The following is a 922,746-nucleotide window of genomic DNA, read 5'->3' as shown; positions in this document are numbered from 1 at the left end:
AAACCTGTCGTGGCCATTTACAACACCCATAACGCTGAAACCTATGTGCCTACCGATGGCAAAGAAAAGTTGGAAGGGAAAAATGGCGGCATTGCCAAAGTAGCAGGGAGGCTGGCTGAAGCTTTGGAAGCCAAAGGAGTCAAGACCGTTCGTTCCACCACTATCCATGACTACCCCAGTTTCCCTAAATCCTATGGCAATTCGGAAAAAACTGTCCGGGCGATGCTTGCCGGAAATCCTTCGATTCAAATAGTAATCGACGTACATCGGGATGCCGGGCTAAAAAGCAAGGAGACGGTCAAAATAAATGGCAAGGATACAGCCAAGATCATGTTAATTGTGGGTAGCAATGCCCGCCTGGAACACTCCGATTGGGAAAAGAACAAGGCTTTTGCGGAAAAAGTGGTAAAAAAAATGGAGCAGATTTATCCGGGCTTATCTAAAGGCTATCGGGTGCAAAGCGGGCGGTACAACCAGCATTTGCACCCCAATGCAATTCTAATTGAAGTGGGCAGTGCAAAGAATTCTCAGGAAGAGGCGGAAAGGGCGGTAACACTGTTTGCTGATGTGATAATCCATGTTCTGGCTGATATGCAAAAGGAGAAGCTGTAAGCGCTATTTTAGGCGCTTTTTCTTTTTTCCGTCAGCCTGTTTTGTCCGGATAGTATTTTTGCTTATATAAATGGAAAAAGCTATTAATAAAGTATTATCCGGACTACAAAGGGGAGTCTAAAATGAAGCTGGAAAGGTTTGTATTTATTTCTGCAATTATTCTGTTGGTTGGACTAAATTTAGCAGGACAAGGAATACAGGGTGTGGTAGGAGAGGGCCCCTGGCAAGCCTTAAATTACAAGTTGGTGCAAAATGGCATAGAGTTTACGGTTTTTGGCCGGGATTACCACTTTGATTACGGGCCCTTAAAAGAGGTTACGAGGCAAAGTTTGCAAGCGGTAAAAAACGAAATGATGCCAAAAGCGGCAGAATGGTTAGAGGAGTTGAAACAGCAAAGCGCTGTCCTCTTGCACAAAGGCAAAGTTGCAGCTCTGACAATATGGGAAAACACTCAAGAAAAAGTTGCCCGTTTTACCGGCGAATAACCTCTTGTACGTAACTTTTTAAGTGCTATAATGTCTTTATATGGACGAAGTCGGCTGCATATAGTTTCCAGGCACTCCGGCAATGCTTGCAGCCGCGTCGTTAGCCGTTAGTCCTCAGTTGCATGTATGGCTATTGTCGGCCTATAAAACTATTAGCCACGTAGTCATTAGTAATTATGAAGCCAATTGCTGATTGCTGAGAGCTGATGGCTGAAAGCTGAAAACTAATGACTAACGTCGGCGCAGCTTACCGGGACTAAGGACTGATGATTAAGACGCAGAGGGTTACGCAGCAGTAAACTATCTGATAGCTGGCTGCTGACGGCTGATAGCTGCAGGCTGATGGCTAGCATGCATTCCATATGCATGTTGTGGGGGAGGTCAAATTTTCGTGGGGCAAGGTAAAAAGGTGGCCAAAGCTGCCGGATTTATCATGTTAGCTATGATCGTGTCCCGGGTTTTGGGCTATATCCGGGACATCATTATTTATGCCCACTACGGGCAGAACAGGATTACCGATGCATACAACGCCGCTTTCTCCATACCTGATTTTCTGTATATGCTGCTGGTTGGGGGAGCCCTCAGCTCGGCTTTTATACCTGTCTTTTCCAGTTACATAGCCACAGGGCAGGAGGAAGACGCTTGGGAAGTAGCCAGTGTTACCTTCAATGTGATCATGTTACTCATGGCTTTAGGCATCTTAATTGGTGTTACTTTTTCGCCCCAGTTGATCAGGTTATTGGTTCCCGGTTTTGACGCCCAAACCATGGAACTTACGGTTTTTCTTACCAGGATTATGTTTATTCAGGTTATCTTCATGGCTTTCAGCGGAATTTCCATGGGTATACTTAATTCCCACAAGCATTTTGTTGCTCCTGCCATAGGTTCGGTGCTTTATAATCTAGGTATCATTGTAGTGGGATATCTTTTTTCGCCAAGGCTTGGCATTGCAGCTTTTTCCATTGGGGTAGTTGTGGGAGCTTTTTTAAACTTTGCTGCTCAGGTACCTATGCTTTTAAAGATTGGTCTGCGCTACCGCTGGACTTTAAACTTGCGGCATCCCGGAGTCAAGCAGCTTGCCGGGCTGATCCTGCCGGTACTGATTGGTTTGTCTATTACTCAATTCAACCTTTTTGTGAACCAGAACCTTGCTTCCGGGCTGCCTAACGGAATAGTTTCCGCTTTGCGTTCCGGGCAGCGACTCATGCAGCTGCCCATCGGGGTTTTTGCCATAGCTATCGCCGTCGCGGTTTTTCCTACTTTGACGGAACATGCCGCGAAAAAGGAACTGCACAGTTTTAAGCGTTCCATGTCTCTAGGAGTTAGAACGGTCATTTTTATCACCTTGCCCGCTTCAGCAGGGTTGATTGCCCTGGCAGTCCCTTTGATTCGTTTGATTTTTGAGCAGGGCAAATTTACGCCGGAGGCCACCCAGGCTACAGCTGTTGCTTTGTTTTTTTATAGTATAGGCATTTTCGCCTATTCTGCCATCCATGTTTTGAGCAGGGCTTTTTATGCTTTAAAGGACACCACTACCCCAGTGACTATGGGCTCCTTGGCAATGCTCTTAAACCTGGTATTAAACTTGCTGCTGATTAAGCCCATGGCCCATGGGGGCTTGGCATTCGCCTATTCCATAGCCGGCATTTTTAATATGCTAATCCTGCTCTGGATACTGCGTAAAAAGATCGGTTCCATTGATGGGCGGAATATGTTGCTGTCTTTCTTAAAAAGTTTAGCAGCTTCAGTAGTGATGGGGGTCACTGTATACCTCTTCAGTCAGTGGCTGGAGGAATTTTTAGATGTCAACAGCAAAATCAACCAGGGGATAGAAGTTATGCTTGGCGTAGGGTTGGGCGCGGCGATCTACATTGGAATCGCCTGGCTCTTCAGGATGGAGGAAGCCCGGATGGTGGCAGAATTGCTGGCCAGGCGCTTTAAAAGAGCTGGCTGCACACAAAACAGCTAATATTGCTAGGCAGATAGCAGGATGGTATAATCGGTCGGGGGACAACTTTAGTCATCAGTCCTCAGTCACCAGTCCTCAGTTGCCAGCATCGGCCTTTGGCCGAGTCCTTAGTCTTTAGTCGTTAGTCCTTAGTTGCATGTATGGTTTTTGCGGAAAAAGCCAACGGCTAATTGCTGATAGCTGATGGCTGACAGCTAGCGACTTACGAGCAAGGACTAAGAACGCGGCTTTTAACCTCCTGGGGACTGACGTTATAGTATATTTTCAATGTACTGGAGGGCCGGACATGATACAAGACTGGCAAAAAAGGATTCGCAATTTCTGCATTATTGCTCATATTGATCATGGGAAATCCACTTTGGCCGACCGGCTGCTGGAATATACAGGTGCTTTGACTGAAAGAGAAATGGCTGATCAGGTCCTGGATCAGATGGAGCTTGAACGGGAGCGGGGCATTACCATTAAGCTGCAGGCGGTTCGTATGAATTACCAGGCCCAAGACGGGCAGATTTATCTGTTAAATCTTATTGATACACCCGGTCATGTGGATTTTACCTACGAAGTATCCCGCAGCTTGGCTGCCTGTGAAGGGGCTCTCTTAGTGGTTGATGCTGCCCAGGGTATTGAAGCTCAAACGTTGGCTAATGTGTATTTAGCTTTGGAACATGATCTGGAAATCATTCCGGTTATTAATAAGATAGATTTGCCCAGTGCCGACCCGGAAAGGGTAAAAAAAGAGATTGAGGACGTCATCGGCTTGGATGCCAGCCAGGCAATTCTGGCCTCGGCTAAAACAGGGGAAGGTACTCGGGAGATTTTGGAAGCGATTGTCCAAAGAATACCATATCCCAAAGGCGAGGTGGATGCTCCGCTGCGGGCTTTGATTTTCGATTCCCATTTTGACTCCTATAAAGGTGCGGTACCCTATGTCCGCATAGTCGAAGGTAAAGTGGAAAAAGGGATGAAGATCAAGATGATGGCTACAGGCAGGACTTTCGAGGTTAATGAGGTGGGAGTTTTTACTCCCTCCCTCAAGATCGTCGAGAGCCTGTCGGCGGGCGAGGTGGGCTTTATCACAGCCAGCATAAAAAATGTGAAAGATACCCGGGTCGGAGATACTGTAACGGGAGCGGAGAATCCGGCCAAAGAGCCTCTGCCCGGTTACAAAAAAGCCACTCCTATGGTGTTTTGCGGCCTGTATCCTATTGAAACCAATCAGTATGAGGACCTGCGGGATGCACTGGATAAGCTGCAATTAAACGATGCCTCGTTAATCTATGAACCTGAAACTTCCACAGCCCTGGGTTTTGGTTTCCGCACCGGTTTCCTGGGCCTTCTGCACATGGAGATCATCCAGGAACGATTGGAAAGAGAGTACGGGCTGCAGCTGATTACTACAGCTCCCAGCGTAATTTACCGGGTCACCAAGACTGACGGGCAGGTCATAACTGTCGACAACCCCACTAATTTGCCCGCGCCCAACTATATCGAAAAGATCGAGGAGCCTTACGTGAAAGCAACTATTATGGTGCCCAGCGAATACGTCGGCTCGGTCATGGAGTTGTGCCAGGAAAAACGGGGGACTTTCGGCACCATGGAGTATATGACTCCTACCAGGGTCATGCTTACTTACTCCCTGCCTTTAAGCGAGATTATTTATGATTTCTTTGACCAGCTCAAATCACGGACCAGGGGCTATGCTTCCCTTGATTATGAGCTGATTGGCTACCGGGAGTCGGACCTTGTTAAACTGGATATCCTGCTAAACGGCGAAGTGGTTGACGCTTTGTCCTGCATTGTTCACCGTGAGCGGGCCTATTACCGGGGCAGGGCTTTGGCCGAAAAATTACGTCAGCTGATTCCCAGGCAGCTTTTCGAGGTGCCAATCCAGGCTGCTATCGGCAATAAAATCATTGCCAGGGAAACAGTTAAAGCACTGCGCAAGGATGTCCTGGAAAAATGTTACGGCGGCGATGTTTCGCGGAAACGAAAACTTCTTGAGAAGCAAAAAGAGGGCAAGAAGCGGATGAAACAGGTTGGTTCCGTGGAGATACCCCAGGAAGCTTTTATGGCAGTACTGAGCATAGACGAATAGCAAGCAGCTTGCAGCCATAGCCATCACGCTTTCAGCCTTCAGCTAGTAGCCTGCAGCCATCAGCTTTCAGCTATTAACCACAGAGGTTAAACTACAAAATTAACAGCCAGGCGGAAAGCTTGTATTAGAAAAAATAAACATTGTATCAAAGATAATCTTTATGCTAACAGCTGAGAACTGACAGCTGATAGCTGTTAGCTGACCCGAAAGGAGGCAAACAGCCTTGTCCATGGGCTTATATATCCATATTCCTTTTTGCATTGGCAAGTGCAATTATTGCGACTTCACCTCTGCGCCTCCAGCGGCGCCGGGGGAGATTGAGAACTATCTCCTGGCCTTGGCAAAAGAACTGGAAATTTACGGCCGGCTGCTTGCTCGGCCTGATGCTGCTTGTTCAGTAGATACCGTCTATATTGGAGGCGGCACACCAACTCTCTTGGCCGGCGAGCAATTGGTCCGGGTGCTGATAAAGTGCCGGGACCTTTTTGCTTGGTCCGCGGATACAGAGGTGACGGTGGAAGCCAATCCCGGTACGGTTGACCTCCTCAAACTTGAACAACTGAAAATGGCCGGGGTCAATCGAATCTCCTTTGGTGTGCAATCTTTTGATGACAGCTTGCTCCGGGCTATGGGCAGGGTCCACAGTGCTGCTCTGGCTGTAGAAAGTATAGCCTTGGCCAGGAAGGCTGGTTTTTTTAACCTTAACCTGGACCTGATTTTCGGGTTGCCTGGGCAAACCATGGGGATGTGGGAACAAACCTTGGATGAAGCCCTAAAACTTGAAGTCGAACATCTTTCCCTCTACGGTCTGAAAATTGAGCCGGGAACTCCGTGGGGAGAAGAAGATGAAAGGGGGCTACTGCCGCTGCCTCCGGAAGAAACTGTGCTTAAAATGCGGGCCGTTGCCAATGAAAAGTTGAAAGCCCGCGGGTACCGGCAGTACGAAATTTCCAACTATGCGCGACCGGGCTTTGAAGCAAGGCATAACCTGCGTTATTGGCACAACAAGGAATACTTGGGGGTGGGGTTGGGCGCCAGCTCTCATCTGTTGAACAGGAGGTTCGTGAACATTTCGAGTTTATCCTCCTATTCCCGTTTGCTGGAATCGGGGCAGCTGCCGATAGCAGAAGAAGAATTGCTGACCTGGAAACAGCGCATGGGTGAAACCGCTTTCCTGGGGTTAAGACTTTTGGCGGGCTTAGACTCTGAAGCTTTTTACCTGCGCTATGGAATAAGGCCACAAGAGGCTTTTAAAGCGGAAATCGAGCATCTTCTGCAGCTTGGTTTGCTGGAAGAGCAGGATAACAGCATACGTTTAACTGCTCAAGGGCTGCCCGTTGCTAATCATGTCTTCACTTATTTTGTTTAGGAGGCGGGAGTAAATCTTGACAAATGGCAAGGGGCATGATACGTTTTAAGTATAAAATCTTAGCACTCAACGGTTCAGAGTGCTAACAAAAGGGTGATTGGCATGCCGATGGACGAGCGGAAAAAGAAGGTGCTACAGGCCATCATTCAAGACTATATTGCTACCGCAGAACCCGTTGGATCCAGAACTATTGCCCGCAAATACGATTTGGGCGTGAGTCCGGCAACTATTCGCAATGAAATGGCCGATTTGGAGGAGCTGGGGTATATTGAGCAGCCCCATACTTCGGCAGGAAGGATCCCTTCGGATTTAGGATATAGGTACTATGTGGACTGCCTAATGGAAAAAGAAAATCTGAACCAGGCGGAAGAAGAATATATCAGGTACCGCTTCTCGCAAAAGATGGAGGAAATCGAAGCGGTCATCAGGCAGGCCAGCGAGGTTTTGTCTGAAATGACCAATTACACCGCTTTGATTTTGGGGCCTCAGTTAGGGAGACGCACGTTCAGTCAGATCCGGCTTATGCCGTTAAGTCCTGGAAGTGCTCTGATGATTGTGGTTAGCAACTCCCGGCTGGTGCAGCACCGTATTTTAGATATTCCGGAAAGTATCACTCCGGCCGACTTGGAAAGAATAAGTCTTGTCTTAAACGACAGGCTGCAGGGGTTTGCGCTGGAGCAAGTAAAAAGGGACACGCTGTATGACATTTACGGTGAACTTGCCAGCTATAAAAACCTTGTAAGTCATGTCTTAGACGTGATAGAACAGCTTGCCTGTTCCAAATTAAACGATAAGGTTTACCTGGGTGGGACGCTAAACATTTTTAACCAGCCTGAATTTAAGGATATTGATAAACTAAAAAGTTTGCTCGGCGTGTTGGAAAAGGAAAGCGTCTTAAAAGACCTTATGGAAGTGAAGCCGGAACTGGGATTAACTATTAGAATTGGTGGGGAAAATAAATACGAGGAAATTAATGGTTGCAGCCTTATAACCGCCACCTACCAGGTTGACGGGGTCGTTTTGGGTACCTTGGGTATTTTGGGCCCGACCCGAATGGCTTATTCCAAAGCGGTTAGTCTGGTGGAGTGCGTGACGGAGAATCTTTCGCAGGTTTTAGCTAAGCTGCTAAAATAATGGCCTTCGGCCAAGTCGTTAGTCGTCAGTCTTTAGCCGTTAGTTTTTAGTTGCCTTTTGAGACTTTTCCCTGTTCTTTTACGTTTAAATACTAAGGACTAATGACTAAGGACTCGACCGAAGGTTGCAAGAAGGAGAACTGTAGATGAGTGTAAAACAGGTTAGCAATAATGCTGAGGTGGATGAGCGCTTGGCCGCTTTGTCCACTAATGCCAATGCTATCAGGGCCATTGCCTCCGCAGTGGAAGGTACTCTGGGGCCAAAAGGCCTGGATACCATGTTAGTGGACAAATTTGGCGGTGTGGTTATTACCAACGATGGTGTAACTATTTTAAATCTAATGGAAGTCAACCATCCGGCAGCAAGGATGCTGATTAACATCGCTAAAGCACAGCAAGAAGAAATAGGGGATGGCACTACCACTGCTACCATTATGGCAGGAAGTCTGGTTAACGCCGGAATGGAGCAAGTAATTAAAGGTGTTCCTGTAGCCAAGGTGATTGAAGGTCTGCGGGTCGGTGTCAACAGGGCACTGGCCTTTTTTAAGGAACAAGCCATGCACCTTGATGATTTGAACAGTCCCCTTTTAAAGCAAGTAGCGTTGGTGGCGGGCAGGGAACACCAGGATATCGCCGACTTAACCATCAGGGCGGCTGCTTTAATCGGACTTGAAAAGCTCCAAGAACCTAATTTTAAACTGGCTGATACGGTGACTGCCCAGGTTGGGGCCGAGAATGAGGTGTTTGAGGGCATTATCATTAACAAAGAGCGAATGAACCCCCAAATGCCATTGAAATTTGAGGAAGCCAAGGTATTAGTTGTTGACGATGCTTTGGAACCGGAGGAAATTGAGGAGGAGGCCCTTGCCACCGAGGCAGGTGTTAGACGTTATCTCGAACTGCAAAACGAGTTTAAAAACAACCTGCATAAAATTATTCATTTGGGGGTTAAACTGGTTTTAGTTGACCGCGGAGTGTCTCCCCTGGCGGAAGAAATTTTAACCGATGCCGGGGTGATGGTGGTCCAAAGGGTAGCCTACAAGGAACTGCGTAAGGCCATGGAACACTGCGGGGCCCGTTTGATCAAAAGGACCGGTTTAAAAAAAGACCCGGAGGAGTTGGAAAAGTATTTAGGCAAAGCTGCACAGATTTACGAAGATGAAAAACTGGAGCAGGTCCGTATCCTGGGGGGTTATGGCAAACCTATGGCTACAATTCTGGTTGGGGCTGCAACCGAAGAGGTTGTAGGAGAAAGGGAACGCATTGCCAAGGATGCTGCCAGTTCAGTTCAGGCTGCAGTTAAAGGCGGGGTGGTACCCGGCGGGGGAGCCATCGAGCTTGCCGCCGCTCAGCATGTGGAGAGGGGACGCCAGGAAGTAAAAGGTATGGCTGCCTTCGGCATCGATTGTGTGGTTGAGGCTTTGCGCCGTCCGTTCGCGCAAATTGTCTCCAATGCCGGTTTTAACCCGCTGGAAAAAATGGCTGATGTGCTGGCTGCCCAAACAGAAAAAGGCAGCATTGCTTATGCCTTGAACTGCGATACAGGGGAAATAGCTGATATGCTGGAGTTGGGCGTGATTGACCCTGCTCTGGTTAAAATTCATGCTTTGAAAGCTGCCGGCGAAGTTGCTGAGGCAATTTTAAGGATCGATACCATTATTAAAATGAAGGAATATAAATCGAAAGGGCAGGAAAAAGATGACTTTGAAGAGTGAGGGAAGGTGAACAGAGTGCCGGAGGAAAATTTACATAAAGAAGAAACAGGTCAAGAAGATTTTTCAGCAGCAAACCACGAAGGAGAGACAATTGACCAGGTAAATGAAGAGCAAAAGGATGATGCAGCAAAGCAGCCAGAGGAGACAGCAGGTGAACAGCTTGATTTAGCTGCCCGTTTAGCATCCAAAGAAAAGGAAGCGGAAGAACTTTTCAGCCGCTTGCAGAGGCTGCAAGCAGATTTCGAAAACTTCAAGCGCAGGTCCCGTAAAGAACTGGAGGATATGGCCAGATTCGGGATTGAGCGTTTAATTGTGAGCCTCTTGCCGGTAATGGATAATTTCAACCGGGCGCTTTCTGCCTCCGCAAAAGGAGGCGAAGGTGCCACTTTTATGGCGGGCATGGAAATGATTTACCGCCAGTTAAAAGAAGTCCTGGAAAAGGAAGGATTACAGGCTATTGAAGCTGTAGGTCAGCCTTTCAATCCGGAAAAGCACGAAGCGGTAATGCAAGTGGAGACTGAAAATCCGGAGCAGGATAATTTAGTTACCGAAGAACTGCAGACAGGATATACCCTGCATGACAGGTTGCTGAGGCCCAGCATGGTTAAAGTGGCTAAATATAACGGGTAGTATGCATGATTTGATAGTTGCCAACAACTAATAACCAGCGACAGTAACTCTCTGGATAACTGTTGAATTAAATATTTTGCTACTAATAACATCTTAATCCCATTGCTATATAATGAAGAAGGAGGAAATGACAATGAGCAAAGTCATAGGGATTGACCTTGGAACAACCAACTCCTGCGTCGCCGTAATGGAAGGCGGCGAGGCTGTAGTCATTCCTAACGCTGAAGGAAACAGAACCACTCCCTCGGTAGTTGGTTTTGCCAAAAACGGCGAGCGCTTAGTCGGGCAGGTAGCAAAACGCCAGGCTATTACCAACCCCGATCGCACCATTATCTCCATCAAGAGACACATGGGTACTGATTACAAAGTAACTATCGATGATAAATCATACACTCCCCAGGAGATCTCAGCCATTATCCTGCAAAAACTAAAGGCCGATGCGGAAAGCTATCTGGGCGAACCGGTGACGAAAGCTGTAATCACCGTTCCCGCTTATTTTACGGACAGCCAGCGCCAGGCTACCAAGGATGCCGGAAAGATTGCAGGCCTGGAAGTACTACGGATTATTAACGAGCCAACTGCAGCTGCCCTCGCCTACGGCTTGGATAAGGGAGAAGACCAGACCATCTTAGTCTACGACCTGGGTGGCGGTACTTTTGACGTATCTATTTTGGAGCTGGGCGACGGCGTATTTGAGGTTAAAGCTACCAGCGGCAATAACCGTCTGGGCGGCGATGATTTCGATGAAAGGATTATGAATTACCTGGTCTCTGAATTTAAGAGAACTAACGGTGTTGATTTGAGCAAAGATAAAATGGCCATGCAGCGCTTAAAAGAGGCGGCTGAAAAGGCAAAGCATGAGCTCTCCAGCGTTACAACTACTAATATCAATTTGCCTTTTATTACTGCTACTGAAGATGGTCCGCAGCATTTGGACATCACTTTGACCAGGGCCAAGTTTGAAGAGTTGATTGCTGACCTGGTGGATAAGACTTTAGGGCCTACCAGGCAGGCTTTGGCAGATGCGGGACTTAAACCCCAGGACATTGACAAAGTTATTTTAGTGGGAGGTTCAACCAGGGTTCCTGCAGTGCAGGCGGCAATCAAGAACTTAATCGGTAAAGAGCCCCACAAGGGTATTAACCCCGATGAGTGTGTGGCCCTGGGAGCAGCCATCCAGGCTGGAGTTTTGACCGGCGAAGTTAAAGATGTCCTGCTTTTGGATGTCACTCCGCTTTCCTTAGGTATTGAGACTCTGGGAGGGGTGTTTACCAAGCTCATCGAGCGCAATACCACTATCCCGACATCTAAAAGCCAGATTTTCTCCACTGCCGCTGATAACCAAACCAGCGTGGAGATCCATGTGCTGCAGGGCGAACGGCAGATGGCGGCCGATAACAAAACCCTTGGCAGATTTACTTTGTCGGGCATTCCGCCGGCGCCCAGGGGAATACCGCAAATTGAGGTTAAGTTCGACATTGATGCTAACGGCATTGTGCATGTCTCAGCCAAGGATTTGGGCACCGGCAAACAGCAGCAGATCACCATCACATCCTCGAGCGGGTTGAGTGAAAAAGAAATCGAAGAAATGGTTAAAAACGCTGAAAAATACGCCGAGGAAGACAGGAAACGCAAAGAAAAAGTAGAAGCCAAAAACCAGGCTGATTCCCTGATTTATCAGACGGAAAAAACACTGAAAGAATTTGAAGGGAAACTGGGCAGCGCTGATGTGGAAAACATTAAAAAAGCCAAGAGTGAGCTGGAAGAAGCTGTTAAGGGAGACGATGTGGAGACAATAAAACAAAAATCAGAAGCCCTTTCCCAAGCCATTTACGCGGTGACTACCAAGATATACCAGCAGGCCGGAGCCCAGCAAGGAAATCCGGGGGCAACCGGACAGGGAACTGCTAAGGACGACAACGTAGTGGATGCAGATTACGAAGTGATGGATGATGATAAGAAATAAGCACTAACAACTTGTCTGCAGTGGGAGGTGACTCCCACTTTTCAGTAAGAAGGTGAGAAATTGGCAAAACGGGATTATTATGACATATTAGGTGTTGGGCGGGATGCAACCCCGGAGCAGATCAAGAAGGCTTACCGCACCCTGGCAAGAAAATACCACCCGGACGTGAATCCAAATGACAAAGAGGCCGAAGAAAAATTTAAAGAAGTTAAAGAAGCCTACGATGTGCTAAGCGACCCCGACAAGCGGGCCCGCTATGACCAGTTTGGTCACGCCGGCACCTCAGACCAGGGCTTTGGGGGATTCGGCGATTTTGGCGGTTTTGGCGGAGGCGCCGATTTCGGAGGCTTTGGCGACATTTTTGACATGTTCTTCGGCGGTTTTGGCGGAAGTGCAAAGCGTCAAGGGCCGCAAAAAGGCGATGACCTGCGCTATGATTTGGATATCACTTTTGAGGAAGCAGCTTTTGGAGTTGAAAAAGATATAGAAATCCCCAGGACCGAGGAATGTCCGACGTGCAACGGGTCGGGGGCCGAACCAGGCACCCACCCGACTGCTTGCAGCGTTTGCGGAGGTACCGGCCAGGTCAGGATTACCCAGTCCACGCCTTTGGGACGCTTCCAGACTATTAAAACGTGTACCCAGTGCCACGGCACCGGGCGCATTATAAGCACACCTTGTCACGAATGTAAGGGACGCGGCAAAGTCCGGCGGTTCAGGAAGATCCATATCACTATTCCTGCCGGTGTGGATAACGATTCCAAGCTGCGGGTGCCGGGCGAAGGCGAGGCCGGCTCTTTAGGAGGACCTCCCGGTGATCTCTATGTGTTTATCAGCGTCAAGCCTCATAAGCTGTTTAAGCGTAAGGGTTACGATGTAATTTCAGAAGCCGAGATTAATTTTGTGCAGGCAGCTCTGGGTGATGAGATCCAGGTCCCCACTTTGGACGGCATGATCAAGTTAAAAATTCCCGAGGGTACTCAGACTGGGACTTCATTCCGTCTCAAGGGCAGGGGCATCTCACGGCTCAGGAGCACCGGTCGGGGCGATCATCATGTCAAGATTGTGGTTGTCACGCCGACCAATTTGACCGAGAAGCAGAAAGAGGCGCTGCGGGAGTTCGGTAAAACACTAACCCAGGATAACCAGAAAGCTAAGGAAAAAGGTTTTTTCGATAAAGTGAAAGAAGCATTTAAGTAGCTATCAGCCCTCAGCTATCAGCTGTCAGCTTGGATATTAGCTTTGATAACAATTTGCTATTATCTTTGCAAGCTTACCTACACGGCTGTTAATTTAAAAACTTAACTTTAAGCTGATAAATTAAGGCTAAAAGCTGATGGCTGCCGGCTGAAAGCTAACATGCATATCTCGTTCATTAAAATCTGTAGGTAAGGAGCATGATTATGAACAAATGGCAGGAGATTACCGTTACAACTACCGAAGAGGCTGCAGAAGCTGTAGCCAACCTGTTTTACGAGCTGGGGGCGGCGGGTGTGGTAATTCAAGATCCCAAAGTATTGGCAAGATATATAGCAGAAGCGAACTGGGACGCATACGAACTGCCTGCCGAGCTTACCGAAGCGGAAAATGTGGTCATCAAGGGCTACTTACCTATGGATGATGCTTTGGAGGAAAGATTAAAGCAGTTCAGTTCCAGGCTGCAAAGCCTGGAGAAGTATTTTACCCAGTACCTGGCTGAAGTGTCACTGGCGGAAATTGCTGAGGAAGACTGGTCTTCCTCCTGGAAGACCTATTATAAGCCGGAAAAGATTGGGGCCAGGGTTGTTGTGGTGCCTAGCTGGGAAGAATACCACCCGGCAGCTAACGAAGTGGTTGTAAAGCTGGATCCAGGCATGGCTTTCGGCACTGGAAACCACCCTACTACCGCTATGAGTATCCAGCTGATGGAAAAATACCTGCGCCCGGAAAGCGTTGTCTTTGATGTCGGTACCGGCTCCGGAGTGCTGGCCATTGCTGCAGCCAAATTAGGGGCTGTGGGAGTTCTTGCCCTGGATGTGGACCCTTTGGCCGTGCAAATTGCCCAGCAGAATATTGTGGAGAACCAGGTAGCAGGAGTGGCGGAAGCCAGGTATAACGACTTGTTGGCCGGAATACAGGGAAAATCCGATTTTATTGTGGCCAACATTATTGCTGATGTGATTTTGGATTTAATTTCTCAAGCCAAAAGTCATCTGGTTAAGGATGGCTGTTTTTTAGTATCCGGAATTATCAAAGACCGCTGGCCGGAAGTGGAGCGGGCGCTTACGGAAGCTGGGTTCCAAATTGTGGAGCATAGGGAACACAACGAATGGGTTGCTGCAATCAGCAGGAAAGCCGGGGACTAAAAATGGCGCATCGTTTTTTTGTTGCTCCTGAGAAAATTGAGGGAGATACGATTGAAATAACCGGGGAGGACGTACGTCATATAGTCAAGGTGCTGCGGTTGAAAAATGGTGATGAGGTTATTATTGCCGACGGGACCGGGCAAGAATATTATGGGAAGTTGGCTGCTGCAAAAAAAGAGCGCGTTACGGTCAAAGTAGAGAGAAAAGCGTTTGCCGCCAGTGAACCCCCCGTAAAGGTGACGTTGCTGCAGGGCATCCCCAAAGGTGATAAAATGGAACTCATTGTCCAAAAGTGTACTGAATTGGGCATATTCAGGATTGTTCCGGTGGCAGCTGCCAGGACTATTGTGCAGCTCAGCCCGGAAAAGGCCAGAAACAGAGTGGAGCGCTGGCAAAGAGTTGCCGAGGAGGCTGCCAAACAAAGCCAGCGCGCCATCATTCCCCGCGTTGAGGAAGTCCGAACTGTGGAAGCTGCAATTAGCAAGTTTGGTCAGGGACTGATGCTCGTCCCCTGGGAAGAAGAAAGGTCAAGAACCATGAAAGAAGTATTGCAGCAGCATGGACAAGCTAAAGATGTTACCCTGTTAATCGGCCCGGAAGGTGGACTGGAGGCCAGTGAAGTAGAGTTGGCCATGTCCCAAAATGCCGTCCCTGTAACTCTTGGTCCCCGCATTCTACGGACAGAAACCGCGGGCTGGGCGGCTTTAACCATGATTTTATACGAATTGGGGGACCTGGGAGGTACTAAGGTTGGCAGCTAAAAAAGTAGCACTGCATTCGCTGGGTTGCAAAGTAAATCAAAATGAAGCGGCAGCTTTGCTAAATATTTTTCGTCACCATGGTTATGAAGTGGTTGATTTTGACCAGGTGGCCGATGTTTACCTTATCCACACCTGCACCGTAACCCACTTAGGGGACCGCAAATCGCGCCAGGTGATTCGCCGGGCCGTGAAAAAAAATCCGGCGGCGACAGTAGTGGTTTCCGGGTGCTATGCCCAGGTATCTCCTGAGGAAGTGCTGGAAATCCCGGGAGTAGATCTGGTTATTGGCACCCAGGACAGGAGCCGTATCCTGGAATTGGTGGAAAGGGTCGAACGGGAGAAAACTCCTATGAACGCGGTGCGGGATATCCTGCATACCAGGGATTTTGAAGAACTGCCTCTTGAACACTCGGGCAGGGTCCGCGCTTTTCTGAAGATCCAGGAAGGTTGCCAGCAGTTTTGCAGCTACTGCATTATTCCTTTTGCCCGGGGTCCGGTGCGCAGCAGGGACCCGGAGAAAACGCTGCAAGAAGTAAGGCGTCTGGTGGAGCATGGCTATAAGGAAATAGTGCTGACAGGGATCCATACAGGCGCTTACGGCCAAGACCTGGACGACGAGGTAGATCTGGGCTGGCTGGTGAGACAGCTGTCCAAGATCCGGGGATTGAAACGCCTAAGGATCAGTTCCTTGGATCCCAACGAATTTACCCCGGAATTTATTGAAACCATCACTACTACCGAAATTGTTTGTCCTCATTTCCACATTTCGCTGCAAAGCGGTGACGATGACATCCTGGATAGAATGCGGCGACGGTACACAACGGATGAATACCGGGATTTAGTCAGCCGGCTAAGGGCCAGGATTCCTGACCTGGGTTTAACCACCGACGTAATGGTTGGTTTTCCGGGAGAAACCGGTGAGCAACACCGGAATTCTTTAAAATTCGTGGAGGAAATAGGTTTTTCCGGGTTGCATGTCTTTAAGTATTCGCCCAGGGCAGGGACTAAGGCGGCCACATACCGTAACCAGGTAGCCCCCGAAGTGAAAGAACAAAGAAGCAAAGAAATGATTGCCTTGGGGGAAAAGATGGCCCAAAGTTTTGCCCGGAAGTTTTTGGGAAAAAGCATGGAGGTGCTGGTGGAGCAGCGGGATGGAAACGGCTTGTGGGAAGGCCATACCGGCAATTATTTAAAAGTAAAATTTGCCTCGGAACAAGAACTGAGAGGGGAATTGGTGCAGGTAAACTTAAAGGAGTTGGCGAAGGATTCTTTGTTAGGGCAATTACAAGGCTGTGCCGTCGTTAGTCGCTAGTCATTCGTCGTTAGTAATAAAATATTCGAGTATAATGAGAATGACACAACTAGGGACTAACGACTAAGGACTAAGGACGAGATCGCAGGTTGCCACTGGTGACTGATGATTGGGGACAACACGAGGCGCGTGCCGCTGAAATTAGTTGGGGACATTCCTCGAACAAATATAATGCCTGCATAGAGGTGTGTCCCCTGACCTCTGCCCCGAGCAGTTGGTGCTCTTGATTCAGACAGTGGGAGCGACAGGACATAAACGTTACAGTTATTTTCAGGGTATTAAAGCAAGATAGGAGGTGAAAAAATGGACGACTGCTTGTTTTGTAAAATAGTGAAAAAGGAAATTCCAGCCCAAATCGTGTACGAAGATGACAAAATAATGGCATTCAAAGATATTAATCCTGCAGCTCCGGTACATATTTTGCTGATTCCCAAGAAACATATTCCTGACCTGACAGCCTTGGAACCGGTAGACGCAGAGGTAATCGGGCATTTGCATTTGGTAGCCAAGCAAATAGCCGAGGAGCAAGGGGTGGCCGAGAGCGGTTTTCGACTGCTCAATAACTGCAAAGAAGACGGAGGCCAGGTTATTTACCATTTACATTTCCATCTCATAGGCGGGCGCAAATTAACACACTTATGTTAAGGTTGACTGACTATCGGTACTATAGTATAATCTAAGGTGTATTTTTGCGTTTTCCTATCATTCCTGGCACCACACGTGATAGGCTTATGGTTGTTAGTGGAGGGAGGGAGATCGAGTTTGAGTGAAGTCAAAGTTGGTAAAAATGAATCTCTTGATGCTGCACTGCGCCGGTTCAAAAGGTCTTGCCAAAAAGCCGGTGTATTATCTGAGGTCAGAAAAAGAGAACATTATGAAAAACCCAGTGTAAGGCGGAAGAAAAAGTCAGAAGCAGCAAGGAAGCGCAAGTGGAACTAGATTCTCTTACCTTCCTCACACTAAAAAGTTTTAATAAAATAAACAACGCACTTAAGGAGTCTGGTATGCATGGAATACCAGACTTTTGATTATTCACGGCTAAGAACTTTTTGCTGTTTAAATACGTCTATAAGGCAAGGCACTGTAAGCAAATCGAAGAATGGGGAGGTGAGTTCTCTGGCAAAAAAGAGAATTAGGCTTTTAATTAGCTTTATAACGCTGCTTGTGCTTTTAGGTACGGCTGTTACTTCACCGGCGTTGCCTGACGACGTGGTTTATGTTGTACCTGTTACGGGTACAATTGATGCAGGACTGGCTAATTTTATTGCAAGGGCCTACGAGGAAGCTGAATTAAGCGGGGCAAAGCGGGTATTGTTAGAAATAAATACCCCGGGGGGTTTCATCGAGCAGGCAATCAAAATTAAGGAAACTATCGAGCAGGCTAAAACGCCCACTATAGCTTATGTGACAGGCGGAGCCATTTCGGCGGGAGCCCTGCTGGCATTGACGGCGCCCGACTTGGTTATGGCGCCGGGCACTACCATGGGGGCGGCTGAGCCCCGCATTGGCACGCAAAAAGCCGATGAAAAGATCGTTTCTTATTGGGCTTCTGAGCTGGCAGGCGCTGCCGAAAAAAACGGGCGAAGGGCTGATATTGCCAGGGCAATGGCTGATGCGGACCTTGCCATCCCGGGCCTGGTGGAAAAAGGGAAGCTTTTGACTCTCACGGCAAAGCAGGCAAAAGAGTATGGAATGGCTGACGATATCATTCCCACCCGGGCCGAAGTTTTACAAAAATATAACCTGGGTGAAAGCAAAGTAGTGGAGTTTGCCTCCAGTCCTGCGGAAAATTTCTCCAGGTGGATCACTAGACCTTACATAAGTTCACTGCTTTTGACAATCGGAATTGCCGGACTGGTAATTGAAATATTTACCTTGGGTTTTGGTGTGGCAGGGGTAGTGGGTCTTACCGCTTTAGCTCTCTACTTCGGGGGCAGCATTCTGGCCGGATTGTCCGGTTGGGAAGCTGTGCTGCTCTTTTTACTGGGCCTCATCCTGCTGCTGGTGGAAGTGCTGGTAATTCCAGGTTTTGGCTTAACAGGGGCCGGGGGTTTAGTGGCTATCATTGTCAGCATTTTCCTGGCTGCTCCCTCTAATGACCAGGCAGTTATCTCTCTTGTGATCGCGATCATAGGTACTGTCTTTTTGCTGGCCCTCAGCGTGAAATTTTTGCCCACCAGAAAAGTTTGGAACCGCCTGGTCCTGGGTACAAGGCAGGAGAAAACTACAGGTTATGTAGCGCCTCGCAAGTCCCTGGCCGATTTGGAAGGAAAGGTTGGGGTCACAATTACGCCGCTAAGGCCTGCAGGGGCCGCTGAAATCGGAGGTGAAAGGGTTGATGTGGTAACAGATGGTGCTTTCATTCCTCCCCAGACCCCGATTAAAGTAATTAAGGTCGAAGGGACAAGGGTAGTAGTCAGTAAGCACGAATAAATTTTTTTGATTAGGAGGTAGCACCGTGGAGTTAGCGTTTATCAGCAGTTTGATTTTGTTTGTGATTATTCTTTTAGGTGTCATCTTTATTTTCAGCTTTATCCCTGTCGGTTTATGGATTTCCGCTTTAGCAGCAGGCGTAAGGGTAGGGATTTTTACCTTAATCGGGATGAGGCTGAGAAGAGTTCCGCCTGCTAAAATCGTCAACCCTCTCATTAAAGCGGACAAAGCAGGCATCAATGTCAGCGGTAACCAGTTGGAGGCCCACTACTTGGCGGGCGGTAATGTGGACAAAGTGGTAGATGCTTTAATTGCTGCGGAAAGGGCCAATATACCTTTACCCTTTGAGCGCGCTGCAGCTATTGACCTGGCTGGCCGCAACGTCCTGGAAGCCGTGCAGATGAGTGTTAACCCCAAGGTTATTGAAACACCTATTGTGGCAGCAGTAGCCAAGGATGGGATCGAAGTGCGGGTCAAAGCAAGGGTTACAGTCCGGGCAAATATTGACCGGTTGGTTGGCGGCGCCGGGCAGGAGACAATCATTGCCCGGGTTGGTGAGGGTATAGTAACCACAGTAGGTTCCTCGGAAAGCCATAAAGAGGTGTTGGAAAACCCCGACCGCATCTCTCAGACTGTTTTAAACAAAGGGCTGGATGCCGGAACGGCTTTTGAGATTCTGTCCATTGACATTGCAGACGTGGATGTGGGTAGAAATATCGGCGCCCAACTGCAGACTGACCAAGCTGAAGCCGATAAGCGCATTGCCCAGGCTAAAGCTGAGGAGCGCCGGGCCATGGCCGTGGCCAAAGAACAGGAAATGAAGGCAGCTGTTCAGGAAATGAGGGCGAAAGTTGTGGAAGCCGAAGCCGAAGTGCCGAAAGCAATGGCTAAAGCTCTGCTGGACGGGAAACTGGGAGTCATGGATTATTACAACATGCAAAATTTGCTGGCTGATACCCAGATGCGGGATGCCATTGCCAAGCTAAACCCCGAAACACCGGGAAGTCAAAGCGACTCTAAAAAATAGTTGTTAGTTGGGTTTTTCGTTGTTGTCATTAGGAGGTGATCTCCATAGATGTCATAGGCATAATAGCCTTTATAATCTTTGTCGTCTTCAAAGCGCTGGCGGAATCAAACAGGCAAAAGCAGGTGTACCGCCGCAAGAACGAAACACGTGAAATCGCCAGGCCAAATCCCATGAGTCCCCCGCCTGTAGCCAGGCCTTGGGAAGAAGCCTTTCCCCCTGTCCTGTCTTTTCCCTGGGAAGACAAGGAAGAAGTTACCGAAGAGATGCAGCCTGCCAAGCAGACAAAGGAAGCTCCTGTCTGGAATTCCAACACTCTGGGTGAAGGCTATGCCACAGAAGGGGCCAGTACTGAAGGATTTGGGACTGAAGGGGTTGCTACGGAAGGCAGTGTTTTGGCTGAGGTTAGTACGGAGGGATACGGCACCGAAGGTGCAGATTCTACGAACATTGAGGGATGGAGCATAGAAAGCGCCGGAGAGAAAGAGCAGAGCAAGGCAGCAGCTCCCATACCTTCTTTTAAGGCAGGACTTCCTATGGAACCGGCTGAAGTGATCCGGGGATTTGTCTGGGCAGAAATTTTACAGCCCCCCATCTCCAAGAGGCGAGCCTGCGGCGGGCGACCTTGTCCTTAGTCGTTAGTTTTCAGCTATCAGCTGTCAGCCCTCAGCTATTAGCCTTCAGCTATCAGCTATCAGTAGTTAGACCCCCATGCTGTTTCGCAGCACCAGTAGTATAATGAAAATTATTATATACTTTATGTCCGTGGAAGCGACCTTTGTCTGAATCCTTAGAGCACCCTGCGATGGCAAAGGACTGAAAGCGGACGAGCAGCATGGACGCTGTGAGAGCGCTGGAGCGGCAGGACGCCGCGTCAGCGCGTGCCGCTGAAAGTCCGTGGTGAGCAGTTGGTGCTCTTGATTCAGACAGTGGGAGCGACAGGACATAGACGTTACACTTTATTTTCAGGATAGTTACTGGCGATTAGCTGTTGACTAACGAGTAGACGTAGGTCTGTGCATAGACTGAGGACCAACTGCCAGGGACTAAGACTCGGCCAAAGGGGGACTAGGGAGTGATACCTGGGACTTGGCAGTGAAGTACCTTCAAGAGGGTCGGGTGACTACACATGCGAAAATGCGCAATTATTGCCGGAGGGGCAAAACCTGAAGGCCATCTTCCCTTAAAATTTCTTGCTCAAGCAGACTATTTGATTTGTGCCGACAGCGGTGCCAACCACGCCTATGACTTAGGATACGTGCCCGATCTGATTGTGGGCGATTTTGATTCAGTGGACAAAGCCGTGCTGGAAGCATACAGTGCAAAAGGCTGCCCGGTTGAAACTTACCCGGTGGAAAAAGACTATACCGATACCGAATTGGCCCTGCAGTTGGCTCTGGCCCATCAGCCGGAAGAGATATACCTTTTTGCTGCTACCGGAGACCGTCTGGACCATACGCTAGCCAATGTGCTCTTGCTTATCCCCTTTACTTTGCAAAACCCCGGGATCAAAATGATCGGCAATAATTTTGCAGCCTGGGTCTGCAGGGGAAATACCGTTGTTCATGGTAAGCCCGGGGATTTAGTTTCCACTATCCCCCTGTCGCCCACAGTTACAGGCATAACTTTACGTGGTTTTAAGTATCCCCTGGAGAATGATGAATTATTTTTAGGCAGTTCAAGGGGAATCAGCAATGAGTTGTCGGGGGACAGCGGGCAAATTTCTTTGCGCGAAGGGTTATTGCTGGTAGTACATACCGCGAATGTGACATAGACGTTTCATTTATTTTTAAGACAGTCTGACACCTTCCTGGCAACAGGAAAGTATAAGCGTGTAGACAAAGCCAGGAATGAAAAATTGTAACCCATTGTGGCGTAGCTGCGACATATGACAAGCCATAGAGCGCTCTGTGAAGAGTTTGACTGTAAGCGGCCGAGCAGCATGGACTGAGATGAGCGCTGGAGCGGCATGGACAGAGCGAGAGCCGCGTGCCGCTGGAAGTCAAACGATGAGCAGGAGCAGCGCTCTTGGCGAAGTCATCCCGGAGCAGCGGACACAAGTGTTAACATTTTGAGTGCTACGACACCTTCCTAGAAACAGGTAGGTGTTTCTTTTTTTGTTAAGCTGAAATGCGGTCTAAAGTAACACTCTAATTGCATAAATTAGGTAGAAGGGGTGAGGAGGGGTAATATGCTAAGGGCCAAAAGGCTGTTACTGGACAAGGCCAAACAAATGCAAAACCAATTTGCCGATTTTTTGGAGATTCCTCAAGATGCCTTGTTGGACTTACCAAGAATTACTATTATCGGTGACCTCCGGCTCTTTTTGGAGAACCACCGGGGGATTATCGAATACACCTCCGAAAAAATCCGGGTAAGCGTGTCTGGCGGCCAGTTGGAGATAACAGGCCAGAACCTGGCTTTGAAAAATATTAAACCTGACGAAATAGCAGTGGAAGGCAGGATAGATACGCTTGCTTTTAACAGGTAAGGGGGCTTGAGGGTATGCTGTTCAAAAGGTTATGGTCCTATTTTCTGGGGTACTGTGTGATTATGGTGGAGGGACCCCGCAAAGAAAGGTTTATCAATCTTGCTGCTACCAGAGGGATTGACTTATGGGACATAGCTCATGAAGGCGATTCCAGGCTTTGGGGTAAAGTAGCAGTGAACGGCATCAAGCCCCTCCGGCATATTGCCAGGCTCAGCAGGTGCCGTTATAAAATTATGGCTAAAAATGGATTGCCTTTTGTACTGTCCAGGGCAGAAAAGAGAAAGGGACTGGTTGTTGGGGCCCTGCTTTTTTCCATAGCCCTTTATTGGTTATCTTCTTACGTTTGGTTTGTGGAAGTCCGCTTCGCCAAACCCATGGAAACTTTAAGCAAGGAGGAGATTTTAACTGAAGCGGCCAGAGCAGGTCTTAAGCCGGGCGTGTTAAAAAGTAGTCTCGATCTGGCCAAATTGGAAAAAGAGCTGGTGCTAAGGCTTCCCGCCATAACATTTATCAGCATCGAACTGCAAGGCACTCTGGCCAGGATTGAAGTTGTAGAAAAAAAAGTGATTAAAGATGATAAGGACAGGAGACCGGCCCATATCGTGGCCACGAAAGACGGGGTAATTGAGGAAATCCTGGTATTACTAGGTGAACCCCGTGTCGCAGAAGGGGATACAGTGCAGGAAGGACAGGTCCTCATCTCGGGTATTGTCCCTCCCCGGGCTCCTGCTGATAACCCGGCTGCAAATCCTGGGGAAGTTCTGCCAATCAACCAAGCCCCTCAAATAGTCAGAGCCAGAGGTATAGTCCGAGCCAGGGTATGGTATGAAAAAATTGCCCAGGCAGCAGTGGTGGAAACAGGAGAAAATCCTACAGGACGAAAAGTTAGGCAGCTTTCCCTTAAGGTTGGGGATAAACAAATCGTGCTCAAAGGACCAAAAGAGGCACCCTACCGGCTCTATGACACCGAGATAGTGTCACGGAATATAAACAATTGGAGGATTTTAAAGCAACCTGTCGAAGTAATACAAGCTACCTATTATGAAATGGAGTTTTACCGGCATGAACTGGGCACAGAAGGCGCCCTGCGGAAAGCAAAGGAAACAGCTATAGCCGCTTTAAACCGGGAAATCCCTCAGCATGCTAGGGTGCTGGATCAAAAGGTTGAGCTACTCAAGGCTGAGCAGGGGATGGTCAAGGTCAGGGTTTGGGTTGAGACCTTGGAGGAGATAGGAATTGCCCAGGAATTCCCGGCTGCCGACTAGAAAAGTTTGGAATTAATTGGTTTAGGCAAAACTATAAGGAGTTTAAAATTTTTCACCAGTGTAAAGTGCGGAATGTAACTCAAAATTCAAGAAAAGGGGTTTTAGCAAGTTTGACTGAACACGTTGAAGCACGACTGACCGTGGGCAGCAATGGGGAGGCCGCGGTCCTGTTTGGTAAACATGATGAGCATTTGCGCCTTATCGAAGGCAGCTGTCATACCAAAGTGGTGGCCAGGGGGAATGAAATTCTGATTTCCGGTGCGAAAGAACATGTGCAAAAGACGCAAAAGGTTTTTGCAGAACTTATGGATTTAATTGCAGCGGGCGTCAATATAACTGTTCCTACTGTGAACTATGTACTTAGCCAGGTGGATACCGGAGGAGACAATCCTGAGCTCGCCAAAACCCTTTCCGAGGTTATTTACGTAACACCCAGAGGCAGGCAGATCAAACCAAAAACTATAGGCCAACGGAGATATGTCCGGGCCATACGAGAGCATGACATTGTTTTCGGCATTGGCCCGGCAGGTACCGGGAAAACCTACCTGGCCGTGGTGATGGCTGTTTTGGCACTGAAAAATAAGGAAGTCAGCCGGATTGTTCTGGCCCGTCCTGCTGTGGAGGCAGGAGAAAAACTGGGCTTTTTGCCCGGAGATTTACAGGATAAGGTTAATCCTTACCTTCGGCCCCTATATGATGGCCTGTACGATGTATTGGGAATGGACACGGCGCAAAAATACATGGAGCGCACAATAATTGAGGTGGCGCCACTGGCCTATATGCGGGGTCGGACCCTGGACGATTCTTTTATTATTCTGGATGAAGCTCAAAATACCACTCCCGAGCAAATGAAGATGTTTTTAACCAGGATTGGGTTTGGTTCCAAAGCGGTGATCACCGGGGATGTTACCCAGGTAGATTTGCCCAAAGGGAATTTTTCCGGTTTGGTGGAAGTGCAGAAAATTTTACGTGATGTTAATGGTATTGCTTTTCAATACTTAACTGAAGCTGATGTAGTGCGCCATCCTTTGGTGCAAAAAATTATTCAGGCTTATGAAGAATATCAGAATAAGCATTAACCAGGTAATCTATCACTCCCGAAAGGAGTTTTGTTGTTTTGAATGTTAATTTCTGGCGCAAATACGCGGACACTTTTATAGTAAGTATCTTTAAAAATTTCACAGCCCGCAGGCTCCTCTGGGTGCTCCTATTTTATACCGTTGCCACCGGCATTCTGGGTATCAGTTTACTTCCCGGAAGGTTACAGTTGGAAGAAGGCCAGCCCAGCCCCAGGGACTTTGAAGCCCAGCAAAGTATTGTCTACGAGAGCGAAGTTTTGACTGAACAGGCCCGGGAGCAGGCCGCAAGGGATGTTGAGCCGGCTTTAAAAGTGGATAAGGCTGTTTTAACCCAGATGGAAGGCGAGATTCGCAGCTATTTCAACCAGATTAAAAACGTCCGGGCGGATAAAACTTTAAATGAAGCTGAGAAAATTATTTGGATTAAAGAAAAAGTTGGCCTGGTGTTGCCGGGCAGCACGATCAAAGCCCTGCTTACGGCTGACGATAATACCTTGGAACATCTGGAGAAACAAGCTGTACAAATTATGCGCAGGTATATGGAGCCCGGAGTGCAGCAGGCAGCACTGCCTACTGCCCGGCAGAACATAGTGAGTGAAGTGGAGCTTTTAGCTATTGATAAAAGTTATCAAGAAGTGCTGAAAGCGATCTACGAAGGCGTTAACTTTCAGGAAACGCTGGTCTATGATCTGGCCGGTACAGCCCAAAAAAGACAAGAAGCCAGAGCCCAGGTAGGACCTGTACAAGTTAAAATTCAAAAGGGCGAAAAGATAGCAGGTAAGGGCGATATTTTGACAGCTGCCAAGATTGAAGCCTTGCAGCGCTTAGGGCTGCTTAAAGCGCGGACAACCTATGCCAACTTTTTGGGATTATCCATCTTTGTGCTGGTGGCATTTGTGTTGATTGCCTTCTTTCTCTACCAGTATCGCAAGGAGTTTCTCGCTAACGAACCTTACATTGTGCTGCTGGGTTTGCTGTTAATCCTGGGTCTAGTTATGGCCAGGATTTTATCAAGTTTTAACGGTACTACGGATACCTCCATGATTTTGGGTTACCTGGCGCCAACAGCTGCCGTTACCATGTTGATTGCTATTTTACTGGACACTAAGCTGGCAATTTTCATCGCTGTTATTTTAGGTCTGTTTACCGGCGTTGTCAACGGTTATCAGTTTCAGTTTGCTGCGGTTGCTGTAGTAGGCGGCGTGACCGGCGTTTACAGCGTATCCAAGTTAAGCCAAAGGGGCGACCTCATGCGGGCAGCTCTCTATGTGATGCTTGTTAATGTCTTGACCATCCTTGCCTTGGGGATGATGCTCAATTACACTTTGTACAGGTTGGCCATTGCTCTGTCACTGGGGATTGCCAACGGTTTGCTTTCATCGGTGGCTACAATCGGCACTCTTCCTTTTCTGGAGACGGCTTTTGGCATCACTACTTCGGTTAAACTGCTGGAGCTTTCCAACCCAAACCAGCCTATTTTAAAGCGGTTACTGATGGAGGCTCCCGGCACTTACCATCATTCCATACTGGTTGGCAATTTGGCGGAGAGTGCCGCTGATGCTGTAGGCGCTGATTCTTTGCTTGCCAGGGTAGGGGCATATTATCACGATATCGGCAAGATTCGCCGCCCTTACTTCTTTATCGAAAACCAGATCCATAACAGCGAAAATCCCCATGATAAGCTGGCTCCGACGCTAAGCACTTTGATTATTACCTCTCATGTTAAAGACGGTCTGGAGTTGGCCAAGGAAAACAGGCTTCCCAAGGTTATTGCTGATTTCATAGCCCAGCACCACGGGACCAGTCTGATTAGTTTCTTTTATCACAAAGCTCTGGAGAATGAAAAAGCTGAAACTATTTCTGAGGCTGATTTCCGTTATGAAGGGCCTAAGCCAAAGAGCAAAGAGGCAGCCATAGTGATGCTGGCCGACGCGGTAGAGGCCGGTGTCAGGTCGCTGAAAAATCCTACTCCTGGCAGAATGGAAGGATTTGTCCGTAAAGTAATTAAAGAAAAATTGGAAGACGGGCAGTTAGAAGAATGCGAACTGACTTTTAGGGAATTGGACACTATTGCCCAGGCCTTTGTCAGGATATTGAGCGGGATTTTCCATTCCCGTATAGAGTACCCTGATCAAGTGCTGAAAGAAATTGAAAGGAGAAAGGCTAAAGATGCAGCTGCTCGTAAGTAACCAGCAAGATAAAGTGGAGTTTACCCGTTCGATGGAAGAGATGCTGACCCGGGTGGTGCAACTGACACTGGAAGCGGAAGGGGAAAATCCTGCTTTGGAGGTGTCGCTGCTGCTGGTTGATGATGCTTATATTCACCAACTGAATCGGGAATATCGGGGAATTGACAGGCCAACCGATGTCCTCTCCTTTGCTTTGCGTGAAGAAACTGGCGAGGAGCCGCATTATCTGCCTGTACCGGAGGACAACTTATTAGGGGATATTATTATTTCCCTGGAGACTGCTGCCAGGCAAGCGATAGAATACGGCCATTCCCTTGACAGGGAAATGGCGTATCTGGCGGTTCATGGTTGCCTGCATCTTTTGGGCTACGATCATGAGACGGAAGAAGAGAAGAGGAGAATGCGGGAAAAAGAGGAAAAAATATTGGAGATGGTTGGACAGACCAGATAGTGCCATGAAAGAACAAAGATTTTCGGAAAGCTTGACTAATGCCATTAAAGGAGTTGGCCATACTTGGCGAACGGAACGTAACTTTCGCATCCACAGCGCTGCTGTCGTGCTGGTCTTAATTATTGCCGTGACTGCCAAGCTTCAGCCTCTGGAATGGGCTATGCTTTTCTTCGCCATTACACTGGTGCTGGTCTGTGAGCTCGTGAATACCGCTATCGAAAATGCGGTGGATCTTTTTATGCAAGACTTTCACCCTCTGGCTCAAGTCGCTAAGGACGTGGCGGCCGGAGCTGTTTTAGTGGCTTCAGTAAATGCAGTTATTGTAGGGCTTTTTATTTTCCGCAGATTCATTTGGCAAGTGCTGACCAAACTGATGTAGCTCATACCAGAGTCCTTAGCCATGGTTGAATCTTCAATTACCTGGCGACTGGGGACTGTTAATGTTGGGGCTAAAAACTGTTGAACTTAATTGGCACGCTTTATTGGATACAAAACGCAATTTATTGAGTTTATGATGTAAGGGAGAATGAGTGTGCGCAGGTTGAAAAAATATTTTGTCACAGGTTTAATTGTGCTTTTGCCCATTGGTGCAACTATCTACATTTTGACCTGGCTGTTCAAACTGGCTGATAGTTTTACCGCCAGTCTTGTAACATTGTTTTTGCGTCGGAGCATACCTGGCTTAGGGTTGCTGCTGACTGTGAGCATTATTTTGTTGGTAGGCTTTTTAGCAACCAATATTTTAGGCCGCAGCATTATTAACTTCAGCCACCAGATTTTATCCCGGATCCCTGTGGTAAACTCCATTTACATCACAGTAAAACAAATCGTGGATGCTTTTTTGCATAAAGATAAGCAAGCTTTTCAAAGGGTCGTAATGATCGAATATCCCAGGAAGGGAATTTACGGGCTGGGTTTTGTAACCGGTGTTGCCGAAGGTGAAGTGCAGTTAAAAACTGAACAGCGGGTTTTAAATATTTTTGTACCAACGACGCCTAACCCTACTTCAGGTTTTTTGCTGTTGGTCCCCGAGAGCGATGTTATACCTCTGGAAATGACTGTCGAAGAAGGCATTAAGATGATCATTTCCGGTGGTGTTATCACCCCGGAATACTGTGTCGGGAGGAATAAAAAGTCTCTGGAAATAAATAATGATGGTAATTAACGAAATCTAAGGAGGAGATCTGGTGCATTTTAGAGTAGACGGGAAACTCGCGCCGGAGAAGAAGGTAGCTTATTAATACCCGGCCATCAGTCACCAGCACCGGCCAAAGCCGCGTCCTTAGTCCTTAGTCGTTAGTCCTTGGTTGCATGTATTTTTCCGTAGACTTGTGGAACCATTAGTTACTAGTCATCAGCAATTATGGCCGCCAGGTGATAGCTGAAGGCTGAAAGCTGCCAGCTGCTAGCTGATGGCTGATAGCTAATGACTAACGACGGCGTTAGCCTGCTGAGGATTGAGGACTCGGCCAAAGGCCGATAAGGGAGGAGGCATAGAAGTGACCGAAAATTTTCGCTCTGGGTTCGTGGCCATAATCGGTCGCCCCAATGTGGGCAAGTCAACACTCTTAAACCGGGTGTTGGGGCAAAAAGTGGCCATAATGTCTGATAAGCCCCAAACCACCCGCAATAAGATTCGGGGTGTATACACAGCGGAAAATGTACAGATTGTCTTTCTCGATACCCCCGGCATCCATAAACCCAAGCACAAACTGGGGGAGTACATGGTAGAGACTGCTCTCCACACCTTGCGGGAAGTGGATGCTGTCTTATATGTGGTTGATGTTACCGCTGAATACGGGGCGGGAGAAGAGTATGTTTTAAAAGCTTTATCCCAGGTTGACACTCCGGTTATTCTGGCTTTGAACAAGATTGATTTATTGGATAAAAACAAACTTTTGGCCCTTATAGCCGAGTACAGCCATCGTTTTGACTTTGCCGCAATTGTACCGGTTTCCGCAGCCAGCGGAGAAAATGTGGAGCGCCTGCTGCAAGTTTTAGCGCAATATTTGCCGGAAGGGCCCCAATATTATCCGCCGGAGATGGTGACGGATCAACCTGAACGGCTGGTGATTGCCGAACTCATCAGGGAAAAAGTTTTACACCTGACCAGAGAGGAAGTGCCTCATTCCGTGGCAGTACAGATTGAGACTATTGAGCAGCGGGGCACCGGGGGCATTTACGTGGGGGCAGTAATCTATGTGGAAAGGGATTCCCAAAAGGGAATAATAATCGGTAAAAAGGGCCAAATGCTAAAAAGTATAGGGCAGCTGGCCAGGGAGGACATCGAGGCTTTGTTGGGCAGCAAAACCTATTTGGAACTTTGGGTCAAGGTCAGGCCGGACTGGCGCAGAAGGGAAGCAGATTTGCGCAATTTTGGTTATACGCCCCAGGAATAACCTGTTGTAGTTGACATAGAGATAAAATATTGTTAGATTAAAAGTAAAGAGTGTATAGCCTTCAGGGTAGCTGAAGGCTATTTTAGTATAACCGGCCAACAGGATAAGGATTGTAAGTCATTAATTATTTTCCAGCGTATGTAACGGATACGGGTTCCCGAATAAGCTCAATCTAATACTGACAAAATCGATAAGCAGAAAGGATTTGAACCCATGAAGGATAGTAATGTAATGTGGAAAATTTTTAGTGTTACCGGTTACATTGATGCCTATTTATATTACAAAGACTTGCTCGCTGCTGAAAGTGAGCAGTCGGATCAACCTACTGCTGAGATTTTGTGAGGAAAGGAGAAGCATGTCTCTCTATAGGGTAGAGGCTATAATACTTAAAGCCCGTAATTTTGGAGAAGCCGATAAAATTTTGACATTGTTTACCAGGGAGCATGGCAAAGTGGAAGCTGTTGCCAGAGGTGTGCGTAAAATCAAGAGCAAAAACCGGGGATCCGTACAACCTTTTTCCCGCAGCAGTATCATGTTGTACAAAGGCAAAAATCTGGATACCGTTACCCAGTGTGACTTGCTGGAGGGCTTTCCGGGCCTGAGAAATGATTTAGACCTCCTTGCCTATGCTGGTTATCTGGCGGAATTGACCGATTTGATGCTGCCGGAGCGGGAAAGAAACGAAGAAATCTACGTGCTGCTTTTAACTACTTTCCATTTACTTGCCCATTCGAGAGCGCTTTCTGCTTCAGATTCACCCGGTAGCGGGGACATAGAACTGATTGCCAGACAGTTTGAGGTCCGCTTGCTGAGTCTCACAGGCTATCAGCCCCAACTGGAAAACTGTGTTTTTTGTAATAATGCATTGCATGAAGGAGAGCTCAGATTTTCCCCTGGCTTGGGCGGTATTTTATGTTCCGGCTGCAAGTCAAACGATTTGCAGGCGCCCCTTATCGGGCGTGGGACTATAGCCATCTGGAAATACTTAACTAAAATCAACCTGCGTAATTTAAACAGACTAAGGCTGGGAGCGCAAGAAAGGGCGCAGTTGGAAGCAATTATCCATTGTTACATTGAAAATATTTTGGAACGTAGGGTTAAAACCATGGATTTCGTGAAAGGGCTAAAGCGGCTGACTCCAACTGATGATGCCGGTTAAAACCAAAGGACGCAGGTCGCGAGGCAAGAGCGGAAGCGTGGAAAAGACAGCACCTTTTTCCGCTGCTTGTCTCTTTGTTCTAATGGTAAAATGCATAAAATTGGCACAACAGGATATGCTAGATCATAAAGTTTCTTTACAAGACAGTTCGTCTGTTAATAGCTAACCGAAAGGGGAAGAGTTTATGACGGAATTAGAGAAAATCGATATACTGCGGGAACGTTTAGGTTTGAGTTACAAAGAGGCAAAAGATGCTTTAGATGCTGCCGGCGGTGATTTAATTCAGGCTCTTATCACTCAGGAACAAAAGAAAGCCAATTGGGAAGAAAAGTTGCAGCAAGAAGGCGGTAAATTGGTAACCCGTGTAAAGGAAATAATTCAGCAGGGCAACGTTACCAAGGTGAAAGTTAAAAAGGGCGATGAGACGGTTTTAGAGATTCCGGCTTCAGTGGGAGCCATAGGCCTTCTGGGTGTTTTAGCAAGCACTCCTTTGACAGTCATAGCCGGTATTGGGACTGTGGCGGCCATGATGAATAAATACAGGCTGGAGATAGAAAAAGCCAATGGTGAAACTGAAGAAGAGGACATCGAGCTCTAGGCGATGAGCTAACCGTTGCTGCAGATTTAGACCCTTGACAAGTGGCATTAGTTTTGCTATTTTGGAAATAAATTCATACGGAAACGATGAGGGAAGGAGTAGTTTGCTCGATTTTTCACAGAGAGCCGGTGGCAGGTGGAAACCGGTAAAATCGGCAAAGGAAGGGCGTCCTGAGTTTATGCTCAAAGAGTGGCTCCCCCAATACGGGGGGCAATCAGGGTGGAACCGCGGGAAAGACTCTCGTCCCTGTAGCTGCAGAGGCTATAGGACGAGGGTTTTTGTTTTGAGTGAAGAGTTAAGAGTGTTGAGTTTTAAGTTAAAAGACTTTGGCACTTGCTATAATATGCAACTCAACACTCAACACTCAAAACTCAAAACTAATTTTATCGGAGGGATGTAAATGAATTTTCAAGATCTGATTATGGCTTTAAACCAATACTGGGCAAGTCACGGTTGTATAATTTTACAGCCTTATGATGTGGAGAAAGGTGCAGGTACCATGAACCCGGCTACTTTCCTTAAAGCGTTGGGTCCGGAACCATGGAACGCCGCCTATGTTGAACCTTCCCGTCGCCCTACGGACGGGCGGTACGGCGAAAACCCCAACCGCTTGCAGCATTACTACCAGTACCAGGTGATTTTGAAGCCTTCTCCCGATAACGTTCAGGAGCTCTATTTAGGCAGTCTGCAGGCCATCGGGATTGACCCGCTGAAGCATGACATTCGTTTTGTGGAGGACAACTGGGAATCCCCTACATTGGGGGCCTGGGGCTTAGGCTGGGAAGTCTGGCTGGACGGCATGGAGATCACTCAATTTACTTACTTTCAGCAGTGCGGAGGCATTGATTGCCGCCCGGTAAGCGCTGAGATCACATACGGAATTGAAAGGTTGGCCATGTTTATTCAAAAGGTAAATAGTGTTTTCGACATTAACTGGGTTGGTGATCTTACCTACGGGGATATTCATCACCAGACGGAAGTTGATTATTCTCATTACAATTTTGAAACTGCTGATACGGAAATGCTGTTTAAAGCCTTTGAAATGTATGAAAAAGAAGCTGCCAGGGTTGTAGAAGCCGGACTGGTTCAGCCCGCCTATGACTATACCCTGAAATGTTCTCACACCTTTAACTTGCTGGATGCCCGCGGGGCTATCAGTGTAACTGAGCGTACCGGTTATATTGGCAGAGTCAGGAATTTGGCCAGGCTTTGTGCCCAAGCCTTTATAGCCCAAAGGGAAAAGCTGGGCTTTCCGCTTTTAAAAGACCGGGAAGAACGCTGTAGGTTAGGTCTGGATGGCTTTAAGCCGACCGAGGCTGTAGGGGAAACCGCAGGAATTATTAATTCCACCAAAGATGCTTTTGACGTAAAGGAGGCCTAATTATGCCTGCGCTGTTATTTGAAATTGGGACAGAAGAAATTCCGGCTCGTTTTATGGCGGGCGCTATCAAACAGCTTGCTGAGTTAGCAGAAAGCTTTTTCACAGAAAAGAGACTTCTCTATACCGGGCTTACAACCTATGGCACCCCCCGCCGTTTGGCCCTGCTGGTTGAGCACTTGGCCGAGAGGCAGCCCGATTTAGTTAAAGAGGTAAAGGGGCCGGCTAAAAAGACTGCTTTTGATGCGGAAGGTAATCCAACCAAGGCCGCTCAGGGCTTTGCCAGAAGCCAGGGCGTAGCCGTGGAGGAACTGCTGGTCAAGGAAATAAATGGGGGAGAATACCTCTATGCATATGTGAAAGAGGAAGGAAAGGCCACGAGCGAAATACTTCCGGAAATATTGAGCAAACTGGTCACTTCTTTAAGCTTCCCTAAGCCGATGCGCTGGGGTACAGAGGATCTGCGTTTTGCCCGGCCTATCCGCTGGCTGGTAGCTCTTTATGGCAACCAGGTGGTGGAACTGGAACTGGCAGGAGTTAAAGCGGGCCGTGAGACCCGGGGGCATCGTTTTTTGAGCAAAGGTTCCATTGCTTTGGATAATCCGCAGGAATACCTGGGTAAGCTGGAAGCGGGATTTGTCATAGCTGATCAGGACCGCCGCCGCCGGTTGATCTGGCAGCAGATCGAAGCCGAAGCGGCAAAAATTGGCGGAAGCGTTGAGCAGGATGAAGAACTGTTGGAAGAAGTGACTTTCCTGGTGGAATACCCTACTGCTCTGTGCGGCTCTTTTGCGGAAAAATACCTGGAATTGCCCCAAGAAGTTTTAATCACTCCTATGAAGGAGCACCAGAGATATTTCCCGGTCTGGTCCAAGGAAGACAAAAAGCTGCTGCCAAAATTCATCACTGTACGCAACGGCTCCGAAGTTTACTTGGAAAATGTAATTGCCGGCAACGAGAAAGTGCTGCTGGCCCGTTTGGCCGATGCCCAATTCTTCTACCAGGAAGACCGGAGGGTCCCTTTAAAAGACAGGATTGAACAATTGCAAAAGGTTGTTTTCCAGGAATCCCTAGGCACGGTTTATGAGAAGGTGCAGCGCATTAAAGCTTTGGCGGTTTATATTGCTGAAGAATTGAATTGGGCAGACGATGTCAAAGCTTTGGTACAAGAGTGCGCTGGACTTTGCAAAGCTGATTTGGTTACAAACATGGTTTACGAATTTCCTGAGTTGCAAGGCATCATGGGCGACTATTATGCACGGCTGGAAGGCTACGATACCAGGGTGGCCCAGGGAATCAGGGAACATTACCAGCCCAGGTTTGCTGGGGATGAGGTTCCTCAAAGCGCGGTGGGGTTGGCTGTCGGGATTGCCGATAAACTGGATACAATTGTTGGCTGTTTTGGCATAGGACTGGTTCCTACCGGTTCCCAGGACCCCTATGCACTGCGCCGCCAGGCGCTGGGGATCTGTCACATAATTATTCAGCACAACTTGAGACTCTCCCTCAACAAGCTTACAGCTCAAGCGTGCCGGTTATACGAACAGATTCTGGCCGGCATTGATGCCCAAAAGGTAAATGAGCTCATGCAGCAGTTCTTCCGTCAGCGGGTGCAGAATATCCTCGAAGAGCGTGGTATACGCTACGACGTTATTGATGCGGTCTTAGCGGTAGGCCATGACGATTTGGCCGATACAGTCAAAAGGGCTGAAGCCTTGCAGGACTTTGGAAATAGGGCGGAGTTCGTAAAGCTGGTAACGGCTTTTACCAGGGCCGCTAACTTAACAAAATATGCGAAAAATTTTACTGTGCAGGAAGGTTTTTTCATCGAAGATGTAGAAAAAAAATTATTCAATGCAGTACAAAGGGTCAGGCAGGTAGTGGAAGAGCAGACAGGAAAAGCCAACTACATGAAGGCATTGGAAATTTTAAGCAGCCTGCAGGAACCTGTAGACGACTTCTTTAGTGAGGTTATGGTTATGGTTGATGATGAGAGGATCAAAGAAAACCGTTTAGGTCTTTTACAAATGGTAGTTAGACTCACTTGCCGGATTGCCGATCTTTCCAAACTGGCTGTGAAATAGGCAGTGCAATAGCGCTGCCTATGCTTTTATTGTGTTATACTTTCCCGAAAAACATTATGTTATTTAATCAGGATTTGGGCATATTATAACAGTATAATTTTCATTGGCATTACTTTGTTGGCAACATATATTAACGTGTCTGATAGTCATCAGAATATCTCAACCCCAACTCAAAACTCAAAACTCTTAACTTTTAACTCTTAACTCTTAACTCTTAACTCTTAACCGGGGGTGATATTATCCAACTGACATCACGCCAAATGCGGATTGTGGAGATTGTAAAAAAACATGGGCCAATAACCGGCGAAGAGATAGCAAGCAAACTGGATTTAACCAGGGCTACGTTAAGGCCGGATCTGGCGATCCTTACTATGTCAGGAATTTTGGATGCACGCCCCAGGGTAGGTTATTATTATTCCGGAAAATCCTCCCAGGCTTTGATTGCTGATGAACTGAAGAGGATTAAAGTTGACGAGATAAAATCCATGCCTATCGTGATCAAGGAAAGCACTTCTGTATATGATGCCATAGTGACCATGTTTATCGAAGATGTTGGCTCCCTTTATGTGGTCGATGTGGAAGGAGGTTTGACGGGAGTAGTTTCGCGGAAGGATTTGCTGCGCCAATCCCTTGGCCAAGGGGATCTGCATAAAATGCCGGTCAGCGTAATCATGACAAGGATGCCCAATATTGTTACGGTTGAACCCCACGAAACAGCGTATGAAGCTGCAAGGAAAATAATAGAACATGAAGTGGATGGATTACCTGTGGTGAAAAAGACCGGCAAACCCGACGGAAAAGATAAGCTGGAGGTGGTTGGCCGTTTTACTAAAACCAATATCACCAAGCTTTTTGTTGAACTGAGTGAAGGCATCTAACATGCATGGCTCATGCATGTTAGCCATCAGCTTTCAGCTATTAGAGAAGAGCTTCTAAAAAGTTATTAAGAGCTAAATAATGCAGCAGTACATCAGCTGTTGGCTGATAACTGATAGCTGACAGCTTTAGCACATGCATACACCGAAGGGAGGGGTTATCTATATCCGACAAACCTGTGATCTACATTATTTCCGATGCCTTGGGAGAGACCGGGGAACTAGTAGCTCGAGCTGCCATCAGCCAGTTCAATGAAGGCGAAATGCAAATCAGGCGTTTTCCTTATGTGGCTGATAAGGAGCATTTAGCTGAGATAATTGAGGAGGCCAGCGGCTTTAACAGTGTTATTGCCTATACGCTGGTAGTAAGAGAATTGGCAGAGCATTTAAAAGAACTGGCTGCTGAAAGGAACATCCCCACAGTTGATATTTTAGGCCCAATGATCTCAACTATAGCAAAAATCAGCAATTCGCCCCCGAAAATGGAACCGGGGTTAATCCGCAAATTGGATGAACAGTATTTCCGCAAGGTAGATGCTGTTGATTTTGCCGTAAAATATGATGACGGAAAAGACTCTAGAGGCATCATTTATGCTGACCTGGTTATTATTGGAGTATCCAGAACATCGAAAACACCGCTCAGCATGTATTTAGCCCACAAGAGAATTAGGGCGGCCAATATACCTTTAGTGCCGGAGGTAGCACCGCCTGAGGAGCTATTTAAGCTTCCCCCGGGAAAAATATTCGGGCTCACTATCAATCCGGAACTGCTTTATCAAATTAGGACGGAGCGCCTGAAAAGTTTAGGTTTAAAGGAAAATGCCGATTATGCCAATATGGAAAGAATTCATAAAGAATTGGAATATGCAAAAGATATTATGGAGAAGTTAGGGTGCCATGTCATCGATGTAACCAACCGTGCTGTGGAAGAAACCGCAGCTAAGGTTATGGATATTTACTATAAGGAGCATTCCTGTAATGAATTAAAATGAGCTTTGAAAAAAGAAGTACCTCCTGTTAACATACGAGGTGTCGAGGTGTCGATTAACTAGCGACCCTTAAATAACAGAGGAGGTACTCAATATGAAGTATAACCAGAACTCAAGAATTTTGCAAATAACAGAAAAGACTTTAATCATTGGTGTAGATGTAGCTAGCGAGACAAATTACGCCAGAGCTTTCGATTACAGAGGCGTAGAACTAGCTAAGCTACTAAAATTCAATAATGACAACAACGGCTTCAAGACATTTTCTGAGTGGGTAAAAAGTGTGGCAAAACAACAGCAGAAGCAGCAGGTAATGGTTGGGATGGAGCCTACGGGACACTATTGGTTTACCTTTGCCCAGCATCTTAAGGATCACCAGCTGAAAATAGTACTAGTGAATCCGTTTCACGTAAAGCGAAGCAAAGAATTGGATGATAATAATCCGACCAAAAATGACCGAAAGGACCCAAAAACCATTGCCATGCTGGTAAAAGACGGTCGATACATGGAACCGTACATTCCCGAAGGAATTTACAGCGATTTACGAAATGCAATGGAAACCCGCTTAAGATTAGTGAAGCAGCTTAACAGCATCCGAAACAGAGTTAAACGCTGGATAAGCATATATTTCCCGGAGTTCAACAGAGTCTTTGGGGATTGGGAAGGCAAAGCAGCAATAGTAACGCTAAAAGAGTTTCCAACACGGCATAAAGTACTTGAAAAAGGCGTCGAAGGCATAGTTGCCAGCTGGAGAAAAGAAATCAGCAGAGCTGTTGGAGTTAGACGAGCCAGCCAACTAGTTGAGGCAGCAAAGATATCAGTAGGAGTACGAGAAGGATTAAGAGCAGCTCAAAATGAACTTGCCACACTACTAGAAGAATATGAAATGCTGCAGAGGCAATATGAAAGGACAATGGCTCTAATAGAAGAATTAGCCATGCAGATTCCCGGTATTGAAGAAATGCTAAAAATCAAGGGAGTAGGCCTCATAGCAGCAGCAGGGTTTATAGCTGAAGTAGGGGATATTACAAGGTTTGAACATCCAAAGCAGGTACAGAAGCTGGCGGGACTAAGCCTGAAAGAAAATAGCTCAGGAAAGCATAAGGGCCAAACAACTATTAGCAAACGAGGGCGAAAAAGGCTAAGATCGTTGTTATTTCAAGGGATTATGCCCATAGTGGCTAAGAACAACGAATTTAAAGAACTACACCAGTACTACACAACAAGGCCACAGAACCCGCTCAAAAAGAAACAGTCGCTAGTACTCTTATGCTGTAAGCTCATAAGGATATTTTACACCTTACTGAGAAAAGGCGTAGCTTATGACCCACAAAAAATGATGAGTGATATAAGAAGGCAAGAATTACAGGAAGCCGCCTAAAAAGCGCACCGCAACTGACAATGTTACATTTCATCCGTTTGCCAGTCAAGGGTAAAGACTGCGTCGCCGCTATCGCGGCCCCTTGACAGTCAAACTCCTGCAATGTAACAAGCAATCAAGCGGTGCTGGAAATGTAAAAAAACCTTGCTTAATTAAAGATTACGTTCATTGACAAAGCGAGCCGGAATAGTCAGGTTGAAATTTATCCATAAGGGCATTTGACCCAGCAAAGGAGCAAGGCTGACATCCACCTCATGGGCAGGCAGTACGAAGGAATTTAGGGGCACAGACCCTGTGAGACATGGGAGGTTTGCCACCGGAGAACAAGTGGATTACATGGCCGAAATACGTTTAAAAGACGCATATTCTGTCGGTATACACTTGTTAATCCAGATATATACAAAAATAGGCATATTGTCCAAGAGGATTGACTTTGTACAAATGAAAATCTAAGATTAAGCGAGATTTTCAAAGAAAATTAAAGATTATAGAGGGAGGAGCATTATGGAAAGTAAAAAGTATGTGTACATGTTTAGCGAAGGCGATGCATCCATGCGCAATTTGCTGGGTGGAAAGGGCGCAAACCTGGCTGAGATGACAAGGTTAGGGCTGCCAATCCCTCAGGGCTTTACCGTAACAACGGAGGCCTGCAATGATTACTACGCCAATAATAAGACAATTTCCCCCGAGGTAGTAAAACAAATTGAAGTAGCTTTGGCAAAACTAGAAGGCATCGCGGGGAAAAAATTTGGTGATCCACAAAACCCCTTGCTGGTATCAGTCCGTTCAGGGGCAAGAGCATCAATGCCAGGCATGATGGATACCATTCTTAACTTGGGTTTAAATGACGTGGCTGTAGAAGGCTTGGCCGCTGCTACCGATAACCCTAGATTTGCTTACGATTCTTATCGCAGGTTTATTCAGATGTTTTCAGACGTAGTAATGGATATTTCCAAAGCAAAATTTGAAAGAATCCTGGATGAGGTTAAAGAAGCGAAAGGCGCCAAAGTTGACACGGATCTCAATGCAGAAGATCTGAAAGAAGTTATTGCCAGATTTAAAGATCTTTACAGGAAGGAAAAAGGTGCAGAATTTCCCCAAGACCCGAAGGAACAGCTGATGGAAGCAGTCAAGGCTGTATTCCGTTCCTGGGATAACCCGAGGGCCATAGTTTATCGACGGATGAACGACATTCCCAGCAGTTGGGGGACAGCGGTTAACGTTCAGATGATGGTCTTCGGCAACATGGGAGAAACTTCCGGCACAGGTGTGGCTTTTACACGCAACCCAGCTACCGGAGAAAAAGCCATCTTCGGCGAATACCTCATCAACGCCCAGGGCGAAGACGTGGTGGCAGGCATCAGGACACCAAAGCCTATCAGTACCCTGGAACAGGATATGCCTGAAGTCTACCAGCAGTTCCTGGAAATTGCCCAGAAGCTGGAGAATCATTACAAAGACATGCAGGATATGGAATTCACCATTGAAAATAGAAAACTGTACTTCTTACAAACCCGTAACGGCAAGAGAACAGCCCAGGCCGCACTCAAAATCGCAGTGGACCTGGTAAACGAAGGCATGATTACAGAAGAAGAAGCAGTGATGAAAGTGGATCCCAAGCAGCTTGATCAACTGCTGCACCCAACCTTTGATGCCAATGCACTGAAGGCAGCAAAACCCATTGCCAAGGGACTCCCGGCCTCGCCCGGAGCAGCGGCTGGTAAAGTTTATTTCACTGCTGAAGATGCCAAAGAGGCAGGCCAAAGAGGAGAAAGAGTAATCCTGGTCCGGCTAGAAACTTCGCCTGAAGATATCGAGGGCATGGCAGCCGCCAAAGGTATCCTGACGGCCAGGGGTGGAATGACCTCCCACGCTGCAGTAGTGGCAAGGGGTATGGGAACCTGCTGTGTAGCGGGCTGTGGCGAGATCAAGATCAACGAAGAAGAAAAATATTTTACAGTTGGCGGTAAAATCTTTAAAGAAGGAGATTATATTTCTTTAGACGGTTCAACAGGAAACGTCTATGGTGAAGATCTGCCCACAGTTGAACCTGAAATTACCGGCGATTTTGCTAAATTCATGTCCTGGGCAGATAATATCAGAAGGCTAAAAGTCCGGGCCAATGCCGACACACCCACTGATGCCAGAAACGCCGTCAACTTCGGCGCAGAAGGAATTGGCTTAACCCGTACAGAGCACATGTTCTTTGAAGAAGGACGTATTCCAAAAGTGCGGAAAATGATCCTGGCGGAGGGAGAAACAGAAAGAAGAGCTGCATTAGATGAACTGTTGCCCATGCAAAAAAGCGACTTTGTAGGCATTTTCGAAGAAATGGGAGAAAGGCCCGTAACCATCAGGCTGTTAGATCCCCCGCTCCATGAATTCCTGCCCCATGAAGAAGAGGCTATAGCCGAATTGGCCAAAGACATGGGCATAAGCGCGGAGGATTTGAAAGCCAAAGTTGAATCCCTGAAAGAATTTAACCCCATGATGGGCCACAGAGGCTGCCGCTTGGTAGTCACCTATCCTGAAATTGCCGAAATGCAAACCAGGGCTATTATTGAAGCGGCGATCCAGGTTAAGAAAGAAAAAGGTTTAAATGTGGTCCCCGAAATTATGATTCCGCTGGTTGGCGAAGTCCGGGAGTATAATTTTGTCAGAGATATTATCGTGAAGGTTGCAGATGAGATAATCAAAGAATCAGGTGTTGAGCTGGAATACCTGGTCGGCACCATGATCGAAGTGCCCAGAGCCTGCTTGGTTGCCGATGAAATTGCCAAGGAAGCCCAGTTCTTCTCCTTTGGCACTAATGACTTGACCCAGCTTACTTTCGGTTTCTCCAGGGACGATGCCGGCAAATTCCTGGACGATTACTATGAGAGAAAGATCTATGAATTTGATCCTTTTGCTAAACTGGATCAGACCGGCGTAGGTATGCTGGTGGATATGGCAGTGCAAAAAGGAAAAGCTGTGCGGCCTGACATTAAGCTGGGAATTTGCGGCGAACACGGCGGTGACCCCTCCTCTGTGGAATTCTGTCACCGGGTTGGCTTAAGCTACGTAAGCTGCTCACCTTTCCGGGTGCCTATCGCTAGACTAGCTGCTGCTCAGGCTGCTGTCAGAGAAAAGCAGCAAGAACAGTCCGCTGTCGCTACTACTGCTTAATGGAGGCGAACTACTGTGCCGATTGTAACTATCGACATGTTTGAAGGCAGGAGTGTGGAGCAGAAAAGAGAATTGGCTAAAGTTTTAACTGAAGACATCTGCCGTATTTGCAACTGCGATGCCAGCGCAGTTACCATCATCATCCATGATCTTCCAAAAACAAATATTGCTAAGGCAGGCAAACTGGGCAGCGATCCCAAATAGAATAGCCTTAACAAAGAGAGCTCAAATCAGGGCTCTCTTTTTTGGTGCGCCCGGTTTTATAAATTTTGTTAACGCCTCCTGAGCGCAGGGGTTGGTGTGTTAAGCCTGCCGCAAAAGTGTGGTTAATAATTTATGAAAAATCTGTTAACTTGCAGGAAGAAGCCCAAGGCTTAGCGTATATATTAAACGTATATACCATTTTGCTATATAAAAGCCTAATGACTCCAGCGGTTATTATGTTTAATTGTGCGTAAATGACAGTCCGCAAAAAGAGTGAAAGACAGGCGGATAATTCTTTTGGGTCATTGCCCAAAATTATGCTATTGGCTTATAACTATTGGCTGATGGCTGACAGCTGGCGGCTAACATGCATCTAATATGCATTTAGGGGAGGCGTTTATGTCCATCCGGGAAAAATGGGAAGAAACGGAAAGATTAATTCTTTCGCCTTACGCAGCTTTAAGCAGTGCTACCAAGGGAAGAAAATGCCCCGAGCCGCCCTGTGCCATCCGCACCGAGTACCAGCGGGACCGGGACCGGATTATTCACTGTAAGGCTTTCCGACGACTGAAACACAAGACCCAGGTTTTTCTTGCCCCCGAAGGGGACCATTTTCGCACCCGTTTGACTCATACCCTGGAAGTAGCCCAGATCTCCCGGACTGTGGCCAGGGCCTTAAGGTTGAATGAGGACCTAACGGAAGCAATTGCCCTGGGCCACGACTTAGGACATACTCCTTTTGGTCATGCCGGAGAAGAGGCGTTAAATAAGGTTTTTTCGGAAGGTTTTAAACATAATGTTCAAAGCCTGAGGGTTGTGGAAAAGTTAGAGCAAAGTAAAGGCTTAAACCTTACATGGGAAGTTAGAGATGGTATTCTAAACCATACCGGTCCTGATTTGCCTGCAACCTTGGAAGGACAAATTGTAAAAATAGCGGACCGGGTTGCTTATATCAATCATGATATTGATGATGCCTTGCGAGGCGGAATAATCACCGAAGGTGATTTGCCGAGGGATTGTCTGGAGATATTGGGATATAGGCACCGGGATAGAATTAATACTATGGTCAATGATTTGATTGCCAGCAGCCAGGGTAAAGCTATCATCACGATGAGCCCGGAAGTGAAAGAAGCAACAGATAAACTGCGCTCCTACCTCTTTGAGCATGTTTACATCGGTTCCCTGGCCAAGGCAGAGGAAGCCAAGGCCAAGAGGTTGGTACAGGATCTTTTTCACTTTTATTGCAACCATCCCGAGAGTTTACCGGAAGAATACCGGACTAAAGAGGATGCCGGTCTGGAACGCCTGGTATGTGATTATATTGCCGGGATGACGGATAATTACGCCACGGCCCAATATACTAAACTATTTATCCCGCGGGGGTTTAAAGTTTTGTAAAAAAAAAGGGACAAGGTTCTCTTCGCTAGTCAGGCTATTCAGGCATTGACTGGATGCCTGACAGGAACCTTGTCCTTTGTTACTATTTTAACCGGTTTCGCAGCTTCTATACATGTCCTTCTATACATGTCAAGGAACAAAAAAAAAAGTGCCGTTGCCGGCACTGCCAAAAGATTAGTTTTAAAGGAAATTTAAAAGTAATGAAGAAGATATATTTTATCTTCTAATAAAAGTATATCAAATTATATATACTAAGTCATGTGTAAGTATTGCCAGTATCACATCTCTACTGCAATTGCTTTTTCTTTAACAAAGACTGTAAGAACAGGGGGTAAATGATACCCTGGTAAAGAACGTAGAGTGTAACGCCGCCAAGAAGTACCAGCAGGATAACGGCTAATATTTTACTCAAAGCAGACACCTCCTGTTTTAGTTTTACTAAAAAGCTTCAATAATATTATCATTGCTAACTGCATTTAGCAGGAAAAAGCTTAAACATAGCGAATAGTATGTACGTTCTGACCCTCTGGAGGTAGCCATGCAAATTCTGGTTGATGCTGATGCCTGCCCTGGTGCAGTTAAGGCTGTGGTTAAAGCTGAAACTGTAAAAATTGGCCTGCAGCCCCTTTTTATCTGCAGCAATGCCCATTTTAGCAGGCGGGAGGAACATGCCCAGATGATTTATGTGGATAGGCATCCGCAGGCAGTCGATCTAGCCATTGCAAACCGGGTTAATCCAGGGGATATAGTGGTTACAGGCGATTACGGACTGGCGGCCCTGGTGCTAGGCAAGGGTGCCAGAGCCATTTCCCACCGGGGAAAACTGTATACAGCGGATAAGCTGCCCGAGCTGTTATTGCAAAGGCATATTCTGGCCAAGGTTAGAAAAAGTGGTGGCAGGCATAGGGGACCCGCTAAACTGAGTAAAGAAGATCTGGAAAGATTTAAAGCTAATTTTTGCGCTCTGCTGTGCAGCGAAAGCGGGTGCTAAGGAAAAGAGGATTTGCTGGAGTGCTTGGCGAATGTGGCATATGTATTGATAGGTTTTCTAAGTTAAGTGGTGGTGCTTGTGCCATATATATCTTCTGAAATTTTGGAGCAAATCAGGGATGCTGCCGACATAGTTGACCTGATTAGTGAATATGTTGTTTTAAAACAGCGTGGCAGAAATTTTGTGGGCTTGTGCCCGTTCCACAGCGAGAAGACTCCTTCGTTTTCTGTTAATCCAGAAAAACAAATTTTTTATTGTTTTGGCTGCGGTGCAGGGGGCGATGTTTTCACCTTTTTAATGCAGCATGAACACATGGAATTTCCCGAGGCGGTACAGTTTTTGGCTGAAAAAACGGGTATCAGGTTGGAACAAAACCGGGAACCTGGAGAACAAGCAAAAACAGAGCAACTTAACAGACTATATCAGCTGAACCTCTTGGCAGCGCGCTTTTTTTACCGGGCTTTGACTGCCAAGCAGGGGAAAAATGCAGCCGCCTATTTGGTTACAAGGGGAATCACCCCTGAAATCAGGAAAAAGTTTGCTTTGGGCTATGCTTTTGAGGCTTGGGATAGCTTGCTGAAATACCTGGAAACGCAGGGTTTTAACCCCAAAGAAATTGTCCAGGCAGGGCTGGCAATTGCCAAAGAAGGTGGGACCGGATATTATGATCGCTTTAGGAACCGGGTGATGTTCCCTATCCAGGACCAGCGCGGTCGGTTTATCGCCTTTGGCGGTAGGGTCATCGACGGAGGAGAGCCTAAATACCTTAATAGCCCGGAAACAGCCATTTTTCAAAAAAAATATACTCTCTACGGTTTAAAACTTGCTTTGCCGGAGATCCGCAGGACAGGTAAAGCGCTAATTATGGAGGGCTATATGGATGTCATTTCGGCCCACCAGCATGGACACACCAACGCAGTAGCTTCTTTAGGTACAGCTTTTACCAGGGAACAAGCTCGCTTGTTATCCCGTTATGCCCAGGAAATCATTATCGCTTACGACAGCGATAATGCTGGGATTCAGGCCGCACTCCGCTGTATCAGCATTTTTGATGGTTTGGATGTCCGGTTGAAAGTGCTGGAGATTCCGGAGGGCAAGGATCCGGATGAATACCTGAAAAATAAAGGCGGTGAGGCATTCGGGGAACTTATTAATCAAGCCCCCACAGCTTTTGAATACAAGCTAAACTTGAGCTTGAAACAGCATGATGCCACTACTGTACAAGGTAAAGTAGAGATAGTAAAGGGGCTTCTTCCCGACTTAGCCAAACTCAAGAGCAGCATAGCGAGGCAAGAATATATCAAGCTCATTGCCAGAAAATTAAATATCTCCGAAGAGGCCATTTATCAGGAGTTAAAACAGGAATATAAGTTGCAAAAAAATGGCACTGCTGAGGATAAAAAAGTAAATTTCAGGCATAATATCGAAGGAAGTTCTCGGCGTGTGAAGGAAAGCATTTGTCGGCCAGAACATGATTTGCTGAAATTGGTGCTGGAACAACCGGAACTAGTGCTGCTCATAGAAAAAGAAATCGGTTTTGCCGGCTTTACAGACATTCGGGTAACAAGGATTTTTGAAACTATAAAACAACTGCTTTTGGCATCTTCCCAGGCTCCTGATGTAGTCAAAATACTGGAAGCTTTAGTTGCAGAGGAGGAAAAGCAGTTGTTGCTTGCTTTAAGTTCAAGCGATCCGCTGCCTGTAAATGACAGGATTATAGAGGATAGTATTAAAGCCATAAAATTGATGAAGTTAAAACAATTGGAATCTGAGAAACGTTTACAAATATCTCAAGCCGAAAAAGAAGGAAATTTGGATAGAGTTCGCGAATTAACTTTATTATTAATAGATTTACAAAAGAGAATCCAGAGTTTAAAATAAAAGATTAGACTTCCTTGGGGATTTCCGCAGGAAGGGGGGATTGAAATTGCAGGATGATAAACAAAAAATAGAAACAGTCAAGCAGCTGATGGAAAAGGGCAAAAAACGTGGAGTTTTGACTTACCGCGAAGTAATGGATGCGCTACAAGGAATAGAGTTAAATGCTGACCAGATCGATGATATTTACGAGCAGCTTGGCAGTATGGGTATTGAAGTAATTCCCGATGCCAATGATTTAGAAGGAACCGCTGATTTGGAAAGTGGTTTGGATCCAGCGGATACTGAGCATCTGGATAAAGAGCGCGTCGAAGAATTAGACCTGGATCTTTCTATCCCCGAAGGTGTTGGTATTGATGACCCCGTTCGCATGTACCTCAAGGAAATAGGCCGCGTACCTCTTTTAACGGCAGAGGAAGAAATTGAGCTTGCTAAGCGAATGGAGCAAGGCGATGAGGAGGCTAGAAGAAGGCTGGCTGAGGCCAACCTGCGCTTAGTGGTGAGCATTGCCAAAAGGTATGTTGGTCGCGGGATGCTGTTCCTGGACTTAATTCAGGAAGGTAACTTGGGTCTCATCAAAGCCGTAGAAAAATTTGACTATACCAAGGGCTATAAATTCAGTACCTATGCCACGTGGTGGATTAGACAAGCTATTACCAGAGCTATTGCCGACCAGGCCAGGACAATCAGAATACCTGTTCATATGGTGGAAACCATCAACAAGCTGATCAGGGTTCAGAGGCAGTTGTTGCAGGAACTGGGCCGGGAGCCAACCCCGGAGGAAACGGCAAAAGAAATGGATATTTCTGTAGAGCGAGTAAGGGAAATTTTAAAAATTGCCCAGGAACCTGTTTCCTTGGAAACTCCCATCGGCGAAGAAGAAGACAGCCATCTTGGCGATTTTATTGAGGATGAAGATGCTCCTGCTCCGGCAGAGGCCGCTTCCTTTATGTTGCTCAAAGAGCAGTTGGAAGAAGTGCTTGATACTTTAACGCCTAGGGAGGAAAAAGTACTTCGCCTCAGGTTCGGTCTAGATGACGGTCGTTCCAGGACATTGGAGGAAGTGGGACAGGAATTTGGAGTAACCAGGGAGCGCATTCGCCAAATTGAAGCCAAAGCGCTCAGGAAGCTGCGCCATCCCAGCCGCAGCAAGAAATTAAAGGATTACCTGGAGTAAGAAATTTTCTTAGCTGGCAGCTTTTTTCTACTAAGTCTTCTTGACATTATTTTAAATCAATCGTATAATGAATAACGTCACTGAGGCGTTCCTCGATAGCTCAATGGTAGAGCACTCGGCTGTTAACCGAGTGGTTGTAGGTTCGAGTCCTACTCGGGGAGCCAATTTTTTTGGGCCTATAGCTCAGCGGTAGAGCTACCGGCTCATAACCGGTTGGTCCCTGGTTCGATCCCAGGTGGGCCCACCAATTGAGAGGCCAGAGGTGAGAGGTTAGAGGTTAGAGGTTGGATTTACTGTCGAACCTCGTGCTTCGAACCTCGAGCTTCGTATCCGGCCCGTTGGTCAAGTGGTCTAAGACACCGCCCTTTCACGGCGGTAACAGGGGTTCGAATCCCCTACGGGTCACCAGATAAGGGCGATTAGCTCAGCTGGGAGAGCGCTTGCCTTACAAGCAAGATGTCGGCAGTTCGATCCTGTCATCGCCCACCAGCAAACCCCGTTTGCACGATGCAGGCGGGGTTTGTTATTTTGCATTTTTTGGTATAATAGACATGCATGTAGTATGCATGTTAGCTATCAGCTATCAGCTATCAGCTATCAGCTGTCAGCCATCAGCTGTCAGCAATTACCCGTTGGTTATCGTAATAAGTAATGACTCGGCGTAAGCCGCAGTGAAGGAGTAGCAACCAAGGACTAAGGACGCGGCTTTAAGCCGATTCTCGGGACTAGGGACTGAGAGATTAGGACTAAGAAGTTCCTTTGGCAAGGGCAAGGGTATCTGATAGCTAGCTGATAGCTGTAAGCTGTTGGCTGAAGGCTGATAGCTGACAGCTAAGCAAGGGAGAGATGCCCCATAATAAAATTATCCCCGCGTCTTCAAGCCATAGCCGCCTTGGTACAACCGGGAGCGGCGTTAGCAGATATAGGGACGGATCATGCCTATTTGCCCATTTATTTGGTTGAACAGGGCATCACGCCGCGGGCTATAGCAGTTGATGTTCACCGCGGACCTTATGAAAGCGCTCTGGCCCAAGTTAAGGCCCGTAATTTAGCGGAAAAAATAGCCGTCCGCTTGGGCGACGGCTTGGAGCCTGTAAGTCCGGGGGAAGCACAGGTCGCGGTTTTAGCCGGTATGGGCAGCAGCACGATCCAAGGTATTCTGGAGCGCAGCCCGCAAGTAGTAAGCAGGCTGCAGCAGCTGGTGCTGCAGCCCATGGTAGGTGCGGCAAATGTGCGACGCTGGTTAACGGAGCATAATTGGCGTATAGCTGCTGAGGAATTGGTTGCAGATGATGGGATCATCTATGTAATAATCTCAGCGGTTCAAGGCAGGCAGTCTATAACCGACTGGCTTGCGTTGGAACTAGGTCCTGTTATTCTGAATAACCGTCCCCCCTTGCTGGTGCCCTATGCGGAAAAAATGCTGGAGGACATGTGTAAAATAGTCTCTTCGTTGGAACAGGCTGAAAGCCTGGAAGTCCGGCAAAGAAAAATTGAGCTGCAGGAAAAAATTAAGCTCTTGGAGGGTGTATTAGCATGCCGGTAATTTGCCGACAGGTGCTCAAGGTTTTGGAACAGTTAGCTCCCAGCCAGCTGTCTGAAGAATGGGATAACACGGGGCTCTTGATTGGTGACCCCTCTGCAGAAGTAGAGGGAATAATGCTCTGTTTGGATATGAGTGTTTCTGTGCTGGAAGAAGCCTTGGAAAAAGGTGCAAACCTGGTAATCAGCCATCACCCCTTTCTTTTTAAACCGCTAAAGACTTTGCGCTTTGATTCGCCCCTGGGGCAACTGCTGCAAAAGATTATTAAAGAGGAATTACAAGTTATAGCCCTGCATACCAATTTTGACCATGCCGGGGAAGGAGTCAGCGCCCAATTGGCTAAAAAGCTGGGCTTGGTGGACGTAAAAGTTCTCCAGCCTAAATACCGGGAAACATTGTATAAATTAACTGTCTTCGTACCAAGAGAGCACGAATCGGCGGTACGGCAGGCCATTGGTGATGCGGGCGCGGGCCACATCGGCAATTATTCCCATTGCACTTTCCGGGTCTCTGGTACGGGAACTTTCTTGCCATTGGAAGGCACTAACCCCTTTATAGGAGCTAAAGGCAGGATGGAGGAAGTAGAAGAATTCCGTTTGGAAACTATTGTTCCGGAAAGCAGGCTGGGAAAAGTGCTTGATGCTATGCTTGCTGCCCACCCTTATGAGGAGGTAGCCTACGACTTATATCCGCTGGCCAATCAAATTAAAGAGCATGGTTTAGGCAGAATTGGCAGACTCCCTGAACCCGTGAGTCTCGCCCGGTTTGCCGAACAGGTTAAAAAAAGACTTGCTCTTCCTGCCGTGCGCCTAGCGGGCAATCCTGAACAAATAATTGCTACCGTGGCCGTATGCGGCGGTTCAGGAAAACACCTGATCGCAGCTGCCGCTTCAGCGGGGGCTGACGCATTGGTTACGGGCGAATTAGGACATCACGAGGCTCAAGTAGCGCGGGATTTAAATTTGGCCCTGGTTGATGCAGGACATTTTGGCACGGAAATTGTCAGCCTTCCTTTTCTGGCTGCTTATTTGGAAAGAGCTTTGGATGCTCAGCAGAATAATATTTTTGTTGCTATGGCTGTCACGGAAAAAGATCCATGGCAAATAGTATAGAATAGGCAAAAATTATGCCTATTCTTTTTTATTCTTTTTACGCATTAACTGGAGGTGTTAGAATGTCTTTAGCAAAGCTTTGGCGGCTGCAGAGTCTTTACTTGCAGCAGCAAAAATTGAAGCGGCAGTTGTCTGCAGGAGAAGGGGTCAAGCTGAAAAAGGAAAAGGAAATAATTTTAAAGCGGCAAGAGAACTTGCAGCAAAGGGCGAAACAGTTAAAAAGTGAAGAACTGCTTTTAAAACAAAAAGAAAGTGAATATGAAACGCTGTGGCAAAAGCAAAAAGCTGCCAAGGAATTTTTATATAGCGGCCAAATAAACAATCCCAAAGAACTGTCAAACATTCAGAGCCAACTGCTGCAAATGCAAAAGGATCTTGTTGCTGCCGAGGAAGAAGTGCTACGGAAAGCCGATCAGCTGGAGACAGGACGGCAAACCTTAGCCATGGCACAAAAAGAATTGAATCTCCAAAAAAAGGCTTTTAAAGCGGAGGTAGAGCATTATTTACAGCAGAAAAAGGAAGTTGAAGGTGAAATTGCTTTACTTCAAGACAAGATTGCTGCGTTATGCGCTGAAATTGAACCGGAGCTTCTGGAGCTTTACCGGCAAAATACCAATGAATATGGTTTTGCCGTTCTAAGCCTGGTAAGCAACAAAACCTGCAGTCAGTGCCACATCGGAATACCTGCTGTGCTGCTGAAAGAAGTTAGGCTTGGGCAGGGTTTGGTTAAGTGTGAAAATTGTGGTAGAATTTTATACTGGGAGTGATTTTATATTTGGAGGAATATGCATGAAAGTCATTATTTATACCGATGGCGCTTCCCGGGGAAACCCTGGAGATGCCGGTCTGGGCGTGGTCATTTCCGGTGCGGACGGTCAAAAAATAGGGGAAATCAGCGAGTATCTTGGCAAGACAACTAATAATGTGGCCGAGTATAAGGCATTAATCAGGGGCCTGCAGGAAGCAAAAAGAGCGGGGGCTACCGAGGTGGAAGTATATACCGACAGTGAACTGATGGCCCGACAGATTAACGGTGCATACAAAGTTAAAAACCAAGGGCTGATACCTTTGTACCATGAAGCCAAACAACTGCTGGGCCAGTTTACCTCCGGCAAAGTAATTCATATCCGGAGGGAATTTAACAAAGAAGCGGACAAGCTCGCCAATTTGGCGATTGACTCTGGCCCCAAAATGTGATTTAGGGATAAAAGTTACAGGTTAGAGGGGAATGACATGAATACCTCGCTGCTTGATAAGATTCTCAGGGAGACCATAGATGTAATAGAAAGAAGCAAAGAGCAGATTTTTGAAATAGCCGAAAATGCCCGGCAGGAATGCAAACGGGTGGAACAGGAATTAACACAACTTAAAGATGCCATAGCTTTGGTAATCAATGAAGTGGACCGCTGGGAAGCAGAGGAAAAAAAGGCCAGGAAGCGGCTCATGCATGTCAGCCGCAATTTCAATAAATACGGCGAAGAAGATATCAAAAAGGCCTATGAAGATGCCAAGGATCTCCAAATCAAGGTAATAATGCTCCGGGAAAAAGAAAAACAGCTCAGGTCCAAACGGGACGAACTGGAATTCAGCTACCGTAACCTGCTTAAAACTGCAGAACGGGCTGAACAGTTGGTTTCCCAGGTAGGGGTTGCCATGAGCTACCTGACCTCCAACCTGCAGAATATCTGGGGAGAATTAGATAAATTACAGCAGCAAAAACAGTTCGGCGTAGCGGTAATCAAAGCCCAGGAAGAAGAGAGGCGCAGGGTGGCGCGGGGCATGCATGACGGTCCTGCCCAATCCATAGCCAATATCGTTTTGAGAGCTGAATACTGTGAAAAGCTGTATGAAAAAAAACCGGAGCTTTTGCAGGAAGAATTGCGTTCACTGAAAGAATATGCGCGGGAAACATTAGAAGATGTTCGTAAGATTATTTTTGACCTGAGGCCCATGGATTTGGATGATCTGGGATTGGTACCTGCAGTTAAGCGGTACGCGGCGGACTTCCAGGAAAAATATAAAATTAAGGTGGAAGTGGTTAATGTCGGACAGGCCAGAAGATATCTTCAGGCCATAGAAGTTACAGTGTTTAGAATTATTCAGGAGGCCTTAAACAACGCCAGAAAGCATTCAGGCGCTACTGCAATCAGAATCGTTATGGAGACTAACCCTTTGTCATTATCGGCAGTGATCAAAGATGACGGTTGCGGTTTTGAGCTGCGGGAAGGGTTGGAGGTAGGTCATTTTGGTCTGAGGGGAATGCACGAATGGGCCAGTATTCTGCAAGGCAATCTGCAGATTGTGACTGCTCCCGGGAAAGGGACAACTGTGGCAGTGAAAATCCCGGTGCAAGAGGAGTGATATCTTTGGAGACGATTGGGGTATTAATAGTGGACGATCATGCCCTGCTGCGGGAAGGGATAGCCAAAATCTTGAGCCTTGAACCCAGGATCAAGGTGCTGGGAGCAGCCTCCAGCGGTGAAGAAGCTCTCAGCATGGCCATGGAATTAGCTCCCCGGGTAATCTTGATGGATTTGAATATGCCTGGGATGAATGGCGTTGAAGCATGCAGGAGAATAAAGTCCACTCATCCCGAAATTAATGTTATAGCGCTGACTATCTATGAGGAAGAGAGTTATGTATTTGAAATGATCAAGGCCGGGGCTTCAGGGTACCTCTTAAAAGATGTAGGGCCCGATGTGTTGATCCAGGCAATTATCGATGTGGCCAAAGGCAAATCTTTGCTGCACCCTAAAGTTACGGGGAAGGTTTTACATGAATTTAACCGCTTGTCCCAGATTATGGAGAGCACGGCTAGACCTGTTCTGACTGAAAGAGAGACAGAGGTGCTTAGACTCGTGGCCCGGGGGTCCTCAAACAAAGAAATTGCCCGGGAGTTATATATCAGCGAAAAAACGGTGAAAAACCACCTGACCCATTTGTTCCAAAAGCTGGAGGTTAATGATAGGACGGAAGCAGTGGTCAAAGCTATGACCATGAGGCTGCTTTAGTCCTATTTTTTTTGGGACTCAGACAGGACCAATACCCTACTTTCGGCTCATTATTTTTTTGTTCATAGGCAGATACAATTAAATTACCAAAACAGAAACAGTTGCAAGAGTTAGGTAAATTAAAAAACCCGGAGGTGCAGACAATGTTGAATTTGCTAAAAAGACTTTGGAAGGAAGAAGAAGGACAAGCTATGACAGAGTACGGACTGATTTTGGGAGTTATTGCAATAGCCGTAATAGCAGCTCTGTTCCTAATGAGACCGCAGTTAGTGGCAATTTATGATTCAATAACTGCGAGTCTTACACAAGCATCGACGCCTTAAGGTGCAACCCTTGACCCTACTTTTAAGTAGGGTCAACTTTTAGCTTGGGATAATAGGGCACGTAGATCAATTAGTTGAAAATAAAGATTCAGCCGAATTATAACCTAGAACAAGCCATGTTTCTTTAGGCAGGTGATTAAGTAGATGGATGTAATTGTATTGCTGGCAGTTGGAATCAGCTTTTTTACGGACGTTACCCGCAGAAAGATTTATAACTGGGTTACATTGAGTGCCATGTCTCTGGGTTTGACGCTGCATTTTATAGATAACGGAATGAGTGGTCTTAAAACTTCTTTTGGGGGATTGCTTACGGGATTGGGTATTTTATTTATTCCTTTCCTGTTAAACGGGATAAGCGCGGGGGATGTGAAACTTTTAGCAGCTATAGGTGCATTAAAAGGTGCTGAGTTTGTGCTGCAAACGGCTCTTTTTGCCGCAATTTTTGGGGGTATCTATATATTTATTTATTTGTTGCAAAAGGGTAAGCTGGGTGAAACCACTAAACGCCTTTGGCAGGTCTTGAAGCTGGTAGCTATAACGGGAGGCAAGCAGAGGTACGGATGGCTGCCACCTATAAGAGAGGGGATGACCACAGTCGTTCCTTACGGCACAGCTATTTTTGCCGGTACGGTGCTCACTTTGTTGGTGAGGTGAGAAGATTGTTTCTAAAAGAGGAAAAAGGCCAGGCTCTTGTAGAATTGGCTTTGATTTTACCGGTCCTGTTGCTCCTGGTTTTTGGAATTGTGGAGTTTGGCCGGGTATACGGCGCATATTTGACAGTAAACCATGCGGCCAGGGAAGGGGCACGGGCTGCGGCAGTAGGTTTCAACGATATCGATACCGAAGAGGTTGTCTTGAATGCTTCTTCCAGTTTAGCAGCGGAAAATGTGAAAATTACTATCGCTCCAAGCACCAGGGTCAGGGGGGAAGAGGTAAGAGTTAGAGTATCTTACCCGGTGGAACTGTACGCACCTTTTATTAAACAAATATTGCCCAATCCCCTTACTGTAGAGGGCGAAGTTGTAATGCGGGTCGAGTAGGAGGAAATAATTTATGTTTTGGCAGGGGGAAAAAGGCAGCACTTTAATAATAGTGGCTATTGGCCTGACCGTATTCTTTGGATTTGCTGCTTTGGTTGTGGATGCAGGAATGCTCTACACTACCCGGCTCCGACTTGCCAATTTGGCTGATGCTGCGGCGCTGGCGGGAGCGCAGGAATTGCCCTACCATGACGAACTGGCGGAAGAAGTAACGCTGGAGTATGCAACTCTCAACGGGGCCTTGCCGGACGAGGTGGCTGTAGAAGTAGACACAGTTTTGAATACGGTGCGGGTTACAGTTAGCCGGAAAACACAGCTCACTTTTGCCAGGTTTTTAGGTCATGAACAAGTGAAAGTCACAGCCTCGGCAACAGCCCAATCTCAAGCGATTAGCAGCGTCAAGGGAGTAATACCCCTGGCGGTGGAAAATGCCGATTTTGAATTTGGCCGGCTGTACACATTAAAGACCGGAGCTCCTCCTACGATAGGCTCAGGTGAGTTCGGAGCTCTTTCCCTGGGAGGAAATGGCGCAAGCAGGTATGAAAAGAATTTGCGGGAAGGGTATCAGGGAGTACTTAAAGTTGGTGACGTGGTTGACACTGAAACGGGAAACATGTCAGGGCCTACTTTCAGGGCCATCAAATACCGGATTAATCAGGATCCGTCCAGTTCAATCAACGATTTCGAGCGCGGATCCCCTCGGCTGGTAATAGTGCCTGTTTACGAGCCGGCCAGTGTTGACTCTAAAAACCAGATAAAAAGAGTCAAGATTATGGGTTTTGCTGCCTTCTTTTTACAGGACGAAACGGGAGTTGGAAACGATTCTTATGTGAAAGGTTATTTTGTGGAGTCAACTACTGTTGGCGACAGTTCGCCGGATCAGGCCTATTTCGGTTTAAACGGAGTGCGACTCATCCGGTAGTTGTTAGCTATCGGCCGTCAGCGTAAGCTCTAGCCATTGGTTGTTAGTTGCTACAACTAACAACCAACAACTATCAACCAGTTTGCTATGTAAATCGGAGGAGAAAATTTGTGAGCAAAAAGTTATTTGTCCTAGCAGTTATTTTAAGTATCCTAGTCGCCGGAAGCGTTTATCTCTACCTGGATCATTTGCAGAAGACTTTGGACCCGAGGGTTTACAAAGAAGTAGTAGTTGCTAAGGAAAATATCCCGGCCAATACGCGGGTTACGTTAAGCATGCTGGAAAAGAAAAGGCTGCCCAGCGAATACAGGCACGAGGAAGCAGTGGAGGACACCAGCGTAGTCATAGGAAAAATTACTGAGGTACCCATTTATAAAGGGGAACAGGTGCTTAAATCCAGACTGGTGGGAACAGACAGTAACAGGGGAGGCTTATCCTACCGGGTACCTGTCGGTTACCGTGCGGTAGCCGTTCAGGTCAATGAAGTATCAGGGGTTGGCTATAATCTCCGCCCGGGAGACAAAGTCGATGTGTTGGCCACCATGGACTTTAAGGTGGGAGGGCAAGAAATAACCCAAACCAGCATTATTTTGCAGAACATTCAAGTATTGGCTTTGGGGCGCAACCTGGAGAAAAGCGGCAGCAGTGAAAAGGACATTAAAACTGTTACATTGGCAGTGGGGCCCTTGGAAGCCCGGCCTTTGGTGTTGGCCTCGGAGCGGGGAAGCATCAGGCTGCTTTTAAGGTCACCGGTAGACGAAAAAAGGGAATCAATTCCTGCCATGCGCGTGGAAGATTTGTTAGAAAGAAGGTAGAATTATGCCAATCAAGGTGATGATTGTTGACGATATCAAGGAAACCAGGGATAACGTCCGCCGGTTGTTGGCATTGGATGAGGAAATAGTAGTAGTCGGTGAAGCGGAAAACGGCGAAGAAGCCCTTAATAAGGTAGACAAAATTAAACCTCATATCATCCTGATGGACATAAATATGCCGGTGCTGGATGGCCTTAGCGCAACAGAACAAATCTCTACCCAATATCCCGATGTAAGCGTCATTATGATGACTGTGCAAGGCGAATTTGAGTACATAAAAAGGGCCATGACTGCAGGCGCCAGGGATTATATTTGCAAGCCCTTTTCCAGCGAAGATCTTTTAAACAGCGTAAAAAAAATCTATCAGCTGGAATACCGGAAGAAAAACGTCTCGGACGAGCATCATGGGACAAAGAGCCAGCCTCAGACTGTAGTAGTATTCGGAACAAAAGGCGGCGTAGGCAAGACCACGGTTGCAACCAATTTAGCGGTCAGTTTGCATCAGGTCAGCGGGAAAAAAGTTGTCCTCCTGGATTTGGACCTGCAGTTCGGGGATGTATCGGCCATGCTCAATATCTTTCCCAAGCAGACGTTGGCCCAACTTGTCCAGGAAAATGAACTGATAGATGCCGACTTGGTACAAAGCTACGTTTTGCCTCACCCTGCTACGGGCCTAAGCGTGCTGTCGGCGCCGGCCAGGCCCCAGTATGCTGATTTAATTGACAATCGGCATGTGGAACAAATAATTAAAGCTCTGCAAAAAACTTATGAGTACGTGGTAATAGATACCCCCGCTGCCTTTGACGAAAACGTTTTGTCAGCTCTGGACCTGGCAAGCCAGATCCACCTGGTCCTGACCATGGATTTACCGGCAATCAAAAATGCCAAGCTGTGCCTGGAAGTGCTGGAGGGGCTGGGGCTTAAAGAGAAGGTGCGCATTATATTAAACAACTCATGCTCAGATTACGGTTTGCGGGCGGAGGATGTGGAACGGACCTTGGGACTGCCAATCTTATGCCAGCTGCCTCCCAGCGATAAAGTGGTGATTACCGCGGTAAACCGGGGCACGCCTTTTGTGGTAACTAACCCGACTGCCAAAATATCGGAAAACATCGAACAGCTGGCCAGAATGGTGGTAAAGAAAGCAAAGACAGCAGCTGCCCAAAATAAAAAGCCGGGACTTTTGGCCAGTATGTTCAGCCTGTAGAGCAGTTGTCAGTTGTTAGTTGATGGTTGTTGGCTAACAGTTTTGGCCCAAGCTTTTGGTTATTTTATAACTAATAACTAACAACTAACAACCAATAACCAGCAACCCTGATCGAGAATTGTAAATCAAAGGAAGTTAAACGTTAATAGATTTATAATTGGCGTCTAGGAGTGAGAACCATGTCCCTTTTAGAAAGACTGAAGCAGCATGAAGCTGTAGAGGCGGAAGAAAAGGAAGCGGGGAAAAGCAAAAAAGATCCCTACTGGGATATAAAAATCAGGCTGCACCAGAAACTGATCGAAGAAATCGAAAAGCTTCCGGAAGAAAATAAAATTGAGGCCACTCGGGCAGAAGACCAGGAAAAAATCCGCAGCATGATTAACCAAATTCTGGAGCGGGAAACGCCTGCCATTTCCCGGATGGAAAAAGTACGACTGGCTGCTGAGCTTTATGATGAGGTTGTGGGCTTGGGACCAATTACCGCGCTGCTCCGGGATCCGCAAGTTTCTGAAATTATGGTTAACGGTGCCGATCAGGTGTATGTGGAGAAAAATGGCCGGCTGGAGAAGACCGCTATCCGCTTTCGGGATGACGAGCATGTGCTCCATATTATTGAAAAAATAGTTGCCCCTTTAGGCCGCAGGATTGATGAAAGCATGCCCATGGTAGATGCCCGCCTGCCTGACGGGTCGAGGGTTAACGCCATCATTCCTCCGGTAGCCTTGAACGGGCCAACCATTACTATTCGGAAATTTTCACAGGATCCTTTTACCATTGAGGATTTAATCCGCTTTGGCAGCCTGTCGGTGGAAATGGCCAAATTCCTGGAAGCGTGTGTTAAAGCGCGTTTGAATATTGTGGTCTCCGGGGGTACAGGTTCGGGAAAAACCACCTTTCTCAATTGTCTTTCCTCCTTTATTCCCCCTGATGAACGAATTATAACCATTGAGGATGCTGCTGAACTGCAGCTTCGCCAGCCCCACGTTGTTTCCTTGGAGACCAGGCCTCCCAATATTGAAGGCAGAGGAGCTATTTCCATCCGCGACCTGGTGCGTAACTCCCTGCGGATGCGTCCCAACCGGATTATTGTGGGGGAAGTGCGGGGCGGAGAAGCACTTGATATGCTGCAGGCCATGAATACAGGACATGACGGCTCTCTTACCACCGGCCATGCCAACTCACCCCGGGATATGCTGGCCAGGTTGGAGACCATGGTCCTAATGGCGGGAATGGATTTGCCGGTTCGCGCTATTAGGGAGCAAATAGCCGGCGCTATTGACCTCATCGTACAGCAAAGCAGGATGCGGGATGGCAGCCGAAAGGTTACTCACTTAACAGAGGTGCTGGGGTTAGAGGGGGACACTATTGTTACCCAGGATATTTTTGTCTATGAGCAGGAGGGAGTGGATGATTACGGCAGGGTAAAAGGAGTACATAGGGCTACCGGAATACGGCCAAAATTCAGCGATCAACTTAAAGGAGCGGGTGTAGTGCTTCCTGAAAATATCTTCTCCCCCTTTATGGGCTTTGGAAGCGCCAACCCCCGGTTTGGAGGCAAGAACTTGTGAGCAAACTGGTTGTCGTCGCGTTGGTTTTTTGCTGGACGTTATGTCTTATCTTTCTTTTGCAACAATACTTTAGTCGGGAACAACGTGTAGTGGCTGAGCGACTGCAAAATTACCTTAAAAACCTCGACGAAAGGCCGCAACGAAAAGCGGTATTGAGCTGGAAAGCAGTCTTTGGCCTGTTTGGACATCTTTTTGCTCCAAAAACTTATTTGTCCAGAATAAGTCAAGAACTGCTGAAAGCGGGAGTAATGATGCGTGGGGAGGAATTTTTTACAGCTGTTGTTTTAGTAATTTCACTTCTTGCCATCGCTGGCTTTATATTTACGGGCGATCCGGTAGTCAGCCTGCTTTTTGCCGCTGTAGGTCTCTTTTGGCCTAAGCTGATGCTGGGGAGTCTCAAAGCCAAACGCATTAAGCAGTTGAATTACCAGCTGGGGGACGCACTGCTCATTATGGCCAATTCTTTAAGGGCCGGTTTCGGGTTTCTACAGGCCATGGACTTGGTGAGCAAGGAAATGCCGGCGCCAATCGCTGCTGAGTTCAGCAGAACCTTACGGGAAATTCAACTGGGTTCCGCAGTGGATGCAGCGCTTTTGTCTATGGCTGAGCGGGTAGGCAGTGAAGACCTGGATTTGGTTGTCACCGCAGTTTTGATCCAGCGGCAAGTAGGGGGCAACCTGGCTGAGGTGCTGGACAATATTTCACATACCATTCGGGAAAGGATTAGAATCAAGGGGGAAATAAAAACCCTTACCGCACAAGGGAAAATATCGGGTGTAGTTATTGGGCTGCTGCCGGTATTTTTACTGTTTGTTTTGTTTTTGCTCAACCGTGATTACGTTTTGGTGCTGTTTACTAATCCCCTGGGGTTAGTGCTTATGGGCGGCGGAATATTGTCCCAAGCAATAGGGTTTTCATTGATTAGAAAAATTGTCAATATTGAAGTTTAAATTATTAAAGTTTAAAGTTTAAGGTGAATGGTATGTTTTATATAATCATTGTTTCCAGCGCATGTTTGACCTTCGTTGTTACCATCTTATTCTACCAGTTTGCAAACCAGCGGAAGCTTTATATTAAAGAGCGTCTCCGCAATTTAACAACAGTCGGTGAGCCACAAGATGCCATCAGCGCTGAACTGAGTGTTCCCTTCAGCCAGCGGATCCTTCGCCCTTTGTTTGGGCAACTGGCCCAAAAGATTGCGCGGCTCATGCCTTTTAGGCAGTCAGGGTTGGAGCGGCAGTTGGTGTTGGCGGGACAACCGGGCAATTTCACGGTCCAGGAGTTTGTAGGTCTGCAGGTATGCATTGCTTTTGGTTTCATGGCTGCAGGATATTTGCTGGCAGTTTTGAGCGGGATGAGGGCCAACATTATTCTGCCTATTAGCTGTGGCTTGGCCGGCTTTTACTTGCCAAAACTCTATCTGCGCAAAATAATTGTCACCCGCAGCAGCGTTATTGAAAAAGAGTTGCCCGAGGTATTGGACCTGTTGACAGTGTGCGTGGAAGCAGGCCTTGGGTTTGACGCGGCTCTGGCCAAGGTAGTGGAAAAAAGCTCTACGACTCTGGCGGGAGAATTTAAAAGGGTGCTGCAGGAAATTAAGATCGGCAAGCCCCGGAGGGAGGCACTCAAGGATCTGGCCAAAAGGCTGGAGGTAGATGACTTGTCAAATTTTATCGGCGCCGTAGTCCAGGCTGATCAGTTGGGAGTCAGCATGTGCAATATGTTGCGGCTGCAGTCCCAGTCTATCAGGCAAAAGCGCCGCCAGCGCATTGAAGAACAGGCCATGAAGGCCCCGGTCAAGATGCTCTTGCCTTTGGTGTTGTTTATTTTTCCCTGCATCTTTATAGTGCTTTTAGGCCCCGCAGTATTGCAATTCATTGCCGCAATGGGGGGGAGATAATGCTTGCTGCTCAATATTTCTAAAAATGCTGTCATAGCCGACCGGGTAATAATAGCTGATACTTTTCATAAGAGGTTGCTGGGGTTGATGGGAAAAAGGGAGTTGGCCAAAGGTTACTGCCTGCTGCTTAAACCATGCAATGCCATCCATACTTGTTTTATGCGCTTTCCCATCGATGTATTGTTTTTAGATAAAACAGGGGGCGTTAAGTATACCATTGCCGGGCTAAAAAGCTTTAAAAGGAGTCCCGTCGTCAAAGAAGCTTACTGCGTTGCAGAATTGCCTGCCGGCAGCATTGAAGCTACAGGCACCGAACCCGGTGATTTGTGCGTTTTAAAGTACGATTAAGAGCATTATGTATCTGTCGTTACAATTTTTTTAGCATTGTTAAAAATTCAAGACAAATTTTGCATATTTTCAACAAAAGTAGGAGTATCTGTGGTAGAATTAAGGTAGCAATTCTACTCGCAGTATTCCTATTTTTTTATTGCAAGGCTTGCAGGCGTTAAGGTCAAAGGAGGGGCAAGGATGCAACAAATAAAGCTTAAAATCAACGCTAAGATTTACGATGTGGCAGTTAAGAAAAACTGGACACTGCTCTATGTAATAAGAGAGGTGCTTAACCTGACCGGAAGCAAGTGTGGCTGCAATACCGGCGATTGTGGCGCATGCAAAGTTTTAATAGACGGGGAGGCGGTCAATTCCTGTACGGTATTGGCCATCAAGGCTGAAGAGAAAGAAATCGTTACCATAGAAGGGATAGCCCAAGGGACAAGTCTTCACCCTATTCAAGAGGCCTTTGTGGAAGCAGGTGCCGTTCAGTGCGGTTTTTGTACTCCCGGCATGATTATTACTGCCAAAGCGCTGCTGGACAAAAACCCCAACCCCACCAGGCAGGAAATTGCAGAAGCACTGGACAACAATCTTTGCCGCTGTACAGGCTATATCAAAATCATGGATGCCATTGAACTGGCAGCCCGCAGGATGAGAGGTGAAGCATAATGGGTAAGGAAAAATTGACTTATGTAGGTGCAGGTCGTCCCATCAGAGATGCAGCTTTGAAGGTAACCGGACAGTTGAAATATACTGCGGACATGAAATTACCACATATGCTGTATGCTAAGCTGCTGTTCAGCCCGTTAGCCCATGCTAAAATCAAGCATATCGACACCTCCAAGGCGGAAGCTTTGCCTGGCGTGAAGGCAGTGCTTACTTATAAAAATTCGCCGCGTATTCCCTACAACAGCGCTATGCGTTTTTACGAGCACAAAATTCCGGAAGTGGAATATGTTTTCGATGATACGGTGCGCTTTGTAGGCGACAGGGTGGCGGCAGTAGCGGCTGAGGATTTGGAAACCGCAGAAAAAGCCATCCGGTTAATTGAAGTTGAGTATGGAGAGCTGCCTGCCGTTTTTGATCCGGAGGAAGCGTTACAGGCCGATGCACCGCAAATTCATCCCGGCGGCAATAAGGTCGCTGAAATCAAGGCGGAAGCGGGCAATGTGGAGGAAGGTTTTGCTGAAGCAGATTTGATTTTTGAAGATAGATATACTGTGCCGGCTATCCATCATGGCGCCATTGAGACCCACGTGGCTATTGCAGATTATGACCGGCGGGGCAAGTTAACTGTCTGGAGCCCTAACCAAAATACCTTTGCTTTTAGGATTATCCTTTCTAAAATCCTGGAAATGCCCATGAACAAAGTGAGGGTTATCAGGCCTGCCATTGGCGGAGGTTTCGGCGGCAAACTGGAAGCCACGATAGAACCGGTGGTGGCTTTGCTTGCTAAAATGACCGGTCGCCCTGTAAAGCTGGAGTTAAACCGCAGGGAATCCATGGTCTCCACCAGGACCAGGCACGGAGCGGTGGTTTACCTCAAGACCGGCGTCAAGAAAGACGGGACCATAGTAGCCCAGGATTTCAAGGTTATTATCAACACCGGTGCTTATGCAACCAGCGCCCTTAATGTTACAGCGGCCATGAGCCATAAAGTATTTAAAGTGTACAAGACCAAGCATCTGCGTTTTACCGGGATTCCGGTCTATACCAATACACCCATTGCCGGCGCTATGCGAGGCTATGGTTCGCCTCAGGCCTTTTTCGCCCAGCAGGTGCAACTGAACAAAATTGCCAAAGCTTTAAAAATGGACATGGTTGAGCTGCAATTAAAAAACCTGGTAGAACCCGACGGCATTGACCAGCGTTTTGGCAAGCCCATCGGCAACCCGCGTCCGATTGACTGCGTGTTGAAAGGGGCTGCTGCCTTTAAATGGGAGGGCTATAAACTAAGCGAAGACAACGGGCGTTTCAAGCGGGGCATTGGCATGGCCGTAGGTTCCCATGGAAACGGCTGCTTCGGCGCTCACAGGGATGTAACGGCTTTAATCCTGAAAATGAATGAGGATGGGACAGCAACCCTGTTTACTGGTACCCATGACATGGGGAACGGATCGGTAACCGTCCAAACCCAGATAATCGGCGAAATTTTGGGCATCGATCCCGAAAACATCGAGTGCGTGGAAGCGGATACGGAGGCTGTGCCATGGAATTTGGGCGATTATGCCAGCAGGGGGGTTTTTGTTTCAGGCAAAGCTGCCCAGAAGGTGGCGGAAAACGTGAAGGAACAAATTTTAAGGGAAGCTTCCCTCCTTTTACAGGTCCCGGCGGAAGAGCTGGATTTAAAAGATGGTTTTGTCTACTCGGTAAAAAATCCGGAGCAGAAAGCAACCCTTTGTGAGGTGCTTGTCAATGCCCAAAAGGTAAGTCAGAGGGAAATTATCGGCGCGGAAACTTATGCTTCCATTGCTGGACCCGCTTCTTACGGAGCCCATTTTGCGGAGGTGGAAGTGGATACGGAAACCGGCAGGGTGAAAGTGCTGAGATACGTGGCAGCCCATGATGTGGGTAGAGCCATTAACCCCTTGGCTACTGAAGGACAGATCGAAGGAGCCATCCAAATGGGCATCGGTTACGCCTTGACGGAAGGTTTAGAATTTGATGCCGGCGGAAAGACCATCAACAATTCCTTGAAGAAATACCACCTGCTTACTGCCAGTGAAATGCCCCAAACCAAGGTTATTCTGGTAGAAGAGGGGGAAGACCCTGGTCCGTTCGGGGCTAAAAGCATCGGCGAGTGTTCCGTGGTGCCTTCGGCGCCGGCAGTGGTAAATGCGGTCAGCAACGCATTGGGCGTAGAATTTAAGGATCTGCCGGTTAAGCCCGAGAAAATACTGCAAGCACTGGGGAAATAACGTCACTATAATCTGTGCCGGCCCCAAATACAGGGGGCTGGATTTTCCGCTTCGCTATTTTAGATCTCAGTTTAAGGGGGGAGGGTTGGGTGCGCATAGAGGCGCGTTTTTACGGCTTCTTTCAATTGCTGCTTGGTGTGCTGCAGCTGGATATCAATTTAAATGCGCCGGCCAAAGTGGAAGATTTGTGGCGGCATCTGGAGGAGCATTATCCCCAGTTTCGCTCTAAAGACGTAGCTGTCATAGCAGCCATCAGCCTAAATAACAGGAAATTATCACGGGAAGAATGGTCCACCACTTACCTGCAGGATGGTGACCGGGTGGAATTTTTTACTCTGATGGCGGGAGGCTGATGCAGTCATTGGTCATCAGTCTCCAGTTTTAGGAATTCTATTACTGCTTTTTATATTTGTAGGATATTTGAACTAACGACTAACGACGCAGCTGCAATAAAATGCCTGTGACTACTAAAAAATAGCAGAGGTGATTTATCATGGCTAATACGGCATGGGTTGATTTAACAACGGGGAGCGTTGCTATTAAACCTACTCCTGGAGAGGACTTAGTAAAATATTTAGGAAGCCGGGGACTGGCGGCCAAAGTTCTATATGATCATGTGGGCCCTGAAGTGCAGCCTTTTGACCCGGAAAATTTATTGATCTTCTCCACGGGTCTACTGACCGGCACACCCTGGCCCTCCTCAGCCCGCTACACGGTAACCGCCAAGTCGCCGGCAACAGGCGCTTACGGCTATGCCAACGGCTCGGGTTTTTTCGGCCCGGAACTCCGCAAAGCCGGTTACGATTTGGTAATTTTTAAGGGTAAATCACCTAAGCCTGTTTACCTTTATATCGAAGACGACAAGCTGGAACTTTGTCCTGCCGATGTTTTGTGGGGAAAAACTACCGAAGAAACCGAAAAGTTTTTACGGGACCTTTACCCCGGCAGCCGGGTGGCTTCCATTGGCCCTGCCGGGGAAAACCTGGTGAAGATTGCGGCTGTGATCAATGATTACGGGCGGGCGGCAGCACGTACCGGCATGGGAGCGGTGATGGGTTCGAAAAACCTTAAGGCTGTGGTCGTCAAAGGCACCCAAAAAGCCAAAACCCCTCCTGAATTTATGGAAGTTGTCCGCAGGGTGACACCCCAGATTAAAGATCATCCCGGAAGCATCAACTATACCAAATGGGGTACTGTTATTCTCCTGAACTTTAAGAATAGAAGCGGCGACAATCCCAGCAAAAACCATAGGTGGGGCCAATTTCCCATGGGAGATAAACTGAATGCTGAGGCAGTGGCCAAATATACCGTTAAAAACCAGGGATGCTATGCCTGCCCGATTCGCTGTGCCCGTATCACCGAGGTACCGGACGGACCTTTTAAAACGCCTGCCAATGAAGGTCCCGAATATGAAACGGCCAACGCCTTAGGTCCAAACGTCTGGAACAGCAATGTGGAACTGTTGATTCACGCTAATAAGCTCTGTAACGAGTTGGGGCTGGATACAATTTCAGCCGGGGTTTTGATTGCCTTTGCCATGGAGGCCCACGAAAAAGGGCTGCTGAACGATTCCAACTATTCCTTGGAATGGGGAGATGCGGATACAATCATCGGACTGTTGAACGACATTGCTTACCGCCGCGGTACAGGAGAACTGCTGGCCGATGGGGTGAGAGAGGCAAGCAAGCGCCTGCAGGGAGGCAGCGAAGCATATGCTATGCAAGTTAAAGGTGTGGAAATACCCCGCCAGGAAGGAAGGGTTCTGAAGGCTATGGCGTTGGGCCACGCCACCAGCAACAGGGGCGCAGACCATTTGTACGCCTTGCCTACCATTGATTTAACAGGAAATACGGAAGTAGCAGCCAAAGTTTTGCCGGAATGCGGGCCGGAACTGATGGATGTAACTTCGGAACAATATAAAGCTAACATGACTCGCTTTACAGAGGCTTGCAACGCACTGGCCGATGCCCTCGGCATCTGTAAATTTGCTTTTACTGAAACCTATGCTATCTTGCCGCCTGATCTGGCAGATGGTCTGCGGGCTCTGGGATATGAGATAAGCGACGACGAGGTCCTGCGGGTAGGCCAGCGGATTGTCAACCTGGAGAGGATGTACAATGTCCGCCATGGCTTCAGCCGCAAGGATGATACTCTACCCTATAGGAAGCTGCACGAGCCGCTGGATATTTATGCCAACCCCGAGGATATTGAAAAAGTTGAGCCGGCAGAAGCCAAGCTGATTCACCGCGGCCTGACAGTTAATCTGGATCCCATGCTGGATGAATATTATGCTTTGGGTGGTTGGACTAAGGACGGAATTCCCACAGCCGAAAGGCTGAAAGAGTTAGGTTTGGAGGAATTGATCAAGGACTTGCCCGAAAATTCAATCGGCCGGTTCAGTTGATCGTCAGAAACAAAAACAACCGGTTTTACCGGCTGTTCTATGTCAAAATGCGTTTTAAAAATTGGAAAAAGTCAGCGATTAACGTAATCCAAGCCCAAGCATAAATCAAGGCATAGGCTGCTATGGCCATAACGGCCAATTCCAAACTTAGCCCCCGGGTTACTCCGGTAAAAGTAGGAATCCCGATTATATAGCTTAGGATAACTACTCCCGCACATAAGCCGGCAGCGGCCAGGAGCAGCGTTTGCCAGCGGCTTTTTGCGGTGGCGATGCCCCAGCCGATGACGTACCCCAGGGGTCCGTCGAGGAAAAAGAGTACCGGGGCCTGCTTGGGAAACAAGGATAACAGCAGCAAAGAAGATGCCAGGATGACAAAAAAACCTCCTCGCAGCGATATAGCAACTGCTGCGGCAACAAACAAGGTAGCAAAATGGCTGAGAAAATAGCCTGCAACCGGCAGGTAAAGAACTGAGCCGGCCAGCAGAACCGTTAGGGCTGTCATCAGTCCCAGTACCGCAGTGGTTTTAGATAGGGAGGATTTCCCGCCGCCGAAGGCCAGATCATAGAAAAGGTTTTTTGCCATCACCGGTTTCAGCCAATAACTGGGATTTTTAATGTAGAGAAGTGCAGGGAAAATAAGGACAGTCAGAAAAAGGCTAACTAAAAAAACTTGGCGCATGTTGTGGTCACCTCTTTTGCTCAAGCTTGCTAATATACTATTAATCTTGGTGCCAGAGGTTACTGCTGTAAGAAATTATTTAGCCGGTAACATTAATTCCCAGCTTGGTTTGTTTTGACTTCTTTTGCAAAGCATGATATGATAAATTCTCAATATGATTATAAAGGGCAGTTTGAGTAAACCGGGTGATCGCAGGGTTAACGCTCTGAGGAAAGTCCGAGCTCCGTAGGGCAGGGTGCTGGATAACGTCCAGGCGAGGCGACTCGACGGAAAGTGCCACAGAAAAAAACGGCCCAGTGTTTAGCATAACTAAACGCCAGGCAATGGTGAAAAGGTGAGGTAAGAGCTCACCAGCTGTTAGGCGACTGACAGGCTGGGTAAACCCCACCCGGAGCAAGACCAAATAGGGGAACAATGAGGCTGCCCGTCTCGTTTCCGGGTTAGGTCGCTGGAGGTGTTAGGCAACTAACACCCTAGATAGATGATCATCCAAGACAAAACTCGGCTTATAGGTTTGGTCAACTGCCCTTTATGCATGGTGATGAATATTTATGCAATTCATCGCCTTTTATTTTTGTCTTACCCTGCTCAAAATGCCGCCCCAATTATAATTTGCAGAACGGTGAATTTACTTTATAAGGTTAGGCGAACCTGGCTTGAGTCACTACTTACCCAGCCAAATTTGCTGACAGGGCTCTGGTAACGGGCAATTAGCTGGAGGGGGCCAAATGGGCTTTGTAATGCTTGCGTAAAGCATTGACGGAGATAGCAATACCGATTAAGTTAACAATAATTCCCATAGTCATCAGCTGGTATTTATAATCGTTGAAGAAAATGGCAACCCCCGAACCGGCAATCAGCGGGGCGAAATCGGCCACGTGATGGACGCAGCAGGCCACCATGGAAGCAGTGGACGTTCCTGTTCCTGCCACCGTGGCTGCAGTTGATGCTTTGTCTTTGCATTGCTTGAGCAAGGATTTATGCAAATTATGCATCCCAAGCTGGATGCCGAACCCCAAAGCAACAGCGCCAACATAGAAGCGGTCAACCTGCAATAGTTCGAAAGCATGGGAAATTGACCTGGAAAAAAGGGAAACCAGCCCCAGGTAAAACAGCGCCAGTCCCAGTGCACCTGCTATACCTAGCATAACTGCTTTGCTCACTAATTTCCCGTTTGACATGTTCTCTACCTCCTTTGGTAAACCGTTACTTTTAAGTATATGAGTCAGGATAACTAAGGCAATGATCTTCACAAATACTCCACAAATCCTTTGAATTTTCTTAAAAACTATGGTGTAGGATGATGATACGATAAAATACCGGATAGGGGTAGGGAAATGAAAAAGTTTAATTGGCATGGAATTTTAATGCTGCTGTGTTGTCTCATACCTATGGTGGCAATTTTTTATTTCTTCAGCGGTGGGAGGTTTAATTTTAGCGGCCTAGGAAGCTCTGCCAGCCTGCTGTTTTTACTGGCTTGCCCACTGATGCATATAGTGATGATGAAATTTATGGGCGGCAGCTGTCACCATCAAAAAGAAGCACCAGAAAAAGCTAAGTCTGCGCAAGAATAACTGCAACTTAACCATCCAGTGAGAGGAGTAGCTTAGATGATATTCAAAAGCAAAACAGTCTTAGCCGCAGTATTTGTCCTACTTGTCTTTTTTGCAGTTGGCTGTGCCAAAACTGCCGGAACGAACGGCCAAGCAGATGAAAAGCCGGCGACCGCCGGGGATGTTGCCAGTGGGCAAAGTGAACAAAAAAGTGATGAACAAGCGGACTTGGAACAAAAATACCTGAAATCTGACCAAGGTCAGGGTGGTGTGACGGTTGAGGCTTTGTGGGTTACTCCCGAGTACTTGGCTGCAGCTGTACTTGACGACCCAAATCTTAAAAAGCAGGCAGAAAAAAATTTAGTATTTGAAATTTTTCTGACCACCCACGGCGGGGATTTGCTTAAAGAGTTCGATGTGTTGAGTAATGTGGAACTGCTGGTAGACGGTCGCTCCGTCAAGCCGTCGGAGTGGAAATTAAACCAGGCGGACCCGCACCATCCCGCAGGTACTGTGGTTTTTCCTAAAGTATTGGATAATGAACCTGTTCTTGGTGAAAATACCAAAGAATTAAAACTGGTTGTCAAAAACCTACGTGATGTGCCCGAAAGGGTCTTGATCTGGCGAATCCCTTGAATTTGTTACCCGACTCCTTTTCATATTGCCTCCTGCCCCAGGAGGTATTTTTTTCGCGTTATTTCACCTTGAATGGAGGGAAGAAATGGTTGTTTTAAGTTGTCGACCTCAATGGAATACCATAGCAGTTGCCACTTCTCCAATTAAAAACGAAGTTTTAATCTTACAAGGTCACCAGAATAAATAGGTTTTTTGAATACTACTATTAACGGCAAGGGCTAATAGAGGTCTTGGTCACAGAGCAATTGCACGCATTTGTTAAGAGACATTAAGGTTTAAAACAGGAGTGTGATAATTATGAAATGGGTAGGTAACAAATCCCTAGTATACCCCAACTGGTTTGGTTATGGCGTGGCAGTAGCTGGAATTCACATATTCGGTATAATTTTGTTGCTTCTTCAAGGACAAGACTATCCGCAATTATTGGGCATGGGGTTTCTGGCGTACACTTTAGGTTTAAGGCACGCCTTTGACGCAGACCACATTGCCGCTATTGATAATACTGTCCGTAAACTGATCCAACAGAAGAAAGACGCGACAGGTATAGGATTTTACTTTTCACTGGGTCATTCTACGGTGGTTTTTCTGATGACTTTGGTTACTGTCATAGCTATGCGCTGGTCACAGGAAAAATTGCCATACTTACAAGAAATCGGGGGATTAATTGGAACGGTGGTATCAGGAGGATTCCTGCTGCTCATCGGCTTACTAAATCTATATATCTGGCTGGATTTGTACCGCATATTTTTGAAAGTAAGGCGCAAACACTACGAGGAGGACAAGCTAGAAAATCTGCTTGATTCAAGAGGTTTTCTGGCCCGCTTCGCAGGGAGTCTCTACCGGTTTATAGATAAAAGCTGGCAGATCTATCCTCTAGGGTTCCTCTTTGGGCTGGGCTTTGACACAGCCAGTGAGGTAGCGCTTATAGCCATCTCGGCGGGAGCGGCAGCCCAGACCGTTCCGTTAGCCGGTATTTTATCTTTGCCCATATTGTTTGCGGCCGGGATGAGCTTGATGGACACTGCTGACGGAGTGTTTATGATTAATGCCTACCGCTGGGCTTTTGCCACCCCTCTTCGAAAGATATACTATAACCTGACTATAACAGGTTTATCCGTAGTAGCTGCCCTGTTCATCGGCTTTATAGAGCTTGCTCAGGTTATTACCCCTAAATTAGGGCTTAAGGGTTGGTTTTGGACTTGGGTACAGGGCTTGGAGTTCAGCGAAATGGGATATCTCATGGTAAGCTTATTTATCTTAGTATGGGCTTTTTCTTTTGGTATGTGGAAACTTCTTAACCTCGAAAGGCGTTAAGTCTAAAAAATTATATCTTAGTTTGTTCCCAGACGAAGGAGTGGTCTAATCAATCAACGCGGTCTTAGCAGTTAATGTGAAAGTTTTTCGTAGCGTCTTGTGGTATAAAACTCTGATGGCAGTCTCTGTGACGGCATTCTTTGGTCGATGTTACACATAATACCTTCTCAGGGGCGCCTAGTCGGGTGGCATTGTGAGCGTCTCTTCCAATTGTGTAGGTTATGTGAAGTAACTTGACATCATAAAACAATGCTGTTAAGTTATATATATACCCCTGAGGGGTAGCAATAGGCAGACCTTTGTATCGACCTAAAGACTGTTTCACATCTTAAATATTAAATTTTATGGTAAAAATAAAGAAGGGAGATGATGGTATGGCTCAGTTTTTTAACGATTATGGAAGTTGGCTTCTGATCGGCGGTCTGTTTTTTTTGATGATGCGGATGCATGGCGGTGGCGGCTGCTGCGGAGGTGGCCACCATCAGCAGCGCAAGGAAGAAACAGGAAAGCCTAATGCGCATGAGTACACAGGTCATAAGCATTAAAAATGCACTTCGCAAAAAGCCCACCTTTCTTTTGCAGGTGGGCTTTTTGGTTATTATAACGTATTTATTGAACATAAATTGCCACCGTAAGAGGTAAAATTGACAAGGTTAGCCATGAAATTCTGGTTGAATACTTTCAAGCTTGTTTTCTGCACAGCGTTAAACGTTGTAAAATAACAAAGGGGCTGCCCAAATTATACTTGGGTCAGCCCCTTGGCCTTGTTATACAATCAGTGATGGGATGAAGGGGAATTGTCGCCATATTTTTTCTTCACAGCCGGGATTACCAAAGGCATGGTAATGATCATGGTCAGAATGAACACCCAGATGGTTCCTCCGTAGCGTGCCACGGCGTTATACTGTTCCCCGGTGAAAAAAGTTGCTAAAAAAAACAACAGTGCCAGGCCAAACGATATAGCTGAATAGATTAAAGCGCTTTCCCGTGCTATTTGTTTTTCCATATTCAACCCTCCCTTAAGCTGCCGGCTTTAAACTGGCGGCATTGGCAGTTTCGTGATGGTTTATTTCTTCTCTTTTCATGCTTGGAATAAAGCGTTTTAGGAGCAAGGTGTTCAGTGTTACCGATACCGAACTAATAGCCATGAAGAAAGCGGCCAGTTCGGGGCTTACGATTAAACCGTTAAATGGATAGAGAATACCTGCGGCGATAGGAATACCGGTAATGTTGTAGATAAAGGACCAGACCAGGTTCTGTTTTACTTTGCGCATGGTGGCCCGGGCCACTTCGATAGCGCTTACAACGTCACGAATATCCGACTTGATTAAGATGATGTCTCCTGTTTCTTTAGCTACATCAGTACCGCTGCCGATGGCTATGCCCACATCAGCTTGGGCCAGAGCAGGGGCGTCGTTGATACCGTCTCCTACCATGGCAACCCGTAGACCTTGTTCTTGCAGTTTTTTCACTTCATTGGCTTTATCCTGGGGCAGCACTTCGGCCAGTACCCGGGTAATGCCTACCTGATGAGCAATGGCCTCGGCAGTCCTGCGGTTATCCCCGGTGATCATGGCCACTTCGATCCCCAATTTCTTTAGCCGGGCCACTGCTTCGGCTGAATTTTCCTTCAGGGTATCGGCTACTGCTATTATTCCAGCCGCTTTACTATCGATGGCGATGAACATGGCCGTTTTACCGTTCTTTTCTAATTCTTCAGCTTGCTTTAACAGAGAACTGAAATCAATTCCCCGCTGCTGCATCAGCCTGCGGTTTCCTGCCAAAATGGTTCTGCCTGCAAAGCTTGCCTCGATACCGTGTCCGGGAATAGCTTCAAAACTATCAGCATCGGAGAGTATGATGCCTTCCGCTTTTGCTCCCTTTACAATGGCTTCACCCAGCGGATGCTCTGAAGTTTTTTCGGCAATTGCCGCAAGTTTTAGCACTTCTTCTCTGTTAAATCCATTATTCACTATTACATCTGTTAAAGAAGGTTCTCCTTTGGTCAAAGTTCCCGTTTTATCAAAAACGATAGCCTGCAGTTTAGAGGTAGCTTCTACAGCATCGGCCCCTTTGAAGAGGATGCCGTTTTCCGCGCCTTTACCGGTTCCTGCCATCATGGCGCTGGGGGTAGCCAGTCCCAGAGCGCACGGACAGGAAATAACAAGGGTTGTAACGCTTAAGAGCAGTGAGAAACCGAATACGCCAACCTCTGCTAAACTGTATGGTGAAAGGATGAAACTGGAATCGGGTCTGAAGAAAGCATTATAGCCAAGGAAGAACCAGAACCCAAATACTATCAGCGCTAGGACGTGCACTCCTGCTATGAAGTGCCCTGCCACAAAGTCGGCCAGTTTCTGGATAGGAGCCTTGGAAGCCTGGGCATCTTCTACCAGCTTAATAATCTGGGATAAGGCAGTGTCTTTGCCTACTCTGGTAGCTGTAAACTTAAATGAACCGGTCTTGTTGATAGTGGCGCCTATAACCTCATCGCCCGGTTTTTTCTCTACAGGGATGCTTTCCCCGGTAATCATGGCTTCATCCACGGCGGAATACCCTTCAATTACCTTTCCGTCCACAGGGATGCTTTCACCGGGGCGAACTATGACTATATCGCCTATTTCCACTTCGGCGGCTGCTATTTCCAGTTCCTGGCCGTTTCTGATTACCCGGGCTGTTTTAGCCTGCAGGCTCATCAGCTTTCTGATAGCATCGGAGGTCCTGCCGCGGGTGAGTGCCTCCAGGTATCTGCCAAGGACGATAAATGCGGTTAAAAGGGCGGCAGACTCAAAAAAGGTGGCACCTTTTCCGCCAAAGCCCGCGTCGGGCCAAAGGGTGTTAATTGTAGCGATGATGTAGGCGGCGCCAATACCGGTGGCGTATAAGAGGTTCATATCGGTGGTGCCCCGTTTTAAACCATTGAAACTGTGGACGAAGAACTGCCAGCCGGGAATAAATACTACCGGAGTGGTCAGCACCCATAAGACAAGAGTGTTGCCTAAAAACTCTGGTACGAAATAAGGGAAAATCCACATATCCCGGAACATACCGAGCATGACTACAATTGCCAATGGCCAGGCTATCCACATGTTCCTGGCCTGCCGTCTAATTTCTGCCTGCCTGGCTTCCCGTTCCCGGTCCAGGGCTTCATGGCCTTCAAGTTTTTCGGTGGCCTCATAACCTAAGGAGTTAATTGCTTTTTTGATGTCTCCTTTAGTTAGTGAACCGGGATAAAACTGTACTTTGGCTGATTCTGCCGCCAGATTGACCACAGCATTTGTTACTCCCGGCAGCCCCCGTAAAACTTTTTCTACCTTCGCTACACAGGCTGCGCAGGACATGCCCCGCACGGTTAATGATACTTCTTCTTGGGGTACCGTATAACCTATACCTGTAATGGCTTTAACCAGTTCTTCCATAGAGGTCTCTGCTTTAAGATAATCTATAGTAGCTTTTCCAGCCACTAAATTAACTTTTGCATCTTGTACGCCGCGGGTGTTTTTCAAAGCCTTTTCTACTTTAGCTACACAAGCGGCGCAACTCATGCCTTCGACAGGTAGAGTTACCCGTTCTGCGGTTTGTGATGACATAACTTGCTCACTCCTTTATCTTGTTATATACCCCCTGGGGGTAGTAAGCGATTTTATCTTAACAATGCATACAGTAAATGTCAATAGTTTAAAAATGAAAAAATTATGAAGTTCAACAGCGATTCAGAAAAATACGTTTAGCAAACCTAGCCAAATAAAATTAATACCCATTTGACGATTAAAGAGATAATCGTAAACCAGGTGTCAACAAGGTATTCTGTAAGAAATCAAGTTTTATGAAGATTGTGTGAACGCCTTGACATATACCCCCCAAGGGTAATATGCTAAGTATAGAAGTACGGAAATGGGGTATATCGAAAAAAGAGAAAATAACACCTCCCGGTAACAGCAATGTAACGCCGGGCAGGCTGTTGAAATATGCTCCTGCATCTTTGGCGGTGCGGTGAGCCTGAAATTCAAGATTCCAACAGGAAAGGGGGGCATCGTAATGCTGAGGAAAAAGTATATGCTGCGGGCGGTAGCCCATTGCGACAGTGGGCATTAGCTTTTGGTCCCGGGCAAGACCATAAACTGCCCAACCTTAATTTTGTTCTGTTGTTTTGCACAAACTCCCTTTTCCGGGGTAGGTGCGGGGTTGCATTTTTGACAATTTAACGGTTTGAAACTATCTTATCTAATACTCAAGGTTTTCAGATTTTTTAGATTTCTTTCCCTTTGCGATATGAAGAGGCATTAGGTACAACTTATTATGGCATATCTATAAGGGGTATGTTAGACTTAAAGTTAAAAAAATTTTAGGGCTCCTTTAGTTGTGAAGCAGATTAGTTTCTGTAGGGGCAGGGAGGAGGTTTTAATGGAACAGGGAAAGATTTACGAATATGGTCTTTGGCCGGTGGTTATAGGAAATGTTTTATTTATGAGTTTTCTTGTCATGGCAGTATTTAAGCCTCGAACGAAGACGGATTGGAAAAGTATGGGGGCTTTAAGTGCGTTTTTTGTTGCTCTGTTTACAGAGATGTACGGTTTTCCTTTCACCATATATCTACTATCCTCCTGGCTGGGGAAAAAGTACCCGATAGTAGATCCTTTTTCACATAACAACGGACACCTGTTAAAAGTTTTCTTGGGGGATTCCCCTGTTATTTCCTTAATCATTCATCCCGGCACTGATATTTTATTGATTACAGCTCTAATAATCATATCCATTGGATGGAAAAGGATACATGCCGCACAGGGAGCACTGGTGACGGACGGAATATATAAATTCATTCGCCACCCTCAGTACACGGGATTTTTTCTCATTATTATAAGCTTTCTAATTCAATGGCCTACAATAATTACTTTAGCAATGGCACCAGCACTGATGTGGATATATAAGTATCTGGCCGTAAGAGAGGAAAAGAACTTGCTGGATTTATTCGGGGAACAGTACAGGCAATACATGAGGACTACGCCAAGGTTTTTCCCCTCATTTGCTAGTTTTAAGGCGGTTTTTTCCCGTTATATGGGGAGAACCTAGATTTTGAGCCAAGGAACTTATAAACGCTACTGAACGCAAAAAAACATAAAGAAAAGTAAAATCGCAAGTCTTCTAGGCTATTTTAGCCAGATGACTTGCGATTTTTTATAATTTGTTTGTTGAATTGGCCAGATTAATGTTAATGGTCAAATTTCTTTATCCTTGAACAGTGTAATAAATTATGATTGATAATGTGGTGAGGATAATGGTAGACAAAAGGGCAGTTCCCCAGTAGCTTTTATTCTCTACGTTGTTTAAGCTCGGCTTATATTTTCTTGAAACCAGAATTACCAGTATACCAAGCAAAATGCCTCCCAAACTTAGCAGGTGTGATATGGAAAACGGCGGGTATATCACAGGATTAATCCTGAAGAATTCCACTATTCCTCTGGCTAGGGAATAACCAATCAGATATTCCCCAAAAAGTTGCCCGGAGTACTTAATTTTACCTTTTCTCAACCATAGATAGAAAAAGAGCAGGTAATTCAGGATAAATTCATAAACCTGTGCCGGGTGAACTAGCACGCCATCTTTAATGATACCCCAGGGCAAAGGGGTAATCATGGGTTTGCCAAAGACGTCACATCCGGTTCTCGCGATAGCTTGGGCCAGAATTAATGGGGGAGAGGCCAAGTCTGCCACGGCTAGAAAAGATAGCTTGTGCTTTTTAAGAAACCAAAAAGCTGCCAGGAAACCTCCGACTAAACCACCATGGATAGATAGCCCTCCTTGATGGATTGCGAAAATTTCAGCTGGATTATTTAGATAGTAGACAGGGTTATAGAAGATTATATAGAAGATCCTGGCACCAATGATACCACTGATGAGAGCGTATACTACACCCTCTAAAATAACCTCTGAATTGTAACCCGCCCGCTTCGCTTCTCTTTTCAGCACAAACATGCCAACGATTGCACCTATCATAATCATGAAACCAAAAAAGTAAATAGCAAACGGGCCAATTTGAAATAATACTTTCATGGACTTCAAACCTCCTTATACTGGGTATGGGTATATACTTATCATAAATGAAGGAAGTATACCTGACAATAGCAGAAAACGGAAATACCAGTTTTGAGTATATATTTCACGAAATTTTTAAATTTCGCCCATAGATTGTCCATATAGTTTTGGCATATTTAAGTTAGCAAGAAGGGGGTTCACACCTTGGCAAACACCTATTTAAGCTTAGGAAAAAGGTTATTTGTCGTTATCCAGGCGTTAGTCATAATTGTGCTGGTAATAGGAACTTGGTATTATACATTGCCCAGCGCTAATAAGGAAAAGATTGGTAATATTGGTTTCGTTAAGGAAGTTAAGGAATTAGTCCAAGGAGTCGAAAGAAGATAAGCTATCGCAAAATAATGCAAATTAGTTAAAAGGAGTGTTTACCGTGATTTGTTCAAAATGTGGCAAGCCTGTTGCAGTACTAATTGTTATGGAAAATGGCAAGATGTACTACCTTTGTACTCACTGCTACGAAGGATAGGATTTTAACATGCGTGGGCTACTTGCCGCTGCGAGAGAAAAAATAAAGAAATGCTCAGGAGCCCCGGGGCATTTCTTTATTTTCTTATTGTAGCTATTCAGAATGATAAATTTCAGGGCGCATAAGGGCAACTTGGCTTCCGCCAGTCCTAAAGGATTGGAATTTCTACGCATTATGTGATACAACGCTAGAAATTCTGACGCGCTAAGGCTTGGCGCAAGCCAAGTTTTCTTTATGCTGTTTTCGTTAGTTTAGCTTTATTTGCTACAGATGTTTGTTTAACAAACTTCTTAGATATTAGAGTATCTATTCCTATCCTGGAGGCATTTGAGCCAGCAGCTAACAGTAGTATTGCTGCAGTGTACAGAATAGGGTTAGTACTTGTAGTGCCTGCTAACATAAAGTTAAGGTTCATAAATGCACCACCCAGTAGGGCAAAAGTGGTTAGCCCGCCCACTATTAGACCTAGTCCGACAGCAAATTCACCGAAAGGAATTAGATAGCTAAATAATTTAGCATTAGGTAGTGCGAAGCTGTTGATAAAACCAGCATACCAACCTTGCACCGCCGGATGTTCCCCGCCTGCAAGCGTCAGGGCATTTTTCAAAAAACCTGAAATAGCAACGCCGGCTTTATCCCCAGTCCATACCGGATTTCCGATTTTTGTAAGACTTGAGGTTATCCACTGAAAACCAAGCCAAACCCTTAAGACTGTCCAGAGAATTGAAAATTTTGGTTCTTTAAAAATGTTATACATGTTATCCTCCTTTCGTGAATAGGCGCCTTTGGTTAATGATAGTATAAGCAATTTCTTTCAAAAAGCCGTGAAGAAATCTTGTTGAATTTGTGAATTATAGAACTAGCAACGGAGAATCATTAATTCAATTTTCCAAGCTAGTTGGAAGTAAAGCAAGAAACAGCATGACCATAGCAAGATTAAAGGTGCAGAGGAGGAAAGGTCAACATAGTGTTTCAACCGGATATGTTACTCTATTGCGTTGGGTTCAATTTGACAAAAAGTTTACAAGATATTCATGTTCTGAACCTGTTCTCAATATTTTTAATTAAGAATGAATTGTACAGTAATAAAAGGCACCTAAGAATTGGTGCCTCTGGAAAAAACCTTTGCTAAATAAATTTTTTATCTAAGATATAAGAGGGGGTTTTGGGGCGTATCGTTGATAAGGACTTCCAGGTCCAGATGTGAACCGGTACTTTTGCCTGTACTGCCGATTAAAGCGATAATTTCCCCACGCTTGACTTTATCACCTTTATTTACTTTCAATTGCGAAGCGTGGGAGTAACGGGTTACCAAACCATTACCATGGTCTATTTCCACTTGTAGTCCGTAAGAACCTCTCCATCCCGCATAAGTAACGAAACCATCTTCTGCCGCATAGATTGGATCGCCTTCATTCCCATCAATATCTATCCCCCGGTGAAAATCCCGCCCATTACCAAAAGGATCGTCCCGCCAGCCAAAACCTGAGGTTATTTTCCTGCTTGCTGTCGGCCATCCTAATTTTCCTGAACCGCTCCGGGACGCAAGCTGTGACGTCTGATTTCTTAGAATAGCTCGAGTACCTTTTTTCACGATTTTAGGAACAGGCTCTGAGAGGACTTTGCTCGCTAGCAGCTGTTTCTCCTGGATCTGATTATTTCTCTTTGTGATCAAATATATTTCTTCTCTCTTACCTGGTTTGCCTGTTTGTAACACCTGAACTTGCCCCTTGAGCAATCTATTATCAACAGCTGTCTGCACGGGAAAAGGGATTTCCGCAAGCACTTGCATTTTTTCTGTAGACAATACATGTACCAAGGGTTCTTGTTTTGTTACCCGAACTATCTCATCCAGGGCTAATTTATCGCCTTGGATTTGGGGGTTAGCCCTGCGCAATTCCTCAACAGTTAAACCATGAGCTTTCGCGATTGACCATAAGCTGTCGCCAGGTTCGACCACATGCTGGGTGCTTTGCTGCTCACCTGTAATTAATAACTTGATGGCTTCTTCTGAAGAAAGGATGGAAAAAGCATTTATTTGTAAAGGTGAAAAGCTGATTTCTTCTTCGAACTTTAAACTTTCCGGCAGAGCAGCTGATGTACTTAGCAGCTTTTTGACTTTTTGGAGCACTTCTTGTGCTGTAGCCGTATCTTTTACAACCGCTTTTACTTGTCCATTGATCCTAATGCCAACAGCTGCTACTTTCTCGGCCCCCTCTTTGGGCTGTTTGGCTAAATTGCTCTCAGCAGTCACCGGACTGAAACCGGAACTATTAAATAAAACATATAGCCCTATAGCAAAGAAAAGCGAAATGACTATTGGCCATAATAATTTTTTGATGAGCGATGCCATCGCCTCCCGTTAGTGAAATTAGTTACATTAGATTATACACATCAAATATGTGGAAATTATGAAGAAAACTGAAGGTTTTATTAAAACATTACTAAAACAGCAGTTTGTTTTAGAGTTTAGAAGCTACCCACCCAGGGTTTAAGATAAAATTCCTGGCAGGTATTTTAAAAGCATATAGATAGCCTTGCACTAAAGTGCATGCTTATAGACCAAACATTGCCCTAATTAACAAAAAAATCAAGATACAGATAAAATATATAAGAAAGGAAGGATTTTTATGTACCCACGCACACATTATGACGATTCATCCCATTCCCAGCAGTCCCATACCAATTCTTCATAATTTCTTCAATAATACTACTTGCTTTACTCACAAACTAGCTCAATATTACGCCTATAATTAATATTGTAAAACAATAGCAATGAGATAGGAGGAAGGACAATGAATTGGCAAAAAAGCAAACTATTTGTATTTAGTGTTGCTGCACTGGGAGTAATCATGGCTTTAGGTATAACTTTAAATGTGGCCTTAGCTGGCAGTAATCGTCTGGCGGATCTTACCGCGGGAGTGTATTCGATCCCGCATGGTACCTGGGCTCCTGGTTCAATGATGGGTGGCGGTTCCAGGGGCTTTGGGATGCTGGGGAGAGAGTTCGGCAGCGGTTTAAGAAGTTTTGGTATGATGAGCGGCAGTTGGATGAACTGGAATGCCGGTTTTAACAATCCTATCTTCCCGCTTGGTAAGGAAATCTCTCTGGAAAAAGCTAAAGAACTGTTTGTAGATTACATCCGATCCTACAAGGATGATAACCTGGAAATAGCGGAAATTATGGAATTCAGCAACCAGTATTATGCCGCTGTAAAAGATAACAGTACGGGTATTTATGCCATGGAATTAATAGTAAATAAAAACAGCGGCGCGGTTTATCCGGAAATGGGGCCCAACATGATGTGGAATGAAACATATGGTCATATGGGAAGAAGGGGTATGATGGCGTGGTACGGCAATAGGACTGAGTTAAGCAAAGCTGTTGATGAGGACCAGGCTGTAAAACTGGCCCAAGAATACCTTGACCAGGTTCAAAAAGGAACAATAGCCACAGACCCGGCTGAATTTGACGGCTACTATACTTTGCATATAGAGAAAGATGGAAAGATAACGGGAATGTTAAGCGTGAACAGCTATACCGGTAATGTCTGGTATCATAGCTGGCATGGAGATTTCATTAAGATTGAACATGCTGAATAAAATTTTGAGGCCTTACTCCGGAAAGCTAACATCTGTATACTACTTCTCTTCAAAAATATCTCAACTCTGTTAGTGCCTCCTTTCCCTGGAATATCTTTTTATGTTTATGGCAGATACTACTTTTAAATTCGAGCGAAACACTTGGAGGGAAATTTCGATGAATCAAACGGAACGTATCAGGAAGATCTATAACCGTACCGCCAAATTCTATGACTTAATGGATAGAATGATAAAAACAGAAAGCCGGATAAAAGTATTCCAGTTGGCTAAAGGTAGGGTCTTGGAGGTGGGTGTTGGTACAGGTCAAAACCTCCCACTCTATCCACCGGGCTGTGAAGTAATTGGAATAGACTTTAGTCCTGAAATGTTAAAAAGAGCTTATCCAAGGGCAGAAAAGGCACCAGTACCTGTAAGATTGATGGAGATGGACGCTCAAGAGTTACAGTTTCCCGACAATACCTTTGATACTGTTTTAGCCACCTGTGTTTTTTGTTCAGTGCCTGATCCCATTAAAGGATTACGAGAAATCAAAAGAGTCTGTAAACCTGACGGTCAAATAATTCTTCTTGAACATGTACGCAGTGATAACCCCTTGATTGGTTTAATAATGGATGTCTTAAACCCTATTGTAGTAAGTCTGATTGGCCCTAATATTAACCGTCGAACGGTTGAAAACGCAAAGCGAGCTGGACTTAATATAAATAGCGTGGAAAATGCGCAGGGGAAAATTGTAAAATTGATTATAGCTAAACCATAGGCTGATGTGGCCTCGAGGGTTGGAAAGATGAGTACCAGGGAATATATTATTCAACATTATAGTTAAAGGGGGCTTTCAGCAATGTGCGGACGATTTACTCTTACCGTGTCTCATCAGGAACTGCTTGCTCGGTATTCTGTTACTGAAGTGACTAATTTTTATCACTACCCCCGATATAACATCGCTCCTATGCAAATGGTTCCTGCAATTGTTAATGATGGCAGGCAGAACCGTATTGGGCTGCTTCGGTGGGGGCTAATCCCTTCATGGGCAAAAGATGAGAGGATAGCGGCCCAAACGATTAATGCAAAAGCTGAGACATTGTTGGAGAAAGCCTCTTTTAAGCATTTACTCTATAAAAAAAGATGCGTTATTCCGGCCGATTCATTTTATGAGTGGAAAAATGCAAGCGGCAAAAGGTTACCGATGCGAATTATGATGAAAGATGACGGTATCTTTAGCATGGCAGGGCTATACGATACCTGGGTCAATTCAGCCAATGGACAGATGCTGCATACGTTCACAATAATTACCATAAAACCGAACCAATTAGTCGCGGAGTTCCATGACAGAATGCCCGTCATTTTAAACAAGCAAGAAGAGGGGAAATGGCTGGCTAGAGAAAAATCGACGGTTGAGGAAGTGTTGGCTTTGTTGAAACCTTATCCTGCCGAGGAAATGAAAGCTTATCCGGTATCATCGGTTGTGGGAAATGTTAGGAATGATATCCCGGAATGTATCAAACCATTGCAGGGACATACATAAATTGTGTAGCAGGATAAAGAAAACTGATTGTAAATAAGGCATGGTGGTAATAGTTTAACAACTATTCTTGAATTTTTGCGGTTAAATATCAGTTTCCATTCATATAAGGAAGGATGGTTTTTATAAGTTTCCTAATTAATTCAAGTTCCTTAGGAGAACATTTGTTAAGCAATCTACCTATTTCTTTTTTCTTATTACCGTCATATGTCTCGTAAGCAGTATGGGCTTCTAGGATATGGCTTTCAGTATTATGGAAATTTTGCCCAAAAATAAGGTAGTCTAAAGAGACATGCAAGCAATTGGAAATTCCAACCAGGACAGGAAGGCTCATTTGTCTTTCTCCCCGCTCCAATTGGCCGACATAGTAGTCAGACAGTCCTATGATTTCTGCAAATTCTTCCCTTGAAAGTTCCAATTTTTCCCTTTCTTCCCGTATTCGCTGTCCCACTGCCTTATTATCTATTTTTATTTTATTTTCCATTTTATTTCACTCCTCACGTTAAGAACTTTATCGAAATTTAAGCTGTCCCTGAATATGCAATAAGCATGTTTATATTATTTGCAAATAGCCAATTTATAATATAAAATAGTGTATGTGAAAAATTAGGAGGTATGGAGCAAAGGTGGAAAATAAAATAGAAATAGCACGAAATTTCCTGAATAATGCTGTTAAAATGAATATGAGCAAAGATATTCTTCTTAAAATAAGTCAAAAAATAGATACTTATATTGTTGATTACTATCATAATAATGTAAGACCCAAAAGGTGATACTTCAGGGGCCCGCACTGATATGCTGAGTAAAGTCCCAATTTCATTAATTTTGATTAATTATAAATAAATGCAAAAGAATGAACGGTACTAAGATTTATGCATTTTTGTATCACGGATTAGGGTATTTATTAAATTGACAAAGTTTAACAAGATTTGGCATAATATTCTTTAGGGTTTCTGGAAACGGGAATTGGGATTTGGAGGGTAATTCAAAATGTCTATTGTCTGCGAAGAAGAGCAAGGGAGAAAAGCAGAAATTTCCCTTAGATTTTCGGAGTTTGAAATACCTCCTATACAGGACGTTTTACTGGTAGGTCGTCGTGCACCGGTAGGACCAAATGCAGTACGTAGAATGGTAGATGTTATGTCGCCAGAGCAGTATGATATTATCTGTGTAGAAGACGGGCCGATTGAAGCTGTAGTTATTCGGAAATCTTTATTAAATATTCTTCCAAGGGACAAGCTGCTCCCTCTAATCTTAGATGAAGGTAAAAGAATTGCTGACGAATCAAGTATAATAAAGGCCCAAGTGGAAATAAGCATTTTAATTAAGCGGACGGTAGAACTATGACTACGGTTGAAAAAATAATGAAGTATCCCGTTATTACAATATCACCTCTTGAAAGTGCAAGCAGGGCTGCGGATATTATGCAAAAGCATAAAATAGGCTGTTTGCCGGTTGAAGACGATGATAAACTCGTAGGGATTATTACCTCAAGCGACATCAGAAGGGCGCATCCCAACCGCATCGCTGAGGATGTAATGACTCATAACGTTATAAGCGTGGATAAAAATATTTCCCTCTGGACTGCATTAAATATTTTAGAGAATAATAAGATCGAACACCTGCCTGTAGTTGAAAATAACAAAACAGTTGGGATTTTAACTAAATCAGACTTGTTATTTGAGTTTGGAAAAAATATCGACTCTTTAACAGGATTATATACATCAGGGTTTATCAGACACATTGGAGAAAATTTGCTTAAGGATTGTAAAGAAATAGCTGTGCTATTATTTGATCTTGATAATTTTGGCGAATTTAATAAAGTATATGGTCATGTTTTAGGAGATAAATGCTTGAAAGTTATATCGAATACGCTTATGCAAGTAACTGAAAGAGGGAAGGACTATTTATGCAGATTTGGTGGGGACGAGTTTGTCATCTTATCCCTCAGAACACAGGAGGAGGCTGTTAAATGGGCTTATAAAGCGGTTGAATTAATTAAAAAAGCTTTTGAAAAATACGACTTTTTTATATCTACAACTGTTGGGATTGCTGGGGGACGCAGGCAGAGTAATCGAATAAAACATGCAGCATCCAATTTAGATGAACTTATAAATCTAGCCAGCTTAGTATCTTCCAGAGCTAAAAAGAAAGGACTTACAATTGCAACAGCTGAAATTTTGAAAAGCAGAAATATCGCCGGGAACTGATTAGTTAGGAGAGTATCTCAAACTTTATAGCCGATTAGAAATAAGATTTGCTATAACAGTTTTTGTTAACGTGGTCAGCTGTAGCGATTAACGCATTCGAGATGTATAACAGGCCGAATTCTTACCAGGATTTTAAAGAATTGTAAATTCCTTATTAAGGCGAAGCGGTGAATATTTACCATATTCATCGCTTTTATTTTTATGACTATAAGGGTGATTTCATTTCACAAGATGAGCTATTAGGTGATATTTGTTAGGTTTACCATGATCTATTTTAAAAGAAATGTCTCAATTTTATGTACATTTGAAGGAATTTGACGTTTCATAACGAATTTAATTTAAAACGTTTCAAATCGTTTTCAAAACTCAATTATTAGGAGGGCTTCGCAAGTTGAACTCATTACAACGTACACTAAAAACCATCAACTTAGAAATACCCGATCAAGTTCCGGTCGATTTACATTGTTTCATGATGGCGGCTGCCAGGTCCGCCCATCCCATGTCTGAAGTTTTTAAGAATGGACAACTTCTGGCGCAATCCCAGCTGGATCTGTGGCGGGAATTTAAGCATGACGTGATTTTGCTTGAGAATGGTACAACAGCCATGGCTGAAGCCATGGGGGCCGGGGTGGTCTACCCTGATGATGCCGTACCAAAAGTGGTAGCGCCACGTTTAAAACGTTTAGAAGATGTAGAGGAGTTATCTTTGCCTGAACTTCAAAGTTCCGCTACTTTGCCTGAGCTGCTGCGGGCGACGGAAATTGTGTCCAAAGAATTGGGGGACCATGTTTTTATCATGGGAAGAGCAGACCAGGGGCCTTTTTCTTTGGCTGCACTGCTAAGGGGTATAGACAACTTTATGATGGATTTAATGGACCCTGCCAAAAAGGACCTGGTGAAAAGGCTCCTTGAGATCTGCACAGAAGCGGTTATCAGCCTTGCTTTGGCCCAACTGGAGGCTGGAGCCCATGGCACTTCAATAGGGGAAAGTTTAGCAGGATTAATATCACCGGCCATGTACGGCGAATTTGCTGTCCCCTATGAAAAGCGGGTAGTTGAGGCGGTAAAAGTCAAAGGTGGAGTGATTTCCCTGCATATCTGCGGTGACTGTACCAGGATTCTAGACCAAATGGTTGAAACCGGTGCCCACATCCTGGAAATAGATGAAAAAGCCGATTTGGCTAAGGCCAAAGAACTGGCGAAAGGCAAATGCTGCCTGCTTGGTCCTGTTTCACCTACCGCCTTGCGCTATAAGACACCTGATGTAATTGCCGAACTTACCCGTCAGGCCATTGAAGTAGCGGGTCAAGGGGGCGGTTTGATCTTGGGCCCGGGTTGTGCCATGGCAGAAGAGACACCGGCGGAAAATGTGCAGGCTATGATTCGTGCCGCCCGGAAATACGGCGTCTATAGGGTTTAAGTTCCTTTAGCAAGGAGGAAAACAGATGAGTGAAGTTAAAACTGTGACAGAGCCAGTAAATTCGAAATCCAAGAAAAGCAGTTTGTTACGTTTGCTTAACATTCCTGAGGTCGGTCTTGTTATCCCTTTGTTATTGTTAGTAGTTATTATTGGACTAGTGAACCCTACATTTTTCGGTTTTGAAAATTTGATCAACATTTTGCGCAACACGGCTTTTACTTTCATTGTGGGCATTGCCATGACTTTTGTGCTTATTTCGGCAGGGCTTGACTTGTCTGTAGGCTCTTTGATCGCCCTTGGGGGTGTGGTTACAGGTCTGGCCCTCAAGGCAGGTGTGCCCATTCCGCTCAGTATTTTGCTTGGGCTTGCCTTAGGCGCCATTATAGGGCTGATTAACGGTTTTACTATCATCCGTTTTAATATTCCGCCTCTAATTGTCACTTTAGGCATGCTCTATGCAGCCAGGGGAGCTGTGCTGGTGCTTACCCAAGGAGCGCCGGTTTACCCCTTGCCGCCGGCATTCAATGTCATTGGCCAGGGGGACTTGGCAGGCATCCCTTATGTGGTGATAATTGCCGCGGTACTGGCTGTGTTGGCCCACATTGTACTTACCAGGACCACTTATGGCCGTGCGGTATATGCGCTGGGCGGCAATGAGGAGACGGCGCGTCTTTCCGGGATAAATATCAACCGGATTAAATTATCTGTTTACGTGCTTACAGGCATGGCCAGCGCGTTTACCGGGATGCTGATGGCTGCCCGGCTTGCTTCCGCCCAGGCCAATGCAGGTACCGGCTGGGAACTGCAAGTTATTGCGGCGGTAATTATCGGAGGTACCAGCATGTTTGGGGGCTCAGGCAGTATTTTGGGCAGCCTGTTGGGGGCATTTTTTATGAATGTAGTGGCCACGGGCATGATCTTGATGCGCATCTCTGCTTACTGGCAGGACTTGGTAATCGGGGCCATTATTGTGGTGGCAGTAGGTATTGACCAATTCCGCCGCAGACACGCCGGACTAAATTAGGGGGTGGTTCCGTGGCACGTACCATTTTGGAAATGAGAAACATCACAAAAAAGTTCTTTGGGGTTACCGCTCTGGATAATGTCAGCTTCGATCTGTACGAGGGGGAGATCCTGGCCCTGGTTGGCGAGAATGGGGCGGGTAAATCAACGCTGATGAAAATCTTAAGCGGCAGTTATCCTGCAAGCAGCTATTCGGGAGAAATAATCATAGCCGGGGAAAAACACATCTTTCAAAATAAGCAGCAATCGGAAGCGGCAGGGGTAGAGATGATCTATCAGGAAGTTAATCTACACCCCGACCTGTCAGTTGCGGAAAATATTTTTCTCGGGCGGTTGCCTCACGGGTTGCTGGGGCTGGTAGATTGGCAGAGGGTTTACCGTGAAGCAAAAAAAGCTTTGGAGTTGGTTGGTCTTGAGGTGGATGTTCACCAGAGGCTGCGGGGTCTTAGCACAAGCCAGCAGCAGTTGGTGGCTATTGCCAAGGCGCTGGTGCGCAAACCGGCCATTCTGGTGCTGGACGAGCCTACTTCCGCCCTGACTGATAAAGAAACGGAAAATCTTCTGCAGCTTTTAAAATCTCTGCAGCGAAAAGAAAAGCTTTCCTGCATCTATATTTCTCATAAATTGGACGAGGTTTTCTTCCTTGCCAACCGGATCACCGTTCTGCGTGATGGAAAGGTCATCAACACTTATGATCGGGTTGGCGCTGATAGTAACCGGGTGGTGGAAGACATGGTTGGACGCAAGATCGAGAATATGTTTCCCAAAGTGGAAGTGGACCGGGGGGAAGTGGTCCTAAGGGTGGAAGGATTGACAGTGCCTCATCCGTTAACCAAGGCCAAAGATATCGTCTCCAATGTGAGCTTTGAGGTCCATAAAGGCGAAATTCTTGGATTAGCTGGCCTGGTGGGTTCCGGGCGGAGTGAGGTGGTTAATGCGCTTTTTGGTTCTATACCAACCCGTGGTAAGCCCAAAATCTATCTAGAAGGCAAACCTGTCATCATCGACGGACCCCGGGATGCTATCCGGCACGGTATCGGTTTGGTAACTGAAGACCGGCGTAAATCCGGTTTTGTGGGACCAATGAATATTCGCGAGAATATTTCCCTGGCAAGCCTTTCCATGGTCAGCCGGAATGGTTTTATTGACAGGGCGAAAGAAAAAGGACATGTGACAGACTTGATGCGGCGGCTGCGCATTAAGGCCGGGGGGCCCGAATCGGGGATTCTTTCCCTGAGCGGGGGAAATCAGCAAAAGGTGGTTCTGGCTAAATGGCTGATGCGGGATGTCAAAGTGCTGATCCTGGATGAGCCGACCCGAGGAATTGATGTGGGAGCCAAAGTCGAAATTTATAACTTGATGACCGACCTGGCCCGACGGGGAGTAGCCATAATCATGATCTCATCGGAACTGCCTGAACTGCTTTCCATGTGCGACCGTTTTCTGGTTTTGGCCAGGGGCGAGATCCGCGACCAGTTTTCCAGGCAGGAAGCAAGCCAGGAACGTGTGATGCGGGCTGCTACAGGGGTGGTTAACGGGACCAATGCCCGTTAGCAGGTTTTAATAAAGAGGAGTTAGTATCACCCTTCGAGGGAGGTGGTGCTGCGCAAGAAGCTGCTAGTCTTTTGTATCTCTGTATTTAAAAACTAAAAAAGAATATGAGGAGGTCTCAAGATGTGTAAAAAAGCTGTATGGTTGATTGTGGCTTTGGTGATTTTAAGCTTGGTTGTGGCAGGCTGTGGCCAGAGTGGAACTGGGCAAAGTGGGGACAGCGGTTCCCAAAATAGCAAAGAGCAGCCGCGGATTGTTTTTGTGACTCCTTTGATCGGGCACCCGGTGTGGCTGGTAGCTAAGAACGGTTTTGATGATGCTGCCAAAGATTTAGGCTTTAGCGGCGACTGGGTTGGTCCCCAAGGCATTGACGCCAACGCCATGATCCAGCAAATTGAAAATGCCATCGCTCAAAAGGTAGACGGCATCATAACCATGGCACTAAACCCTGAGGCTTTCCAGCCTGTCCTGGAAAAAGCTGAAAAAGCTGGTATTCCTGTGGTTATTGTGAACTCTGATGCGCCCAATGCACCTCGTCTGGCCTATTTAGGAACAGACGAAAAGAACTTGGGCACTACCGGTGCCACGGAAATTATTAAGAAGTTGAACGGTACTCCCGCTAAAGTACTCACTATGCAGAGCACCATGGATGCCAAAGTTGCCAATAAGATGATTGAAGCCTACATTGAAGAATTGCAAAAAGCTCCCGGCACCGAGATCCTGGCCAAAGAATCGGATAACAGCGATATGATGGTTGCGGTGCAAAAGTTCCAGAACCTGCTCCAGACTTATCCAGAGGCTAATGTGATTATCGGTGTAGCTGCCGAAGTTGGTCCGGCTGCGGCCAAAGTGGTTGACGAAATGGGCCTGAAAGGTAAAGTAACTATCGTGGCCATTGATGACATGCAGGAAACTGTGGATGCCATTAAAAACGATTTAATTTACGGTACTTTAACCCAAAACTTCTACCGCATGGGCTATCAAGCTTCTCAGATTTTGATGGATTACATCAAGGACGGCAAAAAGCCCGAACAGCAGATTATTGACTCAGGAACTATTTTCGTTACCAAAGACAATATCGATACTTACCAAGAACAAATGAAGAGCTGGTAACAGCCTACTTTGGGCCGGTCGTGGTAGGCCGGCCCTTTAATTTATCGGCTCTATTTTAGAATAGATTGTGCGACTGCATAGTTATGTTCTAATAGCAACTAATGCTACGAGCTCTAGCAAAAATGAGGGAGGAGAAAAGATGCTGACACCACGGGAAAGAGTACGTAGGGCACTTGCTCATCAGGAAGCTGACCGGGTTCCCATTGACAATGGTGGAATTGTCTCTGGTATGCATGAGGTGGCATATAAAAATCTCTTGGAATATCTAGGCTTAGACTTAGAGGTTGAAATCTATGATCCGGTACAGCGCTTGGCAGTGGTTGACGACCGCGTTTTAGACCGGCTTCACGTTGATACCAGGTATATTTTTGCCAATGCTCCCCAAGGTTGGGAGTACCGGGAAGATGAAAACCGGTGCTGGTACAACGAATGGGGTGTATTATTCCGCCGGGTGGAATACTACGCCGATTCGGTTGGCCATCCCCTGGCAGGAAAAAGTTTAAATGAGATCAAGCAGTTTAAATTCCCTGATCCCCAGGATCCGGCCCGTTTTAAAGGCCTGAAAGAAAAAGCCCGTCAATTGTACGAAGAAACGGATTACGCGTTGGTTGGCGGAACTATTGCTGCCCTTTATACACCTGCTTGGGATTTAAGGGGTTATCAACAGTTTATGTTGGATACGGTGGCGGAACCCAAGCTGGCTGAATATCTCCTGGACAGGTTATTGGAGTGGTGGATGGCTTTTTATGAAGGGTATTTGGAGGCTATTGGCGAATATATCGAATACCTGTGGGTGGGCGATGACTGGGGACAGCAGTCCGGCCCGTTAATTAGTCCCGATAATTTCCGCCAGGTAGTGAAGCCTCGTTTTGCCAAGCTCCATGAGTTTATTAAGTCTAAAACTAAGGCGAAAATTGCTTATCACAGCTGCGGGTCTATTTACTGGGCTCTTCAGGATTTTGCGGAGATGGGCGTTGATATTATTCACCCCTTGCAACCTTCTGCCAAGGATATGGATGATTCAGAGAAAATAAAACGGGAATTTGGTGCCCGGTTAGTCTTCCACGGTGGTACAGACAACCAAGGGCTTTTTCACCTTGACAGAGAGCTGGTAGTGGCCGATGCTAAAAGGCGGATAAAGGCCCTGGCACCGGGAGGGGGATATATTTTTTCTTCCGGACATAACTTGCAGGCCAACTGTTCGCCGAAAAACATTCTGGCCCTTTTTGACACGGCGTATGAATTTGGACATTATCCAATCAATTTTGAGGTGTAATTATACGCATGAAACCCACTTTAAAGGATGTGGCTGCCCTGGCTGGGGTATCCATAGCCACAGCCAGCCTGGCGCTAAACAATGGCTACGGGGTAAACGCGGAAACAAAAAAACGTGTGCTTGAAGCCTCGCGAAAATTGAACCTGAAATATTCATATAAAAAATCTGTTGAGCTTTAAAACCTTAGTGCAATAAGAATTAATAAGCCTTTAGCATATCACCCATTAAGTGAAATGAAAGCATGGAAAAAGAGCCCAAACTTTGGTATTGTAATGGTGTTGGCAAACCAACCTTTACCAAAGGAGGACTCTTCTTATGAAAAGTGTACAGGAATATAGCATGAACTTCAACTCCCGAATAAAAGTTAATTTCAATGGTGGCGACCTAACTTCAGATGCAGGGTTGTTATTGTATAAGGAATTTGATTATAAACTCGGCCTTTCAGAAACTGTTGAAAAAATGCTGGTAGTTGATGACCCTGTTATGCACCGAGATCATCCTAATAGTGATGTGGTTATCCAAAAGCTTTATCAGCATCTTGCTGGTTATCACGCTGATGATCATGCGGATGAGTTAGCCGAAGAACCCCTACTCACCGCTTTACTGGGAAAAAGCGCTTGGCCTCGCAGCCAACAATCTCCCGGTTCAATGAAAAAGCGAATATTGCAACTGCAAAATCATTGGAACATATTAATGAAATCTTACAAAAGCGAGTATATATGCTTAAACCCCAAGACCAGTTTGTTATGGATCTTGATTCTTCCGGCTTTACTGCTTACGGTAATCAATATGGAGCAAACTTCAATTCTCATTATCAAGAGTGGGGGTTTCACCCTCTATTTTGTTTTGATGGACTAACAGGTGATTGCCTTAAAGCCGAGCTTCGTGCTGGCAACGTATATACTTCTCGTCAGGTGGTGCGATTTGTCGGTCCACTCCTTAAAAGGTATGAGGCTTGGGTTAGCAATCCTTTAATTGTTTTGCGCGCAGATAGTGGTTTTGCCGTTCCAGAACTCTTTAAACTAGTAGAAACCAAGGGTCATAAATATGTAATTCGCTTAAAAGCCAATGCTCGTCTTCAATCTGTTGCACAGTCCATGGCGGACCAAGTATTAAACCCTGAAAGACTGCATGAAAGGCAAGTCCACTACCGGGAATTTCTGTATCAAGCTACTAGTTGGGATCGTGCCCGCCGCGTTGTTGTCAAAATGGAACGGCCTGCTGGACAATTGTTCTTTGAATTCACGTTTATCGTGACAAACATGGAACTACAACCGCGTAATATCGTTCGTTTTTACTGTCAACGTGGACATATGGAAAACTTTATTAAGGAAGCCAAAAATGGATTCGCTTGTCACAAACTTAGCAGCACTAACTTTGAATCCAATGCAGTAAAACTGCAGTTATCCATGTTGGCATACAACTTTAACAACTGGTTTCGTAGGTTGTGCTTGCCTGAACCAATGAAACCAAACCGAATGGAGACACTGCGGTTGAAATTAATCAAAATTGCAGGGAAACTGGTACGTTCCGCTCGCTACTGGACCTGGAAGTTATGCAGCTCTTATATATACCAAAATTCATTTATACAAACCTTGCAAAATATAAGCAGTTTGCCTTGTTTAGTAAATGAATAAATTACTAAAAAAACTAGTTTTTAAGCCATAATTAAGGAACAAGGGGCAGCTATAGCTTCAAATCATCCAGTTTTATGCATCTCTTACATCGTATACCATATCAATGCCTTGTGCGTGTTTTTTACAACAGGTTACAGGGCCAACATGAGAAAGCAAGATATATCTTAACACCATTTTGTTACAAAATTTCCATGGCCTATTATGGCTATGAATATTTCAGATTGAATTATGTTCAAAGTTCGGTGGGGCGTAATTTGATTACCGGGAAAAGTAACACCATCGGCCTTTATATCCTTAACAGCCAGCATAACCCCGATCTGACAGGAGAATGCTCATACTTTTATCCTATGTTGCGGGGTATTTTGAGCGTGGCGGAGCAGCGGGGTTATGCACTCAACTTTTCCGTCAAGACCTGGGAGGAGATTGAGGCTACCAATTTACTGGTGCAAAAGTCCCGTGATCAATCAAACGACGGGATGATCATTGTGCCCCAGTATAACTATTACTACAGCTTTTTACAGGACCTTGAGCGTGGAAACTTTCCTTATGTGCTGCTAAACCCTAGCGCTTGCCCGAACAGGAGCAAAAACGTAACTTTGGACAACTATCATGGTGCCAGGCTGGCCACTGGGCATTTAATAGATTTGGGACATACCGGTATAGGCTTTATAAACGGGCCCGCTAACCACTATGATGCGGTAGTCAGGGAAAAGGGTTTTGTTGATGCCGTGATGCAGGCTGGGGTAAAAGTTAGAGAAGGTTGGCTGCAGTATGGCGATTTTACAACCGGCAGCGGCTACGAGGCTATGGAACGGATGTTACAGGCAGGCCCTCCCCCTGAAGCGATCTTCTGTGCCAACGACTATATGGCTGCCGGGGCTATCAGGGCTTTGTATGCCCATGGTTACCGGGTGCCCGATGATGTTTCGGTGGTGGGATATGACAATACAGATATAGCGGCCAGCGTTTTTCCGCCGCTGACAACCGTCGAAAACCCAACCTTTGAGCTGGGAAGATTGGCTATGGAACGTTTGCTTCAGCTGATTGAAGGACAGCAGGGCCTAGAGGAGATCATAGTGCAACCACGATTGGTGGTTAGAAATTCTTGTAAGCGTAAAGACTAGTTGTTGGATAAATGATATAGTTAAATAAATTCAATGGATAGGAAGGTGCCGATGGGATGCATCAAGGGGGCTGTAGGAAATACCTTGTGGGCATAGATTTAGGGGGGACCAAAATTGCCGTGGCCGTTGTCGATACTGTCGGTCAGGTTCTGCAACGGGTTCAAGAATGGACCCGGGGTGAAGAAGGCCCTGAAAGGGTGCTGGCAAGGATCAACTGCTTGTTTGATGCAGCCCTGGCCAAAGCCGGCGTTTCCGCGGAGCAAGTCGCCGGAATTGGTATTGGTGCGCCGGGTATAGTAGATTGGAAAGAAGGAATTGTTCATAACCTGACTAATCTCCCCGGCTGGAGAAACGTTAATCTGAAAGAGCGTTTTGAGCAGCGTTACTCTTTGCCCGTAGCAGTGGATAATGATGCCAACGCCGCTGCTTTGGGGGAATACCTTTTTGGCAGTGGACGCGGCGTCCGCCACATGCTATATCTGACCATCAGCACCGGGATCGGCGGCGGGATTATTCAAGATGGTCGCCTGGTGCATGGCGCCTGGGGTGTGGCCGGTGAAGTGGGGCATATGGTGCTAGACCCTCAGGGAGAGCTTTGTAATTGTGGCAATTGTGGCTGTTGGGAAACAATTAGCTCGGGCAGCGCTATTGCCCGCCAGGTCCGCCGGCGCATAGCCCGGGGCGAACAAAGCATGGTGACAGAATTGGCAGGTGGAGGAGAAATAAAGGCCGAGCATGTTTTTCAAGCCCGGCAGTTAGGGGATGAGCTGGCTGCGGCTGTAATCCGGCGGGCTTTGCTGTACCTGGGTGTTGGTGTAGCTAATCTGGTTAACGTGTTAAACCCCGAAAGGGTGGTAATTGGCGGCGGCGTAGCCAATGTGGGAGAAGTGCTCTTTGAGCCTGTGCGCCGCCAGGTCCGGGAGCTGGGCTTCGGCCCCGCAGCCCGGGCCGAAATTGTACCGGCTGCTTTGGGCAAGGATGCCGGGGTGGTTGGGGCAGCAGCCTTGGTGTGGAATATGCTTCAATAAAAAAGCCCAGCTTGTAGACAAAGCCCGCATGTATTATTTCGCTCTGGACAAGCTCGCACGCGTTGACCTTTGGCAAAGCTGCCGACGGCTGAGCGAAACAAGTCCCGTTCCATAATACATGCGGGCTAAAGGAGTTTGTCAACGGTCTGAGCCTCTTACTATTTAGTAAGGGGTGTTTACTTAAAAGCTGTGCAGTTTTTGTTCAATTGAGTTGTAGATGTATCCCATTGTTTGTCCGTGGCCGGTGGCCCTGACTATCAGCTTGTCTTCATCCCAGAAATTGGTGTGTAAAGTTTCGATCTCGCTTGGCACCAACAAAGAATTCAGATCAACCTTTTTGCCGGTTTTTAAATCATAAACCCGTACATAGCTTCTATAGGCCGGGTCGTCATCCGAAAACAGGTCCAACGCTATATACCTTCCTGCAGGCTCCATAATCAGGTTTTCAACGCCAATATTGACTTGCCCGTTTAAGGTATTCACCTGATCGATTAATTTAAATTTTTGCTGTGCCAAATTGTAGCTCAGGATATTTACAGCCGCCTTTTGTTCTTTGTCTTGCAAGGCCTGGACCGTAAATACCACGGTGTTGGTTTGTCCGTCATAGGCCAGTGAGGCAAATCGGTGCTGCCCGCCTGGCATATATTCTGCCGGGAGGTCGCTGTCTTTAAATAATACCTTTTCATTTCCCCCACTGAATAGAGTCACGGTTTTACCATCCTTGGAACCAACCTCTACGCTGTCCAGATCAACAATGCTGTCAATAATATAGCCATCAGCAGCGGGGGAGAGGTAATACCTGGACTTTACGACGGCAAAATAGGGGTTGGCAGTATAGGCGGAATAGAGTTCTGCCTCCACATATTCTCTGCCGTTTTCCTGACCTGTACCGATAATCTTATAACCCACCGGGTGGGGGTTAGATACGGTCAGGATTTCCGGGGGATTTTTCATTAAGCTTTTGGCATAGTCATCATCCCTCAGCACTACAGCTTGCAGGTACTTTTTTACAGTATTTTCAGCCGTCATTTTTTCGGTTGAAAAGTCGATGCGCATCAGCCGCATAGGCCCGCCTTCCCCATTGCAGTTTTTCAGCACGAAAAGGCTGCCGGAATCGCCGGCCCAAACAGGGTCATAGTAATCATACATGCCAGAAAACTCCAGTGTTTGTGGGACGCTGCTTGCCTGCAGTCCTGCGACCCATGTTTTTTCATCAACAGAACGCAAAGGGAAGTTGCTAGTAACCTGTTTCTTAGTGGCTAAGTTAACGTCTGCTATCCATACATTGCTTAAAGACTCTCCTACCGAGGCATTTCCGGCAAGCTTTCGTACTTTGCGTTCCGTTTTGACGTAGGCAACGTATTCCCCATTGGGGGAGACGGAGGGAAACCTGCCGGCATCAATTACTTTTTCCGAGCCGTCTTGCAAATTTTTAAAGATCACTTTATTTTCCCTCTCAAAAATGATTCCTTCAGAACCTTTTACATAGGAAGGATAAGCTCCGTCAGCCAATTTCCGGCTAATGCTCCGGGTGTTGACATTAATTTCATATATCCCTGACTCTTTTACCGTGAACCCATGGGGCTCCTGTGGCGCTATAACCTTTTTGGTATAAATAATACGTTGGTTGTCTGGCGACCAGGACGGCTGCTCATAATAGGTAGATGTCTTGTCTCCGGCCAATATTTCCGTAATTGTATCATTAACCAAATCATAAACCTTAAGGCTGCCGCCAACTGAAAGCGCCAGTTTGTTGCCGTCAGAAGACGCCCTGACAAACCCAATTTCCTCGCCGGACAGCTTGTGCAGACCTTTTTGGTCATAAGCAAACAGCCCTTTGCCGGCAATTGGGAGATAAATGGTTCCATTGTATTCTGCCACCCCCAGATTCGGGCCGCCGCCGATATCCACAAAGGAGATTTGATTGGAGATCTTTAAAGCTGCGGCATTGGCTTTGTCCACAAAATAGCCGGGAAACAGCAAATAAATTAAAAACGCCAAGCAGGCTGCCGCGGCAACTAAAGCTGCCGAGGACTTCAAGCGCCATTTGTTTTGTCTTAGCTGAACAAAGGATTGCCTTAGGTTTTGCTTGAACTGCTGATTGACAGGCAGTTGATTTTTGAGCCTGCTGAGCTGTTTTTCCAATAGTTTTTCATCCATGCTTTATCCCTCCATGCATTTTTCTACCAGTTCCCCAAGCTTCTTGATAATTCTTAGGGATTTCATTTTGATTGCGTCCACTGATTTGCCCAGCATTGCGCCGATTTCTTTATGCTTTAGCCCTGAGAAATACTTGAGGTTTATAATCTCTAATTCTTCTTTTGTCAGGTCTTGTAATGATCTTTTCAAACAATTCATTTCCTCTTTTTGCTCAAAAATTTCTTCAAATGAATAGGAATAAGCATATTTGTCCAAATCTTCATCGCCGGTAACGATTTCTTTCTTCTTACGGTACCAGTCGTTTATCGTATTCCGGGCTATGGTCATGATCCAGGCTTTTGGGGAGCCTTTGATGGTATGAGCTTTTTCAAATGCTTTACGAAAAGTTTCACTGACCAGGTCTTCGGTGTCCCAGCTGTTGCCCGTCTTAAAATAAGTGTAGCGGTATACATCATCAAAATATTGGTCGTACAACTTTAAAAAACGCTGCATAGGCGCGCCTCCTTAACTATCTATATAGACGAACTCCGGCTTAAATGGTAACGCGAAAAACCAAAAAAGCATTTATGCTTTGTCACATTTTCTCGTTACCATGGAGCTGAGTTGGTTCTAAAGCAAGTTGACAATTTCTTGCAGACGAATATTGCCGGCATTTATGCAGCGGGGGAATTGTTTATCCCGGGGGAGAAGGTTGCGTTGTACATGCTTGCAGGGATGAATTCAACAAACTCTACCGTAAGTTAGTGGTGCGCCATGATGGTACATTGGCTGGGATGGCAGCAATCGGGTTTACCAGAGGAGCAGGTACCGTGATAAAACTTCTGGGTAGAAAAATAAACCGGCAGTTAACAGACCTTTTTTGCAAGGCTGGCTCGATTTTGCGGCCTATTTTAAACATAAAAGCAGCGTTTGGTAAGCGCTGCTTTTGTTAAAGGGTCGCAAAGTTTGGTTTATACACGCCTTGGGATGCAGATGACTTGCCCAATTTGCAGGTTATTGGGGTTAACGCCGGGGTTAGCTGCCTGGATGGCCTCAACAGTGGTGTTGAAGCGGCGGGCCAGGTTGAAGAAAGTGTCCCCCGACCTGACAGTATAAGGCATAGTACCTGGAGGACAGCCGGTAGGCTGGGGCCTGCCAGGGATGCAGATCACCTGCCCGATTTGCAGGTTATTGGGGTTAACGCCGGGGTTAGCTGCCTGGATGGCCTCAACAGTGGTGTTGAAGCGGCGGGCCAGGGCGAAGAAAGTGTCCCCCGACCTGACAGTATAAGGCATAGTACCTGGAGGACAGCCGGTAGGCTGGGGCCTGCCAGGGATGCAGATGACTTGCCCGATCTGGAGGTTGTTGGGATTGACGCCGGGGTTAGCTGCCTGGATGGCCTCAACAGTGGTATTGAAGCGGCGGGCCAGGGCGAAGAAAGTATCCCCTGCTCTGATTGTATAGGGCGTGGTGCCTGCCGGACAACCGGTGGGCGGTGGCTGTACTTGCGCAGGTATGCAGATCTGCTGTCCAACCAGTAGAGCTTCAGGATCTACCCCGGGGTTGGCGGCGATCAGCGCCTGAACAGTTACACCAAAACGTTGGGCAATGCTGAAGAAGGTGTCACCGGCACGCACTACATAGACAATGGAACCGGGAGGGCACTGCACCGGAGGTACGGCTAAAGGGATGCAGATGATTTGACCAGGCCTCAAATTCTCAGGATCTATTCCCGGGTTTGCCTCCAGCAAATCATCAAGGGATACTCTGAAACGCTGAGCTATGGAAAAAAGCGTATCACCAGGGCGAATAGTATACAGATTGCCACCCGGACATGGCGGTTGACGGGTTTCGTTAGACATGCTATCGCTCCTTTTTGTATGGATTCTAGTATAACTTATGCAAATGCATTGCAAAATGTCCCCAATTGCCAATGAATGCAATAAATTCTATTTCTTTGACCCCAAGTATTATGTAAAATTATCTTGGTAACAAGCTCACCGCAAGCTGGTGGTTTGGTTAATTTGCGGTATTGCGAAAGTCAAGGAGGTGAAGCTGATGTGGGTTAGGGCTAGAATCGAAAGAAACTGTGTGGGCAATGAGTTTTTTGTAGCTAATCTGACTTTTGATGAAATTTATAAGAGGGCTACTAAGCTGGCGCAAGAAATAGCTGATAAAAATGGACTTGGATTGAATGTAGATAAAGCAGGCCATTCCCTTATGCTGCATCCTGATGTCAGGCGTTTCCTGGATGCGGAAGGTGTGGACTATATTGCGTACAACATTTGTTTTCCCAAGGATAACGTGTTGTATTTCTTTAACCCCGAAGAGGGGACAGTGCTGAACGTAACAATCACTGACCAAGGACTCTTGGATTTAGTCAGCTTATAACAATAGAAGAGTTGTTTTTATGTAAAACAGCATGCCTTTTAGGGAGGGCTTGCTGTTTTTTTACCTCTAAAACAAATAAATCCTATTGACTAACTAGGGATTGATGCTATAATACAGATAAATACATAATATCATATCAATTAACTATGGATTAAATTTTGTAAAAGGAGGAAGAACATGGGAAAAATTTACCAGAATATTACTCAACTTATTGGCAGTACCCCGCTAGTCAGGCTAAACAAATTAAACACCTCTAAGGCTGAGGTGCTGGCCAAGCTGGAGTCTTTTAATCCGGGGGGAAGTGTAAAGGACCGGATTGGCCTCAATATGATTGAGGTTGCAGAAAAACAGGGTTTAATTAATCAGGACACGGTCATTATTGAGCCTACCAGCGGCAATACAGGCATCGGCCTGGCCCTTGTATCCGCGGCTAAAGGTTACAGGCTGATCCTGACCATGCCGGAAACCATGAGCCTTGAACGCCGCAACCTGCTCAAAGCCTATGGGGCGGAATTGGTGCTCACTCCCGGCGCGGAGGGAATGAAAGGCGCTATCAGAAAAGCAGAGCAACTGGCGGAGGAATACGAAAATGCCTTTATTCCCCAGCAGTTTGCCAACCCTGCTAATCCCGAGATTCACCGCCTGACCACGGCTGAGGAAATCTTAACCGATACTGACGGTCGGTTGGATATTTTTGTTGGCGGTGTGGGCACCGGAGGCACGGTGACAGGGGTTGGCGAGATTTTGAAAAAGCGGCTTCCCGGCCTAAAGGTGGTAGCTGTTGAGCCGGCAGCGTCGCCTGTACTTTCCGGCGGGATGGCCGGGCCCCATAAAATCCAGGGTATTGGCGCCGGATTTGTGCCGGAAATATTGAATGTGGAAGTCATCGACGAGATTTTCCAGGTAAGCGATGAGGAGGCCATGGAGACTGCCAGAAAGCTTGCCCGGGAAGAGGGGATTCTGGTCGGAATATCTTCAGGAGCGGCTGCATTTGCGGCCCTGCAAATCGCCAAAAGGCCGGAAAACGCCGGCAAGCGCCTGGTTGTAGTGCTTCCGGATACGGGCGAGCGCTACCTGTCTACATCCTTATTTTCAAACTTGCAATAACAAAAAGGGGGAGCACCCGTTGAAATACCAGTATCACATTTTAAACGCAGAAATGCCCGGAAAAGAAGATGTCCTTAAAATGACACCCAACCCGGCAACTAAGGAGCTAATTGAGCGCCTGGACAAAATGAACGTAGAGACCAGTTTGGACCGTTTTGAAGCCCAGCAGCCCATGTGCGGCTATGGTCTGCGGGGGCTGTGCTGCCGCATGTGCCAGTGGGGCCCCTGCCGACTGAGCGAGAAAGCGCCGCGGGGAATCTGCGGAAAAGACATGAATTCAACGATCATGGGCAACATCGTGCGTGCCCTGGTAGCCGGCTTGAGCGGCCACGCCATGCACGCCCATGAAGTGATCATGAGCATTATCGCCGCTGCCGACGGCAAGGCCAACCTGACCTTGAAGGGGGAAGAGAGGGTCTGGGAACTGGCTGAAAAATTAGGCATTAATACAGGTGATAAAGAGCTCCTACAGGCAGCTAAAGAGGTAGCCCTGGTCCTGCTTCAGGACCTCAGCCGGATGACGGCAGAGCCTATCAAGCTGCTGGAGGTTTTTGCTCCCGAAGAAAGAAAAAAAACCTGGCAAAGCTTGGGAGTTATACCTCGCTCAGCCGCTTATGAAACCATGGAGACGCTGCACATGACCACTCTTGGGGCTTGTTCCGACTGGACTGCTTTGGCTTCCCAGGAGCTCAGGTCAGCTCTGGCTTACTGCTACAGCACTCTTTTTGGGTCCTCCATGGCTACGGAAATACTCTTCGGCATCCCCAAGCCGAAACTCACCAAGGTCAACTACGGGATCATGAAGGAAGACCATGTTAATATTCTGGTCCATGGCCATTCCCCGGTAATGGTTGAGAAAATCCTGGAGAAAATAGCCACTCCGGAAATACAGGACCTGGCCCGTCAGGTTGGGGCTAAAGGGATCGTGATAGGAGGCATGTGCTGCACAGGGGATGAACTGTTGGCCCGCTATGGCATACCTACGGTTACCAATATTCTGGGACAGGAGTTTGCCCTGGGTACCGGCGCCGTTGATGCGGTTGTGGTGGATATGCAGTGCGTAATCCCAGGGATGAAGATCGTGGCTGACTGCTTCGGCACAGAGATCATCACTACTTGTAATTCCAACAGGATCCCTGGCGCTATCCATATACCTTTTGATGTGGACCATCCGGAAACTCTGGATGACGATGCCATGCTGGTTGCCAGGACGGCGGTGGAGGCTTTCGCCAAGCGGGACCGTTCCAAAATGCATATTCCCAAAGAAATAACTACCGCTATGAGTGGCTGGAGTTTTGAATCCATCCTGGAGGCCTTTGGCGGCAGGGATAAGCTCCTTTCGCTCATTAAAGACGGCACTATTAAAGGTATAGCCACCGTGGTGGGCTGCAATAACCCCAAGGTGCCTTATGAGCACAGCCAGGTGACCATTGCCAGAAATCTGATTGAAGCCAATATTCTTATTACCACTACCGGCTGCTGCTCCCATGCCCTGTTGAACAACGGACTGTGTGCGCCGGAAGCCGCAGAGCTGGCGGGAGAGGGACTGGGTAGAGTTTGCCGTGAACTTGGCATCCCGCCGGTACTGGCAGTAGGGGGCTGCGTAGACAACACCCGGACTCTGCGACTCTTTATCGAATTGGCAAAGGCAGCCGGGGTGGACCTTAAGGACATGCCTTTTATCTTTGTGGGCCCCGAACCGGGCAATGAGAAGACTGTGGGACAAGGGGTCAGTTTCCTGGCCCATGGGGTCAGCAACTGCATTGGATACCCGGCTCCTATTCCGGTACCCATCCCGAAATTAAAAGAGAATGCCCAGTCCCAGGATGACTTGGAGCGGGGCAGCAACGACATTGTGGACTTCTTTGCGGGTGAGGGGCTCTATGAAAAAGTAGGAGCCAAAGTTTACACTGAACCCTATCCTAAGCTGGCGGCTCAGACCGTCCGCATGCATATTCACCGCAAGCGTCAAGCCCTGGGTTGGAACTAAAATGACCATAATAAGGAGAGATAAAAAGTGAGGAAGAGGAAGCTATGGTTAGGATTAATTGTACTGCTCATCGGCGTCGGGCTGGTTGTCGGCGGTTGCGGCGGCGGGAAAGAGCAGGCTGCCGGTCCGGATGGCAGTGGAAAAATTACTCTTAAAATCGGCTATTTACCCATTACCCATTCTTTGCCGCTGGTAGTCAGCCACAAGCTGGACAACGCTAACTTTAAAAATGTCAACGTTGAGCCGGTCAAGTTCAGTTCCTGGCCGGAGCTTACCGAAGCTTTAAATTCCGGCCAGATTCAGGGCGCCATTACCATGTCGGAGCTCGCTATGGCAAGTTACGAAAAGGGAATTCCCACCCAGATGCAGCTTTTAAGTCACCGCAACGGGGATTTCCTCACCGTAAAAAATGAGATCAACTCCCTGGCCGACCTGAAAGGCAAAACCGTGGCTATCCCCCACCGCTTATCAGGTCATAATATTTTACTATATAAGGCTTTAAAAGAAGCAGGCATAAAGTACGAGGAAATAAACTGGATTGAAATGCCGCCGCCTGATATGATGGGTGCGCTGAACCGGGGAGAGGTGGACGGCTACATTGTAGCAGAGCCTTTTGGCACGCAAGCGGTAAAAGGGGGTCAGGGCAAGGTACTCCTTAAGGCTAATGATATCTGGCCCGACTGGATCTGCTGCGGCCTGGTCCTCAATCAAGAATTCATCAAGCAGAACCCCGAGGCTGCCCAGGAGTTTATGGACAGTTTCGTCAAAGCTGGCCGGTATATTGACCAAAACCGGGCGGAGGCTGTAAAGATTGCCCAGGAATACATGAACATCAAGAGTGAGCTGTGGGAGGAGTCCCTCAAATATATCAGTTATTCCAACCTCAAGCCTGAAAAAGAAGAATTTGCTGCTGTGCAGGATTACCTGGTTGAGATGGGCCTCTTACAGGGGAAAGTGAACATTGACGAATTGGTAGCGGACCGGTACGCTGTCAAGGCCTATGAGAAGGTGAAATAAATGTCCGCAAGGGTTGAAAAGTATATTTTGCCATTATTTACTTTTGGCATTGTGCTTTTGATCTGGCAGGGGCTCATCTGGGGGAAACTGTTTCCCCCGCACCTGCTTCCTTCTCCTTTGGCCGTACTCCAGGGGATGTTGGAACTGTTAACCGGCGGTCAACTGTTTGAGCATATCGGAGTCAGCCTTTTCAGGATGCTCTTGGGCTACGGGGCGGCGGCCCTCCTGGCCATCCCCGTGGGTCTACTCTGCGGTTGGTACACAAGGCTTTGGACGGCACTGGAACCCTTTGTGCAGGTACTGCGTCCGGTGTCTCCCATTGCCTGGATGCCGCTTATCGTATTATGGTTTTCTGTGGATGCTTCACCCATATTCATCATCTTTATATCCGCCTTCTTCCCGATTCTGCTTGCTACGGTGGCGGCAGTGCGTAACGTGGACCAGGTTTACCTGAAAGTGGCCCGAAATTTCGGTGCCAAGGAACTGGACATCTTGCGCAAAATCGTGATCCCGGCTTCATTTCCTTATATTGCCGTGGGTTTACATATTGCTCTTGGCTCGGCATGGATTCACTTGGTGGCGGGTGAAATGATGGGAGTCCGTTCCGGCCTCGGGTTTCTGATTGTTGATGCCCGGAATACCATCCGCTATGAGCTTGTCATTACCGGAATCATTTTTATCGGTTTATTTGGCCTAATAATTGATAGGCTTATAACCATGGGAGAAAGATGGGTCAACAAGCGGTGGGGACTAGGGGTGGAAAGCGATGCATAAAGTTAAGATACAAATCAGAGATGCGGAAAAATTTTATATCAATAACCGAGGCGAAAAACAGCAGGCCCTGGCGAAAGTAAACCTGGATATCCATGAGGGGGAATTTGTGTGCCTGCTGGGTCCCAGCGGGTGCGGCAAAACCACGCTGCTCAGCATGCTGGCAGGCTTTAGCCAGCCATCGGCGGGGGAAATCCTCATCGACGGCGAAAAAGTCATTAAGCCCAACCCAAAACATATCACCATTTTCCAGGAATACGGGCTTTTTCCCTGGCGGACCGTTTTGGACAACGTGGCTTTTGGACTGGAGTCTGCCGGAATGCCCCGGGCTGAAAGGGAAGAAGTGGCTCGGCGGTATATTCAGCTGGTGGGGTTGGAACAATTTGCCTACCATCACCCCCGGGAACTTTCGGGTGGGATGAAACAAAGAGTGGCCCTTGCCCGGGCATTGGCTGTGGAGCCTGATGTCATTTTTATGGATGAACCCTTTGGTGCCCTTGATGCCATAACCCGCTACAAGATGCAGGAGGAGATTGTCCGCATCTGGCAGGAGACTAATAAGACAATTATCTTTGTCACCCACGACATAGATGAAGCCGTTTACCTGGCTGACCGGGTCGTGATAATGACTCCTTTGCCGGGCAAGGTAAAAAGCATTGTCTCAGTTCCCATGGGGCGGATGCGGGACCGGACCGGTTATGATTTTACCAGGAACAGGGAACAGATTTTTGTGGAGTTTTCCCTGAAACCCGAACAAATAGAAGATTTTGTAATTTAACCCGCTATGAACTAGCGGGAATTTTTCTGCCATCAGCCACGGCAGAGGGCTGTTTTATAGTACGGCAGTTCACCTCCAAGTGGGGGCTTTCTAAAATTAACAACACTGCCAATGGGTTTACGTTGACAGCATTTGTCCTGTTAGAGTAAAATCTAGGTGAGTACGGTAGGTACAAGATAAATTTATAGCAGGACGGCAGAACGGTAGTGGGGAGTTATGCTGATTATAAACACCCATGCTGGGTGTTTTTTGTTGCTTTACTGCTACCCTGCCGAATCAAACGGAGGGAGAAGAGAGATGAAAAAAGTTGCTTTGCTGTTGACTGTGGTGTTGGCCTTAGCATTGGCCGCTGTAGGATGCGGCTCCCAAGGGACGGGCGACGCCAACAAGGAAGCCCAAGGGGGAGAGAAATTCAGACTTGGGATTATTCAGGTGGCTGAGCATCCCGCTTTGGATGCATCCCGTCAGGGTTTTCTTGACGTGCTGGCTGAAAACGGCTACAAAGAGGGCGAGAATTTAGTAGTTGACTACCAAAATGCCCAGGGTGATCAGTCCAACCTCAAGACTATTGCCCAGAAATTTGTAACTGACAAGGTGGACATGGCGTTTGCTATTGCAACTCCATCTGCTATTGCCATGGCCGGCGAAACAGACAAGATACCTATTCTGATTACTGCTGTTACTGATCCGGTGACGGCCAAGCTGGTTAAAAGCAATGAAGAGCCAGGCACCAATGTAACCGGTACCACTGATATGACGCCGGTAAAGGAGCAATTGGATCTGTTGCAAAAAATTGTGCCTGCCGCCAAGAAGGTGGGAGTTATTTATAACTCCAGCGAAATCAATTCAGAGGTGCAGGTGGAAATTGCCAAAGAAGCAGCCGCCGGACTTGGCTTGGAGATTGTGGAAGCCACTGTAACCGGCAGCGCGGAAGTGATGCAGGTGACCCAATCTTTGGTGGGCAAGGTTGATGCCATCTATGTCCCTACTGATAACGTGGTGGCTTCATCCATCGCCAGTGTGGTATCTGTTGCGGAAGCGGCCAAGCTGCCTTTAATTGTGGGTGAAAAAGGTATGGTAGAAGGCGGAGCCCTGGCTACCATTGGAATTGATTACTACAAACTTGGACGTCAAACCGGTGAAATGGCCTTAAAAGTAATTAAAGGTGCTGACCCGGCAAGTATGCCTATTGAAAGCCTGAAATCGATAGATATAGTAGTAAATAAAAAGGCAGCAGAGCGCATGGGCGTGACGATTCCACAGGAAATACTGGATAAGGCGCAGGTTGTTGAATAAATTAACGAATAGGTGACAGAGGAATGGATTTGAGCATCTTCGCAGGAGCATTCGAACAAGGCTTATTATGGTCAATCATGGTTCTGGGCGTTTATGTAACTTTCCGGGTCCTGGATTATGCTGATTTAACAGTAGACGGCAGTTTTGCCCTGGGGGCAGCTGTAGCGGCCAGACTTGTTTTTGAGGGGTATGATCCCTGGCTAGGGACAATAGTGGCTTTGGCTGCAGGGGCCGTGGCAGGTGTAATTACCGGGATTTTGCATACCCAGTTTAAAATTGCTCCCCTTTTGTCGGGTATTTTAAGCATGATTGCCCTATACTCCGTTAATTTACGCGTGATGGGCAAAGCTAATATCTCTTTGCTCCGGATGGAAACCATAATCAGCAGGCTTACTGGTTTAGGGGTGCCCGGGGAATGGGCAGTGCTTGTCATCGGTCTCGCGAGCGCAAGCATAGTTATCCTGCTGCTCTGGTTATTCCTCAATACGGAGATAGGGTTTGCCATGCGGGCCACCGGTGATAACCAGCAGATGATCCGCAGCCTCGGGGTGAATACCAACGTGATGAAGATGGCAGGGCTGGGGATCAGCAATGCTTTGGTGGCTTTCTCCGGGGCTTTGGTTGCCCAGTACCAGAACTTTGCCGATGTGGGTATGGGCATTGGGACAATCGTTGTTGGTTTGGCTTCCATCATTATTGGCGAAGTGCTCTTTGGGAATAAAACAATGGTACGCACTTTGATTGCAGTTGTTTTGGGTTCCATTGTTTACAGGATGGTAATAGCCATTGTGCTCCAACTGGGGCTGCCACCCACGGATCTGCGATTGTTTACGGCGTTGATTGTTGCGCTGGCTCTGGCTTCTCCTGTTTTAAAGGATAAACTGCAGGGCTTGATTGCTTCCGGAAGGAGTGGGCAAAGTGCTTAAGGTGGAAGATGTTAGAAAGACCTTTAACAAAGGGAGTGTCAACGAAAAGATCGCCCTGGACGGTGTTACTCTGCACCTGGAGGCGGGCGACTTTGTAACTGTTATCGGCGGCAACGGTGCCGGCAAGTCGACGCTGATGAATATTATCGCCGGTGTCTATCCACCTGATCAAGGCTCTGTTTCTCTCGATGGGTCGGTGCTTACTTTATTGCCGGAACACCGCAGGGCAGCATATATCGGTCGTGTTTTTCAGGACCCAATGCTGGGCACTGCCGCTTCCATGACTATTGAGGAGAACCTGGCCATGGCACTGCGCAGGGGTAAAAAGCGGGGATTAAAATGGGGTGTTACCAGAGAAGAGCAGCATTTTTTCAAGGAACAGCTGGCCAAGCTGGAACTGGGCCTGGAAAACAGGCTCAGAGCAAAAGTGGGACTCCTGTCCGGTGGACAGCGCCAGGCTTTGACACTGCTAATGGCCACCATTAACAAGCCGAAACTGCTGCTTTTGGATGAACATACAGCAGCTCTCGACCCCAAAACAGCGCAAAAGGTCCTTGACCTCACAGATAAAATTGTCAAAACCGACTCTTTAACGACTCTTATGGTAACCCATAATATGCGGGATGCTCTGAAATACGGAAACCGCACCATCATGATGCACGAAGGCAAAATTATACTGGATATAGATTCCTCTGAAAAGAAAAAATTGCAAGTTGACGATTTGCTGAAGTTGTTTGAACGGACCAGTGGAAGCGCTATGGTCAACGACCGTTTGCTGTTGGCATAGCTAAAACACCTCCCTGCTTTATAAGGCTTGAGTGTCGGGCTGTCAACAAACTATTATGTGCTCGAATGTATTATGGAGCGGGACAGGTTTCGCCCTAGGCCGAAGGCTTTGCAGCCGCTAACGGTGTGCGAGCTTGTCCAGAGCAAATAATACATTTGAGAAGTGTTCATAAGCTGGCTCTTACTATCCTTGTAGGATAGGGGGTCAGTTTTTTAATTATGCAGGTGATTATGAAGACAGTGTTTCCCCCATCTCCTGCCTCAAAATTAGAAACCCTTCCATGGTCTTGGGAAATCCTGCCGTAGGTGCCACCAGCATGATGGCGTGTTCAATTTCTTCCCTAGTGCACCCGCTTTTAATTGCTTTAATGATATGGGTGCGTAAGGCATATTCGTACTGACAGGCGGTTGACAACGCTACTTTGATTAGCCAGCGGGTCTTTTCGTCCAATGGCCCTCCTTCATAATGGACCAGTTTGCCGTAGTCCTCGTAAGCTTCGTATATTTTCCCATGCTTATCCATAAAGTATTTCAGGTTTTCTTCTATGGTGTCCAATTTACCCCATCCTTTTCTTTAAAAAGATTTCCTCCTTTATATTGCTACCCTAAATGCGAAAAAATATTCCTTGTGATATTTTCGCAAAGATAGCTATAATAACTTTGGGAGGGAAATGCAACCATGAACATCGCCTTTTTTCTTTTGCCCAAAGACGAAGTAGTTTATTTGACGCCCCAATCAACTATTAGGCAAGCTTTAGAAAGAATGGAGCGGCACCGCTATACAGCAGTTCCCATTATCGACCGGGAGGGCAGGTACGTGGGGACCCTAACCGAAGGGGATCTGCTGTGGAAGATAAAAAATACACCTGGTCTGAGCTTTGAAAATGCTCACAAATACACTTTAGAAGAAGTGCCGCGCCGGATGGAAAACAAACCGGTACGGATTGATGCGGAAATGCTGGATCTAATTAGCTTGGCTAAGGTACAAAATTTTGTACCTGTTGAGGATGATATGGGGATCTTTATCGGGATTGTGCGCAGGAGCGAAATAATTGAGTATTGTGCCCAATTGTTGGCCAATTGTCATGAGCAAGTACAGGAGGGTAAAAATACAGCGGAACATAGCTGTGAGCTTTTATAAAAATAAAAATTTTAACTAAGTTAAGCCTGCAAAGGAGGATTTATTGCAAAAATAGCAAAGTAAAATAGTAACCAACGAAAAGGCAAAACCGGCTAAAGCCGGTGACGCAAAGCTATAGGGCCTAAAGCTGAAAGCTATGGCAGCCAGCTGCCGAAAGGAGAATTACGATGTTTCCCGTCAAGAAAAAGAAGTTTTACGGCAATTGCCCTTCCTGTAAAGGCGATTACCTCATTTACCGCTTCCGCAGTTTTAATAACGCTTATTTTTCTTGTGCCAAATGTGGCTATACCCAGGTTATCTTTGATCCCTGGGAGCCGGTGGGGGTGGTGACTGGGGGCAGCAGCAGGAAAACAGCCGCTATTTACAATGAGGCAAACAGGGCAGCCCGGAGACGGCAAGAAGGCAGACCACAAGAGCCGGAAAAACAAACGGAGAGTTTAGAGCAGTTGAAAGAAGTTTTGCGGGAAATAGCGGAAAATCAAACCACCATCAACGCCAAGGTAGATACTATACTCGGTTTGGTCAGAGAACTAAAGCAGGCAGGACTCCTGCCTGTGGAATACACTGGGCAAAATACCCATCCGGTGAACATGGCGGCGCTTGATGACGAAGAGTATTTGTCTACCGTAAGGGCTGCAGAACTGCTGGGCTTCACTACAAAAAATGCTTATCAAAAAGTATTGAATCTGATCCATAAAGGTAAGTTGTCCGCCAAAAAACCCGGCAGGTCATATATTGTGGCTAAAACTGAATTGGAAAGATTTTTGATGGAAAATAATATTTAACAGCCACCTCCCCTTGTTGCAGAGGGGAGGATTATTTTTGGTTCAGAGCTCTATATGGCTCGTCAAAAGAAGGAGCGGACACAAGGGTTAAGATTTTCAGGGTATATGATGAGTATTTATTGTCAGCATGCACTAAAGGTTTTTTGAAAATATGCGCCGAGGAGGGGAAACATTGAGCTTACAGTTTATTCTCGGGCGGGCCGGTTCGGGCAAAACCCATACCTGCTGGGAGGATATCAGGTGGGAATTGCAGCAGGCAGAGGTAAGCCAGCCTTTAATTCTCCTCGTCCCGGAACAAGCCACCTTTCAAAATGAACTGGCATTAGCCTCTACCCCTGGTTTGGGGGGGATTATGCGGGCCCAGGTCCTGAGCTTTCAACGGTTAGCCTGGCGTGTGCTCCAGGAAGTAGGTGGATCGGCCCGGGTACTGCTGGATGACTTGGGAAAAAGGATGGCGCTCCGGGGGCTTGTGGAGCAGCATAAAGATAAGCTGCAGCTTTTTTACCGCGCGGCTGACCAGCCGGGTTTTATTGATAGCCTGGCCGCTGCCCTGTCTGAATTAAAAGCCTATTGCCTTACTCCTGCGACTATTAAAGGGATTTTGGATTCCGGCCTGCTGGCTGCTCACGGTTTGCTTGGCGTGAAACTACAAGACCTTTATTTGCTTTACCAGAAATTAGAGGAATACCTGGCCTCACAATACCTGGACCCCGATGACTACCTGCTGCTCTTGGCTGAACGCCTAGAAAAGTCCCCTACTGTGCAGGACGCCAAAATCTGGCTGGACGGTTTTTCAGGCTTTACGCCCCAGGAATACAAAGTATTGGAAAAGCTTCTGCAGGTTGCCGGAGAAGTGAAGATAACCCTTTGCTTGGAACCTAAGGGCAGCTCTCAAAAGCCTAATGAAACAGAACTGTTTTATCCTACTAAGGAAACCTTATTTAAAGTGGAGTCCTTAGCCCGACGGTTAGGGGTAACAGTCAGGGAGCCAGTGGTGCTTGCTGCTGCCGTACCTTACCGCTTCCGGGAGGCAGAGGAGTTGGCCTACCTGGAAAAGTACTTTTTTCAGCGCCCTGCCGCTCCTTATCGAGGCCAAACTTCGCGCATAAAATTAGTAGCTGCCGCTAACCGCCGGGCGGAAGTGGAAGGGGTTGCCAGAGAGATTGCCAGGCTGAGCCGGGAGCAAGGCTTGCGCTGGCGGGAAATAGCTGTGATCTTAAGGGATTTGGAACCTTACGAGCAATTAATCGCCACCGTTTTTACCGACCACGGCATTCCATTTTTTATCGACCGCAAGAAGACGGTACTCCACCATCCGCTGGTGGAGTTAATTCGCTCCGCTTTGGAAGTGATTGAGACCAATTGGAATTACGAGCCGGTCTTCAGATATCTGAAAACCGATTTAGTCCCTCTCTCCAGGGAAAAGGTTGACCTTCTGGAAAACTATTGCTTGGCCCATGGTCTGAGAGGGAAAAGCTGGACTGATGGTAAGCCCTGGAGCTACCGTCGGCAATATACTGTGGGGGAGGAAACGGAACTGACCCCCTGGGAAGAGCAGGAATTGGCACTGATCAATGAGGCAAGGACAGTGGCTGCCGGGGATTTACTGGTTCTATCCCAAAAACTTAAAGAGGCGAAAAATGTGCGGGAAATGGCAACTGCTCTCTTTGAACTTCTGGCTTCTCTCAATGTACAAGCAAAGCTGAATGCTTGGAGCAAGGCTGCACAGCAGCAGGGACGCCTGGAGGAAGCCCGGGAGCACGTACAGGTTTGGAATGAAATTCTAAACCTCTTGGACCAAATAGTGGAAGCACTGGGCGAAGAAGAATTATCCCTGGAATATTTCAGCAAAGTATTGGAGACGGGTCTGGAAAGTTTACGGCTGGGCTTAATCCCGCCGGCTTTGGACCAGGTGCTGGTCAACAATCTGGAGCACTCCCGCAATCCCAATGTAAAAGCTGCCTTTGTGCTGGGGATTAATGACGGCGTATTTCCGCAGCGCGCCAAGGAAGAAGGTCTTTTTAGCGAGGTTGAACGGGAAAATCTCAAACGCTACGGTTTGGAACTTGCCCCGGGAAGCAGGCGGCGCCTCTTCGACGAACAATTTTTAATTTACCTGGCTTTGACCAGGGCCAGCCGGTACCTGTGGTTGAGCTACCCGCTGGCAGACGAAGAAGGCCGGGCTTTAATGCCTTCGGTTGTAATTGCCCGGATTAAGGAGCTCTTGCCCCATTTGCCGGAAAAGATATGTACCGTTGAGCCAACAGTATCTGGTGAAGATGAAGAGGAGTTTATCTCCCATCCCGGACGCACTCTGTCCTTCCTGGCTGCAAGGCTAAGAGAAGCCAAGGCGGGTCGGGAATTAAGCCCGCTCTGGTGGGAAGTCTATAATTATTTTGTGGACGATCCTCTATACGCCGCAAAAAGCAGGTGGGTTTTGCAGAGTTTGTTCCACCGCAACAATGAGGGCAATATTTCGGGGACGGTAAGCCGGGCTCTCTACGGCAAGCGTTTTAGAAGCAGTGTTTCCCGCTTGGAGAAGTACGCCTCCTGTCCTTTTGCCCATTTTTTATCCTACGGATTGAGGCTGCAGGAGCGAAGCATCTACCGGCTTGCGGCGCCCGATCTGGGTCAATTTTTTCATGCTGCCCTGAAAATTTTTGTGGAAAGATTAGAAGCCCAAAACCTGGAATGGGGAGTTTTAAGCCGTCAAGAATGCAGTCGGTTGACTTCTGAGGTAGTCAAGGAACTGGCCCCCAAGCTGCAAAATGAAATTTTGCTCAGTACCGCCCGCTATCGTTATTTAACCCGAAAATTGCAGCAGACAGTGGAACGGGCTGCCCTGGTGCTGACAGAGCATGCCCGGCGCGGCAGTTTCCGCCCTGTAGGTCTGGAACTGGGATTTGGCACCGGGGAAAAACTGCCGCCGCTCCTTTTTGATTTGGGTAACGGTTTGACTATGGAGCTCACGGGCAGGATTGACCGGGTGGATCTGGCCAGGTGTGCCACCGGCAATTATTTCCGGATTATTGATTATAAATCCAATTTTTCCCGGCTTACTTTGGAGGATATTTACCATGGCCTGAAACTGCAGCTTTTAGCTTACCTGGATGTGATTCTAAACCATGCGGAGCTCCTCACGGGTGAACCGGGTAAACCGGCAGGGATACTCTATTTCAGTGTAAAAGATCCTTTGATCCCTGGCGGTGGCCCCATGCCTTTGGAGCAATTGGAAAAAGAAATCTATAAAAAATTAAAAATGCAGGGTTATGTGCTGGCCGATGCCGAGGTGGTCAGAGAAATGGACCGGGCCATCGCAGGACATTCGGAACTTATTCCTGCGGCTTTAAAAAACGATGGCACCTTTCATGCCAATTCCCGGGTACTGACTCCGGAGCAGTTCGAACTGCTGCGCAAGCACTTACGGGAAACTCTGCAGCTAGTGGGCAGGGAAATTATGGCAGGGAAGGTGAAAATTGAGCCGTACCGCAAAGGCAATAACACGTCCTGCCAGTACTGCAATTTCAAACCGGTATGTCAATTTGACCTGTTGTTGGAAGACAACGTCTACAGGTTGCTCAGCGAGGATTGCAAGGAAGAAATATGGCTGAAGTTTGCTCTTAAGGGGGTGGAAGCCGTTGAGTAAAGGGAATTGGACGGAGGAGCAGTGGAGCGCGATTACCGCCAGGGGCTCTAACCTCCTGGTGGCGGCAGCGGCCGGGGCAGGTAAAACGGCGGTGTTGGTGGAACGGGTATTTTTGCGGATCAGCAGTGAAGAAGATCCGGTAGATGTGGACAGGCTCTTGGTCGTGACATTTACTAATGCTGCGGCTGCTGAGATGCGGGAACGGATCGGTACAGCCTTATTGCAAGCGCTCAATGCTAATCCTGGCTCCCGGCATCTGGAGCGGCAATTGTCCCTGTTAAACCGCGCCCCCATCACCACGCTGCATGCCTTTTGCCTTGAGCTGGTGCGACAGCATTTTTACCGTTTAGACCTGGATCCCAATTTCCGGATTGCCGATGATACGGAAGCTGTTTTACTGCGGCTTGAAGTTTTAGAGGAGCTTTTGGAAACTTATTATGAAAAAGAAGATCCGGACTTTCTCCGGTTGGTTGAATGCTACGGAGGGGAAAGGGATGATGCAGCTTTACAGGACTTGATCCTGCGCCTGGATACATTTGCCCGGAGTCAACCCTGGCCTAAACAGTGGCTTGAGCAGGCAGCCGTTAGTTTCAGGTTGCCGGGGGAGATTTCGCCGGATGAATTGCCATGGATAAAGAATTTGAAGGAAAGCATTTTTTTGGAATTGGAGAAGGCAGAAAGTTTGCTCATGAGGGCTCTGGTCATCAGCCGTCAACCGGGGGGCCCGGCTCCTTACGAAGCTAATTTAGAGGAGGATCTCGCTCTTATCCAGGAACTGAAAGCAGCATGCTGCTTACCTTGGAAGGAGATGGGTGCCGCTTTCCGGGGGTTTAAATTTAAGACACTGAAGCGCTGCCAAAGCGATGTGGATGAAAACCTAAAAAAACAGGCGCAAGCTTTTAGGGACGAGGCAAAGAAATTAACGGTCCAGTTAAGAGATGCATATTTTTTGCGGGAACCGGAAGATTGGTTCCAGGACTTTTCCGAGCTTGAACCTTTAGTTAAAATGCTCTGCCGTTTAACAGCGGAGTTTCAGGAGGCTTACCGTCAGGCCAAGCTAAAACGCTGCCTGGTTGATTTCAGCGACCTGGAGCATTTTAGTTTGGAACTGCTCATGGAACCTGAATCGGGACCGGGGAACTTAATCCCTTCGGCGATAGCTGCAGAGCTGCGGGAGCGCTTTGTTGAGGTGCTGGTGGATGAATACCAGGATATCAACTCTATGCAGGATACCATACTCCAGCTTGTTTCCCGACAGGGAAGCACGTGGCCCAACCTTTTTATGGTGGGCGACGTGAAGCAAAGCATTTATCGCTTCAGGTTGGCAGAGCCGGGCCTCTTCCTCCACAAGTACAAAAGCTATGCATCTGAACCCGGCACTTTGGAGCGGCGAATAGATCTTAGTAAAAACTTTCGCAGCCGGAGGGAAGTGGTGGATGGCACCAACTTTATTTTCCGGCAAATCATGACGGAGCGGTTTGGGGAAATGGCTTACGATGCCAAGGCTGAGCTGGTTTACGGAGCTGATTATCCTCCCGTGGAAGGGCAGTGGCCAGCCGAGCTGCACTTGATTGACAGGAAAACTCCTGAAACGCCTGCGGAGGAAGCGGGGGAAGAAAAGGATATTTCTGCAGAACATGAAAGCGATGTCGAGGAGCTGGGCGCTACTCAGCTGGAAGCCAGGTTCATTGGGCGGCGTATCCAGGAACTGTTGGCAGGTAAAAATGGTTCGCCTTTCCTGGTGTTTGATCGAGGAATGAAGAGCTACAGGCCGGTTACTTACCGGGATATAGTGGTGCTGCTTAGGGCCACAAAAAACAGCGCCAATGTTTTCCTGGAGGAGTTCAGGCAGTTGGGCATACCTGCTCATGCCGAATTGGGCACAGGCTACTTGGCTGCAGCGGAGGTAGAAACCCTCCTGGCGTTGTTAAAGGTAATAGATAACCCGTTACAGGACATCCCTTTAGCTGCAGTCTTGCGGTCCCCGCTGGTAGGACTGTCAGCCCAGGAGTTAGCCTATATCCGGCTTTGCTCCATCCAGGGGGATTTCTACAAAGCGGTAAAATGTAAAGCCCGGGAAAAAGATGAACTGGGGCTGCGGCTAAAAAGTTTTTTGGAGCGCCTTAACAGGTGGCGTACTTTGGCCCGCCGGAACACCTTGGCTGATTTGATCTGGACCATCTACAGGGAAACGGGTTACTACGATTATGTAGGCGGCATGCCGGGGGGAGCACAGCGCCAGGCTAACCTGAGAGCTCTCCATGACCGGGCTCGGCAGTACGAAAAGACTACTTACCGGGGGTTGTTCAGGTTTTTGCGGTTTATCGAACGGCTGCAGGACAGCGGCAGCGACCTGGGTGCAGCCAGAGCTTTGGGCGAAAATGAAAATGTTGTGCGCATCATGAGCATCCACAAAAGCAAAGGCCTGGAATTTCCTGTTGTTTTTCTCGCCGGGCTGGGAAAGCGGTTTAATCTTTTGGACTTAAATAAGGAGATGCTTTTGCATCAAGAATTAGGAATTGGCCCTGCGCTGGTGAGACCCGAAGAGCGATTGGTTTATCCCACCTTAGCCAAGCTGGCAATTAAACACCGCTTGAAGCTGGAGATGCTGGCGGAAGAAATGCGGGTACTATATGTTGCCATGACCCGGGCCAGAGAAAAACTGATTATGGTGGGGACTGTGCCCGATTTGGCAAAAGCGTCGGGCACTTGGGTGCAGCATGCTTTTACCCGGGGCTGGCCACTGGCGGAGGCAAGCCTGGCTGCCGCCAAATGTTTTTTGGACTGGATCTGTCCGGCGCTGGCCCGGCACCCGGCAGGTTTGCCTTTAAGCAAAACAGCCGGGGCGGAGGTGGATCTGCAGCCGGAAATTGTCGTTGACCCTTCAGTCTGGGAGATTAAGCTGTGGGATAAAAACAGCTTGCAAGGCGAGCAACTCACACCGGCAAGGGAGGAGGCCTTATGGGAAAAAGTCCGCCGTTTTGAACCGGTTGAGGTGGAAGGAGTTAAGGCGCCTTTTTTAAGAGACCGCTTAAGCTGGAGATACCCTTACAGCCAATTCGCCGGGGTAACGGCCAAATTGGCTGTTTCCGAGGTTAAAGAGCGGTTTGCCCATCTTGACAGGGAGGGGCGGGTAAGTGTTTATCAGCCTCCCGTGTTGGAACGTCCCCGGTTTTTACAGGAAAGCAAAGGGCTTTCGGCGGCAGAACGGGGTTCTGCCATGCACCTGGTAATGCAGCACCTTGATTTGCAGCACCAGCTCGATTCCGACCAACTCATCATGCTCTTAGCTGAACTGGAAGTTGAAGAAATATTAACCGCTGAACAAAAGGCAGCCGTGGATGTAGAGAAAATCAGGGAATTTCTTGAGTCCCCGCTGGGGGTTCGCATGCGGAAAGCAGCTAAAATCTACAAGGAAATGCCTTTTAGCTTAATGCTGCCTGCCCACGAAATATACCCGGAACTGGAGAAAAGCGATGAGCAGGTATTGATTCAGGGGGTAATCGACTGTTTGCTGGATGAGGGGGATGGGTTCGTGCTGATTGACTACAAGACCGATCAGGTTGAGGAAGGGCGGATAGACAAACTGGTTCAGACTTACCGCGGTCAGCTTTATCTTTATGCCAGAGCGGTGGAGACAATTTTACGACGCCCGGTGAAAGAAAAAATCCTTTACCTTTTTGAAGCGGGAAAGGCAGTTAAAGTATGATTTTGACCGGAAAATGTATAGTCTCCTGCTTTGCTGCCTCCGGCTTTGAGCAAAATGAAGATAAAATTCGATTGCAAGTGCTAGTAAAAATTAATGCTTGTCAACCGGTGAGGTGACTGATATAATAATAACGCTAGTTGAATACATAAGCCTAAGGGGAGTAGTTTACACAGGTAAAGTCAACAGACTGGCAATGGCCTGGCTTTACCGGCTGGTTGAAAACAGTTTAACGAGACCTTTGGCACACTATAAGTGTGTCCATAGGTCTTTTTTATTACGAGTTGGAAAGTATATTCTTCCTTAATTCATTACTTTCCGTTACGAGCAACAAAAAAGCTTCCTAGGCCAATCTTTGTTTAATGCTTTTTTATTTTACAATAATTATAAATACGGAGGTGCATAAAATGGAAGCGTATCTTGCCTCAACAGTCTTCGTAGTTTTAGCAGAAATGGGTGATAAGACCCAACTGCTGGGGATGGCCTTTGCCACCAGGTTTAAAGCTCTTACCGTATTGGCAGGCGTGCTGGTGGCAACTTTGGCTAATCACTTTATAGCAGTAGCATTAGGGGATTATTTAACAAACTTCATTCCTCTCAATTACATCCAGTTCATTGCTGCCCTATCCTTCATCTTTTTTGGCCTATGGACGCTGCGGGGGGATAAACTGGAAGGAGAGGATAAAAAAGATTACTTCAGCCCTTTTTGGACCGTGACCATTGCCTTTTTTATTGCGGAAATGGGCGATAAGACCCAGCTGGCCAGCATTGCTTTGGCTGCCAAATACAACTCCCTGCTTTGGGTTTGGATGGGCACTACTACCGGTATGATCATTTCCAATATCATCGGCATCGTGGTAGGGGTTGTTCTAGGGAAGAAGATCCCGGAGAAAGCGGTTAAATTGGTTTCCGGCAGTATCTTTATCTTGTTTGGCTATTTAGGAATTTTTGGAACAGTCAGCGACTTGCTTTGGAGAATCGGCATTCTGGGTGTTGTAACGTTAATAGTAGCCTGGTACGCTTTTTATCTGGCCAAAACTGCAAAAGAAAGCGGCAAGGCCGCCTGATTAGTGACAAGTCATCAGTCCCTAGTCCCCAGTGGCGACCTGCTTCGCGTCGTTAGTCTTTAGTCGTAACTAAGGACTAACGACCAAGGACTAAGGACGCGGCTTTTAGCCGATGCTGGTGACTGAGGACTGGTGACTGCCTTAGAATTCTCTGGGCTTACAAATTATCTCTTTGACTTTAGTCTCGAAGAAGTTATTGGAATGGGCAGGCAGGATTACCGCCGCCGTATCAGCCCCTTCGCCGGTGCCGGCAACTGCAACCACTTCTTCCCCGTAAGGAATGAGGCCAGCATCTAACGCCATTCCCGCTATTTCCACGCACACTTTTAGTCCCTGCCCTAACATCCGTAGGCTCGCCGCAATGATTTCTGCCGGGTAAAGCCCACCGAATTTGTTGCGCACCGCCCGGTCCAACCCAGCCATTAAGTGGGTGGTGGTTAAAAGTTTTACCCCTTGCTGGGCAAGTTTTTTACGCATTTCCTCTGTCATTTCATCTTCCCCCGGTCCGGCAAAACCAACATGGTGAGTAACGCCAACGATCTCCAGTCCTTTTCCCAGACATGCCTCTATGGTCTTACCGCTGCAAGATGCTACCACCAGGCGTTTGATGCCCAATTCCTTTGCCCTCTCCACAGCAAGTTTTACGGTTGCCTGTGTGTTTTCAGTTCCTGCTTTTTCCCAGTACATGTTACAACCTCCTTCTGCACTTTTTGTTTTTATTCCCCTAGTATTAGGTAAATCCTGCCTGGATTACACTGTTTTATTCTCAGTGCATCCACTAGGTAGAAAACACGGTATTCGGCCGCTGGCCAGCAGCCAACAGCATAATCCGGCATGATGAAAAGCGGGTAATGACTACCCCTTCAGCTTGTAGACAAAGCCCGCATGTATTATTTCGCTCTGGACAAGCTCCTACGCCGTTACCGGCGGCAAAGCCGCCGACGGCTGAGGAAACCAGTCCCGCTCCATAATACATGCGGGCTAATAATAGTTTTTCGACGGTCTAAAGCGGGTTATGACTACCCGCTTTACTTATGTTCTTTGATTTTTTGGCCGATTTGCCTGCCGTATTCATAGCACCGGCTGATTTCTTCTTCTGTGGGTACCCACCTTACTTGCAAACCTTCCATGATCAGGTTAACACCTGCCGAGGACAGTTTTTCCTCAATAGTTTTCACGGCGCCGCCTCCCCAGCCGAAGGAGCCGAAAGCCGCGCCAATCTTATTCTTTGGCTTTAATCCTTTCAGATCATCCAGAAATGGAGCCATTACCGGTAAAATATCATTGTTGATGGTGGAAGAACCGACTACAATGGCTTTACAATTCAGGACCTCTTTGATGATATCGTTCCTGTCGGTAACTGAGAGCTTATATAATTTAGCCTCTGCTCCTTCTGCCACAATTCCGTTCAAAATGGCCTTAGCCATCTTTTCGGTGCTTTCCCACATGGTATCGTAGACTATTACGGCCTTATTATCCGCCTCTCCTTTAGCCCATTTCAGGTAAGCCTGAATGATTTTTTCCGGGTTTTTCCGCCAGATTATTCCATGGCTGGGGGCAATGATTTTGATTTTCAAGCCCAGCTTTTGAACTTCCTCCAGTTTCTTGAGTACCAGCGGGCTGAATGGGTAAAGGATATTGGCATAGTACTTGGCTGCCTCATCCATGACCTCATGCTCGTCCACCTGGTCGTCAAACAAAAAGGAAGAAGCCAGATGCTGGCCAAAAGCGTCATTAGGCATAAGCAGCTGTTCCTTTTCAATGTAAGAAAACATGCTGTCCGGCCAGTGCAGCATCGGTGCTTCCAAAAATTTAATGCTTCTTTTTCCTAAGTTTAGTTCATCGCCGGTTTTGACTACCTGGAAATCACACTCCAAGCCATAGTGTTTGATTAGACCCTCTTTAGCTTTTTGAGTGCAGTAAATTTTAGCGTCAGGACAAAGCTTGATGATTTCCGGCAAAGCCCCGGAATGGTCCGGCTCGATATGGTTGACAACTATATCTTCTATTTTACCTGGGTCAACGAGAGCTGAGATGTTGGCAATCAGTTCTTTGGTAAAGGGCCTAAAAACAGTGTCAACCAAAGCGATTTTTTCGTCAATAATTAAGTAAGCGTTGTAAGTTGTGCCCCGGTGGGTGCTGTAGGCAGGGCCGTGAAAAAAGCGAATGTTCCAGTCTACCGCACCTACCCAGTGGATTCCTTCCGCAATTTGTACTGGTGGCATTAATTCATCTCCTTTCATGATTACGTACACGTATTACCAGTATAACAATACTTTTACTGATATGTCCATTTTTTGTTGAAATATGTATTCTGCCCTAGCCGAATAATTTTTAAGAACAGCAGGTATCAGTTTTTGTACGTAGAATAAATTTTATGTAACAACTCCATATTTTATTTTTATGCTCCGAACTTTACCGCCTAAAGCTTCGGCCATGGAGTAAAGTCCATAGGGTATAGCGGGAAACTGCTATGCCTCCCAATGTGGAAAGGGGTTCCTTGTGTTATTTAAAAGCCAGGCTCTTTCTACCCGCCTGGCTTTTTTAACGGGGCCCGGTTGGAGGTGATCTGTGTCAATATAATAACTTCTCCCTTTTAAGCACATTTTAGCAGTAAAAATAGGAGGGCTCGAACAGTTGTGAAAGGTAAAAAAGTTATTTTAACGTTTTTCTTAAGTCTACTTTTATTTGCTATAATGGCCGGCTGCGCCAGGGAAAGCCAACAACCGGAAAACAAGGCAGCAGAAAACCAGGGTATGAAAGAAATAATCCTAGCAACTACTACCAGTACTGTAGATAGCGGCTTGCTGGATGTTCTGAACCCGGTCTTTGAAGAAAAGACCGGCTACGTGGTAAAAACGATTCCAACCGGCACTGGTAAGGCTTTAGCCATGGGGGAACGGGGAGATGCCGATGTCCTGCTGGTACATGCTCCCGAAGCGGAAAAGAAACTGCTGGAGGAAGGTGTAGTCACCAACTACCGGCTGGTGATGCATAACGATTTTGTCATTGTGGGCCCGGAGAATGACCCTGCAGGAATCAGCCATGCCCAGACAGCTATGGAAGCGATGCAAAAGATAGCAGCAAGTCAAAGCCTCTTTATTTCCAGAGGCGACGATTCTGGAACCCATAAGAAGGAATTAAGCTTGTGGCAAAAAGCTAACGTCAAAAATGAAGGCGGCTGGTACCAGGAATCGGGCACCGGCATGGGTGAAACCCTGGCTATTGCCAATGACAAGCAGGGCTATACGCTTTCAGACAGAGGGACATACCTGGCTTTAAAAAAGAATCTCAAGCTAAAAATCCTGTTCGAGGGTGAAAAATCCCTCTTAAACATCTATCACGTCATGCAGGTTAATCAGGAGAAATTTCCCAAAGTCAATGCGGAAGGTGCTAGAGTTTACGTGGAATTTATGATTTCTCCTGAAACTCAGGAAATGATCAAAAATTTTGGTGTGGACAAATACGGTGAGCCGTTGTTTTTCCCCGATGCAGGGAAGAAGGACAGCTAAAATAAAATTAAATTTAAAATTGAAATTCAATAATTTGAAATTTGACAGCAGGAATTTTTGTTGATAGCTAGAATAAAATAGACTATACATGATATGTAAATGCGCCATGAAGGCGCTGCTGTTGCTTGTTATTTTTTGGATAATAGGCCAAGTAGGTCTAGAAACCCTGGCAGGGGTTTAGGCTTGCTTGGCTATTTGTCTTGTTGGGGAAATACTGCAAACGACACTTCATGCATGAAAAGTGTGTAGCCTGATCTATAATTAAAGGAGGATGACAATGCATATACCAGACGGATTCTTGGATGCCAAAACGTGGTTAAGTACGGCTGCTCTGTCGGCAGGGGCTCTGTCCTATGGCCTAACTCAGGCCAACAGAGAGCTTGAGGACAGGCAGATTCCCGTCATGGGAGCCATGGGGGCTTTTGTTTTTGCTGCTCAAATGGTAAATTTCCCGGTAGCAGGGGGGACTTCAGGCCACCTGCTGGGGGGTGCCCTTCTGGCTCTGACTATGGGGCCATGGCCTGCTTGCATTATCATGGCAACCATAGTTGGTCTGCAGGCATTATTCTTCAATGATGGCGGCGTTACCGTCCTAGGAGCAAACATTTTCAATATGGCTGTACTGGCACCCCTTTCGGGATATTGGGTTTATCGGCTGTTAAACAGGGTAATTGCCAACAGACCGGTAAAAATATTTCTGGCAGCTTGGTTTTCCACCATGGCTGCAGCGGCAGCAACTGCTTTGGAATTGGCCTTTTCCAATACGATAGCCTTAAAGTTGGTCTTACCTGCCATGCTGGGGTGGCATAGCTTAATTGGCATTGGGGAGGGACTGATTACTGCAGGAGTGATCTCTTATTTGACCAGTATCAAGGGAGGCTTGTTTTTAAGCATAGGGAGAAAGGCCGGTGAGAGTAATGTCTAAAAAAATATTTTGGTTTTTATTGGCTGCCTTAGCTGTAGCAGCCTTGCTGGGCCCATATGCTTCCTCCTATCCCGACGGCTTGGAACGTGTTGCGGAAGATTTTGGTTTCCTAGGCAAATCAGAGGGAAAAGCGGTCTTGCAGTCTCCCATGCCGGATTACGTCATGCCGGGGATAACCGACGAAAAAGGGGCCACTGCCTTAGCGGGCGCAGTTGGAACTCTATTGACTTTTGTTATAATATATATAGCGGGAAAAGCAATTACTTTCAGCAAGAGGATGTCAAGGAGGGATAGGTATGTGCGAAGCTAACGCTTACCTTAAAAAAGGCGATCGGGAAGAACTGATTTTGGAACAAGTCGATGAAGTAGAGCCATTTGAAGACGGTTTACTGCTGCGCAATATTTTTGGAGTGCAAAAAATTGTAAAAGCTAAGATCCAGTCCTTGGCTTTAGTTAACCATAAGATTATCCTGGAAGAGCTGCCTAATTCCTAATTGTGTATGGACAAAATTAAAAAGCTATTAACCAAAGCTAACCCCAGGGGATTGGTGGCCGCTACGGCGCTGCTATTAGCAGTGGTAACTTTACTCCAAGATTTACGGCTGCTGCTCTTTAATTTGCTGTTGGTACTCATTGTTTTCCGGTTAGTCTGCTGCAACTTTAGAGGCATTTTCACAAAATTTGCATTGCTTTGTCCCCTGGCGGTTTTTTTGGCGTTGGCAGCTGCTTTGTCCACACCTGGTCACGAAATAGCCGGGATAAGGCTCGGGGGATTTGCGCTTATGCTTTCGGCGGAAGGTATCCGGAAGGCACTGAGGCTGTTATTGCGGATGTTTAATTCTTTGGGAATAATTTTTCTTTTGCTGGAACTGGTAGGGACCAGGCGCTTTTTGCATACTCTGCGTCTATTTAAAGTGCCGGCGCTTTTTATCCGGCTTGCCGAGTTCATCTTGCGCTATTTTGGGCTCGTAGCCGCGGAGTTAACGAGGATGCAGCTGGCCAGGAAGGCCAGGTGTTTCAGTTTTAGGCAGAGCATAATACGCACAAATGTCATGCGCACTTTGACCCAGTTGATAGGAGTATTGTTTTTGCGCTCCCTTAGCCGGGGTGAACGAATTTACCTGGCGATGCTGTCCAGGGGGTATGCCGGTGATTTTCAAACTTATATCCCGGAACAAAAAACGGAGGGCACTAACACTTTGGGAATTGGTGCGGTATTATATAGTATGCTACTATTGCTCTTGGATAAAGGCTGGGTGAGATGGTAATAAAGGCAATTAACATAAAAGATTTGCACTTTTGTTACGGCGACGGTACGCAGGCTCTGGCCGGTGTCCACCTGGAAATTTCGGCGGGGGAAAAGGTAGCTCTTTTGGGCCCGAACGGTGCAGGCAAATCTACCTTGCTGCTGCATTTCAACGGCTTAAACCTTCCGCAGCAAGGGGAAGTATTCATTCTGGGCCAAAAGATAACTTCACAAAATGAGCGATGGGTGCGTTCAAAAGTAGGATTGGTCTTTCAGGACCCTGACGACCAGTTATTTGCACCTACCGTTTGGGAAGATGTGCTTTTCGGTCCCCTTAACCTCGGCTTGAAGCTTGCGGAAGCTGAATTGCGGGCCAGGGAAGCCTTACAGGCAGTTGGCATGCTCAATTATAAGGATAAAACCCCTCTGCATTTGAGTTTTGGGCAAAAAAAACGGGTGGCTATAGCGGGTGTGCTGGCCATGGAACCGGAGATCATCGTGCTGGACGAGCCTACCGCTTACCTTGACCCTAAGGGCCAAGAGGATTTGTTGGTAATTCTCGATAACCTGCATGACCAGGGAAAAACAATAATTATAGCGACTCATGATGTGGACCTTGTAGCCGAATGGGCGCAGTCGCTGATTGTGTTAAGGTCGGGAACCATTTTGGCCCAGGGCGGAGTAGAACTTTTAAGCAGTGCGGAGGTAGTGGAAAAGGCTAATTTGCGCTACCCTGTGGTTACCAGGCTCTTTAAGTCCATCGAAGAATTGGCTGACGTAACGCCTCCGGTAACCTTCAGCCAAGCGACAGCGTTAATCAAACGTCTAGTGGCAGATCATAAGGTGTGTTGCGACCATGAGTGATTCTTACCAAACTGTAGCTCGTTCAATAACGGTCAAATCGGTAATTAACCGTTCCGAGTTTTTGGCCCATGTGAAAGAGGTTGCTACGGAAGAAGAGGCGCGGGAATTTATCAGTGCTATCAAAGAAGAACACAAACAGGCTACCCATAACTGCTCTGCTTTTTGTATCGGGCTTCCGCCCAGGGAGGTAACTTTTGCCGATGACAACGGCGAACCAAGCGGCACCGCGGGTAAACCCATTCTGGGCGCAATTAAGTCCAGTGAGATAACCAATGTGGTGGTGGTAGTAACCAGATATTTCGGTGGCAAAAAACTGGGGGTAAGAGGATTGATTGAAGCCTACGGCGGAGTTGCCAAGGATGCAATTCGAACTGCCGGTATCGTCACCAGGGTTATAACTTCAACCTTTGCCGTAAAATGTGATTATCCCGCGTTGAACAGCGTGATGTACCATCTAAATAAATATGAGGCGGAAATTGTGGAAAGTGACTATGGAGTCAAAGCCCGGCTTAAGATTGCGGTGCGGGAAAGCTTGGCTAAGGAATTGAAGGCTGTTTTAGAGCAGTTTGGTTTAATTGAATAAAGTACCTGCCAGGCAAGTTGACCACAACGGTTGACTTGCCTTTTTGCTTTGCAAATGTTTTTCTTGATGATTATACCATTGGCACAATCTAAAAGTTTTTTTATTTGTACCAATGGTACAAAGGAATACTGGCAAATGTGCCGAATGTACCAATATAACAAATGAACAAGGTGCGGAGTTGTTTTGAAGAATGGGAAAAATTCAACAAATTAGACTTTCCGCACCCGACATAACCAGTTCAGGAAGGTGATTAAATGACGGAAAGAAAAAGGCTTGGATTAATCGTCCCTTCTTCCAATAGTGTAATGGAGGTGGATTTTTACAGGAATTTGCCGGAAGATATTACACTGCATGTGGCGCGGATGTATCTATACGATACTACGGTGGCCGGGGAGGAGGAGATGTTGGATGTGCACTTCCCCAAGGCGCTTAGCGACTTGGCCACTGTGGTGCCAGATGCCGTAGTATTTGGCTGTACTTCCGCCGGTGCTTTGCGGGGAAATGCTTATGATGCTAAGCTGTGCGAAAAGATAACTGAGGTTGCCAAGTGTCCGAGTATAAGTGTTATTGCCAGCGTGCGCAAAGCAATTGAAAAATTAAAACTTCACAAGGTAGCAGTAATCACGCCATACATTGAAGCTCTCAATCAGCGAATTAAAGCCAGTCTGGAAGCCGATGGGGTAGAGGTAGCGGCGATACACGGTCTGGGTATCGATCACAATCATTCCATTGGCATGGTGAAACCTGAGGAAATATTTCAATTTACTATGGAAAAAGTTCAAGGGCTTACAGTGGACGGCGTTTTTTTATCCTGCACTAATTTTAGGGCTATGGAGGTCTATAAAGAGTTGCAAGCAAAACTTGGCCTTCCGGTTATTACCAGCAATCAGGTTGCGCTTGAAGCTGCTCTGGAGGTTCTTGGCAAAAATAACAGCCGGTTATAAGCATAAACTAAAGGAGCGATAGAATGGGAATCACTGTAAGGCAGGCTTTAGAGATCTCAGCTTTAAAAAAAGCAAGGGTAGTAGGCGGACATCAGGGGTTAGATAACGTAATCACTTTTGTAAACATAATGGAAGTGCCCCAGGTTGCTAAATGGATGAAGGGCGGTGAACTCCTGGTAACCGCTGGTTTCACTTTAAAGGACAACGCCCAACTTCGACGCAACTTGATTTATGATTTGGCCCAAAAAGGGGTAGCCGCCTTTGGCATAAAGCCCGGTCAGTACTTCTTGCAAGTTCCTGAAGATATGATTGAACACGCCAATGCGGTTGGACTTCCGTTGATTGAATTGCCCCCTGATGTGCCTTATATGGATTTTATGATTCCTATTTTCGAGATCTTAATCAATAATCAACTTTACCTCTTAAAGAAATCCGAGGAAATTCATAACAGGCTGTTGGAAGTGGTATTAAAAGGGCAAGGTCTGCCCAGTATTTGCCAGGCTCTGTCGCAACTGGCAGGAAACCCGGCGCTAATCATCGACAGGGCAAGCAACATATTGGCCTGCACGTGGCCGGCCTTTACGGAATGTGAAGCTCCTGAGAAATGGGAGGAAGTTATCGTCACTCATTTAGAGGGGCGGCTGCAAGAACTTCTTTCCATTGACCCCCACCGCTGGCACCGCATGGGGCTGGCATTGGAGGAGATTGGAGCTGATCTGGTAGTTGCTCCTGTGGAAATAAATGGTTCATTTCAGGGTTGGCTTGCCATTCTTGAAAGCTGCAGGGTTTTGGATGAGCAGGACCTGATGGCTTTAGAACATGCTTCCACTATTGTGGCCCTGGAATTTGTGAAAGAGAAGGCGGTTTTTGAGGCGGAGCGTCAAATCAGAGGAGAGCTTCTGGAAGATCTGCTTGGCGGCAATTTTCAATATGAAGAAGTTGTGATCAGAAGGGCCAGCCATTTGAATTTTAATTTAAATGCAAGATTGGTTGTTTTTGTAATTGACATTGATTGCTTTGAACGTTATCTGTTGCGTGAAGCCGGGAAAGATGAAAACCATGTCCAGACAGTAAAAGCTGAAATTCATCAGGCGGTGCACAGCGCCCTCTTAGATTATCCCGGCGGAGCCATGCTTTTAGCCAAAAGTGACAGCATAACGGGTTTGGTGCGTCTCTCCAACAAAAATGAAGAAAGGCTGCTGCGGCGAAAATTCAACGATATAATGGAAAAACTGGCAGGCAAACTGCCCAAATTGAAAATTTCCGTTGGCGTGGGCCGACCTTTTTCCGGAGTGCGTTTCGTTAAAGATTCTTACCAGGAGGCTTTAGCCGCTTTGCAAATCGGGCGGTTTATGCATGGACATTCCAGTCTCACTTTTTTCGAAGAATTAGGTCCATACCGTTTTCTCTATGAACTGAAAGATTCACCGGCCATGCATGGTTTTTACCGGGAGACTCTGGGAAAGCTGATTTCCTATGACGAGCAGAACAATACCGAACTGGTCAAAACATTGATTCATTATTTTAAAAATGACTGCAATTTGCGCTTGACTGCCGAAAGCCTTTATATCCATAAAAACTCAGTGATCTACCGGATCAAAAAAATTGAAGAAATTACAGGACTTAATATGAATGACCCCGATGAACGTTTTAATTTGCAGTTGAGTTTAAAGCTGAGCCAGTTTATAGGCGAGAGTGTCATAAAAGCTGTAGAAGTCTGCTAACCTGGTCGGATGGTACAAAAACGGCAATTAAAGATTGGTTAAGCGGTCCAGAGGAAGGTGTACTGTCGATGCAGAACTCTAAACGTAACAAATGGTTGTTCAACTGGTTGTTCAACAAAATATCTTTTTCAGACTGCTTTAACTAATCAAAATTGTCGAAAGGTGGGGAAATTTATGGCAGATTTAAGAGTAACTTATGCAGGAGTGGAATTTAAAAACCCGCTGGTACTGGCTTCAGCTACCCCAGGCTGGGATGGTGAAGGCATGAAGCGGGCAGGACTGGCTGGTATAGGAGGTGTCATACCTAAGACTATAGGTCCGGTCCAGGACTGGGCAGCCCACCCTTGTAACGGCAGACTGCAGCTCATCCGGCACGGCGGAAAGCCAATAGGCATGGTCAACCTGGAACTGTTCACCACAAAAACAAGGGAAGCATGGATTAAAGAGGACCTGGCTATTGCCAAGGAAGGTGGAGCAGTGATGCAGGTAAGCGTACTGGCAATGCCTCACCCTGAAGAAACCGCCCAGCTGGTAGAGGAAATTCAGGCTACAGGTATGGCTGATCTTTTGGAATTAAACGTTTCTTGTCCTATGCCGGCCTCAACTGTAGGTATGCACATCGGCAAAAGCGCGGAGCGGACTTACCAGCAGGCCAAAGCCGCTAAAAGCGCTGCCAAAATTCCATTGACTGTGAAATTAACACCTAACGTTTCCGATATGGTGGAAATTGCTCAAGCCGTCAAAGAAGCCGGGGCAGACGGGGTCACCATCAGCAACTCCGTCCGTTCTTTCGCAGGCGTGGATATTGAGACAGGCATGCCGCTTTTAAGGGGATACGGCGGATATACAGGACCTGCTATCAAACCTATTATCATGAGACATCTCTCTGAGGTTGCCCGGAATGTTGATATTCCTATCTCCGCCGTTGGCGGTGTGATGAGTTTCAAAGAAATCGTTGAATATATCATGTTGGGAGCTACCACCGTACAAACCTGTACTGCGGTAATGTGGAACGGTTATCAAATTATTCCCAAACTGCTTAAAGATCTGGAGAACTGGCTGGATGCCAAAGGCTATAAGTCCCTGGATGAAATCCGCGGCATAGCTTTACCGCACATTACTACCGTAGAAGAACTGGCCAAGTTGCCTGCCAAATATGCCAATATTGAGGCTGAGAAGTGTACAAACTGCGGCATTTGCGAAAGAGTATGCATGTACCGCGCTATCTCCGCGGGAGATACGGCCCATTATGTTACGCAAGCCAATTGCGACGGCTGTGGCCTGTGCGCTCAGTGGTGTCCCAGCGGGGCTATTGAGCTTAGGGAAGCAAGTGAATGTTTAAAGACGGCAAATTAGCAAGGGAGGCCTAAAAGTGCTGATTAGTTTGGAAGGGGCTTACGATTTACACGTTCATACCCATCCCTGTCTTTTTCCCAGGCTGTGTGATGACAGAGCGGCAGTAACAGCTGCCGCTCAAGCCGGTTTGGCAGGCATGATGCTCAAGTGCCACCATGAAAGCACTGTAAGCAGAGCCAGGGAGTTGCAGAGGGAATTCGATAATTTCAAAGTTTTTGGCGGCATTGTTCTGAACGAGTATGTAGGGGGCATTAATCCGCAAGCCGTGGAGGCGGCCTTAAAAATGGGCGCCAAGGAAGTTTGGATGCCTACGATTGATGCCGATAACCATGCCAAAGCCCATGGTTCTAAAGGAAAATATGACGTTCAGGAAGGCGGCAGCACCGGTGACGGCAGTGAGATTAAAGGAGTCAACGTTTTAGACAGTGAAGGCAACATCAATCGGCAAACCAAAGAAGTTTTAAAATTGGTAGCGGAATTTGATGTGATTTTGGGGACCTGCCATTTGTCCCCGGACGAAATTTATAAATTAGTCAAAGCAGCAAAAGAGCTGGGTGTAAAAAAGATACTCATCACTCACCCCTTTTTCAAAGTCCCCGCTTTGTCCGTCAGTCAACTGAAGGAACTGGTTGCCATGGGAGCGAAAGCTGAATTCGGCTACTGCACAGTATCACCCATGTGGCATTACGCAACTGTACAGGAAGTGACGGCAGCCCTCAAAGAAATTGGGGCTGAAAACGCCATTATCATCAGCGACGCCGGGCAGAGGCACAACCCTATGCCGCACGAAAGCTTGAGAGTGTTTGCCCAGTGCTTGTATGAATGCGGAATGTCAAAAGAAGAGCTGCGCCTGTTAATGGTAGACAACCCGAAAGCTCTCTTGAACTTGTAATTCAAAGGAAAAGGAGAGGGAGTGAAAATGCGTTTTAAAACTTTAACTCCCCGGAATTCCAGCGAAGCATTGGAAATGCTGAAAACAAACCAAGGGGAATTATTGCCGGTAGCCGGGGGAACAAACGTGCTTGTAGACCTGCATCGCGCTAAAATTAGGCCTAAAGCATTGGTTGATTTATCCCGGCTTGATGAGTGGAAAGAAATAAAATTGAATAACGGTGTGCTGGAAATTGGCTCCCTGGTTACTCATGCCCAGTTGGCTTCCAACTCCCTTTTGGACGGTCCTTTTGCTGGACTGCGTACTGCCGCAGGGATGGTTGGCGGCCCGCAAATCAGAAACAGGGGTACTTTGGCGGGGAACCTGCAGAGCGCTTCCCCGGCCGCCGATACTGCTACCCCGCTCTTGGCCCTGGGAGCGGTGTTGACTCTGGTCAGTGTGAGCGGGCACAGGGAAGTGGCAGCAGACAAGTTTTTTGCCGGGCCAGGCAAAACAGTGTTGGAGCCTTTTGAACTTGTCAGCAAAGTTACCATCAAGACTAATCCTGCTGCCAAGTCAGTTTTTTATAAAATCGGAAAAAGGAATGCTATGGCGATCTCACTGATTAACCTTGCCGCCTGTCTGGAATCAGACTCAGAAGGAAAATGCGTCAATGTGGGTATCGCCCTTGGAGCTGTGGCGCCTACCCCGGTAAGGGCAAAGCAGGTTGAAGCTTTTTTATTAGGAAAGAAAATAGATGAAGCTGTTATTCTTAAAGCCCAGGAGCTTGTTGAAGGTGACATTTCTCCGATCAGCGACATCAGGGCTGAGGCCGGGCATCGCAGGCACCTGGCCAAAGTGCTTGTGAAGCGGGCGTTACAGACTTTGGCCCGAGTGGAGGAGGAATAAAAATGGCTCTGGTGGAATTGGCCTTAACAGTTAACGGTAAGCAAACTACTGTGCGGGTTGAAGAGGACAAAAACTTGCTCTACTTAATCAGAGAAGTATTAGGTTTGAAGGGCACCAAAGAAGGGTGCGGCGAAGGTGACTGTGGAGCCTGTACCGTACTGCTGGACGGCAAAGCGGTTAACTCCTGCCTGGTTTTGGCAGTGCAGGCAGAAGGCAAGGAACTGGTTACTATTGAGGGATTAGGCAGTCCGGAAAATCTTCACCCGTTGCAACAAGCTTTTGTGGAGGAAGGGGCGATCCAGTGCGGATTTTGCACTCCTGGTATGATTTTATCTGCCAAAGCTCTTTTAGACAGCAATCCTGAACCGTCTTTGGAGGAAATTCGCCTGGGCATATCCGGGAACCTTTGCCGCTGTACCGGCTATCAAAAAATAATTGCTGCCGTTCAAAAAGCCAGCAAAATAATGGTAGAAAGTGCAGCGAGGAAGGAGGGAGAATAAAATGCCGGAATTCAATGTAGTTGGTCAGTCAGTGCCAAGAGTTGACGGCATTGCCAAGGCTACCGGGAAGGCAGTATATACCGGGGATATTGAAATGCCTGGCATGCTCTTTGGTAAAGCCCTGCGCAGCGCTTATGCCCATGCCAAAATTATCGCAATTGATACTGCTGCAGCCGAAAAAATTCCCGGTGTACGTGCCGTTTTAACAGCCAAGGATATCCCGGGAGTAAATAAGTTCGGTTTAGCAATTCAAGACCAGCCGGTTTTGGCAGAATCCAAAGTACGGATGCGAGGAGACGCTGTTGCATTGGTTGCTGCAGAAAGTTTGGAGATAGCAGAGGAAGCCATTAGGACTATTAAGGTAACTTACGAGGAACTTCCCGGCGTCTTTTCTGCCCAGGAAGGTCTGGCTGAGGATGCTCCCTTAGTACACGAAGAATTAGGCACCAATTTGCTGCAGCATACCAAAGTGCGCAAGGGTAACATTGCAGAAGGGTTTGCCCTGGCTGATGTCATAGTGGAAAATACTTACCAGACTCAACGGGCTGAACATGCTTATATGGAGCCTGAAACTTCACTGGCTGCAGTGGATTCCAACGGAAACGTGACTATCTGGACGTCTACCCAATATGTTTTTCGCGACAGAAGACAGATTGCCCCTGTTTTAGGTTTGCCGGTTAACAAAGTGCGGGTTATTCAGGCTGTAACCGGCGGTGCTTTTGGGGGTAAAGATGATATTACCACGGAAATTCAGGCCGGTTTGCTGGCTTTAAAAACCGGAAGACCGGTGAGGGTGACCTGGAGCAGGGAAGAGTCCATGATCTCCTCGACCAAAAGGCATCCGATGACAATTTGGTGCCGTACCGGCGCCACCAAGGACGGGAAACTGGTGGCATTGGAAGGCAAAGTCTACAGTGATAAAGGGGCCTATTGTTCTATTGGGCACTTTATCACTAAAAAGACTGGACTGCATTTGGCAGGTCCCTACTATATTCCACACATCAGCATAGATACTTATGCGGTCTATACAAATAATACTATCTGCGGTCCTTACCGGGGTTTTGGTATTCTGCAGGCAGCCTTCGCCCATGAATCGCAAATGGATATGTTGGCGGAAAAATTAGGAATTTCCCCATGGGAAATCAGGATGCTCAATGCATTGCGGCCAGGCCTTAGCACCGCCACCGGTCAGGTGTTTGATTCCAGCGTTGGGATTTATGAAACGCTGGTCAAAGCTAAAGAGTATCTTGATAAGCAAGGAGGTGCAGACCGGTGAAGAAGAGGGGCAGGGGCATAGGTTGCAACCTTTACGGTGTTGGCTTTGGCTTTAACCGCCCGGACCATGCAGCGGCCTATGTGGAAATTGCTGACGACGGTACTGTTACCATTCTGAGCGGATGCTGCGAAATTGGTCAGGGCTCGGATACGGTGCTCTGTCAAATAGTCGCCGAAGAACTGGGTATACCTTTTAGCTGGGTAAGAATAATCAGCGCTGATTCAGGTGTAACTCCCGATGCCGGGCCAACTACAGCCAGCAGGCAAACCTACGTTTCCGGCAATGCAGTTAAAAAAGCTGCAATGGAAGCGAAAAAACACATGATCAATTTGGCAGCGGAAATTCTAAATTGTACGACCGAAGAATTAATTGTCGGGGAGCAGAAGATTTATTCCAGGATTGAGGCGGACAAATGCCTGCCTTTTGCCACCGTAGCCATGGAAGCCCATAAACGGGGCAAGCCTTTTGTAGGGCTCGGTTGGCATGATAATACGACTCGAGACGTGGATCCTGAAACCAACCAGGGAGATGCCTATTCCACCTATATCTATGCGACCCAGGTAGCTGATGTGGAAGTTGATACGGAAACAGGTGAAGTAAAAGTGCTGCAGGTGGTGGCTGCCCATGACTGCGGTCGGGCGATCAACCCGCAGCTGGTGGAGGGACAGATCGAAGGAGCGGTTGCCCAGGGGCTTGGCTACGCCATTATGGAAGAAGTCATTTTAAATAGTGGGAAGACAATGACTCCCACATTTGCTGAATACCTGATTCCTACCAGCCTGGACATGCCGAAAGTTATACCAATTATTGTAGAGGATTTGGAACCGCAAGGTCCTTTCGGCGCCAAAGGAGTGGGAGAAGGGGCAATTATTCCTACGGCTGTGGCCATAATCAATGCCATTTATGACGCGGTAGGCGTTAGAATCACCAGTTTGCCTGTAACTCCCGAGAAGATTTTGGCTGAGCTTGTTGCTAAAGATAAATAACAAACATATTTTCACGTTTAGGCTAGGGGGTGAGATAAATTTAAAATTGATTTTTCGCAGGCTCCCAGTATATAAATTTTTGAGGAGGTTTTTAAAGTGAAGAAAGCCTGGTACAAAAAAATGTCTGTTTTAGTGTTGTGTATTTTTGCCCTTGCTATCCTTGCCGGTTGTGGCGGTGGACAACAGAGCTCAGACGCTGAGAAAAACCAGGGAAATGATAATGCTGCTCCGAAGAAAATCGTCTTGAAACTTGGCCATGACCACATGACCAGTTCTCCTTTCCAGAAGTCGGCAGAGAAATTTAAAGAGTTGGTGGAAGCAAGGTCCAACGGACAAATTGAAGTGCAAATTTACCCGGCTCAACAGTTGGGCAGTTCCAGGGAAATGATTGAAGGCTTGCAAATGGGTACCATCGAAGCAACCTTACTGCCAACTGCAAAATTCGGTGGTTTCGACCAAAGGCTGACTTTAGTTGACTTGCCTTTCCTGTTCCCCAATGAAGAAGTGCTCTGGAAAGTGCTGGACGGGGAAATCGGTCAGGAAATCATGAGCGGCCTAGAAAACATCGGCATCAAAGGTATTGCATTTTATGCAGAAGGCTTTAAAGCATTTACCAATAACAAACCTATCCGCAAACCTGAAGATTTTAAAGGTATGAAGATCCGTACCATGGAAGCCCCGGTAATTATGGCTCAGTATAAAGCCTGGGGGGCCAACCCGGTACCCATAGACTTCGCTGAAGTGTATAACTCTTTACAACAGAAGGTTGTAGACGGGCAGGAAAACCCCTTGCTCAGCATCCACGACATGAAGTTCTATGAAGTTCAAAAATATATGATCATGGGTGACCATGCTTATTTATCCTACATTTTGACTGTAAGCAAGAAGTGGTTTGACGGGTTGTCCCCGGAACTGCAAAAAGTTATAGTTGATACCGGTAAAGAAGTGGCCCAATATCACAAAGGCTTAATGCAAGAAGCAAACGAAGGTTATTTGAAAAATATCAAAGCCTTTGGCACCGAGGTCATAGTACTCTCACCGGAGGAAAGAGAAGCTTTCCGGAAAGCCAGCCAGCCTGTTTACGATGAATTCAGAAACGTAATTGGCGCCGAGTTGCTGGACAAAACTTTAAAGTTTATTGAAGAGAACAAGTAAGACTGCAGTATATAGCAGGTTCTTTCGATCTTTTTATCCAAGGCCGGGGGACATATCTCCTTTGCATCTAAGATGCTGGGATATGTCCCCAAATAACAATGCTGTAGGAGTATGTATCCATTAGAAGGAGGAAACAGGGATGTCCAAGCTCGATAAAGTTTTAACAGCAATTGAAGAAACCGTAAACGGGGCGCTCCTCCTATCTGCAACTGCAGTGCTGTTTGTCAACGTGGTGCTGCGTTATGTCTTTAAAAGTTCAACCACTTGGGCTGAAGAAGCAATCCGCTATGCTATTGTCTGGGTTACATTTTTTGGTGGAAGTATGTGCGCCAGGAACAAGATGCATGTGGGCATTGATATTTTTGTGCAAATGGCACCCAGACCTGTAAAAAAAGTTTTAATGGCCCTTGCCCAGTTAAGTGCTGCTTTTTTTACAGCTGTTATTACCTATTTCGGTTGGGCCTCAACCCAGCTGGTTATTGAGACAGCGCAAAAAAGCCCGGCCATGATGATGCCCATGTGGATTGTCTATATAGCCATGCCTCTGGGCAGCGCTTTGATGACTATCAGGTTTGTGGCAGCAGCTTATGCAATTTTAACCGACAAATCCTTCGGGGTTGACATGGTTGTTGAAGACGGCTCCGTAGATATGTCCAGGCTGTAGGGGGTGGCTATGCCTTGATTACTGTACTGTTTATTTTGCTTTTTGCCCTGTTGTTTTTAAGTTCGCCGGTGTTTATATCGCTAAGCTTGTCGGCATTATTGGCATTCGTGTTGTATACTGACATGCCGTTAACAGTGGTAGCCCAGAGGATGTTCGGCGGCATTGACAAATTTGCCCTGATGTCTATCCCTTTCTTCATTTTAGGTGCCAATGTAATGAAAGTAGGCGGGATTGCCAGAAGGATTCTTAACTGGGCCTATACGTTAGTTGGCGGTTTAAAAGGCGGTTTGGCGTTGACTACTGAAGTGGCATGTATGTTTTTCGGGGCTGTTTCAGGCTCTTCACCGGCTACTGTGGTAGCCATTGGTGGCTTGATGTATCCTGCTTTAAAGGAAAAACAATATGGCGGGGGGTTTTCGGTTGGATTGATCACTGCCAGCGGTTCCGTGGCCTTGCTGATTCCTCCCAGCATAAGTGCTATTATTTACGGCGCTGTGACGGGCGTATCTGTAGGAGCCTTGTTTATGGCTGGCTTGGGAGCCGGTATCTTATACGGCATTGTTTACCTTCTCTATTGCTATTGGTATGCCCGCAAAGCCGGGGTGCCTGTGGATAAAAAAGCAAGTTATGCTGAAAAATGGAGAGCTACCAAAGAGGCCAGCTGGGCGCTGGGAATTCCTGCAATTATCATGGGCGGAATTTATTTGGGAATCTTTACTCCTACTGAAGCTTCGGGTATTGCTGCCGTTTATGCTATTTTTGTCAGCATGTTTATTTACAAGGAGATGGATCTGAAGTCACTGTTTAAGACTTGTATAATTTCCGCTGAGGCTACTGCCCAGGTCATGATTCTGCTGGCTGCAGCTTCGGTTTTTGGCTGGATTTTAACGGTAGGTCAAGTCCCGCAAAGCCTGGCCCAATTCATTATCGACAGCAACTTCGGCCCGGTAGCCTTTTTGATGATGATCAACATCATCTTGGTCATTGCCGGAATGTTTATCGATGGTTCTTCAGCTATTATCATTATTGCACCTCTTGTTTATCCCATCGCCATGCAACTGGGGATCAACCCTGTCCACTTGGGTGTAATCATGGTAGCCAACGCAGCCATTGGCATGTTTACTCCGCCTTTTGGCCTCAACCTCTTCGTGGCCCAGCCGGCAACAGGTGAGAGCATGGTAAATATAATTAAGGGAGTAATGCCATTTGTTCTAATCAGCTTGGTGGCACTGTTGCTAATAACTTATTTACCCGATGTTTCGCTGATAATCCCTCGGATGGTTTATGGTCCCACTGTTTAGGTGCTATGGTAGACATCCCCGGCAGCCCCGGGGATGTTTTTTTATGTTGTTTCGTTTTTGGCCAGGTATAACAGGGGAAAAATCAAATAAATAAAAGTAGTTGCGGCCTGGATGATTCCCGAATCGTTCACTAATAGCCCTACTATGCTGGCAATCAAAATGGCAGCAAAGGCTTGGTAAAGGATAGGGTTATGGGTTTTTAAGCGCAGCACGAAGCCTTTGGGCCAAGCCAGCAGGATGGCAAAAGCCAGGAGAAAGCTGAGCAAAGCTTTTGTCCAGATGGAATAGTTCAGGAGTTTGATATTCATATTAACTTTTCTGCTGATGATGTTGAAAGCTTCATTTAACCCTTCCTGTTTAATGGTGCTGACGGTTAAGGCCATATGGGTGTAGTCGTTTTTGTTCAAGTAAAAATCAGCTGCCGCCACGGCAAAAAGCAAAAGGGCCGCAGCCAAGGGTAAAATCAGCGCCAGTCTAGCTGGCGATTTTTTCTGCTTCAGGTTTAAGAGCAGATAGCCAAAGGAGAGCGTCGCAGTGATCAGTCCGCCTACATCGGCCCCGTACTGGGGTAAAAAGATGGCTGCTGCTGTAAGAATAAGATAAGCTGCACCCAGCAACCGGAGATAACCCCTGTTCTCTTGCCAAAAGAGGGAAGCGCTTAAAAGCGTGGAACCGATCAGTACCCCGGCCAGTTCATTCCCCAGACCGTAATATCTGGCTCCGATAATGGGGTCGTAACCTAACGGAGAATTTTGCATTATCCCCAGCTTAAAGAGCAGATCAAACAGCAGGACTAATGAGGTCAACAGGGCAACGGCCTGGATCTTTTTCAACCCGTTAAAAGGCAGCGCATATACCAGGGCTGAAACAGCAAGTCCAAGGCCAAGGAAAATTACCAGCGATAAAGCTGGGCGGGCTGTTTGAAAATAGCCGAAAAAAATTAAGAGCAGGGTACTTATCAGAAAATAAAAAACAAAAAAACTGATAATCCTGGTAATTAACTCTTTAGTGGTCAGGATCAGCAAGGCAATAGCACTCAAGATAAAGAGGATCTGCATGACTATATGGCTCTTTAAGATAACCGGTCGGTGGTTGTAAATTTCTATCAGCCTGGTATTCAGCCTGAGCAAAAAGTTGAGGTTATTCTCCGAACTGTGGCTTATAACGGGCCTGCCCACAAAAGCAGCAGGGGTATTCAGCCCGAAAAATGCGGCAATGGTAGGAGCCAGGTCTGTGTTTACAACTATCCCTTCGCGCCGCGTACTGGGTGAAGTCAACAGGCCTGCCTGTACACCTTTTCCGTACATAATCACCGGCGTCAAATTGTTGTGCCTGGCCAGTTCCTCTTTGCCGGGTGTGGGTGAAGCCAAGATCAGCAGATCTCTGTCCTGCTTCAGGCTGCTTGCAACTCGGCCCAGCAGGTAATCCAGACGGCGCAAAGCTTGCTCTCTTTGTTGCTTGAAATTTTCCGCGGAGATAAGGGGCTGATATTCTTCCAACCTTGATAGGTCGCCGGTTTCCAGTACTATAAAATCAGCATAGGGTAAAGCTTTGGAAAAATAACTATATATTTTCTCGTAATCCGTACGCCAACCAAAGGGGAAAGTGTCGTCCTTGGTTAAGATTTCCCTGCCGATTTGGCCATTGCCGGCAAACCCCTGCCGGTTTACTGTTAAAAGGGCGGCAAACCTCCGCGGCTCCGCATAAGTATCGGCGTTGCCCAAAATATAAGTGGTTAGGCCGGTCGTTTGCAAGAGTTCTCCTAAGGCGCCGATTTCCACTGAGTATTTCAACCTGCTGGCAGTGTTTTGCAGTTGATAAATGCCTAAATGGCTAATTTCGCCGCTTTTTATTTGAGGTATTCCAATTCCTTGTAAAACCTCTGCAGTGGTCAGAGGCTTTTTCTCGGTGGCAAAAGCTGCCCCGGTCTCCGCGTAGTTGAAGGCCCGTCCTGACCAGGAGGAGCCCAAAGAGCGGCTCCCGGCGGCAATAGTTAAATAAGTATTTTCCGGTATTATTTTACCGGCGGTATTGGTGTTTAAAAGTGCAACGCTACCCCTTTTGAGGATTCGTTGCATGTTCGGCAAGTGGTAGTTTGCCAGGTCGTAGATGCTCAGGTGATCGGCAATTATTAAAACCAATTTTCCGGGCCCCTCAGCGCTGGCAGGAGAAGCCAGAAGAAAAAAAGTGCTTAATAAAACGAAGAAAATTTTTTTGAGTGACAATGGAACCACCTTGCAGATAGATTATGTTCATTTTAATTTTGCCAAGAACCTGTTTTTTATACCACATAGCAAAAAAATGCCATCCAGTGGGAACTTTTTCCGCTTCGGTGAAGTCTAAATATTAAATGCCCACATAATTATTGTTAGCGGGGCAAAGCCAAATAATGATTAAGGGGGAGGGAACGGCATGAAGCGAAGGACATTGGCAGCATTATTGTCGCTTTTAATGGTCGGCAGTATCATAAGTCCTGCGTGGGCAAATCAGCTGCAAGTTAAGGCGGTGCAGCAGGGAGCTGTGCAAGGGGAAGCCAAAGCGCTGATTTCTCAGGAACAGGCCATGGAAATAGTGAAAAAAGCAGTGGGAGGCGCCATTAAACCCGAGTACAAAAGCGATGCTTACCTGGAGAGCCGCTATTACCCTAGCGGTAGACAGGCTTGGCGCCTGGAATGGAGGGACGAAAACCGCAGATCGGGACCTTCCTTTTACCTGTCAGCTATGGTAGATGCGGTTACCGGCGACATCGTGCAACTCAGTGAAAATTACAGCTATGATACTCCTGCCTCGGGTGTCATTACACGCCAGGAAGCGCTCCGGCAGGCAGAAGCATTTATCAAAAAACTGCAGCCGGAGAGATTCAGGGAAGTGGAACTTGTGGAAAGACCGGCGTATTACTCCGGCGGCGGCAGCTATATTGACCTTAACTACCGCTTTGAATGGGAGCGCAAATTTGCCGGGATACCGGTTGAAGGTGATGGTTTCAGCGTAAGCGTAGATGCTGTCAGCGGAAAGATTACCAACTACCAATTCAGCTGGACACCGGGAATTACCAAGGTTGATTTGCCGGTTGCAGAGCCGGAAAAGATAAAAGAACAGGTTGTGGAAGAACTGGGCCTTATCCTGAGCTATGAATACCCTTATGAATGGGCTGTCCAGTCGACAGCATGGCCTGAGCTTAAGCCGGTCTATAGGTTAAATACCGGCCTCTTCGCCTACGTTGATGCTGTGACCGGGAAGCCAATGGATTACAGCGGGCGTATTGTTGATTGGGGAGGACTGCGCCAGTTTAAACGGGAATTTATATTTCAAGGCGGCAGTTTATTTTCGAGTAGACCTGTTGAGCGGAAACGCATCAGTGCTGAGACCGGTATAAAGAAAGCAGAAGAATTTTTTAAGGCGCTGGGGGTATCGGGTCAGGTAAGGCGTTCCGGCGGCGGTGCCAGCCACGGGCCGGGAAATTATTACGAGGAGCACTGGACTTACAGCATCGAAGAGCCCGGGCAGGAGGGAAAACCGTACGTCGGGCGCAATTTAAGTGTGGGGGTCGACGTGTTCACCGGCCAGGTTGTTAATTTTTACCGCTGGGATGAAGGTTTAAAGGAACCGGCCAAGGGCAGCGCCCCGAAGCCTATGAGCAGGGAGGAAGCCCAAAAAAAAGCTGAGGAATTTATTAACAAGGTACAGCCGGGTCTGCTGGCCAAATTAGTCCTGAATCAGGAGGGAAATCCACCTTACAGCAAAGAAAACTGGCAGCAACATTTCAACTGGGTTCGCCTTGTAAACGGGATACCTTTCAACAGGGACGGCGTGCGCGTGACCGTTAATTCCTATACCGGCGAAGTTATCCAATATAATTACAGTTGGGCCGACATGAATTTTGTCGCCCCGGATAAAATTATCAGCCGGGAAGAAGCAAAAGCAGTACTCCTGGCCAACATCAAGCCTACTTTAACGTACATCAGTACCAACAGGTACGAGGAGCGACCGGGTGAACCTGTGTTAGTATATAAGCTGGAGTATCCCCAGGGCAATTTGATTGATGCCGCATCCGGCAAACTTACAGGTTTTCCGTTGGGCCGGGAACGACAGGTGCCAGAGATGGAGGCAACTTCTAATGCTTTAAGTCTCCTCATTTCCAGCGGAGTGATACCGGCTGATGCTTCCCCTGACGGCGCTGTGACCCGCCGCCAGGCCATAAAGGCCCTCAGGTCGGTGCAAGGGTTTTATCCTTATTACGAAGAAGGGGAGAGCAAAGAAAGCAGTTTCAGCGATGTTTCCCCGGAAGACCCCGATTGGCGCTTGATTGAAGGCGCTGTTGACAGCGGAGTGCTTGCTCCCGGCGGTAAGTTCAACCCTGAAGCAAGTATCGACAGGGAAACCCTGGCAGTTTGGGCGGTTAAAACTTTGAACTATGCCACGGTGGCGGAGCTGCCCATTAAGATTGAACTACCGGTTCAGGACAAGAATGAGGTTTCTGCCGAGGCAAGGAATTATGTTGGGTTTGCCTTGGGGCTGGGTATTATGGACGCCAAAGCTGGGAATTTTGAGCCCGGGGGAAAAGTGACCTGGGAAGAGCTGGCCGAGACCCTGGTAAAAAGCGTGGTGCACAGCAGGACGAAAAAATACAGCTGGTAAGCTTCAAACATTAAAAGGGCTGCCTGAGACGCAGCCCTTTTAATGTTCTTCTACTTCTTCCAGGGCAGAGCCTTCGCCGCCATGTTCTGTGCCGATGTTATTCACCACATTAACCGCTACGCCTAAAGCCAACCAAATCACCAGAAATAACCAAATTTGCCATTTCTTCATAACAACCACCCTAATCTAATAATTAACTTATACTAAATTCGCCTCGCATTTAATTTTTCCTGCTTTCCCTGTTACAATACTCACCACTATCTCCTGGTTGCCCAAAAATATCGCACCTGCTATACTAAAGTGTGTTGTTCAAAGGAGGAAAAGCAGATGCAAAGAGTTGATATACGAAATATAGCTATTATTGCCCACGTTGATCATGGCAAAACAACCTTGGTTGACGGCATGCTGAAGCAGAGCGGAATTTTCCGGGCTAACGAAGTAGTAGAAGAAAGGGTTATGGATTCCAATGCTCTGGAGCGGGAAAGAGGTATCACTATTCTGGCTAAAAATACGGCCGTGATGTATCAAGGGGTGAAGATCAATATCGTAGATACTCCTGGCCATGCTGATTTTGGCGGCGAAGTAGAACGGGTTTTAAAAATGGTAGACGGGGTGCTCCTGGTGGTTGACGCTTTTGAGGGTCCCATGCCCCAGACCAGGTTTGTGCTGCAAAAAGCTTTGCAATTAGGCCTAAAGCCTATCGTTGTGATTAACAAAATTGACCGCCCTGAAGCCAGGTGTAATGAAGTTGTGGACGAAGTGCTGGAGCTTTTTATAGAACTGGGGGCGGATGATGCCCAGATTGATTTTCCGGTTGTTTATGCTTCCGCCCGGCAGGGGACAGCTGTGCGGGAACTAGGGGAGACAGGGGTTGATTTAGTGCCGCTGTTTGAAGCAATTTTGGAACATATCCCCTGTCCTGAGGGTGAACCTGACGGTGCATTACAAATGCTGGTGACCAGCCTGGATTATGACTCGTACATTGGCCGGGTGGCAGTGGGCAGGATTCACCGAGGTAAAGTTAGGAGTGGCCAGCAGGCAGCCTTGGTGAAGCCCGATGGCAGCATGACCAGAGGTAAAATTGCCCGTTTGATGAATTTTCAAGGTTTGGCCCGCAACGAAATTCAGGAAGCTACTGTAGGGGAAATAGTTGCCGTGGCAGGCCTTGAGGATGTGGCTATAGGCGACACTGTTGCCTGCGTTGATAATCCTGAAGCTTTGGAGGCTGTTACTATAGATGAGCCTACGCTGTCCATGACATTTATGGTAAATGACAGTCCCTTTGCCGGCCAGGAAGGCGAGTTCGTGACTTCCCGCAAGCTGCGGGAGCGGTTATTCAAAGAACTTAATACCAATGTAAGTTTAAGGGTGGAAGAAACGGACAGCCCAGACATGTTTAAAGTTTCGGGGAGGGGGGAACTGCACTTGTCCATTTTAATTGAAAATATGCGACGGGAAGGCTATGAACTGCAGGTTTCTAAACCCCAGGTCATTTTTAAGCGCCAAAACGGGGTTGTCATGGAGCCCATGGAGTATCTGGTAATTGATATTCCCCAGGCTATGATGGGGCCGGTCATGGAAAACCTTGGGGGAAGGAAGGCCGAGCTGGTGAACATGACCACCTTGAGTACGGGCCAATTGCGGCTGGAATTTAACATCCCTGCCAGGAGCTTAATTGGTTTTCGTTCTGAATTCCTCACCCAGACCCGGGGGCAGGGGGTAATGAACCATACTTTTAACGGTTATCAACCCTATAAAGGAGAAATCAAAACCCGTTATAACGGTTCATTGATTGCTTTTGAGACCGGGGAAGCCACGACTTACGGTCTGCATTCCATTGAAGACCGGGGTACTCTATTTATTGAACCTGGTGCCAAGGTCTATGCAGGAATGATTGTGGGAGAAGGAAACCGGGATGTTGATGTGGAGGTCAATGTCTGTAAGAGAAAACATTTGACCAACATCCGTTCCAGCACAGCTGAAGAAGCAATCCGTTTAAAGGAGCCCAGGATTTTAACATTGGAAGAGGCAATAGAGTTTATTAATGAAGATGAGCTGGTTGAAGTTACGCCCAAAAATATTCGCTTGCGCAAGAGGTTTCTTGATAAAGACCAGCGGGTGAAAGCACAAAAACAGAAAGCGTCCAGCCTGCAATAAGGATTACCTTTAACAAACTCCCGCAAACATAGCGGGAATCAGGCTACCCTCAAAATGTTAACCCTTGTGTCTGCTGCTCCGGGATGACTTCGCCAAGAGCGCTGCTTCTGCTCATCGTTTGACTTCCAGCGGCACGCGCTGACGCGGCGTCCATGCCACTCCAGCGCTCTCGCAGCGTCCATGCTGCTCGGCCGCTTACAGTCAAACTCTTCACAGAGCGCTCTATGGCTTGTCATATGTCGCAGCTGCACACAATGGGTTACAATTTTTCATTCTTCTGATGGTGCTGCACAGCAGCATGGGTGTCTGTCGACAAAATTCTTGGTAGCTCGCATGTATTATGGAGCGGGACTTGTTTCGCTCAGCCGTCGGCGGCTTTGCCGCCGGTAACGGCGTGCGAGCTTGTCCAGAGCGAAATAATACATGCGAGCTTTGTCTACAGTCTGACTCCCGCTAACATTGCGGGAGTTTTAAGTTTATTGCCAATTTATTAAATTACAAGATGTAGTAAAAGGGCAGGAATATCGGTATTAGTAGCGAAATATGAAAATAGTAATTAAGTAAAAGGAGATAAATGATGCTGGAGAACTTTTTTACCAATGTTATTCCGGTTGCAGTGCAAGGCCGGTCAGTGCTGGCCTATTTGATTGTATTCTTAGGCGGTGTGTTAACCAGTTTCAGTCCTTGTATCCTTTCCATGCTCCCGGTCATGGTCGGTTACGTAGGCGGCTACGGCGAACAGCACAAGTGGAGGGGTTTTCTTTTATCCGCTTTTTTCGTGTTGGGCTTAGCCACCACATTTAGCATTCTTGGCCTTTCAGCCGCTTTTTTAGGCAAGGTTTTCGGTCGGATAGGTTCCACCTGGTACCTGGTGCTAAGTGTAATAGCCATCGCCATGGGTTTAAACCTTTTGGGAGTGTTTACAATCAAGTTGCCCGGGTTTTGTGGAGTTGCTTTTAAAGGAAGGGGTGTTGTGGGCTCTTACTTGGTGGGACTTTTATTTGGCCTAGTGGCCTCCCCGTGCGCCACTCCGGTATTGGTAGTGATTGTTGCCTACGTGGCAAGTAAAGGTCAGGTTTTATACGGCGGCTCCCTGCTCTTTACTTACGGCTTGGGACACGGCTTGCCGCTGCTTTTGGCCGGCACTTTTACGTCTTTCTTAAAGAGTTTGCCCGCTTTTCGGAAGTTCAGCCGTTATATAAATCTGGCCAGCGGGGTTATTTTGATTGGGATAGGAATGTATTTCCTCTATTTATGGGGGCAAACCTCGTCGTTAGTCCTTAGTCGTTAGTACTTTGCGTCGGCCTTTGGCCGAGTCCTCAGTCCCCAGTCCCTAGTCCCGGCTTAGTCTTTAATACTGAGGACTGACGACTGGTGACTGGTGACTGCTCCAGAGAAATACATGCAACTAAGCCTAACGACTACGGCGCTAGCCTGCTGAGAGCTGATAGCTGGCGGCTGAAAGCTGATAACTGACGAACTTGCGACGGGGTATCCGCGTTACAGTTATTTTCAGGGCAGTCTAAATTAAGGTGATGGTTGGCAGGAATTTAGGTGTATATAGTAGAAATTTAGGTGAATAATAGCGTTTGTGGCAATATGATGCAAGGAGCGGGTATGATGCAGGCGGCAGGGGATAATACAACAACCTTAAATGGGACAGTGGCAATCTACCAGGGGCAAGCGCTGGTCACCAATCCCCGGGAGGGCGGCAAACCTGCTGTGATAACACCGGGGGATCATGCCCAAGTCCTGGTGAACGGTTCGACCCTTACGGGTCCAAAGCAAGTTACTGCCGAGGATGAAATAAAACTGATACCTGATTGTTCCGCCCCTGATTGGCAGTTAAACATCAGAGTCAGCTCAGACAAAATGAATGCTTATGTAAGAATTGACCGCACACCGGGGAGCCGTTACCGGATTTTTGATCATGGCCCTGCCCATGAGTTGACTGTAAAGGCTGAACTAGAGGAGCTGATCAAGCCTGAAATTACAACACAAGAAGTGATTCAGCTCCTGCAAGCCAAAGGAATTGTTCATGGTATTATGCCGGAGATGGTACAGCTGGCCATTGCTTCAGAACAAAACAGCGAATACCTTGTTGCCCAGGGAGTACCACCGGTACCGGGAATTGATGCAGAGATTAGACTGGTGTTTGCGGAAAAACTGCAAAAAAACAAGCCGGAAGAAGCACCTCTCATCCATTTGCATGATGTAATCAGCGTAGAGCCGGGAGAACTCTTAGCTGAAGTAATTCCTCCCCAGCCGGGCAAGAGCGGGGTAGACGTCTATGGTAATCCTGTCCTGCCGCCGGCGCCTAAGAACATTGTCCTGGCGGCAGGAAACGGGGCAGAGGTCAACAAAGAAGGAACCAGGGCTAAGGCCCTTATTGCCGGTCGGCCTGTCCTTAGCGGTCATACTGTTACCGTTTATCCAAGCTATACTTTAAATGGTGACGTAGATGCCAAAACAGGACAAGTTCTTTTTAAAGGTGACGTTATTATCCAGGGCAACGTTTTGGATGGCATGAAAGTGGAGGCCAGCGGCAAGGTGGTGGTGAACGGCTATGTGGCTAATGCCACCATAATTGGCGGTGGAGATGTGGTAATCCACCAAAATCTGGTAGGCGGTACGGTTAGAGCCGGTGGAGTTTCTGCCATTTGCCAAAGGTTAATTGCAAGTCTAACTACTCTGCAACAGTACCTGATGCAGCTTGTTCCGGCAATAACCCAGTTAAAAAAACATCCTACCGTGTCCAGAAACAGGGATCTGGAGAGGCTGGGCGACGGAGTGCTGGTTAAAATGCTTCTGGATACCAAGTTCAAACAGATCCCGGCTGTTTTAAAAGAAATTGAGGAAGATCTGGAGAAATTGGTTGGAGCCGTTGAAAGCAAAGAGTTGGATTATTTCCGGAAATCATTCAGTGACTTTACTAAAAAATTTTGCGCCCGTGTTCCTTTGGAGCTTAAAACGGTGGCTCTTATTCAGGAGTTCTGTACAAAATTTACCGGTGAAATCAAAAACGTCAGCCAGGTGCTGAAGGAAAGAGCCAGGGAAAAGGCAAAGCTATCGGTACCCTATGTGCAAAATTCCCATCTGGAATCCAGCGGTGACGTTTATATCACCGGTAAAGGATGCTACAGCTCCAATATTTACGCAGGAGGAAACGTCCTTATTTACGGCTCGCCGGGAGTATTCAGGGGTGGTGAAATTATTGCCGGCGGTAATATTAAGGTTCGGGAGTTGGGAAGTCAGGCAGAAGCAATTACACTTGCCCAGGTAGGCAAGGACAGGACAATTACTGTTGACCGGGCCTATCCTGGGGTAACCATTAAAGCAGGAGCCCGGGTGGAAAAAATTAACTCTGTGACTCACGGTCTGATTTTAGAAGGAATTTGATACATTTATACAGGCTGTTGAATACCTGTTATTCAGCAGCCTGTATTTTTCTCATTTTATCTCATTGTAATTGTATAGGAAACTATACTTGCGAAAAAACTGTGGATAGTTTCCTGGACATAAAAATGCTTTTGTTCTTGCTTGGAAAGAAAAAACAAGCCTTTCCGGAAAAAACATATGGTATAATAGGGTGTACTATTTTACCCAGGGAGGAGAAAAATCAATGCATTTTTTGTGGCGTTCCTTGGCCTTTGTCGTGCTAATAGCTGTTCTTTACGCAGCATCACCGTTAGCTCAGGCTCCTGCTTGGGCCATACAGGAACCCCAGATTAATGGAGAATCGGCGATTTTGCTTGAAATGACAAGTGGACAGGTCATCTGGGCTAAAAATGAACATGTCAAAAGGGCACCCGCCAGTACAACCAAAATTTTAACTGCCCTTATTGCCCTGGAGAAAGGAAAGCTGGATGATCTGGTTACCGTGAGCGAGGAAGCTGTGCGGGTAGAAGGAACCAGGGTCTATTTGGTTGCGGGAGAAAAGCAGAGTTTAGAAAACTTGCTTTACGCCATGCTTTTAAATTCCGCCAACGATGCAGCCTACGCCATTGCGGAGTATATCGGGGGAAATGTGGAAAATTTTACCCGGATGATGAACAAAAAGGCGCAGGAATTAGGCGCTGTTAATTCCAATTTTGTCACCCCCAACGGTTTGGATGCAGAAGGGCATTATACGACAGCCTACGATTTGGCTCTGATCGCCAGAGCCGCTATGGAAAATCCGAAGTTTCGGGAAATAGTGGCTACCAAGACCAGAAAATGGCACGGGGCCGAATGGGAAAGTACCTTAATTAACCAAAATGATCTCTTGTCTACTTATGAAGGAACTATAGGAGTAAAAACAGGCTATACCAGTCAGGCAAAAAATTGCTTGGTCAGCGCAGCCCGCAGGAATGGAGATACGTATTTAGCTGTGGTTCTGGGCAGCCAAACTAAGAGCAGTGTTATATCGGACAGCAAAAAGCTGCTGGATTACGCTTTTGAAAACTATTACACTCAATCCTTGGCCCGAAAAGGGGAAACTGTGGCCGAAATCAGCCTGGAAGGACAAAACTTGAGCATAACTCCTATATCGGACCTGGCATACCTGCAGTCCAGGTGGACCCCCGTCTTTCCTCAGGCTAAGATTAACCTTTTGCCACTGAAGGCCCCGGTGGGAAAAGGAGAAAAAGTGGGAGAAATTCAATATTTATGGGAAAATGAGGAAATTGGTCGGGTCGAGCTGGTAGCGCAAAACGCGGTTCAAAACAGGACTACCCTTTTTGACTGGTGGGTACGGCTTACTTCCTTTGTCTTTGTCCTGCTGGCAATTATGCTTACTCTCAGAATCATCAATGGCAGGAGAAGAACAAAGTACCGCACGTTTTCCCGAAGATCCAGTATTTACCGAGGTTTATAACTTTAGGCCGGCACAATGCCGGCTTTTTTCTTTCAATCTGCGATTTTTTAGACAAAAAGTCGAAGAAGAAAAGGATTTTTTTCAATTTTATTGAACTTGATCATGTATCCAATACTTTCCGATATTACCTGCTTTTTTAGTGATTAAAAAATATAACTATATGAAAGGGTGAATATTAATGGAAGAAAAGAATATTAACGCGGAAGAACAGTTGGTGGTTTTTAATCTCGGGGGAGAGACCTACGGCATCGATATTTCTGTAGTCCACGAAATTATCAGGCTTCAGACTATTACCAAAGTGCCCAGGACACCCCATTTTGTTGAAGGTGTAATCAACCTCCGGGGTAGAATAGTGCCTGTAATTGATTTACATAAAAGATTTAACTTGCCTGTTTCAGAAGAAACGCAGCATTCCCGGATAATCGTAGTGGAAGTTGCAGGGGTTACTGTAGGGATGATCGTGGATTCGGTATCGGAAGTGCTGCGCCTACCGGTGGCCAACATTGAGCCGCCGCCGACGGTGATTTCCGCAGGAATTGACTCCGCTTATTTGCGGGGCGTCGGCAAATGGCAGGAACAGTTAATAATCTTATTGGATTTGGATAAAGTGCTGCATGAAAAGGAACAAAAGGAATTGCAGCAGCAGAGCTTTGCAGAGGCCGCAGCTAGGGTTGAATAGCAGGGGGTTTGGAGAATGACATCTGATTTTGATATTTCCCAGTACCTGGGCATTTTCTTGGATGAAGCGGAAGAACAAATACAAATACTGGACGAATCCATCATCTTATTGGAGCAGGATAAGGAGAACATGGAACTGCTCAATAAGATTTTCCGGGCTGCGCACACCTTAAAAGGCTCTTCTGCTTCTATGGGTTTTGATAAAATGGCGCATCTGACCCATGCCATGGAAAATGTGTTAGACCGTTTGCGCCATAGGGACCTGGCGGTTTCCACAGAAATTGTTAATTTATTGCTGGAAGCTTTGGATAACCTGCAGCTCTTAAAGAACGAAATAGTGAGCGGGCAGGACCAGCAGGTTAATGTGGAAGGGGTAATTGCCAAACTTAAAAAAGCGGCCGAGGGTGTGGTAATTGAAACGCTTCCTGCAGAACCTGTCTCGCCGGCTGTAGATAAGCGGGCGACGGAAATTCAGACCGAGCAGGTAAAGGTGAGCGCTTTGGAACTGGACGATATTGAAAAAAACGTGATTAATTCTGCGGAAGTTAAAGGCTACCACATTTGGCATGTGGCGGTTAAGCTTGCTGAAGACTGCCTGATGAAAGCTCCCAGGGCATATATTGTATTTAATAACCTCAAAGATGCGGGAGAAGTCATTAAAACCATTCCATCTATTCAGGAAATTGAAGAAGAGAAGTTTGACCGTACTTTTGAGCTGGTGCTCATCAGCCGGGAGGATGCTGATACCGTTGCTAATATTATAAAATCAGTTTCAGAAATTGATAGTGTGGCTGTCGTACCGGTAGTTACGGAACAGGAGAACAAGGCTGCTGACCCGGTGATAAGCGAAAAGAGCGCAGTAGGATCTACCGGCGGGAAAAAAGCCTTCCAAGGCAGCGCGGCGGCTGCAAAAGTGACCCAAACGGTAAGGGTTGATGTACAGCGCCTGGAGAATTTGATGAACCTGGTCGGCGAGCTGGTGATTGACCGGACCCGCCTTTTGGATGTGGGCCAGGGACTGAAGAATAAATTGGGTAACCAGGATATGGTTGAAACCATGGAGGAGGTATCTGTCCATATCGGCAGGATTACCACCGATTTGCAGGAAGAGATTATGAAGGCCAGGATGTTCCCCATCGAGCAAGTTTTCAACCGCTTTCCCCGCATGGTCAGGGATTTGGCGCAAAAGGCGGGTAAAGAGGTAGACTTTATCGTTGAAGGCCGGGAAACGGAGCTGGACAGGACTGTCATCGAGGAGATTGGCGACCCTTTGATTCACCTGTTGCGCAACTCCATTGACCACGGCATTGAATCCCCGGAGGAGAGAAAAGCCCTGGGGAAACCGGTGCAAGGCACCGTGCGGTTGAATGCGTTCCACCGGGAGAACCAAATCATCATTACCGTTGAAGATGACGGTCGGGGGATTGATGCTGATAAGCTGCGCAGGAAAGCCGTAGAAAAAGGTCTCATTTCACCTGACACGGCTGCCAGACTCAGTGAACGCGAGGCCATCAACCTGATCTTCCTGCCGGGTTTTTCTACTGCTAAAACTATCAGCGATGTATCCGGCAGGGGCGTCGGCATGGATATTGTACGCAACCATATTGAAAAAATTAACGGCATCATTGATATAGAAACAGTGCAAGGCAAAGGTACCCGTTTTACCATAAAACTGCCTTTGACGCTGGCGATCAACAGATCTCTCCTGGTCTACCTGGATGAGAGCGTTTTTGCTTTCCCCTTGTCCAGTGTGGTGGAAATTATCAATGTGGAGCGCAAGAATATTCAGCGGGTGCAAAAGAGGGACGTAGTCCTGGTCAGGGGAGAAGTTCTGCCTTTGGTCAAGCTGCGCCAAGTGCTGCATGGCGGGGGCGCCCAGGGAGAATTGCCCGATAAGTTCCCGGTGGTTGTGTGCGGCATCTCGGAGAAGCGGGTAGGATTAGTAGTAGATGCCCTGCTTGGTGAACAAGAAATAGTCATCAAATCACTGGGCGAGTACATCGGACAGGTAGCAGGGTTGGCCGGAGCCACAATTATGGGGGATGGACGGGTTGCATTGATTCTGGACGTAAGAGGATTGATTGGACAAACAGGGGTTGAATCATATGCCTTCGCAGGTTAAAGTGCTGGTAGTAGACGATTCAGCTTTTATGCGGCAAGTTATAATTAAAATGCTGGAAGCTGACCCGGAGATTAAAGTGGTGGGCTACGCCAGGGACGGCCAGGAAGCGCTGGACAAAGTCCAGCGCTTCAAACCGGATGTGGTTACCATGGATGTAGAAATGCCCGGGATAAGCGGCCTGGAAACATTGGAACAGTTGATGTGTCAAGCACCTACTCCGGTCGTGATGCTAAGCGCTGTAACAACCAACGGGGCCCAGGCTACCATCAAGGCTTTGGAGTTGGGGGCGGTAGACTTTGTTACCAAACCGGAAAAAAGGACCGAGATAGGGCAGCTTGCCAACGAATTGCCGCGCAAGGTTAAAATGGCTGCCGGAGTGCAGGTGGCCAAGGTATGCCGGCTGAGGAAACCGGAGCTGTTACTTACTCCTCCCAAAACGCCCCCTAAATTTTTTGCTGCCAGTAAAAAGCAAATTGAAGTGGTGGCCGTAGGTACCAGTACGGGTGGTCCTGCGGCATTACACACCCTGATCCGCTCACTGCCTCCAGGGCTGCCGGCTGCCATGCTGATCGTACAGCACATGCCGCCAGGGTTCACTGCTACTTTGGCTCAACGTTTAAATGACTTGGGGACAATACCTGTCAAGGAAGCCGGCGATGGCGATTTGGTGCAGAAGGGAAGAGCTTTGCTGGCTCCGGCAGGCTGGCAGATGGAAGTGGTAAGGGAGGATGGCCAAGTGCGGGTTAGGCTGTCCAAGGAAACCCCTGTGGAGACACTCTTCAAACCTTCCGTTGATGTGCTGTTTTTATCGGTAGCCAGGGTTTACGGCGGCAAAAGCCTGGGGGTAGTGATGACCGGGATGGGCAATGACGGGCTGAGGGGCCTTAAGGCCATGAAGGAACAGGGGGCCTATGGGCTCGCAGAAGCTGAAAGCTCTTGTGTCGTCTACGGCATGCCCCGGGCAGTGGTTGAGGCCGGCCTTACCGATAAAGTTGTTCCCTTACCGCAAATTGCCGGGGAAATTATAAATTTTGTCAGCCGGTAAAAACGCAAAAAGCCCTCAAGTTTTTATATAAAAAGCCGATATAAATAATAAACCTCCTATATACGTAAGCGATTAGACGAAACTTGAATCTCATGGTTCAAAACTCTTAACTCTTAACTCTTAACTCTTAACGTGGGTGGTGTCTAGTGTGAAAATTCAGGGCCAAGGGCCGGTGAACGGCGCGAAAGGGGCCAAGATCATCTCCGCCTACCAAAAGGCGGGGCAAATCCTGAAAAACGAAAAGGCAGAGGCCGATTCAGTTGAGCTTTCCGCTGAGGCAAAAGAAATAGCCCGGCTGCAAAAAAAGGCCGGCAACATCCCTGAGGTACGGGAAGAATTAGTTAAAAGCCTTAAACAGAAATTAGCTGCCAATGCTTACCAGGTCCCTGCCGCCAAGCTGGCGGAAAAACTGTATGGGGAAATAGTACAAGAGAGAAATTAGGGTGAACGGGATGGACAAGAGTCTGGCTACCTTAGGTATGCTTCTGGAAAAACAAAACAACCTGGTGCTGGAACTGCTGCGGCTTGGGGAGGAAGAACTGCTGGCATTGAAAGCCGACAATCTGGACGAACTCCAGGAAATTACCGGCAAGCAGCAGGTGTTAAGCGAGCGGTTAGCAGTGCTGGAAAAAGAGAGAATTGCCCTGCAGACTGAACTGGCTGACCGTCTGAAACTAACCGGTCAACTGACCTTAAAAGAGCTGACGGATGCAGAATTGCCGGGAAGCGAGCAGGTGGCGGCCATTGGCAAAACTTTGAAGGAAAACTTTCTTAAATTAAAAGAACTGAACGAAACCAACAACCTGTTGATTCGCCAGTCATTGGCCTACGTCAATAAAATGCTGAGAGTTGTAATGACAAAAAGCCAGGCAACTTACGGGCAAAACGGCCAAGTCACCTCTTCTGCACAGCCAAGTCTCAAGTTGGACAAAAGCGTTTAATTATAATTTTGAATTTAGAATGTTGAATTATGAATTGTTTCGTTTCTTTTTAATTCAAAATTCATAATTCAAAATTCAAAATTAACTAAAGTAAGGTGGTTATAGAAACGTGTCCGGTACATTTTTCGGTTTTAATACAGCCTTGCGGGGCTTATTTGCCCAGCAAAAGGCTATAAACACTACAGCACATAATATAGCCAACGCCAACACGCCCGGGTTTACCAGACAGCAGGCGATTATGGAAACAACGGCGCCTTTTCCCTTGCCCTCCTTAAATAGGCCAGGGGGGGCCGGGCAACTGGGTACCGGCGTGGATGTTGCGGAGATACGGAGAATACGGGATCTCTTTCTGGATAAACAGATTCGCGCCGAGTTGCAGAGCCTGGGCCGGTACGAGGAAGAATGGAAGACCATGGGCCAGGTGGAAACCATCTTTATGGAGCCCGGGGATACAGGCCTTTCCAAAATCTTTGACGACTTTTGGCAAGCTTGGAGCGAACTGAGCAAAAACGCGGAAAACTCCCCCATCAGGACCAGTCTTAAAGAACTGTCGGTAACTCTGGCCGACAATTTAAATCACTTGGCCCGGCAGTTGGACACAGTCTACAATGACCTCAACCAGGTTGCTGCCATAAGGGTCAGCGAAATCAACGCCATCACCAATAAAATTGCCAGCCTCAACGGGCAGATTGAGGCTATCCAGGCTGCCGGCGATCAACCGAACGATCTAAGGGATCAAAGGGACGCGCTCCTGGATGATTTGGCAAAGATCATCGACTATAGTTACGAGGAAACAAACACAGGCTCCATTAATATTCAAATTAACGTATTGGATAATTCCGTCTCACCGCCTTCCGAACAGGCGGTAAACCTGGTGGACGGCAATATTGTCAACTTGCTGAGTTTCAGCGATGATCCTGCGATAAAAGGAGACGAAAAACTGCAGCTTACGGTTGCCGGTCCTCCCGACGTCGTTTACCAGGTGGTTGTTAAAAACGGCCAAATGAAAGGGTTGGAAAATACCAGGCAAAATGTTAACAAGTACAGGGAGGATTTAAATACCCTGGTTAGTACACTTGCCGATGAAATAAATAAGCTGCACCAGACAGGATACAGTTTGGGCGCGACTGCTCCCTCGGGTATCAATTTCTTCGAGTACGATGCGACAGACCCTGCACTGACTATAAGCTTAAACTCTGCCATCGCAAGCGATGTCTCCATGATAGCCGCTTCCAGTACCCCTGGCAGTGACAACAAAGGCGATGGGGAAATTGCCCTGCAGATTTACCAGCTCTCCAGGACAGCCCTGGACGGTTTGGGGAAATCTACCATTGGCAACTATTATAAAAACTTCATTTCCAGCATTGGGGTTACAGCCAACGCGGCAAAAACCAACGAGTTTAACCAACAAGCCCTGGTGGACCAACTCAACGGTCGCAAGGAATCAGTTTCAGGGGTTTCCATAGATGAAGAAATGGCCAATATGATGATGTTCCAGAGGTCTTATGAAGCGGCGGCCAAAATTATTACAACTCTTGACGAAATGATCCAAACGGTACTGGGGTTGAAGAGATAGAGGTGGTAATAAGTGCGGGTTACAAACAAAATGCTGCATACCAACTTGCTTAGAAATTTAAACCGCAATTTGAATATGATGAGCAAAACCCAGGAGCAGATGTCCTCCGGGAAAAAAGTGTCCAGGCCTTCCGATAACCCCATCGATGTTACCCTCATCATGGGGATGAAATCAATCCTCTCGGAACAGGAAACCCACATAAAAAATATGGAGGACGGCATTGGCTGGTTGGAAGCTACGGATCAAGCACTGGCCAATTTGGGAGAAGTAGTGAAGAGGGCTTCCGAGTTAGCCCTGCAAGGGGCCAACGGTACAGCTTCCCAGGACGCCAGAATAGCTATCGCGCAGGAAATAGGCCAGCTGATAGATGAAGCAAAGCAGATCATCAATACCAACTATGCAGGCAGGTACATTTTCGGAGGCACCAATACTTCCAATCCTCCCGTAGACGGTAGTAACCAGTTTCGTGGAAACAGCTCCAAAATGAACTGGGAAATCGGTCCCGGGGTAACCATAGCCATCAATACTACCGGGGAGGTGTTTAACGGAGGTACAGTAGGTACCCCGCCCTATGAGCCCCAGATGATTACTGTTTTGAAAGATTTAAAAACCGCCCTGGAAGATTCCTCCGGGGACCCTTCAGCCAGCATTGGGGAACTGGACAAGCAGATGGATGCGATTTTAAACGAGAGGGCCTCCGTAGGGGCTAAGTCCCGCCGTCTGGAAATGGCCAAGAGCAGGGCGGAAGAAGTAAATCTGGATTTGGGGGAATTAACTTCCAAGCTGGAAGATATAGATATTGCGGAAGTATCTATGACTTATGCCATGCAGGAAGCGGTTTACCAGGCGGCACTCATGACCGGGGCCCGGATTTTGCAGCCCACGCTGCTTAACTTTTTGCGCTAGTATTCGCGTTGCGGCAATCTCCCGTTTTGTTTTTTGCTCAGCAGCAGTTTGGTTGAACCCAAGTTCAGTGTCCGGAAGAATCATTTATTAGGCGGGGTGTGAAATGCAGATCTACAACCGGCAGTTAGGCGAAGTCGAGGTTTTACCGCAGGATGTTTATGCTTTTGAGGAGGGGCTTCCCGGTTTTGAAACGCTGCAAAAATTTGCTTTGTTGCCATTTGCAGGCTCCCCTTATTTTCATTGGCTCCTTTCCCTGGAAGATTCCAATGTGGGCTTTTTAACGGTGGACCCTTTCCCGTTTTTCCCGGGATACCATGTGGATCTGGGTGAAGAACTGCTGCAAAAGCTTAAAATAACCGACCGCCGGCAAGTGGCAGTTTATAATATTCTTACGGTGCCGGAAAGTGTGGCCTTAACCACGGCTAACCTTGCCGGGCCTTTAGTATTTAATTTGCAGCACAAACTGGCCAAGCAGGTTATCCTGGATAATTCCAAATACCATACCAAGCACCAGCTTTTTACGACCAGACAGGCTGCTTCGGAAAGCCGGTGAAGCCTGATGTTGGTACTTACCAGAAAAAAGGACCAGGCCTTGCTATTAGGCGAAAATATCAAAATAACGGTCCTCAGCATAGAAGGGGATAAAGTTAAATTGGGCATCGAAGCCCCCGCTTCTGTCGGCATTTACAGGCAGGAAATATATGAGGAAATTAAAAAGGAAAACGCTGAAGCTGCTTTAATCAACAAGGATGCTTTGCAAACCATCCTGCAGATTGTTCAGACCAAAAAAGAAAATTAACTACCTCGTTGCAGGTAGTTTTTCAATATCTATAGCTGCAAAATTGCTCATCGGGCGACTTGACGAGGTGTTGATATGCTAAAAAGGAACAGGTTGATAGCTTACCTTTTGCTTATTTTCCAAATGTTTACACTTTTTCCCGGTTTTACTCCCCGGGCATTTGCCGCAAGCCCGCCTAGTATAACGGGGGTTAGCCCCAGTTCCGGGCCTTTAACGGGAGGTACGGAGGTGACTATTACCGGGAGCAGTTTTAGTACGGTGGGTTTAGCCGTCTATTTTGGCGATGTGGTTGTACCCGACTCCAATTACATTTCCAAAAGTACGACTAAAATTGTCCTAAAAACCCCAGCCTACGCTAACCCTGCCCAAGTGGACGTCAGGGTCGTAAACCAGGACCTGCAATCTGCGGTAAAGGCGAACGCTTTCACCTACGTGAGCGTGCCCAGTATTGAAGAAGTGACAGATCTTAACGGCAGCAAGCCTGCCGAAGACTCCACCATAGGGGGTAAGCAGATCAAAATCATCGGCCAAAATTTCATGGACGGAGCCAGGGTTTTTCTGGGCGGCGTGGAGGCCCTCAACCCAACTGTCAACAGCGCCAAGACGGAGATAACGGCTACTGTTCCTCCCAACGCCAATATTGTTTTTCCCGCGGAAGTGACGAAACTGGCGGTAACTGTGGAGGTAGTCAATCCCGATGGCGGCAAAGCCACCCTGAGCGCCACCGATAAAACATTTTACTATCGAAAAAGTGTGCCCGATTTTACCACTGTCACCCCGTCCAAAGGGAATAGAGGTACAAAGGTAACTATTAGCGACGGGGCCAACGGAGAGTTTTTCCCCGACTCAAGCAAAATAGATGTGCTCTTTGGCAGTGAACGGGGCGACGGGATTGTGGTCAGCGGTAAAACCCTCACGGTCAATGCTCCTGCCGGCAGCGGCACGGTGCAAATTACGGTGAAAAACCCCGACGGAGGGGCATGGACATATGGCACCTTTGAGTATGTGTTGCTGCCGGAAATTACCGGGATCATTCCCAATTCAGGGCAAGTGGGCGACAAGGTAATCATTACAGGACTCAATTTCTCTACAATTTCAAATGGTGACCCGGCCAATCTGCAGGTGTTGTTCGGCAGTCAGTCTGCCACATTTACCATTAAAGATGACAACACTTTGGAAGTTACCGTTCCTCCCGGTAACACAGGTACGGTAGATGTGAAAGTTGCCAAAACGGATGACCCTGAGATTTCCTACACCGTTACCGACGGTTTTATTTACACGACTAAGAGCAACCCGGTGATTACCAAAATTACGCCTAACGCAGTGAGCCCGGAAGGCGGTACAGAGGTCCTCATCGAGGGTTCCGATTTTTTAATCAATGCCCAGGGCAAAAAGCCAGAGGTGTATTTCGGGACTGTAAAAGCCGATGAGGATAAGGTCACTGTGGAGAGCGTTTCCAGGCTGAGGGTAATTACTCCTTTTTACCCCTATGGAACGGGCAAAGTGAATGTGCATGTTGTAAACTGGGACGGGCAAAAAAGCGACACCTCTACCGTCAATTTTGAGTTTAAGCAGTCTGTGGGTATCACGGAGGTAACTCCCAGCAAGGGTTCAGTGCTAGGGGGAACACCCGTAACCATCACCGGCTATAACTTCCCTTACGGGGAACCTGATGTGACAACTGCTGTCTATATCGGCAACAACGAGGTACCCCAAGGGGATATTAAGGTGGAAAGCCCCACACGCATAACCATCACCACTCCCAAAGGCTGGCTTGGGGGCAGCAGCAGCATGTCCTTTGACGTGACGGTTTTAGTGAAGAGAACTGATGTGACGGAAAAAGCCGTCTTAAAAAACGGCTTCACTTACATCCGCCCGGAGAGCAGTCCAAAACTTATGAGCATTATCAACCCGGCAACCGGTGATGCTACGGGACCTAAGGCAGGAGGGGTTACGGTCTATGTGTATGGAGAGGATATCCGGGACGGGGCCCAGATCTATTTCGGGGCCATTGTTGACGATTATAAATTGGTATTCAGGCAGGAGGATATCGAATGGATAGGTTCCACCTTCCGGGTTAAAGGCCAACTGCCCGCCGTAGCCACCCCGGGACCTTATGATGTGGTGCTGGTGAACCCCGACGGGGCTACCGCCGTGCTCAAAAATGGCTTTACTTTTAAAGGCACCAACATGTGGCTTTCCACTGTCACCCCCAATACTGGACCTACTGCCGGTGGAACCCAGGTCACTCTTTTTGGCGCCAACTTCAACGAGGGAAATGAGATACCCCAGGTGCTGTTTATCGATGAGCAGGACCCGGCGAACCGGGCCGTTTTGCCGGCGGATTCCGTCCAGGTTTCCGCCGATGGCAAGGTAATTACCGCCGTCACTCCGAAATTTACCCCCGGGGTCAAGCGGGTAGTGGTGCGAAACAGCTTCGGGGAAACTACCAACCCGGTCTATTTTACCTATCAACTGGGTGAATACCGGCCTGTAATCGATGCAGTCTACTCCCTCGATGAAAACGGGGAAATGCCCGGCACTGCCCAGGGACCGGTAACCGGGGGCACAAAAATCGTCATCTATGGGGAACAGTTTGCTACGGGATTAACAGTGCTGGTGGGTGGCAAGCCGGCTTCTGACGTGGTGGTGGAAAGTTCGGGCAAAATCAGCGCTGTTACGCCCCCCTGCACCGGCGAACCCGGTTTAAAAGAGGTAGTAGTAACGAACAGGATCTACGATCCCGGCGACGGCCAGTACGATGAGTATTCCGCTGTCAAAAAAGATGCCTTTTTCTATTATTCCAGTCCGGTGATTACCGGCGTAAGCCCTAAAAAAGCGTCAATCTATGGCGGCAATGTCATCACCGTGACAGGAGAGCAGTTTTATCCCGGCGCCAGGGTGCAGCTTAGTACCGTATCGGGTCAAGTTTACGACCTGGCGGCTCCCAGCGTTAAAGTGGTGGACCAGACTACCATTAAATTTAGGGTCCCCACCTTTACCGAAGCTGACGCAGGAGCTGTCTCCATCAAGATAGTCAATAGCGACGGAGGCTCCGCCCAGTGGGACGATTTCAGGCTGCAAAAACCTCAGGGTAAAGTAGAGATCTATCAGATTACACCCCACGAAGGCCCGGAAACGGGCGGAACGCCGGTAGTGATTACCGGTGAGGGCTTTAACCCCGATGCAGCTGTATATTTTGGCTGGGAACCGGCTAGAAGTGTGGAAGTTATCAGCCCCAATGAAATCCGGGTCGTTACTCCGCCTAACTTGCCCGGTCTTTATGACGTTACAGTGAGCAATCTAGATGATACTTCTACGGCGGTGAAAGCCGGTGGCTTCGAGTACAAAACGCCAAAGACATCACCAAAAATTACAGGCGTGTACCCTAACACAGGGCCCAAGGCCGGTGGCACCAAAATCAAAATTACGGGCCAGGACTTTTGGCCCGGAGCCCAGGTATTTATCGGGCCTTACCAAGCAAGCGAGGTGCAGTGGGAGGGCAGCCGCACTTTAACCGCCATAACCCCTGCCGGTGACATCGGAACCTACGATGTGATGGTGATCAACACCGACGCCAGCGTAGCCCTGCTAAAAGGCGGTTTCACTTATAAAAGTCCCGGGAGCAGTCCCCGGATTACGGCCATCAGCCCTGCTAAAGTGCCGACCACCGGGGGGACAGATGTTTTGATTACCGGTGTTGACCTGCGCAAAGGGGTAAAAGTCCTCTTTGATACAACTGAAGTAAACATTGTCGAGTTTGATGAAGCGCAAGGGCTAATCCGGGTGAAAGCGCCGGCCCATGAAAAAGGCAAAGTTGATGTAACAGTGCTCAACAGTGACGGCGGGCTGGACCAGTGGTTTGCTGCCATCGAATACGCACTGCCCGAAAGCGAACCGAAAATAACAGGTTTGGACCCGGTTAAGGGAAGCGTGGCCGGTGGCACCTGGGTTACCATTACCGGCGATGATTTCAGGGTTGGCTCTTGGGTCTACTTCGGCGGAAAGCCTGCTGCGGACGTGGTCCTGGAGCGTTATGACCGGCTTACGGCGCTAACTCCCCCGGGTAAAGCGGGGAAAGTGGATGTGACCGTGACCAATTCAGTCTATTTAGGCAGTTTCACTCTAAAAAATGCTTTCGAGTATGTGACTTCCGTTCCGCAGATTATTTCTCTGGCGCCTGACCAGGGCAGTTACCTGGGAGGTACCTTGGTGACAATTACCGGAAAGGACTTTGTGCCGGGAGCAAAAGTCTTGATCGGGGAACGGGAGGCTACTGTAGTCGGAACCGTATCCCCAGACAGCATTACAATATTAACCCCGGCTTCCGGGGATCCTCCTCTGCCCAGCCAGGTTGGCTATAAAGAAGTAAAAATAGTCAACCCTGACGGTGCTGTTGCCCTGAAAAAAGAGGGATTTCGCTATCTCTATCCAGACAGCAACCCCTCTATCCATAGCATCAGCCCCGACAGGGGGTCTACTGCCGGCGGCATGCCGGTGGTAATTACGGGGACTGATTTTCGGCAGGGGGCCAAAGTTATTATCGGGGGAAAAGAAGCCGTTGTCATTTCCGTGGATGATACGGCAGGTGAGGGAAAAGCCCAAATTGTGGCCAAAACCCCTCCCCACACCGAAGGTGCTAAAAATGTAGTAGTCATCAATTATGATGGTGCCAGCGCCATTAAAGAAAACGGATTTATCTATGAAAAGCCCTTGAGCTTTCCGGAAATAACGGAAATAAAACCAAGCCAGGGTCCGACCCTCGGTCGCACATCGGTAACAATTACGGGGAATTGGTTTAAAGATACCGGTGCCAACGGCGAGAAAAAGGAGGTCCGGGTCTGGTTCGGCAATTACCCGGCAACCAACGTAAGGCTGGTGGACTATAGAACTATAACCGCTGAAACGCCCCCCGGGCAGGAAGGGTTTGTGGATGTGCTGGTGCTGAACGCCGATATGGGGCAGGCCGTCAAACCAAAGGGATTTAAATATATAAAAGTTACTCCGCCGGAAATTACGAAGGTTGAACCTGCTGAAGGTCCTTCCACCGGTGGAACGGGCATTACCATTACGGGGCAAAACTTCAGCCCCGGGGCCCAAGTCTATATCGGGGGAGCCCAGGCCCGGGATGTAACCGTAGAGGGCAAAACCATTCTAAAAGCGGTAACTCCTGCAGGTCCCGAAGGCTGGCAGGAGGTAAGGGTAGTCAACCCCGACGGAGGTTGGAACAGCCTGGAGCAGGGTTTCTACTACTACAAACCCCGCAGTGCTCCTGATACTCCCATGGGTTTGGACGCCAGTGCCAAGGATTACGATACTATAGAACTATCATGGTATCCGGTTGATTTTGTCAACAATTATGAAGTATACATCAGCACCGGTTCCACAGGACAGTATCGCTTTTTGGACCAGGTCAACGGCACCGACCCTTTGAATCAGATCAGGGGCAAAATCAGATACTACGCCACCAGGCTGAAACCCGATACCAGGTATTACTTTAAAGTGCGGGCAGTCAACGAGCTGGGGCTCTCCGACATGACCGGATATGCTTCGGCCGTTACCAAGGATAACGCACCCGATGGCTACCGCTCCATACCCGAACCGGACGAGGTTATTTTTAGCTCCGGAACAGACGCTGTGGAAGTTGTGGTACCCAGTGCCAAGGCTCTCTCCAAAGCCGGGCAGGTAGTCGACCTGCGCTCCAAGGAATATGACAGGCCCCTGCTGGTGATTAAGTTTAATGGGGCAGCGCTGGCGGAAGCAAGTTCCGATATTTTCATCACCAGCAAGTGGGGGACGCTAAGCTTTAAGCCCAAGAGCATTCTGGCACCCCAGCACTGGAACAGCAGTTCAGCCAAGTTAAAGGATGTTTATTCCAACCTGGTAATTGCCGATCTGGGCCAACGGGAGGCAGAAAGGGCCATAAGGAGTCTCCCCAAAAATGCCAAACTGCTGTCGGGCATCTACAGCATCGGCTGGGAAAAGCAGGAAGGGAAGCAGAAAACTGCCATGGGACTTTTCTTCGATGAGCTAACTCTATATCTCCGGTATGCAGAAGCAAGTCTTCCGGCGGGCAAAGAAGCGCGGCTTTACATATACAATGATTCCCTTGGTAAGTGGGAGCAGGCTGAGACAGTGAAGGGCTTAAATACCTCCACCATTATCTTTAAACCTGTTAAACCGGTAAAATTAGCGCTGATTGCCCAGTAATAAGATTAAATTCTAGTTATTTTGCATAGCTCGGATGTATTATGGAGCGGGACTGGTTTCACTATAGTTCATCAATAATTTCGTTTGCAAGAGGTTAAAAATGAAAAAGTCTTTAGCAATTTTTTTCCTGGCAGTGGCTTGTTTGACGGTCGTACCGCTACGGGCCAAGGCTGCATTGCCTGAGTATTACGGCATGCCGGAAGCAGCCGGCATATTGAAACAGGTTCAGTTTACCGACACCAAAGACCATTGGGCCAAAGAGCCTATTGCCAAAATGGCGGCCCAGGGAATCATCCGCGGTGTAGGCAACAACAAATTCAAGCCCGAAGGTTCCCTGACTAAGGAACAGGCTATCATCCTGCTGGTGCGCGCCTTAGGGCAGGCTTCCAAGGCGGAGGCGCTGGCCGAAGCCCTGGCGGCCCAAAACGGGACCCAGGAGAAGAACTTTAACTCTTATCTAATCGAAGGATACTTGGCTACTGCGGTGGAAGCAGGGGTGTTAACGGAACCGCAGCGGGCAGCTTTGGAAGCTGCCCGCATCAAACCGGCCCAGCGCCAGGAAGTGGCCTACTGGACGGCCAAAGCGTTAGGGTTAAATCCCGTGTACGGGGAAAGGCAAAAGCTGATTCACGGGTTTAGTGATGTTACCTCTTTTGAACCCTCCTACCTGCCTGCCGTTGAAAGCCTGCTGCAGGAGAAGCTGATGTCAGGGGTTTCCTCCAACCGGTTTAACCCCCAGGGGGCGATTAAGCGGGGAGAAATGGCTGCCCTGTTGGACCGCATTAATCCCAGGCTGGCAGAAAAAAGGGGCCTGACGCTGGAAAGCGGGTACGTAATTAACAAAGAACAGCGCCAGGAGAATCTCAAAGTCCAGAAAGCAACTGAAATCAAGACTGATTCCGGCGGACGCTTTTTGCTTGTAACCGGGCCTGTACAGGGCCTTGACCGGGAAGTGGTGGTCTATAAAAACGGCAAACTGGGTGACAGTTCCCTGCTGGCCGCCGGCGACAGAGTGAGTGTGCTAGTTGAGGGAAATAACAAGGTAAGCTTTATTCAGGCCTGGACTAACACGTCACGTATGGTTTTCGGCCAGTTGAAAAGCATCGATCCGGGAAATTCGGAGCTTACGGTGCTAAACCCGGCGGGTGTGGAGCAGAAGTTTTCCGTGGCTAAAACTGTCCCGGTAATTATTGATAACCGCCCTGCTTCCCTGCAGGATTTGTTGATTGGCCAGGATTTGACATTAACCTTAAACGGCAGCACCGTAGGAAGTATCAAGGGTACTTTGGGGCCAGAACTTCCCGGTTATACGCCGCCGCAAAGCGGCGTCATCACGGGACGCTTGAAAGAGGTGGGCTCCGGCACCCTGCTGATTTTAAACGACAACGGGCAACAGGAAGAATATAGAATCACCTCCGGTACCTGGGTCAGCAAAGGGGGAGCATGGAAAGATTTGAGCAGCTTGCAGATGGGGGACAGGGTAAAGCTCTACCTGCGGGATGTGGCTGCCAGGGAAGTGGACAAAATTGAGGTCTCCGGCTCTGCGGGGAAGGTAGTCCGGATCATCAAGGGCAGGATGGAGCAAATTTACCCGGAAGGATTGAAGATCGCCTTAAGCGGAGTGAAAGAGTTCTACTACGGCCAGTGGTACCCTGCCCAGGGATTTGATTTTGTCAACCTGGCTCCCGACGTGCGGATCTTCGCCGGTGGGAGGGCTATAAGCCCGGAAGAATTGGGACAGCAGTTTAAAGGCAGCGAGATCTATCTGGCTTTCACCGATAGCTTTGGCAGGCATGAAGGGGTGCAGTTGGTGGTGAAGAACGGCGTGGCCGGTACATTCAGCGATAAAATTGAAAAAATCGATTGGGGCGCCGGCCGGATTGAACTGGAACATGAACGCCTTCTCTTAAATCTAAACCCGGGGACGATAGTGGTGAGAAACGGCAAACTGGTGGATGGGGATGACTTAACCGACTACGACCGTGTATTTATGGAAACAAACGGTACCGGAAACGAGCAGGACGTGGTTGTGCTATCAACCGCAAATTTTTACCCTGCAGAATTTAAGTTTTATAGAGGGAGAATTAGTTCCGTTGACGAAAATGAATATGAGCTGGATTCCTACAGCCGTTTCGAAGATAATGAGTGGGATTCGGTCCACCGGGGCGATGTGGACCTGTCCTTTGATAACGACACCGTCATTGTGGACACCACCCTCGCTGCCAACCGGGAAATTGCTGCCGGAAAATTTGCCGAGAGCCGCTGGAGCCGGTACTATGACAGCGATTACTATGTGTTTGCCGTAACCCAAGGCGAAAAAACAACGTTCATGACGCTGTGGGACTATTACAGCAGGCCTGGCGTATTGAAGACAAGCATAGGCCGGGTTACAGCGGTTAATTCAGGAACCAAAAGATTGGAACTGGACAGGGTTAGCGACTGGAGCGAATCCTACGACCAGTGGAGGGCCAATAATTTCCCCCTCAGCCTCGACTTGAGCAATGCCATCATTTACAAGGACGATCTGCCAATTACTGTGGATGATCTTAAGACAGGAGACTCCCTCTATTTAATCCACGACCAGTTGCAGGGAATAATAGTTTTTGTGCAATAAAAGGAATCCAAGATTTAAAATTCAAAATTCAAAATTCATAACTCAAAATTCATAACTCAACCCAGGGGTATTCACAATGAAAATTTTACGCAGCTTAATATTGCTTTCCTGCTTGCTTTTAATATTCCCTAACCTGGCTATGGCTGTAGGGGAGGTTAACAGCCACCTGGAAGGGGGCATAGCCAACGAGCTTGATTACAAAGAGGTAACCTTTATTACGGGCAAGCCTGTGCTTTTGACGGGTAAAATGAGGGTAACCCAGTCTGGACGGGGAGAGGCGGTCCAAACAAGAATTACTTACACCTTGGCCGACGCCACAGGGCAGATTAAATTGTCCCGCAACACCAGCTTCAAATCTACCCTCGAGCAGAAGCTGGCCGAAAGACAGACTGTGACTGTCACCGATGTGGACAAGGGAACGGAAACCATCACTGTTGGCAAAGACAAATACACTTTGACCGACTATCAGTTCCACCGTTCAATCCTGACGGACAATAAGCCGGGAGTCGACTACTTCAGCGGTAACTGGAATGCCCGCAAAACCTATGTTCTTAATAAGGACCAGGGTACGGTTGTAATCGAAAGCTGGGGAGAAACAGTAGGCTACGACCATGCCTGGGGAAACACCGAAACCCAGAAAATTGACAACACCATCACTTTCTCAGGGAAGAAAATAATTGAGAGAGAGGGTATTAAAGAGGAGTACCGGCAGGAGTGGTCAGGCACTTACCAGTTGAACCTTTCTTTTAACAGGACGAGGGACTTGTCGTACCGGCCCAATGAGCCGACTCAGATCAGTTTTGCCGGAGGTTACCTGGAAACCGTCCAGGAAGAGCAGATTTTACGCTACAGTTATAATATGCCCAAATTTGACCAGGATGGTCTGGTGGATAAGTCAGGCAGGGTAAGGGGGGAGGATAACACTAAGCTTTTAACCTCCCCCACGCAGAAGCGGCTGCCCATTCCTTTTCTGCGGGATGTGAAAGGCCACTGGGCCCAGGACGACATCTTACGGCTGGCCAGCCTGGAAGCGCTGCCTGTTAAGGGAGAGTACGTGGGGGTCAGGCTCAACATGACCCGGGGAGAATTTGCCTGGGCCATTGCCCAGCTGGCAGGACTGCTCCCCCAGGAGCAGCCTGTGACCCGCTACTATCCTTACCGGCAGAACCAGCAGCAGGCAGAAGTGTCTCCCTTTATGGATGTGCCGGTCAACCACCCTTATTATAAGCATATTAAGGCCATCAGTGAGAAAGGCATTATCAGCGGTGTGGGCGGGGGCAAATTCGAGCCCGACAAACCCCTGACCCGGGCGGAAGCAATAACTATCATTATCAAAACCCTGGGCTTCGAGGGGCTGGCCCCCATGTATAACACCGAAACCGGCTTCAAAGACGATGCCGGCATCCCCTTCTGGGCCAGGGACGCCGTCTATGTGGGTGCCGAAATCGGACTGGTCAGCGGGGACAACGGTTATGTCTTACCCAACGAGGCCATGTCCCGGGCCGAAGCCGCCGCTTTTTTAAACCGCTTTATCAGGTACATGCAGAAAGACATGAAATACGAGTACCGGGAGAGACTGCTCAACTTCCGGTAGCTAACAGCTAACAGTAGGGCTATTAGCTGTTTAAGGCAATATAAACCTTAAATTGTATATTGGAAATTATATGGCAGGATTAAATAATTTTGAGTAGAATATACGTACTGAAACAGCGATAACACTTGGGTGGGATTTTTGTGGATAAAGAAACTAAACAGATGTTTGAATTGGTTTTAAGCAATTTGGGAAAACTTGCGGATAAGTTTGAGGCTTTTGAGGAAAGGTTTGACGTTTTTGGGGAAAAGTTTGATGCTTTTGAGGAAAGGCTTGACGTTTTTGCGGAAAAGCTTGACGAATTACAAGACAGGCAAGATGATATCTATCGAACCTTAAGAGCTATTGAACATAAAAATGAAGTTAACGGCGCGGAACTTGAGCATCTTAAAGTCAGAAATGCTAAGGTTGAAGGTACATTGCGCAAAATCAGTCAAGTAATAGCGGAGAATGTGGGTTAAGTTTTTTAAAGCAATCTAATAACATGCTATTTAGAAAGACAGGGCGGGTTTTTATGGATATAAATTTACAACCTATACTTGAATACCTTAGCAAAGAGCCAACAGTTTCGGCCGCTTATTTATTCGGCTCATTTTTTTCGAAATTATGATAAAGATTTTGCCCAGGCAATTAAAAACTTTTGCTTTAAATTTTACACTCAACGCTAAACACTCAAAACTTTTAACCCTTTCTCCTCCTAGAAAAATTATCCGCGCGCTCTAAAGTTCTGTAAATAAGTATCCGATATAAATACTAGAAATCTCCGGTGGCCACCGAGATTAGATTTCCCAGGCAAGGATGCCGAAATAAAATTCAAGGAGCATTCCTGTAATGAATTAAAATGAGCTTTGAAAAAAGAAGTACCTCCTGTTAACATACGAGGTGTCGAGGTGTCGATTAACTAGCGACCCTTAAATAACAGAGGAGGTACTCAATATGAAGTATAACCAGAACTCAAGAATTTTGCAAATAACAGAAAAGACTTTAATCATTGGTGTAGATGTAGCTAGCGAGACAAATTACGCCAGAGCTTTCGATTACAGAGGCGTAGAACTAGCTAAGCTACTAAAATTCAATAATGACAACAACGGCTTCAAGACATTTTCTGAGTGGGTAAAAAGTGTGGCAAAACAACAGCAGAAGCAGCAGGTAATGGTTGGGATGGAGCCTACGGGACACTATTGGTTTACCTTTGCCCAGCATCTTAAGGATCACCAGCTGAAAATAGTACTAGTGAATCCGTTTCACGTAAAGCGAAGCAAAGAATTGGATGATAATAATCCGACCAAAAATGACCGAAAGGACCCAAAAACCATTGCCATGCTGGTAAAAGACGGTCGATACATGGAACCGTACATTCCCGAAGGAATTTACAGCGATTTACGAAATGCAATGGAAACCCGCTTAAGATTAGTGAAGCAGCTTAACAGCATCCGAAACAGAGTTAAACGCTGGATAAGCATATATTTCCCGGAGTTCAACAGAGTCTTTGGGGATTGGGAAGGCAAAGCAGCAATAGTAACGCTAAAAGAGTTTCCAACACCGGATAAAGTACTTGAAAAAGGCGTCGAAGGCATAGTTGCCAGCTGGAGAAAAGAAATCAGCAGAGCTGTTGGAGTTAGACGAGCCAGCCAACTAGTTGAGGCAGCAAAGATATCAGTAGGAGTACGAGAAGGATTAAGAGCAGCTCAAAATGAACTTGCCACACTACTAGAAGAATATGAAATGCTGCAGAGGCAATATGAAAGGACAATGGCTCTAATAGAAGAATTAGCCATGCAGATTCCCGGTATTGAAGAAATGCTAAAAATCAAGGGAGTAGGCCTCATAGCAGCAGCAGGGTTTATAGCTGAAGTAGGGGATATTACAAGGTTTGAACATCCAAAGCAGGTACAGAAGCTGGCGGGACTAAGCCTGAAAGAAAATAGCTCAGGAAAGCATAAGGGCCAAACAACTATTAGCAAACGAGGGCGAAAAAGGCTAAGATCGTTGTTATTTCAAGGGATTATGCCCATAGTGGCTAAGAACAACGAATTTAAAGAACTACACCAGTACTACACAACAAGGCCACAGAACCCGCTCAAAAAGAAACAGTCGCTAGTACTCTTATGCTGTAAGCTCATAAGGATATTTTACACCTTACTGAGAAAAGGCGTAGCTTATGACCCACAAAAAATGATGAGTGATATAAGAAGGCAAGAATTACAGGAAGCCGCCTAAAAAGCGCACCGCAACTGACAATGTTACATTTCATCCGTTTGCCAGTCAAGGGTAAAGACTGCGTCGCCGCTATCGCGGCCCCTTGACAGTCAAACTCCTGCAATGTAACAAGCAATCAAGCGGTGCTGGAAATGTAAAAAAACCTTGCTTAATTAAAGATTACGTTCATTGACAAAGCGAGCCGGAATAGTCAGGTTGAAATTTATCCATAAGGGCATTTGACCCAGCAAAGGAGCAAGGCTGACATCCACCTCATGGGCAGGCAGTACGAAGGAATTTAGGGGCACAGACCCTGTGAGACATGGGAGGTTTGCCACCGGAGAACAAGTGGATTACATGGCCGAAATACGTTTAAAAGACGCATATTCTGTCGGTATACACTTGTTAATCCAGATATATACAAAAATAGGCATATTGTCCAAGAGGATTGACTTTGTACAAATGAAAATCTAAGATTAAGCGAGATTTTCAAAGAAAATTAAAGATTATAGAGGGAGGAAAAAAGATGAGGATTAACCACAACATTGCAGCGCTTAACACCTATCGTCAGCTGTCTTCTAACAATGTAGGTACATCTAAATCGTTGGAAAAACTATCATCTGGTTTACGTATCAACCGTGCCGGCGACGATGCCGCAGGTCTGGCTATTTCCGAAAAAATGCGCGGTCAAATCCGAGGTTTGGAAATGGCTTCAAAAAATGCCCAGGATGGCATCTCATTAATTCAAACCGCTGAGGGTGCATTAAATGAAACACATAGTATCTTACAGCGTATGCGCGAGCTAGCTGTCCAATCATCAAATGATACTAATACTGCCGATGATCGTGCTGAACTCCAAAAAGAGATTGATCAACTGATTTCAGAAATTGACAGAATTGCTAGCACTACGGAGTTTAACACCAAAAAACTGCTAAACGGTGGAGCAGGTTTAACCACAAACTTTACTGTAGAGACTGTAGCTGGTGTTACTACAGACTGGATCAGAGTATCTGGCGGAACAGCAAATACTTCCATTGGCAATATAGATATTACAGGTGCGACTGCTGCTAGTGGGGCAACAACAACTATAACAATTGCTGCTACGGCCGGGACAAAAACATTTGATATTAATGGAGTTACCCTCACTTATACTGCTACAGGTACAGCCGTTACTGATGCCGCAACTCTGCGGGATTTGATAAATGCAAACTCTGACAAACTTGGAGTGACGGCTTCCGTTTCTGGTGCGGATTTAACAATTACTACAACGGATGTTGGTTCTGCAGCTAATTTAGTAATCAATGGTGATGCAGGAGACTTGGAAGCTGCGGCCACAGCGATTGATTTATACGGCAATGATGCAACTATCACCGAAGCAACGATAGGGACAAATTACATTGCCCGTGGAAATTCTATTACCGTAACAAGCGGGACGTACGAGGGACTTGAATTGCAACTTAACGGAAACGTGATGTCGGCTACAGCAAACGAGAACCTAGCAACTTTTGATATAACTGCAAATGGAGCGCTTGCGCTACAAATCGGAGCAAACCAAAACCAGGAGATGAGTATTTCCATTGGTGACATGAGGGCGGAAGCTTTAGGTGTTGGTACTATTAACGTTACAACTAAAGATAGTGCCTCTTCCGCTATTACAACGATAGATACAGCAATTAAAACAGTTTCTGCTGAAAGGGCCAAACTGGGTGCTTACCAAAATCGTCTAGAACATACCATTAATAACCTGGGCACTTCTGCTGAAAACTTAACGGCATCTGAATCCCGAATCAGGGATGTGGACATGGCCAAGGAGATGATGGAGTTCACCAAGATGAACATCCTGGCGCAAGCTGCAAATGCAATGCTTGAGGTTCGTTGGGCAGCATAAGCCTAGACGGACTCACAGGCGTCCTGGAGAGTAATTTCCAGGAGTACCACCGGGTGAATTGCTGGAACAGCCTTAGAGCCTGCCGCACCACAGCGGAACCGGAAACGGTAAATGCGAAGGTGCAAAAAGCGGCGGGATTGGCCAATCAGCAGCCAAGCCCCTGGACCGAAAGGTTGGGGAAGGTTCAACGACTAGGACATACCGCCTAAAGCAAAAGCCACGGCGATGAAGTCCGTAGGGGTAACAGCCTCGAAGTGCCCGGCTCCTACTGACTGAGGTAGGATGAAGATATAGTCTGTTCGGTTGCCGAAAGGAACCGGCCTGGAAGAGCACAGGCAAATCAACAGCCGCAGCAAGTATTACAACTTTTAAGATAACACTGCTTTTAAAGCCGGCGGATTTTCCGCCGGCTTTAAAATATACTACAGTCTGCCTTCTTTTCTTAAGCGCCTGATTTTGTCCACGATACCCCAATAATTTCTCCCGAGAGCTTCAGCAATTTGCTTATCAGTCATGCCTTCCTTTTTCCATGTAATTATTTTTGTTTCATCTTGTAAGGAATAATTATTAGGGGTGGTGCTTAAGTCCCGGAATTTAATAGTTTTGTTTTTATAGCTTGAGGTCAACTTTTCTTCTATTAAAAAATATCTGTTTTCTAGCTCAACTTTATACTGCATACAGGGAATTTCTATAGCAAAAGGTCGCACCAGTTCAAGGAGTTTTGCTATTGTACTGCCTTTGCCCGTATCCAGGCAATACCCATGACCAAAAGGCACCTTCTTTACATTAAAATCTAGCTCAAAATGCTCTTTGAGGTGGTTTGATAAAATAATATTTTCTTCTTGGGTGAAGTAGTGCGATGAAAGTGTAATTCTAGGGTTTAAATCGATAGTTTTCTTTTTCTGCCGAATGTTTATGACCAAGGTTCCATCGTCAAAATATAAGCAAGCAAGTCCTATTGGCATGGAAAGTAATTTAATGTTATCCTTGGTTATTTCCTTTCTTCCATTAGGATAGAAGCTTCTGGATAATTCCGTAAAAAACGGATGGGACGGTCCTTTTAAATGATTATTCTTTGTTATTTTAAACCCTAGGTTTGCTAACTTTTTGGCTTTCCAGATTCTATATTCCCTTTGCTGTGTGGAAAAATGCTCTCGATAATAGGCATTTTTACTTCTAGGGCTATAATCAAGGCCACCATCACCAAGTATGCTTCCGACAATTATGTTTACTTGCTCGGACGTGGGTTGTAATTCAGGAATTGAAGCCAGATATTTTTGTTTTTTTACATGCATTAATTTCGCATGCTGCTTGTGTAGGTATTCGGGGCTTTTATATATTTTATTTCTAGATACTATTCTTCTTAATTTCCACAAGGGTATATTTAGAATTTTGGTAAGTTTGTTGTTATCGGTGCAAGGGTAATATTCTTTCAAATAAGCTATTAGATCATTGTTTTCCATTAGCATCAACCTCACAGAACTTATGTTCTGTATAAATATTAGCGAAATATATGCAAAATCCTTTGCCTGCAACTAAACTTTTACAAATTTTTTCCGATATAAATATTAGATGTATTCGGGGGTGGATGGAATGAAGATTGAAGGGATAAGCCAAGCGGTAAAGATAAACACGGTTTCTGCAGATGATAAAATTACTAAAGAAAATAAGGAAAACCGGCAGGATAAAGCAATGAATGCAGAACAAAAAGCCGAAAGACAGATTTCTGAGAAGGACGTAATTACCGCCATAGAAAAAGCAAATAAAGCACTGAAGGCCCATTATACTACTTTTGAATTTTCAATTCACGAAAAGACAAAAGAAATTATGGTAAAAGTGATCGATAAAGAAACTGGGGAACTCATCAGGGAAATCCCACCGGAAAAGATTTTGGATGCAGTGGCAAAGATGTGGGAGTTAGCAGGGCTATTGGTGGATGAAAAAGCGTAAACAAGTAAACCAAGGGTAAGGACTAAACCAAGGGGACGATCCCTTTGGTTTAGGATCAGGAGTTGACAAACCATGGAACTGGCTGACAGTTTTAAAACTGCCAATGAATATAAAATGGCGGCTGATGATTATAATAGCAAAATAGCCAGTGTTGAAGAAAAAACAATGATTCAGCTACAAAAGATTTATTATCATATTGAAAGTGCAGCAAGGAATGGAAGATATCAGGTGTCAGTAATTTTAAAAGATGAAGGGCAGTGCAAGAAGGAAGTCCATAATAAAGTTGTAGAAATGTTAACAGTTAAGGGCTTTAAAGTTAAGCTGGAGCCCACTTATATGTATGATCTAATCAATATTTCATGGGAATAGGGGATTGGGTAATTTGGTGCAGATTGATTTACAAGAGGTTGCAAAGGTGCTGGAACCCCATCTGGCTAAACTGGTGCAGGACTATGGTATTTTACTGCTATATATTTTTGGGTCTTACGCTACCGGTAAGAACAACTCCAATAGTGACTTGGACATTGCCGTTTTGTTAAAGGAACCCTATAACCCCATGGACAAATTAAATTTATTGGCAGATTTCACCGACATTTTTAGAAGGGATGATATAGATTTAGTAATTTTAAATGCTGTTGGTCCAGTTTTAAAATATCAAGCAATCAAGTACGGGAAAAGATTATATGAAAAAAGCGAGGAAGTAAGAGTTAATTTTGAAGTTAGAGTTGTCAAAGAATATCTGGATATGGAGCCATTCAGGAGGAGGCAATTTGAAATCTTAAAAGCTAAAATTAAGGGAGAAATAAAATGACAAAGAATGTCCTTGAAGTTATTCGAAAAAAAATGAATGATTTACAAAACTATATTGCTCTTTTAAAGTCTGTTTCATCGGAAATAACGGAAAAAAATATCGGCCAGGATCCCTTGAAATATTGGGGACTTGAAAGAGGTTTACATATTTCTATAGAATGCATTATCGATATTGCCAATATTATTATCTCGTCAGCCGATTTGGGAAAGCCCGAAACCTACAGGGAGAGTATTCAAAAGCTAGGGGAGTTTGGAATTATTCCACCGGAATTTGCCAAGAAGCTTGCCAGAATGGTGGCTTTTAGAAATATTTTAGTACATGATTACAGCAAAATCGATGATAATGTGATAGTTAGTATTCTGCGAAACGATCTAGATGATTTTATTGAATTTATTAAATACGTAAATGTTTGGCTGGAAGGAAACTTATGATTAAATGCAGTTATTAAATAGTTGTTGCCCAACATAGTCAGCCAGCTGGCTTTTTTCTTTTAGGTATAATAATTTTGCAAAAACCTGCTATTCCCCTAAACTTTACCAAGATTTTTCCGATATATGTATTAGAAGTGTAAGTGTGTCGGGTTGGAGGTATTGCAACTAGAAAGGGTTTAGTCAAACTGGTATAACTAGACTTGTCCTGAAAAATGAAGCATTTTTCCAGGGGGGTAAAAAGATGGTAAGCAATTTGCGCATAGGCGGCTTGGCTTCCGGGTTGGATATAGACCAGATAGTGAAGGATTTGATGGCTGCAGCCAGGAAGCCTGTAGATAAATTAAAACAGGACAAAACACTGCTGCAGTGGAAGAAAGACGATTACCGTGCCATTAATACACTGCTTCGTTCATTGAGGGACGAAGCCAGCAAGATGAGGTTGCAAAGCACATTTTTGCCTCGGAAGGCAACCAGCAGCGATACTGCTGTTGTGACTGTCTCCTCGGCAAACAATGCTGCTACGGGAACGTATACCATTGAAGTAACTCAGCTGGCAGATGCCTCACGGGTAAGCAGTTCTGGAACCATCACCAGCGCGGGATTTGACCCGAATAAGTCAATTTTATCCCAAAAGAACTATTTTACAGACAGTTCGCCGCTGGCCGGAGACCCTGCAACCCTTTCTTTTACCATCAAAACTTATAAAGAAGATGGTACTGCGGTTGAGAAGACTTTTACCGTCAATACCAGCGATTCATTAAATGGTATTCTGAGTAAAATTTCTTCGGACAGGGATTTAGGCATAGCAGTCTTTTATGATCCGGATAACAATAAGGTTTATATGTCCACCACCAGAACAGGTGACAATAATGCTTCCGGCAAGGATATTGAGATAACAGGTGATTTTTTAACAAAAACTTTGATGTTAGATACTGCAAATGTGGTAGACGGCAAAAATGCACTGGTAAAATTTAACGGCTTCGACATGGTGAAGAAAAGCAATGAATTTACGGTCAACGGTACAACCTTTACCCTTCAAGGAGAAAGCCAGGCTGGAAAGCCTGTTTCGGTTTCAGTAACAAGTGACGGAGATGCCATTTTTAATTCCGTTAAAAGTTTTATAGACAAATACAACGAAATCATCGCCAAAATAGATGCCGAGGTTAAGGAAGAGCGCTACCGGGACTATCTGCCGCTAACCGAAGAGCAGAAAAAAGAAATGAGCGACGATGAAGTCAAACTTTGGGAAGAAAAAGCAAGGAGCGGGATGCTAAAAGGCGACCCTATCCTCCGCGGTGTTTTGGACAAGATGCGCTACGCCTGGAGCAACCCGGTACAGGGGCTTGACGCCAAATACGACCAGATGTCGGAATATGGTCTGTCAACAGGTACTTATCTTGAAGGTGGAAAGCTTTATATCACCAATGAACAGAAATTAAAGGACGCTATCAATAACAGACCTGAAGAGGTTTTAAAGTTTTTTACCCAAAAAAGCGACACTAATAATGACAGTGAAAAGGGCGTGGCCCAGAGGCTATACGACGCTATAAACAAGGCAATGGATGACATGACCAAACAGGCAGGAAGCGATCTGTCTCTTTCGCTGTACGATAACAGCGTTTTGGCGGAACGCATCAAGGATATCGATAAGCGGATAGAGCAGAAGGAAAATCGTTTAATGCAGTTGGAGGACCGCTACTGGCGGCAGTTTACCGCCATGGAACAGGCTATCCAGCGGGCCAATATGCAGTCGGCCTGGTTGATGCAGCAATTCTCCCAGTAAGCAGTTAGCTGTCAGCTTTTAGCCATCAGCTATCAGCTGGCAGCCATCAGCTTTTAGCCTTCAGCTATCAGCTTTATTAAAATGACAATAATGGATGTGCAAAAATGGCCGACAGTTTATTAAATAAAAAAAGAGTGCTTTTAGAGAAATTGAAGAAGCTAACTATTCTACAAGTGCAAATGCTTGATAACGGTCAATATGAGCCCATTAGTTCGTTGTTTGATGAAAAGGATCGGATTATTGAAGAAATAGACAGGATTGATTTAAAATTAAGTGAACCTGCTCGTAAAAATGATGAGATACTGGTGTTGTTGGACGAATTACGCCAATTAAATGCACAACTGGTAGCAGGTTTGGACCGCACCAAGAAATCCATTGCAACCAAGCTTATTGAATTGCAGCGGAATAAAAAGGGTGATAGCCTGTATCACCAGCGTTCTATCCAGGTTGAAGGGGCTTTTATAGATAAGAAAAAGTAAGCCGAGGTGGGGAAGATGTTAACTAAGATTCCAGGCATCGACCCGATAATCCTGAATAACGTCAAGGAACGTACCAGCAAGCAAATTGTTCATGATGCCAGGAGTCTCAAGGTTACCGAACACGATGAGAAGGGCAAGGGGCGTCAGTGGCACCGGGATGGCAAAAGGGAAGAGTTGGTGCTTTTTCTTGAGGAACTTAACGCCGAATTGGAAAAAGAAAATAAGCCTATTCGCTTGTACTTGCTAGAGGAAAGCGGTCGTTGGTACGTACAGGTGACTGAATTCTCCACCGGGAAAGTGGTCCATCGGCTTTCGCCCCGCCAGGCCGGCCTTATCCTCGGCCGCAACTACCAATCCAAAGGATTTTTACTGGACGAAAAAGCTTAAGTCGAGGCAAGAGCAAACAATAATTCAAAATTCAAAATTAAACACAACACTCAACACTCAACACTCAACACTCAACACTCAACACTAAGAAACGGGGGGGTCCTGAGGTATGAATATGGCTAATGCTTTTCAGGCCTATCAAACCAATCAAGTTAATACTGCTTCCCAGGAGAAGCTGGTCACTATGCTCTACGACGGGGCGCTAAGGTTCATTGCGCAGGCTAAAGCAGGCATAGAGGAAAAGGACATAGAAAAATCCAACACCAACTTTATCAAAGCCCAAAAGATTATTGCCGAGCTAATGTCTAATTTAAACCGGGAAGTAGGGGAGATTGCCGAAAATCTTTTCTTGCTGTATGATTTTATGTACCGGCGCTTGATTACGGCCAATGTTCAAAAAGACTTGCAAGCTGCAGACGAAGTTTACAGTTTATTAAGCGAGCTGAGAGATACCTGGGTGGAAGCAACCAGACAGCTTCACAACCACAGCTACAAGACCAATTACAACAGCTTAAATATTACAGCCGAGTGATTCAAAAGGACAGGTCCAAGACCTGCCCTTTTAGAAACTTTTTAAAAATGCCCAAGCCGGGCTTTTTTTTATTTCCTGGCGCTATAAGTCCTATATATTTCTGGGACGTCCCACGATAATTATAGGCCCCTTTTCCTATCTTAGCAATTTTCGACATTTTTCTCTCGACGGGAAACAGCAAGCGATGTTAAATTGGAGAAAAAGAACAGAAACTTCAGTTGGATATGTAAAATTTTTGTTAAATTTTGTATTGGTAGGCGAAAAAATTGCCGAATAAAACAGGATTTAATAACTAAATGTGGAACTTTATCTAGATAGTTTCCATATATTGATTATATTAAACCATACGTCACTCCAAAAATTTTTGGGGGGTATTGTGCAAAAAAACCAGTGGTTAAAAGGGGGGCGACGGCATGCGCGTTTTTTCCAATAATACCATGCAAATTTTGGCCAAGGCTTTAGATACAGCAAGCCTCAGACAAAGCGTATTGGCCCATAACATTGCCAATGTAAATACACCGGGATATAAGCGTTCTTATGTGGTTTTTGAGGAGAGTTTGCAAAAGGCACTGGGCAAAAACAAAGGAATTATTTTAGCAGGTGATAAACCCGGCCATATCAGGCCCCCGCAAACAGCGGCAGAAGTCCGGCCTGTGGTGGAGACCGACCGTAACACTTCACTTCGGCAGGACGGGAACAACGTGGATATTGATGCGGAAATGGTTCAAGTAGCCATGAATTCCATTAATTACAACGCGGCTGCCAGTCAGCTGAACAGCAGGCTTGGCATCTTGCGCTATGTTATTAACGATGGGAGGAGATAGATATGCGTCTGTTTAACTCACTGGCCATCAGCGCCACGGGACTTACGGCTGAACGCCTGCGGATGGACTTGATCTCCAGCAACATCGCTAATATCAACACTACCAGGACTGCGGAAGGAGGTCCCTATCGCCGGAAGGTGGCTGTTTTTGCTGAGCAGTTGGAGCAGGCTTTGGGCAGCCGGCAAGGCTACCGGGGAAAAGGGGTTCAGGTGGCGGCCATTGTGCAGGATAACAGCCCTGACAAATTAGTCTACGACCCCAGCCACCCTGATGCGGACCCCCAGGGGTATGTACACCTGCCCAACATCAACATAGTAACTGAAATGGTAGACCTGATTACTGCTACCAGGTCTTATGAGGCCAATGTTACTGTTTTGAATGCCGGTAAAGCCATGGCTATGAAAGCTTTGGAAATTGGCCGCGGATAGGAGTAATGTATGATGAAAGTTTCCTTAAATACAATTCAGCCTTTAACTTTAAATAAAACTGAAACAGGAACGAAAAATGAGGGAAATGGAGCGGCGGCTGTGGCCGCATCATTTGGACAGGCTTTGCGGGAGAAGCTGCAGGAAGTAAATCAACTGCAACTGCAGGCCGATGAGTTAACAAAACAGTTTGTTGCCGGTGGCGAGGTGGACTTGCATGATGTTATGCTGGCCACTGAACAGGCTAACTTAGCACTGCAGCTGACTGTCCAAATCCGCAACAAGATTGTGGAAGCATACCAGGAAATTTCGCGTATGCAAATCTAGCGGCTATTAGCTGCCAGCCGTCAGCTTTCAGCTAGCAGCTAGCAGCTATCAACTTCCGGCTTCTTCGATTTAACATAGCAATCATACCAGTATAAGATGCGCTAATTGTTTAGCTTTTAACTTGTAACCAATAACCAACAACTAACAACTGATCAATAGAGATGGTGTATAAGTGTGAACGGATTGCTCAAGACGTTAGCTGATAAATGGAACGGGCTTTCAAATGCCAAAAAGTCAATTATCGTAGTAATGAGTGCAGCAGTTATCCTGGCAGGCATTTTCTTTGTCCAGTGGTTGACACGGGAGGAATATGCCCCCTTATTCAGCGATCTGGAACCGAAACAAGCTAATGCAGTAGTTGAAAAATTAAAAGAACTGAAAGTGCCTTATAAGTTGGAAAACCAGGGTACAACCATCTCTGTTCCCAAGGAAAAAGTGTACGAAGCCCGGATCGAACTGGCGGGGGCCGGTGTCTTAACGCAAACAGGCCTGGGCTTTGAACTGTTTGACCAGAGCAAACTGGGTCAGACGCCTTTTGAAAGGGAAGTGGATTACCAAAGGGCGCTGCAGGAAGAACTGCGCCGCACCATTGTGGCTTTCGATGAAGTTGAACAGGCCAGGGTCCACCTGGTACTGCCGAAAGAAAGCGTATTTGTGGAGGAAGAGCAGCCGGCTTCGGCGGCGATTACCCTTAAAATGAGGCCTTTGGCTAAGCTGAATGCTGAACAGGTCAAGGGCATCATCTATCTGGTATCAAGCAGTGTGCAAAATTTGCCGCCGGAAAATGTCAAAGTCATCGATACCACCGGTCGGGTTTTGAGTGACGAGGTCAGTGTGGGCGAGGCCAATTTAACCCAGATTAGGCTTGATCAATATGAATTGAAAAGACAGTATGAAAAAGACCTGGAGAAACGGGTGCAAGGAATGCTCTCCACTGTATTCGGCCCGGGGAAGTCTATTGTGATGGTTTCCGCAGACCTGGATTTTGACCGGGTGGAGGAAAAGACATTGGATTACGGTGACGGCAGCATAGTGGGACAGCAAACCTCCACCGAGCAAAGCACCAACACGGGGGGGGCCGGAGGGGTGGTGGGTGCGCCCAATGTTACACCTCAGGTTCCGGGATATGTTGCCGGGGGGCAAGGAAATTCCAGTTACCAGAAACAAGACACTACAACCAACTATAATGTGGACCAAACGGAAAGGCATACTGTTAGAGCTCAGGGACAGCTCCGCAGTTTATCTGTCTCAGTTGTGGTTGACGGGCAGCTCACCCAGGCGCAGGTTACACAGATTGAGGGCATGGTGGCCACTGCTATAGGTTTACAGCCTTTGCGCGGCGATCAGATCAACGTCACCGGCATGGCTTTTGAAAACAACGCCGGCCTGGCAGAACAGCCTGCCGGTTCCGATAGCAATGCACAGCCCGCTAAAATTGTATTTCCTCCCTATTTCAAATGGGTTGGCTTAGGTGCTGCTTTATTCCTGCTTCTCTTACTGGTGCTTGCCAGACGAAGGAAAAAGAAAGCGGCTGCTGCCTTGCCGGTAGTAGAGGAAGTTGTTCCGGTAACCCCTGTGGAACCTGTTGTCCCGCAAATTTCTCCTGAAGAAAGGGCCAGGAAAGAGAAGCAGCAGCATCTAAAAGATATCGTCAGGCAGAAACCAGAAGAAGCGGCGCAATTAATTAAAGTTTGGTTAGCAGAGGATTAGGAGTGAAGGAATTTGCCCAAACGCGAATTAACAGGGCTGGAAAAAGCGGCAATTTTACTGATGGTACTGGGCCCTGAGATCTCTTCTGCTGTTTTGAAGCAGCTGCCGGAAAGCGACATAGAAAGAGTCACTTACCAGATTGCCAACACAACAACTGTGGATAACGATGAAAAATTCGCCGTAATTCACGAGTTTTTGCAGATGAATGAGGCCCAGCAGTATTTGCTGCACGGGGGGATCAAATACGCCCGCGAGATTTTGGAAAAAACGCTGGGCCCGGCCAAAGCCAACGAACTGATCAAAAAGTTGACGGAGAGTTCCAAGATAAGGCCTTTTTCCTTGATTCGCAAAGCTGAGCCAAAACAGCTGGTAAATTTCATTTCCAACGAGCATCCCCAGACGATTGCTTTAATTTTGGCCTACTTGGAACCGGAGCAGGCTGCCATCGTCTTGAGCAGCCTGCCGGAAGAAATGCAGACTGATATTGCCAAGCGCATTGCCCTCATGGAACGCACCTCGCCGGAAATTGTCCGGCAAGTAGAGAGCGTATTGGAAAAGCGGTTGTCCTCATTAGTGGAACATGATTTCGCCAGCGTGGGGGGGATTGCCACCCTGGTGGATATTCTGAACAGGGTAGACCGGGGGACGGAGAAAACCATTTTAGAGTCCCTGGAAGCTGAGGACCAGGAACTGGCTGACGAAATCCGGAAGCGGATGTTTGTCTTTGAAGATATTATCAACCTTGACGATACCTCAATCAGGCGCATACTGCGGGATGTGGACAGCAAAGACCTGGCTCTTGCGCTCAAAGGCTCCAGCCAGGAAGTGGCCCAGCGAATTTACAAGAATATGTCGCAGCGCGCTGCTGAAATGCTTAAAGAAGATATTGAATTTTTGGGCCCCATTCGCCTGCGGGATGTGGAAGAAGCACAGCAGCGTATTGTACAGGTTATCCGCAGGCTGGATGAGACCGGCGAGATTATAATTTCACGGGGTGGTGAAGATGCCCTCATCATCTAAAGTTCTGAAAGGCGCACAAATAACTGACTATACGCCCCGGGAAATAGAAGTCCGCAGCGAATTTAGCGATATTGACCAACTGGAATATGATCCTGTGGTACAGGCTAAACTGCAATGGGCTTTGGCGGAGAGCGAGCGGATCCTTTCAGCTGCCCGTGCTAAGGCTCAGGACATTTTTGCTGAAGCTGCCAGGGAAAAAGAGCAGATTAAAGCTGAAGCCTACAGGGAGGGCAAAGAAGAAGGGTACCAAACCGGTTACCGGGAAGGATACGCGGCCGGTCAAGCTCAGGTAAATGAACTGGTGGAAAAAAAAGCTGAAGTTTTACGTGAATTACAATCCGCACAGCGCCGTTTGTTTCAGGAAGCGGAAGAATCCCTGGTTGCTCTGTCGCTGGAAATAGCCCAAAAGATCCTTAGTAAACAGGTTGAACTTGATCCTTCGGTAGTTTTAGAAGTGGCAAAAACTACTTTAAGGGAAGCCCATGCGGGTGACACTTATTTCCTTTATGTAAACCCGCGTGATTTAAGGATAGCTAAAGAATATAAGGAACAGCTTGCGGCCCAGATTCCTGCAGGAGCCAGCCTGCAAGTGATTGCTGATGCTGAAATAGGCGAAGGCGGCTGCCGGGTGGAAAGTGAAGCTGGTTTTACCGACGGTACTTTGGAGAGCCAGTTGGCGGAAGTGGCCAAACTGCTCAAGGCTTCTATTCCCGGCGAAAAAGTTACAGAAGTACGCCCCTGATTTGAGTCTGGACAGGTGGGCTGAACGGATGGCCATAGATTTAAGCAAATACCGCGAGATAGTTAGACAATCTAATTTGCTGCGCTCCACTGGGAAAGTGGCCCAGGTCATAGGGTTGATTGTAGAAGTGACCGGGATAAAAGCAGCAGTGGGAGAAATTTGTGAAATTCTGGTCGAGGGGCAAAGTGAGCCGACGATAGCGGAAGTGGTGGGCTTTAAGAATTCGCGGACACTGCTTATGCCCTTGGGTGAATTAGGCGGAATAGCTCCGGGTTATGCGGTGAGAGCTACGGGAAAAAGCCATACCATTCCCATAGGCCCGGAACTCTTGGGTCAGGTGCTGGACGGTTTGGGTCGCCCAATGCAGCCGGGCGTGGAGCTAAATAAAGCCATACATTACCCTGTAAACAATAACCCGCCGGATCCCTTGAGCAGAAAAAGGATTACCGAGATTATGGCTACGGGGGTCAAGGCCATAGATGCTTTTTTAACCTGTGGCAAAGGACAAAGAGTAGGTATTTTTGCCGGAAGCGGAGTGGGCAAGTCAACGCTTTTGGGAATGATTGCCCGGCAAAGCGGTGCTGATATCAATGTGATTGGCCTGGTGGGCGAGAGGGGTAGAGAAGTTCTGGATTTTATTGAAAGGGATTTGGGGCCCGAAGGCCTGGACAGGTCTGTTGTTGTAGTGGCTACCTCGGATCAGCCGGCATTGGTGCGCATTAAAGCTGCTTTTGTAGCTACTGCCATTGCAGAGTATTTTCGTGATCAGGGGCAAAACGTGATGCTGATGATGGATTCCGTCACCCGCTTTGCCATGGCCCAGCGGGAAGTAGGGCTGGCCATAGGCGAACCACCTGCCACAAAAGGTTACACCCCTTCGGTTTTTGCCCTTCTGCCCCGTTTATTGGAAAGGGCAGGAAATGCAGCGGTTGGTTCTATTACCGCCTTGTATACTGTTTTGGTGGATGCTGATGATATGAACGAACCAATAGCCGATGCAGTACGGGGTATTTTGGACGGACACATTGTCTTATCCCGAGAACTTGCGGCCAAAAACCACTATCCGGCTGTGGATGTCTTAAACAGCGTCAGCCGTTTGATGGCGGAGATTGTTTCCGGAGAACACCTGAAACTGGCCGGAGAGTTAAGGGACCTGCTGGCCAGCTACCAAAAGGTTGAAGATTTAATCAACATCGGAGCTTACCAAAAAGGCAGCAACCCTCAGGTTGATGCAGCAATTAAACATTATCCGCAGATAATCCAATTTCTGAAACAGCGCTCTGATGAATATGTGCCTTTTGCCGAAACAATCAGGCTTATGTCGGAGATTTTAAACAGTTAAAGGAGTAAGTGCATGAAAAAATTTCACTTTCACCTGGAAAGTGTTTTAAACTACCGGCTACTCAAAGAAGATGAGGCAAAACAGCGATTAGCCCAGGCCCAAAAACTGGCCTCCCGCCATATGGAACTGCTGGCTGCTTTTCAAAAGGAACTGGACGAAGAACAGGGAAGAATGGTTAGCGAAGGCAAAGGCACCGGCCTGGAAGTAACAGCCGCGTTGCACCGGGACCTATACCTGGGAAGTCTGCAACAGGCAATAGAAAAACAGCAACAAGAAGTAAACCGGGCCCGGGCGGAAGTTATGACCTGTCGGCGGCTGGTGGCCAAAGCACATCAGGATACCAAGGTTATGGAAAATTTAAAGGCAAAACGCTGGCAACAGTATAGCAATGAAATGGATAAACAAGAACAAAAAGTAATGGACGAGCTGGGCCTTTCAGGCTTTGTGAGGAAAGCCAATGAGTATTAGTCCCAATCCTTTAGTCGTTAGTTGCCGCCTAAATTAAATCAGTTTTTTATTAATTAAAAACTGGGGACTAGTGACTCCCTTGAAAGGAGGTGAGAAATATGAACGGAAGCATGCTAGTGAATATACCTGCAGTCTCGGTTTCCCAAACCGGCAAAAAGGGCTTGGGCGAGAGCGGAGTCGCCAGCGCCGGTGATTCAAACTTTGGAACCATGGCTTTTGCTGCCTTGCTGCTGGGTTTGACGGAACCAAATCAAACAGTGCCCGGTCCTGTCCCGGATACCTCTAAAGTCAATGCTGCTGCCAAAGAGTTGCCTGTTGTCGCCGTAGGCTTGCCACCGGCAATGCCCGGCATCTCCATGGTTTTACAGCAAGTGGCTGGGCAGGATGACGCTGATTTTTTAGGGGAAAAGGGAAATACTACCCCTCTCTTGTTTGATAGCACCGGTGTAATGGTAAACGACGGGACAAACACGCTTTCTGCAAGGCGACAGTTGCCGGAGTCGGCTCTTTTTGGCGATGAACTGAGTAAGGTTACGGGTGAAGTTTTGGAAACGTCAGTGCAAACCGGTATTAAAGGGACAGAGGTGATTAACGCCGGTCGGTTGGAGGGGCACAAGCAAGCGGAGGCGCAGGGCAAGCTGGACGTCCCTTGGCCTGAAACAGAATTCAAAGCAGTTGCCACAAAGCTTAGTTTCCATGATAATTTAGCAGGCAACTCAGCAAGTAACGGGCTCAATTTAAACCCCAACCATCCCGGTGAATTTAGCAGTAGCACTGTTCAGAACCAGGTTCTCAAGGAAACGGGTTTTCAAGCGATTGCCAATCAGCTGATAGAGTCCAGTAAAGCCACCTTAACGCGCGGCAAAAGTGAAGTAGAAATTCAATTAAAACCCGAATACCTGGGTAAGGTCCACCTGCGGCTGGCTTTAGAAGAAGGGATACTTTCCGCCAGATTTCTGGTAGAAAACAGCGCGGTAGGGAAACTCTTGGAAAACAATCTTCACCAGCTGCGCCAATCGCTGCAGGAACAGGGTCTTAAGTTCGGCCAGGTTAACGTTGAAATTGGTTCCGGCAATTTCGCCCAAGATCATGCTCAGCAGTTTAACCGGCCCAAACAGCATTACAGCGGGTTGGCAGGACAGTCGGACAGCGTCAGGGAGGAACCAGTTATGCGGTTTTATAATCAACACGGAATTAATTACTTAGCCTAGGAGGTGAGCGGATGACTGTCAACGGTATTGTAGCCGCCGGAACTAATAACACCTACCAGACCTCAACTAAAAAGGACATCGTAGGCAAAGATGATTTTTTGCTTCTCCTGGTAACCCAGCTAAAGAACCAGGACCCTTTAGAACCGATGAAAGACAGGGAATTTATGGCACAAATGGCCCAGTTCAGTTCCCTGGAGCAATTGCAAAATTTAGGCCAGCAGCTCAGCATTAACCAGGCTTTAACTCTGATTGGCACTGAGGTAACTGCACTGAGCGGTGATGCGGAAATCCGCGGGATTGTGGAAAGAGTCAGAATCTCTGAGGGTGAGCCGTTGCTCATGATTGGGGAACAGGGAATAAAGCTTACCCAGCTGGTTCAGGTTGCTTTAAATAGCAGCGAAGCCGGACCGTCTCCCGCCGACGGTGAGAGCGGCAATGGCCAATAAGATTGATTTGACCAAACCTGTTCTGCCCGTTGGGCAACCCAATAGAACAGCAGGCAGGACGAATTCCTTATCCCAAGGGCCCGCTTTTGCGGAAGTTTTGCGCAGCCAGCTGGGCGAAAAAGGGCAGGTTCAATTTTCCAAACATGCCAGGGAAAGGTTGGAAAACAGGGGGATCAACCTTACCGCCGGCGATTTGCTTAAATTAAATGATGCGGTGGAAAAAGCTGCCCGCAAAGGTGCCAGGGAGTCTCTGGTTTTACTGGATAATCTGGCTTTTATCGTGAGCATTGCCAGCAAAACGGTAGTTACGGCGGTAGACGGCCAGAGTATGAAAGAACATGTTTTTACCAACATCGACAGTGCAGTAATTTTGTAAGGGCCGGACCTCATTGAGGAAGCCCTGGCTGCGGACCGACCGAAGCAGCCCAAGCATGCATGAACTATGCATGCCGGCTTTCAGCCATCAGCATTAGCTTAAAAAATAATTGCTCCTTTGTGACCGGATGTGCACAGCTTTTTTCGAAGCTGGGGACTGGCGGCTGATGACTGGGGACTAAAAAACAAGGAGGTCATGTAATTATGATGCGTTCCATGTATGCCGCTGTAGCCGGCTTAAGAACTCATCAAATCAGGATGGACGTCATCGGTGACAATATTGCCAATGTGAATACCCCGGGCTTTAAAAGGGCCAGGGCTACTTTTCAGGATATGTTTTATCAGACTTTGCAAGGCGGCTCTGCCGCTGATGCAACGACCGGGGGAACTAATCCCAAGCAGATCGGCTTAGGTATTTCCCTGGGAAGCATAGATGTCATCCACACCCAAGGAGCATCAGCGCCTACCGGAAAAGGCAATGACCTGATGATTCAAGGGGAAGGTTTTTTCGTTTTAAGCGATACGGGGGATGACACAGGGAATATTTATTACACCCGGGCAGGCAACTTTATCTTCAACTCCGAAGGTGATTTGGTCAACTCCAACGGTCTTTATGTTTTATCTACCGACGGGACTAAGATAACTGTGCCTGTTAACGCCCAAAACTACAGTATCAGCAGTGATGGCAAAGTGAAATATTTGGATGACAATGGGCTAAATGAAAGCCAGGTTATTACCATTGCTAAATTTTCCAACCCAAGCGGACTATTAAAAGTGGGTCAAAATTTATACGTATATGACAGCGCAGCCGGGCCCGAAGCCGATGGCACCGATGGCACTTCAGGCTCTCCAATTGGCGGGCCGCCGGGTTCTGCGGAAGGACGGGGTTCCATAGTGGCAGGCGCCTTGGAAATGTCCAACGTTGAGCTGGCCCAGGAATTTACCGAAATGATCATCACCCAGAGGGGCTTCCAGGCTAATGCCAAGACCATAACCACTTCTGATGAGATGCTCCAGGAACTGGTAAACCTGAAGCGATAACCCTATAAATATTAAAAGCGTCGTTAGTCGTTAGTCAGTAGTGTTGCAGAAAAAGCATATAAGAGTGATATGCAACTAAGGACTAACGACTAAGGACGCGGCTTTTATCGATTCTGGGGACTAGGGACTGGGGACTATTAATGGCTAACTACTCGGCCACAGGCCGGAGGTGTGCTTATGATTAAGTTGACTACCTTGGATAAAAGGGAAATCTATCTCAACCCGGAACTGGTTGAACAGCTGGAAAGGGTCCCGGAGACGGTGATCACCCTGACAAACGGCAAAAAGATGCTTGTCTGTGAATCCGTGGAAGAAGTGGTGCAGCGGATTATGACCTACAGGCAGCAGATCCATGGAGTGCAGACTCCTGTAAACCTTGAGGTGAAGTAAATGAGAAAAACAGACTTGATGACTATAGCCGGTCTGGTAGGCGGTACCATCTTAATTATCATTTCCATGGCGGCTGGAGGAAACCTGGGCTTATTTTGGAACCTTCCTTCAGTGGGGATTACCATAGGCGGTTCCTTTGCGGCCATGATGGTTCATTATGACCTGGACAGGTTAAAGTCAATTTTTAAAACAGTTAGGTTGACTTTTACTACCTCTTTAATGAATCCCCAGGAGCTCATCGACCTTTTTGGTGAATTGGCAAAAAAAGCCCGCCGGGAAGGGCTGTTGGGCCTGGAAGATGACATGTATCGGCTGGACGATCCCTTTTTTCAAAAAGGCATTCAAATGATGGTTGACGCCATTGACCCCGAATTAATTAGAAATATATTGGAAACTGATATGGATTACATGGCAGCGCGGCATGAAAGCGGGGCAGCCATTTTAAAAACCTGGGCAACACTGGCGCCAGCTTTTGGGATGATTGGAACTCTTATCGGGTTAATCCAGATGCTGGCAAGCCTGGACGATCCCAGTGCCTTAGGTCCGGGCATGGCTGTAGCTTTAATCACCACTTTTTACGGCGCGATTATGGCCAATTTTGTGTTTATTCCCCTGGCCGGTAAACTGGATATTAGGAGCCAGGAAGAATTGCTTTTGAAAAGCATTATGCTGGAAGGTATAATTGGCATCCAATCGGGGATGAACCCACGGATTTTAGAAGAAAAGTTAAAGGCCTTTTTACCCAATACCATTGAAAAAGAAGGGCCTGTGGCCAAAAGACAAGAAGGAGTAGCCTTGGATGCGTAGACGTTCCCAACAACAGGGCGGAGCCCCTGAATGGATGACTACTTTTTCCGATCTGATGACTTTATTGCTTACGTTTTTTGTGCTTTTGTACTCTTTTTCTTCTATTGACGCCAATAAATTCAAGGCCTTTTTGGCCTCCTTTCAAGGGGCTGGGATTTTAAGCTGGGGGGACGCACCTCTGGAGGAGATATCGCCCCCTACTACTAATGAACCATCCAACAAGTTAAAGGCAGGTACAAGTGAATCTTTACCTACCTCTGCGGTGGAAGGTTCGCCCATGGAAGTCTATGCCATGGTGAAAAATTTTATAGAAGAGATGGGTCTGGAAGGTGAGGTACAGGCTCGCATCGACGAAAACGGCGTAGCTTTATATATTAAAGATAGAATTTTATTCGATTCGGGCAAAGCTGACCTGAAAAAAGAGGCAAAATTTATCCTGGATCCTATTGCTAAGCTATTAAGTACCGTCAATGAAGAGATCTGGGTGGAGGGCCATACCGACAACCGTCCTATTAACACCAGGGAGTTTCCCACTAACTGGGAATTGTCTACCGCCCGCTCTTCCCGGGTTATCAGATATTTTGTGGAGCACAAAAACCTCAATCCTAAAAAATTTGTGGCCGTAGGTTACGGCGAATACCGCCCTCTCGTTCCAAATACCTCGCCGGACAACATGCAGCAGAACAGGCGAGTGGTAATCACAATCCGTACCAAATATTCAGCACAAGGTGAGGTGTTACCAAATGAGTGATCAGCAGCAAGCCCGAAAAAACCCTTTAATAATAATCATAATTCTTCTTTTGGTCCTGGTGCTGTTAATCTTAGCCGGAGGGGCAGCCTATTACTTTCTGGTGCTGAGCAAAAATGCCGGAGACAAAACACGGCAGGAAGAGCCATTTATGAAAATGACCTTTGAGCCATTTACAGTTAACCTGTCGGACAGCAATTTTCGCCGTTATGTGCGCTTAACAATAACAGTAGAATATACGGATAAAAAATTAGGTAAGGAAATGGAAGAAAAACAGCATCGCATTCGGGACGCAGTGATTACCCTGTTGATGAGTAAAAGGGTTTCGGACCTGGCGGACCAGAAAACGGTCAGGCAGGAGTTGGAAAACGCTATCAACAAGTTGCTAGTAAAAAATAAGGTTAGCGGTTTGTATTTTGAAGAATTTATCATTCAATAAGGGTGGTAGCATGTCCAGAAATTTGACTGAAGAGGAAATTGCCAAGTTGTTTGCCGATGCTGAAAAAAGGGATACAAGCATTGCCAAGGTGCGGTTCAAACCCCTGGAACAGGTAAACACCATGAAGGTAAGTGCGAGGCCTGTGGAACAGCTGCACGACATTAAAGTGGCTTTGAAGGTGCAGTTGGGGACCACAGAGTTAACAGTCAGGGAAGTGCTTGAGCTCAATGAAGGTTCGGTTATTCAACTGGACCGCCTGGCAGGTGAGCCGGTGGATTTGTTTGTTAATGAACAGCATTTTGCTTCCGGAGAGATTGTGGTGATTAATGAAGTATTCGGAATTAGAATAAATACGTTGGCAGAAGAGGCGGAGACAGAATAGGGGTGTTTCTTATGGACGACCTGTTTGGTGCAGTTTTACGATTAATGATTTTTTTGCCGTTGGTAGTTGTCCTGGCTTACCTCTCAATCAAATACGGGCTGGGCAAGGCACAGCATTTCCGGGTTGCTGCCCATTTGCAGGTCGTGGACAGGCTAATTCTAGGTCCAAAAGCCGGTTTATATGTGGTCAAGGTGGTAGACCGCTATTATGTCCTGGCTGTGAATGAACACCGGACTACTCTGTTAAAAGAATTGGCAGATTATCCTGTAACCTCAAATTGCCCGGAACAGGGTTTAAATGCAGCGCCCTTTTTATCGGAGTGGGTTGACTGTTGGACAGCAAAGTTTAAGCAACGGGGAAAAACATCATGAGACGCAAATGGCTGATTCTTCTTTTTATACTTGTGCTTTTTATAATTTTACTGGGGTCTGTGCAAGCGTGGGCTGAACCAGTACCGCTGCCCAGGGTGGATTTGACCATAGACCAGTCGGACCAGCCCCAGGAAGTGGTAGATTCGCTACGGTTGCTGGTGATTTTAACTGTTTTATCGCTGGTGCCTGCTATCCTGGTGTTGATGACTTCCTTTACCAGGATTATTGTGGTGTTGTCCTTTGTGCGAAGTGCTCTGGCTACGCAGCAAACCCCCCCTAACCAGGTCCTAATTGGTTTAGCACTTTTTTTAACCTTATTTACCATGGCGCCGGTCTACCAGCAGGTAAAAACGCAAGCAGTAGACCCTTATCTGGCCCAGCGCATTTCCCAAGAGGAAGCTTTGGAGAGAGCTTCCGGGCCTATTAAGCAGTTCATGTTTAAACAAACCCGGGAAAAAGATCTGGCGCTCTTTGTTAACATGTCTAAAATGGACAGGCCAAATAGCAAGGAGGATATACCGCTTACGGTTTTAATCCCTGCTTTCGTGATCAGCGAGTTAAAAACTGCTTTTCAAATGGGTTTTATTATTTATATTCCCTTTTTAGTCATAGATATGGTGGTAGCCAGTACCTTGATGTCAATGGGGATGTTCATGCTGCCCCCGGTGATGATTTCCCTTCCCTTTAAGATACTGCTTTTTGTTATGGTAGACGGCTGGTATTTGGTAGTGAAATCATTGCTGGAAAGCTTCTGAGCCCTATGGGCTAGTCGTCAGTCATTAGTCGTTAGTCGTTAGTTCTATATCTCTTAAATGATTTTTGTTTTAACATTAACAAATAACACGTCGCAGCTTGCCGGTGACTTTATGCTTGCGGCTGAAAGCTGACGGCTAGCGCGAAAGAATACTGAGGTGAACGAGGATGTCTCAAGAGTTTGTAATTAGTTTAGCAAAACAAGCTTTAGTTTTGGCTATAACGTTGGCCGGGCCGGCCTTGGGCCTGGGGCTCTTGGTAGGATTGGTGATTAGTATTTTTCAGGCAACAACGCAGATCCAGGAACAGACTTTGACTTTTGTGCCTAAAATCATTGTAGTGATGGTCTCAGTAGTAATATTTGGCTCCTGGATGTTAAACAGCTTAATCAGCTTCACAGCCAACCTGTTTGGTAATTTAGGAGCATTTGTAAGGTAGGGCAGAGGATGTTTGATTTTACATACTGGTTAATCATTCTATTGCTTTTCGCCCGGATGACCGCATTTTTGGCTGCAGCACCTTTTTTCTCCATCAGGAATGTACCGCCGCAGGTCAAAGGGGCCTTGGGACTGCTGTTGGCAGTGTTGCTTTTTCCCGCGGTTAAAAGGCCGCAAATTGCCGAGCCTGAATTTTTGGCATTTGCCTTGTTGCTGGCCGGCGAGGTGCTGGTAGGTCTGGCGTTGGGCTATATATCTACTCTTGTTTTCAGCAGCATTAAAATGGCCGGTCAATTGATAGATGTGCAAATCGGCCTGGCAATGGCGGGGTTGTTCGATCCGCAGAGCGGCAGTCAAAATACATTACTGGGACAGTTCCTGCACACCTTGGGTATTTTGCTTTTTATGATTATGGATGGACATCACAGCCTCCTGCTGGCTTTAGCCAAAAGTTATGAGCTTGTTCCCCTTGCAGGGTTTGGCGGCATCGGAGCATCTGCAGTTAAGCAGGTGGTGGAGATTTTTGCGGGCGCATTTTTGCTGGGCTTGAAAATTGCAGCTCCGGTTTTAGCGGTTCTGATTATGATAGATGTCGCTCTTGGTTTGGTAGCTAGGACTGTACCTCAGCTCAATGTATTTATCCTTGGTTTTCCTTTGAAAATAGGGATTGGGATAGTTACCCTGGCGTTGCTCACCCCCTTGTTGGCCTCTGTTTTGGCCAATGTTTTCAGTGTGATTGAAAGAGACCTGTTGCTAGTAATGAGGAGTTTATAATGGGCCAGTGGGAATTGCCGGTTTTGGACTTACAGTTGTTCGCCGAAGAAAAAACTGAGGAGGCTACCCCTCAGCGCAGGCAGGAAGCCAGAAAAAAAGGGCAAGTGGCAAAAAGTGCGGACCTGAATGCCGCCTTGGTGTTACTGGCGCTGGTAGTGCTGCTTTACGCTCTTAATGGCTATTTTGCCACAGAACTAAACAATTACCTGTTATACCTGTGGCAAAACCTAGACAAGACACCTTTAACTGAAAAGAGGTTGGCCGCTTTATTTCTATATACCCTGTTGTTTTTCTTTAAAATTATGGCGCCGGTATTTTTGGGTGCTATGCTAATCGGTTTGGGGGTTAATTTTGCCCAGGTAGGTTTTTTGTTTGCTCCCGAGGCTATCAGACCTAAGCTGGAAAATATCAATCCTTTCAGCGGCTTGAAAAGGATGTTCTCAAAAAAAGCATTGGTTGAACTGCTTAAAGCGCTCTTAAAGATAACTGTTGTGGGGACGGTTACCTATAGTTTAATTAAAAATAACTACGAAAGTCTATTATTTTTAATTTACATGGATGTCCCCCAGGGTTTTGCACAGGTATCGAGGCTGTTATTTCGCATCAGCCTTAATGCAGTCTTAATTTTCTTGGTGATTGCTGTTCTGGACTACCTGTTTCAACGTTATGAATTTAAAGAGAGCATTAAGATGTCGAAACAGGAAGTTAAAGAAGAATTTAAGCAGACTGAGGGGGACCCGCAGCTTAAAGCCAAGCTGCGGGAGAAGCAGCGCCAGTTGGCAATGCACCGCATGATGCAGAGTATCCCCCAAGCTACGGTAGTCATTACCAACCCAACTCATTTAGCGGTTGCGCTGAAATATGAAACCGGTTCTCCGGGAGCACCTACGGTCGTGGCCAAAGGGGCCGGAGCCATCGCTAAAAAAATCGTGGAGAAGGCCAGGGAATACCAGGTTCCGGTGGTTGAAGAGAAGCCTGTAGCCCGCTTCCTTTACCAGCATGTGGAAATTGGGCAGGAAATACCGGCAGAACTCTATCAGGCCGTAGCCGAAATTCTGGCCATGCTCTACCGGGCGGGGAAACGATTCTAAAGTTAATGGACCCTCATGCTGCTGTTGAAGTATCATCAGAAAAATGAAAAATTGTAACCCATTGTGGCGTAGCTGCTCATGTTGACGAGCCATAGAGCGCTCTGTGAAGAGTTTGACTGTAAGCGGTCGAGCAGCATGGACGCTGCGAGAGCGCTGGAGCGGCATGGACGCCGCGTCAGCGCGTGCCGCTGGAAGTCAAACTCTAAGCAGACACTTAGCGCTCTTGGCGAAGTCATCCCGAGCAGCGGACACAAGGGTTACATTTTCAGGATAGCATGACTAGTTAGTTCAGACAAAAGAGGTGAGAACAGTTGGCACAAATGAGTAGCGGGGTATTCAGAACAGGTACCGGGATGCTTAGTTCCATGAAGCGCCTTTCTGGCTACAGCGATTTGCTCATAGCAGCAATGGTCATTGGAATTATTGTCATTATCGTTATTCCGCTGCACCCCACTGTGCTGGATTTGCTGCTCAGTTTCAGCCTGACTTTCAGTCTGGTAATCCTGTTGACAACCATGTTTACCACGGAGCCTTTGCAGTTTTCGGTTTTTCCTACGTTGCTCCTGGTTACCACGTTGCTAAGGCTTTCCTTAAATATATCATCCACCAGGCTGATCCTGGGTCAGGCTACGGCCGGTAAAGTTATTGAAGCCTTCGGAAACTTCGTGGTAAGCGGCAATTATGTGGTAGGGCTGGTAGTTTTCATCATCATTACGGTTATCCAGTTTGTGGTCATTACAAACGGGGCTGGCCGGGTGGCCGAAGTGGCGGCCAGGTTTACTTTGGATGCAATGCCTGGCAAGCAGATGAGCATTGATGCCGATTTAAACGGCGGTTTAATTACCGATGCCGAAGCCAAGGAGCGCAGGAGGCAGCTACAGCGGGAAGCAGACTTTTTCGGCGCCATGGACGGTGCCAGCAAGTTTGTGAAGGGTGATGCCATTGCTGGCATCATCATTACTTTAATAAATATCCTTGGCGGTTTTGTTATAGGGGTTTGGCAACTGAAAATGCCTTTTAGCGAAGCCCTGGAGACTTATACCAAGCTTACGGTAGGGGACGGCCTGGTAAGCCAGCTGCCGGCGCTTTTGGTTTCCACGGCAACAGGTATTCTGGTTACCCGTTCGGCCTCAGGCGAGAGCTTTGGCAAGGACCTCTCCGCCCAGCTAGCCGCTTTTCCCAAGGTTATAGCCTTGGCTGCCGGTATCCTGCTGCTGTTAGGTCTGGTACCGGGGCTGCCCAATTTGCCCTTTCTAATCCTGGGTGCTGCAACTGCTTACGTAGCCTATGTGCTGATTCAGGAAGAAAAACAAAAAGCTGTGGCTGAAGAGGCCAGGGTGCAAGAGAAGGAAAGAATCAGGCAGCCGGAGAATGTATTAAATCTTTTTCAGGTTGATCCTTTGGAAATAGAAATAGGGTATAATCTCATACCCTTGACCGACGAGGAGCAAGGGGGCGATTTGTTGGACCGCCTGGCGGCGGTACGCAGGCAGTGTGCAGCCGAGCTGGGAGTTTTTGTGCGGCCCATCAGGATTAGAGACAACCTGCAGCTTGGTGCCAACGGTTATGTTTTTAAGCTTAAAGGTGTGGAAGCAGCCTCCGGCGAGGTACTGCCCAATTATTACCTGGCAATGAATCCGGCGGACAGCGGGGAAGAAATAGCAGGAATTGCTACCAAAGAGCCTACTTTTGGTTTGCCGGCTTGGTGGATAACACCGGAGCGGAAAGAGCAGGCGGAACTGCAGGGTTTTACTGTTGTTGACTGTAGCACGGTCCTCATCACCCACCTCACCGAATTTATTAAAGCCCACGCCGCCGAACTTCTTGGCAGGCAAGAGGTGAAAGAAATGGTTGAGACGGTGAAGGAATCCAACCCTGCTGTGGTGGAAGAATTGATTCCCGAATTGATGACTTACGGGGAAGTGCAAAAAATCTTGCAGAACTTGCTGGCTGAAAGGATTCCCATCCGCAACCTGGCTACTATTTTGGAAGTGCTGGCGGACCATGCCCGCATGACTAAAGATACAGACTATCTGACGGAGGTAGTGCGGCAGGCTTTAAAAAGGACTATTAGCAGGATTTATGCCCCGGAAGGTAAAATGACAGTTATTACTCTGCATCCCAAACTGGAACAGACTATATTGGATTCGGTCCAACAAACCCAGACCGGGCAATATCCTGTCTTGAATCCTGACCTGACCGGCAAGATTTTTGAGCGCTTGGGTTCCATAGCTGAACAGTTAGCCATGGCTGGGATGCAGCCTATAGTACTTTGCTCCACAAGAATCCGATTGCCTTTTAGGAGACTCACTGAACGTTTTATGCCCAATTTAGTTGTGCTGTCGTTAAATGAACTGACTCCGGACTTAGACGTAGACTCTGCAGGGACGGTGATGTTCGATTGATGATTAAACGCTACCTGGTGAATACTATGCCGGAAGCAATGGAAATTATTAAGCGTGATTTGGGTCCGGAAGCCGTGATTATTTCCAGCCGGTGGGTTAAAGAAGGCGGATGGCTGGGAATCTTAGGCCCCAAAAAATTGGAAGTAACAGCTGCCGTCGAACATAATGCGTCTAAAAAAGAGGCAGCCCAAGGGGAGTCGGGTTTAATCCGGGAAGTGGCGGAACTGAAAGCGTTGCTGAAAAAATATGCGGAAAACTCCCTTCACAAGGAGCAGGAGCCTCCCGATTCCAAGCTCTTGCTGAAATGGCAGCAAGTTTTGCAGGAGCTTGAAGTCAGCCACGAGGTGACTAACCAACTGCTCAAGGGAATTGCAGAAAGCGCTGGGCTGGCTGCTCGGGAAAACGAAGAGCTGTTTAAGGAGACTGTGCAGGAGCGGATGGCCCGGATTTTTGAATCTGCCCCAAACCAAAGCTTGAGCAGCAGGATTTTCGTTTTCGTGGGTCCTACCGGGGTAGGTAAGACCACTACCCTAGCCAAGCTGGCGGCTAATTTGGCTCTGTTTGAACAAAAGAAAATTGCCCTGCTTACAATCGATACTTACCGCATCGGTGCTGTGGAACAGTTAAAAACTTACGGGGAAATCCTGAATGTCCCCGTAGAGGCAGTGCTCACCCCTGAGGAGCTAAGCCAGGCTGTGGAGCGGCACCAAGATAAAGATTTTATTCTGGTTGATACAGCAGGGCGCTCATCACGGAATAAGCGGATGCTGGCTGAATTGCAATCCTTTTTAACTGTGTTACACCCGGCGGAGGTTTTTCTGGTAATGAGCTGTACTACCAAAAACAGGGATCTTCTTAAGATTGCCGATGATTTCAAGCTTTTAAATTATACCAAGCTGATTTTTACCAAAGCCGATGAAACAACATCCCTTGGTTCTATACTCAATTTGGCCAGCGCCACCTCTAAACCGGTGGCCTATGTGACAACCGGGCAGAATGTCCCCGATGATATCGAAGCTTGCGACCCGCAAAAACTGGTCAAATTGATTCTTAAGGCGGTGGGGTAATGCAAGATCAAGCGGCTAAATTAAGGGAACTGGTTAAATACGGCAAGGAGGACAGCGCACATCACGCTCCCAGAATCATCGCCGTGGCCAGCGGCAAAGGGGGAGTGGGAAAGACAAATTTGGTGGTTAACTTAGCCATTGCCCTGGTCGAAATGGGTCAGCGGGTAGTTATTTTTGATGCTGATTTGGGCCTGGCAAACGTTGATGTGCTGGTAGGAGTAGTTCCCAAATACAATCTGTATGATGTGCTGCAGGGAACAAAGACGATTTCGGAAATAATTGTCACGGGACCTGCCGGGGTAAGGATTGTACCCGGAGGGTCGGGTATTCAGGACCTGGCTAACTTGGACTATTACCAGCGGGAGCGATTAGTGCAGAGTCTGAAGGAACTGGAGCAGGACACTGATTTTCTGTTAGTGGATACAGGTGCGGGAATTTCCCGTAACGTTTTGGGTTTTATCAGCGCCGCTGACGAGGTAATTATCGTTCTTACGCCTGAGCCCACTTCCCTTACCGATGCCTACGGGGTTATTAAGATTATGTCCAAGTTTAAACTGCATTCCGAGGTGCATCTGGTGGTAAATCGGGTGGCAAGTGCTCAGGAAGCGCAGCAAACTATAGGCAAAATGGTAACGGTGGTGCAAAAGTTTTTGCAGATCAAGGTCTTGCCGCTGGGCTACATTTTTGATGATAAAGCTGTAGGCAAAGCAGTCAGAAAACAAGAACCGTTTTTGTTGCGTTTCCCTGATTCGGCAGCAGCCGGAAGTTTGCGTCAGCTGGCTACTAACCTGTTGGAGGGAAATTATCGTCCTCCCAAGGGCACCACCGGTTTCTTAAACCGGTTAATACGGCTTTTTAGTTAGGAAGTGGGATTTTGCAACGGCATCAGTTCTTAGTCGTTAAAAGAAAAGTTGAATTAGTCAGGGAAAATGACCCTGTTACCTACAAAAGCATGATCCAGGAAGTGGGACAGGATAGTTTTGCTGTGGATGTTCCTTCTTACCGGGGGCAAGCTTTGGTTTTGCGCCCCGGAGAAACAATTACAGTAAAAATTACCGGTGAAAAAGAGCAGTTTCTTTTTTCCACCAGGGTTTTGGGGCGGAAAAAGGAGCCAATTCCGCTCTATTATTTGGCGAAACCTGCCGAGGTGCAGCGTATCCAGCTAAGGGAATACGTGCGGTTGAAAACCGTGTTGGAAGTCTGTTACAAAATGCTAGAAGTTGAAGAATTGGAGAATCTCCATATGCTTAACCCAAGCAAAAGGGCTTTTACCGTGGATATCAGCGGCGGGGGAGTGCAACTGGCCTTGGAGGAAGAGCTGCCGGTAAACAAGCTGCTTTACTTAAAAATAGTCCTTCCGGGCTATGAGCACCAGCCAATTTACGCTGTAGGCAGGGTGAAGAGGTTTTTGCCTGCCGGGGAGTTTCAGCCTAAACATTATGCAGGCGTTCATTTCGAAAAGATTGCTGAGCGGGACAGGGACGTTTTAATCTGTTATATTTTTGAAAAAATGCGAAAGCAACGCTGGCTGGAGAGGTGAAAAATGAAGGCCGAAGATTATTTGCCCTTGGTTAAATACATTGTAGGCCGGCTGCAAGTAAAACTGCCACCCTACTTGGACAGCGAAGATTTGCTTAGTTACGGAATTTTCGGCTTGCTGGAAGCCATGGCCAAATACGACCCGGAACGGGGAATTAAATTTGAAACCTATGCCACCCCTAGAATTAGGGGGGCTGTGTTGGATGCGGTGCGCAAAGCCAGTTGGGCGCCGCGTTCAACCTGGGAGCAGGTTAAGGAATATAACCGGGTGGTGCAGAAATTGGAGCAAGAGTTGGGTGGAGAGGTACCTGACGTGCTTATTGCCAAAGAGCTGGGTATCAGCCAGGAAGAATTAGAACAGCTGCTTATAGAGGTTAATTCCGTGGCTGTTGAGTCCTTGGAGAACTTCCTTTTGGCTACGGAAGAAGGCGGTCTGACCCTAGGCGATACAGTTATTGATGAAAAAAGCCCCAATCCGGAGAGCATTCTGGAAGAGCAGGAACTGAAGGCTGCTTTAGTACAAGCTATCGAGCGGCTGGGGGAAAAAGACCGCCTGCTTTTGAGTCTGTACTATTACGAAGAATTAACATTGAAAGAAATAGGGAAAGTGCTGGATGTATCCGAATCAAGGGTATGTCAGCTCCACGCCCGGGCATTATCCCGGCTGCGGGAGGAACTAAAAGAGTTTGGAGTGAAAACCGGGTGATTTATTTACTGCTGGCAATTGGCATAATACTCACCGCTCTAACCGGCAAGACGGTATGGAAGGAGTGGCGGGAAGGGCTGCATCATATAAGCGAAGCGCCAAAAACAACTCAAAGCGATGAAAGTTCAGCCTGTCTGGAATACCTGCAGAGTATCGAAGCAAAGCTGGAACTTTTGGCTGAGAGCGTAAAGGATTTAAAGGAAAACCTAGGGCAGGATTTAAGCAAGGCAGGGGCCCAGGGCGCAGATTTTGCCCGCATCTGGCAGGAAGTGGGAGCGGCTCCGGAAGTCTCCCCTCCGCTAACTATAAATGAGCAGATTTACCAGGCTTACCGGCAGGGTAAGGGAATTACGGAATTAGCCCAGGAATTCGGCAAGGGAAAGGGTGAGATAGAATTAATTTTAAATTTACGGCGTTAAAAGTGCCGGCTAAATATAACCAGTTTTTATTTGGCTTGGGCCTTGGACTGATTATAGCTTCATTGCTAATCCTACCTACCTTATTTAAGAGTTCCCAGCCGGACAAAACAGAAATAGAACGCATGGCCAGGGAACTGGGGATGGTATACCGGGAGGAAGTGTTGGTTTTCCCCGGTGAAGAAAAGGCTCAGCCGGAGGAAAAAAACGGTCCGGGTCAGCAGGCTATGGAAAGTGAAAAAGAGGTTCCTACTAAACCTGAGGCCCAAACCATTGCAGTTGAAATAGTTCCCGGCACTTCCCCGGAGGAAATGGCTCAGCTTCTGAAGGAAAAAAGGATAATTACCGATGCCGGGGCTTTTTTAGCCCGGGTTTATGAGCTGAAGTTAGAAAAAAAATTGCGGGCCGGTACATATAACTTCCAGGCAGATACTCCCGCTGAGGAAGTTATCCGGCAGCTGGCCCATCAGTAGGAGGGAAAGAAATGATCCGTGGCCTTTATACTGCTGCTACCGGAATGCTGGTGCAAGAACTGAAACAAGACAATATCACCAACAACCTGGCAAATATGAACACGCCTGGGTATAAAAAAACCGAACTGGCTGTGAGTTCTTTTCCCCAAGTACTGCTTAAGAGGATAGATGCCATTAAAGGCAGCGCGGCAGGGACAACGCCGGTAGGCCCGTTAAACAATGGGGCCATGCTGGATGAACAAATTATTGACTGGGCTGAAGGGAACTTGGAGGAAACAGGCAACTCTTATGATTTGGCCATTAACGGCGAAGGCTTTTTTACAATAGAAACAGCCCAAGGTTTGAGATACACCAGAAATGGTTCTTTCCGTTTAGACGGCCAGGGCTACCTGGTAACGGCGCAGGGTGATTATGTACTTGGTTTGAATGGCCCAATCCTGGTGCAGGGAAGTTCTTTCACTGTCGCTGCTGACGGTTCCCTGACGGTCGACGGGGTTTATGTCGATCATTTGCTCATTACCGGCTTCCCAGATAAGCAAGGACTGCAAAAAATGGGCCATGATCTCTATTCGGCTCCTGAAGGGGCTTTGCCCAGGGCGCTGGAGCCGGGGGAAACAGCAGTTAAACAAGGCTTTCTGGAAAAGCCTAATCTCAACCTGGTCAATGAAATGGTAAATATGCTGGCAGCACTGCGCACATATGAGGCAAATCAAAAAGTGATCCAGGCCCACGATGAGCTGCTGGCAAAAAGTGCAAACGAAATCGGCAGTTTAAGGTAGGTGGTATTCAATGCTCAGGTCTTTATGGAACGGGGCCAGCGGTATGGCTGCCCATGCGGCGAAAATGGACATAGTGGCCAATAACCTGGCTAACGTCAACACTACTGCGTATAAAAAGCAAAAGGCTGCATTTACTGATTTGCTGTATCAAAGGATTGGCACGACAGGTCAGCCGGTAAGAGAGAGCAGTTCCGGTCCTGCCCTAAGCGGTTCCGGTGTAAAACTCACAGCGGTGTCTGGCCTTTTTACACAGGGCCCCATAATTTCCACCGGCAGGGAACTGGATGTGGCCATCCGGGGGAATGGATTTATGGAAGTGGAACTTCCCAACGGCCAGCTGGCTTACACCCGAGACGGGAATCTCCAGGTCGACGGTGAAGGAACGTTGGTACATTCTTCCGGTTTCAGGCTGTCGGCTCAGGTAATGGTTCCGGCGGGGGCAAAAAAACTGGTCATTGCACCAAACGGCTCAATTACTGCAACTTTGGAAGACGGAACCAGGGAAGAAATAGGGGTGCTGCCTCTATACCGGTTTAATAATCCAGGGGGCTTAATGCCTATTGGGCAAAACCTGTTTGTTAGCACTGAGGAAAGCGGTGCGGCCTGGGAAGAAGTTCCCGGACAGTCAGGTATGGGCACTTTTCAACAAGGGATGCTGGAAGGCTCTAATGTAAACTTGGTGGAAGAAATGACCCAAATGATAATAGCCCAAAGGGCATATCAGTTCAATTCCCGCTCAGTGCAGGTTGCTGATGAAATGTGGGGTATGGCTAATAATCTGAGAAAGTAGTACTTTCGTGTGGCAAAGTCCACCCGGCTGATGGAGGAAAAATCATGCTACCTAATATAACAGAAATAAAGGTCGGAATAGCAGACTATAAAACTGCCAGGTCTCCCGAACAGATCATCACTCTGGGTCTAGGTTCCTGCGTGGGTGTTACGTTGTACGATCCGGCCTCAAAGATTGGGGGGTTAGTCCATATCATGCTGCCCGACAGTTCCCAGTTTCAAAACAGGTCCAACCCGGCCAAGTTCGCGGACCTGGGCATTCCGCTCTTGCTGGAGGAAATATTGAAACTTGGGGCCAAACGTTTTTCTTTACAGGCAAAAATGGCAGGAGGGGCCCAGATGTTTAATTTTGCTGATAAGTCTGCCAGTACTTTAAATATTGGCCGGCGCAATGTCGAAATGGCAAAAGATATCTTGGGCAAATTGGGGATTAAACTTATTGCTGAAGATACGGGAGGAAATTATGGCCGCACAATGATCCTGGACACAGCCACAGGTAATGTCTCCATCAGGTCCATTGGCAGTCCGCTGCGTTTATTGTAGGCTTTAATTTGGAGGTATGCCATGGAATTTAATGAGTTTAAAAGCAAGATTTACAAGCAATTTGGTTTAAACTTAGACGGTTACAAGGAGAAACAACTTAAGCGTCGAATAGATAGTTTAATGCAGACTTTGCAGTTAAACGATTATGGCTTATATTTTCAAACTTTAGTCAAGGATGCAGAACAGCTTAATCGTTTCTTCGATAAGGTAACCATTAATGTTTCCGAGTTTTTTCGTAATCCGGAGATTTTCGCGGTGCTGGAGCAGCAAGTGCTTCCTGCTTTACTGCGGAAAAAACCAAGGCTGAAAATTTGGAGTGCGGCTTGTTCCAACGGCTGTGAACCCTATTCTGTGGCTATTATTCTGGATGAACTGGCACCGACAGGGCTGCATAAGATCGATGCCACAGATATTGACAGAAAAATACTGGAAGTGGCAAGGGAGGGTAAATATGACTCCCGCCTGCTGAAGAATGTATCCCCCGAGAGGCTAGGCAAATACTTTCAAAAAGAGGGGGAACAGTACAGGCTGATTGACCGAGTTAAAAGGAAAGTGGCGTTTAAATACCACGACCTTTTAGTGGATAAATACGATACCGACTATGACCTGATTATCTGCCGCAATGTGACTATTTATTTTACAGCGGAAATGCAGGAAAAATTATATGTTAATTTTTACCATGCCCTGGGCCCTGGTGGGGTGTTATTTATCGGAGCTACAGAAAACATGCTGAAATACCGGGAGTTCGGTTATGAAAAAATCTCCCCGTGGTTTTACCAGAAGCCTTAACAAATGTCGAAAAGGAGGATCCCGATGAGTAAGGGCGAGGAGTTAACAGGTTTCCACCTGGATGTTTTGCAGGAAATCAGCAATATCGGGGTTGGAAATGCAGCTACCGCTTTAGCCAAGCTGCTTAACCGGCGGGTTGAGATGGCAGTGCCCCGGGCTGGTGTTTTGCCCTTTAATCAGATTTTTAACTTAGTTGGACAGGAAGAGGACAAGGTAGCCTGTATCAATTTTGCCGTAGCCGGCGAGGCAAAAAGCCAGATTATGTTTTTGCTTACCGAAGAAAGCGCCTTTGCTTTAATAGATATGCTTTTTGACAGTCCCCTGGGAACAACCCAGGAGTTGACTGCCATGGGCCAATCAACGCTGCAGGAGATCGGCAATATTTTAACAGGTTCTTTTTTAACCGCCCTTTCAGAAGTGACGAAGTTGACTTTTAACCCGTCAGTACCTGGTTTTGCTTTTGATATGTTAGGGGCGGTTTTAAGCGCTGCATTCCTGGAAAGCGGGTATTTTGATGACCAGGCGCTGATTATTGAAACACAGTTTTACCAAAATGAAATAAAAATCAACGGCCATTTTTTCTTGGTGCCTGAAATAGGTTCTTTGGAGATAATTTTTAAGTCTTTAGGACTTGAGTTTGATGGAGGTAGGTAAAAGTGGCAAGAAGAATTCTTGTAGTAGATGACGCAGCTTTTATGCGCATGATGATTAAAGATATCCTGACAAAGCACGGCTATGAAGTGGTTGGAGAAGCGGAAAACGGGCAAAAAGCTGTTCAGCTTTACAAAGAGTTGAAACCAGATTTGGTAACCATGGACATCACCATGCCGGAAATGGACGGTATTGCCGCGGTGAGAGAGATTAAAAAGCTGGACAGTGGTGCCAAAGTGATCATGTGCAGCGCCATGGGGCAACAAATGATGGTAATGGAAGCAATTCAAGCGGGTGCAAGAGATTTTATTGTTAAGCCGTTCCAACAGGAGAGGGTCATTCAAGCAATTGAAAAAGCATTAGGATAGTTTCCTGAAACTATCCTTTCCTGCTTGTAATCCTGGCAGCTGCAGGAGATAGGTGGTGAAGCTTAATGGACGAAATTTTATCCCAGTCGGAGATAGATCTGCTTTTAAGCGCTTTGACTTCAGGGGAATTATCCCCGGAAGATTTAAAGCAGGATATTGATACGGACAAGATCAAAAATTATGATTTTCGGCGCCCCAACAAATTTTCCAAAGACCAGGTGCGGACATTGTATTTGATCTACGATAATTTTGGCCGTCTGGTTTCTAATTTTTTGTCGGGTTACCTCAGAACAAACATTCAAATCAAGATTGCTTCAGTTGATCAGCTAACCTATGAAGACTTTGTCTTATCAGTACCAACGCCAACTTTATTAACTGTATTTAATATGGAACCGCTGCCGGGTTCTGCTGTTCTGGAAACTAATTCAGGCTTTATCTTCCCCATTATTGACCTCCTGTTTGGGGGGCCTGGCCTAATGCCCAGGAAAATCAGGGAATTGACCGAAATTGAAATCAATGTATTGAAAAACTTATATAAAAAGATTTTGGAAAACGTTGAATATGTGTGGTCCGATCTTTTTGAGCTAAAAACTACCATTCAGTCCCTGGAGACAAATCCTCAGTTAAACCAGATCATTTCCCCCAATGAGACGGTAGTGGTAGTGACTTTGTCCACAACAGTCAACAAGCATCAGGGCTTAATCAATCTCTGTCTGCCTTTTATGCTTTTGGAGCCTGTGCTTCCCAAGCTAACCTCCAGGCATTGGTTTGCCAATATTGGCGGCATAGAAGCGGAAACATACCGGCAAAAGATCCGCCAGCAGCTGGGGGGTGTGCCGGTGAGTCTTACGGCTCTTTGCGGTGCAACAAATATCACTGTCAGGGAATTTTTGCAGTTGCAAGTAGGTGATGTCATCACCCTGGATAATTTAGTTGGGGAGGATATGGTTTTACTGGTGGAAGACCGGCCAAAATTTAAGGTTCAGCCCGGTGTTGTAGGAAATAAATTGGCAGTACAGGTAACAGCTTTTGCAGGTAAAGGGGGCACAAGCTAATTGAATAATTTTTTATCCCAAGAAGAAATAGATGCATTGCTCAATTCACCCGGGTTGTTAAATGAGGAACCGGCAGTCCCCAACCCGGAAATTCAGGTACTAAACGATCTGGAAAGAGATGCTCTCGGTGAAATTGGAAATATTTCCATGGGTTCAGCTGCCACGGCCTTATCCCAGTTGCTCAACCAACGGGTTACCATCACGACGCCGCAAATTGCTGTTACAACCCCGGAGGAGTTGCTCAATACCTTTGAAGTCCCCTATATGCTGATTGAAGTAAATTTTACCGAAGGCTTAACCGGCAGCAACCTGTTAGTTATTAAAGTAAGTGATGCTGCAATTATTGCCGATTTAATGATGGGCGGCGACGGGACTAACCCCAATTTGGAATTAACGGAATTGCACGCTAGCGCTGTAGGTGAAGCTATGAACCAGATGATGGGTTCTGCTGCTACTTCCATGAGCACAATTTTTCAAAAATCAGTTGTAATCTCTCCCCCACATATTACGGCAGTTAATTTTCAGCAGGACTCAATAAATTTTCCCTGGGATATCAATGAAAAGATTGTAGTAGTGTCTTTTAAAATGGAAATCGGAACACTGATTAACAGTGAGATTATGCAAATTCTGCCTGTTCCGGTAGCAAAAGAGGAAACAGGCATTTTACTGGGGACAAGCTCTTCCACCTCCACCTCGGATTTCACGGAAACTTCGGCCCCTGCCCTTAAGGCAGAATCAGAGAGCACGCAAATTTTATCCCAGGATGAGATTAACAATTTGTTGTCTGATGTTAACTCTTACCTTAGTCCGCAACCGCAACAGAATGAGAAAATTGGGGCAGTTTCCGGAGATGCTCCTAAAAATATTGAGCTTATCCTTGATGTGCCTTTAAATATCTCAGTAATCTTAGGCAGAACCAAAAAGCCCATTAAAGAGGTGTTAAACCTTATTCCGGGAAGCATTGTGGAATTGGAAAAACTGGCTGACGAACCGGTGGAAATCCTGGTTAATGGGACTTTAATCGCCCATGGGGAGGTGGTTGTAGTTAACGAAAATTTCGGAGTGCGGATAATTGCTATTGACAGTCCTGTGCAAAGACTGCATAACCTGCGCAAATAGGTACCTGGGGGAGGAAGTATGAGCTTAAAAACCAAAATGATGCTTACCTTTTCCATAGTTACGGTGGTAATTTGGGCAGCAACTATCGGCTACACATTTCCAACGGTAAGCAAGCTTTTGCAATTGGCGGCAACACAAGGCGATTATACACGGCTTTTCCAAAGTTTTCAGCGCAATGTATTGATAGCCGGGACGGGGGGAACCCTCTTTTCTATTTTTGTGGGCTACATTATGGCCCGCTTGATTTTAGGTCCCATGCAGCGCGTGATGGACGCCATGAAAGAAGTTGAAGAGGGCAACTTGACAGTGGAAGTTTCCAGCAATACCAGCTGTGAATTGAATGTGCTCTGCCGCACTTTTAACGGCATGGTACAAAAATTCACAGATTACGTTCGCAAAATGGAAGAGGTTGCCTTAGAAATTGCAGCCGTGGCTACGAATTTAAATGAAATTATAGGAGAGGTAACAACAGCTACCGACAGCATTGCTACAACCATTCAAAGCGTAGCCGCTGACGCTGAGAACCAGAACGCCACCGTCCGGGACACGTCCACAATATTTCAACAGATGTCGCAAGGGGTGGAGCAAGTGGCTATCAGTGCCGGAGAAGTGTCCGAGGCGTCGAAGCAGGCTGCTAACCTTTCTGAGCGGGGCAGCCATGCTATCGATACGGCTGTCACCCAGATGGAAACCATCAGCCAGGCAGTAAATGCCTCGGCGCACATAGTGACCCGGTTGGGGGAAAGATCGAGGGAAATCGGGCTTATTCTGGATTCCATAACCAATATTGCGGAGCAAACAAATTTGCTGGCTTTAAATGCGGCAATTGAAGCGGCCAGAGCCGGAGAGCAGGGTAGGGGCTTTGCCGTTGTGGCCGAGGAAGTGCGAAAATTAGCCGAACAGTCGGCAGCGGCAGCTAAGCAAATTACGGAAATGATTAAGCTGGTGCAGCACGAAACCGAGCAGGCCGTTCGTTCCATGGAGCATGGTACATCTGAGGTTAAAAACGGCATCAAAGCAGTTGGTGAAGCAGGTAATTCCTTTGCTGAAATTTTTGAAGTGGTGAAAAAAGTAAACAGACAGATCGAGGAAGTTTCCGCTGCCAGCCAGCAAATGGCAGTGGGTGGAAAGCAGGCTGTCAGTGCTGTAGGTAATATTGCCCTGGTTTCGGAAAAATCGGCTGCAGGCGCCCAATCGGTGGCAGCATCGACCCAGGAATTGGCCTCGGTGTTTCATGAAGGAGCGAATGCTGCTGGCAAGCTAGCAAAGATGTCTGCAGAGCTAATGGCCATGGTACACAAAATGAAAAAAGAGTAACATTGAAAAGGCCTGGTTTACCCAGGTCTGCAGACCGTCGACAAACTCTTATTAGCCCGCATGTATTATGGAGCGGGACTTGTTTCGCCCAGCCGTCGGCAGCGGAGCTGAAGGTCAACGGCGTAGGAGCTTGTCCAGAGCGGAATAATACATGCGGGCTTTGTTTACAAACTGAAGGCCTGGTTTTCCCAGGCCTTCTTCAGTGTACAGTTAGAATTTACCTGCAGGAGAATTGACCATGCTACGTTCTGCCAGCTCGATAGCTTTTCTGACCAGGTTACCGCATTCCCTGGAAGGAACGCCACCCCATCCTTCTGTTGCAACGATCTGGTCTACACCAAGCTCTTTGGCTAATTCCCACTTCAAGGCATCGGACATCAGTTTGGCCAAAGCCAAAACCTCCTTTTTTAACTGTACACTATTTTTAGTATGGCCTGAAAAGAAATTTTCATAAAGGCAGTTGCTGCCATTCGACATACATTATTTTAACAGTCTCCTGAAATACTAGTTTTGAGGTGAACACAATGCGCAGCATGTGGAAAGGAGCCATTTCCTTCGGCCTTGTAACCATACCGGTAAAACTATTTACGGCTACGGAAAGCAAAGAGATCAAATTCAACTATTTACATGATGAATGTAAAACCCCAATCCGCTATCAGAAATTTTGCCCCACCTGCGAAAGAGAGTTGAATTCGGAAGAAATTGTGCGCGGTTACGAATACGAAAAAGGCAGGTATGTAATTTTAAAAGATGAAGATTTTGAAAAGCTCCCGCTGGATAGCATTAAGTCCATTCAAATCCTGGATTTCGTCAACTTGCAAGAAATTGATCCCATTTATTTTATGAAAGCTTATTTTTTGGCACCCGGTGATTTTGGCACGAAAGCATATAAACTGTTATACCAAGCACTAGAGGAAACAGGCAAAATCGCCATTGCCAAAGTTTTTTTGCGTACCAAGGAAAATCTGGCCACGCTGAGAGTATACCAGAATTGCCTCCTGCTGGAGACCATGTTTTATCCTGATGAGGTAAGGAACCCGGCAGTTATTCCTGAACTACAGGGATTGGAAGTAGCTATTCACGAAAATGAATTAAAAATGGCTAAAAGTTTAATAGACAACTTAACAGCTAAATTTGATCCTGCCAAATATACCAGTGATTACCGCAAAGCGCTCACTGAATTGATTGAAGCTAAAATCAACGACAACCAGATTGAAGAAGTGCAGCGGACGGAAACCGCGGCTAAGATTGTTGATTTAATGGAGGCTTTAAAAGCAAGTGTCAAAGCCACCGAAGCCGCCCGCAAACCCAAGTCACCAAAGCGTAAAGGAAAAAAAGCCACAGTTTAGCATGGCTTGCAGGGAATAAGACCTTTTCTGTCGTAATAGTAGGGGTGAACTACACTACTACCAATAAAACAGGAGGAATCATGGTCTATAAGTCCACAAAGATTATCAGGATGAAAGGTGATCATCGGCAAGAAGAGGAAGATGTGTTAATTTCCGAGCAACCCTTAACTATTTACCTAAATGACAAGGAAATTGTGACCTTGCTCTGCACCCCGCAGCACCTGGAGGAACTAGCAGTTGGTTTCTTGATTTCCGAAGGGCTCTTGGCCGGAGAGGCTCAGGTCAGCATTGACCGGGAGAAAGGCCTGGCCTTTGTCACCGGCACGGAAAACAAGCTGATGGGACAGACTTTTTTAAAGAGGTTTATAACCACCGGATGTGGAAAAGGAACTTCTTTTTATCATTTCGGCGACATACGCAACAAAAAAATTGGCTCGGAGGTGAAAATCCCCGCCAGGAATTTGCTTGAACTGATGAAAGAAATGCAGCAGCATTCCGAACTATACCGGATGACCGGATGCGTGCACAGCGCGGCGCTGTGCACACCTGAAATGCCGCTGGTTTTCAGGGAGGATATCGGTCGGCATAATGCAGTCGACAAGATAGTAGGTCGCTGCAGGTTGGATGGGGTGGACATCGCTGATAAGCTGCTCCTAACAAGTGGCAGGTTGTCTTCGGAGATAGTGCTCAAAGTGGCTAAAATTGGCGTTCCGGTACTTGCTTCCCGTTCAGCGCCTTCTGATTTAGCGGTGTATTATGCTAAGGAGTTGGGTTTAACTTTGGTAGGCTTTGTCCGCGGGATGAGGATGAATGTGTACAGTCACGCAGAGCGAATCATTTAGCTGTCAGCCATCAGCTATCGGCTATAGCCATCAGCCGTCAGCTATCAGCCATCAGCCATCAGCCGTCAGCCTTCAGCTATTAATGACTAATGACTCGAGTGAAGACCCATTAATGGGTCTTCACTCGATCAGCTCCTTGGCTTTTTAAGATGCTGGCAGCTTCATCGGCTTTGTTATCGCTTGCCTGTACCGATACCAGGATGCGACCTTGTTTTACGTCTTCTTCGTACTGCCTTCCTTCGGCTTCAGGTATGCCCCAGTCAACCAACCCACCGGCGATTCCACCGGTTGCTGCACCAGAGAGCATCCCGGCTATGGGGCCGGCGGCAATTAGGGGTCCAATACCGGGGACAACTAAGGCTCCTGCTCCAACGGCCAAACCTGCTAATCCCCCAAGTAGTCCTCCTGCAGCAACTCCGTCGGATAACCCGTCTCCTGCATCAGCAGCCATGGTTGCGCCGAAGTAGTCGGTATTGCCCCTGCCTCCCTTGTGATCTTCGCCTTTGGCTGCGATGGATATTTCTTTGTTAAACCCTGCTTCCCGTAAAGAACTAACTGCTTGTTCTGCCCTGCCCCGTGATGAGAATACAGCGACAACCGTTTTTGACATTTCTTTTACCTCCTTACTAAAGCTCCTTATGAGTGTTCCCTCATTTTAAGCAACTTATGATTGCTCATTTTTTCCTGTTGTTAAGTTATAATTAATTTAGTACCATTAACTAAAAATATAGATTAAATTTTGTGAAATTTTATACTAGAACAGGCAGGAATTTAGGCGATTTTAACCGAATTTAATTTTGTTATATGAGTTATATGGAAAAGGAGCTGTTAGAAAAGGCATTCATGCCAGCTGTTATAATATTTTAAAGAGGTGATTAAATGGAACGGTTGGAGCTTTCCACTGCGCTGTCCCAAAGCCGGCAATTTGTTGCTAACCTTAAAAAGGCCAGCCAGGTGGACATCAGGGATTGCTATCAGTGCGGAAAGTGCTCAGCAGGCTGCCCGCTGGTGAGCGCAATGGATTATAATCCCCACCAAATACTTCGCATGCTGCAGCTTGGTCAAGTTGACAAGGTGCTGCATGCGAAATCCATCTGGGTTTGCGCCCATTGCGCCACATGTTTCGCACGTTGTCCCAAGGAAGTAGATCTGCCGCGTTTAATGGAGGCGTTGCGCATAGAAGCCAAAAAGAGGGGAATTATCAAGGAGAAAACTGTTGACCTCTTTAGTGATTTGTTCTTGGATTCTGTCCAGAAGTATGGCCGAGTCCATGAAATGGGGATGATAGCTTTTTATAACTTGAAATCGGGCCAGCTTTTCAAAGATGCAATGCTGGCGCCAACTCTTTTGGCCAACAGGAAAATCAGTCCTTTTCCTCATAAGATTCAAGGGCAGCAGGCTGTGCAAAAGATCTTTGCCAAGGCCAAAGCAATGGGGGGTGAACGCCTGTGAGGATGGCTTACTACCCTGGCTGTTCTCTTAATGCCACGGGGATAGAATACAATATTTCCGCCAAAGCGGTGGCCAAGCACTTGGGTTTGGAACTTTGGGAAATCCCAGACTGGAACTGCTGCGGCGCTTCGGCAGCCCATAGCACCAATCATCTTTTGGGACTTGCCCTGCCCGCCAGAAACTTGGCGATTGCGGAAAAGGAAGGCCTGGATGTGGCTGTACCTTGCGCTGCTTGTTTCAGCAGGATGAAAGCGGCCGAAATGGCGGTCAGGCAATCGCCCGACATGAAGCAAACAATTAATGAACTGATTGAAATGACCTATAATGCCACCAACCATACTCGCAACCTGTTGGACGTGATGGCCAATGCAGTTGGCATTGAGACCATCGCCGAAAAGGTAGTTAAACCGTTAAGCGGTCTCAAAGTGGCCGCCTATTATGGCTGCTTGCTGGTAAGACCACCTGAGATAGCTCAGTTTGACGATGCGGAAAATCCAATGAGCATGGACAGAATTATCGAAGCCTTGGGCGGCACTCCGGTGGAATGGTCCTTTAAGGTGGAATGCTGCGGGGCCGGACATACTACTGCTCTGCCTGAAGCGGCTGCACCCATGCTGCATAATATTTTCCGCAATGCAGCGGAAAACGGCGCAGATTGTTTCGCTGTGGCCTGTCCGCTTTGTTTCCTTAATTTGGACATGCGCCAGTCTGAAATTAAAAAGAAATACAGTGCCGGTTACAATTTGCCCGTATTTTATTTCACAGAGCTGATGGGGTTGGCATTCGGGTATGCTCCAAAAGATCTGGGACTAAATAAGCATTTTGTCAATCCGATGCCACTCTTAGACAGTAAAGAGATACTCAGACATCCATCGGCAAGGAGGGAAGAAGCATGAAACGGGTAGGTGTTTTTGTTTGTCACTGCGGCACCAATATTGCGGCAACTGTTGATGTGAAAAAAGTAGCAGGGGTTGCCGGGGAACTGCAGGACGTTGTGTTTAGCACAGACTATACCTACATGTGCTCTGAGCCAGGTCAGGATTTGCTAAAAAAAGCAACCGTGGAACATAAATTAGACCGCTGTGTTGTAGCCTGCTGCACTCCCAGACTGCATGAACCTACTTTCAGGAAAGCGTTCAGCACTGTGGGAGGCAATCCTTTTTTGGTAGAGATTGCCAATATTCGGGAACAGTGCGCTTGGGTACATAAAGACCGGGAAAAGGCGACAGCCAAAGCACACGACCTGGTTAGAATGGCAGTGGCTAAAGTCCGCCGGAATCAGCCTCTAAGCATTTCAACGATTCCCATCACCAGGAGGGTTTTGGTGATTGGGGCCGGCATTGCAGGCATGCAGGCGGCCCTTGATGTGGCTGATGCGGGCTACGAAGTGGTACTGTTGGACAGGGAGCCAACTATTGGAGGGAAGATGGTCCAGTTGGATAAAACATTCCCAACTCTGGACTGCTCCGCCTGAATTAGCACACCTAAAATGGTTGCTGCGGCGCAGCACCCTAACATTAAACTGATGACTTATTCCGAAGTGGAAGCGGTCAACGGCTATGTAGGCAACTTTGAAGTTACAATCAGGAAAAAAGCACGGATGGTGGATGAAAGCAAGTGTACGGGCTGTGGCATTTGCCAGGAAAAATGTCCGGGCAAAGCTGTCAGCGAGTTTGAAGAAGGGCTGGCTAACCGTAAAGCTATTTTTACACCGTTCCCCCAAGCAGTTCCTAATATACCGGTGTTAGACAAACCGAACTGCCGTCTTTTTACCAAGGGCAAATGCGGCGTTTGCCAAAAGGTCTGCCCTGCAGGGGCGATTGATTATGAACAGCAGGACCAAGTACTCACTGAAAAATTTGGTGCTATCATTATGGCTACCGGTTATGACCTGTTTGCATGGCAGGAAGTTTACGGAGAATATGGGTACGGCAAATACCCAGATGTAATCACAGGTCTGCAGTTTGAACGGATGAACAATGCTTCCGGTTACACCGGCGGCAAAATTGTTCGCCCTTCCGATGGTAAAGAGCCGAAAACGGTAGTCTTTATTAAATGTGTTGGATCCAGGGATGAGGCCAAGGGCAAGTCTTACTGCTCCAGAGCTTGTTGCATGTATACAGCTAAACATGCTCACCAGGTGCTTGAAAAAATACCTGATTCAAACGCAATTGTATTTTACATGGACATCCGTACGCCGGGTAAGGCATATGAGGAGTTTTACCAGCGCTCTGTCCATGAAGGAGCCCTTTACATTAGGGGCAGGGTATCCAAGGTTTATCAACAGGGAGATAAACTAATTGTCAAAGGCGAGGACACTTTACTGGGCCAGCCGGTGGAAGTGGAAGCAGATTTGGTTGTTTTGGCCACGGCTATGGTACCAAGCAAAGGCGCGAAAGAAATAGCTAAAATTGTGGGCATTTCTACCGACCAGGATGGATTCTTCCAGGAAGCCCATCCCAAGCTGCGCCCCGTGGAAACCCACACTGCCGGTGTCTTTGTGGCAGGAGCCTGCCAGGGGCCCAAGGATATACCTGACACTGTGGCTCAGGCCAGTGCGGCAGCTGTGAAGGTCTGCAGCCTTTTCTCCAAGGAAGAGATGGCTACCGACCCCATGATCGCCAGCGTCGATCCCGCAATCTGCTCCGGCTGCGGCATGTGCGTACCTGTTTGTCCGTACAAAGCAATCGAGTTGGTAACTATAACGGAACGGGTGCACGGGCGCCAGGTAGAGCGGAAAGTAGCCAGCGTAAACAGCGGATTATGCCAGGGCTGCGGCGCTTGTAATGTGGCTTGCCGGGCCAGCGCTATCAACGTCAAAGGATTTACCGATGATCAGATTCTCGCGGAGGTGGATGCAGTATGTCTGTAGAACAAGGCCAAGAGAAGGCATGGGAGCCTAAAATCGTAGCTTTTTCCTGCCACTGGTGTGCCTATGCGGGGGCTGATCTGGCCGGGCTGAACCGCCTCCAGTATCCTCCCAACGTCAGAATGGTCAGGGTTCCCTGCTCCGGGCGGGTTAATCCCCAATTTGTTTTAAGAGCTTTTCAAAGAGGGGCAGATGCTGTACTAGTGGCCGGCTGACACCCTGGTGACTGTCACTATGTTAGTGGCAATTATTTTACCAGGCGCCGCTATCTTATTATGCAGCGGGTCTTAGAATACATGGGCATAGATCCCCAAAGATTCCAGGCCAGGTGGGTTTCCGGCTCGGAAGCGGCCAAATTTGCGCAGATAGTAGCCCAACTGGCTGAAGATATCAAGGCCCTTGGGCCGAACAGGAAGTTGAGGGATGCTTAAATGTTTGCAATAACCGAACAGATGCGTAAACTGGCCAAGGAGCTGCTGGAGAAGGGTGAAGTGCAGTACATTATTGGCTGGGAAAAAGGAACTTTTTGGTATAATTCCACTCCCGTGTTTATTTCCAAGCCCGAAGAGGCAGATAAACTAGTTTGGGATGAATACTGCGCGGCAAACCTTGCTTCTTATTTGCTGGATGACCGTTATCCCCAAGGGAAAATAGGGATCTTTGTCAAGGGATGCGACTCCAGGGGAGTCAACAGGCTGGTACAGGATAAACAGGTCAAAAGGGAAAATCTCTTCCTGATTGGTTTGCCGTGCCCGGGAATGAAGAGCGCAAAGAAGGCTCCCCTGCTTGGACAGGAAAAAGCCTCTGAAGTGCCGCTGGAAGAAAAATGCACTTACTGCACCCATCATAACCCGGTAGTATATGACATGCTGCTGGGGGAAAAGGTGGCACTGGATGAGGTTGCGGTAACAGCAGAAGTGGAGCGTTTTGCCGGAGTGGAAGAAATTGAAAAGATGACGCCTGATGAGAAATACGAATTTTGGACCAAGCAATACTCTCGCTGCATCCGGTGCTATGCCTGCCGCAATGTTTGTCCGGCTTGCAACTGTACAGTTTGCTGTTTCGATCAGGGCCAAACATGGCTGGAGAGGGATGTAACTCCTACAGGCAACCAAGTCTATGGCATTATCAGGGCCTTTCACGTGGCGGGCAGATGCATAGAATGCGGTGAATGTGAGCGGGTTTGCCCCATGGGAGTTCCGATCATGAAATTGAACCGTAAAATTGCTAAAGACATTGTAGAGCTGTTCGGTGAATATGAGGCCGGACTTGATACCGAGACATTACCTCCTCTTGGTCTTTACAAAGCTGAAGACCCGGAAGAGTTTATGTAGGGGGTGAGGTAATGCTTGGCGTAAAAAAGAACAATCTCAACAACTTTTTGGAGAAAATCAGTTCCGGCTATCAGCTTTTTGTTCCTGCTGAGGTGGAAGGTACTACGCGCTTTACTGCATATCAGGCAGGCGTACAGTTAGCTCTGGAGCGGAATACGGTTGTTCCCCCGAAAGAGCTGTTCTTCCCGCAGACAGAGCACATGTATTGCTATAAAGCTCATAAACAAGAAGCTGCGGTGGAGGAAATTGCTGCGGCCTGTGAGCCCAGAGTGCTTTTTGGGGCCAGACCCTGTGATGTACAGAGCTTAGCAGTGTTGGATGACGTGTTTTTAACCAAAGGTTATGAAGACCTGTTCTATAAAAACAAGAGGGAAAATACACTGGTAATTGCTTTAGGTTGCCGTAAACCGGAACCAACTTGTTTTTGCAGTTCCCTGGGAGTAGATCCTTCCGGGACCGAATTGGCGGATGTAATGGCATGGGATGCCGGCGAGGCATTGGTTTTTGAAGCAAAATCAGACAAAGGCAAGAAGTTCCTGGAAGAAAACTCTGCGCAATTGGAAGATTTGGCCGGCGTGACGCAGCCTACGGCGGAATGTACCATGGTTTTGCAGGTTGAAGGCTTGACTGCTAAGCTGCAGAAGATGTTTGAGCACAGCCTGTGGAATGAAATCTGCAAAAAGTGCCTGAACTGTGGGACATGCACTTATCTTTGCCCTACTTGCCACTGTTTTGACATTCAAGGGAAAACGAGAGGGGAGAGCGGTGTCAAGTTTCGCTGCTGGGATTCCTGCATGTATCAGGAGTATACTTTAATGGCCGGCGGTCACAATCCAAGACCCAGCAAGAAGGAGCGGGTCAGACAGCGTTTCCTGCACAAGCTGCAGTATATTCCTGAGAGGTACGGGAAGTGGGGCTGCGTCGGCTGTGGACGCTGCGTTGTCAAGTGTCCGGTCAATGTGGACATTACGCGGATTATCAAGCAAATAGGGGAGGTGAGCCTGGATGCCTAACCAAGCATTAGCTGAGCAGGGGACAGTTATGAACCCTTTAATCCCGGTTGTGGGAAAAATCATTAAAATTGTAGAAGAGACGCCCGACGTCAAAACTTTTCATGTGACAACCGAAAACGGAAAACCTTTTACCCCCCTGCCGGGCCAACTGGCCATGGTTTCCATGCTCCCCATCGGTGAAGCAATGTTTTCCATCACCTCCCAAGGAGAAAACCATCTGGAATTTGCCATCAAGAAAGTGGGCATGTTGACTGAGGCCCTCCATGAAGCTGCGGTAGGCCAGCAGATAGGCATTAGGGGCCCTTACGGTAACGGTTTTCCTATTGAAATATGCAAAGGGAAGGATCTATTGTTTATTGGCGGCGGCATTGGCTTAGCGCCTGTAAGGTCTCTCATCAACTACTGTATTGCCAACCGCCAGGACTTCGGCAAACTGCATGTGATCTATGGGGCCCGTTCCCCGCAGGATCTTTGTTTTAAAGATGATCTTTTTGAGAACTGGCCCAAAGTGATGGATATGCAGGTTGACGTTACTGTAGACAAAGGGGATGAAAATTGGTCCGGCAACGTAGGTTTTGTTCCCGCTTTTCTGGAGCAAATCAATCCATCGCCGGAAGGCAAAGTGGCCATCACCTGCGGTCCGCCCATTATGATCAAATTCGTGCTGCAGAGTCTGGCGAAAATGGGTTATACGCCGGAACAGATTATAACTACTTTGGAAATGCGGATGAAGTGCGGCATTGGCAAATGCGGTCGATGCAACATCGGGAGTTGCTATGTTTGCCTGGACGGACCAGTGTTTACTTTGGCCCAGCTAAATCAGATGCCCAACGAATATTAAAGAAGAGTACTACTAACACTAAGGCTGTTTAATTATCATTTTTAAACAGCCCAGACCGTCGACAAACTATTATCAGCCAGCATGTATTATGGAGCGGGACTGGTTTCCCCAGCCGTCGGCAGCGGAGCTGAAGGTCAACGGCGTAGGAGCTTGTCCAGAGCGAAATAATACATGCTGGCTTTGTCTACAAGCTGGGCTGTTTAAATATCATTTTTAAACAGCCTTTGCAATTGTATGAGGAAGTCAAAAACATGTGAAAGCAAGGCTCTTACAGTATCTCAAGGTGAATACAAAATACATCAAAAAATTTTTTAAAAAAAGTCGAAACAAGAAGGATTTTTCATGCGAGCGTAGAACTGATAATTATAATCGCTCATCGATGATGATTAGCGGGAAGGGGTAAAGTACATGCTCGTTGATTTGCACACTCACCCCGTTGCCCATGGCAGTGGTAGTTATGAGTTGGAGCACCTTATTGCTTTTTTAACGAAAGCCAGGGAAAAAGGGATTGGAGTAATAGGTTTTTCAGACCATGATCGCTATCTGGAGCGTATCAACTTTGATATTAAAAATCAGTTAAACTCCTATTACCCCGAACTGCAAGTGCGCATTGGGTTGGAAGTGGACTATTTTCCAGAAAAAGAGCTGAAACTAAGACAATTACTTGGACAGTATCAATTCGACTATGTGATCGGGTCTGTCCATAATATTGCTGACTGGCCCTTTGATGTTCCCGATTACATTCACCGCTATCAAGATTGGGATGTAGATGAGTTGCACAGGGTCTACTTTGAAACTTTAACCAAGGCTGCTCAATCGGGGTTGTTTCAAATAGTTGGACATTTGGATTTAATTAAAATTTTTAATTTCAGACCAAAGCAGGATATTATGGGCTGGGTCGAGCCGGTACTAAGGGCCATCAAGCAGAGTGATTTGACAGTGGAAATAAACAGCGCAGGTTTGCACAAACCGGTTGCAGAAGTTTATCCGGAGGAAAGAATAATTGCTCGATGCTTTGAACTAAATATCCCGGTGACAATAAGCTCAGATGCCCATGAAGCGAGTCATGTAGGGAGGTATGGCGCTGAAATAGCAAGTTTACTTAAAAAAATTGGCTATAACCAGATCGCTGTCTATACCGCGCAGCAGCGCAAAATGTTACCATTGTAGCAACTGCATAAAAGTAGCAACTGCATAAAAGGATTTACGCACGATAAAAATACTAGTGTTTACCAAATTAAATGAGGTGAAGAAGTTGGAGCAACTCTGGGAACTAATTTTGTTAGTAATAAGTTTGGTTATAATTCTTTTTGGCGCTGAGGTGTTTACCAATGGAGTGGAATGGTTGGGCAAGAAATTGAATTTGTCGGAGGGTGCTGTTGGCAGCATTTTGGCTGCCGTAGGTACGGCGTTGCCCGAAACAATGATTCCTGTGATCGCTATCATTTTTGGTGGCGAGGCTGAAGGAGCCCATATTGGAGTGGGAGCGATCCTGGGTGCGCCATTTATGCTATCAACTTTAGCAATGTTTATAACCGGGATAGCGGTAGTAGCCAATAAAAGAAAAAGACCTGAATTTCCCAAAATGCATGTTGATACTTCGGTAATGACCAGGGATTTAGGCTTTTTCCTGATAGTGTATACGGTGGCCATCCTGGCAGCGTTTTTGGGAAATCATAATTTGAAGCTGATCGTAGCCGCCGGTTTGGTAATTGCATATGGCGTATATGTTTACCAGACTCTTAATGAAGAAGAAACTATCGGTGAGGACCACGAACTTAGCCCATTGTTCTTAGCGAAAAAAAGTAAGTCTCCTAGCTTAGGCATAATTTTGCTGCAGATTGCAATTGCTTTAGGGTTGATAGTTTTCGGTGCCAATATTTTCGTTGACTCAGTGGAGCACTTGTCCAAGTTTTTAGGGATTCCAACTTTTGTTTTGGCTTTGATTATCGCTCCGGTTGCTACAGAACTGCCGGAGAAATTCAACAGCATTATCTGGATTGGCAAAGGCAAGGACACTCTCGCGCTGGGAAATATAACCGGCGCAATGGTTTTTCAAAGTTCGGTGATTCCTGCGTTGGGAATAGCTTTAACCCCTTGGAATCTCACCCTTGGCGCCACGTTAAGCGCAGTTTTGGCTCTGGCCTCAGCACTCTTGGTTTACTGGCAAATACGCGTAAAGAAATATTTGACACCTAATATTCTAATGGTTGGCGGTGCTTTTTACGCCGTGTTTATCGTGCTTGTGCTTACGAAAGTTATTCATTAATTAAAAGTGTACTATAAATCCTGTTTGGTAAAAGAGGTCTGATATGCTATCTGAAAAAGAGGAACAAGAGCGTATTATACTTGGAGAACTGCATAAAACTGAGCAGCCTCTTGGGTCAGGTGTGTTAAAAGAAGCCCTACGTTTGGCGGGGATGGAACTGAGTGAAGCAACCGTCGGCAGGCTGCTCAGGGAGTTGGATACAAGAGGCTATACAAAGCGTGTTGGCTTTCAAGGCCGTACACTTACTGCTGCAGGGTCAGCACGCTATGAAAACCTGGAAAGGGAACGCCAAAGGGTGTTCTACGGCTCCGAATTGCTTAAAAGCTTTAATACCCACCGCAAACAGGACTTAATTGATATCCTGGTGGCTAGGCGGGCTGTGGAAGGGGAAATTGCCCGCCTGGCTGCCCTTCATGCTACGCCCACGGAAGTCAGGCACATGTTAGAAGTTTTGGAACGGCAAGAGCAGCTTGTTAATTCGGGCCAATCGGGGGTGGAGCAGGACAGCGAGTTTCACCACCTGTTGGCTAAAGCAGGCCGCAACAAAATACTGATTGCCGTAGTTGAACTGATCAAACAGGAAGGCCAGTTCTCCCCGGTACTGGAATATATTCGGCACCAGCTGCGGGGTACCATGGTCCAAGATCACCGGGAGATTCTGGAAGCGGTGCAGAAACACAAGCCCGATGCAGCTTACCGGGCCATGGTTAATCACATCGAAAGCTTAATTTGCGATGTAGAAAGGTATTGGGAGAGGCTTAACAAGAAGTAAGTTTTCTTGCTTCTTGTTACTCACCAATGATGAGTAAATGTTGGCTGAACATCATTAATGGAAACACCATTTTTCTAACCTATTGCTCCTCACCAATGATGAGTACATAATGCTGACAATCATAATTGCGGTAGTTCCGGCAAAAGCTATTGGTGAATCTACTTCAAAGGAGGTGACTACCATGTCAACCGTTGATCCGTATAAAGCAGGGATGTTTAAAGCCAACCCTTACGCAGCGAAAACTCCAATTAAAGGCAAGCTGGTGGTGGTGTTGGATGGCAAACTGGAAGGCAGGAGCCTGCAGCTGATGACTCCTATCTCCCGGGCGCTGTGCCGACACGAGATTCACGAGCTTATCCTTACCGACGAGATGGAGGCAGGTCCCGGCAAAACCGTGAACAAGATAGCTTATCTAGGTTTTTTTGAAGTGACACAGGGAGGGGTAATGGTAGCCGGTGACCAGCTGACTATAGGGGGTAAGAGCGTAGGGGTCATTGCCGGTTTCGATGAAACCCATATGCCAAATCACCTGAACATAATCGTGAAAAATTCCAACAGGGAAACCGGTGTGGAACAAGGTTTGCAGTTAGGCGATGAGGTAATCTGCGTTAAACCAAGCGAATAATAACATTGGAGTAACGCATAATAAGCAGAGAACCTTGCACCTATCTACATAAATAAAAAATAAGCCTGAAAGGGGGGGTAGAAATGTCTTATGAAGCAAAAGTAAAAGAGCTTGGCCTGGAAATTCCGGAAGCTCCTAAACCTGTTGCTGCCTACGTGCCTGGCGTTTTAATTGATGGTTATGTGTATACTTCGGGACAAATTCCTTTTGTCAATGGTGAACTGAAGTATAAAGGCAAAGTAGGCGCAGAAGTATCCGAGGAACAAGGGTATGAAGCTGCAAAAATATGCGCTATCAACTGTTTAAGCGTAGTGAAGAGCTTAGTTGGCAGCTTGGATAAAGTGGAAAAAATAGTTAAGGTGACAGGTTTTGTAAATAGTGCGGCCGGGTTCAGCGGTCAGCCGAAAGTAATCAACGGCGCTTCTGAACTGCTTGGCAAAATTTTTGGTGAAGCAGGACAGCATGCCCGTTCAGCGGTAGGTGTCAGCGAGCTGCCCATCGATGCTGCCGTTGAAGTGGAAATGATTGTTAAAGTAAAGTAAGGAGGTTTTATTACAATGGCAAAACCAAAATATAAATTTCAGATGTATAAACAACTGCAGGCAAATATTGGCAACATCTATGCTGAAGCAAAGAAAGCCGCAGATGAAATTGGCATTCCAACAGATATCAGGGGTAAATTCGGTTTGACCGGAGGAATATCCGGCTGCCCGGCTCCGCTGCGTAAAGATATTTTAGAGGCTTCCGAGCGTGGTGCCAGGGAAGTTATCCCCTTAGCAAAACTTGTTGATGAAATCAGAGAGATTGTTAAAGACGTATACGGCGACGAGTATGATGCTATGGCTACTTCAACATGTGAAGCCGGTCTGTGGGTAACTTTTGACACCCTGTTTACACCGCCTAACTTAGGCAGGGGCGATAACTACAGAGCAAGATACATTATTCCTTGGGAAAAACACTTGCACCACCATGGAGGTTACGGCCGCCCGTTCCCGCCCAAATTTAAGGATATATTTGCTGACCGTGGAACAACACCGGGTGAGTTAGGTTTCTACGGCAAACGTCAAAATAACACTGATACCGTGATTGTTCCCTTGGAAGGAGCCAAGTATGACTGTCATGGTATCAAATATTGGCCGGTGCCTCTATTAACTGAAGTGGATCCGGAAGCATCCATCGAGAAAATGGCCATGTATGCAGAGATCCATGAACCCATGCTGACAGGATTCACTTCCTTGGGTTACGAAACTCCCGGGTATGGTTATGGTGTAAAAGATGAAGACGGCACACCGCTCTTAAACAAATTAATGGCTGATTTGGCCCACTCCTATGATTTGCCTTACGTAGTGGATAACGCTTGGGGACTTCCGTTTGTAGGTCATGACCCAAGAAAGAGCGGTGCTGACGTAGTTATCTATAGTATGGATAAAACATCAGGCGCAGCTACCAGCGGTCTGATTATCGGTAAAGAAGACGTTATGGTACAAATTCGCAGGGCACTGGGCGTCCACGGCGACCGTTACGGCACTACCGCTTCCTACGGTAAAGCTGCTTATGTAACCTTTGACCCGGGTAAAGAAGCTCTGCTTTCCCAAATTCAGGCCCTGAAAGTCTTGAGAGACCATCCGGAAGTATTAACCAAGCCTGTTGATGACTTATACAGGATTATCACTGAAGAATTCCAGAACCTTAACATACCGCAGCACCTGAAAGACGGCTTTATCATTAACAAGTCGTACAACTCCAGGGCTGTTGAGATCAACTACGAAGGTACCTGGAAGAATGGGCAAATGGGTGTACCCATCTTCTCCATCGAAGATATGTATGCAGGCACCAACATCTTCCAGTCCGGCATGAACCAGTTTGGTGTTATCCCGACTGTGGCTTATGACGGTAACATCTACATTTCACCTGACCTTGGTACAACTGATGAAAACGGTATGTTGATTGAAGATGTTACTCGCTATGGAATTAAGGCTTTGTTCCGTTTAATTGAAATTACCTGCAAGTATGCCGGACTTCTTGACTAAATGCGGGTTGTGCAGAGGGGACATGCCGCTGGGTGTCTCATTCCCATGAAAATGATCAATTATTGCCAGTGACGTATTTTATTAACAAAGGAGGAAAAAAAATGACTAAAGTAGTAGTCGTAGGCGGCGGCTGGGCCGGTTCTGCCGCTGCAGTGGCTGCCCGCAAAGCAGGGGCTGAAGTTGTGCTTCTGGAGCGTACCGATATGCTCTTAGGTACTGGTTTGGTCGGTGGAATTATGCGCAATAACGGGCGTTTCACCGCAACCGAAGAAATGATTGCCATGGGCGGCGGGGATTTATTCCAGATTTCCGACCGGGAGTCCAGACATCGCAATATTGAATTCCCTGGTCACAAACATGCATCCTTGTATGATGTGGCTCGTATTGAGCCGGCTGTCAGAAGGCACTTGATCGATTTGGGCGTTGACGTAAGATTAATGTCCAGGGTAAAAGGAATTGAAAACAACGGCAACAAGGTTGTAGCCGTATTGACTGATAACGATGAACGTTTCGAAGGTGATGTTTTTGTGGAAACAACCGGTACCGCCGGTCCACAAGGAAACTGCACCAAGTATGGCAATGGGTGCGCTATGTGCATCTACCGCTGCCCGACCTTCGGTCCGCGTTTCAGCATAGCCGCTAAGCTGGGTGTGCAAGAGTTCATGGGCAAGAAAGCTGACGGATCATACGGCGCTATGAGCGGCTCCTGCAAACTGCATAAAGATTCACTGAGCGAAGAAATCCAGGAAAAATTGAATAAAACCGGTGTTGCAGTAATTCCTATTCCGAAAGAATTACAAAAAGGCGATGAGGCCCTGACCAAGAAAGCTTGTCAGCAGTATGCGTTGAAAGAATTTGCTGAAAACGTGATCTTGCTGGATACCGGTCACGCAAAATTAATGACTCCATACTATCCTTTAGACCAATTGCGGCAAATACCAGGCTTTGAAAATGCTCGTTTTGAAGATCCCTATTCCGGTGGCATTGGTAACTCCATGCGTTATCTGGCTTTATCACCTCGGGATAATACACTGAAAGTAATCGGTGCTGAAAATCTGTTCTGCGGCGGTGAAAAGGCAGGTCTCTTGGTTGGCCACACTGAAGCCATTTGTACCGGAACATTAGCAGGACATAACGCAGTCAGATGGGCTAACAACAAAGAACTGGTTGAAATTCCGACTGAGCTGGCTGTGGGTGATGCTATCGCCCATGTAAACGAGCGGATGAAAACCGAGGAAGGTCTCAGCAAGAAATTCACTTTCTCAGGTTCTGTTTATTTTGCGCGCATGCAGGAATTGGGATTATATACAACTGATGTAGAGGCTATTAAACAAAGAGTACAAAAAGCAGGTATGACAGACATCTTTGCCAAGAGCGTTATCTAGTTAGTCGCTGCTGAACTTGGAAGGAGACGTAGCAATGCCCGTAGAATTAAATGCGCTTCATTGGATCTATGTAGTTACTGTACTGGTTGTACTAGCAGTAATGGTCATGCGGCGAGATACGCTTTTACCGTGCATAGCAGGTCTGGTTATTTTTGGGTTTGTAGCTAAAGGCAGTTTGATTGGGGCTGTGCAAACAGTCTACAATGCCCTTGTAGCAGCGGGAGGTGTTTTTTGGGAGATAATTGTAGTAATTTCCATAGTTGTGGCTATGTCTAAAGCAATGGCGGACGTTGGTGCTGACTATCTGGTTATGCAACCTGCTGCCAGACTGATGAAAAGCCCCACTCTAGCCTTCTGGCTATTGGGTATTGGTATGGCTGTGGTGGCTTGGTTTGTCTGGCCTACGCCAGCAGTTGCTTTAATAGGGGCTATTATGCTTCCGGTAGCTGTCAGAGCAGGTTTACCGAGCATTGGTGCCGCCATGGCAATGAACATCTTTGGCCATGGGGTTGCCCTTTCCAGCGACTATATCATCCAAGGAGCTCCGGGAATCAGCGGGAAGGCCGCTGGCATAGGTGCAAGCGGTGTAATCAGCGCCAGCGTGCCCTTATTTATAACCATGACACTTGTCACAACTATTGCTTCCTTTTGGGTGCTGCAAGGTATTTTACGCAAAGAAAAAGAAGTCCATGAAGAAGAAAGACGTCGTTTTGCGGAACAAGAGGCAAAAGCAGTTGAACGACAATTTACCTTTACCTCTTACCTCATAGCGTGGTTAGTCCCTTTAGCTTTTCTGAGCGTAATTGTGGCTTTGGTTGTATTTGATCTTAAAGGTGGCGATGCAACAGCCCTGGTAGGCGGAACGGCGGCTATCATCATGGCCGTAGCGGCTATATGCCAGTATGGAGTAGACTCATTGGAAAAAATTACTGACTACATCCGTGACGGTTTTATGTTTGGCATCAAGATCTTTGCGCCAGTAGTTGTGATTGGGGGATTTTTCTTTTTAGGTTCTGGGGAAATCCTGCCCAGGATAGTGGGAGAAACCCGATTCACTTTGACTGAGCAAGGGTTATTGGGTGATTTGGGCAATGCCCTTTCAGCCGTTGTTCCTCTGACGAGGATTCCGATAGCGTTCATACAGCTAATTATTGGAGTAATAACGGGCTTGGATGGTTCTGGTTTTTCCGGGTTACCACTGGTCGGTTCGCTGGCAAGAACATTTGGAACTGCTGCCAACGTTGATGTTGGCGTCTTGGCAGCTTTGGGTCAAATATCTACAATTTGGGTTGGAGGCGGTACTGTGGTACCGTGGGGCTTAATTCCCGTGGCAGCTATTTGTGGGGTTGAGCCTTTCGAACTGGCTCGCCGAAACTTCCTGCCAGTTGTACTGGGATTAGCGGCAACTACCATAGTAGCCATCATCATCATGTAGGAAACTGCTTTATCAAAGCAGGTATTAATTAGTTTGCAAAAAACGGGGCAGTAGGTGATACTGCCCCACTTTTGCATCTTAGCTATTCAGAAACAAATCATTGTTTAAAAGGGCTATTGGTATATTGAGGTGTAGGTCTTTAAGGGAATTGGTCAATTTTTTGTTTAATGTATCCTGAGCGAGGGTGCAGATGAAACTGTATTTTTGGCTGAGCAGTTCTTTAATAGGCAAATGTTTGGAGTCAAAAGGTAAAATCTGGCTCCTTAATGCTTTGACTCTTTCCTGAATTACCGGATGGGAAGCACATAAAGCCGTAGTAACTTCATTCCCCGCGCTCTGAAGCATTCTGATTATGCTGGGAGTCAAAAGGCAACCGTAACCCGAAGCTATTACAAGTATCTTGGAGTTCTTGACAGTCGACAGAGGTACCAGGCCGAAGACTATTTGGTCCCTTAAAATTTCCACTGTTATTTCCGGTAGCGTTTGCAAGAGATGCTGACATTGGAGGTCGTTAGTGAAAACTGCCAATTCAATCATACTTTGCTCATCAAATACTTCCAAAACTGCTGCCGGAACACGTAAAACAGCGGGAGGTTTGATGTGCCTCAGCTGGATAAGACTGAATTCATTAAGGGCTAAAAGCATTTGCTGCGAGATTTGTGCGTAAATAAGCATGCCTCCAGGGCTCAAGGGGAAAGCTTTAATTATATTGGCTTTTTTACGGTCCGGGTTAGCGGGTAAAGGAGCAACTTCACTAAATCGGTAATGGGTATAAACGCATGTTCCAACCCAGTCACAATTACACAGTTCGCCGCCTTGCAGGTGGCTGCAAACAGGGCAGCGTTTTAGCTCGGCCAGTATACACGGGCATTTGTCTTGTTCCAGAAAATCATTACATAAGCGGCTGAAGTTCGGCTGAAGTCTAGCCTCCATGTCAGTCACATCCTTTCAGGGTTTGGTTAGTGTATACCTTATTCAGGACTGAGCAAAATGTGAGCGGTTAGAATTAACTTTTTTAAAATTTTCTTAGAGGAGGTTTGTAGATGCCATCAAAAACTCTTGATCGAGTAATGGATGCGCTGGATCTTGAAACTTTCTTGGTCTGCAGCAATGCCGAGGAGGGCAAAAACCTGATTTTAAGCTTAATGCAGGAATTAGGATTTCAGGACGTTGATGTAGTTTTTATTCAGCACGAAGGGCCCGGGGTCAGGGTTAGAGCCAGAGCTTATGTCCACCGCTCCGGAGATAAATACGGCTGGCTGGGTGTTGATGATCACGTAAAGGAGGTTAACCATGGGTAAAAGAGTTTTGCTTGCCCCTTTGGATCCTGTTCACGATATTGGTTTGAAAATGATTAAGAGGGGTTTAGATGAGGCACAGCATGAGACAATTTTATTACCGCCCGATTTGCCTCCAGAGGAAATAGTCCGGGAAATAGTAGATAAAAAAGTGGATACTGTCCTTTTAAGCCGTACTTTGGGATACGGCGTAGCCGAGGTATTGGCAAAATTTGTTGATTTAGCAGATGCTGCCGGGGTCAGGGAAAAGGTGACATTAGGAATCGGCGGCATGGCTATCCGACCTGAACTGGCAGCAGAACTTGGTTTTGATGCCGGTTTCGGGCCAGGCACTACTGTGGAGCAGGCTGTTGCCTTTGTGGAAGGCAGGGAACTATCCACTGAAGGAGTACAGGTTAAGAAAACAAAGCAGGATATGACTGCCGGCTATAGTTATCAGTATAGGCACAGCAATATTGGCAGCCTTTTGGAAGTAATTTCCAAAATGATCCTGGCCTGGGTGGAGAATAAAACCTCTCCCGGTGTTGAAAGGGCTAAGGTGCGGGATGAACTGTGGGATATTAACCGCTGGCTAAACCGCCAGGAGAATAAAGAGTTTATGGCTGAATATCCCAAACTGTGCGGCGAAATACCTAGAAAGTACTACGAGACGGGAGAACTGCATCCCAAAACCCGTCGCTTTACACCCGAAGAGGTTAAAGGGTTAGAAAGGTACCTGGAAGATGTGAAAGCCAGGATGTCCGTTCAAAAATTACAGCATACCCGCAAGAAGCCTATTGTTTTCAATCAGTATGGCACAGGGTGTCCATACCTTGATATCGGCCATGTACAGGTAAGTGAGGCTTGGGGAGCGGACGGCGTGGTTCACTTTGATCCCTCTTGGGGAGCAAGGACGGAAGGGTTTTTAGACGGTTTCCTGACTCATCAGGAGGATGGGACTGTAATTACCCCAGCCAACTTAAACAGGATTCACGGTGCTTTGCAGGAAAGCACCTTATGGCAGGTCAGGGCCCACCGGGGGCTGAATACCCCTGAAACAGTAGTTTTAGCAGGTAAAATTGGAGCGGACTTAACAAAAATCAATTTTTGCTATGGAGCTTTGGGCGCTGGGACTGATCCGGAGCGGCTTTTAGTTGATGCTTACCATTCCATGAAGTATGCTATTAAGTATAACATGCCCTTTGACGTGGTAACCAATGAAGAACTGTGCGGTGTTCCTGCTTATAAAGCATTTGCCGGAATGCTGATCGTTGCCGATCTGGCGGTGCGTTTAGGGGCTAAGCCTATTTTGCAGCCTTTATTCTGCTATTCACCGGAAGTAATGATCAGCGGCCAGATGGAGGATAACTACATAGACTTTAACGCAGCCAAGATTTTTGCGCTTCGTTCCATTGTAGATGCTCCTATTTGGCCGGGTGCACCTATTGGTTTTCTTACCCACTCTGAAGACAGGGTGCAGTCTTCCATGACTACGGCGCTGCATGCCTGCCTGGCTTCTGCTCTGGAAGTAGATGCCATCTCAATTGCTTCTTCCGATGAAGCATACTCAGGAGGACCCATTTCCGTGCCCTCTAAAATCGACACCTTGCGGGCAACTATGGAGGGCTTCAGGTTCTTTGGCCAGGCCGGGATTGCGCCTACGAAAAAAGCAGAAGAGTGGAGCCAGGATATAGTGGCAGGCATTGAAAAGGTACTGCAAGAAGTGTTGCAGACAGGAGATTTTGTGCAGGCAATATACGCCGGTTTACTGGGCAGCAGGGAGGAAGGGGCCTATCCCGGCAGAGCAGGCAGAGGGACAGTCACAACCATTTAGTTACACGGGACCATATCTTTAGGGAAGCCAACAGCTATCAGCCTTCAGCCGTCAGCTGAAAATTATACCAGCATTGTCCTAGGGCTAGCAGACACTCAGGCTGCTATCGCAGTACCACCAGAAGAACGAATAATTTAACCCATTGTGTTGGTAGCTTTGACGACCCATAGAGTCTCTGTAAAGAGAATTAGTGTTGGGGACATTCTTCAACTTATTGAGTTTTGACTTGGAGTAGTTGTTAGTTTGTTGGTTGCTGGTTGTTAGTTACAACCCAATTCCCAAGGTAATACCAGGAACTAAGGGCTAACGACTAACGACTCAGCCCTACGGTCTGGTGGGTGTGTCCCCTGACCTATGACGCACGAGCAGTGTGCTCTTGATTCAGACACTGGGAGCGACAGGACATAAACGTTAATGCTATTTTCTACATAGCTGCTAGCTGATGGCTGGTGGCTGAAGGCTTCACTTTATACATGCGAATGGGGGTGGAAAAGTATGCATTCTATGGCTATTGGTATCGCAGGTACGGCAAAAAACACAGGTAAGACAACAACCACTTCCAGCATTATTGACGAACTGAATAAAAAAGACATGATGTTTGGTCTAACAAGCATCGGGTATGACGGGGAACGGATAGATAACGTAACCGGATTGCCAAAACCGCGCTTAACCCTGTTGCCGGGACAATTGGTTGCTACGGCTGAGCGCTGCTTAAAGGTCAGTACAGCCAGATTGGAAATCATTGAAACTACAAATATGTTAACTCCTTTGGGCAGAATTGTGTACGCCAGGGTAAAGGAACAAGGCCAGGTTTTAATAGCGGGACCAAACAAAAGCAGTCAACTGCGCACTGTTATTGCTAAATTGCAAGAATTGGAGGCCCGGTTAATTCTGGTAGATGGCGCCTTAAACAGGATGGCCCCCATGGTGGAAACAGATGGCTTTATCCTGGCTACCGGTGCTGCCAGGCAACCGGACATAGGAAGGCTCGTTGAAGAAACCGGCGCCATTAGCGGCGTTTGTAGCTTGGGTTCTTACCAGGGCCGCTCTTTGCAGGGTTACAATAGCGTTACCTTTGTGACTGCCAGGGGAAAAATCATAGAAAGCCCGGTAGCTTTTTTAATTGATAAGCAGGATATTCAGGAACTTTATCTCCATTGGCAGCCCAAAACGGCCTTTGTATATATTCCCGGTGTGGTGGGGGAAAAGTGCTGGCCCGAGTTGGTTAAATTCCTGTTGGAGCAGGACAGTAAACCTGCTTTGGTTTTTGCGGACCCTATCAAGATTCTTATTTCGGGCAATGTAACCCAAAGTTACCAGTATATAAGGACTCTTCAAAAGCATGGCATCAAGGTGCTGTTGAAGCAGCAAGTAGAATTGCTGGCAATAACCGTTAACCCTTTTTATCCTCGTTATCGCTACGAGGCCAACGACTATGAACCGGCTTACGTTGATAAACAGCTTCTGCTCCAAAGTATGCGGGAAAACATTGGGGTTCCGGTTTTTGATGTAATGCAGGACGGCGGGAAAAACTTGCTGCAGCAAATTTTGCAAAAGGACCGGATTTCAAAAGAGGGGCTTCCACCTTTTTCGAGGTAGAGGCCCTTTGTTTAAAATACTTCGAAAGTAAAACCCCGATAATCTTCAGCTTCAGGAGATGCCGCTTCTTCCTTGTCCATGTCCATGGGTTGGCTTTCGTCGGCAGTGAATGAAAAATGATGGGGTTCAAAAGCTTCGTTATAGATCCAGGGAATTTCACCTTTTTGCAAAATCCTTACCTCCATATCGCTAGTTTTAGGATCATTTTTAGCTTGCCCCCTGGAAAAGCTATTATGCGGTGTAGCAGGATTTTGACTTGCCCGGGTAGAATAACAATCAGCTAAGCGTTTAAAGCAATTGGGGGGATGGTAATGTCAGTATACAATAAGGCCCACGATCTGGCCCGCGAGTTGGCGGCTTCAGAGGAATATAAAGAATATCTTAAAGCTAAAGAAAAAATGGAAAAGGACAAAACTAATCTTTCCATACTGGAAGAGTACCGGCGCAAGCAATGGGAGGTACAAATGGCCCAGCTTTTGGGACAGGAAGTTGATGAAGAGTTGCTGGTGCAGTTGGAACAGATTTATCAAATTCTATCCCTCAACCCTGCTATCAATGAATTTTTGCTGGCTGAATACCGTTTTACCAGGATGCTGGGCGATATTCAAAAAATCCTGGCAGAATCGGTAGAAAGTTGGTTTAGTGTAGGAGGTTACAACCCTATGCTGAATTAAAATTAACTTGACATATACTGTCCTAAATTATAAACTATGGTAAATAGTAATTATTATTAAGGGTGATGAGGATGAAGCTGGGAAGTCGCATGACTAAACAGAAAAAAGTTATTCTGGATGTACTAAAGAATACTGATACTCATCCTACAGCTGACTGGATCTATGAAAAAGCGCGCAAAACCTTACCTGATATTAGTTTGGGGACAGTATACCGCAATTTGCATGTATTAAAAGAATTGGGAGAAATCAGTGAACTGAATTATGGGAGTTCCTACAGCCGTTATGATGGCAATCCGGCAGCCCATTACCATTTTGTCTGCGAGGCATGTGGAAAAGTGCTCGACGTCGATTTGCCTGTACAAACCAAATTAAATGATGAAGTTGCAAGCCAAATGGGTTTAAAAGTAACACATCACCGTTTAGAATTTTACGGCTTATGCGATGAATGCCAAACCAAAAACTGAAGAAGCCCGTAGCAGGCTTCTTGCAGGTAACACGAAACTTTTTAGCTGCCTGCGGGAGCTATTGGTAAGTCTCCCAGTTATTTTTCCTACCCTGGGTTCTCCCTGTCACATAATTCACGGCATAAGGGATAAGATAATAAAAACAAAACAAACAGGATGGGAGCAAACCATGGAAAAAATTACGGAAATAGCTTGTTGTCAGCAGTGCGGCAAACCGTACCGTAAGCAAAAGCTGCTGCAGGTGTATGAAATTTGGGGCAGCAAATCCCTTTGTAAAACTTGTTACCAGCGGCATCAAAGGTCCCAGTGGGGTTATTGGTAAGCGCTTCTCAAGAAGGGGCGTTTTTTTTGTAGACTATTTTCAGTAAGGAGCAATAATGATTAGAATCTCATTTCCCGTAGAAAAAATGGTTAAAGGGGTATTTTTGGTCAGGCTGAACCGCTTTCTAGCCAAAGTAAGTGTCGGTTTCAAAGAGGCCCTGGCCCACGTGCCAAACTCGGGGCGAATGTTGGAACTGCTGGTTCCGGGGGCCAAAGTATGGCTTATTGAAAAAAAGGCAGCAGGCAGAAAAACTTCCTATGAGCTTGCTATGGTTAATTATGAAAACTCTCTGGTGGCTATAGACTCCCGCCTTTCCAATGCAATTGTGCGGCGGGCTTTGGAAATGAAATATTTACACCGGCTTTCAGGTTACGGGGAAATAAAGCCGGAATATACTTATGGGGCCAGCAGGTTTGATTTTTTTCTGCCAGGGAAACCACCTTGCTTAATTGAGGTAAAATCCGTTACGCTTGTGGAAAGGGGCCGGGCTCGCTTCCCCGATGCACCCACGGAGCGGGGCAGGAAGCACCTTCTGGAGCTTATTGCTGCCAGGGAAAATGAGTTTAGATGTATAATAATTTTTGTAGTACAGCGCCGGGACGCACAGCATTTTTCGCCTAACGATGCAACTGATCCGGAATTTGGACGCGCTCTGCGTTTGGCATTAAAAAGCGGTGTGGAAGCCTATGCTTATAAATGCGCTGTAGATCCAAAGGGAATGACTTTGTTGGGGGAAATTCCTGTAGTTGTTTAGCTATCTGCCGTCAGCTATCAGCCATCAGCTATCGGCTTGAAGTTGGTGCTCTTGATTCAGACAGTGGGAGCGAAAGGACGTAAACATTACAGTTATTTTTGAGGCGGTTTTCGGTGTTTAAGATGTTTACTGACAAGTGAAAGGGATGGGAGAATGTGGAGTCGACCAGTTGCTTTTCCTGCGGTAAAGGACATTTACCGGTTGTACGTTCAGGACTTTAACCGTGTCCAAGAACTTTTTACCTATAATCCTGCAGAGTTCCCCATAGAAAAAAGAGTGCGTTTTCTGCAGGAAAAGTGGACAGGTGACCGCTCTAAATTAGCCGCAATATTGGACGAAGATAACCGGCGCCTTGGTGCTGACAGCAAGACACTAAGGAGTATCGCCGAGTTGGCCCAGGAAGACGCAGTGGCTGTAGTTACCGGACAGCAGGTAGGTATTTTTACCGGGCCGCTGCTCACCATTTACAAAACGTTAACTGCTGTTTTTTTGTGCCAGGTTTTGCGCAGCAAATACAATATCCGCGCTGTACCGGTCTTTTGGAGCGCCGGGGAGGACCACGATTATCAGGAGGTCAATCACATCTTTTGTCTCAACAGGGAAGGCAAAATTCAGCGGTTGACCCTTGCTTACAAGCCGGCAGGTACCCCTGCCGCTGGCTTAGTTTCAACGGGAGAGCATTGCTTTCGGCTAGTGCAACAACTCAAGTCCCAAACTATTGATGCGGCTTTTAAGCAAGCATATGCGGGACTGCTGCTGGACAAGCTTGCTGCGAGCAGCACTTTGGCAGACTGGTTCGGTCGTTTGCTGTTAAGTTTATTCAGTCAATACGGTTTAGTCTATTTTAATCCGATGCTGCCCGGGTTGCGCCGGATGGCAGCGCCTTTCTACCAAAAAGCTTTGCAAATTCAAGATGAATTTCACCAGGGAGTGGAGAAGTCTAACCTGTTGATTGAAAAGCTCGGTTGCACCCCTGCTGTTTTAAAATCGTCCAGCCACACTCACCTTTTCCTTTACAGGCAAGGTAACCGGGAACCTCTCTTAGCTTGGGAAGGGGGGTTCAGGGCGGGGCAAAGTTTATACAGCAGGGAAGAAATAGAACAGTTGATCCGGTTTAATCCGGAAACCTTAAGTCCCGATGTAATCCTAAGGCCGGTTTTACAGGACTGTCTTCTCCCCACAGCAGTTTACGTAGCAGGTCCCGGCGAAATCAATTACTGGGCCCAACTCAAGAATGTTTTTGCTGCCTTCGGCGGAGAAATGCCCATACTTTATCCCAGAGCCAGCTTTACTTTGGTCGAACCGCAGGTGGAAGTAATGCTAAACCGGTACCAAGTGACCGATTTGGCGGAGGTTTGGCAAGGCTTGACGGGGAGAATGACGAAAATTTTAATTGCCCGGGATAAGTTAGGAATCAAAGAGAAATTCAGCCTTTTCCGGGAGCGGATTGCAGGGGAAATAAACCACTTTAGCCGGGAATTTCTAGAAAAATACAATGATTTGCAGGGGTTACAAAGCGAAAATTTAGAACGGATTATGGACCAGCTAAAATATCTGGAAGATAAGGTTTGGCAAAGGTACAGCAGAGAGAATCAAGACTTACGAAAGGATCTGGAGTACATTGCGCGCAACCTGTATCCGTATAACCGTTTACAAGAAACAGTTTTCAATGTGTTTCCCTATCTTTTTAAGTATGGAGCGGGAGTTATCGCGGGCTTGCTGGAGCAGCATAATTCGTTAGGGGATTTTAGCCATAAATTTGTTTTTTTAGGGAGTTGAACTTGATGATCGAACAAGTTGATTTAATTGCTTTTGGAGCTCATCCGGACGATGTGGAAATTGGGTGTGGCGGACTCATTGCATCTACCCTAAAAAGAAAGATGCGGGTTGGTATAGTTGATTTGACCAGAGGAGAAATGGCCAGCACCGGCACTGTAGAAGAGCGGGCAGAGGAGGCTGCCCGAGCGGCAGAAATTCTAGGCGTGACCTGGCGGGTAAACCTGGGAATCCCGGACCGAAATGTTCAAATCAACGAGGTTAACTTGCAGGAGGTAGTGAAAGTTATAAGACAGGGCAGGCCTAAAGTGATTGTGGCGCCTTTTTGGCAGGACAGGCATCCTGACCATGTCAATTGCAGCAGGCTTGTAGCCGAAGCTTTTTTTAGCGCCGGATTGTGGAAATTTTATCCTGAATTAAAACCTTACCGGCCCAAGCGTCTGTTTTATTATTATTTAAACCATTATCATGCCAAGCCTAGCTTTGTAGTTGATATTTCTCCCTACTTTGAGCTTAAATTGCGGGCAATACAGGCCCACCATTCCCAATTTGACGAGAACCGGTTGCGTACGACCGGTTTGAATACGGGCAGCTTTTTAGAGGTGCTGGAAGCTAGGAACAGGTATTTTGGCTCTTTGATCGGGGTTAAATACGGCGAAGCATTTTTTAGCAAAGAGATGCTCGCTGTTTCTAACCCTTTGGATCTATAAGCTAATTAAGCTAGAGAGCGAAAAAAATATACATTAATTAATAAAAAATTGATGGACATTAACTATTTTTTTGCTATAATACTACTTAACATAGTAAAATTTTTAACAGGGAGGAGCCGTTTTTAACAGCCATGGAATTAACCCAAAAGACCAACATAGATACTTGGTTGGATTTCTTGAATTGGTTAGGCATAAATGTAGAAAATCCAAGGCATAAAAAGTATAGTGAGGAACAAAGAGAGGATTAGTAAAACAGCATCTTTCTTTTTGTCAGCTGGTATTTAGTTGACAAGCAAAGTGGCCTATACTATGATCGATGACAAGGGATCATGAAAGGAAGATCTGAAGATGATGCTGAAAGCGATAAGAAAACATAAGCGGGCAGCAAAAATTCCTCTAATTATCCTGGTCATCGTACTGTCTGTTGGGTTGGTTGGTTCCTTTATGGTCTGGCAAGCGCCATCTGCTGACGATTTTCAGGCAACCGGGGCTTCCGGGGGTAATAGCCAGTTGCAAAGCTTACGGGCCAATATCAGGCAATATGAACAAGCTGTAAAAACTAATCCTAATAATGTTAATCTTCTCGTTGCCCTGGCAAATAATCAATACGACTTGGGTGTCCAATATTTTGATGTGCAAAACTATGAAGAAGGGGCAAAGTTTTTTAAGGCAGCGGTAAAGAGCTACCAAAAGGCATTGGAACAGCAGCCGCAGAATATTAACATCAGAGTGGATCTGGCCACGGCAGCATTTTACAGCGCCCAATATGACCTGGCGGAAGAACATTATAAAAAGGCAATTGAACAAGATCCCAAGTTTTTAAACGCCAGAATGAATTACGGTATTTTCTTGTACAATGTGCGCAATGATAAAAAGGGTGCTATTGCCCAGTGGCAAGCTGCCTTAGAGACCAAACCTGATGCTGCCACGGCCGAAAGGCTTAAGAAATTAATTGAGAGTGCAGGCGAATAAAAAATTTGAGTTTAACCAGGGGGTGTAGGGATGGCAGTATGGAAATGCGGCAACTGCGGATTTGAAAAGGAAACAAGATGTAAGCCGAAAAAATGCCCGGAATGCGAAGCGAAAGACAGCTTTGCCAAAAAAGAAGAGAAGTAGTGGTTTAATGGGAGCCCGATATGGGCTTCTTTCCTTTTCCGATGAAAAGCTGCTATTTAAATTGACAAAGCCAAGAGTGTTGATTAGCATGGAATTAAGCATGCGAAGGAGGGAGAAAATTGGGCCTGAACGAAGAGCAGATTAGACGCTATAGCCGGCACATTTTGCTCAAAGAAGTGGGTGGCAAAGGGCAGAAAAAGCTTTTAGAATCCAAAGTATTGATAGTGGGCGCCGGTGGGCTGGGCTCACCGGTTAGTCTTTATTTGACAGCCGCGGGTGTCGGTACAATCGGTCTGGTGGACAATGATGCCGTCGATTTGTCCAACCTGCAGCGTCAAGTAGTGCATACGACCGATAGGGTTGGTATGGCCAAAGTTGAATCGGCTAAGCGTACTTTAAACGCGCTCAACCCCGAGGTAAACGTCATTGCTCACGAACTGCGCCTTACTAAAAACAATGTGCTGGATTTAATAAAGGATTATGATTTAATCATCGACGCAGTAGACAATTTCCCGGCCAGGTTTCTGCTAAATGATGCCTGCGTGTTTACAGGAAAACCCATGATCGAGGCAGGGATCTTGCGCTGGGATGGGATGCTCATGACTATTCTCCCGGGCCAGGGACCTTGCTACCGCTGCGTTTTTCCGGCTCCGCCTCCTCCGGGTACGGTGCCCAGCTGCCAGGAAGCAGGTGTCATAGGAGTGGTGCCGGGGGTTATGGGTATGCTGCAGGCTACGGAAGCTATTAAGCTGTTGCTGGGTGTAGGACAAAATATGGCAGGAAAACTGCTGCTGTTTGATGCTCTGGAAACAAAATTCCGGGAAGTAGAAGTGGAACGTAACCCGGATTGTCCTGTTTGCGGTGAGCATCCGACAATTACCGAGCTGGAAGAGTATGAGCTCTACTGTGACATGCAGCAAGGTTAAGAAGGCTAGAGTATTACGACAACTGCAAAGCTATGGGGTGGAAAAAATGAAGCAAGAAGACTATGCCTGGGTCCTACAAGGAACGAAAGCCCTTTTTCAACAGCTGGTAAACTGGCGCAGGCATTTTCATCGTCATCCCGAGTTGGGATTTGCAGAACACGAGACAGGCAAAAAAATATCTGGCATTTTGGAAGAACTGGGGGCGGAAGTCTACAGGTATGCCAAAACCGGTGTGGCCGGCGTCATCAAAGGCGGCGCCACCGGCCCTTGCGTGGCGCTCAGGGCGGATATGGATGCTTTGCCGGTTTTGGAAGAAACAGGGGTAGAATACGCGTCCCGGACTCCCGGGGTGATGCATGCCTGTGGGCATGATGCCCATATGGCCATAACTTTGGGCGTTGCCTCTTTGCTGGCGGCTAACCGCAATTTGTGGCAAGGGGCAGTTAAATTTATTTTTCAACCTGCTGAGGAATGCCCTCCCGGCGGTGCCAAGGCAATGATTGAGGAGGGTGTGCTGCAAAATCCCGATGTCAAGGCTGTATTAGGGTTACATGTTTTTCCAGGGCTGCCGACAGGGACAGTGGGCATTAAGACAGGGACCGTAATGGCCGCTGCCGACAACATTCGGATTATGATTCAAGGGCAAAGCGGGCACGGAGCTGCACCCCACCAAACTGTGGATGCTGTAGTAACGGCAGCCCAGGCAATAATGGCCTTACAGACTATTGCCAGCCGCAAAATCGATCCCCTGGAGCCTGTAGTGGTGACTGTGGGTTCCATTCATGGGGGAACCAAGTGCAATGTAATTGCCTCGGAAGTGGAACTCTTGGGCACTGTCAGGACTTTAAACCCTGAGGTTAGAAAAAACATGCCCAAGCTGCTGAGGCAAATTTTAGACGGTGTGACTGCCATGAGCGGCGCCGCTTATCAATTGGACTATACTTGGGGGTACCCGCCCACTGTTAATGACGAAGAACTGGTAGGAATCGTCCGGGAAGCTGCTAGCCAGGAACTGGGCAGCACGAATGTAGTGAATTTGGCTAAACCCTCCATGGGAGGAGAGGATTTTGCCTATTTTGCTCAAACAGTGCCTGGTATTTTTGTAATGCTCGGTTCTGGAAGCGCGGGGGGAGACAACTATCCCTGGCATCATGCCCGGTTTAATATTGACGAACAAGCGCTGCAATACGGCGTAAGGGTGATGACCAGATCATTATTGCAGGTCTTAAGGAGGTTTACCTAATTGACAGAACGTTTAATTGCGCTTTTTTCCGCGGTCCCTGTCAACTGGCGGGTATTCTTTTTAGCTGCCATACCCGTAACTGAACTGCGTGCTGCCATTCCTTTAGGACTGGCCTGGGGGGTTTCCCCCGGGGAAAATCTTTTATATGCTGTGCTAGGAAATATGTTGCCCGTAATCCCTTTGTTGCTTCTTTTGGAGCCTGTGGTAAAGCTGCTTACCCAAATACCTTTTTTTGCAAGGATTTTTGCCAAGCTTTTCGCCCGTACCAGAAGGCATTCAGAAAAAATAGAAAAGTATGGGGCTATCGGCTTAGCAATCTTTGTCGGGGTTCCCGCCCCGGGGACCGGAGCCTGGACTGGAGCACTCTTGGCTTTCCTTTTTGGCATTCGTTTCTGGTATGCGTTTCCGGCTATTGCCGCTGGGGTATTGGGCGCGGGTATAATTGTAACTATAGCCAGCTTAGGCATTTGGCAACTGGCTCAAAAGGGAACGGAGTACCTGATTGGCGCAGTGCTGGCGCTCTCCGTCTGGTATATTTGGCGGAGACTGCGCAAATAGATTTGGAAATTGTTCCATAGGTTGTGGGATAAAGAAGAGCAACTTTGTAAACCCTAACTCTTAGGAGGTGCGATTAATGCTCAACCGGCGTGAGACTCTTCTCAACCGCAAAAGTTCTTCATTAGTGACGGGGATCGCTTATACAGGCGATAACATGAGGCAAAAAGGCCGGCACACTCCGCTGGGCAAAGCTGCTCGTTCCGATTTTGTCCTGAATACCAGCGGCGCGAAGTTAAATGAATTTGAGGACCTGTAGCGATATATTTCCCCGCTTTTGAAAGCAAGCTGCATTTTTCTGCAGCTTGCTTTTTATTCCTCCACCTCTTCCAAAATTTCCGCTTCTGTTTCACCCATGCGGGCAGCAAGGGTAGGCTTTTCCGCCGGTTTTTTTACCAGCCAAAGGAATAACCCTCCTGCCAGGATAAGAGCGAGTGTCCCCCATACTGTCCAGAGCACAACACTAAAAAATCCTGTCGACAACATCTAATCAACTCCTTGCCGGTAGTGTACCCAGAAGATGAATAAATCAAAAGCTCTTACACCTGTAAAAATTTTTAAAAAAAGTTGGTAGACTGCCAGGAATTAGCAGGAATTTCCCCACTTCCCGCGAAATAAATAGGCGTAAGTGGTTTAAAGTGGTTGAAAGTGGAGGGGTTATCCCGCTAAGTGGGGTGCAAGTCCATGTTCATGGGGGAATATCAACACTCCATAGATGACAAAGGACGCCTGATCATTCCAGCTAAATTCCGGGAAGGATTAGGTGATAAATTTGTGATGACCAAAGGGTTGGATAACTGCTTGTTTATATACCCCATGGGCGAGTGGGAAAGGTTGGAGCAGAAGTTAAAAGCTTTACCTTTTACGAAAGCTGATGCCAGGGCTTTTGTCCGCTTTTTCTTTTCCGGCGCTACAGAGTGCGAACTGGACAAACAGGGTAGAGTCCTGGTTCCCCAGATTCTGCGGGAACATGCCAGCCTGGATAAAGATGTGGTGGTCATTGGCGTTTCTTCACGGGTTGAAGTTTGGAGTAAGGAAGTTTGGGAAAAATACTGTCAGGATGCCAAAGAAGATTACGAAACTATCGCCGAAAAATTAGCTGATTTTGATCTTGAGCTCTAACCCGGGAAGGTGTCTAAATGGAATTTCATCATGTTCCTGTACTTTTAAAAGAAACTCTTGAGCTATTAGCTGTCAAACCCGACGGAATTTATGTAGACTGCACTTTAGGCGGAGGAGGGCATAGTGAGGCAATCCTGAAAAAACTTGAGGCAAAAGGTCTCTTGATCGGCATAGATCAGGATAAGGACGCCATCAACGCAACCAGTCAACGCTTGGCGGTTTACGGCAGCAAATTTAAGGCCGTACATGCTAATTACAGCCAATTAGCAAGGATTTTAGCCGCACATGATGTCCGGGGAATAGACGGAGTGTTATTCGATTTGGGAGTTTCTTCCTACCAGCTTGATGCGGGTGAAAGAGGCTTCAGTTATATGCATGATGCACCTTTGGATATGCGGATGGACAGGTCTCGTAACACCAGTGCCAAAGAGCTGGTCAACTGCTTATCCGAAGAAGAATTAGCCCGGGTTATCTGGGAATATGGGGAAGAGCGCTGGGCTAAAAGGATTGCACAGTTTATAATCCAAAAAAGAAAGCAGGCGCCAATAGAAACTACCGGCCAACTGGTTGAAGTCATTAAAGCTGCGATTCCGGCAGGGGCTAGGAGAGAGGGTCCCCATCCTGCCAAAAGGACTTTCCAAGCTCTCCGGATTGCAGTCAATCAGGAACTGGAGGTGTTAAAAAATACTATAGAGCAAGCCGTTCATTTTTTGCATCCCGGCGGCAGGATAGCTATTATCACTTTTCATTCCCTGGAAGACCGCATTGTCAAAGAGATTTTTCGCAAATTAGCGAGAGGCTGTACATGTCCTCCTGGGTTTCCGGTTTGCGTTTGTGGTAAAGAGCCAGTTATCGACATTTTGACCAAAAAACCAGTGGTGGCATCACCTTTGGAACTGAAGGTAAATCCCAGAGCCCGTAGCGCTAAATTACGGGCTGCTGTCAAAAGATAACAGCTTGGTTCTAACTGTTGGGGAGGTTGAATATTTTGTTAGTAGTTCCAAAGAAATACGAATATACTTATGAGCCCGTGATTGCTCTGCCTCAAACCCCCAAAAATAGGCAAATCCCGGTTAAAGCTAAAATGGGAATAATGCTCCTTATTATTTGTGCTTTTGTAACCGGCTTGGCTCTCACCTCCCGGGTAGCGTTATTTACCCAGAAAGGATACCAAATAACTAAGTTGAAAAAGGAAATTCAGTCTTTGCAAACTGCTAATGAAAGGCTAAAATTAGAAATAGATCAGCTGAAGTCATTGGATAGGATTGAAAAGATAGCTGTAAACGATCTGGGTATGACTGAACCTACGGTTGAGGATATGGAGTTTGTACCTGTACAAGAACCTGTTCGGGTGGCTGCCAAAGCTGACGATCAGCAAACGGCTGTCCGGGTAAGCGAACCGAGACCGGGTATTTTAGCGCTCATTGCCAAAAGGATTTCTTCTTTTTTTGTGGGGATGGTAGAAGCTTCAGAGCTATAGCTTGAAGTGCAGCAGCAGGTATTGACAGCGCGGGCTTTGGCTTAGGGGGAAAATAATGAATACAAACCTAGTAGTTAGGAAAAGAATAGCCGGGCTCTTTTTAATAATAGCCGGTATTCTTTTTTTGCTTATTTTACGCCTTGGCTGGCTGCAGTTTGTGCGCGGAGAAGAACTGCAGGAAAAAGCTGTGGTTAACCGTCTTCGGCAGGTTCCTGTGGAAGCGAAAAGGGGTGTAATATATGATCGCAACGGCAAGGAACTGGCAGTCAGCATCAGTACCGACTCTGTAGGCGCATTTCCGGCAGAAGTCAAACATGCTGATGCTAAAAACCCTGGAACAGCGGAAAAGATTGCGGCGCAATTGGCTAGTATTTTAGACATGCCTCAAGATAAAGTATACCAGTTGATTACCAAAAACAGTTCTTTTGTCTGGGTGAAACGCAAAATCGGTTTCGAAGCCGGTCCGAAAATAAAGCAACTGGAACTTCCGGGTATTGAAGTCTATGAAGAAAGCCAGCGCTATTATCCAAACGGCACCCTGGCCGCCCATATTTTGGGTTTTGCCGGGATAGACAACCAAGGCCTGGAGGGTTTGGAAGTAACTTACGACGAGGAACTGCGGGGCAAGAGAGGCAAAATAGTTATTGAATTTGACGCCACCGGGCGAGCAATTCCTGAAGCAGTACATAAATACATCCCTCCGGTGGATGGTCACAACCTCGTGCTAACTATTGATGAGACCATCCAGTATATCGTGGAACGGGAACTGGACCGGGTTATGGCGGAAAAACAGGCTAAAAGCGCTACCATTATCGTCATGGATCCAAAAACAGGGGGTATACTGGCTTTAGGCAGTAGGCCTACCTATAATCCAAACAACTATAAGGAGTTCCCGCAGCAGAATTGGCGCAATATAGCCACGTCCAATGCCTACGAACCCGGTTCAACTTTTAAAATAATTACGGCTGCTGCAGCTATGGAAGAGGCGGTTGTTAAGCCGGAAGACCGCTTTTATGATCCGGGCTATATTAAAGTAGGCAAAGAGACCATTAAATGCTGGAGGTCGTATAAACCCCACGGGAGCCAGAGCTTTGTGGAAGGCGTGCAGAATTCCTGTAACCCGGTATTTGTGGAGTTGGGCCTACGGTTGGAAGAAAAGGAAAAAGGACTGTTCTACGATTATGTAAAAGCTTTTGGTTTCGGTCAAAAAACCGGTATTCAGCTCAGAGGGGAAGCCAAAGGGATCATGATCCCTGAAGAAAAACTTAAATTAATCAACGTGGCTACTATTGCCATGGGTCAGTCCATAGCAGTAACTCCTTTGCAGTTAGTAAGGGCTGTCTCGGCAGTGGCTAACGGTGGAAAGTTGATGCAACCCCAGCTGGTAAAAGAAATCAGGGATAAGGACGGCAATTTGGTGGAGGCCATTGAACCGGTTGTAGAAAAGCAGGTTCTTTCCGAACAGACAGCAAAAAAATTGGCTGAAATTTTAGAAGGAGTCGTCAGTGAAGGCACCGGCAGAAACGCCTATATTCCCGGCTTCAGGGTAGGCGGCAAAACAGGGACTGCCCAAAAACCAGGCCCCGGAGGGTACATGCAGGGCAAGTACGTAGCCTCGTTTATCGGCCTTGCCCCTGTAAATGACCCGCAGGTGGTTGCTTTGGTTGTGGTTGACGAGCCTCAAGGCGTATATTATGGCGGACAGGTTGCGGCACCTGTGTTTAAACGGGTGGTGGAAGATACCCTGCGCTACCTGGGCGTTACCCCCCAATATAATGCACAAGCTGAGCATGGTGCGAAACAAGAAGAGGGTAGACTTTCAACAGTTCCTGATTTGGTAGGTTTACCTGTTATTCAAGCTGAAAAAGTGGCAAAGGCTGCCGGATTAACGCCGGCGGTCCAGGGCGAGGGACCGTACGTTGTCAAACAAACTCCCAAAAGCGGCGCAAAAGTAAAACCAGGGACAAAAGCTATTCTCTATGCGGGTGAGCGGCAGGGAGATAATGAACAATTAAAAGTTCCTGACGTTACAGGCCTGAGGATCTCCGAAGCAGCAAGGCTTTTGGAAGCTTTGGGACTGGAAATGATCCCGGTAGGCAGCGGCGTAGCGGTGGAACAAGAGCCGATACCAGCCACTCTGGTGCCACAAGGGACTAAAGTCAAAGTCAGGTTCAGGGAAGAACAAACAGTGGAAACTATAGGTCCATAGGTAAACGCACCCAGTGTAAGAGAGGCGCAAGGTTTCTCTGCCTGGGTTTTTCCGCGTGCATTGGGTGGAAGTAAAGGTTATTCTTCCAGTGGTTATGTTAATAATATAAATAACTGCCAAATTAGGCATCTTCTTGCTTGCGGCTAACAGCAGTTGGCTTGTAGCGACCTTCATATTATATGCATGAACAGGGGGGATTGATTTGCGGAAACTGCAGGAACTGGTTCAGAAATTGTCCGGAGCGGTAGTTAAAGGTAATACTGAGCGTCTAGTCAGCGGTATTTTTTACGATTCCAGGCAGGTAAAACCGGAAGGAATTTTTGTTTGTATTACAGGTTTTAGGACTGATGGGCATAACTTTATCAGAGATGCGCTCATGCGTGGGGCAAGCGTAATAGTGGCGGAAAGAGACGTGGAAGTCCCTGTGGGGGTTACTTTGATTGTGGTTCCGGATACTCGCCTGGCTTTGGCCACCCTGGCTTGTGCTTTCTATGATTATCCTGCGGGCAAGTTAAATTTGATTGGGGTGACCGGAACTAACGGGAAAACCTCCTTTACTTATTTAACGAGAGCCATATTTAGAAAAAAAGGAGCAAAGGTAGGCCTGGTGGGTACCATAGCCAATTTGATTGATGACAGGGCAATTCCAAGCCACCATACTACTCCCGAGGCTTCCGATCTTCAGGAGCTGTTTAGCCTGATGGCCCATGAAGGAGTAAGCCATGCTGTGATGGAGGTTTCCTCCCATGCCTTAGAATTAAATAGGGTGGCGGGAACAGAATTCGATGTAGCGGTTTTTACTAATTTAACCCAGGACCACTTGGATTTTCATCCCGATATGCACTCCTACCTGGAAGCGAAAGCGAAATTGTTTAGAAGTCTTGGTCCCGGTAGCAAAGAACGCTCTAAATATGCGGTTCTAAATCTGGATGATCCCAATTCAGCCTACCTGGCCGGACAAACTCAAGTTTCCGTTGTCTCCTATGGGCTTACCGCAGGAGCAATGTACAGGGCAAGGGACATCGAAATCAGAATGGACGGTACAGCTTATACCCTTGATTATCCTCATGGTTCGTTCAGGCTGAATTTGCAGCTGGCAGGAAAATTCAGCGTTTACAATTCCTTAGCCGCCTGTGCTGTAGGTTTGGAAGAAGGGTTGGAGCCCCAACTTGTACAAGAGGCTTTGGAGGAAATGGAAGGCGTGCCGGGTCGTTTTCAGTTGGTGAATTGTGGACAGGACTTTGCAGTAGTTGTTGATTATGCCCATACCCCGGACAGCCTGGAAAATGTACTGAAAACTGCCAGGCAAGTTACTGCCGGGCGGGTGATTACGGTTTTTGGCTGCGGTGGGGACAGAGACCGCTCAAAAAGGCCGATCATGGGGGAAAAAGCGGGAGAACTTAGCGATTACTGCATTATCACCTCCGATAACCCCAGAAGTGAAGAGCCCAGGGCAATTATTGCTGACATAGAACCGGGTGTAATTAGGGCCCAGGGGAAATACCAGGTAGTTGTAGACCGTAGAGAAGCTATTGCAGCTGCCATAAGTCTTGCCCGGCCTGGAGACGTGATTGTGATTGCAGGAAAAGGGCATGAAAGCTACCAAATCATTGGCGACAATGTTTTGCCTTTCGATGACGTGGCTGTTGCCCGGGAAATCTTAACAAAGTAAGGTGAGTAGCATGATAGGAGATTTGGCAACCATTGCCAGGGTAATGTCAGGCAAACTATGTGGCAATGGCCAAAACACAGAAGTGGGAGAAGTATCTACCGATACCAGGACGCTGAATCCAGGTTCTTTGTTTTTTGCCTTAAAAGGCGAAAATTTTGACGGACACGATTATATTGAAAAAGCTTGGGAAAAAGGAGCGGTAGCTGTAGTAGTATCCAGACCCGAGTTGGCCCGTAAATTTGAACAATCAAAGTATAGTTTAATTCTGGTGGATGATACTCTTAAAGCGCTGCAGCGTTTGGCCCAAAACCACCGGGAACGGTTTAGGATACCCGTAATCGGGGTGACCGGCTCTAACGGCAAGACTACTACGAAAGATATGGTGGGGGCCGTACTGGCGGAGCGGTTTAATGTTTTGAAGACCCAGGGAAATTTTAACAATGAGATCGGGTTGCCGCTGACACTTTTACAGCTTCAGCCGGGACATGAGGCTGCTGTGTTGGAAATGGGCATGCGCGGTTTAAAAGAAATCGATGCCCTTTGTAGGATAGCCAGGCCTACAGCCGGCATTATCACCAATATTGGTGTTACCCATTACGAGCTCCTTGGCTCTGTGGAGAATATTGCCAGGGCTAAGGGAGAGCTTTTGGAGCATGTTCCCGTGAGCGGTTTTTGCCTGTTAAACGCTGAGGACGGTTGGTCCCGCAGATTAAGTGCTTTATGCCGCGGGAAAGTGCTGTTTTATGGCTTTGACTCCCATGTCCAAATCCGGGCCAGCGCATTAAAAAATATGGAGCAGGGAATAAGCTTTATACTCACAGCTGATGCAGGGCAGGTTGAAGTTCATTTACCTTTACCCGGAGAGCACAACGTACTAAATGCTTTGGCGGCCGCGGGGGTTGGTTTGGAGCTTGGTTTGACATTGCAGGAAATAGCTGCCGGGCTCGCCAATGTCAAATTAAGCGCCATGCGGCTGGCGACGGTACCTGGAATCAAGGGAAGTACAATTATCAATGACGCGTATAACGCTAACCCCGGTTCTACTAAAGCCTCCCTGAACATATTAGCTACCCAAAAAAAACACAGGGCAATAGCTGTGCTTGGGAATATGCGGGAATTGGGAAATATAGAAGTGGAAGGGCACAGAGAGGTGGGCGAATATGTGGCGGATCTTGGCGTTGATTACCTTTTGGCTGTTGGCGATTTGGCAAGGTATATTGCCGAGGGCGCTTTAGCTGCCGGTATGTCTGCTGACCGTGTATTTACTTACAGTAATAATGATGAAGCCAAGCGGCATTTATTCGAACTGCTCGAGCCTGGGGATCTGGTCTTAGTCAAGGGCTCGCGGGCCGTTAAGATGGAGGAAATAGTTGAATTTGTTGCTGATACCGGAGGTAAATGATGAATAACAGTAGCTTGGCTTTTCTTACGGCTTTAATAATCTGCATTATCACGGGCCCCTTGTTTATACCTTTACTGCGATACTTGAAATTTGGGCAGACCGTGCGCAGTGAAGGGCCCGAGCGCCATTTGCAAAAAACCGGAACCCCAACTATGGGGGGACTGATGTTTATCATAGCTGTACTGCTTAGCACATTGCTGTTTGCTGAAGCTAATGCAGAAACGTATTTGGCCTTACTGGTCTTTGTGGGGTTTGGCCTTTTGGGTTTTGCTGATGATTATATTAAAGTTGTTTTACGGCGTTCTTTGGGCCTGAAGGCCCGGTATAAATTATTGGGTCAGGTCTTTCTAAGCCTGACTTTAGGCATTTTGGCAGTTTGGTTCCTGGAAAGGGGAACAGTGGTAGAACTGCCTGGAATTTTTTCCTGGAACCTTGGCGCTTTTTACCCGCTATTTGTTTTGCTTGTTTTGGTAGCTTCCACTAATGCGGTGAACCTTACGGATGGTTTGGATGGACTTGCCGCCGGCATTACGGTCTGCAGCGCCGCGGCCTTTGCGGTAATTGCTTATGCACAAGACCAAGCAAATCTGGTTATTTTTGCTTTGGCGGTGGCAGGCAGCTGCCTGGGGTTTTTAGTGTTCAACAAATATCCTGCAAAAGTATTTATGGGAGATACAGGCTCCCTGGCACTGGGCGGTGCCTTGGGAACCCTCGCTGTTTTAACCAGAACGGAATTGCTTTTGCCTGTAATCGGCGGTGTCTACGCCATTGAAACTCTTTCAGTAATTATTCAGGTAATATCTTTTAAACTTACAGGCAAAAGGGTTTTTCGCATGAGCCCTCTGCACCATCATTTTGAACTATTGGGCTGGAGGGAAACAAAGGTGGTAGGTGTTTTTTGGCTTGCCGGCCTGATTTTGGCGGCCCTGGGGATTGTTTTATGGATGCAATAGGCGCGAAATCATCCCGGAGCAGCTGATACAAGGGTTACATTTTCAGGGTAGACGCCAATGCCGCTTTCGCAGCACCAGCAGTACAATGAAAACTAGGTAAACGTTTATGTCCGTGGAAGTGACCTTTGTCTGAATCCTTAGAGCAACCTGCGAGGGCAAGGACTGAAAGCGGACGAGCAGCATGGACTGAGATGAGCAGTGGAGCGACAGGACGTCGCGTCACCGCGTGCCGCTGGAAGTCCGGCACCGAGCAGTTGGTGCTCTTGATTCAGACAGCGGGAGCGACAGGACATAAACGTTATAGCTATTTTCGAGATAGACATAAAACAGCGGATTATGACGAATAAGTTTAAATAGTTACTATATAAAATAAAAGGGCGATTTAGGACTTAATTTTAAAGTTAGAAGGGAACAGCATGAATTTCGAAGACAAAAAGATTCTAATTATTGGAATGGCCAGGAGCGGGGTGGCGGCTGCCAGAGTACTGGCGGCCATGGGTGCAGAGGTAACAATAGCGGATCAAAAGAGCTCCCTAGAATTGTCCGAGGCAATAGCACAGCTTCAAGGTTGGGCCATTAATATCTGCCCCGGAGGGTATCCACCCATTAGCAAGGAGAAATTTGATTTAGTAGTGACGAGTCCCGGTGTACCTATGACCGCTCAGCCGCTTCGCGAAGCAGTAGCCCATAATATTCCGGTTTGGGGCGAAATTGAACTGGCAGCAAGGCTAAGCAAAGGTTCAATTGTAGCTATCACCGGAACTAACGGCAAAACCACAACTACCGCTTTAATTGGCCAAATGTTTAAAGATGCGGGAAAAAAAGTGGTTGTAGGGGGTAATATTGGCTTGCCGCTCATCCAGGAAGTACAATATACCACCGAAGAGCATGTCTTGGTAGTAGAGGTATCCAGCTTTCAGTTGGAATGGGTGGAAGGATTTCATCCCAAAGTGGCGGTTATTACCAATATCACTCCCGATCACCTGGACCGTCACGGAAGCATGGCTAATTATGCCCAAGTTAAGTCGAGAATTTTCAGCCGGCAGACGAAAGAGGACTACACAGTTTTAAACTATGACGACCCAATTTTGCGGGAGATGGGCTCAATTTGCCCCGGGAGAGTAATATTCTTCAGCCGGGAGCATAATTTAGAACAAGGTATTGTTTCCCAGAAAGGCAAAATTCTGGTTAAAACAGGAGGGCAAATCTTAGAAATTTGCAGGGAGGATGAATTGAAAATTCCCGGCGCCCACAATTTGGAGAATGCTTTGGCAGCAGTAGCTGCCGGCAGGGCTATGGGGTTAACTGCGGAAAACTTAAGAAATACACTCTGCACTTTCCCGGGAGTAGCCCATCGCTTGGAAAAGGTAGCAGAGATTAAAGGGGTAACGTATATCAATGATTCCAAGGGGACCAACCCCGATGCATCCATTAAGGCGCTGGAGGCTTTTTCGCAGCCTCTGGTCTTAATAGCCGGAGGAAGCACCAAAGGCAGCGATTTCAGCGCATTTGCCCGCAAGATCAAAGAACGTGTTAAACATTTGGTGGTATTGGGTCAGACGGCTGAGGATATAATTGGGGCGGTAGAAAAAGTGGGTTTTAAATCCATTCACCGAGTCCAAACATTTCCCGAAGCTGTGCATAAAGCCAGTGAATTGGCGGAGCCGGGGGAAATCGTGCTCCTCTCGCCGGCCTGCGCCAGCTATGATATGTTTAAAAATTACGAACACCGGGGAGAGACGTTTAAAGAGCTGGTACGTCAGCTAACAACAAACAGCTAACATGAAATAACTAATGGCTGATAGCTGACAGCTGAGGGCTGACAGCTACATTCACATTCGATGCATGGGAAGGAAGTGAGGGTAAAAAGTGCGCGCGAAAAAAGGAGCACCGGATTTTGCCATTATTTTGAGCGTTATGTTATTGATTTCCATTGGTATTATAATGGTTTTCAGCGCCAGCGCAGTTACTTCGGATCAGGTTTTGGGCGACCCTTACTTCTACCTGAAGAGGCAAATCGTCTGGGCTGCTTTGGGAACTGTGGCCATGTTTACAGCAATGAAAGTGGATTATTTGCGCCTAAAGAAAATTGTTAACCCGATTTTTGTAAGTTGCGTGATTTTGCTTGTCTTAGTATTATTAGTCGGCGATGCACGCAAAGGCTCCTCCCGCTGGTTAGGAGTAGGCTCTTTGTCATTCCAGCCTTCGGAAACGATTAAACTGGGCATGGTCATGTTTTTAAGCCGGCTTTTAAGTACTAAGCAGGAGAAGATTAAATCCTTTAGTCAAGGCGTGCTGCCGGTTTTAGTCTTGCTGGGCATAGTGTGCGGCTTGATTCTGGCCCAGCCGGACCTGGGCACGGCGGTAGCTATTGCGGGAACTACCTATTTTTTGCTTATGGCGGCCGGCGCTAAGTTTAGCCACCTTTCGTTGCTGGCTGTGGTGGGTATGGTTTTAGTAGCATTAGCAATTTACTTGGCTCCATACCGCATGGAAAGATTTACTGCATTTTTGAACCCCTGGGCCGATCCTACAGATTCTGGTTTTCAGACAATACAATCCTTGCTGGCTCTGGGGTCAGGCGGCTTATTTGGCGTGGGTTTGGGAGCCAGCAGGCAAAAATTGTTTTATCTGCCGGAGAAGCATACCGACTTTATTTTTGCTATTATCGGTGAAGAGCTGGGTTTCATCGGCGGCGCTTTAATATTGCTGCTTTTCCTGTTGTTCGTTTGGAGGGGGTTTAAGGTGGCGATTACTTCGCCTGACAGCTTTAGCAGTCTGCTGGCCGCCGGGATTACAACAATGATTGCTCTGCAGGCAATTATCAATATCGGGGTAGTTACCGGGTCGCTGCCGGTAACGGGAATCACGCTGCCTTTCATTAGTTACGGCGGCAGCTCCTTGATTTTTACCATGGCGGCGGTTGGCTTGCTTTTAAACATTTCGCGCTATAGCGCTAGTAAGTAAGGGGAATGGGATAAGCTATATGACAAGAGGTAAAATGAGAGTTTTGCTAACCGGGGGAGGTACCGGAGGGCATATTTATCCGGCTCTGGCGGTTGCTAAAGGCATTAAGGGAAAATACCCCGGGAGTGAATTTTTTTATATTGGCACCGCCCGGGGGCTGGAGGCTGACATTGTGCCCAAAGCAGGGCTTCCTTTTCAAGCCATAACTGCCGAGGGTCTCACCAGAAAGATTTCATGGCCGGCTTTAAGAGCCGGCTTAAAGAGTATTAAAGGGTCCGCACAAGCTTGGCAGATCATACGCCGTTTTAAACCCCATGTTGTGGTAGGTACGGGGGGATATGTTTGCGGACCGGTGGTGATTACTGCTGCTTTGTTAGGCATACCTACCTTGATTCATGAGCAAAATGCTTACCCCGGCATTACAAATAAACTTTTGGCCAGGTTTGTGGATAAAATCTGTATTACTTTCCCTGAAAGCGCTAAATACTTTCGGACCAAGGCGGAACTGGTACATACCGGACTGCCCATCCGTCCCGAAATACTGCAGGTATCCAGGGAAGAGGGTGCCCGGCTTTTAAATCTTGACCCTGGAAAATTTAATGTACTGGTTGTAGGTGGAAGCCAGGGAGCTCAAAGCATTAACCGTGCGGTAGTAGGGATGTACCCTTTTGTGCAAAGTCGTTCTGATTTAAACCTGTTGCATTTGACGGGAAAAAACGGGTATGGGGAAGTATGCCAAATGGTAAAAGAGCAAGGAATAGATTTGGGTATTACTGGAAATATTACCATTAAACCGTACCTTTACGAGATGGAAAATGCGTTAGCTGCCGCCGATTTGGTGATCAGCAGGGCAGGAGCCAGTTTCCTGGCAGAAGTGATGGCCAAAGGATTGCCTGCTATTTTGGTTCCTTATCCTTATGCAGCAGAAAATCATCAGGAATATAATGCCCGTGCCTTGGAAAAAAATGGAGCAGCGAAAGTAATTTTAGAAAATGACTTTACCAGCCAAAGGTTACTGGAAGTAATGGAATTAGTGCTGACCAACCCTGCGGAGAGACTGGCTATGGCTGAGGCAAGCCGAAAAATGGGCCGACCCGGGGCGTTGCAGCACATAGTAGAATGTGTGACGGCTTTGGCAGGAATTTAGGCCTTTGCCTTTTTGTTTTTTTACTTTGGGACAAGCCAGGTAACACAGCGAAGCGGGATTGCATAACATAAAGATATGAATTTTGCCCCGGCTGGGAACAGATTGGGTAGACCTAAGATGCTACCGTCAACAGCAAAAATGATGAAAATTGGTGTGTGACGTTTAGGATTATGATGCTGGATGGCGCCGAAAACGGAAGGAGAGGAGCAACTTGGAAGAGCAGAAAGAAAGGACACACTTTATAGGCATCGGCGGCTCGGGTATGAGTGGTTTGGCCAAAATTTTGCTGGAATTGGGCCAGCCTGTATCGGGTTCTGATGTGCAGCTTACCAGTACCACAGACAAATTACAGGCTTTAGGAGCGAAAATTTACGCCGGACATAGTAAAGAAAACATTGGTCCCGATGTTAAGCTGGTAGTTAGATCTACTGCCATTTCCCCGAATAACCCTGAAATACTTCGGGCTCAGGAATTACATATTCCTATAATTCACAGAGGCGAACTATTAGCGCAGCTGACGGAAAGGAAGAAGGCAATTGCTGTAGCCGGTGCCCATGGAAAAACGACTACCACCTCCATGTTAGCCTGTGTTTTGTCCCGGGGGGGTTTGGACCCTACCATTGTAGTTGGTGGAGAATTGCAGGATATCGGTGGAAATGCCAAATATGGCCGGGGTAAGTATTTAATTGCGGAAGCAGATGAAAGTGACGGTTCCTTTTTGAAGCTGCATCCCCACGTAGCTGTGGTGACGAATATTGAAGATGATCATTTGGACCATTACGGTTCTGTGGAAAATATTATCAAAGCATTTGAAAAGTTTATCAATCTGGTACCGGAAGATAGTTTCTGTGTGCTGTGCGCTGATGACCCCGAACTGGACAGAATGTCACGACACAGGAAAAATGTTTTTACTTATGGCTTAACAGGGTCGCCTGATTACAAAGCGGTGGATTTAATTTTGGAAGGCGCTGTTTCTCAGGCTCAAATTTATTTTAGGGAACAATTTTTAGGAACTTTGGAACTCACTGTACCGGGTCAACATAATATAAGTAATGCCCTGGCAGCTATTGCCGTAGCTCATCAGTTGGGCTTAAATTTTCAAGTCATGGCTGAGGCTTTGAAAAATTTCCGGGGGGCAGGCCGTAGATTTCAAACTGTAGGCAATTTCAACGGTATCCGGATCATCGATGATTATGCACACCATCCCACTGAGATCCGGGCCACCCTTAGCGCTGCCAAACAGCTTAAGCCCAAACGTCTCTGGGCTGTTTTTCAGCCCCACAGGTATTCCCGCACCAGGCAGCTTTATAAGGAGTTCGGCAAATCATTCCGGGATGCTGACCAAGTCATTGTCAACAGTATCTATGCCGCCAGTGAACAGCCCATACCCGGTATAACAGCGGAACTCATCGCAGAGGAAATCAAAAAAAATGGAACAGCAGTGCAATATATGGCTGCCAAAGAAGAAATTGTGCAGTATTTGGCGAGAGAGTGTACACCGGGAGATTTAGTGCTGACTATAGGGGCGGGCAATATTTGGACTGTGGGCCCGGAACTTTTAGCAAAGCTTTCAGGCGAATGCGGTTCCTGATTTGGAGGAAACAGGATGGATTGGGAGAGGATAGCGGAGTTTTTAAAACAGAAACTAAAAGGTCAATGTAGACTAAACGAGCCGTTACAATACCATACTACCTGGAGAATCGGCGGGCCGGCAGACCTGCTGGTGATACCGTTTTGTAAAGACGATGTGCTTTTAACTATGCAGCTAGCAGCTGCTGAGGGTATTCCCGTGTATGTGATTGGTAACGGTTCTAACCTGCTGGTGCTGGACCGAGGGGTCAGAGGTATGGTCCTTAAGCTCGCCGGAGGGTTAAAGGGCATCAGTCAGGAGGGCTGTGTCTTAAAGGCAGAGGCCGGAGTCTTGCTGCCATTCTTGGCTCACCTGGCTGCTAAGTCCGGTCTTAGCGGCTTGGAGATGCTGGCGGGCATACCGGGGACTATTGGCGGTGCAATTGTGATGAACGCAGGAGCTTATGGGAGCAGTATCGGGGAACTGGTTCAAAGCGTAGAAGTATGTGATTATGCCGGAAACACAATAAAATTACAACAAGAGGAGTTGGAGTTTGGCTACAGGCGCAGCGCTTTAAAAGGCAGACCTGCGGTTGTTTTAGAAGCGGAGCTGAAATTGCAACCCGGGAAACGGGAATACATAGAAAAAATAATGCAGGAAAATATGCTAAGCCGTAAAAAAAGCCAGCCTTTGCACCTGCCTAACGCCGGCAGTGTTTTTATCAATCCCCCTGGCTCTGCTGCAGGTTATTTGATTGAAAAAGCAGGGGCAAAAGGGCTGCGGAAAGGTGGTGCGCAAGTTTCGGAGAAACATGCCAATTTTATTGTCAATGTGGGCAATGCCAGCGCCCGCGATGTGCTAGAGCTCATTGAACAGGTGCGGGAAATGGTTTACCTGGCTTTTGGCATTGAATTACAAACCGAAATCAAGCTGCTGGGGGAGGAAGAGTAGACAGCGGGGGGTGAAAGACTTGGACAAATTTATTGTAATGGGTGGTGCCAGATTAACAGGGGAGATCAGCGTGAGCGGGGCTAAAAACGCTATTCTGCCCATTATGGCTGCCAGCCTTTTGACCGCGGGCAAAAGCACCCTTTTTAACATCCCTATTATTAAAGATGTCCTGGTAATGCAAAAAGTGATGGAATACCTGGGAGCCAAAGTTTCAATCACGGGGAATGTGATGTATATTGATAGCGATGGGGTAGAGCCGCGGGAAATAGGAGAGAATTTAATGCGGCAATTGCGAGCCTCCAACCTGGTTATTGGCTCCCTTTTAAGCCGCTTCCGCAAAATCAAGGTAGCATTCCCGGGAGGGTGTAATATTGGTTCCAGGCCTATGGACCTGCATATGAAGGGACTGGCAGCCTTGGGAACCAAAATCACTGAAAGGTACGGCTTTATAGAAGCTGAAGCTACCAATCTCCATGGAGCGGAAATTCATTTGGATTTTCCCAGCGTGGGGGCTACAGAAAATCTGATGATGGCTGCAACCCTGGCTGAAGGCACTACAATTATCAGAAACGCAGCCAAGGAACCTGAAATAGTTGATCTGCAAAACTATTTGAATGGCCTGGGAGCTCGAGTTAAAGGAGCAGGCCTGGATACAATTAAAATCGAAGGTGTCAAGAAACTGGGGTCAGTAGAGCATACAATTATTCCTGACAGGATTGAGGCAGGTACCCATCTGGTTGCAGCAGCTATTACCGGAGGAGATGTGCTCGTTACCGACATCATTCCTGACCACCTGGAGCCGGTAATCGCTAAATTAAAGGAGGCGGAGGTAAAAATAACCCGCTATAATGAGAGTGTAAGGGTGGTTGCTCCCGGGCGGGTAAAAGCAGTCGATTTTAAAACGATGCCTTATCCCGGCTTTCCAACAGATATGCAGCCACAATTAATGGCCTTGCTCACTATTGCTGACGGTACCAGCGTGGTGGCTGAGAGCATATTTGAAAACCGCTTTAAGCACATTGATGAATTAAGGCGGATGGGAGCTTCAATTAAATTGGAAGGTAAGGTAGCAATTATCAAAGGTGTACCAACTTTAAGCGGCGCCTTTGTGGAAGCTACGGATTTACGGGCTGGGGCTGCCCTCGTTTTGGCAGGCTTGGCCGCGGAGGATGCTACTGTTATTGAAAACGTAGAGTATATTGACCGGGGCTATGAAAGATTGGAAAGCAAATACAACGCCCTGGGGGCAAGAATAATGCGGGTGAACAATTCGCGGAACGGCAGCTAAAGCTGCTTTTTTGTTCTTTTTCACCGCACCCCCATGATTTCACAGATCTTCTCTTGGATAGGCTTCTTAGTTTTGATATAATCAAATACGTATATTAGTAGGCTAACCTAAATATACTCCGGCTAAATTCTAACTGGAGGTGAAGTTGTTGCCTGTTGTGCGGCGTACAAGGACAATTGGAAAAGCCCAAAGGGGTTTGCTGCGGGCTCTCTTTTTATTTTTACTGATTGTTTTAGCCGTATATTTCTTTTTTCAATCCAGCTTTTTTAATGTAACCAGAGTAGACGTTAGAAACAACGCATTTTTAACATCAGTCGAGATTAAACAGTTAGCCAATGTACCCTTAGGGGCAAATATATTTAAAATCGATGAAAACAGAATCAAGCAGAATCTGCTCCTACATCCTCTGGTAAAGGATGTGAAAATTTCCAGGGAATTTCCTGATACGATAATTCTTACGATGGTTGAACGTAAACCGCTCTTGCTTATTCCCAGCGAGCAGGGGTTTCTGGAGTTGGATGAGACGGGCATCTACTTAAAAAAAGTTTCTACAATCTCTGACGTAGCTCTCCCTATAGTAACAGGGGTTAAAATCCCCCCCAATGTAGGGCCCGGTCAGGTCATAGTCGACCCAAAGCTGGCTCAAGCTCTGGAGTTTTTGAGCAAGGTTCCCGAGGAGAAACGGAAAATCCTGATGGAAATAGAGATAAAAGATCACCAACAGTTTTTAGTTTATACTCCGGAAGGCATTGAGGTGCGTTTTGGCAGCGGTTCTGAGGTAGAGCAGAAGCTTAAGCTTTTGGAGCAAATTATGCAGGACGGCAAACTGGCAGGAAAAGCGGTGGAGTACATAGATTTAAGCACTGTGGCAACACCGGTTGTCAAATACAGTAAATAAACTTGGAAATAGGGTGATATTATGTGGCTTCCTCTTCTAGGGCTTTTAATAGGGGTTTTAATAGGCTTATTATTTCCTTACCAAATACCTGTAGCTTATGCTAAATACATGTCGGTGGCCGCTTTGGCTGCCTTAGACTCGGTCTTTGGCGGGTTAAGGTCCGGCATGGAAAATAAATTCGACAGCGGAATTTTTTTGTCCGGCTTTTTTAGCAATACCCTTTTAGCGGGACTTTTGGCTTATATAGGTGATCAGTTGGGCGTAGAGTTATATATGGCAGCTGTGTTCGCTTTTGGAGTCAGGCTATTTCAGAATCTAGCCATTATCCGCCGGTTTTTACTTAAAAAATAGCAAAAATGTAATTACAAAAAAAAGGGAAATAAGATAATATGTTGAATTTTTTTTACAATATGCTTTGCTGCAGTTTGCAAAAGCAAATAGCAAGCAAGCCGGCTTCCCTTATACATTCAGAAAGTACTAAGTTCATTGAATCAATGTATAAGTGCAACTAGGGCTTTCGTCGCGGCTTTGGCTTCTACCCAAAGGGTATGAGTCTCAGTGCGGGGTTGCTCTTCTAGTTTCACAATGGCGCAAGCCAAGTATCTTTAAGTCGCTTGGTCTGGGCAGGTCTGTACCAAGAAAATACGGCATTGGGCTGGGGGTGCAAAAGTTGCCCAAAAAAAATGTAATAGTTGGCTTGGATATTGGTACCAGCAAAGTTGTAGCAGTGGTAGGAGAAATAGGAGAAGAAGGCCAAGTTAATGTCATCGGCGTCGGGGAATGTGCCTCTGTGGGTTTGCGCAAAGGAACTATTGTGGACATTGAAAATACTGCCAAATCCGTAGAAAAAGCTGTGGAAAAGGCTGAACAAATGAGTGGGGTGAATATTGACTCCGCTTTTGTAGGTATAACAGGACCCCATATTGCCTCGTTAAACAACCGTGGGGTAGTGGCGGTGGCCAGCCACGATCGCGAAATCTCCGCTGAGGATGCTACACGGGTTTTACAGGCTGCCAAAGTGATAGCGTTGCCTGCTGACCGCAAAATAATCCATGTTTTGCCAAGGCAATACATAGTTGATGGTTATGATGGAATTGTAGATCCGGTGGGAATGTCAGGCTCCCGGCTGGAAGTAGAGACCAACATAGTTACCGGGGCTGGTACTTCCATTCAAAATACGATTAAAAGTGTAACCAGGGCAGGAATACAAGTAGAAGCTTTGGTTTTTAATGCTCTGGCTTCTGCCGAGGCAGCTTTAGTACCGGCTGAAAAAGAGTTGGGAGCGCTTTTGGTGGATATAGGAGGAGGAACCACCGAACTGGCTCTGTACGAACAAGGAAGCCTTTGGTTTGCATCCGTAATTCCCATCGGCGGCGATCATGTTACCAGCGATTTAGCTGTAGGATTGCGTACACCTATTATGGAGGCGGAAAAGATCAAAAAGAAGTACGGTTGTGTTTTGCAGGCCTTGATGCCGGACGATGATTATATCGAGGTTCCCAACGTGGGTGGCAATGAAGTGCGCCGGGTATCCCGTAAACTTCTGGCCTCCATTATTGAGCCCAGGATGCAGGAGATTTTCAGCTTGGTCAAGTCAGAGCTTAAACGTTGCGGCTATAAAGGGGTATTACCCGGCGGGGTGGTGCTTACGGGCGGGAGCGCATTGATGGACGGGCTGGTGCAGTTAGCCGGCAGTGAAATGAATATGCCGGTGCGGGTAGGTATGCCCTGCAATGTAGGTGGAATGGCGGATATTGTAAATTCCCCCGCATATGCAACAGCTCTGGGGATTTTAACTTATGGGTCCCGTAACGTAGCTTTCTTGCAAGCGGCACCAACTGCAGACCCCCTATTTGGCGGTTTGCTGTCCCGCTTTTTTTCCTGGTTCAAAGAAATTTTTTAATGAGCGAAAGTAATTGAGGGGGTTTTTACAATGCTGGAATTTGAGGATATGGATTTTCAACAGTTTGCCGCTATCAAAGTCATAGGTGTAGGGGGTGGCGGCAATAACGCCGTGAATAGAATGATTGCAGCAGGTTTGCAGGGTGTGGAGTTTATTACAGTAAATACTGACGCCCAAGCATTGCGTTTGTCCCAAGCTCCTACCAAATTACAGATTGGGACAAAGTTGACCAAGGGACTGGGGGCAGGCGCTAACCCGGAAATAGGGAAAAAGGCTGCTGAAGAGAGCAGGGATGAAGTTTTAAAAAGTTTACAGGGAGCTGATATGGTGTTTGTAACCGCCGGCATGGGCGGTGGAACAGGCACAGGGGCTGCGCCGGTGGTCGCTGAAATCGCCAAGGAAATAGGCGCATTGACTGTAGGTGTGGTAACCAGGCCTTTTACCTTTGAGGGGAGAAAGAGAGCAGACCAGGCAGAGAAAGGTATTCTGGAGTTCAGAAGTAAAGTGGATACTTTAATTGTCATTCCCAATGACAGGCTGCTGCAGGTAGCTGACAAGCAGACCTCCATTACCGAAGCTTTTAGAATTGCCGATGATGTTTTGCGTCAGGGTGTGCAGGGTATTTCCGACTTGATTGCTGTCCCCGGTTTAATAAACCTGGATTTTGCCGATGTTAAAACAATCATGAAGGACACAGGTTCTGCCTTGATGGGTATCGGCAGGGCCAGTGGAGAAAAGAGAGCAGCCGAGGCGGCGAAAATGGCCATCTCCAGTCCGCTTTTAGAAACTTCCATTGAAGGAGCCAAAGGAGTGCTTTTAAATATCACCGGCGGCGGGAATTTGGGCCTGTTCGAGGTAAATGAAGCGGCTGAAATCATCTCTTCTGCTGCTGACCCTGAAGCTAATATCATTTTTGGGGCAGTAATTGACGAAAGTTTGCAGGATGAAATCAGGGTTACTGTCATCGCTACCGGCTTTGATCAAAAGCCGGTAAAACCGAAGCTTGACAAGGAACTGGAGTTTAAGCCTTTTACTTCCGATGACTTAGATATTCCCGCTTTCTTAAGAAGAAAATAAATTTGGTACAAAGCCCGTATGTATTATTTCAGCGGTCAGGGGACACACCTCTTATGCATGCTGTTAGCTTTTGCTGAGGAATGTCCCCAATTAATAAGCTCCTACGCCTTTGACCTTTGGCAAAGCCGCCGACGGCAGAGGAAACCGGTCCCGCTCCATAATACATGCGGGCTGATAATAGTTTGTCGACGGTCTGGGCGGTGCCAAGTAGCGCCGCTTTTTTTTTTGTCATCTTTTCTTACAATATAGACACCTTAAGCGGCTTCAGTGTCAAAGAGATAGTTATGGGGTAAGCAGGTTGTGACATTATTTGCCAAAGTCTTATAGTATAATTATTTCTAAAGTCGGAGTGCTAAATTAGAACCAGCGGCATATACTGGTAATAATTAGTTGGCACTTCCTGGGTCGGGGATGGCTGTGGGAAACGGGTATGTAGTCTATTTGGATGTAGTCTTTTTAATCAATTTTCTCATGGATTTTGCGATTCTTTGGGCTACATCCAAATTTGGGCATTTTAAAACCTCCAAAAAGAGGTTAGCGCTGGCTGCTTTGTTGGGTTCCACTTATACCCTGGCCTTATTTCTGCCTGAGCTGCATTGGCTGTTTACCTATGGCATGAAATTTGTGTTTTCGCTCCTAATGGTAGCTATAGCTTTTTTTTACGTGTCTTGGAAGAGGTTTTTGGCCGCAATCGGTTATTTTTACATGGTGGCGTTTGCTACAGCGGGGGCAATGCTTGGGGCCGTTTACTTTTTTGACAGCAATGCTGAAAGTTACAGCGTACTGAACGGAATCCTGGTTTCGCTGAGCAATATTAAAGCCTATTGGCTGCTGGCAGGTTTGGCTGTCGTGGTGCTTGTGAGCCGCTTTGGGGCGGGGTATTTAAAAAAGAGCTTTCTGGCCAGTTTGCTGCATGTGTCGGTGGTAATACGTTTTGGGAATAAATCGGTCCCCGTCAGAGCGCTGCTTGATACCGGCAACCAATTGAAAGACCCGCTTACCCAGCATCCGGTAATGGTGGTGGAATACAGTGTGTTGAAAAAAATCTTGCCTGAAGCAGTTCGGCAAGCTTTCGAAACCGGAGAGGAGCCCGAGCTGGAGAAACTTTCCAATTTGTTGACTGATATGTGGTGGGCCAAGCGTTTACGCCTGATCCCGTTTAACTCGATAGGGGAAAAAAGTAGCATGATGTTAGCTTTTCGACCTGATTTGGTGTTTGTCCAGATGGAGGAAAAACTTGTCGAGGTACGCCAAGTGGTTGTGGCAGTATGTAACAGGTCGCTTTCGCCGGAAGGTTTATACCGGGCTCTGTTACATCTGGATATGCTGCGTGAGACGTTAAAGACATAGGGGAGGCGGGTCAGTTGATACAGAAAAAGATTTTACAAGCTAAATGGAGTATAAGGCTTTTTATCATGCGCTTATTGCAGAAATTGTCACTTTTAGATGTAGTTTACTACGTTGGTAGCAGCGAAGCTTTGCCCCCGCCGTTATCAAATGATGAGGAAAACATCTTAATTACCCAACTGGAGCGGGGTAATTTGGCGGTCAAAGGGGTGCTGATTGAACGCAATCTTCGGCTTGTAGTTTACATCGCCAGGAAATTTGAAAATACAGGCGTAGGAATAGAGGATTTGGTGTCCATCGGCACCATTGGCTTAATTAAAGCTGTTAACACCTTTGATCCGCAAAAAAAAATTAAGCTTGCTACTTATGCCTCCCGGTGCATTGAGAATGAGATACTGATGCATTTGCGGCGAAATAATAAAACCCGGGTAGAAGTGTCTTTCGATGAGCCGCTGAACATTGACTGGGACGGGAATGAGCTATTGTTATCAGATGTTTTGGGTACCGACAACGATATTATTTATAAATCCATTGAGGAAGAGGTAGACAAAAAACTGCTGCAGCAGGCTATGAAAAAACTTTCAGCCAGGGAGAAGAAGATTATGGAATTCCGTTTCGGGCTGGTGGACGGGATAGAAAAAACCCAGAAGGAGGTAGCCGATCTTTTGGGTATTTCGCAATCATACATATCCAGGTTGGAAAAACGAATTATTAAGCGTTTGCGCAAGGAAATCAATCGGATGGAATAGTATGTATGCACTATGCATGTAGCTGTCAGCCATTTGCCATCAGTTAACATAACAGCAAGAGTCATTAGCTAATGTACGCCCATGCTGCTGCGCGGCACCAGTAGCCAGCAGGATAATGCCGTCGTTAATCATTAGTTTTCAGCTTTCAGCTATCAGCCATCAGCTGCCAGCTATTAGCTAGTAAGGAGGACTGGACGACGAGCAGGTGCTAATGACTAACGACCAATGACTCTGTGTAAGCTGCTGCCAAGGACTAAGTACGAGGCGTTTAGTCGATTCTGGGGAATGGGGACTAGGGACTGATGAATAATATGTAAACAAACCGTTTAGAATTTCCTGGTTAAGAGGAAGTTCGAAACGGTTTGTTTTATTATGAGTAGGAAAGAATATTCTTCCTTAGAAAGTATATTCTTCCTTAGTTTGTTATTTTCCGTTACGAGTAACCAAAAAGCTTCCTTAGTCAAGCATTGTTAATGCTTTTTTATTTTTTGGCTGTAATTTTGCGTAGCTAAGTTTTCGTGTTCCCGTTCCAGTGCGGTATAAAAGCAAGTGCGGCGGGCAATAATTAAAAATGAATTTGAGAATGTTTAAAAGAACATTTGTAGAGGGTGGGGGTATGCATTTTTGATGGTCAACAAAGTAGAAATATGCGGCGTCAATACCTCAAAGCTACCGGTTTTATCCAACGAAGTTATGCGACAGCTGTTTAAAGCGATGCAAAACGGAGATCAATCTGCCCGGGAGAAGTTAATAAATGGTAACCTCCGCCTGGTTTTAAGTGTTATCCAGCGTTTCACCAACAGAGGGGAATACGTGGATGATTTGTTTCAAGTCGGCTGCATTGGTTTGATGAAAGCTATTGACAATTTTGACCTGGAGCAGAACGTGAAGTTTTCCACCTATGCCGTCCCAATGATTATTGGTGAGATTCGCAGATACCTAAGGGATAATAACCCAATCCGGGTCAGCAGGTCCCTGCGAGACGTAGCGTATAAAGCACTGCAGGTCAGGGATGCTTTGATCAATAAAAACTCCCGGGAGCCGTCTATTACGGAAATAGCTTCGGAATTAAATATTCCGAGAGAGGAAATTATATTTGCACTGGACGCTATTCAGGAGCCCATTTCTCTGTTTGAACCCATCTACCATGACGGTGGGGATCCTATCTTTGTGATGGATCAGATTGGTGATGAAAAAAATTATGACACCAACTGGTTGGAAGGCATTGCTGTACGGGAAGCGCTAAGTAAGCTCACTGATAGGGAAAAATTGATTCTCACCTTACGGTTTTTTGAAGGCAAAACCCAGATGGAAGTTGCAGAAGAAATAGGAATTTCACAAGCGCAAGTATCAAGGCTTGAAAAAGCAGCTCTAAGTCATATGAAGAAACATATTTAAGGGGGAAAAGATGTGCAGAGGAGAGGTTTGGTAATACTGGGGATATTGTTTTTCATGGGGGTTATCGGGGTTATTTCATTGGGTAAAACAGCACAGCCTGCTTATAATAACTCCAACTTGCTCCGTTTTCATGTGATTGCCAATAGCGACTCTTTGGAAGATCAGTCCTTGAAAAGGAAGGTGAGGGACCGGCTGGTTGAACAGTTTGGGCCTGATTTTGCCAAAGTAACATCACTGGACGAGGCCAGAGCAATTATTAGAAACAAACAAGAAGAGATTAAAAAAGCGGCTTATAATGAAGTAAGGGCCTGGGGTAAAGATTATGCCGTGGAAGTAACTTTAGGAAACTTTGCATTTCCTACTAAGACCTATGGAGACTTTACTTTACCGGCAGGTAACTACGAAGCGCTCAGGGTCGTCCTTGGCGAGGGCAAAGGTCAAAACTGGTGGTGTGTATTGTTTCCACCTTTATGTTTCGTGGATATTTCCAACAGCTTGGCTGCAAAAGACCCGGCGCAAGCCGTATTGCAAGGAAAAGAGGAAGCTTCTAAGCAGAAAAATGCAGTGGAAATCAGGTTTAAGATTCTAGAGGTTTTGCGCAGGCAAGATCAACAACCTGAAAAGACCCGTCCCTTAAGGAACGTTATTTAACGTTCTTTTTCTTTTTTGACAATATTTTGGACTAGGAGTCATATAATTTTAGTGGACTTGGCCGTAATGAGGGGGTGGAGGTATGTTGAAAGTTTCTGATCTGCGGATGCGGGACGTGATCAATGTGTTAGATGGGCGTAGGTTAGGTGTAATTAAGGATATAGATGTTGATATTGAAAGGGGAAAAGTAACTGCTTTAATTTTGCCCGGTTCTGGGAAATTTATGGGGTTATTCGGCAAAAATGATGACATTGTTATCCCTTGGGAGAAGATTAAAAAACTAGGCGTAGACGTAATTTTGGTCGAACTGCAGAACTTCACCGATCCCAGACATGACTGACATGTGGTTAGCTATTTTGAAAATTAACCAAATCTTTTAATACTAAATAACTAACACTATTAACTCAGACTACCCTCAAAATGTTAACCCTTGTGTCTGCTGCTCCAAAGACTATCGCCAAGAGCGCTGCTTCTGCTCATCGTTTGACTTCCAGCGGCACGCGCTGACGCGGCGTCCATGCCACTCCAGCGCTCTCGCAGCGTCCATGCTGCTCGGCCGCTTACAGTCAAACTCTTCACAGAGCGCTCTATGGCTTGTCATATGTCGCAGCTACACACAATGGGTTACAATTTTTCATTCTTCTGATGGTGCTGCACAGCAGCATGGGTGTCTGTCGACAAACTATTAACAGCCAGCATGTATTATGGAGCGGGACTGGTTTCCTCTAGGCTGGCAGCTATGCTGCCGGTTACGGCGTAGGAGCTTATTAATTGGGGACATTCCTCAGCATAAGAGGACAACACGCATAAGAGGTGTGTCCCCTGACCGCTGTTCGAAATAATACATGCTGGCTTTGTCTACAAGCTGATTATTAACTATCATAATGGCAGCCTCTCTGGAAAACGAGGGCTGTTTTTTTTATTTTGCCCTAAAATAAAACTAAGCAGAAAAACAAAGAAAAAGGGCGATAATAGTCGGATTCTTGGCGGAAATGCTTACCAGTGTCACTAATTCTTACACAGTAAATAATTGACATACTAAATATAGGGGCATATAATAAGAAATGCACCATATATTGAGGTGTTAATTCGCGCTAAAGCTCTTAAAAACCTTTCAGAATTAAAGAGGCAGGAGGTTGTGGCGTTGCGTTGTCCTTTTTGCGGTTATAGTGATTCTAAAGTATTAGATTCCCGGCCGGCTGATGATGGCCATTCCATACGCAGGCGCAGGGAATGCCAGGATTGCGGCAAGCGTTTTACCACTTATGAAAAGATAGAGGTCCTTCCCCTGATGGTTGTGAAAAAGAATGGACAACGGGAGTCTTTTGATCCCAACAAACTTCTGGTAGGTTTAATCAAAGCATGTGAAAAAAGGCCTATAGCCATGGAAAAGCTAGAGGCTATAGTGAGGGATATAGAGAAGGAATTACTAAATACCATGGAGCGGGAAGTTACTAGCGAGAAAATAGGCGAACTGGTAATGGACAGGCTGCAACAATTGGATGCCGTGGCTTATGTCCGGTTCGCCTCGGTTTACCGGGAATTCAAAGATTTGCAAACTTTTATGCATGAGCTGGAAAGTCTGCTGAAGAAAACAATTACTGAAAAATAGGGGGCGGTTTGGATGTTTACCAAGATAAAAAAAAGAGACGGTAGAATTGTGGATTTTAACGAAGCTAAGATTACTGATGCCATTTTTAAAGCGGCTCAAGCCGTGGGCGGCGAAGACAGGCAAACGGCTGTGGAGCTTACTTTGGAAGTATTAAAAAATTTAAAAAACACATTCAATGGCAATATTTTTACTGTTGAAGATGTACAAGATGTTGTGGAGAAAGTGCTGATTGAGACTGGACATGCTAAAACCGCCAAAGCGTATATTTTGTATCGTTCTAAACGTACCCGTATTCGGGAGGCAAAGTCTGATCTAATGGATGCAGTTGAAGAAATTTTGGCGGAAACAAGCAGGGAAAATGCCAATGTCAGCAACTCACCTTCAGCCAAAATGCTGCAGATTGCCAGTGCAGCCAGCAAGAAATACTATCTCAGCCGTTTAATACCGGAAGAATTTTCTGCTGCTCATTCCAGGGGAGATATACATATCCATGACCTTGACTTTTATGCCAAAACCCTTACTTGTGTGCAGATCCCTTTGGGAGAGCTGTTGCGCAACGGTTTCGATAATGGACACGGATATATCCGTCCTCCCAAAAGACCGTCTTCCGCCACCGCGCTGGCTGCCATCATCCTGCAGAGCTGCCAGAATGATATGCATGGCGGGCAATCTTTCCCCTTCTTTGACAGGGATATCGCGCCTTATGTGGTAGAAGCTTCCGAAGAGGAAACTTACCAGGCTATGGAGGCACTGATTTATAATTTAAATTCCATGCATTCGCGGGCTGGGGCTCAGGTTCCTTTCAGCAGTTTAAACATTGGAACTGATACCAGCGAAGGTGGCAGGAAGGTAACCCGCAACCTACTGCTGGCCTACGAAAAAGGTTTGGGTCGAGGAGAAAATCCGATTTTTCCCAATATAATTTTCCGTTTAAAAGAAGGAGTTAACTTTAATCCAGGAGATCCCAACTACGATCTTTTTAAACTGGCTATACGGGTTGCCAGCCGCCGGATGAATCCCACTTTTAGCTTCATGGATTCATCTTTCAACAGTCCTTATGGCGATCAGGTCAGCTATATGGGCTGTCGGACCAGGGTCATGGCTAACAGAAAAGGGCCGGAAATAACGGAGAAGAGGGGCAATCTGTCTTTTACCACTATCAATTTACCCAGACTTGCCATTCGGGCTGGGGGCAATGTGGACATTTTCTATGAGCTGGTGGATAACGCCATTGATCTGGCTGTGAGGCAGTTGTACCACCGTTATCAAGTCCAGGCCAAGCTAAAGGTTAAAGACATGCCGTTCCTGATGGGACAACACATCTATTTGGATTCTGATAATTTAGGTGAAAATGATGCAATTGAACCCGCAATCAAACACGGCACGCTATCAGTAGGCTATATTGGTCTGGCTGAAACTTTAACAGCCCTTACGGGCAAGCATCATGGCGAAAGTCCGGATTCCCAAGCACTGGGGCTGCAAATTGTGGAATATATGCGGAACAAAATAGATGAATACGCGCAAAGATATGACTTAAACTATACGCTACTGGCTACGCCGGCAGAAGGGCTGTCAGGGAGGTTCGTGGCTATTGACCGCAAAGAGTTCGGAGTTATACCGGGGGTTACGGACAAAGAGTACTATACTAATTCATTCCATATTCCGGTAAGCTTTCCCATTTCATTATACGATAAAATTTCCCTGGAAGGGCCTTACCATAAATTTGCTAATGGCGGTCATATCAGTTATGTGGAACTAAAGTCTCCCCCTCTGGCCAATACCGAGGCTGTGGAAGCCATCTTAAGGCATATGAGGGATAACGATATGGGATACGCGGGAATTAACTATCCCATTGATTTTTGTACCACCTGCAGCCACCAGGGGGTAATCAGCGATGAAACATGTCCGGTCTGCGGTGCGGGTCCAATCCGCAGGGTCAGAAGAATTACCGGTTATTTCAGCACTGTAGACCGCTTTAACGATGCTAAAAAGGCCGAATTAAGAGATCGGGTAGCCCATATGTAAGGGCAAAATGAGGCAGGGAAGTGAGTATAATGGAAATCCGCATTGCAGGGACAATCCCGGAAAGCATAGTGGATGGACCGGGAATTAGATTTGTGGTTTTTGCCCAGGGGTGTAACCATTATTGCCCGGGCTGTCATAACCCGGAAACCCATCCGTTAAACGGGGGCAAGGTAACTACTGTAACTGAGCTTTACCGGGAGATTAAAGCCCATAAGCTCTTAAAAGGAGTCACTTTTTCCGGGGGCGAGCCTTTCCTGCAGCCTGCTGCTTTTGCGGAACTCGGGAGGAAAATCAAGGGTTCAGGGATGGATTTAGTCATTTATACTGGTTATCTGTTCGAAGAACTGCTGGCTCTGGCGGAAATGGATCCTGTTATTGGGGAACTACTTCAGCTGGCTGATTTGCTGGTGGACGGACCGTTCCTTTTGGAAGAACGGGATCTAAGCCTTCCTTACCGGGGATCCCGCAACCAGCGGCTGATTAAAGTACAGGAATCCCTGTACAGCGGACGGGCTGTCCAATTGGCAGTCTAAGTCCAAAGGAATTAGTAAATAACTCAGGCCCTTGAGACTGAGTCACAGACCGTCGACAAACTATTATCAGCCAGCATGTATTATGGAGCGGGACTGGTTTCCTCAGCCGTCGGCAGCTATGCTGCCGGTAACGGCGTAGGAGCTTGTCCAGAGCGAAATAATACATGCTGGCTTTGTCTACGAGCTGTAAATCAGGCCCTTGAGACTGAGTTATTTATTTATTTACTGTAGTACCATAAAATAGGATATAATATACTAAACAAGTCAGGCGAGGTGTTGAGATGAACAGCGACTTTCAACTAGAGCAGCATGGTAAACTGGCTTATTTAACCATCCCCGCCTTTACGGCCACCAATTTAGTAAACCATTGTTTTACTACCAGGCTGGGTGGCTTTAGCCAAGCGCCTTTTCAAAGTTTAAATATGGCTTTACATGTGGGCGATAACCCTGAGGTGGTTGCGAGAAACCGCCGGGAGATTTGCAGTGCTATAGGAATTAACCATTTGGATTTAGTTGCCGGGGAACAGGTTCACGGGGAAAATATAAGAGTTGCAGTATGGGAGGATAAAGGAAGAGGCGCCGCTCTTTACAAGCAGGCATTGCTGTCGACCGATGCCCTAATCACCAGGATGCCGGGGGTACCTTTAAGCACATATTATGCTGACTGCGTTCCCATCTTTATTTTAGACCCGGTAACCCCTGCTATTGGTTTGGCCCATGCTGGCTGGAAAGGTACGGTGCTGAAGATTGGAGCGAAGACAGTGCTGCGGATGCAAGCTGAGTTCGGCAGTCAACCCGATAACTGCTTGATTGGCATCGGCCCTTCCATTGGACCCTGTTGTTATGAAGTGGACGGGAGAGTGGTGGAAAGATTAGCTGCAAATTTTAACGTCTCCGAACAGTTTCTGCAGCCTGCGCCAAGAGGCAAATGGCTGTTGAACTTATGGCACGCCAATGCTTATGCCTTGCAGGAAGTAGGAGTGAAAGCAGAACATATTAGCTACAGCCGGTATTGCACCAGTTGCAATACGGAATTATTTTTCTCTTACAGGGCCGAGCAAGGTAAAACAGGCAGGATGGCAGCACTGCTCATGCTTAAATAGGCTTTGGCAGGAAATGCCAATTTATGCACAGAATATTGGTTACAAATAACAGCAACTAATACGGGAGAGGATTCTATGCCATACACTCCCAGAAGACTTCGTTTGGAAAAAGAGCGGCGAAAGCAAGTGGTGAGTCGCAAATTTGTACAATTATTGGGGATTGCATTCCTCGTCTTGCTGGCTTGGCTTCTAATCGGGCAAGCCCAGAAACTGATTATTAATCAATTAGCAAAAACGATTAGGGTGGATTACGGTGAGTTGGAGGACAAGATAGCTGTCAGCGCAATTGTTGCCCGGCATGAATGGGTATTCAACGCACCAGTCAGTGGAACCCTGCAGGTCATTGCTAAGGAGGGGCAGCGTGTCCCGGAGGGCGCTGTAATTGCCAAAATTGTCGGTGAAGGGTCAACACAGGACATGGAAAAACCCCAGTATGCTATTTATGCGAACAAAGCAGGGATAGTGTGTTACCATCCTGACAGCATGGAAAGTGTGGTTACGCCTGCCGCCACCTTTAACCTGGATGTAGAGGCATTAAAGGAGAATTTAAAAACTTCCTCCGATACGTCACCGGTTAAGGAAGGCATGCTAAACAGCGGCTCCCCGGTAGTGAAGGTAATCAATAATCTAAAGCCGCTTGTGCTTGATTTTACAGTTCCCAAGGCAGCTTACCAAGAGTTGCCGAAGGTTGGGGACGAGATTGTTTTGAAAGTACCTGGGAATACCAAAAAGTGGCAGGCGGAAGTAACCAAAATAGTTGCTCAAAAGGGAGAGCTGCGGATTCAGGCTGAAAGCAGTAATTACCCGGATATTCTCTTACACCAGCGGCTCATTGATTTGGAACTGGTGAAGCACAATTACCGGGGCATTATCATTCCTACAAGCGCTTTGATAAATAAGGGTGAATCCCAAGGGGTATTCAAAGCCTTAACGGGGGATTTTCGCTTTGCAGAGGTGGAAGTTAAAGGACGAGTAGGAGATAATGCTGCTGTTTCAGGGCTTGAGCCGGGGGATGAAATTTTAGTCAACCCTGGCATTATTGGTAAATAATTTATCATTGAGCACTTTTAGGTCAAGATAGCAGGAAATATTGCTAAAACGTAGAAAAATATTCTAGTAACGGTCAGGAGGAATTAAGTTGTCGCAAATTGCTGCAAATTTGGCAGAAGTCAAAAAAAAGATAATTGCTTCGGCTGAAAGGGTTGGACGTGATCCGGCAGAAATTAAATTAATTGCCGTTACTAAAACGGTAGGAATTCCCCAGATGCTGGAAGCAATAGAGGCAGGTGTTACTGCTATCGGAGAAAACAGGGTGCAGGAGATTAATAGAAAATTTCCTGAACTGCATAAACCGGTAGAATGGCATTTGATCGGGCACCTGCAGACCAACAAAGTGAAGTACATTATTGATAAAGTTGCTTTGATTCACTCTCTGGACAGTCTTTCCCTGGCTGAGGAAATTTCCAAAAGGGCGCGTCAGGCAGGAAAGGAAATGCCGGTGTTGGTTCAAGTCAATGTGGCGGAAGAGGAAAGCAAACATGGGCTGAAGCTTGGAGAAACCGAAGCTTTTATCAGGAATGTGGCCAACTTGGATGGTTTACGGATTTCAGGTTTAATGACTATGGCTCCTCTGGTTGAGGATCCGGAAGAAGCACGGCCTGTATTTCGACGTTTAAGGCTTTTGAGCGAAGAGTTGAGAGCTAAAGCTATCCCGGGAATAGAGCTGCGGTATCTGTCCATGGGCATGACTAACGATTTTGAGGTGGCCATCGAAGAAGGAGCGAACTTAATCCGGATTGGAACAGCTATTTTCGGAGCACGAAGCTAAATAAGGAGGAACAAAAATGGCGAAGTTGGTGGATAAGGTGCTGAGTTTTATGGGATTTGAAATTGAAGAGGTAGAGGAAGAAAATGTTAGCCGTGAGGAAGCAGTACCCTGGAATGAACAAAAAGAACGGTTCAAAAAAAACAATATTGTGAGCTTACCGGCTCCTAAAGCTATGAAAATGGTTGTAGTGAAACCGACTGCTTTTGAACAGGTGCAAAATATTGCGGATCATTTGAAAAACAGGAGGCCGGTAATTGTTAATTTAGAAGAGGTTGAAAGGGAACTGGCCAAGAGAATTGTCGACTTTCTAAGCGGATCAATATACGCCTTGGGGGGCAGCATGCAGAAAGTCAGTGCGGCAATAATTCTCTTTGTACCAAATAACGTCGATGTGGCAGGGGATCTGGAAGCTGGTTACCGCGAAAAAAACATCTTTACTCTTACCAGTTCAAACTAGAGGTGAGTTAATAATTGGACAAAACCATTGGGTTCATCGGCGGGGGACAGATGGCAGAAGCCATTATATCCGGCTTGCTAAAGGCGGAAATTGTCAAACCGGAGGCAGTCATTGTCAGCGATCCGGCCCCCGAACGGCGCAATTTATTACAACAAAAGTATGCAGTCAGCACGTATTACGATAATCTGGCTGTGGTTGAGAGAGCGGAAATTATTGTGTTAGCGGTAAAGCCGCAGATAATAAGTCAGGTTTTGGCAGAACTTTCCTTGGACTTTCCCAGGGACCGGCTCCTTATTTCCATTGCAGCCGGCGTGACTCTGCGGGACTTAGAGCAGTCATTGCCCCATGGAACTCCTATTATTCGCGCTGTGCCAAACACTCCTTGTTTGATTGGAGAAGGTATTACAGCGTTAGCTGTGAACCAGGCTGTAACCCCTGAGGATTTAGAAAAGGCTGAAAGGATTTTTCAAGCCACGGGCGAAGTGCTCTCTTTGCCCGAGAAGTTGCTTGATGCGGTAACCGCCGTAAGCGGCAGTGGGCCGGCTTACGTTTATTTGTTTATAGAAGCTTTGATTGATGGCGGTGTCAAAGTGGGTTTGCCCCGTGAGTTAGCGAGAAAATTGGCAGTGCGGACTGTTTTAGGTTCAGCAAAAATGGTGCATGCTACAGGTAAACATCCGGCGGAATTAAAGGATATGGTTACTTCTCCTGGAGGTACAACTATTGCTGCTCTCTTTGCCCTGGAGCAGGGGAACTTACGGTCTACAGTGATGAATGCTGTGTTGGAGGCGGAAAAACGGGCAAAAGAGCTAAGTCATAATTAGAGGTGAGTTATGCAGTCTATTGAAACTATAATTCACGTTGCTATCGAGGTTTTAGATTGGTTAATTATCGCCAGAGTTTTGCTTTCTTGGGTTTCCCATGACCCCGGAAACCCCGTTATTCGTTTTATTTACGAAATAACAGAACCAATTCTGGCCCCAATCAGGCGGATCATGCCGCGGGGCGCTATGCCTCTCGATTTTTCGCCTTTTGTAGCCATTCTGGTTTTGCAATTAGTACAGCGATTGTTGTTGAGTTTGTTTTAACTGCGCCTATGATGTTGAACAGGGAAAAGTTGCTCAAATTTATAGCCGATGCTGAAGAACGGGCCTGCATGACCAGAATACTTGATCTGGCGGAAAGGGTTCTAACGAAGCATGAAGTTGCTGTGTCCGATTTTCTCGAACCCCGTTATACCGGTTTAGCTAAGGATATTCTAAGGGGTTTGCCGGATTTAAAATTTGTTTTCGAGGGCGGGCATGGAGAGGCGGAACGGCAGAGAATAGTGCTGTTCCCCGGTTATCTTGAACCAGAGGATCTTAAGCCGCAAATAGGCATCTTGAAAATCACGGGAGGGCGCAAATTTACTGCGTTAAAGCACCGCGACTTTTTAGGAGCCTTATTGGGTTTGGGCATACGTCGGGAAAAAATCGGGGACATTTTAATCGGTGAACAGTACTGTTTGACAGTGGTAGCCCAGGAACTCACTTCTTACATTGCGGCTAATCTGCGCCAGGTAGGCAATGTTCCGGTTCAAGTTGCTCCCCTCTCGGAAATAGAACCTCAATTTGGGAGAGAAGAAAATTTCAAGCAAATTAAAACAACTGTGGCTTCCCTGCGGCTTGATGCAGTAAGCAGCCACGGTTTTAGTTTATCCAGGAGTCAAATGCTTGAAGAGATTAAAGACGGTAAAGTCAAATTGAACTGGAAAGAAACTACCGACCCTGCCAAACCGGTACAAAAAGGCGATACCATTTCCTGCAGGGGAAGAGGCAGACTCATAGTTGAAGATGTAACAGGGGCAACGAAAAAAGGACGGGTAGGGATTGTGCTCAAACGCTTGCTTTAGATGTGCAGGTAGATTAAGCTTTGCAGCCTTTTGTAAATGCTGAAAGAGTAAAACTTTTATCCAGTTCCGTTTGTAACTTTTAAAGGAAACGGGGCTTATTTCGTCGAAAGCTTTATGTGAAAACGTTAAGCTGACGGCAACTGCAATTATGGAGGTGTGTTCATGGTTCTCACTCCGCTGGATATTCAAAATAAGGAATTTCGCAAGGTTTTACGTGGCTACAGTGAAGATGAAGTTAATGTGTTCATGTCGCGTATTTTAAGGGATTACGAGCAGATGTACCGGGACAATCAGGAGTTAAAAGAAGAGGTGCAGAGACTGACTTCCGAGCTGGAGCGGTATAAAAGGATTGAAGAAACCTTAAATAATACTTTGATTTTGGCTCAGCAAACCGCGGAAGAATTAAAAGCCAACGCGGCCAGGGAATGTGAACTGCTAAATCAGGAAAGCCAGCTGCGGATTCAAAAAATGTTTGACGAAGCAGCACAAAAAATCCGCGCCATGGAAGAGGAATACGAACTCATTCGCAAAAAAACACAAAGCTGTAAAGCCCAACTAAAATCATTCCTTCTCACTTATTTGGAAATGCTGGAAAATGAAATGCCGGAAAGGGAAATAGATAGAGAGTCGGCGTAAGTCGAGAAGCTTGGAGTGATCAGTACCAAGGGATATGCAAAGGGGGAAATAAGCCTGACAGGCGAAGTTTATGAGAATTGCCATTTTAACCAATTCCGATAAGGGGTATGTTTTACTTAAAGAGCATTTAAGTTTCAGACAGGTAGAACAGTGGCAAGGAATTGAGATTGCCAGAGGGAAATTGCAAAATCAGCCGGTTTTAATTATGAGCTGTGAGCATATTGAACCCCTGGATTCTTTTGACTTGATAGGAGCAGAAGAAATACCTTATATTATTTCCTTAGGATTTGCAGAGGAGTACAGCCCACCGTTGGCTCCCGGTGATATTTTAATTGCCGGGGAAATAGATATGCGGCCAACAAATGCCAAATTGGTGGACTGGTGTTTGGCGGCTGTGGATGAAATGGAAGAGTTAAGCGTTTTCAGAACAGTAGTCGGGAGTTTGCACAGTTCTACCCCGGTTGAAATCAAAGAAGGCAATGTTTTTGCTGTGGATAAGAAGGCGGCCCAATTGGCTGCTTGCCTTGAAAACCAGGATACAGCAATTTTATTTGTACGTTTTATAAAAGACAATGGAAAGGACCTGCAGGAAGACCAGTGTATGGAGGAAAACGGGCAAATATCTTTCTGGCTGGTCAAAGGCATATTAGGTCAGATCAGCAAGTATCGGCAGAATTTGACTTCAGATATCGGTGTGGTATAATTAATTATAAATGTTTTTGTGATAAAAACTATGAACGGGAGAGTAGATTAGGCCAAGGTTTTAGCGAGCCCGGGAGAGTGGAAGCCGGGTAACTGAAGCTTAGTCGAAGATCACCCGGGAGTTGGGGTCTGAAACTTTGGAGTAGGATGCCCCGGTGAGTCGCCGTTAGGACTGAAGAAGTGACGTTAAGCAAGACTTAACGTAAATAAGGTGGTACCACGGGAATGAAGCTCTCGTCCTTTAGTGACGGGACTTTTTTATTTGTAGTTTTTCTTTATATTAGGAAAGGGTGAACGCGAAAGTGGAGTACGATCAGACTTTAAATTTACCTAAGACCGACTTCCCCATGCGGGCCAATTTGCCGCAGCGGGAACCTGAAATCTTGAGTTTTTGGGAAGAACAAGATATTTACAAATTAGTCCAGGAAGCCAACAAGGGCAAACCTAAATTCATTCTGCATGACGGACCTCCTTACGCCAATGGTGATATACATTTAGGAACAACATTAAACAAAGTCCTAAAGGACATGGTAGTTAAATTTTATTCCATGTCCGGTTATGATGCCCCCTATGTACCGGGATGGGACACCCACGGTCTTCCTATTGAGCAGCAGGCGATAAAAAATTTAAAGCTCAACCGCCACCAAATCGACGCTGTGGAGTTTCGGGAGCGCTGTGCCGAGTATGCTTTAAAATTTGTCAACATCCAGAGAGAATCATTTAAAAGGCTGGGTGTACGGGGTGACTGGAATAATCCTTATCTGACCTTATCCCCGGAATACGAAGCTGCCCAAATCGGGGTTTTTGGGGAAATGGCGAAAAAGGGCTATATTTATAAAGGTTTGAAGCCGGTTTACTGGTGTTCCGATTGCGAAACAGCGTTGGCTGAAGCGGAAGTGGAATACCAGGATAAGCGTTCCGCTTCCATTTACGTGAAATTTGCCGTCAAGGACTCTAAAGGACTGTTTGATCCGCAAAATGCTTATGTGGTAATCTGGACCACAACTCCCTGGACTATTCCTGCCAACGTGGCGATTACTTTACATCCTGACTTTGAATATGTCTTAGTCAGGGTGGGGGAAGACAGGCTTTTAATGGCAAAAGGGCTTTATGCCCAAGCTCTGGAGGCTTGCGGTTTACAACCGGGTGAGATCATCCAAACATTTAAAGGCAGTGATTTGGAGCATGTGGTTTGCCGGCATCCCTTGTTTGAGCGGGATTCGCTTGTAATCCTAGGGGAGCATGTCACTCTGGAAGCCGGTACAGGCTGTGTCCATACCGCTCCCGGCCATGGCTTGGAGGATTACGAGGTGGGGCGGCGCTATAATCTGCCGGTTATTTCTCCCTTGGATAACAGGGGAAGATTTACGGAAGAAGGTGCCCAGTACCACGGTTTAACATATGACGAAGCCAATAAGGCTGTCACAAAAGATTTAGAGCAAAACGGAGCGCTGCTCAGCTTGGACTTCATCCAGCACCAGTATCCTCACTGCTGGAGGTGTAAACATCCGGTAATTTTCCGGGCTACCGAGCAGTGGTTTGCATCAATTGACGGTTTCAGAAAAGAAGCCCTGGAGGCTATCAAAGAGGTCAAATGGATTCCTGCCTGGGGAGAGGACAGGATTCATAACATGGTGGCTGAAAGGGGTGATTGGTGTATTTCCCGCCAGCGCACCTGGGGCGTTCCCATACCCATTTTCTACTGCGCTGAATGCGGCGAAGCCATTATCACAGATGAAACAATTAAACATGTCCAGGAATTATTCAGGAAGCACGGTTCCAATATCTGGTTTGCCAAGGAAGCAAATGATTTAGTGCCTCCCGGTTTAAAATGCGGCAAGTGTGGAAATCAGGTTTTTCGCAAAGAAACGGATATTATGGATGTGTGGTTTGACTCAGGCTCAAGCCATGCTGCAGTCTTAAAAGACAACCCGGATTTAGCGTGGCCGGCGGATCTTTACCTGGAAGGAAGCGATCAGCACCGCGGCTGGTTTAATTCCTCCCTTTCCACTGCGGTGGCGACCACAGGCAAAGCGCCTTACAAGGCGGTGCTCACCCATGGCTATGTGGTTGATGAAAAGGGGCGAAAAATGTCGAAATCCCTTGGCAACGGCATCGATCCCCTGGACGTAATCAAGCAGATGGGTGCAGACATTTTAAGGCTTTGGGTGGCTTCCGCCGATTACAAACGGGACGTGGCCGCTTCGCCCAACATCATGAAGCAGATGACTGAAGCTTACCGCAAAATCCGGAATACCTGCCGGTTCCTGTTAGGAAACTTGTATGATTTTAATCCCGAACAGGATAAGGTGGCTTACGAGCAGTTCCTGGAAATTGACCGCTGGGCATTGTTGAAACTGCACAGGTTAATAGCAAAAGTTACGGAAGCATACCGGAACTATGATTTCCATGTGGTTTACCACAGCATCCATAACTTCTGTGTAGTCGATATGAGCGCTTTCTACCTGGATATTATCAAGGACAGGGTGTATATCTCCAGACCGGATGATCCGGCCCGAAGAGCGGCGCAGACCGTAATGTATGAAATTATCATGGCCCTGGTGAGACTCATCACGCCTATTTTAGCCTTTACCAGTGAAGAAGTGTGGCGTTATATTCCTAAACAGCCGGGCAGCCCGGTCAGCGTCCAACTGGCCGGCTGGCCTGAAGTACAGGAAAAATACCTGGACGAGTCACTGGAAGTAAAGTGGAATAAACTGATAGAGGTCAGGGAAGAAGTTTCCAAAGCTTTAGAACTGGCCCGTCAGGAAAAAATCATTGGCAACTCCTTAAATGCAATGGTAAGTGTCTATGCCGATGAAGACTGGTACCAATTCTTAAAACCAATGGAAAAAGAGCTGGCAACTCTGTTTATTGTTTCTGCCGTCGAAGTGGCTACCATGGAAAAGGCTCCGAATAATGCTATTCAGGCAGTCGACATCGAAGGATTGAAGCTGGCTGTCACCGTGGCGCCCGGAGAAAAATGTGAGCGTTGTTGGACCTACAGTCCCACAGTAGGCCAAACAGCTGAACATCCCACCATTTGCTCCCGGTGTGCGGAAGTCATTGCGAATTTAGCATAACAAGGAATTAAACACGTGAGAGGAGGGTGTTTCTTGTATCCGTCGGATCGCAAGTATACTAAGGATCATGAATGGCTATTAGTGACAGGTGAAGAGGCTGCAATCGGCATAACCTCTTATGCTCAGGAAGCCCTGGGTGATGTTGTTTATGTGGAACTACCAGGGGAAGATGACACGCTAGAGGAAGGGAAAAGTTTTGGGGTGATTGAATCAGTCAAAGCTGTTTCCGACGTTTACAGTCCCGTTGACGGCGAAGTAATAGCGGTTAATGAAGCACTGCTTGATTCACCTGAACTGTTAAATGAAGACCCCTACGATACAGGCTGGATGGTGCGAATTAGGCTCACTAAACCCGAACAAGTTGCTAAACTGATGACCAGCGAGCAATATGCTGATTTTCTGAAAGAAGGCTGTTAATTATTTAACAGACCAGACCGTCGACAAACTCTTATCAGCCCACATGTTTTATGGAGCGGGACTGGTTTCGCTCAGCTGTCGGAGGCTTTGCCAAAGGTCAACGCGTGCGAGCTTGTCCAGAGCGAAATAATACATGTGGGCTTTGTCTACAAGCTGGGCTGTTAATAATTTAACAGCCTAAAAATATGCTCTGATACAAAATCAGGATGGAAAGCTAACATTTTACCCGGATAACCAGGATTGTTTATCATATACTAGTTTTGAGAGAACAGCAGACAAGGAGAGAAAAGCAATGCCTGATTTCGATCAAGTTGACAGAGCCGGTGAACCGGTCGGCGGCATGGAAATAACCGTTCCCGTTGGGATTTCCAACCGGCATGTGCATGTAACGGTGGGGGATTTAGATACTCTTTTCGGACAAGGTTATCAGTTGACCAAAATTAAAGATTTGTCCCAGCCAGGCGAATTCGCAGCCCAGGAAACGGTGATTATTGCAGGGCCTAAAGGTGCTATAGAAGGTGTAAGAATTTTGGGCCCTACCAGGAAAAAAACCCAGGTTGAAGTTTCTTTAACGGATTCCTTTAAGCTGGGTGTCAAGCCCCCCGTAAGGGAATCGGGCAATCTGGAGGATACACCCGGAATTGCTCTAATTGGGCCTAAAGGGGTTGTGGCTTTAAAAGAAGGAGTAATCCTGGCAGCCAGGCATATTCATATGCACCCTGACGAAGCTGCCAAATATGGTTTGGAAAACGGTCAGACTGTGAGGGTGGAAGTCCCTGGTGAGCGGGGAATCGTTTTTGATAACGTTTTGCTGCGGGTTAGCCCCAAATATGCCACAGAATTGCACGTTGATACCGACGAGGCAAACTGCGCTTTGCTGAAAAACGGTGACCGGGTTAAAGTCCTGCGTTAGCAGGACTTTTTCTTTTATAGATTTACCAGCTTTCATTAATTGTTCTGCTCGTTTTGGGGTAAATTAAGTAATACTTGGGCAGGTGAGAAGATGCTTGAATACAAAAAAGAAGAACCCGGTATTACCGAATTACAGGATAAAACCGCAGAGTTAATAGGCAGAATGGAGCGGTTAAATTTAGCTGAATATGTGGAAATGCTCAGGGATCCCAAAAGGCTCCTTTGGACTAATTTCCTGGCGGGGGCGGCCCGGGGAGTTGGTATGGCAGTGGGCTTCACCTTGTTAGGGGCTATTATTATTTACATTCTCCAACGGCTTGTACTGCTCAATTTGCCCGTGCTCAGCGATTTTATCGCAGATATTATCAGGATGGTGCGGGAACAAAGCTAACATAAGGAGGCTAAACCATGACCAAAGATGTGATCGCATGCATTTTGGAGCGCAGAAGCGTTCGCAATTTTACCGGCCAACCTATTCCGGAAGCTACATTGGGCAGAATCCTGGATGCGGCCCGTTGGGCGCCTTCTGCCGGCAATCTCCAGCCTTGGGAATTTTACGTGGTTTTAAACCCATTGCTCAAGGAGAAGCTGGCGGCGGCCTGCAATGACCAGGAAACGGTGCGAAAGGCTGCAGCCAACATAGTTGTATGCGCGCTGCCGGAAGTGTCCAAGGAAAAGTATGGGGAAAGAGGAGAGAAGCTGTACTGTATTCAGGATACTGCGCTGGCGGCTGGCTATATGCTGCTGGCGGCTGCCGGCTACGGCATAGGTTCTTGTTGGATCGGCTGGTTTAACGAAGGGGAGGTTCAAAAAGTTTTAGGCTTGCCGCCAACTCATATTCCAACGGCAGTGGTGAGTCTTGGCTACAGCGCCGAAGAGCCGCCGGCACCGGCCAGGTGGAGCCAGGATAAAGTTATTCACGTTTTAAATTAGGAGGCCAAGATGAAAGCTGAATTTGTCAAGTATAAAAAACAGTTGGAAGAAATGCGCTCCGCTTACCTGCGGCTAATCGAAGGAATAGACTCAACAGATTCTGCTACACAAGCAGCAGGTTTGCATACTGAAATGAGGGATAGCCTCAGTGAGTTGTCTTCCTATGACAATCATCCTGCTGACTCAGGTTCCGAGCTTTTTGAACGCAGCAAAGATTTGGCCCTGAGGGACAATGCCATAATTCAACTGCAGAAAATAGAGGATGCCCTGCAAAAAATTGCGGCTGGCACATACGGTCGTTGCAATATCTGTGGTCAGGAGATACCTGCTGAAAGACTGGAGGCTGCTCCGGAGACTACCTTGTGCCTGGACTGTAGAAAAGAATTTGAAGGCGAAGGGGACAGACACCCGCGTCCTATAGAAGAGGATGTAATTGTTCCACCTTTTGGCGGGTTAACTCACGATCAATCTCCGCTGGAGCTGGGTGAGGCGGAAGATGAGATTATGTATGACGGGGAGGATGCTTGGCAGGATGTAGCGCGTTTCGGCACTTCCGACACTCCTTCCGACGTACCAAATGCGGGACATTACCCCGAGATCTATTATGATTTTGACGAGGATGTGGGGATGGTAGACGATGTGGATCATATCCCCTACGAAATTGGCGATGATGGGATAATTTACGAGAATTTTACCGGACTTGATGATGAGGACACTCCGGCGGAGAAGATTGATGTGGGAGAGCAGCATCATTAAAGGAAAAAGCTCCATCTTGGGATGATGGAGCTTTTAATCATTTTTCCGTGACGTAATCATCGATATACCAATTACCGTTTTTATTGGTCAAAGATACCGCTTCCCGCAGCCGCAGGGTTTTGGTTTCTTTTCCTTCCAGGTAACTGACCGCGTAGTTAAGCTGGTAAACTTTTTTTGTTGGTTCATCCCAGGCCTTGCGGATTTCACTCTCTTTAAGCCGTGATTTGCGTAATTTTACCCGATCTCCCAAATATAATTTTTGTGCCTTAAATTTATTTTTCAGCTCCGGGGTAATCACTGCATTTACCCCACTGCGGTCGTTGCCGGCTTGACTCCGCATAAATTGCTGTGTTACAGCTTCAGGGTCGGTAAAATCTACATTGACCCGCCCGCAGCCGGGTGTGATAAAAAGCAGACACGACAAAAGCAGGTAAAGCAAAGGGCGCAAAGTTGTTCCCACTCCTAACTATTTATGTCTTTTACGGGACGGTCGGGCCAACATCCTGCCCAGCAGGGTAAGAGGATAGGCTAAAAGCAGCAGCCATTTCCAATTTTTTCTATTGATGCCTAGCATTTGGCAAACCTCCTTTGGCAAATTTGTTGCTTCTTAACTAAATCTACAGGCTGAAAACCGCGGCTTGTATCCGAACATCCGTATTGATAAACTAAAAACAGGAGGTGGGGAGATGGTTCCTGAAAATATTTGTCCTGAATGCGGACAGGAGCTTATACCCGAAGGTGGATGCCGTTATTGCCCGTTTTGCGGGTGGTCTTCTTGCGGAAATTGAACCTTCTTGTTTCACCTCCTGGCATTATTTTGTCCCGCCGGAGGTGAAACTATTTACTGCACTTTTTGTCCTAATTGCAGTGCATATATAGGGTATGCTAAAATTATCACGAATTGGTAAAGCTAAGGAGGAGATTATTTGCATTTCTTTTTTGTAGTTTTTGCTGTCCTGTTCTCAGACCAGTTGGTTAAATTCCTGGTTGTAAAAAACATGGCAGAAGGCCAATCCATACCTGTAATCCCCGAGATTTTTCACTTGACTTTTGTGAAAAACTACGGCGCCGCCTTCGGCATTATGGCCTATAAGACTTCTTTTTTTGTAGCTATTGGCATAGTTGTGGTACTGATAATTTTATTTTTTTACCGGCGCCTTGGCCATGAACAGAAACTGCTGCGCCTGGGGCTGGCTTTACAACTGGGAGGGGCCATTGGAAACCTTATAGACCGCTTGAGGACCGGTTATGTGGTAGATCTTTTTGATTTTCGCATTTGGCCGGTGTTTAATTTGGCTGATACAGCTATAGTTATCGGTGTAGCGCTGCTCTGCTGGGAAATCTTGCGCATGCCGGAAGGAAAACGTAATCCATGATCAAGGTGACACAATGGAAGTAGTGAATTTTTTAATTACAGCAGAAGATAGCGGCAAACGCTTGGACCGTTATTTGACCGAACAGCTGCCGGAATTATCTCGTTCACGTATTCAGGAACTGATTGGAGCGGGGCAAGTTCAGGTTAACCACCAGGCAGTTAAAGCCAATTACAAATTAAAAAAAGATGATGCGGTCACCGTGGTTATTCCAGCCCCTGAACCTTTAGAAGTGCTGCCGGAGGCGATACCGCTGGATATACTGTATGAAGACGGCGATTTGCTGGTTGTGAATAAACCGCAGGGTATGGTTGTCCATCCTGCTGCCGGCAATTATTCCGGCACTTTGGTTAATGCCCTGCTTTATCATTGTCGGGATCTATCCGGGATTAACGGGATTCTGAGGCCGGGAATTGTTCATAGAATTGATAAAGACACTTCCGGGGTCTTGGTGGTGGCAAAAAACGACGCCGCTCACCGGCATTTGGCTAAGCAAATAAAAGAACATTCGGTTACCCGCACCTACCTGGCGTTAGTCCACGGCACGATTAAGGAACAGTCAGGCAGGATCGAGGCTCCGATCGGCCGCGATCCGCGGGAACGAAAAAGAATGGCCGTTGTGGACAAAAATGGGAAAGAAGCGGTAACTTCCTACACTGTATTAGAGCGTTTCGTGGATTATACTTACCTGCAGCTCCGGCTAAAAACAGGCAGGACCCACCAGATCAGGGTGCACATGGCCTATTTAGGTCATCCTGTGGTTGGAGATCCCAAATACGGGCCCCAAAAGCCCCATTTCGGCCTGGAAGGACAAGCGCTACATGCCTCCACTTTGGGGTTTGTCCATCCCCGCACCGGGGCATATCTGGAATTTACGGCGCCCCTTCCTCAGTATTTTGCAGATTTGCTGGAAAAGCTCCGAAAAACCCGTAAGAAGGAGGCGTAGGGATTGGCGGAAGAGTGGGAGGTAGTGTTTATTGCCAGGGATAAACTGGAAGCTGAAGTTGTCGGTGAACTTCTGGATTCTGAAGGGATACCTGTGCGTTTAAGCGGTGAGTCGCTGGGAGAACTTTATGGCCTGCATACGGGGCCGCTGGCCCAGGTAAAAATCCTGGCACCCAGCCGGTACGCGGAAGAAGCCAGGAATCTAATCGCGGCGGAAATAATTGAAAGTGATCCGGAGAAAACATAAACATTCAGCTAGTTGAAAATATTAACCCTTGTGTCCGCTGATTTTGGGGTGTATATAACTTAAAAGCTACAGCGTGGGGAAGGAGAAAGTTGTGAGCGTTAAAATCATCGCCAAAAATTTTTCTACAGGAGCAGGTTACGATCTGCAGGTTTTGGAAACGGGAGCCAGCCTCCGGGATTACCTGGAGGCCTTAAATAATTTTATTTTGGAGGGCCAACTTACCAGGAGCAGGGGAACCCAAAGCCAATGTGCAGGCTGCGACCTTTGCTGTCACGAGCGGATTCCTTTGACCTTGGTTGACATCTACCAGTTGAAAAGAGGTTTGGCTGAGTTGGGGCAGGATTTGGCACTGGCCGATATTATTAAACGCTATACTAACGTTAAGGCGGAAGGCAGTGTAATAGATATCACTTTGGGACAGACAGAGCTGGGCGAATGCCTTTTCCTGGAAACTGAAAACAAGAAGTGCACCATCTATAACCATAGGCCTCTGGTCTGTCAAACCTATATTTGTGCACCTCTAAGTCAGCGGGCCGAAAGGTTAAGGGAAACAATTGTTAATTTGGGAGAGGATCAGCTGGTGAAATGGTGCTTGCAAAACATACCGGAAGCTGAATTATACCATGAAGCGTGGGAACCGGAAGTAAACCCCGCTGACTGGATTGACACCCCTTTCCAAGGGAAAGAAGATTACGACGAGGTGCTAATAAAAGAAATATGCCCGCCAAGGCTTTGGCAGGCGCTGCTGCGCTAACGTTCGCTTTGTTGTTGTTTAAGGCGCATGGCCGCTAGAATCCCAATTATGCTGTAGACAATTACCATCAGGTAATCGAAAAGCAGCAACTGCCACGAAGGTAAAGGGGAATAAAGCGCGTAAGCCAAAAGGTAGGTAACCGTGTTAAAACTGAGCGTTACCGCTAAAACGTCAGGAAGAGCGGTTTTGAAATTGGACTTTGGTATGGCGATGAGCCAGGAAATGCTGAAAAATGTTAAAAAATTCATTACCATATTGGCTACCAGACCCTGGCCTCCTGCAGTTAAATAAATTGCAAAGAAGTATAATAAAAAAGTGAGACCTTGGTAAAAGAGAAACTGGACAAAACTCACGCCTGTTGACTCCTTCCGTAAAATGCGATACTAACATTTTAACTGATATGCTATTATTTTGTCTATTAGACACATAACCGGGGTGAAGGATATGGAGGATTACGTAATAAGGGCCACTGCAGGGGACGGCGCAATTAGGGCCTTTGCTGCTGCCACAACCGGGTTGGTGGAGGAAGCAAGGAAAAGACACGGTACCTTGCCTACTGCTTCAGCTGCGTTAGGCAGAGTTTTAACGGCGGCGGCTATGATGGGTATCACCTTGAAGGGTGAGGACACACTGACCCTCAGAATTGTAGGCGATGGACCTCTTGGGGCAGTAGTTGCGGTGGCCGATGCAAGCGGAGCAGTACGGGGATATGTGCAGGAACCCTTGATCCATTTGCCCAGCAAGGCAGCGCGCAAGCTGGATGTAGGTAGGGCGGTTGGTAAAAACGGCATGGTATATGTGACCAAAGACTTGGGTTTAAAAGAGCCTTATACAGGCAGCGTGCCTTTGGTTTCCGGAGAGATAGCCGAAGATTTGAGCTACTATTTTACCGTTTCAGAACAAATTCCAACCGCAGTTGCTTTGGGAGTAATAATTGAAACTGATAATTCCGTAAGGGCAGCCGGCGGCTTTATGGTTCAACTATTGCCGGGTGCTGAGGAAGGGACGGTAGAGAAACTGGAGGAGAATATTCAGGCCATGCCGCCGGTTAGCCAACTGGTAGATGAAGGCCTTTCTCCGGAGGAAATCTTGAATAAGGTTTTAAAGGGTTTTGAGGTCACCGTCCATGAAAAGCTCCCTCTTAAATTTTACTGCGGTTGTTCGAGGGAGCGCCTGGAAAAAATTTTAATCAGCCTCGGCAAGGAAGAACTGAAAAGCATGCTGCGGGAGCAGGGTCAAGCTGAGTTAACCTGCCATTTTTGCGCTGACCGGTATCATTTTACCAAAGAGGATCTGGAAAGACTCCTTGAGGAAATCAAATAATAAAGTTTGCTGCAGCAAAACTCAGCGAAAAAAACATTTCTTTTAACCCGGACAAAAAATGAGTCAGACTGGTTTTTTAAACTAAGTCCCCAGTCGCCAGTCATTAGTCACCGGTTGCGGCCTATGAATGCGTCCTTAGTATTTGGTTGTTAGTCTTTAGTTTAATGAAATTCTCACATGCTGTCTTGCTTCAGTACTAATGACTATTGACTAACGAAAGCGCGACTTACCGGGGACTGGTGACTTCTATTGGTCACTTTGATGGGCATAATTGTGTACCTTTGATTTTCATTTTCTTGCTAAGCTTCCTAGAGCCATGCGGAAAGCGGAGGATGAAGAATGTGTTTTGTCATTGAAGCTGAAAACTTAACTAAAACATATGGGGATTTTCAGGCTGTAAAAGGTATAAGTTTTAAAGTTAAGGAAAGGGAATGTTTCGCACTTTTGGGCCCCAACGGGGCAGGGAAGACTTCGACGGTAAAAATGATCTACTGTTTTTCGCCGGTAACCAGCGGAAGGCTTACAGTTTTAGGATACGATGTAACACAAAAGCCCCGCGAAGTGAAAAGTAGAATTGGGGTAGTCTCCCAGGAAGACAATCTGGACCAGGACTTGACAGTATGGGAGAACTTGGTTGTTTATGCCGCTTATTTTTCCATACCTAAAAAAGAAGCTGAGCGTCGGGCTAAGGAATTGCTCCATTTTGCTGACCTGGCGGATAGGGCCGGGACCAAGGTTGAGGAATTATCAGGGGGCATGAAGCGCCGTCTGACCATTGCCCGGGCCCTTGTCAACAAACCGAAAATTTTAATTTTGGATGAACCCACCACCGGGCTGGATCCCCAGGCCAGGCACCTAATTTGGCAGCGGCTGCGGCAGTTAAAGCAGCAGGGAGTGACATTGATTTTGACAACCCACTATTTGGAGGAAGCGAGCCAGCTTTGTGACAGGCTGCTTATTATGGATGAAGGGAAAATCTTGGAGGAAGGCAGACCCGCTGAGTTGGTACAAGCCCATATTGGACAAGAAGTGTTGGAAGTAAGTATGGAAGGGGACCGGGCAGAACTTATTCGGCGCGTTAAGCCATACATTTCAGGTTATCAATTGATGGGAGAAGTCACTTATCTCTACCCTAAAGACGGTGAAACCCTCTGGGCTGAATTAAGGAAAACTCCCTATACCTTTTACCACCAGTTGCTCAGGCCGGCAACCCTGGAAGATGTCTTTCTTAAGTTGGCGGGAAAGGGGCTGGAATAATGAACTGGTTAGAGCTGTGGCGCCGGCCTGATTTAAGTTTACAGGCTTGGCAAGTCTTTAAACGCAACCTGCTGGTGTTTAAAAAGATCTGGGTTACCAATATCACCTTTAACTTTCTTGAACCGCTGATGTATCTGGGAGCCATGGGCTATGGGCTTGGAATGTATGTTACTGACATTCAAGGCATGCCCTACCTTAATTTTATTGCCCCGGGGCTGATTGCTTCTTCCGCTATGTGGGCGGCTGCTTCCGAATGCTCCTATGACAGTTTTGTGCGGATGAAATTCCAGCATACATACCACGCCATTATTGCCACTCCCATTAATATTGAAGAAGTAGTGTTGGGAGATATTTTATTTGGAGTTTTTAAAAGCGTGCTTTACGGTTCGGTAATCCTGCTGGTAATTGCTGTTTTAGGTCTGGTACCTTCTTTTTATGCTTTGCTGATCCCTTTGGTGTTGGTCCTGTGCGGCTTTGTTTTTGCTGAACTGGGTCTAATTTGGGTGGGTTTTGTACCTAATATAGATTCGCTGAGTTACTTTTTTACACTACTAGTAACCCCTATGTTTCTGTTTGCCGGCGTTTTTTATCCTTTAGAGGGGATGCCTCTTTTTATTCAAAGGCTGGCCTGGTTTACACCCCTTTATCACCTGGTAGTTTTAATCCGTTCTTTGTCCTTTGGCCAGGTTAGCTGGAATTTGCTGTTTAACGTGTTATGGCTGGTTATATTTATTCTTATCTTTCTATTTCCCCCGCTAAATTTAATGCGCCAGCGGTTAATCAAATAAATTGAGCAAACAGGGATTTTGCCGCAGTTTCCAAGACATACTATTGGCAGCTAAAAAAGCCAGGACAGTAGAAAGCTCAAAGCTTACTATCCTGGCTTTTTTTGTTTAAGCTTGGCATTAAGTCATGTTCCAGCACTTGGTCCGAAATCCAAAGCCTTTTTTGAGCTTGGGCAATTTGCGCTGTATACTGCTCTACAGGCAGGATTTCTCCGCTTTTAACATCGTATACCTGACCAGTAGTCTGCAAGTAAAAAATTTTACCGTCCGTGAAAGAACCGTTTCTGAACACTGCTAACCCCTGGGTAGAGCTCAGCAGGTCCTGGCCCAGCAGGTTAGGCACTTTCAGCCCCAGAAGGTTAGCCAAAGTGGGGAACAGGTCAATTTGGCCGCCGGTTATGTTCTTTGTTCCAGCGTGGGCATCTCCCGGCAAGTGGATGATGAGCGGAACCTTTTGCAGTTTGGCCCAGGTTAATTCATCATCGGGTGCCGCCAGGAAAGCCAGCAGGTCGTCTTTCTCCACCTTGCTAACGGCACTGTGGTCCCCGTAAACTGCAACCACGGAGTTTTCCCATAACCCGTTTGCCTTGAGCTCCTCAATAAAGGAGCCTAAGGCAGCGTCAGCATAGTGGATAGCTTTGAAATAGTTTCCCAAAAAAGTTCCGGCATATCTGCCGGGATCAAAGTCAGAACCCGCGCTGAAAGCATCATAGGGATAATGGCTGGACAAGGTTACCAAAAAAGCGTAAAAAGGTTGAACAGCAGCGGCAAGTTTAGCGGCTGACTGTTTGAAAAAAGATTTATCTCCTAAGCCCCAGCCAACCTGTTCATCGGGGATGAAATCCTCCTTGCTATAAAATGCCTCAAAACCTAAACTGCGGTACATGGCAGCTCTGTTCCAATAGCTGGGCTTGTAGGCATGTATGGCCATGGTGGTATAGCCTGCTTCCCTTAATTTGCCGGGCAGTGAATTAAACCGGTTAGCAGCGTACTGAAAGTATACCGAGCCTTCCCTGGCAGGGTAGTAAGAAACGTTTACCAAAAACTCAGCATCGGAGGTATTTCCTTGTGCCGTTTGAAAATAAAAATTATTGAAATATATGCTGTTGTTTAAAAGCCTATTGAGATTAGGAGTGATTTCCCTACCATTGATTTTTTTGTTGAGGACAAAGCTTTGCAGTGCTTCCACTTGAACCACGATCAGGTTTTTATTTTTCGCAATGCCAAAGTATTTGCTCTGCTCCGGTTTTGCAGGTGGAGTGCTGGCAAACCATTGGCTGATTTCTTGCCGGGATGCCCTGGAAAGCTCTTTTTGGCTAAGCTGTTTTTTGGCATACTTGTAGAAATCAAAAGCATGAAAATTTAAAATTCCAATGTTCTCCACAAAAAAAGTTTGATCTAAAATATTGGTAAACACTCTTTTACCCATGGTGTTTTCCAGGCTTATAACCTTGAAGGAAATCAGGGAAATACCGCAAAAAAAGAGTAGCATAGCCTTAGCCGCCCTTTTTCTGAATAAAACTTTTTCCGCGCTGGATCGTGCTTTGCCTGAAATTTTCAACAAAGGGAACAGTAAAGGCAAATCAAACAGGAAAATCAGGTCCCCAAGTTGAAAAAGGGAAAACACGCTCTGTTTAACCGAACCTGCTTGAGCTACTTGTAAGAGAACGGGGATGGAAATGACATCGCTGTAGTACCTGTAAAAAAACAGATCAGCAAGCATTATCAAGGATATGAGGATGTCGCACAGGTATAGGAAAAGGGCTCTCTGTGTTATGGGTAAAAGGAGGATGCATCCTGCGATTATCAAGACGGAGCCTAAAGAAGCTGCCAGGAAACCGGTAGGCTTCATCACGCCGATTTGGTCATTAAACTCCATGACTTTAAAGAGCATTAAACAGGCAAAGAGCATATAATCCAAATTGCGGGCAGCATAACCCGCAGCAGATGCTTGCACTTTTGCTAACCACTTCTGGGAGTATAAATTTACTGAAGACATATTACAACCTCTTATACTGTGCATTAAAGGTTAAATGTGTAACAAAACTATTATAGACTAATTACTGCTATTAGCCAAGGCAGAAGTGACAGAAGGCTAGGGGACTAGAACGACAGGAAAAATTGGATACTCTGAAAAACATTGTATTTATTTGCGTTAGGGAGGGCTGTTAGTGGAAAGCATTCTGGCTATTGATGTAGGGGGCGGAACCCAGGATATTTTACTTTATGAACCGGACAAACCAATTGAAAATTGCGTGCAGCTTATTTTACCTTCCCAAACGGTGGTAGTAGCCGGGAAGATTGCACAAGCTACTGTACGAGGTCAGGGGGTATTTTTACATGGCAAACTGATGGGAGGGGGGGCTTGTGTCAGCGCAATCAAAAAGCATTTAAAGCAAGGTTTTCCGGTTTACGCCACCCCTCAAGCGGCTAAGACAGTGGCTGACGATTTGGACAAAGTCAGATCCCTGGGAATTGAGCTTACGGAAGAGCAGCCTGGAGGGTCCATCGCTATTGAAATGGGTGACGTGGATTTAAAAACGCTGGCGAAAAGCTTGGAGCCCTACGGCGTGACTTTGCCCAAAACTGTAGCCGTAGCGGTGCAGGACCACGGGGAAAGTATTGGCATGAGCAACCGTTTGTTTCGGTTTAAACTGTGGAAGGAATTCTGCGAAGCCGGTGGCGACATCAGGAATTTGCTCTACCAGAAGGTGCCTTCCTCTCTCACAAGGATGGCGGCGGCCATTGAGAAACTACCCGGCGCTTACGTCATGGATACCGGTGCAGCAGCCATCTGGGGGGCTTTATGCGACCCACAAGTAAAACAACACCAGGAAGAGGGTTTGGTAGTGCTTAATATCGGCAATCAGCACACTGTGGGCATTTTGCTCCAGGGCTACCGGGTCTGGGGGCTGTTTGAACATCATACGGGTCTCCTCACACAGGGTAAGCTGTTACATTATGTTGCAGCCTTGCAGGCGAAAAAACTGCGCAATGCGGAGGTCTATGACGACGGCGGGCATGGCTGTTACATCCATCCTGATTACGTGCGCGGCAGCGGCTATAAATTTGTGGCGGTTACCGGCCCACGCCGCGAGTTAGCCCGGGCGGGAAATTACTACATGGCAGTTCCTTTCGGCGATATGATGTTGGCCGGTTCTTTCGGTTTAATCGCAGCTATTACAAGTAAAAATGCTACTTGACATTGCCCCAGGGATACTTTAAACTACCAGTAAGCAAGTTACCTTTAAGTTGGTCCCGTGAGGCCAGGAAGGGAGATATTGATTTGCCTTATATGGCGGTGATTATCTAACCTTTCCTGGGGGAAAGGTTTTCTTAATTTTAAGGCTAAGTTAGCAGGGGGTGGTAGGATGAATTTTACGGTTAAAACTCAAATCATGGATGCCGAAAAAATGCGCCGTACTTTGATCAGGATTTCTCACGAGATAGTGGAGAAAAACAAAGGCACGGACAACCTGGCCTTAATTGGGATTCGCCGCCGGGGGGTGCCTTTGGCGCAGCGTTTGGCCAAGCATATAGCAGAAATTGAGGGCGTAACTTTACCGGTGGGCGTTTTGGATATAACTCTCTATAGGGATGACTTAACAACAATTGATCACCAACCGGTAGTGCAAAAAACAGAAGTTCCTTTTCCAGTAACCAACAAGAAAATCATTTTGGTTGACGACGTGCTTTACACCGGCAGAACTGCCAGAGCAGCTTTGGATGCCATAATGGATCTTGGAAGACCGGAGGCGATCCAGTTGGCGATCTTGGTGGACCGGGGTCACAGGGAACTTCCCATCCGCGCCGATTATGTCGGTAAAAATGTTCCCACTTCCAAAAAAGAAATAGTTGCCGTCAATCTGGTGGAAATAGATGGCAGCGATGAAGTGCAGATTTTAGAAGCAGCAGAATAAGAAGCTTGCTCCTTTAAATGTAGTCCGGAGAGGCTAACAAGGAGAACAGGCTGATTTTTGCCATACGCCTGGACCTCCTTGTGGGGTCCATTATTATTTAGGATAACTTTATGAAGTGTCACAGGTTGCACCAACAACTATCAACCACCAATTAACAACTAATAAAGGGAGGAAACAAAAAATGTGGAAGCGCAAAGACTTGCTGGGTTTGAAAGAGCTTAGCGCCGACGAAATCAATCTGATTTTGGATACTGCTGTCCCGATGAAAGATATTATCAAACGGGAAATAAAAAAAGTACCAACTTTACGAGGTCGCTCCATGGTTACTTTATTTTATGAACCAAGCACCAGGACACGCACTTCATTTGAAATTGCTGCCAAGTACTTGAGTGCCGATACCTCCAGCTTAACAGTGGCAACCAGCAGTGTGGTAAAAGGCGAAACTTTAATTGATACGGGTAAAACCATCGAAGTGATGGGGGCAGACGTAATCGTTATCCGCCATGAAGCGGCGGGCGCTCCCCATTTGCTCGCCCAAAGGATTAAATCCCGGGTGATTAACGCAGGTGATGGGATGCATGAACACCCCACCCAGGGGTTACTCGACATGTTTACTATCCGGGAAAAGAAGGGGAAGCTGGCTGATTTAAAAATTGCTATTTTAGGGGATATACTGCACAGCAGGGTAGCCCGTTCCAATATCTGGGGATTGACCAAGTTTGGCGCCAAGGTCAGGGTTGTTGGCCCCAGCACGTTGCTTCCCAAGGAAGTCCAGCGCATGGGGGTGGAGGTGTTCCAAAGCGCTGAAGAGGCGCTAAAGGATGTGGACGTGATCAATGTGCTGCGGGTGCAGAGGGAAAGGCAGAAAAAAGGGCTTTTGCCTTCGCTGCGTGAATATTCCAACCTCTACGGCCTGGACCGCAAGCGTTTGGCACTGGCAAAGCCCGATGCTTTGGTTATGCACCCCGGGCCTATGAACCGCGGTGTGGAAATCATGCCTGATGTTTACGACAGCTTGCACTCGGTTGTGGACGAGCAGGTGACCAACGGCGTCGCAGTACGGATGGCTATCTTATATCTTCTCATGGGAGGGAAAAACGTCAATGAAGTTGTTAATTAAAGGCGGCAGGGTAATTGATCCGGCCAACGGCATAGATGGGATTAGGGATGTATTAATTGTGGACGGACTGATTGTAAAAGTTGAGGAGAACATTAACGAAGAAGCGGATGAACAGATTGAAGCCGAAGGTAAAATCGTTGCTCCCGGTTTCATCGACATGCACGTGCACTTGCGGGAGCCGGGATTTGAGCATAAGGAAACCATTGCCAGCGGTACCAGGGCTGCCGCGGCAGGAGGTTTTACTGCTGTGGTTTGTATGCCAAACACCAACCCTGTTGCCGACAACAAGGCAGTAGTTTCTTTTATCAAACAAAAAGCTGAGCAGGAAGGCAAGGTGAAAGTTTATCCTGTTGGCAATGTGACCAAAGGGGCTCAAGGGGAGGAACTGACGGAAATCGGCGAACTGAAAGCGGCCGGAGTGGTAGCGCTTTCCGACGATGGAAAGCCGGTGCATAATGGGGAAATAATGCGCAGGGCTTTAGAATATGCCCAGATGTTCCAGCTGCCGATTATCAGCCACTGCGAGGATTTAAATCTGGTGGCAAGCGGTTATATGCACGAAGGTTATATTTCAACAGTCCTGGGTCTCCGGGGAATTCCGGCTGCGGCAGAGGAAGTAATGGTGGCAAGAGATATTATCCTGGCAGAGTTAACAGGTAGCCCGGTGCATATAGCCCACATCAGCACAGCCGGTTCAGTGCGGCTGGTGAGGGAAGCCAAAGCAAGGGGCATTAAAATAACGGCAGAAGCAACACCCCATCACTTTACTTTGACAGATGAGGCGGTAATTGGTTATAACACCGCTACAAAGGTGAACCCCCCACTGCGCAGCAGCAGACACCGGGAGGCAATTCTGGAAGCACTGGCTGACGGCACTATTGAAGTAATTGCTACGGACCATGCTCCCCACGCCCGGGAAGAAAAAGAAGTGGAATACGCCTATGCCCCAAACGGCATGGTAGGGTTGGAGACAGCAGTGCCCTTGATGGTCACTCAGCTGATCCATACCGGAATCCTCGACTGGAGCGAGGCTATAGCCAAATTGACAATTAACCCGGCTAAAATACTGAACCTTCCCTTGGGAACTTTAAGTGCCGGCAGTCCGGCGGATGTGACAATTATTGACCCGGAAAAAGAAGCTGTTGTAGATCCCGCAAGATTTCAATCCATGGGCAAAAACACTCCTTTCGCCGGGTGGGAACTAAAAGGCTGGCCGGTTTACACTATCGTCAATGGCAGGGTGGTCATGGCAGACGGCAAAATTCTGGAATAAGGAGTGGAAAAATGGCCAACCAGGTGCTGGGAAAGATTATCGGACAAGAGGAAGCGGCCCCCGGGATTTACTTTATGGAGATTTTGGCACCGGAAATTGCGGCCCAAGCGAAACCGGGCCAGTTTGTGCATGTCAAGTGCGGCAGCACTTATGCACCGCTTTTACGGCGGCCCATCAGCCTGCATAGTATAGAGCCGCAGGTAGGAAAGATCGGCCTTTTATACCAGATAAAAGGTCAGGGAACCAAGCTTTTAGCCGGTATGCGGAGCGGACAGGCCATCGATCTCTTGGGGCCTTTGGGGAATGGTTTTCAACTACCCGCAGGCCTGGGTAAAGCGCTGGTGATAGGCGGGGGCATGGGAGTGGCCCCCCTTTTACCCCTGCTGCAGGCTTTGCAGGCGATAGGCAAACCGGCCACGGCAATTTTAGGCTTCAATGATTCTTCCTCCCTTTTGCGCGTCCAGGAATATGCCTCTTGCGCGGAAAAATTGCTCTTGACTACAGTTGACGGGAGCGCCGGTGAAAAGGGTTTGGCAACGGCCCCTTTGGAGCGGGAACTGCAAACTGCTGAATATAGCATTGTATTTGCCTGCGGGCCTGAACCCATGCTCCGGGCAGTAACAGCTATAGCTGATAGCCAGGGAATAGAATGCCAGGTATCCCTGGAAGCATATATGGCCTGCGGCATCGGGGCTTGTCTGGGATGTGCCTGCCGGACACGGGAAGAAGGACAGGAGAGGTATACCAGGGTTTGCTGCGAAGGACCTGTTTATGACAGCAAGGCGGTGATCTGGAATGAGTAAGGTAAGCCTGGCAGTTAATGTAGGGGGACTGAAGTTAAAAAATCCGGTGCTTACCGCCTCGGGCACTTTTGGGTTTGGTCTTGAGCTTTTACCCTATCTGGAGCTGAACCAACTGGGAGGGGTAGTGGTGAAGGGGACTACCTTGCAGCCCAGGCAAGGGAACCCGCCGCCCCGCTTGGTGGAAACTCCCGCCGGACTTTTAAACGCGATCGGACTGCAGAACCCGGGTGCAGATTATTTCCTGGCTGAGATTTTGCCGGAGTTAAGGCGGCATCAAACCAACTTTATCGTCAATATTTCTGGCAATACCGTAGAGGAATACGGAATCCTGGCAGCCAAACTGTCGGTTCCGGGGGTGGCAGCATTGGAAGTGAATATTTCCTGCCCTAATGTCAAGGCCGGCGGCATGGTCTTCGGTACTGACCCCGCCTTGGTGGCTCAAGTGACGCGGCAAGTTAAGTCCAATACGCATTTGCCGGTGATTGTCAAATTGTCTCCCAACGTAACCGATATAACAGCCATTGCCCGGGCTGCGGCAGAATCCGGCGCTGATGCCCTGTCTCTGATTAATACTCTTTTGGGAATGGCTATAGACATCTACAAGCGTAAACCGGTTTTAGGTAGCGTCACGGGCGGTTTATCGGGGCCCGCAGTAAAGCCGGTTGCTGTCCGCATGGTCTGGCAGGTGGCTCAGGCCGTTAAAATCCCTATCATCGGCATGGGTGGCATTGTTACCGTGGAAGATGCCCTGGAATTCATTCTGGCCGGAGCCACTGCCGTGGCGGTGGGAACAGGTAATTTTCTGAATCCTAGAGCCACAATTGAGATCATCCAGGGGCTGGAAAAATACTGTCTGGATAATGGGATAGCAGATATTAGTGAGTTGGTGGGGGCGGCCCATATTAGTTGTTAGTTGTTGGCTGCTAGTTGATAGTTGATAGTGAAAACATTTCACTATAATTTTAATGCAAAATTCAAATCGTCCAGGGTAATAGCTGTCAGCTGATAGCTGAAAGCTGTGGGCTGAAAAGGAGTGATCGCGTGCAAGAAATTAAAGAACGTTTAATTGTTGCCTTAGATGTTGATACTTTGCAGGAAGTAGAGGAACTGGTCGAACTGTTAGGTCCTCATGTAGGGATGTTCAAAGTTGGTTTGCAGCTTTACACCAGCCTGGGCCCAAAGGTGCTTCAGACTATCCATGCCAAAGGGGGGAAAATTTTTGTTGACCTCAAGCTGCATGACATTCCCAACACGGTAGCCCAGGCCAGCCGGGTGTTAACCGCCTACGGTGTGCGCATGTTTAATGTGCATGCTTCCGGCGGACTGAAAATGATGGCTGCTGCTGCCAGGGCGGTGGAAGAAGCGGCAAGAGAAAAAGGCATTGCCAAACCACTCTTGATAGCGGTAACCGTTTTAACCAGCCTGGGGGAAGAGGATTTACAGGAAATAGGCCTAAAGGGCTCCCCGGAAGAAACAGTGCTCAAATGGGCCAAGTTAGCCCAGGAAGCGGGGTTGGATGGCGTAGTGGCCTCGCCGCGGGAGAGTTCCTTGATTAGGGCCGCCTGTGGTCCCGGATTTCTGACGGTTACCCCCGGGGTACGCCCGCAGGGGGCAGAGCAAGGAGATCAGAAGAGGGTTGCTACTCCGAGGGAAGCAATCCGGCAGGGTTCTTCTTACCTGGTAATAGGCAGACCCATTACGGCTGCGGCCGATCCGGTGCGAGCAGCCCAGGCAATTCTTGCTGAAATGGAGGAGGGTTTATGTTAACTCAAGCAGAAATACAACAGATATTTATTGCTTCCGAAGCTCTGTTGGAGGGCCATTTTCGTTTAACCTCCGGCAGGCACAGCGACCGCTATATCCAGTGTGCCAAAGTTTTGCAGTACCCGGAATATACAACTAAACTCTGCCAGGAACTGGCAGGGCGTTTTGCCGGCGCAGGGGTGGACCTGGTTGTGGGACCGGCCATGGGAGGCATAATTGTGGCCTATGAAATGGCCAGGCAGCTTGGGGTAAAGGCCATTTTTACCGAGCGGGAAGATAACGTGATGCAGCTGCGCCGTGGTTTCACCATTAAACCGGGGGAAAAGGTTTTAGTGGTGGAAGATGTTATAACTACAGGCGGTTCGGTGTCGGAAGTTATAGAACTGGTCCGCCAAGCAGGAGGTATTGTAGCAGGTGCTGCCGTACTGGTTGACAGAAGCAACGGTAAAATTGATTTAGGTGTCCGTACCGAGAGTTTGCTGGCCATGGATGTCAAATCATATTCCCCGGAAGAGTGCCCTTTGTGCAGCTCAGGTTTGCCACTGGTTAAACCTGGCAGCCGCAAGGTTTAGCCGGCTGCATTTTTTGCCTGTCGGTAAGATAAAATATAATGAAAACTTGTAGGAGTAAAGACGTATTTGGTTGGTACAGCAGTGGGGGGATCCTATGAACAAAAAAGTGGTGCTGTGCATAATTGATTCACTTCACCCCGGCGTGCTGGAACAGTGTTTCGCCGGCGGACTGGCACCTAATTTAGATTTCTTGCGCAAAAACGGCTTTTATTCCCCTGCGTGCGTTTCCGTCTTCCCAACTATGACCCCTACTGCCACTGCAAGCATCATGACCGGTACTCAGGTAGAATGTCACGGGGTACCGGGTTTTGTTTGGTATAACTACGAGCAGGATCGGTGGGAAAATTATGGCGCTACTTTCAGTGCTGCCCTGAAACAGGGGCTGGGGAGAACCTTATATAATTGGTTTTACCGTTTAAATCACTGCCATTTAAAAAAAGAGGTTTTAACCCTGCATGAACAGTTATCCAAGCAAGGTCTGAAATCTGCCAACCTTAATTTCTTTATGCGACGAGGTTCTGTAAAACATGAGCCCAACTTTCCATGGTTGCTCCGCCTGCTCTCCGGAAAATGGCTGCGCGGGGAACAAATCCTGGGGCCGGAAGAGCTAATCCTAGGCAAAATAATCTACCCTCCTGGCTTGACGTTGCAGGGAGCTTATCTGTACACACCATGGAAACGTTACGGCATCAACGATGCTTTTACTGCTGCGGCCTGCCTCCATTTGATCCAACGGGGGGAACTGCCTGAGTTGACGCTGCTCTATTTCCCCGACAACGATCACTATAGCCACCGGCACGGCCCGTGGGCTACAAGTAAAATCATTAGGCGGGTGGATGCCTACTTAGGCGAGATTTTACGGGCTTGCGGTTCGGATGAAGTTTTAAACCGGATGATTTTTATCATCATGGGGGACCATGCCCAAACACCGGTCTTGCGGGGAAAAGAAGCGGTGATTAATTTGGAGCAGTTGCTTCCTTCTTACCGAGTTTTGCGCCTCGGCGCTCAGGGCAGCAGGGACAGCGATTTGGTTATCAGCCCCAATGAGCGGATGGCCTATATTGATATTTTGCATGAACGCCTGGAGCTCAGGCGCAAAATAGTGGGGCAGCTTGCGAAAGATCCCCGGATTGCCCAAGTGATGTGGCGGGAGGAGAAAACTTACTTTGTAAAGAGCGGCGGGAACGGTCAATTGCTAGCCTTTTCCTCTGGGGGAAGCTTTAAGGATGATGCCGGCATTGGGTGGGATTTTGAAGGTGACATTGCAGTTGTAGGCGGCAAAGTTAAAGAAAATACAGTCCACTTTGCTGAGTACCCTGATGCATTTAACAGGATAAGACACGCATTGGAGGCCAGGCCCGAAACCTGCATTGCCTTATCTGCCGCACCCGGTTACGAGTTCGGCGGGGAAGCGGCTGCTATCCACCCCGGCGGCGGGAGTCACGGTTCCTTACACCGGGAGGATTCCCTGGTCCCGCTGATCATAGCGGGCACCGACAAGCAGCCACAAACATGTCAAATAGATAAGATAGCCCCCTTTATCCTCGAACATTTAACAGGAAAATAACGCCCGGCGATGAGCCGGGCATTACGCTTTAAGTTTGTTGACCACTTCTTCCTCCGGGGTGACATAGATGGTCTGCTGGTGATCGTAGATTACCATTCCAGGTTTGGCTCCGTTAGGCTTTCTAACGTACTTTTTCAAGGTCCAGTCCACAGGTACCTGGCCCGAATATTGTCCCTTGCTGAAATATGCAGCCAGGGTTGCGGCCTCCAGCAAGGCGCTGTCCGGCACATTTTTCCCCCCGGTTTGGATGACCACGTGGGAACCGGGCAGATCTTTAACATGCAGCCAGATGTCGTGATCTTTAGCCAGTTTCATCGTCAGCCAGTCATTTTGCCTGTTGTTTTTGCCCACTAAAATCGGTAAACCGCTGCTGGCCCGAAAGACCATAGGCATTGCTTTTGCTTGTTCTTGCTGGGGTTTTTTGCTTTTCCTTGGGATATCCTGCTCCAAGTAGCCCTGGGCAATCATTTCGCTCCTGATTTCAGCCAGTTCTGCCATTTGATTTGCCCTATCAACACTTTCCAGAACGCTTTCCAAATAATAAATTTCTTCGTTGGTTAAGCGCAGTTGTTCCTGTGCTTTTTTTGCCCCTGCTTTGGCTTTGTTGTACTTTTTAAAGTAAGTTTGTGCATTTTGGGCAGGCGAGAGCTCCGGTTTTAACTCGATCAAGAGGGGACCGTCATCAGGGTTGTAGAAATTTTCCACCAGGACAGTCTTGTCGCCTTTACTAACGCGATAGATATTGGCAGTCAAGAGCTCACCTTTAATCCGGTAAGGTTCGGCCAGTTTTGCCTGGGCGATGGTCTCTTCCTGCAGCGCCTGCTTTTTTCTGTTTCTCTCCAGCTCTTTGGTTAAAATTCTGCGCAGCTCATTTTTAGCCCGTTGCAGTTCGTCCTTAGCCTGCTTCGCCTGGAAAAAACTGTCCAAGGCCTCGCTCATGCCGGGAAAAATCATTTCTTGGGCAAAAGGGAACTGTTGTAATTTAATAGCAGCGTAATCCAGCAGGTTATCCCGGAACGAGTAGACCGATGGAGTGAAAGCACCGGTCTTGACAGCCGCAGCAATGCTTTGCAATTCCTGCCACAGCCTGGTCAAATCATAATCTCCCAGCAGTTCCAGCGTTATTTCCTGGTCCAAGCCTGCCCTGTAAACAATTTCGTTTGCCATGAGGGAACTGAGCCCAGCCAGTTGTTTAACCAGTATTTTACTTACTTTGGCAGAAAAATTGTCGTTAAAAAGCGCGGCTTTAAATTGCTCCTCAGAAATGTGGAGCGGGTTAAGCTTATGTTGAGCGGGCGGGGCGATATAAACCCTGCCGGGAAGAACTTCCCGGTGCCTGCTCACCGCATGGGTGTAGCGTTTGATGCCGTCGATTATGGTGTTTGATTCCGGGTCCACCAGCAGGATATTGCTGTGTTTGCCCATGATTTCCACAATCAATTGCTTGCTCTTCATTTGACCAAGTTCATCCAGGGCTTCCACGGTAAAAGAGAGCAGCCTCTCCAATTCTTCCTGCTCGATACTCAATATTTTGCCGCCTTCCAAGTGTTTCCTCAAAACCATGCAAAAAAGAGGCGGGTTAAATGGGTTGCTAAAATTGGCTGTAGTCAGGTGTACTCTGGCATCATAAGCGTGGGCAGACAATAGAAGTTTAAAGTTTCCGCTTCGCTGGCGGATGTGCAATACTACGGTATCTGAGGACGGTTGATAAATTCTATCTATGCGACCGTTTAAAAGTCTTGCCGATAGTTCCTGTTGTACAGCAGCCAGTACAATCCCGTCAAAGGCCATTGTTTTACTCCTTTTCTCAGTCTTACTATTAATTCATTCTAGCAGAGGCAAGGTTTAAATTGCAACTAAAAGGGAAGGGGAACAGTTATTTTCTCCCAAGCACTGGAATATGATTCTAAAGATGGAAGCATTAGCTGGGAGGGACAATCAGGATGAAGGAGCGTAGTTGGTTTCAATTGGAAGCCTCAGAAGTTATGGCGATCTTGGCTTCCGACGGAGAAAAAGGCTTAAGCGGAAAAGAAGCGGAACGCAGGCTGGCGGAGGTTGGGCCGAACCAGCTGCAGCAAGCAAAAAGAATTTTACCGCTGAAAATCCTGCTGGGACAATTCCAGGATTTTATGGTGCTGGTGTTAATCGGGGCTACTCTAATTTCCGGCATGCTGGGGGAATACGCTGATGCCATAACTATACTGGCCATTGTAATTCTTAACGCCATTTTAGGTTTTATTCAGGAATTTAGGGCGGAAAAATCGCTGGAGGCGTTAAAAAAACTAGCTGCACCCGCAGCAACTGTAATCAGGGATGGGCAGCAGCGGACAGTACCTGCTAAAGACCTGGTGCCTGGGGATTTGCTCTGCCTGGAAACGGGGGATAGGGTGCCTGCCGATGCCAGGTTGACAGAGGCAGTTAATTTGGAAGTAGAAGAAGCCACTTTAACGGGTGAATCCCATCCTGTGAAAAAGAAAACGGAACCTCTTGACGGGGAAAAAGTGGCTTTGGGCGACAGGAAGAACATGGTTTATATGGGCACAGTAATTACCAGGGGCAGAGGCAAGGCCGTGGTTACTGCTACCGGCATGCGCACTGAAATGGGTCAGATCGCGGGAATGATTGAGCAGGTTGAAGAAGAAGAAACACCGCTGCAAAAGCGCCTGGCCCAGCTCGGCAAGTTGCTGGTGGTTTTTTGCCTGCTCATCTGCGCTCTGGTAGTAGTAACCGGGGTATTAAGAGGAGAAGCCATCTACCAGATGTTTCTGGCAGGGGTCAGCCTGGCGGTGGCGGCTATTCCGGAAGGTCTGCCCGCAATTGTAACTGTGGCGCTGGCTATCGGAGTGCAAAAAATGATCCGCAGGAATGCCATTGTCCGTAAACTGCCCGCTGTGGAAACTCTGGGCTGTGCTACGGTAATTTGTTCCGACAAGACAGGGACGCTAACCCAAAATGAAATGACTGCCCGACAGATCTTTTGCGATGGCCTGAAGGTGCAGGTTACAGGGCAAGGTTATGACCCGAGGGGGGAATTTGAGGCAAATGGCAAGAAAATCGGCAGGGGGAACAAGACGATGAAACTGTTGCTCAAATGCTGCGCTTTATGTAATAATGCAGGCCTGAAGAAAGACGGCACTCCCTTATCCGGTTTGTTCAGACAAAAAAACGGGAAGGCAAGCAGTTGGGAAATCAGCGGCGATCCTACGGAAGGCGCCCTGCTGGTTTTAGCTGCCAAAGGCGGGATCTGGCGGGAACAGGTGGAGCGGGAAGAGAGGAGAATTGGCGAAATACCTTTCGATTCGGAGCGCAAGCGTATGTCTGTCATTTACCGGCAGGACGACGGGGTTTCGACTATTTATACTAAAGGGGCTCCCGATGTTATTTTAAATCTCTGCCAGTCCGTTTTAGTTGAAGGTAAAGCTCTTTCCTTGACCAATGAACTTAAGGAAAAAGTGCTGAAGGAAAATGAGTCCATGGCCCGCCAAGCTTTAAGGGTATTGGGTATAGCCTACAGGCAGCTGTCAGGGGATGAGCGACTTGAGGAAGCGGACAATTTGGAACATAACTTGGTATTTTTAGGTTTGGTAGGAATGATAGACCCGCCAAGGCCTTCCGCACTTAAAGCCATTCAAGTATGTAAGCAGGCGGGGATTAAGACGGTAATGATTACCGGCGATCACCAGATCACAGCCCGGGCGGTAGCAGAAGAATTGGGCTTGCCGGTAGGGGCCGGACAGGTAATAACCGGCGTGGAGTTGGATGCCATGGATGATGAAGAATTTGCCTCCCGGGTGAAGGATATTTCGGTATATGCCCGGGTTTCTCCCAAGCATAAGCTGCGCATTGTGAAAGCACTGAAACAAAGAGGTGAGGTGGTGGCCATGACCGGGGACGGGGTAAATGACGCGCCTGCTGTTAAGGAGGCGGATATCGGGGTTGCCATGGGCAAGACCGGAACAGATGTTACCAAAGAAGCTTCGGCAATGATTCTGGCCGATGACAACTTTGCCACCATAGTTGCTGCGGTGGAAGAGGGAAGGGCAATCTATGACAATATCCGGAAATTTATCAGATATCTTTTGTCCTGTAATGTAGGCGAAGTGTTAACCATGTTTCTGGCCGCTTTGTTTGCTCTGCCGTTACCGCTGCTTCCTATTCAGATCCTCTGGGTGAACCTGGTCACAGACGGGCTGCCTGCTATGGCGCTGGGGGTTGATAATGCTGACCCGGACATTATGCAGCGCAAACCGCGTCATCCGAAAGAGAGCGTATTCTCCCGGGGGTTATGGCGCAAAATAGGGAGTAGGGGGCTGCAGATTGGCCTTGGGACCCTCCTGGTTTTTGTGCTGGCCAATTACTTAAGCGATGGCAATTTGACTTTGGCCCGTACCATGGCATTTGCCACATTGGTTTTTTCCCAGTTGTTCCATGTATTTGACTGTAAATCTGAAAGGTATTCCTTATTTCAGGTGGGTGTTTTTTCTAATCCCTACCTGGTGTTAGCTGTTTGCTGCTCAATTACCATGGAGCTGGCGGTTATATACCTGCCTTGGCTACAGCCAATTTTTAAAACTACTCCCCTAAACGGCTATCATTGGTACTTGATCCTCATGGTAGCCGGTTGGAGAACTTTCTTTACGGCTTTTATTCATTACCTGGTTAAACCTATCGGCAGAAAACTGATTTACTTAAAAGCTTAATGAACATCCACTAAAAACGATTGACAATAACTAAAAGAGTATGTTAAGATTACCACAAACTTTATCAAATAAACCTCATCTCAGAAGAGGTGAGGTAGAGGTGCGGTAGTCAAAAGTACTTACAAGGAACCGGGTGGTAATGAGCTGTAGGGAAAGGGGCATCCGCCGAAGTCAAGAAGCTACCCAGGCTTCTTGGCTGGGCCTGCATCGAACAGGTGCAGGACTGTCACCTAATGGTACCTGGCTATTAGGTGGAGCACTATCTCACGAACAGGAGGGATGAGTCTTACCTTGCCTTTGAGACTTGCGGCTGGTGATGTACTCTCAGCCGTTTTTTGCTATTCTCACGAGGAAAAACGGAGGTGCGACTATGAAGTTTACCAAAATGCATGGCTTGGGTAATGATTTTGTAGTGTTGGAGGGTAAAGAACTGAGCCCTGGGGTAGACTTAGGAGAGCTGGCAGTTAAGGTATGCGACCGTCATTTTGGAATCGGGGCCGACGGGCTTATGATTATTCTGCCTTCTGAGGTAGCAGATATCAGAATGCGCATTTTTAACTCCGATGGCAGCGAGGCGGAGATGTGCGGAAATGGCATCAGGTGTTTTGCCAAATATGTGTATGAACAAGGGATTGTAAAAAAAGAGGAGATCAGGGTTGAAACCCTGGCTGGCATAATCGTGCCCCGCCTGCAAATAGAAAGTGGCAGCATTACCGGCATTTGTGTGGATATGGGAGAACCTCATCTGGACCGTGCGCTTATTCCAATGCTGGGAGAACCGGGCCTGGTGGTAAATGAGACTCTGGTGGTAGGGGGACAGCCTTACCAGGTAACGGCGGTGTCCATGGGCAATCCGCACTGCGTTATTTACACAGGAAATTTGGATGAGATTCCTTTGGCCGCATTAGGCCGGCAAATCGAAACCCATTATGTTTTTCCCAAAAAGACCAATGTGGAATTTGTACAGATTTTAAGTCCCAATGAAGTTAGGATGAAAGTCTGGGAGCGGGGAGCGGGCGAAACATTAGCTTGTGGTACAGGGGCTTGTGCTGTTGCGGTGGCAGGAGTATTAAATCTTCTGACCGAGCGAAAAGTAACCGTTCATTTGGCCGGGGGAGATTTGCAGATCTTTTGGAACGAGCATGACAACCACGTTTATATGACCGGACCTGCGGAGACTGTTTTTAACGGAGATTACAGCGTTTAAGGAGGATGTTGATAAAATGAGAGAAGCGGAACGGATCAGAAAATTACCCCCTTATTTATTTGCCAGGATTGAAAAGAAAATCGCTGAAGCCAAGGAGAAAGGCGTTGACATCATCAGTTTGGGGATTGGCGACCCGGACCGTCCCACCCCGGACCATATCATCGCCAAACTGGTAGAAGAAGCCCATAATCCGGCTAACCACCAGTACCCTTCTTCCGTCGGCCTGTTGGAATACCGCAAGGCTGTAGCAGCTTGGTACAAAAGAAGGTTTGGTGTGGAATTGGATCCCAAGACGGAAGTGGTTACCCTCATCGGCTCCAAAGAAGGTATTGCCCATATTAACTTCTGTTATGTAGACCCGGGCGATATCAACCTGGTACCCGATCCGGGATATCCCGTTTACGGCATCGGTACCCTTTTGGCAGGCGGAGAGCCATATTTGATGCCGCTAAAAGCCGAAAACGGCTTTTTGCCGGATCTTGAGGCAATTCCCTCGGAGGTTGCCAAGAAAGCTAAGTTGATGTTTATTAATTACCCTAACAACCCCACAGGTGCTTTGGCTACTTTGGATTTTTACCGAGACGTGGTTGCCTTTGCCAAAGAGTATGATGTCATAGTCTGCCATGATGCTGCTTATAGCGAAATTACTTTTGAAGGATATAAAGCGCCTAGTTTCCTGCAGGCCCCCGGAGCCAAAGAAGTGGGCATTGAATTTAACTCCTTGTCCAAACCGTACAATATGACCGGTTGGAGGATCGGCTGGGCTGCAGGCCGGGCAGATGTCATTGAAGCCCTGGGTAGGTTAAAATCCAACCTCGATTCCGGTGCATTCCAGGCGGTACAGTATGCCGGTATAGCCGGGCTGCTTGGTGACCAGGAATGCGTGCAAAGGATGTGCGAAGTTTACCGCGAACGTCGGGATGTAGTGGTAGACGGGCTGAATGCTATGGGTTGGAGCTTGGAAAAGCCGAAAGCTACCTTTTATATCTGGGCGCCGGTACCTAAAGGCTACACTTCCGCCGGCTTTGCTGAGGTTGTGCTGGAAAAAGCAGGCGTTATAGTGACCCCAGGCAATGGGTACGGTGAATACGGCGAGGGTTATTTCCGCATTTCTCTCTGCATTGAAAAGGAGCGTATCATAGAAGCTTTACGGAGGATGCAGGAAGCTATCGGCAAGGTAGAGTTTTAGTAACATAACATAGCAATCAAGGCATGAGCAATTCATTCCTTCAGCTTGTAGACAAATGCAAAAATTGTAATCCATTGTGTGTAGTTGCGACATTATGACAAGCCCTAGAGCGCTCTGCGAAGAGTTTGACTGGAAGCGGACGAGCGGCACGGACGCCGCGAGAGCGGTGGAGCGATAGGACGTCGCGTCACCGCGTGCCGCTGGAAGTCAAACGTAAAGAAGACTTGGCTTGTACCAAGCGTGAGCGCGCCAGAATTTCTAGCATTATGTTTCATAATGCATAGAAATTCCAGTCCTTTAGGGCCGGCAGAAGTCTAGTTGCCCTTATGCGGTCGTTCATAAGGCTTGCATAGAGCCTGAGCAGGCCAGCGCTCTTGGCGATAGTCTTTGGAGCAACGGTACAAGGGTTACAATTTTGCGAGGGCTAATAATACTTTGTCGACGATCTCAAGGCATGAGCAATTCATGCCTTATTTTTTTTATCGCAAGTAAACTCAGGCAGGATTTGACTGGGAAAAGGAGAACATAATAAAGTCAGAAGCCGGTTATGTGCAGAAAACCATTGGATAAAATGCCGTTGTTGCTCCGGTCGGCGGGGGAAAATCAGCAGAAGCATAATATGATATGGGAGTAAAAATACAAAGGCTGTGGGCCTTTTTGGAGGTGTATTTATGCAGAACTATGCTATCAAGGACCTTAATTTGGCACCGGAAGGAAAATTAAAAATCGAATGGGTACAGGAGCACATGCCAGTGCTCAGAACTATTGAAGAGGAGTTTAGATTAAAAAAGCCTTTTAGCGGCAAAAAGGTTGTAATCTGCCTCCATTTAGAGGCTAAGACCGCTTACCTGGCCAAAGTGATCCAAAGCGGCGGGGCTGAAGTGACGGTTACAGCCAGCAATCCTTTATCAACTCAGGACGATGTAGTAGCTGCCCTGGTCAAGGATGGGATTGGTGCTTTTGCGTGGTACGGGGCCACGGAGGAAGAATACAAAAAGCATATCCACCAGGCATTGGATTTTGAGCCCGATTTAATAATTGACGACGGCGGGGATCTGGTTTCAACCATTCACTTTGAGCGACAGGAACTCCTAACGAAGATACGCGGCGGAGCAGAAGAGACTACGACCGGTATTTTGCGTCTCAAAGCCTTGGAAAAAGATGGCGTGTTGAAGTTTCCCATGATCGGGGTCAACGATGCCTTGTGTAAATACTTGTTTGATAACAGGTATGGCACCGGACAGTCAGTATGGGATGGCATTATGCGTACCACCAACCTGGTGGTGGCGGGTAAGACTGTAGTAGTGGTTGGCTATGGCTGGTGCGGCAAAGGAGTTGCCATGCGAGCCAAAGGCTTAGGTGCCAAGGTGATTGTTACGGAAATAGATCCTATTAAGGCAGCGGAAGCAATTATGGACGGTTTTCGCGTAATGCCTTTGGTGGAGGCTGCCCCGTTGGGCGATTTCTTTATTACCGTTACCGGCAATAAAGATGTTATCGCTAAAGAACATTTCCAGGTGATGAAAGATGGCGCTGTCTTGGCTAACGCGGGCCATTTTGATGTGGAAATCAGCAAACCAGATTTAAGATCCTTAGCAGTGCAGAAACGGGTGGTCAGGAAAAATATAGAGGAGTTTCAGTTGGCCGATGGTCGTAAACTTTATCTACTGGCTGAAGGCAGGCTGGTCAATTTGGCCGCCGGCGACGGTCATCCCGCGGAGATTATGGATATGACTTTTGCATTGCAAGCATTGTCCTTACAGTATGTAGACCAAAATTACGGCAAACTGGAAGCAAAACTATATCCTGTAAGTGAGGAAATCGATAAAAGGGTGGCAAACCTGAAGCTGCAAAGTTTAGGGGTAAGCATTGACCGTTTGACGCCCGAACAGGCTAAATACCTGGCCGGATGGGAAGTATAATTGGGAGAGAGCCGACCTAGGCTCTCTTTCAAGTATTTTAGGGTAAAAGAGGACAAAGGGGTATTATCCTCAAGAAGTTGCTAATAATACATAGGAAAATTTCGCTGCAAGTGTAAATGGGAAGGCAGGGGGAAAAATGGTTAGCAGCATGACGGGTTATGGGCGAGGGGAAGCCACCGGAGAAGGAAAAACGGTAACAATCGAAATGAAATCAGTCAATCACAGGTTTTTGGAGACGATGGTACGGCTGCCCAGAGCTTATACCATGATGGAAGACAGAATTAAGAGCGTGTTGAAAAGCAACTTTGATCGTGGACGGATTGATGTTTTTGTAAACGTAGAGGAAACAGGCGAAAAAAAGCGTAGGCTTAAGGTTGACAAGGAATTAGCAATGGCTTATTATAGTTCTTTGAAGGAATTAGCGCAATTTCTGGATATTTCGGAGAATCTTGGGGTTTTAGCAATAGCCGGGTTGCCGGAAGTACTGACAATTGAAGAACCGGAAGAGGACAGCGAGGCGTTTTGGCCTGTGATGGAGTCGGCCCTGGAGGGCGCTATTCGGCAGTTGCTCCGGATGCGGCGTGAAGAGGGGCGGAAGCTCGCTGTTGACCTTTTGAACAGAAAAGACATTATACTGCAATACGTGAAGGAAATTGAAGAACGTTCTCAATTAGTTGTGGAAGAATACCGGGTGAAGCTTACAGCTAGAATTGAGGAACTGCTGGGGAGTGTGCCCGTTGATGAGAACAGGCTTGCTTTGGAGGTGGCGTTGTACGCCGACCGCTCCAGCATTACTGAAGAGCTGGTGAGGCTATATAGCCATTTGGAACAATTGCAGCAGTCGCTGGAAGGCGAAGGTCCTGTTGGGCGGAAGTTGGATTTTCTAGTGCAGGAAATGCATCGAGAAATCAATACCATTGGTTCCAAGTCAAGTGACCTTTTGATCAGCCAGAAAGTAGTTGCCATTAAAAGCGAAGTTGAAAAAATTAGGGAACAGGTACAAAATCTGGAGTAGCTCCGCTTCTGGTTGTACGCAGCAGAACAAAACCGGCGCAAGTTGCAAGTTTTAAATTGGGGGTAAAGCTCATGGATATTAAATTAATCAATATCGGTTTTGGGAATATTGTTTCAGCTAATAGAATTATTGCCATTGTAAGTCCCGAATCAGCACCTATTAAGCGGATTATCCAGGAGGCCCGGGACAAGGGGATGCTGGTCGACGCCACCTATGGGCGGCGCACCAGAGCAGTTATCATTACCGACAGCGATCACGTGATACTTTCGGCCGTCCAGCCGGAAACAGTAGCCCACCGTCTTTCCGTTAAAGAAAATGCCAGCATGGCAGAAGGGGCAGAATAAGGTGCAAGCTCCGGGACTTTTAATTGTACTTTCGGGCCCATCGGGTGCTGGAAAAGGAACCCTCTGCCAAGCGCTTCGAGCACAAATGCCGGAACTAAAATATTCTGTTTCTGCTACCACAAGGCAGCCTAGGGCCGGCGAGGTAGAAGGCATCAACTACTATTACATAACCAAGGAAAAGTTCGATGAGATGCTGGCTCAAGGCGAGTTTTTGGAATGGGCAAGGGTATACGATAATTATTACGGTACTCCTAAAAAACAAGTAATGGAATCCCTCGAGCGCGGGGAAGATATAATCCTGGAAATAGATATTCAAGGGGCAATGCAAATTAAAAAACAATATCCCAAAGGAGTTTTCATTTTTATTGTTCCGCCTTCCATCCGGGAGTTGGAAAAACGTATAACCGGCAGGGGAACCGATTCGGAGGAAGTCATTAAAAAGCGTCTTAGCTGTGTGCAGCAGGAGCTCACTTACGTCTCAGAATACGATTATGTGGTAGTTAATGATGAAGTGCAGACAGCAGTGGAAAAGCTTAAAGCCATAATCATAGCGGAAAAATGCCGTCCCCAACGCAAGGCGTTTAGCCTTGAATGGAGCTAAAATTTTAATCCGAAAAGCATTCCAATGCAACAATTTTGTTTCATTTTTATTAAAAAAATCAACTTGCGTTGGAATTGGAGGGAATATAGTGAACCAGCCAAGTATTGATGAGTTGATGAAGCATGTGGACAGCAAGTATACTTTAGTGGTGGTTGCTGCAAAAAGGGCCCGTTCCTTTACAGGTAGCTTAGAAACAACCAGTGCCAAAAGCGTTAAGCCTGTAACAAGGGCATTGGAGGAAATTGCTCAAGGCAAGGTTAGTTTTGAAAGAACCAAATCGGGGATCAAGTAACTATGAATGAGCCATATAAAAACACTAAGGTAGTTTTAGTTGGGATAACGGGTGGCATTGCAGCCTATAAAGCCGCAGATTTAACCAGCAGCTTGGTGAAATCAGGTCACGAGGTGCACGTGATCCTGACCAAAGCTGCTCTTGATTTTATTACTCCTTTAACTCTACAGACCTTATCTAAAAACCCGGTGTGGGTGGACGAGCCCCATTTAAACCAGGGCAGGTATGTGCCCCACATTGAATTGGCTGAAAAAGCGGATTTAATTGTAATTGCACCGGCTACTGCCAACACCATTGCCAAAATAGCCTGGGGAATTGCCGATAACCTTTTAACTGCTACAGTGCTGGCCAGCCGTGCTCCGGTTTTGCTGGCTCCTGCCATGAATGTCAATATGTATGAAAACCCTGTTACCCAGGCTAACCTAAAAAGACTAAAAGAATTTGGGTATTATTTTGTTGAACCGGAAGAGGGCAGGCTAGCCTGCGGGGCTGTTGGCAAAGGAAGGCTGGCAGGTATTCCGGTAATACTAAAGTCAATTGAAGCACTGCTTTATCCCAAGCTGGATTACAAAGGCAAAACCGTCCTGGTAACGGCCGGCGGGACTAGGGAAGCCATAGATCCTGTGCGTTACCTCGGCAACAGGAGTTCGGGAAAAATGGGTTTTGCCTTGGCAGGGGAAGCCCAAAAGCGTGGCGCTAAAGTTATCCTCATTTCCGGAAATACCGCTTTAACCCCGCCTGCAGGTGTGGAGTTTTATCAAGTTGAGAGTGCCAGGGAAATGCGGGAACTGGTTCTTCGGCATTACGCCAATGTGGATGTAGTGCTTAAAGCGGCAGCGGTAGCAGATTACACACCGATTACAACCCACGAGCACAAAATCAAAAAAGAAAGCGGAAGCCTGTTTTTGGAATTGCAAAAAACTCCAGATATCTTGCAGGAACTTGGTCAGCTAAAGCAGAAACAGCTACTGGTGGGTTTTGCCGCAGAAACCCAGGACTTGTTGGCAAACGCCCGTGAGAAGTTAGCCAAAAAAAGGCTGGACCTCATTGTAGCTAACGATGTTACTAAACCGGGAGCTGGCTTTAATCACGATACAAATCTTGTTACACTGCTGTACCCCGATGGAAATAAGGTTGCGCTTCCTTTACTCAGCAAACAAGAAGTGGCGGCCAGAATTTTAGACGCTGTGGCATCTTTACCGGGGTTTGGTAGAAATAAACTGTAAAAGGAGAGTTGGACTGATGGTAAAGAAGTTATTTACGTCAGAATCTGTAACCGAAGGACATCCGGATAAGATTGCTGACCAAATATCGGACGCAGTATTAGATGCTATTCTTTCCCAAGACCCTAATGCCCGGGTTGCTTGCGAAACTGCAATCACAACGGGATTGGTGCTGGTAACTGGAGAGATCACCACCGACTGCTATGTGGATATTCCCAAGGTTGTAAGGGAAACTATTCGCGGGATTGGTTACACCAGGGCCAAATTCGGTTTCGACTGTGATACCTGTGCAGTTTTAACGGCAATCGATGAGCAGTCGCCCGATATCGCTATGGGTGTAAATAAAGCCTATGAAGCAAAAAAAGGTGAGATGTCGGAAGAGGAGATTGCTGCCATAGGAGCGGGGGATCAGGGGATGATGTTTGGCTATGCCAGCAATGAAACCCCCGAGTATATGCCTCTGCCCATTGCTTTAGCTCACAAGCTAACCAGGAAACTGGCAGAAGTGCGCAAAAACGAAGAACTTGCCTACTTACGTCCCGATGGTAAGTCTCAGGTAACTGTAGAATATGAAGATGACAAGCCGGTTAGAGTGGATACCGTAGTAATTTCCACTCAGCACAGCCCGGATGTGAGCATGGAGATCATCCAGCAGGATATAATTGAAAAAGTAATTAAGCCGGTAATTCCTGCTGAATTATTAGATGCATATACCAAGTACTACATTAACCCCACCGGACGTTTCGTGATCGGCGGACCACAAGGCGATGCCGGGCTAACAGGAAGAAAGATTATCGTCGATACCTACGGAGGCATGGCGCGACACGGCGGCGGTGCTTTCTCCGGTAAAGATCCCACTAAAGTAGACCGTTCCGCTGCTTACGCTGCCCGCTATGTAGCCAAAAACGTGGTGGCGGCAGGTTTGGCTGCCCGGTGCGAGGTCCAATTGGCTTATGCTATTGGAGTGGCGCGTCCTGTTTCTATTATGGTTGATACTTTCGGCACAGGTAAAATAAGCGATGATAAGTTGACCAAACTAATTCAGGAGAATTTTGACTTGCGTCCGGCTGGCATTATCCAGGCTTTGGATTTGCGCAGGCCGATTTATAAACAGACAGCTGCTTACGGTCATTTCGGGCGTTTGGATTTGGACCTGCCGTGGGAACGCACGGATAAAGCGGACGCCTTAAGAAAAGGGGCTGGGCTGTAAAAAGGATGTTAAGACGGGGAAACCCGTCTTTTTATTTCTGCTGCGATTAGTTCTAAATTACAGGGTTTGACCGAGAAATTTTGCTGCAAAGCATTGTAAAGCAAAGAGCCAAGGAGATGGGGGGAGGCTACCAAAAGTTCTTTTTGCCTTCGGCTGACTTTCTTGATCAGTTTTTCCGCCTTCAATGCTTCCGATCTGGTTCCTATCAGTCTCCAACACTGGGCAAGCTTAACCGGCGGGTTGGCTCTGGTATATTTACACCCGCCGGTGCCGCGCAGGTGCTGCACATACCTCTCAATAATATCAGTAGTCATGCCCGTATAAAGAGCACCGTTTTTGCAGAGCAGCATATATATCCAGAACTGTCTATCCATGACATCACCACAGCAACAAAACTTTTTTTTTGGCTAACAAGTAACCAACTTTCCGGTTTACATAAGCCAACTAAGGTTTAGCGCGCGTAATTGACTTTTGCGGTACATGGTTAATATAGCATAATGGGGAGCAAGTAGCTATTCCCATGGCAGCGGAATAATATATAAAAGAAGGCTGACATTTTAAATACCGGAGAAAATCCTTAATGACGGAGGTAAAAAGATTTCCCACTCCTACGAATGAGTTGCTTGAGTTTATTGAGGAAATGCAAGGTAATATATCATGGTGGTTAAAACAAAAGACAACGAGATGTTGATTTGTTCGGATTTACAAAACTACTTTGAGACCCTGAATAAATTTCTCCCGTTTTTTACACAATAAAAAAAATAGTATTTGAGGTGAGTTTAAGTGGCACTGATACCTTATGAACCATTCAGGTATTTGGAGAATTGGAAAAGGGAAATGGACAGGTTGTTCAACGAGTGGCCGTCGGCTGTGCAAAATATGTTAGGGCCCAGGGTTGACGTACATGAAACCGAAAATGAAGTAATAGCTTCCTTTGAAATCCCCGGTTTGGAAAAGAAAGATGATATCCACATTGAAGTTCGGGATGATCTGCTTAGTGTGAGCGGCCAGATAAACAGGAGTGGCGAAGTGAAAGAAGAGCAAATGTATAGAAAAGAACGTTTTATCGGGCGGTTCCAGCGCTCCGTTGCATTGCCCAGCAGGGTGCTAGCGGAAGGCACTAAGGCTTCCTACAGAAACGGCATCTTGGAAGTCCGGATGCCAAAAGCCCAGGCTGATCAAAGAAAACGCATCGATATAGATTTCCATTAAGAAATTTTTCCCTTGCCTTAGCGGCCCTGGATTAGAAAGGGCCGTTTTCGCATTTATCCATCAACAAAAAAACACAACCGACGGGCTGGTTGTGTTGCTTGGAGCCGACGATGGGATTCGAACCCGCAACCTGCTGATTACAAGTCAGCTGCTCTACCGTTGAGCTACGTCGGCTTAGGGACAGTAATATTTATAGCAAAAAGTAGCTTGCCAGTCAAGAGGAAAATTTTTTATTTAATCTTTCATTCCACAAACATTCAGCGGAATAATCCCTCCGGCAACAGTGACCGGCCACGCAGAACACAATTCTTGCCATATGATTCCCGTAGAACATCCACCACTGCATTGATAGTCCCCATCTTTTCCCTTTTACTAAAGCATTCTAACTGCACAGCCGATTTTGGCACCAAGTTTGAAAGGCTTACTCCTACCATCCGAACCGGGCGCCACTGTGGCCATACATCGGTCATTAATGTTACAGCCGCCTGATATATTTCCTCGGTTAAATCCGTAGGCTCCCTAAGCGTCCGGGACCAGCTGTAGTAGAACAGATCGCTGTCCCTTAAGTTTAGGTTTATTGTTCTGCCTATATATTTTCCAGCCCGAACCCTGGCGCCAACGAGCTCCGAAATGTCGAAAATAGCAGTAGCAATCTCTTCGAACCCGATATAATCTCTGGGCAGAGTCAATTGATGACCTATGCTTTTAGCTGTGTCCAGGGAATAAGGATCCACCGGACCATCATCAATTCCATTGGCGCAGCGCCAGAGGTATAATCCAACCACGCCAAACCGGCTCTTTAAAATCCGAGTATCAAAGTTAGCTAAATCACCAATTGTTTTAATGCCGAGCAGGTGCATTCTTCTTTCCAGGCGGGATCCAACGCCAAATAACTCTTTCACCGGCAGTGGCCAAAGCTTTTCTTTAATCTCATGCGGCCAGAGGGTGCTAATGCCCATGGGCTTTTTAAAGTCTGCAGCTTGCTTAGCACAAAGCTTGTTAGCACCAATGCCGATGGAACAGGGAATACCGGCTTCATGCATAATTTTATTTTGAATCTTCTTTGCTATTTCCAAAGGGTTACCAAAAAGTTTCTCACAACCAGATACGTCTAAAAAAGATTCATCGATGCTAAATGATTCTACCAGGGGTGTGAAGCCATGCAGAATTTCATTGATATGGGCGGAGTAATTAACGTATAGATCCATTTGCGCCTTAACAACAATGGCGTGGGGAATCAAGGCTTTGGCTTCCCATAAAGGCATGCCGGTTGCAAGCTTCGCATATTTCTTACATTCGTAACTTTTAGCTAAAATAATTCCGTGCCGCTTATCGGGGTCGCCCGCCACAATTACCGGTTTGCCCTGCAAAGAAGGATCCATTGCCTGGTGTACCGATGCGTAAAAGGCATTCATATCTACAAGCATTATTACCCGTTGTCCCATTAGCTAATATCCAATAAATCCTTCAGTGGAATAAAAAGTTCACCAAGCTGGTGAAAAAGGACCAGATATGAGCCTTTTACCTTAATAGGTACTCCCATCACTGACTTGATAATACCGGCTCGATAGTACGTAAACCTTGCTGGCCGTGCTAATTCCAGACATTCGCGAAGGCTGTGCTCTAACTCTTCCAAGCGATCTTCCGAGAGCATTGGTTTCTCCACCAGTTTCTTTTTTTCTTCTTTTCGATGTATTGCTTCAGTTACTTCTGGGAGCATTAACCGGTGCATTTCCCAGATAATGTTTTTACTATTGCTCGCCATAAATTCACCCCAAACAAATGTTTGACAATAAAGATGATATCACAGGGAACATTTGTTTGGCAAGGGAGCAGTAATATTAAAATTATGGAAATATAACCAAATTCTTTTCTGCTAATCTTCGACAGCCAAAGCTGCCGAATGAGGCAATCACTCATGCGGCAGTTAAGTTAACATAAAAAATCGAATTTTGTCGTGAAAACACATGATAGATGCCGGCGCCGGTATCCTATCTGTAGACATGGCTTTGGTGTCGGTAGTTATGAATTTGTATTTCGAAAAATGGGGAAGGAGGGCAGGAAAACGGCAATTTTTGTTGAAATAGTTTTATGAGAGAAAGAAATGGAGAGGAATGACCGGGAAGATGAAAGCGTTAGACTATGCTACCAGAACATATGCTCCCCTCGGGGGGGGGGGGGGGTATTATATGTAATTAGTACCATTTTATGGATAATTCTAATTTTCTCCCCTTTTTCTTTGCACTTCTGGTCCTTTGGAACGTTTGCATTTTTAACTTGTCTTTCTAACCTACCTCCTAGGTTTGCCCTTGCGTTTCGTGGGGTTGACAGCGGGGCGCATCAAACCCCTTTCTTGTCAAAGGATTTATTTCCGCATTGTTTCCTCATTCATTTATCCTGTAAGAAGGATTCTTTAAACGCGAACGTTTTGACCGCTGGAGAAACTTTTGTATTCCGGCGATATTGAATCATGCACTTAAAATGTTGGGTAAAAAAACTTTATTGTGCTAAAGGCAAACCACCCGAAAGGGTGGGGCGCAAAGCCATGGGTCTGTAGCCCTAGAGGGTATGACTGCCAGGTTGCCGTGATAAAGGTATTGTTATTGTTTTAAATGTGTTCTGTTGCGGCAGCTCTGGTCGGGCTGTCGTTTTTGTTCATAAAATACGTCTGTCCGTTAATGTTCTGGTATGGAGGTCGACAATAAAATGACGGACAGAAAATTTAAAAAGGGGGCGGTACCTATAGAGCTAACGGGGATAGGCGACCTGTTAAAGTCGATGAAAGAGTCCTGGCCCAGATTATTCCTCCACAGCGCCAATGTGGCCAATCTATGCATGAGAATATGCACTTTCCTCCGTCTTGACGAAGTGGAGCAGGAAATCTTAATTGCCGGGGCGCTCTGCCATGATGTAGGAAAGATGTTAATTTCACGCGACATTATCGACAAGCCGGGACCGCTCACGGAAGAGGAATGGGTGCAATTAAAGGAACACTCCTGGCGGGGCGCCTCGTTGGTTGCAGAGAGGGGAGGGGACAGGCTCCTGGTGGAAATGGTCCGCTATCACCACGAAAGATGGGATGGAAAGGGATACGAGGGTCTGAGGGGACAACAGATCCCCTGGCGCGCCCGGGTCATTGCCTTGGCCGATGCCCTGGATGCCATGGTTTCCTTACGTCCTTACCACTTGCCTTTAAAAATGTATGAAGCGCTGGAAGAAGTCTATCAGGGTGCCGGTTCCCAGTTCGACCCGGAGCTGGTGGCTGCTCTGGCGAAAGAGCCTTTCTGGCAGACTGCCACCTATCGCGACCCGGCCAGGCTGGAAAGGCAGATAGACGAGGAAAAGCAATGGCTTGTACAATTGGCGGATTCATACGTCACGTTGTCACATCCGCTGGTATACGCCCAGAGCCAATGGCTGGACCGTTTGCTGGTAATATTGTGGCAATTGAAAGGAAATGCAGCCGGGAAGGGCTGATAGGCAGAAGGTTGGTGAAAAATGCGACGCGGAGCCATGTTTTCAGTATGCCGGCGAAACGCATTACTATCAGGTTAGATAGAGTGGCAGCTGCAATGCGTTTGAAGAAGGACGCATTTAGCAATAAAGTAATTTACAGACGGTCCGGAGGTGTTCAGCGTGTTGTCTTTATCTGTTAGTTTAGAAGATCAAGCCACCGTCCTGAGGGTAGCCGGGGAACTTGACCTCTCCACTGTACCTGAATTTAAAACTTTTTATGAAAAACATAAACCTATTAACGGGCTGATTGTTTTCGACCTGGCTGGTTTAGAATTTGTGGACTCTACTGGTGTGGGAAGTCTCCTGGCTATCTGGAAAGATCTGAACCAGAACCAACAGCCGTTTTCCGTTTGCAACCTTAGCGAAGATGTTTACGAGGTATTGGATGTGATGGGCGTACCGGCTTTCTTGGGTGAGGAACACTTTAAACGCTCATCATTTTAAATCATCCTGGGCCTTACTGACTACTGCAATTAAGGAGAGGACTCGATGATTTACGAGTTTCTAATCCCGGTGATTATCATTGCTTTTCTTAAAAAAGGGTCACTGCGGCGCCTGTCGGAAACCGAAATAAGGAAGCAGTGGATGATCATATCCGGGTTATTGCTACAGTTGATAGTGATGTTTCTTTACCATCGCGTTTTGTTGATAAACCGGAGTTTTGCCTTTTGGGTAGTTGTTTCCTACTTAATGTTAATCTATGGTTGCTGGTGCAATCGCCACATCCCGGGCATTAAACTGTTTATTCTCGGCACCTTACTCAATTTCTTGGTGATAATCGCCAATGGCGGCAGGATGCCCGTATCCCTGGATGCGCTGGAGTGGGCGGGTTTATCCTCATACATACCTGTAGTAGTGGAAGGGGTGACAAAACACCAACCGCTGACGGAATCTACCCTTCTACCGTATTTAGCTGACGTCATTCCCTTGCGTCCTCCTTTTGTTTTCAGCAGCATGGTGGTAAGCTTCGGTGACATTGCGGTGACGCTGGGCGTCTCATGGTTTATTTACAAGGGAATGTTAAAACAGTATAGCCATTAGATTCAAACTTTGGGGCGTAGATCATTAGGGTGAAGCAATTCATCCGGGGGGAGGTGATATGATGAAGAAGGTTTTCTTCTGGCTGACCGTGGCTTCCATGATACTGGCGGCTGTGGCTAGAATTCCATGGCGCTAAACGACGTTCCTGTTACATGACTGTTACTTGAAAATGATTTATTCTACGCCCCTTTTTTCCTTAATATTTTTTCTGAAGAAAGGAGAGAATAGCCATGCCAGGATATTTGAAAAACTTTATATATACAGTCATCGCTACCGGCATGGCTGTTCTCTTGCTGATGTTATCCGGCCTAAAAATAGAATTTTTGCCTTTTGTTTTGGCAATTGGCCTGATTGCTGGATTGCTTGAAAAATTTTATGTTGAATTACCAAACGGAACTGTATTTTCAGGCTCCACTACCTTCACTTTCGTTGTAATGGCCGTCTACGGCATTCAAGAAGCGGTAGTAATTGAGATTATAATCTCTTTAATCAGTATTCCATTGCTTAAAAGCGAGAAAATTAAGTTTTTATATAATACAAGCCAGTATATTATTTGTACTGTTGCCGCAGGATACGGGTATCTGTGGTCAGGGGGCATACCGGGGACTTTTACGTGGTATGATGTTCCCCGTTTACTTGTGGCCATTGCTCTCTACTATCTTGTGAACATCACCTTGATGTCCGTCATCATCTCTAAACTGAGTGAAAGAAAATACTTCGCCACTTGGATTGAAATGGTCCAAGACGGCCTTTTAATACATTTGGTCATTTCTCTTTTAAGCGTGCGTCTGGCTCTTTCTTATGAGCTAAATGATCAACTGCAGTTCTGGATTGAAACACTATTTGTTCTTGTAGTTTTCTTAGCCCTGCGCTATGCTTTTTCCTTATTCATCAACTTGCGGAAAACCTACTTAACGACGATGGAATCACTCACTCAATTAACTGAAAACAAACTGTCTATCAGTGGAGGACATGCCACCAGGGTTGGCAGGATAGCCCGCAAAATTGCGGAAAAGGTGAAACTGTCCCAGGATGAAATTGATTCAATTCATTATGCGGCCCTATTGCACGACTTGGGCAAGACCTACCTGGAGGAAAAAATCTTTCAAAAGCGAGGGCCGCTTACCCTCGAAGAAGAAAGGGAATATCGCAAACACCCGGAAATTGGCGCAGATATGGTAAAGGAGATAGCCGGGTTAGCCAAGTCCTCCGAGTATATTCGCTACCACCATGAATGCTGGGACGGCACAGGGTTCCCTGCTGGTATGTCGGGAGAGCATATACCGCTGGGAGCTCGGATTATTGCTGCTGCAGATCAGTACGACCACATTTTTTACAAGAAGAAGTCCCAAACTGATTTTGCAGCACTGGCGGGAACCAAACTGGACCCACAGGTGGTGGAAATTGTATTAGAGATTGCTGATTTGCAGGAGGAGCCCAGAGAAACGGCCATGCCGGCCACCATTGAAGAGAAACTGATCGAGAACCTCGTGTTCAGCGAAGTGCGGAAAAGGGTTTACCAGTCACAACTGTTGGATAAATTTGGTGCGTCTCTAATCGTACGTTATGATGGTGACTTTAGAAATGAGGCAGGAGATTCCATCGATATTCCATGCCGGGAGCAGGTAATTACTTTGGTGGAAAAAGTACGCAGACAACAGGGCGGAGTGCGAGAAATACTCGAAGAAGCGCAATCTCGTAAGATATATGATGTCTACTGTGTTCCTTCTGGCGATCAGGTCAGTGTTATCTTCTTTGATGTGACTGACATACTCGAATATGAGAAAAAACAAGAAGAACGAGTTCGAAACCTTTATCGTGAAGTGATCTATTCGGTAACACAGGGAAAACTTTTGCTGGTGGAACAACAGGAAATTGAACAGTTGAAAACAGGGGTATACATATCCAGTCACCCAATCCTTACGAAAACGGATGTCGTCAACTGCCGCCGGCGGGTGCAGGAGGTACTGGAGTCTCGTCCTCTCCCGCCTAAGGTTAGATATAACATATTGCTTGGCACTTCCGAAGCGGTTACCAATGTATTGAAACATGCGACAGAGGGACAAATGAGCCTTTATATGGTTGGTGATCTTCTCCGAATTTTCGTGTCGGACAACGGAAGCGGCATAGACTTATCCGAACTTCCCAGGACAACTCTGATGGCCGGATACTCGACCAAACACTCTGCGGGATGGGGGTTCTATTTACTTCTAAAGGTGATGGATCGCATTGTGCTGAGCACCGGTTCCCAGGGCACAACCATCATGTTAGAGATCAACTTAGTTGATACACCTGAAAAGGTAGCTGCCAACAATATTACGACTCTTAAAGAGGGGAATGTGCATTATGCTTAACGTAAAATCCCGTCCGGAAGGAAAGACTGTAAGGCTCAGTTTAGAAGGCGTATTGGACATCTCCACTGTGGATACTTTTAACAGTCAGACGGAACAACTTTCTGATATCTCTGGATTGGTCATTGACATGGCTGGGCTTGAATTCATCGATTCAAGCGGGATTGGTGCCATTCTTCAAGTCGTTCGCCTGTCACAGGAACTGGGTTTTACTGTCAGCCTCGAAAATGCCAATGAGAATATATCTGAACTTCTTAACACAGTGGGGTTGTTTCAAATCATCGAGGCCTTGCAGAAAGGGGCTAATTAAGATGAAAGCTTCAAGTCGTGCAAAGTACATGGGTGTGTTGTTAGCGGTTGGCGGATTGTTTGGAGCTTCCGCGATTATTTTCAGTTGGCAGAAAACCTGGATGTATTTATTGTTATACTTAATTGGCCTGCTTTTAACCGAGTGGTTTTTTACAATTGAAACAGCTCAGGAGTTATCATTACTCCCTGTTCTCGCCGGGATTATGGCTTTTCATTATCCGGTTGTTCAAGCATCATTTATAATGTTGGCCGTTGCCGTTACACAGATTATTCTTCAACCTAAGGAGACTTGGCGCCATTGGCTTTTTTGGTTTAAATGGGTGCTTTTGATCATCGTTATGGTAATGATTAACTTGTTAACTGGCAATGTACCATATGGTAGTCTTTCGTTTTACACCAGTGTAATCGCCTCGGTGGCTTCTTTGTACGGAACATTGTTGCTCAGCAGCTATATGGCTAACAAGAAAGGAATTGATTGGAAGAATAGCGGGATATATCACGTATTTTTGCTCTCCCTTGGTGTGATGTTGATTTCTTTTTACCGGTTGGCGCCGTTTTTGATACTGGCCTGTTTATGTATTTTTTCTGTCAGCCTTCATGCGATAGCAAGGGGGATGCAGGAATTACAGAAGCGGTCTAATCAATTAGCCCATGAATTGAAGAACACTTTAAGAAGAGAAATACAGTTAGCCCAGCAGATTCAAAGCAAATTATTAAATACAGGAGTCCCGGAATTCGTGGGTGGACAGGTTGCGGGCACATCGATTGCTGCTTGCTCGATCGGGGGGGATTATTACGATTTCTGTATACTAAAGAACGGAAAACTCCGGATCGTAATTGGGGATGTGATGGGCAAAGGAATTCCAGCAGCTATGTTGATGTTGTTAACAAGAAGTGCGTTTCGAAACGCAGCCGAAAAAGGAAGAGGTCCAGGAGAAACGCTAACGATCATGAACAGCATCTTGTACGATGACTTCAAAGCACTGGGTTCATTTGTCACGGTTTATTGCGCTGATTACGATCCGCAGTCAAAAATCCTTACTTATGCCAATGCAGGGCACAATCTCCCCCTGATTGTAAAAGGGAGGACGAGAAGCTGTGAACAACTACCAGGGAAGGGAATCATGTTGGGAGGGATGCCTCATCAACAGTACCAAGAACATTCAATTCAATTGAATAATGATGATTACGTGTTTTTTTACACGGATGGGATTGTAGAAGCACGAAATGAAAGGGGGGAGGCTTTCCGTTTGGAGCGCTTGCGGCAAATTTTAATCCAGTATGCGAACAGCCCGGCAACAGAGATTGAAGATCAGGTTTTCCAAAGTGTTACTGACTTTACGAAAAATTTACCGCAGAAGGATGATATCACAATGGTAGTGCTGAAAGTGGCTGATGATAACAAGTATCTGGCGGCTATTTAATAGCAGCTTTATTGTTCCATCCCCGATCTTATTCGAGAAGACCGGGAAGTGATAGGGTTTTTCCGAGTGCTGGAAGTCCTAGAGACAAATCCTAACGCCTAGCAGGAGGTGAATTCCTAATGAAAGAGGAGATTATCCGGGGCTCCCCCGCAGCAACAGCGAGCGCAGTGGACAATGCTTTTCCGAACGGAGAAGCGGTGGGTCCATATGCTTTTGTGAAACAGGGGCGCCTTGTTGTCCGGCACCTACCGGAGGGACCTTACCCGGTGGTGGTACCTTGCCAGGGGGTAAGACTGATTGTTAACGACCGGGAGTGTACTCAATCCACCCCCGTATCCTTGAAGGATACGGTGCGGGTGGAAACGGTGGAAGAGCGAAGAGAAGGGAAATGGTCTGTGACCGTTTCTTCCGATGGTCTGCAAGCGATATTGCGAACTTTCCCTACGATAGTAGTTTACCGGGAACTGCCGGATCTCCCGGCCGCCAGGATATTACAACTGGCGGTTGTGGAACGAGAAGAACGTTTTCCACCACTCACATGGGACGAACTATTGCAGGAGTTATCCCGGCTGGGGATTAACTATGGCGTAGACTGGGAAGCATGTTCTCGCGGTGTTACATCCTGCGATGAAAAGGAGGTGGTTATCGCCCGGGGCATTCCTGCAGAACCAGGAAAAGACGGTCGGGTAGAATTGCTTTTTACCTCTGATTCCAAGTTGCCGGTACTGGCGGGGGAAGACGAAGCGGTGGATTTCCGGGAACGCTATGTTTTTACTTCGGTGGAGGCAGGAGATATCCTGGCTGTCAAACACCCGCCTAGGCCGGGTCGTCCCGGTACCAGCGTCAAGGGTGAGGTAATTATGCCGCCGTCGCCCCGGGACTTTATCCTTTCTGCAGGTGAAGGAGCCGTACTTACCAGGGACGGTGAACGAGCCGTAGCGGCCCGTGCCGGACGTCCTGTGGCCTCCCCCGGGCGCGACTTGGTGAGAGTAAGTGTATTACCTGAACTGGTGCATGCTGGTGACGTAGACCTTGCTTCAGGTAACATTGTCTTTAAAGGAGATATCCTAATTGCCGGAAATGTGGCAGAAGGGATGGCGGTAGAAGCGGGCGGGAATATCAGGGTGGGAGGGCTGGTATCGGGGGCTAGGGTTCAAGCTACTGGGTCCATCTTGATCAGGGGAAATATCCTGGCATCGGTAGTGGCAGCAGGAGGAACTCCAGCCTTTCTACAAGGAATACAGCCGCAGGTTCATGCTTTGGCAGCCGGTTTGCAAGGGATGACCACGGCTATCCGGCAGTTGCTGGGTCACCCGGCGTTCAAGCAGGGCGATCTTAAACGCGGTATCGGCCCCCTGGTAAAGTTGCTGTTGGAGGGGAAGTTTCGCCATCTTCCTGCTGCTGTCAATACCTTCAAAAAGCAGGTTGAAACTATGCCACCGGGATTAGCCGATGAAGGCCTGGAAGAATTTATCCGGGAAGTCGAACGGGCGCTGGTCCGTTCCCCTTTGGCGGTGCGTGATGTCCGGGAGGTAGAAACATTGGCCCAGCGAGCCAAGGAATGGGAACAGGCCTTTGCGTCCCCGCCGTCTGCGGAAAGCGATGTGGTTGCGTCAAGCGTCCTCAATTCCACCGTTATAGCTACCGGCGATGTCCAGGTGGTGGGCAGTGGTTGTTATAATTCCCGGATTCAGGCTGGTAAGAAAGTGACTGTATCCGGGGTATTTCGCGGTGGCGAGATACAGGCTAGGGGGGATGTGCATGTGGGAGAGATGGGGTCCAGGGGTGGGGCCACCACCAGGGTGGTGGCTGGCCCGGCAGCCGTGGTTACCGTGGGATATGCCTTTGAGAACGCTTCTATAGTGTTGGGCGACCGGGTTTATCGTTTTGATAGGGAGGAAAAAGGCATCCGCTTGTGGTTGGATAAGGAAGGAAACCTCCGGTCCAGAGAAGTTCAGGCTTAAGGACTTAGTGCCAGATGCATTAATCATAATCTTTGCTATTATCCTTTTCTGGTGGCTTGGGCATCACTTATCCCTGACCAGACTGCAATTACCAATCCCCTGGTTTGTCTTCGGCTTCCTGGGCTTTAGCCTGGTAAATACTTTTAACTTCATGGCTCCGGCCATTGAGCAGTCTATTCTTCAAATAAGCATTTTGGTCCTGACCATGGCCAGGCTAGGCCTGAACGTGGAGCTGCAGTTATTTAGGCAGGTAGGGGGCCCTCCCTGCTTGTGGTCTTCGGCCCTGGCTCTGTTTGGGTGGCTATTACTGGCATTGTTTCAGATTACTTAACCGTTCTGCAAGCAATTAGAAAAGGAGGTTCCTTCTTGACCCGAAATCAGATGGAAATCTTCCGGGCGGTAGCCGAAAAGAAAAGTTTTCAGAAGCCGCCCGCGTCTTGCACATCTCCCAGCCGGCCATTAGCATGCAGATACAGGCAATGAAGAATACTATGGTTAAAGGCAGGTGAATACAAATGGTAACTCTAACATTAAATCAAAAAGAAGTGGAGGTGCTCAAAAAATCAATCAACTACTGTTTAGACACCTGTAAGAAGGGTGGAGTTCAAAATGGCTGTACTGATTGTGCAGTACTAGAAGATGTTCTTCACAAGATGCCCGATGTAACGATGTAAGCAAAAGACAGCCAGGCAAAGATCACTATTTAAGCATCGGGTGACCTGGCCTGATGTGCCAGAAACAGTTATTGTTGAGTACGGTTTTACTGATAATGAGCCCGTTTAGAAATATCTGAATTTAAAAAGCTGATAAAACTGTAATTTCACAGGTAACAAACACTTTAGGATAAAAGAAAGGGTCTTGTACGCCAAATAGAAGGCCGGTTTTTATACCGGCACTCGAAAAGGACTTAGCTTTTTATGTATAATCTGGACGACAGCCGGCAAATTGCTTTCTGATTGCCGGCGCTTTATCGATTAAACTGTCTATCAAACCATCAAGGGCTCTTCTATCTTTTATTTCATCAACCCAGACCACTGTATCCACATCCATCTCCACTGCTATTTTGTATTTGTTTCCATCTCTCACAACAATAATTCCTGCATCATTTTCCTCGGCTATTGGGTTTGATCCGATAAAATCGGATCGTCTTCGAATGTAAGGCTTCATGGTTTGCCAACCTTTCCTTTTTAGCTATAGCCTTCTCCAAGGTACTGCTTTTCATTAAGGGAATTTTTGGAACTATAATTTGTGGCGCTGTCAGCAGCCAAACTAGACGGGTGAAATAATATTACAGCCTTGCGCATCAAGCTAATAATGAAAATAGCCCCAGCAGCTGTGGTTGGCCCACTTTTGCTGAGGCAAAAATTTTTCTAGATAATCGGACCGAAATTGGGCCAAAATCATAAAATTAGGCTTCCGGTCAAAATCCCGAAAGCCTTGATAATTTTGGAGCTGATGGAGGGATTCGAACCCTCGACCTGCGCATTACGAGCGATTATTTTGGCGTTTTAAGCTGTCCATCGTGTATTTCTAAATCCAACAAATCAAGTATTTTCAAGGCTTCCCAGCCTGGATAATGTTACCACGTCCAAGAAATACCATCTTTTTCACCAAGTATGTGAACTAAATGTGAACTAAAATTTTAAGCCCCTACCAGGGCTTTTTATTTTTTAGAGGTGATGATCGTGTCAGACCGAATCAAAAAAGGATGGGGACGGGAGTTCTTCCAAGCCCCCAAAGAAATCACTGAGGCAACTGCTTGATGATGAGCAATTTCGGCGGCATTTTGTCTGACAACGTTCTCTTACAAATATGTATTCGAGCATTCTACAGCTAAAGAGAGATTATCAAGAAATGGGAAAAGAGTTATAATAAGTACAGGAGGTTGCTTTCTATGGAAACCGAAAAGGTTTTAACTGTTCCCGAGGCGGCCCACTGTCTTGCCGTCCACCCCAAAACTGTATATAACTTACTGGCACGCGGTAAGCTGCCGGGAGTCAAAGTGGGCCGGGTTTGGCGTATCCATGCTGACGTCCTGGACGCTTTTTTACGCGGCTATCGAAAGGAGGTTTCTGATTTTGAGCCTACTTAAAGAAGAACTGCACCGGCTAGTTGACGCCTTGCCAGAACAGGAGACCCTAGCGGTGAAAAGGTTCTTGGAATTTGTTTTGAGCAAAGCCAATACTGAAGACGGGGATTGGCTGGAGGCCGACCTGGGCGGACTACCACCCTATGAATGGGGGCCTGAAGGGCTGCCCAACGGCAAGCCAGTGCGTTATCAACCAGGCGTAGGTTTAGTTGTTGTGGGAGGCAAGGAGGCATGAAAAATGAACCGCTAACACCAGGCGATGTCGTGCTGATTGCTCTCCCCCTACACGATCCGAAAGGACACGAACAAGAGGGTTACAGGCCAGCAATCGTCGTAGGCATACCCCAAGGCCCAGTACGTTATCCAGTGGTGATAGCAGTACCTTTGACCACGCAGACCGGCCCATGGGCCAGGAAAAACCCGAATTTATACCGGCATTTACCACGTGGTTCCGGTGGAATACCCCAGGCTTCGATAGCCCTACTGGACCAGCTGCGCGCAGTTGATGTGCGGCGGGTCAAGGCTTACTTGGGCCGCCTAGAACCAGAAATATTTAAGACCATAAGAAATAGCCTAATTGAACTGTTTGCTAAGGAAAATGCCCATGACACGCCCTAGATATTATCCTAAATGCACTTCACCAGAAAATATCACCTCTTTGTATGGCTTTCACAGTCTTTAAAAAAGCGGCAGCCCGTAAGAACCTTAAGACAAAAAACAAGGCCCTTACCGGCTGTCACAAAAACAACTGGCACCGTGCCAGGTTTGTTAGAAAGACCCAGGAGCAGTTAAACTGCTCCTGGGTCTTTTTGTATAACGAAAACCACCTGCTATGCAGGTGGTTCCAAAGAGCTTTAGCTATGAGTAGAAAAAACTACCTCCGTTTGGTAAAATAGTGCAGGTTTCGCCAGCTGCACTATAACAAAGGAGGTAGTTATCCAAATGGATACCGAAAGTTTATCACATACGCAATGGAATTGCAAATATCACATAGTATTTGCACCGAAATATAGAAGGCAAGTGATATATGGAAAAATAAAACAGGATATAGGGAAAATATTAAGAACACTGTGTGAATACAAGAAGGTAGAAATAATAGAAGCCAATGCCTGCCCAGACCACATACACATGTTGGTGTCAATACCGCCTAAAATAAGCGTGTCTAGTTTCGTTGGTTATCTTAAAGGAAAAAGTTCATTAATGATATTTGATAGGCATGCAAACTTGAAATATAAATATGGAAACAGACATTTTTGGTGTAGAGGGTATTTTGACCTTCAGAACGGACTTTTGACGGTCCAGAGGACGCTTGAAACGGCAAAAGGGAAGCTCCAATTCGTTCCGCCGAAAACTAAAACTTCTAAGCGAACTATTTCACTGCCGCCATCCGTCATTGAAGCATTGAAAAAACACCGCATACAGCAAATGCAGCATAAACTCCGCCTGGGACCGATGTATGAGGACCAAGGGCTGGTATTCCCCAGCGAAACGGGTACACCTTTCAATCCTGACAACCTGGACCGCTACTTTAAGCCCGTCCTCAAGAAAGCCGGTTTGCCTGACATCCGCTTCCATGACCTGCGTCATACCCACGCCACCCTGCTGATCAAGCGCGGTGAGGACATTAAGATGGTCAGTGAAAGGCTGGGTCACAGTGACGTGGCCTTCACCATCCGGGTCTACCACCACGTGATGCCCAAGGTGGAGCATGAAGCCATGCTGCGGTTCAATGACGTCCTGGTGGGCAAAAAAAGAACCGGAGAGCAGTCCGGTTCTAAGGCTGGGATTTTAGGTTCGGTGAACTAAATGTGAACTGTTTCCGGTTCCTTCCGTCGCCCTTTGTTCACTGAGACCCGAAACCCTTGCCATTACTAGCTTTTTGGAGCTGATGGAGGGATTCGAACCCTCGACCTGCGCATTACGAGTGCGCTGCTCTACCCCTGAGCCACATCAGCTTCATCTAAATAACGCACCACTTATTGTACGATGAAATACTGGATAAGTCAATCTGAAACCGTTGTGAGCTTTTTGCTTTGTACTCTTTTTTTCTCTATAGGTCATAACATTGGAATACTTCTCATTCTAAATTTTTAAGTTTTAAACTTGGATCACAGATATTTTGACAGTTCAACCTTTAAAAAAGCATAAAAGTCCTGTTATCCACAATTTAGGCCTGTGAATATCTTTTCTAAAATTTATTATTCACTTATGATAGTGGCTAAACTGCAGCTACCAAGCTTCTCATTTTATCTGCCTGCTTTTCTTTCACTCGTCCTAGCGCCATAGCTAACATAACACATAATGCTAATCCACATCGCATTTTCATCTTGGCCATGCCCCGGATCGTATGCAGTTCAAAGCCAAATGATACGTCAATACGGCTGTTTACTCGCTCAACGCTGGTGCGCTTATCGTATTCTTTTTCCCACTTTTGGCTTGCTCGATCGATCGGCGTAAAGATTCTCCGATCTTCTGAAAGGGGTATACGTATCCCTTGTGCTACTGGGCATTGTTCCCGGCCTTTACATTCTATTCCGTAATGTTCGGCACAGCATAGCTTCTTTAGTGTATTACGGTCTTTTTCAAATCCCCCACTGGGCATCTCCCGCCGGGTATTTGTCTTCGGGCAATAGCAGTATACATTACCTTTGTAGTTATAGACTACGTTTTCCTTTCCGCTCAGCAACCGTGTTTCTTCTCCGTCTTTCCACATATTACGGATATCAATGACCGGTTTGATTTGATACTTATCCCAGCACTTTTCAATAAGCTTTGTGTCATCATAACCCTTGTCTGCTGCTAGGGTCTCTGCTGTTTTCAATATCTCTGGTTGTCTCCGCTCTATTTGTTCAAGCATGGCATGACCTTCTTTAATATCCGAAGCCGAGGCTTTGGTAACTTTAAAGGCTACTGGTAGTTCATAAGTTGCATCTACGACTAAATGTAACTTGTAGCCAAACCATTTGATGATCTTTTCCCATAGTCTGCCATCTTCGGTTACACCCTTGTATTCTTTTTTGCCATAATCGGCATCAGTATCTCGCCTGCCATCAGGTGTTTGATTCTTATTCTGCTGCTTAGCGTAAGACGAGATCGCTTTACTGTCGATGGCTAGACGCTTGCCGAATTCAGGCAAAATCTCTTGCAACTGCTCAACGAGGCGATCTAAAATGTTATCGAGCTCTTCAGTATATTCGACTATGCTTTTTAAAAAACGTGTATAAACCCAAGCCGGAGGTACTGCCGTACCTTTAAATCCACACATATCACGGAGTTGCCCGTTCCGGCCCAGTTCACGCCGTAATTTTTCTACGCTATCATGTTGAAATACTATTCCTGCAAGCACTGAATTCCACATCGCCCGCACTGGGTAATCATCCCGACCCTTTCCTCGCTTTGCTTCCAATAGCCGCATCAATTCTTCATCTGGCATGTACTCTAGTACGAGCCGCAATCGTTCTAAGTCACCCAGTCCTTCAATTTCGTTCCAGCTAAATAGCTTGAGTTGTGGTATAATAGCCATGCAGGCAACCTCCTTTTTGGGTTAATGATTTGATCACTTACATTTTACCACTTAGGGGATTTGCCTGCCTTATTTTATTGCTTAGCTAAGTCTTAGGACATGAGGCTATAATTAGCCTTTATGGCATGTATCTTGGGAGAAAATATATTTTTGTGTTTCTCTCATTCCTTGTCCCATCTGACTCCTGGAACATCGCAATTAGCTCGTTGTTTATTTGCTGACTAATAAATGGTATAATTTACCTAAAGGAGTGCTCAATTACCAATACTAGTTTTCTCCGTAGGTTGACCAACCAAGCAAATCGTAGAAAAGTCAGTAGCCGGCAAAACCTTCAACCAGCATAATTATTCCTAGAACGTAGATTGCTATGGTGGAAGGTGTGTTTAAGGTTGCTAAATAACCAAAGGCTAATAAAGCCAAACCTACAATTACCCGCAGTACTCTGTCAAATATCCCTAAATTACGTTTCAGTGACAGGAGTCTCACTGTAATCACCTCGTTAAAGTTCATTATCAGTAGTATTGACTTTCTCATGCAGATATTATTATTAGAAAGGGTGATGCATTTTGGCTATTGTAGCAGTCAGCATAACTCCTTTAGGGGTGGGAACAAGTGTAAGCAGCTTTGTGGCTGCGGCGGAACGGGTGCTTTTGCAAAAGCCTCATCTGAAGCGTCAATTGAGCCCCATGTTCACTGTTTTAGAGGGCGATTTGGATGAGATCATGGAGGCAATCCGGGAAATGCAAGAAGCGGTCTTTGCAGCAGGAGCCCAAAGGGTATCTACCGTAATTAAAATCGATGACCGGCGGGACAAAGAAGTAACTATGGAAGGAAAAATTAAAGCTGTGGAAGAGAAACTGTAAGTGCAGCTTTTTGGGGATTGCTACCCGCTCCTTTTTGCTGGGCGGGTTTTTGTTTTGTCCATGGAAATAAGCTAGATCCTTTTGGGGTAGAATAGATGAAAAATTTATTGCCTAAATCAAAGGGGTATTTCATATGGACGGTCAGATTTTTTTGCGTTTATTGTTACTGGGGGTTTTGCTGCTTTTTTCAGCCTTTTTTTCAGCTGCGGAAACTGCTTTGATGTCCATAAACAAGATTAGGGTACGTTACCTGGCGGAACATGGCAATGCAAAAGGCAAAAAAGTAGCCAAAATAGTTAGCCAGCCTAACAAGCTTTTAAGTACTATTTTAATTGGAAATAACATTGTCAATATCGGGGCCTCGGCTTTGGCTACAATACTGGCTGTGGAACTGTTGGGTGAAAGAATTGGTTTGGCAATTGCTACCACCGTGATGACTTTGTTGGTGCTGATTTTCGGTGAAATCGTCCCTAAATCCATTGCCGCTCACAGCAGCGAACGGGTTTCTTATCTGGTTGTGCAGCCCATAAGTGTGCTGATGAAATTATTTTTTCCGTTAACTAAACTATTTTCATTTTTGACCAATGGGGTGTTAAAGTTTTTAGGTTACAAAAACAGAAAAGAGCCTTTAATTACCGAGGAGGAAATTTTAACCCTGGTTAATGTGGGACAGGAAGAAGGGGTGCTGCATGTTGAAGAGAAGGAGATGATCCACAGCGTCCTTGAATTTACGGATTCACTGGTTAAAGACGTAATGGTGCCCAGGACCGACATGTTTGCAGTACCTTCCTCTTTGACGTTGGCTGATTTTTTGTACCAGCTGCAAGAAGAACAATATTCGCGTATTCCGGTTTACGAAGATACTATTGATAATATTTTGGGCGTAATCTACGTGAAAGATTTGGCCCTAGCTATGGAAAGCTTGGACCGGCAGCGCCAAGTTGCGGAATTTGTCCACCCGGCATATTTTGTGCCGGAAGTTAAGAAGGTCGGCGATTTGCTCAGAGAAATGAAAAAACACAGGTTTCATTTGGCAATAGTAGTTGATGAATTTGGCGGGACGGCAGGCTTGGTGACTTTGGAGGATTTAGTGGAGGAAATTTTAGGCGAAATAGACGATGAATATGATTATGTTGAGAATCGCATTATTAGTGTAAACGAGAATACTACCTTGATTGACGGTTCAGTTCGCCTCGATGAACTGCGGGAGGAGACTAATATCAACCTATGCAGTTCTGACGCAGATACACTAGGTGGGTTTGTTTATAGCACTTTAGGCAAGATCCCAGAGGAAGGAGAGATTTTCACACTGGAAGGAATGGAATTTAAAGTTGCCAAAATGGAGGGAAATAGGATTAAGCAAGTAGAGATTTTGCAAAAATAACACAGGTATGAAAAATATAGAAAGCCGGCACGCCGGCTTTGCAAGTCAAGTTATTTTGCTTTAAAGCAGCTAGGGCAATTGTCAGCTTTGCTGCTGTCAATTTTACTTGTCGGGAAATTTTTTTGGCATCCCCCGTCCTGGCTTTTGTACTGGCAGTTGTCCATCGGACAGCTAGCTTTAATCGGCATGTGCGTTCACCTCCTCACTTTAATTTTCCACCCTGCTCCCCAAAATATAACCGTAAACACGTTCTGCTTTTTTGCGCCAAAAGTTTGTTTATACCATGATGTGTTTTTGGTATAATAGCCTTAAATTGGGAGGGGGATGGATTGGTTGCCATATGCCGAGGTAGTTGTGGAACTTACTAACCGCAAGCTTGATAGGATTTTTCATTACACAATACCGGGCACTTTAAAGCAAAAGGTACAACTTGGCAGCAGAGTAGTTGTCCCATTTGGCAACAGGACTGTCGGTGGAGTGGTGATTGGTTTTGCCGAAAAGGCAGAGGTGGAGGTTACCAAAGAAATCAAAGCTGTTCAGGAAAATGTTCCACCATTGACTTCTGAACTGCTTAAGTTAGCCCGTTGGATGGCTGAATACTATATCTGTCCCTTGAGTGTGGTGCTGCAAGCAATTTTGCCCCCAATAAGCCAAAGGACCGGTTCGAAGATAGATCAGGCAGTCAGGTTAAAGCCCGGTTTGCGGGCAGAGGAAGTTTTGCAACAGTTAAAAAGGGCTCCAAAACAAGCGGCTGTAATTAAAATTTTAGCTGATAAACCTGTTTTGCCCGTCAAACCCCTATTAAAAAAAGCCGCTGCCTCCATGTCGAATCTTAAAGCTCTTCAAGATAAGGGTTATATTGAACTAATCACTCTGGAACAGCAAAAAGAGCAGAAACTACAACAGCCCTACGAACTGACCCCGGAGCAGGGGAGGGTTTTGGTTCGGATTAAGGAAGCATTGCGGAAAGGGCAGTTTGCTGCTCAATTGCTTTTTGGGGTTACGGGCAGTGGCAAAACTGAAGTCTACTTGCAAGCTTTAGCCATCAACCGTCAATTGGGAAGGCAGGCAATTGTACTCTTACCGGAAATAGCTCTGACCGAGCAAATGGTAGGGCGTTACCGGGCCCGGTTTGGGGAAGAGGTGGTTGCGTGGCACAGCGATTTAACTCCCAAGGAGCGGCGTTTGGCCTGGGAGAAAATTTCCGGTGGACACGTTTCGATTATAGTGGGCGCTCGTTCCGCTATCTTTGCGCCTTTTTCTGATTTGGGGCTGATAATCCTTGACGAAGAACATGAGAACAGTTACCGGCAGGAGACAAACCCCAAGTATCATGCCCGGGAAGTAGCCTTAAAAAGAGGAGAGTTAAACGGGGCTTTAGTGCTTTTGGGCAGTGCCACGCCTTCTATTGAATCGGCTTACCGGGCCAGCACCGGTCAATTTGAATTATTGACTTTGACCGAGCGGTTTGAGTCCAGGCCGCTGCCTCAAGTGCATGTTGTGGATTTACGGGAAGAGCTGCGTCAAGGAAATTTCAGCATTTTCAGCAGAACACTGCAACAAAAAATCCAAGAACGTCTGAACAAGCGGGAACAGACTATTCTCTTTTTAAACAGGAGAGGTTTCAGCAGTTTTTTTGTCTGTAGGGATTGTGGACATACTATAGGCTGTAAATCTTGTGCCATTTCTTTAACTTATCATGCCGCCGCCCGGGAGCTAAAATGCCATTACTGCGGCTACCGGCAGGAAGTGCCACAAGCTTGTCCAGAATGCGGTTCGAGGCGGATCCGGGGTTTTGGCATCGGTACAGAAAGGGTGGAGCAAGAAGTCAGACTGCTTTTTCCGGAAGCTAAAGTTGGTAGGCTGGATACCGATATTTCCAACAAGAAAGGGTATAGGCAGGAAATTTTGCAGGCTTTCAAGCAGTCAGACCTGGATATTTTAGTGGGAACCCAAATGATTGCTAAAGGCTTGGATTTTCCCGGTGTTACTTTGGTAGGAGTAATCAGCGCTGATTTAAGTTTAAACCTGCCCGACTTCCGGGCCGGAGAACGCACCTTTCAGTTGTTGACACAGGTGGCGGGTAGGGCCGGCAGGGGCAGCAAACCAGGCGAGGTGGTTATTCAAACCTACTGGCCTGACCATGAAGTGGTCCTGGCTGCCCAAAAACATGATTATCAGGAATTCTATCAAAAGGAAATATTGGTCCGTAAGGAACTCTGTTATCCACCTTTCGTCCATTTAATCAGGGTGCTGATTTCAGGGAAGGATGAGGAAAAAGTTATTCAAGGCTGCCAGGATTTTGCGCAGTTGGTAAAAACAAAAAATGCGCCGGAAGTTGTTGTGCTTGGCCCTGCCCCTGCTCCTATTCAAAAATTGCAGGATTTATACCGCTGGCAAATTATTTTGAAGGGCGATAGGCTTGAAGAAATGCGCCGAAATTTGGGTAATTGTTTACAGCAATACCATCAAGCAACCCATTTAGCCGGCAGGCTGCATTGGAGCATAGATGTGGACCCACTTGGGATGTTTTAAGGAGGAATTGCAATGGCAGTATATAATATCGTGAAAATTGGGAACCCGGTGTTGAGGGAAAAGGCGAAACCAGTATCCAGCATTACGCCCAATATTATTAAGCTTTTAGATAATATGAAGGACACAATGTATGAAGCAAACGGGGTTGGTTTGGCAGCGCCGCAGATTGGTGTTTCCAAGCGGGTTGTGGTCATTGATGTGGGCGAGGGCTTGTTGGAGCTGCTTAACCCGGAAATTATCGCCATGAATGGTGAAGAGATCGACACCGAAGGTTGTTTGAGCATTCCCGGAGTTCAGGGGGAAGTGAAACGGGCGGCTGAGGTTACAGTTAAAGCCTTGAACAGGGAAGGCAAGGAGTTTGAGATTAAAGGAACGGGTCTTTTGGCCAGAGCCATGCAGCATGAGATCGATCACCTGGAGGGGATACTATTCGTAGATAGACTGGAAAAAATGGACTAAAGTTAAGTGGCATTCTATTATTTAAAAGAGGTGTTATTTTTTGCGCACAGTTTTTATGGGCACCGCTGATTTTGCGGTACCTAGTCTAAAAAAGATAGTGAATGCAGGACATCAGGTGGATGCTGTAATTACCCAGCCTGACCGGCCTAAGGGGAGGGGGCAAAAGGTGCAGCCGTCGCCGGTAAAAGCAGCTGCTTTGGATTTAGGGTTAGTTGTGTTCCAACCGGAAAGCATTAAGGATCCTGAAGCACAGTTTTTTTTGCAAAAGCTGGCGCCTGAGTTAATTGTCGTTGTTGCTTATGGGCAAATATTACCGGCAAGTATTTTGGACCTTCCTCCCTTTGGCTGTATAAATCTGCACGCCTCACTTTTACCGGCCTACCGTGGTGCAGCACCAATTCACTGGGCTATTATCAACGGTGAGGAAGAAACCGGAGTCAGCACTATGTACATGGCCCGTTCTATGGATAGCGGAGATGTAATTTTGCAAAAAAGAGTGCCCATAGAGCCACAGGATACGGCAGGTACGCTGCATGACAAGCTGGCAGAGAAGGGAGCGGAGTTGTTAATACAAACTCTGGAACTGCTTGCCCGGGGATCTGCTCCCCGCTTCGCCCAAGATGAGTCTAAAGCTACTTATGCTCCGCAGTTGACACGGGAACATGAAGAAATCGACTGGTCTAAGTCTAACAGAGAGTTAGCCAATCTTATCCGGGGCATGAATCCTTGGCCTGGTGCGTATACTACTTACAAAGGGAAAGTGCTAAAAATTTTAGAAGCCGAGTCGCTGGAAAAACCGGAATATGCAAGGGCGGGAGCAATCCTGAGTTTGGATAAAAACAGAGGGTTTGTTGTGCAGTGTGGCAGGGGAGCTTTGCTGATTACTAAAGTTAAACCTCAGGGAAAACAGGCCATGGAAGCCGCGGCCTTTTGCCGCGGTTATAACGTAGAACCGGGTATAGTTTTAGGAAGTAGAGAATGATGAATACCCCAAAGCGGATTTTTGTTGGCCTGTTGCTCCTCAGTCTGTTTACTATTTTGGCCCTAATTATCCTAGGTTGGTTATTGGCTGTACACAGGGTTAATTTACTAAACCAGTTTTTTTTAATCTTGGGAGGAGCAGTCATTCTCTTATTGGGCGCCCTGGCTTTTGGGCTACTTAGCTTGATAGTTAATTTGTGGAGCGCTAAAGCAAACCCTTCCATGGAGAACCTTATGCTGGCAGCGGTTAATATGCTTTTTCCCATTGCCCTCGGTTTAGGTAAAATTTTTAACATTGATCAGGACCGCATAAAAAGATCCTTTATTGCTGTGAACAATGAACTGGTACGCAACCGTAAGTTGATGTTTAAGTCTGAGGAAATTATGATCCTTGCGCCTCACTGCCTACAATGGAGTCAATGTCAGTATAAAATTACCGTAGATGTCGAGAATTGCCGTCGATGCGGTAAATGTGTTATCAATGATTTGCATAACCTAAAAGACAAGTATGGAGTCAAATTGGCGGTTGCTTCCGGCGGCACGCTGGCAAGAAAGTTCGTGAAGGATCTGCGGCCAAAAGGAATAGTAGCTATTGCCTGTGAACGGGATTTGACCAGCGGCATACAGGAAATCAATCCCATGCCAGTTTTGGGAGTTCTAAATTTGCGGCCCCAGGGACCTTGCTTTAATACCGACGTATACATTGACCAAGTTGAAGAAGCACTTATTTGCCTTATACAAAATCAGAACTTGGCAGAGCAGTCTTTTTCCCTGGATATACCCCACCGGGGTTTACAAGGTAGGCCTTATCAGATAAAATAAGGATAAAGAAGAATTTTAAGGAGGGGGTTTAATGTTTCCGTTTTTTGATCCCACATTTGTCTTGTTGATACCGGCAATTATCTTGTCACTTTATGCCCAGGCTAAAGTACAGGGGGCATTTACTAAATATTCCAGGGTTTCCTCGACCACAGGGCTGACAGGGGCAGCCGTAGCCCGGCAGCTTTTAAGGGAAGCGGGCATTTATGATGTGGAGGTTGAAATGATCCCTGGTCACCTTACAGATCATTACGACCCGCGGCACAAGAAACTGCGTCTTTCCTCTCAGGTTTACCACAGCAGTTCCCTGGCCGCTCTTGGGATTGCTGCCCATGAAACAGGCCATGCTATTCAGCATGATGTAGGCTATTTTCCCCTGGCACTGCGCAATAACTTAGCTCCTATTGCCCAGTTCGGCTCAAACCTGGCTTTTCCCTTGCTCTTTTTAGGCCTTATTTTAGGAGCTGCGGGTTTAGCCAGATTCGGAGTTATGGCTTTTGTAGCCGTGGTGCTTTTTCAACTGATTACGCTACCTGTAGAGTTCAACGCATCTAATAGGGCCATTGCTTTGCTGGAAGGGGGCGGTTACCTGACCCGCCAGGAAGTTGGCCCGGCCAGAAGCGTATTAAGTGCAGCTGCCCTGACCTACGTAGCAGCGGCGCTGACGGCTGTTTTAACTCTCCTTCGCCTCTTCATTTTATCCGGCATGTTAAGAAGGGATGAATAGATGCAGTCGGCCCGGGAAGTTGCACTAAAAGTCTTGTATAAAATCGAAGTAGAGGATGCTTTTGCTAACCTGGCTTTAAGTCAGGCTATCGGGCAAACCGGTCTTAGCAAACTGGAGCGAGGTCTAACTACAGAGTTAGTTTATGGAGTTACCCGACACAGAAACACTTTGGACTGGGTTTTGGAAAAATTTGTTGCCCGCGGTTTAAGAAAATTAACCCCCTGGATCAGGAATATCCTGCGCCTGGGGGTTTACCAGCTTTTTTACCTGGATAAAATACCTGCTTCCGCGGCAATAAATGAATGCGTTAACTTGGCCAAGAAATACGGACATGCCGGTACGGTGAAACTGGTGAACGGCGTGTTGCGCAACGTAGAAAGAAATAAGGGTTCAATTTCTTTTCCGGAACTGGATGTGAACCCAGTTGAACATATCAGCTTGAAATATTCCCATCCGGCTTGGCTGGTGGAGCGCTGGCTTAAACAATACGGCGTGGAAGATACTATCGCCCTTTGCAAGGCAAATAACCAACCGGCAGCAAACAGTATCAGGACCAACACTTTGAAGATTACCCGGAGCATGTTGGCCGCCAAATTGGCAGAGGAAGGTGTTGAAACTAAAGAGAGCCTATTCACTCCGGAGGGACTTTTAATCCATAACTTTGTCAGTTTGGAAGAGTTGACAGCTTTTAAAGCAGGAGAATTCTTACTGCAGGATGAAGGTTCCATGCTGATAAGCCACCTGGTCCGGCCCAAGGCCGGGGATTTGGTGATCGACGCCTGTGCAGCGCCAGGGACAAAAACGACTCACTTGGCCCAGCTGGCAGAAGACGATTGTCAAATTATTGCCTGCGATGTGCATGAACATAAATTGGGGCTGATTGCGGAAAACTGCCGGCGTTTAGGTATCAAAAGCATCGCAACAAAGCTTTTGGATGCCAGAAAAATAGGGGAAAACTTCCAAGGACAAGTTGATCGCCTTTTAATTGATGCACCATGTTCGGGATTAGGTGTGCTTCGGCGGAGACCCGATGCCAGATGGAAAAAAACTCCGGAGCAAATAGAGGATTTAAGCACCTTGCAGTTGGAAATTTTAAACGGAGCTTGCCGTTCGTTGAAGACTGGCGGAGTATTGGTCTACAGCACTTGCTCCATTTCTCCCGAAGAAAATATCGTGGTTGTGACCGAGTTTTTAAAACAGAATGCTGATTTTCAGCTGGAGAGCATTTTAGATCTATTGCCTTTTACCCCAGAGCGAGTAGACGACTTGGCTACGGCCAAACGCGGCTACCTCCAGTTTTTACCCCACGTTCACGGGACAGACGGATTTTTTATGGCCAGGATGGTACGCAGGTAAGCATTTTTTTTATTGCTTTAAATTTTCATCCAGCCACATGGCGGCATCGCTGATTGCTCTGGAGACCAGTTTAAGCTGTTTATAATCTATTTTGTCCAAAGTATCCTGAGGGGTATGGTTATTAGCAAGCCAGTCCCAAGCCATTACCGATAAGGAGTCAATACCCGCTTGGCCAAAGGGATAATGGTCGGAGGTGCGTTTGTCGGTTATGTCCAGTGTTACTTGAAAGTCGTACTGCAGCAATTTATCGTAAACGGTTTGCACCAACGGGGAATTTTTCACTGCTTCAATTACCATTTTGCCGGAGGCAGTGCCTATCGTGTCCAAATTGATCATCCCGGTTATTTTCTCCTTGGGGAACGGTAGATTTTTAACAAAATATTCGGAGCCATACAAGCCCATTTCCTCGGCTCCAAAAGCTACAAATACATAGTTTAAGTTGCGATTTTTCCTGGCATTTAAGGCCCGGCAAATATCCAGCAGGGCTGCGATGCCAGACAGATTATCGTTGGCACTGGGATAGATTTGTCCGTTGTTGATCCCCTGTCCGTCGTAGTGGGCGCCAAAAATTAAAAATTGATCGGATTTGCCCGGTAGAATTCCTACAATATTTTGCGACTGATTGGTGGCCGGGCCTGTGCCTTTAAATTTGAGCCTGCTGTTTTCATAAAAAGCTGAACGTGCAGGAATGGAAAAGGGCTGAAAATAGAAATTGTTTCCTTCCCTTAAAGGGTTTAAATCCAAAGTAGCAAATTCTCTGGCGAGAATAGAGGCTGCTTTTTTTTCGTATTTGCTGCCTGCAGCCCGTCCTTTTAGGCTTGCCAAATTTTGAATAACAGTATTTTCAAAGCTGTTTTTAGCAGTGTAGCCTTCATGTTCCGGTGCGGGTTGGGTCTGCTGCTCACTCCGCCAAGCAGGACTACACGCGGTTACTAAAAAAAGGGCAATGCTGCAGCAGGCGAAGATTTTAGCGGTACATTTCATACGCTTCTTCCTTTGTTGTTTTCTTGTTCGTACAGTTTAAAACAAGGGTGGGAAGAACAAATTAAAAAACAACTGATCTACTAATACTAAAGCTCCCAAAAGAAAAACATAATAGCTAAAGATCTTTAAAGTACCCTTTTCCAATATTTTTAGCATAAACTTGATGGCCACATAGCCGGCCAGTGCAGCGGCAAATGCGCCAACAAGCAGGGGCCAGAGTGCATTCCCGGTTAAGCCGGCGGTGAATAGGTCTTTGCCCTCAAGTACGGTGGCTCCTAAAATAGCGGGGATAGAAAGCAAAAAGGAAAAACGGGCGGCAAATTTCCGGTCAAGGCCCCTGAACAAGGCCCCGGCGATAGTAAGCCCCGAACGGGAAATTGCCGGCAAAATAGCCACGCCTTGCATGGTCCCGATAAAAGCTGCATCAAAAACTGAAGTTTCCTTTAAAACCTTTGAACCGCTGCGCAAACTTTCAGCCAGCCATAAAGTCACTCCGGTGATAAAGAATTCTATCCCTAAGCTTTGCCCAGTATGAAAAACTTGTTCAAAAAAGTTACCAAAAGCAAGGCCGATCAGCGCAGTGGGTATTGTCCCCACAACTAGCAACACAGAGAGCTTATCAAAAGGTTTTTTAACGATAGCAATAAGATCCGACCAAAAGAAAATTATAACTGCAATGAGGGTGCCGAAATGAACTATCACGTCAAAAGCCAATGAAGCTTCTTGTATTTTAAACAACCGTTGCAAAAGCACAAGATGGCCCGAGCTGCTGATGGGCAGGAATTCGGTTAATCCCTGAACGAAACCTAAAATTAAAGCTTGAAATATAGACAAGATTGTCGCTCCTTTACTTTTGTAGTTTAAGTGAAATATAACCCTCATACTATATTAGGTTTTTCGCGGTGCAAAATCAACCCAAGCTTTTTCGCTCCGGCAAATTTTCTTTCTTTTTTAAAATTTACTCTAGTATTTTCGATTTTTTGCAGTAGAATATATTTGTTTAAATTTTGAGAGTTGCCAAGGAGGATCTTATGAACCAGAGGAAGTTGTCTCCACCGCAGATTCTTGTTTTAGGTTTTGCTGGTGTAATATTACTGGGCAGCATACTGTTATCGCTGCCGATAGCTTCCGCAAACGGACAGCCGACCCCCTTTTTAGATGCGCTTTTTACGGCAACTTCGGCTGTTTGCGTTACCGGATTAGTTGTGGTAGATACCGGTATCCATTGGTCGTTTTTTGGCCAGATAGTAATTTTGTCCCTGATTCAAATCGGAGGCTTGGGTTTTATGACAGTGGCTACTTTGTTTGCTTTGCTGTTAGGACGCAAGATCGGGTTGCGGGAAAGACTATTATTGCAGGAAGCGCTGAATAAAGTTTCAGTCCAAGGGGTAGTGCGTTTAACCCGCAATGTTTTATTGACGACCCTTATAATCGAAGGGGTTGCAGCAGCTATTCTCGCTTTACGGTGGATACCGCAGTTCGGGTTAAAGCAGGGCGTGTGGTTTGGCATTTTTCATGCTGTCTCAGGTTTTAATAATGCAGGTTTTGACTTGTTTGGTCAGGTATATGGCCCTTTTACCAGCATTACACATTATGTGGCTGATCCGGTGGTCACTCTTACCATCTCATTCCTGATTATTTTAGGAGGGTTGGGTTTTGGCGTAATTACGGATGTAATTGAAGAAAAGCGTTTTTCCCAATTTGTTCTACATACTAAATTGGTTTTAGTCACTACAGCTGTTTTAATACTGGGCGGCACGTTAGTCCTTTATGTTTTGGAGTTTGCTAACCCGAAAACCTTGCAGCCTTTAAGCATACAGGGGAAAATCCTGGCTGCCTATTTCCAGGCTGTTACTCCCAGGACTGCCGGCTATAATTCTATAAATATTGCCGATATGACCAAAGCCTCCCAGTTTTTGATTATTCTCCTGATGTTTATCGGGGCCTCTCCGGGTTCTACAGGAGGTGGCATTAAAACTACTACTTTTGCTTCTATCATGTTGGGAGTTTGGGCAGTAATTACCGGCCAGGAACAGGCTGGCACTTTTGAACGGCGCCTGCCCAAGGAGCAGGTTATAAAAGCTATGTCTATAGCCTTTATCGCTTTTTTACTTGTAACTGTAGTAACTATGATTTTGTCAATAACAGAGAGCGCAGACTTTTTAACAATTATTTTTGAGACAACTTCTGCCTTTGGCACGGTAGGTCTGACAATGGGCTTAACTCCCAACCTGACTGCTGTCGGAAGGATACTCATTATCCTAACTATGTTTGCCGGTCGGGTAGGGCCGCTTACCTTGGCTTTCGCCATAGCCTTAAAAGCCCAAAAAAGCGCTTTTAAATATCCTGAGGAAAAAATACTTATTGGCTGAGCTAGACGCTGCTATGTCTGGTATATATTGGTTGACTTTTGCTGTATACTAGAATAGAAAGCAAACGGAGGCGCTGCATGGTCCAGATTGATCTTCAAGGAATGAGTATGGAGGAATATTGTCTTCTCTTCGAAGACTTGGGTGAGCAAAAGTTCAGGGCTAAACAATTGTTTCAATGGGTGTACCAAAAAGGGGCAACTGATTTTGTCCAGATGAGCAATCTTTCTAAAGGATTGAGGCAAAAATTATCCCAGGCAGTCGCCATAACTTCCTTGAAAATTCAACGCAAGTTGGTATCACAGCAGGATGATACAGTCAAATTTTTGTTAAGCTTGCCTGATGGAGAAACAGTTGAAACGGTCCGCATGTCTTATACCGGGCGAGAAAGCCGTGACCGCCATACGGTCTGTGTTTCTTCGCAAGTAGGTTGTGCTATGGGATGTGTTTTTTGCGCTACTGGTTTGTCCGGTTGGAAGAGGAATTTGACTACAGGGGAAATAGTGGGTCAGGTTTTAACCGTGCAAAGGGATTTACGGGTAAATTTGCCTGAGGCCAAAGTTACCAATGTAGTTTTTATGGGCATGGGGGAACCTCTTCTCAATTATGAAAATGTGCTTAAAGCGATTCGAATTCTGAACGAGCCAGCGGGTTTAAATATTGGCTTGCGCCGTATCACCCTTTCCACCTGCGGTGTGGTCCCGCAAATCAAAAAACTGGCTCAAGAAAGATTGCCCATTGTGCTGGCTGTTTCTTTGCATGCTCCTACCGATGAGTTGCGCAATGAATTGCTCCCAATCAATAAGAAATACCCACTGCAAGAACTTATGGAAGCATGTGCTTATTACATTGAACTTACCGGGCGAAGGATTACTTTTGAATACGCTTTAATTGCCGGGAAAAACGATAGCCGCGCTCATGCCAGGGCATTAGCAAAACTGTTAAAAGGGATGCTTGCCAATGTCAATTTGATTCCTTTAAACAGTGTTGCGGAGACCGGTTTAGTGCGTTCTGGCGAGAGCAGGATTAAAACCTTTGCAAAAGAATTGGAAGATGCCGGGATAGAAGCTGCCATCAGAGAAGAAAAAGGCGGCGATATCGAGGCGGCCTGTGGGCAGCTACGGCGTAGAGGGGTAAAGTAAAATGTCTTTTTTAAGAGTTGTTGAGGATTTTTTGGAGCAATGGGTTGAAGGATGGTTTGGCCGACGATTTAAAGGCCCGCTGCAGCCCCAGGAAGTTGCCCGGAAGGCTGTGAAGGCAATGCTTAAAAATCAAAAGGCCAGTATCAATAAAATTTACGTGCCTAATTTTTATGAAATTGCTTTGAGCCAAGATGATTGGAATCAGTTTGCAGCCATTCAAGAAGCTTTTAGCGCGGAAGTGGGGGAAGTTCTTGTTGCCAAGGCCAGAGAGCGGAACCTTACTTTGTTGGGTAAACCACAGGTCCGGTTCCGGGTAGATTCAAGCATTCCTCAAGGTACGATCCAGATCAAACAGCAATTTGTAGAACCGCCAAAGGAGGAAAAAGCGGAACAGGAAAAGCTGCAAGAGCAAATTGAGGATACTTTAACTTTTAATAAACAGGAGTTACTGGCCAGAACTGTTGTTAAAGGGGGGTGGCTCCTCAGGGTTATCCGTGGTCCCGACGAGGGCAAATGTTTTAGGCTGGAAAAAGGAAAGTATATCCTGGGTAGGAATCAAGAAAATGATATTGTGCTTAATGACAGCAATATTTCCAGAATTCATGCCCAAATTGAATATGCGGGCGGCTGTTATTTCTTGAATGATTTAGGCAGCACCAACGGCACTTTTCTTAACGGTCGCAGGATAAATAAAGGACGGCTTCATCCCGGGGACAAGATTGTTGTGGGCCGGACCGAATTGCAGTTTGAGGAGGGGTAAGCATTTGGTGGAATTAATACTGGCATTGCTGCGCTATGCTTTCCTCGTGCTTCTCTATCTTTTTATCTTTGCTGTTTTTCGGGCTGTGGTTGAAGATTTATCCAGGATCAAATTGGCCGGACGGAATATGTCTAACAGCTACAAACTTGTAGTCCGTGAGTCGGGAGAATCGTCAAATTTGCAACCAGGGGACATTTTTCCTTTAGGAGATCAGGTGGTGTTAGGCCGGTATGCCGATAGTGATATTGCCATCGGGGATCCACATATTTCCGCTCGGCATGCTGCGCTTCGTCAAGAAAATGGTTTCTTGGTCCTGCAGGATTTGGGCAGTACCAACGGAACATTTTTAAACGGCAAGCGAATTAAAGGCAACAAGCGTTTACAACCCGGCGATTTATTGCGCCTGGGGGATGTGACTTTTGAAGTAATGGGGTGGGAGAATGAGAGCGGCAGCACGTAGTGAGGCAGGTTTAGTACGAAAAAGCAATGAGGATTTTTTTCTCTGTGATCCGGCTAAAGGACTGTATATTGTAGCCGATGGAATGGGAGGGCACTTAGCGGGGGAAGTGGCCAGCCAAATGGCTATCAAAGTAATTGCCGATTACTTGGACGGAGCGGGAACAGATCATCTTTCAGCCCTAAAGGAGGCAGTGACTCACGCCAATGCGCGGATTTATTCTGACTCCCAGGATGATCTTTCCCGCCAAGGCATGGGAACTACTCTGACTTCGGCTTGGATTGTGGGCAGCAAATTGTATTTAGCCCACGTAGGTGACAGCCGGGCTTATTTAATCAGAAAAGGGTCTATAAATTTGCTCACCTGCGATCATTCTTATGTTGGCGAACTCCTACGCAATGGCGGTTTGACGGAAGAAGAGGCGCAGCACCACCCCCGGCGCAATGTGCTGATGCGTGCCGTAGGAGCAGATTCCGAGGTAGACATTGATTTAATCGAAGTAAATTTGGAGCCAGGGGATCACTTACTCCTGTGCACTGATGGCCTTTTCAACCTTATACCGGGAGAGGAACTCTTGGAAATTATTTTGCGGGAAAGCACATTGGAGGAAGCTGTCAATTGTATGGTCGATCTGGCATACAGCCGGGGGGCAGGCGATAACCTTACAGTGATTTTAGTTCAGTATCCATAAAAGGTGATGCAAGATGAAAATCTTTAGTCGCCGGCAAGAAGCCATGCTGCTGTTTTTTGTGGCTTTGGTGGTAGGCTGTGGGGCGCTCTTTTTTTACTTGACTACCCCGGAGGCGGGTCAAGGAATTATTTACGCCGCAGGGGGACTTATCCTACTGCTATTTTTACTGCACATTTTGCTGATTTGGTTTAACTCTGACGCAGATCAACTGCTCTTACCCCTGGCAGCAATGCTTACGGTTTTGGGTTTGCTTGGTATATACCGGGTTGATCCTATGCTCGCGGCGCGGCAGTGGTTATGGCTGATGCTTGGTTTAGCCATGCTGGGGATGGTTGTTTGTTTCTTCAAGGATTACCGTGTTTTAGAAGATTATAAATACGTGTTTATGGTGCTGGCTATTATCTTTTTAGGAATCACAGTGCTACTTGGTACCACAGTAGGCGGTGCCAGGGCATGGTTGGATTTTGGGTTTTTGCGCTTTCAGCCGGCCGAAGTAGTAAAGCTCTTGGTAATCTTTTTTTTAGCCGGCTACCTGCAGGAAACAAAGGAGATTCTGACAGCAAGGAAAAGCTATGGCTTTGTTGCTTTGCCGGAGCCCCGTTCCATGGCACCGCTGGTTTTAATGGCGGTTATATCCTTAGGGCTTTTAGTGTTGCAAAAAGACTTGGGTGCAGCGTTAATCTTTTTCGGTATTTTTCTAATTATGTTATATACCAGCACCGGCAGATTTTCCTTTTTGCTCAGTGGGCTGGTGTTTTTCGCCTTGGGAGCTATAGCTGCTTATATTCTCTTTGGTCATTTTCGCTTGAGGGTTTCGGTTTGGTTAAATCCCTGGTCAAAAATCGATACGGCGGGGTATCAGATCACCCAATCCCTCTTTGCGTTAGCTAGCGGCGGCTTTTTCGGGACCGGATTCGGACTGGGTCAGCCCCAGGTTATCCCAGCTGCAGCAACCGATTTAATTTTTGCTGTTCTGACTGAAGAACTGGGCATGGTAGGGGGAATTGGGATTATAACTATATATATGCTGCTCAGTTACCGTGGTTTTCGCGCCGCACTGCTGGCTAAAGACGACTTTGGGATGCTTTTGGCTACTGGGTTGACTGCCCTGCTTGCCTTGCAGAGCTTTGTAATCTTAAGCGGTGTAATGAAACTGCTGCCTTTAACAGGGGTTACGCTGCCTTTTGCCAGTTATGGCGGAAGCTCCCTGCTGATCAGTTTTATTTTATTGGGATTGGTGATGAATGTTGGGGCATCTGGCCATAAGGGGGCCGAGAGGTGAGACAACAGATCAGGAAGGTAGCTATGTTCTTTCTCTTAAGCTTTGTCCTCTTAATGGTTTATTTAACTTATATCGTCCAGGTTCAAGGTGAGATGCTGGCAACCCATTCCAAAAACCGGAGAGTTTGGAAAGTGGAAGAACAGACAGTCAGGGGAGGAATTTTTGCCCGCAATGGAGAAACACTAGCAAAAACAGCAGCGGATATACCTGGGAACAGGAGTTACCCGTTAAAGGACGCTGCTTCCCATTTAGTCGGCTATTCTTCTCCCCGTTATGGCAAAGCCGGGTTGGAAGACCGATACGATAATTACCTGTTGGGAATAACAGGATTCCAAAAATATGTAAACTTTTACCGCCGATTAGCGGGAAAGCCGGCTGCAGGGTATGATATTTACCTGACTATTGAGACTGGATTACAGAAGGAGGCTTTCAGGCTGCTCCGGGGAAGAAGGGGAGCAGTGGTGGCTTTAGAACCGCAGACAGGTGCGGTGTTGGCGTTAGCCAGTTCGCCCGGCTTTGATCCTAACAGGCTGAATGAATTGTGGCCCGGTTTAACGCAGGATGAAAACAGCCCGCTGTTGAACAGGGCCGTGCAGGGGCGCTACCCGCCGGGGTCGGCTATTAAGATAGCGGTCGCGGCAGGAGCCTTAGCCAGGGACGCCGGTTATTGGGATAAGATCTTTGAAAACCCCGGTTATATTGAAGTTAACGGCAGGCGTATTCGCGACAGCATTGCTACCAACCCCCAAGTCAGCCTTTTGGAAGGACTGGCTTTGTCCTCCAATGTTGTCTTCGCAAGGTTGGCATTGGAATTAGGGGCAAAAGACCTTTACCGAATTTTTCAGGACTTCTACTTTAACCGGGATATCCCCTTTGACTTAGCTGTGCAAAAGGGCAAAGTGGCCAATCCGGAGGAATTAACACCAAATGCTTTGGCCGAAATCGGCATAGGACAGGGCAAAATTTTGGTAACACCGCTGCAAATGGCCATGATCACAGCTGCTATTGCCAATCAGGGCACGATGATGGCGCCGTACCTGTTGGAGCGGGTTACAACTTCAGCCGGAACAGTAGTTAAACGCAGCAAGCCGGAAGTGTTGGCCAAACCAATTGGTCCACAAGAGGCAAAATTGGTTGCAGAAGGAATGGTGGCGGTTGTAGACTGGGGTACGGGTACTAAAGCAACCATACCCGGGATTAAAGTGGCGGGGAAAACCGGTTCGGCCCAAAACCCGCAGGGTATAAGTCATGCTTGGTTTGTAGGTTTTGCGCCGGCTGACAATCCTAAAATAGCTGTGGCAATTATTTTGGAAAATGAAGGTGCCGGGGGAGACCAGGCAGCACCTATTGCGCGCAATTTGTTTGAGTTAGCACTGGGAATAAAGAGGTGAGTATATGATCGGGAAAACACTGGGCAACCGCTACGAAATTGCGGAGAAAATCGGCGGGGGCGGAATGGCCGTAGTGTATAAAGGCAAAGATAAACTCTTAAATCGCGCGGTTACCATCAAGGTTTTACGCGAGCAATTTGTAAGCGAGGAGGACTTTATTAAGCGCTTCCGGCGTGAAGCCCAGGCGGTAGCCAGTTTATCCCATCCCAATATAGTCAGTATTTACGATGTAGGACATGAAGAGGATTTTCATTACCTTGTAATGGAATATGTGGAAGGGCAAAATTTAAAGGAAATCATTCAAAAGCGGGCGCCCGTGGAGCCGTTGGAAGCAATTGATTATTTAATTCAGATTATGGATGCCCTGGAACATGCCCATGATAACAAGGTAGTACACAGGGATATCAAACCGCACAATATCCTGGTAACCAAGGGCGGCAAGGTCAAGGTCACTGATTTTGGCATAGCGCAAGCAATATCTTCAGCTACTGTCACATATACAGGTACCATGGTTGGTTCGGTGCAGTATATTTCCCCGGAACAGGCTAAAGGGGAGGTTACCGGCGTTCAGGCGGATATTTACTCCGCTGGAGTAGTGCTCTATGAACTTTTGACCGGTCGGCTGCCTTTTGAAGGCGATACAGCCATTGGGATTGCCTTAAAGCATATTCAGTCTGATTTTGTTCCGCCAAGTGAACTGGTTACGGGAATACCTCCGGCATTGGAACGCATAGTTCTCAAAGCCATGGCCAAAGAGCCGGAAATGCGTTACCAGTCTGCACGGGAAATGAGGGCGGCGCTGGAGAAAGTTAGGTTTTCCCTTGCAGGGGAATTGCCTACCCAAGTGCTTCCTGCCATAGAAGATGCCCCAGGCACGAAAAAGTCCAAGTCCGGCAAAAAGAGGCCCAAGCCTGTTTTTTGGTTTTTGCTGCCCGTTTTTCTGCTAGTAGCCTTGGCGGGTTTTTGGCTGGGCATGGAACGTTTCTTTGAGGTAGGGGAGTCGGAAGTGCCAAACGTAGTGGGGAAATCCCTGGCTGATGCAGAAGCGATCCTAAGTCAAGCTAAGCTGAAATACCAAGTCGAGGAGAAGGTCTATCATCCCAGCTTGCCTGCAGGTTACGTGGTCAAACAGTCCCCCGAAGCAGGTAAACCGGTTAAAAGAACACGGCCTGTAATTTTAGTTCTTAGCCTGGGGCCGGAATTAAAGCCCGTACCGGGTGTGCTGGGCGAGCCCGAAAGAACGGCCCGGATTACACTTACGAACGCCGGGTTTAACGTGGCTGAGCAGGTGGAGGAAGTTTATGATGAGGAAATTGAGGCTGGACGCGTGGTGGCGCAAAACCCTGAACCTGAGGTTAAAAAACCTTTGGGCACGGAAGTTACCTTGACAGTCAGCCTTGGACCTGAGCCGAAAAATATACCTATGCCTAAACTAGTGGGTGAAAGGCTGGAGGATGCCCGCCGGATACTGGAAGAAAACCGCTTGGAATTAGGGAATGTTACCAACGAGATCAGCTACGAATTTTTCAGTGGCCAGGTTATGTGGCAAAGCGTTCCGGAAGGACAAAATATTTTGCAGGGGCAGAAAGTTGATGTAAAAGTGAGCAAAGGCCCGGGCTTAGCTCCGGAAACGCGCAATGTGGAGATACTTGTAGCTGATGATGGCAAAGAGCATCATATCCAGGTGATAGTTTCCGATGTGACAGGTACCCACGAAGAATATAACGCCTGGCATAATCCCGGTGATTTTGTCATCGTCCCGATAGAATTTTACGGTAAGGGGATTCTTAAAGTTTTACAAGACGATAAAGAAATTCATAGAGAAGCAGTGCCATAGAGCAAGGGGGATGAAGGTTTGCTGCTTGAAGGCATAATTTTACGGGGTTACAGCGGTTTTTATTATGTTTGGGCTGAGGACGTCACTTACGAATGTTCCCTACGGGGTCGTTACCGTCTAAAAATGCAGGATTTTTTGCCCGGAGACAGAGTAAAAATTTTACTGGTTGAAGGGCAAAATAAAGGAGTAATTGAAGAAGTGCTGCCCAGGCAGACTGAACTTGTGCGCCCACCCGTAGCCAACGTCACCCAGGTTGTAATTGTGATGGCTTTACAGAGCCCTGACCCGGATTTGGTTTTATTGGACAGGCTTTTAATTTTAGCTCAAGAAGCAGGGATTCGCCCGGTAATTAGCTTTAACAAACTGGATCTGGCTCCGGAGGAAGTTGTAGCAGATTTAAACAACCTGTATACCGGGTTAGGTTATAAAGTTATTTTAACCAGCGCTAAAAAGGGAATAGGCATTATAGAATTAAAGCAGGAATTGCAGGGGGAAGTTACTGTATTTGCAGGGCCTTCCGGGGCTGGCAAATCGAGCTTGCTAAATGCCGTACAGCCTGGACTGCAATTAAAGACGGGCGAAGTAGGGGAGAAGAGCCGGCGCGGTAAACATACCACCCGGCATGTGGCGCTTATGCCCATGGAAAACGGCGGCTTTGTTGCTGATGCACCGGGCTTTAGCCGCCTGTACTTGCCGGAATTAAAACGGGAAGAACTTGCTTTTTATTTTCCTGACTTTGCCTGCTTCCGGAATATGTGTAAGTTTAATACATGTTTGCATCACAGCGAACCTCAGTGCGCCGTCAGGGCGGCATTGGATAAAGGTTTAATTGACCCCAGGCGGTATGAGCATTATATAGCTTTTTTACAAGAAGTAATTGCTAAAGAGAGGAGTTTTTAACCGTGATTCGGCTTGCACCGTCGCTTTTGGCTGCCGACTTTAGCTCTTTAGGCACAGAGGTTTCTAAGGCCGAGCAGGCAGGGGTGGAACTGTTGCATCTTGATATTATGGATGGTCATTTTGTGCCTAACATTACTTTCGGTCCGGACTTGGTCAAAGTCTTGCGCTCGAAAAGCAAGCTGCTTTTTGATGTGCATTTGATGATCGCCGAACCCGATCGCTATATCCCCGCTTTCGCCAGAGCAGGAGCGGATTTTATCTCCGTGCATGTGGAAACATGCCTGCATTTGCACCGGACCTTACAAAATATTCGGGAGCAGGGCGTGAAAGCAGCTGTGGCTTTAAATCCGGCAACGCCTCTTTCCACAATCGAATACGTTTTATCTGAAGTGGAAATGGTGTTGCTGATGACAGTTAACCCCGGTTTCGGCGGTCAGCAGTTTATTAAAGCCGTGCTGCCCAAAATTGCGGAATTGCGTAAAATCATTGACAGCAAAGGTTTATCCGTAGATATCGAGGTTGACGGAGGAATTAATGCGGAAACCGCACCTCTGGCTGTCCAGGCTGGAGCTAATATTCTGGTGGCGGGTTCTGCTATTTTCGGTCAGCCGGATGTGTCTCTGGCCGCTAAGACACTGCGGGACAGCATAGCTGGCATTTAGCAATTTGCTACTTGACTTAGGAAAAGTCCCAGTGCTAAAATATGCTTGAATTTAATAGGTGATCCTTCGGGGAGAGGTGTAATTCCTTACCGGCGGTTAAAGCCCGCGAGCCAAATGGTTGATCCGGTGTAATTCCGGAGCCGACAGTTAAAGTCTGGATGGGAGAAGGTGATGAGAAGATGCAGTTTGCTTGTATTGAACTACCCGTTGGATTACCGGCGGGTTTTTTAATTTTTCTTTATCCTAATATATCAGAGGTGAAAGCTGTGTCAACAAAAAAGCTAGTACGCGTGTCATTGCTTGCTCTTATCGGCTTTCTGCTAATGTTTAGCATTGAATTTCCTTTGCCGTTTTTTCCGCCGTATTTAAAATACGATCCCAGTGAAGTTCCAGGATTAATTGCGGCTTTTGCCTGGGGTCCCTGGACCGGTGTGTTGGTGGAATTTTTGAAGACATTTTTGTTTTTTGTTTCCGGTAAATCGACTGCAGGTATTATTGGGGTGGGGGCCGCTTTCATAGCCGGAGGAAGTTTTGTGCTGGTGGCTGGTTCCATCTACGAACGAATGAAAACTAAAACGGGAGCCGTTGTTTCACTGCTGGCCGGTTCGCTGGCGATGACTTTGGTTATGACAGTGGCTAACTACTTTGTGCTCCTGCCGCTGTGGGGCGTACCGTCCAATGAAGTGCTGCCGTTAATAACTTCGGCTATTATACCTTTTAACCTGGTTAAAGCGCTTTTTAGTTCGTTAGCTACATTTGTAATTTACAAAAGGGTACACTATTGGTTGGAAGTACCGGTAGCCCGTTTAGCCAAACATAAGGAAAAGGAACAGGAGTTGTAAACTATGAAAGTCGGTATAATCAGCGATACCCATGGTGTCGTATTGCCTTGGAAACGGGTATTGGGTCAAATTTTCCGTGATGTGGAAGTTATTCTACATGCAGGCGATGTGCTCTATCACGGTCCCCGTAATCCGGTCTTGGAAGGGTATGCTCCCCAGGAGCTGGCGATAGCGCTGAATGAGTGTCCCGTGCCAGTGCTGATTGCCAGGGGAAATTGCGATGCCGAAGTGGATCAGATGTTGTTAAACATACCCCTCGCAGCCCCTTATCTTTTTACGGTGTTGAATGGTAAGAGAGTATTGGTACATCATGGTCATTCCCTGCAAAATGATGAAATGGAAGAGCTTACCCGGCGTTGGGACATTGACCTATGTATTTCCGGTCATACTCATGTTGCCGCGATTGAAAAAAAGAATGGCACTGTTTATTTCAATCCCGGCAGTTGCTCATTGCCCAAAGGCGCAGGTGTACCCAGCGTGGGTCTCTGGGACAACGACAGGCTGCTGCTTATCTGTAGCGATACCGGCAGGGTTTTGGACGAACATCCTTTGTAATAGTATAAACTAAAAGACTTGGGCGATGTATTTAACTCCCAAGTCTTTTTATGTTGTTGCTGAATATGCTATATTACGTTAAAGATTTACGCTTTTTACTACTTGGTTAGAGCGTTCCTTGAATGGGTAACCTACAAGCAATATAGCTTTAAGTTGCGCAAGCCTTTGGCTGGCCTGCAAGCAAATCGCCAAGTGTTCCCGGTTTGTCAGAAACTTGTTAAATTGCGCGCTCTACTTTGCCGGAACGCAAGCAACGGGTACAAACAACAATTCTTTTCGGGCTACCGTCAACTATGGCTTTTACCTTTTGCAGGTTGGGAGACCATGTCCTTTTTGTTTTAATGTTGGAGTGGCTGGCCTGGTTTCCCGTAACTACTCCTTTGCCACAAATATTGCACTTAGCCATTTTTCCACCTCCTTATAAAAAGCCAAAGGCTATTAATCCTAAATCAAAACCTTTACTAATTTTAGCAAAAAGCAAAATCTTTAGCAAGAAATTTTAAAAAAGGGAAAAAAGTTTCCGGCATAGCAGGGATTAAAACAGTTTATGTTGAATTTAAGCGAAAATAGGCATATACTTTTTATCTAAGCTGCAAAATTTAATAACGGGGGGTTAGCGATGATTAGCAAGGAAATGTCGCTCCTTGAACTGCTACAGGCCTATCCCCAGTCCAGGGAAATTTTGGAAAAGCATGGTATGGCGTGCCTCCGCTGCATGGGTGCTGCTGACGAAACGATTGAAAACGGCGCCCGTATGCATGGCATCAATGTAGAGGCATTACTGGCCGATTTAAACAAATTAGTGCAAAAGAACTGATTTTACCATGCAGGGATGAGTCCCTGCTTTTTTGGCAAATCAGGCAGTAGATCGACTTTCCGACTTGTATAAGGGTACACTAGAAAAGCAACAGTTTTTCCTCCTGTTTAAAGTTGCTGCAAAGTTTGTTTTGTTGTCTTTATCCGATCATTAACCCGTAGAGAGGAGGCATAATGGTTTGGCTAACACTTTAGAAACCCAGTATGGTAAAGTTTCGATTTCCAAGGAAGTAATAGCAACTCTTGCAGGGTACGCTGCTGCAGAGTGCTATGGGCTGGTGGGCATGGCTTCCCAGAAATTACAAGACGGGTTATTTGAACTTCTAGGCAGAGAAGCGACGGGAAAAGGTATCCAGGTTAACATAGTAGATAACCGGGTAAGCATTGATGTCTATATTGTGGTGGGGTACGGCACTAAAATCAATGAGGTAGCCCATAACGTTATGGAAAAAGTGCATTATACCGTACAAAGGCTAACGGGTATACCCATTGAAAAGGTAAATATAATTGTACAAGGGGTCAAAGTTATAGATTGAGGAGGTTTCTGGGATTGCAATATAAGTATCTGGACGCCCTCCGGCTGCAGAAAATGTTTTTGGCCGGGTCACAAAACCTGGCAGCCAATAAAGATATAGTTGATGCCTTAAATGTTTTCCCCGTGCCCGATGGCGACACGGGGACTAATATGAGTTTGACTCTTTTGGCAGCTGTACGGGAAGTTGAAAGAATTCAGAATCTAAACATCAAATCTTTGTCGCAGGCTATGGCTACCGGGGCGCTGATGGGAGCAAGGGGCAATTCGGGCGTAATTTTGTCCCAACTTTTCCGGGGATTCAGTCAGGTATTGGAAGGAACTGAACAGGTAGATTCCAAAGCATTGGCTGCCGCTGCTCAAAGTGCAGTTGAGGTAGCCTACAAAGCAGTGATCAAGCCGGTGGAAGGGACAATTCTGACTGTGGCTAAAGCCGCTGCGAAAGGAGCAAAAGAAGCAGCCTCTGCCGGTGGCGATTGTGCCAAGGTAATCTCTGAAGCCCTCAGGTTTGCACAAGCAGCTTTGGAGAGAACACCGCAAATGCTTCCCGCCTTGGCCCAGGCAGGTGTAGTTGATGCAGGCGGGAAAGGTTTATGCTTGATCATTGAGGGAGCTTTAAACGGTCTGCTGGATGAAAATCTAGCTTCCCCGGATTTAGCGGGCGATACTTTGATTACTCTGCCAGGAAAAATTGAAAAAAAAGCTGTTTTCGAGGCCGAAGTCAAGGAATTGGCATTCCGCTATTGCACTGAACTTATTATTAAAGGGAACGGTTTATCCCAGGAGTTAATTCGCCGGGCATTGGAGGGCTGGGGTGACAGTCTGCTGGTTGTTGGAAACGATAATATTACCAAAATCCACATTCATACCAACAACCCCGGCAAAGTCTTGGAATATGCGGTAAGCTTGGGTACTTTACATGATATCAAGATTGACAATATGGAGGAACAGCATCAGGAAAAGCTGCTGCATGGGGACGAGATACCATTAAATGCTGAGGAGATTAAACCATCTAAAGCTGCCGGTATCGTCGCAGTGAGTGTCGGACAGGGTTTAATCGATATTTTAAAAAGCTTAGGCGCTGATGTAGTTGTCTCTGGGGGACAAACTATGAACCCCAGCACGGAAGACCTGGTGGCGGGAATCAAAGAGGTCAACGCCAAGCAGGTGTATGTTTTGCCCAATAATAAGAACATTATACTTGCTGCGGAACAAGCCGCCGAATTGCTGGAAGACATAGAGGTTGTTGTCATTCCCAGCAAAACCTTTCCCCAGGGAATGGCTGCGTTACTTGCTTTTGACCCGGAAGGAACTAAAGAAGATAACCAGGCTAAAATGAATGCTGCGCTGCAAAATGTGCGCTCCGGCGAACTTACATACGCGGTAAGGGATTCCCAATACAACGGCTGGGAAATCCGTGCAGGGGAATTCTTGGGAATGTCGGAAGGCAACTTGGTGGCGAAAGGCGATAGCCTCATCGAGGTAGCCAGGGAATTGATCAGTGAGATGGCAAAAGAAGGGGGAGAACTCTTAAGCCTATTTTACGGCAGCGAAGTTGAACCAAAAGAAGCTGAATTTTTGCGAGCAGAACTCGCCAAGGATTATCCCGAGTTGGAAATAGAAATTCATTCAGGCGGACAGCCATTATATTATTATATTATTGCTTTAGAGTAGGTGTTGCTCCATGGCAGAAATCCGGGAGGCAATCGAGAACCTTAAACAGCTCCTGCAACGGGAAGAACGCCTGGGCTACACAAATGCAGCCTGCTTCGGCGGATTTAGCTCCCATTTTCTTTCCTGCTTGGCAGAACTTGAAAATTTTAGCCTGGATAAAGCCGATGCTTTGGTTATCTTAAAATATTTAGCTGCTTTAATATCCGAATACCCGAAACTGCTCATGCCTGAAAGAAGGGAAACGTTACATAAAATTTCAGCGGCACTGGATTCTCTAAGTCAACTGGGCGGAGAGGCCGGTGCCTTAGTTTGTACAAACAAAAAAGCTAAAACACCACCGCTGCCGGTAGGTAAAATCGGGCCGCAGGCAGCGGTTCATGCTCTTAAACAGGTTGGGCCTAATCGCGCAAAGATTTTAGCCCGTCTAGGCATCAAGACTCTCGGTGAGTTAATTTATCATTTCCCCCGGAGATACGAAGACCGCAGCAAAATAAAAAAAATAGCCGAACTCCAGCCCGGTGAAATTGAAACTTTTTGCGGCAGCGTGTTAAATGTTGAGGAACTAAAGCCCCGCCGCCGGCTTACTATTATCAAGGCAACAATTGGCGATGCTACCGGACAAGCCCAGGCAGTCTGGTTTAACCAGCCCTATTTAAAAAGGCAGCTTTCCAAAGGAGTCAATGTTCTTGTAACTGGCAAGGTTGAAAGGAAATTTTTTCAGAGTGAAGTGGCAGTTCATGATTTTGAGGTTTTAGATGGATCCGATTTAATCCATGCGGGAAGGATTGTTCCCGTATACCCTGCCACTGAACGTTTGCCTCAAAAAACAATTCGGCAAATTATTTACCGGGCCCTGGAGGACTATCTGGCAGTTTTCCCTGAACAACTGCCCGTGGAACTACTTGAAAAATACAAATTTCTTTCCCGTTCTGAGGCTTTAAGAGCCATTCATTTCCCACCTGACTGGAAAACCTTAAACGAGGCCAGGAGAAGGTTGGTTTACGAGGAACTGTTTTTTTTACAGTTAAAACTCATAGCCAATAAAAAAGTTGTGGAACAAAAAAAACCGGGGATAGCCCATCAGGGTCCCAACCCCAGGGTTGAAGAGTTTTGTCGCCGGTTACCTTATCCGTTGACAGGGGCCCAAAAAAAAGTAATTAATGAGATATTGCTGGATATGGAAAGCAGCCAACCAATGTCCAGGTTAGTGCAAGGTGATGTGGGGTCCGGCAAGACAGTAGTAGCGATGGTGGCGCTTTTAAAGGCAGTGGATTCCGGTTTTCAAGGGGCGCTCATGGCCCCTACGGAGATTTTGGCGGAGCAGCATTATCTCAACTTGCGCCAGTTGCTTACGCCCTTAGATGTGCGCGTTGCTTTGCTGACCGGCAGTCTTCCCAAAAAGGCAAAAGAGGAATTACTAACTCGGATTGCAGCAGGTCAGGTGGACATAGTAGTAGGTACTCATGCTTTACTTCAAGAAAATGTAAGATTTAAAACTCTCAGTCTAGCTGTTACCGATGAGCAACACCGGTTTGGAGTGATGCAGCGCTCCGTGCTCCAGGAAAAAGGTTTGAATCCCGATGTTCTAGTGATGACGGCAACCCCAATACCCCGGACATTAGCCTTAACCCTTTACGGAGATTTGGACTTATCAGTAATCGATGAACTGCCCCCTGGCCGAAAGCCGGTATTGACCAGGTATATACCTGAAAGCAAACGAAATGATGCCTATCTTTTTATCAAAGAAGAAATCGAGAGAGGAAGGCAAGCATACATAGTTTGCCCCTTGGTGGATGAGTCGGAAGCCATAGAAGCAGAAGCGGCCACTAAGTTAGCTGCTTATTTGCAGGAAAAAATTTTCCCGGAATACAGAGTCGGCTTGTTGCACGGAAGAATGTCCAGTCAGGAAAAAGAAGACGTAATGAACGACTTCCGGGACAACAGCATCAAAATCCTGGTGGCAACAACGGTAATCGAAGTCGGGGTGAATGTGCCCAACGCTACAATTATGCTGATTGAAGGGGTGGAAAGATTTGGGCTGGCTCAATTACACCAGCTGCGCGGAAGAATTGGCAGGGGTGAACATAAATCTTACTGCTTTTTAATGGGCAATTTAAAAAGCGATGAAGCTAAAGCCAGGGTGAAAATTTTAGTTTCTTGCAGCGATGGCTTTGTGATTGCTGAAGAAGATTTAAATTTAAGAGGTCCCGGTGAATTTTTTGGTACCAGACAACACGGGCTGCCGGAGCTAAAAATAGCTGACCTGATAAAAGACGCCCCCATTTTGGAACGAGCACGGCAAGATGCCTTTACAATGCTGAAAAAATATCCGACACTTGTTAATCAAAGCCAGACTTTACGCATTTAAAGTTTGGCTTTGTTGCATAATACGGGTGGAACTAAGGTTTTTCTCACTCACAAAGCTTGGCGAAACTATATTTTTGTGCATATTTAACCACATAAAATCTCATAATACATATAGTTCCATATTAATTATTTTTGAAAAAGGGGTGTCAATGTTGTATCATCAACAGCTTCAACAGTTGCAGGCAAGGATTAGCCAATTTCAAAGCGAATTGAACAACATTTCGCGCATGGCCCAGCAACTGGCGGCCAGTGAGCAGTCAAACCAAAGACAACTGCAGCAAATGCAGCAAAATGAAAGCAATGTGGCCAGTCAACTGCAGCGCCTAAGTCAAGCAGAACAAAATGCCTCGCGGCAGCTATCCCAGATCCAGCAAATGTGCCAAAGTGCCGCCCAAGAAATGCAGCAGCTTTCAAGTTTAGCCAGGCAAATGTCGCAAGTTAGTGCAGGGGGATTTAGCGGTGCAGGGATTGCAACGACCGGCGGCTTTGGTGGACAAACCGGTATTTCCGGCTACAGCACCGGTGGCTATGGCACCAGCGGATATGGAGCGGGTGGCTATGGCACTAGTGGCTACGGCGTGAGCGGATATGGCACTACAGGTTTAGCAGGTGTTACTTCCGGCTTTGGTGGTGGGAGCCCTACCGCAGGAACTTCAGAGGTACAAACGTCACCGACCGGGAGACCTGACTGGGGAACTTCAGGTTATGGTATGAGCTCCTACACAGGGCAAATTTCCGGTTTTAGTGGGGCAGGTTTCGGTGGCGGATCGCCTACTGCTGGAACTTCAGAAGTAAATTCTTCACCAACCGGCAGACCTGATTATGGTACTTCAAGTTATGGGATAGGCACTTCCGCAGGTCAAATGGGTATGACTGCAGGAATGGCCAGTAGCTATAGCACAGGTGCCTATAAATTAGGTCAGTACGACAGCAGCTTATAAGGAAATAAAAATCAGCCCAGGGTTGGGCTGATTTTTATTTCCTTTTATTTCTTCTTGTTATTCTTCTTTTTCTTCGCACCCGAAGCTGTAAGGTTTAGTTTCTCCGTTTTTGGTTTTACGCATTAAACCGGCATTTGCGCTTTCAACGGTTACAGCCGGTCTTGACCTGCCTTGTTTGCTACCGGCTCTCTCCAATTTCATTTTTTCTCCTGGTCAGACATTGGTTACATTCATTTGTCCAAACATGTTTTGCACCATGGCTAGATCAGTAGGGGTAGCCATTGCCGGTTCATACCAGCCTTGCTGCCTCATTAATTCGAAAATATGGTGCTGGTGCGCAAAAGTCATATCCAAAGCGCGCAAAACTTCGTTTCTTAAGGACATGTTCGTACATTCCAAAGCAAATTGAGTCAAACTGCAAGCAGCGTATTTATGTTGGTCTAAAAGAAGCTGCATAACATCCTTATCAGATATCATTTGGCCTTGCATTTCAGTTCCCTCCTTTAGCTCATTGTTGTTCCTAAAAGGCTGGCCAATCTTTGGGACTGCATCTGATGCTCCCTGGCCATGGTTTCGCATAAGTTTTTGCATTTAGGGTCAGAACAGTTGATGGCGCCAAATTGTAAGAACTTTGTCATGGCATTGCAAGAACGCATATGTTCCTGAAGAAATAGTGATTCCGCCGCTGTGAGTCTAACCATTTTATCACCTCCTGTCTTTTTAAGAAATCACATGTAGCATTCCCACTGTCCAAAAAAGTATGAGCAAATTTAGAGCATATTGTAGGGCAAGACAAGGGAAAATATATTTTGTCGTTAAAAATCAGCAAAGGGTGTAGATGCATGAAAAAAGAAAGCATAGCCAAATTGGCGGCACTATGCGGTGTTCCTTTGATCATGGTGTTAGGAAACTCCATGCTCATTCCAGTGTTTCCGGAAATGCAGCGGGCCATGGATATAAGCAAACTGCAAGTAGGGCTTACTATTACTTTATTTTCCTTACCTGCGGGATTAGCCATACCTATTATGGGTTTCCTTTGCGACAAAGTTGGGCGAAAAAAGATCATTGTCCCCTCTTTGTTAGTTTATGGTTTGGGAGGAGTTATATCCGGCCTGGCTCCTACCTTATTTAACAATTCTTTAGCTGTCCTTTTGACAGGGCGCATTATCCAGGGTATTGGAGCCGCAGGCACCGCTCCCATTGCCATGGCGCTCGTGAGCGACATTTTTACCAGCAGCGAGCGGAGTAAAGCTTTAGGAACCATTGAAGCCGCCAATGGTTTAGGAAAAGTGGTAAGCCCGATTTTAGGCTCAATAATAGCTTTAATTGTCTGGTACGCATTGTTCTTTGTCTATGCAATGCTGGCTGTGCCTATTGCTGTGGCTGTTTGGCTGCTCATTAAAGAACCACCTTTGGCTACCAAAAATCAATCAATAAGTAAATATTTCACTAATATCAAAAGAATTTTTACCGAGAAGGGGGAATCTTTAGCCGGCTGTTACTTGGCAGGCAGTGTGGTTTTGCTGTTGCTCTTCGGTGTTTTGTCTTATTTATCCGATGTACTTGAAGAAGCCCACGGCTTAAAAGGAGTTGTAAAAGGCCTTGTCTTGGCTGTGCCGGTACTGGTTATGGCTGCTACTTCATTTATTTCCGGCAGGTATTTGCAAAAACATCAAAAAAAGATGAAACTGTTTATCTTATTCGGGCTTGTTGTGGTGGCTGTTTCGTTGGCGGCAATTTCTTTGCTGAAATCAAACATTGTATTCTTTATTGGAGTATCTTTAATGGGTCTCGGCACCGGTTTGGTTTTACCGGCAGTCAATACTTTGGTTACCAGTTCTTGTAAGCTGGAGGAGCGGGGTGGTATTACAGCTCTGTATGGAAGCGTGCGTTTTTTCGGTGTAGCCGCAGGGCCACCGGCCTTTAGTTTACTGTTAAATTACAGCAAAACAGCAATGTTTTTAAGTGGAAGTATTTTGGCGGCTACTGCAGCTATTGTTGCATTTATAGCTATTAAAGAGCAGCAGTTGTTAAGCGGCGGGCAGCAGAAGCAGGAAAATCGGGAAAGTTTGAGTGGCAAGCAAATTGTAAAAATAGTTAATGCGGGAAGCGCAAAAAAAGGCGAAGCCCACCCCCTGGCTGAATTCGTCGGAGCTTTCCGGACTAGTATTAACAAAAATAAGTTAAGATAAAGCCGGGATAGCACATTCCGGTATTTTTATTTGGAGTTTCTAGCCCGGTTGTGATAAATATCACAACTTTTGTTGTGCAAATTTGGTAAACTATGTACAAAAGACAAAGATACAGGAGGAAGTTATGCTGGGGTTACCAAAAAAGACGACTTTACAGTTGGTACGAAACTCCGTACAAATCCTGGTCGCGTTATTGCTGCTCTGGGCAGGATTCAAATTCTATCGCTTTGTGGCATATTTTGAATCAATGGGTGCTACTGTGTTCACGCACCGGCCGCCGGTAGTGGAGGCTTTTCTACCGATTAGCGCTTTCATGTCTTTAAAGCTGTTCCTTATAACAGGGATGTTTGACCGGATTCATCCAGCCGGTTTGACCATATTTTTGCTGGCCTTATTGCTCTCATTTTTTTTCCGCAAAGCTTTTTGCAGTTGGATTTGCCCCATAGGCACCATTTCCGAGGGGTTGGGTTTATTAGGAGCAAAATTTTTAATTCAAGTTGAGCTGCCTACAATAATAGATCGTGGGCTGATGCTTATCAAGTATTTGATCTTGGCATTTTTTGTAAAAATTATAGTTGTGGATATGTCCGCTTTTGCCATAGCAGGCTTTTTGAACAGTCCGTACAACCGGATTGCCGATGTGAAAATGTTGAAATTCTTTACGGAAATGAGCACAACCACCGCAATAGTTCTGCTCATACTAGCAGTCTTATCATTGTTTATTAGAAACTTTTGGTGCCGCTATTTGTGTCCTTACGGAGCTTTGTTGGGAGTCATCAGTTTTTTTAGCCCTACAGCAGTGGCTAGGGACAAAGAACTTTGCATAGATTGTGCAGCCTGTACAAAGGCTTGCCCTAGTAAGCTCCAGGTGGCTAAATCGGAAAGAGTTGCCTCTCCGGAATGTACTGGTTGTTTGCGCTGTTTAGAGGCTTGTCCTCAAAAAGATGCTTTAAAACTGAAGTTTTTGGGGCATAAACTACAGCCTTTGGTTTTCGGCCTGGGAGTGGTACTGCTTTTCTTTGGTGGTACAGCTGTTGCTAAATTGGCCGGATACTGGCAGACTAGCTTAAGTATGGGGGATTACGCCCAGCTAATTTTAAATTTAAATTTTTTACAACATCCATAAAAAAAGGGGCAAAACCCTTTCCCTAACTGTTTAAACCCATTGTTTCAATTTATCCTCATTCAGAATTGTAATATACTGCCTGTGGACAGCAATAACCTTGGATTTTTTCAGATCACTGATAAAGCGGGCTACTGTTTCCCGCGATGAGCCAATCATATTAGCCAGATCCTGCTGACCTAGGACGAGGTTGATTTTGGTGCCTTCCGGGGTTTTTTCCCCGTATTCGTTAGCCAGTTTTAAGAGGGTATTAACTAGGCGACCATAGGTATTATTCAATGCCAGATCCCTGATTTGAGCTTGGGCCCGCCGGAGGCGTTTGCTCATAATTTTCAGGATTTGTAAGGCAATATCAGGATGCTGCCGTAAATAATTGTCTATGTCTTTATTTCGGATAATGCCTACTTCTGCCTCCTCCATCACTTCTGCCGTAGCCGGAAAAGGACCTCCGTCAAATAGCAGCACTTCGGCAAAAATATCGCCGTCTTTGACAAAGTGGAGGATCTGTTCGCGACCGTCTTCCATGGTTTTGGAGAGCTTAATTACGCCTTTGCGCACAAAGTAAAGGGCATCACCCGGTTCTCCCTCGACAAATACTAACATTCCTTTTTTGTATCTACGAACCAAGATGACTTTGTTTAATTCCTCCAGGTGTTCCTCTGAAAGATCAGAAAAAATGGGGATGCGTTTTAAGGCTTGTAGATTGATTTCTGCTGAGCCCACTAAGCAACCTCCTCCAGGCGAACTTGATATTTAAAATTCTTTTTTGAAAGTGACTCTTATCACACATTATATAGAATGTACTTGTTAAAATAAAGCAACTATTTTTAGAAAGGAGATAAGAATTGTGGAATTTTACCAAGCAATCAGTAAACATTATGATGCGATTTTTCCTCTGGGTGAAGCCCAACTTAAGTTGTTGTCAGAAGAATTTGCAGGTAAAAACAAGATCCTGGATCTGGCCTGCGGGACGGGAACCTATGCATTGGCGCTAGGGGCTAAAGGATTTCAGGTCTATGGGTTGGATTTGGATGCCAGCATGGTGGCAGAAGCCAGAAGTAAAGCTGCCAAGGAAAGAGCAAAGGTTGACGTTGACTTTTTAGTGGCTGATATGAGAGATTGTGCAGAGCTATTTTCTCCGAAAAGCTTCGGGGGTATATTTTGTATCGGCAATTCGCTGGTGCATTTACCAAGCAAAGAGCATCTCGGCACATTGGTCAAAAACGTTTTTGATTTGCTGGAAGAAGGAGGGGTTTTTATTTCCCAGATTGTCAACTACGATCGGGTCTTGCATTATGGCATCACCGAACTGCCTGTGATACATAACCGGCAGGCAGGGGTAAGATTCATCCGCAAATATAAATACAATGAGGAACATAGGAGGATTATTTTCTCCGGAACACTGGAAGTAGAAGGGGAAAAACCTGTAACCAATTCGGTAACTCTCTTGCCGCTATTAAAGGATGAAATGATAGCTATGCATCAGGAGGCAGGCTTTAAGCAAATTGAAACTTTCGGAGGTTTTCGGCGTGAGCCCTTTACATTAGACACTCAGGCTTTAGTTGTAGTAGCTAGGAAGTAAAAGAGCAATTGTGATAAATGTCACACCGGGAGACAGGACTACGTCACAGCATGGCGGGTCCTGCTTTTTTATAATTAGGGTTGTAAGATTGCTTCAAGGAGGAGATAAAATGAGTAATTGCCAAACTTGTTCCAGTGCGGCTCAGTGCGGCGTATCAGCCCACGCCAGCGTGAACCAAATGCACGAAAGAACCAAAGAATTAGGTGTAACTACCGTATTTGACCGTTACCAGCAACAGCAGCCCCAGTGTGGTTTCGGGATGCAGGGTATCTGCTGTCAGCTTTGCAGCCATGGGCCTTGTAGAATTACACCGAAAGCTCCGCAAGGGATTTGCGGCGCCACTGCTGATACAATAGTAGCGAGGAACCTGGTGCGTCTTGAATCCCATGGTATCGCAGCCTATACGCACCATTTGGAAGAAATATTAAAAACTATTAAAGCTACTGCGCAAGGCAAAACACCATACACCATCGGTGATGAGCAGAAACTGCGTGAGATTGCAGGTGTGGTAGGTTTGGATACTACAAAACCGACCAACGCTTTGGCAGAAGAGCTGGCAGACGTGATGCTGCACGAACTGCGCAAAGGTTCTGATGAACCCTTGGCCCTGGTGAAATTGTTTGCCCCCAAGACCAGGCTGGAGGCTTGGGAGAAACTGGGCATAATTCCCGGGGGTCCTCTGTCAGAATTAAGGGACGCCATGACCAAGACCATGTCCAATATTGACACTGATCCTGTGGATTTGCTGTTAACCGCCTTAAGACTTGCTATTTCAACAGGTTATATGGGCTTAGTAGGTACTATTACTATGCAGGACATCCTGTTAGGAACTCCCAGCCTGACAAAGAGTGAAGCCGACTTGGGGATTATTGATGAAGAGAATGTAAACATCGTTGCCCACGGTCACGTGCCTTTGGTAGCCACTGCAGTAATTAAGGCGGCAGAGTCCAAAGAAATGCAAGAATTGGCTAAAAAAGCCGGTGCTAAAGGCATTAAAGTTTACGGGTCGATGTGCACCGGCCAAGAGCTAATGCAGCGTAGCGCTACTTCTGCCAAGGGTTATGCCGGTCAACTAGGTAACTGGATTACGCAGGAATTTATGATTGCTACCGGTGCTGTAGACCTGGTGATGATGGATATGAATTGCTCTATTCCGGGCATGAAAGCAGTTGCAGACAAGTTCCATACCAAGCTGGTTTCCGTGGACCGGATTTTAAGAATGGCCGGCGTGGAAGACCATGTGGACTATGAACCGGAAAAAGTTTCCGAACAGGCCAAAGAACTTATTAAAATGGCTATCAAACAATACAAGCAACGGGATAAATCCAGCGTGGTTATCCCCAAAGGTAAGGCTCCTGCCGTAGCCGGTTTTTCTGTAGAAACAATTCTGGGCGCTTTAGGCGGAAGTTTAGATCCGCTGCTTGATGCCGTAAAACAGGGAGCTATTAAAGGTATAGCCGCTGTAGTTGGTTGTACTAATAACAGAAACGGACATGACAGCCAAGGTCTTACCATTATGCGAGAACTCATCAAAAATGACGTACTGGTTATTGCAGCCGGCTGTATGAGCAGCGCTTCTCAGATTGAAAGGCTGCAAACACCGGAAGCGGCTGAAGAAGCAGGTGAAGGACTCAAAGCAGTATGCAAGATGCTTGGCATCCCGCCGGTATTGAACTTCGGTTCTTGTGTAGATATCGGCCGGATCGGGGTAGCTGTTACAGCAATTGCTAATGCTTTAGGTGTAGATCCCAGCCAATTGCCCGTGGTGGCTTCCGCGCCTGAATACCTGGAGCAAAAAGCGGTAGCAGACGGAGTATTTGCAGTAGCCTTTGGCCTCTTGACCCATATTGGTCCTGTACCTCCTGTAACAGGCAGCGCTCTGGTTACCAAGATCTTGACGGAAGATGTGGAAAGCTTAACCGGCGGTAAGGTACTGGTTGAAGAAAATCCTGTAGAAGCTGCCAGAAAAATGCTTGAGCATATCAATCAGAAACGCGCTGCTCTGGGGATATAAAGAAGCTGTCTAGTTTACCTGTACAACTGGTGAAGCCTAATAGGCTTCACCAGTAACTTAATACAGGATTATTCCCAAATCTATACAGTATTAGGAGGATAGGCTGATGAAAGAAATTTTTGTTGATTTGGATAAATGTGTTGGATGTCTGACTTGCACTTTAGCTTGTGCGGCTGAACATTCAAATTCCAAAGATATCGTGGGCGCCATGCTGGAAAAAGTCAGGTCCAGAATTGCTGTTGAATCAGTTGGAGGCAAGCCGGTGCCTTTAATGTGCCGCCATTGTGAAGAGCCGGCTTGTGTGGATGCTTGCATGACCGGCGCTATGCAGAAAGATAAAGTCACAGGCATTGTTACCAACGAAGGCCATGAACAAAAATGTGTAGGCTGTTGGATGTGTATTATGGCCTGTCCTTACGGCGTAATCACCCCTGTAGAAGGTGAGACCAGACTGGCTCTAAAATGCGATCGCTGCGGTGGCAAGGAGGTTCCGGCCTGTGTAGCCTCGTGCCCACAGGGGGCGTTGATTTATGATGAAGCTAAAGTTGTTGCTGAACTTAGGCGGCATAACGCTGCACAACTAGCCATGTCTAAAGCCGTGTAAAAGCTTTAGGAGGGATAAAATGAACTATGTAATCATTGGCAACAGCGCTGCCGGTGTAAAATGCGCGGAAACGATCAGGGAAGTTGACCGACAAGGAAATATTACAATTATTACTGATGAAGCCTACCATGCTTACTCCAAATGTCTTTTACCCGACTACTTGTCCGGCGACAGGGATGAGGATACCATCAGGATCCGGAATTTAGATTTTTATTCTCAAAACCGGATTACAACCTATTTCGGCGTTAAAGCACAGAAGATCAATCCGGCCCAAAAAATAGTGGCGCTGGAAAACGGTAAAACCATACCCTATGATAAACTTTTAATTGCAACCGGAAGCAGAAGTTTTATTCCCCCTATTCCGGGGATTGAAGGGGAAAATATCTTTGGATTACGGAACCTGGATGATGCTAAAAAGATTCTTCAGGCCTTGCCAGGGGTGCGGCGGGCTGTGGTTATTGGCGGAGGGTTTGTAGGGCTTGAGGCCGCATACGCCCTTTACAGCAGAGGAGTGGAGTTGACTGTAGTTGAAAAACTGCCCCAGATCCTGCCCAGTCAATTTGACGCCAAAGCTGCCAAAATTCTGGAAAAAGATATGTTATGCGAAGGTATAAGGATAATTACCGGCAATGGCATCAAAGAAATTATCAATCCTGGTATATGGCAAAAAATGTTCGGTAAAAAAGGCAAAGGTGTACGGTTGGAAGACGGTGAGACGTTAAAATGCGAACTGATTATTGTAGCTACCGGAACAAAGGCTAATACTGAATTGGTTCAGGGAACGGCAATTAAGGTTAATCGGGGTATAGTCGTTGATGAGTTTATGCAGACTGATGAACCCGATATTTATGCTGCCGGAGATGTGGTGGAAACCATAGATGCTGTAACCGGTCAACGTAAGCTGACGCCCATTTGGCCCAACGCAGTAGTCCAGGGCAGGATTGCCGGCTTGAATATGGCCGGTATTCAAAAACCCTATACTGCTTTAGTAGGCATGCAGAATGCAGTGGAGTTCCGGGAAATTCCTGCAATTGCCGCAGGTCTGACGGAAGCAGGTGAAGGCTTAGAGGAAATTGTAATTGAAAATCAGGCCCAAAATAAATATAAGAAGCTGGTTATGAAGGATAACAGGTTGGTAGGGATGATCTTGGTGGGAGATATCCGCCAAGCAGGTGTTTATAATACGCTGATTAAAAATAAAATAGATATTTCCCGGAACAAAGAGTTCTTATTTAAAGAAGATTTTAATTTCGGCTATTTTTTAGCTTAATCTGATAGGGCTTCAATCGAAGCCCTTATTACATATAAAAAAGTTCCACCGGGCACGTGCAAAATTTTAAAGCGGATAGATAAACTAGTGCAATTAATATATTCTGGAGTATGAAATAGGAAAGTTGAAATAGGTTGTAGAAATAATACATTTAATACATTCCGGATACGACAACTTAGAGGAGGCGGGAAAATGAAAGAAAGCAACACAGGCGGCGTTTTTATAGTAGAGAAATGCCGTGGGAAGGGCTCTTGTCCCAATGCATTGCTTGATACGGGGGAATTGGCTGAAAAAGTTAAGCAGCTGCTGAATAAATTCGACTGTCTTTTGGGGGCGAATGAAATGTTGCTCTACCACCGAATTTCCCGGATAGCAATCGCTGGCTGCCCCAATGGATGTTCTCAGCCGCAAATTAAGGATATAGGCATCAGCGGTAAGGTACGGCTCAATTTTCAGCCCGAACTGTGCATAAAATGCGGGGCTTGTATACAGATTTGCAAAGAAGGCGCTTTGCTTGAAGCCGGCGGGGCTCCTGTATTGTTGGAGAGCAAGTGTCTAGGCTGCGGGGAATGTACTAGGGCGTGCCAAGCGGGAGCTTGGCAGGTTGGAGCAACCGGCCTGAAAGTAGTTGCCGGTGGGAAATTAGGGCGACACCCCAAACTTGCAGAAGAAATATATCCTTTTGCCAGTTTTGAGGAGCTTTTGGGACTGCTGGACAATTTGCACGGGTACATGAAATCTAAATTGAACGGCAAAACGGAACGTTTGAGCGTGCTGCTGGCAGAGCATGGTATGGCGGATTTTAAAAAAATCTGTTGTCAAAGTAAGTAAAATAATCAACACCCAATGCAGCTAACTGAACCTGCAGTTCCTGTTTATCTTGGGGAATGGCTATTTTGGGCTGATTGGCTTCGATTCCCCATAGAGCACTGTCTAACGCCGCTTTGGCAAAAGTCCTGGCAACATGTAAATCGCCTACACAACTGGCAGGACATTGGGGTTGCATTTTTTCTATTACTTTGAGTAATTTTTGGGAATTTTTACCAATAATGATTAAAGTAAGGGTTGCCATCAGGAATTTTTGTGAAATAATTTTGGCACGGTTTTTGTGTTCTTCGCAGGTTTTATTGGGCAAGTTGTAAGCCCGGATGACTTCCAAATAGGCCAGCGCATCTTCGCTAATCAGGCTGTTCAACTCCTGTTTAAGTTGTTCCGCTTGTCGTTCAATTTCTGTTAAACCCTGAGCGTTTGTTGTCCCTTGCTGCTTTTTAGCAGCGACTCTTGCACACATTTGTACCAGCGCAGCGGCACAAGCAGCCGCCAAAGCCGCCAGACTGCCCCCTTTCGGAGAGGGAAAAGTGGTGCTGGAAGCTTGCTGCAGAAATTCTTCGATTGTTAATTTACTAAACAATGCTAACACCTCGCTTATCATATCCTTTATTCTACTGTAAAACAAAGTTGTACGCAGTGATCAAACTCACAAAAAGAGCGCTGAAGCCAAAACTTGATGTTTCCCGCGGCTTGCAATGCGGGTATAAAATAATAATAGCGGTAGAGGTAGCTCTAAAAGTATGCTATCCTAGTGTTGAGGTGACCTAATATGTTAAGTAAAGCAGCGGATATTCTCCGGCATGCGAAATTCCTTGTCTGCCTTCTAGGGGCAGGTGCTTCAGTACCTTCGGGGATTCCTGATTTCCGGAGCAGTACGGGGCTGTACAGCCAAAATGTGGCAGCTGAAGAGATCCTCTCCGCGTCTTATTTTAGCCTATACCCGGAAAAATTTTATGCCTTTTATAAAAAGAGCATGTTGTACCCGCAAGCCCGTCCTAACGCCATTCATTACACCTTGGCCAAGTGGGAGGCTAAGGGGCGCTTGCGGGCTTGCTTGACGCAAAATATAGACGGACTGGAATTATTGGCGGGGCTTAAAACAGTTTTGCAACTTCATGGTACGGTTACAAGGAATCATTGCTTGAAATGCAATGGGCTTTACGACCTAAACTACGTTATTGAAAAGGGCACTCCCGTTCCCTTATGTACAAAATGCGGCGGGATTATTAAGCCCGATGTAGTTTTATATGAAGAGCCACTGGACCAAAAATTGCTCCAGTTAGCCAGAAATTTTACGCTTAAAGCCGATGTGCTTTTGGTTATAGGTACTTCCCTGCGCGTCTATCCGGTGGCAGGTCTGCTTAATTACTTCAACCCTTCGTTGCAAAAGCTCATTATTTTGAATAAAGATGAAACGCCTTTTGACAGGGAAGCTGATGTCGTTCTCCATCTGCCTGCGGAGCAGATTTTGCCTGAAATTGACCGTCTGGTGGAAGAGCAAGAAATTTAAACTATGGATATAAAAACGATCGGCTCAGTCTAAACAGGTGCACCGCCTGTTTTTTTATCTTTACATTTAGACAGGGAAGAATATTATTGTTGTACCTGCCCCAAACTAAAAGGGAATAAAGAAACGGAAGAAAATGGCAGGGCAATTAAAAACCGATGGGCAAAACGATACTGGCGCCTTGTCATATAAAGTACCTTTAGGGTCAGGGGAAGTTTCCACATGTAAATTCGTGCCGAATGAAGAGTACTAACCGGGATAAACCGTGGTTCAGAAGGATACAATAATTACTGGTTATCAACCACCAAATTTATCTTGAAAGGGGATTGGAAATGCAAGGAAGAGTGGAAAGAACAGGAAGTTCCATCAGCAGAGTCAAATGCGTGGTCAATACATGCCAGTATTGGGACAGTGGCAATCACTGCAATGCCAGTGAAATCGAAATCCAAGGACCTAACGCAACCGATACCCAGCATACTGACTGCGCCACTTTTGCACCGAAAAGGTAAGTCAAAGGGGGGTCTAAACCAGGCCCTCATTTTTGTTGTCTGTAAAAATTGCTGGGACAAGCTGCGTTAAAAATTTCCCTCGGAGCGTATAACTTTGGCTAGCAAGCTCGATTTTAACATTATGATATTCAATTTAGCTGTATTAAGCTTGGATATGGATCACATACCGGTGTGATTTTCCTCACTGCTTAAATTATGCTTATTTAATTAATTTTTGGTGATAATATCTTTTGTAGTTAGTCGCAATCCGGGAGGTGGCCGCTTGAAAAGGATTGTACTGCTGTTAGGTATTTTAGCCATAACTGCCATTTTAGGTTCAGCTTTGGCAGTGCGTTTTACTGAGGACGCGGAATTTTGTTCATCATGCCATATTATGAATGCGGCTTATCAAACCTGGTACCATTCAGCCCATCGAGAAACAGCCAATTGCAATACCTGCCATGTACCCAAAGGGCTGGTCAGCAAGCCGTTGTATAAAGCTAAATCCGGCTTAATCGATGCTTATGTATTTTTTATTGCAGGTTCTCCTGAGGGTATACACCTTAAAAAAGACAGTGAGAAAATAGTGCAAAAAAATTGTGTGAACTGCCATGCCACCTTAGTGCGGATGATTGGCAAGGGCAACGGGGCAAACTGCTATCATTGCCACAGCTATACACCCCATGGCGATGTGCGCAATCTAGTTTATTAAGTTATTGGAGGAAGGTACAGTGAGAAGAATAGCAGCTGTAGCAGCAGCACTCTTAATTTTAGGTATTGTAGGAGTGAGTGCCTATTTCGCAGGTATGCGGGCCAAAGAACCGGAACTGCCTCCGCCCAGGGCTGAAATAAGCGTAGAGGAAACTGATAATGAGGTGTTTGGTCGATACTACCCGCGGGAATATGAAAGTTACAAAAAAAACTACGATATGAGCAAAGGCCCGAGCGTTTACGGAGGTTCCCAGGAAAGGAGCAACCTTGAAGCTTACCCTTACATGAAAACACTGTGGAAAGGCTATGGTTTTGCCGAAGAATACAACGAGGACCGGGGCCATGTGTATGCCATAGAAGATGTAAAAAAGACAAAACGCAATCCTCCCAAAGCCGTTTGCTGGACATGTAAGAGTACCGAGGTGCCTAAAGCGATCCGGGAAATGGGCGATGCTTACTATTCCACTCCTTTTAAAGAGGCGGCCGGCAGGTTTAAAACGCCTGTTGGTTGCAGCGACTGTCATGACCCAAAGACTATGCAGCTCCGAATTACTCGCCCCGCATTTATTGAGGCAATGGAACGGGAAGGGAAAGACGTAACCAAAGCAAACCGTCAGGAAATGCGTACTTATGTATGCGCCCAATGCCACGTGGAATATTACTTTGAAAAAGATACCTATAAGCTGCATTTCCCATGGGAGAAAGGCAAAGACCCCGAGCAGGTTTATAATTACTACCAGGAGATCAAGCATACGGATTTTACTCATCCTGATTCCGGTACAGAAGTTTTAAAAGGTCAGCATCCTGATTATGAGATGTTTTTGGACGGCCCGCACCAGTCCAGGGGAGTGGCCTGCGCTGATTGTCATATGCCCTATATAGTACAAGGAAATACTAAAATATCATCTCACTGGTGGACCAGCCCCTTGAAACATATGGAAAGTTCTTGCGGTGTCTGTCACCGGGGCAGTATGGAGGAACTGCGTCAGAGAGTATTGTACACTCAGGACAGGACCAAAGACCTTTTGGACCGGGCCGGAAAAGCTAACGTGGAGGCTATTAATGCAATTGCGGAGGCTGCCAAAAATCCCCGGGTTAATAAAAATAAACTGGCTGAAGCCAGGGCTTTACACAGAGAAAGCCAATGGTATTGGGATTGGGTTAGCGCAGAAAACAGCATGGGTTTCCACAATCCGCAAAAAGCCATGAATACTCTAGGTAAATCCCTGGATTTAGCCAGCCGGGCCAGGGATTTAGCCAGACAGGCGGTACAACCCTGATGCCTGATTACCATCAAATCACACCGTGCAGACTTTTTGCCAAAAAAGTCGGTGAAAGCTTAAAATCGGGTCTTTGCGGTTTACAGCAAACAGTAAAAGAAGCTTGTGATGTTATAGACAAATGTCCCAATCACACTGAACTGCTGGAGCTTTTTGCCAAAGTAAGGAGGCAAACTATTGAATTGGAAGGCCTACTGACCGTTTTGGAGTTGGAAACAGGCCTTTTACCTGAAATACCCGGCTTCAACGAAGTTGTTAAGGCTGCGGAGCGCTTGGCAAAGCGCCGGCATGGGGCAATAATCGCTTTGGAGCGGCAGATGAAACTGGATGAATTTATTGAGGAAGGTAAAAAGGCCGGTTTAAAACTTCAAGCAGAGCTATCCAGCCGGCTTTTGGAATGTATTTTTTACCCCGGCAACCCATTGCATGATGGGGCAGTGATAGTGCGGGACATAAAGATTTTGGCTGCCGGGTGTGTTTTGCCTCTTTCCAAACAAGCAATAAGTGCAGACCACTATTTAGGTACCAGGCACCGGGCGGCCTTGGGTTTAAGTGAACTAACCGATGCTATCGTCGTAACCGTTTCCGAGGAAACTGGCCATATTTGCCTGGCTTTGGGAGGACGGCTTTACTGCGTTAATAATTATACCAACGTAAGACGGGATATAATCAATTTTCTTGCCAAACAAGGGCACGGCTGAAAGTCGCCGTACTGTACAAGGTTGTTACAGGAGGAATAGCAGGAGGATTGGAGCGCAATCCTCCTTTCAGACTATCTAGAAAATAGTATTAACTTTTATGCCCTATCGCCCCCACTGTGCCAACCTGCTCTTGTTTGGCGAGTCATAGCGCTATCTTTTTAGTGTTTTTTAAAAAAAAATTGGGCACCAGAAAGAAATACCTTCTTTCTTTCCAGACCAACTTAAGGACGTTCCAGACCAACAGCAAATCCCCTGCTGTAAATATCATTCCCCCAGTTGCCCGGACAACCATGTAGGGTCTAAGTAAATTAATTACTTCCATAAAATCCATTCCGGCAACCCGCCAGAGATACGCCTGGACTAATCCGGCCAAAGCAAGGGCTCCACCCATGATAAGCAGCCCAACATTTAAGAGGAGCAAGGCCCAATAGGATTGGATAAGAAATCTTTTTTCAGGCTTCAAGTGGGCCGTCAGTATCCAGAAGCAGAGGCCAAGCACCAAAAAGCCAAATACAGTTCAAAACTCATTTCTTCCCAAATATGTACAACCCAAAACTTGACAATTTCATCAGCCGATGGATGCGAATAAAAAAAGAGGTTAGGTATATAAAGAATAGAGAGGGTAAAGGTCCCCAACAGCATTGCTATGAGAATCGGCCTCAGTCTACCGGTCCTGGATTTTAGCAGCGTTGCTCCAATAATAAACATAAACAGAAAAATGCTGAGCGAAATACCAACCTTTAAAGGTAAAATTGCTTCCAAATATTCCCGGCCTTCGGAACGATGCAAAAACAGGGAGGCGAGGATGCCCAAGCCGGTTAAAAAAGTAAGCCAATATTGCTAAAGTTGATTTTCTAAACGATTATTTGCAGTAATTTACAGTAGCTTTCATTTGCCGGAAGCTTTACAATAGTCAAAAGGGGGAGTTGCGGAGGATGAGAAAACTTATTTTAATAAGAGATTTTTTGTACTGGTTTCTCGATACCCAAAGGTTAAAGTGGCCTAACACTGCTAAAGTGTTAGAATATATACTCAAAAACGAGAGCATATTAGAAAAGGTCGAGTTAGTAGACGATATAAGGTTTTACCGGAATGCCTTAATGGTTTCAGGTAGGGGTACAGTTACTTTTCCTTTTGTGCTGCGTTTAGACGGGAAGTATATCCACGACGTGGAGGAAGCTCTGCAAGCTTTAGCTTCCGCTAATTTTTATAAACTTTATGTAAAGCTGTCTTACAGCAAAGATTACTACCAAGGGGTAGTCTCTAAAAAAAGAGTCTGGAAGGTTAAAAGAGCCGGCAAGAAAAAGAAAATAGCGTACCAGAAACTCATGCTCTTAATTGATGCTGCCTTAGACCGGCGTGACCGGGAAGAGTTCTACCGCTTGACAAAGCAATTGCAAAGGCTGAGCAATGTTTAAAGCCACCTGACTGAAGGTGGCTTTAGCTTTTAGACAAAGCCCGCATGTATTATTTCGAGCAGCGGTAAGCTCCTACGCCGTTACCGGCAGCAAGCTGTCGACGGGGGAAACCAGTCCCGCTCCATAATATATGCGGGCTAATAATAGTTTGTCGACGGTCTGGAGCCACCTGTCAGCAGGTGGTTTTTGTATGCTTTTTGATTCTAAGAAATTTTCTTGCTAAAAGCAGGTAATGATTTTCTTAGCAGCCCTAATTGTTTGACCACAGCTAAAGTAATAAAGCTGTCTGCTAAATGGTGAAATGCTGTTCCCAAACCTACAACAACCCCCGCGTTATAAAGGGAAAAACCGAAAGGAATTACAATCAAAGCTTCTCCCAAGGCGTGGATTGGCAGTACCAGCAGCAACACCAAATATAAAGGTTTACCTTGCTTGATTAAGGTGGCGCCGGTGTAACCTACAAAAACGTGCATAAATGCTCTGGCCGCTATGATTGGCCCCAACTTGATAAGAAAACCAAGAGTTGAGCCTAAAGCAACAATAATTGCAACTGCCGGACTTATTGTCATGGCCAGCATTAAAGGAACGTGAGAGGCCAGCGTCGCGCTGAAAGGGGGTATTAAAACCCCTAAAAAACCTCCAAAAGCTAATGGAATAAGCAATGCCAAAGATGTTAACAAGCCACCCAGAACTAGCTCCCGGGTCTTCATATAATTCACCTCCTCATAGACATATCATCTGACAAGACACCTGTTACGACAATTATAAATCGGAATAAGCCGGTATGCAAGGTTTTTTCAAGATATGAGTTTTTTTAAGTTTAGAAAAAGCAAGGTATTATTACCTTGCTTATACAAAATGGCACCAATGTCGCCTTTCCAAAAATCTGTTTTTTGGGATGTCATTTTTGCTGCTGTTACTGCAGGGTCATTGTTGTGATTGTATCGGCCAATTCAGTAAAATATTCTTTATTTAACTGATCTTCGTAAATGTTTTGTTTTAATTCTTGCAGCAAGCTGCGCTCAAAGGTAAATGACTGGTTTTGGGTAATAATGGCTGTCTCATAAGTGGTTGAGTAGCAACCAAATTCTATTCCCCTGCGCCTCAATTCAGCTTCAATCAGGAACTTGTTCAGGTAATGAACCGAAAAGAAAGCCAGAGTGCCACTGAGTGCTAACCACTCAGGTATTGCGTAACTGATACACTGCTGGTGAACGATATATGGTACGTGGTCTGCGTCGGCTTCAATCTCATTTAAAACTGCCCAAATTAATAACAATTCGTTGTTTGTGCGGTCCTTTACCCAGTCATCAAACTGCTCGCTAAAATCATGGGAGGTTGAGATTTCAATTTCATTCAGCTTTTCTGCAGCTATGGTATCAAGGTAGTGATGTTTCGCCTCTTCGTTTAAAAAATAGACATTTTTGAAGTTCTGTTGCTTTGTTTTTTGCAAGTTCATCACCTCACTCGTATATTTATTTTGCTACGAGAAAAAATATTTATATGGTTGTTTGCCAGGTACATTTCTGCTTGTTTGTCAATACCTACATGTATTTTTACTTGTAAATACAGCAAAAGCAATGAAAAAGCCATCCGTAGGGATGGTTTTTTGTAAAAACAAAAAATTACAATATTCGTCAAACATGGAAAAAGTTAAAAAAGGGAGGATTGTGGTAGTCAGTGCTACCCTTAAAAAGTTAACCCTTGTGTCCGCTGCTCCGGGATGACTTCGCCAAGAGCGCTGCCCTGCTCAGCGTTTGACTTTCAGCGGCACGCGCTGACGCGGCGTCCATGCCGCTCCAGCGCTCTCGCAGCGTCCATGCTGCTCGTCCGCTTTCAGTCAAACTCTTCACAGAGCACTCTATGGCTTGTCATATGTCGCAGCTACGCACAATGGGTTACAATTTTTCATACTTATGATGGTGCTGCGACAGCAGCATGGACGTCTGTTGAATTTGATCAAAATGCTATTTAAACCATGCGGTATGCCCAGGAAAAAATGCTACCTTTTAATAATACCCCTGAATAACTGCAGGAATTACTCCTAAGCTTGCTTAATATGTATAGTACGCAGAGATTGCTATCTTGGAGGGAACAGCCATGACCGTCATTAAATTTGATCCGAACAGGCGGAAAAAGCGCAAACCGGCTAAAAAACAACCGTCCTACAGGATCTTGGAAAGTCATAGGATAAGGTTAGCAATAACTTTTTTGCTGTGCGCTGCTTTTTTCCAACTCTTGCGTACTTTCCCAGACTTTCTAATCAAGCTTCCACTTGCTTTTGCAATTTTAGCCGTTTTTACTGCCGCTTTGGAGGGCGCACATGCTGCCCGAATGTGGTTTGCTAAAACGAAAAAAGATAATGTACAGCTTTAAACAGGCAGCGGTCGCTGGTTAACCGGGGAAAATCCCCGGTTATTTTTTATTGCCGTTTGTTCGCCTGTAAGACTTTTGCAACAGTTTTAATAGAAGATGAACAGCCTTTTGTAATTTTACTACAACAGTTGGATTTTAAAATTATGGTGAAACCAAGTTTAGACTGAAGGAGGTGGACTCCTTGGAACAGGCTACAGTGTTATTGGCGGATCCCGATACAGATTTATTGAAAAATATTGGCCAGTGTCTGCGCAAAGAAGGGTACGGGGTACTTACAGCGTCGGATGGACAGGACGCGCTTTGCAAGTTTAAACTTTATAACCCTAATCTAATGGTTTTAGAACTGGATTTGCCAGGTATAGATGGTTTAACTGTTTGCCGTACAATTAGAAAATCTTCGAGGATAGCAATAATTGTGCTGTCTCAAAAAGCGGCGGAAATAGACAGAATATCCAGTTTCAAGGCAGGGGCAGATGATTACCTTCCCAAGCCATGCAGCAATCGGGAACTTCTCGCACGGATTAAAGCAGTAATGCGTAGGGTGGAAGGCAATTCATTGCAAGAAAGCAGCATGGTCATGCGTTTTCCAGGCTTAATTATCGACAAGTTTTCCCACCAAGTAAAGACACCCAGGGGAAACATAAACCTGACCAAAAAGGAGCTAAATCTCCTCTGGTTTTTAGCCAGCAACCCCGGAAAGGTTTTCAGCAGGAAGGAAATTTTAAATCAAGTGTGGGGCACAGATGAACTGGTTGATTTGGATGAGGTGACAGTTATGATCAGCAGGCTGCGGGATAAGATTGAGTCTAACGCACAGGATCCTCGCTACATTACCACTGTATGGGGGGTGGGTTATAAGTTTGAACCAAAAACTGATTTGTAACGGAAAATTATTTTAAGGAGGAAGGAGCAATGGAACTAACTAGGTTAGGTTTCTTAAAACTGGTTGGATTTGCTACAAGCTGTTTGGCTTTTGGCGGAAGCGTTTGGGCCAATAGTGACCAAGGGGGAAAAACCAACTTTGTGACTAAGCCTAAAGGGATGTTAATGGACCTTACCCAATGCATAGGTTGTAAAAATTGCCAGGCAGCTTGCCAAAAACAAAATCAGCTGCAGGGCGGTGCCTATGCTGAAGAACTGTCAAGCAATGCCTGGACTGTGGTCAAGACCGTAGAAGTTGAGAAGGGCAGTGAAAAGGTGAAGCGTTTCGTCCGTTCCCAGTGTTTTCATTGTCTTGAGCCAGCCTGCGCTTCAGCTTGTCCAGTCAAAGCATTGCATAAAACTCCAGAAGGGCCGGTGGTGTATGATGCCTGGAAATGTATTGGTTGCCGTTACTGTATGGTGGCTTGCCCCTTCGGGATTCCCAAATATGAATGGGAAAAAACTGCACCGCTGGTCACCAAATGCCTGTTCTGCTCCAGCCGTTTAAAAGAAGGGCAGCAGCCCGCTTGCGCGGCCGCCTGTCCAACTAAAGCCACACTTTTTGGAAACAGAGATGAGCTTTTGGTTGAAGCAGAACGAAGAATTAACAACAATCCCAATAAATATGTCAACTATATTTACGGATTAAAAGAAGGGGGAGGTACTTCTTTCCTGTTTCTATCCGATGTGCCTTTTAAAGACTTGGGCTTTCCCACCAATATTCCTAACACTCCCCTGCCCGACTACACTTGGGAGGTAATGTCCAAGATTCCCGGCATCATCGCCGGTGGCGGAATTCTTTTAACCTCAACTTATCTTTTGACTCATAAAAATGAGGGTGAAAGCAAAAAGAAGATTGAAGGCAAGGGGGCATGAAAATGGGTTTTAAATTTCACTGGACATGGTCTAGGGTAATTTTGCTTTTGATTATGGCCGTAGGGGCAATAGCAACTTTTTTAAGGTATTCTCAGGGACTTGGTGCCTCGACCAACCTGAGCGACAGTTACCCTTGGGGTTTATGGATTGCTTTCGATGTGCTGTGTGGAGTGGCGCTGGCTGCCGGAGGTTTTACGGCTGCGGCTACTGTCTATATCTTTAACTTAAAAAAATATCACGCTATTGTTCGTCCGGCAGTTTTAACCGGCTTCATTGGATATTTTTTAGTAGCTGTGGGTTTGCTTTATGATTTAGGAAGGCCGTGGTTTATTTGGCATCCGATAATCATGTGGCAGCATCACTCGGTGATGTTTGAAGTGGCCTGGTGCGTCATGCTTTACCTTACCGTATTGTTCTTAGAATTTTGCCCGGTAATTTTCGAGCGGTTCCGGTTGGAAGGGGCGCTCAGGGTGATTCACGCCTGCACAATACCCTTAGTGATAATGGGCATAATTCTTTCAACTTTGCACCAGTCATCGTTAGGTTCCCTGTTTTTAATTGTGCCGGGTAAACTTTATCCCCTTTGGTATTCACCTTTTCTGCCCGTTTTTTTCTTTACTTCCGCGGTTGCGGTGGGCTTAGCCATGATCGTGGTAGAATCAACTCTATCGAGTCTAGCATTCAAAAGAGGTTTAGAAACACCGCTATTGGCTGATTTGACTAAAGCTTTACCTTTTATTTTAGTTTTTTATTTTGTAATAAAAATAGCCGATCTGGCTGCTCGCGGTTCCTTAAGTTTACTGTTTAACGGCAGCTATGAAAGTATATCTTTTCTGGCTGAACTGGCCATCGGGGTAATTGTTCCGGCTAGCATATTGAGCTTTAGAAATTTACGACAGCAGACTGTATGGCAGTTTTTGTCCTGTTTAATGGTAGTCTGCGGAGTTGTTTTAAACCGGATAAATGTATGTCTGATAGGGATGAGCCGTTCTGCCGGTCAAGGTTATGTCCCTGCCTGGACTGAATTTAGCATTACACTTGCCCTTGTATCCTTTGGGGTCATGGCTTATATCTGGATTACAGAGAACTTCCCGGTTTTTGAAGACCACGGTGATAAGGCAGGCGCTTGAATATTTCAAAGACAGCTGCAGACAAAAGGAATCGGGTTTTTTCGACCCGGTTCTTTTTTTTTCCCCCTTCAACTTAGGTGAGCTTAAGTATTATAATATTGTTGCAGGGAAATAAATTATTTCTTACAATGCAATACCCATACAGATTGGTATGCCAGAGGTCAAGCACCGGGAGCGCTGGTATAAAGTTATTTTTGTGAAGGTGGTAACAAAATGTACCCCGTGAAAAACAAACTTAGTACCCGGTTGATGCTCATAATTTCGCTTATTACCCTGGTAATTATGGCTACTGATTTCATTTGGAATATGGAGCGAGCCAAGGAAAGGGCGGAGCAAGAGCTGCGCGATAAAGCCCGTGTTATTTCCACCCAGTTTCTGGCTATCAGGAGTTTTATTGCTGAAAAGAGGGCAGAGGACCAGCAGAGCCTCGCTTTGGAATATAAACACCTTGATCCGGTAGCAGTTGAAAAAAATATTAACGACGCCTTTGGCAAGGATATCAAGGTTTCATTTAAAGAAATATGGTTGACTGCTACTAAAGATTGTAATATGGCGGATGAATTTGAACGTAACCTAATCGAACAGCTAAAGAAGGACAAAGGCCTGAATGAAGCCTGGGGTACTCGGGGTATAAACGGCAATAGGATTTTTACTTATACGGTTCCCATCTATATTGAGGAAGGTTGTTTAAATTGCCATAACGAAGGTTTAGCCGATTTAGGGTTAAGCAACCTCCAAAAACATACCTTGGGGGAACTGGCAGGCGCTATCAGTTTAAATATTCCCATGCACGCTTTTCAAGAGAACCTGCGTACAGATATTCTTGCACACCTGCTGGTTACCGCCTTATTAATTATTTTGACTTTGGGCTGTGTTTTTGCGGTAATGCATAAAATGGTGGCCAGGCCTCTTTACCAGCTTACCGCCATCGCCACTGAAATTGGCCAGGGTAATTTAGATAATAATTTCCCCGAAATTAATGCTCCGGGGGAAATAAAGCTGTTGGCCCGGGAATTTGAATCAATGGCAAAAAAATTAAAGGAATACTATCAGGAGTTGGAAAATAAGGTAGAAGCCCGAACCAGGGATTTGATTAAAGCCAATGAAAACCTTAGCAAGCAGAAGCAAAGATTAAAAGAAGCAAATATCCAATTACAAAAGGCCAATGAAGTCAAGTCCGAGTTTTTGGCCAGCGTCAGTCACGAATTAAAAACTCCTTTGACATCTATAATGGCTTTTAACGAATTGCTGTTGGAAGGAATTGCCGGGGAACTGACTGCGCAGCAAAAAGAGTACCTGTACGATATCGAACGCAACAGCCATCAATTGCTGGCTTTAATAAATGATATACTTGATATGGCCAAATTGCAGGCAGGAAGAAAGGAACTGGAGATTACGGTGTTTCCTCTGCCTGCTTTGGTAGAAGATGTTGTCAAAAAAGTAATGCCTTTATTAATTAAAAAAGAACAACAGCTAATCATCGACTTGGAAGATGATTTACCTTATGTGGAGGCTGACCGCGCTAAAGTTGAGCAAATCTTAACAAACCTATTGAACAATGCCAATAAATTCACACCTATGGGTGGGAAAATTAGCATTCACGCTGTAAAGGACAGCAAGAACGGCAAGCTGGAAGTTGCGGTCAACGATACCGGCCCGGGTATTAAGAAAGAAGAACAGGGAATAATTTTTGAGGCATTCAGGCAGGTCAACGGTTCAAATACTCGTACTCACGGCGGCTCTGGTTTAGGGTTAGCCTTAGCAAAAAAACTGGTTGAATTACATGGTTGTAAAATCTGGGTGGAAAGCGAATATGGCCGGGGAAGTACCTTCAGATTTACTATTCCGGCTGCCGGCAAGATTCCACGGCAAGGGGAGGGTTAACATGGATGGAGCTAAAATACTCATAGTTGATGATGAGCCCGACATTTTAAAAATCCTGTCTCATCGTCTCTGTAAGGAAGGGTACAAAATAGTCACTGCAACCGATGGTGAGGAAGCGCTGCTCAAATTTGATGAAGAAGCTCCTGATTTAATAGTTTTGGATTTGATGCTGCCTAAGTTGGACGGCTTTGAGGTATGCAGGATTATCCGGCAGCGTTCCAATGTGCCAATTATCATTCTTTCTGCCCGGGGTGATGAGCTGGATAAGCTCATCGGTTTTAGAATGGGCGTAGATGATTATCAAACCAAACCATTCAGCCCGGCCGAACTGGCTTTACGTATTCAGGCAGTTTTGCGACGCTTAAACGAACATAAACAATTGCAGCGACCAGGTACCAGGGAAGAGTTGGTAGCCGGCAATCTATATATTGACCGGGGAAGAAGGATAGTAAAGATCGGTGACAGGCCGATTAATTTAACAGCAAAAGAATTTGAATGTCTTTGGGTCATGGCCTCCCATCCCAACCACGTTTTTAGCAGGGAGCAACTGGTAGAGCAAGTTTGGGAAAGCGATTACCCCGGTGATGCCAATAATGTTACTTCTCTGATTAGCCGGCTGCGGGAAAAAATTGAATCGGACCCCAATAACCCGGAATACATTAAGACAGTCTGGGGGGTTGGTTATAAATTTGGCAAAGAGGCGTGAACAGGTAAGTAAAAAAATGTAATTTAAGCTTGCTATTTATGGCAAGCTATTTTTTTTGTTGCTTTTCAAATGTCATATTTTTGCAAGGATTTTTGCAGTAATTATACATGAGTTGTCAATGGTTTAACAAACATTGCTTGCTAAGATTAAAGCAAAAGGAGGGAATAACGATGAAACAACTCTTAGGCAATTTGTTGGGCGGTGTGTATGCGGGCGTTGTAAGCGCTGTATTCTTGTTAACCGGATTAGTTGCATTAGGTTTTCTGGTTTTTCTGTTGGTTGGTAGAATGGGCGTGTTTTAAGCGAATTTAGTTTGGCTTGAGGAGGATTCTTTATGGGCTTTATCCCAAGTATCGGCTTTGGAGAGTTAATTTTGATTTTAGTCTTAGTATTATTAATCTTTGGGCCGGGGAAATTGCCGGAAGCGGGACGTGCCTTAGGTAAAAGCATGATGGAATTTAGACGGGCGGTCGAAGCACCGCATACTAAAGTAGAAAACCACGACAATGAATTGTTCCCAGCTAGGACTGTTGGTAATGATTAAAAACTAACGGTCGAGAAAGAGAGGCTGGTTACCATGGACGATCCCAAGCTGATGCCCCTTGAGGGCCACCTGGCGGAATTGCGTCGGGTCCTTATTGTTTCCTTGACAGCTTTTCTGACCAGCAGTACCGTGATTTACCTGAGCTGCAGAGAGATGCTCTTTCAGTATTTGACTGCCACCATGCGCCAGCTGGAGCTGCCTCTCGTCTTTATCAGTGTTCCGGAAGCATTTATAACAAAAATTAAAATATGCATATTTTTTGGAATTGTCCTTTCCTTGCCGGTGCTCTTTTGGCAGGTCAGTAGTTTTATCTTTCCTGCAATCAAAGCCGGTTGGCGCAGAACGGCAGTCTTGCTAGTGATCAGTTCCTACCTTTTGTTTTTAATTGGAATTGTGTTTGCCTATCAAGTAGTAGTACGCTATGCACTGATATTTCTGCTCGGCTCTGCCATAGGACTGCAGCCTTTAGTAACGGTTGGGCGCTACGTGGATTTCCTGTTTTCGCTGCTCTTGCCATTTGGTTTTGTTTTTCAGCTGCCTTTAATAGTACTGGGTTTAACCAAAGTAGGCATAATCGGTCCCGATAGCCTAAGTGCTAAACGAAAGTATGTATATTTTATCATTTTTGTAGCAGCCGCAATCATGACACCACCCGACGTAATTTCTCAAATGTTTTTGGCTTTACCGGTCATTGTCTTATTTGAAGCCAGCTTATTTATAGCACGCTTTATTGTTAAACCAAGGCACAGTTTTCAGGAAGGAGGAGTATAGTGAAAGTTCAGTTAAAAATTTGGGGAATGGTGATGCTCTTTTGCGTAGGTTTGCTGGGGGTTGCAGCTTGTGGGCAAACCGGGGAAGTAACGCCGCCAGCAGGCGAGCAAACAGGAAGTCAGGTTGAAGGGGAGCTTACTTCTGATTTTATCCTGTGTTCTTCAGAGGATCTCCCCGCAGGGTGTTTAAGCTGTCATAAAAAGTTTAACGAGAATGCGGATCTTTCACTGCCGACTATAATGGCCAACTTGGAGCAGCAGGGAAGACACCCCGAAGCACCTGATCAATGCCTGCTTTGTCATCAAACCAGCGGGGCCTTGCCTCTGGGGAGTAAGCTGCATGCCACTCATTATTTGGACGGTTGTGTCCAGTGTCATAAACTTAATGAAAAGGGAGATTTTGTAGCTCTGAACATGGAGCCGGCAGAAACTGCTTTTATAGCTGTCAAGGCTTCCGCCAAAGATGTTGCGCCGCATGGTTGCGGCGATTGCCATCGGGATGGAAATGGTAATAAAGCTCTTGGTACATTAGAAACTGCACTTGATAAACTTGGCAGCCATCCCCCTGTTGGAAGCGGGGCAACAGTTAACCAATGCCGGGTTTGCCATCAGGATGGGGAACTTGCCCTTGGGAAAATAATGCATAAATCCCATTACCAGGGGGAGAATAATCTTTTTATCACCGAGTTCGGGGGAAGCTGTAGAAATTGCCATTCGGTGGGCTCGGATTACACAATAAGCATTAAGGAATAACTTTTGAAGGGGTCAGTTATGCCCCTTTTTTAATTCCTCAGTCACAATTATCAGTTGCCGGAAATTTAGCACTCAAAACGGCTATAAGCCAGAATATGGATTGCAGCATGATAAAACAAGGAGTATAGTAATAAAATGAGGTAGCAAATTTTAGATGTACAGAAGTGAGGGTTAAAAATGGTTTTGGAACAGCTGCCCGAATTTCCCGGGGATAGACCTGCTCTGGAGAGCATAAGACTAGGCTTGGACAGCCATATACAAGTATACGAATGGCGCGGCACAGACGTAATCCTGGGCAGGGGAACACGTTTAGATCCGGACATTAACCTGGCAAATTGCGGAGCCGATAATATTCCTGTGCGGCGCAGGCTGGGCGGGGGAGGAGCAGTGGTACTCATGCCGGGGGTGTGGGTAATTACAGCTTGCTATAAAAAAGAAAACAAGGAAATCAATATTCCAAACACTTTAGAACGGATCGCCCTGGAAATAGCGTCAACCCTACAGCAACTCACCGGTTGTGTAATCAATTTGAGGGGAATGGGCGATCTATGTCTCGGCGAGAAAAAGATTTTAGGTTCCAGCTTATATCTGGGTCGTGGCGCTCTTCTTTATCAAGGGAGTCTTTTGGTGGACGCTGATCTACGGCTCATCGGCAGATATTTAAATCACCCGAGCAAAGAGCCTGCATACCGCAAGGGCAGGAGTCACGAGGATTTTGTCACTAACCTCAGCCAAGTTTGTCACGTAGATACGGAATTAATGGAAAGGATGTTGATTGCCGCGCTTTACCGCTTTAAACCGTAGACCGACTAGTTGCCTTTTTTCACCCACAGTCCACACACAAATCCTGGATTGCATTGTTTTTTTATGCCGGGATCATTTTCTATAGCCAAGGCCTTATCTTTGGAAAAATCGTGCAAATCAGGAGGAAAATAAAGGCACCCCTTAAAAGTCCTATCCCCGCAAGGAAAAAGGTTTAGTAGTTCCTCACCAGTATAAAAAGTAGCCTTACTAAATACTGATTGAGGGTCTTCCTCGGCTCGCTTCAGGTAATAGGAACTCCATAAACTTTGGCCGGCTATGACTCCGATTGCCATTTTCCCGCCAGGTTTGAGGGCTTGAAAGGCCTTGGCCAGGATTTGGGAAGGCCGAGGGAAAAATTCCAGGGCAGTCACAGATACCACCTTATCAAAGGATTCGGGTTCCAGTTCCATTTCCATAATGTCAGCCGCTACAAAGTTGATGAGTAACTTTAAAAGCGCAGCCTTTCTTTGGGCAACAGAGAGCATTCCCCTTGATATATCTATTCCGGTAACCTGTAGGCCCAACTGAGCCAATTCTAAAGCGTAATTTCCGGTACCGCAACCTATGTCCAGCACTTTTTCTCCTGGTTTGGGAGCCAGCAACTCATAAACTATTGTTTTTTCTAAGTGGTGTACCAAACTGCCCATTTCTGTTTGGTACCAAGAATCATACCTCGCTGCAACGGCGTCAAATATTTCACCCATTGAGATCACCTCATTAAATAAATTCGCGCAATTCAGGCAATTTCCTCCCGTATTTATTTTTTTCTTGAGATAGTTTAAACTAGATAGCGATTAAAATAATGACAAGAGTTTTTCTTCTCGCACATGGAGGGGTGTAGAGGATGAGTGACAGAGTAATAGATTTAAGGGGTGAAGTTTGTCCTTACACTTTTGTGAAAACAAAACTACAGCTGGAGGAAATGGTTCAAGGACAAATACTTACAATAATAGTTGATTATCCCCCTGCGGTCAAAAATATTAGCAAAAGCTTGAAACTTTACGGCGAAGAAATATTATCCGTTAATCAAACTCAAGAACAGGAATGGGAAATCGTTGTCAAAAAAAAATCTGACTGGTAGATACAAAGAAAGCTTATTTTTTAATTTCCGCCTCAACATATAGGGTTTCACTGATGACCATGGTTTTAACTAATATTTTGTAACGCTTTTGCTCTATTTCTAAAATTCTGCCGTCTATAATTTTGGGCAGCAGGGCCGGTTCCAGCGATTTTACAGGCAATCCTACTAGAGGTTTATAGTGATTGATAATTTCTTGATTAATAGCTAATTCCAACTTATTAGCCTCATGGGTAGTAAAACGCTCCGGAGGTAGTTTAACTTCAGGTTTAATCTTAGTTACTATTACGTCCCTGGACTTAGTGAGGCTGGATTTAACTTCGGCCAGTTCTGCATTGGCATTTTCCAACTTTAATTCCAGTTCCCGATTGGCGTAGTAAAGTTCATCAACCTTATTCCCGATTTTAACCGTACACCAAATAGCCCCGCATAGCGCACCCAGTAGAAAGTAAGAGATTAAAACAGCTGCCTTTTTCACTATAAAAACTTTCATTGTCCATTACCTACCAAGTAAATAACTATTAGGTATCCAAGGTGTGCCCCGGCAAAGGCGCTTATTAAATAGAATAATTGTTTAATCAGGGCTCGGATTTCCCCTTCTAGAATTCCTAACTGCAAAATTTCAATAGTGGTAAAAGTGCCTCCAATAGCAGCTACAATAGCCCAGATTTTAATTTCCCGGGCTAACTTAAGCATAATTTCCACCGGAGGATATCCTACCAGAATGGCTCCCAAAGAACCGACTAAGGAGGCACCCAGCAGTACTCCTAAAGCGGTAAAAAAGATTAGAATAAGTTTTTGGTAAAATAGTTCCATTCTTTATCACCCGTTTTCCTCTATAATGCATATGGCGAAAGTTCTCGGGCTATGCTATGAAAAGATTACCTCTTGCCAAAAGCTACATAATAGGTTAAGATACAACTAGGGAAAGTGATTACTTTCACAAATATATGGGGGTGCGGAATATGGTCTTTTGTTGTCCTAACTATGGCGAAATCAGAAACACTGAAAACTTGGAAAAATGTTTTGCTTGTGAAAAATTGTGTGGAGAGCCCTTAGTAAGGTTGCAAATGGAATTTCATAAGAAATATCATATTCCCGGATTCAGCGTTGAGGAAGAATAGTTTTTGAAGTATGTTAGTGAAATTGGGAACAAAAGCGGCTTTTAAGCCGTTTTTTTATTTCATCTATAAGTTCCAATTGCAGGAATTTTTTTATCATAAAACAGCAAACAGGTTTATAATGGTTAATGAGAACCTTTATACTGTGGAAGGCGGTAAAATATGTCTAAGCTGGGACAATTATTTTGGATTTTTTTAAAGATTGGTACTTTTACCTTTGGCGGCGGTTATGCTATGATACCGCTCATTCAAAAGGAGATAGTTGATAACAAAAAGTGGCTTTCCCTAGAAGAATTTGTTGATATCATGGCTATTGCCCAAGCTGCACCCGGCGCTATCGCTATAAATGCTGCCACCTACTCGGGCTACAAAGTGGCGGGCAGCGGCGGAGCTTTGGTGGCTGCCTTGGCGGCAACATTGCCTTCTTTCGTCATATTATTGCTGGTGGCGGCGTTTTTTGCCCGGTTTGAAAACCAGCCTGCTGTGATTGCCTTTTTTAAAGGGGTTCGGCCTGCCATTGTTGCATTAATCCTTGCAGCAGCTTATTCCGTAGGCAAAACGGTGCTCAAAAGCGCTGCAAGCATAGGACTTACCATAGTTGCTTTTTTAGCTTTAATAGTTTTTAACATGCATCCTATTTTTGTAATTATATTGGGGGCTTTGGCAGGAATTGTATATTATTTATATACAAAGCTGAGAGAGGTTGAAAAAAATGCTTCTTAAAATGTTTATGTCTTTCTTGAAAATCGGTGCTTTCAGTTTTGGCGGGGGTTACGCTATGGTCGCTCTCATTCAAAAAGAGGTAGTGGAGAAACACCAATGGTTATCTAACGGCCAGCTAATCGATATTTTGGCGATTTCGCAGATGACGCCAGGGCCAATTGCTGTTAACTCTGCTACTTACGTTGGCTACAAAGTAGGCGGCTTGGCGGGAGCTATTGCCGCAACCAGCGGAGTTGTGTTGCCCTCCTTTATTTTTATTCTGGGGATTGCAGCGCTGCTTAAGCGTTTCACGCAAAGCGGATTGGTAGAAGGTATTTTTAAAGGGATAAGACCGGTGGTGGTGGCGCTAATACTTTCAGCGGCATGGCTTTTGCTTCCCAGTTCTTTTACGGCTTTAAGCAATTGGCTGCTCTTCGGAGGTGTGCTTTTGGGATTATATGTTTGGAAAATGGATCCTATCATTTTACTGTTGGCCAGTGGAATGGCAGGTATCATAATATATAGCTGAATAATTGGAAACTCAATACAGTAATAATGAACCATAAAAAACCTAGTGACTAATTGCCCGGGCGATGGTAAAATAAAAGTACAAAACAAGTCAATATCCTGCAGTGTTGGCGTTAAGGCCGCGTTAGTTTTAAACCTACAATGTTTCTTAGGGAGTTCGGGTCCGTTAGTGGCTGTCAGGCCGTATCCAGACGGAAGGCAAAAGCTAATGGTAGGGCACCCACCTGCGAGGGCAGGTTTAGAAACTTGCGGCAAGCGGCTCTGCGGGATACCCTGTAAAGGACAGTGAAACTGTTCTTTTATTTTTTCAATCGCTTTATGCCATGCCGATAAAAGAGAGTTTGTAAGGTTTTGGGATTAACTTGCTTATATCTTGTTGTAAGTTTCTGCGTACGTGTTAATTGTCTGCACTAAAGTGTCCACAGAGATATTTAAATCATGGCAGGTAATAACTAGTTCCAGTTTTTTTAACCAAAAACAGCTTTTTATAACTTCTTTTTTACTTGACTATAAGTAAGCTTTAGCTCTATCCTGAGTTTTACAGGAAAAATGATTAAAAAAACCCGTTAGCCCAGTGTTTTCATGGGTTAGCGGGTTTTGTGTTTTGTCATAAAATTGTAGTGTATTTACGCTTATTTTTTGTATTGCAAAATTTTTTTGATCTCGGCTTGAGACATAATTTTTTTACTTAAGTCAAAACCAAAGACAGACTCAATGGATTTTATTACATCATCTCGATAATCAAACAGATAATAATTTTGTTCCAAATAGGAGCAGGAATAGCTAATCAAGGAATTACGAATCTGCTTCACAGTATGTTTTTTCTCTAACATCTGTTCAAGAACCCTCATGATTACAAGTGCTACAAAACATACCAGAAAATGTGCTTCTACATGTTCATCTTTTTTAACATACACAGGTCTTGCCTTGAATTCACTCTTGATTATTTTGAAGGATTCCTCGATTTCCCAAAGCCCCTTGTAAATATCCCGAATTTCTGTATCAGATAAATGTTTTTCACTAGTAACAATGGAATAGTATCCGTCATATTTTTCTTCTTCCTTAATCTTTGCTTCGTTCAGGGAAAGAATGAGTCCGTCAGGTATTTCGCCTGTTTCTTTTGAAAATTTGATATTGTTTACATAGCCGGCGGCTCCAATGCTGGTAGCTCTTGTATATTTGCCGGGATTGGCAATCAGCTCTTTTGCCTTGGCAATAGCCTTATCCCTATCTTTTTTCTGTTTTAAGGCGTATTTTTCGGAATAGTAAACCATCTGTTTCTGATATATTTCCATTGTTCGGTCACGTTTACCATCCATCCGCTTTAATAAGATTTTTTTTTGCATAAATCCGGGATTTGTGCTTAAAAGAGACGGTATTTCCATCCTTATCTTCTTCTGTGTCAATTAAGTAATCTTCCTGATTTAATACCCATTCTTTGAATTGTTTGTCAGCACCGAGAACACTCTGTCCATAAACATAACCGTCATTCCCTGCCATGTCATCATGGTTCTTTCCAGAAAGAAATGCAGTATTATCACTAGTGTTGAGTCCCCTGTCTGCCACAACGATAATACGTTCCAAGGCAAAATCTTTCTTTACACGGCGAATTGTTGGAAGGAGAGAGAGCTTTTCACTTTCACCACCGGAAAAAGTATTGAAGGCTATGGGGATTCCATTTGAATCCATAAGGAGTCCCATCTGAATAATTGGATCTTTACGGTGCTCTTTGGATGGACCACGCTTTTTTTGCCCCTTTTTAATCATGTTCCCGTCTTCATCGTATTCATCTTCATCCTCATAGGGGATCTCAAAGTAGTAATTGGTGACATCATAGTATCCAAGTTGGTTATTTCTTCCTATAAGGTCGCATACCCGGCTATGAAGATGCCGTTGGATTTCGTTTGAATATGCGGCAAAGTAATCCAGGGCGCGGTAAATGTCAGCCAATGAAAAGTCAAAGGATTCAAAGAAGAAATTTTTGGTTTCAAAGGCGTTCTTTTTTGATGAAGGAAATAAAAAGCGATTAAAAATAAGCAGGCTGAATATACTGTTTAGGTTGTAATCCACGTTCAAAAACCTTTGCTTTTTCTGAAAATATTCCCTAAGACCAAGTAGGGAGTACACTGACTTTGGCACAACATAACCAAGATTTTTGCGCAATGCTGCTTGATCCGGCAGCTTGGCTGACAGGTTAAGTTCTAATGTTTTCTGACAAGTTTCACTCTTGGAACGTTCCTTTGCGACCTGCTTGAAATGAGCGATAGGATCAGAATATTTCTTTTCCAGATCTTCTAGATAGCCAAGTTTCTCAACAGTTTTTTGTTTTACCTTTCCATTCTGTCTGTAACCTTGGACAAAAGACAAATAGGGTTTACCATTACTCATGCTTATCTTTAGATACATAAATTCACCTCTAATCCCATTATATTGCAATACACGACAATACACAACATAATTATGCATAAAGATTGACATAAAAAACGCCCGAATTCTCGGGCATTAAAGTTAATTTTGATATTTAGGTGCTGTAAAACAACGGGACAGTGAAACTGTTCTTTTATTTTTTCAATCGCTTTATGCCATGCCGATAAAAGAGAGTTTGTAAGGTTTTGGGATTAACTTGCTTATATCTTGTTGTAAGTTTCTGCGTACGTGTTAATTGTCTGCACTAAAGTGTCCACAGAGATATTTAAATCATGGCAGGTAATAACTAGTTCCAGTTTTTTTAACCAAAAACAGCTTTTTATAACTTCTTTTTTACTTGACTATAAGTAAGCTTTAGCTCTATAATCATAACAAGCTACAAACTGCATAATGCTGAGTTGAGCTGAGTGGAGAAAAAGTAGAGGTGAGCTAAAGATGAGGTGGGGTTAAGTCTTTTTAACCGGCACTCATTTTAGTGCTGGTTTTTTTGTACCCTTTTAGAGAGGAGGAAACATATGCAGATTTGGCCTAATCTAGCGGAATTTTTAAAGCTTGCCACCCAATATGCATACGTACCTGTTTGGACGGAGTTTTTTGAAGACTCTTTAACTCCAGTATCCGTGGTACAAAGGGTTGCCACAGAGAGTGTAGTTTACCTTCTGGAAAGCGTGGAGGGCGGCGAGCATATAGGCAGGTTCTCCTTTTTAGGTTTAGATCCCATTTTTACCTTAAAGGTCGAGCAAGAGGGTGTAGTGCTCATCCATCATGGTATAGAAACTAAAGAAGTTTTAGGAACAGATCCTTTTGCTGTATTGAAAAAGCTACACTCTTTCTTACAAGGACCCGAACTCCCGGGGTTGCCTAGATTTTATGGTGGATTGGTGGGGTATGTAGGGTATGAAGCTGTGCAATATTTGGAAAAAATACCTGTTCGCGCGCAAAGTCCCGTTTTCCCCCAAATTTGTTTTACCCTGGCAGAAAAATTGGTAATTTTGACCATGTATTTAAAAAAATGTACCTAGTGATTTTAGTCGAAGGAAAGAAGGCGGAAGCCGGTTACAAGCGGGCAACCGAACTATTACATCATCTAAAAACTGCTTTGTTAAAACCTGGATTAGGGATTCCTGCAGCTAAAAGAACGAATTTTAAATCAAGAGTCTGCGCTAATTTTTCGCAAAATGAGTTCATGGCGGCTGTAAGACGAGCGAAAGAATACATTGCAGCGGGAGATATCTTACAGGTAGTTCTGTCCCAAAGACTGGAAATGCTTCACAATAGTCAACCTTTTGACATTTACCGTGCCTTACGAAGTGTCAACCCTTCACCATACCTGTACTATTTAAACCAAGGGGAATATCAGCTTATTGGCTCTTCTCCGGAAATGCTGGTAAGGGTCGAACAGGGAATTGTAGAGACACGGCCTATTGCCGGGACCAGGCCAAGAGGAAGCACTTTGGCAGAGGACCGTGCCAAAGCGGCTGAGCTGCTGGCTCACCCTAAAGAACGGGCGGAGCATATTATGCTGGTTGACCTTGGCAGAAATGATTTAGGTAAAGTGTGCCGTCTTGGAACAGTTAAAGTTACGGAACTAATGGGAGTAGAAAAATTTTCCCATGTGATGCATTTGGTAAGCACAGTTCAAGGTGAATTAAGTCCGGAATTAAGCCCGTTAGATGCATTGCTGGCCTGTTTCCCTGCGGGGACCGTGTCCGGAGCCCCCAAGGTCCGGGCAATGCAGATAATCTCAGAACTGGAGCCGCAGGCCAGGGGAATATATGCCGGAGCCGTTTGTTACTTGGGCTTAAATAACACATTGGATTCCTGTATTGCTATACGTACTATTATCAATAAAGGAAATACGGCGTATATGCAGGCTGGGGCGGGAATAGTGGCTGACTCTGATCCCGAAAGCGAGTACCTGGAGACATGTCATAAAGCCCAAGCGCTGCTGAAGGCTATTGCCAAGGCGGAGGAAGAACTGGCATGTTGATTATAATTGATAACTATGATTCTTTTACCTATAACATCTATCAATTAGTGGGGCAAATTGGCATTAGGTCTAAGGTTATCCGTAACGATGCAATAACTGTTAAGGAATTAAAAGCTTTAAAGCCCAGTTTTTTAATTATCTCGCCAGGCCCATGTACTCCCTTGCAAGCAGGCATCTCTCTCGAAGTTATCGGAGAGATGGCAGAAATGGTCCCAATCCTGGGTATTTGCTTGGGTCATCAAGCTATCGGACATTATTTTGGCGGAAAAGTAGTCAGGGCAGAAAAGATAGTTCATGGGAAGACCTCAGATATTATTCACAACGGCAAAGGTATATTCCGGAATTTGCCGGTACCCTTTAAGGCAACTCGGTACCATTCTCTAGTGTTAGAAAGGGAAAGCTTGCCTGATTGTCTGGAGATAACAGCGGAAACCCCAAGTGGTGAAATTATGGCAATAAAGCACAAAGCATATCCAATTGCTGGTGTGCAGTTTCATCCCGAATCGATCCTATCGGAGTATGGGACCGAATTGGTGAAGAATTTTCTTGAACAGTAGTTTTCAAGCGGAGAGGAGAGGAGATGAGTAGAGATGGATATTAAGAAAGCTATCCAATTGGTGGTGGAGAAGCATGACTTATCGGAAGAACAGGCTTATAACGTGATGGGACAAATTTTCAGAGGCGAGGCAACTCAGGCTCAGATAGGTTCTTTTCTGGTGGCTCTCAAAATGAAAGGGGAAGCAGCTTCGGAAATAACAGGCTTTGCACGGCAGATGCGAGAACAGGCTGTACGAGTAAGCTCCCGTGGGATGTCTCTGGTAGATACCTGCGGCACAGGCGGTGATGCCAGAAATACTTTTAATATTTCGACTACAGCCGCTTTTATAGCTGCGGGTGCGGGAGTAAAAGTGGCTAAGCACGGCAACAGGTTTGCTTCCAGCAGCTGCGGCAGTGCCGATGTGCTAGAAGCGTTAGGTGTAAATTTATCGCTTACTCCTGGGCAAGTGGAAGAATGTATCGCTCAAGTTGGTATAGGTTTTTTGTTTGCCCCTAATCACCATTTGGCTATGAAAAATGTGCTGGCACCCAGGAAAGAAATCGGGGTGCGGACCGTTTTTAATTTACTGGGACCTTTAACCAATCCTGCCTCAGCTGAAGCGCAGGTTTTGGGAGTGTATTCTTATCATGTAGCGCCCTTGATGGCTGAAACTTTAGCGCGGCTTGGCACCAAAAGGGCTTTGATTGTCCACGGTTCCGACGGTTTGGATGAGTTCACCATTACCGGACCCACCTATGTTTGTGAATTGCGGGAGGGGATGATCAGGGAATATGAATTAGACCCTGTGCAACTGGGTCTCGAAAAAGGAAAGCTGTCAGACCTCCAGGGAGGAACTCCTCTGGAAAATGCAGCAATTTTACGAGGTATTTTGGAGGGGACGCCGGGACCAAAAAGGGACGTAACGGTACTTAACGGAGCAGCGGCTATTCTGGTGGCAGGCCGGGCAAAAAATATGGGTGAAGCTTTGAAGCTAGCACAAATGGCTATCGACAGCGGCGAGGCCAAGAGAGTTTTAGAGCATTTTATTGCTTTTACCCGGAGGTGCCTGCCATGCTCTTAAAAAAAATAGTTGAATGTAAAAAGCAAGAGGTCGAGCAATGCAAAAAAGCATTTCCCTTGCAGGAGTTATTGGCCGGGTTACGGGGTCTGCCCGCTCCCTTGGATTTTAAACAAGCCTTAGTGAACTGCCAAGGGAAAATAGCACTTATTGCGGAAATAAAAAAAGCTTCTCCTGTTAAAGGTTTGCTGAAACCCGACTTTGATCCCTTGTCTATTGCCAGGACTTACGAGAATTCAGGTTTGGTCAATGCTATTTCTGTAATAACTGAGCGGGAGTTTTTCCAGGGCAGTCTGGATTATCTGCCCTTGATCAAAAGCCAAGTTAATCTTCCAATTCTCAGGAAGGATTTCATAATTGATGTTTACCAATTGTACGAAGCTCGGTTTTATGGCGCTGATGCGGTTCTTTTAATTGCAAGTATCTTGAGTCCGGCGGAATTGCACTATTTTTTAGCCGTATCTAAACATTTGGGCATGTCGGCACTGGTAGAAGTGCACGACAGGAAAGAACTGGAGACAGCATTAAAAGCCGGCGCCCAAATAATCGGAATTAACAACCGCAACCTGAAAACATTTGAAACGAGACTGGAGGTTACTTTTGCTCTCAGGCCTTATATCCCTGAAGGGGTAGCTGTGGTCAGTGAAAGTGGTATTTCTACGCCGGCAGATGTCCGGCTGCTGATTAAAAGCCATGTAAATGCCATGCTGGTAGGGGAATATCTGATGTGTTGCCCGGATATTCAAAGCGGCATTCAAACCCTATTGGCGGGTTAAGGGTGGGAATAATGACTTTTTTAAAAATTTGCGGCATTGCCAGCTTGGAACACGCTCAAACAGCTGTGAGCTGTGGAGCTAATGCTCTTGGGTTCGTTTTTGCTTTAAGCAAACGGCAGATTACCCCCGATCTGGCAAGGAAGATTTGCAGCTTATTACCGGAAACAGTTTACAAAGTGGGAGTGTTTGTCAATTGTCCCCGGGATGAAGTCAAGAGCATTTTAACTTATGCCGGATTGACAGCTTTGCAGTTTCACGGCGATGAACCCCCTGAATACTGCGCCATTTGGAGAGTTCCTGTTTGGAAAGGGTTCAGGATCCAAAGCGGAGAAGATTTGCTGCAGCTTCAAGATTTTGCTGTTGACGCTTACCTGCTTGATGCTTCCAGCCCTGGAAGTTATGGGGGTACTGGTAAGACCTGTGACTGGACTTTGGCTAAAATGGCGGTGCAACAAGGGTATAAAGTTATTTTGGCCGGGGGACTTCACCCAGGCAACGTAGAACAGGCCGTTCAAGTTGTAAGGCCATATGGAGTGGACGTGTCTTCGGGGGTAGAAACTAACGGGGTCAAGGATCCGGTTTTAATTCAGCAATTTATAAAGAAAGTGAGGGCAGCAGGGGAATAATCATAACGCCATGGAATGGAGAAGGCAGTACGAGATTTTGTACAGCGATTTAAAGATGCATTGAATTGATTATACGGCCAGTGCATAGGGTAGAATAAATTTCTACCCTGATTGCGGTCTAAATGTTAACCTTTAAATTTCTGCTAGTTGACGTATGCATAATAATACCATATAATAAAACAGTCAATAAATTTACATGAAATGTTAACCTGAAGTATGAAATTGGTTAACAAAAGGGGTTTTGGGATGAATCCACTAATATTTGATTTGGGAGAAAAGATATTACAGGGGGGAAAGATTACTTTTGAAGAGGCTCTAAAGTTAGAAAAAATCAATGGTAGCGATGTTTACTTTCTTTTAGCTTATGCCAATCAAATTAGAGAAAAGTTTACGGGGGATAGAGTAGAAGTTTGCAGCATTATTAATGCTAAATCGGGAGGATGTTCTGAAGACTGCGCATTTTGCGCTCAATCAGCTTTTCATCATGCTGACATTTTGACTTACGACTTGTTGGATGAAGAAGTAATTTTAAATAAGGCGAAGGCCATGGAAGCAACTGGCGCTCACCACTTTGATTTGGTAATACAGGGTTATGGAATCAGTCATAACGACCCTCATTTTAAAAAAATCATACAAATTTACGAGAGGCTTCGCAACGAAACTAATTTAAAGTTGTGCGCTTGTTTGGGAACTTTGACCCGGGAGGCTGCAAAAGCTCTAAAAAATGCGGGGGTTACTCGTTACAATCATAACCTGGAAACCAGTAAGTCCTTTTTCCCTAAGGTGGTAACTACTCATTCATATGAAGATAGGGTTGCTACTGTAAAGATTGCCAAAGAAGCAGGAATGGAAGTTTGTTGCGGTGGTATAATTGGGCTGGGCGAAAGCCCACAGCAGCGGTTGGAGTTAGCTTTTGCACTTAGGGACCTTCAGGTTGATTCAGTGCCTATTAATATTTTATATCCCCACCCGGGTACAAAATTGGCAGGGCAGGAGAGACTGGCTCCTCTAGAGATTCTAAAAACTTTTGCTCTTTTTCGCTTTGTTTTGCCTGGGAAGATTATCAGATTTGCTGGCGGAAGAGAACTTAATTTAGGTGATTTGCAGCCTTTAGGATTTTTGGCCGGATTAAATGCTTTAATAGTAGGTGGATACTTAACAATACCGGGAGATGAAACTGCTAAAGATTTAGCTATGTTAAATGCTTTAGGTCTGAAATATTAATTACCTATTAAATTACCTAATGATAATGTGAGGAGGTATTCTGATAGTGCGTTTTTCGGTACAAGATATTACACATGTAGCCCTTTTTACCGCTTTGACAGTTGCCACTGCTGTGTTTTTCCGCTTCACCAGCGGTATAATCCCGTTTAGTTTATTGCCTTTCATGGTGATGTTGGCCGGAGGGGTTTTAGGCAGCCGGCTGGCTGCTACCAGCATGGGCTTGTATGTTTTAATGGGGTTATTGGGACTGCCGGTATTTGCGCAAGCGCCCTTTGGGGGCTTAAGCTATGTGTTGCAGCCTAGTTTTGGGTTTTTGTTAGGTTTTATAGTTGCCGCCTATGTAATCGGTAAAATCGTTGAGCTTAAATCTGCAAGTCTACTTACTCATGCTGTAGCCAATATGCTGGGTCTTGTTATAATTTACGCAGTGGGTTTGTTTTACTTCTGGTTCTTGTTCAATTTTTACTTGGGTAAGCCTATTGATTTTCCAACAGTTGTTAAGCTTGGCATGTTGCCTTTTATAATTCCTGATTTAGTTAAGGGATTCGTTGCCGCTTATTTGAGTTTTGTTTTGTGTAAGAGATTACAGTTTGCCAATATCAAATTGACAACCGCAAAATAGTTTTCGTCGATAAACTTTAACTTTTTTAGAAACTTTTTTACAATCTCAGCCCGGAAAGTCCGGAGTTTGAACCCGGAACTTTCCGGGTTATTTTTATGGGAATACTAGTTTTGCTCTGCAATCCTTGTTTTCTTTAATGGCAGTTGCAGTTTGAAGAACAAGAACACTTGCTTGATTTATGATCATGCAGTGGCTCATGGGTGTGTTCCTGGTGAGCGTTTTTAACGGCTTCCAGGCTGGAGCGTACCTGGCTCTTTATAGCCTCGATATAAGTGCGGCGTAACTGAGCTTGTTCTGCCGACTCTTCTTTTGTTAACCCTTCTGCGCGCTGTTTTCTGGACAAATAATTGATACGTTCGATGAGTTCTTTGGTAATCAAAATCATCACCCTTATTTAATAATTTATAATTGCCATTTGTTTTTTAATGTTACCTGAGTAAACAGCAAAAAACCAGCAAATATTATTTCCAACACTTAATAAATGGATTCAACATGAAAGCAAGGCGCTGGAGAAAGGTTGCTCAGGTTAATTAACTAACCTTTCTGCTTTAGGGTATGTAACAGGTAAAAGCACTTTGAAAGATGAGCCCTTGCCTACCTCGCTCTCTACTTTAATTTCACCCCCATGTTCCTGCACAATTTTAAGGGAGATTGGAAGCCCTAAACCGGTACCATTTTCTTTGGTAGTGTAAAAAGGTTCGAAGAGCTTTGGGATGTTTTGGCAGGGTATGCCACAGCCGGTGTCATGAAAAGCAATTTCAATAAAATCACCTGTTAGGTTAGCGCTGATGGTTAGCGTTCCACCTTCTTTAAGCATTGACTGCAACCCATTAAAACCCAGGTTTAAAAACACTTGTTTCAATTGTTCAGGATTGCCTGATACAGGTGGCAAAACATCGCTAACCTTCTTTATAACCTTAACATTATGCTGAACAGCTTCTGCTTTAATCATTTTGTATATGACCTCAAGCAGTTCAGGTAGTGATACTTCGGAGAGTTCTTCCTGAGGTTGTTTAGCCAACAGCAAGTAATCTTGAAGCAATTTATTCAGTCGATCCACCTCTGAGAGAATAATACTGGCGAATTCTTTTTCAGCATGTAATGCAAGTTCATCGCATTTTTTTTGTAAAACCTGTGTAAATCCCTTAATAGTGGTGAGGGGATTTTTTATTTCATGGGCCGTGCAGGCAGCCATTTCTCCAATCAGCTTTAACTTTTCCAGGCGATGCATTTTTCCCTGCAACCGGCGCAAGGCAGTAACGTCATTAAAAATAATCATGGCACCAATGGTGTTTCCAATGTCATCTTTAACCAGGGAAGTTTCAACATCCAGTTCCAAATTGGCTTCGGCAATGCCAACAGGATAATTTTTGTACTCGGTTCCTGTAGCAAATGTATCTGCTAAAATATATAAAGCACTTTGAGGCGGGAAGATATCTTTAAAGTTACGTTCCAAAACCTGCTCAGCCTTTAACCCTAAAATTCTTTCCGCCGCTTTATTAAATGCGGTAATGGTCAGGCTGTTATCTACGGCCAGCAGCCCCGATTGCATAGCATCTACAATGAAATTAAAACGCTGTTGGAATGTGTGTAACTTGATTTTGTCCTGCAAATCATAAAAAATAGACAGAATCCCATCCTGGCGTTTACCACTGCGAAGCAGGGGATAATGTTCCACCATTATAGGTTTGGTTTCACCGTTTTTATGTTGTAAATGGAGGCGATGGTCTACAGTGATTTTTTTGCTGGACAAGGCATTTCCCGCACGGAGCAACGGTAAGTCTTCCTTGCTAAAGAGTTTTCCGGCTAAAGCTGTAAAATGCAGCCCTTCTAATTCTCTGGCATTGTACCCGGAAAAGTCACTAAATGCTTGATTGCTAAATTGCACATGACCAGTTCGACTGAAAGTAAGCACGGGAAGGGGCAGGCTTTTTAAAATGTACTGCATCTCAAGGTAAGGTCCCTTGACGCTGGTAATAAAAACAGACTGAAAAAACAAGCTGTATGTAATAATTCGGTAGATATGGCCCAAAAAATTATAGCTGTCATAAACGCTGATGTAAAGGGTAAATGATAATTCGCTAAAAATACTTACCAGCAATGCTTTGACGAAAAGCAGATCATTGCTTGTTTGGCGTCTGATCAGCAAAAACAAAGTTATGAGGTTTAGGGCAATAACGACATATTCCAAAGTAATTTTAGTTGCGGTTAGTCCGACACCGCTGATATACATGGGAGGTAACAAGTGGGGATAATAGGAAACCGTCAACAAAACAGCTGTCGACCAGACAACAGAACAGGCCAAAGCGAGCACACGGTTAATTTTAATTGGCTTTAATTTTTCTGAAATTGCTGTTAAAAGGAATGTGCATGCTTCCGTTAACCTGCCAATAATCCAGAATAAAGTTGCTTTTTCCGGAGAACTGGGCAATAAAAGCAGCGAAGGCATCCCTTTATAAGTCATTGTGTGAAAATAGTCAATTAAGCCAAAACTTAAAAACCCTATTCCCAAAATTAGCACATTGTTGTCCTTTGATTCCGGATAGGAAAACCAGGAAACGGCAAAGGTAGCCAGAGCTACAAAAACGCTGAATAATTCTAAAGTTGTATGTATCTCTAAATAACTGGAACCTGGAAAAATAAAATATGGCGCAACAAATTTGGCCAAAAGAAAAACTGCTGCAGCGCTGGCAAAGGTTTTTATCAGGGGTAGATACTCTTTCAGCGGTCTAAATAAATTTTTCATTATACCACCCTTAACTGCAACTCAACTAATTTTTGCCACTTAGATACCAATAATATTTTAATAATACTTAAATCCTATGTAAAGCGACAAGTATTTTTTAATCAATGCGGTACTCTCGAACGAGCTTTTAGCTAAATTGTCACATACCCGCTGTAACATCTGTACGTTTTAGCTGATCAAAGGAAAAAGCCCCAAGTTCAGCGCTTGAGGCTTCTAATGTGGCTAATTAATGTTTTGGTTATTAGTTAGAGAAAATAAGAAGAACCAGAATTAAAAATACTGCAAATGCCCAGTTGTTCCAAACAAAGCCGTCTGCCATAGTATTAGCCTCCTTTGTATAAGTAATTGGTTGAGGTTTTAACCTACTACATACTATTCTCCTGCGGCCCGGATGGTAACTGCTCACGCAAATTAAAAAAATTTTTTAATAATACAATAATCGACAAAACTTTCGGTTACGATGTTATAAAATTGTGATACAAAAATAATTAAGTAGGCTAAACAAGTTAAAAATGGAAGGGGCCGGTTGAAGAGTGGGTTTGCTGTTTTTGGATCCTTGTAAACTGACGCTGAAAGAAGTTGAGAGTATAATTATAAATAATAATTTGCAGACCAAGTTAAGTGAACTTTTGGCGGAAATAGCCAGGATGGATTACAATGGCTACATTAAATTAAGCAAACCACGGGAACTGTATACCCCACGGGAATGGGAAAGTGTGCTTGAAACGTTGCAGCACACCATATTGGAGGCTAAAGGCCACAATGCAGGGGAACCTTTACCAGAGTTTATTGAGAAAAAACTGCAAAAAATTTTACAAAAATCGGATTTCCAGGCTTTTCAGAATTTCATTGATATCTATGCGGCTTATCTCCCGGAAGAGATTGTAAATGACCGGAATAATTTAAGATTTTTAAATTGGATTTTCTCGCGCTTAAAAGATAATACCCTGATACTATGCCGCAACCAGATTAGATTGGGGGCAAGCACAAAGCCTGAGGATTTAGTGTATTAAAACTAATGATGTTGACATACTAAAAATAATTTATTGTTCAAATTTATTACCGCAGGAGGAATAAAAGTGGTTGCCAAAGAAATCGACAAAGCAAGCAAACGCATTACCGGCAGGCAAAAGCAAAGCGGCGGTTCCCCGGCCGGTAAAACAAGAACCATTGGCGGTCCTGGTATTGATTTCGAAAAAAAATTTCCCTCAAAATAATACAGTTAAACCCTTCTTTTCGGGAAGGGTTTTTGTATTTTTTGCATTTATATTTAGGTTTTTTTTCTACTTATTGCCAGTCCGTCGCCCAATGGTAAAATGGTGCTCTCTAATTGAGGATGTTGAAACAGCGCTCTATTATAAGCTTCTAGCAGTTCCTGTTGCTTTTTGCGCACTTTTAGGATAGGGAAAAGCACGTCGTCGGAAATTAATAAACCGCCGGGTCGTAATTTTTCTACACACTTATCAAGCATTGGCAAGTAAATGTCTTTGGCGGCATCCTGCAGGATAATGTCAAAGGGGCCAGGCATTTTGTCAATTAGTTCATCGGCTCGTCCGCAAATAATTTCAACCCTATGGCTTAAACCAGCCTTTCTAACATTTTCGGCAGTTTCGGCCGCTAAGCGGCTTGAAACTTCGATAGCTGTTAAATTACCGTTAGTAGTTTCCAGCGCTTGGGCCAACCAGATTGTAGAATAGCCAAGGCATGTCCCGAACTCCAACACCTTTCGTGCCTGAAGAATTTTAATCAATAGGTATAAGAAATTGCCAATATCCAGACCTATAGACGGGCAAACATCATTACGTGTTTTTTCTTCCTGGGCAATAACCTCTAATTGAGGATTTTTGGCTTTGATAAAGTGGTGAATATATTCTTGCTTGCTGTTCAAACTTGCGCCTCCCAACAAATAAACTTTACCAACATTCCCTTTTTCAAACACCTTGCTTTTAACTTATTGTAGCTTGTCTAGCAGTACCGAGCAACCCTGCGTTAATTAAATATAATATCCTTAACAGATTAGGCTGCTGACCGTTCGTCAGCAGCCTCAGAATAGTATAGGCGTCTTGTTTCTACCTATAGCCTGCGGAATCTTGTTTGCTAGGTAGTTTTAAAGGTTGATTTTCAAATGGTATCTCCGGAGGAGCGATTTCAGGGTGTTCAGTACGGTTTGGAATTTCAAATGGTTCAGTCACTTTTAAACGCATTGTATATCTCCTTTCCTTTTCAAATTGAATAAAGGTGCTTTGACAGCCCAGGCAAAACCTCAACAATTGAAGTGACCAAATTTGCTGCAGAAATCAGATCGGCTAAAGAAATCTTTTCGTGAACAGAATGTTCAGCTTTTATTCCCAACCCTAAATTGGTTGTGCAAATTCCGTATGCATTAAGGACATTAGCATCGCTGCCTCCTCCCCGGGTGACTGGGCGCACTTGCAAATTGACGTTTTGGGCAGCCGCCGCCAGAAGTTCCTTTAATACTCGCTTGTCGGCCAAATCAAATCCTTGGTACGCTAGTTGTTCTTTAAAAATCAGTTTTGCTCCCATGCTGTTCGCAGCCTGTAGAAAAGCCAGTCGGACAGTCTTGAGAATACGTTTGGCGTGGGTGTCCTGAAGGCTTCGAACTTCGCCCCACAGTTCGACCAGTTCGGGTACAATATTTGTAGTTTCACCTCCTATTATTTTTCCTATGTTACATGTAGTGGCTTCATCAACCCTTCCTATCGGTAAATTAGCCAGAGCCTTGGCAGCACAGTGAATAGCGTTGATGCCTTTTTCCGGTTCTACTCCTGCATGAGCCGATTTACCCTGTAAGGCTACATAGAAATCGTATTCCGTAGGGGCTTGCACTACATAGCTATCCACTGTATCGCCACTGTCCAGAACAAAACCTACCTTTGCATTCAGCATTTCCCGGTTTAAATGTTTAGCGCCCTCTAACCCTGTTTCTTCGGCTACAGTTAGCACGATTTCCAGCCCTCCATGAGGTAGCTGGCGTTCTGTAACGCTAGCCAGCATCTCTAAAATCACTGCGATGCCTGCTTTGTCATCGGCTCCCAAAATGGTCTTGCCATCTGTGGAAAGCCAGCCATCTTGATTTTGGAGTTTAATGCCCTTGGTAGGTTTAACGGTGTCCAGGTGGGCGCTAAATAAAAGCGGACTTAACCCTGCATTTGTAGCTGGAACAAAGCATAGCAGGTTTCCGGTATTGCCTCCTATTTTGGTGGCTGAATTATCTTCCTGTATTTTTAGGCCAAGCTGGTTAAGCTGTTTGATTATAAAATCAGCCAATGCTCTTTCATTTTTAGAGGGGCTATTGATAGCAAGGAGGGCTAAAAAATTATCGACTAACCTTTGCTCATTGATCATTGTTACCTCGCTGTAAAGATCTTAATGCTGTAAAGGTCTTAATTTAGTTTACCCCACTTTTTTAGAAAAATTGCTCAACAGAAGTATATGACTCTATGCTGTGGATAAACTAATTGAGAAAGTTGAAGCTTAAGGTGGTGTTAGATTTGAAATTGGAGCGGGGAGAGCATTCAATTTTGGCAACTTTCCCGAACAGCGCCAAAGCTGAGGCTGCCAAAGAAGCATTGCTCACTGCGGGCATTGCCGAAGTTCAATTGGACAGAATTAGCCGGTATGGCGTTAACGCGGATACACAGTATAACAACCCAATAGCCGGCCAAGCTGATACACAAACCGGTTTAACTTTACATTCAGCTGATGTTGACCAAATTATCAACAGTTCTTCCAGGATTTTGCTATCCAGTGATCCATCAGTAAGCGGTTATGGCTTAAGGGATTACGGGGTCCCGGGAAATCACGCGTTTATGCTTACCGTAGTAGTTAATACCAGCCAGCTTAACCAGGCGTTAAAAATAATAAAAGAACAGGGTGGCGAGGTGTAACCAGATTGGGGATTGACAACGAACAACATGAGAAATCAAATAACGAACGGATTGTTGATGAACTGAATCTCGTACAAGAAGCAACCAAGCAGCCGGTTTTAAATGAAACTCAGGTCGGACTTTTTAATTCAGGCTACGTGGAAAGTTATGAAGAAGCGTTGACAATGTTAGATGGCAGGGAGGCACTTGGTAAAGAAAAAGTTAAAGAGGAAACTATAAAAACGAGGTGAATGTTACGGATAAAAAGACAGGCAAGCAGTTCAGCCCGCTGGAAAAATATATGTATGAGGTAGCTCAGGAAATGGGACTTTCTCTCAGGAGCAATAGAAACAAAAAAGATGATAAAGAAAAGAAACGCTAAAGCTTCCTTGTTTAAGGGAGCTTTTCCATCTCCAAGATGCCTTTCATGAAAAAACCAAGGCAAATACTTCTAGGTAGAGTCAGGCATAAAGATTGGCTAACGAGTTATACTAAAACTACCACAGCAAAGGAGGTGACATTATGGCAGCAGGACAAAGAAGAAATACCTTAGTAGTTTCACAAGCTCGTCAAGCTATAGACCAATTGAAGTATGAGACCGCAGCTGAAATCGGTCTTCCAAACTATCAAGGCTATCTGGGTGATGTTCCTTCCCGTCTGAACGGTGCTGTAGGTGGTAACATGGTACGTAAAATGATTCAAGCATACGAACAATCAAGGGCTACGCAAAGTTAGTAAGTGATTGAATAGAGATACCAAGTAAAGGAGGTGAAAATGCATGGCAACTGGCCAAAGAACCAACCAACTGGTAGTTCCGCAAGCCCGTCAGGCTTTGGACCAATTGAAGTATGAGACCGCAGCTGAAATCGGTCTTCCGAACTATCAAGGTTATCTGGGTGACGTTCCTTCCCGTCTGAACGGCGCTGTAGGTGGCAATATGGTTCGTAAGATGATCCAAGCTTACGAATCTTCAGCAGCTGGCGGTGGTGGAACCCTTGGTGGCGGCACTACCGGTGGCGGAGGAAGATAACTTTGAAATAGCGGGCGTTAAGCCCGCTTCTGGTTTTAATAACCACCGGCAGCTTACTTATATTGTTTAAAGGATCCATTACTTTTATACATATTTTCTCATTTTTTAATCGGAGCGGCGATCGATGTAAAGATTGCCTTGAGTATCCAGGCTGGCAAAAAAGATTTGCCTAACATCAGTAACCCCTTCTCGGCGCAACTCCTCTCTGAGCCAGTTTTCATCTAAATCTGCTTTGGTCAAGTTTTCTTTTTGGATCCGACCATCAATGATCAGAGGTAAACATAAACCCTCATATTTTGTAGGAATACCCATATCTTCAGCCGTAACAGGATGCTTTTGGGATTTGGGCAAGACGCTCAGTTTCCCTGAACTTTCCAGAACAGCAAATTCCACATCGGCAATGTTAAAAATATTTTTTTCGCGGAGCTGGGTCAGCAAATCCTCAATATTATACCGGGCTTTTAACATTTCCTGCTCTAATATTTTTCCGTTTTTAATCAGAGTGGTGGGCCTGCCATAGACAAGGTCCCGGATCAAATCATATTTCAAGCAAATGTAGGACATGGTTATTTGTGCTGCCATCACAACCAACATAGGAAGTACAGCTTCTAAAATCGGTATTGCTTTATTTTCCATAGGTATAGCAGCTGTTTCCGCAATAATAATAGCAACTACAAGATCGAAGGAAGAGAGTTGCCCTATTTCCCGCTTGCCCATAATTCTCAGTACTATTAATACTATGAAATAAATAAGTAAAGTCCTAATTACAATCTGCAGCATGAAAATCTACTCCGGTAAAAAACCCAGGCATTTACCTGGGTGTGTTTATTGTAAATAAACGGAAGCATTTTCCGCATCAATTCCCGGGTGCAGTCCTTGGTTGATACTCTCTGCAATAACCCGGGCAGTATTGTCAATGAGTTCATCGATTTCCTTCGGGGTTACAGTTAACTGCCCGCCAAAGGGTTCTAATACCTGCCCCACGATTTGGTGCATTTTTTCTTCGTTTATTTGCTGGGTTAAATATGGATTTCCGGCAGTTAACTGGCCGAATACCTCAAATGCAATGACTGCTGCGTGAACTACCGTAGGTACACCGATAGCTATTACTGGAACACCCAAAGTGTTCGCATTTAAACCAGTTCTTTTGTTGCCTATCCCTGAACCTGGGTTGATTCCTGTATTAGTTAACTGGATAGTGGTACCGATGCGCTGTAAATTAGAAGCGGCTAAAGCATCGATAGCAATTACCGCTCCAGGCTTTAAGCGGTCAACTACCCCTTTTATTATTTCTGCAGTTTCAATGCCGGTTGTGCCCAGAACCCCTGGTGCCAACGCGCTTACTTCCCGTAAGTCGCCTCTTAGCTCTGCTGGTGCATACTGATAGAGATGTCTAGTTACAAGACTTTTATTGATAACCCGGGGTCCAAGCGCATCGGGAGTAGCATTCCAGTTACCTAAACCAACCAGCAATATACTGGCTTCCGGGCTTAAGTGCAGCTCTTTCAACATATCATTGATTTTTTGGGCTAAGACAGTGCTAATGTTCTGATGAATTTCTTTATTGTTAAGGCGCAGTCCCGGGGCTTCAATGGTAATGTAGGACCCTACTGGTTTACCCATGAGCTGTTCCCCGACCTGGTCCAGGATTTTAATTGTAGTTACTGTGGCTTGAGGGAATTGTTCTTTCTCTTCGGCTACTCCGGGAATTTCTCTCTGGGCTTGTCCCCTTAAAGCTTCAGTAGCTTCCAATGCCAAATCGAGGTTAATTCCCAGGCGCTGAAGTAGTTTCATCCAATTCAAAATTTTTTACCTCCTTGCTTAATATCTTCACTTAATAAACTATTTTTTCCTTCTGCAAAGGAAATATTCGTTTTACGAAACTTTTGTGCTTCGCCAATCGTCTATTACTTAGTGTTTGTTGGCCAGCAGCTTTATTTTATGGGCAGGCTCTTTATGTTATACTATGGAAAAATGTACTTTGCAGTACAAATTTGCGGGGTGAGCGGATGGAGATATATTGTGCTATTTGTGGTAGAAAATATGAAATTACCAAAATTCACAAAGATTATTTGCGGTTGGCAAGGGATCCAAAAAGCCCTTTTATATGTAAAAACTGCGAAAACCGGGTCCGTTATCAAACATTGGAAGGCAGCAAACCAAAAAAACCCATTTAGCACCGCTGCAGGAAAACAATATAACAGCAACTTTGCTGGTGAAGCACTTACAGGCACAGGTCACAGTGGTTAGTGAAAGGAGTAAATGATGCAGCGACAGTTTAAAATTGTTTTCATCTTGGGCTCAATATTTTTTTCTTTACTTTTCTTATTTTTTGCTAATACAAATTCGCAACTATTTCCAGGGAAAATTTATATACAAGATGAAGCAGTGACTTTCTCCAAACCGGTGATGCAGAAAAACGGGGTGGTATATGTTCCGGCCACAGAGCTGGCTCCTAGGATTTTGGCAACAGTTGAGTGGAATTCTTCCAAGACAAAGCTCACTTTCAAGAAAAGAAACCTGGATTTAGACTTGCAAGTGCTCACTCCTTTTTGGAGCGAAAGAGAAGTTATTCTTAAAAAAGGCACGGCTTATGTGCCGATAGAAAAAGTAGTAAAGTTCTATGATGCCAGGGTAGACAAAACGGAGGGAAATATAAAAATCGACTTTTTACCGCCAGAACTTCCTGATACCTCTACCAATGCTAAATTTGAACCAAGAACCGGAATTTACCTTGGAGCCTATATTTTGCAGGATGAAGTCATTAAAGGGGACATGTCCACCTTTAACAGGATGACCGGGAAAAAGCACGCGACTTTTTTTAAATACGTAGGCTATGGAGAACCTTTTCCTAAAGAGTGGGTAGAGCAAGTGAAAAAGCAAGGGGCCTTTCCACACATCGCCTTTGAACCAAACAATGGGCTGGCGGAAGTAAAGGATGACGCTTATTTAAGAAAGTGGGCTAAAGATGCCGGCGCAAGCAAAGTGCCCATTCTTTTACGCTTCGCCTCCGAAATGAACGGAACCTGGGTAAAATATTCGGGGGATCCAGAGCTTTACAAAGAGAAATGGAGATTGGTACATCGGGTGATGCAAGAGGAGGCACCCAACGTGGCAATGCTTTGGTCGGTGTTTACTCATCCCGAGCGGACAATACCCGTGTATTACCCAGGGGATGAGTATGTAGATTGGGTTGGGGTAAATATTTATAACGTTATTTACCATAACAATAATGTTAAAGAGAGGGCCGATTTTGAAGACCCCTTAATGCTTCTGGAATATGTTTACAGGTTGTTTGGTTGGCGGAAGCCAATTGCTATTTCCGAATACGGAGCAACCCATTATACTGTTACAGATAATAAATATTATGTGGAATTTGCCAAAAAGAAAATTTCCCGAATGTACGCCAACTTAAAAAAGTATCCCAGGGTAAAGGCTATTTACTATTTTGATGTGAATAATCTCCTGAATGCGCCGGCTGGAAGAAAGATTAACAACTATTCCATTATTGATAACCCAGAAATTCTTGCCGTATACCGGGATTTAATCAAAGATGATTATTTTCTAAGTGGGATGGATTTCGCATTATGGATTGACAGCGAAAATAAAATACACTAGAATAAAAAACAAAATTAAGGAGGGAGCAGGGCAAAGATGCCATCCTATGATTATAAGTGTGCCGAATGCGGTCACGTTTTCACTGCCTTTGTAGCGATTAAAGATAAGGACAGGGTTAAATGCACGAACTGCGCCAGTAGTAACATAAAGCAGTTGTTTACCGGTTTCAACTTTTTTAAAACAGGCAGTTCCGCTTGCAGCTCGGCAAGCGGCAGTAGCCGCTTTACATGAGCGGGTTAAAATCAGGTAGTTACCTGATGGGTCCCGGGGAAGTAACCCCGGGTTTTTAGCTATTCAGAAAGTATAAATTTCACGGCGCATAAGGGCAACTGGACTTCCGCCAGTGTCCTAAAGGACTGGAATTTCTACGCATTGAGTAAACACAACGCTAGAAATTCTGGCGCCCTAAAGGACTGGAATTTCTACGCATTGTGCCAACACAACGCTAGAAATTCTGGCGCCCTAAAGGACTGGAATTTCTACGCATTGTGCAAACACAACGCTAGAAATTCTGGCGCCCTAAAGGACTGGAATTTCTACGCATTGTGTAAACACAACGCTAGAAATTCTGGCGCCCTAAAGGACTGGAATTTCTACGCATTGTGTAAACACAACGCTAGAAATTCTGGCGCCCTAAGGCTTGGCGCAAGCCAAGTTTTCTTTATCTCTGGAAAGGAGCCAGTTGTCTTTTTTCATTGACATGCATAGCATAAAGTAGTAAATTGATTATACTGAATTGATTTTCAGCGAAATAGGCGCTAACTGGAACAAAGGAGAGAGTTAAGTGCTGATTAAAGGAGAAAAGATCAGGGAACTTAGGGAAGAAAGAGGGTACGCTTTAGCAGATTTGGCAGAAAAAGCGGGAATTTCTGTGTCCTATTTGAGCGAGATAGAGAGGGGCGCCAAAAAACCGTCTTTAAAGATCATCGACAAGTTGGCTCAAACTTTAAATGTCAATAAATCCCTTTTAGTCGAAGTTGATCAAGACTCGGCAGGGATCAGTTTGGGAGATAAACTTAGGATTCTGAGGGAAAGTAAGGGTCTAAGTTTAACGGAGCTGGCATCCGAGGTAGGGCTCTCAGTTTCTTATCTTAGCGAAATTGAACGGAATAATACCTATCCTGCTACCAATACACTGCGGGTTTTGGCCGAAAAGCTAGGGGTATCGGTAAGCACGCTGGTAGGTAAAGCCGGGCCCCTTGGCAGTAAACTGAGGATTGCCAGGGAAGAACAGGGACTAACCCAAGTGGAGTTGGCTAAAGCTGCCGGTGTTTCACCTGGCCTTATTGGCCAAATAGAGCATGGTAAAGTGCAGCCTTCTTTACACACGATAGAGAAAATTGCCCAGGTCTTAGGGTATTCGCCCTGTTATTTCATTTTAGAGGATGCCGGAATAGAAGATATGTTGAGGGCTATGAGCCCCGAGGTAAGGGAAATATTGACTAATGAAAATGTGCAAGCTGTGTTACGGTTGGTTTGTGACTGTACAGAAAAGGAAATGACTTTTATCCTCAATTTTATTAAACTGTATAAAAAGTCAGGCGTGACGAGTCAATATAGTGAATTTTAGAGACTAGGAAACTAGTCTTTTTTTCTGCTTTTTGAGAACCTTTTTAGTTAAAATTAAGTCATACTTTTCATAGTTATGCATAAATTAATATTGCCGCTGTTGTTAATTCTTCGCAAGAGGTATATAATTACATTGCTGGTATATGTTAACAGGGAGAGGGCGATGATGAGAAAAGTCAGCGCTACAGAAAGGGCTCAATTGCGATCAGATGCAGCCAGAAATTTATTGTTGGCCTCAGAGAAAATAGATCTTGTAGCACGTTATACGAGTGTAAATGACAGAGTGACTGTGGGCAGAAGTTCATTAGCTAAACTGGATTGTTTACGAGTAGCTAAAGCAGTGCAAAACAAGCAGCTGGAAATGTTAGGGCCTAGGAGGTTTCGGGTAAATGTGCTTGGAAACAAGGAATAGTCTGCAACAATTGGCCCAGGAGGCTGCTTCCATAGAAAAAATTTTGCAAATTCTAGCTGTTATCAGTGCTTACGTCGAAAGCAAAGGGTCCAAGATTGTAGTAGTGGGTACTAGTGCTGTTGCTATCTATACTTTTGGAGGACATTTGGAACAAAATATCGAAATCGTTTTTCTGGGTTCAGATAAGGCGCGCACTTGTTTTCAACAAATCGGTTTTTACAAAGAGTCAGGCCGCCGGTGGCATCATGAAGATTTAAAAATCACTTTGGAAGTAGTAGACCACGAGCTCCATGGTGATTTAAATAAAGTTGTAGAGTTTGAAATAGGGGAGCGGTCCGTAGCTGTAATTGGTTATGAAGATTTAATCATAGACTGTTTGCATAAGGCCATGCACCGGGGAGAGTTAAATAGCCAAGAACAAGCTCTGGCTATTTTATTGACTTATTATGATTTTATTGACTTACCTTATTTGCGCAGGCGGGCAAAAGAAGAGAAAGTTATAGGCTTAGTGGAAGAATTATTGGAAGAAATTGATTGAAAAAGACCTTAGGTTTAGGTCTTTTTTTAGTCCCCAGTCACAAGGATCGGCTAAATGCCTCGTCCTTAGTCCTTGGTCGTTAGTCCTTCGTTACATGTTATTCTCACTTGTTCGGGTGTTTTAGTACTATCGACTATCGACTAACGACGGCGTTAGCCTGCTGGGGACTGGTAACCCTAGGTCGTTTCTGTGTACATTAACCTCCAGAATCAGTTTATTCTTTTCTGGTGACGTAGAATCATAATGAGTCTACTCTGAATCTAGGGGTAGGCCGGTTTCGGGATCGATATGTATTTCCCAGAACCCCAGGGTATTTTCTGTTAACTCCTCTGTGTTTTTTAATGGCCGGAAATATTTATAACCTGTTTTCCCTTGGTAAGGTTGATCTTCAACCCGATATTTTCCCAGGATACCATGTATAACGTGTAACAATTTTTTATTTTCGTCTGTAGCTATACCAACCACTTCTTCATTACTTATATACCACCAGTGATGATTTGGTAACGGTGGAGAGAAGGGATGGGCATAGATAAATTCATAGTGTTCCTGAATGCCGAAAGCACGGTTACGGCAAGCTCTCCGGTAAAGCCAGTCATAAATCGGACCCATAAAATGACCTCCTTAGCGCTTGAAGTTATAGTCTTATATTTAAGATATGAAATATAAAGAAACATGTGCGCAGAAAGACTAAGTTCCGGGATTAATTTCTGGTGCCGTAGCACATTTTTCTGGTGACGACTGGGTGCTAAGGAGAAGTCAATTCTTTGATCATTACCCCCTAATTATTAAATTCAAGTTTTAGCTCCATAACTGGTCCGAATAATGTTGCACCAGGCTCTCTGCTTGCAGAGAGCCATTTTTGTTGGGCAGATAGGTATAAATTTCCATAAATATTTTTTAAAAAAAGTGCAACTAAATGTCGATTTTTTCGTTTATATGTTTGGAGAGAAAATCGGAATTTGGGGGATAATTTTGTGTTAAAAAAAGTTATGCTAATGTTCGTGTTCATCTTGCTGGCCATCGCGGGCTGTCGTTCTCTTGTACCTGATTCTGTTAATTTGGTTTTAGGTACAATTTACGAGCCACAAGACGAAATCAGTTTGCCTGCGCCAAAGCATATTTCCGCAGCACCAATTAAAGTCAGTGGCAACGAGCTGCCCGCCCCTTCTAAATCCACAGCAGAGGAGCAAAAAACGGAGCCTGCCTCTTTTCCTGATGGTGAAAACAGCCAGAAATCAACAGTTCCTAACATGGCAGGGAAAGAACTTCAGACAGAAAAGAACCTGGAAAATGAAATGTTTTCCGAAAAGCTTTCACCTCCTCGAGGAAAAAACAATCCCTCTGGGAAGAATATTTATTTGACTTTTGACGACGGGCCAGATGCTGTCAACACACCCCGAATATTAGCAATTTTAGATTTATATGGAATTAAAGCAACCTTTTTTGTCGTGGGAACTAATGTAGAAAAATATCCAGAAATAGTTCAACAAATCGAGGCGCAAGGCAGCCTGGTGGCCAATCATACTTACAGCCATAAGTACCAGTCGGTTTACGCCAGCGAGGAAGCTTTTCTCAAAGAGATATATAAAAATGAAGAGTTGCTTTTCCAATTAATTGGTAAAAGGCCTCGGATTATCCGGGAACCCGGGGGTAGATTCTTGGGCAAAACCGACAAACAGGCATTCATTGCTAAGGCCGGTTATGAACTTAAAGGTTGGAATGTTGACTCTTACGACTCCAGGAAGCCTATACCAAATGCGAATCAAATTGTGGCTAATGTTAAGCGCCAGGCAAACAACCAATTATTATGGGACGAGATGGTAATCCTTTTTCATGACGGTCCCGGACATGCCAGCACGGTAGAGGCTTTGCCGGCAATAATTGAGTATTTTCAGGCTCAGGGTTTTTCCTTCAAAGTTTTTTAAACTGCAGAACAGTGAACCTAAAAAATTTTTTTATAAATAATTTTAGCTAGATAGGGAGGGTTATGCGAGAAAAAGGAGAAAATATGCAGATAAACCAGAACGATGTCCATTTATAAGAAAGTGGGAGTACACATGACTGGTTTGGAGAAAAAAAATACGGTTTGTAGCGAACTGGATTATCTTGGTTTACTGTTTGAAATACACACCCGTCTTAGTTCCAGTATAGATTTAGAAGAGTTAACTGCAAATCTAAAATCTACCATACAGGACAAATTTGGCTTAGCTGTTGCTATTTATCTGCAGGAATCCGAAAAGGATTTGGTACTGTTTGCCAGCAGTATAGCTCCCCAACTGGAAAAAAAGTATAAAGTTACAGATTCGTCCCTCCTGGCAGCCCAAGTAGTTCATAAAAAGCAGGCCGTCTACATAGAAAACGCTCTTTCTTCTCCCGTGTTTCCCGAAGAAGTGAGTAACGAGGTGGGCGTTTGCTCAGCTCTAGGATTACCTCTGATTGATGATAAAAAAGTGTTGGGGACCATTGTATTTTTCCAGCCCCATTTTCAGCGTACTTTTTCCTCTAACGAAGTTCGTTTGTACGAAGCTCTAGCTGGTGATTTGGCCAAGGCTTTGAGCAACGCACTTTTATTCGAAAAGGTAAAAAGCTTGGCATATAAGGATCCGCTTACTGGCTTAAAAAATTTTCAAGCGTTTCAGGATACACTTAATAATCTTATAACTTCTGAATCCGGATTTTCGATTGTGATAATAGATCTAGATGATGTAAATGACTTTAATATTTTTTTGGGGTACCAGGGAACGAATGATTTGCTGATACGTCTGGCCCTGGTGATTAAAAGTTTTGAGGAGGGAAAGGTTTCGGTTTTTTCTTTCGGTGGAGGAGTTTTTGTTTTGCTTTTGCTAGGGGAAAGTATAAATTCCGTCAAAACTTATTTGGCATCCTTTCAGCGTCAAACTGAGGCCTTGAGCGTTGAATTAAGACTTAATAAGGCTATTTCTTTTACTTTTGCGTCTGTTAAGTATCCCGGTGATGGTAAAACAGGACAGGAATTACAGACTAACCTTTTTAAAGAGTTGGACAAGGCAAAAAGAGCTAAAAAGGCTGCCAAAGACGAAAAGCAGCGCCGGGCTGAAAAGTTGGCTTTGGTAGGTCAATTGGCCTCGGGATTTGCCAATGAGATTTATAACCCGCTTACAGTTCTAAAAGGTTATTTCCAGTTAATGAGACACCAAGGACATTGGAGCAACTACCAGGAAACAATCTACCAGGAACTGGAACGAATAGAAAAATTAGCACGGGATTTCATTCTGCTTACCAAGCCCACGGCCATAAAGAAAAAAACGGTCAATTTACATGAATTGCTGGACACAGCTTGTTTTGTGGCCGTAAGCAAAAATCCCGTTCATAAAATAGATGTGAAAAAAGAATATAAAGCTCAAAACCCAATGATTTTTGCTGATCCCGCACAGGTGTTGCAGGTTTTAAAGAACTTATACTGTAATGCTCTGGAGGCCATGCCACAAGGCGGTATTATTACGATAAGTACCTTTGAACTGCCGAAAGGGCTGCAAATCGAAATAACGGATAACGGGGTGGGAATTCCTCCAGATAGTCTGCATAAAATATTTGAACCTTTTTATACTTCCAAAGAACAAGGAGCCGGTTTGGGATTGGCGCTGGTGCAACAAATAGTTCAAGCCCACGGGTGGGATATAGAGGCTGAAAGTTATCCCGGAAGGGGTAGCAAGTTTGTTATTACTATCCCCCGGTAAGTGTCTGTCGGGAAAATTTGACTTAGGCTTGTCATTGTTAGACAAAAAGGATAAAATATGCTGAAGGAATTATACGAAGCGAGGTTGAAAAATGGCCAAGGATTGTTCTTTTGACGTAGTATCGGAAGTTGATTTACAAGAGCTTGACAATGCTGTGAACCAAACAAAAAAAGAAATAGCACAGCGCTATGATTTTAAAGGTTCAAAATCTGCAATAGAGTTGGAGGGGACAGAAATCAAGATTATTGCTGACAACGAGTATAAGCTTAAAGCAGTAATTGATATCTTACAAAGTAAAATGATCAAACGTAAAGTTTCTTTAAAAGCGCTGACTTATGGCAAAGTTGAGCCTGCTTCAGGGGGTACTGTCAGGCAGGCTTTAAAAATACAAAAAGGTATCGATAAGGAAAAAGGAAAACAAATTGTAAGCGCCGTCAAGGAACTAAAATTGAAGGTGCAGGCACAAGTGCTGGAGGATCAGGTAAGGGTCACCGGAAAAAATAAAGATGACTTACAGGCTGTTATTCAGGCCTTAAAAACAAAAGATTTTGGCATCGATTTACAATTTGTGAATTTCCGTTCCTAAAAGGGAGCAGTCTTTTCTGGACTGCTTTTTTTGTCAGGCGTCAGGTGATTTATAAAATTAGGTAAAGTAACTTATTAGAATAACTAATAATTCGTTAGGCAGGGTTGTGAAAAAAGTTGTCGAAGTTATTGTTAAATTTTAATATAAGCAAAATTTTTAATTTTGGGTAAAGGAGGCTAGGAAGAGGCTATTAGAAGGACGATTCAAAAGCAATGCATCCACTCAAAACAATGAAGGAGGAATAGCGGCATGAAACGATGGATTAGCATCCTGGTAATTGTCATGATGCTGGCGGCACTTGTGGCCGGGTGTGGGGGTCAAAATAATTCTGCGGATTCATCTGGAACTGCTGGGGATAATGGTGAAGTAAAGAAGTTAAAGGTAGCACTGCTTTTACCCGGACCTATTAATGACATGGGTTGGAATGCTTCGGCGTACGAAGGATTGAAGCAGGCTGAGGAAAAGTTTAATGTCGAGATAGCATACCAGGAAAATGTGCAGCAGAGCGATATGGAAGGCGTTTTTCGCGGCTATGCGGAGCAAGGGTATGATGTGATTATCGGCCATGGTTTTCAATTTGGCGATGCAGCTAAAAAAGTTGCCGCCGAGTTTCCAAATTCAAAATTTATCGTAACCAGTAGCAACATCTCCCAGGAGCCAAATTTGGCTTCAGTCAATATTGATAATGAACAGCAAGGATTCCTGATGGGTGTGGTAGCTGGACTTATGACTAAATCAAATATTGTTGGCTCTATCGGAGGCCAGGAAATTCCCCCGATAAAAGGCTCATTAGCCGGATTCGAACAAGGAGTAAAATATGTAAATCCTAATGCCACGATACTTTCTACTATGACAGGTAGTTTTGATGATGTTGCTAAAGCTAAAGAAACTGCCCTGGCAATGATCTCCCAGGGAGCCGATGTTATTATGGCCAATGCTAACCAAGCTGGGTTGGGTGCTATCGAAGCAGCTAAAATAAAAGGCGTTTATGCAATTGGCAGCAACCAAGATCAAAATGATATTGCTCCGGACACGGTTGTTGTTAGCGGTATTAAATCAGTTCCAGTACTGATTACTTTTGTTGTGCAAAAGATTCAAAACAATGATTTTGAAGCAAAGTTTTACAATTTAGGCTTTAACGAGGGCGCTGTATACTTGTCCCCCTATCACGGGTTTGAAGATAAAATTCCACAAGAAGTTAAAGATAAGATTAAGGCAATAACAGAAGATCTTGCTGCAGGCAAAATTGAAGTCAAAAAAATTAGTTAATTAAATTTTACCCTGTGCACAATGGCACAGGGTTATTTAATTCGGTGTTCGTGCAGGCTTATTTTTTACTCGGCAAGCCGCAGGAAAATATTTTCTGCCTGGCGAAGTAAATTAATATATCACGCTGACAGTATCTGGTTATTAATATCAATACTAAGGATTAAGCAATGATGAGGAACTGCCTAATGACAAACGACTGGAAAAAATGGCGACATGTGACTAAATTAGATCCGGATAAAGAAAATTCATTGGAGCTTATCGAACTAGTTTGTTCCAGCGGAACAGACGCTATCTTAATTGGAGGAACTCAAGGAATAAAAAGAAGTAAAGTAGAAGAATTGCTGGAAAAAGTCAAAAGAATTGCCGGACATGAGCTACCGGTAAATGTAGAAGTAAGTGCTCCTGAGGCAGTTGTTGCGGGTGCAGACAAATATTTTATTCCAGTTGTCTTAAATACTAGTCAGGTGGAGTGGTTGGTTGGCTCTCACCAGGAAATGTTTCTCAGGGTTGGCAGTATTTTAAACGTCTTCCCTTTAGAGGAATTGCTGGTAGCGGAGGGGTATCTAATATTAAATCCGGCTTGCGCGGCGGCCCGGAAGGTTAATGCAAAAGCTGAACTAACCATGGAGGAAATAATAAGTTTTGCCAGAGTAGCAAAGTTTATTTTAGGCTTGCCGCTTATTTATCTAGAATATAGTGGCAAACTTGGTGAAGTGCAGGTTGTTGCCCAAGTTAAAAAAATTGCCAAGGATACCCCTGTTTTCTACGGTGGTGGCATCCGAACGCCGGAGCAGGCCAAAGCATTTGCTGCCTTTGCAGACACAGTTGTGGTTGGAAATGTAGTATACGACAATCCGGCTGTTTTAAAGCAGATAGCGCGGGCAGTCAAAGAAAGCCGGGAGTTCAACCAGAACTAAGGTTCTAGTTAAGTACACTTTTTATACCGTTTGCAAAGCACAAAAAGAAGAAGTTTGCTTGGCAAGTAAAACAAACTTGTTATTGTTGGTTGCTAAAGCAGGTTGAATGGAGTGAGCAAGGTGCCTAAAATGCTCGTTTTAATAATCACTGCGGTTTTTATTTTATCAGGATGCGGCTCAGCTGTAACCTTACCCGCACCGATTATGCCCCGGGACAATATTAAACCACCTGAAGTGCAAACTGTCACCATTGCTGCTGTAGGGGACATAATGGTTCATGACACACAAATTGCCAGCGCGCATAATATAGAAGATGACTCATATAATTTTACTGAGTCTTTTCAGGAAGTAAAAAAGTATTTGACAGCTGCAGATTTGACAATAGGCAATTTAGAAACTACGCTGGCTGGAAAAGATCTGAAGTATACCGGATATCCGCGTTTTAATGCCCCCGAAAGTTTGGCTGAGGCTTTAAAAGACGTTGGTTTCGATGTTTTAGTTACAGCCAATAACCATGCTTTCGATCGTAAAGCTACGGGAGTAATTCGTACTATCAACAATTTGCGTGCTTATGGACTGGAGCATGTTGGCACCAGCCGCTCTCAGGAAGAGCGGGAAAAGATCCTGCTTAAAGATATAAAGGGAATTAAAATAGCGTTTTTGGCTTACACCTATGGCCTTAATGGTTTTAATATGCCAAAAAACCAAACTTACCTGGTCAATCTTTTGGATAAAGAAGTTATCGGTAATGATATAGCTAAAGCAAAAGAGGCTGGAGCAGAGGTTATAATTTGTGCAGTACACTTTGGTACTGAGTATCGGGTAGGACCAAATGATTTTCAAAAGGAGGTGGTTGATTATTTATTTTCCACCGGGGTTGACATTGTTTTGGGTAGTCATCCCCATGTTTTGCAACCGGCTCAGCTTTTGCCGGAGTGGGGAAATAAACTGGTTATTTACTCGTTAGGCAATTTTATCTCTTCTCAAAAAGGCATTGAACGTCAAAGCGGAGCCATTTACAATATTGTTTTGGGAAAGGATATGTCTACTGGGAAAGTTACTGTCAGCGGAGTTAATTATGTACCTATATATACGCAGCGCTATTATGAACATAGGAAATTAAAATTTAAAATTTTATCCATTGAGCAAGCGCTCCAATCGCGCTCCTACAATTTTTTAACAGACAGCGATTATGTTGTTTTACAAAAAGCATGGGACAATATCACCGGTTTGCTTAGTACAGAACCGGGTATCAAGGTTTTTAGGGAAATGGGAAGAGCGGATCTTTAGCCCGAAGGAGGAAGGCCATGTGGCAATTAATTGACAGAATATTGCATGAAATTGGCCTGGAAAAAGATTTGGGGGAACATCAAGAGCAAGTGTTTCACTTGAAAAGTATTGAGGAAATCAAAAAGTTAATAATTGCTCAGTTTCAAGCTTGATAAAGAAGTAGCTCCCTATCTAAAAAGGATGGGGAGCTTTAACTTTTAAGCTTCTGCCAGGTTATGTTATAATTTAAAATTAGGTAGGGGTATATAATAGTTTTAGCTGCATATTTTTTCGGTGGAGGAATGTTTTAAGCCTTAGGGGGAGGGTCATGGGTAAAAAATTAACAAATCGGCTGAATGATTTAACCAGTTCAGAATGGCTGTACTGGACAGATACGCTTTATATTACTAATTATCCTCCCGATGCAACTCATTATTTACGAAAAGCCCATGGAGCCATGAAACCACCGGAATTAATGGCGGATATTATCAAATTTTTTACTAAGAAGGGTGAAACAGTTTTAGATCCTTTTGCAGGTGTGGGGGGAACTCTACTGGGTGCAGCTTTGACTGACAGAAAGGCTTTGGGTATTGAACTGAATCCAGAGTGGGTCAAAGTTTATCAGGAAATCTGCCGTACTTTTAAGGTTCGGGAAGGAATCCTTGAAAGGCGCGGTGACTTCGACCAAAGTCCGCCAGATATTTTTCCGGAAATGGTGCTAGGGGATTGCTTCGAAATTTTTCCTACCCTAGCTGATGGATCTTTGGACGCAGTGATAACGGATCCCCCTTATGGTTGTCAGCACAAAATAAGTGGATTTAAATCGGAAACAAATTTTAATATGTTTAATCTGCAGGAAAGCAAAGACTTAGCTAACGCTGCTGACTTTCCAGCCTTTTTGGAATTGATGAAAAAAGTGGGGCAGGAAGTATGGCGTGTGTTAAAGAGTAAAAGATATTTTGTTATGATTCTTGGTGACCGTTACCGTGATGGGGAATATATACCGTTAGGATATTTGGTTAGCCAGGTAATGCAGGAAGTAGGCTTTAAATTTAAAGGCTTAAGGATTTGGTGCAATAAGGCAACTCAGCGACCGTTAAAGCCATATGCCATTATGACAAGTTTTGTCCCCAATATCACTCATCAAAATATCTTAATTTTGCGCAAGGAATGAGTTAGGAAGTTTTAACCAATGGAAAGATTAATTGTAACAGCTGCTATAATTGAAAGCAACGGACGAATTTTGCTGGCGCAGCGCAAGCCTGGTGGGAAACTGGCATTAAAGTGGGAATTCCCCGGAGGAAAACTGGAATGGGGAGAGCATCCGGAGGCGGGAATACAAAGGGAAATTTTAGAGGAACTTGGGATGGAGATTATACCGGACCAAGTTTATGCTGTACATTCGGTGGTGGAAGGGGAACGCCAACTTTTACTTATATACTACTTGGCGGCTCCTTGTGGTTTTAGTAAACCTCAGCCTTTGGATTGTAACGATTGCTGTTGGGTACATCCTTCGGAACTGTTAGCTTTCGATCTTGCTCCTACAGATCGCAAGGTGGCCGAAAAGTTGTATGCAGATTTTAATAATTCAGCTCATCCGCAAGATTAATCCTGGATTATAACTTTTTAAAAAACAGCTTAATAAATGGAGGCAAAAGCGGTGGGTAATGAAAATAAAAACAACGTTGATGTACTAATGTTGACAGTAAGCTACGGCGGTGGTCACGTGCAAGCTGCCAATGCTTTAACTCTGGGTTTGCAAGCGCTGCAACCCAAACTAGCGGTAGAAATTTTAGATTATGTACGTTGGCTAAATGCAACTTTAGATTATTTAACTAGGTTAGCTTATGTAAAAGTTACCAGCAAAGTTCCAACTCTTTGGCACTTGTTGTATGATTTTACCGATCGTCCTTTCTTTGCTAAATATAGTTTGACGCGGCGCCTGGGCTTTCAAAGGCTTTATAACTACATTCTTTATAAGCAGCCTAAACTGATTGTCTCAACCCATTTTTTGACTACAGCTGTGGTTGGTGAAATGAAAAAGCTCGGATTGATTGACGTTCCGTTAGCAACAGTAATAACGGACAATATTCTTCATGCGCTGTGGCTGAATCCGGCTGTTGATTTGTATCTTGTTGCTAACGGACGGTTAAGAGCTAGTTTAATGCAGCATGGCATTGCTCAGCATAAAATTATGGTGACCGGTATTCCCATTGATGTTAAATTTAACAGGCAGTATGCCAAAAGACCCTTGCGCCATAAGCTAGGTTTAGATCCCGATCTGCCTACGATATTAGTGATGAGCGGGGCTTATGGCATGGGGGATATCAAAGGTATTTGCCGTTATTTGGCAAACTATGAACAGAAAATTCAAGTTATAGTAGTCGCCGGAAAGGACGAAAAACTAAGGCGGAAAATAAGTATGCTTACTAAAGGCGCGAAAAATACCTTGCATATTTTCGGGTACGTGACCAATGTATTTGAGTTGATGGCTTTAGCAGACCTGTTGATTTCCAAGGCAGGGGGATTAACTACCAGCGAAGCATTAGCCAGCGAATTGCCGATGCTGATTTACCGACCCATTCCCGGACAGGAAGAGGGCAATGCTGAGTATTTGTTAAATGCAGGTGCTGCTGAGGTTGCAAACAATATGGAGCAGTTTGCTACTGTTTTTAAGAACATTATGATGCAACCGGGAAAACTGGAAAGCATGGCTTATGCTTGTGCCCAAGTAAAAAAGCCGTTGGCAGCATTACAAGGTGGACAACTGCTGCTGAGCCTTCTTGGGAATATTTAATGGCATCAAGCGGGATAGGGAAGCGGTTTCGCTTCCCTTTTTGCGTGAAAAATAAAGTTTCTCTTACTGCTCTTTGCTCCCTAAAAATTTATCTAGGTTCCATGTGACGGGAAGGTGTAAAATTAATTCTACCTCGTTATCTCGAATATTGATTACTTCAGCGTCGTAAATATCTCCTGTTTCTTCATCCAGTATTTCGATCTTTTCACCGGTAAAAGCCGCTTCTCTTAAAAGTTTCGTTATTTTGCGTCTTTGGATGTGTTCCACATTCATGCACATCACTTCCTAACTCCAGGGTCTATAGTAGTATATTATTCGATGGGCTGCCAAACAATGCAAGGTAAAAGAATTTTTCAAAACCGACATAAAGAAAACTGGGCTTACGCCAAGCTTATAAGCGCCGGCGGAAGCCCCAGTTGCACTTATGCAAATCAGAAAGTCGATAAACTTTCTGATTTGCTAAAAAAACCGCAGTTAAATTTTTGCCCCTATAGGCAACGATATTACTACCGTTTATCTATAGGGGCTGGGAGAGGAGAAACCGGAGGAAGAGCTTATGGGGGAGGGTTATTTTGTTCAAATAACCTCTAAGCTCTTCAGTAAAGTTGCTTTACCAGTAGATATTATGAGTAGCGTTGTTGAAAAATATACATAGTCAGATGAATTTTTTTGGCTAAAATAGCAAGATGTTATTTAAGCACTAAAAATTCCCTAGAATTATGTTATAATATGGTGAGGTGTTACTATGCGTATTATTGCCGGTATTGCCAAAGGACATCTTTTAAAAGCTCCGAAAGGTTTCATAACCAGGCCGACAACTGACAGGATTAGAGAAGCGTTGTTTAATATTTTATATTCCAGGGTGCTTGACGCTGAGGTATTGGATTTGTTTGCAGGTACCGGAGCTCTTGGCATTGAAGCTTTGAGCCGGGGGGCAGCACGCGCTGATTTCGTCGAACGATGCTTGCCTGCATTTAAATGTATTAAACATAATTTGGCTAAAACTAAACTTCAAACCTTTGCACGGGTAATTTACGGCGATGCTCTTTCTTTTTTAAATAAATGCGCACTGGCTTATGATTTAATTTTTATTGATCCTCCCTATCAACAGAATTTAGCAGAGCAGGCTCTGCAAATTGTTGCCCAAAATGCCATATTAAAACCAGATGGAATAGCCGTTGCGGAGACTGGGAAAGCGGAAAATTTGCCTGAACAAATAGGCGAGCTGCGTTGTGTTCGACAGGTACGCTATGGCGACACTTTGCTTTGGTTTTACCATTTAGCCAAAGAGGAGGAAAAATGACATGGACGTTTTTGAAATGCTTGATAGTTTAGAGGAGATGGTGGAGACCTGTCCTAAGATCCCTTTAACGAGCAAGGCGATTGTAAATGCGGAAGAGCTACTGGAATATCTGGACCAGATTCGTTCAATTTTGCCTGAAGAAATCAGGCAGGCCCGCTGGATTGCTAAAGAGAGGGAAAGGTTACTGTTAGAAGCGCAACACGAGGCTTCAAGAATTGTGGAAGAAGCCAGATCCCAGATTAACAAACTGGCAGAAGAAACAGAAGTAGTAAAAAAAGCTAAGGAAAGGGCGGAAGAGCTAATCAATAGGGCTAGGCAAATTGGTGCTGAGATTAAAACAGGTTCTGAGGCATATGCTGATGAGGTTTTGAGCAAATTAGAGGAAAACATCTCCAAATCTCTAGAAATCATCCGGCAAAGCCGAGACGAGTTGCAACATTTTAAACAGCAAAATGCTTCCTAGTGGCAACTTCATGTTCTTTACCAAGCAAGAATTCCAAAAGTAGGATATGCTATTATTTGTGAAAAAAAGTATTTGCTTGCAGCCGTAAGAGTTTGTTGAGAACAGTGATTGCCAGCGATAGTATAAGTAGGACTGCCAGTATTTTGAAACTTATTTGTAGGAGATGGTAACTAAAAAGCCAGGGTGAAACAGTAAGCGCTGAAAGATGAGGAGCAAATGCAGCTAGGCTGAACTTTGCTCGTAACAAAAGTGACATCCAGAAAGCTGCCAGGATGCCATGCCCTATTCTAGCAAATAAATAGGGTTTGATGTCTATGTCAGTATCGGCTATCATACTAATAGCCTGAGCATGTACTGAAAGGCCTAGCCAGCCTAGAATTGCGCTGACAATTAGCAGTTGTTGTGTTAAAGGGGCCTCAACTTCGCTGGCCAGTTTTGCACCAATGGTCATCTCCACGGTTCCGCTGGCTAAAGCGTAATAAAGCCCCGGTGCGAGTTTCAGCCCACCCAGTGCGGAGGCGAATATACCGGCTAAGCAATTGATAACTCGGGCTACGGTTAAAACTTCAATTACCACAGAGAAAATAATAATAAAGCCTCCAATTGTTAATAGAGTTTGAACCGAATTGCGTACTGCATCTCCTAATAATTTTCCAAAGGGGCGTCCATCTGCTATCTGGGCTTGCAGCAACGCTTTGGCTGCGTTGCGCAGGAGACGTCCGTGAAATTGAGGAGGCTGCCCGCGGTCCCGGTTTTGAAAGCCATAAAAGCGAAAAGCTATCCCTAGGCACAGGTTTGCCAGGTAGTGGGCTCCGGCGATTTGGCTTCCTACTCCGGGATTGTTAAACATACCTACAGCAACAGCGCCAAACATGAAAAGAGGGGAGGCATTGTTAGTAAAAGCGATTAGTCGCTCGGCCTCTGTTTTGGTACAAAGTTTTTGCCTGCGGAGCTGACCTGTTAAGGTGGCGCCGATTGGGGCTCCCGAAGTGTAGCCAACAGCTACTGCGAAAGCAGCAGCGCCGGGAAGGTTGAACAGAGGGCGCATTACAGGTTCTAGCAATACTCCGAGAAAATGTACAACTCCCAGTCCCATTAATATTTCGGATACAACGAAAAAAGGCAGGAGGGCTGGAAATACTATTTTCCACCATGTTTCCAAACCACGGAGGGCCGCTTTAAAAACCACTTCCGGGAAGGTTATCATTGAGAAAGCAAAAAAAAGCACTGCGACTATTTTAATTATTGCCAAAGTAAGATCCCGATATTTTGCAGAGAATATATTCAACATGATTCCTCCTAATCTACGTATAGATAGTGGCAAAAATTTGCTTATTAGAAATATATCGCCTAAAAGTTATTCTAAGACCATCAACTTTAGCAATCTTACTGAGAAAGGATTTTGTTGCATATAGTCAAATAGAGGTGATGCCAGTGAGTTGCTTTCCAGTGATAGGTCTAGCTTTAGGAGCAGGGGCGGCAAAAGGTTTAGCCCATTTGGGCGTGCTTAAAGTCCTGGTACGGGAAAAAATACCCATCAATTTGATTACCGGTTCCAGTATTGGCAGTGTAATGGGAGCTCTTTATGCCTCGGGGGCTGATTTACAAATCTTGGAGAAGATCTGCTGCACTTTACAACAAAAACAATTAATCGATCTGGTTGTACCCCGACTAGGCTTAATTAAAGGGGAACGCATTGAAGCCCTATTGAAAGTGCTAACCAAAAATTTAAATTTTGAACAATTAAAGGTCCCTCTTTACGTAGTTGCGGTTGACATAGAGCGCCGCGAAGAAGTAATCTTGGAAAGGGGATCAGTAGCCGAGGCAGTCAGAGCCAGTATTTCAATTCCTGGAATTTTTCAACCCAAATGTTTGGAAGGAAAGTTGCTGGTGGATGGTGCTGTTTTAAATCGGGTTCCGGTGAATTTAGCCCGGCAAAAAGGCGCCCAGGTAGTAGTTGCCGTTGATTTAAAATTCGGGGGGGAAACAGGAAAAAGTAAACCGGTTAAAAACATATTTGATGTGATTTTCACTTCAATAGAGTTGCTGGAAAACTCAAACAGGCAAGATTACAAGCAGCAGGCAGATATTTTGCTTGAGCCGAAAGTAGCCCATATTGGCCATGCAGATTTTCATAGGGCTGAAGAATGTATTGCTTTAGGAGAAATGGAAGCGGAAGCAGCTCTGCCCAAAATAAGGGAACTGCTGTCATTACACTCGGCACCGGCTTGTAACTTGTATGAAGGTGCTTTTCCCAAAAAATAATTCCAAATAATTTAGGAGGTATTTCCAGGTGAAAGTATTAGTACTTAATTGCGGCAGTTCATCAATCAAGTATCAACTTTTTAACATGGAAGATGAAAGTGTACTTGCCAAAGGTTTGGTGGAGAGAATTGGACTGCAGGGAGCGGTGCTGACACATAGGCCCAGCGGAAAGGAAAAGAAAGTGATCGCAGCCGATATTCCAGACCACAGTGTAGGGATCAAGATGGTTTTGGAGGCCATGGTCCATCCGGAACACGGTGTGCTTACTAAGATGGAGGAAATCGATGCAGTTGGACACAGGGTTGCCCATGGGGGAAGTATTTTTCCAAAATCTGCTTTAATTGATGCTCAAGCCAAAGAAAGCATCAAATCACTTTTTAACATCGCGCCGCTACATAATCCCCCGGCTTATTTGGGAATTGAGGCTGTTGAAAAAGCATTGCCAGGAGTACCGATGGTGGCCGTGTTTGATACTTCATTCCATCAAACAATGCCGCCTGCAGCTTATATGTACAGCTTGCCATACGAATTATACGAAAAATATGGGCTGAGAAAATATGGTTTTCATGGAACATCTCATAAATATGTGGCATATAGGGCCGCTGCGCTTTTAAATCGACCCATCGAGGAACTAAAAATCATTACCTGCCATTTAGGTAACGGTGCCAGCATCACTGCTATTGATGGCGGCAAATCCATTGATACCAGTATGGGTTTCACCCCTCTGGAAGGACTAACCATGGGAACCAGATGCGGCGACCTGGATCCGGCCATTGTAACATTCCTGGAGGAACAAGAAGGCCTTTCTTGCAGCGAAGTAAACAACCTGCTGAATAAGAAAAGCGGTGTCTTGGGTATTTCCGGTGTTTCCAGCGATTTCCGCGATATTGAAGAAGCAGCGGCACAGGGCAATAAACGGGCTCAACTGGCTTTGGATGTTTTTGCCCATGATGTTAAAAAATATATTGGAGCTTATGCGGCAGCTTTAAACGGTCTGGATGTTATTGTGTTTACTGCGGGATTAGGTGAGAATTCGCCGGAAATGCGGGAAAAAATATGCAAGGATATGGAATTTTTTGGCATAAAACTGGATGGCACAAAAAATAAAATTCGCGGGCAGGAAGCAGATGTGTCTGCCGACGATTCAAAGGTGCGCATAATGGTTATTCCGACCAACGAAGAGCTGGTAATTGCCCGGGATACTAAACAAATAGTGGAGCAGTAAAGGGAAGTGCCTTGACAGGAAACTCAAACTTTCGGTATAATATCCAATAGATCTTCACCGGTTAAGACAGTGCAGGTGAAAAATAATGTTAATTGATGTAGCAAAGCTGCGCATGCAGCCTGGAACAAGCAAGGAATACAAGCTTGTAGAAACATGGGAATCAATACCATGGGCCGGGGAGCTGCTTAGTTTTTCTAGTCCTGTAAAAGTAGAAGCAATTGCCACTAACACAGGTAAATCCATCCTGGTAAGGGGAAAGGCAAATACCGATATTTCTCTCAGGTGCGGACGTTGTTTGCAGCCGGTTAGCTATAAAACTGAGATTGAATTTCAAGAGGAATTTTTTCCTCAAATCAAAAATGCTGTTCCGTCATCAAAGGAAGATACTGTGCGTTATTACTTGGGCGACACTATTGATTTGAAAGATGTGATTCTGGAAGGCATTTTTTTAGAAATCCCAATGAAAGCGGTCTGTAGCGAAAGCTGCCGCGGGTTATGCCCCAAGTGTGGAGTAAATTTGAACGAGCAACAATGCGTCTGCCTAACTGAGGAAATAGATCCGCGCTTGGCAGTTCTACAAAAAATGCTGCAGCAAAGCTCTGGAAAGGAGGTTTAAGACGATGGGTGTACCGAAAAGAAAACAATCCAAATCAAGGAAGAATATGCGACGTTCCATCTGGAGACAAATGGAAGCTCCGGGCTTAATTGAATGCCCGCAATGCCATGAATTAAAACAACCCCACAGGGTTTGCCCTTCATGTGGGTATTACAAAAACAGAGTAGTTGTTAAGGCAGCTGCCGAATAAGTTTATAAAATAAGTTAAGGTTATCCTTAACTTATTTTTTTTTTTCAGAAGTTGGTTCATTAACAGGTTCTTGCATAAAATTGGCACCTAGCGTATACTATCATTTGTAAGCAGGTACTAATACTTACTACTAAGGAAAGGGAAACAAAATGCGGCCTTCAAACGGTAAAAAGGAAAGGCAACAACGCTTGGCAGATTACCTGAAAACCAAACCTTTTGCTACCGATGAAGAGTTGGCAGAACGTTTTCAGGTAAGTGTCCAAACAATAAGGCTTGATCGGTTAGCTTTAGGTATTCCCCAAGTACGGGAGAGAGTTAAAACCGTGGCGCAAGAAGCTTATAATCCTTTACGGTCCCTTACACAGACTGAGCTGGTGGGAGATTTGATTGACGTACGGCTTGGGGAAAGCGGCATTTCCATCCTTGATATAACTGATGCCATGGTTTTAGAACATGTACAAATTGCCAGGGGTCATTATTTGTTTGCTCAAGCCAATACGTTGGCTGTGGCCGTGATTGATGCGGATGTGGTGCTGACGGGCAGCGCCAGGGTACGGTACAAAAGACCCGTCTTTTTTGGAGAAAGAGTGGTGGCTAAAGCCACCGTTCAGGTAAAGCGTTCCAATAAATTTTTGGTATCTGTAGTATCCACCGTCGAAGACGAGGTGGTTTTTAAGGGACAGTTCATTGTTACAGCTTTAACCCCAAAAAAGGAGGCCGGAAGTTGATGCGTATTGCCCTTGACGCCATGGGAGGAGACTATGCTCCACAGGAAATAGTGGCCGGGGCCATTCAGGCTGCCAAGGAAAGTAGGCTGGAGATAGTCTTAGTAGGAGAAGAACAAGTTATATCCCGGGAGCTGAAAAAATATCCTTCTTGCGCAAATATTTCGGTTTATCATGCCAGTGAAGTTATTGCCATGGATGAGGAGCCTGCGTTAGCGTTGCGAAAAAAAAAGGATGCATCCATTGTAGTCGCAACAAAGCTGGTCAAGGACGGTTACGCTGATGCTGTAGTTTCCGCGGGCAGCACAGGGGCGCAAATGGCAAGTTCTCTCTTAGGTCTGGGTAGAATTAAAGGAATTTTACGTCCTGCGATTGCTACCGTTTTTCCAACCCTCCAAGGGGGCAAGTTGATACTTGATGTTGGCGCCAACGCTGATTGTAAACCGGCAAATTTAGTACAGTTTGCCAGGATGGGCGCTATTTACGCGGAAAAAGTAATGGGTATACAAAGGCCTAAAGTTGGGTTATTAAATATAGGGTCGGAAGAAACCAAAGGCAACGAACTGGCTCAGGAAACTTTCCGGCTGCTTACCGGGGAAGATTTGAATTTTATTGGGAATATTGAAGCGCGGTATATTCCTTATGGGGAGGCAGACGTTGTTGTCTGTGACGGCTTTGTGGGCAATACCATCCTAAAACTTGCCGAAGGCTTGGCTGGGGCACTTTTTACTTTAATCAAGCAGGAGGTAGAGAAGGATTTTGTCCGCAAAATCGGAGGTATGCTTGTCCGGTCGGCTTTTAAGGACATTAAGAAAACCATGGATTATGCGGAATACGGAGGCGCTCCGCTTTTGGGAATTGAGGGTGTAAGTATAATTTGCCATGGCAGTTCAAAGGCCCGTGCCATTAAAAATGCTATTCATGTTGCCCAAAAATGTATAGAAAATCAATTTGTCAGTAAATTACGCGAGGCTATAGCCTTTAAGACAGGAAAGGAAGAAACCGATGAGTAGTGTACGGGGAGTAGCGATTGTTGGAACTGGCTCAGCTGTGCCCGAAAGGGTTTTAACTAATGATGATCTGGCTAAGATGGTAGATACTAATGATGAATGGATCCGTACCAGAACCGGTATTTGCGAGCGCAGGATTGCTGATGCAAATACCGCCACCTCTGATCTCTGTGTGTTGGCTGCAAAGCGGGCTATAGCCGATGCGGGGATTAGTCCTGGGGAATTGGACCTGATTATTGTTGCCACTGTTACACCGGATATGATGTTTCCGGCAACAGCTTGCCTGGTTCAAGACCGGATTGGTGCAACCAAGGCCGGTGCTTTTGATCTTTCAGCGGGTTGCAGCGGTTTCCTATACGGATTGGCGACCGGCAGTCAGTTTATAGCAGCTGGATTATATGAAAAAGTGTTGGTTATAGGTGCCGAAACTTTAAGCAAAATTACGGACTGGGAAGATCGCAGTACCTGTGTGTTATTTGGCGATGGCGCCGGCGCAGTGGTGTTGCAAAGCGCACCTGCTGGCGCAGGTGTATTATCTGTGCATTTAGGTGCGGCGGGCTCCGGTGGTGATCTTTTAACACTGCCTGCAGGAGGTTCAAGGAGGCCTACAACGGCTGAAACAGTTGCAAAGCGGGAGCATTACATCCACATGAGCGGGAATGAAGTTTTTAAATTTGCCGTTAAAGTCATGGGGGAAGCCTCCCTGAAGGCTCTGGAAAAGTGTAATAAAACAAAGGAAGATATAGACTTCTTGATTCCTCACCAGGCAAACATCCGCATCATTGAGGCAGCTGTTAAAAGGCTAAACTTATCTCCGGACAAGGTCTATATTAATTTGGACCGTTACGGCAATACCTCGGCTGCTTCCGTGCCAGTAGCCCTGGATGAAGCCGTCAAAGCCGGCAAGGTGAAAAAGGGCGATGTTGTACTCCTGGTGGCCTTTGGCGCAGGTTTAACCTGGGGGGCCAGTGTGATCGAGTGGAGCAAAGGCTAGAGGGATAATGCGCTTGGAAGCTTTTTAGCAAAACTATTGCCTGGGGGTTGGTACAGTGTTTAAAACAAGACTTTGTGAATTACTGCAAATCCAGTATCCAATTATTCAAGGGGGAATGGCTTGGGTAGCAACCGGAGAATTAGCGGCCGCAGTTTCTGCTGCCGGGGGATTGGGAATTATTGGTGCGGGCAACGCTCCCCCAGAAGTGGTCAGAAATGAGATTGCCAAAGTCAGGGCTATCACAGATAAGCCTTTTGGAGTCAATATCTATTATATGTCACCTTTTATTGAAGAACTGGTAGATTTGGTAATTGAACTGCAAGTTCCTGTTGTGACTACAGGAGCGGGTAACCCGGGAAAACATATAGCGCGCTTTAAGGAAATCGGAACTAAAGTATTGCCGGTGATATCTTCCGTAGCTTTAGCAAAACGGTTGGCCAGACTTGGAGTAGATGCTTTTATTGCTGAGGGCATGGAATGTGGCGGCCACGTTGGGGATTTGACCACCATGGCCTTGGTACCTCAAATCGTGGATGCCACTGACCTTCCGGTAATTGCCGCTGGTGGAATCGCTGACGGGAGGGGGCTGGTTGCAGCCTTGGCTTTGGGAGCTTGTGGGGTGCAAATTGGGACCCGATTTATCTGCGCAGAGGAGTGCACCGTCCATCCCAACTATAAGCAGGCAGTTCTACAGGCCAAAGACAGGGATACTATTTTAACCGGTATACAGGGGCATGAAGTAAGGGTTCTCAAAAATAAATTAACCCGCAAATTTTTGGAATTGGCGCAAACCGGTGCAAGTCCGGAGGAGTTTGAAGCTTTGGGAGCCGGCAAGTTAAGGTTGGCTGCTGTGGAAGGAGACGTAGAAAACGGTTCGGTCATGGCCGGGCAAGTGGCTGCAATGGTTAGCAAGGTACAGCCGGCGGCGGAGATAATTTTGGAGATTATGACTGAAGCCGATGAAGTATTAAAAAGGTTAGGAGCACTTTATTAGGAGGTAAATATGCCTAAAATAGCTTTTATCTTTCCGGGGCAAGGATCACAATATGTTGGCATGGGCAAGGACTTTGCAGAGCATCACCCGGCGGCTGCCGCCGTTTTTGCCCAGGCGGAACAGCAGCTGGGGTTTAGTCTAGCGAAGCTTTGTTTCGAGGGGCCCGAAGATGTTTTAAAGCAAACTTCCAATACCCAGCCTGCCCTTTTGACCACCAGTATCGCCTGTTATGAGGTTTTAAAAGGCGAGGGCATTCAACCGGATTATTTGGCCGGGCATAGTCTAGGCGAGTATTCTGCTTTGGTGGCAGCAGGTAGCATTTCATTTCCTGATGCCGTCTCTTTAGTTCAAAAACGGGGTCAGCTAATGGAGGAGGCTTACCCTTCGGGACAGGGTGGAATGGCTGCTGTTCTAGGCTTATCGGCACTTCAGGTGGAAAAGGTATGTAAAGCCGCCACTTCTTACGGTCTGGTACAACCGGCTAATTACAATTGTCCCGGCCAGGTTGTGATTGCCGGAGAAAATGCTGCCCTCAAGCAAGCAGTTATTTTGGCTAAAGAAGCCGGCGCTAAAAGAGTTGTAGAATTAGCTGTCAGCGGGCCCTTCCATTCGAAATTGATGGAAAAAGCGGGAGATAAGCTGGCCGCTATTTTAAGCGAGATTGAGGTGCGGGACCCCTTTTTGCCGGTTATAGCCAACGTCAATGCTGAACCCCTCAGAACAGGACAGGAAGTTCGGAACTCTCTGGTGAAACAGCTTTCCAACCCGGTGCGTTGGGAGGAAACAGTTCAGAAACTTTATGATCTGGGAGTCCGTATTTTTGTTGAAGTTGGCCCTGAAAAAGTACTTAGCGGCTTAGTGAAGAAAATTGTAAAAGATGTGCTTATTGCCAATGTGCAGGACCGGGAGAGTCTGCAGAAAACATTGACGGCGTTGAAAGGAGGTAATTGCTAGTGCAAAAACCTCTACAGGATCAAGTGGCAATTGTTACAGGGGGATCAAGAGGAATAGGTAAAGCTATTTGCCTGGCATTAGCCCAAGCGGGGGTCAAAGTGGTGTTAAATTATAACGGCAGCAGCCGGGCCGCCGAAGAAGTGATGAAATCCATTGCCGGGTTTGGCGGTGCTGCGCTTAGTGTTCAGGGAAACGTAGCAAAGCCGGAAACTGCCGAAAGGCTTGTTAAGGCAGCCCTTGAACATTTTGGCAGGTTAGATATTCTGGTGAATAATGCCGGTATTACCCGGGATAACCTACTAGTGCGGATGAAGGAAGAGGATTGGGATGCAGTTTTTGATGTTAATTTAAAGGGCATGTTCCATTGTACAAAGGCCGCTTTAAAGCCAATGATGAAGCAGCGTTCGGGGCGGATTATAAATATTGCCTCAATTATCGGGTTGACGGGCAATGCGGGGCAGGCCAACTACGCAGCCGCAAAAGCGGCTATTTTGGGATTTACTAAGTCAGTAGCCAAAGAAGTTGGACAGCGACAGATTCTGGTAAATGCAATTGCCCCTGGCTTTATTGTTACCGATATGACGGAAGATTTGCCAGACGCCCTTAAAACGGAAATGCTGCAGAAAATACCTTTAGGCCGGTTTGGGCACCCTGAAGATATTGCCCAGGTTGTAGTTTTTTTAGCTTCGCCTGCGGCCAGTTTCATAACCGGTCAAACGATAATAGTTGACGGGGGCATGGTTATACAGTAAATTGTTTATGGTACTGTTTGGAGAGGAGGTGACATTGGGTGGATATTTTTGAGAAGATTAAAGGTATTGTTGTAGATCAACTTGGCGTTGAGGAAGATGAAGTAAGTATGGATACTTCTTTTGAAGATTTAAATGCTGATTCTTTGGACGTAGTAGAGCTGATTATGGCGTTAGAAGAAGAATTTGGGTTGGAAATCCCTGATGAAGATGCTGAAAAGCTGACTACTGTAGGAGCAGCAGTAAACTATGTAAAGGATAAGTTAAATAAGTAGCAGTTAGGAGGTCCCGTAGCTTCAACTACGGGATTTTCTTAAAATACGCAAGAATTTGGGGGAATTAAGTTGCAGCTTCCAGAATTAAAAATCGGTAACCTGGTTGCCAAAGTACCTATTATTCAAGGTGGTATGGCCGTTAGGATTTCTACAGCTCCCCTGGCAGCTGCTGTAGCTAACCAGGGTGGAGTGGGGTTAATAGCAGCCACTGGGATGAATGTAGAGGAGTTGCGCGGGGAAATCAAGAAAGCACGTAAACTCTCTGGCGGCATTATTGGAGTTAATGTGTTATTTGCAGTTAGCGAATTTGCAAAATTAGTGAAAACAGCTATGGAAGAGCGGATTGACCTGGTGGTTTCCGGGGCAGGTTTTTCCCGGGATATGTTTAGCTGGGGCAAATCTTTCAATATTCCGGTAGTACCAATAGTATCTTCGGCTAAGCTGGCCAGGTTGGCCGAAAAATTGGGAGCTGCTGCCGTAATCGTAGAGGGAGGAGAAGCAGGTGGCCATTTGGGCACTCTGCAGCCAATGAAAGAGATTTTGCCAGAAGTTAGAGAAGCGGTAGATCTGCCGGTTATTGGCGCCGGCGGGATTGTAGACGGAAAAGATATTGCCCAGGTGCTTGCCCTGGGGGCAAATGGCGTGCAGATGGGTACCCGCTTTGCTGCTTCTGAAGAATCCAACGCTTCCCCGGAATTCAAAGCCCTTTATGTTGCTGCAAACGAAAATGACGTTACGTTGATCAATAGTCCTGTTGGATTGCCGGGGAGAGCTATTCGTAACCTATTTGTTGAAAAACTTATGAATAATGATGACTGTGCGCCGCAGACTTGCGTCTCGTGTTTAAAAAAATGCACCAAGAAGTTCTGTATTCTAGCAGCGCTAAATAAAGCGCAAAAAGGTATGCTGCAGGAGGGGCTGGTTTTTGCCGGACAGTGTGTTTCCAGGATTAAAGAAATTTTACCTGTAAGAACCATTTTTAAAAATCTCCTCGCCGAGATTGATTCCTTGTCAGTTTAAGGGAGGTTATATGAAGTTGGCAAAAAGAGTTGTGATTACAGGAATGGGAGTTATTTCCCCGGTCGGAATAGGTAAGGACAGCTTTTGGAAGGCTTTAATTAATGGGGAATCGGGGATTGGACCCATTACCAGGTTTGATGCTACAGACTACGCAACCAGGATTGCGGGGGAGGTTAAAGGCTTTGAGCCCGCCGATTTTTTGGACCGTAAAGAGGCCAAAAGAATGGACAGGTTTACGCAGTTCGCTGTAAGTGCAGCCAGGATGGCCGTTGAAGATGCTGCGCTAAGCCTGCAAGAAGTTGATTTAGATAGGTGCGGTGTGGTATTTGGCACAGGAATTGGTGGAACGCAGACCTTTGAAGAGCAGCATGCGGTTCTAATAGAAAAAGGTCCTGGACGAGTCAGCCCTTTTTTCGTTCCGATGATGATCGGCAACATGGCTGCAGGCCAAATTTCCATTAATCTGGGCCTAAGAGGCCCCAACTATACGATAGTCAATGCCTGTGCGTCTTCCACCAACTCCATTGGTGAGGCATTTAAATTAATCCAGCGGGGAGACGCCGATTTGGTTTTGACCGGGGGAGCTGAAGCTTCAGTTACCCCGATGTCCGTGGCTGGTTTTTGCGCCATGAAAGCCATGTCTACCCGCAATGATGAACCTACAAAAGCATGCCGTCCTTTCGACAGCCAGCGGGATGGTTTTGTCCTGGGAGAAGGGGCAGGGGTGCTTGTTTTGGAAGATTTGGAACATGCCCGAAAGCGGGGGGCAACGATTTATGCGGAGATAGTGGGGTATGGCTGCACCGATGATGCTCACCATATTACCGCTCCTGCCCCGGGAGGATCCGGGGCTGCCAAAGCCATGCGGTTAGCGCTAAAAGATGCCAATTTACAACCCCAGGATATCTCGTATATTAATGCCCATGGGACGTCAACAGACTTAAACGATAAATATGAAACTGCTGCTATCAAAGAGGTATTTGGCTCTTACACCGGCAAGATTGCTATAAGTTCCACCAAATCCATGACAGGTCATCTCTTGGGAGCAGCCGGAGCCATCGAAGCAATAGCTTCCGCTTTAGCTATTGTGCATAGTGTCGTACCGCCAACGATAAATTACGAAAATCCCGATCCGGAATGTGATTTGGATTATGTCCCGAATCAGGCAAGGAAAATGAAAGTAGAAGCTGCTTTATCCAATTCCTTTGGTTTTGGAGGACATAACGCCACAATTATTTTAAAACAATTTTCGGATTAAGGATAAAAGGTTGGTTAACATGGATGCTAAAAGAGCTGCTGAACTGCGCAAGCTTGCCGACCGGTGCGGTTTTCAATTGAGCAAATTGGACGCCCTGAATATTGCCTTGACCCACCCAACCTATGTTTTTGAAAACAAAGGCTTAAACCATGAGCATAACCAGCGTTTGGAATTTTTGGGAGATGCCATTCTTGGGCTGGTGGTAGGTGAATATCTTTACCTCAATTATCCCGAAAAGCCGGAAGGTGAATTGACCAAGATGCGGGCGGCCGTAGTGTGCGAAACAACTTTAGCCCAGGTTGCAGCTCAACTGGGAATTGGGCAAAATCTTTTACTGGGGCGAGGCGAGGAAATTACGGGAGGAAGGGAACGCAGTTCTATTTTGGCCGATGCTTTTGAGGCTATTCTTGGCGCAGTTTATTTGGAAGCGGGGCTTGGTCAAGTCCGGGACTTTGTAATCCGTCAGTTAGAGACAAAAATTGCAGAAGTGGCAAAGGGCGCATACAGGGATTATAAAACCATGTTACAGGAAGTCGTTCAAAAAAATCACGAAGAGAACGTAAGCTATGCTATTTTACAGGAAACCGGTCCTGACCATGACAAGAGGTTTGTGGCAGGCGTTATTTGGCAAGGTCAGGTGGTAGCAAAAGGTACAGGCAGAAGCAAAAAAGAAGCAGAGCAGAAAGCAGCTAAAGCTGCCATAGAGATTTTCGGCAGTTGAAAGTTTTTCTCCGACTGGCAGGTTCTAATTTCCGCCCCGTTGAATATGATAATACTCAAGCTATGAGTAGCAGAATAAAAGATTGATGGGGAGGGAGAACCTTGGAGGTACTAAAAGTTTCTGCACAGACTAATCCAAAAGCAATAGCTGGTGCGCTGGCAGCAGTAATCAGGCAATCGGGTCGAGCGGAAATTCAGGCTATAGGTGCAGGTGCTGTCAATCAGGCAGTCAAAGCTATTGCCATTGCCAGGGGTTTTATCGCGCCTAATGGTATAGATCTGGTGATGATCCCTGCTTTTGCGGAAATAGAGATTGACGGAGCAAGCAGAACAGCTATTAAATTTATCGTGGAAAGTAGATCATAGCTTGTATTAGGAAGCGGTACCATGTCATTATCTATTTTAGGTAATTTTATTAGCCCGGCAATATAACCGGGTTTTTTTACTGCTTTTTTATGGTAAAATTAATAGGGCTGTCCACCTACTCCCAGTACAGGAGGAAACTGACTTGTATTTAAAAAGCCTTGAAATGCAAGGATTCAAATCTTTCGCAGATAAAGTTAAACTGGAGTTTCAACCCGGAATAACCGCAGTTATAGGTCCAAACGGCAGCGGAAAAAGCAATATCAGTGATGGAATACGCTGGGTGCTGGGGGAGCAAAGCGCCAGGACTTTAAGAGGGGCAAAAATGGAGGACGTAATTTTTGCCGGGAGTGCAGAGCGACGTGCCGTTGGTATGGCCGAAGTGTCCTTAACACTGGATAACAGTACCGGTCTTTTGCCATTACCATACGCCGAAGTAACAGTGACCAGGAGAGTTTTCCGTTCAGGGGAAGGAGAATATTTGATCAATAAAAGCCCTTGCCGTTTAAAAGATGTGCATGATTTGTTCAACGATACCGGCCTGGGCAGGGAATCTTTTGCCATCATTGGGCAAGGCCGGGTAGAGGAAGTTCTCAACTCCAGGGCGGAGGACCGGCGTGCACTTGTGGAGGAAGCTGCTGGGATAATCAAGTATCGCAACCGTAAGCGGGAAGCCTTAAAAAAACTGGAGGAAACCGAACAAAGCTTAGCCCGGATTTTAGACATTATAGCAGAATTAGGCGTCAACCTAGAACCGCTTAAGGCGGAAGCCGAGAAAGCAGAACAATATCAGGAAATTAAAAACGAGTTGGATACTTTGGAATTAAACTTAGCTGTAGCAGATTTGGAAAAGGTCTTCACGCAGCTGGAGAAAATTACAAGGGATTTGGATGAGAAACGCTTGTTGATTTATCAGCTGGAAGCAGGATATCAATCGTTGGATTCACAGCTGGAGCGGGAAAAGCTGGAGTTGAGCCGCCTGGATGAAGAATTATCCCAAATCCGAAACGATCTGGGTCAAATGACCAACAAATTAAGCCAAACAGAGAATTTGGTGGGGGTTTCGGAAGAACGTTTAAAAGCAATTATACAGCAAATGGAAAGGGCCCAAAAGGATTTAGAGGAATATTGCACCAAAGAAGCGCAACTGCAAAACAGATTCAAGGTACAAGCCGAGGAACACCAGAAGCTAAAACAGGATTTAATGCTAAAAGAACAAGAAATCAGGTATGAGGAGAAACAACTAGCCAGTGCCAATCAGGAATGTCTGGAAGTAGAAAAAATGCTGGAAGGCATTAAAAACGAGATCATCAACTGCTTGCAGGAAATTGCCAATACTAAGAACAGTTATAATCAGCTCACTTTTGAGCATGCCCATGCGGAACAAAGGTTTGGCAAAAATCAAGCCCGGCTGCAAGAGATTTTAGCTAAGACGGGACGGCTGACATGCGAAAAGGAAGGGTTAAGTTCCGGTTTAGCTCTTGCTGAAAAGAAACTGCACGAACAACTGCAAGCCAAAGCAGCAATACAGGCCAGGAAAAAAGAGGCGGAACTAAAAATCCAGGAGTATCAACAGCAGTTAGGGAAGCTGCAGCAAAGCTTAAGCGGTTTGCTTTCCCGCCAGCAAGTGCTTAAAGACATGGAAAAAGAGCACGAGGGGTATTTTCAGGGGGTCAAGTCGGTTTTGCAGGCTAAGGCTCAGGGTAATAAGAATTGCCAAGGAATTTGTGGCGTTGTGGGTGAACTCATAATTGTGCGTCCTGAGTACGAAAAAGCCATCGAGGTGGCGCTGGGTGGCAGTTTGCAAAACCTGGTGGCTGAGACTACCCGGGATGCAGAAACTGCAATTGCTTACTTAAAAGCTAATCATGGGGGAAGGGCCACTTTTCTGCCTTTAAATGCAATTAAAATCAGGGAATTAAATGAAGAGGGGAAAAAGTTGCTTTCTGCTGCAGGGGTTATCGGCATTGCTGCGCAACTGGTTGAAATAGCTCCTGCTTACCAAAAAGTAGTACACCATTTACTTGGTAATATTTTAGTAGTTAAGGATTTGAACTGTGCTGTCACTTTGGCAAAACAGAGCAGCTATAATGTGAAGATTGTTACTCTGGAAGGGGACATTATTAGCCCTGGAGGTTCCATAACAGGGGGAAGTGCAGGAAAAAAGAGTACGGGTTTACTTACTAGACCCAGGGAAATTAGGGAGTTGGAACACGCTATTACTGCTAAGCGCCAGCAAGCGGAAGCTGTCTCAAGGCAAATCAAAGAGCTGGCAGAAAGAGTAGAAGCGTTAGTGCATGAACTCAATGATATAGAACAAGAAACTCAAGGATTAAACTTACATATTTTGGGTAAAAAACAGGAACTTCAGAATTTAGAAGAGGAGAGTCTAAAATTACAAAAAGAACTGGAATTTTTGCAGTTGGAAAACAAAGAACTGGAAAAAGAGCTGGAAAGGAACAAAAAGGAACAACTGAGTTTGCAAATGCGAATTGAGGTGCTTGAGGCGGAGAATGCTTCCCGTACAGCTTCAGCCGACTCCAAGCGTCAGCTTTTACAAGATAAGAAAGAGAAAAATAGAGTACAGCTTGAGGAATTAACGTTACGCAAAGTGGAATTGGCGGCGTTGCTGCAAAAGGAAAAAAGTTATCAAACCGAATTGGCTGATTTTTATACAATGGGTCAAGAGCTGCAGAATTTGATAGCAGCAAGAAAGAAAGAAATAGCTGAGCTCGAGGTCAAAAAGAATGAGTTGGAACGACTGATTGCGGGCAAGAAAAAACTAATTGTCCAAGTATTGCAGGAAAAAAGTCGCCTTAATGAACTGATGCAAATGAAAACTCGTGCCCGGGAAGAATTAAAATGCACATTAAATGAACTGGAGCAACAGGCCAAAGCAAAGTTTAAAGAACTAGGCATGGCTAAAGAAGAATTGCATGAGTTGGAGCTCGATCATGCCAGGCTGGAGAGCGAAAAAAATAATGGCCTAAAACGGATTGAAGAAAGATTTCAGCTTACTTATGAGCAAGCTTTGGCCCGAAAAACCGATATTGATGATTTAGCAGAAATTAATAACAGGGTACGTAAATTGCGCCGTGATTTAAACAGCCTGGGCAGCGTTAATCTCTCAGCTATGGAAGAGTATCAGCGCTTAAGGGAACGACACGATTTTTTGTGCAAGCAAGAGCAAGATCTAAAGGAGGCTAAAATAGCTCTGGATAAGGTTATTGAAGAAATTGATGCAATTATGGTAAAAAGGTTTGCGGATACTTACCAGAAGCTGGGGCAAGCTTTTAGCCAGGTATTCAGGGAGTTGTTTGGGGGCGGTAACGCTAAGTTGGAGCTAACCGAGCCCGAGAACTTGCTGGAAACAGGTATAGAAATCATTGCCCAACCGCCTGGGAAAAAACTGCAAAACTTGACGTTGCTTTCGGGAGGAGAAAGAGCTTTAACGGCTATAGCATTATTGTTTGCTATTTTAAGGGTAAAACCAAGCCCCTTCTGTGTTCTGGATGAAATTGAAGCCTCTTTGGACGAGGCAAACGTAGACAGGTTTGCAGAATTTCTCAAGGTTTTTAGTCAAAAAACCCAATTTATCGTAATTTCCCACAGACAGGGTACTATAGAAGCGGCCGATGCATTATACGGAGTTACCATGGAAGAATCGGGCGTATCCAAATTGCTTTCCGTTCGTTTGACGGAAAGCCCACCAAAGCAGGCGCAAAGCGCATAGGTAGCACAGTACCAGGGCAAAATATGTTAAACGTGTTGCAGGAGGAGAAAAGATGCGGATTAAGGGTATAGCCAGGTATATTGTAGACTCCATGGTAAAACGGACAAGCGAGCTCAGCCAAGGGCGAAATGTAGGCTGCTTTGGCTTTGTCGATGAACAGGGATATATTTCCGCTTGCTCTGAAATGGTTGACGGCGGCTTAAGCGGTATTCCGTTAAGGATTTTACTCTCCAAACTGGTGGATATTAAACACAATTCCTTGCTGGAATGCCTGGAGCAGCTTCCGGCAAACACTGTGTTTATAAGTACACGACCAGGAAAAACCGGATTAATTACCGAGGTGTCCGGGGTAGACTTTTTTAACATGCCTATTGTCAATATTGGGGTCAAAAACCAAGGCCTGGCGGGAGTAGGCATTATCTTTCCGGAAGCAGGGTATTTTAATTTAGCTACCCATGCGGAAGAATTAAATTTAGCTACCCTTACGACCAGAACCATGGAAGAGGAAAAAGAAATCCTGCGCCAGAATAATGAGCTGGGGTTGCGCTACCTGGAAGTGGGGCGCTCGCTGGAGGTGGTTGATTTACCGGAGGCTCCTCCGGTGAACGGCAATTTGGCAAAAAAAGATTGGACTTTGCCTCGCTTAAAAGTTCAATCCCTCAGCAAAGAATTGGCTGATGCATTGGTGGCTGAATCGATGGAAATCGGTCAAGGTAGGGAAGTGGCAATGCTGGGGCTGCTCACCGAGGATGGCACAGTTTTGCCTCATGGGAAAATAGTTCATGGGGGCATTGGCTATGTTCCTGCAAGATTGCTGGCCTCAAGCGGTGTAGACATCAGTGGGAAATCATTAAAAACTATTTATAGCGAGTTTGTCCCGGAGAATGCAGTGATAGTTCACACTCACCCGGGTGGCACCGGTGTGATGCACATTGGGGATGCCCATGCCGGTCCCGGCACATGGGGCAGGCCAATCATTGCTATCGGGCATGATAAGGATGGCTCTATCCAGGGAGCCACCGTAATAGAAGTTACTGATCAACTTTTTGAACTGGCAGACGAGGACGAAATTTTGAATCTCCAGTTTTTTACTGCCAAGACCCCTGAAGAAGAGGCGCAGATCCGCAATAGAAAATTTGGTATTGCTCAGGATTATACAGGTTTATGCAAAACAATTGAGATAAGATAACAGCTGTGGTAAAATATTGCATGGGGTTAAGGTTCTATCCTTAACCTTTGCTGTTGTATGGGAGGTATGTTTAATGGGACTTATTGACCGTTTGAAAGAAGGACTGGCTAAAACCAGGCAAGGGCTTGTTGATAAAGTTACCGAACTGGTAACAGGCTATAAAAAGTTGGATGAGGATTTTTATGAAGAGCTTGAAGCCCTGCTGATCCAAGCTGATGTAGGCGTCCAAGGAGCCATAAAATTAGTGGATAATTTGCGGGAAAAAGCTAGAATACATAAGGCTGAAACTCCCGATGCAGTGAAGGCGATTTTAAAAGAAGAAATTGCTGCCATGCTTGGTTCGAATAGCGAGCCATTAAACTTACCCGCTCCAGGCCCGGCAGTCATTATGGTAGTTGGGGTAAATGGGGTTGGCAAAACAACTACTATTGGAAAATTAGCGTATAAACTGAAGCAGGAAGGTAAAAAGGTACTGCTGGTAGCGGGTGACACTTTCCGAGCTGCAGCCATTGATCAGCTGGAAATATGGGCTAACCGCGTCGGCGCGGAGTTGATTAAACATCAAGAAGGGGCGGATCCAGCAGCTGTGGCTTTTGATGGAATACAAGCTGCCAAATCACGACAGGTGGATGTGGTATTAATTGATACGGCCGGCAGGCTGCATAACAAAGTGAACTTAATGGAAGAAGTTCGCAAGGTTCGAAGAGTTATAGAAAGGGAATTACCTGGAGCGCCTCACGAAGTTCTGTTGGTACTGGATGCAACCACTGGTCAAAATGCTGTAGCCCAGGCAAAATTATTTGGAGAAGCCACAGGGGTTACAGCTATCGCTTTAACAAAACTTGACGGTACGGCTAAGGGTGGCGTCATTATTGCGGTTTCCTCGCAGTTGGATATCCCGGTAAAATTAGTGGGCATAGGTGAGAAAATTGATGACTTAAAAGATTTCAATTCCCACGAGTTTGTGGAAGCGCTTTTCGCGTGAAAAGTACTGAGCAAGCGAAGGATAGGAGACCGGCAGAAAAACTGGAGCGGAGCTAACAAGCATATTTAAAATTTTGAACAGGGGGAAGAAAAATGAGCAGGATCCTGATTAAAAATTGCACACTAGTACCAATGGTGAAAAGCTTGGATGAACCCGGTGATTTGTACTATACAGGGGAAATTGCCATTGAAGGTAATCTATTGAAAACGGTGGGGCCTGTTGGCAGTGTCGACCCAAACTGGCCGGCTGAGGTAATTATCGATGGCAGCAATATGGTTGCTCTGCCGGGGTTTATCAATGCCCACACCCATGCTGCCATGACGTTGCTCAGAAGCTTTGCTGACGATTTGCCACTTATGCAGTGGCTCCAGGATAAAATTTGGCCGCTGGAAGCCAAACTAACAGGCGAAGACGTATACTGGGGCAGCAAACTCTGCATCTTGGAAATGCTTTTATCCGGGACTACAACTTTTGCTGATATGTATTTTTTTATGGATGATGTGGCCAAAGCGGTGGAGGAAAGCGGTATCCGTGCCTGTTTATCCCGGGGAATGATCGGCATAGGTGAAAATGCGGAACTTGCTCTGGAAGAAAGCCAGAGATTTGTGGAAAGCTGGCAAGACAGAGCCAACGGAAGGATTACTACGATGTTAGGACCTCATGCGCCCTACACTTGTCCTCCGACTTATTTGGAAAAGGTTATGGCTCTGGCGGAAAAATACGATGTGGGAATTCATATTCACGTGGCAGAAACAGCGGTAGAAGTTGCCCAGATTAATAAACAATACGGTAAGAGTCCTGTGCAGCTCTTGGATGAGGTGGGGATTTTCGGTTTTCCCACTTTGGCTGCTCATTGTGTTCATGTCACAGAGGGTGACATTGCAATTCTTAAAAACAAAGGTGTGGGCGTTGCCCACAACCCCGAAAGCAATATGAAACTTGCCAGCGGCATAGCTCCCGTGCCTGCCATGCTTTGCGCGGGTATACCGGTAGCCCTGGGAACCGATGGTGCCTCGAGCAATAATAACCTGGATATGCTGGAAGAAATGCGTGCGGCTGCTCTGCTCCATAAAGTCCATACCATGGATCCCACGACGGTTACTTCCTACCAAGCATTGGAAATGGCAACAAAGAACGGCGCTGCTGCTCTAGGCATGCAGGATAAAGTAGGAATGCTAAAACCGGGGATGCTGGCAGATGTGATTTTATTCAATTTCGACAAACCTCATCTCTACCCGCGGCATGATGTATTAGCACATCTAGTATATTCGGCCCAGTCCTCCGACATAGATACGGTGATAGTTGATGGCAATATTTTGGTGCGTTCCGGTAAGCCGGTAGGATTTGATGTAAGGGAAATCTGCAAACAAGTACAAGAGCGGGCAGAGAGAATCAGCGGAGCGTAAGACGGCAGCCGATAGGCTGTTCAGCTTGTAGAAAAATGCAAAAATTGTAACTCTTTGTCTGTAGCTGCGACATATGACAAGCCATAGAGCGCTCTGCGGAGAGTTTGACTGGAAGCGGACGAGCGGCACGGACGCCGCGAGAGCGGTGAAGCTATAGTACGTCGCGTCACCGCGTGCCGCTGGAAGTTAAACTCTGAGCAGGGCAGCGCTCTTGGCAAAGTCAGCCCGGAGCAGCGGTACAAGAGGGTTACAATTTTTAGAGTGCTAATAATAGTTTGTCGACGGTCTGGACAGCCGGAAGGCTGTTTTTTTTTCTGAGAATAACTATAACTGCAGCAATGCGTTCTTGACACGGGATACCTTATAAGGTAATATTTAATCTTGTAAAGGAAAATTACTTTACAAGGAGCAGAAATTTATGCTGCCAAAGATTGCCCGTGTGGCATGGTTGTATGATTTTTACGGTAAACTCTTAACTCCCAAGCAGCAAAAAATAATTGAATTATATTACAATCAGGATTTATCCCTGGGGGAAATAGCAGAAGAGTACGGCATAAGCAGGCAGGCTGTACATGATATTATCCGGCGGGCAGAAACCACCCTCGAGGAATATGAACAGAGGTTGGGGATTTTAAAAAAGCACCTACAGGAAAAAGAAATTATTCAAAAGGCAATAGTGCTTTTGGAAGCAGCCGGAAAAGATCCATGTAAAATTACAGAAGCAAAAGAACTAATGCAACAGCTCTTATCATTTGCTGAGGAGTAACAAACTAGGAGGGTTAGAATGTCCGCCTTTTCCAGCTTAGCGGAAAAACTCCAGGATACTTTTAAAAAACTAAAAGGTAAAGGAAAACTTTCCGAAAATGACGTCAACGAGGCAATGCGTGAAGTACGATTAGCTCTTTTGGAGGCTGATGTTAATTTTAAGGTGGTCAAGGATTTCATAGCCCGAGTTAAAGAAAGGGCTGTGGGCCAAGAGGTGCTGCAAAGTTTAACGCCGGCGCAGCAAGTGATCAAAATTGTCAATGATGAGCTAACGCAGTTAATGGGAGGAACTCAAAGCAGGCTGACTGTTGCCGGCAGGCCTCCTACCGTCATCATGCTTGTTGGCTTGCAAGGTGCCGGGAAAACTACCACCTGCGGTAAGTTGGCTAATTTGCTGCGCAAGCAGGGCAAAAGACCGCTGCTGGTTGCAGGAGACATTTACCGTCCTGCGGCTATCAAACAATTACAGGTACTTGGTCAGCAATTAAACATACCTGTATTTACCATGGGGGATAAGCAAAGCCCTGTTGATATTGCAAAAGCCGCAGTCGAACATGCTAAAAGCTACGGCAACGACACAGTAATTATAGATACTGCCGGACGGCTGCATATCAACGAAGAGCTTATGGCTGAGTTGCAAGCAATTAAGTCAGAAGTACATCCCCACGAAATCCTGCTGGTAGTTGATGCCATGACAGGACAAGACGCAGTAAATGTAGCTGAAACATTCAATGTGCAGTTAGGTTTGGACGGAGTCATCCTGACTAAGCTTGACGGCGATACCCGGGGTGGAGCCGCGCTTTCTGTTAAAGCGGTGACAGGATGCCCCATTAAGTTTGCCGGTATGGGAGAAAAAATGGATGCTCTGGAACCATTTCACCCGGAGCGTATGGCTTCAAGAATTTTAGGCATGGGTGATGTCCTGACTTTAATTGAAAAGGCGCAAGCAAGTTTCGATGCAGAAAAGGCCCGGGAGATGGAAAAAAAGCTGCTGCAGCAGCAATTTACCCTGGAAGATTTCCTGGAACAATTACAACAAATGAAATCCATGGGGCCATTGGAAGATTTGTTAAGCATGCTCCCGGGGTTGGGAAGCGCCAAACAGCTCAAGAATTTGCAGGTAGATGAAAAAGAGCTAGTTCATACCGAAGCTATAATTAAATCTATGACTCCGGAAGAAAGGCGCAAACCCGATATAATAAACGGCAGCAGAAAGCGCCGGATTGCCGCGGGAAGCGGTACAAGCGTCCAAAGCGTCAACAGGCTTTTAAAACAATTCAGCGAGGCCCAAAAATTAATGCGGCAGTTTGGCGGCATGGCTAGCCAAGTCAAAAAGCAAAAGAAAAAGAGCAAAAAAGGTGGATTTAATTTTCCCTTTTTCAAATAAGGGGAATAAATATGCATATTGTTGGCAATTAATTTAAGGAGGTGAAGTAAATGGCTACTAAAATCAGATTACGCAGAATGGGTGCCAAAAAAGCTCCTTTTTATAGACTGGTTGTGGCGGATTCCCGTTCACCTCGGGATGGTCGTTTTATTGAAGAAATTGGATACTACAACCCTGTTCAGGAGCCAGAAGTTATTGAGATTAATGAAGAAAAAGCCATAAAATGGTTAGGGAGCGGTGCACAGCCTTCTGATACAGTAAAGGCTTTACTGAAGAAAGCTGGCGTATGGCAAAAGTTTGCTGAAAACAAGAACGTCAAGTAAAAGTTCTTAAGCCTTAGAGGGGGTTTTAGCATGAGGGAACTGGTAGAAACTATTGCCAGGGCTCTGGTGGATAATCCTGACCAAGTGGAAGTTAAGCTTGTTGAGGGGGAAAAATCCGCTGTACTGGAATTAAAAGTTGCTCCCGAAGATATGGGTAAGGTAATTGGTAAACAAGGTCGTATTGCCCGCGCTATCCGTGCTGTTGTTAAAGCAGCAGCTATTAAAGAAGGTAAACGCGTTTCAGTGGAAATTATCCAGTAAGGGGCTATCCTAGCCCCTTATTGATTGACCCAACTCCTCGTGGTGGAGGTTTTAAATCTTGGCTGAACAACTCATTACTGTTGGTAAAATAACTACAACTCAAGGCCATTTGGGAGAGGTAAGGGTCTACCCTTTGACAGATTTTCCTGAACGTTTTGAACGGCTGGAGACAGTCGGCTGCCAAGTGAATGATGAGTTTTACTGGCTAACAATTGAAAACGTTCGTTACCACAAAGAATTCATTATCTTGCGCTTTAAGGAAATTGCCAATATGAACCAGGCCGAGCGGCTAAAAGGCGGGTTGTTGCAAATTAAAGCCCAGGACCTGATGCCTTTGCCGGAAGGACATTATTACATTTTTCAATTGCTGGGCCTCACCGTGTTAACAGTAGACAACGAGTTTTTGGGAGTCGTTCAGGATATCAAACCAACAGGAAGCAACGATGTTTACTATGTGCGGCACCCTGAAAATGGTCAGGAAACACTTATACCTGCCCTAAAACAATTTGTGAAAGAAATCAACCTGGAGGAAGGCAGAATAATTGTAGAAATTCCACCCGGGCTAAATGATTAGGAGAAGCGGTATGCGCATTGATGTACTGACCATTTTCCCTAACATGTTTCAGGGACCGCTGCAGGAAAGCATCTTAAAAAAAGCTCAGGAAAAAGGAATTATCACTGTTAATACGGTTGACATCCGCTCTTTTTCCGAGGATAAACATAAAAGAGTCGATGATTATCCTTTCGGAGGCGGTGTGGGAATGGTGATGAAACCGGAGCCAATTTTTGCTGCCTGGGAAGCTGTTCATGGGAGCGTGCCGTCAGCTAAAACCAGAACAATTTTGCTCTGCCCCCAGGGGGAGGTTTTCAGCCAACGTAAAGCCGAAGAACTGGCAGAGCTAGATCATTTGATTTTAATCTGCGGACATTATGAGGGGGTTGATGAAAGGGTACGGGACCATCTGGTGGATGAAGAGCTTTCCATTGGAGACTATATACTGACCGGCGGAGAATTGCCTGCAATGGTAGTCATTGATGCTGTGGCAAGGCTTTTGCCGGGAGTGTTGGGAACCTATTCTTCAGCTGAACAGGATTCTTTTTCAGATGGACTCCTGGAATATCCCCAGTATACCAGGCCAAGGGAATTTCGCGGTTGGCAAGTGCCGGAGGTACTGCTCTCCGGAAATCATCGTCAAATTTCGATTTGGCGTAGGCAGCAGTCTTTGCTGCGGACTAAAAAAAGAAGGCCCGATTTGCTCAAGTCAGCCCAATTAAGCGCTGAAGACCTTGAACTGCTCAACAAAACAGAATAACATTCTACGGCAGTTAATGCTACAATTGATTTTTCTTGCCAAAACTTGTTTTTAAAAGTCTGGTATGCTATAATCAGTGTTAGTGTTTTTGGAAGAGTGTGCAATTACATAGATTATAAGCGGAAGGAGGAATACCTGATATGGAAATAATCAAAGCCATTGAACGGGAACAGTTAAAAAGCGATATTCCCGATTTCCAGCCGGGCGATACTGTCCGTGTACATGTTAAAGTGGTAGAAGGTGATAAGGAAAGAATCCAGGCTTTTGAGGGAATAGTTATTGCTAAAAAAGGCGGGGGCTTAACGGAAAACTTTACTGTACGCAGGGTATCCTATGGAGTTGGAGTGGAAAGAACCTTTCCACTGCATTCACCACGGATCGATAAAATTGAGGTATTGCGTAGAGGTAAGGTTAGAAGAGCAAAACTTTATTACCTAAGAGAAAGAACCGGTAAAGCTGCAAGAATTAAAGACAGAATGTAGTTTATTGTTGTTGAAGGACTGGCTATGCTAGTCCTTTGTTGGCTTATATAGTAGTGTTAAGCTTTTAACTTATTTTTTTAATCTCTATTGTTGCCGGAGGCGAAAGATGTTTGAGGGAAAAAACAGGGGTTCAACATTTGCGGAATTGTTAGAATCAATAGCGATTGCAGTCATTTTAGCTTTTGTAATTAGAATTTTTCTTTTTCAGCCTTTTTATATTCCATCAGGTTCAATGGAACCGACTTTGATGATTGGCGATCGCATTATCGTAAATAAAATAACTTACCGTTTTTCCGAACCTAAGCGCGGTGATGTTATTGTTTTCAAATACCCTTTGGAGCCAAAACGGGATTATATTAAGAGGGTTGTTGGTCTTCCCGGAGAGACTTTGGAAATAAAGGATGGTACCCTTTATATCAACGACAGGCCTACGCCGGAAGAGTATTTGCCCCCTAATGTACCGCTTGCCGACTACGGGCCGATTACAATCCCCAAGAATGCGTATTTTATGATGGGGGATAATAGAAGCAACAGCCAGGACTCGCGCTTTTGGGGAACTTTGCAGCGTGACTATATAATTGGCAAGGCTGTTTTGATCTTCTGGCCCTTGAACCGTTTTGGGACAATAAAGTAGCAGGTGAAGCAAGTGCAGGTGCAGTGGTATCCTGGCCATATGGCCAAGGCAAAACGGATGCTCGCAGAACAATTAAAGCTGATCGATCTTGTGATTGAAGTGCTGGATGCCCGCATTCCAAGGAGTTCAGCCAATCCTGATCTAAATAATTTAATCGGGGCCAAACCGCGCCTGTCAGTGCTAAATAAGGCGGATCTGGCTGATCCTAAGGCCAGCAGAGAATGGATTTCCTATTTTGCAAACCTGGGGATTAAAGCCCTTGCTGTTAATTCCAACCGCAGAGAAGGTATGGCAGACGTGGTTAAAGCTGCCGAGCTTTTAGCAGAAGATAAACTCATGCAGGGCAGAAGGAAATATCTGCTAAAGAGACCAGTGAGAGCAATCGTGGTTGGTATTCCCAACGTGGGAAAATCTTCCTTGATCAATGGCTTAGTAAAAAAAAGCAGTGCCAGGACCGGGGATAAGCCAGGTATTACTAAAGGCAAGCAATGGATCCGCGTTTTGACCAACTTGGAGTTGCTGGACACTCCCGGATTGCTTTGGCCAAAATTCGAGGAGCCGGAGGTAGGTTTCCACCTGGCCATAACTGGTGCTATCAGCGATCAGGTTTATGATTTAGTTGAGGCTGCAGTGAAATTGCTGGCGGTGTTGAAAAGGGAATATGCAGCCGCTCTAATAGATAGATATAAGCTAACTGAGCTGAAGGAGGATAATCATAAGCTGCTGGAAGAACTGGGAGTAAGGCGCGGCCTTTTAGGGCCAGGAGGGATCGTGGAAGTTGAGAAGACTGCGTTGATGTTGCTTCAGGATTTTCGTCAGGGGAAGCTAGGACGAATTACTTTAGAAAAAGTTAGTGAAGGCAAGAATTGAGGTCAGGATTATTCCTGACCTCAATTCTTTAGGTGTTTATTTTAGAGCTTCTTTAGCAGCAGCTAAAGCTTTTTTAACTTCCGCAAAGTTGGTTTTAAAGAGGGCCACGTTGTGTAGATTTACGCAGGCAGATTTTACATTATAGTTAATATTTTCTTTATGCAACATATATTTTCCAGGGAGACAGGTGCATTTGAGTAAATTTACAATTCTTGCAAACTGCCGTATAATTTTTCATAAGCTGGCAAATTCTCTAGTTAGTAGGTGTTCGATTTTGTATAGCAAGCTTAATGTTACCGAAATTGAGAGACTGTTAAAATGTGAACAGGAAATCTCTGCAGAATTTCTCCGACAGTTGGCTGAAGACTCCCGCGCTAGCGTGCAAAATCTTTACCGCAGGTATTTACAGAAGAGGGAAAAAGAAAATAAAGAGCGACTCAGGGTTCAAGAGTTATATGCATTGGAAACAAGTCCTGATTTTGAGCAAAAGTTGGTCGCGGGGGTAGATGAAGTAGGGCGTGGCCCCTTAGCAGGCCCAGTATATGCGGCTGCGGTAATTTTGCCTTTCAGATTATATTTAAAGGGATTAAATGATTCCAAAAAGCTGTCACCTGGTGTCAGGGGAGAACTGGCTGCGGAGATTAGGCAGAAGGCGATTGCTTGGTGTGTTGCTTCTGCTTCCGTTGAGGAAATCAATAATTTGAATATTCTAAGGGCCTCTCATTTGGCGATGTTGAGGGCATTACAAAACTTGCCGGTCAGACCCGACCACGTTCTTGTTGATGGGACAAGCTTTCCAGAAAGTAAATTCCAGGTGACTACGGTTGTAGGGGGAGATGCAAAGTGTGCTTGCATTGCTGCTGCTTCGATTTTAGCCAAGGTCGAAAGGGATAAAGTGATGCAAAGTGTCAGCAAAACCTATCCTTTTTATGGGTTTGATCACAACAAAGGCTATGGCACAAAAGAACACTACCAAGCCTTACGGGAATTTGGCCCGTGTCCGCTGCATCGCACGGCCTTCTTAACAAATGCATTGTAGAAAGGCTTCTCAAAATGAAGCCTTTTCTACTTGGAAGAGAGTATGGAACAACTTTTATGAGCTTTGGCATTAGCATTTGTCCAGGACATAAGAGGTCAATAAAATATTTGCAGGGCAGAAAAGGAGAAGAGAAGGATGCTTACAGTCGGTTTATGTATTGGAGCTTCTAATGTAAGCTTTGTCTTAGCGGAGCATGAGCCTGAATGTAAAATTAGGAAGGTCATAATCCGACCTCATGAAGGAAACCCGCGTAAAACAGTAGAAGCGGTGCTGGAGCACTGTCCTGAGGAAATGCAGGGGATTGCCGTAACTGGAAGGAGATTTAAGGATTATTTAAATTTAAGCACAATTTCTGAGCCGGAAGCTACAGAACTTGCTTATTCGTACTTAAATCTTTCTGGCGATTATGATGCTATTGTCAGTGCGGGTGGTGAAACATTTCTGATTTATCAGCTCCAAAATGGCGTGATAAACAATGTTTTGAGCGGAAATAAATGTGCTTCCGGTACGGGAGAATTTTTTATTCAACAGGTCAAAAGAATGGGCATGGGGCTGGAAGAGGCAATTAAACTGGCTCATGGAGCAGAGCCCTATAAAGTAGCAGGCCGCTGCTCGGTATTTTGCAAAAGTGATTGCACCCATGCCTTAAATAAAGGGGAAGCAAAAGAGAAAGTTGTGGCCGGGCTGTGCAAAATGATGAGCGCCAAAATCACTGAACTGGCTAATCTGGCAAAAGCACGCCGGATTGTTTTGGTTGGGGGCTGTGCGCAAAATAGCGCCATGGTCCAATTCCTGAGGCAGGAGCTGGATGAGGTCTATATTCCCACTGAAGCCACTTGTTTTGAAGCGTTAGGCGCTGCTCTCTACGCCCGGGACCATCCTACACTGCCTTTAAGTAAGCGCCAGCTATTCAAAATGGAACGGCATTCCTTTGCTTTCCTCCCTCCCTTGTCAAGTTTTAGCAATATGGTCTCCTTTAAGCAGATGGCGGAGGTGACTCTTAAGAGAGGCGAGCGCTGCCTGTTAGGCTTGGATGTGGGTTCTACAACTACTAAAGCTGTTTTGCTCAGAGAATCCGATGGGTTAATTGCAGCCAAAGTATATTTGAGGACCAACGGAGATCCAGTGGGCGCTTCCAAAAAGTGTTATGCCGCTTTGTCGGAACAGGTGCCTGAAGATATCAAAATAATCGGATTAGGGGTAACCGGTTCAGGAAGGCAGATTGCTGGGTTGCACGCTTTAACCGACTGCGTTATTAATGAGATCATTGCCCATGCCAGGGCTGCAGTTTATTTCGATCCAAATGTCGACACAATTTTAGAAATCGGCGGACAAGATGCCAAATATACTTATCTGGAGAACCAAGTGCCATGTGATTATGCGATGAATGAAGCTTGTTCCGCAGGAACAGGTTCTTTTTTGGAAGAAGCTGCCAAAGAATCTCTGCAAATTGAAACAGCGGAAATAGCGGATGCGGCATTACAAGCTGCCACCCCCCCTAATTTCAGTGACCAATGTGCAGCTTTTATTTCCAGTGACATTAAAAATGCCATTCATGAAGGGATTTCCGGCAATGACATTGCTGCCGGCCTGGTTTATTCCATTTGTCAAAACTACATTAACAGGGTAAAAGGTACCAGGTTAACGGGCAAAAAAATTTTTATGCAAGGCGGTGTATGTTATAACAAAGCTGTGCCCTTGGCTATGGCAGCGCTGCTAGACAAAGAAATTATTGTGCCCCCTGAGCCAGGGCTGATGGGTGCTTTCGGGGTGGCGCTGGAAGTTAAAAGCAGGCTGGAATCAGGTATTATAAAAGAAAAGATTTTTAACCTGCTGGAGCTGGCATCCAGGGATGTAATTTACCATCAACCTTTTATTTGCCGGGGCCAAAAGGAAAGCTGCGACCGCAAATGCAGCATCAACCTGATTGAGATTGCAGGCAGAAAATATCCCTTCGGCGGAGCTTGCAACAAGTACAATAATCTACAGAGGAACATTTCTTATAATATTAAAGAATTAAATCTGGTGGCCAGAAGGGAAAAGCTTGTCTTCGAACAGCAGTCAGAAATTGATGTTCCTAAATTAAAAGGTATTAGAATTGGCATCAGTAAATCATTTTTCAGCCATACTTATTACCCATTGTATTATCATTTTTTTAAAAACCTAGGATGCAGCCCTGTTTTGGCCCAATTTTGTTCCCCAGAGGGGCAGGAACAGAAAGGGGCAGCTTTTTGTTACCCTGCAGAATTAGCCCATGGGTTTTGTAAAAGCTTAATTGATGCTGGCGTGGACTATTATTTTTTTCCTCAGGTCAAAGGGCTGGCTGTGGAAAATGGGGCTGCTGACAGCGTTACCTGTCCTTTTGCGCAAGGGGAACCTTATTACTTAAAAACCACTTTTCCGGAAATTGCGGGAAACATGATCAGTCCGGTTTTAGATTTCAGCAGAGGGATGCAGGCTGTCAGCCATGAATTTGTCAAGGTGGGAAAAAATCTGGGATTTAACAAACAGAAGAGTTTGGAAGCTTTTCAACGGGCGTGGGAAGCCCAGCAGGCCTTTTTTGCCGAAATAAAAAGTATAGGTTCCCGTTTTATGCAGGAATTGGAACGGGATCCCGACCAGATTGCCATTGTCATTTTCGGACGGCCTTACAACGCTTTTACCCAAACCGCTAACTTGGGTATTCCGGCTAAATTTGCTTCCCGGGGTTACAAGGTGATACCTTATGATTTTCTGCCCTGGGAAAGGGAGCCGGTGGAAGAGCGGATGTACTGGTCTGTTGGGCAGATGCTGTTAAAAAGTGCCCGGCTGGTGGACAAACACCCTCAACTATTTGCTGCGTATATTACCAACTTCAGCTGCGGTCCAGATTCTTTTTTAACAGGTTACGTCCGAGAGATTTTTGGCAAGAAACCTTCCTTAACCTTGGAACTGGATAATCATACGGCTGATGCAGGTATTGATACCAGAATAGAGGCCTTTTTAGATGTGATCCGGAGTTACAGGGAAAGTTCCAAGCGACCAGCGGAGCAAAAAGGAACGTCACCGGCAGCTATACTCGCAAAAAGCTGCTTGCACGATGGTAAATTTAGCATTCAGGCATCTCACGGGCAAATTTTTAGCTTGCGCGATCCCAGGGTGAAGGTTGTAATCCCCTCTATGGGTGAATATAGCTCGGAAGCTTTAGCCGCCACATTTCGCTGCTTCGGCATTCAGGCCTTAAGTTTGGCTCCCCCGGGGGAAGCTGACTTGAAAGAGGGGAAAAAATATACTTCTTGTAAGGAATGCCTGCCTTTATTACTCACGTTGGGAAGTTTAAAAAGGTATTTGGCTGCAAAAAAAGACAAGCAGGAAATAACAGCTTTTTTTATGCCGACAACTTCCGGGCCTTGCCGTTTCGGGCAATACAACGTTGCCATCGAAAAACTGTTGGTTAAAGTAGGGATTGAGAATGTAGCCCTTATCTCTTTATCCTCGGCCAACGGCTACGCCGGTTTGCCCACCAGTTTTGTTTTAAGGGCATGGCGGGCGGCGGTCATTGGTGATGTGCTGGATGAGATTCGTAACTCCCTTTTAGTATTAGCGCTTAACCGCAGCGAAGCTCTGGAATGTTTTCGGCAGGTAAAGGAGATGATTTTAAACAGCCTGGAAAGGGAGCCCTGGCATCAAGTTATTAAGGTGCTGGAAAGAGCTGCCACGGTTTTGGCAATGCTGCCTCTACGGGGCAAGCTGGAACAAACAAGCCAGGTCTTGCTGGTAGGCGAGATCTATGTGCGCAAAGATGCTTTTTCACGACAGTATTTGGAACATAAGCTGGCGGAAAAAGACATTATTTTGAGAATCGCTCCGATCAGCGAATGGTTGTATTACTGTGATTACCTGTTGAAAAAGGGCTTGACACAACGGACCGATTGGGTAACTAAGGCTAAAATTAACTGCAAAAACCAGATCCAGCGGTATGAAGAAAAAAGAATCAAAAATATCCTGGCCAGAAGCGGGCTCTGCTCTCCTCATCCTGTAAATGTGGAAAAGAGCATTGCTAATGTTCAAGGAGCTATTGCACCGACCCTGACAGGGGAAGCAATTTTAACAGTGGGTGGAGCGGTAACGGAACTACTGGATGAAGTGGAAGGGGTAATCGCAATAGGTCCTTTTGGGTGTATGCCCAACAGAATAGCGGAAGCAATTTTAAATAAAGGGTTGACCAGGCTGAAAAAGGAAATTATTACCAATAGAGGCGCAGTGGGAGAGCGCATGGAACAAATGACCTCTCTACCTTTTTTGGCGCTGGAGAGCGACGGCAACCAATTTACACAGCTTGCTCTTGCCAAATTGGAAGCATTTTGCCTGCAGGTGAAGAGGTTGACAGCACAACTTAGAAGTTAAGATGACCATTCAAGCCCCCGGATTTGCTGCAATGAAGTTTACGAACAGAAGCTGCCCTAGCAAGGGGCGGCTTTTTGCTTTTAAGTTTGAATTGTTTGTTAAGTCATCTTAAACGATTACTCTTGTCGACAAAAAAAGAGTATTGATAAAATTAATAGGGATTATAAGTTTATTAAATTTGGAAAATTCCAATTCTTGTTATTTTTGCAGGTGATTTCGATATTATGGCGAATAGAATAACTGGTTAACTTAATTTAAGCGGGTGCAAGTCATTGGCTTGCATGTTATTTCACTAACTAAAGGGGGTGTGAGAATGCTCAAGGAGTTTTCTACAGTAGGTGTTTTTATGATCGTTGCCTTCCTATTCGGAATAATAGTCTTAGCTACCGCCTGGATTGTAAGGCCAAAGCGCCCAAGTCCTGAAAAGCTGGCCACTTATGAGTGCGGCCTGGAAACCAGCGGGCCGACCTGGATCAGATTTAAAATCAGTTATTTCATGTATGCTTTGGTATTCCTGGTGTTTGATGTGGAAACCGTGTTTTTGTATCCATGGGCAGTTAAGTTCCGGGTGTTAGAATGGTTTGCCTTTGTAGAAATGATTATTTTCATTGGGATCCTGGTTATTGGTTTATGGTATGCATGGAAGGAGGGAGCCTTAGAGTGGAAGTAAATAAGGCAAAATCTGAAGATAAGGCATTAGAGGCCCTTGTAGAAAAAAATATCATCTTAGCCAAGTTGGATCAACTGCTTGATTATTGTAGAGCCCATTCTTTTTGGCCGGTCACTTTCGGTTTGGCTTGTTGTGCGATTGAGATGATGGCAGCCGGAGGGGCGCGGTATGATATCTCCCGTTTTGGCTATGAGGTTTTTCGGCCCTCGCCCCGCCAGGCCGATTTAATGATCGTTGCTGGCACAATTACTGATAAAATGGCTCCCTTGGTAAAAAGAATCTACGATCAAATGGCGGAGCCTAAATGGGTGATTGCTATGGGTAGTTGCGCTATAAGCGGGGGACCTTTTGTCGATTCATACAATGTTGTCCCGGGAGCAGATGCCTTTTTGCCGGTTGATGTCTATGTTCCAGGCTGTCCGCCCCGTCCCGAGGCGTTGCTGCATGGTTTATTGACCTTAAAGAAAAAGGTTATCAACCCGAAAGTGGTGAAAATCCATGGCTAAAAGGTTTGAAGATATCCAAGAAGCGGTTGCCGCGCTGCAATTTGCATATCCGGACTCGGTTGAAGTTTTAGAAGGGTCCCAACCGGCGATAAAAGTCAAAGTAAAAGATTTTCTTGCGATTATCAATATGTTGAAAGAAAGCGGATTTGCTTATTTAGCCGATCTGACTGCAGTCGAAGAGCAAGATTCCATCTGCGTTGTTTACCACTTGATGTCTTTGGAGCATTTCGGCCTGCTACGGATTAAAGTTGAATTAGACAAACTAAATCCTGAAATTCCGTCCCTGGTTGATCTTTGGCCGGCGGCCAATGTGCAGGAAAGGGAAGCGTATGATTTAATGGGGGTTAAATTTGTAGGACACCCCAATTTGCAGCGCATTTTATGTCCTGATGAGTTCGAAGGACATCCGTTGCGCAAAGATTTTAAACTGGAAACAAGACGCAAATAGATTCCGGCAAGAGGGGGTGCATTTAGTGTCTTTACAGGAAAAGAATTTGCATACGGAAGAATTGACCATTAACATGGGACCACAGCATCCCAGTACTCACGGAGTTTACAGGGCTGTTTTAACATTGGATGGCGAACATGTAGTGAACGTCGAAAATGTAATCGGCTACTTACACCGTGGCATGGAGAAAATCGCTGAGTCCCGTACCTACACTCAGTTTATCCCGTATACCGACCGGATGGACTATATGTCAGGCATGCTGAATGAGTTAGGTTATGTCCAGGCAGTGGAAACACTGATGGGTGTTGAGGTGCCGGAAAGAGCCGAGTATTTACGGATTATTATGGCAGAGCTGCAGCGCATAGCCAGTCACATGGTATATTTGGGCAGCATGGCGCTTGATTTAAACGGCTTCACTCCATGGATGTATTTTTTCCGTGATCGGGAAAAGATCCTGGATTTATTTGAAATGACTTGTGGTTCAAGGCTAACAACCAGTTATATGCGGGTTGGAGGTGTAAGCGAGGATATACCGGAGGAATTTTTGCCTCAGTTGCAGCAGTTTTTAGCCGATATGCCTAGAAGTATGGAGGAATATGACCAAATAGTGACGGGCAATGAAATATTTCAGGCGAGAACGAAAGATGTGGGCATCATTAGCGGCGAAAGGGCTCTCGCTTATGGTTTGACAGGCCCTAACTTAAGGGCTTCAGGCATTGATTTTGATTTGCGCCGAGATGCTCCCTATGGTATCTATGACCGTTTTGATTTTAAAGTGGTGGTTGGCACTAAAGGTGACTGCTTTGAGCGCTGGATGATGCGTATTGGTGAAGTTGAGGAAAGCTTAAAAATTATTGCGCAGGCTGCCCGCGATTTGCCGGATGGTCCAGTTATGGCTAAAGTACCTAAGGTACTGCGTCCGCCTGTTGGTGAAATCTACCACCAAATTGAAGGTTCCAAAGGGATTCTTGGTTATTACCTAGTAAGCGATGGCTCCAACAAGCCGTATAGGCTGCATATTCACGGCCCTTCTTTTGTAAACATCGGTGCTTATCCTGAAATGGCACGGGGAGGCACCATGCAGGATGCAGTAGCTATTTTAGCTTCTCTTGATCCAGTGTTGGGAGAAGTTGACAGGTAAAAACTTTAGGTCTAGGGGAGAGAAATATGGAGAAATTTTTTATAAATATATCTGCGGGACTCCAGGCCTGGATTAGTTCTTTGGGTATACCGGCTTTTGTAGTCGATCTAGCCATGAGCTTGATTTATTTCGTAGGTGTGGTTCTCTTTGTTTTGCTCAATGTGTTGTATTTAGTATACCTTGAACGAAAATTTTCCGGCTATGTCCAGCAGCGTTTGGGACCAAACCGGCTTGGCCCGCGGGGACTTCTGCAAACCACAGCAGACGTGGTTAAACTTTTGGGGAAGGAAGATATTATCCCGTTAGCGGCCGACAAATGGGTATTTAAGATTGCTTCTTTGGTGGTAATGGTACCTGCCTTGATGATTTATGCCGTTATTCCTTTTGGCAAGAACATGATTGCCGCTGACTTAAACCTGGGAGTGTTCTATTTTATTGCCATTGCTTCAACTTCAACCCTTGCTTTTTTAATGGCTGGCTGGGGTTCTAACAACAAGTATTCTTTATTAGGCGGCATGCGTGTTGTGGCGCAAATGGTAAGCTATGAAATCCCAATGGTTTTTTCTTTGCTAGGGGTAGTGATGCTGACCGGTTCATTAAAAATGTCGGACATTATGGCTGCTCAGAAAGATGTCTGGTTCATAGTTTTGCAGCCTGTAGCTTTTCTAGTCTATTTTATTGCTTCCACAGCGGAATTAAACCGGGCTCCTTTTGATTTGCCGGAAGGGGAGCAAGAGATTATTGCAGGCCCTTATACGGAATACAGTGGTATGCGGTATGCCTTGTTTTTCCTGGCTGAATACGCCAATATGATTGCTGTTTCCGCCCTGGCGGCTACCTTGTTCCTGGGCGGCGCCAGCGGACCATGGCTGCCTTCCTGGTTATGGTTTGTGATTAAGGTCTATATCATGATTTTGTTATATATGTGGGTGCGCTGGACTTTTCCGCGGGTAAGGCTCGATCACATGATGGCCTTCAATTGGAAATTCCTGCTGCCTGTTTCCCTCTTAAACATTTTGGTAACAGGTGTTGGCATTAAAATTTTTGAATTGTTTTAGGGGGGTGAAAATAAATGTACGGAGAAGGTTTGTTGAAAGGTTTGCGGGTTACTTTTAGGCATTTTTTTGGTAAAGCGATTACAGAACAATATCCCGAGCGACGTCCCAAGTTACCTCCTAGATCTCACGGTTCTTTTAAATTAAACACAGAAAAATGCAGTGCCTGCGGTACATGCGCCCTCAGCTGTCCCAACAACGTCATTTCCGTGGAATCTTTCCGGGATGAAAATAAGAAACGCCATTTATCAGGATTCCGGATGGAGTTGATGTATTGCCTCTTTTGCGGTTTGTGTGTGGAAAGCTGCCCGAGCAGTGCCTTAAAGTTTACCGATGATTTTGAACTAAGCTGCTACAGCAGGGATGGAATGGTTTTAACGCTCGCTAACAACCCTCCGGCAGTGGAGGAGAAAAAAAGCGAATAAGCACCTTGAAGAGTTGGGGGGAGGATAAAATGGTTTCGCCTGCGCTTTTTTGGCTCTTGGCAGCAGCTGTGCTGGCTTGTGCCTTAGCGGTGGTAACCTTAAAAAATATAGTGCACAGCGCGCTGTATTTGATTTTAACTTTTGTGGGTATTGCCATAGTATTTTTGTTCCTGGAAGCGGATTTTCTTGCTCTGGTACAAATTCTGGTTTATGCCGGGGCTGTTTCAATTCTGCTTGTTTTTGCGGTGATGTTAACCCGCAAAGGAGACATGAAACAAAGCAACCTTTTTAACAATTACAAATGGGCTGGTGCTTTGCTTTGTTTGGGACTGTTTTTACTGATCGAACGCTTGATTTTGGCCAGTGATTTTGTGGTAAACACTACCGGCCCGCAAAATACTGTTGGCCCCATTGCAGAAGCCATGCTTGGCCAGTTTGTGATTCCTTTTGAAATCGCAGCCATCCTCTTGTTAGTGGCTATGGTTGGAGCCATAATCCTGGCGAAAGGAGTGAAAGGGCATTAATGGTTTCTTTAGAGCATTACCTGATCTTGGCAGCTTGCTTATTTTCCATTGGCCTCTACGGCGCATTGGCTAAGAAAAATGCTGTCGCTGTTTTAATGGGCGTTGAACTAATGCTTAATGCAGTAAATATCAATCTGGTGGCATTTAATAAATTTCTGGCTCCGCAGAATGTAACGGGTCACGTTTTTGCCATCTTTGTAATCGTCGTAGCTGCCGCAGAAGTTGCGGTAGGGTTGGCATTGGTGTTGAATATTTACCGTGAACGTCTTTCTACCAGCGTCGACGATTTTGATATCTTGAAGTGGTAATAGGAGCAAAAAGGTAGGTGAAGGTATAATGCAGTACCAGTATATTGACTTGGCTTGGTTAATTCCTGTATTGCCTGCAGTGGCTTTCACGCTGATTGTGTTCGTTACCAAACGTTTAAAAATAGTCAGCGCCTTGGTAGCTATAGCGGCTATGCTTGTTTCCTTCGGGATCTCCGTAGGCATTCTCTGGGAAGTTTTGGCCAATAAAATCACTATGGAAGCACCTGTGGAATATGCTGTTGATTGGCTGTCGGTACCAGTACACATCGAGGCCGGTGTGCTGATTGACCCATTGACGGCAGTGATGCTGTTTGTTGTGACCTTTGTAGCGCTGTTGGTTGAAATTTATTCGATTGGCTATATGCACGGTGATCCCGGATTTTCCAGGTTCTTTTCCTATTTATCGTTGTTCGGAAGCTCAATGCTGGGATTGGTCATTGCCAACAACTATTTCCAAATGTTTTTCTTCTGGGAACTGGTTGGCCTATGTTCTTACCTCCTGATCGGGTTTTATTTTTACAAAAACTCTGCGGCTGACGCCAACAAGAAGGCATTCGTTACCAACAGGGTTGGTGACTTTGGTTTCATGTTGGGTATCTTTTTCTTGTTTCTGGTTTTTGGGACCTTTAATTTCGGTGAATTGGCAGAGGCTATTCATGGTTACGAAAACATTCCTCTCTTAACTGTGGCAGCCCTTTTGGTATTCACCGGTCCTGTAGCAAAATCCGCTCAGTTTCCGCTGCATGTTTGGCTGCCTGATGCCATGGAAGGCCCTACTCCGGTTAGCGCCCTAATCCACGCGGCCACCATGGTTGCTGCGGGTGTTTACCTTTTAGCCCGTGGATACATTTTATTTGCATCCTCACCAGGTGCTATTCTGACAATTGCTTATATTGGTGGCTTTACTGCCCTTATTGCGGCTACAATGGGCATCGTGCAGCGAGATATTAAACGAATTTTGGCTTTTTCCACCATGAGTCAATTGGGTTACATGGTGATGGCTATGGGCGTGGGCAGTCTAACAGCCGGAATGTTCCACCTGACCACCCATGCTTTTTTTAAAGCCCTCTTGTTCTTGGGAGCAGGCAGTGTTATTCATGCTGTTCATACGCAGGACATTTTTGAAATGGGCGGTTTATACAAAAAGATGAAAATCACTACCTGGACTTTCATCATTGGCTCTTTAGCCTTGGCAGGCATACCGCCTCTCGCCGGATTCTTCAGTAAGGACGAGATTCTCTTGGCTGCTTATGATAATGGATACACGTTCTTGTTTATCTTGGGTTTGGCGGTGGCATTTATGACTGCTTTCTATATGTCCCGTTTGGTATTTACCGCCTTTTTTGGCCAAGAGAGCGAGCACGGCCACAGCCATCATGCCCATGAGTCCCCCTGGACCATGACTTTACCCTTAGTTATCCTGGCAGTATTTGCTATTTTCAGTGGCTTCATGGCTAAGGTTTTCGCTGAAAATATTTATTTCCATGAGCCCCATCATGCCGAACCCAATGTTATGATTATGGTTGTATCGACATTATTGGCTACGACGGGAATTTTCCTGGGATGGCTCATCTATGGCAAAAAAGCCATATCCGCGGAAAAATTGGCGACGCAATTTAAGCCTATCCATACTCTGCTGTACAACAAATACTATATCGATGAATTGTACCAGCTGTTCTTTGACAAAGTTGTATTAAGTATATCCAGAGCCTTTAACTGGCATGACCGCAAAGTTGTGGACGGCATTGCCGATGGGTTTGCCTACCTGGTCAGAATGGCTGGAGCAAGGCTGCGGTTTATCCATACCGGAAGCTTACAGAATTATGCGCTGGTGATTTTTATGGCAGTGGTTCTGATTGTGCTCTGGATGGCTATGCCGGTGTTAGGAGGGATATAAATGGCTTTTCCGATCTTGACTTCGATTTTGTTGGCCCCTGTGCTCGGTGTGCTGGTTATCCTTTTTATTCCTCAGGATGAAGAACGATTAATAAAAATTACTGCTGCCATCGCCACATTTATTGCCTTGGTCCTTTCTGTTATAGCTTTTCTGACCTATGACCGCGGGGTTGCGGGGCTGCAGTTTTTAGAGGATTACAGCTGGGTCCCCAGTTTTGGCATAAACTACTCAGTAGGCGTTGATGGCATGAGCCTTCCGTTGGTGCTCTTAACAGCCATTGTCATCTTTACGGGAGTTTTTGCTTCCTGGGACATGCATACCAGGGTTAAGGAATTTTTTATTTTCCTTTTGCTCTTGGTGGCCGGAGTTTTTGGGGTATTTATCTCCCGGGACCTGTTCTTTTTCTACCTCTTTTTTGAGGTGGCTGTTATCCCTATGTATGTCCTGATCGGCGTTTGGGGTAGTACTCGCAAAGAGTATGCTGCCATGAAGCTTACCCTTTACCTCCTGGTCGGAAGCGCTTTTGCCTTAATCGGCATAATCGCACTGTACTTATATGCTGCCGGGCAGCTCGGGTTCAATACTTTTGATATTCAAACTTTAGGTACTATTACTTACGATCGGGGATTCCAGAAGTTTGCTTTCTTTCTGATGATGATCGGCTTCGGTTTTCTTGTCCCCATGTGGCCGCTGCACACCTGGTCTCCCGATGGTCACGTGGCAGCTCCCACTGCGGTCAGTATGCTCCACGCGGGCGTTTTAATGAAATTAGGTGGCTACGGTTTAATTAGGGCAGGAGTATTTTTGTTCCCGGAAGGAGCAAAATACTGGGCTCCATTAATTGCTTTGCTCTGTATAGTCAACGTGGTATACGGCGCTATGGTTGCCATGGTGCAGAAGGATTTGAAATTTGTAATCGGTTATTCCAGTGTTAGCCACATGGGCTATGTGCTTTTAGGTATTGCCTCTTTGAATGCCGCGGGTATTGACGGTGCAGTGGCGCAGATGTTTGCCCACGGTATTATGACAGCTTTATTCTTTGCTTTGGTAGGCAATATTTATCATAAGGCTCATACCAGGGAAATTGCCAAATTCGGAGGCCTGGCGCACCAAATGCCTCGCGTTGCAGCCGGCTTTATGATTGGTGGTCTGGCATCGCTGGGGTTACCGGGGTTAAATAATTTTGTGGCTGAGTTTTTGATTTTTGTCGGTTCCTTTACCAAAGAAGCAGTACTGTTTGGCGGTCTGCATTTTCGTGTACTTTCCATTCTGGCGATTTTAGGCGTGGTAATTACTGCAGTTTACGTTTTAAGAGTGGTGCAATTTACGTTTTTTGGGCCACGCAAAGAGGAATGGAATCATTTAACCGACGCCCGTGGTGTGGAAATGGTACCGATTGTGGTTTTATGTGGGGTATTGATTCTCTTTGGTTTATTCCCCTCGCCTTTAGTCGATTTAATCGACCTTGGAGTTACACCCTTAGTTGACAAGATTTCTGCTGCAGCAGAGATTGGGGGGATTTTCTAGATGTTATCCGAACTGTCTTACCTAAAGGTGGAACTGGTTACAGCCGCCCTGTGTTTAACACTGTTGGTGATTGGCTTACTGCTTCCTCCAGACCAGAAAAAGGGAATTGGCAACTTCACTCTGGTAACGCTCTTGGGAATTTTGGGGCTTACTTTGTTTAACACCGGCAGCAGCCAAACAGTTTTTGGCGGCACTTACATTGTTGATCCCTTTGCCACCTTTTTTAAACAACTGTTTTTAATTGCTGCGATTTTGACCGGTTTGATTTCCAGAGATTTTTTGCAGCAAATTAGCTATAATCATGGCGAATTCTACGCTTTACTGGTAGCCGCATTGCTCGGGATGATGATCATGGCGTCAGCAGGAGAGCTAATTACGCTCTACATTGGTTTGGAGCTGATGACTATTACCTTTTGCATTCTTGCCTGTTACAAGAAAGGTGATGCTAAGTCAGCGGAAGCAGGTATAAAGTATATTATCCTTGGTGCCATGTCATCCGGTGTGTTGCTTTACGGCTTGAGTCTGGTTTACGGGATTACCGGAACTACTGCAATAGCAGGTATTGCCGAAAGCTTAACTTCAGGTCAGATTTCACCCGTGCTCATTTTAGGGATGATCTTCTTGCTGGCCGGATTTGCTTTCAAAATTTCTGCTGTACCGTTCCACATGTGGTCTCCCGACATTTACGAAGGCTCGCCGACCCCTGTAACTGCGTTTTTGGCGGTGGCTTCCAAGGCAGCAGGTTTGGCTGCTTTCTTGAGGGTATTCATGGTTGCTTTGCCAAGCCTAGAATCTTATTGGATCATTATAGCCGTTGTCTTAGCGATCCTGACCATGGTCCTCGGCAATCTAGTTGCCATTCCTCAGACTAATATCAAAAGAATGCTGGCTTACTCCAGCATAGCTCAGGCAGGTTACCTGCTGTTAGGGGTAATTGCCTTTTCCAGTTTAGGAATAGCAGCCATATTGTTCCACTCTATTTTGTATGTGTTTGCCAATGTTGGGGCTTTTGCCGTTGCCGGCGCTTTTTCCAGAGCAACGGGCAGTGATGAGATCAGGGATTACAGCGGTTTGGCCCAGCGTTCGCCGCTCTTGGCAGCAGTAATGTTAATTTGCCTGCTTTCGTTGGCGGGCATTCCGCCTCTGGCCGGTTTTGTCGGCAAATTTTACCTCTTTACCGCGATTATTGACAAAGGCATGGTATGGCTGGCTTTTATCGGCATCGGCATGAGCATGGTTTCTGTATACTACTATCTGATTGTGGCTAAAGCAATGTATTTAGGCCAGCCTCCTGTTGAAGCAGAACCAATTAAAATATCAGGAGGAACTCAAGTTGCGCTGGTGATTACCATGTTGGTTACCATATTTTTCGGTATCTATCCTACGCCGTTGACCAATGTGGCCTTGGCAGTTGCCAAAGCGTTCTTACCTTTTTAATTTGGCAAGGAAACAACCTCCCGGTTGTTTCCTTTTTAAAACTTTTGCTCGGAATGCCTGCAGTTGTACGTACTGTAAATTTAACGTCTTAGCAGGAAGCTTATAATCTAAATTTTGGTCAGGTAAATCTGGTTGTGGATCCGGTAAGGGAGCTAATACTGATGATCAATACGCGTTTTATCGGTCGGCTTGGCGAACAGCTGGTTGCTGATTATTTACAAAAGCAGGGTTATAAGATTCTGTGCAAGAATTTTCGATGTAAGCTAGGGGAAATTGATTTGATTGCCCGGGAAGGAAAGGACCTGGTCTTTGTAGAGGTTAAGTCCAGAAGCAACTACAGTTACGGCTTGCCGCAGGAGAGTGTGCATCAAAAGAAGCAGTTAAAGTTGCGTCAGGTGGCAGCATACTTTATACAGAAAAACGGATGTACGGATAGCAGGTGCCGTTTTGATGTAGTAGCTGTAACGTTTTCCAAAGAGCCAGAACAGGTAGCAAGTATAGAAATAATTAAAAATGCTTTCTAAAGCTTTAAACAGACAAAAACCCTGGTCATGGCGCCAGGGCTTTTTGCTTACTGTTAAAATACTCTATATATTATTAAACGGTTACCTATTTTCATTAGTTACTCCGGTTAAGAATAACTATTTTAATTTAAAACGGGAGATAATTGCGAGTAATTTTTCAATTTCTTTCCCGATATGTTCTGCACCGGCTGCTATTTCCTGGCTCATAGCATTTTGTTCTTGGACGATGGCTACTACCGATTGGGAGGTTTGTGCAGCTTCACTGGCAATGAGAGCAATATTATTAATATCTTTTTCCAGATGCAATGAATTATTTTTAATTTGTTCAGCTAGACTGTTGTTAGACTCAATGGCCAGAGTAATCCCTTTGATAGTATCCATGGTTTTCAAATTGGAGCTGTTAAGAGTCTCGATAACTTGCATGCCGGATTCGACTTGCTCTGAGGCCCTGCGCATAGCATTTGCCGCTTCACTGCTGGTCGCTTGTGTTTTAGAAATGATGGACATGATATTTTTTGCTGCTATGTTAGATTGTACTGCCAGTTTTCTAACCTCCTCCGCTACCACGGCAAATCCCCGGCCCTGCTCGCCAGCCCGTGCTGCCTCTATGGCAGCATTTAATGCCAGAAGATTAGTTTGTTCCGCAATAGCTGTTATGGTATTTACAATTGCACCAATTTCTTGTGAACTGCTTTCTAAAGCGCCTAAAGCCCGTGAGGAGGAAACTACTGAATTGTAGATTGCTTGCATTTGTCTTATGGTTTCTTCTACAATCCAGGTATTTTCCTGGGCTGTCTTTTCTACAGTTAAAGCTAGTTGAACCGATTCACTGCTGGTTTTTGCCATCTTGTTTAATGAACTTGTAAGTATGGACGCGAATTGTTTAATTTGTTCAATATCTGCAGCTTGGTTAGCGGAACCGCCGGCAATGTTTTCTATCGAGGAGGACACTTCATTGATCGCTTTACTCATCTCTTGTGTTGCTAAAATCTGGTCTCGCCCGATGCTGCCAATTGCAGCAACAACTTGCTCCAATTCCTGCAAAATTGTTTTCAAACCTAAGCTGACTTTATTCATTTCACAGATCATATTACCCAATTCATTGTGGATTTTTGGTTTTATTACGCTAGTTAAATCACCTGTGGCAATAGTTTTAGAAGCGATTTTAACATCTTGTACGACAGTTTGGAACATGCGGTAGAGGAAAATTGAACTTAAAGCGGCAATAAAAAGGGGAACAATACCTAAGAATAAGGAGGTTATGTCATCTTTGAAGCATAAATCAAGCAAGATATACACTAAAATGGGCAGCAGGGTTGCAAAAAGCAGGTGGTAAAGAATTTTCCCCGATGTAATTTCTTTGCCGATTCTTAAAGTGGCGGTTCTTTTGCCATTCACATTTATTGGAACAGCAGCATCGAGCATAAGCTGACCTGTGTTCTGTTCTAAAATCTGCAAAAGTTCACTCTTACACTGGGCTGCCTTTAATCCCGCCGGATCGTTTAATAGCATTCCTTCCCTTAATTTGTTGACGTGCACCAGGGCAAGTCCGTCATAATTGACAATTACTAACGACTCGCCACGGTCTAAATTGGAGTTAAACAAATCGCGCAATTTATCCCTGGCTGCTTCGATGCTGTTGCTTTCTGCAATTATTTTTTCACATTTCCCAGCTAAAATTTTCGTTTTTTTTAGCAAGTTTTTAGCTAATTTGCTCTTAAGTAGCCGCTGTTCTGCTAAAGATGGCATGCAGATAGCCCTCCTGACAATATTGTTACAATTGAATTAATATATTTTAACTAATTATGCAAATTCCTGCTTTCCTAGCAGAAGACAAAAGTACAAACATTTCTGAGTTGGCTTGGTAAATTTGACCAAAAGATAAAGGGTAGAGAAGAAAATGGCAGGAAAACTGCAAAATTCTGCCGAATTAGAGTAGCAAGAGGAGGACATTCAATGCTAGCTATTATCAAATCTTTGGCTGTAATCGGTCTTGATGCCAGTTTAATCCAAGTGGAGGTAGATGTTTCTGCCGGGCTTCCGAGTTTTGATATAGTAGGATTGCCTGATGCCTCAGTACGGGAAGCAAGGGAAAGGGTCAGGACTGCCATCAAGAATTCCGGCTTTGAATTTCCCGTTAAAAGAGTTACTGTCAATTTAGCTCCGGCCGATTTAAAAAAAGAAGGGCCAGGTTTTGATTTACCAATAGCTGTCGGAATTTTAACTGCTACAGGTCAACTGGACCCCGAAAAAGTAGAGCCTTATTTTTTTGTAGGTGAACTGTCTTTGGAAGGCACGGTGCGGCGCATCCCGGGCGTTCTGCCGATGGCTTGTGCACTTTCCGGTGCAGCAGGGGAAACTAGCTTTTTGGTGGTACCGGAGGAAAACGGGTTTGAAGCCGCTTTGGCAGGAAAAGCAAAGATTTTAGCGGTCCAAAATTTACGCCAACTTGTAGAAATGCTTCTGGGAAATATTGCTCTTGCGCCGGTGGAAGTAGAGCTTGACCGATTTTTTGCTGAAAAGGCAAGCGAAGGACCGGATTTTGCTGAAGTAAAGGGACAGGATGGCGTTAAAAGAGCGCTGGAAGTTGCCGCAGCCGGAGGACATAATATTTTGCTTATGGGATCCCCGGGTTCTGGCAAAACGATGTTGGCTAGGAGATTGACCTCAATTTTGCCCAAACTTACTTTGGAAGAGGCTTTAGAAATTAGCAAGATTTACAGCAGCAGCGGGCTGTTAAACCCAACAAAACCGTTGATTACCGAAAGGCCCTTTCGTGCCCCCCACCATACCGCTTCTTCCGCCAGCCTGATTGGCGGAGGCAAAATTCCACGGCCTGGAGAGGTAAGCCTGGCCAGCGGAGGTATTCTTTTTTTAGATGAATTGCCTGAATATCGCCGTGATGTTTTGGAAGCCCTACGCCAACCACTGGAAGACAGGGTTGTTACCGTTTCCCGGGTTGCTGCAGCTATCACTTACCCTGCCAGTTTTATGCTGGTAGCGGCCATGAATCCTTGTCCGTGCGGCTATTATGGAGATTCCGAAAAAGAGTGTATATGCACTCCATACCAAATCCAGCGTTACAGAGGAAAAATTTCGGGGCCTCTTTTAGACCGGATTGATATTCAAGTAGAAGTCCCTAGATTGAAATACAAGGATTTAGAGAATGGCAAAACAGGGGATAGTTCTGTACGGATCAAATCCAGGGTAGAACAAGCACGACAAATCCAAAGAGAGCGCTTAGCAAAATTTGGCATAAATTGCAATGCGCAGATGACACCAAAACTGCTTAAGCAATTTTGTGTGATGTCAGAGGAGGCCCGGTCCCTTTTACGCTTAGCGTTTCAACAGCTCGGCTTGAGTATGCGCGCCTATGACAGGCTTTTAAAGATAGCCCGCACTATTGCTGATTTAAGTGGAGAAGCTATCATAAACAAGAGCCATATAGCCGAAGCAATCCAGTATAGAATTTTAGACCGACAAGTGAATTAATGGTTTTTGTTTTAAATAGCTGCACATCAAGCTCCGAACAATATGAAATACGAAAATGCACGGAATTGGGCCTGCCTGTTTATCAGGACAGCGAAGACTACTAGGGCGAAATATCTGCAAAAAACTGCGGAAGAGTAGGAGGGACTATGGTAAAAAGGCTAATCACCATGGCTGAAAAGCAACTGGTGAGTAGTGTAAATCAATAGCCAGCATGCGAGGGTGGTTTATCCGCCCTTTTTTCGTGAGATACTTTAAAAAAGTATCTTTGCCAAGAATAAAACTTTTCATGCAATCCCATATCCAATAGAAGCAAGGTAAAAGTATTTCCCTGTAGCAGGAAAAGATGTTATCTTTCGCGAATGAGTGAGAAAACAAAAATGGGGATGGGCTATGCAAAAAAATGCTTATTGGAATGCTCTGAATTCTGTACCGGGAATCGGGCCGCAAACTATTCAAAAGCTTATTGAGTTTTTCGGAAACCCGGAAAATGTTTGGCATGCTGAGCCAAGTTTGCTAGAATCAGTACTAGGGTCTCGCAGGAATGTGTTCGAAAACTTTTTATCTTTTCGTGCCAAGTTTAATGTGGAAGCAGAATGGGAAAAAATTTTAAAAAAGGATATCAAGATCGTCACATTCAATGATAAAATTTACCCCGTAAATTTGCGTTATATTTACGGGGCGCCTCAAGTATTGTATTATAAAGGAAGTTTGGAAAATGCTATTCAAAATGCCATAGCTATTGTGGGATCGAGGAAAGCAACTGCTTATGGACAAAAAATGGCTGAAAAAATTGCCTATGATCTGGGAAAACAAGGCTTTTGTGTAGTAAGTGGCATGGCCAGAGGAATTGATAGTTTTGCCCACTGGGGGGTACTCCGTGCTGCTGGTAGCACGATAGCGGTTTTAGGGAATGGTTTGGATATAGTCTATCCCCCGGAGAATAAAAGGCTGATGGAGGAAATAATTGCTCACGGAGCGGTAATTTCAGAATTTCCCTTGGGAACAAAACCTGAGGCGCAAAATTTCCCCAGACGAAACCGGTTAATCAGCGGTTTAACTTTAGGTGTAGTTGTGGTGGAAGCTGCAGAAAAAAGCGGTTCGCTGATTACCGCCGATTACGCTTTGGAGCAGGGGCGGGACGTTTTTGCCGTTCCAGGTCCTGTCTTCAGCCGTTTTAGCAAAGGGACCAATTACCTTATTAAGCAGGGAGCTAAATTGGTAGAGGATGTAAATGATATCCTGGAGGAGTATGGTTATGCTCCCGTTCCGGAAAGAAAAACTACCCGGCAAGAGTTGTCAGCTGTGGAAGCTAAAATAGTGGAACTATTATCTTGGGAACCGGTTAGCTTTGAAGAAATAATGGCAAAACTGCTTGTCCCACCGGAGAATTTGCTGAGCACTCTCACTGTTCTGGAAATCAGGGGCATAATTAAACAACTGCCAGGACAAAGATATATTATCGCCTAGCGAGCAGTTGCAATTGTAAACATTTTGTAGGTAATGGTTGGAGTGAGAATAGTGTCTGAGATATTAGTGATTGTGGAATCGCCTGCGAAAGCAAAAACAATAGGACGTTTTTTGGGCAAAAAATATACAGTGAAGTACTCTATGGGTCATGTCAGGGATTTACCTAAAAGCCAACTTGGCGTAGATATTGAAGAGGGATTTCTGCCTAGATATATAACCATCAGGGGTAAGGGGGAACTGCTCAAAGAATTGAAGGCTGCTGCCAAGAGAAGCAGTATGGTGTTGCTCGCTACTGACCCCGACCGGGAAGGTGAAGCAATTGCTTGGCACCTACAACAGGTTTTGGGTATAGAACAACTGGAAAAGTGCAGGATAGAATTTAACGAGATTACCAAAAATGCTATCCAACAAGCAGTACAAAACCCGAGAACCATTGACTTTGATCGTGTTAACGCTCAGCAAGCCAGGAGAATTTTAGACCGTTTAGTTGGGTACGGGCTCAGCCCGCTGCTGTGGAAAAAAGTTCGGAAGGGGCTTAGCGCAGGTAGGGTTCAATCAGTTGCGGTCAGGTTGATTTGTGACAGGGAAAAAGAAATAAACCAATTTATTCCTGAGGAATACTGGAGTCTTACCGCACTGTTAAAAAGCAAACCGGCAGGAAAAATAGAAGCCAAGTTAATAAAAAAAGCAAACGAACCAATTAAAATTTCTTCTCAGGCGGAAATGGACCAGGTACTGTCTGAAATACAAGGTCAGGAGTATAGGGTAGTTGAGATTAAAAAGAAAGAAAAGAAGCGTAATCCGGCTGCGCCATTTACCACCAGTAGCCTGCAGCAAGAGGCTTATCGTAAGCTGAATTTTACCGCGCGCAAAACAATGATGATTGCTCAGCAGCTATATGAAGGAATAGACTTGGGCAAAAAGGAAGGTACAGTGGGTTTAATAACTTATCTTAGGACTGATTCTACAAGAATTGCTGCGGTTGCCCAAGAAGAGGCAAGGAGCTACATTCTGGATAAGTTCGGTAAGGAATATGTTCCTTCCATACCTAGGGAATATACCAGCAAAAAACAGGCTCAGAACGCCCACGAAGCAATAAGGCCTACTTCTACTTTAAGAACCCCGGAGTCATTATCCGATGTGTTGAGCAAAGATCAGTATAAACTTTATAAACTGATCTGGGAAAGATTTGTGGCTAGCCAGATGAGTTCCGCAATTTTAGACACTACCACTGTAGATATTGCTGCAGCAGACTATTTGTTTCGCGCCAATGGCGCTATAATTAAATTCCCAGGGTTTATGCAGGTTTATACGGAAAGCAGGGAAGGTGATTCGGAAGAGGATGCGGGTATCCTACCTGATTTGCAAGAGGGGACAATACTCATTTTGCAAAAGCTTGAACCAAAACAGCATTTTACCCAGCCACCTCCCCGCTATTCTGAGGCTACGCTGGTAAAAACCTTGGAAGAGTTGGGAATAGGTAGGCCTAGCACTTATGCTCCCACTATTGAAACAATATTGCAGCGGGGGTACGTTGTACGTGAACAAAAACAATTTGCTCCCACAGAATTGGGCATGGTTGTAGTGGAACTATTGAAGGAGTATTTTCCTGATATTATCGATGTTGAGTTTACTGCCAATATGGAAAGCAATCTGGATGAAGTGGAAGAAGGCGCCATGGACTGGCAGGTGGTGGTGGACACTTTTTACCGGCCATTTGCCAAAGAATTGGAGCAAGCTGAAAAAGAAATAGGTTCTATTGAAATAGCTGATCAAGTTTCCGAGGAAATCTGCGAAAGCTGCGGCAGAAACATGGTAATTAAAATGGGGCGCTATGGAAAATTCCTGGCTTGTCCGGGTTTTCCCGAATGTCGTAATACCAAACCTTTGTTGGAAGAAATAGGAGTACCTTGCCCCAAGTGCGAAGGTAAAATAGTATTGCGCAGAACAAAAAAGGGCAGGAAATTTTTCGGTTGCAGCAATTACCCGGAATGTGACTATGTGTCCTGGGATAAACCTACTACGGAACTTTGCCCGGAATGTCATAGTACACTGGTGCTTAAAAATATTAAAAAAGGCAGCCGGTTAGTTTGTCCCAAAGAAGGATGTCACTTTGAAAAAGAAGTAAAGCAATAGAAGCAAGCGGTGGGATTATAGCAAGTATCGAAGCATGTTATGAGGGGTGGCAACCTTGTGTACTGAACTGGTCATTATAGGAGGTGGTCTGGCAGGTGCTGAAGCAGCTTGGCAAGCTGCCCAGCGGGGCGTCAAAGTAAAATTATACGAAATGCGCCCCTACCAAATGACGCCTGCTCACCACAGTTCATACCTGGCGGAGCTTGTTTGCAGCAACTCCCTTAGGGCAAACGCTATTGAAAACGCTGTTGGTTTATTGAAGGAAGAAATGCGGAATTTAAATTCATTGATCATGCACTGCGCTGATAAACACGCGGTACCTGCAGGTGGAGCGCTGGCAGTTGACCGTAACGGTTTCAGTTCGGAAGTGACTGAAATCCTGGAAAAACATCCCAATGTGCAAATTATCCGGGAGGAGATTACTGACATACCGAACGGTCAGATCACTATCATTGCTTCCGGGCCGTTAACCAGCCCCGCTCTTGCAGCTCAAATACAGGAAATGACTAGCGCTGATTATTTTTATTTCTATGATGCTGCCGCACCTATAGTAACTAAAGAAAGCATTGATTGCAGTGTGGCATTTTGGGCATCAAGGTATGGAAAAGGCAGCGATGATTATTTGAATTGTCCCATGACCGAAGAGGAATATGATGCTTTTTACTCCTTCTTAGTTTCTGCCGAGAGACATGAACCGAAAGAATTTGAAAAAGAAATCCATTTTGAAGGATGTATGCCTATTGAAGCTTTGGCTAAAGGAGGCAAGCAAACTCTCCTGTTTGGTCCAATGAAGCCGGTTGGCCTAGTAGATCCGCGTACTGGGAAAATGCCCTATGCTGTGGTTCAATTGCGCAAAGACAACCAGGAGGGTTCCCTTTTTAACTTGGTTGGTTTTCAGACTGGTTTAAAATGGGGAGAACAACAAAAACTATTAAAACTGATCCCAGGATTAGAAAAGGCGGAAATAGTACGTTACGGCGTAATGCATAAAAATACCTATATCTCCAGTCCCGACTTGCTGCTCCCTACAATGCAGTTTAAAAAGCGACCCGAAATTTTGTTCGCCGGGCAAATCACTGGAGTGGAGGGATATGTAGAAAGTGCTGCCAACGGTCTGGTTGCAGGGATTAATGCCGCCCGCATAATTAACGGGCAGCAACCTCTGGTCTTTCCGCCGGAAACAGCCCATGGGGCATTATGCCATTATATTACTACTGCCGAAACAAAAAACTTTCAACCGATGAATATCAATTTTGGATTAATTCCACCTTTGGAGCATAAACAAAGGGATAAAAAATTAAAAAACCGTGCCTTGGCAGAACGAGCCTTGACGGTGTTGTGGAATTTTATGGAAAACAATAAGCTCAGCTAAGCGGCAATTCCTTGAATTGCTAAAATATTATTAAAATTTAACTTGTCAGCTCTTTGTGAATATGTTAACATAAGGGCGAGTTGCTAATGCGGTGATATAATGAACAGCAGCTATGATAGTTTGGTTGATCTTTTTTTAAAATCTTTAAGGGCTGAAAAGAATGCTTCCCAAAACACTGTGAGCGCCTATGCAAATGATTTAAATCAGTTTTTTATTTTTCTTCAGGAGCACTATAGAAAAAAAGCCGACGGAATAGAATTGGAAGTGCTGAGTCACTACGATATACGTTCTTTTTTAGCCTATTTACACCGGGCAGGTTATAACAAATCTTCGGTGGCAAGAAAATTAGCAGCCCTGAGGAAGTTTTACCGCTTTTTAAACAAGGAAAAATTGATTGCTAATAACCCGCTGTTCTTTATTAACAGCCCGAAAAAGGATAAAAAACTGCCTCGGTATCTGGAAGAAAAGCAAATTGAACAGTTGCTTGCTTTACCCGACTGCTCAACTCCGTTAGGATTACGGGACCGTGCCATGCTGGAAACCTTTTATGCTTCCGGGATCCGGGTGAGTGAGCTGGTAGGCCTTGATTTACCTCAGATTAATCTTGATTTAGGCTATATGGTGGTCTATGGAAAAGGCGCCAAGGAAAGGGTTGTGCCTTTGGGCAGCTTTGCCATCGAAGCTCTGCAAAATTATCTTCGGAGGGGAAGGCCGGTGTTACTGGCAACCCAAAATAATGATGCTCTGTTTTTAAACTACAAGGGAGTTAGGATTAGTGTAAGAGGTGTACGTTTGACTGTAGAAAAATATGTGAGAAGATTAGCTGACAGCCTAAAAATTTCGCCTCACTCTCTGCGCCACACCTTTGCCACCCATTTAATGGAGAGAGGTGCTGATTTAAGAGTGGTGCAGGAACTTTTAGGTCATGTAAGCATGGCTACAACCCAGGTTTATACTCACGTTACAACCTCAAAGATGAAAGAAGTTTATGATAAAACCCACCCTCGGGCTTAGCAGGGAGGTAATAGGATGTTTCACGCTACTACAATAGTAGCTGTTAAAAAAGACGGAAAGGTTGCTGTTGCCGGAGACGGACAAGTCACTTTTGGCAATGCCACGATAATGAAGCACCAGGCAAAAAAAGTTCGCAGGTTATATGGTGGTAAAGTAGTGGCCGGCTTTGCCGGTTCTGTGGCTGATGCTTTTACTCTTTTTGAAAAATTCGAAGGAAAGCTGGAAGAGTATAGGGGTAATTTGCAACGGGCGGCAGTAGAATTGGCCAAAGAGTGGCGAATGGACCGAATCTTGCGCAAACTGGAAGCGTTGCTCATCGTGGCAAATGAACAAACCTTATTGATTATATCCGGTAATGGCGAGATAATTGAGCCGGATGATAATGTGGCGGCTATAGGTTCCGGCGGGGCGTATGCTTTAGCTGCAGCAAGGGCCTTAATGAAACATACCCAGCTCGCCGCCGGTGAAGTTGCTCGAGAAGCTTTGCAAATAGCCTCTTCAATATGCGTGTATACCAATGACAATATAACTGTTGAAGAGATGTGAGGAGGTGGATGAAATGGAAAATTTGACTCCCAAGCAAATTGTGCAGGAGTTGGATAGATATATAGTAGGTCAGTCAGCAGCTAAAAAAAGTGTTGCTATAGCCCTCCGCAATAGATACCGTCGTAAAAAGCTAAGCCCAGAAATGCAAGATGAGATCATGCCGAAAAATATAATTATGATTGGGCCAACGGGCGTAGGCAAGACTGAAATTGCCAGGCGACTCGCCAAGCTGGTCAAGGCCCCTTTTATTAAAGTGGAGGCTACAAAATTTACTGAAGTTGGCTATGTCGGGCGGGACGTAGAATCCATAGTAAGGGATTTAGTGGAGACGTCAATTAGAATGGTTCGGCAGGAAAAGACATCGGTTGTAAAAGAAAAAGCAGAAGCTTTAGCCGAAGCTAGAATTTTAGATTTACTTTGCCCTTATCCCCAGCAGGAGAAATCTCCCAAAAATCCTTTTGAATTGCTTTTTGGGGGCAGAAGTCCCGCCGATATATCGCCGCAAGAAGAAGAATCATACCAGCAAAGAATGTTAAAGATTGATGAAAAAAGGGCAATATTAAAAGAAAAACTCCGCAGGCAAGAATTGGAAAACGAGCTTATTGAAATTGAAATAGAGGATCAAAAACCTCCGATGCTGGAAGTGTTTACAGGTTCTGGGATAGAGGAAATGGGGATAAATTTGCAGGATATGTTAGGCGGCATGTTCCCCAAAAAGAAAAAGAAAAGAAAAGTGACAGTTGCTGAGGCTAGAAAAATTTTGACGCAAGAAGAAGCAGAAAAGCTCATAGATATGGATGAGGTTGTGGCGCAAGCCATTTACCGGGCGGAACAGGATGGGATTATTTTCCTGGATGAAATTGATAAAATTGCAGGCAAAGAAGGCGGACACGGCCCCGATGTATCCAGAGGGGGAGTACAAAGGGATATTCTGCCCATAGTTGAGGGCTCAACAGTGGTTACCAAATATGGTCCGGTTAAAACTGACCATATTCTGTTTATTGCTGCCGGGGCTTTTCATATTACCAAACCTTCTGATTTAATTCCGGAGCTTCAGGGTCGTTTCCCCATTAGGGTTGAGTTGGACAGCCTAAGTAAAGAAAATTTCGAACAGATTTTAACTGAACCTAAGAATTCTTTAATTAAGCAATATACTGCCCTTTTAGCTACCGAAGGTGTGGAAGTGCAATTTAGCAAAGATGCTATTTCGGAAATTGCGGAAATAGCTTACACCGTTAATGCGCAAACTGAAAACATAGGCGCCAGACGGCTGCATACTATTCTGGAGAGGCTTTTGCAGGAATTGTTTTACGAAGCACCGGAGATGGGCGCACAAAAAATTGTGATCGACGCAGAGTATGTTAGAAATACACTGCAAGATATTGTCAAAGATCAAGATTTAAGCCGTTATATTCTTTAAAAATATACAATTTAAACCAGCAAATAGATGGTAAAGGAGAAGAGCAATGAAGACACTATTAGAAAAAACAAGAAATATCAACAAACTGTTACAAAAATCTGCCGGCAACCCAGTGGACTTCGATGAGATGGCCCAAGTCTTAAGGGACCAAATTAACGCAAATTGTTACATTGTTGGTAAATACGGCAAAATCCTCGGATACGCTTTTATTGAAGGTTTTACCTGCGAGATTATGGATAATATTGTTTATGAAACCGAGCGTTTTCCCGATGACTACAATGAAGAATTAATGCGGGTTAATGAAACGAAAGCTAATTTTGCCCAAGTAGCCAACTGCTGCATTTTCAGCGAAGAAGACAAATGTATTTTCAGCAATAAGTTGACTACTATTGTGCCTGTAATTGGCGGTGGACAGCGTTTGGGCACTTTGCTCTTATCAAGATTTAATGTAGAATTTACTGACGAGGATTTAGTTTTGGCCGAATACGGCGCAACAGTGGTAGGTATGGAAATTTTGCGTTCCAAAGCGGAAAAAATTGAAGAGGAGGCTCGTAAACGGGCTGCTGTGCATATTGCCCTTGGCACTCTTTCTTATTCCGAATTAGAAGCTGTAGAACATATTTTCGGAGAACTGGAGGGGGATGAAGGAGTGCTGGTAGCCAGTAAGATCGCAGATAGGGCCGGCATTACCCGTTCAGTAATTGTTAACGCTCTGCGCAAGTTTGAAAGCGCTGGTGTCATAGAATCGAAATCGTTGGGGATGAAAGGCACTTACATCAGAGTGTTAAACGATAATCTTTTAGAAGAACTGCAGCGCCTAAAAAGGTAGAGAAGGTAATTACTACATGCTGTATGGCTTAAGAAAAAGACCGGTTGAAGGTCTTTCAGACTACCCTCAAAATGTTAACCCTTGTATCTGCTGCTCCGGGATGACTTCGCCAAGAGCGCTGCTTCTGCTCATCGTTTGACTTCCAGCGGCACGCGCTGACGCGGCGTCCATGCCACTCCAGCGCTCTCGCAGCGTCCATGCTGCTCGGCCGCTTACAGTCAAACTCTTCACAGAGCGCTCTATGGCTTGTCATATGTCGCAGCTACACACAATGGGTTACAATTTTTCATTCTTCTGATGGTGCTGCACAGCAGCATGGGTGTCTGTCGACAAACTATTATTAGCCCGCATGTATTATGGAGCGGGACTGGTTTCCTCAAGGCTGGCGGCTCTGCCAAAGGTCAAAGGCGTAGGAGCTTGTCCAGAGCGAAGTAATACATGCGCGCTTTGTCTTCAAGCTGAGACCGGCTGCGGTCTTTTTCTTTTCATAACGTTATCATAACGTTGTTTTGACTTCATTGCATATAAATTAGGGCTTAGAGGGCAAATTAAAGACTGATTTCAAAATAAAAACTTGCCTTGCCAGTCGGCCTATGCTATACTGTTTTTTGGTGTAAATACACACGTCTACCAGAGTCAACAGAGAGGTGCTATCGTCAGGTAGTCTCTGTGGCGGATGAAGGCAGGCGGAGGTAAAAACCAATGGGAGGAGGTGTAAGTATGGCTGTGATTTCCATGAAGCAGTTACTGGAAGCTGGGGTACATTTCGGTCATCAGACCCGCCGTTGGAACCCCAAAATGGCGCCGTACATCTTTACCGAACGAAACGGCATTTACATAATCGACTTGCAGAAAACTGTGCGTAAAGTCGAAGAAGCTTATAATTTTGTTCGTGATATGGTCAGCGAAGGAAAAACAGTGCTATTTGTTGGAACAAAAAAACAAGCCCAAGATTCTGTAAAAGAAGAAGCAGAAAGATGCGGAATGTTTTATGTGAACCAGAGATGGCTGGGCGGAATGCTGACCAATTTTCAAACTATTCGCCAGAGAATCAACCGCTTGCATGAGCTTGAGCGCATGGAAGAAGAAGGCGTTTTTGCAGTTCTGCCCAAAAAAGAAGTTACTCAGCTTCTGGCGGAAAGAGAAAAACTGCAAAGATTTTTAGGCGGCATCAAGAATATGAACGAGCTTCCCGGTGTCTTATTTATTATTGACCCTCGTAAAGAAAGAATAGCAGTTGCAGAAGCTCGTCGGCTAGGAATCCCTATCGTAGCTATAGTAGACACTAACTGCGATCCGGACGAAGTTGATTATGTAATTCCAGGAAATGACGACGCTATTCGGGCGGTGAAACTTTTAACCAGCAAGATAGCAGACGCAGTCATCGAGGGTACCCAGGGTCAACCTGAAGAAGTGGAAGAAGCGTAATGAACCCCGATAGCGTAGTCTTGTAATAAGGGGATAGGTAAGATGATAAGTGCTAATCAGGTTAAAGAATTAAGGGAACGTACCGGGGCCGGGATGATGGATTGCAAGAAGGCCCTTAGCGAGACGAATGGCGACATGGAGAAAGCCATTGAATACCTTCGTGAAAAAGGTCTGGCTGCGGCTGCCAAGCGGGCTGGCCGGATTGCTACCGAAGGTTTAGTTGAGGCTTACATCCATGGAGGAGGACGTATCGGCGTTCTACTTGAGCTTAACTGCGAGACCGATTTTGTGGCTAAGACTGATGAATTTAAAGAATTAGCCAAGGATATTGCTATGCAGGTTGCAGCTTCCAAGCCGGAATATGTTTCCCGGGAGCAAGTTCCTCAGGAGGAAATTGAAAAAGAAAAGAACATCCTGAGAGCGCAAGCTTTAAACGAAGGGAAACCGGAAAAGATTGTTGAAAAAATGGTGGAAGGAAGAATTGAAAAATTCTTCAAAGAAGTATGTCTTTTGGAACAGCCGTTCATTAAAGATCCCGATAAAACTGTTCAGCAGTTAATAACTGAAAAAATAGCCAAAATAGGCGAAAATATTTCTGTACGTCGGTTTGTACGTTATGAACTCGGCGAGGGATTGGTAAAAAAGCAGAACGATTTTGCTGCCGAAGTTCAAGCCTTGACGTCGGGAACAAAGTAAGAGAGCACGAATGTGTTCTCTTTTTTTAGGGAAAACTTAATCTTCAGAAAAGGAATTTTAAGGAGTTTGTAGAAAGATTATTTGGTATACTGGAGGAAAGTTTATTTATGGCAAACCTTCGCTATAAAAGAATAATTTTAAAATTGAGCGGTGAAGCCCTAGCTGGTGGCCAGGGCTTTGGCATAGATCAGGCAACACTGCAGTCAATAGCTGAACAAATTAAAGAAATTAAAGATTTGGGAGTTGAAGTGGCAATTGTAGTTGGCGGGGGCAACATCTGGCGAGGTGTTGCCGGAAGTGCCCAAGGCATGGACCGAGCGACAGCTGATTATATGGGGATGTTGGCCACTGTGATGAATTCCTTAGCGCTGCAGGATGCCCTGGAAAAGGTTAATGTTTCAACCAGGGTTCAAACGGCCATTGAAATGAGGCAAATTGCCGAGCCGTATATCAGGCGCAGAGCCATAAGGCATTTGGAAAAAAACAGGGTGGTTATTTTTGCTGCCGGCACAGGTAACCCCTATTTTTCAACTGACACTACAGCAGCATTGCGGGCTGCGGAGATTGAAGCAGAAGTAATCTTGATGGCAAAAAAAGTAGATGGGGTTTATGATTCGGATCCTGTTAAAAATCCCAAAGCTAAAAGATTTACCGATCTACAGTACATAGATGTGCTAAATAAAGGACTGGGAGTCATGGATTCGACTGCCACCTCTTTATGTATGGATAACAATATTCCTTTAATTGTGTTTAATTTAAATGAAAAAGGAAATATATTAAAAGCAGTAAAAGGCGAAAAAATTGGAACTTTTGTTGGGAGGGGAGACTAATGCTTGATACGTTGCTAAAAGATGTTGAAGAGCGCATGAAAAAAGCAACCGAAGCTCTTAAGCGGGATTATAGCTCTTTGAGGGCAGGCAGAGCTAATCCGGCTTTGCTGGAAAAGATTACTGTAGAATACTATGGTACTCCTACGCCTATTAACCAATTGGCAAATATCTCAGCTCCAGAGCCGAGGCTTTTAGTTATTCAGCCTTGGGACAGAACGGTGATTGCTGCTGTTGAAAAAGCTATTCTCAAATCGGATCTGGGGCTTACACCTTCTAACGATGGTACAGTAATCCGGATTAGTATACCTCAGCTGACTCAAGAACGCAGGAACGAGCTGGTAAAAGTGGTTAAGAAAAAAGCAGAAGAGTACAGGGTTGAGGTTAGGAATTTCCGCAGGGATGCCAACGACAGTATTAAGAAGCTGGAAAAAGAAGGATCCATTACTGAGGACGAGTGCAAGAAAGGCCAGGAACAAGTACAGAAGCTTACAGACAAGTATATAGAGCAAATTGATAAGATTTTAGCTAATAAAGAGGCTGAAATTCTTGAAATCTAAGAACCAAGTTGAATTCCCGGGGTTGTTGGCGTATCAGGTTGCGATGGCTCAAAAAATATTGGAAGAACATGGCTTTGAGATTGAAACTATCACAGTTACACAAGCACCCCAAGAACAAGCGGGGAAAATATGCAGGGTGGTAAGGCAAACTTTTTCGGATGAGAGCAAAGTTAATCTGGTAGTGGCTTATTCCCCCGTGGATGAAAAGATCCTTCGAAAGGAGGTGGAATAAGTGTATAAAATTACTGATGCATGCTTATCATGCGGAATTTGCATGGATGAATGCCCAACAGGGTCTATTTCCGAGGGCGCTGATCATTTCGTAATTGATCCTGAAACTTGCACCGAATGTGGTAGCTGTGCAAGCGTTTGCCCAAACGAAGCGATTGTCGAGGAATAATTAATAAACCCCCTCTGCCGAGGGGGTTTGTTAATAAAATAAAGGAGATGCAAATTTATGGGTCCCTTTAGGTGGCCTACGGTAACAAACTTTATCACCAGGAAGAAAAAAGAAAATTTTTTAACGTTAGAGTCAAACAAACTGCCCCGGCACATTGCCATAATTATGGACGGAAACGGGCGCTGGGCCCAAAAAAGGGGTTTACCGCGGGCTGCAGGGCATAGGGCCGGAGTTGAATCTCTGCGGGAAATTGTGGAGGCCTGTGCTGAGCTGGGGATAGCAGTTTTGACCGTTTACGCTTTTTCTACGGAAAATTGGAAACGTCCCCAAGAAGAAGTTGATGTTTTAATGAACCTGCTGACAGAATACCTGCAGAAAGAATCTACAGAATTGCACCGTAAAAATGTTAGAATTAATCCTATCGGCAGAATCGCCAGTTTACCGGAGACAGCACGCCATGAACTGGCTAGAGCAGTAAATTTAACAAAGGATAATAAAGGACTGATTTTGAATATTGCCTTGAATTATGGGGGAAGGGCCGAACTGGTAGATGCAACCCGGGCAATCGCGCAGAAAGTCATTTCCGGCGAGATTAGCCCCCAAGAAATAACCGAGGAAGTCATTGCCGCCAATTTATACACCGGTTCGTTACCGGACCCTGATTTGCTCATCCGCCCGTCGGGTGAATTTAGAATCAGCAATTATTTACTTTGGCAATCTGCTTATACTGAGTTTTGGTTTACAGACGTTTTTTGGCCCGAATTTAAGCGGGAGCACCTTTACCAAGCTTTACAGGATTATATATGCAGGGAACGCAGATTCGGTGGCATTAAAAAATAACGGAGTGAGCATATGTTGTGGCAGAGGTTTTTAACGGCGCTTTTAGGTATTCCCTTTGCTTTGTTGGTCGTATATTGGGGCAAGCTGCCATTCTTCTTAACCATTACTATTTTAAGCTTATTAGGATTGAAGGAATACTTCGGCATGGTTTACAGGTTAGGCGCAAAACCTTTTTGTCTTTTAGGGTATTTTGCCGCCTTGATAATACTTGGGGCAACTTATCTGGGAACCCCTTACACCAGGCTTGAGTTGCTATTGCCATTTTTTTTGTTTGGTGCCATATCTTTGCTTAGCAATTTTGGCAAAAGAAATGTAAAGGATTTTGCCTTAACTTTTTTGGGAGTCTTTTACGTGGCCGGTTTCTTCAGCTATCTCTTGCAAGTCAGGTTTCAATTTTCTGATGGCTTCCAATGGGTGGTAATGATTTTAATTTTGATCTGGGTTAACGACAGCGGGGCTTATTTTGTAGGAAAAAAATTCGGCAAACGGAAACTGCACCACTTGGTGAGCCCTAAGAAAACAGTTGAAGGAGCGGTAGGTGGTATAGTAGCAACTGCTTTGACGGCAATGCTCCTAAACTATTTTTGGCAGCTGCTGCCTGCATTACATGGAATTATACTTTCTGTGCTGGTAGCAATAACAGGCATCGTGGGGGACCTTTGGGAGTCTGCCTTAAAGCGGGAAGCGGGAATAAAGGATTCCGGAATTTTGTTGCCTGGCCATGGCGGCATTCTTGATAGGTTTGACAGCTTACTCTTTGCAATACCGGTAGTATACTATTATTTGCAAGGGTTTATAATAGATTGAGGTGCACTATGAAGGAAATTTCACCCAGGTTATTAAAGTTTGCCATAAAGTCTGTTACAACTCTTAGTGTTCTTATTATCTTGTTTCTTGCGTATTACTATATTATTCCTGCTTTAAAGGGATTTATTATTTACCTTCTTCCAATCGTTCTGCCCTTTGTATTGGCTCTGGCGCTGGCAGCGTTGATTGATCCTGTTGTTGATTATTTAGAATTTCGTCTGAAGATAGGCCGAACTACCAGCGTTTTCATTACTTTGACTTGCCTTATTGGCGGCTTGCTCGCCGGCATAGTATGGCTAATCGCCCGCTTGATTTCGGAACTAATAAGGCTTTCCAGGATGCTGCCGGAATTATCGGGAGAACTTACTCAATTGGTTTTGGACCTTATCCACAAAACTACTGCTTTTTATTTTTCCCTGGATATACCGGAACAGTTAATCCAAAATGCCACGACGAATATTGAAAAATTGGCTAATCGTTTGACTGAATTAACCGGTGACTTTTTAACCGGCACAATCGCTTTTTTTTCCTCGATTCCCAGCGGCCTGTTAGTCATAATCTTTACTTTAATGGCTACTTTCTTTTTTAGTAGGGATAAAGAGAAAATCAGAAACAGCATTTACAGGTTTTTGCCCGAGCGAACAGCTAAATTAATTGACTCTGTTGGACAAGAAGTTGGTACCGCCATGGTAGGATTTATCAGGGCACAAGTGGTGCTGATGTTAATTACCTTTGTGCAGACTTTAGCTGGCTTGTACTTGCTGGGCGTTGACTATTCCTTATTAATCGCAATTTTTGTGGGATTGGTAGATGCACTGCCTGTATTGGGGCCGGGTGCGGTATTTATTCCATGGATGATTTGGGAATTTATTAACGGCCAAGTTCGTTTGGCCTTGGCCCTTTTAGTTTTATATGCTTTCGTTACTATTGTCAGGCAACTTTTGCAGCCGAAAATTGTGGGCGACAGTGTAGGAATGCATCCTTTGGAGGCGCTGATTGCCATTTATGGCGGCTTGAAAATTTTTGGGGTGCTGGGAGTCATAATTGGCCCTATTTTATTAATTGTAATCAAGGCTGGATGGCGCGCCTGGCAAAAATGAAGTAAGGAGAAATTTGATGAATAAAGGCATAGCTTTGCTAGGTTCTACCGGATCCATTGGACGACAGACTTTAGAGGTGGTAGATGCTTTCCCGGAACAATTGAAGATACATGCACTGGTTGCAGGAAGCAATATTGAACTGTTAAGCCGGCAAATACTATTCTACAAACCGCAGGTTGCTGTTATAGCAGACCGTCATCTCTTGCCGGCGTTGCAACAAAAGCTGGGTAACGTCAAAACGAAAATACTGGCAGGAGAAGAAGGGATTAGGGAAGCTGTGGCTTTACCCGAGGTTGATATTGTAATTACTGCCGTTAGCGGTGTTTGTGGATTAAGGCCTACTTTAGAAGCAATCAGGTTGGGCAAAAACATAGCTCTTGCTAATAAAGAAACCCTGGTGGCTGCAGGCCAATTGGTAATGGAAGAAGCTCGTAAAAATGGGGTTGCAATTTTGCCTGTGGACAGCGAACACAGCGCGATTTTTCAATGCCTGCAAAACCAGGCTGAATTTGCTGAAAGCATTATTTTAACGGCATCGGGCGGCCCTTTTCGCGGCTGGCAAAAAGAAGAATTATCTAAAGTTACACCTCAAATGGCTCTTCGCCATCCAAACTGGATTATGGGTTCAAAGATAACCGTTGATTCAGCAACCCTAGTCAACAAGGGGTTGGAGGTAATTGAAGCCCATTGGCTTTTTGCCATGCCTTTAAGTAAAATAGAAGTCCTGGTACACCCCCAGAGCATTATTCACTCCTTAGTAAGGTTCCGGGATGGATCGATGCTTGCTCAACTTGGTTTACCGGATATGCGGTTGCCAATTCAGTATGCTTTGACCTGGCCAGCCAGATGGGAGAACAAATGGCAAAGGCTCGATCTGACTATGGTGGGACAACTTACATTCGAAAAACCTGATTACGATAATTTCCCCGGCCTGAAACTGGCATATCAGGCGGGACTTGCAGGGGGAACGGCTCCTTGTATCTATAATGCCGCTAATGAGAAAGCAGTTCAGCTTTTCCTGGCAGGGAGAATCGGTTTTACCCAGATAAGTGAACTGATTGAGTACAGCTTAGATACAATAGAACATAGCAGCAATCCTGAGCTTGAGGAAATACTTACCACTGATTTAAAAGTTAGGGAAATAGTTGAGCGTAGGGCTGAAGTGCTTTAAATTTTAGGGAAGAGGGTGAAGTTTTGTCAGTTTTAATTACCATTTTGATTTTGGGAGTTTTAATTATAGCACACGAGCTTGGTCACCTCTTGGCTGCAAAAGCTGTGGGCATAAAGGTACACGAGTTTGCCATCGGCATGGGGCCTAAAATAATCGGTTATCAAGCTAAAGAAACATTGTACTCTCTTAGGGCCTTTCCTATCGGGGGCTTTAACCGTATGGCCGGAATGGAGCCGGGGGATGAAGATGATGTCCGAGGCTTTAATACAAAAAGTGTAGGGCAACGCAGCCTGGTCATAGCTGCTGGTAGTTTAATGAACTTCATCCTGGCATTAACGCTGTTTATAATAGTTTTCATGGGAATTGGCATACCTTCAAACCAAAACGTCGTTGGCAGGGTTGTCCCCGGCGGGGCGGCTGAACTGGCAGGGCTGCAGGCCGGTGACCGGATAATTGCTATTAACGGTGAAAAGACAGCTTCCTGGGATGAACTTACTGCCATCATCCATAAAAATCCGGAAAGAAAGATTGAAATCACTGTACTGCGCGAAAATAAGAAAATGGCGTTTGCTGTAACACCCAGACTGGACCCTAAACACAAGGTTGGACTGATTGGTATTGAGAGAGCTTGGGAAAAGCAAGGCTTTTTGAATTCAATTATGTTAGGTGTAAAACAGGCTGTTGGTGTAAGCATTTTGTTGGTAACAAGCCTGGTGCAAATGATTATAGGTAAAATTCCCGCGGATGTGGCAGGGCCAGTAGGGATGGTGCAATTAGTGGGGCAAGCAGTGGAATTTGGGTTAGCAAGCGTGCTTAATTTTGCTGCCATTCTCAGTCTTAATTTAGGCTTAATCAATTTATTCCCTATCCCTGCCTTGGATGGCAGCCGCTTAATCTTTTTGGGGTTAGAAAAGCTACGGGGTCAACCCCTGCAGCCGGACAAGGAAAACTTTATTCATTTTGTTGGCTTTTTTCTCCTAATAGCCTTGATGCTGCTCATAACTTATCAGGATATTGTACGCTTGATACTAAAATGAATTAAATTGGATGGTGCTGTCTAATTGATCAAACGCAGAATAAGTAATACAATTCACGTAGGAAAAGTAGCAATTGGCGGCAAGGCTCCCATTTCTGTACAATCCATGACTAACACTGACACACGAGATGTGGCGGCTACTGTACAGCAAATCCACCGGCTAGAAAAAGCCGGCTGTGAAATAGTGAGAGTCGCTGTGGTGGACAGCGAAGCGGCTGCTGCTCTCAAAAAAATCAGGGAGAGAATCAATATTCCGCTTATTGCTGACATTCATTTCGACTACCGCCTGGCCCTGCAGGCTATCGAGAGCGGAGTTGATGGCCTTAGACTTAACCCAGGTAACATTGGTTCCAAAGAAAAGGTCAAATTGATTACCACTCTGGCCAAGGAACGCTCTGTGCCAATAAGAATTGGAGTAAATGCAGGCTCCCTTGATAAAAGATTGTTGGCAAAATATGGCAGGCTGGTTCCGGAGGCTTTGGTGGAAAGCGCATTGGAGCACATCACTATTTTAGAAGAACTGCAGTTTAACGCTATCAAGGTTTCTCTTAAGGCCTCAGATATCCCGTTGATGGTAGAGGCTTACCGCCTGCTGGCGGACAAAGTTCCTTATCCCTTGCATCTGGGAGTTACGGAAGCAGGCACTTTAAAGAGCGGCACTGTGAAGTCGGCCGTGGGAATCGGAATTTTGTTGGCTGAAGGCATTGGAGATACGATCCGGGTTTCACTGACAGGGGACCCGGTTGAGGAAGTAGCCGTTGGTTATGAAATCCTAAAAACGCTGGGGTTAAGAAAAAAGGGAGTGGAGTTGATCTCCTGCCCAACCTGCGGCAGGTGTGGAATTGATTTGATAAGTATTGCCAATGAAGTGGAAGAAAAACTCGCTCATATAGACAAGCCCTTGAAAATTGCAGTGATGGGCTGCGTTGTCAACGGTCCGGGCGAGGCACGGGAAGCGGATGTTGGAATCGCAGGAGGAAAAGGTGTAGGCATTTTATTCAAAAAAGGAGAAATGATAGCTAAAGTTCCGCAGGAGCAACTTGTTCAGGCACTGCTAGCTGAAGTAGAGAAGATGTTATGACTATGTTTTGCGTTAATATTTAGTATCAATTGCAACAAAAACTTTCTTATAGGGAGGTAAATATCATGCGGGTGTCAGCCCTAATGTTGCCAACGCTGCGAGAAGTTCCGGCAGAGGCAGAAGTCATAAGTCATAAGTTGTTGGTAAGGGCCGGGATGATTCGAAAATCAGCTGCCGGTATTTATTCTTACCTACCTTTGGGTTGGCGGGTAATGCAAAAAATTGCAGCCATTATCAGGGAGGAGATGGATCGGGCGGGAGGCCAAGAACTGCTTTTGCCTATTGTTCAACCGGCTGAGTTATGGCTGGAAAGCGGCAGATGGAATGTATACGGTGCTGAACTGTTTCGTTTAAAGGACCGACACCAAAGGGACTTTTGTTTAGGACCGACCCACGAGGAAATAATTACTGACTTGGTAAGGAGAGAGGTGAGCTCTTATAAACAACTTCCTCTCTTGCTCTACCAAATTCAAAGTAAGTTCAGGGATGAACGCAGGCCGCGCTTTGGGTTAATGCGGGGCAGGGAATTCATGATGAAAGATTTATACTCTTTTGATCGGGATGAGGAAGGTTTAAAGCGAAGTTACCAAAAAATGTATGATGCCTATGTGAATGTGTTTACCAGGTGCGGCTTAACATTCCGTCCCGTGGAAGCCGATTCCGGAGCAATTGGAGGCAGCGCTACCCACGAGTTCATGGTTTTAGCTAATTCCGGTGAGGCAGAAATCGTTTATTGTGAAGAGTGCAACTACGCTGCAAATGTGGAACGAGCAAAAAACATGCTGGCAGAAAAAGAAACGGAGGAGTTCCAGTCCCTGGAACTGCTCTACACTCCCGATGTACATACCATTGAGCAATTGGTAGATTTCGTCAACCTTCCGGCGGAAAGGTTGCTAAAAACACTTTTCTATGACGCTGATGGAAAAATAATTTGCGCCGTGGTTCGGGGCGACAGGGAGGTAAATGAAATAAAACTACAGAACCTTCTTGGCTGCCTTGAATTAAAACTGGCTTCCGATGATGCTATTGAACAACTCACCGGATCCACTCCCGGCTTCGTAGGGCCCATAGGCCTGCAAGGAGTGTCTGTATATGTTGACGAAGAGGTTGTCTCAGTAGTTAATGGCGTAGCAGGTGCAAACAAAGTCGATCACCATTACTTGAATGTCAATTATGGGCGTGATTTTTCAGCAACGGATATAGTGGATATTCGCGTAGTCCGGGCCGGTGATTTATGCCCGCGCTGCGGTGCAACGCTGAATTCAGCCCGTGGAATTGAAGTGGGGCAGATATTCCAGTTAGGGACCAAATACAGCAAAGCCCTAGGAGCTAACTTTGTTGATGAAAAAGGGCAGGAACAGCCGATAGTTATGGGTTGTTACGGCATTGGAGTTGGCAGAACCATGGCTGCAGCGGTAGAGCAAAACCATGATGAAAAGGGCATTATTTGGCCGCTGGCAATTGCTCCATTTGAAGTGGTTGTGGTACCGGTAAGTTCCAAGGAAGAAATTCAAATGGAACTGGCCAATAAAGTTTATCAAGAACTAAAACAGGCAGGCGTGGACGTAGTGCTAGACGACAGAGATGAGCGCGCAGGCGTCAAATTTTCCGATGCTGATTTGATTGGTTACCCTTACCGGATAACCATCGGGAAAAAAACGGTGTCCGAACATACTGTTGACCTTAAGCACCGGGCTACAGGGGAAGAAGAAACAATATCCTTGGATAATGTAGTTGAACATGTTATACGACTGGTAAAATAATACTGCAGGAATTTTTATGCTGACCTAAACAGATCCGTTGTAATCGTAGTATTTTTAAGGAGGCGTAGACTGTTGAAAGTCTCTGCTGTCATTCCTGCATACAACGAAGCAAAAACAGTAGGCGATGTGGTGCGGGCCATCAAGCCCATCGAACTGATTGATGAGATTATCGTGGTGAGCGACGGTTCATGGGACGACACGCCTGCTGTGGCTCAAGCCGCCGGCGCCAAGGTCATAGCTTTGCAAGAAAATATAGGTAAAGGCGGAGCTATGATGGTAGGGGTGCGGGAAAGCAAGCATGATGTCATTTTGTTTTTAGATGCCGATCTAATTGGCTTAGAAGCGCAACATGTTTACAAACTTTTGGAACCTGTATTATTTGATCAGGCTGATATGGCTGTAGGTATTTTCGAGGGGGGGAGAGCCGTAACCGAGCTGGCCCAAATAGTAGCTCCTTTCCTCTCAGGACAAAGAGCCGTGAAACGCTTTATAATGGAAGCAATAGCCAGGCTGGACTTGACTCGCTTCGGTGTGGAAGTAGCATTGACCCGTTACGTGCACGAGCACGGCTTGAGGGTGGAAGAAGTTTACTTACAGGATTTGACGCACGTGATGAAAGAAGAGAAATTAGGATTGGTCAAAGGCTTTATGGCTAGGATGAAGATGTACTGGGAAATTGCTAAATCTGTCTCCTGCGATTTTGAAGACAGCAAATAAAGACAGAAAATAGGTGAAATTGGAACCAATGCAATCACCGGCAGACAAGCGCACAGAGAGTTTTTGCTTTCAAGAGCTGCTAAGGGAAGCACAGTTGGATGGCGGGGTAAAGGAAATCCTGCAACACTCGTGGGTAGAAAAGGTTAAGGTAGACCGCCACAAGAAGGAATGGATAGTTTTTTTGAAAATAAACGAATTTGTCCCCCACGAGCAATTGACTATGCTGGCGGAGCAAATTAAGGCCCATGTGCCGGGGTTGAATAACCTGGTTTTTTTTCCTCGTTTTCAAACACAAAATATTAATCTTAATCTATTTTGCCGCAGTTATTGGCCTCTTATTGCTAATTTTATCAGGGATAAAATGCCGGCAGTCGGCAATTGGTTAAGCTGCGTCAACCTGGAACTACTTGATAACAAATTGGTCCTCAAGTTTCCAGTGCCCATGCTGGTGGAATATTTGGAACAAAAGAATTGTTCAAGACTTATCCAGGATGTGCTTGGCCGGATGCTCCTTACTCCCTGCAAGGTTGAAGCGACGGTATGCACGGAAGAGAATGGAGTACTTCCCTCCCCGGAAGAATTGGAAAAAGAAGAACTGCAACGGAGCCTGCTGTCTAGCCGACCGGCTGAAAAGGTTAACAAAGAAGAGGGTAGTGGAAAAACAACTTCGGAGGTATTGCTGGGTAAAGCCATTACTTCTCCACCGGTTTTAATTAAAGACATCGTTGAAGAGGAGAAATCAGTTACTGTCAAGGGACGTGTTTTTAATCTCGAGGTTAAAGAATTAAAAAGCGGTCGCACCTTGGTAACTTTTGATATTGCAGATCATACCAGCGCAATTACTGTTAAGTTTTTCGAAGAGGAAAAGAACAAAGGGGTAGCAGCGCAGCTCAAGGAAGAGCAATGGCTGCTTGTCCGGGGTCCTGTTCAGCAAGATCGTTTCTCGCAGGAATTGACCGTCATGGCCTACGATATTTCCCTTGCTGATCCGGAACTTAGACAGGATTCCAGTGAAGAAAAAAGGGTGGAATTACATCTTCATACCAAGATGAGTGCCCTTGATGGGCTTACCGATATTTCTGCAGTTATCAAAAGAGCTGCCCTGTGGGGACATCCTGCGGTGGCCATAACTGACCATGGCGTGGTCCAAGCCTTTCCTGAAGCATATGAAGCTGGAAAAAAACATGGCGTAAAGATTATTTACGGCGTGGAAGGGTACCTTTTTGACAGCACCTCCAACCCGGCGGAGAAAGAACGAACTTATCATATAATTATTCTGGTCAAAAACCAGCAAGGTCTGGAAAACCTTTATCGTTTAATTACTTTGGCTCATTTAGAATATTTCTACCGGAAGCCAAGAATACCAAGAAAAGAATTGGAGCGCTACCGGGAAGGCTTAATTTTAGGTTCAGCATGCGAGGCGGGCGAATTGATCCAGGCTATTCTACAAAATAAGAATGAAGCTGAATTGCAAAGAATTGCAGCTTTCTATGATTACCTGGAGATTCAGCCCATTGGGAACAATGATTTTATGATCCGCAAAGGTATGGTGGAAAGCGAGCAAGATTTAATAAATATCAACAAAAAAATTGTAGAACTTGGTGAAGTGCTTGGCAAACCGGTTGTAGCAACCGGCGATGTCCACTTTTTAGATCCCGAAGACTCCATTTACCGGCGGATTTTAATGTGCGGACAAGGGTACCAGGATGAGCCGCAGGCCCCCCTCTATTTTCGCACAACCGAGGAAATGCTGGCGGAATTTACGTATCTTCCCCAGGAAAAGGCCTACGAAGTTGTGATTGCCAATCCACGGTCAATAATGAGGATGACAGAGGAAATTTTACCTATCCCCGAAGAACTGTATGCTCCGGAGATACCTGGTGCTGAAGAACAAATTATAAACATGAGCAGGTCTAAAGCCGCCCAGATCTATGGGGAAGATTTGCCAAAAGTTGTTCGAGAACGTCTGGACAAAGAGTTGAATTCCATCATTACTAACGGCTTTGCGGTCTTATACCTGATTGCACATAAGTTGGTGAAAAAATCGAATGATGATGGCTATTTAGTAGGCTCCCGGGGTTCTGTAGGCTCTTCATTTGTGGCTACCATGACCGGTATAACAGAAGTTAACCCGCTACCCCCTCATTATGTGTGCCCCAACTGTAAAAACAGCGAATTTATTGAAGATGGTTCCTACAATTGTGGGGCGGATATGCCGGATAAGAAGTGTCCCAGATGTGGAACAGCGTATAAAAAAGACGGACATGATATTCCTTTTGAAACATTCCTCGGTTTCAATGGTGATAAAGTTCCCGATATTGATTTAAACTTTTCAGGGGAATATCAACCGCGGGCTCACAAATTTACTGAGGAATTGTTCGGTAAAGATTATGTATTTCGTGCGGGTACCATCGCAACTATTGCCGAAAGAACAGCTTTTGGCTTCGTCAAAAACTTTTTCGAAGAGAGAGGACAAAAGCCTCGAAATGCGGAAATTGCCCGACTGGTTTCCGGTTGTACGGGGGTAAAAAGGACAACAGGGCAGCATCCCGGTGGTCTAATGGTTGTTCCTAAGTATACAGATATTCATAAATTTACTCCTTTGCAGCGCCCGGCAGACGATGTGAAGTCTGAAACTATTACTACCCATTTTGATTATCATTCCATAAGCAGTAGATTGGTAAAATTGGATATTCTGGGGCACGATGATCCGACTGTCATCAAAATGCTGGAAGATCTTACAGGAATAGATGCCAAAAGTATTCCTTTGGATGAGCCAAAGACCATGTCGCTGTTTTCATCTGTTGAGGCGTTAGGACTAAAGCCTGAAGATATTAATTCCTCCGTGGGAACTTTTGGCATTCCTGAATTCGGGACTCGTTTTGTACGGCAGATGCTTGAGGATACAAAGCCAAAAACCTTTTCGGAATTGGTAAGGATTAGCGGTTTTTCCCACGGTACCGATGTGTGGCTAAATAACGCCCAGGATTTGATTAAAAGTGGTATGGCTAAGCTTTCCGAAGCCATTTCCACACGGGATGACATTATGTTATATCTGATTTACAAAGGGATGGAGCCTCTCATAGCCTTCAAAATTATGGAAGATGTGCGTAAAGGTAAAGGTGTCAAACCCGAATACGAGGAAGCCATGAAGCAGCATAAGGTACCTGCTTGGTATATTGAATCTTGTAAAAAAATAAAATATATGTTTCCTAAGGCCCATGCCGTGGCTTATGTAACTATGGCCTTTAGAATTGCTTATTTTAAGGTGTATTATCCCCAGGCTTTTTACGCCAGCTTTTTCACCGTGCGGGCTGATGAATTTGATGCCATGTTAATTACCCAGGGGGTCAAAGCTGTACGACAGGCAATACAAACCATCGAACAAAAGGGCAATGAGGCCAGTGCCAAAGAAAAGAACCTGCTCACTATTTTGGAAATTGCCCTGGAGATGTTTCAAAGGGGTTTCAAAATGCGTAAAGTGAACTTGTGGGAATCGGAAGCCACCAAGTTCCGCATTGTTGAAGGGGAACTGCTGCCTCCTTTTGCTGCGCTCCAAGGGGTGGGAATAACTGCTGCCATGAATATTGTGGCTGCACGCAAAGAGCGTTTGTTTACCTCTATCGAAGATTTGAGGGTGAGAGCCCGGCTTAGCAAGACAATTATAGAGATTTTAAAAGAACATGGCTGCCTTAATGGTTTAACAGACACTGACCAGCTCAGTCTTTTTTAGCGCTCCTGCTCTGAAAATAGCTGTAGAATGCTAACGGCGTGCCGGCCATTTTGTTGCGACATTAAAAAACTTGCCATTTCCTAGTAAATAATGTATACTATTTTACGGAGTCAAGTGTGTAAATGTGTTTTTATTACAGAGTGGGTCTTTACCCACTCTTTGCTTTAGCTTATAAGGCCTTTTGCTTCAGCGATTTGCTTCCTGTAGTTTCAGAATAGTATATTTTGGCAATTCGTGCGGCAGAATAGGAACAGCTTAATAATGGAGGTTTTGTATGGCAAAGTACAATGTGGAAGAAAGAGTAGAACAACTGGTGAAACCTGCTATTGAAGAGGCTGGCTATGAACTGGTTTCAATTCAATATGTTAAAGAAGGTCCGGATTGGTATTTGCGGTTTTTTATTGATCATCAAGAAGGTATAGGCCTGGATGATTGCGAATTAATCAGCCGCAAAGTTGAAGCAATCTTAGATAAAGCTGATCCTATTCCTGACAGCTATGTGCTTGAAGTTTCTTCTCCGGGTATTGAACGCCCATTAAAAAATGACGAAGATTTTGCAAAATACCAGGGTGAACTGGTCATCATTACCACTTTTGCTCCTGTTGAAGGGAAAAAGCAGTTTAAAGGAATTTTAAAAGGAAGTACTGCCGAAGAAGTTAGTTTGCTGGTAGGGAAAAAAGAGATGCATATTCCTCGCAAGCTGATCAGCAAAGCTCACTTAACGGTGGATTTTTAGTTGCAACATTATGGCAAGAATCCAAATATCAGGATTGTTTTGCTGTTTTGACCTCAGGACTATAAGGGGAGGGGTAAAAAATGAATATGGATTTTATTGAAGCTTTAAAGGAAATTGAAAAGGAGAAGGGAATAGAGGTTGATGTACTGCTGGAAGCTATTGAGGCAGCGCTAATTTCAGCTTACAAAAAAAATTTCGGCTCGCAAAATGTCCGGGTCAGCATCGACCGTGTAACCGGTGAAATCAAAGTCTATGCTCGTAAAAGTATTGTAGAAGAAGTTGTGGATCCTAAGAGTGAAATCACCCTGGAAGACGCCCGCAAAGCTCACCCTAATTATGATTTGGGAGATATTTATGAAACAGAAGTAACCCCTCGTGAATTCGGGCGTATTGCCGCCCAAACGGCAAAGCAGGTAGTTGTGCAAAGGATCAGGGAAGCAGAGCGCAACATAATTTACGATGAATTTGTTAGCAGGGAAGATGACATTGTTACAGGCATAGTACAGCGCCAGGAACTGGGTAACGTATATATAGATCTGGGCAAAGTGGAAGCTTTGCTTGCTCCAACAGAACAGATTAACGGAGAACAATATAATTACGGCGATAGGATCAAGGCCTACATAGTTGAAGTGAAAAAAACTACCAAAGGCCCGCAAATTTTGGTCTCAAGGACTCATCCTGGATTGCTCAAAAGGCTTTTTGAACTTGAAGTACCGGAAATTTTCGATGGAACGGTGGAAATAAAATCGGTAGCCAGAGAAGCCGGTGCAAGATCGAAAATCGCAGTGTATTCCAAGGATGAAAATGTGGATCCGGTTGGCGCCTGTGTTGGTCCAAAAGGTATACGTGTACAAACAATTGTTAATGAGTTAAAGGGAGAAAAGATCGATATTGTAAAATGGAGCAAAGATCCGGCAGAATACGTTTCCAATGCGCTTAGCCCGGCCAAAGTCATAAGTGTAGACGTCAATGAGGAGCAAAAAATAGCCAGGGTTATTGTCCCCGACTATCAATTGTCCTTGGCAATTGGCAAAGAAGGTCAAAATGCCAGGCTCGCAGCTAAACTGACCGGCTGGAAAATCGACATTAAAAGTGAATCGCAGGCTGGACCGGGGAATGCAGGTGTGGTAGAGGAGGAATAGAATTGAAAATAAAAAAAATTCCTCAAAGAATGTGCGTGGGTTGCAAGGAAAAAAAAGGGAAAAAAGACTTAATAAGAATAGTCAGGACTCCGGAAGCGGAAATTCTTGTTGATCCAACGGGAAAGAAGGCTGGACGAGGTGCCTACATTTGTCCTGAGGTAGAATGTTTAAATAAGGCCGTTAAAAGTAAAGCTTTGGAACGGGCTTTGGCAGTAAACGTTAGTCCTGAAATTATTAGCAATTTAGAAAACCAGTTAAAAAATGAAGAACCTAGAAAAGATTAATGCATTGTTGGGTTTTGCCCAGAAAGCAGGTAAGCTGGTTTCCGGTGATAACACCTGCAGAGCAAAATTTAAAAAAATTCATTTGATCGTTTTAGCCAGCGATTGTTCACCAGCTACAAATGAATATTACCGGGCTCTATGTCATAGAGAGAAAAAACCTATTCTAACCATGGGAAACAGAGTTGAGTTAGGTACTGCCATTGGCAAATCCCCAAGGACGGTACTAGGAATTACCGACGTCAACTTTGCCCGTCAAATTTTACAGTTAATTACGGGAGAAGAGAGAGAATAGGCTAAAATTTTGGGGGTGAATTAATGAGCAAATTGCGTGTCTATGAACTTGCCAAAGAAAAAAATTTAAGTACAAGAGAGTTAATGTGGATTTTTAATAAATTAGGCATAGAAGTAAAATCCCATATGAGTACCATAACCGCAGAAGAGCTTAAAAGACTTGAAGAGTATCTACAGCCCAAGCCAAAAATAGAAGAACAAGGAAACCGTACTCATCCTCTGCGAAAAAATCCTGAATCCCAGGCCAGTGGCATAAACGTAAATAAAAAGAATGTTGATAAGAACAGCGGAGGTAAATCAGTTTCCCATAAGAAAAATAACCCTGCTAGCCATGCTAAGCCCAAACAGACTAACAATGGGGTGGAGCAGGGCGGCTCAAACGATAAAGTCAATCACGGGGATAACAGCCAAAACGCCAAGCAACCTGGTAAAAAGGGCCTGCGGCAGGGGGGGCAAACTGATCTGAAGAAGGATCACAGCGAAAAAACTATTGCTTTTGCGGCTCATGTTAAAAATTATTGTGACGAGGATAATGATTTTGGGCCTAAAAAGCAAACTATTAAGAAGAAAGCGGCCGACGAAAAGAAACTTTTTGATGCGAGGAATAAAAAGAAAAAACAGTTTAAAAAGAATAACCAACCTGCGCCGAAGCCGGAAATCCAGGCAATTAAGAAGATCGTGCTGGGGGAATCGGTCGTTGTCCAGGATTTTGCCAAAAAAATTGGAAAAACAGCTTCAGATGTGATCAAAAAATTAATTGCTTTAGGTGTCATGGCAACAGTTAACCAAGAAATAGATTTTGAAACTGCTGCAATTATAGCAGCTGAATATGGTATAGAGGTTGATTTTAAAACAGATAAGCCTCTGACGGAAATTGCTGAGATTGAAGATGACCCGGCTACCCTGAAAGAAAGACCGCCTGTTGTTACCGTGATGGGCCACGTAGATCATGGTAAGACTTCGCTTTTGGATGCCATCCGTTTGACAAATGTTACCGCTACTGAAGCCGGCGGCATCACCCAGCACATTGGAGCTTACCAGGTAGAAGTAAAAAAACGCAAGGTTACCTTTTTGGATACACCTGGGCACGAAGCTTTTACAGCTATGCGGGCCCGGGGTGCGCAGGCAACGGATATTGCGGTCCTGGTTGTGGCGGCAGATGATGGCGTAATGCCGCAGACCGTAGAGGCAATTAACCATGCTAAAGCAGCCAATGTGCCCATTATTGTTGCCGTAAACAAGATTGATAAGCCTGAAGCTAACCCCGAGAGGGTAAAACAGCAGCTTACCGAATACGGTCTTGTTCCCGAAGAGTGGGGAGGAGATACTTTATTTGTTCCTGTCTCCGCTCTTAAGAAAGAAGGGATTAACGAACTGCTGGAAGTAATTCTTTTAGTGGCGGAAATGAGTGAACTAAAAGCAAACCCGAACCGTTTGGCAGCAGGAGTGGTGATTGAGGCTGAATTGGATAAAGGCAGAGGCCCGGTCGCTACCGTACTGGTGCAAAAAGGAACCCTGCGGGTGGGGGATATTATTGTCACAGGCGCTACTTACGGCAAAGTACGGGCAATGGTAGATGATAAAGGCCATCGAATTAAAGAAGCCGGCCCTTCTGTTCCTGTTGAGGTTTTAGGTTTGTCTGCCGTCCCTGAAGCTGGCGAAATCTTCCAAGTTGTGGAGGATGAAAAACTGGCTAAAGAGGTGACTAACCAGCGGCAAATTGTTAAACGCCAAGAAGAATTGCAACAAAACAATAAAATAAGTCTGGATGATCTATTCAAAAATATTAATGCAGGCGATTTAAAAGAACTTAACATTATTGTTAAAGCCGACGTGCAGGGGTCAGTTGAAGCCTTAAAACAGTCCCTGGAACGGCTAAACAATGAAGAAGTCAAGGTGAATATTATTCACGGCGGTGTAGGTGCAATCACTGAAACTGATGTGATGCTGGCTTCCGCTTCAAAAGCCATAATTATCGGCTTTAATGTTCGGCCTGATGCTAATGCCAGAAGAGCTGCTGAAAACGAACAAGTGGATATTAGGATTTACAGGATTATCTATGAAGCTATAGACAGTATTAAAGCGGCTATGTCAGGTTTACTGGAACCCGAATTGAAGGAAACTATTCTGGGTAGAGCTGAAGTGAGGGCAATTTTTAAAGTACCAAAAGCAGGGGTTGTGGCAGGTTCTTACGTTGTTGAAGGCAAGATTACCAATAAAGCTAAAGTAAGGGTTATTAGAGACGGCATAGTTATTCATGAAGGAGAAATAGATTCGCTGCGCAGGTTTAAAGATGACGTAAAAGAAGTAGCTCAAGGTTTCGAATGCGGGATAGGTTTAGCACGTTTCAATGACCTCAAAGAAGGGGATATTATTGAAGCATATACCTTTGAAGAGATAAAAAGAGAGCTTAAATAAAGCGGGGTGGAAAGTATGGTTTTCCAAAGATCCCAACGCGTCGCCGAAGAGATGAAGAGGGAAGTTGCTGAAATCCTGCGGAACGAATTGAAGGATCCCCGGATAGGATTTGTGACAATCACCAGTGTGGAAGTAAGCGGTGATTTACGCTACGCAAAAGTTTATGTCAGCGTATATGGAAAATCGGAGGAGCAGAAGCAGACTTTGGAAGCACTGAATAAAGCCAGTGGTTTTGTAAGAAGGGAAATAGGAAAACGAATTCAACTGCGTTATACTCCGGAAATTGTCTTTAAGTTTGATGAATCCATCGAACATGGTGCAAAAATTGCAGAGCTTTTGAATAAGGTTCAAGCTGAAGGGGTAAGCAAAGAATGAAATTAAACACTTTAGTCAGGGTAGTAAATGAGCTGATTGCAAAGCGGCAACCGGTTTTAATAACTACCCACGAAGCGCCCGACGGCGATTGTATAGGTTCTGCTTTGGCTTTAGCCTTGGCTTTGCGGCAAAAAGGTCTAAAGGTCAGTGTAGTTAACAAAGATCCGGTTCCGGAAACTTTGACATTTTTGGCAGGGAGTCAGGAAGTTCTGCTCCCTGCCTCTTTGAGTACGGAATTCGAAGTGGCAATAATAGTTGACTGTACTGATTTGGGCAGGCTGGGGTTTGAGCTGCCTCAGGGGGAGACGCAGCTGATTAATATTGACCACCACGTCAGCAATACAAGTTTTGGCACGTACAATTATGTTAATCCTAAGGCTTCAGCCACCGGTGAAATCATTTACAATTTATTAAAAGAAATCGATGTAGAGATAGGACCGGATATAGCAACGGCTCTATATACTTCTCTGGTTACGGATTCTGGGTCCTTTCAATACGAAAACACTTCACCTGAAACACTGCGGATAGCAGCCGAATTGTTGGAAAACGGAGCGGAAACAAATATCATAAGACAATATCTTTGGGAGAATAAGCCTTTGCCGGCTATAAAGGCTCTACAAGCCGCGTTAAATTCTTTAACAACTGCCGCTGACGGAAAACTAGCTTGGGTAGCATTAGACATGAAAAGCATTGCTGCTATCGGCGCAAGTAATGAACATTTGGAAGGTTTGGTTAATTACCCGCGCTCTATTGCAGGAGTAGAAGTTGGGATGTTTTTTAAAGAAGTGGAACCGCAAAAGATTAAGGTTTCTTTACGTTCCAAGCAATACGTAGATGTTAATGCCCTGGCCCAGAAGTTTGACGGCGGCGGTCATCGCCGCGCTGCAGGCTGCACTATCTATGCACCGTTAGAACAGGCAGTAAATACTATGGTTATGGCTGTGCAGGAAATGCTGTAGGAGAAAAGGCGGGTTTAAGAATGCATGGTTTTATTAACGTTTTGAAGCCTCCGGGTATGACCTCCCATGACGTCGTTGCCTGGATGCGTAAACTTTTAGCCATCAAAAAGATTGGACATGCCGGTACTTTAGATCCTGCTGTGCCTGGTGTATTGGTATTGGCTGTAGGGCAAGCCACAAGGCTGGTGGAATATGTGCAGGAACACCATAAAAGCTACCGCTGCGAAATGTTGTTGGGGCTTACTACTGACACCCAAGATATGGAAGGAGAAGTATTATGCACACGGCAGGTGCAAAAGGAGCATTTGCAAAATCTCAAGAATATTTTTTCCAGATATATCGGACAAATTAGTCAAATACCCCCAATGGTCTCTGCGGTCCATTTTCAAGGCAGAAGATTATATGAACTGGCCAGAGAAGGTATTGAGGTTGAACGTGAACCGCGTCAGGTGTATATCTACAAATTGGAAATTGTCGAGGAATTTTTTCAAGAGCCTCCTTATCGGTTGCTTTTCGATGTTACATGTTCCAAAGGGACATATATCAGGACTTTATGCCACGATATAGGTGAGGCATTAGGCTGTGGTGCGGTCATGTCTTATCTTCTGCGTACAGCTTCGGGACCGTTCCGAGTTGAAGATGCCTGGACATTGGAGGAAATTACAAAAGCTTGCGCCAAACAGGATTTTAGTTTTTTATTGCCGCCCGAAACCGGCATAACCAATTTGCCAAAGGCCATCGTTCAGGAAAGCGATGTAAGGCTGGCGTTAAACGGGGTGAAAATCTCAAACAATAGTTTATTAGATTTCCCCGAGAATCTACAAACCGAGGAGCTTGTAACTTTGTGGAGCCCTGACAAAAAACTGCTTGCCATTGGCATCCAGCAAGGTTCGGGGCAAAACGGTTTTATCCGCATTAAAAAAGTGTTTAAATGAGGTATGGGTATGGACATATTGCATCAGTTGCCTGTGTCTTGCGAAAAATCAGTAGTTGCTTTAGGCAATTTTGACGGCATCCACTTAGGACATCGGAAATTAATTGCCGGAGTGGTGGAAAAAGCGAAACAAACGAACTGTAGTTCTGTGGTACTTACTTTTGACCCTCATCCCGAACAAGTGCTTTTTCCGGAACGACCGCTGAAGCTGCTGCTTTCTAATAAAAAAAAGTCGGAGCTGATTGCTCAGCTAGGTGTTAGGAAACTGGTTTATCTGCCTTTTGATTTAAAATTGGCCCAATTATCCCCGGAAGAATTTGTGCGTCAGGTTCTAGTGCAAGGGTTAAATGTCAAAAGTGTTTTTGTGGGTTTCAATTATACTTTCGGCAGGAAGGCATCAGGTACCACCGAGACTTTAAGTAAATTAGGAAGGGAACTGGGTTTTGAACTGCAGGTAATACCACCTGTAAAGGTTAAAGGGGAGATAGTTAGCAGTACCAGCATCCGTGAAGCTTTAGAAAAGGGAAGAGTGGAAAAGGCAAGGGAACTGTTAGGTTATTGGCCTGTTTTGAGCGGTCGTGTGGTTTCCGGTCAACAAAAAGGTAGAACTATAGGTTTTCCCACTGCTAATTTGCAGGTGGATGACAATATTCTGATACCGAAAAACGGTGTATACGCAAGTTTGGTCAAATTAGGTAACAAGCGGTATTATGGGATGACTAACATTGGAAAGAAGCCCACTTTGGCAGAAGATCTGCCAATAACAATCGAAATAAACATTTTTGGCTTTAGCCGCGATATTTACGGTGAGGAACTGGAGGTCAGCTTTTGCCATAGGTTAAGGGATGAACAGAAATTTGCTTCGCTATACGATTTAAAAGCTCAATTAGACATGGATTATAAAAAATCAACGGCAATTTTGCATTCCTTGGAGAATATTACCACGCATATCTCCACGGATTCCTAATATACATTTCATACACAATAAATCCAGGGAGTGGTCAAATGTTGCCGGTAATCGATGACCGTCATAGTGAGATGGATCGTTACGCTCATTATGTTGCCAATATTGTTTTCAGCGAGCGTTTCTTAAGTCTGAAAAAAGAATTGGAAAGGATATACTCCCGTAACGGCCTTGAACGGGCCAAACAGAGAGCATTTCAGGAGGCCTTCTATTCCATCATTGCTGAAGAGGACCAAGAACTGATAGTTTATGGTGTGGGCTAAAGAAATCAGCGAGGGTGGGCCCGATGCGAGTTTTAATTACTGAACATGCGAAAAAGCGTTTAAAAGATTTCAGGCAGGAGAACATTACGCTTGCTGATATTACCGAAGCGGCAAAAAAGATTCCCGGTCAAATCCCAACAGCTACGCGCTTTAGGGGTTTTTTTTCTCAAACCGGAAGGATGTTTGATCTGGTTGCAAAAGATATACCTGCCGGTCGGCTCGTGATCACTGTTATCGGCAAGTGACAAATTTCAACTATGGCTTGCTTAGCTCATGCTCATTTAGTATAATACAAATGCTAGAATTATTTATGAACCTTAGGCTAGGAGATTCGAAGGCCTCGACGTTTTTCTTGGCTTAAGGGGATACAGGGAAATAAGGAGGTGATATTTATGTCTGCGTTTGCTGCTAAGAAACAGGAAATCATAGAAAAATTCAAACTGCATGAAACAGATACCGGATCTCCAGAAGTGCAGATCGCGATTTTGACAGAGAGGATCAACCATTTGACTGAACACCTCAAGGTTCACAAAAAAGATTTTCATTCCCGCAGAGGTTTGTTAAAAATGGTCGGCCAAAGAAGGGGATTGTTAAATTACCTCAAGGATAACCATTTTGAGAGGTACCGGCGGATAGTAGACCAGTTAGGATTGAGAAGGTAGAGCGCAGTGGCGCTCTTCTTTTTTTAAATCTTACTCTAAAATACGCCTTTGGGTTCCCATATTGGTTGGCAAACGGTTTTTTAAGTGGTCCAGACCACGAAGATGGTATTTTTTGTGTTTACGGCAGGAAATAATATATTATATGTCGAATTGGTAAAAGTTTGATGGCATTGAGCTATGTTAGGAGGTTTTTGGTAAAGATGCACCCATATGGAACGGTTTTGCGGAAAACATTGCTGCTGCAAGGTAGGGAATTGGTATTAGAAACAGGAAGGCTGGCACGGCAAGCGAGCGGATCAGTTTTGGTTCGTTACGGCGATACAATGGTACTGGCTACTGCAACTGCTTCTGCAGAGCCCAGAGAGGGTATAGACTTTTTCCCACTAACCGTGGATTATGAAGAACGGCTTTATGCTGTAGGTAAAATTCCCGGCGGGTTTATCAAAAGAGAAGGAAGGCCCAGTGAAAAAGCCATTCTTTCCGGTAGACTCATTGATAGGCCTATTAGACCGCTTTTCCCCAAAAACTATCGCAACGATGTTCAAATCATAACTACAGTGCTTTCTGTTGATCAGGATAATCCACCCGACGTAGCGGCTATGATCGGAGCTTCGGCTGCATTGACAATTTCCCAAATTCCATTTCTTGGCCCAATTGGAGCAGTAAGGGTAGGCTTGGTGGATGGTCAACTGATTATTAACCCAACTCTTGTGCAAGCTGAAAAGAGCAGGTTAAATTTAGTAGTAGCCGGCACTAAAGAGGCAATTATGATGGTTGAAGCTGGAGCCCATGAGGTGCCTGAAGAAACTCTACTGGAAGCAATTATGAAAGGACATCAAGAGATTATTCAAATCGTGGAATTTATTGAAAACTTCAGGCAGGAAGCAGTAGAGTTGGGATTAGCTAAAGAAAAAACTGAAGTATCGGAAGAGATTATTAACCCGGATATTGAACAAAAAATAAAAGAATATATAACTGCTCCGCTGGACAAAACTATCAGGCTCTGCGCTGGCGAACGGAAACGCAAACAAGAGCGGGAAGAAATTATGGATAACCTAAAAAAAGATTTGTTTGAACATTTTTTTGCAGAACACCCCTTGATTCTGGAAGAATATCCGGAGAGCGAAAAATGGTTTAAGAACTTATTGGCAAAGACAGAAAAGGAGTTAGTAAGAAATTTAATTCTTAAAGAACAAATACGGGTAGATGGAAGAGGTTTGGAGGAAGTGCGCCCGATAAGCTGTGAAGTGGGCCTCTTACCTAGAACCCACGGTTCCGGTTTGTTTACCAGGGGTGAAACCCAAGTATTAACGGTTACAACCCTTGGGCCTGTAGGGGATGAGCAGATACTTGACGGTTTAGGTGTTGAAGAGTCTAAACGGTATATGCACCATTACAATTTTCCACCATACAGCGTTGGAGAGGCCAGGCCGCTGCGCAGTCCGGGAAGGCGTGAAATCGGACATGGCGCTTTGGCTGAAAGAGCTTTGGAACCCATGTTGCCTTCGGAAGAAGATTTCCCCTATACAATCCGGCTGGTTTCCGAAGTGATTGGTTCTAACGGTTCTACTTCCATGGGGAGTGTTTGCGGCAGTACTTTGTCGTTAATGGATGCTGGCGTGCCTATCAAAGCGCCTGTGGCCGGGGTTGCTATGGGTTTGGTGAAAGAAGAAGACAATGTAGTTGTGCTTACGGATATTCAAGGTGTTGAAGATGCTCTAGGAGATATGGATTTTAAAGTGGCAGGCACCAAAGATGGCGTTACTGCTTTGCAAATGGATATTAAGATTTCTGGGATTAACCGGGAGATACTGCAGAGAGCACTTGAACAGGCCAAAAGAGGACGTTTGCATATTCTGGAAAAGATGCTGGAGGCTATACAGGAGCCCCGTCCGGTTATTTCTCCGTATGCTCCCCGCATTATAAGAACAACTGTCGATCCTGAAAAAATCCGCGATATCATTGGACCCGGTGGTAAAATTATCAAAAAGATTATTGAAGAGACAGGAGTAGAAATCGATATTGAAGATGACGGAAGGGTATATATAGCAGCGAGTGACGGAGAAGCGGGAGAAAAAGCTATCAGGATTATTGAAGCGATAACCAAGGAAGTGGAAGTAGGAAAAGTTTATGTGGGTAAAGTGACCAGGACTACTGATTTTGGTGCTTTTGTAGAAATTATACCCGGGGTTTTAGGGATGCCAGGTAAAGAAGGTCTGGTCCATATTTCCCAGTTAGCTGAAGAACGGGTGGCCAAAGTGGAAGATGTGGTTAAAGAAGGGGATGACATTCTGGTCAAAGCAACCGGTTTTGATCAGCAAGGCAGGTTGAAGCTTTCCAGAAAGGAAGCCTTAAAAGGAAATAAAAGCTAAAAAGCCATAGCTTAAAGGTTATGGCCTTTTACTTTTTGCTGTTCCAAATAAAAGCATTAGGCAGTAGGACGAAACCCTCCAGTTCCGTCCTTTTATTTTGTTGATCCAGTCATAAAGGCAACATGGGCAGGAGTATAATCTAAAGGTAAAATATTACCTTAAGGAGGTTACTCCCATGCGCATTTTTTATTGGAGTAAAAAACAGTTAGTGAAATGGCTTTTAGTTCTTTTTACGGCTGTAGTTTTTGGCATGGTTGGGCATGATTTTTGGCGGAGCGATTTAGTGGTAACCACAACGAAGGCACAGCCTATTTATCAGGGAGATAACAGCGCTCAGAAAATGGCATTGACTTTTAATGTTGATTGGGGCGAAGAACATCTACCCATAATCATGGATATTCTAAAAAAATATGAGGTTAAATCAACTTTTTTTATCACCGGGCGGTTTGCTGTAAAATTTCCCGAACTGGTGAAGCAAATAGCAGAACAAGGCCATGAGCTTGGCAACCACGGCTATTCCCATCCTCATCCGGACAGGATCAGCAAACGGGAGAACCAGGATGAAATCAAAAAGACTGAGGAAGCCATTTTAAAAGCCTCTGGCCAACAAACGGTTCTTTTTGCACCGCCCTATGGAGAGCACCAGCCCCATGTAGTTGAAGCAGCTGAAAATGTTGGATATAAAACTATCATGTGGACAATTGACACTATCGACTGGGATAAGTCTAAAAGTCCGGAACAAATTTACCAAAAGGTAATCAAAAGTGCACAAAACGGAGCCATAGTTCTAATGCATCCAACCGATCGTACAGCTTTAGCTTTGGAAACAATGCTAAAGACGCTTCAAGAACAAGGTTATGAGTTAACTACAGTTTCTGATGTGCTGCCAAAATAATTGCAAAATCCTCAATGCCGATTAAGCTACTAAAATTTAGCAAGTTATATATCACTAGTTTCATTCGCATACTAAAAAAGATTTTTTAAAAAAGAATTTTGAATATGATTGGCATTGAGGGGGGTCGTCATTGATTAAAATTTTGGTAACGCTTCATTTAGCAGGCTTAATCTTTTGGGCAAGCATTTTTCCCGGTTACGCAGCGGAGTTGCCTCTTACTGCTCAGGCTTACGTGTTAATGGATGCAAAGACAGGAACGGTCCTGCTAGCGAAAAATGCAGAACAAAAAAGACCACCTGCTAGCACAACTAAAATTATGACAGCAATTTTAGCGTTAGAGCAAGGGGAGTTGAATAAAGAGGTCTGTATAAGCCATAGAGCGGCTGCAGTAGGTGAAGCTTCAATTTACCTTGAGCCTGGCGAAAAAATTACTGTATTAAACTTGGTTAGAGGGGCTTTAATAAAATCCGGGAATGATGCAACAGTTGCTTTAGCTGAATACTTAAGCGGCTCTGAAGAATTGTTCGTGGTTTTGATGAACCGAAAAGCTAAATTGCTTGGCGCTTTTAACTCTAATTTTAAAAACCCAAACGGCCTACCTGCTCCGGAGCACTATTCAACAGCTTACGATTTAGCGCTTATGGCCCGCTACGGGTTACAGTCCCGGGTATTTCAAAGCATTGTTAGTACTAAACAAATTACAATCCCCTGGTATGGGAAAAAATGGGGAAGATATTTGCAAAACACAAATAAGCTTCTGTGGAAATACCCGGGAGCAAATGGTGTTAAGACAGGGACTACCAAAGAAGCAGGTAGTTGTTTGGTTGCTTCGGCCAAAAGAGGTGGCCGGCAGCTAATTGCAGTTGTGCTAAAAAGCAGGGACCGGTTCGGGGACGCAGCAACGCTTTTGGACTATGGTTTCTCTTCCACAACTTTTGAAAACATCGCTAAAGGGACAGAATTTGGAGCAATATATGTGCCAAATGCTCTTAACTATAGGATCCCAATAGTAACAGCGCACACTTTTGCTCATGCTTTGCCGAAAGGTTCGCGGCTAGAGCGGGTAGTTATTTTAAACAAAAGAGAATACGGCACAATAAAAAAAGGCTCCCCGGTTGGTTATTTGCTAGTCAAGTCCCAAGGTCAAGAATTGGCCAGAATTCCTCTTATAGCCAAAGATGAGGCAATGCCGAGAGAACAAAAAATTAGAAAAATCTTGCATCCCTTCTTAAATTAAAAGATAATAGTATCTATTGCAGCAGGTTTTTTGTTAAAATACAAGAATTATATAGTTGGTGTGTCGAAAAACAAGGAGAGATGGCTATGTGGAAAAAAGATACCTTGGATAATGGCGTAAGAGTAGTTACTGAAGAAGTTCCTTATGCACATTCTGCTGTAATAGGCATATGGGTAAGAACCGGTTCCCGCAACGAAGATGAAACTAACCACGGCATTTCCCACTTCATTGAGCATTTGCTTTTTAAAGGAACCAGCAAACGCACCGCAAAACAAATCGCTGAAGAGTTGGAAACTGTTGGTGGGTCACTGAACGCATTTACAACTAAAGAATATACCTGCTATTACGCTAAAGTACTGGCTGAACACCTTGATTTAGCCATAGATCTGTTAAGCGACATGTTTTTTAATTCTACCTTTTTAGAGGAAGACATCGAAAAAGAGAAAAATGTTGTATTAGAAGAAATAAAGATGTATGAAGACTCACCTGATGAGTTAATTCATGATCTCTTTGCTCAGACAGTATGGCAAAACCATCCGCTGGGAAGGACCATTCTGGGAACAACAAGCTCAATTAGCAACTTAACGCGTCCCAAAATCATAGATTATTATTTGCAAAAATATAACCCACATAATGTAGTAGTTGCTGTAGCGGGCAAAATTAAGCACGAAGAAGTTGTAGACAAGCTTCAAGGTTTTTTTGCTAATTGGTATAAAAAAGTTGGAGATTCAAAACAACATGGACCGGTACCACAATCAGCAGTTGTCCTTAATCCGAAAGATACTGAACAGGTACAAATCTGTTTGGGGGCGCCAGGCTTGCCGCAGGGTGATGAAAATTCCTATGCTTTAATCGTGCTAAACAACATTCTCGGAGGAGGGTTAAGCTCAAGGCTTTTCCAGGAAATACGGGAAGAACGGGGGTTGGCTTATTCCATTTACTCCTATCATACGGCATACTTTGACAGCGGTCTTTTTACCATTTATGCGGGGACTAGTCCCAATAAAGTAAGGGAAGTTATTGAACTTACACTGAAAGAAATAGCAAAACTGAAAAAAAACGGGATAACTGCCGAGGAACTGCATAGAACTAAAGAGCAAATAAAAGGCAACTTGCTTTTGAGCATGGAAAGTGTTTCCAACCGCATGAGCAGACTCGGTAGGACTGAATTGTGCTACGGGAGAATAATTTCTGCAGAAGAAATTGTTCAAAAAACCGGCGAAGTCACCGCCGAGCTAGTTTATGATCTCTGCAACATGCTTTTTAAAGCTGAAAAATTTTCTCTTACTGCTATAGGCCCCTTTCAGGAAAATTTTGACTTCTACCATATATTAGAACAAATTGGTATATGAGGTGTGCGATTTTGGAATTTAAATTAAAAATAAAAAAAATGTCTCCGCTCGTGGGTCAAAAGGTGCCATTGCCTAGCTATGCAACTCCCGGCTCGGCGGGACTGGACCTCCGTGCTTGCCTGGAACATCCCTTGACGCTCTATCCCGGGGCAATCGCAAAGGTCCCTACTGGGTTAGCGATTGAGATGCCTTCAAAGTTTATGGTTGGTTTGGTCTGTGCAAGGAGTGGTTTAGCCAGCAAACATGGCATAAATTTGATTAATGGCGTAGGAATAATTGATAGTGATTATACAGGAGAAATAATTTGTCCGGTATACAATTCGGGTACAGAAGCCTACACAATAAAACCGGGCGAGAGAATTGCCCAAATACTATTTTTGCCGTTAGCCGTTGCTCAAATTAAAGTTGTAGAGGAGTTGCATCACACAGATAGGGGAGCAAAAGGCTTTGGCTCAACAGGTACAAATTAATGTAAATGTTTAGTAACATTGGAAATACCCGTATTTCTAAAATCCAGATATAATGTTAATAGTCATTTTAAACTTTACTCTGGCAGGGTGGGGGGTAATTATGGACCGGTTGTTAGAGCTGGCAGAAAAAATTGAAAATTTGCGCCGCCAAATACATAACTTGGTCAGGGATCCTAACGAAGCACCTGATCCAGCAATCATCAAGCTTAACCAGGACCTAGACTGTTTAATTGTAGAATATACCAGGCTAACCAAGGAGGCTCCGGGTAGTTAATCCGGGGCGTTTTTTTTATCTATTATGAAATGAAGCACTTATGTCCGCTGTTTTGGATGACTTCGCCAAGAGCGCTTAAACTATTCAGTCTCTTTGCAAGTCTTATAAAGTCTTTCTGCCGTACTCACGCTTGGTACAAGTCAAGTTTTCTTTACGTTTGACTACCAGCGGCACACACTGACGCGGGTGCTCTCGCTCCAGCGCTCTTCTCAGTCCATGTTGCCCAGCCGCTTACAGTCAAACGCTTTACAGAGCGATCTATGGCTTGTCAAAAGGAGCAGTTACGATATAATGGATTGCAATTTTTCATTTCTCTGAGGGTGCTGCGACGGCAGCCTAGGTGTCTGTCGTAAACTCTGTTCTGTTGGCGTATTTTGCCTTATAACGCATATTTTCCCAATGACTAAAATATACATAAATGTGAGGGGGGATGCGTATGTGGTGGAAACCAATCCTGCTGGTTATTTTGCTGTTATTTGTTTTGACGCTGTCTTTGCGGGAACAGATAAAATTGCGATATAAAAGCCAGGCTAAAGAACTTCCCCAGGAACCGGTTGGCGGACTTATATCACAGGCCTTAGCCCACTTGGTAGGAGTGGCTGGCGGCATTTATCTTTCCCTAATTATGCTGACTTCTTTTCTGGGGATAGCGTTTCCTGAATCATTTCAAATCTTAGGTATTTCTCTGGACCCCTTGGCCTTCATATCCCTTTTGATTGCTTTGTTGCAGCCATGGCTAAGCAAACTATATTACTCTTATAGGTAAGTGAGGAAAACGAGCATGAAGTTAAGTGAATTAATCGGCAAAGATATAATCAATATAGCCGACGGAGCTAGACTGGGGACCGTAGGAGATTCTGACTTAGTAATCAATATTGAAACAGGGCATGTGGAATCAATAATTCTCCCTAACAACGGCGGTTTGTTTGGATTTTGGCGCGGTAGTTCGCAACTGGTAATACCCTGGCAAGCAGTAAAAAAAATAGGCAGTGAAGTTATTGTCGTAGAATTAGAGCAGAATACGGTCCGCATGCGCCACTATTTGTTTTAAAAGGTATTGACTGAGGTAATAAGGTGTGCTATTATTTAAAAAAATTTGAAAGCGTACCTCATCTCTCGGAGGTGAGGTAGAGGCGCGGAGCTGTCAAGAGTACTTTTCAAGAAAAGGGGAAGATGATTGAAAAGGAAAGGGGCCTCCGCCGAAGTTCGCATGTTTCCCGAGGCTTGCGGGCTGGGCCTGCATCGAAGAGGTGCAGGACTGTCACTTGAGGAATCCTGGACCTCAAGTGGAGCACTATCTCGCTATCAGGAAGAGATTGAGCATTGCTACATGCGATTAAAAGGCTGTGGGCATTAGTATGCTCTTTCAGCCTTTTTATTTTGTTGAAAATAGGGAGGAGTAGGTCGGGTTTATGGTGAAGAAAACGAAAGTGGTAGTAACTGGAGCATACGGCAGAGTCGGAAGGGAGGTAGTGCGAGCAGTTTTAAACACAGATGATTTAGAATTAGCAGGGGCTGTGGATCTAAGAGGCCAAGGACTTGATGTTGGTTTAGTTGCTGGTCTGGATTTGCAAGGAATTACTATCACTGATGACCTGGAAGGCATACTGCAAACTAAGCATCCGGAAGTTTTAATAGATTTTACTACAGCTGAGGCTGTTCTGAAAAACAGCGTTATGGCTATCAATTACGGCGTATCGCCAGTAATAGGTACCACAGGTTTAACCACCGATCAGCTGGATGAACTTCATATCTTATGTGAAAAAAAACAAATCGGAGCTGTGATTGCTCCCAATTTTGCAATAGGCGCAATTTTAATGATGCGTTTTGCCAAAGAAGCAGCCAAATATTTCCCACATGTGGAAATCATTGAATTGCACCACGAACAAAAATTGGATGCTCCATCTGGAACTGCCCTGGGAACCGCGCAGGCAATTCTGGAAGAAAGAGGTGAGCTTAAACAGGGCAATCCACATGAGTTAGAAAAAATTGTTGGTGCCAGAGGCGCACAAGTACAAGGGATTCATTTACATAGTGTCCGGCTGCCAGGGCTGGTTGCTCATCAGGAAGTGCTTTTCGGGGGACTGGGACAGACTCTTACTATCCGACATGACTCACTTAGCAGAGAATCTTTTATACCTGGCATACTCTTGGCGGTCAGAAAAGTAAGGCAGCTCCGTCAGGTGATAATTGGTTTAGATAGTTTAATATAAATTGTTAATATTTACGCATGCGTGAACAAGCACCACCTATTTGTACACTCATATATTGGATAGTAGTGTATGGAAACTGGAGGAGGTCCAGATATATGAGTGAGGATTTAGCTGGCATTACTCTTGCAGTAATTGGAGGTGATGATCGGGAATTAGTGTTGGTTTCCGAATTAATCAAGCGTGGCGCACAAGTTAAAGTTGTCGGTTTTCCACCGCATCCGGAATTAAACGGAGCCAGAATAGTGAGCAGTTTGCTCATGGCATTGGACGGTGTTGACGCCGTAATCTTGCCAATGCCTGGAACTGATGCCAACGGGGTAGTAAGGGCAATTTATGCTCAGGAGCAGTTGATTTTAAATGAGGGTATTTTGAGCAGACTGCAACCAGGTACTCCGCTTTTCATCGGAGTTGCTAAACCTTACTTACGGGAACTAATTAAAAAACATAGCTTGCGTCTAATTGAAATTGCCGAACTGGATGATGTAGCAATCCTGAATTCTATACCTACGGCTGAAGGCGCTATTCAAATTGCTATGGAAGAGCTTCCCATAACCATTCATGGAAGCAAAGCATTGGTTGTTGGCTTTGGACGCTGCGGGATTACATTGGCCAGGACATTAAAGGCTTTGGGTAGTGACGTATTTGTGGCTGCAAGAAAACCTGCCGACTTGGCCAGATGTGTGGAAAGTGGATATAAGCCGGTCAAATATTCCGAACTTCCCAAAGTTCTCCCCGAAATCCAAGTAATCTTTAATACAGTGCCACATCTTGTTTTAGACAGCTCTCGTATTGCCCTGCTGGGCAAAGAGTGCTTAATTGTGGATATAGCAGCCGCACCGGGGGGGACAGATTTTCCGGCAGCGCAAAAAGCAGGGATTAAGGCAATTTTAGCTCCCGGATTACCGGGAAAAGTAGCGCCTAAAACTGCAGGTAAAATACTGGCTGATGTTTACCCGGGACTAATCCTCCAAGAACTCCACAGGGACAGAAAATAGGGGGTGCGGTAATGCGACTGGTGAACAAAAAGATAGGTTTTGCAGTAACAGGTTCTCACTGTACTTTGGAAAAAATATTGTCTGAAGTTAAACGTTTAGTTGAAGAAGGAGCGGAAGTTACGCCAATTTTATCTGAAAATGTGCAGCAAACAGATACCAGGTTTGGCGAGGCAAGGCTTTGGACTGAAAAGTTGGTTGAAATAACTAAAAAAGAACCAATTACAAGCATTACGGAGGCAGAGCCAATAGGCCCTAAGGGCCTATTGGATGTGGTGCTGATAGCTCCCTGTACGGGAAACACTCTAGCAAAATTAGCAAACGGAATAACTGACGGTACAGTTTTAATGGCTGCTAAAGCTCATCTGCGTAACCAGCGCCCTGTCGTTTTGGCAGTTTCCACAAATGACGGGTTAGGCTTTAATGCTAAAAATATTGGCTTACTGTTAAACAGCAAAAATATTTACTTTGTTCCTTTTGGACAGGATGATCCTGTCAAAAAACCAGGTTCCCTGGTAGCTAAAATGGATAAAATCCTTGATACTGTAGAAGGAGCTTTAGCAGGCAAGCAAATTCAACCCCTGTTATATGGCTGGGAGAAAAGCTAAATTTTAATTGACGAACTATTTGGGACTTTAAAAGAAACCGATCAAATCCTAGAATAATAATAGATCAAATTACTGCTTGAGGAGCATTGAATCTTGCCAGTAGAATCAAAGTCATTTTATTATTCGTAGTTTGGAGGTATTAATATGAAACAATATAATGTTGCTATTGTCGGTACTGGCGCTGTCGGTCAAACATTACTTGAAGTATTAGCAGAAAGAAACTTTCCTATCAAGGATTTAAAATTGCTGGCCACACAAAGATCTGCTGGCAAGAAAGTGAGCTTTGCTGGCAAGGAATATACAATTGCTGAAACCACGGAAGATGCTTTTCAAGGGGTTGATCTGGCCCTTTTTGCCGGAGGAGCAGCCAGCAAAAAGTTTGCACACGCAGCTGTAGAGCGGGGCGCCGTAGTAATTGATAACAGTAGCACATTTCGTTTAGATCCCGAAGTGCCATTGGTTGTTCCGGAAGTCAACCCGGAAGATGTAAAGTGGCACAAAGGTATCATTGCTAATCCCAACTGCTCTACAATTCAGATGGTGGTGGCTTTAAAGCCGCTGCATGATGCAGCCAAAATTAAAAGAATAATTGTATCTACTTACCAGGCTGTTTCCGGGGCAGGACAAGAAGCTATGGATGAATTAGTGGTACAGACTAAGCAGTTTTTAAATTCTGAAAAAATTGAGCCGGTAGTGTTCCCCTACCAGATTGCTTACAACCTGATACCGCAGATAGACGTATTTTTGGAAAACGATTATACCAAAGAAGAAATGAAAATGGTCAATGAAACCAGAAAAATGTTTCATGATCAGGAGATAGCCATTTCAGCTACTACTGTTAGGGTGCCGATTATGCGCAGCCATTCCGAAGCTATCAATATTGAGACAGAACGAAAATTATCTGCTGCTGAGGCCAGGGAAATTTTACGCCATGCTCCTGGGGTGGTTGTACATGATAATCCTGCTGAGAAAATTTATCCCATGCCAATTTTTTCTTCAAACCGGGATGAAGTTTTTGTAGGAAGAATCAGGGAAGATATATCCTGTTCCAACGGTCTATGTTTGTTTGTTGTGGCTGATCAACTGCGCAAAGGCGCCGCAACCAACGCTGTACAGATTGCGGAATTGTTAATCAAATACGAATTAATTTAATGAGGTGCTCCCAACGATGAGAATTTTAGTGCAGAAATACGGTGGCTCATCGGTAGCAACGGAAGAAGCGCGCCAGCAGGTTGCTGCAAAAATTATTGCGGCCAAACAAGAGGGGTATAGCCTGGTAGTTGTTGTTTCTGCCATAGGCAGACAAGGCGCCCCTTACGCTACAGATACTTTGATCTCGCTGGCTACCAAAAGTAACCCCGAATTAAGCCAAAGGGAATTGGATCTTGTGATGTCTTGCGGAGAGATTATTTCCGGTGTTATCTTGGCAGGAACATTGCAGGGTATGGGCTATAAGTCTGTTTGTTTTACGGGCGCACAGGCGGGCATAATTACCGATAATCAGTACGGGGATGCCAGGGTTGTTAAGATTGACACCAAGCGGATTGTAAACGCCCTGAAAGATGATTACATAGTGATTGTAACAGGCTTTCAAGGAGTTACTGCCGATGGTGAAATCACCACTTTAGGACGGGGCGGGAGCGATACTACTGCTTCTGCTTTGGGTGTGGCCCTAGATGCCGAAGCTATCGAGATTTACACAGACGTTGACGGAGTGAAAACGGCGGATCCCAGGATAGTTGCGGAGGCAAAGACACTAACTCAAGTGACCTATAATGAAATCTGCCATCTTGCTTATGAGGGCGCCAAGGTAATTCATCCCAGAGCGGTTGAAATTGCAGCACAAAAAAATATCCCTCTAAAAGTGAAATGTACTTTTAATGAAGCACCAGGCACTTTGGTGACAAATGCCAGGCATACTTTAGAACAAGACCCTCCCCTGCTAAATGATCGACCGGTCACCGGCATTACTCAAATTACTAACATCACCCAGATAAAAGTTATTCTTACAGGGGCCGATGGTATGCAAAGTGCGGCAAAGGTTTTCCGGTCATTGGCAGACGCCGGCATAAGTGTGGATTTTATTAATGTTCATCCCAAAGAGCTGATCTTTACGGTGAAAGAAAGTGTGGCTGCAAAAGCACAAAATATTTTAACGAAACTTGGATTTAATGTGGAACTGAGACCGGGCTGCGCCAAAGTTTCGGTTGTGGGAGCAGGGATGACTGGATTGCCAGGCGTGATGGCGAGTATTGTTGAAGCTTTGGCTGAGGAAAAAATTGAAATACTGCAGTCTGCAGATTCGTATACTACAATTTGGTGCTTGGTCGAGCAAAAATCAATGGAAAAGGCAGTTCGTGCACTCCATAATAAATTTAAACTTAACGAATAAATAAGTGAGGTGGATGATTTTGCAAAATAATTTCGGACGTGTATTAACCGCAATGGTTACCCCTTTTACTCCCGAAGACAAGCTGGATTTGGAAGGAGCAAGGAAACTCGCCAGCTACTTGGTCGCCAATGGCAGTGATGGTTTAGTGGTTGCGGGAACAACGGGTGAAAGTCCTACTCTGAGCAAAGAGGAAAAATTGGAATTGTTTCAAGCTGTAAAGGAAGCTGTAGGGCCGAATATTCCGGTTTTGGCAGGAACAGGTTCTTACAGCACTGAAGACAGCATTAAGCAATCCCAAGCGGCAGAGCAAGCAGGAGTGGACGGATTACTTGTGGTTGCTCCGTATTACAATAAGCCGACTCAAGACGGGCTTTACCAGCATTTTAAAAGCATTGCCGAGAATACCGCCTTACCGATAATGCTTTACAATATTCCTTCCCGCACAGGCAGAAATATGTTGCCTGTTACTGTGGCTAAACTAGCAGAGCTTGATAATATTTTAGCCATCAAAGAATCGACCGGCGATATGGAGCAAATGACAGAACTGCGGAGACTAACGCCGGATGACTTTTTAATCTATAGCGGTGATGATACTATGACTTTGCCGATGCTAGCATTGGGAGGTTACGGTGTTGTTAGTGTTGCTTCCCATTTGGTAGGCAGCCGCATTAAAGCTATGACTGAAGCTTTTATCAATGGCAATACTGCAGAAGCACTGCAAATACATCTGGAATTATTTCCGCTGTTTAAAACCATGTTTATTACTACTAATCCGATTCCAGTTAAAACTGCCATGGCATTAATGGGACACAAGGTCGGGGGATTTAGATTGCCTTTGGTTGGGGCAACGGCGGAGGAAGAAAAAATCATTGCAGCTACTTTACAAAAATACGGGTTGCTGAAGAGCGTTTAAAGAAACGCTCTTTTTTAGCAAATCAGAACGTTTATTGACTTTCTGATTTGCATAAGTGCAACTAGGGCTTCCGCCGGCGCTTATAAGCTTGGCGTAAGCCCAGTTTTCTTTATATTGTATTTTATGAACAACGGCATGCAATACTAGTAGAAGATAACTTGTGCAGGCAAATCTTATCAAGTATAATCATGGGTAGGGATAACTGAACGGCTGACGGGCGCCTTGTGGTGCTTGCGATGAAGCGCTAGGCGCTTATTTTTCTTGTCCTTTTTTGTTCGTGTATTTTTTCTTTTTTAGTTTTTAGGTGTTAAACTGGAGGTGCTTAAATGGCGGAAAACAACAAGTTGGTTTTGATTCCCCTGGGAGGACTGGGGGAAATCGGCAAAAATATGATGCTGGTCAAGTACGGTAATAATATCTTAGTGATTGACTCTGGCTTGATATTTCCGGAAGATGAAATGTTAGGCATTGATATAGTGATCCCTGATATCAGTTACCTGCTGGAAAATCGGCAAATGGTCAAGGCTATTCTTTTAACACATGGACATGAGGACCATATTGGAGCACTGCCTTACGTGTTAAAAGAACTCAATGTACCTGTTTATGGCACGAAACTCACTTTAGGACTGTTACAAGGGAAATTGAAAGAACATAATTTGTTGAGCAGTGTCAAACTGAATTGCGTTAAACCAAGGGATACTTTAAAAATTGGTCCTTTTGAGGTCGAGTTCATCAGAGTAAGCCACAGTATTCCCGATGCAGTTGCTATTGCTGTTCACACCCCTATTGGTACAGTTGTACATACAGGGGATTTTAAATTAGATCAAACACCTGTGGACGGCGATGTGATGGACTTTTACAAATTTGCCCAGTTGGGTGAGAAGGGGGTTTTAGTACTTCTTTCGGATAGTACAAATGTGGAGAGGCCCGGGTTTACCATGTCAGAAAAAGTGGTGGGGCAAACGTTAGATGAAGCTTTTCATCAGGCTACTGAACGAATTATAATTGCCAGCTTTGCTTCAAATGTGCACCGCTTACAGCAGATTATAAGTGCTGCTCATAAATACGGGCGTAAAGTAGCTGTGGTGGGCCGAAGCATGGTAAATGTGGTGAACGTGGCTACTGAACTGGGATACCTGCATGCCCCTAAAGGAATTCTGGTTGAGGTGGATGAGATACTTAATCTACCCAAAGACAAAGTGGTGATTATTACTACCGGCAGCCAGGGGGAACCTATGTCAGCCTTAACCAGAATGGCAATGTCGGACCATCGCAAACTGGAGATTATTCCCGGCGATACGGTCATTATCTCCGCCACGCCCATTCCAGGAAACGAAAAACTAGTAGCCAGAACTGTGGACCACTTGTTTAAACAAGGTGCTCAAGTCATTCATGAAGCAGTGTCAGGAATTCATGTTTCCGGTCACGCTAGCCAGGAAGACTTAAAAATGATGCTTAACCTCGTTAAACCGAAATTCTTTGTCCCCGTTCACGGAGAACATAGAATGTTGGTAAAACATGCCCGTTTAGCACAGGAGGTAGGTATTCCGGAAAACAATATTTTTGTTGCTGAAAACGGGCAGGTGCTGGAATTTACCAAGAATAAAGGCACTTTTGCCGGCAGGGTTACCGCAGGCAGAGTTTTAGTGGATGGTTTAGGGGTAGGAGACGTAGGCAATATTGTGTTAAGGGACCGCAAGCAGCTTTCTCAAGACGGCATTCTGATTGTGGTTGTTACCTTAAATAAAGATACAGGTGCTGTGGTAGCCGGTCCCGATATAGTTTCCAGGGGTTTTGTTTACGTGCGGGAATCGGAGGAATTAATGGAAGAAGCAAAGGAGAAGGTCCGCCAGTCTCTGGATAAATGCGCTGAAAGACAAGTAAGTGAGTGGTCAACGATAAAGTCAAATGTAAGAGACACCTTAGGTAAATTCCTTTATGAAAAGACACGCAGAAGGCCAATGATTTTGCCTATTATCATGGAAGTTTGATTTTCTAATAAGGCTGCTGAAAACTGGCTAGCAGTTTTCAGCAGCTTTTTTGCGTGTATTTTTTTGCAGATCGGCAATACTAAACAAGAATACTTTGCAAAAGGAGAATAGCTGCCGATGGAAAAAATTCCATTCGATCCTCAATCCCCGGAGACTGCCCCAAACCCTGATACGCCGAAAAAAGTTGTTAAAAAAGCCTCAAAAAAAACTGAGTCGATTAAGGAGTTTGGCCAGCTTGATTTACCGGATGTACAGAGCAACATCCACTGCGTAACCATTGTGGGGCAAATAGAAGGGCATTTAACAATGCCTCCACAGAATAAAACAACTAAATATGAGCACATTATACCTCAGCTTGTTGCTTTGGAACAAAGCCCGCAAATCGAAGGAATCCTGGTAATTTTAAATACAGTAGGGGGAGACGTGGAAGCGGGACTGGCAATTGCTGAAATGCTCACCAGCATGACAAAACCAACTGTATCCTTAGTGCTGGGAGGTGGGCACAGTATAGGTGTGCCTATAGCTGTAGCCAGCGATTACTCATTTATTGCAGAGACTGCCACTATGACTATTCATCCCATTCGTTTAACCGGACTGGTGATTGGAGTTCCCCAAACTTATGAATATCTTGATAAAATGCAGGATAGAGTTATTAATTTTGTCACCAGGCATTCGAACGTTACTGAGGAAAAATTTAGAGAGTTGATGTTTCGCACAGGCGAGTTAGCCAGGGACATAGGTACAGTTTTAGTGGGAAGAGATGCGGTGAAGATTGGACTAATCAACGAAGTTGGCGGAATTGGTCAAGCCGTAAAGAAGCTCAAGGCCCTGATTGAGGAGCACAAAGTCAAACCTAAGGGAGTGCATTAAGATGCTGCTTTATACTCCTTTGCCTCTGGAATTGGTACTAGAAGGTTACGATCATTACAGGTGCTACAAGGAAATTGAATTTGCCGGCGTGAAGCTTCAGGTGGAGCAGTTGGAGTCAGGTCGGGGAAAAATTACCAGAATTTTGAGTACTAACCCTAAGGACTTTTTAAACCCCTTATTCCAGCCAGGGAATATAGTTTCTTTTGATGTACCGCAGATTCAAACAAATTCTCTTCAATAAGCTACTGCTCAAGCAGTAGTTTTTTCATGTACAGAAAGAATATTAAAAAAAAGCTGTGCAGGTTTACCCGGACAAGGAGAGTTCAGGGGGCTCTTGTTTTTAGCCTTATTTGGTTTAGCCCCTTGGAGATTTTTATGTTATAATTAGACAGTATGTAAAAATTGCCAATTCAACTCAAACTTCCTGCAAAAATAAATATGTTTTTTAGGTTCTTCTACACACCAAAGGAATTTAGCCAGGCGTGTAGAATTGTTCCAACGAGGTGATCAACAGTGGCCAGGGCTATAAAGGAAACAAAGCATGAACTAAAGTATGAAATAACAGGGATTCTGCTACTAGCTTTTGCCATATTGAGCATAGTCAGTATTTACGCTGTTGAAAGCAATGCTGTGCCCCAAGGCAGTCAAGCAATAGGGCCTATAGGAAATTTTCTGGTTCGGATCTTGAATGGTTTATTTGGGAAAGGCAAGTATCTGTTTGCTGCCCTGCTGGGATGGCATGCTGTAAGAATGATCAAAGCAAAAAACACGGTGCCTTTTAGTGTTCGCTCTCTGGGTATTGTGCTCCTGTTTGGGGCTGTTTTGACATTTTTACATTTAAAATACTTGATTTTGGGGGATGTAAAATCCATTATTAAGACATCCCTGGATGGCTTGGGTGGGGGATTAACTGGAGCTGTCCTGGCCATAATTTTAAATGCTGGCTTTGGTAAAATAGGAAGCTATATTATGCTTATTACCGTTAGCTTAATCGGCGTTTTGCTCATTACGGGTGTATCCTTTTCGGCCCTGTTAGGGAGCATAGGCGGTAGGCTTAAAATATTTTACCTGGAATTACGTCGGCAAATTACGGAATTCCTGTTTATAACTATAGAAGCAGAAGAGGAAGAAAAAAGGACAGACAAAAAGACGGAAATTCCTGTGAACTTTAGTTCCGAACCGCAGCGCATCCTGGAAAAAAATGAAGTACAACCTCATTGCGGTGAGGAGCCGCCGCTGATTATTTTGCCTGAACCGAAAAAAAAGAGCCAACATTTGAAAAAAGCAACAGCAAATGATGAATTGGGGAGAGACGACTTTCAGCCTCAGAAGAACGATAACAATCCTGCAGACAACAGTCAGTACATACTGCCCCCGTTAAATTTGTTGCAGGTCCCCAGTCATTCCAAAAATGCCAGGGGAAACAAGGAGATTACGGAGACAGTAAAACTGCTGGAAGACACTCTGGAGAGTTTCGGGGTTAAGGTAAAGGTAACTCAGGTCAGCTGCGGACCAGCCATAACCAGGTACGAAGCACAACCTGCACCTGGAGTTAAAGTAAGTAAAATTGTGAGCTTAGCTGATGATATCGCGTTAAGTTTAGCTGCACCTCATGTGAGAATTGAGGCCCCTATTCCGGGTAAAGCGGCGGTTGGAATTGAAGTGCCCAATAAAGAAGTGGCTTTGGTCCGCTTCAGGGAGGTATTGGAAACGGCAGAGTTCAACACTGCCCCTTCGCTCTTGACAGTTGCCTTTGGAAAAGATATAGCCGGTAATCCCATAGTGGCCGATCTGGCAAAAATGCCCCATCTACTGATTGCTGGAGCCACTGGTTCCGGGAAAAGCGTTTGTATGAATGCCCTGATCTGCAGTTTGTTATTTAAAGCTAAACCAAATGAGCTGAAATTTTTGATGATTGACCCTAAAATGGTGGAATTGACCACCTATAACGGTATTCCTCATTTAATAGCGCCAGTAGTCACTGACGCCAAAAAATCGGCTACCGCGTTACGCTGGATGGTCAATGAAATGGAAAACAGGTATGCTTTATTTGCCGCCAGCGGTGTTAAAGATATTTACCGTTACAACAAATTAAAACAAAAGGAGAATCCGGCAGCTCCCGTACCAGCCCTGCCATTCATCGTAGTATTGATTGACGAACTGGCAGATTTGATGATGGTTGCCCCCGCTGATGTGGAGGACGCCATTTGCCGTTTGGCACAAATGGCCAGAGCCGCCGGCATTCATTTGGTTGTTGCAACCCAGCGTCCATCGGTTGATGTGATTACCGGTGTGATCAAAGCAAATATACCAAGCCGTGTAGCTTTTGCTGTTTCCTCGCAAACCGATTCCAGGACTATTTTGGATATGGGAGGAGCAGAAAAGCTCTTAGGCAGGGGAGATATGCTTTTTTACCCGGTTGGGATGAGCAAACCAATCCGCGTGCAGGGAGTCTATGTATCTGATAAAGAAGTAGACGAGATTGTACAATTTTTAAAGAGCCAAGGTGCTCCTGAGTATTTGCAGGGAGCTGCCATTCTGGAAAACTCCGAAGAGAAAAGCGCCGAGAATTTGGAAAACGATGAGCTGTTGCCGGAAGCAGCCAGGCTTCTCATTGAAAGCGGACAGGCCTCAATTTCCATGCTGCAGCGCCGTTTACGCATAGGGTATACCAGAGCTGCCAGACTTATCGACATCATGGAGGAACGCGGGATAGTTGGGAGTTTTGAAGGCAGCAAACCTAGGGCTGTGTTAATTAACTGGGATGATTATCAAAAAATGTTCGGGGAAATGTAAAATTCAGTCTTTGACTTTGGGGAAAATAGTTATAGCGGTTTGGAAAATAGTTGAATCAGTTTAACTTGGAAGGAAATCGGTTAAAGTTTGTCGAAGGAAACTTAAGCAGAAAAAGGTAGGTTTGCATGATTAAAAATATCGCAATAGATGAAGCTTTAGCTAAAGATAACGCAATTTTTATTGATGTGCGCTCGCCACAGGAATTTGCCGAGGACTCTTTGCCTTTTGCCTATAATATACCGCTTCTGGATGACGAGCAAAGATCCAGGGTAGGGATAACGTATAAACACCAAGGTTCGACAGAAGCCCGGCAACTCGGTATGGAATTAATTGCTGGTCAAATTCCCGAAAAGATTAAGAAAATTAAAGAACTTGCTCAAGGGAAAGAGCTTATTTTATATTGCTGGCGTGGAGGTATGCGCAGCAAAGCCATGTGCGAACTGCTGGATTTGGCAGGCATACCAAGTTACCGCCTAATCGGGGGATACAAAGCATTTCGTAAACATGTAAACGAATTTTTTTCCCGCACTGAACTAAGCCAACAATTTTTTGTTATTTATGGGTTAACCGGGGTTGGTAAAAGTGAAATTATCCAAAGACTGCAGAGGTTAAACGTAGCAGCAATAGATTTGGAAAAATTAGCCAACCATCGTGGCTCTGTGTTTGGTAGCGTGGGACTAGGAGATCAACCTAGTCAAAAGAAGTTCGAAACTGCATTATACACAGCTCTGCGAGCTTTCCGCAACGAGCAGGCTATTGTAGTCGAAGGGGAAAGCAGGAAAATCGGTAAGTTAACAATACCGGCCCTTTTCTTTGACGCTATGCAAAATGGTTATCGCATCCTGGTCTACGATAGCCTGCAGAATCGAATCAAACGAATTTGTCAGGAATACATGCAGGGGCCTGATCGAAATCTATTAGCGCTGGAAAAATCCCTAAGCTTTTTACAGCGGCGAATAGGTAAAGTAAAGGTGGAGAAGTTGACTGAGCAGCTAAGATCTGGAGAGTATATGCAAGTTGTAAAGGATCTGTTGGTAAATTATTATGACGTGCTTTATCGACACCCCGACCAGCCTTCTGCAGAATATGATTTGTCCGTGAATAGTGGCAATGTTGAACAAGCAGCGGAGGAAATTAGAAGGTTTATCCACTTAAAATCCCTTGGTAAAGGAGGTTAGCTCATGATATGGGGCGGATAGGTGAAACTTTAAAAGAAGCACGGGAGTCTAAAAATTTGACTTTACGGGACGCGGAAGCTGCAACCAAGATTAGGCTTAAATATTTGGAGGCGCTGGAAAATGAGGATTTCTCCGAGCTCCCGGGCAGGGTGTATATTATTGGTTTTTTAAAGAGTTATGCTAAGTTTCTCGAGCTGGAAGACCAGGCACTGGTTGAAGAATATAAGGCAACATATAGAAATGAAGAAACTGCTCAAACTCAAGCTCTGAAATCTGCCTTACCGAGGCAGGGAGAGACACCGCAAAATAAAAAACTTTTTAAATTGGCCGGGCTTGCTTTGATTGTTGCCTTGCTTTTTACCATCAATTTTATCTACCAGCACAACCGCAAGGATGTTGCAGGCGAAAAGAATATGCAGCCCCCTCCAGTGCTTGCGGAGCAAAAGGATGAAGATCCTGATTCGGAACCAGAGCCAAGCGTTTCCACACGAAGTGAGCCGGGAGATGTCCCGGAAACCGGCAATGCAAACAGCGATGATCTAGGACAAAGTCAAGGGGTAAAGGTTACGGTGCAGGTTTTGCCTGATGCAGGCCTTAAAAGCTGGATTAGGGTCATTGCCGACGGTAAACAAATCTTTAGTGGCATTTTACAGGCCGGGGAAAAGAGGGAATTTAACGGCGATAAACTGGTTGCCATTAAGTTTGGCAATGCTGGTGCAGTGAGGGTTACTGTGAACGGTCAGGATCAAGGCATCATCGGGCAAATGGACGATGTTGTGGATAAAGAATACAAAATTGAAGATTTCAATTAATCGGTTAATCACAACTACCTATGGTTATATGCTTGGCAAAGAGTAAAACCGCTCCACTTTCTGATTTACTTAAGAACAGCTAGGCTTACGCCAGCCCCGTAAAGGTTAGGCGCAAGCCGAATTTTCTTTAGTAATGAAAATGTTTGCCTGAACCAGGCAAATTTCATGTGCTTTTTATTCAGGACAATCAAGATAAGATAAAGGTAAAGTGAGGATACGTTAATGCCGGTAAAAGTCGCAGTAATCACTCGAGGTTGCGATAAAAACACAGTAGATTCAGAGAGCATGCTAGGACTATTGCAAGCAAATGGGTATGAACTTGTGGACGAGCCGTATCAAGCAGATGCCCTCATTGTCAATACTTGCGGTTTTATTGCGGCGGCTAAAGAAGAATCAATTAACACTATCTTAGAGGCAGCCCAGTTAAAAAAAATTAAGCCGGAATTGAAAATTATTGCTGCCGGGTGTATGGTGCAAAAATACTGTCAGGAGCTGGCAACAGAAATTCCCGAAATTGACGGTTTTCTGGGAAGCAACAATGTGCCAGGTTTATTGACCTTACTGGACAAAGTTTTATCCGGCGACCGGGTTACCAGATTAGAAAATGGTGTGGTAGACCCAGATCTATATATTCCAAGGATCAGTACCACCCCCCATTTCTATTCTTATTTAAAAATAGCCGAGGGCTGTGATAACAGGTGCTCCTATTGCGCCATTCCAGTGATGAGGGGAGACTACTCCAGCAGAAGCATACCTGTTTTGCTTAAAGAAGCTGCCTTCTTAGTTGAAAAAGGCGTTAAAGAGATTTCGTTAGTCGCCCAAGATATAACTCTGTACGGCAAAGATCTCTATGGCCGGGAAAGTTTGACAAAGCTCTTGCAGGAACTGGTTAAAATTGAAGGTTTGGAATGGGTGCGCTTACTGTACTGTTATCCAACCCATATTTCCGATGAACTGATTGATTTAATTGCCCGGGAGCGAAAAATCTGCAAGTATCTGGATATTCCCCTCCAGCACGCGGATCAAGAGATTCTCAATAAAATGGGACGGAAACAGAAGACTGAAAAAGTTGTTGAACTTATCCAGAAGCTGCGCAAAAAGATTCCGGATTTGGCTTTAAGGACAACTTTTATTGTTGGTTTCCCCGGCGAACGGGAACAGCATTTTGCTACTCTCCTGAAATTTATGAAGGAGGTAGAGTTTGACTGGGCTGGGGTATTTACCTATTCTCCAGAAGAGGGAACTCCTGCTGCCGAGTTTCCAGAACAGGTTCCTGAAGAAATTAAAGAAGAAAGGTATCACCGGGCTATGCTGCTCCAGAGAGAGATTACGTCCCGGAGAAACGTGCGCTGGCTAGGACAATCCCTGACGGTGCTGATAGAAAAAGCGGCAAAGGAACAAGGCAAAGGTATATATCAAGGTCGAACTCAGCATCAAGCCCCTGAAGTTGATGGAGTTGTGTTTTTCAAAGGATGCGATTTGAACCCGGGAGAGTTTGTGCCTGTTTCGGTCACAGGTGTGGAGGATTATGACTTATTAGGGGAGAGCAAAGCATGAATTTAGCTAACCAGTTAACCTTGGTGAGAATTATATTAGTGCCCTTATTTATGACCTTTTTGTTGGTAAGGATTCCATACGGGCAGTTTATAGCTGCCGGTATATTTATTTTAGCAGCCAGCACCGACGGGCTAGACGGTTATATTGCCAGAAGCCGCCAGCAAATTACTAATTTAGGCAAAATTATGGATCCGCTGGCCGATAAGCTGTTAATCTCATCGGCGCTGATTTCCCTGGTGGAACTGGATTTGGTTAGAGCCTGGGTAGCATTTGTAATTATTGCCAGGGAGTTTGCAGTGACCGGTTTACGGGCTGTGGCTGCAGCAGAAGGATTTGTCATTGCTGCCAGCCCTTTGGGCAAAGTTAAGACCGTGAGTCAGATAGTTGCTGTAGTAGTGCTGCTAATTAGAGGGTTGCCAATACCTTACCTGGAACTTTTAGGCCAGGTATCGTTGTATTTTGCTGTGGTGGTTACCATCTTGTCCGGAATTGACTATTTTTATAAGTCTAAAGGCTTACTGGAAATACAGGAAAAATAAGCGCGCATGCGCTTCAGATTGTAGAAAAAGCCCGCATGTATTATTTCGCTCTGGACAAGCTCCCACGCCGTTAACGGCGGCAGAGCCGCCGACGGCTGAGGGAAACCAGTCCCGCTCCATAATACATACGGGCTATGAGAGTTTGTCTACGGTCTGAAGCGCGCATGCGCTTTTTTTATTGCCACCCTTTTCATAAGGTTTACAGCTACCGTCTATGTTATAATTGCTTTTAGCATGAGAGGAGTGAGTGCTATGCGGGTAAAAGGACTTCGTCTACCCTTGATCTTATTAGCAGCCATTTTGACCTTTGGCATTTTGCTGGGGGGACAGTGGATTGTTCAAGAGTATTCGGTCCGGCGTCCTTTGGTAGAAGGGGTCACCCAAGTGCCAGGAGTGCAGGATGTTAAGGCCATTAAAGGAAAACAAGGCTTAATCTTGGAAATTAAGCTGGGGGCAGTCCACGATTTGGCCAAAACTTATCGTTTGCTGAAAGACTCAACCAATGTTCAAGATAGTTCTAGGCTGCAACTGCGCTTAGTGGACAAGCGCAACGACACGCTAACACAGCTTTGGAATAAAAGCCAGTTTGCCATTTACGAGGCATTGGCTAACGGGAACTTTACCGCCATGTCCCGGAATATTGAAAATATAATGAAAAATTCCGGTGCAGACAGCTGGAGAATAAGTATTGATGCAGAAAATATTTATCTGGAAATGCACCAAGGCTCGAACTATTTATATGAAATAGTTCCGCGGGAGCAAGCTCCCCCGGCAGGTGGAGGTGACAGGTAGAATGTTGCTGCTAGAAGCAGGAATAGGTGCGGGGTTAGCGCTTTTTTTATTCCTCGCAATGCTAGGCTATAATATAGTTCCCTTTGTCTTAATCCTGGGTATAAGTGCCCTATTTTATTTCATGGTAGTTCAAAAGGGCATGCTCAACTTACAAAGTAGGAACAGATATGTTGGGGTTAAGATCAGCTTTGATGATATCGGAGGTCAGAATACTGCTAAGCGAGAATTGATTGAAGCATTAAATTTCATCGTCTCTGGCGACAGACTACAAAGTTTGGGGATAAGACCTCTTAAAGGAATCCTGTTAACAGGACCGCCTGGTACCGGGAAAACTTTGTTGGCTAAAGCTGCAGCCGCTTACACCGATGCAGTTTTTTTATCAGCGGCAGGCTCTGAGTTTGTGGAGATGTATGCCGGTGTTGGTGCCCAAAGGGTAAGAGATTTGTTTAAACAGGCCAAGGAATTGGCTAAAAAGGAAAAAAAGACGAGAGCTGTAATATTTATTGACGAGATTGAAGTTTTAGGTGTAAAAAGAGGCAGCCATAGCAGCCACCTGGAATATGACCAAACTTTAAACCAGCTACTGGTGGAAATGGACGGCTTAAAAACAAGTTCCGACGTGAAGGTTTTGGTTATTGCAGCTACAAACCGGGTTGATATGTTGGATCCAGCCCTTTTACGGCCGGGCCGCTTTGACAGGCAAGTTAAGGTTGATTTGCCGGATAAAGAAGGCCGGCTGCAAATCTTAAAAATTCATACCAGGAATAAACCTTTGGACCAGGAGGTTGACCTGGAAAGCATAGCGCAAGAGACCTTCGGGTTTTCGGGTGCTCACTTGGAAAGCCTGGCCAATGAGGCTGCTATTTATGCTTTACGGGACAATGAAACTACTATAAAAAGTCATCATTTTAAAGAAGCGGTAGATAAAGTAATGTTAGGTGAAAAACTGGACAGGCGGCCTACCACTGCGGAATTGGAAAGAATCGCCATCCACGAAGCCGGCCATGCAATCATCAGCGAAACAGTAAGGCCTGGCTCGGTAGTGCATCTAACTGTTACACCGCGGGGACAGGCTTTAGGTTATATGCGTCAGAAACCGGAAGGAGACTCTTATCTTTATACAAAAAGTTATCTTTTAAAACAGATTAAAATTGCTGTGGCCGGCGCGCTGGCTGAGGAGATGATCTTGGGTGAGCGCAGCACAGGTGCTGCCGGGGATTTCCAGGAAGCAGTTAAATTGGCCAGGCAAATAGTGGTAACCGGACTGTCAGAGTTAGGCATAGTTGATGCTGAAAAAGATGACCAGGCGATCAACACCAAAATAAAAGAAATACTGTATGGCCAGGTTGAAGAAGTTAAGAGGATTTTGACTGCCCAATTGCCGCTTTTGTATCAGGTGGCGGCAGATTTAAAAATGCAGGAAAAAATTAGCGGTGAGCGGTTGAGGGAATTAATCGCCACGTATAGCAGATGTGCATAGCGGAGGCTTAGTCTTCCGCTTTCTCATTTTTTTACCTATCCTGATAATAAACTGCAACGTCTATGTCCTGTCGCTCCCACTGTCTGAACCAAGAGCACCAACTACTCGCCACGGACTTCCAGCGGCACGCGCCTCGTTTAGTCCCCAGTCACCAGTCATCAGCCGCCAGCAGGCTACGCCGTCATTAGTTGTTAGTCATTAGTCGTTAATGTTAAACATAAATGGTTATGGTAATAACGTGCAACTAAGGACTAACCAACTAAAGACGCGGTCGCAGGCCGCAACTGGGGACTAGGGACTGGGGACTGGTGACTTACTGCTGCTAGGTCGCTTCCACGGGCATAAACGTATATAATAATTTTCATTGTACTGCTGGTGTTACGATAGCAGCATGGTGTCTACCCTGTTTAAATACTAATTATTTACGAAAGCACAGTAAATGTAGAAGCGCACCTGGGAAGCGGTATAGGTCTTAGGAGGAAAACTAATACTAGCACCGATTAATTTTATGGGGGGATACTTATAAACCGGCAGAGATTTACGGCTTTAATCATGGCTGTAATAGGAGCATTGGTGGTTGCAGGATTATTTGCTCAAATGCGCTTTAATATTACTGCCTTTGAATTTCAGTTAAGTATAGACTTTTTGACAAAAAACATTACGGAAATAGTTATTCCACCCATAGGGACTATTTTTGCCGAAACCCATTGGACTCCTGTCAGGATAAGTTTGCTCCTGCGCAGCATTGATTTGGAGGCGCTAAAAGATATCCTGGAGCAAGGGGTGAAGCAGCAGGAACTGCTTGATAAGGTAGTAACCGAGCTAAACCGGGTTATAAAAATATTCTTATTGCGCATGCTGGCTTTGGGGACGCTTGGTGGAACCCTCGGCATTTTAGCGCTCCACCGCAAGCGGATCATGTCCTATTTTAAAGGAGCGCTAGCTGGATTGTTGATTATGGCCTGCTTACTTTACGGTACTTATTACAGTTATGATCTCAGTAAATTTCAAAATCCCCATTTTGAAGGAGCATTGCAAGGTGCACCTTGGATGATTGATCTATTTCAAGAAGCTTTAGTAAAGGTGGATATTTTAGGGAAACGCATGCAGGTTATGGCCGCCAACCTTTACCAGCTTTTTGAGCGTCTGGAACAAGTGGAACCCATTGAAGACGATATACACGGCCTAAAAATCTTGCATGTCTCTGATATTCATAACAATCCTGCGGCTTATGATTTTATTGCGCAGATAGCAGACAGTTTTGGGGTGGACGTTATAGTCGACACAGGGGATATTTCAGATTTCGGAACACCTTTGGAAGCTAAACTGGTGCAGAGATTGCAAGAATTGAAAGTACCCTATCTCTTTGTGGCCGGTAACCATGATTCTCCCACAATTCTTGAGGCCCTGCAAAATATTAATAACGTTTTGGTCGTCAATGACCGGATTTTCAATGTGAAGGGTATCAATTTTGCCGGGATAAACGATCCTGCCTCAGTCAGCACCCGGGTAATCCCACCACCTGAAGAAAAAATAACTGAATATGCGAACCGCTTAAGAGGTCTAATTAGGGTTTCAGAGGTTTGCCCCGACATCCTGATGGTGCACAATCCTTGGCTGGCCAGACAGTTTGCAGGTCAGGTGCCGGTTATACTTTATGGACATAATCACCGTTATTCTATTGATGAAGGAAAAGGATCGGTGTTAGTAAATGCAGGAACAACAGGCGCTGCCGGCGTTAGGGGTTTAATCGAAACTAACGAAATCCCCTATAGTTTGGCGTTATTGCATTTTAAAAAGGATTCGGCTTGGACTTTGGTAGCCGCTGATACTATTAAAGTATTTAACCTTAAGAGTGGTTTTTCTGTGGAACGCAGGGTGTTTGTCCCTTATTTTGAAGATAAAACGGAAAACAATGTGGGAGCAGGGAATTTAACAGCTTACAGCGAATAATTGGAAGAGCAATTTGATTTGAACCGGACTGGGAGGTAGTGAGTTGCGCCTGTTTCTCGCTATACATCTTACACCTGAGCTGAAGAATGTGCTGGCTGAGCAGCAAGCTGAACTAAAACGTAAAATCACTGGAGTAAAATGGGTTGAACCGGAAAATATCCATTTAACTATCAAATTTTTGGGTGAAATAGCCAAAGAAAACCTTCCATATTTAATTACAAAGTTTAAAGGGGCTGCAGGCAAATTCAAACCTTTTGATCTCAAAGTAAAAGGGATGGGAGCCTTTCCAACTTTAGCGAGAGCCCGCATCATCTGGGCAGGAATTGCCCAGCCATGGCCCGTATCGCTGCTTGCTTTACAAGCCGGGCTTGAGCAGGTGCTCCTGGAAAAGCAATTTTGTACCCTGGATAAGAATTTTTATCCCCATCTCACTTTGGGAAGGGTCAAAAAATCATCGGGGGGACTTAACTGCAGTGGCTTTTTATCTTCAACGGCTGATAAGGTTTTCGGCACCAGCCGGGTTGATGCTTTTTACCTGATGCAAAGCGTGCTTCACCAAACAGGTCCGTGTTATACAGTAGTCCAGCGGTTTCCGCTGAATTTGGAAAATAATTGACATTTTCCAGGAAATAGTCTATAATCACCCTATTCGAACAGATGTTTTATATAGGAGGTTGATGTTAGTGAACGATAAAGCTAAAGCGTTAGAAATGGCTCTAACCCAAATAGAGAAACAATTTGGCAAGGGGTCGATTATGAAACTGGGTGAAGCGGCTTCGGCTTTGCAGGTAGAGGTAATATCAACAGGAGCATTGGCATTGGATTTAGCTTTGGGAGTGGGTGGCGTACCCAGGGGCAGGATTATTGAGGTTTACGGTCCGGAATCATCTGGAAAAACTACTGTTGCTTTACACATCATTGCGGAGGCACAAAAAAATGGTGGGATTGCAGCTTTTATCGATGCCGAACATGCCTTAGACCCGGTTTATGCCCGGAATTTGGGGGTAGATATAGATAATTTGCTGGTTTCCCAACCCGATACCGGAGAACAAGCCCTGGAAATTGCTGAAGCGTTAGTTAGAAGCGGTGCGGTGGATGTGATAGTGGTTGACTCGGTGGCCGCTTTGGTACCACGGGCCGAAATTGAAGGAGAAATGGGTGATGCCCATGTAGGTCTGCAAGCTCGTTTGATGTCGCAGGCCTTACGTAAATTGGCGGGGGCCATCAGTAAATCCAGGACTATCGCTATTTTTATCAACCAGCTAAGGGAAAAGGTCGGGGTTATGTTTGGCAACCCGGAAACTACGCCTGGAGGAAGGGCTTTAAAGTTTTACGCTTCCATCCGGCTTGAAGTGCGCAGAGTGGAAACACTGAAACAAGGTGCAGATATGGTTGGAAGCAGGACAAGGGTTAAAGTCGTAAAAAACAAGGTGGCGCCTCCTTTTAAACAAGCTGATTTTGATATCATGTATGGCGAGGGAATATCGAAAGAGGGCAGCATTATCGATTTAGGCACGGAATTAAACATTATTCAAAAGAGCGGGGCCTGGTATTCATATGGGGAAGAACGTCTGGGTCAAGGGCGCGAGAACGTGAAGGAGTTTTTAAAAACCCATCAGGAAATAATGCAGTTAATCGAGCAAGAAATTCGAAATAAAGTTAATGAAAATCACCAACTGCTGCCCCAGGCTAAAGGATAACAGCAATACTGCCCTATGAGTGAATTAAGCAAAACTGCCGGCAAAGCGCTCGGGGTGGCACTGCGAATTCTTGGCCATCGTTCGTGTACAGTTAAAGAACTGGAAACTAAGATGCTGGCAAGAGGTTATCCCGCGGAGACCGTGGCTTGGGTGATAGAATACTGCCTGGAAAGAAATTATCTCAATGATCGAGAGTTTGCAAGACAATGGATTTCCACCCGTACGCGGTTGAAACCCATGGGAAAATGCCGGCTAAAACAGGAACTAAAGCAAAAAGGTTTGGATCAGGAGGTTATTTACACACAGTTAGAGGAACTTCTTCCGGCAGAAATAGAACTTGATCTGGCTACCGAACTTCTGTCCAAAAAGCTGCATGGTTCCCAGCCTTTGGATAAAAAGAAAAAATACCAATTATACCGGATGCTTTTAAGGCGTGGCTTCAGCGGAGAACTTGCCCGACAAGCTATATGTAGGGTTACTGAGGAGGCTGAGCTGCCAGAGCTCGATCTTGAACACTTAGATTAACGAACATTTAGATTAACTTGACATCTTTTTTTAAGAATATTACAATACTATCGGGAGAAACTACGTTAGGACTAGACACCAGATGTATGGTATTTAAATAGATGGTTCGCAATGTTCTTTGGTAGCAACTGTGTGATCTGCCAAATCATTATGGCTACTACAGTTAGAACAATGAATCGTTTTAAATACAGTGCTTATGCTTCTACAGGCATAAGTTTGTTAAAACCGCACATCTGGGGATGTTAGTTTCTAATGTACGCCGAGTTTCTTACTCGGCTTTATTTTTTAGAGCTCCAAAATGTTTTAGTAGATTGCAAAGAATGGAGGTGAGACTATTTACTGGAACTATTATTTTATTACCTTGCTTTTAGCCATAGGGGCATTCATTGGTGGATATTTTCTTCGTAAATCTTTAGCTGAGGCTAAAATCGCATCGGCCGAGGAAGCGGCTAAAAAAATAGTGGAAGAGGCTGAAAAAGAGGCTGAAGCTAAGAAAAGAGAAGCGATTTTAGAGGCTAAAGAAGAGGTTCATAAGTTGCGTAATGAAGTTGAGCGGGAAAATAGGGAACGCCGTAACGAATTGCAAAGAATAGAAAGGCGGCTCCTCCAAAAGGAGGAATCTCTCGACCGCAAAACAGAAGCAATTGAACGCAAGGAAGAAAGTTTGCATAAAAAGGAACAGGAATTAGAAAAGCTCAAAGCGAATGTCAACGAGATTTACACTCAACAAGTTGCTGAATTGGAAAGGCTTTCAGGACTGACTTCCGAGGAGGCCAGGGAAATCCTCTTAGCAAATGTAGAAGAAGAAATTAAACATGAAACAGCCATGCTGATTAAAGAAATTGAGACCCAGGCCAAGGAAGAAGGGGAAAAAAGAGCCAAAGAGATCATCACTCTGGCAATTCAACGCTGCGCTGCTGATCATGTGGCAGAAACAACCGTTTCTGTGGTACCGTTACCCAATGATGAGATGAAGGGCAGAATTATCGGTCGTGAAGGCAGAAATATTCGCACCTTGGAAACTTTAACCGGAATAGATTTGATTATCGATGATACTCCGGAAGCGGTCATTCTGTCCGGTTTCGATCCGGTAAGACGGGAAGTAGCGCGCATTGCTTTAGAAAAGCTCATTGCTGATGGGCGTATTCACCCGGCTCGGATTGAAGAGATGGTTGAAAAAGCCCAAAAAGAAGTTGAGCAAAAAATAAGAGAAGAAGGCGAGCAAGCTACATTTGAGACTGGCATCCACGGCTTACATCCCGAGTTGGTTAGGTTGTTGGGGCGGTTGAAGTACAGAACAAGTTACGGGCAAAATGTGCTTAAGCATTCGGTGGAGGTAGCCCATTTAGCTGCTTCCATGGCAGCCGAATTAGGCGCAGATGTCCAATTGGCAAAACGGGCAGGTCTTTTACACGATATAGGCAAAGCTGTTGATCATGAAGTTGAAGGACCGCACGTTACGATTGGAGTTGAATTGGCCAAAAAATATAAGGAGTCACCGGAGGTTATTCATGCCATAGCTGCTCACCACGGGGATGTTGATCCCCAAAGCATCGAGGCGGTGCTGGTACAAGCTGCTGATGCTGTATCGGCTGCACGCCCAGGAGCTAGGCGTGAAACTCTGGAAACTTATATTAAACGATTGCAAAAGCTTGAGGAAATTGCAGATTCGTTTGAAGGTGTGGAAAAATCCTATGCCATTCAGGCTGGGCGTGAGATTCGCATTATGGTTAAGCCTGATAAAGTAGATGATTTAAGTGCAGTACGCCTGGTTAGGGATATAGTGAAAACCATCGAGCGGGAATTGGAGTATCCCGGTCAAATCAAAGTGGTGGTTATCCGGGAAACCAGAGCGATTGAGTATGCTAAATAGGAAAAGCGGCTCCCCAGGAGCCGCTTAACATTTTTACCAAAAAATTTAGCGGCCCCGATGTTGCCAAGCAGGCAGGAATTCGCTAGCCGGTGCAGAAATTAAAACATATGGACAAAGTATGGGGGCAGGTGTAACCTTTGAACTTGAAATATAAAAATGGGGATGAAGTATCCGATAGCATAGGCTTATTAATTTCAATCCTTGTCAGGTATCCGGAGGTTGGCTCCACTAATTATGATCCTGAAAGCCGAAAATTAGCTTTAACTTTTACTCTTTCACAACTGCTGGATAATGAACCTCTACAACAATTTAAAAATAAATGTATTTCCTGCATTGAGACTTTTCACTATCTGGAAAACAGAAAGCCAAACATTTTAAACCTTAAGTATTCGGCTTACGAGGGCTTAACCGTGCTGGAAGTGCAGCGGGACGTAGAAACAATTACCCATAATGAGATTGCTTTAATAATCTCCTTGCTTCACCAGGATTTTGCCAACATCCTGGTAGCCGATGCAAATGACAGTTTAATGGAGGAAGATTTGGAACTGCAAGAGGAAATGATCGGCCATGCGCTGGAAAACATTAAAGGTTCTACTTTAGATAAAAAATTAATAGCTTTTCGCGAGGAAGGAAGAGTTTTGGTTTTTAATAAGTAACCAGTGTGCTTCTTTAATTTGGGACACATTTAAAAATGTGTCCCAAAAAAATTATGTAAGCCGGTATGGATTATTGATCATTTGGAAAACTATGGTAACAAATCTGGTTCGACGGGGGTTACAGGTGAAAATTTTATTTTTAGGGGACGTGGTCGGTCGACCAGGTCGCCAAGCCATTAAAATGTTTTTAAAAAATTATGTTAGTGAACATTGCATAGATGTAGTTATTGCCAACGGAGAAAATGCGGCAGGTGGGAATGGCATCACCAAGGAAATTGCCAAAGAACTTTTTTCCTATGGAATTGACGCTTTATCTATGGGAAACCACATCTGGGATAAAAAAGAAGTCCTAGGGTTTATAGATAACGAAGACAGGATAATCAGGCCCGCTAATTACCCCCCAGGTACACCCGGCAAAGGCTATACTATTTTGAAAACAAAAAAGGGCAGCAAACTGGGGCTGCTGAACCTTTCGGGCCGTGTTTTTCTATCTAATTTGGATTGCCCTTTCCGAATTGGCGAGCAAATGGTTAAGGAGCTACAGGCAATTACCAAGAACATTATTGTAGACTTCCATGCTGAAGCTACTTCGGAAAAAGTGGCTTTTGGCTGGTTTATGGATGGTAAAGTCAGTGCTGTCTGTGGGACTCATACCCATATTCAAACCAGTGATTATAGAATTTTGCCTAAAGGTACTGCATATATTACTGATGTAGGAATGACCGGGCCTCGGGATTCGGTGCTAGGCGTAAAATCAGAACTGGTAATTAAGAAATTTTTAACCCAAATGCCTGTTCGTTTTGAGGTTGCCAGTGGCATAATGCAAGTTAATGGAGTAGTGATCGAGCTTTTTGCCGATGGCAAAGCAAAACATATTGAGCCTTTAGTTCTTATCGTGCAAGAAAATTAGATAATTCAAATTAATTTACTGCTAAAAAAAGGATTTTTTCCAAGCTAGCCGAATATATCATTGCAGAGGGGATTCTCTCATCAACTAGACGTCAAAGGGAGGTCAAATTGATGGAAGTGTTGAAAGTTTCAGCAAAGTCCAGCCCAAATTCTGTCGCCGGTGCACTGGCCGGGGTTCTCAGGGAAAGAGGAGGAGCTGAGATCCAGGCTATCGGGGCAGGAGCATTAAACCAAGCTGTAAAAGCAGTAGCCATCGCTCGCGGATTTGTAGCGCCCAGTGGAGTAGATTTGATTTGCATCCCGGCATTTACCGACATTCAAATTGATGGAGAAGAGAGAACTGCTATTAAGTTGATTGTAGAACCCCGCTAAGAACGGGTTAACGCTGTTTGAAGTGAATTTGTTGCCTGTATTCCTGAGAAGGAATACAGGTTTTTGTTTGCACATTAGCTTCGTTCCAATTGAAACCGCTTATTCTCTCTCCCCTAGCAATTTTTTACGGTTATAGTTTCACAAGTTAGTCATAGCATCTACTGTGCGGATTAGCTTTGCGCCCGCCAAGTATCCTTTAGAAAGGGGTTTGAAATGATGCTTGTGGTAGATGCTCATTGTGATACCATGCTTGATGTAATTAGGGGCAAAAGAAGGCTAGGCACAAGATCATCACAAGGCCATGTAGATTTGCCTCGTTTATTGGAGGCTGGTGTAAAAGTACAGATTTTTGCCTTGTTTATTGAAACGGTGTACAAACCTAATGGAGCGCTGCGCAGGGCGCTGCAGCAAATAGCAGCATTCTATGAGGAAGTAGAAAGTAACCGGGACCGATTGAAGGTGATCACCTCACGGCAGGATTTACAGCAGGTGTTAACCAGCGCAGGTACTGTAGGGGCAATTTTAAGTATAGAAGGCGGGGAGGCTTTAGAAGGCGATTTAGGAGTATTAGAGTGCCTTTTCCGTTTGGGGGTGCGTTGTCTCGGTCTGACCTGGAATCAGAGAAACGCCATTGCTGACGGTGTGGGTGAAAGGTTAAGCAAAGGAGGTTTAACCTCATTTGGCAGAAAAGTGGTTAATAACATGAACCGACTGGGAATGGTAATAGATCTGGCCCATATAGCGGAACAAGGCTTTTGGGATGTTCTCGAAGTAACTACCAAACCCCTTTTAGTGTCTCACGCCAACTGCCAAAGCGTCTATAATCATTACCGGAATTTAAACGATGCCCAGATAAAAGCCTTGGCCCAAAACCAAGGGGTTTTAGGGGTCACATTTGCACCTGAATTTGTAGCCCAGGAAGCCTCCGTTGCTAAGGTTGTAGAGCATATTGACCATGCCTGTCAATTGCTAGGAAACGTCTTACACGTTGGCATTGGTTCTGATTTTGACGGTACCGATCCTATGACGCCAGGCTTGGAAGATGTGACCAGACTTTCGAATTTAATTGCCGGACTTGATAAAAGAGGATATAAGACAGAGGAAATTGCAAAAATACTGGGTAAAAATATTTTACGGGTTTTAGAGGCAAATTTAATCTAAAATCTAAATGGATGTTTTAGTTGCCTGGAGCCTGTAGACACGATAAAATACAGATAATTAAGGTGAACATGATGTTAGCTGATTTACACATACATACCACAGCTTCCGACGGCGCCCTTGCTCCCGCAGCGGTAGTAAGGCTGGCCCAAAGCAAAGGTCTGGCAGCCTTGGCGGTAACTGATCATGATACCACGGCAGGACTGGAAGAGGCTCTATCAACCGGTAACATGCTCACCATAACGGTAGTGCCGGGAATAGAATTAAGCACCCAGTTTGCCGATACAGAAATTCATATCTTAGGCTATTTTCTTGATTTTCGGAATGAGCCGCTGCAAAACAGGCTGGCGGATTTGCGCGCTGACCGAGTAAACAGAAACAAAAAAATACTGAAAAAATTACGTGACTTAGGATATAAACTGGATTGGGAGAGGGTTTTGGCACTGGCAGGAGAAGGCAGCGTCGGAAGGCCGCACATAGCTCTTGCCTTAAAAGAAAAGGGATACGTGGCCACCGTGGAGGAAGGATTTCAAAAATTCTTAAACCGTGGTGCTCCGGCTTTTGTACCGAGAAAAAAATTACATCCTCAGGAGGGTATTGATCTGATTAAAGCGACCGGAGGGGTGGCTGTGCTCGCCCATCCTGGTTTGCTGGGTGATCAGCGCCTGGTCAAAGAATTGATTCTGGCAGGCATACAGGGGATCGAGGTTTATTATCCACTACATAGCGAGGACGACAAGAGAAATTATTTGAGCTTATGTAAAACATACAAGCTAATTGCCACCGGGGGTTCCGATTTTCATGGCATAGGCACTGAAAGCAAAGCTGAAATCGGGGCCGCAGTGGTTCCCTACCATGCAGTTAAAGCTTTGGAAAAAGCAAAAGGAGGAGTAGGAAATGGAGCAAGCTAGCAGGGTGAAAAAACTGGGTTCGGCTATTTTTAGTGAAATGGATAAATTGAGCAAAGAAGTTAAAGCCCGCGGGGTGGATATCATCAATTTGAGTATAGGGAGTCCTGACCGTCCGCCGGCGCCTCATATTGTGGAGGCACTACAAGCTGCTGTAGCCGACAAGAGTATTTATGGCTACGCTTTAACCCAGGGGCTGGATGTTTTCAAGGCTGCCGTAGCTGAGTGGTATGGTAAAAGATTCAATGTCCAGTTGGATCCGCAGAATGAAGTGCTCTCCTTAATGGGGTCACAAGATGGTCTTGGCCATATTTGCTTGGCCTATTTAAACCCGGGGGATATTGCTTTAGTTCCCGAACCGGGATATCCTATTTACACAGCAAGTGTAATGTTGGCCGGAGGTAAGAAAGTTGCGGTGCCCCTTCAAGCAGACAATAATTATTTGCCCAAGTTGCAGGATATACCCGAAAAGGTTGCCCGCGAGGCCAAACTGTTGTTTTTAAATTACCCCAATAATCCTTTGGCAGCAGTGGCTGACTATGAATTTTTCTCGGAAGTGGTTGATTTCGCAAAAGAATATGATCTGATCGTCTGTCATGATAATGCTTATTCAGAACTTGCTTTTGACGGCTTCCGACCTATTAGTTTTTTGCAGGTTCCGGGTGCAAAAGAGGTAGGGGTGGAGTTTCATTCCTTTTCCAAGACTTATAACATGGCTGGATGCAGAATAGGTTTTGTAGTCGGCAATCGTGAAGTTATTGCCGCTTTAACTGCAGTTAAAGCGAATTTAGATTACGGCATTTACAAAGCTGTGCAGTTAGCTGCAGTGGCTGCTTTAACCGGGCCCCAGGATTATGTGCGGGAAAACGCCGCTGTCTACGCCAGAAGAAGGGATGTACTGGTGAATGGTTTAAGAGACCTGGGGTGGGATATGCCGAGACCAAAAGCAACTATGTTTGTCTGGGCACCCTTGCCCAAAGGATACACCGATTCCTACGCTTTTGCTGTAGAACTTTTACATAAAACCGGCGTAGTTGTGGTGCCCGGTATAGGATTTGGTCAACTTGGTGAGGGATATGTACGCATTGCCCTGGTAGAGGAGGAAGAAAGATTACGGGAAGCAGTAGCAAGGATTAAGGCAAGTTTTGATTTCAAGGTTACGGAAAATAAACCGGCCTAGGTAAATTGAGTTGTCAATAAAACCATTGCCCGTGCATATAATTTTATGGGAATTTTTCTATGGACGGGTGTGGTACTGTTGGATAGTCTTAAAGAACAAGAACTTTTGAAACGGATTAGTCAGCTGGAAGAAAAAGTAGCGCAACTGAGGGTAAGCCGCCGCGTTCTGATCCAACTTGTTGAAAGAATAGAGCGGGAAAAGGCTGAACTGCTTCAGCGAGCGGAAAGGGAAAAACGCATTTTAAAACTGCAAAACGCCAGGTATGCGCGCTTAATCTTCGAACGGAACAGACAGCTAGCCCTGCTGCAAAATAAACAAAGCCAATAACCAAGGCAGCTCCTGATACGTTTGTTTTATAACTTGTCAAAAAAATGGGTATGAGCTATAATTGATACTGATCAGTTAATTCTCAGTCCAGCTGACAAAATTTTAAAAATTTTAATATAAAACCTCATGGGTGAAGTTACAGGAGAAGGGAATCAGGTGAAAAGCCTGAGCGGTCGCGCCACTGTAACGGGGAGAAGCCTCCATAGCCACTGGTTAAACCGGGAAGGCGGAGGAAGGAATGAACCGTAGCCAGGAAACCTGCCTATAACTTTGCGCAATGTCCTTCGCGTTAAGGGACAGGCGTTAAGCAGCTTATTAAGACCTCAGCCAACCTAGCGTAGGCGAGGTCTTTTTGTCTAATCTGAAAATATACTGTATCGTTTTTTGCCAATCGCTCCAGAGTCATTTTCATCCTATTGTTGGTGCCGCGCTAGCGGGCATTGGTGCTTACTCTGAAAACATAAGTTCATTGGAGGGTAAGAGGGGTGAGCTTTTGCCAGGAAAAATTTTTCTAGTTACCGGTGGGACCAGAAGCGGTAAAAGCGCTTTTGCCGAGAGACTGGCCGCGCAAATTTCCGCTGTTGTTTCTTATATCGCTACAGCTGTGATTACTGATGAAGAAATGCAAGCTCGGGTTGACTTGCATCAGCGGCGCAGGCCTGCTGGTTGGGAAACTTTGGAAGAACCGTACTGTGTATCGGACTTGATAGGGAAAATTGGGGCACCGGAGAAAGTTTTTCTTTTGGACTGTTTATCTGTCTATGTGAGCAATTTGCTTTGGAGGAATAACGCTGATAATGATGAAGAAAACAGGGCAGCGGTGCTCGCTGAAGTCCGGGCGATCTTACAAGCAGCTAAAAACACGGGTTCAACACTGATCATTGTCTCCAGCGAAGTAGGCTTGGGCCTGGTACCAGACAACCGCTTAGGCAGGTTTTACCGTGACCTTTTAGGTGAAGCGAATCAGGAAGTAGCAGAGACTGCTGAGGAAGTTTATTTCGTGGCGTCCGGGATTCCTCTGGCGCTGAAGCGTTTGCACAAATTTATGCAATCTACTGAAAGGGATTGAAAATGGACATGTATCGCTACTATGAAGGGAGAATGTGGAAGAGGGGTTACACCACCGGCAGCTGTGCTGCAGCCGCAGCCAAGGGGGCTGTATTAGCTTTGGTCAAAAATCAGCAAGTGAAGGAGGTCGAAATTGTAACACCTCTCAATACCACGCTCACAATTCCTGTGCATGCTCTAGAAATCAATCAGAAAAGCGCAACCTGCAGCGTAATCAAGGATGGCGGCGATGATCCCGATATAACTCACGGGTTGGAAATCAAAGTTAAAGCCGTAATGAAGGGATCTACAATAGAGATTAGAGGTGGTAAGGGAGTTGGAACTGTTATGAAACCGGGTTTAGCAGTGTCTCCCGGTCAGCCGGCTATAAATCCGGTACCTCGAAAAATGATTCAGGAAGCAGTGCAGCCATTGCTGGAGGCAGGTCAGGGGGTCGAACTGGAAATAATTGTGCCTGGGGGAGAAGAAGCAGCAAGAAAAACCCTTAACCCTAAATTAGGTATTGTAGGGGGAATTTCCATTCTAGGTACTACAGGAATTGTGGAACCTATGTCGGAGGAAGCCTTTAAGTCTTCCCTAGTTCCCCAGATCAGCTTGGCTTTGGCCATGGGATATAAAACACTAGTGCTGACTCCCGGCAGGATGGGGCAAAGGCGGGCCATGGAAAGGTGGAGGTTGCCGGAAGAAGCAGTTGTGCAAATGAGCAATTTTGTCGGTTTTATGCTGCAGGAATGCTGTCAACGACAAGTTGCAAATTTAATCCTGTACGGTCATATTGGCAAATTAATAAAAATAGCCGGTGGAATCTTTCACACTCATAGCAAAGTAGCCGATGCCAGGTTAGAGATTCTTACCGCCCATGCAGCTCTACAAGGCGCTTCTATGGAGGTGATCGACGCCATTATGGGGGCCAATACTATCGAAGAGGCAGTAGGAACCGTAAAAGAAGCCGGAATGGATTTTCTTTTTGAAAAGTTAGCCCAGAGAGTCAGCGCCAAAGCAAGCGAATTCGTACAAGGGAAAATTAAAATTGGCACTATCCTTACCTCTTTAAGTGGGGAAACTCTGGGACAGGATGAAAGTGCTTCGCTATTATTGGAGGAATTGAGGTGTAATTGAGTTTGCTACACGTAGTTGGTATTGGACCAGGGAGCAGGGATTATTTAATTCCGAAAGCAGTGGACACTGTAAACAACGCCCAGGTTTTGGTAGGCGGCAAAAGAGCCTTAGCCCTTTTTCCCGAACACCGGGGTGAAAAAATGGTAATCACCGGCGATCTGCCTAAAGTTATTGCTTTTATCCGTAGCAACTTACATAAAGAAATTGCCGTTTTAGTGTCAGGAGACCCCGGCTTTCACAGCTTACTCCCCATAATCAGAAAGTCGTTTCCCAGCGAGCGGATTCAAGTTATTCCAGGAATTAGTTCTGTGCAGTTGGCCTATGCCAGGCTGGCATTGCCCTGGCAGGATGCAACCTTGCTAAGCCTGCATGGCAAGGAATTAAGCATTCTAAAAGAGTACCTGACTGCTCCAAATCTGGCTCTGCTCACAGATCCCGTAAATTCCCCTTCTCAAATAGCTGCTTACTGGCTGGAGAACGGGGGAACTGATTGTACCGTTTATTTATGCGAGCATCTAAGCTATGAGGATGAAAATGTCCAGCCCTACCTAATGTCTGCCTTAGCGAACCAGCAGAAAACCACCCCATGTGTGATGGTGATTAAAAATGAGCAAGCTTGAGTTTGGAGCGCCCGGCATACCTGATCATTTTTTTGAGCGGGGACAAGTCCCCATGACCAAGGAAGAAATCCGCATCTTGACTTTGGCCAAGGCTCAGCTGAAAAAGAACAGTATTGTCTATGATGTTGGTGCCGGTACAGGTTCCATCAGCGTTGAAGCAGCTCTACTTGTTCCGGAAGGTCAGGTTTTTGCCGTGGAAAAAAAACCTGCCGGCGTTGTCTTAATTAGGAGGAACCGCGACCGTTTCAGTCTCAAAAACTTACATGTTGTGGAAGGAAGCGCCCCAGAAGCGCTCCATACTTTACCCAAGGCGGACCGAATTATTATCGGAGGCACCGGCGGGCAACTGCTTACCATTTTAGACACTTGCCATAGCAAGCTAACCCGTGATGGAATTATAGTGCTTAACGCTATTACCCTGGATACTTTATGGCATGGCATCGCCCGTTTAGAAGAATTAGGCTATAAATTGGATATTGCAGCGGTAAATATTGCGAAGCTTTTGCCTTTAGGCTCCACAAAAGCTTTCCAAAGCAATAATCCTGTGTATATCATAAGGGGAGTGAAAAGATGAAAGGAAAATTTATTGGCATCGGGATAGGACCAGGCGACCCTGAGCTTTTGACCCTAAAGGCATTAAGGCTGCTGCAGGAAACTGAAATAATCTGTGTGCCCAAAGCAGGCAAGGAAAAAAAAAGTATAGCCCAAAAAATCATCGAGCCCCATCTGACTGGGCGCCAAAAAATTGTGGAATTGGTTATGCCTATGACTAAGGACAAAGTGGAATTACACACTTATTGGACCAATGCAGCCCAAAAAATTATGGAGTACTTGCGCCAGGGAAAAAATGTTGCTTGTGTGACTTTGGGAGACGCCAGCCTGTACAGCACTTATAGTTATTTGCAAAAATACATCACTACTTTGGACCCGGAGATAGAGGTAGAAACGGTGCCGGGAATAACCTCGTTTGCCGCTGCCGCTGCCCGTTTGAATCTTTCATTGGCGGAGGGAAACGAAAGGCTGGGAATACTGCCTGCAGTTGAAGATGTGTCCGACTTGGACAATATTTTGGATAAATTTTCAAATTTGGTTCTAATGAAAGTTTCGGCACAGTTTCAGGAAATTGTGGAGGCTCTGGAACGAAAGTCCCTAGCCCACCAGGCCGTGATGATCAGCAGGTGTGGTCAGCCGGGCGAGAGGATCGTAAGGGATCTTCCTTCGCAAAAAGGAACTAAGCCAGATTATTTATCTTTGATTCTGGTCAAACAAGGAGGGGATGAGGAATGCAAGTTTACTTCATAGGCGCGGGACCAGGCGATCCGGAGCTGATTACTGTTAAAGGACAAAAACTGATTGCAGCGGCAGATGTGATTATTTATGCCGGTTCCCTTGTTAATCCGGAATTATTTTCCCAGGTCCGTCCCGGGGTAGAAATTTATAACAGTGCTACAATGAACCTGGAAGAGGTAATGGATGTAATGCTCTCAAGTGTCCGACAAGGGAAAGTGGTGGCCCGGGTGCATACCGGTGACCCAAGCATCTATGGTGCAATCCGAGAGCAAATGGACATCCTGGAAAAACATGGGGTCCCGTATGAAGTTGTGCCGGGGGTAAGTTCCTTTTTAGCTGCTGCAGCCAGTTTAAAAAAGGAATATACTTTGCCAGGGGTTTCCCAGACGGTAATTCTTACCCGGGTGGAAGGCAGGACCCCTGTCCCGGAAAAGGAAAGGTTAATATCTTTGGCCGAGCACCAAGCTACCTTATGTATTTTCCTGAGCGTTCATTCACTTAAGGAGATAGTAGAGGATCTTAAAACCGCATATCCTGAGGATACTCCCGTCGCTGTAGTTTACAAAGCCTCCTGGCCGGAAGAAAAAATAATCCAGGGAACTTTAAGTACTATAGCGAAACAAGTTGAGGAGGAGGGCATCTCCAAAACGGCCTTGGTGTTAGTGGGCAGATTTCTGGGGGATGAATACGATCTTTCTAAACTTTATGATGCCAATTTCAGCCATGGTTACCGGAGTGCGGAAAAATGAAACTGGGCATAATTGCCTTGACTCCTAAGGGTGTAGAATTAGCTCAAAAAATTTCTGCTCTTTGGCCTGATGCAGCAGAGCTTTACTACCCTTTAAAAGTGAAGGGAGTGTCTGGCGGCACTGGTTTTTCCGAACCACTTCATTCTGTGGTCCCGGATTTATTTGTCCGGCACAAAGAACTGCTGTTCATTATGTCCCTGGGTATAGTGGTGCGCGTGATCGCCCCTTGCTTAAAAGATAAGTACAGTGACCCGGCCGTAGTGGTTATGGATGAAAAAGGGCAGCATGCAATCAGCGTACTTTCGGGACATCTGGGAGGCGCCAATAAACTTGCTGCACAAATTGCCGCTTTAGTTGGCGCCAGGCCGGTGATTACCACGGCCAGTGATTTGCAAGGCAAAATGGCCTTAGACGTGCTGGCCAGGGAAAAGAAGCTGGTAATCGAACCAAAAGAAAATTTAAAGCACTTAAACAGCGCTTTGGTGCAAGGTGAACGGGTAACCGTTTATTGCGATTTTAACCAGGAAGATTTATCCGCTTTACAGGAGTTGATTGGCAATTGGGCGGAGATCGCCCCTTTAAACGGCTATTCTGTCAACGCCAAACATGCGGTGGCTTTCATCACCAATAAAAAACTGCGCGAGCCCACCGTACCGTATATTTACCTGCGGCCCAAAAACCTCTGGGTAGGTGTAGGCTGCAGGAGCGGCACTAGCCAAGAGGAAGTTCTTACGGCTATCTTAGAAGCTTTGGAGCTTACAGGCAGATCTATTTATAGTGTCCATTCCATCTGTTCGGTAGATCTCAAAGCGGAAGAACAGGGTCTTCTGGAAGCTGCGAAGCTTCTCGGGCTGCCACTGCAATTTTTTTCGAAAGATGAGTTAAAGAGCAGGATCAAATCAGACAACCTCAGCAAATCAAGCTTTGTACTTGAAAAGATTGGAGTTGAAGGAGTTTGCGAACCGGCAGCATTGTTGGGAGGGAATTCAGCGCATTTAATTTTACCAAAAACGCGGTGGCCGAAAGTAACTGTGGCAATCGCAGAGGGCAGTTGGCGGTTGTTGGAATAGGTCCCGGGGCAATCGAGGACATGACCATTAAAGCTTACAACACCATCTTGACTGCCGATGTTATAGTTGGTTACAAAACCTATTTGCATTTACTGCAGCCAATCTTGCAGCAGCAAGAGGTTGTGGGGACAGGCATGACCAAAGAAGTGGAACGGTGTCAAAAAGCACTGGAGTTGGCGGCTTCAGGCAAAAAAGTGGCGGTTGTATCCAGTGGGGACCCCGGTGTGTACGGAATGGCCGGTTTGATTTTGGAATTGGCGGCGGAGCAAAAACTTTTGGAAGAGATAGACATTTCCATAGTCCCGGGAGTAACGGCAGCCAACGCCGGCGCCGCAGTGCTGGGAGCCCCATTAATGCATGACTTAAGCATAATCAGCTTGAGCGACCTTTTAACACCCTGGGAACTAATCTTAAAGCGGTTGGAAGCAGCCGCAGCCAGTGATTTTGTGCTGGTGCTCTACAATCCCAAAAGCCATAAAAGGGTTGAACAAATTTTAAAAGCCCAGGAAATAGTCATGAAATACCGTTCAGGGGACACGCCGGTTGGGGTAGTGAAAAACGCTTTGAGAGCAGGAGAAGAAATGTGGATCAGTGACTTGCAAAGTTTTACTGCTTTGCCCATTGATATGTTCACTGTTGTTATTATAGGTAACTCACAGACTAAAGTTCAGGCAGGACGCATGATTACACCAAGGGGGTATACCTGGTGATCCTGGTCTTAGGCGGTACCAAGGAAGCTGGTGAAATTATTCAAGTGCTAAGCGCCCAAGGTTATAAGCTTTTGGCCACAGCCATCAGCGCTTATGGTGGTGAACTGGCAAAAGCCAGCGGTGCAACGGAAATTTGGGTGGGTTCATTGGATGACCGTTCGCTTGCTGAACTGATCACCAAAAAGAAGATTAAGGCAGTAATTGATGCCACCCATCCCTATGCCACAGCTATTACCCAGCTGGCATCGGAGGTTTGCGCGGCTACGGGAATTAAATATTTCCGTCATGCCAGACCTTCAAGCAAGCTGGATTCGGAGCCGGGGAGTTTGTACTGGGTAGATTCTTACGCAGCAGGGGCTGAATTGGCATTTAAACTGGGAAACGTAGTGATGACTACCACAGGTTCCAAAAATCTGGCCCCTTTTGTATCTGCCAAAGGCCCGGAGCAAAGGTTGGTAGTAAGGGTTCTGCCTGAAAGTTCTTCAATTGCCGAGTGCAGGAAGTTAGGTTGTCAGCCGAGGGATATTGTTGCCCTGCAAGGACCTTTTTCAGTTACACTCAATAAGGCGCTTTTTCAGGAATACGGGGTGGAAGTTATAGTTACCAAAGAAAGCGGTACAACCGGCGGTGTGGATACCAAACTGAAGGCTGCCTTGGAAATGCAGTTACCGGTGGTAATTATCCGCAGGCCGCAAGAACCGGTAAATAAAATCTGGTCTACCGCAGAGATTTTAAAAGTTCTCAAGGAGGAAGCAACATGGCGCTTGGAGTAGTAATTTTAGGACATGGCAGCAGGCTGCAAGAAGCTAATCAAGGGCTTGATGCCATTGTAGAAATGATCAAAGTTAAAATGGCAAACACCTTTGTGGAAAAAGCTTTTATGTCGCAGGCTGAGCCAACCCTTGCTGACGCAATTGCAAAGCTCTCACGGCAAAACACGGAAAGGATTGTAGTCATGCCCCTATTCCTTTTCCCCGGAATGCATGTTCAGCAGGATATACCTGAAATTCTAGCGGAGGAAAAAGAAAAATACGCAGGGAAAATAGAGATTGTTTTAGCACAAAATTTGGGCAGTGATCCGAGAATTGCAGAGATTGCAATTGATCGCATCCGGGAGGTAAGTTAGCATGGATTACATTACGGACCCTGTTTTGATTGAGCAAAAGAGCATGGAGATCATTCGAGGCCTTTTAAAGGATACTGTTTTAACCGTTCAGGAAGAGGCCGTCATTTTCCGGGTAGTTCATACCACAGGTGATCCCAATTATGCTGCGCTGGTTAAAATGCATCCGGAGGCAATTTCCATAGGTATTCAAACTTTGGCAGGAGGCTGCAGCGTCTTTACCGATATCAAAATGGTCAAAAGCGGCATCAACGCCAGAAAAATTGAAACTTTAGGCGGTGAAGTTAAGTGTGCTATTGATGTACCGGAAGTGATTGAACTGGCACAAACAAAAGGAATTACCCGTGCGATGGCTGCCATGCTGCATTTTAAAGAGGATTTAAATGGGAATATCGTAGCCATCGGCAATGCACCCACCGCTTTGTATCAACTGCTGCAATTGGTTGACAGTGAAGGTATAAAACCTGCTTTGATAGTAGGCACACCGGTGGGATTTGTGGGTGCAAGTGAGTCGAAAGAATTGTTGATGCAATCGGGTATCCCCTACATCACCGTCAGAGGCAATAAGGGAGGCAGTACCGTTGCCGCTGCCATTGTCAATGCACTGCTTAAATTGGTCTAGGGAGTGAAAACATTGGCCAGGACTATTATGCTTCAGGGGACCAGTTCAAATGTAGGAAAAAGTGTCCTAACCGCAGCTTTATGCCGCATTTTTAAGCAGGATGGATTTAAAGTAGTCCCCTTTAAATCTCAAAATATGGCACTTAATTCTTTTGTTACCAAAGACGGCGGCGAAATGGGCCGGGCCCAAGTGGTGCAAGCCCAGGCTGCAGGCCTTGAACCAGCAGTGGAAATGAACCCAATTCTGCTGAAACCTACAGGCAATGCCACCTCGCAGGTAATTGTGCTCGGTAAGCCGGTCAGGAATATGGGAGCCAAGGAATATCACCTCAATTTTAACACCACTGCTTTAGGTGTGATTGAAGACTGCCTAAAGAAATTTCACCGACAGTATGAAATAATTGTAATCGAAGGCGCAGGCAGCCCGGTGGAAGTTAATTTGAAACCACGGGATATTGCCAATATGAAAATAGCCAAGATGGCAGATGCGCCGGTACTCCTGGTTGCCGATATAGACAGAGGAGGGGCTTTGGCTTCTATCGTGGGAACTCTGGAACTTTTAGACCCGGATGAAAGAGACAGAGTAGCCGGAATCATCATTAATAAATTCCGCGGGGATCTTGACCTTCTGCGCCCGGCTTTGGAATTTATTGAGCAAAAAACCGGCAAGCCTGTTTTAGGGGTGGTGCCTTATTTCCGCGATTTCTCCATTCCGGAAGAGGATTCGGTAGCTTTAGAAGAGCGCAAGTGTAATGTTTTGCGCCAAGACAGCGGCAACAAGTTGGATATTGTTGTGGTCAGGCTGCCCCACATTTCAAATTTTACTGATTTTGATGCGTTGGCCTTGGAAATGGATGTGGAGCTAAGGTATGTGGAAGATGAGGAAAAAGTAGGACAACCGGATCTAATCATACTACCAGGCAGTAAAAATACCATAGCAGACATGGAATTTTTAGAGCAAAACGGCTTAGCCGGTGCTATTAAGAATGCCCATGTCAATGGGGTTCCTGTGATTGGGATCTGTGGAGGTTATCAAATGTTGGGTGAGTGGCTGCATGATCCCTTGCAGACCGAGTCTAATTTAGGCTCCAAAAAGGGTTTGGGCTTGTTGGCAATGGAAACTTATTTTGAACCTGAAAAGATAACTACTCAGGTTGAGGCCGAAGTTTGCGGTACCGGTTCCTTTTTAGCATCCTGTCGTGGACAAAGAGTCACCGGTTATGAAATTCATATGGGTAGAACCACCTTAAAGGGCGATTTACAACCTGCATTCTACTTAACAAAACGTGGCGGCAAAGAATGTTCCGAATGGGACGGTGCAGTTAATGACAAGGGCGATGTGCTGGGAACCTATTTGCACGGAATATTTGATAATGATGAGTTTCGCCGCCATCTTTTGAATGTTTTAAGGCAAAAGAAAGGATGGGCGCCTCTTGGGGAATCTACTGCTAGCTTTGCGCTACAGCTGGAACGGGATTTTGACAAGCTGGCCGAGGTTGTCCGTTCCAGCTTGCAGATGGATTTGCTTTACAAAATTATGGGCGTCGAGCGGGGTGAAAGGAGTTGGGCCATTTCCTAAACCCGGAGGTTTTTTTACTGGCCGTAGCATTTGATTTGCTAATCGGTGATCCTAAATGGCTCATTCATCCTACGCAGATTATGGGCTATTTAATTGCGGGTTTGGAGAAACAGCTGCGCCGTTTTACCTCTACGGCTACCCAGGAACTGTGGGCAGGCGGTTTGCTGGTAGGCATAGTGGTACTGTCGGTTTATCTGGCAGCATTCCTGCTTGTTTGGTTTAGCCACCGCCTTAATTACTGGTTAGGTATGGTTGTTTCAGCGTGGCTGTTATCCACCACTATCGCCATCAAAGGGCTGGCCCAGGCTGGCTTAGATATTTTCCGGGTTTTGCAGTCCGGCGACTTACTCACAGCACGCAAAAATTTGAGCTACATTGTGGGTCGGGATACCGAGCATTTAAGCACGGCTGAAGTGGTTCGCGCTACAGTGGAAACAGTTGCTGAAAATATAGTGGATGGGGTGATTTCTCCGCTTTTTTACGCCATACTTGGGGGAACTCCCCTTGCCTTTGTGTACCGGGCAATCAATACTATGGATTCTATGCTGGGGTACAAAAATGAACGTTATCTTTATTTTGGCCGGGTGGCTGCCAGAGTTGATGACGCAGCCAACTATATACCCGCCAGGGTAACTGCCGGGCTTTTATTGTTGGCTGCTAAAATATGCGGGCTCAACTGGCGTAAAGGCCTGCACCACCTGAAAAGTGACGCAAATAAGCATCCCAGCCCAAACAGCGGATTGCCCGAGGCAGCCGTAGCAGGTGCATTAGGCGTCGCATTGGGCGGTTTAAACTTTTATGGCGGCATACCTTCTCCCAGGGCGGTAATGGGCGAAGCAATCTATGAATTGGAACCGAAACACATTTTGGAAGTTGTGCGCCTTTTGTACTGTACTTCAGCTCTTGGGATCCTGTTTGGTTTAGCCACTTTGTTATAGTGAAAGGGGTTATAAATTGAAAGTACCTCGCGTTGTATTAGCCGGAACTCATAGCGGCGTAGGCAAAACCACCATAGCAACAGGCATAATGACTTATTTGAGCCGATTAGGTTATAAGGTACAGCCTTATAAAGTCGGCCCTGATTATATCGACCCCAGCTACCATTCTTACGCCACCGGCAACATTTCCAGGAATTTAGATGCTTTTCTGACAGGAGAAGAAAAGTTAAAACAGCTTTTTTTAGTTTCAGCCGCAAAAGCCGACTTGGCTGTGATTGAAGGAGTTATGGGTTTATACGATGGGCACCGGAATGGGGATTACAAGAGCAGTACGGCGGAGATAGCCAAGCTGTTGCAAGCCCCGGTCATTTTAATTCTTAATGTCCATTCAATGGCTCAGAGTGCAGCCGCCATGGTACTGGGTTATAAGCTGATGGATCCGGAAGTAAAAATAGCAGGAGTTATTTTAAACAGAGTAGGCAGCCAGCGCCATTTACAGATGGTCAAGCATAGTATTGAGGAACACACCGGTATTCCGGTTGTGGGTTTCATTGGAAGACATGAAGAATTAACACTGCCTGAAAGACATTTGGGACTGGTGCCTTTGGGCGAAAGAGAGGAACTGAAAAATTGTTTTGGAATGCTGGCCGAAAGAATTGGGGCTAATTTGGACGTTGCAAAGCTCTTGTCAATTGCCCATAGTGCATGTGAATTGGAAGCCCCCGATGCTATGGAGATTCAAAGCTGCCGGTCGGAAAAAATACGAGTTGCCATTGCCAGGGATGAAGCATTTAGTTTTTATTACCAGGACGGATTGGACTACCTGGCAATGCTGGGCGTAGAGTGGGTGCCGTTCAGCCCGCTCTGGGATAAATCTCTTCCCGGCGATATTAGCGGGTTGTTTATTGGCGGGGGATTTCCGGAAATGTTCTTGAAGCAGCTAGCCCAAAACACTGCTTTGAAACATGAAATTGCCGACCAGGCGGCCTGCGGATTACCAGTTTATGCCGAATGCGGCGGTTTGATGTATCTTTGCCAAAACATTATTGACTTTGAGGGAAAGGAATACCCCATGGTAGGTGTAGTGCCGGCCTCGGCCAAGATGGAAAAACGCCTAGTGGGCATGGGGTACCGCGAATATGAAGTTCTCCTGCCCTCTATTTTGGCTCAGGCCGGTGAAAAAATCAGGGGGCATGAATTTCACTATTCTGCACTGCTTGTTCAGGGGCAAGATTTCCCGTGGGCTTACCAATATGTGAATGGGGAAGGTCAGATGACACGAGAAGGTTACGCCCGGGGCAATGTCTTAGCCTCCTATTTGCATTTTCACTTTGCCGGGAATCCCAAAGCTGCAGCTGCATTTGTAGAAAAGTGCCGCTTATTTGCTGCGTGTCAAGCAGACAGGGGTGACCGTGCAGCCGCAAAGGGGGTTTAGCCTTTTGGGACAATTTAAAATTTTTTGTGCCGGGATTCAGTTTTTGACCCGTTTACCTTGCCCCACATTCCCTTTTAAAAAAGAATATTTTGTTGATGCTTTGCAATACTTTCCGGTGGTTGGCCTGTTGATTGGCGCCATCTTAGTTATTATTCATTATTTTTTCAGTCAGCTTTTCAGTACGGCTGTTACAAGTGTCTTAATTATTTTTGTTTATGTATTAATTACAGGAGGCCTGCATCTGGACGGGTTAATGGATACAATTGACGGTCTCTTCTCGCATCGCTCCAGGGAGAGAGTTTTGGAAATTATGAAGGACAGCAGGGTTGGGGCCCATGGAGTAACAGGTGCTATAGTTTTGCTGCTTTTAAAATACAGTATTTACCTGGAGCTGGGGCTGACAATTTTCTATGTTGCATTTTTACAGATTCTTGTTTTAAGCCGTTGGAGTATGGTCTTCCTAATCCATTACTTACCTTACCTTAGAACGGAAGGTTTAGGAAAAATGTACAAAGAACAAAGCACCACGAGGCAGTTTTGGGTGGCTTCAGCAGTAACACTTCTTTTGCTTGCAGTGCTAGACTGGCGACAAGGAATAGCGCTGTTTGCATTGTTTTGGCTTTTTACTTGGTGTTACGGAAGGGCAGTTACCCGGGCACTAGGTGGATTGACCGGAGATACCTACGGTGCTTGCGCAGAATTGGCAGAGGTCTTTGGCCTTTTGCTGACGCTCCTGCTGGGTAGATTAGTGTGAGGAGGTAATTTATGTACGCCAGCGTAAAAGCCCCAGGATCTTGCGGAGAATTGGTGCAGGGAGTTATGGGGGGAAGAAATTTTTTGGTTACTTGCCCTATTAACAAGTATTCCGTGGCTACAGTGAAAATTTTCCCCCATAAAACGGAGATTGTCGGGACTAAAGCCAAGAGCAAAGCCTGTCAAGCTGTACAAAGGACACTGGCACATTTTAACTGCTCTTACGGTGCTGAAGTACAAATTGAATCCCAACTACCCGTGGGCAAGGGAATGGCCAGCAGCACTGCTGATCTCAGCGCTGCGGCTTTAGCCACAGCTCTTGCTTTGGGGGAGCACTTATCTTTGGAAGAAATAGCTGATATAGCCCTAGGCATAGAACCGTCCGACGGCACTTTTTACCCCGGGATAGCGCTTTTTGACCATGTGCAGGGCACAGTCCGCCGGATCTTAGGCAACCCACCTGCAATGAAAATACTAATTGTAGATTTAGGCGGGGAAGTGGATACTGTAGAATTTAACAGACAGGAAGGCCTGTGGGCCAAAAACCTGAGTAAAGAAAAAGAAATCTCTAAAGCCCTAGAATTAATTGAAAGGGGTATTGCTCTCAATTCACCCAAATTAATCGGGGAAGGAGCCAGTATTAGTTCCCTGGCCAATCAGATCATACTTTACAAACCTGGTTTGGAGGATTTGTTGGAAACGGTATTGAAAAATGGAGGCTATGGCATTAATGTCGCCCACAGCGGCACCGTAGTCGGCATTTTATTAGATGCTGCAGATAACCGCATACAGGAATGGCAATATTTAGTGCGAACCGTTCTTAAATCAGGAGTGACTTTTTACCAGGCCGACTTAGTGGGGGGAGGCCTGGTACCCTTGGAAGAGCAGAAAAAAGAAATGTGGTGTGGTTAATGAAAAATGGTTTACCAGAACATGGAGGCAATCTTTCTTGGGCAAAGAGACATTACGGCAGAACTGATTTTCTGGATTTTAGTGCCAACATTAACCCTTTAGGCTGTCCGAAAAGCGTTTTTGAAATTCTGAGCAGCTCTTGGCAAGAGCTGCTCCATTACCCGGACCCGGAGGCTGCTCTATTAAAAGAAACATTGCAGGATTATTACCATCTGCCAAAGGAACATCTTTTACTGGGCAACGGCGCTGTGGAACTTATTTATTTAATCTGCCTATGGCTACATCCCCGGCGGGTTTTAATCCTGGAGCCGACTTTTTCCGAATACGCCAAAGCGGCCAAGGCAGTGAAAGCTGATTTGAGCTATTTGCCTCTTTATACGGGTGAAGAGTTCCAACTGGATTTGAGACAATTAGAGGAGAAGCTGAAGAGCGCAGATCTGTTTTTTTTATGCAATCCCAACAATCCTACTGGCAATATTTGGAGCTATGAAGTGTTGCATAAAATTGAAGAGCTTTGCCTTAAATACCGGACATTTCTGGTTGTGGATGAATCGTTTATCGATTTTGTGCCCGATAAAGAACATTATTCGCTCCGGAAAAATGTACGGCATAACCCTAATTTATTTGTGCTGCATTCACTGACTAAATTTTTTGCCATCCCCGGCCTGCGCCTGGGCTGCGGCCTAGCCCATCCTGATTTGATTGCGGAATTGAGCAACATAAAAGATCCGTGGAACATCAATGTGTTTGCGCAACTAGCTGGGAAAGCTGCCGTAGAAGATAAATTGTTTCAAACTGAGACCATAAAATATGTGAGCAGGGAAAAAGATTTTCTGTATAATGAAATTGTCAAATTTCCGGCATACCATGTTTTCCCTTCAGCAGCTAATTTTTTATTGTTCAAACTGCTGCCGGGAGAATTGACTTCCAGCCTGCTTACTGACTCTTTAGCCCGGCAGGGGATTTTAGTTCGTAACTGTAACACTTTCCCGATTTTGGGGGAAAATTTTATCCGCATTGCGGTGCGAAAAAGAGAAGAGAATATTAGGCTGCTCGCTGCCCTTGCGGAAACCGGTCATTTATAGGAGGTTCACGTGACTGAGATTATTTTGATCAGGCATGGAGAAACGATTTGGAATAATGGAGGGATATACCAGGGCCATACCGATATTCCTTTAAGTGAAACAGGGAAAGCACAAGCTGCAAAACTAGGTGAGCGACTCAAGACTAAAGCAATCGATGCATTTTACGCCAGTGATCTGTCCAGGGCCTACGAAACAGCCCGGATCGTTGCAGCCCCTCACTCCAAGGAGGTAAAATTACTGCCGGAATTCAGGGAAATGAATTTCGGGGAATGGGAAGGTCTCAATTACAAGGAAATCATGGTTAAATACGGCCCGCTAGCCCAACAGTGGTACACCAACCCTGAAGCCATTTGTATCCCAGGTGGAGAATCTTGTACGCAGTTAAAAGAGAGGGCTTATAAAATGCTGCAGAGTCTGGTGAAAGCCCACCGGGGACAATGCATAGCAATTATCAGCCATGGAGGAACAATTAGAATGCTGATCATTGCTGCAATGAGTTGGGACACCAGCTGCTTTTGGCGCTTACGTCAAGATAACACTGCATTAAATATCTTGGAGTTTAATGAAGAGCAAGCAATTTTAAAATTGTTTAACGACACCTGTCATTTAAAAGGTTAGCTTTACAGAAACATAGTCTTTAGCCAGTTTGGTTAAACTAAAGCAAAATAAAAGGGAGGGACCAAAATGGCTGAAGATTTTGTTTCCAGGGTGCCTTGGAGCGCAGAGCCAAGCCTGAAAGAGAAAACAGAAGAAGTAGGCATCGATTTTGATAGTTTTATCGCTGGACTTGCGGCTAACAAAACAGATACGGAAATGGCTGAGGAATTCAATGTCTCTACCAAAACTATCACGCACCTCCGTGAGCATTTTGAACATTTAGGGATTCATTCCATCATGGGGCAGGATTAACCTGCCCTTTTCTGTACCAGCCGTTTGGAAGAGTTTACGCAGTTCTAAATCTTTTTGTTGACAAACAATATTTTGTGCTATAATTATTGGAAAAACATTGGAGCAGTTTGGAGGAGAAGAATTTGTACCCTGACAAGTTTGGTAAAGAAGGGCTTACTTTTGATGATGTCTTGCTGATTCCCGCTGAGTCGGCGGTTCTGCCGCGGGATGTAGACGTTACCACATTCTTAACCAAAAATATTAAGCTAAATATTCCGATCATGAGCGCCGGCATGGACACGGTGACCGAAGCACGCTTGGCTATTGCCATTGCCAGAGAAGGTGGAATTGGCGTAATTCATAAAAATATGTCCATTGAAAGGCAGGCTTTAGAGGTTGATCGTGTCAAAAGATCAGAACACGGAGTAATCACCGACCCTATTTTCTTGAGCCCGGAACACACAATTCAGGATGCTTTAACCATCATGGAAAGGTATCATATTTCCGGAGTCCCTATCACGGTGCAAGGTAAACTGGTAGGCATTTTAACCAACAGGGATTTAAGGTTTGAAAAAGATTACAAACGCAAAATTGGAGAGGTTATGACCAAGGAAAACCTGGTTACCGCACCCGTGGGAACTACCTTGGAACAGGCCAAGGAAATATTGCAGCAGCACAAAATTGAAAAACTTCCCATTGTGGATGAAAATTTTAATTTAAAAGGTTTAATCACCATTAAGGATATTGAAAAAGCCAGACAGTTCCCCAATGCTGCCAAAGACAGTAAGGGAAGACTACGGGTTGCTGCTGCCGTAGGGGTCGGGGCCGAAACTATGGAGAGAGTTAAAGCCCTGGTTGAAGCGGGCGTAGACGCCTTGGTAGTGGATACAGCCCATGGCCATTCCCGGGGCGTGCTGGAAACTGTCAAAAAGATCAAGGAGAATTACCCGCACACGGAGCTAATTGCAGGCAATGTGGCAACCGGCGAAGCAACCAAGGCCCTTATTGAGGCTGGTGCAGATGCCGTAAAAGTAGGTGTAGGGCCGGGTTCTATTTGTACCACCAGGGTGATTGCGGGGATAGGGGTGCCGCAAATTACTGCTGTTTATGATTGTGCACAGGCGGCCAAACCTTACGGTATTCCAATTATTGCCGATGGAGGCATTAAGCATTCCGGCGATATACCAAAAGCTATCGCGGCAGGTGCCAGCGTGGTCATGATCGGTAGTCTCTTGGCAGGAACGGAGGAAAGCCCCGGAGAAATTGAGATTTACCAAGGTAGAAGCTTCAAAGTCTACCGCGGTATGGGTTCACTGGGAGCCATGAAAGAAGGAAGCAAGGACCGTTATTTTCAAGAAGATGCGAAAAAGCTGGTCCCTGAAGGTATTGAAGGAAGAGTTCCCTATAAAGGCCCTCTGTCGGAAACAATTTTTCAGCTTGTTGGTGGCTTGAGAGCGGGTATGGGCTACTGCGGAACTGCAACTGTTAAAGAACTGCAAGAAAAAGGAAGGTTTGTGAGGATTACCGGAGCTGGCCTGGTAGAGAGTCACCCCCACGATGTAATTATCACCAAGGAAGCTCCCAATTATAGGCTTTAATGTGAGGAGAGAGAAACCGGTGCTGGAAGCAATTCTTTTTGACTTGGATGGCACGTTGCTGCCCATGGATACCGATGAATTTTTAAATCACTACTTTAAACTCTTAACAGAAAAGATGCAGCAATATCTGGATTCTAAGCTTTTTATGCGGGAGCTCTTGGCAGCAACTGACGCCATGATCAAAAATACGGATTCCGCCAAAAGCAACGAACAAGTTTTCATTGAAGCATTCTTTCCGGCTACGGGTTTGGTTGCAACGGAAATTATGCCGGTGTTCGAGGAATTCTACACCAACGATTATTGTCAGCTGGGCTGTTATTTTCAACCGGACCCGCTGGTAAAAGAGATCGTTCACGCAGCCCAAGAAAAAGGATTAAAATTGGTGTTAGCAACTAACCCGTTATTTCCGTTGATAGCAATCAAGGAGCGGATGCGTTGGGCAGGCGTCAGTGAATTTGACTTTGCACTTATAACCAGTTATGAAGAAATGCATGCCTGCAAGCCCAATTTGGAATATTACCGTGAAATATGCGCTAAAATAAAGGTGCCGGCCCGGAACTGTTTAATGGTTGGCAACGATGTAGAAGAGGACTTGATAGCCCAAAAAATTGGGATGCAAACATTTTTAGTCGAGGACTATTTGTTAAACAGGCACGATCTGCCAATTAATGCTGATTACCGGGGCAGCTTAAAAGAACTGTATCAGTTCGTTGTTCAGCTATAAGAAGTGCAGGATTATTCCTGCACTTTTTTGCAGGAAAATGGGAGGGCATAGGGAATATATCCTACAAATTAAACAGTTGTTTTCCTGAGGAGTGAGACTGTTGGTGGAAAGCTATCAGGAATTAATGGAAAAGTTCAGGGAGAAACATTATTTTCTAAAAGACTCTGCAGCTCTGGTACTTTTTTTGGCTTATAAATTGGAAAAACCCCTGCTGGTGGAAGGTCCTGCCGGTGTGGGCAAAACCGAATTGGCTAAAGTGTTGGCAGACGTAGCAGGCGCGCGGCTGATTCGCCTGCAGTGTTACGAAGGCCTGGATGAAAGCAAGGCATTATACGAATGGAATTACCAAATGCAGCTCCTGTATCTGGAAGCTGTCAAAAAGCACGAGAATTGGCAGCAGTTAAAAAAGAATATATACAGCCAGGAATTTTTGCTGCCTCGTCCTCTTTTGGATGCCATTCAGGCCATGGAACCGACAGTTTTGCTGATTGATGAGCTGGATAAGAGTGATGAGGAGTTTGAAAGTTTTTTACTGGAATTGCTGGCAGAGTTTCAAATTTCCATACCTGAGCTTGGGACGATCAAAGCGAAGAACAAACCTACAGTCATCATTACCAGCAATAGCAACCGGGAATTTTCGGAAGCTTTAAAACGGAGATGCTTCCACTTATATTTAGATTACCCCGATTTAGAGATGGAAACTGCTATAGTGTCGGCCAAGCTTCCGGAACTTCCCTCGCAGCTAGTACGGCAAATTGTGGCTTTTGTACAGGGTTTGCGCCAGTACGATCTGAAAAAAGTGCCCAGTATCGCTGAAACCCTGGATTGGGCCAAAACAATCCTTTTTTTAGGTAAAGACGTGTTAAAGCAGGAAGATGTAAAGAGCACACTGCCAATTCTCCTAAAGTTTCAGGAGGATATTGAAAAGGTGGAGCTAAAGATGGAATACTTGTTAACCTGTAACCATTCCGGGGAGAGGTAAGAGGTAATGCTCCAAGCAATAATCACTTTCGTCGGCTACCTGCGTAAGGCTGGTTTTACAATCTCGGGGGCTGAAATAGAAAGTTGCCTACAAGCACTTGCCTTAATAGAGCCGAGCCGCGAAAATTTTAAACAGGTGCTGCAATGTAGCTTTGTCAAGAGCCAAGCCGATGCAGAAGCTTTTTCAAAATTATATCATGCTTTTTTTAGTTTGCAGACACATTGTGATTTTAAAGTCAGAGGCAGTCAAGAAAGTTCATTTTCTTACCTGCAACAACATTCCGCCCATACGGATGGCAGAGGAGTAGGACAAAGTGGGGCGGGTGGAAGCAGCCTATGCCAGGCTTTACTCAGCGAAGATTTTACCCAAATCAGAAAGCTCATTAATGCTGCGCTGCGTATTGTTACAGATGAATCGGCAGCGGTCAACAAAGAAACTATTCATGAATTGCTGCGCAAGCTCAAAATTAACCTGGACTGGGCTATGACAGAGCACCAACTGTTTCAAAAGCTGGACCATCAGCCGGACCGCCTCTACTATTACCAAAGCTTACTGCACAAGGTGGAAATGGAGTTAGAGTTAGAACTGGTGAAATGGTTAGCTCGAAAAGATAGCACCCGTACCTTGGAGCGCTATGCTTACAGTTTAAATTACAGACAACTTGCGTTTAATCAATTATCTAAAGAGCAGTTTGCACTGGTCAAAAAGCAAGTACTCAAATTGGGGCGTAGACTGGCTGTCAGGAGTGGACGGCGAGGCAAAGCAGCCAAGCGAGGGCAAATATCCATGCGTTATACGGTACGCAGCGCATTCAAGACCGGTGGAACGGTTTTAAAAGTGGTGAGAAGAAAGAAGGTTCCCGGCAAGCCGGAGCTTCTCTTGCTTTGTGATCTTTCCAACTCGGTAATCCAGTTTAGCCATTTTTTCTTGCTCCTGGTTCACGCCATGCAAAAAAGATTCCGTTCTGTGCGCACTATGATCTTTGTAGATCGGCTGGAAGACATCACTACCTATATCCAAAAGCACGATTTCCCCGAAGTGGTGGAAAAATCACTTTTTAATTCGGGGATCTCAGCTTCAGGTTTTTCCGACTTCGGTCGGGTTTTTTGCGATTTATATAAGTTTCACAGCTCACTTTTAAAACCAAAGACAACGCTGATCATTTTAGGAGATGCCAAAAACAATTGGCGACCTCCTCGAACCGAAGCTTTTCAAGCTATCGCCGCTAAATGTGACAAGGTTTATTGGTTGAACCCCCGGCCCCGCTCTACCTGGTTTGAAGAAGATAGCATTTTGCATCTTTACATGCCTTATATAAATGCAGTTTACGAGTGCCGCAATTTAGAGCAATTGCGGGTTATAGCCAGGCAAATTTTTTAGCTATCTTATATCTTATTTAGCTGGTTTAGCTACCACGTTACCGTAAACAATTCCTAAAATAGTATGCTAATCAGCTATAAACTTTTGACCCGGAAGGAAATGCTGCTGCTATTGTCGAATATATTATAGTAAGATTTTCACAAATACCCTCAGGAGGTGCATCGAGTGCTTTTTAGAAATTGCGCTGGTGGCATTGTGTTCAACGGGGATAGTGTATTTATCTTACAAAATGAAAAGCATGAGTGGGTTCTACCAAAAGGGGTAATCCGGAATGGTGCTCATGCCAGCGAAGTGGCTTTAAAAAGGGTTTTAGAGGAAGGTGGAATAAACGCAAAAATTATTGCACCCGCCGGAGAAACTAGCTATGAGTTTTATTCTTACTCCAGGCAGCAACCCGTTTGCAATAAAATCACCTGGTTTGTGATGGACACGGACCAAACCGATTATCGTGTAAATTGCGAGGAAGGATTCCTAGACGGAGGCTTTTATCCGATACAGGAAGCCATTGAAAAGATTACTTACAGTCAAGATAAATCGCTGGTAAGAGTTGCTTATAGAAAGATCGCCAAGATTCTGGAAATGGAGAAAGGAGCCTAGCAGCATTTGCTAGGCTTTTTTTGTTGACATTACTTTTTGGACAGGAAAATAATTTTGCTACCAGACTTATTTTTCGATACAATATTGGTAGCTTATTGGGTAATTTAAGGATAGTGTTAACTAACTTATGAAAAATGCAGTTAAGGAGTATATGTATAGGGAGGAAAAAAATGAGTTTAGAGCACAAGCTGCAGGTGTTGCAAAATATCTTACGGGAATATGAGAGCGTGGCTATTGCTTTTTCGGGGGGAGTAGACAGTACGTTTCTGGCCAAAGTGGCTTATGATGTCTTAGGAGACAAAGCGTTGGCGGTAACAGCCATTTCTGAGACATTTCCTGCCAGGGAACTTGAAGAGGCGAAGAGATTAGCACGGGAGATCGGTATATCCCAGGAATTTATTCATACCAAAGAATTGAACAACAGCAAGTTTGCTGAAAATTCACCTGAGCGCTGTTACTTTTGTAAAAACGAACTTTTTAGCAAAATAAAGGAACTGGCCTTGGAAAGGGGATATAAATACGTTTTAGATGGCGCTAATTATGATGATTTGAATGATTACCGGCCCGGAATGAAAGCAGGTAAAGAGCTAGGAGTAAAAAGTCCTTTAAAGGAAGCGAAAATAACTAAAGAGGATATACGGATATTGTCCAGACAACTTGGACTTCCTACTTGGGACAAACCTTCATTTGCCTGTTTATCATCCCGTTTCCCCTATGGACACAAGATAACCAAGGAAAACCTGGCAATGGTGGACCAGGCAGAAAATTTTTTGCGAGATTTGGGTTTCGGACAACTTCGGGTTCGCCACCACCAGGACATGGCCAGGATAGAGTTGGAGCCAAAAGCCATGCAGGAAGCATTGACTAAGGCGGATCTGATTGTAGAGAAACTAAAGTCAATAGGTTATACCTATATTACATTAGATCTGCAGGGTTACCGGACAGGCAGTATGAATGCAGGCTTGAAAGAAGTGGAAAAATATCGTGAATCCTAAAAATATCAAGCGTATTCTGGAAGAAGTTAAAGCAGGCAAGCTAGAGGTGGAAAGCGCCCTTGAGCAGTTTAAATCTTTACCTTATGAGGATCTCGGTTTTGCTAAAGTGGATCTGCACCGTCATTTGCGCCAGGGTTTTCCGGAGGTTATTTACTGTGCAGGCAAAACTCCGGAGCAGGTCGTTAAAATCATGCAGTCATTGAGTTCTGGGGAGCATAATATCCTGGCTACCAGGGCGTCACAGGCAGTTTATGAGCACGTTAAATTGATCTTTCCGGAAGCTTGTTACCATGAGCAGGCACGGTTAATTGTAATAAAAAAAGGAGAACAAAAGAGCATCGGTTGTGTACTGGTAATTAGCGCAGGCACTTCCGATTTGCCTGTAGCAGAAGAAGCAGCTTTAACTGCTGAAGTGATGGGCAATAAAGTAGAACGCCTGTATGACGTAGGGGTAGCTGGTATTCACCGCTTGTTGCATAACCAACAGTTACTCTACGCTGCTAAAGTTATTATAGTAGTGGCTGGAATGGAAGGAGCACTGGCCAGCGTAGTGGGTGGTTTAGTGGATAAACCTGTGATCGCAGTACCTACCAGTGTTGGGTATGGCGCTAGTTTCGGCGGTGTGGCAGCTCTTTTAACAATGTTGAACAGTTGTGCCTCAGGCGTCAGCGTGGTAAATATCGATAACGGCTTTGGAGCCGGCTACATGGCAAGTTTAATCAATAAGATTGGAGAGGTAGATTAGTGCGGGTCGCATATTTCGATTGTTTTAGTGGAATCAGCGGAGATATGGTTTTAGGAGCTCTAATTGATGCAGGCTTGGAGCCCAGTGTTCTGGAGGAACGTTTATCTTCTCTTGGTTTAGAAGGATATAAACTGGAATTTGTTAGGGTCACCAAACAAGGAATTGCGGGAACCAAGGTGAATGTAAGCACTGAAGAAGCTCATGCGCATAGGCATCTGGCCGATATTAACGCTATTTTGGAAAAAAGTGAACTGCCGGTCAAAGTTGTTAAAACAGCTAAAAGAATCTTTGCTAACTTGGCTAAAGCGGAGGCAAAAGTTCATAACACCCAACCTGAGAAGATTCATTTTCATGAAGTAGGGGCCATAGATGCCATTATTGACATTGTTGGGGCAGTAATCGGCCTAGAAGAGTTAGGTGTAGAGGAAGTTTATGCTTCCCCGCTGCATACCGGTTCCGGTTTTGTGCAATGTGCCCATGGGCTGATGCCGGTACCGGCTCCTGCAACTGCCGAACTGCTTAAGAGTGTTCCAGTTTATTCTAAGGGTATTGAGCATGAGCTAGTTACGCCTACTGGTGCGGCCATAATCACGACTTTAGCCAAAAGTTTTGGAAATTTGCCTGAGTTGGTAGTGGAAAAGATCGGTTATGGCGCTGGTGAGCGTGATTTAGAAATACCAAACTTGCTACGAGTAGTTATTGGCCGCGGAAAAACGGGAGTAGATGGGTTGCACACCGGGACATTTACGATGATTGAAACTAATATTGACGATATGAACCCTGAATTTTATGATTACCTTTTTTACAAACTTTCTGTGGAAGGGGCTGTGGATGTTTACCTCAGCTCGGTATACATGAAAAAGAACAGGCCGGGTACCATGCTCCATGTTTTAGCTCCAAAAGAGAAGCAAATGAAACTTATCCAAACTATTTTTAAGGAAACAACTACACTGGGCGTAAGGTGTTATGAAATACAAAAAATTTCTTGTGCCAATGAACACATTCCGGTGGAAACAAGATATGGAACAGTGAGAATTAAAGTTAGCAAAAATAACGGGGAAATAGTAAATGCTGCTCCCGAATATGAGGATTGCCGTTTAGCAGCGATAAAGCACAATGTACCCATCAAAATAGTATATGATGCAGCTAAAATAGAAATCCGGGAGCTACTGAAATAATTCACAGGGCGGAGTTTACCGCCGTTTTTTTTAAAAGGCTTCTTGGAAAAATAAGCTTGGCCATGTGTAAGAAAGGAGCGGATAAATGTTTTACCATATCGAGATCTGGGGCTGTCAGATGAATGAACATGATGCGGAAATTCTATCGGGCATGTTGGAACAAATCGGCTATAGAAAGACGGAAGTTCTTTCTCAGGCCGACGTAATAATCTTGTATACGTGCTGCGTGCGGGAAAAAGCGGAACATAAAGTTTTTGCGCGGCTAGGGCAATTAAAAAAATATAAGACTACCAACCCCAACCTGCTGATTGCAGTAGGGGGTTGTATGGCCCAACAGCCGGAGATGGGAGAAGATATCAGGGTCAGGGCCCCTTACGTGGATCTGGTTTTTGGCACCCACAACATTCATCGCTTACCTCAATTGCTGGAGGAAGCTAAAGATGCTGAAGTTACTTTAATTGAAGTTTGGGATAGGGAGCGGGAAATTGTTGAGAATCTTCCGGCCAGCAGAATGAATAAGCTGAAAGCCTATGTGACTATAATGTACGGCTGTAACAACTTCTGCAGCTACTGCATTGTCCCTTATGTTAGGGGTAGGGAAAGAAGCAGGGAGCCGGAGGAAATTATCAAGGAATTAAAGGAATTAGCCTCAAACGGATTTAAGGAGATCATGTTTTTAGGGCAAAATGTAAATTCCTATGGCAAGGATTTAGCCCGTCCAGTGGATTTTGCCGATTTGCTTTTGCAGGCGGACGCTATTCCCGGACTAGAAAGAATTCGTTACATGACTTCTCATCCCAGGGATTTTACCGAAAAGTTAATAAACACAATAGCGGGTTCTCAAAAAATTTGTGAACATTTCCATTTGCCTATTCAGGCGGGCAGCAACAGAATTTTAAAGCTGATGCGCAGAGGTTACACCAAGGAAAGTTATTTAGAACTAATTGCCAAGGTGAGGGAAGCAGTACCTCAAGCCACCTTAACCACCGATATTATTGTAGGGTTTCCCGGTGAGACGGACGAAGATTTCGCTGATACTTTAGAAGTGATCACCAAAGCCAGGTTCGATCAGGCATACACTTTTATTTATTCTCCCCGGAAGGGAACCCCGGCAGCCGAAATGCCTGATCAGGTACCACAAGAAGTAAAAAAGGAGCGTTTTCAAAAACTCTTGGATTTGCAAAACAGGATCAGCTGGGAACTGAATCAGCAAATGCTTGGCAAAATTGAAGAAGTGCTGGTGGAGGGAACAAGCAAAACGGACCCTGCAAAATTAAGCGGGCGTACCAGGGGAAATAAGATAGTGGTCGTGGACGGGCCGGAAGAACTTATCGGGCATGTTATTAAGGTTAAAATTGAGGAAGCCCAAACCTGGTCACTCCAAGGCAAAATTATTGGGGAGTAGAGCAATGGATGTAATAGCAAAAGCCCATGAATTAGCAGAAGCTTTGGCAAATTCCAGCGAACTCTTACGCTACCGCGCTGCGGAAGCCAGACTGCTGAACAACAGCGAGGCGCAAGTTAAATTGCAAGAGTTGCGAAGCGGAAATTTGGCCTTGGAAAAAATTGAAGATCCTGTTATTTACGAGTATTTAAGCGCTTATCGCGAGTTTTCCAACCTGTTAGAAGCAGTAAAATTCATTTTAACCTCTGCCTACGACGGCGAGCTTACTGCGGAAAATGGGTGTGGCCACTGCTGCCGACGAAATTTTAACTCCCCGCACTAATGGGGAGTTTTGCTTTAGCTGCCCTTTATTACCTTAGAAGTTATGTTATGGTATAATTTAAGCTAGCAGTTAAGCAGGGAGGGGTAATTGTTGAACAGTCTCACTCCGATGATGCAGCAGTATCTTGCGATTAAAAAGCAATATCAGGATGCGATCCTGTTTTTTAGATTAGGTGATTTCTACGAAATGTTTATGGAGGATGCTATACTGGCATCCAGGGAATTGGAAATAACATTGACCTCCCGGGAAAGCGGCGCAGAGCGGGTACCTATGTGTGGAGTTCCCTATCATGCTGCCGACAGCTATATTGCCCGCTTGATAGATAAAGGCTATAAAGTTGCAATTTGTGAACAGGTTGAAGATCCTAAGTCAGTAAAAGGAATTGTAAAAAGAGAAGTGATTAGGGTTATTACCCCAGGCACTATACTGGATGAAAAGGTGTTGCCGGAGAAACAGAATAATTATTTGGTAGCATTGACGAGCACGGAGGAATGTTACGGCCTAGCCTTTGTAGATATATCTACAGGCGAATTTCGCGCTGCTTCCATCGCAAAATCTAAAGGGCAAGGTCCCATTCTTGATGAAGTGGCCCGGTTGAATCCCGCTGAATGTTTAGTAAATGAAAGTGTACAGGCTGATGAAAACCTGCTTGCAGCCCTAAGAAAAATGTTGCGGTGCCAGGTAAGCTTCCCGGAGCTGGGCTGTTTAAATTTTAAGGAAAGCTATAACCTTTTAAAGCGGCATTTTGGTACAACTTCCCTGGCAGGATTCGGCTGCGAGCACTTACCTGCCGCTATAACTGCAGCTGCTTTGGTACTCCGTTACCTGCAGGAAACGCAAAAAATTGCTTTAAAGCATTTAACCAAAATTTCTTCGTATAGCATTGAATCGTTCATGCTGCTTGACCTGCAGACCAGGCGCAATTTAGAACTGCTAACTTCACTCAGGACCCAAAATAAAAACGGCTCCTTGTTGCAAATTCTAGATCTCACTGTCACAGCTATGGGCGGACGCAAGTTAAAACAATGGCTGGAACAGCCGCTGCTGGATCTGGATGCTATCAAGTTGAGACTAGATGCTACAGCAGAACTGGTGGAAAATCTTTTTTTACGAGAGGAAACCCGGTCTTATCTAAAGGAAATTTATGATCTGGAAAGGCTACTGGGAAAAGTTGCTTATGGAACGGCAAATGCCCGGGATCTGCTGGCTTTAAAGCATTCCTTGCAAGTGCTTGAACCCCTTAAAAAAGCGTTAAAGCAAAGTAATTCGCCTGGATTAAAAGCAATAAATGATGAGTTGCAGCTTTATCCCGAATTAACTGACCTTTTGGAACGGTCCATAGCGCCCGAACCTCCTCTGTCTTTAAAAGAGGGGGGGTTAATCAAAACAGGTTACAACCAAACGGTTGATCAATTGCGGCAAGCGAGCAGCGACGGCAAAGTATGGATTGCGAGTCTCGAACAGGAGGAAAGGGAACGAACAGGGGTTAAATCCCTCAAGATTGGTTTCAATAAAGTATTTGGTTATTATCTGGAAATAACCAAGGCAAACTTAAATAATGTACCTCCTGATTATATCCGGAAGCAAACCTTAGCCAACGCTGAACGTTACATAACCCCAAAATTAAAAGAATTAGAAGATCTTGTTTTACATTCGCAAGAACGTTTGGCAACGCTGGAATATGAAATATTTTTAGCCATAAGGGCTGAAGTGGCTAAGCTAACCGGCTCAATTCAAAAAACGGCACAACTAATTGCCGAATTAGATGTGTTGTGTAGTTTTGCAGAAGTAGCAGTACGCAATAATTATGTTAAGCCAGAGGTAGATAATTCAACTACACTGGAACTGATTGAAGCCAGGCATCCTGTGGTTGAGAAATTGGTTGCTGAGTGTGATTTTGTTCCAAACAACTGCTACTTAAATACTGCCGAACACCAGCTGGCAATTATAACTGGACCAAATATGGCAGGGAAATCAACTTATATTCGTACGGTAGCAATTTTAGCCATTATGGCTCAGATAGGCAGCTTTATCCCGGCTCGCCGGGCCAAAATAGGACTGGTAGACCGTGTTTTTGCCAGGGTAGGGGCTTCAGACGATTTGGCTACGGGGCAGAGCACTTTTATGGTGGAAATGAATGAAGTGGCTAATATCTTAAACAATGCTTCGCAGCGTAGCCTGATCATTTTGGATGAAGTTGGCAGGGGGACAAGTACTTTTGATGGTTTGAGCATTGCCTGGGCTATTAGTGAGTACCTGTTAGAAAACACGAAAGCCCGCACTTTATTTGCCACCCACTATCATGAACTAATCGAGCTGGAAAATTTGTTTTCAGGTGTGAAAAATTATAGCATGGCGGTAAAAGAACATAACGATCAGGTAATTTTTTTACGCCAGGTTGTGCCTGGTGGAACAGACAAAAGTTATGGTATCCATGTAGCGCAGCTGGCAGGCTTACCAAAAAAAGTTATTGAAAGAGCAAAGGAGAAATTGCATGAGCTAGAGCAAGAAGGCTGCCAACGGCAGTACAGGAGGGAAGCTGCAGCTGCGCAAGAAACCCAGCTCAGTTTTGTGCCTCCGGCTTATTACGAATTGATTATCAGTCGATTAAAAGAACTTGATTTAAATAATTTAACCCCGCTCAAGGCGCTTAATATTCTGGATGAGTTAAAAAGAAGCATAAAGGGTTAATTGTATACATAGGAGAGTTGTAAAGGTGGATTCAAAAATTGTAGTGCTTGATGCCCACACAGCCAACCAAATTGCTGCCGGTGAAGTAGTGGAAAGACCTGCTTCAGTTGTTAAGGAACTAGTAGAAAATGCAATTGATGCCGGCAGTACCAGAATTGAAATTGAAATAGCCGGCGGTGGTTTAACAACAATCAAAGTGACGGATAACGGGGAAGGCATGACTCCGGTTGATGCCGAGCTGGCTTTTTCCCGCCATGCCACCAGTAAGATTCAGTGTGCCAGTGATCTCTTCAAGATAACTACCTTTGGTTTCAGGGGTGAAGCATTGCCTAGCATTGCGGCAGTGAGCAAAGTACAGCTACTCACTAGAACTGCCGCCAGTTTGGAAGGCACTAAACTCACTTTAGCCGGTGGAAAAATTACCGGCCAGGAACCATGCGGCTGTCCGGCGGGGACTACCGTTATTGTAGAGGATCTTTTTTTTAATACTCCTGCCCGGCAGAAATTTCTTAAATCAACATTTAAAGAGGCAGGGGCTGTGGCGGATATTGTCAGCAGAATTGCTCTGATTCATCCCCAGATTTCTTTCAGATTGATTAGTGATGGCCGAATAATTTTGCAAACAAACGGTCAAAATAATCTCTTGACTGCAATTGCACAAGTTTACAGCACTGAATTAGCTAAGAAGATGCTGCCGGTAGAAATGGAAACGGAAAGCCTGCGTATATCCGGATTTATTGGCCAAAATTTCCAACATAGGGCCAGCCGTGAGATGCAAAATTTCTTTATTAACAAACGTTATGTTCACCACCTTAGACTAAGCAAAGCCCTGGAGGCGGGCTATCAAGGTACAATTCCGGTAAAACGTTATCCTATTTGCGTTATCAATCTAGAAATTGCTCCTGCCTTAATAGATGTTAATGTCCACCCGGCCAAGCTGGAAGTGCGCCTAGAAAGGGAAGAAGTTATCACGGAACAGCTGACCGAGCTGGTTCGGGCTACTTTGGAAAAGAAAAACCGGCTTCCGGAAACAGGTTTTCGCAAAGTCAAATATGTTCCCGCCAGCGAACAAGTCAGTTTGAATTTACCAACACTAGTTGCAGAACAAGTTAAGGAAAATTTTGTAACAGACAATGCTGCCGATTCGGAAGAAAAACAGGCAATGCTGCCGGCCACAAAGGAAGCCGGACAAAGCGCTAATTCCTTAACCCAACTGTTGCACAGGATTCAAACACCAACAGTGCCGCAGCCAATTACAAGTGAACAGGAGCAAGAGAAATTACCACCTATGCAAGTGATCGGACAATTGTATGACTCCTACATACTGGCTCAGGGAGAAAACGGTTTATATATCATTGATCAACACGCGGCCCATGAGCGTATCATGTATGAGGAAGTCTTACACAAGTTCCTGGCGAAAAACAATTTGAGCAGCCAAATTTTAGCCGTTCCCCTGACCCTGGAACTCACTTATCAGGAAACCACTAAGCTGGTGGATAATATTTTTCATTTTAGATCGCTGGGAATTATTATCGAACACTTTGGCGGCAATACTTTTTTAGTTAGAGGGATACCTGTGGAGTTTACGCCGCAAGAAGGAGAAGACCTGGTCACTTCACTTTTGGTTGAATTACAGTCTAAAAATCCAAAAGAGATTTTATATGAAGATTTATTAAAAATTGTGGCATGTAAAAAAGCAGTTAAAGCTAAGAAAAGGTTAAATTTACCGGAAATGGAGTATTTGCTTCATAAATTGAATAGCACAAAATTTCCTTATAGCTGCCCTCACGGCAGGCCAACAATTATTAATCTTACGCTGGCTGAACTTGCCAGGAGATTCCTTCGTACTTAATGGAAGGTGTAGAAATTGCTAAAAATAGCTGCCATTGTAGGTCCAACCGCTGTCGGTAAAAGTAAGATTGCAGTAGAGGTGGCGGGAATAATTGGGGCAGAAATAATTTCTGCCGATTCTGTCCAGGTCTATAAAGGAATGAATATTGGAGCCGCTAAAATCACTCTCGAGGAGTCTTACACAACAGATGGCAATTTCATTCCCCACCATATGCTGGATATTGTAGAACCGGATGTGCAATACAGCGTTGCTGATTACAAAAATGCCGTAGAAAAACTTATTCCGGAAATCCTCGGGCGTAATAAGCTGCCATTGTTGGTGGGCGGTACAGGTTTATATATCCAAGCAATTATCGACCCCTACCAATTTGAACCCATACCAACCGATTGGGAATACCGGAAGGAATTACACAGAGAAGCGGAAGTAAAAGGAAATGAACATGTGCATGGCAAACTGGCTCTAGTTGACCCTGTAACGGCTGCACGATTACATCCCAATGATTTGCGCAGAGTAATCAGGGCGCTGGAAGTTTTTAAGGCTACAGGGCGTCCTATTTGGGCACAACATCGCGTAGGTAAAGAAAAAAGCCGCTACAATTTAAGTATAATTGGTTTGACTATGCCCCGGGAATTGCTCTACAAGAGAATTGATGAACGGGTTGAGCAGATGATAGCTCAAGGATTTATAACTGAAGTGGAAAATCTATTAGCTGCTGGTTACAGCTGCGAATTACCGGCTATGCAAAGCCTGGGCTATAAGCAAATCTGTCTCTATTTAAACGGTAAATGCACCCTGGAGGAAGCTGTAAGCTTGATTAAAAGGGATACAAGGAGGTTTGCTAAAAGGCAGCTGACCTGGTTTAAAAGGGATCATAGAATTAAATGGTACGAGCTAACGGCAGACACAGATAAAAATAGGTTAGCTGCGGAAATTGCTACAGAAATTGGCAGGACAATTAATACCTGATGTAGAATACGGTTATATTATATAAAGAAATATATGGTGCACGGAGGGAACATAATGACTAAACCACAAATCAACTTACAGGATGCATTTCTTAATCAAGTTCGCAAAGAAAATGTGCCTGTGACTATTTACCTAGTCAATGGTTTTCAATTGAAAGGGCTGGTTAAAGGTTTCGATAATTTTACGGTGGTCTTAGACGCCGAAGGTAAGCAGCAGATGGTATATAAACATGCCATCTCTACCATTATGCCTGCAAAGCCAGTAAATTTAAACAGCGAAACCAACCAAGCAAAATAGAACCTGCGGAGTTATTAAACCGCCCTTCATTGCTGAACAGTGAAGGGCTTTTAAGTATGCCCCTAGTAACCTCAGCAAAGGAAAAACTGATCCCATTCATCGTGTGTTGAGTGGTAACCTGAAGACGTTTTTTTCGATGTCACTTTTTTATGATTACCTTCGTATAATGATAGGGACCTTTAAATGTTGTTTCCTGAGATGAGGTGAAAGCATGGAGATCAAAATGAGTTTCAATAATCACAGAAAAAACGGAGAAGTTAATTCGGATTTGTTCCCGAACTTTGCTAAAAATTTTGATAAGCCTATGCTTAACCCTAAACCTAGAACACAAAATACCCGTAAAGATAAACTTTTACTTCCTGCGGCTCAATCTAATGAAAATAATCAAAAAGATTCTCTCAAAGAAATAATTGGCGAGTTAAATAGTCTAATTGGGTTGACCACTGTCAAAAAATTGATTGAAGAACTCTACGCATTTGTGGAAATACAAAAAAGGCGGGGCAAAGAGAACTTAATAGCGGATCCGTTGGTCCTACATATGGTCTTTAAAGGCAATCCTGGAACAGGAAAAACAACTGTAGCCAGGATCTTGGGGAAACTTTTTAAGGAATTAGCGGTTATCTCCAAAGGACATATTATAGAAGTTGAACGGGCCGATTTAGTTGGCGAATACATTGGCCATACTGCGCAAAGAACGAGGGAGCAGGTGAAAAAAGCTTTAGGCGGCATCCTGTTTATTGATGAAGCTTATTCCCTGGCCCGCGGCGGGGAAAAAGATTTTGGTAAAGAAGCCATAGATGTTTTAGTCAAGGCTATGGAGGACTATAAAAATAACTTTATTTTAATCTTGGCTGGGTACAAAGATGAAATGGAGTGGTTTATGCAAGCAAACCCTGGGTTGCGTTCTCGTTTTCCACTACATATTGAATTTCCTGATTACACAGTAACTGAATTACTGGCAATAGCCAAACTAATGGCGGAACAAAGGCAATATTCCTTCAATGCGGAAGCATTAGCTGAATTGGAAAGAATTTTACGTAAACAGCTGCTGTTAGGCCATAGTAAGAATGGCAATGCCCGTCTGGTAAGGAATATCATTGAAAAAAGTATAAGATTACAGGCGGTGCGTTTAATTAAGCAGGCGACAATTACCCGGGAAGACTTAGTTACCCTGACGAAAGAAGATGTGAAAGAAGAATGGATCAATGAAATACACGGCAAAGACCGGGAATGGATTGGAATGCAAGCGGAGGCTAACTAGGCATCTCTACTGGAATCTTTTCATAAAAAAAACTATAATTAGAGCGAAACTTCAATATGGAGGCTGTAACAGATATTGTCTAGCTATGAAGTTAATAAGCTACTTACCCGTGCAGTTGAGAGTGCGGAAAGCAAAAGCTTAGAAGCTATAAACAGGTTAAAACATGTGATTGAATTCAATCACTTCAAAGTGTTGAGGGCCTTTCATGATTACAAAGTAAGCGAGGAGTGTTTTCGGGGCAGTACAGGGTATGGGTATGGCGATTATGGAAGAGATCTTTTAGATAAATTATTTGCCAGGATTTTCGGCGCGGAAGACGGGCTCGTCAGGACTCAGATAGTTTCCGGAACCCATGCTATTTCCCTTTGCCTGTTTGGTATTTTAAAGCCTGGCGACAGAGTTGTAGCCATAACAGGGACCCCTTACGACACCCTTTTGAAAGTGATAGGTTATCCTAAGAATACACCTGGTTCCTTAACTGAACTAGGGGTAAAATATAGCGAAGTCAACCTAACTCCCGCAGGTTTTCCCGATTACGAGGCGATTGCGGAAAGCTTAAAGCCCGATACTAAGATGGTTTTGATTCAACGTTCCAGGGGATATGCGTGGAGACCGCCCTTGGATATAGAGCAAATTGCCAAATTAATCAATCATGTGAAGTCCGTAAACCCAAACATCATTTGTTTTGTTGATAATTGCTACGGGGAATTCGTGGAAGATAAGGAACCCACGGAGGTTAATGCGGATCTTGTGGCTGGTTCTTTAATCAAAAATCCCGGCGGAGGTTTAGCTCCCACCGGAGGTTATATTGTAGGCAAAAAAGAACTGATCGAGAGAGTGGGTTATAGGCTTACGGCTCCAGGTATAGGAGCAGAAGTTGGTTCAACTCAAGGCAATATCTACCGTTTGCTTTACCAGGGATTGTACATTGCTCCCCATGCTGTAGCCCAGGCTTTGGAAGGGGCTATCTTTAGCGCGGCCCTATTTGCTGAGCTGGGCTATAGAGTATCTCCGTCATATTCCGATAAACGCAGCGATATAATTCAAGCTATTATGCTAGGAAGCAGGGAAAAATTGATCGCCTTTTGTCAAGGGCTGCAGGAAGCTTCACCGCTAGATGCCCACGTAGTACCGGAACCTTGGAAAATGCCAGGTTATGAGGATGAGGTTATAATGGCTGGAGGGACTTTTGTTCAAGGTTCAACTATCGAATTAAGCGCAGATTCGCCTGTACGGGAACCCTACGTAGTATATCTTCAAGGAGGGTTATCAAGAGACTACGTGAAAATAGCCGTAATCAATGCTGCAAAGCGATTGCTTCAAAAGGGCAACTGATTGACGCTGTGGGAATTAATAATGAAAGCAGCAAATAAGTAAGTGAAACCATTTTTTGATTTTTTATTAAAAAAAAAGCATCAGCGAGCCGCTGGTGCTTTTTAATATATGTCTTTTTTAATATATGTAACGAAATAGACCAATTACTTTACCTAAAATTTTGACATCGTCGCAATAAATAGGTGACATATACCTGTTTTCTGGTTGTAAACGAATCCTATCCTTATCTTTAAAAAACCTCTTTATAGTTGCTTCTTCATCAATCATGGCAGCCACAATATCTCCGTTGTTGGCTGTATCTTGTTTTCTAACCAAAACCAAATCCCCATCCAATATACCGGCTTCGATCATACTATCTCCTACAACCGCTAACATAAAAACATCGCTGCTTCTGACAAAATCGTAAGGAAGCGGAAAAGTATCTTCAATATTTTCCACGGCGAGTATAGGAGTTCCGGCAGTTATCCGACCTACTAATGGAACAGGCACCATAGATTTGTAATTCCTCTGTCCTTCTCCGACCAAAACTTCAATGGCCCGGGGTTTGGTTGGATCACGCCGAATATAACCTTTTTCTTCCAATTGATTTAAATGTCCGTGAACAGTTGAACTTGAGCTCAATCCAACGGCTTCACCTATTTCCCTGACAGAAGGAGGGTAGCCTTTTTCTCTTAAGTTTTGCTGAATAAATTCCAAGATGGCTTGCTGGCGGCTAGTCAAATCTTCGTACATATCACGCCTCCTTAAAGAACAATATTCATTTTTTACCATTTTTATTATAGCATGTATTCTTATAATGTAAAACATTTGTTCGAAAATTTTTAGAAACCATCTTGCAAACGAACGTTAGTTCTGCTAAATTAAGTGTATAGGGAACATGAGTTTGGGAGGGTTGTAATATGCTTAAGCTTAGAAGAATCAACTCTAAAAAGAAAATAAACAAAATAAGAATTTTATTGGCTACAATATTATTGACAACTTTTTGGCTAGGTATAACAGGCCCTATAGAAGGGCAAGCCCTGGGTAACTCTACACAGCATATAAAGGTGGTAGTCAAAAAGGGAGATACATTATGGAACATTGCAGAAAAATACGGTCCAGCAGAGCAAGATATAAGAAAAACTATCTATGAAATTAAAATTATGAACAAAGTTGAGGATTTGTTACAGCCGGGCGATGTGCTAATAATACCGCAAACAGAGTAACTTTTACATTATGTAAACCATTTTGTTTTGTTAATTGCTTGTGATATAATTTTGCTATTAAATTGATGAGTAAAGGTGCGAAGCTATTCATGAGTAAAATGTGTTTATTGGAGGACAAAACATGTAGTAACTGTGGGGAATGCAATTTTTGCGATCTTGACCATGCTAAAATCTGTGATAACTGCTGTGCTTGTTTAGGAGACGCTGAATATACCGGTGTTTATATTGACGACATACTTTTTAACATCGAAGATATAACTAAGGAAAAACATAACAAATGATAACTCATTTATATGTAAAACATTTAACAGCTTCGAATAGTCTTCAAAGCGGGAAACTGGTTGATAATTGTTCAAGAAGCTGTTTTGTTATTTTGGAATGGCGCCAGGAAAATGGCGTCATTTTTGCATCAGATTGATTCCCATAATATTAATTATGTAAACCTAATTGGAGAAGTACCTTGGGGCACCTATTATTTCCGACCCTAAGGAATTGTGCTCAAGGCTTCGATTACCATACTTGCGCAGGTGCTCTATGTTTCCCTTTGCTTACAGATAAAAACATTGGCTTACGAAATTCCTGTCGTTTAAAACAAACTGATTATTCGCTAAGCATTTTTGGTATTGTAAAGATAAATCTGGTTCCTGTGCCCGGATTACTTTCCACCCAAATTCTCCCTCCATGAGCTTCCACAAAACCCTTAGCAATAGCCAGCCCTAGCCCAACTCCGCCTTCGGCCCTGCTTCTGGACTTGTCTGCCCGGTAGAACCTGTTAAAGATATGCGGCAGATGCTCCTCCGGAATTCCTGTTCCCGTATCCTGCACTGCAAATTTTAAACCCTCACCTATATGCCGAGCCTCTAGAGATACCGTCCCGCCGCTTGGGGTATGTTTTAAGGCATTTGTTAATAGGTTCATAATAACCTGGGTGATGCGGTCTTTGTCAAGAACCACCTCTTCCTGCGGAGCTATGTCTACATCGCAAATGAGGTTAATCCCCCTAGCTTCTGCTTCAAAACCCACAGTTGTTGCGATCTGCTGCATAAGCTGCTTCAGGTTTGTGGGACCAAGGTTCAGCTTTAACTTGCCTGCCTCCACCAAGGTGAGTTCCTGTAAATCAGTGACTAAGCGCGACATGCAGATTACCTCATCATGGAGCGAGGAAATTACCGCTTGCGTAGGCAAAGTCTCTCCATCCAGTAAAGTTTCCAGGTTACCCCGCAATACCGCCAAGGGAGTTCGCAACTCGTGGGCCACATCTGCCACTAGGTTTTTCCTGATTTGCTCGTGCTTAACCAGACTATCAATCATATCATTATAGCTTTTCGCTAAGTCCCCAATTTCGTCATCACCGGTAACTTGAACTTTCATTCCTCTTTCTGGCGAGGTCATAGCCTGCACCGCCTGAGTTAATTTCAGCAGCGGTAAAGTGATACGGCGGGAATACATAACTCCTAACCCGATAGCGACAAGCATAGAAAACAAGCCGCCCAGCAAAACCATTCGCTTAATGGAGCGGTAAAACTCCTCTTCAAGGGGTAAAAGTTGATGATGGGTCCTGGGAGATAATACAACATAACCTATAAGCTGGTCATTTAAAGCCAGAGGCTGCCCTTTTTTTATCAGTTCAGCATAGTTTTCCCCTCCAGGTTCCGAATCATAAATAACTTCTTGCTTGTTGTCCAAGAGTATAAACCTTTCTTCCATAAGCCACCTTCTGCTAAAACGCTGCCTTCCCGGGATGGGTTTAAAGAACATTTCCACTCCTTGCCAGCTTCCGTTTTGGGAATAATAGCTTTCCAAATAATTTGCCCACTGCGCTTGCATCATGAGCCTCTGGTTTTCTATATAGGTGTTAAAGATATTTTTAATGGTATAATTGGAGATAAGTCCAAAAATGCTGGTAGCTACTACTACCACCAGTAACATGGCCACCGTGATTTTTCCCCTGAGCGTCATTTCAATTCACCCTTGTCTAATTTTTAGCGAACTTATAGCCTACCCCAAATACCGTGAGGATATATTTCGGATTTGCTGGGTCATCCTCAATCTTTTTTCGGATATTACTAATGTGACTGTCAACTGAACGCTCATAACCCAGATAGGCCACTCCCAAGGCCGAATCTAATATTTGAGCGCGGCTGAAAGTCCGTCCCGGGTTTTTTGCAAGGAGACCCAAAATGCTGAATTCCGTAGGGGTCAGTTCTATAGGGGTTCCCCTAAGCTCAACCACATGTTCGCTGAAATTGATCTTCAGATCACTAAAATTCACTGTTTCAATCGCGATAGCACTGGTTTGACTTGCTCGCCTTAGGACAGCTTTGATTCTGGCCAATAATTCCCTTAAGCTGAATGGCTTGGTAATGTAGTCGTCTGCACCAAGTTCCAAGCCCAGTAGCTTATCTATCTCCTCCGCTTTTGCCGTGAGCATAATGATTGGGAGATTTGATTCCTGGCGAATTTGCTTGCAGATCTCTAAACCACTCATTCCAGGCAGCATTAAGTCCAGAACAACCAAGTCAGGATTGAATTTTGTTAGCTCTTGAAGTGCTTTATCCCCATCCTGGCATACTGCAGTTTCATAGCCTTCTGCTAACAAGAATGCAGAAATCATTTCAGCTATTTTAGGCTCATCTTCTACAATCATAATTTTCTGTTTACCCATCATCTTCACCTCTGAGCGGTCAATAAATGCTAAAAAGGGAGGTTCTCCCTCCCTAAATTATACTATAGTTGGCTAGAATTACCACGCAGGCCGTAGCCTCCACGCCCAAAGCCTTTTGCACCCCGGTTGCCTTTCCAGATGTTGCCGGTTGTGGTACGTTCCATATTGCTTTCAATCCTTGTCTCAAGGTTCTGCAAGCAATAATTAGCTTGTTCTTGGGTAATTTTGCCATCAGCAACCAACTGCTGTAATGTATCCTTACGTGTACTCACAACTTTATCAATTAGCTGCTCTTTCTCGATCCCTTTTTCTTTGGCAATGTCAACCATGGATTGACCGCTTTGTCTGGCAGCAATCAAATCCGATTCGCTCATGCCCAGCAAGTCAGCAATTACTGTCCTCATGCTGCCGTACATCCGTCCAATGGCGACACCGGCCCCTCGATTTGTTGTGGATTCGGCAGCAAAAGCCGGCACCGTACTGATGAGTAAAGCAGTGGTAAGAAGCAGCATTACCCCTTGTTTAATTCTTTTTTTTAGCATTAGCATCTCTCCTTCCAAGTTTTTATCGACCGGTCTATTGTTAGTATAAATATTAGTTGCTAAAAACTTTTCAGGAAGATGTTGAGATTTTGTCAAGATTACAGTTCAGCCCTAGATGCTTTTTGTTAATTAATATTATTTGGCTACAGTGATTCAGCCTTTGCCAGTATTTCCTCTCTTTCTGCATGCGAAAGTAAAGAATATAGCACATAGCTGATAACTATGATGCCAGGTATATCAATTGCAAGCCGTGTTACAGCAAATTTTGCTCCCAATGCTGATAGTTCAAAGAGAAACATTGGGATTTTAGTGGTTGACCAGGCACCAATAAAAATAAAAATGTTGCTTAATTTGACCCCTTTTTTCATAAAAACCGTTGCTATGGGAAAAGCACCGTAGAGTGGCCCGGCCGCAGCTGAACCTAAAATGATCGCTAAAAGGATCCCCACTAGGCCTGAACCTTCCCCCATATACTTTACCATGGTCTCCCTGGGTACCCAGACATCAAGCAATCCCAAAAGCACGAATACAGGCGGTATGACTACAATCATTTCCTTAAAACTTAGTAAGGTAAGATTAACGGCTTTTAACCCGATTTGAACATTTACCGCCATAATCGCCAGTATTACGCCTAGAGTCAGTGCAAAAAATCGATATCTCTTGAAGATTTCCACGCTTAACCCACCACCTTGTTAATTACTGCTGCTACAAGAAATGAAAAAAGGAATGCCAATAAATTGCGTACAACAGTAACCTTTTTCCCAAAATATTTTATTTCAACTGGGGCCGTAACTACCCCCACCATCATCAGCGTAGATAATAAAGCAGCAATTTGCATTAAACCGGCTCCACCCTGCAGCAGCATGGCTGCTGTCGGAAATGCTACAAAGCCTGGAATCAAAGTGATTGCTCCTATCACTGCTGCCAAAATTACACCGAACCATCCAGATTTGTTCCCTATTATCCGTGATACCATGTATGGGTTTAAGAGAGCTAAAATAATACCTACCAGTACAATTACGCTTAACAATTCGGGAAGAATATTTTCAAAAGCTTTCCATGCCTTTTTTAGCGCCATCTTAGTTTTTTGCTTGTCCCTGAAATAAGACAAAATAAGTAAAATCGTTGTTATCACGTACAAAACGTAATCGGACATCTAGTTTTTCACCTCAGCTTTTAGGAAATTCCTTTTGAAATATTTCCAAAAACCCTTCTAGCATGGCTTTAGTAGCACCGATATGCTCTGCCCAAGCACGAAGATAATCATCCGCTTCTTTGGCAATGTTATAAACTTTTTTGGCGGGGCCTGAACCTTCCGTATCCCAGGTGGATGAAATCAAGCCCTTCTCTTCCAAACGTCGAAGGTGTCGGTAAACTACTCCTGGGTCGGGTTTAGCCAGTAGAAAATCAAGCTGATGAATTTTTTCAATCAGTTCATAGCCGTGGGCAGCCTTCTGCTTTAAAAGGAGCAGTAAGCAGGGCTCTAAAAACCGCTCCATCCTTCTGCCACCGCACCCGCAGTTCTCATGCCCTTTTTTAGTGCACAAAATTATCATCCCCTTTAAGTGCAAAAAGCATATAGTGACACATTGTCACTATAGTCAGTTTATCACTGTTTTGCTAAAACTATCAACCTTTTTGTTTTCAGTTTCAGGTGGATTTTTAACATTTTCTGCATGTCACTTTCCCTGGTGCAAAAAATAAAACCCCACTGGATAGGGGGTGTTGTTCACTGTTTATTCGTTAGAATCTTGCTTCTTTCCAAAATCTGGAGGTAATTTTTTGGCTAGCTCTATGGCCTCATCTACCATGAGATTAAAACCTTTGACCACCAGCTCTTGTTTTTTCTTGAATGCATCCAAAAGTTGCTCTTGCTTTACGCCTTCTTGTATAAGATCATTTAAAACCTTGTCACAATAGCAACCAGGCCTACCTTTGTTTAGTTCAAGATATTTCCATGTAAAGGAACGTAAAAGCTTATCCCCTTGGATTCCTTCCTGTATTAAACCTTGCAAAATTCCATAACAATCTATTTTGCACAAGTCCGAATGGCCCATAATATTTCCCTCCAGACTTATAATTTTGAAACACGATATAAATCCGTCCGCCGTTGTTTCCAGATAGGTATTGCCGTCCGGGCTTCCTCAATTTCAGCCAGATTCAGCTCTACCAGAAGCAATCTTTCATCTTCACTGGCTTTAGCAATGATTTGCCCCCAAGGGTCAACCGCCAAAGAATGCCCGTAAGCAATGTAAGAAGCAGCTTCATTCCTGGCAGGAGAATTACCTAAGACAAAAACTTGGTTATCCAAAGCCCTGCTCTTAAAGAGTGTTTCCCAATGGGCCGGACCGGTTGTCATATTAAAGGCCGCAGGTACAAAAATCATGCCTGCACCCTCCATCGCCATGATCCTGCATAGCTCGGGAAAACGAATATCAAAACAAATCATCACTCCTATTTTCCCAAAGGAGGTTGCTACAACCGTGATGTTATTACCACCCTTCAACACCTTCGACTCTTTGAAGGAAATCCCGTTTTTCACCTGCACATCGAATAAATGAATTTTTCTGTGCTTACCCAGCAATTTCCCTTCTGGGTTAAAGATCAGGCAGGTATTGTAGAGATTTTCATCATCGTCCAACTCAGGGATCGATCCGCCAATCAGGTAGATTTGCTTTTCCCGTGCCATTTCGGCCAGCATATATACCGTTTCACCCTGGGGCAGCTTTTCCGCATAGGGGCGAAAACAGTTGATATCGTAAGGGCAGTTGAACATTTCCGGCAGCATTACCATTTGCGCTCCCTGCTCTGCTGCCTCTTTAATCATTTTTTGAGCACGCTGCAAGTTTCTTTTTTTATTATCTTCAACCTTCATCTGGCATAGCGCCACTTTAACTTGCAATTTAGAATCCCCTCCGGGTTTTAGTTTAGTCAAAAATTAGGATGATGATTAAAAAATTTTTTCTTCTTGGGTTACAGATCTTTTGATCCTTTCCAGCAACGTAAATAGATTACATACTTTGCAGTATTCTTCCCTGCTTAACTCTCTCAAATCGTTGTACTTATACAAGGTCAAAAAGATATCATAAAGATCAAAAATATCTTTGATAATTGAACTATTATATTTTAATAGTTCATATTTCACTTTGTTGTATTCCTCAAATTTAAAGTTAGTTTGGTAGGAATATTGTTTAGGTTTTTCTTTTCCCTGGAAAATAGCGCTTAGGGCTTGATCTTTATCCTCAAGCATGGCGCGGTTGTAATCTATTTCATGCCACAAATATTTTGTAACAATTTTAATTGCCAATTCATCCCTTTTTTCTTGTTCTGTCTTCACTAAATTTCTCTGCTCAACGAGAAGTTTCTCAACAACTTTATATGAAGCAAAGCTCCCCAACAGGGCGCCCGCCAGACCGGCAACTGCCGCTATCACAATTGCTGCAATTTGCATAGCTAGGTATGCGACCTCCCTTTAGTATCTTGCTGTAATGCATCGTTATACAGTTAGATCCATGTTTGGGGTGACTAAAAATTAAAAACATCGGTTAACAGCTTTCCCGCACCATAAACTTCTTCCCAATCGGTTTTGAAGCTATTGACGCTTGCCCAGGTTAAAGGATGTTCCAGCAACTGTTCCATTAATTCAGCACTAACGGTAACAGCATGAACTCCGCAAAGTGCTGCTTTGTGGACCTGTTCTACATTTTTAAAGCTTGCCGCTAAAACCTTGGTGCCTAGTTGATATAATTTGCAAAACTTCATAATCTCCCCAAGTACCTCTACCCCATCACCACAGATATTGTCCAGCCTGTTAACATAAGGTGCAACAAAAGAAGCGCCTGCTGCAGCAGCCATTAATGCCTGTTGGGGGGTGAAAATTGCCGTGGCCGTTGTTTTCATGTTAAGTTTAGTTAATTCTTTAATTGCTTTAATTCCTTGCGGCACTGCCGGTATTTTTATATAGAGGTTGCCGGTGATTTGGCTCGAAAGGTACTTTGCTTCTCTTACCATTTCCTCTGATGAAGTTCCCATAACTTGGACATGCAGCATGGATTCAGGGCCAATTATATTCCGTATATCAGTGAATAGTTCTTTTAAATTGCTTTTTTCCCTGGAAATAATTGAGGGATTAGTTGTTACTCCCGACACAGGGAATAAATCGTAGCATTTTCGTAGCTGTTCTATATTTGCTGTATCAAGTAAATACATCATTGCCCTTACCCTTTCCTGCTAAATTTTGGTTTAGTTGAGTACATTTCTATTTTACCATGAATTTCTGTTTGTTTTTCAAAACGGGAAAACAACATTGTAAACTATTTGTTAGCCAGCTCCAACAGCTCACCTTTGCAGACGCCGCAGACATATTTTTTTCGGGGGGATAGTTTTCTGTCACGCAGAAAAATTTTGCCGCATTGTTTACAGGTATATAACCAGCGGGGCTTTTTAGCTCTTTCTTTGGCGTGAAGCTCCACATACCCTCCTTGCTCTTTGATGGATTCCACGTATTTTTTGAATTCTTTGCCGTGGCCAGCTGCAATTAAATGGATCATTTCGTGCAAGAGAGTTTGCTCTGTCTCCGCAGACGGGTATTTCCGGTGATACCATGTTGATAATCTGATCACCGGGCATTTATGCTTGTATTTGTAGCAAACACCTGCGGAGGTAGTTAACTTATTTGACCATTCGATTTTGATCTCTTTTGGCAGTTTGCCGGCGAAATATTTGTCGTTAAACCTTTGATAAATCCTATAAAGTTGATCTGTGCTCAATAATTCCTGTGCGTCTTTATCCTGCGTCATAGGTCATCAACTCCATATCTCATAAAAAAAGCCCTTTTAGGGCTTGAAGCACTATCTCTTTTCTCTTGACTGGTGGATAGCAGATTCCGTTTCGGTCTTTTTGTTGAAAATTAATTTACGCCAAAAGGCTTTGTTTAACCAACAGCAGCTTGATACTTATGATCCAACAAGTTTTGGTAGCATTTTAATAGCAACTTGGCCGATTTACTCGCCGAAATATTCTCTACATTTTGGCGGGCATTATTTCCCAGCCTTTTTCTCTCTTCGGGATCAGCCAAAAGCTGCAAAATCCTGTCCACAAAAACTTCCTGTACAAGTGGAGTTAAATAACCGTCAATTCCTGGATTTATCATTTCTTTGGCACCAAAAGCTTCAACAGCAACAATTGGTAATCCGGCTGCTTTAGCTTCGCCCAGCACCAGCCCTTGAGTTTCCGTGACCGAAGCAAAAACAAAAAGGTCAGCCCCCAGGTAGGCGTTTACAACTTTGGCCCGATCAAGCGTACCGGTAAAAACGACTTTATGCCCAATTTGCAAGGTTGTACAGAGTTCCTTGAAATATTCCTCCTGAGGCCCACCGCCTACAAGTACCAAAGTCGTCTGCGGCGCAGCTTGCAAAATTTGCTGAAAAGATTGCAGTAGGAAATCTAAGTTTTTTTCCAAACCCAAGCGACCTACATAAAGCAGCACCAGGTCATTTTCAGGTATTTGATAGGTTTGTCTAAGCCAGCCTGCATTTCCTTTAGCATAATCCCGTAAATCAATCCCTGTGGGAATGGGTTTGATTTCCGTAGTCACTCCGTATTGTCTTAATACTTCTTCTATTACACCGGTTGGAACTACTACTAAATCACAGTTATTGCAAAAATCCTTGCTAACTTTACGCACGACCCAGCGACTAAAGTTTTGGGCGATTGGGACATAATGCACATACTGGTCGTAAAGAGTATGGTAGGTATATACTAAAGGTATACCTAATTTTTTGGCGATTTTAGCACCCAAACGCCCCAATAAAAAGGGAGAATGGACATGAATAATATCTATGCCTAAGGATTGCACTGTTTTGCCCAAAGTAGGTGAGATAGGTATAGCTAAGGTAAAGTCCTGGTGCGCCAGAGAGGGCACCGATATAAAACGAAAAACATCTTCCTCTTTTTTACAATTAGGATAATTTGGGGCAAAAATATAGACCTTATGTCCTAAGGAACGGAATTCGGCGCTGAATGTTTCAATTGAGCGCACAACACCGCTGGTATATGGGCGATAACTATCGCTGAAAAAGGCTATATTCATTCTACTGTACCCCCTTCACCCCATATCGGGTCAAATGCTATTCAACTTATCCACAATTTCCACCAGCTCAGAGGCATTATTCAGCACAAATGTAGGTTTTAGCTCCAAAAGGCTTTGCAAAGGGATGTTCGACCAGCTGACAGCGGCAGTGGCGACACCTGCCCGTTGTGCACTAACAATATCGTGGGGACTATCGCCCACCATCAAACAACGCCCCGGAGCAGTTTGTACAAGCTCCAGTGCGAGCAACACGGGCTCCGGGTTGGGTTTATGAATTGTTGTGTCCTCCAGTCCAATAATTACATCAAACAACTGCTCAATTTTAAACAACTCTAGGCCCTTGATAGCGGTCTTCTTAACCTTGGAAGTTACTATACCCAGTTTTATCTTTCTCTGTTTTAATTCCTGAAGCATCTCTTTTATACCAGGAAAAATCTTGACCATATTATCGTGGTGCTGCAAATTAAATTCCCTGTATGTCAGGACCATTTCTTGCCCTTTTCCCGGCATTAGTTCTTCTAAACCTTCGATTAGTGGCTTACCAAAGGAAGGCAAAAGCTCCTCGAGCGTTACTTCGCGTCCCAAATATTTGCGGGCAACATGTTGAAAGGAAGCGACAATTAAATCAGTTGTATCAAGTAAAGTGCCATCCAAATCAAACAGTATGGCTTCAATATGCTGCATCTTGTTCCTCCTTTTGCCAAGACTATTATATCATGGTTTTGACAAAAGATCGTACCATTAAATCAGAGAGAAGCAGGTTTCCTTCTTATATCTTGTTCTGCCTAAAAACAATATCCCCTAGTTCTACCCCTAAATGCTCGGCTACAATCTCGCATTTTGCTTTAAGTAAAAAGAATATCCTTTTGCCTCCTGCTACGTTTCCTTCCAATGTTTCGTAATTAGCCTGTCCTTTAGCGATTATGACGTCCGCAGTTAGGAAGTGATCAATAAATTCTTCACTACACTTCTCTAAAATTGTACCTAAAAAGTTGTTACCATTAGGTAATACCTGAGAGATCTTATCCATACCAACCTGTTGTGCATCTAACATAGTAGCATCATTTAAAATAAAACCGCTTTTTACACCATATAACACTTCCAAACCTAGCTTGTTTAGCTCGGCTACTAAGATTTTATCAAAAACAATTTCGCCGCTGTTATCACCGATAATCAATATTTTCTTTGCATCTGGCAATAAACGGGAAAAGCGTAGGTAGTGGTCGATGGCAAAAGGTGTATGCAAAGCGCTGTAAACGCTTTCCTGCAAATCGTAATGTTCAATTATCCCCAAATCAATAATATTGCCAGCGACAGCTAATTTTAAAGCGGTATAAACCGGTTCGTGACCCAAGTCTAGCTCCAAACTGGCTAATAGTTTTTCTGCTTGCCGGTTGGAGTATTCTTTAGCTCTCCGAAAAGGATCCTCTCCTCCCAAAGCTTGCACTAACTTATGCAAAACAAGAGAGGAATTGGCTGCTGGTGTTGCCTCGTTAGAAAGTTCGGGTATAAGCTGACAGAGCTGATTTAATACCTCCCATTTTTCTTCTTCCTTGATACCTGCATGTTTAAAAGCAGAAAGAGCCTGCTTTAAATAACAAGGGACACAAGTGGTGGTAACTCTCACATATGTCAACTCCTTAGTTAAAATTGCTGTGACAAAAGTTAAGGATTTTTTCTGTAATTTTTAGCGGGTGCTGAAACATTAACATATGATTTCCGCCTGCAATAAGGTGTAGTTCAGAGCCCGGAATGAAGTGATGTAAAGCCTGGCTTAAGGTCGGGGGGGTAACCTGATCCTTCGTCCCTACGATTATGCTTACCGGCAGGTTGAGCTTCTGCAATTTGGTTGTTGGCAACTTTACCTTGGCACAGGACTTAAAATCGCATAATAAGGTTTTCTTCGGAATTTTATGCAGTTCCAGGTAAGCTTTTTCCTGAGCTTTTTTAACATCATCTCCATACAATTGGGCAAGCATCAACTGTAAACCGTTTTCCTGCTGGAGCAGTTTTAAAAGATTATTGGCCTCCGGTAATTCCGCACCTGTTCCTAAAAGAATTAAACCCCGACAGGACAATCTCCCGCTGATTGCAACTAAAAGAGCAATCGCGCCTCCCATGGAATGCCCAATTAAGATCGGTTGTTTTAGTCCTAAAAGCTGGCAAAAAGAAATTACGCTTTCGGCGTAACTTTCCAGGGAACCTCCCGGTTCACCTGTTGATTTACCATGACCCGGCAAGTCCAGTGCATAAACTTCGAAGCCCTGTTGTGCCAGTGCATGCCATTGGTATAACCAATGACGATGGTTGCCCCCTGCTCCGTGTATGAACAGCAGGGATGGAAACCCGGAGTCTTTGTGTCGGGAAATATAGAATATTTTTTCTTGAGGTAATTGCAGTAAAGACATAGGATCACCAATCCGGTTCAAATACCAGCCCGCAGCGCTTCCTGTTCCCTGCTGCCGCTGCGGTATACGGTTATTCCCTTGCAACCTAGTTGGTAGGCCAGGGTGAATATATGCAAAATCTCCTCCGCTGTAGTTGTCATGGGTAAATTAACCGTCTTGGATACAGCGTTATCGCAATGTTTTTGAAATGCTGCCTGCATTCTGACATGCCAGTAAGGCGCTATTTCTCTGGCGGTAACAAAGACACGGCGCCAGGATTTAGGTAACTGCAAACAATTTGCCAAGCTGCCTGTAGAAAGAACCTCATGCAGCACCTCTTGGACTTGACTTTGACTGAAATTTTCCCGCAAGGCCTGATGAAAAACAGGATTGATTTGGGCTTTTAATTCCCCTTCCAGCGCTTGTTTGCTGAAGGCCAGGGCAAAAGCGGGTTCTATACCGGGACTGGTGTCGGCTATAATGCTGATGGAACCTGTAGGAGCAATGGTAGTACAGGTTGCATTCCGCTGGGGTTGTTGAAGAATGCTTTTGTTAATATTTGGAAAATTACCCCTTGCTGCGGCCAGTTCCCTGGAACTGTTCCGGGCAACCCTTTGAATAAAGGACATCACTTCTTCAGCAAGCTGCAGCGCTTCGTCCGAATCATAGGGAATAAACAATTTGTACAGCATATTAGCCCAGCCCATGACCCCTAAACCAATTTTACGGTTGCCTTTAACCAGTGCCGTTATTTCCGGTAGCGGGTAGGAGCCGGCGTCAATGGCATTATCCAAAAACCTGACAGCCATTCTTATAGCCTGTTCCAACTTAACCCAATTTACTACACCGTTTTCCACCATGTTGGTCAGGTTAATGGATCCAAGAATGCAAGCTTCGTATGGTAAAAGCGGCTGTTCCCCGCAGGGGTTGGTTGCTTCAATGTAGCCGAGTTCCGGAGTTGGGTTGGCAGCATTAATTGTGTCCAAAAAAATTACACCTGGTTCGCCGTTATGCCAGGCTTGCTCGGCAATTAGCTTTAAAATTTCTGCAGCATTCATTGTACCTAATCGTTTGCCTTGAAAAACAAGTTCATAATTATTAGCTGTGCTTGCCGCTTTCATAAATTCGTCTGAAAGAGCAACCGAGATATTAAAATTTGTCAATTCTCCCGGCTTATTTTTAGCAGTAATAAATTCCAAAATATCCGGGTGGTCTACTCGCAAGAGTGCTATATTTGCCCCCCTGCGAGTCCCCCCCTGTTTAATAGCTTCTGTTGCTGCGTTAAAAACCCGGATAAAACTGACCGGCCCGGAGGCAACGCCGCCAGTTGATTTGACCGGAAAGCTTTTAGGCCTTATCCTTGAAAAGGAAAATCCGGTACCGCCGCCACTTTTATGTATAAGTGCGGCATTTTTAATGGTCATAAAAATATCTTCAATACTATCTTCAACCGGGAGCACAAAGCATGCTGCCAGTTGATTAAGTTCACGGCCGGCATTCATTAAAGTCGGGCTGTTTGGTAAAAAGTCCAAATTGGACATCAACTCATAAAAACTCCGCGCAATTGCTGTCAATTCTTTTTCCGTAATTCGGGGATTGTACAGCCGCTCAACGACAGCAATACTATTTGCTACCCTTTGAAAAAGCTCTTCTGGGCTTTCAACCGCTTTACCTTGCTCATTTTTACGAAGATACCTTTTTTCCAGGACTAATTTGGCTGTTGGAGATAAGTGCATACTTTTACCTCCATTGTTATCCTTATTGTTTAGCTTGACTTAATTCTTGTAATTTTATCAAAGTTTCCTGCAGGTGCTGTAAAGCTATGCCGTAGCCTGCCCAATCCCCTGCTTTTTGCTTTTCTATAGCTTCTTGATAATACTTGTTGGCATCAGCAATCAATTCAGGAACAGTCTGTGCTGCAGCGTCAGTTTTTTGGGTAATAGGCGCATTGGCAAAAAGTTCTTTTAAAGCATCCTCAATTTTGGACGACATTACCACCCTCTCACCGTAAATGGCTATTACCCTGCGCAATTCTGGAATCTTGCTTTTTTCTGCTTGGAGGTAGAGAGGTTCAATATACAATATTGAATTTTCCATTGGTATGACCAGCAAATTGCCACGTAATACCTGGGAACCCCGCTGATCCCAGAGAGTCAATTGCTGAGAAATTTCCGAATCCTGATCAATTCGGGCTTCAATTTGCAGCGGGCCGTAAATATGTTTTTCTTTGGGAAATTTATACACAACCAGCTCGCCATAATGTTCTGCATCATTGCGCGCAGCCAACCAGGCAACCATTTTATTGATTTTTGCAGCAGTAAAAGGAAGCATAAGGATAAACTCTTCCTGCGACTCCCCGGGCAACTGCATTACCATATAATATGGGTCCATGGGTCTGGTTTCACCGGCAACTATCTCATCGGGAATGCTCCAAGCATCTTCCTTGTTATAAAACACCATGGGGTTTTCCATATGATAAGTAGTGTAAACGGAGCTTTGAATTTTAAACAGTGTCTCCGGGTACCGCAGATGACTTTTCAGATCCGGGGGCATTTGGGATAGCGGCTTAAACAACCCGGGAAAAATCTTATGGTAAGCCTGAATTATAGGATCCGTTTCATCCGCAAGATAGAACGTTACCCTACCATTATAAGCATCCGTTACAACTTTGACTGCATTACGAATATAGTTACCCCATCCTGCAGTAGGTTTGGCATATGGGTACATGTTGGTGGTTGTATATGCATCCTGTATCCAGTATAGCTTTTTACCGCTGATTACCAAGTAAGGATCGGGGTCATAACGCAAAAAAGGAGCAATTTTCTCAGCCCGCGCACTAATCTGTCTATGGAATAGAAGCCTGCTTTCTGTGGTTAAATCTCTAGTCAAGAGCAGCTTGTAATCTTTAAAGTAAAGAGCAAAATTCAAGCGATGCAGTAAGCTTTTGATTCGCACTCCACCACTGCCCGCATAATAGTTTTCAGCATTATTTTCACCCAAAGGGTAATCAAATTCTTTGGTTTTTGTTTTGACCAAGACATAATCGGTAGTTTTTTCCCCAAAGTATAGCTCCGGTCGCTCTACAGCAAAGGGTTTTTCGGCAGCCAACGGTATGTCTTTCAGGTAAAAAGTCGGCAACCCTTCTGGGGTCACTTCGCTTGCCGGGCTTACTACCGCTCCGTAACCGTGGGTGTAGCGTAAATGTTTGTTCACCCATGTTTGAGCCTGATCAAGCCTGCTCGAGTCTAATTCTCTAGCAGCAATAAGTACTTGCCTGGTTGTTCCGTCCAGCTGGTACCGGTCAACATCAACTTCCGGGAAAACATAATAGGGCCGCAAACTTTGCAATTGGTTATAAGTTTGTTCAATAGGCCTCCAATCCCAAAGTCGGACGTTGCTGATAGTTTTCGAGTGCAAAGCCAAATCGCCGGCTGTAAGGGTATTGTTGACCGGGAAATTTTCCGTTTTTACCTTGTCCAAACCATAAGCCTTTAAAGTATAGGAAATGTTGTTTTTAAGATATAATTGTTCTTTATTGAATTCATTAGGTTCTACTTGTAACTTTTGAACTAACAGAGGATAGGCAATTTGTAAGCCCAGCGACGCCAAAACGATACATAAGATACTGCCAAAGGCAAATTTAAAATTTTTCAGCCATAGACAGTAAATAAGAACTATAGCTGCCGCTATTGTAATTACCGTTAGGATGTTTAACCCAGGCAAACTGGCGTGTACATCTGTGAAGCTTGCGCCATAAGCCGCTCCTTTGGGGGAATATAGCAGCAGGTAACGTTCTAAATAAAAATGAGCTGCTTGCAAGAACAGGAGTGCCGCACCCAACATCGTTAAATGAGAATGAGCCTTGCTGAATTTGCGGAAATTTATTATTAACCCTGGCATAGTTAATGTGTACAACGCTACCGATAGAAAAAGAGCTGCAAAAAGCGCATTTAGAAGAGTATTTAACGACTTAAGAAGCAGCGGCAAACGGAAAACATAAAAACCCACGTCTTTGTTAAAAATCGGATCTGTAACGGCAAAATCTATTTTATTAATAAATTTCTGCCATAATTGCCAGTCAAAATCAGACGAAGCGGCAACAGTCAGGGCTAAAACCCCGGTAAAAGCCAGAAGAATTATTTTGGCTCCGGTTCCATTCAAGATTTTGTTGAGCAGGTAGTTTTTGAGGGACATACCTTGTTCGTGTTGGTAATCTTGCACAATCGATAAGAGGATATTTTGCCTTGCCTTGAAAACATTTAGGGCCAAAATCAGCCACAAAACTATAAACACAACCAGATTCAGTATGATGTTAGTAGTTATAATTTTTAACCATACACCGGCAAATCCTTCTGCCCTAAACCAGATCCAATCTACCCAAAAGCTATTTAGGAATGTTCCTAAAAACAACAAAAATATCAGGCTGCCCAGCAGCCATTTTCGCCAGTTTAAATGCATGGTTAGTCTCCCCCAAAAAGTCTAATACTAGCAGACCTTGCTAACCTGCTCTTTTTCCATAGTGCCACAGGGGATAAAAGAGCCTGTAAACATCCTATGATGAAAAACGATGTTATTAATCTGTAATTTAAATCACCCGTGGCCAAGGCACGAATGGCGCTGTGGAAAAAACTGCCGTATTTTCCCTTTTCTTCTTCCAATTGACCAACGGCAATTAAAAGCCTTCGAAACCATTTATATTTACCTAACATTAAGTTCAGCCTGAACAAAAACATCCCGAAACGGTTGTCGTGTGTAAAGCACTTTAGTTTGGCATGGTAATGCTCCTTGAAGTGTTGCTCGGATGCTCCGTGATAAAAAATTGTTTCTGCTACCAATTGGGACTCCAAAAAGGAAGCAAAATAGCCGTCTTTTAAAACACGCCCATAACCGGTAAGATCCCCTATTGCCACCCAACGTTCGCCATAAAACTTGGAGGAGGGACCGGTAAAAACTTGTGCAGGGCAAATGGTTTGACAGCGTAAATGCTTGGAAGCGGAAGGGAGCTCAATAAATTCCCGCACCGGTTCCGCATCGAACAACAGGTCAATATCAGCCGGATTCAACTTCTTGCCTAAGGAAGTTAATGTCAACCAATTATTTGCTTTGGGTATCAATGCCACAACTGCATCTGGTACAACATGGTCAATGATCAACATCTGGTCTGTAATCTTGTTTTTTAGCGCAGAACTGGTATCTATTTCTGTTACACCGGCTGGCATTAAAGGAGGAGGGACATAACCCGTTTGCTTTTGAAAATCAAGCATCATCGGCTTATTCAGGGACTTAAATCCGGTGGCCATTACTAAAATATCACCTTCCACCACTATAGGCCGGTGATTTTCATCTTTGCGGCTTAAAACTACCTTCCACAAACCAGTGTTTTGTTCGGGCTTAACAATCTTTGTTACAATGGTAGGCTCATAGATTTTCAGCTGTTTTGCCCACTTGGGATCTAATCCTTCTGCGATTCTGCTTTTAATTGAATCATCAAAACCTTGAATACCGAATTTACTAGTACGAAGTGTGGCAATGAGTTTTTTGCCGAGATCAACATTGACATGACCTTCGGTAGTAAGGTAAAGGCAAGTACTAATTTCTTTCAAAACCAATTTGGGTGGGATGGTAAGCGCATAATTGTTTTGCAATGTGTTTTGTGCTAGGTTAGTGATTAACCCTCCGCAGTAATTACATGTATTGCTATTAATCAAAAAGATTTGGATGGACACGTTTTCCTTAGCTGCAATAGTTAATAGTTCTCTGGCCAGGGAACTGCCAGATATTCCCCCACCCACAATGATTATTCTCTTGCCGTCGGGTAAAAGATTTTTTCGTGATTTTAGCCCTGGGCTTTTAGCCGGAACCCGTGGGGAATATTTTCGTTCAATGTGTGCGATAAAACTGGGCATGTTTGCCTCCTTTTTGCTTACTATTATACCTTAAAATTGAAGCCGGCTCTAGTTAATAATATAATGAGAGCCGGCTTCACCGGCTCTCATTATAAACCTATATTATGCCATGTAAAAATTTTGGAATAAAGGTGTAGAGTAAGAAAATAAACAGGCCCACATAGATCACTAACTCCGTCACAATCAAAAGCTTTGATTTGGCAAAGCCCTTTGGTTCTTCATGGGCTGCTGCAACTTCTCCCTGGCCAAACAACTTTTCATACTCCAGAGGATGCTCTTCTTTTAGATGATGCAAATCAATGGTGCCATCCAGCCAAACCCTGCTGGTGGGAAAAACTTTGGGGTTAAAATGAACCGCAAAGAAGTGGCCGACAAATAAAGCCAACATGGCTACAAAGGCTTCGTTGGTATGAGCTACCCGCGCTACTTGAAAGGCCCACCTGGGCATAAACACAAATTTTTGCGGATACCAGAGCATAAACCCCGTGAGCCCCATTAAAATCATGCCCCAGACCACAGCAAAATACTCAAACTTCTCCAGATAAGTGTAACGACCAAATCTAGGAGCTTTTTGCTCAAAGCCCGCCAAATACTTAATATGGTGGAAAGCATCGCTTATGTCTTTAAGACCGGGTAGCATTGCCCAGGAAGGGCGATTCTTGGCGAAACTATAAATAATCCAGACAATATGATATACGCCGGTCAAGAGCATAATGACTGCAAAAATCAGGTGGACCTTAAACATGATTTCAAAACCGCCGAATAAAGCTATGACTTGGGCAGCCCATCCTTCGTAACCATACTTGATTGGGAAACCGGTAACTATGAGCATAAGAACGCTGATGGCTAATAAACCGTGTTGGATGCGTTGCTGCAGATTAAACCTTTCTACCTTGCTAATGCCAACATTACTTCCTTTCACCATAAGCCCTCCCTCTATAATCTTTAATTTTCTTTGAAAATCTCGCTTAATCTTAGATTTTCATTTGTACAAAGTCAATCCTCTTGGACAATATGCCTATTTTTGTATATATCTGGATTAACAAGTGTATACCGACAGAATATGCGTCTTTTAAACGTATTTCGGCCATGTAATCCACTTGTTCTCCGGTGGCAAACCTCCCATGTCTCACAGGGTCTGTGCCCCTAAATTCCTTCGTACTGCCTGCCCATGAGGTGGATGTCAGCCTTGCTCCTTTGCTGGGTCAAATGCCCTTATGGATAAATTTCAACCTGACTATTCCGGCTCGCTTTGTCAATGAACGTAATCTTTAATTAAGCAAGGTTTTTTTACATTTCCAGCACCGCTTGATTGCTTGTTACATTGCAGGAGTTTGACTGTCAAGGGGCCGCGATAGCGGCGACGCAGTCTTTACCCTTGACTGGCAAACGGATGAAATGTAACATTGTCAGTTGCGGTGCGCTTTTTAGGCGGCTTCCTGTAATTCTTGCCTTCTTATATCACTCATCATTTTTTGTGGGTCATAAGCTACGCCTTTTCTCAGTAAGGTGTAAAATATCCTTATGAGCTTACAGCATAAGAGTACTAGCGACTGTTTCTTTTTGAGCGGGTTCTGTGGCCTTGTTGTGTAGTACTGGTGTAGTTCTTTAAATTCGTTGTTCTTAGCCACTATGGGCATAATCCCTTGAAATAACAACGATCTTAGCCTTTTTCGCCCTCGTTTGCTAATAGTTGTTTGGCCCTTATGCTTTCCTGAGCTATTTTCTTTCAGGCTTAGTCCCGCCAGCTTCTGTACCTGCTTTGGATGTTCAAACCTTGTAATATCCCCTACTTCAGCTATAAACCCTGCTGCTGCTATGAGGCCTACTCCCTTGATTTTTAGCATTTCTTCAATACCGGGAATCTGCATGGCTAATTCTTCTATTAGAGCCATTGTCCTTTCATATTGCCTCTGCAGCATTTCATATTCTTCTAGTAGTGTGGCAAGTTCATTTTGAGCTGCTCTTAATCCTTCTCGTACTCCTACTGATATCTTTGCTGCCTCAACTAGTTGGCTGGCTCGTCTAACTCCAACAGCTCTGCTGATTTCTTTTCTCCAGCTGGCAACTATGCCTTCGACGCCTTTTTCAAGTACTTTATCCGGTGTTGGAAACTCTTTTAGCGTTACTATTGCTGCTTTGCCTTCCCAATCCCCAAAGACTCTGTTGAACTCCGGGAAATATATGCTTATCCAGCGTTTAACTCTGTTTCGGATGCTGTTAAGCTGCTTCACTAATCTTAAGCGGGTTTCCATTGCATTTCGTAAATCGCTGTAAATTCCTTCGGGAATGTACGGTTCCATGTATCGACCGTCTTTTACCAGCATGGCAATGGTTTTGGGTCCTTTCGGTCATTTTTGGTCGGATTATTATCATCAATTCTTTGCGTCGCTTTACGTGAAACGGATTCACTAGTACTATTTTCAGCTGGTGATCCTTAAGATGCTGGGCAAAGGTAAACCAATAGTGTCCCGTAGGCTCCATCCCAACCATTACCTGCTGCTTCTGCTGTTGTTTTGCCACACTTTTTACCCACTCAGAAAATGTCTTGAAGCCGTTGTTGTCATTATTGAATTTTAGTAGCTTAGCTAGTTCTACGCCTCTGTAATCGAAAGCTCTGGCGTAATTTGTCTCGCTAGCTACATCTACACCAATGATTAAAGTCTTTTCTGTTATTTGCAAAATTCTTGAGTTCTGGTTATACTTCATATTGAGTACCTCCTCTGTTATTTAAGGGTCGCTAGTTAATCGACACCTCGACACCTCGTATGTTAACAGGAGGTACTTCTTTTTTCAAAGCTCATTTTAATTCATTACAGGAATGCTCCTTTTTTTACAAAGTCAGATCCTTGTCAGGAGAATCCAGACTAGGTTTAACCGGTCGGAACAATCCTCTTAGCAGCTTAAGCAGTTCCAACGTAGGGATAGTACCATTCATCAGGACATCGAATAAAATCAGCGCTAAAAAGATTTTCCATGTAATCCACAGTGGGAAAGCCCCTTCTTTATCCTCGGGGACTACATGCTCCTTACCTTTAACTAGGTTGGCTCCCGCAGCTGACATCCCCGGATGGCAGCTGTCACAGGTGTTAGCTAAATTAGCAGCCGAGATTTTGGACTCAGGGTTCGAAGCCGGCAAAATGGAATGGGTACCATGGCAATCGGTACAGGCAGCCGCTTTTTCGTAACCATGAGCTAAAGCAATACCATGAAAACTTCTTTTATAACTATCCAATACCTTACCTTGATGACAACTGGTGCAAGTGGCGTTTAGATTTGCTTTGGATAAACTAGCAGGATTTTCAGAGATCCTTTTGATGTCATGTGAACCATGACAATCTACGCAAGTTAAACCGTTAACTTTGCTATGAACGCTGCTATTCATTGCAGTTGCTTGATTTGCGTGACATTTCAGGCAACTTTGTGATACGGTGCTCTTTATTTCCTCTACTGATCCCAAAGCTTCATGTGGAATAACTTTAGTATTTTCATGACAGGTAACACATTGATTTCCGCCGTGAACCGAATCCTTAAATTCAGCCAAATTAACTGCTAAAGATATTTCCTGATTACCTACTTTCCCTTTAAAACCTTCTTTTCCGTGACATGCAAGGCAGGTATTATTGTCAGGGGCTTTAGCCTGAACTGGTTCCGCCGGAGTTGATTCAGCTGGAACTTCTCCAGTTGAGTCCGACTTAGCTGAAGCTTGTTCAGCAGGTTTCGTTTGCTTTGAACCTTGCTCAGCGTTGGCGGGTTTTGAAGTCGGCTTTGCTTGTTTTTGCTCGGGAGAAGGTGATTTATCCGGAGCTTTTTTTTCGGGCTCGGTTGGGTTTTCTTTTGCTGGTTCAGCACCCCCTCCTAGTTTTGGTGCGGCGGTTCCGTTGTGGCAGCTAGCGCAATCTGAGCCAAATTCTGGTTTAGCGTATGCTTCATCCAAGGATATATAAAGCAAAGCCGAAATTAAGACGATAGCAAGCAGACAAATTTTAAAAACAGAAGCTTTTAAGAAGGGTTTAGCGTTTAGTTTCAACAATTGCAACTCACTCCTTTTACTAATGCTAGCATCTCGACTGGGACTTCTCTCTAGACTTAAGCCTTGGGAATGAGTCTCTGGCGGAATACTTGCATTTCATTTGTTTATGAAAGAAGCTAGAAAAACAAGTAGTATAGGAAGGAACCTAAAAAGGAAACTCCACTAGCGGTAATCAGCATAAACGTGATTACAAACCACCAGGCTAAAAGCTTTGAAAAATAATTTCCCATAGTAATTGAAAACATTTTTTACCCTCCTTAAAATTACATTTTTACTCAACATTAGCTATTTCAGGGCCTTTTTTTGTTTCAGGTTCTAACTTAAACTCGATGTTAAGGATACCTTTGGTATTGATATGAATAAAACGTTTACAATGTCGGCATTTAACAATTATCGTATCACCTTCAATCTGAAAAATAATTTTTTTGCATTGGCACCGGAATTCTTCCATACCTACCCCCCTTTCCCCGAAAATTTGGATTCGTTTTCTTCCCACCACCCCTACTTAGCAAATTAAAAAGGCTAGTAAAAAATGAATTTTTACTAGCCTACTGAGCTTTAAAAGCTTCTGGACTTGTTTTAGGGCTATTAGCCGCTAACTTAGTCTTACTGTATTCAGTTGGAGTTCCCGCATACGATTATTTTTGTCAAGCTCGATTTCGTTCTTAAATTCAATATTTTCTATTCCTGAGGTTGTAATATAGATGTAACGTTTGCAATGCCTGCATTTAATAATAATTGTATCTCCTTCTAACTGGAATGTTATTTTTTTGCATTGACATCGAAAGTTTTGCATTGCTACCACCTCCTACTACGTTTAAAGTTTGCCACATTGGTAGCTGATAAAAATGCAATTCACAAGGAGCTGGACATAATACCAGCGAGACTCAGCCTCGTGATTAAAGAGTATAGTGTATGTGTTAACATTCACATAAATGTTATAAAATAATTTTTATTCGGGATTCTCAACATTTCTTTTATTTCATACAATCATATTCGGATATTAACTAAAAATTTCTTCTCAACTTAGAAGATATTTCACCAGTAGCACATTAACTTCTTTCTATTGGATGTAAAAAAGCCAGTTCCACAAGGGATCTGGCCATAATATCCATACAGCGAGACTCAGCCTTGTGGCTAGGGGTCTTTGGCATAGTGTTTGTATTAACTTTCACATAACTAAGATAATAAAATAAGAATTTTATTATCTTAGTAAAAGGTATTCGTTACTTAACAATAAATTCCTTCAGGATTAAAAATTATTTTTTATGTTACAGTATTTGCTTTTGCTGTATCTTATTCAACAGCATTAAAGAATTTCCTGCCAAGTTACTAACAAATTTTAGCAAAATTTAATAGCATACCTAGCTGGCAGCTTAAATCACCAGCCAGGTATGCTTTCTTACTTCATTTTAAACCTAATGGAATAAAAGCCTTCAAAAAAAGTACTAAAACGACAGCATAAAAGATCATTTCAGCAATGATAAGCCCCTTGCTTTTGCTAAATTTATTTTCTTTTTGCATCTTTAACCTCCTGTGTGTTAAGCCTTTACTTTAGGTTCTACCTTATTAATGAGTGCTTTTTGACCGGATTTTTCCGTAGTAAGCTCAGCAAGCTCCAAGGGGTGTTCATGTTCCATCATTTCCTTACTCATTTTCCCATGTAACCAAACAAAACTCATTGGGAAAAAGCTGGGGCTAAAATGTACATTGTAAAAATGCCAAATAAAGATTGCTAGAATAGCCAACATAGCTTCATCACTGTGGGCGATTCGGGCGCTGGCAATAAACCAGCGCGGAAAATAATCAGCCGCTATTCCCGGGAACCACATTAAAAGTCCTGAGCCCGCCATAATAACCATTCCCCAAAAGACGGCCCAATAATCAAATTTTTCTTTGTAAGAATAGCGACCGAATTTGGGCGCTTCTGGAGTGAGTCCAAGCATATATTGCATATTTTGCAATACATCCCGGAAATCCTTTATGCTGGGTAAAGCAGCTGTAGACATTTTCTTGGTTAGCATTGGGTATAAAATTAAATATAGAATATGATAGATGGCACTGGCAATCATTACTACTGCGCCAATTAGATGGGCGGTAAACATGTTGTCAAAACCACCGAAAATACTAACTACTACTTTCGCCCAATCTGTTTGGCTATACTTTATCGGTAAACCGGTAATTGTGAGTAAAATAAAACTGGAAAACATCATTATGTGTTGTATTCTTTGGTGGACATTAAAGCGTTCAAACATTCAGATCACCTCCTAGGTACATTACTTAGCATTTTTTAGCCTGCGGAAAAGTTCCAGCTCAATGTGAATTATCAAAAGTGTTATAGTGATAATGGTTAGCCAAGTAAAAGTTTTGTAAGTGAAATACATAGGGCGAGATTCTCCCTTAGGTTCAAGAGTAAAATGTTCGGGACCAGAACTCGCTAATTTCGCAGCTGAGCCCCCGTGACAGCTGGCACAATTTTGGCCGATAGCGTCTGGGGAAACTAGCGCTTCATGGGAGCCATGACAGCTTACACAGGAAGGAGCTTTAGTGCTTCCCAGAGCAACAGCTTTACCGTGGAAGCTTTCTTCATAGCTCTCTTTCACCTTGCCTGTATGGCAAGAAGTGCATAGTTCCACCGATTTTTTTATCAGCTCATTTTTACCCACTAAAGCATTTTCAATTAATTTAGCTTTAGTGATTGTGTGAACATCCCCGTGACAATCGGAGCAAGTAGGTCCGCCAGAACCCGCAATTTTACTATGTACGCTATTTGAGTATTTTTCACTTTGTTTTGCATGACATGTTTGGCAATTTTTAATTGTATCTATTTTAAAGTCTTTAATAGTAGCAAATTTTTGGTGTGGGATTTGTTGAAAATTGCTATGACAGCTTGTACAAGTCAGTTTTCCGTGAACAGAAGTATTAAAAATTTCTTTGTCCACAAATAAACTTAGTTTTTTCCCATCTATTTCAGTACTAAGTTTTTTATTGGCATGACAACTTAAACATGTTTTGTTATCCATTGGTTTTGCCTGAATGGATTGGACTGATTGATTTTCTGTTGAATTCGAACTGGCACCATTACCGGATTTTGAACTAGATATTGCCTTTGAATTTGATTTAACATCACCTGATTTGTCCGGATTTGATTCAGGCGAGGTCGGTTTTACCGGGGCCGATGTATTTTTCGAGGAGCTACTTTGATTAGTTGTAGTGTCTTCAGCAGGTTGTGCCTCTCCACTACCAAGTTTCGGCGCCGTGGTACCGTTATGACAGCTAGCGCATTCAGAGCCAAAATCTGGCTTGGCATAAACTTCGCTCGAGCCATAATATAGACTTATCAGCAATAGGAAAGTAAATAAAAAGGTAGTAAGACCTAAAACCCACAGGTAAGCCAAGGGTTTAGTTCTTGAGCTGGACAAGGTTAATTCACTCCTTCACTTTAGGTCGTAGGGTATAAGACCGAAAACAAAGCTTTTAATAATCGGTTTCAAAGAAGCCATACTCTTGGCCAAAAGAACAGCTTAATGAACAGTAACGCAAAGACCAAATTAGGTATTTTGTTCAACTTTATTGTTGCATTTGTGGAGTTGTTCAGAGCATAGTATGCAGATACAGGAGTTGAAATAAAGGTGTTAGTTCGGCTTTGCATCGAGTATACATTTTTCACCTCCTCGTGACCGTTCGTTTTTTCACAAAACAAAAAGCTGGCTTTTATAAAAGCCAGCAAAAAATAAACACTGGCCTTGGAACTCTGGGTCTCTAGACGCTACGTGTTGAATTAAACTAACATTTTTATATTACCGTTCTAATTCGACAAGGCGCGTTTAAATCCTGCCGCATTAACAGGATTTACCGCTTAAACATGCATTACTTTTCCATACCAAGGTTAATAATCATTTCAACCAGATCAGGAAATTCAATACCTGCGGCTTTAGCAGCATCAGGCAAGAGGCTGGTTTCAGTCATTCCTGGTATAGTGTTAATTTCCAAGACATAAGGCTGGCCGTTCTCCCCCACTATAAAATCTACTCTGGCAAAACCACGGCAGCCTATTGCTTTGTAACTTTCGACTGCAATACTGCTGAGCTTTTCCTGTACCTCAGCAGGGACACGGGCAGGTATAATATGCTCGCTTAACCCCACCGTATATTTTGCCTGGTAATCGTAGACCCCTGTTTTTGATATGATTTCCAAAGAAGGCAGCGCAAAGGGCTGTTCATTTCCTAATACCGAGATCGTGACTTCCGTTCCTACGATAAATTTTTCCGCCATGATCACAGAATCATATGCAAATGCATTATTAATCGCTTCCAGCAGTTCTTCTTCTTTTTTAACAAAATAAATTCCTATTGTCGAACCCTGAGTTGGAGCTTTAACGACTACAGGGTAGCCTAATTTAGTTCTAATCAAATTTAAAAGCTCACTAGTTTCTTTATTTTTAAATTCGCCAGCTGAAATAGTTAGAAAATCCGCCGTAGGTATTCCTTCGTAGCGTAGGATTTTTTTTGTGTATATTTTGTTCATGGCCAATGCGCTGGCTAAGACACCACAGCCGGTGTAAGGAATATCCAATGTTTCCAGCAAACCCTGTATTGTTCCATCTTCACCGTACCTGCCGTGTAAAGCAATAAAAACAATATCGGGTTTAAAATTGTTCAATTCTTCTACTATCGGGCCTGTCGCATCAATTTTTAGTGCTTCGTAACCTTTGCTCAGCAGAGCTTGGTAAACAGCTTCTCCAGTTTTTAAAGATACTTGACGCTCAGCTGATCTACCGCCAAGCAACACCGCTACCTTTTTCCGCATGGTTGCGCCTCCTCCGTAAGCTCTTAAGTATTAATATGCTCAAAAGAATAAAATGTTCCTTTCTTGGCAAATCAGAAAGTAGATCGGCCAAGTTTTCTTTACATAGGGAAAATAATAATACTTTATTTTTATTCGTTGATAGACAGAAGATACCTGCTAGTAATAGAAAAAGAAGTTAATTTGCCGCCTCTAAATTGCCGCCAAAAAATCCCTGCCACTTTATGTTGACTTAATTTATTTCAGATTGTATAATAATACGTGCAGTAGGGGAGTAGCTCAATTGGTAGAGTAGCGGACTCCAAATCCGTTGGTTGCGGGTTCGATTCCTGTCTCCCCTGCCAATGAAATAAAGGGCTTTGGGGTTTTCATGTTACGGTTTAAATCCCAAAGTACAAACAGCTGCAAACATTATCCGTTTTTTAGGTTTTGCAGCTGTTTTTTTGTGTTTTCCCCGCAAAGTCCGTTTAGATAGTAGTCCTCCAGCTGCTGGATGGCCTTCATTTCATATTCAAACTCAGAATGCGAGTATGTGTTAAGTGTAAATCCAGGGTCGGCATGGCCGGCCAGCGCACTGGCCGTCTTATAATCGATTTTCAGGTCCTGAATTAAACTAGAAACAAAAGTATGGCGCAAATCGTGAAGTCTTATAGCCGGCAGGTTGCTGTTTTTTATAATGCTGTGGAACTTATTGCTTATATTTGAAGGTTCCCAGGGTGTCCCGTCTTGCTGACAATGGATTAAGTCATGGTCCTCATACAGTTCCCCTGCCCTCAGCTTATCCTCCGCCTGTTTTCGTCTGAGCTGTCTGAGTTGCATAATGATACCCATAGGCAGAGGCACCTTCCGCGTTACACCCGACTTCGGCTTTGGCTTGTAAACAAGCTTACTTACCAAGACCCCGTTTTCATCTACTATCTTTTGCCGCTGCAATGTTTCGCGGACAGTATAAAGGCGTTTTTCCCAGTCTATATACATCCATTTCATTGCCAAAACTTCCCCAAGCCTTAGGCCAGTGAGCAACGCCAGCTGCACGATAAAACCGATGTCAGTAGTCCTGGTAAGTCTGATTAACTCCTGTACCTCGTTTATATTCAGCTTTTTACCGACCTTTTCTTTATCAGGTTTTGGCACATCGCTAACCCGTTCAGCCGGGTTGTATAGTATCAAATCATTTGCTACCGCTTTTTGCAGCGCCATCCTTAAAACTCTGTGGTGTTTTGCCAGTGTTTTGTTGCTCAAGCCGCCTTCTTTTCCATCCGCTCTCCCTTCCTTTTGCTTTTTTGTGTAATAATTTTCAATATTAATAGGCTTGAGCTGTGATAATGGAATATCACCCAGGGCAGGTTTCAGGTGTTTTTCCACGATGAGTTTGTAGTCCATAAAAGTTTTATATTCTTTGTTTTCTTTGGTTTGCAGCCACTCATCGAGCCATTGCCCCACTGTTTTCTCCTTGGACTTGGGAATCAGAGTACCGGTATTATACTGGTATTCGATTTTTGCCTTGAAGGCCAGAGCGTTTTTCTTACCGACTATTCTTTTGTGCCTCTGCCTTCCGTCGGGATCGCGCCAACTGACCTGCCAGACCTCTTTCCCTTCCTTGTTAATACCAACCGGCTTTTTACCGATACTTGCTATATTTACTCCCTCCCCTTTCACGTTAGCATGTTTGCCGGTGTTTATAATCCGATGAAATTATATCATATATATCATAAAGACCTTATTTCAAGTTCATCCAGTGACTTAAGAAACTGTTCAAAAGCTGAAAGGGGAATGCGGTAATTACGTCCAATCCTTACGGAGTGAATTACATCTTTCTTCAGCAGCTCGTACATTCTGTTTCGTCCGATACCCAACTGTTTAATTATTTCATGCTCCAAAAGTTCTTCGACCGAATAAAACTTCTTTTTGCCCTTAGGCAGATTATTTTCCTCGGAAACAGTATGCAATACCTGAAGACTCATCGGCGCAACCTCCTAACTCCGTTTAACCAGATTTTTAATACCCACCTGTCTTTTACTTGCTCGACCACTGCTTTCCCGGCAAGGTTACCAGCAACCCTGACAACCATTTCTTTATTTTTGACCGGTTTAAAGGACAGCCACATTTTTATCCATCCTTTCATACAAAAAATAAAAGAGCCTTTAATTTGGCTTTTTACTTAACCGCTCGCATATGGAAAAAATAAATATTGGAAACTACTATTAGATAAATTACATATTATTATAAATACCGCCCTAATGATTGTCCCAGTCTGAAAAAACAGATTCAATCGCTTTAAGCATTTCTAACGCTTCATGTTTTGATAAGTTTCCAAACTCTATGGCCAGGCTGTCAACCTTGGGCATTTACCTCACCCCTACCGCTACTATAAACAATAAGATGGCAATGTACTATAAATTCTAACCTACCTATAATGGCTGGGCCACAATGGGCACAGCTTCGCCCTCCCCGGCTGCCATATTAAATTTTTTTTGCCGAAACAACAAGGAATCGCTTGGGTTTTCTTCCCTGCCGTCAAAAATCCATGTTGATAATACTAATACAGAAACATTTAGGTTACAATATAGCAAATAACATTTAAATACTGTTGTATCTATGCGCACATCTTGGAAAGGCAGCCTGGCGCGGCTGCTTTTTCGCATTTTCCCCGTTCATAAGTATGTAAGAAAGTCAAAAACATAAAACATCTAACAGCTAAACAATTCAGCTTATCAGGTAAGGACTTGGTCCCCCGCAGTCCTGGCCAGGCAGAGGGCAGCTGAAACAGGCGACAGGCCATGCAGGTCCTCCTTCATGTTTTCATAAACTGCACGGGGAAAAGAAAGGACATATTTCTTTCCGCTCAGGCGGCGGAAAGGAGCTAACAAGTCCATATTTCTTACATACTCCCAGTATTCGCTGTTTCTCTTACGTAAAGACTCAAGCATATTTTTAACCCTGGTAGGTAAATCGCTCCAGCTTATTTTTGCCTTTTCAGCAGCTGCCAAAGTTTTATTTAACATGCTTCTGAGTTTATCCTCAATAAAAACCGGTTCCTCAACGATAACGCTTTCAATGCCGGCTTTCTTACACATATCAAAAAACTCTGCCTCAGTTATAGCTCCTAAATGCCTGATAGCCCCACAACCCCTAACAGCATAGTAAAGGTTGTCATCCCATGTTTCGCTTTCCACAACGATATAGGATGAAAACAAACATTTACCAGCAGCTATCTCTTTGCCATCCTGCAGCTTAATTTCCTTGGACTCAAACACATGGACTTTCAGGTTGTTGTTGTAATTCATGATTTTCTGGGCTACAGACTTTTCTTTCAATGCCGGTACATAGAAAACGTTATACATTGGGTTTTCTCCCCTCTTCCATTTTTTAGAAGGAATTAATATATAAAAGAAGAAAAATAAATAATTTAAGAATCATTACTACACTGATCTTCGTTTGTTTCCATAAGTTTGGTAACAGGAATTTCTAAAGCTTTTGCTATCTTTTTTAGTGTTGGAATTGATGGGTTAGCTTTGTTATTTTCAATTTTAGATATGGTGGAAATATCTGTATTTGTCATATACGCTAGTTGCTCTTGAGTAAATCCAGCTTTAGTACGAAAATATCGAATGTTTTTTCCTATCACGATAATCACTCCTTTAAAAACAATTATATTGGATTATATTCAATATATCAATACTTATAATTGAAATATATTCAAGATTTTGCTTCTATATGTTTTATGATATTATTTAATTAAGGTTGAATTAAATTCAAATTGAGGATCTCTTATGCTAGATATTGGGGAACGCTTAAGAACCTTAAGAAAAGTTAAAAAGATTTCAGCTAATAAATTAGCTAAGATGCTTAATGTAGATCCCTCTACTATTAGCAAGATAGAAAACTCTAGTTCTATGCCCTCTATTGAGCTTTTATCAAGGGCTTGCAATGCATTAGGTGTAACACTTTCTGACTTTTTTTCTGAAGATCAATCCTTGATGTCCCCCAAAACCCAAAAACTTATTGAAAAAATTTCAGAGCTCAGCGATGAAAGCATAGAACACCTGGAAAAACAGGCGGAACTGCTAAAAATCAAGGAATCCTTGGACAAGGCAACTGATGAGACATCTGTAACGGTATTAAAGGAAGGCTCTTCAGATAGTTAACATTTTAAATTCTACAGACTTAAATAACAGAAATAAAAAAGACTGTTGCTTCGAATATGAGCAGCAGTCTTATTAGTTTTGGCAAAATTCGACAAAATACCGTTCCAAAAATTGGGTTTGAATATTATGCTGGCATTGAATCTTTACAAAATTACCAGGTACACTATTTCTTCTCGTCTAAAAGAACTTATTTAAAAATCTTCAGGAGCCATAATTATGAAGATACCTGTACGTATAATCAGTCTTCGCAGAAAAAAAGGTTACAGCACTAAAAAATTTGCCTTTCTGGCCGGGATAAACCATGCCGATTTGTTAAATATTGAGCAGGGCCTAATCGAGCCCACAATTTTGACCTTAGAACGTATTTGTACCGCGCTTGGCATAACGCTAGCTGAATTCTTCAGGGAAGATTCCCGGGCGCAACTGCCAGCCTTATCCCCCAAGAAACAAAGGCTGATTGAAAAAATCGCAACTTTAGGTGAGGAAAGCATAGCTTACCTTGAAAATCAGGCAGACCTGCTAAAAATCAAGGAGTCAATAAATAGAACGCCAGCCAAAACCTCTGCAGCCTAGACGAAAGAAGGCTAATTAAGCAGTTGAGGAATAAAGCTAAGGATAAAAAATAAAATTCTTGTTTGGACAACTTGGTAGCATATTTGGTTTCATTATACAATACACAAAATTCTACAGTTTAAAATAATTAAATATCATGGGGAGTGAAAATAGTGAAATTGGCAGCTTTAGAAATCAAAAATTTTGGCTGCATTGGAGAGGAAGGCATTACCATTCATATTGACAACATTGTTGTACTTATAGGGGCAAATAATTCAGGGAAAAGCACTGTTTTAAAGGCGTATGAAGCTTTTTCCGGTACTGGAGAGCCACTAGAAGAAACATGGTTTCACAGAGAGCGAAAAAATGTACCAGTCGAAATTATCGGAACTTTTGTGGAAATTTCTAATGAAGATATAGAAAAGATTAAAACAACAAAATGGATATATGATGACACCGAATTTGGTAAATGCATAAGGGTAAAATGGCAGTGGAATTCACCTGGTTCAAAAGGGCAAAAATATTCTTGGGATAATTCAATTGGAGATTGGAAAGAAGGAGGTATGGGAGGATTTGATAGCCTTATATCATCTTGTGTTCCTACTCCTTTAACAATTAGACCGACAGATAGTTCAAAAGATATTGAATCCAAAATTCTAGAAATCTTAACTAGCGCGGTAAAAGAGAAAGTAAAAAATGACTCAACTAAAGTTGATGGGTTAATAAATGAATTCATTAAGATCGCTGAAGAAGTCCAAAAGGAAATTGCTACAACGATTGAAGAAACCTTTGACAATTTGAAAGACAAATTAGATAAAGTTTTCCCAGACCACGAGATCTTAATAAAACCTTCCGCGGGAAAAATTGAACCGGAGAAAGTTATTGGTGCAGGTAGTCATGTTCGAATAAAAGATCCACTTGGCGAATCTTATCCTTTGTCTCAACAAGGTACAGGTTTGCAAAGAACTTTTATTTGGACAGCTATCGGCGCTTTAGCCGAGATTGGCAGATATAAACAAGGTAAGAAAACGATAAGCCCAGAAGAACCACGTATTTTACTTGTTGAAGAACCCGAGGTTTTTTTACACCCTCCTGCAATTCGAGCCGCAAGAGAGGCGTTGTATAGCCTAGCTGAGGTTTCAGGTTGGCAAGTAATGGTTACCACCCACTCCCCTATTTTTATTGACGTTTCTAAACCTCATACTACAATTATTAGAGTGGAACGAGATGCTAGTAAAGGCTCAAAAATTTTTTCAACAGAAAAAGCGCAATTCGATGGTGATGAAAGAGATAGACTTAGAATGATTCGCTCTTGTCATCCAACTGTAAATGAGTTTTTCTTTGCAGACCACGTGATACTTGTTGAAGGTGAAACTGAACATGCAGTACTAAACTCACTCTTAGCCAGTAACCAAAATCCAAATTTAAACATTCACGTAGTAAATTGTATGGGAAAAGCCAACATACCATTATTTGTCAAAATACTGAATCATTTTGGGACAACGTATACAATTCTTCATGATTCCGACTCACCAAAAGTACGTCGTGATGGAAATTGGGTAACAAATAGTATGTGGACAATAAATAAACGGATAGCTGAAGTAGTTAGTGAGAGGGATAAAAATCTTCCTAGCTGTTTCAGCATTACACACATACCAGATTTTGAACAATACTATTTTGGTTACCTACAGAAAGGGGACAAGCCTTTCCATGCAATAAAAATTATTCATCAAGATGACTTTGAAACAAACCCCCAATTTGAAAAACTCCGTTTATTACTAAAAAATATCATTGAGCATAACCATCCGTACCAATATAGTTCTTATGAAGAATTATGTAATTTCGTACTAGAATGGGTAGAAAACAACAATCCGGAAGAACCTGAAAAATGGGAAATAGAATAAGATATTTAAGTATAATGAGTAAGGCCATGCTGGGGGAACTACGGTTTGTGATCAAACTAGATGGCTCTTGCTCTCTTTTTCCTCTGATCCTGATGGGGCAGCTCGAACTGCAGCGAACCTTACGGCTCAAAAAATCTGAGGCTATTGCCCAAAGAATTCCTCTGCAACCATCTGGGGGAGCTTAGCCCGGAGGAGACTGCTCATTACATCCGTTGCCAGATGAAGACAGCTGGCATGGCCATCCCGATTTTTTTCTGAAACTGCTATGGCCTTGGTCCATGCAACCAGTCAGGGCATCCGCGTATTATTAACCAGATCTGCAGTCAGGGCGGTCCAACGTGGTCACGAAGTAATCGAAGAATCCCATATTGCCAGAATACTGGCCGACTTTGACCGGCGGCTAGAGTGGCATGATGACTGGCCTTTCCTCCTAAACTGTAAATGAATAGCGGGTGAATTTTCATCAAAGTGACTGATTACGGCCAAACTCTTACACCATATGCGGTGAGAATTCTACCGTCAAAGTAAGTGAGCGACAACAGGTTATATTAAAATTCATGAATAAAATTTAGCAGCTATGTTTGCACTATTAATGTCAAACAAGGATTATTAACCCAATAAGTAGAGTAAAGGAAAATAACAATTAAAGCAATCTGGCAATTTAAACAAATACACGCAGGAAGGTGAGGTAGATTATTGAATGAATGAGGAAATTCAAACCTATTTACCTGAAGTGAACGCAGCCTCAGAGTTTAGAGAAATTTCAAAGGATTTTACCAATCCACTAGAAATTATTAGGGAAGCAATTCATAATTCTCTTGATGCAAGAGCTACAAAAATTTCCATATCTGCACAAATGGAAAATACGGATGAAGGAGAGCAATTAGTTATATCCGTATTTGATAATGGAGTAGGAATGAATGAAGAAGAAATTAAAAAATTTTTTTCATTAGGTTACAGTGCTAAATACCAGGAACAAGAAGAGGAAACGATTGGTTATAAGGGTCATGGAACCAAAATTTACTACAATTCTAATAAAATTGAAGTTACAACAATAGCTCTTAATGGGCCTATTATCAAAGCATGGGTTGATAAACCTTTAATTATTTTAAATCAGCGAAAAGTTCCAATTGTCAATTATACCATTAGTAAAAATAGCATCAATATAAAAACCCATAGTACTAATATTAAAATTATAGGATATAACAACAATAACAATGATCATTTTACAACCCAAGAAATGATTGACTATATCTTATGGTTTACAAAACTTGGTTCTTTTGAATTAGCTTTATATCCAGAAAGAAAAAACAGGAGATGGGCAAAATGCGAAGTATTGGTAAGAGGGGTTGACTCAAAAGATTATAAAACCATTCATCCTGGGCACGTCTTTCCACCAGAAAGATTTAAAGATTCACATTTCAAAAAAGATAATATAAAAGAAAATAACCGTGGCAAGTATTTTACTAAATATTGGATGTTCAAAAATATTACCATTCCTGAAAAAAGACATATCACAATGGATATTTTTATAAGTGTAGAAGGAGATCAAGCTAAGAGAGATTACAATCCTTGTCTAAAATCGGGTAGACGTGAAGGATTATACACAGTTTCAGAAAGATATGGCATTTGGTTAGCAAAAGATTATATACCTGTTCAAAGAGTAAACGATTGGTTTTTCCAAAAGAGTGAATGGACTAAATTTCATGGGTTTATAAATTGCCAGGGCTTAGAGTTAACTGCTAACAGAGGTTCAATAGAAAATACACCTAATGATCTTTTGATTAAAATAAAGGATATAGCCGAAAAAATTATTGATGAAATAAGAAGTTCAAATGAATATGAAGATTTTTTAGATATGGAAAACGAGGTTAAAATTTATAAAAAAGCAGAAGATGAACTTAAAGATTTTTCACGAAGGCAAAATTACCTTAAAAAAAAGAAAACTATCATAACTGATGATGGGATAGAATTAATTGAACCCAGGCAGGAGCAGGGTGTTTTTGCGTTATTTTTAATATTATCAATAAAATATCCTGATATTTTTCCCTTTAAAGTTATTGATTACGATACGAGGCAGGGCTATGATGCTTTAGTTGCTACAAAAAGTTCTTTAGATCTTGCAAGGCCTCATTACCAATTTATCGAATTTAAATACAAATTAGGAAATCGGCTAAATCATTCTTTTGATAGACTTGCAGGTATAGTGTGTTGGGATTTAGATGATAATCTTTTTCCCGACTCAGAAATAGTTGACCTTACTGGAAATCGTCGAATTTTAAAAGCTTCGAAAACGGCCGAAGGCAATATATTTATGTTAGATTCTGAAATAAGTCAGATAAAAATAAGAATATATATATTAAAACACCTAATAGAAGAAAAATTGAGACTGAAATGGGAACCTAGGTTGGTAAGATGAAACAGATACTTGGAAAATTGCGTTATATATAATGTTTCTTACTAGGAGAAAGATAGGGTAATACTGAAGAGCAACCCGAGCATCTGCCAGGGGAGTTGATGCCTACATTATTTGACGGCCACTTTACAACCGTCAGTGGCGGTTGTCATGAGATGTCAAATAAGGTTGCCAGTTGGTTAGGTTAGTCAACCACATGACTGAACTGAATCCGGGCATCAAGCATAGGGTATATATAGATTGTTAATTACTCTGGAATCCCTATGGAAAAAGCAAATATCTATTTAACGGCCTCAGCGCTGAAAATCTTTGTTTCTGCCCTCACACTATTTGACCTTACCTAGCTGAGATTCAGTTGCCGTTTAGAAAAAGGATTTCTTTTTCTGGCGTCAGTGGACGAGGCATACGAATACGCCGGTGGCATTGCCCGTAAGGTAACAACATGTGTCTTGCCTACCTCATGGCGGCGTCTTAGAACAAAAAAGGCTCATAGATGACCATATGGTTAAGGTGGTAATTAAAAACGAGTTTGCGTTGTAAGCCCTTCTTAATGGCCGGGCGGTACTTAAGAGCTACCCGGCCAAATAAAGTGAGATGAAAATGCGGCCAGTCAATGTGAGCTAAACGCGGTCAAATATTTTGAGCCACTACAATCCAGGAAACAAAGTAAAAAAATTAAAAAATTAAGTTCTGGAATCTTGTTTTTTATATTACAAAAAACATAAACCCAAGTGTATTAAAATATAAAATTTCAAGTTCGATCTTTAGAAAAATAAATGTCTAGAGGCTCTCTAGACTAGTAATTACGACTTATTCAGTCCATCCGACCTTATTCAAACTACTCAACTCATCTTCGGTTGTTACTTGTTGAGGTCTGTTATCTGCTTTATCATTTTCCTTTAATTTTGTCGGTTTTATGTCCTCCCTAGTTGCAATCACTTCCTTAGGTTTTACATGATTAGTTGATACTTGTTTCTGGATTTCTCCCTTATTCCATAAAGATTTCCAATCCAAACCGCAGGACTCCCTGACAAATGAAAGAATGTTCCGTGAGACCTTAAATCTCTCATCGGATAAACCATACCCGAATACATTCATCAGTTGCTCCTCAGAATATTCCTTACCTTTTAGTCCTTGTTCAAAAAGCAGAAAGTCAAGGTGTTGTGGCATAGTTAGATATAAATTTGGACGAGCTAATGCTCTTTCGATTAACCCGATTAGGCTATCTGTATATGGGGGAGGATCGATCGAACCTAGGTCAATACTTTTAGGAGCAACTGATTTAGGAACTGATGATCTAATTATCTCATTCGCCAAGTCTTTTACAGTACTTATTAAATCATTAGCGGTTTTCGGGTCTAAATCTCCATATGTAAGTTTCGATGTAATATGATTACGTCTTGCTCCCCCCGGCAACCCTAAAACATCAGAACAAATCCAAAGGATCTGGAGTCCTACCAAGATAGTTAGCTCACAAGCGAGAAACTTCAATGTATCTCGGTGATCATTATTATGATTGCCAGCGTGATCAAGACCGCGAGCAACGCTTTTCAAAAACTCCAAGCAAATATTTACAGCAACATAAGGATTCTCATGTAAATAAAGCTTTCTGGTATTAGACAAAATACTATTTATGTATGAGTTGGATTTTGCGACTTTTTGAAGTTTACTTTCATATTCACTATAAAAATCTCCATCGGCTAAACCAATAGAATATCTTTTGTCTTTATATTCCTCTAAAATTTCACTTGTTAGCACCTTCACACCGCCAGTGGATGCAAAACGAATAATTTCCCACTGGGTCTTATTTAAAGCAACAAATACATTATTTGCTTTCACAAACTCCCCAAGCCCTTTTGCCCAAAATATCCGTTCATAAGGCTTAGATCTCGCTTTATTTTTACAATCACAAATTATTCTATGTCCCTGAAAAGGATTGGTAAAAATTATTCCTAATACATCAATATCAGTTACATCATGATTTGAAACCCCATATTGAAGGGGAATACCCCTTCTGGTTAAGTAACCTTGGCTTTGAAACATACCCGAAACTTGGTACTCAAAACCAAGACCTTTCTTAACCGATTTATTATCATTCGTCATCTACTAACACCTCCTGTCCTTAAGGTTGAAAGCATCTTATTTCTTAAGGCTTCAACTGGAGCTGTAGACTTCGCTAAAATCTGACTTTTTCTTGTTTCTGGAATTACGCAACTGCTCGGTTGTTCTTTAAGCAGATCTCCGATATTCGATTCTATCTCTAGAGCAACTCTATTATAGGTTATCATTTGTCGAACCAGTTCTCCAACTTCATATTGCCTTAATTTCATATAAAATCCGTAGGGTTCGGTGGGTCTTGTTTGGATAACTCCATCCATCTCCAACAACGCATAATCCTCGCCGATAGCTGTTGCAGGTCCGACCCATTCTCCACGTAATAATTTGTTTACTATATTCAACATCTTTTCTAAAGTCGAAATCTTTCCTCTTCCAAATGAGGACTTGGTTTGGCCAAATCTTAAACAACTTAACAAAATCTTTGCTTTATGAAACACGTCTTCGGAGAGTAAAAAACTTCCAACCCCTGGACCCCTTAACTGCGGAGTTGTCAGGAAGGTAGCCGAACCAATTGCCGATTGGACTGTTATCCCATCAAGTAACCCTACGCCCTCCATCATTTCTACTATATGTGGCTTAATTGTAGAGGGTATATCCTCAATGAGAAATCCTGGAGTTTCCGAAACCAATCGCTGGACTTCCATTACCATATCGCGTTCGTCATTATCTAGTGCAGATAAAGCCTTTGCTACTCGCTGTGGATCTCCATTAAAAGAATACTCGTTATATAAAACTTGATCGGAACCTTCTCCACTTACTTTCACAAGTCCAAATGTCTTCTGAAGTTCGATTGTTGTGGCTGCACACTCTTCAGATACCCCATTTTTCGTCAGAAACTCTTTAAGTTCGTCAGGAACTCTAGGTAGCTCAAAAGTATAATTTAATCCTATTAAACTAGCTTGTTCCTCTTCCTGTGGCTCTAGTTTATTATATATTGTAGATACGGTCTCCAATGCTTCTTTACCCGAGAAACAATATACCTCTATTTCTTTAGGTCTTCCCATTTCATCGACTGTATAATCTATTTTTTCAGCTTGTCGTAAATAATTTAAATAAGTGATCAGTTCGCCACTACTAATGCTGGACTGACGGGCAAATATTCTTGCTTTTTGGTATGGCACGATCTCTTGCTTGTCAGCAACTAATCGACCAAGCAATGCACCGGCTTTACCTGCTTGTTCTGTAGCTTCGAAAAAAGTAAGCTCCGTTGTATTTTGCTTTAGTTCTGATAAGTGTTTGATTGTATTTACGATCCAAGTTCCCTCTGTCAACTTGTCCACGTCAATACACACACCCCGCTTAAATTTTTCTGAAAAAGAAGTTCGACATACTTCTAAATTTTTCCTCTTTTAAGACCACAGATTAATCTTCGGGATTCGCATTCATATTAATAAAAAATGATGTCACACTGGACACCACCTATCATTTTAACCCTTTATCTTTTACCCCTAACCGAATACCAAAAGATCAACCAAAGTATGATTTCTCTGTACGTACTAAACCGCTTATACATCATCTCGCTTACAATAGGTTCGGGAGGCTTTTCCGGCCAGAATAAAAGGAGAGAGAAAACAGATTAAGTACAAAACTATAAAAGGTGTGACATACAAAAGTATATATGGGTTAGTCCAAAAAACAGGGTCAAAAATGTTTGCCTCAAGCCTGGCTTTTAACTGCGCCTCAACTGCTGGATCCACGTGAATATTTTTGAATACCACGTTAACTTGAAACTCATTTAATTTTTTACCGACAAAATATAAAATGTTTGCAAAAAGAGTATTAAATATAAAGTAATGCACAACCACCCCAATCCTGCCCCTGAAAACAACACTAACACCTTTTGCCACCGCATCATTAAAGTGCGCTACAATCTCAAAAGGACTTTTTATTTTGAACATTGCTATCAACTCCTTAATTTCCTGGCCAAAATACATATCCTTTGGAATCACCGGTTTCTGCATCAGTTATTTCATAGCACTTTTTGCAAGCGACTATAAGGTTGGCCGGCCTGTTTACCTCCTGCAACGCAGCATGAAATTTACTGATGAAACCCGCCATTTGTCCTTCCGTCATAAAACAGATGCCAAACTCAGATTCAATGATTGAAGTAGGCTTTACTTCCAAGGTAAACGCAAAACTCTGGAATAATAACGTAGGCATACCGAGCTTCCTGACATCCATTTTTAACTGTTGAACTATATTAGTAATTTTTTGCATACTAATACCACCTTTCCCTAAGCACGTTATCTTTTGCAGCCAGCCGGGCTTTTGTCCACCTGGCAGGCTTGTAGTTCATATAAGCTTAACAGGCTGTCTCTAAACTTTCCTGAGTATCTAAAATTATTTCCAAAACCTTTTGAACGTCACCCAGCACTCTCATAATTGCTTTTACAGTCCCTGCTCCATTTTCCGCTTCAGCATATTTTTGAATGTACTTATAGCCCTGGTATATATACCCCTCGTAGCCATAAATCTGGCAAAGAACTGCGGCAACTGTTTCTGCAACAATCTCCTGCTCCCTGTCCTGGCCGCCTTTTAACGGCCTGACAGTATTGTGGATTGCATGGGCCAGTTCGTGGAAAAATACGTCCACATCGTGACTGCACAACGTTATATCCTTTTTGATTAAATTAAAGCTGCCATAAAACTTTTTTGTAAAAGGACTGTATTTTATAGAAACACCATATTTTTTAGCGACATTAACCAGGGGCGGTAGTTCCGCCGGTCTGTAATCCGGTTTTTCAAGCTCTTTCCCCTCCGTGTCCTCATAAGCAAAAACGGGAATTGATCTAAAACCATATACTACAACCTTTTCTTTTTCTTCTCCCGTGTCTTCATCCAAAACTTTAACCTTTTTAGTCAAAGGACCCAGGATATAAAACGCTTTAGCGCCTTTTTTAACATAACGGCCTACCTCCTGCCATTGTTTAAAACCCCTGGCATCACTGGTCCCGTTAGCAAACATTATTAACTGGTTTCCCAAACTCCATTTTGCAGCCGGTACTGGCTGGCACTTCATTTCGATAACAGTCCTGGCTATCGCTTTTGGCATTTCCCCGGCTTCAAACATTTGTAAAATCTGATTAACCGCCTGACCGATTTTTGCCTTAGTATCCTCCCTCTATAATCTTTAATTTTCTTTGAAAATCTCGCTTAATCTTAGATTTTCATTTGTACAAAGTCAATCCTCTTGGACAATATGCCTATTTTTGTATATATCTGGATTAACAAGTGTATACCGACAGAATATGCGTCTTTTAAACGTATTTCGGCCATGTAATCCACTTGTTCTCCGGTGGCAAACCTCCCATGTCTCACAGGGTCTGTGCCCCTAAATTCCTTCGTACTGCCTGCCCATGAGGTGGATGTCAGCCTTGCTCCTTTGCTGGGTCAAATGCCCTTATGGATAAATTTCAACCTGACTATTCCGGCTCGCTTTGTCAATGAACGTAATCTTTAATTAAGCAAGGTTTTTTTACATTTCCAGCACCGCTTGATTGCTTGTTACATTGCAGGAGTTTGACTGTCAAGGGGCCGCGATAGCGGCGACGCAGTCTTTACCCTTGACTGGCAAACGGATGAAATGTAACATTGTCAGTTGCGGTGCTTTTTTTAGGCTGCTTCCTGTAATTCTTGCCTTCTTATATCACTCATCATTTTTTGTGGGTCATAAGCTACGCCTTTTCTCAGTAAGGTGTAAAATATCCTTATGAGCTTACAGCATAAGAGTACTAGCGACTGTTTCTTTTGAGCGGGTTCTGTGGCCTTGTTGTGTAGTACTGGTGTAGTTCTTTAAATTCGTTGTTCTTAGCCACTATGGGCATAATCCCTTGAAATAACAACGATCTTAGCCTTTTTCGCCCTCGTTTGCTAATAGTTGTTTGGCCCTTATGCTTTCCTGAGCTATTTTCTTTCAGGCTTAGTCCCGCCAGCTTCTGTACCTGCTTTCGATGTTCAAACCTTGTAATATCCCCTACTTCAGCTATAAACCCTGCTGCTGCTATGAGGCCTACTCCCTTGATTTTTAGCATTTCTTCAATACCGGGAATCTGCATGGCTAATTCTTCTATTAGAGCCATTGTCCTTTCATATTGCCTCTGCAGCATTTCATATTCTTCTAGTAGTGTGGCAAGTTCATTTTGAGCTGCTCTTAATCCTTCTCGTACTCCTACTGATATCTTTGCTGCCTCAACTAGTTGGCTGGCTCGTCTAACTCCAACAGCTCTGCTGATTTCTTTTCTCCAGCTGGCAACTATGCCTTCGACGCCTTTTTCAAGTACTTTATCCGGTGTTGGAAACTCTTTTAGCGTTACTATTGCTGCTTTGCCTTCCCAATCCCCAAAGACTCTGTTGAACTCCGGGAAATATATGCTTATCCAGCGTTTAACTCTGTTTCGGATGCTGTTAAGCTGCTTCACTAATCTTAAGCGGGTTTCCATTGCATTTCGTAAATCGCTGTAAATTCCTTCGGGAATGTACGGTTCCATGTATCGACCGTCTTTTACCAGCATGGCAATGGTTTTGGGTCCTTTCGGTCATTTTTGGTCGGATTATTATCATCCAATTCTTTGCTTCGCTTTACGTGAAACGGATTCACTAGTACTATTTTCAGCTGGTGATCCTTAAGATGCTGGGCAAAGGTAAACCAATAGTGTCCCGTAGGCTCCATCCCAACCATTACCTGCTGCTTCTGCTGTTGTTTTGCCACACTTTTTACCCACTCAGAAAATGTCTTGAAGCCGTTGTTGTCATTATTGAATTTTAGTAGCTTAGCTAGTTCTACGCCTCTGTAATCGAAAGCTCTGGCGTAATTTGTCTCGCTAGCTACATCTACACCAATGATTAAAGTCTTTTCTGTTATTTGCAAAATTCTTGAGTTCTGGTTATACTTCATATTGAGTACCTCCTCTGTTATTTAAGGGTCGCTAGTTAATCGACACCTCGACACCTCGTATGTTAACAGGAGGTACTTCTTTTTTCAAAGCTCATTTTAATTCATTACAGGAATCCTCTTTCATTGAAAGTACCACCTTTCATATAAAGTTAAATTTTAACGATTACCCCTTAGGGGCGGTTAGCCCATCCCTGGTGTGGGCCAGGAAGTCAAGAGTGCGAAGCGTTGCGGAGCACCCCTGGGAAGGATACCGGACTGCATTTTACATGCATATTACCCAGGAGGATATGTTCACAGGGGCTTGCTCTTGACTGAATGAGACCACACCGGTATAATCGCCAAAGCCCTAAGGGGTAATAAAATAAAAACGCGCTGCCGGAGGTACCGGAGGCAGGGCGTTAAATTTAGCGCCGAGGTGGTACATTGAATGAAGCAGTGCGTAATGAAATGTTCGACCGAGGCGCCAGAAGAATAATGGCTACTTTGTTTGTAATAAATAAAAGACCCTTTTGATTTCGTTAGAGAAATCGTAAGGGGTCTGAGTTAAGGAGATTAAAAAATTAATTACAAGTCATTGCCTCTATCTGTGTTGCATTGCTTTGGAATGCTAAACGCTAATTAGATGTATAGCCTTATCATTTACAAATCTTGGTGTAGTCAGGAAGATCCTTGGACTGTCTTTATACATCACCCGTTGTACTCAGGAATTTTACATTCCAACCTATGATTATTCGGACAAATGGCGACTTACGGTTAAAACGGCTCTACGATGTTACACTTAACAGTCGATTTTCTCGCAAATTTAGTTTAGTGCTTTCCCTAGAACAATGTTAAATAAAATTTAACCTCCCTAAAAATTACGGGGAGGTCCTTTTAATTATTTTTATTTTAATCGAATAACCGAAATCTCCTTATCTACTCCCTCAACCTTCATTTTATATAGAGTGCCGGACTTATAGATTGTAACCTTCGGCATATAAGCATAATGGTAAACATAGCTAAACGAGGACTGCTGCCAAATTTGGCCGTTCATCAATTTAAAAATTGTATCTCCATCCCAGCCTTCAAACTCACCGTCAATCCGACTTTCAATAACATCGTCAGTAGTTACCGGCACCACAGGAACCGAAGGAGTAGTGTTTATTGCAGAAGTAAGAATTCTAGCAATATCCTCACGGAACTCAGCTACTTGAACATTATTCGGATCTAGTGCTTCAGCTTTATCCCATAACTCCTCAGCTTTTTTTATATTATCTTTCCCAACATAAGCTAAACCCATCCAAGTATAATAATTTGATAACGCCTGATTATGAACGGTCTCAATTTCATCTGGATTTGCTAAACTATTTATGAAATCTGGAACATTACTATTGTCTTTCGATTGGTTATACAAATTAACAATTTCAGTATAACTCTTATTTTCTAGGTCAATAGCTTTTTGGAAATTTTCAATAGCTTTATCATAAAGACCTTTTTTCCGCAGCAAATCAGCATAAGCGGCAAAAAATTCGGGATTTTCCGGAAGAAGTTTTATAGCTTCCTGTGCTTCACCAATAGCTTTATCTAAATTATTTGGTGTGCTTTTATTATCCCGAAACGCAAATGATAAATTGTAATGAGAATAAGCTTTTTCTATTTTGATTGTAGCAGTCATTAAAGAATCGGCTGCTAGAACTTCATTGTACAAAGAAATTGCCTTGGAAAAGTATTCGATAGCTTCAGAAACATTGCCGGAATTGTAAGAAATTATACCTTTACTATCAAAATCTCTTGCTTGTTTAACTTTTTCAGCAAGCTGTTCCATTTCTTGAAGAGAATTAAAAATATTGTTGTTCGGGTTTATTGGAGAGTTTTTAGAAGTTATTTTAATTGAACTGGTAATACTGTCCCAAACCACAGTGTCACCCAGCGCTTCCCCTACAAATCTAAGAGGGATATAAGTTGAGCCTTTAATAATTTGTGCAGGTACTTGTAGTTTAAATAACTTACCGTTAACGTAGGCTTCGTTTTTGCCAATTTTTAAAGATACGATAGTATCATCTCTTGTTCCTGTAACAATATTGTTTGTGCTGTCCCACTCAACTTCTGCTCCTAGTGCTTCAAAAAACGCTCTCATTGGAACGAGAGTATGTCCAGAAACCATCATGGGAGCAGGGGTGAATATTTTTTGTTCTCCATTAATAAACACAGAGATAAAATTAGCAGCCTTTGCGGGGGGATCTAGAAATACGTTAACCAAAACAATTGAAATTACTAAAAATACACAAAAACATTTTTTCATTACTATTCACCTACCAAATTTCTATTAAGTTAATTATACCTTAATTTGAAAAATTAACCAATTAAATTGCAATTATTACATCTCAAAAAGTTCACGCACTGGCTTTTGTTATATTAATAAAGCGCTCTTCGTACTCTTATTTCTAGGGAGTGCGGAGCTTGATTTATTCAGCAACTCTTTGGACATAATAGTGATATGCCGCAATAAGATAACCAAAATGTAACCATGTCCATAAAAAGAATGCACATAATATGCATTATGTTCCGTCCGCTTAGAAACGTGATTCATTTTGAAGGGTAAAGCAAATTATCCAATTAGCCCCAGAAACTTTCTTTTTTTCGTAGCTCCTGGAAGTACAGCCTTTAGTAAATAACCACCCATGCCTGGAAGGCACAACCAATCATGAAAATTAGCTAAGTTATTGCAAAGGTTGGATTTTTTGCTACATTGAAATTATCAGGGACAAAGGTTGATTTTATTTTGATGGTATAACCTCGTTAAATAACCTAACTTGATTGCTTTTGAGCACAGCCAATTGTCGCCCCTTGTTCTTAAGGACTTGGGAACAGCACGGGTACTAAAATCTTTATTTCTCGAGCAATCATCCCTGAAATTCTTTGGAGCAGGAGTGAGTTACATGCAAGACATCCTGGAAATATGTTGTGGTCTTGATGTCCACAAAGAAACGGTTGTAGCCTGCCTATTAAAAGGCAATGTTGACGGGGAACCGGTTAAAACCATCCGCACCTTTTCCACCCTTCTTGCCGGGCTAGATGAAATGAAAGTTTGGCTAGAAAATGAGAACTGTCGGCATGTTGCAATGGAAAGCACCGGCATCTATTGGCAGCCTGTATATAACGTGTTGGAAGAAGCCTTTGACGGCAGTATGGTTTTGATTGTTGCCAATGCCCGGCATATGAAAAATGTACCCGGTAAAAAGACCGACATGAAGGACGCCGAATGGATAGCTACCCTTTTGCGTGCCGGATTATTAGAAGGAAGTTTTGTTCCCTCCAAACCAATCCGGGAACTCCGTAATCTGACCCGGTACCGCAAAAGTATCATCGAGGAAATTACGTCACAGAAAAACCGGATCGAAAAACACTTACAAAGCTGCGGCTTTAAGCTCTCTACCTTCCTGACCGATATCTTCGGCGTATCGGGCCGGGCGATTATGGATCATCTTAGCCACCATGGGAAAATATCCGCCCGGGAAGTAGAGAATTTTGTAAAGGGGCGTGCTAAGAATAAGCTCCATGAGATCAAACAGGCTGTCAATGGCAAAATGGATGTTCATCAAAGAGAGTTTCTAAAGCTATTGTTAGGTTGGCTAGATCAGCATTACGAGCATCTCCGTCAAGTAGAGCAAAACTTAGAAGAAAAACTGGCTCAGTATCAAAGACAACTAGAGCAACTAGACGGCATACCGGGCATTGATAAAACTGCAGCAGCAGCCATTTTGGCGGAAATCGGAATTGATATGAGTCGTTTTAAAACCGCTGAACATATCTGTTCCTGGGCGGGCTTAAGCCCCGGTAACAATGAAAGTGCAGGAAAAAAAAGTCCACTCGTACCACCAACGGTAACACCTATTTAAAACGGATCCTATGTGAAGTTGCTTGGTGCATCACCCGAATACGTCAAAGCTACTTATCATCCTGGTATTGGAAAATCAAACAACGCCGTGGCGCCAAAAAAGCTCTTGTTGCATTAGCCAGAAAAGTTCTCGTAATAATATACAACCTGTTAAAAAATGATGCTGATTACGATGAAACATCCTTTGAAAAAGCCAAACAAAAACAGGAAAAGTTCCGAGTTAAAAGGATTATTGCTGAAGCTAAGAAACTAGGTCTGGAGGTGATAGAACCCCACGAGGTTGCTTAACAGCTACAATGGTTTTTCCAAAAGAATTAATTTCACTGATGCAAGATCTGCATTGGCTAGTTAATTATTACCTTTTTACGGGTTATCCTGGTTGCCATATGCAGTTGTTAAAGAATATTTCAAATTTATTTTCGTACTAACTAAAAACCTTTTCCCGATCCTCTTTCATTTCAAACGGGTCGGGACAAAAAGGGTTGGCAAAAGGGCTGTTAGTAAAACCGTAATTTTTAATTATGCTCCGGATGTTGCAAAACATATTATCGTCAATAAAATTAAACAGCAGGTACCATCCGGATGACGGTTCCACATCAGGCATATATGGCACCAAATTTCTAACCTGCCACAGTGCTCCCCCGGAGACAAGGACCTGTACATCGGCCCGGAGCATCTCGTCATAGTAGTCAGAAACCCTGACCCCAGATTCATTACTGCAATACTTTAGCTGGCCCAGGTCCAGAATTACAAAGTTATAACCTGCCTGCAGTATTTCGCCGAACAGTTTGTCATCCCGTTGCAGCAGCTCGTTACTGTAAAAATCTATGCCTTTCAGCCGGAAAGAGCCAAGCCTCCCTTGCTCATTATTATCCAGTACCAAGAAAACAGGGTTACAGTTTAGTTCCACTACAGCAACCCTGTTTTTTCTCCCTGAAAGAAAACTTGCCAGTGAAACAGAGGTGTGAGTACACCCCACACCCCTGTCCGTACCCGCAACGGCAATAACAACAGTGCCAATTATGCGGTCACGGTACACCACTTTTTCTTTTTGGCTGCCATTTTGCCCTTCCGGACTGAATTCCCGTCCTGAAATTTCCGAATACCATCGCCAAGCTTCCTGAATAGTTTTGGGCTGGCCTGACAAAACCCCGACCAGCCCATCGACAAAACCGTCGGATATATTTTCAGGTGCGTAAATATCGTATATCCCCAAGGCGAACACATTTCTCATAATACTGTTTCCCGGTTTAAAACCCGGCGCCACCACAACTATTCTGGTAGCAGCCTTTAACAGCCTGTATGCCCTCACTTCCCGGAAGACTCGTTCTGCGGGCAAAGAATAAAAATCAAGCACAAGTATGTCGCAGCTTATCCTTTTAACTTCATTGAATACTTCCCCCAGTTCTTCCTGACTTTCAACACATCTTTCAAATACCACTTGCCCTGCTGCCTTTGCTGCTGAAACCAGCTCATCAAATAACTTTTTTTCACTGATAACCGCTATAAGCATATAAGCGCAACCAACCTCCTCATCTGAAAAACTGCAACGGGTCTGCCGGTTTGTTGTCCGGCCTTACTTCAAAGTGCAAATGCGCTCCCGTACTAAAAAAGCCGGTGCTCCCGACTTCCCCAATCTTTTCACCTGCTTTAACCTTCTGTCCCCTTGTAACAGCAAAACTGTCCATATGGGCATACCTGGTAAACCCGAAATCATGTTTAATGACGACTGTTTTGCCTTCCACAGGGCTGTAACTTGTTCCGACCACAATACCGTCTTTTGCCGCAACTATCTTGGTCCCCCTGGGAGCCGGAAGGTCTATACCCCTGTGGAAGGAATTTTTCCCAGTAACCGGATGGATCCTGGGGCCAAACTTACTACTCACCCTGTAATAACCGGGAAGGGGCCAGGTGAAATTGCCTTCAACCGGACTAAAATCACCTTCCGTGTCAATACCCTCATCCACATTCGCCAGGAGGCTTAAATCCACGCTAAGGTAGTTTTCCACCATCTGCTTTTTATCGTATATGCCCAGCTCCTGCAATACTTCGTCAAAAGTTACATACCTTTGCACAACCACAGTCTTTGTAACATATTCCTGCTTTTCACTGTCCCATCTTTTTTCTGTCCGTTTCTCCTCCACTATACGGGTAAACTTTTCGGCCAGCCACTGGGCCCTTTCAGGAGAGGCAAGGTTAAACCGCTGCTGAAAAAGCACGGCATCAACAGCCACCAGCTTTCTCCAGTCAAGGGAAGTCCAGGGCGGCTCCTCAACATCCTGCATTTCCCTGTTAATTTTTTCTGCAGCGTCCTGATAATATTTTAATTCAACCGGCCCGGCCAAAGGTATCTTCATTAGTATTAATGTTGGCCCAACCAGAAACAAAGACAAAAACAAAATGGGCAACAAGATGACTGTTAGTATCATTTTAACAATATCTTCAGGCGGAAAAAGAGCAATAATAGCCCTGGCAAAAGCCTGCATTTTACCGTCCCCCACCCGTCAGATACTGCATTTCATAGGGAGCAGCCTCAATTTTAACTCTTATCCTCTGGGAACCTGCAACCATCAGTCCCTCCCCTCTTTTTGCAGTAGCCAAAAGCTCAATTTCCGCCTCCGAAAGATTCATCAGTCCGGCCAGAGCCTGCAAATCCTTTTCACCCTGCGCCAGCAGCAATTTATAACACGGGTTGTCCAGCAGGGCCTGGCCGTGCCTGGCCACTGCCGGGTCCAGGAAGTCCACCACGTTCTGGGAAATAACCCAGAGCGCTCCTTCATATTTTCTAATCCGCTTCGAAGTTTCCCTCAAAAACTGCAGCGCCTGCGGTGTCTGCGGGTCTGCCAGGAGCCACGCCTCGTCAACGGCCAGAATAACCTGCTCCGTCCTGTCTTCGGCTATCTTTGACCAGGCCCAGGTAAGAACATTGAAGTACTGCGCCCTCCTGACCTCATCGTTGGCCTGCTGCAAGTTGTAAACATCAAGAACAACAAAATCGCTATCCGCAGACACCGATGTCTGACCAGCCCAGAGGCCCACATCGGCGCCTTCCGCCGGCCTCTTTAACAGCACCGCCAGTCTGCCATATACACCAGGTTCTTTTTCTGCCCTTTCCCGTACTCTTGCATATAAATCCGCCATGGTGGGCCATAACTTCACTTCCCGTGGTATTGTGTCCCAGGTTATGTCAAATTCCCTGTATACTTCCACCAGCGTCTCTTCCAGGGCCGTTTTTTCCAAATCCGTTAAGTCCCGCATGTAGAGGGCAAAAAAAGTCCTGACAGTCTGCAGGTGGACAGCCAGGGCGCTTTGTACCACCGTGTCGTTTTCTTGATTGTCTTCATCTTTTATATTTCCGGTCTCCCTGACCTGCAGGGGGTTAATTTTTGCTTCGCCTCCCCCGCAGTTTATCCACATACCTCCCAGTTCGTGGCACATGAGCTTGTATTCCCTGTCAGGGTCAATAACTATAACCTTTCTGCCCTGAGCCAGTTCCCGCAAGATCATCATTTTAACTGTAAAAGATTTCCCGGCTCCCGGTTTGGCAAGAATAAGCCAGTTGGAGTTTGTCCTGTCGCCGCCGCGCTTCCATATATCAATCAGTACCAAACCCCCCTCGGCATCCTTGCCGATGATTATACCCGAACCATCGTTTATACCGCTGGCAGTGAACGGGAAACCGGCTGCCACCGTTTCGCTGGGCATATTTCTTTTTGCCATACGGGACACTTCTTCCGGACAATGACACCATGGCCCTGCTGCCAAAAGGCCCTGCTCCTGCAGGAACATCAGGTTTCTGCCCCTCATTCCCGCAGCTGCAAGGGCTGCCTGTACCTGCCTGACTCTCCTCTCAAGGACTTCCATATCATTAGCCAAAACCAACAGACAAACAACCACATTAAAAACCTGTTGTTGTTCCTGGTCGATTTTCCTGAGCAAATCCTGAGCGTCTTTGATTGACTGTTCCGCCCTGCTGACAGTGAGGGCATTCCCGCCCCGTTCAAGAATACCGGTCAGTTCTCCTATGCTCCTGTTTATATTTTCAATCAGCCTGGCTGGGTCTGTGGGTACGATATGAACTGAACAGACTACTCCCGGCATGTTAGACATCCGGGAAAGCCAGGCAGCATGAACTTTGGGGGGATAGTTTAAAATAACTAATACCTGGCCAACCTGTTCTCCAAAGGTAATATGGTTTTGGGCGAAATTCAAAACAACAGGCGCAAACTGATCCACAATGCCTGACTGCAAAACCTGTACACTTTTTTGTTTTTTTTTTCTCATAAAGCACCTCCTAGTCACCGTAATAAGTTACATAAGTGTTAATACCAATTTCATGAGCTTTTTCAAAAGCCACCTGCACAGGGTTATGAAAAGTAAACATAAGGTCAAAAATCTCTTGCCCATCGCAAACTGAAACAGCTAATCCCGCCCGTGATAAACCAGAGCCTAATTCATGAGCCTTTTGCAGCAGCTCTGCTTTGGAATTTTTCCCTTTTTCAGCAGAAAGAAGAATATAATAGCGCTTTTCCAGCGCTTCACCACCTGCAACCATTCCGGTTACATACCTTATATAGTCAAGCAGCAAGGTTTTTCTTTTAAAATTACCCGCATCGGAAGACAGTTCCTGTAGTTTTCTTATATACATATCAAGATCGATGGGCCTTGGTACCGCGAAAATCTGAATGGGAAACTGCAGTCCGTTAAAAGCTTCGTGTACTGCTGAAATAATTCTGCCCTTTTCATTATCCGACTTTAAATTAATATTTAACGGCATTACCCTCAGCACAGCAATAAGTCGGTTATCCTTTGTGCTTATCAGGTAGTCCTCCAGGTCCCTGAAAGGCAGCCAGTTTTGAACCGTATTTCCCAAACCTTCACTGCTTTTTGAAGCTTGTTTCAATGGCTTATTATTAATTTTCAAAATCAATTTGCATCACTTCCTTGGTAATAGTATCTTTTTGGGCTTTTGGCCCATCTCCGGAACTTAGAATATAGCTCTAAAAAACTGCCGTCGGGTGTGGGCCTGGTAATAAAAAAAGCCGCACCGGCGCAAAAAAGAAAAGCAGCTATTCTTAGGAACAGGCTGCTGAAAAATATACTCAAAATTAAACTTACCACTAAGCCTAAAGCCGCGCCAAGTAAAGTAATAAACAGTTCAAACCAGCCAAACCCGTCAAAAAAGGTAAACCTGGTTTCCACGTTTCTTGGAATGGGATACATCATAATATCCACCTACACTTTCGTAAAAGCTTTTCTCATTAAGGCAAAACTTCCAGCCTGCTGCGCCGCATTACCAAAAGCCTGGCCTATACCGGTACTGTAGGAATACTCCTTCAATATCCCTGGCGTTTTAAATGCAACCCAGAGGAAGCAGACAGACATTAATGTCCCGAAAAAAGCGTTATTGCCCCCGCCTCCGGGAATAACCGCACCTACTAAAGAAACTGCAACCATTGAACCTTTAACCAGAAATATCTGGACTGCCTGTGTCACGGAAAGAACGACCAGATTAGCCCACCAGCGGCCAAACAAATCATTTTTTCCACCTAAAACTAAAAAAGGCCCCATTACCGCCAAAAGCGACACCTCAACACTGCGCACCCCGGACTGAAACAAAATCAAAAGCCAGAGCACAGCTGCAAGAATCACTACGATAATGTGTACCAAGTTCACGGTAATAAAAGCATTAAATGCCGGAATATCACCCGAGTTGTAGTTAATAACATTTGCTACATCCACTGCCAAATTTGTACCCCAGGAATATACCCACTTCACAACCCAGGGGATGCTAGCCATCATAGCTATCCCAAAAGCGCTGTCTAACAGCAGCTTCTTGGGGTTGGCAGACGAATCGCCGTTCTGGTACAGGATGTATGTGGTAAGGCTTTGCACCAGTATGCGGATTACAATCAGCGAACCGGCAACTGTCTGGGCTAACAAAATTGTGTTTCTTACATATGTCAGGTCTAAAAGATGTAAAGCAAGCTGATAAGTCTCTGCTAACCCCCCTGCCATAAAATTTATAAGCTCATTAAAGAGAGTAATAAAAAAACCGGTTATCCCATCCGTCAGGGCCTGACCTATCCAGCCAAAATCCATCTAACTCGCCTCCGTTCATGGCCTGGCGTATTTCCTTACTGGAAATACGCCAGAAAAGCCTTAACCAGGCCCACAGCGCTTACACCGATTGCCCCGGCGACCAGAATGTTTTTCATAGCTTTGTTATGAATGCTGGCCGATGTGGGATCATCATTAAATTGCTTCATCAGTGCATGGTAGCCAATCATCAGTCCTGCAGCAGTGGGGATTAATCCCAAAAGCCACGTAGTGGCATCATTGAGTAAATTTTTTGCGCCGCTGACGATCTGCGGTTCGGCGTAAGCCGGTATGGCAAAAGTTAAAACAGCAAGAAAAAAGACTAGTTTAAATGACTTTCTCATTTATATACTACCTCCCCTTTATAATTGTTCTAAAATGTTTTGCACATTTTCCCCCGTTACTTTACTACAGGCAACTTCATCACCACCCTCAGGCAGTTTTTCAGTAAAACTCAAACCAGGATACCAGACCTGCACATCAGGCATTTTGTTGATGCCATAACATCCCTGGTAACTCCCATCCAGTTCCTTATCCGCCGGCCACTCAGAGAGGTCAGGCAAAGGAAGTCTTGCAGGCATTTCTCTTGCCTGCAGGACCAATGAAGAGCCTTTTGGCCAACGTTCCACTTCATCAGGGGTAAGTAAAGCCCTGCCCGTCAGTCCCAAGCCGGTACTGCCCCCCACACGGTTTTCCGAGTAGTTATAGTTAGAGCTTTCAGTCTGTACCGTATATTTGCCAGTCTTTTCAGAAATGACTCTGGCCGTATCAGGGTCAGTGGTGCTTAAATACAGCCAGGTATGGCAGTTGCCGGTAATTGTCTGTGACCGTTCACCATAAAGGGGCTTTAGCTGGGACAGACCCTGGAGGGCCAGGGTAAATTTCATCCCCCTGCCACCGGCTACTGTGATCTTTTTATCCATATCAGGTATTGGCGGCAGGTTCCCAAACTCATCAAGCAGGAAATGGACACGGTTTTTAACCCTTCCGCCATTTTCTAGAGCTAACTCCACCAAAGCCTGGTAGACCTGGTTTATGTACAGGCTGGCCAAAAGATAACGGGTTGACTTTTCATCCGGGATAACCAAAAATACCGCCGTTGGTCTAGCTCCTATGGCGGTAAGGTTATGGTCCTGCATTGCTGTCATAGCTGCAATATTAGGGTCGGTAAAGAGCTGCAGTTTGGCCATGGCCCCGGCAAAAAACGAAGCCCTCGTCTTTGGCGAAGCCATCAGGGCCGTTGAGAATGCTCCCCTTGCCGGGTGCAGCATGCCAAGGCCGGTAACATATTCATTTAAGGGGCAATAACCGTCCTCATCAAATACGGCCAGTCTGGCCAGCATCATAGCCACGCTGTACATATGCTTCTGACTTATATCTGCGGCCTCATAGGCAACAGACAGAATCAAACCGGCCACTATGGCTTTTTCACCCAGCTCCCAGATGGGGTCGCTGTTGTGTGCTTTTTGGTACACTATGGCATGGGCTATGTCCAAAGATGCTTCCACAGCCTTATCATCCCTTCCCTCCCCGGCTGCCCTGACGACCGGTTCCATCACGTTCCAGCGATTACCCCGCAAAGTTTCTCTAAGGTCCAGCAAAATAACCTCATACCCTTGGTTTTTCAGATATCCTGAGCTTTTTTCAAAAAGCTCCCCCTTCGGGTCGGTCAGCACCATGCTTTCACCTGTTTTTCCGATGCACCAGACAGTGGGAAGAATAACTGAACGGGTCTTACCTGAACGGGTTGCACCCAGTAGTAACACATGGGTGTCCTGGCTCTCTAAATAAACTTTCATTTTCCTGTCCAGCTTTTCAGCTCCTACTACCACTCCCCCTTTGGATAAGTTTTGATCAGTAAAATACAAGTCAAGGGTTTTAGCGATTTCCTTTTCAGTGCGCCAGCGAGAAGTGCCAAACTGGCCCCTTCCGGCAGCAGGAGGGCCTCCAAGGCCATCAGCTATTTTATTTGATACTTTCGGCAGTTCCGGCCTCCAAAGGACAGACAACAGACCTGCCCCTAAAAACAGCTGTAAAAAAAGCCATATAGTACGGTAACTTCCCTGTTTTACCAGCAGTTCAGTGCCCATCCACGGCTTTTTCACGAAGACTGCTGCCAGTTTGCCCAGCGCCGGCCCAAAGCCGTACCACCTGATAAAGTCGGGAAAATAAAAAAGCGCCGGCAGTACCAGCACATCAAGGATTGAAACTACTGTAATACCAATAAGGAACCCGGTTTTAATATTTTTTTTAATAAGAAACTGCCTCCTTTCTGGCTCAACTATAGCTCTGTAATATCATGTCTATATGAAAGTTGAAACCACCCCCTTTCCGCCAAAATAAAAAAAGCCTTTTACGGCTTTAGGTTGTGCAAATATTTTTTTATAATCGCCTCAACGGCCTGCTTTTCGGTTATCTCCCCTTTTAACATTTTTCTGCCCAGCCTGGTTGAAAGCGACGATGGATACAGTTAATGAAGCTTTTGTGTTTTTTACAATCCTATTGATTTCCTTATCACTCAGTCTTTTATTCACACATTTCTGTTACCTTTCCATTTCAAAATTTCTTTTTACGGCATCTTTTATAAGAATATTGTTATTAACTCTAGAGAGATCAAAGCCTAAATCAATATTATATTCGTTGCAGTACTTGAACACTTTTGCCTGTTCACTTTTTAACAGTCGGTTTTGATAAATATAGCTTAAAGTATGCAATTCTTGTGGGTATTGCTTCATATACTCCAGAATATTTAATATAGACCGCAGGTCTTTTTCCCTTTTAAAATCAGAACGTTTGTCAGAAATAATTATTTTATGAAGCAAATATGCCTGTGGGAGAGGAATTTGCAACATCATTCCATATTCGTCTATACTAACCTGAGTAGTATTATTTAAAAGTATGTCAAGATGTCGAAGTCCTTCCGCCCTTATATTTAAAGGTTTAATCAAATACGGTTCAGACTGTCCCCGTCCTTTTTCCATTACAAGAAATTCAAGTTCTAAAAGATTTTCCTTAAAAAACTTTGTAGTACCCGTTAAGGAATCAACATCCATGATATAACCGTTATTTGTCAGTGCCTGTTTAATATCTATAGGATTTGAAGGCCGGTTAATGTTTTTTACTAGAAAATCAAGGTCTCTAGTTCTCAGGTTTGAATAATAATCTTTATAGTAAGCAAATTCATAAACATATTCTACCCAGCTTCCGATTAGAAGCACGTGGGGCAACAATCCGATTTCCTTAAACAGTTTCATAGTATCCCAAAATACCCGCTTTTGCTCATCCACATGTAACCCACCTTTATTTTAAACTTTGATTTTAAGGGCCTTTTGAATGAATTTAATTTCTTTCTGGATGTCCCTTACCGTTTTCTGGTATCGCTTACGTTCCTCAATCTTGGCTTTAATAATAGGCAGCTCGCTTTCCGGAATATATTGGCTAACAACCCTGCGTCCGGAGCGAAATTGTAAATATGAATAATTTCTGCCGTTTACTTTTTTAGGAACAATATTTCCTTTAGGCAAAGCCTCAAGCTTTGCCAAATATGCTTTCAACATTCTTTGTTGGCGCTCTAGTTCCTCTTGTAAAACACCACGAATAACCAACATAGTGCCCCTCCATATGGTAAGTTTGTAGGTTTATTATACCATACAAATTAATAAAATAATACGTAATGTAGGTTACAATATATTTATTCCTTTTCATTTTCAGCATAACCTTGCTCCCTTGCCTTTTGTTTGGCTTTTTCCCTCAATGCTTCTTTTTGTTGGGCAAGCTGCATTTCTGCCTGAGCACGGCTGCATTCTTTTTCAACAGCCCGCCATGCACTATTCCAGACTCCCCTGATTATATCATTTTCTAACCGTTCCTCCTTATTGATGGCAGCAGCGCCCTTTAAAACAATTTGGGCGACCCGGTCCCGGATTTCTGCGTAAGCTTTCTCCTTAGCTTCTGTCAGGGCAGTATCTTTAATGGTATATTGTTTCTTGTATTCCGCAGCTATTTCCTGTATCCTTTCAACTTGCCCCTTAAATTCAGGCTGCTTTAAGATCCAGTCAGCCACAGCCCTGGCTTCCTGTTTTACATGCTCAGGCATAAACCTGAGGGCCACCCTGCCGCGTTTAGGCATAATAGCTGCAAGACAATTGATTTTATATGCCAGCTCACTATAAGCATCAGTTACTAAGCCTTTAAGTTCCGGGGGTATGCTCACTTTTAACACGGGAGCTACACCGGGTTCTTTGCCTTCCAAAGACTTAATTTCAAGTCTGAGCTTTTTAAAATCCTTTCTCAAGGACTTATATTTGAGCCTGGCTTCCTGGACATTAAGCTTAGTTTGGCTGCGCATGTATTCCCTGAGCGCCGTTTTCTCTCTTAAGAGCTTAGCCCGTTCGTCAGCATATAATTCTTTGACAAACGTCTTTTTCATAGCAATAAGTTCTTGTTTTGCCTGTTCTTTGGTCCAACGTAATTTCTCAGGACTTTTCTCCCACAATACCATGTGAACGTGAGGGTGGCCTTTTTCCTGGTGAAAGGCAGCCACCCATCTTAAGTTAGTTGGTTTAATACCCATTTTCCCCGCCGCTTCTTCGACAGAAGTGCGGAGCATTTTTTCCCAAGCCTCGCGCCCAGTATATCCCAGCCTGACAGCATCTTCTTCCCGCAGTGATACTATGGCCCGCCAGACATATCCCTGGTGGTTTTTAAGTTCCTTTTGAACCGCCCGCGGGTCAAGTATATGTTCCTCCGGGCCAAAAAGCCCGTGGGAACGGGGTCGCTCACCCATGTATTTCACGTGGATATTGGCGCTTTCCAGGCTGAATTCTTCTTCCTCCAGGTTAGGTTCTTCTAAAGCAACTCCCGGACGGTTAGCAATATAGTTTATGTGAGCGACATTCCTGGCTTTATTTTTGTTTGTAGGTGAATAATATTTCAGTTTAAATATCACAGGAGATTTAACTGCCACTTGATTTTACCCCCTAGCTATCCTCCTTTTCATCGCTTTGTAAAAAAGCAACCGCCTTTTTTCTTGCCTCTTTATAAAATTCTATAGCGTTTCTTTTACCGCAGTCCTCTATAGCCAGGGTATTAAGGTACATGGCGGTTGCAGCTGCAATAGTATTTTTGGCAGCTATCTTTGCCAGTCTGTCCTCGGTGCGCCTTAGTTCAGACTTAATAACTTTGCGGATTGTTTCCGAAACCAAGTCTAATGAATTTTCCGCAGCGTTTTCGGCTGTATAATGTTCTAAAATATTTCTAACAACTTCAGATTTGGATTTCTGTTCTGCAGAAGCTAATGCTGTGATTTTTTTATTTAAACTTTCGCTTATTTTAAGATGAATTTGAGGCAAAAATTAATCCTCCTTCCTGTGTATAAGTTGTGGTATATCCATTTTTTAAGCATTACCAATGGTTTAACGGTTTTTGGGTATAATTTCTGATATAGCAAGGATAAAAGAGGTACATAAAAAGGTATTTTATTTTTTATAGAAACTACTAGGCTTTGCCTAGTATGTGTGTATATGAGCAGGTACTGCTCTTTATCCTGCCTTAGAAAATCCCTATACGTTGGCATGCTTAGAGGATTTTCTAAGGGGGGTGTGGGGGGGTGCCCACGGGCATGCATTATTGCTGGCATCAGGGGCTGTTATATGTCCCAACTCTCTTCACTCCTTCCTCAGTTATTTCCAGAACGCCCATATCAACCAGTTTTTTTACCACCTCCCTGCCGTTTTCGTTGAGGACAGCCATACATGTCCGTGGCATTCCGGCGTATGTAACATTTATTAAAGTCATTCCTTCCAAAAGGTTTAAAATTTTACTGGCAACAGTCCTGCTCTTTTTTATATCCTGGGCCAGTGTTTCCTTTGACACAAACTTGTTATATACCTCATGCCGGATAAAGCTAAGCACTCCTTCCAAGAGATCATCGTTTTCAGTAAGTTTTGCAGCAAAATAATTTATTTGTTCAAGAGAAAGCGAAGGTATGTCCACTCTTTCACCACCCTCCATTTAAATTCATAGCATAAATACACTTTACAGATTTATTAAACGAATTTATTAAGCGGATTTATTAAACAGATTTAAAAAACGAATTTATAAAACAAATTCATAATATGTACTCATACCGTGAATTCATGTTAGGGATTTATATAACAGGTTCATCTGGGTAACGCTTTAACCAGGCCGGTATTTCTTTTACCTGTGCATTTTGCCAGTTTAGTTTAGGTTCCGGTGACAGAGGTACTACCTTCCCTTCTGGCTGCTCACCTTGCCGGTGCTGTTCAACTTTCTTTCTGGCAAAGGGGTTTACAATAGCTGAAGTAACAGAGGGTTTTTCCTTTTTTTCTTCTATTTCTACCCCAAAATTTAAATCCAGCTTTCTGGCCGCCTCCTTGGGCTTGAGTCCTTTGAGCAGTTCCTGTATATCCAGGACCCTGCGGGGCAACCCCAGGCCAGAGATTACAGAATAAATTTCAACCCGTGGGGCACTGGTGTTGTAATCCACATAATGACCCCACCTGACTTCTGTCCGTGGGCAAATATCCTTAACAGCATTTTCAAGTATACGGACATTGGACACATCATAGACTTCGTTAGCCATGGTAAAGGGCGCAAATACTGAAATACCCGCCATGACAGCATCTTCTTCATCATATCCTCCCGATGCCGTTCCGTTCTGGATAGACCTTTGCAATAAGTTTTTAATAGTTAACTCATCCCGGAAATCTTTTATGTCTATCATTGTCTTAGCAAACTGCATACATCCGCCTGCTTTCAATACCAGCCTGAACTCCTCACCGTCAAAATGTTTATGACCGTATGGGACTTGAGTTGTGATAATATTCATCTGATGCAGCAACCCAGCGATCTCCGCATTGCTGTGCTGTGTCCAGTCAACGCTTATATTTTCATACTTTCTCTTTTCCAGGTACCTTGTACAAAGTAATTCATTATCAACAATAATCACAGGGAACAACCGGCTTGCCACAGCCCTGTCTAACTGTTCCAGTACCAGCAGCGCGTTTTTATTCTCCTGATAGCCGTCTAGAACCCTGGGGAGGGACACTATGATACCGAAGTCAACGCCAATGGACTGCAGGTCCTCTGCCCACTGCACCAGCTGCAGTATCGACCCGGTCCCTGTGCCGCCTCCCAGGCCAGCCACGAACCAGAGAAAGTCCGACTGAAAGGCTAGATCTGCGATTGCTTTCTTCACTGTATCTTCATTCTGTGAAAGTGCCTCATAACCAACCTCGGGATTCCTGCCAGCTGCCTTAAACGGTGAGTTAAGCTGTAGTTTGTTACCAACATGCTGCAAAGAATCAAGATCCTGCCTGTTGATATTAATTGCCAAGGTGGAATATAGCTGTTTACCGTCCGGCCCTAAAAGCTGCGCTATGGTATCCACTACCCTGCCCCCCATAAGTCCAACTCCAATAAAACCAAATTTCAGGGAAATACTCATATTTTTACGTTTATGAAACTTAAGATTTTTAAAGCTATGCATATTAACACCCTTTCTTTTTTAATAAATTAAAGGCGGCAAGAAAAACTTACCGCCAGACTCTTTTTACATTAGTTAGATAACCCCGGAAACTGTAACGGCTAAACCTTGCATAAACCTGTTTGAGTATATCCTGCCAACTGTTGTCCTTAAGGTAATTTCCACATTGCCGTTTGCTATATCATCGTAAAAAAAGCACTCCCTCCATCCCACGTTTTCGTCAGCCCTGCCAGCCATCCATACACAGACAAACCTGTCATGAACCGCAACTACGTAGCCTTTACGCCTCACTTCTCTTTTCTCTTTTTTATGTACCCACACTTTCATACCGGCCAGGCATTCCAAATCACCACCCCTTTTCTAAAATTGCATTTTCTCTTTTTTGTTCAAGTACACTTTTTAATGCCTGTAGCACTTCTGACGGAGCAAATTTTCTCACTTCGACCAAAGCAAGCTCTGCAGAGATTGTCTTAGTTCTGTACTTTCTAGCTGCAGTACAGGCGCTAAACACGTCACAGGCAGCCAGCACCAATATATCGTTTTTCACTTCCTTCAAGCCACTTGGATACCCTTTTCCTCCCGGTCTTTCATGATGAGATTTTATAAGCTCAAGTACATTTCCACTCACTTCAGGCCATATATCCTGGAGTAGTTCCGCTCCCACAACGGGATGCAAACACATTGCGGGCCATTCTTTTTCAAGTAAACTTCGGGGCTTTTCAAACCATTCTCTTGGCCAATAGCTCTTTCCGATGTCATGGAAAAATGCAGCTGTAAGCAGTTCATAAGTTTCATGTTCCAAAAATTCCTCAGGCAGAAGCGAAATTATTTTTGTGCATAAATAATAGACATCAAAGCTGTGCTGCCATAGTTCATTAACAATTTTAAGACAATTAACGGCGATACCAGGCCTTTTTAACAAGCCACCACCCCTTTTTAAGGTATAAGAATAGAAAAACCAGGCTAATTTTGCCTGGTCATTAACACTTTTTTGATATAAGCTTTTATTCCATTGCTCTTAAGTCAGTCTACTAACATTTCCTTAATCACACTTTTTATGGCACAAACTGCATTTTCGTCCAAACTGCCGATTTTATTGCACAGCCTCGATTTATCAATGGCCCGGATTTGATCAAGCACAACCCAGCCGTATACGTCACTTACAGACATATAAACCCGTGTAGGATAACCCTCCCGCCCTTTACTTGTAACCGGAGCAACAATAACAGTACGCAAATAAGCATTCATTTCCGGTGGAGAAATCACTACACAAGGGCGAACCTTGTTTATTTCCGACCCCTTGGCAGGATTTAAGTCGGTCCAGTAAACATCATACTGATTAATATTCATCCCATTCCTCCAGGAGGTCATTATCTAGCTCATCAGGCAGCAAAAGGACATCGTCTCCGTTCCTGTTCATGCGTCTAAAAGCAGCAGCCCATCCTTCTCTGGGAATCTTAACCGGCTTAAGAATAATGCAGTTCTCCTGGACTTCAACCTCAACCCTCTTGTCAATTCCACATTGCTTGAGCAGGGCAGCAGGAATGCGGACTCCTTTGGAATTACCAATCCTGATTACATCAATCTGCATAACGTACCTCCTGTATTTTGTAACATTATTACTTTGTAATTACATATTAACCTGTTTGCAGCTAAGATTCAAGTATATATAATCAAGTAATGTACTACTAACCCCATCTTGGGGCTAGCGGCAACGTAATACACCTAAAACAGAATAGATGGTCAATTATTAATACTCTTAAAAAAAGAACATGCTTCAGCATTCAAATCAAGGGTACAAGCGAAGCGCAGCAGGGAGGGAGGGATACCGGACTGCATACTACTTTCATATTTTCTCAGGAGGATATGCTCACTCCCCTTGCCCTTAACGGAAGGAGGACTACCGGTATAATATTAGAATCCAAAAAGACGTTAAAAGCTGCGCTCTGCCGGAGGACAACGAAAGCTGAACGTCATTTTTCCCTGTTACTTTACAAAAGTACTGCCTCAGGGTACCATTATCATTTAAAAAACGCCTACATAAGACGTTTCAGCTTAAATAAAGATCTTTGTATTTTTTGTAGTTATCAAACATTTTCTTTATTTTTACGATTGCTTGTTCAGGGTGTTCCTCAAAAACCTGCCTAATTTGTTCGGCCTTGGCTTTTATAAACCCGGAAGAGTCCTCGCCCAGTAGCTCATTTAGTTTACTGATACAAATTCTTACTTTATTTGGACTTGCCCTTCCTTTGTAAACCTTGCCCGGTTTCCAGCCGTTTTCCAGAGCTTTAATCAAAAATCCTGTAACAGACTCAACCTGTTTTTGCTGCTTTAAAACCGCCACCGCCTGCAGTATTTTTTCCGGCTCATACTTTTTCCAAATTTCCACATGGCTTTCATCAACCAGTTCAGGGTCTATCTCACATAATGCCTCTCGTACCTCGGAAACCAAAGGTTCCTTTTCAGGTTTTTGTTCTGGAGTATTTTCAACAACAACAACAACTTTTTCTTGTTCTTGAGCAGCCTCATTATTATCTAGTAAATAATTAGTATCTAGATCGTTGTTGTTGTTATATATATTGTTATTATTAAATATATTGTTATTATTAGTGTCCCATTTGACCGTATACGGTGAAATAGGACACGGTTGGACATCTTGCTCGGTTGTATTACCGTGTCCTATTTCTTGGGACACGGTCTTATTCTTCAGTTTTGCATTTTCCTTTTCCTTCTGCCAGTTAGGGTGGATTTCATTTTCAGGAAATGCGGGAATCGAAACGATTGTAAAAATGTTATTCCCAAAAGTCCCCTTTTCCCCTACTGACTGCTCAATCCTGACATAATCGTAATCTTTCAGCTGACCCAAATATTTTGTATAAGTGTTTTTGTTAATACCCAGGTCGCTGCAAATCATTTCCCTTCCCGGAAAAGCAGTTTCGCCTGCCCCCGCATACGTGATTATATAGGCATATATAGACTTGGCAATGACGTGGATCCTCCTGTCACGCATGATTTTTTTGGACAGCATTCCGAAACCCTGGGAGTATATCCCTTCCACCCTAAGCAGATCAGCCATATTTTTCTCCTCCTTTCCGGGTTAGAAATTTTTTATAATTTTTTCTTAGGCTCCCATGTAAGTCCTTACGACACAAACAGTTAAATAACTCAAAAATATATATGGGACGAAAGGAATCTCATAACGAAAACCTTTTCCTGTACCAAAAGCCCATACCAGGGTAAAGAACATCAGGATAGCTGCAGGAGCAGCCAGCAGGAAAAAATTATCTCCCAAAAAGAATGCCAGGGCGGAAATAAGTTTAATGTCCCCGCCCCCAAAACCTCTCTGGGTTACAAAAGCCAATAAAAGAAAGCTTATAAACACTTTAAAAGACAGCAGGGCGTGCCCAATTACCATACCCCATCGATCAGCATTAAACAGTAAAACAAAAAGAGAATAAAGAAAGAGGGCCAGTACCGCGGCATCGGGCACTTCCCTCTTTTTTATATCAACATAGCTCAGGTAGCCAAGCAGGCCAAGAACGGGCAGCATTGTAGCTCTATCAATAATAACACTTTACCTCCTACCTTAATATTTCTGACCTGGAATGGTCATAGACATTTCCCTTAACATTGATGTTAACTATATCAACGCTTGTCTTGTCACTTCCGTCCGCTCTTTTCTTATATGCAGTAAACCTTACCTGATAAGTACCTTCCGGAGTGCCAAGCGGTATAATTACAACCAAATCTCTTCCCTCGGCTTTGGTTCTCCTGCTATGCCAAGTCATAGTGTCCTGTAGTGGATTGGTTAATGCAGAATCGGGTTTTAAACTAGTTACGTTGGTGGAAACAAAATCATTCTTTGAATACCACATTACGGCTTCCACCTTGTATGCCTTTCCTTCTGTCCGGGCGTTCAACAGCATGGCCTGGCCGGCAGCGTAAGTATTTTTTTCACTTTCGCCGTCAACAACCAGCTTAGCCTCAACCCTAACTGTTTGCTCCGTCCAGTCACTCCACATGGGAGTTAAACCAGGGCTTCTGCCTGAAGGGTCATCCTTCACACGGAGCCGGAATTTGTATATTCCGTCTTCATCAATCCCCATCTCGTCGAAGGTACTTTTCCAGGAAGGAATGTCAACCCAGCCGGAGTCAGCGGGCCTTTGGAACTGCCATTCTCGTGCAACTATTGGGTCTCCCTCCGGGTCCCAGGAATTCTCACGTAGGGTATACGGCTCATCGGAAATGACAGGGTCCGGGCTTATAGAGAACTGGGCCACCGGTTTCTGGTTTTCGGGAATTACCGTTACGGTTTGATAAAATGGCTCAGACCATGCCCCTTGACTATCCCGTACCTTTAGTTCAATCCTGTACTCACCTATAATCGTGTAAACATTGCCAGGGAAAGTCCCGCCACTGTTTACCCAAGTGCCGTTCGGTCTTTGATAACGCCAGGCCCGTTCCACTATTGGGTCACCGTTTGGGTCATAAGACAAATCCTGGTGTGTCACAGTTTTGTTTACCGGTACTGTACTGGGTGAAACTATAAACTCGGCCACCGGGGGTAGATTACCTGATGTAGTTAAAACTTTTACATTGGGGTCTGACCATTGTTCTTCCATGTCTTTTACCCTATACATCACATAATAAGTTTTACCGGCAGATAGGGTAAATGGTTGACCAGTATGCCAGATTGTTTCACCGTGTTCCCTCCACTTCCATTCCCTTTCTGTAATGCCTTTGCTCGGCAGGGACTGGTGATCCAAGTCATATGCTTTATCAATAAATGTAATGCCATAGGTAGACGGATTGATTTTAGTCAAAGTAAAACTAAATAAGGCAACCGGCTTTCTGTGGACGTAAATAGTGAGATGGTCTAAGGGCATATAGCTCCACAGGCGGTAGTTATCGAAACGGTTGTCTTTTTTCGGATTGTCCTTGGCTTGAAAAATTACGTCAAACTTTCCTACGCGATCAAAAGTTGTTACTTTATCCGATACCCATAATTCGTGATAGCTGGCCAACCCTAAGCTATTTTCAAAGTAAGCCGGGTCATGTGCATACTTCCAGCGCCTTGCGTATTCAGGGTCATTTTCTGGATCTTCATAGTAAGTTTTATAATCTATTTCTTCGTTTAGCAAGGCGTACTGAATGTTAGTGGTTTTGTTATTTACGACAGTTAATACATAATCGGTTAGTTGCTGAATGGCAACCCCTAATTCAGCGTCAGTTATAACCAAGCCGTTATTTAGGTTTGAATCAACCAACTGCTGATATTGAGAGGCATTAGATGCAGAGCCTATACCAATAAAATTAACTTCATTTTTAATTAAACTAGTAATCACATCGGATTTTGCTTGCGTATCACTTAAAAAATTAAGTGTTTGTGTATCAATGTTTATTATAAAATTTGTTTCTGTTGACTTAAAAGAGGTATTAGTTATTGTGGTGTTGAGTTGTGATGTAGATTTATTAATATCAACTATTAGGTAATCGTTACATCTTGGGTTTGAACTACGGAAAAAACGTATATTATCGGGTAAAGAAGAACTATTTACAGTCAAAACAGCAGGTGAACTGTTGTTATTACCTTTTGCAGAACCTACATATACCCAATTACTCCCATTGTTGCTAACATAGAAATAAATATCTTCTAATGAAGTAACACCTCCACCCGTAACCGCTTGAAACCTAAGAGAAATAAAGTCCGATTTTTTTAAATTATACCCTATATCAATATACCTGTTTTTTGCAAAATAATATGACCTATCGCTGACCAAATACCCCCCGTCAGCATAGTTCCCACCTCCGGGACCACCATAATTACCAGCAAAAGAAGAAGAATATGAGATAAGGTTTTGATAGCGAACAGGGTAGTTATATGGCCCATCTTTAGTTATTTGTAGGGCTATGTTGTTTGCCAATAATTGTGGCTTTAAAATTGAATTAATAAATGAATCTAAACTTGCTATATTGTTATATTGGCCTATACTGAAAACAATATTAACTTTCTTTTTCGGGCTTACTTCAAAGCCAACAACGGGCTGTATGTTTATAACTTCAATAATTTTATCTGCAGCTATCTTTAAGGATGTATCGGCTTTTTTTACATCTGCCGGTTCTATAAATTCCTCCAGGGTTTCTTGCCCGAAGCTTTCCTCGATATATAACTCAAACTGATATTTTCCCACGTCCGCTGAAGTAAGCCTGGGCAGAGGGTTATTGCCATTATCCAAAGTAACCCATGTTTCATCATTGAAATCACCGTCATTGTCACTATCGTACCTGTATTTCCAGATACGTTTAGAAATAATATCTCCATCGGGGCTATAGGAAATATCCTGCGGTTCTATTGTCGCAGTTCTTCCATCTGCCGCATCCCGGAGGACTGTCTTGAGCAGCATAAAATCGGCCACCGGCGGTTCATCGGGCATAATGGTTATTTCTTCTTCAAACCAGGTCGAAGTGTTGCCTGCTGTGTTTGTAACTGCAAGCCTTACTTTATACCGGCCAGGCTCCTTAAACATTACTTCCCTGATTTTTAAGTCTAAAGAAGTCCTAACCTTGATATTGTCAGGGTTCTGTCCCTCCAAAGGTATGTACTCCCATTTTGTCTTGGAAAAGTCAATTGGATAACGTGTGCTGCCCACACTTTTCCCTGCGTCCAAGATTAATTTTCTATTCTCTTTGGGTGTACCTCTCCATTCAAAAAATGCAGTCGGAATATCTGGTTTAATTTTAATTGTTTTAGATGCCGTACTGGTTTTTCCAAACTCGTCTGTAACTTTAAGAGATATAGTATAATCCCCTGGGGTATCGAAGTAAACTGTATTTTCCTCACCCTGCAGTGTACCTACCATGCCTTCTGGTGTAACGCTCCATTCGGTTGAAACAATTTCCCCGTCCGGGTCATAAGAAAGGCTTTTAATGTTAACATCTTCACCCTGAGTAGCTTCCTCTACTATGCCAATCCGGGCCACTGGCGGCTGGTTGGTTACGGTTATCGTATGGCTGTCTGTATCCCCGTCGCCCTTATCATCCTCTACGTCCAGGTAGACAGTATAAGTACCTTCTTGGTTGAAAGTCAGCTTGGCTTCTTCATCAGTAAAATTGGTATCTACCCCGGTGCTGGGACTTATTGACCACTCGTTATAGACAATTTCCCCGTCCAAGTCATAGCTTTGGTTTTCTAAAATAACTGTTTCCCCCTGTTTAGCTTTAGTAGGGCCTGAAATCCTGGCTGTAGGCGGTATATTTTCCGGCTCAGGCTCTACCGGAGGCGGCGGTGGTGGTGGTTCAACTAGTTCTTCGGAAATTACAATGCTTTTAGTTACTGAATCGCTGTTATTTGTGTTGTCCCAAACCTTTAGAGTGACATCGTATGTGCCTTGCTGAGTGAATTTTAATGTTCCACCAGGCATTGTCAGGCTGCCAGTATAACTCTTGGGGCTGACTGTCCATTCGGCATAAGTTATCCAGTTGCTGCCGGTGGTATATGAAGTATTTTTAATTTGCACGTTCGTATTCACTAAAGCACTGAAAGGCATTTCAAAATCAGCCACCAGCCCGCTGGAAGGCGGTTTTGGGGCGGGAGGTGCCGCCGCCGGGTCAACTTTAACGGTAATTTGTTCTGTTGTCGTCCTGCCTACGTTGTCCGTAACCTCTAACTTTACTGTGTACGTTCCGGCAATAGCAAAAGTATATGTGACTGTTTTACCTGAAAGACTTGCTACTTTATCACCATAAGAAATTCTTTTTCCGTCAACATAAAAGGCCCATTTGCTTAAGCCCCTGTTATATGCCGCATAGCCCTGCGCTGTTAAAGAAAATGTCTCAGTTTCACCTGCCCGGGTAGACTTGTCATAGGTTATTTTAGCCGTAGGATACGGAGTTACAGTTAACCTGGCAGTTTTAGTTGTCACATCAAAGTTTTCTGTATAGGCCCCGTTTAGCCTGTCAAACTTTTGTATCCACATCCTTGTTGAAGATTTACCGTTTGCGCTTAACGTGCTTGAAAAATTACTGAAGTTATTGTTAACATGCGAATAATTGCCATTGAGAAGCTCCACCCATTCGGCCAGTTTTGACCTGGGCACATAGTTATATACGCCACCTTTGGGGTCGCCGCCCGAATTGGCAACGCCTATGGTCTCGCCGGAACCCAAGTAATTTCCTGAAATATCATATACTTTCATCTGCCAGTAATCATGGAAAACTTTATTTCCTGTACCCTCATTAGTCACTGAAGTTACCGTAACCGGTGTTTTTCTCTGTTCCAGCGTGCCCAGGTCTTTCGGGTCCGGCACCCAGGTCGCTGCATCAGCTTTATTAGTACTATGGGGTAAAAATAAAACTAATACAGCCAGCAGTAATACCCAGGCAGTTATTTTTTTTGCCCTCAACTTTTTCCCTCCCTAAAGCCAAAATAAAAAGGGCCTTAAGGCCCAATTAAATTTAATGTGATACAGCTTTCTTTAAGAGCTGAATTTCCATATCATGAGTTTTAAACTTTTGTTCCGTTTCAGTCTTGAATTCGGTTAACATGCCGGTTTGTTGGTATACCATGTCCAGCTTCTGCTCAATACGTACTGTAGTTTTATTTAATACACCAAGACCGGACTCCATATGGTCCATGCGTGACTCTATACCGTCCAAACGTGACTCCACATGGCCCATGCGCGTCTCCATGCCGTCGATACGGTTCTCCAAGCGGCCCATACGTACCTTGAGGTCGTTAACGTCACTTCTTAAACTGCAAACTTCACCTTTTACACCTTTTATTTCATCTAATATTTGCATCAAAACCTTTTCCATGTTTGCACCACCACCCTAATATCAAGTATAACAAAACACCCGTAAGCCATCTATAAGCTCCAGGGATTAATTTTTATTTTATTACTTAGTAACCGTAATTTCACCAGTCATGCTATTAAAGACAGTAGTATATCCCAAAGCATCTGAAACCAGCCTTAAGGGTATCATGGCCCTGCCGTTTTGAATCTGCATGGAAGCAACTATCTCCTTTGCCTGGCCGTTGATTTTAGCTGTCCTGCTGTTTTCTTTCAAAACAATTTCTGAATTACCCTGTTTAATTATCACCTGTTTATTTCTACCATCATAGCTTAGATCAGCGCCCAGTTCATCCAAAACGCCCCGCAGCGGTACCATAGTGACGCCTTTCGGGGCCTGGAGCCTCACTGCCAGACGGTTAACTTTCTCCGTAGCCCCGTTTTTAACAATAACAACCTTGTTGTCGTTGAGCTTCAGCACCGCCTGAGCGGAAATATTTCCGTCGCTTGGTCGCTTGTCAGGGAGAGAATATGAAGGGTCAAGCACTTCCAGCTCACTTAAAATTTTTACGGCAGATTCCTGTTCTTCCCTTGTTTTGGGGTTGAAAATCTCATAAGCCCTGCCGTTGTATTTGGGGTTTAAAAACACCTGCCAGGCATAAGGGTCTTTGTTCCTCAGCATACTGAACGCTGAACCGGCCCCTTCCCTGATAAGCCTCTTGACCTCGCTGACAAAGTAATCCTTGTACTCCGTCTCCTGCCAGGGAGTGTCATTAATAGATACTAGTTCTATTTCGGGATATGAAAGCACCATGTCAAAAGCCACGTCAAATAATTTTGCTTTAATTTCACTTTCAAAGTAAGGACTGTCGGTGAACAGAGTCCATGCCCCCACATCTTCAACTAAGTATTTATTTTGTCCTTTAAGAATAAAAACAACATTTTCAACTTCCCTAGTAGTTTCCTCTACATAACCATTTCCTATCTCATCGTATTTTTGAATCCAATGAGGAACAGTTAACTTTCCCATGCGCTCATTAGCTATTTTTTTAGCTTCCTCTAAGGTTTCAATCTGGCCGACAAACCATTCACTATCCTTTGTAGTTTTTGATACCTTTTCAGCCTTAGCCCAGACTGGGGTAACCGATACTAATAAAGCAATGAGCAACACAACAGTTAAAACTTTCTTCATTTGTACAACCTCCCCGGAATATTTGAATAAACAATGTAACAAAAACTACTCGATGTGGTATAATATAACTGTAAGTAGGGCGGTGCAGCCCCAAAGTGTTAATGGTGTTTCTGGATTTTGGAAGAAAGGCGGCTGTTGCGGAGCCGTCTTTCTTCTTTACTTTTGCCTTTAATCCTTACCAAATCTGCCACTAACGCGGCAATGATTTGGCTTAAGACATTAAGTACAAAAGACCAAAAACAGCCCATAACACCACCCCCTTTCGTGCAAAATCCACTGACACCGCACTGCCAATGGACCGCACCGCCACACGGCTGCACGAAAGGGGAGCTGGAAGGATTAACCTTTACTTACAAGATTTATTTTAACCAAGCAAAAATAATACGGCAACACCTGTTACCATACCATCAGCCTAATCTTTTCCCACAAATATCACACCTGGACTCATACAAATTAAACCCATGTCTTACTTCTTTTACTGCTGAAACGCCATTATCGTAAGCATGCGGACATATGCTTTGCAGTCCCCGGAGTTTTTCCCTGTACAAAGATTTAACCCTCTCAATTTCCGCATCTCTCATCTGCTCCAACTTAACAACTTCCATCCCAATTTTGCTTGGAAACACTTTTTTCTCCTCCCTTTTAAACATTTGCCTTTCGGCTTGATTGCTGCATCCTGCTCCACAGGGCTGAGGCAAGGGCTGCATGGCAGGGGCCGGGAAGGATACCGGACTGCATATTACTTTCATTTCACCCAGGAGGATATGTTCACGGCCCTATACCCTTGCCGAAGGCCGGAGGGGCAGTAAAATCAAAGCCGACCGAAAGGCTATGTATGCTCCACAAAAGAAAAAGCAGAAGAACTATTACAAAACAATATTTCCAAATACTCTACTGGCTCTTAATACCCCAACAAAAAGAGCTTGCCTCTGGTCTCAAGCTCTTTAAGCATTAGCCCCTGTTCCCCGGTTACTGCCAGCGCAACTGCTGCCGGTATCCTTGAAACAGGCTGGTACTCGTTTTTAGAGCCGGAAGCAGCGTTTAAAGGTTCTCCCTGCTCATTAAACACTTCCAGCACCGGCACTTCATAAGCCTTTATTTCCGCACTGCCGACATCTTTCCCGGATGGCACAAACCCTATATCCACCTTATCCCCTGGTTTAATTTTCCCTGCTAAAGCTGAAACCATATCCGCAGCAATTATAACCCGCCTCGTGTCATCCTTAATAACCGGCAGTTCAACGACAGAAACCATATCCTTAAGGATATAGGATCCTTCGGAAATATCAGTCCTGGCATATACCTGCTCTTTTCCTATATTTTCAACCATACTTTTTACTTTTGCCGATGCGGGAATATGTTTAATCTCTACCCTGCCGTTTACAGGCTCACCGGTAGGAATAAACTCCTTGGCAACCAGAACCCCAGTTTCAGGCTCTTTTTTTCCCAGGGAACGAAAGTAGTTATACTGAAGAAAACTCAGCCCCAACGCAAGCAATGTACAAAAGGCAATTATTTTCAGACGCTTCCTGTTCACATTTCCACCTCTTCCAACCGATAATCATTTCCCACATCCCTGTGAATTCTGACAGTAATATACTCACCAAAAAGACCGGTTAAGACCGGCCTTCTAACTCTAAAGTTCAAATCAACGTGTATGGTTGTTTCCGTTACCGGTGTACCACTAGGGCAAGTGAGCCCTGGAGCAATATCCTCCGGGTTATATACAACCAGGCTTTCAATAACAAGCTGACCGGCTACGATACTGCCCGGCAGTCCGTTCAGGTTACCGTCAAGCTTCAAATTATTTGCCAGGTGCCGTATAAAAGTTTCTTCCGCCAACTGCCTGTCAAGCTCATATTCCCCGTAAGCAATATTCTCAGACAAAGCGCTTTTTAAAGCAGCCAGCCCTGCCGCCACCACCGCATCGTCAGCCAGATCCTTTTTTAACCTTAGAAACTTACTTTCAACCACAAACAGCGAAAAACTAAAGCAAATAAAAAAAAATAACAGCCCCAGGATCAGCGTGGCCGAGCCCCTGTTGCTACTCATATTTCTTGCTGACTGATGATAAAGGTCCGTAAACCATGGTGTAATTTTCCTCATTCTTCGTAATTCCCCCCAGCCCTATGGTGTAGCTGGTTGCCTTGTAGTCATAGCTGATCTTTATCTTTACCTCCTCACCATACGGCACCGGATATGGAGTATAGTCCAGATGGACTTTTTCGGGTTCCAGCCCCTTCTCCTGCAGTTTCAAATTCAGTTCATACAATGCCGCCGGCGTTAGTCCGCCCTCTGTCTCCATTCTGATAACATACATCCTGCCAAGCTGACGGATAGCTTCATATTTAGTAAGTGTTTCAAGCATTTTAACCGTATTCAGGATTGGCAGCAGCAAAAACGGCAGCACTAGCATAAAAGCTATAATCTCTGTAGAACCCTTACTGGCAAACCTCTTAAGCATTTTTACCGGGGCAGAAAGCCCAAGCTTCCTGCCCCTTACTCCTTTCATCAGGGAGTTACGCCCAGTTCAGCTTTTAGATCGTTGTTTAATTTGTCAACACCGGCCCCGGTAGTTGACCCAATCCCCTTTACCTTAGGTGCCACCGCCAGCAAAATAAAAATTAACAGTATTACAAAGGCAATCACCTCATTGGCTCCTTTTCTGCTTTTCAAAATCTCACGGACTTTCTTTAGCATTTTATTTCCTCCCTCGTTACTAAAATAATATTTTTAACCCACTTTCTAAGTTTGAAAAATAAACTTGCATATAAAGCATGACAGAACTTGCCATTAAGGCCACAACAGCAAATAAAATCTTGTACTCAACGCTTTTCTCACCCCTTCCTGCTTTTGCCTGAACTGCATTAAACATACCGGAAGAGACAGAAGAAAGGATTTCCCTGGTCCTGCCTGTTTTCTCACCCTGCAGCAGGGCCATGGACAATATTTTTGCTTCAGGTATGTCCACGCTTTCAGTAAAATGCTGCAAACACTCTTCCTTATTCTTTGTAACAAAATACCTGGCTGACAACATTAGCAGCTCTTTTTTAAGCTCAGCCCCTTCCGCTGCGTCAGCAGCCAGGAGAAAAATATCTTCCAGAGGCACATCGGCTGTTATTCCCAGTTCGATTATATCGAGCGTTTCGGGAAATTCTTTTCTGAACATTTCTCTCCGGTCTCGTATTTTGGAAAAAAGCAGCGCGTCCGGCAGAAAAAAACCTGCCGCCATCAACAAAACCAGGACATAAAGCCCCTGCCCGGTAAAAAATGCATAGAAGGTAAAACATACCGGCAGGAGCACCTTCGCCATATAATAAGCAGCAGGTGTCATGTTAAAAGGGGTCCCGGCTTTTTTAATCTTTTGCTCAATGGCATTTACATTCAGTTTGGGCCGGGTGCGTATATAAGAATCAACATGTCCCAAAAACCCTTTAATCCCTAACCTTCTGGCCAGCCGGTAAATGCGTATTTCTTCTACCACAAGAATTAAGGCAACAGTAATCAAAACAGAAACCGGTAAAATCAGCAATACACCTATTCAGATCCCCCCTATTCCCTGTTAATGTTGAAAATAACCCAGAGGGAAAATAAAATAGCCCCTGCGTTTGCAGCGAGCATCATCTGGCCTTTCAGGGAGTTTTTCAGATATAGCATAGTCTCCGGTTCCCCTGTCAGGGAAAACAGCAGCAGCAAGTCCAGTACAATCATAAACAGGATGGCTCCTGTTCCAACAACAGCACCCGAACTTTTCAAAGCGTATATACTTGCCAGTCTCTCCCCCTGCTCTTTCATTTTCTCCAAAGCTTTCCGGTAATCACCCCCATACTTCAGGTTCATCCTGGTAAACTTAATAAACTTTCTAAATTCCCTGTCGCTAATCTCGGATAAAATCCCATCCAAAAAATCATCAATACTCAAATTGGAGATTTTATACCTGAAACACCACCTCCTGATGACTGACCGTAAAGGTTCCTCCATATACCGTGCAGTTTGCTCCAAAGCGTTGATTTCATTCTTCTCAACGTTAATAAACCCTGTGTAAACATTTAAAAAAGTCAGGTACATCTTTCGTACTGCCTGTTTGTTAATAGCTGCCATCAGAAACAATACGGCCAGCAGGGCCAGGGCAAAAGTCAGGCCATAAGCGCCGGCAGCAATAGAACCAAAGTTTTTTAAGATCAAGGCAGCAACCAGAAAAGCCAAAAGCAGAAAAACCATAAGCCACACAGCGTTTAACCAGGGCAAATACTTTCGTATGCCTGAACGTAATATTATACTGTTCAGGTACTTTAACACACTGATATAAAACTTGTTTTCCCTCAGGTATTCACCTGCAAGCCTATCGTATAAGGCTTTCGTGCCCAAAAAATTATTCCTAAGCACTGCTTTTAACCGTTCCTTATGTTCCAGTTCAAGAGAAAACTGGTAGGCAACAAAAAAAATCAGTGCAAACGAAATAATACCCGTCGCCTCTAGCATACCTCCCCGTTTCCTTTCCGTTGTTGTTTAAGGTTAAAAACTTCTTTTATCTTAAAGTCCTTCATAAACACAACAATATCCAGGGTCTCGGCCAGCATTTTTTTCAGTTCTTCATAAGCAACATTTGTGTTGGCTCTGGCCATAAGCTGTAATAACCTTTCTATCACCTGCCCGGCTGAAGGAGCGTGGACAGTGGCCATACTTCCCTCATGTCCTGTAAAAACCGCATTGAAAAAGTCAAAGGCCTCCCGGTCTTTCAACTCTCCGATAAATATTCTGTCCATACTCATCAGCAGACCTATCTTAGTGAGGTCAAAAAGGGTGTAGTCCTTTACAAAAGGGTTATCCGAAAGTCTGACAAGCTTACAGACAACATCGGGATGTTCCGGTTCGATTTCAAAAGTCTCCTGAATGAGTAACCCCCTTTCAGTGTAAGGCACCAGAGCAATTAATGCGCCAAGCAGCGTGCTTTTTCCCGAACCTCCCTTCCCTGCAATAATAATATTTTTTCTTTTAAGCACTGCCTCATGCAGCAAGTCCTTTTGCTCCCTGTCCAGCATACCCATTTCAGCCAGTTCACACAGGGAGTAAGTACGGGTGTGCTTTCGGATAGCTATAGTAGGGGCCTTGGCACTAACAGGCTTAAGTGATATTACGATGCGCATATTCCTTTTTTTGTCTGAAAACACAGCTTCAGCATTCATGTTTTCGTCAATCTTGTCTCCACAAATTGCAGCCACCTTGTAAAGAAACTTAAGATAGTTTTGTTCACTGCCAAAATCAACTGGTATACGTATCTTTACTCCGAATTTCTTAATATAAAATGTATTATGGTTATTGCCAAGAATATCGCTAACATCAGGATCTTCTATATAAGGCTGCAGTAGGTCATAGCCAAACAGGTTATTAACAACCGACTCCACAAACTCATCAAGGTTTTCCGGACGTAAATTCTTTTCAGCAACCAGTCCCCTTATTTCTGTTTTTACAGAAGATATGGTAAACTTACCCTGCTGTACGCCGGAGATTAAATCCAGTTTTTTTAGCAGCAGTTCTTCTATAATTTCATCGGTCATTTTTTCAAAAGGCTGCTTGACCTGGCTTATTTGCTTTGTCGGATTTATCAGACCAATGTTATACGGATTTACCAGCATTAACAACCCTCCCCAGCCAGCTTCTCTTGAATAATGTTTCTTCACCTTTTGATTTCTGGCTGCCAAACACAGAAGCAATGCCCGAGATATATGGCTGACCACCATAAGCAATTTTTGCAATTTCTTTATGCTCAATAACACACATTACAGATTTCCTGAACACCCTTTCCACCGTTTCCGCTTCTAAGCTGCCTGAACCGGTTTTATTTAGTACAAACCGGATACATCTGTCCTCTATATCCCATTTATCCTTTAAAAAATTAACCATGTCTCTGGTATCTTCCAGTAAATACATATGAGGCAGTAAAACCACATTGATTTCTTCTGCCAGCTGCAGCGCAGCAGCAGTAGACGAAAAGAAAAGTCCATCATTTAAATCAACTACAATATAATCAAATTCCGTTTTCAACAGTTCAAGTACCTTGCCAAAATACTTTTCAGTAAATTTATAAAAGCTTTTTAAACCCACACCAGTCAGGAAATAGACTCCATATTTCTTTTGCATATGCTCCAGAACTTTAACAGCAGTCAAAGAATTCTGCTCAAAGGCCTCATAAAGGCATTCGATGCCTGCGGTTGTTTCAAGCTTGAGAAATTTATGCACATGAGGCGTAACTTCCTTAAAGTCAAGCAATGCAACTTTTTCGGGATACGTCCTCGCAAGCCAAACTGCCTGCATTACCGCCAAAGACGTTTTCCCTGCCCTGCCCTGGGCACTCCACCAGGCTGATATTTTAGCCCGGGCAGACTGCTCTTTAATTACATATTTGGGCATTACATAGTGATTTATTTCCGGCATTTTTTTATTCAATACAAACTCAGACACATAATCCAATCCTGCCGGTTCAAAAAGCAGTTTTATGATAAGCTCAACCCTGGCGGGTTGAAATACGATGTCATAGATGCCAAGAGTCAACGCAAATTCGACCAGGTCCTTCTCTTCAACAGCAGCAATTAAGATAACCCTTTTGTTTTTAGAAATAATTGATTCCAGCAGCTTTTCACAGGAAATTTCCCCTGCCAGGGAGGAAGAGAGTATGAAGCACTCAATATCTGCAGATACCCCAATTTCCTCTTTGCAGCTGAATTCTATGATTGACCCATAATTTTTTACCCTCTCCTTTATTGCTCTGTTCAAGTCATGGTCACCGGTAGCCAGAGCAATGTTCAATTTGATTCACCTCTCTTTGCAGTGTTGACATTAATATAAGCCGGTACGGCATCCGGCCCGAAGCTATAACAAATAAAAAAAGAGCCTTTCAGCCCTTTAAATCCGCCTTTACTCCGTATTTTAACTTTGAAACTTCATATATAACCCCTACACGAAAATCAAATAAATCATCTAAAATGTCGTTGTTGTGACTATTATACCAATATAAACCATCCGTATATACATGCTCAAAAAGCCTGGTTATATCGTATACTTTAGCCTCAATATGTCCCTTTTTGTACACGATGCCGGAAGCAACAGAATGGTTTCCGTTACAAACGTAACATATATCTACATAAGAAAAATAATATGCCATGTGATTGAGTTCATCGAATTTAAATTTATTAGCAAAAATATTTTTAATGTTATCAAATCTTCCAACACCCTAAGTACATTATAGTAAATTCTCCCCTGAAAAAAAGGCCCATAATGCATTAGGGAAACTATTTCATTACAAGCCCTCATAAACTGTTGCTGCATGAAAGCTCTTTTAATATTAACCAGATATTGAAAATAAGAGAAATGCAATATGTCTCTTTTGGTATAATTTCTATCAACCCTGTATTTTTTTAATTCTTTGTAAAAATCGTTTAAAGCTTTTTTCGCCTGCAAGTTTTTTTCTTCTCCTTCATCATTCCACCAGTTATCATAGGGCTTTAAAATTAAATAAAGTTCTTTATCCATCTATGACCACCTCCAAAATAAATAAACCTGTTACATCCGGGGTTTGAGCTTGCAATTTGGTGATCCATGCAGCAAAAAGAAAGAGCCTTCTTCAAGGCCCTTAAAAATGGATTACAAACATATCCGCAAACAAACCAACTAAAATCTAAAAGAAATTACCCGTACACAACTAAAATTTAGTTAGCAAATACATAACAAACTGCAAAAAAAACCTGCCTTTGAAACTTAGTAAATATAACTAAAACATAACAGGATACATGAAGAAGAACTCCAAATCCGTTGGTTGCGGGTTCGATTCCTGTCTCCCCTGCCAATGAAAAAATCGGGCGCCAAGTGCGCTCGATTTTTTTATTCATTAAAAATTGGTCACCTTACTATCAACAAACTATTACTAGCTCGCAGGTATTATGGAGCGGGAATTGTTCGCTCAAGGCTGGCAGCAAAGCTCTCGGTAACGGCGTGCGAGCTTTATCTACAAACTAAAGAGGTCGCCTTAACGACCTCTTTTCTTTAACTATGCCGGATGTGTAAATTTCTGGGCGAATACGCCTATAAAATTTTTTAACTGCTTTTAGCTACTTTCGCCGCTTCAATTATTTTTTCGGCAATATTTTGCGGAACTTCTTCATATTGGGCAAAAGTCATGGTAAAACTACCACGGCCTTGAGTTATTGATTTTAAATCAATAGCGTATTTATACATTTCAGCTAAAGGAACCATTGCTCTAATGATCTGGTTTTTACCCTTAGGTTCCATACCGAGTATCCTTCCCCGCTTGCTGTTGAAATCTCCTATAATATCGCCCATAAACTGCTCGGGAACGGTTACTTCAACGTTCATATAAGGTTCCAGCAAAACTGGTTTTGCCTTTTCCAGGGCTTTACGAAATGCCAGCGCAGCTGCAATTTTGAAGGCCATTTCCGAGGAATCAACCGGGTGGTAAGATCCGTCGGTTAAGGTAACCTTCACATTGGTAACCGGATAACCGGCCAGGATACCTTCAGGCATAGCCTCTTTAATACCCTTTTCAACTGCAGGTATATATTGTTTCGGTACAGCTCCGCCAAAAATAGTTTCCTGGAATTCAAATTCGCCGGAATCCAGAGGAGCCAAATCGATAAATACATGCCCGTATTGTCCGTGTCCGCCGGATTGTTTTTTATGCTTTCCTTCTATTCTAGTAACAGCAGCCTTGATTGTTTCTCGGTAAGGTACTTTTGGGTTCGACATTACGACTTCAACGCCGAATTTGCGCTGTAGACGCTCGATAATGATATCTAAATGCATTTCTCCCATGCCCGTGAGCAAAGTTTCTTTCGTTTCCAGATTCTTTTCCAGTTTTAGAGTTGTATCTTCTTCTAAGAGCCTGCTTAAGGCGCTTCCGAGTTTATCCTCATCACCCTTGCTTTTTGGTTGGATAGCAACAGATAAAGTCGGAACCGGGAATTCAATCCCTTCTAAAATTTTTGCATTAGTTTTTAGTGTGAGAGTATCGCCAGTGGTGGTAAATTGAAGTTTGGTAATTGCCGCAATATCGCCTGCCCTAACCTCTGTGACAGGTTGTTGGTTTTTTCCGGTCATGATGAAAAGCTGCCCGATTTTTTCTTCGTTCTCCTTGTTAGCATTGTATACAACGCTATCAGCTTTCAATGTGCCTTCAAAAACCCTGAAGAAACTAATTTTTCCTACATATGGGTCGGCTATAGTTTTAAATACTAAAGCGGCCAAAGGTTCTTTGCTTAGTTCTTTTGTTTCACCTACCCGTTCCAAAGGCGAAGGCAGGTAATCAACAATCACGTCCAAGAGAGGGGTAGTTGCTATATTTTTTAAAGCGGAGCCACATAATACGGGTACTACTTTTCCTGCGGTTATCCCTGCTTTTAATCCAAACTTTATTTCTTCTGCATTTAATTCTTCCCCGTCCAAATATTTCATTAACAGTTCGTCATCACCTTCGGCAGCAGCTTCCATTAAGCTTAAACGGTATGTGGCTGCTTCATCCTCGGATTCCGACGGTAAACTAATTTCTTGGCACTTACTGTTTGGACCTTCGAATCTAAATGCTTTCATCTCCAACAGATCAATAACCCCTTGAAAACTATCCTCGGCGCCAATTGGCAGTTGAATTGGAACAATATGCTTTCCAGTAAAAGTTTGTTGCAGCTGATCAAGCACATTGTAGAAGTTGGCGTTTTCGCGATCCATTTTGTTTACAAAGACTAATCGAGGCAGGTTTGCTTGATCCGCATATTCCCAGATTATTTCGGTCTGAACTTCTACTCCGGATACAGCACAAACCGTGAAAATCAAACCATCAACAACTCGTAATGCTCCTTTTACATCGCCAATAAAGTCCGCGTATCCTGGCGTATCCAACAAGTTGATCTTAGTGTCACGCCATTCAATTGGAGCCATAGCCATGTTAATAGTGATTTTGCGTTTGATTTCTTCCGGGAGGTAATCTGTTGTTGTATTGCCCTCATCAACCTTACCCAGACGGGTAATAGTTCCCACGTTAAATAACAAGGCTTCAGTAAGTGAAGTCTTACCGGCACCACCGTGGGCCACAATACCTACATTTCTAATCTTACCTGATTCGTAGACTTTCATCTGCCTCCTCCTTTGTTACTTACATTTCTAAAACCGGCGGTTTGCGGCAAACCACCGTTTAGTACCAAGCATGTTATATATTTTCTTCGAGAACCTTAAAATCCTTTTTTCTCTGGTAATTTTTTTTAGCAAATCTGACAAAATAGCTAACTTAATCCATATTTTGCCATGTTTACTTTAATTTATACAATCTTCCTTCTGTTGTTATAACTTTTTTTACTAATGATTTTTTTACCAGCATAGTTATGTAGTAAGAGCTTAGTGGGGGGAAAGATTTTGCAAAAGTTTGTACAAGGTGCGCTTCTACTGATGATAGCAAGTTTTACCACACGGGTGCTTGCCTTTATTTACAGGGTATACATCGTGCGCTTAATTGGTGCCGAAGGCATTGGTTTATATGAGATGGTTTTTCCCGTTTATTCATTAATCCTGGTGTTAACAACTGCCGGGATTCCGGTTGCCGTGTCCAAATTAATCTCGGAAGAGTATGCTCGAAAAAACATCGGTCAAGTAAAAAAAATTTTTTTTGTTGCTCTACAATTTTTACTAGGATCGGGATTGGTTAGTACTGTACTGATGATTTGGATTGCACCTTATATGACTGGGCGTATTTTTACTGATGTCAGGGTTTACTGGCCTTTTATAACCGCAATCCCTGCCGTTTTTATCGTTGCAGTTGGCTCAGCTTTTCGTGGGTATTTTCAAGGCCTGCAAAATATGTTGCCCTCAGCGGTAAGTCAAATAGTGGAGCAGCTTGTAAGATTTACGATCGGTATTAGTGCCGCATCATTTTTATTGAGTTATGGTATAGAATTTGCTTCCGCCGGGCTAGCTTTGGCCATGGTATGCGGTGAACTTGCCGGTTTACTTATCTTGCTTTGTTTCTTCTGGCAAAACAGAGAAATCAGGCAAATTGCCAGTGGACCAACCCAAAGTATTATACAAACACTTGCCAATATTTACGGCTTAGCTATTCCCGTAACATTGACCCGGGTGGTTTTAGCAGCCTCATTAACTTTGCAGGCTGTTTTAATACCTAAGAGGTTGATTTTTTCAGGCTTTACAATCAACGAAGCTACTAAAATTTACGGACATTTTTCCGGAATGGCTTTTTCCCTGATTAATTTGCCTTCCATCATCACTGTTTCTTTGGCGATTTCCCTGGTGCCGGCAATTTCCGAAGCGCTGGCTTGTATCAATTTCGCTTTAATAAAAAAAAGAATAAATCAAGCAGTGAGGATAACTGTTCTTACTGCAGTACCCTGTTTAGTCATCTTTACCCAACTTGCGCAGGAAATAATGATTTTATTATATAACGCACCGGAAGCGAGTCCGGTCTTAAAGGCATTAGCTTTGGGCTGCCCGTTTTTTTACCTCCAACAAACTACTGGTGGAATTTTACAAGGTTTAGGAAAAGTTAATTTAATTTTTAGAAATGTCTTAGTGGGAACTTTAATCACCTTAACAGGCATTTACTGGCTTACAGCCATACCAGGCATAGGTATCAAAGGAACATCTGCGGCTGTGATAGCCGGAGCAGCAGTGACTGCCGCTTTGAATTTTTACTCGTTACAAGTTTTAACAGGTTTTAAAATAGATTGGGGTAAAAATTTCATATCACCTGCAGCTGCAGGTCTGCTGATGAATATTTTCTTAAACTACATTATTGTTCATAGAATGTTTTATCCGCCGGGATTGGGTGCTTTAATGAATATAATTGGCATGGGGTTATTTGTTTACATTTTGGGGTTATACTGCACAGGTGGGTTAAATAATGCTGATTTTAACTTTATAAAAAGGCATAAACCATGGCGTTGACCACTACCATGTTTAAAGAAACAGAAGGAGGTGAACATTTCTAACCCTACAAATTGTAAAGGAGGTAAAACATGAGCGTAGAATTAACTGCTTTGCACTGGGTGTATCTGTTGTTTATTGTTCTTATCCTGGGACTGATGATTATTCGCCGCGATACTTCTATGGCATGTATTGCAGGAATTTTTGTACTGGGTCTAGTGTCAAATGCTTCGCTAAGCGGAGCAATTTCCGGTGTGTTTAATGGTTTTATTTACGCCATAACAGAGCTCTTAGGTACCATCTTGATTATTTCTTTGATTGTTGCCATGTCTAAAATTTTAAGCGAAACCGGAGCAAACGAATTGATGATTGTCCCGATAGCAGGTTTAATCAAAAGCCCTGCTTTGGCTTACTGGGTGATTGGAATAGTAATGATGGTAATTTCGTGGTTCTTTTGGCCGTCACCTGGCGTAGCATTGATTGGCGCAGTTCTTTTGCCGGTTGCTTTACGAGTAGGATTACCTGCTCTTGGCGCTGCCATGGCCATGAACTTATTTGGACACGGCATCGCTTTATCGGGGGATTTTGTAATTCAAGGCGCTCCTTCTTTAACTGCCGGAGCCGCAGGAATTCCTGTAGGTGAAGTGATTAACGCCAGCATACCTTTGGTATTTGTAATGGGAATCGTAACCACTGTGGCAGCATTTATCATACTTAAAAAGGATTTAAATACCGGGAAATTAGCACCTCCTGAAATACATACGAAACAAAACGGTAAATCAATGGAATACAGTCTTTTAGCCAGGATAACTGCCTTGGTAGTACCGCTGTTGTTCATCTTAGATGTAGCCGCTATGTCTGTGTTGAATTTGCAAGGAGGAGATGCTACTGCCTTAGTGGGCGGCACTGCCATAGCTATTTTAGTTGGAGTTTCTTTTTTTGAACACGGTGACAGTTCTTTGGAAAAAATAACTGAATACTTAATAGAGGGATTCCAATTTGGCTTTAGAGTTTTTGGACCGGTAATACCAATTGCAGCATTTTTTTATTTAGGAGATGCCGGAATCAAGGCAATTTTAGGCGAGGTACTACCTGCCAATTCACATGGCCTGGTTAACGATTTAGGTTTAGCTTTGGCCAACGCAGTACCTTTGAATAAACAAATCGGGGCAGTCACTCTCACCGTAGTGGGATGTATTACCGGTTTAGACGGCTCCGGTTTTTCCGGCATATCCTTGGCCGGTTCTATCGCCAAACTATTTGGAACTGCATTGCACGCCAGCACAGCAACTTTAACAGCTTTAGGACAGATTGCCGGTATTTGGGTAGGTGGGGGTACAATTATACCCTGGGCCTTAATCCCAGTAGCTGCCATTTGTAACGTAGATCCTTTTGACCTGGCCCGAAAGAATTTACTGCCAGTGCTGTTGGGATTGATTATTACTACGCTAATAGCTATGTTTTTAGTCTAATTTTAGCAAAAATATTAAAGATATCTTAGTTTTAAACACCCGGTTTGGTCTGATACTAGAGGAAAACGAAAAAGGGGGTTCACAGAAGTAACTGCAGCCAGGGAACAAAAGCTTCTACCGGAGCTAGATCTGGAAGTTTTTAAAACTGTTCTGGCCAAAAAAATTGGAATAGATGACCAGATAGACCAGGGCTATTGGGGGAGATAACTTCACGCAATTGTGGTAAAGTAGTAAAGTAGGAGGAGAAATTGGCGGCAACATGGTCAAAATTATGATCCGCGAAATGGAAAAGCAGATTAGTGAAGGGAAGCAGCTTTAACGCTTCCCTTTTAAAATTTTACCTGCCACTTTTTCAACAGTTCCATGCTGTTGTAATTTGTCAAGTCAGCCTGCAGGGGGGTTAAAGAAATAGCTCTTTGTTCCAAAGCGGCCAAATCCGAGGCCGGAGAAGTATCTAACTTGACTGCTTCGCCGCACAGCCAATAATATTCTTTCCCGCGAGGATCTTTTCTAACCTCGACAGAGTTTTCATATTTTCTAACCCCCTGAGAAGTAACTTTAACGCCAGTAACTGGGCCTTCTGAAGTCCTTGGAATATTAACGTTTAATAGGGTGTTAAAGGGAAAATTGGCGGGACCGATATCTTGAACTAAATCTTTGACAAAACTGGCTGCATAAGCAAAATCCTCATGCGATGCACCTGCAGCAACCGATACAGCCAATGCGGGTATATTAGCAATAACAGCTTCCAAGGCAGCGGATACGGTGCCGGAATACAAAACATCGGTTCCAAGATTCAGCCCGTTATTAATTCCCGAAATAACCAAATCGGGTTTTTTGGGCATGAGCTTATCTAAAGCTAGTTTAACGCAATCGGCAGGAGTACCTGAAACAGATAAACCAAAAGTTTTTGACCCAAGCAGGACTTTATTTACCCGTAATGGTTTATGCATAGTAATACCATGCCCTGCTGCGCTCCGTTCACGTTCAGGCGCAACCACTGTTACCTCGGCAATTGCTTCCAATGAACAGCGAAGATGCTGAAGTCCCTCAGCTCTAATTCCATCATCATTAGTGAGCAAAATTAACATAAACTCTCCTTGATGTCTTACGTTGTTTTAATTTGAATAGTTCCATCAGGCAGACAAGTATGGATCGTCTTACAATGAGGGCAGCGAAAAACCCAAATATTTTCCAGTATAGCTATTTGCTCCCAATCACTATTAGCTATTTCCTGGTAACAATGTAAACAGCAGTCAGTTAGATGCACTTGGTTTTCCCCCCTCACTTTTTACTATATAGTATGTGAGAGAAGCGGTTAGAGGTTATACTCTAATCAAACTTCATAAATCGAAACTGTCATTGTACCTTCCGCAGAGTTTTTTGTCAGCCCAAACATAACCTTATGGTCCTTGAGATTTTTATTTAAAAAATCTACTAAAATATAAAGTTCATCGTGGGCTTTTAAAGTTTTTGTCGCAATTAATTCCAATTTTCCTTTGTTTTCTTCAGCCATTAACTAGAGACTCCTTTCGTAATTTCATTTTCGCCAGACATTACATCATTTATTCGTGCTTGCTGTAAATTCCCCTGCCAGGAACAAAAGCCTTTATGCATTTCGGCATTTATAGGTAATGCTTGAGGAAATTTATCACAATATTTATGTGAGTATAATTCCTGGACGATCAAGATAACTTGGCTTATGTCAGGCTTTCAGGCTTCGGCGGAAGCCAAGTTGCCCTTATTGAAACCAAGAAGTCGATGTGCTTTCGATAGCAAAAAGAATTCATGCTAATTTTCAATTAAATCAAAAACCCCTGCAGAAGAGACTACAGGGGTTGCGACGCTTATCTACACTTTTGACAATAGCCGTAAAATTTCAGCTGATGGTCTAAAACTTCAAAGTTAGTTTTTCTGCTTATAGCAGCTTCCAGAGTTTCCAGCAGATCATCTTCAAATTCTTCTACATGTCCGCATTTTAAACAAATCAGATGGTGATGGTGATGAACCTCCTGATCGTTAAATTCGTAACGACTTTTCCCATCACCGAAATCCATTTTCTGTAGGATATCTAGCTCAGCCAGCAAATCCAAGGTTCGATAAACGGTGGCCAACCCAATTTCAGGGTTTTTTTCTTTAACTATCTTATATACCTCTTCTGCGCTTAAATGTTCTTCTACATGCTCCAAAAATGCTTTCAAAATCACTTGGCGCTGTGGGGTTATTTTATATTCTTTCTCATGCAGCCGTTTGTAGATGTCTTCTAAGCTTTGATTCACTATTACAACCTCGCTTGACATTCATTCTCATTTAATTTAACTTAATTATAATGTAGTGTGAGCTAATTGTCAAATTTACCAAGTGATAATTTACCAAGTGGTAATCTGTGATAATCCAGCCAACCGCGTTTTGTTATACATGCTCCCATTTGCCGCAGCGACTGCCCCACCGGGCTATAATAGAACGGTTCATCTGAATATTAATAATCTCACAAGCATTGGAGCACCCTGTACATTCAAAACTGCTGGCCTGGTATTCTTGTTCGGCAGCTGCAAAACCACGAAAGGAGGTTGTTTTCCTGTTTTTAACCTCTTCTTTGGCCAAAATAGCTGCCCCAATTGCTCCCATAACATTAAAATATTTTGGGATGATGATTTTCTTGTTTAAAGCCTTTTCAAAAGCCGCCCTTATTCCTAAATTGGCAGCTACTCCCCCTTGAAAAGCAATAGGCTCTAAGATTTCTTTTCCCTTCCCTATGTTATTTAAGTAATTTCTTACTAGAGCTTCGCAAAGGCCGGCTATGATATCTTCCACATTATGCCCCATCTGTTGTTTATGAATCATATCCGATTCCGCAAAAACCGTACATCTGCCTGCAATGCGTACAGGATTTTTTGAGCGTAATGCAATTTCCCCGAAGTTTTCAATGGGAATATTTAAACGGGCTGCTTGCTGGTCTAAAAATGATCCGGTTCCGGCAGCACAAACCGTATTCATTGCAAAATCGGTTACTACCCCGTTGCGTAAAATAATAATCTTAGAGTCTTGTCCCCCGATCTCCAGGATAGTTTGAACTTCAGGAACCAGAAAAGATGTGGCCACAGCATGAGCGGTAATTTCATTTTTTATTACATCGGCTCCAATCATGACACCGGCTAAAATTCTTCCGCTGCCCGTAGTGCCAACGCCGGCAATTGTAAAAGTACTTGGCAGCGAATCTTTTACCAACTGCATCCCTTCCTGCAGCACCCTGATTGGTTGGCCTTGAGTGCGTAGGTACAGATGAACCAAGATATTGCTTTCAGCATCAATTACCACGAAATTAGTGCTAACAGATCCCACATCAATTCCCAGAAAACCTAGCATAGACATTCTCCTCCATCATTCTCTTTTGCTGCAGCAAATCAACAAATGCTTCCAATCTAGTTTGTAATCCTGCTTTTCCTGTCTGCTCATCAATTGTTAAAGATAAAACAGGTATGTTTAAGTCTTTGCTCACCCGAGGCAAAATGCTTTTGGCAACTATCTCCGGTATACAGGTAAATGGAGCTATTTGGACTACTCCGTCAAAACCATTTTTGGCGTACAGCACCGTTTCCCCTAAGCTGTTTATACCATGGCCACCAATCATTCGCTTTAGATAGGGGTAAGCAGCTTTTCTAATGCCGCCTTCAGTGTTGATAATAGTGTTGTTTCTTGCCCATTGGGTTAAATAAATGGAACGATGGGTGGAAACCCCTAATTCTCCAAGAGTTTTTTCTATTTCCAGGTTCATGAATGGCTCCAGCACCACATAAATTTCCCCGATTATTCCGACACGCAAAGGTTTTCGACTTTTATCCTGAGGGACTGAGTTTAGGATCTCTATACACTCTTCTTTGCTTCGCGCTATTTCATCCGGTGAGTCAGCGCGGTCAATGAGAGCCAAGCATTTGTTAAAAGCAATGGTTGTACTTCCTTTATGGAGCTCGTAAGGCCTAATTTGGTGGGAAAGGATTTCCACATCATCCAGTACCATTAATTTCTGCCAAGCAGCTTTCAATTCTTTATAAAAACGCCTCCACGAAATTTTCGCCGGTTTTAAAATTTTTCTCAGCTTAGTCACAAAGTCAACCAGGTACAATAGAGGTGGTTCAAATACAAGCATTTCAAAGTCGTAACCCAGGTTTTTCAATATTTTCTGATGCAACATGCCGTACAGACCTGCGCGGCATGGACCCACTCCTCCTGATGTGATTAGAGTATCAGCTCCCATTTCAAGGGCTTCAATGTAAGTTCCAGTCAGTACCTTAAAGGGAATGCAGGCAAATTCCGGAGAATATTTAACTCCTAGATTTAACGTTTTGCTGCTGGGTGCCGGAGGAACAACACATTCATGACCAAGATGTTCTATGAGGTGTTTAAAAGCTATATAGGATGTCCCCATACGTGGAAAAGACACTTTCATGAAGCTTTCCTCCCCAATAAAATCATGTCCACAAAAGCTTCCAGCCTGGTAACAAGGCCCGCTTCTCCGGAATGCTCATCTATGGTCAAACTCATAAAAGGCATGTGCTTTGCCAAACGTTTAATTTCCAATTCCATCAGTTTGTCTACCATTGCATCAGGGCCACAACCAAAGGCAGTAACATGGATCACGCCATCTATCTGTTCCTGTTCCAGGTAATAATAAAGTGCCCATATAACCCTGTTGCTGTAATGCCAAAAGAGGCGTTTGGGCAGATTGTGCTGATATGTACGGAGTTTTCTTTCAGGAACCATTTCCATCGTCCATGCTTTGACTCCCAACTTTTCCAAGTGCTCCATCAAGTTGACGCTTATATACGGATCGTAAACTTGGTAAGGATAACCAAGAACTGCCAAGTTGAGTTTATGCTTATCCGGCAGACTTTTGAGCGGAGCCTGTTCGAATAAAAAGGCAAAAGCCTGTTCCGGCTGATAACCCTGATAGAGAAGTTTAAAAAATGCTTTTTGTTTAAGCAGCGAAGTGTGAAAACTCTTCAAAGCTAAGCTGGTACTGCAGCCAAAATCTTTGGCCAAGCTTAAACATATTTTCCACAACTCCAGCGGACCTTTTTTTAAATCAATATTTACCTCGATAATGTCGAATGAGTTTGGTAAGGTATAACGAATCATTTCGGGCAACCCCAGAAATTTGGGACAAAAGGTTGAAAACTTATCAACACTTACCATTCTTGGGCAAAACAAGTAATCAATTTGATCGCTTAATGCCATTACATGTCCATGGTAGATTTTAATCGGCACACAAGCGTCCGTAACTGTTTCCTTAACGCCGTTGTCCAGAATTTGTTTTGTAGTTACAGAGGACCTTCTTACCTCTAGACCTAGTCCTTGAAAGAAGCTGTTCCAAAATGGCCAATAGGTATAATAAAAAAGTGTTCTAGGAAAGCCAATTACAGCCATAAAAAACCCTCTCGTGACTGCACGCTGCCAAGATTTACAATAGTTATCTTCGACATAACTGATTCTTTACCTCTTAAGAAAGGCCTCTGTTAGTTTAGAATTGAAAATTTTTTTGCCGTCGGTTATATCAAATCAATACAGGCATATAAGTAATTGTGGGGGGGTGATTGCTATGCAAAAAGCTGGCAAAGATCATAATTCACTTTTAACTCCACTGTTTAATGGCTTTTTAAATGCCATTGTGCTATCTATAATCCTGGTGATTCTCTTCAGTCTAATCTTTCAATTTTCTTCGCTTTCCGAATACCATCTAAAGAGTTTTTCTCAAATTGTACTTGTACTAAGTGTATTTTGGGGTGGATTCAAATCTGCCCGTTTAGCCGAATCCAGGGCCCTTTTTTACAGCTTTGGGGTAGGGGTGCTGTACCTTTTAACCGCAATTTTGCTTGCCGTTTTAATCGCTGAACCACTAAGTATGGCCACGGTGGGAATTAAAATGCTTTATTGTATGTCTGCAGGCGTTATCGGTGGGATAGTAGGAGTTTCTTTTAAATAATTTTATGCCAATAAAAAGAGAGTAGAATTGCTCTACTCTCTTTTTACGGCTATTGTTTCAATATTTTTCGCAAGAAGTTTTTCAGGAAGCCTGGCAGTGGAATAAAATAAACTTTCACCGTCTTCTCACCCCTCTTCCCCTCAGGCCCGTGATGTGTTTCCCTTTATATCTTATTTCTTGCCTAAAGGAAAAGTGACAGTAGCCAGATTAAATTTTTATGCCGCAGCAGGCAGTAAATTATGCACACCGGAGGAGTTTTCGGGGTAAAGAATCATAATAACGGCAAACATACTGATAAATATAAGATTGGAAGAAGCCTGTGTGACCAATAAACAAAGGGGTAAGGTTACCAAGGCAAAATTACGGCTATATAATAATTTCCTGGTAAAGAGTACACTGCTAAGCCAGACCGCAAAATTCAGCTTCAGTCCAAGCGGGTGTAAAACGAGTATCATACCTAGCAGGCAGCCTGTTCCCGCCAATTTAATTTTTTGCGGAAAGAACTTCCTGGAAAATCTATAGCCTGCCATGGCGATTATGATTCCCAACCGGGCTGCAGTGCTAGTTGCAAATAAATATTTTCCCGTAACAGCAAGCAAAACTCCTTTCAGCACTTCAAAACCCACCAGAAGAAATACCACTTCTAAGCCTTGATTAATAAGGAACTGCAGCAGGTTCCAACGCATGTTTTCCGGGAGGTAATCACTTCTCGTAATTAAATGCTCAATTGTAAAACAGCCAGCCAGTAAGCAGAACATCAAGAAAAAAAATAGTTGCAGCATGTCCTATTCCCCCTTATATCAATAAAACATATGCAGCGGGAGGAAAATTAATGCTTAATAATGCTTGCTAATCTGTTCTGCATCGATAATAAATTTTACAATTTCAGAGACAGTTCCCCGGAAATGAGTCTTTAAGGGCAGAGAATTAAGGAATTTCCTACCATAATTTTTTTCAATTATGCGCCTATCCAAAACGACAACTATTCCCTTATCTGTACTGGTTCTAATCAGCCTTCCAAACCCTTGTTTAAACTTAATAATTGCCTGAGGCAAATTTAGACTTGTGAAAGGATCCTGGCACTTGCTCTTTAAATATTCAATTCTAGCAGCTAATGCAGGCTGAGTAGGTGCCTGGAAGGGGAGCTTCACAATAATGATTAAGGTTAAAGCATCTCCTGGTACATCCACACCTTCCCAAAAACTATTGGCGCCAAAAAGCACGGCCTGTTCAGCTTTTTTAAATTCTTCCACCAAATACGTCCGACTGCCGTCAATTTGGTGCCCCAAAAGCTGAATTTTATGCCTTTCCAAATCATCTTTCAGCGCATAATACACCTGTCTTAAAAGCCGGTGTGAGGTAAACAGCACCAATGTCCTACCCTTGTTGGCCAGAATCAATTTGGATAAAACAGGCTGAATCTCTTGCGCAAATTTGGCTTCATCTACTTGCGCAGGATTAGGCAAATTATTAACTATGCATAACAACGCTTGTTCAGCTAGATTATAACTGGATTCGATAATAGTTGTAATGATTCTCTCCGCTGGCAGCAAATTTAAACCAACCTGCTGGATAAAATAAGAAAAGTCCTGCTCGACCGTCAAGGTGGCGGAAGTAAGAATTACGGACTGCTTTTCTTTAAAAACCAGCTCATAAAGCAGGGGGCCCACTTCGATAGGAGTTGATTTCAGAGCAAAATGAAATTTATTGTTGTCATTATCCGTTTCCAACCATGTTACAAAATCTCTTGATTCTAAATTGAACAGAAAATTCAAGTTATCCTGGTATTCCTTGCAAAGTGCTGCATAGGCTAACAGATTTCTGGCCTGAACAGGATCCTCCAGTTCTTCTTCGGAAAATCTTGCCAGCACCACCAAATTATCTGCCAATACTCTTAAATGCATGATTACGTTTTCTGCCGCGGTCTTAACAGCTGGCCAGTCAGGCGAATCATAGATTTCCGTTTTTAGCCATTTAGCATTGTACTCTGAATTGGGGAGAGTGCTGGTATTAAACACCTTTAATGCTTTGGTTAAGTCTTCCATAACATGTGCCAGCGCCAGCAAGTGATCAATAGCGGCTGCCAGTGTAGTCTCCGCCGAATCCCTCTTATCATCTTTTATAATTTTAAGCTCTTTGCCTAGTCCTGCTAGCATACCTGCCGGACGTTTATCCTGATGATGAAATAGATTGAATATTAGCTGCTGAATTTTATAGCTAGAGAACTCAGTAGTAAGGTGGTTTGTAGCCTCTTGCTCCAAATTATGGGCCTCATCTATGATTAAGTATCTATGTTTGGGCAGAATACCGTTCTCTATTTTAGCATCGGTTAACAGTAATGAATGGTTGGTTATTACAATATCTGCCTGTTCCGCTTTTTTCCTTGCTTCCATGACAAAGCAGCAGTCAAACCAAGGACAGATCTTTCCCAAACAGCTGTAACTGTCAGCCGCCACTTTGCTCCATAGGTCTTGCTCGTTTGAACTTAAATTTAGTTCATTTTTGTCTCCGGTCAGAGAGTTTTGCAACCATGAAATAATTCTAGCTAAAAAATACTTTTCCCGATTGCTCAGTTCAAAGGAATTCTGGAGCTTCTCCTGCCACTTGTACAAACAAATATAATTATTTCTTCCCTTTATAATTGCTGAAGCGAAGCTAATATCCAGTACTTTTTGGAGTATCGGCAGTTCTTTAAACAATAACTGCTCTTGGAGATTAATAGTATGTGTCGAAATAATAACCTTTTCTTTTTTATGCAATGCCCAAAAAATAGCAGGGATCAAATAAGCCAAAGACTTGCCTGTTCCGGTAGCTGCTTCCAGAACCAAAAATTTTTCATTAATAAAAGATTCGCAAATCTGACCAAGCATTTTGCTTTGGCTTTGTCTAAATTCAAAGCCGGGGTATCTGGAAGCGAAATTACCTTCTTCACTAACAAGACTTTTAATTTCCTGCAGATTAAAATTTATGGTTTGCTGCTTTGAATCTTTTCTTACTTCGGCAAAAATTCCTTTATGTAATGGTTTGTTGATGAAGTTAAATTCAGGACTTACATTCCCCAAACCGTTGGAATTTAGCTTTTGCAGATATATCTTTTGTAATAAATGTCCAAAACTGCTAGGTGGCTTGCTAAAAAGGTTTATATAATGGTTAAGCACAGCGAGAGGTGTGCTCGCAAAAATTTTTACAATCTCCAGAAAAATATAACCGCATGCTTCAGCATCCACTGAAGCACGGTGAGTAGGTATTGGTAAATTAAAATGTTCGGCCAGTTGCTGTAGTCGGTATGACCCCAGGGTTGGAAGGACTATCTTTGCCAAATCCAAGGTATCCAAATACTCGTTAGCCAAAACGCCTTGGTTTAACTTGGTCAGGAACGAGAGATCGAACGGTGCGTTGTGTAACACCAAAGTGTCTGTGCCAATGAATGTTTTTAATTCCTCAAGTACCGTCTGCGCAGCAGGCGCATGACTCAGCATTTCCTGGGTAATTCCGGTTAATTTTGTCAAATAAGGAGATAAGCTTTTGCTAGTATATATTAGACTGGAGAATTTACTTTCTATCTGCCCCTTTTTAAATTTTACCGCAGCGACTTCGATTATCTCGTCACATTCTGGCTGCAATCCTGTCGTCTCTATATCCAGCGCTACAAAAGATTCCATACTAAACTCACCGGTTGCTCTCAATTATTTTTAACGTACCATGCTCCTTTAAACAGCGAAAATATTTGCTGGTAGGAATATCATGCTTAGCTAAAATCTGTTCCACAGTTTTTTTTAGTTCGCATGCAAACTTTATGGCCAAGCCGCAGCTCACTGAAATCTGCCGTGGGACAGGAATGAGTTTTATATCCAAGTTTTCACTTAAAACTTTTTCAGCCTGAATAGCATGATGAGTTGACACAAAAGTAAAAAGACAAAATTCTTCGCTAGTATCCAAAATATTACCTCCAAAAACTTCGACAAAATTACGGGTTTCAATGTAAAGGGGTTAAACGGTATTTGAGAAACCCTTGCTCGTAAAGATCATTGCCCAGACAATCATTAACCACAATAACAGGTAAATTTACCACTTCCAAGCGATGAATTGCTTCAGTGCCGAGATCCTGGTACGCAACTACCTCAACTTTAGTGATACATTTCGCCATTAAAGCTGCGGCACCACCAAGTGCAGCCATGTAGACTGCCTTATAATCCTTTATAGCCTGGCGAACTTCCGCTGAACGAAGCCCCTTGCCGATCATGCCCTTGAGGCCCGCTTTTAAAAGCTGCGGGGTAAAAGGGTCCATTCTGCTGCTAGTGGTAGGCCCTGCGGAACCAATTATCTGTCCAGGTTTAGCAGGGGCCGGTCCAACGTAATAAATGATTTGACCAGAAAGCTCAATGGGGAGCTTCTGGCCTTGTTCCAGCAAATGCACAAGCCGCTGATGAGCCGCATCCCGCGCAGTGTAAACAACTCCTGAGATCAGAACCTTATCTCCGGCCCGTAACGCAGTTACTTCTTCTTCGGAAAGAGGAGGGTTGATTCTTTTATTGTCCAAAATGATCACCGCCTATAAAATAACAGATTTATGACGGGCAACATGACAGTTTAGGTTGACGGCAACGGGAAGGCTGGCTATGTGACATGGATAAAGTTCGATATGAACCGCCAGTGCAGTTACACTGCCGCCAAAACCTTGAGGGCCAATTCCCAAATTGTTTATTTCCTTGATTAATTCTTTCTCCAGTTCGGCCAGCTCAGCATCCCGATTAGGGCTGCCTACTTCCCGCAATAAGGATTTTTTGGCCAGCAGTGCGGCTTTCTCAAAATTGCCGCCAATGCCTACACCTACAATCAGGGGTGGACAGGGATTTGCGCCCGCTTTTCGCACCGTCTCTATAACAAATTGTTTAACGCCAGTCCAACCGGCAGAAGGCGTTAGCATTGCCAATGCTGACATATTTTCACTTCCTCCGCCTTTGGGTGCCACTGTAATTGCCAGTTGGTTACCTGGAACAATTTCCGCATGGATAATTGCTGGCGTATTATCGCCGGTGTTTCTTCTGCATAAAGGATGGTTAACCATTGATTTTCGTAAATACCCTTCAGTGTATCCTTGTCTTACTCCCTCGTTAACAGCGTCGTAAATATATCCTCCTTCTATCCTGACATCTTGACCAATCTCCAAAAAGACTACTGCCGTACCAGTATCCTGGCAAATCGGCACTTGTTCTTCCGAAGCGATTAAGGAGTTTCGATATAGTGCGGATAAAATTTCTTTTCCCAGAGGAGAAATTTCATTATGCCAGGCTGTTTTGAGAGCAGTTTTTACATCATCGCCCAGGAAATAGTTGGCCTCGATGCATAGCTTTTTAACTTCCGCCACTATTGTCTGGTAAGTAATGAGCTTCATTGACCTACCTCCGTTTCGTGGAGTATTTCCAATTCGTAAATAAAAAACTGGTTACAAACCAGTAGTAAGTTGGGGCTAGTGGGGAAAATCATTCGCAGCTAACGCAGGCAATAGACAAAGCTATTTTTTTTACCAAGCTCTTAGGTATTGTCTTTTCTGCCGGATAATTTTTTATATAATCCACAAGCCGTTCTTTCTTTAAAACAGGAAAATCCCGGCATTCACCTTCAATAAGTGTTTGCGGATTGGAGAGAGCAATAATGCCTTGAATGCTGACTGCAAATTCCGGAAAATTAAGTTTCATAAATTCCTTAAGCACAGCTTCATGTCTTTGCAGCTGGCCCATGGGGTTTTCCATGCCTTCCTTGATCATTCTGTTTTGGATTGGGCGAATCAAACACCATTCTTGGTTTTCATTAATCAATACAACTCCGTTAATGCTTTTCGTTTCTATGTGAAAGATTCCAGTAGGGCCTATTACCAGATGATCAAATTGCTGCGTTTCGTAATCTTGACTTGGAAGTAAAATATTATTAAAAGTAATGAATTCCTTGGGCAACCAGCTTAATGCATAGGCAACATCTCTTTCGCCTTTGATACCTGCCTCAAGCTTTGCTTTTTCCCGGTAAAGGTTCTTAATCTTTTTTTGCAGCTCTTTTTCTACTTCTTCTTTGTTGGGCTGAAATAGCACCAAATAAGAACATGTAATCAAAAGAGAAAAAAATAAAGAGCCGGAAATCCCGGTTGTAAAATCAATTAAGCCTTCGGAGATAATGGTTAAAAGTAGGAAGATAATTGTAACCGGGAAAGCAACTACAATATACACGTAAGGAAAATTTCGCTTCTGTTTTAATCTGTCCAATTCCTGCTGATATGCCTGAATCTTTTGATCAAGTTCCTCTTCGGGGGGTGCTTTCCGTACAGGGTTTTGTTCTTCAGCCATGCGAATAACCTCTCAAGTCTTAAGCCCTTCTTTTAACTAAGTTGCGCACTACCAAACCGGCAAGTACGGCACAATCCTCAACAGTTAAATAGTTACTTACCGAAGCATCAAATAAGATATTGCCTGCTGGTAGAAATTCTTCATCTCCCCAATGAATTACTAAAGTAATTGGAACCATAGGAAATGAATACAAAACGACACTTTCATCTTTAAACGCTGCAGGTATGCCCTTAAACATTTTAGCAGCAGAAGTTAAACTGCCTGGAACATTCCCAAAGCTCTGGACCAGTGGCTTAATAGCCCTTTTGCTAAAAGGTTCATAATAGATATAAGCTCCTGGCAATTCTTTGAAAGACACTAACCGTCCAGTCAAAGGAACATGGAAAGCTGTGTTTAAATAATGTAAAGTTAAAATCCGGGTCATGGGGTCGCATTGTTGCCCATTGGCTGTCATTACATCCCAAGTTGAGGAATTAATAACAACCTCTGAGCCTAAAAAAGGCATGCTAAAACTAGCTTCCTGCTCAATCCAGACTGTTTTAGTTATTTGGGCAATTTTCTCCGGTTGTTTGTCAGCAAGAGCTTGAGCAACTTTGCGCAAGGTTACTCCCAAGTTGTATGGTTCGCGCATTAAGAGCACCTCATTAAATAAAACCTTTCCCTTTAGCCAAGCGTTCTTACCTAAGATAATACCTTACCTGGATCACCTGGGCAAGCATATTTTATGAAAATAAAAACAAAAGCTTCTGATGCCGTTTGACATTTATAGGTAATATTTTTGTTCTTTCCCAGGTAACCAATGGTTCCCTGGGACGATGCTCTGTGACCCTCTTTAATAACAAAAGGTGGAACACACCCTTAACAATCCCCACGTCCAGGAAATTTACCACGATATTTATTTGAGTATAACTGCCTGGATGATAAAAAAACCCGGCCTTAAGCCGGAAAGATTTCAATCTAACGGTGTTAATATCCAGTATTTTTCTTCGTAAGAACGTTTAATGGAGTTTAGATCGTCAACAAGCCGGTACTCTACTTCCTCCCCTTCGCTCCAGGTTAGCAAGTAACGCATTGTTTTCCCCCTTATGAGTGGGTATTTTGTATACATTATTCTTAACTTAAGCATAACAAACTTGGGCCAAATATGCAATAAGATTTACTGGAAAAGGGATTACTTAACGTAGATTTTTTAGAAACGTTTTCTAAACGTTTTTTAGAAATGTTAAATTTTTTTTTGACATTTTCCCCGTAGTTTAGTATAATTCTTGTTGTAGCTTGCGCCCGTAGCTCAGGGGATAGAGTGACGGAATCCGAGTCCGGAGGTCGCAGGTTCGATTCCTGCCGGGCGCGCCAAACCCCACAGGACTTACCTATGGGGTTTTATTATTAATATAAAGTAAACTAAGCAGAAAACCTTAGTCAGAGCAGCTGGCGCTTTTGCCAAGAACAGTTACCATATCCCCGTTTTTTAACAGGGCAGCGTTAGCCTCATCTGTATCCACATGAAATTCCAGTTCAAAATTGGAACTGACCCTGACAATCACATTCCGAAAACATAATTCCCTATCACCTTTTACCAAAACATCAACCAAATCCTTATCGTTTAGTTTCCATGTTTTCGCCAGTTCAACGGGCATATGAATATGACGCGCGGCTATAATTACACCTTGTTCTAAAGCTACCATTCCGACCGGGCCAACCAGTACACACCCCGGAGAACCGCTAAGAACTCCAGATTCCCTAACGGGAGCATTAATTCCCAATTTAAAACAGTCGGTACGCGATACCTCAACTTGAGTTTGCGAACGAACCGGACCTAATACCCGCACACCTTCAATGATTCCTTTAGTACCCACAAGGGTTACCAGCTCTTTTGCCGCATACTGTCCGGGTTGGGTTAAATCTTTAATAGGATTTAAGCGGTAATCCTTTCCAAACAGCTTTTCCAGGTCATCCTGTGAAAGATGAACGTGTCGGTTGGAAATTCCAACTGGCACTTGCATAAGATTTTTGTCACTCATTGGGACTCCTCCTTGTAATAATGTAATAATTGCTACCTGTAATTTTTACCACAGCAATTATACTCTTATCTAAAATATTAAGCAATAATAATTATTAAAAAAGCAAAACCTGGCTCACACCGGGGTTTATTTTGAACACTTAGTGGAACTGCTGCATTTTGTACAACCGCTGCAAGAAGTGAAAACCAATAACGACTTGTTACAGCGGGGGCAGCGCAGCAATTCGGCCCGTTCTATTCTGTGACCGCACTGCGGACAGATGATAGGCGATCCTGCCATAAAATCAACCCTCCTATAAAACCAATTGGGATAAAAGGCCTCCTATTAAAAACGCCAGAACTAGTATACTGGGCCAGATTATTAATGTTTCTTTTCTTCCCCTTTCTTTGAATATTACCATGGCAGAGGCAATACAGGGAACAAAAATTGTAATAGTCACCAAAGCGACAACTTTTTGCATTGGAGAGAGCGCTAGATCATACAAACCGGCTGCACCAAAATCCCTTCTTACAAAACCCATAATAAATGCATTGGCCGCTTCTTTGGGTAACTGTAACCAGCCCACAGTTACAGGCGCTAACAGCTCTTGAAGGAACCCTAAAATGCCTGTAACCTGCATAACTCCAATAATTAAAGCACCAAGGACAAATAGCGGAGTTGCTTCCTGTAAAAACATAAAAGATTTTGTAGTTGTTTTTTTCAGTACATTCTCTAATCTTGGTAATCTTAAAGGAGGCAAATCAATAAAAAGATCTGACGATGAACCAGGCATAAACTTATTTAAACCGGAACCAACTATTACTAAGACCAGAAAAATGGTAACCGTGTAAAGAGCTACATATTTTGCTCCCAAGCCTGCTAACATAGCAGCGATTACCGCCATTTGAGCAGAACAAGGTATAGCCAAGGCCAATAAAAAGGTTGCAATTTTCCTCTCCCGTTCCGAGCCCAGGAGTCTGGTTGTAATGGTAGCCATAGTCACGCAACCAAAACCCAGAATTAGAGGTATAACGCCTCGCCCATTAAGACCAATTGACATTAACACGCGATCTACTAAGGCAGCTAGCCGTGGTAAATAACCTGAATCCTCCATGGCAGAAAGTACAAAGTAAAAGCCTACAACCAGGGGCAATAATAAGCCTAAAATATAGGTAACTGTCATAGTAAGTATTCCAAACTCACCTATTAAGATTGTCCCCAGAGCAGAATCAGGACTTACTAAGGAACCGACAAAACTGCGTACGAACGGCTCATACATGCCCTGCATGATTGTTTCTTCGGTGATTCCCACTATTGTTTGAGCAATAAACACGCCTACAATCTGATAAGTAACCCATAAGATCACCGCTAAAATAGGTATGCCTGTCAAGGGTTGAAGCATCATTCGCCCTAAACGCGTACTAAAAGAGCTACCCTCAATAACCTCTCGGGTTACGTGGTTGACAATATCATTAACCCTTTCCCGTCTCGCCAAATAAATCTCTTCTCGTAAATTGCCGGTGGGTAACCCATGTTTTTCCGCCACATGAGGATCTCCTTCTAAAATGAGCAGGGCATCACCTTGATGGCCCACACGGTCCAGGAGTTGATTCAATTGATTTTGTAATTGGGGGTTAATAATTCCTTTTCTGGCTTTATAAATGGCAGCTTTCAACTCATCAATGCCTTTTTTAGAAACCGCAATTGTTGGAATCACCTCTACCCCCAGGAGGTCGCTAAGCAAATCTACATCAATTTCAATGCCTTTTTTTCGAGCTTCATCCATCATATTCAAAGCCACTACCACTGGAATGCCCATATCAATTACTTGCTGCGTCAGAAAAAGGTCCCGTTCAAGATGTACCGAGTCTATAATATTAACAACAATATCAGCTGATAAGATTACATCTCGGGCCACCTTTTCTTCATCGTTAAAAGAGGATACCCCATAAACTCCCGGAGTATCTATTATTACATCCTTACCGAAAGGAGCATGAGTTATTTCTAAGGTAGTGCCTGGATAATTGGAAACATCCACATACAAACCGGTCAGAGCATTAAAAAAGACAGATTTGCCCACGTTCGGGTTGCCTACTAAAACAATTTTTTTAGCCCCTTTGGGGATATTAAGATGTTTGCTTAGATCGTGACAATGCATTGGCTGTCCACCTCCTAAAGGGGTTAAAGCTTCTAGCAGGAATAGGCTCAACCTCGATTTGTGCAGCTAATCTTCTACCAATAGCAATCTCTTGGCGGTTTTTTTGTAAAATAATCGGTCCCGATGGAATTACTTCAAAACAAGTAACAATTTCTCCTTCCGCTATGCCAAACCTAATTGCTTGCGAACGGATTTTTTCATCTGGCATTAAGATGATTTTCAGCATTTGACCTTTTTTAACTTGGTCCAGTTTCAAGCTAGCACCTCCAGTAAATGATAAATATTTTCATCAATACCGCCTACTACATTTATAAAACATTGTTTTAACTAGCCTAAGTAGTTGAGAAGTTTTCTCAGTATTATTTTACGGAAGATCCTGCATATTGTCAACCATTTTTGCTGGCATTGGAAATGCTCTGGAATAAAAATGTGAAATAAAAAAGGCAGTAAAATACTACCTTAACTTAATCTATCAAGAAGTTTCACCAATACTACGGCAAATTCAGCTCTGGTCAGGTTTTGTTCCGGACGGAACGTTTTATCGCCGTAACCACTCATTAATTTTGCTGCAACAACACGCCTAATTGCTTGTTCTGCCCAGTGTCCTTTAATATCCTGAAAATCCCCCGCTTCAGCAGTTGGTTCAGTTACCACGGTCTGGTGGAAAGCGGCAGCTATTCCGCGAGCTAAAGCGGAAGCTAACATAAGTTTAATTTCCTCATTGAGCAGCGCCTTTTCCTGCTCCTCGTTGGATATGAAACCAAGTTCCACTAATACCGCCGGAGCCTCAGTTTCCCGTAAGATATAAAAATTGTTTTCCCTGACTCCCCCGTCAGGCCATTTCATTGTTGCCACTAATTCCTTTTGAATAGCAATAGCAAATTTTTCCGCACTTCCTCCACTGGACAGGATATGGGTACTGATATAATTAGGTTCCGGGCTTGCCGAACTATTAACATGAATGCTGATAATGAGATCCACTCTGGCTTTATTGAAAAAATCCGCCCGTTCACGAAGCGATAAATACACATCTTCCTTCCTACTTAGAAATGTTGTAAAGCCATTATCTACCAGGATATTATTTAGCAGTTGCGCAACTTTTAAAGTAATGTCTTTTTCAAACACGTTAAGAATTTTTCCTACGGCCCCGCTGTCTTTCCCACCGTGTCCGGGATCAATACCGACTTTAAAAGCCATCTCAACACCTCGCTTAACTCTTTTTGTTATTATATGAATCGAAAGAGTACGAGGTGCTTTTTGACAAATCAACATGATTTACGGGTTACTTGCTCTGCATACATTTGGTAACGGATATTATTTTCAACTAATAGCCTATACACTTGGCATAACTGCAAAAGTCTTGAAGTAATGCGTAAGCCTAGTTTTTCCTCAAGCTCGGCTAATTCAAGGTTAGTAGTAACAACTAAAGGTAGGCCGTTGTTAACTCGATAATTGATAATGGAGTATAACTTGTTTATAGTCCATTCGGTATAATTGTGAGCGCCTAAATCATCTAAAATTAAAATCTCCGCTTTACGTGCTGCGTCAGTTAGCAACAACTCATTGTTTCCCTGTTCAGGTTGCTGAAAGTAAGCGGAACGAATCTCATCTAATAAATCCGGCACTACGGCAAAGAGCACTTCTTTACCGTGAGTTATTAAAGCATTAGCAATGCTTGCTGCTAAAAAAGTTTTCCCACTCCCCACAGGTCCACAAAACAATATACCTTTGGTGGGCTTATTGTTTAAAACGTCGGCTACAAATGTTTTTGAAGCTTTTAATGTACGCTGTGCAATTTGATGGTACGTTAATTGGGTTTCTGCATCGGGCGGTTGAATATGGGGGTAGTATTTTAAATTAAATTTATCAAAAGTAAATTGTTGAATTTGTTTACCTAGATCTGCGTGTTTAAACCTGTTATTAATGGCTTTTTGCTTCATACAGCTGCATTTCACTGCTTCGCCGTTAATAAAGTAAATACCGCGATCCTGGCATATTTCACAAGCATAAATTTCTTGGACGTTCTTTTGCTGTTTTTTTGCCAAAACACTGAGTTCCTTTAGCTTTTGCTCTAGTAACAGTCGCATAAGCCCACCCCTAGCTTAAATAAAAATCCTTGTATTTATCTTTTTGCGCTTTTGCTTTAACTCCACTTTCCTGCTTAGTTTTGTTCGCAGGTTCAGCGAACTTTGTTTTTTGGAAACGTTCTTCGTAAGCAATTGCTTGTTTTACAGTGGTTATTTGGTTACGAGCCCAATCACGCAGTATGGAATCAATATATTTAAAATTTAAAATTCCACGCAATACCGCCCTTTTTAAAGCCTCAAATATCAGGTCAGGCGAATATCCATCCCCTTCACACCATTCAATTAATTGGCTGCTCTCCATAGGGGAAAGCAGCCTGCCAAATTCTTTTTCAAAGGCCTGGTACAGTTGGCCTAAAATTTCGCTGGAAGTGTTAATATTTTTTTTGCTGCTGTTTTCTTCGCGCTGTTTGGCTTTTTCAAAAGCCCAGATTTCAGCCAATTTATCAAAAAGTAAATCCAAGGAAAAAAAGTTTATCCATTCCCCTGAGCTGTTATTGAATTTTCTTTCTACATTCAGCAATCGCTTTTCAATCAGGCTTGCGATGTTGCTTTTTATTGTTAAAACATCTACCGCCATGAACTTAGCTAATTCTTCCGGAAGAGGAAACGGATCATTTCGCAACTGCCTTTGGGCAAGAATATGTATTAACAGCACTAACTCAGTTTCGTTAATGCCAAGTTGAGCATAGCAGCGCAACAGCATAAATGGTACGGATACACTGCCTTCGATAAATAAATCGGCTGCATATGCAGATGTAAAACTAGCAATTTTTTGTGTCAATTGTCCTCTCTCCTACTAAATTATCCGTATGGTTTAGCCCTTCCAGATGCACTGCAAAACAGAATAGCTTAACAGCTAGTTTTAAGCTTATTACAATTATATCATCGGGAGGAACAATTTTTAAAGGTGGCCTTGTAAAGAAAACCAAAAGAATGACCCTGTACTCGGGTCATTCTTTGTTATATACCTGTTGGTAATCTTCTATTATTTTGTTTAAGTTACACAATAATCGCTGTAATTGTTCAATATTATTTTGTTGCAGTTCCTGTTCAATTAAATTATTTAGTTTGTGCCGAATTTCTTCAGCCGTTTGATAAGGACTTTCAACTTTCACAGTTACCGTTTCATCACCAAGGACATACTCATCGAACAAAGACGGGATCACGGTTCTTGCCGACCCGATTCGTTCGTTCAGGAGCTTGGCAAAGGTCAGCGAAGCATCTTCTTCGCCATGGGTTATGAAATAGCGTTTAGGTACAGTTTTAAAAGCGGTAGCCCATCTTAACAAACCGCTCTGGTCTGCATGGGCCGAGTAACCGTCAATTTTCCTGATTTGTGCTTTCACTGCAATTTCTTCCCCGTGAATGGTAACCTTCTTTTCCCCGTCCAGGATCCTTCTACCTAATGTGCCCTGGGCTTGATAGCCTACAAATAAAATAGTCGATTCAGGACGCCACAGGTTATGTTTAAGATGGTGCTTAATTCTCCCCGCATCACACATTCCACTGGCAGAAATAATAATTGCCCCGCCTTTAATTTTATTTAAGGCTATCGACTCCTCGGTTGTCATGGTATAATGCAACCCCGGAAAATATAAAGGACAGTCCCCTTTTGCTTCCTGCAGGCGTATTGTATCTTCATCATAGTAGGCGGTGTTTCGGCAAAAGATTTCAGTTGCCGCAATAGCTAACGGGCTATCAATATAAATCTCTTGAGGGGATATGGCGCCCCGTTGTAAAAGAATATTTAAATCGTAAAGCAGGTCCTGCGTTCTTTCAATTGCAAAAGCAGGGATGATCAGGTTACCGCCTCTGGAGAAAGTCTCCTTGATTATGCCGGTCAGCATGTCTAATTTGTCTTCGTTGTGCTCATGCAGCCTATTGCCATAGGTCGATTCCATGACAACATAGTCCGCTTCCAAGATAGTTGCCGGATCTCTGATTATTGGCTGGTTATAATTGCCTATGTCGCCTGAAAAGACAATCTTAAATTCATTATTATGCTCTTTTACCCAGATTTCAGCCATGGCGGACCCCAAAATGTGACCTGCGTCCTGAAAGCGTAAGGTTATTTCCGGGGATAGGCTCAACTGCTGATTATATTCGACAGTTTTAAAAAACTTTAGGCACTCCCGGGCATCTTCAGCCGTATAAATAGGTTTAATCAACGGCTTTCCCGCCCGGGCATACTTGCGGTTTTTTCGTTCTACTTCCATTTCTTGAATATAGCCGCTGTCGGGCAGCATAACAGAAGCCAGTTCCGCAGTAGCTTTGGTAGTAATAACCTGGCCTTGAAAACCATTTTTACAAAGTTTAGGGATCAGGCCGCTATGATCTATATGAGCATGTGTTAAGATAAGGTAATCAATACTTGCAGGGGAAAAAGGGAAATCCCCATAATTTCGTTCTTTGAGGCTTTTGGAGCCTTGAAACATGCCGCAGTCGATTAATATTTTTAAACCGCCCGCTTCAAGCAAATAACAAGAACCGGTGACCATTCTGCTTGCACCGTAAAATTTCAAATTAGCCATGAGCAGTACTTCCTCCTGAAACTTATAGAGTTTAAGCACACACTTTGCCAGTAATACACTTAAAAGCTGTTGACCGCTATTTTTTTGCTGTGCCTCTGCACAAAGCTTTCCATGCGGTTCAAAGCCTCTGTTATTTGCTGGATAGATGCCGCATAGGATATTCTGATGTGGCCTGCTCCGCTTTCACCAAATGCGGTACCGGGCACAACAGCAACCTTTTCTTCTTTAAGGAGGTTCTCAGCAAATTCCTCCGACGACATTCCGGTTATAGCCACTGAGGGGAAGACGTAAAAAGCGCCTTTTGGCTCGAAACAATCCAATCCTATTTCATTTAGCCTGGAAACAATTAAACGGCGTCTGTAATTATACTGGCTAACCATGTGCTCCACCTGAACCCGACCGTTGCGCAATGCTTCAATTGCAGCTTTTTGTGCCATCACAGGAGCACATAAGATGGTATATTGGTGGATCTTAACCATGGCGCTGATTAATTCCTGGTGAGCGCAGACATACCCAACGCGCCAACCGGTCATAGCAAATGCCTTCGAAAAACCGTTCAGAAGAATAGTCCGATCGCGCATCCCGGGTAACGCAGCAAAGCTGGTATGCTTTCCTTGATAAGTTAATTCGCTGTAAATCTCATCAGCAATTACAATCAAGTTGTGCTTTTCTACGACTTTTGCTATTGCCAACAATTCTTCTTTAGTCATAATGGCACCCGTCGGGTTATTGGGGTAACATAAAATCAATACCTTTGATTTAGGGGTGATTTGGGCTTCCAATTGTTGGGCAGTTAACTTAAAGCCGTTGCTGGCATTAGTCTTAATGGTAACAGGAGTACCTCCGGCCAAAACGGCACAGGGTTTGTATGAAACATAACAGGGTTCAGGTATTAAAACTTCATCGCCTGGTGTGACAATAGTGCGTAAAGCAATATCCACGGCCTCACTTGCGCCAATCGTAACAATAATTTCATTTTCCGGATTGTATTCAACTTCATATTGCCTATTCAGATAGTTGGCTATTTCGCGGCGAAGTTCCGGCATTCCATAATTGGAAGTATACATGGTATAACCTTGTTCCAAAGAGTAAACGCACGCCTCCCTTATATGCCAGGGTGTCACAAAATCCGGCTCCCCAACTCCCAGGGAAATAACCCCTTTCGTGTTGGCTACTAGGTCAAAAAACCTGCGTATTCCTGACGGGGGGATGTTCCTGACTACTGGAGAAATGATTTTGTCAAACTCAAGTTTCATGGTGTAAACACCTGCCTCCGATCCTCTTCATAATCTTCAAAAATGATTCCAGCTTGTTTATATTTTTTTAAGACAAAATGAGTCATCGTGCTTTGAACATGCTCAATAGTAGCCAATTTTTCCGCAACAAACTGAGAGACTTCTTTTAAGTTTTTTCCTTCTACCAGCACGGAAAGATCGTAAGTGCCCGACATCAGGTATAAAGCTCGCACTTCAGGAAAACGCTGTATTCGTTCCGCAACTTGATCGAACCCTACATCACGTTGAGGGGTAACTTTAACATCGATTAACGCCGAAACTACTTCCTCGCCTGCTTTTTCCCAGTTGATTAATGTACCGTAACTTAAAATTATCTTTTCTTCTTCCAATGCTTTGATTTCACGTTCCACATCCTGGGGACTTAGATCCAGCATCTTGGCAATGTCCTCGGAAGAAAGTCTGGAGTTTCTTTCCAGTATTCTTAAAATCGCCTGCCGCAAATAACTCACCCTCCTTAACGACATTTTTAAAATAAAAAATCTCTCAACCCTGTAAGGGACGAGAGATTACCCGCGGTACCACCCTAATTGGTATTAACCCAACTTAGTGCCTAATGGCTTAGTCGTAACGGGACTACCGGCATAGCTTACTTCTTTCAGCCTGCAACTTAGGAGTGGCTTCATTTGCTTATTCCTGCCGGTTTTCACCAACCACCGACTCTCTGTAAGGATTCAGCAAATTACTTTTCTCCTGCATAGTTGTTACAATTATATATTTAAAATGATTATAGCAGGCCTTGAACTGCAAGTCAACAATTTTTATTTAATATTTATTCCGCAGCTGCAGAAGTATTTACCGGTGAGAGAACACGTTTTAAATACCTGCTTACCCTTCGGTAGTAGCTCATTTCTTCATCGGAAATTCTTACCAAAGTAATACCCGCTCTGGAGCAATGATACTCTTTCCAGACAGTGTTATGGGGAGTTGCGTTTTGGATTTTTTCCACTGCCAATTGTAAATCCGGGAAATAATACTTCAGCTCAATGCCATGTAATTTATAATTTTTTACTAGAGTCTTGCCCCTGAAAATCTGACGCAATATTTTTTCCAATGTATCTGTTTCTTCTGTATCTGTTTCTTCGCTATTCTCCACAGTAGACTCAAGCTCGTCTTTGCCTTCTTCCTCTACAATTCCTAGGTCCGCAGCTAGTAAAGGCTGGGAACCAGTATCAGCTGTTCCCGAGCAATCAGTCTCTTCTTCAACTTGTTGTTCTGGCTCGGGCTCCGGAGTTATATCAATTTTTTCTGTTAAATCTGAAGGAGATTGGTTTAAAATCACCATTTTGTTCTTTTTGTACAATGCAAGTCCCTGTTCGATTAAATCGTTCAGAGTGCAGGAAAAGTTGTTGAAACTGGTTAATACGCGCTGATCAGGTAATTTTTGCCTGGTCAATTGACGCAGTAGCTCTTCCAGGTGTTCCTCTTTCCCCGATAAATAAAAAGACAGTTTCTCAATAAGTTCTCTTACTCCTTCCAAAGTTTTTTCATATTCATTGCTGTCTTTTTTTTCCTGATCCCCCAGTTGAATAGTTTGTTCAATAAACCTGTCGGTCAGCTCAAGTATGTCCCGTTCTAACGCCTTTTTCTCTTCAGCGTTCACAAGCCATCACCTCTTTGCGTATCTTTGCTACAAACTATTCAATACTGGACAACTTTATGACAAAAAAGTATCTCGATGTTAATCAAAGCAAATAAAAAAGTATTAAATAATACTCGACTAAGAAAGCTTTTTTGTTCGTCATCTATTAATGATATTAATCAGCGGGCGCATTAAGGGCAACTCGGCTTCCGCATGCTCTTAAAAGCTTCGCGCAATCCAAGTTAACTTTAACTCATTACGGAAAGTGATAAGTTAAGGATGGATATACTTTTCTACTTGTAATAAGAAAAAAGCCCTGAGTTAACAGGGCGGGTAACCAAATTATTTAAGCTGAAGTTGAAGTTTTATTTTGCTCAGTCGCTTGCTTTTTCTTTTCAGGCTTCTTAATACCCAACCGCTCCGCGGAGTGGTCTTTGCCAAGATAGAAATTAATCCAAGAAGAAGTTTGGTACAAATCCCAGTTGCATGGTGGAACACGATAAGCGTCTAATTGACTTTCCTCTTTGTATTGTTTCAATCTGGCATAGGCTTTTACCCAAGCGCATTTTCTTTCATTGGGGTAAACTTCACACCAGCCATTGTAGCTGCCTTCACAGGCTCCGTTTCGCTGATTTTTAGGACATTGCGACATGGGACACACATAGGCTAAATCCGGCAAGGCGCAGTCGCCGCAATCCTTGCAGTCATAGAGCATTACTTTGTTAATATGCTCAAAACCATGAAAAGCTTTTTCCACCGATGAACCTTCTACAGCATTAGAGATCTTTTGCATTAGACCAAAGAAATTTTTGCCTGGTTCAAAAATCATTTTGTGCACGAAACGGGACATTTTGTATACAAAATGAACAGGCGCATCCAGAGGAAGATTTTCTCTATTTACTGGTCTGTCAGTATTCAGTCCTGTTTCGGGATCCCGCTCAAAGTAGTAAAATCCATTAGGCTGCGGATAATCGAATTCGTGGACCAAATCCAGCCAGTTTTTGCTCAATTCCTCACCTTTCTCGATAATGAACTCCACTTGCTCGTATTTAATGTTGTGACCGCCAATATGCACTCCGGCAAAGCCCATTCCCTTCATAAATGCATACATTTTAGCAGCACGCAAGAGCCGTGCCTCAAGCCCTTTATCAGGAGCGGTCCGTTCTTTATCAATTTCTGCCAATAATTTGTCTGTTACCACGCAACCGGGGATATTGTTAGCATTCATGGTTTTTGCCGCTCCATAGGGCAAAATGTAAATATTGCCCACTATGGGAACATTAATTCCGGCTAATTTGGCAAACTGCAGTACCTCATGAAATTTTCTAGCATCATAGCCTACTTGGGTAACAATAAATTGTGCGCCGGCATCCACTTTCTTTTTTAATTTAAAATACTGGATCATCTGTTCCGCTTCGGTTGCCTTAAATGGTGAAACAGCAGCACCTGCAAAGAAATCACTGGGCTGAAACTTAATCGGCCCTTTAAGGCCTGGTACTACCAAACCTTCGTTCATTTGACCAATCAACTCTAAGGTATGGATGGGATCCAAATCAAAGACCGGTTTGGATCTTCCTTTAAAACCGGTAACAGGATAATCACCGGTCATAACCAGCAAGTTTCTTACACCTGCTCTGTCGAGGGCGTATAACTGACTCTCCATCTGGTTGCGGCTTTTATCTTTACAGGTAAAATGAACCAAAGGTTCGATACCTAATTTTAAAATCTCCATGCCCAAATAATCCGCAAGCATGGCTGGGTTGCCACCAGGGTTATCGGTAATAGTAAGGGCATGCACCTTATTGCCTTGAGCTGCTTGCTCCGCAGCTGCCAGAGCGCTTTCCTGCTGCTGCTCCCTAGCTCCCCTTCCGGGTACCAGTTCCCAAGTTACAGACAGGGTATTCTTATCCAACAGTGATTCTTTGAATTTGTTTTCCATCCCTCTTCCTCCCTATCAGCCCTTATCTTTGCTTACAGCTTTGTTCCGAAAATTTACAATTAACGGATTTTCTCCACTTTATGTGTTCTCTTGCTATTGAAATTCTCCTTTCTATCCCGGCAATAAACAATACAATTTACAAAAAAAAATTGTTAGTTACAAGAAAGAATTCTATGGTTAAAGATAACAAAATATTTTGTCTTTTGACTAAATTTTAAACCTTTATGTCAAAAAAGAAAAGACCCGACTCCCAGAATTAACTGGAAATCAGGTCTACTCTACTTGCTGATGCTTAGTTTTCCCTGAAAAGTTTTACGTACGAATCACAGTAAATTTTTTGATTAAGCAAGATTTCTGCCGTAGCTGCCACTTCAATCAAGCCGTCATCATTAGCATCGGCTATAGCAGCATCAAGTCCGCAGGCCATTGCCATGGCCAAGTATGTTCTATTGACCAGGGGACGATCGAGACAGTTGTTGGAAACATTGCTCAATCCTATGATGGTTTTTGGTGCGGGGTTTGCCAGCATTTTAATTTGTTGTAACGTTTTTAAAACTTCGGGAGCATGGTCTTGCGCAACAGAACAAGGGAGAATTAGTGGGTCAATAAAAAGATCTTCCATGGGCAGCCCAAACTCATCAGCTGCTGCCACCAGTTCCATGGCAAAGGCCAAACGGGTATCGGCATCTTTCGGGATCCCTTTTTTGTCCATGGTTAGTCCTATTAGTGAAGCTCCATATTTAATAGCCAAAGGAAAGGCAATCTCAATTTTTTCCCTTTGCGCAGAAGTTGAATTAATTATTGCCGGTTTTTTACAGAGTTTTAACCCTTCTTCAATTGCTTCAAAATTAGTGGAATCCAGGCATAATGGTAAATCAGTAACTTCCTGTGTGACTTCCACCAGCCATTTCATAGCTCCAACTTTGTCACTGGTGGCAGGGCCCACGTTAATGTCAAGATAACGGGCTCCGCCTTCTTCTTGTTTCTTGGCCCACATCTGTACAGGTTTAGGGTCTTTTTCCAAAATAGCCTTTTTGATGTCGCTGAACATCCCATTAATTCTTTCACCTATTATAATCATTTTCCCACTCTCCCAGAAAAAATTTCAATTTAATTAAGTTTCTAATACTTATTTGAAACCATCAGCTGATCAATTTGCTTTTTCACTAAAGCTACCGCTTTCGGATGCCTCATTAAGAGAATATGCACTCCTGCCTGCAATAGGGCGCTAGCTGTGGTGGCTTCCCATAGAATTCCCCTCTCCTCCTGGTCACCCCATTCGGGAAACTCTTGGGTAGAAGCGGTAGCTTCTTTCGTCCGCCAAGCCTCGTAGCCTACAGTGGCGATTACGGGCATGGACAGCATTTTGTCACCTTGCAAAGCACCTATCCGCGCTCTTTCCAGAATAGAATAAGCATATTCTATTCCATAACCTAAACCACCTATAGAAGGGTCGATAACTATTTTATGCAAAGGCAAGTTCATCTCACTAATCAAGATATTCAACTGTTTACACATGTTAATATCCAGCGGAGATCTGGCAATGATGTTGTGCTTATGAACCATGCAAACAGCCGTTAAAGATTTGTAATTATCTGTTTCAGCACAACCCAAAAGCAGATTTTCTCCAGCTGCGGCCTCCGCAACTGCTTCCATCAGTTCTTTATCTTTATCAGCTTCTTCACAGCCTACTACAATTAAAGGTACTCCCACGGAGGCCAACACTTCTTGCACCGTTTGTACACACTCACTTACAGAACGGTTAGCGCCATCAGGATGTGCTCCGTCCAATTTTAAATACACAAGGTCCGCTCCATATTCTTCCACACATTTTTTTGCCCAGAGACCAGGTTTGTCGATCACGTCGGCAAAGTGTTTAATCAAAGCATTATTCCATTCAGGGACTATATCTTGCACTTCCATGGCAACTACCGGTCTGTTAGGTATTTCCCCTTCGAAATGGTAAAAAGGAAGCGCAGAATCACCGCCGACGGTAATGGTATGGGTCCTCGTACCGCCTTGTTCGCGGGTTGCACCTAGAACAACTTCCAATACTGCGCTTCTGTTTTTCTCCTTAAAAATTTCAACCGCCATCATAACTCTCCTTTCACTGGCTAAATATTGCCATTCCAACATTTATATTTCCAAGGCGTGTAAAAGCTGAAATACTGCCTGTACTGCTGGGCTTGCTTCGGGTAAAGATATTAAGGGCTTGCTCTGCACATCAAACTCTATTACCATAGGATCGAATGGCACTGTTCCCCCTAACGCCAAGCCAGTCTGTACAATTTCCTGTTCCAATTCTTTGAGCTGTTCCTCATTGACTTTGGTGACAACAAGTTGAACTAAACCTACTTGATTATTTAAGCTTTTCAGCAGTTGGTATACCCTGCCCGCGGAACGAATACCCCTGGCTGAACAATCACTGATTACAAACAACGTATCCACTCTGGGAATGGTTTTTCTACTAATATGTTCCAGGCCGGCCTCGCTGTCCACAATAACGTATTCATAATTTTTACCTAAAGTTTCAAGGTGTTTGCGCAGTAAGTCGTTAGCGTAACAATAGCAACCAGGCCCCTGCGGACCGCCCATCACGAGTAAATCAATGTCCTTCGTTTCAATAATAGATTGGGAAAGCTTATATTCTACAAATATATCTTTGGTCATGCCAGCGGGAACTGCTTTCGGATCTTTTAATTCGTTAAGAATATCGGAGATGGTAAATTCAACATTCAGCCCTAAAGCTTCATTTAAATTAGCATTAGGATCTGCATCTACAGCCAGGATTGCTTTTTTATTGTTTGCCGATAAGTACTTGATGAGCAGTGCAGTAAAGGTGGTCTTACCTGTTCCGCCTTTACCAGCCACTGCTATATATTTAGTCACTATTGCCACCCCTCACTACTGTTGTTGATTTTACATTGGGAAACAGTTCTAGATTCGTATGGGGCAAAAATAGAGCTGAAATGAATTCTTCCATAAAATTGTTGCCTGCGGATAATTCTAAATATGTCAACTTCTTGCCAATCTCAGTAGCTGCATTTAGTGCCGTTTGTGAAATTAGAGATAAATATGCTCCCCGGACTGAAGTATTACCCACAAACCGGTACAGGTGATGCGGCAGATCCGGCAATAAGCCTATTTCAATGGCATCAGCAATGTTTAGGTAATTGCCGAACCCACCGGCAATGTAAATCCGTTCCAAGCTGGAGAAATCCAACTGCACAGTTTTTAAAAGGCATTGTATTCCAGCAAAAATTGCTCCTTTAGCCCGAATCAAGTTTTGGATATCCCCTTCAGTAAGTGTTATATCCTTTCCAAGGGCTGTTTCCCAATCCCATGCAAGGACAAACTCCTTTCCTTCATCGGTTTTTCTTAGCCTTTCCACCGGTTTATCGAGTTCGCAAAACCTACCGGCCCTGTCGATCAGGCCCACCCGATGTAGTTTTGCAATACAATCAATTAAACCGGAACCACAAATCCCTGCAGGAGGAGTTCCTTCTATTGTCTGGTAACGCACTTCGAAATTGACAGGATTAATTTCAACTCTTTCAATAGCTCCTTGCATGGCCCGCATGCCACAGGTGATACCACTGCCCTCAAAAGCCGGTCCCGCTGAACAAGCACAGCTGATTAACCATTCTTTATTGCCTAAAACAATTTCGCCGTTAGTACCGATATCAATGAACAGCGTAAGATTATCCGCCCAGTTCATACCCGTACTTAGTACCCCGGCTACAATATCGCCGCCAACATAACTACCAACAGCCGGTAAGCAATAAACGCAGGCCTCCGGTGTGGTTTCCAGTCCAAGTTCCTTTCCTTTCACTATCGGGAATTGGGCCGCAGTAGGAATGTAAGGATCCAAACGGATGAATTTTGGATCCATTCCTAAGAACAAATGGATCATTGTTGTATTGCCTGCTACTGTAATAACATAAACCTTGGAACCGACAACTTGGGAGGTAGCTAACAATTGCTCTGTAAGCTCAGTAATGCTGTCTATTACAGCATCGTGCAATTGTTTCAAACCCTTTGGCGATTGGCAGTGAATGATCCGGGTAATGATATCGTCCCCGTAAGCTGCTTGTTTATTGTAAGTTCCGGCTTTGCCCAATACTTTACCACTGACCAAATCAACAAGGTAAATAACAATTGTTGTTGTTCCGATGTCAATGGCAAGACCATAAATTGTTTCTGTCGCCATTCCTGGCTGAAGGTCAATCAATTCATAAAAACCATTTTGGGCCACGAGAAGCGCACTTACGTGCCAGTCGGATTTCCTCAGTAGATGAGCCATTTTTTGCAAAACCGGCAAGCTGGGCACAACTTCCTTCCCTCCAACTGCTTTACTGAGTTCGCAGCTTAAACGTGTCCAATCGCTGGCGTTTTCATAGAGAGAAGGCGGAGAAAGCCTGACGGCTACTTTTTGGCATAAAGGTTCAAAGTCGTATTTGGTTTGAAAATTTTGTTCTGTTTCAGCCAGTAAAATCTGATGCTCGCCTAGCCTGACATTTTGCGGAACTTCTACAAAGATATCTTCGTAAACTATGGTTTGACAGGCCAGAAGCTCCTCCGTGGTCCCCTTTTTAGTAAGTCTAACAACGCACTTGCCGCAAGAACCTTCGCCACCACACGGCATTTTTAATTCAATGCCGGCTAACCGGGCTGCCCCAGCAATAGTAATTCCTGGTTCGGTTTTCACAGTCACATTATCAGGCAGAAAAGTAACCGAACAGATTTCCATTTCAGCCTCCTATGCAAAATGGGCTTTGGCAAAAGCAGTAATTCCCGAAGCTTCTCTGGGGCCTACCATGACTTTCCACCCGCTAAGTTCTTCCAGCTTACCGCTTAAGACCGCCACTAAACCGGGAATTACCAAAGTACGGTGCTTAACTTTTTCCTCTACCCCCAGTTTCTTTAAGACAGCAGCAATCTTTTCCGCTTCAAATTTGCCATCGGCATAAGCAGTTAACACAGATAAACCATCGGTGTCTACCGCTAAAATATACCCGGGTATCTTGCTGGCTTCTACTTCACCTTCCACGGAATAATACGCCAAGGAAAAGTTGGTCGTAACATAAACAGGTGAATTATCGGTAACATTGCCCACCGCGTAGAGATTCTCCTGAACTTTAATCGGAACTTGCGGGTCAGTGTATAGGTTTTGTCTCCAGGATAGTAGCGGTAAAAAAGCGCTTCTAGCAATTGTATTCATAACTACAACACTTGCATATTTGCTGACGTAGACGGCTGCTTCCAAAGACTCTTCCGTTGGATCTTCTGCGCTAGTAAAAGCGATGATGGGATAACCGAATGGTCTAAACCGTTTTTTAATCGCCAGTCTACGAATTTGGGTAAAATCGGCAATTGCTTTGGACAACTCACCGGGACCAGGATCTAAAACCAGATGTTTATGACCTAAAGCTGTAATTTTCTCCACCAGGCCGGCCAGATCATGCAAATTTTCCGCTCTGACTGCCAGCGGGCAACTATACTCTTTGGCTAAATTAGTCATGGCCTCATAATTATCTGCAGTGGCACAATAAATCAGTGGCTTTTCCTTGCCGGCAACAGCTAAGGCAGCTTCCATAGCTTTTTGATTACTGCTTATTAAAACAAGGGCCAAGGAACTGTCACTCTGCGCTTGACGTACTGCAGCCGTAAATTTTTCGGGGGATCCGGAATCATTTTGTACTGCAAGCAATTGAACTTTATATTGTAATCCAACCCGGGTGAAGGTAAGGTTGCTAATCTCCTTAATCCTGTCGCTCAATGCTTGCTCTTCCAGCGCATCACTGACCGTAACGGCAACAGCTGTCTCATGGTAGAATTTCTTATCGTGCCTGAATAGTTCAGTTTCGTCTCCCAGCTCAACGGCTGCTTCACCGGTTCCGACTATTATTTTAGCAATAGGCGGAGCAGAAGCTGATTCCAGGTTAGCTCTGGCTTCCTCGGTAACATAGGGGCAGCTATCCAAAGAAGCCTTGCCTCCAGCCAAAGCCATAGCGAATGCCAAACAGGTTGGAGGCCCGCATTCACCGCAATTCTTTTTGGGTAGTTGTTTGTAAATCTCTAAACCTGACAGTGCCAATCTTTTCCTCTCCCTTCATAAATTAATTTATAAAAGCGGTTCCATCGTTAAAGCCGGATGTCCCTTTTCCTCAAGAAATGGCAAAATCTCTTCTACTGTGGTACCAACAGTTTCATCGGCAATTTTGTCCACAAAATCTTCTCCCAGGCCTTCTTCAAGGGCCCGCTGCACCAAATCCTGCCCTAAGAATTCCTTTAGCTCTTTGGGCATCCAAATTATCCTGGACAACCCTCCGTCGGCAGTGATAAACTTCTTGCTCACAATGTAACTGCGTCCTATACCCATAAATCCGGGAGTTTGAGTTCCTCCGCCTACCATACCGGCCAGAGTGGAGAAAGTCATCCCACAAGGAGTCATGCCGCCGTGTTCTCTGGTAGTAATCATTATGCCGTTCACTTCCGGAACAATAGCCATGATTGCTTCAAAGCAGCCACAAGAAGTCATAGGCTTATCCATCAGCGTATACAGGTAAACTTCTTCCAGAGTACGGTTAGATGCAGTGTACAGGTATTCATTGACGCTCTTCCACATGCCTTTAACATCGTCTAAAGCGGTACCTTTGACAATAGGCTGGTTAGGACCGGCATTATTGATTTCATAGGATGCTTTTGCGTCCAACCAGGATACGGCACCACAGAGGCCTACCCTTTCGGGAGTTACAATACAAACATGGTTTGGAGCAAATGATTGACAAAGAATACAGGAATAGAACGTATCTACAGCATCATCGGTTAAGCCGCGCATTCTGTCATCTCTTGCTTTATAACGTTCCCTGGCAATTTTAATTTTTTCTTCAACCACTGCAGGATCATTAATAATAGTAACTTGGACCCTATCTACTATAGCTGGAAACTCCTGTTTCATCTTGGCAATTAAAATATCGCCGTAATGCTTAAATTTGAATCCTTTGGCTACTGCCTCTTTACTAACCCGCAGCCAGTTTAAATCTCTTTGTGCAGTATGCCAGAGTCCTTCGCCGTAGTTAATAAAATCGTGGATTCTGCGCTCAAGAACGCCTTCAAAATCATCCTGCATTTTACGGCCGTAGATATCGACCATTAATCCGAAACTCAATTTTTCTCCCTCTGCTATTTCATCCATTTCCCTGCCTATAACCGTAATCTTACCGTCCTCGATTTCATCTTCATTAACACGTCTCACCAGTTCGAAAGAAGGTGTTTTTCCACCTCCCATTTCAATATACATATCGTTTTTGCGGATGGTTTCACCTTCAAAAGCTGGACCAAAGTTGATTGGAATATCTATAGAAATATTAGTTAATTTTATTCCTCTAACTTCTAAAGCGGTTTGCACAATTTTATCGTAATCGGGAACTGAGATGTACCAGTCATTAATCGTTTCCTCGGGTTCCAGTTCCTGATCTGTGATGACTGGAAAACCTAAGAAAATACAACCCATTTCAGCTGCAGTTTTAACTTCATCTCTTTCGCCCAAGTGCAATACAAAAGCCAAAACACGGCGGCGCTGGTAATCCCTATGCTCTTCCCGCAGTCCAGGAGTTATGCCTCCAAAAGCCATTCCGGCCCGCAAAGCATAATTTGCGGCATGGACAACCTGTGTAAAGTTACCTACGGGAAATGCAATATAATCAATTCCCAGCTTTACATTTTCCTCCAGCAGCTGCTCTATGATTTCGTCGCTTAGAAACAGCATCATACCCTTGCCCATTAAATCATCCACTAACTTTTTCGCGGCTTTGCTGTCTTTAGCCCTTCCCAGGATCACCGCCACACCGGGAATTGTCCAGTCAACCATTTTTATGCCATACTTCCGTAACACCGGATCCCCCAAAAAACCTGTCCAGGGTTCAACAGCCATGGAGTCCTTTCGCAAATACCTTATTGCTTCAATAATTTCAGCTGCATAAAGTGTAGCTTCACCAGCAAGCCTGGCATTTTCAAAATTCAGTTCGGACCTCACCTGGTGACGCATCCTGTTTAAAATTGGCACTAACTGTCCGAGTTTCGTAACTTCTTCCCCGCTGAGGGAGCGAATAACAGGCAGGAAGTATGCCGTATCAGGGTAACCAATAGCGGCATCTTCGCCATACAGACGTATCGCTTGATTTAAAAGAATTTCAGCATAACTGGTAGCTATCACCGCTCCATCATAAACCTGCTGAAATAGTTTTTTCGGCTCTTGACCCGCTACTATAGCGCCTTCGTAAATCTTATCAAAATCACTCATGCTTCTCCTCCTTCCCATTGGAACAAATTAGTAAGCCTTGCTCAAATCAGTGCCGTATTTAAGAGCTGCTTCGCGATGTACACCGAGTTTCCAAGTACGGTATTCAAGGGCGCTAAGCAGTTTTTTGGCAGCAACTTTTGGATCCGTTTCAAAGATAAAGTAACCACCAAATACATCTGAAGCGATTTGGGTTGCAATGCCGTAAATCAATTCACTGCCTTCAATGGGAGGCATAGTGCCAACATGGGTCGGAATTCCCATGGCAACATTCCAGGAACCAATTGCCACAGCCTTTTCACTCATCGCCTCAGGAGCTGAAGCAACAAACGGCACTTTCGGTATATCCACGCCTAATTGGTTAGCCATCATGGTATAGATATCCACAACTCTGCTGTTGTCCACACAGGAACCCATATGGAAGATGAGCGGCAATTTTTCGGTTAAATCATTGCTTTGGTTTAACCGGTATAAGAACTTTCTTAAACCTGGCCCGGCATATTTTTCTACTGCTTCAGGATCCAACAGTCCATGCTTGGCAAATGCCTGTGCAGAACAACCGGTAGCCAGTAAAAGGACATCTTTTTGAGCCAATTCTTTAGCAATTGTTAAGTGATTATAATCCTGGTAACCTTTTAAATTATTACAACCGCATAGGAGTGCAACACCTTTCAATTCTCCGGATAAAATGGCTTCTGTTACAACTTTGATGGGTTGATCTGGTTCAAGGCTGGCTAACAATTTTAGAAAGGCTTCTGTACTAAACCCTGCAACAACCTTATTTTTTATTTGCGGGATGTTAACTGAATTTGGATTGCGTTCTGTGAAGGCATGAATGGCTAATCTAATTACTTCTTTAGCAATATCCAAAGCTTTGTCTTCGTGGAAAGCAAAATGGTAAGCTCCTGGAATTTTTACGTGATGCTGGGTAGTGACTATTTTTGTATGAAAGCATTCTGCCACTTGCCTTATAGAAGGCATAATACATTGTAGGTCAACAACCATTGCATCTAAAGCGCCTGTCATAATGGCCAGTTCTTGGGAAGCAAATGAGGTAACCAGTGGTACCCCTTGGCGCATTAGTACTTCATTACCGGTACAGCATATACCGACAAGATTAATGCCCTTAGCACCAGCCTTAACAGCTTCCTTTTCCATTTCTTGGGCAGCTTTAACCATGATTTCACTTAGCAAGGGGTTATGGCCGTGTACTGCAATATTAACTTTGTTTTCATCTAAAACACCTAAATTAGCTTCAGAGACTACCGGTTGGGGTGTCCCAAAAATAATATCAGAAAAATCTGTTCCGATGTGTTCACCGGCATAGTCCGATAATGCAACTTTTAGGCCGTGGAAAATTAAGTTTACAGGATCGGCATCCATACCCATATGTGTACCGCTGATTAACTCCACGATATTACCATTGATACTATAAGGCATAATGTTATGACTTATAAATTTTTCGTTACGTCCCTCTGTAACTGTTGTTTTTACCCAAGTAGCAGGTACTTCATCATCTAAACGACTGTAATCTTCAAGGGCAGCTATGGCCAGTTCTTTAGCTATTTCTAAATCTGATTTATCTTTAGTATCAATACCAATTCTTTCGGCAACCTTATACAACTTCTCTTTGTCTACAATACTGTAATCGGGGGCTTTTCCCTCAGCTACAGCGAATAATGCCTTGGCAATGTGCTTGCCGTGATCGGAATGAGCTGCAGCCCCTCCGGCTATTAGTCGGACCAAATTCCTAGCCACTATGGTATAAGCGGAAGCGCCGCAAATTCCTTTACTTCCCGGCCCATAGCCAGGCTTAACCCGGCAAGGCCCTTGCAGGCAGATTCGACAGCATATGCCCTGGTAACCAATTTTACACTGTGGTTGTTGAGCTAAAAAACGGTCATATGTGGTAACCACATCTTTCTTTTTTGCCTCTTCAAGCATGGCTAGCGCTGCAGGGTCCACAGTACGTTCTCTAATCTTACCCTCAACTACTCTGGGAGCATCAGAGGGTTTAGAAGTATGAGTTAAATCCCTAAATCTTGGCATAAATTAACCTCCCTCTATAATCTTTAATTTTCTTTGAAAATCTCGCTTAATCTTAGATTTTCATTTGTACAAAGTCAATCCTCTTGGACAATATGCCTATTTTTGTATATATCTGGATTAACAAGTGTATACCGACAGAATATGCGTCTTTTAAACGTATTTCGGCCATGTAATCCACTTGTTCTCCGGTGGCAAACCTCCCATGTCTCACAGGGTCTGTGCCCCTAAATTCCTTCGTACTGCCTGCCCATGAGGTGGATGTCAGCCTTGCTCCTTTGCTGGGTCAAATGCCCTTATGGATAAATTTCAACCTGACTATTCCGGCTCGCTTTGTCAATGAACGTAATCTTTAATTAAGCAAGGTTTTTTTACATTTCCAGCACCGCTTGATTGCTTGTTACATTGCAGGAGTTTGACTGTCAAGGGGCCGCGATAGCGGCGACGCAGTCTTTACCCTTGACTGGCAAACGGATGAAATGTAACATTGTCAGTTGCGGTGCGCTTTTTAGGCGGCTTCCTGTAATTCTTGCCTTCTTATATCACTCATCATTTTTTGTGGGTCATAAGCTACGCCTTTTCTCAGTAAGGTGTAAAATATCCTTATGAGCTTACAGCATAAGAGTACTAGCGACTGTTTCTTTTTGAGCGGGTTCTGTGGCCTTGTTGTGTAGTACTGGTGTAGTTCTTTAAATTCGTTGTTCTTAGCCACTATGGGCATAATCCCTTGAAATAACAACGATCTTAGCCTTTTTCGCCCTCGTTTGCTAATAGTTGTTTGGCCCTTATGCTTTCCTGAGCTATTTTCTTTCAGGCTTAGTCCCGCCAGCTTCTGTACCTGCTTTGGATGTTCAAACCTTGTAATATCCCCTACTTCAGCTATAAACCCTGCTGCTGCTATGAGGCCTACTCCCTTGATTTTTAGCATTTCTTCAATACCGGGAATCTGCATGGCTAATTCTTCTATTAGAGCCATTGTCCTTTCATATTGCCTCTGCAGCATTTCATATTCTTCTAGTAGTGTGGCAAGTTCATTTTGAGCTGCTCTTAATCCTTCTCGTACTCCTACTGATATCTTTGCTGCCTCAACTAGTTGGCTGGCTCGTCTAACTCCAACAGCTCTGCTGATTTCTTTTCTCCAGCTGGCAACTATGCCTTCGACGCCTTTTTCAAGTACTTTATCCGGTGTTGGAAACTCTTTTAGCGTTACTATTGCTGCTTTGCCTTCCCAATCCCCAAAGACTCTGTTGAACTCCGGGAAATATATGCTTATCCAGCGTTTAACTCTGTTTCGGATGCTGTTAAGCTGCTTCACTAATCTTAAGCGGGTTTCCATTGCATTTCGTAAATCGCTGTAAATTCCTTCGGGAATGTACGGTTCCATGTATCGACCGTCTTTTACCAGCATGGCAATGGTTTTGGGTCCTTTCGGTCATTTTTGGTCGGATTATTATCATCAATTCTTTGCTTCGCTTTACGTGAAACGGATTCACTAGTACTATTTTCAGCTGGTGATCCTTAAGATGCTGGGCAAAGGTAAACCAATAGTGTCCCGTAGGCTCCATCCCAACCATTACCTGCTGCTTCTGCTGTTGTTTTGCCACACTTTTTACCCACTCAGAAAATGTCTTGAAGCCGTTGTTGTCATTATTGAATTTTAGTAGCTTAGCTAGTTCTACGCCTCTGTAATCGAAAGCTCTGGCGTAATTTGTCTCGCTAGCTACATCTACACCAATGATTAAAGTCTTTTCTGTTATTTGCAAAATTCTTGAGTTCTGGTTATACTTCATATTGAGTACCTCCTCTGTTATTTAAGGGTCGCTAGTTAATCGACACCTCGACACCTCGTATGTTAACAGGAGGTACTTCTTTTTTCAAAGCTCATTTTAATTCATTACAGGAATGCTCCTTGTCTTTTAGATTTGGATTACTTGCTTTTCTGCTACCCTCCTTAATAGCAATTCTCCTAACCCCACTATCGCCTGTGTTAACTTTTTGTTTTGTACTACTTCCCCCCTGGACTCTTTCAACACTTCTTCTTCATAGTCAATAACTAAAGCCAGATTTGAAGCAAAGTTTTGCTTCAGAAACTCATAATCTGCAGAGCAATGGACTTTATTCCCTATGAATTGTATATTCTTAATCCCCAGCTCTTCCGCCAATTTAGCAATAACCTTGGCTGATTGTACACTTGTCTTGGTAGGTTCTGTCACAATTAACATCAGATCAACACCTTCAGAAGTGCCTCTGGTTAAATGCTCTATACCCGCCCCCATGTCAAGGATTACAATTTCTTTCTTCTCCAGCAAAAGGTTGGAAATAACAGCACGCAAAACGGCATTTTCTCGGCAGTAACATTCCGTCCCTCCGCGTTTTAACCCGCCCATTTTCAAAAACTTGATATTTTCTTTTTGTAAGACATATTTTGCAAGCAATTCATCTACATCGGGGTTTAAAGTGTAAAAAGCCCCCTTCCCACCGCTTTGTGCCAAGATATCTTCCCGCATTTCCACCAACGGTCTAAGCTTAAGTATCAATTCCTCGGGAAAACCTAAAAAGTATCCTAAACTCAAATCAGGGTCAGCATCAACAGCAAAAACAGTAAAACCTTCTTGAGCAAAATATTTGGCTAATTCTGCGGAAACGGTTGTTTTACCAACCCCACCTTTTCCTGCTACAGCAATTTTCATAAGATCACCCCATTTGAGTTATTCGAATAATTGTAAATAATTGAATTTTCGATATTGGATTAAAAATTCCTTTTTATTCTTTATAGGAAATAGAAATTAAAGAAATTACTGTAATTAATAATACGACATCAACTTAAACATTCCTCTTGTGAATGTGAATATTATCACATATTTTTCTAAAAAAAATCAGATCTTCCTTTTCGTAGCTTTTTTCAGTACATCTTTATGCATTTCCCAATCCATCTGGGCTGCTACGGCAGAATTTTCGCCTTAGCTGTCAGGGAAGGCGGTACTTTTATTCCTAATTCGTTTGCAGTTTGCCAGTTTATAAAAATATCATTATCCCTGCTGCTTTCGACGCCCAATTGGGCAATCTGCTTTTCTTTTTTTAATAATTTCACAGCCATTTCCCCTGTTTGTCGGCCCAATTTATAATAATTAACTTCCACTGCAGCCAGTGCTCCTTGTTGCACACCAGCAGCCTCTCCCGTAAAAACCGGTTTTTTGGCCAGTTTTGCCCACAGCAATATTTCATCCAACCCGGAATTTACAGTCTTGTCGGTAGGAAGATAAAGCACATCAATCTCACCCAAAAGATTTTTGGCTGCATGCACTGCTTCCATGTCGTTTTCAACTTCTTTGGTAATTATGGTCATGTTATAGTCTGCCACACTTTCCCGTAACCTTTCAACCTGCAACGCAGCATATCTTTCCGCTTTGTTGTAAATAATTCCTATTGTCTTGGTTTCCGGAAGCAGTTCCCGCAGCAATTGAAGCTGCGCGCAACCAGTGGTAAGATCTGTGACGCCGGCAATTAGCCTTGCTGAATTATTTAACTTTTCTTCCAGCCCGGCACCTACAGGATCGGTTACAGCTGTAAACAGAACTGGGATACGGTTCTGTGAAATGGCAGCTCTGGCGCTTGGCGTAGAAATAGCAAGGATTAAGTCCGTTTTCTCCTTAGTAAATTTATCTACAATATATCTCGCTTGTTCTTCATCTCCCTGGGCATTTTCATAGCTGATCAAAATATTTTTGTCCGGTTCAAAACCACTCTCTTCTAAATAGTCCATAAAACCTTGCCTGGCAGCATCTAAGGAAGGATGTGACACAATTTGTATAACTCCTAGGGTTGTTTTTTTCTCCTGACAGTTGCCAAGAAGAACTAACGCAATAACAAAAAGCGCCAGCCATAGTCCTTTTTTTAACATAAACCATGTCCCCCCAAAAAAGCATCCTCAGTTAATTCTACTGCGCTTTAATCCAAACAATTCCTTTTATTGAATTAAGGTTCTAATAATTCACAGCAATCTCCAGCTCTTTAAGGACCTGGAGTTGTAAATAAGCCGTGCTGTCAGTAACTATTTTAATCATTTTTTTTCATACCTCACTAGTCAATCGATTCTCCTACGAGAATAATGTATAGTTTTTTTAAGTGTCAAGCATCTTTCTCTAAAATTACATGCTGAGTTTATGAACATTTGCCTGCTTGAGAAATAAATAAATAAAGTCCTTTATTTATTTTCTAAAGAATTTTCTAAAGGATTCTTAGGATTCTAAAGGATTCTAAAGAATTGAAATACCAGCTGTTAGTGTAAAATTACTGTAGGATACCCTGCAGGAAAAAAAGGGCAGGGGAAAGAAATAAGACCTCACCGTCTGGCGAAAGACGGAGCCTTAAGCCCTAAGGCAAAAAGACTCGAGAGGTGAGGTCTTATGGAAAAGATAATTCAACACTTATGGGATAAATTCCTGCTGGTTGGGGAAAACGTAATTGAGGCTTTAGAGAGAAAAATCACATATCCGGAGTTGGAAATCAAGGTTAAAGAGATCCTTAACCAATTGGGAAAAGACATACTGAAGATGGTCCTGGAAACCCAGGATGCTTATCTGGTTGAGCACCGGGAAGAACGTCCCGGTTGGGTGGTTGAGCGGCGTCAAGAAGAGAAACATGTGGTCACAGTCTTTGGAGAAATGAGCTATCATCGTACCTACTTTTACCATAAAGAAACCCAATCCTACGCTCATTTAGTTGACGACTATGCCGGATATACACCACACATGCGGGTGGATGCAGCAGCTAAGTCCGTATTGGCTGACATGGCTACCGAACAATCTTACCGTCGTAGCGGCAGAGGGCCGGAGCAGTACGGATGGGGAGAAAGTTTGAGTGGACAGACAGTCAAGAATACCATAGACAGAATTAAAGTGCCCTTGAGTAGCGATGATATAATACCTGCGCAAAAGCGAAGGGTGAGGATTTTGTACATAGAAGCAGACGAGGACCACGTAGCCCAGTGGGGAAAAAAGGGACGGATGCAAATACCGTTGATCTATGTACATGAAGGAATAGAAAAAGCAAGCCGGGGTAGGAACCGGCTCCGGAATGCCCGCTATTTCAGCGGACCGTACAAGACCATTGACGACTTATGGTTTGCTGTCCTGACTATATAGAAAAGCAATATGAACTAGACCAGATAGAAAGGATTTATATAAACGGGGACGGAGCAGCGTGGATTCGCAGCGGAACAGAAATAATACCCAAGTCCATATTTATACTTGACCTCTTCCACCTGAGCAAATATATAATAGCCGCTGTAGGCCCTGAGCCCAAACTACAAGCAGCCCTTTGGGAACATATAAAGCGCAGTGACTTGGAAAAAGTAATGGTTGTATTGGATAAAGCCCAAAAACTCCGTCCAGAGCGCCAGAAAGCGATTACAAAAACGAAGCGGTACATTCGGGGGCAGTGGGATGGGATAGAAGCGCGTAACCGATACCGTGAAGAAGTGCAGGGATGCAGCGCAGAAGGACACGTAAGCCATATACTATCTGCCAGATTAAGCAATCGGCCAGGGGGATGGAGCAAAGCAGGAGCCGAACAAATGGCCAGCCTTCGGGCAGCCAAAGCCAACGGGTTAAATATAAAGGAAATATACCTGGCCCAGCAAAAACAACCGGTAAAAGCGTTACAGGTAGACGCAGAAAAACTAAAAAGGGCCAAGAGAACAATCCAAAGGAACGTGGCAATAGAAATGATTCGGAATATGCCCATCCTGAAAGGACCCCAGAGTCCATTGACCAAGGCCCTCAGGGCACTAGCCGCTACTGCATAGACCTGTGCTAAGGGCAACCAGAAATAATATGTATCTTCATAGTAAAATATTAGCAATACAACCATATAATTCAAAAATTAATCAAAAAATATCAGGCAAATTTACAACGAGGCTACCGCTCTGAACCGGATAGGTGAATTTTTTTCGTAAAAAATCCTACAGTTACTTGACACTATCATACCAGCTTAAAAATGTTGACACAAAAAAAAATATTAGCTATAATAACACTTGTCGTTGTCGGGGCGTAGCGCAGCTTGGTAGCGCATCTGGTTTGGGACCAGAGGGTCGGGGGTTCAAATCCCTCCGCCCCGACCAGTAGACAAAATAATATGGCCCGTTGGTCAAGTGGTCTAAGACACCGCCCTTTCACGGCGGTAACAGGGGTTCGAATCCCCTACGGGTCACCAGGAGCCGTAGTGTAGCGGTTAACATGTCGGCCTGTCACGCCGAAGATCGCGGGTTCGATTCCCGTCGGCTCCGCCAACGCCGACGTAGCTCAATGGTAGAGCAGCTGACTTGTAATCAGCAGGTTGCGGGTTCAAATCCCATCGTCGGCTCCATTTTCATGGAGAGATTCCCGAGTTGGCCAAAGGGGGCAGACTGTAAATCTGCTGGCAATGCCTTCGCTGGTTCGAATCCAGCTCTCTCCACCACTTGATTGGGGCGTAGCCAAGCGGTAAGGCAGCGGATTTTGGATCCGCCATGCGTTGGTTCGAATCCAGCCGCCCCAGCCATAACCATAAAAAGAACAAAACACCTTCGCAAGGAAGGTGTTTTGTTCTTTTTTGCTTTATCGCTACACTGATACATAAAAAAACGGGAAATTTAGCAAATTAAGCGATGTTAGCATTTAAACTACAAATAGGATGGTGTAGCAAGCATGTCTGAACAAAAAGATTACCAAAGCAAAAATGAAAAATCAGGACCTAGTGTTCTTAGGGAAAAAGACTGTGAAAACTGTATGGAATCCGACTGTCCAGTCATTAACGGTTTATGCTAGTCAAAACTGAAGGCAATAAGTCTTGGTGCTGCACCAAGACTTATTGTTGTTCTATAAGCTGTTTTAAAACCATCCTTCCCTGTTTTTCATAAGCATCCAGAAATTGTTCTTCGCTTAATTCTTCTAGCAGGTGAGGTTCACTAAACCGCTCCAGAAACCATTTTCCCATAGCTAAACAGTATTTCACTTTCGTTTTATCGTTTATTCCGGAACAAGTTAAATCCAAACGGGCCCCGTCAAAATCATAAACTATTTTAAAGAACAGTTTATATTGCTTGTCGCTTATAGTTTTAAGTTCATAGCTTTGTAATATTTCTTCCATAAAATCATAGTAGAGTTTGCTCATTTCCAGATAAGTTATCGCCTCAGATGCTTCCAGCCAGCTATTAAGGTTCCACCGGCATCCTGTTAAAAGGCCTTTGCAATATAAACTCATTTGTAAAACAAAATTTTCTTCGCTGCGGCCTACCGGAAATAGCCGGCATGGCAACGGCCGGTAAGGATGGATCCGGCATTTTTTGCCCCGTTTGAATAAACACTCCCCTTTTTTCACATGCTTTAAGACAGGCAAAAACCAACCCGTATCCTGCAGTTTCAAGAAAAGCACATACTGGGGGATAAATTCGTGAGTTGGCAGATTTAAACCGGCTGATAAGCGGATTATATCGTAAGGGGTTAACTTGATTAACATCTCATTGCAACAATTGCCGCACATCTTACAAACGAAGTTAAAATGCTCCCCATTTTGCAAAACACGTTTAACTTCCTGCATAATTTTTCCCTCTTCCGTTTGCCTGCCGAGCTTGACCATTATAGCCCTAAAAATGCTTAACTGCACAAACAAGAAAATAGTAAACAAAAGTAAAAGGCCTTAGGATGCACAAACCTAAAGCCTCTACTTACTGGTGCGGCAGAAGGGACTTGAACCCCCACCCTGCTAATCAGGACTAGAACCTGAATCTAGCGCGTCTGCCAATTCCGCCACTGCCGCATTTCTTTAACCAGAACATTATTCATTATAACATGAAATCAGGATTTGTCAAACCTTCAAAATTATTTTTTTCTATTTTTGTTCAATTTAGTTCAAGATATTTTCTGTTAGTCATCATTTTACTTCCAGTGCAGTTCAACATCATCTTCATATTTTAAAGCTGTAGTAAAACCCGCCTCTTCCCCATTCACTTTCATGACAAGAGTTCCTTTCTCCTTTTGGGCCATTAAATCAAAATCCAGCAAAGCAAATAAATCCGACAAAATTGGCGGTGTTTTTTTAGGCCACTCAAACTCCATGTTTTGTCCATTTAAAAAGATTTTAAAATTAGCCCGCGCTGGATCGGTATTTCCACCGGTTTTAACTTCTAAAACATCCCCTTCCTGTAGCAAAGTGCTCATGTCGGCATTTTCTCCGTTTACTTTTAGGACAGCAATTTCTTCATGTTTATAACCCAATAAAGTTAGTATCTCCCCTAGCCGGTTCACAGTGTGGTACTCTATTTTGCAATTATCCTCCAAAAGGAAATCAGCATCAGCAGCTCTGCCGTTCACTTTGACCTGCGGCTTAACATGAATTTCTTGGTCATTAACCAAGATCCGCAGCGGATTTAAATTTACGACCTCTTTCAAAGTAGCTATGCGGTCCTTGCCATCCACTGCAGGAATAAATTTAATCTGATCTCCTTTTGTGATGTTATCCTCTAATTTACAGGGCCGATCATTAAGAAAGATCTGGGCAGGAGTGCCTTTGTGCCCGCGTAAAAATGTTAACTGGCCGTTAATTTCTACAGCCAAGGCTTTGCCAGGCTTACCATAGAGATATTTTAAATTAATGCCTGCAGCAATCAAGGCATCTGCTACAGTTGATTTTTGATAAGTCGCCAGTCTTACCGGTCTTTGATTTACCCCAACTTCCATAAACCTAAAACCTAAATTCTTTAAACCGCTAATCGCAATACCTAAGGGAGTGATCATTTGCGGCACACTTAAATTGTTGATTTTGCCTTTTATTCCTTTGAGAATTTCTTTGCCTTTGACTCCAATGCGGTTGGCGGGCAATTCCAGGTGCGCCGCAATTTTCGCGATTAAGCCGGGAGTGAGGCTGCCTCCGCCAACACAAATTACCGCCTGCGGAGCTCTCCCATTTACCTCCAAAAGCGCATTGGCTATTTGTTTTGCAAGGTCATCCACTGTATCGTCTATTACCTCTTTCACCTTGTCGGTCGGTACAGTATGAGCATTGCCGAGTACATCATGAAAACGTATTGTTTTTTTACTGAGTCCTCTTTTGACCTTTTCGGCAGTTTGAAAATCCAGTAAAAAAACCTGGGCTATTTTTTCTGTAATTTCATCCCCAGCAACAGGTACCATGGCATAGGTCTTTACAGAACCATCGGAAGTAATGGCAATGTCTGAAGTTCCCGCACCGATATCAATCAGCGCCAGATTCAACTGGCGCATATTGCTTGGTATAGCCATCTCCGCAGCCGCAATTGGCTCCAGGGTCAAACTCCGCATTTTTAAACCCGTGCGTTTTAGAACAGCAAATAAAGAATCAATAACCACCCTTGGAAGAAATGTGGCGATCACCTCAACCTCCATCTTTTCACCCATTTGTCCCAATAAGTTAACGATGCGGCTGCCATCAAGAAAATAATTGGTGATACTGTAACCCACGCAGTAGTACTCTGCATCTAAAGCATTTTCTTGTTGTAAATTTTGTTGCGCCATTTGTACCGCTTGCATTTCCAAGCCTAGTATATCTTCGAGAGTAATTTCCCGAAGTTCAAGCTGGAAGCACCCTTTTCCCTTAGCGGTCTTTAACGAACGACCTGCAGCTGCCACTGCCACTTCCTCTATTCTTTCCCCTAGTATTTTTTCCAATGATTGCTTGATATTTTGCACAACCTCTGCAACCAACGGAATATCGTGGATTTGGCCGTCGTACATTGCCCTTTCCTTATGTTCTTCGACTGCTGAGGCAATTATCTTGTAATTTTCTTTCTCTTTCTCCATAGTTATACCGACAACACTACGTGTTCCTATATCAATGGCCGTTATACGGTCCATACTCTTTTCCACCTCCAAAAATGTAGATTTACCATAATATTCGACTTATAATATAAGTATTCCTGTCTATACCCCGACAGAGCAACAAACACCTAACTTGGTGGCAAGAACGGAGTGAGCTATTTGTCTACAGGACTATTTATTGTTGGACTCAAGGATGCACTGCCAATTGCATTAGGTTACCTGCCTCTTGGCTTTGCTTTTGGTTTGCTGGGAGCCGAGGCCGGTCTGAAAACACTGGAGATAGTTCTGATGTCGCTTTTTGTTTACGCCGGCTCAGCTCAATTTATTGCTGTAAGTATGTTAAGCTCAGGCGCCAGCAATATGGCCATAATTATAGCCACTTTCTTTGTTAATTTCCGGCATTTTTTAATGAGTACCGCACTCTTGCCACATTTCCGGAATTTTTCGCCACGCGTTATTCCTTTGCTAGCCTACGAGCTTACTGACGAAACGTTTGTAGTATCAACCGCCAGGTATAGCCATGAACCGCCCCACCAAAGCTACCATTTGGGCTTAAGCTTAACATCTCATTTGGGTTGGATAAGCGCTTCCTGGCTAGGGGCCAGCACCGGCTCAGCATTAATCTCGACAGAAAAATGGGGCTTGGATTTTGCTTTACCTGCCATGTTTATTGCTTTGCTTTTTTTCACGCTGCGCAACAAGCGGTCTTATTTAGTGGCCTGCTTGGCCGGAGGTTTTTCGCTCTTTGCGGCTCTTTACATTCCTGGCAATTGGGGAGTGCTTTTAGCGGCTATTCTGGGAGCTACGGGAGGTGTAATCAGCGAAAAGTGGATAGCAGAATAGTCTGGTTGCTGCTTGGCATGAGCCTAGTTACTTATTTGCCAAGGGTTTTGCCTTTGGTGCTTTTTAAAAATTTTCAGCTTCCTGATCTGTTGTTAAAATGGCTTGGCTATATTCCAACTGCAATTTTGGCAGCCCTTTTACTGCCCAGCCTGCTGATTAGAAACGGGCAACTCAACATTGCCTCGCATAATGAATACTTAATAGCTGCTCTGCCTGCATTTCTGGTAGCCAAGACAAGCAAAAGCATGGTCTGGACAGTGCTGGCTGGAATGGGGGCTGTGATGTTGCTCAGGACAATTGGCTAAAAAATACCAACAGGCCAGCAGTACTGCTGGCCTGTTGGCTCAAGGAGGTCTATGAAGAAGTGAGTGTGTACTTCTATTATGACCCCTTTTTTTAATTTCATACACGTTCTTACTAAAAAGTTTCTATTTTTCAACTTGTGCCTGATAAGCTGCCTGAAAAGCCTTACGGCTGGCAGAGATGGTACGGTCAATGTCTTCCCAACTATGAGCCAAGGACATAAAGCCTGCCTCAAATTGCGAAGGTGCCAGGTAAATTCCTTGTTCCAGCATGGATTTAAAATAGGCAGTAAAAGCTTTCAAATTTGAGGTGGACGCACTTTTATAGTCGGTAACCGGTTGAGCTGTAAAGAAAACTGAAAACATCGCTCCCACCCGGTTAAATGTAGCTTTAACGCCACTGGATTCGGCCGCTTCTTTTAAACCTGCCTCCAAAAGGGCGGATTTTTCTTCTAATTCGGTATAAACGCCGGGTTTGCTCAAAAGATTAAGGGTTGCAATACCTGCGGTCATTGCCAAAGGATTGCCGGACAGAGTACCTGCCTGATATACCGGACCGGCAGGCGCAACTTGTTCCATAATTTTTCTCTTGCCACCGTAAGCGCCTACGGGCAAACCGCCTCCAATAATTTTACCCAAGCAGGTTAAATCGGGATCTATTCCATACAGCTCCTGTGCCCCTCCATAACTTACCCGAAATCCGGTCATAACTTCGTCAAAAATGAGCAATACCCCATAGTCAGCTGTTAATTGGCGCAGGCCCTGTAAAAATCCTGGCAAGGGAGGAACACACCCCATGTTGCCTGCTACGGGTTCAACTATTACCGCAGCTATATCATCCCCTTCCGCGGCAAAAATTTTTCGCAAGGTTTCAAGGTCATTATAAGGCGCAGTAATAGTATTGCTTGCTATATTTGCAGGAACGCCGGGGCTGTCAGGTACTCCCAAAGTTAAAGCGCCGGAGCCTGCTTTAATCAGCAAATGATCCGCATGCCCGTGATAGCACCCTTCAAACTTGACAATTTTATTTCTTCCTGTGTATCCCCTGGCTAAACGCAGCGCACTCATAGTTGCTTCAGTGCCCGAATTAACCATCCTTACCATTTCTATGGAAGGTACAGCACTAGTTACCATTTCCGCCATAATATTTTCCAGTTCAGTCGGGGCGCCGAAGCTGGTGCCTATTTCATCAATACAATTTTTCAAAGCAGCACATACTTCGGGATGATTATGGCCTAAGATTAAAGGCCCCCAGGAAGCAACATAATCAATATACTCATTGCCGTCTACATCTGTTACTTTCGAACCTTTCCCGCTTTGAATAAAAGGAGGATTTAAGCCAACCGCTTTAAAAGCTCTGACCGGGCTATTCACGCCCCCGGGAATCAATTCTTTTGCCTTAGCAAATAATTCCTGTGAACGCCGCATTTCAAGCGCCACGTTATCACCATCCTTAATCTATTCCATAAAATACTGCATACTGGACTTTTTCAGTTCCTCGGTGCTAAATAACAACTGATAATCGTCTATTTGGACTGTCCGGGAGATATTGGCGGCAACCTTTTCACATTCTTCCGCCGTTTTCGCATGGATCATGGTGAAGAAGTTGTAAGGCCAATCAGGATAAGTTGGACGTTGATAACAATGGCTTACTTCAGGGAAAGCAGCCATTAATTTTCCAACCTCTGCAGCTCTTTCTTCCGGAACGATCCACACTACCATGGCATTTGCCATAAAACCAACTTCCCGGTGACACAAAGCTACCCCTAACCTTCTGATTATACCTCGTTCTTTCATCTCCCGCATTTTCTGGAGCAACTCCTCTTCGGTAATACCCAGCCGTTCGGCAATTGCTTGATAAGGTTTTTTGACTAGCGGGAGATCACCCTGTAGTTCCCTGACAATTGCTTTTTCCAGTTCATTCAACATCGGGAGCACCTTCCTTTAAGTTAAAATTAACGTTGATTTTAAAAAAGTTGACTGCCGGAAGGTTAAGCAGCTGGGAAATTCCCGTTATTTTTTTGATGCCGGAGATAGCGTCTTCCAAAGCCTCTTGCGAAGGAGCGATCAATGTAAACCACATGTTGTATTCATGCTGGCGTAGATAATTATGAGTTACGCCCGGGAGGCTGTTAATGTAGGCGGCAACAGATTTTAATTTATCCTCTGGAACTTTCAAGGCACAGAGGGTACTGACGTAGCCAAGCTTGCGGGAATCAAAGACAGCACCAATCCGCCGGATATAGCCTTCTTTTTTTAATTTAGCCAGCATTTCCAGAATTTTTTCTTCAGTTGTTTTTAGCTGCTCGGCCAAAACTGCGAAAGGTTCCGGTTCAATAGGCAAACCTTCCTGGATAGCGGTCAGCAATCTCTTTTCGGCCGGAGTTAATTCTTGGCGATTATCCACTGCCTATTAAGCCCCCCGTCTTCCCTGATAAAGACACCAGGGCTCCTCTGCCATATAATCCCCGTCATTATAGAAGTAAGCTCTTGCCCTACAGCCACCGCAAGCCTTTTTATATGCGCATGAACCACATCCGCCGCCGTAATCTAAAGTGCGCAGTTTATTGAGTATGGGGTTGGATTTCCAGATTTCACTAAATGGTGTTTCCCGAACATTCCCCAATGGGATATTTAAATATGCGCATGGTTGAACGTCACCTTTGGGGCTGATGATACAGTAATGGGTACCGGCCAGACATCCCCTTTGAAAGCGCATTTCCATTCCCAACTGCTTGGCAATGCGCATGAACTGGGGTGCACAAGTAGGCTTAAGCTCGATTGCCACTTCCTTTTGTTTTTCTAAAATTCTGGTGAGGACTTTTTCGTATTGCTCTGCCCGCAAAGATTCCTCTTCAATGTTTACCGCCCGACCTGTAGGCACCAAGAAAAAAAAGTGATGGGCAACAGCCCCCAATTCGACGGCAAAGTCGGTTATTTTTTCTAATTCCTCGTAATTCCAGTCAAAGACCGTAGTATGCACCTGGAAAGGGAGTCCTGCGGCCTTACAATTTTTCATGCCTGCTACAGCTTGTTCCCAAGCGCCTTCGTAGCGGCGCAGGCGGTCATGTTTTTCCGGATCTATGCTGTCTAAACTGATTCCTATACCTAAGGCGCCGGCTGCTCTGAGCTTTTCGGCAACTTCAGGGGTGATTAAAGTACCGTTAGTACCGAATACCGGTCGTAGGCCCAGACTCTTGGCGTAGGCTACTAACTCGTAAATATCTCCTCGCATTAGAGGTTCCCCGCCGCTGAAAATCATGATCTTGAAACCGGCTTTAGCGATTTCGGTTAACATCGCTTTAGCTTCCGACGTTGACAGCTCATCACTGACTTTAGCCCCGGCATCACGATAACAATGATCGCAATACATGTTGCATTGATTAGTTGAATTCCAGGAAATAATCACTATGCATACACCTCCTGTACCAGCTATGCTTTGAGCCACTCTGCCACATCTTTAGCCCAATAGGTGATTATCAAGTCTGCCCCGGCTCTACGCATACCGGTAAGAAATTCAATCACTACTTTCTGCTCATCGATCCAGCCCTTTTGGGCCGCGGCCTTCACCATAGCATATTCACCGCTGACATTGTAACAAGCTACGGGATAATGGAACCGGTCTTTAACTTCCCTAATGATGTCAAGGTAGGCCAGTGCCGGCTTAACCATTACTATATCGGCGCCTTCCTCAATGTCCAATTGTACCTCCCGCAGAGCTTCTTCCCGGTTGGCGGGATCCATTTGGTAGCTCCTGCGGTCTCCGAATTGAGGCGCCGAGCCGGCAGCATCTCTGAAAGGCCCGTAAAAACCGGAAGCATACTTGGCAGAATAGGCCATGATGGGGATATGGGCAAAACCATGTTCGTCCAAACAGGAGCGTATAGCTTTAACCCGCCCGTCCATCATATCGGACGGCGCTACCATATCAGCGCCTGCCTCAACATGAGACAATGCCGTTCGTGCCAAAAGCTCCAAAGTCGAATCGTTTAGAATTTCTCCGTTTTGTACTATTCCGCAGTGGCCATGGTCCGTAAATTCACATAAACATACATCGGTAATCACTACTAAATTCGGGAACTCCTTTTTCAAAGCCCGTACAGCCTGCTGTACTATGCCGCTGGAATCATATGCCCCCGAGCCAACAGGATCTTTGCTTTCCGGGATACCGAACAAAATAACCGCCTGAATGCCCAGGTTAATCACTTCTTGGGCCTCCCGCAACAATTCATCAACGGAAAGCTGAAAAACTCCAGGCATTGAAGCCACGGGATTTTTCACTTTTTGCCCGTGGATAACAAATAAAGGATAGATTAAATCCTGAGTATTCAATACAGTTTCCCGTATCATGCTGCGCAGTTGCTCGGATTTTCGCAACCTTCTTGGACGGTAATTTGGAAAAAAGGACACCTGCTTTACCTCCTATCTGGAATAGTTAGTTTTACAAACCGATTTCAGCATCTGTCAAATAGCAGGCAGGATCAGACTCCCAGAAGTCACCTGTAACCGCTTCAGCCCTGGCGCGGAAATTGCCATTGCAAACATCGAGCCACCGGCATTTGGCGCACCGGCCTTTTAACAGCGGTTTTCTATTCTTTAAACCTGCCAAGATCGGATGGCTAACATCGGTCCAAATTTGGCCAAAAGGCCTCTCTTTAACATTACCGAAAGTATGGTTTTGAGTAAATTGATCAGGATGAACGTTGCCGTACCAGTCCACTTCTCCAATAGCTATCCCTGTTCTGTTGCCTCCGTTTATTTTGAGTAAATTCAGCACTTGTTCCGCTCTCAACGGATCCGAATTTTGTAATTTCAGATAAAGATATACCCCATCGGCATGGTTATCAACAGTTAAAATCTCTTTTTCCAGTCCTCGCCGGTGAAAATCCATTGTTTTTTCCATGATCAAGTCCATAGCATATCTGGATTCTTCGTGGGTAATATCTTCTTTTACCATCTCACTTCCGCGACCGGAGTAAACTAAATGGTAAAAACATACCCGTGGAATATTTTCTTCCTCAATTAATTTAAAAATATCATGCAAATCAGCATAATTATGCCTGTTAATGGTAAAGCGCAGCCCCACCCTTTGTCCGACCTCTAGACAGTTTTGGATGCCGCGTAAGGCTGCATCAAAAGCCCCTTTTTTGCCGCGAAACCGATCGTTGTTTTCACCTATGCCATCCAGACTGATTCCGACGTATCCAACCCCTATTGTTTTCAAGTCTTTAGCCATTTCTTTGTCAATCAAGGTACCGTTCGTAGAAAATGTAACCCTGATCCCGTGCCTCGTGGCATATTTTGCAAGGTCCATGATATCTTCCCTAATTAAAGGTTCTCCGCCGGAAAAAAGGATCACCGGCACATTAAAAGCAGCCAGGTCGTCAATAAAACGTTTCGCTTCAGCATGGGTCAGCTCGCCCTCATATTTTTTGCTTTCCGAGCCGGCGTAGCAATGGATACATTTTAAATTACATGTTTTTGTACAATTCCATACCACTACCGGCCCTTGATTAGTGGTAGTCCCATGAACAGCACCGCGGGAGCTGTGACTATATCTTAAACCATCGCCAAAATATGCTGAATCGCATAAAAGTTTAGTAACGCTGATCAAGGTATCCCGCCTCTCACTTGTATTTTTGTATATAATCTACGATGGATTGTACTAATCCTTCGATGGTATATTCTGTTGCTTGTACATGTACTGTTAGGCCGGAATTCTTAGCAGTTTGGGCAGTTATTGGTCCTATGCAGGCCACAGTCACACCAGCCATCAATTCATGGAGCTGGTTGGATGCAATACCATCCACAAAGTTTTTAACGGTAGAAGAACTGGTAAAGGTCACCATGGTGATCTGCAGCTCTTTTAACATTTGGGTTAAATTCTGCTCTCCAAAACGGCTTTTTACCGTACGGTAAGCAATTACCTCAGTTACTTCAGCCCCTAATTCTTTAAGAGAATCTGCCAGAACTTTGCGGGCTATGTCAGCCCGTGGCAATAATACTTTATCTCCTTTAACGATTTTATCCTTTAAGCCTGCTACCACTGCTTCTGCTACATATTCTTCAGGTACATATTCAATGTTTAAACCGTATTTTTCCAAGCATTCACGGGTTTTTGGCCCAATAGCGCAGATTTTAATACCATATAAGTTACGCACATCCATTTGTCTGTTTCTCAATCTCTCAAAAAAGGCTCTCACACCGTTGACGCTGGTAAAAATAATCCACTGAAATTGGTTTAATGAATCTAAGGCAGCATCAAATGCTGTCCAATCAACAGGGGAAGCAATTTCGATTGTGGGAAATTCCCAGACTTCCGCGCCTAACTCCTCCAGGCGCGCTGATAAAGCGCTTGCCTGCTCGCGGGAACGGGTCACCACAATTCTCTGGCCAAACAAAGGCTTTTTTTCAAACCATTGAAGTTTATCCCGCAACTTAACTACTTCACCTACAATTATAATGGCTGGATTTTTAAATCCGGCTTCTTCCGCTTTTATTACAATATCAGCTAAAGTGCCGGTCAGCGTTTCTTGTTCAGGTCGTGTCCCCCACCTAACCAGAGCAACAGGAGTATCGGCTGAGCGCCCGTAAGTTAATAATTGTTTAACTATATTGGGCAAATTGGCCATACCCATTAAAAATACTAAAGTGCCCATTCCGGTTGCTATTTTATCCCAGGCAATATTGGAATCCTCTTTGGTTGGGTCTTCATTGCCGGTAATAATTCCAATAGTGGAAGTGCAGTCCCGGTGGGTAACGGGAATACCGGCATATGCCGGGACAGCAATGGCCGAAGTTATACCGGGGACTATTTCAAAAGCTATGCCATTCTGCTGCAAAACTTCCGCTTCTTCTCCTCCTCTGCCGAAAACAAAAGGGTCCCCCCCTTTTAATCTGGTCACTACTAGGCCTTCCTTGGCTTTTGCCACCAAAAGTTGATTAATTTCCTCCTGTTTTAAAGTATGCCTCTCCGGTGATTTGCCCACGTAAATCAGTTCGGCATCGGGCCTGGCATAATTAAGCAGCTTTTTACTTACCAAGCGGTCATAGATTATTACATCAGCTTTTTGGATACATTGGGCGCCTTTAATAGTTAAGAGACCTGGATCTCCTGGCCCTGCACCGACCAAATAAACATACCCTCGATCTGTTTTAACTGTCACTGTTCTCAATCTCCTGTCTGACTTGATTTAAAATCTGTTTTGCTCCTAATTTTAAGAGTTTATCGGCCAGCATTTTGCCTATATCTTCAGCTGCGGAAATTTCACCCGTGACTGAATCTTTTATTACCAATCTTCCGTCCAAACCCGCTACTAAACCGGCTAAGTGGAGCTTACCGCCTTCTACTTTGCCTAAGGCACCAATTGGTATCTGGCAGCCCCCTTCCAAAGTACGGAGAAAAGACCGTTCAGCAGTAATGGCTGCAGTTGATTCCGGGTCCGCAATTTTTCTAACCACATGTAAAATTTCCTCATCCTCAGACCTGATTTCAATTCCTATGGAACCTTGCCCTACAGCAGGAAGGCTGATATCCGGGGAAATGTATTCGGTAACAAGTTGTTCATATCCCATTCTTTCCACGCCGGCAGCCGCCAGAATAATGGCAGCAAACCCTTCCTGCTGCAGCTTGGCCACACGGGTGTTGAGATTTCCCCTTAGATCTACGATCTGTAAATCTGGCCGGTAGTGCAGCAGTTGTGACTTGCGCCTCAGGCTGCTTGTTCCTACTTTTGCTCCAGGTGGTAAGGTTGCCAGGGTGTAACCCAAGTGGGATAAAACCACGTCTCTGGGATCAGTACGCTGACAAATAGCCCCGATCATCAACCCGGCAGGAAGTTGAGTCGGCAAGTCCTTCATGCTGTGGACAGCCAAATCAATTTCCCCGTTGAGCATGGCCACTTCTAATTCTTTAGTGAATAAACCTTTGTCGCCAATTTTGGCTAAAGCCACATCTAAAATTTTATCACCTTGGGTCTTAAGCTTTTTAATCCTGAAAGTGCAGTCAGGATTTAAGTTGTTTAAACGCTCAAGCACCCAGTTTGTTTGCCACAACGCCAATGCGCTTTCTCTGGTTCCAATAATTATTTCCCGCACGTTGCTACCTCCATCTTTGGCCCAGTCCTACTTTACTTTCTGACAACAAGTGACATCGTTTAGACGAGAACTTTCTTCTTTCACCTCAAGATTGAAAAGATTCTGGAGGATCTCCGTATATAAGTGGCCTTGGTGGGTTGAGGCATACTTTTTTAAGTTAACAATGGGATCGTGTATAAGCTGGTTAACAATGGAATTAGCCATAGAAGCCACAATATTTTTTTCCTTTTCCGACAAACCGGAAAGCCGGCGCAGCGCCTGGGCCAATTCCATTTCCTTTATTTGAGTAGCTTTCTCTTTGAGTGAAATAATTGTGGGAACTACAAATAGTGAGCTTAACCACTTAAAAAAAGTATCAATTTCTTCTTCAATAATATCTTCAGCCATTGCGGCAGCATTTTTCCGTTCCTCTAAGTTTTGATCTACGACGTTATGCAAATCATCTATATCGTGGAGAATTACGCCCGGGATTTTACCTACCTCGGGATCGATGTCCCTAGGAACGGCAATATCAATAAATAACATTGTTTCTTTTCTTCCGCTTAGTAACGGCTCCACATCCTCTTTTTTCAACACATAATGGGATGCAGCTGTGCAGCTGATTAAAATGTCGGCTGTGGGTAAATATTTCTTAAGTTCATCCAGCCGGACTGCTTTTCCGCCGAACTCAGAAGCCAGCGTGCAGGCCCGTTCATAGGAACGGTTAGTGACAAATACCGTTGAAACACCGTTTGCCACCAAATACCTCACGGTGAGCTCACTCATCTTTCCAGCGCCCATAATTAAGACAGAACGACCGTTGATTTTTCCAAAGTATTTTTTAGCCAATTCCACAGCTGCATAGCTTACGGAAACCGCATTTTGATCGATTTTGGTTGCGGTACGAACTTTCTTACCTACTGAAATCGCTTGTTGAAAAAGCGTATTTAAAATATTGTTAGTTGCACCATGTTCACAAGCCCACTGATAAGCTTGCCTTACCTGCCCCAAAATTTGAGTTTCGCCCAAGATCATAGAATCAAGGCCGGAAGCCACCCTAAAGAGATGTCGGACTGCATCGTAGAGGGTATACCTGTAGAGATAATCGCGAATTTCGCTTAAAGGTAAGCCGCAACTTTTGCTCAAAAAATCATAGATGCCGCCCAGTCCTGCTTCAACTTCCGTGGCAGCCACATAAACTTCTGTTCGGTTGCAGGTAGAAAGTATAACGCATCCGGCAATACAGTTTTTATCCTTTAAAATATTAAGAGCCCGCGGCAATTCATGCTGTTTAAAAGCAAGCTTCTCTCTTACTTCTACCGGCGCAGTCTTATGGTTAAGCCCAACTACAACGATATACATTGTGCAATTCGCTCCTTGACCAGTTGTTCTTGACCTGCTTTAAGCAATTCCAGAAAATCTTCTTCTACCAGCCTGTTGAAAATTTCTTGCCGTTTTTCTTGTTCGGAAATACTTTCAATTACTCTTTTTCTGATTTCTCCCATAATTTCAAGAAATTGAGCATATTCATCACCGTACTGCAACTCTAATTCTTTTCTGATTTTCTTTGCTAAAGCAGGACTTTTGCCCCCGGTTGAAATACTAATAGTCAGATCTCCCCTGCGTACTGTTGCCGGTACAATAAAATTACATTTAGCAGGATCATCTACTACATTTACTAAAATATTGCGTTCAAAACATTCTTCAGCAATTTTCTTGTTCACGTCTTCACGTGCAGTGGCGCTTACTACCAAAAATGCATCCTCTAAATCAAAATTGGAGTACTCACGCGCCACATGGCGAATTAAACCTTCTCCGGCCAGATCCCGCAGTTTTTCTGTTAGCTGGGGACTAACTACTACTACCTGTCCCCCGCACTCCAGCAGAGCCATTACTTTTCGCTCTGCTACTTTCCCCCCGCCCACGACTAAACACTTTTTGTTACATAAATTGAGAGAAATCGGATAATACGGCTTGTGCATTTATAAGCTATCCCCGCTTTCTACCCCAAATTATTTAACGAAAGTAAAGTGATCACAAAACGCAATTCTGTTACTATTTCGTGAAGCATACCCTTTTTCCTGCCTTAATCGTTAGTAAACTTAAACATATTAACTACAAATCCGCAGATAATACAAATTAAAGAAAAAATGCACAAATCAAGCTTTTTAAAACCTCCTAGTGCCAACAAAATCCGCCAATAAATTCAGTGTAGCCTTATAAGGAGTATCAGGCAAATAGCTAAGCTGCTTTTTTGCTTTGCCGAGGTATTTGGTCGCAATTTGAAATGACATGTCAACTGCCTCACAGTTTTTGATAATTTCCAGGGCTTCATTGATGCTGTTCTTTTCAGCAAAGCGGCTTAATAGCAATTTCTCCAGCCGCTCTTTGCGGGAACTGACCTTAAGTGCAAATATCGTCGGTAACGTTAATATGCCTTGTTTTAAATCGCTGCCTACAGGCTTACCAAGCTCTTTTTCGTCTGCGATTACGTCCAAAATGTCATCAGTAATTTGGAAAGCCATGCCCAGGTAATGGCCGTACTTTTGCAAGGCCCTTTCCACAACTGCCGGAGCTCCGCTGGCAACTGCCCCCAACTGGCAGCTGGCCGAAATTAACATGGCTGTTTTTCTTTTGATGCGATAAAAATAATCCCTTATATTCTGCCGTATATCAAAAGTGCTTGCAATTTGTTGAATTTCCCCCTGGCACATTTCCGTACTAGCCTTAGCTAAAATTTTAGCGATCCTGGTTTCTGTATAACCTGCAATTAAAGTCAGTGATTTGGCGAGTAAGTAATCACCTGTTTGCAGTGACAGGGTGTTACCCCATTTAGCTTTTACAGTAGGTATTCCTCTTCTTGTCAAAGCACGGTCAACCACATCGTCGTGCACCAGAGAAGCCATATGAATCATTTCCAGGGCAACAGCCAAAGGCAGCAGGTTTTGCAAAGAATAGTCAGCAAATTTGCCTGCTAACAATGCAAAGGCAGGGCGTAAACGTTTACCCCCTGCTTTAAGTAAATGCTTAGAGGTTTGGGTTAAAACTTCATGCGGCGCTTGCACGTGCCTGTTTAATTCCTTTTCCACCAGCAGTAGATCATTTTGAATATCATCCAAGATACCCACGCCAAACATAACTTTCACCTGCTTAACTGCATTAGCCTAAATTCCTAAAACTTATGCCACCTGTATAAATATTTAATTCGAGTGTTAAATTAAAAATCCTGCTACCGGCTTAAAATAAGGGGAAGCCCAAAATGGCTACCCCATAAGTAAGGAATCATCTTTTTCAATTACAAAGTGATTGAGTCCCCCGGTTGTAGCAAGATTACTTTACTTAAACTTCCAACTTTAATTTTAAATTTGTCAACATTTTGCCGGATTGCCGGGAAAGTATTGTAATGCATAGGTATAACCTGTTCGGGAGATAACATTTTTACGGCCTCGACCGCATCCTCTACTCCCATAGTATAATTATCACCTATGGGCAACATTGCCACATCTATTTTCTGAAGAGCACCAATGAGCTTCATGTCCCCGAACAGGGCTGTATCGCCAGCATGGTATAAGGTTTTTCCTTCCACCTTAACCAGGAAACCGCAAGGTGTACCCGTATAGATAATTTTACCGTCTTTCATCACAGCCGAACCATGCCAAGCCGCTGTCAATTTAACATTCCCAAAGGGGAAGCTGTAAGATCCTCCAATATGCATAGCGTGAGTTTGTGCGCCGAAGGACTGGCAATAATAAGCCAGCTCCGTAGGGGCTACGATAACGGCATCGCATTTTTTGGCAATGGCAATAGCATCACCAAGATGGTCATCGTGCCCATGGGTTACTAAAATTGCTTTTACATTTACTTCCTCAGGTTTAATCTTAGCCAGGGGATTGCCGCTCAGCCATGGATCAATTATAATGTTCCCCTGGCCGCACTCAATTTGAAAGCAAGCATGGCCGTGATAGAAGAGCCTCACTTGAATCACCCTCCTGTTTAAAAAATAGTATTTAAGCGGGATAAATACGCTTTACTGTATTAGAGGCAGTTGTCTCAGCATCTTAAAATTACGGACCATTTCCGGATTTCTGTCTTGAGCTTGCTGCAACAGTTTGGTGGCTCCGTCTGCATCCCCTTTTTTGTCTTGAATCAAAGCCATCCACAGGTAGGCTTCCGCCTGGTTTTCTTCCCTCTGGGCGGCATCTTGTAATAACAATGTGGCCTTGTCCCAATCCTTGAGGAAGTAGCAAGCTATACCAGCGTTTAGTTTTACCTGCGGTGCAACGGACAAAATTGGTTTCCCCAGCGTTTCCCAAAGCCACTTTTCCTTGGGTGTTAAAGCTGCTACTTGCTCTTCTATATTTGCCGGTAGTTGTTTGGCCTTGATAAATAGCTTTTCTGCCTCAGCTTGCTTACCTTGCTGCAGATAACTTATTCCACCCAGGGCATACACCTTGGCTAAATTTTCGTATACTGCTTCCGCCCAGCGGGCTTTGTCCCTGGCAGTTTCCATGGCCTCCACAGCCTTGCGAATCTCTCCGTTTTGCCAATAAATTTCCGTTAAATTAGCATAAATTTGCCAATTAAAACGATCTTTTTTCACAGCCCTTTCCCCTAAGGCAATTGCTTTGTTCTTCTCCCCTTTGGAAAGATAGATTCGTGCCATATCTATATCAAAGGAGGCTTGGAAAGGATCAAAGACAGCTGCTTTAGCAAAGCGATCTAATGCTTGATCAGGATTATTTTCCTGCACTGCTGCCACAGCTTGGCGTGCAAAAGAATTGCCGATTAGCAAAGAACTACTCAATATTATTGCTAGCAAAACCGCCAAGGAAACACCTGACAGGTAAAAAAACTTGAGATTAACAAAAGTTTTTGGTTCCAGGATTTTATAATCCGACTCTGCACTTCTCGTTAACGCCCTAGTTAAGCCGAACAAGGACCATAGCACAATAGTAACTGCAGAAAGGGATAAATCAAAATCGATCATTGCATGCCCGCCAATAGCCAGGGCTGCTACGGTCATTGCAGCTTGCAACAACTTTTGTTCACCTTGCTCTCTTGAGTAATTTTTCCAACTTGATAGCAAGAAGAATAACCATAGCCCTACCCAGAGAGCAAAGCCGATGGTGCCAACCTCAGTCCACAGTTGAATCCAGTCGTTATGCACTTGGGTTGAGGAATAACCGTAACCCTGAAAACTTTTATAGGTGGATTCCCATGCTCCTCCGCCCAGACCAAGGATAGGCCTGACTTTGATAATGTTATTCCAAGCTTCTTTAGCCCAATACAACCTTTCCTGACTATTGCGGTCACTTAAACTGATACTTTTAAGCCTATGAAGAAGCTGTTCCGGCAAAAATTTGGCTGCCAGATCATTTTGTGTAAAAATAAGAACTAAAAGAAAAGCAATGAACAGCGAAAGAGTTATTATCGCAACAATCCTCAGTGTTTTTAAATTATATTTAAGCGTGATGTTTTTGCTTGATAAGTAATTTAAAACTACCTGCGCCCCCAGGGCGATAAACATGCCTAGTATTAGCCAGAGACTTGCCAATCCTGTATTTCCCGCCAAGATTAAAGGAATAAATTTTAAACTCCCGATCAACACAGCAATCAGGGTAATAGTAAAATGAGTTAGAAATGCAAAACGCTTTTCTTTGGGATTTGTGAGAAAAAACAGCAGAACAACTAGCGGAAATACTAAAAACGCGCCTCTAGAATTTGTGCTTAAAAAAACTAATATCAAGGAATAATTGCCAAAACTGTACATTACTTTCCAAATACCCGTGCTTACTTGCCAAAAATAAAACCCCAAAAAAGACAGAGCCAGCAAATAAATAGCCAGGGTATTGGGATATTGTAATGTTGAGTAAATCCGCCCACCTAAAAATCCGTCATTAATATGTATAACACCTAAAGCAGTAAGAATACCTGCCCAGGCTACACCTAAACCGCTGAAGTAAATAACTTGCAGCAGCTGTTTTACCCGGTGTTCCGTATAAGCCAAATTAGAACAGAGCCAATACGCCAAGAAATACAGGCTTACCTTTACGGTTTCAGCTATAGCCAGGCGCAGGTTTGCAGCTCCCAAAACAGCAAGTAGATAAGCTAAAACGAGACCGAAAGCACAATAGTCGATTGGCCTGCTTAAAAATGAAACTTCTCTGCGGCTTAGCTTCCACAGCCAGGCTGTAAAGAAAACCAGACTGAGCAAAATCAAAGTAGTTTGCTGTTCGTTTTTAAAAAACAACCCTCTAAAGTAGGGCGGATAAAACAGGATAAGCGCCAGTCCCCAAAAAGCTATCTGCCACCAAATACTGCTGTTATCCAGCGCAGCCTCTTTCACTTTCCTTTTCATTTATGTTCTCCTCTCCTACAATTTCAAAACATTGTTTAATTCTGCAACTTTAGACAATATCCTTCCATTAATGGTCCTTATCCTTCGTGAATATGTTAAGCGGGTTTGCAATTTGGTTAAAACTACAGTATGAATAAAATATTAAGGGCGCCCGGGAGACGCCCTCAGTCGTTTTTTTCCATTGTCGCAGCAGTTTCAGCAAAAGATGTCAGCTGGCTTTGTAATTTTAGTCCAGCCAAGTAGTTTTTAAAACTGGAAGACAAATCTGCTCTGGCCAAGGCAAATTCAACAGTGGCCATTAAAAAGCCTAATTTGTCACCAATATCATATCTTTGGCCGAAAAATTCATAGCCATGCATTGGCTGGGTTTTACACAGCTCCTTCAAAGCATCTGTTAATTGGATCTCACCTCCGGTGCCAGGAGGTGTCACTTCCAGAATATCGAATATTTCCGGTTGAATGATATATCTACCCATAACCGCAAGTCTGGATGGCGCCTTGTCCGGATGAGGCTTTTCTACCAGATCCGTAACCCGGTAGAGCCCTTCTCTAACAAAATCTGCCTGCAATACGCCATATTTCTTCACTTCCTCCGGCGGAACCTCTTTAATCCCCAGAACTGTGCCTCCTAATTCACCATGGATTTCAAGCATTTGTTTTAAACATGGTACAGGGCTGGAAATAATATCATCACCTAGCAATACCGCGAAAGGTTCGTTGCCGATAAATTTACGGGCACAATAAATAGCATGACCAAGGCCTTTGGTTTCTTTTTGTCTGATATAATGAATATCAGCCATTTCCGAAATTGCTACAACCTGTTCCAAAAGGCTGTAGTCCTTTTTTTCGTGAAGTAGCATTTCCAGCTCTATGGAACGGTCAAAATGGTCCTCAATAGCTCTCTTGTTCCGGCCTGTAACAATCAAAATATCTTCAATTCCTGAAGCAACAGCCTCCTCAACGATATATTGAATTGCCGGTTTATCAACTATGGGCAGCATTTCTTTGGGCTGGGCCTTGGTAGCAGGCAAAAATCTAGTTCCCAGGCCAGCCGCCGGTATTATGGCTTTTCTAACTTTCACTCTTTAAACCTCCAAAAAAATATAAAATGCCGTCAACTTCTTATCATAGAACTTACAAAATTAAATAGACTGTCCGCGAGAAAGCAAAATTTCTAAGTATACGCATAAATTATTCAACCGCACTTTTTTTTTAAAAAAACACAGATATACATACTCCTTCATAATATTATAACAAATTAAGTTGACAAAATGGTAATAATTTAGACAACAGAAATGGCTAGGTCATCCTTGCCATCTTTTGTACAAAGAGTGTTCCACACCGAGAAAGTCCAGCACTCTGCCCACCATGAAATCAATGATATCATCTAAGCTCTGGGGTTTATAATAAAAAGCCGGCATTGCCGGCATAACATGAACCCCCATTTGCGCCAGCATTAAAAGATTATGTAGATGAACTTGGCTTAAAGGGGTTTCTCTGGGTACAACAACCAACGTCCTTTTTTCCTTCAAAATCACATCTGCAGCCCTTTCCAGCAAATCAGTGGAGGCTCCTCTGGCAATAGCCGATACCGCCGACATCGTGCATGGGACAATAATCATGCCGTCGGTTTTCACAGACCCACTGGCGATTAACGCACCCACATCATTATTATCAAAGTAACGAATGAGTTCACTTGTTTCATCGATTCCAAAGTAATTTTTCAGGCTTGCTTCAATTTCCCAGGCCGCTCCCGCCAAATTCCAGCCGACTTCTTCCCGTAAAACCCTTCTGCCAGCATCGGTGATGGTAATTAAGGTTTGGTGCCCTCTTTCCAGCAAAGCTTTGATTAACCTGACTCCGTAAATTGCACCGCTGGCGCCGGTGAGGCCTATAATATATTTGCTCATCATAATCCTCCCCATTAGGTATGTAATTATTTATCTAAAGCACGCCAAAAAAACCCCGGTGTGTAATAAAATCTCAAGGTTTAGTGCCTACATGTACTGCCACAATACCTCCAGTTAACTCATAGTATTTGACATTCTCCAGGCCAACAGAGCAAAACATTTTTTTAATCTCTGACTGATGGGGGAAAATTTTCAGGGATTGGGGAAGATAACTGTAAGGTCCTCCTTGCCCAATATTTAACCTGCCTAAAAGTGGTACAAGATAGTCGAAATATAGGTAATACAACTGTTTAAAAACCGGTAAACTTGGTTTTGCTAGTTCTAAAGAAATAACTTTGCCACCTGGCTTGACTACCCGCATCATTTCCTGCAGTGTCTTCTTGATATCGGGCACATTTCTAAGCGCAAAACCTATAGTTGCGCAGGCAAAAATGTTGTCAACAAAAGGCAAGTTCACAGCGTTCCCTTGCAGCAGTTCTATACAATCTTTGAATTCAGTTTTAGCAATATTCCGCTGTGCCACTTCCAGCATCTCGCTGCAAAAATCCACTCCAACTACCTTCCCACCCGGTGTTATTTTTTTTGCCAATTCTAGAGCTAATTTACCTGTACCGCAGCATACGTCCAGACATCGATCCCCTGGCTGTAGCTCAGCTTGGGAGACAGTGAACTTCCTCCATTTTTGGTCTAAGCTTAAAGTCATTAAAGTATTCATTGCATCATACTTATGAGCAATAGTGGAAAAGATAGCATTAACATATTCTTCTTTTGAAGCATATTGTTCCGGTATTTTCATCATAACCCTCTATCCAGCCATATTCACTTGATTTTTTAATAAATTCATTTCTACATGCTCTACACAATTAAATAAAAACTGTTTACTCACCATATTTGGCAATAAAAAAAGGCTTTTCCTGGCCTCCGCCAAATTGTGTGCAGCAAGTTCCAAATACTCAGGGCAATCTAAAAAAGCTAAACTCCTGCCAAAATGCAGGCCAAATTTTCTGGCGGTTTGCAGCATATTTTCCGGCGCACCACCTAACTGAGCGCCTATGTAACAGCTTTGAGCGTACAGGTTGGCTTTTCCTTTGTCAATCACCTCTAGAAGCTTCTCCGTATTTGAACTATAGTTTATCTTGTCTTGTTTTAATATGTTAGCCTCTTGGATTTCACAAATTAAATAGGACAAATCAGCAAGCCATTCCAAAGCATTGAAATCGCATAAATAGGCAAAAAACTTGGTATAAAAGTAATCCCCAATTAAAACTTCATAGGCTAGATCATCTTTATCCTCTTGGTGGATTTGGGCTGCAAGGGAGATAAAATGAAAAACCGCAGCCAGGGCGTAGACTTTGGGTCCAGGTTTGTTAAACAATTTATTAAAAGCCAGAAGTAGGGCAGGAAGAAGCTTTTTTTCAGGATTATCCGCTCTCAGCTCAATAAACTGGGTAACAGGACCGGCACGTAGCAAAAATTCCTTTTGCACAAAACTTTGTACCGTTTGTAAATCCGGTTGCAAGTATTCCTCTAAACCGGTCACATTTGTAACCTCCTCAAATTATTCTTCTATTTCATATATTCTAGTCAAGGTTGAAAAATCCTTCCTTTGGATAAAGTTAAGTCAGTAACCGCTAATATAATCGTATTTACGCTTCAACAACATGGTAAAAAAACATAAGCCCTACAATACTTCTTCGTACTGCAAGGCTCATGCTAACCAATTCCTTTTTTTAATAAAATAAATATCCCTCCTAAAGATTTACCACTTGCTGGTGAGGAGGATTTATTGTTCCACGTTCCACTTCTGTTGCTTCGACTTGTTTTGCATTAAATTTTTCGGTTAAATATTTGCAGGCATCCCAGGGATTCACCCGTTCACCACAAGTAAATACATCAACTGCCGCATATCCTAGTTCAGGCCAAGTATGGATAGCCAAATGGGATTCCGAGATGACCACCACGCCGCTAACCCCTTGGGGGCTGAATTTATGGAAGACAAACTCCCGTACCTCTGCACCTGCTTCCAATGCAGCATTAACCATAATTTCCTCAACCTTTTTAATATCGTTGAGAATGTCAAAGTCACATCCATAAATTTCAGCTAAAACATGACGGCCTAAAGCGCTCAATTATCATTCCTCCTCATAGTTCATTTAACTTGCAATCAATCAAATTCAATTTTAAACACATTAAAAATATTTGTCAACAAAATTCTTGTTTGCAGGAGTAAGATAATAGCTTATTTTTCAAGCGTTGAGCAAGCATATGTGTTAACAAAGCTAGTTCACTGGATGCTTTTCAATATTTTTGTCTTAATATAACGCTCATAAAGGGCTGCAGTATTACGGCACATTTGTTCAGAAGTAAAACTATGACACGCTTTTTTATATGCTTCTTCCGCCAGTCTTCTGGACAAGTCCTGGTCCTGTAACAATTTAATAATTTGTGCTGCTCCTTCAGCTACGTTGCCTACTTCAAAAAGCAGTCCGGTTTTATTATGCTCAACCACTTCCGGTAAACCGCCAACATTGGAAGCAACGACAGCTTTTTTGGCAAACATGGCTTCTAATGCTACAATGGATAAACCCTCACTGAGCGATGGCACCACTATAATTTCAAAAAATGGCATTAATGCAGCGGCTTCTTTATTGAAACCTAGAAAAATAACCACATTGGTAAGTTTTAAGTTAGCAACCAGCTTTTCCAGGTTAGTTCGTTCTGGCCCATCGCCAACTATATAAAAGCGTGCTTCCGGAAATTGCTTAACCACTTCCGCTGCCATTCGGATAAACATATGAACCCCTTTTTCCCTGATTAATCTGGCAATAACAGCAATGTTCCGGCATTCTGCCATTATAAACTTTTTATGAAAATCTGCTACAGGGATAGTTTGGTTATGGCATATACCGTTGTAAATCGTTGTAATTTTCTCCGCCGGAACTCCTTCCATAGAGGCAATTTGTTGGGCTAAGGCGTTTGAAACCGCAATAATATGGTCAGTCCAGGAAGCCAGATACTTCTGGACTGCTACTACCACTTTTTGCAGCTGTGGATTTAGCCTGCGGTCGTAGATAAAATTATGGCTAGTAGTTATGATAACCGGGACATTTGCTAAACGCGCAGCTACCCTACCTAAGAGGCCTGCTTTAAAACCATGGGTATGCACTATCTGAATCCGTTTTTTCTTGATATAGCAAATTAATTGCCACAAGGCTTTTAGATCCTTCCAAGGATTGAGTGTTCCGGCCAAGGCACAAGGTAAAACTGTGACAGCACTAGCATTCAGTTCTTCAGCCAGCTGTTTTCCTTCAGGAGCGGCGATAAATACTTGATAGCGCCTGTTGTCCAGACCCCGGCATAATTCCAGCAAATGCTTTTTCAGACCGCCCTCGGCCGGGCGCATGACATGCAATACCCTAATCTGCTGAGACATGATCCCACCGTAAAAAATATATTTACACTAGCGTGTCCTTTTTTTCGGTATACTAAACCAATCGTCATTATAAAAGATCCTTAGTAAAAGAACGCCAACTTATAATAGGAAACAAAATAAAAAAGTCAGTTTTAGCAACTGACTTGAAATACATATGTACTGGTCGGAGCGACTGGATTTGAACCAGCGACCTCTACCACCCCAAGGTAGCGCTCTACCAAGCTGAGCCACGCCCCGACGCAGTACATTGTACTATATTTATAAATCATATGTCAAGTCTAATGCATGGAAAATTATTAAACTTGATTTCAACTGGATTTCAACTTATTTTAAGCTGCGACAGCTCATTATCCAACCCAAACTTGCTGTGAATTGCCTGCACCGCCTTTTGTGCATTCTCCCTGTCAATAATGCAGGATATTTTTATTTCTGAAGTAGCTATTAATTGAATATTAATATTTTCCTCAGCTAATGCTTCAAACATTTTTGCCGCTACCCCAGAATTAGATTTCATGCCTGCACCAACAATACTCACCTTAGCAACTTGATCATCAAAAGTTACACCTTTAGCGCCTATTTCTGTTTTTACTTTTTCTACAATGGCCAATGCTTTGGAGGTATCCTCTTTCTCAATTGTAAAAGAAATATCGTTATATTCATTACGGGAATTACTTTGAATAATCATATCAACGTTGATATTTTCTTTAGCCAAAGCGGAAAAAAGCTTTTGGGCAATACCTGGAACATCAGGCACATCAAAGAGTGTCATTTTAGCAACATTTAAATCATGGGCTACACCGCTTACTACCATTTCTTTTTCCATTGCGCTTACCTCCTGCACGATTGTCCCTTCGTTGTGGTTAAAACTTGAACGCACGTGTAATTTAACGTTATGGAGCTTTGCGAACTCCACCGATCTAGGCTGCAAAACAACAGCACCTAAACTTGCCAATTCCAGCATTTCATCATAAGAAATTGTTGCTAATTTTTTAGCCTGAGGAACAATTCTCGGATCGGCGGTATAAACACCGTCAACATCTGTAAAAATTTCACACATATCGGCTTTTAAAGCCGCCGCAAGAGCAACAGCGGTTGTATCCGAACCTCCGCGTCCAAGGGTAGTTATTTCTCCGTTAGCCGTTTTTCCTTGGAATCCGGCAACAATTACAATTTTACCACTGTCTAACTCGCTTTTGATCCGTTCAGCATTAATACATATTATCTTTGCCTTACTATGAACATCATTGGTTATAATTTCTGCTTGGGGCCCTGTTAAAGAAATTGCATCATACCCCAGATTGTGAATAGCCATAGCAAGCAAGGCGATGGACATCTGCTCGCCCGTAGCTAACAGCATATCCATTTCCCTGCACGAAGGTTGATTGGTTATCTTTTTGGAAAGACTAATTAATTCATCTGTAGTATCGCCCGGAGCCGATACTACTGCCACTACCTGATTACCTGCTTTCCTGCATTCGATAACCCTTTTGGCAACTCTTGCCATGCACTCAGGGTTTGCAACGGAACTACCCCCAAACTTCTGTACAACAATACCCATTTTGACCATCCTCCATCTCTTCAGCCACTATTTCTGCACCTTTTCTAACCGGTCGCAATGTTTTTATGCTACATGAAATATTATGCTTATTAAAAGCCTGCTGCATGGCTTTTCCCACTGCTTCTTGAGAGCCACGGGTAAAAGCTATTAGTGTAGGACCAGCCCCGCTTAAGGCTACACCCAACGCACCCGCCGCGATAGCTGCGTCAAACACTTCCTCCATACCAGGAATTAGATCCAACCTATAAGGCTGGTGAATTCTATCCTGCATTGCCTGCCCTAACAGTTCGTAATCATTTTTGACAAATGCTAATACTAAAAGGGCAGAGTGTCCAATATTAAAAACTGCATCTTTTATCGGAACGTTGTCAGGCAAAACTTGACGCGCAATTTTGGTGGCCAGGGGAAAATCAGGAATGGCCACGATAGCGCTCAATTCTGCAGGGGGTGTAATCCGGCGGAAAATTACTTGCTCCTGTGCCATGACGCTAATCACAATTCCTCCAAATAAAGCTGGGGCTACATTATCCGGATGGCCTTCAAAACTGGCTGCTATCTGCAACATTTCATCACCGGATAAAGGATTTCCAGCCAGCGCATTGGCCGCGTAAACCCCGCCTACCAATGCTGCAGCGCTGCTCCCCATGCCTCTGGCCACAGGAATAAAGTTGCGTAATTTTATTTTTAAGCCCCTCGGATGATAGCCGCACTTCTCAAAAACTGCCATAACTGCCCTATAGACAATATTGCTAGTAGTTTTAGGAATTACATCGCTCCCCTCGCCTTCTACATCAATGCAGAGACCACTGGCAACCTCCGTTAACTCTATATAATTATATAAGTTCAATGCCAGCCCCATGGTATCAAAGCCCGGGCCTAAATTTGCAGTTGTAGCCGGCACCCTGACCGTTACCATTCCAGTTCCTCCATCTTCCTGTTATTCCGCTCCCGCTTCTACCCTAATTACATTATTTATTTCCACAACAGATGATAACCCCTTGATAATACTCAGTGCGTCCTGCAAATTTGCCTCTTTAACCCGGTGAGTAATCATTACAATTTCTGCAAGATCATCTTGCCTTCTTTTTTGTATCACCGAAGCAAGGCTTACCTCTTGATTACCGAAAACGCTTGCTATACCTGCCAATACCCCTGGCCGGTCTTTAACAGTCAAACGCAAATAGTACTTGGAAACAATTTCCCTAATCGGTTTGATTCTCTTATGTTCAAAACAGGTGCAGTAAGTTCGGTCAAAACTGCTTTTATTAATATTCTTGGCTACCGCTATCAAATCGCCCACCACAGCGCTGGCGGTAGGAAGCTCTCCTGCTCCCCGCCCAAAAAACATCGCATCACCCACTGCATCTCCCTCAATGTAGATAGCATTATAAACATCATCAACGTTGGCCAGAGGATGGCTGCTTGGTATAAATACAGGATGAACCCTGGCTTCCACTTCGCCCTGATTTTCTTGGGCTATCCCCAACAGTTTTACAACATAACCCAGTTCTTTGGCATAGGTGATATCGCTAGCCGAAATTTTACTGATACCCTCTGCGAAAACATCGGGAAATGTAACCCTTGAATTAAAAGCAATAGATGCTAATATGGCAATTTTTCTTGCTGCATCCAATCCTTCTATATCTGCAGTAGGATCAGCTTCTGCATATCCCAACCGCTGAGCTTCAGCCAAAACCTCGTGAAAATCACTGCCTTGCTTGCTCATTTTACTTAAAATAAAATTCGTTGTACCGTTTATAATACCCATAATTTTATTTATTTGGTTGCCTGCCAGCGATTCTTTCAAAGGGCCAATAATAGGGATACCGCCAGCTACGCTAGCCTCAAATCTTAGGTCAACATTAGCCGTAGCAGCTGTATTAAACAGTTCCTTCCCATAGGCCGCCATCACATCCTTATTTGCAGTAACGACACTCTTGCCTTGACGAAGGGCTTTTAAAATATACTCTTTAGCAGGTTCTATTCCCCCCATTACTTCGATCACAATCTGGATTTCATGGTCATTTAAAATATCATCGGGGTCAGTCGTCAGTGTAGCGTGTAAGCAAACCCCATTTCTTTTTTTGTTTTTATCTTTGACTAAAACCTTGGTAACCTCTAGGTAAGTTCCTACTTTACTAGCAATGCTCTGGCGGTTTTTTTCTAAAACCTTTAACACACCGCCGCCAACAGTACCACAGCCCAGAAGTCCTACTTTAATGCTTTCCATGATACTACCTCCAACTTGTTGAAAAAGTTAACTGTTTCCTATTATTTCAACTTTTTTGACGCCGTTTATTTGTTTTAAGCCTTGCAGCAATTCCTCGATGCTTTGCAGCATATTACCTGTTTCCAAAGAAATGGTAACATTCGCCACACCTTGTAAGGGAATGCTTTGATTAATAGTAAGGATATTTCCTTGAAACTGGGCAATTGTGTTGATTACTTGAGATAAAATGCCTGAGCGATGCTCTAAAATTAAAGAAATTGTGGTGATCTTGCTGGCACCAGCTGCATGAATGGGAAAAACACCGTCTTTATATTTGTAATAAGCGCTCCGGGATATCCCTACTTTTTCGACCGCTTCATTGATAGTGGCTGCTTCTTTTTTTGTAAGGATTTCTTTGACTTCCGCCGTCTTTTTAATAGCCTCCGGTAAAATGTCGGCGCTTACCAGAAAAAAACGTTCGCTGCCACGCTGCATCTAACCACCACCTGTCTATTATAGGTGAACATTTGCTCGTGTATAGTAGACATTATAACACTCACCGCTCGCTACGGCAACAGGTATTATGTAAATCTTGAAGTCGATAGACCATCATACTTATCGTTAGCACCAGCATTACTATGAAAATTATTATATATTATATACGTCAACATTCGTGGAAGCGACCTAACAAAAGTCGCCAGTCCCAGTCATCAGTCCCTAGTCCCCAGTTTAATGTTTAATTTCTGCTGGCGACTGATGACTGGTGACTGGGGGTTGAACAAAGCGCGTGCCGTTAAAACTCCTAATTTTCTTTGCCAATTTTGTGGGATTCCAGGAAAAGAAAAAAGCCGGCTTGAACCGACTTCAAATAATAATACAAATTAAACCTCCGCTGCCTTCATTTACAATCCGCTCCAATGTCTCCTGCAATTTATGCTGTGCATTTTCGGGCATGTGGTAGAGTTTGCCTTGAATACCTTCTCTCACCAAATCACTTAATGATTTGCCAAAGATGTTTGTTTCCCAAATCTTTTGCGGATTTTCTTCGAATTCTTCCATAATGTATTTAACTAAATCTTCGCATTGCTTTTCAGTCCCTATCAAAGGAGTAATTTCTGTGGTTATGTTAGCCCTGATTAGATGATAAGAAGGCGCAGTAGCCTTTAATTTAACCCCAAAGCCTCTACCCTGTTTAATGAGTTCAGGTTCTTGAAGCTCCATTTCCTCTATGGTTGGCAAGACCATACCGTACCCTACGTTCCTGACTTCTTGCAGACCATAGGCTACTTTGTCATAGTCTTTTTTAATTACGCTAAGCTCTTGCATTAATTTTAAAAGGGTATGATCCCCTTCAATGTGATAACCTGTAAGTTCTTCTATTACTTGATAAAAGAGTCCTTCTTTTGAACTCATTTCGATGGAAGTGCTGCCTGTGCCCAAATCCACATTTTTCAAATTTACTTTTTCCACGTTAGGATGCTGGGCCAATTCTTCGATCACTCCATCAATATCCCGTAGCCTGGTTACTTTACTGACTGCTTCACGCACAGCTTCTTCTAAACTGTTGCGCAGCCAATGGTTTGCCTCTAACTCATCTATCCATCTAGGCAAATTAACATTGACTTCGGTCACGGGAAACTCATAAAGGGCTTCTTCCAGAATATGCAGTACATCTTCATGAGTAAGTTCAGCGCAGTTTAAAGGAAGAACAGGCACATTATATTGCTCTTCCAAGCAATTGGCAAGTTCTAGGGTGTCCTCCCTCTCTGGATGGGCTGAGTTTAAAATAATTACGAAGGGTTTTTTAATTTCTTTTAATTCGTATATAACACGTTCTTCCGCATCAAGGTAGTTTTCCCTAGGGATATCCCCTATACTGCCATCAGTAAAAACGGCTAACCCTATCGTTGAATGATCGGTAATTACTTTCCGCGTTCCCACCTCTGCAGCTTCTTGAAAAGTAATGGCTTCTTCAAACCACGGGGTACGCACCATTCTTGGGCCGTCATCTTCTTCGTAACCTAATGCACCTTCTACCTTGTACCCGACACAGTCAACCATTCTAACTTTTAGCTGCAGCCCTTCTTTAATAACAATTTCTACTGCTTCATTGGGTATGAATTTGGGTTCAGTAGTTGTAATTGTTCTCCCAGCTCCGCTTTGCGGCAGTTCATCCCTTGCCCTGTCCCGTTCATTTGGATTTTTAATGTTAGGCAAAACTAGCAAATCCATAATTCGCTTGATGAGAGTGGATTTCCCCGTGCGCACCGGACCCACGAAGCCGAGATAAATATCACCTCCAGTACGCTCCGCAATATCACGAAAGATATCGTGTTTTTGCATTTGTCTATCCCTCCTTCACTTTAATTGGGGATATACTTCAACAACACTACTTGCATAAGAAGTGTGTCCCCTGCCCTAAGACTGCTTGCTATCTATGAAGAATGCGATTGGATATTGCCTCCACCTCATCCCTCCTTTGCTGACAAAAGACAGAAAAATAGTATAAATTACTGTCTAATTAGTGCATTCCTAAATATGGCATGTATTAACATTACATATATATGACTTGGCTCTGGGAATATTACCCTAAACAAAAAAAAAGTGCATATTCTGCACTCTTTTTTACTACCAGATGCGGCTACCATGTACTACTTCTTCCACCTCGTGGGTTTTCTGTCTTTGCATCAAATCAGTCACACTCTGCAAAGGCTCTTTGCCACTAAAAAGCACATTATATATTTCCGCAGTAATAGGCATCTCTACTCCTAATTTGCGTGCCAAACTCATTGCCGCTTTTGTAGTTTTAACTCCTTCCACTACCATTCCCATATTTTCTAAAACCTGCTCCAAGGGAATACCTTGCCCCAGCTGCATACCTGCCCTGCGATTTCTACTATGCATGCTACTGCACGTAACTATCAAGTCGCCAATTCCTGTAAGACCCGCAAAAGTCAAAGGCTCCGCTTTTAAACTGACCCCAAGCCGTGCAATCTCAGTTAGGCCCCGGGTCATTAAAGCAGCGCGGGTATTATCGCCAAAACCTAATCCGTCTGCGATACCGGTGGCCAGGGCAATAACATTTTTTAAAGCCCCGCCAATTTCGACGCCGCAAACATCGGGATTAGTATAAACCCTAAAATGGGGCGACATAAATAAATCCTGGACAAATTCCGCCACCTTTCTTTTAGTAGAAGCTGCGACTATGGCGGTAGGTAAAAAACGGCTAACTTCTTCGGCATGGCTTGGGCCCGAGAGTACGGCGACCTCCCCCAGCCCCCCAGCCTCTTGTGCGATAACTTGGCTTAGGCGGAGCAAAGTGTTTTCTTCCAGGCCTTTAGCCGTATTAATGATCACAGTTTGAGGCTTAAGCATACTTTTTATACTCCTCACAGTTTGTCGTACGGCATGGGAAGGTACTGCAACAACAACAGCCAGAGCTGAATTGACTGCCCAATCCAGCTCCGTTGTAGGAACGATAGTGCTTTCTAACTTGATTCCAGGGAGATAGCGCCTATTTTCCCTATGGCTGCTTAAACTGTCCACATGCTCCGGATTTCTGGCCCATAAACGTACTTCGTAACCTTGCTGGGCCAGGTGTATGGCAAGAGCAGTCCCCCAGCTGCCGGCTCCCAAAACAGCAATATGTTGCATAGAACCATCCTCTAAATTACTAATAATATAGTTGCTTTTTTCTAAAGCCTATTCACCTGTTCTCCGGCGTATAACAATTCGAAGCGGATTTCCCTCAAAGCCAAAAGCTTGCCGCAATTGATTTTCAATGTGCCGCCGGTAAGAAAAATGCAGTAACTCAGGTTCATTAACGAATAACACAAAAGTAGGAGGTTTAACTCCTGCTTGAGTAGCATAAAAAATTTTTAAAGCTTTACCTTTATCGGTCGGGGGTGGATTTAAAGCAACAATTTCTGATATTAGCTGATTTAGTACATTTGTCGGTATTCGCCTGTTGGCTTGTTCAGCTACAAAATCAATCAGCTCTAACAATTTCCATACCCGCCGGCCTGTCAGGGCGGAAATGTACATGGTGGGGGCATACTGCATAAAGCCTAATTGTTCACGAATATTTTCATCAAATTGATTCATGGTTTTATCATTTTTTTGTACTGCATCCCATTTATTTACTACAATTACCGAAGCCTTCCCTTGCTCGTGGGCATAACCGGCTATTTTTTTATCCTGTTCCGTAACGCCTTCCGTAGCATCAATCAGCATTAAAACAACATCTGCTCTATCGACAGCCTTCAATGACCTTAATACACTGTAACGCTCTATTGGATCATTTATCTTTCCTTTTTTGCGCATTCCAGCCGTATCAATGATCAAGTAATTTCTGCCTTCATAACTAAACAAGGAATCAATGGCATCCCTGGTTGTACCTGGGACATCGCTGACTATTACCCGTTTCTCACCCAGAAAATTATTCACCAGTGAAGACTTACCTACGTTAGGACGACCAATAACCGCAATTTTAATGACATCAGCAGGATAATCATCCTCCGGGTGGACCGGAAAACTTTGCACAATCTTATCCAGGAGGTCGCCGGTATTCATCCCGTGGGCCGCAGAAATGGGAACCGGCTCCCCCAGCCCCAGCTTGTAGAATTCATATACTGGCTGGTCGGCAAAGTTTTCCACTTTATTTACAGCCACAATTACTGGCTTGCCAGCTTTTCTCAAAATTGCTGCCACTTCTTCGTCATCTGCTAACAAACCCGCCCTGGCGTCAACCACAAAAACAATTACATCAGCCTGTTCAATAGCCAGTTCCGCCTGCTTTTTAACCTGAAAGGAAATGGGATCGTTATCCCACTGTATTCCGCCTGTATCAATAACCGTAAATTTTTTATTCTGCCATTCGGCTTCCTCATAAAGCCTATCCCTGGTAACTCCAGGAACGTCTTCAACTATGGCTTTCCTTCTCCCGGTTAACCTGTTAAAAAGGGTCGATTTGCCTACATTTGGCCTGCCAACAATTGCCACTACAGGTTTAGCCATATTACACCTCCTCCGCAGCGTTTTTTATACCGGTAACCGCTTCCAAAAGTCCCCTGGGAGTAGTAGGTACAGGCTCTAATTTATAACCAGTGCAATTTTCCACATCCTCTACTCTTAATCCATCTAAAAAAAACTCCCCATCCTTGAGCGCAATATCGGGAAACAGAACCTTTGCTTCCCTAGGTAAGGCATTACTGCTTAAACTATGAATTAAATCCCTGCCGGTTAACAATCCCGCAACTGTTACGGTAGGTCCAAAAAAAATATTAGGCACTGCTAACAATTGCACATTTAGTTTTGGCCACTTTTCTTTTAGTTGTTTGATTAGGTCTTGCAGCATACCGAAAGCTGATTTGCCGGTTAAGATTACCACGGGATCCTTAACTTTGAACTCATGGGGCCAACTGTTTTTAATCCTGTGAAAGTCGTCGACAAATAACCTTACAAGACCCACGCCATTTTCAAGCTGTGGGTATTCTTCGTAATAGCTGCTTTCAGGAATCTCTTCTTCAGCTAGAATAAAAAACTCATCAGCAGCAAACACAAATCTAGAACCTATTTTTTCTAGAAAAAACTGCTGATAGCTTTCTACCAACCTAAGGACTTCTTTTGCCGATTGCCGGTTAAAAGGATGCAGTGGCTCCAGTCCAGACCTATTGCCTGTTAACCCCACCGGCACTACCGCCAAAGACAGCATGCCCGGCGCAAATTCAGCCAGATCCTCGATAGTTTTTTTTAATTCTTCGCCGTCGTTGACTCCAGGTACCAGTACAATTTGACCATGGATTTTTATCCCGTTGTCTATTAGGTAGTGTAGCTGTTCTAAAATTTTGCCGGCATTACGGTTGCCAAGCATTTTTTTTCGCAACTCCGGATTGGTGGTATGGATGGAAACATAGAGCGGGCTTAACCGCCACTGGACAATTCGTTCCATATCAGCCGTCCGCAAATTCGTCAAAGTTATGAAGTTACCAAAGAGAAAAGAATAGCGGTAATCATCGTCTTTTACATACAAACTTTCTCTAAGATTTGCGGGCATCTGATCTACGAAACAAAAGATACATTTGTTGCGGCATTCCTTTATGCCGTCAAAAGTTGCTTCCGCAAAAACCAGTCCCAAATCTTCATCGGGATCTTTTTCTACTTCTATAATCCATTCTTCTCCGTTTTTTTTTTCGATGTAGAGTTCCACATACTCATCAGCCTGCAGGTACCTGTAGGCAATTTGGTCATCGATAGTTTGGTTGTTTATTTTTATTAATTTGTCCCCCGGTTCAAGTTCAAGCTCTGCGGCTATACTTTCGGGGATAACTTCAGCAATTTTAGCGCCTCGTGTTCTTGGCAGCGTCCCCACCCCTTTTCATCCCCATTATTATCCATTATTCGCTACCGCTAGTCAAGCTTAATAGTTGATTACGAATTTGTTTTTGGATAACCTGGAGGTTTTGCCAGATAGCAAATGCTATAATTCTATCGCCGAGCCAGTTGAAATAACGCAAAGGTAAGAGGCGCACCAGCAGCAACACGAAAAAACTCAGCTGAGGCAAAACGTCAATTGTAGCAACCGCTTCTTTACCGGCGTAAAATGTTTGTTGGAAACTATCGATAATTTTAGCCGTCAGTTTTTTTTCCATGGCTGTGCCTAGAGCGTAAATTTTTCTCCCTTCTGAATCTTCCCCTATATAAATGGGTAGAAATATCGGCTGCTCGTAACTTTTAAAAAAGGTTACAAGTTCTTTCAATTTCATGCTGGTATTTAGCACCTTTAAATGCAGGCCTGCAGCAGCTAAAGCAGCATACTTTCCAGTTTGGCAATAATAAATTATTATCAACTTAATACACTCCTAAAACTTTGCTCGGGTAAATAGTAAGGTGGGTAGATGCTTTTCACCTTTTCCACCAAAGCAACGAATTTAAAAAAGGAGTGTTGTACTCCCTTAATCACAATTGGCCTTCCAATTAAAGGTATCTTCAAACCTCTGGATAAAAACCCTCCTAGCACCATCATCCAATTAACAAAAGGCATGGTATTTACCAGAAGCATATCTTCTTTTGGAACCTCGAAGATATCTGCCAATCCATACACTAAGTTTTCAAAATTGCTCCCCAGATTTCTTCTGCCGATAATAAAAATGCGGTTACCGGATTCATCCCTGCCCAGAAAACGAAAAACTCCATGGTCATCGCTAATTTGCACGTCGAAATAGGGAAGTTTCATCAGATCCTCCGCAGTTGGTATTTTGGAATGAGAAAGCCATCCAAGGTGTATTGCTGCTGCAGTCACCGAAGAGTGAGCTCCTCCATAACAATGATAAATTATATTCATCCATCTTCACCCTTGGATCAATGTTTTACAATAATTAAAACACCGTTTTCCAGGTCGTGCGCCATAGCACTAAGCACTCTGCTAAAAACAGTGGCTAACTGCTGTTGTTCCCTTTCATTTTCGGCTATAAAAACCGGAGTTCCCCCCGGCAGTACTTTGTTTTTGCTATCCTCTGTTACGATGATGGCCTGTAATCCCTCAAACTCCATCGCGCCCTCCTGTATTACCTGGTTAATCTGCAGCAGCTTTACCAATCGTGGTAGCAAGCGGCCTGCGCTTTGCGCTCTCTAAAACCGGTGTTCTTTTGACTGCCTCAATTAAGCAGTCAAGATCAGGCTCGTTTGGAATTATAAATAAACAGACTTCTCCTGTATCTAAATTCTTTCGTGCCAATGGAGTCCACTCCGCTTCGCCAATTTCTCTCTTCGTTCCCAACAAAGCTGCTGCTGTATGGATAATTGCTTGTCTTTGTCCTGCATCATGCAATGTCAATCGTCCGTTATCGTTTTTAGGAATTATTCGCACTGCCAAACCATCGCGCATGATTTTTTCTTGTGCTTTTTTCAGGCCCACATTCATGATTACAATTTCATCTGCTTTTAAAAAAGGACCTTCAAAATGAAGTCGGGCCGCTTGAATAGTGGCAATATCGGCGATAGTTTCGCCCCGCATCAACATTTTGGCGATCACAAAAGCTGCTATCCCTGAAGCGATTCCCCATATATAGTTTGAGAAATAGCTGACAAAACTAACCAGCAAAGAAGTCCCCATGACCAAATAATTGCGCGCTTCAAACACTTTGGCAATTCCTTCAATATAATCTAAGCCTCTTGGCACCAGTTCTCTCTTTTCTAGTTTTGCCAACGCTTCCCTCTCCATATTTCTAATCTCACGAAATTGCTGAGCCGCTAGCGCCAAAAACGTGACTGCGGTAAAATCTTTTTCGGCCAGCGCTGGAACAGCTACCGCCCCCAAGGCTGCAGCAATGAAGCCAACCGATATGTGGGTTACATAGCCATGGGGGTAGCCCGGATAAAAACGGTAATCGGTTCTTAGCATTAAGAGCCTGGCCACTGTGCCCATAATTATACTAACCAATATAATTAGACCGTATTTATCCACTAGCGCTACCCCCCTGCAATCAGTCGCTTAATCTTTTTGCCACCTAGCTCTTTCCTTATTACGATCTTCGTTATCGATTTCGTCACCGTTTTTGGATTGTGATTTTGTATTTCCCTTTGCGGGTAGTTTTCCCATAAAATTCGCCCATTCAGAGGAGGTGAACTGTTTGACTTTGTCAACTGCGCCTTGCAGGCTTCCCGTGCTTACCAGCAAAAAGGCTGCTCCTCCAATTAACGCAACCCCTAACACCAACCATAATGCAGACCAGTCCCCTCGTGTTGCAGGAGTTGTTCTGCCAGGGGCTGCAGGACCTGGTTGAGCAGGAGCTGTCGGGGATACTATGCCCAGGACGGCTGGCAATGCATCGGCAAATAATTTAGCGCCTATCTCCGCCCTATGCCTGTCATTGGTATGAGTCCCCACTTCGATCAACATGGATCGGGGAGATAAATCCTGGTTATAATTACCCTTGGCCAAAAAGATGCTCTTAACCAGACCCGGATAAACCTCATTGACTCCGGCTTTTACCCTTTTGGCAAAATCCAAATTTGCTTGCATATTTTGGTTTTGCCTGCCCACAACTAAACGAATTTTTGTAACGTTATTTCCCGCTACTTCGGCTTGGTAGAAATCAGGATCGGGTATTCCATCCCGGTGAACATCAATAATTGCGGCAGGGCCTGCTTTTAACAGTTCCAAAGCCGTCCTTCTGGAACGACGGTAGGCATTGGAATCTCTTGGTTCATGAGGCCTTTTGCTGTGCATTGCCTCAATACCGCGGTTTTCTAAACCTGATGCTACGTTATCCCCTACTTTAAAAATACCCCCGCGGCCAGGCAAACTATCAGTACCATCCGTTGGGACATAAGATTCTGCCGAATGAGTATGATAAAGCGCCACTAAATTTTTACCTGTCTGAGTAGGCACCGACTTTTTACTAAAAACCTGTTTGGCAAAATCCTCATAGCCGGCTAGAGCATTTTCAACTACAAGCCTTGCTATGGCACGATCGCCTACCACTTTATCTACCCGGTACTGTTTATTGTCTTCAGCAATGAGTTCGTCCCCTACATAAACAACCCGGGACATTTTATCCAGCACCTTACCTTGTTCATCCACAATAGTAAAGAAACCGCCGTCGACTCTTTCGTTTTCCCACACCCCGATTCCAGGCAGATTGATGACCGCCAAATCTTCAGCAGGGAATAAATATGTATTGTTAACTGTTTGAGTGAGTAATCCACATCCTATGGCAAACATTACCAAGGCAAGCGATAAAATCCAACGTTTACTCATTTTTACCATCACCTTCTTCTTTTTTTTCCTTTTGAGCATTATCTCGCAAATCCCTTTTCAGAGCAGGCGCTGCTCCCCGGTTTGACATCTTTACACCGTCTAAACCTCTGATTAGTTCCTCGGGCCTACCTTCCGATTCCGGCCCCCCTTGCAGTCTTTCCCTTGTTTCTCCAATTATTTCAGTCAACAAAACTGCAACAATACCAGACAAAATGATGGTGTCAAATGCCCCGGCGCCTCCTATATTTACCGCCCCAGGTGTTCCACCGGCTTGTAGCCTTATAAAATCTACTACATCCAGGCTGAGGACGCCAAGAATTGCCGCTATAAAGGCAGATCGCCTGGAACGCCCTACCAGGTAGGCAACTAAGCCCGCCACAAGCGGATAAACATATAGAGGATCGATAAAATCGGTGCCAGTTTGCCAAGGATCTTCACTCATCAAATATGTATTAATAAAAAACACGGCTAACGCCGTTGCCACAGTAGCACCCAATGCTCTTATCCATTCTTTAGAGGTGCCGGCACGGCTGAGTACATAAATAGCTAGCACTACTGGGACGATTCCCCCTCCTACATTGATGGAGGCATCCACTCTTCCCCTGCTTAAAGGAATATTGATAAAGCTACCAATTATAATGCTGGCTAAAATAATTAAGGCAGCCTTATCGGTTAATCTCATGCGATCCAAAACACGATGGGCTAAGCCAAAATAAACGAGGATTGTAACAATTAATAAAGCAATCATTCCCACTGGAAATCCAGTCATACTGAACGCTCCTTTCTGTTTGGAAAAATAAACTAAAATATTTACAGGCTTAGATTGCCCGGAGAAAAATTAAAATATACGGTTGGTTATAGCCACAAAAAGAAAAAAAAACGGCTTTTCGCCGTTTTGCTAATAAATGATATTTATCTTGCGCTGCTTTGCCCATTCCAAAGTAGCACCGGTAATAACGACGGGAACAGCATGGAGAACTTGTAAATTACCGGCTCCAGTCAAAAGCATTGTTATTTTTATTTCGGAAATAAGGGTCTCCACCAGTGAAGCCAAATCGCTTTCGCTCTTTGTTAAAAGAGTTTTCAAAAAACTGCCTGCAATGCCCGCCAGAGTAGCACCTAGCCTTAATGCCTTCACAACTTCAACCCCGGTGCGTATTCCGCCTGAAGCGATTAATTGTACTGGTAAATTAAGACTGCTTACTTCCAAAAGGCTGCTGGCAGTAGAAAGTCCCCACTCGACAAATGTATCTCTGGCGTTTAGCTTGGTACGGGAATTTTCAATAGCTGCAAAATTTGTTCCGCCTTTTCCTCCCACATCAAGGTTTTGAACACCTTGTTCGTATAGTTTAAGAGCTGCTTCTTTGGAAAAACCGAAACCAACTTCTTTGACAATTACAGGCACAGGGCTACGGGAAACAATCTCCCCAATGTTGTCCAAAACACCTTTGAAGCACCTGTCACCTTCCGGCATCAACAGTTCTTGTAAAACATTGAGATGAAGTTGCAGTCCGTCCGCCTCAATCATCTCTACCGCCCGGAGTGCATCGGACCAACGAGCGGTTGCACTGATGTTAGCCAGTAACAACCCTTCCGGATTTTCCTGCCGGGCAACGCGATACGTCTTTTCCATTTGAAAATTTTTCAACGCTGCGGTCTGTGAACCCACAGCCATGCCCAAACCAAACCTACGAGCCACTCTGGCTAAGGATGCGTTAATAGCTGTCGTATCTTCGGCACCCCCAGTAATTGCGTTGATGAGTAGTGGCGCCTCCAGTTTTTTATTTAACCAGCAGCAACGTAAATCAATCTCACCATAGTTCAGTTCCGGAAGAGCTTGATGTACAAGATGTATATCCTCAAAGCCGTTTGACATGGGCCCTTCAGGTAGATGCAATGCTAAATTTATGTGGTCAAGCTTTCGGGATTCCCTGAGGCTGTGCCGCTTAGTCCCCATTCTTCCTTTCTCCAAATAAGTCCCCGAATACATCGCCAAGGGTAACGTTTGCTTCAGAAGATTGGTACTGAGTAGCCGGTTCCTCCTTGGGAGTTTCTTTTTTGGCGCCTTCAGCTTCTTTAACGCTAAGGCTTATTTTTTGTGCGTTTTGGTCGATATTCAGGATCTTGACCTTAACCGTATCTCCTACATGAACTACATCTTCAACTTTGGCAACATGATGGTGGGCTAATTGAGAAATGTGAACTAAACCTTCTACCCCCGGCTCTAATTCCACGAATGCACCAAATGGGGCAATGCGCAAAACTTTTCCGTTAACAACTGCGCCAACCGGGTATTTTTCAGGTACATTTGACCATGGGTTAGGCAGAAGGTCTTTCAAGCTTAAAGAAACTTTACCTTTATCACGGTCTAAGTCCAAGATTTTGACTTCGATCTCTTGCCCTTCGCTTAAGACTTCTTTCGGATGGTTCACTCTTCCATAAGCAAGCTCCGAAACGTGTAAAAGACCATCCACTCCGCCGAGATCGACGAAAGCCCCAAAGTTGGTTAAACGCCTTACCACTCCTTTGCGAACTTGCCCAACAGCCAGACTTTCCCAAGTAGCTTGCCGCTGCTTCTCATACTCTTCATCCAGGATTGCTTTCTGAGACAAGACAACCTTATTCTTTTCCTTGTCGATCTCAATTACCCGCAAACGTAAGGTTCTGCCCAGGTAAACATCCAGGTTCTCCACATACCCTCTTTCCAACAAGGAAGCGGGAACAAAACCTCTTACCCCAACATCAACCAGTACTCCGCCTTTTACTACTTCTACAACAGGCGCAGTTATTTCTTGATTATCAGTCATGGCCTTGGAGAGCTTTTCCCAAGCTAATTTGCGTTCTGCCCTCTTTTTGGAGAGAACGGGATAGCCTTCTTCGTTTTCCACCCGCAAGACCATAACCTGGACTTTATCCCCTGTTTTAACCACTTCGGAAGGATTGCTGATATTATTAATACTTAATTCAGCCAGTGGAATTATACCTTCGGATTTACCGCCTATGTCAACCATAACCCCGCTATCTGTTATTTGGACTACAGTGCCTTCCAAAATATCTCCTTTATGCATTGTTTTCATTTCCGCAGTTAAAGTAAATTCAGCAGAATCTTTGGAAGTTTCGCCTGCGTTGTTATCTACTTCTTCAATTGCTCCTTCCGTTTTAATTTCCTCCTGGTTTAAATCTGTCATTCTTTGTACAACCTCCTCAATAATCCAATCTGGTGTAGAGGCACCGGCGGTGACCCCTACTTTATCCGCATTTGAAAACCATTGGGGCTGGAGCTCACTAGCCTCTTCTACATGGTAGGTAGGAGTTCCGGTACCCCGGCAAATGCTAACTAATTTATTAGTATTGGCGCTGTTTCTACCGCCAATGACAATCATTACGTCTACTTCCCGGGCCAAAGATTGGGTTGCATCCTGCCGCTCCTTGGTAGCCCGACAAATCGTATCAAAAACTACCAGATCCTTTATTTTACCCCGTAGCACATTTTCTACCGCTTGTAAAGTCTCAGGCCTTTGGGTAGTCTGAGCAATTAGCGCTACCTTATCCTGATAAGAAATTTCTTGAGCTTCCTCCGCATTCTCTACAACAACAGCCCTGCCTTCGGCCCACCCCAGCAGTCCTGCCACTTCCGGATGCATTTTGTCACCCAAAATAACTATCTGATAACCTTGGCCGGTTAATTCAGCCGCCAATTGCTGGGCTTTCATCACATAAGGACAAGTAGCGTCAATTACTTTAAACTTTGTTTCAGCTGCTTTCTTCACTTCCGGCCCAACACCGTGGGACCTGATGACCAGCCGTCCCCCGGATACCTCCTCTAAACCGGACAGAGCTTCAACTCCTTTTTGCTTTAACCTTTCTACAACTTGCCGGTTATGAATCAGCGGTCCTAAAGTATAAAGCGGTTCCGCTGAATTAGCGTTGGCTTCTTCCGTAAGGTTTAAAGCCCTTCTGACCCCGAAACAAAAGCCGGCATTTTTGGCAATAATGATTTGCAAAAGCACTTCACCAGTCTTTAAAAAAGTAATAATAGTTTATGGTAATTGGTCAAACATTATTTATTTTTCGTGGAAAATCATAAAATTCCTGCACAAATTGAAAAAACAGCTTTATAAAGTATAAAAAGGCGTTTAACAACACCTTTTCAGTGTAGACAAATGCAAAAATTGTAACCCCCTGTGTTTAGCTGCGACATATGACAAGCCATAGAGCGCTCTGCGAAGAGTTTGACTGGAAGCGGACGAGCGGCACGGACGCCGCAAGAGCGGCGGAGCGATAGGACGTCGCGTCACCGCGTGCCGCTGGAAGTTAAACTCTGAGCAGGGCAGCGCTCTTGGCGATGTCATCCCGGAGCAGCGGTACAAGGGTTACAATTTTTAGAGTGCTAAAAATAGTTTGTCGACGGTCTGAAAAAAAGTGTTTTGCAACACCTTTTTTCTTCGCCAGCAGGGAACAGCATGCTTTAACACTTCAAAGCCGCTCCCGGACATGTTGAACTATGATGTCTGCCACTTGTTGGGGGGAGAAACAGCCGGTATCTATTTGTACCGCATCATGCGCTTTAATAAGTGGCGCCATTTCACGCTGGCTGTCCATAGCATCCCGCTCTGCTATTTCTCTTTGCAACTGCTTCAGACTTGTTTGATAACCTTTGGAAATGAGCTCCTTATACCTGCGCCGGGCCCTTGTTTCTAAGGAAGCAGTTAAAAAGAATTTAAATGGAGCATCGGGCAAAACGTTACTGCCAATATCACGTCCATCCATCACAACATTGCCAGTTTCAGCCAATCTTCTTTGTTGCCCCACCAAAATTTCCCGAACAGCCGGTACCCGGGCTACTTGAGAAACTGCCTGTGATACTTCGGGGCTGCGGATTGCCAATGTAATATCTTCCCCGTCGCATAAAACAATTTGGTTCTTAGTACCTGGCTTTTTTTCAAAAGCTATTTCCGTATCCTGCGCCAGCCGGTTTAAAGCTTCCTCATCATCGAGGGCAATTTTTTCTTTTATTGCTTTCCAGGTTAACGCCCTGTACATTGCGCCGGTATCTATATATACATAATTAAGTTCTTGAGCTACCAGTTTGGCTACAGTGCTTTTACCTGCTCCCGCAGGACCATCTATAGCAATGTTGCCCTTAGATTGCATCCTATTACCTCCACTGCGATTCAGCTGCAAAGCCGTTTTAAATCCTCAGCAAAACCGGGGTAAGATATAGCAGTACATTCAAAATCGGCAATTTGCATTTTACCTTCCGTCCGTAAGCCTGCCACTGCCAAAGCCATGGCTATCCGGTGATCATGATGACTTGAGCATAGGGAACCCCTTAAAGCCCTTCCCCCACGGATTCGTAAGCCATCAGGTAGTTCCTGCACCTGCCCACCTATTTTTTGCAATTCTTCAGCTAAAACTGCAATCCGGTCTGATTCTTTGACCCTTAATTCTGCAGCATCCATAATCACCGTCTCACCTTCCGCAAAAAGCGCGGCCACTGTTAAAGCAGGCACTTCGTCAATTAATGTGGGAATAATATCACCTTTAATAGTAGCAGCCTTTAAATCTGAGCTTTTGATCAATAAATCGGCAACAGGCTCCCCGACTTCCTCCCGACGGTTAATCACTTCGATTTGCCCATTCATTTGTTGTAATGCAGTGATTAAACCGGTTCTGGTAGGATTTATACCCACATTTTTAATTAGCAGCTCAGAATTAGGTACAATTAAGCCTGCCACTATAAAAAATGCCGCGGATGAAATGTCGCCGGGAACAACCACCTTCCTCGCTTCCATTTTTCCCCCTGGGTGTACTGTGACTTTTAATCCGTCAACATGGAGCTTTGCCCCAAAAAATTGCAGCATTCTTTCGCTGTGGTCCCTGGACTTGCTGGGTTCCATGACTGATGTCGGGCCCTCAGCATATAATCCCGCCAAAAGCAATGCTGATTTTAATTGAGCGCTGGCAACGGGAGAAAGATAGTCTATACCATGCAGTTGTTTGCCCGTAACTGCCAGAGGTAACAAATTAGCCGATTGGCGACCGGAAATTTGGGCTCCCATCTGCTTAAGCGGCTCTACTACCCGCCCCATGGGTCTTTGGCGCAAGGAAAAGTCGCCCGTTAGAGCGCTGAAAAATCTCTGTCCTGCTAAAATGCCTAATAGCAGCCTAGCAGTTGTTCCGGAATTACCTGCATCAAGCACTTGGGACGGTTCTTTCAACCCGTTTAGGCCTGAACCTTTAATAATTACGTTTGTCTCGGTCGGTCGCTCAATCATAACACCCATTTGCCGGAGGCATTCTAAGGTGCTGAGGCAATCGGCACCTGGCAAAAAACCGGAAATTTCAGTTTTGCCTTCTGCCAAAGCCCCTAAAAGCAGTGCCCGGTGCGAGATGGATTTATCTCCTGGAATTGTAAGCTCGCCCTTTAAATTGTTTACGGGGGTAATTTCTTTAATCATCCAATCCCTCTTTCACCTTTGTCTAGCCACAAAATTGTGATTGCGTAAGACTTGCATGGCTAAAGATAACTCTTCTTCAGTCGTAAAACCTATCCGAATGGTACCGCCCTCAGCTTCCCGCACCCGTAAGATCTCAATGTCGGTAATGTTAATAGATTCTGCAGCAAGTAGTCCCGCAATTTCCGCAATCATTCCCGGCTTATCCGGGACAGTTACCACCACTTCAAATAAATTGGGTAAGAGTCCCTTAGCCTTAACAGGTATCCTGCTGCGCAGTTCCCGAGCATTCTGGAACAATTCCAGAAGATCTGCTTGGTTTTCCTGCTCGATAGCTTGTTCCAACCTGGCCAGCTGTTCCTTGAAAGATCCTAGCATGGACTTAAGCATAGCTTTATTGGCGAGACAAATGTCCCGCCACATGATAGCATTGCCCATGGCAATCCGGGTTGTATCTCTGAAACCTCCGGCGGCTAACAACAGCGTTAAAGGTTCTTGCTTGGCCAACTGCCCGGCAGTGTTTACAAGATTTACCGCCAAAAGATGAGGCAAATGGCTGACAGCTGCTACAATTAAATCATGCTGCCCCGGATCAAGTTTCAAAACCCGTGCTCCTGTCGATAAAATTAATTCCTCTAAAACCGCCAGAGCCTGACTGTTAGTAGAGGCTGTGGGTGTTAAAACATAGACTGCATTTTCGAATAAAAAACGGTTGGCTGCAGCAATACCTGCCTGTTCCGAGCCGGCCATCGGGTGCCCGCCAATATAGTGTTTTTCTATTCCAAAAATTTTTTCCAAAGCATCCACCAGTTGAAACTTACAGCTGCCCACATCGGTAATAATGGCCCCTTTTTTGATGCTCGGTTCAATTGCTTTTGCCAGCGCAACCATCTGACCTACCGGGGTAGCCAGGATAATTAAATCAGCATTTTCTACTCCCTTGCGGGCATCAGTAGTTCCCCAATCTATAGCATGCATCTTTAAAGCCAAATCAATGTTATGTTGTTCCAGATCAACGCCGACCAACTCCTGAACTAGGGCACAGTCTTTTAAGGCCAGGGCAAAAGATCCCCCCATCAAACCCAAACCAACAACCGTAACTTGCGCAATATCCCTCATAGTTTAGCACCTCCATGAGCCCTGGGGTAAGACCCTAAAATGGTCAGCAGAGCAGCTTGGGTAGATAATTGTTTTAAAACCTTTTTTAGTTTATCGTCTTCTATATGACCCTCGCAGTCTATCCAAAAGAGGTACTCCCCCAGTTCTTTTTTGGTGGGGCGGGATTCTATTTTAGTCAAATTGATCTCAGCATCAGCAAACTCCTTTAAAACCCTATAGAGCCCTCCCGGTCGGTTTTGAGGCAAAGCAATAACTAACGAGGTTTTATCAAATCCCGATGGTGGGGCTATATTTTTCCCAATTACCAAAAATCTGGTTTTGTTTTCAAGATAATCCTGAATTCCTGCTGCTAAAATATCGAGCCCGTAACTCATAGCAGCATGCTTGGAGCAGACGGCCGCCCAACCTGGCGGCCCTTCCGCAACCATTCTGGCAGCCTCAGCAGTACTGGCAACCTGGACCAAATTCACACCAGCAAACTCCCTGGAGAGATAATCATAACACTGAGCCAAAGCCTGGGGGTGGGAAAAAACGACCTGGATCTTATGGCTAGCACCTTTTTTTAAAACAAGGCAATGTTCAATTTCCGTAATTACTTCACCTATGATTACCGCTTTAGCTTTGATTAGGGTATCTACAGTAAGATTTACCGTACCCTCAATTGAATTTTCTACAGGCAATACCCCATAAACAAACTCACCGTCGCACACATTGTGCACCAATTGAGGAATGTTGCTTACCGGGAACAACTGTGCAGGTTTTTCCAACGACTGATCTGCCCATTTTTTAGCTGCCTGTTCTGTAAAAGTACCCTCCGGCCCTAGATAACCAACTTTGATGCTCATTTGTTGAGCCTCGCTACTTCTTTATCTAACAAATGTGCCACTCCTTTTACTTCCTTCATCGCTACCTCGAAATTCTCGGGAGTAAGGGACTGTGGGCCATCGGACAGTGCTTCGCTGGGGTTTGGATGAACTTCCACAATCAGCCCGTCGGCCCCGGCAGCAATTCCTGCCCTGGCCATGGCCGGCACCAGACTCCACTTACCTGTACCATGACTGGGATCGACAAAAATGGGCAAATGGGTTAATTGCTTAATCAGGGGTACGCTGCTCAAATCAAGGGTGTTTCTGGTATAAGTCTCAAAGGTTCTAATCCCGCGTTCACAAAAAATCACCTGGTAATTGCCTGCAGCCATAATATATTCCGCAGCCAGAATCCATTCTTCGATGGTGGCGCTGGGACCTCTCTTTAAAAGTACCGGTTTATTGAGTTTTCCTGCTTCTTTTAACAGCTGAAAATTTTGCATATTGCGAGCACCGATTTGAATTATATCTGCGTACTGGGCCACCAACTGTAAATTAGCGGGATCAGTAGCTTCTGTTACAATGGCCAGACCTGTTTCTTCCCTGGCTTCGGCTAAAAAGCGCAGCCCTTCCTGCTCCAACCCCTGAAAAGAGTAGGGTGATGTTCTAGGCTTATAGGCGCCACCACGCAAAATAGTAGCTCCCGCTTTTTTGACCAGCCGGGCTGCTTCCAACAATTGCTCTCGGCTCTCAACTGCGCACGGCCCTGCAGCCACCTGAATTTGTTTGCCCCCTATTTCCAAATCCCCTACCTGGATAACTGTATCTTCAGGTTTAAAATCCCTGCCTGCAAGTTTAAAAGGCTGGAGAATAGGTACCACTTTTTCGACCCCCGGCATAGCTTCCAGAGCTAAACCGGGCAACCTTGTCTTGGTGTTTTCGCCTATTACCCCGATGATGGTGCGGGCGTCCCCCTTGGACAAATGGACTTTAAATCCTTCCCTGTCCAAGCGGTCCAACACCGCCTGTACCTGTTCCTGTGTCACGCCGTGATTCAATACAACTATCATGTGGACTCCTCCTTCATAAAATTATTTCCGCATCCTAATGAAAATCCACACCATCCTCACGGGCTGCAAAAATGAAAAAGCCACCCTCCGAGAGTGACAAAACAAAGGTCAAACCGTAGTTCTACCATACCGCCGTCCTACCTCCTTCGTTTTTCATACTGTCTACCATCCTACCTATCTACAACCGCTTTTGCAGTTATAGATTAACGAAATCATACCATTTTCAGCCAATGTTTGCAATCATCTTTATCTTAAAAATCGTTAAAAACTGGCATTGGCTTGTCTAATTAAAGAACATAAAAACTGCAAGTGTTCTTCTGAACCATCATGAATAAAATTAAGTGCGTAAGGTTTCCTGAGGGTGATTTGCGAAAAATTAAGCCCTTGGCCAAGATCGACTATAACTGGTTGAAAAGAGATTTCGGCTGATTTGTATAAGCTTAGCGGTAACTGCAGCATCGCCACGTGGGACTCTGCCCAATTTTTCATCAAGTGATTATGTGAATCAATAATCTTGATCACCGGTTGGCTGAAACCCCGGTAATTGTTATTAAATTGCTCCCCTTTAAATTCAAGCAGGTCCAGCTTGCAAAATGTGGCCAATTCCTCAACTTCGTATTTGGGAGAATTAGTGAAAAGTCCCGATTTCATAACCAAAGGAGGTAATTTGGTGCTTATATCCCGATAAACTTCGGGGCAAGTCTCTTTGGAAAAATCGAAAACCAAGACATCTACTCCAGCTTCGATAAGTTTAAGAGCAGAGGCCGTATCCGTAATCCCTGTGACTTTAGTACGCATTTTTAACCACCCTCATTTGCCATTATTAATTTCTCCTGTCAGATCGGGGCGCAGTTTTTGTGCTTCGCCCAAATAAACATGTATTATCTCCGCTTGGTTTTTGTCGGTATTTACATGTAACAAAACTCTGATTATCTTTTTTAAACTATCGCGTACTTGCATTTCTTGAAAACAAAGCATAGGCACATTCACCCAGCCCATTTCCCTGGCAGCCTGGGCAGGGTAAACGGCATCAATGTCCGCTGTCGCAGTAAAAAACACACTGACAATATCTTCAACCGCAATTTGATTTGTTGTAATCATGCTTTGCAAGACCTTTACAGTGGCCGCATTAATGGCCGTTACACTATTTTCCTCAACAGAAATTGCTCCTCTGATTCCTCTTATTGCCATCTTCCTATCCCCTCCTATTAAGGAACTGCCCTGTGCCCCAATCCAATCCCAACTTCATCTAAATGTAGCAGCCCTATACCAAAAAAGACTGCTACGCTAACGTGGTCCTGCTGACGGGCTATACCAATCTTCCCTCCGACATTTAAACCTATAGCTTTCGGCATTATTTGAGCCAGCGCCTCACGGGTGGCACCTGCTACCGCCCCTTCGTCAGCATGAGTTTCTTTAATTACCCCTTCCCTCTTTGCCGCAACTACAGCTCGCTCAACAATCTTCTTAATTGAGGTAATATATTCCCCTCCATAATCTACTGCAGCTGTCTTTATTCCTAGTTCCAGAAATTTAGCCTTAAGTGTGATTTCTTCTTCCCTGGAATCGGACAGCGCCATCTGTATTGCCACACTTGCTATTTTCTTACTTCCATAGTTAGCCATCCTGCTGTACCTCCGTCTTTTTGTTCCTTTTGACCCTAAATAGAATCTTAGAATCGTCGTTTGTAAACAGCGCGCCAACTTTAGGGTAGACAATATCCATCGAAACTCCGACAATTTTAAAAGTAAGGGCATGCTTATAATACGAGGTATCAATCTCAAGCGTATCTCCGTCCAGGACTCTAACCGTTACAGGATTATTCCTGAAATCGGTGATATACTGCCCGTTGATTAGTAACCTGGCTTTGTTTAAACAACTATACTTTTCGGCCTTTATTGTTACTGTAGACCAGATTTTGTTCTGAATTTCGTTTGTGGCTACAGCTGCAGCTGGGTGGCTGCCCAGCCATGTTTCCCCATAGGTTTTGGCAACCGGATCTAAAAGCAGACCGAGCGGGTAAGCGCTAAAAAATATTTGCACCATTACCAATAAAAACAATACAATCGCTACCGTAAACTGCAGCCATAAATCAAAACTTGCCGACACTTTGTGCAACCTGTTTCCACTCATTCTATTCCTGTCCATCTAAACAACACCCCCCAAGGTTTCTTTAAAACATATGCTTAGAAGAACAAGAATAGCACCTGCCTAAGCGTTAACAGTAGCCTAAATGCTTGGCCGCTGCTTGACCGGCCACATAACCGGTTGAAAATGCTGCCTGTAAATTGTAGCCGCCTGTATAGGCATCAATATCAAGCACTTCGCCGGCAAAGTACAACCCTTTAATTAATTTGGATTCCATACTCGCTGGATTTATTTCTTTAACGCTTATCCCTCCGGAGGTTACAATAGCTTCTGTAATCGGACGAGCCCCTGTAACAGTTAAAGGCAGCTGCTGCAGCAGCTCCCCCAAGGTTCTTCTCTCTTCTTTAGTAATTTGGTGGCAAAATTTTTCCGGAACTATCCCGCTTAAACCAATCACCGGTTCAATCAAAGCCTTGGGCAGTAAATCTCCCAGTGCGTTTTTAAATTGCTTTCTGGAATATTTATTTAAATCTCTTTGGATCCTGGCATCCAACTTTTCTCTGTCCAAGGCGGGTTTTAAGTTAAGCTCCAATTTGACCCACTCACCTGTATTACGTAAAACCGGCACCACAAATCTGCTTAAGGTAAGGATAATTGGACCGGAAACACCGAAGTGAGTGAATAACATTTCCCCAAATTCTTCTGCAATTGTCCTGTTGTTGGCATCACGGGCTGTAACTTTAACATTTTTCAGGCTTAAACCTGCCAGTTCCTTTGCCCACTGCTCTTTGACCTCCAGGGGCACTAAGGAGGGTTCCAGGGGAGTAATTTGATGTCCCAGGGATTGGGCAAAACGATATCCATCCCCCGTAGAACCTGTGCGAGGATAAGACAACCCACCCGTGGCAATGATCAAAGCTTGGGCAGGATAAAATTTACCCCCTGCGACGTATCCGGTAACCCTATTATTTTCGGCTTTGATTCCTTCCACAGCGGTGTTTAACACAATTTGCACACCACGATTTGTCAAATATGCAATTAGAGCTTGCATTACATCTTTGGCTCGGTCCGATTGGGGAAAAACACGGCCCCCACGCTCCACTTTCACAGGAACACCGATGCTTTCAAAAAAAGTAATTAAATCCCTGTTGGAAAAAGTATAAAAAGCACTGTAGAGAAAAGGTCCGTTGCCGGGAAAACTTGCAATCAAGTCATCTATTTCGCCAATATTTGTTAGGTTGCAGCGGCCTTTACCGGTGATTAAAAGCTTAATTCCCAATTTGTTATTCTTTTCAATTATTGTTACAGGCGCCCCCAGTTGTTTGGCACCTATAGCCGCAAATATGCCTGCTGCTCCGCCTCCTACAATTACTACTTTTTCCAACTTATTACCCCCATTTACACGGCAACTTTTGTTCCTGCTACCACGTTAGTCAGCCTGCCAATTTTTTCTATCTCAACCGTTACTTCATCACCGGGCTGCATCGGACCGATGCCGCTAGGTGTCCCGGTAATAATTACATCTCCCGGGTGCAAAGTCATAATGGACGAAACATAGCTGACCAATTGCTCAACCCCGAAAATCATTTGGCAGGTGTTGGATTGTTGCCTGATCTGACCATTCAACCACAAACTGATACCAAGGTTGTTGGCATCTATACCGGTCTCTATAACCGGCCCTAAAGGACAAAAAGTATCAAAGGATTTGGCCAAAGTCCACTGGCCGTTTACAGGCTGCAAATCACGGGCTGTAACGTCATTGGCACAAGTGTAGCCCAATATATACTCATTTGCTTTATCCACAGTGATATTCTTGGCCATCTTTCCAATAACAATTCCCAATTCAGCTTCATAATCAACCCGGGTGCTTTGTGAAGGGTAGATAATCTTCTGCCCCGGTCCAATAACAGCAGAAGGAGGTTTTAAAAAGATAACAGGCTCCTGTGGCAAAGGTATCTGTAATTCGGCAGCATGGTCTTTGTAGTTAAGACCTACCGCAATAACTTTTGTGGGTTCACAGGGTGCCAAAAGCTGCACTTCTTCAACTGCTAAGCTAATACCCGTAGAAACAAAACCCGCACCGATGCTACCGTCCAACAGTTCAACAGAGCCATCAACAAGCTCTCCGTACTGAATTTTTTCCCCACGCAAAAACCTAATAATTTTCATGGCTGCCCCCCTCATATACCGCCATTGTAAGAACAAAATCGAAAAAATTTATCTACAACATTTATGCAACCCCATTTCCCTAGATGATAAAAAGTGAAAGGCTAAAGCCTTTCACTACTTTTTCAGCCAGGGCATCATTTTCCTCAGCTCTGAGCCAACTTTTTCGATGAGATGTTCATTTTCCATTTGATTAAGGGCATTGAACTGTGGTCTGTTTGACTGATTTTCCAAAATCCATTCTTTAGCAAAAGCGCCGGATTGGATTTCTCTTAAAATTTGCCGCATTTCCTCTTTGGTTACTTCAGTAATAATCCTTGGTCCCCTTGTGAGGTCCCCATATTGGGCGGTATCACTGATGGAAAAACGCATCCAGTTTAACCCGCCTTCGTAGAGAAGATCCACAATTAATTTCAATTCGTGCAAGCATTCAAAATAAGCTATTTCCGGCTGATAGCCAGCCTCTACCAAAGTCTCAAAGCCCGCTTTAATTAAAGCGGTTGCGCCTCCGCATAAGACAGCTTGTTCGCCAAACAAGTCAGTCTCGGTCTCTTCTTTGAATGTTGTTTCAATAACCCCGGCTCTTGTGCAGCCTATCCCTTTAGCGTAAGCCAAACCATATTCCTTTGCTTTGCCGCTGTAATCCTGATAAACTGCCAGCAAACCGGGAACACCTGCTCCTTGAGCATACATCCTTCTGACTAAATGGCCGGGGCTTTTTGGTGCTACCATAAACACGTCCACATTTGCCGGCGGAACAACTTGTCCAAAATGGATATTGAAACCGTGGGAAAAAACCAGTGCATTCCCTTCTTCCAGGTTTGGCAGTATTTCCGCTTTATATACGCTTGCTTGAACTTCATCGGGAAGTAATATCTGAATAACATCAGCCACTTTAGCGGCTTCAGCCACAGTCATCACCTTGAGCCCGTCCTGCTCAGCCTGAGCCCAATTCTTGCTTCCCTGCCGCAGACCCACCACAACGTCTAAACCGCTGTCCTTGAGGTTTTGCGCCTGGGCATGTCCCTGACTGCCATAACCTATTACAGCAATTTTTTTACCATGCAAAAGGGATAAGTCTGCATCATTGTCATAATACATTTTTACCATTCTGCCTTCCTCCAAACACTATCAAATAAAGTTGGTTATAAAGCTTTTTATTCTAAACTGTTTGGAAAATTCCTTCTTGATTTTCAAATAAGTGCTACTTGCTGCTATACTTTTTTTCCAAAGAGCTGCGATATGCCCGCATCTCTTCATTTACCTTAAAAAGCAGCCGTTCCAGATCCTGCTTGGTTAAAATAATTTCTTCGGGCTCCAGGACCTCTACTTTGCGGAATTCATCCCTGACCACAAAGCGTAAAATATCCTCTATGCTGTCAGCCATCAATTCCAAATTTACGGGAGCATATGCTATTTCCTCTCCCGTAACCTCGTCATGCACAGTATAGGTTTCCAAAGTGGCATCCAAGTCATTGATGGTGATTCCCTGAAATGGCACATTTCGGAGCAACGCCACTCGCTGTTCCCGTATTTCTTCAGCAGCCCGTTCACTGGTTTTCCCCCCGAAAAAAAATCTGCTTTGTGCTTCCCCCTTATAGTCCAGCCGCAGTTTAACCTGTAAATCTCGATTGATAATTTCGTCATTGATCCTTATTTTCACTCTGGTTCCTCCTTTCCCGCTTAAAATTCGATTCCTTTTCTGGCGGCTATCCCCTTTTCATACGGGTGTTTAATCATGCGCATTTCTGTAACCAGATCCGCAGCTTCTATTATTTCCTGAGGCGCATACCTGCCGGTTAAAACCACTTCCAAATCTTCTGGCTTATGCGCCAAAAAATCTAAAACCTCTTCCAGTTTTAACAACTTAAAATATAGGGCCGTATTTATTTCATCCAAAATCAGCAGGTCTACTTTTCCTTCCCGCGCTACTTGCCTGGCTAAAGCAAATGCTTCCTCCGCAAGCTGAAAATCCTGGTCGGTGGGACCAGTCCCACGGATAAAACCTTTTCTGCCAAAAGATTTTATGCACAATTCCGGTTCAAAACGCGATAAAGCAACGATTTCACCATAATCTATGCCTGTCTTTAAGAATTGAATGATATAAACCTTAAGCCCACCTCCAACTGCCCGGACGGCAAGTCCAAAAGATGCGGTGCTTTTACCCTTTCCATTGCCGGTGTAAACTTGTACCAGACCTTTTTCCAGTTTTCCTCCCATTAGCTCTCTTCACCTTTCCTTATCTACTTTATCTACTTTCTAAGGCCAGACTATATTTGTGGATCCGCAGTAACTACATGAATCAAAATATTGATGTGGGTTATTCCAAGCAGCCTGGATTTGCTCGAAATCCATTCCCTGGTTCTCAATGTTCACAAGTGCTCCTTCAGCAAAAACTCCTATTAAACCTGAATTTGGTCCATTGTTCCAAGGAACTGTACGAGGAACTGCAGTGCTTACAAAGTGGGAAGAATTGCCACAACCTAAGCATCTAGGCATACTAACCTTCCTTTCTGAAATCCATAATTTCTTTTATCTTCTATTCTTTACAATGAAGTGCATAAATAATCTACCAACCAGCAAACCTAATAGCAAATTCCCTGTAAAGGAGGGCATACTTTGAGCAATCGCAGTGTAATTTTAGCCACATTTAAATCCATGGATGAAGCCCGTAGAGCCATTAAAGAAATCGGCGAGAAAGGGCTTGCCAACAACCAAATTTCACTTGTAGTTAAACATAATGAAAATACAAATTCCGGCAATCCAGGCGCACCGCTGCCCGATTTTAACGGCATATTAGTTCAGGCGGGGCCTCTGCCAGTCGAAGAAATTGGCTCTGTTGTAGCAGGTGGCCCCTTGAGCGGCGCCCTGAAACAAGGAGATAAAAACCTTGCTGTTTCATTAAACTATTACGGGGTCGATGGTAACCACGCCGCATACTACCGAAGCCAAGTTTCAGCCGGCTTAATTTTACTAGTCATAGAAACCAATAACGATCATGCCAAGCAAACAGCTAACATTTTGGATGGCTATGGGGGCAAGGATATCAGCCAGTGGCGCCATTAGAACCGTATCCCAACAAACCTTCCACTTCCTTTCGTTCCAAATAACGGTACTGGCCTACTCGTAATTTGCCCAAACCTAAGTTGCCTATTTTAGTTCTTTTCAAACGGAGCACCGGGTGTCCTAAAGCCTCAAGCATCCGTCTGACCTGGCGGTTACGGCCTTCATGGATTGTTAGCTCTATTAGAGCCATACCTTTAAACTTACGGACAATCCGGGCTTTAGCCGGGGCCGTTATACCGTCAGCTAACATGATGCCGGAACGTAGCTGTTGTAAATCAGCATGATCGGGAACCCCTTTAACTAAAGCCAGATAAGTTTTTTCGATCAGGTGTTTGGGGTGGGTCAGTGCGTAAGTAAACTGGCCATCGTTGGTCAGAAGCAATAACCCTTCAGTATCATAATCCAGCCGGCCCACCGGATGAACCCGCTCGGGAACATCCGGTAAAAGGTCAACTATTGTTCGTCTCCCTTGCGGATCTTTAAGCGTTGTCACAAATCCCCGGGGTTTATTTAGGAGCAAGTAAATTTTGGTTGCGGGAAGCTTTACAGGCTTACCTTCAACAGTAACCACATCATGCTCCGGGATGACCTTAAAACCCATTTTGGTAACTTTTTGCCCGTTTACATAAACTTTCCCTGCGGCAATTAATTTTTCGCTGGTCCGCCTGGAAGCAATTCCGGCTTCGGCCAGCAGTTTGTGCAAGCGTATTTCACTCAATTTATCACCCGCCAGCTTTCTAATGTGCTGCTCTTTTTACTACTGATAGCCTGTCCAAAAAGGTGAAGTAATAATATATTTGCCAAAATAAAGTAATTTACCTGCCAAAAAATAAAAATATGCCAAACGAGGGTTGGCATATTTCAATTGCCTAACTTGGAAAAAGCAGGTTAGTGATAAAAATCGCTGCTAGTAAAGTGGTTAGATCGGCAATCAACCCTAAAGTGATAGCATAGCGATACTTCTTAATCCCTACGGAGCCAAAATAAACAGTGATTATATAAAATGTTGTATCCGTACTTCCCTGCATAGTGGATGCCAGCCGACCGATAAAAGAATCCGGGCCATAGGTGTGGATTAATTCGGCAGCAATACCTAAAGAACCCCCACCCGAGAGGGGCCTCATGATGGCCAAAGGCAATATTTCAGGCGGGAAATGGAGCAGCTGCAAAAGGGGGCTTAAAAAATCCACAAAATAATCCATAGCCCCGGAAGCCCTAAAAACACCAATGGCGGTGAGCATCCCAACCAAAAAGGGAATAATCTTAATTGCCGTGATAAAACCTTGTTCAGCACCGGTGACAAAGGTTTCGTAAACTCGGATACCTTTAAACAAGCCGACCAGAGGTATAGTAAAAAGTAAAAAGGGGATTGCCCAGCGAGAAATCACATCCAGAACCCACATGGAACTGCTACCACCTTTTCTTTTTGCGGTAAGTATTGCGCAACAAGCGGTCGGCAACAATCGCCGCAAGCATGCCGACAGCAGTGGTGAAAATGGTTGTGCCTACTATTTCCGTAGGATCTGCGGAGCCGGCAGAAGCCCGGATGCCAATAATCGTTGCAGGAATTAGGGTAATACAGGAAGTGTTTAGTCCCAGAAAAGTGCACATTGCTTCAGATGCTTCTTCGTTATTTTGATTTAATTTTTGCATTTCTTGCATGGCTTTTAAACCCAAAGGAGTGGCGGCATTGCCCAGGCCTAAAATATTGGCGCTGAGGTTCATCACAATTGCTCCCATGGCGGGATGATCTTTGGGAATGCTGGGAAATAAGAACCCGGTTAAAGGTTTGAAGATCCTGGCAACAAAATTAACAAATCCCGCTTCCTCCGCAATCTTTAGTAAACCTAGCCACAAAGCCATCAAACCGATTAGCTCAAAACCGATATTAACAGCTGCTTTGGCCGAATTCAGTGCAGCTGTGGTTATGACTTCAATTTTGCCGTTAAGAGCAGCTGTAAAGATCCCGGCCCCCAGTAAAATAAACCAGATCACGTTTACCAAGCCAATCCCCCCACTCTTAGTAAACTTATGTAAATCTGGTTTATTCTAGAACTAATCTGGATCTAAAAAAACACTTCTCTCGAAGTGTTTTTAAACGCCGCCTTGCAAATCATGGGTAATTTGTTCAATATTAGGTGCTTGTTTTTTGCTGAAAAATGATTGGATTTGTGAAATGACTTTCGGAGTTACATCAATCAAGCGATCGAAGATAGCGTTTCCGTCTACCGGTAAAAGCCTAATCTGATCATGGCCAACTACGAGAAAACCAACCGGTTGGACAGATACTCCTGCGCCACTGCCACCTCCGAAAGGCAATGATTTCTCATTTTCTTTACCATTAGCTGCTTCATATTCACCTCCACCTGCTACAAAACCGCACGACACTCTGGATACTGGGACAATTACGCTGCCGTCCGGAGTCTCTACCGGATCGCCAACCACTGTATTTACATCTACCATCTCTTTAATGCTTTCCATTGCCGTTTTCATTAGCGCTTCTATCGGATGATCGCTCATTGTGGTTGCCCCCTTTACATGTTATTAAGCCTAGAATCAATACCAATAATTTCAATCCTGCAAATATAATATTACCTAAGCGCACAGCAAATATGCACTTAAAGTTAACATCAAAGCACTTGGAGTTAAAAACGGGTTTTACTTCAAAAGACGGTTTGTTAAAGGCAACTCTTACATTATTATGGAGGTTATTAAAAACTAAATTTTTCAGATTCCACAGAAAACCTGTGGAAATAGCCGTTAGGGCAGCATCGGGCAAACCGATCGCTGTGTGCCACGTTAATTCCTCACAACTGATTGTCCTAAAAAAGTCACGATTGACTTTATTAATTTTTGCATAAATCTTCTTAAATTGAGTATAAATTACTTGCAGTGTTGGCCAAACATCGGAAAGCAGCTTAAGAGGCTTGCTTATTTCTACCTTATGTTCTTCCGTATTTCCCAGTGAATTTGGCATTTCAGTCTCCAAAGCAAACATCTTGTTCCCTATAATACTAAAATTTGAGTATACCGATGGGATTTCCAACCTGTACAGTTGCCAAACCGCTGTTAGTCGTAAACTGCAAATCAGCAGATCGTTCTCACGATCTTTGTGGTAAAATATTTCAAAAGTAAGAGGCAGCCAAAACAGCAGAACTGCGAAAGCTAGTAATGCAATTAAAATTGTCATCGAGGAACTGTGCTGACCTCCCCCTTTTCCACCTTTACCCAAGGTTATATTTCCCTTTTTTGCATTGGATATTCCATCCGCTGTAAAGCATTTGCCCCTTTCTGCTGTTATTTGCTAAACTATTCCCTTCTAAATATAAAAAATAACCACTGACAGTGGTTATTTTTTATATCATCGTTTTTTCACTTAGCAATTGTTCTCAATTCTTCAAAGTTAGGCAATTCCTGCAGGTTTTTTAGGCCAAAATAACATAGGAAATCGGTGGTTGTGCCATATAATATTGGTCTACCCGGTCCCTCTTTTCGTCCAACTTCTTGGACTAAATTACGTTCAATTAAATTATTCAGAACCCCGTCAACCTTAACCCCCCGGATCGATTCTATTTCTGCTCTGGTGATAGGTTGCTTATAAGCTATAATAGCTAAAGTTTCTAACGCTGCATGGGAAAGGTGGGTTGACTGCGGTTTATAAAGTTTTTCCACATAAGGCGCAAATTGCGGCTTGGTTGCTATACGATATCCCTCAGCAACTTCCACTAGCTGAATTCCATGGACCGGGTTTTCCAGTTCCAGCTTCAGCTCATTTAAAAGCAGCAGCACATCTTCTTCATTTAGTTCCGCCAATTCAGCCAATTTGGGGAGTGAAACGGGCTCTGACGCCATAAAAAGCAAACATTCGAGAATAGCCTTTTTATCTTCGCTAAACAACACGACCCTCTTCCTCCTGCCAAACTTTAGGGTAGATCCATAATGGTCCGTAACTTGAACTTTGGTTAACGGCTGCTTTTTGTAAACGTATAAGTTCCAGCAAAGCTAAAAAGGTTATTACTATTTCCAAACGCGATGTCCCAGGCGGAAAAAGATTTTGAAAAATAACTCCACCTTGCTCTCTTTCCAAGAGTTTACTGATATAATCCATTTTGTCGACAATTGTTATTTCTTCTTTGGAAATTTCATGAGTCTCTTCTTGAGGTGCCTCTGCCAATACTTTTTGCAATGCTCCAAGCAGATCGTTTAAATGTACGTTTTCCAGTGGATTGATCTGCTTAAGGGCCTTTTCCAGGATTTCCTGATCCAAAGGTCGAAAGAATACTTGTGCTTGCCTTACCTCTTTATTTTTTAATAAACTGGCAGCTTCTTTAAATTTCTGATACTCTACCAAACGCTGAACCAGTTCTTCCCTGGGGTCTTCCGGTTCTTCCCCTGCTTCTTCCGGTTCTGCAGCTTTGCGGGGTAAAAGCATTTTTGCTTTTATGGCCAACAAAGTGGCAGCCATCACTAAAAATTCACTTGCCACCTCAAGATCAAGCTGCTGCATCGCTGAGAGATAAGCTAAATACTGCTCTGTAATCTGGGCAATTGGGATGTCATAAATATCTAGTTTTTGCTTCTGGATTAAATGGAGGAGCAAATCTAAAGGACCTTCAAAAACATCTAAAGTAATATGATAGCTCAAAGCTCCTCACCTCAAAATTTATTGGACACCCATTGCTTCCCTGACCAATTGCATAGTTTCCCGTGCTTTCTTTCTTGCGCATTCTTCTCCTGCAGCTAAAATTTCTTTGACCAGTTGCGGTTTTGCAGCCAGTCCTTTCCTTTTTTCTCTAATGGGCATTAACGCTTCATTAATCTTGGCAGCCAGTTGCTTTTTGCATGCTACACAGCCAATAGCGCCACTGCGGCAGCTTTCGGTAATTTCTTCGATGCCACCGGTATTATATAATTTTTGGTAGATATGAACAGTACAAACTTCCGGATGCCCCGGATCAGTTTTGTGAATGCGCTGCGGATCCGTCACCATCTGTCTTACTTTAGCCGCAATTTCCTCTTCACTAGCGTCAATAGCAATTTCATTATGGTAGCTTTTAGACATCTTGCGTCCATCTACACCGGGAAGCCAAGCTATTTTAGCCAGCAAAGCCTGAGGTTCGGGAAACAGGTTTGTTTGGTAAAGAAAGTTAAACCTGCGGGCAATCTCCCTGCATAATTCCAGATGCGGCAGTTGATCTTCTCCGACTGGAACCGCATTAGCCCGGTAAACCAAAATATCTGCAGCCTGCAGCAGCGGGTAACCTAGAAATCCATAGGTAGAGATATCTTTCCCCTGCATGCCAAGCTGCTGGATTTGATCCTTATAAGTAGGAACCCTTTCCAACCAGGATAAAGGAGTGAACATCGAGAACAAAAGATGCAGTTCAGCGTGCTCCAGGATTCTGGATTGAATAAAGATCGTACTTTTTTCGGGATCAATGCCGACAGCTAACCAATCCAAAGCCATGTTCCAAACATTTTCTTTGATAAGTGAGGTGTCATCAAACGAGGTGGTTAGAGCATGCCAATCTACGATGGCAAAATTACATTCATACTCACTTTGTAATCTCACCCAGTTTTCCAGGACGCTTAAATGACCTATATGCAACTTGCCTGTTGGACGCATACCACTCAAAATGATACCTTTGCTCATTTTCAATCTCCTTTTCAGCTTTAGAATATTCCCCATCCTGCGGCTGTGGTCAGCAGCTGGATTACAAAATCTACCAACGGACCAATAAGCCTTCCTAATACACCCGTAGCCAGCAAAAGCAGCAAAATCATGGGGCCATATGCCTCCAAACGGTAAATGGCTGCGGCCTGACTGCGCGGCAATAATCCGGCCAGGATTTTTGAACCGTCCAGGGGTGGTAAAGGAACCAAGTTGAACACTGCCAGCATTGCATTATACCACATCAAATAATAGAAAAACATTCCCAGAATTCCGGAATGCAGACCTACTATTCTTACGGCAACCGTACTTAAATACGCGAGAATTAGATTCATCAGCGGTCCGGACAGGGCTACGTATAGCATTCCCTTTTGCCGGTCACCGCGAAAATGAAACGGGTTTACCTGTACAGGCTTGGCCCAACCAAAGCCTACCACCAGCAGCATCAATGCTCCCAAAGGATCCAAATGCTTAAGGGGATTCAGTGAAAGCCTACCTTCATTTTCAGGTGTTGGATCACCTAGAATTGCTGCGGTTTTTCCATGGGCAAACTCATGAAAAGTTATAGCCAATAAAATTGCCGGTATGCCTACTAAAATTTCGATCCAGCTATCGAAAAACATCCCACCACTCCCCAAAGCATTTTTTTACCGCTCAGTCTCGTCTTGCATTTCTATAGATTATATCATGTTTTCATAAACTACTTCAACAAAACCTGATTGTGCAAATATGCCGGGAGAGACGCTATAGGCAACACATCCTTTATAAAAATAAAAAAAGCGTGGGCAAAACGGGTACGCACACCTGATTGGCGCGCTAGCTTTGTCCACGCTGTGGTAAAATAGTTTGACAGCTTGACAAGTGTAGTGCGGAAACTTTTTCCTTGCTTTTTTTAACCCATTGAGGCAAATGACATAGTTTTTCCTTTTTGCAACCGTTCCGGAATAATGTGGTTCCTGAGCAAATCCTGATGGCTTTCTCTTTTAATGATCAAATCCGCATGGCCGTCGACAGCTAAAACTACCGCCGGTTTGCCAAGGGAATTATAGTTGCTAGCCATTGAGTATCCGTATGCTCCGGTGCAAGAAATTGCTAAAACATCTCCAGCCTCTGCCTTAGGGAGCATAATATCATGAATCAACATATCTCCGGACTCGCAGCATTTGCCCGTAATTGAAATCGTCTCTTCAGCTGGATGAGTGCATTTGTTGGCCAGGATGGCTTCGTATTTTGCCCCATAAAGGGCAGGTCTGATATTATCTGCCATTCCACCGTCTACGGCTACATACTTGCGAACGCCGGGGATCTCCTTGATCGAACCCACGGAGTAAAGCGTTGTTCCCGCAGGGCCCACAATGGAACGACCGGGCTCAACTATAATTTTAGGCATTGTTAAACCCAGGTGTTTTGCTTGTTCCTTGACAGTGTTCATAACAGTTTCAGCGTAAACCTTAATCTGGGCAGGAGTATCACCTTCTTTGTAATAAATGCCAAAGCCTCCCCCTAAATTTAGTTCTTCAGTTACAAAGTTCAGCTCTTTCTTGATGGTTTTCACAAAGCCCATCATGACTTGTGCTGCATGGCGATAAGATTCCATTTCAAAAATTTGTGAGCCAATATGGCAATGCAAACCCCGCAGCTTGATATTCTGCAAATTTATAGCTTCCCGCACAGCCTGCAGAGCTTGCCCGTTAGGTAAAGTAAACCCAAATTTAGAGTCAATTTGTCCTGTCTTAATAAATTCATGAGTATGGGCCTCAATACCAGGGGTTATCCGCAATAATATATCCGCCTTAACCTTGAAAAGTTCAGCCATTTTATCTAACATTTCTAACTCATAAAAATTATCAACCACTATCCGGCCAACCTTGGCCTCAAGGGCCATGGACAATTCCTGCGGGCTTTTGTTATTGCCATGAAAATATATCTTTCGGGCCGGAAAATCCGCCTGTAAGGCGGTATATAATTCCCCTCCCGAAACAACATCCAGTCCCAAGCCTTCTACCTCAATAATCTTACAAACAGCAGGACTGATAAAAGCCTTACTGGCATAAATAACTTCAGCATTCTGAAAACGTTCAACAAAATAATGGTAATATTGGCGACAGGTTTGCCGGAACAGAGCTTCATCCAAGACAACCAGGGGAGTGCCATATTCTTTAACTAATTCCACGGTGTCGCAGCCACCAATTTCTAAATGGCCTTGATTATTTATTTTCATCGTGCCATGTAATTTCATTTATATCGCCCCTTATTTAGTAAAATAAAAACGGCTATGAGCAACACCCATAGCCGCAAAAATTCGGTATGTGCCCACCTCTTTCCTGTACGTGAGATAGTGCTCCACCCGGTTTCCAGGATAAAACCGGGTGACAGTCCTGCATTTCTTAAATGCAGACCCAGCTCAACAGCCTGGGAAGCCATTGAACTTCGGCGAATGCCCCTTTCCTTATAATTCACCTTATTCCCATAATCCTTATAAGTACTCTTGACCCTTCGCGCCTCTACCTCACCTCACAGAGATGAGGTATTTTATTAAGTTATGTTATTGATATCATACCACCATAGGACAACTTTGTCAATAACAAATATTTATGCCTGCCCCGTAAGTCGTTCCACATTGGCTAGTTTCGACCATTTTCCACTACATTCTATAAACAAATAGTTTTCTGATTACCAGAAATCCTCTGAAATGTAACACCATGCCATCTTTTGTAATATACTAAACTAGGATTGTAATTAAGGAGGGAAACCATGGAAAAAGAATATCAAGCACCGGAGTATCACAATGAACACGAAAGTTACTCACCGCGGCTAAGATTAGCTGAAGCCTACATTCCTTACCAAAGATACGGCAGGATCTTTAACCCGCAGGAAGCCTTAGAGAAAGGAACACTTTTTCCAGAGCTATACAGGCCCTATCACAAACGGGAGGGGGTTTAATTGATGTACCGCGAACAAGTTCAAATGCTGCGGAGAATTCAAGAGCTTGAGTTTGTAGCAATTGAACTGACTTTGTATCTGGATACGCACCCTGGCGAAAGAGAACCTCTTGTCGAATATAATCGCGTAACTCAAGAGCTTAATGCTTTAAAAAGAACTTATGAAAACCGTTATGGACCTTTAACCGTTTATGGTTATTCACCCAGCCAATATCCATGGCGTTGGATAGAAGATCCTTGGCCTTGGGAATTCAGCTATTAAGGAGGGCTTGGAATGTGGGTCTATGAAAAAAAACTGGAATATCCTGTGCGCATTACTAAACCCGACGTACAAATGGCAAAATATTTGATTACCCAGTATGGCGGACCCGACGGGGAACTTTCTGCCTCTTTGCGTTACCTAAATCAACGCTACAGCATGCCTACCAACAGGGCAAAAGGTATCCTGACTGATATCGGTACTGAGGAATTAGCCCATATGGAAATAGTGGCGACCATGGTTTATCAGTTAATCAAAGATGCCCCTATCGAAGTTCTGAAAGAAGCGGGACTGGGAGGACATTACGCCCAACACGACAGGGCCCTCTTCTGGGTGGATGCTAACGGGGTGCCTTGGTCGGCCAAATATATAGCAGCTCTGGGCGATCCCGTAGCCGACCTGCATGAAGACATGGCCGCAGAACAAAAAGCCCGGGCAACTTATGAAAATTTAATCAATTTAACAGACGACCCCGGGGTTATCGACGCTTTAAGATTCTTACGGGAAAGGGAAGTAGTACATTTCCAGCGTTTCGGTGAAACACTGGTTCATGTGCAGGAGTACATGAACAGCAAAAAAGTTTTCTAACTGCCTTATTCTGTAATCAAAGGGACACACCTAAAAATCAAAGGGTGTGTCCTAAATTCTTCCGCCTGGCTGATACTTGATAAAAAATATAATAATGCAGACAGCTTTATATTTTCAAATAGAATGCTACTCCATCCTTTTCATTACAAGCCCATACTTTCGCATGATGAAGATTAGCAATGCGGTGTACAATAGTTAAACCAAGGCCAAATTCTCCATCAGAGCCTTTACGAAACTGGTCAAATAGCGTATCGGCCACTCCCGGTTCAAGTGGTGGGCCATCATTCCAAATTCTTACTAACGCTTTTGCCTTTTCATTCCCCGAAATCATTGCCAACGAAATTTCTACAGTGTTTTCCGCATAACGAATTTGATTGTCCAATAAATTTTCCATGGCTACAGTCCACTGTTCACGGTCTCCTTGAATCTCCACAGGTATCAGGTCTAATGCCCAATTTAAGTTGGGGCGACGCCAGCGCAACCGGTCAACTATTTCGTCTACCAGCTCTGCCAGATCTATATTATCCCGTACAGGCTCTTGTTTGGAAACGTAATCCAGTTTTGTCAGATACAAAAGATCATGAATACGTTTTTCTAGCCTTTCTGATTCATTATCTATAACCTCAACTGTACTTGGCAGATCCCCCTTTGGATAAATACCATCGCGTATTGCTTGCACGTAGCTGCGAATGACCATTACAGGAGTTTTTAGTTCATGGGAAATATGTTGCAAAAAAGAACGCTGTGTTTCATCATGCTGCAGAAGCTGAAGTCTCATGCGCTCAATAGATTCAGCCAGCCTCCCAATTTCATCCTTACGCTCTAACTGCAGGGGTTCATGCCAATCCCTCTCGGAGACACGCTTTACATACTTTTCCAGTGCCACAAGCGGTCTGGTCAGGTATCTGGCAAACCAAATAGAGGGTATCCAACTTAAAAGGAGCGCACCAACCATAATAAACATCAGTTGACTAAATAGCTTTTTTACCAGATCGTTGCGGTATGTCTCCCACATATAGGACAGCAGATAAGCATCATGTCCACTCACTTTTACCTTTCTAATAACATAAAATAACCTTCTCGTATTTACACTTTTGGAATAACGACCGGTATCACTTTTCTGAACAAAAGCTTCCTGTCTAAGCTGCTCTAACAAAGTTGGTTCCAAAAAGTTCGGGGAAAAAAGCCGGCCATCTGCAAAAAACATTACATGGTTAACCCTGCGCATGTTCCTAAATTGTTCGTTTCTTTCATTTGGAGGCATTTGTTGAAATAATTTGCCTGTCTCACCGTATTCCAGTAAGAGCGCTTGCGCATTTTCTATTGTAACGTATATTTCGCGAGTGAAAAAAATACGCAGTGTCCAAGGAATTAAGATAAGTGCTAAAATTAATAAGAGGCATAACGTAACCCCGAATACGATCCAGATTTGTATAGCCAGCGGACGGTTTTTCATTACGCTTTCACCAGTCTATAGCCATACCCATAGACAGTTTCTATGCGCAAATCCGGCATTTTTTTGCGCAGGCGCCGCACGAGGTCGTCTACAACCCGGTCCGTGCCAAAGTAATCCTCACCCCAGATATGGTTTAAAATTTGTTCCCGCAACAATGCTTGTCCTTGATTTTTAATAAAAAATAACATGAGGTCAAATTCCTTAGAAGTTAATTCAACTTTCTCATTTTGGATCGTAACAATTCTCCTGCTTTCATCAATTAGGTAAGGAGGATGTGAAAATACTTTTGTGCTGATACTGGTAACAGAAGTATTGTTATAGATGCGCTCCAACAGCTTACGGGTTCTGATGACCAGTTCCCTGGGCAAGAAAGGCTTAGGTAAGTAATCATCACACCCTTTCTCCAGGCCGATTACCCTGTCTAAGCCTGCATCCCGGGCGGAAATGAAGATTACCGGGATGTCGGGGGAAACTGCTTTAATTTCACTGATCAATTGGTAACCATCTACGTCCGGCAGCATAATGTCCAAAATCCATAGATGGGGCCGATCATAAATCACTTGTCTTGCCTCTTCCCCCGTTAAGAAAGTATGAACCTCCCATCCTTCCTTATTTAAATACGAGGCAAGCAGTGCATTCAAATTACCGTCGTCTTCAACTAAAAAAATACGATAAGACATCTCTATAACCTCCATGGCATTTGGCTTAGCTAAAGTATACCAAAAGGACGCGTCATACAACACGTCCCTTCTTTTCTCTCTCCACAATTCTTGCCTGTTTTAACTTCAGTCAGCCCTTAGCGCCTCTATGGGGCTTAGATTGGCAGCCTTGTTGGCCGGGTAGATACCAAAAAACACGCCAACCAGCAGGGAAAAGCCGAACGCAACTGCTATCACCTGGGGTGAAAATACGGTCGTTAATTGCGCAAATTTGCTGATCAGTCTGGTCAAGCCATACCCCAGAGCCAGACCTAAACCTCCGCCGGTCGCGCTGATGACTATAGCTTCTACGAGAAACTGCAGCATGATATCCCGCTTTTTTGCGCCCAGGGCTTTACAAATTCCTATTTCCCGGGTCCGTTCAGTTACGGAAACCAGCATGATGTTCATGATTCCTATTCCTCCAACCAAGAGGGAAATTCCGGCAATTCCTCCCAGCATCAGGGTTAAGGTACCAGTTACCTCTCCTACCGTTTCTAACATTTCAGCCTGGTTAAAAACCCGGTAAGCCTCCTCATCCCGGAAGCGGCGCTGCATAGTAGCCTCCAGAACAGCCACCACCCGGTCCACCTCTTCGGGGGACTGGGCTTGAATATATACAGTCCGGACCCCGGCGTTACGCAATAGTCTTTGGGCAGTGCTGATAGGTATAATCACCTTGTCGTCGTTCGAACCACCCATGCTGCCCCCTTTTTGTTGCAAAACGCCGATTACAGTAAAAGCTGAGCCATTTATCCTTATTTCCTGCCCCAGCGGGTTAGTCCCAGAAAAGAGTTCTTTTACTACATCGGTACCGACTACCGCCACTTTCTGCCGGTTCTCTACATCGGTAAATGTGAGGAAACGGCCCTGTTCCACAGGATGATTCCGTACCGAAGTATAGTCAGGGGTAGTGCCTTCCAGGGAGGTATCATAACTTGTATTGCCGTATTTCACCGTCACTTGGCCGTTCACCACCGGGGCCACAGCGCTGACGCCCGGTCTGTCAGCCAGCTCCATGGCTTCGTCATAAGTGATGCTGCTGACAGCCCCGCGTCCCCGGATATTTAAAGTTACCAGGTTGGAACCCATCCCTTGGACTTGTTCGGTAACTTGGCTTGTAGCCCCTTGTCCGATAGAAACCAGTGCAACTACGGAAAAAACGCCGATGATCACACCCAGCATAGTAAGAAAGGAGCGCAATTTATTGGCATAGATGGCTGCCAAAGCCAGCCGAACCGCTTGACCTAAGCCCATGAGCTCACTCCTTCCTCCTGGTCTACAATATGCCCGTCTTGAATTTTGACCTGACGCTGGGCTTGACGGGCCACCCCCTGGTCATGGGTTATGAGCACAATAGTTCTCCCCTGTGCATGAAGTTCCGTGAGCAGCTTCATCACGTCACGACCGGAAACACTGTCTAAGTTGCCGGTAGGTTCGTCGGCCAAAATGAGGGCAGGCTCTCCTACCAAAGCCCGGGCAATAGCAACCCGCTGCTGCTGACCGCCGGAAAGCTGGGTGGGCCGGTGAAACATCCGGTCCTTCAGCCCCACCCTGGCCAGCGCTTCCATCGCCCGTTTCCGGCGTTCCTTCCGTCCAATACCGCGATACACCAATGGGCGTTCCACATTTTCCAATGCAGATAAACGGGGCAGCAGGTTAAAACTTTGAAAGACAAAACCAATGTGCTTATTGCGCACTTCTGCCAGCTGGTTATCTGTTAACAGGCTAATTTCCTTGCCATTCAACCAATACTTTCCCGAACTAGGTACATCAAGACAGCCGAGAATGTTCATCAGCGTAGACTTTCCTGAGCCCGACGGGCCGATTATGGCAACAAACTCTCCCTGATCAACGGTAAGATCTATTCCTCTCAAAACTTCGACTGCCATTCCCCCCATTTTATAAACCTTAGTGAGCTCCTCAACCCGAATCATCGTCCTCCCCCCTGTTGGCGGTTTGAGCCTTGACTTCCCCCTTGTTGGCGGTTATAACCTTGGGGAGGCCCGCCGCCCATGCCGGGCATGAAGAACCCACCTTGTCTTTGGACATTGCTGCTGCCTGTGCTCTGTACTATAACCTCCTGACCTTCTTCTAAACCCTCGAGGATCTCCATCCGTGATGTATCATAGGCGCCTGTCTTAACTTGTACCGGACGGGATGTTCCCGCGTTATCCTTCTCCTCATTATCAGCCACTAACACGATGCTCCGGTTCCCCCGCTTCTGTACTGCTTCTATAGGGACTAACAGGGTATTTTGGCGATGGTCTACGATAATATCCGCGTTTACTGTCATACCAACTCTTAAGCCTTCCACGGGCTCAATGGCTATAGAAACATCAAAAGTAGCCACACCGCTTTCGCTGACACCCTGCGAAGCCACGCTCACCACCTGTCCGGAGAATTCTTTACCCTCTAAAGCATCTGCAGTAATTCTGACTTGCTGGCCGGGCTTAACTTTAGTTACATCTAACTCATCCACCGGAATAACTACTTTCATCCGGGAATTATCTACAATGGTACCGAGCACTGTACCCTGGTTCACGTCATCGCCTACACCGATTGCTTCCTCAGGCAGCACCACGATACCGCTTACAGGGGCCAGCACCTGGCTTTTTTGTGTCTGCTCCGTATGCTGGCGCAACTTCTCCTCCAAATCAATACGAGCTTGCTGGAGCTTCAATTCAGCGGTGGCAATCTGATCCGCAAGCTCGTCGGCGCGGTCCGGATCATTAATCTCCGCTAACAACTGACCGCTCTCAACGGTCTTTCCGCTGTCCACTTGCAGCCTCGTGATTTTCCCGGAAATAGGAGCACGCACGTCTACACCCTCAGGGTTAGCGAGAGCGACATCTTCCACTGCCCGCTGCTCTCCCGCCGGAGTAAAAACTGTGAGCTGGCCCAACATACCGGCATCAAGAGCACCGGGGTTGTCTAGCTCCACTTTAACATCGTAAAGGATAGAACCTGAGCTTCCAGGCTTGGAATAAGTGTCAACTTCTACTACCCTGGCCGGTACGGTGGAAAAGAATTCCGGCAAGAGCACCTCTGCCTTTTGGCCTATCTTAATATGTTTTACTTGCGCCGAATTGAATTTGCCTACTGCTTCCAACATGTTGCGATCCTGGATGGTCGCGATCACATTGTTCTTCTGCACCTGGTCGCCTTCCTTGACCAGCCAGGTTATCTCCCCGCTGCCCGGGGCTTTTACCGTTTGCTGCGTTTTTTCCTGGCGCAGTGTAGCCAACTCCCGCTCTTGAATGGCTATGTTCAGCCGTGCTTTCTCAATTTGCAGGCCCATATCCTCCACTTCCAGTTCAGCTAATACTTGACCTGCCTGGACCTGCTGCCCTTCTTTCATTTCATATCGGGTAATTGTACCGCTCATTTGAGTACGCACTTCCTCTGAAACAGCAGCCTCCACAGTGCCCGTACCGGAAACCTTTACCTCAAGATCCCCCCGTTCTACCCTCGCAGTCATTATCCGGGAAGACTGGGCAGTTGCTTTGCTCCTAGCTGAGAATAACCGCCAACCCAGGACAACACCAAATACAACTACTACCGCTATAAGAAGCCATATGCCTGTTTTTTTAGTCATTTGCATTTTTTATAACCCCCGCAGATGGAATTTTTGCCTTTGCCTCTCTTAGCCGCTGCCAATATTTTACGTTGCAAGTACGATTACAGAGTAAATTACAATTATGGGATAATTATCTTTAAATTTTGGGAAATTGTAAAAATTAGCACCGTGTGGATTAGGGGTTGCAAATGAAGTGAAAGGGGCGGTTGTAAACACGCCCCCCTTTACTGTCTCTGCAAATTATTTAGCTTTCCTGTTAGCTTCAAATTGAGCTTTCAATTCCCCTACGGAAATTCCTTTTTGCTTGGCAATTTCCTCCAGCTTAGCTTCGCGCTGTTGTTGCAATTGGGCCTTCAGTTCTTCTACCGTAATTCCTTTTTCCTTCGCCATTTCAGCCAGCTTTGCTTCTCGCTCTTGCTCAAGCTGAGCTTTCAGTTCCTCTACCGTGATCCCTTTTTCTTTGGCCAATTCCTCAAGATTTACTTTTCCTTTTCTGCCAAATCCCTTTTCTTTCATTTGCGCTTTTAATTCTTCTACCGTAATACCTTTTTCCTTCGCCATTTCAGCCAGCTTTGCTTCTCGCTCTTGCTCAAGCTGAGCTTTCAGTTCCTCTACCGTGATCCCTTTTTCCTTAGCTAATTCATCCAACCGTTGCATAAAAAAATATGCTTTCCCTGAAGGCTGCTGGGATTTTACCGAGGCTTGGGCTGCAAATGCAGACCCTATTGAGGAAACAACAAACATAGCACCCAAAGTGGCAACAGCTAATTTTTTCTTCATTGTCATAATAGATCATTCCTCCTTAATTTTTATATCTGGTGCTTACGAGATTAATTTAACCAAAAAGTTTCGAATGATTGTCAAGGAAATATGTAAAATTATGTGAAGTTAGCCGCTGTAGCTCATTGGTCCAGGAGCGTGGGTGCTACTAACAAAAAAACAGACAAAGTGCCGGCACCTGTTTATTCTATATTTATGCTTTTTACACCACTGGCTTTTTGCAATTCTTTGGTTAGACTTCCCACACTTTCCAAGTGAGGGGCCTCCACCAAAAGATGAATTATAATCTCATTGCCATCTAGATTTTCAATGTTGATTTTTTTGATACTGACGCCGTGATTAAAGAGTATGGAACCAATTTCCCCAATTTGCCCGATGACATCTTCAGCAAAAATATCTATGGAAAGGAAGGCTTTTTTTTGTACCAGGTGGTCTGTATATTTGGCAAGATCCAGGGATAAATAGATAATTAAAGTAGCCATTAAAGTAGGTATTACTATTCCTAGCCCAGTAAATAACCCTATAGCGGCTACACCCCACAGGCTGGCTGCTGTTGTTAGCCCGCGAATGGTAGACCCGGTTTTCAAAATAGCACCGGCTCCCAAAAAGCCAATCCCCGAAATAACCTGGGCTCCTACCCTGAGCGGATCCATGGTAGTCATGTGTTTATACTGATTAAAAAGGATTATGGAACCCAGCCCAATTAGTGCTGCGCTCACTGAAACCAGCATATGGGTACGTAAACCTGCGTAATGATGACTGCTTTCCCGTTCGTAACCAATGATACCACCTAAAATAGTAGCCAAAATCAATCGGCCCAGCATATCCAAATAAGAGATGGTCATCGGTCTCCCTCCTCGCCTAAACTTTCTATCCAGATTTGGGTAATATTATACCTTATAATACCAAATTTAAATAGCAATTAAAATTCAAAATATAAAATGCCGGGAAACCGGCACTTTATTCTTTTTCCTTACCATTTTTGCTTTTTTCAGCTTCTTTTCCCGGCTTAAGAGCAGGCGCGGGCTGTCGGCTGCGATCGATGGGACGTAAAATACTAGGTCTGGTGTTTTGGATGGGGATTGGCGGCCTGAGCAAGATGGATTTCATAGCTTGAAAATTAAAGGGAATCAAAGGCCACAAATAGGGAACGCCAAAAGATTTGGTCATAGCCAAAAAGGCTAATAAACCTAGAACACCAATGGCAAAGCCAGGCACCCCGAACAACCCGGTAATAACAATCAGTACGATTCTTGCTAAAGTGTTGGCCATTCCTAATTCAAAGCTGGGAGTCGCAAAAGTGCCAACCGCTGCTACGGACAGGTAAAGTACTGTTTCGGGGGCAAAAAGGCCAATATCTATGGCTACTTGCCCGATTAAAACAGCCGCAATTAAGCCCAATGCCGTAGCTAAGGCTGATGGAGTATGGATTGCAGCCATGCGCATTAAATTGATGCCAAATTCGGCAAACAGGAACTGCCACATCAACCCTATCTTCCCCACCTTGGAAGGGCCTAAAAACTTTAAAGCCGGAGGAAGTAATTCCGGATGCATGGAAACCAACAGGTACAGGGGCACTCCGATTAACGCTAAAAAGATTCCTGCGTATCTTACCCAGCGTTGAAAAAAACCAACCGCAGGACTTTGCCTGAATTCTTCTGCATGTTGAACATGGTGAAAAAATGTAGCCGGAAGAATCATTACACTGGGCGAAGTATCTACTATTACTAAAACATGTCCTTCCAAAAGGTGGACCGCAGCTACATCGGCCCGCTCCGTATACCTAACGGTAGGATAAGGATTCCAATTGCTGCCCGGTGCAATCAGTTCTTCCACCGACTTTTCAGCCATTGGCAGCCCGTCCATTTTGATAGCTTTAATTTTTTCTTTTACCTGCTCAACCAGTTCGGGATTAGCAATATCTTCAATATACACAACACAAATATCGGTTTTTGAACGTTGCCCCGCTTGTAAAATCTCCGTGCGCAATTTGGGATCTCGTATTCTACGTCTAATCAAAGCAGTGTTAAACACAATAGTTTCCACAAATCCATCCCTGGAACCTCTCACGACCCTTTCCAGATCCGGTTCTTCCAAGCCGCGTACCGGATATTCCCGCGCATCAATGATAATAACTTCTTCGATCCCATCTACCACCAAAGCTATGGGACCCGCCAATACCTTGTCTACTACTTCGTGTAAATCATCTGTTGTCTCCACTTCAATATAGTTAATGTATTGCTTAAGCAGTTTTTTAAATGTATCGGGCGCTAAATCTTCCCGTTTCACCAAAGCCAAACTTCTCAAAACATACATCATTATTTGGTCTTTGGCAAAACCATCCACAAAGAATAAAGCGGCATCTTTTCCCGCAAAACTAATTTCCCGGCAAATCACATCAAAACTTTTTCCTACGCCTAATTCCCTGCTCAGCCAGTCAATATTAATTTCTAATTTCTTTGAAACTTTAACTTGCTCATCAGTAATGGCCATATTTATACCCACTCCTAAATAATATTTCTTCTACCGCTTTAGTCGTTATGGGTACTTTCTTTTTCAGTGAATCAGCACCATCCATTTTGCCTGTATCACCGGTTCCAATAATCACGGGTATGTCAAGTTCATTTAAAATATCTACCGTATCCCCTTCCAGCACGGCACCATTAAATACTTTCGGATTACCGTGTTTATCCACTGCCTGGGTAACAACTTCTCCTTCCTTCGTAATAGAATTGTCTACTACAACACCTTGTGTATGGTCAGTATTGGAGGCAACTGCTACAACTCCCAAGATCTCAATATCCGGATGTTTGGCAATATACTCCAGGGCTTTTTCCCCTTTGCCCTTTTTGCTGCTCCCTTTGTCGTCCAACATTACTAACACGGGGTCATATTTTGCTGCTTTAATTAATTCCACTATTTCCGGACCAGTCAAAGGGGTCGGATTACCGGCCGACAAGGATATACACCTTCCGCTTACCCTCCGGGCAACCTGCTCAACCGCTTTTTTAGCTATTTTGTCTCCATCGGTTATTACAATTACTTTTCGTCTGGCAGTCTCCATTCCCCGTTGTAGTCTCCCTTATCCTTGAGGATTAAATATTACTGCTACAATATAGCCAAAAACTACGGCAGCTGCTATACCTACTGCCGTTGCTTCCAAGCCGCCACCAAAAACACCAAGAAGTCCATTACTTCTCGCTCCCTCTATAGCCCCTTGTGCCAAAGCATGCCCAAATCCGCTTAAGGGGATAGTTGCTCCTGCACCTCCTAAGTCAACCAGCGGTTGATAGAGATTTAAAGCGCTGATTATAGCACCGGCACAGACATAGCCAACAAGCACATGGCCAGGTGTTACATTAAAAGGAGTGAGATCCATAATTAACTGTCCCACCAAGCAAATTGCCCCTCCGATTAAAAATGCCATTAATAAAGACATTGATTTGCCTCCTGCCTGTTAGAATTCTATGGCCACTGCATGACCTATTCCAGGTATTGATTCACCTTGCTGAACAGCGCAAGGGCTCAGTAGAGCTCCGGTACCAACTCCTAAGATTTTCCTGTATTTGCCATTTTGCATTTCCTTTAAAAGATATCCAGCAGTAACCACTGCTGAACAGCCGCAGCCACTCCCCCCGGCATGGGTGTCCTGGGATGGGTCAAAAATCAAAATACCACAATCGGTATAATTTTTTTCCAAATTATAACCTTGCTGCTTAGCCAATTGAATTGTCAAAGCATGTCCAATGGTCGCTAAATCTCCGGTAATGATCAAATCGTAATCATCGGGTCCCCTGCCGGTATCCTCGAAATGACGGACAATAGTATCTGTAGCAGCAGGAGCCATTGCACTGCCCATATCATTGGCATCCTTCATTCCTAAATCAATTACTTTGCCAATGGTGGCATAAGTAATTCTTGGTCCTTTGCCTTGTCTGGCCACTACCACAGCTCCGGAACCGGTCACCGTCCGCTGGGCACTGGGCGGACGCTGCACGCCTTGCTCCGTTGGGAAACGGTACTGCCTTTCAGCCGTAGAGTAATGGCTGGAAGTAGCTGCTAACACATAGTCGGCAAAACCACCGTCAACTAGAATAGCCGCCAGAGCCATACTTTCGCACATTGTAGAACAAGCTCCATAAAGGCCTAAAAAAGGTATGCCAAGTTGACGGGCAGTATAATTTGCGCTGATAGTTTGGTTCAAAAGGTCCCCTGCCAGCATATAATCTATTTTTTCTGGCAATAAGTCGGCCTTTTGCAAGGCTTTTTTCATTGTCTCCTCGAGTAAGAATTGTTCCGCTTTTTCCCAACTCTTTTGACCAAAATAAGTATCGTCGCTGATCACGTCAAAATAATTTCGCAGCGGTCCTTCGCCTTCTTTAGGTCCTACGATGGCAGCCGATGCAATAATATAAGGAGGATTTGCAAATTTTATCGTTTGCTTTCCTATTTTTTTGCTAGCTTGACTCATGCTTGCCTCCTGGTAAAGGAAATTTTGCTATCCTTGGCTACAAAAGATAGTAGATGAGGCCAACTATTATAGAAACTAAAAAGCCATAGGCCAATACCGGACCAGCGATGGTGAACATCTTGGCTGCTACGCCGTATACAAACCCCTCCCTTTTAAATTCTAAAGCAGGGGATACGATTGAATTGGCAAAACCGGTAATTGGTATAATCGAACCTGCTCCTGCAAATTTGGCAATGTTATCATAAATGCCAACTCCTGTAAGTAAGGCGCCCAGAAAAACCATAACAACCGTTGTGGCCGTGCTGGCTTCTTTCTGGGGTAAACCCAGTCCGACAAAAGCATTTAAAAACAACTGAGCAATTAAGCATATCATGCCTCCAACCAGAAAAGCTCCCACAGCGTTTCGCACCAACGGAGGCTTAGGTTTAACCGCATTGACCATCTGCTGATATTGTGCCTGCTGGTACTGCTGTTGACTCTTTTTTATTTGCTCCTGTAATTCCATTTGCTCCTTCCAGCTCTTTACCATTAAAGTACCACCTCCCTAATTTATTTTTTCTCAGAAGTGCGTCTTTATACTCAGTACCAATCCTTGTCCGCAGCGGAACAAAAGCATTTGAGACGTAATGCTTTGTTTTTTCCCAGGGTACCCAATGGTCCCCTGGGACGCCCGCTGTAACACCACTTAATAACATAAAGGGGGGTTCTCCCTAACAACCCCACCTCTTGGAAATTTACCAGCATAATTTCCCAGGCGATTAAAAAATGACTGGTTTTAATACCAGTCATCAAATAATTAAAACCCATCATCTGCACAGGCAACTTTAACATTGGCCTTAAACTCTGTAAGTCTTCCGTTTTCTACACCTGCAGTCAAGTTGTAAATTTCGACACCCGTAATATTAGGAATCTCTCTGGAAGCTTCCTTTACCGCTCTCTGTACGGCATCTTTCCAACTAATATCAGACTCACCAAGCAATTCAACGATTTTTACATGCATCTGTCATACCTCCTTTGGAAATAATCTAGAGTTAGTATTTCATTTCTAAGTCGTTTTTATGTCAGCAAAAAACAGCAGGTTATTTAGCCTGCTGCTTAGTAAAACATGTATCGCTGTTTAACAATTCTTTAATATTTTTCAGTGCTTGCCGTTCAATCCTTGAAACCTGAACCTGCGATAGCCCCACTACTTGGGCAACCTCGATTTGAGTTTTGTCTTGGAAAAAACGCAGTAAAATAACCTGACGATGCTTTTCAGGCAATTTTTTTAAAACTTCTTTCAAGGCAATTTTGTCAAACCAACTTTCCTGTTCCTTTTCATCACTTAACTGATCCAAAATGTAAATCGGATCCCCTTCATCCTGATATAATGTCTCATGGATTGATGTTGGCATCTGAACAGCTTCCATAGCATTAATTATTTCTTCCCTGGGAACTTCCAACCTTTCCGCTATCTCACTAATGGTAGGCTCTCTTCCCAGTTCTTTAATCAGGTTTTCCCTCGTACGATGAATCTTGTAAGCCGTTTCCTTAACGGCTCTGCTTACTTTGACCGGGCTATCATCCCGCAGGAAACGCCTAATTTCCCCAATAATCATCGGCACAGCATAAGTTGAAAATTTAACATTATAGCTGAAATCGAATTTATCAATGGCTTTCATTAAACCGATAGTGCCAATTTGAAACAAATCCTCCAATTCATAACCTCGGTTTTCAAAACGCTGAACCAGGTTGAAAACAAGCTTAAGGTTACAATTGATTAAAGTTTCCCGGGCAGAAGCATCACCATTTTTAGCTTTAGTCAGTAAACTGACCATTTCCTCTTCCGATAACAAAGGGAAACGTGGCAAATTCATTTCAGACAGGCGTGTTACCATGTCAATAGCGCCACCTTTAGTTCACGGCATCAACTGGATTTAGATTTTTAGTCATGATCACTTTTGTTCCTTCTCCAAGTCTGGAGGTGACTTCAAGATGATCCATAAATGACTTCATAAACACAAAACCTAAACCCATACGTTCCGGATCGGTTGTATAAGCCGGCTGCATAGCCTGTTCCACATCTGCTATACCTTTTCCCCTGTCTTCCACGGTTAAAATCAACTTTGTTTCGTCCCTGAAAGCCTCGATCACAACAATACCTTCGGGTGAGTTTTCGTAACCATGAATAATTGCATTTGACACCGCTTCAGAAGTTGCGACTTTAATTTCTTCCAGATCATTTAAAGTTAAATCGACCTGTGAAGCAAAGGAAGCAACTGCTACCCTGGCCAAACCAACATTTTCAGGTAAGCTGGCAAATTCTAACTTTATATAATTTCGCCAATTATTGATTTTTTTATCCATCTGTACCACCCCTACATAGCAGCCAGCGCTGAAGTCATATCTTGGTGAATAGTTAAAATACGCAATATGCCTGATAGTTCTAAGATCTTTTTTACCGGGGCCTGGGGATTCACTATTGACATCGAGCCATGCTGCCCTGTAACCGTTTTATAACGGCCTAAAATTGCTCCCAGTCCGGAACTATCAATAAAAGATACCCCTTCTAAATCCAGGACTAAATTCTTAGCTCTACTTCGTTCCAAGGCTTCTTCCACCGTAATTTTGAATTTTTCTGCAATAACAAGGTCTAATTCCCCTTTAACCGTGACGATTAAGGTATCCTTTTCAGTTCTAGTCTCTATATGCATCATTGTTCCTCCCAGATAAAATAGTTGGTATATTTTTTTGCTTTGCTCGTATTCTACGGACCAGAAAATTATTCCTGCTAATTTTTGGTATTATTATGTCGAATAATATAAAAAGCTTCTACAAAATTTGTAGAAGCTTTTTGCTGAAGGTTATATGGAATTAAAAACTGAAGACTTTACGCCAAGTCCGCTTTAACAACTGCCAGTAAGTGGCCTTAGCAACACTATCCTTTGCTAATAAGTCTACTTTATTTATTATTTTACCGTCTTGCAAGATTTGAATTTCGCCTACTTTTTGTCCTTTTTTAACAGGTGCGGGAATATAATCGGGAATGATGGCCTTTGTTTCGATTTTACTTTCTTGGTCCTTGTTCATCAAAGCGCCAACTTTGCGGGCGGCTATCAACGGTATTTCCCCCACTACTCCTTTACTGACTTTTGTGTGGGCAGCTACCTGACCTTTGCCAAAAAATTGTTTATAGCCAAATTGAGAGAATGCCCAGTTATATAGTTTAATAGATTCAGCAAAATGCCCTCCCTTTTGATCCGCGCCCATGACAACCGCTATAAGCCGGAGGTTATCCCTTTGCACTGTTGAAACCAGGTTGCGCTTGGCTTGAGAAGTTGTTCCGGTTTTTAGCCCATCGGTACCCGGGTACCTCCAAAGCAATTTGTTGGTGTTATCAAGAATCAGTTCTTTTGGTGCTTCACGGAACTTGTAGTGTTTGATAGAGGTGTATTCCAAAATTTTGGGAAAGCTTAAGGCATACCTCGCTATTTTGGCCATATCAGCCGGTGATGTATAATGGTTATCATCATGCAGCCCGTGAGCGTTAACAAAGTTTGTATTGGTACAGCCCAGCTCTTTTGCTTTAGCGTTCATTTGCCTAACAAAGTTTTCTTCTGTACCTGCAATGTGTTCAGCAACAGCTACGCTGGCGTCGTTGGCTGAACCGACAGCAATAGCAATCAACATTTGATCTAATGTGAACTGATCCCTGGGGTCAAGCCAGACCTGAGAACCACCATAGCTACAGGCGTTTTCACTGGCTTGTACTATGTCGCTTAGTTTAACCTTGCCTTTTTCCACTGCTTCCAACGCCAGGGCTAATGTCATGGTTTTCGTTATGCTGGCGGGGTACCAAGGTTTATTTGCATCCTGTTCAAATAAAACCTGCCCCGATTCCGCCTCGATTAAGATGGCTCCTTCAGCATTAAGTTTAGGCCCTTCGGCGTATGCGGTTTTAATTCCCAGCGACCATATACCAGCCAGGGAAGCCAATACCAGCAATAAAACTTTAAATCTTCTCATGTTATTCCTCCTCGTGAACTTAATTGCTTGATCTAGTATTTGATGTTTACCACATACTCATGCAAGATTTAGCCGCTGGCGTTTTGTTAAAGTCAACCAGTTTACCAATGCACGCCAAAGCACTTTAGCATGTTTTCAGAACAAATAAAAAAACCCCGGAAACCGGGGTTGAAATCAAATAGTATCCAGTATTCTTTTTATTAAACCACTAAACTTGACCCTCACTTTTTCGGCGGTTTCAATTACCTCATCGTGGTTAAGTTTGCGGTCTAAAACGCCTGCCGCCATATTGGTTATGCAGGAAATTCCCAACACTTCCATGCCTCCGTGGTTAGCCACAATCACCTCCGGTACAGTCGACATCCCAACCGCGTCAGCACCTATTGTTCGCAAATACCTGATTTCGGCGGGCGTCTCATAGCTGGGGCCAAACACACCTGCGTAAACGCCTGTTTGCAAGTTTATCCCTAGCTCAGCAGCCGCGCTTTGCGCTAAAAGTCCTAATTTTTGAGAGTACGCTTCCGACATATCGGGAAACCGGGGGCCCATCTCAGGGTTGTTTTTACCGCGTAAAGGGTTATCTCCCATTAGATTAATATGATCTGAAATAAGCATTAAATCCCCGGGTTTAAAAGATTTGTTAATACCTCCCGCCGCATTGGTAACTATTAAAATTTTTATGCCTAATTGCTGCATCACCCGTACCGAATAAGTAACTTCCGACAGAGTATACCCTTCATAATAGTGAAAGCGCCCTTGACAGGCCATAACCGGGGCCTTTCCCAGCATCCCAAAAACAAGTTGTCCGGCATGGCCTTCAACGGTGGAAACAGGGAAATGAGGGATATCTTTATAGGGAACTACTTTTTTTGCTGTAATTTCTTCTGCCAATGAGCCTAAACCTGATCCTAAAATTAAACCGACCCGTGGCTGAAGATCTCCCCTGACTTGGTTAATTACTCCTATACTGTCTTCTAACTTGTGTTTTAGATTATGCATTGCTGACCTCCTGTAACGCAATTAATTTATACATGCTCACCCCGTGGGGAGGCGGAGCTACCCCCAACATGTCAGTTACTGTTGCACCCAAATCGGCAAAACTCTTTCTAATTCCGAGATTAACGCCTACTTTTATTTTGGCTCCATGAATTAAAAGCGGTACATACTCCCTGGAATGATCGGTACTGGGTGTTGTAGGATCGCAGCCATGATCGGCGGTAATGATCAAAACATCCTCCTGATCTAAAACACTTAAAATTTCGGGTAAACGGCCATCAAACTCTTCCAAAGCTTTGGCGTAACCAACCGGATCATTGCGATGCCCGTATTTGGAATCATAATCTACAAGATTGGTAAATACCAAGCCTGAAGCTACCTCTTGAAAAACTTCAATGGTACGATCCACGCCATCCATGTTATGCTTAATTGATACCGACCTGGTAATGCCTTTGCCTGCATAGATATCATTAATTTTTCCTACCCCCACTACTTCCAAACCGCTATTCCTTATTAATTCCAGCACGGTGGGGCTAGGCGGGGCCAAAGAATAGTCATGCCGGTTAGCTGTTCTCTGGAAATTACCCGGTGAGCCTATAAATGGCCGGGCAATAACCCTTCCCACAGCATGGTCGCCTTGTAAAATTGCTCGGGCAGCTTTGCACATTTCGTATAATTCAGTCAGGGGAATTATGTCCTCATGAGCAGCGATCTGAAACACGCTGTCAGCAGAAGTATAAACGATAGGCCTTCCGGTTTTAAGATGCTCTTCACCTAATTCTCCAATGATCTCTGTCCCTGAAGCTACTTTGTTGCCTAATACCTTCCTGCCTGTTTTCCGCTCAAATTCCTCGATAATTTCAGGGGGAAAGCCATGGGGGTAAGTAGGAAATGGTTTTTCCAAAATAATTCCCGCTATTTCCCAATGGCCGGTTGTTGTGTCCTTTCCCGGTGAAAGCTCCGCCATTTTGCCAAAAGCGGCGGTAGGTTGCGTTACAGGTTCAATTCCATGGAGAGGAGCTATATTGCCTAGGCCCATGTTTTGCATGTTAGGTAACTTAAGCCCGACTGTAGCGGCTATATTACCAAGAGTATTGCTGCCGGTGTCCCCGTACTTTTCCGCATCGGGGAGTTCTCCAATCCCTACGCTGTCAAGAACTATCAATAAAACTCTTTTAATCACACTATTCACCTCTACCGAACTATGCCCTAGGGTGGGTTTTGTTATAGACCTCTTTCAAATGACGGCTGGTCAAATGGGTGTATACTTGAGTGGTTGTAATGTCTGCATGCCCCAACATCTCTTGTACTACTCGCAAATCCGCGCCATTCTCCAAAAGATGGGTAGCAAAGGAATGGCGCAGGGTATGGGGTGTTATATCTTTGGCGATGCCTGCTTTTCTGGCGTATTTTTTTAAAATTTTCCAAAACCCTTGTCTGGTAAGCCGGGCACCCATCTGGTTGATAAACAATGCTTCTTCTTTTGGTATTTTGAGAAGTTTAACTCTGCCATAGGCCAAATAAGCGTTAAGACACTCTTTGGCTACGCTGCCAATAGGGACAATTCTCTCTTTGGCGCCTTTACCGGTACAGCGGATAAACCCTGTATCACAGTTAACCTGATTTATCTGTAAAGAGACCAGTTCACTCACCCTCAAACCGGTGGCGTACATTAGTTCCAACATTGATTTGTCCCGTAAGCCAGCTGGCGTTGAAGGATCAGGCTGTTGCAAAAGACGGTCGACCTCAGCAACCGACAGAATTTGGGGCAGCTTGCGCGCGAGTTTAGGCGTATCTACATTTAGAGTAGGATCGAACTCGATCAGCTTTTCCCGCAATAAAAAATGATAAAAGGACTTGAGGGCGGCCACATGCCGGGCTAAAGTAGCCGGTGACTTGCCTTCTTTTTGCATATTCAGCAGGTAGCGCAGAATTACTTCCCTTGTTACTTCTCCCACGTTTCGCACTTTGGCCACCTCAGCAGCAAACGTGCAAAAACCTATTAAATCTCGATAATAAGATTCAAGAGTATTCTCGGCTAAACCTCTCTCAACCGCCAAATAATGGATAAATTCTTCCACATTGCTTCTCATAATCTACCAGCCCCATACCTGTATGGAAAGTCTATCCTAACTTATTCCACATTAAGCAGTAAACTCCTCCCAAAGTTACAAAGCTCGTTTAGCCTAACCGCTTGAAGTTTATCTTCTTGCGCAAAAAGTTATCTCACCGCTTTTCCATCATAATTTGACCCTAAAAATAGTGAAAAAAACTATGAATTCTCCACAAAAAAGCAGCTACATCGCTTAGAAATTTTTCCTCCCCCTGCATGTAAACCTCCTTTAGACAAGTTAAAAAGGTTTTTAAAAAGCTTCTACTGAGGATTTCCGAGCGCTACCCGACCAAACCGCGCTTCAAGCTACTTCAACAGTTCCGGCAAAGGCACATAAGGTAAATTTAAAGCATCTGCAACTGCTTTATAAACCACTTGGCCGTCAATAACGTTTACTCCCAGCGCTAAAGCACCGTTTTCTTTGATGGCTCTTTCGTATCCTTTCTGCACAATTTCTATAGCATAAGGCAATGTTACATTGGTTAACGCAATAGTAGCGGTCCTGGCTACAGCTCCAGGAATATTAGCCACAGCATAATGAAGCACCCCATGTTTTTCGTAAATAGGGTTGCTGTGAGTAGTGACTCTATCGATTGTTTCCACGCACCCCCCTTGGTCAATGGCAACGTCTACGATTACTGCACCCTTTTTCATGGTTTTTACCATGTCTTCCGTAACAACCCTCGGAGCCCGTGCACCGGGGATTAAAACTGCCCCGATGAGCAAATCCGCATATTTCACCGCCATGGATAAATTATGCTGGTTTGACATCAGATTTTTAGTCCTGCCTTGGAAAAGATCATCCAGGTACCTCAACCGGGCTGCATTCAGGTCCAAAATTGTTACTTGTGCTCCTAAGCCCACCGCCATTTTTGCCGCATTAGTCCCTACAATACCTCCGCCCACAATGACCACGTCAGCCGGCGCCACCCCTGGAACACCGCCTAAGAGAACTCCTCTACCACCTTCAGGTTTTTGCAGAAAATGGGCGCCAATTTGCACCGACATTCTGCCGGCTACCTCGCTCATAGGGGTTAATAAGGGCAGGCTTCCGTCAGGTAATTGAATAGTTTCATAAGCAATGGCCACTACTTTGCGGCGCATTAAGGCTCTGGTTAGCTCAGGTTCCGGGGCAAGGTGTAAATAAGTGAAAATCACTTGTTTTTCCCTGAATAAATCATATTCTTCCGGCAAAGGCTCCTTGACCTTCATAATCATGTCTGCTTCGCCGTAAACACTGACCCGATCCGGTGCTATTTGGGCGCCTGCAACAACATATTCGCTGTCCAGATAGCCGCTCCCCACCCCTGCGTTAGTTTCAACTAGGACTTTATGCCCAAGACGAACAAGATTTGCAGCGCCTCCCGGCGTAAGCGCCACCCTGTTCTCATTGTTTTTAATTTCTTTAGGCACGCCGATAAGCATTACTCCTCGCTCCCTTACCGCAATTTTTAACTATTGTTCGTAATATGGCAATTTTTATTCCAGTGGCGGCTGAAATAAAAAAACTTGGCAGTTAGCCAAGCATTACTTGCAATGAGTAAATTTAGAGATACATTATGACCATTTTTATCAATTGAGGAGTCAGGTAGGCTTCTAATAAGGACCCTAATAAAATAAACCCCGCAAGACTCCCTAGCAGTAACGTATAAATAAGGAATTGTTGTGAAAGCTTTTTATTGCGCTCTTTAACCCGACCTTTAAAGAGCCAAAAGGAAAAAGAGGCTGCAGTTACTCCTGCTGCCACCAACGCAGGCAGGTTGAATATATTCTGCGGAAGCAGCGCCAGAGCAGTTAACAGGATGCCTGCCATCCCCTTTTCCTGAATCAAAAAACCTGCGGTAAAACCAAGGTAAAAACCTTTGGCTGCAATAACTAATAGGATCAAAGGGGCGCCAAGTACAGTCAAACCCAGAAACCAAACTATTCCAAGCAGTTTTAAATTGGTCAGCAGCGACTGTCTGACTAATATGCCCGGCTCTACTTCGACGCTGGTAAAACTGGCAGCAAAACGATTTAAATATTCTATAAGCTCTCCTTCCTGTTTGGAACTTAAAGTTTTTGCCCCGAGAGCACCGGCAAGAATGCCTAGAAGTAAAAATAAAATGATGACCATATAAAGCAAGAGATTGTCCTTCCAATGTACACTAATAACACGCCAGAACTTTTTCCCCATAGCAGCAGTTCCTCCTAAAGCCATTCTTATACATACCTATGGCCTTTGGACGAGTTTTATACCAAGTACCAAAAAATTAACTGCAGCGGTAGTACTAATACTTATTTCTGATTGCTTCCCAAAGGCGCTGTCCAATATATTGGGCAGCTAGGACATCTTCCAGCGAATTGGCGCTGGCAGCTACCACACTTATGTCTTTCTTTAACTGTTGAGCCATTGCCAGTGCCCTGGCAACAGCGTTCTGAGCAGGTTTTGTCCCTTTGCTGTGGAAAGTTCTGGCTATAGTCCCGACGATCACAGTTCCGCCCGCATTATATGCCGCATCAAAGGCAACCCCTCCCGTATCGGTGATGGCAACCACTACCTTTTGTTTAAAATCACATATTTTAACGGTAGAGGCCCCTAAATTAGGGATAATGTCAGCAATCTCGGCTCCGGCCAGGTGGATGCCTTCCAGCACTTCGGCAGCGCTGGCTATGAAGTCTGACCTTTTGCCCCAGCGCGGTTCACACACCACTATCAACGGGCTGTGGAACTTAACGGCCAAGCTGCCGGCTTCTAATCCTATTTTCCCCGGGTCTACCGGCACAGGCGGTCGCACACTGGCCGGACTGGCACCAAAAACCGCTGTTGCGCCCGCTTCTAAAGCGCTCTCCAAGGTGGTACTCATGTCAATTACATCTACTATAATCACGAGATTTCCACTTTTTCCCGCCTGATATGCGCCGGTGGCGTCAGCAGTCACTGAAACCTGTGGTTGGAATACCTTTGTCACCTTTTTTCTCCCAAGCAATTTTTATTGGCTAACCATAGCAGCCCAATGATAGTCTTTGCATCTTGGATTTGACCTTCCCGCACCATTTTCAGCAAAGTGGCCAGGGGAAAACGCTCCAGCTGCAAAAATTCATCGCTGTCCAACCGCTGTTCCCCCTGCTCAAGTCCCGTGGCCAAATAGAGATGCATCACTTCATCGCTAAAGCCGGGAGTGGTGTAAAATTCCAGCAGTTTAGTTATTTGGCTTGCAGTTAGCCCTGTTTCCTCCAATAATTCCCTTCGCGCACAATTTAAAGGCTCTTCCCCTCTTTCCAGCTTTCCGGCAGGGAGTTCGTATAAAACTTTCCCTACCGGTTTTCTATACTGTTTGACCATGGCGATTTCTCCGCTGTTTAAAAGGGGAATTACAGCCACCGCTCCCGGGTGTTCTACAATTTCCCTAGTGGTTGTGCGCCCATCTGGCAATTGTACTTCTTCCAGCCTCAGGCTAACTACTTTGCCCCTAAAGACAGTTTTACTGTGTATGGTTTGCTCTTCCATCATACCACCCCTCATACTTTTTGGTCTTATTCATATAATAATAGCACTTGGATTAATCTCACAACAACAGGGGGATATGTAATGGAAATTATCTATACCAAAAACTCCTTTACTTTTATTGGCAAGATCAAGGAACTGAGCACTTTTTTGCAAAATTTTTCCACGGAGACAACTGTTAAAGAAATTCTCCGCACTGCGCTGCATTAACCGGCCAGTTCAGCAGCCACAATACCGGCCGCTACACTAGTTAAAAAGAATGCTTTATCTTTTTCGGGGCTTCGCCCCATTGTGGCCAAGTTTAATCCTGAAACAACCAGTTCCTCAAATTGCTTTTCAGCTTCCACCACCTTGAGACAATGCCGCTGCAAGCGAGCCTCTTTCCATTGTTCTAGCACTACCTGCATTTGGTTTTCCGGTAACCTGGCCATTGGAACTACCGTGGGGGCTAATGCAACCTTTTGGAGCACAGTTAAGGTATGGTGGCTTATGCCATAATGCCGTGAGCGGGGATCTGCAAAGCTTATCCTTGGTACTGCCAGCGGTATACCCTCTAAAACAGCGGCAGCGTTTAGCACAAATCCTTGTTCCACACCGCTGAAGCCCCATTTAGTTCCTGTTCCTACTATACCGGGACCCATGGCAGCAATAATAATATCAGCTTCCAAAACTGACTTGGCTGCAAGCAAGCCGGAATAAATATTTACCGCTTCAATTTGCCCACCAAAGGCATTACCTACGGTCACTGTTCCGTGGATTAAGCCCCGTTCCAATAATTCCGGTACTATCCTGCTCAAAGCCAGCGGCAGCGCAGCGCCGTCAGTCATCATGTATACGACACGAATTTTTTTCGAAGCCTGGGCTTTAATCGCCAGCGCTACAGGGGCTAACATGCTGTGCAAGAGGGCAGCTACAACCGGTGTTTGCTTTAAAGAATCGGCGACTTCAAGTTTCTTGCGAAAAGGACTGGCCTCTTCCTCCACGCTGAGGACTTTCATTTGCATAGGGGTGTAACGCAATTTCATAATATGGCCCTGACCTTCCAGAGGCATATTTTCCCGGCTTAGATTGTTAATCACGAAATGATAACCGCCAGTGCCTAAATTCAATTCTACCGCGGTAGTATTGACCACCACTATGTCTCCGGGGGAGATATTGCCTGTAAGTTGATCGTAATTGATAGCTTTGGAACGTTCCCCTTCTATTTGTACCAGAATTTCCGTGCAACCCGGTCTTTTGGCCAAAACTTCCTCTACCTTGCCACGCTTAAAACTCAACATTTCTTCACCTGCTCTCATACTTCAGGCCTACCCAGGCGATCAAAGAAATCAAGTATGCTTACACGAGCTATGAACTCGGTCAATGAATAACGTTCACTGTACCAGTGCAGCAATACAAGCAGCATCAGCAAAAATGCTTTGGTATACAAAGGGATTAGGGCTACTAAACTATATCCTAAGGCAAAGCCCAGCAGGTTGGAACCGGTGTCCCCTAGCATGACTTTTCCGCGGAAATCCAGCGGAGCATAGGAAAGAGAAGCGCCTACCATAACTAATATCCATCCCTGTTCCACCAACAACCCATACTTCCAGAATAGCAGCAAAAAACCAAGCAGGAAAACTTTAATTGTCCTGCCGGGACGCAAATCAAGAAGATTTAGCGCATTGATTGCTAAAGCTAGCAAAAGCGCATTTACTGCCAAACTCAAATAATCTTGGCTAAAATGCCTGCTTGTTAAGAATGCCAGGACAAAGCCTGTCAGCGCTTTAATCCCTCCCGTGGTCAATTCCCCTTTACAGAGAGAGCGCAAGTGGCCATGCAAACCTTTAACTTTATGATTGCCCCAAATGTCGTCTAAAAGGCCTACCAAAGTTATCAGAACACAGCCAAAGAAAAACAGCCATGGAAGCTGTTGCTCCGGAAAAATTGCACTGACAAAAAATATGCTTACTAGCAGACTGCTAAAGATTGTTAACCCTCCTGCCGTAATTATTTCTTTTCCCAAATAATTCGTGCGGACCAAGGCATTTGCTTGCATAAGCTTAAGAATTATAGGTCCAGACAACCGGTGGCAAACAAAACCAGTAACCAGCAATATTATTGCCCGGGCTAACATCTTGTACCCGCCTTACTGAGCAAAAACAAAAAAATATGCCAGAATTGCCTGCCACGGTGGCAAAACCCCGGAAAATCCCTTCCGGTTACCCGATGGGACATTTCTACCGGAATTTCCAATATTTTAATCCCCAACTTTGCCGATTTGATTGTCGCCGCAACTTCTACACTGTAACCAGGAGTAAAAGGCAGGAGTTTTTTAAAAACTTCCAATGTCATTGCCCTTTGCCCGGAAAGCACTGAATCGCATGTTGTTCCGCTATAAAGGTAAACACCCCAAGCCGCTAATTTCTTCACCAACCCGAATCCGCCTTTTCCGCGACTCGGTGGGAATTTAGCTATGGTTAAATCGGCCTCCTTATTTACCACCGGCTCAATTAATTTTTCAGCTTCCCGAGCTGATGCTCCCAAATCAGCATCAATTAGGAGCACGACCTGACCCGTAACGCTGGCCGCTCCTGCGTTTAAAGCAGCTCCTTTTCCCGAATTGACAGGAAGTTTTATAACTTTGCACCCAGCCTCCAGCGCTTTTTGCCAAGTAGCATCCCGAGACCCATCATCTACTACTATAATTTCTTTGATAGCGGGAATCATCCTTAATGTCTTTATTGTGTCTCCAATCCTGCTTTCCTCATTATACGCAGCCATTAAAACTGAAACTTTCGGCAACATATTCACCTTACCCTCTCCCTACTAAAGACTAAATAAGAGCCGGAAACGGATAAACATCAACCTCAAAAGCTGGTGTGTTACAGGTGAAACCATCAGCACAATAAAAATAGGGATTAAAGCTGCAGCAATAATTTTTACCATATCCCGCACTTTGACTCTACCCCGGTAGAGTTTACTTACCCCTTTAGCATCTACAAGAATTGTCCCCACTTTTAAGCGAACTAAAAAGGTACTCGACATTCCCTGCCTGCCTTTATCGAAAAAATCAATGGCATTGGAATGGGAACCTACGGCAACTATTAAATCAGCGCCGCTTTCGTAAGCGAGAAGCATGGCTATATCTTCACTGGTTCCCGGAGCAGGCAGGATATGAGCATGTAAATTTAATTTTTGCAGCCTGCTTAAACCGGGTGCGTAACCATTTGAATAAGCATGCACAATTAATTCGGCACCACTTTTTAAAGCCTTATCCGTAACACTGTCCATATCGCCCACAATTAAGTCGGGCTTGTATCCGTTCTCCAGCAGCGCATCAGCCCCGCCGTCCACGCCAATTAAAACGGGGCGAACCTCTTGAATGTAAGGCCGAATTGTCTTTAAATCCTCTTGATAATTGTGCCCCCGGACCACAATTAACACATGCTTTTTGGCCAGTTTGGTTTTGAGAGGAGGCAAGTCCATTTTTTGAGCAATGAGCTCTATTTCTTTGGCTGCATATTCCAAAGTATTGTAAACAAATCTGGTTAGTTCCTGCTGATAGTTTTGCCGAATAACCTTTAATTTGTTTAATATTTCTTCTTTGTTCAGCATGGTTCCAAAGTATTTTTGCCCATTAATTATTGCTGCATTATCCCTAACTTCAATTTCCTGCCCCTCAATGACATTTGTGAAAAAATCCTGACCCACTTCATCGAGCAGCGGTATACCTGCCTCCAAGAGCCGAAGGGGTCCAAGGTTTGGATATTTACCGGTTATAGAAGGACTGGCGTTAATAACTAATTTAGGCTTGCTTTTAACTATAGCCAAGGCAGCAATCTCATCCAAATCTTTATGGTTTATTACTGCTATCTCGTTGACCTTTAGTCTTTTGACCAGCTCTTTAGTCTTTTTATCCACCCTTATTTTGCCTTTAAGATACATGGTTTTTCTCCTGGCTTGCGTAAAAGCATTTTTATTTCTAGTATGTATAGATTCCGGGAAGAAATACAAAATTTATAAGCTTAGCCAACAAAAACGCAAATAAAAAAAACCCTTCAAGGTGAAAGGAGGAATCTCAAACTCATCCCCTCCCCCGAGCGGGTGCTTTTTGCTTTTTGTGAAACTTACTTTTTCTCATCAAAGTTATCATAACTAAAGGCGCTTTCTATTACAGCAATAGTCTTTACTGAGAATAATTAGTAATCGCACCTGTATCAACCATTTGCCTTAAACATGGAATCCGCGCCGCAATTAAATCGTCGGGCAACAGCACCGCAAAAGGCTCCTGGCCGATAAATTCCTTGGCACATGAGATAGCATGGCCTAAACCCTTTTGCTCTTATAATAAATGTTAGCCAAGCGTATTTAGACAATACCTTTGGTATTCATGGTTGTTCGTCCTATGCCCAAGAAAAGGCAATAGTAGCAAAAAGTGTCATCGGTTAAATAGCTATGGAATGCTTTTACTCATTTATGTACCGCACCCCTAAATAATTTTCTGTACAGCTCTTGACCTCCTAAAAACAATGCTAATACTACTGTGCGAGAAGTTGCAGAAATCTGATTACCTTACCAGGCCCCCGTAACCAACGGGAGGCCGCCGTGACCCTTTTACTTGGTGAAACTAGCACCCCTAACCCCTTTTCCTGCACTGCCCTAAATGCATCCTCATCGCTAACGTCATCTCCAATGTACACGGGATAATAACTGGAGTACAGGCTGGTCAAATATTTTACTGCTTCACCTTTGTTAACAACTTTAGGGCGGACTTCTATAACTTTTTTCCCTGCAATAAATTCAAGTTCATGCTCTGTCACCAGGGGGCGAGCGGCCATTACAAATTCATCCAATACTTTTAAAGCGGCTACAGGGTGTGCCAACCGGTAATGGAGGGCTACAGAGGCCTTTTTGCACTCAACAAAGAAACCGTTTTTTCCTTTTATGCTGTCCACAGCTTTGCTGGCAATCTCCTCCAGGACAGGAACCAACATCTTCCCATCAACAGCAGTAAATTGTTTCCCAGATGGGCCTTCAATTTCCGCCCCATGGCAGCCGGCATAAAATAATTCTTTCACTGGCAGTAGTTTTCTGAGCTCATCGACATCCCGTCCACTCACTATAGCCAACTTAACCCCTGGTTTTTTTACGATCCGTTTGATAGATTTTAAAAGCATAGGACCAGCCACTGCTAATTCCGGTCTTTCTTTAAGAGGTACCAAGGTACCATCGTAATCAGTCATAAGCAGCAATTCAGGTCGGCTTGCAACCTCACCTGCCAAGGATTCCGGCGTTTCTTCCCGCAATACTATCAAGCGGCTCATGGCAAAGCACCTCCGGTCTAACATTGCGAGAGGCAACTGTCTTGCTTAACACCATTTGAGGCAACCAGTTCTGCCAGAACTGCCGCCACCACCAGAAAATGTCCTGCTCTTTGACAATTTTGTTTAAAGCAGCTAATCTTTGTTTTTTCTCTGCAATTGGCATCTTTAAGCCAAAAATAATTTTAGAAGCCATCTCCCGGGGGTCATAGGGGTTAGCCAATAAAGCGTCCTGAAGCTGACTTGCTGCTCCCGCAAAAGGGCTCAAGAGCAACACGCCAATATCCCTGCAATTAGAGATCACATACTCTTTGGCTACCAGGTTCAACCCATCTTTTACAGGCGTTACAAGTGCAATATCAGCTGCCAGGTAATGAGCTACCAATTCCTTTTTGAGTAAGGGTTTAAATATATATTTGACAGGGACATGATAATTTTCAGTAAAAGCCCCGTTAATCCGGCCCACGGTTTCTTCAATTTGCCTCTTCAACTGCTGGTAAGTATTGGTGCCTGTCCTGGAGGGAACGGCAATCTGAATAAATGTTAATTTTCCCCTGTACGCTGGATAGTTTTCCAATAGCCAGCTAATTGCCTTTAATCTTTCCAAGATTCCTTTAGTATAGTCTAGCCGGTCAACTCCCAAGAGCATGTACTGCCCTCCGGCAGCGCCCCTGATTTGTGCTGCTTTCTCCATAACTTCATCTGAGCATGCCAAGCGTTCAAATTCCCGCCAGTTGATACCTATTGGTACAGCAATAACTTTGATCTTTCTGCCCTGCCAATGAACAGTACCTGATAAATAGTCAACTTCGGCACCTACTATTTCCTTGGCTGCCTGCAGGAAATTTCGTTCGTAAGTTTTGGTATGAAATCCGATAAGATCAGCATCAAGCATGCCGGATATATATTCCTTGGCCCAAGGCAAAATTGCAAAGATTTCTGCCGGCGGGAAAGGAATGTGCCAGAAAAAGGAAATATTGGCCCAGCGCCGGTGCCTGCGAATAAAACCTGGCACCCTAGCCAGTTGGTAATCATGGACCCAGATAAAATCATGAGAACTGGAAATTTTTAAAACAACCTCGGCATATTTTTGATTTACTCGTGAATAAGCTTTCCACTGTTCTTCGCTGAAAGAAACTTTTTCAATGAAATTATGGCATAAAGGCCACAGACAGCCGTTGCTAAAGCCATCATAATATAGACTTACTTCCTCATGCGTAAGCAAAACTTCATGCAGGACATATTTCGGATCCTTTTCCGGCATAGGCAATGATACACCTAACGTTTCGTGCTCCTTGCCGTATCTGCCACCCCAAGCTACCCATGCACCTCCTTCTTGGGTGATAACAGGCTCCACAGCTGTCACCAAGCCACTTACAGACGGCGTAGCCTGAATACCGTGAGAGGTTTCTTTAAAGGTACAAGCTCCCCGGTTGGATACTACTACCAACTGTCCCTTAGAGTTCAAAGCAAGCGGTCTGAGTAAACCCACACTTTCACCTCCTGCTTAGAAATTTCTTTGTTTTGTAAAGTAATGTCCAGAAAACACCAGGATTGTAAGAAGCTTAATGCCATTAGCTCAAAAAAGCCAGAATTGGCGAAATACCAATCCTGCAGACCCTATGTTACCAAGAAATTTTTGTCTCCACTAGTTGCCTCAAGCAACAGTATCGAAATTTACGTCGATACTTCTGTTATTAAGGAGTCCGTTATACACTTGTAACGTACTGTCGGTCATAATTTCCTTTGTCCACCGCTTTTCCACCATGCTTCTGCCCCGGCTGCCTATCTGCCGGCTCAATTTAGGGTCAGCAAGCAACTGACAGCACTTATCTGCCAATTCTTTTGCGTTTTCCATCGGTACTACAAAACCATTGACGCCGTTTTGGACCACCTCCGGCATACCACCTGCCCGGCTGACGACTATAGGCTTGGCCGTGGCCATGCTTTCCAGCATTACCAAGCCAAAAGGTTCTTCAAAACATGATGGATAGATACAAATTTCAGCTGCTTTGTATACCAGCGGCATCTCATCCCAGGCAAAAAAGCTTACAAAAACGCTGTCTTTTAAGCCCAGCTCCTCTATCAAACCAAAAATTTGCCTGACTTCCTGTTGCTGTTGGGAACCCCAGTCCACCGTCTTTCCGGTGCCGGCTAGCACCAGCAGTACCTCGGGGAACTGCTTGCTGATGAGTTTCAGGGCTTTAACGCTGATGTGACAGCCTTTGTCCAGGCTCATCCTGGCCGGATGAAAAATCACCCGTCGTCCAGTAAACTGGGGATACTTAAGCTTTATTTTATGAGTATCTTGAAGTGTACATGGTTTAAATCTGTCTAAATCTATTCCATGATGTATGGTTGAAATTTTTCGCTCGTCATACCCAACTCGTATTAGTTCCCTCTTTATGAAATCACTAACTGCTATCACCGCATCCCAAATGTGAACTCTCTTATTCATTTCCTGCCAGACTTGGTCAGCATCAGCCCATACATTATGAGCCGTTAAGACTAGTGGTATGCCATTTGCTTGTTTTATCTCATAGAGAATGTCGGCATGTACAGGGCTGAAATAATGCATGTTATGGGCGTGAATGAGATCCGGTCGCACTTTATTAATAAATTCCTCAATTTCATGCTTGATTTCTTTGGCTTGCGCCCTGATCTTTTCCGGCGACAGGCTGTTTAAATCCAGGTACTGAGTTCTTTTAATGTACATCCCTTCATACTGGTCTTCATGGCTTAACCCCTTGACTGCGCCGGTGAGAAGGCTAACGGAACAGTTGTTTTTGACTAATTCTGGTCCCAGCATGGCTAAGTGGCTCTCCACTCCGCCGATGATAGGTGGAAAAGCCCAGTGCAATTGAGCAATTCGCATTATAACAATCCCTCCTGTAGATCTAAATTGAATTGGTTAAAACGTAGTGGGCTTGTTTATTCACCTCCTTGCAAAACAAAAGAAAAACGGGAGACATCGTCTCCCGTAATGTATGCCAACGAAGAAGTCAAACAAAAGTTCCCACTAATAATTTCGTAAAGAAATTATAACAGGAGACATTTTATTTAAACTCATAGTCGTAGCATATCAATGTAGTGTTTATGCTTTTTTTATAGTAACTTAGGCAATCGTTTATCACTCAACATCGGCAGTTATCTCCCTGCCGTATTTATCTTCCAACTGTAAAATCAGTTTTACTCCAGGTAAATTAACTCCTTTGTCTTCAACTAAAAACTTGATCCTTTTTATTAAATCTATATCATTGGCTGAATACATCCGGGTATTGCCCTGAGTACGGGCCGGCTTAAGTAAACCTGCCTCTTCCCATTGTCTTAAAGTTCTGATGTTGACACCTGTGAAGTTTGCTACAACTCCAATCTGGTATACTCCTTCACTTGATGCTATATGCGCAACCATGTAGACTATCTCCTTAATATTATGCATATTATCTAGCATTTGTAAATTATATTATATGTTAAATTTTGCGTCAATAGTCTAAAGAAAATTTTATAAGCATTTGGAAATATGGTCACTTTGTAGTGAGCTGATAAAAAGTTGCTGTATATGAAGGAGCAAGTTTTATGGAGGCATTAAAAAACCGTCCGCGAGGACGGTTTTGCACCACTATCTATTGGAGGGTTATGTTCTTTGTTCCACCTTCAATTGAAGCGGCCAGGTTTTCTGCTGATATAGTTGCTTTGTTCAGGGCTTTTTTAGGTTTACCGCTATCGTAGATTACAATCAGCGGCGCTAATTCCCGGGTAACTCCTAAACTTTTTGCGGTTTCCGTATTCTCAACATTTATTTTCGCTACGCTGCACGAGGCATGATGCTGTTGAAAATCTTCCAATAAAGCCAACATTTTTTCAGAATCTTCATCATTTGCGTAAAATCCAACAGCACAATATACACTGCTGTTAATAAAACTTTGATAATCCGAGTCTTTTAAATCCTTAAGCATTTTTGTCCCTCCCCCAATCTACCGGTATTATTTTACATTTCCATGGTATACCATATCCCATAGGCTGTCAATATAATCCAAAAAGAAAATACCAAAATATTAATAAAGACAGCGTGAGTGAAAAAATGCTACGGTATAGGCACTAAAAAACCGTAGCTTACGTGCTACGGTTAAAAGCAAATTAACTTACTTTTGCTCCTATTCTTAATTTATCGGCCACCATGGCAATAAATTCCGAATTGGTAGGTTTGCCCCTTTCTACATTAATAGTATAGCCAAAAAATTTATTCATCATATCCACATTTCCTCTGTCCCAAGCCAATTCGATGGCATGCCTGATTGCCCTTTCTACCCGGCTAGGGGTTGTCATATACTTTTGTGCAATCATAGGATATAATTCCTTAGTTACAGCTCCCAATAGATTTACTTCTTCAATTACAAATAAAATAGCATCCCTTAAATACTGGTAACCTTTAATATGGGCTGGCACACCCATTTGGTGAATGATCTTTGTTACCTCCACATCAAGGTTACGGTTTTTAATTGGGACAGGCTGATGGACATTGTTGGTAACACTACCGTTAAACATTTGTCTGATTCTGGTCCCAAGAACTTCCAAATCAAATGGTTTTAAAATGTAATAGTCAGCTCCCAATTCCACTGAACGTTGGGTCATAAATTCCTGGCCAAGGGTAGTTAAAATTATTACCTTCGGACGATGGGGCAAACATAGATTGTTGAGCTTTTCCAATACGCCGATCCCGTCAAGATGCGGCATTATTATATCTAAAACAACCACATCAGGATTTATTTCCTGAATAAGTTTGACTGCTTCCAGACCATTATACGCTATGCCTGAAACGGTGAAGTCATCTTGTGCTACCATATATTCATGTAATATTTCACAGAATTCTTTATTATCATCTGCGATTAAAATATTTAATTTTTCCCCCATGTTTTAAAACCCGCCTCCTATATTTCTCTGTAAATTTTTAGGTAAAATACCAATTCGACACCAAAAAGTGTTTATCCTTCCTTCATACTTAAAAACCTAAAACTTTTCAATATCCTTTCATTTTTGCGATTGAACCGGAAATTTCGACAGATATATAAAGAAAACTTGGCTTGCGCCAAGCTTATAAGCGTGCCAGAATTTCTAACGTTTGTGCTTGGGCACAATGGGTAGAAATTCCAATCCTTTAGGACGGCGGAAGACCTAGTTGCTCTTATGCAAATCAGAAAGTCGATAAACTTTCTGATTTGCTAACCTAGTTTTTGTTTTACGTCTACAAAATTGAAAAAGGAGCTATAGCTCCTTTTACTACTTTTTCCGATTGTTGATTTATAATTCCTGCCTCCAAAAGCATCCATTCGGCTAAGATGCCGTAACCCCGGGTGGGATCGTTTACAAAAACATGAGTTACAGCTCCAATCAATTTTCCATCTTGAATAATCGGACTTCCGCTCATGCCTTGTACAATACCGCCGGTAACAGAAAGTAAACGTGGATCCGTGATTCTGATTACTAGGCCCTTACCTTCAGGCTTATTTTGCAACATTACTTTATCAATATTAATTGCAAACCTTTCTATTTTTTCTTCGTTGACTACAGTTAAAATTTCTGCTTTACCTTCCTTAACCTGGTTAGAAAATGCTACCGGGATAGGCTCTTTATACAGGCTGTTTTGTATATGCCTGTCCAGCTTGCCAAAAATCCCGAAAGTAGTATTCTTTCTTATATCTCCCGACAGCGTAGTTTTATCCAAAAAAGTACCTATTTTTTCCCCCGGCCTTCCTATTTCTCCTTGATTAATACCCTGAATGGCAGCATTAATGATTCTGCCTTCACCTAGAGCAATTTGTTTGTTAGTCTCAGCATCGGCAATAATATGGCCTAAAGCTCCATAATAGCCTGTCTTTGGATCATAAAAAGTCAGGGTGCCCACACCGGCCGCGCTGTCTCTGATATACAACCCTAACCTGTTTCTTTTTGTTTCGGCACAAAACAGGGGCTTTAGAGTAATAAGCAGTTCTTTGTTATTCCGTTTAATCCTTAGCTGAATTTCTTGACCACTTTCCCCCAGTTTATCTATCAACCGGGCAGCCTCCCCATCGGTTTTTACCACTTCGCCGTTAATTGTGATAATCAAATCGCCGATTTCAATTCCCGCCTCTTTGGCAGGATAATGTTTAACTCCCTTGCTGTCAACAACCGGGGAATAACCGATTACCATCACACCTTTGGAACGCATCAGCACCCCTATGGAATGACCTCCTGGCACAACGGCGGTTTCCGGTAATACATCAACTGCCACTGTTTTCAAAGGTATCAAGCCAAAAAGGCGCATTTGGAGATTAACTCTACCCGGCTCAGCAGCTATAGGCCAGCCATCAGTACCCTTAAAAGATCGCTCTGTAAATACTTTGCCATTTTGTTGCAATAAATTTCCAGTATCGGTTTGTACATAAAAACTCAATTTTTGCAAAAAATGTTGTGGAAAGTTCAGGTTAATTTTAAGCTCTTCCCCTACTGTAAGCCTTTGTTCAGTTGGCAAATTGAAATAGCTTTGAGCAGGCGGAGTGAGGCTGAGGATAAGGATAAAAATCGAAAGCAAAACACCTGTCATTTTTCTTTTGGTAGCTTTCTCCATTTACAGACACTCTCCCTTGCCTCCCCCATTTTGTGGTTTCTCCTTTTTGTAGCCGGCACGCTTGGAAAAAAAATCCCCAACTTTTTTCCAGTTGACTTACATTTCCTGCTAAAGCTGGGGAAAGGGTTCGTGTTTTCAACTCGAGTCTAGTTTTAAAATGTCCCGCTAAAGTTTTTTTATGCCGGAGAAAAAGAGGGAGCAACAAGGTTTTGTTTGGCAAATACCGCAGCAGTTAGAACAGCGGGTTGCGCAGATTTTTGTAATTATTGCGCAAAAAACAAAAAAATGCGCTTTTAAACGCATTTTTCTTTGAGAGCAAAATTAAGCATTTCTTTTGCATGTTCCAGGGCGCTTTCCAGTCTGTCAGCACCACCCAGCATCCGCCCCAGTTCAAGCACACGCTCCTCATAATTTAACTTTTGAATCCTGGTTTTCGTTCGATTTTTAACGATTTCTTTATAAATGTAAAAATGAGTATCAGCAAAGCTGGCAACTTGTGGCGAATGAGTCACACATAACACCTGATGATGCTCGGCTAGTCTTGCGAGTTTAAGACCCAAGGACAAAATTGCCTTGCCTCCCACCCCAGTGTCTATTTCATCAAAAATCATTGTTGGCAAAGCATCGACTTCGGCCAGCACGCTTTTAAACGCCAGCATCACCCTCGATATTTCGCCGCCGGAAGCAATTTTAGCCAGCGGTTTTAAACCTTCGCCGGGGTTGGGACTAAACAGAAATTCCACATAATCGGTTCCACTGGCCAAAGGTTTGTCAATGGCTGACAGTTCTATAGTAAATATGCTGTTTTGCAGTTCCAACTCCCGTAGGGCCTTGCCGATAGCCTCCTCCAATAATCTGGCTGTGGCTAAGCGCAAGTTGCTTAGTACCATGCATTCTTCCAGTAAGCTTCTTTCCTGTTCCGCCAGCTCCGCCTCCAGCTCTGCAATCAGTTCGGTGCTTTGCTCCAATTTCGCCAGCTGTGCTTTATTTTGTTCAAGTTGCTGGAGAACAGCTTCTACGCTGTTGCCATACTTTCTTTTGATCCTTTTAATTTCATCTATTCGCTGTTCAATTTGTTCAAGACGGCCTGGGTCATATTCTATTTTATCACCGTATTTTCTGATTTCTCGGGCATATTCCTCCAGCTGATAAGTGATACTTTCAATACCACTTTTAATTTCGCCGAGCGCCGGATCCAAATCAGCAAGTGACTCCAGCTCACTTAGGACCAAACCCAGCAAATCATAAACGGGACGGTACTCCCTTTCTCCTCCGAATATTACGCTGTAAATTTTGTTAGCACCGGCTGCTAGCTTCTCAGCGTTAGCGAGTATTTTTTTTTCTTGGGCCAATTCCTCTTCCTCGCCGGGTTTAAGGTCTGCTTTACTAATTTCTTCAATTTGGTAACGCAAAATTTCCAGTCGCGTTTCTTTATCTTCAGTGCCGCCGCGCAGCTCAGCTAATTTCTTTTTCTTCTCCTGAATAATACCATATTTTTCTGCTACAATGTTTTTTTGAGTCAGCAGTTGTTGACCTCCGAAAGAATCCAGCAATTTCAACTGCCTGGCTGGGGATAGCAATGATTGTTCCTGGTTTTGCCCATGAATATCGATTAATTCCTTGCCAACCTCCTGATAAAGGCTTAATGGCACCATGCGACCGTTAATCCGGCAAATATTTTTCCCCGATTTGACGATCTCCCTGGTTAGCATCAATGACTCATCTTCGCAGGTAAAGCCTAAGTCAGCAAGTCTTGCGGCAAGCTCGTCATCATTTATTTCAAAAAACCCTTCTATAACCGCTTTATCCTGACCCTCCCTGATAAAATCACCGGAAGCTCTGCCGCCAATTAAAATTCCAATGGCATCAACAATTATCGATTTACCTGCCCCTGTTTCACCGGTTAATACGTTAAAACCCGGCGTTAAATCGACAGATAAGGCATCAATTAAAGCAAAATTTGTAATGTTTAATTGTCTCAACATCACTTTGCCCCCCGGCATCAGCTACTCAAGCAATTTGTTAAATTCCTGCAAGACATTGGCCACTGCTTTTTTGGGCTTTACGATTACCAAAATCGTATCATCGCCTGCTACGGTGCCGATTATTTCTTTCCATTCGATATGATCGATACAAGACGCAACAGCGTGAGCAGTTCCCGGTAGTGTCCTGATTAGTATGAGGTTTTCGCTGTAATCAATGGAAGTTACCGCATCGCGAAACATTCTTTCCAGCCGGCTATAAATATTACCCAGTTTATTTTCCTGGGGCAATGCATACCGGTAAGTGTTTTCGCCAGTTGGAATTTTAACCAGCCCCATCTCTTTAATATCCCTGGAAACCGTAGCCTGCGTTACATCGTAACCCTTTGCTCTGAGCGCGTTAGCCAATTCCTCTTGTGTTTCTATTGCCTGCTGGGAAATTATTTCTAAAATTTTTCTTTGACGTCCTGCCTTCATAAGCTGGACCCCTTCCTCATGGTATCTGAAGTTAGTAAACTCTGTATTGTCACCGTAAAAGGATAAGTTTCTTTTCTGTTTAGAAAATAATGGATAACCACGTCGTACTTATCTTGAGGCAAAGCCTGTAAAAAATCTCTAATACTATGCCATTCCTCATTGCCTCCAGGGTGTCCGGTATACACCGTCAGGGAAATAATTCCTAAAGGCAAAAGCAGCGTCAAAGATTGTTGTAACGCGGCTATAGTAGTTTCCGGTTTCGTAATGATCGCTTTATTGCCACCCGGCAAGTAACCAAGGTTGAACATAACTGCTTTTACCGGTAAGGGAACAAAATTCTTAATGGTTTCATGTCCACTTTGAATTAACTCTACCCTGGAAAGCAAATTTGCTTCTTCCAGTTTTGCTTTGGTCCTGAGCAAAGCCTCCTCCTGAATATCAAAGGCAAAAACTTTTCCTTTTTCACCAACCAATTCTGCCAAAAAAAGAGTATCTTTTCCGTTTCCCGCAGTGGCATCCACTGCTCTATCTCCCGGGACTAATATATTACCAATAATTTGATGGGCTAGTTCAACGGCATTTCTAAATAACCGGAACAATTTATCGTCCACCTTCACGTAATTTTTCCCTCAGCACATCAAAAAAACTGCGTCCAGGAAAACGAATTAAATGGGTTGCGATTTCGGCTTTTTTCACCTTTATTTGATCCTGCTTTTGCAAGCGAAAACCATGCTGCCCGTCTACAGTCAGCATTACTTCCGCCTGGGAGGTACAGAGAGTTACTGTTACCTCCTGGTAGGGAGAAACTACTACCGGTCGGGAATAGAGGGTATGGGGGCAAATAGGGGTCAAGATCATAGCTTCCAGATCAGGAGCTACAATAGGCCCCCCTGCTGAGAGTGAATAGGCTGTAGAGCCGGTCGGCGAGGAAATTATCAAACCGTCAGCAGGGTACATGTCTATATACCGCCCGGAAATATGAACTTGAAGCCGAATCATTCTTGAAAAAGCCCCTTTGGTAACAACTACATCGTTTAAAGCATAGAAACAATCTACTACCTGTCCAGCGCGGATTACGGTTGCCTCCAGCATCATCCGTTCTTCAACCGTATATTTTCCGGCAAGCAATAATTCCAGGCCGTGATACAAGTCCGGCACTTCCAAGGAAGTTAAAAAACCCAGCTGTCCTAGGTTGATACCCAGAATAGGTATGCCGGTGCTGGCATAATTCCTGGCAGCACTCAATAGAGTTCCGTCTCCGCCTAAAACCAAAATGCAGCCTAAAGAAGATGCCGTTTCGTCAGATAAAATCTGAGCCTTTTCCCAGTCATATTTGCTACTGTTTGCAGGAACGAAAACTTCAACTCCCTTTTTATCAAACCAAGTTATTAATTCTTGGGCTACTTTTACTGCGTGTTCTTTCTGTACATTTGCTACTAATCCTATTTTTTGCAACTTATCTAACTCTCCTTATGAGCTGCCTGTTAAAAGTAGACATAAGCCCATGTAGTTAGTACTCCCAGCAAAAAGAATATGGTATAACGTAAAAATAAAGCCCAGGGCGGGCCAAATCTGTTTTCCAGTTCAAATTCCACCTGGTGCAATTTCTTTTCGGTCATGTCCAGCAAAATTAACCCATCCGGCCTGAAAACGAGAAAATATTCCAAGAGCTGCCTTCTGATTGACGGTGAGGTTAATTTTTCAGTCTGTTTACCAGTTTTGACCTCCACCAAAAAAGTTTTCCCGTTTTTTTTCACCAAAAAATCGGCAATTATAGTGTTGCGAAATAATTCACCATCTATTTTTGTCTTGACCTGCACTCTTTTTTGGGTATCAATTATTCTGTACCCGGTTTTCTGCAATAACCGTCCGGCAGCGCTTTCCGCCCTTTTGGCTAAAGTAATTTTAATTTGCTGTTTTTTGCTTTTATAGTATTGGGATATTTTATAAAAAACAAACAACCCCAAAACTGCACCCAGAATAAAAAAGTCCAAGGATTGCATTACAATGCCTCCCTTCTCGTTTTTATTCTACAGATTTTGAGTAAATCCTCCCAATACTTTTAAGCCTTTAACTGTTGGTGGGCTTCCGCCACTACTGCTCGAATCAAAGTTTCCGGGCTTAGTTGAACATTGTGCTTACAGGTTAACCAAAGTAAATATTCAATATTGCCCTCAGGCCCAGTAATTGGCGAATAAGTTAAACCAGACATATATAATTCCAGCTTCTCGGCCTGACTCACTACTGTGGCAATTACTTCGCGGTGCACAGCAGGGTCTTTCACCACTCCTTTTTTCCCTACTTTCTCCTTACCCGCTTCAAACTGAGGCTTTATTAAGGCAACTATTTCCCCGTCGGATTTTAAACAAGCCAGTACGGCAGGCAACACTTTAGCCACAGAAATAAAAGAGACATCAATTGTTGCCACGTCTGCTTTTTCAGCCAATTGCTCCGGTTTTAAATATCTTACATTCACCCGCTCAAGCAGTACTACCCTCTCATCCTGACGCAATTGCCAGGCCAGCTGCCCATAACCCACATCTACAGCAAAAACTTTTCGCGCCCCGTTAAGCAAAGCGCAGTGGGTGAATCCACCGGTAGAAGCCCCCACATCAAGTATAACTTTCCCGTTAAGGTTAATTGAAAAGGTTTTTAACGCTTTTTCCAATTTCAAGCCGCCTCGGCTGACGTAAGGCATTTCCTCCCCTGTTTTGCTCAAAGCTGCATCAACATCAACCAACGTTCCGGCCTTATCTACTTTTTGACCGTTAACCCTAATAATACCGGCCATAATAGCAGCTTTGGCTTTTTCCCTGCTAGCAAAAAGTCCCTTTTTGACTAAAAGTATATCCAGCCGTTCCTTATCCATCGTAGTACCTCGTTGCAATACATAATATAAAAAAGCATTAAACAATGCTGGCTAAGGAAGCTTTTTTGTTACTCGTTGCGGTAAGTAATAAATTAAGGAAAAATATACTTTCCTACTCGTAATAAAGAAAAGCGGTGTGCTTAAAGCGCCGCTTTCACTTTCTTAACTTCCTGCCAATATTTCATTATTTTAGCGTATATTCCTTCAGCATCCAGCCCATATTTTTTTCGTAGCAAGCTGACATCACCCTGAGTAATAAATTCATCGGGTAATCCTATCTGCATTAGCTTTACAGTTAAACCAGCCCGCCCTAATATCTCCTGCACGGCGCTGCCGAAGCCGCCAGCCATAACGTGTTCTTCAACAGTAACAACAGCCCCCGCCCTGCCCGCCAAAGAAATGATAGTTTCTTCATCTAAAGGCTTCACAAAGCGGACATTGACCACTGTAGCCTGGATCTTCTTTTGCGCCAATAGTTCTGCAGCTTGAAGACAGTCGTAAACAACAGGACCTACTGCAAAAATGACAATATCTTTGCCTTCTCTTATAATTTCTGACTTTCCCTCTTCCAGCTCCTGCCAGTTCTGCAGCTTGAGGGCACCAAGCCCCGTTCCCCGCGGGTAACGTATAACCACCGGACTATTTAAAGTCAAACCATATTCCAGCATCTTATCTAACTCATGCTCATCTTTTGGCGCCATGATCTTCAGGTTAGGTATAGGTCTTAAAAAAGACAAGTCAAAAATTCCCTGATGGGTCTCACCATCTTCCCCAACCAAGCCTGCCCTGTCCACAGCAAAGAGGACCGGCAGGTTTTGCATACAAACATCATGCAGCACCTGGTCAAAAGCCCTCTGTAAGAAGGTGGAGTAAATTGCCACAACAGGTTTAAAACCGGAAACTGCCAGACCTGCGCCCAAGGTAACAGCATGTTGTTCTGCAATGCCTACGTCAAAGAAACGATCCGGAAATTTTTCTGCAAAGTAATTTAAGCCCGTGCCGTTGGGCATAGCAGCAGTGATGGCTACCAACTTGTCCCACCTCTGACCAAGCTCAACCATTTTTCGACCAAAAACTTCGGTATAACTGGGACTTGAGGGTTTTTTCAGAACATCACCCGTAGTAATGTCAAAAGGACCCACTCCGTGAAATAAATTGGGGTTTAATTCTGCAGGTTTATATCCTTTGCCCTTTTTAGTCACTACATGAATTAATACTGGACCTTTTGTTCTTTTGGCTCTTTCCAGAACCTTTTTCATTATGGCTATATTATGACCGTCTATTGGTCCTAAGTAGGTAAAACCCAGTTCTTCGAACAACATCCCGGGAACCACCAAGTATTTTAAGCTGTCTTTCACTCTGTCAGCTACCCTGAATACTTTATCTCCAATGGAAGGCAATTTCCTCAAGATGCTTTCTAGTTCTTCTTTACCTTTTGAGTAAACAGGTTCTGTCCGGATCCTGCTAAGATAAGCAGACAAAGCACCCACATTGGAAGCAATAGACATCTCATTATCATTTAAAATAACCAGCAAGTGGGTTCCAAGATGACCGGCATGATTTAAAGCTTCAAAAGCCATTCCCCCGGTTAAAGCCCCATCGCCAATCACTGCTATTACTTCGTATTGCTCCTTGCTCAAATCCCTGGCCAGGGCCATGCCCAATGCAGCAGAAATAGAGGTACTGCTATGGCCGGTATCAAAAACATCATGGGGGCTTTCCTGCCTTTTGGGAAAACCGCTTAAACCTCCGTACTGGCGCAAATATTGGAAATTTTCCCTGCGGCCTGTTATCAGCTTGTGGGCGTAACTCTGATGCCCTACGTCCCAGATAATCTTGTCCCGGGGTGAATGAAAAGTGCTATGCAATGCCAGGGTTAATTCAACCACACCCAAACTTGGCGCCAAGTGTCCACCGGTCTCGGAAACAGTATTAATAATCTTGGTTCTAAGCTGACAGGCAAGGTGTTCCAAATCCTTAATTGAACAGTTATGTAAAACTTCCGGCCCTGAAATATTTTCCAAAGCAATCATGACTTTCTACCTTTCTTCGGGGTGGCACTGAAAAATTTCAAACCTATGGTTGTTTCCAGCCAGGCTAAAATTCTGCCAACTTGAAAAATGATTTCATTAGCTTCCGCCAGGGCAAAATGCTTTCCCAGGGCTTTCCCACCTACGGTAGTCCCGGCTATAAAGCCGGTCATTACAGTACCGGCGATGACAAGTTTGTTTTCCAGATTTCCTGTCAACAAAGTGCTTACAATAGTTGCTCCAATTGCTCCACTAAGTGAAGCACTGACGTCACCTACCACATCGTTACAGAAATTTGCTACTTTGTCGGCATTTTTAACTAAGGCTATAGCTTGTTTAGCGCCCTTAACTTTACGGGCTGCTTTAGCATGGAATGGCACTTCCGTTGCCGCAGCAGCCGCTGTGCCAATTATATCAAAAATTATGCCAATAAGAATAATAAGCATGAGTAACGCAAATGCTATCGCCAAAGAGGAAATGCTTTTTAATAGCCCCTGCGATCCCAAGCCAATGCCGATTGCTAAAAAAAAAGCGCCTAATCCAACAAAAAGTGCATGCTTGTATACCGCAAAGCTATTGTTTCCGGTTTTAACCATTGCTATTCCTCCAGGGAACCACATTATGTGTATAGACGGGTGGCAGCCTATACGGTAAACTTTGTGGCTTAGGTCTAGTAGGATTTCCCAACAGTTTACTGACCGTCACCGGATCAGCGGTTTCCCTTCAAAAACTGCTCTGAACCGTCACCGGCATCAGGGCTAGATTACCACTTAGCACACACTTTAATCCCGTATAGGCCTTACGGTGTAAACAGTCTAGGAGTTTTCCCCGACAGAACGAACCGATTTCTAGCCTCTTTTGCAGTACTGGTTTCACATAGCTTACCCGGAAGTTTAAGGCCTTAAACTTCCGGGTAAGAAAGCCCTTAGATCCACCAACACCACTCAAGGCAGGCTACACTGCAGCCAGCACGCCTAGTACCAACATGCAGGTTTCTACCCCAAGCCGTAGCTGTTGTCTAGGACAGACTAACCACACACTTGGGTCTCCACGAAGGCGGGGTCAACGCCTACATGCCATTGTAGATCGCCCCATCCTTCTTAACTCCCAGCAGCAACCCCCGACTGGGCGTCGAAAGCCACTACCAGGAACTTCATCGCTGTGCCCTTGACGGATTTTTAGGCCCGCCTTCAAAATTGGTCGTTCTGACTAGAATACTGCACCACCCGAAAATAGTTCAACAAACAGTAACGAATTATACTACAATACTTAACGAAATGCAACAACCAAATTCAACTATTGCGGTATAATACGAAATCGGCTATGGAGCTCAAAACCTCGCCTCGTTCTCCTAGCACTTCTATACAGTTCTTTGCCTTCTGGACCGCAATTTCAGCTTGTTTTTTCGCTTCCTGCATGCCGAATAGCGCCGGGTAAGTAGCTTTATGTTTTTTAGCATCGCTACCAGGAGTTTTACCAAGCGCTTCAATGCTTCCCTCGATATCTAGTATATCATCAGTTATTTGAAATGCCAAACCCAAGCAGTCGCCGTAACCTGTCATTGCTTCTAATTGCCGAACACTCGCTCCTGCCAAAATTGCTCCGGCCCGGACCGACGCAGTAATTAAAGCGCCTGTCTTTTTTTGATGAATGTAGCGCAATGTATCAGCGTCTACCTGTTTAGCTTCCGATGTCAAATCTACAACTTGTCCCCCGATTAAGCCGTTAGTCCCACAAGCATTGGCAATCTCTGCAATGACTTTTACCACCCGTTCTACGCTTATGCCCTCAATTTTGGCATTCTCGGCCAGCAAATAGAAGGCATGGGTGAGAAGGGCATCTCCCGCTAAAATAGCAATCGCTTCACCATAAACTTTATGGCAGGTAGGAACACCGCGCCTAAAATCATCATCATCCATAGCCGGTAAGTCATCATGGATTAAAGAATAGGTATGAATACATTCTAATGCGCAAGCAGTGGGTAGTATTTTCCGGTAGCTGCATTCAATCGCTTCATAAGCAGCCAAAGCCAAAATAGGCCGTAACCTTTTTCCCCCTGCAAACAGGCTGTGATACATTGCCTGATGGATAACATGCGGATATTGATCGCTGGCCGGCAACATACTGCATAACGCGTTATCTACTATAGTTCGCCTTTCTTGGAAATATGCAGATATGTTCATTCCTTTTCTCCTTCAGGCTGCCATGGTTCCAACCGTACATGCCCGCTGCCCGTCTCCATTAAAACCGCAATGCGTTCCTCCGCCTTAGTTAATTTTTGCTGGCAAAAGTTTAAAAGCCTTATACCTTCCTCAAATTTTGCCAAAGTCTCTTCCAGGGTCACAGCTCCTGTTTCCAGTTCCCGGATTATAGTTTCCAAATTAGCCATGGCATTTTCAAATGTCAGCTCTTTAGCCAGTTCACTCATCACAACCGCTCCTTACAGTGTCTGCAACCATACATTGCAGACTTCCATTCTGTAAAATAACTTCAACCTGTTCCCCTTGAGCTACTTGCCCAACATCGGTTATAAGCTGTCCTCCGGGTTTTCTGCATACTGCGTAACCCCGTTGCAAAATAGCCAGGGGACTTAAGGCATCCAGTTTGCCAGCAATTTGTGCGATTTCTGCTTTTTTTTCTTTTTTTAGATTTTGCACTGCAAAAAACAAATTTCGTTCGGCATAGTCAACTAACTGCCTGTATTGGGAAAGAATTGCCCAGGGATCAGTGAGAACCCTGGTTTTGGACAGATATGCCAGTTTCAGGTGATACTCGTTTAGTAGTTTCGATACACCTTTTTCCAGCTCAGCCCGCAATTTTTTCAACTTTGCTTGCAGCTCCCTTAAATCCGGGACAGCAATTTCGGCAGCGGCAGAAGGAGTAGGGGCCCTTCTGTCCGCTACCAAATCGGCAATGGTAAAATCTGTTTCGTGGCCGACCGCTGAAATGACCGGTATCTTGGAAGCGAAGATGGCCTTTGCCACAATTTCAGTGTTAAAAGCCCATAATTCTTCCAAAGAACCTCCGCCTCTGGCCACAATTATTACATCCACATCAGTATATTTATTCAGCCTTTCAATAGCCGCTGCTATTTCCTTGGGAGCCTCAGCACCTTGTACGGCAGCAGGAGCTATGACGAGCGCCAACCCCGGAAACCTGCGGCGGGTAATGGTAATGATATCGTGGATAACCGCACCAGTTAATGAAGTAACAATACCGATTTTGCCAGGCAAAACCGGTATTGCTTGTTTCAGGTTGACAGCAAATAAACCCTCTTCCTCCAGTTTAGCCTTTAACTGCTCAAATGCTAAATGGAGATCGCCTAACCCTACATTATGAACTTCCTGAACATAAAGCTGGTACTGCCCGTCTTTGTGATAGACTGACAAATAGCCTCTGACCATTACTTTCATTCCGTTTGCCAAACGAAAAAGCATTTTCTCTGCCACCGAGCGAAAAATTACGCTTTTTACGCATGCATGTTCATCCTTTAAAGTGAAGTAGATGTGCCTGGAAGAAGCAGCCTTAAGGTTTGATATTTCTCCTTTCACCCACAAGTTACTCAGCAATTTATCCTTTTCCAGTATGTCTTTTAAATATGAACTTAACTCACTTACTGTTAAACAACGGGCAAAACCAGAGTTTGGCATTACTTCATCCTATCCTGTACCTGGCTGACCGCTTTTTCCCGCAGCGCTTTTGCTTCGACAATCAGTCGATTTTTTTCAGCAAGTGCTTTTGCAACGTATTCTTGATCTTTAATGCTGGGAATGTTGATATCAACACTTAAAAGCACACTGTTCAACGCCGCTTCCGCTACATAGGCGCCTACACCCACATCGCTGATTGCACCTTTATTGCCGATGGTCGATAATTCTTCCGCAATTTTCAAGGCTTCGAGGCAAACTCTGGCAATCTCCAATGGAGTGTCGGTAGCACCGACTAAAGCTTTTTGCATCAGCTCAGCTCTTTTGGCTTTTTGTTCTTCTGTATCCTTTGGCATTTTCAGCACGTCCATGAAATTGCCAAATTCTGCAATGTCTTTATCTACAAGCTCTTCCAACTTGGTCATGATGTCTTTAGCTTTGGTCAAGATCTCCTGTACCTTCGGCTCAACATCCTTATATTTTTCTTTACCTACAGTTAAGTTCCCCACCATGGCTACCATGGCAGTTCCCAAGGAACCTACCATAGCAGAAACACTGCCGCCACCTGGCGTAGGTGAATCGGAAGCAGAAACCTCCAGAACTTTTCTCAAAGACCAATCAAAAATCTCGCTCACGCCTTTTCCCCCTTTATTCCCTTCCTAACTGAATCTTGAGCCCTTTTAAGACGTTCTTCAAAATCAGCACAGTTGTCAGTGAGCCAACCCCGCCTGGTACAGGAGTGATAGCACCTGCAACTTCTTTTGCGCTTTCAAAATCAACATCACCGCAGATTCCGCCGTCAACTTCGTTGATCCCGGCATCAACCACAACAGCACCAGGCTTGATCATATCCCCGGTAATCATTTTAGCTTTACCGACAGCAGCAATAACTATATCGGCCTGTCTGGTATATTGCCCTAAATCCGGTGTTTTGGAATGGCATACCGTAATAGTAGGGTTGTGTTTAAGCAGTAAAAACACCAATGGCTTACCTACAGTTTCACCGCGGCCTACAATAACTGCATGTTTCCCTGCAATTTCAATACCGCTGCGGAGCATAATTTCCACGCAGCTTTGCGGGGTTGCCGGGAACAGACCAGGACCATTGCTTAAAATGTACCCTCTGTTAATCGGGTGTACTCCGTCAATATCCTTATTAGGAGCTACAGCTTCCATAACCCTTTCTTTGGAAATGTGTTTTGGCAGAGGAAGTTCAACCATAATACCATGGATGTTAGCATCGTTGTTCAAACGTTCGATCAAAGCCAGTACCTCTTCTTCGGGAGTTGAGGCCGGCATTTCAAACAGTTCAAAATCAATACCCACCCCGTTAGCTACCTTTTGCTTGGACTTGGCATAAACCACCGAAGCAGGATCATCACCCACCAGAACAACAGCCATTTTGGGAACAATTCCTTCAGCCCGTAACCCTGCCACTTCAGTTTTAATTTCTTCTTTAATTTGGGCAGCAATCGCTTTACCATCAATTAGATTCGCCATATTCACCTGACTCCTTTGCAGAATTTTCTTCATTGGAATAATTTCCAACCCAATTAGGATTTTCCTGCTATTTTTATTTGAAATAAAGTTTTTTTATTTCTTTAACGTTTTAAGGTATTCATCAATAGCCTGGGCTGCCTTTTTCCCGGCGCCCATAGCCAAAATTACAGTGGCGGCACCGGTTACAATATCGCCTCCGGCAAAAACGCCCGGTTTAGAGGTTTGTCCTTTTTCGTCAGCGACAATATTTCCTTTCTTGTTCAACTCCAACCCCGGAGTAGTATTTAAGACCAAGGGATTTGGCCCTTGCCCGATAGCCATAACCACGGTATCAACTTCCATGAAATATTCTGACCCTTCTACCGGCACAGGTTTCCGACGGCCGCTGGCATCAGGCTCTCCCAGCTCATAGCGAATACAGGTCATTCCCGTGACCCAACCTTCTTCATTGCCGTGAATTTCTACCGGGCTGGTCAAAAGCTTGAGCTGTACACCTTCCTCCAAGGCATGCTCCAGTTCTTCATGTCTGGCGGGAATCTCTTCTTTGGATCTGCGGTAAACAATATAGGATTCTTCGGCGCCTAAACGTAAAGCTGTTCTTGCAGCGTCCATAGCCACATTACCCGCGCCGATCACTGCAACTTTCTTTCCAACCTTTATTGGAGTCGGAGAATTAGGAAAATCGTAAGCTTTCATCAAATTTGTCCTGGTTAGAAATTCGTTGGCCGAATAAACGCCGTTAAAGTTTTCACCGGGAATATTCATAAAATAAGGCAGGCCGGCACCGGTACCGATAAATACCGCATCATAGCCTTCTTCCAACAATTCATCAACGGTATTCATTTTGCCCACCACAGAGTTTACCTGGATATCTACACCTAGTTTTTTAATATAGTCAATTTCCGCCTCTACGATCTTTTTAGGGAGACGGAATTCGGGTATTCCATACATCAATACACCGCCCGGGACGTGGAGCGCCTCAAAAACAGTAACCTTATGCCCCATCTTGGCCAGGTCGGCTGCGCAAGTGAGCCCTGCCGGACCCGCACCAATGACGGCCACTTTAAACCCTGAGCTGGGAGGTATCTCCGGCACTTCAACCTTTTCGTTCAACTGAAAATCTGCCGCAAACCTTTCTAACCGACCAATACCCACAGGGGCACCTTTTTTGGCTAAAACACAAAGTTTTTCGCACTGGTTTTCCTGAGGGCATACCCTTCCGCAGATAGCAGGCAGGTTGTTTTTCTCTTTAATCTTTTGGGCCGCCCCTATAAAATCCTTTTGCGTAATCAATTTGATAAAATCAGGGATATCCACATTAACAGGGCAACCCTGTACACAACCGGGCTTTTTGCATTGGATACAGCGTTCAGCCTCTTTAACTGCCATATCGGCATCGAAACCCAAGGCAACCTCTTTAAAATTTTTAATCCGTTCACTTGCCTCCTGGGCAGGCATGGGCGTCCTGTCTAAGTTTAATGGCATCCGCATCCACCTCCACAATTTTGCCTAGCTAAGGCGCGTTTTTCTTCATCTTTAAACATGGCAAGCCTGCGAAGGGCTAAATTCCAGTCAACAAGATGTCCGTCAAATTCGGGCCCATCAACACAGGCAAATTTAGTCTCTTCACCTACGCTTACACGGCAAGCGCCACACATTCCGGTACCATCTACCATAATCGGGTTCATGCTCACTATGGTAGAAATATTGTAGGGCCTGGTGGTTTCAGCCACTGCCCGCATCATTACCACAGGGCCTATACCCCAAACCTTGGCAATATTGCCTCTTTCCTCGATAACCTGTTTTAGCAGATCAGTAACAAAACCCTTATGACCGTACGAACCATCGTCGGTAGCAATTAAAAGTTCAGAACTTACCTTGCGCATCTCTTCTTCCCAGATTAAAAGCTCCTTGGTTCTGGCGCCTATAATGGAAATAACTTCATTGCCTGCCTCCTTTAAGGCCTTAGCAATAGGGTAAACAGGCGCCACCCCGACACCCCCTCCGACACAGATAACTCTTCCGTAGTTTTCAATTTCAGAGGGTTGTCCCAAAGGACCAACAAAATCAGGTATCGCCTGCCCTTCTTCCAAAAGACCGAGTTTTTGAGTAGAGTAGCCTACTTCCTGAAAAATGATAGTAATTGTCCCTTTGGACTTATCATAATCAGCGATAGTCAAAGGTATACGTTCACCTTCACTGTCAACCCTTAAAATAATAAACTGCCCGGCTTTAGCTTTGGCTGCAACTTTGGGGGCATCAATCTCCATTAATTTAATAGTTGGAGCCAACACTTTTTTAGTTACTATTCGGTTCACGTCCCGATTCCCTCCTTAAGAATAGTACTGCTGTAACAAACACATATCATTAAATATTCGATTATTTCAATGACTATTCCTGCCACAAATAATAACAAAATGTGGTGAAATTTAATTTTTTACTGAATAATTAAATTATGTTGCTAAGAGGGGCCCCAATAATGCCGTTCCCACAGCATTATCTGAACTATACCTGCTTTCCGCAAAGTGGAGGCGAGCGCCTACTGCCCTATGTTCCAGTCGTTCTTTTAATCTTGCCCTTAAAAAGCTGTTGCAGGCTACACCGCCGACTAGCAGTATATCATGGCAGGAATACTGGTCAACGGCTAACCTTAACACTTTTTCCAAGGTTTTAGCGATACATTTTTCTACTGCCCGGGCGATTTCGGCTGGTTCTTCACCCCTGTTAATGTAGTCTTTCGCCCTGGTCTCCGCTCCTGAAAAACTGAAACAGTATTTCCGGACTGCCGCGGGAATAGACAGTTTCCCTTGGGCCCCCATTGCCAAATTTTGCAAATGAGGTCCTGCAGGGAAAGGCAAACCCAAAGCCACCCCTACTCGGTCCACCAGTTGTCCTGCATGCAGGTCGGTAGTTCCTCCCAATAATTCTGCCTTGAACACCACTCCCCCCTTTTTTGCCATTTCCACTAAAAGCAGTTCGGAAGTACCTCCGGATAAATGGACTGCTAAAAACCGGGGCGGTATATTGGCCTTGGCCGACCATAAACCGGCCATAAGGTGGCCTTCCTGATGGGAAGTGATAAGGAAAGGAATTTTTAAACTAGCCGCTATTGCCCTTCCGAAACCTGAGCCAACCGTAAAAACCGGCATATATGAACCTTCTACAGGCCGGGGCCGGCTACTTGTCACAACCCCGCTCAACTGGGCAAAATTCACTTCCCCCGCTACCTTTTCCAGCAAAAGGGGGAGATTTTGGACATGTTGAAACACCGCCGAGGATTGTTGCAGTCCTTTAGCACCTAAAGGGACCTTCAACAACTGGCGGTGTTCCGTAATTAACTTCCCTCCTGCATCAACTACTGCTAACGATGTGGTATAGCAGCTGGTATCTATGCCGAGAAATTTACACATGGGCTTCACCTGGCTTAGAGGTTTCCAACTGTTTTTTGACCTGATCCAAGATGCCGTTTACAAATTTCCCGGCTTCTGGACTACTGAAAATTTTGGCCAATTCAACAGCTTCATTAATGGAAACATTTCTAGGTATCTCTTCCGCAAGAAAAAGCATTTCGTAGATAGCCAGGCGCAAAAGATTCCGGTCCACATTAGCCATCCGCTTTATTTCCCAGTCAATGGAAAATTTCTCGATCTGCCGGTCCAGAGTATCTAAATTAGCCAGTACTCCTTTAACCAACGTTTTTGTAAACTCTGCATCAGGAGCAGATAACTCTGCTTCCTCCAAAATATTATTGATAGCAAATTCGGGCTGAATCTTGCCTACGTCAATTTGAAAAATGATTTGCAATGCTTTCTCCCTGGCCAGTCGTCTGCTCAAAAAAGTCACCTCAAATTTTAATCTTCAAAGAGTTTTTCCAGGAGGCTTTTAAAATTCTTATTTTCATCAATTCTTTTTCCAACTATGTAGCCTATTACTATACAAAAAGCTATAAAAACAGCTTTCCAAAAGCCAAACAATGCAGCCAGCAACCCAAAGCACAGGCCCAACACAATACCAAACAATTTTCCCCGATGATTTTTAAGTATCTCCTCTAATACCCTTTCCCATTCCATTTCCTTCACCTCGCCTCAATCCACTCTGGGCTTGGCATCTTGACTAATATAATCAACAAGTACTTTAGCTTCGAGTACCCTGATTCCGGCAACTTGCTCAAGATAACCCTTTACAGTATCTTGCAGCTCTTGGCTGACAATTGGGATGTTACTTTCGGGACTGATGCCGACCTGAAGGTAAATTGCAATGCCGTCAGGTACAGCTTTAACCTTCGGTTTAATCTCTTTAACCCCTTTTATTTGCTTAGCCGCTTTAGTCACCAAATGTTCCAGCGCCGGTATAGTTATATTAACCGCACCCAGATCAGTAGTTTGAATTAAAGCATGGGTATGCGGTGATTTGCGGAAAAGGTCAAAAAGGGTTTTCAGACCAAAAACGGCAAATAAGGCTGACACGAAACCGATTAGCAGCCTGTTGGCCGTTGGCGCAACAAAGCTAATTAAAGCATTGAGCAAATTCAGGTTTAAAGTTAACACTATGATAAAAACGGATACAGCAATGAGAAGCAGTGAATATATGGCAATTAGCGCCCGCTCATAGATTTTCATAAAATTGACCCCTATCTTATTTTACCCGTGTTTCTTCTTCCCCCACTTCTTGCGTAGGGAACACTACACCTTGAACATGCACATTAGTTTCTACAACCGATAAACCGGTCATGCTTTCCACAGCCCTTTTCACATTTTCCTGAATTTTTAAAGCTACGTCAGGTATTCTTACACCAAATTCCACCACAATATATAAATCGATTGCCGCCTCTTTTTCTCCGACCTCTACTTTTACCCCCTTGGACAAATTTTTCCTGCCCAGCATTTCAGCAATTCCACCGGCTATGCCTCCGCTCATGCCGGCGACACCTTCGATTTCTGTGGCTGCTATACCGGCAATAACGGCTACTACTTCGTCGGCAATCCGTATTGAACCGATCCCCACACTGCTGTTATTTCCCAAACTGATGCTTTCCATTGCATCTCCTCCCCACAAAAAAATAAGGGTAGTTTAAAAGTAAACTACCTAGTATATTATACCAAAAGCTGTTTTTTTAAACAACGTTGGCTTAGAACATCCTGGTCTGGATGAAATTAGTGAAAACCTCCCCTTTTTGGAAGTAAGGGTTATCCAGCACTTTTAAATGAAAAGGTATTGTTGTCTTGACGCCTTCTATTTTAAATTCTTTCAAGGCACGGCGCATTTTTTTAATGGCTTGTTCCCGGTCCGGTGCCCATACAATAAGCTTACCAATCATGGAATCATAATAAGGTGGTATTTGATATCCCTGGTAGACTGCACTGTCCACCCTTACTCCAAAGCCGCCGGGAATATGTAAAGCGCTGATTGTACCGGGAGAAGGCCTAAAATCGTGGTCGGGATCTTCAGCATTAATTCTGCATTCCATGGCCCAACCGTTAAATTTGATATCCTGCTGACGATAGCCCAGTTCTTCACCAAAAGCAATGCGAATCTGTTCCTTAACCAAATCAATACCGGTAATCATTTCCGTAACAGGATGTTCTACCTGAATCCGGGTATTCATTTCCATAAAGTAAAAGTTGCCGTATTTGTCCAGCAGGAACTCAATGGTACCGGCACTGTGGTATTTTACAGCCTGAGCGGCCCGTACCGCCACTTCCCCCATTTTCCGCCTTAGCTCCGGTGTTACAGCCAGGGAAGGGGCCTCCTCCAAGATTTTTTGGTGGCGCCGCTGCACAGAGCAATCCCTTTCTCCCAAGTAGACTGTATTGCCATAGCGATCAGCCAGTATTTGAATTTCTATATGTCTTGGCTCTTCGATGAATTTTTCTAGATAAACTTGTGAGTCGCCAAAAGCTGCCTCTGCTTCTCTTTGGGCCATCTGCAGGGCTTGTTTAAGACCGGCCTCGTCCTGGGCTGTTCTCATCCCCCTGCCACCACCGCCCGCAGACGCCTTCACCATCACCGGATAGCCAATTTGAGCGGCTATTTGCAAGGCTTCATCTTCACTGGTAACTATTCCTTCTGAACCAGGTACTACCGGAACCCCGGCTTTAATCATGGTTTCCCGTGCTTTAGCCTTGGAACCCATGGTTTCCATAGCCATTGGAGGTGGACCAATAAAAGTGATATTGGAAGTAGCACACATTTCCGCGAAATTAGCGTTTTCCGCAAGAAAGCCGTAGCCAGGGTGAATAGCGTCTGCACCGGTTACTTGGGCAGCGCTAATCACGCTTGGTATATTCAGGTAACTGCGGTTAGACTGCGCAGGACCAATACAAATTGCTTCATCAGCCAATTGGACATGGGCACTGTTTTTATCAGCTTCGGAGTATATGGCTACTGTTTTTATGTCCATTTCCTGGCAAGCCCTGATGACTCGCAGCGCAATTTCTCCTCGATTTGCAACTAGCACTTTTTTAAACATCACGCCTACTCCTCTTCGATCAAAAACAATTCTTGCCCGTATTCAACCGGTTGGGCGTTTTCCACCAGGATTTTGACGATCTTCCCGCTTACTTCCGCTTCGATTTCATTCATCAACTTCATAGCTTCGATAATACATAATGTTTGACCGCCCTTTACTCTGTCACCTACTTCTACAAAAGGCGGAGCATCGGGCGCAGGCGAACGGTAAAAAGTACCTACCATGGGAGCTTTGACCGCATAAAGTTTCCCTCCGACCACTGCTGGTCCTTGCACCGCCTCCTTCTTTTCCGCAGGCTCCTGTTTAACTTCGGGCGTCGAATTGGAAACTGTCACATTGGAAAATCCGTTCTCGGTTGGCGCTGTCACATTTCCCCGTTTAATTTTTAATTTCACCCCGTCTGACTCCAAATCTAATTCCGCTATATCTGAGGAATCCAAGGCTTTGATTAGTTCTTTAATTTCTTTCAAATCCATTTTCCTGGCTCCTTTCCTACTTTCGATATCCTTAATGTCTTCCTGCCGCGCCTTTTCGGCTGCTCTCTTTTCTTCAATATGGGGTTCCCGCCGAATAATCCCTTTCTTCCTGTCTTCAAAGAATTTCTGGGCCACCTGCGGGAACAGGGCATAGGAAATTACATCATCAATATGATCAGTCAATGCAGCTATTTCTTCCCGCGCTTTTTCCATTCTCGGCTCCAGTAAATCTGCGGGCCGGCACTTGATGGGCTCCTCATCGCCAATGATTTTCTTACGTACTTCCTCATTGATCGGGGCCGGCGGTCTGCCGTAAAGGCCTCGAACATAGGCCTTAACCTCTCCGGGAACTAACTTGTACCTCTCTCCAACCAGTACGTTTAACACCGCTTGCGTACCTACAATTTGACTGGTAGGTGTTACAAGGGGAGGAAAACCTAAATCTTCCCTGACCCGGGGTATTTCAGCCAATACTTCTTCGATCCGGTGAGCCGCTTTCTGCTCTTTCAACTGACTTACCAAATTGGAAATCATACCTCCCGGGACCTGATGCTGGAATACCCACATGTCAGTAATCCGGGTTACGCCCCGTTCGTAGCCCAAGCGCTTTCTAAGTTCCTCAAAATACTTGGCAATCTCAAACAACTCGTGAATGTCCAGTCCTGTATCATAAGGAGTTTCAGCCAAAGCCCTAACCAATGTTTCTACCGGTGGCTGCGACGCGCCAAAGGCCAGCGGTACGGAAGCAGTGTCAATAATGTCCACCCCGGCTTCAGCGGCCTTCAAATATGCGCCTACCGCCAAACCCCCAATGTAATGACTGTGCAGTTGAATAGGTACATGCAAATTTTCCTTGAAAAGCTTTACCAATTCATAGGCCTTAAAGGGCGCAAGTAACCCCGCCATATCCTTGATACAGATGGAGTCAACGCCCATATTCTCAAGCTCAATTGCAGTATCCAGGTAATGCTCCATAGTATGTACCGGGCTGATAGTATAAACCACAGAACCCTGCACGTGGGCTCCTTCCCTTTTTGCGATTTTGATGGGAACTTCCATGTTCCTCAAGTCATTTAAGGCATCAAAAATCCGGATTATGTCAATACCGTTGGCGACTGCCCTGGTAATAAATGCATCTACCACATCATCAGGGTAATGTTGATAACCGACAATGGATTGACCTCTTAACAACATTTGCAACGGTGTTTTTTTGATATACCGTTTTAAAATGCGAAGTCTTTCCCAGGGATCTTCTCCTAAATAACGCAGACAGACGTCAAAGGTTGCCCCACCCCAAACCTCCAACGAATGGTAACCAGCATTATCGAGTCTTTCAGCAATGGGGATCATATCTTCTGTATGCATTCTGGTAGCCCATAGGCTCTGGTGGGCATCCCTTAAAGTTGTGTCGGTTATCTTTACTTGGTGCATCATTCGTTCCCCCTTTAACAAGGTCTTATGTACGCTAACTGCTCATCAAGACCCGCATGATCCAGTCTATTATATTAAATTATTCCTAGGTATAGCAAGATTTTTACAGCAAGTATACATAATAATTAAATTTTCTGTAGTACAAAAAATTAATTTATAAAATAAAAAGGGCCTAGGATAGCCTAGACCTTTGGGATCACTGTGATTTGTTCCATGTCATGGCCAGTTGTCTTCGAAACGAGATCCGCAATTTTGGTTGCATCGTTGGGTCCGAAATTGCTTGCTTGTACAATTACAATCACCGAGGTGGGCTGAATAAATAAAACTGCCTCTTGGTATCCTTTTGCCTTAATCAGGTTCTCCAACTTTATTTCCTGTTCCAAAGTGGTAGTTATGGTCAGGATTTTTTTCTGTGCCTCCTGACGCTGCGTTTGAGCTGAATTAGGGTTATCAACAATACTTTGTAGAAGCTCTATCTGGCGGCTCCTGGTTCTGTCCCGTTCCAAACGATATTCCACAAAAAATTCCTCTCCCGTTAAATCATCCAGCCGGTCGTCTAATTTTGGGACTGAACTTTGCTCGACATTAATTTGTGAAGACTCCTCGGGGGATACGGTAACCGAATCAACCAGGTATGCTTCCTCGCCAGGCAGCATGGATGCTCTTTGCTCCTTGACACCTTGATGTCCCTCCGAATACCCCAGGTAAACGAAGATAGCGGCTAATACCAGCAGAATCCCGCCTATGGTACGTTTATTCGTAACAAATGTCATGCTTTCACCCCTTATTTTTTGGATTGAATGTCCACTTTATGGATTTCCAAATCGAGAACAGTTTGAACAGCACTTAGCAATTTGGCTTTTACTTTCGGGTCCTCTGCTCCTTCTGCCACAACCAGCACTCCTTTAATCTCCGGTTTGTATTCCCGAGCTATTACCGGAGTTTCTCCCCCTGTTTGGGCGGCCCTAACCACCACTAACTGCCCGTCCTCCGTCGTTTCCGTGGTGATCCTGGTACCACCGTTCTGATCTTTTTCATCAACTGTTTTCTTATTAGTTGACACATTAACTGCGTATTCATATTTCGGCCCTGTTTCTAAGAGAACCGTGACTTCAACCTCCCCCACACCCTTGATTTGGCTCAGACTCCGTTCCAAACGTTCTTCCAGGTGGCTCTCCAGACTGATTAAACTTGCCTGTTCTTGCTTAGCTGCTTCAGTTGTGACTTGTTTTGGAACATCGGGCGCCTGACTAATTTGCTCGGGATCGCGCCAAGGACCTAGCAATGCGATGCCAAGCACCAGCACCACCAGTACAGCCGGTAAAAATTTAGCATCCTTGGCTTGAAACTTTATTGCAGACATTTTCATTAACCCCCCTAATCATTGTTTTATAAAGACTTCTATTTGCTCCGCCCGCAGACCATAGAAGTTCATTATGGTTTCTTTCACCCTGGATTTTATCTCTTCAGGCCCATAGACAACGGTTAACTCTTCATTACCCTCGGTAAGTTCTACTTTCACAGGTTTTACAACGCCTGCGGCGCTCTTATCACTATGTTGCCTTAAAGTAGTAAATACTTTAACCAGCTTTATTTCCCCTGTCCGTATAAAATCCTCTTCTACCAGTATCTCCGCGTGCGCCTCCTCCACTCCGGGTACTAAGCGGGCGAGTGCTGCAACTTGCTTGTTCATCTTATTGAGAGCCGAGTTCCTAGCCCAATCTTCATTTTGGGCTTTCATCTCTAGCCCTTTTTGAAAAATACTCTGTTGTTCAGATAACCCAGTATTACCGTTAACTGCCAACGCATCTAAAGCCAATTCCTGGTGTAGCAATGACATAACCGGTGTCAAAATAGACACAATAACAAAAAGCCCCATGATCAATTGAATGTATTTCCCCATGCCTGACTTGGGAGGCAAGAGCATCTCCAAAACACCCGCCAAAAAAACTACTAAAACTACATTCCGGGCTATTTCTTTAACCTGATCCATCCCGCACCACCTTTTTACCGTTGACAGGTCCATTCTAAAAAGGGCGCCCTACCTTAACTAAAATACTTAGTGCAATAAAAAGCATTACCCCCGTTGAAGCCACTGCGCCAAATACCAAAAGCAAACAATTAGCGATAGTGTGCAGCGCCTCAGCAATCTGTTTAGCTCCAAATGGCTGAACAAAAGCTGCAGCTGTACGATAAATTATTACTACCGATAAAATTTTTAACATGGGAAAAACGCAAATTAACGTGATGAGCAGTATTCCTAAAATTGATACACCACTTTTGATTAAGAGAGAAGTACCGACCACCACTTCCAATGCATCGGAAAGCAGTTTCCCTACAATTGGGATAAAAGAGCCTGTGGCAAATTTGGCAGTTTCCATTGTTACCCCATCGGTTACTTCACCCGCCATCCCCTGAAGGCTTAAAACACCAATGTATATAGTCAAGGATAAGCCGATAATGCCCAGGGCTACATCCTTACACAACTTGGCTAAATATGAAACTTTAAACCTGTCACTGATATGATCAAGGAGGTATAAAACTGTACTAATAAATATCAAAGGAATTACAACTTGATTGATTAGATTACTAAAAAAAGCAGTCGATGCCACTGTAAGTGGGCTAAGCAAAGCCGCGCTGGTGACATGCCCGATGGAAACAATCATAGTGACTAATACCGGTAACAGTGAATTGAAGAAGTTCACCATTTTATCTATAGTTTCCCTGGCTATACCTACGGTCAAAGTGAAGCTGCCCAAAGCAATTGTCAAGAGCGCCAGACCACAAACCCAGAAGGTAATTTGGCCTATTGAGCTGGTGGAAAAAGCTGCATGGATATTTTCCAGAACAGCATACAGAACTGCCAAAATTATTAAGATGCCCAGCAGACTTGAATTTGCAAGTATCTCCCGCAGTAAGAACTTCAGCAATCCAGAAAAAAAGCCTGCCAGGCTAAGCTGCAAATTTCCCTGGCGGAAATTGTCGACCAGGTTTTCTAAGTCCATGTTTGGCAAATACTCGCCCACATCCCGGTCAACCTGGGCAAGATATGTTTCAAGAACTGATAAATCAAGGTTATCCAGCTGGGCTTGGGGTAGATTTAATTCTTCATCCGCAGCCCGGACCATCCCGGGATACCCCAAACAACAGAGAATCAGGAGAAGAATAATATAAAGCACTTTTTTAAACATCAGTTCACCTCAAGGAAGAAGCCTGATTATAGTTTCCAAAACCGCTGCAATAATTGGCATGGCCAAAACCATGACTATCACTTTTGCCGCAAATTCTATTCTTCCGGCAATCGAACTCTCACCGGCGTCTTTGCATACTTGAGCTCCAAACTCAGCAATGTAGGCAATACCAATGATTTTTAACATAATGCCTAAGTAGAACTGATTGACATTTGCCCTTTGGGCCAGCTCTTGTATAACGAGAATCACATAACCAATTTGGTCAAGCATGGCTATAAAGATAAAGAGCCCGACCACGGCACTGATTAGAATTGCACTGGTACCCGAATTGTACTGTTTGAGAAAAACAATGATTACGGTTGCCACCAATCCCAAGCCTAAAAGCTGCAATATCTCCATTTTTTTAAACCTCTCCCTTTAAAAAGCAACAAGCAACAAATTTTGTATCACTAACTTACCTTAGTAAATCCGAAAAACTTCTTTAACTTCTTGGAATAACCTGATAATTACAGGAATAACTTGGATCAATACAATTGCCAAAGCTGCCACTACAGAGAGATAGGCGTACTCTTCCCGTCCGGCTTGTTTTAGAAAAGTATAAAAAATAGTGGTTATGATTGCGATTGCCGCTATTTGAAATATCAAACCGATGTCCCCTAAACCAATCATTTTGTGACCTCCTTTTGCTTGGCATCATACTATACCCACACTACACGCATCAGAAGTATGTCCACTGACCTTAAATCATAATTAACACAATCGCTAATCCTGCCAAAAAACCCATGGTCCGCCACATTCTCTCGTTTTGCTGGCGGCGCTGTTCTGCTTTCCATTCCTGCTGCTTCAAGAGTTCTTTAGTGAGCTCAAGGTTTTTAATTTGTTCGCTTTTCTCCGATCCGCCCAACCCGACGCCAAATTCTCGCAAAATACCTAGATCTTCTTCATCCAAGCAGGTCAGCTTTTTAACGTCATCAACCGCTTTTTGCCAAGCTTCACCGGCAGTAACGCCATCGCCTTTTAATAGCTCTTCCCTGGTTTTTAAAAGCAACATGTCCAACGGTTCCACTGAGTGCCTGGCTATTTTTTCAAGGGCAACAGGCAAAGGCGTTGAGGTGTAAATCATTTCTGTTTCCAGGAGGTTGAGCAGGGAACGCAGCGCCCTGAGCTGCAGCGACCTTAACTTGAAGCGGTTAGCCATATAAAAGCCAAAGCTGCTGCAGGCAAATACAATCAATGCGGCACCAGCTAATTTCAACAAGCAACACCCTCCTTTAAGTTTCCTGGTATGGGTTTGGCCAGTAGATTCTCTTTTGTCCTGGCATCCAGCACAGCTTCAATTGTGCCAACACCATAGGTCCTGCCCAGCAGTACATATCTCTCAAAAAAATCCTGGGTAATGAGATTTTTCAAAATGGGTCGACGCTCCAAATCATTCAAATTGTTACCATGCACTGTTGTTATGACTGCTACTCCGGCATTAAGCATTTCTTCCAGCGCAGCTACATCCTCCAGCCGCCCGATTTCATCCGTTGCCACAATTTGGGGTGACATGGACCTGACCAGCATAACCATGCCTTGGGCTTTGGGACAGCCGTCCAAAACATCGGTTCTAGGTCCCACGTTTTTTTGCGGCCTACCCAGATAGCAGCCGGCAATTTCCGATCGTTCATCAACTAATCCCACATTAAAAGCCAGGTGGAAAGCACCGGCAATTCCTTCACTGAATTGCCGGACAATATCTCGTAAAAGAGTCGTTTTGCCACAGCGCGGCGGCGAAATAATAAGTGTATGGTATGGTTTGCCCGATTTGGGATCATAAAGGTAGGGCATAACCGAGTCCGCACATCCTATAACTTCCCGGGCTAAACGAATATTTAAACTGGAAATGTTCTTTAGGGTTTTGACTTTGCCTTGTTCCAGCACAGCTTCCCCAACAAAACCCACCCTGTGCCCGCCGGGTATAGTTATGTAACCGTTGCGCATTTCTTCTTCCAGGGCATAAATGGAAGATTGGCTTAGAAGTTGTAAAGCACGCTGCAAATCTTCTTTTGTAACGTGATAGGCTTCGCCTAGGGTTTCGGCAGGAATCCCTTCCGCTTTAAGCGGCATTTCCGTATTTCCCAGCCTTAGCAGCAAAGGCCTGCCTTCACGCAGCCGAATTTCTTCTACTTGCTCCACTTGCCAGGGCATGAGGTTGTCCAATATCCGGCGTAAATGAGCCGGAAGAATTGGGACAATTTCGGCCTTCAACTTTTCTAATTCGGCTTTGGCTGAAGAAAGAGCTAATTCAGTTTTCTTACTAAAAACAAAAGCAGCCATAGTTGTCCCCCCTTTCTCTACTAAGATATTAGCGGGCTGGGAAATTTATGCAAAGAAAGGAGAGATAAAATTACAAAGAAAAGCGGTGAGAGCGCATTTTAATGCACTTTTCACCGCTGTAAAATATGTATCACTTTCAGCTTCTTTTTTAAATATCCTCTGTTTCTGCGGCCAAATGAAAGCCATTATCTCTAGTTAGATCTACTTCCTCATCGTTTGTAAAAACAACAGTTTCGCAATTTGGACAAGTTACTTCGATCAAGTCCTCATCATCAAGTACATCGGCATCAAAGTACACAATGTCATGGCATTCAGGACATTCCACTTCAACATAGTCATCTTCATCCATTGTCCCGGCGCCCTCGTATACTTCGCCTTCCAAATCGTACAAATCTTCATCGATGGTTTCCATGTAACTTTCCAACTCAGATTGGTTAGATTTTAATTCTTCCAGCTTATCTGTTACCTCTCCTAGGATTTGAACAACCTCGTTTAAAATCCTTCCTTCCTTGCTGGAGGTATCAACGCCCAAACCAGCCACAAGCCCTTGAAGGTAAGCAACCCTTTCGCGCATATCTTCCATTTCCTTAACCCCCTCTGATTTGCTCGTAGTGTTAATTAATTTACACCAAAATAGATTCTAAAGTCTTATATATCGGGGGTTTCAAGTTTTTTTACAATAAAAAACAATAACACCCCCGTTTTTGGTATAATTGAGTCGTTCAAAACAACAATCCACCAAAAGGAGAGTGTTATTGTTGAACTCAATTATACCATTTTTGATACTATACAATCAATTTTTACTTAAACAAATTCGCCAGTTACTTTTGTTTATCGTTAAAAATATTCCCTTAAAAACTCCTAAACAGGATATCACCAGCCCGAAGTATCGTAAGCTTACTGTGGACAGGCTCCCCATTATTAAACAGCCTGAAAAACTTGACTACAAGCAGCTGCTTAACGATTACAAGTCTAAGCATGGTAAAGAGCTTAAACCTGTTAAGTCCCGTGGGAAAAACCCTGTTTCTCCCGATGTTGTTTGCCACCGGTGGGCCTTCCCTCATACATACCTCTACGACAATACAGGAGGCCGTGGTCAGCTTTTATGCAAAGTCTGCGGGCTAAGGTTCAACAAAGATAAGAAGGACTTTAAAATCGGTGCACTTACTTGCCCTTATTGTGGCAGAATCCTTGAGAAAAAGAAGGAGCGCAAGCAATTTAATATCCACAAGTGTACGAACAAGAAATGTCCTTTTTATCTTCAGTCCCTTAAAAACCTTTCTCCGGAAGACCTGGAAGAATACAAGAAAGATAAGCATAAATTTAAGCTACACTACATCTACCGCGAGTTCACTGTCGACTTTTTAAGGTCGATTTAAACAGTATGCCTAAAGGATCAGTCAATTTTACTTTTCGTCACTTTTCTCCTCACATTCTTGGTCTTTGCCTGACCTATCTTGTAAACCTTGGGCTGTCCACACGGGCTACTTCCAGGGCCCTTTGGGAGATCCACGGCGTTAAAATCTCTCATGTTATGGTCAGTAAATATGCCAAAACTGCTGCCGCTTTGGTTAAACCTTACGTTGATAATTTTGATTACAAACCCACAAACTACCTGGCTGCTGATGAAACCTACGTTAAGGTCAGAGGCATCAAGCATTATGTCTGGTTTATTATGGATGCACTCAAAAAATCTATCTTGGGCTATTGTGTATCTGATACAAGGGATGTAGGTCCTTGTATCCTGGCTATGCGTATGGCTTTTGCTAAGTTTAAAGATTTCCCCGCTCAAGCCCTAAAGTTTGTTGCTGATGGCTACTCTGCCTACAAGCTTGCACAGCAGCAGTTCATGCTTAAAGACATGGATTTTAACCTTACGCAGGTATTCGGACTCACCAATGATGATCCTGTTTCGGAAGAATATCGCTGGCTTAAGCAAATTATTGAACGCCTTAACAGGACCTTTAAATTCTCCTATCAGGTGACAAACGGCTATGGTAGTGGGGAAGGCTCAAATACCCATGTGTCACTTTTTGTAGCCTATTACAACTTCCTGCGCCCACACTCCTATACTTACTGGCAGCCACTAAACTCTATTCCGGAACTTGAGTCTATCCCAAACATGCCTGCTAAATGGCAGAAGCTTATTGAATTATCACAGCAGCTTATCCTGTCACAGCAAACACCATAGAACAGGCGGTAGCACCCTTAATCCTTCAACCTCTTATCTGCCCTTAAACATGCGGTTCAAAGACTGTCAAATGCCTTTCTTCGAAGGCAATGACCTCTTGACAGGCTTTGAATCCGCATTGTTATGCTCTTCATAGAGGTTGGAGGTGTTTTGTTTTACTGTTCTTCTGGGCTATCTCGTTTTTCAGGTGACATTTTGGGTTTAGTCTGTCCCATATACTCCTTAAACTGCATTTTTCATAAGTTAGTTAACACTATCGATTTGCTTGTTTAATTTACTGCAGTAGTATTTCCCTTTCCAAGGGTGTTCTAAACATTTTCGGCCCATTTAGTGAAAATAAAATTGGCTTTTAACCGGCAATAAAAGCCGGCAAAAGCCAACTTAGTGGAAACCTTATTTGCTGTCTCGAAAATGTTAACCCTTGTGTCCGCTGCCCGGGATAACTTCGCCAAGAACGTCCTGTCGCTCCCACTGTCTTGATTCAAGTACGCTATGCCCTCTGTACATACTGCCCTGAGCGGGTATCAATAATCAGGGCATCCCCCACGTTCACAAACAGCGGAACTTGTACTACGGCTCCTGTTTCCAGGGTGGCCGGTTTAGTTGCCCCGGTTGCCGTATCTCCCCGTACTCCTGGCTCTGTTTCCACTACAGTTAAAATAACCGTGTTAGGAAGTTCCACTCCCATGGGCTGACCCTGATAAAACATAATATCCAGAGTCATATTGTCCTTTAGGTATTTAATGGCCTCATCCAATTGATCTTTATTTAAAATGATTTGCTCATAGTTTTCTGTATCCATAAAAGTATATTGGTCGCCTTCATGGTAGAGATACTGCATTTGCCGCTTCTCAATATGGGCTCTGGGAACTTTTTCACCTGCCCGGAATGTCCGCTCTACAACGGCCCCGGTCCGGCGGTTCTTTAATTTTGTTCTTACAAAGGCTGAACCTTTACCGGGCTTTACATGTTGAAATTCAACAACAGTGTAAACATCCCCTTCAAGTTCAATGGTCAGACCTGTACGAAAATCATTTGTGGATATCATGGGTATACCTCCTGCATTTGATGCTTTATCTCTAGAGTTTGTTATTACAACTCTATTAATTCTTTGCTGGAATGGGTTAAACTTTCACAGCCTGCTTCTGTTACAACAACTAAATCCTCAATCCGTACTCCGCCAAACCCCGGAATATAAATTCCAGGTTCAATGGTTATGGCCATCCCGGGTGCCAACACTACGGTCGAATTGGCCGCAACCCGCGGTTCTTCATGGATGGCTAAACCCACCCCGTGCCCTAAACTGTGCCCAAACTGCTTGTCAAAACATTGTTCAGCCAGATAACTCCTGGCCGCATCATCCAGCTCACTGCACTTTAAGCCTGATTTGACAATATCCAGGGCCTTTAATTGCGCCTCCAGCACAAGAGAATATATTCGCCGCTGTTCGTCACTGGCTTTGCCTAGCACTACCGTCCGCGTCATATCCGAGTGATACCCTTGATAAACAGCGCCGAAATCCAACACTACCAAATCACCTTTTTCCAGGGTTTTCTGTGAAGCTACGCCGTGGGGTAAAGAAGAGCGCACACCCGAGGCGACAATCGTTTCGAAAGCTGGTCCGGAAGCGCCTTGTTGGCGCATAAAATATTCAAGTTCCAGTGCTACTTCCACTTCTTTCAGACCGGGCTTAAGCAACTTGAGAAGATGCTGAAAACCGGCATCTGCTATTTTCGCTGCCTTTCTCAGCAGGTCCAATTCCCCTTTATCCTTTTGCAGGCGTAATTGTTCAACCAATCCTCCGGCAGGCTTTAATGCCACCGGTTGCAATTTGTCTTCAAGGGTTTTATACTGCTTATATGTTAGAAAATCTTCTTCAAAACCCAGCTCTTCAGCTTGTTCTTCCTGCAGTATATTTTTAATTGCTGCGCCCAAATCCGCACCATAATCCACCACCTGGAAATCGGAAGCCTGCTCCTCTGCCTGTTCCACATACCTGAAATCAGTGAGCAGATAGCTTTTACCGGTGGTAAGCAAGGCAAAACCGGAGCTCCCCGTGAAGCCGCTAATATATCTGCGATTTTCCGGTCTAGCAACGAGCAGGGCGGGAAGACGCACTTCCCTCAGTTTCTGCCGCAGGCTGTGAAGCCGCTTAACCCCCATTGCTATTCCCTCCCCGGCTCATTGCAATAGCTCCTTGAATGGCAAGAATATAGCTTAGCGTACCAAAACCGCTAATTTGGCCTGCAGTCACCGGCGCTAACACCGACTTATGCCTAAACTCTTCCCGGGCATAAATGTTGGATAAGTGGACTTCGATCACAGGAACACGTATCGCGCTGATGGCATCCCTGATGGCAAAACTGTAATGAGTAAAAGCTCCTGCGTTTAAAATTATACAGTTATACCTGCCCTCAGCTTGGTGTAATGCTTCTATAATAACACCTTCATGGTTCGACTGAAGAAAATCCAGTTCTACCTGGTGCTGCTGTCCATATTTTTTAAGCTCAGCTTCCAGTTCGGACAGGCTTTGACTGCCGTAAATCCCCGGTTCTCGTTTGCCCAGCATATTTAAGTTGGGGCCATTAATTATCAGAAATTTCACCAGTAATTATCACCCTTTTAAACACACCTGGTAGAATTTTACCATACTTTTTTTTACTTGGATAGAGCTTTTAAGATTAAGTTAATTTCCGCTGATGGTCATCCTGGCAATCCGCACAGTGGGCGCGCCACGTCCCACAAAAAAAGTCAAATCATTGGCGACTAGATCTATTGCTTCCAGGAAGTCAATGATATTTCCGGCAATCGCGACCCCCCGTACAGGCGTGGTGAGTTCTCCGTTTTCAATCCAGATCCCAGCAGCTCCTACAGAAAAATCTCCGGAAATGGGGTTGGCAGTATGCATTCCCATCACTTCAGTGACGTATAAACCTTTGGAGATGTCCTTCAACAGCTGTTCCTGCGTTACCTGGCCGGGCTTAATATAGAAATTAGTGGTTCCCACTTCCGGTGTACTCTTGAATGTACCCCGGATGCCGTTACCTGTGGATTCAACTCCTTCTTTCCTGGCAGTGTAGGTGTTATGCAGGTATCCTTGTAAGACCCCATTAGCAATCAAAGTAGTCTGCCTCGTAGCCACACCTTCGCCGTCAAAAGGTGAAGACATGATTGCACCTTCTAAAGCGCCGTCATCGATGATCGTAATTACATCTGAAGAAACTTTTTCACCTATTTTACCGGCAAATACCGACTTGCCCTTTTGGACTGCTTCGGCCGACAGGGCGGGCGCAAGCACCCCGAGAAAATTAGTGGCAACGTAGGGGTCCAGCACTACTGACGCTTTCTGAGTGCCTATTTCTTTGGCCCCGAGCATCCGGACAGCCTTTTGGGCTGCTTCCTTGCCTACCTTGGCCGGATCAAGATCTTTATAGCGCAAACTAAAAGTCAAACCAAACCCCGTCTGATTATCCCCGTTTTCTTCCGCTACAACATAAGCATAGGCGCCACAGTACGCTCCCTGATAAGTTTTTGTTATACCGTAAGAATTAAAGAGCGTAACAGTATACTCTGCATCCTGATAAGTACAGCTCTCGGTAATCTTCACCCTGGGATCGTAGGATCTTGCTTGCAATTCTATCTCTTTGGCCAAGGCAATTTTATCTTCAATAGCTGTTTTTGCTATTTGTTCGTCTAATAACTTCAGTTCCGGGTATTGTGAACTGGGTTTAGGCAAAACATTGTGCTCATCGGCATGGGATTTTTCCGCATTGGCAAGAGCCTGCCTCACAGTTTGCTCAATAGCCCGGTCGCTTAAATCGCTGCTGTAGGCAAACCCCATCCTCCCGTCTACAATCACCCGCATGCCCAAACCGTGTTCATCAGCCATTTTCAGCGCTTCAACCTGTTGATTGCTGATTTCTATACTCAACTCTTTACCGGTGGCGATATAAGCCTCAGACATGGATGCACCCAGTTGCTGAGCCTTTTCCACAGCCAGTTGGGCTTTTTGTTCATATTCACGTGCCATGACTTGCCCCCCTAATCCAATATTCCGCCTACAATTAGTTCCGGAATTCTAAGTGTTGGTTGTGCATCAGAAACCGGGACTCCTTGCCCGTCCTTGCCACACGTGCCGATGGCAAAACCTAAATCCCGGCCTACCGCATCGACTATTTTTAAAACTGCAGGGCCATTGCCGGTTAAAGTTGCCCCCCTTACAGGAACGGTAATTTTGCCGTCTTCAATTAAATAGCCTTCCGTAACGTCGAAAACAAAATCTCCGGTAGTAGTATTAACCTGGCCTCCACCCATTTTTTTCACAAACAAGCCTTTTTGGGTCTCGCGGATTATTTCCTCGGCATCAGTCTTCCCGGGAGCGATTAATGTGTTGGTCATTCGGGGTATGGGCCTATCCTGGTAGGATTCCCTCCGACCGTTTCCTGTCGATTTACGCCCCTCTTTTCGGGCGGTAAGGTAATCATACATGTATTCCTTGAGGATGCCATTTTCGATTAGAACTGTTTTTTCACCGGGGTTACCTTCATCATCAAACCGGAAGGAGCCGTATTTACCCGGGATAGTGGCATCATCTACAACAGTGACCAGTTCGGAGGCAACCTGCTTGCCTTTCTTTCCGGCATAAACTGAAAGTTTCTTTTGCACCAGATCAGCCTCTAAGCCATGACCGCAGGCTTCGTGTACCATAGTTCCACCCGCTTCACCGGCCATAACTACAGGCATCTTACCTGCCGGTGCAGGTTTGGCCTGGAGCATCAATACTGCCCGCTTGGCGGCCTGATTGGCCAGATCTTCAGGAGTGTTTTCTTCGAAATACTCAAACCCGGCGAAACCGCCGATAGCTTCATAACCTGTTTGGATTACGCCGCCCTCTGCCGCCACGGCGTTCACCACCAACCTGGTTCTCACCCGTTCATCTTCTACAAAGTTACCCAGAGAATTGGCTATAGTCACTTTTTGTACCACATCTCCGTAGCTTACCGTTACCTGCTTGATTTTATCATCCACAGCCCGGGCAACTTTATTGGCCTTCTGGACAACCGCAACCTTATCATCGATATGTACAGCTTCCGGCCTTTTTACGACGGGAAAATCCAGCTCCGGCTTGACGATTTGCAAATCCAAAGTGATGTCCTTTTGAGCCCCTTGTACGGCCCTCGATACAATGTCTGCAGCTTTAGTCAGTCCTTCCTTGCTGATATCATTAGTAAAAGCGTACAAGGTGTTTTCTCCGCTGATCACCCGGATGCCGGCACCCACGTCACTACCTGAGACAACCCTTTCGATCTTATCAGCTTCGCAGGCGATGCCGGTGGTTTGTTTTTGTTCCAAATAAACTTCAGCGAAATCACCGCCCCGCTGAAGAGCTATCTCCAAAACATGACTTAAATCTTTTTTCTCCAGCATACATTCACCTCTTTCAATGCTTTAAGCTTCCTTGTAGTATTATTCAAGCGCCGTTAAAATATTCCTGCAGGAAGAAAGCAATACACATTGCTCCTAATTAAAAGGCCCCTGTAACAGGGGCCGCGTCACAATAGTCTACTTAAAAAATTTAAAATCGGCCAAAGCAGCTATTACTTTATCGTATTCCCCCACCTGGATGTCCACTCTGTCTAACCTAATCTTTAGACGTTTGACCCCACGCACGTCAATTTTGACATAATATGGATAATCAGAGGGTTTGATAACGTGGCTTGTGTATTTCTCTATTTCATCACCGAAGATAGTCACCCTAAAACCATTGGAACTATTGCTGGTTTCGTCATCGACCCCCAGGAAACCCTCCATGGAACTATATTGACCTTTTAATTCCAGTACCGCCTCTGCCTGGCTTTCTCCGGCCAGTTCCACGGCCACTCCTCCGGCAAATTTCCTGCCGGCTATCATTAGATTGCGGGATTTTAATTCATAAAAAGGGCCTACATTGCGCAGTACAGTTAACTGACTTATGGGAGTAGCCTTTGGCCTGGACACTTTCTCATTTAATTCCCCGTCCGCAGGTTTTCCGATAAAGATGCTGGAAGTTTCTTCGTCCCAGGTAACCTCTTTGCCCAGCGCTTCACTGATTACCCTGATTGGCACCATTGCCACGCCTTTACCTTCAACGAGAAAAGGTTCCTCCGGCAAAGCGATTTGTTTACCGTCTACAAACAGTTTTATATTTTGATAGGTTACAGGAATCATCTTGGTTACTTTTCGCGCAGCGGCAAAACTTCCGGCAGTAAAAAAAGCAAGCAAACAAAAGCCCAGCAAAATTATCCTTAAAGACTTAATTATTTTTTGTTTAGACAAGACTTCCTACCCCTTTCTACCGCACAGGAAATTTGTAATCAATGGCTGGTCCCTTAGGGGTTTTTTCCCTTTGTTCTGTCCTACTTTCGTCCTGAGTTTCCTGTTCGGGCTCAACATGTACATCCCCTCCCTTAGAAGTACGCCCGTTTTGGTCAGGGATACCTTCCGGCTGCGGTTCACTCTCCTGGGAAGGAGATTCTTGTACGACCGGACTAAAAATGTTAAGCCTGCCTAAATGCCACTGCCCGTTTAATTGTGCAGTCTGCACATTTTTCATGCTATAGAAATTTAAAATGAAGTCCGCTTGAACCACTCCCTCATCCTCACCGGCGGAAATGTTTGGGTAGGCAACCTCCGCCACGCTGGGCATATTCTCCAAGCTTTGCATATATTCCAAAACGCTCAAATATGGTCCGCTAACTTTTAGCTTTAGAGGCAATATTAAATAATTGTCCTTGGCAATAACATCCTGGGGGTATACCCCTAAAAGCTGAACTTTATTAGCCTTCTCCCCCAGCTGTACCAATGGGGAGCCACTCTGAAGATCTAAAGCAAATCTGGCTTGCAAACCCTGCAGCTCCCTCTCCGCTTGTTCCTGACTGCGTAGCAGTTCCGGCAACCTTTTAATCAGCATCTGATAATCTTGCAATTCTGCTCTTTTTTGTTCCACACGTGACCGCAGTGCTTGGAAATGGGGTAGTTGATGAAGCCAAAACACCCGAAGCGCAAAAGTGAAACAAGCAACAACAGCTAATAGCACAATTAATTTTTTTTCCCGCGGTGAAAGCCTCTGCCACACTTCTTTCATCTTCCTTTTCCAACTGCCGCAACTATCTGGAAATTTATTACCGCCGTTTCCCCTTCCGTGCCGGATTCAGCTTGCGTGAGCTTGGCTGCTGTGAAATAGGGCAAGCGGTTCAATTCATGGACAAACACACCAAGTGCAGTGAGGTCCAATGATTTTCCTTGTAAAACTAATCTCCCTTCCCCGTCAACACTTAAAGACGTCAACCAGGTGTTTTGCGGCAATATATCATTAATTTCCAACAAGATTTGGCTCCATTCGGTTCTTTTCCGCAGAATCTCCTCAAGCTGCATTTTTTGCTTTTCCAAGGCAGCAATGGAATGTTGTGCTTCCCGTGCCTCTTTCATGCGAGGTTCCAGGGTTGCTAACTGACGATCAAGCTTTTGCTCTTGCACTTTTAAGGTAAAGCTAAACCCCAAAAAGAACAGATAAGCACTTATGACTGCGGTAACTACGGCAATAATTGCCACTTTGGGCAAGAGCCTCTGCCAATCAACGGGCAAATCCTGCCGCAATTCAACAGGCAGTAAATTGATCCGGGCCGCCATTTAATCCCCTACTCCTCTCATTGCCAGACCGCTGGCTACAGCAAAATCCGGCTCCAGTACTTTTCCTGAGTCAAGCAAATGTTTTAAAGGATGGCCTATTTCTACAGGAAGTTCCAGTTCCTGGCTGAGAAGGCGGTCTATCCCCGTCAAACGGGCAGTGCCTCCGGTCAAAATTAGCTTGGCAATATTTTTTCCATTGCTTTGGGTCCGCCAAAAATCAATAGAACGGCGCAACTCCTGAGCCAATTCCAACAAACTGTCCCGGATTATGACCTCCAGACCAGGGAACTCTGTTGCTTTCATTTCAGGACTTTTAATTTCAAAAACGTCACTTGCTTTTTCCTTCAATTCTTGGGCAGCGGCAACTTCCAAGTTAAATGAATTGGCAATAGCCTTGTTAATAGAGCGGCCCGCAGCGGCGATAGTCCTGGCAAAACTCACTTTTCCAGCCGAGATTACACTGAAAGTAGTCAATTCTGCCCCTATATCGGCTACCGCAATTTCCTGGGCATTGGTTTCCGCAAAAAAAAGAGCTCTTTGCAGGGCTAAAGGGATAATATCGATAGCCACCAAATCCAATCCGGCGGCACTGCATACTTCGTAATAACCCATAGCCACTTCCTTAGGTACGATAGCCAAAAGAATCAAAAGCTGTTTACCACTCTCGCCCCCGACCTGACCCAAGCTAGCAAAGTCAAGCACTAACTCTTGCTTGCCGAAAGGCAAGTATTTTTCAGCTTCCCAATGGACCGCTTGCTTCAGTTCTGAATCAGGCATTACAGGCAGTTTCAGGTGCCGGATTACAACCTTCCTGCCCCCAATAGCAGTGACTACCTGACGTCCCTGCCAGCCTTGGTGTTCAACAATTTCATTCAATTCTTTAACTACAGCTCCGGGATTACTAATTACCCCGTCAACTATAGCATCAGGAGGGGTAATTCGGCGATGAGAACTGACCAGTTGCAAGTTACGGCTATTGCCATGCAGTTCAACGGTTTTAATGCTGGTTGAACCGATATCGATGCCGATGGTGGGACGGATTTTATTAAAAAATTTTTTCCATGCACGCATGTAACCCCCTCCTTCCTGCAAATGTGTAAATCATCAGCCTCCGCACACAATTGATATTTTTTCATAGAGATATTGAGCAACTTATTGACTAACCATCCCTTCGGACCAACTTTGTTTGGTTATTTCCACTCCGCCCATGGACGGAGGGACAGGTGCCCCAGTGTTGTTGGAAGCGATGATTTCCGTATTATTGCCTATGGTCAAACCTCCGGCCCCAATAGCCCCTACAATAAAGCTATTATTACTTACAGTTAATTGACTATGGGAGAGAATGTAGCCTCGTAAACTGAAATTACCTAAAGTTATAGTACCATTGCTTATTATATAACCTACATTTGGAATATCTTCAGGTTTCTTAGGCTTACTATCGCTAGTGCCAATAGTCACACTTGATTCAGCAAGTATTTTGACGTTTTCCAGCAAGACGTTATTTCCAATGGTAATAGTCTTTCCCTGAATTGTAGCATTTTTCATTACTGAGTTGTTGCCTATATTAACACTTGTTTCGGCAAGTAATTTGACGTTTTCCAGCACTGCGCCGTTTCCAACGTTAATCGTCTTTCCCTGGACTGTGGAATTTCTAATTACAACGTTGTTGCTAATAGTGATGGAATCGGAAATTAAGTTGACATTATTCAGCTCCGTCTTCTGGCCGACCGATATACTACCGGAGCTCCCGGTTAGATCAAAAGTTATACCGCTATATTTATGATTCGTAGGCAAGGATAAATAAGTACATTCAATATATACCCCATTGAGTTCCAGGCCCTTGTCAAGAATAACGGTATCGGCTTGATAATATTTAGCTCCTGTTGCAAACTTATCAGCATCGTTCACATATCCATATACAACAGGAGTACCTAAATCACCTGGTTTTTGCCAAGCGGGAATTTCCTGTAACTCCGGAAATTCCGGTAAAGCCAAATCCTCATCAACAATCAACTTATCCTGATAAATAGGCGCAACCCATTGTTCCCGATTTGAATAAATCAGTCCGTCGATGTTAACGTTATTGCCTATCGTTATGCCAACCCCGGTGCTGATATCCCCGTCGATCTCAATGTTATTGCCTAAAGTAAACCAACCGTTTGAACCTTGAAAGGAGGTTATGGCGCTTTTAAGAGCGGACTGGGCAATAACTTTAACTTTTTCCGTTACAGTCCTTTTTGTTTCCCCCACTCTTCCCACTGAAGTCAAAGTAGCTATGTTTCCCGACCAGTCTAAATTAACAACTGCTGTGCCAGCCCCAATAGTTTTGTTAATTATTTCTCCCTCTGGCGCATCCGGGTTGTCCAGAAGCACACTAACCGCTTCTGCTATTCCTGCTTCCGCAATATAAAAAGCTTGTGTCGATTTGAGATGATTATTGGAAATTTTGCCCTCGCTGGTAGCCATAGATAAAACTCCAAGGCCAAGGGTCAGCACAATGAGCACTGCCATGATGGCAGCTATGAAAGCAGAACCTCTGGAATTATCAAGGTACATTATTCCGCTCCCGTTATCATTTATTTCTTAAAGCAAATGAATTTTTTAATACCAATGTTTTACCCTCAGGGCTTTTGGCAGCCAAGGTAACTTCAACAAAATAGTTTTCAATTTTTACTGTAAAGTCATCCAGATAACTGGCTAAAGGCTGGTTTTGGGTATCTTTCCATAACTGCTTGCCCCTTAATCCTGAGGGGCCGTAAATATTTTCACTTTCCAGACCGTATTTCACCGTTTTGCCGTAAACACTCAGTGTCAGCTGTTTTAAATTTTGATTAAATGCAGCCGACTGAGCTGCCCTTAAATCTCGTCCGATAGTTTCCATGGCAACCCGCATATGCTGTAATTGCTCCAGGCGTGAATCATATTTTTTAAACAACTGTAACCCCGAATCTAAAAGGCCGTATAAGGAAATTATGATCAAGCCAAATATGGTCATGGTTACCAGCAATTCCACAAAGGTCAACCCTTTTTCGTTTTGAATCACCTTCATGGGTATTCTACCACCTTTGTAGTCAAGCTAACTTTTTTTTGCTTCCCATGAAAAGTATATGAAACAGCAACCTGAATTTCCTGCAAATTTCCGGAAGGAACCCCAATATAAGTGCTGACAGTATACCCGTTTATTTGTTCGCTTTTGGCTTCCGGTGTTAAAAAAGCTTTGTTCTGGTAATAATCGGCCAGTAGCTCTTCCATCTTTCCTTGACTTAAATACAGTGCATGTAATTCCATTTCACCTTGTTGCTGTGATTTGACTGCGAAATCAAACATTGAAAACATTGGAATTAATGCCACGGACATAATTATAACCGCTATCATCAATTCAACGAGGGTAAAACCCCTTTCTTCTTTAAGTACTTGGCGGAACATCGCTGGTTCTCACCCTTCCAACTTGGTCAACAATTATATACATCCTGTCTCCTCTGCTGTTTTCCAGCCGAACATGTCCCGCATTAGCTGCGCCAAGAGTATTAAAGACAAGCATCTGATTTGCAAAGCTTGTATAAGCCAGGATAATTCCATCTTCCAAACGTTCGGTAGCATAAATTTCCGAAGGGGAAAACCTGATTGTATAAGAGTTTGGCAGAGCCAAGCTGTTATACCTGCGAAACAAAACAGTGACACTTTGCTCCCTGGAAATGGCTAATTGTTGAGCTTCACGCAAATGAACGGTCATAGTTCTGACCGCTGCTATCAGCCTCTGGCGGGCAACAACACTTTCCACAGCAGGTGAAGCCACAGTAGAGAACAAGCCAATCAAAACTACCACTATCATGATTTCCAGGAACGTGTACCCCTGTTCTTGTTTTACCGGGAAGCTAGACATCTTAATCGACCTCTTATAAGCCAATTCGACAACTTCTTAATTATTTCCTGCACTTCCGGAAAGCCAGGTAAATTTTGCCTTATAAGTTTGTAGCTGCTTTCATGTTAGTCTCAAGGAAGATAATACAAATTAGTTATAAAGCATTTAAATAGCAAGTTAAAATATTTCCGCCATACAGCATGGAAATCATTGCAGCAATGCTTAAAAAAACTCCAAAAGGCAGAGGGTCCTTCCTGCTTTTTTTGCCCAGAATTATTAACCAAATTCCTGTAACGGAAGCCAGCAAAGCGCCTAAAAAGAGGGTAAGCAGCACCCCTTGCCAGCCAAGGTAAAACCCCAGCAGGGCAGCCAGCTTGATGTCGCCGCCCCCCATGCCCCCTTTACTGAGCACAGCCAAAAGATAAAGTATGCTTCCCCCGGCCAAAAAGCCTAAGAAAATATCCTTCCAATCCAAATGCCGGAAAAAGATATGTAATCCCGCACCCAAAACAAAACCGGCAATAATTACCTTGTTGGGAATGAGGTAATGTTCCAGATCAGTGAAACCAACGACAACTAAAATAGAAGTTAATGTTAAATAAGGAATAAGTTCAGCTGATAAACCCTTAACAGCCAAGAGCGAAACAAACAGGGAACCTGTTAACAGCTCGACTATAAGATATTTGGGAGATACTGTTGCCCCGCAGTAGCGGCATCTGCCCCGTAACAGCAGCCAGCTAAGCACCGGCACCAAATCCCAGGGCTTAAGCCTCACTCCGCAGCTTTCGCAGCGGGAAGACGGTGCAACAATAGATTCGCCTCTGGGAATACGATTTATGCAGACGTTAAGGAAGCTGCCGATGATTAGGCCAAAGAAGAAGGTAAATAAATAAAGCATTTGACACCTCAAGTTAACTTAGCATATAGAGTAAGGCAGGGCTTTTGCCCTGCCGTAAATCATATATATATATATAATATACGTATATTATATATATATATAAGTTTATAAGTCTCTAGAATTTATATCACCAGCTTCTCCATTATCATCATCTTCATCTGATCCTTTGGAATATAAGTTATAACTTCCAGAGCTGATAGAATATACATAATCATTATCCCAAGGATCTTTTGGCAGTCGTTTAATATATTTACCTGTCACCAAATCATTAAGACTATTTGGGTAAAAGTTATTTTCAGCATAGTATACAGCCAAAGCACTTTCCAGAGTTCTAAGATCTGCTTTCGCCTTGCTCACCTTAGCCTTATCTGAGGAATTCGAAAAAGCCGGAACCGCAATGGCCGCTAAAATACCAATGATTACAACTACCACCATTAGCTCAATCAAAGTAAAGCCCTTCTCATCCTTCAGCAGCTTCCTAAACCATTTCAGCATGGTTTCACCTCCTTTCCCGGTTTCCCACTTAAATAGAACCAATAATCTTAAACATCGGCAACAGGATTGCCAAAATGATGAAACCAACTATACCGCCTAAAAAGAGGATCATCAGCGGTTCGATAATGCTGGAGAGCCTGCTGACCATGTTGTCCACTTCCCCGTCATAGAAGTCGCTGAGTTTCTCCAGCAAGCTGTCCAGCACCCCCGTTTCCTCCCCTATAGCGATCATTTGAATTACCATGGGAGGAAATACTCCGCATTCGGCCAGGGGCCCAGCCATACCCCCGCCATCCCTGATGTTGACCTGAGCCTTGCTAATTCCCTCAGCAACAACCCTGTTACCCGCAGTGCGCTTAACAACCTCAAGAGCCTGGAGAATAGGAACGCCACCTTTTAACAAAGTCCCTAATGTTCGGGCAAAGCGGGAAATGATCACCTTCTGGGTTAAAGCGCCCAATACAGGCGCTTTAAGGGTGAATTTATCCCAAACTGTTCTGCCCCGCTCGGTTGCTAAGCTTTTTTTTACTCCAACGGCAAAAAGTGTTATGGACAATAAGCCAAGATACCAGAAGGTGCGCAAGAAAGCGCTTATGCCCAGAATCACCTTGGTCAAAAAAGGCATTTCCACTCCTAAATTTGTTAAAATCCCTTGAAAGGCAGGTAAAACAAATGTTAAAAGAAAAATCACCGCCAATAATGCCACACATAGCACTACCACCGGATAAGTCATGGCAGACCTTACTTTTTCCCGCATAGCGTGCTCTTTTTCAAAATGAACAGCCAGTCTTGAGAGCACCTCGTCCAACACGCCGCCAACCTCCCCAGCCTCCACCATATTGACCATCAGGTCAGGGATTAACTTAGGATGGGCCCGGAAAGCATCAGCCAGGGTTTCGCCCTTTTGCAAATCCTGGGCAACCTGCCCTATTACCTGGCGCAATGTTCTGTTCTCTGTCTGCTCCTTTAAAATCAGCAATGAGGTTAAAACGGGCAAGCCGGCGTTAATCATGGTGGAAAACTGGCGGCAAAACACCGCCATATGCCGGCCCGGGATTTTTTCCTGTCTGATTGTCCGCCAGGTAATGGATGAGGCTCGCGCTTCGTGGATTGCAGTGATAAATAGTTTCTGCTCCCGGAGCCTCTCCACTGCGGCTTCCCTGTTCTCCGCCTCCAGGAGGCCTTTCACCTGCTGTCCCGATAAATCCCTGGCGCGGTAACTATAAGTTGGCACTACTAAACACTTCCTAAAGCTGAAGAGTACGCAAAAAGCCGGGTACCGGGTTACATGATTAAACCTTCGGCAGCCCGGCTACCATAGACTGTTTGTCTGTAGGTCCGCAGCTTTGCGTCCCTGCCTTTCGACAGGTTTGCCTAATATTTGGGGATCAACACATTATTTGGCTGTGCAGACTATATATTCGCCTTCATGTCTAAAATTCCTTTTTATGCCCGTACATTTTTTATTACAACCCTTTAGTCCAGCATTATATTCACGTTGGCTGGGTCGCTGCCGCGTAAGTATACCTCCTCGCGACCGATTATACCTGCCTGGTAAAGGTTTTTTAATGCCATATCCATTGTTTGCATCCCGTATTTCATTCCGGTCTGAATGCTGGAGTAAATCTGGTGGGTTTTCCCATCCCTGATCAGGTTGCGCACAGCCGGCGTAGCTATGAGTACCTCCACTGCAGCCACCCGCCCGGGACAGTCTACGCGCGGGAGCAGCTGCTGGGAGATAATTCCCTGGAGTGTTTCTGCCAGCTGCACCCGGACTTGGTACTGCTGGTGAGGCGGAAAAGCATCGATAATCCGGTCAATGGTCTGGGCAGCGCTTCCAGTATGTAATGTGGCAAAAACCAGGTGGCCCGTTTCGGCTGCGGTAAGGGCAGTAGCAATAGTTTCTAAATCGCGCATCTCCCCCACCATAATAACATCAGGGTCCTGGCGCAGCGCAGCCCTGAGGGCCGTAGCAAAGCTTTTGGAATCGGAACCGATTTCCCGCTGGTTTACTATGCTTTTTTTGTGCTGGTGCATGTACTCGATCGGGTCCTCCAAAGTGATAATATGGCAGCTGCGCTCAGAATTGATCCTGTCAACCATTGCCGCCAAGGTGGTGGATTTGCCGCTCCCGGTGGGCCCTGTTACCAGCACCAAGCCCTTATTCTTTTTGGTCAAGTCCACAAGTACGGCAGGCAGATTTAGCTCCTCTAGGGCAGGTACTTCAGCATTAATCAGTCTTAACACCATGCTGACGGTGCCCCGTTGGTAAAATGCATTCACCCGGAACCTTCCCAAACCGTGAACAGAGTAAGCAAAATCCAATTCTCCGTTTTGGGCCAAAATCTTAAACTTCTCTTCATCTAGAATTTCTTTTACTAACCCTTCGGTGTGTTCGGGCAATAAAATACCATAACTTTGCTGGGGCTGTAAATCGCCGTTAATCCGGAACACCGGCGGCTTTCCTACAGTCAAATGTACATCAGAAGCCTTAAACTTAACTGCCTGATTTAACAAATCATCAATGGGCATTTTTTCCCTCCTACCAGCTTGCCGTTTCGCTGTAAGCAACCCGCATTACTTCCTCCACTGTAGTCAGCCCGCACAACACTTTTTGTACGCCATCCTCCTTTAAAGTCACCATGCCCTGTTTTACCGCTTGCTGCTTAATAGTTTCCGCCGGCGCCTTTTCCATAATCAGCTCCCGAATTTCCCTGGTAACATGCAGTACCTCATGTATTGCCATGCGCCCTTTATAGCCCGTATTACCGCACTCCCGACAGCCAACGCCTTTAAAAATGGTCAAGTCTCCTTCCGGCTTTGCCAAAAACAGCCTTTCCGCCGCACCGGGTGGGACTTGATATGCCTTTTTACATTTTGGACAAATTACGCGCACTAACCGCTGGGCTACTACACCTGCCACAGAGGAAGCCACCAAAAATGGCTCCGCTCCAATATCAATCAGGCGCGGTAAGGCTCCGGCGGCATCGTTGGTGTGCAAAGTGCTGAACACTAAGTGACCGGTAGTTGCAGCCCGCACTGCAATATCAGCCGTTTCTCCGTCCCTGATTTCACCCACCATAATTACATCAGGATCTTGGCGAAGGATGGAACGCAAGCCGGTGGCAAATGTAAGCCCGGCTTTGGTATTGACCCCGATCTGGTTGATTCCTTCTAAAACATATTCAACCGGATCTTCAATTGTAACTATATTCTTTTCGGCAGTGTTGATTTCGTTTAGAGTAGCGTAGAGGGTTGTTGTCTTACCGCTCCCGGTGGGCCCGGTGACCAGGATCATGCCATAGGCAATATTGATTAGGTTAATGTACGCGTTCAACAGTTCCGGCCTAAATCCCAACTTGTTCAAACTTATTAACTGGCTGGATTTATCCAGAATACGCATGACAATTTTTTCACCGAAAATGGTTGGCAGAGAAGAAACCCGCAGGTCGATCTCCCTGCCTTCAACCTTAAGCTGTATCCGCCCATCCTGTGGGACCCTTTTTTCTGCAATATCCATCTCGGCCATAATTTTCACTCTGGAGACTATAGAGGCGGCGGAGTTTTTAGGCAGTGCCATGTTTTCGCGCAGCAAGCCGTCCACTCTAAACCTCACCCGCACCTTATCTTCCTGAGGCTCGAGATGAATGTCGCTGGCTCTTGTTTTTATAGCCTGCTGAATTATGGAGTTGACAACACGCACTACCGGTGCCTCGTTTCCGTCTGAGGCCCCTTCCCCTAACTGGACCAGTTCCGGTCTTTCCACCACTTGGCTTATTTCCAATTCCTGTAATACTTTATCAGCCAAATCCTGCAGCCCATAGTACTCTGCTAAAGCCCTGGTTATCTCCTCTTCAGTAGCAATAGCCGGCTCAATTTCATAACCGGTTGTAAGCCTGATATCATCAAGAGCCACCACGTTGAGAGGATCTACCATAGCCACCGTTAAATAACCATCATTCAGTTTAACGGGTATGGCATTATACCTTCTGGCTATGGACTCCGGCAACAACCTGACTACGTTTAACTCCAAGCTCAGCTCACTAAGTTTGATTTGCGGAATACCCAGCTGAAACTCCAAGACGTTAATAATATCCTGTTCCGTTACATACCCAAGGCTTACCAGCACCTGGCCTAACCTTTCGCCGGGCTTCTTAGACCGCAACGCTTGGTTCAACTGCTCCGCGGTAATCAGCTGGCTTTCCACCAATAGTTCGCCTAATTTCTTTCTGACCACCACAACTTCCGCCCACCTTGCCGTTCATCTATCTTTCTTTTAGGTATTGCAAAACCTGCTCAGGTGAAAATTGATAAATCCCAACTTTTCCTATAGCCTCGGGGAGGATAAAACTGACCAGTCCCTGCTTATTTTTTTTATCCAGCAATATACAATTAACTATTGCTTCGGGAGCAAAATCTGCAGGAAGAGTTACAGGCAAGCCGCAAGCTGCTAGTAACCGCGTAATACGCCGGCCCATCTCTTCCGCTATCAATCCCATTTTAACAGCCATTTCAGCCGCAACAGCCATGCCAATGGCTACAGCTTGCCCATGGCTGTAAAAATTATAGTCCGTTAAAGTCTCTAAGGCGTGCCCTATGGTATGCCCATAATTTAAAATCGCCCGCAGGTTATTTTCCCTTTCATCCCGGCCAACCACCTGGGCTTTAATGGAACAGGATTTCACAACTATGTTCTGCAGAACTTCATAGTCCATTTCCATCGCATTCTTCCCTTCCTGCTCAAGGTATTCAAAGAAGCAAGCATCCCAGATAACCCCGTACTTAATTACTTCTGCCATGCCGGCACGGATTTCCCTGGCAGGAAGCGTTGTTAAAGTTGTCAAATCGGCTACCACCAGGCGGGGTTGATAAAATGCCCCAATCAGATTCTTGCCCTTGGGATGATTGATGGCTACTTTTCCGCCTACACTGCTATCGACCTGAGCTAAAAGAGTTGTTGGAATTTGAACCAAGGGCACTCCGCGCATAAAGGTAGCTGCAATGAAACCCGCTAAATCACCAATCACTCCGCCGCCTAACGCAATAACCGGCGAGGTGCGGTCAAGCCTCGCTTCAACAGCCTTGTCGTAGAGCTTCGCCGCCCAATCCAAAGATTTGGCGTTTTCTCCGTCCTCAACCAGCGCTACTTCCGGAGCGAAGCCTTCCTGTTTTAAAGAATTTACAACCTGCTCGCCATAATGGCCAAAAACCGTTTTATTGGAAACCACCAGGCATTTTTTGCCGACCTTTAAGTCCAGCAACATTTTACCCAAGCCATCAAGTAGTTCCCTTCCGGCTATTATCCAGTAACTGCGCTCAGCCAAATCAACTTTTACTTTCTGCATGATCGCGTCCTCTTTCCCGCAATAACTGCACAATCTTTTCAATAATTTCAGACGTCTGTAAGCCGGTAGTGTCTATATAAAAATCGGCACAGCGATAGTAAGGTTCCCTATCTTCCAGCAAGCGGCGGATCTCTTCAATACTCTTTTTTTTCCTCAGCAGGGGGCGGTTGCTTCCCCTGCCTATTCGGGCTAAAATGGTTTCCGGCGAAGCAGATAAACAGATTAAAATCCCGTTCTTTTTCAGTTCAGCCACATTTTCCGGCGCTAATACCACCCCGCCCCCGGTGCTAATCACGCAGTTCTCCCGTTTAGCCACTTTTTTTACCATCAGCTTTTCTTCCGAACGAAACCTAACCTCGCCGTGTTTGGCAAAAATCCGGGGGATAGTAAGCCCTGTTAAACGCTCAATTTCCTGATCAGTATCTATAAAATCTTTTTGTAAAACCTTGGCCAGTTGGCGACCTATGCTGCTCTTACCTGTCCCCATAAAACCAATTAATACTATATTGGATTTCATCTCTTAAACCTGCCTCACGTATGTCCGGTACTGCTTTACCCGGGAACCGAGCTCCTCCATGCTATCTCCCCCGAATTTTTCCAGAACTGCCTCCGCCAAAGTAAAAGCTGCTGCAGCTTCGCCGACAACTGCCGCTGCCGGTACCGCACAAACGTCGGAACGTTCTATGGCCGCTTGATATGGCTTCTTAGTTAAGAAATCAACACTCTTTAGCGGCTGCATCAATGTGGGAATCGGTTTCATTGCCGCCCTGATCACCAAGGGTTCACCGTTAGTCACGCCGCCCTCCAAACCGCCGGCGTTGTTGGTGGGGTGATAAAAACCCCGTTCCGAGGTGTACATTATTTCATCCTGAACTTGAGAACCCGGCATCCTGGCACCGGCAAAACCCAGGCCGATTTCCACGCCTTTAACCGCCTGAATGCTCATTATACTTTGGGCCAGCCTGCCGTCTAATTTCCTGTCCCAGTGGACATAACTTCCCAAGCCCACGGGCAAATTTAAGCAAATGATTTCAAAAACGCCGCCCAAAGTATCCCCCTGAGCTTTGGCCCGGTCAATTTCAGCCAGCATCAGCCGCTCCGCATGTGGATCCGCGCAAAAGACCGGAGAAACCGGGGCGTTGCTCAGAATTTCTTCTAAAGATAGGCTACGGGTTAATGCTGCCGGACCGATGCTAATCACGTGGGACACTATTTCTATGCCTAGCGTTTGTAACAGCTTTTTGGCCACCGCTCCCGCAGCCACCCTGGCTGCTGTTTCCCTGGCGCTGCTCCTTTCCAGTACGTTCCGCATATCCCGGTGACCGTATTTGATTGCACCGCTCAAATCAACATGGCCAGGCCTGGGATGGGTTACAGCCCGGTCAGTCAAGTTGGCCTCCGGTTCAGGACTCATGGTATCCCGCCAGTTTTCCCAGTCACGGTTGCTAATGCTTAGAGCAACAGGACTCCCCAAAGTGAGTCCTCCTCTGACTCCGGAAAGGATCTCCACCTGGTCCTGCTCTATTTTCATCCTTCCCCCCCGGCCATAACCATGCTGACGCCGTGCTAACTCCTTGTCTATATCCTCCTTGGTTAGGGTCAGTCCCGCCGGAATTCCTTCGATTACCGTAAGTAAGCATTTTCCGTGGGATTCTCCCGCAGTTAAAAAGCGCATCATGTTTAACTCCTTTTAAGCTAAGTTAATACTATTATAGCCTGTTTGGAAAGATTTTGTAGTAAAAAATAATGAAATCATACATCTGGTGAAATCATACATCAGGCTGGATAGAAAATAAAGACCGGAACTATCCGGCCTAACTGGCTTCACTTGTCTTTTTCAACTGCAACTTGTCCCGTAAAAACTCAAACAACCCTTTATTTTGTTCTTCCAACAACTTTCCTTCGATTAACTCCTTCTCCGTTCTTAACAGTTGTACCTCGTGGGCCAGTTTCTTACTTTCTTCCCTGGCTTTTTGCAGTTCCTCCATAATTGCGTTAAACATGTGGAAAACCGTGGTTTTAAAATTCTGTTCAACCCCTAATGCACTGGCTAAAGTTCTATCCAATTCCAAGCGCCTTTTGGCTCCTTTAATAGTATATTGTTCCGTTTGCAGCAGTTCCTTAATTTGGGAAAAGACCTCCAGCTGGTCTTGATTATAGCGCTTGCGTGCACCTTTGTTCCCTTTTAGCTGAAGGTATTCTTCAAATTCTTTTTCCCAAAAGCGAAGGGTACTAACCTCGACCTGCAAAATATGGCTCACTTGTTGAATGGTAAGTTTTTCGGTCAAAAAGCATCAACTCCTTGCCCAAAATGCTGTTTGAATGCATTTTCGCAAGGAAAGCTACAAATTCCTGCTAAATTACGGCACTTTTTTCCTACTTTTCCCGACATTGTTTAGTACTGCCTGCCGCATAACCTCTAATGGTGCCGATTTTTCTGTCCAGAGGGAAAAAGATTCGGCCCCTTGATAAACAAGCATGCCTATGCCATTTAAAGTTGCGCAGCCTTGCTTTCCTGCCTCCTTTAATAAAGTTGTTTGCAAAGGGTTGTAAATCAAATCACAGACAAGCTGTCCCCGGTGCAAAGCGTTGGTATTTAGCGGAGCCAGTTCGTCTACGTGGGGATACATCCCTACCGGCGTGGTGTTAATAATTAAATCAGCTTCGCCGATAGCTTGCTCCGTTAGGTCTTCCAGGTTTGAGACTTCCAGCCAAGTTGATGAAAAGTTGCTGATATCCCGGGCCAAATTTTCCGCCTTGGCAACAGAACGGGCTGCAAGATGGAGTTTGCCAATTCCTGCCCAGCTTAAGGTCATGGCTACTGCCCGGCAAGCCCCTCCTGCTCCCAGCACCACAGCTTTTTTGCCTTTTGGATCAAAGCCAGCTTCCCGCAGAGAATTTAAAAAGCCGCTGCCGTCAGTGTTAAAACCGCAAAGCTTTCCCTCTTTGACAACAATTGTGTTAACCGCGCCAATGAGTTCAGCCTCTTTCGCCACTTCATCCAAATATTTCATGACTGTTTCCTTATGCGGTATGGTAATATTTACTCCTTTAAATCCCAATGCGGAAAGAGCTTTTACCGCTGGAGGCAAATTTTCAGGAGAAACCGGGAAAGGCAAATAAACGTAATCTAGTCCTAAGGCCTCAAAAGCTTTATTATGCATGGCTGGCGACAATGTATGGGACAAAGGGTAGCCAAAAATACCGGTTATCAGCGTTTTACTTGTAATTTCCTTCATAACGATCCCCTTTATTGAAATACTTTTTTAATACCAATCGCTCCAGTTTGCGCACAAGGCGTGTTCCGATAAATTCCCTGGGGTTAAGAGGGCTTACCAGGATGGTATACATTCCTAAACGATTTCCTCCCAGTATATCGGTAAATATCTGATCACCTATTACGGCTGTAGTATGTTGGTTGGTCCCAAGTACGTTCATTGCCTGACGAAAGGCCTTCCGTCGCGGTTTACCGGCTTTGTGAATAGCAGGAATCCCTAAGCTGCGCCCAATTTGCTCCACCCTGTCCCGGCTGTTGTTGGAGGCTATACATGCTCTCAGCTCATACCCGGCTAAACTTTTAAACCAGGCCGAAACCTCTTCTTTTAACTCCGGACTGTTCCATTCCGTGATGGTGTTATCCAGATCAATAATCAAGCCTTTGATCCCGCGGGCAGCCAGCTCGGCTAAAGGAATGTGTAAAAGCGTTTCTACATATAAACTGGGTTGTAAAATGGATTTAGCGCTCATATCGACCTCACCCGCAAAATTTAACTAATTATAACATAAAAGCCTGAAAAACAAAAGTTCCCATGCCAGGCCTATATTGCACCACCAAAATCCAAACCGCTCCCATGAGCAGCTGCAACAATCATAGTGGCCACCCCCAGCTGCAGCGGATCATGCAGCAAACGGTCAGCCACCAGTGGCAGGCATGATTTGGCAAGGCCCAGCGGTATACCAGGTGCAGCAATCAGCGTCTCCGTCGTAACGTGCTGTGGCTGAATGAAACCGGCGGCGGGACAGGCATCAAAAAGAATCCTGTGCTGCACCAAAGCCTCCTCCAGCTTAGTTGCAACTGTAAGTTGGATATTATATTTCGCCTTTATTTCCTGGGCCAATTTACAGCTAACTTCAAAGTCCGCATCGTAAATTGTTACAGAGGCTCCCAACTGGACCATAGCAGAAGCAGCATTCCTGCCCACACGTCCTGCGCCCAACAATAAAACCTCTTTATTGGCCAAACCTCCGGCCATGAAACTCAGGGCGGCCACATAACCTTTGGCCGTAGCGGCGGCATTATCAACCACTTTTTTGGCAGCAAGGTTAATGGCCACAAAACGGTAGTCATCTGCCAGCATGATGACATCAGCGCCTTTTTGGCAAGCTTCTGCCAAACCGGACACATCAGTACTTTCGGTGAGAAAAGCGTTAAACCCAAGGAAACTGACGATACTGCGCACCGCCTCCCCAAATCCTTCAATGATTCCTTTACCGTTGGTTACCGGAATTACTGCCACGTTGAACTCCTGCCTGCGGGATAAATACTCTTTTTCTACCCCAGCAGCATGGGCAGCAATCTGGCCTAAGGTATAACCCGTTTTTTTTACCAGCTGCTGATTATATACCTTTAACTGGAGTCCAATATCCCGTACATCAGCTGAACAGAGCCTAGTCATACAACTCACCTCAAGTTTAGTTTACGTGGGAAACGGTTTAAATGATGTTCGTTAAAACTGGGGAGACGGATCAACATATCTTCCCAAGCGCAACTCCTTGCTGATCCTGGCAATAACTTCGCATCTCTTCTCCCAGGCTTCCCGGCGATTTTCCCCGGTGACTATCAGGGTAGCTACCCAGGCGTCTTTGCCCGGCAAGTAATTGGTTATAGCCTCATCGGCGCCGAAAAAATCATCTCTTAACTGTAACGGGCCGGCTTCAGACATAATATGCTCCCCACAAACTTCCAGTTTGTCCGGTGTTATCCAAATGTGTTCGTAAACTGTTCCCTTCGCCTCTTCCACTTTTAGAAGCTCCACAGGCTGTCCTTCAGTAAACATTTTTCCTAACAACTGGAGCATATTCACACCGCTCGACTTATATACGGCTGTAGGAGTTTGACTGGGTAATCTGGCATCTATCTCTAGTACCTGGAATTGACCCTGCTGCAAGATTACCTCCACATCCATGATCCCGTTTAGGTTTAAAGCTCCCGCAATCAAAACCGCCAAATGCTCAAACTGCCGGCGCAAATCCTCGGAAAGCAAAGCCGGGGCCAGCACCCGCTTGCAGTCATATTTAGCATCCATCTCAAGTTCCGTTACCTGCAATGCCTGGTAAGTGCCTTGAAAACCCAATACTTCAATGGAAAAGGAAGGACCGTCCGAAAACTCCTGGATAACCAGGTCATTGCTGGTACCGCCAAGGTCATCCAACAGCCGGGATAATTCCTGGCTGTTTTTAATGTAACAAACCCCTTGACTGCCGCTGGCCCCGGAAGGCTTGACAATAACCGGGAAAGCGCATTCAGGCCAGAGGCAAGGTATAGGTATTCCGATATCCTTAAACAATTTATTAGATTCAATTTTGGAGGAAGAGATGGCATAGGCGTGAGCATCAAATGCCAGGGGGATATCCACCTCTTTAGCCACCTGACTGATTCCTTCCAAACCTTGCTTATTTTCCAGAGCAGGAATTATGAAGTCAACCCCTTTTAAAACTGCTTTTAATTCCTTATGACAGCCTACATCCAGACAATAAAAAGTATCACACAGTCCCATGGCAGGAACTGAACTGTCTTTGTCAAGCAATGTTACTTTCCAGCCTGCCTTTTTAGCCAGGTAAGCCGCCTCAACTCCTTGGAGCCTTCCTCCGATTATAGCTACTCGCATCCTTTTGCTCCCGCCTTTTTCGAATTTAAAGACTGCTGCCGCTGCTTTTCGAGCCAACTAACGTATCGCTCCAGGCTTGCCGGAGCAAGTCCACAAGCCTGGAGCACCGGCAGTACGCCATTAACCGACCGGTAACCTTCCTCTATATCCAATGAACTCTGGGAAACCCCCAACAAACCCGCTTGAGGGGGAATAATGGATGTTACCACGTTAGCCCCTGCATCCAAGCGCTGTTTTAAACCCACAATCCCATCCACATCCAGGGAAGCCGGGATCAACCGCTCGGGAAAGAGTAAACGCATTACGGCAATAATTAACAGTTCCCGCAAACGCGAAACTGGTTCCTCTTTGTACATGGGAGTGCCTTTTTGAGGAACAAAGCTCATCACCCTAATTTGATGGGCGCCTAGCAGTTTCATTACTTGCAGGGAAACTACAATGTCCTCCGGTGAATCTCCTACCCCGGTAAGCAATCCCTCTTCAATCAAAAGGCCTAACTGCCTGGCAAATTTCTTTTTTCTCAACCTTTCGTCATAGCTCTGTTTTAGGCGCAGTTTGCTATAAAGCGTCCGGTTATGAGTTTCCTGATAACAAGCATACCAATCAACACCCGCTTTTTTTAATTCCACCAAAACCTGGTCAGGTACAACCCCCGGCGATGCCATTAATGGTAACTTAGTAGCTTTTTTGACCTGCTCCGCAATTTGCACCAGTCCCTCAAATCCGGTGCGTTTCTCTAAAAAATACTCAGGATCTTCTCCCATCGTCAAATCAACCAAATGGACTCCTGATTCTGCCAGCTTGCATGCCGTGTCCACTATTTCACCTGTCTCCTTACGATAGCGTACGGTACCCTGGTTGGATTTGCGGTAATAACAAAAGGCACAATCATTTCGGCAGTAAGTGGAAAAATAAACAAATCCGTAAAGAAAGACCTCAGTGCCAAAATATCTCCTGCGCAATGCTCTAGCTGCCTCAAAAACCTGCTCTATTTCCGCCCGCCCGGTTAAATTCAACAAACCTAGAATTTCCGCCTTGCTAAGCGGGATTTCATCATACGCTTTATCCAATGCTTGATCCAAATCAAATGATTGGCCCGGAACTGCCATAGAGTCACCTTCCTATAGCTTAATAACGTACTAGACTGCTTATAACTTCTACAGTTTTTACCAGTTTCCTGCTGCTGTTTTTCCATGGCTATTGCATATAATTTTCTCCAGCAGCTAATTTAAAAAGACTACAGCGTGGCAATGTATACCACGCTGTTCGCATTTAATTAATCCCCCGCTTTGACCACCCTTTAGTTGAGTAAACAGTTCCCGGTAACTCATTTCACTGCCCCTTTTCCGACGACAGTTCTTTCAGCAGCTTTTCTATCGCTTTTTTCTCTATCCGTGACACATAAGACCGGGAAATCCCTAAGCGGTTAGCGATTTCCCGCTGGGTTTTGCGCAAGGTATTAAATAACCCGAAACGCAGTTCCAGTACGTTACGCTCCCTTTTGCTAAGTATTTTGATCTTCTCCAGTACCCTTCGCTGCTCGTGAACATTTTCTACAGAATCTGCCACTACATCATGCTCAGTGCCCAATACATCAATCAGTGCAATTTCGTTTCCTTCTTTATCCACCCCGATAGGGTCGTAGAGGGATACTTCCACCCTTGTCTTTTTTGTAGCCCGTAAATGCATCAAGATCTCATTCTCTATGCAGCGGGCAGCGTAGGTTGCCAGCCGGGTACCTTTATCGGGATCAAAAGTATTAATTGCTTTGATGAGGCCGATGGTGCCGATGGAAATCAGATCGTCGCTTTCCTCTCCTGTTCCTTCAAACTTTTTGGTGATGTGGGCAACTAATCTCAGGTTATGCTCTACGAGGATGTTTTTAGCCTCTTCACTGCCCTCTCTCATTCTTTTTACCTGCAGCGCTTCTTCTTCCTCCGACAAAGGCTGAGGAAACGCGTTATTGCTGATGTAAGAAACCAGCAAAGCAATCCCTTTCAATACAGAAAGGGTAAATAACGCCAGCAAAGCGGTACCCAAAATCCCACCCCCAAATTTAGAGTCCGTATAATATATGGCTTGGGTGGTGGGAATGTGCTTGTCATTTGAAATAAGCTAAGAGGTATTTTAAGGAAAATAAGGGAGACCCGGCTATTTATTAGTATTAACCGGCGGAAGTTAAATCACCTAATGACATAAACTGTTCCCCTCTCGAAAATACTATTAAGTAAAAACGGCTTGCGCCAAGCCGTAACAGAAGGGGAATAGGGTATGAGCGAACTAATAGACGGTAAACAAAAAAGGCAGGAAATTCTTAAGGGCATTATCCGCGATTTACACGCCGGTCAAAGCCCGGAAAGCTTAAAAGAACGTTTTGCTGACTTGATTCGTAACTTTGGTCCCTCGGAAATCGCTGAAATGGAGCACCAACTGATAGCTGAGGGCATGCCGGAGCAAGAGGTAAAAAGATTATGCGATGTGCATGTAGCCGTATTCAAAAGCGCCTTGGAGCAACAAGCCCGGCCTGAGCTGCTGCCCGGCCACCCAATCCACACTTTTCGCAAAGAAAATGAAGCAATCAATAAGGTAGTAAACAGTTTGCAGGAAATCCTTGCCCAGCTTAAGGCCAGCCCTAAAGCTTCTTTAAACGATTACCGCCAGCCTTTAACCGATCAATTGACTTTGCTGCAGGAAATAAATAAACATTACTTGCGCAAGGAAAACCAGCTTTTTCCCATGCTGGAAAAGCACGATGTTTCCGGCCCCAGCAAGGTAATGTGGCAGTTTCACGACGATGTAAGGGCTTTATTTAAAGAAGTTAACATTGCTTTAGCTAATAACGAAAAAGATAAATTTCTCCCAGCCTTGGAGCAATTGCTGACAACAATCTCCGAAATGATTTATAAAGAAGAAAATATCCTTTTCCCGATGTCGTTGGAAAAGCTCAGCGAAGAAGAATGGGGCCGCGTCCGCATCGGAGAGGAAGAAATTGGTTATACCCTGATTAAGCCGGGGACTGAGTGGCAGCCCCCGCAGGGCATGAATGCGCCCACTGTTGGTAAAGATGAAGTTTCGGACCAACTGAACCTAGATACAGGAAGTTTGACTGCTGAACAAATAAACTTAATACTGACTCATTTGCCGATTGACATTACATTTGTAGATGAACACGGTAAGGTCAGCTATTACTCCCAGGGCCGGGAGCGCATTTTCCCCCGCAGCCCCGGCATTATCGGTCGCCAGGTGCAAAACTGCCATCCTGCGGACAGCGTCCATATCGTAAACAAAATCGTGGAGGAATTTAAAAAAGGCACAAAAAGCTCCGCCGATTTTTGGTTAGAAATAAACGGGCGCTTTATTTACATCCGCTACTTCCCTGTACGGGATAAAACAGGCAAATATCGGGGAATCGTTGAAGTCACCCAGGACATAACTAAAATCCGCGCCCTTCAGGGCGAAAAACGGCTGCTAGACTGGTAATGAGAAATAGACAGAAAATGCGCAAAATCTTCTGCGGACCACCGACAAACGATTATGGGCTCGCAGGTATTATTTCGCTCGGGACAAGCTCACACCCCGTTACCGGCAGCAAAGCTGCCAGCCTAGACGAAACAAGTCCCGCTCCATAATACCTGCGAGCTTTATCTACAAGCAGGCAGAAAGAGCAAATGCTCTTTCTGCTTATTGTATATAGATTAGTGATTGGATGGAGGAACAAATTGGGGAGGATTGGCCTGAGGATTGGAGAAATGCCTACCGGGTGTAGACAAATTAAAGTACAGTTTGGAATCGGGCGTTACTCCGAAATCTTTTAAAGAACCACTGCCTTGAATCTTGTTTAAGGCTTCCCTGAATAATGCATTATGAGCTTCTTCCCTGTTCAACAGAAAATCAATGGTTTCTCTTACCCCTTTATCGTTAATCTGGCGGTAGAGATACTCATAAACGACCTTGGCTCGCTGCTCTGCTGCAATGTTGGATAAAAGATCGGCGGCTAAATCACCTGTAACAGTAACATAAGTGGCAGTCCAGGGATAACCGGAAGCGTTTTCCAATTGCGGGTTTAAACCACCCAAAACTTGGGGTTCCATACTTCCGCTTTGAACATCGTTGTCCGCCACATCGTGGCCGTTAAGCATGTTGATCATAGTTCCAACCATTTCCATATGGCTCATTTCTTCGGCGCCAATATCCAAAAATAAATCTTTAATAGCGGGATCCTTTACTCTGAAGCTTTGCCCAATATACTGCAGCGCCGCTTTCAATTCACCGTTTGCGCCTCCGAATTGCTCCTGCAGCATGGCCGCATAAGTTGGGTTCGGGCGGTCAACCTTTACCGGATGAAGCAAATTTTTATCATGCCTGAACAACCATAACACTCCTTTACTAAGTTTTATTTTAGGTTGCATCTAAAAAGAACAAGCTATACTGGCAATTGTCACTAGTAATGCGTGTTATTATAGCGAGTATCGCCGCTGCCAAGCGGAACAAAAGGGAAAACCTCATCGGGAGCATGGTAAGCGAGGGCCACTCCCGTGAACCTAGCAACTTCTTGATCAAGTGCGCATAAATCACTCTTGTCAATGTTTTTTAAAGAAGTTTTGCCCAAAGTCCTGGCCACTAATGTCATTTCATGGACAGCAGACCGCAAAAAATTGGCTAAATTTTCCCCTGCCCGGTCTACATCCAACTCCTCTTTTAATGGTCCCAGATAGAATAGCAAGCTGGTAGGCGGCTCCCAGGGCAGGGCTTTTACTGCTTGGTCAGAAACCATAGCAATAGTGGCAATTGTCCCAATATAGACGGCATCAGCTCCCAGCGCCATGGCTTTCAAAAATTGCCCCGGTGTTCTGAGCCCACCGGCAGCAATCAACGAAATGTCCTGCCTTATTCCATATTTTTTTAAAAATTCATCGGCGCGCACTAATGCCAGCATAGTGGGCAGCCCAACATCATCTTGTAAGATCGGGGGGCCGCCGTGAGTACCTCCTTCGGCACCATCCAGAGCAATTACATCCACTCCGGCTTCAATGGCAATTAACAGTTCCTTTTCCAAGTGGTGGCTGGCAGCTAACTTAATCCCTATGGGGACTCCCCCTGAGATTTTCCGCAGTTTCTCCACCAGCTTTTTGAGATCGGCAGGTTCTTCCACTTGCGGCAGCCTGGAATGAATGACTGCATCCTGCCCGGGGAGCAGCTGAAACGCCTCCCGCATCTCTTCTCCGATCAGTTTACCCGGCGTTTTCATAGGAGCGGAAGCTTGCGCCCCCTGGCCCAGCTGGATTTCGATCATGTCGGCCTGGTTAAGGAATTTTGCCTGGCTAGTCCAGCCGCCTCGGTGATACTGCAGGATAAAACGGTTTGCCGCCTTGCGTTCTTCCGGCAGAAAACCGCTCTCCCCGGAATTTGTTGCACTCCCCGCCATTGAGGCCCCAATGGCTAAAGCTATTTTTGCTCTTTTGCTAAGGGCACCACCGTAAGACATTCCACCAATGAGCAAAGGAATTGCTAATTTTAAGGGGTTTCTCGCCCGCGGGCCGATTACAACTCTTGTCTCAATTGAAACATTGTCCGGCACAGGTAAGCGGAACAACTGAACCGGATTAAACAACAACTTTTCCCAGGGAGAAAAATGAAGTGGGCTGCCATAAGGCCGGTTTAATGCTTTACCTGTTTCCGCACGCATTGCAGCTTCCATGGCAGCCCCCGGAGTGACTTTTTGGGCAGTATTATACATTTCCCATAAATTTTCGGGGTATTTATCCGTTACTAAGCTTTTGCTTAAGTTGTCAATCAGATAATCAATGCCCTGTTTGCCGAACAAAAAAGTTCCTATTCCCGCCAAAGCAATAGTAGAAAACCCGGTCAACAGGCTGCCAAAGAATCCCAACATCAAGCTCACTCCCCAATAAGCACATTTGCAAGATCCCGCTTTTATCACTTTTCCAAAAGGTACTTTTCAACACTTAGCGCTGCCGTAACACCGTCAGCATGGCTATAGCTACCTGCCTAACCTCTTTATCCCGTACGTCACCGGCGTTTTGTCCCGCGGAATATGAAGTCATAGGGATACCCCCCAACTTATTTGCTTTCACTCTCAGTTTGCGCTTTTTCGCTCGTATTCATGTCACGAACCAAGATCTTTGTGACAATTTCTTTGAATACTGGGGCTGCATCGGTTCCTCCCGCCGTTCCATCTTCCACCATTACCACCACAGCATATTCGGGATGTTCCAAAGGGGCAAAACCGGCAAACCAGGCGTTGATTATTTCCTTGCCGTCCACGCTTTGACTTCCTGTCTGGGCAGTGCTTGTTTTTCCAGCTGTACCCCAACCCTCTATCCAAGCATTTTTAGCTGTTCCGCTTGTAGTGGCTGCAGCTAACATTGCCTGCAATTTGGCAGCTGTAGGCCTTGAAATCACGCGAGTACCTGCTGGTGTTTGCCACATCCGTAAAACTTCCCCCACCCCGTTTTCCACCCGCTCTACGACCCTGGGCTGCTGATAGATTCCCCCATTGGCTACCGTAGCTATCATGCCGGCCACTTGCAGCGGGCTCAGCATAATGCCCTGCTGCCCAATGGATGCATTGCCAATGGCAGCAGGACTGCTTTTGGCAATTGCTACGCTTGGGAAATCATTCAGGTTGTAACCTATTAAAACTTCATCCAGCAAACCGAACCGCCGGGCGTATTCGATTATTTTCTCCCGGCCCAGACGCAGCCCTACTTCAATAAATGTAGGATTGCAGGATTGGGCTAAAGCTTCGCTGAAAGTTAATAGTCCATGACCTTCTTCCTTCCAGCAAGGAATAGCCAGCCCTGAATCAAAAAGGAATTCACCTGTGCAGTTAAATTTTTCATCGGGTTGAACTATTCCTTCTTCAAGCGCTGCCGCGGCGATCAGCACTTTAAAGACCGAACCTGGGTAAAAATGTTCCAAAGCCCGGTTAATAAATTCGTAACGACGTTCACTCTTTCCAAGGTACTTAAAGACAGCATTCTGATCAAAAGTCGGACGGCTGGCCATGGCTAACACCTCGCCGGTGGGAACCCGCATTACCACTGCTGCACCTTTAGCTATCCGCTTATCCATAATTTCTTCTACAATATTTTGAATCTGCTTATCCAGCGTCAAAACCACATTGGCGCGCTCTTTTTCAGCTGCTGCATTATCGATCCTTTCAAAACCCAAACCGGCCAGTAACCTTCCTTTGGCATCCACTGTTGCCGCCAAATAATGGCTAGGCTCATTTCCCCGTAAATAACTCTCATAGATCGCTTCAATCCCTTTTACGCCAATCACATCGCTTTTTTTATAGGAGTTTTTACCGGGGCCGGTTTTGCCTTCTGCTTTCAATTTTTCCCAAGTGGCTTCATCTATGCTGTTCAGATGCCCGATGAGGTGGACTGCCAAGCTGTTGGGGCCGTACCTGCTTTGCACGGGAACTGTATAAACGCCAGGTAAGGCAAGCTGTTCTATCTGCTTCTTTTCCAGGGGAGTGAGGTTAGTCTTGAGGATAAAGGGGGCTTTGGCATAATAATTTACTGCCAGCTCAATCCTGTCCCTGATTTTTTCTTCCGGCAATCCCAGGACATCTCCCAAGTGGGCGATAACTTGTCCCGTTTCCTGCAACATGGCCGGAAAAACAGCCACTGCCGGTTGTTCAGCAGTATCCAGGAGGGTCACTCCGTGGCGATCCAATATATCACCCCTTGGAAACTCTTCCCCGGAAACGATCTGGGTGCGGATTTTATCAGCCAGCGCTGCCAGTTTATCTCCTTCTAACATTTGCAGCTTAAAAAGACGCCCCGCCAAAGCGGTAAATAGCAAGATAAAAATAATAAACAACAGCCTAACCCTGTAAAAATATCTTACGGACAAAGCAAAACCACCTTTACTAAAACTAAATATAGGTTTAGCAAAAGGTGGTGAAATTATAAGTCCAGAAAAGTATTCTCACTTTTTTGTCCTGAGCATGGCAAAAGGCTCCAGGGGAAAATCTACTTTGAGATAAAGCTGTTGTTGCGGATGTGGTGCCGAGTCAACAGTTTGGCCTGTTGTATCATACATCGTTTTGACCTCCACAGCCTGTGGAGCGGTATGAGGTCCGAATACTTCCAGCACATCACCCACTGCGAAGCGGTTACGTTGTTCAACCAGCGCCATTTTCTTCTCCGAGTCATAATCTAAAACTAGGCCGACAAAATCGTATTTCCTGGGCAATTTGGTAGTAACGTAGTTATGGGCCTCGCTTCCTGGTTTACTAAAATAAAAACCGGTGGTATATTCGCGATCGCTGACCTTGCTGACTTCTTCCAACCATTCTTTTTGAAAGACGTATCCTTCCGGATCGCGGTAGTAAGCATCTATGGCTTCCCTGTAAGTTTTAACCACTGTAGCTACATAGTGAATGCTTTTCATCCTGCCCTCAATCTTAAAGCTGGATAAGCCAGCGCAGATCAGCTCAGGTATATATTCCAACATGCATAAATCTTTGGAGTTAAAAATGTATGTTCCCCGCTCATCTTCCAGCACAGGGATATATTCCCCCGGGCGTTTCTCTTCTACCAGGTGGTATTTCCAGCGGCAAGGGTGAGTGCATTCCCCCCGGTTGGCGCTTCGTCCGGTTAAGAAACTGCTCAACATGCATCTTCCAGAATAAGCCATGCACATGGCGCCATGTACAAATGCTTCCAACTCAATATCCACATGCTCATGTATTTCCCGGATTTCCTGCAGGCTTAGCTCCCTAGCCAGCACAATCCGTTTGAGTCCCTGTTCTGCCCAAAACCGGCAGCTGGCCCAGTTAGTGGTATTTGCCTGAGTGCTAAGGTGAATTGCCAAATTTGGGGCGTGCTTCTTGGCCAGCCAAACCACTCCGGGGTCGGAAATTATTATCCCATCCACATCCAGAGTTTCCAATTGCTTTAAATAAGGAGGGAGGGCGGGTAAGTCGTAATTGTGGGCAAAGATATTAACGGTAACGTAGACTTTTTTCCCGAGGCCGTGGGCCAGCCTAATTCCCTCTTCCATTTCTTCCAGACTGAAATTGCCGGCGGAAGCCCGCAAGCCAAAAGCCTGACCAGCCAAGTAAACGGCATCGGCACCGTAATAAAGAGCTATTTTCAGCTTTTCAAGGTTGCCGGCGGGAGCCAGCAGTTCTACTTTTGGCATATCCGTTCTCAAAAACTCCCTCTCCTTTTGGACACAAAACAATAGTGTGGTGTCTTGACCACACTGCTTATTAAATATAGCATGAATATAGCATTACTCGACTTCAGCCTAACTATCCTACTTGAGGAACTTTTTTTTGGCTTTGTTATGTTCCTCCAAAGTCTTGCTAAAAACATGGGAGCCGTCACTTTTTGCCACATAATACAGATAATCGGTTTTTGCCGGGTTTAGGGCAGCATCTATAGCCGCTTTTCCGGGAGAAGCAATTGGTCCCGGCGGCAGACCTTCCACCAGGTAAGTATTATAAGGCGATTCAATTTCTAAATCCTTGTAAGTTAGCCTTGGTTTCGCTTGACCTAAAATATATTGAATAGTGGCATCGATTTGTAAGCGCATGCCATTATTTAAACGGTTGTAAATAACCCCGGAAATAAGCGGGCGATCAAGAGCAACTTTGGCTTCTTTCTCAATCAAAGAGGCTAGTGTAACCAGTTCCTGATCGTTCAAACCCAGTTCCCGCGCTTTGGAACGCGCTTGTTCATCATAGACTGCAGCAAATCTTTGCAACATTACCTCAATTATTTCTTCTTCCGAACTTCCGGGTCTTACCTTATACGTATCCGGAAACAAAAAACCTTCCAACTTGTACTTTACATCCTTCGCTTGCACAATGAAGGGATAATTGAAAGCGCCTTCTTTAGCCAAAGCCAAAAATTTCTTTTCATCCACCAGACCTTTTTGGGCTAAGGCTTTAGCTATTTGTTCCACTGTAAACCCTTCCGGAATGGTAAAGGTAACGGCCTGAACCTGCCCCTTGCTAAGTTTTTCAAAAATCTGGGGCAAAGAAAAAGACCTGTTTAAAACATAATCACCGGCTTTTAACTTGGTGTCATAACCTGTTAGCTTGGAATAGGCGATAAAAATCAGTTCATTTTTAATCAGCCGGTTAAAACGCAGGATTTCCGCAATTTGTAAAGTGGAACTACCCGGGGGGATTCGCACCGGCACTTCCTCGGAACTGCTCTCTACCGGGCCAAGCGGGTCATATGCCATAAGCATAACTGACAGTAAAAAGATAAACAACATCCCTTTGAGCAAACTGCTTCTTTTGTTGGGTTTATTTCTGCCAGAGACTTTGTTCAACATGCTTTACCCCTGGTTGTCTAAATTTTGCTATCATTATACAGTTTTCTGCCGTTATTAACAATAGCTTTATTTTACCTTTCCGGAAACTCCCCGTCTTCAGTTGTTGGCTGAGGACTGTCAATGGTTTCTATGGGTGTAGGCGGAGTACCTGCAGCAGCTTGTAACCCAATTCTGATTTTTCGATCTTGCGCCGGATAAATATCCTGGGAAATGACTTCCTGGGTGATAATTTCCCCCGCTGCGTTTTTAACAGTCCTGATCACTTGTACTTTTAATCCCCTTTTGCCTTCTTGTTCCACTATAACTTTCCCTAAAGGCAAACTGTTGTCCTTAACGGTGACTACCTGGGGTTCTAAAACCCGTTCATTTCTGGTTATTTCTACAGCAGGAAGTTGTTCTTTCCAGCCAAAAAGCTTGATGCTCAACGTATCTCCCTTTGTCTTGGCTCTGATCCACAGATACCCGTCCGTGTTATTTTGCAATTTGAGATCGATATACCCGTAAACCACAGTAGCATCCAACCCCGGCGGAACATAGTTGACCGGCAAACTGTGCCTGCGCCTTTCTTTGATGGCAAGGTTTGCTTTTAAAGCCGCATTATAAAGAGTAGAAGATACCTGGCAGACTCCCCCGCCTAAACCGGGTTCGAATTCATTTTCAACGATAATCAAGGCATCTTTATAGCCGTCTTCCTTGGTCCTTGGGCCAACTACTTCATTGAACGAAAAGATGCTGCCGGGAGGTATAAAGTGATTATCCAGTTTTTGGGCTGACAGAATAATATTATGAGTCCGTTCTTTGTTGGCCGGATTAAAACGGGTTACAGACTGGGCAACTTTACCTGTAATCTTCAATTTCTCCAATTGTTCTGTAGAAACTTCGGGTTTTAAAGCTTTTTCCACCAGTACCAGTTCTGTGATTCTATTCGTATCCGGTAGAATAATTCCTTTTTCCAATGCAGTCACTCCGGCAGCAACATCTGCCGTTCTACCCGTAACAGCCGGTTTAATTACAACCCGGTCATCGGAAGTCAGGAGCAAGCTAGCATCGGAGGGCTGAACTGTAAAAGGAGCAGTCAACTCTGCCAACACTTCAGCTGCTTTCTCCCGCTTAAAGCGTAACACAAAATCTATGTTGGCCTTTCCTTGAAGCAAATGGTAATAAGCGGTCCAGCGTTCCCACAGCGGACCTTTTTTGCCGAACAGGATGGTTTTTTCAAATGTTGCTGCAGTATCAGGCTCGATGCCTAAATCATAGTACGTTTTTTGCCAGACCTTGTCTACATACTTAATTGTAAGATTATAATTTTCCACTTCTGCAGCTATTCTCTCCACTTGTGCTTGCAATGCTTCCAGCGACTTAGCTCCAACCGATCGCCCCTCCAAATGCAAACCAGGCAACGTGCGCTGCTGGAAGAAGAGTACGGGAATTAACCAACTTGATAAAATAAGACAGGCTAAAGTGAACCCTGAAGCCATAACTATCAATTTTTTCAATAACTTTCCCCCCTTCCAGTGATCTATTTTTATTCCAAATTAGAGGGAAAGATAACTTCTATCTCCTCGCCCGAACTGAGTGTTAAAAAACTGTTATGCAGTGGCGTTGACGCATAAATGCAGTTTAATACATAGAAAAAGCCGCTTTCTAGCGGCTTGTGTTCTTACTCCTCTTCCTCCAGCAGTTTTTCCCAAGCGCGGGCTACAGCTTCCCACTCCTCATCATCTTCGATTTCAAACAATATTTCATCTCCGTTTTCATCAACATCAATTTTTAAAATTACTGCTTCATCCATTTCTTCATCAGTTGGCAAGAGGATGGCATATTTATTATCATCAAGCTCCAGGACATCTACAATGCTAAACTCATGGTCATTTCCATCTTCATCTTGCAAAATAATGATATCTTCGCAATCACAGTCTTCATGATGTTCATGGCAGTGTCTTTCATCAGCCACTTTTTATACACCTACTTTCTGATTTACTAGGCCTATGATACCTTATTTAAGGGCTTTTGTAAAGCAATTACTACCAGTTTAACCGCAATCAGGATAAATCATACCATTGATTTGCTGTCCAGGTAGTTTTGCAAGATAACCACAGCAGCCAATTTATCAATAACTTGCTTGCGCTTTTTTCTGGAGACGTCAGCAATAAGCAGTGTCCTTTCCGCTGCTACCGTGGTCAGCCTTTCATCCCAGAACTCAACCTGCACGGAAGCTTTTTTTCCCAGGTTATTGGCGAATTCCTGCACTCTTTCCGCCTGCGGACCAAGGGTGCCATTCATGTTTTTGGGTAAACCCACTACTACCTTTCGTACCTCATGCTCAGCAATTAGCTTGGCAATCTCAGCAACATCCTGCTCTATGTCGCCAGAGCGTTTTACAGTGCCTAAACCCTGGGCTGTCCAGCCTAAAGGATCGCTTAATGCCACTCCTATTCTCTGCTCTCCCACATCCAACCCCAGCACTCTCAACCTTTTCACCTGCCTGTAATTTAAATTACCTTAATACAAAATTGGGAACATACCGCAGCACAATAACCGCACAAACGGCATAAATTATCGTCAACTACCGCCCGGCCATTAACCAAAGTCAGTGCCTGAGCCGAACACCTGTCAACACAACGCCCGCAGCCCTGACACCACTCTTCAATATGCAGTCTCCGCTTCTGTTTTCTCACTTTGTTCCGGACCATTGGGTCGGGAGACATCCCTTTCAGAACAGCAACGTTATAATCAACTTCGGCCCTTGACTGCATACCGATGGCCACTGCATGCACAAAATCTAGCGAGAAAGCATACTGTAACGCCTTCTCCGCTTCTAAAAGCAAATTGCCTCCACCGAGAGGTTTCATGCTATAGATACCCTTTCCCTGGTCGTAAGCCGACTTTACTGCAGCCACCATTTCCTCTAGGGTGCCGTTAATGATGCCGATACCCCTCATGTTGAGCAGGGGATGGATTACATCGATTTCGGGCATCTTGGCTGCGGCAGCTACTGCTTCCACCGAATGACTGGAAATGCCCACGGCCCGTACCAAGCCTTGCTTTTTAGCCTCCAGCAGGTATTCCAAGGCAGGCCTGTGTCCCGCTAAAGTCATTACCGTTTCCTGCTCATGCAGTAAGAAAATATCCAGATAATCGGTTGCAAGAGCCTGCAGGGCTTTTTCCAGACTTTTTTGCATTCCCTCCCGGCTATAGGCGTAAGACTTGGAAGCTATGATCACCTGTTCTCTCCTGCCATTGACGGCTTCCCTGATATAAGGGTAGGTACCATAAATTTCTGCCGTATCGATGAAATTTATTCCTGCGTCCAAAGCATATTTAATTATTTCAGCTCCTCGATGCAGTTTTAAATTAGCCTGCAAAGGACCGATGGTCAGCGCCCCGAAACAAATCCTGGACACTGTTAAACCCGTTTCCCCCAATTGAACGTACTTCATATACCCTCCCAAATTATTAAGCAAAAGCATCTCTTAGCTTATTTTTAAATAAAACAAAACCTCATATCTTTTAGGACTGTCTATCCTTAGGATATGAGGTTACACCAGGCTATTTTTGACCCAGGTAATTAATCAGCAGCTCTTCCATTAATTCGTCCCGCTCCAAACGGCGGATTAAATTCCGCGCATTTTTATGACTTGTAATGTAAGCGGGGTCTCCCGACAGCAAATAACCTACCAATTGGTTTATCGGATTATATCCTTTTTCCTGCAAGGCTGCGTAAACTGTTAACAGGACTTCCTTGGCTTTAGGAACTTCTTCCTTTTCAACCTTAAACATTACAGTATGTTCAAGATTTTCCTGGGTCATGTTCATCCCCCCACTTAAAGAGCTTTACATATTTATTCGCCGCTCTTATCTCATATCCTCTTTCCGTCCCGGACAATTTCTCTGCTACTGGCCGGTACAGCACAGCTATTTCACTTGGTTTTGCACAACATTAATAGTATGCCGCAAGGCTTCCTGCAGTTTGGAAGGATCTTTCCCGCCAGCCTGGGCCATATCGGGCCTCCCTCCACCGCCGCCACCTGCAATTTTGGCTACCTCTTTGATTATATTACCTGCATGTAATCCTGCCGCAAGCAGATCTTTAGTAACCATCGCCACAAAATTCACCCTGTCCTCTGTAGATGCACCTAAGACAATTACTCCGGAACCTAATTTATTTTTCAACATGTCGGCCATGGAACGCAACGCTTCCATATCTGAAGCCTGAACAGCCACCGCCAAAACGGGAACCCCTTTTACATCCTGAACTTGTTCGAGCAACTCTCCTACTTGATATGAGGCCAGCTTGGCGTTTAATCTGTCCAGTTCCCGCTCTTTCTCCTTAAGCTCTTGTACCATGTGTTCAATTCGTTGCACGAGCTGCTCGCGGTTGGTTTTTAAAATTTGCGCCGCCCTGTTTAAATTCTCTTCCTCTTTGAACAAATAATCTAATGCAGCGGTCCCGGTTGCAGCTTCTATCCTACGCAGACCGGCACCCACACCGCCTTCGCTTAAAATTTTAAAAACTCCCACAGCACTGGTTGTTTTCAAATGGGTTCCGCCGCATAATTCCATGCTGTAGTCCCCCATTTTTACAACCCGGACCCGCTCACCGTATTTTTCGCCGAATAAAGCGGTTGCCCCTAATTCCTTTGCCTCTTCGAAAGACATCTCGGAAGTCTCTATGGGGAGGCTGGCCAGAATCTGCTGGTTGACCCTGGTCTCTACCTCCTTGACTTCACTCTCTTCAAGAGCAGCAAAGTGAGTGAAATCAAAGCGCAAGCGATCGGGAGCCACCAGGGAACCTGCTTGGTTGGCGTGGGAACCCAAAACTTCCTTCAATGCCTTATGCAGTAAATGGGTGGCCGAATGATTACGTGCTATAGCCTGACGCCGCTCATGATCTACGGCAATATGGACCCTGTCGCCAACGGCAATGTTACCTGACTGAATTTCCAAGATGTGAAATACCTTGCCATCCGGTAACTTTTTGGTATCCAAAATACGGCCCGAGCCCTTTGGCCACTTCACCTGGCCCGAGTCTCCCACCTGTCCGCCACTTTCGGCATAACAGGGGGTAACGTCCACAACCAGGTGTACCTCTTGTCCCGGACCCGCGGTTTGAATTTTATCCCCATCAGCAATCAAAGCTAGTACCTGGGCTTCCGCTTCTAACCGATCGTACCCTACAAATGTTGTGGGACCCAAATCACCCAGCAAACCGGCAAAGGAAACGGCAAAATCCCAAGCTTTTACATCTTCCCTGGCTTCCCTGGCCCTTCTGCGCTGTTCTTCCATAGCCGCATTGAAGCCTTCTTTATCAACTGTAAGGTTATTTTCCTCAGCAATATCTTCAGTTAAATCCAAAGGAAAACCATAGGTATCATACAATACAAAAGCTTCCCTGCCTGAAATCATATTTTCCCCGCGGTTTTTAAGCCGGTTAATGATGTCGCTTACTACCTTCATGCCTTCATTTAATGTTTCGCGAAAACGTTCTTCTTCCAGCTTGATTATCTTTTGAATGTGTTCCCTGTTTTCCAACAGTTCGGGATAAGCCTCGCCCATTACCCTGATCACTACAGGTACCATTTCAAAAAGAAATGGACGTTCAATGCCCAGTACTTTGCCAAAACGCACCGCCCGGCGTAAAATTCTCCTTAAAACATATCCCCGGCCTTCATTGCTAGGCAAGACCCCGTCGGAAATTAAAAAAGTACAGGACCTGGCATGATCGGCAATTACCCGGAAAGGAAATCCCCGGTCATCGCTATAATATTTTTTACCGGTTATTCGTTCCACTTCCTGGATTAAGGGTTTTATTAGGTCAGTATCGTAGTTACTGTTTACTCCCTGTAAAATGGAACTGACACGTTCCAGTCCCATACCGGTATCAATGCTTGGCCTTGGCAGAGGGGTTAATGTTCCTTTTTCATCCCGCTCATACTGCATGAAAACAAGGTTCCAGATCTCCAGCCAGCGATCGCAGTCGCACTTGCCTATTCCACATTCCTTGGCATTACAGCGGTGCTCTTCGCCGCGGTCTATAATAATCTCGCTGCATGGCCCACAAGGACCTGTGTCGCCCATTGCCCAGAAATTATCTTTTTCTCCCAACCTGATAATTCTGTCCGCCGGGATGCCGGTTAACTCCTGCCAGAGATGGAAAGCTTCCTCATCGTCATGATAAATAGTAACCCATAATGCCTCTTTGGGCAAATGAATAACTTCAGTTAGAAATTCCCAAGCATAACTAATAGCATCCCTTTTAAAATAATCTCCAAAAGAGAAATTACCCATCATTTCAAAAAAGGTATGGTGCCGGGCAGTTCTGCCCACAGTATCCAAGTCGTTATGTTTTCCCCCGGCACGGACACATTTTTGTGCAGTGGTGGCCCGGCTATAGTTTCTTTTATCCAGGCCCAAAAACACATCTTTAAACTGCACCATACCTGCATTTGTAAACAACAAGGTTGGGTCATCGTGGGGTACTAACGATGAGCTGGGTACTACAGTATGTCCCTTACTTTCAAAATAGCGCAAAAACTTTTCTCTAAGTTCACTGCCTCGCATCTTCTACCGACTCCTCTAATAGTTTCAATTTTACACTAAAGAAAGCTTGGCTCCAGCCAAGCACAGCAACAGTTCACTTTTAACGCCAAAAAACCCCGTCATAATACCCGAAATTAAGACGAGGAAAACAACAAATACGTAAAATTTTCTACATTATACAAAATGCTGCCATCTTTGTCAATTAAGCTATAAGCTTCGTAAATAGGTACCCAATCAGAATGCGCAGCACAGCTGTAAGCGGTACAGCTATCAACATGCCTACCAAGCCCCATAACTCTCCTCCGGCTAAAAGCACAAAAATAACCAGTAGAGGGTGAAGTCCCACGCTTTGTCCTAAAATCCTCGGAGAAATCAAATTGCTCTCCAGTTGTTGTACCACTGCCATTACCAAAATAACATATAGAGCCAAGGTTTCAGATTGCAAAAGTGCTAATAGGATCGCCGGCACTGCTCCGATTATAGGTCCGAAATATGGAATGATATTTGTTATCCCGGAAATGATCCCAAACAACAAGGGAAAGTCCATCCCGATTAAGGCTAATCCCAGGGCCGTGGCGGCGCCAACTAAAGTGGCTACTAACAAGTGACCGCGGATAAATTTAAGCAAAACAGTATCGATTTCTTCCCACAGGCTGAGCAGCTCTGAACGGTTGGCCACTGGAATGCTTTGCACTATACTTTTACTGATTTCATCCTTATCCTTTAACAAATAAAAAGCGAGAATGGGGGCAATGATAAAGCTGAAAATTTGAGAAAAAATGTTGAATATTCCGGTGACCAGCTTACTTAACAGCTGGGTAAGCTGCAGCTGAAAATTTACGATATTTTGATCAATACTCTCGCGTAAACTCTCCGGAATGTTAAACCTTTGGTAATCGCGATAAAAGTCCCGAAGCCTGCTTTGGGCTTCACTGGTATAGTATGGTATTTTTTCCCCGAAGGCCGTCAGTTGTTTTACAATTACCGGTACGCCATAAAAGCCCACCAAAAAAAGCAGTCCTAAAACAGTGGCATAGACTACAATGATTCCATATAACCGCCTGATTTTATATTGTTCCAGCAATTCCACCAAGGGGTTTAAAACATAGGCCAGAATAATTGCCAAAATAAATGGAAAAAGGACCCCCCTAACTCTATAAAGAAAATAAACAACAAAGGCCACAAAGATGAAGATCAGCAACCGGCGCTTAAATTTGCCATCAAAAATTAATTTCACGTGTATCACCCAAACAACAAATGAGGCATAACTCACTTCAGACCGTCGACAAACTAATATCAGCCCGCATGTATTATGGAGCGGGACTGGTTTCCTCTAGGCTGGCGGCTTTGCCAAAGGTCAACGCGTAGGAGCTTGTCCAGAGCGAAATAATACATGCGGGCTTTGTCTACAAGCTGAAGTGAGGCCTACCTCACTTATTTCTGCAACAGGTCGTTCACACCTTCGCTGACTTCTTTCATTACTTTGCGCGCTCTGGATTGCAAACGCCTGGTTTTACCCATTATGCGTTTAGAAACTATTTTCTTTTTTTGTGGGGTCATAAAAAGATTGCTGCTTATTATGGCACCAATAATGCCACCTGTCAGGAGGCCTTTCCAAAAACCTTTAAACATGGCCTGCACCCCCGCACTTTATTCAGGATCCATCCCATAAGCAATTAAACTGCCATCTTCAGCAACTTCATAAATTTGGTTTCTTCCGTCATACTCCACAAAACAATTCCAGCAGTAGAACTGGTCAGGCCCAATTTTCCCTACCTCTTTACCGCCGCATAATGGACATGGCATTAATAATCAACTCCTTTACCCGGACATCTTTCTTTAAAGAAGTCAAGACTAAAAACCAACTATTATACAATTTTCGTTGCAGGTTTGAATAAGCTCGTTACTGAAAAAGTGTCTGCCCGAAAGCAAGTCCCCGATAAACCCTTCCGAAACTTCTAAACCTACAATCCGTCCCTCCGGAAAATCAAACAGCAAATCTACTGCTGTCCCCAGCTCATTTCCTTGATTACAAAATATCCTGATACCTTTAATTTTTTGCCAGCTGAAACAATTTTCATGCGGCACAAATTCGCTGGGTTCGGCAGTCTTGAGCAAAACCGCATCTCGTCCCATACTGGCTACGGCATTGAAAGCATACTGCTTTAAATCTTTTTCATTTCTAGCGGCGACTTGTAATGACAAGACTTGCTCCAGGTTGCTGCTGCAAAAAAGATCGTTTACTTTCCCCAGGTTTTCGCCGTTTTCCAGGCAGATTACCGGAAGTCCAATAACATCCCTTCCTTTTAACAACCGGTTACCCCCTCATCAAATAAGGGTTTTAACTTTATTATTGCCACCAGTCGAAAAAATAATGCTATCTCTAACTTTTTACAGGAAAAAAATAACAAAAAAAATGCGTAACTTGTACGCATTTTCATTCGAGCCTTTTGTCGATGGTCCCGCCGCCTACCACCAGTTCTCCTTGGTAGTAAACTACGGCTTGCCCCGGAGTTATGGCCTTTTGGGGCTCATGAAGCACAACTTCCACGGCTCCCTCTTCCGCTCCCGGGTAAATAGTAGCTTTAACCTCATCAGCCTTATACCTGATTTTAACAGTAACTTCTTCCGGTTTAGTCAGTTTTTCAAAAAGAATAAAATTGTTGTTTTTGGCCAAAATTTTTTGCCCTTTTAATTCATCCAGCCTGCCCAAAACAACGGCGTTTTTTTCAGGTAAAATATCTACGACGTATACAGGGTAACCAAAAGCAATACCTAACCCTTTGCGCTGGCCGATAGTGTAAAAAGGAATACCCCGGTGCTGTCCCAAGACTTTACCTTCCGTGTCGATAAATGGTCCCGGCTTAATCTCGGCCACCGCCTTTTCCGCAATAAATCTCCGGTAATCGTTATCGGTGACAAAACATATTTCCTGGCTTTCAGGTTTGTTTGCCACTCTAAAGCCGAATTCCGCCGCCATTTCTCGGATTTCAGACTTGGTAAAGCCCCCCAAAGGCATCAATGTCTGTTTTAATTGCTCCTGAGTAAAGCCGTAAAGAACATAGGTTTGATCTTTATTTTTATCCTTAGCCTTGGCCATTAAATACCTTTGCCTGTCCCCATCATAAAAAATCCTGGCATAATGGCCGGTTGCCACATAATCCATACCCAGCTGCCTGGCTTTGTGCAATAACGCATCAAACTTAACATATTGGTTGCATGCAATACACGGGTTTGGCGTACGTCCCCGCATATATTCATCTACAAAATAGTCAATTACTTTTTCCTGAAACAAATCCCTGAAATTTAGCACATAGTAAGGTATATCCAGCTTTTGCGCTACTCGCCTGGCGTCTTCTACCGCGGATAAGGAACAACACGCAGTTTCGTCGGCAGGCGCCGGTGCATCTGCCGGCCAGATCTGCATTGTTACACCGATCACTTCATAACCTTGACGCAGCAAAAGAGCGGCGGCTACGGAACTATCCACGCCGCCGCTCATAGCTACCAAAACTTTTTTCTTTGCTTCCACTAAATCTCAACCCCTGGACTTAAGGTTAGCGACAATCTTCCCACATTATGTCCCTTTAGCAGGCTTGGTTCTTTTCACTTTTTTGCTTGTAGTCTTCGATTGCCTTGTGCAACGCATCAGCGGCTAAATTAGAACAGTGCATCTTAGCAGGTGGAAGTCCGTCCAAAGCCTCCGCAACCTGTTTATTTGTTATTTGCAATGCTTCTTCCAATGTTTTACCCTTCACCATCTCTGTAACCATACTGCTGGTGGCAATGGCGGCGCCACAGCCAAAAGTTTTAAACCTGACATCTTTAATTTTGTTGTCCTCGACTTGGATATATATTTTCATGATATCCCCGCAGACAGGATTGCCTACTTGGCCTATGCCATCAGCATTCTCCAATTCACCAACATTACGGGGATTGGTAAAGTGATCCATTACTTTCTCACTGTACATTGGTATTTCTCCTCTCCTATGCTTTGTTCATATAACGGAGACATTGCCCGCAACCTTTCCACAATGGCTGGCAAGACTTCCAAGACATATTCAATATCCTCTTTAGTATTATCTCTCCCTAAAGTCATTCTTAAAGATCCATGGGCGATTTCATGGGGAATTCCCATGGCTAAAAGTACGTGGGACGGATCCAGAGACCCCGAGGTACAAGCTGAACCGCTTGAAGCAGCTATACCTTTCATATCCAAACTTAGTAGCAGCGATTCACCTTCGATATACCTGATACTAACGTTCACATTGCCCGGCAGTCGTTTCTCCCTGTGTCCGTTCAATTTGACTTCGGGAATTCGCTCCAAAATACCCCTAATCAGCATATCCCGCAGTTCAGTGAGCCTCTCCATTTCCTGCTCCAATTCCTGGCCTGCCAGCTCAGCCGCTTTACCAAAACCTACAATACCCGGTAAATTTTCCGTCCCCGGACGGCGCTTTCTCTCCTGCCCACCCCCGTGAAACTGGGGTTCAAGGCGGACGCCTTTGCGGACATAAAGGCATCCAACCCCTTTTGGTCCATAAATCTTATGGCTGGATGCAGTCAAAAGGTCAACCTGCAGCTTGTTCACATCTACAGGGATTTTCCCTACGCTCTGCACCGCATCGGTGTGAAAAATTACCCCTTTGGACTTGGCTATTCGGCCAATTTCTTCAATTGGTTGAATCGTGCCTACTTCGTTATTAACATGCATGATGCTGATTAAGGTGGTTTCATCTGTAATGGCCTTTTCCACATCCTCCGGGTCGACCATACCTTCGCTGTCCACGGGAATATACGTAACTTTAAATCCCTGTTTTTCCAGGTATTCAAAGGTGTCTAAAACTGCATGGTGTTCGATGGTAGAAGTAATCAAATGCTTCCCTTTTTTGCTATAAGCTTGGGCAACACCAATGACGGCCAGGTTGTCCGCTTCAGTGCCACCGCTGGTAAAAATGATTTCTTGGGGATTGGCACCTATTAAACCGGCTACCTGCTCCCTGGCATTTTCCTGCGCCTTTTTAGCTTCCCGACCGAAACTGTGAATACTGGACGGGTTGCCGAAATGAGTTGTTAAGTAGGTGAGCATAAGCTCTGCCACCTCCGGGCGAACCGGGGTGGTTGCGCTATGATCAAGGTACACTTTCCTCATCCTAGGACTCCTTCTTTCTAGATGTAATACATGTAATAGTCATTAGATTGGTTAACTTTTGCCGCTTCTTGAACCATATCTTCCAGTGTTATGGAATCTAAAACATCGTTGATGCTGTCCCTGACTTTTTCCCAAATTCCCCTGGTAATACAGGTTTCGGCACGGCAACATAAATCCGGCTCTTCTTCATTGACACAATCCATAGGAGCAATTGGTCCTTCTAAGACGCGAATCACGTCACCTACGGTAATTTCAGCCGGTTCCCTGCCCAAAATATAACCTCCCTGGGCACCGCGAATGCTTTTCACCAAACCCGCTTTGCGCAAGCCGGAAATTAATTGCTCCAAATAATGGTCTGATATATCCTGCCGCTCGGCTATGCTTTTTAAAGATATGGGACCTTCGCCGTAACGCAAGGCCAGATCAAACATCGCCCGCAAGCCGTATTCTCCTTTGGTGGATAACTTCAAAACCGCACCTCCAATCCCTAGTAATTTCCTCGGTTTTCTATATCGTAGCAAACTGCTTGGGTATTGTCAAGGACTAAAACCGAGTTATTTACTATGAATTTACTATGCCTCTGAACCTTGTTCTTTATGCAAGCTTTTACTTAAAGCTTTTTCCGCACCGTTTCCACTTGGCCGGTAATAAACGCTTCCCAGCAGCGGTTCGGGCAAATACTGCTGCTTTACAAAATTTCCAGGAAAATCGTGGGGATATAAGTAATCTTTACCGTGACCAAGTTGTTTAGCACCGGAGTAGTGCCTGTCCCGCAGGTGGAGCGGAACAACTCCAATATCTTTTGTGGCAACATCCCGCAGTGCCTGATCAATGGCTGTAATCACCGAATTGCTTTTGGGGGCGCAAGCCAGGTAAATACAGGCTTCTGCCAGAGGAAGCCGCGCCTCTGGCATTCCTACAAATTCCACTGCTTGGGCAGCAGCCGTAGCAATGGTTAGAGCATGAGGATCGGCCAGTCCCACATCCTCTGCAGCCAAGATAACCATCCGCCGGGCTATAAAGCGAGGATTTTCACCGGCTGCCAACATCCTGGCCAACCAATGCAGACTGGCATCGGGATCGGACCCTCGCATGCTTTTGATAAAAGCAGAGATCACATCGTAATGCTGATCACCGCTTTTATCATACAGCACTGCTCTTTCCTGAATAGACTCTTCCGCCACAGCCAAATCGATGTTAATGTAGCCTTCGTCGTCCGGCGGAGTTGTTAAAACTGCTAATTCCAGTGCATTCAATGCCTTACGGGCGTCGCCACCGGACACTTGTACAAAATGTTCCAAAGCTTCCGGCGTTATTTTTACCGGCAGGTTTCCTAAGCCCCGTTCTTTGTCTTTAAGGGCACGCTCCAAAATAACCCTTACTTCTTCCGATTTTAATGGCTCTAGCTTAAAAATTCTGGAGCGCGACAAAAGGGCAGGGTTAACTTCAAAATAGGGATTTTCGGTAGTTGCGCCGATTAAAATAATTGTTCCGTCTTCTACGTAGGGAAGCAGGGCATCTTGCTGCGCTTTGTTAAAGCGATGTATTTCATCAATGAACAAAATGGTTCTTTTTTGATACATTCCCAATCTATCTTTAGCTTCCTGCACCACTTGGCGGATTTCCCCAACCCCGGCAGTGACAGCATTAAGCTGAACAAATTCCGCTTTGGTACTTTGGGCAATAACTTGGGCAAGAGCAGTTTTTCCTGTACCCGGAGGTCCGTAAAAAATCAGAGTAGACAGTTGGTCGGCCAAAATCGCCCTACGCAAGAGTTTTCCCGGCCCAACAATTTTTTCTTGACCTATATATTCTTCTAAATTTCTAGGACGCATGCGCATAGCTAATGGGGCATTCCTCTTTTGTTCTTTTTGCCTGCCGTAATCAAATATATTCATTATCTCCACCTACCCGTATCATTCCCTTTATTGAGAATGGCGGTTAGAAAATCTAACCGCCATAGAGCACTAAGATTTAAAAATATTAAACAGCTCGCTTAATGAAGTTGAGTACATTTTCGCGGGATTGGAATCCCATCAGCTTTCCCAGCAAATTTCCGTTTTTAAACAAAAGTAACGTCGGAATACTCATGATACCGTACTCTGCCGCAATATCTCCGTAGTCATCCACATTTAGCTTGGCTACTATCAGTTTCCCGTCATATTCCCTGGCAACAGATTCTAGTATAGGTGCTATCATACGACATGGTCCGCACCAGGCTGCCCAAAAGTCTACCAGCACAGGTGTTTCTTGATTAATTGTCGTTTTAAAATTTTCCCCGGTTAAAGTAAAAATCTCTGCCTCCACCAGTTTCTCCCCCTCCCGGTTACTTGATGAATTTCTTTAAGACATCAATTAACTCGGTCACCATTTCCTCCTGTTTGCCCAATTCAACGGCGTTCTTCAGACAACCCCTGCTATGATGTTCAAAAATAATCAATCCTACTTTATCCAAAGCAGCTCTGACAGCAGCAATTTGAATTAGCACATCAACGCAATATTTCTCTTCCTCAATCATGCGCTGAATGCCTTTAATCTGCCCTTCGATTTTCTTCAACCTTTTTTGCAGGTCATCTTTTGAAGCAGCGTAGGAAACCACTCGTTTCCCTCCCTATCCATGACTATAGGTATTATATAACAGTTTCCAAAATAATGCAATTTAACAGTACCTTGAAAGCCAACGTTTGCATAAACTATCTGAAATGCCGTTTAAATCACAATCAGCTTAATAAAGACTGCTCCTTTGCTAAAAGCTGGTTGACCACAACCCCGGCTAGCATCAGTCCGGCTACCGCAGGCACAAAAGAAATACTGCCCGGTATTGCTCGCCGCTTGGTGCAGTTACCGTCGCCACCAGGGCAAATACAGTAATCCTTGCAGCTCACTTCTAAGCGTTTAGGAGTTAATGCCGGCTGGGGTGAATAGACTACGGTAACCCCCTTTTCTATTCCTCGTTTGCGCAATTCTTTTCGCACCACTTTTGCCAGTGGGCAAGTCCTGGTTTCGGAAATGTCAGCTACCACAAAAGAAGTGGGATCTAAGCGGTTACCGGCGCCCATGCTGGATACAATTGGAATCCTCTTCTCAAGTGCATAAACAATTAAATCGATTTTAGCCGTTACAGTATCAATGGCATCCACAATAAAATCCAAATTGTCATGCACCAACTCTTCCCTGTTTTCCGGGGTATAAAAGGCGCGAACAGCTTCCACCTCGGCATTAGGGTTAATATCGAGGATTCGCTCCCGCATTACCTCCACCTTAGCCCTGCCTACTGTTGAGTGCAGTGCATGCAGCTGCCTGTTGACATTCGTTAAACAGATCTCATCATAATCTATAAGTACTAATTTCCCTACTCCTGCCCTAGCTAAAGCTTCCGCAGTAAAGGAACCCACACCACCTACGCCGAAAACAGCAACTTTGGATTTAGCAAGCTTCTTAAGACCTTCAGCCCCAATGAGAAGCTCGGTTCTGGAAAATTGATGCAACATCAACTTATTACCGCCTCACTATCTAAAAAATACAACAAAGTATATTTCCGATTTTTGGCACAAATTAACCCCGCAAATGCCGTGCTGCCGCTGTTTTGAACCTGCTCTCGCAGGTGGGTGCCCTCCTGAATGTTTCCTGTTCCCCGGTTCTTGCCAGGCCTACATTCCCCATCCAGAGTCCAGTCTCCCTTATTATTGGTGTTGGCTCAAAACTTACGGCCCCCCACGTGCACCGCAGGGTATAGGTTAAACTTAATAAGCGTTTATTATTATGTTTAACCGTCTTCAACCCGTTTTATACATGCAATCAATAAGCTTATACTTTACTTTTTAGTAACTACATCAAGTTTGATATGCAGCTCCCGCAGTTGCTTGTTTGCTACTGTAGACGGGGCCTGGGTCATCAGATCGGTAGCGCTTTGTGTCTTAGGAAACGCTATTACATCCCTGATAGTGTCCTTGCCGCACATCAACATCAGCATCCGGTCCAAACCAAAGGCTATTCCACCGTGAGGCGGAGTGCCATATTCAAAAGCTTCCAACATGAATCCAAATTTTTCTACCGCCTCTTCCGGGCTTAAGCCCAACAAACTAAACATTTTTTCCTGGATGGGGCGACGGTGAATCCTGATGCTTCCTCCGCCCAATTCAATGCCGTTTAAAATCAAATCGTAAGCTTGAGCCCTGGCTATACCTGGATCAGTATCTAAAAGTGCCAGGTCCTCTTCCAGGGGAGCAGTAAATGGATGGTGAATAGCTACATAGCGCTTCTCTTCCGGATCCCATTCGAGAAGCGGAAAGTCAATTACCCAGGCAAAATTAAACTCTTGCGGGTTGATGAGATTTAATCTTTTAGCAAATTCCAAGCGCAGGTGTCCCAGAGCATCAGCTACAACCTGCGGAGTATCGGCAACAAAAAGCAGCAAATCTCCTGTTTTGGCCCGCAGCCTCTCTAGGATAGCATTCAACTCAGTTTCAGTAAAAAATTTAGCAATAGGAGATTTTAGCCCTTCCGGAGTTAAAGCAATCCAAGCCAGGCCTTTTGCCCCGTAAACAGCTGCTAATTTAGTCAAATCATCTATTTCTTTTCTGGAGTAATGAGCGCAGCCTTCAGCATTAATACCCTTGACCTGGCCCCCTCTGGCCACAGCTTCACTGAAAACTTTAAAACCAGAATTAGCAACAATTTCCGATACATCTTTCAATTCAATGCCAAAGCGCAAATCCGGTTTATCGGAGCCAAACCTGTCCATAGCTTCTTGATAGGTTAAACGGGGAAAAGGAACGGTTAATTCGACACTTAAGGTCTCCCGGAAAATAAATGCCATCATATTTTCCACCAAATTGATAATGTCTTCTCTTTCTACAAAAGACATTTCCATGTCCAGCTGGGTAAATTCCGGTTGGCGGTCGGCCCTTAAATCTTCATCCCTGAAGCAGCGGACAATCTGAAAGTACCTGTCCATGCCCGCAACCATTAGGATCTGCTTAAAAATTTGCGGTGATTGGGGCAGCGCAAAAAACTCGCCCGGATGCACGCGGCTGGGGACCAGATAATCCCTGGCTCCTTCCGGAGTGCTCTTGGTCAACATAGGCGTCTCTATTTCCAAGAAACCATGTTTATCTAAAAAATCGCGCATAGCTTTCGTTGTTTTATGCCTGAGAATCATGGCCTGCTGCATGTCCGGACGGCGCAAATCAAGGTAACGATAGCGCAGCCTTACAGTTTCATCCACGTCGATATTTTCAGCAATGTAAAACGGTGGTGTTTTTGCCCTGTTTAGAATACGCAATTCTTCAGCATAAACTTCAATTTCACCTGTAGCCAGGTTTTTGTTAATTGTACCCTCGGGGCGCGCCACGACCTTGCCGCGAACTGCCAGGACATACTCGCTGCGCACTTCTTCGGCTTTCTCGAAAGCTTCTGCAGATATTTCAGGATTAAATACCACCTGTACAATTCCCGAACGGTCCCGCAGGTCCACAAAAATCAGACCACCATGATCCCTGCGCTTGTGTACCCAACCCATCAAGACCACTTCGGCATCGCTATCTTTTAAATTTAATTCTCCACACCTATGACTTCTTTTCAGCCCATACATTGTTTCAGCTTCTTTCAGCATTTACTCTCCCCCTAATTTTCCTAAAAACTTTCTATTTATTTTCAAAATAGACACCCATGCTTATCGTCAGCACCATCAGAGAAATGAAAATTGTAACCCATTGTGTTGTAGCTGCTCCTTTTGACGAGCCATAGAGCGCTCTGTGAAGAGTTTGAGTGTAAGCGGTCGGAGCAGCATGGACGCTGCGAGAGCGCTGGAGCGGCAAGGACAAAGCGAGAGCCGCGTGCCGCTGAAAGTCCGTGGCGAGCAGTTGGTGCTCCTGATTCAGACAGTGGGAGCAACAGGATATAGACGTTACAGTTATTTTCAATTTAGACCTAAACCTTTTGCTTAACGTAAGCACCAATTTCGGCAAGGTTGACTTCAGTCTGCTGGCCCGTCCGCATTGATTTAAGCATCGCCTTGCCTTTTGCCAATTCTTCTTCTCCTAAGATGACTACATAATTGCAACCCAATTTGTCTGCAAATTTCAGTTGGGCTTTAAGACTTCGCGCCAGATAATCTTTTTCAGCTCCCACACCTTGGCGCCGCAGTTCTTGAACTAATTTAAATGCTGCCAAATCTTGTTCCGGAGCAACAGTGGCAATGAAAACTTCCTGAGACGCGGGCAAAGCGGCCAAAAGGCCTTGTTGTTCCATGGTGAGTAATATTCTCTCCAAACCCATGGCAAAACCGATACCCGGTATGGCAGGGCCCCCGCATTCCTCCACCAGGCGGTCGTAGCGTCCGCCTCCGCCAATGGAGCTTTGCGCCCCGATGCCCTCTACCATAATTTCAAAGGCGGTTTTAGTGTAGTAATCCAGTCCCCGCACTAGATAGGGGTCAATTTTATACTTTATGCCTACGGTTTGTAAGTAAGTTTCCACTTTTTCTAAATGTCCGGCGCATTCAGGGCAGAGACAGTCAGTAATCGTAGGAGCTCCGGCCACCAGTTCCTGGCACCGGGGGCTTTTGCAATCAAAGATGCGCAAAGGATTTTTTTCATAACGCCCCTGGCAGGTGGGACAAAGGTCAGCCAGACTGGCCGAAAGGTGTTCCCTGAGCTTATCCCTATGGACAGGGCGGCATTTAGCGCACCCTACGCTGTTGATGTGCAGCTGAAGGTTTTGCAGGCCCAGGCGCTCATAGTAATCCATGGCTAAAGCAATAACCTCGGCATCAATACTTGGATCCATGGAACCAAAAACTTCAACCCCAAACTGGTGAAATTGCCTGAATCTCCCAGCCTGCGGCCGCCCATACCTGAACATTGGGCCAATATAATAGAATTTGGTGGGCTGGGCAGCAGCATAATACTTGTTCTCCAAAAAGGCCCTAACCGTGGGGGCAGTCCCCTCCGGCCGCAGGGTAATACTCCTTTCCCCCCGGTCCTGAAAGCTGTACATTTCTTTTTCGACAATATCCGTAGTTTCGCCTACACCTCTGGCAAAGAGTTCTGTATGTTCGAAAATCGGTGTGCGAATTTCCCGATAACCGTACTGTCGACAAATGCTATGGATAAGATCTTCCAGGTAGCGCCAGTGTTCAACCATTCCTGGCAGAATATCGTTAGTTCCTCTCGGGCGTGTAGTCAACAATTGCAAACCTCCCTCTGGATAAATAATCTAAAGTCTTTAACATAATAAAACTCCCGCCACTATAACTTGGTATAGGGACGAGAGAACTGTTTCCCGCGGTGCCACCCTTGTTGAATAACAAAGTTATTCCACTTTAGCGGACTGATAACGGCAGTCCCCGGGTAGGCTTTGGCAATGAGCTTTTCGCCTCCAGCTCGCAGGTGTCTTTCGCGGGCCCGTATGAGAAGGGCTTACAATCGCGGCCCTTCCTCCCTGGCAAACAAGCTTACCGTTACTCTTCCTGCTCATAGCTTTGTAACGTATTAATACTTATGCTATTTTACTCAATTTCAGATATTTTGTCAATTTTTCTGTCGATCAATTCCGTTCCTCTACGGAGATAGTCCAGCAAATCTTTAGGGTTATATTCAGCCTTGAGGCTAAAATCCCTTGAATTAACGTATTTCGTACCTGCCCCCACCCCAAAACCCAAGAGCGTCTGTCTTTCTTCCATAATCTGGATATTATAAATGCATTCATAGCCGGGCTTCGCGTAGCCGACATTTTCCAAATTGGCCAGGATTTTTTTCTGCCTGTACATGTAATAAGGCTTAAGCCCCAGCTCAAGGGCTTTTTCCCGTGACAAAAGAAGCATTTGGGACACTGTTTTTTCCGAGGGTAAACTAGCGATTGCTTGTTTGATAGACGAGGCCTTTTTGATTGCCAAAGTATGAACGGTAAGATTATCGGGAGCAATGGTGGCAATTTTCCCCATGGTATCAGCCACATCTTCCAAACCTTCGCCCGGTAAACCAAGGATTAGATCCATATTTAAAGATTTTATCCCTGCTTTTCTTACCAGTTCCACTGCCCGGTACACATCCCTCACTGAGTGTTGCCGGCCGATAGCGCTAAGTGTGCGCTGCTGCATTGTCTGGGGATTAACGCTGACCCGGTCAACTGCCATATTCTTAAATAACTCAATTTTCTCGCCAGATATAGTTTCGGGACGGCCTGCTTCTACGGTTACTTCCAGCGTGCTGTCCGAACGCAAATTAGCATTGATAGTTTCCAGGAGAGCTGCCAAATGCTTAACGTTTAAACTGGTAGGAGTCCCCCCTCCCACATAGATTGACTCAACCAGGATGCCTTTACCACGCAGCGCTTGTCCTGCTGCAGTAATCTCCTGGAGCAACAGATGCATGTAATCTTCGACTAAATTTGCGTACCTGGTGATGGCAAAGGCAGGAAAAGTGCAGTAACTACAGCGGGTCGGGCAAAAAGGAATTCCCACATATATCCCAACTTTACTTTTTTTCGTACCCGGAAGCGGTAAAAAATCCCTCTGCCTTAAAGCGATCTCCAGTAACAATTCAGCCTTGGTAACATCAAGACAATAATTCGTCACAAGAGTTTGCATCATCTTTTCTTGGGACAACCCCTGATCCAAAAAGCGGTGGACTATTTTAGTAGGCCTAATGCCGGTTAAAATTCCCCAGGGGAATTTTTGCCCGAGAGCCGCGGCAAAAAGCCGGTAGGTAATAAATCGCACCAGCCTTCTGAATTCCGGGTCGGCAAAATTTTCGAAATCCCCGGCAATTTCTGCAGTTAGCGGGCGTCCTGCTCCTAAGGTGAGCATTCCCAAGAGATTTCTATCTTCGACCTTCAACCATAACTCCCCTTCGGGCTGATCAGGCTGATTTAACTGGGCCTCAGGGTCAAACAGCCAAACCACATCCTGGACAGTGTTAAACAAATCCTGGCTGGGAAGGTGTAAAAGGATCTTCATCTTTTAAACCAAAAATGGGTTACTTTGCTTTTCTTTTTCCAAAGTACTGCTTGGCCCGTGGCCAGGGTAAATTAGATAATCCCCCGGAAGGACCAAAAGCTTGTTCTTAATGGATGCCAGCAGTTCTTCCTGGGAACCGCCTGGAAAATCAGTTCGGCCCACAGATCCCGCAAACAGTGTATCACCAGTAAAAACAAAATTCTTCCCTTTCAAACTTATCCCTCCAGGAGTGTGCCCAGGCGTATGCAAAACCTCCAAAATAACAGTGTTACCTATTTTTATGACATCTCCATCTTGCAGCAGCCTGTCCGCCGGCGGACCGCTAATCTCCATTCCCATGTATACAGAGAGATTTTTCCCGGGATCGGTTAAGTATTCCGCGTCAGCCTGATGGATCAACAGCTCTGCCCCAGTAAGTCTTTTCAGTTCACCGTTAGCCCCGATATGGTCCCCGTGTCCATGGGTATTAATAATGTATTTAATATCAAGTTCTTCTTCCTGCACCAAATTAAAAATATCCTGGCCGTCAAACCCAGGGTCAATTATAGCCCCCTCTTTCGTTTCCTGGCAGCCGATGATATAGCAGTTTGTGGCAATTTGCCCTGTTTTAATGGATTTAAAAATCAATTCCAACCCTCCAACTCTCATCCAAAGAATCGTCAAGTTTTTTTTGTTTGAAGTTAAAACATCTTTTGGCTGTCTAACAAAATTGTCACCGGTCCATCATTAATAATCTCCACTAACATTTCTGTCTGAAAGCGACCGGTTGCAACATTTACTCCCTTGGCAGCTACTTTCTCCACAAAATATTGGTAGAGCTCATCAGCCCTTTCGGGACGGGCAGCCAGCGTAAAGCTGGGCCTACGGCCATTTCTGCAGTCGCCTAAAAGTGTAAATTGAGACACAACCAGCACTTCCCCGCTTACGTCAAGCAGGGAACGGTTCATTTTACCTTCGGCATCAGGAAAAATTCTCAGATTAACAATCTTATCCGCCAGGTAAGCGGCATCTTGTTCCCCGTCCCCCTCGGCCACTCCTAATAAAACAACATAGCCCCGGCCAATTGCCCCTACTAACTCTCCGTCCACAGTTACGCTACCTTTAACCACTCTTTGTACCACTGCTCGCATCTTATCCTCCCATATTCCCATGCGGCGTTATTCGTTTTACTTCCATTACATCTTTTACTTTTTTAATCCTTTCCATAATGTGGTGCAAATGATCCAGGCTTTTTATTTCGATCTTCAGATCAACCGTGGCCAGGTTGTTTTTAGTTGCCCTGGCATTTACAGCGTTAATTGTAGTCTTAGTATCAGCTATTGTAGTTATAATATCCATGGCTAACCTAGGCCGGTCAACGGCCACCGCTTCAATCTGCACCTGGTAGATGGCCTCGGCTTCCGTATCCCATGCTACTTCAATAATTCTTTCGAACTCATCCTTATGGTGATGGATAATATTTGGGCAATCCTCCCTGTGGATGGAAACACCTCTACCCCTGGTGATATAACCGACAATTGGGTCCCCTGGCAAGGGATTGCAACACCTGGACAGGCGTACCATCACATTTTCAATTCCCTTTACCCTGACTCCTTGGGAGGGTTTGCCATAGCCGTTCCATGGCTTGACCGTTACCGAAACTTTACCTCGTTCTTTTTCTACCTTGGCCAACGCATTTTCCCTGAGTTTGGCGATGACCTGCAGGGGCGTTAACCCTGCTCCATCGCCCAAAACCGCATACAAATCCTCAACTGTGGCGATGTTAAACTTTTTGGCGACTTCCAGTAAGTGACTCTGTTTTAGAAGTTCTGCCTCCAAATTTTGTTTCTTAGCTTCTTTCTCTAAGAGTTCCCTGCCCTTAATTATATTTTCATCCCTAGTCTCTTTTTTGAACCACTGTCGAATGCGGTTTTTTGCTTGCGAGGTTTGTACAATTTTCAACCAGTCCCTGCTGGGGCCACTGCTTTTAGAAGTCAAAATTTCAATAATGTCCCCGGTTTTTAACTGGTAATCCAAAGGTACAATCCTGCCGTTAACCTTGGCTCCCACACAGTTATGGCCCACCGCCGTATGGACACGATAAGCAAAATCAATTGGAACGGAACCGACTGGCAGTTCAACTACGTCCCCTTTAGGAGTAAAAACATAAACCCGGTCGGAAAACAAGTCGGTTTTCAAAGTATCTACGAATTCCCGCGCATCCCGCAAATCTCGCTGCCATTCCAAAAGCTGCCGCAGCCAAGATAGTTTCTGGTCAAAATCTTTATCCCCTGCCTTCCCTTCCTTGTAACGCCAGTGAGCAGCGATACCGTACTCGGAAGTACGGTGCATTTCCCAGGTCCTAATCTGCACTTCAAAAGGTTCGCCCCTGGGTCCAATTACTGTAGTGTGCAGCGACTGGTACATGTTGGGCTTGGGCATAGCAATATAATCTTTAAATCTGCCCGGAATTGGTTTCCACAAGGTATGGATAATACCAAGTGCTCCGTAACAGTCTTTAACGCTGTCCACGATAACCCGCACGGCAATCAAGTCGTAAATCTCACTTAACTCCTTGCCTTGTTTGACCATCTTATTATAAATACTGTAAAAGTGTTTGGGCCGTCCTTGAATATCCGCTTGGATCCCGATTTCATTTAACTTTGCTTGTAAAATCTCGATGACCTCATTAATATAGGCTTCCCGTTCCTGGCGCTTCATCGAAATACTCTGCACTAATTCATAGTATTTGTCCGGCGCCAAAAAGCGTAGCGCCAAATCCTCCAATTCCCATTTGAGCCGGAAAATGCCTAAGCGGTGCGCAAGGGGGGCAAAGATCTCCAGGGTTTCTTCTGCTATTTCCTTTTGCTTGTGGGTATCCTGATGCTTCAAGGTGCGCATATTGTGCAGCCTGTCGGCCAGTTTAATTAAAATTACCCGAATATCTTTAGCCATGGCCAGAAACATCTTGCGCAGATTTTCTACCTGCTGCTCCTCTTTTGATTTATATTCAATTCTGGATAATTTGGTTACACCATCAACCAAAAGAGCAATTTCCTGCCCGAAAGCATTCTCCAGTTCTTCCAGAGTAGCGGTAGTATCTTCAACTACGTCGTGGAGCAAACCTGCAGCAATAGTTATAACATCTAACTGCAATTGAGCCAAAATATATGCTACAGCTAAAGGGTGAATAATAAATGCCTCTCCGGATTTCCGCTTCTGCCCTTCATGGGCCCTGGAGGCAAAAGCATAAGCATCCTTGATTAGGGCCAGATCTGCATTGGGGTGATAAGATAAAACTTCTTTAATTAAGTCCTCCAGGGTCATGGATTTCACCTTCTTACATCTTTTTTTTAAACTTCAATTAAAACGGATATTGAATCAGAGATATTACATCGTAATCAGCTAAATTCTCCCTACCTTTTAGTTCCGTTAATTCAATAAGAAAAGCTACCCCTGCTATTTCCCCGCCGCTTCTCTTGACCAAATCGATTGTTGTTGCAATTGTTCCTCCGGTGGCCAGTAAATCATCTACTACCAGCACTTTTTGTCCTGGCTTGATAGCATCAATATGCATTTCTAACTCATCTGTGCCATATTCCAGTTGATATTCTCCCCGCATTGTCTTAAAAGGGAGCTTTCCGGGTTTTCTCACGGGAACAAATCCGGTACCCAGTTGTAAAGCTAAAGGAGCCCCAACTAAAAACCCGCGGGCTTCGGGCCCTACAACCAAATCAATTTCTTTATCGGCACATTTCTTGGCCAATTCCTCTATAGCGAATTTAAATGCTTCGCCATCCAACAGTAAAGTAGTAATATCCTTAAAACTTATTCCTTCTTTAGGAAAGTCAGGTATTACTCTAATTTTAGTTTTTAAGTCCATTATCCTACCCCCATCGTAGCCTCCCAAGGGAAAGCTGAATTATTAAATGCTACCAGAGCAGCAAACTCAATTTGTCCTTCAGTAAAATAGGCTGATTGTTCCAGTTCAACCTCTCCAGCTATATCTAAAGGGTAATATGCCTTGTCTTTCCGGTAAATTTTTTTCAGTTCACTAAGTATCTTCAGCCCAGAAGTTAACTTAATTATTCCCAGCCGTTTCAGAGGCAAATTCAACTGCTGCGCCAAGTAGAGTATGTTAAGCGGTTGACCGTTAGGTAGAGTTTTAAGAACCCTTACTAAATTCATGAGAAATATTCTGTCGGGAAACATTGCCTTCAGCACCTCTTCATTGGTCACCACGTCCTCATCATTCCAAAGCAAGTATACAGGACTGGTATGAGCCGAATAAGTTCTTAAGTAAAACTCTTCTAAACTGAAAGGCGGCTCAAAAAATACCCTAGCTGTGATTTCGGGCCAGTTATAGAATTCCAGAAACTGGTTAGTAAACACAACCTGAGAATCCTTAAAGGTAAAATGTTCTGTAAGAGTCTCATTACCAAAGAAAACCTTTATCTTATCCTGGAAAGACGGGTAGAGTCGAACAAGCCTTTCAGCCTGGTCAAAAGCAGCTTCCCGGTAATTAAAATAGACAACTATTTTTTCGCCCGAATCGACCATCTCCGCTAATCTTTTTGTTTTTTCCGTTCCGCGTTCATCGTAAATATTCGGCCTATAGCTTGCCTCTGAAAAGAAACATGCGTAGTCAAAAATTTCAACACAACGCTGTGGGAATATCGCTTGCAGTTTTTGCCAGGCAGCCTCAGTGGTAACAATAACTTTACCTATTAAACTTTCGGGGTTTACATGATGGGTTATGTTTTGACCATCCACCTTAATCACTTGCAAGCCGTACATCAGCATATGTCTTTGCAAAAAATCGGCCAATCCAGTACATATACGCCTTAAGGGCGCTTTGATTATGCATATTATGCCCAATCTTGCATTTGCTAGCAACTTATCCAAAAATGCAGCTATATAACCATTGAGTTTGGTAAATTCCCGTGGTACAGGTTCAAGCCGCTGGAGATCTTTTAAAAGCAATTGTAGCTTTGATCTGCCATTCCATTCATTTTCACTAAGCGTAAAAGCTGCATCTACTACCGGTTTTGTCATTCCTACCTGAAAATTATTTAAAAGTGGAGCCAGATTAAATCCAATAGCATCCATCTCCTGATTTTTATCTATCAACTTGGCTTTCAAATGATTGCCATTTTTCCCAACTACCCGGTATTCAGCCAACTTAACACCGCGGCAGCATAAGATGGGCTCCGGATTACCGGTTCCGTATGGCTCCAGTTTTTCCAGTTGCTTATACAATTCAGCGTTAATTTGCTCCAACCGTAGTTCAGCATCGATTGTTAAAATCGGTGTCAACTTGTCAGAAGTCAATACTTCATCAGCATATTCGTTAAGCATGTCCTTAAAGCGAGGTATATTTTCCACTGCTAAAGACATACCTGCTGCTTGGTGATGACCACCGTATTTTAAAAGCAGTTGTTCGCAACTTTGTAATGCTTTAAATAGATTAAATCCTGAAATGCTCCGCCCGGAGCCCTTAGCTTTATCCCCTTCGATAGACATTAATATAGAAGGCCGGTAATAGCGTTCGGTTATTTTTGAGGCAACAATGCCGATAACTCCCGCGTGCCAAAGGGAAGAGGCCAGGACGATTACTTTTTCCTTGGTCAAATCTATCTCTTTTTCTACCCTTGCACAAACCTCACGATAAATCTGGGTTTCCACCAACTGCCGCTCTTCATTTTCCCTGTTTAGCTTATTTGCCAGTTCCCAGGCTCTTTGCTCGGAAGTTGTTAAAAGCAATTCTACAGCAGGTGCTGCACTTCCAAGTCGCCCTGCGGCATTAAGCCGGGGCGCCAACCCAAAAGCCACCTGACCAGTAGTTAAAAGCTTTCCTTCCAAGCCGGCAACTTGCATTAAAGCCTTAATTCCCGGTCTTTGTGACGCAGTCAAGCTTGGCAGCCCGTACTTAACAATAATTCTGTTCTCTCCCGTCAAGGGAACTACGTCGGCAATAGTGCCCAGCACCACCAGGTCCAGCGTATCTCCTGCCAACGTCCCATTAACCGGAGGCAATGATTTTACCTTATATAAAGCTTGAGCCAGCTTGAAAGCTACTCCTACCCCTGCTAAATTTTGCAGTCTGGAGGAAGGAGCGACCTTTGGATTAATAACAGCTACCGCAGGCGGGATTTCTAGGCCAGGCTGATGGTGATCAGTGACAATAATATCAATCCCCAGCCGGTTAGCGTAAGCAACTTCTTCACAAGAAACAATTCCACAGTCCACCGTTATAATTAGATCTGCCTGTACCTCTTTTTTGAGCCAATCCAATGCAGATTTATTGAGGCCATATCCCTCCTCTAACCGCTCAGGAATGTAGTAACTGACCTGCCCTCCCAACCGGTGCAAGACCGAGGTTAATAAAGCCGTACTGGTTATGCCGTCAACATCATAGTCACCATAAACCAGTATTCTTTCCCCTAATTGCAAAGCCCGCATGATCCGCTCCACTGCTCTGGTCATGTCGGGTAATTCCCAAGGATCTGAAAGATCTGCCAAAGTGTGGAATAAAAAGGCTTCTGCTTCTTCTGGCGAAGTGATTCCCCTGTTAATTAAAATCTGGGCAATAACAGGCGGAATTTGCAGTTTGAAACTTAAATTATCCTGTAGCTCTAAATCCTGCGCTGCTATCTGCCATACTTTAAGGCCTGCATACATAAAGGCCTCTCCTCCATGCGTACATTATAATTGATGTGCTAAACTTGAGCAAGCAATGTCAAATTGTGCATAAAAAAACACCCGGAAAAACTCCAGGTTGAAATAAATTCGACTTATAATTCGCTCTTTCCTGCCCCCAAAAATGATTTTACATTTTTCTTTAAAAAACGCAGCTAAAAATAGCTTATTAAAAACCAGATGTTTAAAATAGTAACAGCAATAACCCTGCCCATCCAGCCCCCAAATGTCAAGAACATTGCTTTTAACCCTAAGCGGCTGTACCTGCGCAACAGCGGCAGACCCATAACAGTGCCAAAAACCCCGCCAGCTAGCACCGGCGCCAGCAGCATTCCAACAAGTATTCCCAAGGAATAACCCCCAAAAAACAGCTCACGCAAGGGAAAAGGATCAAGTATCTTTTTACTCAACCTGTCTAGCAACAGGGAAAAAACCATTGCACCGGTACTAATGCCTAAAATAATCAGCAGTTCAGAGCCGGAAATGGCTTCCAAGCCATCCGCCATAGATATTCCTACCAGCAGCAACAGATTAAACAAAACACCTTTATAACCGTATAACGCTGTAACAGCTATTCCAAATAAGAGCAGTATGGTGATGGCAAATAGGACCACCGGGTTCACCTCGGCTTAAGATTAACATCTTATTTTGCCCCGAAATGCGACCGCATAAGCATTTGCCATTAATAAACCTAATTGTAAGGCAGCTAAGCTGTAAGTTTAGACGATCTTGAAAATGATAACCCATTGAGTCGTAGCTGCTCTCGTTTGATGAGCCTTAGAGCGTTCTTGGCGAAGTCATCCCTGAGCAGCGGACACAATAGTTACATTTGTCAGTCTTCTGCTGGTGCTGCGACAGCCGCATGACTGTCTGTCGCTTATTTAGCAAAATAAAAAGTACCCGCAGGTACTTTTTATTTTGCAGTTGCCGCATGCGCTCTTTTTTTGTTTTCAGCCATTTTTCTAAGGTCGATCCAGAGCGGGCTGGCGGTAAAGATTGAGGAATAAGCTCCGCTTATTGTACCAACCAGCATAGCCAGAGCGAAAACACGGGTTGTTTCGCCACCAAAGACTAAGATAGCCACAAGTCCGATAATTACGGTCAAAACTGTAGCAATAGACCTGAACAGAGTCTGGTTTATACTGGCGTTCACAACATCTTCAATGGCTTCTTTCTTGCTGTGCCGCAGGTTCTCGCGAATCCTGTCAAAAATAACAATAGTATCGTTGATCGAATAACCAATAATTGTTAAAAGGGCAGCTACGAATGCACTGTCCACTTCAATCCTAAATAGGGAAAAGATGCCGATAGTAACAAAAACATCATGTAGCAAAGCCAATACAGCCGCAATTCCAAAATAAAACTCAAAGCGAAAAGTAATATAAATAATCATTAAAACCGAAGCAATAGCCAAAGCGTAAATTGCTTTCATTGTCAGCTCTTTTCCAATAGTTCCACTTACCTTTTCATTACGGTGGACTTTTAATTGGCCAAACTTGTCAGTCAGCCCTTTGATAAATGCCTTGCTTTGCTCTTCGGTAAGTTCTGTCGTCCTGAGGATAAATTCATTTTCACCGGCCGCTTGAATTTGGGCCGTTACTTTTAATTCTTCCGTAGCAGCCCTTAGTTCGCTGCTGGTAACCACTTGAGAAAATTCAATGTCAAGCAGGTTGCCCCCTTTAAAATCTATGCCCAAATTTAATCCCTGCAAGGCAAAAGAGATCAAACCAGGAATAATAATCAGCAAGGAAAGTATATACCATATTTTACGTCTGCGTACAAATTCCATTTTCTTCCCTCCTTAAACCCCATATAATTTGCTGTTACGCAATCCAGGAATGTTTACTGTTACTCTTAAGAGGGATCTGGTCAACAAAATAGCAGTAATCATGTTAGCCACGATACCAATAATCAGCGTTATAGCAAAACCCCTGATGGATCCAGTACCTAAATAGAAAAGAACAACAGCAGCTATAATGGTAGTCAAGTTAGAATCGAAAATGGTCCAAAAAGCCCTGTTAAATCCTGCTTCTACCGCTGCCCGCAGGGTTTTCCCGTTTCTTAACTCATCCTTCATTCGCTCGTAAATGATAATATTGGCGTCAGCAGCCATTCCTACCGACAGCAGGAGTCCTGCTATACCTGGTAAGGTCAAAACTGCTTTAATACTCACTAAACCGCCAAGTACCAAGATGGCAAAAACCACCAATGTTATGTCGGCGATTAGACCAGGTAACCTGTACACCACCAGCATGAACATGGCAATAGTGATTAACCCTATAATCACAGCCTGCTTGCTCTTTTCCAAAGAATCCGAGCCCAATGTCGGGCCAACAGTTCTTTTTTCCACAATCTTCGTTTCCACAGGCAAAGAACCACCCCTCAGCAGGGCTGCAATATTGGCTGCTTCATCAAAAGATTGAAACCCTCCGCTAATCACAGCTTGTCCATTTGGAATGGTATCTTTAACTTCCGGTGCAGTCAGCACTTTCTGGTCGAGATAAATAGCAATTCTCTTTTGCGGATCACCTTCCGGTAACGGAGCCAACCTGCTGGTTACATCCGCAAAAACTTTAGCTCCTGCACTGTCAAATTGCAGGTTGATTTCAGGTTCACCGCTGGCGCTGTTGATTCGCGCTTGTGCATCCTTTAAATCTTTACCTGTTAATATAGTTTTGCCGTCTGAAGTTTTAAATTCCAACAATGCTGTTTTGCCAATAATCTCTACGGCCTCTTCCGGGTTTTTGACACCGGCTAATTCCACAACCAGCCTATTTTCTCCCACCCGTTGGATTACGGGTTCGCTCACTCCCAGTTCATCCACCCGTTCTCTCATCACAGCCTGCAACTGCTTCATATCTTCAGAAGTAACCTTATGCCCGGGACTATCCTGAGCTTCCATCAGCACATGTACCCCACCCTGTAAATCGAGACCTAAATCAATCAAACTCAACAGAGGGTTAAATACTAAAAAGCTACCGCCCAGTATGATTACCATGATTACAAGCAGCTTAACCACGTTCCCCCATCTCATGCTGTCTCCTCCTTAACTTAAGGGATATCATACTCATAAATTATAAACCTCCCGCTAGTGCATGTCAATTAAACAAAAAGTTGCTCCGAAACTTAGGAAAATGAAAGAACAAAAAAAATAAGGCTTACGCCTTACTTTTTATGAAGTCATCTTTTCTTTAAACATTTGATATCGGTTATGCAGCTTTTGAATAGTGCTAAGCCCCAAACTTAATTCTATGGCCCGGTCTACTTTTTGCATAGTTTCAAAATCCAGATGTCCAAGAAAATTATCATTTGTAAAGTGATGTCGTTCCAAAGTCCTGATTTGCGAGAAAAGCGCCACGTGATCTTTGCACAAACCTGACTTGGAGCCGGCAGGAATTAAAACGCTGAATAAAAGTTTCTTCGTTTTTAATTTAGAAATTAGTGGCACCACAATCACAGAAGGACAGTAACGGTTTCCAATGTCGTTTTGAATGACAAGCACAGGTCGGATTAAGCTCCTTTTGCCCTCATTATTTAAGTTGACGGCAAACACGTCTCCCCTTTTAACAGTTGCCAAACCCCTTACAGCCCGCATTAGCTTAACCCCCTAACCCGCTTTCTTCCACTAGCAAAAGCAGCCTATTTTCTTCTAGCTGCCACTCTTCGTCAAGAATAATACCTAGGTTAATTAACTTCAAATAATCTGCCTTAAGCCTCTTCTCCGGATCCTTACTACTTTGTAGCCAATTTTTCAACCAAGCCAAGATACTCACCCGCTCGCTAGGATTTTTATTTTGCAAATCAGAAAAGTTATCGACTTTCTAATTTGCATAAGTGCAACTAAGGTCTTCCGCCACCGCTTATAAGCTTGGCACAAGCGAAGTTTTCTTTATCTAACAATATATATTTTAAATACGTCAGGGATGAGCCTATTCCTCCTTCGATTGCTGTCACTTCTTGGGAAATACTGACAAAAAAGGGCCCCGCATTGCGGAGACCCTTTACATTAATCTTCCTGCCCTTTAATACGGGCTACAGCCGCTTTATCAAATTCTACCTCAACTTTGTCAGCGATTCTTAGAATCAGACTGTTTTCCTTGATTTTAATAATCCGGCCATGAATTCCACCAATAGTAACGACACCGTCATTTACCTTGAGACTATTTAACATTTCTTGCCGCTTTTTTTGCTGTTTTTGTTGAGGTCTAATCATCAAGAAATAGATTATGGCAAAGAAAAACAGCAAGTACAGAATTGTCCCGGTCCACTGCTGCAAGCGGTTCACCTACCTTTCTCTCATTAGTAATAATGCCATATTCTACACCTAATTTCCAAAACCCTCTTTAATATTGTATCTTTCCAGAAATTCCTGCGCAAAATCCCTCAAGCTATCTTCCAAAATTGCTTTTCTGATCTTACCCATTAAATCGATAAGGAATGAAAGATTATGAATGGTAGTCAAGCGAATACCCAAAACTTCATCGGCCTTGAGTAAATGGCGGATATAAGCTCTGGAATAATTCCGGCAAGTATAGCAACCGCATTCCGGATCAAGGGGCGAAAAATCCCGCGCATATTGTGCATTTCTGACTACCAATTTGCCCTGGCTGGTCATAACAGTCCCATTTCTGGCAATGCGCGTCGGTAAAACACAGTCAAACATATCTACCCCGCGCAGGACACCTTCCACTAAACAGTCAGGGGAACCTACACCCATTAAATACCTGGGCTTATTGGCCGGTAAATGGGGTATTGTATGCTCTAACATTTCGTACATTAGTGGTTTGGGTTCACCAACACTTAACCCACCTATACCGTAACCTGGGAAATCCAATTGGGTAAGCTGTTTAGCACTTTCAACCCTCAGCTCCGGATAGACACTTCCCTGTACAATGCCAAACACAACTTGCTGCGGGTGGTTATGAAACTTTAAACAACGTTCTGCCCAGCGGCTTGTCCTTTCCATGGCCTTCTTAGCTTCCTCAAAAGAACAGGGGTAAGGTGCACATTCATCAAAGGCCATTGCAATGTCAGAGCCCAAAGCCATTTGAATTTCCATTGATATTTCCGGGCTGAAAAAATGTTTAGAACCATCGATATGTGAGCGGAAAGTTACCCCGTCATCGTTAATTTCCCGCAAATCGACCAGACTAAATACCTGGAATCCCCCACTGTCGGTCAATATCGGCTTGGGCCAATTCATGAAGCGATGCAACCCTCCTGCTTCGGCTACTAAATCATGTCCCGGCCTCAAGTAAAGATGGTAGGTGTTGCTTAAAATGATCTGTGCCCCTATCTCCTCCAATTCGTGAGGAGACATTGTTTTGACAGTAGCTTGGGTTCCCACGGGCATAAATACAGGTGTATCGATTTCGCCATGCGGTGTATATAGTTTCCCCACTCTGGCGCTGCTTTCAGTACTCTCTTTTAATACTTCAAAGCGGATACTCACATCATCACTCCTATAAAGCACAGGTTATAAAATCAACATCGCATCTCCAAAGCTAAAAAAGCGATACTTTTCTTTTACCGCAGTTTCATAGGCCTTCATAGTTAAATCTTTTCCTAAAAATGCACTAACTAACATTAACAACGTAGATTTGGGCAGATGAAAATTTGTTATAAGTCCATTTACTACCTTAAACTCATATCCGGGATAAATGAAAATATCTGTCCAGCCACTGGTCGGGATGATTTTCCCGTGCTCTTGCATCACTGTTTCCAAAGTCCGCACGGAAGTTGTCCCGACGGCAATAACTCTCCTGCCTTCTGCCACCGCATTTTGAATAATATTAGCGGATTTTTCCTCTATTTCATAGTACTCAGCGTGCATTTTATGTTCTTCAATTTCACTTACTTTTACGGGGCGGAAAGTTCCCAGGCCTACATGGAGCAGTACATGGCATATTTGCACTCCACTGCTACTGATCTTGTCAAGCAGCTCCGTAGTAAAATGCAACCCTGCGGTAGGAGCCGCGGCCGATCCCTCCCGGGAGGCATAAACCGTCTGGTAACGTTCTTGATCATCCAATTCGGACTTGATATATGGTGGAAGGGGCATTTTTCCTAAACGATGCAGGATATCTTCAAAAACTCCCTGGTAAGAAAAATGCAAAATGCGCCCTCCGCTTTCCGTCATAGTCACCGTTTCTGCCGTGAGCTCGCCATCACCAAAGATTATAGTAGTACCAGGTTTCACCCGTTTACCCGGCTTAACCAGCGCTTCCCACCGGGACATGCTGAGGCGCTTTAATAATACTACTTCTATCCGAGCCCCGCTATCTTTTTTAATTCCAAAAAGGCGAGCGGGGAGAACCCTAGTGTTGTTGAGAACCAAAACATCTCCGGGATGTAAATAACCTACAACTTCTTTAAAAATCCTGTGCTCAATGGTTCCTTTTTTCCTGTCAACCACCATTAAGCGGGAAATGTCTCTTGGGTAGACTGGTTTTTGTGCAATCAATTCTTCTGGTAAAAAGTAATCAAAATCTGCTACTCGCATTTAACGGGTGCTCCTTAATGGTAAGTCTCAATAGTTAAACGACCGTCATCTCTGCCTTGATTATAATATTGTAAGATAATCTCCCGGTAATTATACCCTGCTGCGGCCATTCCCCTGGCCCCCCACTGGCTCATGCCCAAACCATGGCCATGTCCCTTTCCCTTTATAACAACCTTTTCAAAGACTTTAGGAATTGACCTGTTGGAGTTATCGCCTTTAACAAAGTATTTAGCTTCTGGTCCGTTTAGATTTGTCAGAAATTTGCCTGCGCCTAGAACTTGAAAATCTTTTGTTACATTATAGGTGTTTTTTTCGTTTCGCCCATTTAAAACTGTCACCGTGGAATCTAATTGCAGATCAAATAACGTACTTTTCAGGCCCAATACCGACCGAATTCCGTCTTTAGTAAAGGATTTAATTCCCCCGGTTCCTACAAAATCCAATCTGGTCACTCTGCCTGACAGCGTTTCAGCGTTTGTGTCCTTTTGATTTCTGGACAGATTAAAATCCAATATTTCTCCGATTTCAACCTTATTACTGCTTTTGGCATTCCAGCCCGCTATTTTTTCACGCAATTCATCCCTGGTAAGGTTAGTCTCCCATTGATAACTGTTAGCGGGCCATCCTCCAGGAGTCTGGTAGGGATAGCTTACAGCATACTCATCCCAGGGTGAAGCCACTGCTCGAAGATAGGGGAGCTTTTCGTTCCAGACATTTTCGCTGTTTTCGGTGTATCCCCCTGAATTGGCATGAAAGAAGGCCCTGATCAACTCCCCGTTATAGTAAATTACCAAACCTTTGGTAGAATCAACAGCTTTTTTCACATTACTCCAACCTGGCAAACTTTCAGCATCATATCCCTTGTAAACTTGGGTGTTAGTATCGATTCCCACGTCAAACCTGGTGCTCTTTCCTTTATTGCTTAGGGCATAGGATCTGGAAACTATAGCTTGAGCTTTTAGTGCTTCCAAAGGAGCAGATGTCCCCATTTCACTGCCAACCACACCATATAAATACTTTTCAATGTTCAAGCTATTGACCACTAAAATGCCGTTTGTTTCATTCTGAAAAAGCAAGTTATCCCGGTACTGCACATTTTGGAAGCGAAAGACATTAGTTTGCGTATTATCAACCGGAGTTAGAAGTATAGGGCCTAGGTAAGGTGTTTCGATAGCCACATCTTCCTTCAAAACTTTGAGATTATACCCTTCTTTACGAATTGTCCAACGTTCACCCTTTTGGGGTAACCCGATTGGCAGGCCGGAAGCTGCATCCAACAGCTGGTATTCGCCTTGCATCACCCTAAATTCTGCCTGGTTTAACTGGCTGGCTAAACCCACACGAATTATAATGCTCTCTTCGGCAAAAACAGGTTTAAGCAAAAACAGCAAAAAAAATAAAGGGGAGAAAATAAATAGAACTTGTTTCAACATTCACACCTCTGCATGCAATCTTATCTACTGATTTTTCGACAACTTCTTCAAGAATTCCTGCCCTATTTATTCCCATCTTCACCCTTTACTTTAACCTGGAGTTTTTCTGCTTCTTTTTGCCTTGCTTCGTTGGAAAAATCCTCATTCTTTTTCCCAGCCTGCGTTCTTTTCTTGAGTTGCTCCGGAAGTTCGGTCACATCTTCTTCTTTCTGAACAAATCCCGGCCCAAACTGTGGAGGGTTGTTACCCGGAGATTCTTGTTTTTCTTTAACGTCTTTCTTCAGCTCCTTGGACCGTTGTTGCGGCGTAGAATCAGGATTCCTTTTTCCATTAACATCTTCCCGTTTATCATTTTTGTATGCCCCAATTTCTATTTTTAAACCTTTCCCCTGAGACGTATTTTCTATCTGATTTTCTGTTTTATTTCCTACTTCAATTTTTTCATGGGACCCAGCCCTTTCCGGTTCCCGTTTTGGTTCTTTGCCCTCATCCTGATTTCTCTTTAATTCCTTCCGTTGTAACTTAGCCTTAACCTCTTCTTCCAGCTTCGCAATATCTTTTTCATGGGCTGCCTTTTGAATCAGCTGTTTTAAATCACCACCGGCTAAATTAATAGATTCTGTTAAACTTTCTTTTTTCATTTGTTCTTCAGTAATCTCAAGACCATCATTGACTGCTTCCAAGAAAACCAAATATTTCCCGGTCGATAAACCAACAGCATGGGCTTTGGACCGCACTTGGTCGCTGGCGCTAATTACTTCCACTTGGGCAGCTATACTTTTGGCTTGTAAAACTTTTCTCGCTTTTTCTGCATATAGCTGCTTTTCATTTTGATGGTTTTCTGTCAACGGTACATAGGTAATTAAAATATTTTGTATATTTGTATCAGGTTCCAAATAGCCTAGCGTTACTGCCTGTTCAATAATCCGTTCTACCGCATTCTCTCCTGGAAGCCCTAGCAGTTTTAGTTCGTTTAGCACTTTTTGGCCGTCAGAATTTAAAGCTTTGGCAGATACCACTTGCCGATTAATTCCTAATCCCAGTTCGATGCTTGGATTAATATCAACCGTGAGGTAAGAGGCAACAGGAAGCTCTGTAGGATGTAAAGTAAGCGCAAATTGGTAAACAAAAGGAGTAATTACAAGAAAAACTATAAGAGCGGCAACGGCAGCTAGCTTAGTCCTTCGGGAAAATTGCCATAACCCGCCGGCCTCGGGGAATGTAATCTCATCTCCAAGTTCCGGCCACCCTTTTCCTTTTGTCAGCTTAACTTTCACGAACTCCCCGGTCGGAGTCAACACTACAGCAGCGCCTCTATCAAATTCAATTACCAGACCTTTTCTGCTCCTAGACACTGGGCTCGCCCCTTCCGGCTAATTCTTTTATATACTCCTTCAGATAAGGAAAATCGTTGATCAGTATAATTGTTAAAGCAATAATATATTTTCTTTGTCTCTCTAAAGTTTTTCTGCTTACACCCACCCTGGCCTCCAAAAACTTAAGAGGAAGTTCCTTCTTAGCCAGTAAGTAATGTCGCAACATCTGATCACCGGCAATTAACCAGGCGGCCTCCATAGCCCTGACTCTGGCATCCTCATGTTTTGGTGATATATGTACTAATTCCTGCATGGAGATACCAAATTGCTTGAGTTTATCCTGGTATTGGATAATCTCCTGCCGGCGTTCCCTGGCCTCATCTTCCATCTGATATCTTCTGGCAGCCTCGTTTATTTCAAATGACTCTAATTCATTTATTTCTTCATCTTTGGTTATCAAACTGGAAATAGGAACCGCATTATTTTTTTGTTCCTTTCGGTAATAATCAATTAGTCTTCTTTTTATAACCAATTCGGCGAAGGATAAAAAATTTGCCCCTTTGGTGAGATCGTAATTGTCAATAGCTTCGTTAAAAGCAATTAAGCTGATGCTTCCTTCTTCGGTTGAAGGATCAATGTACTGCCCGCTGACTTTGGAGGCTACCTTGTATACAAATGGCATATATTTTTTAATGAATTTTTCTCTGGCCAAATCATCTCCAGCTTGAGAGGCCTCTAACATTACCTGCAGTTCATTGTTTTTCAGTGAGGAATCGCTCGCGCTAGAAAAAATCCACAATAACCTCACCTCTTTCCCTATATATTTCGGGAGTTTTAGATCCTTTCATGGGGTCGGTTTTAGTGTCTGAACAACAAATTTAAGATTATTGTCAAAATAATGCTAAGCAATACAGATGTTGCCAAGGGAAAGTAAAAAGTAAAATTGCCTTTTTGCAAAAAAATATCCCCCGGTAATTTACCTAAAAAAGGAATTTTACCAGCTGCCAGAATTATTAGCCCTAAAATTAGTAAAAAAAGTCCAAGCACAGCTATTGTTTTGCCGATGGCGCTAAAATCAAACATTTTGACCACCTTTCAAATGTTCTTTGCAGGCTTAAGAACCTTCATTTCCAAAAAATTGGCCAACCCCACCGCATCTTCCAGGCTAAAACAAGGTATATCCAAATTCAAGTCAACATCGGTAACAACCGCCATCAATTCTTCCGGCGGGCAGACCAAATCATCGCTGACTGCCTTACGCAATATTTCTATTTTAGGTTTGTTCCCCTTTTTGTAACCTTCCGTTATAATCAGATCCACGTTTTGTATTAACTCCGCGATTTCATCCAAGTTTTTTTCTTTTTCCACTTTTTCTATTAATGCCATTTTATGAGGGGAGGAGATAACCGTAACGTCAGCGCCGGCCTCTGCATGCCGCCAAGTATCTTTGCCGGGTTGGTCAATTTCAAAATCGTGGCAGTGGTGTTTTATGGTTGCCACCCGATATCCCCTTTTTTTTATTTCTTTAAGCAGTTTCTCCAAATAAGTTGTTTTTCCACTGTTTGATCTGCCAACAACTGAAACTATGGGTATCATCATTGTACCTCTTCTCTGTTATTTGCCCTCTTTACCAAAATGACAGTGGGGAAAAGTGCATACTTCACAATTTAGGCAAAGACCGCCGTGGCCTAATTTTACTAAATCCTGCCTGCTCAGTTTTTCGCCGCATAAGACTCTGGGCAATACCAGATCGAAAATGGTAGTTTTAGCGTACATTACACAACCTGGCAGACCCAAGATTGGCATTCCATCCAAATAGGCTAACATAAACATGGAACCCGGTAGTACAGGAGCCCCGTAAGCTATAATTTCAGCGCCTGCACTCTTAATTCCTGTAGGAGTTAAATCGTCAGGGTCTACCGACATCCCCCCTGTTGTCAAGACCAGGTCTACCCCTTCCGCTTTTAACTCTCTAACTGCTTGAGCAATTTTTTCCACATCGTCTGGAACAAAAACCTGTTTATGAAGACTGGAACCAAACTGCTCCAACTTGCTTTTGATGACAGGCCCAAAGGCATCTTTAATCCTGCCGTAATACACTTCACTCCCGGTTGTAACTAAACCAGCCCTAACTTTGTGTAAAGTCTTGACACTTATTATCCCTTGAATTGAGGAGCAAATTCTTTCCGCTTCTACTATTTTTTCCTCGGCGATTACCAGCGGCACTACCCTGCAGCCTGCAACTTGCTGACCGGCTTTCACCATACGGTTAGTGTGTAACGTAGCTATAATCAATTGATCTATTCCGTTTATTAACTCCAAACTGTTGACATCTACTTTAAGTAAACCGTCGGCAGCAGCTGTTAAATTCACTTTTCCTTCTTTCGGTTCACTTAAGTTGAGCCCTGAGCCGGCAGCAGCCTTAGCTAGCCTAAGGGCGGCATCGTTTTCATGCAACATTCCTTCCTGGTTTTCCCAAACATAGATATGGGCCTTTCCCAGATCCAGTAACTTAGGAACATCTTCTTGCCTTATTATATGACCCTTGCGGAAAGCAGGTCCTTTACTTTCACCGGGGACTATTCTGGTTATATCATGGCATAAAATCATCCCAACGGCTTCTTCAACCTTAACTTTCTTCAATTGAAAACCCTCCCTTTTTCAGAAAAACAATAATTATTTCGCGTAATCCAGTCATAAAACTGATTGGCCTGTTAGTCAGCATATTTTTAAAAATCAAGGGTCTCCTGTAATTCTTTTTTATATGGCAATCCCAGATGCCGGAAAGCCATCTCCGTTACAGTTCTACCTCTAGGGGTACGGTTTAAAAAACCCAATTGAAGCAGATAGGGCTCATATACATCTTCTATAGTCTCAGCTTCTTCTCCAATCGTAGCAGCCAAGGTATCCAAACCAACAGGACCGCCACTGAATTTATTGATTATGGAGAGCAATAATTTACGGTCGATGCTGTCCAGCCCAATTGAGTCTACTTCTAACATATTCAAAGCAGCTCTTGCTAAATCCAAATCAATTTTACCCTTGCCCTTAACCTGTGCAAAATCCCTAACACGTTTTAACAATCTATTGGCAATTCTGGGTGTACCTCTAGACCTGCGGGCAATTTCCCGAGCCCCTTCGGGATCAATTGGTATCTGCAGAATGTGGGCAGCTCTATTTACAATATCACTAAGCTCATCATTATTATAAAACTCTAATCGGCAAATAACACCAAACCTATCCCGGAGGGGTGAAGTTAAAAGCCCCGCGCGGGTTGTAGCACCAACTAAAGTAAATTTAGGTAAATCCAGGCGAATGGAGCGTGCGCTAGGTCCTTTGCCTATCAAAATATCCAGGGCAAAATCCTCCATTGCAGGATATAATACTTCCTCTACACTCCTGTTCAACCGGTGGATCTCATCAATAAATAACACATCGCCCTCCTGGAGATTGGTTAGTAGAGCCGCTAGATCACCGGCCCGTTCAATAGCAGGTCCCGAGGTAATACGTATTTGCACCCCCAATTCATTGGCCACTATGTTGGCCAAAGTAGTCTTGCCCAAACCGGGCGGCCCGTACAACAGGAGGTGATCCAAAGCTTCACCCCGAAGCTTTGCCGCTTGAATAAATATGCGCAGGTTTTCTTTTACCTTGGTTTGGCCAATGTATTCACTTAGCGTGCGGGGTCGCAAGCTGCCTTCCACTTCAAGATCTTCTTCGCGAAATTGATTTGTTAATAGACGCTCCTCCACCAGTTTGCCCCCTTACATTTTGGCAATTTCTTTTAAAACTAATTTTATCAATTGATCAAGCGACATTTCATCCCTTTGATTTTGTAAAACCGCTTGTAACCTGGGCTCTATCTCTTTTTGACTATAGCCTAGGCTTAACAAAGCTGCTAAAGCATCTCCATAGGAACTGCTTACAGTTTGGTTTACAGGAACTCTTTCTTTGAGATCAAATGACGTAGATTTAGCTATTTTATCTTTTAACTCCAGTATTAGTCTTTGAGCAGTCTTTTTACCTATTCCGGGCAACTGGGTTAAAACAGCGAGCTGCTCTTCCATAATTGCCCGCACCAGCTTTTCCCTTTCAATAGCTGCTAATATTCCCAAGGCAACTTTTGGGCCAACCCCGCTCACTTCTAACAGCAATTCAAATATTTCTTTATCTGATGCGTCAGTAAAACCGAAGAGTTGGACCTGATCTTCCCTTATGTGAAAATAAGTATGCAATACAACTTCTTCCCCTGCAGGAGGTAGTTGATATACAATATTGGCCGGAACTGAAACCTGGTAGCCGACACCATTCACCTCCACAATTACGTTATCTTGCCCTAACGATACAACCTTTCCGCGCAAAAATGCTATCATCTAATCATCCTTTGCCTGCAATATATTTTTTACTCTGTAAGAATGACCGTGGCAAATTGTAATTGCTAATGCATCAGCCACATCATCAGGCTTCGGCACCTTCTCCAAATTCAGGATAAGCCGAACCATTTCTTGCACCTGCTGTTTTTCTGCCCTGCCATATCCAACAACTGCTTGTTTGACTTGCAAAGGCGTATACTCGGCCACAACCATTTTATTATTTGCTCCCGCCAAAAGCACTACCCCTCTGGCCTGTCCCACGGCTAATGCTGTTTTTGAATTCTTATTAAAAAACAATTCTTCAACAGCAAGATGCTCCGGCTTATAGAAAGAAATCAATTCCTGTAAACCAGAGTACAACATTTTTAACCGTTCTGCTAAAGGTATTTTGCTGCAGGTTTGAATACTCCCGTAATCTATTACAGTAAATTTATTACCTTTGAATTGAACTATTCCATAACCGGTAATAGCGGTTCCCGGATCAATCCCTAGAATAAGCATTTTCAAATTCCCCTTTCCGAAAACTTATTCGACAAATGCAAGGGGATACCTGCAATACAACAAAAATACGGCCTAAGGCCGTATTTTCATTATACTATTCATACTCATCTAAACTATCCAAAGCTTCCAAAAGTTCCGCTTCACTGGAAAAATCAAGAAGGCCCCTGTAAACCTTCTCCTGCCATTCCGCCGGCAAACTTTGAATCCTGATGTCGGTAATCCTTTCCAAACCACCATTAACTCCTACCGGTCCCTTAAATACCGCTAAAAATTCCCCTGCCGCAGCCAAATGCCTTTTTTCTGCATCCTCAGGACAAAGTTCATCTATTCGCCGTTCAATTCTAACACTGTTTAAATTGCTTTCTATACTCCATCCTTCTTCACTGGGAAATTGGATTTTTAACTCCGCAAGTCTTTTATCATCCAAGATTGTTTTGAATTCCTGTTCTTTTACCGTATGGTTACATATCTCATAGTGTTTATAAATTTCCACCAAACCTAGAGATTCGTCTTTTACACTTGCCGGTTCTGTCTCCTTTATTTCTGAAGTAAAATCCGGTGCAATAAGTCCTGGGGTTATAAAATAAAAAAGAGTAAAACTTAAAATGGCTATTATTCCAAGTGCCAGGTAAATATAACTATACTTATCCCATTTCAAGGTATAATCCCTCCGCAGTATTTCTAATTGGCTAGTATTACCAATTAGTCAGGGATATATACCTTTAGCAAAACGCTAGTGTATAATCTTTTCTATTGTTATAGACAAAATAGCCCAAAAGGGCTATTTTAAGCTAGCTGGTCGGCTATGGAATCATCTAACTCAAAATTGGAGTAAACAGCTTGTACATCATCATGATCTTCCAATAAATCCATCAGTTTTAAGATTTGTTGTGCTTGCTCCAGATCACTAATTACTATACTGTTCTTGGGCACTTTAGTTATTTCTGCGGAACTAAAACATACTCCGGAAGCAGCCAAACTCTGCTTAACTTCTTCGAAGCTGTCAATTGAAGTATAGACAGTTAGCTGATCATCTTCTGTGTTGACATCATCCGCACCGGCTTCAATAGCCAGGAGAGCTAATTCCTCTTCATCCAGTCCGGAATTAGCCAGCTCTATAGTGATAACGCCTTTCGTTTCAAACATCCAGGCAACGCAACCGGTTTCTCCCAAACTGCCGCCGTTCTTAGAAAAAATATGGCGAATCTCCCCGGCGGTACGGTTACGATTATCGGTCATAATATTTAATAAGATAGCAACTCCAGCCGGTCCGTATCCTTCATATACAATCTCTTCGTAATTAGAACTCTCCAATTCCCCTGTCGCCTTCTGAATAATACGTTGAATATTATCGTTTGGCATATTATTTTCCCGGGCTTTTTGTAAAACAGCCTTGAGGCGGGGATTTCCTTCAGGATCTGGTCCCCCTTGTTTTACGGCAACAATGATTTCACGGCCTATTTTAGTAAAAATTTTACCTTTTTTTTCATCCATTTTGGCCTTTTTATGCTTAATGTTAGCCCATTTAGAATGGCCCGACATAAAACCCCCCCTTTCTTCTGTCAGTCCTATGACATTTTAGCATAAAGCCCTTTTTCTTGCCAATACTATGAGTTTTAAAGTGTAAAAGGTGCGATAGGCGGCATGTGCCGTTTATGTTCACTTTTTTCGATTAAAGCTTTGATTCGTGTCAATACTCTTGGCTCAGCTGTGCCAGTCAGAATATATGCATCAAGTTCTTCGTAAGTGATGCCCATTTCCGTTTCATCAGTTTGATTTGCCCATAAACCGGCGGTAGGTGCTTTCATGATTATAGGTTCGGGTACTCCAAGGAATTTCGCCAAATCCCTCACCTGAGTTTTGACTAGATTCCCAATAGGCTCAATGTCAACTCCTCCGTCTCCATATTTAGTAAAATATCCAATAACAATTTCACTTTTGTTTCCTGTCCCAACCACCAGATAATTTCGTAAAGCAGCTTCATAGTATAAGGTAGTCATACGTAATCTAGGCTTAATGTTTGCCAATGCCAAACTTTTGTTTTCCTCTTTATCATCATTTCCATTGAGGGCAGTAATCAAGGCAGCATACGTCCGGTCTAAGTTAATGACTTTATAGGGAATACCAAAATGTTCGGCAACAAGCTTTGCATCTGCTTCATCTTGGGGATTACTATGGCAAGGCATTATTAACCCTAAACAATCGTTGGGAAATGCTTTTTGACAAAGAGCCATAACAACAGATGAATCAATTCCACCGGATAGACCAACAACCGCCCCTTTGGCCCCTGCTTCCTTGACTTTTTCCCTCATCCAGTTAACGATATTGTCCGTAAGTACTTGATAATCCATTTTATCCCTCCTACTTTGGTTTTTGAGAATATCTTAAAGCATTCGCTCTGAAACCACAAGGCAATTGCAAAAATATCGTAAAAGCTCCTTCGTTTGAATGAGGACTAGACTACCCTGACAAACTTTTATCAGCCCGCATGTATTACGGAGCAGGATCGGTTTCCCCAGCCGTCGGCAGCGGTGCTGCAGGTCAAAGGCGTAGGAGCTTGTCCAGAGCGAAATAATACATGCGGACTTTGTCAACAAGTTGAAGCTCCTTCGTTTGAAGGAGCTTTATTTTTACTCGTGGGGCAATTTAAATAATTCGGTTGTCAAATAGCGTTCACCGGTATCCGGAGCGACCACTACTACTACCTTTTCTTTCCCTAACGTCTTAGCCTGTTGCAATGCGGCATAGACAGCAGCACCTGAAGAAATGCCAACGAGTAAACCTTCCTCTTTGGCAAGTCTGCGTGCGGTCTCCATAGCATCTTCATTGCTAACTGGAACAATTTCGTCAATAACATCTGTATTTAGTACTTTCGGAACAAATCCTGCACCAATACCCTGAATTTTATGGGCACCAGGTTGGCCTCCAGACAGAACAGGGGAAGCCGCAGGTTCTACAGCCACTATCTTCACTGTGGGAATGTGTTGTTTTAGCACTTCCCCCACTCCTGTTATTGTTCCACCTGTTCCAACTCCAGCAATAAAAGCATCTATTTTTCCCGCAGTCTGCTCATAAATCTCTTTCCCAGTAGTTTGCCTGTGAATCTCCGGGTTTGCTTCGTTTTCGAATTGCTGTGGCATAAAATACCCAGGATTATCCTGCACAATTTCCTGGGCTTTACTAATCGCCCCTTTCATTCCCTCGGAACCAGGAGTTAAAATAAACTCAGCACCAAAAGCTGCCATAAGTTTTCTTCGTTCAATGCTCATAGTCTCGGGCATCACTAAAATAAGACGATACCCTCTGGCAGCTGCGACCATAGCCAGTCCAATACCAGTATTCCCGCTGGTGGGCTCCACAATTACTGAACCTTCTTTCAAGAGCCCCTGTTCTTCAGCGTTTTTAATCATGCTGTACGCAATGCGGTCTTTAACACTGCTGGCAGGATTGTAAAACTCAAGTTTAACAAATACAGTAGCATCTTCCGGACCGGTTAACTTGTTGAGTCTAACCATGGGAGTAAATCCAATTAACTCTGTAACATTATTGACGACGCGCATTTCCATTCTCCTTTTCTTAGTTATTTTATCGGATTTTATGTATATAATACTATCAATAGATTACCAAGATGTCAAACCATTTAGAAAAAATAGCCATGCCATTACATGACTACTCATACATTATTTTCACCTACGATAAGCTGTTTCAATCTTGCTACCAGTTGTTCTACATGGTGAGGTAACGGCTCTCCTTTAACACCAATAATTTCTATATTAGATCGATTTATGGGCAATATAATTTTAAGGGCCGGACTTTCACCAATGGCCTTTGCCATAGCAGGAGTTAATTCTCCTAGCATAGAATTTGCAACTAAGATCGATATGGTTCCCACAATAATTTGGACGTTTTTTACATTTTGCACAATGGCATTTTCTCCTGAAGCGCCGTCATTCGCACCAGCTTTTAGCATCGCCGAAGTGGCCAGCGCATTAGTCCCAAGCGCAATTATTTCAATTTTGTCACCAAGTTCTTGCCTTATTTTTTCAGTTAGATTTTTGCCTATACCTCCACCCTGGCCGTCAATAATTGCAATTTTCATATTTGATCTACCCCTAACCTGATGGTTTAACAGGTTAATTCTAACATAAATTATGTCTTTCTTCTTACAATTAGATAAAAAAAATCCTCGGTTCAACCGAGGAATGAGGGATATGTTTGAACGGGAGGTTCTAAGCTACCTTACTACAAATATATCGTAAATTTCAAAAGCACGTAACCGGCCTACCTTCCTATTTTGTTTTAGGACGGTCCTATTATTCTATGGGACCATGTTTATTGGAAGGCAGCTTTTTATATACTGCCATCATCGTTATATACCCTGCACTGAAATATTAAGGGCCCGGATAATATCCAGGCCCAAAAATTAGGTTCTGGCAGTGACCTACTCTCCCAGGGCTCGTGCCCTAGTACCATCGGCGCTGGAGGGCTTAACTTCCGTGTTCGGAATGGGAACGGGTGTATCCCCTCCGCTATTACCACCAGAAATGCTTTATTCATTTTTAGCGCCACCTCCAGCGCCGAACTCGGCGTCCCACAGGGACTCCCTCGCTTCGCTCGGTCGCTGGTGACTTAACTTCCGTGGGCGGATTGTGTTCGGGTGTATCACTCCGCCATTACCACCAGAAGTACCTTATTCTGCTTGCTTTGTGATCAGCCTTCAGCTTCCCAATCATTTCTTTTTAGTCTTTTTGTTTTTAGCTGACAGCTGATGGCTGACAGCTGCCGGCTATTTTGTTCTCTCAAAACTGCACAGCGATTATTGGCTTTAAAGGATTCTTGCCTCTCAGCTGCCAGCTGATGGCTTTTATGGTCAAGCCCTCGACCAATTAGTACTAGTCAGCTCCACGCCTTACGGCGCTTCCACTCCTAGCCTATCTACCTGGTATTCTTCCAGGGGTCTTACTGGACTACTCCATGGGAAACCTCATCTTGAGGGGGGCTTCGCGCTTAGATGCTTTCAGCGCTTATCCCTTCCAGACTTAGCTACCCAGCTGTGCCGTTGGCACGACAACTGGTACACCAGCGGTCTGTCCACCCCGGTCCTCTCGTACTAGGGGCAGCTCCTCTCAAGTTTCCTACGCCTGCGACGGATAGGGACCGAACTGTCTCACGACGTTCTGAACCCAGCTCACGTACCGCTTTAATGGGCGAACAGCCCAACCCTTGGGACCTACTTCAGCCCCAGGATGCGATGAGCCGACATCGAGGTGCCAAACCTCCCCGTCGATGTGGACTCTTGGGGGAGATAAGCCTGTTATCCCCGGGGTAGCTTTTATCCGTTGAGCGACGGCCCTTCCACTCGGTACCGCCGGATCACTAAGCCCGACTTTCGTCCCTGCTCGACTCGTCAGTCTCGCAGTCAAGTCCGTTTCTGCCTTTACACTCTCCGGATGATTTCCAACCATCCTGAACGAACCTTTGGGCGCCTCCGTTACTCTTTGGGAGGCGACCGCCCCAGTCAAACTGCCCACCTGACACTGTCCCAACACCCGTTTAGGGTGCCTGGTTAGAATTCCGGTACCTCAAGAGTGGTATCCCAACGCCGACTCCACTGAAACTTGCGTCCCAGCTTCTAAGTCTCCCACCTATTCTGTACATGACGTACCAAAACCCAATGTCAGGCTACAGTAAAGCTCCACGGGGTCTTTCTGTCCTGTCGCAGGTAACCCGCATCTTCACGGGTACTACAATTTCGCCGAGCCCCTCGTTGAGACAGTGCCCAGATCGTTACGCCTTTCGTGCGGGTCGGAACTTACCCGACAAGGAATTTCGCTACCTTAGGACCGTTATAGTTACGGCCGCCGTTTACTGGGGCTTCGGTTCAAAGCTTCTCCTTTCGAATAACCTTTCCCCTTAACCTTCCAGCACCGGGCAGGCGTCAGCACCTATACTTCATCTCCTCGATTTAGCAGGCACCTGTGTTTTTGGTAAACAGTCGCCTGGGCCATTTCTCTGCGACCTCCTCTCGCTCGTATTTGCTCTATACTCACGATACCGAGGTACCCCTTCTCCCGAAGTTACGGGGTCATTTTGCCGAGTTCCTTAACGAAGGTTCTCTCGCGCGCCTTAGGATTCTCTCCCTACCTACCTGTGTCGGTTTACGGTACGGGCACCCATTCCCCTCGTTAGAGACTTTTCTTGACAGTTTGGGATCAGTTAGTTCGCTACTTCTCTTTCGCTCCCCGTCACCTCTCAGGCCTCTCGTGAGACGGTTTTGCCTGTCTCACACCCTACTGGCTTGGACGCACTCTTCCAACCGTGCGCTTAACCTACCCTCCTGTGTCATCCCTTCCTCAAGCGGTTAATGGGTGGCATCGGATTCTCAACCGATTATCCATCGCCTACGCCTTTCGGCCTCGGCTTAGGTCCCGGCTTACCCTGGGTGGACGAGCCTTCCCCAGGAACCCTTAGGCTTTCGGCGAAGAGGATTCTCACCTCTTTTTTCGCTTACTCATACCGGCATTCTCACTCCTGTTTGCTCCACCATGCCTTTCAGCACGACTTCTACGCTAACAGGACGCTCCCCTACCCAAGGAAACATGTCACTGCTATCTTTGGACTTTGAACTTTAGCCCCTTGGTAACATTTTTTCGCAAATCCTTCCCTCTTTTGTATTCCTTTTTAGTCTTTCTTCGGTTGATTTGCGAAATTAAATGCTTGGCTTTGTTCTTCTCCCAAAAACACCAGTGACACGTCCCCTTGCCAAAGCTTCGGTGGTGAACTTGAGCCCCGTTACATTTTCGGCGCAGGGCCACTCGACCAGTGAGCTATTACGCACTCTTTAAATGGTGGCTGCTTCTAAGCCAACATCCTGGTTGTCTGGGCAACTCTACATCCTTTTCCACTTAGTTCACACTTCGGGACCTTAGCTGTTGGTCTGGGCTGTTTCCCTCTCGACCATGAATCTTAGCACCCATGGTCTGACTCCCAGGCTAAATTTATGGCATTCGGAGTTTGAGAAGGTTCGGTAACCTGTTTGGGCCCCTAGCCTATTCAGTGCTCTACCTCCATAAATCATCGCCCGAGGCTAGCCCTAAAGCTATTTCGGGGAGAACCAGCTATCTCTGGGTTCGATTGGCATTTCACCCCTACCCCACGTCATCCGCCGACTTTTCAACGTCGGTCGGTTCGGGCCTCCACGAAACATTACTCCCGCTTCACCCTGCACATGGGTAGATCACTCAGTTTCGGGTCTACGACAACAAACTTCCGCCCTATTCAGACTCGCTTTCGCTCCGGCTCCGCTTCCTTCCGCTTAACCTCGCTTGTTATCGTAACTCGCCGGTCCGTTCTACAAAAAGTACGCGGTCATACCCTCTCGGGTACTCCCACTGCTTGTAAGCACACGGTTTCAGGTCCTCTTTCACTCCCCTCCCGGGGTGCTTTTCACCTTTCCCTCACGGTACTTCTCCGCTATCGGTCGCTAAGGAGTATTTAGCCTTGGGAGGTGGTCCTCCCTGCTTCCCACGGGGTTCCTCGTGTCCCGTGGTACTCAGGATACTCTCTTTAAGTCTTCCGCTTTCGCCTACAAGGCTTTTACTTCCTGTGGCGGGCCTTTCCAGACCTCTTCGGCTAGCTTCCAACTTATTTACCGAGAGTCCTTCAACCCCAAAAGCTTTCGCTCTTGGTTTGGGCTCTTCCCCTTTCGCTCGCCGCTACTTAGGAAATCGATTATTCTTTCTCTTCCTCTGGGTACTAAGATGTTTCAGTTCCCCAGGTTCGCTCCTCTATGCCTATTTTCTTCAGCATAGGGTTACGGGATATTACTCCCGTAGGGTTCCCCCATTCGGGTATCTCCGGATCTCGGCCTGCTTGCGGCTCCCCGAAGCTTTTCGCAGCTTACCACGCCCTTCTTCGCCTCTTAGCGCCTAGGCATCCTCCGTGTGCCCTTCCTAGCTTGACCATCCTTGAGTTTTGAGTTTTGAGTGTTGAGTTTTGAGTTTTTTTCAACTCTTAACTCTTCACTTTTAACTCTTAACTCTTGACTCGCCTAGTGGATTGAATCCTTTTTTCTACCTGCGTGTACTACTTCTCGCTTCCTCTCGTTCGCTTTCCGTAGTCACTTCCTCGCTGTGCAGTTTTCAAAGAACATCCTTTTGCTTTCAGGTATTACTTACTGCTCTGGCCTTCAGCTCTCAGCTGTCAGCTTTTTTCCCAAGTTCTTCTCTTGGGTCTTTTGGCTGACAGCTGCCAGCTGTTCGCTGACCTTTTGTCATACCTTAAAGCTAAGTGGTGGAGATGAGCGGAATCGAACCGCTGACCCCCTGCTTGCAAGGCAGGTGCTCTCCCAGCTGAGCTACACCCCCACTTTTCTAGTGTTGAGTTTTGAATTTTGAGTTTTGAGTTATTTTTTTCAAACTCAATACTCAACTCCCTTAACTCAAAACTAGTTTCTGGTGGGCCTAGGTGGACTTGAACCACCGACCTCACGCTTATCAGGCGTGCGCTCTGACCAGCTGAGCTATAGGCCCTTATTCGCTTAGGTATTACTTACTGCTCTGGCCTTCAGCTCTCAGCTCTCAGCTTTTTCCCAAGTTCTTCTCTTGGGTCTTTTGGCTGACGGCTAATCGCTGACCTTTTGTCATACCCCAGAGACTTCTGGTCTCTGAAAACTAAACAGTGGTTTTTTATGCCCGATTATCGACCTGGAGTGCTCTTTGGTATTACTTCTTGGCCCAGCCTTCAGCTATTAGCTATCAGCTATCAGCTATCAGCTTTTTTCCCAAGTTTTTCTCTTGGGTCTTTTTGCTGTCGGCTGTCGGCTGTTGGCTGACCTTTTGTCATACCCTTAAGCTTTTCTCCTTAGAAAGGAGGTGATCCAGCCGCACCTTCCGATACGGCTACCTTGTTACGACTTCACCCCAATCACCAACCCCACCTTCGACGGCTGCCCCCTTGCGGTTAGCTCACCGGCTTCGGGTGTTGTTAGCTTTCGTGGTGTGACGGGCGGTGTGTACAAGGCCCGGGAACGTATTCACCGCGGCATGCTGATCCGCGATTACTAGCGATTCCGGCTTCATGCAGGCGAGTTGCAGCCTGCAATCCGAACTGAGAGCTGCTTTTTGGGATTCGCTCCGGATCACTCCTTCGCCTCCCTCTGTACAGCCCATTGTAGCACGTGTGTAGCCCGGATCATAAGGGGCATGATGATTTGACGTCATCCCCACCTTCCTCCGGTTTGTCACCGGCAGTCCCTTTAGAGTGCCCAACCTCACTTGCTGGCAACTAAAGGTAGGGGTTGCGCTCGTTGCGGGACTTAACCCAACATCTCACGACACGAGCTGACGACAACCATGCACCACCTGTCTCCCTGTGCCAAATGGCTATTTCCACTTTCGTGTGTTTCAGGGGATGTCAAGACCCGGTAAGGTTCTTCGCGTTGCGTCGAATTAAACCACATGCTCCACCGCTTGTGCGGGCCCCCGTCAATTCCTTTGAGTTTCAGCCTTGCGGCCGTACTCCCCAGGCGGGGTACTTAGTGCGTTTGCTACGGCACAGAAGGGGTCGATACCTCCTACACCTAGTACCCATCGTTTACGGCGTGGACTACCAGGGTATCTAATCCTGTTTGCTCCCCACGCTTTCGCGCCTCAGCGTCAGGGTTAGGCCAGAAAGTCGCCTTCGCCACTGGTGTTCCTCCTAATATCTACGCATTTCACCGCTACACTAGGAATTCCACTTCCCTCTCCTACCCTCAAGTTAACCAGTTTCAGATGCAACCTCTCGGTTGAGCCCAGAGTTTTCACACCTGACTTAATTAACCGCCTACACGCCCTTTACGCCCAGTAATTCCGGACAACGCTCGCCCCCTACGTATTACCGCGGCTGCTGGCACGTAGTTAGCCGGGGCTTCCTCTTTAGGTACCGTCACCTATACCGCTTTTCGCAGCATAGACTTCGTCCCTCTTGACAGAGCTTTACGACCCGAAGGCCTTCTTCACTCACGCGGCGTTGCTGCGTCAGGGTTCCCCCCATTGCGCAATATTCCCCACTGCTGCCTCCCGTAGGAGTCTGGGCCGTGTCTCAGTCCCAGTGTGGCCGGTCACCCTCTCAGGCCGGCTACCCATCGTCGCCTTGGTAGGCCGTTACCCCACCAACTAGCTAATGGGACGCGGGCTCATCCTATTGCGGTAGCTTATTCCAGAGGCCTCCTTTTCCTTGCCCCAAGATGCCTTGGGACAAGCTTATCCGGTATTAGCACCGGTTTCCCGCTGTTATCCCGGTCAATAGGGTAGATTGCCCACGCGTTACTCACCCGTCCGCCACTAGCCTTTACTTATAGCAAGCTATTCATAAAGGCCCGTTCGACTTGCATGTGTTAGGCACGCCGCCAGCGTTCGTCCTGAGCCAGGATCAAACTCTCCATAGATATCTAGGCTATCAGCTTCCAGTTTTCAGCCTTCAGCTAAAAACTTTCCGCTGCCTTTTTTCTTGGTTTGTTCAATCGGCTCGATTGTCTTCTCTTCACGAGTTTCTCTTTCGATTCATTTCTTCGCCAGCCCCACTCTAGCTGATAGCTATGAGCTCTTGGCTGACGGCTAAAAGAATCGGGCATGTCGTCTTCCACTGTTCAGTTTTCAAAGACCAGCTAGCGGCTTGGGCTTTTGCCCCCGCGCGACAAAATTTATCTTACCATGTCGCAAGCTTTCTGTCAACTTCTTTTTTCTTCCCTCGCTGCATTTCCCGCAGCATCCTCTTTCCTTCTTCCTCCCCTGCACTCCCGCGCCGGGAATTCATATATTAGCACCTTTTATGAGCATTGTCAAATAGAATTTTGTTACCATGTGTCTTTCTACGTTGCCTCCGGTTGTGTAAATGCGTCTCAACCAACGGCGCTTCTTTACATTACCACATCTATTTTATTCTGTCAAATCGCAAAAATGCATATTAGGAGACATGTAGAAACATTTTTTATAAAACTTGCAAACGACACAAGAAAACACTTTTGTTAATTGCTATTACAAGCTTTTGCTTTTTATGTACAAAAGGCGGGGTTTATTTCCCCGCTTTAATAGATCAAAATTTCAAATTATAGTTTTGCACAATTTCTTTAGCTATACCCATGCGGACAGTTTTTAACGGATCTACTACCTGGCTTATTTCTAAATTGCCTGCAATGCTAAGCAATGAAACCAGATCGTTAAGTTTAAAGTCTGCTCGCTTTCCTAAAAAATCAACCATTGCATTTAAGGCTGAATCTGCAGCTTGATCTAAGTCTTCTGCGGAGGCTATTGTATACCAGGCTAACGGTGTTTCCAAAATCGGCCACATTTCTTGTTTCCCTTTAATTAAATCAACTGTGACCGTTACTTGCCCTGGAATTTCCACCCCACAAATAGATACCTCACCGTCACCCATAACGGCATGTAAATCTCCCATAGCCAGCATTGCTCCCGGCACAAAAACCGGCAAATAGACTGTACTTCCCTTCTTTATTAGTTTCGTATCCATATTTCCTCCATGCCGGCCAGGAGTTCCACAAGGTATATCTTCTTTTTCCGGCGCTGTGCCGATTACCCCAATCATGGGGTCAATGGGAATAGTAATTTTATCATTGAAAATAGCCTTGCCATCCTTTATGGGTACTATTTTCGTTTCTGTAGTGCTTAAAATTTTTCCTAGAGCCCCCATTTCAGGGACAGTCACCATGACACCTTGCTCAGCTACTTGAATATCATCAATCTTAACCGCCAACGTGTCACCTGGTTCAGCTCCGGCAATAGCGACCGGGCCTGTGGCAGGATTAATAGTTGCCCAGCCAATAGAACTGAATAAATCCCGTTCTGTTTTAATCTGATTACTAAAGCAGTCCATAGTAATAAATTTGATCACATCGCCAGGCTTTACTTCCGCTACAGGCTGATTTTTAGGGCTTAAAACATAAACAGCTTGTTCATCATTAATAATATGCATAATGGTACCTCGCTTTCCAAGCTACTGGTTTAAGGTTTTCGTAGTACCGGTTTGTTGCTCTCTTATTAATTTATGACGTAATGGTTTTCCTACAATAAAGTAAATTAATATTCCTACTATCGCCCAAGCAGTGCCCACGATATTGATTTGGGCTCCGGAGTAAAATAAAGTTAAACCAAAAACAACAATTACTACCAGCGGAGTAATTGGATAAAGCGGGCATTTGAAGGGCCTATGTAAATCCGACCGCTTCACCCTTAAGTAAATTAGGAGAATTGCCGCCATCATATAAATCAATGCATACCCAAACACACCAAGAAAAGCAGCCCAGGTCCAAGCTGTATTAGATACCATTGGTAATAACGAAATTATAACCATAGAAGCGCCGGTGATCCAAAGAGGTACTTCCGGAACACGGTTCTTAGGATGTAGGCGGGTGAAACTTTGGGGAAACCATCCCTCCCTAGCCATTGCATAAAGCATCCGCACCTGTCCAATCACACCGCCGTTAATTGTACTGAGAGAACCTGCGTAGGATTGAACGCTTAGCCAGAGAATACCTGCACCACCCAGAACTGCGGAACCAATGGATAATAACGGGGCATTAGTAGAAGTGTAAAGACTCCACTCGGACCAGGGAACCAAACCAAAAACTACTGTGGAAAAAGAGCCAAAAAGTACCGTTAAAAAAGTAGCTGCCCCAATTAAAGCTTTAGGTATATCCTTTTCCGGGTTAACTGATTCTTCAGCCATAGTTGTTACAATCTCAAAACCACAGAAGGCAATAACCACATAAGGCAAAGTTTTTAGGAACGGCAATACGGTACCGTTAGGTGCAAAATCCCTGTATAGAGCTGGGTTGATATTAAATAAACCGAAAATAACAAAAGTGGCAAAAGAAGTAATTAAAATGACACCAAAACCTGCTTCCACTAAGCTGGAAAGTTGAATACCCCGGTAATTGAGGGCCAAAAAGATAATTACAACTACCAGTCCGCCCACCCATTGAGGGATTTGTGGAAATAGCCAGTTAGTGTAGTAACCCGCAGATACAATTTCGCAGTTTAACCCAAATAAAAGAGCAAACCAGTACATCCAGCCAACCATATAAGAGATGGGACTCTCTATGCCAAATACCTGCTTAGTGTATTCCCAAATACCGCCGGATTTAGGGAACATAGTAGCCAGTTCAGCAAAGACAAATGCCGTAGCAAAGGTTGAAATGCCACCTACTAGCCAGTAGGATAACATTCCCAATGGGCCGGCTGTACTGGCTGTACCTCCGATCCCTATCATAAAACCTGAAGCAACTACAGTAGCATAAGCAGTAAAAGTTAAGGCTGTTCTTTTTACTACTCGGGCCAATCCCAGACTATTTTGTTGTCCTTGCAACTTTTTCGCTCCTCCTTTTTTCCTTTTATTGAAGTTTGAGTTTCAAGCAGTATCACTCTTTTTCAACCACCTCCCCCTTTTAATATATGCAAATTACATACCAGCAAATAACAGCATATATGAAACGCTAAAATACTTAATAATTGTATGTTTTTATTAATTGCAAAAATAAAAACGGGTTACAATAACTATACTTAACCCGTTTCTAACCATTTTTTATCCCTTTTTTAACCAAATTACAACCATTTTGTCTCGTTTACTTTTGATACGAATTCTGGCATTTTTATGTATCTTTTGCCCAACAGTTTCCAGCCTGTTTTTATCTAATATTTCTTCAGCAAGACGGTTAAAAAAATTTATTCTGCCAGAAAAATCGTATGCTATTACTCCTTCATTGATTATGTCCAAAATTGATTCTACCTGTCGACGCATATCCGTCAACCAGCTAATGGTACTTTTTAGCCCCGGGCTACGGGGAAGAGTTTTTTCCATATACCGGGCCAAGTTTTTATTCGTTTGGAAATCAAGAAGGTTAAATTTGCTTAAAATATCAGCCACAGTACCCGCATCTATTACCCTGTGGCCTATGTCGATAATCCTTTGGACTTTAGCCGGAACAAATTCCTTTTCGCCGGGAGTTATGGCAAACTCCAAATCAGGAATCTGTTCCATCCCAGGATAAACCGGAAATAACTCCAAATGCTTGGCACCTAGCTCATATAGCAGTGCAATAGTTTCTTCAGCAGCTTCTTTGGTGTCATTAACAAGCATGGCTTTAGTTTGAGAAGGTATACTGAGAATTCTTTCCCAGCTTTCTAAAAGCAAGGTACGACGAACTACCAAGATATCAGTTCCCGGCTTGACCTGCTTGGCAACGATGCTTGCGTAGGTCGGTAAGGTAACCAGAACTAAATCAGCTTTGTCCAGGTTTTTTATTCCTTGTTCCAACCATTCTACCTTTATATTAATATGCTGCTGGGTAAATTCATGCAACTGCTTAGCAATAATGTTACCTGTACGTTCATCCTGCGCAACTACTATTAAGAGGGGTTTTGCCATCATAACCAATAATAGGTAATAATGTATTAGCGCTGGCAAGCATTTTCCTTCCCTTATGTAGCAAAAAAGTTTAACTAGAAAAGCCTAGCTACATAAGTAGCTAGGCTTAAAAATTAGATTCTGGCAGTGACCTACTCTCCCAGGGCTCGTGCCCTAGTACCATCGGCGCTGGAGGGCTTAACTTCCGTGTTCGGAATGGGAACGGGTGTATCCCCTCCGCTATTACCACCAGAAATGCTTTATTCATTTTTAGCGCCACCTCCAGCGCCGAACTCGGCGTCCCACAGGGACTCCCTCGCTTCGCTCGGTCGCTGGTGACTTAACTTCCGTGGGCGGATTGTGTTCGGGTGTATCACTCCGCCATTACCACCAGAAATGCTTTATTCATTTTTAGCGCCACCTCCAGCACCGAACTCGGCGTCCCACAGGGACTCCCTCGCTTCGCTCGGTCGCTGGTGACTTAACTTCCGTGGGCGGATTGTGTTCGGGTGTATCACTCCGCCATTACCACCAGAAATGCTTTATTCATTTTTAGCGCCACCTCCAGCGCCGAACTCGGCGTCCCACAGGGACTCCCTCGCTTCGCTCGGTCGCTGGTGACTTAACTTCCGTGGGCGGATTGTGTTCGGGTGTATCACTCCGCCATTACCACCAGAAATACCTTATTCTGCTTGCTTTGTGGTCAGCCTTCAGCTTCCCAATCATTTCTTTTTAGTCTTTTTGTTTTTAGCTGACAGCTGATGGCTGACAGCTGCCGGCTATTTTGTTCTCTCAAAACTGCACAGCGATTATTGGCTTTAAAGGATTCTTGCCTCTCAGCTGACGGCTGATGGCTTTTATGGTCAAGCCCTCGACCAATTAGTACTAGTCAGCTCCACGCCTTACGGCGCTTCCACTCCTAGCCTATCTACCTGGTATTCTTCCAGGGGTCTTACTGGACTACTCCATGGGAAACCTCATCTTGAGGGGGGCTTCGCGCTTAGATGCTTTCAGCGCTTATCCCTTCCAGACTTAGCTACCCAGCTGTGCCGTTGGCACGACAACTGGTACACCAGCGGTCTGTCCACCCCGGTCCTCTCGTACTAGGGGCAGCTCCTCTCAAGTTTCCTACGCCTGCGACGGATAGGGACCGAACTGTCTCACGACGTTCTGAACCCAGCTCACGTACCGCTTTAATGGGCGAACAGCCCAACCCTTGGGACCTACTTCAGCCCCAGGATGCGATGAGCCGACATCGAGGTGCCAAACCTCCCCGTCGATGTGGACTCTTGGGGGAGATAAGCCTGTTATCCCCGGGGTAGCTTTTATCCGTTGAGCGACGGCCCTTCCACTCGGTACCGCCGGATCACTAAGCCCGACTTTCGTCCCTGCTCGACTCGTCAGTCTCGCAGTCAAGTCCGTTTCTGCCTTTACACTCTCCGGATGATTTCCAACCATCCTGAACGAACCTTTGGGCGCCTCCGTTACTCTTTGGGAGGCGACCGCCCCAGTCAAACTGCCCACCTGACACTGTCCCAACACCCGTTTAGGGTGCCTGGTTAGAATTCCGGTACCTCAAGAGTGGTATCCCAACGCCGACTCCACTGAAACTTGCGTCCCAGCTTCTAAGTCTCCCACCTATTCTGTACATGACGTACCAAAACCCAATGTCAGGCTACAGTAAAGCTCCACGGGGTCTTTCTGTCCTGTCGCAGGTAACCCGCATCTTCACGGGTACTACAATTTCGCCGAGCCCCTCGTTGAGACAGTGCCCAGATCGTTACGCCTTTCGTGCGGGTCGGAACTTACCCGACAAGGAATTTCGCTACCTTAGGACCGTTATAGGTACGGTTCTGCCGTTTACTGGGGCTTCGGTTCAAAGCTTCTCCTCTCGGATAACCTTTCCCCTTAACCTTCCAGCACCGGGCAGGCGTCAGCACCTATACTTCATCTCCTCGATTTAGCAGGCACCTGTGTTTTTGGTAAACAGTCGCCTGGGCCATTTCTCTGCGACCTCCTCTCGCTCGTATTTGCTCTATACTCACGATACCGAGGTACCCCTTCTCCCGAAGTTACGGGGTCATTTTGCCGAGTTCCTTAACGAAGGTTCTCTCGCGCGCCTTAGGATTCTCTCCCTACCTACCTGTGTCGGTTTACGGTACGGGCACCCATTCCCCTCGTTAGAGACTTTTCTTGACAGTTTGGGATCAGTTAGTTCGCTACTTCTCTTTCGCTCCCCGTCACCTCTCAGGCCTCTCGTGAGACGGTTTTGCCTGTCTCACACCCTACTGGCTTGGACGCACTCTTCCAACCGTGCGCTTAACCTACCCTCCTGTGTCATCCCTTCCTCAAGCGGTTAATGGGTGGCATCGGATTCTCAACCGATTATCCATCGCCTACGCCTTTCGGCCTCGGCTTAGGTCCCGGCTTACCCTGGGTGGACGAGCCTTCCCCAGGAACCCTTAGGCTTTCGGCGAAGAGGATTCTCACCTCTTTTTTCGCTTACTCATACCGGCATTCTCACTCCTGTTTGCTCCACCATGCCTTTCAGCACGACTTCTACGCTAACAGGACGCTCCCCTACCCAAGGAAACATGTCACTGCTATCTTTGGATTTTGAACTTTAGCCCCTTGCTAACATTTTTTCGCAAATCCTTCCCTCTTTTGTATTCTTTTTTAGTCTTTCTTCGGTTGATTTGCGAAATTAAATGCTTGGCTTTGTTCTTCTCCCAAAAACACCAGTGACACGTCCCCTTGCCAAAGCTTCGGTGGTGAACTTGAGCCCCGTTACATTTTCGGCGCAGGGCCACTCGACCAGTGAGCTATTACGCACTCTTTAAATGGTGGCTGCTTCTAAGCCAACATCCTGGTTGTCTGGGCAACTCTACATCCTTTTCCACTTAGTTCACACTTCGGGACCTTAGCTGTTGGTCTGGGCTGTTTCCCTCTCGACCATGAATCTTAGCACCCATGGTCTGACTCCCAGGCTAAATTTATGGCATTCGGAGTTTGAGAAGGTTCGGTAACCTGTTTGGGCCCCTAGCCTATTCAGTGCTCTACCTCCATAAATCATCGCCCGAGGCTAGCCCTAAAGCTATTTCGGGGAGAACCAGCTATCTCTGAGTTCGATTGGCATTTCACCCCTACCCACACGTCATCCGCCGACTTTTCAACGTCGGTCGGTTCGGGCCTCCACGAAACATTACTCCCGCTTCACCCTGCACATGGGTAGATCACTCAGTTTCGGGTCTACGACAACAAACTTCCGCCCTATTCAGACTCGCTTTCGCTCCGGCTCCGCTTCCTTCCGCTTAACCTCGCTTGTTATCGTAACTCGCCG

General features: G+C 44.8%; 915 protein-coding genes, 18 tRNA genes, 5 rRNA genes, 3 other RNA genes, 9 pseudogenes, 9 riboswitches and 4 other annotated features (2 of these 963 cut by a window edge). Of the genes and pseudogenes, 560 read left to right on the top strand and 390 right to left on the bottom strand.

Features of this window, described 5'->3' with window-relative positions; all coding sequences use genetic code 11:
• The 38 genes from spoIIP (EYS13_RS07735) to EYS13_RS07550 form a co-directional block, all read left to right on the top strand.
• On the top strand, positions 1-612 hold the 3' portion of the coding sequence (gene spoIIP / locus EYS13_RS07735; RefSeq protein WP_227767550.1) for a stage II sporulation protein P. The gene continues 534 nt to the left of window position 1, outside the view; only the last 612 of its 1,146 coding nucleotides appear in the window; its start codon lies off the left edge, out of view; it ends in the stop codon at positions 610-612.
• Between the two features lie 122 nt (positions 613-734).
• Positions 735-1,097 carry a hypothetical protein gene (locus EYS13_RS07730; protein WP_227767547.1) on the top strand — a complete coding sequence of 121 codons (363 nt, stop codon included), beginning with the start codon at positions 735-737 and terminating at the stop codon, positions 1,095-1,097.
• 391 nt (positions 1,098-1,488) lie between these two features.
• A complete protein-coding gene (gene murJ / locus EYS13_RS07725; protein ID WP_227767546.1) occupies positions 1,489-3,066 on the top strand; it encodes a murein biosynthesis integral membrane protein MurJ in 1,578 nt (525 codons plus the stop codon).
• Between the two features lie 286 nt (positions 3,067-3,352).
• Entirely contained in the window at positions 3,353-5,161 is a 1,809-nt protein-coding gene (lepA, locus tag EYS13_RS07720; RefSeq protein WP_227767544.1) for a translation elongation factor 4, read from the top strand.
• Positions 5,162-5,390: 229 nt separating this feature from the next.
• A complete protein-coding gene (hemW, locus tag EYS13_RS07715) occupies positions 5,391-6,530 on the top strand; it encodes a radical SAM family heme chaperone HemW (protein ID WP_227767838.1) in 1,140 nt (379 codons plus the stop codon).
• Between the two features lie 102 nt (positions 6,531-6,632).
• Positions 6,633-7,664 (top strand): heat-inducible transcriptional repressor HrcA, encoded by a 1,032-nt coding sequence (gene hrcA / locus EYS13_RS07710; protein ID WP_227767542.1) that lies wholly within the window; start codon positions 6,633-6,635, stop codon positions 7,662-7,664.
• A 145-nt stretch (positions 7,665-7,809) separates the two neighbouring features.
• Positions 7,810-9,378, top strand: a complete 1,569-nt coding sequence (locus EYS13_RS07705; protein ID WP_227767540.1) for a TCP-1/cpn60 chaperonin family protein — start codon at positions 7,810-7,812, stop codon at positions 9,376-9,378.
• 6 nt (positions 9,379-9,384) lie between these two features.
• Positions 9,385-10,008: a nucleotide exchange factor GrpE gene (gene grpE, locus EYS13_RS07700; RefSeq protein WP_227767538.1), complete on the top strand. Its 624-nt coding sequence runs from the start codon at positions 9,385-9,387 to the stop codon at positions 10,006-10,008.
• 133 nt (positions 10,009-10,141) lie between these two features.
• Positions 10,142-11,974, top strand: a complete 1,833-nt coding sequence (dnaK, locus tag EYS13_RS07695; protein WP_227767536.1) for a molecular chaperone DnaK — start codon at positions 10,142-10,144, stop codon at positions 11,972-11,974.
• Between the two features lie 60 nt (positions 11,975-12,034).
• Positions 12,035-13,174: a molecular chaperone DnaJ gene (dnaJ, locus tag EYS13_RS07690; protein WP_227767534.1), complete on the top strand. Its 1,140-nt coding sequence runs from the start codon at positions 12,035-12,037 to the stop codon at positions 13,172-13,174.
• A 203-nt stretch (positions 13,175-13,377) separates the two neighbouring features.
• A complete protein-coding gene (gene prmA / locus EYS13_RS07685; RefSeq protein ID WP_227767532.1) occupies positions 13,378-14,319 on the top strand; it encodes a 50S ribosomal protein L11 methyltransferase in 942 nt (313 codons plus the stop codon).
• A gap of 2 nt (positions 14,320-14,321) precedes the next feature.
• Positions 14,322-15,080, top strand: coding sequence for a 16S rRNA (uracil(1498)-N(3))-methyltransferase (locus EYS13_RS07680; protein ID WP_227767530.1), 759 nt, complete (start codon positions 14,322-14,324; stop codon positions 15,078-15,080).
• Positions 15,070-16,392 (top strand): tRNA (N(6)-L-threonylcarbamoyladenosine(37)-C(2))-methylthiotransferase MtaB, encoded by a 1,323-nt coding sequence (gene mtaB, locus EYS13_RS07675; RefSeq protein WP_227767528.1) that lies wholly within the window; start codon positions 15,070-15,072, stop codon positions 16,390-16,392. Before EYS13_RS07680 ends, mtaB begins: the two co-directional genes overlap by 11 nt.
• Before the next feature lie 303 nt (positions 16,393-16,695).
• On the top strand, positions 16,696-17,037 hold the full coding sequence (locus EYS13_RS07670) for a histidine triad nucleotide-binding protein (RefSeq protein ID WP_227767526.1): 342 nt from the start codon (positions 16,696-16,698) through the stop codon (positions 17,035-17,037).
• A 117-nt stretch (positions 17,038-17,154) separates the two neighbouring features.
• Positions 17,155-17,331 carry a 30S ribosomal protein S21 gene (gene rpsU, locus EYS13_RS07665; protein ID WP_227767525.1) on the top strand — a complete coding sequence of 59 codons (177 nt, stop codon included), beginning with the start codon at positions 17,155-17,157 and terminating at the stop codon, positions 17,329-17,331.
• A 69-nt stretch (positions 17,332-17,400) separates the two neighbouring features.
• The gene (locus EYS13_RS07660; RefSeq protein WP_227767523.1) at positions 17,401-18,825 is read left to right on the top strand and encodes an NfeD family protein; all 1,425 of its coding nucleotides are present in this window, start codon (positions 17,401-17,403) and stop codon (positions 18,823-18,825) included.
• Between the two features lie 40 nt (positions 18,826-18,865).
• Positions 18,866-19,852, top strand: a complete 987-nt coding sequence (floA, locus tag EYS13_RS07655) for a flotillin-like protein FloA (RefSeq protein WP_423055331.1) — start codon at positions 18,866-18,868, stop codon at positions 19,850-19,852.
• A gap of 35 nt (positions 19,853-19,887) precedes the next feature.
• A complete protein-coding gene (locus tag EYS13_RS07650) occupies positions 19,888-20,484 on the top strand; it encodes a hypothetical protein (RefSeq protein WP_227767518.1) in 597 nt (198 codons plus the stop codon).
• 494 nt (positions 20,485-20,978) lie between these two features.
• Positions 20,979-21,623, top strand: coding sequence for a thiamine diphosphokinase (locus EYS13_RS07645; RefSeq protein WP_227767516.1), 645 nt, complete (start codon positions 20,979-20,981; stop codon positions 21,621-21,623).
• A gap of 417 nt (positions 21,624-22,040) precedes the next feature.
• The gene (gene yqfC, locus EYS13_RS07640; protein ID WP_227767514.1) at positions 22,041-22,340 is read left to right on the top strand and encodes a sporulation protein YqfC; all 300 of its coding nucleotides are present in this window, start codon (positions 22,041-22,043) and stop codon (positions 22,338-22,340) included.
• A 14-nt stretch (positions 22,341-22,354) separates the two neighbouring features.
• Entirely contained in the window at positions 22,355-23,605 is a 1,251-nt protein-coding gene (gene yqfD, locus EYS13_RS07635; protein ID WP_227767512.1) for a sporulation protein YqfD, read from the top strand.
• 110 nt (positions 23,606-23,715) lie between these two features.
• Entirely contained in the window at positions 23,716-24,684 is a 969-nt protein-coding gene (locus tag EYS13_RS07630; protein WP_227767509.1) for a PhoH family protein, read from the top strand.
• 38 nt (positions 24,685-24,722) lie between these two features.
• Positions 24,723-26,873 carry an HD family phosphohydrolase gene (locus EYS13_RS07625; RefSeq protein ID WP_227767506.1) on the top strand — a complete coding sequence of 717 codons (2,151 nt, stop codon included), beginning with the start codon at positions 24,723-24,725 and terminating at the stop codon, positions 26,871-26,873.
• Complete coding sequence (ybeY, locus tag EYS13_RS07620; protein WP_227767504.1) at positions 26,854-27,324, top strand: rRNA maturation RNase YbeY; 471 nt, start codon at positions 26,854-26,856, stop codon at positions 27,322-27,324. Before EYS13_RS07625 ends, ybeY begins: the two co-directional genes overlap by 20 nt.
• Before the next feature lie 4 nt (positions 27,325-27,328).
• Complete coding sequence (locus EYS13_RS07615; RefSeq protein ID WP_227767502.1) at positions 27,329-27,703, top strand: diacylglycerol kinase family protein; 375 nt, start codon at positions 27,329-27,331, stop codon at positions 27,701-27,703.
• Between the two features lie 153 nt (positions 27,704-27,856).
• Positions 27,857-28,489, top strand: a complete 633-nt coding sequence (locus EYS13_RS07610) for a DUF502 domain-containing protein (RefSeq protein WP_227767500.1) — start codon at positions 27,857-27,859, stop codon at positions 28,487-28,489.
• Positions 28,490-28,823: 334 nt separating this feature from the next.
• A complete protein-coding gene (era, locus tag EYS13_RS07605) occupies positions 28,824-29,723 on the top strand; it encodes a GTPase Era (RefSeq protein WP_227767499.1) in 900 nt (299 codons plus the stop codon).
• A 231-nt stretch (positions 29,724-29,954) separates the two neighbouring features.
• The gene (locus EYS13_RS07600) at positions 29,955-30,065 is read left to right on the top strand and encodes a YqzL family protein (protein WP_227767497.1); all 111 of its coding nucleotides are present in this window, start codon (positions 29,955-29,957) and stop codon (positions 30,063-30,065) included.
• Positions 30,066-30,078: 13 nt separating this feature from the next.
• A complete protein-coding gene (gene recO / locus EYS13_RS07595) occupies positions 30,079-30,882 on the top strand; it encodes a DNA repair protein RecO (RefSeq protein WP_227767495.1) in 804 nt (267 codons plus the stop codon).
• Between the two features lie 184 nt (positions 30,883-31,066).
• Positions 31,067-31,480 carry a DUF4342 domain-containing protein gene (locus EYS13_RS07590; protein WP_227767493.1) on the top strand — a complete coding sequence of 138 codons (414 nt, stop codon included), beginning with the start codon at positions 31,067-31,069 and terminating at the stop codon, positions 31,478-31,480.
• 77 nt (positions 31,481-31,557) lie between these two features.
• Positions 31,558-31,731: a binding site (T-box leader), on the top strand.
• A 149-nt stretch (positions 31,732-31,880) separates the two neighbouring features.
• Positions 31,881-32,861, top strand: coding sequence for a glycine--tRNA ligase subunit alpha (glyQ, locus tag EYS13_RS07585; RefSeq protein ID WP_227767492.1), 981 nt, complete (start codon positions 31,881-31,883; stop codon positions 32,859-32,861).
• Between the two features lie 2 nt (positions 32,862-32,863).
• Positions 32,864-34,942 carry a glycine--tRNA ligase subunit beta gene (gene glyS / locus EYS13_RS07580; RefSeq protein WP_227767490.1) on the top strand — a complete coding sequence of 693 codons (2,079 nt, stop codon included), beginning with the start codon at positions 32,864-32,866 and terminating at the stop codon, positions 34,940-34,942.
• Positions 34,943-35,181: 239 nt separating this feature from the next.
• Complete coding sequence (ccpN, locus tag EYS13_RS07575; RefSeq protein ID WP_487251814.1) at positions 35,182-35,820, top strand: transcriptional regulator CcpN; 639 nt, start codon at positions 35,182-35,184, stop codon at positions 35,818-35,820.
• Positions 35,821-35,996: 176 nt separating this feature from the next.
• Positions 35,997-36,809 carry a pyruvate, water dikinase regulatory protein gene (locus tag EYS13_RS07570; RefSeq protein WP_265332433.1) on the top strand — a complete coding sequence of 271 codons (813 nt, stop codon included), beginning with the start codon at positions 35,997-35,999 and terminating at the stop codon, positions 36,807-36,809.
• Between the two features lie 91 nt (positions 36,810-36,900).
• Positions 36,901-38,184: an IS110 family RNA-guided transposase gene (locus EYS13_RS07565; protein WP_227767485.1), complete on the top strand. Its 1,284-nt coding sequence runs from the start codon at positions 36,901-36,903 to the stop codon at positions 38,182-38,184.
• Between the two features lie 504 nt (positions 38,185-38,688).
• On the top strand, positions 38,689-41,349 hold the full coding sequence (ppdK, locus tag EYS13_RS07560) for a pyruvate, phosphate dikinase (RefSeq protein WP_227767483.1): 2,661 nt from the start codon (positions 38,689-38,691) through the stop codon (positions 41,347-41,349).
• 15 nt (positions 41,350-41,364) lie between these two features.
• On the top strand, positions 41,365-41,553 hold the full coding sequence (locus EYS13_RS07555; RefSeq protein WP_227767481.1) for a tautomerase family protein: 189 nt from the start codon (positions 41,365-41,367) through the stop codon (positions 41,551-41,553).
• 399 nt (positions 41,554-41,952) lie between these two features.
• Positions 41,953-42,951: a deoxyguanosinetriphosphate triphosphohydrolase gene (locus EYS13_RS07550; protein WP_227767479.1), complete on the top strand. Its 999-nt coding sequence runs from the start codon at positions 41,953-41,955 to the stop codon at positions 42,949-42,951.
• Positions 42,952-43,237: 286 nt separating this feature from the next.
• Here the strand turns inward: EYS13_RS07550 and EYS13_RS16255 are convergent, their stop codons facing one another.
• The gene (locus EYS13_RS16255; protein WP_265332432.1) at positions 43,238-43,363 is read right to left on the bottom strand and encodes a hypothetical protein; all 126 of its coding nucleotides are present in this window, start codon (positions 43,361-43,363) and stop codon (positions 43,238-43,240) included.
• A 126-nt stretch (positions 43,364-43,489) separates the two neighbouring features.
• Here EYS13_RS16255 and EYS13_RS07545 point away from each other — a divergent pair, with 126 nt between their 5' ends.
• The 27 genes from EYS13_RS07545 to EYS13_RS07415 all read left to right on the top strand — a co-directional run bounded on the left by EYS13_RS07545 (position 43,490) and on the right by EYS13_RS07415 (position 66,093).
• Positions 43,490-43,942: a YaiI/YqxD family protein gene (locus EYS13_RS07545; RefSeq protein ID WP_227767476.1), complete on the top strand. Its 453-nt coding sequence runs from the start codon at positions 43,490-43,492 to the stop codon at positions 43,940-43,942.
• A gap of 78 nt (positions 43,943-44,020) precedes the next feature.
• A complete protein-coding gene (gene dnaG, locus EYS13_RS07540) occupies positions 44,021-45,823 on the top strand; it encodes a DNA primase (protein WP_227767474.1) in 1,803 nt (600 codons plus the stop codon).
• An 88-nt stretch (positions 45,824-45,911) separates the two neighbouring features.
• The gene (gene rpoD, locus EYS13_RS07535) at positions 45,912-46,997 is read left to right on the top strand and encodes an RNA polymerase sigma factor RpoD (RefSeq protein ID WP_423055330.1); all 1,086 of its coding nucleotides are present in this window, start codon (positions 45,912-45,914) and stop codon (positions 46,995-46,997) included.
• Positions 46,998-47,086: 89 nt separating this feature from the next.
• A tRNA-Asn gene (locus tag EYS13_RS07530) sits at positions 47,087-47,161 on the top strand.
• 8 nt (positions 47,162-47,169) lie between these two features.
• Positions 47,170-47,244 (top strand) — tRNA-Ile (locus tag EYS13_RS07525).
• Positions 47,245-47,329: 85 nt separating this feature from the next.
• A tRNA-Glu gene (locus tag EYS13_RS07520) sits at positions 47,330-47,405 on the top strand.
• Between the two features lie 5 nt (positions 47,406-47,410).
• Positions 47,411-47,486 (top strand) — tRNA-Val (locus EYS13_RS07515).
• A 364-nt stretch (positions 47,487-47,850) separates the two neighbouring features.
• Positions 47,851-48,543 (top strand): tRNA (adenine(22)-N(1))-methyltransferase, encoded by a 693-nt coding sequence (locus EYS13_RS07510; protein ID WP_340641282.1) that lies wholly within the window; start codon positions 47,851-47,853, stop codon positions 48,541-48,543.
• Positions 48,534-49,652 (top strand): Nif3-like dinuclear metal center hexameric protein, encoded by a 1,119-nt coding sequence (locus EYS13_RS07505; RefSeq protein WP_227767471.1) that lies wholly within the window; start codon positions 48,534-48,536, stop codon positions 49,650-49,652. Before EYS13_RS07510 ends, EYS13_RS07505 begins: the two co-directional genes overlap by 10 nt.
• 62 nt (positions 49,653-49,714) lie before the next feature.
• A complete protein-coding gene (locus tag EYS13_RS07500; RefSeq protein WP_227767469.1) occupies positions 49,715-50,419 on the top strand; it encodes a zinc ribbon domain-containing protein in 705 nt (234 codons plus the stop codon).
• Positions 50,420-50,441: 22 nt separating this feature from the next.
• Entirely contained in the window at positions 50,442-50,849 is a 408-nt protein-coding gene (locus tag EYS13_RS07495; protein ID WP_227767466.1) for a ribonuclease HI family protein, read from the top strand.
• 36 nt (positions 50,850-50,885) lie between these two features.
• On the top strand, positions 50,886-52,013 hold the full coding sequence (locus EYS13_RS07490; RefSeq protein WP_227767464.1) for a sensor histidine kinase: 1,128 nt from the start codon (positions 50,886-50,888) through the stop codon (positions 52,011-52,013).
• Entirely contained in the window at positions 52,010-52,663 is a 654-nt protein-coding gene (locus tag EYS13_RS07485; protein ID WP_423055305.1) for a response regulator, read from the top strand. The genes EYS13_RS07490 and EYS13_RS07485 overlap by 4 nt, the downstream gene beginning before the upstream one ends.
• A 143-nt stretch (positions 52,664-52,806) precedes the next feature.
• The gene (locus EYS13_RS07480; protein ID WP_227767460.1) at positions 52,807-52,986 is read left to right on the top strand and encodes a Flp family type IVb pilin; all 180 of its coding nucleotides are present in this window, start codon (positions 52,807-52,809) and stop codon (positions 52,984-52,986) included.
• 144 nt (positions 52,987-53,130) lie between these two features.
• Complete coding sequence (locus tag EYS13_RS07475) at positions 53,131-53,640, top strand: A24 family peptidase (protein ID WP_227767459.1); 510 nt, start codon at positions 53,131-53,133, stop codon at positions 53,638-53,640.
• Between the two features lie 5 nt (positions 53,641-53,645).
• Entirely contained in the window at positions 53,646-54,026 is a 381-nt protein-coding gene (locus EYS13_RS07470; RefSeq protein ID WP_227767458.1) for a TadE/TadG family type IV pilus assembly protein, read from the top strand.
• A gap of 13 nt (positions 54,027-54,039) precedes the next feature.
• Positions 54,040-54,948 carry a pilus assembly protein TadG-related protein gene (locus EYS13_RS07465; RefSeq protein WP_227767457.1) on the top strand — a complete coding sequence of 303 codons (909 nt, stop codon included), beginning with the start codon at positions 54,040-54,042 and terminating at the stop codon, positions 54,946-54,948.
• A 110-nt stretch (positions 54,949-55,058) separates the two neighbouring features.
• Positions 55,059-55,763, top strand: a complete 705-nt coding sequence (gene cpaB, locus EYS13_RS07460; protein ID WP_227767456.1) for a Flp pilus assembly protein CpaB — start codon at positions 55,059-55,061, stop codon at positions 55,761-55,763.
• A 4-nt stretch (positions 55,764-55,767) separates the two neighbouring features.
• Positions 55,768-56,970 carry a CpaE/TadZ family protein gene (locus EYS13_RS07455; protein ID WP_227767455.1) on the top strand — a complete coding sequence of 401 codons (1,203 nt, stop codon included), beginning with the start codon at positions 55,768-55,770 and terminating at the stop codon, positions 56,968-56,970.
• Between the two features lie 179 nt (positions 56,971-57,149).
• Positions 57,150-58,538 carry a TadA family conjugal transfer-associated ATPase gene (locus EYS13_RS07450; protein WP_227767454.1) on the top strand — a complete coding sequence of 463 codons (1,389 nt, stop codon included), beginning with the start codon at positions 57,150-57,152 and terminating at the stop codon, positions 58,536-58,538.
• The gene (locus tag EYS13_RS07445; protein WP_227767452.1) at positions 58,535-59,488 is read left to right on the top strand and encodes a type II secretion system F family protein; all 954 of its coding nucleotides are present in this window, start codon (positions 58,535-58,537) and stop codon (positions 59,486-59,488) included. Before EYS13_RS07450 ends, EYS13_RS07445 begins: the two co-directional genes overlap by 4 nt.
• 32 nt (positions 59,489-59,520) lie before the next feature.
• Entirely contained in the window at positions 59,521-60,438 is a 918-nt protein-coding gene (locus tag EYS13_RS07440; RefSeq protein ID WP_227767450.1) for a type II secretion system F family protein, read from the top strand.
• A 3-nt stretch (positions 60,439-60,441) separates the two neighbouring features.
• On the top strand, positions 60,442-60,786 hold the full coding sequence (locus EYS13_RS07435) for a DUF192 domain-containing protein (protein ID WP_227767449.1): 345 nt from the start codon (positions 60,442-60,444) through the stop codon (positions 60,784-60,786).
• A 180-nt stretch (positions 60,787-60,966) separates the two neighbouring features.
• Entirely contained in the window at positions 60,967-61,440 is a 474-nt protein-coding gene (locus tag EYS13_RS07430) for a (2Fe-2S)-binding protein (RefSeq protein WP_227767446.1), read from the top strand.
• Complete coding sequence (locus tag EYS13_RS07425) at positions 61,440-63,689, top strand: xanthine dehydrogenase family protein molybdopterin-binding subunit (RefSeq protein ID WP_227767444.1); 2,250 nt, start codon at positions 61,440-61,442, stop codon at positions 63,687-63,689. Before EYS13_RS07430 ends, EYS13_RS07425 begins: the two co-directional genes overlap by 1 nt.
• Positions 63,690-63,778: 89 nt before the next feature.
• Positions 63,779-64,042 (top strand): MoaD/ThiS family protein, encoded by a 264-nt coding sequence (locus tag EYS13_RS07420; RefSeq protein ID WP_227767442.1) that lies wholly within the window; start codon positions 63,779-63,781, stop codon positions 64,040-64,042.
• 140 nt (positions 64,043-64,182) lie between these two features.
• Positions 64,183-66,093, top strand: coding sequence for an aldehyde ferredoxin oxidoreductase family protein (locus EYS13_RS07415; protein ID WP_227767440.1), 1,911 nt, complete (start codon positions 64,183-64,185; stop codon positions 66,091-66,093).
• A 37-nt stretch (positions 66,094-66,130) separates the two neighbouring features.
• Here the strand turns inward: EYS13_RS07415 and EYS13_RS07410 are convergent, their stop codons facing one another.
• Positions 66,131-66,772 carry a hypothetical protein gene (locus tag EYS13_RS07410; protein WP_227767438.1) on the bottom strand — a complete coding sequence of 214 codons (642 nt, stop codon included), beginning with the start codon at positions 66,770-66,772 and terminating at the stop codon, positions 66,131-66,133.
• Positions 66,773-66,945: 173 nt separating this feature from the next.
• On the opposite strand from EYS13_RS07410, the gene rnpB reads away from it, so the two are divergent.
• Positions 66,946-67,297: RNase P RNA component class A (gene rnpB, locus EYS13_RS07405), an RNA gene on the top strand.
• Between the two features lie 185 nt (positions 67,298-67,482).
• Here rnpB and EYS13_RS07400 read toward each other — a convergent pair.
• Positions 67,483-67,953: a hypothetical protein gene (locus tag EYS13_RS07400; protein ID WP_227767435.1), complete on the bottom strand. Its 471-nt coding sequence runs from the start codon at positions 67,951-67,953 to the stop codon at positions 67,483-67,485.
• Between the two features lie 156 nt (positions 67,954-68,109).
• Here EYS13_RS07400 and EYS13_RS07395 point away from each other — a divergent pair, with 156 nt between their 5' ends.
• From EYS13_RS07395 to EYS13_RS07380, 4 genes are all read left to right on the top strand, one after another.
• A complete protein-coding gene (locus EYS13_RS07395) occupies positions 68,110-68,346 on the top strand; it encodes a DUF2933 domain-containing protein (protein WP_227767434.1) in 237 nt (78 codons plus the stop codon).
• Between the two features lie 36 nt (positions 68,347-68,382).
• On the top strand, positions 68,383-68,961 hold the full coding sequence (locus EYS13_RS07390) for a hypothetical protein (protein WP_227767432.1): 579 nt from the start codon (positions 68,383-68,385) through the stop codon (positions 68,959-68,961).
• 297 nt (positions 68,962-69,258) lie between these two features.
• Positions 69,259-70,275: a HoxN/HupN/NixA family nickel/cobalt transporter gene (locus tag EYS13_RS07385; protein WP_227767430.1), complete on the top strand. Its 1,017-nt coding sequence runs from the start codon at positions 69,259-69,261 to the stop codon at positions 70,273-70,275.
• 374 nt (positions 70,276-70,649) lie between these two features.
• Positions 70,650-70,820: a hypothetical protein gene (locus tag EYS13_RS07380; protein WP_227767427.1), complete on the top strand. Its 171-nt coding sequence runs from the start codon at positions 70,650-70,652 to the stop codon at positions 70,818-70,820.
• A 230-nt stretch (positions 70,821-71,050) separates the two neighbouring features.
• Here the strand turns inward: EYS13_RS07380 and EYS13_RS07375 are convergent, their stop codons facing one another.
• On the bottom strand, positions 71,051-71,281 hold the full coding sequence (locus tag EYS13_RS07375) for a hypothetical protein (RefSeq protein WP_227767425.1): 231 nt from the start codon (positions 71,279-71,281) through the stop codon (positions 71,051-71,053).
• A gap of 13 nt (positions 71,282-71,294) precedes the next feature.
• The gene (locus EYS13_RS07370) at positions 71,295-73,865 is read right to left on the bottom strand and encodes a heavy metal translocating P-type ATPase (RefSeq protein WP_227767422.1); all 2,571 of its coding nucleotides are present in this window, start codon (positions 73,863-73,865) and stop codon (positions 71,295-71,297) included.
• Between the two features lie 814 nt (positions 73,866-74,679).
• On the opposite strand from EYS13_RS07370, the gene EYS13_RS07365 reads away from it, so the two are divergent.
• Positions 74,680-75,345, top strand: a complete 666-nt coding sequence (locus tag EYS13_RS07365; RefSeq protein WP_227767421.1) for a methyltransferase family protein — start codon at positions 74,680-74,682, stop codon at positions 75,343-75,345.
• 156 nt (positions 75,346-75,501) lie between these two features.
• Here the strand turns inward: EYS13_RS07365 and lgt are convergent, their stop codons facing one another.
• A complete protein-coding gene (lgt, locus tag EYS13_RS07360) occupies positions 75,502-76,326 on the bottom strand; it encodes a prolipoprotein diacylglyceryl transferase (RefSeq protein ID WP_227767419.1) in 825 nt (274 codons plus the stop codon).
• A 186-nt stretch (positions 76,327-76,512) separates the two neighbouring features.
• Between lgt and EYS13_RS07355 the strand changes: the two genes are divergently transcribed.
• Positions 76,513-76,695, top strand: coding sequence for a hypothetical protein (locus tag EYS13_RS07355; RefSeq protein WP_227767417.1), 183 nt, complete (start codon positions 76,513-76,515; stop codon positions 76,693-76,695).
• 371 nt (positions 76,696-77,066) lie between these two features.
• Here EYS13_RS07355 and EYS13_RS07350 read toward each other — a convergent pair whose 3' ends face one another.
• Positions 77,067-77,591, bottom strand: coding sequence for a TQO small subunit DoxD (locus EYS13_RS07350; protein ID WP_227767415.1), 525 nt, complete (start codon positions 77,589-77,591; stop codon positions 77,067-77,069).
• Between the two features lie 384 nt (positions 77,592-77,975).
• Positions 77,976-79,187, bottom strand: a complete 1,212-nt coding sequence (locus EYS13_RS07345; protein WP_227767412.1) for a peptidoglycan DD-metalloendopeptidase family protein — start codon at positions 79,185-79,187, stop codon at positions 77,976-77,978.
• 442 nt (positions 79,188-79,629) lie between these two features.
• Between EYS13_RS07345 and EYS13_RS07340 the strand changes: the two genes are divergently transcribed.
• The 3 genes from EYS13_RS07340 (at position 79,630) to EYS13_RS07330 (ending at position 81,958) form a co-directional block, all read left to right on the top strand.
• Positions 79,630-80,436, top strand: coding sequence for a hypothetical protein (locus tag EYS13_RS07340; RefSeq protein WP_227767409.1), 807 nt, complete (start codon positions 79,630-79,632; stop codon positions 80,434-80,436).
• A 157-nt stretch (positions 80,437-80,593) separates the two neighbouring features.
• Positions 80,594-81,193 (top strand): class I SAM-dependent methyltransferase, encoded by a 600-nt coding sequence (locus EYS13_RS07335; protein ID WP_227767408.1) that lies wholly within the window; start codon positions 80,594-80,596, stop codon positions 81,191-81,193.
• 81 nt (positions 81,194-81,274) lie between these two features.
• A complete protein-coding gene (locus EYS13_RS07330; RefSeq protein WP_227767406.1) occupies positions 81,275-81,958 on the top strand; it encodes an SOS response-associated peptidase in 684 nt (227 codons plus the stop codon).
• An 88-nt stretch (positions 81,959-82,046) separates the two neighbouring features.
• On the opposite strand, the gene EYS13_RS07325 is transcribed toward EYS13_RS07330, so the two are convergent.
• The gene (locus tag EYS13_RS07325; RefSeq protein WP_227767403.1) at positions 82,047-82,439 is read right to left on the bottom strand and encodes a helix-turn-helix domain-containing protein; all 393 of its coding nucleotides are present in this window, start codon (positions 82,437-82,439) and stop codon (positions 82,047-82,049) included.
• Positions 82,440-82,581: 142 nt separating this feature from the next.
• Between EYS13_RS07325 and EYS13_RS16500 the strand changes: the two genes are divergently transcribed.
• From EYS13_RS16500 to EYS13_RS07265, 12 genes and pseudogenes are all read left to right on the top strand, one after another.
• Positions 82,582-82,728, top strand: coding sequence for an aspartyl-phosphate phosphatase Spo0E family protein (locus tag EYS13_RS16500; RefSeq protein ID WP_227767402.1), 147 nt, complete (start codon positions 82,582-82,584; stop codon positions 82,726-82,728).
• A gap of 217 nt (positions 82,729-82,945) precedes the next feature.
• Positions 82,946-83,302 (top strand): hypothetical protein, encoded by a 357-nt coding sequence (locus EYS13_RS07315; RefSeq protein WP_227767400.1) that lies wholly within the window; start codon positions 82,946-82,948, stop codon positions 83,300-83,302.
• Positions 83,299-84,165, top strand: a complete 867-nt coding sequence (locus EYS13_RS07310) for a GGDEF domain-containing protein (RefSeq protein WP_227767398.1) — start codon at positions 83,299-83,301, stop codon at positions 84,163-84,165. The genes EYS13_RS07315 and EYS13_RS07310 overlap by 4 nt, the downstream gene beginning before the upstream one ends.
• Before the next feature lie 391 nt (positions 84,166-84,556).
• Positions 84,557-85,585: a uroporphyrinogen decarboxylase family protein gene (locus EYS13_RS07305; RefSeq protein WP_227767396.1), complete on the top strand. Its 1,029-nt coding sequence runs from the start codon at positions 84,557-84,559 to the stop codon at positions 85,583-85,585.
• A gap of 25 nt (positions 85,586-85,610) precedes the next feature.
• A complete protein-coding gene (locus EYS13_RS07300) occupies positions 85,611-86,609 on the top strand; it encodes an ABC transporter permease (protein ID WP_227767394.1) in 999 nt (332 codons plus the stop codon).
• An 11-nt stretch (positions 86,610-86,620) separates the two neighbouring features.
• Positions 86,621-88,162: a sugar ABC transporter ATP-binding protein gene (locus tag EYS13_RS07295; protein WP_227767392.1), complete on the top strand. Its 1,542-nt coding sequence runs from the start codon at positions 86,621-86,623 to the stop codon at positions 88,160-88,162.
• Positions 88,163-88,282: 120 nt separating this feature from the next.
• Positions 88,283-89,272 carry a sugar-binding protein gene (locus EYS13_RS07290; RefSeq protein WP_227767390.1) on the top strand — a complete coding sequence of 330 codons (990 nt, stop codon included), beginning with the start codon at positions 88,283-88,285 and terminating at the stop codon, positions 89,270-89,272.
• A 139-nt stretch (positions 89,273-89,411) separates the two neighbouring features.
• Positions 89,412-90,548 (top strand): uroporphyrinogen decarboxylase family protein, encoded by a 1,137-nt coding sequence (locus tag EYS13_RS07285; protein ID WP_227767388.1) that lies wholly within the window; start codon positions 89,412-89,414, stop codon positions 90,546-90,548.
• An 8-nt stretch (positions 90,549-90,556) separates the two neighbouring features.
• A complete protein-coding gene (locus EYS13_RS07280; protein ID WP_277998264.1) occupies positions 90,557-90,727 on the top strand; it encodes a LacI family DNA-binding transcriptional regulator in 171 nt (56 codons plus the stop codon).
• Between the two features lie 136 nt (positions 90,728-90,863).
• A pseudogene (locus EYS13_RS07275) lies at positions 90,864-92,185 on the top strand (IS1380 family transposase).
• A gap of 254 nt (positions 92,186-92,439) precedes the next feature.
• Positions 92,440-93,309 (top strand): LacI family DNA-binding transcriptional regulator, encoded by an 870-nt coding sequence (locus EYS13_RS07270; protein WP_227767386.1) that lies wholly within the window; start codon positions 92,440-92,442, stop codon positions 93,307-93,309.
• Between the two features lie 56 nt (positions 93,310-93,365).
• Positions 93,366-94,337 (top strand): ROK family protein, encoded by a 972-nt coding sequence (locus EYS13_RS07265; protein ID WP_227767384.1) that lies wholly within the window; start codon positions 93,366-93,368, stop codon positions 94,335-94,337.
• Positions 94,338-94,517: 180 nt separating this feature from the next.
• Here the strand turns inward: EYS13_RS07265 and EYS13_RS07260 are convergent, their stop codons facing one another.
• From EYS13_RS07260 to EYS13_RS07250, 3 genes are all read right to left on the bottom strand, one after another.
• The gene (locus EYS13_RS07260) at positions 94,518-96,497 is read right to left on the bottom strand and encodes a peptidase S9 (protein ID WP_227767382.1); all 1,980 of its coding nucleotides are present in this window, start codon (positions 96,495-96,497) and stop codon (positions 94,518-94,520) included.
• Between the two features lie 3 nt (positions 96,498-96,500).
• On the bottom strand, positions 96,501-96,989 hold the full coding sequence (locus EYS13_RS07255) for an RNA polymerase sigma factor (protein ID WP_227767381.1): 489 nt from the start codon (positions 96,987-96,989) through the stop codon (positions 96,501-96,503).
• A 458-nt stretch (positions 96,990-97,447) separates the two neighbouring features.
• Positions 97,448-98,338, bottom strand: coding sequence for a muramidase family protein (locus EYS13_RS07250; protein WP_227767379.1), 891 nt, complete (start codon positions 98,336-98,338; stop codon positions 97,448-97,450).
• A 196-nt stretch (positions 98,339-98,534) separates the two neighbouring features.
• On the opposite strand from EYS13_RS07250, the gene EYS13_RS07245 reads away from it, so the two are divergent.
• The 9 genes from EYS13_RS07245 to EYS13_RS07205 all read left to right on the top strand — a co-directional run bounded on the left by EYS13_RS07245 (position 98,535) and on the right by EYS13_RS07205 (position 107,539).
• Positions 98,535-98,867: a hypothetical protein gene (locus EYS13_RS07245; protein ID WP_227767377.1), complete on the top strand. Its 333-nt coding sequence runs from the start codon at positions 98,535-98,537 to the stop codon at positions 98,865-98,867.
• Between the two features lie 177 nt (positions 98,868-99,044).
• Positions 99,045-99,974 carry a cysteine synthase A gene (gene cysK, locus EYS13_RS07240; protein ID WP_227767375.1) on the top strand — a complete coding sequence of 310 codons (930 nt, stop codon included), beginning with the start codon at positions 99,045-99,047 and terminating at the stop codon, positions 99,972-99,974.
• A 19-nt stretch (positions 99,975-99,993) separates the two neighbouring features.
• On the top strand, positions 99,994-101,964 hold the full coding sequence (gene cooS / locus EYS13_RS07235) for an anaerobic carbon-monoxide dehydrogenase catalytic subunit (protein ID WP_227767373.1): 1,971 nt from the start codon (positions 99,994-99,996) through the stop codon (positions 101,962-101,964).
• Between the two features lie 27 nt (positions 101,965-101,991).
• Positions 101,992-102,981, top strand: coding sequence for an ABC transporter substrate-binding protein (locus tag EYS13_RS07230; protein WP_227767371.1), 990 nt, complete (start codon positions 101,992-101,994; stop codon positions 102,979-102,981).
• Positions 102,982-103,755: an ABC transporter permease gene (locus EYS13_RS07225; RefSeq protein WP_227767369.1), complete on the top strand. Its 774-nt coding sequence runs from the start codon at positions 102,982-102,984 to the stop codon at positions 103,753-103,755.
• Positions 103,748-104,530 carry an ABC transporter ATP-binding protein gene (locus EYS13_RS07220; RefSeq protein ID WP_227767368.1) on the top strand — a complete coding sequence of 261 codons (783 nt, stop codon included), beginning with the start codon at positions 103,748-103,750 and terminating at the stop codon, positions 104,528-104,530. Before EYS13_RS07225 ends, EYS13_RS07220 begins: the two co-directional genes overlap by 8 nt.
• A gap of 297 nt (positions 104,531-104,827) precedes the next feature.
• Complete coding sequence (locus EYS13_RS07215; protein WP_227767367.1) at positions 104,828-105,826, top strand: ABC transporter substrate-binding protein; 999 nt, start codon at positions 104,828-104,830, stop codon at positions 105,824-105,826.
• Between the two features lie 23 nt (positions 105,827-105,849).
• Entirely contained in the window at positions 105,850-106,752 is a 903-nt protein-coding gene (locus EYS13_RS07210; RefSeq protein WP_227767365.1) for an ABC transporter permease, read from the top strand.
• Complete coding sequence (locus EYS13_RS07205) at positions 106,745-107,539, top strand: ABC transporter ATP-binding protein (RefSeq protein ID WP_227767363.1); 795 nt, start codon at positions 106,745-106,747, stop codon at positions 107,537-107,539. The genes EYS13_RS07210 and EYS13_RS07205 overlap by 8 nt, the downstream gene beginning before the upstream one ends.
• Positions 107,540-107,767: 228 nt before the next feature.
• Here EYS13_RS07205 and EYS13_RS07200 read toward each other — a convergent pair whose 3' ends face one another.
• Entirely contained in the window at positions 107,768-108,061 is a 294-nt protein-coding gene (locus EYS13_RS07200) for a carboxymuconolactone decarboxylase family protein (protein ID WP_423055329.1), read from the bottom strand.
• A 156-nt stretch (positions 108,062-108,217) separates the two neighbouring features.
• Between EYS13_RS07200 and EYS13_RS07195 the strand changes: the two genes are divergently transcribed.
• The 5 genes from EYS13_RS07195 to EYS13_RS07175 all read left to right on the top strand — a co-directional run bounded on the left by EYS13_RS07195 (position 108,218) and on the right by EYS13_RS07175 (position 117,883).
• Positions 108,218-108,679, top strand: coding sequence for a CBS domain-containing protein (locus tag EYS13_RS07195; protein ID WP_227767359.1), 462 nt, complete (start codon positions 108,218-108,220; stop codon positions 108,677-108,679).
• A gap of 71 nt (positions 108,680-108,750) precedes the next feature.
• A riboswitch (cyclic di-GMP riboswitch) is annotated at positions 108,751-108,834 on the top strand.
• A gap of 12 nt (positions 108,835-108,846) precedes the next feature.
• Entirely contained in the window at positions 108,847-109,464 is a 618-nt protein-coding gene (locus tag EYS13_RS07190; protein ID WP_227767357.1) for a helix-turn-helix domain-containing protein, read from the top strand.
• Between the two features lie 172 nt (positions 109,465-109,636).
• Positions 109,637-113,110 (top strand): helicase-exonuclease AddAB subunit AddB, encoded by a 3,474-nt coding sequence (addB, locus tag EYS13_RS07185; protein ID WP_227767355.1) that lies wholly within the window; start codon positions 109,637-109,639, stop codon positions 113,108-113,110.
• On the top strand, positions 113,103-116,819 hold the full coding sequence (gene addA / locus EYS13_RS07180) for a helicase-exonuclease AddAB subunit AddA (protein ID WP_227767353.1): 3,717 nt from the start codon (positions 113,103-113,105) through the stop codon (positions 116,817-116,819). The genes addB and addA overlap by 8 nt, the downstream gene beginning before the upstream one ends.
• 404 nt (positions 116,820-117,223) lie before the next feature.
• The gene (locus tag EYS13_RS07175) at positions 117,224-117,883 is read left to right on the top strand and encodes a TMEM165/GDT1 family protein (protein ID WP_227767351.1); all 660 of its coding nucleotides are present in this window, start codon (positions 117,224-117,226) and stop codon (positions 117,881-117,883) included.
• Between the two features lie 141 nt (positions 117,884-118,024).
• Here the strand turns inward: EYS13_RS07175 and EYS13_RS07170 are convergent, their stop codons facing one another.
• Both EYS13_RS07170 and EYS13_RS07165 read right to left on the bottom strand, forming a co-directional pair.
• A complete protein-coding gene (locus EYS13_RS07170) occupies positions 118,025-118,570 on the bottom strand; it encodes a pyruvate kinase alpha/beta domain-containing protein (protein WP_227767349.1) in 546 nt (181 codons plus the stop codon).
• A 341-nt stretch (positions 118,571-118,911) separates the two neighbouring features.
• Positions 118,912-120,108 (bottom strand): FprA family A-type flavoprotein, encoded by a 1,197-nt coding sequence (locus tag EYS13_RS07165; RefSeq protein WP_227767346.1) that lies wholly within the window; start codon positions 120,106-120,108, stop codon positions 118,912-118,914.
• 169 nt (positions 120,109-120,277) lie between these two features.
• Positions 120,278-120,395: riboswitch (molybdenum cofactor riboswitch) on the top strand.
• Between the two features lie 184 nt (positions 120,396-120,579).
• Here EYS13_RS07165 and EYS13_RS07160 point away from each other — a divergent pair.
• From EYS13_RS07160 to EYS13_RS07080, 18 genes are all read left to right on the top strand, one after another.
• Positions 120,580-121,395 (top strand): ABC transporter substrate-binding protein, encoded by an 816-nt coding sequence (locus EYS13_RS07160; protein ID WP_423055328.1) that lies wholly within the window; start codon positions 120,580-120,582, stop codon positions 121,393-121,395.
• A gap of 277 nt (positions 121,396-121,672) precedes the next feature.
• A complete protein-coding gene (locus EYS13_RS07155) occupies positions 121,673-122,320 on the top strand; it encodes an energy-coupling factor ABC transporter permease (RefSeq protein ID WP_227767341.1) in 648 nt (215 codons plus the stop codon).
• Positions 122,313-122,630: a PDGLE domain-containing protein gene (locus tag EYS13_RS07150; RefSeq protein WP_227767339.1), complete on the top strand. Its 318-nt coding sequence runs from the start codon at positions 122,313-122,315 to the stop codon at positions 122,628-122,630. Before EYS13_RS07155 ends, EYS13_RS07150 begins: the two co-directional genes overlap by 8 nt.
• Complete coding sequence (locus EYS13_RS07145; RefSeq protein ID WP_227767336.1) at positions 122,617-122,814, top strand: CooT family nickel-binding protein; 198 nt, start codon at positions 122,617-122,619, stop codon at positions 122,812-122,814. Before EYS13_RS07150 ends, EYS13_RS07145 begins: the two co-directional genes overlap by 14 nt.
• 6 nt (positions 122,815-122,820) lie before the next feature.
• A complete protein-coding gene (locus tag EYS13_RS07140; protein WP_227767335.1) occupies positions 122,821-123,588 on the top strand; it encodes an energy-coupling factor transporter transmembrane component T in 768 nt (255 codons plus the stop codon).
• Complete coding sequence (locus tag EYS13_RS07135) at positions 123,582-124,430, top strand: ATP-binding cassette domain-containing protein (protein WP_227767334.1); 849 nt, start codon at positions 123,582-123,584, stop codon at positions 124,428-124,430. The genes EYS13_RS07140 and EYS13_RS07135 overlap by 7 nt, the downstream gene beginning before the upstream one ends.
• The gene (locus EYS13_RS07130) at positions 124,423-125,013 is read left to right on the top strand and encodes a YigZ family protein (protein ID WP_227767331.1); all 591 of its coding nucleotides are present in this window, start codon (positions 124,423-124,425) and stop codon (positions 125,011-125,013) included. The genes EYS13_RS07135 and EYS13_RS07130 overlap by 8 nt, the downstream gene beginning before the upstream one ends.
• Positions 125,014-125,267: 254 nt before the next feature.
• Positions 125,268-125,957: a maleate cis-trans isomerase family protein gene (locus EYS13_RS07125; protein ID WP_227767328.1), complete on the top strand. Its 690-nt coding sequence runs from the start codon at positions 125,268-125,270 to the stop codon at positions 125,955-125,957.
• A gap of 23 nt (positions 125,958-125,980) precedes the next feature.
• Positions 125,981-127,681 carry a PucR family transcriptional regulator gene (locus tag EYS13_RS07120; RefSeq protein WP_227767326.1) on the top strand — a complete coding sequence of 567 codons (1,701 nt, stop codon included), beginning with the start codon at positions 125,981-125,983 and terminating at the stop codon, positions 127,679-127,681.
• Positions 127,682-127,855: 174 nt separating this feature from the next.
• The gene (locus EYS13_RS07115) at positions 127,856-129,037 is read left to right on the top strand and encodes a 4Fe-4S dicluster domain-containing protein (RefSeq protein ID WP_227767324.1); all 1,182 of its coding nucleotides are present in this window, start codon (positions 127,856-127,858) and stop codon (positions 129,035-129,037) included.
• Positions 129,038-129,053: 16 nt separating this feature from the next.
• Entirely contained in the window at positions 129,054-129,929 is an 876-nt protein-coding gene (locus EYS13_RS07110) for a DUF6282 family protein (protein WP_227767322.1), read from the top strand.
• 27 nt (positions 129,930-129,956) lie between these two features.
• Complete coding sequence (locus EYS13_RS07105) at positions 129,957-130,817, top strand: FAD binding domain-containing protein (RefSeq protein WP_227767321.1); 861 nt, start codon at positions 129,957-129,959, stop codon at positions 130,815-130,817.
• 2 nt (positions 130,818-130,819) lie between these two features.
• A complete protein-coding gene (locus EYS13_RS07100; RefSeq protein WP_227767318.1) occupies positions 130,820-131,317 on the top strand; it encodes a (2Fe-2S)-binding protein in 498 nt (165 codons plus the stop codon).
• Between the two features lies 1 nt (position 131,318).
• Positions 131,319-132,593, top strand: coding sequence for a xanthine dehydrogenase family protein molybdopterin-binding subunit (locus EYS13_RS16245; protein WP_265332430.1), 1,275 nt, complete (start codon positions 131,319-131,321; stop codon positions 132,591-132,593).
• Positions 132,590-133,579, top strand: a complete 990-nt coding sequence (locus tag EYS13_RS16240; protein ID WP_265332429.1) for a xanthine dehydrogenase family protein molybdopterin-binding subunit — start codon at positions 132,590-132,592, stop codon at positions 133,577-133,579. Before EYS13_RS16245 ends, EYS13_RS16240 begins: the two co-directional genes overlap by 4 nt.
• 96 nt (positions 133,580-133,675) lie before the next feature.
• Positions 133,676-134,734 (top strand): TRAP transporter substrate-binding protein, encoded by a 1,059-nt coding sequence (locus EYS13_RS07090; protein ID WP_227767316.1) that lies wholly within the window; start codon positions 133,676-133,678, stop codon positions 134,732-134,734.
• A gap of 139 nt (positions 134,735-134,873) precedes the next feature.
• Positions 134,874-135,398, top strand: a complete 525-nt coding sequence (locus EYS13_RS07085; RefSeq protein ID WP_227767314.1) for a TRAP transporter small permease — start codon at positions 134,874-134,876, stop codon at positions 135,396-135,398.
• A gap of 14 nt (positions 135,399-135,412) precedes the next feature.
• A complete protein-coding gene (locus EYS13_RS07080) occupies positions 135,413-136,699 on the top strand; it encodes a TRAP transporter large permease (RefSeq protein ID WP_227767312.1) in 1,287 nt (428 codons plus the stop codon).
• A gap of 41 nt (positions 136,700-136,740) precedes the next feature.
• On the opposite strand, the gene EYS13_RS07075 is transcribed toward EYS13_RS07080, so the two are convergent.
• A complete protein-coding gene (locus EYS13_RS07075; protein ID WP_227767310.1) occupies positions 136,741-138,924 on the bottom strand; it encodes a hypothetical protein in 2,184 nt (727 codons plus the stop codon).
• A gap of 187 nt (positions 138,925-139,111) precedes the next feature.
• Here EYS13_RS07075 and EYS13_RS07070 point away from each other — a divergent pair, with 187 nt between their 5' ends.
• The gene (locus tag EYS13_RS07070) at positions 139,112-141,337 is read left to right on the top strand and encodes a YcdB/YcdC domain-containing protein (protein WP_227767307.1); all 2,226 of its coding nucleotides are present in this window, start codon (positions 139,112-139,114) and stop codon (positions 141,335-141,337) included.
• A gap of 39 nt (positions 141,338-141,376) precedes the next feature.
• Here EYS13_RS07070 and EYS13_RS16235 read toward each other — a convergent pair whose 3' ends face one another.
• Positions 141,377-141,508, bottom strand: a complete 132-nt coding sequence (locus tag EYS13_RS16235; RefSeq protein ID WP_265332428.1) for a hypothetical protein — start codon at positions 141,506-141,508, stop codon at positions 141,377-141,379.
• Between the two features lie 156 nt (positions 141,509-141,664).
• Between EYS13_RS16235 and typA the strand changes: the two genes are divergently transcribed.
• The 19 genes from typA (at position 141,665) to EYS13_RS06975 (ending at position 170,918) form a co-directional block, all read left to right on the top strand.
• Positions 141,665-143,494, top strand: a complete 1,830-nt coding sequence (gene typA / locus EYS13_RS07065) for a translational GTPase TypA (RefSeq protein WP_227767305.1) — start codon at positions 141,665-141,667, stop codon at positions 143,492-143,494.
• Between the two features lie 577 nt (positions 143,495-144,071).
• Positions 144,072-144,785, top strand: a complete 714-nt coding sequence (locus EYS13_RS07060) for a cytochrome c biogenesis CcdA family protein (RefSeq protein ID WP_227767304.1) — start codon at positions 144,072-144,074, stop codon at positions 144,783-144,785.
• A gap of 284 nt (positions 144,786-145,069) precedes the next feature.
• Entirely contained in the window at positions 145,070-146,893 is a 1,824-nt protein-coding gene (locus EYS13_RS07055) for a FapA family protein (protein ID WP_227767303.1), read from the top strand.
• Between the two features lie 223 nt (positions 146,894-147,116).
• Positions 147,117-148,349 (top strand): D-alanyl-D-alanine carboxypeptidase family protein, encoded by a 1,233-nt coding sequence (locus EYS13_RS07050; protein ID WP_227767301.1) that lies wholly within the window; start codon positions 147,117-147,119, stop codon positions 148,347-148,349.
• A gap of 178 nt (positions 148,350-148,527) precedes the next feature.
• Positions 148,528-149,028 (top strand): chemotaxis protein CheW, encoded by a 501-nt coding sequence (locus EYS13_RS07045; protein ID WP_227767299.1) that lies wholly within the window; start codon positions 148,528-148,530, stop codon positions 149,026-149,028.
• A gap of 15 nt (positions 149,029-149,043) precedes the next feature.
• Positions 149,044-151,149, top strand: a complete 2,106-nt coding sequence (locus tag EYS13_RS07040; protein WP_227767297.1) for a chemotaxis protein CheA — start codon at positions 149,044-149,046, stop codon at positions 151,147-151,149.
• Positions 151,133-152,194 carry a protein-glutamate methylesterase/protein-glutamine glutaminase gene (locus tag EYS13_RS07035; protein ID WP_227767296.1) on the top strand — a complete coding sequence of 354 codons (1,062 nt, stop codon included), beginning with the start codon at positions 151,133-151,135 and terminating at the stop codon, positions 152,192-152,194. The genes EYS13_RS07040 and EYS13_RS07035 overlap by 17 nt, the downstream gene beginning before the upstream one ends.
• A 148-nt stretch (positions 152,195-152,342) precedes the next feature.
• Positions 152,343-152,636, top strand: a complete 294-nt coding sequence (gene flgM, locus EYS13_RS07030; protein WP_227767294.1) for a flagellar biosynthesis anti-sigma factor FlgM — start codon at positions 152,343-152,345, stop codon at positions 152,634-152,636.
• Between the two features lie 10 nt (positions 152,637-152,646).
• Entirely contained in the window at positions 152,647-153,135 is a 489-nt protein-coding gene (flgN, locus tag EYS13_RS07025; RefSeq protein ID WP_227767292.1) for a flagellar protein FlgN, read from the top strand.
• Between the two features lie 109 nt (positions 153,136-153,244).
• A complete protein-coding gene (gene flgK / locus EYS13_RS07020; RefSeq protein ID WP_227767290.1) occupies positions 153,245-154,711 on the top strand; it encodes a flagellar hook-associated protein FlgK in 1,467 nt (488 codons plus the stop codon).
• A 12-nt stretch (positions 154,712-154,723) separates the two neighbouring features.
• On the top strand, positions 154,724-155,617 hold the full coding sequence (gene flgL / locus EYS13_RS07015; protein ID WP_227767287.1) for a flagellar hook-associated protein FlgL: 894 nt from the start codon (positions 154,724-154,726) through the stop codon (positions 155,615-155,617).
• Positions 155,618-155,720: 103 nt separating this feature from the next.
• Entirely contained in the window at positions 155,721-156,170 is a 450-nt protein-coding gene (gene fliW / locus EYS13_RS07010; protein WP_227767285.1) for a flagellar assembly protein FliW, read from the top strand.
• 6 nt (positions 156,171-156,176) lie between these two features.
• The gene (gene csrA, locus EYS13_RS07005) at positions 156,177-156,416 is read left to right on the top strand and encodes a carbon storage regulator CsrA (protein WP_227767283.1); all 240 of its coding nucleotides are present in this window, start codon (positions 156,177-156,179) and stop codon (positions 156,414-156,416) included.
• Positions 156,417-156,491: 75 nt separating this feature from the next.
• Positions 156,492-162,626: an IPT/TIG domain-containing protein gene (locus EYS13_RS07000; RefSeq protein ID WP_227767281.1), complete on the top strand. Its 6,135-nt coding sequence runs from the start codon at positions 156,492-156,494 to the stop codon at positions 162,624-162,626.
• A gap of 100 nt (positions 162,627-162,726) precedes the next feature.
• Positions 162,727-165,240, top strand: coding sequence for an S-layer homology domain-containing protein (locus EYS13_RS06995; protein WP_227767279.1), 2,514 nt, complete (start codon positions 162,727-162,729; stop codon positions 165,238-165,240).
• 76 nt (positions 165,241-165,316) lie between these two features.
• A complete protein-coding gene (locus EYS13_RS06990) occupies positions 165,317-166,834 on the top strand; it encodes an S-layer homology domain-containing protein (protein WP_227767277.1) in 1,518 nt (505 codons plus the stop codon).
• A 140-nt stretch (positions 166,835-166,974) separates the two neighbouring features.
• Positions 166,975-167,292: a hypothetical protein gene (locus tag EYS13_RS06985; RefSeq protein ID WP_227767276.1), complete on the top strand. Its 318-nt coding sequence runs from the start codon at positions 166,975-166,977 to the stop codon at positions 167,290-167,292.
• A gap of 475 nt (positions 167,293-167,767) precedes the next feature.
• A complete protein-coding gene (locus tag EYS13_RS06980; protein ID WP_227761964.1) occupies positions 167,768-169,051 on the top strand; it encodes an IS110 family RNA-guided transposase in 1,284 nt (427 codons plus the stop codon).
• 505 nt (positions 169,052-169,556) lie between these two features.
• A complete protein-coding gene (locus EYS13_RS06975; protein WP_227767274.1) occupies positions 169,557-170,918 on the top strand; it encodes a flagellin N-terminal helical domain-containing protein in 1,362 nt (453 codons plus the stop codon).
• Positions 170,919-171,340: 422 nt separating this feature from the next.
• On the opposite strand, the gene EYS13_RS06970 is transcribed toward EYS13_RS06975, so the two are convergent.
• Entirely contained in the window at positions 171,341-172,381 is a 1,041-nt protein-coding gene (locus EYS13_RS06970; RefSeq protein WP_227767273.1) for an endonuclease, read from the bottom strand.
• Between the two features lie 130 nt (positions 172,382-172,511).
• On the opposite strand from EYS13_RS06970, the gene EYS13_RS06965 reads away from it, so the two are divergent.
• The 46 genes from EYS13_RS06965 to EYS13_RS06740 all read left to right on the top strand — a co-directional run bounded on the left by EYS13_RS06965 (position 172,512) and on the right by EYS13_RS06740 (position 207,430).
• Entirely contained in the window at positions 172,512-172,868 is a 357-nt protein-coding gene (locus EYS13_RS06965) for a flagellar protein FlaG (protein WP_227767271.1), read from the top strand.
• Between the two features lie 72 nt (positions 172,869-172,940).
• On the top strand, positions 172,941-173,237 hold the full coding sequence (locus EYS13_RS06960; protein WP_227767269.1) for a hypothetical protein: 297 nt from the start codon (positions 172,941-172,943) through the stop codon (positions 173,235-173,237).
• 16 nt (positions 173,238-173,253) lie between these two features.
• A complete protein-coding gene (gene mntA / locus EYS13_RS06955; RefSeq protein ID WP_227767267.1) occupies positions 173,254-173,679 on the top strand; it encodes a type VII toxin-antitoxin system MntA family adenylyltransferase antitoxin in 426 nt (141 codons plus the stop codon).
• Positions 173,676-174,110: a type VII toxin-antitoxin system HepT family RNase toxin gene (hepT, locus tag EYS13_RS06950; protein WP_227767265.1), complete on the top strand. Its 435-nt coding sequence runs from the start codon at positions 173,676-173,678 to the stop codon at positions 174,108-174,110. Before mntA ends, hepT begins: the two co-directional genes overlap by 4 nt.
• Positions 174,111-174,351: 241 nt before the next feature.
• The gene (locus EYS13_RS06945) at positions 174,352-175,893 is read left to right on the top strand and encodes a flagellar hook-associated protein 2 (protein ID WP_227767263.1); all 1,542 of its coding nucleotides are present in this window, start codon (positions 174,352-174,354) and stop codon (positions 175,891-175,893) included.
• 104 nt (positions 175,894-175,997) lie between these two features.
• Positions 175,998-176,372 (top strand): hypothetical protein, encoded by a 375-nt coding sequence (locus EYS13_RS06940; RefSeq protein ID WP_227767261.1) that lies wholly within the window; start codon positions 175,998-176,000, stop codon positions 176,370-176,372.
• Positions 176,373-176,387: 15 nt separating this feature from the next.
• The gene (locus EYS13_RS06935; protein WP_227767259.1) at positions 176,388-176,759 is read left to right on the top strand and encodes a flagellar protein FlaG; all 372 of its coding nucleotides are present in this window, start codon (positions 176,388-176,390) and stop codon (positions 176,757-176,759) included.
• Positions 176,760-176,868: 109 nt separating this feature from the next.
• Positions 176,869-177,291, top strand: coding sequence for a flagellar export chaperone FliS (fliS, locus tag EYS13_RS06930; protein WP_227767257.1), 423 nt, complete (start codon positions 176,869-176,871; stop codon positions 177,289-177,291).
• Positions 177,292-177,704: 413 nt separating this feature from the next.
• The gene (gene flgB, locus EYS13_RS06925) at positions 177,705-178,115 is read left to right on the top strand and encodes a flagellar basal body rod protein FlgB (RefSeq protein ID WP_227767256.1); all 411 of its coding nucleotides are present in this window, start codon (positions 177,705-177,707) and stop codon (positions 178,113-178,115) included.
• A gap of 2 nt (positions 178,116-178,117) precedes the next feature.
• A complete protein-coding gene (gene flgC / locus EYS13_RS06920) occupies positions 178,118-178,543 on the top strand; it encodes a flagellar basal body rod protein FlgC (RefSeq protein WP_227767254.1) in 426 nt (141 codons plus the stop codon).
• 9 nt (positions 178,544-178,552) lie between these two features.
• The gene (fliE, locus tag EYS13_RS06915) at positions 178,553-178,867 is read left to right on the top strand and encodes a flagellar hook-basal body complex protein FliE (RefSeq protein ID WP_227767253.1); all 315 of its coding nucleotides are present in this window, start codon (positions 178,553-178,555) and stop codon (positions 178,865-178,867) included.
• Positions 178,868-179,041: 174 nt separating this feature from the next.
• On the top strand, positions 179,042-180,577 hold the full coding sequence (gene fliF / locus EYS13_RS06910; RefSeq protein WP_227767251.1) for a flagellar basal-body MS-ring/collar protein FliF: 1,536 nt from the start codon (positions 179,042-179,044) through the stop codon (positions 180,575-180,577).
• A gap of 12 nt (positions 180,578-180,589) precedes the next feature.
• Positions 180,590-181,597: a flagellar motor switch protein FliG gene (gene fliG, locus EYS13_RS06905; protein ID WP_227767250.1), complete on the top strand. Its 1,008-nt coding sequence runs from the start codon at positions 180,590-180,592 to the stop codon at positions 181,595-181,597.
• Positions 181,581-182,339, top strand: coding sequence for a FliH/SctL family protein (locus tag EYS13_RS06900; RefSeq protein ID WP_227767248.1), 759 nt, complete (start codon positions 181,581-181,583; stop codon positions 182,337-182,339). Before fliG ends, EYS13_RS06900 begins: the two co-directional genes overlap by 17 nt.
• 28 nt (positions 182,340-182,367) lie before the next feature.
• Complete coding sequence (fliI, locus tag EYS13_RS06895) at positions 182,368-183,681, top strand: flagellar protein export ATPase FliI (RefSeq protein ID WP_227767246.1); 1,314 nt, start codon at positions 182,368-182,370, stop codon at positions 183,679-183,681.
• A gap of 12 nt (positions 183,682-183,693) precedes the next feature.
• Positions 183,694-184,149: a flagellar export protein FliJ gene (gene fliJ / locus EYS13_RS06890; RefSeq protein ID WP_227767244.1), complete on the top strand. Its 456-nt coding sequence runs from the start codon at positions 183,694-183,696 to the stop codon at positions 184,147-184,149.
• 98 nt (positions 184,150-184,247) lie between these two features.
• Positions 184,248-185,360 (top strand): flagellar hook-length control protein FliK, encoded by a 1,113-nt coding sequence (locus tag EYS13_RS06885; protein WP_227767242.1) that lies wholly within the window; start codon positions 184,248-184,250, stop codon positions 185,358-185,360.
• A gap of 11 nt (positions 185,361-185,371) precedes the next feature.
• Entirely contained in the window at positions 185,372-185,806 is a 435-nt protein-coding gene (locus EYS13_RS06880) for a flagellar hook capping FlgD N-terminal domain-containing protein (RefSeq protein WP_227767240.1), read from the top strand.
• Positions 185,796-186,182 (top strand): TIGR02530 family flagellar biosynthesis protein, encoded by a 387-nt coding sequence (locus tag EYS13_RS06875; protein WP_227767238.1) that lies wholly within the window; start codon positions 185,796-185,798, stop codon positions 186,180-186,182. The genes EYS13_RS06880 and EYS13_RS06875 overlap by 11 nt, the downstream gene beginning before the upstream one ends.
• A gap of 203 nt (positions 186,183-186,385) precedes the next feature.
• Positions 186,386-187,222, top strand: a complete 837-nt coding sequence (locus tag EYS13_RS06870) for a flagellar hook-basal body complex protein (protein ID WP_227767236.1) — start codon at positions 186,386-186,388, stop codon at positions 187,220-187,222.
• A gap of 177 nt (positions 187,223-187,399) precedes the next feature.
• Positions 187,400-187,612 carry a flagellar FlbD family protein gene (locus EYS13_RS06865; protein WP_227767235.1) on the top strand — a complete coding sequence of 71 codons (213 nt, stop codon included), beginning with the start codon at positions 187,400-187,402 and terminating at the stop codon, positions 187,610-187,612.
• A complete protein-coding gene (locus EYS13_RS06860; RefSeq protein ID WP_227767233.1) occupies positions 187,613-188,419 on the top strand; it encodes a motility protein A in 807 nt (268 codons plus the stop codon). It abuts the gene before it with no gap.
• Positions 188,412-189,170, top strand: coding sequence for a flagellar motor protein MotB (locus EYS13_RS06855; protein ID WP_227767231.1), 759 nt, complete (start codon positions 188,412-188,414; stop codon positions 189,168-189,170). The genes EYS13_RS06860 and EYS13_RS06855 overlap by 8 nt, the downstream gene beginning before the upstream one ends.
• A complete protein-coding gene (locus EYS13_RS06850) occupies positions 189,163-189,606 on the top strand; it encodes a flagellar basal body-associated FliL family protein (protein ID WP_227767229.1) in 444 nt (147 codons plus the stop codon). The genes EYS13_RS06855 and EYS13_RS06850 overlap by 8 nt, the downstream gene beginning before the upstream one ends.
• A gap of 10 nt (positions 189,607-189,616) precedes the next feature.
• On the top strand, positions 189,617-189,988 hold the full coding sequence (fliN, locus tag EYS13_RS06845; RefSeq protein ID WP_227767227.1) for a flagellar motor switch protein FliN: 372 nt from the start codon (positions 189,617-189,619) through the stop codon (positions 189,986-189,988).
• 11 nt (positions 189,989-189,999) lie between these two features.
• On the top strand, positions 190,000-190,359 hold the full coding sequence (fliO, locus tag EYS13_RS06840; protein WP_227767225.1) for a flagellar biosynthetic protein FliO: 360 nt from the start codon (positions 190,000-190,002) through the stop codon (positions 190,357-190,359).
• Positions 190,356-191,114 carry a flagellar type III secretion system pore protein FliP gene (gene fliP / locus EYS13_RS06835; protein ID WP_227767223.1) on the top strand — a complete coding sequence of 253 codons (759 nt, stop codon included), beginning with the start codon at positions 190,356-190,358 and terminating at the stop codon, positions 191,112-191,114. Before fliO ends, fliP begins: the two co-directional genes overlap by 4 nt.
• A 166-nt stretch (positions 191,115-191,280) precedes the next feature.
• Entirely contained in the window at positions 191,281-191,550 is a 270-nt protein-coding gene (gene fliQ / locus EYS13_RS06830; protein ID WP_227767221.1) for a flagellar biosynthesis protein FliQ, read from the top strand.
• An 8-nt stretch (positions 191,551-191,558) separates the two neighbouring features.
• On the top strand, positions 191,559-192,323 hold the full coding sequence (gene fliR / locus EYS13_RS06825; RefSeq protein WP_227767219.1) for a flagellar biosynthetic protein FliR: 765 nt from the start codon (positions 191,559-191,561) through the stop codon (positions 192,321-192,323).
• Positions 192,323-193,414, top strand: coding sequence for a flagellar biosynthesis protein FlhB (gene flhB, locus EYS13_RS06820; RefSeq protein ID WP_227767216.1), 1,092 nt, complete (start codon positions 192,323-192,325; stop codon positions 193,412-193,414). Before fliR ends, flhB begins: the two co-directional genes overlap by 1 nt.
• A 320-nt stretch (positions 193,415-193,734) precedes the next feature.
• The gene (gene flhA / locus EYS13_RS06815) at positions 193,735-195,819 is read left to right on the top strand and encodes a flagellar biosynthesis protein FlhA (protein ID WP_277998275.1); all 2,085 of its coding nucleotides are present in this window, start codon (positions 193,735-193,737) and stop codon (positions 195,817-195,819) included.
• The gene (flhF, locus tag EYS13_RS06810) at positions 195,819-196,886 is read left to right on the top strand and encodes a flagellar biosynthesis GTPase FlhF (protein WP_227767828.1); all 1,068 of its coding nucleotides are present in this window, start codon (positions 195,819-195,821) and stop codon (positions 196,884-196,886) included. Before flhA ends, flhF begins: the two co-directional genes overlap by 1 nt.
• The gene (locus EYS13_RS06805; protein WP_227767214.1) at positions 196,886-197,749 is read left to right on the top strand and encodes a MinD/ParA family protein; all 864 of its coding nucleotides are present in this window, start codon (positions 196,886-196,888) and stop codon (positions 197,747-197,749) included. Before flhF ends, EYS13_RS06805 begins: the two co-directional genes overlap by 1 nt.
• Positions 197,750-197,760: 11 nt before the next feature.
• Positions 197,761-198,426: a flagellar brake protein gene (locus tag EYS13_RS06800; protein ID WP_227767212.1), complete on the top strand. Its 666-nt coding sequence runs from the start codon at positions 197,761-197,763 to the stop codon at positions 198,424-198,426.
• Between the two features lie 3 nt (positions 198,427-198,429).
• Positions 198,430-199,131 carry a FliA/WhiG family RNA polymerase sigma factor gene (locus tag EYS13_RS06795; protein ID WP_227767210.1) on the top strand — a complete coding sequence of 234 codons (702 nt, stop codon included), beginning with the start codon at positions 198,430-198,432 and terminating at the stop codon, positions 199,129-199,131.
• Positions 199,128-199,550 (top strand): DUF6115 domain-containing protein, encoded by a 423-nt coding sequence (locus EYS13_RS06790; RefSeq protein WP_227767208.1) that lies wholly within the window; start codon positions 199,128-199,130, stop codon positions 199,548-199,550. Before EYS13_RS06795 ends, EYS13_RS06790 begins: the two co-directional genes overlap by 4 nt.
• A 2-nt stretch (positions 199,551-199,552) precedes the next feature.
• Complete coding sequence (locus tag EYS13_RS06785) at positions 199,553-200,020, top strand: hypothetical protein (protein WP_227767206.1); 468 nt, start codon at positions 199,553-199,555, stop codon at positions 200,018-200,020.
• An 11-nt stretch (positions 200,021-200,031) separates the two neighbouring features.
• Positions 200,032-200,799 (top strand): flagellar basal-body rod protein FlgF, encoded by a 768-nt coding sequence (flgF, locus tag EYS13_RS06780; protein WP_227767205.1) that lies wholly within the window; start codon positions 200,032-200,034, stop codon positions 200,797-200,799.
• Between the two features lie 10 nt (positions 200,800-200,809).
• Complete coding sequence (gene flgG, locus EYS13_RS06775; protein ID WP_227767202.1) at positions 200,810-201,589, top strand: flagellar basal-body rod protein FlgG; 780 nt, start codon at positions 200,810-200,812, stop codon at positions 201,587-201,589.
• A gap of 44 nt (positions 201,590-201,633) precedes the next feature.
• Complete coding sequence (locus tag EYS13_RS06770; RefSeq protein WP_227767201.1) at positions 201,634-202,131, top strand: chemotaxis protein CheD; 498 nt, start codon at positions 201,634-201,636, stop codon at positions 202,129-202,131.
• A gap of 21 nt (positions 202,132-202,152) precedes the next feature.
• A complete protein-coding gene (locus tag EYS13_RS06765) occupies positions 202,153-202,920 on the top strand; it encodes a CheR family methyltransferase (RefSeq protein WP_227767199.1) in 768 nt (255 codons plus the stop codon).
• Positions 202,921-202,944: 24 nt separating this feature from the next.
• Positions 202,945-203,574: a chemotaxis protein CheC gene (locus EYS13_RS06760; protein WP_227767196.1), complete on the top strand. Its 630-nt coding sequence runs from the start codon at positions 202,945-202,947 to the stop codon at positions 203,572-203,574.
• Between the two features lie 2 nt (positions 203,575-203,576).
• Entirely contained in the window at positions 203,577-203,939 is a 363-nt protein-coding gene (locus EYS13_RS06755) for a response regulator (RefSeq protein WP_227767194.1), read from the top strand.
• Positions 203,940-204,004: 65 nt separating this feature from the next.
• Complete coding sequence (gene fliM / locus EYS13_RS06750; RefSeq protein ID WP_227767192.1) at positions 204,005-204,994, top strand: flagellar motor switch protein FliM; 990 nt, start codon at positions 204,005-204,007, stop codon at positions 204,992-204,994.
• A complete protein-coding gene (gene fliY, locus EYS13_RS06745) occupies positions 204,995-206,113 on the top strand; it encodes a flagellar motor switch phosphatase FliY (RefSeq protein WP_227767191.1) in 1,119 nt (372 codons plus the stop codon).
• A gap of 18 nt (positions 206,114-206,131) precedes the next feature.
• The gene (locus EYS13_RS06740; RefSeq protein WP_227767189.1) at positions 206,132-207,430 is read left to right on the top strand and encodes a methyl-accepting chemotaxis protein; all 1,299 of its coding nucleotides are present in this window, start codon (positions 206,132-206,134) and stop codon (positions 207,428-207,430) included.
• A 210-nt stretch (positions 207,431-207,640) separates the two neighbouring features.
• Here EYS13_RS06740 and EYS13_RS06735 read toward each other — a convergent pair whose 3' ends face one another.
• The gene (locus tag EYS13_RS06735) at positions 207,641-207,820 is read right to left on the bottom strand and encodes a small, acid-soluble spore protein, alpha/beta type (RefSeq protein WP_277998263.1); all 180 of its coding nucleotides are present in this window, start codon (positions 207,818-207,820) and stop codon (positions 207,641-207,643) included.
• 134 nt (positions 207,821-207,954) lie between these two features.
• Here EYS13_RS06735 and ku point away from each other — a divergent pair, with 134 nt between their 5' ends.
• Together ku and fdhD are read left to right on the top strand one after the other, a co-directional pair.
• Positions 207,955-208,779 (top strand): non-homologous end joining protein Ku, encoded by an 825-nt coding sequence (gene ku / locus EYS13_RS06730; protein ID WP_227767187.1) that lies wholly within the window; start codon positions 207,955-207,957, stop codon positions 208,777-208,779.
• 80 nt (positions 208,780-208,859) lie between these two features.
• The gene (gene fdhD, locus EYS13_RS06725) at positions 208,860-209,621 is read left to right on the top strand and encodes a formate dehydrogenase accessory sulfurtransferase FdhD (protein ID WP_227767185.1); all 762 of its coding nucleotides are present in this window, start codon (positions 208,860-208,862) and stop codon (positions 209,619-209,621) included.
• A gap of 109 nt (positions 209,622-209,730) precedes the next feature.
• Here the strand turns inward: fdhD and EYS13_RS06720 are convergent, their stop codons facing one another.
• Entirely contained in the window at positions 209,731-210,231 is a 501-nt protein-coding gene (locus tag EYS13_RS06720) for a DUF1269 domain-containing protein (RefSeq protein WP_227767182.1), read from the bottom strand.
• 269 nt (positions 210,232-210,500) lie between these two features.
• Here EYS13_RS06720 and EYS13_RS06715 point away from each other — a divergent pair, with 269 nt between their 5' ends.
• The 15 genes from EYS13_RS06715 to EYS13_RS06640 all read left to right on the top strand — a co-directional run bounded on the left by EYS13_RS06715 (position 210,501) and on the right by EYS13_RS06640 (position 225,646).
• Positions 210,501-211,073, top strand: coding sequence for a 4Fe-4S dicluster domain-containing protein (locus tag EYS13_RS06715; protein ID WP_227767180.1), 573 nt, complete (start codon positions 210,501-210,503; stop codon positions 211,071-211,073).
• A 2-nt stretch (positions 211,074-211,075) separates the two neighbouring features.
• Positions 211,076-211,969: a CoB--CoM heterodisulfide reductase iron-sulfur subunit B family protein gene (locus EYS13_RS06710; RefSeq protein WP_227767824.1), complete on the top strand. Its 894-nt coding sequence runs from the start codon at positions 211,076-211,078 to the stop codon at positions 211,967-211,969.
• Entirely contained in the window at positions 211,966-213,945 is a 1,980-nt protein-coding gene (locus EYS13_RS06700) for a CoB--CoM heterodisulfide reductase iron-sulfur subunit A family protein (protein WP_265332427.1), read from the top strand. The genes EYS13_RS06710 and EYS13_RS06700 overlap by 4 nt, the downstream gene beginning before the upstream one ends.
• Positions 213,936-214,373, top strand: a complete 438-nt coding sequence (locus tag EYS13_RS06695) for a hydrogenase iron-sulfur subunit (RefSeq protein WP_227767174.1) — start codon at positions 213,936-213,938, stop codon at positions 214,371-214,373. Before EYS13_RS06700 ends, EYS13_RS06695 begins: the two co-directional genes overlap by 10 nt.
• Positions 214,374-215,276 (top strand): 4Fe-4S binding protein, encoded by a 903-nt coding sequence (locus tag EYS13_RS06690; protein ID WP_227767172.1) that lies wholly within the window; start codon positions 214,374-214,376, stop codon positions 215,274-215,276. It begins immediately after the preceding gene.
• Positions 215,277-215,287: 11 nt separating this feature from the next.
• On the top strand, positions 215,288-216,289 hold the full coding sequence (locus EYS13_RS06685; RefSeq protein WP_227767170.1) for a 4Fe-4S dicluster domain-containing protein: 1,002 nt from the start codon (positions 215,288-215,290) through the stop codon (positions 216,287-216,289).
• Complete coding sequence (locus tag EYS13_RS06680; RefSeq protein ID WP_227767168.1) at positions 216,282-217,130, top strand: FAD/NAD(P)-binding protein; 849 nt, start codon at positions 216,282-216,284, stop codon at positions 217,128-217,130. Before EYS13_RS06685 ends, EYS13_RS06680 begins: the two co-directional genes overlap by 8 nt.
• Positions 217,131-217,538: 408 nt before the next feature.
• Complete coding sequence (locus EYS13_RS06675) at positions 217,539-218,300, top strand: histidinol-phosphatase HisJ family protein (RefSeq protein WP_227767166.1); 762 nt, start codon at positions 217,539-217,541, stop codon at positions 218,298-218,300.
• An 85-nt stretch (positions 218,301-218,385) separates the two neighbouring features.
• Complete coding sequence (locus EYS13_RS06670; protein WP_227767165.1) at positions 218,386-219,399, top strand: sodium:calcium antiporter; 1,014 nt, start codon at positions 218,386-218,388, stop codon at positions 219,397-219,399.
• Between the two features lie 43 nt (positions 219,400-219,442).
• On the top strand, positions 219,443-220,171 hold the full coding sequence (locus EYS13_RS06665) for an FCD domain-containing protein (protein WP_227767163.1): 729 nt from the start codon (positions 219,443-219,445) through the stop codon (positions 220,169-220,171).
• A 109-nt stretch (positions 220,172-220,280) separates the two neighbouring features.
• Positions 220,281-220,796, top strand: coding sequence for a DUF6917 domain-containing protein (locus EYS13_RS06660; protein ID WP_227767162.1), 516 nt, complete (start codon positions 220,281-220,283; stop codon positions 220,794-220,796).
• Between the two features lie 83 nt (positions 220,797-220,879).
• Complete coding sequence (locus tag EYS13_RS06655) at positions 220,880-221,338, top strand: RidA family protein (RefSeq protein WP_227767161.1); 459 nt, start codon at positions 220,880-220,882, stop codon at positions 221,336-221,338.
• A 15-nt stretch (positions 221,339-221,353) separates the two neighbouring features.
• Positions 221,354-222,826: a hypothetical protein gene (locus EYS13_RS06650; protein WP_227767158.1), complete on the top strand. Its 1,473-nt coding sequence runs from the start codon at positions 221,354-221,356 to the stop codon at positions 222,824-222,826.
• A gap of 101 nt (positions 222,827-222,927) precedes the next feature.
• Positions 222,928-224,211 (top strand): FAD-dependent oxidoreductase, encoded by a 1,284-nt coding sequence (locus EYS13_RS06645; protein ID WP_227767156.1) that lies wholly within the window; start codon positions 222,928-222,930, stop codon positions 224,209-224,211.
• Between the two features lie 34 nt (positions 224,212-224,245).
• Positions 224,246-225,646: a hypothetical protein gene (locus EYS13_RS06640; RefSeq protein WP_227767154.1), complete on the top strand. Its 1,401-nt coding sequence runs from the start codon at positions 224,246-224,248 to the stop codon at positions 225,644-225,646.
• 78 nt (positions 225,647-225,724) lie between these two features.
• Here the strand turns inward: EYS13_RS06640 and EYS13_RS06635 are convergent, their stop codons facing one another.
• Positions 225,725-226,579 (bottom strand): hypothetical protein, encoded by an 855-nt coding sequence (locus EYS13_RS06635; RefSeq protein ID WP_227767152.1) that lies wholly within the window; start codon positions 226,577-226,579, stop codon positions 225,725-225,727.
• 110 nt (positions 226,580-226,689) lie between these two features.
• On the opposite strand from EYS13_RS06635, the gene EYS13_RS06630 reads away from it, so the two are divergent.
• The 3 genes from EYS13_RS06630 (at position 226,690) to kamB (ending at position 230,356) form a co-directional block, all read left to right on the top strand.
• Positions 226,690-226,947: a hypothetical protein gene (locus EYS13_RS06630; RefSeq protein WP_227767151.1), complete on the top strand. Its 258-nt coding sequence runs from the start codon at positions 226,690-226,692 to the stop codon at positions 226,945-226,947.
• Positions 226,940-228,757 (top strand): cobalamin B12-binding domain-containing protein, encoded by a 1,818-nt coding sequence (locus tag EYS13_RS06625; RefSeq protein WP_227767149.1) that lies wholly within the window; start codon positions 226,940-226,942, stop codon positions 228,755-228,757. The genes EYS13_RS06630 and EYS13_RS06625 overlap by 8 nt, the downstream gene beginning before the upstream one ends.
• A gap of 495 nt (positions 228,758-229,252) precedes the next feature.
• Positions 229,253-230,356: a lysine 5,6-aminomutase reactivase subunit KamB gene (gene kamB, locus EYS13_RS06620; protein ID WP_227767147.1), complete on the top strand. Its 1,104-nt coding sequence runs from the start codon at positions 229,253-229,255 to the stop codon at positions 230,354-230,356.
• Between the two features lie 11 nt (positions 230,357-230,367).
• Here kamB and EYS13_RS06615 read toward each other — a convergent pair whose 3' ends face one another.
• Positions 230,368-230,526: a hypothetical protein gene (locus EYS13_RS06615; RefSeq protein ID WP_227767146.1), complete on the bottom strand. Its 159-nt coding sequence runs from the start codon at positions 230,524-230,526 to the stop codon at positions 230,368-230,370.
• 141 nt (positions 230,527-230,667) lie between these two features.
• Here EYS13_RS06615 and EYS13_RS06610 point away from each other — a divergent pair, with 141 nt between their 5' ends.
• The 11 genes from EYS13_RS06610 to EYS13_RS06565 all read left to right on the top strand — a co-directional run bounded on the left by EYS13_RS06610 (position 230,668) and on the right by EYS13_RS06565 (position 239,155).
• The gene (locus tag EYS13_RS06610; protein ID WP_227767143.1) at positions 230,668-231,030 is read left to right on the top strand and encodes a YlbF/YmcA family competence regulator; all 363 of its coding nucleotides are present in this window, start codon (positions 230,668-230,670) and stop codon (positions 231,028-231,030) included.
• 89 nt (positions 231,031-231,119) lie between these two features.
• Positions 231,120-231,494, top strand: a complete 375-nt coding sequence (locus EYS13_RS06605) for a Fur family transcriptional regulator (RefSeq protein WP_265332426.1) — start codon at positions 231,120-231,122, stop codon at positions 231,492-231,494.
• Between the two features lie 377 nt (positions 231,495-231,871).
• Positions 231,872-232,570 carry a DNA/RNA nuclease SfsA gene (sfsA, locus tag EYS13_RS06600; protein ID WP_227767138.1) on the top strand — a complete coding sequence of 233 codons (699 nt, stop codon included), beginning with the start codon at positions 231,872-231,874 and terminating at the stop codon, positions 232,568-232,570.
• A 153-nt stretch (positions 232,571-232,723) separates the two neighbouring features.
• Positions 232,724-234,349, top strand: coding sequence for a bacillithiol biosynthesis cysteine-adding enzyme BshC (gene bshC, locus EYS13_RS06595; protein WP_227767136.1), 1,626 nt, complete (start codon positions 232,724-232,726; stop codon positions 234,347-234,349).
• Positions 234,350-234,354: 5 nt separating this feature from the next.
• Positions 234,355-235,056 (top strand): bacillithiol biosynthesis deacetylase BshB1, encoded by a 702-nt coding sequence (bshB1, locus tag EYS13_RS06590; RefSeq protein WP_227767134.1) that lies wholly within the window; start codon positions 234,355-234,357, stop codon positions 235,054-235,056.
• A gap of 348 nt (positions 235,057-235,404) precedes the next feature.
• Positions 235,405-236,028, top strand: coding sequence for a tetratricopeptide repeat protein (locus EYS13_RS06585; RefSeq protein WP_227767132.1), 624 nt, complete (start codon positions 235,405-235,407; stop codon positions 236,026-236,028).
• A gap of 30 nt (positions 236,029-236,058) precedes the next feature.
• Positions 236,059-236,172, top strand: a complete 114-nt coding sequence (locus EYS13_RS16410) for an RCKP-type rubredoxin-like domain-containing protein (protein ID WP_340641276.1) — start codon at positions 236,059-236,061, stop codon at positions 236,170-236,172.
• A gap of 119 nt (positions 236,173-236,291) precedes the next feature.
• Positions 236,292-237,098 carry a molybdopterin-synthase adenylyltransferase MoeB gene (gene moeB / locus EYS13_RS06580; RefSeq protein WP_227767130.1) on the top strand — a complete coding sequence of 269 codons (807 nt, stop codon included), beginning with the start codon at positions 236,292-236,294 and terminating at the stop codon, positions 237,096-237,098.
• Positions 237,099-237,144: 46 nt separating this feature from the next.
• On the top strand, positions 237,145-238,341 hold the full coding sequence (locus EYS13_RS06575; RefSeq protein WP_227767128.1) for a M20 metallopeptidase family protein: 1,197 nt from the start codon (positions 237,145-237,147) through the stop codon (positions 238,339-238,341).
• Complete coding sequence (locus EYS13_RS06570; protein WP_227767126.1) at positions 238,342-238,899, top strand: COG2426 family protein; 558 nt, start codon at positions 238,342-238,344, stop codon at positions 238,897-238,899.
• A 76-nt stretch (positions 238,900-238,975) separates the two neighbouring features.
• A complete protein-coding gene (locus EYS13_RS06565) occupies positions 238,976-239,155 on the top strand; it encodes a hypothetical protein (protein WP_227767123.1) in 180 nt (59 codons plus the stop codon).
• A 53-nt stretch (positions 239,156-239,208) separates the two neighbouring features.
• On the opposite strand, the gene EYS13_RS06560 is transcribed toward EYS13_RS06565, so the two are convergent.
• Positions 239,209-239,382: a hypothetical protein gene (locus EYS13_RS06560; protein ID WP_227767122.1), complete on the bottom strand. Its 174-nt coding sequence runs from the start codon at positions 239,380-239,382 to the stop codon at positions 239,209-239,211.
• Between the two features lie 198 nt (positions 239,383-239,580).
• Here EYS13_RS06560 and mraZ point away from each other — a divergent pair, with 198 nt between their 5' ends.
• The 40 genes from mraZ to EYS13_RS06360 all read left to right on the top strand — a co-directional run bounded on the left by mraZ (position 239,581) and on the right by EYS13_RS06360 (position 280,568).
• Positions 239,581-240,018 carry a division/cell wall cluster transcriptional repressor MraZ gene (gene mraZ, locus EYS13_RS06555; protein ID WP_227767120.1) on the top strand — a complete coding sequence of 146 codons (438 nt, stop codon included), beginning with the start codon at positions 239,581-239,583 and terminating at the stop codon, positions 240,016-240,018.
• Positions 240,019-240,035: 17 nt separating this feature from the next.
• Entirely contained in the window at positions 240,036-240,971 is a 936-nt protein-coding gene (gene rsmH / locus EYS13_RS06550) for a 16S rRNA (cytosine(1402)-N(4))-methyltransferase RsmH (protein WP_227767118.1), read from the top strand.
• A gap of 35 nt (positions 240,972-241,006) precedes the next feature.
• Positions 241,007-241,498: a cell division protein FtsL gene (locus EYS13_RS06545; RefSeq protein ID WP_227767116.1), complete on the top strand. Its 492-nt coding sequence runs from the start codon at positions 241,007-241,009 to the stop codon at positions 241,496-241,498.
• Between the two features lie 55 nt (positions 241,499-241,553).
• Positions 241,554-243,707 carry a stage V sporulation protein D gene (locus EYS13_RS06540; RefSeq protein ID WP_227767114.1) on the top strand — a complete coding sequence of 718 codons (2,154 nt, stop codon included), beginning with the start codon at positions 241,554-241,556 and terminating at the stop codon, positions 243,705-243,707.
• Positions 243,708-243,909: 202 nt separating this feature from the next.
• Positions 243,910-245,379 carry a UDP-N-acetylmuramoyl-L-alanyl-D-glutamate--2,6-diaminopimelate ligase gene (locus tag EYS13_RS06535; protein ID WP_227767112.1) on the top strand — a complete coding sequence of 490 codons (1,470 nt, stop codon included), beginning with the start codon at positions 243,910-243,912 and terminating at the stop codon, positions 245,377-245,379.
• A 10-nt stretch (positions 245,380-245,389) separates the two neighbouring features.
• Complete coding sequence (locus tag EYS13_RS06530; protein ID WP_227767110.1) at positions 245,390-246,781, top strand: UDP-N-acetylmuramoyl-tripeptide--D-alanyl-D-alanine ligase; 1,392 nt, start codon at positions 245,390-245,392, stop codon at positions 246,779-246,781.
• Positions 246,781-247,734, top strand: a complete 954-nt coding sequence (mraY, locus tag EYS13_RS06525; RefSeq protein WP_277998262.1) for a phospho-N-acetylmuramoyl-pentapeptide-transferase — start codon at positions 246,781-246,783, stop codon at positions 247,732-247,734. Before EYS13_RS06530 ends, mraY begins: the two co-directional genes overlap by 1 nt.
• A 416-nt stretch (positions 247,735-248,150) precedes the next feature.
• The gene (gene murD, locus EYS13_RS06520; RefSeq protein ID WP_227767105.1) at positions 248,151-249,515 is read left to right on the top strand and encodes a UDP-N-acetylmuramoyl-L-alanine--D-glutamate ligase; all 1,365 of its coding nucleotides are present in this window, start codon (positions 248,151-248,153) and stop codon (positions 249,513-249,515) included.
• Between the two features lie 88 nt (positions 249,516-249,603).
• Positions 249,604-250,701, top strand: a complete 1,098-nt coding sequence (spoVE, locus tag EYS13_RS06515; protein ID WP_227767103.1) for a stage V sporulation protein E — start codon at positions 249,604-249,606, stop codon at positions 250,699-250,701.
• 34 nt (positions 250,702-250,735) lie between these two features.
• A complete protein-coding gene (gene murG / locus EYS13_RS06510; RefSeq protein WP_265332425.1) occupies positions 250,736-251,848 on the top strand; it encodes an undecaprenyldiphospho-muramoylpentapeptide beta-N-acetylglucosaminyltransferase in 1,113 nt (370 codons plus the stop codon).
• Positions 251,849-252,059: 211 nt separating this feature from the next.
• Positions 252,060-253,439, top strand: a complete 1,380-nt coding sequence (gene murC / locus EYS13_RS06505; protein WP_227767100.1) for a UDP-N-acetylmuramate--L-alanine ligase — start codon at positions 252,060-252,062, stop codon at positions 253,437-253,439.
• 15 nt (positions 253,440-253,454) lie between these two features.
• A complete protein-coding gene (murB, locus tag EYS13_RS06500; protein WP_227767098.1) occupies positions 253,455-254,369 on the top strand; it encodes a UDP-N-acetylmuramate dehydrogenase in 915 nt (304 codons plus the stop codon).
• A gap of 19 nt (positions 254,370-254,388) precedes the next feature.
• Positions 254,389-255,657, top strand: a complete 1,269-nt coding sequence (murA, locus tag EYS13_RS06495) for a UDP-N-acetylglucosamine 1-carboxyvinyltransferase (protein WP_227767096.1) — start codon at positions 254,389-254,391, stop codon at positions 255,655-255,657.
• 157 nt (positions 255,658-255,814) lie between these two features.
• Positions 255,815-256,555, top strand: coding sequence for a cell division protein FtsQ/DivIB (locus EYS13_RS06490; RefSeq protein ID WP_227767822.1), 741 nt, complete (start codon positions 255,815-255,817; stop codon positions 256,553-256,555).
• Between the two features lie 21 nt (positions 256,556-256,576).
• The gene (locus EYS13_RS06485) at positions 256,577-256,906 is read left to right on the top strand and encodes a small basic family protein (protein ID WP_227767094.1); all 330 of its coding nucleotides are present in this window, start codon (positions 256,577-256,579) and stop codon (positions 256,904-256,906) included.
• A gap of 310 nt (positions 256,907-257,216) precedes the next feature.
• Positions 257,217-258,458, top strand: coding sequence for a cell division protein FtsA (ftsA, locus tag EYS13_RS06480; RefSeq protein WP_423055304.1), 1,242 nt, complete (start codon positions 257,217-257,219; stop codon positions 258,456-258,458).
• 30 nt (positions 258,459-258,488) lie between these two features.
• Positions 258,489-259,535: a cell division protein FtsZ gene (gene ftsZ / locus EYS13_RS06475; RefSeq protein WP_227767091.1), complete on the top strand. Its 1,047-nt coding sequence runs from the start codon at positions 258,489-258,491 to the stop codon at positions 259,533-259,535.
• 417 nt (positions 259,536-259,952) lie between these two features.
• Entirely contained in the window at positions 259,953-260,885 is a 933-nt protein-coding gene (gene spoIIGA, locus EYS13_RS06470) for a sigma-E processing peptidase SpoIIGA (protein ID WP_227767088.1), read from the top strand.
• Positions 260,886-260,902: 17 nt separating this feature from the next.
• On the top strand, positions 260,903-261,631 hold the full coding sequence (gene sigE, locus EYS13_RS06465; RefSeq protein ID WP_340641281.1) for an RNA polymerase sporulation sigma factor SigE: 729 nt from the start codon (positions 260,903-260,905) through the stop codon (positions 261,629-261,631).
• A gap of 624 nt (positions 261,632-262,255) precedes the next feature.
• Positions 262,256-263,029: an RNA polymerase sporulation sigma factor SigG gene (gene sigG / locus EYS13_RS06460; protein WP_227767085.1), complete on the top strand. Its 774-nt coding sequence runs from the start codon at positions 262,256-262,258 to the stop codon at positions 263,027-263,029.
• Positions 263,030-263,041: 12 nt separating this feature from the next.
• Positions 263,042-263,680, top strand: a complete 639-nt coding sequence (gene spoIIR / locus EYS13_RS06455) for a stage II sporulation protein R (RefSeq protein ID WP_227767083.1) — start codon at positions 263,042-263,044, stop codon at positions 263,678-263,680.
• Between the two features lie 82 nt (positions 263,681-263,762).
• Positions 263,763-264,020 (top strand): YlmC/YmxH family sporulation protein, encoded by a 258-nt coding sequence (locus EYS13_RS06450; RefSeq protein ID WP_227767081.1) that lies wholly within the window; start codon positions 263,763-263,765, stop codon positions 264,018-264,020.
• Between the two features lie 804 nt (positions 264,021-264,824).
• Positions 264,825-265,292 carry a transcriptional regulator NrdR gene (gene nrdR, locus EYS13_RS06445; RefSeq protein WP_227767078.1) on the top strand — a complete coding sequence of 156 codons (468 nt, stop codon included), beginning with the start codon at positions 264,825-264,827 and terminating at the stop codon, positions 265,290-265,292.
• A 12-nt stretch (positions 265,293-265,304) separates the two neighbouring features.
• Entirely contained in the window at positions 265,305-267,317 is a 2,013-nt protein-coding gene (gene nrdD / locus EYS13_RS06440) for an anaerobic ribonucleoside-triphosphate reductase (protein ID WP_227767076.1), read from the top strand.
• Between the two features lie 29 nt (positions 267,318-267,346).
• Positions 267,347-267,850 (top strand): anaerobic ribonucleoside-triphosphate reductase activating protein, encoded by a 504-nt coding sequence (gene nrdG / locus EYS13_RS06435; protein ID WP_227767820.1) that lies wholly within the window; start codon positions 267,347-267,349, stop codon positions 267,848-267,850.
• Positions 267,851-268,131: 281 nt separating this feature from the next.
• Positions 268,132-268,953, top strand: a complete 822-nt coding sequence (pgeF, locus tag EYS13_RS06430) for a peptidoglycan editing factor PgeF (protein ID WP_227767074.1) — start codon at positions 268,132-268,134, stop codon at positions 268,951-268,953.
• A gap of 75 nt (positions 268,954-269,028) precedes the next feature.
• The gene (locus EYS13_RS06425) at positions 269,029-270,003 is read left to right on the top strand and encodes an efflux RND transporter periplasmic adaptor subunit (protein ID WP_227767072.1); all 975 of its coding nucleotides are present in this window, start codon (positions 269,029-269,031) and stop codon (positions 270,001-270,003) included.
• An 88-nt stretch (positions 270,004-270,091) separates the two neighbouring features.
• Positions 270,092-270,781: a YggS family pyridoxal phosphate-dependent enzyme gene (locus EYS13_RS06420; protein WP_227767070.1), complete on the top strand. Its 690-nt coding sequence runs from the start codon at positions 270,092-270,094 to the stop codon at positions 270,779-270,781.
• A gap of 16 nt (positions 270,782-270,797) precedes the next feature.
• Positions 270,798-271,238, top strand: a complete 441-nt coding sequence (locus EYS13_RS06415; protein ID WP_227767068.1) for a cell division protein SepF — start codon at positions 270,798-270,800, stop codon at positions 271,236-271,238.
• A gap of 14 nt (positions 271,239-271,252) precedes the next feature.
• Complete coding sequence (proC, locus tag EYS13_RS06410; RefSeq protein ID WP_227767067.1) at positions 271,253-272,062, top strand: pyrroline-5-carboxylate reductase; 810 nt, start codon at positions 271,253-271,255, stop codon at positions 272,060-272,062.
• Between the two features lie 9 nt (positions 272,063-272,071).
• Positions 272,072-272,326 carry a YggT family protein gene (locus EYS13_RS06405; protein ID WP_227767065.1) on the top strand — a complete coding sequence of 85 codons (255 nt, stop codon included), beginning with the start codon at positions 272,072-272,074 and terminating at the stop codon, positions 272,324-272,326.
• 29 nt (positions 272,327-272,355) lie between these two features.
• The gene (locus EYS13_RS06400) at positions 272,356-273,129 is read left to right on the top strand and encodes a YlmH family RNA-binding protein (protein ID WP_227767063.1); all 774 of its coding nucleotides are present in this window, start codon (positions 272,356-272,358) and stop codon (positions 273,127-273,129) included.
• A 162-nt stretch (positions 273,130-273,291) separates the two neighbouring features.
• The gene (locus EYS13_RS06395; RefSeq protein WP_227767061.1) at positions 273,292-273,765 is read left to right on the top strand and encodes a DivIVA domain-containing protein; all 474 of its coding nucleotides are present in this window, start codon (positions 273,292-273,294) and stop codon (positions 273,763-273,765) included.
• A 70-nt stretch (positions 273,766-273,835) separates the two neighbouring features.
• The gene (locus tag EYS13_RS06390; protein WP_227767060.1) at positions 273,836-274,468 is read left to right on the top strand and encodes a nucleoside phosphorylase-I family protein; all 633 of its coding nucleotides are present in this window, start codon (positions 273,836-273,838) and stop codon (positions 274,466-274,468) included.
• A gap of 21 nt (positions 274,469-274,489) precedes the next feature.
• Positions 274,490-274,712: a binding site (T-box leader), on the top strand.
• 57 nt (positions 274,713-274,769) lie between these two features.
• Positions 274,770-277,550: an isoleucine--tRNA ligase gene (gene ileS / locus EYS13_RS06385; RefSeq protein WP_227767058.1), complete on the top strand. Its 2,781-nt coding sequence runs from the start codon at positions 274,770-274,772 to the stop codon at positions 277,548-277,550.
• 33 nt (positions 277,551-277,583) lie between these two features.
• The gene (gene gcvH, locus EYS13_RS06380) at positions 277,584-277,967 is read left to right on the top strand and encodes a glycine cleavage system protein GcvH (protein ID WP_227767057.1); all 384 of its coding nucleotides are present in this window, start codon (positions 277,584-277,586) and stop codon (positions 277,965-277,967) included.
• Between the two features lie 292 nt (positions 277,968-278,259).
• Entirely contained in the window at positions 278,260-278,880 is a 621-nt protein-coding gene (gene pduL / locus EYS13_RS06375) for a phosphate propanoyltransferase (RefSeq protein ID WP_227767055.1), read from the top strand.
• Positions 278,881-278,970: 90 nt separating this feature from the next.
• On the top strand, positions 278,971-279,270 hold the full coding sequence (locus EYS13_RS06370) for a DUF5665 domain-containing protein (RefSeq protein ID WP_227767054.1): 300 nt from the start codon (positions 278,971-278,973) through the stop codon (positions 279,268-279,270).
• A gap of 17 nt (positions 279,271-279,287) precedes the next feature.
• Entirely contained in the window at positions 279,288-279,812 is a 525-nt protein-coding gene (locus EYS13_RS06365; RefSeq protein WP_227767053.1) for a nitroreductase family protein, read from the top strand.
• A gap of 9 nt (positions 279,813-279,821) precedes the next feature.
• A complete protein-coding gene (locus EYS13_RS06360; RefSeq protein ID WP_227767051.1) occupies positions 279,822-280,568 on the top strand; it encodes a TraR/DksA C4-type zinc finger protein in 747 nt (248 codons plus the stop codon).
• A 37-nt stretch (positions 280,569-280,605) separates the two neighbouring features.
• Here the strand turns inward: EYS13_RS06360 and EYS13_RS06355 are convergent, their stop codons facing one another.
• The gene (locus EYS13_RS06355; RefSeq protein WP_227767049.1) at positions 280,606-281,016 is read right to left on the bottom strand and encodes a hypothetical protein; all 411 of its coding nucleotides are present in this window, start codon (positions 281,014-281,016) and stop codon (positions 280,606-280,608) included.
• A 478-nt stretch (positions 281,017-281,494) separates the two neighbouring features.
• On the opposite strand from EYS13_RS06355, the gene lspA reads away from it, so the two are divergent.
• The 4 genes from lspA to EYS13_RS06335 all read left to right on the top strand — a co-directional run bounded on the left by lspA (position 281,495) and on the right by EYS13_RS06335 (position 283,887).
• Positions 281,495-281,944, top strand: coding sequence for a signal peptidase II (gene lspA, locus EYS13_RS06350; protein WP_227767048.1), 450 nt, complete (start codon positions 281,495-281,497; stop codon positions 281,942-281,944).
• Positions 281,945-281,957: 13 nt separating this feature from the next.
• The gene (locus EYS13_RS06345) at positions 281,958-282,887 is read left to right on the top strand and encodes an RluA family pseudouridine synthase (RefSeq protein ID WP_227767046.1); all 930 of its coding nucleotides are present in this window, start codon (positions 281,958-281,960) and stop codon (positions 282,885-282,887) included.
• 3 nt (positions 282,888-282,890) lie between these two features.
• The gene (locus EYS13_RS06340; protein WP_227767045.1) at positions 282,891-283,133 is read left to right on the top strand and encodes a putative signal transducing protein; all 243 of its coding nucleotides are present in this window, start codon (positions 282,891-282,893) and stop codon (positions 283,131-283,133) included.
• 91 nt (positions 283,134-283,224) lie between these two features.
• Complete coding sequence (locus tag EYS13_RS06335) at positions 283,225-283,887, top strand: YkgJ family cysteine cluster protein (RefSeq protein WP_227767044.1); 663 nt, start codon at positions 283,225-283,227, stop codon at positions 283,885-283,887.
• Here the strand turns inward: EYS13_RS06335 and EYS13_RS06330 are convergent.
• Positions 283,884-284,240 carry a hypothetical protein gene (locus tag EYS13_RS06330; protein WP_227767041.1) on the bottom strand — a complete coding sequence of 119 codons (357 nt, stop codon included), beginning with the start codon at positions 284,238-284,240 and terminating at the stop codon, positions 283,884-283,886. The genes EYS13_RS06335 and EYS13_RS06330 overlap by 4 nt on opposite strands.
• Before the next feature lie 91 nt (positions 284,241-284,331).
• Here EYS13_RS06330 and hslO point away from each other — a divergent pair, with 91 nt between their 5' ends.
• The 3 genes from hslO to EYS13_RS06315 all read left to right on the top strand — a co-directional run bounded on the left by hslO (position 284,332) and on the right by EYS13_RS06315 (position 287,255).
• The gene (gene hslO, locus EYS13_RS06325) at positions 284,332-285,210 is read left to right on the top strand and encodes an Hsp33 family molecular chaperone HslO (protein ID WP_227767039.1); all 879 of its coding nucleotides are present in this window, start codon (positions 284,332-284,334) and stop codon (positions 285,208-285,210) included.
• Positions 285,211-285,549: 339 nt separating this feature from the next.
• Complete coding sequence (locus tag EYS13_RS06320; protein WP_227767038.1) at positions 285,550-286,467, top strand: ABC transporter ATP-binding protein; 918 nt, start codon at positions 285,550-285,552, stop codon at positions 286,465-286,467.
• Positions 286,467-287,255 (top strand): ABC transporter permease, encoded by a 789-nt coding sequence (locus EYS13_RS06315; RefSeq protein WP_227767036.1) that lies wholly within the window; start codon positions 286,467-286,469, stop codon positions 287,253-287,255. Before EYS13_RS06320 ends, EYS13_RS06315 begins: the two co-directional genes overlap by 1 nt.
• A 76-nt stretch (positions 287,256-287,331) precedes the next feature.
• On the opposite strand, the gene EYS13_RS06310 is transcribed toward EYS13_RS06315, so the two are convergent.
• Positions 287,332-289,251, bottom strand: a complete 1,920-nt coding sequence (locus EYS13_RS06310) for an LTA synthase family protein (RefSeq protein ID WP_227767034.1) — start codon at positions 289,249-289,251, stop codon at positions 287,332-287,334.
• A 172-nt stretch (positions 289,252-289,423) separates the two neighbouring features.
• Between EYS13_RS06310 and EYS13_RS06305 the strand changes: the two genes are divergently transcribed.
• The 9 genes from EYS13_RS06305 to EYS13_RS06265 all read left to right on the top strand — a co-directional run bounded on the left by EYS13_RS06305 (position 289,424) and on the right by EYS13_RS06265 (position 298,271).
• Entirely contained in the window at positions 289,424-290,455 is a 1,032-nt protein-coding gene (locus EYS13_RS06305) for a DUF1786 domain-containing protein (protein ID WP_227767033.1), read from the top strand.
• Between the two features lie 168 nt (positions 290,456-290,623).
• Positions 290,624-291,172 carry a bifunctional pyr operon transcriptional regulator/uracil phosphoribosyltransferase PyrR gene (pyrR, locus tag EYS13_RS06300; protein WP_227767031.1) on the top strand — a complete coding sequence of 183 codons (549 nt, stop codon included), beginning with the start codon at positions 290,624-290,626 and terminating at the stop codon, positions 291,170-291,172.
• A gap of 181 nt (positions 291,173-291,353) precedes the next feature.
• Complete coding sequence (locus EYS13_RS06295; protein ID WP_227767030.1) at positions 291,354-292,292, top strand: aspartate carbamoyltransferase catalytic subunit; 939 nt, start codon at positions 291,354-291,356, stop codon at positions 292,290-292,292.
• On the top strand, positions 292,276-293,565 hold the full coding sequence (locus tag EYS13_RS06290; protein ID WP_227767029.1) for a dihydroorotase: 1,290 nt from the start codon (positions 292,276-292,278) through the stop codon (positions 293,563-293,565). The genes EYS13_RS06295 and EYS13_RS06290 overlap by 17 nt, the downstream gene beginning before the upstream one ends.
• An 11-nt stretch (positions 293,566-293,576) precedes the next feature.
• Complete coding sequence (locus EYS13_RS06285) at positions 293,577-294,368, top strand: dihydroorotate dehydrogenase electron transfer subunit (protein WP_227767027.1); 792 nt, start codon at positions 293,577-293,579, stop codon at positions 294,366-294,368.
• On the top strand, positions 294,361-295,281 hold the full coding sequence (locus EYS13_RS06280) for a dihydroorotate dehydrogenase (RefSeq protein WP_227767025.1): 921 nt from the start codon (positions 294,361-294,363) through the stop codon (positions 295,279-295,281). The genes EYS13_RS06285 and EYS13_RS06280 overlap by 8 nt, the downstream gene beginning before the upstream one ends.
• A 128-nt stretch (positions 295,282-295,409) precedes the next feature.
• Entirely contained in the window at positions 295,410-296,135 is a 726-nt protein-coding gene (gene pyrF, locus EYS13_RS06275; RefSeq protein ID WP_227767023.1) for an orotidine-5'-phosphate decarboxylase, read from the top strand.
• Entirely contained in the window at positions 296,129-296,704 is a 576-nt protein-coding gene (gene pyrE / locus EYS13_RS06270) for an orotate phosphoribosyltransferase (RefSeq protein WP_227767021.1), read from the top strand. Before pyrF ends, pyrE begins: the two co-directional genes overlap by 7 nt.
• A 94-nt stretch (positions 296,705-296,798) precedes the next feature.
• Positions 296,799-298,271 carry an alkaline phosphatase family protein gene (locus EYS13_RS06265; protein WP_227767019.1) on the top strand — a complete coding sequence of 491 codons (1,473 nt, stop codon included), beginning with the start codon at positions 296,799-296,801 and terminating at the stop codon, positions 298,269-298,271.
• 21 nt (positions 298,272-298,292) lie between these two features.
• Here EYS13_RS06265 and EYS13_RS06260 read toward each other — a convergent pair whose 3' ends face one another.
• Entirely contained in the window at positions 298,293-300,062 is a 1,770-nt protein-coding gene (locus EYS13_RS06260) for an Rqc2 family fibronectin-binding protein (RefSeq protein WP_227767018.1), read from the bottom strand.
• A 152-nt stretch (positions 300,063-300,214) separates the two neighbouring features.
• Between EYS13_RS06260 and EYS13_RS06255 the strand changes: the two genes are divergently transcribed.
• The 10 genes from EYS13_RS06255 to metK all read left to right on the top strand — a co-directional run bounded on the left by EYS13_RS06255 (position 300,215) and on the right by metK (position 311,974).
• Positions 300,215-302,971, top strand: coding sequence for a calcium-transporting P-type ATPase, PMR1-type (locus EYS13_RS06255; protein WP_227767015.1), 2,757 nt, complete (start codon positions 300,215-300,217; stop codon positions 302,969-302,971).
• Positions 302,972-303,058: 87 nt separating this feature from the next.
• Positions 303,059-303,241, top strand: a riboswitch (Lysine riboswitch).
• 100 nt (positions 303,242-303,341) lie between these two features.
• Positions 303,342-304,178 carry a diaminopimelate epimerase gene (dapF, locus tag EYS13_RS06250; RefSeq protein ID WP_227767013.1) on the top strand — a complete coding sequence of 279 codons (837 nt, stop codon included), beginning with the start codon at positions 303,342-303,344 and terminating at the stop codon, positions 304,176-304,178.
• A 16-nt stretch (positions 304,179-304,194) separates the two neighbouring features.
• A complete protein-coding gene (locus EYS13_RS06245; protein ID WP_227767011.1) occupies positions 304,195-305,367 on the top strand; it encodes an LL-diaminopimelate aminotransferase in 1,173 nt (390 codons plus the stop codon).
• Positions 305,368-306,038: 671 nt separating this feature from the next.
• On the top strand, positions 306,039-307,289 hold the full coding sequence (locus tag EYS13_RS06240; protein WP_227767008.1) for an adenosylhomocysteinase: 1,251 nt from the start codon (positions 306,039-306,041) through the stop codon (positions 307,287-307,289).
• 136 nt (positions 307,290-307,425) lie between these two features.
• Positions 307,426-308,304, top strand: coding sequence for a YicC/YloC family endoribonuclease (locus tag EYS13_RS06235; RefSeq protein ID WP_227767005.1), 879 nt, complete (start codon positions 307,426-307,428; stop codon positions 308,302-308,304).
• Between the two features lie 71 nt (positions 308,305-308,375).
• Positions 308,376-308,648: an extracellular matrix/biofilm regulator RemA gene (remA, locus tag EYS13_RS06230; protein ID WP_227767003.1), complete on the top strand. Its 273-nt coding sequence runs from the start codon at positions 308,376-308,378 to the stop codon at positions 308,646-308,648.
• Between the two features lies 1 nt (position 308,649).
• On the top strand, positions 308,650-309,249 hold the full coding sequence (gene gmk / locus EYS13_RS06225; protein ID WP_227767001.1) for a guanylate kinase: 600 nt from the start codon (positions 308,650-308,652) through the stop codon (positions 309,247-309,249).
• A gap of 88 nt (positions 309,250-309,337) precedes the next feature.
• The gene (gene rpoZ, locus EYS13_RS06215; RefSeq protein ID WP_265332424.1) at positions 309,338-309,541 is read left to right on the top strand and encodes a DNA-directed RNA polymerase subunit omega; all 204 of its coding nucleotides are present in this window, start codon (positions 309,338-309,340) and stop codon (positions 309,539-309,541) included.
• 2 nt (positions 309,542-309,543) lie between these two features.
• Complete coding sequence (gene coaBC, locus EYS13_RS06210; RefSeq protein WP_227766999.1) at positions 309,544-310,767, top strand: bifunctional phosphopantothenoylcysteine decarboxylase/phosphopantothenate--cysteine ligase CoaBC; 1,224 nt, start codon at positions 309,544-309,546, stop codon at positions 310,765-310,767.
• A gap of 16 nt (positions 310,768-310,783) precedes the next feature.
• Positions 310,784-311,974 carry a methionine adenosyltransferase gene (gene metK, locus EYS13_RS06205; protein ID WP_227766997.1) on the top strand — a complete coding sequence of 397 codons (1,191 nt, stop codon included), beginning with the start codon at positions 310,784-310,786 and terminating at the stop codon, positions 311,972-311,974.
• 8 nt (positions 311,975-311,982) lie between these two features.
• On the opposite strand, the gene EYS13_RS06200 is transcribed toward metK, so the two are convergent.
• On the bottom strand, positions 311,983-312,348 hold the full coding sequence (locus EYS13_RS06200) for a GIY-YIG nuclease family protein (RefSeq protein ID WP_227766995.1): 366 nt from the start codon (positions 312,346-312,348) through the stop codon (positions 311,983-311,985).
• Positions 312,349-312,757: 409 nt separating this feature from the next.
• On the opposite strand from EYS13_RS06200, the gene EYS13_RS06195 reads away from it, so the two are divergent.
• Entirely contained in the window at positions 312,758-313,186 is a 429-nt protein-coding gene (locus tag EYS13_RS06195; RefSeq protein WP_227766993.1) for an Hsp20/alpha crystallin family protein, read from the top strand.
• Positions 313,187-313,285: 99 nt separating this feature from the next.
• Here EYS13_RS06195 and EYS13_RS06190 read toward each other — a convergent pair.
• The 3 genes from EYS13_RS06190 to EYS13_RS06180 form a co-directional block, all read right to left on the bottom strand.
• Positions 313,286-313,360, bottom strand: a tRNA-Thr gene (locus EYS13_RS06190).
• Between the two features lie 83 nt (positions 313,361-313,443).
• Positions 313,444-314,631, bottom strand: coding sequence for a DNA polymerase IV (locus tag EYS13_RS06185; protein ID WP_227766991.1), 1,188 nt, complete (start codon positions 314,629-314,631; stop codon positions 313,444-313,446).
• On the bottom strand, positions 314,631-314,951 hold the full coding sequence (locus EYS13_RS06180; RefSeq protein WP_227766989.1) for a YolD-like family protein: 321 nt from the start codon (positions 314,949-314,951) through the stop codon (positions 314,631-314,633). Before EYS13_RS06180 ends, EYS13_RS06185 begins: the two co-directional genes overlap by 1 nt.
• Before the next feature lie 737 nt (positions 314,952-315,688).
• Positions 315,689-315,774, top strand: a riboswitch (cyclic di-GMP riboswitch).
• 118 nt (positions 315,775-315,892) lie between these two features.
• Between EYS13_RS06180 and EYS13_RS06175 the strand changes: the two genes are divergently transcribed.
• The 9 genes from EYS13_RS06175 to EYS13_RS16495 all read left to right on the top strand — a co-directional run bounded on the left by EYS13_RS06175 (position 315,893) and on the right by EYS13_RS16495 (position 324,300).
• Complete coding sequence (locus EYS13_RS06175; RefSeq protein ID WP_227766987.1) at positions 315,893-316,663, top strand: HD domain-containing phosphohydrolase; 771 nt, start codon at positions 315,893-315,895, stop codon at positions 316,661-316,663.
• A gap of 159 nt (positions 316,664-316,822) precedes the next feature.
• Complete coding sequence (locus EYS13_RS06170; protein WP_227766985.1) at positions 316,823-317,146, top strand: STAS domain-containing protein; 324 nt, start codon at positions 316,823-316,825, stop codon at positions 317,144-317,146.
• Between the two features lie 45 nt (positions 317,147-317,191).
• On the top strand, positions 317,192-317,743 hold the full coding sequence (locus tag EYS13_RS06165; protein ID WP_227766983.1) for a DUF5317 domain-containing protein: 552 nt from the start codon (positions 317,192-317,194) through the stop codon (positions 317,741-317,743).
• Positions 317,744-317,973: 230 nt separating this feature from the next.
• Positions 317,974-320,097, top strand: a complete 2,124-nt coding sequence (locus EYS13_RS06160) for an HD domain-containing phosphohydrolase (protein WP_227766981.1) — start codon at positions 317,974-317,976, stop codon at positions 320,095-320,097.
• Positions 320,090-320,404, top strand: coding sequence for an STAS domain-containing protein (locus EYS13_RS06155; RefSeq protein WP_227766979.1), 315 nt, complete (start codon positions 320,090-320,092; stop codon positions 320,402-320,404). The genes EYS13_RS06160 and EYS13_RS06155 overlap by 8 nt, the downstream gene beginning before the upstream one ends.
• A 1-nt stretch (position 320,405) precedes the next feature.
• The gene (locus tag EYS13_RS06150) at positions 320,406-321,827 is read left to right on the top strand and encodes a PP2C family protein-serine/threonine phosphatase (RefSeq protein WP_227766976.1); all 1,422 of its coding nucleotides are present in this window, start codon (positions 320,406-320,408) and stop codon (positions 321,825-321,827) included.
• A 119-nt stretch (positions 321,828-321,946) separates the two neighbouring features.
• Positions 321,947-323,791, top strand: coding sequence for a flagellar assembly protein A (locus EYS13_RS06145; RefSeq protein ID WP_227766974.1), 1,845 nt, complete (start codon positions 321,947-321,949; stop codon positions 323,789-323,791).
• A gap of 7 nt (positions 323,792-323,798) precedes the next feature.
• Positions 323,799-324,122, top strand: a complete 324-nt coding sequence (locus tag EYS13_RS06140) for a putative sulfate exporter family transporter (protein ID WP_227766972.1) — start codon at positions 323,799-323,801, stop codon at positions 324,120-324,122.
• Positions 324,123-324,228: 106 nt separating this feature from the next.
• Positions 324,229-324,300: a helix-turn-helix domain-containing protein gene (locus EYS13_RS16495; RefSeq protein ID WP_423055327.1), complete on the top strand. Its 72-nt coding sequence runs from the start codon at positions 324,229-324,231 to the stop codon at positions 324,298-324,300.
• 406 nt (positions 324,301-324,706) lie between these two features.
• Here EYS13_RS16495 and EYS13_RS06130 read toward each other — a convergent pair whose 3' ends face one another.
• Positions 324,707-324,958 carry a hypothetical protein gene (locus EYS13_RS06130; protein ID WP_227766971.1) on the bottom strand — a complete coding sequence of 84 codons (252 nt, stop codon included), beginning with the start codon at positions 324,956-324,958 and terminating at the stop codon, positions 324,707-324,709.
• A 727-nt stretch (positions 324,959-325,685) separates the two neighbouring features.
• Between EYS13_RS06130 and EYS13_RS06125 the strand changes: the two genes are divergently transcribed.
• The 5 genes and pseudogenes from EYS13_RS06125 to EYS13_RS16225 all read left to right on the top strand — a co-directional run bounded on the left by EYS13_RS06125 (position 325,686) and on the right by EYS13_RS16225 (position 327,686).
• Positions 325,686-325,883, top strand: a complete 198-nt coding sequence (locus EYS13_RS06125) for a helix-turn-helix domain-containing protein (protein ID WP_227766970.1) — start codon at positions 325,686-325,688, stop codon at positions 325,881-325,883.
• A complete protein-coding gene (locus EYS13_RS06120; protein WP_227766967.1) occupies positions 325,870-326,115 on the top strand; it encodes a hypothetical protein in 246 nt (81 codons plus the stop codon). The genes EYS13_RS06125 and EYS13_RS06120 overlap by 14 nt, the downstream gene beginning before the upstream one ends.
• On the top strand, positions 326,112-326,498 hold the full coding sequence (locus EYS13_RS06115; protein WP_227766966.1) for a type II toxin-antitoxin system PemK/MazF family toxin: 387 nt from the start codon (positions 326,112-326,114) through the stop codon (positions 326,496-326,498). The genes EYS13_RS06120 and EYS13_RS06115 overlap by 4 nt, the downstream gene beginning before the upstream one ends.
• Before the next feature lie 324 nt (positions 326,499-326,822).
• Positions 326,823-327,152: pseudogene (gene tnpA / locus EYS13_RS16230) on the top strand (IS200/IS605 family transposase); the annotation flags it as partial.
• Positions 327,153-327,170: 18 nt separating this feature from the next.
• Positions 327,171-327,686, top strand: coding sequence for a site-specific integrase (locus tag EYS13_RS16225; protein WP_340641280.1), 516 nt, complete (start codon positions 327,171-327,173; stop codon positions 327,684-327,686).
• A 74-nt stretch (positions 327,687-327,760) separates the two neighbouring features.
• On the opposite strand, the gene EYS13_RS06105 is transcribed toward EYS13_RS16225, so the two are convergent.
• The 3 genes from EYS13_RS06105 to EYS13_RS06095 form a co-directional block, all read right to left on the bottom strand.
• A tRNA-Thr gene (locus EYS13_RS06105) sits at positions 327,761-327,835 on the bottom strand.
• A 263-nt stretch (positions 327,836-328,098) separates the two neighbouring features.
• Positions 328,099-329,403, bottom strand: coding sequence for a transposase (locus EYS13_RS06100; protein ID WP_227762444.1), 1,305 nt, complete (start codon positions 329,401-329,403; stop codon positions 328,099-328,101).
• Between the two features lie 312 nt (positions 329,404-329,715).
• Entirely contained in the window at positions 329,716-329,889 is a 174-nt protein-coding gene (locus tag EYS13_RS06095; RefSeq protein ID WP_227766960.1) for a YgaP family membrane protein, read from the bottom strand.
• Positions 329,890-329,969: 80 nt separating this feature from the next.
• Here EYS13_RS06095 and EYS13_RS06090 point away from each other — a divergent pair, with 80 nt between their 5' ends.
• The 8 genes from EYS13_RS06090 (at position 329,970) to rsmB (ending at position 338,527) form a co-directional block, all read left to right on the top strand.
• Complete coding sequence (locus EYS13_RS06090) at positions 329,970-330,266, top strand: MTH1187 family thiamine-binding protein (RefSeq protein ID WP_227766958.1); 297 nt, start codon at positions 329,970-329,972, stop codon at positions 330,264-330,266.
• 133 nt (positions 330,267-330,399) lie between these two features.
• Positions 330,400-331,650, top strand: coding sequence for a hemolysin family protein (locus EYS13_RS06085; RefSeq protein WP_227766955.1), 1,251 nt, complete (start codon positions 330,400-330,402; stop codon positions 331,648-331,650).
• Between the two features lie 324 nt (positions 331,651-331,974).
• Positions 331,975-334,185, top strand: a complete 2,211-nt coding sequence (gene priA, locus EYS13_RS06080; RefSeq protein ID WP_227766954.1) for a replication restart helicase PriA — start codon at positions 331,975-331,977, stop codon at positions 334,183-334,185.
• 12 nt (positions 334,186-334,197) lie between these two features.
• Positions 334,198-334,644: a peptide deformylase gene (gene def, locus EYS13_RS06075; protein ID WP_227766952.1), complete on the top strand. Its 447-nt coding sequence runs from the start codon at positions 334,198-334,200 to the stop codon at positions 334,642-334,644.
• A 40-nt stretch (positions 334,645-334,684) separates the two neighbouring features.
• The gene (gene fmt / locus EYS13_RS06070; protein WP_227766950.1) at positions 334,685-335,626 is read left to right on the top strand and encodes a methionyl-tRNA formyltransferase; all 942 of its coding nucleotides are present in this window, start codon (positions 334,685-334,687) and stop codon (positions 335,624-335,626) included.
• Positions 335,623-336,447 (top strand): DUF116 domain-containing protein, encoded by an 825-nt coding sequence (locus EYS13_RS06065; RefSeq protein WP_227766947.1) that lies wholly within the window; start codon positions 335,623-335,625, stop codon positions 336,445-336,447. The genes fmt and EYS13_RS06065 overlap by 4 nt, the downstream gene beginning before the upstream one ends.
• A gap of 31 nt (positions 336,448-336,478) precedes the next feature.
• Positions 336,479-337,171 carry a zinc metallopeptidase gene (locus tag EYS13_RS06060; RefSeq protein ID WP_227766945.1) on the top strand — a complete coding sequence of 231 codons (693 nt, stop codon included), beginning with the start codon at positions 336,479-336,481 and terminating at the stop codon, positions 337,169-337,171.
• Entirely contained in the window at positions 337,172-338,527 is a 1,356-nt protein-coding gene (rsmB, locus tag EYS13_RS06055; protein WP_227766943.1) for a 16S rRNA (cytosine(967)-C(5))-methyltransferase RsmB, read from the top strand. It begins immediately after the preceding gene.
• Between the two features lie 9 nt (positions 338,528-338,536).
• Here the strand turns inward: rsmB and EYS13_RS06050 are convergent, their stop codons facing one another.
• Positions 338,537-339,511 (bottom strand): M28 family metallopeptidase, encoded by a 975-nt coding sequence (locus EYS13_RS06050; RefSeq protein WP_227766940.1) that lies wholly within the window; start codon positions 339,509-339,511, stop codon positions 338,537-338,539.
• Between the two features lie 36 nt (positions 339,512-339,547).
• A complete protein-coding gene (locus EYS13_RS06045) occupies positions 339,548-340,348 on the bottom strand; it encodes an undecaprenyl-diphosphate phosphatase (protein WP_423055326.1) in 801 nt (266 codons plus the stop codon).
• Positions 340,349-340,542: 194 nt separating this feature from the next.
• Here EYS13_RS06045 and EYS13_RS06040 point away from each other — a divergent pair, with 194 nt between their 5' ends.
• From EYS13_RS06040 to yfcE, 12 genes are all read left to right on the top strand, one after another.
• Positions 340,543-341,883, top strand: a complete 1,341-nt coding sequence (locus EYS13_RS06040) for a TrkH family potassium uptake protein (RefSeq protein WP_227766936.1) — start codon at positions 340,543-340,545, stop codon at positions 341,881-341,883.
• A 77-nt stretch (positions 341,884-341,960) separates the two neighbouring features.
• On the top strand, positions 341,961-343,022 hold the full coding sequence (gene rlmN, locus EYS13_RS06035) for a dual-specificity RNA methyltransferase RlmN (RefSeq protein ID WP_227766934.1): 1,062 nt from the start codon (positions 341,961-341,963) through the stop codon (positions 343,020-343,022).
• Position 343,023: 1 nt separating this feature from the next.
• Positions 343,024-343,782 carry an FHA domain-containing protein gene (locus EYS13_RS06030; protein WP_227766932.1) on the top strand — a complete coding sequence of 253 codons (759 nt, stop codon included), beginning with the start codon at positions 343,024-343,026 and terminating at the stop codon, positions 343,780-343,782.
• Positions 343,783-343,789: 7 nt separating this feature from the next.
• The gene (locus tag EYS13_RS06025; RefSeq protein WP_227767817.1) at positions 343,790-344,242 is read left to right on the top strand and encodes an FHA domain-containing protein; all 453 of its coding nucleotides are present in this window, start codon (positions 343,790-343,792) and stop codon (positions 344,240-344,242) included.
• Complete coding sequence (locus EYS13_RS06020) at positions 344,223-344,930, top strand: Stp1/IreP family PP2C-type Ser/Thr phosphatase (protein WP_227766930.1); 708 nt, start codon at positions 344,223-344,225, stop codon at positions 344,928-344,930. Before EYS13_RS06025 ends, EYS13_RS06020 begins: the two co-directional genes overlap by 20 nt.
• 13 nt (positions 344,931-344,943) lie before the next feature.
• A complete protein-coding gene (locus EYS13_RS06015) occupies positions 344,944-346,212 on the top strand; it encodes an FtsW/RodA/SpoVE family cell cycle protein (protein ID WP_227766927.1) in 1,269 nt (422 codons plus the stop codon).
• Positions 346,209-347,603 carry a peptidoglycan D,D-transpeptidase FtsI family protein gene (locus EYS13_RS06010; protein WP_227766925.1) on the top strand — a complete coding sequence of 465 codons (1,395 nt, stop codon included), beginning with the start codon at positions 346,209-346,211 and terminating at the stop codon, positions 347,601-347,603. The genes EYS13_RS06015 and EYS13_RS06010 overlap by 4 nt, the downstream gene beginning before the upstream one ends.
• A 4-nt stretch (positions 347,604-347,607) precedes the next feature.
• Positions 347,608-349,440, top strand: coding sequence for a Stk1 family PASTA domain-containing Ser/Thr kinase (pknB, locus tag EYS13_RS06005; protein ID WP_227766922.1), 1,833 nt, complete (start codon positions 347,608-347,610; stop codon positions 349,438-349,440).
• An 18-nt stretch (positions 349,441-349,458) separates the two neighbouring features.
• Positions 349,459-350,340 carry a ribosome small subunit-dependent GTPase A gene (gene rsgA, locus EYS13_RS06000; protein WP_227766920.1) on the top strand — a complete coding sequence of 294 codons (882 nt, stop codon included), beginning with the start codon at positions 349,459-349,461 and terminating at the stop codon, positions 350,338-350,340.
• A 2-nt stretch (positions 350,341-350,342) separates the two neighbouring features.
• Positions 350,343-351,002: a ribulose-phosphate 3-epimerase gene (gene rpe / locus EYS13_RS05995; protein WP_277998261.1), complete on the top strand. Its 660-nt coding sequence runs from the start codon at positions 350,343-350,345 to the stop codon at positions 351,000-351,002.
• 58 nt (positions 351,003-351,060) lie between these two features.
• Positions 351,061-351,176: riboswitch (FMN riboswitch) on the top strand.
• Between the two features lie 92 nt (positions 351,177-351,268).
• Complete coding sequence (locus EYS13_RS05990; protein WP_227766918.1) at positions 351,269-351,844, top strand: ECF transporter S component; 576 nt, start codon at positions 351,269-351,271, stop codon at positions 351,842-351,844.
• Positions 351,845-351,847: 3 nt separating this feature from the next.
• A complete protein-coding gene (gene yfcE / locus EYS13_RS05985; protein WP_227766916.1) occupies positions 351,848-352,399 on the top strand; it encodes a phosphodiesterase in 552 nt (183 codons plus the stop codon).
• A gap of 217 nt (positions 352,400-352,616) precedes the next feature.
• Here the strand turns inward: yfcE and rpmB are convergent, their stop codons facing one another.
• Positions 352,617-352,805 (bottom strand): 50S ribosomal protein L28, encoded by a 189-nt coding sequence (gene rpmB / locus EYS13_RS05980; protein ID WP_227766914.1) that lies wholly within the window; start codon positions 352,803-352,805, stop codon positions 352,617-352,619.
• A 213-nt stretch (positions 352,806-353,018) separates the two neighbouring features.
• On the opposite strand from rpmB, the gene EYS13_RS05975 reads away from it, so the two are divergent.
• The 5 genes from EYS13_RS05975 (at position 353,019) to EYS13_RS05955 (ending at position 358,729) form a co-directional block, all read left to right on the top strand.
• A complete protein-coding gene (locus EYS13_RS05975; protein WP_227766913.1) occupies positions 353,019-353,216 on the top strand; it encodes a DUF1858 domain-containing protein in 198 nt (65 codons plus the stop codon).
• Between the two features lie 178 nt (positions 353,217-353,394).
• A complete protein-coding gene (locus EYS13_RS05970; protein ID WP_227766910.1) occupies positions 353,395-353,751 on the top strand; it encodes an Asp23/Gls24 family envelope stress response protein in 357 nt (118 codons plus the stop codon).
• Positions 353,752-353,765: 14 nt separating this feature from the next.
• Positions 353,766-355,421, top strand: coding sequence for a DAK2 domain-containing protein (locus EYS13_RS05965; RefSeq protein ID WP_227766908.1), 1,656 nt, complete (start codon positions 353,766-353,768; stop codon positions 355,419-355,421).
• A 10-nt stretch (positions 355,422-355,431) separates the two neighbouring features.
• Positions 355,432-357,789, top strand: coding sequence for an ATP-dependent DNA helicase RecG (gene recG, locus EYS13_RS05960; RefSeq protein ID WP_227766906.1), 2,358 nt, complete (start codon positions 355,432-355,434; stop codon positions 357,787-357,789).
• Between the two features lie 148 nt (positions 357,790-357,937).
• Positions 357,938-358,729 carry a hypothetical protein gene (locus EYS13_RS05955; RefSeq protein ID WP_227766904.1) on the top strand — a complete coding sequence of 264 codons (792 nt, stop codon included), beginning with the start codon at positions 357,938-357,940 and terminating at the stop codon, positions 358,727-358,729.
• A gap of 57 nt (positions 358,730-358,786) precedes the next feature.
• Here EYS13_RS05955 and EYS13_RS05950 read toward each other — a convergent pair whose 3' ends face one another.
• The 3 genes from EYS13_RS05950 to EYS13_RS05940 are packed head-to-tail and all read right to left on the bottom strand — an operon-like array spanning position 358,787 to position 359,430.
• Positions 358,787-358,930, bottom strand: a complete 144-nt coding sequence (locus EYS13_RS05950; protein WP_227766902.1) for a hypothetical protein — start codon at positions 358,928-358,930, stop codon at positions 358,787-358,789.
• 12 nt (positions 358,931-358,942) lie between these two features.
• Positions 358,943-359,218: a spore coat protein gene (locus tag EYS13_RS05945; RefSeq protein ID WP_227766901.1), complete on the bottom strand. Its 276-nt coding sequence runs from the start codon at positions 359,216-359,218 to the stop codon at positions 358,943-358,945.
• Between the two features lie 14 nt (positions 359,219-359,232).
• The gene (locus EYS13_RS05940) at positions 359,233-359,430 is read right to left on the bottom strand and encodes a hypothetical protein (protein WP_227766900.1); all 198 of its coding nucleotides are present in this window, start codon (positions 359,428-359,430) and stop codon (positions 359,233-359,235) included.
• 141 nt (positions 359,431-359,571) lie between these two features.
• On the opposite strand from EYS13_RS05940, the gene EYS13_RS05935 reads away from it, so the two are divergent.
• Positions 359,572-360,921, top strand: a complete 1,350-nt coding sequence (locus EYS13_RS05935) for an MFS transporter (RefSeq protein WP_227766898.1) — start codon at positions 359,572-359,574, stop codon at positions 360,919-360,921.
• Between the two features lie 124 nt (positions 360,922-361,045).
• The gene (locus EYS13_RS05930; RefSeq protein ID WP_227766896.1) at positions 361,046-362,047 is read left to right on the top strand and encodes a 4Fe-4S binding protein; all 1,002 of its coding nucleotides are present in this window, start codon (positions 361,046-361,048) and stop codon (positions 362,045-362,047) included.
• 30 nt (positions 362,048-362,077) lie between these two features.
• Here the strand turns inward: EYS13_RS05930 and EYS13_RS05925 are convergent, their stop codons facing one another.
• Positions 362,078-362,767, bottom strand: a complete 690-nt coding sequence (locus EYS13_RS05925; RefSeq protein WP_227766894.1) for a Crp/Fnr family transcriptional regulator — start codon at positions 362,765-362,767, stop codon at positions 362,078-362,080.
• 124 nt (positions 362,768-362,891) lie between these two features.
• Between EYS13_RS05925 and EYS13_RS05920 the strand changes: the two genes are divergently transcribed.
• The 5 genes from EYS13_RS05920 (at position 362,892) to EYS13_RS05900 (ending at position 368,345) form a co-directional block, all read left to right on the top strand.
• Complete coding sequence (locus tag EYS13_RS05920) at positions 362,892-363,626, top strand: class I SAM-dependent methyltransferase (RefSeq protein ID WP_227766891.1); 735 nt, start codon at positions 362,892-362,894, stop codon at positions 363,624-363,626.
• 109 nt (positions 363,627-363,735) lie between these two features.
• A complete protein-coding gene (gene cooS, locus EYS13_RS05915) occupies positions 363,736-365,640 on the top strand; it encodes an anaerobic carbon-monoxide dehydrogenase catalytic subunit (protein ID WP_227766889.1) in 1,905 nt (634 codons plus the stop codon).
• A 106-nt stretch (positions 365,641-365,746) separates the two neighbouring features.
• Positions 365,747-366,244 carry a 4Fe-4S dicluster domain-containing protein gene (locus EYS13_RS05910; RefSeq protein ID WP_227766887.1) on the top strand — a complete coding sequence of 166 codons (498 nt, stop codon included), beginning with the start codon at positions 365,747-365,749 and terminating at the stop codon, positions 366,242-366,244.
• Positions 366,245-366,263: 19 nt separating this feature from the next.
• On the top strand, positions 366,264-367,514 hold the full coding sequence (locus tag EYS13_RS05905; protein ID WP_227766885.1) for an NAD(P)/FAD-dependent oxidoreductase: 1,251 nt from the start codon (positions 366,264-366,266) through the stop codon (positions 367,512-367,514).
• Between the two features lie 192 nt (positions 367,515-367,706).
• Positions 367,707-368,345: a 4Fe-4S binding protein gene (locus EYS13_RS05900; RefSeq protein WP_227766883.1), complete on the top strand. Its 639-nt coding sequence runs from the start codon at positions 367,707-367,709 to the stop codon at positions 368,343-368,345.
• Here EYS13_RS05900 and EYS13_RS05895 read toward each other — a convergent pair.
• Positions 368,317-368,925 (bottom strand): cyclodeaminase/cyclohydrolase family protein, encoded by a 609-nt coding sequence (locus EYS13_RS05895; protein ID WP_227766881.1) that lies wholly within the window; start codon positions 368,923-368,925, stop codon positions 368,317-368,319. The two genes, EYS13_RS05900 and EYS13_RS05895, sit on opposite strands and share 29 nt — an antisense overlap.
• A gap of 189 nt (positions 368,926-369,114) precedes the next feature.
• On the opposite strand from EYS13_RS05895, the gene EYS13_RS05890 reads away from it, so the two are divergent.
• The 5 genes from EYS13_RS05890 to EYS13_RS05870 all read left to right on the top strand — a co-directional run bounded on the left by EYS13_RS05890 (position 369,115) and on the right by EYS13_RS05870 (position 373,032).
• Positions 369,115-369,855, top strand: a complete 741-nt coding sequence (locus tag EYS13_RS05890; RefSeq protein ID WP_227766880.1) for an NAD-dependent protein deacylase — start codon at positions 369,115-369,117, stop codon at positions 369,853-369,855.
• A gap of 329 nt (positions 369,856-370,184) precedes the next feature.
• The gene (locus EYS13_RS05885; protein ID WP_227766878.1) at positions 370,185-370,361 is read left to right on the top strand and encodes a DUF1540 domain-containing protein; all 177 of its coding nucleotides are present in this window, start codon (positions 370,185-370,187) and stop codon (positions 370,359-370,361) included.
• Between the two features lie 262 nt (positions 370,362-370,623).
• On the top strand, positions 370,624-371,052 hold the full coding sequence (locus EYS13_RS05880; RefSeq protein ID WP_227766875.1) for a NapC/NirT family cytochrome c: 429 nt from the start codon (positions 370,624-370,626) through the stop codon (positions 371,050-371,052).
• Between the two features lie 19 nt (positions 371,053-371,071).
• Positions 371,072-372,331, top strand: coding sequence for an ammonia-forming cytochrome c nitrite reductase subunit c552 (locus EYS13_RS05875; protein WP_227766873.1), 1,260 nt, complete (start codon positions 371,072-371,074; stop codon positions 372,329-372,331).
• Positions 372,331-373,032, top strand: a complete 702-nt coding sequence (locus EYS13_RS05870; protein WP_227766871.1) for a diadenylate cyclase — start codon at positions 372,331-372,333, stop codon at positions 373,030-373,032. Before EYS13_RS05875 ends, EYS13_RS05870 begins: the two co-directional genes overlap by 1 nt.
• 142 nt (positions 373,033-373,174) lie before the next feature.
• On the opposite strand, the gene EYS13_RS05865 is transcribed toward EYS13_RS05870, so the two are convergent.
• The gene (locus EYS13_RS05865) at positions 373,175-373,423 is read right to left on the bottom strand and encodes a hypothetical protein (protein WP_227766870.1); all 249 of its coding nucleotides are present in this window, start codon (positions 373,421-373,423) and stop codon (positions 373,175-373,177) included.
• A gap of 544 nt (positions 373,424-373,967) precedes the next feature.
• On the opposite strand from EYS13_RS05865, the gene EYS13_RS05860 reads away from it, so the two are divergent.
• On the top strand, positions 373,968-374,450 hold the full coding sequence (locus EYS13_RS05860) for a YpiB family protein (RefSeq protein ID WP_227766868.1): 483 nt from the start codon (positions 373,968-373,970) through the stop codon (positions 374,448-374,450).
• 203 nt (positions 374,451-374,653) lie between these two features.
• Here the strand turns inward: EYS13_RS05860 and EYS13_RS05855 are convergent, their stop codons facing one another.
• Positions 374,654-375,160: an ECF transporter S component gene (locus tag EYS13_RS05855; protein ID WP_227766866.1), complete on the bottom strand. Its 507-nt coding sequence runs from the start codon at positions 375,158-375,160 to the stop codon at positions 374,654-374,656.
• Between the two features lie 206 nt (positions 375,161-375,366).
• Positions 375,367-375,903, bottom strand: a complete 537-nt coding sequence (locus EYS13_RS05850) for a hypothetical protein (protein WP_227766864.1) — start codon at positions 375,901-375,903, stop codon at positions 375,367-375,369.
• Between the two features lie 647 nt (positions 375,904-376,550).
• On the opposite strand from EYS13_RS05850, the gene EYS13_RS05845 reads away from it, so the two are divergent.
• From EYS13_RS05845 to EYS13_RS05800, 11 genes are all read left to right on the top strand, one after another.
• Positions 376,551-376,826, top strand: coding sequence for a hypothetical protein (locus EYS13_RS05845; RefSeq protein WP_227766862.1), 276 nt, complete (start codon positions 376,551-376,553; stop codon positions 376,824-376,826).
• Positions 376,827-377,007: 181 nt separating this feature from the next.
• Positions 377,008-377,709 carry a response regulator transcription factor gene (locus tag EYS13_RS05840; RefSeq protein ID WP_227766859.1) on the top strand — a complete coding sequence of 234 codons (702 nt, stop codon included), beginning with the start codon at positions 377,008-377,010 and terminating at the stop codon, positions 377,707-377,709.
• Positions 377,710-377,738: 29 nt separating this feature from the next.
• A complete protein-coding gene (locus EYS13_RS05835) occupies positions 377,739-378,623 on the top strand; it encodes a 4Fe-4S dicluster domain-containing protein (RefSeq protein ID WP_227766857.1) in 885 nt (294 codons plus the stop codon).
• A gap of 2 nt (positions 378,624-378,625) precedes the next feature.
• A complete protein-coding gene (gene nrfD / locus EYS13_RS05830) occupies positions 378,626-379,753 on the top strand; it encodes an NrfD/PsrC family molybdoenzyme membrane anchor subunit (protein ID WP_227766856.1) in 1,128 nt (375 codons plus the stop codon).
• Positions 379,754-379,966: 213 nt separating this feature from the next.
• Positions 379,967-381,637, top strand: a complete 1,671-nt coding sequence (locus tag EYS13_RS05825; RefSeq protein ID WP_227766853.1) for a sensor histidine kinase — start codon at positions 379,967-379,969, stop codon at positions 381,635-381,637.
• 1 nt (position 381,638) lies between these two features.
• Positions 381,639-382,343: a response regulator transcription factor gene (locus EYS13_RS05820; protein WP_227766851.1), complete on the top strand. Its 705-nt coding sequence runs from the start codon at positions 381,639-381,641 to the stop codon at positions 382,341-382,343.
• Between the two features lie 170 nt (positions 382,344-382,513).
• On the top strand, positions 382,514-382,645 hold the full coding sequence (locus EYS13_RS16220; RefSeq protein ID WP_265332423.1) for a hypothetical protein: 132 nt from the start codon (positions 382,514-382,516) through the stop codon (positions 382,643-382,645).
• 32 nt (positions 382,646-382,677) lie between these two features.
• A complete protein-coding gene (gene tatA, locus EYS13_RS05815; protein WP_227766848.1) occupies positions 382,678-382,887 on the top strand; it encodes a twin-arginine translocase TatA/TatE family subunit in 210 nt (69 codons plus the stop codon).
• Positions 382,888-382,920: 33 nt separating this feature from the next.
• A complete protein-coding gene (gene tatC / locus EYS13_RS05810) occupies positions 382,921-383,658 on the top strand; it encodes a twin-arginine translocase subunit TatC (protein ID WP_227766845.1) in 738 nt (245 codons plus the stop codon).
• Complete coding sequence (locus EYS13_RS05805; protein ID WP_227766842.1) at positions 383,658-384,410, top strand: hypothetical protein; 753 nt, start codon at positions 383,658-383,660, stop codon at positions 384,408-384,410. The genes tatC and EYS13_RS05805 overlap by 1 nt, the downstream gene beginning before the upstream one ends.
• 177 nt (positions 384,411-384,587) lie before the next feature.
• Positions 384,588-385,214: a lipoate--protein ligase family protein gene (locus EYS13_RS05800; RefSeq protein WP_227766840.1), complete on the top strand. Its 627-nt coding sequence runs from the start codon at positions 384,588-384,590 to the stop codon at positions 385,212-385,214.
• A 5-nt stretch (positions 385,215-385,219) separates the two neighbouring features.
• On the opposite strand, the gene EYS13_RS05795 is transcribed toward EYS13_RS05800, so the two are convergent.
• Positions 385,220-385,918, bottom strand: coding sequence for a class I SAM-dependent methyltransferase (locus tag EYS13_RS05795; protein WP_227766838.1), 699 nt, complete (start codon positions 385,916-385,918; stop codon positions 385,220-385,222).
• A gap of 140 nt (positions 385,919-386,058) precedes the next feature.
• Here EYS13_RS05795 and EYS13_RS05790 point away from each other — a divergent pair, with 140 nt between their 5' ends.
• On the top strand, positions 386,059-386,295 hold the full coding sequence (locus tag EYS13_RS05790) for a sulfurtransferase TusA family protein (RefSeq protein WP_227766836.1): 237 nt from the start codon (positions 386,059-386,061) through the stop codon (positions 386,293-386,295).
• Between the two features lie 13 nt (positions 386,296-386,308).
• Here EYS13_RS05790 and EYS13_RS05785 read toward each other — a convergent pair whose 3' ends face one another.
• Both EYS13_RS05785 and EYS13_RS05780 read right to left on the bottom strand, forming a co-directional pair.
• Positions 386,309-386,785: a sporulation membrane protein YtrI gene (locus EYS13_RS05785; protein WP_227766834.1), complete on the bottom strand. Its 477-nt coding sequence runs from the start codon at positions 386,783-386,785 to the stop codon at positions 386,309-386,311.
• Positions 386,782-387,108 (bottom strand): YtrH family sporulation protein, encoded by a 327-nt coding sequence (locus tag EYS13_RS05780; RefSeq protein ID WP_227766823.1) that lies wholly within the window; start codon positions 387,106-387,108, stop codon positions 386,782-386,784. Before EYS13_RS05780 ends, EYS13_RS05785 begins: the two co-directional genes overlap by 4 nt.
• A 467-nt stretch (positions 387,109-387,575) precedes the next feature.
• Between EYS13_RS05780 and EYS13_RS05775 the strand changes: the two genes are divergently transcribed.
• The 3 genes from EYS13_RS05775 (at position 387,576) to ssrS (EYS13_RS05765) (ending at position 388,917) form a co-directional block, all read left to right on the top strand.
• The gene (locus EYS13_RS05775; protein WP_227766821.1) at positions 387,576-388,136 is read left to right on the top strand and encodes a chromate transporter; all 561 of its coding nucleotides are present in this window, start codon (positions 387,576-387,578) and stop codon (positions 388,134-388,136) included.
• Complete coding sequence (locus EYS13_RS05770) at positions 388,126-388,644, top strand: chromate transporter (RefSeq protein ID WP_227766819.1); 519 nt, start codon at positions 388,126-388,128, stop codon at positions 388,642-388,644. The genes EYS13_RS05775 and EYS13_RS05770 overlap by 11 nt, the downstream gene beginning before the upstream one ends.
• A 92-nt stretch (positions 388,645-388,736) precedes the next feature.
• Positions 388,737-388,917, top strand: a non-coding RNA gene (ssrS, locus tag EYS13_RS05765) — 6S RNA.
• Between the two features lie 358 nt (positions 388,918-389,275).
• Here the strand turns inward: ssrS (EYS13_RS05765) and EYS13_RS16490 are convergent.
• Positions 389,276-391,049 (bottom strand): annotated as a pseudogene (locus EYS13_RS16490) (IS1634 family transposase).
• Between the two features lie 536 nt (positions 391,050-391,585).
• On the opposite strand from EYS13_RS16490, the gene EYS13_RS05750 reads away from it, so the two are divergent.
• The 8 genes from EYS13_RS05750 to EYS13_RS05715 all read left to right on the top strand — a co-directional run bounded on the left by EYS13_RS05750 (position 391,586) and on the right by EYS13_RS05715 (position 397,924).
• Complete coding sequence (locus tag EYS13_RS05750; RefSeq protein WP_227766812.1) at positions 391,586-392,092, top strand: hypothetical protein; 507 nt, start codon at positions 391,586-391,588, stop codon at positions 392,090-392,092.
• On the top strand, positions 392,032-393,060 hold the full coding sequence (locus tag EYS13_RS05745) for an anthranilate synthase component I family protein (protein WP_487251812.1): 1,029 nt from the start codon (positions 392,032-392,034) through the stop codon (positions 393,058-393,060). The genes EYS13_RS05750 and EYS13_RS05745 overlap by 61 nt, the downstream gene beginning before the upstream one ends.
• Positions 393,054-393,617, top strand: coding sequence for an anthranilate synthase component II (locus EYS13_RS05740; RefSeq protein WP_227766808.1), 564 nt, complete (start codon positions 393,054-393,056; stop codon positions 393,615-393,617). Before EYS13_RS05745 ends, EYS13_RS05740 begins: the two co-directional genes overlap by 7 nt.
• A gap of 33 nt (positions 393,618-393,650) precedes the next feature.
• The gene (trpD, locus tag EYS13_RS05735) at positions 393,651-394,679 is read left to right on the top strand and encodes an anthranilate phosphoribosyltransferase (protein ID WP_227766806.1); all 1,029 of its coding nucleotides are present in this window, start codon (positions 393,651-393,653) and stop codon (positions 394,677-394,679) included.
• The gene (trpC, locus tag EYS13_RS05730) at positions 394,670-395,452 is read left to right on the top strand and encodes an indole-3-glycerol phosphate synthase TrpC (protein WP_227766805.1); all 783 of its coding nucleotides are present in this window, start codon (positions 394,670-394,672) and stop codon (positions 395,450-395,452) included. The genes trpD and trpC overlap by 10 nt, the downstream gene beginning before the upstream one ends.
• Before the next feature lie 11 nt (positions 395,453-395,463).
• The gene (locus EYS13_RS05725; RefSeq protein WP_227766803.1) at positions 395,464-396,078 is read left to right on the top strand and encodes a phosphoribosylanthranilate isomerase; all 615 of its coding nucleotides are present in this window, start codon (positions 395,464-395,466) and stop codon (positions 396,076-396,078) included.
• Positions 396,079-396,324: 246 nt separating this feature from the next.
• Complete coding sequence (bioB, locus tag EYS13_RS05720) at positions 396,325-397,302, top strand: biotin synthase BioB (protein ID WP_227766802.1); 978 nt, start codon at positions 396,325-396,327, stop codon at positions 397,300-397,302.
• A gap of 46 nt (positions 397,303-397,348) precedes the next feature.
• The gene (locus tag EYS13_RS05715; protein WP_227766800.1) at positions 397,349-397,924 is read left to right on the top strand and encodes a biotin transporter BioY; all 576 of its coding nucleotides are present in this window, start codon (positions 397,349-397,351) and stop codon (positions 397,922-397,924) included.
• A 133-nt stretch (positions 397,925-398,057) separates the two neighbouring features.
• Here the strand turns inward: EYS13_RS05715 and EYS13_RS05710 are convergent, their stop codons facing one another.
• Together EYS13_RS05710 and EYS13_RS05705 are read right to left on the bottom strand one after the other, a co-directional pair.
• The gene (locus EYS13_RS05710) at positions 398,058-398,303 is read right to left on the bottom strand and encodes a DUF896 domain-containing protein (protein WP_227766799.1); all 246 of its coding nucleotides are present in this window, start codon (positions 398,301-398,303) and stop codon (positions 398,058-398,060) included.
• Positions 398,304-398,450: 147 nt separating this feature from the next.
• The gene (locus EYS13_RS05705; protein ID WP_227766796.1) at positions 398,451-400,670 is read right to left on the bottom strand and encodes an MASE3 domain-containing protein; all 2,220 of its coding nucleotides are present in this window, start codon (positions 400,668-400,670) and stop codon (positions 398,451-398,453) included.
• Between the two features lie 533 nt (positions 400,671-401,203).
• Here EYS13_RS05705 and EYS13_RS05700 point away from each other — a divergent pair.
• The gene (locus EYS13_RS05700; protein WP_227766794.1) at positions 401,204-401,683 is read left to right on the top strand and encodes a hypothetical protein; all 480 of its coding nucleotides are present in this window, start codon (positions 401,204-401,206) and stop codon (positions 401,681-401,683) included.
• Positions 401,684-401,749: 66 nt separating this feature from the next.
• A complete protein-coding gene (locus EYS13_RS05695) occupies positions 401,750-401,887 on the top strand; it encodes a hypothetical protein (protein WP_227766792.1) in 138 nt (45 codons plus the stop codon).
• A 53-nt stretch (positions 401,888-401,940) separates the two neighbouring features.
• On the opposite strand, the gene EYS13_RS05690 is transcribed toward EYS13_RS05695, so the two are convergent.
• The 3 genes from EYS13_RS05690 to EYS13_RS05685 form a co-directional block, all read right to left on the bottom strand.
• Complete coding sequence (locus tag EYS13_RS05690) at positions 401,941-402,558, bottom strand: O-methyltransferase (RefSeq protein WP_227766790.1); 618 nt, start codon at positions 402,556-402,558, stop codon at positions 401,941-401,943.
• 181 nt (positions 402,559-402,739) lie between these two features.
• Entirely contained in the window at positions 402,740-402,874 is a 135-nt protein-coding gene (locus EYS13_RS16215; protein WP_265332422.1) for a hypothetical protein, read from the bottom strand.
• Between the two features lie 19 nt (positions 402,875-402,893).
• Positions 402,894-404,036 carry a M20/M25/M40 family metallo-hydrolase gene (locus EYS13_RS05685; RefSeq protein ID WP_227766788.1) on the bottom strand — a complete coding sequence of 381 codons (1,143 nt, stop codon included), beginning with the start codon at positions 404,034-404,036 and terminating at the stop codon, positions 402,894-402,896.
• Between the two features lie 146 nt (positions 404,037-404,182).
• Between EYS13_RS05685 and EYS13_RS05680 the strand changes: the two genes are divergently transcribed.
• From EYS13_RS05680 to EYS13_RS05665, 4 genes are all read left to right on the top strand, one after another.
• On the top strand, positions 404,183-404,578 hold the full coding sequence (locus tag EYS13_RS05680) for a hypothetical protein (protein WP_227766787.1): 396 nt from the start codon (positions 404,183-404,185) through the stop codon (positions 404,576-404,578).
• Positions 404,579-404,583: 5 nt separating this feature from the next.
• Positions 404,584-404,808: a hypothetical protein gene (locus EYS13_RS05675; protein WP_227766785.1), complete on the top strand. Its 225-nt coding sequence runs from the start codon at positions 404,584-404,586 to the stop codon at positions 404,806-404,808.
• A gap of 271 nt (positions 404,809-405,079) precedes the next feature.
• Positions 405,080-405,292 carry an alpha/beta-type small acid-soluble spore protein gene (locus EYS13_RS05670; protein WP_227766783.1) on the top strand — a complete coding sequence of 71 codons (213 nt, stop codon included), beginning with the start codon at positions 405,080-405,082 and terminating at the stop codon, positions 405,290-405,292.
• A gap of 43 nt (positions 405,293-405,335) precedes the next feature.
• The gene (locus EYS13_RS05665; protein ID WP_227766781.1) at positions 405,336-405,587 is read left to right on the top strand and encodes an alpha/beta-type small acid-soluble spore protein; all 252 of its coding nucleotides are present in this window, start codon (positions 405,336-405,338) and stop codon (positions 405,585-405,587) included.
• 105 nt (positions 405,588-405,692) lie between these two features.
• On the opposite strand, the gene EYS13_RS05660 is transcribed toward EYS13_RS05665, so the two are convergent.
• Together EYS13_RS05660 and gpr are read right to left on the bottom strand one after the other, a co-directional pair.
• Entirely contained in the window at positions 405,693-406,367 is a 675-nt protein-coding gene (locus EYS13_RS05660; RefSeq protein ID WP_227766779.1) for a YetF domain-containing protein, read from the bottom strand.
• Between the two features lie 45 nt (positions 406,368-406,412).
• The gene (gene gpr, locus EYS13_RS05655; RefSeq protein WP_227767815.1) at positions 406,413-407,381 is read right to left on the bottom strand and encodes a GPR endopeptidase; all 969 of its coding nucleotides are present in this window, start codon (positions 407,379-407,381) and stop codon (positions 406,413-406,415) included.
• A 215-nt stretch (positions 407,382-407,596) separates the two neighbouring features.
• Here gpr and EYS13_RS16485 point away from each other — a divergent pair, with 215 nt between their 5' ends.
• The 6 genes from EYS13_RS16485 (at position 407,597) to EYS13_RS05625 (ending at position 411,724) form a co-directional block, all read left to right on the top strand.
• Entirely contained in the window at positions 407,597-407,764 is a 168-nt protein-coding gene (locus tag EYS13_RS16485; RefSeq protein ID WP_227766777.1) for a DUF2197 domain-containing protein, read from the top strand.
• 85 nt (positions 407,765-407,849) lie between these two features.
• Positions 407,850-409,205 (top strand): glycosyl hydrolase, encoded by a 1,356-nt coding sequence (locus EYS13_RS05645; RefSeq protein WP_423055303.1) that lies wholly within the window; start codon positions 407,850-407,852, stop codon positions 409,203-409,205.
• A gap of 36 nt (positions 409,206-409,241) precedes the next feature.
• Complete coding sequence (locus EYS13_RS16480) at positions 409,242-409,436, top strand: FmdB family zinc ribbon protein (protein ID WP_227766772.1); 195 nt, start codon at positions 409,242-409,244, stop codon at positions 409,434-409,436.
• A gap of 553 nt (positions 409,437-409,989) precedes the next feature.
• On the top strand, positions 409,990-410,775 hold the full coding sequence (locus tag EYS13_RS05635) for a helix-turn-helix domain-containing protein (protein WP_227766770.1): 786 nt from the start codon (positions 409,990-409,992) through the stop codon (positions 410,773-410,775).
• A gap of 132 nt (positions 410,776-410,907) precedes the next feature.
• A complete protein-coding gene (locus tag EYS13_RS05630; RefSeq protein ID WP_227766767.1) occupies positions 410,908-411,186 on the top strand; it encodes a hypothetical protein in 279 nt (92 codons plus the stop codon).
• Entirely contained in the window at positions 411,164-411,724 is a 561-nt protein-coding gene (locus EYS13_RS05625; RefSeq protein ID WP_227766766.1) for a hypothetical protein, read from the top strand. The genes EYS13_RS05630 and EYS13_RS05625 overlap by 23 nt, the downstream gene beginning before the upstream one ends.
• A gap of 249 nt (positions 411,725-411,973) precedes the next feature.
• Here the strand turns inward: EYS13_RS05625 and EYS13_RS05620 are convergent, their stop codons facing one another.
• Entirely contained in the window at positions 411,974-412,333 is a 360-nt protein-coding gene (locus EYS13_RS05620) for a hypothetical protein (RefSeq protein ID WP_227766764.1), read from the bottom strand.
• Positions 412,334-412,698: 365 nt separating this feature from the next.
• Here EYS13_RS05620 and EYS13_RS05615 point away from each other — a divergent pair, with 365 nt between their 5' ends.
• From EYS13_RS05615 to EYS13_RS05575, 10 genes are all read left to right on the top strand, one after another.
• Positions 412,699-413,649: a polysaccharide deacetylase family protein gene (locus EYS13_RS05615; RefSeq protein WP_227766761.1), complete on the top strand. Its 951-nt coding sequence runs from the start codon at positions 412,699-412,701 to the stop codon at positions 413,647-413,649.
• 132 nt (positions 413,650-413,781) lie between these two features.
• Complete coding sequence (locus EYS13_RS05610) at positions 413,782-415,440, top strand: GAF domain-containing sensor histidine kinase (RefSeq protein WP_227766759.1); 1,659 nt, start codon at positions 413,782-413,784, stop codon at positions 415,438-415,440.
• Positions 415,441-415,531: 91 nt separating this feature from the next.
• Complete coding sequence (locus EYS13_RS05605; RefSeq protein ID WP_227766756.1) at positions 415,532-416,026, top strand: YajQ family cyclic di-GMP-binding protein; 495 nt, start codon at positions 415,532-415,534, stop codon at positions 416,024-416,026.
• 282 nt (positions 416,027-416,308) lie between these two features.
• Positions 416,309-417,295, top strand: a complete 987-nt coding sequence (locus EYS13_RS05600) for a BMP family protein (RefSeq protein ID WP_227766754.1) — start codon at positions 416,309-416,311, stop codon at positions 417,293-417,295.
• 185 nt (positions 417,296-417,480) lie between these two features.
• Complete coding sequence (locus EYS13_RS05595; RefSeq protein WP_227766752.1) at positions 417,481-418,212, top strand: geranylgeranylglyceryl/heptaprenylglyceryl phosphate synthase; 732 nt, start codon at positions 417,481-417,483, stop codon at positions 418,210-418,212.
• Between the two features lie 129 nt (positions 418,213-418,341).
• A complete protein-coding gene (locus EYS13_RS05590; protein ID WP_227767813.1) occupies positions 418,342-419,502 on the top strand; it encodes a CapA family protein in 1,161 nt (386 codons plus the stop codon).
• Positions 419,503-419,519: 17 nt separating this feature from the next.
• A complete protein-coding gene (locus EYS13_RS16205; protein ID WP_265332420.1) occupies positions 419,520-419,654 on the top strand; it encodes a hypothetical protein in 135 nt (44 codons plus the stop codon).
• Between the two features lie 155 nt (positions 419,655-419,809).
• Entirely contained in the window at positions 419,810-420,655 is an 846-nt protein-coding gene (locus EYS13_RS05585) for a DNA methyltransferase (protein ID WP_227766750.1), read from the top strand.
• Positions 420,656-420,673: 18 nt separating this feature from the next.
• Positions 420,674-421,090: a (deoxy)nucleoside triphosphate pyrophosphohydrolase gene (locus EYS13_RS05580; RefSeq protein ID WP_227766748.1), complete on the top strand. Its 417-nt coding sequence runs from the start codon at positions 420,674-420,676 to the stop codon at positions 421,088-421,090.
• A gap of 51 nt (positions 421,091-421,141) precedes the next feature.
• Positions 421,142-422,278 carry an MGDG synthase family glycosyltransferase gene (locus tag EYS13_RS05575; RefSeq protein WP_227766746.1) on the top strand — a complete coding sequence of 379 codons (1,137 nt, stop codon included), beginning with the start codon at positions 421,142-421,144 and terminating at the stop codon, positions 422,276-422,278.
• 63 nt (positions 422,279-422,341) lie between these two features.
• On the opposite strand, the gene EYS13_RS05570 is transcribed toward EYS13_RS05575, so the two are convergent.
• Positions 422,342-422,551, bottom strand: coding sequence for a hypothetical protein (locus tag EYS13_RS05570; protein WP_227766744.1), 210 nt, complete (start codon positions 422,549-422,551; stop codon positions 422,342-422,344).
• 472 nt (positions 422,552-423,023) lie between these two features.
• Between EYS13_RS05570 and rsmD the strand changes: the two genes are divergently transcribed.
• Both rsmD and EYS13_RS05560 read left to right on the top strand, forming a co-directional pair.
• The gene (rsmD, locus tag EYS13_RS05565; RefSeq protein WP_227766740.1) at positions 423,024-423,581 is read left to right on the top strand and encodes a 16S rRNA (guanine(966)-N(2))-methyltransferase RsmD; all 558 of its coding nucleotides are present in this window, start codon (positions 423,024-423,026) and stop codon (positions 423,579-423,581) included.
• 1 nt (position 423,582) lies between these two features.
• A complete protein-coding gene (locus EYS13_RS05560; protein WP_227766739.1) occupies positions 423,583-424,044 on the top strand; it encodes an ATPase in 462 nt (153 codons plus the stop codon).
• 52 nt (positions 424,045-424,096) lie between these two features.
• Here the strand turns inward: EYS13_RS05560 and ylbJ are convergent, their stop codons facing one another.
• Positions 424,097-425,335, bottom strand: a complete 1,239-nt coding sequence (gene ylbJ / locus EYS13_RS05555; protein WP_227766736.1) for a sporulation integral membrane protein YlbJ — start codon at positions 425,333-425,335, stop codon at positions 424,097-424,099.
• A 143-nt stretch (positions 425,336-425,478) separates the two neighbouring features.
• Here ylbJ and EYS13_RS05550 point away from each other — a divergent pair, with 143 nt between their 5' ends.
• The 42 genes from EYS13_RS05550 (at position 425,479) to EYS13_RS05345 (ending at position 466,637) form a co-directional block, all read left to right on the top strand.
• Positions 425,479-426,309: a patatin-like phospholipase family protein gene (locus tag EYS13_RS05550; RefSeq protein ID WP_227766734.1), complete on the top strand. Its 831-nt coding sequence runs from the start codon at positions 425,479-425,481 to the stop codon at positions 426,307-426,309.
• Between the two features lie 28 nt (positions 426,310-426,337).
• The gene (locus EYS13_RS05545) at positions 426,338-427,534 is read left to right on the top strand and encodes an acetate/propionate family kinase (protein ID WP_227766732.1); all 1,197 of its coding nucleotides are present in this window, start codon (positions 426,338-426,340) and stop codon (positions 427,532-427,534) included.
• Between the two features lie 85 nt (positions 427,535-427,619).
• Positions 427,620-428,150, top strand: a complete 531-nt coding sequence (locus EYS13_RS05540) for a YceD family protein (RefSeq protein WP_227766731.1) — start codon at positions 427,620-427,622, stop codon at positions 428,148-428,150.
• Between the two features lie 4 nt (positions 428,151-428,154).
• A complete protein-coding gene (rpmF, locus tag EYS13_RS05535) occupies positions 428,155-428,340 on the top strand; it encodes a 50S ribosomal protein L32 (RefSeq protein WP_227766728.1) in 186 nt (61 codons plus the stop codon).
• A gap of 149 nt (positions 428,341-428,489) precedes the next feature.
• On the top strand, positions 428,490-429,068 hold the full coding sequence (fapR, locus tag EYS13_RS05530) for a transcription factor FapR (protein ID WP_227766726.1): 579 nt from the start codon (positions 428,490-428,492) through the stop codon (positions 429,066-429,068).
• Entirely contained in the window at positions 429,068-430,078 is a 1,011-nt protein-coding gene (gene plsX / locus EYS13_RS05525) for a phosphate acyltransferase PlsX (protein WP_227767811.1), read from the top strand. The genes fapR and plsX overlap by 1 nt, the downstream gene beginning before the upstream one ends.
• Positions 430,071-431,069: a beta-ketoacyl-ACP synthase III gene (locus EYS13_RS05520; protein ID WP_227766724.1), complete on the top strand. Its 999-nt coding sequence runs from the start codon at positions 430,071-430,073 to the stop codon at positions 431,067-431,069. The genes plsX and EYS13_RS05520 overlap by 8 nt, the downstream gene beginning before the upstream one ends.
• A 55-nt stretch (positions 431,070-431,124) precedes the next feature.
• Positions 431,125-432,063 (top strand): enoyl-[acyl-carrier-protein] reductase FabK, encoded by a 939-nt coding sequence (gene fabK, locus EYS13_RS05515; RefSeq protein ID WP_227766721.1) that lies wholly within the window; start codon positions 431,125-431,127, stop codon positions 432,061-432,063.
• 9 nt (positions 432,064-432,072) lie between these two features.
• Positions 432,073-433,017: an ACP S-malonyltransferase gene (gene fabD, locus EYS13_RS05510; RefSeq protein ID WP_227766720.1), complete on the top strand. Its 945-nt coding sequence runs from the start codon at positions 432,073-432,075 to the stop codon at positions 433,015-433,017.
• On the top strand, positions 433,017-433,769 hold the full coding sequence (gene fabG / locus EYS13_RS05505; protein ID WP_227766718.1) for a 3-oxoacyl-[acyl-carrier-protein] reductase: 753 nt from the start codon (positions 433,017-433,019) through the stop codon (positions 433,767-433,769). Before fabD ends, fabG begins: the two co-directional genes overlap by 1 nt.
• Before the next feature lie 38 nt (positions 433,770-433,807).
• Positions 433,808-434,041: an acyl carrier protein gene (acpP, locus tag EYS13_RS05500; protein WP_227766716.1), complete on the top strand. Its 234-nt coding sequence runs from the start codon at positions 433,808-433,810 to the stop codon at positions 434,039-434,041.
• Between the two features lie 69 nt (positions 434,042-434,110).
• Entirely contained in the window at positions 434,111-435,061 is a 951-nt protein-coding gene (locus EYS13_RS05495) for an NAD(P)H-dependent flavin oxidoreductase (RefSeq protein WP_227766714.1), read from the top strand.
• Between the two features lie 16 nt (positions 435,062-435,077).
• Positions 435,078-436,319 carry a beta-ketoacyl-ACP synthase II gene (gene fabF, locus EYS13_RS05490; protein ID WP_227766712.1) on the top strand — a complete coding sequence of 414 codons (1,242 nt, stop codon included), beginning with the start codon at positions 435,078-435,080 and terminating at the stop codon, positions 436,317-436,319.
• Positions 436,320-436,338: 19 nt separating this feature from the next.
• Complete coding sequence (gene rnc / locus EYS13_RS05485) at positions 436,339-437,040, top strand: ribonuclease III (RefSeq protein ID WP_227766710.1); 702 nt, start codon at positions 436,339-436,341, stop codon at positions 437,038-437,040.
• Positions 437,041-437,141: 101 nt separating this feature from the next.
• Positions 437,142-437,405 carry a stage V sporulation protein S gene (locus EYS13_RS05480; RefSeq protein WP_227766708.1) on the top strand — a complete coding sequence of 88 codons (264 nt, stop codon included), beginning with the start codon at positions 437,142-437,144 and terminating at the stop codon, positions 437,403-437,405.
• 142 nt (positions 437,406-437,547) lie between these two features.
• Positions 437,548-441,135, top strand: a complete 3,588-nt coding sequence (gene smc / locus EYS13_RS05475) for a chromosome segregation protein SMC (protein WP_227766706.1) — start codon at positions 437,548-437,550, stop codon at positions 441,133-441,135.
• Between the two features lie 52 nt (positions 441,136-441,187).
• Positions 441,188-442,324 carry a hypothetical protein gene (locus tag EYS13_RS05470; protein WP_227766703.1) on the top strand — a complete coding sequence of 379 codons (1,137 nt, stop codon included), beginning with the start codon at positions 441,188-441,190 and terminating at the stop codon, positions 442,322-442,324.
• 73 nt (positions 442,325-442,397) lie between these two features.
• Positions 442,398-443,309, top strand: coding sequence for a signal recognition particle-docking protein FtsY (gene ftsY, locus EYS13_RS05465; protein WP_227766701.1), 912 nt, complete (start codon positions 442,398-442,400; stop codon positions 443,307-443,309).
• 92 nt (positions 443,310-443,401) lie between these two features.
• Entirely contained in the window at positions 443,402-444,715 is a 1,314-nt protein-coding gene (locus EYS13_RS05460; protein WP_227766699.1) for an amidohydrolase, read from the top strand.
• A gap of 418 nt (positions 444,716-445,133) precedes the next feature.
• On the top strand, positions 445,134-445,481 hold the full coding sequence (ylxM, locus tag EYS13_RS05455; protein ID WP_227766696.1) for a YlxM family DNA-binding protein: 348 nt from the start codon (positions 445,134-445,136) through the stop codon (positions 445,479-445,481).
• Positions 445,482-445,499: 18 nt separating this feature from the next.
• Complete coding sequence (gene ffh, locus EYS13_RS05450; protein ID WP_227766694.1) at positions 445,500-446,867, top strand: signal recognition particle protein; 1,368 nt, start codon at positions 445,500-445,502, stop codon at positions 446,865-446,867.
• Between the two features lie 50 nt (positions 446,868-446,917).
• Positions 446,918-447,190: a 30S ribosomal protein S16 gene (rpsP, locus tag EYS13_RS05445; RefSeq protein ID WP_227766692.1), complete on the top strand. Its 273-nt coding sequence runs from the start codon at positions 446,918-446,920 to the stop codon at positions 447,188-447,190.
• A gap of 30 nt (positions 447,191-447,220) precedes the next feature.
• Positions 447,221-447,451: a KH domain-containing protein gene (locus EYS13_RS05440; RefSeq protein ID WP_227766690.1), complete on the top strand. Its 231-nt coding sequence runs from the start codon at positions 447,221-447,223 to the stop codon at positions 447,449-447,451.
• A gap of 58 nt (positions 447,452-447,509) precedes the next feature.
• Positions 447,510-448,025, top strand: a complete 516-nt coding sequence (gene rimM / locus EYS13_RS05435; protein WP_227766688.1) for a ribosome maturation factor RimM — start codon at positions 447,510-447,512, stop codon at positions 448,023-448,025.
• 10 nt (positions 448,026-448,035) lie between these two features.
• Positions 448,036-448,764 (top strand): tRNA (guanosine(37)-N1)-methyltransferase TrmD, encoded by a 729-nt coding sequence (trmD, locus tag EYS13_RS05430; protein WP_227766685.1) that lies wholly within the window; start codon positions 448,036-448,038, stop codon positions 448,762-448,764.
• Positions 448,765-448,904: 140 nt separating this feature from the next.
• Positions 448,905-449,246, top strand: a complete 342-nt coding sequence (rplS, locus tag EYS13_RS05425; protein WP_227766684.1) for a 50S ribosomal protein L19 — start codon at positions 448,905-448,907, stop codon at positions 449,244-449,246.
• Positions 449,247-449,352: 106 nt separating this feature from the next.
• Positions 449,353-449,880 carry a signal peptidase I gene (gene lepB, locus EYS13_RS05420; RefSeq protein ID WP_227766682.1) on the top strand — a complete coding sequence of 176 codons (528 nt, stop codon included), beginning with the start codon at positions 449,353-449,355 and terminating at the stop codon, positions 449,878-449,880.
• Between the two features lie 12 nt (positions 449,881-449,892).
• Positions 449,893-450,750 (top strand): ribosome biogenesis GTPase YlqF, encoded by an 858-nt coding sequence (ylqF, locus tag EYS13_RS05415; RefSeq protein ID WP_227766680.1) that lies wholly within the window; start codon positions 449,893-449,895, stop codon positions 450,748-450,750.
• 274 nt (positions 450,751-451,024) lie between these two features.
• The gene (rnhB, locus tag EYS13_RS05410; protein WP_227766678.1) at positions 451,025-451,789 is read left to right on the top strand and encodes a ribonuclease HII; all 765 of its coding nucleotides are present in this window, start codon (positions 451,025-451,027) and stop codon (positions 451,787-451,789) included.
• 135 nt (positions 451,790-451,924) lie between these two features.
• The gene (locus tag EYS13_RS05405; RefSeq protein ID WP_227766676.1) at positions 451,925-456,175 is read left to right on the top strand and encodes an acyl-CoA dehydratase activase; all 4,251 of its coding nucleotides are present in this window, start codon (positions 451,925-451,927) and stop codon (positions 456,173-456,175) included.
• Between the two features lie 313 nt (positions 456,176-456,488).
• Complete coding sequence (locus EYS13_RS05400; protein ID WP_227766674.1) at positions 456,489-456,845, top strand: NADH-quinone oxidoreductase subunit A; 357 nt, start codon at positions 456,489-456,491, stop codon at positions 456,843-456,845.
• A complete protein-coding gene (locus tag EYS13_RS05395) occupies positions 456,836-457,351 on the top strand; it encodes an NADH-quinone oxidoreductase subunit B (RefSeq protein WP_227766672.1) in 516 nt (171 codons plus the stop codon). The genes EYS13_RS05400 and EYS13_RS05395 overlap by 10 nt, the downstream gene beginning before the upstream one ends.
• Entirely contained in the window at positions 457,344-457,799 is a 456-nt protein-coding gene (locus EYS13_RS05390; RefSeq protein WP_227766670.1) for an NADH-quinone oxidoreductase subunit C, read from the top strand. Before EYS13_RS05395 ends, EYS13_RS05390 begins: the two co-directional genes overlap by 8 nt.
• 25 nt (positions 457,800-457,824) lie before the next feature.
• Positions 457,825-458,940 carry an NADH-quinone oxidoreductase subunit D gene (locus EYS13_RS05385; RefSeq protein ID WP_227766668.1) on the top strand — a complete coding sequence of 372 codons (1,116 nt, stop codon included), beginning with the start codon at positions 457,825-457,827 and terminating at the stop codon, positions 458,938-458,940.
• 26 nt (positions 458,941-458,966) lie between these two features.
• The gene (gene nuoH / locus EYS13_RS05380; RefSeq protein ID WP_227766666.1) at positions 458,967-459,998 is read left to right on the top strand and encodes an NADH-quinone oxidoreductase subunit NuoH; all 1,032 of its coding nucleotides are present in this window, start codon (positions 458,967-458,969) and stop codon (positions 459,996-459,998) included.
• Between the two features lie 14 nt (positions 459,999-460,012).
• Positions 460,013-460,420 (top strand): NuoI/complex I 23 kDa subunit family protein, encoded by a 408-nt coding sequence (locus tag EYS13_RS05375; protein ID WP_227766664.1) that lies wholly within the window; start codon positions 460,013-460,015, stop codon positions 460,418-460,420.
• A 29-nt stretch (positions 460,421-460,449) separates the two neighbouring features.
• The gene (locus EYS13_RS05370; protein WP_227766662.1) at positions 460,450-460,944 is read left to right on the top strand and encodes an NADH-quinone oxidoreductase subunit J family protein; all 495 of its coding nucleotides are present in this window, start codon (positions 460,450-460,452) and stop codon (positions 460,942-460,944) included.
• On the top strand, positions 460,944-461,252 hold the full coding sequence (gene nuoK, locus EYS13_RS05365; protein ID WP_227766660.1) for an NADH-quinone oxidoreductase subunit NuoK: 309 nt from the start codon (positions 460,944-460,946) through the stop codon (positions 461,250-461,252). Before EYS13_RS05370 ends, nuoK begins: the two co-directional genes overlap by 1 nt.
• 28 nt (positions 461,253-461,280) lie before the next feature.
• Complete coding sequence (gene nuoL / locus EYS13_RS05360) at positions 461,281-463,149, top strand: NADH-quinone oxidoreductase subunit L (protein ID WP_227766658.1); 1,869 nt, start codon at positions 461,281-461,283, stop codon at positions 463,147-463,149.
• Entirely contained in the window at positions 463,150-464,676 is a 1,527-nt protein-coding gene (locus EYS13_RS05355) for a complex I subunit 4 family protein (protein ID WP_227766656.1), read from the top strand. It begins immediately after the preceding gene.
• Positions 464,677-466,113, top strand: coding sequence for an NADH-quinone oxidoreductase subunit N (locus EYS13_RS05350; protein WP_227766654.1), 1,437 nt, complete (start codon positions 464,677-464,679; stop codon positions 466,111-466,113). It begins immediately after the preceding gene.
• A 161-nt stretch (positions 466,114-466,274) separates the two neighbouring features.
• Positions 466,275-466,637: a YraN family protein gene (locus EYS13_RS05345; RefSeq protein ID WP_227766652.1), complete on the top strand. Its 363-nt coding sequence runs from the start codon at positions 466,275-466,277 to the stop codon at positions 466,635-466,637.
• 117 nt (positions 466,638-466,754) lie between these two features.
• Here EYS13_RS05345 and EYS13_RS05340 read toward each other — a convergent pair whose 3' ends face one another.
• Entirely contained in the window at positions 466,755-468,386 is a 1,632-nt protein-coding gene (locus EYS13_RS05340) for a methyl-accepting chemotaxis protein (protein WP_227766650.1), read from the bottom strand.
• A gap of 207 nt (positions 468,387-468,593) precedes the next feature.
• Here EYS13_RS05340 and EYS13_RS05335 point away from each other — a divergent pair, with 207 nt between their 5' ends.
• The 107 genes from EYS13_RS05335 to EYS13_RS04805 all read left to right on the top strand — a co-directional run bounded on the left by EYS13_RS05335 (position 468,594) and on the right by EYS13_RS04805 (position 575,682).
• A complete protein-coding gene (locus EYS13_RS05335) occupies positions 468,594-470,129 on the top strand; it encodes a YifB family Mg chelatase-like AAA ATPase (RefSeq protein ID WP_227766649.1) in 1,536 nt (511 codons plus the stop codon).
• A 110-nt stretch (positions 470,130-470,239) separates the two neighbouring features.
• The gene (locus EYS13_RS16475) at positions 470,240-470,335 is read left to right on the top strand and encodes a small, acid-soluble spore protein, alpha/beta type (RefSeq protein ID WP_227767809.1); all 96 of its coding nucleotides are present in this window, start codon (positions 470,240-470,242) and stop codon (positions 470,333-470,335) included.
• 184 nt (positions 470,336-470,519) lie between these two features.
• Positions 470,520-471,596, top strand: coding sequence for a DNA-processing protein DprA (dprA, locus tag EYS13_RS05325; protein WP_227766646.1), 1,077 nt, complete (start codon positions 470,520-470,522; stop codon positions 471,594-471,596).
• Between the two features lie 51 nt (positions 471,597-471,647).
• The gene (topA, locus tag EYS13_RS05320; RefSeq protein WP_227766645.1) at positions 471,648-473,732 is read left to right on the top strand and encodes a type I DNA topoisomerase; all 2,085 of its coding nucleotides are present in this window, start codon (positions 471,648-471,650) and stop codon (positions 473,730-473,732) included.
• A gap of 55 nt (positions 473,733-473,787) precedes the next feature.
• Positions 473,788-475,104, top strand: a complete 1,317-nt coding sequence (trmFO, locus tag EYS13_RS05315; protein WP_227766643.1) for a methylenetetrahydrofolate--tRNA-(uracil(54)-C(5))-methyltransferase (FADH(2)-oxidizing) TrmFO — start codon at positions 473,788-473,790, stop codon at positions 475,102-475,104.
• Between the two features lie 99 nt (positions 475,105-475,203).
• Positions 475,204-476,118, top strand: coding sequence for a tyrosine recombinase XerC (gene xerC / locus EYS13_RS05310; RefSeq protein WP_227766641.1), 915 nt, complete (start codon positions 475,204-475,206; stop codon positions 476,116-476,118).
• A 15-nt stretch (positions 476,119-476,133) separates the two neighbouring features.
• Positions 476,134-476,664, top strand: a complete 531-nt coding sequence (gene hslV, locus EYS13_RS05305; protein WP_227766639.1) for an ATP-dependent protease subunit HslV — start codon at positions 476,134-476,136, stop codon at positions 476,662-476,664.
• 13 nt (positions 476,665-476,677) lie between these two features.
• Positions 476,678-478,084: an ATP-dependent protease ATPase subunit HslU gene (hslU, locus tag EYS13_RS05300; RefSeq protein ID WP_227766636.1), complete on the top strand. Its 1,407-nt coding sequence runs from the start codon at positions 476,678-476,680 to the stop codon at positions 478,082-478,084.
• Between the two features lie 46 nt (positions 478,085-478,130).
• Positions 478,131-478,913: a GTP-sensing pleiotropic transcriptional regulator CodY gene (gene codY, locus EYS13_RS05295; protein WP_227766635.1), complete on the top strand. Its 783-nt coding sequence runs from the start codon at positions 478,131-478,133 to the stop codon at positions 478,911-478,913.
• 720 nt (positions 478,914-479,633) lie between these two features.
• Positions 479,634-480,341 (top strand): 30S ribosomal protein S2, encoded by a 708-nt coding sequence (rpsB, locus tag EYS13_RS05290; protein ID WP_227766632.1) that lies wholly within the window; start codon positions 479,634-479,636, stop codon positions 480,339-480,341.
• A gap of 42 nt (positions 480,342-480,383) precedes the next feature.
• Entirely contained in the window at positions 480,384-481,037 is a 654-nt protein-coding gene (tsf, locus tag EYS13_RS05285; protein WP_227766630.1) for a translation elongation factor Ts, read from the top strand.
• A gap of 107 nt (positions 481,038-481,144) precedes the next feature.
• A complete protein-coding gene (pyrH, locus tag EYS13_RS05280) occupies positions 481,145-481,867 on the top strand; it encodes a UMP kinase (RefSeq protein WP_227766628.1) in 723 nt (240 codons plus the stop codon).
• Positions 481,867-482,424 carry a ribosome recycling factor gene (gene frr / locus EYS13_RS05275; protein WP_227766626.1) on the top strand — a complete coding sequence of 186 codons (558 nt, stop codon included), beginning with the start codon at positions 481,867-481,869 and terminating at the stop codon, positions 482,422-482,424. Before pyrH ends, frr begins: the two co-directional genes overlap by 1 nt.
• Positions 482,414-482,656 (top strand): hypothetical protein, encoded by a 243-nt coding sequence (locus EYS13_RS05270; protein WP_227766624.1) that lies wholly within the window; start codon positions 482,414-482,416, stop codon positions 482,654-482,656. Before frr ends, EYS13_RS05270 begins: the two co-directional genes overlap by 11 nt.
• On the top strand, positions 482,657-482,824 hold the full coding sequence (locus tag EYS13_RS05265) for a DUF362 domain-containing protein (protein ID WP_227766622.1): 168 nt from the start codon (positions 482,657-482,659) through the stop codon (positions 482,822-482,824).
• A gap of 57 nt (positions 482,825-482,881) precedes the next feature.
• Positions 482,882-483,664: an undecaprenyl pyrophosphate synthase gene (gene uppS / locus EYS13_RS05260; protein WP_227766620.1), complete on the top strand. Its 783-nt coding sequence runs from the start codon at positions 482,882-482,884 to the stop codon at positions 483,662-483,664.
• Between the two features lie 12 nt (positions 483,665-483,676).
• The gene (locus EYS13_RS05255) at positions 483,677-484,471 is read left to right on the top strand and encodes a phosphatidate cytidylyltransferase (RefSeq protein ID WP_227766618.1); all 795 of its coding nucleotides are present in this window, start codon (positions 483,677-483,679) and stop codon (positions 484,469-484,471) included.
• Positions 484,472-484,479: 8 nt separating this feature from the next.
• Entirely contained in the window at positions 484,480-485,571 is a 1,092-nt protein-coding gene (gene ytvI, locus EYS13_RS05250) for a sporulation integral membrane protein YtvI (protein ID WP_227766616.1), read from the top strand.
• Between the two features lie 16 nt (positions 485,572-485,587).
• The gene (locus EYS13_RS05245; protein WP_227766614.1) at positions 485,588-486,742 is read left to right on the top strand and encodes a 1-deoxy-D-xylulose-5-phosphate reductoisomerase; all 1,155 of its coding nucleotides are present in this window, start codon (positions 485,588-485,590) and stop codon (positions 486,740-486,742) included.
• Positions 486,743-486,765: 23 nt separating this feature from the next.
• Complete coding sequence (gene rseP, locus EYS13_RS05240) at positions 486,766-487,779, top strand: RIP metalloprotease RseP (protein WP_227766612.1); 1,014 nt, start codon at positions 486,766-486,768, stop codon at positions 487,777-487,779.
• Between the two features lie 27 nt (positions 487,780-487,806).
• Positions 487,807-488,859 (top strand): flavodoxin-dependent (E)-4-hydroxy-3-methylbut-2-enyl-diphosphate synthase, encoded by a 1,053-nt coding sequence (gene ispG / locus EYS13_RS05235; protein ID WP_423055325.1) that lies wholly within the window; start codon positions 487,807-487,809, stop codon positions 488,857-488,859.
• Between the two features lie 65 nt (positions 488,860-488,924).
• A complete protein-coding gene (locus EYS13_RS05230; protein ID WP_227766609.1) occupies positions 488,925-490,622 on the top strand; it encodes a proline--tRNA ligase in 1,698 nt (565 codons plus the stop codon).
• Between the two features lie 72 nt (positions 490,623-490,694).
• Positions 490,695-491,339 (top strand): glycosyltransferase, encoded by a 645-nt coding sequence (locus EYS13_RS05225; protein ID WP_227766607.1) that lies wholly within the window; start codon positions 490,695-490,697, stop codon positions 491,337-491,339.
• Positions 491,340-491,367: 28 nt separating this feature from the next.
• Positions 491,368-495,072, top strand: coding sequence for a PolC-type DNA polymerase III (locus tag EYS13_RS05220; RefSeq protein ID WP_227766605.1), 3,705 nt, complete (start codon positions 491,368-491,370; stop codon positions 495,070-495,072).
• Positions 495,073-495,346: 274 nt separating this feature from the next.
• On the top strand, positions 495,347-495,808 hold the full coding sequence (locus EYS13_RS05215) for a ribosome maturation factor RimP (RefSeq protein ID WP_227766603.1): 462 nt from the start codon (positions 495,347-495,349) through the stop codon (positions 495,806-495,808).
• Between the two features lie 80 nt (positions 495,809-495,888).
• Positions 495,889-496,950 (top strand): transcription termination factor NusA, encoded by a 1,062-nt coding sequence (gene nusA / locus EYS13_RS05210; protein ID WP_227766602.1) that lies wholly within the window; start codon positions 495,889-495,891, stop codon positions 496,948-496,950.
• Positions 496,951-496,979: 29 nt separating this feature from the next.
• On the top strand, positions 496,980-497,234 hold the full coding sequence (gene rnpM / locus EYS13_RS05205; protein ID WP_227767807.1) for an RNase P modulator RnpM: 255 nt from the start codon (positions 496,980-496,982) through the stop codon (positions 497,232-497,234).
• Positions 497,212-497,526: a L7Ae/L30e/S12e/Gadd45 family ribosomal protein gene (locus EYS13_RS05200; protein WP_227766600.1), complete on the top strand. Its 315-nt coding sequence runs from the start codon at positions 497,212-497,214 to the stop codon at positions 497,524-497,526. The genes rnpM and EYS13_RS05200 overlap by 23 nt, the downstream gene beginning before the upstream one ends.
• Before the next feature lie 23 nt (positions 497,527-497,549).
• A complete protein-coding gene (gene infB, locus EYS13_RS05195) occupies positions 497,550-499,943 on the top strand; it encodes a translation initiation factor IF-2 (protein WP_227766598.1) in 2,394 nt (797 codons plus the stop codon).
• Positions 499,944-499,958: 15 nt separating this feature from the next.
• Positions 499,959-500,318, top strand: coding sequence for a 30S ribosome-binding factor RbfA (rbfA, locus tag EYS13_RS05190; RefSeq protein WP_227766597.1), 360 nt, complete (start codon positions 499,959-499,961; stop codon positions 500,316-500,318).
• The gene (locus EYS13_RS05185; protein WP_227766595.1) at positions 500,315-501,277 is read left to right on the top strand and encodes a DHH family phosphoesterase; all 963 of its coding nucleotides are present in this window, start codon (positions 500,315-500,317) and stop codon (positions 501,275-501,277) included. Before rbfA ends, EYS13_RS05185 begins: the two co-directional genes overlap by 4 nt.
• 20 nt (positions 501,278-501,297) lie before the next feature.
• Positions 501,298-502,212, top strand: coding sequence for a tRNA pseudouridine(55) synthase TruB (gene truB / locus EYS13_RS05180; protein ID WP_227766593.1), 915 nt, complete (start codon positions 501,298-501,300; stop codon positions 502,210-502,212).
• 9 nt (positions 502,213-502,221) lie between these two features.
• On the top strand, positions 502,222-503,178 hold the full coding sequence (locus EYS13_RS05175) for a bifunctional riboflavin kinase/FAD synthetase (protein WP_227766591.1): 957 nt from the start codon (positions 502,222-502,224) through the stop codon (positions 503,176-503,178).
• A 38-nt stretch (positions 503,179-503,216) separates the two neighbouring features.
• The gene (locus tag EYS13_RS05170) at positions 503,217-503,438 is read left to right on the top strand and encodes a hypothetical protein (protein WP_227766589.1); all 222 of its coding nucleotides are present in this window, start codon (positions 503,217-503,219) and stop codon (positions 503,436-503,438) included.
• Between the two features lie 23 nt (positions 503,439-503,461).
• Entirely contained in the window at positions 503,462-503,683 is a 222-nt protein-coding gene (locus EYS13_RS05165) for a hypothetical protein (protein ID WP_227766587.1), read from the top strand.
• 147 nt (positions 503,684-503,830) lie between these two features.
• Entirely contained in the window at positions 503,831-504,100 is a 270-nt protein-coding gene (gene rpsO / locus EYS13_RS05160) for a 30S ribosomal protein S15 (RefSeq protein WP_227766585.1), read from the top strand.
• 200 nt (positions 504,101-504,300) lie between these two features.
• The gene (locus EYS13_RS05155) at positions 504,301-506,472 is read left to right on the top strand and encodes a polyribonucleotide nucleotidyltransferase (RefSeq protein ID WP_227766584.1); all 2,172 of its coding nucleotides are present in this window, start codon (positions 504,301-504,303) and stop codon (positions 506,470-506,472) included.
• A gap of 175 nt (positions 506,473-506,647) precedes the next feature.
• Complete coding sequence (locus EYS13_RS05150) at positions 506,648-507,367, top strand: polysaccharide deacetylase family protein (RefSeq protein WP_227766581.1); 720 nt, start codon at positions 506,648-506,650, stop codon at positions 507,365-507,367.
• Between the two features lie 130 nt (positions 507,368-507,497).
• Positions 507,498-508,604 (top strand): D-alanyl-D-alanine carboxypeptidase family protein, encoded by a 1,107-nt coding sequence (locus tag EYS13_RS05145; RefSeq protein ID WP_227766579.1) that lies wholly within the window; start codon positions 507,498-507,500, stop codon positions 508,602-508,604.
• Between the two features lie 86 nt (positions 508,605-508,690).
• Positions 508,691-509,956: a M16 family metallopeptidase gene (locus EYS13_RS05140; protein WP_227766578.1), complete on the top strand. Its 1,266-nt coding sequence runs from the start codon at positions 508,691-508,693 to the stop codon at positions 509,954-509,956.
• Between the two features lie 11 nt (positions 509,957-509,967).
• A complete protein-coding gene (gene dut, locus EYS13_RS05135; RefSeq protein ID WP_227766576.1) occupies positions 509,968-510,426 on the top strand; it encodes a dUTP diphosphatase in 459 nt (152 codons plus the stop codon).
• A gap of 100 nt (positions 510,427-510,526) precedes the next feature.
• Positions 510,527-510,700: an aspartyl-phosphate phosphatase Spo0E family protein gene (locus EYS13_RS05130; protein ID WP_227766574.1), complete on the top strand. Its 174-nt coding sequence runs from the start codon at positions 510,527-510,529 to the stop codon at positions 510,698-510,700.
• Between the two features lie 436 nt (positions 510,701-511,136).
• Positions 511,137-511,466: a hypothetical protein gene (locus tag EYS13_RS05125; protein WP_227766572.1), complete on the top strand. Its 330-nt coding sequence runs from the start codon at positions 511,137-511,139 to the stop codon at positions 511,464-511,466.
• Between the two features lie 15 nt (positions 511,467-511,481).
• Positions 511,482-511,751 (top strand): YlmC/YmxH family sporulation protein, encoded by a 270-nt coding sequence (locus EYS13_RS05120; RefSeq protein WP_227766571.1) that lies wholly within the window; start codon positions 511,482-511,484, stop codon positions 511,749-511,751.
• Positions 511,752-511,820: 69 nt separating this feature from the next.
• Positions 511,821-512,005, top strand: a riboswitch (Lysine riboswitch).
• A 110-nt stretch (positions 512,006-512,115) separates the two neighbouring features.
• Positions 512,116-512,913 (top strand): 4-hydroxy-tetrahydrodipicolinate reductase, encoded by a 798-nt coding sequence (gene dapB / locus EYS13_RS05115; protein WP_423055324.1) that lies wholly within the window; start codon positions 512,116-512,118, stop codon positions 512,911-512,913.
• Positions 512,914-513,008: 95 nt separating this feature from the next.
• Positions 513,009-513,908, top strand: a complete 900-nt coding sequence (gene dpsA, locus EYS13_RS05110; protein WP_227766567.1) for a dipicolinate synthase subunit DpsA — start codon at positions 513,009-513,011, stop codon at positions 513,906-513,908.
• Positions 513,909-513,919: 11 nt separating this feature from the next.
• A complete protein-coding gene (locus EYS13_RS05105) occupies positions 513,920-514,513 on the top strand; it encodes a dipicolinate synthase subunit B (protein WP_227766565.1) in 594 nt (197 codons plus the stop codon).
• Between the two features lie 144 nt (positions 514,514-514,657).
• A complete protein-coding gene (locus tag EYS13_RS05100; RefSeq protein WP_227766563.1) occupies positions 514,658-515,665 on the top strand; it encodes an aspartate-semialdehyde dehydrogenase in 1,008 nt (335 codons plus the stop codon).
• A 16-nt stretch (positions 515,666-515,681) separates the two neighbouring features.
• Positions 515,682-516,905, top strand: coding sequence for an aspartate kinase (dapG, locus tag EYS13_RS05095; protein WP_227766561.1), 1,224 nt, complete (start codon positions 515,682-515,684; stop codon positions 516,903-516,905).
• A 19-nt stretch (positions 516,906-516,924) separates the two neighbouring features.
• A complete protein-coding gene (dapA, locus tag EYS13_RS05090; RefSeq protein ID WP_227766559.1) occupies positions 516,925-517,818 on the top strand; it encodes a 4-hydroxy-tetrahydrodipicolinate synthase in 894 nt (297 codons plus the stop codon).
• Between the two features lie 326 nt (positions 517,819-518,144).
• On the top strand, positions 518,145-519,809 hold the full coding sequence (locus EYS13_RS05085) for a ribonuclease J (RefSeq protein ID WP_227766557.1): 1,665 nt from the start codon (positions 518,145-518,147) through the stop codon (positions 519,807-519,809).
• A 117-nt stretch (positions 519,810-519,926) separates the two neighbouring features.
• Positions 519,927-520,679: an ATP-dependent Clp protease proteolytic subunit gene (locus EYS13_RS05080; RefSeq protein ID WP_227766555.1), complete on the top strand. Its 753-nt coding sequence runs from the start codon at positions 519,927-519,929 to the stop codon at positions 520,677-520,679.
• A gap of 1 nt (position 520,680) precedes the next feature.
• Positions 520,681-520,920 carry a YlzJ-like family protein gene (locus EYS13_RS05075; protein WP_227766553.1) on the top strand — a complete coding sequence of 80 codons (240 nt, stop codon included), beginning with the start codon at positions 520,681-520,683 and terminating at the stop codon, positions 520,918-520,920.
• Between the two features lie 272 nt (positions 520,921-521,192).
• A complete protein-coding gene (locus EYS13_RS05070; RefSeq protein WP_227766551.1) occupies positions 521,193-523,475 on the top strand; it encodes an FtsK/SpoIIIE family DNA translocase in 2,283 nt (760 codons plus the stop codon).
• Between the two features lie 125 nt (positions 523,476-523,600).
• Positions 523,601-524,653 (top strand): tRNA 2-selenouridine(34) synthase MnmH, encoded by a 1,053-nt coding sequence (mnmH, locus tag EYS13_RS05065; RefSeq protein WP_227766549.1) that lies wholly within the window; start codon positions 523,601-523,603, stop codon positions 524,651-524,653.
• A gap of 8 nt (positions 524,654-524,661) precedes the next feature.
• The gene (locus EYS13_RS05060) at positions 524,662-525,465 is read left to right on the top strand and encodes a helix-turn-helix domain-containing protein (RefSeq protein ID WP_227766546.1); all 804 of its coding nucleotides are present in this window, start codon (positions 524,662-524,664) and stop codon (positions 525,463-525,465) included.
• 222 nt (positions 525,466-525,687) lie between these two features.
• The gene (gene rimO, locus EYS13_RS05055) at positions 525,688-527,022 is read left to right on the top strand and encodes a 30S ribosomal protein S12 methylthiotransferase RimO (protein ID WP_227766544.1); all 1,335 of its coding nucleotides are present in this window, start codon (positions 525,688-525,690) and stop codon (positions 527,020-527,022) included.
• Complete coding sequence (pgsA, locus tag EYS13_RS05050; protein ID WP_227766543.1) at positions 527,019-527,561, top strand: CDP-diacylglycerol--glycerol-3-phosphate 3-phosphatidyltransferase; 543 nt, start codon at positions 527,019-527,021, stop codon at positions 527,559-527,561. Before rimO ends, pgsA begins: the two co-directional genes overlap by 4 nt.
• 252 nt (positions 527,562-527,813) lie before the next feature.
• Positions 527,814-528,353 (top strand): hypothetical protein, encoded by a 540-nt coding sequence (locus EYS13_RS05045; protein WP_227766540.1) that lies wholly within the window; start codon positions 527,814-527,816, stop codon positions 528,351-528,353.
• 4 nt (positions 528,354-528,357) lie between these two features.
• A complete protein-coding gene (locus EYS13_RS05040) occupies positions 528,358-529,833 on the top strand; it encodes an AAA family ATPase (RefSeq protein WP_227767805.1) in 1,476 nt (491 codons plus the stop codon).
• A 573-nt stretch (positions 529,834-530,406) separates the two neighbouring features.
• Entirely contained in the window at positions 530,407-531,786 is a 1,380-nt protein-coding gene (locus EYS13_RS05035) for a metallophosphoesterase family protein (RefSeq protein WP_227766538.1), read from the top strand.
• Between the two features lie 43 nt (positions 531,787-531,829).
• A complete protein-coding gene (gene thpR / locus EYS13_RS05030) occupies positions 531,830-532,402 on the top strand; it encodes an RNA 2',3'-cyclic phosphodiesterase (protein WP_227766535.1) in 573 nt (190 codons plus the stop codon).
• A 61-nt stretch (positions 532,403-532,463) separates the two neighbouring features.
• On the top strand, positions 532,464-533,486 hold the full coding sequence (gene recA / locus EYS13_RS05025; protein WP_227766532.1) for a recombinase RecA: 1,023 nt from the start codon (positions 532,464-532,466) through the stop codon (positions 533,484-533,486).
• A gap of 15 nt (positions 533,487-533,501) precedes the next feature.
• Positions 533,502-534,011, top strand: a complete 510-nt coding sequence (locus tag EYS13_RS05020) for a regulatory protein RecX (protein WP_227766530.1) — start codon at positions 533,502-533,504, stop codon at positions 534,009-534,011.
• A 334-nt stretch (positions 534,012-534,345) separates the two neighbouring features.
• Entirely contained in the window at positions 534,346-535,884 is a 1,539-nt protein-coding gene (gene rny / locus EYS13_RS05015) for a ribonuclease Y (RefSeq protein WP_227767803.1), read from the top strand.
• A gap of 137 nt (positions 535,885-536,021) precedes the next feature.
• Positions 536,022-536,540: a hypothetical protein gene (locus EYS13_RS05010; protein WP_227766528.1), complete on the top strand. Its 519-nt coding sequence runs from the start codon at positions 536,022-536,024 to the stop codon at positions 536,538-536,540.
• 124 nt (positions 536,541-536,664) lie between these two features.
• Complete coding sequence (locus EYS13_RS05005; RefSeq protein WP_227766526.1) at positions 536,665-537,450, top strand: TIGR00282 family metallophosphoesterase; 786 nt, start codon at positions 536,665-536,667, stop codon at positions 537,448-537,450.
• Positions 537,451-537,560: 110 nt separating this feature from the next.
• Positions 537,561-537,821, top strand: coding sequence for a stage V sporulation protein SpoVS (gene spoVS / locus EYS13_RS05000; RefSeq protein ID WP_227766525.1), 261 nt, complete (start codon positions 537,561-537,563; stop codon positions 537,819-537,821).
• Positions 537,822-538,034: 213 nt separating this feature from the next.
• A complete protein-coding gene (locus EYS13_RS04995; RefSeq protein WP_227766523.1) occupies positions 538,035-538,982 on the top strand; it encodes a dipeptidase in 948 nt (315 codons plus the stop codon).
• Positions 538,983-539,002: 20 nt separating this feature from the next.
• The gene (locus EYS13_RS04990) at positions 539,003-539,890 is read left to right on the top strand and encodes a PHP domain-containing protein (RefSeq protein ID WP_227766522.1); all 888 of its coding nucleotides are present in this window, start codon (positions 539,003-539,005) and stop codon (positions 539,888-539,890) included.
• Positions 539,877-541,067, top strand: coding sequence for an LL-diaminopimelate aminotransferase (locus EYS13_RS04985; RefSeq protein ID WP_227766520.1), 1,191 nt, complete (start codon positions 539,877-539,879; stop codon positions 541,065-541,067). The genes EYS13_RS04990 and EYS13_RS04985 overlap by 14 nt, the downstream gene beginning before the upstream one ends.
• Positions 541,068-541,145: 78 nt before the next feature.
• Entirely contained in the window at positions 541,146-541,394 is a 249-nt protein-coding gene (locus EYS13_RS04980) for a translation initiation factor 2 (RefSeq protein ID WP_227766519.1), read from the top strand.
• A 111-nt stretch (positions 541,395-541,505) separates the two neighbouring features.
• Positions 541,506-541,674: riboswitch (cobalamin riboswitch) on the top strand.
• Between the two features lie 213 nt (positions 541,675-541,887).
• A complete protein-coding gene (gene cobU / locus EYS13_RS04975) occupies positions 541,888-542,463 on the top strand; it encodes a bifunctional adenosylcobinamide kinase/adenosylcobinamide-phosphate guanylyltransferase (protein ID WP_227766516.1) in 576 nt (191 codons plus the stop codon).
• A 2-nt stretch (positions 542,464-542,465) separates the two neighbouring features.
• A complete protein-coding gene (gene cbiD, locus EYS13_RS04970; protein ID WP_227766514.1) occupies positions 542,466-543,581 on the top strand; it encodes a cobalt-precorrin-5B (C(1))-methyltransferase CbiD in 1,116 nt (371 codons plus the stop codon).
• A gap of 2 nt (positions 543,582-543,583) precedes the next feature.
• Positions 543,584-544,201 (top strand): precorrin-6y C5,15-methyltransferase (decarboxylating) subunit CbiE, encoded by a 618-nt coding sequence (cbiE, locus tag EYS13_RS04965; protein ID WP_227766512.1) that lies wholly within the window; start codon positions 543,584-543,586, stop codon positions 544,199-544,201.
• A complete protein-coding gene (gene cbiT, locus EYS13_RS04960; protein ID WP_227766510.1) occupies positions 544,188-544,775 on the top strand; it encodes a precorrin-6Y C5,15-methyltransferase (decarboxylating) subunit CbiT in 588 nt (195 codons plus the stop codon). The genes cbiE and cbiT overlap by 14 nt, the downstream gene beginning before the upstream one ends.
• On the top strand, positions 544,772-545,503 hold the full coding sequence (gene cobI, locus EYS13_RS04955; protein ID WP_227766507.1) for a precorrin-2 C(20)-methyltransferase: 732 nt from the start codon (positions 544,772-544,774) through the stop codon (positions 545,501-545,503). Before cbiT ends, cobI begins: the two co-directional genes overlap by 4 nt.
• A complete protein-coding gene (gene cobM, locus EYS13_RS04950) occupies positions 545,485-546,240 on the top strand; it encodes a precorrin-4 C(11)-methyltransferase (RefSeq protein ID WP_227766506.1) in 756 nt (251 codons plus the stop codon). The genes cobI and cobM overlap by 19 nt, the downstream gene beginning before the upstream one ends.
• Positions 546,237-547,310 carry a cobalt-precorrin 5A hydrolase gene (locus tag EYS13_RS04945; RefSeq protein ID WP_227766504.1) on the top strand — a complete coding sequence of 358 codons (1,074 nt, stop codon included), beginning with the start codon at positions 546,237-546,239 and terminating at the stop codon, positions 547,308-547,310. Before cobM ends, EYS13_RS04945 begins: the two co-directional genes overlap by 4 nt.
• A 20-nt stretch (positions 547,311-547,330) precedes the next feature.
• Positions 547,331-548,020, top strand: a complete 690-nt coding sequence (gene cobJ / locus EYS13_RS04940; protein WP_423055323.1) for a precorrin-3B C(17)-methyltransferase — start codon at positions 547,331-547,333, stop codon at positions 548,018-548,020.
• The gene (cobK, locus tag EYS13_RS04935) at positions 548,017-548,793 is read left to right on the top strand and encodes a precorrin-6A reductase (protein ID WP_227766492.1); all 777 of its coding nucleotides are present in this window, start codon (positions 548,017-548,019) and stop codon (positions 548,791-548,793) included. Before cobJ ends, cobK begins: the two co-directional genes overlap by 4 nt.
• A complete protein-coding gene (locus tag EYS13_RS04930) occupies positions 548,778-549,146 on the top strand; it encodes a sirohydrochlorin chelatase (protein WP_227766491.1) in 369 nt (122 codons plus the stop codon). Before cobK ends, EYS13_RS04930 begins: the two co-directional genes overlap by 16 nt.
• Before the next feature lies 1 nt (position 549,147).
• A complete protein-coding gene (locus tag EYS13_RS04925) occupies positions 549,148-549,765 on the top strand; it encodes a precorrin-8X methylmutase (RefSeq protein WP_227766490.1) in 618 nt (205 codons plus the stop codon).
• A gap of 12 nt (positions 549,766-549,777) precedes the next feature.
• Positions 549,778-551,343 (top strand): cobyric acid synthase, encoded by a 1,566-nt coding sequence (locus tag EYS13_RS04920; protein ID WP_227766489.1) that lies wholly within the window; start codon positions 549,778-549,780, stop codon positions 551,341-551,343.
• On the top strand, positions 551,328-552,281 hold the full coding sequence (gene cbiB, locus EYS13_RS04915) for an adenosylcobinamide-phosphate synthase CbiB (protein WP_227766487.1): 954 nt from the start codon (positions 551,328-551,330) through the stop codon (positions 552,279-552,281). Before EYS13_RS04920 ends, cbiB begins: the two co-directional genes overlap by 16 nt.
• A 16-nt stretch (positions 552,282-552,297) precedes the next feature.
• On the top strand, positions 552,298-553,716 hold the full coding sequence (locus tag EYS13_RS04910; protein WP_227766486.1) for a cobyrinic acid a,c-diamide synthase CobB: 1,419 nt from the start codon (positions 552,298-552,300) through the stop codon (positions 553,714-553,716).
• 4 nt (positions 553,717-553,720) lie between these two features.
• Complete coding sequence (gene cobS / locus EYS13_RS04905; RefSeq protein ID WP_227766485.1) at positions 553,721-554,470, top strand: adenosylcobinamide-GDP ribazoletransferase; 750 nt, start codon at positions 553,721-553,723, stop codon at positions 554,468-554,470.
• 11 nt (positions 554,471-554,481) lie between these two features.
• Complete coding sequence (locus EYS13_RS04900; protein WP_227766481.1) at positions 554,482-555,381, top strand: GHMP family kinase ATP-binding protein; 900 nt, start codon at positions 554,482-554,484, stop codon at positions 555,379-555,381.
• Complete coding sequence (gene cobD, locus EYS13_RS04895) at positions 555,381-556,466, top strand: threonine-phosphate decarboxylase CobD (RefSeq protein WP_227766480.1); 1,086 nt, start codon at positions 555,381-555,383, stop codon at positions 556,464-556,466. The genes EYS13_RS04900 and cobD overlap by 1 nt, the downstream gene beginning before the upstream one ends.
• A 9-nt stretch (positions 556,467-556,475) precedes the next feature.
• On the top strand, positions 556,476-557,084 hold the full coding sequence (gene cobC / locus EYS13_RS04890; protein ID WP_227766478.1) for an alpha-ribazole phosphatase: 609 nt from the start codon (positions 556,476-556,478) through the stop codon (positions 557,082-557,084).
• Between the two features lie 66 nt (positions 557,085-557,150).
• A complete protein-coding gene (locus EYS13_RS04885) occupies positions 557,151-557,375 on the top strand; it encodes a helix-turn-helix domain-containing protein (RefSeq protein WP_227766476.1) in 225 nt (74 codons plus the stop codon).
• A gap of 122 nt (positions 557,376-557,497) precedes the next feature.
• Positions 557,498-558,952 (top strand): IMP dehydrogenase, encoded by a 1,455-nt coding sequence (gene guaB / locus EYS13_RS04880; protein WP_227766474.1) that lies wholly within the window; start codon positions 557,498-557,500, stop codon positions 558,950-558,952.
• Between the two features lie 19 nt (positions 558,953-558,971).
• Entirely contained in the window at positions 558,972-559,676 is a 705-nt protein-coding gene (locus EYS13_RS04875; protein WP_227766473.1) for an HAD family hydrolase, read from the top strand.
• A gap of 103 nt (positions 559,677-559,779) precedes the next feature.
• The gene (locus EYS13_RS04870; protein ID WP_227766471.1) at positions 559,780-560,658 is read left to right on the top strand and encodes an AAA family ATPase; all 879 of its coding nucleotides are present in this window, start codon (positions 559,780-559,782) and stop codon (positions 560,656-560,658) included.
• A 6-nt stretch (positions 560,659-560,664) separates the two neighbouring features.
• Entirely contained in the window at positions 560,665-562,038 is a 1,374-nt protein-coding gene (locus EYS13_RS04865; protein ID WP_227766469.1) for a VWA domain-containing protein, read from the top strand.
• 165 nt (positions 562,039-562,203) lie between these two features.
• Entirely contained in the window at positions 562,204-562,635 is a 432-nt protein-coding gene (locus tag EYS13_RS04860; protein ID WP_227766467.1) for an NUDIX hydrolase, read from the top strand.
• 170 nt (positions 562,636-562,805) lie between these two features.
• Entirely contained in the window at positions 562,806-563,630 is an 825-nt protein-coding gene (gene larE / locus EYS13_RS04855; RefSeq protein WP_227766464.1) for an ATP-dependent sacrificial sulfur transferase LarE, read from the top strand.
• Positions 563,620-564,375 (top strand): nickel pincer cofactor biosynthesis protein LarB, encoded by a 756-nt coding sequence (gene larB / locus EYS13_RS04850; protein WP_277998255.1) that lies wholly within the window; start codon positions 563,620-563,622, stop codon positions 564,373-564,375. Before larE ends, larB begins: the two co-directional genes overlap by 11 nt.
• Entirely contained in the window at positions 564,375-565,553 is a 1,179-nt protein-coding gene (gene larC, locus EYS13_RS04845) for a nickel pincer cofactor biosynthesis protein LarC (protein ID WP_227766462.1), read from the top strand. Before larB ends, larC begins: the two co-directional genes overlap by 1 nt.
• An 85-nt stretch (positions 565,554-565,638) precedes the next feature.
• Positions 565,639-566,958: a tRNA (N6-isopentenyl adenosine(37)-C2)-methylthiotransferase MiaB gene (gene miaB, locus EYS13_RS04840; protein WP_227766460.1), complete on the top strand. Its 1,320-nt coding sequence runs from the start codon at positions 565,639-565,641 to the stop codon at positions 566,956-566,958.
• Between the two features lie 4 nt (positions 566,959-566,962).
• Positions 566,963-567,280: a YlbF/YmcA family competence regulator gene (locus EYS13_RS04835; RefSeq protein ID WP_227766459.1), complete on the top strand. Its 318-nt coding sequence runs from the start codon at positions 566,963-566,965 to the stop codon at positions 567,278-567,280.
• A gap of 90 nt (positions 567,281-567,370) precedes the next feature.
• A complete protein-coding gene (gene mutS, locus EYS13_RS04830) occupies positions 567,371-569,971 on the top strand; it encodes a DNA mismatch repair protein MutS (RefSeq protein WP_227766456.1) in 2,601 nt (866 codons plus the stop codon).
• Positions 569,972-569,996: 25 nt separating this feature from the next.
• Positions 569,997-571,823: a DNA mismatch repair endonuclease MutL gene (gene mutL / locus EYS13_RS04825; protein ID WP_227766454.1), complete on the top strand. Its 1,827-nt coding sequence runs from the start codon at positions 569,997-569,999 to the stop codon at positions 571,821-571,823.
• 15 nt (positions 571,824-571,838) lie between these two features.
• On the top strand, positions 571,839-572,789 hold the full coding sequence (gene miaA, locus EYS13_RS04820; RefSeq protein ID WP_227766453.1) for a tRNA (adenosine(37)-N6)-dimethylallyltransferase MiaA: 951 nt from the start codon (positions 571,839-571,841) through the stop codon (positions 572,787-572,789).
• 54 nt (positions 572,790-572,843) lie between these two features.
• Positions 572,844-573,086, top strand: a complete 243-nt coding sequence (hfq, locus tag EYS13_RS04815; RefSeq protein WP_227766452.1) for an RNA chaperone Hfq — start codon at positions 572,844-572,846, stop codon at positions 573,084-573,086.
• 304 nt (positions 573,087-573,390) lie between these two features.
• Positions 573,391-574,347, top strand: coding sequence for an AAA family ATPase (locus EYS13_RS04810; protein WP_423055322.1), 957 nt, complete (start codon positions 573,391-573,393; stop codon positions 574,345-574,347).
• Positions 574,348-574,422: 75 nt separating this feature from the next.
• Entirely contained in the window at positions 574,423-575,682 is a 1,260-nt protein-coding gene (locus EYS13_RS04805; RefSeq protein ID WP_227766448.1) for a methionine gamma-lyase family protein, read from the top strand.
• A 117-nt stretch (positions 575,683-575,799) separates the two neighbouring features.
• Here the strand turns inward: EYS13_RS04805 and lexA are convergent, their stop codons facing one another.
• Positions 575,800-576,414 (bottom strand): transcriptional repressor LexA, encoded by a 615-nt coding sequence (lexA, locus tag EYS13_RS04800; RefSeq protein ID WP_227766446.1) that lies wholly within the window; start codon positions 576,412-576,414, stop codon positions 575,800-575,802.
• Between the two features lie 167 nt (positions 576,415-576,581).
• On the opposite strand from lexA, the gene EYS13_RS04795 reads away from it, so the two are divergent.
• Positions 576,582-576,887 (top strand): LysM peptidoglycan-binding domain-containing protein, encoded by a 306-nt coding sequence (locus EYS13_RS04795; RefSeq protein WP_227766445.1) that lies wholly within the window; start codon positions 576,582-576,584, stop codon positions 576,885-576,887.
• A gap of 600 nt (positions 576,888-577,487) precedes the next feature.
• Here EYS13_RS04795 and EYS13_RS04790 read toward each other — a convergent pair.
• The 25 genes and pseudogenes from EYS13_RS04790 to EYS13_RS04670 all read right to left on the bottom strand — a co-directional run bounded on the left by EYS13_RS04790 (position 577,488) and on the right by EYS13_RS04670 (position 603,320).
• Complete coding sequence (locus EYS13_RS04790; RefSeq protein ID WP_227766443.1) at positions 577,488-578,846, bottom strand: sensor histidine kinase; 1,359 nt, start codon at positions 578,844-578,846, stop codon at positions 577,488-577,490.
• Positions 578,847-578,862: 16 nt separating this feature from the next.
• Positions 578,863-579,552, bottom strand: coding sequence for a response regulator transcription factor (locus EYS13_RS04785; RefSeq protein ID WP_277998254.1), 690 nt, complete (start codon positions 579,550-579,552; stop codon positions 578,863-578,865).
• 62 nt (positions 579,553-579,614) lie between these two features.
• Positions 579,615-580,094 (bottom strand): DUF2680 domain-containing protein, encoded by a 480-nt coding sequence (locus tag EYS13_RS04780; RefSeq protein ID WP_227766439.1) that lies wholly within the window; start codon positions 580,092-580,094, stop codon positions 579,615-579,617.
• Positions 580,095-580,237: 143 nt separating this feature from the next.
• Positions 580,238-580,768, bottom strand: coding sequence for a permease (locus EYS13_RS04775; protein WP_227766438.1), 531 nt, complete (start codon positions 580,766-580,768; stop codon positions 580,238-580,240).
• A 2-nt stretch (positions 580,769-580,770) separates the two neighbouring features.
• Positions 580,771-581,250, bottom strand: coding sequence for a permease (locus tag EYS13_RS04770; RefSeq protein WP_227766436.1), 480 nt, complete (start codon positions 581,248-581,250; stop codon positions 580,771-580,773).
• Positions 581,251-581,263: 13 nt separating this feature from the next.
• The gene (locus EYS13_RS04765; protein WP_227766434.1) at positions 581,264-581,641 is read right to left on the bottom strand and encodes a helix-turn-helix transcriptional regulator; all 378 of its coding nucleotides are present in this window, start codon (positions 581,639-581,641) and stop codon (positions 581,264-581,266) included.
• A 189-nt stretch (positions 581,642-581,830) separates the two neighbouring features.
• Entirely contained in the window at positions 581,831-582,151 is a 321-nt protein-coding gene (locus EYS13_RS04760; protein WP_227766432.1) for a hypothetical protein, read from the bottom strand.
• 17 nt (positions 582,152-582,168) lie between these two features.
• On the bottom strand, positions 582,169-582,996 hold the full coding sequence (locus EYS13_RS04755) for a carbon-nitrogen hydrolase family protein (protein ID WP_227766430.1): 828 nt from the start codon (positions 582,994-582,996) through the stop codon (positions 582,169-582,171).
• Positions 582,997-583,044: 48 nt separating this feature from the next.
• Complete coding sequence (locus EYS13_RS04750) at positions 583,045-583,545, bottom strand: hypothetical protein (RefSeq protein WP_227766428.1); 501 nt, start codon at positions 583,543-583,545, stop codon at positions 583,045-583,047.
• A gap of 74 nt (positions 583,546-583,619) precedes the next feature.
• Complete coding sequence (locus tag EYS13_RS04745; RefSeq protein WP_227766426.1) at positions 583,620-584,306, bottom strand: transaldolase family protein; 687 nt, start codon at positions 584,304-584,306, stop codon at positions 583,620-583,622.
• Between the two features lie 101 nt (positions 584,307-584,407).
• Positions 584,408-584,893 (bottom strand): SprT family zinc-dependent metalloprotease, encoded by a 486-nt coding sequence (locus EYS13_RS04740; protein WP_227766424.1) that lies wholly within the window; start codon positions 584,891-584,893, stop codon positions 584,408-584,410.
• A gap of 134 nt (positions 584,894-585,027) precedes the next feature.
• Positions 585,028-586,185 (bottom strand): glycosyltransferase family 4 protein, encoded by a 1,158-nt coding sequence (locus EYS13_RS04735; protein WP_227766422.1) that lies wholly within the window; start codon positions 586,183-586,185, stop codon positions 585,028-585,030.
• Between the two features lie 30 nt (positions 586,186-586,215).
• Complete coding sequence (gene ppaX, locus EYS13_RS04730) at positions 586,216-586,869, bottom strand: pyrophosphatase PpaX (RefSeq protein ID WP_227766420.1); 654 nt, start codon at positions 586,867-586,869, stop codon at positions 586,216-586,218.
• Between the two features lie 85 nt (positions 586,870-586,954).
• Positions 586,955-587,812 carry a damage-control phosphatase ARMT1 family protein gene (locus tag EYS13_RS04725; protein ID WP_227766418.1) on the bottom strand — a complete coding sequence of 286 codons (858 nt, stop codon included), beginning with the start codon at positions 587,810-587,812 and terminating at the stop codon, positions 586,955-586,957.
• A 13-nt stretch (positions 587,813-587,825) separates the two neighbouring features.
• Positions 587,826-588,614, bottom strand: a complete 789-nt coding sequence (locus EYS13_RS04720) for an alpha/beta fold hydrolase (RefSeq protein ID WP_227766416.1) — start codon at positions 588,612-588,614, stop codon at positions 587,826-587,828.
• The gene (locus EYS13_RS04715) at positions 588,611-590,308 is read right to left on the bottom strand and encodes an adenosylcobalamin-dependent ribonucleoside-diphosphate reductase (protein WP_227766414.1); all 1,698 of its coding nucleotides are present in this window, start codon (positions 590,306-590,308) and stop codon (positions 588,611-588,613) included. Before EYS13_RS04715 ends, EYS13_RS04720 begins: the two co-directional genes overlap by 4 nt.
• A 22-nt stretch (positions 590,309-590,330) precedes the next feature.
• Positions 590,331-593,030: a UPF0182 family membrane protein gene (locus tag EYS13_RS04710; RefSeq protein ID WP_227766412.1), complete on the bottom strand. Its 2,700-nt coding sequence runs from the start codon at positions 593,028-593,030 to the stop codon at positions 590,331-590,333.
• Positions 593,031-593,032: 2 nt separating this feature from the next.
• The gene (locus EYS13_RS04705) at positions 593,033-594,478 is read right to left on the bottom strand and encodes a hypothetical protein (protein WP_227766410.1); all 1,446 of its coding nucleotides are present in this window, start codon (positions 594,476-594,478) and stop codon (positions 593,033-593,035) included.
• A 97-nt stretch (positions 594,479-594,575) separates the two neighbouring features.
• Positions 594,576-595,403, bottom strand: coding sequence for a formate dehydrogenase subunit gamma (locus tag EYS13_RS04700; protein WP_227766409.1), 828 nt, complete (start codon positions 595,401-595,403; stop codon positions 594,576-594,578).
• A gap of 502 nt (positions 595,404-595,905) precedes the next feature.
• Positions 595,906-597,187: pseudogene (locus EYS13_RS04695) on the bottom strand (IS110 family RNA-guided transposase).
• A gap of 124 nt (positions 597,188-597,311) precedes the next feature.
• Positions 597,312-598,511, bottom strand: coding sequence for a cytochrome c3 family protein (locus EYS13_RS04690; RefSeq protein ID WP_227766406.1), 1,200 nt, complete (start codon positions 598,509-598,511; stop codon positions 597,312-597,314).
• A gap of 271 nt (positions 598,512-598,782) precedes the next feature.
• The gene (locus EYS13_RS04685) at positions 598,783-598,962 is read right to left on the bottom strand and encodes a hypothetical protein (RefSeq protein ID WP_227766403.1); all 180 of its coding nucleotides are present in this window, start codon (positions 598,960-598,962) and stop codon (positions 598,783-598,785) included.
• Positions 598,963-600,052: 1,090 nt separating this feature from the next.
• The gene (locus tag EYS13_RS04680) at positions 600,053-600,766 is read right to left on the bottom strand and encodes a formate dehydrogenase subunit gamma (protein ID WP_227766401.1); all 714 of its coding nucleotides are present in this window, start codon (positions 600,764-600,766) and stop codon (positions 600,053-600,055) included.
• Between the two features lie 21 nt (positions 600,767-600,787).
• Positions 600,788-601,933, bottom strand: coding sequence for a cytochrome c3 family protein (locus tag EYS13_RS04675; protein WP_227766400.1), 1,146 nt, complete (start codon positions 601,931-601,933; stop codon positions 600,788-600,790).
• Positions 601,934-602,381: 448 nt separating this feature from the next.
• Positions 602,382-603,320: a D-alanine--D-alanine ligase gene (locus tag EYS13_RS04670; RefSeq protein ID WP_227766398.1), complete on the bottom strand. Its 939-nt coding sequence runs from the start codon at positions 603,318-603,320 to the stop codon at positions 602,382-602,384.
• A 265-nt stretch (positions 603,321-603,585) separates the two neighbouring features.
• Here EYS13_RS04670 and EYS13_RS04665 point away from each other — a divergent pair.
• Positions 603,586-603,661 (top strand) — tRNA-Trp (locus EYS13_RS04665).
• 67 nt (positions 603,662-603,728) lie between these two features.
• Here EYS13_RS04665 and EYS13_RS04660 read toward each other — a convergent pair.
• From EYS13_RS04660 to EYS13_RS04640, 5 genes are all read right to left on the bottom strand, one after another.
• Complete coding sequence (locus EYS13_RS04660) at positions 603,729-604,976, bottom strand: site-specific integrase (RefSeq protein ID WP_227766396.1); 1,248 nt, start codon at positions 604,974-604,976, stop codon at positions 603,729-603,731.
• 50 nt (positions 604,977-605,026) lie between these two features.
• Entirely contained in the window at positions 605,027-605,281 is a 255-nt protein-coding gene (locus tag EYS13_RS04655; protein WP_227766395.1) for a helix-turn-helix domain-containing protein, read from the bottom strand.
• Positions 605,278-605,424, bottom strand: a complete 147-nt coding sequence (locus EYS13_RS04650; RefSeq protein WP_227766393.1) for a hypothetical protein — start codon at positions 605,422-605,424, stop codon at positions 605,278-605,280. Before EYS13_RS04650 ends, EYS13_RS04655 begins: the two co-directional genes overlap by 4 nt.
• A 607-nt stretch (positions 605,425-606,031) precedes the next feature.
• Positions 606,032-606,661: a hypothetical protein gene (locus EYS13_RS04645; protein ID WP_227766391.1), complete on the bottom strand. Its 630-nt coding sequence runs from the start codon at positions 606,659-606,661 to the stop codon at positions 606,032-606,034.
• A 65-nt stretch (positions 606,662-606,726) separates the two neighbouring features.
• Positions 606,727-606,945: a helix-turn-helix domain-containing protein gene (locus EYS13_RS04640; protein ID WP_227766388.1), complete on the bottom strand. Its 219-nt coding sequence runs from the start codon at positions 606,943-606,945 to the stop codon at positions 606,727-606,729.
• Positions 606,946-607,090: 145 nt separating this feature from the next.
• Here EYS13_RS04640 and EYS13_RS04635 point away from each other — a divergent pair, with 145 nt between their 5' ends.
• The 4 genes from EYS13_RS04635 (at position 607,091) to EYS13_RS04620 (ending at position 612,340) form a co-directional block, all read left to right on the top strand.
• Positions 607,091-607,465, top strand: coding sequence for a helix-turn-helix domain-containing protein (locus tag EYS13_RS04635; protein ID WP_227766386.1), 375 nt, complete (start codon positions 607,091-607,093; stop codon positions 607,463-607,465).
• Between the two features lie 216 nt (positions 607,466-607,681).
• Positions 607,682-608,038, top strand: coding sequence for a helix-turn-helix domain-containing protein (locus EYS13_RS04630; protein ID WP_227766384.1), 357 nt, complete (start codon positions 607,682-607,684; stop codon positions 608,036-608,038).
• A gap of 152 nt (positions 608,039-608,190) precedes the next feature.
• Positions 608,191-609,921, top strand: a complete 1,731-nt coding sequence (locus EYS13_RS04625; RefSeq protein ID WP_227766382.1) for an ATP-dependent nuclease — start codon at positions 608,191-608,193, stop codon at positions 609,919-609,921.
• Between the two features lie 700 nt (positions 609,922-610,621).
• Positions 610,622-612,340 carry an ATP-binding protein gene (locus EYS13_RS04620; RefSeq protein WP_227766379.1) on the top strand — a complete coding sequence of 573 codons (1,719 nt, stop codon included), beginning with the start codon at positions 610,622-610,624 and terminating at the stop codon, positions 612,338-612,340.
• Between the two features lie 807 nt (positions 612,341-613,147).
• Here EYS13_RS04620 and EYS13_RS04615 read toward each other — a convergent pair.
• The 7 genes and pseudogenes from EYS13_RS04615 to EYS13_RS04585 form a co-directional block, all read right to left on the bottom strand.
• On the bottom strand, positions 613,148-614,440 hold the full coding sequence (locus EYS13_RS04615; protein ID WP_227766376.1) for a hypothetical protein: 1,293 nt from the start codon (positions 614,438-614,440) through the stop codon (positions 613,148-613,150).
• Positions 614,437-615,735, bottom strand: coding sequence for a hypothetical protein (locus EYS13_RS04610; protein WP_227766373.1), 1,299 nt, complete (start codon positions 615,733-615,735; stop codon positions 614,437-614,439). The genes EYS13_RS04615 and EYS13_RS04610 overlap by 4 nt, the downstream gene beginning before the upstream one ends.
• Before the next feature lie 225 nt (positions 615,736-615,960).
• Positions 615,961-616,353 (bottom strand): hypothetical protein, encoded by a 393-nt coding sequence (locus EYS13_RS04605; protein ID WP_227766371.1) that lies wholly within the window; start codon positions 616,351-616,353, stop codon positions 615,961-615,963.
• A gap of 13 nt (positions 616,354-616,366) precedes the next feature.
• Complete coding sequence (locus EYS13_RS04600; protein ID WP_227766369.1) at positions 616,367-616,672, bottom strand: hypothetical protein; 306 nt, start codon at positions 616,670-616,672, stop codon at positions 616,367-616,369.
• Between the two features lie 85 nt (positions 616,673-616,757).
• Positions 616,758-617,534, bottom strand: coding sequence for an ArdC-like ssDNA-binding domain-containing protein (locus tag EYS13_RS04595; RefSeq protein ID WP_340641278.1), 777 nt, complete (start codon positions 617,532-617,534; stop codon positions 616,758-616,760).
• Between the two features lie 533 nt (positions 617,535-618,067).
• Positions 618,068-619,349, bottom strand: a pseudogene (locus EYS13_RS04590) (IS110 family RNA-guided transposase).
• Between the two features lie 883 nt (positions 619,350-620,232).
• Complete coding sequence (locus EYS13_RS04585; protein ID WP_227766366.1) at positions 620,233-621,630, bottom strand: stalk domain-containing protein; 1,398 nt, start codon at positions 621,628-621,630, stop codon at positions 620,233-620,235.
• 637 nt (positions 621,631-622,267) lie between these two features.
• Here EYS13_RS04585 and EYS13_RS04580 point away from each other — a divergent pair.
• A pseudogene (locus EYS13_RS04580) lies at positions 622,268-623,514 on the top strand (IS110 family RNA-guided transposase).
• 136 nt (positions 623,515-623,650) lie between these two features.
• On the opposite strand, the gene EYS13_RS04575 reads toward EYS13_RS04580, so the two are convergent.
• The 36 genes from EYS13_RS04575 to fusA all read right to left on the bottom strand — a co-directional run bounded on the left by EYS13_RS04575 (position 623,651) and on the right by fusA (position 656,953).
• On the bottom strand, positions 623,651-624,739 hold the full coding sequence (locus EYS13_RS04575) for a CpaE/TadZ family protein (protein WP_227766364.1): 1,089 nt from the start codon (positions 624,737-624,739) through the stop codon (positions 623,651-623,653).
• A 19-nt stretch (positions 624,740-624,758) separates the two neighbouring features.
• Positions 624,759-625,712, bottom strand: coding sequence for a M23 family metallopeptidase (locus tag EYS13_RS04570; RefSeq protein WP_227766362.1), 954 nt, complete (start codon positions 625,710-625,712; stop codon positions 624,759-624,761).
• 1 nt (position 625,713) lies between these two features.
• A complete protein-coding gene (locus EYS13_RS04565; RefSeq protein WP_227766361.1) occupies positions 625,714-627,510 on the bottom strand; it encodes a VirB4 family type IV secretion system protein in 1,797 nt (598 codons plus the stop codon).
• Between the two features lie 10 nt (positions 627,511-627,520).
• On the bottom strand, positions 627,521-628,156 hold the full coding sequence (locus EYS13_RS04560; protein ID WP_227766359.1) for a TraC-like domain-containing protein: 636 nt from the start codon (positions 628,154-628,156) through the stop codon (positions 627,521-627,523).
• A complete protein-coding gene (locus EYS13_RS04555; protein WP_227766357.1) occupies positions 628,153-628,452 on the bottom strand; it encodes a PrgI family protein in 300 nt (99 codons plus the stop codon). The genes EYS13_RS04560 and EYS13_RS04555 overlap by 4 nt, the downstream gene beginning before the upstream one ends.
• A 9-nt stretch (positions 628,453-628,461) precedes the next feature.
• Positions 628,462-629,328, bottom strand: a complete 867-nt coding sequence (locus EYS13_RS04550) for a conjugal transfer protein TrbL family protein (protein WP_227766354.1) — start codon at positions 629,326-629,328, stop codon at positions 628,462-628,464.
• Between the two features lie 35 nt (positions 629,329-629,363).
• On the bottom strand, positions 629,364-629,669 hold the full coding sequence (locus EYS13_RS04545) for a hypothetical protein (protein ID WP_227766352.1): 306 nt from the start codon (positions 629,667-629,669) through the stop codon (positions 629,364-629,366).
• Positions 629,670-629,687: 18 nt separating this feature from the next.
• Entirely contained in the window at positions 629,688-631,520 is a 1,833-nt protein-coding gene (locus tag EYS13_RS04540) for a VirD4-like conjugal transfer protein, CD1115 family (RefSeq protein ID WP_227766350.1), read from the bottom strand.
• 348 nt (positions 631,521-631,868) lie between these two features.
• Positions 631,869-632,612, bottom strand: coding sequence for a GSU2403 family nucleotidyltransferase fold protein (locus EYS13_RS04535; RefSeq protein ID WP_227766349.1), 744 nt, complete (start codon positions 632,610-632,612; stop codon positions 631,869-631,871).
• A gap of 18 nt (positions 632,613-632,630) precedes the next feature.
• On the bottom strand, positions 632,631-632,933 hold the full coding sequence (locus EYS13_RS04530) for a DUF6788 family protein (RefSeq protein ID WP_227766348.1): 303 nt from the start codon (positions 632,931-632,933) through the stop codon (positions 632,631-632,633).
• 83 nt (positions 632,934-633,016) lie between these two features.
• Positions 633,017-634,291: a MobP3 family relaxase gene (mobP3, locus tag EYS13_RS04525; RefSeq protein WP_227766347.1), complete on the bottom strand. Its 1,275-nt coding sequence runs from the start codon at positions 634,289-634,291 to the stop codon at positions 633,017-633,019.
• A 13-nt stretch (positions 634,292-634,304) separates the two neighbouring features.
• Positions 634,305-634,676, bottom strand: coding sequence for a hypothetical protein (locus EYS13_RS04520; protein WP_227766344.1), 372 nt, complete (start codon positions 634,674-634,676; stop codon positions 634,305-634,307).
• Between the two features lie 286 nt (positions 634,677-634,962).
• A complete protein-coding gene (locus EYS13_RS04515; RefSeq protein WP_227766342.1) occupies positions 634,963-635,319 on the bottom strand; it encodes a hypothetical protein in 357 nt (118 codons plus the stop codon).
• 154 nt (positions 635,320-635,473) lie between these two features.
• Positions 635,474-636,793: an FtsZ/tubulin family protein gene (locus EYS13_RS04510; protein ID WP_340641277.1), complete on the bottom strand. Its 1,320-nt coding sequence runs from the start codon at positions 636,791-636,793 to the stop codon at positions 635,474-635,476.
• 114 nt (positions 636,794-636,907) lie between these two features.
• The gene (locus EYS13_RS04505; protein ID WP_227766338.1) at positions 636,908-637,177 is read right to left on the bottom strand and encodes a hypothetical protein; all 270 of its coding nucleotides are present in this window, start codon (positions 637,175-637,177) and stop codon (positions 636,908-636,910) included.
• A 1-nt stretch (position 637,178) separates the two neighbouring features.
• A complete protein-coding gene (locus EYS13_RS04500; protein WP_227766337.1) occupies positions 637,179-637,754 on the bottom strand; it encodes an HD-GYP domain-containing protein in 576 nt (191 codons plus the stop codon).
• Positions 637,755-637,855: 101 nt separating this feature from the next.
• The gene (locus EYS13_RS04495) at positions 637,856-638,182 is read right to left on the bottom strand and encodes a type II toxin-antitoxin system PemK/MazF family toxin (RefSeq protein WP_227766335.1); all 327 of its coding nucleotides are present in this window, start codon (positions 638,180-638,182) and stop codon (positions 637,856-637,858) included.
• Positions 638,172-638,423: an AbrB/MazE/SpoVT family DNA-binding domain-containing protein gene (locus EYS13_RS04490; RefSeq protein WP_227766333.1), complete on the bottom strand. Its 252-nt coding sequence runs from the start codon at positions 638,421-638,423 to the stop codon at positions 638,172-638,174. Before EYS13_RS04490 ends, EYS13_RS04495 begins: the two co-directional genes overlap by 11 nt.
• Positions 638,424-638,882: 459 nt before the next feature.
• Entirely contained in the window at positions 638,883-639,908 is a 1,026-nt protein-coding gene (locus EYS13_RS04485; protein ID WP_227766331.1) for a helix-turn-helix domain-containing protein, read from the bottom strand.
• A gap of 45 nt (positions 639,909-639,953) precedes the next feature.
• On the bottom strand, positions 639,954-640,382 hold the full coding sequence (locus EYS13_RS04480; RefSeq protein ID WP_227766330.1) for a prepilin peptidase: 429 nt from the start codon (positions 640,380-640,382) through the stop codon (positions 639,954-639,956).
• A gap of 31 nt (positions 640,383-640,413) precedes the next feature.
• Positions 640,414-645,234: a PKD domain-containing protein gene (locus tag EYS13_RS04475; RefSeq protein WP_227766328.1), complete on the bottom strand. Its 4,821-nt coding sequence runs from the start codon at positions 645,232-645,234 to the stop codon at positions 640,414-640,416.
• Between the two features lie 52 nt (positions 645,235-645,286).
• Positions 645,287-645,646 (bottom strand): hypothetical protein, encoded by a 360-nt coding sequence (locus EYS13_RS04470; protein WP_227766326.1) that lies wholly within the window; start codon positions 645,644-645,646, stop codon positions 645,287-645,289.
• 81 nt (positions 645,647-645,727) lie between these two features.
• Positions 645,728-646,813: a stalk domain-containing protein gene (locus EYS13_RS04465; protein WP_227766324.1), complete on the bottom strand. Its 1,086-nt coding sequence runs from the start codon at positions 646,811-646,813 to the stop codon at positions 645,728-645,730.
• Between the two features lie 98 nt (positions 646,814-646,911).
• Entirely contained in the window at positions 646,912-647,061 is a 150-nt protein-coding gene (locus EYS13_RS04460) for a hypothetical protein (protein WP_227766322.1), read from the bottom strand.
• A 159-nt stretch (positions 647,062-647,220) separates the two neighbouring features.
• Positions 647,221-647,439, bottom strand: a complete 219-nt coding sequence (locus EYS13_RS04455) for a hypothetical protein (protein ID WP_227766320.1) — start codon at positions 647,437-647,439, stop codon at positions 647,221-647,223.
• 275 nt (positions 647,440-647,714) lie between these two features.
• A complete protein-coding gene (locus EYS13_RS04450; RefSeq protein ID WP_227766319.1) occupies positions 647,715-648,350 on the bottom strand; it encodes an RcpC/CpaB family pilus assembly protein in 636 nt (211 codons plus the stop codon).
• A complete protein-coding gene (locus EYS13_RS04445; RefSeq protein ID WP_227766317.1) occupies positions 648,347-648,919 on the bottom strand; it encodes a hypothetical protein in 573 nt (190 codons plus the stop codon). Before EYS13_RS04445 ends, EYS13_RS04450 begins: the two co-directional genes overlap by 4 nt.
• Positions 648,858-649,325, bottom strand: coding sequence for a hypothetical protein (locus EYS13_RS04440; protein WP_227766315.1), 468 nt, complete (start codon positions 649,323-649,325; stop codon positions 648,858-648,860). The genes EYS13_RS04445 and EYS13_RS04440 overlap by 62 nt, the downstream gene beginning before the upstream one ends.
• On the bottom strand, positions 649,325-649,513 hold the full coding sequence (locus tag EYS13_RS04435; protein ID WP_227766313.1) for a hypothetical protein: 189 nt from the start codon (positions 649,511-649,513) through the stop codon (positions 649,325-649,327). Before EYS13_RS04435 ends, EYS13_RS04440 begins: the two co-directional genes overlap by 1 nt.
• A gap of 19 nt (positions 649,514-649,532) precedes the next feature.
• Entirely contained in the window at positions 649,533-650,345 is an 813-nt protein-coding gene (locus tag EYS13_RS04430; RefSeq protein WP_227766311.1) for a type II secretion protein F, read from the bottom strand.
• Positions 650,346-650,365: 20 nt separating this feature from the next.
• Positions 650,366-651,295, bottom strand: a complete 930-nt coding sequence (locus tag EYS13_RS04425; protein WP_227766309.1) for a type II secretion system F family protein — start codon at positions 651,293-651,295, stop codon at positions 650,366-650,368.
• Entirely contained in the window at positions 651,289-652,449 is a 1,161-nt protein-coding gene (locus EYS13_RS04420) for an ATPase, T2SS/T4P/T4SS family (protein ID WP_227766307.1), read from the bottom strand. The genes EYS13_RS04425 and EYS13_RS04420 overlap by 7 nt, the downstream gene beginning before the upstream one ends.
• On the bottom strand, positions 652,430-653,620 hold the full coding sequence (locus EYS13_RS04415; RefSeq protein WP_227766304.1) for a CpaE/TadZ family protein: 1,191 nt from the start codon (positions 653,618-653,620) through the stop codon (positions 652,430-652,432). Before EYS13_RS04415 ends, EYS13_RS04420 begins: the two co-directional genes overlap by 20 nt.
• An 88-nt stretch (positions 653,621-653,708) precedes the next feature.
• Complete coding sequence (locus tag EYS13_RS16470; RefSeq protein WP_423055302.1) at positions 653,709-653,975, bottom strand: DUF6710 family protein; 267 nt, start codon at positions 653,973-653,975, stop codon at positions 653,709-653,711.
• Positions 653,951-654,343 carry a hypothetical protein gene (locus EYS13_RS04410; protein ID WP_227766302.1) on the bottom strand — a complete coding sequence of 131 codons (393 nt, stop codon included), beginning with the start codon at positions 654,341-654,343 and terminating at the stop codon, positions 653,951-653,953. The genes EYS13_RS16470 and EYS13_RS04410 overlap by 25 nt, the downstream gene beginning before the upstream one ends.
• Before the next feature lie 561 nt (positions 654,344-654,904).
• Positions 654,905-656,953 (bottom strand): elongation factor G, encoded by a 2,049-nt coding sequence (gene fusA / locus EYS13_RS04405; protein WP_227766300.1) that lies wholly within the window; start codon positions 656,951-656,953, stop codon positions 654,905-654,907.
• Positions 656,954-657,229: 276 nt separating this feature from the next.
• Here fusA and spoVB point away from each other — a divergent pair, with 276 nt between their 5' ends.
• The 3 genes and pseudogenes from spoVB to EYS13_RS16465 form a co-directional block, all read left to right on the top strand.
• The gene (gene spoVB, locus EYS13_RS04400; protein WP_227766297.1) at positions 657,230-658,771 is read left to right on the top strand and encodes a stage V sporulation protein B; all 1,542 of its coding nucleotides are present in this window, start codon (positions 657,230-657,232) and stop codon (positions 658,769-658,771) included.
• Between the two features lie 71 nt (positions 658,772-658,842).
• On the top strand, positions 658,843-660,222 hold the full coding sequence (locus EYS13_RS04395) for a hypothetical protein (RefSeq protein WP_227766294.1): 1,380 nt from the start codon (positions 658,843-658,845) through the stop codon (positions 660,220-660,222).
• A gap of 235 nt (positions 660,223-660,457) precedes the next feature.
• Positions 660,458-660,541 (top strand): annotated as a pseudogene (locus tag EYS13_RS16465) (spore protein alpha/beta); the annotation flags it as partial.
• A 10-nt stretch (positions 660,542-660,551) separates the two neighbouring features.
• Here the strand turns inward: EYS13_RS16465 and surE are convergent.
• From surE to EYS13_RS04360, 6 genes are all read right to left on the bottom strand, one after another.
• Entirely contained in the window at positions 660,552-661,313 is a 762-nt protein-coding gene (gene surE / locus EYS13_RS04385) for a 5'/3'-nucleotidase SurE (RefSeq protein ID WP_227766292.1), read from the bottom strand.
• Between the two features lie 245 nt (positions 661,314-661,558).
• Positions 661,559-661,738, bottom strand: a complete 180-nt coding sequence (locus tag EYS13_RS04380) for a YpmA family protein (RefSeq protein ID WP_227766290.1) — start codon at positions 661,736-661,738, stop codon at positions 661,559-661,561.
• Positions 661,739-662,069: 331 nt separating this feature from the next.
• Positions 662,070-662,522, bottom strand: a complete 453-nt coding sequence (locus EYS13_RS04375; RefSeq protein ID WP_227766288.1) for a Fur family transcriptional regulator — start codon at positions 662,520-662,522, stop codon at positions 662,070-662,072.
• Between the two features lie 112 nt (positions 662,523-662,634).
• Complete coding sequence (locus EYS13_RS04370) at positions 662,635-663,588, bottom strand: acyl-CoA dehydratase activase (RefSeq protein ID WP_227766286.1); 954 nt, start codon at positions 663,586-663,588, stop codon at positions 662,635-662,637.
• Positions 663,566-664,669: a 2-hydroxyacyl-CoA dehydratase gene (locus tag EYS13_RS04365; RefSeq protein WP_227766284.1), complete on the bottom strand. Its 1,104-nt coding sequence runs from the start codon at positions 664,667-664,669 to the stop codon at positions 663,566-663,568. The genes EYS13_RS04370 and EYS13_RS04365 overlap by 23 nt, the downstream gene beginning before the upstream one ends.
• Entirely contained in the window at positions 664,666-665,646 is a 981-nt protein-coding gene (locus EYS13_RS04360; RefSeq protein ID WP_227766282.1) for an acyl-CoA dehydratase activase-related protein, read from the bottom strand. The genes EYS13_RS04365 and EYS13_RS04360 overlap by 4 nt, the downstream gene beginning before the upstream one ends.
• Before the next feature lie 172 nt (positions 665,647-665,818).
• Here EYS13_RS04360 and EYS13_RS04355 point away from each other — a divergent pair, with 172 nt between their 5' ends.
• Positions 665,819-666,202, top strand: coding sequence for a TIGR04086 family membrane protein (locus EYS13_RS04355; RefSeq protein WP_227766279.1), 384 nt, complete (start codon positions 665,819-665,821; stop codon positions 666,200-666,202).
• A gap of 215 nt (positions 666,203-666,417) precedes the next feature.
• Here the strand turns inward: EYS13_RS04355 and EYS13_RS04350 are convergent, their stop codons facing one another.
• The 7 genes from EYS13_RS04350 to EYS13_RS04320 all read right to left on the bottom strand — a co-directional run bounded on the left by EYS13_RS04350 (position 666,418) and on the right by EYS13_RS04320 (position 673,171).
• Complete coding sequence (locus tag EYS13_RS04350) at positions 666,418-666,984, bottom strand: glycerol-3-phosphate acyltransferase (protein ID WP_227766277.1); 567 nt, start codon at positions 666,982-666,984, stop codon at positions 666,418-666,420.
• A gap of 54 nt (positions 666,985-667,038) precedes the next feature.
• Positions 667,039-669,864 (bottom strand): helicase C-terminal domain-containing protein, encoded by a 2,826-nt coding sequence (locus EYS13_RS04345; protein ID WP_227766273.1) that lies wholly within the window; start codon positions 669,862-669,864, stop codon positions 667,039-667,041.
• A 7-nt stretch (positions 669,865-669,871) separates the two neighbouring features.
• Positions 669,872-670,141, bottom strand: coding sequence for a putative Se/S carrier protein (locus tag EYS13_RS04340; RefSeq protein ID WP_227766271.1), 270 nt, complete (start codon positions 670,139-670,141; stop codon positions 669,872-669,874).
• Between the two features lie 37 nt (positions 670,142-670,178).
• Entirely contained in the window at positions 670,179-670,742 is a 564-nt protein-coding gene (locus EYS13_RS04335; protein WP_277998252.1) for a Fe-S-containing hydro-lyase, read from the bottom strand.
• A 12-nt stretch (positions 670,743-670,754) separates the two neighbouring features.
• On the bottom strand, positions 670,755-671,597 hold the full coding sequence (locus EYS13_RS04330) for a fumarate hydratase (protein WP_227766269.1): 843 nt from the start codon (positions 671,595-671,597) through the stop codon (positions 670,755-670,757).
• Between the two features lie 88 nt (positions 671,598-671,685).
• The gene (locus EYS13_RS04325) at positions 671,686-672,540 is read right to left on the bottom strand and encodes a nuclease-related domain-containing protein (protein WP_227766267.1); all 855 of its coding nucleotides are present in this window, start codon (positions 672,538-672,540) and stop codon (positions 671,686-671,688) included.
• 19 nt (positions 672,541-672,559) lie between these two features.
• On the bottom strand, positions 672,560-673,171 hold the full coding sequence (locus EYS13_RS04320) for a DUF3786 domain-containing protein (RefSeq protein WP_227766264.1): 612 nt from the start codon (positions 673,169-673,171) through the stop codon (positions 672,560-672,562).
• A gap of 646 nt (positions 673,172-673,817) precedes the next feature.
• On the opposite strand from EYS13_RS04320, the gene EYS13_RS04315 reads away from it, so the two are divergent.
• A tRNA-Arg gene (locus EYS13_RS04315) sits at positions 673,818-673,893 on the top strand.
• 62 nt (positions 673,894-673,955) lie between these two features.
• Here EYS13_RS04315 and EYS13_RS04310 read toward each other — a convergent pair.
• The 21 genes and pseudogenes from EYS13_RS04310 to EYS13_RS04210 all read right to left on the bottom strand — a co-directional run bounded on the left by EYS13_RS04310 (position 673,956) and on the right by EYS13_RS04210 (position 700,378).
• Positions 673,956-674,561, bottom strand: a complete 606-nt coding sequence (locus EYS13_RS04310; RefSeq protein WP_227766262.1) for a phosphate propanoyltransferase — start codon at positions 674,559-674,561, stop codon at positions 673,956-673,958.
• Between the two features lie 292 nt (positions 674,562-674,853).
• On the bottom strand, positions 674,854-676,698 hold the full coding sequence (gene feoB, locus EYS13_RS04305) for a ferrous iron transport protein B (RefSeq protein WP_227766260.1): 1,845 nt from the start codon (positions 676,696-676,698) through the stop codon (positions 674,854-674,856).
• On the bottom strand, positions 676,667-676,954 hold the full coding sequence (locus tag EYS13_RS04300; RefSeq protein WP_227766257.1) for a FeoA family protein: 288 nt from the start codon (positions 676,952-676,954) through the stop codon (positions 676,667-676,669). The genes feoB and EYS13_RS04300 overlap by 32 nt, the downstream gene beginning before the upstream one ends.
• A gap of 203 nt (positions 676,955-677,157) precedes the next feature.
• Positions 677,158-677,895, bottom strand: a complete 738-nt coding sequence (locus EYS13_RS04295) for an N-acetylmuramoyl-L-alanine amidase (protein ID WP_227766255.1) — start codon at positions 677,893-677,895, stop codon at positions 677,158-677,160.
• 68 nt (positions 677,896-677,963) lie between these two features.
• Positions 677,964-678,785, bottom strand: a complete 822-nt coding sequence (locus EYS13_RS04290; protein ID WP_227766254.1) for an ATP-binding protein — start codon at positions 678,783-678,785, stop codon at positions 677,964-677,966.
• 10 nt (positions 678,786-678,795) lie between these two features.
• On the bottom strand, positions 678,796-679,566 hold the full coding sequence (locus tag EYS13_RS04285; RefSeq protein WP_227766252.1) for a DnaD domain protein: 771 nt from the start codon (positions 679,564-679,566) through the stop codon (positions 678,796-678,798).
• Between the two features lie 169 nt (positions 679,567-679,735).
• Complete coding sequence (locus tag EYS13_RS04280) at positions 679,736-681,316, bottom strand: MBL fold metallo-hydrolase RNA specificity domain-containing protein (RefSeq protein WP_227766250.1); 1,581 nt, start codon at positions 681,314-681,316, stop codon at positions 679,736-679,738.
• A 59-nt stretch (positions 681,317-681,375) separates the two neighbouring features.
• Complete coding sequence (locus tag EYS13_RS04275) at positions 681,376-682,572, bottom strand: aminotransferase class I/II-fold pyridoxal phosphate-dependent enzyme (RefSeq protein ID WP_227766248.1); 1,197 nt, start codon at positions 682,570-682,572, stop codon at positions 681,376-681,378.
• Positions 682,569-683,075 (bottom strand): Lrp/AsnC family transcriptional regulator, encoded by a 507-nt coding sequence (locus EYS13_RS04270; RefSeq protein WP_423055301.1) that lies wholly within the window; start codon positions 683,073-683,075, stop codon positions 682,569-682,571. Before EYS13_RS04270 ends, EYS13_RS04275 begins: the two co-directional genes overlap by 4 nt.
• A gap of 27 nt (positions 683,076-683,102) precedes the next feature.
• Positions 683,103-683,316: a binding site (T-box leader), on the bottom strand.
• Positions 683,317-683,380: 64 nt separating this feature from the next.
• The gene (locus EYS13_RS04265) at positions 683,381-684,211 is read right to left on the bottom strand and encodes a hypothetical protein (RefSeq protein ID WP_227766247.1); all 831 of its coding nucleotides are present in this window, start codon (positions 684,209-684,211) and stop codon (positions 683,381-683,383) included.
• A gap of 325 nt (positions 684,212-684,536) precedes the next feature.
• On the bottom strand, positions 684,537-686,129 hold the full coding sequence (locus EYS13_RS04260; protein WP_227766245.1) for a methylenetetrahydrofolate reductase C-terminal domain-containing protein: 1,593 nt from the start codon (positions 686,127-686,129) through the stop codon (positions 684,537-684,539).
• Positions 686,130-686,421: 292 nt separating this feature from the next.
• Positions 686,422-687,210, bottom strand: coding sequence for a methyltetrahydrofolate cobalamin methyltransferase (locus EYS13_RS04255; protein WP_227766243.1), 789 nt, complete (start codon positions 687,208-687,210; stop codon positions 686,422-686,424).
• 41 nt (positions 687,211-687,251) lie between these two features.
• Positions 687,252-688,223 carry a CO dehydrogenase/acetyl-CoA synthase subunit delta gene (cdhD, locus tag EYS13_RS04250; protein ID WP_227766241.1) on the bottom strand — a complete coding sequence of 324 codons (972 nt, stop codon included), beginning with the start codon at positions 688,221-688,223 and terminating at the stop codon, positions 687,252-687,254.
• Positions 688,224-688,265: 42 nt separating this feature from the next.
• Positions 688,266-689,018, bottom strand: coding sequence for an ATP-binding protein (locus EYS13_RS04245; protein WP_227766239.1), 753 nt, complete (start codon positions 689,016-689,018; stop codon positions 688,266-688,268).
• A complete protein-coding gene (locus EYS13_RS04240) occupies positions 689,011-690,879 on the bottom strand; it encodes an ASKHA domain-containing protein (RefSeq protein ID WP_227766238.1) in 1,869 nt (622 codons plus the stop codon). Before EYS13_RS04240 ends, EYS13_RS04245 begins: the two co-directional genes overlap by 8 nt.
• Before the next feature lie 9 nt (positions 690,880-690,888).
• On the bottom strand, positions 690,889-692,226 hold the full coding sequence (gene acsC / locus EYS13_RS04235) for an acetyl-CoA decarbonylase/synthase complex subunit gamma (protein WP_227766236.1): 1,338 nt from the start codon (positions 692,224-692,226) through the stop codon (positions 690,889-690,891).
• 27 nt (positions 692,227-692,253) lie between these two features.
• Positions 692,254-694,434, bottom strand: coding sequence for an acetyl-CoA decarbonylase/synthase complex subunit alpha/beta (gene acsB, locus EYS13_RS04230; protein WP_227766234.1), 2,181 nt, complete (start codon positions 694,432-694,434; stop codon positions 692,254-692,256).
• 27 nt (positions 694,435-694,461) lie between these two features.
• Positions 694,462-696,480: an anaerobic carbon-monoxide dehydrogenase catalytic subunit gene (gene cooS / locus EYS13_RS04225; RefSeq protein WP_227766231.1), complete on the bottom strand. Its 2,019-nt coding sequence runs from the start codon at positions 696,478-696,480 to the stop codon at positions 694,462-694,464.
• A 505-nt stretch (positions 696,481-696,985) separates the two neighbouring features.
• Positions 696,986-698,267, bottom strand: a pseudogene (locus EYS13_RS04220) (IS110 family RNA-guided transposase).
• A 126-nt stretch (positions 698,268-698,393) separates the two neighbouring features.
• Positions 698,394-699,167, bottom strand: a complete 774-nt coding sequence (locus EYS13_RS04215) for an ATP-binding protein (protein ID WP_227766230.1) — start codon at positions 699,165-699,167, stop codon at positions 698,394-698,396.
• A 251-nt stretch (positions 699,168-699,418) separates the two neighbouring features.
• Positions 699,419-700,378, bottom strand: a complete 960-nt coding sequence (locus EYS13_RS04210) for an ABC transporter substrate-binding protein (RefSeq protein WP_227766228.1) — start codon at positions 700,376-700,378, stop codon at positions 699,419-699,421.
• Positions 700,379-700,883: 505 nt separating this feature from the next.
• Between EYS13_RS04210 and EYS13_RS16200 the strand changes: the two genes are divergently transcribed.
• From EYS13_RS16200 to EYS13_RS04175, 8 genes are all read left to right on the top strand, one after another.
• Positions 700,884-701,621 (top strand): UPF0236 family transposase-like protein, encoded by a 738-nt coding sequence (locus tag EYS13_RS16200; RefSeq protein WP_265332411.1) that lies wholly within the window; start codon positions 700,884-700,886, stop codon positions 701,619-701,621.
• Positions 701,597-702,283: a UPF0236 family transposase-like protein gene (locus tag EYS13_RS16195; RefSeq protein WP_265332410.1), complete on the top strand. Its 687-nt coding sequence runs from the start codon at positions 701,597-701,599 to the stop codon at positions 702,281-702,283. Before EYS13_RS16200 ends, EYS13_RS16195 begins: the two co-directional genes overlap by 25 nt.
• 238 nt (positions 702,284-702,521) lie before the next feature.
• Positions 702,522-702,598: transfer RNA gene (locus EYS13_RS04200), tRNA-Pro, on the top strand.
• Positions 702,599-702,614: 16 nt separating this feature from the next.
• Positions 702,615-702,690 (top strand) — tRNA-Glu (locus EYS13_RS04195).
• A tRNA-Asp gene (locus EYS13_RS04190) sits at positions 702,691-702,766 on the top strand.
• Positions 702,767-702,768: 2 nt separating this feature from the next.
• Positions 702,769-702,843 (top strand) — tRNA-Thr (locus EYS13_RS04185).
• A 7-nt stretch (positions 702,844-702,850) separates the two neighbouring features.
• Positions 702,851-702,936, top strand: a tRNA-Tyr gene (locus tag EYS13_RS04180).
• Positions 702,937-702,942: 6 nt separating this feature from the next.
• Positions 702,943-703,017: transfer RNA gene (locus EYS13_RS04175), tRNA-Gln, on the top strand.
• Between the two features lie 306 nt (positions 703,018-703,323).
• Here the strand turns inward: EYS13_RS04175 and EYS13_RS04170 are convergent.
• The 3 genes from EYS13_RS04170 to EYS13_RS04160 form a co-directional block, all read right to left on the bottom strand.
• The gene (locus EYS13_RS04170) at positions 703,324-704,055 is read right to left on the bottom strand and encodes a YkgJ family cysteine cluster protein (RefSeq protein ID WP_227766226.1); all 732 of its coding nucleotides are present in this window, start codon (positions 704,053-704,055) and stop codon (positions 703,324-703,326) included.
• Between the two features lie 131 nt (positions 704,056-704,186).
• Positions 704,187-704,274: transfer RNA gene (locus EYS13_RS04165), tRNA-Leu, on the bottom strand.
• A 119-nt stretch (positions 704,275-704,393) separates the two neighbouring features.
• Positions 704,394-706,346: a cell division FtsA domain-containing protein gene (locus EYS13_RS04160; RefSeq protein ID WP_227766224.1), complete on the bottom strand. Its 1,953-nt coding sequence runs from the start codon at positions 706,344-706,346 to the stop codon at positions 704,394-704,396.
• 123 nt (positions 706,347-706,469) lie between these two features.
• On the opposite strand from EYS13_RS04160, the gene EYS13_RS04155 reads away from it, so the two are divergent.
• Both EYS13_RS04155 and EYS13_RS04150 read left to right on the top strand, forming a co-directional pair.
• A complete protein-coding gene (locus EYS13_RS04155) occupies positions 706,470-707,153 on the top strand; it encodes an AzlC family ABC transporter permease (RefSeq protein WP_227766221.1) in 684 nt (227 codons plus the stop codon).
• Positions 707,138-707,458, top strand: coding sequence for an AzlD domain-containing protein (locus EYS13_RS04150; protein ID WP_227766219.1), 321 nt, complete (start codon positions 707,138-707,140; stop codon positions 707,456-707,458). Before EYS13_RS04155 ends, EYS13_RS04150 begins: the two co-directional genes overlap by 16 nt.
• A gap of 123 nt (positions 707,459-707,581) precedes the next feature.
• On the opposite strand, the gene hemL is transcribed toward EYS13_RS04150, so the two are convergent.
• The 50 genes from hemL to cobO form a co-directional block, all read right to left on the bottom strand.
• A complete protein-coding gene (hemL, locus tag EYS13_RS04145; RefSeq protein ID WP_423055321.1) occupies positions 707,582-708,883 on the bottom strand; it encodes a glutamate-1-semialdehyde 2,1-aminomutase in 1,302 nt (433 codons plus the stop codon).
• Between the two features lie 30 nt (positions 708,884-708,913).
• A complete protein-coding gene (gene ahbB / locus EYS13_RS04140) occupies positions 708,914-709,384 on the bottom strand; it encodes a siroheme decarboxylase subunit beta (protein ID WP_227766217.1) in 471 nt (156 codons plus the stop codon).
• Positions 709,374-709,862, bottom strand: coding sequence for a siroheme decarboxylase subunit alpha (gene ahbA, locus EYS13_RS04135; protein ID WP_227766215.1), 489 nt, complete (start codon positions 709,860-709,862; stop codon positions 709,374-709,376). Before ahbA ends, ahbB begins: the two co-directional genes overlap by 11 nt.
• Positions 709,863-709,868: 6 nt before the next feature.
• Positions 709,869-710,891, bottom strand: coding sequence for a putative heme d1 biosynthesis radical SAM protein NirJ2 (nirJ2, locus tag EYS13_RS04130; RefSeq protein ID WP_423055320.1), 1,023 nt, complete (start codon positions 710,889-710,891; stop codon positions 709,869-709,871).
• Positions 710,888-711,865 (bottom strand): porphobilinogen synthase, encoded by a 978-nt coding sequence (gene hemB, locus EYS13_RS04125; RefSeq protein ID WP_227766211.1) that lies wholly within the window; start codon positions 711,863-711,865, stop codon positions 710,888-710,890. The genes nirJ2 and hemB overlap by 4 nt, the downstream gene beginning before the upstream one ends.
• 31 nt (positions 711,866-711,896) lie before the next feature.
• Complete coding sequence (gene nirJ1 / locus EYS13_RS04120) at positions 711,897-713,069, bottom strand: putative heme d1 biosynthesis radical SAM protein NirJ1 (protein WP_227766209.1); 1,173 nt, start codon at positions 713,067-713,069, stop codon at positions 711,897-711,899.
• Positions 713,070-713,082: 13 nt separating this feature from the next.
• A complete protein-coding gene (cobA, locus tag EYS13_RS04115) occupies positions 713,083-714,621 on the bottom strand; it encodes a uroporphyrinogen-III C-methyltransferase (protein WP_227766207.1) in 1,539 nt (512 codons plus the stop codon).
• Positions 714,611-715,552, bottom strand: coding sequence for a hydroxymethylbilane synthase (gene hemC, locus EYS13_RS04110; protein WP_227766205.1), 942 nt, complete (start codon positions 715,550-715,552; stop codon positions 714,611-714,613). The genes cobA and hemC overlap by 11 nt, the downstream gene beginning before the upstream one ends.
• Before the next feature lie 27 nt (positions 715,553-715,579).
• Positions 715,580-716,893: a glutamyl-tRNA reductase gene (gene hemA / locus EYS13_RS04105; protein WP_227766203.1), complete on the bottom strand. Its 1,314-nt coding sequence runs from the start codon at positions 716,891-716,893 to the stop codon at positions 715,580-715,582.
• Entirely contained in the window at positions 716,878-717,513 is a 636-nt protein-coding gene (locus tag EYS13_RS04100; protein ID WP_227766201.1) for a precorrin-2 dehydrogenase/sirohydrochlorin ferrochelatase family protein, read from the bottom strand. The genes hemA and EYS13_RS04100 overlap by 16 nt, the downstream gene beginning before the upstream one ends.
• Positions 717,514-717,699: 186 nt before the next feature.
• Positions 717,700-718,668, bottom strand: a complete 969-nt coding sequence (locus EYS13_RS04095) for a polyprenyl synthetase family protein (RefSeq protein WP_227766200.1) — start codon at positions 718,666-718,668, stop codon at positions 717,700-717,702.
• Positions 718,669-718,826: 158 nt separating this feature from the next.
• Positions 718,827-719,507, bottom strand: a complete 681-nt coding sequence (locus tag EYS13_RS04090) for a metal-dependent hydrolase (protein WP_227766198.1) — start codon at positions 719,505-719,507, stop codon at positions 718,827-718,829.
• A 51-nt stretch (positions 719,508-719,558) separates the two neighbouring features.
• Positions 719,559-721,889 (bottom strand): O-antigen ligase family protein, encoded by a 2,331-nt coding sequence (locus EYS13_RS04085; RefSeq protein WP_227766196.1) that lies wholly within the window; start codon positions 721,887-721,889, stop codon positions 719,559-719,561.
• Positions 721,890-722,053: 164 nt separating this feature from the next.
• Entirely contained in the window at positions 722,054-722,971 is a 918-nt protein-coding gene (gene galU, locus EYS13_RS04080) for a UTP--glucose-1-phosphate uridylyltransferase GalU (protein WP_227766193.1), read from the bottom strand.
• Between the two features lie 222 nt (positions 722,972-723,193).
• The gene (locus tag EYS13_RS04075) at positions 723,194-723,802 is read right to left on the bottom strand and encodes a UbiX family flavin prenyltransferase (protein WP_423055300.1); all 609 of its coding nucleotides are present in this window, start codon (positions 723,800-723,802) and stop codon (positions 723,194-723,196) included.
• Between the two features lie 70 nt (positions 723,803-723,872).
• Complete coding sequence (locus EYS13_RS04070; protein ID WP_227766189.1) at positions 723,873-724,598, bottom strand: demethylmenaquinone methyltransferase; 726 nt, start codon at positions 724,596-724,598, stop codon at positions 723,873-723,875.
• Positions 724,599-724,604: 6 nt separating this feature from the next.
• Positions 724,605-725,339: a polyprenyl synthetase family protein gene (locus EYS13_RS04065; protein WP_227766187.1), complete on the bottom strand. Its 735-nt coding sequence runs from the start codon at positions 725,337-725,339 to the stop codon at positions 724,605-724,607.
• 211 nt (positions 725,340-725,550) lie between these two features.
• Positions 725,551-725,928 (bottom strand): adenosylmethionine decarboxylase, encoded by a 378-nt coding sequence (speD, locus tag EYS13_RS04060; RefSeq protein WP_227766186.1) that lies wholly within the window; start codon positions 725,926-725,928, stop codon positions 725,551-725,553.
• 155 nt (positions 725,929-726,083) lie between these two features.
• A complete protein-coding gene (locus EYS13_RS04055) occupies positions 726,084-727,232 on the bottom strand; it encodes a glycosyltransferase family 4 protein (RefSeq protein ID WP_227766183.1) in 1,149 nt (382 codons plus the stop codon).
• A gap of 160 nt (positions 727,233-727,392) precedes the next feature.
• Positions 727,393-727,469 (bottom strand) — tRNA-Pro (locus EYS13_RS04050).
• A gap of 82 nt (positions 727,470-727,551) precedes the next feature.
• Positions 727,552-728,790, bottom strand: coding sequence for an aspartate kinase (locus tag EYS13_RS04045; RefSeq protein WP_227766181.1), 1,239 nt, complete (start codon positions 728,788-728,790; stop codon positions 727,552-727,554).
• Positions 728,759-729,706 (bottom strand): homoserine kinase, encoded by a 948-nt coding sequence (gene thrB, locus EYS13_RS04040; protein ID WP_227766179.1) that lies wholly within the window; start codon positions 729,704-729,706, stop codon positions 728,759-728,761. The genes EYS13_RS04045 and thrB overlap by 32 nt, the downstream gene beginning before the upstream one ends.
• 21 nt (positions 729,707-729,727) lie before the next feature.
• Positions 729,728-731,023 (bottom strand): homoserine dehydrogenase, encoded by a 1,296-nt coding sequence (locus EYS13_RS04035; RefSeq protein WP_423055319.1) that lies wholly within the window; start codon positions 731,021-731,023, stop codon positions 729,728-729,730.
• 24 nt (positions 731,024-731,047) lie between these two features.
• The gene (locus EYS13_RS04030; RefSeq protein ID WP_227766177.1) at positions 731,048-731,494 is read right to left on the bottom strand and encodes an ACT domain-containing protein; all 447 of its coding nucleotides are present in this window, start codon (positions 731,492-731,494) and stop codon (positions 731,048-731,050) included.
• Positions 731,495-731,863: 369 nt separating this feature from the next.
• Positions 731,864-733,342, bottom strand: a complete 1,479-nt coding sequence (gene spoIVA, locus EYS13_RS04025) for a stage IV sporulation protein A (protein WP_227766175.1) — start codon at positions 733,340-733,342, stop codon at positions 731,864-731,866.
• Positions 733,343-733,627: 285 nt separating this feature from the next.
• Positions 733,628-734,653 (bottom strand): NAD(P)H-dependent glycerol-3-phosphate dehydrogenase, encoded by a 1,026-nt coding sequence (locus tag EYS13_RS04020; RefSeq protein WP_227766173.1) that lies wholly within the window; start codon positions 734,651-734,653, stop codon positions 733,628-733,630.
• Positions 734,654-734,701: 48 nt separating this feature from the next.
• On the bottom strand, positions 734,702-736,015 hold the full coding sequence (der, locus tag EYS13_RS04015) for a ribosome biogenesis GTPase Der (protein WP_227766171.1): 1,314 nt from the start codon (positions 736,013-736,015) through the stop codon (positions 734,702-734,704).
• A 1-nt stretch (position 736,016) separates the two neighbouring features.
• Positions 736,017-737,369 (bottom strand): DUF512 domain-containing protein, encoded by a 1,353-nt coding sequence (locus tag EYS13_RS04010; protein WP_227766169.1) that lies wholly within the window; start codon positions 737,367-737,369, stop codon positions 736,017-736,019.
• A 25-nt stretch (positions 737,370-737,394) separates the two neighbouring features.
• The gene (locus EYS13_RS04005) at positions 737,395-737,847 is read right to left on the bottom strand and encodes a DUF3189 family protein (protein WP_227766168.1); all 453 of its coding nucleotides are present in this window, start codon (positions 737,845-737,847) and stop codon (positions 737,395-737,397) included.
• Entirely contained in the window at positions 737,844-738,341 is a 498-nt protein-coding gene (locus EYS13_RS04000; RefSeq protein ID WP_227766165.1) for a DUF3189 family protein, read from the bottom strand. Before EYS13_RS04000 ends, EYS13_RS04005 begins: the two co-directional genes overlap by 4 nt.
• Before the next feature lie 17 nt (positions 738,342-738,358).
• Positions 738,359-738,550: a capping complex subunit for YIEGIA gene (locus EYS13_RS03995; protein ID WP_227766164.1), complete on the bottom strand. Its 192-nt coding sequence runs from the start codon at positions 738,548-738,550 to the stop codon at positions 738,359-738,361.
• Between the two features lie 22 nt (positions 738,551-738,572).
• Entirely contained in the window at positions 738,573-739,463 is an 891-nt protein-coding gene (locus EYS13_RS03990) for a YIEGIA family protein (protein ID WP_227766161.1), read from the bottom strand.
• A gap of 27 nt (positions 739,464-739,490) precedes the next feature.
• Positions 739,491-740,759, bottom strand: a complete 1,269-nt coding sequence (gene spoIIP / locus EYS13_RS03985; protein WP_227766158.1) for a stage II sporulation protein P — start codon at positions 740,757-740,759, stop codon at positions 739,491-739,493.
• Positions 740,752-741,528, bottom strand: a complete 777-nt coding sequence (locus EYS13_RS03980) for a DUF1614 domain-containing protein (protein ID WP_227766156.1) — start codon at positions 741,526-741,528, stop codon at positions 740,752-740,754. Before EYS13_RS03980 ends, spoIIP (EYS13_RS03985) begins: the two co-directional genes overlap by 8 nt.
• 129 nt (positions 741,529-741,657) lie before the next feature.
• Positions 741,658-742,716, bottom strand: a complete 1,059-nt coding sequence (fni, locus tag EYS13_RS03975) for a type 2 isopentenyl-diphosphate Delta-isomerase (RefSeq protein WP_227766155.1) — start codon at positions 742,714-742,716, stop codon at positions 741,658-741,660.
• On the bottom strand, positions 742,706-744,769 hold the full coding sequence (locus tag EYS13_RS03970; protein WP_423055299.1) for a bifunctional 4-hydroxy-3-methylbut-2-enyl diphosphate reductase/30S ribosomal protein S1: 2,064 nt from the start codon (positions 744,767-744,769) through the stop codon (positions 742,706-742,708). The genes fni and EYS13_RS03970 overlap by 11 nt, the downstream gene beginning before the upstream one ends.
• Before the next feature lie 466 nt (positions 744,770-745,235).
• Positions 745,236-745,913 carry a (d)CMP kinase gene (gene cmk / locus EYS13_RS03965; RefSeq protein ID WP_227766151.1) on the bottom strand — a complete coding sequence of 226 codons (678 nt, stop codon included), beginning with the start codon at positions 745,911-745,913 and terminating at the stop codon, positions 745,236-745,238.
• Positions 745,914-745,933: 20 nt separating this feature from the next.
• Entirely contained in the window at positions 745,934-747,220 is a 1,287-nt protein-coding gene (gene aroA / locus EYS13_RS03960; RefSeq protein WP_227766149.1) for a 3-phosphoshikimate 1-carboxyvinyltransferase, read from the bottom strand.
• Positions 747,221-747,232: 12 nt separating this feature from the next.
• Positions 747,233-748,336, bottom strand: coding sequence for a prephenate dehydrogenase (locus EYS13_RS03955; protein ID WP_227766147.1), 1,104 nt, complete (start codon positions 748,334-748,336; stop codon positions 747,233-747,235).
• Entirely contained in the window at positions 748,333-749,181 is an 849-nt protein-coding gene (gene pheA, locus EYS13_RS03950) for a prephenate dehydratase (protein WP_227766145.1), read from the bottom strand. Before pheA ends, EYS13_RS03955 begins: the two co-directional genes overlap by 4 nt.
• A complete protein-coding gene (gene aroF / locus EYS13_RS03945) occupies positions 749,178-750,212 on the bottom strand; it encodes a 3-deoxy-7-phosphoheptulonate synthase (RefSeq protein ID WP_227766142.1) in 1,035 nt (344 codons plus the stop codon). Before aroF ends, pheA begins: the two co-directional genes overlap by 4 nt.
• 261 nt (positions 750,213-750,473) lie before the next feature.
• Positions 750,474-751,010 (bottom strand): beta/alpha barrel domain-containing protein, encoded by a 537-nt coding sequence (locus tag EYS13_RS03940; RefSeq protein ID WP_227766140.1) that lies wholly within the window; start codon positions 751,008-751,010, stop codon positions 750,474-750,476.
• 12 nt (positions 751,011-751,022) lie between these two features.
• A complete protein-coding gene (aroH, locus tag EYS13_RS03935) occupies positions 751,023-751,403 on the bottom strand; it encodes a chorismate mutase (protein WP_227766138.1) in 381 nt (126 codons plus the stop codon).
• A gap of 17 nt (positions 751,404-751,420) precedes the next feature.
• Positions 751,421-751,837 (bottom strand): HutP family protein, encoded by a 417-nt coding sequence (locus EYS13_RS03930; RefSeq protein WP_227766137.1) that lies wholly within the window; start codon positions 751,835-751,837, stop codon positions 751,421-751,423.
• Entirely contained in the window at positions 751,830-752,360 is a 531-nt protein-coding gene (locus EYS13_RS03925) for a hypothetical protein (protein WP_227766135.1), read from the bottom strand. Before EYS13_RS03925 ends, EYS13_RS03930 begins: the two co-directional genes overlap by 8 nt.
• 70 nt (positions 752,361-752,430) lie before the next feature.
• The gene (locus tag EYS13_RS03920; protein ID WP_227766132.1) at positions 752,431-753,684 is read right to left on the bottom strand and encodes a BaiN/RdsA family NAD(P)/FAD-dependent oxidoreductase; all 1,254 of its coding nucleotides are present in this window, start codon (positions 753,682-753,684) and stop codon (positions 752,431-752,433) included.
• 14 nt (positions 753,685-753,698) lie between these two features.
• A complete protein-coding gene (locus EYS13_RS03915; RefSeq protein ID WP_227766131.1) occupies positions 753,699-754,469 on the bottom strand; it encodes a fumarylacetoacetate hydrolase family protein in 771 nt (256 codons plus the stop codon).
• A 114-nt stretch (positions 754,470-754,583) separates the two neighbouring features.
• Entirely contained in the window at positions 754,584-755,576 is a 993-nt protein-coding gene (gene ilvC / locus EYS13_RS03910; protein ID WP_227766128.1) for a ketol-acid reductoisomerase, read from the bottom strand.
• Between the two features lie 94 nt (positions 755,577-755,670).
• Positions 755,671-756,129, bottom strand: coding sequence for a hypothetical protein (locus EYS13_RS03905; RefSeq protein WP_227766127.1), 459 nt, complete (start codon positions 756,127-756,129; stop codon positions 755,671-755,673).
• A gap of 20 nt (positions 756,130-756,149) precedes the next feature.
• Positions 756,150-756,686: a cob(I)yrinic acid a,c-diamide adenosyltransferase gene (gene cobO / locus EYS13_RS03900; RefSeq protein ID WP_227766124.1), complete on the bottom strand. Its 537-nt coding sequence runs from the start codon at positions 756,684-756,686 to the stop codon at positions 756,150-756,152.
• Between the two features lie 399 nt (positions 756,687-757,085).
• Here cobO and EYS13_RS03895 point away from each other — a divergent pair, with 399 nt between their 5' ends.
• Positions 757,086-757,532, top strand: a complete 447-nt coding sequence (locus EYS13_RS03895) for a hypothetical protein (RefSeq protein WP_227766122.1) — start codon at positions 757,086-757,088, stop codon at positions 757,530-757,532.
• Here EYS13_RS03895 and EYS13_RS03890 read toward each other — a convergent pair.
• The 10 genes from EYS13_RS03890 to lysA all read right to left on the bottom strand — a co-directional run bounded on the left by EYS13_RS03890 (position 757,513) and on the right by lysA (position 765,442).
• Entirely contained in the window at positions 757,513-758,250 is a 738-nt protein-coding gene (locus EYS13_RS03890) for a pseudouridine synthase (protein WP_227766120.1), read from the bottom strand. The genes EYS13_RS03895 and EYS13_RS03890 overlap by 20 nt on opposite strands.
• 151 nt (positions 758,251-758,401) lie before the next feature.
• The gene (locus EYS13_RS03885; RefSeq protein ID WP_227766117.1) at positions 758,402-758,935 is read right to left on the bottom strand and encodes a spore maturation protein; all 534 of its coding nucleotides are present in this window, start codon (positions 758,933-758,935) and stop codon (positions 758,402-758,404) included.
• 7 nt (positions 758,936-758,942) lie between these two features.
• Positions 758,943-759,536, bottom strand: a complete 594-nt coding sequence (locus EYS13_RS03880; RefSeq protein WP_423055298.1) for a nucleoside recognition domain-containing protein — start codon at positions 759,534-759,536, stop codon at positions 758,943-758,945.
• 90 nt (positions 759,537-759,626) lie between these two features.
• Positions 759,627-760,052, bottom strand: coding sequence for a GerW family sporulation protein (ytfJ, locus tag EYS13_RS03875; RefSeq protein ID WP_227766115.1), 426 nt, complete (start codon positions 760,050-760,052; stop codon positions 759,627-759,629).
• The gene (locus tag EYS13_RS03870) at positions 760,000-760,764 is read right to left on the bottom strand and encodes a DUF2953 domain-containing protein (protein WP_227766113.1); all 765 of its coding nucleotides are present in this window, start codon (positions 760,762-760,764) and stop codon (positions 760,000-760,002) included. The genes ytfJ and EYS13_RS03870 overlap by 53 nt, the downstream gene beginning before the upstream one ends.
• A gap of 140 nt (positions 760,765-760,904) precedes the next feature.
• Positions 760,905-761,432 (bottom strand): SMC-Scp complex subunit ScpB, encoded by a 528-nt coding sequence (scpB, locus tag EYS13_RS03865; RefSeq protein WP_227766112.1) that lies wholly within the window; start codon positions 761,430-761,432, stop codon positions 760,905-760,907.
• The gene (locus EYS13_RS03860) at positions 761,422-762,177 is read right to left on the bottom strand and encodes a segregation and condensation protein A (protein ID WP_227766111.1); all 756 of its coding nucleotides are present in this window, start codon (positions 762,175-762,177) and stop codon (positions 761,422-761,424) included. The genes scpB and EYS13_RS03860 overlap by 11 nt, the downstream gene beginning before the upstream one ends.
• Before the next feature lie 18 nt (positions 762,178-762,195).
• On the bottom strand, positions 762,196-763,185 hold the full coding sequence (gene trpS, locus EYS13_RS03855; protein ID WP_227766109.1) for a tryptophan--tRNA ligase: 990 nt from the start codon (positions 763,183-763,185) through the stop codon (positions 762,196-762,198).
• A gap of 20 nt (positions 763,186-763,205) precedes the next feature.
• Positions 763,206-763,826, bottom strand: coding sequence for a site-2 protease family protein (locus EYS13_RS03850; protein WP_227766107.1), 621 nt, complete (start codon positions 763,824-763,826; stop codon positions 763,206-763,208).
• Between the two features lie 269 nt (positions 763,827-764,095).
• Positions 764,096-765,442 (bottom strand): diaminopimelate decarboxylase, encoded by a 1,347-nt coding sequence (lysA, locus tag EYS13_RS03845; protein ID WP_227766106.1) that lies wholly within the window; start codon positions 765,440-765,442, stop codon positions 764,096-764,098.
• 89 nt (positions 765,443-765,531) lie between these two features.
• A riboswitch (Lysine riboswitch) is annotated at positions 765,532-765,718 on the bottom strand.
• 239 nt (positions 765,719-765,957) lie between these two features.
• Between lysA and EYS13_RS03840 the strand changes: the two genes are divergently transcribed.
• From EYS13_RS03840 to EYS13_RS03830, 3 genes are read left to right on the top strand one after another with little or no spacing between them, the layout of a single operon-like run.
• On the top strand, positions 765,958-766,146 hold the full coding sequence (locus EYS13_RS03840; RefSeq protein WP_227766103.1) for a spore coat associated protein CotJA: 189 nt from the start codon (positions 765,958-765,960) through the stop codon (positions 766,144-766,146).
• Between the two features lie 3 nt (positions 766,147-766,149).
• On the top strand, positions 766,150-766,407 hold the full coding sequence (locus EYS13_RS03835) for a spore coat protein CotJB (protein WP_227766101.1): 258 nt from the start codon (positions 766,150-766,152) through the stop codon (positions 766,405-766,407).
• Between the two features lie 12 nt (positions 766,408-766,419).
• Positions 766,420-766,992: a manganese catalase family protein gene (locus tag EYS13_RS03830; RefSeq protein WP_227766100.1), complete on the top strand. Its 573-nt coding sequence runs from the start codon at positions 766,420-766,422 to the stop codon at positions 766,990-766,992.
• 106 nt (positions 766,993-767,098) lie between these two features.
• On the opposite strand, the gene EYS13_RS03825 is transcribed toward EYS13_RS03830, so the two are convergent.
• The 24 genes from EYS13_RS03825 to EYS13_RS03710 all read right to left on the bottom strand — a co-directional run bounded on the left by EYS13_RS03825 (position 767,099) and on the right by EYS13_RS03710 (position 788,581).
• Positions 767,099-768,448 (bottom strand): sensor histidine kinase, encoded by a 1,350-nt coding sequence (locus EYS13_RS03825; protein WP_227766099.1) that lies wholly within the window; start codon positions 768,446-768,448, stop codon positions 767,099-767,101.
• Positions 768,448-769,128 carry a response regulator transcription factor gene (locus tag EYS13_RS03820; protein WP_227766097.1) on the bottom strand — a complete coding sequence of 227 codons (681 nt, stop codon included), beginning with the start codon at positions 769,126-769,128 and terminating at the stop codon, positions 768,448-768,450. Before EYS13_RS03820 ends, EYS13_RS03825 begins: the two co-directional genes overlap by 1 nt.
• 105 nt (positions 769,129-769,233) lie before the next feature.
• Positions 769,234-770,403, bottom strand: a complete 1,170-nt coding sequence (locus EYS13_RS03815) for an ABC transporter permease (RefSeq protein ID WP_227766094.1) — start codon at positions 770,401-770,403, stop codon at positions 769,234-769,236.
• Positions 770,394-771,083, bottom strand: coding sequence for an ABC transporter ATP-binding protein (locus EYS13_RS03810; protein WP_227766093.1), 690 nt, complete (start codon positions 771,081-771,083; stop codon positions 770,394-770,396). The genes EYS13_RS03815 and EYS13_RS03810 overlap by 10 nt, the downstream gene beginning before the upstream one ends.
• On the bottom strand, positions 771,080-772,750 hold the full coding sequence (locus EYS13_RS03805; RefSeq protein ID WP_227766091.1) for an efflux RND transporter periplasmic adaptor subunit: 1,671 nt from the start codon (positions 772,748-772,750) through the stop codon (positions 771,080-771,082). The genes EYS13_RS03810 and EYS13_RS03805 overlap by 4 nt, the downstream gene beginning before the upstream one ends.
• 216 nt (positions 772,751-772,966) lie before the next feature.
• Positions 772,967-773,512 carry a hypothetical protein gene (locus EYS13_RS03800; RefSeq protein ID WP_227766089.1) on the bottom strand — a complete coding sequence of 182 codons (546 nt, stop codon included), beginning with the start codon at positions 773,510-773,512 and terminating at the stop codon, positions 772,967-772,969.
• A 176-nt stretch (positions 773,513-773,688) separates the two neighbouring features.
• Positions 773,689-774,351, bottom strand: coding sequence for an MgtC/SapB family protein (locus tag EYS13_RS03795; protein ID WP_227766088.1), 663 nt, complete (start codon positions 774,349-774,351; stop codon positions 773,689-773,691).
• Between the two features lie 115 nt (positions 774,352-774,466).
• Positions 774,467-775,999: a spore germination protein gene (locus tag EYS13_RS03790; protein ID WP_227766085.1), complete on the bottom strand. Its 1,533-nt coding sequence runs from the start codon at positions 775,997-775,999 to the stop codon at positions 774,467-774,469.
• Entirely contained in the window at positions 775,986-776,570 is a 585-nt protein-coding gene (spoVAEA, locus tag EYS13_RS03785) for a stage V sporulation protein SpoVABEA (protein ID WP_227766083.1), read from the bottom strand. The genes EYS13_RS03790 and spoVAEA overlap by 14 nt, the downstream gene beginning before the upstream one ends.
• Before the next feature lie 18 nt (positions 776,571-776,588).
• Complete coding sequence (gene spoVAE, locus EYS13_RS03780) at positions 776,589-776,945, bottom strand: stage V sporulation protein AE (protein ID WP_227766081.1); 357 nt, start codon at positions 776,943-776,945, stop codon at positions 776,589-776,591.
• A gap of 18 nt (positions 776,946-776,963) precedes the next feature.
• The gene (gene spoVAD, locus EYS13_RS03775) at positions 776,964-777,977 is read right to left on the bottom strand and encodes a stage V sporulation protein AD (RefSeq protein ID WP_227766079.1); all 1,014 of its coding nucleotides are present in this window, start codon (positions 777,975-777,977) and stop codon (positions 776,964-776,966) included.
• A gap of 37 nt (positions 777,978-778,014) precedes the next feature.
• Positions 778,015-778,419 carry a stage V sporulation protein AC gene (spoVAC, locus tag EYS13_RS03770; RefSeq protein ID WP_227767792.1) on the bottom strand — a complete coding sequence of 135 codons (405 nt, stop codon included), beginning with the start codon at positions 778,417-778,419 and terminating at the stop codon, positions 778,015-778,017.
• A 354-nt stretch (positions 778,420-778,773) separates the two neighbouring features.
• Entirely contained in the window at positions 778,774-778,977 is a 204-nt protein-coding gene (locus EYS13_RS03765; protein ID WP_227766076.1) for a dodecin family protein, read from the bottom strand.
• Between the two features lie 79 nt (positions 778,978-779,056).
• Positions 779,057-779,854 (bottom strand): RNA polymerase sporulation sigma factor SigF, encoded by a 798-nt coding sequence (gene sigF / locus EYS13_RS03760; protein WP_227766075.1) that lies wholly within the window; start codon positions 779,852-779,854, stop codon positions 779,057-779,059.
• 16 nt (positions 779,855-779,870) lie between these two features.
• Complete coding sequence (gene spoIIAB / locus EYS13_RS03755; protein WP_227766073.1) at positions 779,871-780,323, bottom strand: anti-sigma F factor; 453 nt, start codon at positions 780,321-780,323, stop codon at positions 779,871-779,873.
• Between the two features lie 11 nt (positions 780,324-780,334).
• Positions 780,335-780,673 carry an STAS domain-containing protein gene (locus tag EYS13_RS03750; protein ID WP_227766070.1) on the bottom strand — a complete coding sequence of 113 codons (339 nt, stop codon included), beginning with the start codon at positions 780,671-780,673 and terminating at the stop codon, positions 780,335-780,337.
• A 157-nt stretch (positions 780,674-780,830) separates the two neighbouring features.
• Positions 780,831-781,982, bottom strand: coding sequence for a D-alanyl-D-alanine carboxypeptidase family protein (locus EYS13_RS03745; protein ID WP_227766068.1), 1,152 nt, complete (start codon positions 781,980-781,982; stop codon positions 780,831-780,833).
• Between the two features lie 174 nt (positions 781,983-782,156).
• Positions 782,157-782,981, bottom strand: coding sequence for a purine-nucleoside phosphorylase (locus EYS13_RS03740; protein ID WP_227766066.1), 825 nt, complete (start codon positions 782,979-782,981; stop codon positions 782,157-782,159).
• Entirely contained in the window at positions 782,974-784,161 is a 1,188-nt protein-coding gene (locus tag EYS13_RS03735) for a phosphopentomutase (protein WP_227766064.1), read from the bottom strand. The genes EYS13_RS03740 and EYS13_RS03735 overlap by 8 nt, the downstream gene beginning before the upstream one ends.
• A 19-nt stretch (positions 784,162-784,180) precedes the next feature.
• Positions 784,181-785,071 (bottom strand): site-specific tyrosine recombinase XerD, encoded by an 891-nt coding sequence (gene xerD, locus EYS13_RS03730; RefSeq protein WP_227766061.1) that lies wholly within the window; start codon positions 785,069-785,071, stop codon positions 784,181-784,183.
• A 326-nt stretch (positions 785,072-785,397) separates the two neighbouring features.
• Positions 785,398-786,516 (bottom strand): alanine dehydrogenase, encoded by a 1,119-nt coding sequence (gene ald / locus EYS13_RS03725; protein WP_227766059.1) that lies wholly within the window; start codon positions 786,514-786,516, stop codon positions 785,398-785,400.
• Between the two features lie 121 nt (positions 786,517-786,637).
• Positions 786,638-787,267 carry a stage II sporulation protein M gene (gene spoIIM, locus EYS13_RS03720; protein WP_227766056.1) on the bottom strand — a complete coding sequence of 210 codons (630 nt, stop codon included), beginning with the start codon at positions 787,265-787,267 and terminating at the stop codon, positions 786,638-786,640.
• A gap of 94 nt (positions 787,268-787,361) precedes the next feature.
• Positions 787,362-788,042 carry a hypothetical protein gene (locus EYS13_RS03715; RefSeq protein WP_227766054.1) on the bottom strand — a complete coding sequence of 227 codons (681 nt, stop codon included), beginning with the start codon at positions 788,040-788,042 and terminating at the stop codon, positions 787,362-787,364.
• On the bottom strand, positions 788,039-788,581 hold the full coding sequence (locus tag EYS13_RS03710) for an NUDIX domain-containing protein (protein WP_423055318.1): 543 nt from the start codon (positions 788,579-788,581) through the stop codon (positions 788,039-788,041). The genes EYS13_RS03715 and EYS13_RS03710 overlap by 4 nt, the downstream gene beginning before the upstream one ends.
• Positions 788,582-788,662: 81 nt before the next feature.
• On the opposite strand from EYS13_RS03710, the gene EYS13_RS16190 reads away from it, so the two are divergent.
• Positions 788,663-788,788, top strand: coding sequence for a hypothetical protein (locus EYS13_RS16190; RefSeq protein WP_265332409.1), 126 nt, complete (start codon positions 788,663-788,665; stop codon positions 788,786-788,788).
• Here EYS13_RS16190 and EYS13_RS03705 read toward each other — a convergent pair.
• The 42 genes from EYS13_RS03705 to EYS13_RS03495 form a co-directional block, all read right to left on the bottom strand.
• Complete coding sequence (locus EYS13_RS03705) at positions 788,785-789,858, bottom strand: DUF3866 family protein (protein WP_227766050.1); 1,074 nt, start codon at positions 789,856-789,858, stop codon at positions 788,785-788,787. The genes EYS13_RS16190 and EYS13_RS03705 overlap by 4 nt on opposite strands.
• 14 nt (positions 789,859-789,872) lie before the next feature.
• Positions 789,873-790,694 (bottom strand): hypothetical protein, encoded by an 822-nt coding sequence (locus tag EYS13_RS03700; protein WP_227766048.1) that lies wholly within the window; start codon positions 790,692-790,694, stop codon positions 789,873-789,875.
• Positions 790,688-791,365, bottom strand: a complete 678-nt coding sequence (locus EYS13_RS03695) for a glycosyltransferase family 2 protein (protein WP_227767790.1) — start codon at positions 791,363-791,365, stop codon at positions 790,688-790,690. The genes EYS13_RS03700 and EYS13_RS03695 overlap by 7 nt, the downstream gene beginning before the upstream one ends.
• A gap of 21 nt (positions 791,366-791,386) precedes the next feature.
• Complete coding sequence (steA, locus tag EYS13_RS03690; protein WP_227766046.1) at positions 791,387-792,505, bottom strand: putative cytokinetic ring protein SteA; 1,119 nt, start codon at positions 792,503-792,505, stop codon at positions 791,387-791,389.
• A 593-nt stretch (positions 792,506-793,098) separates the two neighbouring features.
• Positions 793,099-793,884 carry a trehalose-phosphatase gene (gene otsB, locus EYS13_RS03680; protein WP_227766044.1) on the bottom strand — a complete coding sequence of 262 codons (786 nt, stop codon included), beginning with the start codon at positions 793,882-793,884 and terminating at the stop codon, positions 793,099-793,101.
• A complete protein-coding gene (locus EYS13_RS03675) occupies positions 793,832-795,373 on the bottom strand; it encodes an alpha,alpha-trehalose-phosphate synthase (UDP-forming) (protein WP_227766043.1) in 1,542 nt (513 codons plus the stop codon). The genes otsB and EYS13_RS03675 overlap by 53 nt, the downstream gene beginning before the upstream one ends.
• Positions 795,374-795,538: 165 nt before the next feature.
• Positions 795,539-796,756, bottom strand: coding sequence for a glycosyltransferase family 4 protein (locus EYS13_RS03670; RefSeq protein WP_227766042.1), 1,218 nt, complete (start codon positions 796,754-796,756; stop codon positions 795,539-795,541).
• Between the two features lie 255 nt (positions 796,757-797,011).
• Complete coding sequence (locus EYS13_RS03665; protein ID WP_227766040.1) at positions 797,012-797,293, bottom strand: MerR family transcriptional regulator; 282 nt, start codon at positions 797,291-797,293, stop codon at positions 797,012-797,014.
• A gap of 211 nt (positions 797,294-797,504) precedes the next feature.
• On the bottom strand, positions 797,505-797,837 hold the full coding sequence (locus EYS13_RS03660) for a hypothetical protein (protein ID WP_227766039.1): 333 nt from the start codon (positions 797,835-797,837) through the stop codon (positions 797,505-797,507).
• 181 nt (positions 797,838-798,018) lie between these two features.
• On the bottom strand, positions 798,019-798,792 hold the full coding sequence (gene spo0A / locus EYS13_RS03655; protein WP_227766037.1) for a sporulation transcription factor Spo0A: 774 nt from the start codon (positions 798,790-798,792) through the stop codon (positions 798,019-798,021).
• A 331-nt stretch (positions 798,793-799,123) separates the two neighbouring features.
• Entirely contained in the window at positions 799,124-800,488 is a 1,365-nt protein-coding gene (gene spoIVB, locus EYS13_RS03650) for a SpoIVB peptidase (protein WP_227766035.1), read from the bottom strand.
• 293 nt (positions 800,489-800,781) lie between these two features.
• Complete coding sequence (gene recN, locus EYS13_RS03645) at positions 800,782-802,473, bottom strand: DNA repair protein RecN (RefSeq protein WP_227766033.1); 1,692 nt, start codon at positions 802,471-802,473, stop codon at positions 800,782-800,784.
• Between the two features lie 21 nt (positions 802,474-802,494).
• Positions 802,495-802,947 carry an arginine repressor gene (gene argR / locus EYS13_RS03640; protein WP_227766032.1) on the bottom strand — a complete coding sequence of 151 codons (453 nt, stop codon included), beginning with the start codon at positions 802,945-802,947 and terminating at the stop codon, positions 802,495-802,497.
• Positions 802,944-803,546, bottom strand: coding sequence for a tRNA 5-(aminomethyl)-2-thiouridylate-methyltransferase MnmM (gene mnmM / locus EYS13_RS03635; RefSeq protein ID WP_227766030.1), 603 nt, complete (start codon positions 803,544-803,546; stop codon positions 802,944-802,946). The genes argR and mnmM overlap by 4 nt, the downstream gene beginning before the upstream one ends.
• Before the next feature lies 1 nt (position 803,547).
• Complete coding sequence (locus EYS13_RS03630; RefSeq protein WP_227766027.1) at positions 803,548-804,402, bottom strand: NAD(+)/NADH kinase; 855 nt, start codon at positions 804,400-804,402, stop codon at positions 803,548-803,550.
• Between the two features lie 29 nt (positions 804,403-804,431).
• Positions 804,432-804,950 (bottom strand): hypothetical protein, encoded by a 519-nt coding sequence (locus tag EYS13_RS03625; protein ID WP_227766025.1) that lies wholly within the window; start codon positions 804,948-804,950, stop codon positions 804,432-804,434.
• Between the two features lie 59 nt (positions 804,951-805,009).
• Positions 805,010-805,816: a TlyA family RNA methyltransferase gene (locus EYS13_RS03620; RefSeq protein WP_227766023.1), complete on the bottom strand. Its 807-nt coding sequence runs from the start codon at positions 805,814-805,816 to the stop codon at positions 805,010-805,012.
• 140 nt (positions 805,817-805,956) lie between these two features.
• The gene (gene dxs / locus EYS13_RS03615) at positions 805,957-807,849 is read right to left on the bottom strand and encodes a 1-deoxy-D-xylulose-5-phosphate synthase (RefSeq protein ID WP_227766021.1); all 1,893 of its coding nucleotides are present in this window, start codon (positions 807,847-807,849) and stop codon (positions 805,957-805,959) included.
• Positions 807,846-808,442, bottom strand: coding sequence for a hypothetical protein (locus EYS13_RS03610; RefSeq protein ID WP_227766018.1), 597 nt, complete (start codon positions 808,440-808,442; stop codon positions 807,846-807,848). Before EYS13_RS03610 ends, dxs begins: the two co-directional genes overlap by 4 nt.
• Before the next feature lie 696 nt (positions 808,443-809,138).
• Positions 809,139-810,029, bottom strand: a complete 891-nt coding sequence (locus tag EYS13_RS03605; RefSeq protein ID WP_227766015.1) for a polyprenyl synthetase family protein — start codon at positions 810,027-810,029, stop codon at positions 809,139-809,141.
• A complete protein-coding gene (locus EYS13_RS03600; protein WP_227766013.1) occupies positions 810,026-810,274 on the bottom strand; it encodes an exodeoxyribonuclease VII small subunit in 249 nt (82 codons plus the stop codon). The genes EYS13_RS03605 and EYS13_RS03600 overlap by 4 nt, the downstream gene beginning before the upstream one ends.
• Entirely contained in the window at positions 810,267-811,496 is a 1,230-nt protein-coding gene (xseA, locus tag EYS13_RS03595; protein ID WP_227766011.1) for an exodeoxyribonuclease VII large subunit, read from the bottom strand. The genes EYS13_RS03600 and xseA overlap by 8 nt, the downstream gene beginning before the upstream one ends.
• Positions 811,496-812,128, bottom strand: a complete 633-nt coding sequence (locus tag EYS13_RS03590) for a cyclodeaminase/cyclohydrolase family protein (protein ID WP_227766009.1) — start codon at positions 812,126-812,128, stop codon at positions 811,496-811,498. The genes xseA and EYS13_RS03590 overlap by 1 nt, the downstream gene beginning before the upstream one ends.
• A gap of 13 nt (positions 812,129-812,141) precedes the next feature.
• On the bottom strand, positions 812,142-812,993 hold the full coding sequence (locus EYS13_RS03585) for a bifunctional 5,10-methylenetetrahydrofolate dehydrogenase/5,10-methenyltetrahydrofolate cyclohydrolase (protein WP_227766008.1): 852 nt from the start codon (positions 812,991-812,993) through the stop codon (positions 812,142-812,144).
• A 93-nt stretch (positions 812,994-813,086) separates the two neighbouring features.
• Positions 813,087-814,478 (bottom strand): NADPH-dependent glutamate synthase, encoded by a 1,392-nt coding sequence (gene gltA, locus EYS13_RS03580; protein ID WP_227766006.1) that lies wholly within the window; start codon positions 814,476-814,478, stop codon positions 813,087-813,089.
• Positions 814,469-815,311 (bottom strand): sulfide/dihydroorotate dehydrogenase-like FAD/NAD-binding protein, encoded by an 843-nt coding sequence (locus EYS13_RS03575; protein WP_227766004.1) that lies wholly within the window; start codon positions 815,309-815,311, stop codon positions 814,469-814,471. The genes gltA and EYS13_RS03575 overlap by 10 nt, the downstream gene beginning before the upstream one ends.
• A 135-nt stretch (positions 815,312-815,446) precedes the next feature.
• Complete coding sequence (locus EYS13_RS03570; RefSeq protein WP_227766003.1) at positions 815,447-816,403, bottom strand: Kae1-like domain-containing protein; 957 nt, start codon at positions 816,401-816,403, stop codon at positions 815,447-815,449.
• On the bottom strand, positions 816,396-816,827 hold the full coding sequence (nusB, locus tag EYS13_RS03565; RefSeq protein WP_227766001.1) for a transcription antitermination factor NusB: 432 nt from the start codon (positions 816,825-816,827) through the stop codon (positions 816,396-816,398). Before nusB ends, EYS13_RS03570 begins: the two co-directional genes overlap by 8 nt.
• A gap of 17 nt (positions 816,828-816,844) precedes the next feature.
• Complete coding sequence (locus EYS13_RS03560) at positions 816,845-817,063, bottom strand: DUF2273 domain-containing protein (RefSeq protein WP_227765999.1); 219 nt, start codon at positions 817,061-817,063, stop codon at positions 816,845-816,847.
• Between the two features lie 15 nt (positions 817,064-817,078).
• A complete protein-coding gene (amaP, locus tag EYS13_RS03555) occupies positions 817,079-817,612 on the bottom strand; it encodes an alkaline shock response membrane anchor protein AmaP (RefSeq protein WP_227765997.1) in 534 nt (177 codons plus the stop codon).
• Positions 817,613-817,628: 16 nt separating this feature from the next.
• Positions 817,629-818,030, bottom strand: a complete 402-nt coding sequence (locus EYS13_RS03550) for an Asp23/Gls24 family envelope stress response protein (RefSeq protein WP_227765996.1) — start codon at positions 818,028-818,030, stop codon at positions 817,629-817,631.
• Between the two features lie 91 nt (positions 818,031-818,121).
• Positions 818,122-819,462: an acetyl-CoA carboxylase biotin carboxylase subunit gene (gene accC / locus EYS13_RS03545; RefSeq protein ID WP_227765993.1), complete on the bottom strand. Its 1,341-nt coding sequence runs from the start codon at positions 819,460-819,462 to the stop codon at positions 818,122-818,124.
• 5 nt (positions 819,463-819,467) lie between these two features.
• A complete protein-coding gene (gene accB, locus EYS13_RS03540; protein WP_227765991.1) occupies positions 819,468-821,372 on the bottom strand; it encodes an acetyl-CoA carboxylase biotin carboxyl carrier protein in 1,905 nt (634 codons plus the stop codon).
• A 179-nt stretch (positions 821,373-821,551) separates the two neighbouring features.
• Positions 821,552-822,142, bottom strand: a complete 591-nt coding sequence (locus EYS13_RS03535; RefSeq protein ID WP_227765988.1) for a SpoIIIAH-like family protein — start codon at positions 822,140-822,142, stop codon at positions 821,552-821,554.
• Positions 822,143-822,153: 11 nt separating this feature from the next.
• On the bottom strand, positions 822,154-822,732 hold the full coding sequence (locus tag EYS13_RS03530) for a hypothetical protein (RefSeq protein WP_227765987.1): 579 nt from the start codon (positions 822,730-822,732) through the stop codon (positions 822,154-822,156).
• Between the two features lie 18 nt (positions 822,733-822,750).
• A complete protein-coding gene (spoIIIAF, locus tag EYS13_RS03525) occupies positions 822,751-823,362 on the bottom strand; it encodes a stage III sporulation protein AF (RefSeq protein WP_227765984.1) in 612 nt (203 codons plus the stop codon).
• 34 nt (positions 823,363-823,396) lie between these two features.
• Entirely contained in the window at positions 823,397-824,560 is a 1,164-nt protein-coding gene (gene spoIIIAE, locus EYS13_RS03520) for a stage III sporulation protein AE (RefSeq protein ID WP_227765983.1), read from the bottom strand.
• A 9-nt stretch (positions 824,561-824,569) separates the two neighbouring features.
• On the bottom strand, positions 824,570-824,959 hold the full coding sequence (gene spoIIIAD / locus EYS13_RS03515) for a stage III sporulation protein AD (protein WP_227765981.1): 390 nt from the start codon (positions 824,957-824,959) through the stop codon (positions 824,570-824,572).
• 60 nt (positions 824,960-825,019) lie between these two features.
• Positions 825,020-825,229, bottom strand: coding sequence for a stage III sporulation protein AC (gene spoIIIAC / locus EYS13_RS03510; protein ID WP_227765978.1), 210 nt, complete (start codon positions 825,227-825,229; stop codon positions 825,020-825,022).
• Positions 825,230-825,299: 70 nt separating this feature from the next.
• Positions 825,300-825,818, bottom strand: coding sequence for a stage III sporulation protein SpoIIIAB (gene spoIIIAB / locus EYS13_RS03505; RefSeq protein ID WP_227765977.1), 519 nt, complete (start codon positions 825,816-825,818; stop codon positions 825,300-825,302).
• Positions 825,812-826,879, bottom strand: coding sequence for a stage III sporulation protein AA (gene spoIIIAA, locus EYS13_RS03500; protein WP_227765974.1), 1,068 nt, complete (start codon positions 826,877-826,879; stop codon positions 825,812-825,814). Before spoIIIAA ends, spoIIIAB begins: the two co-directional genes overlap by 7 nt.
• Before the next feature lie 148 nt (positions 826,880-827,027).
• A complete protein-coding gene (locus tag EYS13_RS03495; protein WP_227765971.1) occupies positions 827,028-827,462 on the bottom strand; it encodes a CD1247 N-terminal domain-containing protein in 435 nt (144 codons plus the stop codon).
• 175 nt (positions 827,463-827,637) lie between these two features.
• Between EYS13_RS03495 and EYS13_RS16460 the strand changes: the two are divergent.
• A pseudogene (locus tag EYS13_RS16460) lies at positions 827,638-829,070 on the top strand (IS6 family transposase).
• Between the two features lie 490 nt (positions 829,071-829,560).
• Here the strand turns inward: EYS13_RS16460 and efp are convergent.
• The 28 genes from efp to sigK all read right to left on the bottom strand — a co-directional run bounded on the left by efp (position 829,561) and on the right by sigK (position 855,269).
• A complete protein-coding gene (gene efp, locus EYS13_RS03480) occupies positions 829,561-830,118 on the bottom strand; it encodes an elongation factor P (RefSeq protein ID WP_227765967.1) in 558 nt (185 codons plus the stop codon).
• A 44-nt stretch (positions 830,119-830,162) separates the two neighbouring features.
• Positions 830,163-831,233, bottom strand: a complete 1,071-nt coding sequence (locus EYS13_RS03475) for a M24 family metallopeptidase (protein WP_227765965.1) — start codon at positions 831,231-831,233, stop codon at positions 830,163-830,165.
• Entirely contained in the window at positions 831,223-831,678 is a 456-nt protein-coding gene (gene aroQ / locus EYS13_RS03470; protein WP_227767788.1) for a type II 3-dehydroquinate dehydratase, read from the bottom strand. Before aroQ ends, EYS13_RS03475 begins: the two co-directional genes overlap by 11 nt.
• Positions 831,679-831,756: 78 nt before the next feature.
• Positions 831,757-833,100, bottom strand: a complete 1,344-nt coding sequence (locus EYS13_RS03465) for a TldD/PmbA family protein (RefSeq protein WP_227765963.1) — start codon at positions 833,098-833,100, stop codon at positions 831,757-831,759.
• An 11-nt stretch (positions 833,101-833,111) separates the two neighbouring features.
• Positions 833,112-834,497, bottom strand: coding sequence for a TldD/PmbA family protein (locus tag EYS13_RS03460; RefSeq protein ID WP_227765962.1), 1,386 nt, complete (start codon positions 834,495-834,497; stop codon positions 833,112-833,114).
• A gap of 135 nt (positions 834,498-834,632) precedes the next feature.
• Positions 834,633-835,385, bottom strand: a complete 753-nt coding sequence (locus EYS13_RS03455) for an NPCBM/NEW2 domain-containing protein (protein ID WP_227765959.1) — start codon at positions 835,383-835,385, stop codon at positions 834,633-834,635.
• 16 nt (positions 835,386-835,401) lie between these two features.
• Positions 835,402-836,193, bottom strand: coding sequence for a type IV pilus inner membrane component PilO (locus EYS13_RS03450; protein WP_227765957.1), 792 nt, complete (start codon positions 836,191-836,193; stop codon positions 835,402-835,404).
• Positions 836,190-836,738, bottom strand: coding sequence for a PilN domain-containing protein (locus EYS13_RS03445; protein WP_227765954.1), 549 nt, complete (start codon positions 836,736-836,738; stop codon positions 836,190-836,192). The genes EYS13_RS03450 and EYS13_RS03445 overlap by 4 nt, the downstream gene beginning before the upstream one ends.
• On the bottom strand, positions 836,739-837,809 hold the full coding sequence (gene pilM, locus EYS13_RS03440; RefSeq protein ID WP_227765952.1) for a type IV pilus assembly protein PilM: 1,071 nt from the start codon (positions 837,807-837,809) through the stop codon (positions 836,739-836,741).
• Between the two features lie 81 nt (positions 837,810-837,890).
• Positions 837,891-839,294: a pilus assembly PilX family protein gene (locus tag EYS13_RS03435; RefSeq protein ID WP_227765950.1), complete on the bottom strand. Its 1,404-nt coding sequence runs from the start codon at positions 839,292-839,294 to the stop codon at positions 837,891-837,893.
• A 16-nt stretch (positions 839,295-839,310) separates the two neighbouring features.
• Positions 839,311-839,787, bottom strand: a complete 477-nt coding sequence (locus EYS13_RS03430) for a PulJ/GspJ family protein (protein WP_227765947.1) — start codon at positions 839,785-839,787, stop codon at positions 839,311-839,313.
• On the bottom strand, positions 839,784-840,164 hold the full coding sequence (locus EYS13_RS03425; protein WP_227765945.1) for a type IV pilus modification PilV family protein: 381 nt from the start codon (positions 840,162-840,164) through the stop codon (positions 839,784-839,786). The genes EYS13_RS03430 and EYS13_RS03425 overlap by 4 nt, the downstream gene beginning before the upstream one ends.
• On the bottom strand, positions 840,145-840,621 hold the full coding sequence (locus tag EYS13_RS03420) for a prepilin-type N-terminal cleavage/methylation domain-containing protein (protein WP_227765943.1): 477 nt from the start codon (positions 840,619-840,621) through the stop codon (positions 840,145-840,147). The genes EYS13_RS03425 and EYS13_RS03420 overlap by 20 nt, the downstream gene beginning before the upstream one ends.
• A gap of 133 nt (positions 840,622-840,754) precedes the next feature.
• The gene (locus tag EYS13_RS03415) at positions 840,755-841,498 is read right to left on the bottom strand and encodes a prepilin peptidase (protein WP_227765941.1); all 744 of its coding nucleotides are present in this window, start codon (positions 841,496-841,498) and stop codon (positions 840,755-840,757) included.
• A 105-nt stretch (positions 841,499-841,603) separates the two neighbouring features.
• On the bottom strand, positions 841,604-841,993 hold the full coding sequence (locus tag EYS13_RS03410) for a type II secretion system protein GspG (RefSeq protein WP_227765939.1): 390 nt from the start codon (positions 841,991-841,993) through the stop codon (positions 841,604-841,606).
• Positions 841,994-842,021: 28 nt separating this feature from the next.
• A complete protein-coding gene (locus EYS13_RS03405) occupies positions 842,022-843,227 on the bottom strand; it encodes a type II secretion system F family protein (protein WP_227765937.1) in 1,206 nt (401 codons plus the stop codon).
• Positions 843,228-843,292: 65 nt separating this feature from the next.
• Positions 843,293-843,378: riboswitch (cyclic di-GMP riboswitch) on the bottom strand.
• A 91-nt stretch (positions 843,379-843,469) separates the two neighbouring features.
• Positions 843,470-844,525: a type IV pilus twitching motility protein PilT gene (locus tag EYS13_RS03400; RefSeq protein ID WP_227765935.1), complete on the bottom strand. Its 1,056-nt coding sequence runs from the start codon at positions 844,523-844,525 to the stop codon at positions 843,470-843,472.
• Positions 844,526-844,535: 10 nt separating this feature from the next.
• A complete protein-coding gene (gene gspE, locus EYS13_RS03395; protein ID WP_227765933.1) occupies positions 844,536-846,230 on the bottom strand; it encodes a type II secretion system ATPase GspE in 1,695 nt (564 codons plus the stop codon).
• A 28-nt stretch (positions 846,231-846,258) separates the two neighbouring features.
• On the bottom strand, positions 846,259-847,338 hold the full coding sequence (gene aroB, locus EYS13_RS03390; RefSeq protein ID WP_227765931.1) for a 3-dehydroquinate synthase: 1,080 nt from the start codon (positions 847,336-847,338) through the stop codon (positions 846,259-846,261).
• On the bottom strand, positions 847,319-847,855 hold the full coding sequence (locus EYS13_RS03385) for a shikimate kinase (RefSeq protein ID WP_227765928.1): 537 nt from the start codon (positions 847,853-847,855) through the stop codon (positions 847,319-847,321). Before EYS13_RS03385 ends, aroB begins: the two co-directional genes overlap by 20 nt.
• A gap of 3 nt (positions 847,856-847,858) precedes the next feature.
• Positions 847,859-849,016 carry a chorismate synthase gene (gene aroC, locus EYS13_RS03380; protein WP_277998246.1) on the bottom strand — a complete coding sequence of 386 codons (1,158 nt, stop codon included), beginning with the start codon at positions 849,014-849,016 and terminating at the stop codon, positions 847,859-847,861.
• 136 nt (positions 849,017-849,152) lie between these two features.
• A complete protein-coding gene (locus EYS13_RS03375) occupies positions 849,153-849,626 on the bottom strand; it encodes a MerR family transcriptional regulator (RefSeq protein ID WP_227765927.1) in 474 nt (157 codons plus the stop codon).
• 72 nt (positions 849,627-849,698) lie between these two features.
• Complete coding sequence (locus tag EYS13_RS03370; RefSeq protein ID WP_227765925.1) at positions 849,699-850,577, bottom strand: shikimate dehydrogenase; 879 nt, start codon at positions 850,575-850,577, stop codon at positions 849,699-849,701.
• Positions 850,558-851,085, bottom strand: coding sequence for a YqeG family HAD IIIA-type phosphatase (locus tag EYS13_RS03365; RefSeq protein ID WP_227765923.1), 528 nt, complete (start codon positions 851,083-851,085; stop codon positions 850,558-850,560). Before EYS13_RS03365 ends, EYS13_RS03370 begins: the two co-directional genes overlap by 20 nt.
• Positions 851,086-851,156: 71 nt before the next feature.
• A complete protein-coding gene (pylD, locus tag EYS13_RS03360; RefSeq protein WP_227765921.1) occupies positions 851,157-852,014 on the bottom strand; it encodes a 3-methylornithyl-N6-L-lysine dehydrogenase PylD in 858 nt (285 codons plus the stop codon).
• Positions 852,015-852,065: 51 nt separating this feature from the next.
• Entirely contained in the window at positions 852,066-853,226 is a 1,161-nt protein-coding gene (gene pylC / locus EYS13_RS03355; RefSeq protein ID WP_227765917.1) for a 3-methylornithine--L-lysine ligase PylC, read from the bottom strand.
• Positions 853,217-854,335, bottom strand: coding sequence for a methylornithine synthase PylB (gene pylB, locus EYS13_RS03350; RefSeq protein ID WP_227765915.1), 1,119 nt, complete (start codon positions 854,333-854,335; stop codon positions 853,217-853,219). The genes pylC and pylB overlap by 10 nt, the downstream gene beginning before the upstream one ends.
• 223 nt (positions 854,336-854,558) lie before the next feature.
• Positions 854,559-855,269, bottom strand: coding sequence for an RNA polymerase sporulation sigma factor SigK (sigK, locus tag EYS13_RS03345; RefSeq protein WP_423055317.1), 711 nt, complete (start codon positions 855,267-855,269; stop codon positions 854,559-854,561).
• 228 nt (positions 855,270-855,497) lie between these two features.
• Between sigK and EYS13_RS03340 the strand changes: the two genes are divergently transcribed.
• The gene (locus tag EYS13_RS03340; RefSeq protein WP_227765910.1) at positions 855,498-856,706 is read left to right on the top strand and encodes a DUF438 domain-containing protein; all 1,209 of its coding nucleotides are present in this window, start codon (positions 855,498-855,500) and stop codon (positions 856,704-856,706) included.
• A 215-nt stretch (positions 856,707-856,921) separates the two neighbouring features.
• Here EYS13_RS03340 and EYS13_RS03335 read toward each other — a convergent pair whose 3' ends face one another.
• The 64 genes from EYS13_RS03335 to EYS13_RS03020 all read right to left on the bottom strand — a co-directional run.
• On the bottom strand, positions 856,922-857,596 hold the full coding sequence (locus tag EYS13_RS03335) for a manganese catalase family protein (RefSeq protein WP_227765908.1): 675 nt from the start codon (positions 857,594-857,596) through the stop codon (positions 856,922-856,924).
• Positions 857,597-857,667: 71 nt separating this feature from the next.
• Positions 857,668-859,119, bottom strand: a complete 1,452-nt coding sequence (locus EYS13_RS03330; protein WP_227765906.1) for an FMN-binding glutamate synthase family protein — start codon at positions 859,117-859,119, stop codon at positions 857,668-857,670.
• Positions 859,120-859,307: 188 nt separating this feature from the next.
• Positions 859,308-861,110, bottom strand: a complete 1,803-nt coding sequence (locus EYS13_RS03325) for a peptidoglycan D,D-transpeptidase FtsI family protein (protein WP_227765905.1) — start codon at positions 861,108-861,110, stop codon at positions 859,308-859,310.
• Positions 861,111-861,185: 75 nt separating this feature from the next.
• Positions 861,186-862,403 (bottom strand): peptidase U32 family protein, encoded by a 1,218-nt coding sequence (locus EYS13_RS03320; RefSeq protein WP_227767784.1) that lies wholly within the window; start codon positions 862,401-862,403, stop codon positions 861,186-861,188.
• A gap of 117 nt (positions 862,404-862,520) precedes the next feature.
• Positions 862,521-863,549: an endolytic transglycosylase MltG gene (gene mltG, locus EYS13_RS03315; RefSeq protein ID WP_227765903.1), complete on the bottom strand. Its 1,029-nt coding sequence runs from the start codon at positions 863,547-863,549 to the stop codon at positions 862,521-862,523.
• A 71-nt stretch (positions 863,550-863,620) separates the two neighbouring features.
• Entirely contained in the window at positions 863,621-865,045 is a 1,425-nt protein-coding gene (locus EYS13_RS03310) for a VanW family protein (RefSeq protein ID WP_227765902.1), read from the bottom strand.
• Between the two features lie 164 nt (positions 865,046-865,209).
• Positions 865,210-865,503 (bottom strand): DUF1292 domain-containing protein, encoded by a 294-nt coding sequence (locus EYS13_RS03305; RefSeq protein ID WP_227765899.1) that lies wholly within the window; start codon positions 865,501-865,503, stop codon positions 865,210-865,212.
• Between the two features lie 98 nt (positions 865,504-865,601).
• Positions 865,602-866,021 (bottom strand): Holliday junction resolvase RuvX, encoded by a 420-nt coding sequence (ruvX, locus tag EYS13_RS03300; RefSeq protein ID WP_227765897.1) that lies wholly within the window; start codon positions 866,019-866,021, stop codon positions 865,602-865,604.
• 20 nt (positions 866,022-866,041) lie between these two features.
• Positions 866,042-866,989: an aldo/keto reductase gene (locus EYS13_RS03295; RefSeq protein ID WP_227765896.1), complete on the bottom strand. Its 948-nt coding sequence runs from the start codon at positions 866,987-866,989 to the stop codon at positions 866,042-866,044.
• 109 nt (positions 866,990-867,098) lie between these two features.
• Positions 867,099-867,359 carry an IreB family regulatory phosphoprotein gene (locus tag EYS13_RS03290; RefSeq protein WP_265332408.1) on the bottom strand — a complete coding sequence of 87 codons (261 nt, stop codon included), beginning with the start codon at positions 867,357-867,359 and terminating at the stop codon, positions 867,099-867,101.
• Positions 867,360-867,464: 105 nt separating this feature from the next.
• Positions 867,465-870,110, bottom strand: coding sequence for an alanine--tRNA ligase (gene alaS / locus EYS13_RS03285; RefSeq protein ID WP_227765894.1), 2,646 nt, complete (start codon positions 870,108-870,110; stop codon positions 867,465-867,467).
• Between the two features lie 181 nt (positions 870,111-870,291).
• On the bottom strand, positions 870,292-871,326 hold the full coding sequence (locus EYS13_RS03280) for an AI-2E family transporter (RefSeq protein ID WP_227765892.1): 1,035 nt from the start codon (positions 871,324-871,326) through the stop codon (positions 870,292-870,294).
• Between the two features lie 197 nt (positions 871,327-871,523).
• Positions 871,524-871,721, bottom strand: a complete 198-nt coding sequence (locus EYS13_RS03275; RefSeq protein ID WP_227765890.1) for a YtxH domain-containing protein — start codon at positions 871,719-871,721, stop codon at positions 871,524-871,526.
• Between the two features lie 18 nt (positions 871,722-871,739).
• A complete protein-coding gene (locus EYS13_RS03270) occupies positions 871,740-871,895 on the bottom strand; it encodes a hypothetical protein (protein ID WP_227765888.1) in 156 nt (51 codons plus the stop codon).
• A 48-nt stretch (positions 871,896-871,943) separates the two neighbouring features.
• Complete coding sequence (locus tag EYS13_RS03265; protein WP_227765887.1) at positions 871,944-872,402, bottom strand: PRC-barrel domain-containing protein; 459 nt, start codon at positions 872,400-872,402, stop codon at positions 871,944-871,946.
• A 124-nt stretch (positions 872,403-872,526) separates the two neighbouring features.
• Positions 872,527-873,621 carry a tRNA 2-thiouridine(34) synthase MnmA gene (gene mnmA / locus EYS13_RS03260; RefSeq protein WP_227765885.1) on the bottom strand — a complete coding sequence of 365 codons (1,095 nt, stop codon included), beginning with the start codon at positions 873,619-873,621 and terminating at the stop codon, positions 872,527-872,529.
• Positions 873,622-873,676: 55 nt separating this feature from the next.
• Entirely contained in the window at positions 873,677-874,060 is a 384-nt protein-coding gene (gene nifU, locus EYS13_RS03255) for a Fe-S cluster assembly scaffold protein NifU (RefSeq protein WP_227765883.1), read from the bottom strand.
• A complete protein-coding gene (gene nifS / locus EYS13_RS03250) occupies positions 874,042-875,241 on the bottom strand; it encodes a cysteine desulfurase NifS (RefSeq protein ID WP_227765881.1) in 1,200 nt (399 codons plus the stop codon). Before nifS ends, nifU begins: the two co-directional genes overlap by 19 nt.
• 17 nt (positions 875,242-875,258) lie before the next feature.
• Positions 875,259-875,711 (bottom strand): RrF2 family transcriptional regulator, encoded by a 453-nt coding sequence (locus tag EYS13_RS03245; RefSeq protein WP_227765880.1) that lies wholly within the window; start codon positions 875,709-875,711, stop codon positions 875,259-875,261.
• Positions 875,712-875,813: 102 nt separating this feature from the next.
• Complete coding sequence (locus EYS13_RS03240; protein ID WP_227765877.1) at positions 875,814-877,139, bottom strand: AAA family ATPase; 1,326 nt, start codon at positions 877,137-877,139, stop codon at positions 875,814-875,816.
• An 85-nt stretch (positions 877,140-877,224) separates the two neighbouring features.
• A complete protein-coding gene (trxA, locus tag EYS13_RS03235; RefSeq protein WP_227765875.1) occupies positions 877,225-877,548 on the bottom strand; it encodes a thioredoxin in 324 nt (107 codons plus the stop codon).
• A 19-nt stretch (positions 877,549-877,567) separates the two neighbouring features.
• Positions 877,568-877,840 carry a metal-sensitive transcriptional regulator gene (locus tag EYS13_RS03230; RefSeq protein WP_227765874.1) on the bottom strand — a complete coding sequence of 91 codons (273 nt, stop codon included), beginning with the start codon at positions 877,838-877,840 and terminating at the stop codon, positions 877,568-877,570.
• Positions 877,841-877,961: 121 nt separating this feature from the next.
• Positions 877,962-878,732 carry a tRNA threonylcarbamoyladenosine dehydratase gene (locus tag EYS13_RS03225; RefSeq protein WP_227765872.1) on the bottom strand — a complete coding sequence of 257 codons (771 nt, stop codon included), beginning with the start codon at positions 878,730-878,732 and terminating at the stop codon, positions 877,962-877,964.
• 63 nt (positions 878,733-878,795) lie between these two features.
• Positions 878,796-878,976, bottom strand: a non-coding RNA gene (gene ssrS / locus EYS13_RS03220) — 6S RNA.
• A 79-nt stretch (positions 878,977-879,055) separates the two neighbouring features.
• Positions 879,056-880,855, bottom strand: a complete 1,800-nt coding sequence (gene aspS, locus EYS13_RS03215; RefSeq protein ID WP_227765871.1) for an aspartate--tRNA ligase — start codon at positions 880,853-880,855, stop codon at positions 879,056-879,058.
• A 317-nt stretch (positions 880,856-881,172) separates the two neighbouring features.
• Positions 881,173-882,432: a histidine--tRNA ligase gene (gene hisS, locus EYS13_RS03210; protein WP_227765868.1), complete on the bottom strand. Its 1,260-nt coding sequence runs from the start codon at positions 882,430-882,432 to the stop codon at positions 881,173-881,175.
• Between the two features lie 70 nt (positions 882,433-882,502).
• Positions 882,503-882,729 (bottom strand) — a binding site (T-box leader).
• A 22-nt stretch (positions 882,730-882,751) separates the two neighbouring features.
• Entirely contained in the window at positions 882,752-884,200 is a 1,449-nt protein-coding gene (gene hemZ / locus EYS13_RS03205; RefSeq protein WP_227765866.1) for a coproporphyrinogen dehydrogenase HemZ, read from the bottom strand.
• Between the two features lie 3 nt (positions 884,201-884,203).
• A complete protein-coding gene (locus tag EYS13_RS03200; RefSeq protein ID WP_227765864.1) occupies positions 884,204-884,827 on the bottom strand; it encodes an MBL fold metallo-hydrolase in 624 nt (207 codons plus the stop codon).
• A gap of 53 nt (positions 884,828-884,880) precedes the next feature.
• Complete coding sequence (dtd, locus tag EYS13_RS03195) at positions 884,881-885,330, bottom strand: D-aminoacyl-tRNA deacylase (RefSeq protein WP_227765862.1); 450 nt, start codon at positions 885,328-885,330, stop codon at positions 884,881-884,883.
• A gap of 1 nt (position 885,331) precedes the next feature.
• Complete coding sequence (locus tag EYS13_RS03190; protein ID WP_227765860.1) at positions 885,332-887,506, bottom strand: RelA/SpoT family protein; 2,175 nt, start codon at positions 887,504-887,506, stop codon at positions 885,332-885,334.
• Positions 887,507-887,543: 37 nt separating this feature from the next.
• Positions 887,544-888,062, bottom strand: a complete 519-nt coding sequence (locus tag EYS13_RS03185; protein ID WP_227765859.1) for an adenine phosphoribosyltransferase — start codon at positions 888,060-888,062, stop codon at positions 887,544-887,546.
• Complete coding sequence (gene recJ, locus EYS13_RS03180; protein WP_227765857.1) at positions 888,062-890,860, bottom strand: single-stranded-DNA-specific exonuclease RecJ; 2,799 nt, start codon at positions 890,858-890,860, stop codon at positions 888,062-888,064. The genes EYS13_RS03185 and recJ overlap by 1 nt, the downstream gene beginning before the upstream one ends.
• Positions 890,861-891,033: 173 nt before the next feature.
• Positions 891,034-891,492, bottom strand: coding sequence for a hypothetical protein (locus EYS13_RS03175; protein ID WP_227765855.1), 459 nt, complete (start codon positions 891,490-891,492; stop codon positions 891,034-891,036).
• 299 nt (positions 891,493-891,791) lie between these two features.
• Complete coding sequence (secF, locus tag EYS13_RS03170; protein ID WP_227765853.1) at positions 891,792-892,667, bottom strand: protein translocase subunit SecF; 876 nt, start codon at positions 892,665-892,667, stop codon at positions 891,792-891,794.
• Positions 892,668-892,679: 12 nt separating this feature from the next.
• Positions 892,680-893,912, bottom strand: a complete 1,233-nt coding sequence (secD, locus tag EYS13_RS03165) for a protein translocase subunit SecD (protein ID WP_227765850.1) — start codon at positions 893,910-893,912, stop codon at positions 892,680-892,682.
• Positions 893,913-894,050: 138 nt separating this feature from the next.
• The gene (locus tag EYS13_RS03160; RefSeq protein ID WP_227765847.1) at positions 894,051-894,473 is read right to left on the bottom strand and encodes a type II toxin-antitoxin system PemK/MazF family toxin; all 423 of its coding nucleotides are present in this window, start codon (positions 894,471-894,473) and stop codon (positions 894,051-894,053) included.
• Positions 894,474-894,477: 4 nt separating this feature from the next.
• The gene (locus tag EYS13_RS03155) at positions 894,478-894,642 is read right to left on the bottom strand and encodes a hypothetical protein (RefSeq protein ID WP_227765845.1); all 165 of its coding nucleotides are present in this window, start codon (positions 894,640-894,642) and stop codon (positions 894,478-894,480) included.
• A gap of 242 nt (positions 894,643-894,884) precedes the next feature.
• Entirely contained in the window at positions 894,885-895,163 is a 279-nt protein-coding gene (gene yajC / locus EYS13_RS03150) for a preprotein translocase subunit YajC (RefSeq protein WP_227765843.1), read from the bottom strand.
• 39 nt (positions 895,164-895,202) lie between these two features.
• On the bottom strand, positions 895,203-896,330 hold the full coding sequence (gene tgt, locus EYS13_RS03145) for a tRNA guanosine(34) transglycosylase Tgt (protein ID WP_227765842.1): 1,128 nt from the start codon (positions 896,328-896,330) through the stop codon (positions 895,203-895,205).
• Between the two features lie 24 nt (positions 896,331-896,354).
• A complete protein-coding gene (gene queA / locus EYS13_RS03140; RefSeq protein ID WP_227765840.1) occupies positions 896,355-897,380 on the bottom strand; it encodes a tRNA preQ1(34) S-adenosylmethionine ribosyltransferase-isomerase QueA in 1,026 nt (341 codons plus the stop codon).
• A gap of 14 nt (positions 897,381-897,394) precedes the next feature.
• Entirely contained in the window at positions 897,395-898,813 is a 1,419-nt protein-coding gene (locus EYS13_RS03135) for a SpoIID/LytB domain-containing protein (protein WP_227765838.1), read from the bottom strand.
• A gap of 62 nt (positions 898,814-898,875) precedes the next feature.
• On the bottom strand, positions 898,876-900,168 hold the full coding sequence (locus tag EYS13_RS03130; protein WP_227765836.1) for an anti-sigma-I factor RsgI family protein: 1,293 nt from the start codon (positions 900,166-900,168) through the stop codon (positions 898,876-898,878).
• Positions 900,161-900,928, bottom strand: a complete 768-nt coding sequence (gene sigI / locus EYS13_RS03125) for an RNA polymerase sigma-I factor (protein ID WP_227765833.1) — start codon at positions 900,926-900,928, stop codon at positions 900,161-900,163. The genes EYS13_RS03130 and sigI overlap by 8 nt, the downstream gene beginning before the upstream one ends.
• Positions 900,929-900,987: 59 nt before the next feature.
• Entirely contained in the window at positions 900,988-901,212 is a 225-nt protein-coding gene (locus EYS13_RS03120; RefSeq protein WP_227765831.1) for a DUF2905 domain-containing protein, read from the bottom strand.
• Positions 901,213-901,224: 12 nt separating this feature from the next.
• Complete coding sequence (gene mobB, locus EYS13_RS03115) at positions 901,225-901,725, bottom strand: molybdopterin-guanine dinucleotide biosynthesis protein B (protein ID WP_423055316.1); 501 nt, start codon at positions 901,723-901,725, stop codon at positions 901,225-901,227.
• 18 nt (positions 901,726-901,743) lie between these two features.
• On the bottom strand, positions 901,744-902,772 hold the full coding sequence (locus EYS13_RS03110) for a molybdopterin-binding protein (RefSeq protein WP_227765828.1): 1,029 nt from the start codon (positions 902,770-902,772) through the stop codon (positions 901,744-901,746).
• 86 nt (positions 902,773-902,858) lie between these two features.
• The gene (ruvB, locus tag EYS13_RS03105; RefSeq protein WP_227765826.1) at positions 902,859-903,881 is read right to left on the bottom strand and encodes a Holliday junction branch migration DNA helicase RuvB; all 1,023 of its coding nucleotides are present in this window, start codon (positions 903,879-903,881) and stop codon (positions 902,859-902,861) included.
• A gap of 12 nt (positions 903,882-903,893) precedes the next feature.
• Positions 903,894-904,502, bottom strand: a complete 609-nt coding sequence (ruvA, locus tag EYS13_RS03100) for a Holliday junction branch migration protein RuvA (RefSeq protein ID WP_227765824.1) — start codon at positions 904,500-904,502, stop codon at positions 903,894-903,896.
• Positions 904,503-905,003 carry a crossover junction endodeoxyribonuclease RuvC gene (ruvC, locus tag EYS13_RS03095; protein WP_227765822.1) on the bottom strand — a complete coding sequence of 167 codons (501 nt, stop codon included), beginning with the start codon at positions 905,001-905,003 and terminating at the stop codon, positions 904,503-904,505.
• A 94-nt stretch (positions 905,004-905,097) separates the two neighbouring features.
• Entirely contained in the window at positions 905,098-905,661 is a 564-nt protein-coding gene (locus EYS13_RS03090; RefSeq protein ID WP_227765820.1) for a hypothetical protein, read from the bottom strand.
• A gap of 128 nt (positions 905,662-905,789) precedes the next feature.
• The gene (locus EYS13_RS03085) at positions 905,790-906,545 is read right to left on the bottom strand and encodes a YebC/PmpR family DNA-binding transcriptional regulator (RefSeq protein WP_227765818.1); all 756 of its coding nucleotides are present in this window, start codon (positions 906,543-906,545) and stop codon (positions 905,790-905,792) included.
• A 74-nt stretch (positions 906,546-906,619) separates the two neighbouring features.
• Positions 906,620-907,354, bottom strand: coding sequence for an NAD+ synthase (locus tag EYS13_RS03080; RefSeq protein WP_227765817.1), 735 nt, complete (start codon positions 907,352-907,354; stop codon positions 906,620-906,622).
• A 279-nt stretch (positions 907,355-907,633) separates the two neighbouring features.
• Positions 907,634-908,563 carry a cysteine synthase A gene (gene cysK / locus EYS13_RS03075; RefSeq protein ID WP_227765814.1) on the bottom strand — a complete coding sequence of 310 codons (930 nt, stop codon included), beginning with the start codon at positions 908,561-908,563 and terminating at the stop codon, positions 907,634-907,636.
• Positions 908,564-908,676: 113 nt separating this feature from the next.
• Positions 908,677-909,102 carry a DUF3842 family protein gene (locus tag EYS13_RS03070; protein ID WP_227765813.1) on the bottom strand — a complete coding sequence of 142 codons (426 nt, stop codon included), beginning with the start codon at positions 909,100-909,102 and terminating at the stop codon, positions 908,677-908,679.
• A 329-nt stretch (positions 909,103-909,431) separates the two neighbouring features.
• Positions 909,432-909,546, bottom strand: a 5S ribosomal RNA gene (gene rrf, locus EYS13_RS03065).
• Between the two features lie 323 nt (positions 909,547-909,869).
• Positions 909,870-912,966, bottom strand: a 23S ribosomal RNA gene (locus EYS13_RS03060).
• Between the two features lie 327 nt (positions 912,967-913,293).
• Positions 913,294-913,369, bottom strand: a tRNA-Ala gene (locus EYS13_RS03055).
• Positions 913,370-913,457: 88 nt separating this feature from the next.
• Positions 913,458-913,534: transfer RNA gene (locus EYS13_RS03050), tRNA-Ile, on the bottom strand.
• A gap of 335 nt (positions 913,535-913,869) precedes the next feature.
• Positions 913,870-915,432 (bottom strand): 16S ribosomal RNA (locus EYS13_RS03045).
• Together the 16S, 23S and 5S rRNA genes with 2 tRNA genes alongside form the textbook arrangement of a ribosomal RNA operon.
• Positions 915,433-916,079: 647 nt before the next feature.
• The gene (locus EYS13_RS03040; RefSeq protein ID WP_227765810.1) at positions 916,080-916,976 is read right to left on the bottom strand and encodes an acetamidase/formamidase family protein; all 897 of its coding nucleotides are present in this window, start codon (positions 916,974-916,976) and stop codon (positions 916,080-916,082) included.
• 21 nt (positions 916,977-916,997) lie between these two features.
• Positions 916,998-918,368, bottom strand: coding sequence for an APC family permease (locus EYS13_RS03035; RefSeq protein WP_227765808.1), 1,371 nt, complete (start codon positions 918,366-918,368; stop codon positions 916,998-917,000).
• Between the two features lie 216 nt (positions 918,369-918,584).
• The gene (locus tag EYS13_RS03030; protein ID WP_227765806.1) at positions 918,585-919,466 is read right to left on the bottom strand and encodes a cell wall metabolism sensor histidine kinase WalK; all 882 of its coding nucleotides are present in this window, start codon (positions 919,464-919,466) and stop codon (positions 918,585-918,587) included.
• A gap of 79 nt (positions 919,467-919,545) precedes the next feature.
• Positions 919,546-919,660: ribosomal RNA gene (gene rrf / locus EYS13_RS03025) — 5S ribosomal RNA — on the bottom strand.
• A gap of 605 nt (positions 919,661-920,265) precedes the next feature.
• Positions 920,266-922,746 (bottom strand): 23S ribosomal RNA (locus tag EYS13_RS03020); it runs 619 nt beyond the window's last position.

Origin of the sequence: Zhaonella formicivorans (genome assembly GCF_004353525.1) — a bacterium.
GTDB classification, from domain to species: Bacteria; Bacillota; DUOV01; order DUOV01; family Zhaonellaceae; genus Zhaonella; species Zhaonella formicivorans.
This window is presented reverse-complemented; position numbering and strand designations above follow the sequence as displayed.

Coding starts and splice junctions, on each gene's coding strand:
- EYS13_RS06255 (WP_227767015.1), top strand. CDS start 300,215: ATGAAGGAGCGTAGTTGGTTTCAATTGGAAGCCTCAGAAGTTATGGCG.
- EYS13_RS07430 (WP_227767446.1), top strand. CDS start 60,967: ATGCAACAAATAAAGCTTAAAATCAACGCTAAGATTTACGATGTGGCA.
- spoIIIAC (WP_227765978.1), bottom strand. CDS start 825,229: ATGATTGGTTTAGGGGACATCGGTTTGATATTTCAAATAGCGGCAATC.
- EYS13_RS04215 (WP_227766230.1), bottom strand. CDS start 699,167: ATGAAAATTGCTGTAGCAGGAAAAGGTGGGGTTGGTAAAACAACCGTT.
- EYS13_RS03570 (WP_227766003.1), bottom strand. CDS start 816,403: ATGTGTAAATTTCTCGGCATAGATACCAGCTGCTATACCACATCGTTA.
- EYS13_RS06160 (WP_227766981.1), top strand. CDS start 317,974: ATGCCAGGATATTTGAAAAACTTTATATATACAGTCATCGCTACCGGC.
- EYS13_RS07400 (WP_227767435.1), bottom strand. CDS start 67,953: ATGTCAAACGGGAAATTAGTGAGCAAAGCAGTTATGCTAGGTATAGCA.
- hemA (WP_227766203.1), bottom strand. CDS start 716,893: ATGTATATCGTTGTAGTTGGGCTTAACCATAAGACTGCGCCGGTAGAA.
- EYS13_RS06635 (WP_227767152.1), bottom strand. CDS start 226,579: ATGGAGGCTAGACTTCAGCCGAACTTCAGCCGCTTATGTAATGATTTT.
- EYS13_RS03340 (WP_227765910.1), top strand. CDS start 855,498: ATGAGCGAACTAATAGACGGTAAACAAAAAAGGCAGGAAATTCTTAAG.
- EYS13_RS07000 (WP_227767281.1), top strand. CDS start 156,492: ATGCTAAAAAGGAACAGGTTGATAGCTTACCTTTTGCTTATTTTCCAA.
- EYS13_RS05470 (WP_227766703.1), top strand. CDS start 441,188: ATGCGGATTAAGGGTATAGCCAGGTATATTGTAGACTCCATGGTAAAA.
- EYS13_RS03410 (WP_227765939.1), bottom strand. CDS start 841,993: ATGCTGAAATGGTTTAGGAAGCTGCTGAAGGATGAGAAGGGCTTTACT.
- EYS13_RS07410 (WP_227767438.1), bottom strand. CDS start 66,772: ATGCGCCAAGTTTTTTTAGTTAGCCTTTTTCTGACTGTCCTTATTTTC.
- EYS13_RS05900 (WP_227766883.1), top strand. CDS start 367,707: ATGAAAGAAAGCAACACAGGCGGCGTTTTTATAGTAGAGAAATGCCGT.
- EYS13_RS03365 (WP_227765923.1), bottom strand. CDS start 851,085: ATGAGCGCTAAATCCATTTTACAACCCAGTTTATATGTAGAAACGCTT.
- rsmH (WP_227767118.1), top strand. CDS start 240,036: ATGGAATTTCATCATGTTCCTGTACTTTTAAAAGAAACTCTTGAGCTA.
- EYS13_RS06975 (WP_227767274.1), top strand. CDS start 169,557: ATGAGGATTAACCACAACATTGCAGCGCTTAACACCTATCGTCAGCTG.
- cobO (WP_227766124.1), bottom strand. CDS start 756,686: ATGGGAGGAAAACTGGAAAAAGGTCTGGTACAAGTTTACACCGGCAAT.
- spoIIM (WP_227766056.1), bottom strand. CDS start 787,267: ATGGGGAAAAAGTTCTGGCGTGTTATTAGTGTACATTGGAAGGACAAT.
- EYS13_RS07680 (WP_227767530.1), top strand. CDS start 14,322: ATGGCGCATCGTTTTTTTGTTGCTCCTGAGAAAATTGAGGGAGATACG.
- EYS13_RS04795 (WP_227766445.1), top strand. CDS start 576,582: ATGCTTAAGCTTAGAAGAATCAACTCTAAAAAGAAAATAAACAAAATA.
- EYS13_RS07155 (WP_227767341.1), top strand. CDS start 121,673: ATGCATATACCAGACGGATTCTTGGATGCCAAAACGTGGTTAAGTACG.
- EYS13_RS06655 (WP_227767161.1), top strand. CDS start 220,880: ATGTCTTATGAAGCAAAAGTAAAAGAGCTTGGCCTGGAAATTCCGGAA.
- EYS13_RS07245 (WP_227767377.1), top strand. CDS start 98,535: ATGTGGGTTAGGGCTAGAATCGAAAGAAACTGTGTGGGCAATGAGTTT.
- lysA (WP_227766106.1), bottom strand. CDS start 765,442: ATGAAATTACATGGCACGATGAAAATAAATAATCAAGGCCATTTAGAA.
- EYS13_RS06645 (WP_227767156.1), top strand. CDS start 222,928: ATGACTAAAGTAGTAGTCGTAGGCGGCGGCTGGGCCGGTTCTGCCGCT.
- EYS13_RS03190 (WP_227765860.1), bottom strand. CDS start 887,506: ATGACCCTGGAGGACTTAATTAAAGAAGTTTTATCTTATCACCCCAAT.
- aspS (WP_227765871.1), bottom strand. CDS start 880,855: ATGCTGAAAGAAGCTGAAACAATGTATGGGCTGAAAAGAAGTCATAGG.
- nuoH (WP_227766666.1), top strand. CDS start 458,967: ATGGAGAAATTTTTTATAAATATATCTGCGGGACTCCAGGCCTGGATT.
- EYS13_RS04095 (WP_227766200.1), bottom strand. CDS start 718,668: ATGTTTGGCGTGGGTATCTTGGATGATATTCAAAATGATCTACTGCTG.
- EYS13_RS03240 (WP_227765877.1), bottom strand. CDS start 877,139: ATGAATATATTTGATTACGGCAGGCAAAAAGAACAAAAGAGGAATGCC.
- EYS13_RS05350 (WP_227766654.1), top strand. CDS start 464,677: ATGTTATCCGAACTGTCTTACCTAAAGGTGGAACTGGTTACAGCCGCC.
- EYS13_RS04770 (WP_227766436.1), bottom strand. CDS start 581,250: ATGTCCGATTACGTTTTGTACGTGATAACAACGATTTTACTTATTTTG.
- gltA (WP_227766006.1), bottom strand. CDS start 814,478: ATGCCATTAAACTTAGACAGGACGCCCATGCCTGCCCAGGAGGCAAGT.
- EYS13_RS07590 (WP_227767493.1), top strand. CDS start 31,067: ATGACGGAATTAGAGAAAATCGATATACTGCGGGAACGTTTAGGTTTG.
- EYS13_RS03320 (WP_227767784.1), bottom strand. CDS start 862,403: ATGCCAAAAGTAGAACTGCTGGCTCCCGCCGGCAACCTTGAAAAGCTG.
- EYS13_RS06415 (WP_227767068.1), top strand. CDS start 270,798: ATGGCGAAGTTGGTGGATAAGGTGCTGAGTTTTATGGGATTTGAAATT.
- EYS13_RS07465 (WP_227767457.1), top strand. CDS start 54,040: ATGTTTTGGCAGGGGGAAAAAGGCAGCACTTTAATAATAGTGGCTATT.
- EYS13_RS06900 (WP_227767248.1), top strand. CDS start 181,581: ATGCCCTCATCATCTAAAGTTCTGAAAGGCGCACAAATAACTGACTAT.
- EYS13_RS03605 (WP_227766015.1), bottom strand. CDS start 810,029: ATGAACATATCTGCATATTTCCAAGAAAGGCGAACTATAGTAGATAAC.
- EYS13_RS05370 (WP_227766662.1), top strand. CDS start 460,450: ATGGTTTCGCCTGCGCTTTTTTGGCTCTTGGCAGCAGCTGTGCTGGCT.
- ppdK (WP_227767483.1), top strand. CDS start 38,689: ATGGAAAGTAAAAAGTATGTGTACATGTTTAGCGAAGGCGATGCATCC.
- EYS13_RS07265 (WP_227767384.1), top strand. CDS start 93,366: ATGCATCAAGGGGGCTGTAGGAAATACCTTGTGGGCATAGATTTAGGG.
- EYS13_RS06980 (WP_227761964.1), top strand. CDS start 167,768: ATGAAGTATAACCAGAACTCAAGAATTTTGCAAATAACAGAAAAGACT.
- EYS13_RS03225 (WP_227765872.1), bottom strand. CDS start 878,732: ATGTTGCATCAATTTTCCAGAACCGAGCTTCTCATTGGGGCTGAAGGT.
- EYS13_RS04360 (WP_227766282.1), bottom strand. CDS start 665,646: ATGGCTGTAATTGGCTTTCCTAGAACACTTTTTTATTATACCTATTGG.
- EYS13_RS05820 (WP_227766851.1), top strand. CDS start 381,639: ATGGATGGAGCTAAAATACTCATAGTTGATGATGAGCCCGACATTTTA.
- sfsA (WP_227767138.1), top strand. CDS start 231,872: ATGATTAGAATCTCATTTCCCGTAGAAAAAATGGTTAAAGGGGTATTT.
- EYS13_RS06885 (WP_227767242.1), top strand. CDS start 184,248: ATGAACGGAAGCATGCTAGTGAATATACCTGCAGTCTCGGTTTCCCAA.
- EYS13_RS05540 (WP_227766731.1), top strand. CDS start 427,620: ATGTTAATTGATGTAGCAAAGCTGCGCATGCAGCCTGGAACAAGCAAG.
- EYS13_RS03765 (WP_227766076.1), bottom strand. CDS start 778,977: ATGCATGTAAAAATCGTTGAATTGCTTGGTGAGTCTGATATTAGTTGG.
- EYS13_RS05865 (WP_227766870.1), bottom strand. CDS start 373,423: ATGGGTGGAGCCCTTGCTTTGGCCGGATTAGTCCAGGCGTATCTCTGG.
- EYS13_RS16195 (WP_265332410.1), top strand. CDS start 701,597: ATGGTTTGCTGTCCTGACTATATAGAAAAGCAATATGAACTAGACCAG.
- EYS13_RS04410 (WP_227766302.1), bottom strand. CDS start 654,343: ATGGATAAAGAACTTTATTTAATTTTAAAGCCCTATGATAACTGGTGG.
- EYS13_RS03135 (WP_227765838.1), bottom strand. CDS start 898,813: ATGTTGAAACAAGTTCTATTTATTTTCTCCCCTTTATTTTTTTTGCTG.
- EYS13_RS07330 (WP_227767406.1), top strand. CDS start 81,275: ATGTGCGGACGATTTACTCTTACCGTGTCTCATCAGGAACTGCTTGCT.
- EYS13_RS05905 (WP_227766885.1), top strand. CDS start 366,264: ATGAACTATGTAATCATTGGCAACAGCGCTGCCGGTGTAAAATGCGCG.
- EYS13_RS06675 (WP_227767166.1), top strand. CDS start 217,539: ATGCTCGTTGATTTGCACACTCACCCCGTTGCCCATGGCAGTGGTAGT.
- aroH (WP_227766138.1), bottom strand. CDS start 751,403: ATGGCAATAAGAGGAATCAGAGGAGCAATTTCTGTTGAGGAAAATAGT.
- EYS13_RS07045 (WP_227767299.1), top strand. CDS start 148,528: ATGGAAGAAAAGAATATTAACGCGGAAGAACAGTTGGTGGTTTTTAAT.
- murD (WP_227767105.1), top strand. CDS start 248,151: ATGAATTTCGAAGACAAAAAGATTCTAATTATTGGAATGGCCAGGAGC.
- EYS13_RS05870 (WP_227766871.1), top strand. CDS start 372,331: ATGCCTGATTACCATCAAATCACACCGTGCAGACTTTTTGCCAAAAAA.
- EYS13_RS06805 (WP_227767214.1), top strand. CDS start 196,886: ATGCAAGATCAAGCGGCTAAATTAAGGGAACTGGTTAAATACGGCAAG.
- flgC (WP_227767254.1), top strand. CDS start 178,118: ATGCGTCTGTTTAACTCACTGGCCATCAGCGCCACGGGACTTACGGCT.
- codY (WP_227766635.1), top strand. CDS start 478,131: ATGAAGACACTATTAGAAAAAACAAGAAATATCAACAAACTGTTACAA.
- EYS13_RS04630 (WP_227766384.1), top strand. CDS start 607,682: ATGAAGATACCTGTACGTATAATCAGTCTTCGCAGAAAAAAAGGTTAC.
- EYS13_RS06235 (WP_227767005.1), top strand. CDS start 307,426: ATGGTTAGCAGCATGACGGGTTATGGGCGAGGGGAAGCCACCGGAGAA.
- spoIVB (WP_227766035.1), bottom strand. CDS start 800,488: ATGGAGAAAGCTACCAAAAGAAAAATGACAGGTGTTTTGCTTTCGATT.
- EYS13_RS06740 (WP_227767189.1), top strand. CDS start 206,132: ATGAGCTTAAAAACCAAAATGATGCTTACCTTTTCCATAGTTACGGTG.
- pilM (WP_227765952.1), bottom strand. CDS start 837,809: ATGCGTGCATGGAAAAAATTTTTTAATAAAATCCGTCCCACCATCGGC.
- otsB (WP_227766044.1), bottom strand. CDS start 793,884: ATGAGCCGCTTGATAGTATTGCGGGAAGAAACGCCGGAATCCTTGGCA.
- EYS13_RS03795 (WP_227766088.1), bottom strand. CDS start 774,351: ATGACCATCTCTTATTTGGATATGCTGGGCCGATTGATTTTGGCTACT.
- EYS13_RS04530 (WP_227766348.1), bottom strand. CDS start 632,933: ATGTTGGTTATTCGTGGTGTTTTACAAGAGGAACTAGAGCGCCAACAA.
- EYS13_RS04865 (WP_227766469.1), top strand. CDS start 560,665: ATGCTCCAAGCAATAATCACTTTCGTCGGCTACCTGCGTAAGGCTGGT.
- EYS13_RS16215 (WP_265332422.1), bottom strand. CDS start 402,874: ATGCGTTTAAAAGTGACTGAACCATTTGAAATTCCAAACCGTACTGAA.
- EYS13_RS06685 (WP_227767170.1), top strand. CDS start 215,288: ATGCTTGGCGTAAAAAAGAACAATCTCAACAACTTTTTGGAGAAAATC.
- glyQ (WP_227767492.1), top strand. CDS start 31,881: ATGAATTTTCAAGATCTGATTATGGCTTTAAACCAATACTGGGCAAGT.
- rnpM (WP_227767807.1), top strand. CDS start 496,980: ATGTGCGTGGGTTGCAAGGAAAAAAAAGGGAAAAAAGACTTAATAAGA.
- fliM (WP_227767192.1), top strand. CDS start 204,005: ATGGACGAAATTTTATCCCAGTCGGAGATAGATCTGCTTTTAAGCGCT.
- EYS13_RS07280 (WP_277998264.1), top strand. CDS start 90,557: ATGAAACCCACTTTAAAGGATGTGGCTGCCCTGGCTGGGGTATCCATA.
- EYS13_RS06450 (WP_227767081.1), top strand. CDS start 263,763: ATGTTGAAAGTTTCTGATCTGCGGATGCGGGACGTGATCAATGTGTTA.
- EYS13_RS06585 (WP_227767132.1), top strand. CDS start 235,405: ATGATGCTGAAAGCGATAAGAAAACATAAGCGGGCAGCAAAAATTCCT.
- accC (WP_227765993.1), bottom strand. CDS start 819,462: ATGTTTAAAAAAGTGCTAGTTGCAAATCGAGGAGAAATTGCGCTGCGA.
- EYS13_RS04370 (WP_227766286.1), bottom strand. CDS start 663,588: ATGCTAGGTTTTCTGGGAATTGATGTGGGATCTGTTAGCACTAATTTC.
- EYS13_RS05890 (WP_227766880.1), top strand. CDS start 369,115: ATGTTAAGTAAAGCAGCGGATATTCTCCGGCATGCGAAATTCCTTGTC.
- EYS13_RS03625 (WP_227766025.1), bottom strand. CDS start 804,950: ATGCAATCCTTGGACTTTTTTATTCTGGGTGCAGTTTTGGGGTTGTTT.
- yfcE (WP_227766916.1), top strand. CDS start 351,848: ATGAAAGTCGGTATAATCAGCGATACCCATGGTGTCGTATTGCCTTGG.
- EYS13_RS06715 (WP_227767180.1), top strand. CDS start 210,501: ATGGAACGGTTGGAGCTTTCCACTGCGCTGTCCCAAAGCCGGCAATTT.
- EYS13_RS05780 (WP_227766823.1), bottom strand. CDS start 387,108: ATGGAACTATTTTACCAAAAACTTATTCTAATCTTTTTTACCGCTTTA.
- cbiT (WP_227766510.1), top strand. CDS start 544,188: ATGAGCAAGCTTGAGTTTGGAGCGCCCGGCATACCTGATCATTTTTTT.
- EYS13_RS05665 (WP_227766781.1), top strand. CDS start 405,336: ATGGCAACTGGCCAAAGAACCAACCAACTGGTAGTTCCGCAAGCCCGT.
- EYS13_RS04380 (WP_227766290.1), bottom strand. CDS start 661,738: ATGGCTGAAGAAAACAAAGGAAAATTGGAATTAATTGCGACAAAAACT.
- xseA (WP_227766011.1), bottom strand. CDS start 811,496: ATGCCAAACTCTGGTTTTGCCCGTTGTTTAACAGTAAGTGAGTTAAGT.
- fliS (WP_227767257.1), top strand. CDS start 176,869: ATGAATATGGCTAATGCTTTTCAGGCCTATCAAACCAATCAAGTTAAT.
- EYS13_RS16235 (WP_265332428.1), bottom strand. CDS start 141,508: ATGAAGAAATGGCAAATTTGGTTATTTCTGGTGATTTGGTTGGCTTTA.
- spoVAD (WP_227766079.1), bottom strand. CDS start 777,977: ATGAGTCAAGCTAGCAAAAAAATAGGAAAGCAAACGATAAAATTTGCA.
- mraZ (WP_227767120.1), top strand. CDS start 239,581: ATGTTCATGGGGGAATATCAACACTCCATAGATGACAAAGGACGCCTG.
- spoIIP (WP_227766158.1), bottom strand. CDS start 740,759: ATGAGTAAACGTTGGATTTTATCGCTTGCCTTGGTAATGTTTGCCATA.
- cysK (WP_227767375.1), top strand. CDS start 99,045: ATGGGAAAAATTTACCAGAATATTACTCAACTTATTGGCAGTACCCCG.
- EYS13_RS03295 (WP_227765896.1), bottom strand. CDS start 866,989: ATGAAGTACGTTCAATTGGGGGAAACGGGTTTAACAGTGTCCAGGATT.
- EYS13_RS06345 (WP_227767046.1), top strand. CDS start 281,958: ATGGAAGTAGTGAATTTTTTAATTACAGCAGAAGATAGCGGCAAACGC.
- EYS13_RS03495 (WP_227765971.1), bottom strand. CDS start 827,462: ATGGAAGATATGCGCGAAAGGGTTGCTTACCTTCAAGGGCTTGTGGCT.
- EYS13_RS04345 (WP_227766273.1), bottom strand. CDS start 669,864: ATGGAATCTTTTGTAGCGCTGGATATAGAGACGACAGGATTGCAGCCA.
- EYS13_RS06940 (WP_227767261.1), top strand. CDS start 175,998: ATGGCCGACAGTTTATTAAATAAAAAAAGAGTGCTTTTAGAGAAATTG.
- EYS13_RS06720 (WP_227767182.1), bottom strand. CDS start 210,231: ATGTCAAAAACGGTTGTCGCTGTATTCTCATCACGGGGCAGGGCAGAA.
- EYS13_RS03330 (WP_227765906.1), bottom strand. CDS start 859,119: ATGTTGGGATTCTTTGGCAGCCTGTTGACCGGGTTTTCTACTATTGCT.
- EYS13_RS04260 (WP_227766245.1), bottom strand. CDS start 686,129: ATGGAAAACAAATTCAAAGAATCACTGTTGGATAAGAATACCCTGTCT.
- EYS13_RS06360 (WP_227767051.1), top strand. CDS start 279,822: ATGAAAGCTGAATTTGTCAAGTATAAAAAACAGTTGGAAGAAATGCGC.
- EYS13_RS06240 (WP_227767008.1), top strand. CDS start 306,039: ATGCAGAACTATGCTATCAAGGACCTTAATTTGGCACCGGAAGGAAAA.
- fni (WP_227766155.1), bottom strand. CDS start 742,716: ATGGGGACTAAGCGGCACAGCCTCAGGGAATCCCGAAAGCTTGACCAC.
- spoVS (WP_227766525.1), top strand. CDS start 537,561: ATGGAAGTGTTGAAAGTTTCAGCAAAGTCCAGCCCAAATTCTGTCGCC.
- EYS13_RS03185 (WP_227765859.1), bottom strand. CDS start 888,062: ATGGACTTAAAAACTAAAATTAGAGTAATACCTGACTTTCCTAAAGAA.
- EYS13_RS06870 (WP_227767236.1), top strand. CDS start 186,386: ATGATGCGTTCCATGTATGCCGCTGTAGCCGGCTTAAGAACTCATCAA.
- EYS13_RS07290 (WP_227767390.1), top strand. CDS start 88,283: ATGTGTAAAAAAGCTGTATGGTTGATTGTGGCTTTGGTGATTTTAAGC.
- kamB (WP_227767147.1), top strand. CDS start 229,253: ATGCATTCTATGGCTATTGGTATCGCAGGTACGGCAAAAAACACAGGT.
- EYS13_RS07490 (WP_227767464.1), top strand. CDS start 50,886: ATGAATACCTCGCTGCTTGATAAGATTCTCAGGGAGACCATAGATGTA.
- EYS13_RS06855 (WP_227767231.1), top strand. CDS start 188,412: ATGCGTAGACGTTCCCAACAACAGGGCGGAGCCCCTGAATGGATGACT.
- EYS13_RS03385 (WP_227765928.1), bottom strand. CDS start 847,855: ATGAAATCCAATATAGTATTAATTGGTTTTATGGGGACAGGTAAGAGC.
- pgsA (WP_227766543.1), top strand. CDS start 527,019: ATGAATTTAGCTAACCAGTTAACCTTGGTGAGAATTATATTAGTGCCC.
- EYS13_RS05670 (WP_227766783.1), top strand. CDS start 405,080: ATGGCAGCAGGACAAAGAAGAAATACCTTAGTAGTTTCACAAGCTCGT.
- EYS13_RS04655 (WP_227766395.1), bottom strand. CDS start 605,281: ATGAGTCTTCAGGTATTGCATACTGTTTCCGAGGAAAATAATCTGCCT.
- ftsZ (WP_227767091.1), top strand. CDS start 258,489: ATGCTGGAATTTGAGGATATGGATTTTCAACAGTTTGCCGCTATCAAA.
- EYS13_RS04365 (WP_227766284.1), bottom strand. CDS start 664,669: ATGAAAGTGTCTTTTCCACGTATGGGGACATCCTATATAGCTTTTAAA.
- EYS13_RS03415 (WP_227765941.1), bottom strand. CDS start 841,498: ATGCTTTATTTATTTACCTTCTTCTTTGGCCTAATCATCGGCAGCTTC.
- EYS13_RS07415 (WP_227767440.1), top strand. CDS start 64,183: ATGGCTAATACGGCATGGGTTGATTTAACAACGGGGAGCGTTGCTATT.
- EYS13_RS05975 (WP_227766913.1), top strand. CDS start 353,019: ATGATTAGCAAGGAAATGTCGCTCCTTGAACTGCTACAGGCCTATCCC.
- pylB (WP_227765915.1), bottom strand. CDS start 854,335: ATGGCAGTTCCGGGCCAATCATTTGATTTGGATCAAGCATTGGATAAA.
- EYS13_RS07380 (WP_227767427.1), top strand. CDS start 70,650: ATGGCTCAGTTTTTTAACGATTATGGAAGTTGGCTTCTGATCGGCGGT.
- rpsP (WP_227766692.1), top strand. CDS start 446,918: ATGGCTACTAAAATCAGATTACGCAGAATGGGTGCCAAAAAAGCTCCT.
- cooS (WP_227766231.1), bottom strand. CDS start 696,480: ATGCCAAGATTTAGGGATTTAACTCATACTTCTAAACCCTCTGATGCT.
- dpsA (WP_227766567.1), top strand. CDS start 513,009: ATGAGTGAGGATTTAGCTGGCATTACTCTTGCAGTAATTGGAGGTGAT.
- flgF (WP_227767205.1), top strand. CDS start 200,032: ATGATCCGTGGCCTTTATACTGCTGCTACCGGAATGCTGGTGCAAGAA.
- fliO (WP_227767225.1), top strand. CDS start 190,000: ATGGACGACCTGTTTGGTGCAGTTTTACGATTAATGATTTTTTTGCCG.
- EYS13_RS06640 (WP_227767154.1), top strand. CDS start 224,246: ATGCCCGTAGAATTAAATGCGCTTCATTGGATCTATGTAGTTACTGTA.
- EYS13_RS07390 (WP_227767432.1), top strand. CDS start 68,383: ATGATATTCAAAAGCAAAACAGTCTTAGCCGCAGTATTTGTCCTACTT.
- flhB (WP_227767216.1), top strand. CDS start 192,323: ATGGGCCAGTGGGAATTGCCGGTTTTGGACTTACAGTTGTTCGCCGAA.
- pylC (WP_227765917.1), bottom strand. CDS start 853,226: ATGCGAGTAGCTATAATCGGAGGAAGGCTCCAAGGAGTTGAGGCGGCT.
- EYS13_RS06245 (WP_227767011.1), top strand. CDS start 304,195: ATGAGAGAAGCGGAACGGATCAGAAAATTACCCCCTTATTTATTTGCC.
- EYS13_RS03850 (WP_227766107.1), bottom strand. CDS start 763,826: ATGTTTTTCGATAGCTGGATCGAAATTTTAGTAGGCATACCGGCAATT.
- EYS13_RS07660 (WP_227767523.1), top strand. CDS start 17,401: ATGGAATACCAGACTTTTGATTATTCACGGCTAAGAACTTTTTGCTGT.
- EYS13_RS05045 (WP_227766540.1), top strand. CDS start 527,814: ATGCGGGTAAAAGGACTTCGTCTACCCTTGATCTTATTAGCAGCCATT.
- cobJ (WP_423055323.1), top strand. CDS start 547,331: ATGACCATTAAAGCTTACAACACCATCTTGACTGCCGATGTTATAGTT.
- EYS13_RS06865 (WP_227767235.1), top strand. CDS start 187,400: ATGATTAAGTTGACTACCTTGGATAAAAGGGAAATCTATCTCAACCCG.
- EYS13_RS07375 (WP_227767425.1), bottom strand. CDS start 71,281: ATGGAAAAACAAATAGCACGGGAAAGCGCTTTAATCTATTCAGCTATA.
- EYS13_RS05105 (WP_227766565.1), top strand. CDS start 513,920: ATGCGACTGGTGAACAAAAAGATAGGTTTTGCAGTAACAGGTTCTCAC.
- murB (WP_227767098.1), top strand. CDS start 253,455: ATGGATTGGGAGAGGATAGCGGAGTTTTTAAAACAGAAACTAAAAGGT.
- EYS13_RS07545 (WP_227767476.1), top strand. CDS start 43,490: ATGCAAATTCTGGTTGATGCTGATGCCTGCCCTGGTGCAGTTAAGGCT.
- EYS13_RS04350 (WP_227766277.1), bottom strand. CDS start 666,984: ATGCTGCAACTATTTTTTTTCTTGATGTTCTGCTTACTGGCTGGCTGT.
- EYS13_RS07325 (WP_227767403.1), bottom strand. CDS start 82,439: ATGGAAAATAAAATAAAAATAGATAATAAGGCAGTGGGACAGCGAATA.
- fliW (WP_227767285.1), top strand. CDS start 155,721: ATGCAGATCTACAACCGGCAGTTAGGCGAAGTCGAGGTTTTACCGCAG.
- EYS13_RS04550 (WP_227766354.1), bottom strand. CDS start 629,328: ATGGATTTTGGCTGGATAGGTCAGGCCCTGACGGATGGGATAACCGGT.
- sigF (WP_227766075.1), bottom strand. CDS start 779,854: ATGGTAACACGCCTGTCTGAAATGAATTTGCCACGTTTCCCTTTGTTA.
- EYS13_RS05910 (WP_227766887.1), top strand. CDS start 365,747: ATGAAAGAAATTTTTGTTGATTTGGATAAATGTGTTGGATGTCTGACT.
- flgN (WP_227767292.1), top strand. CDS start 152,647: ATGGACAAGAGTCTGGCTACCTTAGGTATGCTTCTGGAAAAACAAAAC.
- EYS13_RS06030 (WP_227766932.1), top strand. CDS start 343,024: ATGTCTTTTTTAAGAGTTGTTGAGGATTTTTTGGAGCAATGGGTTGAA.
- EYS13_RS06560 (WP_227767122.1), bottom strand. CDS start 239,382: ATGTTGTCGACAGGATTTTTTAGTGTTGTGCTCTGGACAGTATGGGGG.
- EYS13_RS07130 (WP_227767331.1), top strand. CDS start 124,423: ATGAGTGATTCTTACCAAACTGTAGCTCGTTCAATAACGGTCAAATCG.
- EYS13_RS05790 (WP_227766836.1), top strand. CDS start 386,059: ATGAGTGACAGAGTAATAGATTTAAGGGGTGAAGTTTGTCCTTACACT.
- spoVAE (WP_227766081.1), bottom strand. CDS start 776,945: ATGTCTTTATTAATGGCATTTTTAATCGGAGGGGCAATTTGCTTGGTG.
- steA (WP_227766046.1), bottom strand. CDS start 792,505: ATGTATCTTAAAGGCAAAATAAGGGTGGATAAAAAGACTAAAGAGCTG.
- EYS13_RS04460 (WP_227766322.1), bottom strand. CDS start 647,061: ATGGGCTGTTTTTGGTCTTTTGTACTTAATGTCTTAAGCCAAATCATT.
- EYS13_RS03665 (WP_227766040.1), bottom strand. CDS start 797,293: ATGGTTGCGCATATAGCATCAAGTGAAGGAGTATACCAGATTGGAGTT.
- EYS13_RS05400 (WP_227766674.1), top strand. CDS start 456,489: ATGCTCAAGGAGTTTTCTACAGTAGGTGTTTTTATGATCGTTGCCTTC.
- EYS13_RS16485 (WP_227766777.1), top strand. CDS start 407,597: ATGGAGATATATTGTGCTATTTGTGGTAGAAAATATGAAATTACCAAA.
- EYS13_RS04635 (WP_227766386.1), top strand. CDS start 607,091: ATGCTAGATATTGGGGAACGCTTAAGAACCTTAAGAAAAGTTAAAAAG.
- EYS13_RS07600 (WP_227767497.1), top strand. CDS start 29,955: ATGTGGAAAATTTTTAGTGTTACCGGTTACATTGATGCCTATTTATAT.
- EYS13_RS16480 (WP_227766772.1), top strand. CDS start 409,242: ATGCCATCCTATGATTATAAGTGTGCCGAATGCGGTCACGTTTTCACT.
- queA (WP_227765840.1), bottom strand. CDS start 897,380: ATGCGAGTAGCAGATTTTGATTACTTTTTACCAGAAGAATTGATTGCA.
- EYS13_RS03435 (WP_227765950.1), bottom strand. CDS start 839,294: ATGTACCTTGATAATTCCAGAGGTTCTGCTTTCATAGCTGCCATCATG.
- xerD (WP_227766061.1), bottom strand. CDS start 785,071: ATGAGAAGCAATGTGGAAGAATTTATCCATTATTTGGCGGTTGAGAGA.
- EYS13_RS07190 (WP_227767357.1), top strand. CDS start 108,847: ATGTTTCCCGTCAAGAAAAAGAAGTTTTACGGCAATTGCCCTTCCTGT.
- rsmB (WP_227766943.1), top strand. CDS start 337,172: ATGCAGTCGGCCCGGGAAGTTGCACTAAAAGTCTTGTATAAAATCGAA.
- EYS13_RS04210 (WP_227766228.1), bottom strand. CDS start 700,378: ATGTTAAAAAAAGGACTATGGCTGGCGCTTTTTGTTATTGCGTTAGTT.
- EYS13_RS07310 (WP_227767398.1), top strand. CDS start 83,299: ATGACTACGGTTGAAAAAATAATGAAGTATCCCGTTATTACAATATCA.
- EYS13_RS05020 (WP_227766530.1), top strand. CDS start 533,502: ATGAGTGAATTAAGCAAAACTGCCGGCAAAGCGCTCGGGGTGGCACTG.
- flgG (WP_227767202.1), top strand. CDS start 200,810: ATGCTCAGGTCTTTATGGAACGGGGCCAGCGGTATGGCTGCCCATGCG.
- EYS13_RS04995 (WP_227766523.1), top strand. CDS start 538,035: ATGATGCTTGTGGTAGATGCTCATTGTGATACCATGCTTGATGTAATT.
- EYS13_RS07250 (WP_227767379.1), bottom strand. CDS start 98,338: ATGTCTAACGAAACCCGTCAACCGCCATGTCCGGGTGGCAATCTGTAT.
- EYS13_RS06965 (WP_227767271.1), top strand. CDS start 172,512: ATGAAGATTGAAGGGATAAGCCAAGCGGTAAAGATAAACACGGTTTCT.
- EYS13_RS07060 (WP_227767304.1), top strand. CDS start 144,072: ATGCTGGAGAACTTTTTTACCAATGTTATTCCGGTTGCAGTGCAAGGC.
- bioB (WP_227766802.1), top strand. CDS start 396,325: ATGAATCCACTAATATTTGATTTGGGAGAAAAGATATTACAGGGGGGA.
- EYS13_RS04705 (WP_227766410.1), bottom strand. CDS start 594,478: ATGCCCAGTTTTATCGCACACATTGAACGAAAATATTCCCCACGGGTT.
- rsmD (WP_227766740.1), top strand. CDS start 423,024: ATGCGTATTATTGCCGGTATTGCCAAAGGACATCTTTTAAAAGCTCCG.
- EYS13_RS16205 (WP_265332420.1), top strand. CDS start 419,520: ATGTGGCAATTAATTGACAGAATATTGCATGAAATTGGCCTGGAAAAA.
- mraY (WP_277998262.1), top strand. CDS start 246,781: ATGAATAACAGTAGCTTGGCTTTTCTTACGGCTTTAATAATCTGCATT.
- rpoD (WP_423055330.1), top strand. CDS start 45,912: ATGGAAAAGGGCAAAAAACGTGGAGTTTTGACTTACCGCGAAGTAATG.
- EYS13_RS06995 (WP_227767279.1), top strand. CDS start 162,727: ATGAAAAAGTCTTTAGCAATTTTTTTCCTGGCAGTGGCTTGTTTGACG.
- EYS13_RS06050 (WP_227766940.1), bottom strand. CDS start 339,511: ATGAAATGTACCGCTAAAATCTTCGCCTGCTGCAGCATTGCCCTTTTT.
- pyrH (WP_227766628.1), top strand. CDS start 481,145: ATGGCAAACCTTCGCTATAAAAGAATAATTTTAAAATTGAGCGGTGAA.
- bshC (WP_227767136.1), top strand. CDS start 232,724: ATGTGGAGTCGACCAGTTGCTTTTCCTGCGGTAAAGGACATTTACCGG.
- hslV (WP_227766639.1), top strand. CDS start 476,134: ATGTTTCACGCTACTACAATAGTAGCTGTTAAAAAAGACGGAAAGGTT.
- coaBC (WP_227766999.1), top strand. CDS start 309,544: ATGAATGAGCCATATAAAAACACTAAGGTAGTTTTAGTTGGGATAACG.
- nuoK (WP_227766660.1), top strand. CDS start 460,944: ATGGTTTCTTTAGAGCATTACCTGATCTTGGCAGCTTGCTTATTTTCC.
- EYS13_RS04275 (WP_227766248.1), bottom strand. CDS start 682,572: ATGAAACTTGAGTTTGACAAAATCATTTCTCCAGTAGTCAGGAACATC.
- hslU (WP_227766636.1), top strand. CDS start 476,678: ATGGAAAATTTGACTCCCAAGCAAATTGTGCAGGAGTTGGATAGATAT.
- EYS13_RS06315 (WP_227767036.1), top strand. CDS start 286,467: ATGAACTGGTTAGAGCTGTGGCGCCGGCCTGATTTAAGTTTACAGGCT.
- EYS13_RS03550 (WP_227765996.1), bottom strand. CDS start 818,030: ATGGAAAGCATCAGTTTGGGAAATAACAGCAGTGTGGGGATCGGTTCA.
- EYS13_RS05245 (WP_227766614.1), top strand. CDS start 485,588: ATGAATAAAGGCATAGCTTTGCTAGGTTCTACCGGATCCATTGGACGA.
- EYS13_RS03815 (WP_227766094.1), bottom strand. CDS start 770,403: ATGGGCTTAGGTCAAGCGGTTCGGCTGGCTTTGGCAGCCATCTATGCC.
- flhA (WP_277998275.1), top strand. CDS start 193,735: ATGAGTAGCGGGGTATTCAGAACAGGTACCGGGATGCTTAGTTCCATG.
- EYS13_RS07195 (WP_227767359.1), top strand. CDS start 108,218: ATGAACATCGCCTTTTTTCTTTTGCCCAAAGACGAAGTAGTTTATTTG.
- EYS13_RS04555 (WP_227766357.1), bottom strand. CDS start 628,452: ATGATGTATCCCATTCCAAGAAACGTGGAAACCAGGTTTACCTTTTTT.
- EYS13_RS04055 (WP_227766183.1), bottom strand. CDS start 727,232: ATGTCTCAGCAGATTAGGGTATTGCATGTCATGCGCCCGGCCGAGGGC.
- EYS13_RS04100 (WP_227766201.1), bottom strand. CDS start 717,513: ATGCACAAGCCGTATTATCCGATTTCTCTCAATTTATGTAACAAAAAG.
- EYS13_RS05825 (WP_227766853.1), top strand. CDS start 379,967: ATGTACCCCGTGAAAAACAAACTTAGTACCCGGTTGATGCTCATAATT.
- EYS13_RS07300 (WP_227767394.1), top strand. CDS start 85,611: ATGAGTGAAGTTAAAACTGTGACAGAGCCAGTAAATTCGAAATCCAAG.
- EYS13_RS03995 (WP_227766164.1), bottom strand. CDS start 738,550: ATGGAGTTTGAGGGATTACAGGCCATCATCGTAACAGAGGATAGCAAA.
- EYS13_RS06280 (WP_227767025.1), top strand. CDS start 294,361: ATGAGTAAGGTAAGCCTGGCAGTTAATGTAGGGGGACTGAAGTTAAAA.
- aroB (WP_227765931.1), bottom strand. CDS start 847,338: ATGCAGAAAGTAAAAGTTGATTTGGCTGAGCGCAGTTACTGGATAATA.
- EYS13_RS05620 (WP_227766764.1), bottom strand. CDS start 412,333: ATGGGTCCGATTTATGACTGGCTTTACCGGAGAGCTTGCCGTAACCGT.
- EYS13_RS07475 (WP_227767459.1), top strand. CDS start 53,131: ATGGATGTAATTGTATTGCTGGCAGTTGGAATCAGCTTTTTTACGGAC.
- EYS13_RS05335 (WP_227766649.1), top strand. CDS start 468,594: ATGCTAGCTATTATCAAATCTTTGGCTGTAATCGGTCTTGATGCCAGT.
- EYS13_RS07705 (WP_227767540.1), top strand. CDS start 7,810: ATGAGTGTAAAACAGGTTAGCAATAATGCTGAGGTGGATGAGCGCTTG.
- recA (WP_227766532.1), top strand. CDS start 532,464: ATGTTAGTGAACGATAAAGCTAAAGCGTTAGAAATGGCTCTAACCCAA.
- EYS13_RS07615 (WP_227767502.1), top strand. CDS start 27,329: ATGAAAGAACAAAGATTTTCGGAAAGCTTGACTAATGCCATTAAAGGA.
- EYS13_RS05935 (WP_227766898.1), top strand. CDS start 359,572: ATGAAAAAAGAAAGCATAGCCAAATTGGCGGCACTATGCGGTGTTCCT.
- EYS13_RS07425 (WP_227767444.1), top strand. CDS start 61,440: ATGGGTAAGGAAAAATTGACTTATGTAGGTGCAGGTCGTCCCATCAGA.
- EYS13_RS05215 (WP_227766603.1), top strand. CDS start 495,347: ATGGCAAAGTACAATGTGGAAGAAAGAGTAGAACAACTGGTGAAACCT.
- fliI (WP_227767246.1), top strand. CDS start 182,368: ATGGCCATAGATTTAAGCAAATACCGCGAGATAGTTAGACAATCTAAT.
- EYS13_RS05955 (WP_227766904.1), top strand. CDS start 357,938: ATGTTGTATCATCAACAGCTTCAACAGTTGCAGGCAAGGATTAGCCAA.
- EYS13_RS05570 (WP_227766744.1), bottom strand. CDS start 422,551: ATGAATGTGGAACACATCCAAAGACGCAAAATAACGAAACTTTTAAGA.
- EYS13_RS06285 (WP_227767027.1), top strand. CDS start 293,577: ATGGCCAACCAGGTGCTGGGAAAGATTATCGGACAAGAGGAAGCGGCC.
- EYS13_RS06100 (WP_227762444.1), bottom strand. CDS start 329,403: ATGGCTATTATACCACAACTCAAGCTATTTAGCTGGAACGAAATTGAA.
- spoIIIAD (WP_227765981.1), bottom strand. CDS start 824,959: ATGGAGATATTGCAGCTTTTAGGCTTGGGATTGGTGGCAACCGTAATC.
- lexA (WP_227766446.1), bottom strand. CDS start 576,414: ATGTACGAAGATTTGACTAGCCGCCAGCAAGCCATCTTGGAATTTATT.
- EYS13_RS03885 (WP_227766117.1), bottom strand. CDS start 758,935: ATGTGGGTTCTGGATGTGATTTCTCGCTGGGCAATCCCCTTTTTACTT.
- rplS (WP_227766684.1), top strand. CDS start 448,905: ATGGAAATAATCAAAGCCATTGAACGGGAACAGTTAAAAAGCGATATT.
- ruvC (WP_227765822.1), bottom strand. CDS start 905,003: ATGCTTATTCTAGGGATTGATCCGGGAACCGCTATTACCGGTTATGGA.
- tsf (WP_227766630.1), top strand. CDS start 480,384: ATGATAAGTGCTAATCAGGTTAAAGAATTAAGGGAACGTACCGGGGCC.
- ku (WP_227767187.1), top strand. CDS start 207,955: ATGCGCAGCATGTGGAAAGGAGCCATTTCCTTCGGCCTTGTAACCATA.
- hemL (WP_423055321.1), bottom strand. CDS start 708,883: ATGCGGCGTTCACAGGAATTATTTGCTAAGGCAAAAGAATTGATTCCC.
- EYS13_RS06155 (WP_227766979.1), top strand. CDS start 320,090: ATGCTTAACGTAAAATCCCGTCCGGAAGGAAAGACTGTAAGGCTCAGT.
- tatA (WP_227766848.1), top strand. CDS start 382,678: ATGGGCTTTATCCCAAGTATCGGCTTTGGAGAGTTAATTTTGATTTTA.
- EYS13_RS03620 (WP_227766023.1), bottom strand. CDS start 805,816: ATGGATAAGGAACGGCTGGATATACTTTTAGTCAAAAAGGGACTTTTT.
- EYS13_RS05590 (WP_227767813.1), top strand. CDS start 418,342: ATGCTCGTTTTAATAATCACTGCGGTTTTTATTTTATCAGGATGCGGC.
- EYS13_RS03120 (WP_227765831.1), bottom strand. CDS start 901,212: ATGTTTGATTTTAGCGCCATCGGCAAAACAATAGCTGTGCTTGGACTT.
- EYS13_RS04280 (WP_227766250.1), bottom strand. CDS start 681,316: ATGGCTAATTTGAAATTTTACGGTGCAAGCAGAATGGTCACCGGTTCT.
- ytfJ (WP_227766115.1), bottom strand. CDS start 760,052: ATGAGCGATCATCCGATAGAAGCGCTAATGAAAACGGCAATGGAAAGC.
- accB (WP_227765991.1), bottom strand. CDS start 821,372: ATGATGCACCAAGTAAAGATAACCGACACAACTTTAAGGGATGCCCAC.
- prmA (WP_227767532.1), top strand. CDS start 13,378: ATGAACAAATGGCAGGAGATTACCGTTACAACTACCGAAGAGGCTGCA.
- EYS13_RS04045 (WP_227766181.1), bottom strand. CDS start 728,790: ATGGGTATTGTTGTACAGAAGTTTGGGGGTAGTTCCGTTGCAAACCCT.
- EYS13_RS04740 (WP_227766424.1), bottom strand. CDS start 584,893: ATGACGCAGGATAAAGACGCACAGGAATTATTGAGCACAGATCAACTT.
- priA (WP_227766954.1), top strand. CDS start 331,975: ATGGATTGGTTGCCATATGCCGAGGTAGTTGTGGAACTTACTAACCGC.
- EYS13_RS07395 (WP_227767434.1), top strand. CDS start 68,110: ATGAAAAAGTTTAATTGGCATGGAATTTTAATGCTGCTGTGTTGTCTC.
- recG (WP_227766906.1), top strand. CDS start 355,432: ATGGCAGAAATCCGGGAGGCAATCGAGAACCTTAAACAGCTCCTGCAA.
- EYS13_RS07165 (WP_227767346.1), bottom strand. CDS start 120,108: ATGCCACCAGTACAAATTGCGGAAGGAATCCACTGGGTAGGTGCGGTA.
- EYS13_RS04885 (WP_227766476.1), top strand. CDS start 557,151: ATGGCTGAAGATTTTGTTTCCAGGGTGCCTTGGAGCGCAGAGCCAAGC.
- EYS13_RS05075 (WP_227766553.1), top strand. CDS start 520,681: ATGCTGCTTTATACTCCTTTGCCTCTGGAATTGGTACTAGAAGGTTAC.
- EYS13_RS05100 (WP_227766563.1), top strand. CDS start 514,658: ATGAAACAATATAATGTTGCTATTGTCGGTACTGGCGCTGTCGGTCAA.
- cysK (WP_227765814.1), bottom strand. CDS start 908,563: ATGCGCGTCGTCAATAATGTTACAGAGTTAATTGGATTTACTCCCATG.
- EYS13_RS03825 (WP_227766099.1), bottom strand. CDS start 768,448: ATGAAAAACCGTCCGCTGGCTATACAAATCTGGATCGTATTCGGGGTT.
- EYS13_RS05120 (WP_227766571.1), top strand. CDS start 511,482: ATGAAGTTAAGTGAATTAATCGGCAAAGATATAATCAATATAGCCGAC.
- yqfD (WP_227767512.1), top strand. CDS start 22,355: ATGCTGTTCAAAAGGTTATGGTCCTATTTTCTGGGGTACTGTGTGATT.
- cmk (WP_227766151.1), bottom strand. CDS start 745,913: ATGCAATCTAAGGGCAACATTGCTATAGATGGTCCTGCGGGAGCAGGT.
- EYS13_RS06650 (WP_227767158.1), top strand. CDS start 221,354: ATGGCAAAACCAAAATATAAATTTCAGATGTATAAACAACTGCAGGCA.
- EYS13_RS07050 (WP_227767301.1), top strand. CDS start 147,117: ATGCATTTTTTGTGGCGTTCCTTGGCCTTTGTCGTGCTAATAGCTGTT.
- EYS13_RS07495 (WP_227767466.1), top strand. CDS start 50,442: ATGAAAGTCATTATTTATACCGATGGCGCTTCCCGGGGAAACCCTGGA.
- EYS13_RS06165 (WP_227766983.1), top strand. CDS start 317,192: ATGATTTACGAGTTTCTAATCCCGGTGATTATCATTGCTTTTCTTAAA.
- EYS13_RS04900 (WP_227766481.1), top strand. CDS start 554,482: ATGTACGCCAGCGTAAAAGCCCCAGGATCTTGCGGAGAATTGGTGCAG.
- EYS13_RS07505 (WP_227767471.1), top strand. CDS start 48,534: ATGCCGGTAATTTGCCGACAGGTGCTCAAGGTTTTGGAACAGTTAGCT.
- uppS (WP_227766620.1), top strand. CDS start 482,882: ATGGGTCCCTTTAGGTGGCCTACGGTAACAAACTTTATCACCAGGAAG.
- EYS13_RS06425 (WP_227767072.1), top strand. CDS start 269,029: ATGCCATACACTCCCAGAAGACTTCGTTTGGAAAAAGAGCGGCGAAAG.
- EYS13_RS03530 (WP_227765987.1), bottom strand. CDS start 822,732: ATGTCTGCAATAAAGTTTCAAGCCAAGGATGCTAAATTTTTACCGGCT.
- EYS13_RS06175 (WP_227766987.1), top strand. CDS start 315,893: ATGACGGACAGAAAATTTAAAAAGGGGGCGGTACCTATAGAGCTAACG.
- EYS13_RS06020 (WP_227766930.1), top strand. CDS start 344,223: ATGAGAGCGGCAGCACGTAGTGAGGCAGGTTTAGTACGAAAAAGCAAT.
- EYS13_RS05185 (WP_227766595.1), top strand. CDS start 500,315: ATGAAATTAAACACTTTAGTCAGGGTAGTAAATGAGCTGATTGCAAAG.
- efp (WP_227765967.1), bottom strand. CDS start 830,118: ATGATATCCACAAATGATTTTCGTACAGGTCTGACCATTGAACTTGAA.
- yqfC (WP_227767514.1), top strand. CDS start 22,041: ATGCTAAGGGCCAAAAGGCTGTTACTGGACAAGGCCAAACAAATGCAA.
- fliR (WP_227767219.1), top strand. CDS start 191,559: ATGTTTGATTTTACATACTGGTTAATCATTCTATTGCTTTTCGCCCGG.
- hfq (WP_227766452.1), top strand. CDS start 572,844: ATGACTAAACCACAAATCAACTTACAGGATGCATTTCTTAATCAAGTT.
- EYS13_RS06290 (WP_227767029.1), top strand. CDS start 292,276: ATGAAGTTGTTAATTAAAGGCGGCAGGGTAATTGATCCGGCCAACGGC.
- EYS13_RS07730 (WP_227767547.1), top strand. CDS start 735: ATGAAGCTGGAAAGGTTTGTATTTATTTCTGCAATTATTCTGTTGGTT.
- EYS13_RS04395 (WP_227766294.1), top strand. CDS start 658,843: ATGAGCGTAGAATTAACTGCTTTGCACTGGGTGTATCTGTTGTTTATT.
- csrA (WP_227767283.1), top strand. CDS start 156,177: ATGTTGGTACTTACCAGAAAAAAGGACCAGGCCTTGCTATTAGGCGAA.
- EYS13_RS05520 (WP_227766724.1), top strand. CDS start 430,071: ATGAGTAGTGTACGGGGAGTAGCGATTGTTGGAACTGGCTCAGCTGTG.
- nusA (WP_227766602.1), top strand. CDS start 495,889: ATGAATATGGATTTTATTGAAGCTTTAAAGGAAATTGAAAAGGAGAAG.
- EYS13_RS03740 (WP_227766066.1), bottom strand. CDS start 782,981: ATGCATAATCTAAAACACAAGTTAGAAGACAGTATAGGAGTAATTAAC.
- EYS13_RS07345 (WP_227767412.1), bottom strand. CDS start 79,187: ATGGCATCGCTCATCAAAAAATTATTATGGCCAATAGTCATTTCGCTT.
- nuoL (WP_227766658.1), top strand. CDS start 461,281: ATGCAGTACCAGTATATTGACTTGGCTTGGTTAATTCCTGTATTGCCT.
- flhF (WP_227767828.1), top strand. CDS start 195,819: ATGATTAAACGCTACCTGGTGAATACTATGCCGGAAGCAATGGAAATT.
- EYS13_RS04930 (WP_227766491.1), top strand. CDS start 548,778: ATGGCGCTTGGAGTAGTAATTTTAGGACATGGCAGCAGGCTGCAAGAA.
- EYS13_RS03275 (WP_227765890.1), bottom strand. CDS start 871,721: ATGTTTAAAGGTTTTTGGAAAGGCCTCCTGACAGGTGGCATTATTGGT.
- EYS13_RS07135 (WP_227767334.1), top strand. CDS start 123,582: ATGGTAATAAAGGCAATTAACATAAAAGATTTGCACTTTTGTTACGGC.
- thrB (WP_227766179.1), bottom strand. CDS start 729,706: ATGGTAACGGTCAGGGTGCCGGCTACAACTGCAAATTTAGGCCCGGGC.
- pgeF (WP_227767074.1), top strand. CDS start 268,132: ATGAACAGCGACTTTCAACTAGAGCAGCATGGTAAACTGGCTTATTTA.
- EYS13_RS06065 (WP_227766947.1), top strand. CDS start 335,623: ATGATGAATACCCCAAAGCGGATTTTTGTTGGCCTGTTGCTCCTCAGT.
- EYS13_RS04355 (WP_227766279.1), top strand. CDS start 665,819: ATGCAAAAAGCTGGCAAAGATCATAATTCACTTTTAACTCCACTGTTT.
- EYS13_RS03745 (WP_227766068.1), bottom strand. CDS start 781,982: ATGAGAAGATTTAAAGTTTTATTGCTGGTATTGGCTTCCCTGGCTGGT.
- EYS13_RS03710 (WP_423055318.1), bottom strand. CDS start 788,581: ATGGAAGAGCAAACCATACACAGTAAAACTGTCTTTAGGGGCAAAGTA.
- EYS13_RS06015 (WP_227766927.1), top strand. CDS start 344,944: ATGAAAATCTTTAGTCGCCGGCAAGAAGCCATGCTGCTGTTTTTTGTG.
- argR (WP_227766032.1), bottom strand. CDS start 802,947: ATGAAGGCAGGACGTCAAAGAAAAATTTTAGAAATAATTTCCCAGCAG.
- EYS13_RS03400 (WP_227765935.1), bottom strand. CDS start 844,525: ATGCCCATTGATGATTTGTTAAATCAGGCAGTTAAGTTTAAGGCTTCT.
- remA (WP_227767003.1), top strand. CDS start 308,376: ATGGATATTAAATTAATCAATATCGGTTTTGGGAATATTGTTTCAGCT.
- nrdG (WP_227767820.1), top strand. CDS start 267,347: ATGGAAATCCGCATTGCAGGGACAATCCCGGAAAGCATAGTGGATGGA.
- EYS13_RS04745 (WP_227766426.1), bottom strand. CDS start 584,306: ATGATGTATTTACTTGATACAGCAAATATAGAACAGCTACGAAAATGC.
- amaP (WP_227765997.1), bottom strand. CDS start 817,612: ATGAAAATCTATGAGCGGGCGCTAATTGCCATATATTCACTGCTTCTC.
- EYS13_RS03660 (WP_227766039.1), bottom strand. CDS start 797,837: ATGCTTAAGGATTTAAAAGACTCGGATTATCAAAGTTTTATTAACAGC.
- EYS13_RS07210 (WP_227767365.1), top strand. CDS start 105,850: ATGGATTTGAGCATCTTCGCAGGAGCATTCGAACAAGGCTTATTATGG.
- EYS13_RS06370 (WP_227767054.1), top strand. CDS start 278,971: ATGCTTGAATACAAAAAAGAAGAACCCGGTATTACCGAATTACAGGAT.
- EYS13_RS06405 (WP_227767065.1), top strand. CDS start 272,072: ATGCAGTCTATTGAAACTATAATTCACGTTGCTATCGAGGTTTTAGAT.
- EYS13_RS04270 (WP_423055301.1), bottom strand. CDS start 683,075: ATGTCGTTAAGGAGGGTGAGTTATTTGCGGCAGGCGATTTTAAGAATA.
- EYS13_RS16220 (WP_265332423.1), top strand. CDS start 382,514: ATGAAACAACTCTTAGGCAATTTGTTGGGCGGTGTGTATGCGGGCGTT.
- ybeY (WP_227767504.1), top strand. CDS start 26,854: ATGCAGCTGCTCGTAAGTAACCAGCAAGATAAAGTGGAGTTTACCCGT.
- EYS13_RS05355 (WP_227766656.1), top strand. CDS start 463,150: ATGGCTTTTCCGATCTTGACTTCGATTTTGTTGGCCCCTGTGCTCGGT.
- EYS13_RS05785 (WP_227766834.1), bottom strand. CDS start 386,785: ATGAAAGTTTTTATAGTGAAAAAGGCAGCTGTTTTAATCTCTTACTTT.
- EYS13_RS04085 (WP_227766196.1), bottom strand. CDS start 721,889: ATGAAAAGGAAAGTGAAAGAGGCTGCGCTGGATAACAGCAGTATTTGG.
- spoIIIAE (WP_227765983.1), bottom strand. CDS start 824,560: ATGTTTAAAAAAGTGCTTTATATTATTCTTCTCCTGATTCTCTGTTGT.
- EYS13_RS06605 (WP_265332426.1), top strand. CDS start 231,120: ATGACTAAACAGAAAAAAGTTATTCTGGATGTACTAAAGAATACTGAT.
- EYS13_RS06185 (WP_227766991.1), bottom strand. CDS start 314,631: ATGGGACAACGGGTAATAATGCTTGTAGATATGAATGCCTTTTACGCA.
- EYS13_RS05595 (WP_227766752.1), top strand. CDS start 417,481: ATGACAAACGACTGGAAAAAATGGCGACATGTGACTAAATTAGATCCG.
- EYS13_RS03270 (WP_227765888.1), bottom strand. CDS start 871,895: ATGCCATGTCCATTATGCGGCGGTAAAGAGGTAGGGAAAATTGGGCCT.
- EYS13_RS03070 (WP_227765813.1), bottom strand. CDS start 909,102: ATGAAAATTGCAATTATTGACGGCCAGGGTGGAGGTATAGGCAAAAAT.
- fabD (WP_227766720.1), top strand. CDS start 432,073: ATGCCTAAAATAGCTTTTATCTTTCCGGGGCAAGGATCACAATATGTT.
- ftsY (WP_227766701.1), top strand. CDS start 442,398: ATGGGACTTATTGACCGTTTGAAAGAAGGACTGGCTAAAACCAGGCAA.
- def (WP_227766952.1), top strand. CDS start 334,198: ATGGCAGTATATAATATCGTGAAAATTGGGAACCCGGTGTTGAGGGAA.
- ilvC (WP_227766128.1), bottom strand. CDS start 755,576: ATGGTAAAAATGTATTATGACAATGATGCAGACTTATCCCTTTTGCAT.
- EYS13_RS03700 (WP_227766048.1), bottom strand. CDS start 790,694: ATGTTAGCCCGGGCAATAATATTGCTGGTTACTGGTTTTGTTTGCCAC.
- dprA (WP_227766646.1), top strand. CDS start 470,520: ATGCAAAAAAATGCTTATTGGAATGCTCTGAATTCTGTACCGGGAATC.
- secF (WP_227765853.1), bottom strand. CDS start 892,667: ATGGAATTTGTACGCAGACGTAAAATATGGTATATACTTTCCTTGCTG.
- EYS13_RS06630 (WP_227767151.1), top strand. CDS start 226,690: ATGCCATCAAAAACTCTTGATCGAGTAATGGATGCGCTGGATCTTGAA.
- EYS13_RS03420 (WP_227765943.1), bottom strand. CDS start 840,621: ATGTCTAGCTTCCCGGTAAAACAAGAACAGGGGTACACGTTCCTGGAA.
- EYS13_RS06390 (WP_227767060.1), top strand. CDS start 273,836: ATGAGAATTGCCATTTTAACCAATTCCGATAAGGGGTATGTTTTACTT.
- EYS13_RS05345 (WP_227766652.1), top strand. CDS start 466,275: ATGATCAATACGCGTTTTATCGGTCGGCTTGGCGAACAGCTGGTTGCT.
- EYS13_RS03460 (WP_227765962.1), bottom strand. CDS start 834,497: ATGCTGGAGAAAAAAGATTTAAGTCATGTTTTGGAGATAGCTCTTCAG.
- EYS13_RS07200 (WP_423055329.1), bottom strand. CDS start 108,061: ATGGATAAGCATGGGAAAATATACGAAGCTTACGAGGACTACGGCAAA.
- EYS13_RS04160 (WP_227766224.1), bottom strand. CDS start 706,346: ATGGACCGTATAACGGCCATTGATATAGGAACACGTAGTGTTGTCGGT.
- EYS13_RS04070 (WP_227766189.1), bottom strand. CDS start 724,598: ATGATGAAAATACCGGAACAATATGCTTCAAAAGAAGAATATGTTAAT.
- EYS13_RS05750 (WP_227766812.1), top strand. CDS start 391,586: ATGCAGATTTGGCCTAATCTAGCGGAATTTTTAAAGCTTGCCACCCAA.
- EYS13_RS05140 (WP_227766578.1), top strand. CDS start 508,691: ATGTGGAAAAAAGATACCTTGGATAATGGCGTAAGAGTAGTTACTGAA.
- pknB (WP_227766922.1), top strand. CDS start 347,608: ATGATCGGGAAAACACTGGGCAACCGCTACGAAATTGCGGAGAAAATC.
- ahbB (WP_227766217.1), bottom strand. CDS start 709,384: ATGTTGAATGAACTGGAAAAAGCAATTGTCAGGGAACTACAGGGTGAT.
- EYS13_RS06530 (WP_227767110.1), top strand. CDS start 245,390: ATGATAGGAGATTTGGCAACCATTGCCAGGGTAATGTCAGGCAAACTA.
- EYS13_RS07115 (WP_227767324.1), top strand. CDS start 127,856: ATGGCAGATTTAAGAGTAACTTATGCAGGAGTGGAATTTAAAAACCCG.
- EYS13_RS04925 (WP_227766490.1), top strand. CDS start 549,148: ATGGATTACATTACGGACCCTGTTTTGATTGAGCAAAAGAGCATGGAG.
- der (WP_227766171.1), bottom strand. CDS start 736,015: ATGGCTAAACCTGTAGTGGCAATTGTTGGCAGGCCAAATGTAGGCAAA.
- EYS13_RS03475 (WP_227765965.1), bottom strand. CDS start 831,233: ATGGGGGTTAAGCGGCTTCACAGCCTGCGGCAGAAACTGAGGGAAGTG.
- aroA (WP_227766149.1), bottom strand. CDS start 747,220: ATGATTAAAGAAATTACCCCCGTAAACAATTTAAAGGGCGAGCTTACA.
- EYS13_RS03040 (WP_227765810.1), bottom strand. CDS start 916,976: ATGCATATTATTAATGATGAACAAGCTGTTTATGTTTTAAGCCCTAAA.
- EYS13_RS05800 (WP_227766840.1), top strand. CDS start 384,588: ATGGTTTTGGAACAGCTGCCCGAATTTCCCGGGGATAGACCTGCTCTG.
- EYS13_RS05660 (WP_227766779.1), bottom strand. CDS start 406,367: ATGCTGCAGATTGTAATTAGGACTTTACTTATTTATTTCATAGTATTA.
- EYS13_RS03940 (WP_227766140.1), bottom strand. CDS start 751,010: ATGCGTACTAAAGTCACAGGGATTACGGATACGGCCTCTGCTCTTAAA.
- EYS13_RS03465 (WP_227765963.1), bottom strand. CDS start 833,100: ATGGCACGTGAATATGAACAAAAAGCCCAACTGGCTGTGGAAAAGGCT.
- EYS13_RS06540 (WP_227767114.1), top strand. CDS start 241,554: ATGAATACAAACCTAGTAGTTAGGAAAAGAATAGCCGGGCTCTTTTTA.
- EYS13_RS05085 (WP_227766557.1), top strand. CDS start 518,145: ATGGCGGAAAACAACAAGTTGGTTTTGATTCCCCTGGGAGGACTGGGG.
- mltG (WP_227765903.1), bottom strand. CDS start 863,549: ATGTTGAACAAAGTCTCTGGCAGAAATAAACCCAACAAAAGAAGCAGT.
- aroC (WP_277998246.1), bottom strand. CDS start 849,016: ATGATGCGCTTTTTAACTGCGGGAGAATCCCACGGAAAATGCTTACTT.
- EYS13_RS04545 (WP_227766352.1), bottom strand. CDS start 629,669: ATGAGAAAGTCATTTAAACTAGTCTTTTTTCTTGCTGTTTTAACTTTT.
- EYS13_RS04435 (WP_227766313.1), bottom strand. CDS start 649,513: ATGCTAAAGAAAGTCCGTGAGATTTTGAAAAGCAGAAAAGGAGCCAAT.
- EYS13_RS05560 (WP_227766739.1), top strand. CDS start 423,583: ATGGACGTTTTTGAAATGCTTGATAGTTTAGAGGAGATGGTGGAGACC.
- EYS13_RS05440 (WP_227766690.1), top strand. CDS start 447,221: ATGAGGGAACTGGTAGAAACTATTGCCAGGGCTCTGGTGGATAATCCT.
- EYS13_RS04650 (WP_227766393.1), bottom strand. CDS start 605,424: ATGTGGCTGTCCTTTAAACCGGTCAAAAATAAAGAAATGGTTGTCAGG.
- pduL (WP_227767055.1), top strand. CDS start 278,260: ATGCCTGATTTCGATCAAGTTGACAGAGCCGGTGAACCGGTCGGCGGC.
- EYS13_RS06710 (WP_227767824.1), top strand. CDS start 211,076: ATGGCTTACTACCCTGGCTGTTCTCTTAATGCCACGGGGATAGAATAC.
- EYS13_RS07670 (WP_227767526.1), top strand. CDS start 16,696: ATGGACGACTGCTTGTTTTGTAAAATAGTGAAAAAGGAAATTCCAGCC.
- EYS13_RS03430 (WP_227765947.1), bottom strand. CDS start 839,787: ATGAAGGTGATTCAAAACGAAAAAGGGTTGACCTTTGTGGAATTGCTG.
- spo0A (WP_227766037.1), bottom strand. CDS start 798,792: ATGGGGGAAAAATTAAATATTTTAATCGCAGATGATAATAAAGAATTC.
- EYS13_RS06200 (WP_227766995.1), bottom strand. CDS start 312,348: ATGGATAGACAGTTCTGGATATATATGCTGCTCTGCAAAAACGGTGCT.
- EYS13_RS06850 (WP_227767229.1), top strand. CDS start 189,163: ATGAGTGATCAGCAGCAAGCCCGAAAAAACCCTTTAATAATAATCATA.
- EYS13_RS04485 (WP_227766331.1), bottom strand. CDS start 639,908: ATGGCTGATCTGCTTAGGGTGGAAGGGATATACTCCCAGGGTTTCGGA.
- recO (WP_227767495.1), top strand. CDS start 30,079: ATGTCTCTCTATAGGGTAGAGGCTATAATACTTAAAGCCCGTAATTTT.
- EYS13_RS06935 (WP_227767259.1), top strand. CDS start 176,388: ATGTTAACTAAGATTCCAGGCATCGACCCGATAATCCTGAATAACGTC.
- EYS13_RS06860 (WP_227767233.1), top strand. CDS start 187,613: ATGAGAAAAACAGACTTGATGACTATAGCCGGTCTGGTAGGCGGTACC.
- rpmF (WP_227766728.1), top strand. CDS start 428,155: ATGGGTGTACCGAAAAGAAAACAATCCAAATCAAGGAAGAATATGCGA.
- EYS13_RS03695 (WP_227767790.1), bottom strand. CDS start 791,365: ATGTTGCCGAAAGTTTCAGTTTTAATGGCTGCGTATAATGAGGAAAGC.
- EYS13_RS06130 (WP_227766971.1), bottom strand. CDS start 324,958: ATGAAGCCTTACATTCGAAGACGATCCGATTTTATCGGATCAAACCCA.
- spoIIAB (WP_227766073.1), bottom strand. CDS start 780,323: ATGGATAAAAAAATCAATAATTGGCGAAATTATATAAAGTTAGAATTT.
- EYS13_RS06765 (WP_227767199.1), top strand. CDS start 202,153: ATGGAATTTAATGAGTTTAAAAGCAAGATTTACAAGCAATTTGGTTTA.
- hrcA (WP_227767542.1), top strand. CDS start 6,633: ATGCCGATGGACGAGCGGAAAAAGAAGGTGCTACAGGCCATCATTCAA.
- EYS13_RS06395 (WP_227767061.1), top strand. CDS start 273,292: ATGGTTCTCACTCCGCTGGATATTCAAAATAAGGAATTTCGCAAGGTT.
- EYS13_RS03670 (WP_227766042.1), bottom strand. CDS start 796,756: ATGCGAATTGCTCAATTGCACTGGGCTTTTCCACCTATCATCGGCGGA.
- EYS13_RS07260 (WP_227767382.1), bottom strand. CDS start 96,497: ATGGATGAAAAACTATTGGAAAAACAGCTCAGCAGGCTCAAAAATCAA.
- EYS13_RS04000 (WP_227766165.1), bottom strand. CDS start 738,341: ATGAATATAATTTATCATTGTTATGGAGGAGCTCACTCTTCGGTGACT.
- EYS13_RS03085 (WP_227765818.1), bottom strand. CDS start 906,545: ATGTCGGGCCATTCTAAATGGGCTAACATTAAGCATAAAAAGGCCAAA.
- EYS13_RS06320 (WP_227767038.1), top strand. CDS start 285,550: ATGTGTTTTGTCATTGAAGCTGAAAACTTAACTAAAACATATGGGGAT.
- nrdD (WP_227767076.1), top strand. CDS start 265,305: ATGTTTACCAAGATAAAAAAAAGAGACGGTAGAATTGTGGATTTTAAC.
- pheA (WP_227766145.1), bottom strand. CDS start 749,181: ATGAGCATCAAAGTTGGTTATCTAGGGCCGGAGGGTACTTTTACAGAA.
- dapG (WP_227766561.1), top strand. CDS start 515,682: ATGAGAATTTTAGTGCAGAAATACGGTGGCTCATCGGTAGCAACGGAA.
- mobB (WP_423055316.1), bottom strand. CDS start 901,725: ATGATACCCATAGTTTCAGTTGTTGGCAGATCAAACAGTGGAAAAACA.
- EYS13_RS04480 (WP_227766330.1), bottom strand. CDS start 640,382: ATGCTGCCCGTTCTTGGCCTGCTTGGCTACCTGAGCTATGTTGATATA.
- gpr (WP_227767815.1), bottom strand. CDS start 407,381: ATGAAACTACTTCAGCGCCTGGGAATTAACCTCGATTTGGCATTGGAA.
- EYS13_RS04565 (WP_227766361.1), bottom strand. CDS start 627,510: ATGAGAAAAAAAAAACAAAAAAGTGTACAGGTTTTGCAGTCAGGCATT.
- fliN (WP_227767227.1), top strand. CDS start 189,617: ATGTCCAGAAATTTGACTGAAGAGGAAATTGCCAAGTTGTTTGCCGAT.
- EYS13_RS07255 (WP_227767381.1), bottom strand. CDS start 96,989: ATGCAGCGTTTTTTAAAGTTGTACGACCAATATTTTGATGATGTATAC.
- pylD (WP_227765921.1), bottom strand. CDS start 852,014: ATGACTAGGCTCTGTTCAGCTGATGTACGGGATATTGGACTCCAGTTA.
- EYS13_RS05860 (WP_227766868.1), top strand. CDS start 373,968: ATGAGAAAACTTATTTTAATAAGAGATTTTTTGTACTGGTTTCTCGAT.
- nifU (WP_227765883.1), bottom strand. CDS start 874,060: ATGTACAGTGAGAAAGTAATGGATCACTTTACCAATCCCCGTAATGTT.
- EYS13_RS06365 (WP_227767053.1), top strand. CDS start 279,288: ATGACCAAAGATGTGATCGCATGCATTTTGGAGCGCAGAAGCGTTCGC.
- EYS13_RS06945 (WP_227767263.1), top strand. CDS start 174,352: ATGGTAAGCAATTTGCGCATAGGCGGCTTGGCTTCCGGGTTGGATATA.
- EYS13_RS05835 (WP_227766857.1), top strand. CDS start 377,739: ATGGAACTAACTAGGTTAGGTTTCTTAAAACTGGTTGGATTTGCTACA.
- EYS13_RS05080 (WP_227766555.1), top strand. CDS start 519,927: ATGGAAAAAATTCCATTCGATCCTCAATCCCCGGAGACTGCCCCAAAC.
- EYS13_RS06665 (WP_227767163.1), top strand. CDS start 219,443: ATGCTATCTGAAAAAGAGGAACAAGAGCGTATTATACTTGGAGAACTG.
- recN (WP_227766033.1), bottom strand. CDS start 802,473: ATGTTGAGACAATTAAACATTACAAATTTTGCTTTAATTGATGCCTTA.
- EYS13_RS03915 (WP_227766131.1), bottom strand. CDS start 754,469: ATGAAAATTATTAGGTTTTTGCGTGGGGAAAAAATTCAGTACGGAGAG.
- rbfA (WP_227766597.1), top strand. CDS start 499,959: ATGGTTTTCCAAAGATCCCAACGCGTCGCCGAAGAGATGAAGAGGGAA.
- spoVAC (WP_227767792.1), bottom strand. CDS start 778,419: ATGGTCAATGCGGTTAAACCTAAGCCTCCGTTGGTGCGAAACGCTGTG.
- plsX (WP_227767811.1), top strand. CDS start 429,068: ATGCGTATTGCCCTTGACGCCATGGGAGGAGACTATGCTCCACAGGAA.
- EYS13_RS04330 (WP_227766269.1), bottom strand. CDS start 671,597: ATGAAGCTCATTACTTACCAGACAATAGTGGCGGAAGTTAAAAAGCTA.
- EYS13_RS05230 (WP_227766609.1), top strand. CDS start 488,925: ATGCGGGTGTCAGCCCTAATGTTGCCAACGCTGCGAGAAGTTCCGGCA.
- truB (WP_227766593.1), top strand. CDS start 501,298: ATGCATGGTTTTATTAACGTTTTGAAGCCTCCGGGTATGACCTCCCAT.
- cooS (WP_227766889.1), top strand. CDS start 363,736: ATGAGTAATTGCCAAACTTGTTCCAGTGCGGCTCAGTGCGGCGTATCA.
- EYS13_RS07385 (WP_227767430.1), top strand. CDS start 69,259: ATGAAATGGGTAGGTAACAAATCCCTAGTATACCCCAACTGGTTTGGT.
- EYS13_RS05340 (WP_227766650.1), bottom strand. CDS start 468,386: ATGCCATCTTTAGCAGAACAGCGGCTACTTAAGAGCAAATTAGCTAAA.
- EYS13_RS06960 (WP_227767269.1), top strand. CDS start 172,941: ATGGAACTGGCTGACAGTTTTAAAACTGCCAATGAATATAAAATGGCG.
- cdhD (WP_227766241.1), bottom strand. CDS start 688,223: ATGGCGGTTGAAATTTTTAAGGAGAAAAACAGAAGCGCAGTATTGGAA.
- trpS (WP_227766109.1), bottom strand. CDS start 763,185: ATGAGCAAAGGTATCATTTTGAGTGGTATGCGTCCAACAGGCAAGTTG.
- EYS13_RS04575 (WP_227766364.1), bottom strand. CDS start 624,739: ATGCTTATAGCGGTTATCAGTGAAAAAAAGTTATTTGATGAGCTGGTT.
- EYS13_RS05855 (WP_227766866.1), bottom strand. CDS start 375,160: ATGAAGACCCGGGAGCTAGTTCTGGGTGGCTTGTTAACATCTTTGGCA.
- EYS13_RS04445 (WP_227766317.1), bottom strand. CDS start 648,919: ATGAGGAAAATTACACCATGGTTTACGGACCTTTATCATCAGTCAGCA.
- EYS13_RS07340 (WP_227767409.1), top strand. CDS start 79,630: ATGAATTGGCAAAAAAGCAAACTATTTGTATTTAGTGTTGCTGCACTG.
- EYS13_RS05610 (WP_227766759.1), top strand. CDS start 413,782: ATGACTGGTTTGGAGAAAAAAAATACGGTTTGTAGCGAACTGGATTAT.
- EYS13_RS07215 (WP_227767367.1), top strand. CDS start 104,828: ATGAAAAAAGTTGCTTTGCTGTTGACTGTGGTGTTGGCCTTAGCATTG.
- EYS13_RS03425 (WP_227765945.1), bottom strand. CDS start 840,164: ATGTTCCGCCAAGTACTTAAAGAAGAAAGGGGTTTTACCCTCGTTGAA.
- secD (WP_227765850.1), bottom strand. CDS start 893,912: ATGAGATGGGGGAACGTGGTTAAGCTGCTTGTAATCATGGTAATCATA.
- EYS13_RS04685 (WP_227766403.1), bottom strand. CDS start 598,962: ATGGAAGAATTCCGGTGCCAATGCAAAAAAATTATTTTTCAGATTGAA.
- EYS13_RS04945 (WP_227766504.1), top strand. CDS start 546,237: ATGAAACTGGGCATAATTGCCTTGACTCCTAAGGGTGTAGAATTAGCT.
- spoIIIAA (WP_227765974.1), bottom strand. CDS start 826,879: ATGGCTGCTTTTGTTTTTAGTAAGAAAACTGAATTAGCTCTTTCTTCA.
- cbiD (WP_227766514.1), top strand. CDS start 542,466: ATGGACATGTATCGCTACTATGAAGGGAGAATGTGGAAGAGGGGTTAC.
- EYS13_RS06265 (WP_227767019.1), top strand. CDS start 296,799: ATGAACAAAAAAGTGGTGCTGTGCATAATTGATTCACTTCACCCCGGC.
- EYS13_RS04790 (WP_227766443.1), bottom strand. CDS start 578,846: ATGACGCTCAGGGGAAAAATCACGGTGGCCATGTTACTGGTGGTAGTA.
- EYS13_RS05150 (WP_227766581.1), top strand. CDS start 506,648: ATGCGCATTTTTTATTGGAGTAAAAAACAGTTAGTGAAATGGCTTTTA.
- ytvI (WP_227766616.1), top strand. CDS start 484,480: ATGAAGGAAATTTCACCCAGGTTATTAAAGTTTGCCATAAAGTCTGTT.
- EYS13_RS04615 (WP_227766376.1), bottom strand. CDS start 614,440: ATGACGAATGATAATAAATCGGTTAAGAAAGGTCTTGGTTTTGAGTAC.
- EYS13_RS04290 (WP_227766254.1), bottom strand. CDS start 678,785: ATGCGACTGTTACTAGAGCAAAAGCTAAAGGAACTCAGTGTTTTGGCA.
- EYS13_RS07565 (WP_227767485.1), top strand. CDS start 36,901: ATGAAGTATAACCAGAACTCAAGAATTTTGCAAATAACAGAAAAGACT.
- EYS13_RS07370 (WP_227767422.1), bottom strand. CDS start 73,865: ATGTCATCACAAACCGCAGAACGGGTAACTCTACCTGTCGAAGGCATG.
- EYS13_RS04810 (WP_423055322.1), top strand. CDS start 573,391: ATGCTTAACCCTAAACCTAGAACACAAAATACCCGTAAAGATAAACTT.
- acsB (WP_227766234.1), bottom strand. CDS start 694,434: ATGAGTGATTTTGATAAGATTTACGAAGGCGCTATAGTAGCGGGTCAA.
- EYS13_RS04170 (WP_227766226.1), bottom strand. CDS start 704,055: ATGCAGGAAGTTAAACGTGTTTTGCAAAATGGGGAGCATTTTAACTTC.
- EYS13_RS05375 (WP_227766664.1), top strand. CDS start 460,013: ATGTACGGAGAAGGTTTGTTGAAAGGTTTGCGGGTTACTTTTAGGCAT.
- ffh (WP_227766694.1), top strand. CDS start 445,500: ATGTCCGCCTTTTCCAGCTTAGCGGAAAAACTCCAGGATACTTTTAAA.
- dtd (WP_227765862.1), bottom strand. CDS start 885,330: ATGCGAGCAGTGGTACAAAGAGTGGTTAAAGGTAGCGTAACTGTGGAC.
- rpsO (WP_227766585.1), top strand. CDS start 503,831: ATGTCTGCGTTTGCTGCTAAGAAACAGGAAATCATAGAAAAATTCAAA.
- dapF (WP_227767013.1), top strand. CDS start 303,342: ATGAAGTTTACCAAAATGCATGGCTTGGGTAATGATTTTGTAGTGTTG.
- EYS13_RS04255 (WP_227766243.1), bottom strand. CDS start 687,210: ATGATTATAATAGGTGAAAGAATTAATGGGATGTTCAGCGACATCAAA.
- cobI (WP_227766507.1), top strand. CDS start 544,772: ATGAAAGGAAAATTTATTGGCATCGGGATAGGACCAGGCGACCCTGAG.
- EYS13_RS04585 (WP_227766366.1), bottom strand. CDS start 621,630: ATGAAAAAATGTTTTTGTGTATTTTTAGTAATTTCAATTGTTTTGGTT.
- EYS13_RS05600 (WP_227766754.1), top strand. CDS start 416,309: ATGATGCTGGCGGCACTTGTGGCCGGGTGTGGGGGTCAAAATAATTCT.
- EYS13_RS04780 (WP_227766439.1), bottom strand. CDS start 580,094: ATGCTAAAAAAAAGAATTAAACAAGGGGTAATGCTGCTTCTTACCACT.
- EYS13_RS05390 (WP_227766670.1), top strand. CDS start 457,344: ATGGCTAAAAGGTTTGAAGATATCCAAGAAGCGGTTGCCGCGCTGCAA.
- EYS13_RS07335 (WP_227767408.1), top strand. CDS start 80,594: ATGAATCAAACGGAACGTATCAGGAAGATCTATAACCGTACCGCCAAA.
- EYS13_RS06125 (WP_227766970.1), top strand. CDS start 325,686: ATGGAAACCGAAAAGGTTTTAACTGTTCCCGAGGCGGCCCACTGTCTT.
- EYS13_RS04670 (WP_227766398.1), bottom strand. CDS start 603,320: ATGCGGAAAAAGGTAGCGGTGTTGCTTGGCGGTAGATCAGCTGAGCGT.
- EYS13_RS04490 (WP_227766333.1), bottom strand. CDS start 638,423: ATGCAGATTGATGTAATCAGGATTGGTAATTCCAAAGGAGTCCGCATT.
- EYS13_RS05795 (WP_227766838.1), bottom strand. CDS start 385,918: ATGGGTGAAATATTTGACGCCGTTGCAGCGAGGTATGATTCTTGGTAC.
- EYS13_RS05725 (WP_227766803.1), top strand. CDS start 395,464: ATGACTTTTTTAAAAATTTGCGGCATTGCCAGCTTGGAACACGCTCAA.
- EYS13_RS06060 (WP_227766945.1), top strand. CDS start 336,479: ATGTTTCCGTTTTTTGATCCCACATTTGTCTTGTTGATACCGGCAATT.
- EYS13_RS07480 (WP_227767460.1), top strand. CDS start 52,807: ATGTTGAATTTGCTAAAAAGACTTTGGAAGGAAGAAGAAGGACAAGCT.
- EYS13_RS05945 (WP_227766901.1), bottom strand. CDS start 359,218: ATGCAAGGCCAAATGATATCTGATAAGGATGTTATGCAGCTTCTTTTA.
- lgt (WP_227767419.1), bottom strand. CDS start 76,326: ATGAAAGTATTATTTCAAATTGGCCCGTTTGCTATTTACTTTTTTGGT.
- EYS13_RS03980 (WP_227766156.1), bottom strand. CDS start 741,528: ATGACTGGATTTCCAGTGGGAATGATTGCTTTATTAATTGTTACAATC.
- EYS13_RS03750 (WP_227766070.1), bottom strand. CDS start 780,673: ATGATGCATATAGAGACTAGAACTGAAAAGGATACCTTAATCGTCACG.
- typA (WP_227767305.1), top strand. CDS start 141,665: ATGCAAAGAGTTGATATACGAAATATAGCTATTATTGCCCACGTTGAT.
- EYS13_RS03450 (WP_227765957.1), bottom strand. CDS start 836,193: ATGAAAGAAGTGTGGCAGAGGCTTTCACCGCGGGAAAAAAAATTAATT.
- EYS13_RS05940 (WP_227766900.1), bottom strand. CDS start 359,430: ATGGTTAGACTCACAGCGGCGGAATCACTATTTCTTCAGGAACATATG.
- EYS13_RS03830 (WP_227766100.1), top strand. CDS start 766,420: ATGTGGGTCTATGAAAAAAAACTGGAATATCCTGTGCGCATTACTAAA.
- EYS13_RS03800 (WP_227766089.1), bottom strand. CDS start 773,512: ATGACAATGAAGAAAAAATTAGCTGTTGCCACTTTGGGTGCTATGTTT.
- mnmH (WP_227766549.1), top strand. CDS start 523,601: ATGATTAAAAATATCGCAATAGATGAAGCTTTAGCTAAAGATAACGCA.
- EYS13_RS03600 (WP_227766013.1), bottom strand. CDS start 810,274: ATGAGTGAACTGGCTAAAGAGCTGACATTTGAAAATGCCATGGCTAAT.
- trmD (WP_227766685.1), top strand. CDS start 448,036: ATGCGCATTGATGTACTGACCATTTTCCCTAACATGTTTCAGGGACCG.
- hemW (WP_227767838.1), top strand. CDS start 5,391: ATGGGCTTATATATCCATATTCCTTTTTGCATTGGCAAGTGCAATTAT.
- pyrE (WP_227767021.1), top strand. CDS start 296,129: ATGTTAACTCAAGCAGAAATACAACAGATATTTATTGCTTCCGAAGCT.
- EYS13_RS07550 (WP_227767479.1), top strand. CDS start 41,953: ATGTCCATCCGGGAAAAATGGGAAGAAACGGAAAGATTAATTCTTTCG.
- EYS13_RS06145 (WP_227766974.1), top strand. CDS start 321,947: ATGAAAGAGGAGATTATCCGGGGCTCCCCCGCAGCAACAGCGAGCGCA.
- EYS13_RS04325 (WP_227766267.1), bottom strand. CDS start 672,540: ATGGCTGAAGAACAAAACCCTGTACGGAAAGCACCCCCCGAAGAGGAA.
- EYS13_RS06690 (WP_227767172.1), top strand. CDS start 214,374: ATGTTTGCAATAACCGAACAGATGCGTAAACTGGCCAAGGAGCTGCTG.
- EYS13_RS07220 (WP_227767368.1), top strand. CDS start 103,748: ATGCATAAAGTTAAGATACAAATCAGAGATGCGGAAAAATTTTATATC.
- alaS (WP_227765894.1), bottom strand. CDS start 870,110: ATGCGAGGCAGTGAACTTAGAGAAAAGTTTTTGCGCTATTTTGAAAGT.
- metK (WP_227766997.1), top strand. CDS start 310,784: ATGGTAAAGAAGTTATTTACGTCAGAATCTGTAACCGAAGGACATCCG.
- EYS13_RS03925 (WP_227766135.1), bottom strand. CDS start 752,360: ATGGACAGGAATAGAATGAGTGGAAACAGGTTGCACAAAGTGTCGGCA.
- EYS13_RS06625 (WP_227767149.1), top strand. CDS start 226,940: ATGGGTAAAAGAGTTTTGCTTGCCCCTTTGGATCCTGTTCACGATATT.
- EYS13_RS06485 (WP_227767094.1), top strand. CDS start 256,577: ATGTGGCTTCCTCTTCTAGGGCTTTTAATAGGGGTTTTAATAGGCTTA.
- EYS13_RS16200 (WP_265332411.1), top strand. CDS start 700,884: ATGGAAAAGATAATTCAACACTTATGGGATAAATTCCTGCTGGTTGGG.
- EYS13_RS04465 (WP_227766324.1), bottom strand. CDS start 646,813: ATGAAGAAAGTTTTAACTGTTGTGTTGCTCATTGCTTTATTAGTATCG.
- EYS13_RS03290 (WP_265332408.1), bottom strand. CDS start 867,359: ATGACCCAGGAAAATCTTGAACATACTGTAATGTTTAAGGTTGAAAAG.
- EYS13_RS07365 (WP_227767421.1), top strand. CDS start 74,680: ATGGAACAGGGAAAGATTTACGAATATGGTCTTTGGCCGGTGGTTATA.
- EYS13_RS05170 (WP_227766589.1), top strand. CDS start 503,217: ATGTTGCCGGTAATCGATGACCGTCATAGTGAGATGGATCGTTACGCT.
- EYS13_RS06795 (WP_227767210.1), top strand. CDS start 198,430: ATGAAGGCCGAAGATTATTTGCCCTTGGTTAAATACATTGTAGGCCGG.
- aroF (WP_227766142.1), bottom strand. CDS start 750,212: ATGATAGTTGTATTGAATCACGGCGTGACACAGGAACAGGTACAGGCG.
- EYS13_RS04470 (WP_227766326.1), bottom strand. CDS start 645,646: ATGGAAAAGGTTTTGATGCAAATATTAGATGAAATAAAAGGTGTAAAA.
- EYS13_RS06970 (WP_227767273.1), bottom strand. CDS start 172,381: ATGGAAAACAATGATCTAATAGCTTATTTGAAAGAATATTACCCTTGC.
- EYS13_RS05950 (WP_227766902.1), bottom strand. CDS start 358,930: ATGAAATTGGAGAGAGCCGGTAGCAAACAAGGCAGGTCAAGACCGGCT.
- EYS13_RS07500 (WP_227767469.1), top strand. CDS start 49,715: ATGTCTTTAGCAAAGCTTTGGCGGCTGCAGAGTCTTTACTTGCAGCAG.
- fliP (WP_227767223.1), top strand. CDS start 190,356: ATGAGACGCAAATGGCTGATTCTTCTTTTTATACTTGTGCTTTTTATA.
- EYS13_RS05255 (WP_227766618.1), top strand. CDS start 483,677: ATGTTGTGGCAGAGGTTTTTAACGGCGCTTTTAGGTATTCCCTTTGCT.
- EYS13_RS04700 (WP_227766409.1), bottom strand. CDS start 595,403: ATGGTGAAAGGAAGTAATGTTGGCATTAGCAAGGTAGAAAGGTTTAAT.
- EYS13_RS06990 (WP_227767277.1), top strand. CDS start 165,317: ATGAAAATTTTACGCAGCTTAATATTGCTTTCCTGCTTGCTTTTAATA.
- EYS13_RS07225 (WP_227767369.1), top strand. CDS start 102,982: ATGTCCGCAAGGGTTGAAAAGTATATTTTGCCATTATTTACTTTTGGC.
- EYS13_RS07040 (WP_227767297.1), top strand. CDS start 149,044: ATGACATCTGATTTTGATATTTCCCAGTACCTGGGCATTTTCTTGGAT.
- EYS13_RS06260 (WP_227767018.1), bottom strand. CDS start 300,062: ATGGCCTTTGACGGGATTGTACTGGCTGCTGTACAACAGGAACTATCG.
- EYS13_RS05165 (WP_227766587.1), top strand. CDS start 503,462: ATGCGAGTTTTAATTACTGAACATGCGAAAAAGCGTTTAAAAGATTTC.
- EYS13_RS03930 (WP_227766137.1), bottom strand. CDS start 751,837: ATGGCTAACTATGGAAGTAAGAAAATAGCAAGTGTGGCAATACAGATG.
- EYS13_RS03705 (WP_227766050.1), bottom strand. CDS start 789,858: ATGTTGAGTTTTAAGCGTGGCAAGGTAGAGGAAGTTTTGGCCAAAAGA.
- EYS13_RS04715 (WP_227766414.1), bottom strand. CDS start 590,308: ATGCACTTATCTCCAACAGCCAAATTAGTCCTGGAAAAAAGGTATCTT.
- fliJ (WP_227767244.1), top strand. CDS start 183,694: ATGAAAAAATTTCACTTTCACCTGGAAAGTGTTTTAAACTACCGGCTA.
- EYS13_RS07160 (WP_423055328.1), top strand. CDS start 120,580: ATGGCCGGCTGCGCCAGGGAAAGCCAACAACCGGAAAACAAGGCAGCA.
- nifS (WP_227765881.1), bottom strand. CDS start 875,241: ATGAGGAAAGTGTACCTTGATCATAGCGCAACCACCCCGGTTCGCCCG.
- recJ (WP_227765857.1), bottom strand. CDS start 890,860: ATGTATGCAGGCCTTAAAGTATGGCAGATAGCAGCGCAGGATTTAGAG.
- rlmN (WP_227766934.1), top strand. CDS start 341,961: ATGGTCCAGATTGATCTTCAAGGAATGAGTATGGAGGAATATTGTCTT.
- EYS13_RS06660 (WP_227767162.1), top strand. CDS start 220,281: ATGCTGACAATCATAATTGCGGTAGTTCCGGCAAAAGCTATTGGTGAA.
- rimO (WP_227766544.1), top strand. CDS start 525,688: ATGCCGGTAAAAGTCGCAGTAATCACTCGAGGTTGCGATAAAAACACA.
- EYS13_RS04020 (WP_227766173.1), bottom strand. CDS start 734,653: ATGCAACATATTGCTGTTTTGGGAGCCGGCAGCTGGGGGACTGCTCTT.
- EYS13_RS05775 (WP_227766821.1), top strand. CDS start 387,576: ATGTCTAAGCTGGGACAATTATTTTGGATTTTTTTAAAGATTGGTACT.
- ylxM (WP_227766696.1), top strand. CDS start 445,134: ATGCTGCCAAAGATTGCCCGTGTGGCATGGTTGTATGATTTTTACGGT.
- xerC (WP_227766641.1), top strand. CDS start 475,204: ATGAACAGCAGCTATGATAGTTTGGTTGATCTTTTTTTAAAATCTTTA.
- flgB (WP_227767256.1), top strand. CDS start 177,705: ATGCGCGTTTTTTCCAATAATACCATGCAAATTTTGGCCAAGGCTTTA.
- trpC (WP_227766805.1), top strand. CDS start 394,670: ATGCTCTTAAAAAAAATAGTTGAATGTAAAAAGCAAGAGGTCGAGCAA.
- EYS13_RS03560 (WP_227765999.1), bottom strand. CDS start 817,063: ATGGAATGGGAAAGGGTATTAGAGGAGATACTTAAAAATCATCGGGGA.
- EYS13_RS04510 (WP_340641277.1), bottom strand. CDS start 636,793: ATGAGTATTTCCCTGAAATTTGGTTTTATTGGAGTTGGACTTATGGGG.
- EYS13_RS07455 (WP_227767455.1), top strand. CDS start 55,768: ATGCCAATCAAGGTGATGATTGTTGACGATATCAAGGAAACCAGGGAT.
- rpmB (WP_227766914.1), bottom strand. CDS start 352,805: ATGGCTAAGTGCAATATTTGTGGCAAAGGAGTAGTTACGGGAAACCAG.
- EYS13_RS07120 (WP_227767326.1), top strand. CDS start 125,981: ATGGGAATCACTGTAAGGCAGGCTTTAGAGATCTCAGCTTTAAAAAAA.
- dxs (WP_227766021.1), bottom strand. CDS start 807,849: ATGATTGCTTTGGAAAATATTTCAGGGCCGGAAGTTTTACATAACTGT.
- EYS13_RS05060 (WP_227766546.1), top strand. CDS start 524,662: ATGGGGCGGATAGGTGAAACTTTAAAAGAAGCACGGGAGTCTAAAAAT.
- EYS13_RS03840 (WP_227766103.1), top strand. CDS start 765,958: ATGGAAAAAGAATATCAAGCACCGGAGTATCACAATGAACACGAAAGT.
- EYS13_RS06040 (WP_227766936.1), top strand. CDS start 340,543: ATGAACCAGAGGAAGTTGTCTCCACCGCAGATTCTTGTTTTAGGTTTT.
- glyS (WP_227767490.1), top strand. CDS start 32,864: ATGCCTGCGCTGTTATTTGAAATTGGGACAGAAGAAATTCCGGCTCGT.
- EYS13_RS07035 (WP_227767296.1), top strand. CDS start 151,133: ATGCCTTCGCAGGTTAAAGTGCTGGTAGTAGACGATTCAGCTTTTATG.
- EYS13_RS05685 (WP_227766788.1), bottom strand. CDS start 404,036: ATGATCAATGAGCAAAGGTTAGTCGATAATTTTTTAGCCCTCCTTGCT.
- EYS13_RS16410 (WP_340641276.1), top strand. CDS start 236,059: ATGGCAGTATGGAAATGCGGCAACTGCGGATTTGAAAAGGAAACAAGA.
- EYS13_RS06180 (WP_227766989.1), bottom strand. CDS start 314,951: ATGGCGAGCAATAGTAAAAACATTATCTGGGAAATGCACCGGTTAATG.
- EYS13_RS05930 (WP_227766896.1), top strand. CDS start 361,046: ATGCTGGGGTTACCAAAAAAGACGACTTTACAGTTGGTACGAAACTCC.
- EYS13_RS03370 (WP_227765925.1), bottom strand. CDS start 850,577: ATGAAGGAAATTACAAGTAAAACGCTGATAACCGGTATTTTTGGCTAC.
- EYS13_RS07070 (WP_227767307.1), top strand. CDS start 139,112: ATGAAGCGAAGGACATTGGCAGCATTATTGTCGCTTTTAATGGTCGGC.
- EYS13_RS07450 (WP_227767454.1), top strand. CDS start 57,150: ATGTCCCTTTTAGAAAGACTGAAGCAGCATGAAGCTGTAGAGGCGGAA.
- rpsB (WP_227766632.1), top strand. CDS start 479,634: ATGGCTGTGATTTCCATGAAGCAGTTACTGGAAGCTGGGGTACATTTC.
- dnaK (WP_227767536.1), top strand. CDS start 10,142: ATGAGCAAAGTCATAGGGATTGACCTTGGAACAACCAACTCCTGCGTC.
- fliE (WP_227767253.1), top strand. CDS start 178,553: ATGATGAAAGTTTCCTTAAATACAATTCAGCCTTTAACTTTAAATAAA.
- EYS13_RS16190 (WP_265332409.1), top strand. CDS start 788,663: ATGGAAATTATCTATACCAAAAACTCCTTTACTTTTATTGGCAAGATC.
- EYS13_RS05645 (WP_423055303.1), top strand. CDS start 407,850: ATGATGCAGCGACAGTTTAAAATTGTTTTCATCTTGGGCTCAATATTT.
- nrfD (WP_227766856.1), top strand. CDS start 378,626: ATGGGTTTTAAATTTCACTGGACATGGTCTAGGGTAATTTTGCTTTTG.
- ppaX (WP_227766420.1), bottom strand. CDS start 586,869: ATGCAGCATATTGAAGCCATACTGTTTGATTTGGATGGCACTTTACTT.
- EYS13_RS05220 (WP_227766605.1), top strand. CDS start 491,368: ATGCAATCACCGGCAGACAAGCGCACAGAGAGTTTTTGCTTTCAAGAG.
- EYS13_RS03445 (WP_227765954.1), bottom strand. CDS start 836,738: ATGGCGGCCCGGATCAATTTACTGCCTGTTGAATTGCGGCAGGATTTG.
- hemZ (WP_227765866.1), bottom strand. CDS start 884,200: ATGAAGATCCTTTTACACCTTCCCAGCCAGGATTTGTTTAACACTGTC.
- EYS13_RS07105 (WP_227767321.1), top strand. CDS start 129,957: ATGCGTTTTAAAACTTTAACTCCCCGGAATTCCAGCGAAGCATTGGAA.
- EYS13_RS07170 (WP_227767349.1), bottom strand. CDS start 118,570: ATGTACTGGGAAAAAGCAGGAACTGAAAACACACAGGCAACCGTAAAA.
- EYS13_RS03810 (WP_227766093.1), bottom strand. CDS start 771,083: ATGATTCGGGTTGAGGAGCTCACTAAGGTTTATAAAATGGGGGGAATG.
- EYS13_RS05885 (WP_227766878.1), top strand. CDS start 370,185: ATGCAAGGAAGAGTGGAAAGAACAGGAAGTTCCATCAGCAGAGTCAAA.
- EYS13_RS05130 (WP_227766574.1), top strand. CDS start 510,527: ATGGACCGGTTGTTAGAGCTGGCAGAAAAAATTGAAAATTTGCGCCGC.
- EYS13_RS04075 (WP_423055300.1), bottom strand. CDS start 723,802: ATGATGAGCAAATATATTATAGGCCTCACCGGCGCCAGCGGTGCAATT.
- EYS13_RS05200 (WP_227766600.1), top strand. CDS start 497,212: ATGAAGAACCTAGAAAAGATTAATGCATTGTTGGGTTTTGCCCAGAAA.
- EYS13_RS07175 (WP_227767351.1), top strand. CDS start 117,224: ATGGAAGCGTATCTTGCCTCAACAGTCTTCGTAGTTTTAGCAGAAATG.
- EYS13_RS04240 (WP_227766238.1), bottom strand. CDS start 690,879: ATGGAAATCTGTTCGGTTACTTTTCTGCCTGATAATGTGACTGTGAAA.
- fusA (WP_227766300.1), bottom strand. CDS start 656,953: ATGAAAGTCTACGAATCAGGTAAGATTAGAAATGTAGGTATTGTGGCC.
- EYS13_RS07285 (WP_227767388.1), top strand. CDS start 89,412: ATGCTGACACCACGGGAAAGAGTACGTAGGGCACTTGCTCATCAGGAA.
- EYS13_RS05625 (WP_227766766.1), top strand. CDS start 411,164: ATGTGCTTGGAAACAAGGAATAGTCTGCAACAATTGGCCCAGGAGGCT.
- EYS13_RS04735 (WP_227766422.1), bottom strand. CDS start 586,185: ATGAATATAGCCTTTTTCAGCGATAGTTATCGCCCATATACCAGCGGT.
- EYS13_RS05405 (WP_227766676.1), top strand. CDS start 451,925: ATGCTTACAGTCGGTTTATGTATTGGAGCTTCTAATGTAAGCTTTGTC.
- frr (WP_227766626.1), top strand. CDS start 481,867: ATGCTTGATACGTTGCTAAAAGATGTTGAAGAGCGCATGAAAAAAGCA.
- EYS13_RS06295 (WP_227767030.1), top strand. CDS start 291,354: ATGTGGAAGCGCAAAGACTTGCTGGGTTTGAAAGAGCTTAGCGCCGAC.
- miaB (WP_227766460.1), top strand. CDS start 565,639: ATGTTTTACCATATCGAGATCTGGGGCTGTCAGATGAATGAACATGAT.
- EYS13_RS04785 (WP_277998254.1), bottom strand. CDS start 579,552: ATGGGTAAACAGAAAATTATGATTGTAGAAGATGAGCCTAAAATAGCT.
- EYS13_RS06115 (WP_227766966.1), top strand. CDS start 326,112: ATGAAAAATGAACCGCTAACACCAGGCGATGTCGTGCTGATTGCTCTC.
- rnc (WP_227766710.1), top strand. CDS start 436,339: ATGGATGCTAAAAGAGCTGCTGAACTGCGCAAGCTTGCCGACCGGTGC.
- EYS13_RS04440 (WP_227766315.1), bottom strand. CDS start 649,325: ATGAAAGGAGTAAGGGGCAGGAAGCTTGGGCTTTCTGCCCCGGTAAAA.
- EYS13_RS05605 (WP_227766756.1), top strand. CDS start 415,532: ATGGCCAAGGATTGTTCTTTTGACGTAGTATCGGAAGTTGATTTACAA.
- hslO (WP_227767039.1), top strand. CDS start 284,332: ATGGAGGATTACGTAATAAGGGCCACTGCAGGGGACGGCGCAATTAGG.
- cobM (WP_227766506.1), top strand. CDS start 545,485: ATGCAAGTTTACTTCATAGGCGCGGGACCAGGCGATCCGGAGCTGATT.
- EYS13_RS05845 (WP_227766862.1), top strand. CDS start 376,551: ATGACCGTCATTAAATTTGATCCGAACAGGCGGAAAAAGCGCAAACCG.
- EYS13_RS04710 (WP_227766412.1), bottom strand. CDS start 593,030: ATGCATTTAAACTGGCGAAAATGGCTGCTGGGCAGCCTGATATTTTTG.
- ylbJ (WP_227766736.1), bottom strand. CDS start 425,335: ATGTTGAATATATTCTCTGCAAAATATCGGGATCTTACTTTGGCAATA.
- EYS13_RS04310 (WP_227766262.1), bottom strand. CDS start 674,561: ATGAGTGACAAAAATCTTATGCAAGTGCCAGTTGGAATTTCCAACCGA.
- spoIIIAF (WP_227765984.1), bottom strand. CDS start 823,362: ATGGATCAGGTTAAAGAAATAGCCCGGAATGTAGTTTTAGTAGTTTTT.
- spoIVA (WP_227766175.1), bottom strand. CDS start 733,342: ATGCAAAAACACGATATCTTTCGTGATATTGCGGAGCGTACTGGAGGT.
- EYS13_RS07350 (WP_227767415.1), bottom strand. CDS start 77,591: ATGTATAACATTTTTAAAGAACCAAAATTTTCAATTCTCTGGACAGTC.
- EYS13_RS07085 (WP_227767314.1), top strand. CDS start 134,874: ATGTCCAAGCTCGATAAAGTTTTAACAGCAATTGAAGAAACCGTAAAC.
- larE (WP_227766464.1), top strand. CDS start 562,806: ATGAGTTTAGAGCACAAGCTGCAGGTGTTGCAAAATATCTTACGGGAA.
- tatC (WP_227766845.1), top strand. CDS start 382,921: ATGGACGATCCCAAGCTGATGCCCCTTGAGGGCCACCTGGCGGAATTG.
- EYS13_RS07100 (WP_227767318.1), top strand. CDS start 130,820: ATGGCTCTGGTGGAATTGGCCTTAACAGTTAACGGTAAGCAAACTACT.
- lepA (WP_227767544.1), top strand. CDS start 3,353: ATGATACAAGACTGGCAAAAAAGGATTCGCAATTTCTGCATTATTGCT.
- EYS13_RS06150 (WP_227766976.1), top strand. CDS start 320,406: ATGAAAGCTTCAAGTCGTGCAAAGTACATGGGTGTGTTGTTAGCGGTT.
- EYS13_RS05740 (WP_227766808.1), top strand. CDS start 393,054: ATGTTGATTATAATTGATAACTATGATTCTTTTACCTATAACATCTAT.
- hepT (WP_227767265.1), top strand. CDS start 173,676: ATGACAAAGAATGTCCTTGAAGTTATTCGAAAAAAAATGAATGATTTA.
- EYS13_RS07315 (WP_227767400.1), top strand. CDS start 82,946: ATGTCTATTGTCTGCGAAGAAGAGCAAGGGAGAAAAGCAGAAATTTCC.
- lepB (WP_227766682.1), top strand. CDS start 449,353: ATGTTTGAGGGAAAAAACAGGGGTTCAACATTTGCGGAATTGTTAGAA.
- EYS13_RS05585 (WP_227766750.1), top strand. CDS start 419,810: ATGGGTAAAAAATTAACAAATCGGCTGAATGATTTAACCAGTTCAGAA.
- pyrR (WP_227767031.1), top strand. CDS start 290,624: ATGAATTTTACGGTTAAAACTCAAATCATGGATGCCGAAAAAATGCGC.
- EYS13_RS04600 (WP_227766369.1), bottom strand. CDS start 616,672: ATGCAAAAAATTACTAATATAGTTCAACAGTTAAAAATGGATGTCAGG.
- EYS13_RS04605 (WP_227766371.1), bottom strand. CDS start 616,353: ATGTTCAAAATAAAAAGTCCTTTTGAGATTGTAGCGCACTTTAATGAT.
- EYS13_RS05175 (WP_227766591.1), top strand. CDS start 502,222: ATGGACATATTGCATCAGTTGCCTGTGTCTTGCGAAAAATCAGTAGTT.
- EYS13_RS03080 (WP_227765817.1), bottom strand. CDS start 907,354: ATGGATTATCAAGTACTTACGGACAATATCGTTAACTGGATGAGGGAA.
- EYS13_RS03585 (WP_227766008.1), bottom strand. CDS start 812,993: ATGGCGAATCTAATTGATGGTAAAGCGATTGCTGCCCAAATTAAAGAA.
- EYS13_RS03535 (WP_227765988.1), bottom strand. CDS start 822,142: ATGACATTTGTTACGAATAAACGTACCATAGGCGGGATTCTGCTGGTA.
- EYS13_RS04375 (WP_227766288.1), bottom strand. CDS start 662,522: ATGTCAAGCGAGGTTGTAATAGTGAATCAAAGCTTAGAAGACATCTAC.
- EYS13_RS06085 (WP_227766955.1), top strand. CDS start 330,400: ATGGACGGTCAGATTTTTTTGCGTTTATTGTTACTGGGGGTTTTGCTG.
- EYS13_RS07150 (WP_227767339.1), top strand. CDS start 122,313: ATGTCTAAAAAAATATTTTGGTTTTTATTGGCTGCCTTAGCTGTAGCA.
- EYS13_RS04835 (WP_227766459.1), top strand. CDS start 566,963: ATGGATGTAATAGCAAAAGCCCATGAATTAGCAGAAGCTTTGGCAAAT.
- EYS13_RS06760 (WP_227767196.1), top strand. CDS start 202,945: ATGAGTAAGGGCGAGGAGTTAACAGGTTTCCACCTGGATGTTTTGCAG.
- EYS13_RS03955 (WP_227766147.1), bottom strand. CDS start 748,336: ATGAGGGATATTGCGCAAGTTACGGTTGTTGGTTTGGGTTTGATGGGG.
- EYS13_RS07125 (WP_227767328.1), top strand. CDS start 125,268: ATGACGGAAAGAAAAAGGCTTGGATTAATCGTCCCTTCTTCCAATAGT.
- trpD (WP_227766806.1), top strand. CDS start 393,651: ATGGATATTAAGAAAGCTATCCAATTGGTGGTGGAGAAGCATGACTTA.
- EYS13_RS06575 (WP_227767128.1), top strand. CDS start 237,145: ATGAAGCAAGAAGACTATGCCTGGGTCCTACAAGGAACGAAAGCCCTT.
- EYS13_RS04030 (WP_227766177.1), bottom strand. CDS start 731,494: ATGCAGCGTGGCAGCGAACGTTTTTTTCTGGTAAGCGCCGACATTTTA.
- EYS13_RS07145 (WP_227767336.1), top strand. CDS start 122,617: ATGTGCGAAGCTAACGCTTACCTTAAAAAAGGCGATCGGGAAGAACTG.
- murG (WP_265332425.1), top strand. CDS start 250,736: ATGAGAGTTTTGCTAACCGGGGGAGGTACCGGAGGGCATATTTATCCG.
- EYS13_RS04320 (WP_227766264.1), bottom strand. CDS start 673,171: ATGCGCGAACCATACAACTTGGGAGTAACCTTGCGCAAAGTTGCTCAA.
- EYS13_RS04680 (WP_227766401.1), bottom strand. CDS start 600,766: ATGTTTGAACGCTTTAATGTCCACCAAAGAATACAACACATAATGATG.
- EYS13_RS07440 (WP_227767450.1), top strand. CDS start 59,521: ATGTTTTATATAATCATTGTTTCCAGCGCATGTTTGACCTTCGTTGTT.
- EYS13_RS04985 (WP_227766520.1), top strand. CDS start 539,877: ATGGAGCAAGCTAGCAGGGTGAAAAAACTGGGTTCGGCTATTTTTAGT.
- EYS13_RS04570 (WP_227766362.1), bottom strand. CDS start 625,712: ATGCAGGCTTTTGCCAGGGCTATTATTGCTCTTTTTCCGCCTGAAGAT.
- EYS13_RS04295 (WP_227766255.1), bottom strand. CDS start 677,895: ATGGCTTTTAAAGTCGGTATTGATCCCGGACACGGTGGGAAAGACAGC.
- EYS13_RS03160 (WP_227765847.1), bottom strand. CDS start 894,473: ATGCGGGCTGTAAGGGGTTTGGCAACTGTTAAAAGGGGAGACGTGTTT.
- EYS13_RS06880 (WP_227767240.1), top strand. CDS start 185,372: ATGACTGTCAACGGTATTGTAGCCGCCGGAACTAATAACACCTACCAG.
- EYS13_RS05770 (WP_227766819.1), top strand. CDS start 388,126: ATGCTTCTTAAAATGTTTATGTCTTTCTTGAAAATCGGTGCTTTCAGT.
- surE (WP_227766292.1), bottom strand. CDS start 661,313: ATGTTAATTTTGCTCACTAATGATGATGGAATTAGAGCTGAGGGACTT.
- feoB (WP_227766260.1), bottom strand. CDS start 676,698: ATGCATTGTCACGATCTAAGCAAACATCTTAATATCCCCAAAGGGGCT.
- ald (WP_227766059.1), bottom strand. CDS start 786,516: ATGCTTATCGGCGTGCCTAAAGAAATTAAAAACAATGAGAACAGGGTG.
- bshB1 (WP_227767134.1), top strand. CDS start 234,355: ATGATCGAACAAGTTGATTTAATTGCTTTTGGAGCTCATCCGGACGAT.
- cobD (WP_227766480.1), top strand. CDS start 555,381: ATGAAAAATGGTTTACCAGAACATGGAGGCAATCTTTCTTGGGCAAAG.
- EYS13_RS03790 (WP_227766085.1), bottom strand. CDS start 775,999: ATGGCCATTACTGATGAGCAAGTTAAAGTTTCAAAGAAATTAGAAATT.
- EYS13_RS04750 (WP_227766428.1), bottom strand. CDS start 583,545: ATGCAAATTGCAGCAATTGTGATAGCGGCAGTTGCCGGTCTGGCGGGC.
- EYS13_RS04760 (WP_227766432.1), bottom strand. CDS start 582,151: ATGGGCCATTCGGACTTGTGCAAAATAGATTGTTATGGAATTTTGCAA.
- EYS13_RS16245 (WP_265332430.1), top strand. CDS start 131,319: ATGCCGGAATTCAATGTAGTTGGTCAGTCAGTGCCAAGAGTTGACGGC.
- EYS13_RS05460 (WP_227766699.1), top strand. CDS start 443,402: ATGAGCAGGATCCTGATTAAAAATTGCACACTAGTACCAATGGTGAAA.
- EYS13_RS05705 (WP_227766796.1), bottom strand. CDS start 400,670: ATGAAAAATTTATTTAGACCGCTGAAAGAGTATCTACCCCTGATAAAA.
- fliQ (WP_227767221.1), top strand. CDS start 191,281: ATGTCTCAAGAGTTTGTAATTAGTTTAGCAAAACAAGCTTTAGTTTTG.
- EYS13_RS06610 (WP_227767143.1), top strand. CDS start 230,668: ATGTCAGTATACAATAAGGCCCACGATCTGGCCCGCGAGTTGGCGGCT.
- spoVAEA (WP_227766083.1), bottom strand. CDS start 776,570: ATGGAGACTGCCAGACGAAAAGTAATTGTAATAACCGATGGAGACAAA.
- EYS13_RS03805 (WP_227766091.1), bottom strand. CDS start 772,750: ATGCAAATGACTAAAAAAACAGGCATATGGCTTCTTATAGCGGTAGTA.
- EYS13_RS07140 (WP_227767335.1), top strand. CDS start 122,821: ATGGACAAAATTAAAAAGCTATTAACCAAAGCTAACCCCAGGGGATTG.
- EYS13_RS04645 (WP_227766391.1), bottom strand. CDS start 606,661: ATGTATAACGTTTTCTATGTACCGGCATTGAAAGAAAAGTCTGTAGCC.
- EYS13_RS04420 (WP_227766307.1), bottom strand. CDS start 652,449: ATGCTGGTAAATCCGTATAACATTGGTCTGATAAATCCGACAAAGCAA.
- EYS13_RS06310 (WP_227767034.1), bottom strand. CDS start 289,251: ATGTCTTCAGTAAATTTATACTCCCAGAAGTGGTTAGCAAAAGTGCAA.
- infB (WP_227766598.1), top strand. CDS start 497,550: ATGAGCAAATTGCGTGTCTATGAACTTGCCAAAGAAAAAAATTTAAGT.
- EYS13_RS16470 (WP_423055302.1), bottom strand. CDS start 653,975: ATGGCATATTATTTTTCTTATGTAGATATATGTTACGTTTGTAACGGA.
- EYS13_RS06680 (WP_227767168.1), top strand. CDS start 216,282: ATGCCTAACCAAGCATTAGCTGAGCAGGGGACAGTTATGAACCCTTTA.
- EYS13_RS03835 (WP_227766101.1), top strand. CDS start 766,150: ATGTACCGCGAACAAGTTCAAATGCTGCGGAGAATTCAAGAGCTTGAG.
- EYS13_RS05125 (WP_227766572.1), top strand. CDS start 511,137: ATGTGGTGGAAACCAATCCTGCTGGTTATTTTGCTGTTATTTGTTTTG.
- EYS13_RS06875 (WP_227767238.1), top strand. CDS start 185,796: ATGGCCAATAAGATTGATTTGACCAAACCTGTTCTGCCCGTTGGGCAA.
- fapR (WP_227766726.1), top strand. CDS start 428,490: ATGCGGCCTTCAAACGGTAAAAAGGAAAGGCAACAACGCTTGGCAGAT.
- EYS13_RS05580 (WP_227766748.1), top strand. CDS start 420,674: ATGGAAAGATTAATTGTAACAGCTGCTATAATTGAAAGCAACGGACGA.
- ruvA (WP_227765824.1), bottom strand. CDS start 904,502: ATGATAGCATTTTTGCGCGGAAAGGTTGTATCGTTAGGGCAAGATAAC.
- EYS13_RS04495 (WP_227766335.1), bottom strand. CDS start 638,182: ATGAATATTAATCAGTATGATGTTTACTGGACCGACTTAAATCCTGCC.
- EYS13_RS06770 (WP_227767201.1), top strand. CDS start 201,634: ATGCTACCTAATATAACAGAAATAAAGGTCGGAATAGCAGACTATAAA.
- EYS13_RS04425 (WP_227766309.1), bottom strand. CDS start 651,295: ATGCTAGAGGCGACGGGTATTATTTCGTTTGCACTGATTTTTTTTGTT.
- EYS13_RS07645 (WP_227767516.1), top strand. CDS start 20,979: ATGCGAAAATGCGCAATTATTGCCGGAGGGGCAAAACCTGAAGGCCAT.
- EYS13_RS03820 (WP_227766097.1), bottom strand. CDS start 769,128: ATGTCTTATCGTATTTTTTTAGTTGAAGACGACGGTAATTTGAATGCA.
- EYS13_RS03610 (WP_227766018.1), bottom strand. CDS start 808,442: ATGGTTAAAACCGGAAACAATAGCTTTGCGGTATACAAGCATGCACTT.
- fdhD (WP_227767185.1), top strand. CDS start 208,860: ATGGTCTATAAGTCCACAAAGATTATCAGGATGAAAGGTGATCATCGG.
- EYS13_RS05155 (WP_227766584.1), top strand. CDS start 504,301: ATGCACCCATATGGAACGGTTTTGCGGAAAACATTGCTGCTGCAAGGT.
- EYS13_RS04620 (WP_227766379.1), top strand. CDS start 610,622: ATGAATGAGGAAATTCAAACCTATTTACCTGAAGTGAACGCAGCCTCA.
- EYS13_RS06565 (WP_227767123.1), top strand. CDS start 238,976: ATGCTCAACCGGCGTGAGACTCTTCTCAACCGCAAAAGTTCTTCATTA.